The organism is Rubrivivax sp. JA1055, from assembly GCF_020966565.1.
Taxonomy (GTDB): Bacteria; Pseudomonadota; Gammaproteobacteria; order Burkholderiales; family Burkholderiaceae_C; genus Rubrivivax; species Rubrivivax benzoatilyticus.
Genome location: NZ_JAJKFP010000006.1, coordinates 673,343 through 1,538,970, shown reverse-complemented (window position 1 = coordinate 1,538,970; position 865,628 = coordinate 673,343). Strand labels below are relative to the sequence as shown.

Genomic DNA, 865,628 nt, shown 5'->3' with positions numbered 1-865,628 from the left:
CGCCACTGAGCAGCGCCTCGATCACGCGCCGAGCATCGTCTTCAGACGGCGGCAAACCGTTCCGGCGAACGATTCGTACCAGAATTGGTATTGGTTTGCGCTCAGGCTTTGACGCCGAACACCTGGCGCAGATAAGCCAGGAACCCGGGGTCGTCGCACATCGTCTTGCCCGGGGCGTCGGATATCTTGGCGACCGGCTGGCCGTTCACGCTGGTCAGCTTCATGACGATGTTGAGTGTCGCCAGCCCAGTGTCGTTGCTCAGGTGCGTTCCGATGCCAAAACCGCACTGGGTCCTGTCTGCGAAGTGGCGATAGAGATCCAGGCAACGCTCGATGTCGAGAGCATCGGAGAACACCAGGCGCTTGGTCGAAGGATCGACGCGCAGGCGGGCGTAGTGCGCCAACGCCTTCTCGCCCCAGACGTAAGGGTCTCCCGAGTCATGGCGCAGGCCGTCGAACAGCTTGGCGAAGTACAGGTCGAAGTCGGCCAGGAAAGCGTCCATGCCGACGACATCGGTCAATGCGGTGCCAAGGTCTCCGCGGTACTCCTGAACCCAGGCTTCCAGCGCCGCCTTCTGGTGGTCGCGCAGGCGGTATCCCAAACCCTGGAATGTCTGCAGATACTCGTGGGCCATCGTGCCGATGGGCACCAGGTCAAGTTCGCGCGCGAGCAGGACGTTCGAGGTTCCGGTGAAGAACTCGGGCAACTCCTGCTTCAAGGTCGTGAGCACCTCGCGTTGCCAGCTGCCCGAATATCGGCGGCGCAAGCCGAAATCGAAGAAGCGGAACGGGTGCCGGCGCGGCGGCTCCTGGGCGAACTCGCGCAAGCGCCGGATCTTGGCCTGAAGCCTGCGCCGGCCTTCATCCAGCGCGGCGGCCGACCCGACCCGCCGGAAATAGAGCTCGTTGACGATCGCCAGCACGAAGATCTCGAACGCCATCACGTGGACCTGCGGCCCTTCGACACTGATGGCCAGATTCATGCCTTCGGCTTCCACGCGGATGAAGTCGCGCTGGAAGCGGAAGATGCGCAGGAAGTCGATGAAGTCCGAGCTGAGATAACGCAGCGTGCGCAGATAGGCCAGTTCGTCGGCGCTGAACGACAGCGCGCACAAGGCATCGACTTCACGCTGCACGTCGCCCACCAGCTCGGCCAGCGGGAAGGCGCTGCGGTTGCGGCAGAGAAAACGGTAGCGCGCCTGCGTCGCCGGGTGGCGGTGCAGCATCGCCTGCCACATCGAGAACTTGTAGAGATCGGTCTCGAGCAGGCTGCCGATGACGGGGCGCACGTGGGATTCCTTCAGCATTCGGTGCTGGTCTCGAGGCTCACGCCAGCGGCGGCCGCGCGCTCCAGGAAGCTCTGCTGTTCGGCTTCGAAGCCGGGCACCGGGCTCATGCAGTCGGTCAGCAGAATCACCCTCCGCGACACGTCCGCGGGGAGGTGGACGAGCAGGTCCTCGACGCTGGCGCGAACACAGTGGCTGCCGGCCTCTCCGGCGATCACCAGCGTCTTGGCTGTCGACAGTTCGTCGATCAGCGACTCGTTCAGCGCGGTGGCGGGATCGTCGATGTCGGGCACCTCGGCCTGGAAGGCGCTGTAGTGCTCCGTCCAGGGGTTGTCGCCCTTGAAGACGTGGCGTACCGGCTGCTGCCGGTGGACCTCCCAGCGGTCGCAAGCCGCCTGCACCGCGGCGTGGGTGAGATGGCCCCAGGTGCCGATACGGCAGTGTTCCGGCCAGACCATCAGCGTGTAGCGCCCACGCTGGTCCAGTGCGTCCAGATACGCCAGCGTGCGAGGCAACGCCGCCGCATCACGCGGAGCGAAACGTCGCGCCCGCACGTCTTGCGCCGTGATCGGGGTGAACGGAGCCACGGATTCGCCGTCTTCGCGGCGCCAGAAGGGCGGGTGGGCGACGTCGATGCGGTGGTGCGAGTCCAGCGTGACGGTGATGGCCACGATGCGCGAGGCGTGGGCGTCGATGAAGGCGGCCAGGCGCAGCATGTCGGCATGTGCGCCGGCCACCGGCAGCGCCGGCGTCAGCCGTTGCCCGCTGGCGGGGTCGACCGCGCACCAGTCGGCGGGCAAGTCGCAGAAGTCGTTCTGCGGGTCGATGATCAGCAAGTGGATGTCGCCAGCGTGCATGTCGTCCTCGTGCCAGGGATGCTACGTCACGGCGGCAGGGTGCCGGGTCAGGCCAGCCGCAGCTCGGCGCGGGCCGCGACGCTGCGCCGCCCGGCGTCCAGCAGCGCCTGCACCGCCAGCGCAGCGTCCAGCGCCACCGGCAACGGCCCGAGGCCGCGGATCGCGTCGCGCATGCCGGCGTAGAAGCTCGGATACGCGCCGGCCAGCAGCGGCACGCTGTCAGGCGGGCCGTCGCCGCGCCACCAGCGGCCGCGGCGTGTGCTCTCCTGTCCCCAGCCTGGATCGGCAGGGTCCGCGCCGCGCTTCAGTGCCGATTCCTGCGGGTCGAGCCCGTCGATGCGAAGACTGCCGGCGTGGCCGTGGACCAGGAAACGCGGGCCGGGTTCGGCGGCCAGCATGCCGGCCTGCAGCCTTGCCCGCAGCCCGTCGTGCGGCCCCCCCTCCCAGCGCAGATGGCAGCAGAACCAGTCGTCGGTCAGCGCCCCGTCGCGCTGCAACGCCAGGTCCAGCGTGATCGCCGCCGGCGCGCCGAACAACTGCAGCGTCTGGTCGAGCAGATGCGGGCCGAGATCGAACCACAGGCCGTTGCCGGCTCCCGCGTGTTCTCGCCAGCGGTCGCGTACCTGGGGACGGTAACGGTCGAAGTGGGAGACGAACTCCACCGGACGGCCGAGCACGCCGCGGTCCAGCAGCGAGCGCAGCGTCATGAAGTCACCGTCCCAGCGCCGGTTGTGGAAGACGCACAGCAGGCGGTCCACCTCGCCGGCCCGGGCCACGAGGGAACGGGCCTGGCTGGTGTCGAGCGCAAATGGCTTGTCGACGACCACGTGCCTGCCGGCACGCAAGGCCGCGTCGGCGAGCGCATGGTGGCTGTCGTTCGGCGTGGCCACGACGATCAGGTCCAGCCGGCCGTCGGCGATCAGGGCCTCGGCGCTCTGCACCGTCACCGCGTCGCCGCAGGCTGCCCGCACCGCAGCCGCGGCCGATGTCGGCGATCGCGTCGCAACCGCCGCCAGCTGCAACCCCGGCGTGGCGCGGATCAGCGGCGCATGGAAGGTGGTGGCCGAACTGCCCCAGCCGATCAAGCCTACCTTCAGGTCGTCCATCGATCGCTCCTCCCGTGCCCGCGTGGGCGGGCGCCGCGTCAGGCCGGCGTCGCCAGCAGCGCGTCGACAGCGTTGAGCAGCCTGTCGACGTCCAGCGGCTTGGTCAGGTACAGCTCGATGCCGGCCTCGCGTGCGGCCAGCAGGTCGGCCGGCATCGCGCTGGCCGACAGCACGATGCAGGGGGTCTGCTGGCCGTGCTCGGCGCGCAGTTCGCGCAGCAGGTCCAGGCCGGGCCGGTCGGGCAGGAACAGGTCCAGCAGCAGCAGGTCGGGCGGCGCGGCGAGCGCCAGCGCCAGCGCCTCGGCGGCATTGGCGGCGATGCGCAACTCGACGCCGGGGCGCCAGGCGAAGAAGCTCTGCAGCAGCACCGCGTTGACCGGGTTGTCCTCCACGGCCAGCACCCGCCCGCGCAGTTCCGGGCGGGCCACCAGCGCGCGAGGTGGTGCCGGCAGCGCCGCCGTCGACGCCGCGGCCGGCAGCACGAACCGGAACTCGCTGCCCCGTCCGGGCTCGCTGCTGACCTCCAGGCTGCCGCCCATGGCCTCGACGAGTTCGCGCGTCAACACCAGCCCGATGCCGGTGCCCGGGATGCCGCTGGCCTCGCGCCCGAGCCGGTTGAACGGTTCGAACAGCGCCGCGAGCTGGGCCGGCGACATGCCGAGCCCGGTATCGCGCACCGCGATGCACCAGCCGGCGCCGTCGCGCCGGACGGCGACGACCACCTCGCCGTGCAGTCGGTTGTACTTGATCGCGTTGGACACGAGGTTGGCGAGCACCTGGCGCAACCGCGTGCCGTCGGCCAGCACCAGCAGACGTTCGGCCGGCAGGGCGCTGCGCAACTGCACCCGCCGCATCGCCGCGGAGGCGTGCGCCTCGTGCAGCACCTCGTCGATCACCTGGCCCAGGTCGACGACGCTGCTCTCCAGGCGCACGGTGCCGGCCTCGATCAGCGACAGGTCGGTGAGATCGGCGATCAGGCGCTCCAGGTGGCGCCCGGCGTCGGCGATGTGGGCGACGGCCTGGCGGTGCTCCAGCGCCAGCGGCACCACCGCGCCGCGCAGCAGCATCTGGGCGAAGCCGACGATCGCGTTCAGCGGCGTGCGGATCTCGTGGCCCAGGCGGGACAGGAACTCGCTCTTGGCGCGGCTGGCACGCTCGGCGACACGCTGGGCCTCCAGCGCCGCTTCGGCCAGGCGCTGTTCGGTGACGTCCCAGAGCACGCCGACGACCGCCTTGCGGGTCTCGTCGCCGCCCCGGCGCAAACGGCCCTTGGCGGCCAGACGTCGGGGCTGCCCGTCGGGCCAGCGGATCTCGAACTCCACGGCGTCGGCCTCGCGTCCGTCACGCAAGGGGGCCACCCAGGCCGCCAGCCGACGGATCTCGCCCGGCGGCACCGCCTCGCGCACGATGGCGCGTGGATCGCCGCCGTCGGGGTGGCCGAACAGGCGGCAGCTCTGGGCGTTGAACTGCAGCGGCTCGTCGCCGTCGTAACGCAGCTCGAACGTGCCGATGCCGGCGGCCTCGGTGGCCAGCGCCAGGTGCTCGGCGAGGGCCAGGCGCTCGTGCTCGCCGGCGGTCACGTCCACCAGCCAGGCAGCCAGGCGGTCTTCACTCAGTCTCAGCAGCCCCAGCGCCAGCACCTGCTCGCGCGCTGGCGTGCCGGGAAGCCGCAGCGTGATGCGCCGGTCCTCGAACACGGTGCCGCGTGCGCTGCCGTGGCGGGCCAGGTCCTCGTGCAGCGTGGGCATGGCCGGCGCCAGCACGTCGAAGAGGTTGTCCAGCCTGCCGCCGGGCGCCAGCGGGGCCAGCAACTCGGCAGCTCGCGGCGTCATCAGCCGAACGCAGCCGTCGCCGGTGGTCTGCAGCATCGCGACCGGTGCGCGATGGAGGAACTCGAGCAGGGCGAGGTCGTCGTCGGCCGGGCCGTGCATCGGGTTCAGCCGGGGCGGCGCCGGGCGGCCGGAACGCCCGCCGCGTCGCCGTCCGCACAACGCCAGCCCCGGTGAGGGGCGCGGCCATCGGCGTCGGCGGGGGGCGCTGGCGAGAAGTCGCGCATTCGGGCAGTCGCAGGGCGGTTGATCTTTCTGTGATTACACCACCGATGCGGCTGCGAAGCGATCGCGTCTGCCGCCAGCCCCGCGGCACGCCGTCAGGCTGCGCCGTAGCGGGCGAAGACGCGGGCTCGACCGCCGCGCTCCACCAGCAGCACGTCGTAGGCGTCGCGCTGCGAGCCCATCTCCATGCCCGGCGAGCCGACCGGCATGCCGGGCACGGCCAGCCCGATGGCCACCGGCTTCATCGCCAGCAGGCGCTTGACGTCGGCGGCCGGCACATGGCCTTCGAGCAGGTAGCCCGCCACCCGCGCCGTGTGGCAGCTGCCGTAAACGGCGGGCATGCCGAGCAGGCGGCGCGAGGCGTCGATGTCCAGCACATCGTGCACCTCGACGGCGAACCCGGCCTGACGCATGTGCGTCACCCAGGCGCCGCAGCAGCCGCAGGTGGGGCTCTTCCACACCTGCACCGGCGGCAGCGCCGGGGCGGCGGCCGAGGCCAGTGCCGGTGCGGCGGCGGCCAGCGCCGCCGTCAACAGATCGCGCCGCTTCATCGCACCACCACCTTGCCGACCATGCCGGCTTCGAAGTGCCCCGGGATCAGGCAGCCGAACTCGAAGCTGCCGGCCTCGGTGAACTGCCAGACGATCTCGCCGCTGGCACCGGCGGCGACACGCACCGCGCCGGGGTCGGCGTGCTGCATGTCGGGCATGGCGCGCATCTCCTCGGCGTGCGCCTTCAGCGACGCGGTGGTGCCGAGCACGAACTCGTGCTCGATGCGGCCACCGTTGGCGGCGACGAAACGCACCGTCTCGCCGCGGCGCACGGTGATCGTCGCCGGGTCGAAACGCATCGTGTCGCTCATCACGATGCGCACCGTGCGCTGGGCCTTGGCCGCGTCGCCGGGGCGGCCGTAGGGCGTGTCGGCGTCGTGGGCGTGGGCGGCGGCATGGGCGCCACCGTGTTCGTGGCCGGCATCGGCCTGGGCGGTGATGGCGAAGAGGGCGGCGGCGCACAGCAGCGCCGGCTGGAGGATTCGGTTCTTCAAGAGGGACTCCAAGAGATCGTGCGAGGCCCACGTGTGGCGTGGGCGAGCGAAACGGGCAGGGCCCGTGGCGGCCTCAGGCCGCTCTTGGAGGTCGTTCGAGCCCGTCGGGCACGTGGCCGTCGCGCGGCGCCGGCGGCGGCGGGAAGACGGCGGCCGCCGGCCCCGGCGCCGCGATGACGGGCGCCGCAGCCGTGCCGGCCAGCGGCACCGCGGCGCAGTGCGCGGCGCACCGCGAGCCGGCATCGTGGCCGCAGCCGCCGTCTTGCGCATCGCCGCAGCAGGGATCGGCCGGCGTGTGGTCGGCCATCGCCGTCATCTCGTGCGCCATCGCGGCCGGCGCACAGGGCGACGCCGGCAACGACGGCCCGGGCGCAGTCCAGCCGCGCAGCGGCAGCAGCGCCGCCAGCAGCACGAAGATCCAGACGCGCAAGGCCTTCATGGCGGCGAGCGTAGCACCGTGCCGCGTCAGCCGGCCGGGCGCTCGCCGGCCAGGCTGTCGAGGATCGGGCAATCCGGCCGTTCGTCGCCATGGCAGCACTGCACCAGGCGCTCGAGCGTGGCCTTCACCGCCTGCAGTTCGGCGAGCTTGGCGTCGATGGCCGCCAGATGTTCACGCGCCAGCGCCTTGACCTGGCGGCTGGGGCGCTTGCGGTCGTGCCACAGGCCGATCAGGTCGCCGATGCGCTCCAGCGGGAAACCGAGGTCGCGCGCATGGCGCACGAAACGCAGCGTGTGCACGTCGCGTTCGTCGTAACGCCGGTAGCCGGCGGCGCTGCGCTGGGCCTGCGGCAGCAGGCCGATGCGCTCGTAGTGGCGGATCATCTTGGCGCTGACGCCCGAGGCGGCCGCGGCTTCGCCGATGTTCATCTGCGCTCCCCTGACGGCCGCCAGCGGCGCAGCAGCAAGGCGTTGGTGACGACGCTGACGCTGGACGCCGCCATCGCCGCGCCGGCGACCACCGGGCTCAGTAGGCCGAAGGCCGCCAGCGGGATGCCGAGCACGTTGTAGGCGAAAGCCCAGAACAGCCCCTGGCGGATCTTGGCCGTCGTGCGGCGCGAGACCTCGATCGCGTCGGCGACCAGGCGCGGGTCGCCGCGCATCAGCGTCACCGCCGCGGTCTCCATCGCGACGTCGGTGCCGGTGGCCATCGCGATGCCGACGTCGGCGGCGGCCAGCGCCGGGGCGTCGTTCAGGCCGTCGCCGACCATCGCGACACGCGCGCCGCCGGCGCGAAGCGCCTGCAAGGCAGCGGCCTTGTCGCCGGGCAGCACCTCGGCCTTCACCTCGTCGATGCCGAGCGCGGCGGCCACGGCCTCGGCGCTGCGGTGGTTGTCGCCGGTCAGCATCACGGTGCGCAGCCCGGCGGCCTTCAGGCGTTTGACGGCATCGTGTGCCGTGGGCTTCACGGTGTCGCCGAAAGCCAGCAGCGCCAGCGGCTCGATGCGGCCGGCGGCAGAGGTGCGCACGAGCCACGAGACGCTGCGGCCGGCTTGTTCGTGCGCCGTGGCGGACGCCGCCAGCGCGCCCGGCTGGAAGCCGAGCTCGTTCATCCAGCGTGTGCTGCCCAGCCGCAGCTCGGTGCCGTCGACGCGGCCTTCGACACCACGGCCCGGCTGGGCGCGTGCGTCCTGCACCGGCGGCGGCTGCAGGCCGTCGGCGGCGGCGCGTTCCATCACGGCACGCGCCAGCGGGTGCTCGCTGGCCTGCTGAAGCGCCGCGGCGGCGCGCAGCGCGTCGGCCGCGTCGACGCCCGGTGCCGGTTCGATCGCCGCCAGCGCCGGCCGGCCTTCGGTCAGCGTGCCGGTCTTGTCGAAGGCGACGACCTGCACGGCGTGCGCGGTCTCCAGCGCCTCGGCGTCGCGGATCAGGATGCCGTGGCGCGCGGCGACGCCGGTGCCGACCATGATCGCCGTCGGCGTCGCCAGGCCCAGTGCACACGGGCAGGCGATGACCAGCACCGCGACGGCGTTGATCAGCGCCGTCTCGGCGCCGCCACCGGCCAGCCACCAGCCGGCGAAGGTCAGCGCCGCCAGCGCCAGCACGACCGGCACGAAGACCGCGCTGACGCGGTCGACCTGGCGCTGGATCGGCGCCTTGGCCGCCTGTGCCGACTCGACGAGGCGGATGATGCGTGCCAGCGTCGTCTCGGTGCCGACGGCCAGCGTCTTCACGACCAGCAGACCGTCGGCGTTGACCGAGCCGCCGGTCGCACGTTCGCCGGGGCCGCGCGCGACCGGCAGGCTCTCGCCGGTGATCAGCGACTCGTCGAGGTGGCTGCGGCCTTCGACGATCTCGCCGTCGACCGGCAGGCGCTCGCCCGGGCGCACGACGACGAGCTCGCCGATGCGCACCGCCTCGACCGGGACGTCCAGCTCGACACCGTCGCGGCGCACGCGGGCGGTCGCCGGGCGCAGCGCCTGCAACGCGCGGATCGCCTCGCCGGTCTGGCGCTTGGCACGCGCTTCCAGCCACTTGCCCAGCAGCACCAGCGTGATGACCGCGGCCGAGGCTTCGTAATACAGGTGCGGCATCGCGTGGCCGCCGCCGTGCGTGGCGAGCAGCCAGGTCGACAGCCCCCAGGCCGCCGAGGTGCCGAGCGCGACCAGCAGGTCCATGTTGCCGGTGCCGGCACGCAGCGCCTTCCAGCCGGCGCGGTAGAAGCGCGCGCCGAAGACGAACTGCACGACGCTGGCCAGCAGCAACTGCCACAGCCCGGGCAGCATCGCGTCGCGCCCGGCCAGCGCGGCGACCATCGGCGCCACCAGCGGCAGCGTCAGTGCCGCGCTGGCCGCCGCCGGGGCCCACTCGGGCCAGCGCGGCGCGGCGGCAGGGCGGGCGTCGTCGACGGGTCGCGCGCCGTAGCCGGCTTTCTCGACCGCGGCCACCAGCGCCGGCACCGGCAAGTTCGACAACGCCTGCACCGTCGCGGTCTCGGTCGCCAGGTTGACGCTGGCCGAGAGCACGCCGGGCAGCCGAGTCAGCGCACGTTCGACGCGGCCGCTGCATGAGGCGCAGCTCATGCCCTCGACCTTCAGCCGCGTCTCGACCGTGGCGACGCCGAAGCCCGCGCGGCGCACCGCGTCGGCCAGCACCTGGGCGCCGACGCCGCGTTCGGCACGCACCGCGGCGCGTTCGGTCGCCAGGTTGACGCTGGCCTCGTGCACGCCGGGCACCTTCTTCAGCGTGCGCTCGACGCGCGCGACGCAGGACGCGCAGCTCATGCCGGTGACCTGCAAGGTCAGCGGCTCGGCGTCTCGGGTGGGGGTGGCGGTGCTCATCGGGGGCTCCGGTCGGCATTGTGGACCGGAGCCATCGTCGACCTTGCCACGATGACAAGGTCAAGCGCAGGGCCGCACGAAGGGAAATGGCGGCGCACAAGACAAAACGGGCCAGTTCTTGCGAACTGACCCGTTGAATCGTTGGCGGAGTGGACGGGGCTCGAACCCGCGACCCCCGGCGTGACAGGCCGGTATTCTAACCAACTGAACTACCACTCCAGTGGTCAACAACGCGCTTGCGTTTGATTGCTGACCGAGCCCGCTACTATAGCGCGGTTGCGAAAGATTGCAAGCACTTTTTCGCAATCCACGTTTTCACCTCACAAAGTCGCCCGGCCGAGCACGCCGGCGATGCGTCGCATCAGGCCCCGCGGCGTGGCGCCGGCAGCCATCGCCGTCGCCCGGTTGAGCCAGCCGGGCACACAGACGACGTCGCCGGCCAGGCAGGCGCGCACCGCATCGGTGGCGACCGCATCGGCGTCGCCGACCAGGGTCTGCGGCAGTTTTGCCAGCCGCGGGTTGCGCGCCGCGGCGGTCTCCAGCATCGAGGTCGCGGTGATGCCCGGGCACAGCGCGGTGGCGCTGACGCCGCTGCCGCGCAGTTCCTCGGCCAGTGATTCGGTCAGCGACAGCACGTAGGCCTTGGTCGCGGCGTAGGTCGCCAGCCCGGGCACCGGCTGGAACGCGGCCGTCGAGGCGACGTTGAGCACGCGGCCACGGCCGCGTTCGACCATCGCCGGCACGAAGGCCGCCAGCATCTCGGTCAGCGCGCCGACGTTGAGCTGCAGCAGCTCGCGATGGCGAGCCGCCGGCGTGTCGACGAACAGGCCGTGCTCCAGCACCCCGGCGTTGTTGACCAGCAGATCGACATGCCGGCGTTTGCGCGCCAGCGTGGTGGCCAGATCGGCCGCGGCGCCGGGTTGCGCCAGGTCGATCGCGATGGCGTCGATGCGCACGCCGTGTTCGGCGCGCAGCGCCGCCGCCAGCTCGTCGAGCCGCGCCTGGCGGCGGGCGACGAGCACGAGTGCGAACCCTTCTCGCGCCAGGCGGCGCGCCAGGGCCTCGCCGATGCCGGCAGACGCGCCGGTGACCAGGGCGGTTTCAGCCGGTTGCGGGGCAGGGTCGCGCATGGGCTCGGGCCTCCGTGTACGGGGTGCGGGGGGTGTCGCTTCGTATCATGAGGCACCGGCTTGCCGGCCGGCGAGGATCCGTGACCGCAGGAGACAGGATGAATGCCATGGACCGCACGCGCTCGGCGCTCGTGCTCGTCGACTACCAGGCCCGGCTGATGCCGGTGATCCACGGCCACGCGCTGGTGCTGGCCTGGGCCACGCGCCTGGGCGAGATCGCCCGCGAACTCGGCGTGCCGGTGCTGGGCACCGAGCAGAACCCGCAGAAGCTCGGCCCCAACGACGAACGCATCCGCGCCTGCTGTGGCACGACGCTGGCCAAGAACCACTTCGACGCCTGCGCCGACGGCCTGGCCGAGGCGCTGCGTGCGCTGCCGCGGCCGGTCGGCGAGGTGGTGGTCGCCGGGTGCGAAGCCCACGTCTGCCTGCTGCAGACCGCGCTCGGCCTGCTGCGCGCCGGCTTCGAGGTGCGCGTCGTCGAGCCGGCCTGCGGCTCGCGCTCGCCGGAGGACAAGGCGCTGGCGATGGCCCGGCTGCGCCAGGCCGGCGCCCAGATCGTCTCGGTCGAGATGGTCGCCTTCGAGTGGCTGCACGACTGCCGCGACCCGGCGTTCCGGCGCGTGCTGCCGCTGCTGCGGCAGCGTGTGGACGCCGGCTGAAGCCGATCCCCGCGCCCCGTGACTTGAGAACGGTCATGCGCGGGCGGGGCGCTGCCCCGACAATCGTGGATTCCCGTCACTCTCCCCCCGGGGTATTCCCAGCGATGTCTTCCCTGCGCGGCGTCTTCAACGCCCTGGCCGTCGGCCTGAACACCGTCGCCGTCTTCTCGCTGATGATGCCGCCGGCGCTGCTGAAGCTGGTCTTCCGCGGCGGCCCGGTCCGCCAGGCCTGCGACCACCTGCTCAACGCGCTGGCCAGCCGCTGGGTCGGCAACAACAACGCCTGGATCGCCGCGTCATCGCGCGCGCGCTGGGACGTGCAGGGCGTCGACGGGCTGGACCGCCGCGGCTGGTACCTGGTGTCGTGCAACCACCAGAGCTGGGTCGACATCCTGGTGCTGCAGCGCGTCTTCCACGGCCGCATCCCGTTCCTGAAGTTCTTCCTGAAGGCCGAGCTGATCTGGGTGCCGGTCATCGGCCTGGCCTGGTGGGCGCTGGACTTCCCGTTCCTCAAGCGCGGCAAGGGCCGCAACTCGCGCGAGTCCGACCTGAAGTCGGCGCGTGAAGCCTGCGAGAAGTTCAAGCGCATCCCGACCTCGGTCATCAGCTTCTTCGAGGGCACGCGCTTCACCCCCGCCAAACACGCCGAGCAGGGCAGCCCGTACCGCCACCTGCTGAAGCCCAAGATCGGCAGCCTGGGCGTCGCGCTGGCGACGATGGGCGAGCAGTTCCAGGCCCTGCTGGACGTGACCATCGTCTACCGCAACGGCGCGCCGACCTTCTGGGATCTGCTGTGCGGGCGTGTCGGCGAGGTCTTCGTCCGGGTGCGCGAGCTCGAGATCCCGAAGGAGCTCGTCGAACGCGCCGACCACATGCTCGACCGCAGCTACCGCCGCCGCCTCACGGCCTGGGTCGAGCAGCAGTGGGCCGAGAAGGACCTGCTGATCGACGAGCTGCTGGCCCAGCCCCAGACGTCCCGGACGGCCTGACCGCCCGGCCGGCGAGGCGTCGCCGAGGGCCCCGGTTGCGCCGCCGCGCCGCAGGCTAGGGGTCGGCGCGGTTGAACATCGCCGCGAGATGGGCCTCGCCCCGGTCGAGCACGAAGTAGCGGAAGGCCTCGGCCGCCGGCGACAGCTGCTTGGCCGCGGTGTTGACGATGTTCCAGCGCCGCATCAGCGGCAGGCCCTCGACGTGCGGCGCGGCGATCAGCCCGGCCGACCATTCCAGCCCGATGGTGTGCAGCGACAGCAGGCTGACGCCCATGCCGGCCATCACCGCCTGCTTGATCGCCTCGTTGCTGGGCATCTCCATCACGAAGGTCGGCTTCAGGCGGTACTGGTCCAGGTACTCCTGCAGCGCGGTGCGGGTGCCCGAGGCCGGCTCGCGCACGATGAAGGGCTCGTGGGCCAGCGCCGCGGCCGGCACGCTCTCGGCGTGCGCGAAGCGGTGGTCCGGCGCGGTGACGAGCACGTGCGGATGTTTGGCGAAGGGCTCGGCACGGCTCGGGAAGTCCACCGGCGGGCGGCCCATCACGCTGAGGTCGACCTCGTTGGCCGCCATCATCGCCACCAGCGCCTCGCGGTTGCCCAGGCGCAGGCGCACGTCGATCGCCGGGTGCTCGGTGTGGAACTTGGCCAGCAGCTGCGGCAGGAAGTACTTGGCGCTGCTGACCATGCCGATCGTCAGCCGGCCGCTTTCCAGCCGGGCGAAACGCGCCATCGCGTCCTCGGCTTCCTTCAGCGTGCCCAGCAGCCGGCGCGCGTAGACCAGGAAGTACTCGCCCGCGGTCGACAGCGACATGCGGCGGTGCGTGCGCTCGAACAGCTTGTGGCCGACCTGGGACTCGATCTCCTTGATCTGCAGCGACACCGCCGGCGGCGTCAGGTGCAACACCTCGGCCGCACCCTGCACGCTGCCCTGGCGGGCGACCTCGACAAAGACCCGGAGCTGGCGGAAGGTGACGTTCACTTAAGGTTTCACTAAAGGAACAGTTTGGAAAGTCTAACTGTTCTTTATTCGTCGGCCTTCGTAGAGTCTGCGTACACCCCGCTTGGAGAACACCGCATGAACAAGCCCCACGAACCCGGCGCCACCGGGGACCAGATCCTCGACAAGAAGCAGCGCTACAGCGCCGGCGTGCTGAAGTACCGTCAGATGGGTTACTGGGACAGCGACTACGTGCCCAAGCCCACCGATGTCGTCTGCCTGTTCCGCATCACGCCGCAGGAAGGCGTGGACCCGATCGAGGCCGCCGCCGCGGTGGCCGGCGAATCCAGCACCGCGACCTGGACCGTGGTCTGGACCGACCGCCTGACCGCCTGCGACAGTTACCGCGCCAAGGCCTACAAGGTCGAGCCGGTGCCGGGCCGGCCCGGCGAGTTCTTCGCCTGGGTGGCCTACGACCTGATCCTGTTCGAGGAAGGCTCGATCGCGAACATGACCGCGAGCCTGATCGGCAACGTCTTCAGCTTCAAGCCGCTGAAGGCCGCGCGTCTCGAGGACATCCACATCCCGGTCGCCTACGTGAAGACCTTCAAGGGCCCGCCGACCGGCCTGGTCGTCGAGCGCGAGCGCCTGGACAAGTTCGGCCGCCCGCTGCTGGGCGCGACGACCAAGCCCAAGCTCGGCCTGTCGGGGCGCAACTACGGCCGCGTGATCTACGAAGGCCTGAAGGGCGGCCTGGACTTCATGAAGGACGACGAGAACATCAACTCGCAGCCCTTCATGCACTGGCGTGACCGCTTCCTCTACGTGATGGACGGCGTGAACAAGGCCAGCGCCGCCACCGGCGAGGTCAAGGGCAGCTACCTGAACATCACCGCGGCGACGATGGAGGACATGTACGAGCGCGCCGAGTTCGCCAAGGAACTGGGCTCGGTCGTCGTGATGGTCGACCTGGTGATCGGCTGGACGGCGATCCAGAGCATCGCCAACTGGGCGCGCAAGAACGACATGATCGTTCACATGCACCGCGCCGGCCACGGCACCTACACCCGCCAGAAGAACCACGGCGTGAGCTTCCGCGTCATCGCCAAGTGGCTGCGCCTGGCCGGCTGCGACCACCTGCACACCGGCACCGCCGTCGGCAAGCTCGAGGGCGACCCGCTGACCGTGCAGGGCTACTACAACGTCTGCCGCGACAGCTACACCAAGCAGGACCTGCCGCGCGGCCTGTTCTTCGACCAGGACTGGGCCGACCTGCGCAAGGTCATGCCGGTGGCCTCGGGCGGCATCCACGCAGGCCAGATGCACCAGCTGATCGACCTGTTCGGCGACGACGTGATCCTGCAGTTCGGCGGCGGCACGATCGGCCACCCGGCCGGCATCCAGGCCGGCGCCGTGGCCAACCGCGTCGCGCTGGAAGCCATGGTGAAGGCGCGCAACGAAGGCAAGGACATCAAGAACGAAGGCCCGGAGATCCTGCAGAAGGCGGCCCAGTTCTGCACCCCGCTGAAGCAGGCGCTGGACACCTGGAAGGACGTGTCGTTCAACTACGCCAGCACCGACCAGTCCGACTACGCCGTGACGCCTGCCACCTCCGCCTGACGCCGCCCGAAGGAGCACACGACCATGATGACCAATCCCACCGGCCGGCTCACGCAAGGCCAGTTCAGCTTCCTCCCGGACCTGACCGACGAGGAGATCACGCTGCAGATCGAGTACGGGCTGCGCAAAGGCTACGCCTGGAGCGTCGAGTACACCGACGACCCGCACCCGCGCAACACGTACTGGGAGATGTACGGCATGCCGATGTTCGACCTGCAGGACGCCGCCGGCGTGCTGATGGAGATGAACGCCTGCCGCAAGACCTTCCCGCACCACTACATCCGCCTGATGGCCTTCGACTCGACCCGCGGCGTCGAGTCGATCGCGATGAGCTTCATCGTGAACCGCCCGGCCACCGAGCCCGGCTTCGGCGTCGTGCGCCAGGAGGTCAACGGCCGGACCATGCGCTACACGATCCACAGCTACGCGACCGACAAGCCCGAGGCGCAACGCTACTGACCCCGGAGGCGCCGTGTACCGCATCGCACCCTCGATCCTGTCGGCCGATTTCGCCCGTCTGGGCGAGGAGGTGCGGGCGGTGGTCGCCGCCGGCGCCGACTGGATCCACTTCGACGTGATGGACAACCATTACGTCCCGAACCTGACCTTCGGGCCGATGGTGTGCCAGGCGCTGAGGAAGCACACCGAGGCGCCGATCGACGTGCACCTGATGGTGCAGCCGGTGGACGCGCTGGCCACCGCGTTCGCCAAGGCCGGCGCGGATCTCGTGAGCTTCCACCCCGACGCCAGCACGCACGTGGACCGCACGCTGCAGCTGATCAAGGCCGAGGGTTGCCAGGCCGGCCTGGTGTTCAACCCCGCCGCGCCGCTGGACGTGCTGGAGTGGGTGATCGACAAGGTCGACCTGGTGCTGATCATGAGCGTCAACCCGGGCTTCGGCGGGCAGTCGTTCATCGACAGCGCGCTGCGCAAGATCGAGAAGGCGCGCAAGATCATCGACGCCTCGGGCCGCGACATCCGGCTGGAGGTGGACGGCGGCATCAAGGTCGACAACATCCGGCGGGTGGCCGATGCCGGCGCCGACACCTTCGTCGCCGGCAGCGCGATCTTCGGCCAGCCGGACTACGCCGCGGTCATCGCGGCGATGCGCGCCGAGCTCGCCGGAGCCGAACAGAAGGAGACCATGTGATGGGCGCCCCGCTGTACTCGATCCCCGGCAGCGCCGCCGCGCAGCCCGCCGCGCCGGCCGAGGAGCTGAAGCCCGCCGCCCGCACCGTCGGCGAGGTGCTGGCGCAAAGCCAGGTCGAGGCGGTGATGGACGAGCTCGAGCACGACCTCGTCGGCCTGGCGCCGGTCAAGCAGCGCATCCGCGACATCGCCGCGCTGCTGGTCATCGACAAGCTGCGGCTGAACCTGGGTCTCGCGGCGCAGATGCCCAGCCTGCACATGTGCTTCACCGGCAACCCCGGCACCGGCAAGACGACGGTGGCGCTGCGGATGGCCGAGATCCTGCACCGCCTGGGCTACGTGCGAAAGGGCCACCTCGTCGCGGTGACGCGCGACGACCTCGTCGGCCAGTACATCGGCCACACCGCGCCGAAGACCAAGGAAGTGCTGAAGAAGGCGATGGGCGGCGTGCTGTTCATCGACGAGGCCTACTACCTGTACCGCCCCGAGAACGAGCGCGACTACGGCCAGGAGGCCATCGAGATCCTGCTGCAGGTGATGGAGAACCAGCGCGACGACCTGGTCGTGATCCTCGCCGGCTACAAGGACCGCATGGACACCTTCTTCAAGTCCAACCCGGGCATGAGCTCGCGCATCGCGCACCACCTCGACTTCCCGGACTATTCGGGCGAGGAACTGCTGCAGATCGCCGACCGCATGACCGCCGGCATGAACTACCGCTTCGGCCCCGGCACGCGCGAAGCCTTCGCCGAGTACCTGGAGCTGCGCCTGGCGCAGCCCAACTTCGCCAACGCGCGCAGCGTGCGCAACGCGCTCGACCGCATGCGGCTGCGCCAGGCCTCGAGGCTGTTCGAAGAGCGCGACCGCGCGCTCACCGAGGCCGACCTGACGACGCTGGCCCCCGAGGACATTCTCGCCAGCCGCCTGTTCCAGACCGCCGAGCGCTAGACCCGCTTTCATCTCTCCCGTCGGAAAGCCCACCATGCCCTTGTCCCAACGCTGGACGCTGACCCGCTACCTGATCGAGGAACGCCGCCGTTTCCCCGGTGCCAGCGGCGACCTCAACGCGCTGATCCTCGACGTCTCGCTGGCCTGCAAGGCCATCGCGCGCATCGTCTCCTTCGGCGTGCTCGGCGATTCGCTGACGCCCCAGGTGACCGCCGTCGGGGGCGACGTCAACGTGCAGGGCGAGGTGCAGAAGCCGCTGGACGTGCTGTCCAACGAGATCTTCATCCGCATGAACGAGTGGAACGGGCATCTCGCGGGCATGGCGTCCGAGGAGATGGAGACGCCGCAGCAGATCCCGGCCGCCTTCCCTCGCGGCAAGTACCTGCTCACTTTCGATCCGCTGGACGGTTCCAGCAACATCGACGTCAACGTCTCGGTCGGCAGCATCTTCTCGATCCTGCGCGCGCCGCAGGCGGTCATCGACTCGGGCCGCGACGTCACCGTCGACGACTTCCTGCAGCCCGGCACCGAGCAGGTGGCCGCCGGCTACGCGATCTACGGCCCGGTGACGATGCTGGTGCTGACGGTCGGCAACGGCGTCGCCGGCTTCACGCTGAACCACAACCTCGGCGAGTTCGTGCTCACGCACCCGAACATCCGGGTGCCGGCCGACACCAGCGAGTTCGCGATCAACACCTCCAACAGCCGCTTCTGGGAGCCGCCGGTCAAGCGCTACGTCGACGAGTGCCTGGCCGGCAAGACCGGCCCGCGCGGGCGCGACTTCAACATGCGCTGGATCGCCAGCATGGTCGCCGAGGCGCACCGCATCCTGATGCGTGGCGGCGTCTTCATGTACCCGCGCGACACCAAGGACCCGGCCAAGCCCGGCCGCCTGCGCCTGCTGTACGAAGCCAACCCGATCGGCTTCGTGATGGAGCAGGCCGGCGGGCGCGCCTCCACCGGCCGCCAGCCGGTGCTGGGCGTCAAGCCGAGTTCGCTGCACCAGCGCATCGGCCTGGTGTTCGGCTCCAGGAACGAAGTGGAGCGCATTGAGCGCTACCACCACGAACCCGCCGAACGCGAACCCTGCAACCCGCTGTTCGCCGAACGCAGCCTGTTCCGAGACTGAAGAGAAAGACGACCATGTCCGAACGCCACCCCATCATCTCGATCACCGGATCGTCGGGTGCCGGCACCACCTCGGTGACGCGCACCTTCGCCAACATCTTCCGCCGCGAGAACATCAAGGCCGCGATCATCGAAGGCGACAGCTTCCACCGCTACGACCGCAACGAGATGCGGCTCAAGATGCTGGAAGCCGAGAAAGTCGGCAACAAGCACTTCAGCCACTTCGGCCCCGAGAACAACCTCTTCAGCGACCTCGAGCAGCTGTTCCGCAGCTACGGCGAGACCGGCACCGGCCGCAGCCGCAAGTACCTGCACGACCCGGTCGAGGCCGCGCCCTACGGCCAGGAGCCCGGCACCTTCACGCCCTGGGAGCAGATCGAGCCCGGCACCGACCTGATGTTCTACGAAGGCCTGCACGGCGCCGTCGTGACGCCCGAGGTCGACATCGCGCGCTACCCCGACCTGCTGATCGGTGTCGTCCCGGTGATCAACCTGGAGTGGATCCAGAAGCTCTACCGCGACAAGAACGTGCGCGGCTATTCCACCGAGGCGGTGACCGACACCATCCTGCGCCGCATGCCGGACTACGTGCACTACATCGTCCCGCAGTTCACGCACACCCACGTGAACTTCCAGCGTGTGCCAGTCGTCGACACCTCCAACCCCTTCGTCGCGCGCGACATCCCGCAGCCCGACGAGAGCCTGTGCGTGATCCGCTTCGCCAACCCGAAGGGCATCGACTTCCCCTACCTGCTGAACATGATCAACGACTCGTGGATGTCGCGTGCGAACACCATCGTCGTGCCCGGCGGCAAGATGGAGCTGGCGATGCAGCTGATCCTCACGCCGTTCATCTGGCGCATGATGGAACGGCGCCGCCGCGCGCTGGGGGCCCTGTGATGACGGCGCCCACCACCACCCGCCTGGCCGACGCGCTGCGTGTGCTGGCCGTCGACGCCGTCGAGGCCGCCAAGAGCGGCCACCCCGGCGCGCCGATGGGCATGGCCGAGATGGCCACCGTGCTGTGGACACGCCACCTGCGCCACGACCCGGCGGCGCCGCACTGGGCCGACCGCGACCGCTTCGTGCTCAGCAACGGCCACGCGTCGATGCTGATCTACGGCCTGCTGCACCTCACGGGCTACGAGCTGCCGCTGGACGAGCTCAAGCGCTTCCGCCAACTGCACAGCAAGACTGCCGGCCACCCCGAGGTCGGCATCACGCCGGGCGTCGAGACGACGACCGGGCCGCTGGGCCAGGGCCTGGCCAACGCCGTCGGCATGGCGCTGGCCGAGAAGCTGCTGGCCGCCGAATTCAACCGCCCCGGCCACACGCTCGTCGACCACCGCACCTGGGTCTTCCACGGCGACGGCTGCCTGATGGAAGGCATCAGCCACGAAGCCTGCTCGCTGGCCGGCACGCTGCGCCTGTCCAAGCTGGTCGCGCTGTACGACGACAACGGCATCTCGATCGACGGCCACGTCGACGGCTGGTTCACCGACGACACGCCGGCGCGTTTCCGCGCCTACGGCTGGCACGTCATCGGCCCGATCGACGGCCATGACGCCGCCGCGCTCGACGCCGCGATGGCCGAGGCGCGTGCCCAGGGCGACGCCGCCGACGGCAAGCCGACGCTGATCGTCTGCAAGACGACGATCGGCAAGGGTTCGCCGAACAAGGCCGGCGGCCACGACGTGCACGGCGCGCCGCTGGGCGCCGCCGAGGTCGCGGCGATGCGCCAGGCGCTGGACTGGCCCTGGGGCCCGTTCGAGATCCCCGACGAACTGCGTGCCGCCTGGGACCAGCGTGAACGCGGTGCCGCCGCGCACGCCGACTGGAACCAGCGCCTGGCCGCCTACCGCGCCGAGTACCCGGCCGAGGCCGCCGAGTTCGAGCGCCGCATGGCCGGCGTGCTGCCCGAGGATTACGCCGAACGTGCCGCCGAAGCGGTCGCGAAGCTCGCCGCCTCGGCCGGCACCGTCGCCACGCGCAAGGCCAGCCAGCTCGCGCTGGACGCGCTGGCGCCGCTGCTGCCCGAGATCTTCGGCGGCTCGGCCGACCTGACCGGCTCCAACCTGACCAACTTCAAGGGCTGCGTCGTCGCCGGCCGCGACCGCGCCGGCAACCACCTCAGCTGGGGCGTGCGCGAGTTCGGCATGGCCGCCGCGCTCAACGGCATGGCGCTGCACGGCGGCTTCATTCCCTACGGTGGCACCTTCCTGACCTTCAGCGACTACAGCCGCAACGCCGTGCGCATGGCGGCGCTGATGAAGCAGCGTGTGATCCACGTCTTCACGCACGACTCGATCGGCCTGGGCGAAGACGGCCCGACGCACCAGAGCGTCGAGCACGTGCCCTCGCTGCGCCTGATCCCGAACCTGGACGTCTGGCGCCCGGCCGACAGCGCCGAGACCGCCGTCGCCTGGGCCACCGCGCTGGAGCGCCACGACGGCCCGACGGCGCTGGCGCTGTCGCGCCAGAACCTGCCGCCGGTGGCCGACGCCGGCCGCCTGGACGACATCGCCCGCGGCGGCTACGTGCTGGCCGACGCCGAAGGCGCGCGCGCGGTGATCATCGGCACCGGCTCCGAGCTGCACCTGGCCTTGCAGGCGCAGGCGGCGCTGGCGGCCGAGGGCATTCCGGTGCGTGTGGTCTCGATGCCGAGCACCAGCGTCTTCGACCGTCAGGACGCGGCCTACGTCGACGCCGTGCTGCCGCCGGAACTGCCGACGGTCGCCGTCGAAGCCGCGCACCCGGACTTCTGGCGCAAGTACGTCGGCCGCCGCGGCGCGGTCGTCGGCATCGCCACCTTCGGCGAGTCGGCGCCGGCACCGGCGCTGTACCAACACTTCGGCATCACCGCCGAGCGTGTCGCCGAGGCCGTGCGCGGCCTCCTCGGCTGACCCTCCTCGCGAAGGAGAGCACGATGCTGCGCGCCCTGCTGATCGACCTCGACGGCACCCTCGTCGACACCGCGCCCGAGCTGGCGCTGGCGCTCAACGCCACGCTGCGCGCCTGGCAGCGCGAGCCGGTGGACGACGAGACGGTGCGCGGCTGGATCGGCGACGGCGCGCGGGCCCTCGTGCAGAAGGCCTTCGGCGGCCCGGTGCCGGAGGCCGTCTGGCAGCACTTCTCGCAGGTCTACGGCGAGGTCTGCGGCCAGCACAGCACGCTGTTCCCCGGCGCGCGCGAGCTGCTGCAGCGCCTGGCCGACGACGGCGTGCGGCTGGCGGTGCTGACCAACAAGGAGCAGGTCTTCGCGCACCGCCTGCTGGCGCGCCACGACATCGCCGATCTGGTCGAGCTGCTCGTCGCCGGCGACTCGCTGCCGGTGCGCAAGCCCGACCCGGCGGTCGCCGGCCACGCGCTGGCGGCGCTGGACGTCGGCCCCGAGGAGGCCGCGCTGCTGGGCGACTCGGTCACCGACGTGCGCACCGCCCGCGCCGCCGGGTTGCGCGCCTGGATCGTGCGCCACGGCTACCCGGCCGGCGAGTTCGCCGGTGACGACCATCCCGACGCCTTCGTCGGCTCGCTGGCCGAGTTCGATCCGCGTTCGCTGCATGGCGGCGAGGCCCGGCGCCCGATCCACTGATCCGTCCGGCGCCGGCCGCGGCGCCGTTTCCATTGCCCGACAACGTCACGGCCGTCCGTGACGCAGGAGTTGCCATGCCCCTCATCGCGCTGCGCCCGCTGCTCGACCATGCCGCCGAACACGACTACGGCGTGCCGGCCTTCAACGTCAACAACATGGAGCAGATCCAGGCGATCCTGCAGGCCGCCCAGGCCTGCGACGCGCCGGTGATCCTGCAGGCGAGCGCCGGGGCGCGCAAATACGCCGGCGAACCCTTTCTGCGCAAGCTGGTCGAGGCCGCCATCGAGCAGTACCCGGCGACGCCGATCTGCCTGCACCAGGACCACGGCGCCTCGCCGGCGGTCTGCGTGCAGGCCATCCGCTCGGGCTTCACCAGCGTGATGATGGACGGCTCGCTGCGCGAGGACCAGAAGACGCCGGCCTCCTACGACTACAACGTCGAGGTCACGCGCCGCGTCGTCGAGATCGCGCGTGCCGTCGGCGTCAGCGTCGAAGGCGAGCTCGGCTGCCTGGGTTCGCTGGAGACCGGCACCGCCGGCGAGGAAGACGGCGTCGGCGCCGAAGGCACGCTCGACCACGCCCAGTTGCTGACCGACCCCGAGCAGGCCGCCGACTTCGTCGCGCGCACCGGCGTCGACGCGCTGGCGATCGCCATCGGCACCAGCCACGGCGCCTACAAGTTCACCCGCCAGCCCACCGGCGACATCCTGGCCATCGACCGCATCGCCGCGATCCACGCGAAGATCCCGAACACCCATCTCGTGATGCACGGCAGCTCCAGCGTGCCGCAGGAGTGGCTGCAGATCATCCGCCAGCACGGCGGCAGCATCCGCGAGACCTACGGCGTGCCGGTCGAAGAAATCGTGCGCGGCATTCGCCATGGTGTGCGCAAGATCAACATCGACACCGACATCCGCCTCGCGATGACCGGGGCCATGAGAAAAGTCATGGCGGAAAAGCCGGAAGAGTTCGATCCTCGAGCGTTTTTGAAGGCTGCAACCGCGGCCGCGCGCGACATCTGCCGGGACCGCTTCGAGGCCTTCGGCTGCGCCGGGCAGGCCTCCCGGTTGGGTCGTGGGCGCGGCTGACGCGACTTGAGGAACCGACCATGACCTTGAAGGCCCTGCTCTGGGACGTCGACGGCACGCTGGCCGAAACCGAGGACCAGGGGCACCGGGTTGCCTTCAACCTGGCGTTCAAGGAAGCCGGCCTGCGCTGGCGCTGGGACAGCGAGCTCTACGGCGACCTGCTGAAGGTCACCGGCGGCAAGGAGCGGCTGATGGCCTGGCTGCAGCGCGTGGACCCGACGGCCGCCGCCGCGCCCGACGCGCCGGCCCGCATGGCCCGGCTGCACGAGCGCAAGACCGCGATCTACGTCGACCTGCTGACCCGCCGCGCGGTGGGCTTTCGCCCCGGCGTGGCGCGCCTGCTCGACGACGCCCAGGCCGCCGGCCTGCGCCAGGCGATCGCCACGACGACGACGCCGGCCAACGTCACCCAGCTGATCGACGTCACGCTGGGCGGCCGCGGGCACCGGCTGTTCGAGGTCGTCGGCGCCGGCGACGCGGTGCCGAAGAAGAAGCCGGCGCCGGACATCTACCGCTGGGTGCTGGAGCGCATGCGCCTGGCGCCGCACGAGTGCCTGGCGATCGAGGACTCGCGCATGGGCGTCGAGGCCGCGGTGGCCGCCGGCGTGCCGGTGCTGCTGGTGCGCAGCCGCTACACCGGCACGGCGACGATTCCCGGCACCGTCGGCGACCTGCCCAGCCTCGAAGGCGTGCGCCTGCAGCAGCTGCGCGACTGGCACGCCCAGGCCGTGCAGGGTAGCGCCGCGGCGGCCTGACGAGCGCGCGGCCGGACGTCGGCCGCGGCAAGCCCGTCGGCCGGGCCGTTCAGGCCCGCGCGAGCAGCATCAGCCCGGCGAGCGCGACACCGCCGGACAGCGTGCGCCAGACCACGGCCGGCAGCGCCAGCAGCCGCGGCGCGGCCGCCAGGCCCGCCGCGTGCAGCATCGCGGTGGCGGCCAGGAAACCCAGCGCGTAGCCGGCAAAACCACCGGCGTCGGGCAGTTCGGCGCCGTGCGCCAGGCCGTGCAGCGAGCCGGCGACGGCCACCAGCGCCAGCCCGGCGGCCGCCGGCAGGCGGCGCGCGAAGGCCAGCATCAGGCCCAGCACGGCGACGCTCGCCGCGATCGCCGGCTCGACCAGCGCATGGCCCCAGCCCGCGGCGCCGGCCACGGCGCCGGCCAGCAGTGCCAGCATGAACAGCGCCGGGCCGGCCAGGCGGCGCGTGCCGGTCAACGCGGCGGCCGACCACAGGCCGACGGCGACCATCGCCAGCAGGTGGTCCAGCCCCAGCGGATGCACCAGGCCGGCGAACAGGCTGGTCGTGCCGTGGCCGGTGTGGGCCATGGCCGGGGCGGCGGCCATGGCGGCGACGGCGGCCAGGAGGGTGGGCGTGCGCTTCATCGAATGTCCTTCTGGAATCGGTTCGGCCCTGACCGGGCCTTGACGGGGAATGCTGTCTCGGTCGCCTCTGCCGGGGGCTGCGCTGTGCAGTCGCGGCGGGGGCGGTCGGGCGCCGTCAGCGTAAGCAAGATTTCGACCGTGGGTCTTGCGCCGGGGGGCGTGTGCCTCGGCCGGGCACCGCATGACGGATGTTCAGCGCGCGGGGCCCAGGCGCGCGATCTGCGCATCGTGCAGGCGTGACAGCGACAGCAGCGCGGTGATGGCGCCGATCAGCGCCATGAACATGTCCGACTGCGTGTCCCACGGGTCGCCCTGGGTGCCGAGGAAGGCGTCGGCGTCCTGGCCGATGGCCAGTGCGACGCCCCATTCGATCAGCTCGTAGCTGGCGCTGATCGCCAGCACGATGCAGACGACGAGAAAGGCCAGCATGCGCCGGCCGCGCACGAAGCCGCCGCGCAGCAGGATCTCGCGTGCCGCGACGGCCGGCACGAAACCCTGCATGAAGTGGCCGATCTTGTCGTACGGGTTGCGCGACAGCTGCAGCCAGTCCTGGAGCTGGAAGCCCAGCGGCACCCGCGCGTAGGTGTAGGCGCCGCCGAGCATCAGCACCGCGCAGTGCACGAAGACCAGCGTGTAGAGCAGCGTCGTCAGCGGATGGCGCCGGTGGGTGGCGGCCAGCAGCGGCAGCACGACCATCACCGGCACCGTCTCCAGCACCCAGGTCTCGCGTTCGTAGGGCTGCCAGCCCGACCAGGCGAGCAGGGCGATCAGCACGAGGGCGGCGACGGCGAGGGCGGGGGTGCGGCGGTCGGGCATGGCCGCCGACTCTAGCGGCTCGCCGGGGCTGCGGGCACGTGCCCTGGCGCGCGACACCCGGCCGGGCTCAGTGCGCCAGCGCGGCGGCGCGGTTGCTCGCCCGCGTCTCGAGCTGCGGCACCTGGCTGAAATTGCCCTTCATCGCCTGGCGCATCGCCTGCAGCACCGCGTCACGGCTGCGCTGGCCGGCGCCGTCCTTCGTCGCCTTCACGAAGTGGTAGGTGAAGGCGCCGTTGTAGCGGCCGTCGAAGTACGCGTCGGCACTGGTCTGGTTGGCCTTGCAGCCGGTCCACAGCACGTGGTGTTCTCCGGGCTGCTCGGCGTCGCGGCCGAGCACGAAGCCGGTGGCGGCGCGCTGGCGCAGCGTGCCCTGGCGGCTGGGCGGCGCGACGAAACGCGGCCGCGGCGCGTGCAGCGAGAACTCGGCGCCGCGCAGCCCGGTGCCGCTGTGACAGGTGTCGAGGAAGACCTCCAGCTCGACGGCCGGCGGCAGCATGGCGAACAGGTCGTGCAGCTCGTCGTCGGTGATGATGTGCGCCGGGTCCCAGTCGCCGTCCTTCTCGGCCACGTCGTAGGGCACGAACGCCTCGTCGACGCCGTCGGGCTCGTCGCCGCTGGTGTCGGCGATCTGGGTGCCGTGCGAGGACCACGAGAAGACGATGCGGTCGAGCTTGCCGGCCCGGGCCTGGTCGGCCATCTTGTGCAGCCGGGCGAGGATCGCCGCCTTCGTCGCCTGCTTGTCCAGCAGCAGCGTGACCTCGCGCGGGCGCCAGCCCAGCGTGCCGGTCAGCAGCGCCGCCATGTCGCGGGCGTCGTTGACGCAGCCGTTGAGCTGGAATTGTGGGTAGCGCCGGAACTGGTTGATGCCGACGCACAGCGCGCGCTGGGCCATGGATCCCTCCATCGTTCACACCGAAAGAAGGGCAGGCTAGCGAGCGGCCACACGCGCGGCCCATCCCTAGCGGCGACAATAACGGGCTGACCCGAGGTTTCCGCCCATGAACCGTCTCCCGCTCGTTTCCCTGTCGAAGCCCATCGCCGCGATGGCTTTCGTCATCGTGCTGTCCAACGTGCTCGTGCAGTACCCGATCGGCGACTGGCTGACCTGGGGCGCGTTCAGCTATCCGCTGGTGTTCCTGGTCTGCGACCTGACCAACCGCGCGGTCGGCGTCACCGAGGCGCGTCGCGTGGCCTGGATCGGCTTCGCGATCGCGGTCGCGGTGTCGGCGGTGCTGGCGCCGTGGCGCATCGCCGTGGCCTCGGGCTGCGCCTTCATCTTCTCGCAGCTGATGGACATCGCGGTGTTCAACCGCTGGCGCCAGCAGAGCTGGTGGAAGGCGCCGCTGATCGGCTCGGTCGTCGCCTCGGTCGTCGACACCTCGGTGTTCTTCTTCCTCGCCTTCGCCGGCACCGACGTGCCCTGGATGCAGCTCGCCGCCGGCGACCTCGGCGTCAAGTGGCTGATGGCCGCGCTGCTGCTCGCGCCGTACCGCGCGATGCTGCCGCGCCTGCAAGCCTGGGTGCCGGTGCGCTGACCCTGCCGGCACGACGCCGGCCGACGAGCCGATGAACAAGGCCTTCACGAAGGAAACCGACGCCGCCGACGACGGCGACGACGATCTCCCCGGCCTGCCGCCGCTGCCGGCCGGCACGCGCAACTACATGACGCCGCAGGGCTGGCGCATGCTGCGCGAGGAGCTGATGACGCTGCTCGACGTCGAGCGGCCGAAGATCGTCGAGACCGTCTCCTGGGCCGCCAAGAACGGCGACCGCAGCGAGAACGGCGACTACCTCTACGGCAAGAAGCGGCTGCGAGAGATCGACCGCCGCATCCGCTTCCTGACCAAGCGCCTGGACATCGCCGAGGTCGCCGACCCGTCGGCGCACCACGGCAGCGACCAGGTCTTCTTCGGCGCCACCGTCACCTACGCCAATGCCAAGGGCGAGGAGCGCACGATCACGATCAAGGGCATCGACGAGGCCGACAACCTGAAGGGCGAGGTCAGCTGGGTGGCGCCGATCGCCCGCGCGCTCTTGAAGTCGCGCGAAGGCGACGAGGTGCAGCTGATGACGCCGGGCGGCCTGGAGACGATCGAGGTCGTCGAGGTGCGTTACCCGGCGCCGCCGGGTGCGACGCCTCAGGCCTGACCGGGCTTGTCGCGCCAGACGCGCAGCACCGCCGGCGCACGGCGCAGCGTGCGCAGCACCTCGGCCAGGTGCACGCGGTCGCGCACGCTGACCAGCAGGCGCAGCTCGGTGGTCTCGGCGGCCGGTTCCTGGTCCATGTCGAGGTGGGTGATGTCGGCTTCGGCCGCGGCCACCGCCGAGGCGATCTGCGCCAGCACGCCCTTGCCGTTGTGGACCAGCGCGACGACGGTCGTCGGGAAGGCCCGGGTCGGCTCCTCGGCCCACTCGACGCGCATCCAGCGTTCGCTGTCGCGCTCGAACAGCCGGCGGCCGACCTGGCACTCGCTGGTGTGCACGACCAGGCCTTCGCCGCGGCCCAGGTAGCCGGCGATCTGGTCGCCGGGGATCGGGCGGCAGCAGTGCGCCATCTGCACCGACGCGCCTTCGCTGCCGTCGACGAAGACCACGCCCTGCGTCGGCGAGCTGTCGTCGCTGGCGTAGCGGCCCATCGTCAGCATCACCGCGTCGGGGCGGATGCCGCGTTCGGCCAGCAGCCCGGCCAGGCGCTTGGCGACGATGGTCGCGATCTTCTTGCCCAGGCCGATGTCGTTGAGCAGCTCGTCGCGGCTGCGGTTGCCGCTCCAGCGCGTCAGCTGCTGCCAGATGGCGGCCGCGTCGGCATCGGCCGGGTCCGAAGACGGTGCCTGCAGGCCTTCGGCGCGCAGCGCCTGGCCGAGCAGCTTCTCGCCCAGCGCCTGCGACTCCTCGGACTCCGGGTTCTTCAGGTAGTGGCGGATCTTCGAGCGTGCACGCCCGGTGCGCACCATGTGCAGCCAGCCCGGGCTGGGGCGCGCGCCCGGCGCGGTGATGACCTCGACGACGTCGCCGCTGCGCAGTTCGGTGTGCAGCGCCACCGGCTCGCCGTTGACCTTGGCGGCGACGACGTGGTCGCCGACGTCGGAGTGGATCGCGTAGGCGAAGTCCACCGGCGTCGCGCCGCGCGGCAGCGCCAGGATCTTGCTGCGCGGCGTGAAGACGTAGACCGCGTCGGGGTAGAGGTCGATCTTGACGTGCTCGAGGAACTCCGCCGAGTCGCGCGTCTCGTCCTGGATGTCGATCAGGCTCTGCAGCCACAGCGCGCCCAGGCGCTGCGCCTCCTGCGAGTCGCCTTTGCCGCTGGTCTTGTAGATCCAGTGCGCGGCGATGCCGCGTTCGGCCACGGCGTGCATCTCGTCGGTGCGCACCTGGAACTCGACCGCCGTGCCCAGCGGGCTGACCAGCGTCGTGTGCAGCGACTGGTAGCCGTTGGCCTTGGGGATCGCGATGTAGTCCTTGAAGCGCCCCGGCACCGGCTTGTAGAGCTGGTGCAGCACGCCGATCGCCAGATAACACTCGGGCAGCGTCGCGACGACGATGCGAAAGCCGAAGATGTCGTTGACCTGGGCGAAGCCGGCGTGCTTCTCGCGCATCTTGCGGTAGATCGAGAACACCGTCTTCTCGCGCCCGGTGACCTCGACCTTCATCTTCTGCGCGCCGAAGGCCCGTTCGACGTCGCGCTGCACACGCTCGACGATGTCGCGGCGGTAGCCGCGTGCACGCTTGATCGCCTTGGCCAGCGCGCCGTGGCGCCAGGGGTGCAGGTACTGGAAGGACAGCTCCTGCAGCTCGCGGTAGGTCTGGTTCAGGCCCAGGCGGTGGGCGATCGGGGCGTAGATCTCCAGCGTCTCGCGGGCGATGCGCGAACGTTTGTTCGCCGCCATCGACTCCATCGTGCGCATGTTGTGCAGACGGTCGGCGAGCTTGACGAGGATGACGCGCACGTCGCGCGCCATCGCCAGCAGCATCTTGCGGAAGGACTCGGCCTGGCTCTCCTCGCGCGTGCTGAACTGCAGCTTGTCGAGCTTGGTGAGGCCGTCGACGAGGTCGGCCGTCGGGGCGCCGAAACGCTCGATCAGCTCGGTCTTCGTGACGCCCTGGTCCTCGATCGTGTCGTGCAGCAGTGCGGCCATCACGGCCTGCACGTCCAGACGCCAGTCGGCGCACAGCCCGGCGACGGCCAGCGGATGCGTGATGTAGGGCAGGCCGCTGGCGCGGAACTGGCCCAGGTGGGCCTCGTCGGCGAACTTGTAGGCCTCGCGGACGAGCTTGATGTCGCCCTTGGACAGGTAGCCGAGCTTCTCGGTCAGGCCCGCGAACGAGGCCGCCTCGGCGGGTGTCTGCTCGGGCGGTTCGGACGCGCGCGAACGCCCCTGCAGCGCGGCAGGCAGCAGCTCGGCAGCCAGAGAGCGGATCCCCATGCTGCGTAATCTAGCGTGGAATGTCGGGCACGGACGGCGCGGGGCCGCAAACGACGACGGGCGCCGCGAGGGCGCCCGTCAGGGATGCGAGGTGGTGGTCAGACCGGGACCTTGCGCAGCATCTCCAGGCCGACTTCGCCGGCGGCGATCTCGCGCAGCGCGGTCACGCCGGGCTTGTTCTTGGTCTCGATCTTCGGCGCGTGGCCCTGGCTCAGCATGCGCGCGCGGTACGTCGCCGCCAGCACGAGCTGAAAGCGGTTCGGGATCTTGTGCAGGCAGTCTTCGACGGTGATGCGGGCCATTGCGGAGTTCCTGGTGCGGTGGGTTCGATCAGAGCAGGTCGAGTGCCGCGAAGACCTGGGAGCGGTTGCGGCACTGCGTCACGTACTTGAGGCGCTGCGAGTGCACGACCGTCTTGAGGTCGAAGAGCGCCGTCTCGAACAACTGGTTGATTATAACGAAGTCGAAGTGGCGGGCCTGGGCCACCTCCTCGCGCGCGTTCTGCATGCGCACCTCGATGACCTCGTGGCCGTCCTCGCCGCGGCGCAGCAGGCGCTGGCGCAGTTCGTCCCAGCTCGGCGGCAGGATGAAGATCAGCACCGCGTAGGCGAAGAGCTTCTTGATCTGCAGCGCGCCCTGGTAGTCGATCTCGAGCACGACGTCCTCGCCGCGCATCAGGCGCTCCTCGATCGCCTTGCGCGAGGTGCCGTAGAGGTTGCCGTGCACCTGCGCCCACTCGAAGAAGTCGCCGCGCTCGATCATCGAGCGGAACTCGGGCTCGTCGACGAACCAGTACTCGCGCCCGTTCTGCTCCTGGCCGCGCGGCTTGCGCGTGGTGTGCGAGACCGACACCGACAGGTGCGAGTCGAGCTCGAGCAGGGCCTTGACGAGGCTGGATTTGCCGGCGCCACTGGGCGCGGCGACGACGAAGAGATTGCCGGGCGTTTCCATCGCCGGATTCTACCGGCGGCGCCCGGCGCGCCTCAGCGCAGCCGCAGCTCGCGCATCTTGCGGTACAGCGTGTTGCGGCTGATGCCCAGCCGCCGCGCGGCCTCCGACAGGTTGCCGGCGCAGGCTTCGATCACCTGGCGCACGGTGCGCTCGGACTGCGCGCGCAGGTCGACCGCGTCGGCCACCGGCGCTGGCGCGGCCGGGCGCTGGCGCAGGTCCTCCGCGAGGTCGTCGCTCAGGTGGCCCCAGCCGATCTCGTCCTCGTGTTCGTCGAGCAGCGCGCAGGCGGTGGCCAGCGCGTTGTGCAGCTGGCGCAGGTTGCCCGGCCAGCGGTGGCGCGCGAAGGCCTGCGCGACCTCGGGTGCCAGCCGCACGTCGCGTGCCGGCAGCAGCTCGCGCAGCATGCCGGCCACCAGCGCCGCCTGATCGCCGCGCTGGCGCAGCGGCGGCAACTGCAGCGCCAGGCCGTTGAGGCGGTAGTACAGGTCCTCGCGGAAGCGGCCGGCGTCGATCGCCTCGCGCAGGTTGCGGTGGGTGGCGCAGATCAGGCGGAAGTCCACCGCCTGCGGCCGCCCGCCGCCCAGCGGCACGACCTCGCGCTCCTGCAGCACGCGCAGCAGCCGCGTCTGCAGCGCCGCCGGCATGTCGCCGATCTCGTCGAGGAACAGCGTGCCGCCGTGGGCCTCGCGGATGCGCCCGGGGGCGCCGTCGCGCGCCGCGCCGGTGAAGGCGCCGGGGCGGTAGCCGAAGAGCTCGGCCTCGATCAGCGTCTCGGGCAGCGCGGCGCAGTTGACGGCGACGAAGGGCGCGTCGCGGCGCGCGCTGCTGCGGTGCACGGCGCGTGCGAACAGCTCCTTGCCGACGCCCGACTCGCCTTGCAGCAGCAGCGAGATCGGCTTGTCGAGCACGCGCCGGGCGCGGCCGATCGCGGCCTGCATCGCGTGGTCGCCGGTGTCCAGCTGGGCCAGCGCGTCGGCCACCGCCGGCGCCGCCGGGGCGACCGGCCGCACGCCCAGGCTGCGGCCGCCTTCGACCCGCAGCCACAGCACGCTGCCGTCGTCGCGACGCACGGCATGCGCGGCGCTGCCGCGGCTCCAGGCGGCCAGCGTCGCGATGTCCAGCGGCAGCACACGTTCCAGCGTCAGCGCGCCGACCGAACCCGGCGCCAGCCCGAGCATTGCCATCGCGACGCCGTTGGCGCCGACGATCCAGCCGTCCTCGGACACGGCGAGCAGCCCTTCGGTGACCGTGCCCAGGCCCTCGGGCTGGGCGTGCAGCCGCAGGCGCAGGCCGGCGGCGTGGCGGGTGTCGAACAGGCGGTGCTCGATGATGCGCGCCGCCGAGCGCACCAGCGCCAGCGTGTGGCGGTGGTAGCCGCGGTGGTCGCCGGAGATGTCGAGCACGCCCAGCAGCCGGCCGGCCGGATCGGCGATCGGTGCGGCGGTGCAGGTCAGGAAGGCGTTGCGCTCCAGGTAGTGCTCGCTGCCGTGCACGACGACCGGCGCGCCTTCGGCGATCGCCGTGCCGACGGCGTTGGTGCCGCGCCACTGCTCGTGCCAGCTGGCGCCGGGGCGCAGCGCGACCCGCTGGGCGCGGTCGACGAAGCCGGCGTCGCCCAGCGCGTGCAGCACCATGCCCTGGGCGTCGGCGAGGATGACCATGCTGTCGGTGTCGCGCGTCTGGTCGAAGAGGAACTCCATCGCCGGCCGCGCGTGGGCGACGAACTCGTGCTGCTGGTCCAGCGCCCGCGCGAGCTGCGCCGACGAGGCGTGCGGCGCGCCGGCGAAACGCCCGGTGGGCGCGAGGCCGAAGTCGCGGCTGCGGCGCCAACTGCGTGTCAGCGCGGGCTCGAAGGCGTCGTCGGCGAGCTCGCCGGTGTCGAAGAAGCGGCGCCGCGCTTCGCGCAGCCGGGCCGGCGGCGTGCGCGCGGCGAGCAGGGAACTGGGCATCGTCTCGTCTCCAGCGCGAGCCTCTGGCGGGCTCTCGTGTCGGGGCCGGCCCAGCCTAGCGCAAGCCTTCGCCGCCGCGATGCGGATCGACCCGGAGGCCGGCACGGACTGTCACGAGACGGGACAGCTGTCCCGCCACGATGCGCAGCCGACGCCGGTTTTGACGCGAAACACGCCGTGTTTTGCCGAAAGCCGGCGGTTCCGGCGCCGAACGCGGCTGGCACGCCCTCTGCTGTTGCGGCCCCCGCGCGTTCCGGTGCAAGGCTTCGTACCGGACGACGCCCCAAGACCCCAAGGAGACAACAGATGCTTTACGCACTGCCCAACACGCCGGGCGCCAAGGTCCAGTTCAAGGCCCAGTACGACAACTTCATCGGCGGCAAGTTCGTGCCGCCGGTCGAGGGCCAGTACTTCGACGTCGTGACGCCGATCACCGGCAAGCCCTACACGCGCGCCGCGCGTTCGGGCGCCGCCGACATCGAGCGTGCGCTCGACGCCGCGCACGCCGCAGCCGACGCCTGGGGCCGCACGCCGGCGGCCGACCGCTCGAACATCCTGCTGAGGATCGCCGACCGCATCGAGCAGAACCTCGAGCTGCTGGCCTATGCCGAGACGGTGGACAACGGCAAGCCGATGCGCGAGACGCTGGCCGCCGACGTGCCGCTGGCCGTCGACCACTTCCGCTACTTCGCCGGCTGCCTGCGCTCGCAGGAAGGCGCGATCAGCGAGATCGACGAGCACACCATCGCCTACCACTTCCACGAGCCGCTGGGCGTCGTCGGCCAAATCATCCCGTGGAACTTCCCGCTGCTGATGGCGGCCTGGAAGCTGGCGCCGGCGCTGGGCGCGGGCAACTGCGTGGTGCTGAAGCCCGCCGAGTCGACGCCGGTCAGCATCATGGTCTTCGCCGAGCTGATCGCCGACCTGCTGCCGCCGGGCGTTCTGAACATCGTCAACGGCTTCGGCCGCGAAGCCGGCATGCCGCTGGCGTCGAGCAAGCGCATCGCCAAGATCGCCTTCACCGGCAGCACCGCCACCGGCCGCGTCATCGCCCAGGCGGCGGCCGGCAACCTGATCCCGGCGACGCTGGAACTCGGCGGCAAGAGCCCGAACATCTTCTTCGAGGACGTGGCCGCCGCCGACGACGAGTTCTTCAACAAGGCGATCGAAGGCCTGGTGCTGTTCGCGTTCAACCAGGGCGAGGTCTGCACCTGCCCGTCGCGCGCGCTGATCCACGAGAAGATCTACGACAAGTTCATGGCGCGGGCGCTGGAGCGCGTGAAGCAGATCAAGCAGGGCAGCCCGCTGGACACCGAGACGATGATGGGCGCGCAGGCCTCGGCGATGCAGATGGACAAGATCCTCGGCTACCTCGAGATCGGCCGCCAGGAAGGCGCCGAGTGCCTGATCGGCGGCGGCCGGGCCGACCTCGGCGGCGAACTGTCGGGCGGCTACTACATCCAGCCGACGCTGTTCAAGGGCCACAACGGCATGCGCGTGTTCCGCGAGGAGATCTTCGGCCCGGTGCTGGCGGTGACGACCTTCAAGACCGAGCAGGAGGCGCTGGACATCGCCAACGACACGCCCTACGGCCTGGGCGCCGGCGTCTGGAGCCGCGACGGCACCGCCGCCTACCGCGCCGGCCGCGCGATCAAGGCCGGCCGCGTCTGGACCAACTGCTACCACGCCTACCCGGCGCACGCGACCTTCGGCGGCTACAAGGAGTCGGGCATCGGGCGCGAGACGCACAAGATGATGCTCGACCACTACCAGCAGACGAAGAACCTGCTGGTGAGCTACTCGCCGCACGCGCTGGGCTTCTTCTGAAGCGACGGCTGCGGCTGCGGGGGTCAGGTCTCGAGAGACCTGACCCCAAGGTCCCCGCGCTGGGCTTCTTCTGACGCAACGGCCGCGGCTGCGGGGGGCAGGTCTCGAGAGACCTGACCCCAAGGTCCGACGCGACTGCTGCGGCTGCGTGCGGCTGCGGGGGTCAGGTCTTGAGAGACCTGACCCCAAGGTACCCAAGGCCCTCAGACAGGCCGGCCGCGCGCTCCGTTGCGCGGCCTTTTCCGTGCTGTTCAGCGCAGTTCGAGCCGCAGCTGGACGGCGCGTGCACCCGCCACCTGCGGCGCGCCGAGCTGCGCCGAGCCGGCGCCGCGGCCGAGCAGGTAGCTGCGCACGGCGGCGGCGCGCTGCGCCGCCAGCGCCGCGTCGCCGCCGGCGTCACCCGGAGCGGCGAGCGCGAGCGTCATCTGCGGCTGGCGGCGCAGCGACTCGGCCAGCTTGTCGAGCACCGCCGCCAGCGGCGGCTTGACGCTGCGTTTGCCGGCGTCGAACGAGAACGCCAGCGGCACCTCCACCGCGACCGGCCCGCTGCCTTTCTGGGTGATGACGACCGGCGTGCCGTCGAACCAGCTCTGCAGCCACTGGCGCTCGACGACCAGCGCCGGTGTCGGCGGCATCGACGGCAGGCTGCGGCCGCGGGGCGGCTCGGGTGTCGGCGGCGTCGTCTGGCAGCCGGTGACGGCGAACACCGTGGCCAGCGCGGCGGCGGCAGCGAGGCCGCGGCGGCGGTGCGACGGCGGGCAGGGCTGGCGTGGCGTCATGCGGCAATTGTTCCGTGTGTCGTGCGCGGGTCCGTGTCCAGGCGTTCGATGCCCTCGCCGCGGCGCCGTGATCGCGCGGCGCGACTGCCGCCGCAGGGCCGTGCGGCGCGCGCTGGCGGCCGCCGGCCCGACTACACTCGCTCCCGCTCCGGGGTGCACGTATGGCGTGCTGAGATGGCGGACCTGACCGCCGGAACCGCGAACTTGATCTGGTTAGTACCAGCGTAAGAAGAGCTGCAGCGCCGAGGCGCGTGCGTCCGTCCCTTCAGGGCGGGCGTGCGCGCCGTTCAGTCGGCGCCGATGGCGGGGCATTCATCCAACCGAGACGGAGATTGCCCGATGAACGCCCCCGGCGACCTGCAGCAGCGGCTGTCCCTGAGCCGCGAACCCTTTCCCCAGTCCCGCAAGGTTTACGTGCCCGGCGCCTCGCCGGCGGTGCACGTGCCCATGCGCGAGATCACGCTGAGCAACGGCGAGACCGTCACGCTGTACGACACCTCGGGCCCCTACACCGACCCGGCGGTGGCGCTCGACGTGCGCCGCGGCCTGCCTTCGGTGCGCGGCGCCTGGCTGGACGAACGTGCCGACACCGTGGCCTACGACGGCCGCCCGCGCGCTGCGCAGGACGACGGCGGCCGCCCCGGTGACGCCGCCGATGCCCGCCTGGACGAACTGCGCCGTCAGGCCGCCGGCCTGCAGCGGCGGCCGCGCCGCGCCGCGGCCGGGGCCGGGGCCAGCGTGACGCAGATGCACTACGCCCGCCGCGGCATCGTCACGCCGGAGATGGAGTACGTCGCGCTGCGCGAGAACGGCCGCCGCGAGTGGATGCGCGAGTACCTCGGCGACGCCGCGCGCGAAGCCCGGTTGCGCGGCAACCCGCTGGGCGCCTGCATCCCCGAGACGATCACGCCCGAGTTCGTGCGCGACGAGGTGGCGCGCGGCCGCGCGGTGATCCCGGCCAATGTCAACCACCCCGAGCTCGAGCCGATGATCATCGGCCGCAACTTCCGCGTGAAGGTCAACGCCAACATCGGCAACTCGCCGGTGACGTCCTCGATCGAGGAGGAGGTCGAGAAGCTGGTCTGGGCGATCCGCTGGGGCGCCGACACGGTGATGGACCTGTCGACCGGCCGCCACATCCACACCACGCGCGACTGGATCGTGCGCAACTCGCCGGTGCCGGTGGGCACGGTGCCGATCTACCAGGCGCTGGAGAAGGTGGGCGGCGTCGCCGAGGACCTGAGCTGGCCGCTGCTGCGCGACACGCTGATCGAGCAGGCGGAGCAGGGCGTCGACTACTTCACCTTGCACGCCGGGCTGCGCCTGCCCTTCGTGCCGCTGACCGCCGGGCGGCGCACCGGCATCGTCTCGCGCGGCGGCTCGATCCTCGCCAAGTGGTGCGTCGCCCATCACCAGGAGAACTTCCTCTACACGCACTTCGAGGAGATCTGCGAAATCATGAAGGCCTACGACGTGGCCTTCTCGCTCGGCGACGGCCTGCGCCCGGGCTCGGCGGCCGACGCCAACGACGAGGCCCAGTTCGCCGAGCTGCGCACGCTGGGGGAGCTGACGCAGGTCGCGTGGCGGCACGAGGTGCAGACGATGATCGAAGGCCCGGGCCACGTGCCGATGCACCTGGTGCAGGCCAACATGGACGAGCAGCTGCGCCACTGCCACGAGGCGCCGTTCTACACGCTGGGGCCGCTGACGGTGGACATCGCGCCGGGCTACGACCACATCGCCAGCGCGATCGGCGCGGCGATGATCGGCTGGATGGGCACCGCGATGCTCTGCTACGTGACGCCCAAGGAGCACCTGGGCCTGCCCGACCGCGACGACGTGCGCCAGGGCATCGTCGCCTACCGCATCGCCGCGCACGCCGCCGACATCGCCAAGGGCCACCCCGGCGCACGCGCGCACGACGACGCGATGAGCAAGGCGCGCTTCGAGTTCCGCTGGCGCGACCAGTTCGCGCTGGGCCTGGACCCGCAGACCGCCGAGGCCTTCCACGACGAGACGCTGCCCAAGGACTCGTCCAAGGAGGCGCACTTCTGCTCGATGTGCGGGCCGCGCTTCTGCAGCATGAAGATCACGCGCGAGCTGCGCGAGTACGCGCAGGCCCGGGGCATCGGCGAAGACGAGGCGGTGCAGCGCGGCCTGGCCGACAAGAGCGCCGAGTTCAGGGCCGCCGGCGGCGGGTTCTACGTGCCGCTGGCAACACGTCGCGACGGGCCGCTTCCCGGTGATCCGGCCTGAGTAAAGTGGTCGGACCAATTGGCGGCAGAGTGATGTCGAATCCGGCGATTCACCCTGTGGTTACCGGTCGGGTACAGGAATACCCTGAGTCATCCGCTCGGGAAAATCCGCAGAATCCGCTCCGCTTCACACTGCCTTTCGTCAACTGGTCGGACCAATCCGGGCTCGATCTCGGTCGAAGGCGTGGTCGTGAAGTGTTGAAGTCAGCCTCGAAGAGCCAGCCGGCGTGACGGTCGCGAGACCCGTGCTGCGAGCCTCCTGGCGGCCCCGGCGCCCTGGTGGCGGGGCCGCCAGCGGCGACTGAAACCGCTCCGGGCCGCTCGCGGTCCTTTCCCGTTACCCCTGACCGCACGTCACACGGCCATGCAACCCATCTGGCAACAGAACTACGACCCCGCCGGCAACGTCTGGGTCTCGGCGCTCGTCGCGCTGATCCCGATCATCTTCTTCTTCCTCGCGCTGACGAAGCTGCGCCTGAAGGGCTACCAGGCCGGCACGATCACCGTCGGGCTGGCGCTCGGTGTCGCGCTGCTGTTCTACGACATGCCGGTCAGCGCCGCGCTGGCGTCGGCGGTCTACGGCTTCTTCTACGGGCTGTGGCCGATCGCCTGGATCATCGTGGCCGCGGTCTTCCTCTACAAGATCTCGGTGAAGACGGGGCACTTCGACGTCATCCGCTCGTCGATCCTGTCGGTGACGCCCGACCAGCGGCTGCAGCTGATCCTGGTGGGCTTCTGCTTCGGCGCCTTCCTCGAAGGCGCGGCGGGCTTCGGCGCGCCGGTGGCGATCACCGCGGCGCTGCTGGTCGGCCTGGGCTTCAAGCCGCTGTACGCCGCCGGCCTGTGCCTGATCGCCAACACCGCGCCGGTGGCTTTCGGCGCGATGGGCATCCCGATCATCGTCGCCGGCCAGGTGTCGGGCGTCGACGCCTTCGCGATCGGCCAGATGGCCGGCCGCCAGCTGCCGTTCATGACGATGATCGTGCTGTTCTGGCTGATGGCCATCATGGACGGCTGGCGCGGTGTCAAGGAGACCTGGCCGGCGGTGCTGGTCGGCGGCGGCTCGTTCGCCGTCGTGCAGTTCCTGACCGCCAACTACGTCGGCCCCGAGCTGCCGGACATCACCTCGGCGATCGTCTCGATGGTCGCGCTGACGGCCTTCCTGAAGGTCTGGCAGCCCAAGCGCATCTTCCGCTTCGAGCAGGACGACGCCGCCGGCCAGCCGGCCGCGGCGCCCAAGGCCGCGCAAACGCTGTCGCTGGGCAAGGTGATGATGGCCTGGTCGCCGTTCATCATCCTCACCGCGATGGTGACGGTGTGGAGCGTCAAGCCGTTCAAGGCGCTGTTCGCCGCCGGCGGGCCGCTGGCCTCCACCGTCATCAGCCTGCCGGTGCCGCTGCTGGACAAGCTGGTCGAGAAGATGCCGCCGGTGGTGACCGCGGCCACCCCGTACGGCGCGGTCTACAACTTCAACTGGCTGTCGGCCACCGGCACCGCGATCCTGCTGGCCGCGCTGCTGACCATCCTGTTCTCGCGCCTGTCGCCGGCCAAGGCCGCGGCCACGCTGGGCGAGACGCTGAAGGAGCTGGCGACGCCGATCTACTCGATCGGCATGGTGCTGGCGTTCGCCTTCATCGCCAACTACTCGGGCCTGTCGGCGACGCTGGCGCTGGCGCTGGCGCACACCGGCAGCGCGTTCACGTTCTTCTCGCCCTTCCTGGGCTGGATCGGCGTCTTCCTGACCGGCTCGGACACCTCGGCCAACGCCCTGTTCGCGGCGCTGCAGGCGACCACCGCGCAGCAGCTGGGCCTGCCCGAGGTGCTGACGGTGGCGGCCAACACCACCGGCGGCGTCACCGGCAAGATGATCTCGCCGCAGTCGATCGCCATCGCCTGCGCCGCCGTCGGCCTGGCTGGGCGCGAGTCGGACCTGTTCCGCTTCACCGTCAAGCACAGCCTGGTGTTCGCCGCGATCATCGGCGCGATGACGACGGTCCAGGCCTACCTGCTGCCGTGGATGATTCCGGGTCACTGAACTCCCGGACACCCCGATGCGACTGGTCGATCACGTCGTCGAGAAGCTGCTGGCGCTGGTGCAGGCGCGAGGCCTGCAACCCGGCCAGCGCCTGCCGGCCGAACGTGCGCTGGCCGCCGAGCTGGGGGTCTCGCGCAGCTCGCTGCGCGAGGCGATCCAGAAGCTCGTCAGCCAGGGCGTGCTGGCGGCGCGCCAGGGCGACGGCACCTACCTGCAGTCCACGGCCCAGGCCGAGTGGCTGCAGGAGGCCGTGGCGCCGCTGGTGAACCTGCTCGACACCGACCCCGGCTACCGCTTCGACGTCATCGAGACGCGCCACGCGCTGGAGACGGCCACCGCCGAGCTCGCGGCGCAGCGTGCCACCACCGCCGACAAGGACCGCATCCGCCGGGCCTTCGACGTGATGATCGAGCACCAGCAGAGCGGCCACGCCGAGCAGGCCGCGCGCTCCGACGCCCAGTTCCACCTCGCCATCGCCGAGGCCTCGCACAACCTGGTCTTGAAGCAGGTGATGCACGGCCTGTTCACCGTCGTGCTGTCGACGGTGACGCGCAACCGCGAGGACATGTTCCGCTTCAGCGCGCCCGAGACGCTGCGCCGGCTGACCGCCGAACACCAGGCGGTGATGCAGGCCATCGTCGACGGCGACGCGGCGCGTGCGCGCGCCAGCATGGTCGACCACCTCGAGCACGTGCGCCAGACGATCCAGCGCGAAGCCGAGGACCACGCCCGCCGCCAGCGGCTGCTGCGCCTGCCGCCCGACGCGGCGCCGCCGCTGCTGCAGCCCCACGATCTTCACTTGCCATGATCATTTCCTCCACCGCGGACTACCGCGAAGCCGCCCGCCGGCGGCTCCCGCCCTTCCTGTTCCACTACATCGACGGTGGCGCCTACGCCGAGCAGACGCTGCGCCGCAACGTCGACGACCTCGCCGGCGTCGCGCTGCGCCAGCGGGTGCTCAAGGACATGAGCCAGCTGGACACCAGCATCGAGCTCTTCGGCGAGAAGCTCTCCATCCCCGTGACGCTGGCCCCGGTCGGCCTCACCGGCATGTACGCGCGCCGCGGCGAGGTGCAGGCGGCCCGCGCCGCCGAAGCCCAGGGCATCCCGTTCACGATGTCCAGCGTCTCGGTCTGCGCGATCGAGGAGGTGGCGCCGAAGATCCAGCGCCCGATGTGGTTCCAGCTCTACGTGCTGAAGGACCGCGGCTTCATGCGCAACGCGCTCGAGCGCGCCCAGGCCGCCGGCTGCTCGGCGCTGGTGTTCACCGTCGACATGCCGGTGCCCGGCGCACGCTACCGCGACATGCACTCGGGCATGAGCGGCCCGAACGCGCCGCTGCGCCGCTACTGGCAGGGGCTGACGCACCCGCGCTGGGCCTGGGACGTGGGCCTGATGGGCAAGCCGCACGACCTGGGCAACATCTCCACCTACCGCGGCCAGCAGGTCGGGCTGCAGGACTACATGGGTTACCTGGGCGCCAACTTCGACCCGTCGATCTCGTGGAAGGACCTGGAGTGGATCCGCGAGTTCTGGCGCGGGCCGATGCTGATCAAGGGCATCCTCGACCCCGAGGACGCCAAGGACGCGGTGCGTTTCGGCGCCGACGGCATCATCGTCTCCAACCACGGCGGGCGGCAGCTCGACGGCGTGCTGTCCTCGGCGCGTGCGCTGCCGGCGATCGCCGACGCGGTGAAGGGCCAGATCAAGATCGTCGCCGACTCCGGCGTGCGCAACGGCCTGGACGTGGTGCGCATGCTGGCGCTGGGCGCCGACGCGACGATGATCGGCCGCGCCTACATCTACGCCCTGGCCGCCGCCGGCGAAGCCGGCGTGCGCCACCTGCTGGCGCTGATGGAGAAGGAGATGCGCGTGGCGATGACGCTGACCAGCGTCGCGCGTGTCGCCGACATCGGCCCCGACCTGCTGGTGCGCGAATGAACGCGCCGGACCCGAGCGGGGCCCCGGCCCCCGTGACCCCGCGCGAAGCCCTGCTGGCGCAGTTGCGCGCCGCCGTCGGCAGCCCCCACGTGCTGACCGACGACCAGGCCACGCGCCGTTTCCGCAAAGGCCACCGCACCGGCGAAGGCCCGGTGCTGGCCGTCGTGCGGCCGGGCAGCCTGCTGGAGCTGTGGCGCGTGCTGCAGGCTGTGGTGGCCGCCGGCCGCATCGTCATCATGCAGGCCGCCAACACGGGCCTCACCGGCGGCTCGACGCCCGACGGCACCGGCTACGACCGCGAGATCGTGCTCGTCAACACGATGCGCATCGCCGGCGTGCAGGTCATCGCCGGCGGCGAGCAGGTCGTCTGCCTGCCCGGCGCGACGCTGGACCAGCTCGAGCGCCAGCTGGCGCCGCTGGGCCGCGAGCCGCATTCGGTGATCGGCTCGTCGTGCATCGGCGCGTCGGTGCTGGGCGGCATCTGCAACAACTCCGGCGGCGCGCTGGTGCGCCGCGGCCCGGCCTACACCGAGCTGGCGCTGTATGCGCGTGTGGCCGACGATGGCCGCGTCGAGCTCGTCAACCACCTGGGCATCGCGCTCGGCGACACGCCCGAAGAGATCCTGACGCGGCTGGAGCGTGGCGAATACGGCGAGGCCGACATCGCCCGCGACAGCGGCCGTGCTGCGTCGGACCCGCGTTATGCCGAGCACGTGCGCGCCGTCGACGCCGACACGCCGGCACGTTTCAACGCCGACCCGTCGCGGCTGTTCGAGGCCTCGGGTTCGGCCGGCAAGCTGTGCCTGTTCGCGGTGCGGCTGGACACCTTCCCGAAGGAGGCCAGCACCGTCTTCTACGTCGGCACGAACGAGCCCGACGAGCTGACCTCCGTGCGCCGCCACCTGCTGACCGCGCTGCCGCGGCTGCCGATCGCCGGCGAATACATCCACCGCACGGCCTTCGACATCGGCGAGCGTTACGGCAAGGACACCTTCCTGCTGATCGACCGCTTCGGCACCGCGCGCGTGCCCAAGGCCTTCGCGCTGAAGAGCCGCATCGACGGCTTCTTCGAGCGTTTCGGCTGGCGCGGCGTGACCGACCGCGTGGTGCAGGCCATCACCGACCGGATGCCCAGCCATCTGCCGGCCCGCATGCGCGAGTGGCGCGAGCGTTACGAGCACCACCTGCTGATCCGCGTGTCCAACGACCAGGCCGAGGCGACACGCGAGTACCTGGCGCGCCAGTTCGAGGCCAGCGCCACCGGCGCCTGGTTCGAGTGCGACGCCGAGGAAGGGCGCAAGGCCTTCCTGCACCGCTTCGCGATCGCCGGTGCGGCGATCCGCTACCGCGAGGCGCACCGCGGCCGCGTCGGCGACATCGTCGCGCTGGACGTCGCGCTGCGCCGCAACGACCGCGCCTGGGTGGAGCAGCTGCCCGACGAGCTGGAGCGCGACATCGTGCACAAGCTCTACTACGGCCACTTCTTCTGCCACGTCTTCCACCAGGACTACATCGTCAAGCCGGGCGTCGACCCGCTGGCGATGGAGCACCGCATGTGGGAGCTGCTGGACGCGCGCCGCGCCGAGTACCCGGCCGAACACAACGTCGGCCACCTCTACGTCGCCAAGCCGGCGCTGGTGGACCACTACCGCCGGCTGGACCCGACCAACACCTTCAACCCCGGCATCGGCCACACGCCGCGCGGGCGCGGCTGGCAGGAGTGCTGCGACCGGCCGGCGCCGGTGTGGCCGAAGGCGTATTCGGAGGCGGTGGAGTAGGGCGCAAGGCGGCCGCGCCGCGGCCCGGGCACGCCGGATGCCCGGCCGCGCGCGCATGCCCTGCGGCCATGACCGCCCGTCGTCCGTCACGCTGGGGGCATGCCGCGCACGCCGAAGCCGCGGTGGGCTTCGTCCTGGCGCGCCATGTCGGCGACGCGCCGTTCTCGTTCTTCCAGCGGGCGTGGTCGTGGTGGAGGGCGCCCCCTCGCTCGTGCGGTGCCGAGCGACGATCGCTGACGGCTCTGGCGCGACGAGCGGCGGCGGGCGGGTGGAGCCGGCGGCCGCGGCTTACTCGATGTTTTGCACCTGCTTTGCGAGATGGCTCGCAGGTGCTTGTCAGCGTTCAGGTTTTCGGTGCGGTGACCGCCGAACCACACAGCCGCCCACTCGAAATTTCGCCGTGGAACATCGATCTAATGCGGCGTTCGTGGGGGAGTCTAGCGGAGGCTGGTGTGCTTGGCTGGCGGTGAGCATCGGGCTCGGTTGAGCACGACGCGGCGGTCAAGGGTCGGAGCGATATAACGCCAGGAGTACGGGTCACCGTAAGATGAGGTGAGATGTCGCAACAGTCTTCACCTGCGCCCATCGTCTTCGCTCGGCAGGGGGCGCTGTTCGAACTCTGCGGCGCCCACCAACTTCTCCAGGAAAGTCAACGATTTGCGCCCCCCGTTCGGGTGGAGTTCTCGACTGTCGTGTTCCGAAGGCGGGAAGGGGTGCCAGAGCGAGGGAATGTCTCATCGCTATTGCGTGCAGAGGACTGGCGGTGACGCCATCTTCAGCGGAGCCGAGGTTCCGGCAGCTCCTCGATCGCGATCACGCTTGTGGGGCGAAGGCCAAAGCGCCAGGCCCTGAGGCGGCGGTCGATCCTGGCAGTGGCCGCTCAGGCAACAGCACAGGCTGTCGCGCAGCATCGTCCCCAGTCGTCGCCGAACGCGGTTTGCGGCGGGGCAGTGCTTCACTTTGCGCAGTCGATCGGGGCGAGGACACGAACAGGGCGCTCGCACGGTCGGCACGCATCCCAGAAAGTGTGTGAATCTTGAACCAAGTTGATCTACACGTTGTCATCAATTTGATGACCACGTGCTATTCTCTTGACACGTCCACAGCGCCCGGCCGTCATGAACGTTGCAGTCAACAAGCTCTCCCAAGCGCAGCGCGAGCGGCTGGCGTTCCTGGAGATGCGCGCGTACTTCACGGGGGAATTGCGACGTGCAGACATCGAAGCGCGCTTTGGCATCAAGCCGGCCGCATCTTCGCGTGACCTCAGTGCCTACCGAGACCTCGAACCCGGCAACCTGGACTATGACGTTGCCGCGCGCTGCTATCGGCCCAGCAAGGCGTTCAAGCCGATCTTCGAGTTTTCGTCGGAGCGGGTCCTCGCCTGGCTACTGCAGGGGTTCGGCGACGGCCTTAAACTGAAGCTGCGCAAGGCCGCACCCTGTGAGGGCCCCGGGAACCTTGTGCGACCCGACCTCGCCATTCTGTCGACGGTGACACGGGCCATGTGTGCCAAGCGGGCGATCAGGGTGTCCTACTTGTCGCTGTCCTCGGGCGCTGCCAGTCGCGAGCTGGTGCCCGTCGCCCTGGCAGACAACGGTCTGCGCTGGCATGTGCGCGCGTTCGATCGAACCAATGCGCGATTCGGAGATTTCGTCCTCACCCGCATCGCGAAAGCGAGAGAGATCGACGGCCCTGTGGAAGAGAACGAGCTTCTGCCCGCCGACGAGCAATGGGCACGCATCGTCGACATGGAGGTGGTGCCGCACCCAGGAGTTCGCTGGGCTCAGGCCGTCGAAGCCGACTACGGGATGGAAGACGGCGTGCTGCGCCTTCGCTCACGGGCGGCGCTGGCGGGCTACGTACTTCGCCGCTGGTCCATCGACTGCTCAGCCGACCACTCGCTCGATCCAGCCGCACATCACCTCTGGCTCCGCAACCCACAGACCCTGTATGGCGTCGAGAGCGCAGTCTTCGCGCCCGGCGTCAAGGAAGGGGGTGGCAGTGGGCCTCTATAACGCCGAGATCTCCGCTGGATCACTCATGGTGCCCGAGAGCCGCCGCATCGCGCGGCTGCTGCTCACGCACCCAACGGCCGAGCAATGGGACGAGGCCATGAAGCAGGACAACCTGCTGCAGAAGAAGCCCGCCACGGCCCGACGGCAAGCGCGACTGATCCGCAATCGGCTGGCCACGCTGGACGATGAGGGCCTGCAACTGGTGGCCGATGGTGAAGGCGAACTCACCGGTCAGCTGTTGCTCGCAGCGTCGGCGAGGCACAGCCAGCTATTGAGCGACTTCATGCACGACGTGTACGCCGCCGACCTGCGCCGCCTCGAGCGAACCTTAAGCCACCGGCAATGGGAAGCCTTCCTCACCGAGTGCGAGCACCGTGACGATGCCGTCGGCACCTGGGCGGAGACGACGCGCAAGAAGCTCTTTCAGGTCATCGTTCGAATGCTCGTCGAATCCAAGTTCCTCGACAGCGCGCGGCGCATGTCGCTCACGCCGCCGATGCTTCACCCGAAGGTCCGCGCCTATCTGAAACGACTGGGCGCCGAGGAGACGCTCGCCCGCATGGAAGTCAAAGCATGAAAACGTCCTTCGACGAGCGCCTGAACCAGATCCTGCCGCGTCTCGCGTCACCTGACGTGCTGGACAACCGTGGCGCCGGTGGCGAGATCGGCTTCTGGATCTTCGACTACCCGCCTGAACACGAGATGCAGATGCGTTCGTGGCTCGCCGATGTCATCGAGCCCGGCCTACACAAGCTCAAGCCTGGGCTGCGCTTCGCCACGATCGATCTCTTCGAGTGCGTCATCAGCCTACTCGAAGAGCGAGGCCTGCTCACCAAGGCCTTCGACATGCAGCTCAAGCAGGGCGACGAAGCGGTGTTGAAGTCGCTGCGCTCGGTGCTCAAGGAGGACCGGCTGGCCGCGCGCATCGTCGAGCTGACCGGCGCTGCGGATCTTGACCTGCTGATCGTCAAAGGCGTCGGGGCTGTCTACCCGATGCTCCGCACGCACACGCTGCTGTCTGCGCTGCACCCGCACATGCGCGACACGCCGCTGCTGATGCTCTACCCCGGCCGTTACGACGGCCAGTCCCTGCGCCTGTTCAGCAAGCTCACGGACGACAACTACTACCGGGCATTCAGCCTGGTCTCGTGATTCAGGGAGCCCCATGAAAATCAAAGAACTGTTCGTCAAGCAGATCGACCGCCCCATCAACGGCGTCATCAAGGCCGACCAACGCGACGACGAAAGCATCTGGCAAGAGCTGGACGAGTACGTCACCACCAGGCAGGTGACCGAGTACCTGCGTCGGTTCTTCGATGCCTACCTGGCCACGGTCGACAACCCGACCGATCCCACCATCGCCGCGCGCATGGGCGTGTGGGTGTCGGGCTTCTTCGGTTCCGGCAAGTCGCACTTCATCAAGATCCTGTCGTACCTGCTCTCCAACCTAGAAGCCACCCATCCCGGCAACGGCGAGAAGCGCCGCGCGGCGCAGTTCTTCGAGTCGAAGATCAAGGACCCGCTGCTCATCGGCGACGTGCGTCGTGCCGTGGCCGGCAAGACCGATGTCATCCTCTTCAACATCGACTCCAAGGCCGATGCCAAGAGCGACCGCGACGCCATCCTGCAAGTCTTCCTGCGCGTCTTCAACGAGATGCAGGGCCTCTCTGGCGACGCGCCTCACGTCGCCCACATGGAGCGCCATCTCATCTCGAAGGGCAGCTTCGACACGTTCAAGGCGGCCTTCAAGGCGTCCAACGGCAACGAGTGGGACGCCGAGCGCGACGCGGTGGACTTCCTGCGCGACGACGTGATCGCCGGCCTGAGCGCCGCGCTGAAGATGTCGGCCGAGTCCGCTGGCAAGTGGTTCGATGACGCCCGCGACACCTACCGCATCAACATCGAAGGCTTCGCTGACCTGGTACGTGCCTACCTGGATGCCAAGGGCCCCGGCCACCGCATCGTGTTCCTGGTCGACGAGGTGGGCCAGTTCATCGGCAAGAACACCCAGCTGATGCTGAACCTGCAGACCATCACCGAAGAACTCGGCGTCCGCTGCAAGGGCCGAGCCTGGGTCATCGTCACCAGCCAGGAAGACATTGACGCCACGCTGGGCGAGGCGAACCAGGCCCGCACCAATGACTTCTCCAAGATCACGGGCCGCTTCCATACGCGGCTGTCGCTGTCGAGTTCGAACACCGACGAGGTGATCTCACAGCGCCTGCTGGAGAAGACCCCCGAAGCCAAAGCCGCGCTGGCCGCTGTTTGGAAGGCCAAGGGCGACATCATCAACAACCAGCTCTCGTTTGCCGACCACGCGGTTGCCTTCAGGCGCTTCAAGGACGCAGACGACTACGCCGCGCACTATCCCTTTGCACCGTACCAGTTCCAACTGCTGCAGAAGGTCTTCGAGTCGATCCGCAAGGTGGGCGCCACGGGTCGCCACCTGGCACGCGGTGAGCGGTCCATGCTCGATGCGTTCCAGACCGCCGCTGTCGGCAACGGCGACAAGGACATCGACGCCTTCGTCCCGCTGTACGACTTCTACCCCTCGATCGAGAGCTTCCTCGATTCATCCGTCAAGCGCGCTATCGACCAGGCCGGCGAGAACCCGGCGCTGGAGCCCTGGGATATCAAGCTGCTGCGCGCGTTGTTCCTGATCCGCTACGCCGATGCCGTCAAGGCCACGGTCGACAACCTGGCTACCTTGTGCCTTGACCGGGTAGACGCCGACAAGCTCGCCTTGAAGCGCCAGATCCAGGAGAGCCTGGCACGGCTGGAGCGACAGAACCTGGTCAGCCGCAATGGTGACCTGTGGTTCTTCCTCACCAACGAAGAGCGCGACGTATCGCAAGAGATCAAGTCGGTCGACATTTCGTCGGCCGAGGTCTCGCGCTTGGTGTCCGAGCTGGTCTTCGACGAGGTGCTGAGCGGCCAGACCAAGGTGCGCCACCGCGACACCAAGACCGACTACGAATTCAACCGCCTGCTCGACGGTGCGCCCTGGCGCCAAGCGAACCAGCAGCTGACGCTGGAAGTTCTGTCGCCCGTCGGTGGTGATTACGAGCTGATGACCGAAGCCAAGTGCATCGGGCGCAGCGCTGAGGGCGCCGGCCGCGCGATCTTGCGCATGGCCAACGACGCCCGCGTGGACGTGGAGCTGCGCACCTACGTGCAGATCGAGAAGTACATCAGCGGCCCGAAGACCGACGCGGCTACGCCATCGCTCAAGCGCATCCTGCTGGACCGCAAAGACGAGAACCGCGAGCGCAAGACCCGCATCCTGGCCCAGCTGGCCGACCTGCTGAGCCGCGGCGACTTCTACGCCCTGGGCCAGAAGCTGACGCTCAAGCCGCAAGGCCCCTCGGTGATCTTGGACGAGGCACTGAACTACCTCGTCTCCAACACCTACTCCAAGCTCGGCTACATCAAGGTGCGCCAGGCCGACCCAGCGGCCGAGATTCGCGCCGTGCTGGCGTCGGACACACACGGGCAATACAAGATCGCGCTCGACGGCGAAGACGGTAATGCCCTCGCCATCGGCGAGATGCGCCAGTACCTCACGGTCGCGGCCGGCACCAGCCGCGTGCTGCTATCCGACGTGGTGGACCGCTTTGCCGGTGCGCCGTGGGGCTGGCGGCCCGAGCTTGAAACCGTGTTGCTGATCGCCCGCCTGTTCATGGCCGGCGAGATCAAGCTGGTGATGGAGGGTTCAGACCTCGATCCCAAGTCGGCCGCCGAACCGCTGACCAAGGCCGCCCGATTCAAGCAGGTGTCCATCCTCAAGCGCAAGACCGCCGATGCTGGCACCCGCGCCAAGGCCCGCGATCTGCACCGCGAGATCTTCTCGTTGCAGCCGCCGGATGACGAAGACGGCCTGGTGGCCGCCTTCCGCGAGAACCTGGGCCAACGTAAGGCCGAGCTGGAGCGCGCCAAGCTCAAGGCAGAGCAGAAGCACTACCCGGGTGCCGCCGAGGTGGCCAAGGCTCTGCAGGCGATCGACCGGCAAATGGCGATCCGCGACCCCTTCGAGTTCTTGAACGCCATCCTGTCGTCGCGTGACGACTGGCTGGACTTGGCCGAAGACACGCACGATGTGCTGAGCTTCTACAAGACGCAGGCCCCGGTGTGGGCGCGCATGCTCGATGGGCTGGTCAGCTTTGCCGACAACCGAGAAGCGCTGGTCAAGGACACGGCAGCGGCCCAGCCGCTGGCCGACCTGGAGGCCATCCGCGCCAACCCGAGGCCGTACTCGCAGGTCAACCGCATCGAAGCCCTGCTCTCGGCCGTGGAGAAGGTCAACGAAGCCCTGGCCAGCGAGCGGCGAGAGAAAGCGCTGCTCTCCATCGACGCCAAGATCAAAGAAGCCACGCAGGCCCTTGATGACGCTCAGGCCGAGCCCGCGGTGCGCAACGCTGCACTGCGCCCGCTGCAAGAGCTGAAGGCCCAGCTGGCGGGCCTCGTGAGCATCCCGCGCATCATGTTCCTGCAGCAGCGCGCGGGCGAGCTGTTGGACGAAGCGATGGACAAGATCGCCGCGGCCGTCGCCGCGGCGGCGAAGGCCAAGGCCGCGGTCAAGCTTGCACCGGCGCCCACGCCGGGTGGCACCCCTACGCCCCCACCACCGCCTGCGCCGCCAGCCGCCAAGCCGATCCGCGTGGTGCGTACCGCGGACGTGAACGCCAAGACCTACCTGGAAACCGAGCAAGACGTGGACGACTACGTGGCCAAACTGCGCGCCGAGCTGATGGCTGCCATCGCAGCCGGCCATCGCGCCCGCATCCAGTAGGCGCTCCAGCTAAATCGCGCGAGCAGAACAAGACTGAGACCTTTCCAGGGACAGACATGAACAAGGCCAACCTCAAGAGCTACGCCCCGAAAGCGCGGCTGGACTTCATCAAGGCCGTGACCGAGCGCGCCAACGTGTTGGGTATCTCGGCCGCCGGTGTGGTGCCGGCCGAAGTGCGGGGCGACGTGGCCTTGATCGACGGCCGCGAGTGGCCCGCCAAGGTGGCCGGCCAGCGCGACGAACTCATCGCCCGCATCAAGCGGCATGGCTTCGAGCAGGCGATGGACGAGGTGGCCTACACCTGGTTCAACCGCTTCGCGGCGCTGCGCTACATGGAGATCCACGACTACCTGGGTCACGGCTGGCGGGTGTTGTCCAGCCGTGACGGTGGCTTGCCGGAGATCCTGCGCCACGCGAGCGAGGTGACGCTGCCGGGCTTGAGTCCTGACCGGGCCCGCGAGATGCAGCTGGCCGGCAACCGGGACAACGAGCTCTACAAGCTGCTGCTGGTGGCCCAGTGCAACGAGCTGTCGCGGGTGATGCCCTTCCTGTTCGAGCGCATCGACGATGAGACCGAGCTGCTGTTGCCCGAGAACCTGCTGCGCACCGATTCCATCGTGGCCAAGCTGGTCGAACAGGTGCCCGAGGAAGACTGGCAAGAGATCGAGGTCATTGGCTGGCTGTACCAGTTCTACATCAGCGAGAAGAAGGATCAGGTCATCGGCAAGGTGGTGAAGAGCGAGGACATCCCTGCCGCCACCCAGCTGTTCACTCCTAACTGGATCGTGCAGTACCTGGTGCAGAACAGCGTGGGCCGGCTGTGGCTGATGGCCAACCCGACCAGCACGCTGGCCAGCCAATGGCCGTACTACATCCAGCCGGCCGAGCAGACCCCGGAGGTGCAGGCGGAACTGGACGCATTGATTCAGACGCGGATCCGTACGGATGGCGAGGCGCTGAACCCTGAGACCATTACTGTGCTGGACCCAGCCTGTGGCAGCGGGCACATCCTGGTGGTTGCGTACGACGTGCTAAAGGCGATCTACCTAGAGCGTGGGTATCAGCCTCGGGCCATTCCGCGCCTGATTCTGGAAAGGAACCTGTACGGGTTAGACATCGATGACCGCGCCGCGCAACTTGCAGCATTTGCACTGCTGATGAAGGCGCGCTCCGATGATCGCCGCTTGTTCAACGATCCGCCCAAGCTCAATGTGCTGAGCCTCCAGGACAGCAAGGGCCTAAATGTTGAGGAAATCGCTACCCATCTGGCCCCATTCGGACTTCAGCGCGCGCCGCTCAAGGCGTTGCTTAGCGCTTTCGAGCACGGAAAGGTCTTCGGATCGCTCATTCAGATTCCGGCGACGCTGGCCAACCAGCTAGCGACGATGACGACCGGAGTGCATCACGCCTTACAGAAGGGCGATTTGTATGCACAGCAAGCCGCCAGGGATGTATTGCCGCTGATCTGGCAAGCGCTCATCTTGGGGCAGAGGTTCGACGCAGTGGTCGCGAATCCACCCTACATGGGGGGCGGGTTCATGACTGCCTCGCTGAAATCCTTCGTAGAAAGCCAATACCCTCTAGAAAAGGGCGATCTCTTCAGCTGCTTCATTCGGCGTGGCGAGGCATCTTCTGCAAGAACTGGCCTTATTGCCTTCGTTACGATGCAGAGTTGGATGTTCTTGTCCAACTACGAGTCCTTCCGACGAGACTTCTTGTCAGCCAATGCGATATCAAGCCTGCTGCACTTGGGTAACGGAGTAATGGGAATCGCATTCGGGACGTGCGCTACCACATTCTATCGATCCCCGATCAAGCGTTTCGCTGCACGGTACAAACGTATCGAGTCTTCGGAAGTTTCGGACGATGGAAGTGCGGATATTGTTTCTGCAGCTGGCTTCGTCCGAGACCTGAATCACTTCACGCACGCGCCTGGCCTCGCGCTCGCTTATTCGCTCAATCATGCCCAGATGGAATTGTTTAGGACTAGGCGACCAATTTCAGAGCGGGTTGAGGCACGAGAGGGTCTGACTACCGCGGACAACGCAAGATTCTTACGCTTCTGGTGGGAAGTCAGCGCTGCGCAAATAAATCGGGGGGCAAGGACAGAGGCCGACGCTAAACGATCGGAGGCCCGTTGGTATCCGTATCAAAAGGGAGGTGAGGCGGTAAAGTGGTTCGGAAACAATGAATGGGTTGTAGATTGGAAGAACGATGGAGAAGCGATAAAAAGTAATATCGACGTCAAGACCCTGCGCGTTAGGTCGCACAACTACAACGGCACGTATTCGTTCAGAGAAGGCATTACTTGGTCGTCGTTCAGTAATGGCGGACTCGCGTTTAGGCACGTCCCGGCCGGAAGCCTCTTTGACAGCACTGGATCAATGGCGTTCGCGGCCGATAATGTATTTGGATATCTGGCGTTACTAAACACTGATGCTGCCTTTCGATTCCTTAAGGCGTACTCGCCGTCGGCGCGTATAAAGATCGAAAGCCTGCTTGCGCTTCCGAATATCCTCCAAGAACAGGACTCAGGCGACCTCGCGCGCCTCGCGCAAGCGTGCGTGACTTCTGCCATGGAGATAAGTAGATATGATGAAACATCGCCGACCTTCGCAGTCTCGTGTTCAACCGATTTGCGCACTCTTGAAAGTCCATCGGATCAGATAGGCGCCCATCAGGCGCTCATCCAGCGCAACGAAGCTCGCATAGAGCAAATGCTATCCGAGCGGTTTGGGTTCGCCGAATCTGGCGCTCCGGAGCCCGGGCCTATGGCCTCAAGCTTTGGAGGGCGTGAGTTGCTTTCCTACGCGATCGGTTGCGTGATGGGGCGCTATAGCCTGAACGAGCCAGGCCTGATCTATGCAGATTCTGGGAACGTTGGGTTTGACCCGAGTCGGTACGAAGAGAGATTCCCGGCCGACGCGGACGGCATCGTCCCACTCACCGATGAGCAGTGGTTTGTTGATGACGCTGCCGTCCGTTCTCGTGACTTCCTCGGCGTTGTCTGGGGCGCAAGTGCGTTAGACAGAAACTTGACTTGGCTAGCCAAAGGCCTCGGTGCCAAAGCGACCGAGGCGCCGGACGAGACTGTCCGTCGCTACTTGGCAGACAAGTTCTACAAAGACCATCTGCAGACCTACAGGAAGCGGCCAATCTATTGGCTTTTCTCAAGCGGCAAGCAAGGGGCCTTCCAAGCGCTGGTGTATCTGCATCGCTACAACGAGGGAACGCTAGCTCGTATGCGCGCGGAATACGTTGTGCCTCTAGTCGCGAAGATGGTGTCGCGCCTGGACATGCTGGACAAGGACCTGGCCGCAGCATCGTCAGCAGCTGCCCGCACCAAACTGCAGAAGCAAATCGAAGCGCTTCGCAAGAAGCACCTCGAACTGCTGGCGTACGACGAGAAGTTGCGCCACTACGCCGACATGCGCATCGCACTGGATCTGGACGATGGCGTGAAGGTCAACTACGCGAAGTTCGGTGACCTGGTCGCCGAGTCCAAGGCCATCACCGGCGGTAGCGATGAGTAGTGCGCCCGTGTTCCTCGCGGCCCTGACCCGCCTCTTCCAGGAGGGCCATGATTTGGTGTTCTGGAACGACGCGGGCGGCGAGTTTGCGCCTCAGGTCGATGCCATCGGCATCGAGGGCGTGCAGGTGCTGCGGCTGGACCGCACGCCTGCCCTGCAAGCCAAGATCTCGATCGAGCGGGAGGTCGACGGTCGCTGGTTGATCTATGCACCGTTCGATGAACCGGAACCGGCTCAGGACTGGCTGCTGGACGCGCGGCTGCGCGGCAAGCCTTTCAGCGCCGACACGGCGTCGATTCAGCTGGAGGAACTGGGCCTGAACACACGATCGCTGCGCGATCACTTAAAGCTGCGCGGCAAGTTCCTTCGGGCACGCGACCGCTTTGATCGCGTCAAGCGATGGGTGCAACCGACCGACACGGCCGATGACCTAGACCGCAAGATGATCGCGGCCGTGGCCCGCGCCGAGACGGCGGACCCTGCGGCGATCCTGCTCAAGGCCTTTGCTGCCTTGGTGGCTGAGGGCAGAGACCTCGGTGCCCGACCGAGGTTGTTGGAAGAGCTGACCAGCTTCGACCTGGAGCAGGCTTTCTGGGCGATGGCAGAGCGGGAGCTGGGCTACCGCGAACCCGGCGACGAGCCATCCAGCCTTCGCGGCCTGCTCTACCGCCTGTTCGCCACCGACTTCTGCAGTAGCGTGCGCGGTGTGCAGGCATCGCTGGCGCACTTCGTGATCGCCGAACGGGTCATGGCGGCGAACGTATCGGTGTTCGCGAGCCGGTGGCGCACCGACATGGCCAACTACCGCAGCTACGACGTGCTGTCGGGCTGGGTGGCTGATGAGCTGAAGATCAGCAGCATCCTGGGCCCCATGCAGGCCGAAGAGCTGGCGGACGCGATGACCTTCGAGGCCATCGAGAAGCGGGTGATTGGCGACCTGAAGGCCCGCATCATCGCGGGCGGCGGCGCCAACATGGACTCGGTGCGCGACCTCATCGCGCGGCGGCGTGACGGCCACTGGGCTAACCCGCTGCTGGCCGGCGCCAACGACGCCACGAGAGCCTTGGCCGCCAGCTACGACGCGCTGGAGGCGGCGGCCGGCTTCTTTGAACTGCAGGCCAAGCACCTGCAGGGCTTCAGCTTTGCAGATGCTGGCACTGCCTTCCAGGCCTACCGGACTGAGCTGTTCCGTTTCGACCAGCTGTACCGCTGGTTCATGCGGGCGTCAGAGACGGTGGAGCCCATGGGCTGGTCTCTTCTGCACGAGCTGCGCGACCGCATGGAAGACGCCCACTCGGGCTGGTTCATCGGCCAGCTCGCTTCGGCCTGGGGGGCGGTGGCGGAAGGGCCGGCCGGTTTGCTGGCGAAGTGGAAGCTCGACGAGGTCGTCAACCAGCAGAACTTCTACGCGCGCCATGTGGCGCCCGCTTTTGAGGGCGGCGCCAAACGGGTGTTCGTGGTCATCTCCGATGCCTTCCGCTTCGAGGCGGCGGCCGAACTGGTGGATGAGCTGAACAGCCGCAGCCGGGTGAAGGCCCGCCTGGACGCCATGCTGGGCGTTCTGCCCAGCTACACCGCGCTGGGCATGGCCAGCCTGCTGCCGCACCAGCGCCTGGCCTACAAGGGCAACGCCTCGCTGGACGTGACGGTGGATGGCCAGCCGTCGTCGACGCTGGAGCAGCGTTCGGCGATCCTGGCGGCGCACGGCGGCGTGGCCATCGGCCGCGACGCGCTGATGGAGAAGGGCAAGGACAAGGGCCGCGAGTTCGTCAAGCCGCACAAGGTCGTCTACGTCTACCACGACCTGATCGACATGATCGGCGACAAGCGTGGGTCCGAGACCAAGACCTTCGAGGCGACGGCGAACGCCATCAAGGAACTGTCGGAGCTGGTGAGCTTCATCGTCAACAACCTGAACGGCTCCACCATCTTCGTCACGGCCGATCACGGCTTCATGTACCAGGAGTCGGCCCTGGATGAGGCGGACCGGCACACCGTGGAAGAAGGTATGCCGGGCGTGTTGAAGCCCAAGAAGCGCTACATCTTGGGCCGCGGCATGTGGCCGATGCAGAACGCCTGGGCGGGCAACACCGCCACCACAGCGGGCACGGATGAAGGCACGGGTAGTCTGGACTTCCTGGTGCCCAAGGGCGCCGGACGGTTCCACTTCGTTGGCGGTGCGCGCTTCGTGCATGGCAGTGCCATGCCGCAAGAGATCGTCGTGCCGGTGATCGTGGTGAAGGAGAGCGACACCGAGAAGGCCAAGACCCGGCAGGTGGAAGTGAGCCTGCTCGGATCCAGCAACAAGGTGGTCACCAACAAGCAGCGCTTCGAGTTCATCCAGACCGAGGCGGTGTCTGAGCGTGTGCTGCCGGTGACGCTGCTGCTGTCCATCCGCGACGGCGACCAGTCCGTCAGCGATGAGCAGATCCTGACCTTCGACAGCACCTCACCGATGCTCGATGAGCGCAAACGCTCGGTGATGCTGACGCTGGCCGCCGGTAGCTACGACCGCACGAAAGACTACTTCCTGGTCGCGCGCGACGCGAAGACCAAGGCCGAGGCCTGGCGGGCGCCGCTGCGCATCGATCTGGCCTTCAGCAATGACTTTTAGGGGCCACCATGGCTGACGACACCGCACAGGCCAGTTCGACATCCACCGCCACCATCGACCCGGGCCTGGACAAGCTGCTCAACGAGCGCTTCGCCGGGCGCGTGGTGCGCAAGGACCTGACCAAGCTCATCAAGGAGGGGGCCAACGTTCCCGTCTACGTGCTGGAGTACCTGCTGGGCATGTACTGCGCATCGGACGATGCCGAGACCATCCGCGCTGGCCTGGTCACGGTCAAGAACGTGCTGGCCGAAAACTACGTGCGGCCGGACGAGGCCGAGAAGGTCAAGAGCAAGATCCGGGAGCGCGGTTCGTTCAAGGTGATCGACAAGGTCACCGTGAGGCTCAACGAGAACCGCGACGCCTACGAGGCGCTGCTGTCCAACCTGGGGATCAAGAACGCCGAGGTGCCCGACTCCTACGTGCGGCAGTTCGAGAAGCTGCTGGTGGGCGGCATCTGGTGCATCGTGACGCTGAACTACCGGTTCGAGGAGAACCAGCGCACGTCGCCCTTCGTGGTGTCGGACCTCAAGCCCATCCAGATGCCGAACATGGACATGGAGGAGCTGTTCGCTGGCCGCAAGGGGTTCACGGAAGAGCAGTGGATTGACGCACTGCTGCGCTCGACCGGCATGGAGCCCACCTGCTTCAAGGAACGGGTGAAGTGGCACCTGCTGGCCCGGATGATTCCGCTGGTGGAGAACAACTACAACCTGTGCGAGCTGGGGCCGCGCGGCACGGGCAAGAGCCACATCTACAAGGAGATCAGCCCGAACTCGATCCTGGTGTCCGGCGGCCAGACCACGGTGGCCAACCTGTTCTACAACATGAGCGCCCGCAAGGTGGGCCTTGTCGGCCTGTGGGACGTGGTGGCCTTCGACGAGGTGGCCGGCATCAACTTCAAGGACCAGGACGGCGTCCAGATCATGAAGGACTACATGGCCTCGGGCTCGTTCAGCCGTGGCCGTGAGTCCATCAACGCCAGCGCGGCGATGGTCTTCGTCGGCAACCTGCCTCAGGGCCAGACCGTGGAAACGCTGGTGAAGACCAGCCACCTGTTCGCGCCGTTCCCGGACGTGATGATCGACTCGGCCTTCTTCGATCGCTTCCACGCCTACGTGCCGGGCTGGGAGATTCCGAAGATGCGGCCGGAGTTCTTCACCGACCAGTACGGCCTGATCGTCGACTACCTGGCAGAGTGGGCGCGCGAGATGCGCAAGCGCAGCTTCGCTGATGCGATCGACAAGTTCTTCAAGCTGGGCAACAACCTCAACCAGCGCGACACCATCGCCGTGCGGCGGACGGTGTCTGGCCTGCTGAAGCTGATTTGCCCTGACGGCGCCTACACCAAGGACACAGTAGGCAAGTGCCTGGAGTACGCGCTGGAAACGCGCCGGCGCGTGAAGGAGCAGCTCAAGAAGATCGGGGGCATGGAGTTCTATGACGTGCACTTCTCCTACATCGATCTGGAGGACATGCAGGAGCGCTTCATCTCCGTGCCGGAACAGGGCGGTGGCGGCTTGATCCCCGAAGGCCGTTTGGCGCCGGGCGTGCTGCATACCGTCGCCATGGGCGACGGCGGCATGCCTGGCGTATACCGCATGGAGATCCAGGCCATGGCTGGCGGCGGCAAGCTGTCGGTGTCGGGCCCGGTCTCGCGGGAGCCGGTGCGGGTGGCCTTCGACTACTTCAAGGCCAACGCCGGCCGAGTGAGCGCATCAATCCACCCGACCGAGCGCGACTTCCACTTGCACATGGTTGAGCTGCAGACGGCGGGCACGCCGGAGGCGCTGACCCTGTCCAGCTTCATCGTCCTGTGCTCGGCCGCGCTCGGTAAGCCCTTGCAGAGCCAGATGGTCGTCATGGGCGACATGTCGCTTGGTGGCACGGTCACGCAGGCCAGCAACCTCGCTGAGAGCCTGCAGGTCGCCTTCGATGCTGGCGCAAAGCGGATTCTTCTGCCGATGTCGAGTGTGACGGACATCCCGTCGGTTCCGGGCGAGCTGTTCGCAAAGTTCCAGACCAGCTTCTACTCGGATCCCGTGGACGCGGTGTTCAAGGCCTTGGGGGTGGAGTAGCTTGCGCTTCGCATAAAGGCAAACCGTGGTGCAGAAGCAGTCCACCTAGAGTGGCACCCCCGGCTTACGTGTCCTCGTCGGGCTGCGAGATGCTCAGACAATAGACTACCCGCGGACAACTTCTTGGTCTTTTCGCGGCCTGCGCGGCTAGTCACGCCGCTTGCTAAGGGTGGAGCGGGGCATCAACACACACCTTCTCGGGGGCTGCCGAGTCCGGGGCGCAGTTCGCCGTAATCCGCCTGATTGCTAGCAATACCAGTGATTGTTTCACGAGAACAGCGAGGAGCGAGCGGGATGCAGGCTCACGCTGGTCTGCCGCTACGCGGCAGACCGAAGAAGCTCGAACTGCACGCGGGCTTTCTACTTACTCCCGAGGGCGATCAGAAGATCGTAGGGCAGTCTTACTCAGGGCTCATGAAGAAGGCGGGCGAAGCGGGCTTCCTGAAGCTTTGCGAGCGGTTGCAGTCAGTTCCTGAGACCCAGCTCTTGGCGCCACAAGGGCGTGCACGGTGGGTTTCGCTGTACGAGCGGATGGTCGTAATGGCGGGCTCAATAGGCGCCGCCGGGCCCGAGACGAGCAAGCTCCTCGATATCTTTCGCCAGCTCGCCGAAGGCAAAGTCCCGGCCCCTGATGTGTTGGAGGCGCTCTCGCCGTGGGCCGTCGTGCGGATGAGCTACGAAGGATGGTCCGACCTCCCCGCTACTCGGCGAGAGGTTACCGAGCACTGGTTCGTTCTCGAGCGGGCTGCGCTGCGAGCTACGCGGTCGAGCGATACGTCGGCAGGCTGGGCGATGGCTTTCGCCACGGATGCGACATTGCGTGCCTACTGGACGCCAGAGGCGCTTGAGCGACTCCGCGAGGCCGAAAGTCCGTTTGTCGATTGGGCGGTGCTGGCTCGGTTTTCGGCGCTGCTGGACGTGCTGTTGTCGCAGATAGCGCTGATCGAGGTTAAGTCTAAGGAACATGCCTTCGGCTTCGCTCATTTGTTCGCGCCGGTGTCCAGTCGCGCTGGCCCCGAGCGTTGTCGACCCGGCGGAGCGTTTGTCGACTGGTTGAAGCAGTGGGCGGGGGCTGGGTCACTGGAGAAGCTCTTGCCCGCGACGGAGCAAGACGACGCGGTTGGTCTCTCGACCTTGAAGGAGTGGAGCCGGGGCCAACAGTTTCCTTCTGTGCGGGCTATCAACGCGTTGGCCGAGCCGCTCCTTCGGCAGCGCCCAGAGTTGGCGCTAAGCATGCCTGAGGGAAGGACGAGGTATTGGGCCGCCGCGCGCGCCGACGCCATCCTTCGTCTGGCGCAGCGGGGTTGGCCGCTGCTCTCGACTTTAATGGGGCGAGATCCAAGCGCGGGGGCGTGGTGTCGAAGGCGCTACCCGCACTGGCTTGAACACTGGCGATCGGGGTGAAAACGACCGGCGGATTCCTCCGCCGGTGCGCACTACGGGTCGCGTATCAGCGCCCCTTCGGCGGTGAGGCCGGCGGGTTGTTGTCGCGGCCTCTCCCCGAGGGATTGCCAGTCCCGCTGGGGAATCCTGCGGGACCGCGTTTGTTGCCAGTGCTAGTGCCAGTCCGTGCCTGGCCTTGTTCAGTCGATCTGCTCTTGCTCATGATGTCGTCCTTAGATGCGTGCCCGATCGGCACGGACGAAATCTCTTCGTTTCGCGATCGCTGCTCAGCCCGGAAATTGGGACACGGCTGCGCTCACCGACATTGCCTGTATCGCGCGATCACGGCGATGTCTGTGGCGACGAAACGGTTGGGCGTGCTGTGCTCTGCAACGTGGTGGTGCGTCGCCGCCCGGGGGATGTCCCCGGCTAGGTGACAGCGCACCCGGCCTTTCCCGCGCTTAGCACGACCAACCGCGAAACTCGTTCCGTACGCGGCATAGTTGGGACATGAGGCTGGCGCTTCCGGCGCCTCCAACTTCGTTGAGCGTGTCGCGTAAGACGGGCCTGGGCGTCTCCCTGCTCGCGCGGGACCGGGCTGTTGCGCTTCGCGTCGAGCCACCGGCCCTTCGGTCCGGCGTCTCGCCCCTGCCGGGCTGCCATCCCTGACGCGAACACGGCCAGGCCGGCGTTGCCGCCGGCGGTCCCTGGGGCAGCGGCCCTGACCCGTGTCCGTGGATCGCGGGCCTGATTGCCCTCCCGCTGCGCGTGAGCGCGGCCCGCTCGACGAACTGACCGGCGCCGCGCAGCCCTGTCGGACGCTTCGCTCTGCGCGTCACCGGCCAGATCGTCGCCCCGGACACCCGCCATGCCCGTCGCCGGGCCGCTGCTGAAGACCGAAGTCCAGCAGCCGAACAGCCGAATAGCCGGGTGCAGACGCGTGCTCACCCCGGCTCGGCCGACGCGCCAGTCGCTGCGCTTGGTGTCACGCCGGCCGCGTAGCCGCCGGGGCTCGTGTCCTGGGGCGGGCCCTCGGGCGGCGTCCGTCGTGCCAGGCTTTGCCTGTCACGCCTGCCGCTGTCGCCGGGCCCTCTTTGAACTCCCGCGCGCTCGCCGGTAACGACCCACCGCGCTCCCCCCACAAGCCCCCCATCTCCGGGCGAGGGGGACTTGTGGGGGGATCTTCAATGCGGTGGGCCGGGTGAACCGGCTCATCGCTTCGCGCTGCTCCCGAATGCACCCCACCCCCCGCCCGCCCCAGAGGGGCGGGAGCGAGGGAGTCCGAGCGAGAGGATCAGTTTTCAGCAGCCTGAATCCCGGGCTGTGCTGGTCGTCTCGATATCGGAGTGCATCGCCATGGCAAACGTTCGAGTCGAGCAGCGCAACGCTCATCTGGCCGGCCCGGTCCGCCTGGAGTACGTCAACGGCCGCGAGGGCCAGGTCGCGAAGGCGACGATCACCGTGATCTCCAACAGCCGCCGCGGCAGCGGCGACGAGCGCGAGGAGGAGGCGACCTCGCTGCTGTGGACGCTGTGGGGCCGGCAGGCGGAGAACGCCGCCGAGTACCTGGGCAAGGGCAGCCACGTCAACGTCATCGGCCGGCTGCGCAACAACAACTTCCGCAACGCCGAGGGCTTCGACGTCTACATGCTGGCATTCACCGTCGAGGAGATCGATTACCTCGACAGCCGCGCCGAGTCCGAAGCGCGCCGCGCGCGCAGCGAGGGCCGGGCCGAGCCGCCTGCGCCGGCACCTGCGCCCGCCGCCAAGCCCGTCAACGGCCGCCGCCCGGCGCGGTCGCAGCCCCAGGCCTGAACCCTTCCGGCGGGGGCCGTCCCGCCGAACCCCTGCACCGCGGACCCCGCGGGGTCCGCCTCCATCGCACGAGGACCACCATGCAAGCCATCCATCCCACGCTGGCCACGCGTTTCGGCCACCGCACCCACGTCCTGCGCAGCCACGAGCCGCTGGCCGAGGACCAGATCCGCGCCGTGGCGCCTTCGGTGTTCGCCGAGGGCAAGCACGCCAGCCGTTCCGAGCGCTACACCTACATCCCGACCATCGAGGTGCTGCGCGGCCTCAAGCGCGAAGGCTTCGAGCCCTACATGGCCGCCCAGGGCCACAGCCGGCTGGAGGACCGGCGTGCGTTCACCAAGCACATGCTGCGGCTGCGCCATGCCGGCCAGGTGCAGGCGACCGAGACCCGGGCACGCGACACCGTCAACGAGATCATCCTCATCAACAGCCACGACGGCGGCAGCTCTTACCAGATGCTCGCCGGGCTGTTCCGCTTCGTCTGCTGCAACGGCCTGGTCGTCGGCGACGTCGTCGAGGACATCCGCATCCCGCACAAGGGCGACGTGCGCGGCGAGGTCATCGAGGGCGCGTTCCGGGTGCTGGAGGAGTTCGACGAGGTCGACGAGCACGCCGAGGCCATGAAGGCGCTGCCGCTGGAGCACGGCGAGGAGATCGCGTTCGCGACCGCCGCGCTGGCGCTGCGCTTCGGCGAGCGTGCGCTGGAGGAGGGCGGCCACGTGCCGGCGCCGGTGACGGCCGAGCAGTTGGTGGAGGCCCGGCGGCCCGAGGACCTGGGCCACAGCCTGTGGACCACCTTCCAGCGGGTGCAGGAGAACGTCATGCAGGGCGGGCAGGCGGGTCGCAGCCCTCGCGGGCGCCGGATCTCGACGCGCCCCGTGGGCAGCATCGACCGCGCCGTGAGCCTCAACCGCGCGCTCTGGATGCTGGCCGAGGAGATGCGCAAGCTGAAGGCCTGAGCCGCCCCCGAGCCCCGGGCGCTGGATCCGGGGCCGAATCCAGCGCGTCGGCGGACCTCAGGTCCGCCGACCATCAGAGGTCAGTGCGGCCGCCGCGGCCGCGGGAGCCTGCCATGGACGACACCGACGACGTCGGCCGCGTGGTCGACGAGTTCTTCCTCTACACGCAGCGCGTCACGCCGGCGACCGAGAAGGGCGCTCAGGCCTTCGAACGCCTGCTGCGCTTGGCCGAGCACCACGACTCGGGCCAGGTCGCCCGTGTCGCCGGCTTCATCGCCAGCGTGCACGACGGCGCCACCTTCCGCTGGGATCCGTTCGAGCTGCGCATGCTGGACGTCGAGATCAGCGATGACATGCTGGCCTGCCTGGACGCGCTGCGCTGGGGCCAGCACGACCTGCATCGCCTGGTGCCCGACGGCGAGCGCCGCGTGCTGCAGGTGCTGCGTGCCTGGGCCCTCGTCCCGACCGCGGCCACTCCCGACACCGGAGCCCCGCGATGAAGACGCTCGTCCTCGCCAACCAGAAAGGCGGTGTCGGCAAGTCCGCCGTCGCCACGCTGCTCGCCCACCACCTGCGCCGCGCCGGCCGCCGCGTGCTCGCGCTGGACCTGGACCACCAGGGCAACCTCAGCAGCGTGCTGCAGCGCTCCGGGCGTCCGTTGGTGGCCTCCGTCACGGCCGACCTGCTGCTGACCCAGGCGCAGGTCGACGTGCCGGCCGAGCCCTTCGTGCTCGTGCCGGCCGCCGACCCGCTGCTCTGGCTCGAACGGCAGCCGGCGCAGCACACGCCGTTCGCGCGCAACCTGCGCGCGTTCCTGCGGGCGCAGGCCGGCCGCTTCGACGTCTGCATCGTCGACACCAACCCCAACCCCGACATCCGCCTCATCGCCGCGCTGGCGTCGGCCGACTTCGTGCTGTCGCCGATCCAGCTCAACCAGGAGGCGATCGACGGCGTGCGCGGCCTGCTGCACCACCCACGTGTCGGCGTGCACAAGATCCGCGCGCTGCTGAACCCGGCGCTGCAGCTGGTCGGCCTGCTGCCGGTGATGGTGGAGGCGACGCCGTTCCAGCGCGCCAACTTCGCCGAGATCGTGCGCCACCACCAGTCGCTGCTGATCCCGCTGACCGACAAGCCCGGCGAGTTCGCGTTCATCCCCAAGCGCTCGGCCGTCGCCGAGGCGCAGGCGAGCGGCGACCTGCTCTGGGAGATGAAGAAGACCGCCGCGCGCGACGCCTGGGCCGAGATCGAGCCGACGATGCGGCGCCTGGCCCAGATCATCGACCCGCAGGAGCAGCGCCATGCCGCTTGACCTGACCGTGCTGGACGACGCCGCGCCCGCGCCGGCCGGCGGCGCACCGCTGGAACTGCCGATCGACACGATCGACGAAGACCCCGAGCAGCCGCGTTTCGAGTTCGACGACGAGGCACTGGCCGAACTGGCCGAGACCATCCGCCAGCGTGGGGTGCGTCAGCCGGTGTCGGTGCGCCCGCATCCCGACGAGCCCGGCCGCTGGATGCTGAACTTCGGCGCGCGGCGGCTGCGTGCGTCGCGCATGGCCGGACGCCAGACCGTGCCCGCCTTCGTCGACTTGGCCGCCGACAGCTATGACCAGGTCATCGAGAACGAGCAGCGCCAGAACCTGCAGCCGCTGGAACTGGCGCTGTTCGTGCAGCGGCGGTTGCGGGCGGGCGAGACGCAGGCGGAGGTGGCGCGGTGCTTGGGCAAGTCTCGGGCATACGTCACGTATGTGGTTGCACTGATCGACGCCCCGGATCCGGTGATGGCGCTCTATCGCAGCGGCCGGTGCCGCGGGCTGACGGAGCTTTATGACCTAAGGCGGCTGTTCGAGCTGCAGCCGCAGGCGGTGACCGAATGGCTCAACACGGCGGACAAGGTGACTCGGACCGAGATCGATCGGCTGAAGCACGAACTGCAGTCGCCCACGGTGACCGTCTTTGAAGCGCTTGCACAAGATGCCCGCTCGGCTGGTAGTGGACCTGTCAGGAACACCGGCAACATGGAGCCTCACCCCCAGGCAGAGGCCGCGACCGCCGAATCTGCTGCCTCAATCCCTGTTCCTGCGGCCGGCACCAGGGCCTGTCCGCCTGACGCGTCTCACGGCACACGCCCACCGTCCCGGTGGCAGCTGATCGCGGAGGTCGAGGGCACCGATGTCGTGGTCGAAATGCGCCGCCTTCCGCAGAGCGAAGAGCAGGTGTTCGTTTCTGGCCTCGGCACCAAGGACGTGGTCGCGGTCGACATCGACCGCCTGCGAGCGCTCCGTCTCGTTCGCACGGCGGCTTGAGGCGGCCTCAGCGGCGATAGGCGCCGGTGGTGCCTGTTCTTCCTCGCAAGTTGCGCAGCCTCATCAGTCGACCAACGCTTGTTAAGCCGCTAAACACGCAGTGGATGCGGCGATGGCACGCGCAGGCGCTGCTGGACGGTCTCCCGCTCGCGGACCCGGTGCTCCCGCCGGCGGACATCAACTCCGCCTCAGGATCATCTCGTTGGCGTAGGGCACGAAGCCCAGGGCGCGGTACATGGGTGCCGCTTCTTGCGACGCCGCAAGGCTGAAGACACGGACACCGGCTTCAGTGCAGGCGCCCATCACCTTGTCGACGAGCGCCTTGGCGATGCCTCGCTTGCGCCAGGGCAAATCGGTGTAGACGTTGACGATGCGTGCGCGAGTGCCTGATGCGTCGCCCCGCGTCGGCCCCCAGTCGAGCAGGACGGCGCCGGCGCCTCCCACCACCTGGCCTGCGGCTTCAGCGACGAAGCCGATGTACGTCCCGCGCTCGATGCGCGAGACGACCCACGCGGCATAGGCGTCGATGTCTTCCTGCGGTTCGTTCCGGAAGTAACGATGCCGGGCGATGCCCGCTGCATCGTCGGGGCCGACCGTGCGCACAGTCCAGGTGGCAGTCATTCGAGCATTGTGCCGGCCGAACTGCTCGGCTCGTGGCCCGTTCGAGTGTTCAGCGGCTTAACAGCGGCAGCCGTTTCCCGAGGCCCGTGTGCCTTCCGGTCGCCAAGCGCGGACCGTCCGAAGGTCCGATCGTGCTCCGCTTGCCGTGCTGGAACTCGGCCCGATTCCAGCGCAAGCCAAGCAACGATCCAGGCCAATACTGAAGTCCAGATGAGTGCAGGATAGGCGCCGTGGCGCCGATGTAAGACAAGTGCGCCGCCACGGTGAGTTCGCACGCAGCGGCGCGCTCGGACCCCGTGTCGCCGAAGCTTCAGGCTCCGCTGTCCAACTGCCTCGCCGGGCCCTTGAAGACGTTGTGCATGTTCCAGGCGAGGTAGGGCGCTGCCGGCCGCATGCTCGTGTGCTGAGGAGCCAGCAATGGCCGACCGTGATGCCGCAGGGCGCCATCGCCGCTGCGGTCGCCGGCGATGGCGTGCTGGCTGAAGACGACGCGCAGGTCATGCGGTTCGACCGTGAATGCCCCGAGGTCGAACAACTTGTGGTGCAGGGCGCAGAGCGCGAGGCCGTTGGTTTCGACATCCGGCCCGCCTACGTGGTGCCACTGGATGTGCGCAGCCTCCAGGCCCGCAGCGATCGTGCCGATGCGCAGGTCGAAGCCGCAGACGCAGCACCGGTACTCGTAGGCCCGCAGCACCCGCTCGCGGAAGGCGGGGTCGCGACGGCGTCGTTCCGCATTCGCATACGCAGGCGGCGCTGGCTCGCCCGTGAACGCGACGGACGGCCGATGGAGCGTCAGGCCGACCGCTGCGGCAATGTCGGTGTGCAGCGTCGCCGGGAACGCCGCCTCCAGCACGCGCGACGCAACCGCTTCCAGAAGGCCGGGCACCTCGCGCAGTGCGCGGTCCACTTCGGCCGGAAAGCCGCCCTCGACATGGCCTGCGCGCAGTTCGCCGAGGTTCGGCGTCGCGCCGGGCGGGCGGCTCAGCAACTCCCGTGGGCCTCGCAGTTCCCATAGCGCTCCGCCGCCATCGGTAGCCAGGTGCCAGAACGGGTAATGCCGTGACTTGGGGGCGCTGCTGGGACCGAACTCGGTAAGCAGGGCGCGCAGTGGCGCGTCGACCGTGCCGAAGTCGACCAGCCGCTGCTCTCCCCGTTGCACGCGCGCCAGCGCCAGCAGGATCAGCAGCGGCTTGTGCGGCGCGTACACGCCTGCGCGCTGGGCGCGGCGCAAGCCGTCGAACGCTTCGAGAATGCGTTGAGCTTCGATCATGAGGGATCGCTGCGGGACTTGGGCCAGTCGTCCGCCTGGTCCGGGAAGAGCCAGCGAACACCGCCCCGTGGGCCCGCGAAGTCTTGCGCGAACCGTGGGTTGAGGTATGCGTGCAGATTCGGCAGGGGATGCCGGCAGAACGGGAAGGGCGGGGATGCCGTCATCTGAAGCGCTCAGGCTGCGAGCCGCGCCGCCATCTTCTTCGTCGACGAGGCGACGAACTTCGCTAGCCGCTCGGCCAGCGTGTGGGCCGAAGGCGACAGCGCCGGTGCCACCTGCTGCACCGCCTGGCTCATCGCGGCAGGCAAGCGCGCCGCGACGTCGGCGGCCTGCTGCTTCAGATAGCGCGGCTGCATGCCGAGCTGCCGGGCGAGCAGCATCAGGTGCTCCGCTCCAAGATCACCGGGCCGTACCTCGCCGCCGATCGCGAACGCGAACTCCGGTGACAGGCCCGGATACAGCCGTGTGCACATCAGGTCGTAGAACGGCGTCAGCCTCACGCCCTGGCCCGGCACGCTGTAGAGCGACAGGTTCTTGGCGTGGCTGTCGTTGTTGCCGACATAGACGTTGAAGAACACCCAGCGCACCAGGTGGCGCAGGTCCGGCGCCGGCTGGGCGCTGTAGCGTCTGACCAGCTCCGCGCAGGCGGCCAGTCCTGGCCCGCCTTCCTTCTCGTACTTGCGGTCCGACAGCGTGCCGGCCAGCTGGCACAGGTCGTATTGGACCAGCCGCGCCAGCGTGCCGTCCGGACGCGCCATGCGGTCGAAACGGCGCACGACGCAGGACTCGGTGAGCGGCTCGTAGAACACCTCGGCCGTCGGCAGCCCGCAGAGGGCTGCGGCCCGCATCACGATCGCCTCGTTGGCCGCGGAGTGCCACACCTTGGCCAGGCGGCGGATGTTGGGCTTGAGGATGTGGGTCGAAGGCGAGGTGCCCTTGGGCAGGCGCGGCACGCCGTCGTCGAAGATCGCGATGCTGGTCTTGTCCTGCGCGCCGGCCAGCGAGATGCGCGCGCCTTCGCCCTGAAGGTCGATCGCCGACGCCGAGCGCTTGCCGATGATGGCGGCGATGGCTTCCCAGGTGGTCGGCTCGTAGCGCGGTGGCTCGGGCGTCTGGCCGGGCGGCACGAGCACGCAGGCGCCGGCCGTGTCGCCCGCCACTTCGAGCAGCAGCGAGAACAGCGTCGAGGCTTTGCGCTGTGCGGCCAGGTACTCGCGCAGGTCGCCCTCGGGCAGCAGGTTCTCGAAGAATGCCTGCACGGCGGCCGAATCCTGCCGGCCCGGCTGCAGTGCGATCGTGGCCAGCGACATGCGCTGCCCCCCGGCCAGCCAGCCGGGCGCGTACTCGAACGCCAGCGGCGTGCTGTCGTGCACCGTGCCGACCAGCTCGCTGCCGCACCAGACGTCCAGGCGATCGGGCCTCGGGTCCATCAGCGGCCCCTCACAGCGAGCGTGACGCCTTGGTGCGCACCACGACCTCCAGGCCCAGCAGGTCCAGGATGTCCAGCGCCTTCTGCAACTGCACCGTGGGCTTGCCGTTCTCCAGGTCGACGATGAAGCGGTTGCCGGTGTTGCCCAGGCCGGCCAGGTCCAGTTGCGTCAGGGCCAACTGCTTGCGCTGGCCGCGGATGGCGGCGCCCAGATCGGCGGAGCAGCGGATCGGGGTCTCCCTGTTATCGGAGTGACCGACCGGTAAATTATTGGTAGGGGGTGGCATTGTCGTCGCTTAAAGTTACCTATCGGTCATTCTCTGTGTCAGCCCGCTGGAGGTCAAACGGAAAGTGACGGAGCGGTAATTTTGGGGGCTTGCGGCTTCGGCGTGTCAGTCATTCGGGGCGAAGAGCCGTGACGCCAGCCGGGACGGCCCACTGGTCGTCTTGGCGCCGCAGGTCGTGCTCGACGAACGCACTGCCGTCGCTCTCCTGGGCCATTTGAAGGCTTTACCCATGCTGCCCGCATGCAGGTGAGTGGCCGACTCTTGCCGGCCTTGCTCTTTCAGCGGATGGGGTGCACGTCTTCCCGGCTGCTCATGCGCCCAGGCGATTCCGTGCTGACGCAGCAGGGCTCTCAGGCGTTCGTTTTCGGCCTGGAGGCGAGCGATCTGTTGGCGTTCGTCTCCGGGCATTGCGCGCGGTCCCTTGGCTCAGGCTCCGCGCTTCTCGGCGGGCCAAGGGAGTGAGGTGTAGAGCGCGCAAACCAGCCGATAGGCATCTTCGAAGGCGGGAAGTCCACCGTCGACCTCGGCTGCCAGGCTGTCGTAGTCCGCACGTGCCATGGCCTTGACCTGGGCGTCCAGGATGGACTCCGGCCCGGCGGTGATGTCACGTTCGGCGCAGGACTGCCGGAGCACGTCCAGCAGGCGTCGCCGTTCGATCTCGTTCGCCGGTGTTACGCCGTGTGTCACCAGCAGGTGGAGGTCGTACACGTCCTGCCGGCGGTTCCGGCGCCGCACCGGTTGCTGCAGCAGGGAGCGCAGCTTCTCGGCGATGACGTTGAGATGGCTGTAGGCCTGCAGTTCCTGGCCGTCGCTCAAGCGCAGGATCTCGATGTCCAGAACGGCTTCGTTGTAGCTGTAGTCGATCTCGACCACCAGGGGCGACTGCAGTTGCACAAGGCGCTGCAGTTGGCGGGCATTGCTGCGAGGGGCATACCCGATGCCGATGGTCAGCGTGGGGAACGTGGCATCGACGCGCGGTGGATTGAGCTTGGCCCGTTGTCGCCGGCATACGGTGTCGTAGCCGAACGCGTCGTTGGCCCGTTCTAGCTGCTGGTCGAGTTCGGCCAGCAATGCCTGCTCGGACCCGGGCGCGTACTTCTCGCGGGTCGAGAAATCGACGTCACGGGTAAAGCGAGTGCTGTCGTACCGGATGGCCATGAGCAGGCCGCCCTTCATGATCATCTGGGTCCGCAGCGGTGCCGAGTCGCTGATCGCGGAGATGACGATGTGCACTGCCTCGCGAAAGCCGCGATGCCGTTCGTCGGCGCGCGACACCCAGGCGGCCAGATCGACAGGGCTCAGTTGCGGGTCACTCGCCATCGGCATCGTCTTCGGCGCCTTGAAGCTGTGGCACGTTGATCGAAAGTTTCCAGGTCTCGGAGTAGTCGGCCGCGTACTCGGCATCTGGGTCGAGCTTGCGCGAACCGCCGCGCTGTGCGAACGCCTTCCAGGCTTCGGTGGCCGGGAGTGACAAGTGGCAGACATCGGTCAGCACATAGCCGGCCCGAACCTTGTCGATGGGGGCGCCGTGGCGATCGATCTCGTCGACGATGAGGTTCGCATAGCGCTTGGCTTGGCCTCGATAGATGTCCAGCACGTGCTGCATGCCGCCGCAGAGTCCGGGCTCCCGCAGCATGTCGAGGAACGTGCGGCCGACCGTGGCCACGCACAGTGGGGAGCCCGCGATCCGGCGGAACGCGCCCATCTGGCTGCGCTCCTGGAACTGGATGACGGTTCGGTCGACCGCCGCCAGGGCGGGGCGTGTCAGCCGCGGCAGGCCGGACGCCTTGTAGCGCTCGAGCAGGTCACCGAGATCTCTGCTCATCCGCTGACTGGCTTGCCTGCGCCATTCCTTCAGCGGGGGGGTGGACATGAACAGCGTCTTCGGAAACCGATCCGTGAGCCCGTGGTACTCCATCGCGCTGAGGTGTGAGACGTACGCGAACGGATCAAGACTGCACGCGATCTCCGCCGGCATCGCCGTCTTGCGCCCGAAGAGTCGGTATCCAGCGGGGGTGGATGCTGTCGACGGGATCGGGGACAGCAGGCGCACCTCAATCAGCGACTGGACCACGGCCTGGTAGGCGGGCTTCAAGGTGGCCGGCGGCGGTGTGGTTTTGTTCGTGGCCAGTGCCGCGAAGAGCAGTCGTCCGAGGTCGTAGGGGGACACGGCGGGCGCATCGATTGCCGCAAGCGCGTCGGCCAAGGCAGGAAGCGCCGGGTAGTTTGCCGGCGGTGCAGCTTGAATTTGTGCAGTCCGAGTCATGTACGCTGCGTCCTAAGGACGCAGCGTACATGACTCGGGCACGAACTCCAATCCCTAACCCTCTTTTTTGGTCTATGATGGCCCTGTACAATACGTCCTAAGGACGTATTGTACAGGGCCATCGGCTGATCATCTGCTTCGCGTGCGGTTCTCGTCCACCCGCGTGCTTCCCGCGAGTGTGGCCAAGCTGCACGCGGCACGGGCGGGTGAGCCGTCAGTTTTGGAGCAGCCTGTGGCGCGACAACCGTCTCAGCGCGTTGCTGCAGGTCTTTCCTGGCTCCACCGTTCGACGTCCACGCGTCGCCACCCGATCGACCTCTCGCTCAACTGGACCGGCTTCGGGAAGGTCTGCCGGTCAATCATCCGGTAGATCGTCGACCGCCCCAGGCCAGTCAGTCGCATGACCGACTGCAGACGCATGAAGCCCTCGGGTTCCGCGGACGGCCGAAGGCTGCGGGCATTGAAGCTGTACGGCATGGCGTTCTCCAGGGGCGTTGCCACGCATTCACTCTAGTCCCGCGCTGTTCGCCGGCGGCCGCTGGATTCCGCCGGAATTCCTGGCCCAGTCGAGTCGGGTTCCTCTCAGCCAAGCTCTACCGAGTGCCGGAGCGCACAGTGGCGCTCAGCCCTTGGCTTCGGCTCCTCCATCGGCCAGGTCCGAAGCCCTGAACCGGCTCCGCGGTGACGTCTGGCTCTCCTCGATCTCCCCAGCCGCCAGCTTCCTCAGCATCTCGGCCCACACCCCCAGCGCCCGGCGCCGTTCGTCGAAGTAGTCGTAGCGGTTGTAGGTGCCCTCGACGTCGCGCAGCTTGTGGTTCAACGAGCGTTCGGCGACGAAGCGGTCGACGCCGAGCGCGGCCATGTGGCTGCGTGCGGTGCGGCGCATGTCGTGGACCGTGAAGTGCTCGACGCCGTCGAGTTCCAGCCGCCGAAGTGCCAGGTTCAACGTGTCGGGGCTGACGTGCGGGAACCGGTTGCGCTGCCCTGTGTCTGGGCGGATCCCGACGCGGCGTCGCGGCGGGAAGAGGTGGTCGCTGCCGCAGGCCAGCACCCGCACTTCGTTCAGCCACGCCAGCACGGGCTCGGTCAGCGGGATCTCGATGCGGGCGCCGGTTTTCGTGCGCTCGGGCCGCAGCAGCCAGACGCCCGCTTCGAGATCGAAGTCGTCCCAGCATGCGCCCAGCAGTTCCATCTTGCGCACGCACAACGCGAGCAGCAGCCAGACGGACAGCTCGTTGATGCGTCCGAAGCTCGGCGTGTTGCGCATCGCCTTGGCCAGCGCCTGCAGTTCGGCGGTGCTGAGCCAGCGCTCGCGCGGCCGTTCGGTGCCACCGGCGTCGCTGAGGTCGAAGCTTGCCGCGGGGTTGCGGTCCATCCACTGCCGCTTCATCGCGAAGTGGAACATCCGGAACAGGATGCGCAGCGCGTCGTTGGCGATCGTCGGCGCGCCGCGCTTCACGGTGAGCGTCAGCACCTGGTCGATGTGGTGCTCCCGCAAGTCGACGATCTGCACCGTGCCGATGACCGGGTACACGTGCCGCTCCAGGATGCGTTCGACGACCTTCGGGTGCTTGTAGCGCTCGGCGATGTGCCGCGCATGCCAGAGCTTGCCGAGTTCGCGCACGTCCCGGGCGTCGGCCAGGCGCGCCTTCACGTCCTGCTTGGCAGCCGCGATGTCCACGCCCTGCTGGACCTGCGCCCGGTCGCGTCGCGCCAGTTCGCGTGCGTCCTTGAGCGAGAGGTCGGGGTAGCGCCCCAGGACCTTCTCGCGTTGTCGCCCGCCGATGCGATAGCGCAGGATCCACGACGCCTTGCCGACGCCCGCCGACGCGTCGCTGGCGATGAACGTCAGCCCGTCGCCGATGCTCTTGTTGGTGGGGCCGGCAGCGAGCCAGGCTCGCAGTGTCCGATCGGTAATGCTCTTCTCAGTCCCAGTCACGGTACTTCTCCGTTTTGGGTGTGAGGTTCGCCGGCCGAATGGGCCGGCGAGGTGTGAGGTTCGGGCCCGAACCTCACAGTAAACCTCACACGGTTCACGCACTTCGGCGGAACCGCCTGAGACGTCCTGGTCTCCAAAAGACCAGGAACATCAAGGGGTTAGGTGCGTTTTTGGGACGCCCCGAACACCCCCGAAAACCTACTCGATGTTTTGCACCTGCTCGCGCATCTGCTCCACGAGCACCTTCATCTCCACGGAGATCGCGGTCAGCTCGATCGCCGGCGACTTCGATCCCAGCGTGTTCGCTTCGCGCTGCAGTTCCTGGATCAGGAAGTCCAGGCGCTTGCCTAGTTCGCCGCCCTTCTTCAGCAGGCGTTCGATCTCGTCGAGGTGCGAGCGCAGCCGGGTCAGCTCCTCGGCGACGTCGATGCGGATCGCGAACGCGGCGGCTTCGGCCATTGCGCGCTCCTGCAGCGTCGCGGCCGGCACGCTGTTGCCGGCGTTGGCGCCGGCCAGCGCTTCGTTCCAGCGCTCCAGGAACCGTTGCTGCTGGCGCTGCACCACCTGCGGCACCAGCGGCTCGGCCTTGTCGGCCAGTTCGCGCAGCTTGCCCAGGCGGTCCATCAGCATCGCCACCAGGCGCTTGCCTTCGCGGGCACGGGCGTCCTTCAGGCCTTCGATGCACTGGCGCGCGGCTTCCAGCGCCGCCTCGTCCAGGCGCTCGCCGCCGGCGCCGTTGCGGCACCACTGCAGCACCTCGTTGACCGACAGGCCACGCGCCTGCGGCATCCAGCCCTGCACCGAGCTTTCCAGGCGCAGCAGCCGGTTCAGCTGCTCCGGGTTGGGGTTGGGCCAGGCCGAATCGCTGTCGCGCTGCGCCGAGATGCGCATCTCGATCTTGCCGCGCCGGAAGGCCGTGCCGAGCAGGTCGCGCAGCGCAGGTTCCAGGCCCCGAAGGTCGTCCGGCATCCTGAACGACAGGTCCAGAAAACGGCCGTTGACCGAGCGCGCCTCCACTGAAACGGAGGACGCCGCGCCACCGTCTCCGGCCGGGGCCGAAGCGGCGTTGGCATACCCCGTCATGCTATAAACCGCCATCGGATCCCACCCTTCGAAAAGCCCGGCGATTATGTCAAAGCCCAAACCTGCTCCGCTGCCTTCGGGCACCGTGGTCGGGGGCTACCAGATCGTCAAGAAGCTCGCGGCCGGGGGCTTCGGCGTCGTCTATCTGGCCGAGGGCCAGGACCGCCAGCTCGTCGCGATCAAGGAGTACCTGCCGTCTTCACTGGCCGAGCGTTCGGCCGGCGAGCTGACGCCTCGCGTCAAGCCCGACAAGCAGCCGCTGTATCGCCTGGGCCTCAAGAGCTTCTTCGAAGAAGGCCGCTCGCTCGCGCAGATCAGCCACCCGAGCGTCGTCTCGGTGCTGAACTTCTTCCGCGAGAACGAGACCGTCTACATGGTGATGAACTACCTGCAGGGCGACACGCTGCAGGACTTCATCGTCACCGCGCGCGACCTCAAGCGCGACAAGGTGTTCCGCGAGAGCACGATCCGCAGCCTGTTCGACGAGATCCTGCGCGGCCTGCGCATCGTGCACCAGCACAAGATGCTGCACCTGGACATCAAGCCGGCCAACGTCTTCATCACCAACGACAACAAGGCGGTGCTGCTGGACTTCGGCGCCGCGCGCGAGGTGCTGTCCAAGGAAGGCAACTTCATCCGGCCGATGTACACGCCGGGTTTCGCCGCGCCGGAGATGTACCGCCGCGACGGCTCGCTGGGCCCGTGGACCGACATCTACGCCATCGGCGCCTGCATCTACGCCTGCATGCAGGGCTACCCGCCCAACGACGCGCCGCAGCGCCTGGAGAAAGACCGCCTGGCGCTGTCGCTCTCGCGGCTGCGCAACGTCTACTCGGACAACCTCATCGAGGTCACCGAGTGGTGCATGTCGCTGGACCCGCTGTCGCGCCCGCAGAGCGTGTTCGCGCTGCAGAAGGAGCTGGCGCGCGAGACCGAGCGCCGCTACACCAAGCTGAGCTTCAGCGAGCGGCTCAAGCTGCAGATCGAGACCATCAAGACCGGCCAGAAGGCCTGACGCCCGATGCGCTTCGCCGTCTACCAGGTCAGCCGCAAGGGCGGCCGCGAGAAGAACGAAGACCGCATGGGCTACTGCTACACGCGGGACGCCGGGCTCTTCGCGCTGGCCGACGGCATGGGCGGGCACCCGGAAGGCGAGGTCGCGGCGCAGCTGGCGCTGCAGACGCTGGCGGCGATCTTCCAGCGCGAGGCGCGGCCCTCGCTGCGCGAGCCGGTGCGCACGCTGCACGACGCGATCCTCGCCGCGCACCACCAGTTGCTGCGTTATGCCGGTGATCGTGCGCTTGGCGACACGCCGCGCACCACGGTCGTCGCCTGCGTGCTGCAGGGCAACCAGGCGTTCTGGGCGCACTGCGGCGACTCGCGCCTGTACCTGGTGCGTGGCGACAAGCTGATCGCGCGCACGCGCGACCACTCGTACTCCGAGCTGCAGGACACGCTGGCCCAGGTCGTGCCGATGGGCGAGCGCATGAACCGCAACGTCCTGTTCACCTGCCTGGGCAGCCCCGGCAAGCCGGTCGTCGACACCGCCGGGCCGCTGGTGCTGCAGTCCGGCGACCGCATCCTGCTGTGCTCCGACGGCCTGTGGGGCCACCTCAGCGACGCGGTGATCGCCGAGCAGCTGGCGCGCCGCCCGATCTCCGACGCCGTGCCCGAGCTCGTCGAGCAGGCGCTGCGACTGGGTGGCGCGCGCAGCGACAACGTCACCGCGATCGCCGTCGAGTGGGAATGCGCCGAGGACGGCGACAACGCGGTCGGCGTCTCCACGTTGTCGCTCGGCGAGCAGGTCTTCGCGTCGACGATCCAGGCCAGCATGGCGGGCGAGCCGGCCGACGAACTCGACGAAGCCGAGATCGAACGCTCGATACGCGAGATCAACGAGGCGATCCGGCGCTCATCGCAGAAGCGGTGAGTGCCGGATGGCTGGCGCTGTCCGTCGGGCTCCCCGGCCCCTGCAGCAGGGGCTCCAGTTCGGTGAGCGTGGAGGATGGGGCGGGGCGGCGACAATGTCGGCTTCGTTTTCGATCCTCCCGCCATGACCTTCGTCCGCTCCAGCGGCCGTGCGCACGATGCGCTGCGGCCCGTCACGATCACCCGCCACTACACCAAGCACGCCGAAGGCTCGGTCCTGGTCTGCTTCGGCGACACGCAGGTCCTCTGTACCGCGTCGGTCGAGGAGAAGGTGCCGCCGCACAAGCGCGGCAGCGGCGAGGGCTGGGTGACGGCCGAGTACGGCATGCTGCCGCGCGCCACGCACACGCGCGGCGACCGCGAGGCCGCGCGCGGCAAGCAGAGCGGGCGCACGCAGGAGATCCAGCGGCTCATCGGCCGCTCGCTGCGCACGGTGTTCGACCTTGCCGCGCTCGGCGAACGCAGCATCCTGATCGACTGCGACGTGCTGCAGGCCGACGGCGGCACGCGCACCGCGGCGATCACCGGCGCCTTCGTCGCCGCGCAGGACGCCGTCAACTGGCTGCTCGCCCAGGGCAAGATCGCCGCCTCGCCGATCCGCGACCAGGTCGCCGCGATCTCGGTCGGCATCGTGCAGGGCACGCCGCTGCTGGACCTCGAGTACATCGAGGACTCGGCCTGCGACACCGACATGAACGTCGTGATGACCGGCTCCGGCGGCTTCGTCGAGATCCAGGGCACGGCCGAAGGCGTGCCGTTCACGCGCGCCGAGATGGACGCGCTGCTGGCGCTGGCCGGCAAGGGCATCACCGAGCTGGCGGCCGCGCAGCGCGCGGCGCTGGCCGCCTGACGGGAGCATCGCGATGCGCCTCGTGCTGGCGTCGAACAACGCGAAGAAGCTCAAGGAGCTGCGCGCGCTCTTCGGCACGCTGCCCATCGAGCTGGTGCCGCAAGGCGAACTCGGCGTCACCGAGGCCGACGAGCCGCACCACACCTTCGTCGAGAACGCGCTGGCCAAGGCGCGCCACGCCGCGCGTGCCGTCGGCGGCGCGGCCATCGCCGACGACTCGGGGCTGTGCGTCGACGCGCTCGGCGGCGCGCCGGGCGTGATCTCGGCGCACTACGCGCCGCTGCCGGCCGAGGCCGCCGCGCTGGCCGACCGCGAGGCGCGCCGCGCTGCGCAGGATGCGGCCAACAACACGCTGCTGCTGCAGCGCATGGCCGGCGTCGCCGACCGCCGCGTGGCCTTCGTCAGCGTCATCGTCGCGCTGCGCCATGCCGACGACCCCGAGCCGCTGGTCGCCGCCGGGCGCTGGAACGCCGAGCTGCTGGCCGAGCGCCGCGGCAGCGGCGGCTTCGGCTACGACCCGCTGGTCCACGTGCCCGAACTCGGCGCGACGGTGGCCGAGCTCGACGCGGCGACGAAGAACGCGCATAGCCACCGCGCCCGTGCCGCGGCTCGCATGATCACCTTGATGCAGGACGCCTGGCACCTTGGCTGATCCCCGCGCCGAAGCGACGCTGCGCTGGCTGAAACCTGGCGCCGTGCGCCTGGACGCGCTGCCGCCGCTGTCGCTGTACCTGCACGTGCCCTGGTGCCTGCGCAAGTGCCCGTACTGCGACTTCAACTCGCACGAGCTGGGCGGCGGCCGGCCCGACACGGCGCTGCAGTCGCGGTACGTAGCCGCGCTGATCGCCGACCTCGAGGCCGCGCTGCCGCTGGTCTGGGGCCGGCCGGTGATCAGCGTCTTCATCGGTGGCGGCACGCCCAGCCTGCTGGAGCCGGCCATGGTCGACCGGCTGCTGGCCGCGGTGCGTGCGCGCCTGCCGCTGGAGCCCGGCTGCGAGATCACGCTGGAAGCCAATCCCGGCACCTTCGAGCGCGAACGCTTCGCCGCCTTCCGCGCCGCTGGCGTGACGCGGCTGTCGGTCGGCGTGCAGAGCTTCGACGACGCCGCGCTGGCCGCCATCGGCCGCGTGCACGACGGTGCCCAGGCGCGCGCCGCGCTCGAAGAAGCGGCGCGCGCCTTCGACACCTTCAACCTCGACCTGATGTACGCGCTGCCCGGCCAGGACCTGGCAGCGCTGGCGCGCGACCTCGACACGGCGCTGTCCTTCGCGCCGCCGCATCTGTCGATCTACCACCTGAGCCTGGAGCCGAACACACGTTTCGCCACGCGCCCGCCCGAAGGCCTGCCCGACGACGACCTGGCCAGCGACATGCTGGACCTGATCGCCGAACGCACCGCGGCTGGCGGCCTGGCGCGCTACGAGGTCTCGGCTTTCGCGCGGCCGGGCCACCGCTGCGTGCACAACCAGAACTACTGGCACTTCGGCGACTACCTGGGCCTGGGCGCCGGCGCGCACGGCAAGCTGTCGTTCGCCGAACGTGTCGTGCGCCAGGTGCGCTGGCGCGAGCCGCAGGCCTATGTCGAGCAGGCGCTGGCCGGCCACGCGGTGTCCAACGAGCACGAGGTCGGTGCCGCCGAGCTGCCGTTCGAGTTCATGCTCAACGCGCTGCGTCTGCGCGAGGGTTTCGAGCCGGGCCTGTTCGCCGAACGCACCGGCCTGTCGCCGACGGCGCTGGAGCCGGGCCTGACGCAGGCGCTGGCGCGCGGCCTGCTGGAGCGCCAGGGCACCCGCCTCGTGCCGACGGTGCGCGGTTTCGACTTCCTCTCGGACCTGCAGCAGCTGTTCCTGGCGCCGTCCTGAGCCGCCGGCTCAGACGTGCAGCAGCTTGAGCCCGGCGACGACGAGCAGCGCCGCGATCGCCGGCCGCAGCAGGCCCTCGGGCATGCGCGTGCTCAGGTGCGAGCCGATGATGATCCCGGGGATCGAGCCGATCAGCAGCGTGCCCAGCAGCACGAGGTCGACGTTGCCCAGCAGCAGGTGGCCGGTGCCGGCGACGATGGTCAGCGGGATCGCGTGCACGATGTCGGTGCCCACCAGCCGCGACGGCGTCATCCGGAACGGGTACAGGTAGACCAGCATCACCGCGCCCAGCGCCCCGGCGCCGATCGAGGTCAGCGTCACCAGCAGGCCGAGCACGGCGCCGGCGACGACGGTCAGCGCCGGCTGCCAGCGCTTGAAGTCGACCGGCGAGACGGTGCGCAGCTTCAGGCCCACGGCCTGCACGCGCTTCTTGAAGACCATCGCCACCGCGGTGAGCAGCAGCACGGCGCCCAACGCGCTCATCAGCAGCCCGCTCTTGAGCTGCGAGGCGTTGCTCAGGTGCAGCCAGGCCAGCGTCGCCAGCGAGGCCGGCAGGCTGCCCAGGCACAGCAGCTTGAGCACCTCGCGGTCGACGGTGCCGCGCGAGTGGTGCACGAAGCCGCCGACCGACTTGGTGATGGCCGCGAACCAGAGGTCGGTGCCGATCGCCGACGCCGGCGCCACGCCGAACAGCAGCACGAGGATCGGCGTCATCAGCGCCCCGCCGCCGACGCCGGTGATGCCGACGACGGTGCCGACACCGAAGCCGGCGATGGCGTTCACCCACCACGCGTCCAAATAAGTTCCTTGCAGACTTTGCCCGCGTCGATCCTACCGGCAGGCATGAAGACCCGCTGCCGCCGGCCCCTCCCGACGGGGGAGCAAGCTCCGGGCCGGCCTGCGGCCCGGGGCCGCGTGGTTCAGACGCGGGTCGTCGCCAGGCCGGCGGTGCTGCGCAGGCGCTCGATCAGCGCCGTGGCGATGCGCTGCAGCGGCAGCACCTCGTGCGCCGCGCCGTGGGCGATGGCTTCGCGCGGCATGCCGAAGACGACGCAGCTCGCCTCGTCCTGGGCGACATTCCAGCTGCCGGCGTCGCGCATCTCGCGCATCGCGCGCGCGCCGTCGGCGCCCATGCCGGTCAGCATCACGCCCAGCGCGTTCGGGCCGACTACCCGCGCCGCCGACTGGAACAGCACCTCGACCGAGGGCTTGTGGCGGTTGACCGGGTCGCCGTCGCGCACGCGGGCGATGTAGTTGGCGCCCGAGCGCTCCACCGACAGGTGCAGGCCGCCCGGGGCGATGTAGGCGTGGCCGGGCAGCACACGCTCGCCGTCCACCGCCTCGGCGACGCGGATGCGTGCCAGGCCGTTCAGCCGCGCGGCATAGCTCTTCGTGAAGCCCGGCGGCATGTGCTGGGTGATCATCACCGCCGGCGCGTCCGGCGGCAGCTGGGTGATGACCTCGCGCGTGGCCTCGGTGCCGCCGGTGGAGGCGCCGATGAAGATGATCTTCTCGGTCGACAGCCGGCCCAGCGGGCTCACCGTCGCCGGGCGGGCGGCGCCGGGAGTGGCGGCGGCCGGCGCCGGCGCCGCAGCCAGGCGGTGCACACGCGCCTTGGCGGCGGTGCGGATCTTCTCGGTGATGTCGTCGCCGAGCTGGCGCAGGCCGTCGGCGACGCCGATCTTGGGCTTGGAGACGAAGTCGACGGCGCCGAGTTCCAGCGCCTTCATCGTCACCTCGGCGCCGCGTTCGGTCAGCGTCGAGACCATCACCACCGGCATCGGCCGCAGCCGCATCAGCCGCGACAGGAAGTCGATGCCGTCCATGCGCGGCATCTCGACGTCCAGCGTGATGACGTCGGGGTTCAGGTTGCGGATCATCTCGCGCGCCACCAGCGGGTCGGCGGCGGCGCCGACACAGGTCATGTCCGGCTGGCGGTTGATGATCTCGGCCAGAAGGCCGCGCACGAGGGCTGAATCGTCGACGACGACGACGCGGGTCTTGCTCATCCTGACGGTCTCCTGCGTGCTTGTCGCCGTGTTCAGAACAGGTCGATGCTGCCGCCGCTGCTGCCGGCGGGCACTCGCTGCGACGCCGCCGCGCGTTCCTGGGCCACCAGCGCCTCGGTGTTGGCCGAAGCGAGCTTCTTGACCATCGCCTTGCCGCTGTGCGGCAGGAAACACACCTTGCGCGGGTAGATGTCGAGCACGTCCTTGCTGACCACCGTGATGCGCTCGGTGCGCAGGTAGTCCATGACGAAGGTCGTGTTGCGCTCGCCGACGTTGATGCTGTTCATGCCGCTGATGACCGCGCCGCCGCCGAAGACCTTGGCCTCCATCGTCGAGCGCGTGGCGCCGCGCTTGATCATCTCGTTGATCAGCAGTTCCATCGCGAACGAGCCGTAGCGGCCGCAGTCGGCCGAGCCGCCGGCGTCGGGCAGCATGAAGTGGTTCATGCCGCCGAGTTTCTTCTCGCGGTCCCACAGGCACGCGGCGATGCACGAGCCCAGCGTCGTCATGATGAGGATGTCCTCGTCGTGCACGAAGAACTCGCCGGGCAGCACCTTGACCGCCTCGTTGCGGAAGTGCGAGTCGTAGAAGAAGAACGAGGCCTCGCCCGGGCGGCGCGATGCGCTCTTCAGACGCTCCAGGCGCGAGGGCCCGGCGGGCGCACGCGCGGCGGGCGCCGCGGACAGGGAGGCGATTGACATGGCCGTCTTATCGTCCGTTTCGGATCCGTTCTTGAGCCGGGACCGTGTCGGCGGCCTCAGACACGCTCGTAGATCGTCTTTCCGCGCAATCTGAACAGGTCGCGCGAGTCGGTGAAGTTCTCCGAGTGGCCGACGTAGAGCAGGCCGCCGGGCTTCATCGCCGCGTGCGTGCGCTCCAGCACCTTGCGCTGGGTCGGGTTGTCGAAATAGATCATCACGTTGCGGCAGAACACGATGTCGAACGGGTCGCCCAGTGCCGACCAGCTCGTGCTCATCAGGTTGAACGTGCGGAACTCGACCAGCCGCGACAGCTCGGGCTTGACGCGGATGAAGCCCTCGTTCTTGGCCGTGCCGCGCATGAAGTGGCGCTTCAGGCGCTCGGGCGACAGGCCGCGGGCGTCGGCGGTGTAGACGCCGCGGCTGGCCGTGGCCAGCACCTTGGTGTCGATGTCGCTGCACAGGATCTTCGCCTGCGCCGAGGTGCCCAGCGTCTCGACGACGGTCATCGCCAGCGAATACGGCTCCTCGCCGGTGGACGCGGCGTTGCACCAGATGCGGATCGGCTTGGAGGCGCGCGCGCGCAGGTCCTCGACGAGGGCGTGGAAGTGGTGTTCCTCGCGGAAGAAGGCCGTCAGGTTGGTGGTCAGGCAGTTCACGAACTCCTGCCACTCGTGGTCGGAGCCGCCGCGTTCGAGCGCCTGCAGGTAGCTCGAGAAGTCTCGGTAGCCGGTCTCGCGCAGGCGGCGCGACAGACGGCTGTAGACCATCGCCTGCTTGCCCGCGTGCAGGCTGATGCCGGCGCGCTGGTAGATCAGCTGGCGGATGCGTTCGAAATCGGCCGCCGAGAGCGTGAACTCCTGGTCGGCGACAGCGGCCAGCACGGGAAGGGCGGCGTTCATGGCAGGCATTCGCGCCGCGCGTGCGGCGCGGCCTGGGATGTTGGTTCCGGTCGACAGTGTCGCGGTGTGCGGCGCGGCCGTGGTCCGGAGTTGTGCGGCGTTTTCCGCTCAGATCTCTTTTGCGGCCGTTCGCGGCCCCGGCTAGACTGGTGCTTTCCCGGGGAGTGGCGTCGTCGCTGCCGGGAATGACACCCTTGGACTGTCCCCGTCACCCCCCAGCCGATCCGCCTGTGACGCTTCGCCTGAACGAGGCGCTGCAACTGCTCGCCCATTCGGGCCTGCCCGAGCCCACGGGCGAGCCCGGCAGCGTGCAGTGGATGCAGCGCCTCATCGACGCCCTGGTCGACCTGTCCAGCCGTGACGCGCTCACCGGCCTGGCCAACCGTCGCGCCTTCCAGCTCGCGCTGGAGCGCGAGATCGACCGTGTCGCCCGCAGCGGCGAGCCGGCGCTGATGCTGGTGGCCGACATCGACCACTTCAAGCTCGTCAACGACCGCCACGGCCATGCCGCCGGCGACGAGGTGATCCGCGCCGTCGCCGCCGTGCTGGCCGACAGCGTGCGGCCGATGGACCTCGTCGCGCGTGTCGGCGGCGAGGAGTTCGCGATCATCCTGCCCAACTGCCCGCACACCTTCGGCCTGACCGTCGCCGAGCGCATCCGCCAGAAGGTCGAGCGCATGAGCGTGTCTGTCGGCAACGGCCGCGCGCTGTCGGTGAGCGTCAGCGTCGGCGGTGCCTTCGCACCGCAGTGGGTGCGTTCCACACCGGCGCTGTGGCTCGAACGCGCCGACCTGCAGCTCTACGCCGCCAAGGCCGCCGGCCGCAACCGCGTGCTGCTCGAACCGACCGCCGACTCGCACGTCAGCCACGACGAGAAGCGGCTGCTGTTCGACTCCACGAGCTTCCAGGACTTCCTATGACCGACGGTACCCCGCCGGCCGCCGTGCCCACCCGAGACGACGCCTCCCGCGCCGCGCGGCCGCGTGCGCGCATCAGCGCGATCACCAGCGGCAAGGGCGGCGTCGGCAAGACCTTCGTCGACGCCAACCTGGCCGCCGCGCTGGCGCGCCAGGGCCGCCGCGTGCTCGTGCTCGACGCCGACCTGGGGCTGGCCAACCTGGACGTCGTGCTCAACCTGTATCCCAAGCTGACGCTGCACGACGTCTTCACCGGCAAGTGCTCGCTCGAGGACGCGCTGCTGCCGGCGCCGGGCGGCTTCACGGTGCTGCTCGCCGGCTCGGGCATGGTCGAGTACTCGCGCATGACGCCCGAGGTGCGTGACCAGCTGCAGCGCGTGATCTCCGAGGTCGCGCCGCGCTTCGACCACGTCATCCTCGACACCGGCGCCGGCATCTCCGACGTCGTGCTCTACACGGTGTCGCTGGCCGACGACGCGATCGTCGTCGCCACGCCCGAGCCGACCTCGCTGACCGACGCCTACGCGACGATCAAGGTCCTGGCGACGACCCAGGGCCGGCGCCTGATCCAGACGCTGGTCAACCAGGCACGACGTCCCGGCGAGGGGCGTGCCGTTCGCCAGCAGCTGCAGGCCGTCGTCGACCGCTACGTCGCGCCGTCGCTGGACGGGCCGGTGCGCCTGGACCTGCTCGGCGAGCTGCCTGCCGATCCCGCGGTGCGCGAAGCCGTGCTGCGCCGCCAGCTGCTGCTGGAAAGCCTGCCCGGGACGCCGGCGGCGATCGCCATGGTCGGCGTCGCGACGCGGCTGCTGTCCCTCGTCGACGGGGCGCGGTGAGCGCCGCCGAAGCCGCGCCGACGCCGTTCGTGCGCCTGGGTGGCGAGGCCGGCGTGCGCACGCTGGTCGACCGCTTCTACGACCTGATGGAGCTGGAGCCGGCCTATGCGGCGCTGCGGGCGATGCACCCCCAAAGCCTGGACGGCTCGCGCGACAAGCTGTTCTGGTTCCTCTGCGGCTGGCTTGGCGGGCCGGATCACTATGTCCAGCGTTTCGGCCACCCGCGGCTGCGTGCGCGCCACCTGCCGTACGCGATCGGCATCGCCGAACGCGACCAGTGGATGGCCTGCATGATCCAGGCGCTGGGCGACTGCGGCCTCGAGCCCGCACTGGCCGACCGGCTGACCGAGTCGCTGTTCGGCACCGCCGACTGGATGCGCAACCAGGGCGGGTGAAGCGGGACGCCCGGGGTCAGGGACGCCCGGGGTCAGGTCTCTCGAGACCTGACCCCGCCGCTGCGGGAGATGCCCGGGGTCAGGTCTTTCGAGACCTGACCCCGTCGCTGCGCTGACCCCGTCGCTGCGTGACCCCGTCGCTGCGAGACCTGACCCCGCCGCTGCGGGCTGGCCCGAGGGGCCGGCTGTCCGTGCTCACCCCAGCAGCACGATCAGCGCCCCGGCGCCGCCCTGCGGCCCGGTGGCCTGGGCGAAGGCGATGACCTCCTCGCACTGCGCCAGCCAGCGCTGCGCCTTGACCTTCAGCACCGGCTTGCGCCCCGGCGAGCCGTGGCCCTTGCCGTGCACGACGCGCACGCAGCGCTGGCCGCGCTGCAGCGCCTCGCGCACGAAGCGCACCAGCGCGTCGCGGGCTTCGTCGCGGCGCAGGCCGTGCAGGTCGACCTCGGCCTGGATCGACCAGTGGCCGCGGCGGAGTTTGGTGACGACGTCGGGGCCGACGCCGAAGCGGCGGAAGGACAGGCCGTCGTCGGTCAGCAGCAGCGACTCGACGTCGACCTCGTCGGACAGCGTCGCGCGCAGCGCCTCGCGCTCGTCGGCCTCGCGCTGGCGCGGCAGCGGCGCCGGGCGGGCGCGGTGCACGTGGGCGCGGCCGTGCGGCCGCAGCGCATGCACCGGGCCGACGGCATGGGCGAAGACGCGGCGCTGGGCCTCGGCTTCGGCGGCCTCGCGGCGTTCGCGCTCGGCGCGTTCGGCGGCTTCGCGCTCGCGCCGCGCGATCGCTTCGCGCAGCGCCTGCAGTTCCTTCAGGCTGGAGACCTTCACACCAGCCCCCGCTCGGCCATCGACACCACCTGGCCGCGGCCGACGACGAGGTGGTCGAGCACGCGCACGTCCAGCAGCTGCAGCGCCTGGCGCAGCGTCTGCGTCAGGAACTCGTCGGCGCGCGACGGTTCGGCGACGCCCGACGGGTGGTTGTGCGCCAGGATCACCGCGCCGGCGTTGAGCGCCAGCGCCCGGCGCGCCACCTCGCGCGGGTAGACGCTGGTCTGGGTCAGCGTGCCGTGGAACATCTCCTCCATCACGATCAGGCGGTGCTGGCTGTCGAGGAACAGCACCGCGAAGACCTCGTGCTCCCGGCCGGCCAGCTGCAGCGCGACGTAGTCCTTGACCTTGTCCGGCGAGTCGAACACCGGCGCGGCGCGCACCTTGGCGGCCAGCGCGCGGCGCGCCAGCTCCATCACCGCCAGCAGCTCGGCCTGCTTGGCCGGCCCCAGGCCCTTGACCCGGCCCAGCGTGGCCGGCGTCGCGGCCAGCAGCCCGCCGGCGCCGCCGCAGGCCGCGAGCACACGCTGCGCGAGCTCGAACACGCCCTCGCCGGGCAGCCCGGTGCGCAGCAGCAGCGCCAGCAGCTCGCCGTCGGCGAGCGCGCCCGGGCCGCGCTGGAGCAGCTTCTCGCGCGGGCGCTGGTCGGCGGGCAGGTCCTTCAGGAGGGGCATGGGGCGGCTCTTACAATGGCCGCAACCAGTCTATCGTCAGCGACGTACCCCCAGTGACCACCGTCCAGTCCGGCTCCTTCCTGACCCTGCACTACCGGCTTGCCGGGCCCGACGGCGGCGACATCGTCAACACCTTCGGCGGCACGCCGGCGACGCTGACGATCGGCGCGGGCGACCTGTCGCCGGGCCTGGAGCAGGCGCTGATCGGCCTGGACGACGGCGCCGAGGCGCGTTTCGAGCTGCCGCCGGGCGCCGCCTTCGGCGAACGCAACCCGCAGCTGATGCAGCGCGTGAAGATGTCGCTGATGCGCGAGCTCGGCGACGAGGACACCGTCTACACCGTCGGTGACGTCGTCCAGTTCCCGACCCCCGACGGCCTGGGCAGCTACGCCGGCATGGTGCGCGAGGTCGGCGAGGACTGGCTGCTGTTCGATTTCAACCACCCGTTGGCCGGCCAGTCCGTGCACTTCGAGGTGCGCATCCTGGGAGTGCTGTGATGGCGGCGATCGAGGAACTGGTCCTGGCCGAGCCGCGCGGCTTCTGTGCCGGCGTCGACCGCGCGATCGAGATCGTCGAGCGTGCGCTCGCCAGGTTCGGCGCGCCGATCTACGTGCGCCACGAGATCGTGCACAACACCTACGTCGTCAACGACCTGCGGGCCAAGGGCGCGATCTTCATCGAGGAGCTCGCCGAGGTCCCGCCCGGCGCGACGCTGGTCTTCAGCGCCCACGGTGTCAGCCAGGCGGTGCGCGAGGAGGCCGACCGCCGCGGCTTCAAGGTCTTCGACGCCACCTGTCCGCTGGTGACCAAGGTCCACGTCGAGGTCGCCAAGCTGGCGCGCGAGGGCTACGAGTTCATCATGATCGGCCACAAGGGCCACCCCGAGGTCGAGGGCACGATGGGCCAGCTCTCCGAGGGCATCTACCTCGTCGAGGACGCCGAGGACGTGCCGCGCGTGCAGCCGCGCGGCGACAAGCTCGCCGTCGTCACCCAGACCACGCTGTCGGTGGACGACGCCGCCGAGATCCTGGCCGCGGTGAAGGCGCGCTTCCCGCACGTGCGCGAGCCCAAGAAGCAGGACATCTGCTACGCGACGCAGAACCGCCAGGACGCCGTCAAGCTGATCGCGCCGGCGGTCGACGTCGTCATCGTCGTCGGCAGCCCGACCAGCAGCAACAGCAACCGCCTGCGCGAGCTGGCCGAGCGGCTGGGCACGCCGGCGCACATGGTCGACAGTGCCGCCGACCTGCAGCCGGCCTGGTTCGAGGGCCGCAGCCGCGTCGGCCTGACCGCCGGGGCCTCGGCGCCGGACATCCTCGTGCAGCAGGTCATCGCCCGGCTGCGCGAGCTGGGCGTGCTCAGCGTGCGCAACATGGACGGCGTCAAGGAGTCGGTGCGCTTCCCGCTGCCGCGCGGCCTGGGCGACCGCAGCATGGCCGGGCTCGACGCGCCGTCCGCGTCCGACTGAGATTCCCGCGCCATCCCCGACGACGGCGCCACGAGGGCGCCGTTCGCCTTTCTAGAATCACCCTCTCCGGAGGACCCATGCTCGACATCACCCTGCTGCGCCGCGACCTCGCGAGCGTCGTCGCCCGTCTCGAAAAGCGCCGCGCGCCGCAACCCTTCCTCGACGTCGAGCGCTTCACCGCGCTCGAGGCCGAACGCAAGCGCATCCAGACCCGCACCGAGGACCTGCAGGCGCGGCGCAACCAGCTGTCCAAGCAGATCGGCCAGGCCAAGGGCCGCGGCGAGGACGCCTCGGCGCTGATGGCCGAGGTCGGCGGCATCGGCGACGAGCAGAAGGCCGGCGCCGAACGGCTGGAGGCGATCCAGGCCGAACTGCAGCAGATGCTGATGTCGATCCCGAACCTGCCGCAGGACAGCGTGCCGGTCGGCGCCGACGAGAGCGGCAACGTCGAGCTGCGCCGCTGGGGCACGCCGCGCAGCTTCGAGTTCACGCCCCGGGACCACGTCGACCTGGGCCAGCCGCTGGGCCTGGACTTCGACACCGGCGCCAGGCTCGCCGGTGCGCGTTTCACCTTCCTGCGCGGCCCGGCCGCACGCCTGCATCGTGCGCTCGCCCAGTTCATGCTGGACACGCAGACCCAGGAGCACGGCTACACCGAGTGCTGGACGCCGTACATCGTCAACCGCGAGGTGCTCGAAGGCACCGGCCAGCTGCCGAAGTTCAAGGAGGACATGTTCTGGGTGCTGCGTGGCGGCGACGAGGAGCAGCGCGAGCAGTACCTGATCTCCACGTCGGAGATCCCGCTGACGAACACCGTGCGCGAACAGATCCTCGACGCCGCGGCGCTGCCGATCAAGCTGACGGCGCACAGCCCCTGCTTCCGCTCGGAAGCCGGCAGCGCCGGGCGCGACACGCGCGGCATGATCCGCCAGCACCAGTTCGACAAGGTCGAGATGGTGCAGATCGTGCGTCCCGAAGACAGCGACGCGGCGCTCGAGCAGATGGTCGGCCATGCCGAGGCCATCCTGCAGAAGCTGGAGCTGCCGTACCGCGTGATCACGCTGTGCAGCGGCGACATGGGCTTCGGTTCGGCCAAGACCTACGACCTGGAGGTCTGGCTGCCGGCGCAGGGCACCTACCGCGAGATCAGCTCGTGCAGCAACTGCGAGGCCTTCCAGGCGCGGCGCATGCAGGCGCGTTTCCGCAACGCCCAAGGCAAGACCGAGTTCGTGCACACGCTCAACGGCTCGGGTCTGGCGGTCGGCCGCGCGCTCGTCGCGGTGCTGGAGAACCACCAGCAGGCCGACGGTTCGATCCGCGTGCCGGCGGCCTTGCGGCCGTATCTAGGCGGCGCCGAAATCCTGCGCTAGAATGCGCGGCTTCGCTGACCCCAGCGAGACCACGCGAATACCAGGAAAGGTGGCAGAGTGGTCGAATGCGCCGGACTCGAAATCCGGTTCACGGGTCCTCCCGTGACGAGGGTTCGAATCCCTCCCTTTCCGCCAGAACAGTCCCTCACCGCCCCCGGCCGTGAGGGATTTTTCTTTTCGGAACCGTCCACATGATCCTCCGCGAACGCCCGGTCGGCCCGCGCCTGTTCTTCGTGCTGCGCGGCTCGATCCTGCACCGCATCCTGGTGCCGCTGGCCGGCACGACGCTGACGGCCGTCGTCGTCACGCTGCTGCACGGCGAGCTGCTGCACCACAAGATCACCGTCACGACGATCCCGTTCTCGCTGATCGGCATCGCGCTGGCGATCTTCCTCGGCTTTCGCAACAGCGCCGCCTACGACCGCTACTGGGAGGCGCGCAAGCTCTGGGGCGACGTCGTGCACCGCAGCCGCAGCCTGGCGCGCCAGGCGCGCTGCCTGGTGCGCGGCGCGGTGCCGGCGCAGGCTTCGCTGGGGCTGGACGACCTGCGTGTGCGCATCGTCTGGCGCACCGTCGCGCTGGCGCACGCGCTGCGCCACCATCTGCGCGACACGAAGCCAGAGCCTGAACTCGCGCGTTTCCTGACGCCGGCCGAATGGGCCGGGCTGCAGGCCGCGTCCAACGGCCCGGAGTACCTGCTGCAGCGCCTGGGCGACGACCTGCGCCGCGGCCTGGACGACGGCGCCATCGACTCCATCGTCGCCTGCGAGATGGACCAGACGCTGGCCGCCTTCGCCGCGGCCTTCGCCGGCTGCGAGCGCATCAAGGGCACGCCGATCCCGTTCGCCTACTCGCTGCTGCTGCACCGCACGGCCTACCTCTACTGCTTCCTGCTGCCTTTCGGCCTGATCGACGTGCTGGGCTTCGTCACGCCGCTGGTCGTGGCCTTTGTCGCCTACACCTTCTTCGGCCTGGACGCCGTCGGCGACGAGATCGAGAACCCGTTCGGACACGGCTACAACGACCTGCCGCTGGACGCGATCTGCCGCACGATCGAGATCGGCCTGCGCGAGAGCCTGGGCGACGAGGGCATCCCGCCGCCGCTGCAGCCGGTGGACTTCTGGCTGCGCTGAGCGCCATGAAAGACGGGCCCCGCGGGGCCCGTCGTCGTCAGCCGGTTCCAGCCGCCGCTCAGGCGGCGAGGTCGAAGCGGTCGAGGTTCATCACCTTGGTCCACGCCGCGGCGAAGTCCTGCACGAACTTGCCGGCGTTGTCGTCGCTGGCGTAGACCTCCAGCAGCGCGCGCAGCTCGGAGTTCGAGCCGAAGACCAGGTCGGCGCGTGTCGCCGTCCACTTCAGCGCGCCGCTGGCGCGGTCGCGGCCTTCGTAGACGCCGGCCTCGGCCGCCGGGCCCCACTTCGTGCCCATGTCGAGCAGGTTGACGAAGAAGTCGGTCGACAGCGTGCCCGGGCGCTCGGTCAGCTGGCCGTGCGTGCTGCGGCCGGTGTTGGCACCGAGCACCCGCAGGCCGCCGACGAGCACCGTCATCTCCGGCGCCGTCAGCGTCAGCAGCTGGGCGCGGTCGAGCAGAAGCTCCTCGGCCGGTGCCTGGCTGTCGGCACGCTGGTAGTTGCGGAAGCCGTCGGCGCGCGGCTCGAGCACCGCGAAGGACTCGACGTCGGTCTGATCCTGGCGGGCGTCGGTGCGGCCCGGGGCGAAGGCCACCGTCACCGGATGTCCGGCGCGGCGCGCGGCTTCCTCGACGGCGGCACTGCCGGCGAGCACGATCAGGTCGGCCGCCGAGATGCGCTTGCCGCCGGTCTGCGCGGCGTTGAAACGCTCGCGCACGCCGTCCAGCACCGCCAGCACCCGCGCCAGCTCGGCCGGTTCGTTGACGTCCCAGTCCTTCTGCGGCGCCAGACGGATGCGCGCGCCGTTGGCGCCGCCGCGTTTGTCCGAACCGCGGAAGGTCGAGGCCGAGGCCCAGGCGGTCTTCACCAGCTCGGCGACCGTCAGCCCCGAGGCCAGCACCTCGGCCTTCAGCTGTTCGACGTCGGCGGCGTCGACCAGCGCGTGGTCGACCGCGGGCACCGGGTCCTGCCAGATCAGGTCTTCGGCCGGCACCTCCGGGCCCAGGTAACGCGAGCGCGGCCCCATGTCGCGGTGCGTCAGCTTGAACCAGGCGCGCGCGAAGGCGTCGGCGAAGAGTTCCGGGTTCTGGTGGAAGCGGCGCGAGATCGGCTCGTAGACCGGGTCGAAACGCAGCGACAGGTCGGCCGTCGTCATCATCGGCCGGTGCTTGCGGCTGGGGTCGTGGGCGTCGGGGATCAGGTGCTCGGGCTTGACGTCCTTGGCGAGCCACTGCCAGGCGCCGGCCGGGCTCTTGACCAGCTCCCACTCGTAGCCGAAGAGCATGTCGAAGTAGCCCATGTCCCAGCGTGTCGGGTGGGGCTTCCAGGCGCCTTCGATGCCGCTGGTCGTGGTGTGCACGCCCTTGCCGCTGCCGAAGGCGTTCTGCCAGCCCAGGCCCATCTGCTCGATCGACGCGGCCTCGGGTTCGGGGCCGACCAGCGCGGCGTCGCCGGCGCCGTGCGCCTTGCCGAAGGTGTGGCCGCCGGCCACGAGCGCGACGGTCTCCTCGTCGTTCATCGCCATGCGGGCGAAGGTCTCGCGCACGTCGCGGCCCGAGGCCACCGGGTCGGGCTTGCCGTCCGGGCCTTCGGGGTTCACGTAGATCAGGCCCATCTGCACCGCGGCCAGCGGGTTGGCGAGCTCACGCTCGCCGCTGTAGCGGCTGTTGGGCTTGTCGCTGGTGGCCAGCCACTCGGCCTCGGCGCCCCAGTTGACGTCTTCCTCGGGCTCCCAGATGTCGGGGCGGCCGCCGCCGAAGCCGAAGGTCTTGAAGCCCATCGACTCCAGCGCGACGTTGCCGGCCAGGATCATCAGGTCGGCCCAGCTCAGCTGGTTGCCGTACTTCTTCTTGATCGGCCAGAGCAGGCGGCGCGCCTTGTCCAGGTTGCCGTTGTCGGGCCAGCTGTTCAGCGGCGCGAAGCGCTGGTTGCCGCGCCCGCCGCCGCCACGGCCGTCGGCGGTGCGGTAGGTGCCGGCGCTGTGCCAGGCCATGCGGATCATCAGGCCGCCGTAGTGGCCCCAGTCGGCCGGCCACCAGTCCTGCGAGTCGGTCATCAGCACGCGCAGGTCGTGTTTGACGGCGGCGTAGTCGAGCTTGCGGAACTCGGCCGCGTAGTCGAAGCCGGCGCCCATCGGGTCGGACTTGGCCGAGTGCTGGTGCAGGATCTTCAGGTTCAGCCGCTTCGGCCACCAGTCGGTGTTGGACCGCATCTGGGCCGTGACACGGGCGCCGTGTTCGGCGTGGAAGGGGCAGCGGGCTTCGGTGGACATCGGCAATCTCCTCGAGTCAGGTCTGAACGACGAGCATCAATTTAGTCAATCGCGCGAGCCAATGCGATTGCATTAGGCTATCTTGTCGATCGACGCCCGGGCGCCGGACTGCGCCACCAGCACCGCCAGCGCCGCTGACGCCAGCCGCGCGGTGGCGCCGTCGGCGCGGCTGGTCAGCGCGATCGGCACCCGCGCGCCGAGCACGATGCCGCTGCCCACCGCGCCGCCCAGGTATTCCAGCTGCTTCGCGAGGATGTTGCCCGACACGAGGTCGGGCACCACGAGGATGTCGGGGTTGCCGGCCACCGGCGAGACGATGCCCTTGGTGCGCGCGGCCTCGGCCGAGATCGCGTTGTCGAAGGCCAGCGGGCCGTCGACGATGGCGCCGCGGATCTGGCCGCGGTCGGCCATCTTGCACAGCGCCGCGGCGTCCAGCGTGCAGGCCATCTTCGGGTTGACGCCTTCGACGGCCGCCAGCACCGCCACCTTCGGCAGGTCGACGCCGAGCACCAGCGCCAGGTCGATCGCGTTCTGCACGATGTGCGCCTTGTCGTCGAGCGTCGGCGTGATGTTCATCGCCGCGTCGGTGACGAGCAGCGGCTTGTGGTACGCCGGCGCGTCGAAGCGGAAGACGTGCGAGATGCGGCGCCCGGTGCGCAGCTCGGGGCGCGACAGCACGGCCTTCATCACCTCGTCGGTGTGCAGGCTGCCCTTCATCAGCGCCTGCACCGCGCCGTCGGCGGCCATCGCGGCGGCGCGTTCGGCGGCGGCGTGGCTGTGGCGCACGTCCTCGATCTCGACGCCGGCCAGGTCCAGCCCGGCGGCGTCGGCGGTGGCGATCAGGCGGTCGCGCGGCGCCACCAGCACCGGCGTGAACAGGCCGTGGCGGGCGGCATCGAGCGCGCCGCGCAGCGACTCGGCGTCGCAGGGGTGCACGACGGCGCAGCGCAGCCCGGCGTGGCGCGCGGCCTGCTCGATCAGCGCGCGCACGCCGGCCGCGGCGTCGAAGACGTGCCAGCGCAGCCCGGTGGCCTTGCGCACCCGCTCCTTGTGGCGCGGCGCCTCGACGACGGCCAGCCCGTCCATCAGCAGCGTGCCGTCCTGGCGGCGCACGCTGCAGTCCAGCGTCACGCGGCCGCTGGCGGCGTCCTTGGCGCACACGGCGACCCGCACCTCCAGCACGTCGCCGGCGCGCGCCGTGGCGTGGAAGTCCATGCGCTGCGAGACGTAGCGTGTGCCCGGGCCGGGGAAGACGGTGCCGAGCACGGTCGACACCAGCGCGCCGCTCCACATGCCGTGCGCGGTGCGGCCGGCCAGGCCTTCCTCGCGCGCGAAGCGGTCGTCCAGGTGGGTGGGGTTCAGGTCGCCGGAGATCGCGGCGAAGCCGGCGATGTCGGCGTCGGTCAGGGCGCGGCGCATCGTCGCGCTGCGGCCGACGGCGAGTTCGTCGAAGGTGCTGTTCTCCAGCCACTCGTCGCGCAGGTCGATGTCCATCTGCCGTCCGACCGCGGCCGTGACGGGGCCGCCGGGAGCGAAGACTAACGCTGCCAGGCCATCACGGGGATCCAGGATCGCAACCGGCGGCCGTCGTGCACCCGTCGGTCCAGCCGCTGCGCCAGGCGCCAGGTCGTGTAGGGCAGGGCCGCGCGCAGGCGCAGGATCGCCATCGCGTCGTCGGCGGCCTCGGACACGATGACGATCTCGATCTCGACCTCCGTGTCGGCCCAGCGTCCCAGGAGGGCGTGAAGTTCATCGATGGTGCATTGGGTGCGCAGGCCGAAGACGACGATGCGCCATTCGGCGGGCACGAAAAAGGCATTCATGGCAAACCTGGCGTGCGTCCAGTGCACGCCGATGACCGAGCGTCGCGCGGGGCGCGCTGCCGTGCCGGATACCCGCCGGGGGGCGTCGTGCAATTGCACGCCGGGCTGGCGCTTGATCTGCCGCAACCTTGATCTGGTGGCGGGACGCCCGAACCGGGGGCAGGGACACTGCGCCCCCGCCGTGCGGCCCGGCCCCGGCTTCACCCTCGCGCTCCACGCGCTCCCAACCGCATCGATTTCCCGAGGAGTCGACCGACCCGATCATGTCCGAACAAGCCATCGTCCTCCATCCGCGAGCCGGCACCGCCGCCCCCGACTCCCAGCCGGCCATCGTCGGCCAGCGTGTCGAGCTGCAGCTGCTGACCACGCTGCGCTGCAACCTGAAGTGCAGCTACTACTCGATCGCCGAAGGCGACGTGCGCGAGTCGCAGGGCCACGTGGCCTACACGATGGACCAGCTCGACGCGTTCATCGCCCAGCAGCTCGCCGGCAAGGAGGTCTACGTCACGTTCTACGGCGGCGAGCCGACGCTGAACCGGCCGTTCATCGAGGCCGTGATGCAGCGCCACCCGCTGTTCCGCTTCCAGCTGCAGACCAACGGCACGCTGCTCGACGACCTCAGCCACCACGTGCTGCAGCGCCTGTCGAACGTGCTCGTGTCGATCGACGGCGGCCAGGAGGTGACCGACGGCTACCGCGGCAAGGGCATCTACAAGCAGATCCTGCGCAACGTCGGCGTCGTGCGCGACAGCCTGGGCGGCACGCTGACGGCCCGCGTGACCTGGTCCGACGAGACCATCAGCTTCGAGGAGCTGGACCAGCTGACGAAGGCCTTCGACTACGTCTACTTCCAGTTCGTCGCCGGCGACGCCTATGCCGGCCAGTCGGTCGAGCGCCGCAAGGCGGTGCTGACGCAGCTTGTCGAGCGTTTCTTCGCCGACAGCGACCGCGTCTACCCCTTCATCCCGCTGATGGGCGCGGTGCGCAACAAGCTGTTCCCGTCGCGTGCCGTCGAGCAGTGCGGCGGCGGCACGGCCTGCCGCGTGTCGACGCACATCCTCAACGTGATGCCCGACGGCCGCATCTTCGCCTGCCCCGACCTGATGCACCTGCCGGAGATGCAGACCGGCGACGTCGTCGGCAACTGGCTGCGCCGCAGCCCGCTGCAGCCCGACCCGAAGATGCCCTGCACGAGCTGCGAGGCGCAGAGCTGGTGCCGCGGCAACTGCATGAAGAACCTGTACCTCGGCTACGTGCGCGAGGACGGCGACTGGCGCAGCAAGGTCACCGACCCGATCTGCGAGCTGGTGCGCCACCTCGGCCGCGAGATCGACCGCCACGACGTCACGGGCTGGTTCGAGCAGCTGCCGCTGCCGCAGCGCCGCGTGCTGCTGGACTGCGAGGTCTACCAGTACGTCGAAGTCATGCCCTGACGGGCCGGCCCGCGCTGCAGAAAAAGAAAGCCGGTCGAGGCATCGGAGGCACCTCGACCGGCGAAGTCCGCCGCGCGGGTGCGCGGCGCCGTCAGAACCCGTCCCGGACGACGGCAGGGCGCAGGCGCCGGGGCGCGTGCGGTGCTGGGCCGGTGTCGAGGTGCCGACAGCGACAACCTCGATGCAGTGATATTAATGATATTTGTGCTGCGTGAAAAGTGCTGTTTTCACGCTGGCGCACCGGGCGAAGCCTGGTTCCGTGCGGCGGCAACGAAAAGGGGCCCCGAAGGGCCCCTGGTGATGCCGCGGCCGCGGCGGGCGCGTGCTCAGGCGGCGGGCGCCGCCTCGGCGGCCTTCGCCGGGCGTGCACGGCGCGGCTTCTTCGCCGGCGCCGCCTCGACCACCGCCGCCACTTCGGCGACCGCCTTGCGCACCCGGCGTGCCGCCGGCTTCACCGCCTCGGCGACGGCCTTCGTGCGCTTCTTGCCGACCGCCGCACGCGTCGCCTTGCGCGCCTTGGGCGTTCCGGCCGCGTCGGCCAGGCGCTCGGCGCCGCGCACCACGGTCGTCGACAGCTTCAGCGCGATCTTCGCGCCGGGCAGCGTCATCTTGGCCGCGGTGTGCAGGCCGTTGGCCAGCACCGTGTTGTCGACGCCGGCGGCCAGATCGGCCATCTTCGCGACCTGCGCGGCGGCGGTGTCGCCACCAAGGTCAACGAGCTTGACGGCGCGGTCGGCGACCTCGTCGATGCCCTTGTCGACCGTGCCGGCGACGGTGCCGCGCAACGCGTTCATCTTGTCGGTGGTGCGCGGCGCGATGCGGGCGGTGCGGGTGTAGACGCCCTTCTCGATCACGCCGTCGACCAGGCCGACGAGGCGGTGGCCGCCGAAGCGGTAGGCCGCGACCGTCTTCTCGGCCGCGGCGCGGTAGTTCTCGATCGTCTTCAGGGTGACGCTGGCGAGGTCTTGAGTGGACATGTGCTGCCTCCGTGGATGGTGAATGGGCTTTGCCGACACCACCCAGTCTCGGCCTTGCGCCTAGAGAGCGCACCCCAGGACGGCGGTCTTTCCTAGAGAGCGCTCTCCAGAGCGGGGGCGCGTCAGTGCGCCATCAGCACCGGCAGCGTCATCGAGCGCAGCACCGTGCGCGTGACGCCGCCCAGCACCAGCTCGCGCGCCCGGCTGTGGCCGTAGCAGCCCATCACCAGCAGGTCGGCGTCGGTGTCGGCGGCCACCGACAGCAGCGCCTCGCCGATGCCGGTGCCGGCCAGGCCGTGGCTGCGGATCGGCGCGGTGACGCCGCTGGCGCGCAGCCAGCGCTCGAGCGCCGCGACGCCGGTGCGCTCGTCGTCGCGCCGCGCCAGCGTGCAGGCGACGTGCACCTCCTCGGCCGCCAGCAGCCAGGGCCGGGCGGCGGCCACCGCACGCGCGGCCTCGGGCGTGGGTTTCCAGGCGATCAGCACGCGGCGCACCGGCGCGCCGAACTCGCCCTGAAACGGCAGCACCAACGCCGGCTTGCCGCTGTCGTGCACCAGCGTCGCGACCAGGCCGCGCGGCACCGGGCCGGCCTCGCGGTCGTCGGGGTCGTGCTGGCCGAGCACCAGCAGGTCGGCGAACAGCGCGTGCTCAACGACCGCGACCTCCAGCGTGTCGTGGCGGATCTCGAACCACTGCATCGGCACGCCGGAAACCGCTTCACGCTCGAACATCTCGCGCGCACGGGCGCGCAGCTGGCGGTCGGTCTCCTCGAGCAGCGAGGCGGCGGCATAGGCGCCTTCGGCCGCGGCGAAGGGCACGGCGACGATGGCCGGCAGCACCGCGAAGACCGCGGTCAGCTGGGCGCCGTGCTGGCGTGCGAGGCGGTGGGCCAGCGCGAGGCGGGTCGCCGAGCGCGGCGAGGCGTCGAGGTGGACGAGGATGCTCTTCATGGTGCGCTCCTGGCCCGGGTGGCGCCTGCCGCCCGCCCGGGCAGCGGGTGGGGGTGTCGCGGCCATGCTCCGCCGCGTGGCGGCGGGTGTCAAGGCGCCCGCTCAACCCGCGGGCGAACGTCCTCAGCCGCGCGGGACGCCCGGGTGGGCGTGGCGGCGCCAGGAGCGCTCGGCGGCGGGGCGCATGCCGGCGTCGGCGTCACCGTGCTCGGCGGCGGGCGGGCCGGCGTGGCGCCGCGGCCAGGCCAGCTGCGGCACCGGCGGCGCGGCGGGTTCGGGGTCGAACGGGTCGGTGACTCGGAGGGCGCACATCGGCTGCTCGGCGGCGGCGTGGCGACGGGCCACGGTGCCGGGCGCGATCCTCGCGAGCCGGTCGTCCGGCCGGGTTGACCGGCGGCAAGCGACGGCGTCGCAGGCGTCTCGTGGCCGCCGTCCGTGTCGGCTATGTCACGGGCGCGGCCAGCAGCGCGGGCCAGTCCGGCGCCTGGTCCGGCGTCACGCGCAGCGCCGCGGCGGCTTCGGCGGCGTCCAGCGGGTCGCCGGATCGCTGCTGCGCGGCGAGCACCGCCAGGTCGGCGTCCGAGGCGTCGTCGCCGCGCTGCCCGCGGGCGGCGACGCGGGCGCGCAGCGTCGCGTCGTCGGCGGCGAAGTCCAGCAGCACGAAGCGCGCGCCGCGTGCGGCGGCGAAGCGGCGTGCCGCGTCGCGGGCCGCACGGTGCAGGAAGGTCGCGTCGAGCACCACGACGAAACCGCCGTCGAGCACCGCCCCGGCGGCGTCGAGCAGCCGGGCGTAGGTGGCGCTGCCGGCCTCGGCGCCGTACAGCCGCGTCTTCAGCGCGGCGTCGGGCCGCTCCAGCGGCTGCAGGCCGAACAGCCGCTTGCGCTCGACGTCGGCGCGCACGCGCAGCGCGCCTTCGCCCTCGACCAGCGGCTGGGTCAGCGTGGTCTTGCCGCTGCCCGACACGCCGTGCGTGACGAGCAGCACCGGCGCCGGCGCACGCGTGGCCTGCAGCGCCAGCGCGATGTAGCGCCGGGCCTCGGCCGCGGCGTCGGCCGGTGCACCCGGCTGCGCGGCGCGCAGCGCGGCGACCTTGGCGCGCACCAGCGCGCGGTGCACGAGGTAGTAGCGCAGCACGCGCGCCGCGTCGTAGTCGCCGGTGGCGGCCATCCAGCCGTCGACGAAGCGGTGGGCCAGCGCCGGCAGGCCGTGCGCGTGCAGGTCCATCGCCATGAAGGCCACCTCGCTGGCCACGTCGATCCAGCGGAAGTCCTCGTTGAACTCGATGCAGTCGAAGACCGTCGTGCGGCCGTCGATCTCGACGACGTTGCCCAGGTGCAGGTCGCCGTGGCACTCGCGCACGCGGCCGGCGGCCAGGCGCGCAGCGAACACCGGCTGCAGCCGCGCGAACTGCCGCGTCTGCCAGGCGCGCAGCTCGCCCAGCGCGGCAGTGGCCGGCGCCGCGGCCGCCAGCGTGTCGAGCACGTCCAGGCTGTCCACCAGCGGCGCGCGCACGCGCTCGGGGTGGCCGAACTCGCCGTCGGCGGGCGCGACGGCGGCGCCGGCGTGGAACCGCGCCAGCACCGCCACCAGCGCGTCCACCTGCGCCGCGCCCAGCGCGCCGCGTGCGGCCAGGCGGTCCCAGAGCCCGTCCTGGGCGAAGGCACGCATGCGCAGCGCCCAGTCCAGCGCCTCGCCGTCGCCGCCCAGGCGCGGCGCCTCGGGCGTGCCGGTCACGGCGACGACGTCCAGGTACAGCTCGGGCGCCAGGCGCCGGTTCAGCGCCAGCTCGGCGTCGCAGAAGCGGCGGCGGCGCTCGCGTGTCGTGTAGTCGAGGAATCCCGGCGCGATCGGCTTCTTGAACTTCCAGGCGTGCTCGGCGCTGACGAGCACGCGCGAGACATGGGTCTCGAAGGCCTGCACCGGGCCCTGCGCCGCCAGCGCCTGGGCCAGCCGCGCGACGAGGCGCGCCTGGGCCGGATCGTCGAGTTCGGCAGCCGCCATCATCGACGCGCGGCGCGCTGCTCGACGAGTTCGGCGGCCATCTGCGCGCCCAGCGCCGCCGGACGCACGCGCTCCAGCGTCGCGCCGCTGAGATCGAACTGGCGCTCGACGGTGTGGCGCGGCGCCCCGATGCGCGGCCGGCCGTCGGCGGCCTGCAGCAGCGGGTACTCGCGCAGCCGGGCGACCAGCGCGCCGGCCTCGGTGTCGGCGAAGACCGTGGTCTCGACGATGCGCACGCAGCCGGCGTCCTCGGCCCGGGCGATCACCGCGCGCACGGTGGTGGCCGGGTCGTCGGCGGCCACACGCGCGACCAGCGGCAGCGCCGTCTCGCCGCGCTCGCCCAGCACCTGCGCGACACGCTGGTTGAACGCCAGGTTGATGCCGTCCCACTGGCGCGCGGCCTCGGTGTCGGCGGCGTCGACGTGGCGGCCCTGGCCGAAGACCAGCGTGCAGTCGGCCGCCGCGGGCCGGGGCAGGGCGGCGGTGCAGGCCAGGACGAGCAGGGGCAGCAGCGGACGGTGCGGGTGCGGCACGGCGGCGAAGGCGGGCGGATGCGGTCATGCTAGCGCCGCAGACACGTTTCTTTGCGTGCCCGTGCGGCGCCGCGGTCAACGGCGCCGGTGGGCGCCGCATTGAAACGCAGGCGGCATCCGCCGCCGTGCCACCCGAGGAGTGCCCCGATGAACAGGTTCGTGTCCGTGCTCGCGCTGGCTGCCGCCGCGTCGCTGTCGGTCCCGGCGTTGGCCCAGCCGGCCGGCGGCGAGCGCCGCGAGGCGATGAAGGAGCGCTGGGAGTCGATGTCGCCCGAGCAGCAGGCGCAGGCGCGCGAGAAGTTGCGTGATCGCTGGCAGCAGATGAGCCCCGAGGAACGTGCCGCGGCGAAGAAGCGCCTGGCCGAGCGCCGTGGCGGCGCGCGTGCGGCGCCGCCCGCCTCGGCGCCTGCCGGCTCCTGACCCCGCCCGCGGCCCGGGCGCCGCGGGCCGCGGGCTTGCGGCGTCTTCGAGCGCAGGCAAAATGCCCCGCTTCATGACGCGCCTGCCGACACGCCTTGCCACCTGCCTCGTCGGCCTTGCCGTCGCCGGGTGCGCCACGCGTTCCGTCGACGTGCGGCCGCAGCCGGTGGACCCGGCCGACTTTGCCGCCTGGGACTGCGTGCGCCTGGCCGACGAGAGCGACGCCGTGCAGCAGCGTGCCGCCGATGTCGCCTATGCCGTCGACGACATCGCCGGGCGCAACATCGTCGCGCTGGGCGTCGGCGTCAGCATCTTCTGGCCGGCGCTGTTCGCGCTGCGCCCCAATGGCCACGAGGCCGGCGAGCTGGCGCAGCTCCAGGGGCGCTACGAGGCGATGAAGACCGCGGCGCATCGCCAGGGCTGCGCGCACACCGACGAGCTGCCGCCCGAGCGCCTGGCGGCGCTGCCGATCGCTTCCGGCGACCGCCTCGTCTACGAGGAGCGCACCAGCGCCCGCGGGGCCTCCGGCGAGTGGGCGCTGCAGGTGATGTCGCTGCGCCGCGACGTCTTCGAGTTCCGCGTCAGCCAGACCGGCCCGTCGCGGCCCTGGCGCCAGGACCCGCTGGGCAACGTCGTCGCCGCGCCGGCCGGCGAGCTCGCGTGGCAGCGCCTGTTCCGCCGCGACATCGCGCTCGGCGACGTGCTCGCCGGCGAGCTGCGCATCTCCGGCGACCCGTATGCCCGCGCGCTGGTGCGCGGTCAGGTCGTGGCCACCGGACGGCAGACCATCGCCGGCCGCGCTTTCGACGTCGCCGTCGTCGAGCTCTTCGGCGACGCGCAGAACGGCGAGTTCAGCTCGCGCCTGGAAGGCGCCATCGTCGTCGACCGCAGCAGCGGCCTGCTGGTGCGCCTGGACCTGCGCAGCGCGACGCCGGGCTTCCGCCTCGAACGCCGCCTCGTGCGCGTGCAGCCGGCCACGCCCTGAGCGGCCGGCGCCGCCGGCGGCGGCGACAAGCTTCTTTACCCGCCCGGCACCGCGCCGACACGGGGCCCCGGCACAGTGGATCCCATGCCGTCATCCACTCTGCCGAAAGCTGCCGCGATGAAGCCCACCTCCCGTTTCCCGCTCCCGAGCGCCCTCCGAACCCTGGCCTGCGCCGCGCTGCTCGGCGCCGGCATCGCCGCCGTCGCCGCGCCGCCCGGCGGTGCCCATCCGGTGTCGATGGCCGGCGGCCCGATGGGCGGGCCCGGCATGGACCGCGCCGGCGGCCTGCCCTGGCTCGGCCACCCGGCGATGCTGCAGCGCCTGCTCGACGAGGTCGACGCGACCCCCGCGCAGCGCCGCCAGATCCGCGAGATCGTCGGCTCGGCGCAGGACGATCTGTCGCGCCAGCGCGCCGACGCCCGCCGCCTGGGCGAGCAGTTCGCGGAACTTTTCGTCCAGCCGACGGTCGATCCGAAAGCCGTCGAGGCGCTGCGCCAGAAGATGCTGGCCCTGCATGACCAGTCCAGCCAGCGTTCGACGCAGGCCATGCTCGAGGTCAGCCGCGTGCTGAGCGTCGAGCAGCGCCAGCAGATCGCCGACACGATGAAGGAACGCCGCGAGGCGATGGACAACCGCCGCGGCCGCAGCGACCCGCCGCGGCGCTGACAGCCCTTCCTGCCATCGTTATCCTTTTCCTCCTGTGGCTTTGACATGAAGCCTTCGCCCCGCGGCCTCGGCCCCGGGGCTCTTTTCGTTCGAGAACGCCCCGTGACGAGCCGACTGCTGCTGATCGACGACGACTCCCGCCTGACCACGATGGTCGGCGACTACCTGCGCCGCAACGGTTTCGAGGTCGACACCGCCGGCTCGCTGGCCGCCGGGCGCGAACAGCTGCGCCATCGCGCCTACGACGCGCTGCTGCTGGACCTGATGCTGCCCGACGGCGACGGCCTGGACCTCACGCGCGAGCTGCGTTCGGACGCGCGCACGCGCCGCCTGCCGCTGCTGATGCTGACCGCGCGCGGCGAGCCGATGGACCGCATCGTCGGCCTGGAGCTCGGCGCCGACGACTACCTGCCCAAGCCCTTCGAGCCGCGCGAGCTGCTGGCGCGCGTGAAGGCGCTGCTGCGCCGCGCCGCGCCCGAGCCCGCCGGCGACGAGGTGCTGCGCTTCGGCCGCCTGGAGGTCGACCTCGGCGCGCGCCAGGCCCGCCTGGACGGCCAGCCCTGCGACCTGACCAGCCACCAGTTCGACCTGCTCGTCGTGCTGGCGCAGAGCCCGGGGCGCGTGCTGTCGCGCGACCAGATCACGGACGCGCTGAAGGGCCATCCGCTGGAGGCCTTCGACCGCAGCATCGACGTGCACATCTCGCGCATCCGTGCGGTCATCGAGGACGATCCGAAGAACCCGAAACGCGTGCTGACGGTGCGCGGCGCGGGCTACGTCTTCGCCAAGAAGCAGGACGCCGAATGAGCGCCGCGACGGGCGGGCGGCGCTGAGATGCGCTCGCTCTACATCCGCATCTACCTGACGGTGGTGGCGGCGCTGGCGCTGTTCGCGCTGGTGTCGGTCTGGCTGCTGCAGAACCATCTCGAGCAGGAGCGTGCGCGGGCCCAGAGCACGCTGCAGGAGCGTGTGGCCGCGTGGGGCGAGCTGCTGCAGCGCTCGCTGCCGCGTGCCGACGCGCCGGCCGAGGTGCAGGCCGAGGCGCTGCGCGAGTGGTCCGAGCGCCTGCGCCTGCCGATGGCGCTGGACGACGCGCGCGGCCGGCGCCTCGGTGCCTCCGACTCCTTCGTGCGCCGCCAGGGCGGCGGCCCCGGTGCCGGGCGCGCCTACCCGATCCGTCTGGACGACGGCCGCACGCTGTGGGTGCTGCGCCCGCAGCTGATGCGTGGCGCGCTGCCGCGGCCCGACGGCGACCCCGGCGCGGCCGGCGATCCGGGCGAGCCCGGCGGTCCCGGAGGCCCCGGCGATGCCGGCCCGGGGCGCGAGGTCCCGCGTTTCGGCGGCCTGCAGCCGCGCAACCCCTGGCTGCCGCCGGGGCCGGCTTTCGACGGCCTGGGGCTGGCGGCGCTGCTGGTCGTGCTGTTCGCCGCGGTGGCCGCCGGCGCCTACCCGGTGGTGCGCCGGCTGACGCGGCGGCTGGAGGCGCTCAAGCGTGGTGTCGAGGCCTTCGGTGCCGGCCACCTGCAGCAGCGCGTCGCCGAGGACGGGCGTGACGAGGTCGCGGCGCTGGGGGCCAGCTTCAACCGCGCCGCGTCGCGCATCGAGGCGCTGCTGCGTTCGCACCAGAGCCTGCTGGCCAACGCCAGCCACGAGCTGCGCTCGCCGCTGGCGCGGCTGAAGATGGCGGTGTCGATGGCCGACGAGGCCACGCCCGAGCAGCGCGAGGCGCTGCGCCGCGAGATCGACACCAACATCGCCGAGCTCGACGCGCTGGTCGAGGAGGTGCTGCTGGCCAGCCGCCTGGACGCCGCGATGAGCGTCGACCGCCGCGACCCGGTGGACCTGCTGGCGGTCGCCGCCGAGGAGGCCGCGCGTGTGCAGGCCACGGCCCAGGGCGAGGACCTGCGTGTCGCCGGCGACGAGCGCCTGATCCGGCGTGCCGTGCGCAACCTGCTGGAGAACGCCCGCCGCTACGGCGGCGACGAGGTCGAGGCACAGGTCGTGGCCGTCGGCGGCCAGGCCGAGCTGCGGGTCGCCGACCGCGGCCCGGGCGTGCCCGAGGCCTACCGCGAGCGCATCTTCGAGCCCTTCTTCCGCCTGCCCGGCCATGCCGAACGCGAGGGCGGCGTCGGCCTCGGGCTGGCGCTGGTGCGGCAGATCGCCGAGCGCCACGGCGGCAGCGTGCGCTGCACGCCGCGCGACGGCGGCGGCAGCTGCTTCACGCTGTCGCTGCCGCTGTCGGCCTGACTCAGGCCGCCGCGCGGCGCTGCCGGTGCAGCGTCCAGGCGAGGAAGGCCGACAGCGCCGCCGCGGTGAGCACCAGCCCCGCCGTCGACGCGATCCAGAAGCCGGGCGCGCCGTGCAGCGCCGGCGGCACCACGCCCAGCGGGTCGAAGGCCAGCAGGTAGCCGCCGCCCAGCCCGACGCCCCACAGCGCCGTGGCGTTGATGACCAGCGGCACGGTGGCGATGCGCCAGGCGCGCAGCACGAAGGCGGCCACGGTCTGCGTCGCGTCGGCGATGTGGAACAGCGCGACGAAGGCCAGCAGCGGCAGCGCCGCGGCCACCACCGCGAGGTCGCGCGTGTACAGGCCGATGACCGGCTCGCGCAGCAGGTACAGCGCGCCGCCGTTGAACACCGCCAGCCCGGCGCCGATGATCACGCCGTGCCAGCCCAGCCGGCGCGCCGCCGGCAGGTCGCGCGCGCCGATGCGCTGCGCGACCAGCGTGGCCGCGCCGTTGGCGATGGCCAGCGGCAGCATGAACAGCAGCGACACCAGGTTGGCCGCGATCTGGTGCCCGGCCACCGGCGTCTCGCCCAGGCGGGCGATGAAGATCGCCATGAAGGTGAAGCCGGAGACCTCGACCAGCACCGCCGCGCCCGACGGCAGGCCCAGGCGCAGCTGAGCGCCGATCGCCGGCCGGTCGGGCGCGTCCAGGCCGCGGCCGCGCAGTTGGAAGGCGTCGTAGAAGCGGTCGCGGCGCAGCAGCGCGAAGGCGGCGATCGTCTGCGCCCACATCGCCACCGCGGTGGCGATGCCGCAGCCCAGCACCCCCAGCGCCGGTAGGCCGAGCGCCGGCACGCCGAACACCAGCGCCGTCGACAGCGGGATCTTGAAGGCCAGCGCGCCGAGCTGCAGCGCCATCACCGCCTTGGGCCGCGACACCGCGACGTTGAACGCGCGGTAGGCGGTGAACAGCAGCGAGGCCGGCAGCGCCACCGCCAGCGCCGCGAGGTAGCCGCGCACCTTGTCGGCCTGCTCGGGCGTGGCCTGGGCCAGCGCCAGGAACGGCGTCGGGAACAGCAGCAGCGCGCAGCCGATCGCCGAGAAGGCGAGCGCGATCCACACCGCCTGGTGCAGCTGGCGCCCGGCGTCGGCCGGGCGGCCGGCACCGAAGAGCTGGCCGACGATCGGCGCCAGCGCCATCACCACGCCCATGAAGCCGACAAAGGTCGTGATGTAGGCGGCGCTGCCGACGGCCAGCGCCGCCAGGTCGGCGGCCGAGTGGCGCGCGACGAGCACGGTGTCGACGGTGCTGAAGGCCAGCACCGAGAGCTGGCCGACGAACACCGGCCAGGCCAGCGGGGCGATGCGCCGGCCGCTGTCGGCCAGCCGGGCGGCGCGGCCGGGCGGCGGCGCGGGAAAGGGTTCGGGAGCCGGCTCGTCGCGCCCGGTCGCAGGCCCCAGCGCGCTCAACGCGTCCCCCGCGCGGCGCGTTCGGCATAACGGTTGAAGCGCCAGGCCGTGCCGTCGGCGGTGATGCGGCGCCAGACGGCGCGCTTCTCGGCGGGGGTCATCACGGTCCAGTGCTGGACTTCGTCGAAGGTCCGGCCGCAGCCTTTGCAGATCGCGTCGCCCTGCGTCGTCGAGCAGATCGCGATGCACGGCGCGTCGGGTGTGCTGGCGTACCAGGCGAGCCAGGCGGCGCGGGCCGCCGGCGGCAGAGTGTCTTCGTCGACCGTGCTGCGGCGTTCGCGCACCAGCGGCGCGTAGACCTCGGCCAGCGCCCGCACCTCGGCGCAGGCGGTCACGCCGTCGGGCGAGGGGGAGCGGTCGCGCCACCAGTTGATGGCGGCTTCGAGGTCGTCGAGATGCAGGTCGGCCATGCGGGCGGGTTCGGGCAACCCGCCATTGTCCGATGCCGGCCCCGGCCTTGGGTGGCCGGGGGCGCTCAGCGGCCGCGGGCCGCGGTGATCGCCGCCGACGCCGCGAGTTCGGCGTTCAGTGCGTCTTCCAGCGGCGAGCGGCACAGCCCCGCGTGTTCGTAGTGCAGGTTCTCGTAGAGCTCGGCGGTCGCCGGGGCGATGGCCAGCAGCGCCGGCAGGGCCTCGTCGCCTTCGGCTTCGGCGAGCAGCTCGCGGACCTGCTGCACGACCCCGCGGTACTGCCCGGCGCTGGCCGAACGCGGCTGACGCTCCAGGCGTTCGAGCAGCGCGGCCATCGCGGCCAGCGTGTGCAGGCGGGCGGGGAGACGGACGGTTTCGGTGGGCATGCTCGGAAGCTGGGGCGTGCGCCGCCGAATTCAAGCCCGCCGCCGCGGCAGCACGCCGGTGGCCAGCGCCGTGCCCAGCAGCACGACGGCGCAGCCGGCCACCGTCGCCACCGACAGGCGCTCGCCGAGGAACAGCCAGCCCCACAGCACCGCGAAGGCCGGCACCAGGAAGGTCACCGAGACCGCGTTCGCCGGTCCGGCATGCGCGACGAGGCGGAAGAACAGCCAGTAGGCGAAGCCGGTGCAGGCGAAGGCCAGCACCGCCGCGCCGCCCCAGGCCGCGGCACCCGGCATCTGCGCCGGCCACCACCACAGCGCCGGGCCCAGCGTGAACACCGCCGCGGCGAGCTGGCTGCCGCCGGCCACCGCCATCGGCGGCACGCCGCCCAGGCGCTTCTTGGTGTAACTGGCGGCGATGCCGTAACACAGCGTCGCCACCAGGCACAGCACGATGCCGGCGGCCGCGCTGACGCCGTGTTCGCCGGGTTTGAAACTCGCGTTGTGCAGGCCGACGGCCAGCACGCCGGCAAAACCGATCGCCAGCCCCAGCAGGCGCGGCCGGGTCGGCCGGTCGCCGAGCCAGGCCCAGGCGATCAGCGCCGCCCAGAGTGGCGTCGTGGCGTTGAAGATCGACGACAGCCCGGCGCTGAGCACCAGCGCCGCGACCATGTAGCAGGCGAAGGGCAGCGCCGAGTTCAGCAGCCCGACGACGGCGATCGGCCGCCAGTGGCGGGCCAGCGCCGCACCTTCGCCGCGCAGCAGCACCAGCGGCAGCAGCATCAGCGCCGCGCCGGCGACACGCACGAAGACCAGCGCCGCAGGGCCGAAGTCGGCCGCGCCCAGGCGCATGAAGAGAAACGAGCCGCCCCACAGCGACGCGAGCACGAAGAGCTCGGCGAGGTCGCGCCGCGTCACCGTGCGGCCCCGCGCTCCAGCGCCAGCAGGGCCTGCTTGCGTTCCAGCCCGCCGGCGTAGCCGGTCAGGGCACCGCTGCCGCCGACGACGCGGTGGCAGGGCACGACGATCGACAGCGGGTTGCGGCCGACCGCCGCGCCGACGGCGCGCACCGCGCTGGGCCGGCCGATGCGGCGCGCGATCTCGCCGTAGCTCGTCGTCGTGCCGGCGGCGATGGCGCGCAGCTGGTCCCAGACGGCGTGCTGGAACGGCGTGCCTTCGGCGTCCAGCGGCACCGTGAAGCCGGCGCCGTCGCCACGGAAGTAGGCCGCCAGCTCGGCCGCCGCCCGGGCGATCAGCGGATGCGCCGGGTCGACCGGCAGGTCCAGCGCGCCGGGGTGGTGGCGCTGGGCGTCGAACCACAGGCCGGCCAGGCCGTGGGCGCTGGCGGCCAGCGTCACCGGGCCCAGCGGCGTGTCCAGGCGCGACTGCGCCTGGAGTCGGGGGTGTCTCATCGGGTGTCTCCAGGGCGCCAGAGCGCCATCGCGGCATAGGCGCGCCAGGGCCGCCAGGCCTCGGCCGCGCGTTCGTGTTCACGCGCGTCGCGGCTGCCCAGCGCGGCGGCGAGGCCGGCGTCGCCGGCGGGCCAGGCATCGGGCCAGCCGAGCACACGCAGTGCGACGAGCTGCACGGTCCAGGGGCCGAAGCCGGGCAGGGCGGCCAGCGTGGCCAGCGTCGGCGCCAGCGGCGCGCCGCGTTCGAGCTTCAGCGAACCGTCGGCCACCGCCGCGGCCAGCGCCTGCAGCGCCCGCACACGCTGGCGCACGAGGCCCAGGCGGCCGAGTTCGTCGGGGTCGGCGGCGGCAAGCGCCGCGGCGTCGGGGAAGGCGTGCGTCAGCGCGGCGAACGGCGTCGGCACCGGGCGGCCGTAGCGCCGCACCAGGCGTGCCGCCAGCGTGCCGGCGGCGGCCACCGTGACCTGCTGGCCGAGCACGATGCGCACCGTGGTCTCGAAGCCGTCGAAGGCGCCGGGCAGGCGCTGGCCCTCGGCCGCCAGGCCGGCGGCGGCCAGCGCCGCGGCGATCGGCGCCGGGTCGGCGTCCAGGTCCAGCGCCTCGCGCACGCGGCGCAGCACGGCGCCCAGCACCGGGGCCAAGGCCGGCGCGGCGCGCAGATGGACCTCGTGGCGCTCGGGCACGAAACGCGCCTCGATCCAGCCGTCGAGCACCGAGCCGCGCTGCGGCCAGGCCAGCGTGCGCCGCCAGGCCAGGCCCTCGACCTGCTCGACGCCGGCCAGCGCGCGGCGCGCGGCAAAACCGAGCATCGCCTCGACGTCGTAGGGCGGCCGCCAGGCCAGGCGCAGCACCGGCTCGGCCGGGGTCTCGCCGCGCGCGCGGCGCAGCGCCGTCGGCGCCAGGCGGTAGCGTTCCAGGAAGGCGGCGTTGAAACGCCGCAGGCTCTCGAAGCCGCTGGCCAGCGCGACCTGGGCCACCGGCATCGTCGTGTCGGTCAAGAGCTGCTTGGCCAGCAGCAGGCGCTGGGTGGCGAGGTACTCCCGCGGCGCGACGCCGTGCGCGGCGGCGAAGATGCGGCGCAGATGGCGCTCGCCGACACCCAGGCGTGCGGCCAGCGCCGGCAGCACGACCGGCTCGCCGGCCTGCACCGCGGCCTCGATCGCGCGCGCGGCGCAGCCGGCCAGCGCGTCGGAGGAGTCCATCGCCGACAGCCCGGGCGCGATCTCCGGGCGGCACTTCAGGCAGGGGCGGAAGGCCGCGGCCTCGGCCTGCGCCGGGCTGGCGAAGAAGCGGCAGTTCTCGCGCCGCGGCGTGCGCACGCGGCACACCGGGCGGCAGTAGATGCCGGTGCTGGTGACCCCGACGAACACGCGGCCGTCGAAACGCGCGTCGCGGGCGGCGAGCGCGAGGTAGGCGGCGTCGGGGTCGGGGAACATGCGGCCCATGATAGGGGGCGGGCTGACGCGGACTCGCCGTTTCCGGACATGTCCACCGCTGCAGCGATGTCCTAGGGCGGGCAGGGGACACGCGCGGCGCGGGCGGTGGCCGGGCGAAGATCGCGCCCTTTGCAATCCGCCCCCGCACCCGCCGCCCGGGTGCGCCGTCGATGACTCCCGAAACCGTCTGGGTGCTGGCGCTGCTGGCCGGCTGCGTCGTCTGCTTCGTGCTCAATCGCCCGCGCATGGACGTGGTGGCGATGGCGGCGCTGACGCTGCTGGTGCTGGGCGGCACGCTGACGCTGCCCGAGGCGCTGGCCGGCTTCAGCGAGCCGGGCGTGATCCTGATCGCGCTGTTCTTCGTCATCGGCGAGGCGCTGGCGCGGGCCGGCATCGCGCACCGCGTCGGCGACTGGCTGGTGGCGCGTGCCGGCGGCCGCGAGGCCCGGCTGCTGGCGCTGCTGATGGCCGCGACCGCGGCGCTGGGCTCGGTGATGAGCTCGACGGCGGTGGTGGCGATCTTCGTGCCGGTGGCGCTGCGCGTGGCCGCGCGCGTGGGCAGCGCGCCGGGGCGGCTGATGATGCCGCTGGCCTTCGCCGGGCTGCTCAGCGGCATGCTGACGCTGGTCGGCACGCCGCCCAACCTCGTCGTGCAGGCCGAGCTGCACCGCCGCGGCCACGAGGGTTTCGGCTTCTTCGACTTCACGCCGATGGGCGCGGTGCTGCTGGTGCTGGGCATCGGCTACATGCTGGTGGCGCGGCGCTGGCTGGCCGAACGCGAGGCGCCGCGCCGCGACGGCGAGGGCCGGCGCCGGCGCTTGCGCGAGCTGGCCGCCGACTACGGCCTGCTCGACCGCACGCGGCGCCTGCGTGTGCCGGCCGCGTCGCCGGCCGTCGGCTGCACGCTGGGCGAGCTGGAGCTGCGCGCGCGCCACGGCGCCAACGTCATCGCCATCGAGCGCGAGCGCGGGCTCGGGCCGACGGTGGTCGACACCTCGGCGCACCAGCAGATCCTGCCCGGCGACGTGCTGCTGGCCGACTTCGCCGCGCCCGACGGGGCGGCCCAGGCGCAGCGTGTCGTCGAGGCGATGGGCTTCACCGAGCTGCCGTTCCGGCGCGACTACTTCTCGCGCCTGTCGCGCGAGATCGGCCTGGCCGAGCTGCTGGTGCCGCCGGGTGCGGCGGTGATCGGCCAGTCGATCCTCGAGCTGCGCATGCGCTCGCAGCGCGGCATCAACGTCATCGGCCTGCGCCGCGGCGGCCACCTCGTCGACGAGGATCCGCTGCACGCCAAGCTGAGGATGGGCGACACGCTGCTGGTGGCCGGCGCCTGGAAGGACATCCGCGGCCTGGCCGGCGCGGCGCGCGACTTCGTCGTGCTGACGCTGCCGGCCGAGGTCGACGACGTCGCGCCGGCCGCGTCGCGCGCGCCGCTGGCGCTGGCGGTGCTGGCGGCCACCGTCGCGCTGATGGTCTCGGGGCTGGTGCCCAACGTCGTCGCGGCGCTGCTGGGCTGCCTGGCGATGGGCGCGGTGCGCTGCATCGACGCCGAGTCGGCCTACCGCGCGATCCACTGGCAGAGCCTGATGCTGATCGTCGGCATGCTGCCGTTCGCCGTCGCGCTGCAGAAGACCGGCGGCATCGACTGGCTGGTGGGCGCGATGCTCGCGGCCACCGGCGAGGCCTCGCCACGCGCGGCGCTGGCCGGGCTGTTCGTGCTGACGGCGCTGGTGGGGCTCTTCGTCTCGAACACCGCGACCGCGGTGCTGATGGCGCCGATCGGCTTGGGGCTGGCCGAGCGCCTGGGCTGCGCGCCCGAGCCCTTCGCGATGATGGTCGCGCTGGCGGCGTCGGCGGCCTTCATGACGCCGGTGTCCTCGCCGGTGAACACGCTGGTGCTGGGCCCGGGGCGCTACCGCTTCGCCGACTTCGTGAAGATCGGCGTGCCGTTCACGGTGGTCGTCGGCATCGTCTGCGTGGCGCTGCTGCCGCTGCTGTTCCCGTTCTGAGACGGCCGCGCCGCGGCGCAAGCCGGCCCGCCCGGCCGCTGCCTACAATCGCCCGCGACTTCCACCCGGCCCCCGGCCCGCCTTCCATGCAAGTCCATTCCTCGGTGTTCAAGGCCTATGACATCCGCGGCATCGTCGGCCAGACGATCGACGAAACGTTCGCGGAGCATCTCGGAAGGGCTTTCGGCACCGAGGCGCTGGCCGCCGGCGAGCGCGCCGTGGCCGTCGGCCGCGACGGCCGGCTCTCGGGTCCGGGTCTGGCGGCGGCGCTGGTGCGCGGCCTGGTGTCGACCGGCCTGGACGTCGTCGACCTCGGCGCGGTGACGACGCCGATGCTCTACTACGTCGCCGCGACACGCGGCGAACACGGCTGCAATTCGGGCATCCAGGTCACCGGCAGCCACAACCCGAAGGACTACAACGGCTTCAAGATGGTGCTCGGCGGCCGCGCCATCTACGGCGAGGACATCCAGCGCCTGAAGCGCCGCATCGAGGCCGAGGACTACGTGCAGGCCCCGGGCCGCAGCGCGGCGATGGACATCCTGGCCGAGTACACCCAGCGCATCGTCTCCGACTGCCAGCTCGCGCGGCCGATGAAGATCGTCGTCGACTCGGGCAACGGCATCCCCGGCGCCAGCGCGCCCGGCATCCTGAAGGCCCTGGGCTGCGAGGTCATCGACCTGTACTCCAAGGTCGACGGCGACTTCCCGAACCACCACCCGGACCCGTCCAAGCCCGAGAACCTCGCCGACCTGATCAAGGTCGTGCACGCCACCGGCGCCGAGCTCGGCCTGGCCTTCGACGGCGACGGCGACCGCCTGGGCGTGGTCACCGCCGGCGGCAACGTCATCTACCCCGACCGCCAGGTGATGCTGTTCGCGCGCGACATCCTGTCGCGCCACCCGGGCGCCGAGATCATCTTCGACGTCAAGTGCTCGCAGCGCCTGCCCGAGGCGATCCGCGCCGCCGGCGGCGTGCCGCTGCTGTGGAAGACCGGGCACTCGCTGATCAAGGCCAAGCTCAAGGAGACCGGCGCGCCGTTCGCCGGCGAGATGAGCGGCCACCTGTTCTTCGGCGAACGCTGGTACGGCTTCGACGACGCGATGTACACCGCGGCGCGGCTGCTGGAGATCCTGTCGCGCGAGGCCGACCCCAGCGCATTCCTCGACGCGCTGCCGACGAGCTTCAGCACGCCCGAGCTCAACGTGCCCTGCGCCGAGGGCGAGAACCACCGCGTCGTCGCCGAGCTGCTGGCGCGTGCCGCCGACGGCCGGCTGGCGCTGGCCGGCGGCGAGCTCGGCACCGTCGACGGCCTGCGCATCGACTTCGCCGACGGCTTCGGACTGATCCGCGCGTCGAACACGACGCCGGTGCTGGTGCTGCGTTTCGAGGGCCACACGCCCGAGGCGCTGGAGCGCATCCAGGGCGACTTCATGGCCGCGCTGCGCGCCGTGAAGGCCGACGCCCGCGTGGAGGCCGCCGCGCACTGAGCGCAAGGCGGGCCTTCTTCCCGCCGCGGAACCCGACATGGCTGCTGACGGCGCTTTCGCCCGCTGGGTCTACTCGACCGGCCTGCGCCTGGCCGCGCCGCTGTACGTCGGCAAGCTGTGGTGGCGCGGGCGCCACGAGCCGCCGTACCGCAGCGCCTGGAACGAACGTTTCGCCACCGGCGGCGTCGGCGACGGCCGCAGCGGCCGCATCTGGGTGCACGCCGTGTCGCTGGGCGAGACGCGTGCCAGCGAGCCGCTGCTGAACGCGCTGCGCCGGCTCGCGCCGGAGCGCGGCCTGCTGCTGACGCACGGCACCGCCACCGGCCGCGAAGCCGGCGCGGCGCTGCTGCAACCCGGCGACGCCCAGGTCTGGCTGCCCTACGACACGCCGGGCGCGGTGCGGCGCTTCCTGCGCCGCCACCGGCCGGCGGTCGGCGTGCTGATGGAAACCGAGATCTGGCCCAACCTGCTCGACGCCGCGCTCGAAGCCGGCGTACCGATGGTGCTGGCCAACGCGCGCCTGTCCGAACGCAGCTTCGCCAAGGGCCAGCGCCTGCAGGCGCTGCTGCGTCCGGCGGCGGCGAGCTTCTCGCGCGTGCTGGCGCAGACCGCCGACGACGCGCGCCGGCTCGAGGCCAGCGGCGCGCCGTCGCCGCAGGTCATGGGCAACCTGAAGTTCGACGTCTCGCCGAACCCGGCGCTGGTCGAGCGCGGCCGCGCCTGGCGCGCTGCGGCGGGCCGGCCGGTGGTGCTGGCGGCGTCGACACGCGAAGGCGAGGAGGAGCTGCTGCTGGCCGCCTGGAAGCGCCTGGACGCGCCGCGGCCGCTGCTGCTGCTGGTGCCGCGCCATCCGCAGCGTTTCGACGCCGTGGCGCAGATGGCCGCCGCCGCCGGGCTGTCGGTGCGGCGCCGCAGCGGCTGGGGCGAGACGCCGCCGGCCGACGCGGCCGGTGCCGACGTCTGGCTCGGCGACTCGATCGGCGAGATGCCGCTGTATTACGCCGCCGCCGACGCGGCGCTGCTGGGCGGCAGCTTCGCGCCGCTGGGCGGGCAGAACCTGATCGAGGCCGCGGCCTGCGGCTGCCCGCTGGTGATGGGGCCGCACACCTTCAACTTCGCGCAGGCCGCCGAGATGTCGCTGGCCGCCGGCGCCGCGCTGCGTGCGGCCGACATGGCCGACGGCGTCGCGCAGGCGGTGGCGCTGGCTCTCGACCCGGCGCGCGCCGAGCGTGTGGCCGCTGCGCTGGCCTTCTCGGCCCAGCACCGCGGCGCCGCCGAACGCATGGCGCGCGCGATCGTCGAGCTGCTACCGGGCGTCAGCGCGCCAGCAGCGCGTTGACCGACTCGACGTCGGTCAGGCCCAGCCGGCCGGCCGCCTGGCGCAGCCGCAGCGTGTTGACGATGACGTCGTAACGCGCGCGCGCCAGGTCGCGCTGGGTGGCGTAGAGCTGGGTCTGGGCGTCGAGCACGTCGAGGTTGACGCGCACGCCGACGCGGTAGCCGAGCTGCGTGGCTTCCAGCGACAGCTTGCTCGAGGCCTCGGCGGCCTCGTAGGCGCGGACCTGGGCGATGCCCGACTGCACCGCGAACAAGGCGGTGCGCGCGTTCAGCGCGACGTTGCGGCGCGCCGATTCCAGCTCGTTGCGCGAGCTCTCCTCCAGCAGCAGCGTCTCGCGCACGCGGTTCTGCGTCGCGTTGCCGGCGTACAGCGGCAGCTTGAACTGCAGGCCCATGCTGTAGGTGTTGGTGGCGCCGCCGGCGTTGTTCAGCGCCACCGAGCTGCCGCCGACACGCTGGCGCTCGGCCGAGGCCACCAGGTCCAGCGTCGGCAGATGGCCGGCACGGGCGCGTTCGGTCTCGAGGCGGGCGATGTCGTAGGCCACCTGGGCGCGGCGGATCGCCGGGTGGTCGCCCTGCGCGCTGCGCACCCACTGCTCGGGGTCGGCCGGGCTGGGTTCGGGCAGCACGACCGGCGTGGCCAGCGGCTTCGGGTCGGTGCCGAGGCGGCCGACCAGGGTGTCCAGCGCGGTGCGCCGCGTCAGCAGCAGGTTCTCGGCGGCGATCTCCTCGGCGAGCACGAGGTCGTAGCGGGCCTGGGCTTCGCGGGTGTCGGTGATCGTCGCGGTGCCGACCTCGAAGTTGCGCTTGGCCGAGGCCAGCTGCTCGGTGATCGCGGTCTTGCTCGCGCGCGTGGTCGCCAGCGCGTCCTGCGCCGCGAGCACGTCGAAATAGGCCTGGGCGACGCGCACGACGAGGTCCTGCTCGGCCGCTTCCAGCGCCGCCTGGGTGGCCGCCAGCGAGCGCTCGGCCTGCTCGATCGCGACCGAGTTGGAGCGGTTGAACAGCGGCAGGCTGGCGTCGATCGACGCGCGGGCGGTGTTGTAGGTGCCGCGCTCGACGCCGTCGGGGCGGGAGTCGCTGCCGGTGGCGCTGGCGTTCAGCGCCGCAGCCGGGCGGTTGAGCGCACGCGTCTGGGCGACTTGGTACTCGGCCGAGTCGGCCTGTGCGCGTGCGGCCAGGTAGGACGCGTCGTAGGCGCGGGCGGCCTGGTACAGCTCGGACAGGCTCTGGGCGTGGACGGCCGCCGGCAGCGCGAACGCGACGGCGCTGGCCAGGGCGAGACGGGTGAGGAGCGGACGCATGAAACGGGTTCCCTCGGTTCTTCGTGTTTCGGCGGGACGAGCCGCGGTTCTAGCGCCGACGGGCCGGCGCCGCTGCCGTCATGCGACGGGCGGCGCCCCGGAAGGGGCCGACGTGCCGCCGCAGGCGATGGACGGCAGGCCGGCGCGCGGGCATGCCGGGCTCAGAAGGCGAAGCGCGTCGGCTCGGCGAAGCCCTGCAGACGCGGCGCGACGGTGTCGAACAGGTCGACCTCGGACCAGGCCTCGGGGCCGACGCGGGTGTAGAGCCGGGCGCACATGATCGGCAGCTCGCCGACGATCGCCGCCAGCCGGCCGCCGACCTTCAGCTGCTCGAGCAGCGCGCGCGGCACCGCGGCGACCGAGCCCGACAGCACGATGGCGTCGAACGGCGCCTCGGCGGGCAGGCCGCGGGCGCCGTCCTCGGCCGTCACCTCGATGACCCGGACCGTCGTCACGCCGGCGCGGCGCAGGTTCTCGCGCGCCTGGGCGACCAGCGCCGAGCGGCATTCCAGCGTCCAGACCTGCTGCGCGCGGTGCGCCAGCAGCGCGGCCATGAAGCCCGAGCCGGTGCCGATCTCCAGCACCTTCTCGTGGCGCTGCACCTGCAGCTCCTGCAGCAGCCGGGCCTGGATCTTGGGCTCCAGCATCACCGGGCCGTGCGGCTCGTCGGCGATCAGCGGCACCTGCAGGTCGGCGAAGGCCAGGGCCTTCAGCGCCGGCGGCACGAAGTCCTCGCGCCGCACCGTCGCCAGCAGTTGCAGCACGCCGTCGTCCAGCACCTCCCAGGGGCGGATCTGCTGCTCGATCATGTTGAAGCGGGCGAGTTCGGTGTTCATCGCAATATACCGTGCAGGGTATCAGAGTCCGGGCTGTCCGAATTCTAGGCGCCGCTGGCGGCGTGCGCCGATCCGGGGTTTGGCGCCGTGGCCGGCCCGTCGCGGCGCTCGATGCCGCGCAGCAGGATGTCGATCTGCAGCGCCAGCAGTTCCTCGGTGGGCCGCACGGGCGGCGCCCACAGCGTGCCGCCGTCCAGCGCGCGCATCAGCAGCGGCGCGATCAGCGCGTAGCAGGCCTCCTCGACCGGCAGGGCGCGGAACTCGCCGCGTTCGATGCCGCGCTGCAGCGCACGGGCGAAGAGCTGGTCGGCCGGCGCCACGACCTCGTCGGCGTAGAAGCGCTGCAGCTCGGGGAAGTGCTGCAGTTCGGCCAGCAGCACGCGGTGCAGGCCGGCGGCCGGCCGGCTGCCGATGCGCTCCCACCAGATGCGGCCGAGGGCCAGCAGCAGCTCGCGCGTCGAGCCCTGGTGGTGCTCGGCGAGCTCGGCGCCCTCGGCGATCAGGTTGGACAGCGTCGCGCGCACGACGGCCTTGAACAGCTCTTCCTTGCTCGGGAAGTAGAGGTAGAGCGTGCCCTTGGAGACACCGGCCCGGCGGGCCACCTCGTCGGAGTGGGTGGCCGCGTAGCCGTTCTGCACGAACAGCTCGAGCGCCGCGTCCAGCAGCTCCTGCGGCCGCGCGTGCTTGCGGCGCTGCCGCGGCGGCCGGGGAGGGGTATCTAATGACTTCGAGGTCATTAGTGGACTGTACCCAGTCCGGCGGCCGGGCCGCAAGGCGGCTTTCCGGCGTCGCCGCATGACGCGGCCCGGGCAGGCGACCCGGCGCGCTCGTCCTGCGCTTCACGCACGCGCCGCGGTGACATCGGCGGCCGTGTCGCCGGCGGCCTCTATGATCGGCCGCTTTGCCGCTTCCAAGGGACGAGCATTTTGGATTTGCTGCTGCTGGCCAAGGCCGCGGTCATGGGCATCGTCGAGGGCCTCACCGAGTTCCTCCCCATCTCCTCCACCGGGCATCTGATCCTCGCCGGCTCCCTGCTCGACTTCACCGGCGAGACCGCCAAGGTCTTCGAGATCGCGATCCAGACCGGCGCCATGCTGGCGGTGATCTGGGAGTACCGCCAGCGCCTGGGCCGCACCGTCACCGGCATCGGCCACGACCCGCTGGCGCGGCGCTTCGCGCTCAACGTGCTGATCGCCTTCGTGCCGGCGGTGGTGTTCGGCCTGGCGCTGGGCAAGGTCGTCAAGGAGCACCTGTTCCACCCGGTGCCGGTGGCCACGGCCTTCATCGTCGGCGGCATCGTCATCCTGCTCGTCGAACGCCGCCACCGGCGGGCCTTCGGCGAACGCGACCTGGAGGGCGCGCGCCGGGCGCGTGTCGAGAGCGTCGACGACATGACGCCGCTGGACGCGCTGAAGGTCGGCCTGGTGCAGTGCCTGGCGCTGGTCCCGGGCACCAGCCGTTCGGGCTCGACGATCATCGGCGCGATGCTCTTCGGCTTCTCGCGCCGCTGCGCCGCCGAGTTCAGCTTCTACCTCGGCATCCCGACGCTGATGGGCGCCGGCGCCTACTCGGTGTTCCGCCAGCGCGACGCGCTGCACTGGGGCGACGCGCCGATGTTCCTCGTCGGCTCGGCCTTCGCGTTTGTCAGCGCGTTGCTGTGCATCCGCTGGCTGATCCGCTACATCTCCACGCACGACTTCACGGTCTTCGCGTGGTATCGCATCGTCTTCGGCTGCGTCGTGCTGCTGACGGCGTGGAGTGGCGTCGTCAGCTGGTCCGAGTGAACACCAGGTCCCAGACGCCGTGGCCCAGGCGCAGGCCGCGGGCCTCGAACTTGGTCAGCGGCCGCCAGGCCGGGCGTTCGGCGTAGCCGGCGGCGGTGTTGGCCAGCGAGCTGGCCGACAGCACCTCCAGCATCTGCTCGGCGTAGGGCTGCCAGTCGGTGGCGCAGTGCAGGTAGCCGCCGGGCGCCAGCCGGCTGGCGAGCAGTTCGACGAAGGCCGGCTGGATCAGGCGGCGCTTGTGGTGCCGTTTCTTGTGCCAGGGGTCGGGGAACCAGACGTGCACGCCGGCCAGCGAGGCCGGCGGGATCATCTCGCGCAGCACCTCGACGGCGTCGTGGCGCAGGATGCGCACGTTCTCCAGGCCGCGTTCGCCGATGTGGCGCAGCAGCGCGCCGACGCCGGGCTCGTGCACCTCGACGCCGAGCAGGTCGCGCTCGGGCGAGGCGGCCGCCACCTGGGCCGTCGCGTCGCCCATGCCGAAGCCGATCTCCAGCACCACCGGTGCCGTGCGGCCGAAGACGGCGGCGAAGTCCAGGGGCTGCGCCGCGTAGGGCAGCACGTAGCGGGGCCCGAGTTCGGCCAGCGCTCGCTGCTGTCCGGTGCCCATGCGGCCGGCGCGCAGCACGTAGCTGCGGATCGGCCGTTGCGGAGAAGGTGTGTCGTCCATGAGGGCGCGCAGTGTAGCGAGCGCCGGCCGCGCCGGGCCGGGGACATCTCGCGACAGCGCCGCGGCGGCGCTAGAATGCCGGCCCAGCGCGGGTGTAGTTCAATGGTAGAACGGCAGCTTCCCAAGCTTCATACGAGGGTTCGATTCCCTTCACCCGCTCCAGAACCTGATAAAGCGCCTGCCCCCCGGACAGGCGCTTTTTCTTTGCCCGCCGCACCATGAAAAACGCCCCGGCGGGCCGGGGCGTCAGGGTGGGCCGGGGCCTCGCGGCCCCGGGCGACGTGGATCAGAACGAGTGGCGGATGCCGACGCCGAACATCTTGGTCTTGGCGTCGATGTTCACGCCCGCGCCCGAGAACAGCGGCACCTCGGTCGAACCCAGCGGGACGAGCAGCGCGACCGGGCCGCCGGCCAGGCCGGCGCCGCCGAGCAAGGGGTTGCCGTTGGAGATGTCGCCGCGGTCGTCCTTGACCTGGCCGGCACGCGCGAAGATCGCGGTGCGCTTGGACAGGTTGTAGTCGGCGCCGAGCATGAAGCCGGTGTCCTTGCCCTTGGTGAAGTTGGTGAACTTCGCCTGCATCACCTGGCCGATGAGGTCCAGCGAGCCGATCGTGTGCTTGGCCGCGATCGCCAGCACGCGCATCTTCGGGTCGGTGTCGCCGGTCTCGTCGAGCTGGCCCTGGTAGTAGCTGCCGCCGAGCTCGGTGCCGAAGGCGAACTTGTACTTCGCGGCGAGCATGTAGCTCGTGAACTTCTCGGTGGCGAACAGCGGCAGGAAGCCGTCCGGCGACAGCGGCGTGACGCGGAACGGCAGGCCGAGCTGCACGTTGGACAGGTCGTTGCGGTTGTACGCGGCCACGGCCTTCAGGTCGTCGCCCAGGTAGGCGATCATCGCGCCCCAGGTCTTGCCGCGGCCGTCGTCGCTCTCGGCACCGGCGGTCAGGCCGCCGAGGATCTGGCCCAGCTGCGGCGCCGAGCCCGACGGCGGGATCGTGCCGGTCGGGGTGTTGGTCGCCGTCGAGCGCACCGGGCTGATGCGCGCGGCGGCGCCGGCGTTCGGCGAGTACGACACGCGGCCGGCCCACGCACCCTGGCGCACGCCGTAGCTGATGACGTTGTCCTGGTAGGTCTGCAGGTTGTTCAGCGCAACGCCGGTGGCGAACAGGTCGGTGCCGCCGATGCCGTCGAGCGTGCCCAGGAAGTAGGCGGCCAGCATCGGCGAGACCTGGCGGCCCAGCCGCACTTCGCCGACCGGCGTCGTCAGCGCCACCCAGGCCTGGCGGCCCCACATGCGGCCGTCGTTGCCCATCGTGCCGTTGTCGGCGATGACCGAGCCTTCGAGCGTGAACTTGGCCTCCCAGCCGCCGCCCAGCGGCTCGGTGCCACGCACGCCGAGGTGCGACTGGCGCGTCATGCTCGGCGCCAGGCGGGTCTGCTTCTGCTCGGGCGAGACGACCGAGTTGGCGCCGGCCAGCCCCTGGACGGTGCCGGTGACGTTGCCTTCGGACTTGTTGATGCGGTCGACGCTCAGGTCCAGCGTGCCGTAGATCTGCACGCTGCCGTCCTGAGCCTGCGCGGCACCGGCGAACAGGGCCGCGGCAGCCAGCGCGAGGGCGGTCAGGCTTCTGGGTTTGGAAATCAAGTTCAGTCTCCTGGTTGTACTTCGGGTGTGACGAGGAACCGGTCGGGACCCGAGGCAGGCGACGCAGGCCGATGGCCTGCCGGCGGCGCGGGAATCCGACAGCAGCCCGACGTTAGACAAGGGGGTGACGCTAGCGGCATCCACAAAACTACCAACGTCGCGCGCCCGCAACAGCCGCGACGGCCCGGTTGGCGGCCTTGGCGCTGATGTCGGGACCGTCGCAGCACGCGGTTACAGTGACCGCGGGCCGCTGTCGGCCCGTTGTGGTCCCGTGAACTGGGGATCCCCTCCGCCCGCGTCGCGTGCGCGACAAGGCCGTCTCGCTGCGGGAGCCGCGATGGATGCAGTGTTTCGAGTTCTCAGCCTGGGCGACGGGGCCCCGGAGATCGCCGGGTCGCCCTACGGTCCCTTCGTCGTCGAGCACTGCGATTCGCCCGAGCAGGTGGCGGCACGCCTGCGCGAGCAGCCGCCGGACGCGCTGCTGCTGGCCACCGCCGAGCCCGGAGCACTGCCGGACTGGCCGGCGCTGGCGCAGGCCGTGCTGGACACCGCGGTCGTCGTCGTGCTGCACGCACCGGCGCCGCGTGCGGCGGTCGAGCTGCTGCAGTTCGGTGTCCAGGACGTGCTGGCCGACGCCACCGACGTGCCGCGGGCGCTGCGCCTGGCGATCGAGCGCCGCCGCCTGGGTCTCGCGGCGCGCAAGGGCTATTCGACCGACCTGCCGACCGGGCTGCCCAACCACGCCCAACTGCTGGAACACATGACGCATCTGCTGGCGCTGCGCGAGCGCGAGCCGGCGCCGATGGCGCTGATCGTGCTGCGCGTCGACGGCCTGGCCGCGGTCGCCGAGACGCTGGGCCAGGAGTCGGCCGACGTGCTGCGGCGCAAGGCCGCGGTGCGGCTGCGCGCGGCGCTGCGTGCCAGCGACGTCGTCGCCTCGATCGGCCACGACGCGTTCGCCGTGCTGCTGGCCTGGATCGACTCGCCGGCCGACGGCGAGCGTGTGATGGACAAGCTGGCGGCGATCCTGTCGCAGCCCTTCAGCGTCGCCGGGCGCGCGCAGCGCCTGCTGCCGCACGCCGGGCTGGCTTCGTACCCGGAGCACGGCAAGAGCGCCGAGCCGCTGCTGCGCCGGGCGCTGGGGGCGGCGCTGCAGTTCACGCCGGTCGGCCGCGACGCCGCGCAGCCGGCCGACCGCGGCCCGGCCGCGGCGGCCAACGACGAGGAAGCCTGAAGCCTTACTTCAGGATGTCGCCGAGGCAGACGTACTTGGTCTCGAGGTAGTCGTCGATGCCCTGGCGCGCGCCTTCGCGGCCCAGGCCCGACTGCTTGACGCCGCCGAACGGCACCTCGGCGGTCGAGATCAGCCCGGTGTTGACGCCGACCATGCCGTACTCCAGCGCCTCCGAGACACGCCAGATGCGGCCGATGTCGCGGCTGTAGAAATAGCTCGCCAGGCCGAACTCGGTGGCGTTGGCGAGTTCGATCGCCTCGGCCTCGGTCTCGAACTTGATCACCGGGGCGATCGGGCCGAAGGTCTCTTCCTTCGAGCAGCGCATCTCCGGCGTCACGCCGGCCAGCACCGTCGGCGCGAAGAAACGTTCGCCGACACGCTCGCCGCCGGTCACCAGGCGCGCGCCCTGCGCCAGCGCGTCGGCGACGTGGGCCTCGACCTTGGCCATCGCCGGCTCGTCGATCAGCGGGCCGAGCTGCACGCCGGGCTCGAAGCCGTTGCCGACGGCGATCTGGCGTGCCCGTGCCGCCAGCTTCTCGACGAAGGCGTCGTGGATGCCGGCCTGGGCGTACAGGCGGTTGGCGCAGACGCAGGTCTGGCCGGCGTTGCGGTACTTGCTGACCAGCGCGCCCTCGACGGCGCTGTCGAGGTCGGCGTCGTCGAAGACGATGAACGGCGCGTTGCCGCCGAGCTCCAGCGACAGCTTCTTGACCGTCGACGCGCACTGCTTCATCAGGATGCGGCCGACCTCGGTGCTGCCGGTGAAGGACAGGTGGCGCACGACGTCGCTGGTGCACAGCACCTTGCCGATCTCGATGGAGTTCTCGGCATCGGCCGGCAGCACGTTGAAGACGCCGGCCGGCATGCCGGCGCGCTGTGCCAGTTCGGCCACCGCCAGCGCCGACAGCGGCGTCTGCTCGGCCGGCTTGACGACCACCGGGCAACCGGCGGCCAGCGCCGGCGCGACCTTGCGCGTGATCATCGCGAGCGGGAAGTTCCACGGCGTGATCGCGGCGCAGACGCCGACCGGCTGGCGGATCACCAGGTAGCGCTTGTTGCCGTCGGTCGTCGGAATGGTCTCGCCGTAGACGCGGCGCGCCTCCTCGGCGAACCACTCGATGAAGCTGGCGCCGTAGATCACCTCGCCACGCGCCTCGGCCAGCGGCTTGCCTTGTTCGGCGGTCATCAGCCGCGCCAGGTCGTCGGCGTGCTGGTGCAGCAGCGCGAACCAGCGCATCAGCACCGCGCCGCGTTCCTTGGCGGTCTTGGCGCGCCACGGCGCCCAGGCCCGCTCGGCAGCGGCGATGGCCGCGGCGCAGTCGACCGCGCCCAGGTTGGCCACCTGGGCCAGTTCGCGGCCGGTGGCCGGGTCGTGCACGGCGAAGCGGCTGCCGGCCTCGATCCACTCGCCGTCGATCAGGCCGGCGGTCTTCAGCAGCGACGGGTCGGCCAGCGTGGCCAGCGGGGAAGCGGTGTCGTCCATCGTTCGTCCTTGGGTTCTGGGTGTCTCGGACCGGGTCAGTCCAGCGTGTACTCGAAGGTGCTGACGACGCGCAGCCGCTTGACGCGTGCGCTGCCGTCGTCGAAGCCCTCGCCGCCCGCCGCGCCGATCTGGATCACGCCCTGGTTGGCGTTGCGCAGCCCGCCCAGCGTGGCGCCGGCCTCGGCGGCGAACTTCTCGGCCTGCTCGCGCGCGTTGCGCGTGGCCTCGGCCAGCAGCGGCGCCTTGGCCTCGTTGAAGGCGCGCAGCTGGTAGCGAGGCCCGGCCGGGCCGTCGCCGCCGAGCTGCACGCCGGCCTGGATCAGCGGGTCCACCGCCAGCGCCGCGGCTTCGACGGCCTGGGGCCGTGCCGACTTCACCAGCACCTGGGCCGTGCCCTGGAAACGCAGCGGCTGGTTGTTGCCGCCGTACTCGCGCGCCCACAGGTCCTGCACCTGCAGCGGCCGGATCTCGATCTCGGCCTCGGTGAAACCCTGGGCCTTCAGGAAGGCGACGACGCGGTCGCGGTCCTCGGCGAGCTGGCGCTGCACGGCGCCGAAGTCGGCACCGCCGCGCCGGAACGCGAGCGGCCAGACGGCGTAGTCGCTGTCGACATCCTTCTCGGCCAACCCCTTGACGGTCACCGAACGGTCGGCGGCGCGGAAACGCTCCAGCCCCTTGCCGACGCCGTAACCGCCGGCGGCCAGCCCCGCCGCCAGGACCAGCGCCGCCACCAGCCCCACGGAACGCGTGTTGTCTGCCATCTCGGACCTCCTGACCCCCATTCTGGACGATGGCCCAACCTTAGAATCCGCGGCATGAAAGCCTCCGAGATCCGCTCCACGTTCCTGAAGTTCTTCGAATCGAAGGGACACACCATCGTTCCGAGTTCGCCGGTGGTGCCGGGCGACGACCCGACGCTGCTGTTCACCAACGCCGGGATGAACCAGTTCAAGGACGTGTTCCTCGGCTTCGACAAGCGGCCGTACACGCGCGCGACGACCAGCCAGAAGTGCATCCGCGCCGGCGGCAAGCACAACGACCTGGAGAACGTCGGCTACACCGCGCGGCATCACACCTTCTTCGAGATGCTGGGCAACTTCAGCTTCGGCGACTACTTCAAGAAGGACGCGATCAGCTTCGCCTGGGAGCTGCTGACCGAGCACTTCAAGCTGCCCAAGGACAAGCTCTGGGCGACGGTCTACGCCGAGGACGACGAGGCCTACGACATCTGGCTGAAGGTCATCGGCCTGCCCGCCGAGCGCATCGTGCGCATCGGCGACAACAAGGGCGCGCGCTACGCCAGCGACAACTTCTGGATGATGGGCGACACCGGCCCCTGCGGCCCGTGCTCGGAGATCTTCTACGACCACGGCCCGGACGTCGCCGGCGGCCCTCCGGGCAGCCCCGAGCAGGACGGCGACCGCTACATCGAGATCTGGAACAACGTCTTCATGCAGTTCAACCGCACCGAAGACGGCACGATGCACCGGCTGCCCAAGCCCAGCGTCGACACCGGCATGGGCCTGGAGCGCCTGGCCGCGGTGTTGCAGCACGTGCACAGCAACTACGAGATCGACCTGTTCGTGAACCTGCTGGCCGCGGCCCGGTCGGCCGTCGAGGCTGCCGGCGGCCAGGACGTCGACGCCGAGAGCCCGAGCCTGAAGGTCATCGCCGACCACATCCGCGCCTGCGCCTTCACGGTGGCCGACGGCATCATCCCCGGCAACGAAGGCCGCGGCTACGTGCTGCGCCGCATCGCTCGCCGCGCGATCCGCCACGGCTACAAGCTCGGCGCGCGCAAGCCCTTCTTCCACACGCTGGTCGAGGCGCTGGCCGTCGAGATGGGCGAGGCCTATCCCGAGCTGCGCCGCGACAAGCTGCGCATCACCGAGGTGCTGAAGGCGGAAGAAGAGCGTTTCTTCCAGACCATCGCCCACGGCATGGAGATCCTCGAAGGCGCGCTGGCCAGTGGCGCCACCGTCATCGACGGCGAGACCGCCTTCAAGCTGCACGACACCTTCGGCTTCCCGCTGGACCTGACGGCCGACGTCTGCCGCGAGCGCGGCGTCACCGTCGACGGCGCCGGCTTCGACGCCGCGATGCAGCGCCAGCGCGAGCAGGCGCGCAGCAAGGCCAAGTTCAAGATGGCCCAGGGCCTGGCCTACGACGGCGAGGCGACCACCTTCCACGGCTACGAGCACCTGGTCTGCGAACACGCCAAGGTCACCGCGATCTACGTCGACGGCACGCCGGTGACGAAGGCCCAGGCCGGCGACGACGTCGTCGTCGTGCTCGACCACACCCCGTTCTACGCCGAGAGCGGCGGCCAGGTCGGCGACCGCGGCGAGCTGCGCAACGGCCGCGCCCGCCTCGTCGTCGAGGACACGGTGAAGATCCAGGCCCAGGTGCACGGCCACCAGGCGCGCATCGTCGAAGGCGAGATCGAGATCGGCGACACGCTGGTCGCGCGTGTCGACGCCGAGCTGCGCGCCAAGACCATCCGCAACCACAGCGCCACCCACCTGATGCACAAGGCGCTGCGCGAGGTGCTGGGCGGCCACGTGCAGCAGAAGGGCTCGCTGGTGACGCCGGAGCGCACGCGTTTCGACTTTGCCCACAACGCGCCGGTGACCGCGGCCCAGATCGCCCAGGTCGAGGCGCTGGTCAACGCCGAGATCCTGGCCAACGCCGCCACGCAGGCGCGCACGATGGCCATCGACGAGGCGCAGAAGCTCGGCGCGATGATGCTGTTCGGCGAGAAGTACGGCGAGACCGTGCGCGTTCTCGACATCGGCGGCAGCCGCGAGCTGTGCGGCGGCACGCACGTGCAGCGCACCGGCGACATCGGCCTGTTCAAGATCGTCGCCGAAGGCGGCGTCGCCGCCGGCATCCGCCGCGTCGAGGCCGTCACCGGCGACAACGCGCTGGCCTACCTGCAGCAGCTCGAAGGCTCGCTCGGCGGTGTCGCCTCGACGCTGAAGGTCACGCCGGCCGAGGTGCCGGCGCGGGTCGACGCGGTGCTCGAGCAGCTGCGTGCGCTGGACAAGGAGATCACCGCGCTGAAGGGCCGGCTGGCCTCGGCCCAGGGCGACGAGCTGCTGGCCAGCGCCGTCGACGTCAAGGGCATCAAGGTGCTGGCGGCGACGCTGGCCGGTGCCGACGCCAAGGCGCTGCGCGAGACGATGGACAAGCTCAAGGACAAGCTGAAGAGCGCCGCCATCGTGCTGGCCGCCGTCGATGGCGCCAAGGTGCAGCTCGCCGCCGGCGTCACCGGCGATCTGGTCGCCGGCGGCAAGCTCAAGGCCGGCGAGCTGGTCAACTTCGTCGCCGGCCAGGTCGGCGGCAAGGGCGGCGGCAAGCCGGATCTGGCGATGGCCGGCGGCACCGACGCCGCCGCGCTGCCGCAGGCGCTGGCCTCGGTGGCCGGCTGGGTCGGCGAGCGCGCCTGAGGCGCCGGGCGGCGCCGGCCCGCTTCTCACCCGCCGCGGCTGCCGCCGGCCGCCGGCTGAACCTGCCGGCTGCCGCCGGCCGCACACGATGAAACCCGCACGCCAGAACACCGAGGCCGAGATCGAGGCCTTCAGCACCGTCTGCCAGCGCCTTGGTGGCTTCGACGGCCGTTTGTCGGCCGAATGGTGCGACGGCTTCCTCGCCGCGCTCGCCGCCGGCCCGAAGCCGCTGCCGATCGCGTCGTGGCTGCCGGCGATGGCCGGCGAGGCCTACGAACGTGCCTTCGCCGACCCCGAGGACCAGGCCGCGGCCGAGCAGGCGCTGACCACGCGCGCCGCGGCGCTGGCGGTGCAGCTCGACGCCGAGTCGATCGACGAGGACCCCGACGCGCTGCGCCTGGCGCCGCTGATGTACGTCTGGGACGACGCCGGCCGCCAGGAGGCGATCGAGGTCGACGGCCTGAAGCCCGAGGAGGCCGCGGGCCTCGTCACCGGCGCCGAATGGGCCGACGGCTTCTTCGCCGCGCTGCAGGCCTTCAGCGCCGACTGGCGCGCCGACGCTGGCGAGGACTCGATGGCCGCGTTCGAGGAGCTGCTGGCCCAGGTGCACGCGCTGCGCCTGGCCGAAGGCAGCGAGGAACTGGCCGAGCACGTGAAGGCCGTCTACGGCGACGAAGGCGCCGACCGCGACCGCCTGATCGACGAGGCCTGCTACGCCGTGCAGGACCTGCGGATGTGGTGGGTCGACCACGCGCCCAAGCCCGAGACCCGGCGTGTCGAGAAGACACCCGGTCGCAACGATCCTTGCCCCTGTGGCAGCGGCCTCAAGTACAAGAAATGCCATGGAGCGGCGGCCTGAAGCCGGCCCGCGCTTACAGTCCCGCCTCATGTCTGATCGCCAAGACCTTCTCGGCCGCCACGTCCTGCTCGGGCTGACCGGCGGCGTCGCCTGCTACAAGGCCGCCGAGCTGACGCGCGAGCTCGTGCGCGCCGGCGCCACCGTGCAGGTCGTGATGACCGACGCCGCGCTGCAGTTCATCACCCCGGTGACGATGCAGGCGCTGTCGGGTCGCCCGGTGTTCACCAGCCAGTGGGACGCACGCCCGGCGAACTCGATGGCCCACATCGAGCTGTCGCGCGAGGCCGACGCGATCGTCGTCGCGCCGGCGAGCGCCGACTTCATCGCCCAGCTTGCCCAGGGCCGCGCCGGCGAGCTGCTGGCGCTGGCCTGCCTGGCGCGGCCGGCGGACCGTGTGCCGCTGTTCGTCGCCCCGGCGATGAACCGCGAGATGTGGGCCCACCCGGCGACGCAGCGCAACGTCGCCCAGGTGGCCGCCGACGGCGCCGTCGTGCTCGGCCCCGCCAGCGGCTCCCAGGCCTGCGGCGAGACCGGCGACGGCCGCATGCTCGAGGCCGTCGAGCTGCGCGACGCGCTCGTCGCGCACTTCCAGCCCAAGGTGCTGGCCGGCCGGCGCGTGCTGATCACCGCCGGGCCGACCTTCGAGGCCATCGACCCGGTGCGCGGCATCACCAACCATTCGAGCGGCAAGATGGGCTTCGCCGTCGCGCGCGCCGCCGCCGAGGCCGGTGCCGACGTGACGCTGGTCGCCGGCCCGGTGCACCTGCCGACGCCGGCCGGCGTGCGCCGCATCGACGTCTGCAGCGCGCAGCAGATGCACGACGCGGTGCTGCCGCTGGCGCCCACGCAGGACGTCTTCGTCGCCACCGCGGCGGTCGCCGACTGGCGGCCGTCGCAGTTCAACGAGCAGAAGATCAAGAAGGACGGCAAGAAGGTCGCGCCGATCTTCGAGCTGGCCGAGAACCCCGACATCCTGGCTGCCGTCGCGCGCCTGCCGGCGCAGACGCGGCCGTGGTGCGTCGGCTTCGCCGCCGAGAGCCACGACCTCGTGCGCCACGCGCGCGAGAAGCTGGAGCGCAAGGGCGTGCCGCTGATCGTCGGCAACCTCGGCCCGGCGACCTTTGGCCGCGACGACAACACGCTGCTGCTCGTCGACGCCGCCGGCGAACGCGAGCTGCCCCACGGCGACAAGCTGAGCCTGGCCCGCGAACTCGTGCGTGAGATCGCCGGCCGCATCACCCGATTCCCGACCTGATGACGACGATCGACCTCAAGGTGCTGGACCCGCGCATGGCGGACCAGCTGCCCCGCTACGCGACGCCCGGCAGCGCCGGCCTGGACCTGCGCGCCTGCCTGGACGCGCCGCTGGAGCTGGCGCCCGGCGCCAGCGCGCTGGTGTCCACCGGCATCGCGATCCACGTCGCCGACCCGTCGCTGGCGGCGGTGATCCTGCCGCGCTCGGGCCTGGGCCACAAACACGGCATCGTGCTCGGCAACCTCGTCGGCCTGATCGACAGCGACTACCAGGGCCCGCTGATGGTCAGCGTCTGGAACCGCGGCAGCGCCGCGTACACGCTGCAGCCCTTCGAGCGCATCGCGCAGCTCGTCGTCGTGCCGGTGGTGCAGGCCACCTTCCGCATCGTCGAGGACTTCGACGCGTCGGAGCGCGGCGAGGGCGGGTTCGGCTCGACCGGGGCGCGCTGAGGATCGGCGGGGTCAGGTCTAAATCGGCGGGGTCAGGTCTTGAGAGACCTGACCCCAGCTTTCCAGCGCCGGGTCGCCGGCTTCAGTGCAGCGGCTGCTCCGGCGCGGCCGCGTCCAGCACCGTGAAGGCGTTGTTGCCGACGCTGCGCGCCTCGATCTCGTCCTCGTCGGCCTCGCGCACCGTGCGCACGCGGATCGTCAGCCGCAGTGCCATGCCGGCCAGCGGGTGGTTGCCGTCGAGCACGACGTGCGACGGGTAGACCTCGGTGACGACGTAGATCGTGTCGGACGGCATGTCCGGCGTCGCCGCGCCCGGCGGCAGGCCCTCGAAGGCCATGCCGGTCTCCAGGTTCTCGGGGAAGAGCTTGCGGTCCTCGAAGCAGACGAGTTCGCTCTTGTAGTCGCCGAAGGCCTGCTCGGGTTCGAGCTGCACGCGCACCTCGTCGCCTTCGACGTGGCCGGCGAGCGCTTCCTCGACCGGGGCGAGCAGGTCGTCGCCGCCGAAGAAGAACTCGACCGGTTCCTTCAGTTCGTCGATGGTGTTGTTCTGGGCGTCGGTCAGCAGCCAGGTGAGACTGACGACGCAGGGAGCTGCGATGTTCATCGGGCGATGATCGCACAGCGTCCGCGGGACAATGGGGCATGGATCTCAACGCACCGATCGCCCTGCTGGGCGGGCTCTCGCCGCAGGCCTTCATGCGGCGCCACTGGCAGAAGAAGCCCTTGCTCGTGCGCCAGGCGCTGCCGGGCGTGACGCCGCCGCTGGCGCGCGCCGCGCTGTTCGACCTGGCCGGCAGCGAAGACGTCGAGTCGCGCCTGGTGCAGCGCGACGGCGGCAGCTGGTCGCTGCGCCAGGGCCCTTTCGTGCGCCGCGCGCTGCCGCCGGCTTCGCGCCCGGGCTGGACGCTGCTGGTGCAGGGCCTGGACCTGCACGTGCCGGCGGCGCACGAGCTGCTGCGCCGCTTCTCGTTCATCCCCGAGGCGCGGCTGGACGACCTGATGCTGTCCTGGGCCAGCGACGGCGGCGGCGTCGGCCCGCACCTCGATTCCTACGACGTGTTCCTGATCCAGGTGCACGGCCGCCGCCGCTGGCGCATCGGCCCGGTGGCCGACGAGACGCTGCTGCCCGACATGCCGGTGCGGCTGCTGCAGAACTTCGAGCCCGCCGAGGAGTGGGTGCTCGAGCCCGGCGACATGCTCTACCTGCCGCCGCGCTGGGGCCACGACGGCATCGCCGAAGGCGAGTGCATGACGGCCTCGGCGGGTTTCCGCGTGCCGCTGCAGACCGGCCTGGCGCGCGAGCTGCTGCAGCGCCTGGCCGAAGACGACGAACTCGGTGACGGCGCGCTCTACCGCGACCCGCGCCAGCCGGCCACCGCGGCGCCGGGCGAGATCCCGCCGGGGCTGCGCGAGTTCGCTGGCCGCGCCGTCGAGCGCCTGCTCACGCGCCGCGGCGCGCTCGACCGCGCGCTCGGCGAGATCCTCAGCGAGCCCAAGCCGCGGGTCTGGTTCGACGGCGAGGCGGTCGACGGCGACGAGGCCTTCGCCGCCGGTGTCGCGCTCGACCCGAAGAGCCGCATGCTCTACGACGAGCGCCACGTCTTCCTCAACGGCGAGTCCTTCGTCGCCGGCGGCCGCGATGCGCGCCTGATGCGCCGCCTGGCCGACGACCGTGTCCTGTCGGCACGCGACTGTGCCGGCCTCAGCGACGGCGCACGCGAGACGGTGGCCGGCTGGATCGAGACCGGCTGGGTGCGCCGGGGTGGGCGATGAGCGCAGGCTCGGCGCTGTTCGACTCGCGCGGCGCCTTCCACGACGCCGTGCACCAGGCCTTCGAGGCCGCGATCGCGCGTGGTGCTCGCCGCATCGTCTGCAGCGACCCCGACTTCGCCGACTGGCCGCTGGATGACGCCGCGCTGCACGAGCGCCTCGTGCCCTGGCTGAAGCGGCCGCAGCGCCGCCTCGTGCTGCTGGCCGCCGACTGGAGCGTGCTGGCGCGCCGCCATCCGCGTTTCGTCGCCTGGCGCACGACCTGGGCGCACGCCGTCGAGGGCTGGGCGCCGGAAGAGGGCGACGAGGCCGAGCTGCCGCGGGTGCTGGTCGACGACGGCGACGTCTTCGTGCACCTGCGCGACGCCGAGCACTGGCGCGGCCGTGCCGGCCGCGACGCGGGCGATGCGCAGCGCTGGCGCGACGTGCTGGACGGCCGCATCGAACGCGCGCAACCCTCGTTTTTCCTCCGTCCTTTAGGCCTGTAGGGGAATGCACCTATTCGGCGCTATACTTTTAGGCTAGGCATGGGAGAGGCGCAAAGCCCGTCCTTGTCTTTCGGGGGTGGAGGGTTGCGAGATCCGGGTCGGGTCGACCCACCATCCCTTGAGGTTCCGTCGACCCACAATTCCCTGAGGACACACGCATGAACAAGTCGATCGTTCTGGCTTCGCTGGTCGCCGCGATGGCGCTGGCCGCCTGCGGCAAGAAGGAAGAAACCCCCCCGCCGCCGCCGCCGGCCGCTGAACCGGCTCCGGCCGCTTCGGAAGCTGCTTCGGCGCCGGTGGAAGCCGCGTCGGAAGTCGCCGCCCCGGCCTCGGAAGCCGCCTCGCAATAATCGCGAGACCGAGCGATCCGAACGCTCAAAAGCCGCCTTCGGGCGGCTTTTTTCATGCCCGCGACAAACCCGCAGGGACAAGAAAAAGGCCGCCCGCAGGCGGCCTTCTTTCACGTGGACGAGCTCAGCGCAGTTCGTTGGCCAGGATGCCGGCGATGCGATCACCCGACTCGCCGGCCGAGCCGCTGCCGCTGGCCGGCTGCACCGTCACCGTCGTCTTGTCGCCCGCGGCCTTGACCAGCACGCGATAGCGCTGCGGGCCCGCCGGGCCGTCCTTGGCGCCGCCGAAGAGCTTCGAGAAGAAGCCGGGCTCCTCCTTGCCGATCTCCTTCGGGTCGATGTAGCGCACGAAGTACAGGCCGGCGGCGCGGTCGCGGTCCTCGACCGAGAAGCCGGTGCGGTCGAGCACCAGGCCGACACGTCGCCAGGCGCGGTCGAAGCTCTCGTCGACCTCCACCGTCGCCGGCGTGCCTTGCACCAGGCGTGCACGCGACTGCGCCACGGCCGGGGCGGCCACGGCCTCACGGGCCTGCGTCTCGGGCGTGCCGAGCTTGACCATCAGCCGCGTCAGCATCTCGGCCTCGAGCTGCGGGTCGCTGGCGCGCGGGCGCCACTCGGTGGCGTCCTTGCGGTCGCCGACGTAGACCTCCTCCAGGCCGCGGTGGGCAATGTAGACCTCGCTGCCGGTGGCGGTGCGTTCGACGCGCATGCGGAAGCGGTCGCGCTCGCCGGTGTCGTAGAGGTTGCCGAACACGCGGCCGATCGTCGTGCGGATGAAGTCGTGCGGCAGCTTGGCGCGGTTCTCGGCCCAGTCGGTCTCGAGGATGCCGGTCTGCGCGTCCTCGCTCTCGATGACGAAGCCGCGCTCCTGCCAGAAGGTCTTCAGCTGCGGCCAGAGCTGGTCGGGCGACATCGGCACGACGAGCCAGCGCTCGTTGCCCAGGCGCTCGACGCGGGTCTCGCCGCGTGCCGCCGGGGCCACGGCGCCGGCGCCGGCCACGGCAGCGCCGTTGGCCGACGTCGCCAGGCCGGAGTTGGCGGCGCTGACGACACCGCCCTGGGCCTGGTAGCGGCTGTCGCGTGCGAGCTGGCTCAGGTCCGGCGGCACGTCCAGCGGCTGCTCGCGCACCTTGGTGCTGCGGTAGTCCACCTTGTCGCCCGACAGCATGTCGCCGATCGAGGAGCAGCCGGCCAGCGCGACGGCAACGGCGAGCGCGGTGGTCCGGGCTGCGGGAACGACGGGAATACGATTCACGGTGACGGTCTCCGGCGCGGCCTGTGGCGGCCGCGGGTGGCGGGTGAGGGGCTTCTTCAGATGCACACGCCGCTGTCGGCGAGCGCGGCGTCGACCGCGGCCTGGCCGGCCTCGGTGACGGGCAGCAGCGGCAGGCGCAGCACGTTGGCGCAGCGGCCCATCCGGTGCAGCGCCCACTTCGCGGGCGCCGGGTTGGACTCGCAGAACAGCGCGCGGTGCAGCGCCAGCAGCTGGAAGTGGATGGCCGTCGCGCGGCGCGCGTCGCCTTCGATCGCCGCGACGCACATCTCGTGCATCAGCCGCGGCGCGACGTTGGCGGTGACGCTGACGTTGCCCTTGCCGCCCAGCAGCATCAGCGCGACGGCGGTGCCGTCGTCGCCGGAATAGACCGAGAAGCCTTCGGGCGCGTGCTTGATCAGCCAGGCGGCGCGTTCGATGTTGCCGGTGGCTTCCTTGATGCCGAAGACACCCGGCACCTGGGCGACGCGCAGCGCGGTTTCCGGCAGCATGTCCGCGACCGTGCGGCCGGGCACGTTGTAGAGCATCAGCGGCAGGTCGACCGCTTCGGCGATCGCGCGGAAGTGGCGGTACATGCCTTCCTGCGACGGCTTGTTGTAGTAGGGCACGACCTGCAGCGTGCAGTCGGCGCCGACTTCCTTGGCGAAGCGCGTCAGCTCGATCGCCTCGGCGGTGGAGTTGCCGCCGGCGCCGGCCATGATGGGCACGCGGCCCTGGGCGCGTTCGACCGAGAAGCGGATCACCTCGCAGTGCTCGGGCACCGTGAGCGTCGCCGATTCGCCGGTGGTGCCGACGACGCCGATGCAGTCGGTGCCTTCGGCGATGTGCCAGTCGATGAGCCGGCCGAGTGCCTCGTAGTCGACGCTGCCGTCCGGGTGCATCGGCGTGACGAGCGCGACGATGCTGCCAACAATTGCCTTCATGCGCTTAAGCCGTAGCCGCGGTAAATCGCCGATTTTAGCTGCCAGAGTGCCGCGCTCCGGCGAGGGCGAGCGCGCCGCTGGGCGGCGCGATGGCGACGATGCGCTGCACGCGCCGCGTCGGCCCGTCGAGCAGCCCGTCTTCATAGGCCAGCACGTGCAGGCCCGAGGCGGCGGCCAGCAGTTCGCCCGGTGCCATCAGGAACTCCGGCCGCGACGGCCGGCCGTGGCTCTCCTGGCCGCGCGCGAAGGTCTCGTAGATCAGCACGCCGCCGTCGGCCAGCGCCGCGCGCAGCGCCGGGAACAGCGGCCGCCAGAGGTAGTTCGTCACCAGCACCGCGTCGAAGCGGCGGCCGGGCAGGGGCCAGGGGCCGGCCTCGAGGTCGGCGACGACGGTCTCGGCGATGGCCGACAGCGGCGCCAGCGCCTGCACGTCGCGGTCGACGGCAGTGACGTGCCAGCCGCGTTCGGCCAGCCAGCGCACGTGCCGGCCGTGGCCGCAGGCCACATCGAGCACGCCGCCGCCGGCGGGCAGCAGGTGGGCCCAGCGCTGCAGCCAGTCCGACGGCGGGGCGAGGCCCGGCATCAGAAGCAGGACCAGACACGCGTCGCCAGGTCGACGACGGTGTGCGGGTCGCGGTAGGCGGCGAAGACCGCGCCGAGCACGGCGACCGCCACGATCCAGGCCAGCACGCGGCCGGTCTTCATGCCGCCACCGGGCGCGCCTCGGAGCGCGGGATCGCCGTCTCGCGCACCGGCAGGTTGACGAGAGCCGCGAACACGCCCAGCGCCACCGCGATCCACCAGACGACCTGGTAGCTGCCGGTCGTGTCGTAGAGCCGGCCGCCGAGCCAGACGCCGAGGAAGGAGCCGACCTGGTGGCTGAGGAAGACGATGCCGCCCAGCATCGACATGTAACGCACGCCGAAGATCTGGGCGACGATGGCGTTGGTCGGCGGCACCGTCGACAGCCACAGCACGCCCATCGTCGCGGCGAAGAGATAGACGCCCCAGGTCGTGATCGGCGACAGCACGAAGATCGTGATGACGATGGCGCGCAGCAGGTAGATCGCGGCCAGGATGTGGCGCTTGGCGAGCTTCTGCCCCAGCACGCCGGCGGCATAGGTGCCGAAGACGTTGAACAGGCCGATCAGCGCCAGCGCGGTGGTCGCGACCTCGGGGCCCAGGCCCTGGTCCTTCAGGTAGGCCGGCATGTGCACGCCGATGAACACGACCTGGAAGCCGCAGACGAAGTAGCCGGCCGTCAGCAGCAGAAAGCTGCGGTAGCCCAGCGCCTCGCGCAGCGCCGCGCCCACGCTTTGCGCCGGGCCGCTGTGCACGCCGGCGCCGGCCGGCTCCTTCAGCCCGAAAGCCAGCGGCACGATGGCCAGCGCCGCGCAGCCGAGCAGGAACAGCGCGTTCTGCCAGCCCAGCCCGCCGATCAGCCAGTTCTCCACCGGCACCATCAGGAACTGGCCGAACGAACCCGCTGCGGCGGCCACGCCCATCGCCCAGGAGCGTTTCTCGGGCGCGACGTTGCGCGCGATGACGCCGTAGATCACCGCGTAGGTCGTGCCCGACTGGGCGATGCCGATCAGCAGCCCGGCGCCGCCGGTGAAGGCCAGCCCCGAGGTGGCGAGCGCCATCGACACCAGGCCCAGCGCGTACAGCACCGAGCCGACGATCAGCACGCGGAAGGCGCCCCAGCGGTCGGCCAGCATGCCGGCCACCGGCCCGGCCAGGCCCCAGGCCAGGTTCTGCACCGCCAGCGCGAAAGCGAAGGTCTCGCGTGTCCAGCCGCGGTCCATCGTGATCGGCTGCAGCCACAGGCCGAAGCCGTGGCGGATGCCCATGCTGAGGGTGACGATCGCGGCGCCGCAGAGCAGCACCTGCGTCATCGACAGGCGCGGTGCGGTCGTGGCGGGGGTCATGGGGGCGCAATGTATCCAATGCGGCGAGGGCGCGTCGGCGGCGCGGTCGGCGCGGCAATGGCTGTGCTCCACCGTGGTTCCTTCGTGCACTTTCGCGGTTCAGTTGCAGGCGATTCGGTGCATGCGCTTTTGAATGGTGAATCGTGAGGAGATGTTCGGGAAACTATGGTGAAAGCGTCTGCGGGCCGGTCGGTAGAGTGCGCCTCTTCAACGGCAACGGCAGCGGCGCATGAAGGTCCTGGTCCTGGGCAGCGGTGTCATCGGCACCTCGGTGGCTTACTACCTCGCGAAGTCGGGGCACGAGGTCGAGGTCGTCGAGCGCCAGAGCGGCCCGGCGCTGGAAACGAGCTTCGGCAACGCCGGCGAGATCTCGCCGGGCTACTCGTCGCCCTGGGCCGGCCCGGGCGTGCCGCTGAAGGCCATCAAGTGGATGCTGATGCAGCATTCGCCGCTGGTCGTCAGCGCGCTGCTCGACCCGAAGATGTGGCGCTGGGGCCTGGCGATGCTGGCCAACTGCAACGCCCGCGCCTATGCGCTGAACAAGAGCCGCATGGTGCCGATCGCCGAGTACAGCCGCGACTGCCTGAAGGCGCTGCGTGCCGAGACCGGCATCGAGTACGACGACCGCGCCCAGGGCACCTTGCAGCTGTTTCGCACCCAGAAGCAGCTCGACGGCATCGGCGGCGACGTCGAGGTGCTGCGCCAGTACGGCGTGCCCTTCGAGGTGCTGGACCGCGAGGGTTTCGTCAAGGTCGAGCCGGCGCTCGCGCTCACCCAGGAAAAGTTCGTCGGCGCGCTGCGCCTGCCCAACGACGAGACCGGCGACTGCTTCAAGTTCACCAACCGCCTGGCCGAGATGGCGCGTGCGCTGGGCGTGCGCTTCCGCTTCGACACGACGGTGCAGGGCGTCGAGGTCTCGGGCGGCCGCGTCTCGGGCGTGCGCACGACGGCCGGCACGCTGACGGCCGACCGTGTCGTCGTCGCGCTCGGCAGCTTCTCGCCGCAGTGGATGAAGCCGCTGGGCCTCAGCCTGCCGATCTACCCGGTCAAGGGCTACTCGATCACGGTGCCGATCACCGACGCCGCCTTCGCGCCCGAGTCGACGATCATGGACGAGACGCACAAGGTGGCCGTCACGCGCCTGGGCGACCGCATCCGCGTCGGCGGCACGGCCGAGCTCGGCGGCTTCGACCTGACGCTGCGTGGCGGCCGCCGCCAGACGCTGGAGCACGTCGTCACCGACCTGTTCCCGCGTGGCGGCGACGTCTCGCGCGCCGAGTTCTGGTGCGGCCTGCGCCCGATGACGCCCGACGGCACGCCGATCGTCGGCGAGACGCCGGTGCGCGACCTGCTGCTGGCCACCGGCCACGGCACGCTGGGCTGGACGATGGCCGCCGGCACCGGGCGTGTCATCGCCGACATCGTCTCGGGCCGCCAGCCCGAGATCGACGTCGCGCCGCTGAACATCGCTCGCTACGGTTGAGGCGCCGCAGGTAAGACTGGGGTCAGGTCCCTCGGGACCTGACCCCATCCACCGAGGTCCCTCGGGACCTGACCCCATCCGCCTGACCCCATCCCCGGGGTTCCTAGAATCCGCCCCCTATGGCAATCAAGCAGGGCAGTTATGCCGAAGCCTCGATCCGCGTCTTGAAGGGCCTGGAGCCCGTCAAGCAGCGGCCGGGCATGTACACGCGCACGGACAACCCGCTGCACGTGGTCCAGGAAGTGATCGACAACGCCGCCGACGAGGCGCTGGCGGGCTTCGGCAAACGCATCGCGGTGACGCTGCACGCCGACGGCTCGGTCGCCGTCGAGGACGACGGCCGCGGCATCCCCTTCGGTCTGCACCCCGAGGAGCAGGTGCCGGTGCTGGAGATCGTCTACACGCGGCTGCACGCCGGCGGCAAGTTCGACAAGGGCTCGGGCGGCGCCTACAGCTTCTCCGGCGGCCTGCACGGTGTCGGTGTCAGCGTGACCAACGCGCTGGCGACACGGCTGGAGGTGACGGTCTGGCGCGAAGGCCAGTGCGCGACGCTGGCCTTCGGCAACGGTGGCGAGGTCGTCGAGCCGCTGGCGGTGCGCAAGGCGACGTCCAGTGAACGCCGCCACGGAACGCGGGTGCGCGTCTGGCCCGACGCCAGGTATTTCGAGAGCCCCGAGCTGCCGCGCGGCGAGCTGCTGCACCTGCTGCGCAGCAAGGCCGTGCTGATGCCCGGCGTGACCGTCACGCTGACGACCGAGAAGAGCGGCGAGACCCAGACCTGGCGCTACGAGTCCGGCCTGCGCGACTACCTGCTGCAGAGCCTGGCTGCCGAGCCGCTGATCCCGCTGTTCGAGGGTGCCCAGTACGCCGCCGCCAACGAGACCGAGAGCTTCGCCGAAGGCGAGGGCGCGGCCTGGTGCGTGGCCTTCACCGACGAAGGCACGACACTGCGCGAGAGCTACGTCAACCTGATCCCGACGGTGGCCGGCGGCACGCACGAGTCGGGCCTGAAGGACGGCCTGTTCCAGGCGGTCAAGGGATTCATCGAGCTGCACGCGCTGCTGCCCAAGGGTGTCAAGCTGATGCCCGAGGACGTGTTCTCGCGCGCCAGCTTCGTGCTGTCGGCCAAGGTGCTGGACCCGCAGTTCCAGGGCCAGATCAAGGAGCGGCTGAACAGCCGCGACGCGCTGAAGCTCGTCGCCAGCTTCGTGCGCCCGGCGCTGGAAATCTGGCTGAACCAGCACGTCGAGTACGGCAAGAAGCTGGCCGAGCTCGTGATCCGCCAGGCGCAGACGCGCCAGCGTGCCGGCCAGAAGGTCGAGAAGAAGAAGGGCTCGGGCGTCGCCGTGCTGCCCGGCAAGCTGACCGACTGCGAGAGCCGCGATCTGAGCCTCAACGAGGTCTTCCTCGTCGAGGGCGACTCCGCCGGCGGCAGCGCCAAGATGGGCCGCGACAAGGAGACCCAGGCCATCCTGCCGCTGCGCGGCAAGGTGCTGAACTCCTGGGAGGTCGAACGCGACCTGCTGTTCAAGAACAACGAGATCCACGACATCTCGGTGGCGCTGGGCGTCGACCCGCACGGCCCGGCCGACGAGCCCGACCTGTCCGGGCTGCGCTACGGCAAGGTCTGCATCCTGTCGGACGCCGACGTCGACGGCTCGCACATCCAGGTGCTGCTGCTGACGCTGTTCTTCCGCCACTTCCCGAAGCTGATCGAACGCGGTCACGTCTACGTCGCGCGCCCGCCGCTGTACCGCATCGACGCGCCGGCGCGCGGCAAGCGCCCGGCGGCCAAGCTCTATGCGCTGGACGACGGCGAGCTCGAGGCGGCGCTGGACAAACTGCGCAAGGAAGGCGCGCGTGAAGGCTCGTGGACCATCAGCCGCTTCAAGGGCCTCGGCGAGATGAACGCCGAGCAGCTCTGGGACACGACGCTGAACCCCGAGACTCGCCGCCTGCTGCCGGTGGCCTTCGGCGCACCGGGCTTCGACAACACCGTCGAGCTGTTCACGCGGCTGATGGGCAAGGGCGAGGCGCAGGCCCGCCGCGACCTGATGGAATTGCGCGCCGACGCGGTCGAGATCGACGTCTGACGGGGCTGCGCTCGGTGTTCTCCTGACGCCGGGATCGGGGGTTGACGCTCCGTTCCGGCGTCGGAAAAGTCAAATGCTTCTGCCGCATGTGGCTTTTCTTTGCCGGAGTTCGTCCCATGACCCAGGTTCTCAAGCCGTTGCGCACGGCCGTCTTGCTGGCCGTGTCGGCGGTCGTCTGCAGCGCGTCGATGGCGGCCGTCGCGGCCGACGCGGGCAGCGTGAACGTCATCGTCGCGTACAAGGCCGGCGCCGCCGCCAAGCTGCGCAGCGGGCTCGCCGGTCTTGGCGGCAAGCTCCGCGCCGACCTCGCCGACGACAACGCGATCGCGGTCACCGTGCCGCGCGCCAAGCTCGCCAAGCTGCGGGCGCTGGCCGGCGTCGACTACGTTGAAGAGGACGTGATCCACACCCTCCAGGGCCAGCGCAGCACCTCGATCAAGAGCCGCAAGGCGGCGCTGGCGGCCGCGTCGACGCAGACGCTGCCCTACGGCATCACCGCCGTGCAGGCCGATCAGGTGGCCGGCACGCCGGCCTGGACACCCAAGGTCTGCATCGTCGACTCGGGCATCGACGGCACGCACGAGGACCTCGCCGGCAACAAGCTGGCGGGCCAGAACTTCTCCGGCTCGGGCAGCTGGAACACCGACGAGAACGCGCACGGCACGCACGTGGCCGGCACCGTCGCGGCGCTGGACAACGATGTCGGCGTCGTCGGCGTCAACGGCCGCAAGCAGGTCTCGCTGTACATCGCCAAGGTGTTCGACGCCTCCGGCAGCGCCAGCGCCTCGACGATCACCAAGGCCATCAACGCCTGCGGCCGCGCCAAGGCGAACATCGTCTCGATGTCGCTGGGCAGCGCCAGCCCCAGCCGCACCGAGAAGCGCGCCATCGACCGCCTGACGCAGAAGGGCATCCTGTTCATCGCCGCGGCGGGCAATGCCGGCACGACGGCGGTGTCGTACCCGGCCGGCTTCGACAACGTGATGTCGGTCGCCGCCGTCGACGAGAACAAGGCCTGGGCTTCGTTCTCGCAATACAACGCGACGGTGGAGATCGCCGCGCCGGGCGTCGCCGTCGTCTCGACGGTGCCGCCCAACGTGCTGACGATGAGCGTGCTGAAGGTCGGCGGCGTCGCCGTGCCCTCGCTGTCGATGGAAGGCTCGCCGGTCACCGGCGCCACCGGCGCGCTCGCCGACTTCGGCTTCGGCGACAGCCCGGCCGCCGGCTCGATGACCGGCAAGGTCTGCCTGATCTCGCGCGGCAACATCTCGTTCGCCGACAAGGTCGTGAACTGCCAGACCAGCGGCGGTGTCGGGGCGGTCATCTACAACAACACCGCGGGTGAGCTGGCCGGCACGATGGGTGACGTCGTCACGACGATCCCGTCGGTCGGCATCACGCAGGCCGACGGCGCGGCGCTGATGGGCCAGCTCGGCCAGTCGACCTACGTCGCGATCGAACCCGATCCGGCCAAGTACGCCGCGTTCAACGGCACGTCGATGGCCACGCCGCACGCCTCCGGTGTCGCCGCGCTGGTGTGGAGCTACTTCCCGAGCTGCAGCGCGCAGCAGATCCGCAGCACGCTGGTCAAGAGCGCGCTGGACATCGGCGACCCCGGCCGCGACGACAAGACCGGCGCCGGCCTGGTGCAGGCCAAGGCCGCGATCGACCGCATCAACACGCTGGGCTGCGCGAACTGAGCCGCGACGCGAGAGGCCGCCAGGCCTCTCGCGCCAGGCTCGGCCCTCGCCGCAAGGCCTGGCCCGCCATCCGAGAACCGCCGGCCGTGCCCGGCGGTTTTCATTTGCGCGGCGCCGAACTGCACCACCGCGACGGCGGTGTTCGCCGGATCGCGGCGGCGGTGCGCCGCCTACGATGCGGCGATCGTGTCCCGCGTCCGCCCGAGCTTCCTCCGTCCCGTCCTGCTGGCGCTGCTGCTGGCCGCCGGTGGCGCGGCCCATGCCGAACTCTGGGGTTATGTCGACGCCCAGGGCGTGGCGCACTTCGCCTCGCGCGCGGTCGACTCCCGCTACCGCCTGGTGCATGCCGACACCGCCGCCACCGGCCCGCGCGTGCCCGGCAAACGCGACGGCGCCGACGCGCTGCTGACCTGGATGGAGATCGCGCCGGAGGCCAAGGTGCTGGTGCCCTGGGTGCGCGAGGCCGCCCGCCTGCACGGTGTCGACGCCGAACTGCTGACCGCCGTCATCGCCGTCGAGTCGGGTTTCCGCCGCGACGCGGTGTCGCCGCGCGGCGCGATCGGGCTGATGCAGATCACCGCCGTCACCGGCGACCGCTACGCGACCGCGGCCGAGCGCCGCCAGCCTGCGGCCGAGCGCCTGCTCGACGCGCGCACCAATATCCACACCGGCGCGCGCATGCTCGCCGACCTGACGCGCCGCTACGGCCGCATCGAGCTCGCGCTGGCGGCCTGGAACGCCGGCGAAGGCACGGTGCGCCGCCACGGCGGCCTGCCGCGCCTGGCCGAGACCCGCGCCCACGTGCACCTGGTGCTGGAGCTGTACTGGGCGCTGCTGCAGCGCAGCCAGGCGGCGCGCGCGACGCGGCTGGCGCTGGGCTGAACCGGCGCGCTCCGGCGCCGCCCGGCGGCGTTTGCGAGAATCGCCGCCTTTCCAAGCCGAGCGGCTCTGCGGCCGCCCGCCCTGCATGCGAGACCTCTTCGATTTCGCGGCGGCCGAACCCGCCGACGCCCTGACGCTGGCCGACTACGCCGAACGCGCCTACCTCGAGTACGCGCTGTCGGTCGTCAAGGGTCGCGCGCTGCCCGACGTCTGCGACGGCCAGAAGCCGGTGCAGCGCCGCATCCTCTACGCGATGCACCGCATGGGGCTGGGCTACAACGGCAACGTCGGCGCCAAGCCGGTGAAGAGCGCGCGTGTCGTCGGCGACGTGCTCGGCCGCTACCACCCGCACGGCGACACCGCGGCCTACGACGCGATGGTGCGCATGGCCCAGGACTTCAGCCAGCGCTACCCGCTGGTCGACGGCCAGGGCAACTTCGGCAGCCGCGACGGCGACGGCGCGGCGGCGATGCGCTACACCGAGGCCCGCCTGGCGCCGATCGCGCGCCTGCTGCTCGACGAGATCGACGAAGGCACGGTCGACTTCCAGCCCAACTACGACGGCTCGACCCAGGAGCCGCGCCAGCTGCCGGCACGCCTGCCCTTCGTGCTGCTGAACGGCGCCTCGGGCATCGCCGTCGGCCTGGCCACCGAGATCCCCAGCCACAACCTGCGCGAGGTCGCGGCCGCCGCGGTCGAGCTGATCCGCGACCCGGCGCTGGCCGACGACGCGCTGTACACCCTGCTGCCCGGCCCCGACTTCCCCGGCGGCGGCCAGATCATCAGCAGCGCCGCCGAGATCCGCGCCGCCTACGCCAGCGGCCGCGGCAGCCTGAAGGTCCGCGCGCGCTGGACGATCGAGGACCTGGCGCGCGGCCAGTGGCAGCTGGTCGTCAACGAGCTGCCGCCGGGCACCAGCGCCCAGCGGGTGCTCGAAGAGATCGAGGAGCTGACCAACCCCAAGCTGCGCCCCGGCAAGAAGGCGCTGACGCAGGAGCAGCAGCAGCTCAAGCAGACCGTGCTCGCGGTGCTCGACGCCGTGCGCGACGAGTCCAGCAAGGACGCGCCGGTGCGCCTGGTCTTCGAGCCCAAGAGCCGCACCGTCTCGCAGCAGGATCTGATCACGACGCTGCTGGCCAACACCAGCCTGGAGTGCAACTCGCCGGTCAACCTGACGATGGTCGGCGCCGACGGCCGGCCGACGCAGAAGAGCCTGCGCCAGATGCTGGAGGAGTGGATCGGCTTTCGCCAGCAGACCGTGCAGCGGCGCACGCGCCATCGCCTGGACAAGGTGCTGGAGCGCATCCACGTGCTCGAAGGCCGGCAGCTGGTGCTGCTGAACATCGACGAGGTGATCCGCATCATCCGCGAGAGCGACGAGCCGCGCGCCGCGCTGATCGCACGCTTCAATCTGAGCGAGCGCCAGGCCGACGACATCCTCGACCTGCGGCTGCGCCAGCTGGCGCGGCTGGAGGCGATCAAGATCGAGCAGGAGCTGAAGGAGCTGCGCGAAACGCAGGCCAGGCTGGAAGAGATCCTCGCCAGCCCGGCGGTGCTCAAGCGCACGCTGATCCGCGAGATCGAGGCCGACGCCAAGGCCTGCGGCGACGAGCGCCGCACGCTGATCCAGGAAGAGCGCCGCGCGGTCGCCGAGATCCGCGTCGTCGACGAGCCGGTGACGGTGGTCGTCAGCCAGAAGGGCTGGGTGCGGGCGCTGAAGGGCCACGAGGTCGAACGTTCGACGCTGGGCTTCAAGGCCGGCGACGCGCTCTACGCCACCTTCGCCTGCCGCAGCGTCGACACGCTGCTGGTCTTCGGCGACCGTGGCCGCGTCTACAGCGTCGCCGTCTCGTCGCTGCCCGGCGGGCGCGGCGACGGCGTGCCGATCACGACGCTGATCGAGCTGGAAGCCGGCACCGCCATCGCCCACTACTGGGCCGGCGCCGCCGACACGACGCTGCTGCTGGCCAACAGCGGCGGCTTCGGCCTGCTGGCCAAGGCCGGCGACCTGCACGGCCGCCAGCGTGCCGGCAAGAGCTTCCTGACGCTGGAAGCGGGCGAGCGCCCGCTCGAGCCCTGGGCCGTGGCCGCCGGCCAGACGAACGCCGCCTGCCTGGCGGCCGACGGCCGGCTGCTGGTCTACCCGCTCGACGAGCTCAAGCACCAGCCCAACGGCGGCCGCGGGCTGACGCTGATGGACGTCGACGCGGCGACGCCGCTGGTCGCGGTGGCGGCCTGCGCGCAGTCGGTGCTGGTCGTCGGCAGCGGCCGCGGCGGCAAGGCGCGCGACGAGGAGATCCGCAACAGCGCCTTCACCTCCTGCATCGGCAAACGTGCGCGCAAGGGGCGCAAGCTCGAAGGCTTCCAGAAGGTCGCCGCGCTGCGCTCGCCAGCGCCCTGAAGCTGCGGCGGGCGTGCACGATCTCACGCTCGCCCGCCCGCAGCAGGCGCCGCACCCCGGAGCGCGGGGATGTGTCAAACCGTAACGGCTTCTATCGTCCGGCCCGTTGCAAGCTCATGCGGACCCGACGATGACCCCCGTTCTCCTGCGCGCCGCCGTCGGCGCGATCGCCCTGTTCACGGCCGCCGGTGCGGCCCAGGCCGCCAGCGTCACGCTCACCGACTGGGCCTACGGCAGCGGCGTGTCGGTCGAGGGCGCCTACGTCAGCCCCGACGTGCCGGCGCGCGGCAACAGCTACCGCCACAGCTTCAGCGTCGAGGCCGGCGCGTTCAAGGGCAGCTGGCTGGCCGACGGCCAGAGCGCCGCCACCGACTTCATCACCTACTGCGTCGAGCTCGAGGAGACCTTCTCGTTCGGCCGGCAGGCGATGACCGGCTACCAGCTCGTCGGCGGTCTCGACTACTTCGGCAGCCAGGCCAAGGTCGACCTGCTGGGCCGCCTGATGACCTACGTCGGCCAGAACGCGTCGGCGGTCGACACGGCCTTCGAGTCGGCGGCGCTGCAGCTCGCGATCTGGAACACCGTCTACGACAAGGACACGAGCGTGCGTTCGGGCAGCGGCTTCAACCTCGCCGAGGGCCGGCCGCTGCGGGCGCTGGGCGACTACGCCAACGAGCTGCTGCTGGCCGCCGCCGGCGTCAGCTCGATCTACGACATCTCGGTGCTGCAGCGCAACGGCTCGCAGGACTTCCTGATGGCCTCGCTGCGCCAGGGGCCGGCCAAGCCGGCCAGCAACGACGTGCCCGAGCCGGGCAGCGCGGCACTCGCGCTGCTGGCGCTGGGCGCCGCCGGTGCTGGCCTGCGCCGGCGCAAGGCCTGAGAGGCCGGCCGCGGCCGGCGTTCGCCGCGTTCAGCGCCGCGGCTGCGCCATCACGGTGATGGCCCCGAGCGCCGACAGCACGAACAGGCCCAGGCTCCAGAACTCGTAGGGCAGGCCGAAGAGGCGGGTGGCCGCGTCGGCGCAGCTGGTCATCGCCATGAACAGGTCGGGGTAGCGAGCGTCCAGGCCGAGCGCGCCGATGAAACGTTCGGCGAAGGACAGGTCGCACGTGGCCTCGCTGGCCGCGACGAAGTGCTGCCACAGCGCCGCGCCGATGCCGCAGCCGGCGAAGCCCAGCGCCAGCAGCGCGCCGACACGCCGCCCCAGCGGCGAGCGCCAGACCAGCGCCAGCGCCGCTGCCGCCGCCAGCGCCAGGAAGATCAGGCGCTGCAGCACGCACCAGGGGCACGGCGGCATGTTCCAGGCGTGCTGGGTGTAGTAGGCCGCGGCGACGGCCGCCGGGCCGCCGAGCGCGATCGCGCCCAGCACCAGATCGGCGCGCTTCATCGCCGGCTCCGCTCGCGCGCTACGGGGGGGGTCACTTAAGCTCGGCGATCAGTTCGATCTCGACGCAGGCGCCCAGCGGAATCTGGGCGACGCCGAAGGCGCTGCGCGCATGGGCGCCGACCTCGGCGCCGAAGACCTCGACGAAGAGCTCGCTGGCGCCGTTGGTCACCAGGTGCTGCTCGGTGTAGGTCGGCGTGCTGTTCACCAGGCTCATCACCTTGACGATGCGGGCGACGTTCTCCAGCCCGCCGGCCGCGGCCGCCAGCGTGCCCAGCAGGTCGACGGCGATCGCGCGCGCCGCGGCCTGGCCTTCGGCGGTGGTCATCGTCAGGCCGAGCTGGCCGACCCAGGGCTTGCCGTCGCGCTTGGCGATGTGGCCGGAGATGAAGACGAGCTTGCCGGTCTGCACGAAAGGCACGTAGGCGGCGGCGGGCACGGCGACGGCGGGCAGCGTGATGCCCAGCTGGTTCAGGCGGTCTTGGATGCTCATGGTCGGCTCGGGAGGGCACGCCTTCGGGGGTGCCGTTCAGGGGAACGGGCCATCCTACACTGGGCCGATGACCGGCCCGGCGGAGCCTGCGGCGCGAGGGTGGTGGGCCGCCGGTGCTGGCTGGCTGGCCGGTGTGCTGCTGCAGCTGCACCAGCCCGAACCCTGGGGCGCGCAGATCCAGCTGCTTCTGCTGGTGTCCGCCGCCACGTTGCTGGCCCTGGCCGGGGGCCGCGGCCTGCGCCGTGCGGCCTCGCTGGCACTGGCCGCCGCCGCGCTCGGCGCCGCCTCCACCGACTGGCGTGCCACCCAGCGCCTGGCCGAGCGCCTGGCGCCCGGGCTGGCCGGTGCCGAGCTGGTGCTCACCGGCGTCGTCGTGCGCATCCCGGCGGTGCATGCCGGCGGTGTGCGTTTCACCGTCGAGACCGAGGGCGCGGCCACGGCCGACGGCCGCCCGGTGACGGTGCCGCCGCGGGTCGTGCTCGGCGGGTATGCCGACGGCGACGCGCGCCCGCCGGTGCCGGCGGTCGGTGAACGCTGGCGCTGGCACGTCCGGCTCAAGCCGCCGCACGGCGGGCTCAATCCGCACGGCTTCGACGCCGAGCTGGCCTGGTTCATCCAGGGCATCGGCGCCACCGGCAGCGTGCGCGCCGCCCCCGCGCCGCAACGGCTGGCGGTCGACGCCGCGGCACCGCTGGAGCGCTGGCGCCAGCGCGTGCGCGACGCGGTCTTCGCGCGGGTCGCCGACCCGGCCGCCGCCGGCGTGCTGGCGGCGCTGGCGATCGGCGACCAGGCGGCGATCGAGCGCGAGGACTGGGAGCTCTTCCGCGTCACCGGCGTCGCCCACCTGATGAGCATCTCCGGCCTGCACGTGACGATGTTCGCCTGGCTGGCCGGTGCCGCGATCGGCCGGCTGTGGCGGCACGCCGGGCGCGGCCTGCTGGTGCTGCCGGCGCCGCAGGCCGCGCGCTGGGGCGGGCTGGCCTGCGCCGCGGCCTACGCGCTGGCCGCCGGCTGGGGCGTGCCGGCGCAGCGCACGGTCGGCATGCTGGCCACCGTCGTCGTGCTGCGCAGCGCCGGCCGGCGCTGGCCGCTGCCGGCGGTGCTGCTGGCCGCGGCGCTGGCCGTCGTTCTGATCGATCCCTGGGCGCCGCTGCAGCCGGGTTTCTGGCTGTCCTTCGTCGCGGTGGCGCTGCTGGCGGTGTCCGAGCCGGCGCACGCGGCGCAGGCCACTGCCGCCGCGGACCCGCGCCCCTGGCGCCGCCGCGCGGCGGCGCTCGCACGCGCCGCGCGCGGCGGCCTGCGCACCCAGGCCGTGGCCACCGTCGGCCTGGCGCCGCTGACGCTGCTGTTCTTCCAGCAGGTGTCGGTGGTCGGCTTCGTCGCCAACCTGGTCGCCATCCCGCTGGTGACGCTGGCGGTGACGCCGCTGGCGCTGGCCGGCGTGCTGCTGCCGCCGCTGTGGCTGGTGGCGGCCGGGCTGGTCGACGGGCTGCGCGTGCTGCTGGCGGCGCTGGCCGCCTGGCCGTGGGCCTCGTGGACGGCGGCCGCGGCGCCGCCCTGGGCCGTCGCCGCCGGGCTGCTGGGCGGGCTGCTCGCGGTGCTGCCGCTGCCGTGGCGGCTGCGCGGGCTGGCGCTGCCGCTGATGCTGCCGCTGCTCGCACCGCCGCTGCCGCGGCCGGCCGAGGGGCGTTTCGAGCTCGTCGCCGCCGATGTCGGCCAGGGCAGCGCGCTGCTGCTGCGCACCGCGCGGCACCTGCTGGTGTTCGACGCCGGCCCGCGCTGGAGCCCCGAGGCCGATGCCGGCTCGCGCGTGCTCGTGCCGCTGCTGCGCGCCCGTGGCGAGCGCCGCATCGACCTGCTGATGCTCAGCCACCGCGACGGCGACCATGTCGGCGGCGCCGCCGCGCTGCTGCAGGCGCTGCCGGTCGCCGAGATCGTCGGCTCGCTGCCGGCCGAGCACCCGCTGCTCGGCCGCGTGCCGCACCGGCGCTGCATGGCCGGCGAGCGCTGGCGCTGGGACGGCGTCGACTTCGAGGTCCTGCACCCGCCGGCCGGCATGGCCATCGCCGACGAGGCGTCGAACGCCACGAGCTGCGTGCTGCGCGTGCGCGGTGCGCTCGCCAGCGTGCTGCTGCCCGGCGACCTGCCGGCGGCACAGGAGCGGGCGCTGGTGGCCGCCGGTGCGCCGCTGCGTGCCGACGTGCTCGTCGTGCCGCACCACGGCAGCCGCAGCTCGTCGAGCGAGGCCTTCGTCGACGCGGTCGCGCCGCGGGTCGCCGTCGTGCAGGCCGGCTACCTGAACCGCTTCGGCCACCCGGCGCCGGAGGTGAGCGCGCGCTTCGTCGAGCGCGGCATCGTGCTGGTGCGCAGCGACGAATGCGGCGCGTGGACGCTGGCCGCCGACGGCCGCGCGCACTGCGAGCGCGAGCGCTCGCGCCGCTACTGGCATCATCGGCCTTCCTCCCGCTGATCCCGCCTGACCCGTGTCCGCCGCTGCCGAGTCCTTGTTCGCCCAGGGCACCTGCGCCCTCGAAGCGGGCGACCTGGCCGGCGCCGAGGCCGCGCTGCGCGAGGCGATCGTGCGGCAGCCGACGCTGGCCGAGGCGCACGCCAACCTCGCGCTGGTGCTCGAACGCGCCGGCCGCGCCGACGAGGCCGAGGCCGCTTACCGCGACGCGCTGGCGCTGGCGCCGCAGGCGGCGCCGATCTGGAACCTGCTCGGCACGCTGCTGCTGACGCGCAAGCGCCGGCTCGACGCCGAGGTCGCGCTGACGCGTGCGGTCTCGCTGGACCCGGCATCCGCCGCCGCCTGGACGCACCTGGGCCTGCTCTACGCGGCCACCGGCCTGGAGCGCCTGGCCGAAGGCTGCCACCGGCGGGCGCTGGAGCTCGACGCCGGCCACGTCGACGCCGCGCTCAACCTCGCGACGCTGCGGCTGCGCCAGGGCTGCTGGGACGAAGGCTGGGCCTTGTTCGAGCGCCGCCGCTGGTCCGACACGCTGGCCGCCCGGCTGCCGCTGCCGCGCTGGGCCGGCGAGCCGCTGGCCGGGCGTTCGCTGCTCATCGGCGCCGAGGCCGGTCTCGGCGACATGATCCAGTTCGTGCGTTATGCCGCCGTTGCCAAGGCCGCCGGTGCCGGGCGTGTCGGCGTGCTGGCCTATGCGCCGCTGGTCCGCCTGCTGGCCGGTGCCGACGGCGTCGACGTCGTCGTGCCGCCGACGGCCGAGGTCGCGCCGGGCGACTGGGACCTGTGGGCGCCGGCGATGAGCCTGCCGTGGCACTTCGGCACGCGCGTCGACTCGGTGCCGGCCGCGCTGCCCTATCTGCGCCCGGACCCGGCCCGCGTCGCCCGCTGGCGCGCCGTGCTCGGTGACGCCGGCGGCCGCCGCCGCATCGGCCTGGTCTGGCGCGGCAACCCGCGCTTCGAGACCGACGCCTGCCGTTCGCTGCCGTCGCTGGCCGAACTGGCGCCGCTGGCCATGCTGCCCGGCGTGCAGCTCGTCAGCCTGCAGAAGGGCGCCGGCGAGGACGAGGCCGCGGCGCCGCCGTTCGCGCTGCTGAACCCGATGCCCGACGTCGCCGACCTGGCCGACACCGCGGCGCTGATCGAGAACCTGGACCTCGTCGTCAGCGTCGACACCGCCATCGCCCATCTGGCCGGCGCGCTGGGCACGCCGTGCGCGCTGCTGCTGCCCGACTACAACGTCGACTGGCGCTGGCTCGAAGGCTGCGCCGACACGCCCTGGTATCCGGGCGTGATGCGGCTGTTCCGCCGTCCGGCGGCGGGCCGCTGGGCCGACGCGGTGGCCGAGCTGCAGGCCGAGCTCGAAGCCGCGCTCGCCATCTGAGGCCGGCTTGCGCGGCGCGCTGCGGCCGTCATCGCCGCGCTGGCATCATCGTCGCAGCCCGCGTGCTGCATCCGTGGCCCGGCACTTGCAACACCGCGGCATCCCGCCGCAGGAGCTCCGTCCGTGTCCATCCACGTCGCGCTGAACCACGTCACGCACTACCGCTACGACCGCCGCGTCGGGCTCTCGCCGCAGGTCGTGCGTCTGCGCCCGGCGCCGCACTGCCGCACGCCCATCGTCTCGTACTCGCTGCGCATCGAGCCCGGCGAGCACTTCGTCAACTGGCAGCAGGACCCGTTCGCCAACCACCTGGCGCGCCTCGTCTTCCCGGAGAAGACGACCGAGTTCAAGGTCACCGTCGACCTGGTAGCCGAGATGTCGGTCTACAACCCGTTCGACTTCTTCCTCGAACCCGAGGCCGAGCACTTCCCGTTCGCCTACGCGCCCGAACTGGCGCACGACCTCGCGCCCTACCTGGCGCGCGACGAGGCGACGCCGCTGTTCGCCGAGTTCGTCGCCAGCATCCCGCGCGAACGCGTGCGCACGATCGACTTCCTGGTCGAGATCAACCGCCGGCTGCAGCGTGACATCAGCTACCTGATCCGCCTCGAGCCCGGCGTGCAGACGCCCGAAGAGACGCTGGCCAGGAAGTCCGGCTCCTGCCGCGACACCGGCTGGCTGCTGGTGCAGGCGCTGCGCCACTGCGGCCTGGCGGCGCGGTTCGTCTCCGGCTACCTGATCCAGCTGAAGCCCGACCTGAAGTCGCTCGACGGCCCGAGCGGCGCCGAGACCGACTTCACCGACCTGCACGCCTGGTGCGAGGTCTACCTGCCGGGCGCCGGCTGGATCGGCCTGGACCCGACCTCGGGCCTGCTGGCCGGCGAAGGCCACATCCCGGTGGCCTGCACGCCCGAGCCTTCGACGGCGGCGCCGGTCTCCGGCGCGGTCGACGCCTGCGAGGTGACCTTCGGCCACACGATGCAGGTCACGCGGGTGCACGAGTCGCCGCGAGTCACCAAGCCCTACACCGAGGACCAGTGGCGGGACGTGCTGGCGCTGGGCGATGCGGTCGACCGCGAGCTCGAACTCGGCGACGTGCGACTGACGATGGGCGGCGAACCGACCTTCGTCTCGGTCGACGACCGCGACGGCGCCGAATGGAACACCGACGCGCTGGGCCCCACCAAACGCGGCCTGGCGACCGAACTCGTGCACCGGCTGCGCGCGCACTACGGCGAGGGCGGCTTCCTGCACTTCGGCCAGGGCAAGTGGTACCCCGGCGAGCAGCTGCCGCGCTGGGCGCTGACGATCGCCTGGCGCGCCGACGGCCAGCCCTGCTGGCACGACGCCTCGCTGTTCGCCGACGAGCGCGACACGCACGCCTACACGGTGGCCGACGCCGAACGTTTCGGCGCCGCGCTGGCGCGCCGGCTGGGCCTGGACCCGAAGTGGCTGATGCCCGGCCACGAAGACGCCTGGTACTACCTCTGGCGCGAGCGCCGGCTGCCGAGCAACGTCGACCCCTTCGACTCGCGCCTGGACGACGAGCTGGAGCGCGCGCGCCTGCGCCGTGTCTTCAGCGCCGGGCTGGATGCCGTCACCGGCTACGCCTTGCCGTTGCGCCGCGAGTGGTTCGCCGGCGCCGCGGGGCCGGAATGGATCAGCGGCCCCTGGTTCCTGCGCGACGAGCGCCTCTACCTGATCCCCGGCGACTCGCCGATGGGCTGGCGCCTGCCGCTCGATTCGCTGCCCTGGGCCGAAGCCGGCGACCGGCCGGCCTCGTTCGCGCCCGACCCGTTCGCGCCGCAGGCGCCGCTGCCGGTGCCGGCCAGCGTGCGCGCCCAGCCGCGCGGCTGGGACGCGCACCGCGAAGGCGGCGGTTTCGCCGAAGGCGGCACGGTCGCCTGGCCGGGAAGCGCCCGCGGCACGGACCTGCCCCCTCTCCCGCTCGCGGGAGAGGGCTGGGGTGAGGGTGCCGGCGCACCCCCAGCCCTCACCCCGCCCCTCTCCCGCGCCGCGGGAGGGGGAGATCCCGCCACCGCCCGCATCCCGGTCCCGCCCCATCCGCAGGGCCTCGACGCCCGCCCCGAGCGCCGCGAGTCGGCCGGCTGGATCACCCGCACGGCCCTCTGCGTCGAGGTGCGCGACCCGCAGCGCGCCAACGGCCCCAAGGCCGAGGCCGAGCACGGTGGCAAGAGCGGCGTGCTCTACGTCTTCATGCCGCCGCTGCAGCACCTGGAGGACTACCTGGACCTGCTGGCCGAGGTCGAGGCCACCTGCGTCGAACTCGGTGTCAAGGTCGTGCTCGAAGGCTATCCGCCGCCGCGCGACGCGCGCCTGAAGACGCTGGCCGTGACGCCCGACCCGGGTGTCATCGAGGTCAACATCCACCCCGCGAAAGACTGGGCCGAACTGGTCGAGCACACCGAGTTCCTCTACGACGCCGCGCACCGCACGCGGCTGTCGACCGAGAAGTTCATGCTCGACGGCCGCCACACCGGCACCGGCGGCGGCAACCACTTCGTGCTCGGCGGCGCGACGCCGGCCGACAGCCCCTTCCTGCGCCGGCCCGACCTGCTGGCCAGCCTGCTCGCCTACTGGCACAACCACCCCAGCCTCAGCTACCTGTTCAGCGGCCTGTTCATCGGCCCGACCAGCCAGGCACCGCGCATCGACGAGGCGCGCAACGACCAGGTCTACGAGCTGGAGATCGCGCTGGCCGAGCTGGAGCGCCGCATCGCGGAGGAGGGCGGCGAGGTGCCGCCGTGGCTCGTCGACCGCAGCCTGCGCAACCTGCTGATCGACGTCACCGGCAACACCCACCGCAGCGAGTTCTGCATCGACAAGCTGTATTCGCCCGACGGCCCGACCGGCCGCCTGGGGCTGCTGGAGCTGCGCGCCTTCGAGATGCCGCCGCATGCGCGCATGAGCCTGGCGCAGCAGCTGCTGCTGCGCGCGCTCGTCGCCTGGTTCTGGCGCGAGCCCTACACCGGCCGCGGCGCGACGCGGCTGACACGCTGGGGCACGGCGCTGCACGACCGTTTCCTGCTGCCGACCTTCGTGCAGCTGGACTTCGACGACGTCGTCGCCGAGCTGAACCGCGCCGGCTTCGCTTTCGACGCCGCCTGGTTCGCGCCGCATTTCGAGTTCCGCTTCCCGCTGATCGGCGAGGTTGCGGCGCTGGGCGTCAAGCTGACGCTGCGCACCGCGCTCGAACCCTGGCACGTGATGGGCGAGGAAGGCGCGATCGGCGGCACGGTGCGCTACGTCGACTCGTCGCTGGAGCGGCTGGAGCTGAAGGTCACCGGCCTCAACGACAACCGCCACGTCGTCACCGTCAACGGGCGCGCGGCGCCGCTGCAGCCCACCGGGCGCAGCGGCGAATACGTCTGCGGCGTGCGCTACCGCGCCTGGGCGCCGCCGTCGGCGCTGCACCCGACGATCCCGCAGCACGCGCCGCTGACGGTGGACCTCGTCGACCGCTGGCTGGAGCGTTCGCTGGGCGGCTGCCGCTACCACGTCGCGCACCCGGGCGGGCGCAACTACGAGACCTTCCCGGTCAACGCCTACGAGGCCGAGAGCCGGCGGCTGGCGCGTTTCTTCCGCTACGGCCACACGCCGGGAACGCTGAAGGTCGAGCCGGCGGCGCCGAGCCTGGAGTTCCCGTTCACGCTGGACCTGCGCCGCGGCTGAACGCCGTGGCAGGATCGCGCCGGTGAACGCCTCGCAGAGCACGCTGCCTTTCGACCCCGACGCCGCCGCCGGCGGTGCGCTCGGCCTGTTCGTCGAGCGCGCCCTGCCGGCCGAGCCCGGCGTCTGGGACGAGCTGCGTGCCGGCGACGGCAGCGTGCGGCCGGCCTGGCGGCGGTTCGCCGACTGGATGCCCGAGCCCGCCGGCGCCGACCTCGCCGCCGACCTCGACCGCCGCCTGCTGCAGATCGCGCAGCAGATCCGCCTGGACGGCGTCACGCACAACGTCTTCGACGACCAGGGCGCGCCGATGCGGCCGTGGTCGCTGGAGCTGCTGCCGCTGTTGATCGAGTCCGCCGACTGGGCCGGCATCGAGGCTGGCGTGATGCAGCGTGCGGCGCTGCTCGAGCGTGTGCTCGACGACCTCTACGGCGAGCGCCGCCTGCTCGCCGAGGGCCTGCTGCCGCCGGCGCTGGCGCTGCGCCACCCGGGTTATCTGCGGCCGATGATCGGCGCGCGCGTGCCGGGCGGCCTGCGCCTGCACATCGTCGCCTTCGACCTCGCGCGCGGCCCCGACGGCCGCTGGTGGGTCGTCGCCCAGCGCACGCAGGGGCCCTCGGGCCTGGGCTACGTGCTGCACAACCGGCTGCTGGTGTCGCGCCAGTTCCCCGACGCCTTCCGCGAGCTGCGCGTGCAGCATCTGGCGGCCAGCTACCGGCGCCTGCTCGACACGGTGGAGGCCGCGGCGCGCGAGGTCGCCCGCGGCGCCACGCCGCGTGTCGCGCTGCTGACGCCCGGGCCGTACAGCGAGACCTACTACGAACACGCCTACCTCGCGCGTTACCTCGGCCTGCCGCTGGTCGAAGGCGGCGACCTGACGGTGCGCGACGACCGCGTGTACCTGAAGACCGTCGAGGGCCTGGAGCCGGTGCACGCGCTGCTGCGCCGCCTGGACGACGACTGGTGCGACCCGCTGGAGCTGCGCCCCGACTCGACGCTGGGCGTGCCCGGGCTGCTGCAGGCCGCACGCGCCGGCCAGGTGGTGATGGCCAACGCGCTGGGCAGCGCCTTCCTCGAGTCGCCGGCGGTGCAGGGTTTCCTGCCCGGCATCTGCGAGCGCCTGACCGGCGAGCCGCTGCGCATGCCGGCGCTGCCGACCTGGTGGTGCGGCGAGGCGGCGGCCTGGCAGGACGTGCGCGAGCAGCTCGACGGCAAGTTCGTGCGCAGCACCTTCCCGCATGGCGGACGCACGTCGCAGGTGCACGACGGGCACCAACTCAGGGTGGACGAGGACCCCGACGCGTGGACGATCCAGGGCCGGTTGCGGTTCTCGCGTGCGCCGATCTGGGGCGGCGCGGCGCTGAATCCGCGCCCGGCGATGGTGCGTGTCTACGCGATCGCCGAAGGCGGCGGCCGCTGGCACGTGCTGCCCGGCGGCATGACCCGTGTCTCCCGCCGCGAAGACGCCTCGGTGTCGATGCAGCGCGGCGGCTCCAGCCTGGACACCTGGGTGCTGACCGACGGCCCGGTCGACACCTTCTCGATGCTGCCGCGGCGGCTGGAGGTCGACGACATCGCCGCGCGCCGCCGGCCGGTGTCCAGCCGCACCGGCGAGAACCTGTTCTGGCTCGGCCGCTACACCGAGCGCACCGAGCAGCTCGTGCGCCTGGCGCGTGCGACGCTGCTGCAGATCGACGCCGAGAGCGACGCCGACCTCGCCGTGCAGCGGGCGCTGTCGGCGATGGCCGTGGCCAGCGGCCTGGCGCCGGCGGGCGTGCCGACTTTGGAGCAGTCGGCCTCGCGCTTCGAGCGTGCGCTGCTCGGCGCGCTGGGCGACGCCGACGGTGCCTGGAGCGTGGCCTTCAACCTGCGTGCGCTGGAGCAGGCCTCGCAGGCGCTGCGCGAGCGGCTGTCGTCCGAGCAGTGGGGGCTGATCCGCTCGATGCGCGAGGCCTTCGAGGCCGCGTTCCCCGGCGGGCCGACACGGCCGCCGCCGCTGCCCGAGGTGCTGCCGGCGCTCGACCGCCTGGCGCTGCGCCTGGCCGCCGTGACCGGCGTGCAGACCGACCGCATGACACGCGACCACGGCTGGCGGCTGCTCGCCGTCGGCCGGCTGCTGGAGCGCCTGATCGGCCTGGCCTCGCGGCTGGAGGCGCTGCTGCAGGCCGGCGCGCTGGGCAGCGCCGCCGGTGTCGACCTGCTGCTGGAGCTGTTCGACAGCGCGATCACCTTCCGCGCCCGCTACCAGCGCCACGAGGACCTGTTGGCGCTGGCCGACCTGCTGGTCTTCGACGACTCCAACCCGCGTGCCTTCGCCGGCGTGCTGCGCCGGCTGCGCACCGAGCTGCGCAAGCTGCCGCTGGACCCGAACGGCGCCGCCGCCCTGCTGGCGCGGCTGCCGCCCGGCGGCACCGGGCTGACGCTGGAGTCGCTGCGCGGCGCCAGCGACGCCGTCATCGTCGAGCGCCTGCTGGCGCTGTCGGTGTCGCTGCGTGCCGCGGCGATGGCGCTGGCCGACGACGTCGGCACGCGTTTCTTCACGCTGGCGCACGGACAGGACCGACGCGTGTGACCGAGCTCGAGGTCGTCCACGAGACACGCTACGACTACGCCGCGCCGGTGACGCTGGCGCACCACCTGGCGCATCTGCGGCCGCTGGACGACGCCGGCCAGCGCCTGCTGGCGCACGAGCTGGACATCGAGCCGGGGCCGCAGCAGCGCCGCGACGACCGCGACGCCTTCGGCAACCAGCAGAGCCACTTCACGCTGCTGCGGCCGCACCGCACCCTGGTCGTGCGCGCGACGAGCCGGGTGCAGGTCGCGGCGCGTTTCGCCGCGCTGCAGGCGGCGCGTTCTCCGGCCTGGGACACGCTGGCCGCGCGCCTGCGCTACGTCGCCCGCGCGCCCTTCGAGCCGGCAGCCGAGTTCGCCATGTCCTCGCCCTACGTGCCGCGGCTGGAGCCGTTGCGTGCCTGGGCGGCGCCGTCGTGCACGCCGGGCCGGCCGGTGGCCGAACTGGCGATCGAGCTGATGCGCCGGCTGCACCGCGAGTTCGAGTACGAGAGCCGCAGCACCGAGGTCGACACGCCGCTGGCCCAGGCCTTCGTGCAGCGCCGCGGCGTCTGCCAGGACTTCGCCCACCTGCTGGCCGGCGCCTTGCGCATGCACGGCGTGCCGGCGCGCTACGTCAGCGGCTACCTGCTGACACGCGGGCCCGAGGACGGCACGGCGATGGTCGGCGCCGACGCCTCGCATGCCTGGGTCCAGGCCTGGTGCCCCGACACGCCGGGGGTCGCCGGCGGCTGGCTGGACCTGGACCCGACCAACGACCTGGTGCCCGGCAGCGGCCACGTGCGTGTCGCCGTCGGCCGCGACTTCGGCGACGTCACGCCGCTGCGCGGCGTGATCCGCGGCGGCGGCCGGCACACGCTGGCCGTCGGCGTCACGACGCGCGTGGTGGGTCCGGTTGTTGCTAACCCCGGTTGAAGAGGAGCGATGTCGACGATGAAGCCCAGCTTCGACGAGATGAGCGCCGCCGACGGCGCCGTGCGGTCCCATTACCGGACTTACGAACGCTGGCTGCGCCAGCAGCCGGCCGACGCGATGCAGTCGGCACGCAGCGAGGCGGAGATGATCTTCCGCCGTGTCGGCATCACCTTCGCCGTCTACGGCGCCAAGGACGAGGACGGTGCCGGCACCGAGCGCCTGATCCCGTTCGACGTCATCCCGCGCGTGATCCCCGGCGCCGAATGGCGCGAGCTCGAAGCCGGCCTCGCCCAGCGCGTCACCGCGCTGAACCGCTTCCTGCACGACGTCTACCACGAGCAGGAGATCCTGAAGGCCGGCGTCGTGCCGGCCGACCTCATCCTGCGCAACAGCCAGTTCCGCCCCGAGATGATGGGCGTGGACGTGCCGGGCCAGGTCTATTCGCTGATCGCCGGCATCGACATCGTGCGCGCCGCGCAGCCCGACGGCAGCGGCTGCTACTACGTGCTGGAGGACAACCTGCGTGTGCCCAGCGGCGTCAGCTACATGCTCGAGAACCGCAAGATGATGATGCGGCTGTTCCCCGAGCTGTTCGCCAGCCACCGCATCGAGCCGGTCGCGCACTACCCCGACCTGCTGCTGGAGACGCTGCGCGAGTGCGCCCCGACGGCTGCCGACGACCCGACCGTCGTCGTGCTGACGCCCGGCATGTACAACAGCGCCTACTTCGAGCACGCCTTCCTCGCCCAGCAGATGGGCGTCGAGCTGGTCGAGGGCCAGGACCTGTTCGTGCGCGACGGCTTCGTCTACATGCGCACCACGCAGGGCCCCAAGCGTGTCGACGTCATCTACCGCCGCGTCGACGACGACTTCCTCGACCCGCGCGCCTTCCGCCCGGACTCGACGCTGGGCTGCGCCGGGCTGCTGGACGTCTACCGTGCCGGCAACGTGACGCTGGCCAACGCCATCGGCACCGGCATCGCCGACGACAAGAGCGTCTACCCGTACGTGCCGAGGATGATCGAGTTCTACCTCGGCGAGAAGCCGATCCTGCACAACGTGCCGACCTGGGTCTGCCGCGAGCCGGGCGACCTGGCGCACGTGCTGGCGCACCTGGGTGAGCTGGTCGTCAAGGAGGTCCACGGCGCCGGCGGCTACGGCATGCTCGTCGGCCCGGCCGCCAGCCAGGCCGAGATCGAGGCCTTCCGCCAGCAGCTGCTGGCCAACCCGTCGAACTACATCGCCCAGCCGACGCTGGCGCTGTCGACCTGCCCGACCTACGTCGAGCAGGGCATCGCCCCGCGCCACATCGACCTGCGGCCCTTCGTGCTGTCGGGCAAGGGCGTGCAGATGGTGCCCGGCGGGCTGACGCGCGTGGCGCTGAAGGAGGGCTCGCTCGTCGTCAACTCGTCGCAGGGCGGCGGGACGAAGGACACCTGGGTTCTGGAGGACTGAGATGCTGTCGAGAACCGCCGACCACCTGTTCTGGATGGCCCGTTACATGGAGCGGGCCGTTCAGGTGCGAAGCGCCTGCGGCGAAGCCAGAATGCCGCGGCGCGCGGCAGCGCGCGGCGGGGTTTTCGGCCTGATGGAGGACCACCATGCTGTCTAGGACCGCGGATCATCTGTTCTGGATGGCCCGTTACATGGAGCGGGCCGAGAACACCGCCCGGATGCTGGACGTCAACTACCAGACCTCGCTGCTGCCGCAGTCGGCGGACATGGCGGAGCAGGGCTGGCAGGGGCTGCTGTCGATCAGCGAACTCACCTGGAGCTTCCAGCAGAAGTACCGCGAGGTCACGCCGCGCAACGTCATGGACTTCATGGTGCGCGACGAGACCAACCCGTCGAGCATCCTGTGCTGCCTGCGTGCGGCGCGCGAGAACGCGCGCGCGGTGCGCGGCGCGCTGACCACCGAGGTCTGGGAGACGCAGAACCAGACCTGGCTGGAGTTCAACCGCCTGCTCAAGGCCGGCCGCTTCGAGCGCGACCCGGGCGCGATCTTCGAGTGGGTCAAGTACCGCTCGCACCTGTCGCGCGGCGTCACCGTCGGCACGATGCTGCAGGACGAGGCGATGCACTTCCTGCGTGTCGGCACCTTCCTCGAACGCGCCGACAACACCGCGCGCCTGCTCGACGTGAAGTTCCACGCGCTGTCGTCCGAGTACTTCGGCAACGGCAACGTCAAGGAGACGCAGGAGGTCGACTTCTATCACTGGAGCGCGATCCTGCGGTCGGTCTCCGGCTTCGAGGTCTACCGCAAGGTCTACCGCAACGTGATCCGCCCGGAGCGTGTCGCCGAGCTGCTGATCCTGCGCCCGGACATGCCGCGCTCGCTGGCGGCCTGCATGAACGAGGTCGTCGCCAACCTCGAGCCGGTGGCCAACCAGCAGAGCGCCGAGACGCTGCGCCGCGCCGGGCGGCTGCAGGCCGACCTGCAGTACGGCCGCATCGACGAGATCCTGGCCACCGGGCTGCACGCCTACCTGACGCAGTTCCTGGACCGCGTCAACGACCTCGGCGCCGGCATCGGGCGCGACTTCCTGGTGCCGGTGGCGGCCTGATTCAGCGCGCCGCCGGGCCGCTTGCCGTCGCGGCGGCGGCGGCCTCGGCACGCGCCTGGGCGACCGCGTCGCCGAGCGCGATGACCGCCATCGCGTAGTACGACGAGGCGTTGTAGCGCGTCAGCACGCGGAAGTTGGCGGTGCCGGCGACGTAACTCGGCGCCGCGGCGCCGTTCTGCAGCTCGACCAGCGCCATCGGGCCGCCATGGGCACGCCCGGCGGCGTCGAGCTCGGCCCCGGCGGCGGCGAACTCGGCGGCCGTGAAGCTGGGCTCGATGTCCGGCGCCAGCAGCCGCGCACGCGCCGCGGTGTCGACCGGCGGCGCCACCGCGTGCGTTGTCGCCATCCCCGGCTGCCAGCCGTGCGCCGACAGGAAGTGGGCGACGCTGCCGACGGCGTCGACGCCGTTGCCGCCCAGGTCGACGTGGCCGTCGCCGTCGAAGTCCACGGCCAGCCGGTTCAGGTTGCTGGGCATGAACTGCGGCAGGCCGATGGCGCCGGCGAAGGAGCCGCGCACCGCCTGCGGGTCGCGGCCCTCGCGCTCGGCCCAGACCAGGAACTCCTCCAGCTCGCGGCGGAAGAAGGGGCTGCGGTCGCTGCGGCCGGTGGGGAAGTCGAAGGCCAGCGTCGCCAGCGCGTCGACGATGCGAAAACGCCCGGTGATGCGGCCGTAGAAGGTCTCGACGCCGATGATGCCGACGACGATCTCCGGCGGCACGCCCCAGCGCGCCTGGGCACGCGCCAGCGCGTCCTCGTGGTCCTGCCAGAAGGCCAGCCCGGCGGCGATGCGCCGCGGCTCGACGAAACGCGCGCGGTAGGCCGCCCAGTCCTTGGCCGTGCCGGCCGGCGGCGGCATCACCAGGCGCTGCACGCTGTCCAGCCGGCGCGCCTGGGCGAGCTGTACAGCGACCCAGTCGGCGTCCAGGCCGCGGCGCTCGGCGACCTCGGCGGCGAAGCGGCGCAGGTCCTCGCGTTCGCCGTACAGCGGCGCGGCGGGGGCCACGGCCTTGGCCTTGGGTTTCTTCTTCGCCGCGGCGTGTTGCGCGGCGGTGGTTTTGCGGGCGGGCTTCTCGGCGGCGTGAACCAGCGGCGGTGCGGCCAGGGCCAGGGCGATCAGCGCGATGCTCGCGAGGGCGGACTTCGGGGCGGGCATCGGCCCATTATGGGCGGCCCACCTGGCGCAGGGCCTTGGCGAAGCCCGGCCACCAGCGCCGCGCCGGCTGGGCGACGCCGTCGCCGTAGCGCAGCCGGTCCAGCGCCTCCAGCTCCACGGCCAGCGCTTCGCCGGCCGCGCCCAGCGCGGCGCGCACACGCTCGGCGCGCGCCCGCGGCCCGTGCTGCGGGCCGACCTTGACACCACGGCCGGCCAGCGCCCGCTGCACACGCGCCTGCAGGCGCTGCCACGGGTCCTGGCGGTGGCGGTCCCACAGCGCCCAGCCGGCACCGGCGGCTGCGGCGGCCGCGGCCAGCAGCACCAGCGCGCGCGCCAGGTCCTGCCAGTCGGGCGACTCGACGCCCAGCGCCCGCAGCAGGTCGAACTGGCGCTGGCGCGAGTAGTTCAGCACCGCCTGGTTCCAGCGGTTGTTGAGCGTCTCCCAGGCTTCGCGCAGCCGCGCCGCCAGCGCCGGGTTGACGGCGACCATCGTGCCGGCGACGAAACCCGGCGCCGGCGCCAGGCTGCTGCCGCGCTGCACACGTTCGGGCGCGACGGCGGCCGTCGGGTCGGCGCGCACCCAGCCGACGCCCGGCTGCCAGTACTCGGCCCAGGCGTGGGCGTTGCGCTGGCGCACGATCCACCAGCCGTCCACCGGCGCCGGGTCGGTGCCCTGATAGCCGGTGACGATGCGCGCCGGCACGCCCATCGCGCGCATCGCGACGACGAAGGCCGCGGCGAAGTGCTCGCAGAAACCCAGCTTGCGGTCGAGCCAGAACTCGTCGATCGCGTCGCGGCCGTAGGGGCCGGGCTCCAGCGTGTAGCCGTAGCCGCCGCTGGCGACCTCGCGCAGCAGCGCCGCGGCCAGCGTGCGCGCGTCGACGCCGGCCAGCTCGGGCCGGGCCTGCAGCGCGCGCGCCCAGGCCAGCGTGCGCGGGTTGTAGCCCGGCGGCAGGCCCAGCCAGTCGGCCAGCTGCGGCACCGCGCTGCGCGGGCCGTGGCGGTGGGCCGGCCAGGCCGCGGCGCTGAAGCGCACGCGGTCGGTCAGCGGGCGGTCGAGCTGCCACTGCAGGTCGGCGCGCAGCCGCGGGCTCCAGCCTTCCAGCCGCGGCGCGGCCCCGTCGCGCGCCGGCGTGATCTCCAGCAGCGGCAGCATCGCCAGCCGGCTGGGCTCCAGCGTCATCTCGTAGCGCAGCGGGGCGCCGAGCAGCTGCGGCTCGCCGGCCGCGCCGAAGCGCTCGGGCACGCGGTTCCAGTCCAGGCCGTCGAAGCGGCCGAGCACCGGGCCGCGGAAGTACATCGCGTCCGGCGGCGGCACCGCGCCGTCGAAGCGCACGCGCAGCGCGATCGAGTCGTCGTTGGCCACCTCGGCGACGCCGCCCAGGCGCATCGTGCCCGACAGCCCGGTGCGCCCGGCGGCGTCGTTGGGCACGCCCCACAGCGGGCCGATGCGCGGGAACAGCAGGAACAGCGCCACCATCACCGGCGCGCCGAGCAGCGCCGCGCGCGCCGCCAGCGCCCCGGCGCGCGCCAGCGGCGGCCGGCCCACCGGCATGTGCGCCAGCACCAGCGCCGCCAGCAGCCCCCACACCGACAGCAGCATCGACGCCGCCACCAGCAGGCTCTGCGAGTACAGGAAGTTCGTCAGCACGACGAAGAAGCCGAGGAAGAAGACGACCAGCGCGTCGCGCCGCGCACGCAGCTCCAGCGTCTTCAGCGTCATCAGCACGACGAGCAGCGTGACGCCGGCCTCCTTGCCCAGCAGCGTGCGCTCGCTCCAGAAGGTCAGCGCGCCGGCCAGCAGCAGCAGGCCGACCCGCACCCAGTGCCCCGGCAGCGGCCGGTTGCCCACCGCCAGCCAGGCCCGCCAGACGAGGATCACGCCGGCCAGCACGCTGCACCACACGGCCACGTGGGCGGCGTGCGGCAGCAGCGTCCAGCCGATGACGGCCAGCAGGAACAGCGTGTCGCGCGCCTCGCGCGTCGTGCGCGGCGGCGGGCTCATCCGGGCCAGCCCGCCAGCAGGTCGAGCGCGGCGCGGCGCTGCGTGTCGCCGCCGCCGGGCGCGAGTTCGCGGCCGGGCAGGCGCAGCCCCCAGGGCCGGCCGGCCTGTTCGCAGGCCTGCACCCAGGCCGCCAGCCGCGACAGCCGGCGTTCGGTGTCGCCGCCCGTGTCGGCCCAGTCCAGCCAGACCTCGCGCCGGCCTTCGCCGCGGCCGTCGCGGCTGACCAGCTCGCCGGTCTGCGCGACCTTCTTCCAGACGATCTGGCGCAGGCCGTCGCCGCGGCGGTAGTGGCGCACGCCGTCGAACTCCTGCCCGGCGGGCTGGGCCGCGGGCGCCGCGGCCTCGCCCGGCTGCGCCGCGGCGGCCGGCACGGCCGGCGCCGGCGTCTCGGGCCGCGGCCAGGCGAGCACGCGCGCGGCCGGCCGCCAGACGCTCCAGGCGCGGAACAGCCCGAGCGGGAACACCGTCTCGACGACCACCAGCGGCAGCGCGTGCCAGCCGCGCCGCGGCGGCACGAAGGCCAGCTGCACCGTCTCCTGGGCGCCGGCGTCGACGTCGCACCAGGCGACACCGCCCTGGCGCCGCCAGCCCAGCGCGATGCCGTGGCGCGGGCGCCGGCCGGGGTTGGTCAGCACGATCTCCACCGTCGCCGCGTCGGCGGCGAAACCGGGCCGCGGCGCCTTCAGGTGCAGCGTCAGCCCGCGCAGCGTGCCGTGCGTCTGGTGCATCGACACCAGGCCGGCGCCGGCGAGCAGGAAGGTCAGCACGTAGCCGAGGTTGAGCTGGTAGTTGATCGACGCCAGCAGCATCGCCAGCAGCGTGGCCGCGAACGCCAGCCCGGCGCGTGTCGGCACGATGTAGAGGTTGCGCTGGGTCAGCGTCCAGGTGTCGGACGCCGGCATGCGGCGCTCGAGCCAGCGCTCGAAGGCCTCGCGCGCGGCGGCGATCACGGGACCGGCGTGGCCTCGACCATCGCCCGCACCTGCGCCACGGCGCCGCGCCCGGCACCGGGCACCGGCTGCAGCCGGTGGGCGACGGCCTGCGGCAGCAGCGCCTGCACGTCCTCCGGCGCGACCCAGTCGCGCCCGGCCATCAGCGCGCGGGCCTTCGCCACGCGCAGCACGGCGATGCCGGCACGCGGCGACAGGCCCTGCACGAACCAGCGCCCGGAGCGTGTCTCGGCGATCAGCGCCTGCAGGTAGTCGAGCAGCGGCTCGCTGGCCTTGACGCGCTGCACCGCCTGCTGCGCGGCCAGCAGCCCGGCCGGGTCCATCACCGGCTGCAGCCGCGTCGCCAGCTCGCGCCGGTCCTCGCCGGCGAGCAGCGCACGTTCGCTGGCGCGGTCGGGGTAGCCCAGCGTGATGCGCAGCAGGAAGCGGTCGAGCTGGCTCTCGGGCAGCGGGTAGGTGCCGAGCTGGTCGCTCGGGTTCTGCGTCGCGATGACGAAGAACGGCCGCGGCAGCGCGCGCGTCTCGCCGTCGATCGAGACCTGGTGCTCTTCCATCGCCTCGAGCAGCGCGCTCTGGGTCTTCGGGCCGGCGCGGTTGATCTCGTCGGCCAGCAGCACCTGCGCGAACACCGGGCCGGGGTGGAAGACGAAGGCGTCGCGCTGGCGGTCGAAGACGCTGACGCCGACCAGGTCGCTGGGCATCAGGTCGGCGGTGAACTGCGTGCGCGAGAAGCTGAGCCCCAGCGAGCCGGCCAGCGCGTGGGCCAGCGTCGTCTTGCCGACGCCGGGAACGTCCTCGATCAGCAGGTGGCCGCCGGCCAGCAGGCAGGCGACGCTGTCCTCGATCTGCGGGCGTTTGCCGACGATGATCGTGCTAATCTGGTCGACCAGCCCGGAGATCTGGCGCGCAAGGCTCGAATCCATGCGCGGGACCATACCCCGAAACCATAACGACGACTCATGACGACCGCGTTCTACAGCCATGCGGAGTGCCGATTGCACGATATGGGGCCAGGACACCCCGAGTGCCCGCAGCGGCTGGACGCGATCTCCGATCACCTGCTGGCCACCGGCCTGGACGTCGCGCTCGACTTCCGCGACGCGCCGCCGGCCACGCTCGAGCAGATCGAGCGCGCGCACAGCGCCGGCTACGTGCTGCAGCTGCAGGACGCGCTGGTGCAGATCCAGGAGAGCGGCCAGGCCCGCGCGCTGGACCCCGACACCTTCGCCTGCCCCGACACCTGGCGCGCCGCGCTGCGTGCCGCCGGGGCCTGCGTCGCGGCCACCGACGACGTGCTCGACGGCCGCGCCCGCAACGCCTTCTGCGCCGTGCGCCCGCCGGGCCACCACGCGACGCGCGACGAGACGATGGGCTTCTGCTTCTTCAACAACGTCGCGATCGCGGCGCGCCACGCGCTCGACGTGCGCGGCCTGAAGCGCGTGGCGATCATCGACTTCGACGTGCACCACGGCAATGGCACCGAGGACATCGTCGCCGGCGACGAGCGCATCCTGATGTGCAGCTTCTTCCAGCACCCGCTGTACCCGTACAGCGGCGCCGTGCCCAAGGGCGAGAACATGGTCAACGTGCCGATCCCGCCGTACACGCGCGGCGGCGAGCTGCGCGAGACGCTGATGGCGATGTGGATGCCGCGGCTGGAGGAGTTCGAGCCGCAGATGGTCTTCATCTCCGCCGGCTTCGACGGCCACCGCGAGGACGACATGGGCCAGCTCGGCCTGGTCGAGGCCGACTTCGAGTGGATCACGCGCCAGGTCGTCGGTGTCGCCGACCGCTGCGCGAAGGGCCGCGTCGTCTCGGTGCTCGAGGGCGGCTACAACCTCAGCGCGCTGGCGCGCAGCGTGGCCGCGCACATCCGGGTGCTCGCCGACGTCTGATGGTCCGCGCCACGACGGCCGAACGCCTCGGCCAGATCTTCGATTCGCTGCGTGCGCCCGGGGCGCTGATCGAGCTGGGCATCGTCGTGCTGTGCCTGGCGCTGGCCTGGGCGCTGGTGCGCCAGATCGCCGCCCGCGTCGAGCACAAGGGCTCGATCTGGCTCGGCAGCCGCGGCGTCGACGGCGTGCTGTTCCCGCTGCTGGCGCTGTGTTTCGCGGTCGCCGGCGAGTGGATCCTCGGCGACGCGGTGCCGCGCGCGGTGTTCCGCCTGGCGGTGCCGGTGCTGCTGTCGCTGCTGCTGATCCGGCTGACGGTGCGTGTGCTGCAGCAGGCCTTCCCGAAGTCGGGCGTGATGCGCGTCGTCGAGCGCAGCGTGTCCTGGATCGCCTGGATCGGCGCGGTGCTGTGGATCACCGGCGTGCTGCCGCTGTTGATGGCCGAACTCGACGCCATCACCTGGAAGGTCGGCAGCGTGCGGCTGTCGGTGGGCAGCGTCATCGAGGCGGTGTTCAACACCTCGATCGTGCTGGTGCTGACGCTGTGGATCTCGCAGGTGCTCGAGCAGCGCCTGCTCAAGGGCGCGGGCGACAACCTGTCGGTCCGCAAGATGGCGGCCAACCTGCTGCGTTCGGTGCTGCTGTTCGTCGGCCTGATGATGGCGCTGTCGGCCGCCGGCATCGACCTGACGGCGCTCAGCGTGTTCGGCGGCGCGATCGGCGTCGGCCTCGGTTTCGGCCTGCAGAAGCTGGCGTCCAACTACGTCAGCGGCTTCGTCATCCTGGCCGAGCGCAGCGTGCGCATCGGCGACATGGTCAGCGTCGACGGATTCTCCGGCCGCATCACCGACATCAACACGCGCTACACCGTGATCCGCGCGCTCGACGGCCGCGAGTCCATCGTGCCCAACGAGATGATGATCGTGCAGCGTGTCGAGAACGCCTCGCTGGCCGACACCCGGGTCTGGCTGTCGACCGTCGTGCAGGTGGCCTACGGCACCGACCTCGACACGCTGATGCCGCGCATCAGCGCCGCGGTCGCGGCGGTGCCGCGTGTGCTCGCCGACCCGGCGCCGTCGGTGCAGCTCAGCAGCTTCGCCGCCGACGGCCTGGAGCTGACGATCGGCTTCTGGATCGGCGACCCGCACAACGGCCAGGGCAACGTGCGCTCGGCGGTCAACCTGGCGCTGCTGCGCCTGCTGAACGCCGAGGGCGTCGAGATCCCGTTCCCGCAGCGTGTCGTGCGCCAGGTCGGCGACGCCGCGGCCGACTGATCAGGCCTCGCGGCCGATCGCCTGCGCCAGCCGCGCCCAGCGCGGCGCCGACACCTGCTCGCGCACCACGCCCAGCAGCGCCTCGACGGCCTGCGGCGGCGCCTTGGCGCGCAGATCGGCGAACAGGATCGCCAGCTCGGGCACGCTGAGCGCCACCGCCAGCCAGCGCACGACGAGTGCCATCTCCTGCGGCGGGATCGTCGCCATCAGCCGGTCGTGCAGCTCGACGAGCTCGTCGTCGCGGTACAGCGCCCACAGCGCGGCGTTGTTGCGCGTCTCCTCGACCTGCATGTGCAGCAGGTTCTCGCCGACGAAGGCTGCGAGGTGACGGTACAGCCGCAGCGCCAGCAGCGCGCGCTGCGCCGGTGCCGCCGTGCGCAGCGCGTGCGTCTCGTCCTCGAGGTTGGCGATGGCCTCCAGGTGCTCGACGTGGTCACCGGCGGTGTCGGCGGCGCCGCCGGGCCGGCGCGCCTCGATCGCGGTGTGGATGAAGTCGTTCTCGTGCTGCACGTGGCCGCGCAGCGTGGCCAGCAGCAGCTCGACCTGGTCGAGCACGTCGGCACGTTCGCCGGCGTCGTCGAGGTCCATCGCGCCGACGGCGGCGACGGTGTGATGCATGAACTCGCGCAGCGCCTTGTGGATGAAGACGTAGAGGTCGAAGCGCGCGGCCGTCGCGGTGGCGGCGTAGGTGTTGCCCGGCAGGGCGGAGATCGTGTGCATCGGGGTTCCTCGTGATCGCCGGCGCCCTGCGGCCGGCGTGGAACCGAAGTCTGGACAGCGGCCCCGGCGCCGGCATCGTCCGCAGGAGCCATCGCCGCGGCCACGACGGGCCATCGGCAGCGGCTCAGCCGCGCTGCGCGGCGTGCCAGGCGGCGGCCTGGCCGCGCGACGCGGCGCCCAGCTTGTCGAGGATGTTGGCGACGTGGCGCTTGACGGTGTGCGGGCTCAGGTCCAGCGCGCGTGCGATCAGCTTGTTGCTGTCGCCGGCGGCGATGCGCTCCAGCACCTCCCACTCGCGTGCGCTGAGGCCGCCGGGCAGTGGTGCCGGCGCCGCGGCCGGCGGCGCGAAGGCGCGGCCCAGCCAGCCGCCGAGCACGGCGACGGCTTCGTCGGCCAGCACGCCGGTCCAGTCGGTGGCGGCCAGCGCCTCGAGGGCCGGGCGCGCGAACAGCGCCGCGCCGACGCCGGCACCCCCGGCGACGCGGCGCACCGCGGTCGCCAGCTCGGCGGCGGCCGACTCGCGCCGGCCCTGGGCGAGCAGCGCCGCGGCACGGTACAGCCGCACCTCGACGGCGTGGCCCAGGCGGTCGACGGCCTCCTCGCACTCCAGCGCCCGGCTCCAGCAGTCGATCGCCGCATCGGGGCGGCCGGCCAGCCGTTCGGCGTGGCCCGCCAGCGCCTCGATCTGGCTGGCCTGGGCCGCGGCGGCGAAGCCGTCGGCCGACGGATGGCCGCGCAGCCAGTCGAGATGGCGCAGCAGGCGCTCGCGTTCGCCGAAACGTGCGGCCACACGCGCCGCGTGCAGCCGCAGCACCCACAGCGAAGCCGGCCCGCGTGCCGCCGGGTGTTCGTCGACCAGGCGCTCGGCGGCGGCCAGCGCCGGCTCGCGTTCGCCGCGCAGCGCGTGCACGAAAGCCGCCAGCAGCTGCGCGCTGCCGGCGACGTTGGCCGGCTCGCCGAGCCAGCGGCAGTCGTCCAGCACCGCGGCCAGTTCCTGCTCGGCGGCGTCGAGCTCGCCGCGCTGCCAGGCGTGGTGCCAGCCGGCCTGCACACGCGCCAGCGCACGCAGCGGCAGCGGCCGGTCGGCGGCGACCCGCAAGGCGCCGCGCACGTAGCGCTGCAGCGCGGCCTCGGTGCCCGGCAGGCCGTTCAGGCGCGGCAGCGGGTGGGCGCGGTACCACAGCGATGCGTCGTCGCAGGTCTCCAGCAGCGCCACCAGCTCGTCGAGCAGCGGCCCCAGCCGGTGCAGCGAGCCCAGGTCCAGCGCATGCCAGGTGCAGGCGACGAGCACGACGACGCGCGTGTCGCGCGACATCGCCTCGCGCCGCAGCGGCCCCAGCCGCGCCGCGCTCTCGACGTGGCGGCCCAGCGCGTTCAGCGCCAGCGACTGGTAGGCCACCGCGGCGCGCGCCCGGTCGGCCTCGCCGCATGCGACCCAGCCGCGTTCGGCCGCGCGCATTGCCTGCAGCATCGCCGGGAAGTCCCAGCGCGCCCAGGCCAGCAGGCCGCGCACCTCGTGCAGCGCCGGCGACGTGGCGGCAAAGCTGTCCGGGAACAGCGCCAGCAGGTGGGCGACGGTGGCCAGCGCGCCTTCGGTCAGCAGCGTCGGCGCCTGGGCGAGCAGGGCCGCGGCGGCGCCGTCGACGTCGCCGGCGTGCAGCAGCATCGGCAGCTGGCGCGCGGGGTCGCTCTCGCCGGCGGCGGCGCGCCGCCACAGCGCCGGCCATTCGTCGGGGTGCTCGAGCCGCAGGCGTTCGAGCAGCGTCTCGCGGAACAGGTCGTGCAGCCGCAGCGTCGGCTCGGCGGCCTGCAGGCTGCTGACGAACAGGCCCAGGCGCTCGATGCGCTCGATCTGGGCCGCGGCGCGCGCGTCACCCGTGACGGCGGCGGCGCGCGCGGCGGTCAGCTCGGGCAGCACGGCGCTGCGCAGCAGGAAGGCCCGCAGCTCGGCCGGCAGCGGCCCGATCACCTCCTCGTCGAGGAAGTCGCGGATCGCACGTTCGCCGGCGGCGGCGCTGCGGGCACCGTGCGCCAGGGCCAGCCGCAGGCCGGCGGGCCAGCCGCGTGTGCGTGCGGCCAGCGCCGTCGCGCCCGGGCCCTCGGCCTCCAGCGCGCCGGCCAGCGCTTCGGCTTCCTCGGTGGCGAACTGCAGCTCGTGGCGGCGGAACTCGGCCAGCTCGCCGGCGGCGCGCCAGCGCGCCAGCGACAGCGGCGGGTCCTCGCGTGTCGCGACGGCCACCGTCCAGCGCGGGCCCAGGCGTTCGAGCACGCCGTCGAGCAGCTCGAAGAACGCGGCGTCGGCGACGCGGTGCAGATCGTCGAAGACGATGACGCCGTGCTCGACTTCGCAGGATTCGAGCGCGTCGAGCAGCTCGGCGGCCAGCCGGGCGCGGCCGCGCGGATCGTCGACACGCGCCAGCAGCGCCTCGGGCGCGGTGCGCCACGGCAGGTCATGGGGTTCGAGCGCCGCGATCCAGCACTCCAGCAGGCGGTGCAGGTCGTCGTCGGCGTCGGCCGAGATCCAGGCGACGGCGGTGCCGGCCGGCAGCCGGGCGAGCTGTCGCGCCAAGGCCGTGGTCTTGCCGTAGCCGGCGGCGGCGCAGACCAGCACCAGGCGCTGGCCGAGCAGCGCGTCCAGCAGATGGGCGTCGAGTGCCGGGCGCTCGATCCAGGTGCCGGCCGTGCCGGCGCGCGGCCGGGGCGGCTGGATCTTGGTGCGGGCGAAGCTCATGCCGCGGACCCCCCCGGTGGCGGCGGACGCCGGATTCTGCGCCGAGCGCCACGGGCCGCGCCTCGGGAGTGTCCGCGACAGGGTTTGCGCGCTGTCCATGGCGCATGGTCGCGCCCAGGGTGGTGCCGGCGCGCGTGCCGTGCGACGAAACGCGGGCCGGCGGCGACGAAGCGCCGCTGTCGCGGCTTACGGCGCCAGCCGCTCCCGCACCCACGCGCCGCCGTCCAGGCGGTAGCGCAGCCGGTCGTGCAGCCGGCTCTTGCGGCCCTGCCAGAACTCCCAGCCGTCGGGCACCAGGCGGTAGCCGCCCCAGTGCGGCGGCCGCGGCGGCGACAGCGCGTAGCTCGCGGCGTACTTGGCCGCGTTGGCGACCAGCGTCGCGCGCGACGGGATCACCTGGCTCTGCGGCGAGGCCCAGGCACCGATGCGCGAGTCCAGCGGCCGCGAGGCGAAATAGGCGTCCGACAGCTCGGGTTCGACCTTCTCGACCCGGCCCTCGATGCGCACCACACGCTCCAGCTCGATCCAGTGGAACTGCAGCGCGGCATGGGGGTTGACGGCCAGCTCGCGGCCCTTGCGGCTGTCGTAGTTCGTGTACCAGACGATGCCGCGCGCGTCGAAGCCCTTGATCAGCACGACGCGCGTCGACGGCCGGCCGTCGGCGCCGACGGTGGCCACCGTCATCGCGTTCGGCTCGGGCACCTGGGCGTCGATCGCCTGTTTCATCCAGCGCTCGAACTGGCGCAGCGGGTCGGCGTCGGAAGCGGTCTCGTCGAGCGCGTCGCGCTCGTAGCTCTTGCGGAGGGCAGCCAGGTCCATGGGCCGAGTATAGGAAGCGGGCCGGCGACGCCCGGCCCGGCGGTGCCCAGACGGTGCTTCCCTTACGTGGAACGCCGTAGGTGAACGTCCCACTGCCGGCCGTCGTCCGCCGCCGCCATTCTTCGTGACACGGGGAGTCGACGGGGAAGGCGAGCGCCATGAACACGAGCCCGACGATCGTCGTGCTGGCAGCCGGGCAGGGGGCGCGCTTCCACCCGGCGCGGCACCCGCTGGATCAAGCGCTTCACGGCTCGACGGTGCTCGGCACCACCGTCGCCCATGCGCTGCAGACCGGCCTGCGTGTGCTCGTCGTCACGACCGAGCGCCTGGTGCCGCTGCTGCGGCCGGCGCTGCCGCTGCGTGACCTGCTGGTGCTCGACGACGCCAGCGCCCAGCGCGGCGCGGGCCAGTCGATCGCCGCCGGTGTGCGCGACAGCCCCGACTCGGCCGGCTGGCTGGTGCTGCCCGGCGACCTGCCGATGCTGCGGCCGGCGACGATCCTGGCTGTCGCCGGCTCGGTGGCCACGCATGCGGTGTCCTATGCCCAGCATGGCGGACGCCGCGGCCATCCGGTGGGCTTCGCCGCCGAGCTGTACTCGGAACTGGCGTCGCTGCAGGGCGACGACGGCGCGCGCCGGCTGATGGCGCGTTATCCGGCCGTCGGCGTCGAGGTCGACGACGCCGGCGTGCTCGTCGCGGTCGACCCCGACGACGATCTGGACGCCCCTCGCTGGCCGTTGCGCCGCGCGCTGGCCGGCTGATCGCCGCCGCGGCCGACCAGCCCGGCACAGGCCGCCAGGCGCATCAGGCGCTCGATCTCGCGGTCGTGCACGCCACGGTCACGCAGCGCGGCGGCGGTTTCGGCCAGGTACTGCAGCGTCGTGCCGTAGCGTCCGCGGGCGTGGCGCAGGATGGCCAGCACCTCCTCGTCGCACAGCCGGCCGGTGTAGTGCTCGCTGCGCCGGCTGAGCGTGAAGGCCAGTGCCGGCACCGTGCCCTGCGGCGTCTCGCAGGGCAGGAAACGCGGGTCGTAGATGCCGCCGCCGACCATCTCGCGGTCCCACAGCCGTTGCAGCTCGGCGTCGGCGGTCTCGGGCCGCATGCGGTAGACGAAGCCGCGGCAGGCGCCGCCGGCCATCAGCGCGAAGACCAGACCGGGCTGCTGCGGCGTGCCGCGGTTGATCTGCGAGCGCATGCGAAAGGCGCGGTGCCAGCCGCGCACCAGCGCCGGACGGTGCTCGGCGGCCTCGAACTCCGGGCGCCAGATCAGCGAGGCATAGCCGAAGACCCACAGGTCACCGCGCCCGCCCCACTGGGCGCGCAGCAGCGCGAGGCGGGCGGTGGGGTCGTGCGGACAGGCGCTCACGGGTGGGAGCGCGCCGCGGGGCGCGAGAGCCGGGTCATGGAGTTCATTGTCGGCAGCGAGAGTCTTGCAATGACGGTGCCGCGGGCGGCGCCACGAGGTCCCCGGGAAGCCCTTCACGAAATCGCGATGTAACCGGGTTACTTTGTTTTCGGTGCTATGGTTACGGCTGGAGGTCAGCATGAAGCCCGCCATCCAAACCATCACCGATCGCATCCGGGAACGCAGCGCCGACACCCGCGCGGCCTACCTGCAACGCGTGGACCGCCTCGCGCGCCGACCGCGCGGGGCCGAACGCATGGGCTGTGCCAACGTCGCGCACGCCTTTGCGGCGCTGCCGGGTGACGACCGGCTGCGCGTCGTCGCCGAACGTGCGCCCAACGTCGCGATCGTCACCGCCTACAACGACATGCTGTCGGCGCACCAGCCCTTCGAGGGTTTCCCGGCGCTGATCCGCGACGAAGCCCGCCGCCACGGTGCCACCGCGCAGGTCGCCGGCGGCGTGCCAGCGATGTGCGACGGCGTCACGCAGGGCCAGCCCGGCATGGAGCTGAGCCTCTTCTCGCGCGACACGATCGCGATGGGCACGGCGATCGCGCTGTCGCACGACGTCTTCGACGGCGCGCTGATGCTGGGCATCTGCGACAAGATCGTGCCGGGGTTGCTGATCGGCGCGCTGCACTTCGGCCACCTGCCGACGGTGTTCGTGCCCGCCGGGCCGATGAGCACCGGGCTGGCCAACGAGGACAAGGCCAAGGTGCGCGAGCAGTACGCGCAGGGCCTGGTCGGTCGCGACGCGCTGCTGGCCGCCGAGTCCGCCGCCTACCACGGCCCGGGCACCTGCACCTTCTACGGCACCGCCAACAGCAACCAGATGCTGATGGAGGCGATGGGCCTGCACGTGCCCGGCGCCGCCTTCGTGCACCCGCACGAGGGCCTGCGCGAGGCGCTGACGCGCGAGGCCGTGCGCCGCGTGCTGGCGATCGGCGTGCACGCCGACTTCATGCCGATCGGCCGCCTCGTCGACGAGCGGGCGATCGTCAACGCGATGGTCGCGCTGCTGGCCACCGGTGGCAGCACCAACCACCTGATCCACTGGGTGGCGGTGGCGCGTTCGGCCGGCATCACGATCGACTGGAGCGACTTCGCCGCGCTGTCGGCCGAGGTGCCGCTGCTGGCGCGTGTCTACCCGAACGGCGCCGCCGACGTGAACCAGTTCCAGGCCGCCGGCGGCCCCGGCTACGTGATCGGCGAGCTGCTGCGCGCCGGTTGCCTGCACCCCGACGTCGCGACCATCGCCGGCCCCGGGCTGGAGCGCTACGCGGCGCTGCCGCAGGCCACCGACGGTGGCGCGCTCGCCTGGACGCCGGTCGGCGCCAGCGGCGACACGGCCATCCTGCGCCCGGCCGACGCGCCGTTCTCGCCGACCGGCGGCCTGAAGCTGCTGCAGGGCAACCTGGGCCGGGCGGTGATCAAGGTCTCGGCGGTGCCGGCCGAGCGCCACGTCATCGAGGCGCCGGCGCGTGTCTTCGACGACCAGGAGTCGCTGCAGGCGGCGTTCAAGGCCGGCGAGCTCGACCGCGATGTCGTCGCCGTCGTGCGTTTCCAGGGGCCGCACGCCAACGGCATGCCCGAGCTGCACAAGCTGACGCCGCCGCTGGCGGTGCTGCAGGGCAAGGGTTGGCGCGTCGCGCTGGTCACCGACGGCCGCATGAGCGGCGCTTCGGGCAAGGTGCCCGCGGCGATCCACGTCAGCCCCGAGGCATTGGCCGGCGGGCCGCTGGCCAAGGTGCGCGACGGCGACCTGCTGCGTGTCGACGCCGACGCCGGCACGCTGCAGGCGCTGGTCGACCCGGCCGAATGGGCTGCGCGCACGCCGGCCACCATCACCCCGGACCAGGCGGCCGCCAACGGCCGCGACCTGGGCCGCGAACTGTTCGCGGGCATGCGACGCAACGCCCGCAGCGCCGAGGAGGGCGCCGTCACATGGCTCTGAAACCGATCGAACTCGCCGCCCCGGGACCCGTGATCCCGGTCATCGTCATCCAGCGTGTCGAGGACGCGCTGCCGCTGGCCGAAGCGCTGCTGGCCGGCGGCGTGCGGGTGCTCGAGGTCACGCTGCGCACGCCGGCCGCGCTGGAAGCGATCCGCCGCATCGCGCGCGAGCTGCCCGAGGCGCTGGTCGGCGCCGGCACGGTGCGCAGCGTCGCCGACGCCCAGGCGGCGCGCGAGGCCGGCGCGCGGTTCGCCGTCAGCCCCGGCTACACGAGCGAGATCGGCCGCGCCTGCCGCCAGATCGAGCTGCCGCTGCTGCCCGGTGTCGCCACGCCCAGCGAGGTGCTGGCGGCGATGGCCGACGGCTACGACTTCCTGAAGTTCTTCCCGGCCGCCGCGGCCGGCGGCATCCCGATGCTGAAGGCCCTGGCCGGGCCCTTCCCGGACATCGCGTTCTGCCCGACCGGCGGCCTGACGCCGGAGAACGCGCGCCAGTACCTGGCGCTGCCGAACGTGAAGGTCTGCGGCGGCTCGTGGCTGTCGCCGCAGGCGACGATCGACGCCGGCGACTGGGCGCAGATCACCCGGCTGGCGCGCGCCGCACAGGCGCTGCGCGAAGAGTGAGCTTGGTCCGGCGGCCTCCTGGCCGCCGGTGCCCCCGTCAGGCGCGCAGCGAGTCCTCGGGCGCAGCCGTTTCCGCGCGCTGGATCAGCTCGACCTTGTAGCCGTCCGGGTCGGTGATGAAGGCGATCACCGTCGAGCCGCCCTTGACCGGGCCGGGCTCGCGCGTGATGTTGCCGCCGGCGGCGCGGATCTTGTCGCAGGCCGCATAGGCGTCGGGCACGCCGATCGCGATGTGGCCGTAGGCCGTGCCCAGGTCGTACGACGACACGCCGTGGTTGTAGGTGAGCTCGATCTCGGCGTGCTCGGGGTTGGAGCCGTAGCCGAGGAAGGCGAGCGAATAGCCGTGGGCGGCGTTCTCGCTGGTGCGCAGCAGCGTCATGCCCATGACCTTGGTGTAGAAGTCGATCGACCGTTGCAGGTCGCCGACGCGCAGCATCGTGTGGAGCAGTCTCATGCGGGTGATTTTCCCGCAGCCGGCCTGCCCCTAGACGGGCACGGTGTAGTTCAGCGTCATGCGGCCGCCGTCGACGACGACGATCTCGCCGGTGACGTAGCTGGCGGCGTCGGACAGCAGCCAGGCGCAGACGTCGGCGACCTCGGCGGGTTCGCCCAGGCGTTTCATCGGCGTGCGGCTCAGGATGCGTGCCTTGGCCTCGTCGCTGGTCAGCACCGCGTTCTTCGCCAGCTCGGTGGCGATGGTGCCCGGGGCGACGGCGTTGACACGCACGCCGCGGTCGGCGAGCGACAGCGCCATCACGCGCGTCAGCTGGTCGATCGCGCCCTTGCTGGCGTTGTAGCTGGCGATCGACGGGATCGTCAGCCGGCCGTTGACCGAACTCATGTTGACGATCGCGCCACCGCCGGCCTTGACCAGCTCCCGCGCGACCGCCTGGCCGACGAGGAACGAACCCTTCAGGTTGACGGCGATGACGGCGTCCCAGTCGGCCTCGGTGACGGCCAGGAAGTCGGCGGCCTTGAAGATGCCGGCGTTGTTGACCAGGCCGTCGACACGGCCGAAGGCGGCCAGCGTCGCCGCCAGCGCGGCGTCGACCTCGGCCTTCTTCGAGACGTCGCAGTGGGCGTAGACGGCGCGGTGGCCGGCGGCCGTCAGCTCGTCGGCCAGGCGCCGGCCGGCGTCGTCGGCGACGTCCCACAGCGCGACCGCGGCGCCGTCGCGCACGAGGCGGCGGGCGCAGGCTTCGCCGATGCCTTGCGAGGCGCCGGTGATGACGACGACGCGGCCGTCGAGGCCGAAATGAACGCCTTGCTGCATGGGGACGGGCGGCCGGGCCGCGGCGGTTGGGACGGACCCGCAGTGTAGGCAGGCCCCGGCCGCGTGGCGCGACGACCCCTGCGGCCGCGGTGGCGCCGCTCGTTCAGGTGGCGCAGGCTGGGCCGGCGGCCGCGGTCGCGTGCGAAGGGGCGCGCGCGCTGCGGCGCAGCGCGACGGCGTCGGCTGCGGCGGGCGCCGCGCCGCGCCCCGCGTCGAGGTGGAAGAGCTGCACCGCCTCGGTCACGGTGTTGGCCTTGGCGCGCAGCTGCATCGCCGCCGCGGCGATCTCCTCGACCAGCGCCGCGTTCTGCTGCGTGATGCCGTCGAGCTGGGCGACTGCGGTGTTGATCTGCGAGATGCCCTGCAGCTGCTCGTCGGCACCGTGGCTGATGCCGGCGACGACGCTGCCGACGCGCTCGACGGTGTGCACCGCCTCGGCGATCGTCGTGCGCGCCGCGCTGCTGAGCCGGTTGCCGGCGTCGACCTTCTCGGTCGAGTCGACGATCAGCTGCTTGATCTCGCGCGCCGCGGTGGCCGAACGCTGCGCCAGCGCCCGCACCTCGCCGGCGACGACGGCGAAACCGCGGCCGGACTCGCCGGCGCGCGCCGCCTCGACGGCGGCGTTGAGCGCCAGGATGTTGGTCTGGAAGGCGATGCCGTCGATGACCTGGATGATCTCGCCGATGCGGCGCGAGGACTCGCTGATGACCTGCATCGTGCGCGTGACGTCGTCGACGGCCTGGCTGCCGCGGCGCGTGACGCCGGCGGCCTCGGCGGCGAGCTTGGCGGCCTCCGACGCGGCGGTGGCGCTCTGGCGCACCGTGCTCGTGATCTCCTCCATCGACGAGGCCGTCTGCTGCACGTTGGCGGCCTGCGACTCGGTGCGGCTGGACAGGTCCTGGTTGCCGCTGGCGATCTCGCAGGTGGCGTCGCGCATGTGCTCGACCTCGTTGCGGGCGTCGCGCACGATCGAGCGCAGGTTCACGTTGAGCTGGTTCAGCGCCTTGGACAGACGGCCGAAGGCGTCGTCGCCGAAGGCCGGCAGGCGTTCGGTCAGGTCGCCGGCGGCCATGCGGTTGGCGAACCCCAGCAGCGGTGCCAGCGGCGCCAGCACCAGGCGGGCGAGCAGCGCCGCGCCGACGGTGCTGCCCATCAGCACGCAGCCCAGCACGGCGCACCAGCCGAGGTAGTGGCCGATCAGCGCGCTGCTGCCGGTCAACAACGCCGAGGCCAGCACCAGCGGCAGATGGCGGCGCAGCCGCTTCAGCCGCTTCAGGCGGCCCCAGACGGTGGCGCGGTACGGCGTGCCGGCCTCCACACGCAGCGTCGACTGCCCGGCCGCCTTCTCGGCGCGCATGCGGGCGTACAGCGATTCGGCGCACTGCACCTCCTCGCGCGTCGGTTCGGTGCGCACCGACATGTAGCCCACCGGCTGACCGTCGCGCATCAGCGGCGTGACGTTGGCCATCACCCAGTAGTAGCGCCCGTCCTTGCGCCGGTTCTTCACCGGCGCCGACCAGGGCTGGCCGGCGCCGATGCTGGCCCACATGTCGCGGAAGGCCTCTTCCGGCATGTCGGGGTGGCGGATCAGGTTGTGCGGCTGGCCCAGCAGTTCGTCCTTGACGTAGCCGCTGACCGAGATGAAGGCCGGGTTGCAGTAGAGGATCCGGCCTTTCAGGTCGGTGGTCGACACCAGCGTCTCCCCCGCAGGAAACGGATACTCCTCGTCACTCACGGGCAGATTCACGCGCATCGACAGTCCTCCGCAGGTTCTCAGCGTGATTGCTGGAATCGGTTGCGATGGCGAACGATAAAGATGCGGCGAATGTTAGAGGTGCGGAATAGTGTGCGAAACGTGGGTTGATTTTGGCGAATTCGCCGGGGCGTCCGAGGCCCTCCGGGGCTCGGTCCGGGGCCTCGGGACTTGAGCGCTGTTGCGCTTTTTTACGGCTGGCCGGCGCTCTCGCGGTCCAGCCAGACCGCCATGCCCTGGGCGTTGAGCTCGACGTCGAGCTCGAGCAACTGGCGCAGCGGCTCGGGCGCCAGCGTGCAGCCGTGTTCGGCCAGGCTGCGGCGGTAGATCGTGTTCAGCCCCTCGCACAGCGCGGCGTGGCGGGCGTCGCCGAGCGCGGCGACACGCCGGCCCAGCGCCACCATCTCGTCGAGCAGCGCCAGCAGCAGCGCGCCCAGCCGCGGCACGTCGCCGACGCGGCCGTAGTGGGTCAGGAACATCGAGCGCGGAGAACGTGCGAGCAGCCGCTCGACCGAGACACGCATCGCCTCGGGGTCGAACTGCACCGGCGTCGAGGTCGGCAGCAGCCAGGCGCCGCGGGCGGTGTCGAATTCGCGGTACGACAGCCCGAAGGTGTCGCCGGTGAACCAGCCGGCCGAGGCCTCGTCCCAGAGGCAGTGGTGGTGGCGGGCGTGGCCCGGCGTGTCGGCGAACTCCAGCGTGCGGCCGGCCAGCGACAGCTGCAGACCGTCGCGGCTGGTGTCGACACGTTCGGCCGGCACCGGCACCAGCGTGCCGTAGTTGCGCCGCATCTCGGCTTCGCCGTAGACCGCGGTGGCGCCGGCCCAGAGCTGCGACGGATCGACGAGGTGGCGCGCGGCGCGCGGGTGGGCCATCACGCGGGCCGCCGGCAGTTCCTGCACCAGCAGGCCGACGCCGCCGGCGTGATCGAGGTGGACGTGGGTCGGAATGACCCAGTCGACGGCGTCGCGGGCGAGGCCCAGCGCGGCCAGCGCCTCGAGGATGCGCGGTACCGCGTGGTTGGTGCCGGCGTCGACGATGGCGGCGCGGCCGCCGTGCAGCACCAGATAGGCGGCGTCGAAACGCGGGCGGTGGAAGCCGGTGTCGACGGCGTAGATGTCGTGCCCGCAGGGCTCGACGAAGGAGGGCAGGGCAGGGACGGTCATGCGCCGCATTGTCGGCGCCGGCGCTGCCGTCGGCTGTCGCCTGCGTTATCTCGCGTCACCGCGCCGCGCCAGGCGACGGGCGTGCAGGGCCTCGCGGCCCCGCACGGTCGGCCTCAGTGGGCGGCGAGCCAGAGGCGCGCGATGTCGGCGGCGCCGTCGTTGCCCTTCACGGCGCGCAGCGTCTGCGCGGCGGCGGCCTTCTGGCCGGCCTGCGCCTGGACCTGGCCCAGGCGCAGCCGGGCGTCCTCGGGGCGGCGCAGGCCACCCTTGGCGATGCCCTTCTGGATCAGCGCCGCGCCCTTCTCGGCCTCGCCGATCGAGGCGTAGGCGAAACCGACCTTGACGAGGTCGTCGCCGCTCTTCTCGGCGTTGGCGGCGTCGGCCTGCGCGGCGATGTCCGCCTTCTGCTGCGTCGCCTGCTTCTGTGCCAGGTCGCGCAGGCGCTGATGGCGCGTGGCCTCGGCGCCAGTGCCCAGCGCGCCGGCCTTGTAGCCCTGCTCGACGATGCGCAGCGCCTCGCCCGGCAGGCCGGCCTGCAGCGCCAGCTGCGCCATCTCCATGTACTCGTCGGTCTTGCCCAGCGTGCCGGTGGCCAGCTTCAGGCGCATGACGTCGAGCGCAAAACGGTCCGCGAACCCGCTCTTGCGCTGCAGGCGGCCCAGATAAGCCGTCCAGTAGTCCTTCTTCGGGTAGTAGGTGACCAGCTTCTCGAGCGTGCCGACGTAGCCGTTGGTGTTGCCGGTGCGCTGCTGGGCGTCGGCCAGGCGCAGCAGGTCGCCTTCGTCGGGCTTGCGGCCGGCCTGTTCGGCGGCCGTGACGGCGGCTCCGGCGTCGCGTGCGATCGCGTTGTAGTCGCCGCTGGCCGACTGCAGGTAGGCCTGCATCTGCTTGACCGTGGCGCTGTTGTTGCCGGCCGCGACCGCCTTGTTCAGCCACTCGCTGGCCTTGGCGTTGTTGCGCAGCTGGGCGTAGGCGGCGGCGAGCTGCTCGGCGAGCTGGCCGAGCTCGTTGCCGCTGGCCTTGGCGGCGAGCGCCTCGAGGGCCTGCGCCGCGGTGGCGTAGTCGCCGGCACGCTGGGCGGCGGCGGCCTTCATGCGGTCGATGGTCTGCTGCTCGGCGGCGCTGCGGCTGCCGACGCTCTCGGCCTCGCGCACCTTGGCGAGCGCCTCGCGCGCCTTGCCGGCCTTCAGCAGTTCGCCGGCCTGCTGCAGCGGCTTGCCGATCTCGGCACGCAGCCCCTGGGCTCCGGCAACGGACAGCCAGCCGGCGGCGACGAGGCAGAGGGCAAGGGTTCGCAGCTTGGTCTTCATCTCTTGGATTCCTCGGCGAACCGCCTGCCAGCAAACGGCACGCCAGGTGGAGGGGTGCGGTAATGTCAAGCGGACGCCGCGCACGGGCTCTGCCCGTGCGCTGGCGTCGCCCCCTCGAGGGGGAGCGGCGCAGCCGCTACGGGGGTGGTCCTCAATTCATGAACTGCTCGTTGCCCACGATGCCGATCTTGGTCACGCCCAGGCGCTGGGCGCTGGCCATGATCATCGCGACGACCTTGTAGGTCACGAGCTTGTTCGGGCGCAGGTGCACCTCGGGCTGGTCGGCCGCGGCGGCGACGGAGGCCAGCTTGGCTTCCAGCGCCGCGCGGTCGGGCACGATCTCGCCGTTCCAGCCGATGGTGCCGTCGAAGTCGACGTCGATGCGGATGATCTCCGGCGGCTGCGGCGGCGGTGCCGCGTTGTTCGGCGTCGGCATGTTCATCTTCACCGCGTGCGTCTGGATCGGGATGGTGATGATGAACATGATGAGCAGCACCAGCATCACGTCGATCAGCGGCGTGGTGTTGATGTCCACCATCACGTCGTCGTCACCGCCGCCGGAACCTACTTGCATGGCCATGTTGTTCTCCGTTCAGCGCGCCACGGCGCCCGCCGGCGGCTCGGTGATGAAGCCGACCTTGAAGATCCCGGCACGCTGGCAGGCCACGACCACGCGGCCCACGGACTCGTAGCGCACCTCGCCGTCGCCGCGGATGTGGACCTCGGGCTGCGGTTCCTTGACCGCCTCGACCTTCAGCCGCGTGACCAGCGCCTCGATGTCCGGCAGCCGCTCGATGCCCCAGAAGAGCTCGCCGTCGCGGTTGACCGCGATGACGATGTTCTCGGGCTTGGTCTGCAGCGGGATGTTGCGTTCCTTCGGCAGCTCGAGCTTGATCGACTGCGTGACCACGGGAATCGTGATCAGGAAGATGATGAGCAGCACCAGCATCACGTCCACCAGCGGCGTCGTGTTGATCGAGCTGTTGAGCTGCTCCTCCCCGCCGTTCTCGGCGGGGCCTACTTGCATCGCCATCGCGATCTCCTGGAGGACGACGGCCGCCCGGTGCCGCACGCGCTGCCGTGCCCGCAGGCACGGCCGTCGCGGCGGCGGCGGCCGATCGGCATCACGTCAGCGCTTGCCGGCGATCAGCACGTTGTGCAGGTCGGCGCTGAAGCTGCGGACCTGGTCCAGCACGGCCTTGTTGCGACGGATCAGCCAGTTGTAGCCCATGACGGCCGGCACGGCGACGGCCAGGCCGATGGCGGTCATGATCAGCGCTTCACCGACCGGGCCGGCGACCTTGTCGATCGAGGCCTGGCCGCTGATGCCGATGCGCACCAGCGCGTTGTAGATGCCCCAGACGGTGCCGAACAGGCCGACGAACGGCGCGGTCGAGCCGACGGTCGCCAGGAAGGCCAGGCCGTCGGTCAGGCGGCCCTGGATGTTGCCGACGGCGCGCTCGACGCTCATCGTCACCCAGGTGTGCTTGTCGATCGACTCGACCATCGTGCCTTCGTGATGGTCGCTGGCCTTGATGCCCGACTCGGCGATGTAGCGGAAGGCCGAGCCTTCCTCGAGGGCGGTGACGCCGGCCTTCACCGAGTTCGCCTTCCAGAAGGCCTCGGCCGACTCGCGCGCGCTCTTCATCATCGAGCGCTGCTCGTACAGCTTCGTGAAGATGATGTACCAGCTGCCCATCGACATGATGACCAGGATGATCAGCGTGCCCTTGGCGACGAAGTCGCCCTGCATCCACAGCGCCTGCAGGCCGTAGGGGTTGTCCACCGCTTCGTGTTCGGTGGCTTGGGCCGGGGCCGTGGCCGCCGGCGGGGCGGCGGTGTCAGCCTGGGCAAGGGCGGGTTGGGTGCCGAACGTGGCGACCAGCGCGACCATCATCGCCGCCAGCGACGATCGCATCAGTTTCATCAAGGACATCGTGCCTCCAAGGGGAAAGAACGCCGGCTCGAGCGCCGCACGTGGGTAAGAGCGTCGCCGCGCACCACGCGGCGAAGCGCAACAACAGGGGCCTCGCTACTCGAGGTTCCAGACGTATTCGACTTCGGCCTGGCCGCCGATCGCGTTGCCGTGCTCGTCGGTGCCGGGCCTGAACTGGCACTGGCTGAGCTTGTTGATGGCAACACGGTCGAGCAGCTTGTGCTCGCGCGAGGGGCCGGCCGAGCGCACCAGTTCGGACGCCGAGACGCGACCGCTGGCGTCGACGGTGAACCGGACCTTGGTCGTGCCCGTCGCTTCGGCGCGCACGGCCGCGGCGGGGTAGTCCTCGCGCGTCGGCGCGCAGGAGCGGGCACTGATGATCGTCGGGCGCACGTTGCGCGGCGCCGGCGGCGCCTCGGCACGCGGGACCGTGACGGCCTGCGGCGGCGGCGCGACCGTGGTCGTCGTGATCGTCGGCGCCGGCGTCGGCGGCGGGTTCACGTTGACCTCGGGCGGCGGCACGAACGACGGCGGCGGCGGCGCGAACTTGGGCGGCGGCGGGAGGTTCTCCGGCGGCGGGGGCTCCGGCGGCTTCACCTCCTCGATGATCTTGGTCTCGATCGGGGCCTTGATGACCTCGACCATGCGCTGCGCTAGACCCGAAAGCAGTGCCCAGCCCAGCAGCAGGTGCAGGGCGAGGACGATGCCGATCCCAACGGCGTGCTTGCCCGGGTTTCGTTGTTGCTGGGCGTAATCCACTCAGAATCCTCCAGGAGTTCCGACACCGCCATCCGGTGCCCGAACCCGTGACCAACTTCTCACGCGGCCTCGTGGACCGCAGGCGGCCTGGTCGACCGCGAAGCGCGGGACTATATCGCGAAAGTCAAGCCGTCCCGTCTCGTGACTTGCCCCGGATCACGCGGGGCCGACGGCATGCCCACGAACCTTTGCAAGTTCGGGGCCAGCATTCTGCCGCTGGGTGGAGTGCGCAGCTTGTTCGTTATGCGAACACCCCCGTGCCGGCGCCGCATATCGCGCCGACGGTCCCGTGAGCCGGTGTCCCGGCCGTGACATCGAGGCCGGAAAACGGCAATTTGCGCTCCCGTGCGGAACTTCGGCCGTGTCGGGCGGCTCCCTTTACGGACCATGCCCGTCGCCGGCCGGTCCCGCAGGGGCCCGGGCGCGCTTCGCGGGCCACCGGATCGCCCCCGTCCTGCATCGTTCCTCCCTGGAGCCCCTGCGCGGCGGCGTGCGTCCGGCAGATTCAAGAGGAGGATGTTCCCGATGCAGTTGTTCCTGTCCGCCGGCCTGATCGCGGCGATCGTCGCCTGGGGCCTCGTCGCCCCGGCGTCGCTGGGTGCGGTGTTCGACCGCGCGCTGGCGACGATCACCGTGCACTTCGGCTGGCTGTACCTGTGGGTCGTGCTCGGCCTCGTCGTCGTCTGCGCCTTGCTGGCCTTCAGCCGCTACGGCGACCTGAAGCTCGGCGCCGACGACGACGAGCCCGAGTTCTCGCGCGGCACCTGGTTCGCGATGCTGTTCGCCGCCGGCATGGGCATCGGCCTCGTGTTCTGGGGCGTGGCCGAACCGATCTCGCACTTCGTCGCACCGCCGCCGGGCATCACGCCGGGCACGCCCGAGGCGGCCAACGCCGCGATGCGCTACGCCTTCTTCCACTGGGGGCTGCATCCGTGGGCGGTGTACGGCGTCGTCGCGCTGGCGATCGCCTTCTTCACCTTCCGTCGCGGCCGTGCCGCGCTGATCAGCTCGGCCACCGAGTCGCTGCCCTGGCGCGGCGTGCGCGTGCTGTCGCCGCTGTTCAACGTGCTCGCGGTCATCGCCACCGCCTTCGGTGTCGCCGCGTCGCTGGGCATCGGCGCGCTGCAGATCAACAGCGGCCTGAACGCCGTCTTCGGCGTGCCGGTGGGCACGCTGCCGCAGATGCTGATCATCGCCGTGACGACGGCACTGTTCCTGGGCTCGGCCCTCACCGGGGTGACGCGCGGCATCAAGTGGCTGTCGATCGTCAACCTGCTGATCGCCGCGGCGCTCGCGCTGTTCGTCTTCGCCGTCGGCCCGACGGTGGCGATCATCGACACCTTCACGACGACGCTGGGCGCCTATGCCAGCGAGTTCGTGCGCATGAGCCTGCGCATGACGCCGTTCCGCGACAGCGGCTGGGTCGGCGGCTGGACCATCTTCTACTGGGCCTGGTGGATCGCGTGGTCGCCGTTCGTCGGCCTGTTCATCGCCCGCGTCTCGCGCGGCCGCACGATCCGCGAGTTCGTCATCGGCACGGTGTTCACGCCGACGCTGGCCGGCTTCCTGTGGTTCGCGATCTTCGGCGGCACGGCGCTGAACCTGCAGATCTTCGGCGGCGTGCCGATCGCCGACGCGGTCAAGGCCGACGTCTCGACGGCGATGTTCGCGATGTTCGACGCGCTGCCGCTGGGCACCGTGATGTCGGTCGTGGCCACGGTGCTGGTGCTGGTGTTCTTCGTCACCTCGGGCGACTCGGCGACGCTGGTGCTGGGCATCATGAGCTCCAAGGGCGAGCCCGACCCGAAGGGGCGCGTCAAGCTCGTCTGGGGCCTGCTCGTGGCCGGCATCGCCGCCAGCCTGCTGCTGTCCGGCGGCATCAAGGCGGTGCAGACGGCGACCATCGTCTTCGCGCTGCCGTTCACGCTGGTCATCGTGCTGATGACCGCCGCGTTGTGGCGCGCGGTGCGCGAGGACTGGCAGGCCGAGCAGCGCCGCGAGCGTGAACTGCGGCGGCGCCTGCGCGAGATGGTCGGCCCGGGCCCGCTCTGATGGGCGTCGAGGCCGGGGCGCTGCTGCTGGCGTTCGGCAAGGGGCTGCTGTTCGCGCTCGCGACGCTGCTGCCGATCGTCAACCCGGCGGCGACGGCGCCGATCTTCCTCGGCCTGACCGAAGGCGCAAGCGACACGACGCGGGCGCTGCTGGCGCGGCGCATCGCGCGCAACATGTTCGCGCTGCTCGTCGGCTCGATGCTGGTCGGCTCCTACGTGCTGGACTTCTTCGGCATCTCGCTGCCGATCGTGCGTGTCGGCGGCGGCCTGATCGTCGCCGCCACCGCCTGGCGCATGTTGAGCGTCACCCCGGCGACGATCGAGTCCCGCAGCGACATCGCCCAGGCCTTCACGCCCGAGCAGGCGCGGCGCCAGGCCTTCTACCCGCTGACCTTCCCGATCAGTTGCGGGCCGGGCTCGATCGCTGCGGCGATCACCGTCGGCGTGGCGCTGCACGACACGACGATCTCGGTGTCGCTGGCGCGCATGGGCGGGGCGATCGCCGCGCTGGTGCTGATCGGCGTCGTGCTCTACGTCGCCTTCCGCTACGCCCGGCTGCTGCTGCGCCCGCTGGGCGAGGCCGGCGCGGTGGTCTTCCTGCGCCTGTCGGCCTTCATCCTGCTGTGCCTGGGCGTGCAGATCGTCTGGGACGGGGTGAGCGAGCTGCTGCTGAGCGTGCTGCGGCCGCTGTAGCGGCCGGCCGGTGCGCCGCAGCGTGCGATGTTGCCGTGCGGCGTCCTCAAGCGCATCCGCTGGCTGCCGATACAGCGGCAAACGCTGGGGAGTAAACCATCAGGCTCCTTGGACCGGCTTTCGCAGCCAGCATTCCTTGGGGGATTCGTGGGACTTCTTCGTGACATCCGCATCGGCGTGCGCCTGGGCAGCGCATTTCTCGGCCTCGTCGTGCTGCTCGCCGTGACCGGGGTGATCGGCCTGAGCAGCCTGCAGGCCACGCAGGCGCGGCTGGAGTCCGTCTACGGCGACCGCGTGGTGCCGCTCAAGCAGCTCAAGCTGATCGCCGATGCCTATGCCGTCAACGTCATCGACGCGGTGAACAAGGCCAACGCCGGGCGCATGCCAGCCCAGGAGGCCGTCCAGCAGCTGACCGCGGCCCAGGGCGTGATCGCCCGGTCCTGGAAGGACTACATGGGCACGCGGCTCACCGAACAGGAGGCGCGACTGGCGCGCGAGGCCGAGCAGCTGTTCGAGCCGGCGAACCGCGACATCGAACGCGTGCGCCAGGCGCTGCAGGCGCTGTCGGGCTCCGCCGCCGGCCAGCTCGGCCAGTTCGACGGCGCGCTGTACGACAGCGTCGACCCGATCAGCGCCAAGATCGCCGAGATCACCGAGCTGCAACTGCATGCGGCCGAGCAGGACGTCGAGGCCGCATCCGCGACCTACGCCTGGACCCAGGCGGTGATCCTGGGCGTGACCTTCGCCTCGGTGCTGCTGGCCGCCGTCGGCGGGCTGGTCATCACCCGGTCCATCACGCGCCCGGTGCAGGAGGCCGTGCTCGCGCTGCAGGCGGTCGCGGCGGGGGATCTGGGGGCCCGGGTCGAGGGCTCGTCCAAGGACGAGGTCGGCCAGCTGCTGGCGGCGCTGCGCACGATGAAGGAGGAGCTGTCGCAGATCGTCGGCACGGTGCGCGCCAGCAGCGACAGCGTGGTCACCGCGTCGACGCAGATCGCGCATGGCAACCAGGACCTGTCCGGCCGCACCGAGGAGCAGGCCAGCGCGCTGCAGCAGACCGCGGCGACGATGGACGAGCTGGGCAGCACGGTGCGCAACAACGCCGACAACGCCCGCCAGGCCGACCAGCTCGCCCGGGCTGCCGCGCAGGTCGCCGCCCAGGGCGGCGAGGTCGTCGGCCAGGTGGTGACGACGATGGCCGGCATCAGCGACTCCAGCCGCAAGATCGGCGACATCATCGGCGTCATCGACGGTATCGCGTTCCAGACCAACATCCTGGCGCTCAACGCGGCGGTCGAGGCGGCGCGCGCCGGCGAGCAGGGCCGTGGTTTCGCGGTCGTCGCCGGCGAGGTGCGCACGCTGGCCCAGCGCAGTGCCGAGGCGGCCCGGGAGATCAAGGCGCTGATCACGCGCAACGTCGAGCAGGTCGGGCAGGGGGCGTCGCTGGTCGACCGCGCCGGCCAGACGATGGACGAGATCGTCGGGTCGATCCGGCGCGTCAGCGACATCGTCGGCGAGATCAGCTCGGCGACCACGGAGCAGAGCAGCGGCATCCAGCAGGTCGGCGACGCGGTGAGCCAGATGGACCAGGTGACGCAGCAGAACGCTGCGCTGGTCGAGGAAAGCGCGGCCGCGGCCGAGAGCCTGAAGGTGCAGGCTCAGCAATTGGCGCGTGTGGTGTCGATCTTCAAGCTCGACGCCGCGGCGGCACGCGCCCTCGCCTGACCCCGCGCCGCACAGCCGCCCGAGGGCGGCTCCTGCGGCGAGCCGGAAACGAAAAAGCCGCTGATCTTGCGATCAGCGGCTTCGTTGTTTTGGTGGAGACGAGGAGGATCGAACTCCTGACCTTCGCATTGCGAACGCGACGCTCTCCCAGCTGAGCTACGCCCCCGAAACAGCTAGCAGTATAGCACCAAAAACGGGCTTGTCATCAAGTCGATGCCCGCGACGTGTCCGCCCGCCCGCGGCGCTATCGTCGCCGCATGGACCCGAACACCTCGAACGAGCCGCACGACGGCCTGCTGTCGCCCATCGTCGCCGGCTGCTGGCGGCTGCACGAATGGGGCCTGGACGTCGCGGCGCGCGTGCGCTGGATCGAGCGCACGCTCGAGCTCGGCATCACGACCTTCGATCACGCCGACATCTACGGCGGCTACCGCGTCGAGGCGCTGTTCGGCGAGGCGCTGGCCGCCGCGCCGGGGCTGCGCCAGCGGCTGCGGCTGGTCAGCAAATGCGGCATCAAGCTCGTCGGCGAGGCGCGGCCGGCGCATGCGATCAAGTCCTACGACAGTTCGCGTGACCACATCGTCGCCTCGGTCGAGGCCTCGCTGCGGGCGCTGCGCACCGACCGGCTGGACCTGCTGCTGCTGCACCGGCCGGATCTGCTGGCCGACCCCGACGAGGTCGCCGCCACCTTCGACGCGCTGCGCCGCGCCGGCAAGGTGCTGCACTTCGGTGTCTCCAACCACACGCCGTCGCAGTTCGCGCTGCTGCACCGGCGGTTCCCGCTGGTCACCAACCAGATCGAACTGTCGCCGCTGCAGATGCAGGCGCTGGCCGACGGCACGCTGGAGCAGGCGCTGGACCTGGGCCTGCCGCCGATGATCTGGTCGCCGCTGGGCGGCGGCCGGCTGTTCCGCGGCGACGACGAGCAGGCGCGGCGCGTGCGCGCAGTGCTCGAGGCGCTGGGCGCCGAGCACGGTGTCTCGGCGGCGACCGTCGCCTATGCCTGGATCCTGCGCCACCCGTCGCGGCCGGTGCCGATCACCGGCTCGTCGCGCATCGAGGCGCTGGCCGAGGCGACCGCGGCGCTCGCGCTGCGCCTGCCGGCCGAGGCCTGGTACCGCGTCTGGCAGGCGAGCATGGGTCACGAGGTGGCCTGAGACCTCAGGACTTGTCCGGGGCTCGTTCCCGCTTGGCGGGACCGGGCGCCAGGCCGAAGGGTGCTCCCGTGATCCCCTGACGGCGGCGCGGTCTCGCGTTCGGCGCGGTGGCCTCGGCGCCGCATGATGCGGCGGTGCCGCGTGTCGTCTTCACCCCGCAGCTCGCCCGCTTCGTCGGCCCGGTCGATGCGGTGCAGGCCGACGCGGCCACGCTGGGCGAGGCGCTGGACGCCGCGTTCGAGCACTATCCGCGGCTGCGCGGCTACGTGCTCGACGATCAGGGCGCGCTGCGCGCCAACGTCGCCGTCTTCGTCGACGGGCGGCGCCGCACGGCGCTGGACGACACGCTCGCGCCCGCCAGCACGGTGCACGTGCTGCAGGCGCTGTCCGGAGGCTGAAAGGGGACCACGATGGACCACGACCGCGCCTGGGCCGCGACGCGCAAGGGCCTGTTCGAACTGCGCCACGACGGCGCCGGCGCCTGGCGCGTGGCCGGCGTCTCCTTCCTCGGCGAGCCGGTGTCGGCGCTGCTGCCGCCCGACGCGCGCGGCCGCATGCTGGCGGCGCTGAACCTGGGTCACTTCGGCGTCAAGCTGCACGCCAGCGACGACGCCGGCGCGAGCTGGCACGAGGTCGCCGCCCCCGTTTATCCGCCGCAGCCCGAAGGCGCGCCCGGCCCGGCCTGGACGCTGATGCAGGTCTGGACGCTGGAGCGCGACCGCGACACCGTCTGGGCCGGCACCTTGCCCGGCGGGCTGTTCCGCAGCGAGGACTTCGGCGCCTCGTGGCGGCTGGTCGAGGCCTTGTGGCGCGCGCCCGGCCGCGCCGAGTGGTTCGGCGGCGGCTACGAGGTGCCGGGGCTGCACTCGATCTGCCCCGATCCGTCGCGGCCGGGCGCGCTGCTGGTCGGCGTGTCCTGCGGCGGCGCCTGGGCGAGCGAGGACGACGGCGCGAGCTGGGCGCTGGCGGCGAGCGGCATGCACGCCGAGTACATGCCGCCCGAACGTGCCGACGACCCGGCGGTGCAGGACCCGCACCGCATCGTGCGCTGCGCCGCGGCACCCGAGGTGCTCTGGTGCCAGCACCACAACGGCATCTGGCGCTCGGGCGACGGTGCGCGCTCGTGGCAGCTTGTGCAGGCGCCGCTGTCCTCGTTCGGCTTCGCCGTCGCGGTGCACCCGCGCGACCCCGACACCGCCTGGTTCGTGCCCGCGGTGAAGGACGAATGCCGCGTGCCGGTCGGTGCCGCGCTGGCCGTCAACCGCACACGCGACGGCGGCGCCAGCTTCGAGACGCTGCGCGCCGGGCTGCCGCAGCGCGACTGCTACGAACTCGTCTACCGCCACGCGCTGGACGTGGCTGCCGACGGCACGAGCCTGCTGCTGGGCAGCACGACCGGCGGCCTGTGGGCCAGCGTCGACGGCGGCGAGCAGTGGCACACGGTGGCGACGACGCTGCCCCCGATCCACGCGCTGCGCTTCGGCTAGCGCATCTCGCCGTCGACGTAGTACCAGCGGCCGTCCTCGCGCACGAAGCGGCTGGTCTCGTGCAGCCGGAAGGCGCGGCCGGCGAGCTTGCTGCGGGCGACGAACTCGACCGTCGCGGCGTCGCCGTCTTCGCGGGCGCGGCGGACCTCCAGGCCCAGCCACTTCAGGCCGGGCTCGAACTCGACGCTCTGTGGCCGCGTGCTGGCGTGCCAGGTGGCCAGCAGATAGGGTTCCAGCGCCAGCACGTAGGCGCTGTAACGCGAGCGCATCAGCGCCTCGGCGCTCGGCGCCGCGGCGCCGGCATGCCAGCGGCCGCAGCAGTTCTCGTAGTCGGCCTTCAGGCCGCAGGGGCAGGGGGTCATCGTCTCGTCCTCGGGCGGCGCGAGCATACGGCGGCGGCCGTGCGGCCGGGATGCGCTGGCTACACTCGGCGCCGCCGGCCGCCGCACGCGTCGCGTGCACGCCACCGTCCCGCCAGGAACTCCCGATGCTCGACCCCCAAGCCCGCGCGCTGCTGGACCTGATGATCGACAAGCGTGTGCCGCCGGTGCACACGCTGCAGCCGGCCGAGGCCCGGCGCTTCTACGCCGAGCGCCGCGCCTTCACCCAGCCCGAGCCTCCGTCGGTGGCCGAGGTGCGCGACCTGGCCACCGACGCCGGCCTCGCGCTGCGCCTGTACCGGCCGGCCGAGGGTGTGCTGGCGCTGCTCGTCTACTTCCACGGCGGCGGCTGGACGATCGGCGACCTGGACACGCACGACGTCGTCTGCCGCACGCTGGCGCTGGCCTCGGGCTGCGCCGTGCTGTCGGTGGACTACCGCCTGGCGCCCGAGCACCGTTTCCCGGCCGCCGTCGACGATGCCGTCGCCGCCGTGCGCTGGGCGCGGCGCGAAGCCGCCGCACTCGGCATCGACCCTGCGCGTGTGGCCGTCGGCGGCGACAGCGCCGGCGGCAACCTGGCTGCGGTGGCGGCGATCGCCGCACGCGATGCCCACGACCCGCTGGCCGCGCAACTGCTGATCTACCCGGTGACCGACATGCGCGCCGTCGCGCCTTCGCACGCCGCCAACGGCCAGGGCTATTTGCTGACGAACGACAGCATCGCCTGGTTCCGCGGCCACTACGTGCCCGACGAGGCGCAGTGGACCGACTGGCGCGCCTCGCCGCTGCTGGCGCCCGACCTGAGCCGGCTGCCGCGTGCGCTGGTCATCACCGCCGGCCACGACCCGCTGCGCGACGAAGGCCTGCAGTACGCCGACGCCTTGTCGGCGGCCGGCAACCGCGTGCAGTACGTCGGCTTCGAGCGCCAGATCCACGGCTTCGTGACGATGGGGCGTGTGCTCGACGAGGCGCACACCGCGCTCGCGCTGGCCGGCGGCTTCCTGCGCGAGGCGCTGGCGCCGGTGGCGGCCTGACGGTGCGCCGGCTGCAGCCGCAGGGGCGCCGATGAGCGGCGGCCACCCGAACCAGTTCGCGCTGCTGGCCCAGCGCCGCTTCGCGCCGTTCTTCGCCGTGCAGTTCCTCGGTGCCGGCAACGACAACCTGTTCAAGTTCGCCTTCACGGTGATGGCGACCTACGAGCTGCAGCTGGCCTGGATGCCGCCGTCGCTGGCCGGGCTGGTGATCGGCGCGGTCTTCATCCTGCCCTTCGTGCTGTTCTCGGCCACCGCCGGGCAGCTCGCCGACAAGTACGACAAGGCGCTGCTGGCGCGTTGGGTCAAGTCGCTGGAGATCGCGATCATGGCCGCCGCGGTCTGGGGCTTCGTGCGCACCGACGCCGTCATGCTGCTGGCCTGCGTCTTCGGCATGGGGCTGCACTCGACGCTGTTCGGCCCGGTGAAGTACGCCTACCTGCCGCAGCACCTGGACGAACGTGAGCTGACCGGCGGCAACGGCCTGGTCGAGATGGGCACTTTCGTCGCCATCCTGCTGGGCAACCTGGCCGGCGGCCTGCTGATGGCGGTGCCCGAGGCCGGCGCGCGCCTGGTGGCCGCCGCCTGCCTGGGCGTGGCGCTGCTCGGCCGGCTGGTGGCGCAGGCCGTGCCGCGTTCGCCGGCGCCGCAGCCTGACCTGACGATCAACTGGAACCCGTTCAGCGAGACCTGGCGCAACCTGCGGCTGGCGCACGGGGACCTGGTGGTCTTCCGCTCGCTGCTGGGCATCTCGTGGATGTGGGCCTTCGGCGCGGTCTTCTTGTCGCAGTTCCCGGCCTTCGCCAAGGACGTGCTGCACGGCGACGAGCAGGTGGCTTCGCTGCTGCTGGTGCTGTTCTCGGTGGGCGTGGGCGTCGGCGCGCTGCTGTGCGAGACGCTGTCGCGGCGCCACGTCGAGATCGGCCTGGTGCCGCTGGGCGCCGCCGGCATGAGCGTCTTCGCCGTCGACCTGTATTTCGCCGCCCACGCGCTGCCGGCCTCGGCGCTGATGCCGGTTTCCGCCTTCGTCGCCCAGCCGGCGCACTGGCGCGTGATGGCCGACCTGGTGCTGCTGGCGCTGGCCGCCGGCGTCTACAGCGTGCCGATGTACGCGCTGATCCAGCTGCGCAGCCCGGCGACGCACCGCGCCCGCATCATCGCCGCCAACAACATCCTCAACGCGCTGTTCATGATCGCCAGCGCGCTGGGTGCCGGTGCGCTGCTGGGCGCGGGGCTGTCGATCCCGGGTGTGTTCCTCGTCGCCGGCGTCGTCAACGCGCTCGTCGCCGGGGCCGTGTTCTGGTTCGTGCCCGAGTACCTGCTGCGCTGCCGCGCGCTGCTGCACGGGCGGCTGGTGCGCCGGCTGCGTGTGACTGGCTCGGTGCTGCCGCCGGCCGACGGCGCCGCGCTGCTCGTCGGCCCGGCGCCGGCCGGCGCCGACCTGCTGCTGCCGGCGGCCGCCGGGCCGCGGCCGCTGCGCTGGGTCGTCGACCGGCAGCGCCTCGCCGGCCCGGGCCTGGGCGCGCTGCTGCGCCGCGCCGGCGCCGTCGCCTGGGTGCCGGCGCACGAGGACGCGGCGGCGCACGCCGAAGCCGTCGAGCGTGCGGCGCAGGCGCTGGCCGCCGGCGAACTGGTCGGCCTCTTCGTCGCCGACGAGGCCGGGCGCGCGGCGACGCAGGCCGCGCTCGTCGCTCGCCAACCGGTGCCGGTGCTGGCGGTGGGCTTCGTGCCGGGACGACCGGCCGTCTTGTCGCTGGAGGCGGTGCCCGGCTGAACGTGACCGGATGCCGCTGGCTGCGGTTTCCGGTGCTTGCGGCGAATACTGTATGGGCATACAGTCTCCCTCATGGAGACGCTGCCCCTGTTCGCCCCGTCGCCGCCGGCCGCCGTGCCGGCGGAGGGGCGGCGTGCGCGGCGGCCGCGGCCGGCGCCGCCTCCGCCGGCTCCACCCGCACCGCCCGCGCCGGCCGGCGAGGGGGCCGTGCCGGCTGCTGCGGTGCTGCCGTCTGCGCCCTCTGCGCCGGCCGTGCCGCCGCGGCCCGCGGCGCTGGAAGACCTGCACCCGGCGCTGTGGCGCGCGCACCAGCTCGGCCGCCAGCACGAGACCACCTGGCCCAGCGGTTTCGCCGCGCTCGACGCCGCGCTGCCCGGCGGCGGCTGGCCTTCGCGTGTGCTGACCGAACTGCTGCTGCCGCGTGCCGGCCTGGGCGAGATGCGGCTGCTGGCGCCGGCGTTGGCCGCGGTCCAGCGTGCCGAGGGCTGCGTGATGCTGTTCGACCCGCCGGCGCTGCCCTTCGGCTGGGCGCTGGCCGAATGCGGGCTTGACCTGGCCCGGCTGTTCGTCGTGCGCAGCCGCCAGGCGCAGCGTGGCCGCGCGCGCGGGCCGCTGCCGGCCGCCGACGTGCTGTGGGCGCTGGAACAGGCGCTGCGTTCGGGCCAGGTCGGCGCCGTGCTGGCCTGGCTGCCGGCGCGGCTGCCGGCCGACGCGCTGCGCCGGCTGCAGCTGGCCGCGCAGACGCACGACGGCCCGGCCTTCGTGCTGCGCGACGATGCCGCGCGTACCCGGCCCAGCGTCGCGCCGCTGCGGCTGTGGCTGTGCGCCGCCGGTGCCGACGCGCTGCGTGTGCACCTGCTCAAGCGCCGCGGCCCGCCGCTGGCCCAGCCGCTGGCGCTGGCCCTGCCTCCGGTGCTGCCGGCCGTGGCGCGGGCCCGCGCCGCGACGCCGGTGGCCCGCACTGCGTTCACCCAGGAGGTCCTGCAACCATGAACTCTCCCGCCTTTCTCGCCGGCGGCGCCGCCGTGCCGGCTTCGCCCGCGCTCGATGTTTCGCCGTCGTCGGCCGCCGTCGGCCCGGCCGTGGGTGCCGCGGCGCTGGTGCACGAGTTCTGGCGCCGCATGGCGAGCAACGACTTCGCCTCGGTCGGCGAGCTGCTGGCCGAGGATTTCGTGCTCGACTGGCCGCAGTCCGGCGAACGCTTCCGCGGTGCCGAACGTTTCGTGCGCATGAACCAGGAGTACCCGGCCAACGGGCCCTGGCGTTTCCGGCTGCACCGCGTCGTCGGCGGGGCGCACGACGCGGTGTCCGACGTCGGCGTCACCGACGGCGTGCAGCAGGCGCGTGTGATCTCGTTCTTCGACTGCGATCTCGCCGCCGGCCGTGTGCGCCGCCTGGTCGAGTTCTGGCCCGAACCTTATGCGGCGCCGACGAACCGCGCCCACCTGGCCGAGCCGATCGACGACGCGGAGGGCGAGGGCGGCTGACCGGGCGCCGTGGGCGCGCGGGCGAGCGTCGGGGTGCTGCGGCAGGGCCCGGTGTCGGCGTTGCCGTCTGCCCACCTGTCCGGCCGTTCGCCCGTTCTCCTGTTCGCCCGTTCGCGTTGCCCACCAGCCGTTCCGCCGGAGGCTCCCCGTGTTCTGGATCGCGCTGCACGCCCCGCGGCTGTCGCTGGAGTCCTGGCGCGCCACGCTGGGTGCGGCCGAGGCCGCCCGGCCGCTGGCGCTGCTGGCCGCGCACCGCATCGCCGTCGTCGACCGCCGGGCCGCCGAACGCGGTGTGCAGCCCGGCATGCGGCGTGGCACCGCGCTGGCGCTGGCGCCCGATCTGGTGCACGGCGAGGCCGACGCGGTGCGCGACGCCGCCGCGCTGACGGCGCTGGCACACGCCGCGCTGGCCTTCACGCCGATGGTCGTGCCGGAGCCGCCGGCCACGGTGTTGCTGGAGGTGGCGGCCAGCCTGCGCTGCTTCGGCGGCGGGCCGCGGCTGCTGCAGCGGCTGCAGGCCGCCGTCGAGCCGCTGGGGCATGCACTGGCCGTCGCCAGCGCGCCCACGGCGCGCGCCGCCTCGCTGCTGGCGCGCTGGCGGGGCGATCAAACGGGTTTCATGCTCCTGCCGGGCGACCGGCTGGCGGCGCTGCAGGCCGTGCTGGCCGGCGCGCCGCTGGCCTTGCTGGACGCCGGACGCGAGCACGCCGCGGTGCTGCAGGGCATGGGCGTGCACACGCTGGGCGAACTGCAGGCGCTGCCGCGCGACGGCGTCGCCCGCCGCTTCGGCACCACGCTGCTGGCTGAACTCGACCAGACGCTGGGCCGCACCGCCGACCCGCGCGAGCCGCTCGTGCCGCCGGGGGTCTTCGAGAGCCGGTTGGAGCTCTTCGCGCGTGCCGACACCGCGGCCCAGGTGCTGCACGGCGCTGGCGTGCTGCTGGCGCGGCTGGTGGCCTGGGCGCAGGCGCGCCAGGTGCGCATCGTCGCCTTCACGCTGGGCATGCGCCACGACCGCTGCCGTGGCGACGCACCGCCCGCCACGCGGCTGCGCCTGGAGCTGGCCGAGCCTTCGCTCGACCCCGGGCACCTGCAGCTGCTGCTGCGCGAGCGCCTGGGCCGGCTGGAGCTGGTGGCGCCGACGCTGGAGCTGGAACTCGAATGCCGCGAGACGGTGCACGCGCCGGCGCCGAATGCCGAGCTGTTCCCGTCGCGGCAGAGCCAGGACCGGGGCCTGGTGCGCCTGCTGGAGCGGCTGCGCGCGCGCCTGGGCGACGAGCAGGTGCTGCACCTGGCGCCGCAGCCCGACCACCGGCCGGAATGCGGCACGCGGCTGCTGCCGCTGGGTTCTGCGCCGGCCCGTCCGGTGCCTGCCGGCCGACGCAGCCGGCGTGCCCCGTCAGCCCCGCCGCCGGAGCCGAGCGCCGCGCCGCCGGCCGCGGAGACCGACCCGGCGCAGGCGCTGATCGCCTCGCTGCTGGCGCGTGCGGCGCCGGTCGTGCCCGAGGCCGCACGCCGCCGCCGGGCCGCGCTGCACCGCCCGGTCTGGCTGCTGGAGGCGCCGCAGCCGCTGCCCGAGCGCCACGAGCGCCCGCAATGGCAGGGCCGCCCGCTGCGTGTGCTGGCCGGGCCCGAGCGCATCGAGTCGGGCTGGTGGGACGGTGGCCTGGCGGTGCGCGACTACTTCGTCGCCCAGGCCGAGGACGGCGCGCTGGTCTGGGTCTACCGCGAACGCCTGCCGGCCGACGACGCAGCCGGCGGCTGGTACCTGCAGGGCTGGTTCGGCTGACGCCGCCGGCTCAGGCCAGCACCTTCAGCAGCCAGCGCTGCAGCGCCTGCACTTCCTCGAGACAGACCGAGTGTTCCATCGGGTAGTCGTGCCACTCGACCTCGAAGCCTTCGCGGCGCAGCGCCTCGCGCGCCGCCTGGCCGCGCACCAGCGGCACGACGCCGTCGTCGCGACCGTGGGCCAGGAAGACCGGCGTGCCGGTGCTCGCCGGGTGGCGTTCGGCGGCCAGTGTCTCGGGCAGCGGCAGATAACCCGACAGCCCGGCCAGGCCGGCCAGCCGGTGCGGCAGGCGCAGTCCGCCGCCCAGCGTGATCGCGCAGCCTTGCGAGAAGCCGGCGAGCACGATGCGCGAAGCCGGCACGCCGCGCGAGATCTCGCGCTCGACCAGCGCCTGCACCGCGGCGAAGGACTCGCGCAGCCCGGCCTCGTCTTCACGGCGCGGCGCGTCCGGCCCGAGGATGTCGTACCAGGCGCGCATGCGGTAGCCGCCGTTGATCGTCACCGCCCGTTCGGGCGCGCGCGGCAGCACCCAGCGCACGGGCCCCAGCGCCTCCAGCCGCAGCTCGTCGGCCATCGGCAGGAAGTCGGTGCCGTCGGCGCCCAGCCCGTGCAGCACGATGACCGTGGCCACCGGCGTCACGCCCGGGTCGAGTTCGATCGTCTGCAGCGCCATCGTGTCTCCTTGCTCGGTCCATCGCCCGCCGCGGCGGGCCATCAACGCGCACTCACTCCGCGAAGAAGCGTTTGCCAGAGCAGCGCACCTTCAATCCCCGCCAGCACGCACACGGCGCCTCAAGCGGCCGCCGCGGCCCGGCTTTGCCGGGCCGCTGGCGGCGCCCCCCTGGGGGGGAGCGCGTGAGCGCTCCGGGGGGGATCAGTAAGAGATGCCCATGGCTTCCCGGACGTCCTTCATCGTCTGCCGGGCCACCGTGCGCGCACGCTCGGTGCCCATCTCGACGATCCAGTGCACCTGCTTGGGGTTGGCGGTGAAGGCTGCGGCGCGTTCGCGCCAGGGCTGCTGTTCCTTGACGATCGCGTCGATGACCGGCTGCTTGCACTCCAGGCAGCCGATGCCGGCCGACGTGCAGCCCTGGCTGGCCCAGCTCTGGGTCGCTTCGTCGCTGTAGACCTTGTGGAAGGCCCAGACCGGGCACTTCTCCGGCGTGCCCGGGTCGGTGCGGCGCACGCGCGCCGGGTCGGTGACCATGCCGCGCACCTTCTTGGCCACGGTGTCCGGGTCGTCGCGCATCAGCACGGCGTTGCCGTAGCTCTTGCTCATCTTCGCGCCGTCCAGGCCGGGCAGGCGCGCGTTCTCGGTGTACAGCGCCTGCGGCTCGACGAGGATGCTCTTGCCGCTGCCCTTCAGGTGGCCGGCCAGCAGTTCGCTGTCGTGCGCCGTCCAGCCCTCGACCTGGCCTGCCGCCTTCTTCAGGATGCCTTCGCCCTTGGCCAGCGCCTCGGCGGCACCGGTCTCGCCGAAGGCCTTGCGCTGCTTCTCGAAGTAGCGCTGGTCGTCCTTGGAGAGTTTGGCCAGCGTCGCTGCCACCTGCTCGGCGAAGTCGGGTGCGCGGCCGTAGAGGCTGTTGAAGCGCCGCGCGCATTCACGCGTCAGTTCGACGTGCGAGGCCTGGTCTTCGCCGACCGGCACGTAGGCGGCCTTGTAGATCAGGATGTCGGCGGCCTGCAGCAGCGGGTAGCCGAGGAAGCCGTAGGTCGCGAGGTCGCGGTCCTTCAGCTTGTCCATCTGGTCCTTGTAGGTCGGCACACGTTCGAGCCAGCCCAGCGGCGTGCCCATCGCCAGCAGCGTGAACAACTCGGCGTGCTCGGGCAGACGGCTCTGGATGAAGATCGTGCTCTTCTCCGGGTCCAGGCCGGCGGCGAGCCAGTCGATCACCATCTCGTAGACGTTCTTCTCGATGACGTCACGCTCTTCGTAGTGCGTGGTCAGCGCGTGCCAGTCGGCGACGAAATAGAAGCAGTCGTACTGGTCCTGCAGCCGCACCCAGTTCTTGAGCGCGCCATGGTAGTGGCCGAGGTGCAGGGAGCCGGTCGGGCGCATGCCCGAGAGAACGCGGGGTCGCATGGAGTTTTGCCGGGACAAGGAAAACGTCGATTGTCTCAGGTCGCGGGGGGCCGCTCGCTACACTGCGCGCCCCATGAAGCGCATCGTCATCCTGATCTCCGGCCGCGGCTCGAACATGGAGGCGATCGTCCAGCGCTGTGCCGCCGAAGGCTGGCCGGCGCTCGTCGCGGCCGTCGTCTCGAACCGGCCCGACGCCTCGGGGCTGGCCTTCGCCGCCGCGCACGGCGTGCCGACGGTCGTCGTCGACCACCGCGGCTTCGCCGGCGACCGCGAGGCCTTTGACGCCGCGCTGGCCGTCGAGATCGACCGCCACGAGCCCGACCTCGTCGTGCTCGCCGGCTTCATGCGCATCCTCGGCGACGCCTTCGTGCGCCGCTACGCCGGGCGCATGCTGAACGTGCACCCGTCGCTGCTGCCGGCCTTCCCGGGGCTGCACACCCATCGCCGCGCGATCGAGGCCGGTTGCAAGGCCGCCGGCGCCACCGTGCACTTCGTGACGCCCGAGCTCGACCACGGGCCGATCGTCATGCAGGCCGTCGTGCCGGTGCTGCCGGGCGACGACGAGGCGGCGCTCGCCGACCGGGTGCTCGCCGCCGAACACGTCATCTACCCGCAGGCCGTGCGCTGGTTCGTCGAAGGCGCGCTGGTCGTCGACGGCGGCGTCGTGCGCCAGCGCGACGGCCAGGCCCAACTGCTCGTCTGAACGGCCCGCGGCGGCCGCCGTCGCGCCCCGATCCGGGGCGCGGGCCGCGCTCACGGGATAATCGCGCCCCTATGCATCCGAACGCCCTGCTCGACCTCGCCACCGAACTGCTGCGCAGCGTGCTGCGCCTGGACCAGCCGGCCGACGCCGTCGTCTCCGCGTTCTTCCGCCAGCACCGCGCGCTCGGTGCGCGCGACCGCCACGCGCTCGCGGAGACCGCCTACAACGTGCTGCGCCAGCGCCTGCTGCTCGCGCACCTGGCGCAAAGCGGCAGCGGCGCGCTCGAGCGCCGGCTGGCGATCCTCGGCTGGCAGGGCGGCGACAACTTCCTGCGTGGCGCGCTCGGCCCGCACGAGCAGCAGTGGCTGGCCCAGGTCAACACCGTCGACCGCACGACGCTGGCCGACAAGCTGCGCCACAACCTGCCCGACTGGCTGGCCGGCGCGCTGCAGACGCAGCTCGGCGAGGAGTTCTGGCCGCTGGTGCAGGCGATGGACGCCGCGGCACCGCTGGACCTGCGCGTCAACGCGCTGAAGACCAAACGCGACGAAGCCGCCAAGGCGCTGGCCGCCGCCGGCATCGCTGCCGAGCCGGCGCCGTATTCGCCCTGGGGCCTGCGTGTCGACGGCAAGCCGGCGTTGAACAAGCTCGAACTCTTCACCAACGGCAGCGTCGAGGTGCAGGACGAGGGCAGCCAACTGCTGGCGCTGCTGACCGGTGCCAAACGCGGCGAGATGGTCGTCGACTTCTGCGCCGGCGCCGGCGGCAAGACGCTGGCGCTGGGCGCGATGATGCGCAACACCGGCCGCCTCTACGCCTTCGACGTCTCGGGCCACCGCCTGGACAACCTGAAGCCGCGGCTGGCGCGCAGCGGCCTGTCCAACGTCTATCCGGCGCAGATCGCGCACGAGCGCGACGAACGCGTCAAGCGCCTGGCCGGCAAGATCGACCGCGTGCTGATCGACGCGCCGTGTTCGGGCCTGGGCACGCTGCGCCGCAACCCCGACCTGAAGTGGCGCCAGTCGCCCAAGGCGGTGCAGGAACTGCAGGCCAAGCAGCAGGCCATCCTGGCCAGCGCCTCGCGCCTGCCCAAGTCCGGCGGCCGCCTGGTCTACGCCACCTGCAGCCTGCTGACGGCGGAGAACGAGGAGATCGTCGCCGCGTTCGACGCCGAACACGGCCGCGACTTCGTGCGCCTGGACGCTGCCGAGCTGCTGCGTGAGCAGGGCGTCGAGCGTGCCGACGAGCTGGTGCAGGACCGCTGCCTGCGCCTGTGGCCGCACCGCCACCGCACCGACGGCTTCTTCGCCGCCGTCTGGCAGCGGCGCTGACGCCGCGGCGCGGCCGCGCTTGCCACGATCAGCGCCTGAAAGCCAGGCGAAATCGCAAATCACCTTGCAAAAACAGGCTCGTACAATGCCTGGTTTGAGATAACGCAAGGCGAAAGACGCGATGACCCAGTTGTTGACCTTCCACGACGTCCTCGTCGATGGGCTCGCCCACGGGCTGCTCGGCGCGTCGTGGTGGCAGATCGTGCTCTTCACGCTGGTCGTGACGCACGTGACGATCGCCGCGGTGACGATCTTTCTGCACCGCTCGCAGGCGCACCGCGCACTCGACCTGCACCCGGTCGTCTCGCACTTCTTCCGCTTCTGGCTCTGGCTGACCACCGGCATGGTGACCAAGGAGTGGGTCGCGATCCACCGCAAGCACCACGCGAAGTGCGAGACCGAGGAAGACCCGCACAGCCCGGTGACCCGCGGCATCAAGACGGTGCTGCTGACCGGCAGCGAGCTCTACCGCGCCGAGGCCAAGGTCGGCGAGACGCTGAAGAAGTACGGCCATGGCACGCCCGACGACTGGATCGAGCGTCATCTCTACAGCCGCTTCAGCTGGCAGGGCGTGGCGCTGATGCTGATCGTCGATCTGCTGCTCTTCGGTGCCGTCGGCGCGACGGTCTGGGCGGTGCAGATGCTGTGGATCCCGATCCATGCCGCCGGCATCATCAACGGCATCGGCCACTTCTGGGGCTACCGCAACTTCGAGGCGGCCGACGCGTCGACCAACATCTCGCCCTGGGGCATCCTGATCGGCGGCGAGGAGCTGCACAACAACCACCACACCTACCCGACCTCGGCCAAGTTCTCGGTCAAGCGCTACGAGTTCGACATCGGCTGGGTCTACATCCGCGGCATGCAGACGCTGGGACTGGCCAAGGTGCGCAAGACGCCGCCGCGGCTGGCGCTGGGCGAGCTCAAGCCGGTGGCCGACGGCCAGACGCTGGACGCGCTGATCGCCAACCGCTACGAGGTGATGGCGGGCTATGCCAAGGAGATGCGCCGCGCCGTGCGCGCCGAGCTGGCGCGGCTGAAGGCGCAAGGTGCCCAGAACAGTGCGCACTGGCGCCATCTGGTGCTCGCCAAGACCTGGCTGCACCGCGACGAGGACAAGATCCCGCACGGCGTGCGGCCGCAGCTGTCGCAGGCGCTGGGCGACAACCCGAGCCTGGCCAAGCTGGTGGCGATGCGCGAGGAGTTGCGCGCGCTGTGGACGCGCACCAACGTCTCCGCCGATCAACTGGTCGCCGACCTGCAGGCCTGGTGCCGCAAGGCCGAGGACAGCGGCATCGCTGCGCTGCAGGAGTTCTCGCTGAAGCTGCGTTCGGCGCGCGCCTGAGGGCAGGGCGCCTGAACGGCAAAGGGGCCTCGCGGCCCCTTTTTCCTTGCCGGCAGCTCCGCCGCGTGGCGGGCGAAGCGTCCAGGCCTCCCGGGGTCAGGTCTTGCGTTTTGCAGGAAGCGCCACCGGCGCCGCAAAAGGCAAGACCTGACCCCGTTCGTGAGCCGTACGCAAAACAAACGGGGCCCGAAGGCCCCGTTGTCTTGGTCCGCGCCGCCGGATGGCGGCCGGCCGATCACTTCAGCTTCACTTCCTTGTACAGGACGTGCTTGCGAGCCTTCGGGTCGAACTTCAGGAATTCGAGCTTTTCGGGCGTCGTCTTCTTGTTCTTGCTCGTGGTGTAGAAGTGGCCGGTGCCCGCGGTGGACTCCAGCTTGATCTTTTCGCGTCCGCCTTTGCTGGCCATGTCGCTCTCCTAACGGTCTGTCAGATTTCGCCGCGGGCACGCAGGTCGGCAACGACCTTCTCGATGCCCACCTTGTCGATCAGGCGCAGCGCCGCGTTGGACACGCGAAGGCGCACCCAGCGGTTCTCGCTTTCCATCCAGAAGCGGCGGTACTGCAGGTTGGGCAGAAAACGACGCTTCGTTTTGTTGTTGGCGTGGGAGACGTTGTTCCCCACCATCGGGCGCTTGCCCGTGACTTGACAGACGCGTGCCATGACGCTTCTCCGAAAGGTTCGAGGGTGATGGCCGCCTGCGAAAGATACCGAGCTCCCAGCGGAGCCGGGCCATCAAAGGCAGCAAAGCCGAAAATTATAGCCCAGATTGCTCCAGATAGCGCTGGGCATCGAGCGCGGCCATGCAACCGGTGCCGGCGCTGGTGATCGCCTGGCGGTAGATGTGGTCCTGCACGTCGCCCGCGGCGAAGACGCCGGGAACGCTGGTCATCGTCGCGAAACCCTCGGATCCGCCCTTGGTCAGCACGTAGCCGTCCTTCATCTCGAGCTGGCCCTTGAAGATCTCGGTGTTGGGCTGGTGGCCGATGGCGATGAAGCAGCCGTTGACCTTCAACTCCTCGGTGCTGCCGTCGTTCACCGACTTCAGGCGCACGCCGGTCACGCCGCTGGCGTCGCCGAGCACCTCGTCGAGCGTGGCCCACAGGTGCAGCACGATCTTGCCGGCCTTCACCTTGTCCATCAGCTTGTCGACCATGATCGGCTCGGCGCGGAACTTGTCGCGGCGGTGGATCAGGTGCACGGTGCTCGCGATGTTCGACAGGTACAGCGCTTCCTCGACGGCGGTGTTGCCGCCGCCGACGACGCAGACCGCCTGGTCGCGGTAGAAGAAACCGTCGCAGGTCGCGCAGCCGCTGACGCCGCGGCCCATGAAGGCCTGTTCGCTGGGCAGGCCCAGGTACTTGGCGCTGGCGCCGGTGGCGACGATCAGCGTGTCGCAGGTGTACCGGCCGGAGTCGCCGGTCAGCACGAAGGGGCGCTGCGAGAAGTCGACGGCGTTGACGTGGTCGAAGACCATCTTCGTGTTGAAGCGCTCGGCGTGCTGCTGGAAGCGCTGCATCAGGTCCGGGCCCATCACGCCGTTGACGTCGGCGGGCCAGTTGTCGACCTCGGTGGTCGTCATCAGCTGGCCGCCCTGGGCGATGCCGGTGACGAGCAGCGGCTCGAGGTTGGCGCGGGCGGCGTAGATCGCGGCGGTGTAGCCGGCGGGGCCGGAGCCGAGGATCAGGACGCGGGCGTGGGTGGTGGTCTGGGTCATGGGAACTCTGAAAAAGGAGCCGGGCGCAACTCGGGCGTCGCGCCGATCCGACGGTCCGAGGATACCGCCCACGAGGCGCCGCGGCAGCCCGATGCGCTCAATGGGCACAATAGGGAATAACTTTCCGCGTCCCGGCCGTCGCGGTCGGGCGGGGAAATACATAAAAGGAGGTCCCCGTCGTGTCGATGCTCTCGAACCTGGATCTGATCCGGCGCGTGCCGCTGTTCTCGATGCTGACGGCCGAACAGGCCCAGGCGATCGCCGACAGCGTCGTCAAGCGCCGGTTCCGCCGTGGCGAACTCGTGGTCGAGCAGGGCCGCAAGAGCAACGCGCTGTTCATCCTCCTCAACGGCCGGGCGCGCGTGCTGACCGCCGACTCGCGCGGCCGCGAAGTCATCCTGGCGGTGCTCGAGTCCGGCGACTACGTCGGCGAGATGAGCCTGATCGACGGCGAGCCGCACTCGGCCACCGTGCGCGCCGAGATCCAGACCGACATGCTGGTGCTGCAGCGCGCCGATTTCGCGCGCTGCCTGCCCGAGGGCTCGACGCTGGCCTACGCGATCCTGCGCGGGCTGGTGCGCCGGCTGCGCAACGCCGATCGCCAGATCGAGTCGCTGGCGCTGCTGGACGTCTACGGCCGCGTCGCGCGCACGCTGCTCGACATGGCCGAGGACGACAAGGGCACGAAGATCATCCGCCACAAGGTCTCGCGCCAGGACATGGCCAAGGTCGTCGGCGCGTCGCGCGAGATGGTCAGCCGCGTCATGAAGGACCTGGAGGACCGCGGCGTCATCGAGACCCAGGAGAACGGCTCGGTGATCATCAAGGAACGGCTGCAGACCGACTGACACGGCGGCCGCCGGGGCGATCGGCCACAATCGCCGCATGACGTTCCCGCTCGGATCCCTGGGTGCCGGCGCCGCGGCGGCGAAGGCACCGCGGCCGGTTCCGGCCCCGGCGCGCTGGCGCCAGCAGGCGCTGCTTTTCGCCGGCGCGGTGGCCTGGCTGCTGCTGGTGCTGGCGCTGGCCACCCACCACCCGGCCGACCCCGCGTTCACCACTTCCGGCACCGGCGAGCCGGTGCACAACGCCGCCGGCCTGGCTGGCGCCTGGGTCGCCGATCTCGCCTATTTCCTCTTCGGCTTCTCGGCCTGGTGGCTGGTGCCGGTGGGCCTGCGCGCCTGGCTGTCGCTGCTGGCGCAGACCCTGCGCAGCGGTGACGACGTCCCGGCCGAAGCCGGTCACCCGCGGCTGCGCTTCTGGGCGGGCCTGGCGCTGCTGATGATGGCGGCCACCGCGCTCGAATGGACGCGGCTGTACCGCCTGGAGCCGCTGCTGCCCGGGCATTCCGGCGGCGTGCTCGGCTACACGCTCGGGCCGTTGTCGATGCGCTGGCTGGGTTTCGCCGGTTCGGGCGTGCTGTGGATCGTCGTGCTGGTCGCCGGGCTGGCGCTGGCGCTGCGCTTTTCCTGGCTGAAGCTGGCCGACGCGATCGGCGAGCGTTTCGACGGCCTGCGCGAGCGCCGCGCCGAGGTGCGTGAGCAGGAAGAAGACCGTCGCATTGGCGAGCAGGCCACGCGCGAGCGCGAGCACGTCGTCGAGGTCGAGCGTCAGGTCGTCGAGGAGCACGTGCCGATCGTCATCGAGCCGCCCGTCGTCGAGGTTCCCAAGTCCGAGCGTGTCGCCAAGGAGCGCCAGAAGCCGCTGTTCGTCGAGCTGACCGACACCAAACTGCCGCAGGTCGACCTGCTCGACGCCGCGCCGGGTCGCCAGGAGAGCGTGACGCCCGAGTCGCTGGAGATGACCAGCCGGCTGATCGAGAAGAAGCTGAAGGACTTCGGCGTCGAGGTGCGTGTCGTCGCCGCGTCGCCCGGCCCGGTGATCACGCGCTACGAGATCGAGCCGGCCACCGGCGTCAAGGGCGCGCAGATCGTCAACCTCGCCAAGGACCTGGCGCGTTCGCTGTCGCTGATCTCGATCCGCGTCGTCGAGGTCATCCCGGGCAAGAACTACATGGCGCTGGAGCTGCCCAACGCGCGCCGGCAGACGATCCGCCTGGCCGAGATCCTCGGCTCGCAGGTCTACCACGAGGCCGCGTCGCTGCTGACGATGGGCCTGGGCAAGGACATCGTCGGCAACCCGGTCGTCGCCGACCTGGCGAAGATGCCGCACTGCCTGGTCGCCGGCACCACCGGCTCGGGCAAGTCGGTGGGCATCAACGCGATGATCCTCAGCCTGCTCTACAAGGCCGAGGCGCGCGACGTGCGGCTCATCCTGATCGACCCGAAGATGCTCGAGATGAGCGTCTACGAGGGCATCCCGCACCTGCTGGCGCCGGTCGTCACCGACATGAAGCAGGCGGCCAACGCGCTGAACTGGTGCGTCGGCGAGATGGAGCGGCGCTACAAGCTGATGAGCAAGCTCGGCGTGCGCAACCTCGCCGGCTACAACAAGAAGATCGCCGACGCCCAGGCCAAGGGCGAGAAGATCGGCAACCCCTTCAGCCTGACGCCCGAGGAGCCCGAGCCGCTGGAGCGGCTGCCGCACGTCGTCGTCGTCATCGACGAACTGGCCGACCTGATGATGGTCGTCGGCAAGAAGATCGAGGAGCTGATCGCGCGCCTGGCGCAGAAGGCGCGTGCCGCCGGCATCCACCTGATCCTGGCGACGCAGCGGCCCAGCGTCGACGTCATCACCGGCCTCATCAAGGCCAACATCCCGACCCGGTTGTCGTTCCAGGTGTCGAGCAAGATCGACAGCCGCACCATCCTCGACCAGATGGGTGCCGAGGCGCTGCTGGGGCAGGGCGACATGCTCTACCTGCCGCCGGGCAGCGGCATGCCGGTGCGCGTGCACGGCGCCTTCGTCAGCGACGACGAGGTGCACCGCGTCGTCGAGTACCTGAAGACCCAGGGCGAGGCCAACTACGTCGAGGGCATCCTCGAAGGCGGCACGCTCGAAGGCGACGCCGACGCGATGCCCGAAGGCGGGCCCAGCGGCGGCGGCGAGGACGACTCGATGTACGACCAGGCGGTGCAGGTCGTGCTGCAGCACCGCCGCGCCTCGATCTCGCTCGTGCAGCGCCATCTGCGCATCGGCTACAACCGCGCCGCGCGGCTGCTCGAGCAGATGGAGAAGTCCGGCCTCGTGTCGGCCATGGGCCACAACGGCAACCGCGACCTGCTGGTGCCCAAACGCGAAGAATGAAAAAGCTCCTGATCGCCGCGGCGCTGGCCGCCACCACCGTCGCCGCGCAGGCCGACGCCGTGCAGACGCTGCGCGCCTTCGTGCGCGACGTGAAGACCGGCCGCGCCGAGTTCACGCAGACCGTCACCTCGCCGGACGGCGCACGCAAGAAGACGTCTTCCGGGCGCTTCGAGTTCGCGCGCCCCGACCGCTTCCGCTTCGGCTACGAGAAGCCTTTCCAGCAGACCATCGTCGCCGACGGCCAGAAAGTCTGGATCCACGACCCCGACCTGAACCAGGTCAGTTCGCGCCGCCTGTCGCAGGCACTGGGTGCGACGCCGGCGGCGCTGCTGGCCGGCGGTTCGCTGGAGTCCGATTTCGTGCTGTCCAACGGCGGCAGCCAGGGCGGGCTCGAATGGGCGCAGGCGACGCCGCGCACGCCCGACGGGCCGTTCAAGTCGATGAAGGTGGGTTTCCGCGGCGCCGAGTTGGCGGCCGTCGAGATCGTCGACAGCTTCGGCCAGCGCTCGCGGCTGGACTTCAAGGGTTTCGAGGCCGGCGTCGCGCTGCCGGCCGAGCGGTTCCGCTTCACGGTGCCGGCCGGCGCCGACCTGCTCGAGCAGTGACGCCGGGGCGCCGGCTCAGCCGCCGGCGTGATCCATCAGCCCCATGTCCGGGCTGCGCATCAGGGCCTCGATGTCCAGCAGGATCAGCATGCGCTCGTCGTCGCCGGTCTTCAGCGTGCCCAGGCCGGTGATGTAGCTGGCGTCGACCGCGGCGCTGAACTCCGGGGCCGGCTTGATCTGGCCGGCGGCGAGTTCGAGCACGTCGCTGACCGAGTCGACCACCATGCCCACCGTGCGCCCGGCGACGTTGAGGATGATGACGACGGTGAAGCCGTTGTACTCGGCATCGGCGAGGCCGAAGCGCAGCCGCATGTCGACCACCGGCACGATGACGCCGCGCAGGTTGACGACGCCCTTGAGGAACACCGGCGCATTGGCGATGCGTGTCGGCGGCTCGTAGCCGCGGATCTCCTGCACCTTCAGGATGTCGATGCCGTACTCCTCGGCGCCGAGCTTGAACGACAGGTACTCGCGCGCGGCCTGGGCGGCGGCTGCGTCGTGGGTGTCGGCTCCGGTCGCGGCCGGGTGGTCGAGGGTGGTGCTCATGCGGGCTCCTTTTCCGGAGGTCTTGTGCTGTCGCGGTCCGGCAGGCGGCCGCGGCGCAGATTCTGTGCAGCGCGCGCGGTGCCGGAAGCGGCGATAAGCGGCGCCGGCCGGGCGCATTTCGGGCTCGGCGACAATCGGTCATGGACGCCCAGGACTCCCTGTTCGCCGACGAACCGCCGCCGCGCCCGGCCGCGGCGCCGGCCGTCGAACCCGGCGCGCCGCTGGCCGAGCGGCTGCGGCCGCACACGCTGGCCGAGGTCATCGGCCAGCAGCACCTGCTCGGCCCCGGCCGGCCGCTGCGAGTGGCCTTCGAGAGCGGCCGCATCCCGTCGATGATCCTCTGGGGCCCGCCGGGCGTCGGCAAGACGACGCTGGCGCGGCTGGTCGCCGGCTCGGTCGATGCCCAGTTCCTGGTGCTGTCGGCGGTGCTGGCCGGCGTCAAGGACATCCGCGACGCGGTCGAACTCGCCAAGGACGCGCGCCGCCGCGGCCAGGCCACCGTCGTCTTCGTCGACGAGGTGCACCGCTTCAACAAGGCGCAGCAGGACGCCTTCCTGCCGCACGTCGAGTCGGGCCTGCTCACCTTCATCGGCGCGACGACCGAGAACCCGTCCTTCGAGGTCAACTCGGCGCTGCTGTCGCGGGCCACGGTGCACGTGCTGAAGTCGCTGGCCGACGAGGACCTGGGCGTGCTGCTCGACCGCGCCCGCGCGCTGCTCGGCGCGCCGCCGCTGACCGACAGCGCGCGCACGCGTCTTGTCGCCCACGCCGACGGCGACGCGCGCCGGCTGCTCAACGCCTACGACAACCTCGTCGCCATCGCCGGCGACGTGCCCGAGCTCGACGAGGCCGTGCTCGAGCGTGCGCTGGGCGAGCTGCTGCGCCGCTACGACAAGGGCGGCGACCAGTTCTTCGACACGATCTCGGCGCTGCACAAGTCGGTGCGCGGCTCCGACCCCGATGCGGCGATGTACTGGCTGGCGCGCCTGCTCGACGGCGGTGCCGACCCGCGCTACGCCGCCCGGCGCATCGTGCGCATGGCTGCCGAGGACATCGGCCTGGCCGACCCGCGCGCGCTGCGCCTGGCGCTGGACGCCGCCGAGGTCTACGAGCGCCTGGGCTCGCCCGAAGGCGAGCTGGCGCTGGCCGAGGCCGTGGTCTATCTGGCGATCGCCCCCAAGTCCAACGCCGTCTACAAAGCCTGGAACGAGGTGCGTGCGCTGGTGCGCAGCGACGTCAGCCGGCCGGTGCCCGACCACCTGCGCAACGCGCCGACCCAGCTGATGAAGTCGCTGGGCCACGGCGCGGGCTACCGCTACGCCCACGACGAGCCGGGAGGCTACGCCGCCGGCGAACGCTACCTGCCCGAGGGCCTGGTCGGCCGGCGCTTCTATGCCCCGGCGGCACGTGGCCTGGAGGCCCGGATCGCCGAGCGCCTAGCAGAACTTCGCGCGCTAGACGATGCGGCGACTACTTCCGGGTGAGCGTTTGTTTTCAGGCGAGAATCGCGCCCTTGCGCGACGTCCGGCCGGCGTCGAAGACCCGACGAGCCTCGCTTTACATACAAACTGAGACGATCCGGCCGGCTTCTTGCTAGCACTGCCCTGGCGCGCGGAACGCCCGCGCGGATCACCCCCGGAGACTTCTTTTCGATGGAAACATTCCTCCAGCAGATCATCAACGGTCTGGTGCTCGGCAGCATGTATGCGCTGGTCGCACTGGGCTACACGATGGTCTACGGCATCATCAACCTGATCAACTTCGCGCACGGCGAAGTGTTGATGGTGGGCGCGCTGACGAGCTGGACCGTCGTCACCCTGATGGCCGACTCGGGCCTGCCGGGCTGGGCGATGATGCTGATCTCGCTGCCCGTGGCGATCGTCATCTGTTCGACGCTGAACTTCACGATCGAGAAACTGGCCTACAAGCCCTTGCGCAACGCGCCCCGGCTGGCCCCGCTGATCACCGCGATGGGCATGAGTCTGCTGCTGCAGACCATCGCGATGATCATCTGGAAGCCGAACCCCAAGCCCTATCCGCTGCTGCTGCCGACCGATCCGATCGACCTCGGCGGCCCGGTCATCACCGTCACGCAGTGCCTGATCCTGGGCATCACCGTCGTCGTGCTGTCGGCGCTGATGTATCTGGTCAACCGCACCAAGCTCGGCCGCGCGATGCGCGCCACCGCCGAGAACCCGCGTGTAGCCACGCTGATGGGCGTGCGTCCGGACATGGTGATCTCCGCGACCTTCATCATCGGCGCGACGCTGGCCGCCGTCGCCGGCGTGATGTGGGCCGCCAACTACGGCACCGTGCAGCACTCGATGGGCTTCCTGCCCGGGCTGAAGGCCTTCACGGCGGCGGTGCTCGGCGGCATCGGCAACCTCGCCGGTGCGGTGGTCGGCGGCCTGCTGCTGGGCCTCGTCGAGGCCATCGGCGCCGGCTACCTCGGTGACCTCACCGGCGGCGTGCTCGGCAGCCACTACGCCGACATCTTCGCCTTCGTCGCGCTGATCCTCGTGCTGACGCTGCGTCCCGCCGGGCTGCTCGGCGAACGCGTCGCCGACCGCGCCTGAGTTCCGGGTCGACTCCCATGAAGAACAAGCTCTTCCTATTCATCATCGCCGCGCTGGCGCTGCTGGCCCTGCCGCTGTTCGCGCAGCAGTTCGGCCAGGGCTGGGTGCGCATCCTGGCGCTGGCCCTGCTGTACGTGCTGCTGGCGCTGGGCCTGAACATCGTCGTCGGCTACGCCGGCCTGCTCGACCTGGGCTACGTCGCGTTCTACGCCGTCGGGGCCTACATGTACGCGCTGCTCGCGTCTCCGCACCTGATGGAGAACTTCGAGTGGATCGCCAACGCCTTCCCCAACGGCTTGCACACGCCGATCTGGCTGGTCATCCCATTGGCAGCGGGATTGGCGGCGCTGGCCGGCGTGCTGCTGGGCACGCCGGTGCTCAAGCTGCGCGGTGACTACCTGGCGATCGTCACGCTGGGCTTCGGCGAAATCATCCGGGTGTTCATGAACAACCTGGAGTACCCGGTGAACATCACCAACGGGCCGCGCGGGCTCGACCGCATCGACCCGATGAACATCTTCGGGTTCGAGTTCGGCAAGGCGGTGACGATCGGCGACTTCACGATGCCGGCGGTCACGCTGTACTACTACCTGTTCCTGGCGCTGGTGATCTTCAGCGTGCTGATCAGCTACCGTCTCGAGCGCTCGCGCATCGGCCGCGCCTGGATGGCGATCCGCGAGGACGAGATCGCCGCCAAGGCGATGGGCATCAACACGCGCAACATGAAGCTGCTGGCCTTCGGCATGGGCGCCACCTTCGGCGGCGTGTCGGGCTCGATGTTCGCGTCGTTCCAGGGCTTCGTGTCGCCGGAGTCGTTCTCGCTGCAGGAGAGCGTGATGATCGTGGCGATGATCGTGCTCGGCGGCCTGGGCCACATCCCCGGCGTCATCCTGGGCGCGGTGCTGCTGGCCGCGCTGCCTGAGGTGCTGCGCTATGTCGCCGGCCCGCTGCAGGAGATGACCGGCGGCCGGCTGGACGCCGCCATCCTGCGCCAGCTGCTGATCGCGCTGGCGATGATCTCCATCATGTTGCTGCGTCCGCGCGGCCTGTGGCCCTCGCCTGAACACGGCAAGGCCGCACCGCGGCCGGTCACCAAGCTGATGCGCTGAGAAGGGACGCGAAGCGACATGTCGGAAACGATTCTCAAGGTTCAAGGCGTCTCCAAGCGCTTCGGCGGGCTGCAGGCCCTGTCGGACGTCGGCATCGAGATCCGCAAGGGCCAGGTCTACGGCCTCATCGGCCCCAACGGCGCCGGCAAGACGACGTTCTTCAACGTCATCACCGGCCTGTACATCCCCGACGCCGGCACGTTCGAGCTCGGCGGCGAGCCCTACAAGCCCAGCGCGGTGCATCTGGTGGCCAAGGCCGGCATCGCCCGCACCTTCCAGAACATCCGCCTCTTCGCCGAGATGACGGCGCTGGAGAACGTGATGGTCGGGCGCCACGTGCGCACGAAGTCGGGCCTCGGCGGCGCGGTGTTCCGCACCGCCCGCTTCAAGCGCGAGGAGGCGGAGATCGCCGCGCGCGCCAAGGAGTTGCTGGACTACGTCGGCATCGGCAAGTACGCCGAGTACAAGGCGCGCACGCTGTCCTACGGCGACCAGCGCCGGCTGGAGATCGCGCGCGCGCTGGCCACCGACCCCAAGCTGATCGCGCTGGACGAGCCCGCCGCGGGCATGAACGCGACCGAGAAGGTCGTGCTGCGCGAACTGATCGACCGCATCCGCCGCGACGGCCGCACGATCCTGCTCATCGAGCACGACGTGAAGCTGGTCATGGGGCTGTGCGACCGCGTCACCGTGCTCGACTACGGCAAGCAGATCGCCGAGGGCACCCCGGCGGACGTGCAGAAGAACGAGAAGGTCATCGAGGCCTACCTGGGCGCGGGCGGACACTGAGCATGAGCACCACGACGATGTTGAAGGTCACCGGTCTGAAGGTGGCCTACGGCGGCATCCAGGCCGTCAAGGGCGTGAACTTCGAGGTCCACCAGGGTGAGCTGGTGAGCCTGATCGGCGCCAACGGTGCCGGCAAGACGACGACGCTGAAGGCGGTGACCGGCACCCAGCCGGTGGCCGAAGGCACGATCGAGTACCTGGGCCGCAGCATCCGCGGCCAGGGCGCCTGGGACCTGGTCAAGCAGGGCCTGGTGATGGTCCCCGAAGGGCGCGGCACCTTCACGCGCATGACGATCGTCGAGAACCTGCAGATGGGCGCGTTCATCCGCAACGACAACGAGATCGACGCCGACATCGAGATGGTGTTCGCGTTGTTCCCGCGTCTGAAGGAGCGCCGCAACCAGCTCGCCGGCACGATGTCCGGCGGCGAGCAGCAGATGCTCGCGATGGGCCGTGCGCTGATGGCGCGCCCCAAGGTGCTGCTGCTCGACGAGCCCTCGATGGGCCTGTCGCCGATCATGGTCGACAAGATCTTCGAGGTCGTGAACGACATCCACCAGCGCGGCACGACGGTGCTGCTGGTCGAGCAGAACGCCAGCCGCGCGCTGGGGCTGGCCAACCGCGGCTACGTGATGGACTCGGGCGAGATCACGATGACCGGCGACGCCAAGGTGCTGCTCAACGACCCGAAGGTGCGCGCCGCTTACCTGGGCGAGTGACCGCGCCTGCGTCGATAGGGGGGCGGCACGCTCGGAATGCTTGCAACAACCCCTTACCCGACTAGCATCGGCAGCGTGAATCCGAGGGGAGGACGCCGCGTGGTCGTGTGCCGCGGGCGCTCCTGATGTCAGTCAGGTTTATCGAGGAGGAATGCATGTCTGAAGCCAAGCGCGTGTCGGCTGTGCCGAGGTCGCTGCTGCTGTCCGCCGTCGCCGTGGCGGCAACGGCGCTGCTGAGCGGGTGTCTGGCCACGGCGCCGACGCTGGGTACCAACAAGGGCACCGTGTCCGGCGCCGCCGGCGGCGAGACCGCCGAGGGCGACAACAGCGCGCTCGAGAAGTGCTCCGAGTCGCTCGGCACGCTGGCCCTGCAGGAAGACACCGCGGCGCCCTGGTTCCTGCAGCTGAGCCAGTACAACCTGGGCTCCACCGTGCCGGTGCTGCGCCTGATGATCCAGCAGAGCAACTGCTTCGTCATCGTCGAGCGTGGCGGCGCGATGCGCAACATGGAAATGGAGCGCAACCTGGCGCGCAGCGGCGAGTCGCGCCAGGGCAGCAACTTCGGTGGCGGCCAGGTGGTCGCGGCCGACTACACGATGAGCCCGTCGATCCAGTTCTCCGGCAACACCGGCCGCGCCGGCCTGGCGTCGTTCCTGCCGGGCATGGCCGGCGCGATCGCCGGTGCGGTGCAGACCAACGAGGCGTCGACGACGCTGCTGCTCATCGACAACCGCTCCGGCGTGCAGGTCTCGGCCGCCGAGGGCACGGCGCGCAACTTCGACATCGGCATCCTGGGTGGTGTCGGCCTGCTCGGCGGCCTGGGCGGCGGTGCCTACTCCAAGACTCCGCAGGGCAAGGTCATCGTCGCGGCTTTCGCCGACTCCTACAACCAGATGGTCAAGGCCCTGCGCAACTACAAGGCCCAGACCGTCAAGGGCGGCCTGGGCACCGGCGGCCGCCTGTCCGTGGACGGCGCCACCAAGCCGGCGGCCCCCGCCAAGGCCGCGACGCCGGCCAAGTCGTCGACGCCGGCCAAGACGGCGCCCGCCAAGAAGACGACCGGCACCACGTCCTCCGGCAGCAAGTGATCGTGCGGGGTCACGGGTCCATGGGATCCGTGACCCGCCGCCGCGACCGCGGCTTCGGGTCTCAGTCGACCCTGGCGCCCGACAGCCGGACGACCTTCTGGTACTTCGCCAGCTCGCTCTTGACGAAGGCCGCGAACTGTTCGGGCGTCGTCGGTGCCGGCTCGATCATCAGCGTCGCCATGCGCGACTTCAGCTCCGGCGCCGCCAGCGCGTCGGCGAAGGCCTTGTTCAGCCGCTGCGTCGTGTCCGCCGGCAGGCCGGCCGGGCCGAAGAGGCCGAACCAGGTGCTGATGTCGAAGCCTGGCAGGCCGGCCTCGGCGGCGGTCGGCAGCTCGGGCATCGCGCTGGCGCGGCGCGGCGTCGTCACCGCCAGCGCCTTCAGCTTGCCGTTGCGGATGTTGGCCGAGGCCGCGGCCAGGTTGTCGACGTTGAAGTCGACCTGGCCGCCCAGCAGCGCCAGCTGTGCCGGCGCGGCGCCGCCGTACGGGATGTGCACGGCGTAGACGCCGGCCAGCGACTTCAGCATCTCGCCGGCCAGATGCCCGGCGCTGCCGTTGCCGCCCGAGCCGTAGTTCAGTTGGCCGGGGTGCCGCTTGGCGTAGGCGATGAAGTCGGCGAGCGTCGCGATCTTCAGCCGCGCCGCGGTCTCGGCGTTCATCACCAGCACGTTGGGCACCTGGGCCACCAGCGTGATCGGCGTGAAGTCGCGCACCGGGTCGTACGGCAGCCGGGCGAACAGCCACGGGTTGATGGCGTGCGTGGCGACCGCGCCCATCACGATCGTGTGGCCGTCGGGTGCGCTCCGGGCGACGAAGTCGGCGCCGAGGTTGCCGCCGGCCCCGGGCTTGTTGTCGACGACGACCTGACCCAGGCTGTCCTTGACGCGTTCGGCGAGTGCACGCGCCACCGTGTCCAGCGGGCCGCCGGGCGGGTAGGGCACGACGAGGCGGATCGGGCGGTGGTCGGCGGCGAAGGCCGGCGCGCCGGTGGCGGCCAGCGCGCCGGCCGCGAGCAGGTGGCGACGGGAGATCATCAGGCGGTCGGGCCGTGCTTGTCGGCCTCCGAGGTGAAGGAATCGGCGTAGAACTCGTCGGCCGGCAGGCCGCAGCGGGCGACGAAGTCGCGCTGCGCGGCTTCCACCATCGCCGGCGTGCCGCAGGCGTAGACCTGGTGGCCCGACAGGTCGGGCCAGTCGGCCATCACGGCCTGGTGCACGAAGCCGGTTCGGCCGTCCCAGGCGTCGTCGGCCGTCGGTTCGGACAGCACCGGCACGTAGCGCAGGTTCGGCATCGCCGCCGCGGCTTCGACGCACCAGTCGTGGCGATACAGGTCGGCGCGGCGGCGGCAGCCCCAGTACAGCACGACCGGGCGCTCGATCTTCTCCAGCCGCATCTGCTCGAGGATCGCCTTCACCGGCGCGAAGCCGGTGCCGCTGGCCAGCAGCACGATCGGCTTGGTGCTGTCGGTGCGCAGGAAGAAGCTGCCCAGCGGGCCTTCCAGGCGCAGGATCTCGCGTTCCTTCATCGCGCCGAAGACGTGATCGGTGAACCTGCCGCCCGGCATGTGGCGGATGTGCAGCTCGATGGCCGGCGGCTCGCCGAGCTGCTGCGGCGCGTTGGCGATGCTGTAGGCGCGGCGCACGCCGTCGCGCAGGATGAACTCGACGTACTGGCCGGCGCGGTACTGCAGGTTCTGGTTGGCCGGCAGCTGCAGCTTCAGCACCGCGACGTCGGCCGCGGCGCGTTCGATCGCCAGCACACGCACCGGCATCTTCAGCACCGGGAACTGGCCGGCGGCGGGCACGCCGCGCGCCTCGATGGCGCAGTCGGTCAGCGGCACCGCACAGCAGCTGAGGATCTGGCCGGCGGCCTCTTCCTCGGGTGTCAGCGCCTTCAGCTGGTGCGCGCCGTGCGTGACGCGGCCGTCGACCAGGCGGCACTTGCACGAGCCGCAGGCGCCGTCGCGGCAGCCGTAGGGCAGGCCCACGCCCTGGCGGATGGCCGCGGCGAGCATCGTCTCGTCGCGCTGGACCTCGAACTCGACCCCGGCGGGCTCGACCTTGACTCTGAAACTCATGGCAGGCGGCACACGTAAACTCACCCGTCATTGTGCCCCGTCCCACCTTGCTCATCGTCGGCTGCGGCGACGTCGGCTGCCGCGTCCTGAAGATCCTGGCCGGCCGCTGGCGCGTGCTGGCGCTCACCTCGTCGCCCGACCGCGTGCCCGCGCTGCGGGCGCTGGGCGCCGTGCCGCTCGTCGGCGACCTCGACCGCCCGGCGACGCTCGGCCGCCTGGCCGGTCTCGCCGACCTCGTGCTGCATCTGGCGCCGCCGCCCGGCGAAGGCGACGGCGACCCGCGCACGCGTGCGCTGCTGCAGGCGCTGGCGCGTGCGGGGCGCGTGCAAACGCTGGTCTACGCCAGCACCACCGGCGTCTACGGCGACGCCGGCGGCGCACGCTTCGACGAGACACGCGCCGTCGCGCCGGCCACGCCGCGCGCCCGGCGGCGTGTCGACGCCGAGGAACAGGTGCGGCGCTTCGGCCGCCGTCACGGCGTGCGCGTCGCGGTGCTGCGTGTTCCCGGCATCTACGCGCCCGATCGCGAAGGCGGTGACCCGCGCGAGCGTGTGCGCCGCGGCGCGCCGCTGCTGCTGCCGCCGCACGACCCGTACACCAACCACGTGCACGCCGACGACCTGGCGCGCATCTGTGTCGCCGCGCTGTTGCGCGCCGCGCCGCAGCGCGTCTATCACGCCAGCGACGACGGCGAGTTCACGATGGGCGACTACTACGAGCTCGTCGCCCGCGTCTGCGGCCTGCCGGCGCCGCCGCGAGTCACCCGCGACGAAGCCCGGCGCACGCTGGGCGCGATGACGATGAGCTTCCTGGGCGAGTCGCGCCGGCTCGACAACACCCGCCTCAAGCGCGAGCTGCGCGTCGCGCTGCGTTACCCGACGGTCGTGGAAGGCTTGGCGCCCAAGGGCTGAGCGCTACGAAACTTCGTCAAACCACCGGAGCCTCCCTCCCGGAGGGAGGCTGGTGGGTGTTCCGGAGCGAACTGGAGCACCCTCCTGGAGGGTGTATGGACCGCGGACATCGGTGACAGGTGTGCGAGGACATAGGTGACACTTTTTCCTGCCTAGCCAGCGGAGAACGAAGTTGCCGTGGAGCGCAGTCACCGTGAAGGATCAGAGACAGGAGTTCGTTGGGCTGGCCCGCCAAGCGGATGCGAACGTCAGTGAGCTGTGTCGCCGGTTCGGGATCAGCCGCAAGACGGGCTACAAGTGGCTCAGCCGCGAGGACTTGGAGGACCGATCCCGTCGCCCATGCCATTCGCCATCTCGCACAGCGCAGGAGCTGCAGGACCAGGTGTTAGCCCTTCGAAGCGAGCACCCGGCGTGGGGTGGCCGCAAGATCGCCCATGTCCTGGCTCGCGACGCAGGTGTGCGCATCGCAGCGAGCACGGTCAACTCGGTGCTCAAGCGCCACGGCTTGATCAGCCCCGGCGCGAGCGCGGCTGCAACCGCGTGGCAGCGCTTCGAGCACGAGGAGCCCAATGCCCTGTGGCAGATCGACTTCAAGGGCCACTTTGCCACCGACACGCAGCGTTGCCACTCGCTGACCGTGCTGGACGATCACTCGCGCTTCAACCTCGTGCTGGAGGCTCTAGCCGGTGAGCGACGCGAACCGGTGCAGCAGGCCCTGGAAGATGCTTTCCGGCGCTACGGCCTGCCCGAGCGCATCAATGCCGACAACGGCCCGCCCTGGGGCGCACCGACCGTGGGTGCGCTCACGGGCTTGGGCGTGTGGCTGATCCGCCTGGGAGTGCGCCTGAGCCACAGTCGACCCGCTCATCCGCAGACCAACGGCAAAGACGAACGCTTCCACCGCACGTTGGCTGCCGAGGTGCTGCTGGGCCGCAAGTTTCGCGACCTGGCCGAAGTCCAGCGGCACTTCAACTCCTGGCGTCACGTCTACAACTTCGAGCGCCCGCATGAAGCTCTGGGTATGCAAACGCCGGCCAGCCGCTACAGCGCCAGCGTGCGCTCGATGCCAAGTAAGCTGCCTGACGTCGAGTACGGGCCCGAAGACATCGTCAGACGCGTCGGCGACGGCGGTCGCATCAGCATCCGGGGCCTCAAGCTGCGAGTGGGCAAGGCGTTGATCGGTCAGCACGTCGCCTTGCGGCCTCGCCTTGATCGCGACGGCTCCTTCGACGTCTACTTCTGCCATCACAAGCTCGATGCGATCGAGCTGAACGGGGTGGGCTGACCCCGTCCTCTCTGTCACCCATGTCCTCGCACGGGTGTTACCCATCTCCCCGGTCCATACAGGAGGGGGCTCGGGGGAGCCCAACGTTCAGAGCCGGAGGCTAGAGACCGTGCGGTGAAGCCGCCCGGCTTCTAGCGCCGGCGCCCGCCGAACGGCGCCTGCCGGCGCCAGTAGCGGATCATCAGGAAGCCGCCGACCATGCCGCCCAGGTGGGCGAAGTGGGCGATGTCACCGCGGTCCATGAAGCCCAGCAGCAGTTCCAGCGCGCCGAAGACGACGACGAAGGTGCGGGCCTTCATCGGGATCGGCGGGATCAGCAGCATCACCTGCCGGTTCGGGAACAGCATGCCGAAGGCCAGCAGCAGCGCGAACAGCGCGCCCGAAGCGCCGATCGTCGGATTCTGCGAGCCGGTCATCGCCGTCACCGCCATCTGCGCCGCGGCCGCGGCCAGCGCGCCGGCGAGCAGGAACAGCAGGTAGCGCTTCTGGCCCCAGACGCGTTCGAGCTCGGAGCCGAACATCCACAGGCCCAGCATGTTGAAGAACAGGTGGAACAGGCCGCCGTGCAGGAAGGCGTAGCTGACGACCTGCCAGGGCCCGAAGAGCCCGCTGCCGACCGGCCACAGAGCCAGCCACAGCGTCAGCGATTGCGGCACGAAGGTCTGCAGGCAGAACACCGCCGTGCAGATCAGGATCAGCGTCTTGGTGACCGGGGGAAGCGGCGGCATGGATCGGGCCGGACGGGCACGCCCGGCGGAAACGGTCGGGGTGGGGTGGTGCCCGCGGCCAGACTCGAACTGGCACGCCTTGCGGCGGCGGATTTTGAATCCGCTACGTCTACCGATTTCGTCACGCGGGCTCGCGGGGCGGAGCAGGGCTCGCCCGGGGTTCGAACGATTATGTCATGCAGGGTTCCGGCGGCCGGGCGCCGGCGCTGCCACAATGTCTGCCGAGGAGCGACGACGATGGATTCAACGGCCGCACCGGCCTACCCGACCCTGGAAGACGCGATCGGCCGCACGCCGCTGGTGCGCCTGCAGCGCCTGCCCGGAGACGACAACGCCGCCCGCGGCAACGTCATTCTCGGCAAGCTGGAAGGCCACAACCCGGCCGGCTCGGTCAAGGACCGCCCGGCGATCAGCATGATCCGGCGCGCCGAGGAGCGCGGCGAGATCAAGCCCGGCGACACGCTGATCGAGGCGACCTCGGGCAACACCGGCATCGCGCTGGCGATGGCCGCGGCGATCCGCGGCTACCGGCTGGTGCTGATCATGCCGGAGGACCTGTCGATCGAACGTGCGCAGACGATGAAGGCCTTCGGGGCCGAACTCATCCTGACGCCGCGCTCCGGCGGCATGGAGTACGCGCGCGATCTCGCCGAGCGCCTGCAGCACGACGGCAAGGGCCGTGTGCTCGACCAGTTCGCCAACGCCGACAACCCGCGTGTGCACTACGAGAGCACCGGCCCCGAGCTCTGGGAGCAGACCGGCGGGCGCATCACGCACTTCGTCAGCGCGATGGGCACCACCGGCACGATCACCGGCGTCTCGCGCTACCTGAAGGAGCGCAATCCGGCGGTGCGCATCGTCGGTGCCCAGCCGGCCGAGGGCTCGCGCATCCCCGGCATCCGCAAGTGGCCCGAGGCCTACCTGCCGAAGATCTATGACCCGGCGGCGGTCGACGAGACGGTGCTCGTCAGCCAGGCCGACGCCGAGGACATGGCGCGCCGCCTGGCGCGCGAGGAAGGGCTGTTCGGCGGCATCTCGGCGGCCGGCGCCTGCTGGGTGGCGCTGCAGATCGCGCGCACGGTGGAGAACGCGACCATCGTCTTCATCGTCTGCGACCGCGGCGATCGCTACCTGTCCACCGGCGTCTTCCCGGCTTGAACGCCGTCGCCGCCCCCATGGGCGACGAAGCCCGCTTCTGCCTGCAGTGCGGCACGGCGCTGGCCTGGATCACGCTGGACGAGGACGGCGGCCCGAAGGCGCGGCGGCGCTGCCCGGCCTGCGGCTGGACCCACTGGAACAACCCGACGCCGGTGCTGGCGGCGATCGTCGAGTGCGCCGACCGCGGCGGCCGGCTGCTGCTGGCGCGCAACGCCGCCTGGTCGGGGCGGCTGTTCGCGCTGATCACCGGCTTCATGGAGGCCGGCGAGAGCGCCCAGGACGGCATCCGGCGCGAGGTCGCCGAGGAGACCGGCCTCACGGTCGAGCGGCTGGAACTGGTCGGCGTCTACGACTTCCAGCGCCTGAACCAGGTCATCATCGCCTGGCACGCGACGGCGCGCGGCGAGATCCGGCTTTCGCCCGAACTCGCCGAGTACCGGCTGTTCGAGCCTTCCGAGGTGCGCTGCTGGCCCGCCGGCACCGGCTACGCGCTGGCCGACTGGTTGCGCTCGCGTGGTCACGAGCCGGTGTTCATCGACTGGCCGCCGCGCGATGACGCGGCCCCAGCGGCCTAGAATCCGGCGCGATGGACGCCCTGCCTTTCGACAAGGAACTCGACACCCGCGGGCTCACCTGCCCGCTGCCCATCCTCAAGGCCAAGAAGATGCTGGCCGTGATGAGCAGCGGCGAGGTGCTCAAGGTCGTCGCCACCGACCCGGGGTCGATGCGCGACTTCCAGGCCTTCTCGCGCCAGACCGGCAACGAACTCGTCGACCAGCATGCCGAGGGCGCCGAGTTCGTGCATTGGCTGCGCCGCCGCTGACGGGGTCACGCTGAGACGGGGTCAGGTCTCGCGCTGTGAGACGGGGTCAGGTCTCGCGCTGAGACGGGGTCATGAGACGGGGTCAGGTCTCGTGAGACCTGACCCCGGACCCCCGCCGGTCTCGCGCTAAAGGGGGGTCAGGTCTCATGAGACCTGACCCCGGTCCCGCCGCGATCTCACGCGGGCCGGCTGTGGCGGCGCCCGCCGTCTCTTACAGCTCCAGTCCGCGCAGGTAGTCGCGGAAGCCGGGGCCCAGCTCCGGGTGCGCCAGTGCCAGCTCGACGTTGGCCTGCAGGAAGCCTTCCTTGCTGCCGCAGTCGAAACGTTTGCCCTCGTAGCGGTAGGCGAAGACCTTCTCGCGCCGCAGCAGGCTGGCGATGCCGTCGGTGAGCTGGATCTCGCCGCCGACGCCGCGCGGCTGGGTCATGATCTCGTGGAACACGCCCGGGGTCAGGATGTAGCGCCCGGCCACGCCCAGCCGCGACGGCGCCTCGGCCGGCGCCGGCTTCTCGACGATGCGCGTGACGTCGACCAGGCGGTCGTTGACCGGCGTGCCGTCGACGATGCCATAGCGGCGCGTCTGTTCCTGCGGCACTTCCTGCACCGCCAGGATCGAGGCCCGCCACTCGCCGAACTGCTCGACCATCTGCTGGAGCACCGGCGGCTCGCCGACCATCAGGTCGTCGGCCAGCAGCACCGCGAACGGCTCGTTGCCGACGAGGCGCCGGCCGCACAGCACCGCGTGGCCCAGGCCCAGCGCCTGCGCCTGGCGCACGTAGATGCACTCCATGTCGTCGGGCTTGACGCTGTGCACGACCTCCAGCAACTCCTTCTTGTTCGCCTGCTCCAGCGCCACCTCGAGCTCGAAAGTCATGTCGAAATGGTCCTCGATCGGGCGCTTGTGGCGGCCGGTGACGAAGATCATCTCGCGCACGCCGGCGGCATAGGCCTCCTCGACGGCGTACTGGATCAGCGGCTTGTCGACGACCGGCAGCATCTCCTTGGGCTGGGCCTTGGTCGCCGGAAGGAATCGCGTGCCGAGGCCGGCGACCGGGAATATTGCCTTCTTGACCAACATTTGGTTACATAGAATGAGTTGATTCGAATTTCATTCTGGCACGCGACCCGCCGAGCCGACTTCGGCCCATGTCAGTGCCTGTCTTTGCATGGAAGTGCTGATCGTCGAGCCGCTGGAGCAGCGGGCGCTCGACTGGCTTGGCAAGCGACGTGCCGTTCACCTCGACCCGTCGCTGGCTTCGGACCCTCGCCGTTTCGAGGCGCTGCTCGCCCGGGCCCGGGCCGTGGTCGTGCCGCCGACGATGGCGATGGACGCGCGCCTGCTGCTGTCCGCGCCGGGGCTGCGTGCGGTCGGCCGGCTCGAGGGCGGCCCCGGCACGATCGACCTGATCACCTGCGAGAGCGCCGGCATCGCCGTCGTGCAGCCGGCCGGCGCGGGGTCGGTGGCTGAGGCCGAGTTCGCCACCGCCGCGATGCTGCAGCTGCTGCGCCGCGTGCCGGTGCACGAGGGTCACGGCGTCTTCGTCGGCCGCGAGCTGTCGTCGTCGACGGTGGGCATCGTCGGCATGTCGCCGACGGCGCGGCTGCTGTCGCAGCTGGCCGGCAACTTCGGCGCGCGCGTCGTCGGCTACGACCCGGCGCTGCACGCCTCGGATCTCGCCTGGCGCCAGGCCGGCATCCGCCCGGTGCCGCTGGTCGAGCTGCTCGAGACCTGCGACGTCGTCGTCGTGCTGCTCGCCTACTACTCGCGTTATCACGGCCTGCTCGGCGAGCGCCTGCTCGAGAGCTGCAAGCGTGACCAGGTGATGGTCTGCCTGTCGCCCGCGGCGCTGTTCGACGAGGCGGCGCTGGCTGCGGCGCTGAAGAGCGGGCGCATCGCCGCGGCCTGGTTCGACCGGCTGGAACCCGGCTGGCTGGACCCCGGGCGGCCGCTGAGCGAGGTCGACACCTTGCACGTCACGCCGCGGCTCGCGCCCTCGACACGCGAGGCGCGGGCCCGCGGCGCCTGGGCGCTGGTGCGCCGGCTGGATTCGCTGCTGGGGCTCGCCGACCCCCAGGCGGCGTTCAGCGAGACGGTGCCAGACGTGCTCGTTGGGCTTGCAGGCGGTCCAGCGCCTGCGTGAAGCCGTCCAGCCGCGCCTTTTCCTGCTCGACCACGGCCGCCGGCGCACGCGCGACGAAGCTCTCGTTGGCGAGCTTGGCGCGGGCCTTCGTGATCTCGCCTTCCAGCCGCGTGATCTCCTTGCCCAGGCGGGCGAGTTCGGCCTCGACGTCGATCTCGACGTGCAGCGCCAGCCGCAGGCCGCCGGCCAGCGCCACCGGCGCGGTCTGCGTCGCGGCGGCGAAGGCCGCCTCGTCGGCCGGCACACGCACCTCGGCCAGGCGCGCCAGCGCCTTCAGCAGCGGTGCGGCCTGCTCGACGAAGCCTGCGTCGCCGAACGCGACCAGCGGCACACGCTCGGCCGGCGACAGGTTCATCTCGCTGCGCAGGTTGCGCACCACGCCGACCACGGCCTTCAGCCGCGCCACCCACTCGTCGGCCGCAGCGTCGATCTTCTCCGGCTGGGCGACGGGGTAGGGCGCGCCGGCGACCGAGTCGGCCACCTTGCGGCCGGCCACCGGCGCCACCGTGTCCCACAGCTCGGCGGTGATGAACGGCGCGATCGGGTGCAGCAGGCGCAGCACGGTCTCGAGCACGCGGATCAGCGTGCGCCGCGTCGCGCGCTGCGCGGCGGCGTCGCCGGTGGCGATCTGCACCTTGGCGATCTCGAGGTACCAGTCGCAGTACTCGTCCCAGACGAAGGCGTAGATCGTGTTGGCGACGTTGTCCAGGCGGTACTCGGTGAAGCCCTGGGCCACCGCCTGCTCGACACGCTGCAGCTCGCTGACGATCCAGCGGTCGGCCGGCGAGAACGTCATGTACTCGCCGCAGCTGCCGCTGGCGCAGGCCGCGTCGGCCTGCTCGCCGAGGCCGCAGTCCAGGCCTTCGCAGTTCATCAGCACGAAACGCGTGGCGTTCCAGAGCTTGTTGCAGAAGTTGCGGTAGCCCTCGCAGCGCTTGGCGTCGAAGTTGATGTTGCGGCCCAGGCTGGCGTAGCTGGCCATCGTGAAGCGCAGCGCATCGGCGCCGAACCCGGGGATGCCGGCCGGGAACTCCTTCTCGGTCTCCTTGCGCACACGCGGCGCGGTCTCGGGGCGGCGCAGGCCGGTGGTGCGCTTGTCCAGCAGCGCCGGCAGCTCGATGCCGTCGATCAGGTCGACCGGGTCGAGCACGTTGCCTTCGCTCTTGCTCATCTTCTTGCCCTGCGCATCGCGCACCAGGCCGTGGATGTAGACGTCGCGGAACGGCACCTTGCCGGTGAAGTGCGTCGTCATCATGATCATCCGGGCGACCCAGAAGAAGATGATGTCGAAGCCGGTGACGAGCACCGACGACGGCAGGAACAGGTCCTGCTCGACGGTCTTGTCGGGCCAGCCCAGCGTCGAGAACGGCACCAGCGCCGACGAGTACCAGGTGTCGAGCACGTCCTCGTCGCGCTTGAGCTCACCGGTGTAGCCGGCCGCCGCGGCACGTTCGCGCGCTTCTTCCTCGCTGCGTGCGACGAACATCTCGCCGCCCGTGCCGTACCAGGCCGGGATCTGGTGGCCCCACCAGAGCTGGCGGCTGATGCACCAGTCCTGGATGTTGTTCATCCAGTGGTTGTAGGTGTTGACCCACTGCTCCGGCACGAAACGCACCTGGCCCGAGGACACGGCGTCGATCGCCTTGGCAGCGATGCTCTTGCCGTCGGCGCCGGGCTTGTTGACGGCGACGAACCACTGGTCGGTCAGCATCGGCTCGACGATCTGGCCGGTGCGTTCGCAGCGCGGCACCATCAGGCGGTGCTTCTTGGTCTCGACGAGCAGGCCCAGGGCCTCCAGGTCGGCGACGACACGCTTGCGCGCCTCGAAGCGGTCCAGGCCGCGGTAGGCCTCGGGCGCGTTGTCGTTGATCGTCGCCTGCAGCGTCAGCACGCCGATCGACGGCAGGCCGTGGCGCTGGCCGACGGCCCAGTCGTTGGCGTCGTGCGCCGGCGTCACCTTGACGACGCCGGTGCCGAACTCGCGGTCGACGTAGGCGTCGGCGATGACCGGGATCGTGCGCTCGGTGAGCGGCAGTTTCACGCGCTTGCCGATCAGCGCCGTGTAGCGCTCGTCCTCGGGGTGCACCATCACCGCGGTGTCGCCGAGCATGGTCTCGGGCCGCGTCGTCGCGACGACCAGGCTGCCCGAGCCGTCTTCCAGCGGGTAGCGGATGTGCCAGAGGAAACCGTCTTCCTCTTCGCTGGCGACCTCCAGGTCGGAGACCGCGGACTGCAGCACCGGGTCCCAGCTCACCAGGCGCTGGCCGCGGTAGATCAGGCCTTCTTCATAGAGGCGCACGAAGGTCTCGGTGACGACGCGCGAGAGCTTGTCGTCCATCGTGAAGTACTCGTGGTCCCAGCTGACGCTGTCGCCGAGGCGGCGCATCTGGCGCGTGATCGTCGCGCCCGAGGCATGTTTCCAGTCCCAGACGCGGGCGACGAAGTTCTTGCGGCCGAGTTCGTGGCGCGACTCCCCGACGGCCTGCAGCTGGCGCTCGACGACGATCTGCGTGGCGATGCCGGCGTGGTCGGTGCCGGGGACCCACAGCGTGTTGAAGCCGCGCATCCGGTGGTAGCGCGTCAGCGAGTCCATGATCGTCTGGTTGAACGCGTGCCCCATGTGCAGCGTGCCGGTGACGTTGGGCGGCGGCAGCTGGATGCAGAACGAGGGCTTGGCGGTGTCCAGCGTCGGCGCGTGCGCGCCGCTGGATTCCCAGACCGGGGCCCAGCGGGCTTCGATGGCGGCGGGTTCGAACGACTTGGCGAGTTCGGGCATGGGGCTCGTCGGCGGAAGGACGCCGCGGCGCGCACGGACGGCGCGCGCGGGCGGACGATTGGGGGAAGATCGGGATTGTAGGTTGCCGCCCCCAGGAGATCCGCCTTGAGCCAGACCGTCCGTGTGTCGTCGTCCACCGTCCTGCGCCGCGCCGCGCTGGCGCTGCTGCCCGCCCTGCTGGCGGCCTGCGGCGGCGGGGGCGGCGGCGACACCGGCGGCGAGTGCAGCGTGCGCTCGCGCCAGGTCTGGCTGCGCGACTACATGGCCGACTGGTACTTCTGGTACCGGATCTCGCCGCGTCCCGACCCGGCCGGCTACACGACCGTGGACGGCTACTTCGACGCGCTGCTGTACACCGGCAGCAGCGCCGACTTCCCGGCCGACCGCTGGAGCTACGTCGACAGCACCGCCGACTTCAACCGCTTCTGGGGCGAGGGCCGCATGATGGGCTACGGCCTGTCGGTCGCCGGCCTGGAGGTCGAGGGCCGCCCCGACCAGCCGCTGTACGTGCGGGCGGTGGAGCCGAACTCCGACGCGGCGCGGCGCGGCGTGGTGCGCGGCGACGAGATCGTCTCGATCAACGGCGTCGGCGCCGCGGCGCTGATCAGCGACGGCAGCTTCTCGGTGCTGACCGCCAACGCCGTCGGCGACACGCTGGCGCTGGTGCTGCGCCGCGACGGCGCGACGCGTGACGTCAGCGTCACGGCCTCCGAGTACGCGCTGGCGCCGGTGCCGGTGACGACGACGCTGACGACCCCCGGCGGGCGCAAGCTGGGCTACGTCGTCGTCAAGGACATGATCTCGCAGGTCAACACGCCGCTGGCCCAGGCCTTCTCGTCGTTTGCCGCCGCCGGCGTGGACGAGGTCGTGCTCGACCTGCGCTACAACGGCGGCGGCCTGGTGTCGGTCGGCACGACGGTCGCGTCCTACGTCGCCGGCGCCGCCAAGGCGGGCCAGGCCTACGCCCGGCTGCTCTACAACGACCGCCACCCGGGCAGCAACCAGAGCTTCCTGTTCCAGAACCCGGCCGCCGCAGCCGGCGTGTCGCGTGTGTTCGTGCTCGTCGGCCCGCGCACCTGCTCGGCCAGCGAGCAGGTCATCAACGGCCTGCGCGGCGTCGGCATCGAGGTCGTGGCGATCGGCGACACCACCTGCGGCAAGCCCGTCGGCTTCCTGCCCGAGGACGACGGCTGCGGCAGCACCTACAGCGTCGTCAACTTCGAGTCCGTCAACGCCCGCTACGAAGGGCGCTACTTCGACGGCTTCGCGCCGACCTGCGCCGTGGCCGAAGACTTCACGCGCCCGCTGGGCGGCGCCAGCGAGCCGCTGCTGGCGGCCGCGGCCACCTATGCCGACACCGGCGCCTGCCCGGCCAGCGCCACGGCGCGTGTGCAGTCGCTGCGCCGCGGCGGCTGGCACGCCCCCGAGCCCGACGAGCGCCGCGGGATGATCGCGCGCTGAAGCGCGTTCAGGCCGCTGCGGCCTGGGCGCCGGGCACGACGCGGTTCTTGCCGCTGCGCTTGGCCTCGTAGAGCCGGGCGTCGGCGGCGGCCACCAGCGCCTGGCGGCCGTCGGCCTCCTCGCGTTCGGCCAGGCCCGTCGACAGCGTCACGCGCTGCAGCTCCGGCGCGACGGCCGACCAGTCGTGGGCCTCGACGGCCGCACGCATCGCCTCGCAGGCGCGCAGCGCGTCGTTGGCCGAGGCTTCGACGAAGACGACGCAGAACTCCTCGCCGCCGTAGCGTGCGACGAGGTCGATGTCGCGGCAGTGCGCGCGCAGCAGCGTCGCCACCTCGCGCAGCACGGCGTCGCCGGCGGCGTGGCCGTGGCGGTCGTTGATGCGCTTGAAGTCGTCGATGTCGATCATCGCCACCGCCAGCGCGTGGCCGTGGCGTGCGGCGCGCGCGTACTCGTCGCGCAGGCGCTCGTCGAGCTGGCGCCGGTTGGCGACACCGGTCAGCGGGTCGGTGCGCGTCTGCTCGGCCAGGCGCGCGCTCTCCAGCCGGGCCATCGCCGCGTCGTGGCGCGCGCGGGCCACGTCGTACTGCACCTGCAGCGCGCGCAGCTTGCGGTCGGAGTCCTCGTTGAACTGCGCGCGCTCGGCTTGGTGGAAGGCCTCGTGCTGCGCGAGCGCGGCCTCGAAGCGGCCGGCCTTCTTGTGCAGCGCCCACAGCGCCTTGTGCGCGCGTGCGACGTGCTGGCGGCTGCCGCGTTCGAGCGCGATCCGCACCGCACGCTCCAGCGACTCGCAGGCTCCGGCGTCGTCGCCGTCGGCAGCCTGCAGCTCGCCCTGCAGCACGAGGGCGAAACACTCGGCGTTCGGGTAGCCCGCCGCCTGGGCCCGCGGCACGACCTCGGCCAGCGCGGCGCGCGCCTCGTCGCGCCGGGCCAGCGCGAGCAGCGGCTCGACCATGTTCAGCCGCGCGATGACGCAGCCGCCCGCGGGCTCGGGCTGGCCGGCGTCGATCTCGATCGCCTGCCGCAGGTGCTGCAGCGCCTCCTCGTGGCGGCCGAGGTTCTTGCAGTTGATGCCCATGTTGTTGAGCACGTGCACGCTGCGTGCGGCGTCGCCGGCCCGCTCGTAGAGCGCCAGCGCCTCGCGGTACTGCACCAGGCCGGCTTCCGGATCGCCGCCCTTGGACAGCACGACGCCGATGCTCAGCAGCGTGCCGGCGAGCTGGACGGGGTCGCCCAGCGTTCTGGCGATCTCGGCCGAACGCGAGCCCCATTCGAGCGCGGCATCGAGCACGCCGGCCTCGTCGCAGGCGATGGCCAGCGCACGCAGCACCTGGCATTCGAGCTGCAGTTCGCCGGACGGCACCAGGCCACGAGCGGCCTGCAGCTCGTCCAGCGCTTCGGCATGGCGGCCGAGGAAGCTCAGCCCCAGGCCGCGCACACGCCGTGCCGCGGCCAGCGTCGCCAGCGGCAGCGCGGCCGACAGCGCCAGCGCCTGGTCGGCCAGGTGCAGCGTCTGCGCCGGCCGGGTGTAGTAGAGCTTCTCGGCCTCGGCGAGCAGCGTGCCGGCCTCGCGGTCGGCCGCTTCGGGGCTGTCCTGGGCGGCCGGGGTGTTCACGTCACATGAACAGGTGTTCGCCGGCGTTCTCGCCGCCGAGGATCACGTAGTTGACCTTCTTCAGGTCGGCCAGCGTGCTGCCGCCGGCGTAGCTGATCGAGCTCTGCAGGTCCTCGCGCATCTCGCGCAGCGTGTCGGCCAGGCGGCCCTTGATCGGCTCGAGGATGCGCTTGCCCTCGACGTGCTTGTACTCGCCCTTGTTGAAGTCGCTGGCCGAGCCGTAGTACTCCTTGTAGAGCTTGCCGTCGACCTCGACGGTCTGGCCCGGGCTCTCCTCGTGGCCGGCGAACAGCGAGCCGATCATGACCATCGTCGCGCCGAAGCGCACGCTCTTGGCGATGTCGCCGTGGTGGCGGATGCCGCCGTCGGCGATGATCGGCTTGGTCGCCACGCGAGCGCACCACTTCAGCGCCGACAGCTGCCAGCCGCCGGTGCCGAAGCCGGTCTTCAGCTTGGTGATGCAGACCTTGCCCGGGCCGACGCCGACCTTGGTCGCGTCGGCGCCCCAGTTCTCGAGGTCGATGACGGCCTCGGGCGTCGCCACGTTGCCGGCGATGACGAAGGCCTGCGGCAGCCGCGTCTTGATGTGCTCGATCGTCTTGCGCACGCTCTCGGCGTGGCCGTGGGCGATGTCGATCGTGATGTAGTCGGCGCCGACGCCGTCGGCCGCCAGGCGGTCGATGGTCTCGTGGTCGTGCGGCTTGACGCCCGAGCTGATCGACACGAACAGGCCCTTGTCGCGCATGCGGCGCGCGAACTCGACGCTGTCGAGGTCGAAACGGTGCATGACGTAGAAGTGGCCGGACGCGGCGAGCATCTCGGCGATCGTCTCGTCGAGCACCGTCTTCATGTTCGCCGGCACCACCGGCAGCTTGAAGCGGCGTCCGCCGAAGACGATCGAGGGGTCGCATTCGCTGCGGCTTTCGACGCGGCATTTGCGCGGCAGCAGCAGGATGTTGTCGTAGTCGAAGATTTCCATGGCCGGGCTCCGTGATCCGTGAGAGGCGATGGACCCGGCTGCAGGGCGCCGGCGGCGGCGCGCGCACTGAATCGGCGGCCGGAGAGCCGGACGCAAGAAATCGAGTCCGGTGACCGATTCTACGCAGCGGCGCGCGGCGGGCGCGGCGCGGGGTTCTCCGAAGGACCTGCGTGTTACGCTGCGTGGCAGAGGTGACCAGGGACCGGAACGACGGGACGCGAGCCGGTCAGCGCCATGAACACTGCCATCGAGGAGCTGGGCCAGCGGCTTCGGCAGGAGCGCATCGCGCTCGCGTTGCTGTTGCTGGCCGTCGCGCTGGTGCTTGCCTGGGCACGGGTCCGCGCACGTGACGACGCCCTGGAGGCGGAGGGCGCGCGCCTGGCCGACCAGGCCAGCGCGGTGCGCGAGGTGCTGGCGCTGCAGGTCGGCGCGACGCGTTCCGCGTTGATCGCGCTGCGCTCCGGCCTTGCCGGCCCGACCGGCGCCGCACCGCTGCGTGCCTTCGCCGCCGCCACGCCCCAGGTCGGCGACGTGCTCCGGCTGGATGCCGCGGGCCGCGTGCTTGCCGCCAGCCGCGACATCCCCGCCGGCGCGACGGTCCCGGTGCTGCCGGCTTCACGCGACCCGGACCTGCTGTACCTGCTGCCGCCCGACGAGGACGAGCGCGGCCGGCGCCGGCTGCTGATGCTGCTGACGATGCCCGACGGCGGCTGGCTCGGCACCGAGCTCGACGCCGCGCACGCCGAGGCCGTGCTCGGCGCGGTGCGCTACGCGCCTGACATGCAGGTGTCGCTGGCGCACGGTGGCGGGCGCTTGCTGCTGAGCGTGCCGCCGGTGCCCGGGGTGGCCGGCGTCGACCTGGCGCGCAGCAGCCCGGCGTTCGCCGCCCACCGCGGCAGCGGCCGCAACCTGAGCGTGCAGCGCGCGCGCAGCGTGCTGTCGGGCGACGAGCGCCTGTTCGCGCTGGCGACGCTGCGTGCGCCGCAGCTGCCGCTGGGCGGCGACATCGAGTTCGGCACCAGCCGCCGCATCGACGCGGTGCTCGAGCCCTGGCGCACGCAGACGCTGCTGGCCGCCGCCGCCTTCTTGCTGGTGTCGGCGCTCGTGGCGGCCGGGCTGGTGGTCATGCAGCGGCGCCAGCGCCTGGCGCTGGAACAGCTGCGCGTGCAGTCCGAGCGCCTGTCGCTGGCGCTGCGCGGCGCCGACCTGGGGCTCTGGGACAACGACTGGACACGCGACCACGGCACCGTCAACGAACGCTGGTGCGAGATCCTCGGGCTGCCGCCGTCCGACGGCCGCGACATGCGGGCGGTCTGGATCGAGCGCCTGCACCCCGACGACCGCGATTCGGTGCTCGAGGCCGAGCGCCGTCATCTCGAAGGCCGCAGCCCGGCCTACGAGGTGCTCTACCGCTTGCGCCACGCCGACGGACGCTGGATCTGGGTGCTCGACCGCGGCAAGGTGCTGCAGCGTGATGCCGACGGCCGGCCGCTGCGCATGGCCGGCACGCTGCTGGACATCGACACCCGCATGCGCGAGCAGCAGGCGCTGGCGGCCAGCGAACGCCGGCTGGCGATCACGCTGCGCTCGATCGGCGACGGCGTCGTCGTCACCGACCGCGACGGCTGCGTCACGCGCATGAACACGATGGCCGAACGCCTGACCGGCTGGAGCGAGGCCGACGCGCTGGGCCGGCCGCTGACCGAGGTCTTCCGCATCGTCAACCAGCGCACCGGCGAGCCGGTGCCCAACCCGGCCGAGCAGGTCATCGCCACCGGCCGCATCGTCGCGCTGGCCAACGACACGGCGCTGCTGGCGCGCGACGGCCGGCGTCTGTACATCGAGGACAGCGCCGCGCCGATCCCCGGCGACGACGGCGGCGTCACCGGCGTCGTGCTCGTCTTCAGCGACGTCACCGAACGCTACGTCGCCCGCCAGGCGCTGCGCGAGCGCGAGCGGCTGCTGGCCGGCATCACCGACGCGCTGCCGGGCCCGGTGGCGCGGCTGGACCTGGACGGCCGCTACCGCTTCGCCAGCGCCGCCTACCGCGACTGGTTCGGGCTCGACCCGGCGACCGTCGTCGGCCGCAGCATTCCCGAGGTGCTGGGCGAGCCGCTGCACCGCTTCGGGCTGCCCTACCTGCGCCGGGTGCGTGCCGGCGAGGCGGTGCGTTTCGACCTGCCGATGAAGACCGCCGACGGCCAGCAGCGCCACGCCCTGGTCACGCTGCTGCCCGACCGCGACGCCGACGGCACCGTCTGCGGCCACTTCGCCGTCACCTTCGATATCGGCGAGCTCAAGCGCACCGAGGAGGCGCTGCGCGCCAGCGAGCGCAGGTTGCGCGCGCTGCTGGACAACCTGATGACCGGCGTCGTCGTGCACGAACCCGACCTGCGTGTGCGCGAGGCCAATGCCGCGGCGCTGGCCATGCTCGGGCTGGCCGACCAGCAGGCGCTGCGCGATCGTCCCGAGGCCGACTGGCAGGTCGTCGACGAACTCGGCGAGCCGCTGACGCACGACGAGCTGCCGGCGCCGCGCGTGCGCCGCAGCGGCCGGCGCATCGCCGACATGGTGATCGGCCTGCGCCGCCCCGACGGCCGCCAGCTCTGGGCGCTGTGCAACGCCGTGCCGCTGGTCGACGACGACGGCCGGCTCGAGTCCATCGTCGTCGCCTTCGCCGACATCACTGCGCGGCGCGAGGCCGAGCGCCTGGAGCGCCGGCTGCGCGACACGCAGAAGATGGAGGCCATCGGCACGCTGGCCGGCGGCATCGCGCACGACTTCAACAACATCCTCGCCGGCATCCTCGGCCGGCTGACGCTGGCGCGCGAGGACGCGGCCGCGTCGCGCCCGGTGCACGAACACCTGGACCAGGCGATGCAGGCCGGGCTGCGCGCGGTGGCGCTGGTGCGCAAGATCCTCGAGTTCAGCCGCGGCGAGACCGGCGCGATGACGCTGCAGCCGGCCGCGCCGGTCATCGAGGAGACGCTGGGCATGCTGCGCGCGATGGTGCCGCCCGGCGTGCAGCTGCAGGCCGTGCTGCCCGCCGATCCGGTGGCCGTGCGTGTCGACGGCACCCAGCTGCAGCAGGTGCTGCTGAATCTCGCCACCAACGCCTGGCATGCGCTGCCGGCCATCGGCGGCCGCGTCGAGGTGGGGCTGGAGCGTCTCGACGCCGCGCAGGCGCGCGCGCTGGGCGAGCCGGCGCTGGCCGAGGGCCCCGTCGCCCATCTCTGGGTGCGCGACGACGGTCACGGCATCGCGCCCGACGTGCTGTCGCGCATCTTCGAGCCCTTCTACACGACCAAGCCGGTGGGCAAGGGCACCGGGCTGGGCCTGTCGGTGGTGCACGGCATCGTGCTGGCCCACGGTGGTGCGATCCGCGTCGACAGCCGGCTCGACGCCGGCAGCACCTTCCACGTCTATCTGCCGTCGCCCGAGGCCCCCGAGCCGGCGCCGCCGCCGGTCGTCGGCACGTCCGCGGCGCCTCGGCCCGCGGCCTCGGGCGCGCACGTGCTGCTCGTCGACGACGACCCGATCGTCGCCGCGGTGCACGGCCAGCTGCTGCGCCGCGCCGGCTACCGCGTGCAGGTCTGCGACTCCGGCCGCGAGGCGCTGGCGCTGCTGGAGCGCTCGCCGGACGGCTTCGACGCCGTCGTCACCGACCACAACATGCCCGACACCTCGGGTGTCGAGCTCGCGCGCCGCATCGTGCAGGTGGCGCCGGCGTTGCCGGTGCTGCTGTGCTCGGGCTTCGTCGACGATGCGCTGCACGCCCAGGCCGCCGAGGCCGGCGTGCGTGTCGTCGTGCCCAAGGAGGACGCCTACGAGCGCCTGGTGCCGGCGCTGGCCACGGTGCTGGCCGCAGGGGGCGGCTCCTAGAATCCCGGGATGCATCTCCAAGACGCGCAGCTGCTGCGCAACCTGAATCCCGAACAGCTCGCCGCCGTCACGCTGCCGGCCGTGCCCGCGCTGATCCTCGCCGGTGCCGGCTCCGGCAAGACGCGTGTGCTGACGACGCGCATCGCCTGGCTGCTGGCCACCAACCAGGTCTCGCCGGGCGGCGTGCTCGCCGTCACCTTCACGAACAAGGCCGCCAAGGAGATGCTGACGCGGCTGGGCACGATGCTGCCGTTCGCCGTGCGCGGCATGTGGATCGGCACCTTCCACGGCCTGTGCAACCGCCTGCTGCGCGCCCACTGGAAGGCCGCCGGGCTGCCGCAGAGCTTCCAGATCCTGGACAGCGGCGACCAGCTCTCGGCCGTCAAGCGGGTCGTCAAGGCGATGAACCTCGACGAGGAGCGTTTCGTGCCCAAGCAGGTGGCGTGGTTCATCGCCGCCCAGAAGGAAGAGGGCCGCCGGCCGGCCGCCGTCGAGGCCTTCGACGAGCACACGCGCAAGCTGGTGCAGGTCTACGAGGCCTACGAGGAGCAGTGCCGGCGCGAAGGCGTCGTCGACTTCGCCGAGCTGATGCTGCGCAGCTACGAGCTGCTGCGCGACGACGAGCCGCTGCGCGAGCACTACCGCCGCCGCTTCGGCCACGTGCTCGTCGACGAGTTCCAGGACACCAACCGGCTGCAGTACGCCTGGCTGAAGATGTTCGCGCCGCCGGGCGCCCAGGGCCAGGGCGTGTTCGCCGTCGGCGACGACGACCAGAGCATCTACGCCTTCCGCGGCGCGCGTGTCGGCAACATGGCCGACTTCGAGCGCGAGTACCGCGTCAGGAGCGTCATCAAGCTCGAGCAGAACTACCGCTCGTTCGGCAACATCCTCGACGCCGCCAACGCGCTGATCGCGCACAACGCGCAGCGCCTGGGCAAGAACCTGCGCACCGACGCCGGCCCCGGCGAGCCGATCCGCGTGCAGGAGGCGGCCAGCGACTACGCCGAGGCCCAGTGGCTGCTGGACGAGGCGCGCGAGCTGCACCGCGGCGGCATGCCGAGGAGCGAGATCGCCGTGCTCTACCGCAGCAACGCGCAGAGCCGCGTCATCGAGAGCGCGCTGTTCAACGCCGGCATTCCGTACCGCGTCTACGGCGGCTTGCGCTTCTTCGAGCGTGCCGAGGTCAAGCACGCGCTGGCCTATCTGCGGCTGCTGGAGAACCCCGACGACGACACCAGCTTCCTGCGTGTCGTGAACTTCCCGGCGCGCGGCATCGGCGCGCGCTCGATCGAGCAGCTGCAGGACGCGGCACGGGCCAGCGGCCGCAGCCTGGCGCAGAGCGTCGGCGCGGTGCCGGGCAAGGCCGGCCTGAACCTGCAGGGCTTCGTGCACAAGCTCGACACGATGCGCAGCGCCACGCAGGGCCTGACGCTGCGCGAGATCATCGAGCACGTGGTGCACGAGAGCGGGCTGCTGGACTTCTACCGCACCGAGAAGGAAGGCCAGGACCGCATCGAGAACCTGCAGGAACTGGTCAACGCCGCCGAGAGCTTCGTCACCCAGGAAGGTTTCGGCAAGGACGCGGTGGCGCTGCCGCTGGACGAACACGGCCCCGGCACGCTGGCCGGCGGCGGCGAGACCGCGATCCCGTCACCCGACGCCGAGACCGGCGAGATCGTCTCGCCGCTGGCGGCCTTTTTGACGCACGCCTCGCTGGAAGCCGGCGACAACCAGGCCCAGGCCGGCACCGACGCCGTGCAGCTGATGACGGTGCACTCGGCCAAGGGCCTGGAGTTCGACGCCGTGTTCATCACCGGCATCGAGGAAGGCCTGTTCCCGCACGAGCAGTCGCTGTCCGACGCCGACGGCGTCGAGGAGGAGCGGCGGCTGATGTACGTCGCCATCACGCGGGCCCGCAAGCGCCTGTACCTGAGCTTCAGCCAGACGCGCATGCTGCACGGCCAGACGCGCTACAACGTCAAGAGCCGCTTCTTCGACGAGCTGCCCGAGGGCGCGCTGAAGTGGCTGACGCCGCGCCAGCAGGGTTTCGGCTCGGGCTACGCGCGCGAGTACCGCCAGGCCTGGGACCGCGGCCAGGGGCTGTCGGGCATCGTCGGCGCCGGGCGCGTCGAGCGTGCCGAGCCCTGGCAGCAGCCGGTGCCGTTCACGCCCAAGGCGCCGGCGGCGCCGGCCGGGCAGGCGCCGCTGCGCACCGGCCAGGCGGTGTTCCACACCAAGTTCGGCGAGGGCGTGGTCGTCACGCTCGAAGGCAGCGGCGAGGATGCGCGCGCCCAGGTGCGTTTCGGCCGCCACGGTGTCAAGTGGCTGCTGCTGGCGATGGCCAAGCTGACGCCGATCGAGTGACCGGCAGGGTGCCGGCCGGGCGGTCTCAGGCCGGCTCGGCCGGCTCCACCGGCGGCCGCACCGCGTCGGCACCGCCGAAGCTGTCGTTGAAGGTGAACAGCAGCGAGACGTAGAACACGGTCGAGAACAGCAGCCCCGCCGGCAGCGCCAGCATCGAGGCCGCGCTGTGCGCGCCGAGCAGCGAGAAGACCAGCGCCGCAACGATGCCGAAGACCGTCGCGACGACGAACCAGGCCAGGCCGTAGACGAAGAACGCGCCCTTGCAGCGCCAGACCGCCAGCGTGCTGGAGAACAGCGACTGCGCGACGCCCTGCCGGCCCCAGTGCACCAGCGCCGGCGCGTGCCAGAACGGCACCGACAGCAGCGTGCCCAGCACCAGGCCGACGAAGGCCGCGGTCGTCACGCCGGGCTCGGCCATCAGCGCGTCGAGCTCCTCCTGCGGCACGGTGCCCCGGGCCATCAGCTCCTGCAGGCGCTGCATCGCGCCGCCGGACACCAGGTCGCAGATCACCAGGATCGCGATCGCGCACAGGCCGTACAGCGCGCACAGCACCAGCAGCGAGGTGCGCCGCCGGGCGTCGCCCTTCAGCGGCTCGACGAACTGCGCCGGCGTCACCGGCCCGCCGATCAGCGCCGACTGCGACGCCACCATGAAGCCCAGCGACAGCATCGGCAGCGACATCATCTGCAGCACGCCGCCGAGGACGGGCACCAGCGACACCGCCAGCGCCGCGAACAGGAACACGGCGAACAGCGCCGTGAAGGCCAGCGGGCGGCGGGCGTAGAGCGCGAAGGCGTCGCGCAGCCAGCGCGCACCACGCGCGGGATCGACGGTCTTCAGTTGCAGCGGCATGCGGGGAGTCAGGGGCTGGGCGTGGCCGGCGGGTGCCACGGGTTGTCGATGCGGTCGCGCAGCAGGCGCTCGAAGTGCGCCGGGTCCTTGGGCTGCAGCAGCGCGGCGTCGCGTGGCAGGTGCCAGTCGCGCAGCCGCGAGAGCCAGAAGCGCAAGGCCGCGGCGCGCAGCAGGCCGGGCATCAGCCGGATCTCGGCGTGCGTCAGCGGGCGCACGGCCTGGTAGGCGGCCATGAAGGCGAGCGCCCGTTCCTCGTCGAGGCTGGCGGTCGTCAGGTCGGCGCACCAGTCGTTCAGGCAGACGGCGACGTCGAACAGCAGCGTGTCGGTGCCGGCGAGGTAGTAGTCGAAGAAGCCGCACAGGCGGTCCTCGCCGGCGGTCTCGTCGAACATCACGTTGTCGCGGAACAGGTCGGCGTGGATCGCGCCGCGCGGCAGGGCCTGGCCGGCGGCCGAGGCCGCGAGCTGCTGCTGGAACGCGAGCTCGTCCTGCAGCAGCGCGGCCTGCGCGGCGTCGACGAAGGGCAGCACCTCGGGCACCGTGGCCGCCCACCAGTCCAGCCCGCGCAGGTGCGGCTGCTCGAGCGGCAGGTCGGCGACGGCGAGGTGGGCGCGGGCCAGCATTTCGCCGACCTGGGCGCAGTGCGGCGCCTCGGGCGAGAGCCGGTGGCTGCCGGGCAGCCGCGTGACCACCGCCGCCGGCTTGCCGGCCAGCGTGTGCAGCAGGCCGCCGTCGGCGTCGGCCTGCGGCGCCGGCACCGGGATGCCGTGCTGCGCCAGGTGCTGCATCAGCGCCAGGTAGTAGGGCAGTTCGTCGCGCGACAGGCGCTCGAACAGCGTCACGACCCACTGGCCGCGTGCCGTCGTCGCGTAGTAGTTGGTGTTCTCGATGCCAGAGCGGATGCCGCGCAGCTCGGTCAGCGCGCCCAGGCCCAGGCGGCGGAGCAGGGCGTCGGCTTCGGCGAAGCCGACTTCGGTGTAGACAGCCACTTCAGGCTCCCGCGGGCGCGGCCGCGGCGCGGGGCTCGGACACGGTGCGCACGGTCAGAACGACAGCATGCGCCAGACGCGCCGGCCCGCCGGATCGCCCGGCTGCGAGGGGTCGCGCGAACCGCTGGACGGCACGATCTCGTAGGGCTTGGAGCCCGGCGCCTTGCCGTGCACGACGATGCTCTGCGTCTGGCCGCGCACCTTGACTTCCTCGATGCGCACGTGGTCGTCCTCGGAGACCTGCCGCTGCACGGCCGGCTCGGGCACCGACGTCGCCTGCGCGGCGGCATCGGGCGGCAGCACCGTCTGCGCCGGGGCGGAGGCCGCCGCGGCCGCAAGGGCCAGCGTCGGCAGGAGGAAGCGGAACGGTCGCGCCATGGCGTGATTCTAGGCGGCCTGCCGCAGCCCGCCGCCTCGCCTGGCCGACAATGGGGCGATGGACGACTCCCGCCCCACGCTGCTGCTGGTCGACGGCTCCAGCTACCTCTACCGCGCCTACCACGCGCTGCCTGACCTGCGGTCGCCCGACGGCTTCCCGACCGGGGCCCTGCACGGCATGGTCGCGATGATGAAACGCCTGCGCGAGCAGGTGCCCGCCGAACACGCCGTCTGCGTCTTCGACGCCAAGGGCCCGACCTTCCGTGACGACTGGTATGCCGACTACAAGGCCCACCGGCCGTCGATGCCCGAGCCGCTGGCGCAGCAGGTCGCGCCGATCCACGAGGTCGTGCGCCTGCTCGGCTGGCCGGTGCTCGAGGTGCCCGGCATCGAGGCCGACGACGCGATCGGCACGCTCGCCTGCGTGGCCAAACGTGCCGGCCACCGCGTTGTCGTCTCCACCGGCGACAAGGACCTTGCCCAGCTCGTCGACGAGCACGTCACGCTGATCAACACGATGAGCAACGAGACGCTGGACCCGGCCGGCGTGCTGGCCAAGTTCGGCGTGCCGCCGCAGAGGATCGTCGACTACCTGACGCTGGTCGGCGACGCGGTCGACAACATCCCGGGTGTCGAGAAGGTCGGCCCGAAGACGGCGGTGAAGTGGATCACCGAACACGGCTCGCTCGACGGCGTGATGGCCGCCGCGGCGACGATCAAGGGCGTGGCCGGCGAGAACCTGCGCCGCGCGCTGGACTGGCTGCCGCAGGGCCGGCGCCTCGTCACGGTGGCCTGCGACTGCGACCTCGCGGCCCACGTCGCCGGCTGGCCGGCGCTGGACGCGCTGGCGCTGCGCCCCGCCGACGAAGCCGGGCTGCTGGACTTCTACCGCCGCTACGGCTTCAAGACCTGGGGCCGCGAGCTGGAGAGCCAGCTCGGCGGCGACGCGCCCGCCGCGGCGACTGCGACCGGCGCCGTGCCGGCCGCCGCTGCCGTCGAGATCGCCCGCGACTACGAGACGATCGCCAGCTGGGAGCGCCTGGACGCCTGGCTGGAGCGCCTGCAGGCCGCCGAGCTGGTGGCCATCGACACCGAGACCGACTCGCTGGAGCCGATGAAGGCGCGCATCGTCGGCATCAGCTTCGCCGTCGAGCCCGGCCGCGGCGGCTACGTGCCGCTGGCGCACGCCGGCCCCGACGCGCCCGAGCAACTGCCGCTGGACGCCGTGCTGGCGCGGCTGAAGCCCTGGCTGGAGGACGCCTCGCGCGCCAAGCTCGGCCAGAACCTGAAGTACGACCGCCACGTCTTCGCCAACGCCGGCATCGCGCTCGCCGGCGTGCGCCACGACACGATGCTCGAGAGCTACGTGCTCGAGGCGCACAAGCCGCACAGCCTGGAAAGCCTGGCCGAGCGCCACCTCGGCCGCAAGGGCCTGTCCTACGAGGACCTGTGCGGCAAGGGCGTGAACCAGATCCCGTTCGCCCAGGTCGACGTCGCGCGCGCCACCGAGTACTCGGCCGAGGACAGCGAGATGGCGCTGCACGTGCACCAGGTGCTGTGGCCCGAGATCGAGGCCGACGTCGGGCTGCGCCGCGTCTACGAGGCCATCGAGATGCCGGTGGCCGAGGTGCTGGCGCGCATCGAGCGCCACGGCGTGCTCGTCGACCCGCAGGAGCTGGCGCGCCAGAGCCGCGACCTGGCCGAGCGCATGGTGGCGCTGGAGCAGGAGGTCTACGCGATCGCCGAGCAGCCCTTCAACCTGGGCAGCCCCAAGCAGATCGGCGAGATCCTGTTCGGCAAGCTCGGCCTGCCGGTGAAGAAGCGCACCGCCAGCGGCGCGCCGAGCACCGACGAGGACGTGCTGACCGAGCTCGCTGCCGACTATCCGCTGCCGGCACGCATCCTCGAGCACCGCAGCCTGGCCAAGCTGAAGGGCACCTACACCGACAAGCTGCCGGCGATGGTCAACCCGGCCACCGGGCGCGTGCACACCAACTACGCGCAGGCGGTGGCGGTGACCGGCCGGCTGGCGAGCAACGAGCCCAACCTGCAGAACATCCCGATCCGCACGCCCGAGGGCCGGCGCGTGCGCCGCGCCTTCGTCGCGCCGCCGGGGCACGTGATCTTGAGCGCCGACTACTCGCAGATCGAGCTGCGCATCATGGCCCTCATCAGCGAGGACGAAGGCCTGCTGCGCGCGTTCTCCGAAGGCCTGGACGTGCACCGCGCGACCGCCGCCGAGGTCTTCGGCATGCCGCTGGCGGAGGTGACGAGCGAGCAGCGCCGCTACGCCAAGGTCATCAACTTCGGGCTGATCTACGGGATGGGCGCCTACGGGCTGGCGGCCAACCTGGGCATCGAGCAGAAGGCCGCCAAGGACTACATCGACCGCTATTTCGCGCGTTTTGCCGGCGTCAAGCGCTACATGGACGAGACCCGGGTGCGCGCCAAGGAGAAGGGTTATGTCGAGACCGTCTTCGGCCGCCGGCTGTGGCTGCCGGAGATCAACTCCGGCAACGGCCCGCGGCGCAGCGGCGCCGAGCGCCAGGCGATCAACGCGCCGATGCAGGGCACGGCCGCCGACCTGATCAAGCTGGCGATGATCGCGGTGCAGAAGGAGCTGGACGCCAGCGGCCGCGCGACGCGCATGGTGATGCAGGTGCACGACGAACTGGTGCTCGAGGTGCCCGAGGCCGAGCTCGACTGGGCGAAGGACGCGATCCCGCGGCTGATGGCCGGCGTCGCCGCGCTGAAGGTGCCGCTGGTGGCCGAGGTCGGCATCGGCGCAAACTGGGACGAAGCTCACTGAACGATTCGGCGGCGCCAGCCGCCGAATCGTCATCGTCGTCGCCTGAACCTGTCACACGGGGCGGCGACGATGCGGCCACGACTCCGCCGGATGCGTGAAAGTCCCGGTGACCTTGTCACGGTTCTGTCGCGCGGCGTTCATAAACTGCTGTCATGGCCGACGACACGAGCGTCGGCGAGGCCTTGCTGGTGACACCGGCCGCCTCGCCCACTCCGACGCTGCTCAACCGCGAAAGCTCCATCCTCCAGTTCAACCGCCGCGTGCTCGCTCAGGCGCGCCGGCCCGACGTGCCGCTGCTGGAGCGGCTGCGCTACGTCACCATCGTCTCGTCCAACCTCGACGAGTTCTTCGAGGTGCGTTTCGCCGACCTGGCCGAAGCCTCGCGCCGCCCCGGCGGCGGCGTCTCGCGCGAGGACCTGGCCGCGGTCGCCGCCGCCGCGCACGCACTGATCGACGAGCAGTACGCGCTGCTCAACGACGAGGTCGTGCCCGAGCTGCAGCGCCACGGCATCGTCGTCGTCAACCACGCCGACCGCGACGAGGCCCAGCGCCGCTGGGTGCGCCGCTTCTTCGAGCGCGAGGTGCGGCCGCTGCTGGTGCCGCTGGTGCTCGACCCCAGCCACCCGTTCCCGCTGGTGGCCAACAAGTCGCTGAACTTCATCGCCCGGCTCGGCGGCCGTGACGCCTTCGGCCGCGAGAACTCGATCGCCATCGTCAAGGTGCCGCGTGTGCTGCCGCGCGTGATCCGCCTGCCCGACTCGGTCAGCGGCGGCCGCCAGGCCTTCGTGCTGCTGACCAGCGTCATCCGCGCTCATCTGGAGGAGCTGTTCCCGGGGCGCAGCGTCGAGTCCTTCTCGCAGTTCCGCGTCACGCGCGACTCGGAGCTGGAGTACGACGCCGAGGACGTGACCAACCTGCGCCAGGCGCTGCGCAGCAACCTCAGCAAGCGCCACTTCGGCCTGGCGATCCGGCTGGAGGTGGTGCACAGCTGCCCGCAGGAGCTGCACGACTTCCTGCTGCGCCAGCTGCAGCTGCCCGAGTACGCGCTGTACAAGGTCAACGGCCCGGTCAACCTTGCGCGCCTGACCGAGCTGATCGACCAGGCCGGCAGCGACGATCTGCGTTTCCCGCGTTACGAGCCGGTCTGGCCGGCCGCCGACCTGCCGCCGGGGCGCTCGATCTTCGACCGGCTGCACGACGGCGACGTCGTGCTGCACCATCCGTTCGAGAGCTTCGAGCCGGTCGTGCAGTTCCTGCGCGAGGCGGTCGAGGACCCGGACGTGCTGGCGATCAAGCAGACGATCTACCGCACCGGCAGCCAGAGCGTGCTGATGGACCTGCTGATCGAGGCGGCGCGCCGCGGCAAGGAGGTGATGGCCGTCGTCGAGCTGACCGCGCGTTTCGACGAGGAGGCCAACATCAACTGGGCCGAGCGCCTGGAGGCCGTCGGCGCTCAGGTGGTCTACGGTGTCGTCGGCCTCAAGACCCACGCCAAGCTGATGCTGGTGACGCGGCGCGAGCACGGCCGGCTGCGTCGCTACGTGCACCTGTCGACCGGCAACTACAACCCGAAGACCGCGCGCCTGTACACCGATCTCGGTTATCTCAGCACCGACCCGGAGCTGACCGCCGACGCCGACGCCGTCTTCCAGCAGCTTGCCAGCCAGGGCCGCACGCGCATGCGGCGCATGCTGACCGCGCCCTTCGTGCTGCATCGCCGGCTGATCGCACACATCGCGCAGGTCGCCGCGGCGGCGCGTGCCGGCCGTCCGGCGCGCATCGTCGCCAAGGTCAACGCGCTGACCGACCCGGGGCTGATCGCGGCGCTGATGGACGCCGGCCGCGCCGGCGCGAAGATCGACCTCGTGATCCGCGGTGCCTGCATGCTGCCGCCGGGTGTGCCGGGGCACACCGACACGATCCGCGTGCGCTCGGTCGTCGGCCGTTTCCTCGAACACACCCGGGTGCTGTACTTCCGCTGGGGCGAGGGCGACGACGACGAGGTGCTGTACCTGTCCAGCGCCGACTGGATGAGCCGCAACATGTTCCGCCGCATCGAGCTCGCCTGGCCGGTGCGCGACGCGGCGCTGCGCCAGCGCATCGTCGACGAGGCGCTGGTGCCCTATCTGCACGACGAGCTCGACGCCTGGACGCTGGGTGCCGACGGCGCCTACCGCCGTGTCGCCGAGGCCGGCATCAGCGCCCAGCAGGCGCTGACACGGCGCTACCGCTGAACCGGAGCCGCCGCATGGACCTGATCCTCTGGCGCCACGCCGAAGCCTTCGACGCCCGCGAGGGCCAGAACGATCTCGAGCGCGAGCTGACGCCCAAGGGTGAACGCCAGGCGCGGCGCGTCGCCGCGTGGCTCAATCGCCAGCTCCCGGCCGGCACGCGGGTGCTCGCCAGTCCGGCGCGGCGTGCGCAGCAGACCGCTGCCGCGCTGGAGCGGCGCATCAAGACCGTGGCCGAGCTCGCGCCCGACGCTTCGGTCGAGGCGCTGCTGCACGCCACGCGCTGGCCCGAGGCGCGCGAGCCGGTGCTCGTCGTCGGCCACCAGCCGATCCTCGGCCTGACCGCGGCGCTGCTGCTGTCCGGCGAGATCCAGGCCTGGACGGTGCGCAAGGCCGGCGTCTGGTGGCTGCGCTCGCGCGAGCGCGGCGACACGCTGCAGGTGGTGCTGCACGCCGTCGTCGGGCCCGAGGCGGTCTAGGAGTCAGCGCGGCAAAAGCCGCGGCGCCTGCGGCGCCGCGTTCAGCGCGGCAGCAGCAGCTTGCGCGGCCCCGAGCGCGCCCAGGTCTGCGCTTCTTCCTCCAGCAGGAAGACGGTGCGCGGATGGGCCTTGGCCCAGGCGGCGTCGTAGGCCAGTACGGCGTCGCGGCCGCGCACACGCAGCGCCAGCGCCTTGGCGTCGACGTCGGCCCGTGCGTGGCACTTGATCGCCGCCAGCCGCAGGCACATCACCTGCCAGCCCAGCAACTCGCTGCTGAGCGCATCCTCGATCTTGCGCAGGCCGCCACGCTGGCCCAGCACGAGCTGGCCGATGCGCCGCTGCTGGCTCTGCGAGAAACCCGGCGCGTCGACGTGCGCCAGCAGGTAGGCGCTGTGGCGGTGGTGGTCGTGGTGCGAGACCATCAGCCCGATCTCGTGCAGGTCGCAGGCCCAGCCGAGCTCGCGCCGGACCTCGGCGTCGGCGTCCGGCATGACGCCGTCGAACAGCGCCAGCGCCACGGTGGCGACACGCCGCGCCTGCTTGACGTCGACATCGAAGCGGCGCTGCAGCTCGTGCACCGAGGCGTCGCGCATGTCGCTCGGGTGGCTGCGCCGCAGCGCGGCCAGGCGCTCGTGCAGGTCGACGACGACGCCCTGGCGCAGCGCGCCCTTGGCCGGCCACAGCGTGGCGATGCCGAAGTTCTCGGCCAGCGTCTGCAGGATCGCCAGGCCGCCGGGGATGACGGCGCGGCGCTCGGGCTTGAGGCCCGGCAGGTCGAGCCGGTCGACGTGGCCGGCGGCGATGCAGCGCTGCTCCAGCCAGGCCAGGCCCTCGGGCGTGATGCGGCCGTCGCTGACGCCGCTGGCGGCGAGGATCTGCGACACCGCGCCGGCGGTGCCCGACGAGCCCAGCGCCTGCTGCCAGTGGCGCGACGAGAACGGCTCCATCGCCTCTTCGAGCTCGGCGCCGGCGGCCACGCGGGCGGCACGGAAGGCCTCGGCGTCGATGCCGCCGTCGCCGAAGAAACGCAGCGACAGGCTGACGCAGCCGACGGCGAAGGATTCGGCCTTCACCGGCGTGCGGCCGCGGCCGAGGATCAGCTCGGTCGAACGCCCGCCGATGTCGACGACCAGGCGCGGCTCGTCGGCCGGCTGCAGCTGGGCGACGCCGGCGTAGATCAGCCGCGCTTCCTCGCGTCCGGAGATGACCTCGATCGTGTGGCCCAGCGCCTCCTGGGCGCGCAGCAGGAAGGCGTCGCGGTTACGCGCCTCGCGCAGCGTCTGCGTCGCCACCGCACGCACCTGCGCCGGCGCAAAACCGGTCAGGCGCGCGGCGAAACGCCGCAGGCAGTCCAGGCCGCGCTGCACCGCTTCTTCGGTCAGCAGGCCCTGGTCGTCGAGGCCCGCGCCGAGGCGGACCATGTCCTTGTAGTAGTCGCTGCGGCGGTAGCGGCCGCGCTGGATCTGCGCGATCTCGAGCCGGAAGCTGTTGGAGCCCATGTCGACCGCGGCCAGCGGCAGGTCGGGCGAGGTGATGTCGGCCATGGGCCGATTGTGCAAGAGGCCTCTCACGGCGCCGTGACGGCCTTCCTAGAATCGACTCGACTTGTTTGAGGTCAAGGAGGCGACCATGCAGCAAGCCGAGTTCGATTCCCTGGTGTCGCCACGCGACCCCAACCGGCGCGACTTCGTGCGCACCGCCGTCGGCGGCACATTTGCCGCCGCGGTGCTGCCGGTGGCGGCGCAGACGGTGGTCACGACCGACAGCGCCGGCCTGGTCGCCGGCGAGGTGACGATTCCCGTCGGCGACTTCCGCATGCCGGCCTACCGCGCCGCGCCGGCGAACCGCCCGAACGCGCCGCTGGTGCTGGTCGTCAGCGAGATCTTCGGCGTGCACGCGCACATCGCCGACGTCGCGCGGCGTTTCGCCAAGGCCGGCTGCTTCGCCGTCGCGCCGCAGCTCTTCGTGCGCCAGGGCGACGCCGCGGCCTACACCGAGATCCCCCGCCTGATCAGCGAGGTGGTCTCCAAGGTGCCTGACGAGCAGGTGATGCGCGATCTCGACGCGAGCGTGGCCTGGGCGAGCGGGCAGGGCGCCGACACGACGAAGGCCGGCATCACCGGCTTCTGCTGGGGCGGGCGCATCACCTGGCTGTACGCCGCGCACAGCCCGCAGATGAAGGCCGGTGTCGCCTGGTACGGGCGGCTGGTCGGCGACAAGACGGCGCTGCAGCCGATGCAGCCGGTGGAGCTGGCGTCACAGCTGCGCGCGCCGGTGCTGGGCCTGTACGGCGGCCAGGACAGCGGCATCCCGCTGGACAGCGTCGAGCGCATGAAGGCCGCGCTGGCCGGCGGCAGCGTGGCGGCGAAGCAGTCGCGTTTCGTCGTCTATCCCGAGGCGGGACACGCCTTCCACGCCGACTACCGGCCCAGCTACCGCGCCGACGCGGCGCAGGACGGCTGGAAACGCGCGCTGGCCTGGTTCGCCGAGCACGGCGTGGGCTGAACCCGGGCCTCAGCGGTTCGGCGCCTCAGGGCGGCGGCCAGTCCGCGTCGGGCGCACGCGGCGCCTCGGCCGGTGCCTGCGTTGGCGCGGTCGGCGCCAGCACCGGCGGCGGCACGTCGACCGCGCGCTGCACGAAGGCGTCGACCAGCTTGTCGGCGATCTTGTCGAACACCGGGCCGGCCATGCGTGTCATCACCACGCTGTCGAACTCGTAGTCGAGCAGGAAGTTGACCTTGCAGGCGTCCTCGGCCAGCACCTTCAGCTGCCATTCGCCGTAGAAGCGGCGGAACGGGCCGCGCTCCAGGTGGATGGCCATGAACTCGGGCCGGCGCTTCGGGTTGCGCGTGCGGATCTCGAAACCCACGCCCTTGAAGCGGATGCTGATGTCGGCCGAGACCACGCTGTCGTCGCGCACGAGGATCGTCGCGCCCGAGCACCAGGGCAGGAAGGCCGGGTAGTGCTCGGCGCCTTCGATCAGGTCGAAGAGGTGGCTGGCCGGGCGGGCCACCAAGGCGCTGCGGCGGACCTGCACGACCTAGGCCCGTTCGGTGCGTGCGCCCGTCATCGGGCGATCATCGAGCCGAGCAGGGCGCCGGCGGACAGCAGTGCGGCGAACCACAGCTCCAGGCGGAAGGTGCGGAACAGGATCTCGTTGAAGGCGATGCCGCGCGGGCAGTGCACGAAGTCGCTGCGCAGCTGCAGCGTCGACGGCAGCAGCACCAGCGGCAGCAGCAGCGTCCAGGACTGCGACAGCAGCGCCATCGGCACGAGCAGCACGAACGGCAGCAGCAGCAGCACCGAGTACAGCGCCACCGAGCCCGATTCGCCGAAGGTCACGGCGAAGGTGCGCCGGCCGACGAGCCGGTCGTGCGCGATGTCGCGGTGGTTGTTCACCGCCAGCGCCGCCGCCGCCACCGAACCCAGCGCCACCGAGGCGAGCACGGTGACGAGGCCGAAGCTGCCGGTCAGCACCCAGTCGGTGCCGACGACGGCGATCAGGCCAAAGAACACGAAGACCGTCAGCTCGCCGTAGGGCGTGTAGGCGATCGGCTTGGGGCCGCCCATGTAGGCCAGCGCGGCCAGCAGCGACGCCACGCCGATGGCCAGCACCGGCCAGCCGCGGTAGGCGACGAGCGCGACGCCGAGTGCTGCGGCCAGCAGCGCCGCGACGACGATGCCGGCGCGCACGTGGCGCACGCTGAGCCAGCCGTTGGCCGTGGCGCGCGGCAGCCCGGTGCGCGTGCCGGTGCTCTCGCCGCCGCGCACCGTGTAGCCGACGTCGTTCTGCATGTTGGTGATGACCTGCATCAGCAGGGCGGCACCGAGCACCAGCAGCGCGGCGATCATGTCGATCGCGCCGGTGCGGTCGAAGCCCAGCGTCGCGCCGACGAGCACCGGGCTCACGGCCACCGGCAGCGTGCGCGGCCGCACGGCGACGGCCCACGCCTCGACCGATCCGGTGCGGACCGCGCGCGTGCTGTTCACCGTGGCTCTGTCTCCGGGCATGTACGCGGACTCCGTGCGGGCGAGGGAAAACGAGGGTTCGATTGTCCGCGTCGCGGGGCGACGCGCTGCTTGTGCAACATCAAGCGGTGCCGGAAGGCGCCGCCGCCGGGCGGGTGCCGACGTGCACGCTGGCGATGCCGAAGCTGAGGTCGTGCCAGCGCACCTGCTCGAAGCCGGCCGCGGAGATCATCGCCGCGAAACGCGGCTGGTCCGGGAAGCGCCGGATCGACTCGACCAGGTAGGTGTAGGCCTCCGGCGAGGCGGCGATCCACGCGCCCAGGCGCGGGATCACGGTGAACGAGAACAGGTTGTAGAACGGCCTGAGCCACCACGCCGGCGTCGAGAACTCCAGGCACAGGAAACGCCCGCCGGGCTTGAGCACGCGGTGGATCTCCTTCAGCGCGTCGTCGATGCGGGTCGCGTTGCGGATGCCGAAGGAGATCGTCAGCGTGTCCACCGAGGCGTCGGCCAGCGGCAGCTGCTCGGCGCTGCCGAGCATCCAGTCGACGTGGGCGTGGCCGCGCGAGCGGCCGACATCCATCATCTCGGCGCTCGGGTCGACGACGGTCACGCGGCGGTCGGCGGCGGCCATCAGCGCGGCGACGTCGCCGGTGCCGCCGGCCAGGTCGACGATGTGCTGGCCGGCCTGCGGCGCGGCCATGCGCACGAAACGACGCTTCCAGAGCCGGTGGATGCCGAAGCTCATCAGGTCGTTCATCAGGTCGTAGCGCGCCGCGACGGCGCTGAAGACGCGGCGGATGCGCTGCTCGCGCTCGCGCTCGTCCACGCTCTGATAGCCAAAACTGCGCGACAGCGGCGTGGGATCGTTCATGGGTGCGGAGGTCGTTCGGGCAAGGGGTGTCAGGCGGTCTCGACACTTTAACTGCCCGGCCGAAAGCCCGTCGGAAGCGGTCCATCCCGTTGACCTGTGTCAACCGACGGGTCGGCGGGGTGACTAAGGTTCGCCCCTAGGTCAGGCTCGAAGCGCACCGGCGTTCGAGATGTCTTCATGAGAACGCCCATCCCTCCCGACGACAGCACCCCCCATCGCCCGTCCGCCAGCGTGCTGAAGATCGCGAACCTCGACGCCGGCGCCTCGATGTGCTGGCAGCCGCCGCAGGCTTCCAATCCGCTGGTGCAGGCGATGCCGCACGGCGAGGCCCAGACGGCCCGGTCGCTGTACGAGGCCGCGCTGCGTGGCCTGGCCGCGCGCGCCGACGAGCCGATCGCGGTGTCGGCCCGCGTGCCGTTCTGCGCCGCGCACTGCTTCTGCTGCGACCGGGACATCCGCGCCGCGCAGCCCGACGACGTCATCGACGACTACGTCGCCGGCCTGGTCGAGGAGATCCGTGAAGTCGCGCAGCTGCTGGGCGGCCGGCGCGAGGTGCTGCAGTTCCACCTCGGCGGCGGCACCGCCAGCGAGCTGACCGGCTCGCAGCTCGCGCGCCTGGTGCAGGCGATGCAGTCGGAGTGGCGCATGCCGGCGGACATCGACATGTCCTGCGAATGCGACCCGCGCCGCGTCAGCCAGACGATGTTCGAGGTGCTGCGCGGGCTGGGCTTCCGCCGTGTCTCGCTGGGTGTGCTCGATCTCGACCCCGGCGTGCAGCAGGCCATCGGCCGGCGCCAGTCGGCAGCGCTGATCGACGACGTCTGCGAACTCGCGCGTTCGGCCGGCATCGAGTACATCAACCTCGACGTCATGATCGGTCTGCCGCGCCAGACGATGGCCAGCTGGTGCACGACGATCGACCGCCTGATCGCGATGGGCCCCGAGCGCATCCGTCTGGCGCGCTACCACCACCGGCCCTGGCATGCGCCGGCGCAGGTGGCGATCGACACCGAGTCGCTGCCGTCGCCGGCGCTGATGGCCGAACTCGCGCGCGCCAGCGCCGAGATGCTGCGCAATGCCGGCTACCGCTGGATCGGCGCCGACCAGTTCGTGCTCGAGCACGACGACCTGTCGCACGCGATGGACGACGGCCGGCTGCGCCGCAGCCTGATCTCCTACACCGCCGCGCCGGCCACGCCGCTGATCGGCCTGGGTGTCGGCGCGGTCGGCGAGGTCGACGGCGCGATGTTCTGGAACGACGGTTCGCAGGCCGCCTGGCGCAACGCGCTGCGCCACGGCCGTCTGCCGGTGGCCCAGGCGCGCCCGGCCACGCCCGACAGCGTGCAGCGCCGCGCCGCCGTCGAGCGCCTGCTGTGTTCGCTGGAGCTGCCTGCCGCGCAGGCGCAGGGGCTGGAAGAAGGGTACGGCCGTCTGGCCGCGCGCGAGGCCGACGGCCTCGTGCGTGTGTTCGACGACCGCATCGTCGTCACCGAGACCGGGCGCCACGCGCTGCATGCGCTGTGCACCGAGCTCGACGAACCCGGCGCACAGCCGGAAGGGAGGTCCGCCCGGTGCGGTTGCTGAAACGGCGCACGGCGGCGGCATTCGGTGCCGCGGCCGTGGGCCTGGTCCTCGCGCTGGGGTTTCCGGCGCTCTTTCCGTCCGAGGCCGATGCGGCAGCTGCCGCTGCGGCTCCCGTCCTGGCGCCAGGCGCCGCGCCGGTGGTTCCGGCCACCGAGACCGCGCCGCCGCACCGTCCGCTGCGCGACAACCGGCCGCCGCAGGCGCCCGACCCGCAGGAGCCGCTGGTCTTCGGCGGCTATCCCGACGCGCCGGCCTTCAGCGTCGTGCCGCGCAAGCCGCACCTGGGGCTGTACCCGTGCAGCCAGTGCCACAAGGTGCTGCCGCTGAACAAGCAGCCGCGGGCGCTGGTCGCCGCGCCGCACGTCGCCTCGCTGCCGCACGGCGGCGGCCGCATGTGGTGCCTGGACTGCCACGTCGGCGAAGACCGCGACTGGCTGCGCACCATCGACGGCCGGCGTGTCGACTTCGACCAGTCGCAGCTCGTCTGCGGCCAGTGCCACGGCCCGCGTCACCGCGACTGGGCTTTCGGCGCCCACGGCAAGCGTGACGCCAACTGGCAGGGCGACCGCACGATCTACGCCTGCACGCACTGCCACGACGCGCACGACCCCAAGATTCCGCCGCGCGAGGCCGCACCGCCGCCGCCGGTGCGTGCCGGCCTCGAACGCCCGGCGCTGACGCCGGCGCACGCCGCGCCCGTCTGGCAGCGCGCCGCTTCCGGAGCCCGATGATGAACCGCAAGCCCGACCCCGATCCGCCCGGCGGCGACGGCGCAGGCTTCCAAGCCTTGCGCCGCCGATTCCTCGCCGGCGTGGCCGCCGCCGGCGGCGCCGCCGCGACCGCCCACGCCACCGGCGCCTGGGGTGGCCAGACGCTGCAGGATGCGATGGGCAGCCTGCTGCAGGACCACTACCAGCGCATGACGAAGGACGAGATCCACGCCGCGCTGCAACGCATCGAGCGCAACGCCAGCCGCCGCTATGGCGTCGAGGCCCGCTGCGAGGACGTGCCGCCGCTGCCGAACACCGTCTTCGGCTACGCGCTGAACATCAGCAAGTGCAAGGGCTACCGCGACTGCGTCGAGGCCTGCGTCAAGGAGAACAACCTCGGCCGTGACTCGCAGATGCAGTACATCCGCGTGCTGCAGATGCCCGACGGCACGATGGACCTGGAGAAGGCCGAGCACTACTACGACGCCAAGCAAGTCCCGGTGCCCGGCCACTGGTATCTGCCGGTGCAGTGCATGCAGTGCGACAACCCGCCCTGCGTGAAGGCCTGTCCGACCAAGGCCACCTGGAAGGAGCCCGACGGCATCGTCGTCGTCGACTACGACTGGTGCATCGGCTGCCGTTACTGCATGACGGCCTGCCCGTACTGGGCGCGCCACTTCAACTGGACCGAGCCGCAGATCCCGGCGGCCGAGTTCAACCCGAACCTCAGCTACCTCGGCAACCGTCCGCGGCCCAGGGGCGTCGTCGAGAAGTGCCACTTCTGCACCCAGCGCACGCGCAAGGGCCGCCAGCCGGCATGCCAGGAAGCCTGCCCGACCGGCGCACGCATCTTCGGCAACCTGCTCGACCCGAACAGCGAGATCCGCTGGGTGCTCGAGCACAAGACCGTCTTCCGGCTGAAGGAGGACCTCGGCACCGAGCCCAAGTTCTGGTACTTCAGCGACGACCGGGTGAGTCCGGCATGAGTCTCTCCCGCTTCGTGCTCGACGGCCTGCGTGCGATGGCCTCCGGCGGCGCGGCCTACCGGCGCTGGCTGGCCGCGCTGGCGGCGGTGATCGCCGCCGGCCTCTTCGCCTACGCCGGCCAGCTGCAGCAGGGCATGGTCGTCACCGGGATGAGCGACCAGGTCTCCTGGGGCTTCTACATCGCCAACTTCGCCTTCCTCGTCGGCATCGCGGCGGCGGCGGTGCTGCTGGTCATTCCCGCCTATCTGTTCCACCGAGGCGACGTCAAGCAGGTCGTCATCTACGGCGAGGCGCTGGCGGTCGCCGCGGTGGTCGCGGCGATGCTCTTCGTCACCGTCGACATCGGCCGGCCCGAGCGCATCTGGCACATGCTTCCGCTGGTCGGGCGCTTCAACTGGCCGCAGTCGATGCTGGCCTGGGACGTCGTCGTGCTCGTCGGCTACCTGCTGCTGAACCTCGGGCTGCCGGCCTACGTGCTGCACGCGCGCTGGCGCGGCGAGGAGCCCGTGACCGCGCGCTACTTCCCGGTGGTCGTGGTCGCGATCTTCTGGGCGGTGTCGATCCACACCGTCACCGCCTTCCTGTTCTCGGCCAACGCCGGTCGGCCGCTGTGGCACAGCGCGCTGCTGGCGCCGCGTTTCATCGCCTCGGCCTTCGCGTCGGGGCCGGCGCTGATCATCCTGGCACTGCTGGCCTTGCGCCGCTGGGGCGGGTTGGCCGTGAAGCAGTCGGTCATCGACCTGCTGGCGGTGGTCATGACGGTGGCGCTGCAGATCAGCCTGTTCTTCGTCGGCGTCGAGCTGTTCACCGACTTCTACAACGAGACCTCGCACGCGGCCTCGATCCGCTACCTGTTCTTCGGCCTGGCCGGCGCCGGCCAGCTGCAGCCCTGGATCTGGAGCGCGCTGGCGCTGAACGTCGTTGCGGTGGTGATCCTGTCGATCCACCCGCTGCGGCGCACGCCGCAGCTGCTGGCGCTGGCCTGCGGCCTGGCCTTCCTCGGCATCTGGATCGAGAAGGGCATGGGCCTGGTGGTGCCCGGCTACATCCCGACGCCGCTGGGCGAGATCTTCGAGTACGCGCCGAGCTGGCGCGAGTGGCTGGTGTCGGCCGGCATCTGGGCCTGCGGCGCGCTCGTCTTCACGCTGCTGGCCAAGGCCGCGCTGGCCTTCGACACCGGCCGCGCGCGGGCGCGGCCGGCGGCCGACGTCAAGGCGTCTTGAGGATCCAGTCGATCACGAGCTTGAGATCGGCGTCGCTGATGCGGGCCGGCGGCGTCGGCGTCATCGGCACCTTGCCGAAGATGCCGACGCTGCCCTTGCGCACGCGTTCGGCCATCACGGCCGGGGCGCCGGCCTGACCCTTGTACTTCTTCGCGATCTCCTGGTAGCTGGGGCCCAGGCCCTTGGCGACGGGCTGGTGGCAGACGGCGCAGCCGGCCTTCGTGGCCAGTTCGGCCGGCGTCGCGGCGAGGGCGCCGGAAGCGGCGAAAACGGTGCTGGTGGCGAGGATGAGAGGCGTGAGTTTCATGTGTTTCATTCGGCCAAAGGGAGCGTGCGACTGTCTTGAGCCGCGTCAGTTCCGCTTTCTTGACAGAGGTCTGCCCCGTGTCAAAATCAGTTGACACTTTGGGGTGACATGACGACCTTACAGCGGTGCGCCATCCGGTGCCGGGTCGTCGGAGGAAGTCGATGAACATGCAGACCCGCATCGAACAGGCGCTGGAGGCGGCGGTTGCCGCCCAAGAGGGCGCCGGTTGCCCCCCGAAGCTGGCGGCCGCGATCCGCCACGCGGTGTTTCCCGGCGGTGCGCGCATCCGTCCTCAGCTGTGCATCGCTGTCGCGATGGCCAACGGCGACACCGACCCCGAACTGGCCGATGCCGCCGCGTCGGCGATCGAGCTGATCCACTGCGCCTCGCTGGTGCACGACGACCTGCCGTGTTTCGACGACGCGCCGACGCGCCGGGGCCAGCCCTCGGTGCACAAGGCCTACGGCGAACGCTTGGCCGTGCTCGCCGGCGACGCGCTGATCGTCACCGCCTTCCAGACCCTGGGTGCCGCCGGTGCCCGCCACCCCGAGCGCATGGCGCGCGTGCTGCAGACCGTGGCCCGCGGCGTCGGCACGCCGCTGGGCATCATTGCCGGCCAGGCCTGGGAGTGCGAGCCGCGCGTCGCGCTGTCCGACTACCAGCGCGCCAAGACCGGCGCCCTGTTCGCTGCGGCCACGGCCGCCGGTGCGCAGGCCTCGGGTGGTGACGGCGAGACCTGGCGTGCGCTCGGCGACTGGCTGGGCGAGGCCTATCAGGTGGCCGACGACGTGCGCGACGCGCTCGCCGACCCCGAGCAGCTCGGCAAGCCGGTCGGCCGCGACGTCGCGCTCGGCCGTCCGAGTTCGGCGATCCAGCACGGCCTCGTGGGCGCCGTCGAACATTTCGAGCGCCTGGTGCAGGGCGCGATCGATGCCATCCCCGACTGCAAGGGTGCCGGCATGCTGCGCCAGATCGTGCGCATGGAGTCCGAGCGCCTGGCGCCCAAGGCCTGGTGCGCCAACATCGAAGCGCTCGCCGCCGAGCGCGCCGCGGTCCGCGCCGCCACGATCCAGACCGCCTGACATCCCGATGGACCGAGCCGAGACGAGGCCGCAGGCCGGGCCGCGCCGTTCCCCGACGCTGGCCGAACGCTTTCGCGACTGGAAGCACCGCACGATCGCCCGCCCCGGGTTCCAGAAGTGGGCCGCGGCCTTCCCGCTGACCCGCCCGGTGGCGCGCAAGCACGCCCGCGAGCTCTTCGACCTACTGGCGGGCTTCGTCTATTCGCAGATCCTGCTGGCCTGCGTGCGCCTGGACGTGTTCCGCATGCTGGCCGACGGCCCGCTGCCGCTGGCCACCGTCGCCGAGCGCTGCGGCCTGAGCCTGGAGGCGACACGTCGCCTGGTGGCGGCTGCCGACTCGCTCGAGCTGCTGGACCTGCAAAGCGGGGACCTCGTCACGCTGGGTCGGCTGGGCGCGCCGCTGGTCGCCAACGAGGCGATCACGGCGATGGTCGAGCACCACGCGACGCTGTACGGCGACCTGACCGACCCGGTGGCGCTGCTGCGCGGCCAGGGGCGTCCGGCGATGGCCGGCTACTGGCCGTATGCCGCGGCCGCCGATGCCGGCCCCGGCCTGCCGGCGACGCTGGCCACCGAGAAGGTCGCCGAGTACTCCAAGCTGATGACGGCCTCGCAGCCGCTGGTGGCGCGCGAGGTCATCGCCGCCTACCGCTTCGGCCGGCACAAGGTGCTGATGGACGTCGGTGGCGGCGAGGGCGCTTTCGTGCGCTGCGTGGCCGCCGAGGTGCCGGGTGTCGAACTGCGGGTCTTCGACCTGCCGGCCGTCGCCGAGCGTGCCAACGAGAACTTCCGGCGCTGGGGTCTGGCCGGCCGCGCCCAGGCTTTCGGCGGCGACTTCTTCGCCGACGAGCTGCCGCGTGGTGCCGACGTGATCTCCCTCGTCCGCGTGGCCTTCGACCATCCGGATGAACGGGTGTTGACGCTGTTCAAGAACGTGCGCCGGGCCTTGCCGGACAACGGCACGCTCGTGCTCGCCGAGGCGATGGCCGAGGTGCCCGGCGTCGAGCCGATCGGCGACGCGTACTTCGGCTTCTACCTGCTCGCGATGGGCCGCGGCCGTCCGCGTTCGGCGGCCCGCCTGACGCAGCTGCTGCACGAAGCCGGCTTCGCCAGCGTCCGTTCCCTGCCCACGCACATGCCGCTGCAGGCGGGTGTCCTGGTGGCGCGCTGCACTGCTTAAGGTTTCCTGATCTAAGGCATGTCCAGCCACCTTGACACACTGAACTGTCAGCTTAAGATGACGTCGTGATGTTGAAGCCGATGAAGCACCGTTCGCCGACGTGGCCTGTGATGCCGCCGATGGTCCGTCCGCTCTCGGCATGGAGGGCTGCATGAAGACTCAAGCCATCGTGCTCGAGCAGCCCGAGCGCCTGGTTCTCCGTGAACTCGAGCTCACGCCGCCGACCGGCGAGGATCTGGTCGTCGACATCGAGTACAGCGGGATTTCCACCGGTACCGAGAAGCTGCTGTGGAGCGGCCGCATGCCGGCCTTCCCCGGCATGGGCTATCCGCTGGTGCCTGGCTACGAATCCGTCGGCCGCGTCGTGCAGGCCGGCGCCGATGCGCACCACAAGGTGGGCGAGCGTGTCTTCGTGCCCGGCGCCCGTTGTTACGGCGAGGTGCGTGGCCTGTTCGGCGGTGCCGCGTCGCGGGTCGTCGTCGCGGACTCGCGCGTCTGCGCCGTGTCCGACAGCCTGGGTGAACAAGCCGTGCTGCTGGCGCTGGCCGCGACCGCCTACCACTCGGTGGCCGGCGGCGGCAAGCGCACGCCGATCGTGCCGCCCGACCTGATCGTCGGCCACGGCGTGCTCGGCCGTCTGCTGGCGCGCATGACCGTCGTCGCCGGTTTCCCGGCGCCGACCGTCTGGGAAACCAACCCGCTGCGTGCCGAGGGTGCCACCGGCTACACGGTCGTGCATCCCGACGAAGACCCGCGCCGCGACTACCGCGCGATCTTCGACGTCAGCGGCGACTCGTCGATCCTCGATCGTCTCGTCGAGCGCCTGGCGCGCGGTGGCGAGATCGTGCTGGCCGGCTTCTACACCGAGCCGCTGCACTTCAATTTCGCGCCGGCGTTCATGCGCGAAGCCCAGATCCGGTGTGCTGCCGAATGGCAGCGCCCCGACCTGCTGGCCGTGAAGGAACTGGCCGAGACCGGGCGCCTGTCGCTCGACGGCCTGATCACCCACCACGCCAGCCCGTCCGACGCCGACGCCGCCTACCGCACGGCTTTCGGCGATCCGGACTGCCTGAAGATGGTCCTCGACTGGAGCAGTACACGATGAGTCAGACCACCTCGCCCGTCATCCTCATGCGCGACGAGCGCCTGAAGAACGAGGCGGCGATCGAACCGGATGCGGTATCCACGGCCCCGGTGACCAAGACCACGCAGATCATCGCGATCTACGGCAAGGGCGGCATCGGCAAGAGCTTCACGCTCGCTAACCTGAGCTACATGATGGCTCAGCAGGGCAAGAAGGTCCTGCTGATCGGCTGCGACCCGAAGAGCGACACGACGAGCCTGCTGTTCGGCGGCAAGGCCACGCCGACGATCATCGAGACCAGCTCGAAGAAGAAGCTGGCCGGCGAGGCCGTCTCGATCGGCGACGTCTGCTTCAAGCGCGACGGCGTGTTCGCGATGGAGCTCGGCGGCCCCGAGGTCGGCCGCGGCTGCGGCGGGCGCGGGATCATCCACGGCTTCGAGACCCTGGAGAAGCTCGGCTTCCACGACTGGGGCTTCGACTACGTGCTGCTCGACTTCCTCGGCGACGTGGTCTGCGGCGGCTTCGGTCTGCCGATCGCCCGCGACATGTGCCAGAAGGTCATCGTCGTCGGCAGCAACGACCTGCAGTCGCTGTACGTGGCCAACAACGTCTGCAACGCGGTCGAGTACTTCCGCAAGCTCGGCGGCAACGTCGGCGTGGCGGGCATGGTGATCAACAAGGACGATGGCACGGGCGAGGCCCAGGCCTTCGCCGCCAGCGTCGGCATCCCGGTGCTGGCCGCGATCCCGGCCAACGAGGACATCCGCCGCAAGAGCGCCGCCTACGAGATCGTCGCCCGTCCGGGCACGACCTGGGGCCCGCTGTTCGAGCAGCTCGCGACCAACGTCGCCGAGGCGCCGCCGGTGCGTCCGACGCCGCTGTCGCAGGACGCGCTGCTGGGCCTGTTCTCCTCGGAGAGCACCGGCCGCGACGTCGTGCTCGAGCCGGCGACCGTGCAGGACATGCTCGGCAAGGACGAGATCGTCCGCCCGACGCTCGAAGTCGTCTACGACGCCGCCTGAGACCCGCGATGAGCGAGCAACACGTCTCCAATCCTGGTGCGCCCGTGGCCGACGACGGCCTGGGTTGCCACGCGGGTCGGGAACAGATGCTGGCCGCGGCCGCCGCTTCGGGCAACGGCGAGATGCTGCAGCAGTACGCCCGCGACTATCCGATGCCCGAAGGCGCCGGCCCGCACGACCAGCCGCAGAGCATGTGCCCGGCCTTCGGTTCGCTGCGTGTCGGCCTGCGCATGCGCCGCACCGCGACCGTGCTGTCGGGCTCGGCCTGCTGTGTCTACGGCCTGAGCTTCACGGCCCACTTCTACGGCGCGCGCCGCTCGATCGGCTACGTGCCGTTCAGCAGCGAGACGCTGGTCACCGGCAAGCTGTTCGAGGACATCCGCGAGGCCGTCCACAAGCTCGCCGACCCGAAGCAGTACGACGCCGTCGTCGTCATCAACCTCTGCGTGCCCAGTGCCTCGGGCGTGCCGCTGCGCCTGCTGCCCAAGGAAATCGACGGCGTGCGCATCATCGGCATCGACGTGCCGGGTTTCGGCGTGCCGACGCACGCCGAGGCCAAGGACGTGCTCGCCGGCGCGATGCTGCGCGTGGCGCGCGGCGAAGCCGAAGCCGGCCCGGTGGCCGCGCCGCGCGGCGGCGTCAGCGAGAAGCCGACCGTCACGCTGCTCGGCGAGATGTTCCCGGCCGACCCGGTGGGCATCGGCATGATGCTCGAGCCGATGGGCCTGGCCGCCGGCCCGGTGGTGCCGACGCGTGAGTGGCGCGAGCTGTATGCCGCGCTGGACTGCGCCGCCGTCGCCGCGATCCACCCGTTCTACACCGCCAGCGTGCGCGAGTTCGAGACCGCCGGTCGCCCGATCGTGGCTTCCGCACCGGTCGGTCACGATGGCACCGAAGCCTGGCTGCAGGCCGTCGGCCGCGCCTGCAACGTGCCGCAGGCGATGATCGACGCGTCGAAGAACAAGTGGCTTCGCGCGATCAAGGGCGCGCTGGCCGCCACGCCGATCAAGGGCCGTGTCGTCGTCTCCGGCTACGAAGGCTCGGAGCTGCTGGTCGCGCGCCTGCTCGTCGAGAGCGGCGCCGAGGTGCCCTATGTCGGCACCGCCTGCCCGAAGACGCCCTGGAGCGCGCCCGACCTCGAATGGCTGCAGGCGCGCGGCGTGCACGTGCAGTACCGCGCCTCGCTCGAGCAGGACATCGCCGCGGTGCGCGAATGCCGCCCCGACCTGGCGATCGGCACGACGCCGGTCGTGCAGGCCGCCAAGCAGGCGACGATCCCCGCGCTGTACTTCACGAACCTGATCTCCGCGCGTCCGCTGATGGGCCCGGCCGGGGCTGGTTCGCTGGCCCAGGTCATCAACGCGGCCATCGCCAACAAGTCGCGCTTCCAGCAGATGCGCGAGTTCTTCGGCGAGGTCGGCACTGGCGACAACGCCGGTGTCTGGGAAGACGTTCCGCAGTCGCGCCCCGAGTTCCGGGCCGACACGCGCCGTCAGGTCATCAAGCTCCAGAAGCGCCGCAAGGCCGAGGAGATGATCTGATGTACGTGATCGACCACGACCGCGCGGGCGGCTACTGGGGCGCGGTGTACGTCTTCACCGCGATCAAGGGGCTGCAGGTCGTCATCGACGGCCCGGTGGGCTGCGAGAACCTGCCGGCCACCGCCGTGCTGCACTACACCGACGCGCTGCCGCCGCACGAGCTGCCGATCGTCGTCACCGGTCTCGGCGAAGAGGAACTGGGCCGCGAAGGCACCGAAGGCGCGATGAAGCGCGCCCACGCGGCGCTCGACCCGGACCTCCCGGCCGTCGTCGTCACCGGCTCGATCGCCGAGATGATCGGCGGCGGCGTGACGCCCGAAGGCACGACGATCCAGCGTTTCCTGCCGCGCACGATCGACGAAGACCAGTGGCAATGCGCCAACCGCGCGATGTTCTGGCTGTGGAGCGAGTACGGCCTGCGCAAGATCCCGCAGCGCACCCCGTTCGAGCAGCGCCCGGCCGGCGAGAAGCCGCGCGTGAACATCATCGGCCCGAGCTACGGCACCTTCAACATGCCGAGCGACCTGGCCGAGATCCGCCGCCTGGTCGAAGGCATCGGCGCCGAGGTGAACATGGTGTTCCCGCTCGGCAGCCACCTGGCCGACGTGCCCAAGCTGGTCGACGCCGACGTCAACGTCTGCATGTACCGCGAGTTCGGCCGCATGCTGTGCGAGGCGCTGGAGCGCCCGTACCTGCAGGCGCCGATCGGCATGCACAGCACGACCGCGTTCCTGCGCGAGCTCGGCCGCCTGCTGAACCTGGACCCCGAGCCCTTCATCGAGCGCGAGAAGCACACCACGCTCAAGCCGATCTGGGATCTGTGGCGCTCGGTGACGCAGGACTTCTTCGGCACCGCCAACTTCGGCATCGTCGCCGGCGAGACCTACGCCCGCGGCATCCGCCACTTCCTCGAAGACGAGCTGGGCCTGCCGTGCAACTTCGCCGTCGCCCGCCGGGCCGGCGAGAAGACCGACAATGAGAGCGTGCGCGAGCTGGTGCACTCGAAGACGCCGCTGGTGCTCTTCGGCAGCTACAACGAGCGCATGTACCTGGCGGAAACGACCTCGGGCCATGGTCCGAAGCCGGCCTACATCCCGGCCTCGTTCCCCGGCGCGATCATCCGCCGTCACACCGGCACGCCCTTCATGGGCTACGCCGGGGCGACCTACCTGGTGCAGGAGTTCTGCAACGCGCTCTTCGACGCGCTGTTCAACATCCTGCCGCTGGGCACCGAGCTCGACCGCATCGACGCGACGCCGTCGCGCCGCGGCGACTCCAGGCCCTGGGACGACGAGGCCCAGCAGGTGCTGCGCGACTACGTCGCCCGCCAGCCGGTGCTGGTCCAGATTTCCGCTGCCAAGCAGCTGCGCGACCGCGCCGAACGCGAAGCCGGCGCCGCCGGCGAGGAACGCGTCACCGCGGCCCGCGTGCGCCAGCTGCTCGGCCAGAAGGAGCCCGCGTGATCAAGGGCTCCATTCACCAGTTCCTGTCCGCGATCAGTGGACAAACCGAATGTCGTGGCACTCTGCCGCGGCTGCCCACCGTGCGCGGGTCTTGTGCGCACGCGGCCATCTGGCCGCTTATGAAGGAGTTTCCTCATGGCTGAAAGAAAGGGCTCGATCTCCGGGCTTACCGACGACGAGGCCCAGGAGTTCCACAAGTTCTGGGTTCAGGGTTTCGTGGGTTTCACGGCGGTCGCCGTGGTCGCTCACTTCCTGGTCTGGGTCTGGCGTCCCTGGCTCTAAGTACCTGATAGCTTGACCCGTCATTGGGGAGCGTTATGGCCCATCTTGAATCTGCAATGCCGAAGCCGGTCGCGGCGGGTGACTCCAGAAGTTTCTGGATCATCTTCGCGCTCAGCTACGTGGCGTTTCTGATCATTGCCCTCATCGGGCAATTGCTTGGTTGGCACTGGCGTTCCTGGTTGCCGGGTGCTGAAGGTGTGAAATCTATTTTTGGCGGCGTCAAGGCAGCGGTTTATACCTTCATGTCGCATTTGCTATAGGAGCTTGGATTATGTGGAGAATTTGGCGTCTGTTCGATCCGATGCGCGCCATGGTGGCCCAGGCGGTGTTCCTTCTCGGTCTCGCCGTTCTGATTCACCTGATGCTGCTGGGCACGAACAAGTACAACTGGATGGACGGCGCGAAGAAGGCGCCGGCGGCGACGGCTGTTGCCCCGGTTCCTGCCGAAGTGACGTCCCTGGCGCAGGCGAAGTAAAAAGCGCCACGCCAGTGCATGCGGGCGAGACCGGTCTTGACCGGTTTCGACCCGCTGCAACAACAAACTCGCCGTTCGGGTTGTCGGTGGCGACCCGTCGGTTGGAGGAATCAATATGGCAATGCTGAGTTTCGAGAAGAAATACCGGGTGCGCGGCGGCACGCTGGTCGGGGGCGATCTCTTCGACTTCTGGGTCGGACCGTTCTACGTCGGTTTCTTCGGCGTGACGACGCTCTTCTTCTCGGTCCTGGGAACCGCGTTGATCATCTGGGGCGCTTCGCAGGGGGCGACGTGGAATCTTTGGCAGATCAGTATTGCGCCCCCTGACCTGAAGTACGGGCTGGGCGTGGCACCGCTGATGGAAGGCGGTCTCTGGCAGATCATCACGGTGTGCGCCATCGGGGCATTCGTCTCTTGGGCGCTGCGTGAAGTCGAGATCTGCCGCAAGCTCGGCATGCAGTACCACGTGCCGATCGCATTCAGTTTCGCGATCCTGGCGTACGTCACGCTGGTCGTCATCCGCCCGGTTCTCATGGGCGCTTGGGGCCATGGCTTCCCGTACGGCATCTTCAGCCATCTGGACTGGGTGTCGAACGTGGGCTACCAATATCTGCACTTCCACTACAACCCGGCACACATGCTGGCGATCTCGTTCTTCTTTACGACGACGCTGGCGATGTCGATGCACGGTGGCCTGATCCTGTCGGCGGCCAACCCGAAGAAGGGTGAGCCGATGAAGACGACGGACCACGAAGACACGTTCTTCCGCGACGCGGTCGGTTATTCGATCGGTTCGCTGGGTATCCACCGCCTGGGTCTGTTCCTGGCGCTGTCGGCGGCCTTCTGGAGCGCGGTCTGTATCGTGATCAGCGGTCCGTTCTGGACCCGCGGCTGGCCGGAGTGGTGGGGCTGGTGGCTGAATCTGCCCGTCTGGAGTCAGTGGCCGCTCAACTGAGCTGCTCAGGAGAAACCCAATGGCTGAGTATCAAAACATCTTCACGCGTGTGCAGGTCGCAGGACCGGCGCACATGGGTGTGCCGCTGCCCGAGAGGGACAGCCCGCGCACCGGCAAGAAGCCTTGGCAGATCCACCTGCTGGGTCGTCTGGGCATGGCGCAGATCGGGCCGATCTACCTCGGTCCCCTGGGCATCCTGTCGGCGGTCTTCGGCGCGCTGGCGATCATGATCATGGGCTTCAACATGCTGGCCCAGGTCGGCTGGAACCCGATCGAGTTCGGCCGCCAGTTCTTCTGGCTGGCGCTGGAGCCGCCGTCTCCGAAGTACGGCCTGAACCTGCCGCCGCTGAACGACGGTGGCTGGTGGCTGATGGCCGGTCTGTTCCTGACGATCTCGATCCTGCTGTGGTGGGTTCGCATGTACACCCGGGCCCGCGCCCTGGGCATGGGCACGCACGTCGCCTGGGCCTTCGCTGCGGCCATCTGGCTGTACCTGGTCCTGGGCTTCATCCGCCCGATCGCCATGGGCAGCTGGTCGGAAGGCGTGCCGTTCGGCATCTTCCCGCACCTGGACTGGACCGCCGCGTTCTCGCTGCGCTACGGCAACCTGTTCTACAACCCGTTCCACGCGCTCTCGATCGCCTTCCTGTACGGCGCGACGCTTCTGTTCGCGATGCACGGTGCGACGATCCTGGCCGTCAGCCGCTTCGGTGGCGAGCGTGAACTGGAGCAGATCGCCGACCGTGGCACCGCCTCGGAACGCGCCCAGCTGTTCTGGCGCTGGACGATGGGCTTCAACGCGACGACCGAGTCGATCCACCGCTGGGCGTGGTGGTTCGCCGTGCTTTGCCCGCTGTGCGGCGGCATCGGCATCCTGCTGTCGGGTACCGTCGTCGACAACTGGTATCTGTGGGCCGTGAAGCACGGCGTGGCACCGGCCTACCCGGCGGTGTTCGCGCCCACGATCGACCCCGCCACCCTGCAGGGAGTCAAGTGATGGCACTCGCGGCTCGTTTTACGACCCTTACCGTCGCCGTGACCGCGGCGGTCCTGCTCGCGGGATGCGAGCGTCCGCCGGTGGAATCGGTGCAGCGGGGCTACCGCGGCACCGGCATGCAGCACATCGTCAACCCGCGCACGCTGGCCGAGCAGATCCCGACTCAGCAAGCCCCGGTGGCCACGCCGGTGGCTGACGATTCGGGCCCGCGCGCCAATCAGGTGTTCCAGAACGTCAAGGTTCTGGGCCACCTGTCGGTCGCGGAGTTCACGCGGCAGATGGCGGCGATCACCGAATGGGTGTCGCCGACCGAGGGCTGCAACTACTGCCATACCGAGAACCTCGCCGACGACTCGAAGTACCAGAAGGTCGTCTCGCGTCGGATGCTCGAGATGACGCAGAAGATCAACGCACAGTGGACGCAGCACGTCGCCGCTACCGGCGTCACCTGCTACACCTGCCACCGTGGTCAGCCGGTCCCGAAGGAGATCTGGTTCACCGCTGCGCCGCAGAACAAGCGTTCGGACTTCATCGGCAACCTCGACGGCCAGAACCAGGCCGCCAAGGTCGTCGGGCTGACCTCGCTGCCGTACGACCCGTTCACGACCTTCCTGAAGGAAGACACGAACGTCCGGATCTACGCGACGACGGCGCTGCCGGCGGGCACTTCGACGGCCGACATCAAGCAGGCCGAGAAGAGCTACGGTCTGATGATGCACTTCTCGGGCGCGCTGGGTGTCAACTGCACGTACTGCCACAACACCAACGGCTTCGGCAGTTGGGAGAACGCCGCGCCGCAACGCGCGACGGCCTGGTACGGCATCCGCATGGCGCGTGACCTCAACAACAACTTCATGCAAGGGCTGACCTCGGCCTTCCCGGCCCACCGGCTGGGCCCCACCGGGGACGTGGCGAAGATCAACTGCGCCACTTGCCACCAGGGCGCCTACAAGCCGCTGTACGGCGCGCAGATGGCCAAGGACTACCCGGGCCTGAAGCCGGCTCCGGCGGCCCCCGCCGCCTCTGCCGTGGAAGCCGCTCCGGTCGACGCCGCCGCGTCGGCTGCTCCGGTCGCCACGGTGGCCACCGCCGCGAAGTGACGTGTTGAACGGCGGCCGCGGCACCCGCCGCGGCCGTTCCGCATGACGAACGAACTCAGCATTGCCGCCGGCGCCTCGCAACAGGCCCCGGCGGCTTCTTCTTTGTCGAGCGAGGCGTTGCCGCGGGTCACCGCCGGTGGCGACGTGCTCGTTCTGCTGCTCATCGACGTGGCGCCCGCCTCGCGGCTGTGGGGATACGGGCGTTTCATCGCCGGCAGGGCGCCAGCCCGTCGCGAGCCTGGAGCCCGCTTCGCCAAGCAGCTCGGCACCGGCTACGAAGGCGGCTTCGGGCTGCGGCCCAGCGCCACGCGCCAGGGCCTTTTCGTGCTCTTCGAGGACGAGGCCGCGGCCGATGCTTTCATCGGGCACTCCGAGCTCGTCCAGGAATACCGCCGCCACGCGCGCGAGCTCTGCATCGTCAAGGCGCGGCCGTACGCGGCGCGCGGCACCTGGGATGGCCAGCAGCCGCGTGTCGGCGCACCGGCGCCGGTGGACGGCCCGGTCGCGGCGCTGACGCGAGCGTCGATCCGGCTGTCGCGGGCGCACCGTTTCTGGCCCAACGCCGGGCCTTCGCAGGTTTCGCTCGAGCGCGCGAGTGGCTGCCGGCTGGCCGTCGGCCTGGGCGAGGCGCCGTTCCTGCGCCAGGCCACCTTCAGTGTCTGGGACAGCGTCGCCGCGATGGATGCCTATGCGCGCACCGGCGCGCACCAGCGCGCGATCCAGGCCTCGCGCGACTTCTTCTCCGAATCGATGTTCGTGCGCTTCGTGCCTCTGGCGATCGAAGGCGTCTGGAAGGGGCGCCGTTATGGCTGATGTCTCCCGCACCCATCGTGTCGTCGTCGTCGGCGCCGGCATCGCCGGGCTGACCAGCGCGTTGCTGCTGGCCGCACGCGGGCTCGACGTCACGCTCGTCGACAAGTCGGCGACGCCGGGCGGCAAGATGCGCCAGGTGATGGTCGACGGCGCGCCGGTGGACGCCGGCCCGACGGTCTTCACGATGCGCTGGGTCTTCGACCAGATCTTCGCCGCCGCCGGCGCCAGGGTCGAGGACCACCTGAAGCTGCAGCCGCTGGGCGTGCTCGCACGCCACGCCTGGCGCGGGCACGAGCCCCGCCTGGACCTGTTCGCCGACATCCAGCGCTCCGCCGAGGCGATCGGCGAGTTCAGCGGCCCGCAGGAGGCCCAGCGTTTCCTCGGCTTCTGCCGCCAGGCTCGCCAGCTCTACGACCATCTCGAGGGTCCGTACATCCGCTCCGAGCGCCCGACGCTCGGCAGCATGGTCGGCGACCTGGGCCCGCGCGGCCTGATGGTGCTGATGCAGATCGGGCCGTTCTCCAACCTCTGGCGCTCGCTGTCGCGGCACTTCCGCGACCCGAAGCTGCAGCAGCTGTTCGCGCGCTACGCGACCTACTGCGGCGCGTCGCCGTGGATGGCGCCGGCGACGCTGATGCTCGTCGCCCAGGTCGAACTCGACGGCGTCTGGGCCGTCGAGGGCGGCATGCATGCCGTCGCCCGGGCCTTCTCGGCGCTGGCCGAGGCGCGCGGCGTCAAGCTGCGCTACGGCTGCGGCTGCGAGCAGGTGCTGGTGCGCGATGGCCGCGCCGTCGGCGTGCGCCTGTCCGACGGCGAGGAGATCGCCGCCGACTCGGTGGTGTTCAACGGCGACGTCAACGCGCTGGCCCAGGGTGTGCTGGGCGACCCGGCGCGGCGGGCGTCGGCGCCGGTCGCGCCGGCGCGGCGCTCGCTGTCGGCGCTGACCTGGCTGGTCAACGCCCGCACCAGCGGCTTCCCGCTGGTGCGCCACAACGTGTTCTTCGACGAGGACTACGCGTCCGAGTTCGACGACATCTTCCGCCAGCGCCGCCTGCCGCGGCGTGGCACCGTCTACGTCTGTGCGCAGGATCGCACCGACGAAGGAATCGGGTCGGACGCCCCCGAGCGCCTGCTGTGCCTGGTCAATGCACCAGCCGACGGGGACCGGCGACCCTTCGACGTTTCGGAGACCGAACCATGCGAGCAGCGGAGTCTGGCGCTGATGCGCGAGTGCGGCCTGTCGATCGAGTGGAGTCCGCAGACGCACCGGCTGGTGACGCCGGCGGACTTCGAGCGGCTGTTCCCGGCGACGGGGGGAGCGCTCTACGGCCCGGCGACACACGGCTGGATGTCCTCGTTCCATCGGGCGTCGTCGACGAGCCGGCTGCCGGGGCTGTATCTGGCGGGCGGGAGTGTCCACCCGGGGCCGGGCGTGCCGATGGCGGCGATGTCCGGCCGGTTGGCGGCCGAGACGCTGATGGCGCACCTCGATTCGACCAGCCGGTCCCGCCGGGTGGTTATCTCTGGTGGTATGTCGACGCGGTCAGCGACGACGGGCGGCATGGCCTGACCTTCATCGCCTTCGTCGGCAGCGTCTTCTCGCCTTACTACGCCTGGGCCGGCGGCCCGAACGCCGACCGCGCCGACCCGGAGAACCACTGCGCGCTGAACCTCGCGCTGTACGGCGACGCCGGCAAGCGCTGGACGATGACCGAACGCGGCCGGCGCTGGATGCGCCGCAGCCGCGACGAGTTCGTCATCGGCCCGAGCCGGCTGCACTGGGACGGCGAATCGCTGCTCGTCGAGTTCGACGAGATCGGCGTGCCGATCCCGCGCCGCGTGAAGGGCAGGGTGCGGGTCTGGCCGAAGGCGCTGTGCCGCTTCGTCACTTCGCTGGACAGCGGCGGGCGCCACCGCTGGGGCCCGATCGCGCCGTGCAGCCGCATCGAGGTCGAACTCGACAGCCCGCGCGTGCGCTGGAGCGGCCACGCCTACCTCGACTCGAACGAGGGCGACGAGCCGATCGACCGGCCGTTCCACGAGTGGGACTGGTCGCGCGCGACGATGGCCGACGGCAGCACCGCGGTGATCTACGACGTGCGCCAGAAGCGCCACGGTGACCGCGTCATCGCCGAACGTTTCCTGCTCGACGGCAGCACCGAGAGCTTCGAGGCGCCGCCGCGCCAGCCGTTGCCGACGACGCTGTGGCGCATCGGCCGCACGATGCGCACCGAGCCGGGGGTGCCGGCGGTCGTCGAGCAGACGCTGGAGGACACGCCGTTCTACGCGCGCTCGATGGTGCGTTCGGGGCTGCTCGGCGAGGTCGTGACCTCGGTGCACGAGACCATGCTGCTGCCGCGCGTGATCACGCTGCCGGTGCGGCTGATGCTGCCCTGGCGCATGCCGCGCCGGGGGTGACGGCGGGGCCGGCTGGGGGGCCGGCTCATTCCTGGTGGTCGTCGGCGCGGCGGCCGTTGAACGAGCTCGGGCGGTAGACGTTGCCCTCGCGCTTGACGTTCGGGGCCCCGCGGCGGGCACGTTCGATGACCTCGACCGCCTCGCGCTCGGCGTGCCGGCGCTGGCGGCTCCAGCGCCAGGCGCTGCGCGTGCGTTGCAGCATCGCGCTCACACGCTGGCGGCCGACCAGCATGCCCAGCAGCAGGGCCATGCAGACGGCCAGACCGATCGCGGCGAACACCTTCTCGAGCATGGCGACAATCTAGCGCGCTTCGCCGTCGGCGTCGCGCAAGTTGTGCACGGCGCGGGACGCGGTCTTGATCATTGTCGGCCGCAATCCCGCGAACATCGGGCGCCGGTGCGCCGCCTTCAGACGCCGCGGCGTGCCGCCTGGCGTTCCATCAGCTCGAGCACCCAGCCCAGCCGCTCGTTGAACGAGCGCGGCAGCGGGCGGTGGGTGGCCGAGGCGCCCGAGGTCGAGGCGACCGAGGCGTCCACCAGGTACTGGATGGCCGGCAGCGGCGGGATCGAGGCGTGGGCCCGCCCGGGGCTGTTCAGCGCCGCGGACGCGGCGACGGCCATCAGCGCGGCCTTGCGGCGGGCCGGCACGACGACCCGGCGGTTGACCGAATCGAGGCCGTCGCGCTCGAGGCGGTGGCCGATCTCGGCGTAGACCAGCCGGGCGGCGCGGATCGCCGGGCGGCAGTCGCGCGGCAGCGCGGCGATGCCGTGCTCGGAGCGTTCGTACAGCTCGTCGGCAGCCCGCAGCAGCCGGCGCACGGTCTGCGCCACCTCGGGGCAGTGCACGGGGTTCTTCAGCCAGGCGTCGACGTCCAGTCCGGCCTCGCGCAGCCACTGCCGCGGCAGGTACAGGCGGCCGTTGCGGGCGTCTTCGCCGACGTCGCGCGCGATGTTCGTGAACTGCATCGCCACGCCCAGCTCGCAGGCCCGGGCCAGCGCCTGCGGCGAGCGCACGCCCATGATCACCGCCATCGCGGCGCCGACGGTGCCGGCGACGCGTGCGCCGTAGGCCTCGACGTCGGCGACGGTCTCGTAGCGGCGGCCCTCGGCGTCCCAGAGGAAACCTTCGAGCAGGGCGTCGAGCAGCACGCGCGGCAGGCCGTGCCGGTGCACGGTGCAGGCCAGCGCGCGGTCGGCGGCGATCGGCTCGGGCGTGCCGGCGTAGACCTTGTCCAGCCGCGACCGCAGCTCGGCCATCGCGGCGTGCGGGTCGCCGCTCAGATCGACGGCGTCGTCGGCGACGCGGCAGAACGCGTACAGCGCGGTGGCCGGCGCGCGCACGCGTTGCGGCAGCAGCAGCGAGGCGGCGAAGAAGGACTTGGAGCCGCCGCGCATCAGTTCGCGGCAGGCCTGCAGTTCGGTCGAGACGCGCAAGTCAGCGGGCATGGAGCAGGTTGTTGTCGGGCGGGGGCACCAGCATCGGCGGCGGGTCGCGCGGCTCCCCCGGTTCGCGCGAACGCAGCGCCCAGCGCCACAGCGCGGCGACGGGCAGCGGCAGCACCATCATCCAGTGCTCGATGACGGCCATGCCGAGCATCGTGGCCACGAGCAGCAGGCCGACATGCATCGCCGGGCTGGTGCCGGGCAGCAGCGCCTCCTGGACCATCAGGCCGGCCACGATCGTCGGCACGGTGACCGAGATCGGGAACAGCAGGTTCATCGCGCGGCGGCGGAAGAAGCTGACGAGGTACTTCAGGTGCTCCGGCAGGAACTCCTCGCTCAGGTTGCGCACGCCCAGGAACAGGTTCAGCTTGGCGCTGGCGCGCATCGTCCAGAGCACGAGGTAGGTCCAGGTGCCGACCTGGTTGGGCTCGCCCCAGGTGACGGCGATGATCGCGATGCCGACGCCGATGATCGCGATCTCGTGCCACAGGATGGCCTGGATGGCGTGGATGAAGCGTGTCCAGGTGCTCGCGCCGGGCGGCGTCGCGGTCTTGCGCGGGCCGGTGATCCAGCCGGTCAGGAAGGCCAGCTCGTGCCAGCCCCAGACCAGCAGCGCGCAGGTGAAGGCGCAGTACGCGTCGGCCGGCGTCGTGTTGCCGGCGGTGTGGACCAGGGCGCCGAAGGCCGTCACCGCCAGCGCGGTCGAGATGACCAGGCTCCAGCGGAAGGTCTTCCGCGGCAGACCGTCCAGCAGCAGGATCAGCCCGGTGCTGAACCACCAGACGAACACCGCGAACAGCACCGGGATCGCCACGCTCAGCATCATGTCCTCGCTTTCACCATGCCGGTGCCATGCGCACCTGCGCCGGCAGCGCGTGACGGCGCACCGGGATCAGGTACATGCGGGCGAAGGTCGCGGCACCCGCCACGGCCCAGACACCCTGCTGCAGGCGGCCGACGAGGCCGCCCCGCTTCTTCGCGGCGTCGAACGCCGTCTTCACGCGCACCAGGCGCTCCATGCCGGCACGGAAGGCCGGATGGTCGATGTCCAGCGAGATCGGGAAGACCTGCTTGGAGATCTCGTTGGTGATCTCGAACACGCGGTAGTCGTAGTCGGTCGACTCCAGCCCCATCGCCTCGTGAAGCAGCGGCCGCATGTGGTCGCGCACGTACATCGTCGTGTAGACGGCGAGCAGGAAGAAACGCACCCACAGCAGGTTGGCGCCCGAGACCAGGTGCGGGTTGGCACGCAGGATCAGCGCGAACGATTCGCCGTGGCGGAATTCGTCGTTGCACCAGCGTTCGAACCAGCGAAAGATCGGGTGGAAGCGCTTGTCGGGGTGGCGTTCGAGCTGGCGGTAGATCGTGATGTAGCGCGCGTAGCCGATCTTCTCGGACAGGTAGGTCGCGTAGAAGATGTACTTCGGCTTGAAGTACGTGTACGCCTTGGTGCGCTTCAGGCCGCCCAGGTCGATGCCCAGGCCGAAATCGCGCAGCGCCTGGTTGATGAAGCCCGCGTGGCGCGACTCGTCGCGCGCCATGAAGCGCATCAGCGCCTTGACGTCCGGGTTCTCGACGTTCTTCTGGATCTCGTTGTAGAGCACGCAGCCCGAAAACTCGGAGGTCACCGACGAGATCAGGAAGTCCAGGAACTCCTGGCGCAGTTCCGGAGACACCTGGGAGAAACGCTCGGCCACCTCCTGCGCGAACTCGGGCGTGCGCTGGAAGTGGTCGTGGTTGTTGTCGCCCTCGTACTCGGCCAGCATCGCGTCCCATTCCGCGCGGATCGACGAGACGTCGATCGCGTTCATCGCGGCGTAGTCCGTGGTGTAGAAGCGCGGGCTCAGGAGCGTGCTCTCCTTGGCCCGGCGGGCGGCCTCTTCAGGTGATTCGATCGTCGGGGTCGCGAGCATGAGGGTCTCCGTGGTGTTTCAGCGGGCCGAAGCCGGCTGGGGTTCGACGTTCAGCAGGCGCGCGAACACGCCGGCGTTGGTCGGGCCGAAGGACTCCAGGTCGATGCGCTCACCCGTTGCCGGGTCCATCAGCGTCAGTCGGCCATCGTTCCGGGCGACGAGTTCGAACGCCTGCTCGGGGCCGAGGCCCCGCTTCATGCGTTCGCGGGCGAGTGCACGCAGGGCCCCACGGAGGAACCCGGCCTCGCCCTGGACCGATTCGAGCAGCGCGCCGTCGCGCGCATCGATGACGGCGATGCTGCCGTCGGGTCGATCCTCGAACCGGAGGGCACGCGTCGCGACGGCATCGCCGTCGGGCGCGCGGATCGACTGCCCGCTCAGGCGCACCGCGGCAACGCCGACGATGACGGCCACGAGCAGCACGCCGATGGCGATCAGCGGCGTGCGGGGCAGGTCGTTGGAACGGGACGTGGTGTCGCTCATGCAGCGGCACCCTGGCCCGCGAGATTGCCGGCGGCAGGCTTGCCGTCGGCCGCCGCGGCAGGCACGGCGGGCAGCTCGTTGGCCCGCGACCAGGCCTCCGACAGCTGCCGGGCCACCGCCTCGGCATCGGGAACGCAGCGCAGCATCGGCTCCGGCTTGGCGTAGCGCCACGGGCGGGCGTGCGGCCAGAGGTGCAGATACGCGATGCGATCCGTTCCGAGCAGCGTGATCGGGATGTCGCCGCTGCCGTCGCGATGACGGCGCAGGCCGGCGGCCGCGATGCGCTTGAACGGAATGTTGAAGGTCACCGTCAGCACGATGCCGATGCGCATGACCACGCGTCGGTCGGTGATGGTGTAGACGGCGCCGCGCGCCGTCAGCCAGGCGAGCCCGGTGATCAGCACGAGCGCGAAGACGACCAGAGGCAGCAGCAGCACGAGCGCGCGCAGTGCGTCGCCGGCGCTGCCGCCCTGGCTCAGCACGTAACCGGCACGGGCCGCCAGGACGGCGGCGAAGTACAGCACCAGCGCAGGCACGTGAAAGGCGCGCCGTGCGAGGGCGCGCCAGTCAGGACTGCCCTGCCAGAGGATGCGCTCCTCGGCAGGGAGGACCTCCGGCAGTCCGTGCACGGGCTCGTATTCGTGCTCGTGCCCGGTGGTGTGCCGGTGGCCGTGTGTCACAGCAGGGGCTCCTGCCGCGACGGCTCGGCGTACAGCGTGCCGGCGCCGTAGTAGGCGCAGATCTTCTCTTCCTCGAGCATCGTGACCTGCTCGGGATGCTTGGTCGCCGGGACGTCGGCGAACTGGCCGGCCAGCAGCGCCGTGACCTTGACCGCGTCACGCTTGAGGATCGCGAAGTTGATCGGCAGCAGCACCTTGCGGGCCCCGTCGTTCAGCTCGACCTCGATGTAGCGGAACAGGTTTTCCGGCGTGTCGACCCACAGGTCGGTCACCGTGCCGGCCTGCACGCCGTCGGCGCCGAAGACCGGCTTGCCGCGCGGGTCGCTGTCCTGCTTGGCGACGTCGAAACCTTCGACGAGGCGCAGCGGCAGGATGCGGGCGTTGCCGTCGGCGTCCGTGTCGGGACGGTCGGCACGCTCGGCCCAGGCACCCGGGCCGACGCCGGCCAGCAGCGGGTTGCCGGTCGGGACCAGCGGGGCACCGATCCAGCCGTGGGCCGGTTCGGCGGCGAGGTTGTCCTGCGACGGCTCGGCCTTCGGCACGACGTGCTCGTGGCCGTCGGCCAGCTTGAACGTCTTGGGCTCGGGGACCGGCCAGCCGGTGATGACACCGCGGCCCGTGCCGCTGTCCATCTCGGGGTAGCCCTCGCGATGGTTCTCGCGGATCAGGTAATAGCAAAGGCCCGCGAAGAACGCCCAGAAGGCGTACAGCACGAGCTGCGCAACGTCGACATAGGATGTGATGGCACCGGATTCCATGGGGTTCTCCTTCTCGCGAATCTCGCTAGCCGGGGAAATCGGCCAGTCCGAATTGGTTTTGGTCAGGCTGCTGCCGCCGCCCCGAGCGGCGCACCAGCGGGCCGATCGCGACCAGGGCCGCGAACAGCAGGATCATCTCGAGGTGATACACGAAGCTGTAGCCGGTCACGGGGCTGACCAGCACCTGGCCCAGCAGGCCTTGCGTCGCCATGCTCGACACGAGGTCGCGCATCGCGCCGCCGGCTGCAACCGCACCGCCGGCAGCCGTGGCCTGAACGGCGCCCCAGGCGCCGAGGGCCAGACCGACGTGCTCCTTGCGCTCCATTCCCATCGCCGCCGTCAGCGTGCCGACCGAGAACAGACCGCCTCCGAAACCGATCATCACCGTGCCGATGCGGAACATCGCCGGTGAATCCATCGGCGCGGCGAAGACCACCAGCGCGAACGCCGGCAGCCCGCAGACCGCCCCCAGCGCCGCGACGCGCAGCGGATCCCAGCCGCGCGCCAGCATGCGTGCGGCGAGCGCGAACGCGACCAGCGCACCGCCGGCCAGCAGGGCCGTCAGCGTGCTCGTGGCGGCGACGCTCAGCTTCAGGATCTCGCCGCCGTAGGGCTCGAGCACGATGTCCTGCATGTTGAACGCCGCGGTGCCCAGGCCGACCATCCAGAGGAAGCGCCGGGCCTGCGGCTGCTCGATGAAGCCGCGCCACATGGTGCGGAATTCCGGCGCGGGCTGGTCCTTGCTGCGGCGGCGGTTCGGGTCGCGCGCCTCCTGCTTCCAGACGGCGATCAGGTTCAGCGCGACGGTCAGCACGGCGGCGCCCTGGACGACCTCGACCAGGCGCTGCTCGGAGAAGTCCGACAGCAGGGCCGAGCAGGTCATGCCGCCGCCGACCAGGCCGACCAGCAGCATCACGTACATCAGCGCGACGACACGCGGGCGGGACTCCTCGCTGGCCAGGTCGGTGGCCAGGGCCAGCCCGGTGGTCTGCGTGGTCTGCAGGCCGGCGCCGACGAGCAGGAAGGCGACGGCGGCGAAGATCTGGCCGACCCAGCCCATGCCGAGGTGGCCCTGGCCGGTCAGCACCAGCAGCGCGAACGGCATGATCGCCAGGCCACCGAACTGCATCAGCGTGCCCAGCCAGATGTAGGGCACGCGGCGCCAGCCGATGACCGAGGCGTGGATGTCCGAGCGGAAACCGACGAAGGCGCGGAACGGCGCCGCCAGCATCGGCAGCGCGACCATCATCGAGACGATCCAGGCGTGCACGCCCAGCTCGACGATCATCACGCGATTGAGCGTGCCGACGAGCAGCGCGGTGGCCAGGCCGACCGACACCTGGAACAGCGCCAGGCGCAGCAGGCGCGACAGCGGCAGGCCGGGGCTGGCCGCGTCGGCAAAAGGCATCAGGCGCGGCACGACACGCTGCAGCCATTCGCGCAGCGGGTCGGGCAGGGCCGGGGTCGCCTTCACGAGCGTTTCCACTCCGTGGCCTGGGAGGTGTAGAAGCCGCTGGCGACGCGTTCGCTGCGGCCCCACTGCCAGTCCTTCAGCCCGGGGTGCGCGGCCATCAGCGCACGCAGCTGGTCGGGCGCGACCGGCACGATGGCCGGCGAGCGGTCACCGCGAGGGAACAGCTTGCCGACGGTCCACATCAGCGACAGCAGCGCGGTGCGCGGCGCGAAGGTGAAGACCATCGAGGTCGAGGTGCGCTCGGCGAGCCGCGACAGCGCCGCGACGGCGTCCGGCGCGTCGTAGTGGATCACCGAGTCCATCGCGATGACGTGGTCGAAGCGGCCCAGCGCCGCATCGAGCATGTCGCCGCTGCGGAAGTCGATCGAGCCCGGACCCAGCGACTCGGGCAGGCGCTCGCGGGCGTAGCCGACCAGCGTCGGCGACAGGTCGATCGCGACGACCTCGGCGCCGCGGCGCGCGAGTTCGATCGAGGCCGCGCCGGTGCCGCAGCCGGCGTCGAGCACACGCCGGCCGCGCAGGTCCTGCGGCAGCCACGACAGCAGCGTCGTGCGCATGCGGTCGCGGCCGGCGCGCACGGTGGCGCGCACGCCGCTGACCGGGGCGTCGGACGTCAGCCGCGCCCAGGTCTGGGCGGCGGTGCGGTCGAAGTAGTGCTCGACCTCGCCGCGGCGGTTCTGATAGCTGGTGTTGTCCATGGCGATCAGTCGTAGCCCAGCAGGTCGAAGATCTCGCGGTCCTTCAGCGGCTCGCAGTACAGCGGGTCGACGCCGTCCCACAGACGCTGGGCGAGCTGCAGGTACTCGGCCTGAACCGCCAGCACCTCGGGGCTTTCCTCCATCTCGAACAGCGTGGCCTTCTTCAGCCGGCTCTTGCGGATGACGTCCAGCGCCGGGATGCGCGCCAGCGAGCGCATGCCGATGCGCTCGTTGAACTTGTCGATCTGGTCGGTGGCGTCGGAGCGGTTGGCGATGATGCCGCCCAGGCGCACGTTGTAGTTCTTGGCCTTGGCACCGATCGCCTGGACGATGCGGTTGGCGGCGAAGATCGAGTCGAAGTCGTTGGCGGTGACGATCAGCGCGCGGTCGGCGTGCTGCAGCGGGGCGGCGAAACCGCCGCAGACCACGTCGCCGAGCACGTCGAAGACGACGACGTCGGTCTCCTCGAGCAGGTGGTGCTCCTTGAGCAGCTTGACGGTCTGGCCGACGACGTAGCCGCCGCAGCCGGTGCCCGCCGGCGGGCCGCCGGCCTCGACGCACATCACGCCGTTGGTGCCCTCGAAGACGAAGTCCTCGACACGCAACTCCTCGGGGTGGAAGTTCACCGTCTCGAGCACGTCGATGACGGTGGGCACCATGCGCTTGGTCAGCGTGAACGTGGAGTCGTGCTTCGGGTCGCAGCCGATCTGCAGCACGCGCTTGCCGAGCTTGCTGAAGGCCACCGACAGGTTGCTCGACGTCGTGCTCTTGCCGATGCCGCCCTTGCCGTAGATCGCGAACACCTTGGCGTTGCCGATCTTGGCGCCGGTTTCCATCTGCACCTGAACGCTGCCTTCGCCGTCCGGGCGTCCGCCGCGGCCGATCTGGCTGGGGGAGATCGTGGCCGTGCTCATGCCTGCGTCTCCGTCATCCGGGCGTACTGCCCCCGGGTCATCGTCATGCTGGAGTTCCTTCGTATACACCTTCGAGGCGGTCTTCCAGCTCTTCGCCGGCACGGCGCAGGGCTTCGAGCACTTCGGGGTCCGGGCTCCAGTACTGGCGCTCGGACGCTTCGATCAGGCGATTGGCCACCTTCGCCGAGGCGGCCGGGTTCAGACGCGCGAGGCGTTCGCGCATCTCGGGGTCGAGCATGAAGGTCTCGGTGAGCTGCTGGTAGACCCAGGGCTGCACCTGACCGGTCGTCGCCGACCAGCCCATCGTGTTGGTCACGTGGACCTCGATCTGGCGCACGCCTTCGTAGCCGTGCTCCAGCATGCCTTCGTACCACTTCGGGTTGAGCATGCGCGTGCGGGTCTCCAGCGCGACCTGCTCGGACAGCGTGCGCACGGTGCCGTCGCCCTTGGTCTGGTCGCCGATGTAGACCGGCGTCGCGGTGCCGCCCTTGGCGCGGCGCACCGCGCGGCTGATGCCGCCCAGCGTGTCGAAGTAGGTGTCGATCGTCGTCACGCCCAGCTCGACCGAGTCGAGGTTCTGGTAGGCGAGGTCGACGTCGGCGAGCACGCTTTGCAGCAGCTCGGCCTTCTGCATCGGCTTGCCGGCGCGGCCGTAGGCGAAGCCCTTGCGGCGGCTGTAGGTCTCGGCGAGCTCGTCTTCGTCGTCCCAGCGGCCGTTCTCGACCAGGTTGTTGACGTTGGAGCCGTAGGTGCCGTCGGCGTTGCCGAAGACACGCAGCGCCGCGGTCTCCATGTCGCAGCCGTGCTGCTGCATGTAGGCCAGGGCGTGCTTGCGCACGAAGTTCTGCTCGACCGGCTCGTCGGCGGTGGCGGCCAGGTAGGCGGCTTCGGCCAGCAGCTTGATCTGCAGCGGCAGCAGGTCGCGGAAGATGCCCGACAGCGTGATGACGACGTCGACACGCGGACGGCCGAGCTGCTCCAGCGGGATCAGCGTCGCGCCGGCGAGGCGGCCGTAGCTGTCGAAGCGCGGCGTCGCGCCCATCAGCGCCAGGGCCTGGCCGATCGGGCCGCCTTCGGTCTTCAGGTTGTCGGTGCCCCACAGCACCAGCGCGACCGATTCCGGCAGCGCGTTGCCGTCGGCGACGTGGCGGTCCAGCAGCAGCTGCGCCAGGCGCGTGCCGTCCTTGACGGCGAAGGCGCTGGGGATGCGGAACGGGTCGAAGCCGTGCAGGTTGCGCCCGGTCGGCAGCACCTCCGGCGTGCGCAGCAGGTCGCCACCCGGCGCCGGCGGCACGAAGCGGCCGTCGAGCGCGCGCAGGATGCCCGGCACCTCGGTGTCCAGCGCCAGCAGCTTGTTGGCGCGCACCAGGTCGTCGTGGCCGCTGACGGCCTTGCCGGCGACGATGGCCTCGACCACCGAACGCTCCGGCGGCGTGTCGCCGGCCATCGACATCAGCATGTCCACACGCTGGCCTTCGGTCAGCGGCTTGCCGACGACGTGCAGGCCGTGGGGGATCAGCGTGTACTCGAGCTCGAGCACTGCCGAGGTCAGGCGCTGGACCTCGGTCTCGGCCTGTTCCGGCGTCCAGGCCGGTTCGGCGGCGGTGAGTTCGAGTTCGGCGGCCTGGGCCTGGATCACCGAGGCGTACTCGGCGCGTTCGGCGGCGTCGGGATCGAGCCCGCGCCAGCGCTCCAGCGAGGCCTTCAGCTCGAGCAGGCCGCGGTACAGGCCGGCCTGGGCCACCGGCGGCGTCAGGTAGCTGATCAGCGTCGCGGCGGCACGGCGCTTGGCGATCGCGCCTTCGGACGGGTTGTTCGACGCGTAGAGGTAGAAGTTCGGCAGGTCCGAGATCAGGCGGTCGGGCCAGCACATGCCGGACATGCCGGTCTGCTTGCCGGGCATGAACTCCAGCGCGCCATGGGTGCCGAAGTGCAGCACCGCATCGGCCTTGAAGTCGTCGCGCAGCCAGCGGTAGAAGGCCGAGAACGCGTGCGTCGGCGCGAAGCCGCGCTCGAACAGCAGGCGCATCGGGTCGCCTTCGTAGCCCATGCTCGGCTGGATCGCGACCAGCGCGTTGCCGAACTGGGCGCCGAGCACGAAGATCGAGCGGCCGTCGGTCAACTGGCGGCCGGGCGCCGGGCCCCACTGCGCCTCGATCTCCTTCAGGTAACGCTCGCGACGGACGTGGTCGTCCACCGGGATGAAGGCGTGCACGTTGGCGTCGGCGCCGTAGGTCTGCGCGTTGCCCTTGAGCACCGCGTCGCGCAGCGCGTCGACGCTGTCCGGCACCTCGACGGCGTAGCCCTGGGCCTTCATGCCCTTGAGCGTCTCGTACAGGCTCTCGAAGACCGACAGGTAGGCGGCGGTGCCGATGTTCCCGGCGTTGGGCGGGAAGTTGAAGATGACGATCGCGACCTTGCGCTCGGCGCGGCGGGCGCGGCGCAGCGACACGAGGCGCGCCACGCGGGCCGCCAGCATCGCGGTGCGTTCCGAGCAGCTGCGCATGTCCTGCGAGTTGTCGCTGCTGGTGAACTGGCAGCCCTTCTCGCAGCCGGCGCAGGTGGTGCCGGCGGCGCCGCAGCGGCCGCCGAAGATCGTCGGGCTGGTCGCGCCGTCGAGCTCGGGGATCGCGACCATGATGGTGCTTTCCACCGGCAGCAGGCCGCGGTCGGAGCCGCCCCATTCGCCGAGCGTCTGGAACTCGACCGGGTGCGCGGCGATGTAGGGCACGTCGAGCTGGGCGAGGATCTCCTCGGCGGCGCGCGCGTCGTTGTAGGCCGGGCCGCCGACCAGCGAGAAGCCCGACAGCGAGACGACGGCGTCGACCGTCGGCTTGCCGTCCTTCATGAAGAAGCGTTCGATCGCCGGACGCGAGTCCAGACCCGAGGCGAAGGCCGGCACGACCTGCAGGCCCTGGACCTCGAGCGCCGCGATGACGCCGTCGTAGTGCGCCGCGTTGCCGGCCAGCAGGTACGAGCGCAGCAGCAGCAGGCCGACGCGGCCCTGGCATTCGCCGTCCTTGACGACCGTCGGCAGCGCCGCGGCGTCCTCGCCGATGCGGCCCTTCATGCGCGGGTGGTAGACGCCGATGTCGGGGTACTCGACCGGCGCCGCGGGCTTGCCGCGGCCGCGCAGCGCGGCGCGCTCGCCGGCCGCGTAGCGGTCGACGAGGAAACGCACCATGTTGAAGATGTTCTCTTCGGAGCCGCCCAGCCAGTACTGCAGCGACAGGAAATAGGCGCGCACGTCCTGGGCGGTGCCCGGGATGAAGCGCAGCAGCTGCGGCACGCGGCGCAGCATCTTCATCTGCGCGGCGCCGCCGGTGGCGGCCTTGTCCTTGTTGCCGCGCAGGCGCTTCAACAGCGCCAGCGGCCCCGAGGCCGGCTTGTCCATGTCGAAGCCGCCCAGGCGCGTCAGCTTGACGACCTCGGCGGCCGACATGGCGCAGACCATCGCGTCGCACTGCAGGCGCCGCTCCTGCAGCACCGGCATCAGCGGCAGGAAGTGGTCTTCCAGGAACAGCATCGTCACGATGACGATGTCGGCCTGGCGGATGTCGGCGATGCAGCGCTGCAGCCCTTCGGGCTCGTTGGCCCACTCCGACGCGGCGTGCAGCGTCAGTTCCAGGCCGGGCAGCACGCGGCGGAGGTTGACCCGCGCGCGCTCCGCAGCGCTCGCCAGGTGGGTGTCCATCGTGACGATGACGACCCGGATGGGCGTCGCGTCAACGCCCGAAGTGCGCCTTGGCGTCATACAGCGTTTCCACGGTGATGGTCGCGAGGCCGCGTTCGGCGGCGAATCGCTCGGTGTTGCGACGGGCCTTGCCGCGCACGAAGAACGGGATCTTCTGCAGTTCCTTCTGCGCGTCGGGTGCCCATTGGGCGACGGCGATCGGAGCGGAGGCGGCGGGCGCGGCCGTGACGGCCGCAGCGGGGATGTCGGGGGCTGGCTCGGGGGCTTCGGCGGCGGCGGGCGCGGCGGCCGGCGCCGGCACGGCGGCACGCCCGAGGTGCGAGGCCGCGGCGCCGTCGTGGAACTCGAAGTCGCCGCGGAACATCGTCAGCAGGTGTTCCTCGAGGCCCATCATCAGCGGGTGGACCCAGCTGTCGAACAGAACGTTGGCGCCTTCGAAGCCCATCTGCGGCGAGTAGCGCGCGGGGAAGTCCTGCACGTGCACCGGCGACGAGATCACCGCGCAGGGCACGCCCAGGCGCTTGGCGATGTGGCGCTCCATCTGGGTGCCCAGCACCAGCTCGGGGTGCAGCTCGGCCACCTTGGCCTCGACTTCCAGATAGTCGTCGGTGATCAGCGCCTCGACGCCGTAGAGCTTGGCCGCCTCGCGCACGTCGCGGGCGAACTCGCGGCTGTAGGTGCCCAGGCCGACGACGGTGAAGCCCATCTCCTGGTGCGCCACGCGCGCCGCAGCGACGACGTGCGTGGCGTCGCCGAAGATGAACACGCGCTTGCCGGTGAGGTAGGTCGAGTCGACCGAACGCGAGTACCAGGGCGAGCGCGACAGCGCGTCGGGCAGCGGCGTGTCGGCCGGCAGGCCGGCCAGGCCGAGCACCTCGGCGATGAAGTCCTTGGTCGCGCCGACGCCGATCGGGATCGTCTTCGTGAACGGCTGGCCGAAGAAGCGCTGCAGCCAGCTCGCCGCCTGTCCGCCCGTCTCGGGGTAGAGCACGACGTTGAAGTCGGCCTCGCCCAGGCGGGCGATGTCGTCGGCCGAGGCGCCCAGCGGCGCGACGGTGCGGACCTCGATGCCGAGCTCGTTCAGCAGGCCGGTGATCTCGCGCACGTCGTCGCGGTGGCGGAAGCCCAGCGCGGTCGGGCCGAGGATGTTGCAGCTCGGCTTGGCACCGGGCTCGCGTGCGGGCCGCGGTGTGCCGGGCGCGGGGGCGTTCGGGCCGGCCAGCGTGCGCACGACCTGGTAGAAGGTCTCGGACGCGCCCCAGTTCTCCTTGCGCTGGTACGACGGCAGCTCCAGCGGGACGACGGGGATCGGCAGCGCCAGCGCACGGGCGAGGCCGCCCGGATCGTCCTGGATCAGCTCGGCCGTGCACGAGGCACCGACCAGCAGCGCGTTCGGGCGAAAGCGCTCGACCGCCTGGGCGCAGGCGGTCTTGAAGAGTTCGGCGGTGTCGCTGCCCAGGTCACGCGCCTGGAAGGTCGTGTACGTGACCGGCGGGCGGCGCGGCAGCCGTTCGATCATCGTGAACAGCAGGTCGGCGTAGGTGTCGCCTTGCGGCGCGTGCAGCACGTAGTGCACGTCGTCCATCGCGGTGGCGACCCGCATCGCGCCGACGTGCGGCGGGCCTTCGTAGGTCCAGAGCGTCAACTGCATGTCAGGCGACCAGTTTCATCCGCCGGGCGAGCGGGCGGGTGAACAGCTCGGCCAGGTCGGCTGCCTGGTCGAAGCCGTGCACCGGCGTGAACACGAGCTCGATCGACCACTTGGTCGTGAGCCCCTCGCTTTCCAGCGGATTCGCGAGGCCCAGGCCGCAGACGACGATGTCGGGGCGGGCGGCGCGGCACCGGTCGAGCTGACGCTCGAGATCCTGGCCCTCGGAAAGCTGGGTACCCGCCGGCAGCAGCGCCAGTTCGGGCGCGACCAGCTGGCGGTGCAGGTAGGGCGTGCCGACTTCGACCGGCACCATGCCCATCTCTCGCGCGAGGAAGCGGGCCAGCGGCACCTCGAGCTGCGAGTCGGGGAAGAAGAAGACCTTGCGCCCCTCGAGCAGGACGCGGTGGCGGGCCAGCGCGCGGGCGGCGCGTTCGCGGCGCGGGCCGACGACCGAGACGAACTTCGTCGCCTCGACCTGGAACTCGCGGGCGATGGCCTGCAGCCACAGCGTCGTGCCTTCGGCGCCGAACGGGAACGGCGCCGGCAGTCGCTTGGCGCCGCGCAGTTCCAGCGCGCGTGCGGTGTCGGCCAGGAAGGGCTGGGCCAGCACGAAGCGCGTGCCCGGGCCGACCGGCGGCATCTCGCCGGCACGGTGGGCGGGGAAGAAGTGGACCGGGCCCACGCCCAGGCCGTCGAAGACGCGGCGGAACTGGTCCTCGACGATGTCGGCGACCGCGCCGACGACCATCAGTGCGCGCTCGTCGCTGGCCGGCAGTTCGGGCACCAGCGCCGCCAGGCAGGTGTCTTCGCCCTGCGTGAAGGTGGTGTCGATGCCGCTGCCGGTGTAGGACAGGATGCGCACGCGCGGCGAGAAGCTGCGCGACAGGCGCTCGGCGGCGCGCGACAGGTCGAGCTTGATGACTTCCGACGGGCACGAGCCCACCAGGAACAGCATCTTGATGTCCGGCCGGCGCTCGAGCAGGCGCGTGACGACGCGGTCGAGCTCGGCGTTGGCGTCGGCCAGGCCGGCGAGGTCGCGGTCGTCGATGATCGCGGTGGCGAAACGCGGCTCGGCGAAGATCATCACGCCGGCGGCCGACTGCAGCAGGTGGGCGCAGGTGCGCGACCCGACGACGAGGAAGAAGGCGTCCTGGATCTTGCGGTGCAGCCAGACGATGCCCGCGAGACCGCAGAACACCTCGCGCTGCCCGCGTTCGCGCAGGACAGGGGCGTCGCCACAGCCCTGCTGCATCGGGGCAGGGGCGATGTCGATGACGGCATTCATGCGTAGGCTTCCGACTGGGCGCTCAATCGCGCGGCCCGGAGCTTAAGGAGGAACTGCCCGGCGTTAATGACGTAGGTCGCGTACGCTGCGAGTGCCAGCCACATTTGTTGACGCGCATCAAGCCAGCCGGTGGCCAGCGCCACGAGGTAGGCCGTGTGCAGCGCCAGCACCAGCATGCTGAACACGTCTTCCCAATAGAAGGAAGGGTGGAGGAGGTAGACGCCGAAGACGTCCTTCTCCCAGATCGCGCCCGTGACCATGATGGTGTAGAGCAGCAGCGTCTTGACGACGATCGAGATCGTCGCCGCGTCATGCCCTTGACCTGTGATCAGGTAGCGCACGACGAGCACGAGGCTGACGAGGAAGACGAAGAACTGCAGCGGCGCGAGCACGGCCTGGACGATCGTCCAGGGCGAGCGGTCGCGCCGAATGCGCTCTTCGGGCGTGTACAGCGGAGGCACGCGCGGCGCCGTGGGTCCGCGGTCGAGTTTGGTCCTTTGACCCATGACGCAGAATCTAGACGGGGACACCCCTGATGTCAACAGGGGTTGACGTCATGCGAACCTGACACTACTCTTGACTCATGCGGGTTCAGTTCGCCCGCGCCAGGGGAGTCGCTCGCATGATGGACGCCGGAAAAGCCGGTCCGCAGACGCGTTTCACGCGCGCGGCGGCAGGTGCGTCCGTGTCGCGGGCCCCGCGCTCCCGGCAATGCCTTTCGCGACGCGGAGAGCGGCCGTGAGCCCGGCCGCCTGCGCCGCGAGGGTCGATCCGGCATCGGCTGTCGACGGTGTCCAGGTGTTGTCTCCCGATGGTCGTCTCGTGCTGCCGCCGGCGCGTGCCGGCCGCCCCCTCGAAGGCGAGGTGGTGCCGTTGCTGGGGCGTGGCGGGCGCGTCGACCCGTCGGCCCGCGTGGCCGACGACGACCTGTCGCGCTTCATCGAGTTCGCGCTCGCTCCGGGGGATGCGGGCTGGCTCGAGATGATCGCCGATCTGCGCGAGCGCGGCGTCCCCGTCGAGACCCTCTATCTTGATCTGTTGGCGCCGGCTGCCCGGCGGCTCGGCGAGATGTGGGAGCAGGACCTGGTGATGTTCAGCGACGTCACCGTCGCGCTGGGCCGCCTGCACCGCATCATGCGCGGGCTGAGTCCCTCGCTCGGCCACGATCTGCATCTGCCCGCCGAGGGCCGCCGTGCGCTGCTGCTGCCGGCCCCGGGGGAACAACACACTTTCGGCCTGTCGATGGTCGCCGAGTTCTTCCGCCAGTCCGGCTGGGAGGTGGTCTGCGAACTCGACAGCCGCAGTGTCGACCCCGTGCGCCGGGTGCGCCGGGAGTGGTTCGATGTCGTCGGCGTGTCCGTCGGCGTCGAGGCGCGGCTGGATTGGCTGCGCGACGGCATCACGACGATGCGCCGTGCGTCCCGCAACCGCGGGTTGGCGGTCATCGTCGGCGGCCCGGTCTTTGCGCTGCACCCTGAGCGTGCTGTCGAACTCGGCGCCGATGGCACCGCGCATGACGCGCGCGAGGCCCCGGCACTGGCAGCGCGCCTGGTGGCCGCGAAAGCGGTGCGGCCATGAGCGGGCGACGCCACGAACCTGATTTCGGGAAGCTGCTGCATGAACCAAGTGCTGCTGTTTCGATCAACGCAGTTTTTATGAGCTGAAAGGCGGGTCTCCGAATGAGACCGTTTGGAGCACCGGAGAAGACGTTCGGCGGCGTGACCGCCGCGACGGCCGGGTCGCTGCTGTCGGTTGCGAACGACATTACGCTGGTCATCGATGCCCAGGGTGTCGTGTGCGACCTCGCCTGTGGTGGCGAGGACTTCGCCCGCGAGGCCGGCGCCGAGTGGATCGGCAAGCGCTGGATCGACATCGTCACGCCCGAGAGCCGTGACAAGGTCGAGGCGCTGCTGCGCGAGGCCGCGCCCGACGCGGTCGGCGCGATCCGCTGGCGCCATCTGAATTTCGTCCTCCCCGGTGACCGCGAGATCCCGCTGCTGTTCGTCGCCGTGCGGCTGAACGGCGTCGACGGCGACCGGCCGGGTTCGATCCTCGCGTTCGGCCGCGACCTGCGTGCCGTGGCGGCGCTGCAGCAGCGTCTGGTCGAGGCGCAGCAGGCGATGGAGCGCGACTACTGGAAGTTCCGCCACGCCGAGACGCGCTATCGCCATCTCTTCCAGGTGGCGTCGGAAGCGGTGCTGGTCGTCGACGCGACAACGCAGAAGATTCTCGAGGCCAACCCGGCCGCGGCCCGGTTGCTGGCCGACGGCGGCGCCGCAAGCCTCGTCGGGCTGACCTTCCCGACCGGTGTCGATCCCCGCACGGCCGAGCAGTTGAATCTGCTGCTGGCCGGCGTGCGCGCCACCGGTCGCGCCGACGAAGGCCGGGCGGAGCTGGTCGACGGCCGCGGCGAGGTCAGTGTCGCGGTGTCGACCTATCGCCAGGACCTGGTCTCGCACTTCCTGGTGCGCCTGTCGCGTGTGCAGTCGCAGGTGGTCGCCGAGATGGCGCCGTCGACCGGGTCGATGCTGCTCAAGCTCGTGCAGAGCGCGCCCGACTGCCTGGTCGTCACCGACCTCGAAGGCCGCGTGATCTCGGCCAACCCGGCGTTCGTCGAGCTGGCCCAGCTGACGACCGAGGAGCAGGTGCGCGGCGAGACGCTGGACCGCTGGCTGGGCCGCACCGGCGTCGACCTGAGCGTGATGATCTCCAACCTGCGCCAGCGCGGCCAGGTGAGGCTGTTCGCGACGACGCTGCGCGGCGAATATGGTGCCGTCACCGACGTCGAGATCTCGGCGACGATGGTCGGGCAGGGTGACAGGCCCTTCCTCGGCTTCACGATCCGCGACGTCGGCCGCCGTCTGGCGGGCCACGACGCGCGCACCACGCGCGAGCTGCCGCGTTCGGTCGGTCAGCTGACCGAGCTCGTCGGCCGCGTGCCGCTGAAGGACATCGTCGGCGAGACGACCGACCTGATCGAGCAGCTGTGCATCGAGGCCGCGCTCGAGCTCACGCGCGACAACCGCGCGTCGGCGGCCGAGATGCTCGGCCTGTCGCGTCAGAGTCTGTACGTGAAGCTGCGCCGCTACGGCCTGGGTGACCTGGGCAGCAGCACCACGGCCGAAGCCGAGAAGTAGAACGGCCGGCAGCCGCCGGCCGTCGTCCTGCGCTTCAGCGGCGGAATGTCGCCGGGTCGGGCAGCACCGACTCCAGCGCCTTGGCCGACATGATGACGCCCGGCACGCCGGCGCCCGGGTGGGTGCTGGCGCCGACCATGAACAGGTTCTTCACGTCCTCGCTGCGGTTGTGCGGGCGGAAGTAGGCGCTCTGCAGCAGCAGCGGCTCCAGGCCGAAGCCGGCGCCCTTGTACGACAGCAGCCGGTGCTGGAAGTCCAGCGGCGTGGTGCAGAACGAGACGCGCAGGTGCTGCCCCAGCCCCGGCAGCACGGTGCGCTCCAGCGCCTCCTGGATCGCCTGGCGATAGGGCTCGGCCTGCGTCGTCCAGTCGGTGCCGCTGTCCAGGTGCGGCACCGGCGACAGCGCGTAGAAGGTGTCGCAACCCTCGGGGCCCATCGACGGATCGGTGGCCGTCGGGCGGTGCAGGTAGATGCTGAAGTCGCCGGCCAGCTTCTTCTTGCGGAAGATGTCGTCCAGCAGCTCGCGGTAGCGCGGGCCCAGCACCATCATGTGGTGCGGCACGTCGTCGTAGCGGCGGTCGGTGCCGAAGTACCAGACGAACAGGCCCATCGAGTAGTGGCCGCGTTCGATGCGGTTGTCGGTCCAGTGCTTGCGCCAGCGTGCGTCGACGAGGTTCTTGTACAGGTAGCCGGTGTCGCCGTTGCAGACCACGATGTCCGCCGGGATGCGCTCGCCGTCGGCCAGCGTGACGCCGGTGGCGACGCCGTTGTCGATCTCGATGCGCTTGACCTCGGCCTTCAGCCGCACCGTGCCGCCCATGCCCTCGAAGACATTGACCAGGCCGCGGATCAGCTCGCCGGTGCCGCCCATCGCCCAGTGCACGCCCCACTGGCGCTCGAGCGCGTTGACCAGCGCGTACATGCTGGTCACCGAGAACGGGTTGCCGCCGATGAGCAGCGACTGCAGGCTCATCGCGACGCGCAGCTTGGGGTGCTTCAGGTGGCTGGACACCATCTGGTGCAGGCTGCGCCAGCCACGCAGCTTGATGATCAGCGGCGCGGCCTTGATCAGGTCGCCGACGGTGTCGAAGGCCTTGTCGCCCAGCGAGCGGAAGCCCAGCTCGTAACACTGGTCGGCCTCGCGCATGAAGCGTTCGAAGCCCTCGGCGTCCGACGGGCTGATGCGCCGCACCTCGGCCCGCATGCGCGCCGGGTCGCCGCTGTAGTCGAAATGGTCGCCGTCGTCGAAACGGATGCGGTAGAACGGGTCCAGCGACTTCAGCTCGATGTCGTCGCTGAACTTGCGCCCGGCCAGCGCCCACAGCTCGTCGAAGAGATAGGGCACGGTGACGATGGTGGGCCCGGCGTCGAAGACGTGGCCTTCGCGGCGGTGCACGTAGGCCCGGCCGCCGGGGGCGTCGAGCTTCTCGAGAACCGTGACGCGGTAGCCTTTGGCGGCCAGACGCACCGCGGCGGCCATGCCGCCGAACCCGCTGCCCACGACCAGCGCCACCGGCGCCTGGGGATCCTGCTTTCCGGCCGCGCCCGTGGCTGCGGCATCCGACTTCATCAGCATTCGCAGAGCTTGTCCTAAGGCAGGGATTGTGTCAACGATAATTGACGCTCTGTTTTGTCAAGCGCAAGATTCAGCCCCATGGCAAGGCCCGCGTTGTCCGCTGTAGCGGAGTTGCTCAAACCGATCACCTGGTTCCCTCCGATGTGGGCCTTCTCGTGCGGCGTCGTCGCATCGGGACAGTCGATCACGGCGAACTGGTTTCTCGTCTTCCTCGGCGTGCTGCTCGCCGGGCCGCTGGTCTGCGCGACCAGCCAGGCCGTCAACGACTGGTTCGACCGTCACGTCGACGCGATCAACGAACCCAACCGTCCGATCCCCTCGGGCCGCATCCCCGGCCGCTGGGGGTTGTACATCGCGATCGGCTGGACGGCGCTGTCGCTGCTGGTCGCCACGCAGCTCGGGCCCTGGGGCTTCGGGGCCGCGGTGCTGGGGCTGATCCTGGCCTGGGCCTACAGCGCGCCGCCGGTGCGCCTCAAGCAGAACGGCTGGTGGGGCAACGCCGCCTGCGGCATCTCCTACGAAGGCCTGGCCTGGGTGACGGGCGCGGCGGTGATGGCCGGCGGCGCGATGCCGGCTTCGCACTCGCTGGCGCTGGCGCTGCTCTACAGCATCGGCGCGCACGGGATCATGACGCTCAACGACTTCAAGGCCATCGAGGGCGACAAGAAGATGGGCGTCGGCTCGCTGCCGGTGCGCCTGGGCGTCGACGGCGCGGCGCGCACCGCCTGCATCGTGATGGCGGTGCCGCAGGTCGTCGTCATCGGCATGCTGGTGCAGTGGGGGGCCGTCTGGCACGCCGCGGCGATCGGCGCGCTGCTGGTCGCGCAGGGCGTGCTGATGGCGTGGTTCCTGAAGGATCCGGTCAAGCGCGCGCTGTTCTACAGCGGCTTCGGCGTGCCGCTGTTCGTCAGCGGCATGATGGTCAGCGCCTTCGCGCTGCGTGCGACCGGGGGCCTGGTGTGAGCGCCGCGCACTTCGGCTGGTTCACCGTCTTCCGCCTGGGTCTGGTGCAGGCCTGCATCGGCGCGATGGTGGTGCTGACGACCTCGACGCTGAACCGCATCATGGTCGTCGAGCTGGCGCTGCCGGCGCTGCTGCCGGGGCTGCTGGTGGCGGTGCACTACATGGTGCAGATGATGCGTCCGCGCATGGGCTTCGGCTCCGACGTCGGCGGCCGGCGCACGCCGTGGATCGTCGGCGGCCTGGCGGTGCTGGCCGCCGGCGGCATCGGCGCCGCAGCCTCGGTGGCGCTGATCCCGGTGGCGCGCGTGCCCGGCATCGCTGCGGCCTTCGTGTCCTTCGTCGTCATCGGCCTGGGCGTCGGCGCGGCCGGCACCTCGCTGCTGGTGCTGCTGGCGCAGCGGGTGCCCGAGCATCGCCGCGCGCCGGCCGCGACCATCGTCTGGATGATGATGATCCTCGGCCTGGCGGTGACCGCCGGCGTGGCCGGCAAGCTGCTCGACCCGTACTCGCCGGCGCGGCTGATGGTCGTCGTCACCGGGGTGGCCGTCGCCGCGTTCGTCGTCGCCACGCTCGCGCTGTGGCGCGTCGAGGGCGAGGGCCGGCCGGCGCCGGCCGAGGCCGAGGCCAAGCCCGACTTCCGCCAGGCGCTGGCCGAGGTCTGGGCCGAGACCGATGCCCGCCGCTTCACGATCTTCATCTTCGTGTCGATGCTGGCGTTCAGCGCGCAGGACCTGATCCTCGAGCCCTTCGCCGGCACCGTCTTCGGCTTCACGCCGGGCGAGTCGACCTCGCTGTCGGGCATGCAGCACGGCGGCGTGCTCGCCGGGATGATCCTGGTGGCGCTGGCCGGCCAGCGCCTGGGCACGCTGCGCACCTGGTCGATCGGCGGCTGCCTCGCCTCGGCGCTGTGCCTGCTGTCGCTGGCCGGTGCCGGCATCGTCGGCCCGGGCTGGCCGTTCAAGGCCACGGTGTTCCTGCTCGGCGTGGCCAACGGCGCGTTCTCGATCGCCGCGGTCGGCTCGATGATGCGCCTGGCCGGCGAGGGCAAGGAACGCCGCGAGGGCGTGCGCATGGGGCTGTGGGGTGCGGCGCAGGCCGTCGCCTTCGGCCTGGGCGGCGTGATCGGCACCGGCGCGAGCGACCTCGCGCACTGGCTGCTGGGCGAGCCCTCGGTCGCCTATTCCAGCGTCTTCGCTGCCGAAGCGCTGCTGTTTGTCGTGTCCGCCTTCCTGGCGGCCAAGATCGATGCCCGGCCTCGCGCCACCGCGACGCCGCGCCTTTATGCTGAACCCGCGGTGGCAAAGGTGGAGTGAGATGCAACTGGAGACCTTCGATGTCGTCGTCGTCGGCGGCGGTCCGGCTGGCGCCACGGCGGCCACGGAGATCGCGCGGCAGGGCCGCAGCGTGCTGCTGCTGGACCGTGCCGGCCGCATCAAGCCCTGCGGCGGGGCGATTCCGCCGCGCGCGATCCGCGACTTCGGCATTCCCGACGAGCTGATCGTCGCCAAGGCCTTGTGCGCCCGGATGATCTCGCCGAGCGACGTCAAGGTGGACATCCACATCGAGAACGGCTACGTCGGCCTCGTCGACCGCGAGCACTTCGACGAGTGGCTGCGCGAGCGTGCGCGCCAGTGCGGCGCCGAGCGCCGCACCGGCACCTTCGAGCGCATCGACCGCGACACCGACGGCTGCGCCATCGTGCGCTACCGCCCGCACGACAAGGGCGAGCGCGGCGAAGGCCAGGAGGCCGCGGTGCGCGCCCGCGCGATCATCGGTGCCGACGGCGCCCGCTCGGAGGTCGCGCGCCAGCAGATCGCCTGCGCCAACGAGATCGAGTACGTCTTCGCCTACCACGAGATCATCGAGGCGCCCGAGCCCGGCCACCCCGACTACGACCCCAACCGCTGCGACGTCTACTACCGCGGCACGATCTCGCCGGACTTCTACGGCTGGGTGTTCCCGCACGGCAAGACGATGAGCGTGGGCACCGGCAGCGCCGACAAGGGGTTCTCGCTGCGCAACGCGACCGCCAAGCTGCGCGAGGACGCCGGCCTGGCCAACTGCAGGACGATCCGCCGCGAAGGCGCGCCGATCCCGCTGAAGCCGCTGCGCTGCTGGGACAACGGCCGCGACGTCGTGCTCGCCGGCGACGCCTCGGGCGTCGTCGCGCCGGCCTCGGGCGAGGGCATCTACTACGCGCTGGCCGGCGGCCGCTTCGCCGCCGAGGCGGTGCTGGAGATGCTGCGCACCGGCGACGCCAAGGCGCTGGCCGGCGCGCGCCGCAACTTCATGCGCGAGCACGGCCGCGTGTTCTGGATCCTCGGCGTCATGCAGCGCTTCTGGTACTCCAGCGACAAGCGCCGCGAGCGTTTCGTCAGCATCTGCAAGGACAAGGACGTGCAGCAGCTGACCTTCGACTCGTACATGAACAAGCGGCTGACGCGGCGCAAGCCGATGGCCCACGTGCGCATCTTCTTCAAGGACATCGCGCACCTGCTGGGCCTGGCCCGGGTCTGACGACGGCGGCGTGGCGCTCGTCGACATCGTCATCGCCGTCACGCTGCTCGAGGGCCTGGCGCTCTGGGTCTGGCACGCGCGCACTGGGCGCGGCCTGGCGCCGCGCGAGTTCGTCGCCAACCTCTGCGCCGGCCTGGCGCTGATGCTGGCGGTCAGGGCGGCCCTGTCAGGTGCCTCCTGGACCTGGGTGGCCACCGGCCTGGCCGCCGCCGGCGTCGCGCACCTGCTGGACCTGCGCCGGCGCTGGCGCCGCTGAGGCTCAGGCGTCTTCCTCGGGCGCCTGGAAGTCGGGCACGAGGACCTCGCAGACGATGCCGCGCGGCGTGTTCTCGCGCCAGCGCACCTCGCCGGCCAGCAGCTTCACGCGCTTGCGCACGCCGCCCATGCCCAGGCCGTGGGCCCAGGACTGCGGGTCGCGGCCGTCGCCGTCGTCGCTGACGGCCAGCGTCAGCCGCGCGCCGGCAAGCATCACCTGGACGTCCACGCGCGTGGCGTGGCCGTGGTACAGCGCGTTCGTCACCAGCTCGCGGATCACGCGCGTGATCGCCGACCACTGCACGACGGTCAGGCGGACGTCGCGGTCGTACTCCACCGACCAGCCGAGCTGCACCTGGGCTGCCGTCAGGCGCTGGGTCAGGTCGGCCTTCCACTCGGCCGCGGCGTGCGACAGCCGGTGCTCGGCTGCGGCCAGGCCGCGCGTCAGGGTCTTCAGGTCCAGCAGCGTGTGGCGGATGTAGTCCTCCATCTCCGGTGTCGGCGACTGGTACATCAGCGTCAGCAGGCGGGCCCCGATGTCGTCGTGCAGGTCCTGGGCGATGCGCAGCCGTTCCTCGTTGCGTCCGCGTTCGACGGCCTGGTCATAGGCCACCGCACGGCGCAGCTGTTCGACGACACGCTCGGCCAGTCGCGCGTCGTCGCGCGAGAACAGGCGCTGGCCGCGGCGCGCGAAACGCAGCACCAGCGACAGCGGCCGGCTGCCGCCGCGGGCGCCGCGCACCGGCACGATCAGCGCGGCGCCGCCGCCGACGACCGAGGCACGCGGCGAGTCGCGTTCCAGGCGCAGCACCTCCAGCGGCTCGAACAGGTCGCGCAGCAGCTCGGCGACCAGCGTCGAGTAGCGTGCCGGCTGCTTCTGCAGCTCGCGTGCGACGCGGTAGAGCTGCTCGAAGCTGCGTTCGGTGGTCAGCACCTCGGCGCCGATCGTCTGGTTCAGGATCCATTGGCGCGAGACGGTGTAGGCCCCCAGCGCCAGCAGAACCGCCAGCGTCAGCGACGTCAGCTGGCCGAGCGAGAAGATGGCGACGAACAGCAGGTCCAGCGAGATCGCGATCGTGCCGATGCCCGCCAGCATCGCGAGCTCGCGCAGCGCCAGCCGCGAGCGCGACAGAAAGGGCACCAGCAGCAGCAGCGAGCTCAGGAACAGCGTCCAGATCAGCGAGCCGGCCGCGGCGATCGTGCCGGGCGGCCCCGGCGTGCCGGCGGCGGCAGCCATGCCCAGCGTCACGAGGGCGAAGGCGCCGACGGCGATGAAGCCCAGCCGCCGCAGCACCGCCGAGAACGGATTGGGCTCCAGGCGGTACGACCAGCTGATCGTCGCCAATGCCGCCGCGCCTTGCGCCAGCATCGTGCCCTGGGTCCACCACCAGACCTGCTGCAGCCCGCCCGCGTGCGCCAGCGCCGGCAGCAGCAGCACCGGCAGCCAGCCGGCCGCCGCGATGACCAGCCGGTGCGGCAGCGGGCGCGGGTGCAGCGTGAAGGCGTGCAGCACCGCGGCGCCGGTCGCCAGGTCCAGCGCCATGCGCGCGATGGGCTCCAGGGTGGCGAATCCGGCCGGCAGTCCCAGCCCCCGCATCGAGCCGACGGCGATGATCAGCAGCGTCGCTGCCTGGCACAGCACGACCGTCAGGTACAGCAGGTTGCGCCCCTGGGGCCGGGCGAGCACGACGAAGGCGCCGACCAGCGCGACGGCCAGCGCCAGCCCGGCGAGCGGCCAGAACAGCAGCCCGAGGCCGCCGTAGCCGCGCGGCCGCGCGGGCACCGGCACCTCGATGCCGTTGCGGAACTCGACGAAGACCTCGCGGCCCTCGAGCACCGCGGCCAGCGCCTCCTGCCGGGCGATCAGCTGGGCGCGCATGGTGTCGTCGACCTGCCAGCGCGGCGAGCGCTCGGTCAGCATCTCGTCGACCTGCAGCTCCCGGCCGTCGGCGTTGCGCAGCACGATCGGTGCGCGTCCGACCATCGGCTCGAGCGCCGGGATCGAGGTCGACAGCACCGTCGGCGGGCCGCTGACGGTGGGCAGCAGCACGATGTCCAGCGACGGGATCGCCGCCAGCCAGCGCGCCAGCGCGAGGATGCCCAGGACGCCCGCCACGGCCAGCAGCACCAGCAGCTGGCGCCGCCAGCCCGGGCGCTGGACGGGCAGCTCGCGGCCGAGCGCCGGCTCCAGCGGGGTGTTGTCGAAACTCGAATCGCCGGGGACGGCGGGACGTTCCGTCATGGCGATGGGGCAGCGGCGGTGCGGCGCCGCCGCGGGCTCAGACCAGGCCCTGCTTGCTCGCCAGCACCGCGGCCTCGGCGCGGCTGGAGACGTTCAGCTTCTTGTAGATGGACTTGATGTGGTCGTTGACGGTGAACCACTTGATGCCCATCAGGCTGGCGATCTCCTTGATCGTGAAGCCCTTGCTGAGGTAGGTGAGCACTTCGCTCTCCCGCGGCGTCAGGCGCTCGTGCTCGGGCAGCGCCTTCTCCATCGGCACCGGCCGGCTGGTCGTGAAGCCGGTCGTGCTGACGAAGCCGCTGTCCGGCGGCAGGTCGGGGCCGGCGCCCTGGCGGAAGTGGGTCAGCAGGCGGCGTGCGATCGCCGGCGACAGCGGCGGCTGGCCACGCACGATCTTCTGCAGCTCCTCGACCAGGACCTCGAAGCGGTCCTCCTTCAGCAGGTAGCCGTCGGCGCCGTGCTGCAGGGCGGGGAAGAGATGCTCGTCGTCGGAGTACAGCGTCGTGACGATCTTCGTCGCCGGGTAGTGCGCCAGCTCGGCCAGCAACTCCATGCCGTTGCCGTCGGGCAGTTCCAGGTCGATCAGGATGAGCTTGAACGGATCGACGCCGTGCAGCCCTGTGGCGCCGCCGGCCAGCGTGATCTGGCGGCGCGCCGACTCGAGATCGCCGGCCTCGGTGATGTGGTTCGCATCGCTGAAGCTCTCGCGAACGACCCGGCAAAGGAAGCTGCGCGCCACCGGGTTGTCTTCCAGGATCAGCACCTTGACGGCCATAGCCGACCTCCCCCTTATTCGCTCGGCCGTCATCCTAGCGCGTTCGCTTCGCGCCCGGACAGGTGCACCCCCTGCCTCAGTTGCCGCAGTCGACCAGCAGCTTGCCCAGGGCGCGGCGCGAGGCCATGCGTTCGTAAGCCTGGGGCAAGTCTTCGAGGGCGAAGCGGGCTCCGACGACCGGCTTGACGCGGCCCTCGGCGTACCAGCGCGCGAGCTGGCCGATCGCCGCGGCGCTGGCCTGCGGTTCGCGGCGCACGAACTCGCCCCAGAAGACGCCGACGATGGACGCGCCCTTGAGCAGCGCGAGGTTCCACGGCAGCGCCGGGATCGTGCCGGCGGCGAAGCCGACGACGAGGTAGCGCCCGCGCCAGGCGATCGAACGCAGCGCCGGCTCGGCCAGGTCGCCGCCGACCGGGTCGTAGACGAGGTCCGGCCCGCGGCCGCCAGTCAGCGCCTTCAGCGCGTCGCGCAGCTTGTCCACCGAGTAGTCGATGGTCGCGTCGGCGCCCAGCTCGCGGCAGAGCGCGCATTTCTCGGCGCTGGACGCGGCGGCGATGACCCGCGCCCCGGCCGCCTTGGCGATCTGCAGCGCCGCGCTGCCGACGCCCCCGGCGGCCCCCAGCACCAGCACCGTCTCGCCGGCGACGAGGCCGCCGCGGTCGATCAGCGCGTGGTGCGAGGTGCCGTAGGTGAAGGCGAAGGCCGCCGCGTCCTCCAGCGCGAAGCCCGGTGGCAGCGCGATCGCCCGGCCGGCGTCGACGCAGGCGTGGGTGGCGAAGCCGCCATGCGTGCCGATCACGGCCACCGGCTGGCCGACGGCCAGCGTCGTCACGCCCTCGCCGAGCGCCTCGACGACGCCGGCGAACTCGGCGCCGGGCACGAAGGGCAGGGCAGGCCGCGCCTGGTACTTGCCCTCGACGATCAGCAGGTCGGGGAAGTTCAGGCTCGCGGCGCGGATCGCCACGCGCACCTCGCCGGGTGCCGGCTCGGGTGTCGGCAGTTCGCGCCATTGCAGGCCGGCCACGCCGTCCAGCGATTCACAGAGCCAGGCCTTCATCGTCGTCTCCTGTCGAGTGCCGCGGGCATCTTAGGCAGCGCGGCACCGGCAGGCCGTCGCGAAGGCGACGTCCGGGCGACTCCCTACAATGCCCCGATGCGCATCCTGATCGCCAACGACGACGGTTATCTGGCCCCCGGCATCGCCGCGCTGGTCAAGGCCTGCGAGGGCCTGGGCACGATCGACGTCATCGCCCCGGAGCAGAACGCCAGCGGCACCTCCAACGCGCTGACGCTGAACCGGCCGCTGTCGGTGTTCGAGGCGCGAGGCGAGCCGGTGCGCGGGTTCCGCGTCGTCAACGGCACGCCGTCGGACTCGGTGCACGTCGCGCTGACCGGGCTGCTGCCGCACAAGCCCGACCTGGTGCTCTCGGGCATCAACCAGGGTGCCAACATGGGCGACGACACGCTGTACTCGGGCACCGTCGCTGCGGCGATGGAAGGCTACCTGTTCGGCATCCCGGCGATCGCCTTCTCGCAGGTGGAGAAGGGCTGGACCCACCTCGACGCCGCCGCCGCGACGGCACGGGCCATCGTCGAGCAGGTGCTCGCCGGCGGCCCGCCCAGCGGGCCCTGGCTGCTGAACGTCAACATCCCCAACCGCGCCGACGCGGCGTCGCTGCCGCGCCTGGTCACGCGGCTGGGCCGCCGCCACGCCAGCGAGCCGGTGATCCACCAGACCAACCCGCGTGGCGAGCCGATCTACTGGATCGGCCCGGCCGGCGACGCGCGCGACGCCGGCGAAGGCACCGATTTCCACGCCGTCGCCCGCGGCGCGGTGTCGATCACGCCGCTGCAGGTCGATCTGACCGACCACGCGATGCGTGGCGCCTGGGCGTCCCGGCTGGGTGTGCCGCTGGCATGAGCCCGCAGGACATGTCCGGGGCTCATTCCCGCTCGGCGGGACCGGCCGCCAGGCCGAAGGTTGCCCCAGCGAGCCCGCAGGACTTGTCCGGGGCTCGTTCCCGCCTGGCGGGACCGGCCGAAGGCCGAGGGGTGCCCCGGTGACCACCAAGCCGCCGCGCTTTCCGCTCGGGCTGCACCACGTGCAGCCGCGTTCACCGGCGCGGCCGGCCACCGACGTGCTGCGCCCGCAGCGCCTGCTGCACGACGCGGCGCGCGACGCCGCACGCCGCGTCGCACCCAGCGGGCTGGGGCTGGACTCGCCCGCGGTGCGCGAGCGCATGGTGGCCCGCCTGCACGCCGACGGCCTGCGCTGCGAGCCGGTGCTGCGCGCCTTTGCCGCGGTGCCGCGCCACCACTTCGTCGACAGCGCGCTGGCGATCCAGGCCTACGAGGACACCAGCCTGCCGATCGGCCTCGGCCAGACGATCTCCAAGCCTTCGGTGGTCGGCCGCATGCTCGCGCTGCTGTTCGGCGGCGAACGTGCCGCGGCCGCCGGCCACCTCGGCCGCGTGCTGGAGATTGGCACCGGCTGCGGCTACCAGACGGCGCTGCTGGCGCAGCTGTCGCGCCGCGTCGTCTCGATGGAACGCCTGAAGCCGCTGCACGACAAGGCCCGCGAGAACCTGGCCGCACTGCGCCTGCCCGGCGACCTGCGCCTGCTCTACGGCGACGGCCGCCTCGGGCATGCGCCGCTGGCCCCTTACGACAGCATCGTGGCCGCCGCCGGCGGCGAGGACATCCCGGCCGCCTGGCTCGACCAGCTGGCCGAAGGCGGGCGCCTCGTCGCCCCGATGCACGATCCGGCCCTGGGCGGACAGGTGCTCGTCGTCGTCGACCGCCGCCCCGAAGGGCTGAGGCGCCAGATTCACGATGCCGTCCATTTCGTCCCTCTAAAATCCGGCACGGCATGACCTACGACGCACCCCAAGAGTTGAATCGTCGCGTGACCCGGGGCCGCCCCGCGTCCGCCCTGCTGCCGATGGCCGTCCTCGCCGCCCTGGTGGCCGGCTGCGCCAGCCCGACGCATCGCGCCCCGGTCGAGGACCGCGGCGGCCGCGGCACGGCACCTGTCGCCGCCGCCGACGCCGCAGTGAAGCCGCCGCCCGGCCAGGAGAACCTCGGCAAGCCCGGCTACTACGCCGTGAAGCCCGGCGACACGCTGATCCGCATCGGCCTGGAGAACGGCCAGAACTGGCGCGACATCGCCCGCTGGAACAACCTCGAGAACCCCGACCGCATCGAGGTCGGGCAGGTGGTGCGCGTGGTGCCGCCGGCGGCCGAGACCTCGGCCGTCGTCGTGCGCCCGGTGCTGCCGCCGGGCCGCACCGAGGCCCGGCCGGTGGGCGCGCCGGCCTCCGGTGCGTCGACCGCCGCGTCGTCGGCGACGCCGTCGACGAGCGCGCCCTCCGCGGTCGCCACCCCGGCGCCGGCACCGTCGTCGCCGCCTCCGGCCGCGCGTGACGGTGACGACGACCTGAACTGGACCTGGCCGGCTTCGGGCCATGTGGCCGCCGGCTTCGACGAACTGCGCAGCAAGGGCCTGGCGATCACCGGCAAGGCCGGCGATCCGGTCTTCGCCGCCGCCGACGGCCGTGTCGTCTATGCCGGCTCCGGCCTGCGCGGCTACGGCAACCTCATCATCGTCAAGCACAACGCCACCTTCCTGTCCGCGTACGCGCACAACCAGACGCTGCTGGTGAAGGAAGACCAGGTCGTGCGCCGCGGCCAGAAGATCGCCGAGATGGGCTCCAGCGATGCCGACCGGGTGCAGCTGCACTTCGAGATCCGGCGCCAGGGCAAGCCGGTCGATCCGGCGAAGCTGCTGCCCTCGCGGTAGCGCACGCGGAGCCGGGCGGATGGTCACGCGGCGCGATGCGCACGACGGCCCCGCCGAAGGCTCCGACACGTTCGAGCCGGGCGCCGCCCCCGAGGCGCCCGAACTCGCGGCGTCCCCGCCGCCCGCCAACGGCGAGGCCGAGCACGGCAACACGCTGCAGAGCTATCTGCGCGACATCCGCCGCGCGCCGCTGATGAGTGCCGAGGAGGAGCACGCGACCGCGGTGCGTGCACGCGCCGGCGACTTCGCGGCGCGCCAGACGATGATCGAGCGCAACCTGCGCCTCGTCGTCAGCATCGCCAAGCACTACGTCGGCCGCGGCATGCCGATGATCGACCTGATCGAGGAAGGCAACCTCGGCCTGATGCATGCCACCGGCAAGTTCGAGCCCGAGCGCGGTTTCCGCTTCTCGACCTACGCCTCGTGGTGGATCCGGCAGAGCATCGAGCGGGCGATCATGCACCAGGCCCGGCTGATCCGGCTGCCGGTGCACGTCGTGCGCGAGCTCAACCAGGTGCTCAAGGCGCGCCGGGCGCTGGAGTCTTCGCGCCATGGCGAGGCCGAGCGGCCGGTCTCGGTCGACGAGGTCGCCGCGGCGCTGGGCCGCCCGGTCGACGAGGTCGCCGAGCTGCTGAAGCTCGCCGAGCAGCCGACCTCGCTGGACATGCCGCTGGAGCGCGAAGGCGGCGAGTCGATGCTCGACACGGTGGCCGACGACGATGCCGTCGACCCGCTCGGTCTGACGCTCAGCCGCGAGGCCGTGCACCTGCTGGACCACGGTCTGGCCGAGCTCAACGAGCGCGAGCGCGAGGTGCTTGCCGGCCGCTTCGGCCTGCACGATCGCGAGCCCGAGACGCTGGAGGAACTGGCCGTGCGACTGGGCCTCACGCGCGAGCGCATCCGCCAGATCCAGCAGGAAGCCCTGCTCAAGCTCAAGCGCCGCATGATGCGCCGTGGCGTCGATCGCGACGCGCTGTTCTGAGTCGGGGCGCCGGCCCGGGATAATCGGGGCATGAGTTCAGGTACGGATTGGCTGCAGGTCGAGTCGCTCGACCTCGAGGCCCAGGGCGTCGCGCATCGCGCCGACGGCAAGGTGGTGTTCATCGAAGGCGCGCTGCCGGGCGAGACCGTGCAGGTGCAGGTCGCGCGGCGCAAGAACCAGTGGGAGCAGGGCGTGCTCTCCGCGCTGGCACGCGAGAGTTCGCAGCGCGTGCGCCCGGGCTGCGCCCACTTCGGGCTGCATGCGGGCGCTTGCGGCGGCTGCAAGATGCAGCACCTGCATCCGGCGGCCCAGGTCGCCGTCAAGCAGCGGGTGCTGGAGGACAACCTCTGGCATCTCGGCAAGGTCAAGCCCGAGCGGCTGCTGCGCCCGGTCCACGGGCCGGCCTGGGGGTATCGCTGGCGCGCGCGGCTGTCGGTGCGCTACGTGCCGAAGAAGGGCACGGTGCTGGTGGGCTTTCACGAGCGCAAGTCGCGCTACGTCGCCGACATGCTCGAGTGCCCGGTGCTGCCGGCCCAGGTCAGCGCGATGCTGCCGGCGCTGCGCGAGCTGGTCGGCGCGATGGAGCAGCGAGACCGCCTGCCGCAGATCGAGCTGGCCGCCGGCGACGAGGTCGTCGCGCTGGTGCTGCGCCACCTCGAGCCCTTGTCGGCCGGCGATGCGGCCAGGCTGCGCGCCTTCGGTGCCGAGCACGGTGTGCAGTGGTGGCTGCAGCCCAAGGGGCCGGAGACCGTTCACCGTCTCGACGACGGTGGGCCGCAGCTCTCTTACTCGCTGCCCGAGTACGGCGTGACGATGCCGTTCAAGCCGACCGACTTCACGCAGGTGAACCCGCAGATCAACCGCGTGCTCGTCGACCGCGCGGTGCGGCTGCTCGACCCGAAGCCGCACGAACGTGTCGTCGACTGGTTCTGCGGCCTGGGCAACTTCACGCTGCCGCTGGCGCGGCGTGCGGCCGCAGTGCACGGCATCGAAGGCAGCGAGACGCTGGTGCAGCGGGCGCGCGAGAACGCCGCCGCCAACGGCCTCGCGGCCAACACCAGCTTTGCCGCGCGCAACCTGTTCGAGATGAGCGCCGACGAGCTGATGACCAGCGGCGCCGCCGACGCCTGGCTCGTGGACCCGCCGCGCGAAGGCGCGTTCGCGCTCGCCAAGTCGCTGGCCGAGCTGCGCGGCCGCGAGGGCTGGACGCCGCCGCGGCGCATCGTCTACGTCAGCTGCAACCCGGCGACGCTGGCGCGCGACGCCGGGCTGATCGTGCACCTGGCGGGCTTCCGCTGCGTCGCCGCGGGCGTCGTCAACATGTTCCCGCACACCGCCCACGTCGAGAGCGTCGCGGTGTTCGAGCGCACCGAGGCGGCGCTCGTCCCGCGCCCCGAGGGCGAGGCGCAGCCGGAGCTCGCCGGGGTGGAAGTCGCGCCCGAGGCTGGCTGACGCGTCCGCGACGCACAAGAAAAACGGGGCCCTCGGGCCCCGTTTTCGTTGCTCGTGCGAGCGTCAGTCGCGTTCGCCGCCGAAGATGCCCAGCAGCATCAGCAGGCTCTGGAACACGTTGTAGATGTCCAGGTAGATCGCCAGCGTGGCGCTGATGTAGTTCGTCTCGCCGCCGTCGATGACACGCTTGACGTCGACCAGCATGAAGGCCGAGAAGATGCCGATCGCGGCGACGGACAGCGTCAGCATCAGCGCGCTGGACTGCACGAAGATGTTGATGACGCCAGCGACCAGCAGCAGGATCGCGCCGACGAACAGGAACTTCGACAGGTTCGACAGGTCGCGCTTGACCACCGTGGCCAGCGAGGCCATCGCGAAGAACACCGCCGCGGTGCCGCCGAAGGCGGTCATGATCAGCGACGCGCCATTCGAGAAGCCGAGGATGGCCGCCAGCATGCGCGACAGCATCAGGCCCATGAAGAACGTGAAGCCGAGCAGCACGCCGACGCCGGCCGCCGAGTTCTTGGTCTTCTCGATCGCGAACATGAACGCGAACGCGCCGCCGAGGAAGACCAGCGCGCTCATGCCCATGCCGAGGCTGGCCGTGATGCCGGTGGTGACGCCGATCCAGGCACCGAGCACGGTCGGCACGAGAGACAGCGCGAGCAGCGCATAGGTGTTGCGCAGGACGCGGTTGCGCTGCGCGGTCAGAACGCCGCCGCCTGCGAAACCGCCGTAGGTGGGCGAAGTGCGATCCATCAGACCTCCGAAGGGGGTTGTGACAAAGACGACTCTTTGAGTCGGAAAGCAATTGTAGGTTCCGTCATTCGTCGAATGGCCCCGCGGCGCCCTGGGCTGTTCTCCTGGCGGGGCAGGCGGCGGGAAGTGCCGCCTCCGCGGCTGCGGCCACGGGGCTGTATCACGATCGTTGACCGGTGGGTTCCACGAATCGGCTATACTCAGCAGGTTTACCCGCCATCACCGCAGCCCTAGCGAAACTCCGTCGTCGGTTTCCCCCTCGGACCACCCTTCACCGGGTGGCGCTGGGCGCGCGAATCCCGGAGCTTTTCACTTGCTGCCCGTCCTGCCCCCCGCACTCCTCGCACTCGCAGACGGCACGACCTTCCTCGGTACCTCGATCGGCGCGCCCGGTCGGACCGTCGGCGAGGTGGTGTTCAACACCGCGCTCACCGGCTACCAGGAAATCCTCACCGACCCGAGCTATTGCCGGCAGATCGTCACGCTGACGTATCCGCACATCGGCAACGTCGGCGTCAACGAGGAAGACGTCGAGGCCGCCAAGGTTCACGCCGCCGGCCTGGTCATCAAGGACCTGCCGCTGCGCGTCTCCAACTTCCGCGCCACGTTGTCGCTGGCGCAGTACCTCGAGCGCGAGGGCACGGTGGCCATCGCCGGCATCGACACCCGACGCCTGACGCGCGTGCTGCGCACGACCGGCGCGCAGAACGGCTGCATCGTCAGCTTCGTGCCCGGCACCGTCGTCGGTGAAGCCGAGATCGCCGCCGCCGTCGCCGCCGCCCAGGCCGCGCCGTCGATGGCCGGGCTGGACCTGGCCCAGGTCGTGTCGGCCGACGCGCCCTACGAGTGGACCGAGACGTCCTGGCAGCTCGGCCGTGGCCACGGCACGCTGGTCGATGCCAAGTTCCACGTCGTCGCCTACGACTTCGGCGTCAAGCGCAACATCCTGCGCCTGCTGGCCGACCGCGGCTGCCGCGTCACCGTCGTGCCGGCGAAGACGCCGGCCGCCGAGGTGTTCAAGCTGAAACCCGACGGCGTCTTTCTCAGCAACGGCCCGGGCGACCCGGAGCCCTGCGACTACGCCATCGCCGCGGCGCGCGAGATCATCGACGCCGGCGTGCCGACCTTCGGCATCTGCCTGGGCCACCAGATCATGGCCCTGGCCTCGGGTGCGAAGACCTTCAAGATGAAGTTCGGCCACCACGGCGGCAACCATCCGGTGAAGGATCTGGACAGCGGCCGCGTCAGCATCACCAGCCAGAACCACGGCTTCGCGGTCGACGAGAAGACGCTGGGTGCCAACCTGCGCCCCACGCACGTCAGCCTGTTCGACGGCACGCTGCAGGGCCTGGCCCGCACCGACCGCCCGGCCTTCTGCTTCCAGGGACACCCCGAGGCCAGCCCCGGCCCGCACGACATCGGCTACCTGTTCGACCGCTTCGTGGCGCTGATGCAAGAGAGAGCCTGACCCATGCCCAAGCGCAACGACATCCACAAGATCCTCATCATCGGCGCCGGCCCGATCATCATCGGCCAGGCCTGCGAGTTCGACTATTCCGGCGCCCAGGCCTGCAAGGCGCTGCGCGAGGAGGGCTACAAGGTCATCCTCGTCAACAGCAACCCGGCGACGATCATGACCGACCCGGAGATGGCCGATGTCACCTACATCGAGCCCATCACCTGGCAGGTCGTCGAGAAGATCATCGCCAAGGAGCGCCCCGACGCGATCCTGCCGACGATGGGCGGCCAGACGGCGCTGAACTGCGCGCTGGATCTGCACCGCCATGGCGTGCTCGCCAAGTACGGCGTCGAGATGATCGGCGCCAACGAGCACGCGATCGAGAAGGCCGAAGACCGCATGAAGTTCAAGGACGCGATGACGGCCATCGGGCTGGAATCGGCCAAGAGCGGCATCGCGCACAGCATGGAGGAAGCGCTCGCGGTGCAGCGGCGCATCCAGTCCGAGATCGGCGGCACGGGCTTCCCGATGGTCATCCGCCCGAGCTTCACGATGGGCGGCACCGGTGGCGGCATCGCCTACAACCCGGAGGAGTTCGAGGAGATCTGCAAGCGCGGCCTCGACCTTTCGCCGACCAAGGAACTGCTCATCGAGGAGTCGCTGATCGGCTGGAAGGAGTACGAGATGGAAGTCGTCCGCGACCGCGCGGACAACTGCATCATCGTCTGCTCCATCGAGAACCTCGACCCGATGGGCATCCACACCGGTGACTCGATCACCGTGGCGCCCGCGCAGACGCTGACCGACAAGGAATACCAGCTGATGCGCAACGCGTCGATCGCGATCCTGCGCGAGATCGGCGTCGACACCGGCGGCTCCAACGTCCAGTTCTCGGTCAATCCGAACAATGGCCGCCTGATCGTCATCGAGATGAACCCGCGTGTGTCGCGTTCGTCGGCGCTGGCGTCCAAGGCCACCGGCTTCCCGATCGCCAAGGTCGCGGCCAAGCTGGCCGTCGGCTACACGCTCGACGAGCTGAAGAACGACATCACCGGCGGCGCGACGCCGGCCAGCTTCGAGCCCTCGATCGACTACGTCGTCACCAAGATTCCGCGCTTCGCGTTCGAGAAGTTCCCCGCCGCCGACCCGCACCTGACGACGCAGATGAAGTCCGTCGGCGAGGTGATGGCGATGGGCCGCACCTTCCAGGAGAGCTTCCAGAAGGCGCTGCGCGGCCTGGAGACCGGCATCGACGGCCTGACCGAGCGCAGCACCGACCGCGACGAGATCGTCGACGAGATCGGCAACGTCGGCCCCGAGCGCATCCTGTTCCTGGCCGACGCCTTTCGCATCGGCATGACGCTGGACGAGGTCTTCGAGGAGACCGCGGTCGACCCGTGGTTCCTGGCCCAGATCCAGGACCTGGTGACCACCGAGCAGCAGGTCGCCGCGCGTGCCGACCTGGCCGCGCTGTCGGCCGCCGAGCTGCGCTGGCTGAAGGCCAAGGGCTTCTCCGACAAGCGTCTGGCCAAGCTGCTGGGCACGAACCAGCACGCGGTGCGCGCGCGCCGCCACGAACTGGGCGTGCGCCCGGTCTACAAGCGCGTGGACACCTGCGCCGCCGAGTTCGCGACGCAGACCGCCTACATGTACTCCACGTACGACGAGGAGTGCGAGGCCGAGCCCACCGACAAGAAGAAGATCATGGTGCTCGGCGGCGGCCCCAACCGCATCGGCCAGGGCATCGAGTTCGACTACTGCTGCGTGCACGCGGCGCTGGCGATGCGCGAGGACGGGTACGAGACCATCATGGTCAACTGCAACCCGGAGACCGTGTCGACCGACTACGACACCAGCGACCGCCTGTACTTCGAGCCCGTGACGCTGGAAGACGTGCTGGAGATCGTCGACAAGGAAAAGCCGGTCGGCGTCATCGTCCAGTACGGCGGCCAGACGCCGCTGAAGCTGGCGCTGGACCTCGAGCGCGCCGGCGTGCCGATCATCGGCACGACGCCTGACTCGATCGACATCGCCGAGGACCGCGAGCGCTTCCAGAAGCTGCTGCACGAACTCGGCCTGAAGCAGCCGCCCAACCGCACCGCGCGCACCGAGGAGCAGGCGCTGGCGCTGGCCCACGAGATCGGCTATCCGCTGGTCGTGCGCCCGAGCTACGTGCTCGGCGGCCGCGCGATGGAGATCGTGCACGGCGACAAGGACCTCGAGCGCTACATGCGCGAGGCGGTCAAGGTCAGCGACAAGAGCCCGGTGCTGCTCGACCGCTTCCTCGACGACGCCGTCGAGGTCGACGTCGACTGCATCGCTGACGCGACGGGCAAGGTGCTGATCGGCGGCATCATGGAACACGTCGAGGCCGCCGGCATCCACAGCGGCGATTCGGCCTGCTCGCTGCCGCCGTACTCGCTGTCGCCGGCGCTGCAGGACGAGATGCGCCGCCAGGCCGCGGCGATGGCCAAGGCGCTGGGCGTCGTCGGCCTGATGAACACCCAGTTCGCCGTCCAGGGCGAGGGCGACGACGCCGTCGTCTACGTGCTCGAGGTGAACCCGCGCGCCTCGCGCACCGTGCCCTTCGTCAGCAAGGCCACCGGCCGCCCGCTGGCCAAGATCGCCGCGCGCTGCATGGCCGGGCGGTCGCTGGACGAGCAGGGCATCGGCGAGGAGATCGTGCCGCCGTTCTTCAGCGTCAAGGAAGCGGTCTTCCCGTTCAACAAGTTCCCCGGCGTCGACCCGATCCTCGGCCCGGAGATGCGCTCGACCGGCGAGGTGATGGGCGTCGGCAGGACCTTCGGCGAGGCGATGCTCAAGAGCCAGCTCGGCGCCGGTTCGCGCCTGCCCGAGAAGGGCACGGTCGTCATCACGGTGAAGAACAGCGACAAGCAGCGCGCCGTGAAGGTCGCTGCCGATCTGGTCGACCTCGGCTACGAGGTGCTCGCCACCAAGGGCACGGCGCAGGCGATCGCCGACGCCGGCGTGCCGGTGAAGCTCGTCAACAAGGTCAAGGACGGCCGCCCGCACATTGCCGACAAGGTCAAGGCCGGCGAGGTGCAGCTGGTCTTCACGACGGTGGACGAAACGCGCACGGCGATTGCCGATTCGCGTTATATCCGTACGGCGGCTCTGGCCAATCGTGTCACCTATTACACGACGATGGCCGGCAGCGAGGCGGCCACCGAGGCGCTGAAGCACCAGGATGACCTCGAAGTGCTTTCGCTGCAGGAATTGCACGCGGAACTGAATTAGACTCCGGCCCTTCGCTGATCCGCCGCAGGCGCCCGACCGGGCCCCTGCGGCGGATTCACTTTGTCCGAACACAAGACGCTCACCATGGCCACCATCCCCCTGACCCGGCGCGGCGCCGAAAAGCTGAAGGAAGAACTGCAACGCCTGAAGACCGTCGAGCGCCATGCGGTCATCCAGGCCATCGCCGAGGCTCGTGCCCAGGGCGACCTGTCCGAGAACGCCGAGTACGACGCGGCCAAGGACAAGCAGGGCTTCATCGAAGGCCGGATCAAGGAGCTCGAGGGCAAGCTCGCCGCGGCCCAGGTCATCGACCCGTCGGCGCTGGACGCCGGCGGCAAGGTCGTCTTCGGCGCCACGGTCGACCTCGCCGACGAGGACACCGGGGCCGAGGTCACCTACCAGATCGTCGGTGACGACGAGGCCGACCTGAAGGAAGGCCGGATCTCGATCAGCAGCCCGATCGCGCGGGCGCTGATCGGCAAGATGGCCGGCGACGTCGCCGAGGTGCAGGCGCCGGGCGGCGTCAGGCACTGGGAGATCGTCGAGGTGAAGTACCTCTGACGATGGCGCTGCAGCGCTGGCGTCGCCTGCTGCCGGGCCTGTGGGCCGGCTGGCTGCTGTGCGTCGCGCTGCTGGCGACGCCGGCGGGGTTCGCGCTGCTGCCGCAGGCCGACGCCGGCCGGCTGGCTGCGCGCATGCTGGCGCAGGAAGCCTATACCAGCCTCGCGCTGGGCGTCGTGATGGTGCTGCTGGAGCGTGCCTGCGTGCGGCGTGATGGCGGCGCGCAGTTCTCGTGGGGCTTCGGCCTGGCGCTGGGTGCGATCTTCTGCACCGTCGCCGGCTATTTCGTCATCCAGCCGATGATGCCGGCGGCGCGCCTGGGGCAGGGGCCGTTGTCGTTCGGCGCCCTGCATGCGATCAGCAGCGCGTTCTACGCGCTCAAGTGCATCCTGGTGATGGTGCTGGCCTGGCGCGCGACGCTCAGTCCGAGACCTTCTTCTTGACGCTGGTGGCGCGCGGCTTCACGCGCTTGATCTGGCCGCCGGCGGTGACCCGCTGGTTGCCGTAGACCTTGACCTTCGTGACCGTCGCGCGGTGGTTGCCGCTCTTGGAGAACTTGACCAGCTTGACGACACGCGGCCCCGGCTTGCGGTCCTCGCGCTCGGTCTTCTCCTTGGCCGGGATCGGGCGCCACAGCACCAGCAGCTTGCCGATCTGCTGCACCGGCGCGGCGTTCAGCTCGCCGGCCAGCTGGGCCATCATCGCCGCACGGGCGTTGCGGTCGTCGGAGAAGATGCGGACCTTGATCAGTCCGTGGGCGTTCAGCGCCGCGTCGGTCTCCTTGACCACCGCGGGGGTCAGGCCGTCGGCTCCGATCAGGACGACCGGGTCGAGGTGGTGGGCGTCGGCGCGGTGTTGCTTGCGCTCGGCAGGCGTGAGTTCAATGGCGGGCATCGCCGTATTATCGACCGACGAATGAAATCATCGAAGAGCAAACGCGTCAATCGAGCCTGGCTGCACGATCACCTGACCGATCCGTACGTGAAGGCAGCCCAGCGCGACGGCTATCGTTCGCGTGCCGCCTACAAGCTCAAGGAGATCGACGAGGCCCTCGGGCTGATCAAGCCCGGCCAGGTGGCCGTCGACCTGGGTGCCACGCCCGGCGCCTGGAGCCAGTACCTGCGCCGCCGCTTCGCACCCGAAGGCGCCGCGGCGGGCGCGCTCGACGGCACGATCATCGCGCTGGACATCCTCGACTTCGAGCCGATCGAAGGCGTCACCTTCCTGCAGGGCGACTTCCGCGAGGACGAGGTCGCCGCCCGCCTAGCCGCCGAGCTCGCCGGCCGTCCGGTCGACATCGTGGTCTCGGACATGGCGCCCAACCTGTCGGGCATTCCGGTCTCGGACGCGGCGCGCATCGCGCACCTGGTGGAACTGGCGGTCGAGTTCGCGCTCCAGCACCTCAAGCCCGAAGGGGCGCTGGTCTGCAAGGCCTTCCACGGCAGCGGCTACAGCCAGCTCGTCAAGCTCTTCAAGGACAGCTTTCGCGTCGTCAAGCCGATCAAGCCCAAGGCCTCGCGCGACAAGTCGGCCGAGACCTTTCTGGTCGGCATCGGCCCCAAGAACGGCAAGGGCGTCGCCGACAGCGGAAAATGACGCTGTCCGGTGGTGTTTCACCCGGTTTTTCTCGTCCAGGCCCATACCCTTGTGTCGAATAGAATGATCCCCACCTACCGTGGAATTCGGTTGGCCCGCGTGGTGGCCTTCCGCGCCGTTGAACTGGAGAAGGAGCCGCGGTGAACAATCAGTGGTTTTCCAAGGTCGCCGTCTGGCTGGTGATCGCCCTCGTGCTCTTCACCGTCTTCAAGCAGTTCGACCGGGGGGCGGCGGCGGGCAACCAGATCGGCTACTCCGACTTCCTCGAGGAAGTGCGCAGCAAGCGCATCAAGTCGGTCACGCTGCAGGAGAACCCCGGCGGCGGCACCGAGATCATCGCGACGACGACGGACGACAAGCGCCTGCGCAGCACGGCGACCTACCTCGATCGCGGCCTCGTCGGCGACCTGATCAACAACAACATCAAGTTCGACGTCAAGCCGCGCGAGGAGCCCTCGGTGCTGATGAGCATCCTCGTCAGCTGGGGCCCGATGCTGCTGCTGATCGGCGTCTGGGTGTACTTCATGCGCCAGATGCAGGGCGGCGGCAAGGGCGGCGCCTTCAGCTTCGGCAAGAGCAAGGCGCGCATGCTCGACGAGGCCAACAACTCGACCACCTTCGCCGACGTCGCCGGCTGCGACGAGGCCAAGGAAGAGGTCAAGGAGCTCGTCGACTTCCTGAAGGACCCGCAGAAGTTCCAGAAGCTGGGTGGGCGCATCCCGCGCGGCGTGCTGCTGGTCGGCCCGCCGGGAACCGGCAAGACGCTGCTGGCCAAGGCCATCGCCGGCGAGGCCAAGGTGCCGTTCTTCAGCATCTCCGGCTCCGACTTCGTCGAGATGTTCGTCGGCGTCGGCGCGGCGCGTGTGCGCGACATGTTCGAGCAGGCGAAGAAGAGCGCGCCCTGCATCATCTTCATCGACGAGATCGACGCCGTCGGCCGCCACCGCGGTGCCGGCCTGGGCGGCGGCAACGACGAGCGCGAGCAGACGCTGAACCAGATGCTCGTCGAGATGGACGGCTTCGAGACCAACCTCGGCGTCATCGTGATGGCGGCCACCAACCGGCCCGACATCCTTGACCCGGCGCTGCTGCGCCCGGGCCGTTTCGACCGCCAGGTCTACGTGACGCTGCCCGACGTGCGCGGCCGCGAGCAGATCCTCAACGTGCACATGCGCAAGGTGCCGGTCGGCCAGGACATCCGCGCCGACATCCTGGCGCGCGGCACGCCGGGCTTCTCCGGTGCCGACCTGGCCAACCTGGTCAACGAGGCGGCCCTCTTCGCTGCGCGCCGCAACGGCCGCGTCGTCGAGATGGTCGACTTCGAGAAGGCCAAGGACAAGATCATGATGGGCCCCGAGCGCAAGTCCATGGTCATGCCCGAGGAGGAGCGCAAGAACACGGCCTACCACGAGGCCGGCCACGCGCTCGTCGCGCGCCTGCTGCCCAAGACCGACCCGGTGCACAAGGTGACGATCATCCCGCGTGGCCGTGCGCTGGGCGTGACGATGCAGCTGCCCGAAGGCGACCGCTACAGCATGGACAAGGAGCGCATGCTGTCGACGATCTCGGTGCTGTTCGGCGGCCGCATCGCCGAAGAGGTGTTCATGAACCAGATGACCACCGGCGCCAGCAACGACTTCGAGCGTGCGACGCAGATAGCGCGCGACATGGTCACGCGCTACGGCATGACCGACGAGCTGGGCCCGATGGTCTACGCCGAGAACGAAGGCGAGGTCTTCCTCGGCCGTTCGGTGACCAAGACGACGACGATGTCCGAGGAGACCATGCGCAAGGTCGACGAGGTCATCCGCCGCATCATCGACGAGCGCTACGTCGTCGCGCGCAAGCTGATCGAGGACCACCAGGACAAGATGCACTCGATGGCCCAGGCGCTGCTCGAGTGGGAGACGATCGACGCCGAGCAGATCGACGACATCATGTCCGGCAAGCCGCCGCGCCCGCCGAAGGACTGGACGCCGTCGGCCAACAAGGGCGGCGGCACCACGCCTCCGGCGCATCCGGACGGCACGCCGGCGACGGTCTGAGCTCGCACGACGCCGGGAACGCGGGGCCTTCGGGCCCCGCGTTCGTTTCCGCTGAGCGCCGGCATTCGGGGTCAGGCATTCGGGGTCAGGTCTCACGAGACCTGACCCCAGCTGAAGAACGGGGTCAGGTCTCATGAGACCTGACCCCTGAGTTCGGCCGAGACCTGACCCCTGAGTTCGGCCGAGACCTGACCCCTGAGTTCGGCGGCCCGTCCCGCCTCCGCGCCACCAAGGCACACTGCCTCTCTCGACGACTCAACCGCTCCACCCAGGATGTCCGCTTCCGCCGCCGTCTGGCAGACCGCACGTTTCCGCATCGACCTGTCGCGCCCGCGCGTGATGGGCATCGTCAACGCCACGCCCGACTCGTTCTCCGACGGCGGGCGCTACCGTGACGCCGACGCGGCCCGGGCGCACTGCGACGCGCTGGTCGAGCAGGGCGTCGACATCCTGGACATTGGCGGCGAGTCCACCCGGCCCGGCTCGGTGGCGCCCGACGTCGACGAGGAACTGGCGCGCGTGCTGCCCGTGGTGCGCCACGCCGTGACGCTGGGCGTTCCGGTCTCGGTCGACACGAGCACCCCGGAGGTCATGCGCGCGGTGCTGGCGGCCGGCGCGGACATCGTCAACGACGTGCGCTCGCTGCTGCGCCCCGGTGCCCTCGAGGCGGTGGCGGCGCACCCGACGGCCGGCGTCTGCGTCATGCACATGCGCGGCGAGCCGGCCACGATGCAGTCGCTGACCGACTACGACGACGTCGTTGCCGAGGTCGCCGGCTTCCTGCGCGAGCGGGCGGCCGCGCTGGAGGCCGCCGGCATCGCGCGCGAGCGCATCGCCGCGGACCCCGGCGTCGGCTTCGCGAAGACCGCCGCGCACAACCTCGAGCTGCTGGCGCGCCAGCGCGAACTGCTGGACCTGCAGATGCCGCTGCTGGTCGGCTGGTCGCGCAAGGGCACGCTCGGCCAGCTGACCGGCCGGCCGGCCGGCGAGCGCCTGGCGGCCAGCGTCGCCGCGGCGCTGATGGCCGTCGAACGCGGTGCGCGCATCGTGCGCGTGCACGACGTCGGCGCCACCGTCGATGCGCTCAAGGTCTGGTCGGCGGTGGCCGGCTGCCGCCGCCCGGCCGCCTGAGCCGGCTCAAATCCACGCTTGCGGGGGCGCCGGGCGCCGCCGCCAACCGCGACAATCACCCCATGAGCAGAACCTATTTCGGCACCGACGGCATCCGCGGCACCGTCGGCCGCGCCCCGATCACGCCGGACTTCATGCTGCGCCTGGGCCACGCGGTCGGCCGCGTGCTGCGCCGCAGCAGCGCACGCCCGACGGTGCTGGTCGGCAAGGACACCCGCATCTCGGGCTACATGATCGAGTCGGCGCTGGAAGCCGGCTTTGCCTCGGCCGGTGTCGACGTGCTGCTGAGCGGCCCGCTGCCGACCCCCGGCGTCGCCTATCTGACACGCGCGCTGCGGCTGGATCTGGGCGTCGTCATCAGCGCCTCGCACAACCCGTTCGCCGACAACGGCGTCAAGTTCTTCTCCGCCGCCGGCGAGAAGCTGCCCGACGAGTGGGAACGCGAGGTCGAGGCCGCGCTGCAGGAGCCGGCGCAGTGGGTCGACTCCGCCGGTCTGGGCAAGGCGCGCCGCCTCGCCGACGCCAGCGGCCGCTACATCGAGTTCTGCAAGAGCACCGTGCCGCACAGCCTGTCGCTGCGCGGGCTGAAGATCGTCGTCGACGCCGCGCACGGCGCCGCCTACCACGTCGCCCCCGACGTCTTCCACGAGCTCGGCGCCACGGTCGTGAAGATCGGTTGCGAGCCCGACGGCCTGAACATCAACGCCGGCGTCGGCGCGACCTCGCCGAAGGCGCTGGTGGCGGCCGTCGCCGAGCACTGCGCCGACTACGGCGTGGCGCTGGACGGCGACGCCGACCGGCTGCTGATGGTCGACGCCCAGGGCCGGCTCTACAACGGCGACGAACTGCTGTACGTGCTGGCCCACGACCGCCTGACGCAGGGCCAGGTGGTGCCGGGCGTCGTCGGCACGCTGATGACCAACATCGCCGTCGAGCAGGCGCTGCAGCGCCGCGGCGTGCCGATGGTGCGCGCCAAGGTCGGCGACCGCTACGTGCTCGAGGAACTGGCCGCGCGCGGCTGGCAGCTCGGCGGCGAAGGCTCCGGCCATCTGCTGGCGCTGGACCGCCACACCACCGGTGACGGCATCGTCAGCGCGCTGCAGGTGCTGCAGGCGGTGCGTCGCGCCGGCCGGCTGCTGGCCGCGCTGCTCGAAGGCGTGGACCTGTTCCCGCAGACGCTGCTCAACGTCCGCCTGCCCGAGGGCAGCGACTGGACGCGCAACGCCGCGCTGCAGGACGTGCGCGAGACCGTCGAGCGTGAACTCGGCGACGGTGGCCGGGTGCTGATCCGCGCCTCGGGCACCGAGCCGGTGCTGCGTGTGATGGTCGAGGCGCGCGACGGCGAACTGGGCCGCCGCTGCGCCGAGCGCCTGGCCGCGGCCGCCGTGCGCGGCTGAACGCAAGACGAGCCGCGGGCCGGGAGGCCGGGCGGCTCGTCATCGTGCGACAGGGCCGCCTCGGGCGGCCCTTTTCAATCACTTCTTCGGCGGCATCAGCACGCGGTCGACGACGTGGATCACGCCGTTGGTCGCCGGCACGTCGGCCTTCTGCACCAGCGCCTCGTCGACGGTGACGAAGTCGCCGGCGTGCGAGACGGCGACCTTGGCGCCCTGCAGCGTCGCGACCTGGCCGTCCTTGACCTCGGCGGCCGTCACCTTGCCCGGCAGCACGTGGTAGCCGAGCACCGACTTCAGCAGTTCCTTGTTCGTCGACAGCTCGGCCATGGTCTTGGCCGGCACGGCCTTGAAGGCCTCGTCGCTGGGCGCGAAGACGGTGTACGGGCCGGCGCCGCGCAGCGTGTCGGCGAGGCCGGCTTCCTGGATCAGGCGGTTCAGCGTCGACAGCTCGGGCGTGCGCGCCGCGGTGTCGGCGATCGTCGTCGGCGCCGGCGTGGTGGCGCAACCGGCGAGCCAGGCCGAGGCGGTCAGCGCCAGGGCGCCGAGAAAGAGGCGGGGAGTGCGGGTCATCGAAAGGTCTCCGGTCTGAAGGGAAATCGTCCGGCGCAAGGCTAGGCGGCGTTCGTGACGTTCCCGTGACCTCCGCGTGACGGGATCGCGTCGATGACAGTCCTTTCGGCAGGTGTCACAGCGCCGTCACGAAGCCTTTCTAGAGTCCAGCCCGAACGTCAGGACCTCACCCCACCCTCCACAAGGTGCAATCGATGACTCTGAATCTGTCCCGCGGTATCGCGCTGGCCGCCACGATGGCGCTCGGCACCTCCTTCGCCTGGGCCCAGGACGTGACCGGCGCCGGCGCCTCGTTCCCCGCCCCGATCTACGCCAAGTGGGCCGACGCCTACAACAAGGCCACCGGCGTGCGCATCAACTACCAGTCGGTGGGCTCGGGTGCCGGCATGCGCCAGATCCGCGGCAAGACCGTCGACTTCGGCGCCAGCGACGCACCGCTGGCCGACGCCGAGCTCGCCAAGGACGGCCTGATCCAGTTCCCGACGGTGATCGGCGGCGTCGTGCCGGTGGTCAACGTCGCCGGCATCAAGCCGGGCCAGCTCAAGCTCACCGGCCAGGTGCTGGGCGACATCTACCTGGGCAAGGTCCAGAAGTGGAACGACCCGGCGATCGCCGCGCTGAACCCGGGTGTCGCGCTGCCCGACACCAAGATCGCCCCGGTGCGCCGCGCCGACGGCTCCGGCACCAGCTTCCTGTTCACCAACTACCTGTCGAAGGTGAACGCCGAGTGGAAGGCCAAGGTCGGCGAAGGCACGGCCGTCAACTGGCCGACCGGCGCCGGCGGCAAGGGCAACGAAGGCGTGTCGGCCTTCGTGCAGCGCCTGCCGAACTCGATCGGCTACGTCGAGTACGCCTATGCCAAGCAGAACAAGATGGCCTATGTGCTGCTGAAGAACCAGGCCGGCAGCTTCGTCGCCCCGGATGACACCGCCTTCAAGGCCGCCGCCGCCGGCGCCGACTGGGCCAAGAGCTTCTATCAGGTGCTGACCGAGCAGCCCGGCAAGGACAGCTGGCCGATCACCGGCGCGACCTTCATCATGATGCACAAGGCGCAGGACAAGCCGGCCAGCGCGGCGGCCTCGCTGAAGTTCTTCGACTGGGCCTACACCAACGGCGACAAGATGGCCGAGGAACTCGACTACGTGCCGCTGCCGGCCTCGGTCAAGGACCTGATCCGCAAGCAGTGGGCGACCGAGCTGAAGGACGGCGCCGGCAAGGCGATCGCCTTCAAGTAATCGCCTGTCCGATCGTCACGTCACCAGGGAACCGGAGCTCCTCTTGGCCGCTACACTCCCCGCGACCCCCTACGAGCAGGATCGCGACATGGCACGAGCGGCCCCGAAGGGCCAGCCGCCGCGCAAGCGGCGGGACGGTCCCTGGGCCGACGCGCTGTTCTCGGCGCTGGCCCATGGCGCCGCGCTTCTCACGCTGGCGCTGCTGGCCGGCATCATCATCTCGCTGCTGATCGGCGCTGCGCCGGCGATCCAGGAGTTCGGCCTGGGTTTCCTCTGGTCCAAGGACTGGGACCCGGTGCAGCAGAAGTTCGGCGGCCTGGTGATGATCTACGGCACGATCGCCACCTCGCTGATCGCGCTGCTGATCGCGGTGCCGGTGAGCTTCGGCATCGCGCTGTTCCTCACCGAGCTGGCGCCCAAGTGGCTGAAGCGGCCGCTGGGCACGGCCATCGAGCTGCTCGCCGCGGTGCCGTCGATCGTCTACGGCATGTGGGGCCTGCTGGTCTTCGGGCCGATCCTGGCCACCTACGTCCAGGGCCCGCTGCAGTCGCTGTTCGGCGAGGTGCCGGTGCTCGGCGCGCTGTTCAGCGGCCCGCCGGTGGGCATCGGCATCCTGTCGGCGGGGATCATCCTCGCGATCATGGTGATCCCGTTCATCGCCGCGACGATGCGCGACGTCTTCGACGTCACGCCGCCGCTGCTCAAGGAATCGGCTTACGGCCTGGGCGCGACGACCTGGGAGGTCGTCTGGAAGGTCGTGCTGCCCTACACCAAGACCGGCGTCGTCGGCGGCATCATGCTCGGCCTGGGCCGCGCGCTCGGCGAGACGATGGCCGTCACCTTCGTCATCGGCAACTTCAACCAGCTCGACTCGCTGTCGCTGTTCGAGGCCGCCAACAGCATCACCTCGGCGCTGGCCAACGAGTTCGCCGAGGCCGAGGCCGGCCTGCATCAGGCCTCGCTGATCTACCTGGGCCTCGTGCTGTTCCTCATCACCTTCGTCGTCCTGGCCTTCTCGCGCCTGCTGCTGGTGCGGCTGCGCAAGGGTGAAGGGAGCCGTTCATGAGCCTCGCCGACTCCTTCGGCGCCGGCCGCCTGGCCATGCACGCGCGGCGCAAGCGCGTCAACGTCATCGCGCTGACGCTGGCGCTGGCGGCGATGGCCTTCGGCGTCTTCTGGCTGGTCTGGATCCTCGTCGAGACCGTGCGCCTGGGCTATGCCGGGCTGACGCTGCAGGTCTTCACCGTCTCGACGCCGCCGCCGCTGGCCGAGACCGGCGGCCTGGCCAACGCCATCGTGGGCTCGCTGGTCATGGTCGGTCTGGCGACGCTGCTGGGCACGCCGATCGGCGTGCTCTGCGGCATCTACCTCTCCGAGTACGGCCAGCGCACCTGGCTGGGCCGCACCACCGAGTTCATCAACGACATCCTGCTGTCCGCGCCGTCGATCGTCATCGGCCTGTTCGTCTACTCGGCGGTGGTGGCGCACACCCGCAGCTTCTCGGCCTTCGCCGGCGTGCTGGCGCTGGCGCTGATCGTCATCCCGGTCGTCGTGCGCACGACGGCGACCATGCTCGGCCTGATCCCGAACTCGCTGCGCGAAGCCGCCTACGCGCTGGGCACGCCGAAGTGGAAGGTCATCGCCTCGGTGACGCTGAAGGCCTCGCTGGCCGGCGTCGTCACCGGCGTGCTGCTGGCGCTGGCGCGCATCTCCGGCGAGACCGCACCGCTGCTGTTCACCGCGCTGTCCAACCAGTTCTTCACGCTGGACGTCAGCCAGCCGATGGCCAGTCTGCCGGTGACGATCTTCAAGTTCGCGATGAGCCCCTACGAGAACTGGCAGAAGCTCGCGTGGGCCGGCGTCTTCCTCATCACGCTGGGCGTGCTCGGGCTGAACATCCTCGCCCGCGTGCTGTTCCGCAACAAGCAATAAGGCTCTCCGCGATGGACCGACCCGTCGACCTGCCGACCACCGAGAAGGTCAAGATCTCGGTGCGCGACCTGAACTTCTATTACGGCAACTTCCATGCGTTGAAGCGCATCAACCTCGACATCCCCGAGCGCAAGGTCACGGCCTTCATCGGCCCGTCGGGCTGCGGCAAGAGCACGCTGCTGCGCACCTTCAACCGCATGTTCGAGCTCTACCCGGAGCAGCGCGCCGAGGGCGAGATCCTGCTCGACGGCGAGAACATCCTCGGCAGCAAGACCGACGTCTCGCTGATCCGCGCCAAGGTCGGCATGGTGTTCCAGAAGCCGACGCCGTTCCCGATGTCGATCTACGACAACATCGCCTTCGGCGTGCGGCTGTTCGAGTCGCTGCCGCGCGTCGAGATGGACGAGCGTGTCGAGTGGGCGCTGAAGAAGGCGGCGCTGTGGAACGAGGTCAAGGACAAGCTCGGCCAGAGCGGCGCCGGCCTCTCGGGCGGCCAGCAGCAGCGCCTGTGCATCGCGCGCGGCATCGCCATCAAGCCCGAGGTGCTGCTGCTCGACGAACCCTGCTCGGCGCTGGACCCGATCTCCACCGGCAAGATCGAGGAGCTGATCCACGAGCTCAAGGCCGACTACACGGTGATGATCGTCACCCACAACATGCAGCAGGCGGCGCGCTGCTCCGACTACACCGCCTACATGTACCTCGGCGACCTGGTCGAGTTCGGCGCCACGACCGACATCTTCATGAAGCCGAAGAAGAAGGACACCGAGGACTACATCACCGGCCGCTTCGGTTGATGCCCCCCGCGTCGAGGACCCGACCATGACCGACAAACACCTTTCGACGCAATTCGACGCCGAGCTCAGCGGCATCTCCAACCGCGTGCTGGAGATGGGCGGCCTCGTCGAGGCCCAGGTCGCGCAGGCGATCTACGCGCTGACGCAGTTCAGCGGCGAGACCGCCTCGCAGGTGCTGCAGCAGGAGGAGCGGGTCAACCAGTTCGAGGTCGAGATCGACCGCGACCTGTCGGCGATCATCGCCCGCCGCCAGCCGACCGCGCGCGACCTGCGCCTGCTGATCGCCGTCAGCCGCACGATCGGCAACCTCGAGCGTGTCGGCGACGAAGCCGCGCGCATCGCGCGCACCGTGCAGCGCCTGATCAACACCGGCGTCTCCAGCCGGCTGCGCCTGCCGGTGGCCGACCTGGACTTCGAGGCCAACCTGGCGCTCGCCCAGCTGCGCAAGGCGCTCGACGCCTTCGCCCGCCTGGACACCGCGCGTGCGCTCGAGGTGCTCAAGCAGGACGACCAGATCGACCAGGAGTTCGACGGCCTGCTGCGCAAGCTGATCACCTACATGATGGAAGACCCGCGCACGATCTCCTCGAGCATCGACCTGGTCTTCGTCGCCAAGGCCATCGAGCGGGTGGGCGACCACGCCAAGAACCTCGCCGAAGCCATCATCTACGTCGTCAAGGGCACGGACGTGCGGCACGCCTCGGTCGAGGCGGTCGAGAACGTCGTGCGCTGAGGCACAAGGAGGCACGATGAGCCACGTTCTCGTCGTCGAAGACGAATCGGCGATCGCCGAACTCATCTCGATCAACCTGCGCCACGCCGGCTACGAGGTCACGGTCGCCGCCACGGCCGACCAGGCCCAGGCCGCCGTCGACCGCGTGCTGCCCGACCTGGTGCTCGTCGACTGGATGCTGCCCGGCCAGAGCGGGCTGCAGCTGGCGCGCCGCTGGCGTGCCGAGACGCGCACGCGCGAGATCCCGATCATCATGCTGACGGCGCGTAACGAGGAGGCCGACAAGATCGCCGGCCTCGACGCCGGCGCCGACGACTACCTGACCAAGCCGTTCTCGCCGAAGGAGCTGCTGGCGCGCATGCGTGCCGTGCTGCGGCGCAAGGCGCCCGAGGCGCTGGACAGCCCGGTCGAGGTCGCCGGCCTGCGCCTGGACCCGGCCACGCGCCGCGTCACGCGCCGCGTCGACGGCGAGCTGCGCGAGGTCAAGATGGGCCCGACCGAGTTCCGCCTGCTGCACTTCCTGATGACGCACCCCGAGCGTGTGCACAGCCGCGCGCAGCTGCTCGACCGCGTCTGGGGCGACCACGTGTTCATCGAGGAGCGCACGGTCGACGTGCACGTCAAGCGCCTGCGCGAGGCGCTGGCGCCGGCGCAGTGTTCGGCGCTGATCGAGACCGTGCGTGGTGCGGGCTACCGCATGACGCAGCAGCTGGGCAGCGTCGCCGCCTGATCCCTCATGGGTGCACTGCTGTCGCGCGCCGTCTGGGCGATGCTCGCCGGCGCGCTCGGTGCGCTGGTCGGTGACGTCGTCGGGCGCTCCGTCGGCCAGCCCGGCCTGGGCGCGCCGCTGGGCGCCGCCTTCTTCGCTGCGCTGGCGGCCGCGGTCGAGGGCTGGCGCGGCCGGCGTCTGCTGGGCTGGCTGCGCGGCGACCAGGCGCGTGGCGCGCCGCGCGACACCGGTTTCTGGGGCGAGCTCGGCTACCGGGTCGAGCGCGCGCTGCGCCAGCGCGAGGCGCAGATCGAACGCGAGCGCGAGCGCCTGGAGCAGTTCCTGTCGGCGATCGAGGCTTCGCCCAACGGCGTCATGCTGCTCGACGCCGGCGGCCAGATCGAGTGGTGCAACTCGGTGGCCGCCGACCACTTCGGCCTCGACCCGGTGCGCGACCGGCGCCAGCGCGTCACCAACCTCGTGCGCCAGCCGGCCTTCGTGCAGTTCCTGCAGGCCGGCGACTTCTCCGACACGCTGTCCCTCGTCGACCCGCTGGGCCGGCGCAGCTTCTCGGTCATCGTGCGCGAGTACGGCGAAGGCCTGCGCCTGGTGCTGTCGCTGGACGTCACCGAGCGCGAACGGGCCGACGCGATGCGGCGCGACTTCGTCGCCAACGTCTCGCACGAGATCCGCACGCCGCTGACGGTGCTCGCCGGCTTCGTCGAGACCATGGCCTCGCTGCCGCTGACGCCGGTCGAGCGCGAGCGTGTGCTCAAGCTGATGGCGCAGCAGACCGACCGCATGCAGGCCCTGGTGGCCGACCTGCTGACGCTGGCGCAGCTCGAAGGCAGCCCGCGGCCGCCGCCGGACCGCTGGTCATCGGTGTCCGCGCTGCTGCGCCGCGCCGAGGCTGACGGCCGCGCGCTGTCGGCCGGCCGCCACGAGATCGACGCCGCCGGCGGCGAGGACTTCGAGATCGCCGGCAGCGAGACCGAGCTGCTCAGCGCGATCGGCAACCTCGTCGGCAACGCCGTGCGCTACACGCCCGAAGGCGGCCGCATCGACCTGCGTTTTCGCGCCCGCGACGACGGCAGCGCCGAGATCGAGGTCGCCGACACCGGCGTCGGCATCGCGCGCGAGCACCTGCCGCGGCTGACCGAACGTTTCTACCGCGTCGACGGCAGCCGCTCGCGCGAGACCGGCGGCACCGGGCTGGGGCTGTCGATCGTCAAGCACGTCGTGCAGCGCCACGGCGGCGAGATCGACGTGCGCAGCGAGCCCGGCAAGGGCTCGTGCTTCAGGCTGGTGTTCCCGGCGGCGCGGCTGCGTCAGCGTGTCGCGGTGGCCGCCTCGCCGGCCGCGGTCGGCTGACGCCGGTACAGCGCCAGGCGTTCACCGCGGTCGTTCATGCGCTGGAAGGTGGCGACGTGCTGCCAGCCGGCCGGCGCCGGCGGCGCCTTCAGGCCCCGCACGCGGTACAGCAGATGCCCGCAGTCGCCGCCGGCGGCGTCGGGCCGGGCGTCGACGCGGTAGCGGCCGAAGACCTCCAGCGCCGCGACCGCGACCGCCGGCGCCGCCGGTGCCGCGAGGCAGCTGCCGGCGGGCAGGTGATGCTGCATCTGCTCGATCTCGGGCCGCGAGCTGCGCGCGTAGTCCAGCGGCGCACGCCACAGCGTCATCATCAGCAGCCAGCACAGCGCCACGCCGCCGGCCGGGATGACCATGCTCTTCCACAGCGCCTCGCGGTGGCGGCCGGTGCGCCAGCGCAGCAGCCACAGCCAGGCCAGCGTGCCGGCCGCGGCGAAGGCCAGCTCGACGGGTTCGAAGCGCACCGTGAAGCCCGGCACCAGGCGCAGCGCGTTGGCCGCCGGCTTGGCCGGCACGCCGGTCTGCATCGCGACGTAGAAGAACCAGATCGCGACCGCCCCGAACGTGAAGAAGAACATCGAGAACCAGTCGATCGCCGCCGAGCTCGCGCGCTTGAGCGTCGGCAGCGCGAACGCCGCCAGCACCGCCAGCCCGGGGATGGCCAGCATCAGCACGCGGTCGTTCATGTTCGTGGCGATGGCCGAGACCATCGCGACGACGACCGTGACCAGCGGCACCGAGATGTGGCGGTGCGTCAGGTGGCGGCGCCACTGCCACAGCGTCCACAGCACCAGCGGCCAGGCCGGCCACAGGAACCAGGCCCACTGGCGCGCCAGCGTCACGGCGTCGTCGGCGTCGGGCCAGGAGGCGCGCCAGTGCCAGGCGCCCAGCCAGGCGGCCAGCGCCGCCGAGGCCAGCGTCGCCGCGGCCACCCAGGGCACGAAGCGGCGCACGCTGTCGTAGGCCGAGCGCCAGCAGACCAGCATGCCGCCCAGGCCGACACCCAGCGCCAGCGACGGCGCGCCGCTGCCGGCCAGCACCAGCAGCGCGGCGACGACGGCCACGCGCGGCTGCCAGCGCCGGAACGGCGCGATCGCCAGCGCGAGCATGAACAGGCCCATGCCGACCAGCTGCCCGAGCTCGGGCGTCGTCTCGTGGCCCAGCTGCAGCAGGCCCAGCGTGGCGATCAGCGCCAGCAGTGCGCCGTCGGCGATCGCGCGCGCGTAGTCCACCGGGTCCGCCTCGCCGCCGAAGGCGAAGGCCACCGGCTGCGCCGCCTGGGTGCGGGCGAGGTAGTAGGTGGTGTACCAGACCAGCACCATCGCCAGCGCCAGCAGCAGCGCGAACGGGATGCGCGCGGCGAAGGCGCCGTCGCCGAACAGCGGCCCCAGCCACTGGATCGCCAGCGCGCCCAGCCAGTGCGGCAGCAGCGCCGCGTCGGCGCCCACGCCGCCGAGTGTCGGTGACAGCCAGGTCGTGCGGCCCTCGGCGATGGCCGCCATCACGCCGTAGGCGACGAGGTCGGCGTTGCGCCAGGGGTCGCGATGGAAGACGCCCGGCAGCACGTAGGCCGCGCAGAACACCAGCAGGGCCAGCCGCGGCAGGGAGCGTGCGCCGCGCTGGGTGACGAGGGCGGGATTGGGGCTGCTCACCGGGGGACGATGATGCTTGAAGACGGCCGGAAAAAGAAAAGGCAGCCGAGGCTGCCTTGTCCTGCGGGGGCCGAGAGCCGGCCCCGGCGGGCATGCCTCACTTCTTGAGGCCGATGCGCGCGAACTTGTTGCGGAACTTCTCGACGCGGCCGCCCAGGTTGTCCACGCTCTTCTGCGTACCGGTGTAGAACGGGTGCGTCTCGCTCGTCGTTTCGAGCTTCACCAGCGGCAGTTCACGGCCGTCGTCCAGCTTGATCGTTTCCTTGGTCTGAACGCACGAACGCGTCACGAACTTGAAGCCGTTGGACAGGTCCTGGAAGCAGACCTCGCGGTAGTTCGGGTGGATGCCTTCTTTCATGGTGCCTCTCGAGTGCAGGTGTGGCAGCCACGCCGAAACATCGGCGCACTTGCCCGGTGGCGGAAAAACCGCTGATTCTAGCGTGAAACGGGGCCCCTTGGGGCCCCGTGTGCGCGCCCGGGGCGCGCGGAAGACGACTCGAGCCGGTCCGGCTCACCCGCCTCTTCGCATCATGTCGAAGAAGTCCAGGTTGTTCTTGGTCGCCTTCATCTTGTCGAGGATGAACTCCATTGCCTCGATCTCGTCCATCGGGTAGAGCAGCTTGCGCAGGATCCAGGTCTTCTGGAGGATCTCCGGCTTGAGCAGCAGCTCCTCGCGGCGGGTGCCCGACTTGTTGATCAGGATCGACGGGTAGACGCGCTTCTCGGCCATGCGGCGATCGAGGTGGATCTCGCAGTTGCCGGTGCCCTTGAACTCTTCGTAGATCACCTCGTCCATGCGGCTGCCGGTGTCGATCAGCGCGGTGCCGATGATCGTCAGCGAGCCGCCTTCCTCGACGTTGCGCGCGGCACCGAAGAAGCGCTTCGGGCGCTGCAGCGCGTTGGCGTCGACGCCGCCGGTCAGCACCTTGCCCGACGAGGGCAGGACGTTGTTGTAGGCGCGGGCCAGACGGGTGATCGAGTCGAGCAGGATCACGACGTCCTTCTTCAGCTCGACCAGGCGCTTGGCGCGCTCGATCACCATCTCGGCGACCTGCACGTGGCGCGCCGCGGGCTCGTCGAAGGTCGAGCTGATGACCTCGCCGCGCACGGTGCGCAGCATCTCGGTCACTTCCTCGGGCCGCTCGTCGACGAGCAGCACGATCAGGTGCACCTCGGGGTGATTGGCGACGATGGCGTGCGCCAGGTGCTGCATCATCACCGTCTTGCCGGTCTTGGGCTGGGCGACGAGCAGCGCGCGCTGGCCTTTGCCGATCGGGGCGATGAGGTCGATGATGCGGCCGGTGATGTTCTCCTCGCCCTTGAGGTTGTCGCGCTCGAGCTTGAACTGCTCTTTCGGGAAGAGCGGCGTCAAGTTCTCGAACATGATCTTGTGCTTGCTCTCCTCCGGGGTCACGCCGTTGACACGGTCGACCTTCACGAGGGCGAAGTAGCGCTCGCCGTCCTTGGGTACCCGCACCTCGCCTTCGACCATGTCGCCGGTGTGCAGGTTGAAGCGGCGGATCTGGCTCGGCGACAGGTAGATGTCGTCGGTCGAGGCCATGTAGCTGGCTTCGATCGAACGCAGGAAGCCGAAGCCGTCGGGCAGGACTTCGAGCACGCCGTCGCCGAAGACCTGTTCACCGGCCTTCGCGCGCTTTTTCATGATCGCGAACATCAGCTCCTGCTTGCGCAGGCGGGCGACGTTCTCGATTTCCAGCGCTTCGCCCATCTTGATGAGCTCGGAGACGTGCTGCGCTTTCAGTTCGGACAGATGCATGGGTCGAGACCCTGGTCACGCGTGGCGCGTGCCCATGGTCGGGGCAGGGCGCCGAGGCGTCGAGAGGCTGAAGGGGGGAGCCTGGCCCGCGAATCGCTGCCGATCAGGAGGCCGGCGGGTGAGCCGGCGGCAGCGGGGCGGGGGGCGTACCGTCGGCGCCGGCGAGCGTGCTGCTCAGGCGCCGATCGGCCGCATTATAGATGGCTGTCGATGAAGGCCGACAGTTGTGCCTTGGAAAGCGCGCCGACCTTGGTCGCGGCGAGCTGGCCGCCCTTGAAGATCATCAGCGTCGGGATGCCGCGGATGCCGAACTTGGCCGGCACTTCGCGGTTCTCGTCGACGTTCATCTTGGCGATCTGCAGGCGGCCGTCATAGGCCGGCGCCAGTTCGTCGAGCACTGGGGCGATCATCTTGCAGGGGCCGCACCACTCGGCCCAGTAGTCGACGAGGACGGGCTTGTCGGACTGCAGGACGTCGCTGGAGAACGACGCATCGGTGACGTGCTTGATCAATTCGCTGCTCATGGGGATTGGTCTCCGGGTGCCGCGGTGAGGCCGGCAGGCGGGCGCTGGGAGGGAGGACGGCCCGCAGCGGATGGCGGGCAGGGCCGGCGGATTCTTGCACAAAGCCCCGGCGGCGCCGTGCCGCCTGCGGCTATCGCCGCGATAGCCCAGGGGCGCGGCGGCGCCCACGAACTGGGCGCGATTCGCCCGGCACATCGGGTTATCGTGCCGGCCGTCCGCGGATTCCAATCGCCAACATGTCCAACCCCGTTCCAGCCACGGAGGCGACGCCGCGCGCGGGTGCGGTGCGCCACTTCGGCTCCTACCAACTGCTGCGGCTCGTCGGCAAGAGCGAGCGCACGATGGCCTGGCGGGTCGCCGACACGCGGGGCGGGCGCGAGCTGCTGCTGCTGCTGCCCAGGGCGCAGCCGGCCGACCTCGCGGCGCTCGAACGCTGGACCGAGACCGTGCAGCGTGCCTCGCGGCTGCAGCATCCCCATCTGGCCGTCGCCGTGGACATCGGCGTCCAGGACGGCTGGCCCTATGTCGCCTACGACGCCGACGATCTGGCCACGCTGGGCGAGCGCGTCGGCCCGCAGGGCCTGCCGGCGTCCGAATGCGCCGGGATCTTCGTGCAGCTGCTGGCCGGGCTGGCCTTCGCGCACCAGGCCGGCGTCGCGCATCAGGATCTGCAGGGTTTTGCCGTGCTGGCCGACGACCAGGGCCGCGTGCGGCTGGCCGGGCTCGAGGTCGCCGCCCCGACCGGTGCGGCGCCGACGCTGGCCGACCAGCGTGACGCCTCCCAGCGCGACGTGCTCGCTGCCGGCCTGCTGCTGCACCATGCGCTGGCCGGTCAGCATGCGCTGGACGAGCCCGACACCGGCCGCGTCGTCGAACGCCTGCCGCCGCTGGGGCGCGAGATCGTCCGCCTGCCCTGGGCGACCGCGCAGCTGGTGCCCGAGCCGCTGCGCGCCATCGTCAACCGCGCCACCGACCGCCAGGAGCGCCAGCGCTACCGCACCGCCCGCACGCTGTCGCGGGCGCTCGAAGGCTGGATCGAGACCGAGGCCGGCGGCGGCGGCGCGCTGGCGCTGCTGTCCGACCGGCTGCGCGCCGCCGGCGTGCTGCCGGCGCAGCCCGGTGCCGCCGGGCGGCTGAACCGGCTGGGCGCGATGGAGCGCCAGCGCACCGACGAGATCGCCGAGGTCGCGCTGCAGGATCTGGCGCTGGCCTTCGAGCTGCTGCGCGCCGTCAACACCGCCCACGTGCGCGGTGCCCAGGTCTCGGGCAGCGGGCCGGTGCTGACGGTGCGCCGCGCGATCGCGATGCTGGGCATCGACGGTGTGCGCCGCGCGGCGACGGCGCTGCGCCCCTGGCCGGGCCCGCTGTCCGAGCACGCCGCGGCCGACCTGCTGCAGCTGATCGCCCAGGTCAAGCGCGCCGGGCGCATCGCCGCGGCGCTGCGCCCGGCGGGTTACGACGCCGAGGTCGTGACGCTGCTCGCGATGCTGCAGAACCTCGGCCGGCTGGTGCTGCAGTACCACTTCCCCGACGAGGCGCAGCAGATCCGCCGCCTGATGCTGCCGGCACCGGGCGCCGAGCGCGAGGACCCGGGCATGAACGAGCAGGCTGCGGCCTTCGCCGTGCTGGGCATCGACGTCGAGTCGCTGGGACTCGCCGTCGCCCGCCACTGGGGCCTGGACGACACGGTGCTGCACATGATCCGCCGGCTGCCGCTGGAGACGCCGGTGCGCCATGCCGACGACGACACCGAGCTGCTGCGCCAGGTCGCCAGCGCCGGCAACGAGATCGTCGACGTGCTCGCGACGGCGGGGTCGGCGAGCGGCCCGGCGCTGCAGCGCGTCGCGCTGCGTTATGCGCGTGCGCTGGGGCTGTCGGCCAAGGAGCTGCAGGACGCGGTCGCGGCCTCGTTGCGCCCGGCCGGCGCCGAGCCGCCGCCGGCGCGCCCGGCCGCGACGGGTGGCCGCGCGTGACACCCGGGGCCCGCGTCGGGCGCTTCGAGCTGCGCCGTGAACTCGGCCGCGGGGCCCAGGCCAGCGTCTGGCTGGCCCACGATCCCCGGCTCGACCGCGAGGTCGCGCTCAAGCTGCTCAACGCCGGCGCCGGCGGCAGCGACGTCGATGCCTGGCTGCACGAGGCGCGCAGCGTCAGCCGTCTGAGCCACCCGAACGTCGTGCCGGTCTTCGAGGCCGACCGCCACGGCAGCCAGCCGTACTTCGTCTTCGAGTACGTGCCGGGCCGCACCCTGGCCGAGACGCTGCGCGAGCGCGGCGCGCTGCCGGCGCGCGAGGCGGTGACGCTGATGCTGGGCATCCTCGACGCGCTGACCGCGGCGCACGCCCAGGGCATCGTGCACCGCGACCTCAAGCCGTCGAACGTGCTGCTCGGCGAGGACGGCCGGCCGCGGGTGATGGACTTCGGCATCGCCACCCGGCTGGATGCCGGCGGCGCCCACCGCGGCGTCATCGTCGGCACGCCGGGCTATCTGTCGCCCGAGGCGGCGCGCGGCGAACGCCCGACCCCGGCGCTCGACGTCTTCTCCGCCGGCGTCGTGCTCGGCGAGATGCTGGGCGGCACGCGGCTGCTGCCCGAGCGCGACCCGCGCCGGGCGATCGAGCGTGTGCAGCACGAGGACCTCGACATCCCGGCGCAGGCGCCGGTGGAGGACACGCTGCGTGCCGCCGTGCGCCGCGCGCTCGAACGCGACACCCGCCTGCGTTACGCCTCGGTGCAGGAGCTGCACGCGGCGCTGACGCGCTGGCTGGACCCGGACACCGACGCCGAGTCGCCGGCCGCGGCCGGCCACGGCACGCTGGACTTCCTGCTGCGCCGCATGCGCCGCAAGGGCGACTTCCCGGCGCTGTCGGAGTCGGTGGTGCGCATCCAGCGCGTGGCCACCTCCGAGACCGACACGCTGGCGCGGCTGTCGGCCGAGATCCTCAAGGACGTCGCGCTGACCAACAAGCTGCTGCGTGTCGTCAACACCGCCCACTTCAGCACCGCCGGCGGCGCCGTCAGCACGGTCTCGCGCGCCGTCGCGCTGGTCGGCTTCGCGACGATCCGCGACATGGCGCTGTCGCTGGTGCTGCTCGAGCACATGCGCGACAAGGCGCACGCCAGCCAGCTCAAGGAGGAGTTCCTGCGGGCGCTGATGGCCGGCACGCTGGCCGACGAGCTGAGCGCCGGCGCGCGCGACGGCGAGGAGACCTTCCTCGGCTCGATGTTCCAGAACCTCGGCCGCATGCTGACCGAGTACTACTTCCCCGAGGAGGCCGAGCAGATCCGCGGCCTGCTCGACGGCCGCGACGCGCCGGCCCGGGTGCACGAGGCGGCGGCCGCACGGGTGCTGGGCATCGGCTTCGAGGAGCTGGGCGTCGGCATCGCGCGCTCCTGGGGGCTGCCCGAGACGCTGCTGCGCACGATGCGCGCGCCCGAGGGCGAGGCGCCCGCGCGCCCGGTCGAGCGCGGCGTCGAGCGCCAGCGCTGGCTCGGCCGGCTGGGCAACGAGATGGCCGACGCGATGCTGTTCCTCGAGCCCGAGGCGCTGCCCGAGCGCCTGGCCGAGCTCGGCGCGCGCTACGCGCCGGGGCTGGGCATGGCCGCGCGCGACATCGTCAAGGCTGCCGACACCGCGCGCCAGCGCCTGGCCGAACTGGTGCCGGCGATGGGCGTGCAGACCGCACGCGGCGCGCGCGCGCGGCGGCTGCTGCAGGCGCAGGCCCCGGCCGAGGAGGCCGACACGCTGTCCGCCCTGCAGCTCGACGCCCAGACCGTGGCCGTGGCGCAGGACACCCAGGGCCGCGTCGCGCCGGCGCCGCCGGCGATGGTCGACGTGCTCGCCGCCGGCATCCAGGACATCACCAACACCATGGTCGCCGACGACTTCCGGCTCAACGAGGTGCTGCGCATGGTGCTGGAGACCATGTACCGGGCGCTGGACTTCCGCCGCATCGTCTTCTGCCTGCGCGACCCGAAGACCGAGACGCTGACCGGCCGCTTCGGGCTGGGCGAGGGCGTCGACGCCGTGAGCCGCGTCTTCCGCGTGCCGCTGCGCCCCGGCCCGACGCCGGACCTGTTCGCCGCCGTCTGCGCCAAGGGCATGGACACGCTGATCGCCGACGCCACCGCTGCCAACATCGTCGCCCGGCTGCCGGCCTGGTATCGCGAGCAGGTGGCGGCGCCGTCGTTCCTGCTGCTGCCGATGACGCTGAAGAACTCGACCTTCGCGCTGATCTACGCCGACAAGGCCGAGCCCGGCACGCCCGGGCTCGGCGAGAAGGAACTGGCGCTGCTGCGCACGCTGCGCAACCAGGCGGTGATGGCCTTTCGCCAGCGCGGCTGAGCGCCGCCTCGCGGCGGCGCCGTCGCCGTCACTCGTCGTGGCCGGAGACGCTCGCGGTGATGTCGTTCACCGTGCCTTCGTCGACGAAGCTCAGGACCGCCTTCTGGCCGCTGGCGCCGGTCGACAGGACCACGAAGGTGCGCGGGGCCCTGTCGTAGTCGACGTTGTCGTCGACCCAGGTGCCGGAGTTGAGGTAGCACTTGCCGCCGCCCAGGTCGCGGTACGAGGGCACGTGGGTGTGGCCGAAGACGACGACGTCGACGTTCTCGTCCGGGTTCTCGAGGTACTGCGCGCGGGCCTGGGCGTAGAAGTACTCGTACTTGATCGCGCCCTTGACCGCGCTGACGAAGCTGCTGGGCACCTTCACGCCGTTGAGCGTCTGCCGGTCGGCCCAGGTGCGCTGGATGTTGCGGAACAGCACCGGCGCGGTGATCGTGCCGTCGGCCTGCTGCGCCGGATAGAAGTCCAGATAGCTGTAGCGGTCGTTGAAGCCGCAGATGCGCATGTCGAAGATCTTTTCCTCGACGCCCTGGTACGGCGTCATGCGCGTCGAGATGTCCCTCAGCACCGAGTGGTAGAGGAAGGCCCCGTACTGGTCCACGTCCGACTCGTCGGGGATGTTCGTGACCGTCGGCAGGATCTTCGGCACGCTGGGCTTGTCTTGCAGCACCCAGGTGGCGGCGTAGCGCGCGTAGAAGTAGCCGGCGGGCAGGAAGGTGTCGGCGTTGCCGCAGAGCTCGGCGTTGGTCAGCGTGTCCGGCGCCGAGAACACGTCGTAGCGGTGGCCGTGCTCGATGACGATCTCGCGGCGGTCGCCGGTGTAGTAGGCGCCGAGCCCGCGGACGTCGCGGGCCTGCACCAGGCTCGGGATCGCGGCCTGCAGCACGGCGGCTTCGAGCGTCAGGTCGTGGTTGCCGGGCACGTAGACCAGCCGGATGCCGCTGGAGATCACCCGGTTCAGTTCCTTGAAGACCTCGACGTTGTTCGCGATGACGTCCCGGTAGAACTGCACCTGGTCGGTGTGGCTCGGGTAGTCGACCGGCAGGAACCATTCGTCGAGGAAGTCCCCGGCGATGACCAGCTCGCGCACGTCCCGGGTGTTCTGCAGGCACTGCAGGAACCTGACCAGCAGCGGCCGGTTGTCCAGCGTCTCGGTGTAGCGGTCGTCGATGCCCAGGTGCAGATCGCTGATGACGACGATCTTGTCGCGGCTGCTGCCGGCGGCCCACAGCGGGGTGGCGTCCGACGCCGGTTCGGAGCCGTCGTCCCAGCAGCCGGAGAGATTCAGCGTCGCGAGGCACGCGCCGGTGCCGGCGCCGAGGGTCTTGAGGAAGTTTCTGCGGGAGAAAGTCATGTGGACCTCCGACAACCGGCGGGTGTCTTCTGAAGATATGCTCCAAATGCTAGCGCGCACCCCTGCGGGAAATTGCCGGTGCACTCCAGTGGCCGGCTTTTGCACTCAAAAGCGGTTTTTCGGGCGGGGCTTTGAAATCCCGCGGCGAATACTCCGGAATTCGCCGTCGCGGCCTTATCCGGGTATGTCGTGAACAGTTCCCGAATCCTCTGTCGGGTTGTCCTCGGGGTGTTCGCGGCTTGCGCTCGGACAACACCCCGCGGGCCGCTCTAGATCAGCAGCCGGACGCGGAACGAACCGTTCTCGACGCGGTACAGCAGCTCCGCGTCGTGTGTCTTGGCGAAGGCCGCGACGCTCCGGCTGCCGATGCCATGGCCTTCGCGCCGCACGACCGGCTGGCCGGCGTCGTCGAGCGCGGTGTCGGCGCTGCAAGAGTTCTCGATCTCGAGCAGCAGCCGTCCGGCGTTGCGGGCGATGAAGCGCAGGTAAGGCGTCTGCCCCTCGGGCAGGCGCGTGCAGGCCTGCAGCGCGTTCTCCATCAGGTTCGACACCACCATCGACAGCGCCAGCGCGTCGACCTTCAGTTCGGCCGGCACCTCGAGGCTGATCTCGGTGCGGATGCCGGCCTGCTCGGCGAGGCCGGCGTAGTGGCTGACCGCCGCGTTCACCACCGGGTTCTCGCAGAACACCCTGGCGAGTTCGGGCGCCGGCCGGTCCTCTCTGCGCAGCAGGGCGGTGGCTTCGGCCGTCTGGCCGCGCTCGAGCAGGCCTTGCAGCACGTGGTTGAAGTGGCGACGGTCGTGCGCCGCGCGGCTGTTCTGCAGCGCCGCCGTTTCCATCAGCTGCAGCCGCGCCGCCATGCCCGTCGTCGCCAGCTGCAGATACTGGCGCTCGGCCGCGATCACGAGGTGGTGTTCACGCATCCGGTACTGCGCCGTGATCGTCTTCAGCGAATGCACGATGGCGACGTAGATCGACAGGCCGAGCAGGGTCAGCAAGAACAGCGGCGAGCCGTTGTCCGTCAGCATCTGCTGGATGTCGCCGCCGAAGAAGTGGCCGAGAAAACACAGCAGCAGCGCCGTCGCCGGCAGGATGTAGACCGGCCAGTTGTCCAGCACCCGCCGGTACAGCGCCGACACCCAGCGGCGAAAGGCCAGGATCACCGCCGCGAACAGGAGAAAGCGCAGCAGCGTGTTGCCGTACTCTGGATCGGGCAGCACCGCCCGGAAGTAGTAGCTGAGGAAGACGATCGCCGCGTAGATATTGATCATGGTGATGTAGCTGAAACACCACTGCATGACGCTGTCGCTGAACAGCGGTTTCATCACGATGGCGATGACGAGCAGCATCGCCAGATCGACGTAGAAGACCGCGGTGTAGTCTCCGTTCAGATAGAAGTAATAGTTCGCGCCGAGGTTCGCCGCCAGAATCAGTGCCGTCGCCGCGATGTAGATTCTCTTGTCGCGATACTTCGGCATCGCCATCGTGCACAGCAGCAGTATCAGCATGACGTCGGTGACGAGCGCCCGCAGCAGATCCGGAAAATGCTCGCTCAAGGCCGCCCCGCCAGATCATCCAGGTACGCGTCGCGCACCGCCGCGTAGCGTTTTTCGGCGATCGGCACGAGCTTGCCGTGGCGCAGCGAGAAGCTGTCCCGGCTGAAGCGCTCGACGTGGCGCAGGTTGACGACGTAGGCCGCGTGGCACTGCACGAAGCGGCGGTCCTCGAGCAGCGGCGCGCAGTGCTCCGCGAAACTCTCGCGGAAGGTCCGGCTGACGATCCGGTCGCCGTCCCTGAGGGTGACGGCGGCGGTGTGATCCTGGTACTCGCAGCAGGCGATGTCGGCCAGCCGCAGCACACGCAGGCCGTCGCCGCTCTTCACCCTGAAGGTCCGGTCATCGTGCACGTCGGCCTTGGCGACGGCCAGCGCCAGCGCCTCGAACAGCGGCGCCTCGGCGATCGGCTTGACGAGGTAGGCCAGCGGCTGGGCGGCATAGGCGCGCAGCGCGAACTGCGGCTCGGTCGTGGTGTAGACGATCTGCGCCTCGCGGTCGACGCGGCGGATCTCCTGGCCGAGCTCCAGGCCGCTGACCATCGGCATGACGATGTCCAGCAGGTAGAGGTGAAAGCTCTTCGTCGCGAGGGCGTCGAGCAGCGCGTCGGGGTGGGCGAAGGCGCAGACCTCCGCGTCGAGCTCGTGTTCGCCGAGGTAGCGGCGGGTCAGCGACGACAGGTGTTGCAGTTCGTCCGGGACGTCGTCGCAAATCGCTATTCGGATCATCGCTGGGCAGGGCCGGTCTCGGTCGCAGCCAGTTGTCGCGGTGTTGCCCGTGTGTCGGTGTGACGCCGGTCAAGTGCGGATCGGATGTCCGAGGCCTTGTCACCGGCCGTCGTCGCGCCTCGAGGCCAGGTCATGCTCGGCGAGCGCGCTCGGGAGAGCGCGGCGACGTGCTGCGGGGAGTGGCCGTGGGTCGAAACCGCGCCGCGAGTCTGCGGCGCCGAGCACGGCGGAGGAGGGGAGGGTGACGAGCCTTACCCCCGGCACTGGTTGCAACGCTTAGGGCTGCTTGGTTCCCCACCTGACCCGGTTGGGCGCGCTTCCATGCGGGGAGGCCCGTCACGGCGCATTCTAGCCGCAGTGCGCGGCCGGCCCGCCGGTGCCCAGGTGGCACCGCGGGCCATGGCCTCGTCAGCGCAGCTGCAGCGCGTCGTCGCCCCACTCGATGCCCAGCGGCTCGACGATCAGGCGCTTCGGACCGGCCTCGACACGGCCGGCGACGAGGGCCTCGATGCCCTGGGCGCGCGCGATCTCGACGGTGCGCTCGGCGTCCGCGGCGGCGACGTAGAGCGCGAAGCCCGCGCCCATGTTCAGCGTGCCGTAGGCCTCGGCGTCGTCCTGGCCGGCGTGGCGCTGGATGAAGGCCAGCACCGGCGTCACCTTGGGCACTGCCGTGATGCGGTAGGTGAAGCTGCCCGGGTGACGCAGCAGCTTGCGCCAGCCGTGGCCGGTGATGTTGGCGGCGTAGCGCACACGCACGCCGGCGGCGGCCAGCGCTTCGGTGACCGGCGAATACAGCGTCGTCGGCGCGAGCAGCGCGTCGCCGTACGTCAGGCCCGGCTCGACCTCGGTCAGGTAGCCCTCGGGCAGGCGCTCGACCAGCTTGCGCGCCAGGCTCAGGCCGTTGGCGTGGATGCCGCTGGAGGCCAGCAGCACGATGGCGTTGCCCGGTTCCAGCTCGTCGCCCAGCGACAGGCGCTGCTTCGGGTTGACGATGCCGGTGCACGAGGCGGCCAGGTCGATGCGGCCGCTCTCGACGATGCCGGCCAGCGCCGGCGTCTCGCCGCCGCCCCAGGCGACGCGGCAGGTGTCGCAGGCCGCCTTCCAGCCGGCCACCAGCGCCTGCGCGCGTTCGGCGTCGCCGAACCAGTCGCTGCCGCCGGCGGCCCAGTAGGCCTGCACGACCAGCGGCGTGGCGCCGACGGTGATCAGGTCGTTGACCGCCATCGCGATCGTGTCCTGCGCGATTGCCGAGTAATAGCTGCGGCCGGTGAGCTTGTGCATCTCGTCGGCGACCAGGGCCTTGCTGCCCAGGCATTCGACGATGCTGGCGAGGTAGAACGGGCCGACGTCGACGACGTAGGCGGATTCGCCGCGCGAGGCCTTCACCTCGGTGAAGCCGTGGCCCGCAAGATGCGGGGCGGTGGCGGCGGCGGCGCGCTGCGCGGCCACTTTGAGCGGGTCGATCAGGTCGTAGACGACGCCGGACTGCTCGTAGCTCAGCGGAGTGTTGGCGGGTGCTTGCATGGGCCGGGATTATCGCCCCCCGCCCGTAGAATGGCCCGGTGAGCTACGTCGTCCTCGCGCGCAAATACCGTCCCCGCAGCTTCGACCAGATGGTCGGCCAGGAGCACGTCGTCCGTGCGCTGAGCAACGCGCTGGAGCAGCAGCGGCTGCACCACGCCTACCTCTTCACCGGCACGCGCGGCATCGGCAAGACCACCGTCTCGCGCATCCTGGCCAAGAGCCTGAACTGCACCGGGCCCGAAGGCACCGGCGGCATCACCGCGCATCCCTGCGGCGTCTGCAGCGCCTGCACCGAGATCGACGCCGACCGCTACATCGACTACATCGAGCTCGACGCGGCCAGCAACCGCAGCATCGACGAGATCCGCGACCTGATCGAGCGCGCCGCCTACAAGCCCGGCATCGGCCGCTTCAAGGTCTTCATGATCGACGAGGCGCACCAGCTCACCAAGGACGCCTTCAACGCGCTGCTGAAGACGCTGGAGGAGCCGCCCGAGTACCTGAAGTTCGTGCTCGCGACGACCGACCCCGAGAAGATGCTGCCGACGGTGCTGTCGCGCTGCCTGCAGTTCAACCTGCGGCCGATGGCGCCGCAGACCGTGCACGAGCACCTGCAGAAGGTGCTGGCCGCCGAGCACGTGCCGCACGACGAGCCCTCGCTGCGCCTGCTGTCGCGCGCCGCGCGCGGCTCGATGCGCGACGCGCTCTCGCTGACCGACCAGGCCATCGCCTACGGCGGCGGGCGCGTCGACGAAGCCGTCGTGCGCGCCATGCTGGGCAGCGTCGACCGCGGCCATGCACGCCGGCTGGTCGAGGCGCTGGCCGCACGCGACGGCGCCGCGGTGCTGGCCACCGTCGACGCGCTGCGGGCGATGGGGCTGTCGGCGTCGGCGACGCTGGAGGAGCTGGCCTCGCTGCTGCAGCAGATGGCCGTCGAGCAGGCCGTGCCCGGCGCGCTGGATGCGCAGGACCCGGACACCGAGGACGCGCGTGCGCTGGCCGGCGTGCTGCCGCCCGACGAGACGCAACTGCTCTACAGCATCGCGCTGCACGGCCGCAGCGAACTGGCGCTGATGAGCGACGAATACGGCGCGCTGACGATGGTGCTGCTGCGCCTGCTGGCCTTCCCGCCGGCCGGCGCCGCGCCGGTGCCGCCGCGCGAGACGCCGCGTTCGGCGCCGCTGCGCGCGCCGTCGCCGCCGGCGATGACGATGCCGGTGGCCAAGGTGGCCGCGCCCGTCGTCCCGGCCCCGCCGCCGCCACGGCCTGTGCCGGTGACGCCGGTGGTCGCGCCGCAGCCTGCGGCGCCCGCGCCTGCGCCTGTTGTCGAACGCCGCCCCGAGCCTCCTGCGCCGGCGCCGCAAGCGGCTCCCGAACGTGCCGCCGCGCGCTCCGTTCCGCGCCACGACGACATTCCGCCGTGGATGGACGAGGAGCCGCCGCTGGAAGGCGAGTTCGCCAACGCCGTGCCGGCGCCGGCCCGTGCGCCGGCGCAACCCGAACCCGAGCCAGAGCCGGTCGAGGCCACGACCTCCGAGCCTCCCGCCGACGAACCGCCGCCCGTCGAACGCCGCCCGCGCCCGGTGCGCCGCGACGAGCCGCCGGCGCCGCCGCCGCGCACGCCGCTGGGCGACCGCTGGTATGCGCTGTGCCAGGCGATGGCCGAACGTGGCGCGGTTTCGGCGCTGCTGCGTGAACTGGCCTGGCAGGGCGGCTTGGCCGAAGTCGACGAGACGGCCACGCCGCAACGCTGGCGGCTGCAGGTCGAACGCGAGTCGCTGCGCACCCATGCGCTGCGCGAGAAGCTGACGGCGGCGATGGCCGCCGAGCTCGGCGCGCCGGTCGATCTGGTGCTCGAACCCGGCTCGCCCGAGGACACGCCGGCCCGCCGCGACGCCTGGGAGCGCACGCGCCGCCAGCAGGAGGCCGAGCACACCATCCGGCACGACCCGGTGGTGCTGGAGTTGATGCGCCAGTTCCCCACGGCACGCCTGGTGCCGAACTCGATCAAGCCGGTCTGAGCGGCGCTGCCGCACGACGATAATCCCGCGTTTTCCGCGGCCCCGAGGCCGCCACGAAAGGACACGACGATGATGAAGGGCCACCTCGCCGGGCTGATGAAGCAGGCCCAGGCGATGCAGGAAAACATGAAGCGCGCCCAGGAAGAGCTGGCGCAGCTGGAGGTCGAGGGCCAGTCGGGCGCCGGCCTCGTGAAGGTCGTGATGACCTGCAAGCACGACGTGCGCCGCCTGAGCATCGACCCCAGCCTGCTGGCCGACGACAAGGACATGCTCGAGGACCTGGTCGCCGCTGCGTTCAACGACGCCGTGCGCCGTGCCGACGAGATCAGTGCCGAGAAGATGGGCAAGCTGACCGCCGGCATGCCGATGCCGCCGGGCATGAAGTTCCCGTTCTGACGTCTTGCCGATGGCCGACACCGCGCTCGACGCGCTGATCGAGGCGCTGCGGCGGCTGCCGGGTGTCGGCCAGAAGTCGGCGCAGCGCGTCGCCTTCCACCTGCTGCAGCACGACCGCGACGGCGCGCGCCGCCTCGCGCACGCGCTGGACGTCGCGGCCGAGCGTGTGCACCACTGCGCGCGCTGCCACACCTTCACCGAAGACGAGGTCTGCCCGGTCTGCCGCGACCCCGAGCGCGACGGCCGGCTGCTGTGCGTCGTCGAGACGCCGGCCGACCAGCACGCGCTGGAACGCAGCGGCGGCTACCGCGGCCTGTACTTCGTGCTGATGGGCCGGCTGTCGCCGCTGGACGGCATCGGCGCCGGCGACATCGGCGCCGCCGAGCTGATCGAACGTGCCAGCGACGGCACGGTGCAGGAAGTCATCCTGGCCACCAGCTTCACCGCCGAAGGCGAGGTCACCGCGCACGCGCTGGCCCAGGCGCTGCGCGCCCGCGGCCTGAAGGTCACGCGCCTGGCACGCGGCGTGCCGGCCGGCAGCGAGATCGAATACGTCGACCTGGGCACGATCGCCCACGCGCTGGTCGACCGCCGCTGACGCGGCGGCTCAGCCCGCCCGCCGAAGACCGAGAAGACCGGGGTCAGGTCTCGTAAGACCTGACCCCACGAGACTGCGGGGGTCAGACTGGGAGACCGGGGTCAGGTCTCGTGAGACCTGACCCCAGGCTGTCCTGACCCCAGGCTGTCCAGGCTGTCTGACCCCAGCCTGTCGCGGCGGTCTCAGACGCGAGCCGCCGGCCGCGTCCGGTAGAAGCTCACCGGCTGCGCCTTGGCCTCGCGCAACACGCTCTTCCTGATGCGGCCGACGACGTGCATCTCGCAGGGCTTGCAGTCGAAGCGCAGCGTCAGGCGCTCTCCGCCGGAGACCAGCGTCAGCGGCTCGGCGCGCACCGTGCCCTGCACGCCGATGACGCCCTTGGCCTGCTTGGGGCACAGCGACAGCGACCAGCGCACGCAGTGGCGCGTGATCATCAGGCTGACCTCGTCGCTGCGCTCGTGGCTCTCGTAGGCCGCTTCGATCACCTTGACGCCGTGGCGGGCGTAGAACGCCGCCGCCTTCGTGTTGTGCACGTTGGCCAGATAGCTCAGCGTGTCCTCGGGGTAGGGCGCCGGCGGGTCCTTCGGCGTCGCGCGCGGCAGCGGCTCGAAGGCCGCGGCGCGGGCCGCTTCCAGGGCCGCGACGGCGTCGCGGCGCAGCGCGTTGGCCACCGAGGCCGGCACGAACCACGGCGCCACGATGTCGACGCCGCGCGCCTCGAAGATCGTGCCGCCCAGGCGCGCCAGGTTCTCGCGCAGCGTGGCTTCGTTGCGCGCCGCGTCCTTCGGGCGCTGATGCTCGTGAACGACCTCCGCATGGGCGTAATGGCCGTCGGCGTCGACGAGCTGCAGCACGAAGCCTTCGCCGCTGGCCTCGAAACGCAGGTCGACCGGGATCAGGCGTTCGGCCGACTTCTTCTCCAGCAGCCGGTCCCAGGCCATGTCGCGGTTGCGGCTGATCGCGGCGTCGCGGCGCAGGTCCTTCAGCGTCTCGATCGGGGCGTTCGGCTGCACGCGCCAGGTGCGGCCGCCCAGCGGCGTGGCGACGTTGACCGGCACGCCCTGCAGCTCGCCCTGGCGGTCCCACCAGGTCAGCGCGTCGCCGTTGTTCAGCGCCGCCGAGGCGTCGGTGAGCACGAGGTCGAAATGGTCCTTGCCGACGCGTGTGACGTGGCCGATCTCGACGCCGGCGTGTTTGGGCGTGTCGAAGGCGCCGATGTCGCTCTGGCGGCCGTTGACGAAGTAGTCGGTCGCGCCGCGGTTGAAGCTGCGTGCCGGGTCGGGCGTGAAGGTGTAGCGGCAGCGGCCGCTGGACGCGGCGCGCAGCTCGGGGTGTTCGTCGAGCAGCCGGTCGAGCAGCTGGCGGTAGTGCGCGGTGACGTTCTTCACCGTGCCCATGTCCTTGTAGCGGCCCTCGATCTTGAAGCTGCGCACGCCGGCGGCCACCAGCGCCGGCAGGTTGGCGCCCTGGTCGTTGTCCTTCAGCGAGAGCACGTGCTTCTCGTGCGCGACGATGCGGCCCTGGGCGTCGGTCACCGTGTACGGCAGCCGGCACTCCTGCGAGCACGAGCCGCGGTTGGCGCTGCGCCCGGTGTGCGCGTGGCTGATGTAGCACTGGCCGCTGTAGGCGACGCACAGCGCGCCGTGCACGAAGAACTCCAGCACGACGCCGGGCGCGGCGGCGGCGATGGCCTGCACCTCGGCCAGCGTCAGCTCGCGTGCCAGCACCAGCTGCGAGAAGCCGGCGTCCTGCAGGAAACGCGCTTTCTCCGGCGTGCGGATGTCGGTCTGCGTGCTGGCGTGCAGCTGGATCGGCGGCAGGTCCAGCTCCAGCAGGCCCATGTCCTGGACGATCAGCGCGTCGGCGCCGGCACGCCAGACGTCCCAGGCCAGGCGGCGCGCGTCTTCCAGCTCGTCGTCGCGCAGGATGGTGTTCAGCGTGACGAAGACGCGCGCGTTCCAGCGGTGCGCATGGCGCGCCAGGCGTTCGATGTCGGCCAGCGCATTGCCCGCCTTGTCGCGCGCGCCGAAGCTCGGGCCGCCGATGTAGACGGCGTCGGCGCCGTGGTTGACGGCTTCGATGCCGACGTCGGCGTCGCGCGCCGGCGCGAGCAGTTCCAACGTGTCGCGCACGGAATGGACCACCCCCGAAGCGCCTTCGGCGCTCCCCCTCAAGGGGGCGCCGCCGGTGTCCCGGCAGAGCCGGTCCACGGCGGCTGCTTGATGTTCCTGCGGCATTCCGGCTATGAGCGGCTTGCGCTCAGCCGCGCAAGCGCTGGGCCGCGCCGTCGATCGACGCCTTCAGCTCGTCGTAGTTGCGGTTCACCGGGAACTGCGGGAACTGCGCGACGATGCTCTCGGGCGGGTGGATGAAGAAGCCGGCGTCGGCTGCGCCGAGCATGCCGGTGTCGTTGTACGAGTCGCCGGCGGCGATGACCTGGAAGTTCAGCGACTTCAGCGCGTTGACCGCGTGGCGCTTCTGGTCGGGCTGGCGCAGCTTGTAGTCGGCGACGTAGCCTTCGGCGTCGATCTCCAGCCGGTGGCAGAACAGCGTCGGCCGGCCGAGCTGGCGCATCAGCGGGTCGGCGAACTCGTAGAAGGTGTCCGACAGGATGATCACCTGGTAGCGCGAGCGCAGGTCGTCGAGGAACTCGCGCGCGCCGGGCAGCGGCGCCATGCCGGCGATGACGTCCTGGATGTCGGCCAGCTTCAGGCCGTGCTCGCGCAGCATCGCCAGGCGCCAGCGCATCAGCTTGTCGTAGTCGGGCTCGTCGCGTGTCGTGCGCGAGAAGGCGGCGATGCCGGTGCGTTGCGAGAACGCGATCCAGATCTCGGGGACCAGCACCCCTTCGAGGTCGAGGCAGACGACTTTCATGGGGCGCGATGCTAGCGCAGCCGCTCGCCGCGTCGGCGCCGCGGCGGCCGTGATTTGTCCACGACCGGCCGGTCGTCAAGACCCCATCGAACGTCGGATGCGCGATGCGGCCGGCGTGCCGCCGCTATGCTGCCCGGCTGCACAACCGATGGAAACGTGATGGCCGAGGGCAAGGCCGACGGCCAGGAGCCGGCCGGCGCCGAACTGCTGGACAAGGTACGCCGCGAACTCTCGCGCCAGCAGACGCGCGCCGAGGGGCCGCTGTACCGCGTCGTCGAGGTCGGTCGCGACAGCGACGGGCGGCTGGTCAAGCACGCCCAGATCTGGCACAGCGACCTGTCGGTGGCGCGGCGTTTCGGCCGTGCGCTGGCCGCGAACTCGGTCGCCCAGCAGGTCACCGTGACCGACGCCGCAGGCAACATCCTCGAGGAGATCTCCCCGCCGCCGCCCGGTGTGCTGCCGCCGGGCTGGGACGGCTGGCGTGACCTGCCGCTGCCGCCGCTGCCGCGGCCCAAGCCGGCCAAGCCCAAGCCCACCTTCGGCAGCGTGCCGGCGGCGCTGGCGCGCTCCCATCCGCCGGCTCCGCCTTCGCCGCCGCCGGTGCTGCCGGTGCTCGGCGCGGCACCGGCCGAATCGCTGCCTCAGACGATGCTGTCGCAGCCCGGCGAGGCCGCGTCGCCACCGGCGGCCAAGTCCGGCCCCGACGACGACGTCGAGATCGTCCTGCCGACCTGAGCTACTCGGCGCTGCCCAGCGTCACCGTCACGCTGCGCGACTGGCCGGCGCGCCAGACCGTCAGCGTCACGCGTTCGCCCGGCTGGCGCGTTTCCAGCAGCGACAGGATGTCGTCGAGGCTGTCGACCGCCTCGCCGGCCACCGCGGTGATGACGTCGCCGGCGACGATCTGCGCGCCGCGCCCACGCTGGAAGGGTTTCAGCCCTGCCTTGGCCGCCGGGCTGCCCGGCTGCACCTGCACCAGCGGCACGCCGCGCGGCAGGCCCAGCGCGCGTGTCAGGTTGGCCGGCCCGGCGGTGACGCCGATCGCCGGCCGCAGGAAACGCCCGTCGCGGATCAGCCGCGGCACGATGCGGTTGACCTCGTCGACGGGAATTGCGAAGCCGATGCCGGCGCTGGCGCCGCTGGGGCTGGCGATCTGCGTGTTCACGCCGATCAGCCGGCCGGCGCTGTCGAGCAGCGGGCCGCCGGAGTTGCCGGGGTTGATCGCCGCGTCGGTCTGGATCACGCCGCGGATCGTGCGGTTGTTGAAGGACTCGATCTCGCGGCCCAGTGCGCTGACGATGCCGGTGGTCAGCGTCTGGTCCAGGCCGAACGGGTTGCCGATCGCGTAGACCCGCTGGCCGACACGCAGCTCGCGGCTGGAGCCGATGGCGATCGGCGGCAGCTTCTCGCGCGGCGCCTTGATGCGCAGCACCGCGAGGTCGCGGTCGGGGAAGGCGCCGACCAGCTCGGCGTCGAAGCTCGTCTGGTCGGCCAGCGTCACCTGGGCGCCGCTGCCGCCCTGGATGACGTGGAAATTGGTGACGATGTGGCCCTGTTCGTCCCAGACGAAGCCGGTGCCGGTGCCGGCCGGCACCTGCTGCACGTTCAGCGAGAAGAAGTCGCGCCGCGCCGCCAGCGTCGTGATGTGCACGACCGACGGCGAGGCCTTGCGGAAGAGCTCGATGTGGGCCGTCTCCTCGGCCGACAGCGCGCCGCGCGGCGTGACCGGCCGCGGGCCGGCTTCGGTGCGCGCCTGCAGCGGCAGCGCCAGGCTGGCGAGGAGGAAGGCGAGGGCGATCGGCGTGTGTCTCATCGTTGATGCGGGGCCGGGCGGCCCCCACGTGGCCTTGTCGGCGCCGATTTTCTCAGCTGGAGTTCGGGGTCAGGTCTTGGAGTGCGGGGTCAGGTCTTGTGAGACCTGACCCCAGCCTGCCGCCGTTCAGCTGACGGAAATCGGGGTCAGGTCTTATGAGACCTGACCCCAAGCCGCCTTATGAGACCTGACCCCAAGCCGCCTGACCCCAAGCCGCCGTTCAGCTGACGATGTACGAGCCGGCGCCGGTGGCGATCAGTTGGCCGCTGTCGTCGACCAGCCGCATCTGAGTCGAGCCGACACGCCCGCCCAGGCGCGTGACCTCGGCCTGCGCGACATAGCGCGGCGCCAGCCCGGGGCGCAGGAAGTCGGTGCGCAGGTCGATCGTGCCCATGCGCGCAAAACGCTGCAGCACCTGCTGGGCGTCGTCGGCGGGGTGGCGTTCGGCGATCGCGACCATCAGCGCCAGCGCGCCGGTGGCGTCCAGCGTCGCCGAGATCGCGCCGCCGTGCAGGCGCTGGTGCAGGAAGTGGCCGATCAGCTCGGGCCGCATCGTGAACGACAGCCGCACGTCGCCCGGCGCCAGCGACTCGACCTTCAGCCCGAGCACGCGGTTGAAGACGATCTGCTGCTCGAACATCTCGGTGAAGGCCGCTTCCAGCCGCTGCTGCTCGGCGGCGCTGCGGCGGGCGGCGGGTGTCGTCGTCACGGTGCGAGTCCCAACCGGGCGCGTGCCTGCGCCGGTGTCGCAATCGCACGCCCGGCGCGGCGCGCGCAGTCGGCCAGCGCCTCGATCAGCTCGCCGTTGCCGCGTGCGCGCCGGCCGTCGGGCAGGTGGAAGGTGTCTTCCAGCCCGGTGCGCAGCATGCCGCCCAGCTCGGCGGCGCGCTGGTGCACCGGCCAGATTTCGGCGCGGCCGATCAGCGTCGCCTGCCAGACCGCGCCCGGCGGCGCGTAACCCGGCAGCAGCGCCAGCAGCGCGGCGTCGCAAGGCATGCCGCTGGCGACCCCCATCACGAAGTTCAGCTCCGGCGTACCGTCGACCAGGCCGGCCTTGGCGAACAGGCCGACGCTGCGCACGATGCCGACGTCGAAACACTCGAACTCCGGGTGCGTGCCGCATTCGCGCATCACGGCGACGAACCGTTCGATCTTGTCGACCGGGTTGTCGAAGACCATCGGCGGCCAGGCCCAGCGGCCGTCTTCGCGCAGCTTCAGGTAGTTCAGGCTGCCAGCGTTGCAGGCCGCGATCTCGGGGCGCACGCGGCGGATGCAGGCCGCCGGGCCTGCTATGTCGGGGCCGAGCACGCCGGTCGTCAGGTTGAGGATGACGCCGGGGCAGGCCGCGCGGATCGCGTCGCAGACGGCGGCGGCGACCTCCGGGTCCCAGCTCGGCGTGAAACCCCGGCCCGGCGCCTGGTCGCGCAGATGCACGTGCATCACGCTGGCGCCGGCGTCGAAGGCGGCACGCGCCTCGCGCGCCATCTGCTCGGGTGTCACCGGCACCGGGTGCTGGTCGGGGTTCGTCAGCACGCCGGTCAGCGCGCAGGTCAGGATCGCGGGTTCGAGGCTCATGCGTCCAGCTCCAGTTCGACCAGCAGCGCCCCGGCGGCGACCGGGTCCTTGGCGGCGGCGTGCACCGCGCGCACGAGGCCGGCGGCGCCGGCCTCGAGCCACATCTCCATCTTCATTGCCTCGACGCAGGCCAGGCGCTGGCCGGCCTCGACGCGGTCTCCCGGCGCGACCAGCACCTGGGCGACGACGCCGGCGACCGGGGCGCGGGCGCACGACGCGTCGCTGGCGGTGTCGGTGCCCGGCCACGGCGAGGCCTCGGCGAACGCGAACACGTCGCCATCGACGACGAGATGCAGCGTGTCGCCGTCGCGCAGCGCGACGGCCTGGCGCTGCATGCCGTCGTGCCACCAGCGCACGCGGCCGTCGGCGTCGAGCTCGAGGACGCGGACCTCGTCGGGCGGCGCGCGCAGCGTGCGGCGCTCGCCGGCGCAGTCGACGACGAGGTCGAGCCGGGCGAGGCCGGCTGGCCGCAGCGCGGGGGGCGGCCGCAAGGCGGGGGCACGCAAGGCGGGGTCGCGCAAGGCGGGGTCAGGTCTCGTGAGACCTGACCCCAGGCTTCCCGCACCGCCGACCGATCCGGGGTCAGGTCTCGCGACCGATCCGGGGTCAGGTCTCGTGAGACCTGACCCCAGGCTTCCCAGGCTTCCCGAACCGCCGAGCAACGCCGCCGCCAGCTGCCAGACGGCCTCCGGCGGTTGCGGGCGCCGCAACAGCGGCTCGCCGGCCGCGGCCCATTCGTCCAGCCGCGTCGTCGTCATCCGCGCGCCGGTGAAGTCCGGGTGCGCCAGCAGCTCGCGCAGGAAGCGCGCGTTGTGGCGCGGGCCGACCAGCACCGCGTCGGCCAGCGCGCGGCGCAGCCGGCGCAGCGCGTCGGTGCGGTCGCGGCCGTGGGCGACGAACTTGGCGACCATGGCGTCGTAGTACGGCGGCACCTCGCCGCCCTCGGCCAGGCCGTGGTCGACGCGGATGCCGGCGTCCGCCGGCCGCCAGCGCAGCACGCGCCCGGTCTGCGGCGTCCAGCCGGCATACGGGTCTTCGGCGTAGAGCCGCGCTTCGATGGCGTGGCCGTCGAAGCGGATCTGCTGCTGCGTCAGCGGCAGCGGCTCGCCGGCGGCGATGCGCAGCTGCCATTCGACGAGGTCCAGCCCGGTGATCGCCTCGGTGACCGGATGCTCGACCTGCAGCCGGGTGTTCATCTCGAGGAAGAAGTGCCGGCCCTCGGCGTCGACGACGAACTCGACGGTGCCGGCACCGCGGTAGCCGACGGCCAGCGCCGCGGCCACCGCGTCGCGGCCCATCGTGGCGCGCATCCCGGCGCCGACGATCGGCGACGGCGCTTCTTCGACGACCTTCTGCCGCCGCCGCTGCGCCGTGCAGTCGCGTTCGCCGAGGTGCACGGCGCGGCCGTGGGCGTCGGCGAAGACCTGCACCTCGACGTGGCGCGCGCCGGTGATGAGCCGCTCCAGCATCAGCCGGCCGTCGCCGAAAGCGCTCTCGGCTTCGCGCCGTGCACCGGCCAGCGCCGCGACCAGTTCGCCGGGCTGGCGCACCAGGCGCATGCCGCGGCCGCCGCCGCCGGCCACGGCTTTCACCAGCAGCGGCAGGCCCAGGGCTTCGGCTTCGGCGGCCAGGCGCTCATCGCTCTGGTCGTCACCCAGGTAGCCCGGCGCGCAGGGCACGCCGGCGGCCAGCATGCGGCGCTTGGCGCCGGCCTTGTCGCCCATCGCGCGGATCGCCTCGGCCGGCGGGCCGATGAAGACCAGACCGGCGGCCTCGACCGCGGCGGCGAAGTCGGCGCGTTCGGACAGGAAGCCGTAGCCGGGATGCACCGCGTCGGCGCCGCTGCGGCGCGCGGCGTCCAGCACCGCGGCGACGTTCAGGTAGGACTCGGAGGCCGGCCCCGGCCCCAGCCGCACGGCGACGTCGGCCTGGCGCACGTGCGGCGCGGCCGCGTCGGCATCGCTGTAGACGGCCACCGTGCGGTAGCCCAACCGGCGCGCGGTGCGCATCACGCGGCAGGCGATCTCGCCGCGGTTGGCGACGAGCACGGTCTCGAACGGCCGGCTCATTGCGGCGCCCAGGCCGCGCGGCGGCGTTCGAGGAAAGCCGTCGTGCCTTCGACGCCTTCAGGCCCCAGCGCGGCGCGTGAGAAGACCTCGGCCGCATGCGCCACCAGCCCGGCCGCGGGCTGCCAGCGCGCCTGCGCGACGAGCGCCTTGCTGGCGGCCACCGCGCCCGGCGCGCAGCGCAGGATGTCCTGCAGCACCGCTTCCAGCGCATGGTCGAGCGCGCCGGTCGCGTGCAGTTCGTGCACCAGGCCGACGGCCAGCGCCGCGTGCGCGTCGAGCTTGCCGCCGCAGACCGCCAGCCGCCGCGCCTGCGAGGGCCCGAGCCGCTCGACGAGGAAGGGCGCGATCTGCGCCGGCACCAGCCCCAGCGAGGTCTCGGGCAGGCGGAACACGGCGCTGGTGGCGGCCAGCGCGACGTCGGCGACGCAGGCCAGCCCGAGGCCGCCGCCCATCACGCTGCCTTCCAGCAGCACGACGGTGGCCAGCCCGGTGGCGGCGAAGGCGGCGCAGAGCTCGCCGAAGGCGGCGCTGACCTTCTCGATCGCCTTCGGGTCCTGGTCGAGCCGGGCGCGTGCCGCGGCCATGTCGGCGAGGTCGGCGCCGGCGCAGAAGTGGCCGCCGGCGCCGCGCAGCACGACGACGCGCACGCGGCCGCCGGCTTCGGCCTCGGCCAGCGCCGTGCGCAGCGCCAGCACCATCTCCAGCGACATCGCGTTGCGCACCTCGGGGCGCGACAGCGTCAGCGTCAGCACGCCGCGGCCGTCTTCGTGGGCGACGACGGCCGTGCTCATCGGCGCCCCGGCAGCGTGTTCTCGAGCTTGCAGAGGATGCCCAGCATCACCTCGTCGGCGCCGCCGCCGATCGACACCAGGCGCGAGTCGCGCCAGGCCTGCGAGATCGGGTTCTCCGGCGTGTAGCCCATGCCGCCCCAGTACTGCAGGCAGCTGTCGGTGACCTCGCGCGACAGCCGCCCGCACTTCAGCTTGGCCATGCTCGCCAGCCGCGTGACGTCCTGGCCGGCGATGTAGAGCTCGACGGCGCGGTAGGTCAGCGCGCGCAGCGCCTCGACCTCGGTGCGCAGCTCGGCCAGGCGGTAGTGCACGACCTGGTTGTCGAGGATGGGCTTGCCGAAGGCCTGGCGCTGGCGGGTGTAGTCGATCGTCAGGTCGATCAGCCGGTCCAGGCTCTTCAGCGACGAGGCCGCGCCCCACAGCCGTTCCTCCTGGAACTGCAGCATCTGGAAGGTGAAGCCCATGCCTTCCTGGCCGATCAGGTTCCGGCGCGGCACCCGCACGTTGTCGAAGAACAGCTGCGCGGTGTCGCTCGAATGCATCCCGATCTTGCGGATCTTCTGCCGCGTGATACCGGGCGCGTCCATCGGCACGACGATCAGGCTCTTGTTGCGGTGCGGCGGGCCGTCGCTGGTGTTGGCCAGCAGGCAGCACCAGTCGGCCTTCAGGCCGTTGGTGATCCACATCTTGGTGCCGTTGATGACGTAGTCGCCGCCTTCGGCGCGGGCCGTCGTCTTGACCGCGGCGACGTCGCTGCCGCCGCCGGGCTCGCTGACGCCCAGGCAGGCCACGTAATCGCCGGCGATCGTCGGCACGAGGATCTCACGCTTCAGTTCCTCGCTGCCGAAACGCGCCAGCGCCGGCGTCGCCATGTCGGTGTGCACGCCGATGGCCATCGGCACGCCGCCGCAGTGGCAGGCGCCCAGGGCCTCGGCCATCACCATCGAGTAGCTGAAGTCCAGCCCGGCACCGCCGTATTCGGCCGGGTACTTCAGCCCCAGCAGCCCCAGGTCGCCCAGCTTCTTGAAGACCTCGTGGCTGGGGAACTCCTCGGCCGCCTCCCAGGCGGCGACGTGCGGGTTCAGCTCCTTGTCGACGAAGCGGGTGACGATGTCCTCGATCTGGCGGTGTTCGGGCGTGAACTGCATCGGGTGTCTCCTCGGGTTCTCGTGGATCAGAAGCGCGCGACGCCGAAGGCGTTGGGCCGCAGCGTGCGGCGCGCCGCCTCGGCGGCCAGCGTCAGGCACAGGCCGAGCACGCGGCGCGTGTCGCGCGGGTCGACGATGCCGTCGTCCCACAGCCGTGCGGTGCCGAACAGCGCCGTGCTCTCGGCGTCCAGGCGGCGGCGCAGCGCGTCGCTCATCGCCGCCAGCGCGCTCTCGTCGGCGGGCAGGCCCAAACGTTCGAGCTTCTGGCGGTTCAGCAAGTCCATCACCTGCGCCGCCTGGGCGCCGCCCATCACCGCGGTGCGTGCGCTGGGCCAGGCGAAGATGAAACGCGGGTCGAAACCGCGCCCGCACATGCCGTAGTTGCCGGCGCCGTAGCTGCCGCCGAGCACGACGGTGAACTTCGGCACGCGCACGTTGGCCACCGCCTGGATCATCTTGCTGCCGTGTTTGATCGCGCCGGCGCGTTCGGCCTCGCGGCCGACCATGTAGCCGGTGGTGTTCTGCAGGAACACGAGCGGCGTGCCCGACTGGTCGCACAGCTGCATGAACTGCGCCGCCTTGGTCGAGCCCGCGGGCTGGATCGGGCCGTTGTTGCCGACGAGGCCGACGTCGTGGCCCATCAGCCGCGCGTGGCCGCAGACGGTGTCGGGTGCGTAGGCGGCCTTGAACTCGAGGAACTCCGAGCCGTCGACGAGACGCGCGACGACCTCGCGCACGTCGTAAGGCATGCGCTCGTCGGCGTGCACGACGCCCATCAGCTGCTCGGCCGGGTACAGCGGTTCAGGCGCGGGCGGCGGCGGTGCGACCGTGTCCCAGGGCAGGCGGCCGAGCAGTTCGCGCGTCAGCTCGATTGCGTGCGCGTCGTCCTCGGCCAGGTACTCGCCCAGGCCGGTGACCTGGGCGTGCAGCTCGGCGCCGCCGAGCTCTTCGTCGGTGGCGTCCTCGCCGATCGCGGCTTTGACCAGCGGCGGGCCGGCGAGGTAGATGCTGGAGCGCCCGCGCACCAGCACGACGTAGTCCGACAGCCCCGGCAGGTAGGCGCCGCCGGCGGTGGACGAGCCGTGCACGACGGCGATCTGCGGGATGCCGGCCGCCGACAGCCGCGCCTGGTTGGCGAAGCTGCGCCCGCCGTCGACGAAGATCTCGGCCTGGTACATCAGGTTGGCGCCGCCGGACTCGACCAGCGCCACCAGCGGCAGCTTGTTCTCGCGCGCCAGCTCCTGCGCACGCAGCGCCTTCTTCAGCCCCATCGGCGCGACCGTGCCGCCCTTGACGGCGCTGTCGCTGGCGGTGACGAGCACGCGCCGGCCGGCGACGGTGCCGATGCCGACGATGGCGCCGCCGCCGAGCACGCTCTTCTTGCCGTCGTCGTCGTGCATGCCCAGGCCGGCCAGCGGCGACAGCTCGAGGAAGTCGCTGCCGCGGTCGAGCAGGCGCGCGACACGTTCACGCGGCAGCAGCTGGCCACGCGCGGCGAACTTCTCCGCCTTGCTGGCCGACTCGGCGACGACCTTGGCTTCGAGCGCACGCACCTCTGCGAGGCGCTCGTGCATGCGCGCCGCGTTGGCCGCGAAAGCCGCCGAACGCGGGTCCAGCCGCGAGACCAGCGCCGGCATCAGCGCAGCACCTCGGGCGTCGTCGCGCGGTGGAAACCGTCGAACGGTGTCGAACGCGCCGTGCGGCCCATCGGGAAGCTCTGGTTGCCCAGCGGCGCGCCGCCGTCGATCGGCAAGGTGACGCCGGTGATGAAGGCCGCCGCCGGCGACAGCAGGAAGACGATGGCCGCACTCACTTCGGCCTCGACACCCAGCCGGCGCAGCGGCACCTCGCCGGCCAGCGAGGCGATGATCGGCTTCATCTCCGGGCCGTAGCGGTCCAGGCCGCTGGAGGCGATCCAGCCCGGCGCGACGGCGTTGACGCGCACACCGGCGTGCGCCCACTCGAAGGCCGCGCTCATCGTCAGGTTGGCCATGCCGGCACGCGCGGCGCCGCTGTGGCCCATGCCGGGCATGCCGTTGCGGAAGTCGGCGGTCATGTTGACGATCGCGCCGCCCGTGCCCTGCATGCTCTGCAGGAAGACCTCGCGCATCATCAAAAAGCCGCCGGTCAGGTTGTTGGCGACGACGGCGTCGAAGCCTTTCTTCGAGATCGCCATCAGCGGCGCCGGGAACTGCCCGCCGGCGTTGTTGACGAGGCCGGCGACCGGGCCGTGCTCGGCGACGACGCGGCCGACGGCGGCCTTGACGGCCTCTTCGTCGCGAATGTCGAGCACCACGGTCTCGCAGCGGCCGCCGTCCTCGGCGATCTCGGCGGCGACACGGGCCAGCTTGTCGGCCTGGCGGCCGCTGACGACGACGGTGGCGCCCAGCGCCGCCAGCTCGTGCGCGACGCAGCGGCCGATGCCGCTGCCGCCGCCGGTGACCCAGTGCAGCTGTCCGGCGAACAGGCCGGGACGGAACACGCTGCGGTAGCCGGACTCGTTCATCGCGCCTCGCCGTCGTGGTGATGCGGCGGCATTAGGCGTCGAGGGTTACGTTAACGTCAACCGGGTTACGGGTTGGTGATTTCCATGATCTCAACGGAATGCCCCCCAGCTACGATGCGCCGCACCAACCCAGGGAGCCCCGATCCGATGGACCTGCAAGCCTGTACCGAGGAACTGCGCCGCAAGGTCGGCGAGGCCAGCGGCCTGAACGCGACGCTGAAGTTCGACTGCGGCACCGACGGCGTCGTCGTCATCGACGGCCGGGCGGTGCCGAACACCGTCGACAACGTCGACCGCGACACCGACTGCACCGTCGGCATCACGCACGACAACCTGGTCGCGATGCTCAAGGGCGAGCTGCAGCCGGCGACCGCCTTCATGACCGGCAAGATCAAGGTCAGCGGCGACATGAGCGTCGCGTTGAAGCTCCAGCGCATCGTCTAGCATCCGTCGATGCTCGACACCCCGGATCGACCCGATGACGCCGCCGCGCAGGCGGTGGTCGCGTCGCACCGCGACACCGACACCGGCGAGCTGTTCGGCATCACCGAGCTGTGCCGCGAGTTCGGCATCACGCTGCGCACGATCCGCTTCTACGAGGACAAGGGGCTGCTGGCGCCCCGGCGCGTCAATGGCGCCCGCGTCTACACCCGTCGCGACCGCGCGCGGCTGGCGCTGATCCTGCGCAGCAAGGCGATCGGCGCGTCGCTGGCCGAGATCCAGCACTACCTGGATCTCTACGGCGACAACGGCGAGGGCCGTGTCCAGCAACTGGCCTACGTCGTCGAACGCACCGACCTGGCGATCCGCGACCTCGAGGCCAAGCGCGCCGGCCTCGACGCGACGCTGGCCGAGCTGCGGCTGATCAACGAGACCGCGCGCCGCCAGCTCGACGGCGGTTGAACGCGTTCGCGTTCTGGTGCGGTGTCTGTTTTTGGACTATCATGAGACCGTAGTCCAATACTGGATGCCATGCGCCTCGTTGCCGCCGAATCCGCTGCTGCGTTTGCCGACGTTTCCGACGAACGTCTGGCCGCGGCCGGCCTGCGTGCCTTCGTGCGCATCGCCGAGGCTTGGGGCCTGAGCGTCGACGAGCAGCTGGTGCTGCTGGGCCAGCCGGCGCGCTCGACCTTCTTCGCCTGGCGCCAGCACCCCGAGAAGGCGCGGCTGTCGCGCGACACGCTGGAGCGCCTGTCCAACCTGCTGGGCATCTACAAGTCGCTGCAGATCCTGCTGCCCGAGCCGGCCGCGGCCGACGCCTGGGTGCGCCGGCCCAACAGCGCCGAGGCCTTCGGCGGCCGCAGCGCGTTGCAGCGCATGCTGGCCGGCAACGTCGGCGACCTCCACTTCGTGCGCCGCTACCTCGACGGCGTGCGCGGCGGCGGCTGGTCCTGAACACGCCCGACGTCCGCCGCGTCCGCTGGACGCAGGCCTGCCGCATCGTGCCGACGCGCTACCCGTCGGTGACGCTGTTCGACCGTGTCGCCGACGCCGAGGACTTCGACGCGCTGTACGCGCTGGAGGCGCTGACCAACGAACGCCTGCGCGAGGAGCTCGGACACGTCGAGCGTGTGCCGCGCGCCGAGCGTGTCTTCGGCCCCGGCAGCGGCCCGGTGATGGCCGCGTTCACGCACGTCAACCCCGAGGGCAGCCGCTTCTCCGACGGCCGCTGGGGCGTGTTCTACGCGGCGCGCGAACGCGAGACGGCGATCGCCGAGACGCGCCACCACCACGCACGTTTCCTCGCCGCCACGCGCCAGCCGCCGATGCACCTGCCGATGCGGCTGTACCACGTGGCGATCGACGCCCGGCTGCACGACCTGCGGCCGCCCGGCGCCGTCGACGACGCGGTCTACGCGCCGGGCGATTACAGCGCCTCGCGTGCGCTGGCCGCCACGCTGCGCGCTGCCGGCTCGCACGGCGTCGTCTACCGCAGCGTGCGCCACGCCGGCGGCGAATGTGTCGGCCTGTTCCGCCCGCGCGGCGCCGGGCCCTGCCTGCACGCCGCGCACCTGCTCTACGCCTGGGACGGGCAGGGCTTCGCCGACGTCTACGAGAAGACGGCATGAATCGCCGGGCTGAACGCTTCGACCGCCTGGACGCGCTGCGCGGGGCGGCCATCGTCTGGATGGCGGCCTACCACTTCGTGTTCGACCTGAACCACTTCCGGCTGCTCGACCCGCGCCAGGACTTCTACGGCGACCCGTGGTGGACCGTGCAGCGAACCTGCATCGTCAGCCTGTTCCTGTTCTGCGCCGGCCTGGGCCAGGCCGCGGCGCTGGACGCCGGCCAGCGCTGGCCACGCTTCTGGCGCCGCTGGGCGCAGGTGGCGGGCTGCGCGCTGCTGGTCAGCGCCGGCTCGGCGACGATGTTCCCGCACAGCTGGATCAGCTTCGGCGTGCTGCACGGCATCGCGCTGATGCTGATCCTCTCCCGGCTGGCCGCGCCGCTGGGACGCTGGCTGTGGCTGCTGGGCGCCGTGGCGATCGTGCTGCCGTTCCTCTGGCAGCACCCGTTCTTCGACACGCGCTGGACCAACTGGGTCGGCCTCGTGACGCACAAGCCGGTCACCGAGGACTACGTGCCGCTGCTGCCCTGGTGCGGCGTGATGCTGTGGGGGCTGGCGGCGGGGCAGTGGCTGCTGGCGCGGCGGCGCGGCTGGTTCACCGGGCCGCTGTCGCGCGGGCTGGCGCCGCTGGCGCTGCTGGGGCGCTGGTCGCTGTCGTTCTACATGGTCCACCAGCCGCTGTTCATCGGCGCGCTGACGGCGCTGCTGTCGCTGGGGCTGATCGGGCGCTGAGGTCCGGAGCCGCCGGGCGGCTACGATGCGCGCCTTCGTCCTGCCGGCCTTTCGGCGGGCGCTTTCCCAGGTGAACCCCGTGAGCAACAAGGTCCTGTTCGGCTTCCACGCCGTGACGGTGCGGCTGAAGACCGCGCCGCAGTCGGTCAAGGAGATCCACGTCGACGCGACGCGCCGCGACGCGCGCATGCGCCAGTTCGTCGAACGGGCCGAAGCCGCCGGCGCCAAGCTGGTCGACAGCGACGGCGAGCGCCTGACCCAACTCGCCGGCAGCGGCCGCCACCAGGGCGTGGTGGCGCGCGTGACGCCGCTGGCGACTACGCATTCGCTGGACGACGCACTGGACGCCGCGGCCGGCGCGCCGCTGGTGCTGGTGCTCGACGGCGTCACCGACCCGCACAACCTCGGCGCCTGCCTGCGCGTGGCCGACGGTGCCGGCGCCTGCGCCGTCGTCGCGCCCAAGGACCACGCGGTGGGCCTGAACGCGACGGTGGCCAAGGTCGCCAGCGGTGCTGCCGAGACCGTGCCCTACCTGATGGTGACCAACCTCGCGCGTTCGCTGGGCGAGATGAAGGAGCGAGACATCCGCGTCATCGGCACCTCCGACGACGCGACGAAGACGATCTACGACGTCGACCTGAGCGGCCCGGTGGCGCTGGTGCTCGGCGCCGAGGGCCACGGCATGCGCCAGCTGACGCGCAAGACCTGCGACGAGCTGGTGCGCATCCCGATGCAGGGCGCGGTCGAGAGCCTGAACGTCTCGGTGGCCGCCGGCATCTGCCTGTACGAGGCGCTGCGCCAGCGTTCGCGCTGAAGCCGCGCCGACCTGTCGCAAGCTCGCGCCGGCGGCCACTGGCTACACTGCCGGGATCACCGAATTCCGAGTTTCAACATGCCTGTCATCGAAGTCCGTCATCCGCTGGTGCGCCACAAGGTCGGCCTGCTGCGCGAGAAAGACATCTCGACGAAGAAGTTCCGCGAGCTGACCAACGAGATCGCGCGCCTGCTGGCCTACGAGGCGACGGCCGACTTCCCGCTGGAGCCGATCGAGATCGACTGCTGGAGCGGCCCCGCGACGATCGAGCAGATCGCCGGCCGCAAGGTCACGGTGGTGCCGATCCTGCGCGCCGGCATCGGCATGCTCGACGGCGTGCTCGACATGGTGCCCAACGCCAAGGTCAGCGTCGTCGGCCTGTCGCGCAACCACGAGACGCTGCAGCCCGAGCACTACTTCGAGCGTTTCGTCGGCCACCTCGACGAACGCACCGCGCTGATCGTCGACCCGATGCTGGCGACCGCCGGCTCGATGATCGCGACGATCGACCTGCTCAAGCGCCGCGGCTGCAACGACATCCGCGCGCTGGTGCTGGTGGCCGCGCCCGAAGGCATCAAGGCGCTGGACGCCGCGCACCCCGACGTGCGCTGCTGGACGGCGGCCATCGACAGCCATCTCGACGAGAACGGCTACATCATCCCCGGCCTCGGCGACGCGGGCGACAAGATCTTCGGCACGAAGTGATGGAGCCCCCGGCCGCCTGGCGGCCGCCCCCCCGAGGGGGGCAACCTGACCGGACCGGGAGACCCGGATCCGGTCAGGCGCGTTGACACCGCCGCTCCCCCTGACCGCCTGCGGCGGTCTGTCCCCGAGGGGACGAATTCCGAGCTTGCTCGCTGTTCGCGTTAGCGGAGCACCTTCAGCGCAAGATGGGGTCAAGCGCAAGATGGGGTCAAGCGCAAGATGGGGTCAGGTCTTGAGAGACCTGACCCCGGACTTCTGACCCCGGACCTCCTGACCCAGACTTCTTCAGACATCTGACCCCGGACCTCCGCAAGGTGGGGTCAGGTCTTGAGAGACCTGACCCCAGACTTCCAGACTTCTTCAGACTTCTGCCCCCGGACCTCGGCCGTGAATCCGGGCCCGCCTCGCCTCAGCGCAGCACCTTCAGCGCGTCCGGGTTGACGATGTTCGTCGGGTTGTTGTTGACGAAGTTGATGACGTTGTCGAACGCGGCGCCGAAGTAGGTTTCGTAGCTGTCCTGCTCGACGTAGCCGATGTGCGGGGTGCAGACGGCGTTTTCCAGGCGCAGCAGCGGGTGGCCCTGGAGGATCGGTTCGCTTTCGAAGACGTCGACCGCGGCCATGCCGGGGCGGCCCTTGTTCAGCGCGGAGACCAGGGCGTTGTCTTCGACGATCTCGGCGCGGGACGTGTTGACGAACAGCGCCGTCGGCTTCATGCGCGCCAGGTCGTCGAGCTTGACCATGCCGCGTGTCGTCTCGCCCAGACGCAGGTGCATGCTGAGCACGTCGCTCTGCTCGAAGAAGGCCTCGCGGCTCTCGGCGGCCAGGTGGCCGTCGGCCAGCGCATGCGCGCGCGACTCCTCGCTGCCCCAGACCATCACCGTCATGCCGAAGGCGCGGCCGTAGCTGGCCACCATGCGGCCGATGCGGCCATAGCCCCAGATGCCCAGCGTCTTGCCGTGCAGCACCATGCCGATGCCGAAGTTGGGCGGCATCGAGGCCGACTTCAGCCCCGACTGCTGCCACGCGCCGTGCTTGAGGTTGCCGACGTACTGCGGCAGCCGGCGCATCGAGGCCATGATCAGCGCCCAGGTCAGCTCGGCCGGCGCCACCGGCGAGCCGACACCCTCGGCCACCGCGATGCCCAGCCGCGTGCAGGCGGCAACGTCGATGTGCGGCCCGACGCGCCCGGTCTGCGAGATCAGCTTCAGCCGCGGCAGCTTCTCCAGCAGCGCCCGCGGGAAGTGCGTGCGCTCGCGGATCAGCACCAGCACGTCGGCGTCGCGCAGCCGCACCGACAGCTGGCCGATGCCCTTGACCGTGTTGGTGAACACCTTCGCGTTCAGCGGCTCGAGCCGCGCCGCGCAGCGCAGCTTGCGCACCGCGTCCTGGTAGTCGTCGAGGATGATGATGTTCATGGGCATCTGGGCGCATTGTCGCGGGCGACGGCGCACATCGTGCCGGACCCCTCGGCGCGTGGGCGTGGCCGCCCGGGGGATGCCGGGCGCGCCGGCCTCAGCGCGGCTTCTTCGCGTTGGATGAGGTCGACGCCTTGGCCTTGGACGCTGCGGTCCGGGTCTTGGCCGCCGGAGCCTTGGCCTTGACCTTCGCCGAGGCCGTCTTGGCGGCCGGGCGCTTGGCCTTGGCCGGTCCGGAGGCGACCATCACGACGATCTTCTGCCCCGGCTTGAAGCTCGCGCGCGGACCGACGTCGTTCCACTGCGCGACCTGCGCGGCGCTGACCTTGTAGCGCCTGGCCACCGTGGCCACGGTGTCGCCGCGGCCGGCCTTGAGCGTCAGCTTGCGCAGCGGCCGGGCCTCGGGCGCCAGCACCATCATCGCGTTCTCGGCGACGTGTTCCTTGACGTTCTCGGTGGCGTGCGCGGCACGCAGCACGAGCAGCGTCGAGCCCACCTTGACCAGCATGCGCGGCGGGATGCGGTTGACCTCGCGTAGCTGGGCCTCGGGCATGCCGACCTGGCGCGCGGCCTCGGCCGGCTTCAGCGTGCGCGGCGCGACCCAGGCCGTCCAGGTGGCCAGCGGGCCGCGGTGCTCCTTGAGCCGCTCGACGAAGTGGTTGGCGTTGTCGTAGGGCAGCAGCACACGCGGCGTCGCCGCAGCCAGGATCACCGGCTTGTTCATCTGCGGGTTCAGCGCCTGGAACTCCTCCAGCGACAGCCCGGCCAGGCGCGCGGCGAGCGCGACGTCGATGTCGCGCTCGATCGGCACGCTGAGGAAGAACGGGTGGTTCTGCAGCGCCGGCAGCGTGATCGAGTAGGCCTCGGGGCGCAGGACCAGGTTCTTCACCGCCTGCAGCTTGGGCACGTAGTTGCGCGTCTCGGCCGGCATCTTCAGCGACGCGTAGTCGGTGGGCTTGCCGGCCTTGAGGTTGCGCGCGATGGCGCGCTGCACGTTGCCCTGGCCCCAGTTGTAGGCCGCCAGCGCCAGGTGCCAGTCGCCGAACTGGCCGTACAGGCGCTGCAGATAGTCGAGCGCGGCGCGCGTCGAGGCCAGCACGTCGCGGCGGTCGTCACGGAACAGGTTCTGCTTGAGCTCGAAGTCGCGGCCGGTCATCGGCATGAACTGCCACATGCCGGCGGCGCGGGCGCTGGACAGCGCCTGCGGGTTGAACGCGCTCTCGATGAAGGGCAGCAGCGCGAGCTCGGTCGGCAGGCCGCGACGCTCGACTTCCTCGATGACGTGGAACAGGTAGCGACCGCCGCGTTCGGCCATGCGCTGCACGTAGTCGGGCCGCGTGGCGTACCACTGCTCCCACTTGCGCACGTAGTCGTCGTCGAGCTCGGCCATCGTGAAGCCGCCGCGCACGCGCACCCAGAGGTCGTTGTCGGCGGCAGCAGCGTCGGCGCGGGTCGCGTCGGACACGGTGGCCGGCTCGCCCTCCAGCGGCGGGGCGGGCACCAGCTCGGGTTGGCGCTGGCCGTCGCGCGAGAGGATCAGCGCGCCCGGGGTCGGGCCATCGGCCCGGCGCGCGGCAGAAGACGTCGGGGCGGCCGGCGTCGCGGCCGCAACCGGCGCGGCGGCGTCGCCGGCGGCCAGGGGCGTGCCGGCGCAGCCGGCGAGTGCGGCGGCCAGCGCTGCGGCAGCCAGGGCGCAGCAGCGCCGCAGCGAAGTCGTCGGAGGCGTCATCGGTATCGGTTCTTCCAGTTTCGCAGTGCGGCGAACACGTCGACTTCCTGCCCGGAGGCGGCGCCCTGTTCCCGGGCCGCGGCCACGACGGCGGCCTCGCGACAGCGCAGGAACGGATTGACGTCGCGCTCGTGACCGAGCACCGCCGGGAGTGTGAGCCGGCCGGCGGCGCGCCGGTCCTGACACAGCGCAGTGTAGGCCGCGATCTTCTCGTTGCCGGGCTCCACCGCGGCGGCGAAGGCCAGGTTGGAGAGCGTGTACTCGTGGGCGCAGCAGATGCGCGTGTCGTCGGGCAGCGCGGCCAGGCGGGCCAGCGAGGCCGCCATCTGCGCCGCCGTGCCTTCGAACAGCCGGCCGCAGCCGGCCGAGAACAGCGTGTCGCCGCAGAACAGCAGCGGCTCGCGCGCGGCGCCGTGCTCGAAGAAGGCGACGTGGCCGGCGGTGTGGCCGGGCACGTCGATCACCTCGAACGCCCGGCCCAGCAGCTCGATGCGGTCACCGCCGTGCACGGGCACGAAGGGGGTGGGAATGTCTTCGCGCGCCGGGCCCCAGACCGGGCCCTGCAGCCGGGGGCGCAGCGCGGCGATGCCGCCGACGTGATCCCCGTGGTGGTGCGTCACTAGAATCGCCGCCAGGCGCAAGCCCCGGGCGTCGAGTTCGGCCGCCACCGGCGCCGCGTCCCCCGGATCGACCACCGCGGCGTCGTGGCCGTCGTGCAGCATCCAGATGACGTTGTCGGCAAAGGCGGGGAGGGCGACCAGATTCATATGACGCGCGACCAGTCGATTATAGAGTTGGGGGTCTGGCTCCAATCCCCGGCCGGCCGCTACCTGCTGGAGTGGGAGCAGGACCGCCTGGACCGCGCGGTGACCGATGCTTTCGGGTTTCACGCGCTGCAACTGGGCCTGCCCGAGATCCAGGGCCTGCGCGCCAACCGCATGCCGCACCGCTGGGTGGCCTGCGGCTCGCTGGTGACGCCGGAGCCGATCGAGCTGCCGCCGCCGCGCGACGCGCTGATCACGACGCAGCCGGCGCCGGTGGCGCTGTACTGCGAGTTCGACGCGCTGCCCTTCCCGCAGCACAGCGTCGACCTGGTCGTGCTGCCGCACGCGCTGGAGCTGGCCGCCGACCCGCACCAGCTGCTGCGCGAGGTCGAACGCATCCTCGTGCCCGAGGGCCGGCTCGTCATCTCGGGGCTCAACCCGGCGAGCCTGTGGGCGCTGCGGCAGCGTTCCGGCCACGCCTGGCGCGGCATCGGCCTGGGCCGAGGCCAGCCCACCTACCTGCCGCGCGCCGGCGAGTTCATCGGCTACTGGCGGCTGCGCGACTGGCTGCGGCTGCTGGGCTTTCACATCGAGAGCGGGCGCTTCGGCTGCTACCGGCCGCCGCTGAGCTCCGAGCGCTGGCTGCAGCGTTTCGAGTGGATGGACCCGGTGGGCGACCGCTGGTGGCCGGTGCTGGGTGCGGCGTATTTCCTGGTGGCCGTCAAGCGTGTGCGCGGCATGCGCCTGGTCGGCCTGTTGAAGAACGAACGCCGCCGGGTCAAGGCGGCGACGGCCGCGGTCGCGAACCGCGAGCCGGTGGAAGCGGACATCTGAATGAACGAAGTGGTGATCTACACCGACGGCGCCTGCAAGGGCAATCCGGGCCCCGGCGGCTGGGGCGCCTGGCTGCGCAGCGGCGAGCACGAGAAGGAACTCTGGGGCGGCGAGCCGCTGACGACCAACAACCGCATGGAGCTGATGGCGGTGATCCAGGCGCTCACCAGCCTGAAGCGGCGCTGCAAGGTCGCGATCTACACCGACAGCGAGTACGTGCGCAACGGCATCACGAGCTGGATCCACGGCTGGAAGCAGCGTGGCTGGCGCACCGCCGACAAGAAGCCGGTGAAGAACGCCGAGCTCTGGCAGCAACTGGACGCGCTGGCGTCCTCGCACGACACGTCCTGGCAATGGGTCAAGGGCCACGCCGGCGATCCCGGCAACGAGCGCGCCGACGCGCTGGCCAACCGAGGCTGCGAGTCCGTGCGGCGTTGATGTCCCCGGCTTCGGCGGGCGTGAGGGCCGGCCTGCACGGGCGGTCGCAACGAAACGCTACATTCGGCGGTTTGCCTTTCGACGGAGTGCAGCGGTCTTGAAGCGGGTTCATACGTTCGTGGCGGTGATCGGCATTGCGCTGGCCGGCACGATGGCCTGGTGGTGGCAGCAGCGCGGCCCGGCTCCGGCGTCTGCCGCGGTGCCGGCCGGCGCCGCCGCGTCGACGGATGCCACGGCCGTCGAGATCGGCCGCGTGCGCCGCATGCGCCTGGCCGACGATGCCCAGGCCGTGGGTTCGCTGCGCGCCGCGCAGACCGTCGTGCTGCGGCCCGAGGTCGCCGGCCGCATCGCCGGCTTCGGCTTCCGCAACGGCGAGCGCGTGCGCCGCGGCCAGCTGCTGGTGCAGCTCGACGACACGCTGCAGCAGGCCCAGCTGCGTCAGGCCCAGGCCCAGGCGCAGATCGCGCGCACCAACCTCGCGCGCAGCCGCGAGCTGCTCGCGCAGGGTTTCGTCAGCCAGAGTGCGGTGGACCAGAACGCCGCGACGCTGGACGTCGCCGAGGCCCAGGTCGCGCTGGCGCGCGCCGAGGTGCAGCGCATGCGCCTGGTCGCGCCTTTCGACGGCACGGCCGGCATCCGCCGCGTCGACCTCGGCAGCTTCGTGCAGGCCGGTGCCGACATCGTCACGCTCGACGACCTGTCCTCGCTGTCGGTCGACTTCACGCTGCCCGAACGCTACCTGCCGCGCCTGGCCGCCGGCCAGGCGGTGGCGCTGGAGCTGGACGCGCTGCCCGGCCAGTCCTTCGTCGGCCGCATCGAGGCGCTGGACACCCAGGTCGACGCCGAAGGGCGCGCGGTGCTGGTGCGCGCGCGGGTCGCCGACGCCACCGCGCGGCTGAAGCCCGGCATGTTCGCGCGGCCGCGCGTCGTCTTCGCGGTGCGCGAGGACGCGCTGGTCGTGCCCGAGGAGGCGCTGGTGCCCGAAGGGGGCCGCCAGTACGTCTGGAAGGTGGTCCAGGCCGACGGCCCGGCGCGCGCCGAGCGTGTCGAGGCGCGCATCGGGCTGCGCCGGCCCGGCGTCGTCGAACTGCTCGGCGGTGTTGCCGAGGGTGACGCGGTCGTGACCGCCGGGCACGCCCGGCTGCGCGGCGACAAGCCGGCGGTGCGCGCCGTCGAGCTGCGCCCGGGGGCTGCGACGCCCGCGTCCGCCGCGGCCTCGGCCGCGGCCTGACGGAGGGCCGCGCCGTGCGCCTGTCCGAAATCTCGATCCGCCGCCCGGTGCTGGCGACGGTGATGTCGCTGCTGCTGGTGCTGATCGGCCTGGTCTCGTTCCGCGAGCTGACGGTGCGCGAGTACCCGAAGATCGACGAGCCGGTGGTCACGGTGTCGACGACGCTGGTCGGCGCCGCCTCCGAGGTCATCGAGAGCCAGGTGACGAAGCCGCTCGAGGACTCGATCGCCGGCATCGACGGCGTCGACATCATGACCTCGATCTCGCGCACCGAGCGCAGCCAGATCACGGTGCGCTTCAAGCTCGAGAAGGACCCGGACACCGCCGCCGCCGAGGTGCGCGACCGCGTCTCGCGCGTGCGCGGGCGGCTGCCCGACGCGGTCGACGAGCCGGTCATCGCCAAGGTCGAGGCCGACGCCACGCCCACCGTCTGGATCGCCTACACCGGCGAGGGCATCGATCCGCTGAAGCTCACCGAGGTCATCACCCGCGTCATCAAGCCGCGGCTGCAGACCGTGCCCGGTGTCGCCGACGTGCAGATCGGCGGCGACCGCGCCTACTCGATGCGCGTCTGGCTCGACCCCGACCGTCTGGCGGCCCACCGCCTGACGGTGCAGGACGTCGAGGACGCGCTGCGGGCGCAGAACCTGGAGGTGCCGGCCGGCCGCATCGAGAGCCGCCAGCGCGAGTTCAACGTCACCGCGCGCACCGACCTCAACACCGTCGAGCAGTTCGAGCAGGTGGCGCTGAAGACCGTCGGCGGCTACACGGTGCGGCTGCGCGACGTCGCGCGGGTCGAGGAAGGCGCGGCCAGCGAGCGCTCGCGCGTGCGCCTGAACGGCGTGCCGTCGGTCAGCACCGGCGTGATCCGCAACGCCACCGCCAACCCGCTGGACGTCGCTGCCGGCGTGCGCGCGCTGCTGCCCGAGCTGCAGCGCGAGCTGCCGCCGGGTGTCACCGCGACGCTGGCCAACGACAACTCGGTCTTCATCGACCGGTCGATCAAGGCCGTCTATCACACCATCGCCGAGGCGGTGGTGCTGGTCGCGCTGGTGGTCTTCGTCTTCCTGCGCACGCTGCGCGCGTCGTTCATCCCGCTGGTGACGATACCCGTCAGCCTGATCGGCAGCTTCGCGCTGATCGCCGCGGCCGGCTTCTCGATCAACACGCTGACGCTGCTGGCGCTGGTGCTGGCGATCGGCCTCGTCGTCGACGACGCGATCGTCGTGCTCGAGAACATCTTCCGCCACATCGAGGAAGGGCTGAGCCCGTTCCAGGCGGCGCTGAAGGGCGTGCGCGAGATCAGCTTCGCGGTCGTCGCGATGACGCTGACGCTGGCCGCGGTGTTCGCGCCGCTGGCCTTCACGCCGGGGCGCACCGGGCGGCTGTTCGGCGAATTCGCGCTGACGCTGGCCGGCGCGGTGCTGGTCTCGGGTTTCGTCGCGCTGACGCTGACGCCGATGCTGTGCAGCAAGCTGCTGCGCCACGAGACGAAGCCGACACGCTTCGACCGCTGGATGGAGCGCGGCCTGGACCGCCTGTCGGCGGCCTACAGCCGTGCGCTGGTGGCCTCGCTGAACCTGCGCTGGGCCGTCGTCTTGGTGATGCTGGCCTGCGGCGGCGCCAGCGCCTGGCTGTTCATGACCGCCAAGAGCGAACTGGCGCCGATCGAGGACCGCGGCGTCATCATCATGCCGGTGCGCGCGCCCGACGGCTCGACGCTGGAGTACACCGCGCGCTACCTCGACGCGCTCGACGGCATCGCCGCGACCTTCCCCGAGTTCGACCGGCGCTTCATGTTCGTCGGCGGCGGCCAGGTCTCCAGCGCCTCGGCGGTGATGCGCACCGTCGACTGGAGCGAACGCGAACGCACGACGCAGGAACTGGCGCAGGCCCTGCTGCCCCAGGTGCGCCAGCTGCCCGGCGTCAACGTCTTCCCGATCACGCCGCCCAGCCTGGGCCAGGGCTTCCGCGAGCGGCCGCTGAACTTCGTCGTCGTCAGCAGCGACTCCTACACCAACATGGCGCAGGCCACGCGCGCGCTGATGGCCGAGATGGCGAAGAACCCCGGGCTGGTGCAGGTCGACAGCGACCTGGAGCTGAACAAGCCCGAGATCTACCTCGACGTCGACCGCCAGCGCGCCGCCGACATGGGGGTTTCGGTGGGCACCGTCGCGCGCACCGTCGAAACGATGCTCGGCAGCCGCAACGTCACGCGCTACAAGCGCGACGCCGAGCAGTACGACGTCATCCTGCAGACCGGCACCAGCGGCCGGGCGTCGCCGCAGGACATCGAGAAGCTCTTCGTGCGCAGCGACAGCGGCGCGATGGTGCCGCTGTCCTCGCTGGTGAGCTTGCGCGAGTCGGTCAGCCCGCGCGAGCTGAACCACTTCAACCAGCGGCGCTCGGTCAGCATCACCGCGTCGCTGGCGCCGGGTTATTCGCTCGGCGAGGCGCTGGCCTTCATGGACGAGGCCGCGGCGCGCACGCTGCCGGCCGGCTACGCGACCGAGCTCAACGGCGTCAGCCGCGAGTTCCGCGCGTCCTCGGGCGCGCTGGGGCTCGTGTTCGTGCTCGCGCTGCTGTTCATCTTCCTCGTGCTGTCGGCGCAGTTCGAGAGCTTCATCGACCCGTTCGTGATCCTGCTGTCGGTGCCGCTGTCGATGGTCGGCGCGCTGCTGGCGTTGAAGCTCTCCGGCGGCACGCTGAACGTCTATTCGCAGATCGGGCTGGTGACGCTGGTCGGGCTGATCACCAAGCACGGCATCCTGATCGTCGAGTTCTCCAACCAGCTGCGCCGCCAGGGCAAGGCGCTGCGCGAGGCGGTCGTCGAGGCGGCCAGCCTGCGCCTGCGGCCGATCCTGATGACCACCGGCGCGATGGTGCTGGGTGCGCTGCCGCTGGCGCTGGCCAGCGGTGCCGGCGCCGAGAGCCGGCACCAGATCGGCTGGGTCATCGTCGGCGGCATGTCGCTGGGCACGCTGCTGACGATCTTCGTCGTGCCGACGGTCTACACGCTGCTGGCGCGTGAACGCGTGCCGGGCGAGATCACCGAGGCCGAGGCGGCCCCGGCCGCCTGAGCGCCGCCGTCAGCCGAGCGCGTCGAAGGGCAGCACCTCGACACGCTCGCCGGCGGCCACCGGGCCGCGATCGTGCGCGAGCACGATCAGGCCGTCGGCGCGGCTCATGCTGCTGAGCAGGCCCGAGCCCTGGTCGCCTGTCGGCGCGACTTCCCAGTCGCCATCGGCGCCACGCGAGAGCACGCCGCGCTGGAACTCGCTGCGCCCCGGGCGCTTCTTCAGCGCCACCGCGGCGCGGGCGACGACGGTCGGCAGCGGCCGCGGCGTCGCGCCGCCCAGGCGCAGCAGCGCGTCGCGCACCAGCACCTGGAAACACACCATCGCTGCCACCGGGTTGCCCGGCAGGCCGAAGTACAGTGTGCCGCCATGCAGCCGGCCGACGGCCATCGGCCGGCCCGGGCGCAGCGCCATGCGCCAGAACAGCACCTCGCCGGCGCCGGCCAGCACGGCGCGCGTGTGGTCGGCGTCGCCGACGCTGACGCCGCCGGAGCTGACGATCGCGTCGCAGGCGGCGCCGGCGCGCAGCGCGTTGGCGAGGGCCTGCGGGTCGTCGCGCACGCGGCCCAGGTCGACGGCGTCGACGCCCAGCCCGGCGAGCAGTGCGCCCAGCGTCGTGCGGTTGCTGTCGTAGATGGCGCCGGGCGCCAGCGGCTCGCCCGGTGCGGTCAGCTCGTCGCCGGTGCTGAAGAAGGCGATGCGCGGCCGGCGGCGCACGACGAGCGTCGGCTGGCCCAGCGACGCGGCCAGACCCAGGTCGGACGCGCGCAGCCGGCGGCCGGCGGGCACGGCGACACCGCCCTGGCGCAGGTCCTCGCCGCGGCGGCGGCAGTGCTGGCCGGCACGCACGGCGCCGGCGGGGATCGTCACGCGGCCGTCGGCCACGGTCACCAGCTCCTGCGGCACGACGCTGTCGTGGCCGGCCGGCAGCGGTGCGCCGGTCATGATGCGGATGCAGGCCCCGGCCGGCGCCGGGCCGTCGAAGCCGTGGCCGGCGAGTGCGCGCCCGGCGACCGGCAGCACCGTCGGGCCGTCGGCGGCCAGCGCGGCGCCGGCGAACGAGTAGCCGTCCATCGCCGAGTTGTCCTGCGCCGGCACGTCCAGCGGCGACACCAGGTCGGCGGACAGCACGCGGCCGAGCGCGTCTTTCAGCGCCACGGGCTCGGTGCCGGCGACCGGCTGCACCAGGCGGGTGAGCGCGTTCTGCACCGCGGCCAGCGGCAGGTCGGTCTCGCCGTGGCAGGCCAGGTCGTCGGCGATCGCCGCGATCGGCGTCGTGGCCTCAGCCATCGTTCAGCGTCTCCGGGGTGTTGAAGTTGGCGAATGCGGCCTCGTCGTCGAAATCGACGGCGACACCGCCCGACGCGCGCAGCCAGTGCTCGACGCGGCGTTCGCCGCCGGCGAGTGCCGCGTCCAGCGTATCGGCCAGCGCCGTGTCGACGAGGCAGAACACCGGATGCGTGCGCGCGGCGCGAGCGTAGCCGATCGGCGCGCCGCCACGGCCGGCCGCCAGGCGCGCGACGAGGTCGGCCGGGAAGTACGGCGCGTCGCAGGGCACGACGGCCAGCCAGCGTGTGCGGGCGTGGTGCAGGCCGGCCAGCAGCCCGGCCAGCGGCCCCAGCGAACCCGGCAGCGTGTCGGTCAGCACCGGCACGCCGAAGCCGGCATAGGTGTCGAGATGGCGGTTGGCGCTGACCGCCAGCGCACCGACCTGCGGCGCCAGCCGTTGCAGCGCGTGCTGCGCCAGCGGCCGGCCCTGCCAGGCGAGCAGGCCCTTGTCGACGCCGCCCATGCGCCGTCCCAGCCCGCCGGCCAGCACGAGGCCCGTGACCTCGTCGCGCGAGATCGCCGTGGCCGCCATCAGCCGCCGATGTAGTGCATCTCGATGCGGCGCTCGTCCGGCGCGGCGGTGTGCTCGCCGCGCTGCTCGGAATAGCGGTCGGCGCGCGCCGACCACACGCCGCCGACCGCGGCGGCGATCTGCGCGTCGCTGGCGCCGCCGCGCAGCAGCGAGCGCAGATCGTGGCCACGGGTGGCGAACAGGCAGGTGAAGAGCTTGCCTTCGGTCGACAGCCGGGCGCGGCTGCAGTCGCCGCAGAAGGCCTTGGTGACGCTGGAGATCAGGCCGATCTCGCCGCGCCCGTCGCGCCAGCGCCAGCGCTCGGCGGTCTCGTCGGGCGAGGCCGGCAGCAGCGGCTCCAGGCCGAAGGCGGCGTCCAGGCGCTCGCGCAGCTGTTCCGACGGCAGCACCTCGTCCAGGCGCCAGCCGTTGCTCGTGCCGACGTCCATGTACTCGATGAAACGCAGCCGAACCGCCGGGCCCCAGGTGTCGCGCACGTGGCGCGCCAGCGGCAGGATTTCGTGGTCGTTCATGCCGCGGCGCACGACCATGTTCAGCTTGACCGGCGCCAGGCCCGCGGCCAGCGCCGCGTCGACACCACGCAGCACGTCGGCGACGGGGAAGTCGACGTCGTTCATGCGCCGGAAGACCGTGTCGTCGAGTGCGTCCAGGCTCACCGTCACGCGCGTCAGCCCGGCCTCGCGCAGCGGGCGGGCCAGCCGCGCGAGCAGGCTGCCGTTGGTCGTCAGCGTCAGCTCGGGCGGCGTGCCGTCGACGGTGCGCAGCGCAGCCAGCTGTTCGACCAGCGAGGGCAACTGCTTGCGCAGCAGCGGCTCGCCGCCGGTGAGGCGGAGCTTGCGCACGCCGTGGGCCAGGAACACCGATGCGACGCGCGTGATCTCCTCGAAGCTCAGCAGCGCGTCGTGCGGCAGGAAGCGGTAGCGCCGGTCGAAGACCTCGCTCGGCATGCAGTAGCCGCAGCGGAAGTTGCAGCGGTCGGTGACCGAGATGCGCAGGTCACGCAGCGGCCGCCCGAGGCGGTCGGCCAGGTGGCCGGTGGGCGCTGTCGCGTCGAGGGGCACCACGGGCGATGTGGCGCGGGCTCGCAGGTCGGCCAAAGGGATGAAGCTCTCGCCCATCCTGCGATTCTGCCGGTTCGGGCCCCCGACGTCGGGTCAGGGGTCTCCCGCTCAGGGGCGGGAGGGGGTGGCCTCGGCCTGCGGGAGTTCCTCGAGGTCGGCGCGGCGTGCGCCGTTGAAGCGCTTCATCCAGTAGGACTGGCGCATGTCCTCGATGCGGACTTCGCTGCCGGTGCGCGGCGCGTGGATGAACTTGCCGTCGCCGATGTAGATGCCGACGTGCGAGAAGGCGCGCCGCATCGTGTTGAAGAACACCAGGTCGCCGGGCTTGAGCTCGTCGCGCGAGACCTTGGTCAGCGCGCCGTCCTTGGCCTGCTGGTCGGCGCGTCGCGGCAGCACCAGGCCCAGGCTGCGCTCGAAGACGTGGCGCGTGAAGCCGCTGCAGTCGAAGCCCTCTTCGGCGTTGTTGCCGCCGCGGCGGTAGGGCACGCCGAGGAAGTTCATCGCCGACATCACCAGGTCCGATGCGGTGTCGCGCACCTGCTGGACGATGCCCTGCGTGGTGTCGGACACGGCCGCTGCCGACGGCACCAGGCCCTTCTGCTGCAGCAGCTGCATCACGGCGTCGCCGTTCTGCGCGGGGGTGGCCGGCGAGTCCGGGGCCGCCGAGGCGCCGAAGACCGCGGCGGCGGCAAGGCCGGCGACGCAGTGACGGAGGAGGCGGAGACGGACGGGCATCGGCCGGCGAGCATAGGGGCCAGCCCCAGCAGTGTCAACGTCGCCGGCAGGGGCACTATGCTCGGCCGTGCCGGATGCACGCTTCGCAGGGGCGGCCGCGTGGCCTGGCGCACTCTTCTGGAGGGAACGCATGTTCCGTGGATGGCTGTTGGAGAAGGGCGAGGGCGGCTTCGGCGCGCGCCTCGCGGAGATCGACGAATCGCGCCTGCCGGGCGCCGACCTGGCCGACGTGCTGGTGCAGCCCGAGTACTCGACGCTGAACTACAAGGATGCGCTGGCGATCACGAACCGCGCGCCGGTCGTGCGCGCCTGGCCGATGGTGCCGGGCATCGACGGCGCCGGCACCGTGCTGGAGAGCACGCACCCGGACTGGAAGCCCGGCGACCGCTTCGTGCACAACGGCTGGGGCGTCGGCGAGACGCACTGGGGCTGTCTGGCCGAACGTGCGCGGCTCAAGGGCGACTGGCTGGTCAAGCTGCCGGCGGCCTTCACGCCGCGCCAGTCGATGGCCATCGGCACCGCCGGCTACACGGCGATGCTCTGCGTGCTGGCGCTCGAATCGCACGGCGTCGTCGCCGGTGACGGCGAGGTGCTGGTCACCGGCGCCAGCGGCGGCGTCGGCAGCGTCGCGATCGCGCTGCTGGCCCGGCTGGGCCACCGTGTCGTCGCCGTCAGCGGCAAGGCCGACGCCGCCGACTACCTGCGGTCTCTCGGCGCCGCCGAGGTGCTCGACCGCACCGCGTTCAGCGCGCCCGGCAAGCCGCTGCAGAAGGAACGCTGGGCGGCCGTCGTCGACGCCGTCGGCAGCCACACGCTGGCCAACGCACTGGCGCAGACACGCTACGGCGGCGTCGTCGCGGCCTGCGGCCTGGCGCAGGGCCTGGACCTGCCGGCCAGCGTCGCGCCGTTCATCCTGCGCGGTGTCACGCTGGCCGGCATCGACAGCGTGATGGCGCCGAAGGCCCGCCGAGAAGCCGCCTGGCAGCGCCTGGCGCGTGACCTCGATCCGCGGCTGCTGGAGCGCATCGCGAGCGAGGTTTCACTGGATTACGTGGCCGCCAAGGCGGTCGAATTGATGGAGGGCAAGCTCACCGGGCGTGTCGTGGTGCGCATCGCCCACTGAGTCAGCCGCTCGTCAGCGCCCGGTCTCTTAATCCGCGCCGATAACAAGGAGACAACGATGACCGATTACACCGAGTTTCATCGTCGATCGCTGCAGGATCGCGACGCGTTCTGGGCCGAACAGGCCAGGCTGATCGACTGGCACAAGCCCTTCGAGCAGGTCTGCGACTACAGCCGGCCGCCGTTCGCGAAGTGGTTCGTCGGTGGCGAGACCAACCTCTGCCACAACGCCGTCGACCGCCATCTGGCGACGCGCGCCGACCAGAACGCGCTGATCTACGTCTCCACCGAGACCAACCAGGAGCGCATCTACAGCTACCGCGAGCTGCACGCCGAAGTGCAGCGCATGGCGGCGACGCTGCGGAGCCTGGGCGTCAAGAAGGGCGACCGGGTGCTGGTCTACATGCCGATGATCCCGGAGGCGGCGTTCGCGATGCTCGCCTGCACGCGCATCGGCGCGCTGCACTCGGTGGTCTTCGGCGGTTTCGCCAGCGTCAGCCTGGCCACCCGCATCGACGACGCCGAGCCGACGGTCATCGTCAGCGCCGACGCCGGCAGCCGCGGCGGCAAGGTCGTGCCCTACAAGCCGCTGCTCGACGAGGCGATCCGCCTCGCCGGCCACAAGCCGCAGAAGGTGCTGATGGTCGACCGCGGCCTCGTCGCCTTCGACCGTGTCGAAGGCCGCGACGAGGACTACGCCAGCTGGCGCGAGTGCCACTTCAAGACCGAGGTGCCCTGCGAGTGGGTGGACGCCACGCACCCGAGCTACACGCTCTACACCAGCGGCACCACCGGCAAGCCCAAGGGCGTGCAGCGCGACACCGGCGGCTACGCCGTCGCGCTGGCCGCCAGCATGGAGAAGATCTACCTCTGCAAGCCGGGCGAGACCTTCTTCTCGACCAGCGACATCGGCTGGGTCGTCGGCCACAGCTACATCATCTACGGCCCGCTGCTCGGCGGCTGCGCGACGATCATGTACGAAGGCCTGCCGATCCGCCCCGACGCCGCCATCTGGTGGAGCCTGGTCGAGAAGTACAAGGTCACCTCGATGTTCAGCGCACCGACTGCGGTGCGCGTGCTGAAGAAGCAGGACCCGGCGGCGCTGAAGAAGCACGACCTGTCCTCGCTGCGCGCGCTGTTCCTCGCCGGCGAGCCGCTGGACGAGCCGACGGCGACCTGGATCGCCGAGGCGCTGGGCAAGCCGATCATCGACAACTACTGGCAGACCGAGACCGGCTGGCCGATCCTCAGCCTGTGCAACGGCGTCGAGGCCGCGAAGAGCAAGTTCGGCTCGCCGGGCAAGGCGGTCTACGGCTACGACGTCAAGCTGCTCGACGAGCACACCGGCGAGGAGTTGAAGGGCGCCGGCCAGAAGGGTGTCGTCGCGATCGAAGGCCCGCTGCCGCCGGGCTGCATGCAGACCGTCTGGCGTGACGACAAGCGTTTCGTCAACACCTACTGGAGCAGCGTGCCCAGCAAGCTGGTCTACAGCACCTTCGACTGGGGCATCCGCGACGAGGACGGCTACTTCTTCATCCTCGGCCGCACCGACGACGTCATCAACGTCGCCGGCCACCGCCTGGGCACGCGCGAGATCGAGGAGAGCATCTCCAGCCACCCGAAGGTCGCCGAGGTCGCCGTCGTCGGCGTCGCCGACCACCTGAAGGGCCAGGTCGCGATGGCGTTCGCGGTGCTGAAGGACCCGTCGGTGATCGCCACCGAGGCCGACGCGCTGAAGCTCGAAGGCGAGGTCATGAAACTCGTCGACGAGCAGCTCGGCGCCGTCGCCCGCCCGGCGCGCGTGCGTTTCGTCTCGACGCTGCCGAAGACGCGCTCCGGCAAGCTGCTGCGCCGGGCGATCCAGGCCGTCTGCGAAGCCCGCGACCCGGGCGACCTGACGACCATCGAGGACCCGACGGCGCTGCAGCAGATCCGCGACCTCGTCACGCCCGCCGCCTGATCCGCCGCGCCCTCCGCCGAGGGCGCTCCGCGGAGCGATGGAACGGCGCCGCGTGCGCCGCCAGACTCGGCCCCCGACGCTGATGCGAAGGGGGCCGAATGCCGTTCAGTCGACGTGATTTCCTCGCGGCCGCGCTGGCCTGCGTCGGCCTGTCGGCCCGGGTGGCCGCGGCCGTGTCACCGCCGGCCGTGATGCTGGCGCGCGAAGCCCGGCAGGGCCTGGATCCGGCCGGGTTCCTGGTGAGCGAGAAGCTCGACGGCGTGCGCGCCGTCTGGGACGGCCGCCGGCTGCGCTTTCGCAGCGGCCGCGAGGTCGTCGCACCGCCGGGTTTCGTCGCCCGTCTGCCGCCGGTGCCGCTGGACGGCGAGCTGTGGCTGGGCCGCGGCGCCTTCGACGCCGTCTCGGGCCTGGTGCGGCGCGAGTCGCCCGACGACGCCGGCTGGCGCGCGCTGCGTTACGGCGTCTTCGACCTGCCTGGCGTGCCGGGGCCGTTCGCCGAGCGTGCGCGTCGCTTGGCCGAGTTGGCGCGCGGCACGAACGCGTTCTTCGCGGTCGAGCAGCGCAGCGTCGCCTCGGCCTCGGCGCTCAACGTCTGGCTCGACGAGGTCGTGACCGGCGGCGGCGAAGGCCTGGTGCTGCACCGTGCCGACGCGCTCTGGTTGCCCGGCCGCAGCGACGCGCTGCTCAAGCTCAAGCCGCAGCAGGACGCCGAAGCGGTGGTCGTCGGCCACGTCGGCGGCCAGGGCCGGCTCGAAGGCCGGATGGGCGCCTTGCGCGTGCGCGCCGACGACGGCACCGAGTTCCTGCTCGGCACCGGCTTCAGCGACGCCGAGCGCGCGGCGCCGCCGCCGGTCGGCACGGTCGTCAGCTACCGCTACCGCGGGCGCACGGCCGGCGGGCTGCCGCGTTTCGCCAGCTTCCTGCGCGTGCGCGAGTTCTGAACGTGGCCGTTCAGAGCACCTCGCTGGCGAAGTCGGCCAGGCGCGACCGTTCGCCGCGTGCCAGCGTCAGGTGGCCGCCGTGCGGCCAGCCCTTGAAGCGGTCGACGGCGTAGGTCAGGCCGCTGGAGCCTTCGGTCAGGTAAGGCGTGTCGATCTGCGCCAGGTTGCCCAGGCAGACGATCTTGGTGCCCGGGCCGGCGCGCGTGATCAGCGTCTTCATCTGCTTGGGCGTCAGGTTCTGTGCCTCGTCGATGATCACGTACTTGTTCAGGAAGGTGCGCCCGCGCATGAAGTTCAGGCTCTTGATCTTGATCTTCGCGCGCACGAGGTCGTTGGTCGCCGCCCGGCCCCATTCGCCGGCGCTGGCGTCGCTGCGCGCCAGCACCTCGAGGTTGTCGTCGAGCGCGCCCATCCACGGGCCCATCTTCTCTTCCTCGTTGCCGGGCAGGAAGCCGATGTCGTCGCCCACCGGCACCGTCACGCGGGTGACGATGATCTCGCTGTAGCGACGCTCGTCGAGCACCTGGGCCAGGCCCGCGGCCAGCGTCATCAGCGTCTTGCCGGTGCCGGCGGTGCCGGTCAGCGTGACGAAGTCGCACTCCGGGTCCATCAGCAGGTTCAGCGCGAAGTTCTGCTCGCGGTTGCGTGCGGTGACGCCCCAGACGGCGTTCTTGCCGTGCGTGTAGTCGCGCAGCGTGCGCAGCACCGCGGTCTTGCCGGTGATCTCGGCCACGCGCGCGTACAGCGGCGCCGCCCCGGGCGTCTCGAGGTAGACGAACTGGTTGATCAGCAGCGCCGGCACCAGCGGGCCGCTGATGCGGTAGAAGGTGTTGCCCCCCTGCTGCCAGCTCTCCATCGTCTTGCCGTGGCGCTCCCAGAAGTCGGCCGGCAGCGGCAGCACGCCGGTGTAGAGCAGGTCGCCGTCGTCCAGCGTCTTGTCGTTGAAGTAGTCCTCCGCCGGCAGGCCCAGCGCGCGCGCCTTGACGCGCATGTTGATGTCCTTGGACACCAGCACGACCTCGCGGTCCTTGCGCTGCTCGCGCAGCGCCTGCACGACGCCCAGGATCTGGTTGTCGGCCTTGCCCTGCGGCAGCCCGGCCGGCAGCTTGACGTCCAGCAGCATGGTCTGGAAGAACAGCTTGCCGCCGGCTTCGCGGTGGCCGGTCTTGGCCAGCGGGATGCCGGCGGTCGAGTCGACGGCGCCGTTCTCGCCGGTGAAGGTGGCCAGCGCGTCGAGCTCGCGGCTGACCTGGCGGGCGTTGCGCGCGACCTCGCTCATGCCCTTCTTGTGGCCGTCGAGCTCCTCCAGCGTGATCATCGGCAGGAAGACGTCGTGCTCGTCGAAGCGGAACAGGCAGGTCGGGTCGTGCATCAGCACGTTGGTGTCGAGCACGAAGAGCTTGACCGGCCCGGTGCCGCGCGGCGAACGCACGCGCGGGCGTGGCGCCGGCACCGGGGCGGGCGCGGCGGCGGGTGCGGGCGCCGGGGTCGGCCGGCGGGCGGCGACGGCCGCGCCGCCGTCGTGCAGCGCCAGCGCGGCTTCGGCCGGGGCCGCCTGAGGCGCGGCGGCCTTGATCGTGCGCTTGCGCGGCTTCGGTGCGGCCTGCGCCTCGTAGTCGGCGGCGGCGAGCAGGTCGGCTTTCTTCGTCGGAGGCTTGGGCAGGGGCATGGTGGGCTCAGGAAAAAGCAAAAAGCCGCACGGCGGACCGTGCGGCTTTCGGCGGGAGCGGGAGGAGGGCACCGCCGAGGCGGCGCCGGACACGCGGGCGTTCGATCTCAGGCAGCCTGCTTGAGGGCCTTGACGGCCTTGAGCACTTCATCGACGTGCCCGGCAACCTTGATGCCGCGCCACTCGGCGCGCATCACGCCGTCGGCGCCGATGAGGAAGGTGCTGCGTTCGATGCCCTTCACCTTCTTGCCGTACATGATCTTGTTCTTGACCACGCCGAACATGTGGCAGAGCTTCTCTTCGGTGTCCGCGATGAGTTCGAAGGGCAGCTCCAGCGCCTGCTTGAACTTCTCGTGCGACGCGAGGTTGTCGCGCGACACGCCGAAGACGACCGCGCCGGCCTTCAGGAATTCCTGATGGTGGTCGCGGAACTGCATCGCCTCGGTCGTGCAGCCGGGCGTTGCGTCCTTCGGGTAGAAGTACAGGACCACAGCGTGGCCGAGGTTCGCTGAAGGCGTGAACTTCACGCCGCTGGTCGCGAAGGCTTCGAATTCCGGAAGGGTCTTGTTGACAACGGGCGTCATGGATGGTTTTCTCGGAACGTAGGCAGCCGTCGCCGGCTCAACACGTGATTATAAAACGCCTGCATTACGACCCATCGCCCTCCAAAACGAGAGCCGCGACAACCTCGCGTTCCTCCGCGGCGAGAACGTTGTAGGTGCGGCACGCGGCGACGGTGTCCATGGTCTCGACGCCGATGCGGCGCTCGATCAGCGGGCGCAGCAGCGCCGGCGAGACGAATCGCAGCCTGCGGCCCGAGCCGAAGATCACCAGCTCGGGGCGCAGCTCGGCGAGGCGCTCGAAGTGCTCGGCGGTCAGCGCGTCCAGCGACGGCGCCTCCCAGGGCAGCACGGCCCCCTTCCAGGGCACGACGATGCTGTGGAGGAAGGCGCTCGGCCCCACCCACACCTGCCCGGCGTCGTGACGCGTGATCACGTTGGCGCCGCTGAACCTGTCCGGCTGGAATTTCATGCGTGGATAATTCTAGGTTCCCTCACGAAAGCCGCCTGCCTTGAAGCCCATCGCCAAGTCCAGCAAGCTCGCCAACGTCGGTTACGACATCCGCGGTCCGGTGCTCGACAAGGCCCGGCAGATGGAGGAGGAGGGCCAGCGCATCATCAAGCTGAACATCGGCAACGTCGCCGCCTTCGGCCTGATGCCCCCGGACGAGATCGTCCAGGACATGATCCACAACCTGCCGTCGCAGGTGGCCGCCGGCTACACCGACAGCAAGGGTCTGTTCGCGCCGCGCAAGGCGGTCGTGCACTACACCCAGGAGAAGCGCATCGCCGGCGTGACCGTCGACGACGTCTACCTGGGCAACGGCGCCTCCGAGCTGATCGCGATGAGCATGAACGCGCTGCTCGACGCCGGCGACGAGGTGCTGATCCCGGCGCCCGACTACCCGCTGCACACCGCGGTGGTGTCGCTGTCCGGCGGCACGCCGGTGCACTACCGCTGCGACGAAGGCTCGGGCTGGCTGCCCGACCTCGACGACATCCGCGCCAAGGTGAGCCCCAACACCAAGGCCATCGTCGTCATCAACCCGAACAACCCGACCGGCGCGCTGTACCCGGTGGACCTGCTGAAGGACATCGTCGAGATCGCGCGCCGGCACCAGCTGATCGTCTTCGCGGACGAGATCTACGACAAGACGCTGTACGACGGCGCCGAGCACACCAGCATCGCCTCGCTGGCCGACGACGTGCTCTTCGTCACCTTCAACGGCCTGTCCAAGAACTACCGCTCCTGCGGCTACCGCTCGGGCTGGATGGTGGTCTCCGGCGAGAAGCGCTACGCCCGGGACTACATCGAGGGCCTGAACATGCTGGCCTCGATGCGGCTGTGCGCCAACACGCCCGGCCAGATGGCGATCCAGACCGCGCTCGGCGGCTACCAGAGCATCAAGGACCTCGTCGCCCCGGGCGGCCGGCTGCTGAAGCAGCGCGACCTGGCCTGGGAGATGATGAACGCGATCCCCGGCGTCAGCGTCGTCAAGCCGAAGGCGGCGCTGTACATGTTCCCGCGCCTGGACCCGAAGGTCTACCCGATCGCCGACGACCAGCAGTTCGCCTACGAGCTGCTGGAGCAGGAGCGTGTGCTGATCGTGCAGGGCACCGGCTTCAACTGGCCCGAGCCCGACCACTTCCGCCTCGTCTTCCTGCCCAACCTGGACGACCTGACCGAGGCCATCGGGCGCATCGAGCGCTTCCTCGCCGGCTACCGCAAACGCCACTCCCTTTAAGCCACCCGGGCCGCCGCGTCGGCCCCCGTTCCCGGAGAGACCCCGCATGAAACCCATCCAGGTCGGCCTGCTCGGCATCGGCACCGTCGGCAGCGGCACCTTCACGGTGCTCAACCGCAACCAGGAGGAGATCCGGCGCCGCGCCGGGCGCGGCATCGAGATTTCGATGGTCGCCGACCTCGACGTCGAACGCGCCCGCGGCATCGTCGGCGACCGCGCCCGCGTCGTCGCCGACGCGCGCGAGGTCATCGCCAACCCCGAGATCGACATCGTCGTCGAGCTGATCGGCGGCTACGGCATCGCCAAGACGCTGGTGCTGGAGGCGATTGCCGCCGGCAAGCACGTCGTCACCGCCAACAAGGCGCTGCTGGCGGTGCACGGCACCGAGATCTTCGAGGCCGCACGCGCCCAGGGCGTGATGGTCGCCTTCGAGGCCGCGGTGGCCGGCGGCATCCCGATCATCAAGGCGCTGCGCGAGGGCCTGACGGCCAACCGCATCGAGTGGGTGGCCGGCATCATCAACGGCACGACCAACATCATCCTCTCGGAGATGCGCTCCAAGGGGCTGGACTTCGCCGCAGTGCTGAAGCAGGCGCAGGCGCTGGGCTACGCCGAGGCCGACCCGACCTTCGACATCGAAGGTGTCGACGCCGCGCACAAGGCGACGATCATGAGCGCCATCGCCTTCGGCGTGCCGGTGCAGTTCGACAAGGCCTATGTCGAGGGCATCACCGCGCTGCAGGCGGCCGACATCCGCTACGCCGAGCAGCTCGGCTACCGCATCAAGCTGCTGGGCATCACCAAGCGCCGCGACGACCTGGCGACCGCGCCGGGCGGCGCGGGCGGCATCGAGCTGCGTGTGCACCCGACGCTGGTGCCGTCGCAGCGCCTGATCGCCAACGTCGAGGGCGCGATGAACGCCGTCGTCGTGCAGGGCGACGCCGTCGGCAGCACGCTGTACTACGGCAAGGGCGCCGGTGCCGAGCCGACGGCCAGCGCCGTCATCGCCGACCTGGTGGACATCACCCGGCTGCACACCGCCGACCCCGACCACCGCGTGCCGCACCTGGCCTTCCAGCCGGGCTCGCTGCAGGACACGCCGATCCTGGCCATCGACGAGGTCGTCACCTCGTTCTACCTGCGTCTGCAGGTCGCCGACCAGGCCGGCGTGCTGGCCCGGATCACCGGCATCCTCGCCGAGCACGACATCTCGATCGACGCCGTGCTGCAGCGCGAGAGTGCCGAAGGCGAGAAGCAGACCGACCTGATCATCCTGACGCACGACACCGTCGAGGGCCGCATGCGCGCCGCGCTGGCGCAGATGCAGGCGCTGCCCACCGTGCTCGCCCCCATCGTGCGCATCCGCAAGGAGGAGCTGAAGTGAAGTACCTCAGCACCCGCGGCGACCTCACGCCGCGCGGCTTCTCCGACATCCTGCTCGAAGGCCTGGCGCCCGACGGCGGCCTGTACCTGCCGACGCACTATCCGCAGGTTGATCCGGCCACGCTGCAGCGCTGGCGCGGCCTGTCCTACGCCGACCTCGCGTTCGAGATCCTGTCGCTCTACATAGCCGACATCCCGGCCGCCGACCTGAAGCGGCTGGTGCACGCCGCCTACACCGAGCAGGTCTTCGGCACGCCCGAGATCACGCCGCTGAAGCCGCTGGGCGACGGTCTCTGCCTGCAAGCCCTGTCCAACGGCCCGACGCTGGCCTTCAAGGACATGGCGATGCAGCTGCTGGGCCACCTGTTCGAGTACGAACTGGGCCGCCGCGGCGAGACGCTGAACATCCTCGGCGCCACCTCCGGCGACACCGGCAGCGCCGCCGAGTACGCGATGCGCGGCAAGAAGGGCGTCAACGTCTTCATGCTGAGCCCGCACGGCCGCATGAGCCCGTTCCAGCAGGCGCAGATGTTCAGCCTGCAGGACGCCAACATCCACAACCTGGCCGTCGAAGGCGTGTTCGACGACTGCCAGGACATCGTCAAGGCCGTCAGCAACGACCTCGAGTTCAAGCGCCGCCACAAGATCGGCACCGTCAACTCGATCAACTGGGCGCGGCTGCTGGCCCAGGTCGTCTACTACTTCGCCGGTTATTTCCAGGCGACGAAGAGCAACGACGAGCGCGTCAGCTTCGCCGTGCCCTCGGGCAACTTCGGCAACATCTGCGCCGGCCACGTCGCGCGCATGATGGGCCTGCCGATCCACCGCCTGGTGCTGGCGACCAACGAGAACGACGTGCTCGACGAGTTCTTCCGCACGGGGACCTACCGCGTGCGCGGCAGCGCCGAGACCTTCGAGACCTCGTCGCCGTCGATGGACATCAGCAAGGCGAGCAACTTCGAGCGGTTCGTCTTCGACCTGCTGGGCCGCGACGCGGCGCGCACGCGCGAGCTGTTCGGCGCCGGCGTCTCGCAGCAGGGCGGCTTCACGCTCGCCGCCGACGAGCACGCACGCTGCGCCGGCTTCGGCTTCGTCTCGGGCCGCAGCACGCACGCCGACCGCCTGGCGACGATCGCCGCCACCTGGCGCGAGACCGGCGTGCTCGTCGACACCCACACCGCTGACGGCCTGAAGGTCGCGCGCGAGCACCGTGACGCCGGCGTGCCGATGATCGTGCTTGAGACCGCGCTGCCGGCCAAGTTCGCCGCGACGATCACCGAGGCGCTGGGCGCCGACGCGCCGGTGCCGCCGCGCCCGGCGGCGCTGGCCGGGCTGGAGGCGCTGCCGCGCCGCTTCACCGTCGTGCCGCCCGACGCGGCGACGGTCAAGGCCTTCATCGAGGCCCACGCCGGATGAACGCGCCGCAGCCGCTGATCTCGCTGGACGAGGCGCTGGCGCGGCTGGTCGCCGGTGTCGCGCCGCACCGCATCGTCGAGACCGAGTCGGTGCCGACTGCCGACGCGCTCGGGCGCGTGCTGGCGGTCAACGTGCTGTCGATGCTCGACGTGCCGCCCGGCGACAACAGCTCGATGGACGGCTGGGCCGTCAACACCGCCGACGTGCCGGCCGCCGGCACGGTGCTGCCGGTGTCGCAGCGCATCCCGGCCGGTGTCGTCGGCCAGCCGCTGCGCCGCGGCACCGCGGCACGCATCTTCACCGGCGCGCAGATCCCCGCCGGCGCCGATGCCGTCGTCATGCAGGAGCGCTGCGAAGCGATCCCCGGCGACGGCCTGGGCGCGGTGCGCATCGGCGAGCTGCCGGCCTTCGGTCAGTGGATCCGCCGCCGCGGCGAGGACGTGCTGCACGGCGCGATCGTGCTGCACAAGGGCCGCCGGCTGACGCCGCAGGGCCTGGGCCTGGCGGCCTCGGTCGGTGCGGCGACGCTGGCCGTCTGCCGCCGCCCGCGTGTGGCGCTGTTCTCCACCGGCGACGAGCTGGTGATGCCCGGCGAGCCGCTCAAACCCGGCGCGATCTACAACTCCAACCGCTACACGCTGCGCGGCCTGCTGCAGGCCGGCGGCTGCGAGGTCACCGACCTGGGCATCGTGCCCGACCGCCTGGACGCCACCTGCACGGCGCTGGAGCGTGCGGCGCGTTTCCACGACCTGATCCTCACCAGCGGCGGTGTCTCGGTCGGCGAGGAAGACCACCTGAAGGCGGCGATCCAGGCCCAGGGCACGCTGGGGCACTTCCAGATGGCGATCAAGCCGGGCCGGCCGCTGGCCTTCGGCACGGTGCGCCGCGACGACGGCACGTCGGCGCTGGTCGTCGGGCTGCCGGGCAACCCGGTGTCGAGCTTCGTCACCTACCTGCTCTGCGTGACGACGGTGCTGCGTGCGATGCAGGGCGCGCCGGCGACACTGCCGGCCGGGCTGCCGCTGCGTGCCGACTTCGACTGGCCGCGCCCCGACCGACGGCGGGAGTTCGTGCGCGTGCGCCTGAACGACCAGGGCGGGCTCGACCTGTTCCCCAACCAGGGTTCGGGCGTGCTGACCTCGGCCGCGTGGGCAGACGGCCTCGTGGATATCCCGGCGGGCCAGCGCATCGTTTCCGGCGAAACGGTACGCTATCTACCGTTATCCGAACTGATCGCCCGATGAAGATCCAAGTGCGCTACTTCGCCTCGCTGCGCGAGGCGCTCGGCCCCGGCGAGACCGTGGAGCTGCCCGAGGTCGCCACGCTCGGCGGGCTGCGTGACGGCTTGGCCGCACGCGGCGGCCCCTACGCCGACGTGCTGGCGCGCGGGCGGGCGGTGCGTTGCGCACTCAACCAGGTGATGAGCGACGAGGCGGCGGTCGTGCGCGACGGCGCCGAAGTGGCGTTCTTCCCGCCGGTCACCGGCGGCTGAACGTGGCGCGCGTCGCGATCCAAGGCGAAGACTTCGACGTCGGCGCGCTGTTCCAGGCACTTCACGCGGCCGACGCCGGCACCGGCGCGGTCGTCGGTTTCGTCGGCACCGTGCGCGGCCGTGACGGCGTTCACGACGTGCAGGCGCTGGAACTGGAACACTACCCGGGCATGACCGAGCAGGCCATCGAGGCCATGATCGACGCCGCCGTCGGCCGTTTCGGCCTGCGGGCGGCGCGGGTCGTGCACCGTGTCGGCCGCCTGGCGGCCGGCGAGAACATCGTCTTCGTCGGCGTCGCCGCCCCGCACCGGCGCGCCGCCTTCGAGGGCTGCGAATTCCTGATGGACTATCTGAAGACCCAGGCGCCGTTCTGGAAGAAGGAAACGACGCCCGAGGGCTCGCGCTGGGTCGACGCGCGCGCGGCCGACGACGCGGCGCTGGCCCGCTGGGGCCTGGACTCGGACAACGCCGCGAACGCCTGATGCACCCTCTGGACCCCTCCGACCCCAAGCAGCTGCGCCGCGCGCTGGGCCATTTCGCCACCGGCGTCACGCTGGTCACCTGCACCGATGCCGACGGCCAGCGTGTCGGCCTGACCGTCAGCTCGTTCCAGGCCGTGTCGCTGGACCCGCCGCTGGTGCTGTGGTCGCTGCGCGAGGCCAGCCCCAGCCTGCCGGCCTTCCGCCAGGCGAGCCACTTCGCCGTCAACGTGCTGTCCGAGGCCCAGCTCGGGCTGTCGCGGCGCTTCGCCTCGCCGGTGCCCGACAAGTTCGGCGAAGGCGACTGGCACGCCGGCGAGGGCGGCGCGCCGGTGCTCGCCGGCTGCGTCGCGGTCTTCGAATGCGAGACGGTCTCGGCCCAGGCGGCCGGCGACCACGTGCTCTTCATCGGCCGCGTCTGCCGGCTGGCGGACGCCCCGATGGCGCCGCTGCTCTACCAGGGCGGACACTACCGCCGGCTCGGCGACTCCCTCTGACGCGTGCGTCGGCACGCGGCGGCGGGCTTGAAAAGCCGCCGTCCAGCCCGAACTGCGGGGCAACGGAGGATTCCCATGCGTGCTGACAAACTGACGACGGCGTTCCAGCAGGCGCTCGGTGACGCGCAAAGCCTGGCCGTCGCGCGCGACAACCCCTACATCGAGCCCTCGCACCTGCTCGCGGCGATGCTGCAGCAGCCCGACGGGCCGCGGGCGCTGCTCGAGCGCGCCGGCGCCAACACCGCCGCGCTGACGACGGCGATGGAAACCGCGATCCGCAACCTGCCCCAGGTGCAGGGCGGCGGCCAGCCGGTGCAGCCTGGCCGCGACCTGATGGCGCTGCTGCAGGCCGCCGACAAGGAAGCCACCAAGCGCGGCGACCAGTTCATCGCCAGCGAGATGTTCCTGCTGGCGCTGGCCGAGGCCAAGACCGACCTCGGCGGCATCGTCCGTGGCCACGGCCTGACGCGCAAGTCGCTGGAAGCGGCCATCGAGGCCGTGCGCGGCGGCCAGAAGGTCGACTCGCCCGAGGCCGAAGGCCAGCGCGAGGCGCTGAAGAAGTACACGCTGGACCTGACCGAACGCGCCCGCCAGGGCAAGCTCGACCCGGTCATCGGCCGCGACGACGAGATCCGCCGCGCGATCCAGGTGCTGCAGCGGCGCAGCAAGAACAACCCGGTGCTGATCGGCGAGCCGGGCGTCGGCAAGACGGCCATCGTCGAGGGCCTGGCGCAGCGCATCGTCAACGGCGAGGTGCCCGAGTCGCTGAAGGACAAGCGCGTGCTGTCGCTGGACATGGCCGGCCTGCTGGCCGGCGCCAAGTACCGCGGCGAGTTCGAGGAGCGGCTGAAGGCGGTGTTGAAGGAGGTCTCGGCCGACGAGGGCCGCATCATCCTGTTCATCGACGAGCTGCACACGATGGTCGGCGCCGGCAAGGCCGAAGGCGCGATCGACGCCGGCAACATGTTGAAGCCCGCGCTGGCGCGCGGCGAGCTGCACTGCATCGGCGCGACCACGCTCGACGAATACCGCAAGTACGTCGAGAAGGACGCCGCGCTCGAACGCCGCTTCCAGAAGGTGCTGGTCGACGAACCCAGCGTCGAGGCCACCGTCGCCATCCTGCGCGGTCTGCAGGAGAAGTACGAGGTCCACCACGGCGTCGAGATCACCGACCCGGCGATCGTCGCCGCGGCCGAGCTGAGCCACCGCTACATCACCGACCGTTTCCTGCCCGACAAGGCGATCGACCTGATCGACGAGGCTGCGGCCAAGATCAAGATCGAGATCGACTCCAAGCCCGAGGCGATGGACCGGCTGGACCGGCGCATGATCCAGCTGAAGATCGAGCGCGAAGCGGTGAAGAAGGAGCAGGACGAAGCCTCGCAGCGCCGCCTCGGCCTGATCGAGGAAGAGCTGCTGAAGCTGCAACGTGAATACAACGACCTCGAGGAGATCTGGACCGCCGAGAAGGCCCAGGCCCAGGGCAGCGCCCAGGTCAAGGAAGAGATCGATCGCATCAAGTTCCAGATCGAGGAACTCAAGCGCAAGGGCGATTTCAACCGCGTCGCCGAGCTGCAGTACGGCAAGCTGCCGGAGCTCGAGAAGCGCCTGAAGGAGGCCCAGGCCAAGGAGGCCGGCAAGGCCCAGGGCGGCCAGGGTCCGCAACTGCTGCGCACGATGGTCGGTGCCGAGGAGATCGCCGAGGTCGTCTCGCGCGCCACCGGCATCCCGGTCAGCAAGCTGATGCAGGGCGAACGCGACAAGCTGCTGCAGATGGAAAGCCGTCTGCACGAGCGCGTCGTCGGCCAGGACGAGGCCATCGTCGCGGTGGCCGATGCGATCCGCCGCAGCCGCGCCGGCCTGTCCGACCCGAACCGGCCGCTGGGCAGCTTCCTGTTCCTCGGCCCCACCGGCGTCGGCAAGACCGAGCTGTGCAAGGCGCTGGCCTCGTTCCTGTTCGACAGCGAGGACCACATGATCCGTGTCGACATGAGCGAGTACATGGAGAAGCACTCGGTGTCGCGGCTGATCGGCGCGCCGCCGGGCTACGTCGGCTACGACGAAGGCGGCGCGCTGACCGAGGCCGTGCGGCGCAAGCCCTACAGCGTGCTGCTGCTCGACGAGGTCGAGAAGGCGCACCCGGACGTCTTCAACGTGCTGCTGCAGGTGCTCGACGATGGCCGGCTCACCGACGGCCAGGGCCGCACGGTGGACTTCAAGAACACCGTCATCGTGATGACCAGCAACCTGGGCTCGCACCTGATCATGCAGATGGCCGGGCAGCCGACCGAGCTCGTGCGCGAGGCGGTCTGGGGCGAGGTGAAGAGCCACTTCCGGCCCGAGTTCCTGAACCGCATCGACGAGGCGGTGGTCTTCCATGCGCTCGACGAGAAGAACATCGAGGCCATCGCGAAGATCCAGCTGAAGCTGCTCGAGACGCGGCTGGAGAAGCTGGAGATGAAGCTCGAGGTCTCGCCGGCGGCGCTGGCCGAGCTGGCCAAGGTCGGCTTCGACCCGGTGTTCGGCGCCCGGCCGCTCAAGCGTGCGATCCAGCAGCGCATCGAGAACCCGGTCAGCAAGCTGATCCTGCAGGGCCGCTTCGGGCCCAAGGACGTGATCCCGGTGGACGTGCTCGACGGCCAGTTCAGCTTCGAGCGCACGGTTCACTGACGCGGGACGAGCAAGGCCGGAAGGCCTTGCGCGCCAGCGTCAGGCTTCAGGGGCGCCGCCCGTTCACCTCGATCGCGGTGGCTTCCGCTGTCCAGTCGGCATCGCCGGGTGAGGTCTGAACCTCCTTGATGAGCACGCCGGTGCCGACCAGCAGCCAATGCGTGTTGGAGTAGTCGGGCGTCGTGCTGTCGAGCTGCAGGCGGCACGCCTGGTAGGTTCCCGCGGGGACGGTGATCTGCTCGATGCCTTTGAAGGTCACACGCAGGTTCGGCGTGTGGCTGTAGTGCAGCGCGACCGATTGCCCGGGCTCCAATGCGTAGGTCGTGTCCACCACCGGCGGTTCCTCGGGCAGCGTCGTGAACACGGTGTCTGCGTCGGTACCGTAGGTCAGGCCGTAGTCCGTGCGTTCGGCCGTGCCCGTGCGCCGGCCGTAGTACCGGTAGACGCCGGTGACCGCTTCGGGCGTCCCGAAGAAGGTCGTCACCGTCGTTTCGTAGGCCTGATGGCCGTTGAAGTCGACCGGGCCTGCGACGCTGCCGACGTCGACGTAGTCCAGTGTCTCGCTGTCGCCCTCGGAGAACGATCGGAAGGCCACGCGGAAGCTGGATCCCGGGCTGTCGCCAAGCTGAGCGTCGTAGCAGACGGCGGCGGTCGATGCCGAGCCGGGTTCAGAGGGCGTTTCAGGATTTGCCGGATCGCCAACGCCCCCGCCGCCGCAGGCGGCCAAGGACGCAGCGGCGGCAAGGGCTGCGAGACGACGGGCGGTCATGGACATCACGCGAACCTCCTGGCTGCGGATGCCCGGCGGGCATCCCCGAAGCCAAGGTAGGCGCGAGCCGCTTACCCCCGAGTTACCGTGCCGCGGGCCGATGCCTCAGACCGCCCCGCTGGGCGGCGGCGTCAGGCGTTCGAGCTGCATGCGCGCCAGCGTCAGCGCGTTGGCGCTGCCGTGCAGCACCAGGTGCAGCACGATGCCCGGGTGGCCGCGCACCGGCTGCAGCACCAGATGCTGCTGGTCGAAGCTGATCGCCGCCTGCGGCGCGGCGCCGGCCAGCCCCAGCGAGCGTGCGGCGCCGGCCATCGCGTCGATCAGCAGCGCGCCCTGGGCGGCCAGCGGCTCCGAGGCCGGCGTGCTGCCGGCATGCGCGAGCGCACGCTGCGACACGAGGTCGAAGACGCAGCCGCTGACCGCGCTCTTGACTGCCAGGCAGCGCTGCAGGTAGTCGGCCCAGAGGGCCGCCACCGGCGCGGCCACCGGCCGCGCGGGCGCTGCCGGCGCGCCCGCGCGGCTGCCGGACAGCGCCGGCCCGGCCGGCATCAGGTCCATCGCCATCGTCGGCGCCTCGGGCAGCGGCACCGGCGGCGGCGGCAGCGCCTGCTCGATGTCGGTGTTCAGCGCGGTCTGGGCGGCACCGTGGCCGCTCATGCGGTTCCAGGCGCCGCTGATGAAGGACCAGGCGTCGTTCGGGCGTGCCGCCAGCGGCGTCACGCGCACGGAGATGCCGCTGCTGCCGCCCAGGCGTGCCGCCTGCGCCGCCAGCGTGCCGGCGGCGGCCAGCGGCAGCAGCAGCAGGTCGCGGTTGGGCCAGGGGGCGCGCGCGATCGCGTCCTGCAGCGGCTGCAGCGTCGACTGCAGCGCATGCGCCGGCAGCTCGCCGACCATCAGCACGCCCAGCCGGCTGCGGCCCAGCAGCACCAGGGCCAGCGCCTGGCGCGTCTGCGTGTCGGCGTTGAGGTCGGTCGAGTAGATGCGCACGTGGTTGCCGTCGGCCAGCGGCACCTCGACGAACTGCACGACGGCCAGCGCGACGCCGTGGCCCTGGCGGCGGATCGTCAGCCGCTGCACGCGTGCGCCGGCGGCACCGGCCAGCGCGCCCAGCAGGTGCAGCGAGGCCTTGGTACCGACGTCGTGCAGCGTGATGAACTGCGGCGCCTGGCGCTCGAACTGCTGTTGCAGCGCGGTCGCGGGATCGGTGCTGACGAACAGCTCGACCTGGTCGTCGGCGATGCGCCGGCCGATGTCGCGCAGCCCTTGGCCGAGGTAGTCCTCGCGGTCGCGCACGATCTGCGTCGCCGGCGACAGCAGTTCGGGGTCGCGGCTGGAGCGGTAGGCGGGCGGCGGCCAGGGGAGCTTGTCGTGGGATCGGGTCATGGCACGTGGCTGGGGCCGCCCGGCGGACGGCTCGCGTCATCATAGGTAATGCGCCCGCGCGGGCCGATCAAGGATTGCCGCTCTAGGGGGGCTCCCGCGGTTGCAGCTCACGTCGGCTGTTCCGCCCGCCGCCGGCCGGCCGGCCGAGTGCGCGTTCGTAGAATGCCTCTCTCCTCACGGGAACCAGCGGCCGTCGTGTGCCGCGCCACCATGTCCACGGATTCCACTTCTCCGGGCACCGCGCCCGTCGTCGTCGTCGGCGCCGGCCTCGCCGGCCTGGTCGTCGCGCTGAACATCGCCGACACACGGCCGGTCATCGTGCTCGCCAAGCGCGCCCTGGGCGAAGGTGCCACCGCCTGGGCGCAGGGCGGCATCGTCGGCGTGCTCGGCCAGGACGACAGCATCGAGTCGCACGTGCGCGACACGCAGGAGGCCGGCGCCGGTCTCGTCGACGAGAACACCGCGCGTTTCATCGCCGAGCGCAGCTCCGCGGCGATCGCCTGGCTGGTCGACGCCGGCGTGCCTTTCTCGGTCGACCCCGAAGGCCCGCTGGGCTTGCACCTGACACGCGAAGGCGGCCACGCGGTGCGGCGCATCGCCCACGCCGCCGACGCCACCGGCCGCGCGATCCACGACGCGCTGCTGGCGCGCGCCGCCGCGCACCCCAACATCAGCCTGCGCGAGCGCTGGATGGCGGTGGACCTGATCACCTCGCGCCACCTCAAGCGCGACGAGACGCCGCGCTGCTACGGCGTCTACGCGCTCGACATGGACAAGCGCCGCGTCGAGACGCTGGCCGCGTCGGCCGTGGTGCTGGCCACCGGCGGCCTGGGCAAGGTCTACCGCTACACGAGCAACCCCGACACCGCCACCGGCGACGGCGTCGCGATGGCCTGGCGCGCCGGCTGCCGCGTCGCGAACATGGAGTTCGTGCAGTTCCACCCGACCTGCCTGTACCACCCGCAGGAGCGCAGCTTCCTCATCACCGAGGCGCTGCGTGGCGAAGGCGGCCTGCTGCGCCTGCCCGACGGCACGCGCTTCATGCCGGCGCACGACGAGCGTGCCGAACTCGCGCCGCGCGACATCGTCGCCCGCGCGATCGACTTCGAGATGAAGAAACACGGCCTGGACCACGTGTGGCTGGATGCCACGCACCTGGGCGAGGACTTCCTGAAGTCGCACTTCCCGACGATCCACGCGCGCTGCCTGGAGCTCGGCATCGACATCGCGCGCCAGCCGATCCCGGTCGTGCCGGCGGCGCACTACAGCTGCGGTGGCGTCGTCACCGACCTCGACGGCCGCAGCGACCTGCCGGGCCTGTACGCGATCGGCGAGACCGCCTACACCGGCCTGCACGGCGCCAACCGACTGGCGAGCAACTCGCTGCTGGAGTGCGCCGTGCTCGGCCGCACCTGCGCCGAGCGCATCCTGGCCACCGACGGCCACCTGCCGGCCTTGCCGCCGCCCTGGGACGAGAGCCAGGTCGAGGACGCCGACGAGGAAGTCGTCATCGCCCACAACTGGGACGAGCTGCGCCTCTTGATGTGGAACTACGTCGGCATCGTGCGCACGACGCGCCGGCTGGAGCGTGCGCTGCACCGCATCAAGCTGCTGCGCGACGAGATCGACGACTACTACGCCAACTTCCGCGTCACGCGCGACCTGCTGGAGCTGCGCAACCTCGTCGGCTGCGCCGAGCTGATCGTGCGCTCGGCGCTGCGCCGCCACGAGAGCCGCGGCCTGCACTTCAGCCGCGACTTCCCGGACACGCTGCCGGTCAGCTTCCCGACCGTGCTGATCCGCCCGGCCAAGAGCCCGAAACGCTGATCAGCCGAGGCGGAAGCCCCGCACGACGCCGGCCAGGCGCTCGGCCTGCTCGTGCAGCGACTGCGCGGCGGCCGCCGACTGCTCGACCAGCGCCGCGTTCTGCTGCGTCGCGCGGTCGAGCTCGCCGACCGCGGCATCGGCCTGCACGATCTCCTCGTGCTGCGCCGCCGCGGCGGCGGTGATCTCGGCGATCGTGTCGTTGACACGCTGAACGCCGGCGACCAGCTCCTCCATCGTGCGGCCGGCTTCGGCCACCAGCGCGGCGCCGTTCTCGACCCTGTCGACCGAGGCGCCGATCAGGCCCTTGATCTCGCGTGCCGCGGCCGCCGAGCGCTGCGCGAGCGCGCGCACCTCGCCGGCCACCACCGCGAAGCCGCGGCCGTCCTCGCCGGCGCGCGCCGCCTCGACCGCGGCGTTGAGCGCCAGGATGTTGGTCTGGAAGGCGATGCCGTCGATGACGCCGGTGATGTCGGCGATGCGGTGCGAGGCCTGGTTGATCTCGTCCATCGTCGTCACGACCCGCTGCACGACCTCGCCGCCGCGCGCCGCGACCTCGGCGGCGCGGGTCGCCAGATCGTGCGCGACACGCGCCGAGTCAGCGCTCTCGCGGCCGGTGCCGTTGATCTGCTGCATCGCGCTGGCGGCGCGCTGCAGGCTGGCGGCGGTCTGCTCGGTGCGTGCCGACAGATCGGTGTTGCCGCCGGCGATCTCGCCCGCGGCGACGTGCACCGAGTCGCTGGCTTCGCGGATCTGGCGCACCGCCTGCTCGATCTTGGCGACGAAGGCGTTGAAGTGGCGCGCGATGCTGGCGAGCTCGTCGCCGCCCTCGCTGGGCAGGCGCCGGCTCAGGTCGCCGTCGCCCGAGGCGGCTTCGGCCATCGCGTGTTCCAGCGCCTGCAGGCGGCGCAGCTGGCGGCCCAGTGTCCAGGCGAGCAGCAGCACCGCGACGACCGTCACCACCAGGCTGGCGGCCACCGAACGCCAGACCATCGCCATGACGCCGGCCAGCGCCTCGTCGCGGTCCAGCGCCAGCACCAGCAGCCAGTCGGTGCCGGCCACCGGTTCGGCGCGCACCAGGCGCGGCTGGCCCGCGATGGCCAGCTCCGCCAGCCCGTCGCGGCCGGCCAGCGCCGCCAGCGCCTGCGGCACCAGCCCGGGCGAGAGTTCGGCCGCCGGCTTGAGCAGGCGTGCCGCGTCCTCGTGCACCACCACCTGGCCGGCGCGCGAGACGAGGAAGGCGCTCGTGCCCGGCGTCGGCCGGATCGAGCCGACGACCTTGACGACGCCGTCCATGAACACGTCGCCGGCGACGACGGCCTGGCCGTCGTCCACCGCCTGGGCGAAGGTGACGACGAGTTTTTTCGTCGCCGCGTCGAGGTAGGGCGCGGTCAGCACCGGCTGGCCGGCGGCGGCCGCGGCCAGTTGGTACCAGGGGCGCGCCGTCGGGTCGTAGCCGGGCGGCAGATCCTGCGGCTTGGAGAACTCGATGCGCCGGTCGGCGTGGGCGACGTAGGTGGTGTCGAAGCCGCCGGCGGCCTCGGCCTGCTGCAGCGCGGGCACCGGGTCGGCCGCCGCGGCGCTGCCGGCCATCGATCGCACGACTCGCTGATGCTGCTCGACCCAGCCGCCGAGGTCGGCGGCGTGCGCGCGCGCCAGCGCGGTGCTCTGCGTGTCGAGCTGCAGCAGCGCCTCGGTGCGGGCGCCGATCGCGTTGACGATGGTGAGGCCGGTGAGGCCGGCGAGGACGAGGCCTGCGGTCGTGGCGACCAGGCGCACGCGCAGCGAGGCTGAACGAAGGTACTTCATCGGTCTTCAGGACAAGGTTGCGGGGAGTCCGTCAGGACTCCGGGTTAACCCTTGTATCGACCGATGACCGCGCCACTGAAGCGCGGCAGCGGCGGCGCGCACGCGCCGCCTGCGCCGGATCAACCGCGGGCGCGCATCGCCACCCGGGCCTGGACGAAGCCGAAGGCGAACTCCACCGCCTCGGCGATCTGGTGCTCGCTGTCCTTGCGCTCGCGTTCGCTGAGATAGAACGAGAAGTCCACGGCGTGGCGGATGTAACGCGGCTGCAGCCGGTTCAGCGCGACGCAGGCGACGTCGGCCAGCAGTTCCTCGTTGCCGGCCACGCCGGGATGTGCCGGCGCTGCGGCCAGCACGGCCTCGAAGACGGCGCGTTCGTTGTGGTTGTGGATCGACGTGAAATCGATGCTCATCGGGCAGCCTCGCGAGGGTTTGCGTGCCTGCGCTTTATCGGCCGCCGCAGGCCCGGACTTGAGGGTGCGGCGCTCAGAACTCCTCGACGACGCGCATCGAGAAGTCGACCGCCTTCACGTCCTTGGTCAGCTTGCCGATCGAGATGCGGTGCACGCCGGTGGCGGCGATGGCCCGCAGCTGCTCCAGCTGCACGCTGCCCGAGACCTCCAGCAGCGCCCGGCCTTCGTTGATCGCCACCGCCTGGCGCATGCGCTCGAGGTCGAAGTTGTCCAGCAGCACGCTGCTCGCGCCAGCGGCCAGCGCCTCGCGCAGCTGCTCCAGCGTCTCGACCTCGATCTGGATCTCGACGCCGGCGTTCAGCGCCCGCGCGTTGGCCAGCACCTGGCTGACGCCGCCGGCCGCGGCGATGTGGTTTTCCTTGATCAGGATGCCGTGCCACAGCGCCAGGCGCTGGTTGCGGCCGCCGCCGATGCGCACCGCGTACTTCTGCGCCTGGCGCAGGCCGGGAATCGTCTTGCGCGTGTCCAGGATGGCGCAGCCTTCGGGCAGCGGCGAGGCCCCGGCCACCGCCTCGACGTGGCGGCGGGCCTCGGTGGCGGTGCAGGACAGCAGCTGGATGAAGTTCAGCGCCGGGCGTTCGGCGGCCAGCAGCGCCCGCGCCTGGGCCTCGATCTCGACGACGGGCGCGTCGGGCGTCATCCAGTCGCCTTCTTCGACCTGCCAGGCGATGCGCGCCTCGGGGTCCAGCGTGCGCACCACGGCGTCGAACCAGTCGCGGCCGCAGAGCACGGCACGCTCGCGCGCGATGACGCGTGCCTTCACGCGGCGCCCGGCCGGCACCAGCATGCCGGTCCAGTCGCCGTCGCCCAGGTCCTCGGCGATCGCGTCGCGCACGTTGCGCTCGCGCGCGATCTCCAGCGTCTCGTTCATGCAGCCCCCACGTTCGGAACAAACCCTTGCGCCGGCTTCGCGACGGCCGCCGGATGGCGCTGCACGAAGTCCAGCATGCGTTCGATGCAGCCCAATGCCTGGGCGCGTGTCGGCTCGGGCACGGTGATCTTGCCGGCACCGTGCTCCAGGCAGGCGAGCACGCCCTGCAGCGCGTTCATCGCCATCCACGGGCAGTGCGCGCAGCTCTTGCAGGTCGCGCTGTTGCCGGCGGTCGGCGCCTCGATCAGCGTCTTGCCCGGCGCCAGCTGGCGCATGCGGTGCAGGATGCCGTTGTCGGTTGCGACGATGTAGGCCGGCGCGTCGCCGCGGATCACCGCGTTGAGCAGCTGCGAGGTGCTGCCGACGACGTCGGCCTGCGCGACCACCGAAGCCGGCGACTCCGGGTGCACCAGCACCATCGCGCCGGGGTGCTCGCGCTTCAACAAGTCCAGCTCCAGGCCCTTGAACTCGTCGTGCACGATGCAGGCGCCGTTCCACATCAGCATGTCGGCGCCGGTCTGCTCCTGGATGTAGCGGCCCAGGTGGCGGTCGGGCGCCCAGAGGATCTTGCGGCCCTGGTTCTTCAGGTGCTCGACGATGGCCAGCGCGCAGGAGCTCGTCACCATCCAGTCGGCACGCGCCTTCACCGCGGCGCTGGTGTTGGCGTAGACGACGACCTCGCGCTCGGGATGGGCGTCGCAGAACGCCGCGAACTCGTCGGCCGGGCAGCCCAGGTCCAGCGAGCAGGTGGCGTCCAGGTCGGGCATCAGCACACGTTTGTCGGGCGACAGGATCTTGGCGCTCTCGCCCATGAAACGCACGCCGGCGACGACCAGCGTCTTGGCCGCGTGGTCGCGGCCGAAACGCGCCATCTCCAGCGAGTCGGCGACGATGCCGCCGGTGGCCAGCGCCAGGTCCTGCAAGTCGCCATCGACGTAGTAGTGGGCCACCAGCACCGCGTCGCGGGCCTTCAGCAGCTCGGCGATGCGCGCCTTGGCGGCTTCGCGTTCGGCCGGCGGCAGCGCGGCGGGCACCTTGGCCCAGGCGTGCGCGGTGCAGCTCGCGCCGCTGGCGTCCTGGCGGGTGTAGTCGTAGACGATCTCGTCGGTGTCCATCGTGTCTCTCGTGCGGCCTGCGGCCGCTGCAGAGGGCAGATTGTGGCCGCAGGCCGGGAGTCAACCCGCCGGGGCTGGATCAGCCCGCGTTGAAGAAACGGCTGGGCGGCATGCCGACGGCGCGCCGCACCATCGCGCTGAAGGCGCTGGGGCTGGCGTAGCCCAGTTCGGCGGCGATGTGGGCCATCGGCCGGCGCGCCGCGGCCATCGACAGCGCCTTGGCCAGCAGCACCTGCTGGCGCCACTCGGCGAAGCCGGTGTCCAGCTCCTGGCGGAACAGCCGCGCCACGGTGCGCACGCTGGCGCCGGCCTCGCGGGCCCAGCCGTCCAGGCGCTCGTGCCGCGTCGGCTGCTCGATGACGGCCTCGCACAGCGCACGCAGTCGTTTGTCGGCCGGCAGGCGCACGCCCAGCGGCAGCGGCCGCGCGCGCGCCAGCTCGTCCTGCAGCAGCGCGGCCAGGCACTGCTCGCGCGCCGGCTCCTGCACCACCGCCTCGTCGGCGAGCTGCGCCACCAGCTCGCGCAGCAGCGGCGAGGCTTCCAGCACGCGGCAGCGGTGCCAGTCGCCGGCGGCCGCCGCGCCGTCCAGCGGCCGCGGGCCGTGCGGCTCGTCCTGCAGCAGGTACATCGTCACCAGCTCGGCGTCCTCGACGACCGAGACGAAGTGCTCGACGTCGGGCGGCACCCAGACGACGCGCGTCGGCGGCACGATGAAGGTGTGGTCGGGCACCGTCAGGCGCACCACGCCGGTGGCCGAGAACGCCACCTGCGCCCACGGGTGGCGGTGCGGCACGATGCGTGTCGCCGCGCTCAAGCGCCGTTTGCGCACCCACACCGGGTGCGCGGCGCTGGGCGCGTGGATCGCCGGGTCCAGCGGCAGTTCGCTGCGCGAGGCGCGGGGGCGGGTGGTGCGTGGCACGATCTCGACAGAAGTTGGCCGACCATCGTAACTGCGCCGCCAGCGGCGCCGCTACGCTGCGCCGCATGACCCCGACCGCCTCCCCGTCTGCCGGCGACGCGCGCCGCGACGTCGCGACGATCTCGCTGATCGGCCTCGCGCACGGCAGCTCGCACTTCTTCCACCTGCTGCTGCCGCCGATGTTCCCGGCCTTCATCCGCGACTTCGGCCTGAGTTATGCCGAGCTCGGGCTGCTGGTGACGGTGTTCTTCGTCGTCTCGGGCGTCGGCCAGGCGCTGGCGGGTTTTGTCGTCGACCGCATCGGCGCGCGGCCGGTGCTCTACGGCGCGATGGGCTGCTTCATCGCCGGCTCGCTGGCGGCGGCGGCGGCGCAGGGATTCGCCGGCTTGGCGCTGGCCGCGGTGCTGGCCGGGCTGGGCAACGCGCCGCTGCATCCGGCGGACTTCACGATCCTCAACCGCCGCATCTCGCCGCAGCGCCTGGGCCATGCGTTCTCGGTGCACGGCATCAGCGGCAACCTCGGCTGGGCGCTGGCGCCGGTGTTCCTGATCGGGCTGACCGCGGCCTTCGGCTCCTGGCGCGCGGCCTACCTGGGCTGCGCGCTGCTGGGCGCGGCGGTGCTGGTGCTGCTGGTCGCACAGCGCGAGCTGATCGACGACCACCACGACGCCCACGTGCAGCGGGCCGCGGTGGCCGGCGCGACCGAGCACCCGATGGCCTTCCTGAAGCTGCCCAGCGTCTGGCTGTGCTTCTCGTTCTTCTTCTGGACCACGGCCGCGCTGTCGGCGATCCAGAGTTTCGCCAGCCCGGCGCTGCAGCGCATGTACGGGCTGCCGCTGTCGACGACGGCCTTCGTCGTCACCGGCTACATGCTCTGCGGCGCCGCCGGCATGATCGTCGGCGGCTTCCTGGTGGCGCGCGCCGAGCGGCTGGAACGCGTGATCGCCGGCGCGATGGCGCTGGCTGCCGCGCTGCTGCTGCTGGTCGCCAGCGGCTGGCTGCCGGGGCTCGTGGCCGCGGCCGCCGCCGCGCTGGCCGGCTTCGGCACCGGGCTGGCCGGCCCGTCGCGCGACATGCTGATCAAGCGTGCGGCGCCGCCCGGCGCCACCGGTCGCGTCTACGGCACCGTCTACTCCGGGCTGGACGTCGGCTTCGCGCTGTCGGCCCCGGTGTTCGGCGCGCTGATGGACGCCGGCCTGCCGAACGCGGTGTTCGGCGGCTCGGCGGCGGCAATGGCGCTGGGCGTGCTGTCGGCGTCCTTCGTCGGCCTGGCGCTGCACCGCCGGCGCCGCCTGGCGCCGGCCTGAAGCCGGTGCGCCGCGCGGCTACAGTCGCGCGATGCACAGCACCGCCGCCTCCCGCCTTGCCGGCCACGCCGTCGTCGAGGCCCTCGTCGCCCAGGGTGTGGACACCTGCTTCGGTGTGCCCGGCGAGAGTTACCTCGCCGTGCTCGACGGCCTGCACGAGCACCGCGAGCAGATCCGCTTCGTCGCCTGCCGGCACGAAGGCGGCGCCGCCTTCATGGCCGAGGCCCAGGGCAAGCTGAGCGGGCGGCCCGGCGTCTGCTTCGTCACCCGCGGCCCCGGCGCGTCGAACGCCGCGATCGGGCTGCACACCGCGTTCCAGGACTCGACGCCGATGCTGCTGTTCATCGGCCAGGTGGCCGGCGACCAGCGTGACCGCGAAGCCTTCCAGGAAGTCGACTACCGCCAGATGTTCGGCCCCGGCACGCTGGGCATGGCCAAGTGGGTGGGCGAGGTGCACGACGCCGACCGCATCCCCGAGTACGTCGCGCGCGCCTTCCACACCGCGATGCAGGGCCGGCCCGGCCCGGTGGTGCTGGTGCTGCCCGAGGACGTGCTGACGCGCGAGACGGCCGCGCCGGTGCTGCCGCGTGTCGAGCCGGCGCTGGCCTGGCCGGCGCCGGGCGCCTTGCGCGACCTGCGCCGGCTGCTGCTGCAGGCCGAGCGGCCGATCGTCATTGCCGGCGGCAGCGGCTGGGACGCCGAAGCGGCGGCGGCGCTGCAGCGTTTCGCCGAGAACTGGCAGCTGCCGGTGGCCTGCGGCTTCCGCTTCCAGGACACGTTCGACAACGCCCACCCGCTGTACGCCGGCGACGTCGGCATCGGCATCAATCCGAAGCTCGCCGCGCGGGTGCGCGACGCCGATCTCGTCATCGCGCTCGGTGTGCGCCTGGGCGAGATGACGACCGGCGGCTACACGCTGCTGCAGGCGCCGCGCCCGGCGCAGACGCTGGTGCACGTGCACGCCGGCCCCGAGGAGCTGGGCCGCGTCTACGCCGCCGACCTGCTGCTGCAGGCCTCGATGCGCAGCGCTGCCAAGGCGCTGGAGGCGCTGACCGCGCCGCCGGGCCGCGACGGCGCCTGGGCCGCCGCGGCGCGCGCCGACTACGAGGCCAACCAGGTGCCGACGCCGGTCGAGCCGCTGGACCTGGCCGCCGTCGTGCAGACGCTGCAGCGCCGCCTGCCCGAGGACACCGTCTGGACCAACGGCGCCGGAAATTACAGCGGCTGGCTGCATCGTTTCCTGCGCTACCCCGGCCTGCAGCGCCACGGCCGCACGCAGCTGGCGCCGACCTCGGGCGCGATGGGTTACGGCCTGCCGGCGGCGGTGGCCGCCGCGGTGCTGCAGCCGCAGCGCCAGGCGGTGGCCTTCCTCGGCGATGGCGAGTTCCTGATGACCGGCCAGGAGCTGGCGACGGCGCGCGCCGCGGGCGTGCAGCAGCTGCTGGTCGTCGTCGTCGACAACGGCAGCTACGGCACGATCCGCATGCACCAGGAGCGCGAGTACCCGGGGCGCATCAGCGGCAGCGAGCTCTGCAACCCCGATTTCGCCGCGCTGGCGCGGGCCTACGGCTGGGCCGGGGAGACCGTCGAGAAGACCGCCGACTTCGAGGCTGCTCTGGAGCGTGCGCTGGCAGCCGGCAAGCCGGCGCTGCTGCATTTGAAGCTCGACGTCGAGGTCAGCACCTCGCGCGCGACGCTGGCGCAGATCCGCGCCGCGGCCGCCCGGCGCTGAATCAGCGCCGCCCGGCCAGCAGCAGCACCACGCTGGCGGTGACGATGCCGGCGGCCAGCATCTCGCCGGCGCCGACGACCTCGCCGCCGATCGTCACGCCCAGCACCATCGCGATCACCGGGTTGACGAAGGTGTAGCTTGAGGCCAGCGCGGTGCTGGCGCGCTGCAGCAGCAGCATGTAGGCGCTGAAGCCGATCAGCGAGCCGGCGACGACGAGGTAGACCCAGCAGGCCAGCGAACGGGCATCCGGCGGCAGCGTCGGCTGCTCGCCGGCGGCCCAGGACATGCCCATCAGCAGCAGCCCCCCGGCCAGCATCTGGCTGGCGTAGCCGGCGGCGCCGGGCGCCAGCTCCAGCCGGCGGCCGCCGGGCAGACCGTGCTTGGCCCAGACGCTGCCGGCGCACCAGGCAGCGCAGGCGATCGTCATCGCAACGAGGCCCTCGCCCGAGGCGCCGAAACCCTCGCCCTGCGTCAGCAGCACGATGCCGGCCAGGCCGGTGGTGATGCCCAGCGTCTCCAGCCGCGATGGGCGCAGGCCGTAGGGCAGCTCGAACAGCGCGACCACCGCCGGCACGACGGCGATGAAGGCCACGACCAGCCCGGAGCTGACGCTCTGCTGCGCGTACGCGGTCGCGCCGTAGCCGCCGCCGAGCATCAGCGCGCCGAGGATGAAGGCGCTGGTCCACTGCGCGCGGTCGGGCCAGCCGGCGCCGCGCCAGCGTGCGAAAGCGCCCAGCACCAGCCCGGCGGCGACGAAACGCGTGCCCATCTGGAAAAAGGGCGGGAAGCTCACCAGCGCCCACTTGATCGCCAGGTAGGTCGAGCCCCAGATCAGCCAGGTGGCGGCCAGGCAGGCCAGCAGCAGCGGCGACAGCCGGGCGGCGGAGGTGGGCAGGGCGGCGGTTGACATGGGGCGAGATGATAGAAAGCTCTTCAGCCGAGATCCATGCAGAATCGAAGGTGATCGCGGTAGTCTGCCGTCGAAACAAAGGTTCTGAATGAGCTGCGCCTTGGATGCCTATGACACGAGATTGCTCGCCGAACTCCAGGCCGACGCCCGCCTGAGCCTGGCCGAGCTGGGCCGGCGTGTGCACCTGAGCCAGCCGGCGGTGGCCGAACGCGTGCGCAAGCTGGAGGCCGCCGGTGTCATCACCGGCTACCGCGCGACGGTCAACCTGGGCGCGCTGGGCTACGGCATCCGCGCGCTGGTGCGTGTGGGCCGCACCGACTACGAGCGCATGCTCGAGCTGATCGAGCAGACGGCCGAGGTCGTCAACGCCTGGAACATCACCGGCGAGGACAGCTGGATGCTGGAGATCGCGGTCACCGACGTCGCCCACCTCGACGCCGTGGTGTCGCGTTTGTGCCTGCTGGCCGAGACCTCGACCTCGATCATCTTGAAGTCGGTGCGCGAGCACCGCGTGATGCTGCCGCCGGCGCCGCGCGAGCCGGCTCGATAGCCGGCCGGCATGGGGCTTTGGCGGCCGTCGACATGGCGCGATTAGCATTCTTCCAGGGGGACCGACGATGAACGACTTCTCCACCTGCGACCTCTGCGACCGGCACAAGGACGACGACCGCGGCGACTTCCGCGTGCTGCCGCCGGTGTTCGCGAGCTACGGCGGGCGCGTGCGCTTCGCCGGCCCGGCGAGCACGGTCAAGTGCCACGAGGACAACAGCCTCGTGAAGGCCGCGCTCGACGAGCCGGGCGCCGGGCGGGTGCTCGTCGTTGACGGCGGCGGCTCGCTGCGCCGCGCGCTGGTCGGCGGCAACCTGGCCGCCGCGGCGGCGAAGAACGGCTGGGCCGGCCTCGTCGTCGACGGCGCGGTGCGCGACCTGGCCGAACTCGCCGCCTGCGACGTCGGCATCCGCGCGCTGGCGGCGATGCCGATGCCCACCGTCAAGCGCCACGAAGGCCGGCGCGACGTGCCGGTGCAGGTGCAGGGCGTGCGCGTGGCGCCGGGCGAGTGGGTCGTCGCCGACGAAGACGGCATCGTCGTGATGCCGGCCCGGCCCTGACGATGGCCGCCCCGGCGGACTGGGTCGTGGTGCCGGGGACCGAGGCCGAGATCGAGGCCGCCGCGGCCCGCGCGCGGCGCCTGGTCACGCGGCGCGCGCTGGTGGCGGCGGGCATCGCCGCGGTGCCGATCCCGGGCATCGACTGGATCACCGACGTCGGCACGCTGGTCAAGCTGCTGCCCGAGATCAACGCCGAGTTCGGCCTCAGCGCCGAGCAGGTCGAGCGCCTGGCGCCGGACCGGCGCCTCGTCGTCTACAAGGCGATCAGCGTCGGCGGTGGCGTGCTGGTCGGGCGGCTGGTGACGCGCGACCTCGTGCTGCGCATCGTGCGCACCGTCGGCGTGCGGCTGACGACCAAGCAGGCCGCCAAGGTCGTGCCGGTGGCCGGCCAGGCGGTGTCGGCGGCGCTGACCTTCTCGGCGCTGAAGATCGTCTGCGAGCAGCACATCCGCCAATGCATGGCGGTGGCGCGCCAGCTGCAGCTGCCGGCGCCGGCCGAACGGATCTGACCCCCCAGGGCGGCGAGCGGCCCGCCAGGGGCCGACCGCTACAATGGCCGGCTTCGTCGGGGTGTAGCGCAGCCTGGTAGCGCAACTGCTTTGGGAGCAGTGGGTCGCACGTTCGAATCGTGTCACCCCGACCATCCAACTCATTGATTCTGTTGAGAAAATCGCTTCGGCGCCGCTGCCTCATCTTTGTGCAGTTTTCTAACGGAATCGGATTCTTCTAACGGAGCGGGCGATTCGCTTCGCCAGCTAAGGCTCCGGCAACCAGGTCTGGAGGGCCCGCAGCGGCCTCTTGAAAGCCTTCCGGCCGGCCTCCGTCATGCCGTCGCCCTCGTCTTCCTCGCCGTTTTTGATCGCACGTAGTCGGCCGTCTGGGCCTCCGTCGTGTGGGTGCCCATCGCGTTGGCGGCGCGCATGCCTCCCCGCAGTGCCGTATCGGTGAGCGCACGTGCACGGATGTCGCGGAACATGAATGGCAGCACCTTCGACCGGCGGATGCCTTCCTGCCAGGCGTTGGCGACCGCCGAGTAGGTCAGAGGTTCACCGCTCTGGCGCGTGAACAGGAACGCCGTGTCGGCGCGCGGTGCTGCCTTCTTCTTCAGCCGGCGTTCCGCCCGTATGCGCCGCAGCGCGGCGATGACGGCCCGCAGCCGCGGGGTCCACTCGACGAGTACCGCGTTGCCGGTCTTGTCGCGGCGGAAGAACACGCCGTCCTTGTGAACGTGCGGCTCGTCGGGGTGGAGCGGGTCGCGTTGGTCCCGAAGCCGGATCATCACCGAGACGTCCTGCCCGGTCAGATAGGCCAGTTCGATCAGGCAGGCCATCGTGAGCCCTGAGCGGGTGCGCTTGCCGTCGTCGCCGTAGAGGCAGCCGATCTTCACGCGCCGCAGCTCGCTGGTAGTCGGGCAGCGCTTGCGCGGCGGAGTGCTCATGGTGCGCACCACGGACGTCACTGGGTTCGTGCCCGGATCGCGCAGACCCTTCTCGATCGCGAAGCGCATCAACTCCCCGATCTGCGCGCGGTACAGGTTGAAGGTTCGGGGCTTTGCGCGGAACGGTTTCAGGAACTCGACGACATCGGGCGGTGTGACGTCGGCCACCTGAAAGTCCGCGAAACGGGCGGCGATCTTGGCGCCCCGTGCGCGCTCGTCGACCTGGGTCTTGGCCGAGTGCTTGACCATCACCTCGGTTTCCCAGTCGGCGATCAGCTGAGCCATCGACCCATCGCGATCGTCGGCGCTCAGCATCTTTGCGAGCGCGGTATACATCGCCGGCAGGCCGTCCCTGACCTTCGACAGCTTGTTCCAGACCCGCTTCTTCCCGTCGGCCACCACGAGGTAGTAGCACGCGCCTTTGGCGAAGACGCGGGCCGGTAGCGCAGGGTCCTTGCTCACGGCGGTGGCGGGCGAAGCCTCGGGTGGGGGCGTTCGCCAAGGACCGGCGCATGTGTGTGGCCGGCCGCTACCGCGTCGTAGTGCGCGCGTTCGACGACGACACGACCGGTTCGCCTGGAGCGGTGAGCGCGGTGATAGCCCCGTGCGTGCAGTGCACGAAGCTGGTCGGCCGGGCGAACGTAGCCGCCAGAGAGGAGCTGCACTTCCTCCGGCGACAGGATCAGCGCCGAGGCGGTCGCTGGCGGATCGCCGGACGGGATGCTCGGTGCGCGCATGTCGGAAGGTGCGGCTTCGTTGACGACTGATCTCGTAGACCTGGGGAGCTTAGGTCCTCCGGATTGCTGGTCGCATGCTGGATTCCGGCGCAGTTCCAGCCTAGGTTGCGCTCTCGGCCCCTTGCTTCACACGGCAGGGGCACAGGTCTTATCCAAGCAAATCATTGATTTGATTGAGATGTTTGGTTCTCTGGCGCCCGGCGTGCGCATCTAGTCGTCCTTCTGAGCCTGCCATGCGTGGTAGCCACAGAGGCCGTTGTTGTCCTGGTCGTCCGGCCCGAGGCCCTCGCCGCAGATGGCGCACTCGGTGTACTCCAGCTCAGCCGTGCATGCCACGCACTTCCCTTCATTAATAATGAACGTGTCCTTCCCGCACTCATGGCAGGTCGCGGTTGGCCGGTCGCCACCATCGGTCATAGAGATATAGGTGTCCCATTCGAAGTAGGAACCTATGGCGGCCTCGACCACGTCATCGAATTCGGAGTCCTCGCCGCAGGAAGAGCAGTGCAATTCGAGCTGGTGGTGGTGTTCGACTTCAGGGTCGAGCGGCCGAACCAAGTCAGACCCACAGTGCTGGCAGCGAATATGGTGCGCCGCCTGAGCGAGCGCCTCCGAGCTCCAGGCGACTGAATCGAGTGCGGCAAGGCAGGCCGCGCGCTCGCGCTCGTAGACCTCGTTCTCTTCAAGCAGCACATTCCAGGTGGCTTCGCCAAGCAGTAAAGCGGGATCTTCGGCGAGCTCTGCCGCAATGAAGTCGCGGATGACGACGAACGACTTCGCTAGCACCACCTTGATGGTCTCCGCCGTGGCTGCAGTTCGGTAGTGCTCTATGTCATTGCGTAGCCGGATGACCTCCTCGACCCGGGCGAAGTCTGCCTCCACGCCCAACGACTTGAACCGTTCCTTTATCGCTTGAACATCGACCGTCTTCCTGCCCTCGCCCCGGAAGGTCACGCTTCCGTCGGCGTCGCGACTCGGGCGGATTCGTTCCTTGATGAGCACTTCATCGGAATCGGCCGGTGAGAGCTGACGCAGCTTTTCCTTGAACAACAGCAGGATGCCCGCTGTGAGGTTGCGCACAGCCGACAGGCTGCGCCGCTCATCTCCGGACTGATGGTCCTCGACCCCTAGCTGGATCGAGGCGATGGCGTTTTTGAGGATGGTGTCCATAGGGTGAGTCGCTCGCCCGGTCGACCTAGTGTCGCGTCCGCACGGGCTCGAAGCTGATCTTGAGCTACGCGCCGACGGCCTGCGCAAACATCTCCGGCGTCTGGGTTGACGGGGTGCTGCGGCCGGCTTCAGAACGCGCGATGTTGCTCTGGGCCGCGTGCATGCGCTCGTTGCGAATGGGCTAAATCGGAAGGCGTCGGCCTTACAGGCGATGGCCTGACCGTCACGAGGGCCGGTTACGTTTCGGCGCTGTCCGCCGGAAACAGTGCCATGTGTACGGCGCCGACGGTAGTCAACACGTTGCTTAACAAGCTGTTGACCTCAGCGGCCGTGATGCGGACCTCTCTCCCAGGAAGGCCACCTACCTGCGCACGCTCAAGGTACTTCCGGTCAATAACGCCCAGGTTGTGCGTGATGGGGTGTCGCTTCTCGAATGCCGCGTTCAGGTCGGACCATGGAACTTCCGGCAGTGGGCCTAGGCTGAAGACCTCCGCGAGCACTTCCTGCGTCAGCGGGATGCTCTGGAACTTGTTGCCGATTTTCCTCAGGCGAGACTCGACAGCGTCCGCCGCTTCTTCCCGCCCATTCAGCCAACGGCGGGCGAGTGCCTTCAGCGCCGCCTCGAAGAGGGATACCGCGTCTTCCAGGCAGTTCTCCAGATCCTTTGCCGCAACCCGACGGCCAAGGGTCTCGCGCCGCCGGTCGATGTCACCCACCATGCTGCGCGTGACGCTGAGCTCAGCGGCAACGTGCGTCAGGAAGATGTCGGCACCGCAATCCGCGCACCAAGCGGCAAGACCAAACACGGTCTGATCGAGCGTGCAGTGGGGGCAGACCACGTCGCGCCGGACCTCATCCTCGAACGGTGGCCGGACATAGGGCAATGGGGCCGACTGCATCGACATCTCCATCGAGATGAAGCTACCCCCGAACTTCCGCTTGCCGGAGTGCCCCAGCCCCAGTGCGTCGCGGACCATGTCGTCCACGCCCTGGTGCACTTCGCGCATCAGCAACTCTTCGGCGTACCTCGCCTGCTCCTTTGTGGCGAAGCCATCCGGCCCTGCCTCCTGGCGACAGTATGGGCAGTAGGCATGCTCCTGCCCATCGGGGACTCCCGTGCCGGGCTTGACCTTGAAGTATCCCGGCGAGCAGGCCACGTCCGGGCACTCGCGGGCAACGCGCCCGTCCGCGTCCATCGGGAGGGTGATCGTTGCCCGGTACCTGTCACCGCCGAGGTCGCGGATGTTCAGGGGGCCTCCAGGCCTCAGCAATCTGCGGGGCATGGCGCGCTACTCTGCACTCAACCTGGTGACTTCTTCGGGTCGGCCGAGCGCGGGAAGGTGCGCTCCTCCTGGTAGTGACCGTCCATCCTCTTGATCTTCACTGAGCCGCCGTCCGTTCCGAGCGCTCGCTCAAGGGCGCCGCGGCTGGTGGCGTCGTCCTTCGTTTCGAAGCGCTTCACGACCTTGTTGGTTGCGTCATTCGTCAGGCGCCAGTCTTCCTTCTTATTGTCGTAGTCCAGCGTGTATTTCGGTAGCTTTGCCATTGGACCTCCCGTACAAGTTCAAAGGTAGTGTTTTCAACACAAGCCGTCAATCGAGTGTGCAGTCACTTTGATGCGCCTTCCAGCAGAGAGCGATATGCAGCACCGTTTATCCACTCGCGCAGCCTTCCCGCCCGGTCCTTGCTGTGAGGGGGCAGCCAAAGCCCAACAAGTTCAAGGTTCTCCGCTTCCAGGAAGCGAAGTGCGGACGATGTTGCATCGGACGCTGCCTCCAGGACCTGCTCGTAGCCGTCAAATCGCTTCACCTGCGCCTTGAGCTTGGGCGAGGGCATTGCATCGACCGTCAACTCCTTGAATTCTGAGAGCGGGCCTTGAAGGTCCATGACGATCCGGGCGCGAAAGTCGAAAATCAGCCAGGATGCTGGCAGGAGCCGGCCAATGACCTGATCCTCGTAAGTGGCACGTTCCCGCGATGCACCACGGTTCGCGGCCATGAAGTCTTCAACCTCCCGTTCAGAACGGCGGCGTGTGGTCGTGACGGCAAGGTCATCCCGAATCGTCGAAAGCCGCAACGATTCGACGGCGTCTTCGCCAATGACGGCCGACAGCTCCCTGGTGACACGCATCGCCCATTTCGCCCCGAAGGGCCTCTGAATGAGATCGGTGATAGACCGCGAGATGCCAGGTGCAAGCGCCTGAATCTGCTTCGCCCGCCCGACAAGCTCTTCCCGTTCCCTGCGGCGGGTGTATTCCGAACGGGCACGAGAAAAGACTTCTTCGCCGAAGTGCGTCTTGCCACACCGCTGGCCGATGTTGGTCTCCGCGCCGTCCTCCGTCATCACCAGGAAGCCGTGCTTGTGGGGCTGCCGGCAGCTCTTCAGACCGCACGGCACTTCCCGTGCGAAGTGGTAGTCCGTCAAAACCTCGCGTAGCGCATGCGCCGTGTGATCGAGCGGCGCACTGAAGTGCTCGCGCTCGCTCAACTCCTCATAGGACTGCGGGCGCTTGATTAGCCCGGACGAGACTTCCGGAAGCACAGCACTCATGGCCTGTAATTGTATCCAGTCATGAGGCGGTTGGGGAGTTGCGCCAAGGTACCGCGGACGTTCCCCAAAGCTTGGGTTCGAGTCCCATCAGAGCGCTTGCCAAGGTCCATTGCGATCCGCACGAACCGTATGCCCTGGCCGTCTCCCCGCTTCGCGGGGCCGGGCTGTTGCGCTTCGCGTCGAGCCACCGGCCCTGCGGTCCGGCGTCTCGCCCCTGCCGGGCTGCCATCCCTGACGCGAATACGGTCAGGCCGGCTTGCCGCCGGCGGAAATGTGGGGCAGCGGCCCTGTCCCGTGTCCGAGGATCGCGGGCCTGATCGCCCTCCCGCTGCGCGTGAGCGCGGCCCGCTCGACGAACTGACCGGCGCCGCGCAGCCCTGTCGGACGCTTCGCTCTGCGCGTCACCGGCCAGATCGTCGCCCCGGACACCCGCCACACCCGCCGCCGGGCCGCTGCTGAAGACCGAAGTCCAGCAGCCGAACAGCCAAGCAGCCAAGCAGCCAAGCAGCCAAGTGCAGATGCTTGCTCACCCCGGCTCGGCCGACGCGCCAGTCGCTGCGCTTGGTGTCACGCCGGCCGCGTAGCCGCCGGGGCTCGTGTCGTGGGGCAGGCCCCTTGGCGGCGTCCGTCGCGCCAGGCTGCGCCTGTCACGCCCGCCGCTGTCGCCGGGCCCTCTATGAACTCCCGCGCGCTCGCCGGTAACGACCCACCGCGCTCCCCCCACAAGCCCCCCATCTCCGGGCGAGGGGGACTTGTGGGGGGATCTTCAATGCGGTGGGCCGGGTGAACCGGCTCATCGCTTCGCGCTGCTCCCGAATGCACCCCACCCCCCGCCCGCCCCAGAAGGGCGGGAGCGAGGGAGTCCGAGCGAGAGGATCAGTTTTCAGCAGCCTGAATCCCGGGCTGTGCTGGTCGTCTCGATATCGGAGTGCATCGCCATGGCAAACGTTCGAGTCGAGCAGCGCAACGCTCATCTGGCCGGCCCGGTCCGCCTGGAGTACGTCAACGGCCGCGAAGGCCAGGTCGCGAAAGCGACGATCACCGTGATCTCCAACAGCCGCCGCGGCAGCGGCGACGAGCGCGAGGAGGAGGCGACCTCGCTGATGTGGACGCTGTGGGGCCGGCAGGCGGAGAACGCCGCCGAGTACCTGGGCAAGGGCAGCCACGTCAACGTCATCGGCCGGCTGCGCAACAACAACTTCCGCAACGCCGAAGGCCTCGACGTCTACATGCTGGCGTTCACCGTCGAGGAGATCGACTACCTCGACAGCCGCGCCGAGTCCGAGGCGCGCCGTGCGCGCAGCGAGGGCCGGGCCGAGCCGCCCGCGCCGGCACCTGCGCCTGCCGCCAAGCCCGTCAACGGCCGCCGCCCGGCGCGGCCGCAGCCCCAGGCCTGAACCCCTCCGGCGGGCGCCGTCCCGCCGAACCCCTGCACCGCGGACCCCGCGGGGTCCGCTTCCATCGCACGAGGACCACCATGCAAGCCAACCATCCCACGCTGGCCACGCGTTTCGGCCACCGCACCCACGTCCTGCGCAGCCACCAGCCGCTGGCCGAGGACCAGATCCGCGCCGTGGCGCCTTCGGTGTTCGCCGAGGGCAAGCACGCCAGCCGTTCCGAGCGCTACACCTACATCCCGACCATCGAGGTGCTGCGCGGCCTGAAGCGCGAAGGCTTCGAGCCCTACATGGCCGCGCAGGGCCACAGCCGGCTGGAGGACCGGCGTGCGTTCACCAAGCACATGCTGCGGCTGCGCCATGCCGGGCAGGTGCAGGCGACCGAGACCCGGGCGCGCGACACCGTCAACGAGATCATCCTCATCAACAGCCACGACGGCGGCAGCTCGTACCAGATGCTCGCCGGGCTGTTCCGCTTCGTCTGTTGCAACGGCTTGGTCGTCGGCGACGTGGTCGACGACATCCGCATCCCGCACAAGGGCGACGTGCGCGGCGAGGTCATCGAAGGCGCGTTCCGGGTGCTGGAGGAGTTCGACGAGGTCGACGAGCACGCCGAGGCCATGAAGGCGCTGCCGCTGGAGCACCGCGAGGAGATCGCGTTTGCGACGGCCGCACTGGCGCTGCGCTTCGGCGAGCGTGCGCTGGAGGAGGGCGGCCACGCCCCGGCGCCGGTGACGGCCGAGCAGCTGGTCGAGGCGCGGCGGCCCGAGGACCTGGGCCACAACCTGTGGACCACCTTCCAGCGCGTGCAGGAGAACGTCATCCACGGCGGCCAGCCCGGCCGTGCCGCCAGTGGCCGGCGCATGCAGACCCGGGCCGTCAACGGCATCGACCGCGCCGTGAGCCTGAACCGCGCGCTGTGGATGCTGGCCGAGGAGATGCGCAAGCTGAAGGCCTGAGCCGCACCCGGCCCCGGGGCGCTGGATCCGGGGCTGAATCCAGCGCGTCGGCGGACCCCAGGTCCGCCGACCATCCAAGGTCAGTGCGGCCGTCGCGGCCGCGGGAGCCTGCCATGGACGACACCTCCGACGTCGGACGCGTGATCGACGCGTTCTTCCTCTACACGCAGCGCGCCACGCCGGCGACCGAGAAGGGCGCTCAGGCCTTCAACCGCCTGCTGCGCCTGGCCGAGCACCACGACTCGGGCCAGGTCGCCCGCGTCGCCGGCTTCATCGCCAGCGTGCACGACGGCGCCACCTTCCGCTGGGACCCGTTCGAGCTGCGCATGCTGGACGTGGAGATCAGCGACGACATGCTGGCCTGCCTGGACGCGTTGCGCTGGGGCCAGCACGACCTGCATCGCCTGGTGCCCGACGGCGAGCGCCGCGTGCTCCAGGTGCTGCGTGCCTGGGGTCTCGTGCCGACTGCCGCCACGCCCAACGCCGGAGGCCCGCGATGAAGACCCTTGTCCTCGCCAACCAGAAGGGCGGTGTCGGCAAGTCCGTCGTCGCCACACTGCTGGCCCACCACATGCGCCGCGCCGGCCGGCGCGTGCTCGCGGTGGACCTGGACCACCAGGGCAACCTCAGCAGCGTGCTGCAGCGCTCCGGGCATCCGTTGGTGGCATCCGTCACGGCCGACCTGCTGCTGACCCAGGCGCAGGTCGACGTGCCGGCCGAGCCCTTCGTGCTCGTGCCGGCTGCCGACCCGCTGCTGTGGCTTGAACGCCAGCCGGCGCAGCACACGCCGTTCGCGCGCAACCTGCGCGCCTTCCTGCGTGCGCAGGCCGGCCGCTTCGACGTCTGCATCGTCGACACCAACCCCAACCCCGACATCCGCCTCATCGCCGCGCTGGCGTCGGCCGACTTCGTGCTGTCGCCGATCCAGCTCAACCAGGAGGCGATCGACGGCGTGCGCGGCCTGCTGCACCACCCGCGCGTCGGCGTGCACAAGATCCGCACCCTGCTGAACCCGGCGTTGCAACTGGTCGGCCTGCTGCCAGTGATGGTGGAGGCGACGCCGTTCCAGCGCGCCAACTTCGCCGAGATCGTGCGCCACCACCAGTCGCTGCTGATCGCGCTGACCGACAAGCCCGGCGAGTTCGCGTTCATCCCCAAGCGCTCGGCCGTCGCCGAGGCCCAGGCGAGCGGCGACCTGCTCTGGGAGATGAAGAAGACCGCCGCGCGCGATGCCTGGGCCGAGATCGAGCCGACGATGCGGCGCTTGGCCGAGATCGTCGACCCGCAGGAGCAGCGCCATGCCGCTTGACCTCACCGTGCTGGACGACGCCGTGCCCGCACCGGCCGGCGGCGCGCCGCTGGAACTGCCGATCGACATGATCGACGAAGACCCCGAACAACCGCGCTTCGAGTTCGACGACGAGGCGCTGACTGAACTGGCCGAGACGATCCGCGCGCGCGGCGTGAGGCAGCCAGTGTCGGTACGCCCGCACCCCGAGCAGCCCGGCCGCTGGATGCTGAATTTCGGCGCGCGGCGGCTGCGGGCGTCACGCATTGCCGGGCGCCAGACCGTGCCGGCCTTCGTCGACCTCGCCGCCGACAGCTACGACCAGGTCATCGAGAACGAGCAGCGCCAGAACCTGCAGCCGTTGGAACTGGCGCTGTTCGTGCAGCGGCGGATGCGGGCGGGCGAGACGCAGGCCGAGGTGGCGCGGTGCTTGGGCAAGTCTCGGGCATACGTCACGTATTTGGTTGCACTGATCGACGCCCCGGATCCGGTGATGGCGCTCTATCGCAGCGGCCGGTGCCGCGGGCTGACGGAGCTTTATGACCTGAGGCGGCTGCACGAGCTGCAGCCGCAGGCAGTCACCGAATGGCTCAACACGTCGGACAAGGTGACTCGGACCGAGATCGATCGGCTGAAGCACGAACTGCGGTCGCCCACGGTGACCGTCTCTGAAGCGCTTGCACAAGACGCCCGCTCGGCTGGTAGTGGACCTGTCAGGAACGCCGGCGACATGGAGCCTTACCCCCAAACAGAGGCCGCGACCGCCGAATCTGCTGCCTCGATCCCTGTTCCTGCGGCCGGCACCAGGGCCTGTCCGCCTGACGCGTCTCACGGCACACCTCGCCCACCGTCCCGGTGGCAGCTGATCGCGGAGGTCGAGGGCACCGATGTCGTGGTCGAAATGCGCCGCCTTCCGCAGAGTGAAGAGCAGGTGTTCGTTTCTGGTCTCGGCACCAAGGACGTGGTCGCGGTCGAAATCGACCGCCTGCGAGCACTCCGTCTCGTTCGCACGGCGGCTTGAGGTGCCCTCAGCGCCGATAGGCGCCGGTGGTGCCTGTTCTTCCTCGCCAGTTGCGCAGCCTCATCAGTCGACCCGCTTGTTAAGCCGCTAAACACGCAGTGGATGCGGCGACGGCACCCGCAGGCGCTGCTGGACGGTCTGCCGCTCGCGGACCCGGTGCTCCCGCCGGCGGACCTCAACTCCGCCTCAGGATCATCTCGTTGGCGTAGCGCGCGAAGCCCAGGGCGCGGTACATGGGTGCCGCCTCTTCCGACGCCGCAAGGCTGAAGACACGGATACCGGCTTCAGTGCAGGCGCCCATCACCTTGTCGACGAGCGCCTTGGCGATGCCTCGCTTGCGCCAGGGCTCCTCGGTGTAGACATTGACGATCCGCGCTCGAATGCCTGATGTCTCGCCCCGCGTCGGTCCCCAGTCGAGCAGGACGGCGCCGGCGCCACCCACCACCTGGCTTTCGGCTTCAGCGACGAAACCGACGTACGTCCCGCGCTCGATGCGCGAGACGACCCACGCGGTATAGGCGTCGAGGTCTTCCTGCGGTTCGCCCCGGAAGTAACGATGCCGGGCGATGCTCGCTGCATCGTCGGGGCCCACCGTGCGCACAGTCCACATGGCGGTCATTCGACCATTGTGCTGGCCAGCGCTGCTCGGCTCGGGATCCCTTCAGGTGTTCAGCGGCTTAACAGCGGCAGCCGTTTCCCGAGGCCCGCGTGCCGTCCGGTCGCCAAGCGCGGACCGTCCGAAGGTCCGATCGTGCTTCGCTCGCCGTGCTGGAACTCGGCCCGATTCCAGCGCAATCCAAGCCACGATCCAGACCAATACTGAAGTCCAGATGAGTGCAGGATAGGCGCCGTGGCGCCGATGTAAGACAGGCCTCCGTGATGGACTCCGCCACCTCTTCGGCCGCTGGTCACCGTGACCTCGTCACGGTCGACTTGCGCGGCATGAAGCCCGCGCTGCTGGCGCGCGCCGCGGCACGCGGCGTGTCCGTCTCGGCGCTGGTGCGGGAGGCGCTTGCTGCTGCCGGTGTTGACAACACGGAAGAGCCAGCTCCGCCGGAGACTGTGGGTCGCGGCCGGCCCCGTGTGCGCATCGGCCTGCGCCTGGCCGCCGACGAAGCGCGTGAACTCGCCGCCCGCGCTGCAACGGCAGGCCTTCCCATCGGGGCCTTCGTTCTCGCGGCGGCTCGTGCAGACGGCGGAGTCCTCTCCGCTGAACAGCGTGAGGCTCAGCTCGCCGCCCTGACCAGCTCCAACGCCGAACTCGCCGCCGTCAGCCGCCATCTGGGCCACCTGACGTCGCTGCTGCGCATGGGCGCCGTCGACGCTGCCCGCCAGTACCGCGAGAGCCTCGACACGCTGAACGCCGACGTGCGTGCGCATCTCGCGCTCAGCGCCGAACTGCTGTCCGAGCGCTGGCCGAAGCCTTCGCGCCACTCCACCCACCTGAGGAGGCGACATGCCCGACCCGAAGTCGATTGACGGCGTCCTGGTCGAATGGGGCGACCGGCTGTTCTACCCCGGCAACCGTCGTGTCGCCGCGAGGCCAGAGCCGCGGCTACGGCTTCCGCCGTTTCAGCAGCGGGCCGACGCCATCCGCCGCCGCATCGAGGCCACCGTGATCCGGCGGGTGCCGCAGGTCATGGTCAAGGTCACCGGCGGCGGCCGGGGCATGAAGGCCATCGCCGCGCACTTCCGCTACATCAGCAAGAACGGGCGGCTGGAGATCGAGAACGAGCGCGGGGAAACGTCCAGAGGCAAGGACGCTCTGCGCGAAGTGGCCGATGAGTGGCGCTACGGCGGCTCGCTCATCGGCGATGAGAGCCCGCGTCGCGAGGCGTTCAACATCATGCTGTCGATGCCGCGCGGGTCGGCGGCGCCCGAGATCGTGCTTCGGGCCTCCCGCGAGTTCGCCAGGGACGAACTGGCAGGGCACAAGGTCGTGATGGTGCTGCACGACCATCAGGCCAACCCGCATGTGCACCTCAGCGTGCGTGCCGAAGGTGCCGATGGCCGCCGGCTCAACCCGCGCAAGGCCGACCTGCACCGCTGGCGCGAGACCTTCGCGGAGAAGCTGCTTGTCTGGGGCATCGAGGCCGAGGCCACCCGGCAAGGCACTCGCGGCATCGTCCGGCGATACGACGCGCTGTGGCAGCAGAGGGCGAGGGCGGAAGGCAGGCTGCTGCGCGACCGGCCCGCTGGGCCGCTGGCTACGGCTTCGAGGCGGACTCTCGACGAGGGCCGGCACGCCTGGTCGCAGATCGCAGACGCGCTGCAGCGGTCAGCACTGCCCGGGGATCAGCGACTGGCTGCGGGCGTGCGGGCGCATCTGCGCGACCTGGATCGATCGCAGGGCGCGGAACGCGAGATGTCTGGGCCACACCGCGGCTGAGCTGTAGCGGAAAGCCGGGTCGACCTGACCCGGCGCCAGGAGCCAGCGTCCGATGCCTCGGGCCCTCACATCGAGTGGTTCGGGGCGAAGGGTTGGGCACCTACCATCCGCCCATGTGCAACCGGTACGTCGCTCCCGACGCTGCGGCCGTCGAACGCTACTGGCATGTCGGTGCCCGCCAGCCCTGGCGCGGAGCCGAGATCTTCCCGCGAGCCCAGGGACCGTTCATCCGCGCTGCGCGCGACGACAGCGAGGCCAAGCGCGAGGCGGTCGTTGGCCAATGGGGGCTGATTCCCTGGTTCGCCAAGACCGCCAAGCTGACGTACTCGACGAACAACGCTCGCTTCGAGGAGCTCCCCCAGAAGGCTTCGTACAAGGATGCCTGGGCCAACGGGCGGCGCTGCATCATCCCGGCGCTGTCGTTCGACGAGCCGAACTGGGAGACAGGGCGCAACGTCTGGTGGCGCTTCCGGCGGGCCGATGGCCAGCCCTGGGGGCTGGCGGGCCTGTGGAGCACCTGGACCGACAAGGCGACAGGCGAGATCGTCGAGAGCTACACGATGCTGACCATCAACGCGGACGCCTGCCCGCTGATGAACAGGATGCACAAGCCTGATCCGACGCTGCCTGCAGACCGCCAGGACAAGCGATCGGTGGTGCCGATCGAGCTGTGCGACGTCGATCAGTGGATCTTCGGGACCCTGCGGGACGCTGTTGCTCTCGTGCGGCTTGCCGACGTCGGGGGGTACGACGCGGGGCCGATGTCCTGAGAGGCGAGGGCAGCCGTTCGTCCAAGGCTGGCGGCCCGCAAGTGGTCATGGTTGATGCGTAGCCTGTGACCGGCATATTGGCTATCCGCCTATGCGAAGGCGGTGGGCGACCGGTGTGCAGCGATTCCGGTCCTACGCTTCGGTTGGGCGTACTACCGCTTTCTTTCGCTCTGAGACCAGCGGCTACGCCGGAGCTGATCGGGCCCTGGCGAATGCGTGCAATGACTTGCTACCATCTGTCACAAGGCAAGCGTTCAAGCCAGAATCCGGCGTCGCCAGAAGTGCCAATGCATGCATTCCGAAGTCGACGGTAGATCTGGCGCATAGGAACAATAAATGGCAACCAGGGAGCGGTGCCAATGCATATCGAAAGTGTCGCCATCACTGGATTCCGGTGCTACGGCCCGCAGACGGTCATCCATCTCAGCTCGGGCCTGACCGCGTTCGTCGGGGCAAATGCTTCCGGCAAGACAGCGGCACTCCAAGCCCTCATGCGCCTGTTCGGGGTGACCCGGACGCTGCGCACGGTCGTGCTCTCTGACTTCCATGTGCCACCCACCGAGACCGAGCGTCCCAAATCGCGGGCGTTGACAATCGATGTGAGGCTGAGTTTGCCGGAGCTGGCGGACGGTAGCGCCACTGCGGCGATGGTGGCTCCAGTATTCCGTCATTTACGTGTGGAGCGACCCGGTGGTACTCCGCTGTGCCGGTTGCGGCTGCGCGCTCGCTGGGATGATGACGGTACGGCCGAAGGTACTGTCAGCCAGGAGTTGAGTTGGATCCGGACCGCCGAGGCCATCGTCCGCGACGACCAGGCGTTGCCGGTGGCGCCCGCTGAGCGTGGCTTGATCCAACTGTTCTACACGCCGGCCAGCCGAGATGCAGCTCCGCAGATTCGCGCTACGACCGGGGCTCTGGCCGCGAGGCTACTCAGGGCGATAGAGTGGTCATCGGGGACTCAGGCCGCGGTCAACGCCGCCACGGAACAGCTGGCGTCCGCTTTTGGCGGCGAGAGGGCCATCCAGGCCATCAGCCAAGCGCTGTCCCAGCGCTGGGACGCCCTGCACAAGGGCGACATCGACTGCGCGCCGGAACTCAGCTTGACCAGCCGACGCTTCAACGAAGTCATCGCGGGCATCGGTGTGATGTTCAAGCGCGGCCCAGCGGGCCAGGACCGCGGGCTTGAGGCCTTGAGCGACGGGCAGCAGTCCCTCTTCTATTTTGCGCTGGCAGCGGCCGTTTTCGATGTGGAACGGGCTGCAGTGGCAGGCCGGATCGATGGGTTCCGGTCCGAGGAACTCAGCGTGCCTTCCCTGACCCTCTTCGCGGTCGAGGAGCCGGAGAACCACGTGACTCCGTACTACCTCGCGCGGATCCTGATGCAGATTCGCAGTCTCGTGGAGACTGGTGCCGGGCAGGCCTTCGTCAGCAGCCATGCGCCCTCGGTGCTCGGGCGCATCCCGCCCGAAGACGTGCGCTATTGCCGACGCCATGCGGCCAGCGGAATGTCGACCGTCCAGCCCATCCCGACGCCCGCCAGCAACGTCGAGGCGATCAAGTTCGTCCGCAATGCCTTCCTGGCCTTTCCGGAGCTGTACTTCGCGCGTTTTGTTCTGCTGGTCGAGGGTGACTCCGAGCGCATCGTGCTGCCGCGGCTGGCCGAGGCCCTGGACCTCCTGGTCGATCCTTCGTTCGTGGCCATCGTGCCGCTTGGTGGCCGCCATGTGAATCACTTCTGGCGGCTCCTAAAGGGACTGGGAATTCCATATGCGACGCTGCTCGACCTCGACTTGGGGCGCGACGGCGGTGGCTTTGGCCGCGTCAAGAACGTGCTGCAGCAGCTGCTTGCAATGGGAACCTCTCGTGAGCAGATCATGGCCATTCGTGGCGGAGCGGTCCTGACCGACGAGCAGTTCGCAACGATGGACACCTGGAATGTTGCGTGCCTCCAAGGCTGGCTCGACCATCTGCAGCGCTCGTCGTCGGTCTTCTTCTCCTGGCCCTTGGATCTCGATCTGGCCATGCTGCACGCCTTCCCCGCCGCATACGCAGCCACCATCGAGGGGACGGGACCTCGCATGACTAGCGAGGCTGCCGCCCAGGTTGTCCTAGGAACGGCGGGCACCGGCCTGGCCGACTACATCGGCGAGGCCCAGCCTTTCTCCGCCCACATGGCAACCTATCGCTATCACTTCCTAACTCATAGCAAGCCCGCCACCCACCTCCGCGCCCTGGCGCACATCGATCTGCCCGCGTTGCGGGCCGGCATGCCACCGGTGCTCCGGAGTGTGCTGCAGCACATCGCCGCCCAGGTGTCTAAGCTGTGAGCACGGCGCTGCCGCCGCGGCGCATCCCAGCGGCCGACTGGCTGCCGGTGAGCGTCTACAACCTTGAGCCCAACGCGCTGACTGTGGTGCGCTCCAGCGAGCACTATTCGGTGCTCGCTGGACCGGGCGCCGGAAAAACGGAGTTACTGGCGCAGCGGGCCGCCTTTCTTTTGCAGACAGGCGCGTCCCCTGCCCCGCAGCGAATTCTGGCGATCAGCTTCAAGCGCGACGCCGCGCGCAACCTAGCTCGCCGCGTGCGCCAGCGCTGCCACGCGGATCACGCGCGGCGCTTCGACTCGCTGACTTTCGACGCATTCGCCAAAGGCCTTGTCGATCGCTTTGGCCAAGCACTGCCGGACCGCTGGCGGCCGACACCCGACTACGACATTCTGTTTCCCAAAAAGCCTTACTGGATCGACTTCCTGCGGCGTGCGGCGCAGGCGCAGGACAACCCGTTCGGAGCTGTGGCCGTTCAGACTACCCCGGCCACCGCGTTCGAGCGGCGCCATGTCCTGGATGGCCCCCTGCCGCAAGCTGGATGGTCGTGCACCACAGCCGGTCGGTGGGCAGGTCAGTACTTTTGGGATCAACAGTTGCGCAGCTTCGAGCGCAGCTACCTGACTTTCCCCATGCTCAGTCGCCTGGCCGAACTCCTAGTCCGCATCAACACAGCGGTACGCCATGCTTTGGCCCTAACATATTCGCATGTGTTCATAGATGAATTCCAGGACACCACCCAAGCCCAGCTCGATCTGGTCCGGACGATCTTCCTTGGCACCTCGACGGTAATGACTGTCGTCGGCGACAACAAGCAGCAGATCATGCGTTTCGCGTTTGCGATGAAGGACCCGTTCGATTTCTTTGAGCGGTCCTTCGCGGCGAAGCGTATCCCGCTGTTTAGCAACTACCGCTCATCGCCCGAACTAGTCCGCATTCAGCACGTATTGGCGCAGGCCCTGGATCCGAACGCAGTGCGCCCCGAATCCAAGGCCAGGGCAACGATCTCTGACGGCTGCTGTTCCATCTGGGAATTCTCTAGTACACGCGCAGAGGCTTACAGGCTCGCAGCCTACGTCGCGGAGCAAATGCGCGAGCACGGCCTGCAGCCCACCGATTTCGTGCTGCTGGTCCGGCAAAAGGCCGAGGACTATGCCAATGTGCTGACACCCGCTTTCGCCGGTTTCGGCATCCATGTTCGCAACGAAGCCGCCTATGTTGGCAACCAGATGTTGCAGGATTTGTTGACGGAGCCGCTTTCGGAGTTGGTGCTCGTAATGCTGCGCCTGGCGTGCGCCGCACGCGGCGGCTCGAGTTGGATCGAGGCACAGTATGCGTTGGCCGAGTTGCGCGGCGTTGAGCCCACCGATGATCGGGCCCGGCGCGCGCTGGCCAGCGATCTGGATGGCTTTGCCAGCGCATTTCTCCGACAGTACCCTCAGCCCCCATCCACCGAAGCACAAGCCCGGTCCATGGTCCTGGCAGTGCTGGCATTCCTGAACCCCAATGCCTTAGTTGCTGCACACGCGCCCTATGGCCAGGGAAAGTGGTTCGCCGAGGTGGAGAGCAGCGTCGTGCGGCACCTACTAGCCAGCGCCGCGAAAACGCATGACTGGTGTGCGGCGCTGGACGCCTATGACGGCACCAACGCTTTGCCCCTGATGACTCTGCACAAGAGCAAAGGGTTGGAGTACCACACCGTCATTTTCGTCGGGCTCGATGACGACGCCTGGTGGAGTTACACCCAGGACCCGGTCGATGCAACTGCTGGATTCTTCGTCGCATTCACTCGGGCCAAGCAGAGGGTGATCTTCACCTACTCGCCTGAGCGCGGCCAGCGAACGAAGGTCGCGCCGCTTTACAAATTGCTCGACACAGCTGGCGTGCCGCGCGTTGCCGTGGCGTAGCTCGATTTCAGTACGTGAGGCATTCACAATGATCCCGCCCAGCATCTCGACCTTCGGCGCTGCACCGTCGATGGTGGGCTATCTGTACCAGGTCCGGCTCGCCCTGCTATGGGCAGTCCGCCGCAGCCGTATGGGCGACTTCGTCGTTAGCCTAGAAACACTAGACGACGTGAGTTTCGAGGTCGGCGGAGAGCCGCAGGCGGTGCTGCAGGCCAAGCATTCGCTGAAGGCGGCGGCGAACCTGACGGATCTGAGTGCCGAACTCTGGAAGACGCTGCGCGTCTGGCTGGTCGGTCTGGCCACCGGTGAAGTTCCGCTTGGCACGGCGCGCTTCCTGATCACCACCGCTGCGGCCGTGCCCGGAAGCGCATGCGCCGCCCTGGGTATCGAAGGCCGCGATCGCAACGTTGCCGAAGCTGCCAAGCGCCTGAAGCATGCAGCGACCAGCTCCACAAGCAGCGAGCTCAGGCCATCTTTCGAGGCCTACCTCGCGCGGGAGGAGGCTGAGCGCGAAGCTCTGCTGGCACAGGTGTACGTGATCCCGTCGCAGCCCGACGCCGTCGAGATCACAGAGCAGTTGCAGTCTGAGCTCTACCATGTCTCGCTAAACCATCAGGCGCTGTCGGTGCAGATGCTCGAAGGTTGGTGGTTCAAGCGGGTATTGAATGAACTGGTCCACCCAGAGGGCGGCATCCCTCGCGCCGAGATCGACGCGCAGATCTCGGACATCCAGGAATCGCTGAAGCCCGACGCACTGCCGATCGATGAAGACCTCGACGCGTTGATGGTCGCGCTGGAACAACTCCCGGAGTTCGCTGATCGCCCCTTCTACAAACAGGTCGAACTGGTTAGCGGTAGCCAGCTACGCATTCGCAACGCCATCACGAGCTATCTGCAGGCCTTCCGGCAACGCTCGGCCTGGACCCGCCACGACCTGCTGTTCGATGCCGACCTGGACAAGTACGACAAGCGTTTGCAGGCCGAATGGGAGCTGCAGTACGGCCAGATCTGTGACGAGCTCGGCCCGGACGCCACCGATGCGGCAATGGCACAGGCGGGCCGCGCCCTTCTGAAGTGGGCGGAAGACGCCCATATCTCCATCCGTTCGGGTGTCAATGTCCCTTGGGTCTGCCGTGGTTCGCTGCACATGCTCGCGGAGGACATGCGCGTGGGCTGGCATCCACAGTTCGAGACCCGGCTGAAAGCCGCTCTCGACGCGGCGGCGCAGAGGAAGAGGACATGACGGCTTGGCAGGATCGCACCATCGAGCAACGCAACCTGCTCAACCCCGCTTTCTGTGCCGTCGCGATGTGGCATCTCGCGCGTGGCTACGCCACCGAGGCAGCGACGCTCAGAACAGGCCAGGTGGCGCTGCCGTTCGAGCTGTCATTCGTGGGCGCGAGCTTCGTCCTGCGTGGCCAGACGCGAGAGCAGTTGCCCCACACTATCACGAGTTCGCTTGCCACATGGGTGCACGATCACCCGCTGGAGCGATCGGCTGTCGCCAAGGGCGTGGTCGTGTTGCGGCAGACGGTCCGCGAGGCTTTGCTGTTCGGCGCGCAGCACCAACTTCTCGTGGTGGATGGCCGCTGGATTGCCGCCGGCGAATCGCAAACCAGGAAGATCACAACCTACTTGAGTGCATCGAGCACTGAGGTGAGGGACTGCATGCGCCAGGCGGTGTTCGTCGGTCGATGGCTGTGCAAAGCGGGGGCGCCCCCAACCGTGTTGGCGCTATTGGGAGTTCAAGCATGATTCAGATTCGCGCCGTGGTGATCTACAGCCACGACGGACGCCACCGAGTGGTGCCCTTCGAGCCAGGCCGCGTCAACATCATTTCCGGAGACTCGCGCACGGGCAAGTCAGCCATCCTGGGCATCATCGACTACTGTTTCGGGGCCAAGGAGATTGACGTGCCCGAGGGCAAGGTCCGCCGCAATGTGGCCTGGTTTGCGTTGCTGCTGCAAACACCCAGAGGCCAGGCCTTTGTGGCGCGGCAACTGCCGACAGGGGACGGCAAGTCCAACGAGAAGGTCTACGTTCAAACCGACATGGAGGTCGACATTCCTCCGGCATCGGTTCTGCGTCAGACGACCAACCGAGAGGGACTGCGTTCGCTGCTGGCCTCCTGGGCCGGCTTGTCGGACTACCTGCACGAACCGCCGCCAGGGCAGACGCGCGACGCGCTAGCCGCCACCATCAGCCATGCGCTTACCTTCTGCTTCCAATCGCAGAACGAGATCGCGCAGCGCAAGCACCTGTTCCATGGCTCCAGTGATCGATTCGTAGCGCAGGCGATCAAGGACACCCTGCCGTACTTCCTAGGCGCGGTCACCGACGACTACGTCGCAAATCAGCAGGAACTCAAGCGCATCCGCGCCGAGATCCGCCAGATTGATCGCCGGCTTGCGGAAGCCGCCGCAATCCGAGGCGATGGCGTGGGCCGTGCGGACACGTTGCTGGCAGAAGCCAAATCGGTCGGAATGAGCGAGCTTCCTGACAGCGCATCTTGGCAGGAGAAGCTCGATACGCTCCGCGAGATCCAGAACAGGCCAGTGCCTTCGGCGGCTGTAGAGGTCGACGGCGGCGCCGAGTTCCGGCGGCTTTCCGCGGTGCGTAGCGAACTGCTGCAGGAGCAACGCAACTTGCAGTCCACGCTTGAGCGTGCCCGCAGCTTTGAGGGCAGTTCCAAGGGCTATTCGGCGGAGGCCCGAGAGCACACAGCACGCTTGCAGGCAGTTAGCGTCTTCGAGCATGACCAGCCAGGACAATCCTGCCCGTTGTGTCTGCAAGGGTTGCCCGAAGCCTCACGGGTTCCGTCCATCGGCGACCTGCGCGCCGCCCAGGACTACATCGGCGAGCGCAGTGGCGCGGTGGATTCGGCGACCCCGCGCATCGAGACCGCTATCCAGGATGTGGAGACCAAGCTCTCGGATGTGCGGCGCCGCATGGAAGACAACCGCGTCCTGCTGACGGCGGTCAAACGGGGCAACCAGCGTCTGCAACTGGCCTCGGACATGGAAGCGCGACGGGCCATGGTGCTCGGCCGGATTAGCCTGTACATGGAAAACATCCCACAAATGCCGGACCTCAGTGAGCAGCAGGTGCGTCTGAAGGAACTGCGGCTGCAGGAGGGGCTGCTCGATGAGGCAGTCAGTGCCGACACCATCCAGGCCAAGATGGAGTCATGCCTGTCCAACGTCAACCAGTATCTGTGGAAATACGCCAAGCAGATCGAACTGGAGTATTCGGATACACCCTTGCGCCTGGACCCACGCAACCTGACCATCGTGGCGGACACGCCGGAGCGGCCGGTGCCGATGCGCGAGATCGGCAGTGGCGAAAACCATGTTGGCTACCACATCGTGGCTCACCTGGCCCTGCACACCTGGTTCGCGAGCCGCGCTCGGCCAGTGCCGTCCTTCCTTCTACTGGATCAGCTGTCGCAGGCGCACTTCTCGCCGGACACCGTACCAGGCGAGGGTGTGACTCAAGAGAAGATCGACACCGATCGCAAGGCCGTGAAGCGCCTCTTCGGCCTGATCTTTGACGTGGTCGCCAGCTTGGACGGCAAGTTTCAGGTGATCATCACAGATCACCCTGACTTCGGAGATGACACTCGCTTCCAAGCCGAGCTGCGGGAGCGCTGGCGTGACGGTCTTAAATTGGTCCCCGAAGATTGGCCGCGCGCTTCCTAGGCGTATCAGTGCAGCCCCACTCTAAGAGTAGCGAATGAATGACAAGAGCGGGAGCAGTCATTGAGGGCCAAACGCCGGACGACTGTACTCAGTCTCAAGTGAAAGGCCAGCCCACTTCAGTCACTGCGAAAGATGCCAGCCCACACACAAGGCCCGAGCCTTCATCGGTGCCCAGAAGCACATTGTCTACGGGCGCCAGGGGCAACATCAGGGTTCTGTCAATCAAGTCTCAGACGGGCAGTTCCTCGCAGCCCGTCGCCGTGAGGTACGCCGCGCGGACGATGCCGCCAACTGTACGAGATCGACCTGCGACTTCGCCGATAGCGCCGGCGGCCGCTTGAGCTAGGATTCTCGCCCCGACCTGTTCGTCCGGTGGCAGGAATTGGATTCTCTCGCGGACTGCGTCCATGACATTGTGGCTCGCCGCATCGTCAGTGCTGAAGATTCCGAATGCCAGATGTTTTTGATTGGGACCGGTTACTAACATCGCGTGCCCCTTCCTCTGGTCGACAAGGCCGACGTACGGCTTGTCAGCCTCGTCAACGCCAGCCAGCAGGACGGCTGCCCGGAAGTGGTTGTGGTTCGCGTATTCTGAGGGATGCGCAGTCTTAAGAACTGACCAACCGAAGTCGAGACCTTCAGCAGCTGCCGCAATAACCTCGCGAGGGCCGCTTGCATTTCTTTCCCTTACCTCTTGCACTGCTCGCCGGCTCACCATCTCGACACCGCCGATGACGGCTAGCAACCGCTGGTGAACGTGCTCAAGCTTGTTGCAATTGTCGTGCGTTGCGTCGGCTACGTTCAGTGCGTTCGTCACGCGCCCATCAGCGACCGCCACAACGCCCCGGCTCAGGACGATAGCCAGTCCAATTGTCATACAAGTTCCTCCTCTTGCGCGTATTTTGATTGATCCTTGTTCGAGCGCGCCAGGGTCGGCTCTGGCGTACTGATCGATTTTGCGCCTCCTCGACAGGTTCAGGCTAATTGCTTACTGGGGCCGGGCAAGCCAGGTGTTGCAGGGGCGTTCGCAGACCTTCCTAGAATCGAACGTTTGCAGTGAAGGTGAGTCGCCGCTGGCCGCTCACGAAGGCGGCCGCTTGATGTTCTGCGCGTTCTCGTCGTGAAGCGGGCATCTCAGAGGTGACGCGCCGAGCAGCGGCTTTTGGCGCAAACTGTCTTTAACGCGCCCGACTCCGAACAGGCGAGTTCAGTCTTGACTTGTCTGTGACCAGTCCGCAGTGGCCGTTCGTCGCTTCGAGAGGGGATGTCGCAGACCTGCGTCGGCATGTCTTCGAAGAAACCGCTGTGCGTCGGTCCGAGCCCGGGGTCAGGAGTCTTCTGCCGCTGTTGAAGCGTCCGCGCGAAGCTCCGCGACGCGATAACCTTCCTTCCCGAGCGCCCGGCGAAGCCATTCAGGCTGCGCACCCATCCCGTTCCACGACTCGCCGGTGACCGGGTGCCGGTACTTGACGGCTGGCGTCGCGTCGGGTCGCGCGGGGCTTGGCTGGCGCCCGGTGAGTTCTCGCGGCTCGATGCGCCAGAACTCGACCAACTGTCGGGCGACATGGAGGGCGCGTTCACGGGCGTGTCGAAGCGCTTTCTCGGCCTTGCGGGTTTCGACGAGCACCTGTTTCTCGCGCTCTCGCTCGACCTCGTCCAGCACCCGGCGAAGGTCCGTCTCGCTGATCCGGTAGCGGCTCACAAGCTCACGGACCTCTCGGGCGGCGCGCTCGCGCGCGGCGGCGCCCATCTCTTCCGATTCCGGCAGAAGTTCCAACGTCCGATTTCCCAGTGCCATTGCGCGAGATGCTACGGGGTCTTGGCTTCGGCCTGGCGCTCGATGGTCATCTTCGCCGTTCTCCGCGCGGCTGATTGCGTATCGGTGGAATCGCGGGCGGCGAGCAGCGGGACCAGGATCTTCTCGAAGCGCTTGTCCTCGGCGACAAGCTTGTCGAAGAAGGTCCGTTCGTCCTCGTTTGCCACCGGGATCCAACCCGAGTTGCACGCCATCAGCGCAAGCTCAAGCAGTGCCGGTGGTCCTGCGGTGGCAGCGACCGCAGTCGCCCCGGCGACCAGGTGCACGTCCGCGTGAGCGCGCCACAGGGCAAGCTCGTCACCGAACCTGGCTTCCGCAGCTCGAAAGGCCGCTTCGCGAAGGGCGAACGGGCGGTCCGGCAGATGCTTCAGCCAGACCTCGACGAAGCCACCGGCGTGGCGCAGCGCCTTGATCTCGCCGACCACCACCATTAAGGGCGACTCGCTGCCGGCGCCGCTCATCGACCGCCATCGGGCCTCACGCCGCTCGCGGATCTGGTCCGCACGTGCGACGTTGAAGACCTCCGGCACGTACAGGCGTTCGGCGAGCATGCCGGTGTGCGTGCGCGTCTGCCGGGCGGCCAGCAACAGGTGGCGGCGAACGACGCCCCAGTGGCGCTTGCCGGCGAAGCCCGGATGCCAGCGGGTCAGCTCGGCGCGCGTCCAAAGCTCGTGCAGCAGCGCGAGCAGCGAGATGCGGTTGTCTGGGGCGACTTCCTCGCGATGGTCGGCAGCCCCTCCCGGCAGACCTGGAGATGCCGAAGCGGGCTTCGATACGCCGGGCGTCACCCCCGTAGCAGTGGAAGCGGCGTCCCTGCCGCGGTGGTCGCGCTCCGGGCCCGGCTCGTGGTGCGGACAGTCCGGCGCGTGCTGCCAGCCCGACAGCGGCATGCGCTTGACCAGCAGGCGGGCGCCATGCCGGGCCAGGTACATTGGCACGCCACCTGGCACGCACAGACACAGCGGCCGGTCGTCGCGATGGTGTCCGGCCGCCATCGCTTCTTCGATCCCCGCATAGACCGGCTGCCTGCTCGCCACGACCATAGTTGCGGCGTGCATCGCCTCACCTCGTCGGCTGCGTGAAGGCGCGCTCCACGGCTGGCACGCGCGACGGATCTCGCGTCGGCCTGGGTTCCGTGCGCCGCGACGGCGCCTGTGCGTCGTAGACCTTCACCCGGTGCGTCTCGCCGTCACGCATCCGCCTGGCGAGGTTCTGTTCGGCGGCGGCCATCACGGCAGCGCGCTGTTTCGGTGGAACCTTGCGGTCCACGAGCACGGCTTCCAGCGCCGCGAGAACCGCCTTGCGGCCACCGCCGCCGCGGCCCGTGTTGCCTTTGGCCTTGGCGCCTTCGGAAGAGGATTCGGCAGGCGAGGAGAACAGTTCCCTCGCGGGTTCGATGCGGTTGTGCTGGCGGGCCTCGCGCTCGCGCTGCACCAGTTGCAGATCGGCAGCATCGGGCTCGTAACCCAGTGCGCGCACCCCGCGCACCGTGGCTTCCATCCAGACCTGGCGCCTGAACGTGTCGCTGCCCGTGACGCGCAGCGCCTTCCAGTTGCGCGCTTCGGCGACGTCCACCATCGACCGTGCGATGGAAGGGTGGTCCTGATCGGTGGTCAGCTTGAACGCCGTCTCGGTGAAGGCCACGCGCTGCACGTCGCCCCGGAAGCGGTACTCGGTACGGCGAAGCGGCGTCAGGTCCCCGGTCAGCGTCGCGTGTTTGACGACGTAGCGCTCGTTGAGACCGGCTTCGATCTCGGCGGCACGGGCCGCGCGCAGGGCCTCCAGTTCATCGCGGGCCGTTGGCGCGGTGGCAGGCTTGGGGGCTTCAGTCTGCGGTGGTGTGTCGCGGCCTGCGGTCTCGCGCGGGGCGGCGCGCTTGGCGGTGGTTCCTGCCTCGTCGCTGACGGCCTGCTCGGGTGCGGGCGGGTGAGGGCGCAGCGTCGGCTGCCGCTCCCAGTGGCCGCCGATCTTGTGGATTGGCGTGCGGGACCCGTCTTCGCCCACGGCGACGATGCGCGTGGCCTGCAGCCGGTCGGCGTGCGCGACGATCTCCTTCATCGTCGGCGCGCGATAGGTCGTCTCGTTGAGCGGGTCACGCAGCTCGAAGGTCTCGCCTCGCTGTGGCGGCGTCTGGGCGCGTGCCTTCGCGATGGCGGCGCGGTCTGCGGGTTCGACGCTGCCGCCTCGGTCGCGCCCGGTGGTGCTGTCCTGATCCATGGTCACCTCGCTGGCGTGCGCTGCACGCGTTGAAGCTCACGGGTTTGCCGGTTGGCCGGTGGCGACGAACCGCGGCGCGGTCCGGTAGATCTCGATCTCGACCCGGCGGTTGAGCGCCCGCCCGGGTTCCACGCCGTTGTCGCCCGCGTGGTCGCCGACAGGCTGCCAGGTGGCCCGGACGCGGGCCGGGTCCGCTCCGGCCCGCACCAGCCACGCGTGAACGGCCGCAGCACGTTCCCGCGCAACACGGCTCTCGGCAGCGCTCTCCCGGTTGCCGTCGGTGCGGCCCCGCAGCACCACCAGCGGCGCGTCGCGTGCGGCCTCCGCGATCTGGCGCGCTTCGTCGGCCGACAGATCCAGATCGCTGCTGCCGGAGTGGAACCGCAGCACGAAGATCGTGTTGGCTGCGGGTGGCGTCGCAGCGGCGGCGCGCGCCTGCGTCAGCACGGCCTGGGTGCGGACCACGTCAGCTTCGCGCCGGGCCTCGGCTGCGGCGATCCGGCTGTTCTGCAGGCCGCTGCGGCAGGCCTGCAGTTCGACGGCGGCAGCCGTGTTGGCCGGGCGCCGGCTGGCTTCGTCCGCTTCGGGCGGCCGTGGCGGCGCCGAGCCGCAGCCAGCCATCACCGTGGCAGTGAACGCGATTGCGATGAGGGCAGGGCGCATGGTGGTTCCTCCTTGGCGTCATTCGCAGATCACCTGCTCGATCTCGCCTCCGTCGGCGGCCTTCGCCACGCGCGTCTGGGCGAAGAAGGCGTCGACGACTCCGCCGATCTCTTCCGGCCCGGCGTCTTCGGCGAGCGGGGGCACCGACGAGAAGTCGTGCGCGAGCTGCTCCAGCGAGAACCCGTCGTCCGGACCGATCTCCTCGGGCGCTTCGCTGACGCGCCGCTGTACGCGGGCGAGATGCAGTTCGACGTCCATCGCCGGCACCGCCGGCGCGGGCCGCAGCCGGTCGCGGAAGACCGGCTCGCGGTGATAGCGGATCTTGTCTGCCAGCACCGGCTTGCAGTTCTCCAGGATCAGCACCAGGCGCTCGCTGCCCAGTTCCTTGAACTCCTGCGGCAGCAGCAGCGGGCGGCGCTGGTCGCTCTCGTTGCGGCTCACCGTCGTGTGGCTGCGCATCCCGAGGGCCCGGCTCCGGCCACGCGAGGTCGCGCGCTCGGTGAAGGTGCCGAGCATGGCGCTGTACTCGTCGGCGTCGCGCTGTTCGCGCGGGGCGTAGAGGATCTGCAGGCCGTGGTTCGTCGCGAAGGTGCGCGCTTCCTTGTCGCCGTAGACGGCGTCGAGCTGCGACATCGCCTGCACCACCGTCAGCAGGCGCACGTTGTAGCCGGCCAGGAAGGCGGCCGCGCTGGTCAGGATGCCGACGCGGCCCATTGCAGTGAACTCGTCGTTCACCAGCAGGCACTGGTAGCGCAGCGAGGCGTCCTCCTCGGGCCGGGTGCGCGTGTTCAGGCTGACGACCTGCGAGAAAAACAGGTTGAGCAGCGGCCGTGCGCTGGCCAGCCGGTGCGGCGGCACGCGCACGTACACCGACATGCGGCGGCGGCGCGGGGCCTGCAGGTCGAAGTCGTCGGCGCTGGTGGCGGCGTCGACCACCGCATCGGCGAAGATCGTCAGCGGCGCATTGAAGGTCGCGACAATGCTGGAGAGCGTGTTGTCGGAGTTGCCCAGCAGCCGCTGCAGCGCATCGGCGCATTCGTCGCTCAGCGGGTTGTCTGCTTCCCGCCGCCCGCGGAGGGTGTCGTTGAGGTGCTCGCGCAGCGAACGCCCCTGGCCGGAGGACTGGCGCAGCAACTCGCCGATCGTGCGAGGCAGGTCGGGGCTCTCCAGCAGCAGCAGCCCGAGCCCGAGGAACAGGTTGCGCGCCTGGTCGTTGAAGAAGGCTTCTGACGAGGTGTGGCCGCCGTCGCTGGGATAGAGCACCTGGCCGATCTCGAGCAGGTCGCCAACGCGATGCAGCGGGCCGGTGCGCACGTGCGACAGTGGGTTCCAGCGGTGGCTGCGGCCCTGCTCGTCAAACGGCGAGAAGGCGTAGACGGCCTGTCCGCAGGCGACCCGGAAGCCCGCCGTGATCGCGTGGATCTCGCCCTTGATGTCGAGCGCGATGACCGAGTCCGGCCAGTTCAGCAGGTTCGGGATGACGATGCCGACGCCTTTGCCGCTGCGCGTTGGCGCCGAGAGCATCACGGACAGCTGTCCGGGCAGTGCGAGGTAGCGCCGGCCGAGCCGGCCCACCAGGATGGCCGGGCCGGAGGCCGGCGTGGCCAGCAGACCCGCCGCCGCGATCTCCGCGCCGGTCGCAAAGCGGGCGGCGCTGTGCAGAGGCCGCTTGCGACGCATGGCGGCGAGCAGGGCCGCAGGCAGCACGACGAAGCCGACGGCGGCTGCGCCCGTGCCGGCCACGACCAGCCTGCGGCGCAGCACCGCGTCGTCACCATAGAGCTGCCAGTAGTCCAGGTAGGCCAGCGGTCGGGCCTGGCGCACGTCCGCGCCGCTCAACAGCAGGAAGAGAGCAGCCGACGCGTGCAGCGCCAGCGTGCCCAGCAGCGACATCGTCACGACGCCGAAGGTGAGCGCGGCCACAAGCCGCGCACGGGACCAGCCGGCCAGCGCGCCGTTCATTGACCGCCTCCCGGGGCAACCGTGCCGCTGGCCAGCCGCAAGGCCCTCGGCTGGTACCGCAGTTCGGAGACATGCCGGCCGCGCTCGTCGTGCTCGATCTGCACGATCACGTCGACGACCATCGAGAGCAACTGCTTGATCTCGTCGATGCGCAGCCCGCCGCCGGCGCCGCTCTCGCGGATCATCAAGGCCATCTGTTCCAGCGCGAGTGCGCAGCTACCGGCGTGGGCGGTGGTGATGCTGCCCGGATGCCCCGACGCCGCCAGCCGCACGAAGGAGAAGCACTCTTCGCCGCGCAGTTCGGCGAGGAAGATGCGGTCGGGCCGCATGCGCAGGCAGGCCTCCAGCAGCGACTTCGCGCTCACGCGTGCGGTGCCCTGCGCGTCCTTGCTGTAGAAGAGGTGGACGGCGTTCGTGTGGCCCGCCAGCTCCAGTTCGGCCGTGTCCTCGATGGTCACCAGCCGTTCGTGGCGCGGTACCTCTTCGCACAGGCCTTTCATCAGGCTCGTCTTGCCCGAGCCGGTTCGGCCGCTGACGACGATGGTCTGGCGTTCCCGCACCGCGAGTCGCAGGAAGTCGGCCCAGTGGCCGCGGTTCTGCAGCTCCAGCAGCCGCTGCTCGAAGGGCTGAAGGCGTTGGGCACGGTCCCCTTCTGGGAGCGCCGCCCTGGCGAACAGGCCTTCGCGGTCGAAGTCGTCCAGCGTCCGGATGACATCGGCCGGGCGGCGGATCGTGATGGAGACCGTCCCGCGCGTCACCGCTGGCGGGATGACGAACTGCGCACGCTGGCCCCCGGGGAGCGTGGCCGACAGCAGCGGGCGTTCCTGGTTGACCTGCTGGTCGGTCCAGGTGGCCACCGCGGTGGCCAGCGACAGGCAGCGTTCCAGCGTCATCTCGGGCGCCGGCAGGGTGCGCCAGCCGTCGCCGGTCTCGACCAGCAGTTCGCCAGGCCGGTTGATGCAGACCTCCAGCACACCGGGTGCGTCCAGGTGCTGTTGCAGCGGCCGCAGGAACTCGGTGACCGATGTGGCGTCGCCGTTCCAGGCAGCTCCGTCGTGCCGGCCGGCTTCGAGGGCGGCGTGCATCACCGCGGCTCCAGCGGCCCGCCGGGCTGCAGCTCGTAGACCGACGAGAAGTCGACGTCCCGTGCGACGTAGATGCCGACGATGCCGCCCTGGTTCTGGTAGATCAGCGGCGGGATGTTGATGGTGCTGTCCAGCACCTTCTCGGCCAGCTTGCTGGTGTTGCCGGTGGTCGACGGCAGCACGATCGTGTCGGCATCGCGCTGGCTCGTCTGGTTCTGGACGACGAGCTGCACCGAGTCGTCGATCAGCGACAGCAGCATCGCGGCGCCGATGCGTTCGCCCCAGCGGTTGTCGACATGACCTTCGATGCCGGACTCGCCAAGCTGGCCGGTGCCGGGCGACTCGACGTCCACGGTGATGCCGTGCGGCGTGCGGATGCGCGTCCACAGCACGGGGATGCGCACCATGCCGGGTCGCACGGCATTGATGCGGTACTCGCCGTCCAGATGCGAGCCGCGCTCGATCAGCAGCACGCGGCCGTCCTCGCCGTAGACGTTGCGTTGCACCTGGCAGCCCACCATGCCCGAGGTCGCGCTGATGACGCGCGTCTTGAGCGCGCAGGTGAAGGCGGTGCCCTTGGGCAGGGTCAGGCTGCGGTTTCCCAGGGTGCCGGCGGCCACCCGCGGTGTTGTTGAGCCTTCAAGCTGGCCTCCGAAGAGGGGGCCCTTCGTGGTGCCTGCGTTCGGGGGCACCCGAGCGGAGGCACTCCCGAGCGGGCCCCCCATCGGGGTGCCTGCCGAGGAGGGCGCCGACGGGTCGAGCGAGCGCATCAGCTCGCGGAGCTGGCGCTGGTAGGCGTCCAGGTTGCGGCGCGTCTCGTCGAGCGGGCCCTCCTCGGGGCGTCCCTCCGAAGAGGGGGCCGCCGTTCGGGGGCCCTCGGAGGGGCGGCTCGTCACCAGCAGGACGGGGGCGTCCTCGGGCGCCGTCGACCGAGGCGCAGCTTCCACCGAACGGGTGTCCCCCGTTCGGCGGACGCCGATCGGCTCAGCCGGCAGATCGGCTGCCGGGTCGATCGCCGGCACCAGAGGGCCTGCCTGGGAACTGGGCGACGCGGTCCGTGCCGCGAGGTCCAGGCGCTTCGGCTCCGCCGTGGCGGCCGACGGCCGGTTCGCGGCCGGTGCCTGCTTGGGTTCGCTCGACGTCGCTCCGCCCGCGCCGAAACGCGCGATCGAGACGCCGAACACCGTCACCAGCGAGACGACCAGCAGGGCGACTGCGAGCAGCCCCTTCCTCGACATCGCCGGGCCTCGTGCCGTGGCGACGTTCGGGATGCCGGGCTCACCCGGCAGCGGCTGCACGCGGCCCTCCTCCGGCTCGGCCGGGTCGGATGCCGGCGGCGTGTGGGTCGCGTCGTTCGTCATGGCCGCTCTCCTGTCTCGGGCTCGCCGGTCGGTTCGCCGGGCGACTTCAGGACCCGCGCCACGCCGGGCACCGTGGTGCCGTCGACGGGCGGCCGGCCGTCCAGGTCGAATGCGTCGTTCCAGACCCCGACGACGGCGCTGCCCGCCCTCAGCTTCAGCAGCCGGCTGACGCGATCGACGACCAGCAGTTCGCCCTCCATGCGGCTGTTGACCAGCGTCTCGCTGCCGTCGCCGAGCACATGGAAGACCGCCGGCACCTCGCGGTTGCCCGGGAAGCGGAAGTAGGTGAACCGCCCGTCGTCGAAGACCAGCGTGGGCACGATGTCGGACGAGCCGCGGCCTTCTGCGATCGAGTACGAGGCGTTGACCACCTCGGGTGCCGCCAACAGGCGCCCCTGCAGACGCTCGGCATCGGAGGGCGGATCGGGAAGCGGCAGCGGCGCCGCTTGCAGGTTGGCGCTGGCCCCGCGCGACGGGCCGATCGGCGCCGGCGGCGTCACCTGGAGCCGGTAGACGGGCTCCCGCCGGTCCTGATCGGCCAGGACGACGAAGCGGAACGCGTGCATGCGGCGGTCGCTCACGACGGCGACGTTGTTCGGCACGGCGGCGCCTGCCTTCGGCTTCACGAAGATGCTGCGGTCGCCGGCCTGGGCCGTGATGCACCACAGGGCCTCGGGCTTGGTGCAGTCGCCGCCCTGACCGGCGGCGAGTTGCCGGATCACCTCGTCTTCACCCAGCAGCACGTGCGTGACGACACCGCGGCGCACCTGGACCGTGACCACGGCGTTCGCGTCGTAGACCACCGTGCGCAGGCGCGCATCCGTCGCGGTGGCCGGGGCCGCGACGCAGACAGCCAGCAGCGAGCACACGAGCCAGTGCAAGCAACGGCGGCTCACGGCTTGCCTCCGGTCGTGCCGATCTCCGGATCGGAGCGGTAGGCGGTGACCACGAAACCGAACGGGTTCTCCAGCCGGTCACGCTCGCGGGCCAGCACCTGCGGCTGGTACTCGTAGACGATGCTGGCGACGTGGCGCGTCGTCACGTCGGGCAGGGCGCGCTCGGTGAGCCGGACGACCTTCTCGTAGGTCACCGTGCCTTCGCCGCGGTTGCCGCTGCGGCCGGTGGGCGACAGGCGCACGCCGACGATCTGGATGCGCCACTCCTCGGTGGCGCCGATCTTCTTCTGCAGCGCTCCGTCGCCCTCGAACAGCCGCGTGTAGTCGGCGAACACGGTCGGCACGGCCATGCGCGCGACCTGGTCGAAGTCACGCTGCAGCCACATCCAGCTGTAACCCTCGCGCGCCCGCACGAAGGTCGCGAGGTTGTGCTTGTCCAGCGCTTCGAGACGGGGAATGGTCTCGACGTCCAGGCGCTGCTGGATCGTGGTCTCGCCGGTGAGGCGGTCGACCACGATCGGGATCTCGACGATGCGGCGCAGCGGCCCCTGCACGAACACCGCCGCGATGCCGATGACGCCGAAGGCCGCGGCCACCCAGGCCACGCGCCATGCACGGCGCTCCGAACGCTCCAGCATCAGCGCGCGGTCGAGTTCCCAGTCGCGGTTGGCGCGGTAGGGAGCATCGTCCGCCGCCTCGGGAATGGCCGTGTCGGCGTCATCCGGCCATGCAGCGGCCTTGCCCAGGCCGGGCACTGCTTTCATGGGGCGTCTCCTGGGGGCTGCTAGGGCAGGTAGGCGGACATCCGGCCCGTGCGGCCGAGCGTCTCGTACTGGCGTTCGCGGTCACGCGAGCGCTGGATGCGTTCCTCGCTGTCGGCCATGGCCTGCAGCATCTGGATGCGCGTCAACTCGTGCGCGAGCTGGGCGTTTTCGGCGCCGATGCGCGACTGGATCTCCAGCGCGCCCTTCTGGTCGGTGGTCGCGTCCACCTGGGACATCAGCGTGCGGATCTGCGCGATGCGGCCGTTGGCGGCGCCCATCGCGTCCTGCAGCAGCCCCTTGTGCTGGTACGGCCGGGCGAGGTCGGCCTGGCAGCGGATGCGGGCGTCGCCGGCCAGGTCCTCACAGTTGTAGACCAGGCCGGCGTCACGCAACGCCTTCGCGGTGCCGGTCAGGCCGGCGTAGCCGCGGCTCTGCACCGCTCCCAGCAGGGCGGGGGCGTCGGGCGGCACGTAGTCGTTCAGCGTTGGGTCGCTGGCGATCGTGCCCAGGCCTCGGTAGCCGTTCATGCTGCCGAGCTGGTGCTGCAGCTCGGAGATCTGCTGCAGCTGGTTCTCGATCTGTGTCACGGCATGCAGCACCTGTTCGATCGACTGCGCGAGGTTGGCGCGGTCGAAGACCGGGATGCCCTGCGCGTGGCTGGCCAGCGGCGCCGCGGCGACCGTCAGGGCGATGGCGAGGCGCTTGAACGGGTTCATGCGGGACTCCTTCAAGGACGGGTCAGGCAGCGCCGCGCTGGGCGGCGAGGCGATAGGCCGGCAGCCGTGGGGCGGCCTGTCCGGCGGGAGCGCGCAGCGCGCGCGCGGCCGAGCTTGCGGCGCGGCCGGCCGTGTAGGCCAGACCGCCGCCGGCGCGCACGGTGTTGGCGAGCGCGGCCGGTGCACCGCCGCGGGAGGCGGCCACCGAGCGCAGGCCGGCCACCATCAGCACGTTCTGCAGCATGTGCACGCCCTGCTGCACCGCGGCACCGCCGGTGAGCGCCGCGGCCAGCCCCGGCGCCTGGAAGCAGACGATGCCCATCAGGATCATCACGATGCAGTAGCGCGTGGCTTCCGACAGCACGTTGAACGCCTCGCCCAGGAAGCCGCCGCCGGAGTTGATGGCCAGGAAGATCTGGTTGCCGGCGAAGGTGCTGATGCCCAGCGCGAAGAACGCGAACCAGGTCAGCACGACGGCGTTCAGCAGCATCGACAGCCAGCTGTCGAAGAAGCGCTGCGTCGGCCGCCACGCCAGGCACAGGATGAACAGCGGGCCCACCGCGATGACGAAGGTGAGGAAGACCTTGGACAGCGACACCACGAACAGCGTGATGCAGAGGAACACCACCGACCCGATCGAGAACACGCCGGCCGCGAACAGCAGGTCCAGCCGGAAGATGCTGGCCTCCTTCATGATGTCCGACACCTGCTCGCTGGCCCGGTCGTTGAACTGGTCCAGCAGCGCGTAGGGCGAGCTGACGACGGCCGGGTCGGCGCCGGCCGGCACGAAGGTCGACGCGACGCCCATCGCCAGGCCGTTGGCCGCGTCGGCGACGTTGCCGACGTAGAAGCCGGCCTGCAGCGCGAACGCGAAGACGAAACCGATTCGCACGACCTTCCAAAGGAACGTGGGCAGCGTCTCGGGCACCTCGTTGCGCAGCACCGCCCAGCCGAACAGCAGCACCCAGAGCGTGAACACGGTCAGTGCCAGCGGCGCAAGCGCGCTGGCCAGCGCCGAGACGACGCCGAGCACGTAGCCGCCGAGCAGCGTGTCGAGCTGGGAGCCGAGCCAGGTGAACATCGTTCGTCCTCCGTGCTGCCGCCGTCACTGGACGACGGCCACCAGCAAATTGGCCGGCGGCCGCGCGTGCATGTCGACGCAGCGGCTGCCCATGTCGGGGTACTGGCACCACTGCCAGGTGGTGCCGCGCTTGACGACCCACAGCCGCGCCAGCTTGCGGCTGCCGTAGCTGGACGGCCGGCAGGTGCCGGGCCGCGCCGTCGGCTCGGTGCATTCGCGCAGCCCGTCGGCGGTCTCGACCATGTGCCAGGGCCCGGCATGGCAGCCTGCGTCGGCCGCGCAGGCTGGCATGCGGCTCATCGACTTCAGCAGCGGCGGGGTTTCAGCGCGGCCGGAGCGCACCGCCTCGTTGCCCTTGACGTACTGGGCCAGGGCCGGAGCGGCTGCCGAGCAGCCGGCGAGAAGGACGAACAGTGCGAGACGCTTCATGACCGGCTCCTCGATGCCTGAAGGCGTCGATCGTGGACCCGGCGCTGCAGTTCGGGGAGCCAGCGAAACGGATCGTCACCAAGCTGCGCCCGCAGTTCGTCGAGCAGCGCGACGTTGTCGGTCGTGGCCGAGAGCACGGTGACGAAGTCGTCCAGTCCGGACAGGTCCAGCTCGCACAGCGTGCTGGTGTGGCCCTGCTTGACCAGGAAGCGCCGGCCGCCGCGCGCGCCCAGGCTGCGCACGATCTCGTACTCCGCCTCGCTGAGGCCGAAGCCTTCGACGTACTCCTCGCGCACCGCCTCGGGGTTGGCGAGAAAGATCTTCGTCACGCTCTGCTCGACCATCGTCCGGCCGATCGGGTGGCGCAGCACGTCGGACGGGCTCTGCGTGTCGAAGATGCCCAGGCCGTTCTGCTTGCGGATCGTCTTCTGCTTCTGCTTGGCGAAGTCGCTGAAGATCGGGTGGTCGAGCGCCTTCCAGAACTCCGAGATCACGTAGATCAGGCGCCGACCGTCGACCAGGCCTTCCATGACGTCGAGCAGGTACAGCATCACCGGCGTGCGCACCTCGGGCAGGTCCAGGAACTCGGTCGTGTCGAAGCCCACGATCGCGGTGTCCTGCAGGTCGCCGAGACGGTCGTCGGCCTCGTCGAACACCCAGCCGAGCGCACCGCCCTGGCACCAGCGTGCCAGCCGGTCGTGCAGGCTGTTGGCGCCGGCCTTCGGCAGGTTCTGGCGCAGCGTGGAGAAGCGGCGCAGAGCACGCGGCATCAGCGCCACGGCCTGCACCGCGTCGGCGATGGCGCGTTCGTCGGCCGGCAGCAGCGGCAGGGCGGGCGTCTCCAGACAGGTGCGCACGAGCTGCTGCCAGAACTGCAGCCGCGCCGGCGTCGGCTCGTGCTGCAGCGGGTTGCAGCCGGTCGGCGTGCCGGCTTCGAGCGCGAAGTAGCGGCCACCCAGCGCACGCATCGCGATCTCGCAGCCGCGATCCAGGTCGAACAGCACCAGCCGGGGCGCGGGCTCCCACTTGCGCGTCAGCGCCAGCAGGAGCATCTCCAGCGTCGTCTTGCCCACGCCCGTGGAGCCGATCAGCAGCGTGTTGCCGGGCAGCTTGCGGTCCAGCGAGTCCTCGCCTTCCGGGCTGCTGTGCAGGTTCAGGTAGAAGGGCTGGCCCGAGGGCGTGCGCATCAGCGCGAGCGCCTCGCCCCAGGGGTTGCCGTCGCGCTTCCCGCGCGGAAAGTTGTGGGCGGCGGCGAGCGCCGCGAAGGCGCGAGACGACAGCTTGGCCTCGCGCGGGCGCCACTGCCAGTTGCCCGGCATCTGCGCGAACCAGGCGGCATCGGCCACCAGGTCGACAGGCGCCATCTGCAGGCTGGACGTCTCGCCCACCGCGCCGACGGCACGCGCGGCGCGGCGGCCAGCGTCGGCCACGTCGGAGCCGAAGACGACGAGGCTGTAGTGGTACTCGCCCATGCAGAACTGGCCGTCGCCGAGGTCGTTGATGGCGACGTCCATGTCGGCGATCTGGCTCTCGACGACGTCGTCGCTGGCGACGAGCTGGCTGCGCTGCAGGTCGAGCGCACGCAGCGCTTCGCGCCGCGGCAGGATCGAGAAGCTTTGCGTCTCGATGAACTCGCTGTCCTCGTAGAGCAGCGTATCGAGGATGCCGGGCTGCACGTCGTCGGCGTACTCCTTGATGTCTACGAGCGCCGCGTAGCGCACGTCGGCGCCGTGACGCAGTTCGAGCTTGTCGCCGCCGAAGGTGAGCCGCGTGTCCGGCAGCGTGCGGAACAGCGGGCCGGCCGCCCGTGGCACGGGCCGCCAGTGGCCGTTGACCAGCAGGCCGAGGAACTCGGCGACCTCGCTGTAGCAGCGACCGTGTTGCTCCCGCTCGCCCAGGCAGCGCGGGCCGAAGCCCCGCAGCGTGCGTTCCACCAGCGCGGCCTTCTCCTCGATGACGCGCAGCGCCTCGGCCTGCGCGCCCGCGATCTGCTCGCGCGAGCGCCGGGTCGACTGCAGCGCGCGCCCGACTTTCGAGGCCTGCGGCCGGTAGGCCAGCGTCAGGTAGACCTCGTTGCTCATCATCGGCCGCTCGGCCAGCTTCGCCTGGTAGGCCTGCGGCAGCAGTCGGGCAAAGCCCGGCTGCGCCGGGTCGGCCAGGGCGTCATGCACCCGCCGGTGCAGGCGGTGCATCCACACCGCCCACTGCCCGCCGGCCAGGTTGCGCAGCAGGCTGCACATCGCCTCGTGGCGCTCGGTCACCACGCTTTCCTCGGCGCACTCGAAGGGCACGCCTTCCAGGCGCCAGATGCGCAGGTAGTCGCCGCCGCGCGTGATGACGTCGTGCGGCCCCACCAGCGACGAGAACGGCACGACGCGCGCCAGCGGATGCTCGGCCAGCGCCTGCTTCCACAGGCGCGGCTGCAGCGGGGCAGGGCGGGGCGGCGGAGGCGGCCGCCGCAGCCAGGTCTCAGGCGTGCCACGCATCGCGGCCTCCCCGGTAGACGGTGGGCGAGTAGCTGCGCCCGGCCCAGTGGCGGCGGTTGCGGTCGTGCAGCCGCAGGCGGAGGGAGACGAAGATCTGGCGGAAGCGCTGGTCGTCACGGCGCGTGACGTAGCGCATCCAGACGAGCACCGGGGCGACCGCGGCGACGACGGCGAGGGCCAGCCACCAGCTCACCAGGATGCCGCCCCAGAGCACCAGCAGCATCGAGGTGCCGGCCAGCAGCACCAGCGGCACGAGCGGGATGCCCAGCTTCATCGCCGGGCGCGTCGCGCCCTTGTAGATCGGTTCGGAAACCATCGCGGGCCTCAGGCGACGATGTAGCTGGCGAAGGCCGCGGCGCCGCCGACGAGGGTGCCACCGATCAGCACGTTGGCGACATCGGCGAGCCGGGCACCCTGGAAGATCATCTTGAAGCCGGCCCAGATGATCGCGATGGTCACGACGGCGATCGAGATCGTCACCAGGATCGTGTTGACGTTGGTGACCGTCGTGTTGATCTTCTCGAACCCTTGTGCGAACGCGGCGGCGGGCAGCGCTGCCGCCAGGACGGCTTGGCGACGCAGGACCGGAACGAGGCGAGACTTCATGGCGACTCCTTCGAGGTGCTGACGGGGAGAGAAGGGGATGCGGCCGCGGCGCCGACGACCTTGCGCACGTAGCCGTGACGCAAGCCGGTGCTGAAGTCGCCGCTGTAGTAGCAGGACAGCGCCTTGCGCAGTGCGCGCTGCCCGGGGACGGCCGGACGAGAGGCGCGGCCGTAGCACTCGGACAGCACGGTCTGCATCGCGGCCAGGTTGGCGCAGGGGTCGAGCGCGGACGCTGCGTCGAGGCCCAGCTTTGCGAAGTTGCGCCGGTTGATCTGGGCGAGCCCTACGCTGTAGTCCCAGCCGCCGCGCTCCAGACGGCCGATGGTGGCCAACGCCTCCTGCCGGTGCCGGGGCTGCCGGACCAGCCGGCCGCCCACGACGCCGATCGCATTGGGGTTGGCGCCGCTCTCCGTGGCGATCAGCGCCAACGCCGTGGCCGGATGCACCTGCGGGGCGCAGGCCAGCACGAGCGCGGCGAGGTCGGCGGTCTGCATGACGAACGCTCAGCACTCGCATGACCGCGTCTCGGGCGGCTGGCTGGCCTTCCAGCGCGCGAAGTCTTCATCGAAGCGCGTGTTCCATTCCTGGAGACCGGCCTTCGCCGCGTCGCTGAACTCGGTGACGCTGTCACCGCGGTTCCACCAGGTCCGGCTCCAGAGCTGGCCATCCACCTGGACCGAGATCGCGCCGCTGTAGTCGCAGACGTACTCGGTGCCGCTCTCGCCGGAGACCTCGTGCGTGTACTGCGGCGGGCAGAAGGCGGGCGCGCTCGCCCAGCGGTGGTTCGACGAGTTGCCGGGGCCGGCCATGTCGCAGGTCGGGAAGGGCCGCCCGCGGCGCAGATCGTGGAAGAGCTGGTGGATTGGCGGCACGCACTGGGAGATGGCGTGCCAGTTTGGGGCCGCGAGGCAGAGGAGGACGAGGCAGCCGTCGAGGGCGTGGGCCTGCTGGGATCCGGCCGCGAGGGATGCGGCTACGCAGGCCAGTGCCGCGGTGCGGATCGTCCGACTCCGCGACGCACCGATGTGTGGGGGCGGGGACGGTCGCCGTTCGTCATCGGGGAGTCGCTGGTGCACTGCCGTCCTCCAGAGGGTTCGTCAGCTGGGCTGATGAGCACACTCTAGGAACGATCGGGGTCAACTCGGGCGCTGGATTCGGGCGATGTTCCAGCGGGGAGGGGGCTGCACCGACCCATAGCTGCCAGTCACGTCTGGACGACGGTGGAGGCACTGCAGCAGGTGCGGGCGGTCACCGGCCTGCAGCCAGCTGGCGATGTCGGCCGCGTTCCGGTCAGTGAGTTGTGGTGCAAAGGGCGGCGTGAGCGACCGGTAGCCGAGGCGCTGCGGACGTCGAGGACGGTCGTCGGCGCCCGACTATCAGGCTTCCGGGCTGTGCTCGCGCGCTAGCCGCAGGAAGCCGTCGACGTACGCCGTCTCCGGCTCCTCGGCCCGCATGCCGATATGGATGCTCTTGGCCAGCCCTCGTGCGCCGAGCCGGACGACACGGATCGGCAACCCGGCGCCGTACTCTTGGACGAGCCAGTCAGGGACGACGCTGACCGCGCGGCGCGCGGCCACGATCTGCAGCATCAGCTCGGTCGTCTCCGCCGTCCGCTGGCGGCGCGGCCGCACGCCAGCCGGTAGCAAGAAGCGCGTGTAGACGTCGAGCCGGTCGACGCTGACCGGGACGGTGACGAGATCCTCATCCTGCAAGTCTGCCGGGTCCACCGACTGTCGGCCGCCCAGCGGATGCTCCGAATGCACGACGAGAACCAGTTCGTAGTCGAACACCGGCACGTAACGCAGATCCGGCCGCCGCGCAGGATCGGGCGTGATCAGCAGGTCGATGTCATACCCGGCCAGCGCGGTGACGCCGTCGAACCGGAACGCGGTGCGGACCTCCAGGTCCACATCTGGCCACGCGGCGAGGAACGGCCCGGTAACCCGCATCAGCCACTTCTGGCACGGATGGCACTCCATCCCGACGCGCAAGGTGCCGCGCCGTCCGGCAGCCGCCTGCTCCAACATGCGCTCCGCGTCCTCGAGTTGCGGCAGCACGCGCTCGGCAAGTTCGAGCAGCCGTTCACCAGCTTGGGTGAAACGAAGCCCCCGGCCCTGCCGGGTCCAGACCTGCACGCGATGGCGTTCCTCAAACTTGCGGATCGTGTGGCTCAGCGCCGACTGCGTCAGGTTCAGACGCTCCGCAGCAGCCGTGACGCTGCCCAGGCGCCGTACCTCACGGACGATCGCCAAGTGCTGTCGGTCGATCATCGATGATCCAGCCTCATGGTTGCATGAATAACTACCACTTCCAATCATAGAAGACGGCCGCTAGCCTTCGCGTCCGCCGTTCCGACCGTCCCGGTCGCAGGCACCGAACCCCAGCACGCACCTCGATGTCTCTGGCTCGTACTCATGTCGCGCGGTCCGGCCGCCCGGCGTTCGCGGCATGAACAGCGCGCTGCTGCGCCTAGTCATCTGTCAGGGCCTGTTCCTGACGAACAACGTCACCTTCATCGCGATCAACGGGCTCGTCGGGCTGCAACTGGCACCGGCACCGTGGATGGCGACGCTGCCGCTGATGGGCTACGTCGTCGGTGGCGCGATCGCGACGCCGTTCGTCGCGCGCCACCAGAGACGCTGGGGCCGGCGCCGCGCGTTCCAGGCCGGCTTGGTGGCCGCGATCGCGACGACGCTGTCCTGCGCCGCCGCGGTGACGATCGGTAGTTTCGCGTTGCTGGTCGCCGCGACGCTGTCGGCCGGCTACTACAACGCGAATGCCGCGCTGTACCGCTTCGCAGCGGCCGACGTCGTCGCACCCGAGGCGAAGGCCAAGGCCATCTCTTGGGTGCTGACCGGTGGACTGCTCGGCGCCGTATTCGGCCCGAACCTGGCGACGATCGGCCGCGACCTCCTCGCGATCCCATTCGTCGGTGCGTATTACGCGCTGGCGGCGCTGGCCCTCTTGTCGCTGGCGATCGTCTCGACGATCCCATTCCCGCCGATGGAGCAGCCCGACGCACTGCGACCGGGTCGCCCGCTGCGCGAGATAGCGCGCCAGTCGACGTTCGTCGCCGCCGTGGCGTCGGCCGCGCTCGGCTACGGGATGATGAACCTGCTGATGGCGGCGACGCCGCTGGCCATGGCGGGCTGCGGACACCCCTTCGACCGTACCGCGCTGGTCCTCGAGGTGCACGTGATTGGGATGTTCGCGCCGGGCTTCTTCACCGGCGCGCTGATCCGGCGCTTCGGCACGACGTCGGTTGTCTCCGTTGGCTGCGGGCTGTACGCGCTGTGCATCGCCGTCGCGCTGACCGGCGTCGACATGCCGCACTTTGTCGTCTCGCTGGCGCTGCTCGGCGTCGGCTGGAACTTCATCTACACCGGCGCGACGATGATGCTGACCGGCACCTACCGCCCCGAGGAGAAGACGACCGCACAGGGGGCGATGGACTTCTGCGTGTACTCGACGATGGCCCTGACGTCGCTGGGCGCCGGCGCACTGGTGACGTCGAAGGGTTGGACCTGGCTGAACGTTGGATCGCTCGGGCTGCTGGCTGCACTCGTCGCGGCACTCGTCTGGCAGGCGCTCCGGCGTCCTGCGGGCGGTATGGCGGCGCGAGGATGAACGGCTGCGTCGGAATCAGCGCAGCGTCCGCGCCCAGCGTTTTGGAATCGCGCTGCCGCACTGCGATATGCCGGGAGGTCGGGGTCGCGACCTGCAAGCGCCGTCGCCGACTCGACGCTCGCCACGCCTACCTCGTCCACCTGCAATGACGCCAGATCCTTCTTCTCCCCGAACTGCCGCTCCGCTGGGCATCGTCGCCGCGCTTCGGCAGGAACTGTCCGACCTGCTGGAACTGATGCCCGGCGCGCGGCGGCAGATCCTCGGCAACCGGGAGTTCTGGCATGGCGAACTGGAGGGTCATGACGTCGTCGCAGTGCAGTCGCGCGTTGGCAAGGTAGCTGCCGCAGCGACCACTGCGACGCTAATCGCGCACTACGGCGTCGGCGCGGTCGTGCTGACCGGCATTGCCGGTGCACTGGCGCCGGGTGTAGCAGTAGGTGACATCGTCGTCTCGGCCGAACTGCTGCAGCACGACCTCGACGCTTCTCCGTTCTTTCCGCGCTTTGAAGTGCCGCTGACTGGCGTCTCGCGTTTCAAGGCAGACGCAGCGCTCGTCGAGCGGGTTGCCGCAGGCGCTCGCGTCGCATTGGCCGATCCGCTGACACTGTTCGGCGAGCAAATCGTGCGGGACTTCGCGCTGCACGCGCCGACCGTGCACACCGGCCTGATCGTCAGCGGCGACCGCTTCGTTCGCACCGCGGAGGATAGCGAAACGCTGCGTGCGTCGATGCCCGATGCGTTGGCCGTCGAAATGGAAGGTGCGGCGATCGCCCAGGTGTGCCACGAATGGGGTCTGCCGTTCGTCGCCATCCGCGCGATCTCCGACCGCGCCGACGACGACGCGCATGCCGACTTCTCGCGATTCCTGCGCGAGGTCTGCGCGCGCTATGGTGCCGCGGTCATTCGCGGCGTTCTCGCCGGTGCGCCGCCGCCGCTCGCCTCGGCTTGCTAGGCACGACGCGGCGATAGGCAGACGCTGCCGATGCCGTCCAGGCAACGTCGGGTCTCGGAAGAGCAACCGACGTTCGCTCAGTGCGATCCTTGAGATCGCCCCCTTTCAGGAGCGTCTGACTTCGAGCGGTGCTGGCCAGGAGCAGACCTTCTCACGGCCCGCTATCCGTAGTGGTGTCGCGCCGCATCGGAAGGGAACACTCCGAAGCGCGCTGATCACGACTCCCGCTCCTGCACCCCGAGCCCAAGCAGGCGCGGCGACAGCAGGCCGCTGAAGCTCACGCCCGCTCCCAACAGCCCCATCGCGACAAAGAGGGTGTCGACCTCGGTCACCTGCCCCAACGGCGCGACGACGGCGAGGCCGACCGGAGCCGCGAACCCGACGATCGCCTGCAGCAGCGAGAAGACCCGCCCCTGCAGATGCACCGGCACGCCCGTCTGGAGTAGCGAGGTCAACGGCGCGTTGCCAAAGACGTAGGTCACGCCGCTAAGCGTCCACCAGATTACCGCGATCCAGAACAGTCCCGGTGGCACGATCGCCGTCAGCGCCAGCGACAGACACGAGGCGCCGAAACCCAGGACAACCCACAGGACATGGCGACGTGGAGCCATCACGGCAACCAGCGCGCCGCCCAGCAGCATCCCGAGCCCGGCCAGCCCCTCGATCAACGCCACTTCCTGCGCTCCGCCGCCGAAGTGGCTCTTCACGAGCAGCGGAACCAGCGTGTACGACGGCATCACGACCAGCATCACGCCGGTGAGCAGCGCAAAAATACGCCGCCATCCCGGCGACGACCAGACGAACGCGGCCCCCTCCCGGAAGTCCATCCACATGCTGCCGACCAAGCTCGCGGAGGCGTCCACCTCGCGCCGCGGCTGCGGGATGGCGAAATACAGCAGCGGCGCGACGCCCAACACGGCGGTGACGACGTCGATGGTCAGCGCCCATCCGATCGGCATCACGCCCAGCGCCAGCGCGCCGAGCGGCGCGGCCGCGACCACGGTGAGACCCTGCACCGCCTGGTTCACTCCGGAGACGCGGCTGATCATCGCGCGCGGCACCAACATCGGGACGCTGGCGGCCGCTGCCGGTGCCTGGAACGCTTGCATCGCGCTGCGGATCGCCATCAGTGCGTAGACGTGCACGAGATCCACGCGCGCCATCGTGAACAGGACGATCAGGACGACCATGCACAGCGCGCTGACGAGGTCTGCCGCCACCATAACGAACCGGCGGCTGTACCGGTCCGCGACGGTTCCGCCCAGCGGCGCCAGCAGCGCCTGGGGCAGCAGCGCGGCTAGGCCGGCCGTCGCTAGCGCGGAGACGCTGCCAGTCGTGTCGGTGATCCACCACAGCAGCACGAACTGCGTCAGCACCGAGCCGATCAGCGACAGCGACTGGCCGCCGAACACCACCCAGAAGCGCAGCCGCCACCGCCCGGCGACATCGGGATCGGCGAGCAGGTTCCGATCGTGCAGCGGATCGGCGCCGCCGGAGGAGGAAGGCGTCATCGTGCGTCGTCCCGATCGCGTGGCTCAGAGCCCCGGGTCGTCGTCCCGGAACAGGCCGCCTCCCAGGGCTTTGTAGAGCTGGGCGGCGTTGCCGAGCGCCTCACGGCGCAGCGACAGCAGTTCCATCCGGGCGGCGAAGGCTTGGCGCTGCGCGTCCAGCCACTCGAGCCGCGCGTCGAGCCCGGCGCGGTAGCGCTGGCCCGCCAGTTTGGCCCGGCGCTCCTCCTCGGCGACGACGCGCTGCTGGGCCTCGACCTGGCGCGCGAAGGTCTCGGTCCCGGCCAGCCCGTCGGCTACCTCCCGAAATGCGACCTGGACCACGCGTTCGTACTCGGCGACCGCCGCCGACCGCCGCAGCTCGGACAACTGCAGTTCCGCGCGCAGCCTTCCCGCGTCGAACAGCGGCAGCGTCACCGTCGGCGCGAACGACCAGACCCGGTTGCCGCCGCCGAAGAGACCGTGGACCGCGGGACTCGCGAAGCCCAGTGTCGTCGTCAGCTCGATCCTCGGGATGAAGGCCGCCCGCGCGGCGCCAATGTCGGCATGCGCGGCACGAAGCGCCTGCTCGGCCTGGCCGATGTCCGGGCGGTTCACGAGCAGGTCGGACGGCAACCCCGGCGCGAGCTGGGTGCGTACCGGCATCTTCTCCAACGTCGGCGCATCGGGCAGGTTCAGTGTCTGCAAGTCCGCGCCCACGAGCTGCACGAGGGCGTTGCGAGCGCGCTCGAGCTCCCGTGCGCGGCCGTCCGCCTCGACCTGGGCGCGCGCGACCTGGCTCTGCGCCTGTGCGACGTCGAGTCCGCTGGTCTGCGACGCGTCATGAAGCCGTACCGCCAGATCGCGCTGCTCGGTCCAGCTCTCCAGCGTCTGGGTTGCCAGCGCCTGCTGCTCCACTGCCAGGCGCTCGGCGAAGTACGCATCGGCGACCGCCGCGATGAGCGAGAGCCTCGCCGCCCTGCGGCCTTCGTCGCTCGCGAGGTAGCGCGCATAAGCGGCGTCGGACAGCGACCGCGCGCGCCCCCAAAGGTCGAACTCGAACGCGGTGACGCCGAACCCGACGCTCACCTGGCGCTGAACCGACGGGCTCGATGACAGCGTTCGCGACCGTTCGCGCGTCACGCCCGCTGTCGCGTTCACCGCGGGCAGCTCGCCCGCGCGTTGGATCCGGTATTGCGCCGCCGTGGCCTCGACGTTCAGCATCGCGATGCGCAGGTCGCGGTTGTGCTTCAGTGCCGCCTCGATCAGCGCCTGCAGCCGGGCGTCGCCGAACATCGAACGCCAGCCGATGCCGGCAGACGACGGCACTTCTTCTGTGCTGGAACGGTGCGGATAGGCGACAGCGATCGGCGGCTCCGGCCGGACGTATTCGGGCGTCATCGCGCAGCCGGTCAGGGCCAGCAGCAGGGAAAGGACGATGGATCGCATGGCTCAGACCTCCGTCGCGCGAGTCGCCGGCGACGCGGATCCCCGAGGCGTGCGCCAGCTGGCCAGCCGGTCGCGCACGCCGAGGACGAAGACGAAGAACGCGGGCACGAAGAAGATCGCCAGCGCCGTGGCCGTGACCATGCCGCCGAAGACGCCGACACCGATCGCGGCCTGCGTCTCGGCACTGGCACCGGACGCGAAGATCAGCGGCACGACGCCGAGCCCGAAGGCCAGCGACGTCATCAGGATCGGCCGCAGCCGCAGTCGCGACGCCGTGACCGCGGCTTCGACAAGCCCCTTGCCCTCGTCGTGCAGCTGGCGCGCGAACTCCACGATCAGGATTGCGTTCTTAGCGGACAGGCCGATGACGGTGATGAGCCCGACCTTGAAGAAGACGTCGTTGGGCATGCCCAGCAGCAGCACGGCCCCGACCGCGCCGAGCAGGCCCAGCGGCACCACCAGGATCACCGACAGCGGGATCGCCCAGCTCTCGTAGAGGGCAGCCAGCACCAGGAAGACCACAAGCATCGACAGCGCCATCAGCTTCGGCGCCTGGGCGGCGGATTGCCGCTCCTGCAGCGACTGGCCGGTCCACGCCACGTCGAAACCCGGCGGCAGCTGCGCGGCGAGCCGCTCCATCTCGTCCATCGCCTCGCCGCTGGACCGTCCCGGCGCCGCGGTGCCCGCGATGCGCGCCGCCGGCAGCCCCTGGTAGCGCGTCATCTGCAGCGGGGTGTCGACCCACGATGCGGTCACCACCTCGGACAGCGGGACCATCCCGCCGCCGGTGTTGCGAACCCGCAGCCGCAGCACGTCGTCGATCTGCATCCGCGCCGAGGCGTCGGCCTGGACGATGACCTGCTGCATCCGGCCCTGGTTCGGGAAGTCGTTGACGTAGTTCGACCCCATCGCCGTGGACAGCAGCTCGCTGATCGACGTGAACGGAACGCCCAGTGCCTCGGCCTTCGTCCGGTCGATCGACAGGTCCAGGCCTGACCCGGCCGGCAGCCCGTCGGCGTAGACGCCGGTGACCACGTCGCTCTTGGCGGCCATCTCGATCAGCTGCGCCTGCGCCGCCTGCAGCGCCGCGTACCCGCGGTTGGCGCGGTCGAGCAGCCGCATCGAGAAGCCCGAGGAGTTGCCCAACTCGTCGATCGCCGGCGGCATCAGGCTGAAGACGGTGCCTTCGGTGACGCGCTTGGCCATCGCCATGTAGGCCTCGTACACCTCCTCCCAGGCATTGGCACCATCGCGGCGGTCCCAGTCCTGGAGCATCGTGAACGCGACGGCGGTGTTGGGACCCGAGCCGGAGAGCCCGTAGCCCAGGATCGAGATGTTCGACCGGATCCCCGGCCGCTCCGAGACGAACGCCTCGTAGTCCTTCACGACGTCCAACGTCCGGTCGGCCGTCGCGTCGGCCGGCAGCTGGATGCTGGTGATGAAGTACCCCTGGTCCTCTTCCGGCAGGAACGCCGATGGCAGCCGGCCAAACGCGAGTACCAGCACCGTCGTCAGCGCCAGGAACGCGGCCATCATCCGGCCCGAGCGCTTCACGAGCCGGTGGACACGCGACTCGTAGCCGCCGGTTAGGCGGTCAAAGCCGCGGTTGAACCAGCCGAAGAACCCGCGCCGCGGACCGTGGTCGTGGACCACCGGTTTCAAGAGCGTGGCGCACAGCGCGGGTGTCAGGCTCAGTGCCAGCGCGGCGGAGAACAGGATCGACACCGCCATCGTCAGCGTGAACTGGCGGTAGATGACACCGACGGACCCGCTGGCCAGCGCCATCGGAATGAAGACCGCGGTGAGCACCAGCGTGATGCCGACGATGGCGCCGGTGATCTCGCTCATCGCCTTCACCGTCGCGTCGCGCGGCGACAGGCCCTCGGTGGACATGATGCGCTCGACGTTCTCGACGACGACGATCGCGTCGTCGACGATGATCCCGATTGCCAGCACCATGCCGAACATCGTCAGCACGTTGATTGAGAACCCGGCGGCCAGCATAACCGCCAGCGTCCCGAGCAGCGCAATTGGCGCGACGATGGCCGGGATCAGCGTGTAGCGGACGTTCTGCAGGAACACGAACATCACGGCGAACACGAGCACCATTGCCTCGATCAGGGTGTGCACGACCTTCTCGATCGAGATCTTCGCGAACGGTGCGGTGTCGAACGGCACCGAGTAGCTCATGCCGGCGGGCATCGTCGGCCGCAGCTGCTCCAGCCGCTCGCGCACCGCTTCGGCGGTGCGGACCGCGTTGGCGCCCGGCGCGAGCTGCACCGCGGCGGAACTCGCCACTTTGCCGTCCTCCCGCGTCGCGAACGCGTACGACTGCGAGCCCAGCTCAACGCGGGCGACGTCGCCCAGCACGACCTTGCGGCCGTCGGCGTTGGCGCGCATCACGATGGCGGCGAACTGCTCCGGCGTCTGCAACTGCCCCTGGACGCTCAGCGGGATCGACACGCGCTGGCCGGGTGCCGTCGGCTGGTCACCCAGACGTCCAGGCGAGATCTGGACGTTCTGCCGCCCGATCGCGTCGGTGATGTCCTCCATAGAGACCTTGAACGCCACGAGCTTGGCGGGATCCACCCAGATCCGCATCGCGCGTTCGGCGCCGAACAGCTGCACACGACCGACGCCGTCGATGCGGCGCAGTTCCTCGACCACGTTGCGCGCCATGTAGTCGGCCAGCGCCGCTTCGTCGAAGCGACCGTCGTCGGAGCGCAGGCTCACGAGCATCAGGAAGCTCGACGACGCGGCCTCGACGACTAGCCCGTTCTGGCGCACCGCTTGCGGCAGCCGCGCCTCGACGGTCTTCAGGCGGTTCTGGACGTCGACCTGCGCGAGTTCGGGGTCGGCGCCGGGCCTGAACGCGACGGTGATCGTCGCGCTGCCGGACGTGTCGGACGTCGACTCGAAGTAGAGAAGGTTCTTGAGCCCAGACAGCTCGCGCTCGATGAGGCTCAGCACCGAGTCGTTCATCGCCTGCGGCGTGGCGCCTGGGTAAACGGCGGTGATGGTGACCTGCGGCGGCGCCACCGAAGGATAGCGCGCGATCGGCAGCAGCGGAATCGCGATTGCGCCAGCCAGGATGATGAACAGCGCCACCACCCAGGCGAAGACGGGGCGTTTGATGAAGAACTGCGGCATTGCGGTCAACCCCTCAGCGCGCGCCAGACGCCGGCGAGCCGCCGCTCTTGGAAGTGGACGGAGATGCGCCACGTAGCCAGACTCGCGGGGTGACGTGAGCACCCTCGGTCATCCGGTCGAGACCTTCGACGACCACTTGGTCGCCATCCTTTAGCCCACTGAGCACCCGGTAGCGGCCGTCGATCAGTTCCGCAGTCTTGATTGGCACTCGATGCACCATGTGCTTGGCGTCCAGGACCCACGCGCTCGTCGTTGTTCCCTGCCGCGCGACGGCCTGCTGCGGGATAGACAGCGCGTCAGGGAACTCGGCCAACGTGATGCGAGCACGCACGAACATCCCGGGCAAGAGGCGACGCTCGGCGTTATTTACGAGAATTCGTACCAGAACGTCGCCGGTGTCCTCGTCCACCGAAATCCCGGAGAACAGAATCTTCCCGGAAAGGTTCAATGGCCGGCCGTTGCCGTGGAGAATCTGGACTTCGACACCGCTCCCGGTATCTCGCCCGCGACTCACCGCGCGCTGCAGCGCATCGAGTGATGCGGCCGGCTGTCGAACATCCACATAGACCTGGTCAATCTGCTGCACCCGCGCCAGCGGGTTGGTGTCGCTTGGATTGACGAGCGCTCCCTCGCTAACACTTGCTTCGTCCACGCGACCACTGATCGGCGCCTCGATGGTGGCGAATCGAAGGTCCAGCTTGCGACGGGCAAGGTCGGCGTGGGCCTGCGATACCTCCGCCGCGGCCTGCTCGCGCTGCGATTCCGCGTCATCGAAGGTTTGGCGGCTGATCGCCTCGGTCTCCACCAACGGCTTCAGTCGTTCCGCCTGCGTGCTGGCGCGCGCCAGCACGGCCTCTGCCCGTCGCAACGCGGCGGCGGCCGTGTCGACGTCGGCCTTGAACGGCGCAGGATTAATCTGAAAGAGCGGCTGTCCGGCACGCACCTCGCTGCCCTGCACGAAGAGGCGGCGCAGAACGATACCGCCGACCTGGGGCCGGATCTCTGCAGTTCTGACCGCAGTAACTCGTCCGTTTAGGTCCACGACCTGCCGCATCAACTCAGGAGCAACGACCAAGTAAGCGACCGGCGGCGGGGGGGTCGCCATGTCGGGCATGCTTTGCTCGCAGCCAGCCAAGGCGATCGTCAGCCCGATGAGGAATAGACGGCGGGTGCTAATGAGTCTGTTTGTCATTTGGATCCTTGGCTCAACTTCACAAGTTGCAGCATGGCAGTCGGACTATCTCCGATGAACATTGCGTCCTCGTGGACGGAACATGGAGAAGAGATGAAGCCACGACGAGCCTCGCGTTGGATTCGTCCTAAGCCGAGGTGAGTTGACGGCTTGCCCCACGAGATTCCGGCACTAGTTGGCTATGCCGCCCATGGCATGGATGGCAGCCATACCTGCACGCGCCTGCCTTTCAGCACTCGTTGGGACAAGCTACGCGCCAAGTAGCGCAAACAGTCTCTATTGGCATCCGGTACCTTAACGACTGCGAAGGCGCAGTCAACACTATCGGACATTGGAACAACATCGATGGATATTGCTGGCCATCCACAGAGTTCTTTATGCAGCATCTCGCTGCTCACCGCCCGCGAAATACTCAAGACAATCAAGGCTGCGATTTGGGCTCCTCTGCTCTGATCTGTTGGCTTATATGGCGAATATTAATATCCGGGCGCTGCGTACCGAGGATTTGGGCCCTGGCCTATGATTGAATCCAGTAGTTTGGTGTCCATGCATTTTCAAACTGAAACGGATCGGCATCCACCTCAGAACGTCGCATCCCAGCAAAGGCAGGTTCGGGGACGTCGCCAAGAATGCACACTGCAACTGTATTCAAGGTTGCACAGGTTGCGTCCATACAAATTTCGCAGATACCTCTTTCGATGAACCCAACCTCCCCTGCCGACAAACCAATCTCATTTTCATCAGATAGAGAATCGGGGTCACCTGCCCCGCGGATCCTTATGCGCTGCCCGCCTTGGATTGCGCCGCAGATCAGCCAAGAGTCCAGCCTCCGAACCGGAGAGCAATATCCGGCAGCTGACGAGTATGTAATAATTGAGAATCTAGAAAGAGGGTCGGCGTAAATTAGGCTGCTGCATGATGGTCGTTCTTCATCAAGCCTGAACATTGATAGCCATGGGACCTCTGGAATTAATTGTCGCAGGTGCCAAGATATGAACTCCAATGGCGGTCGACCGGCGTCCATGAAGCTAACCGAAAGAGTCACGGCCTTGATAAATCGCTGCAGTGGCGGCGTGTGCATCAGTGTTGGCCTTGTGTATCATCGAATGCGTCTCTCGAGGCGCGCCGAGAGCGAGCGCGAAGAGATGCAAAGCGAGGCAGGCATGCGCATATACTTATTTCCCGGCATCGGTCGCATTTTTACGCCCTTCTCCAAGGCGTTCCTGAGTTGCATAGACCTCTAGGTCGCTTCTGCTGCCGCGGCGCGCGCGAGCGTGGCGCTGGATTCTGGTCGGCGACTGTGGAGATGGCATTGAAGAATGATGGAGAAGATGTGGAGCGGTACCAGTCGGATCGAAGGGCGCCTTTGCAACTTGGTTGCTGCACGGAGGTTTGAATGAATAACATCATCCTGATCGTCGAGGACGAGGCAGAGATCGCAGAGATCTTGTCGGCCTACTTCAATCGCAGCGGCATGCGCACTGAGCACGCGACGGACGGGCGACGGGCGCTGGAGATGCATCAGATGCTCAAGCCCGCGCTGGTGCTGCTCGACGTGCAACTTCCGTTGCTGGACGGCTGGCAGGTGCTCTCCGCGATACGTGCGCGCGGCGACACGCCGGTGATCATGCTGACCGCGATGGACCAGGACATCGACAAGCTGATGGGGCTGCGGATTGGCGCCGACGACTACGTCGTCAAGCCTTTCAACCCTGATGAGGTCGTGGCCCGCGCGCAGGCGGTGCTGCGCCGCGCCGGCCCGGGGCGGACGGCCCACGCAGCGTTGCGGGCCGGACCTCTGGAGGTGGATCTGGAACGGCACCAGGCGGCCCTCCACGTCGACGGCCGCCCAACGCCGCTCGATCTCACGCTCACCGAGTTCAAGCTGCTGGCGCTGATGGCGCGCTCGCCTCAGCGGGTGTTCAGCCGAGCCGAACTGCTCGAGAGTTGTTTGCCCGAGGGCGATTCGCTGGAGCGCACGGTCGACAGCCACGTGAGCAAGCTGCGGCGCAAGCTCGAGGCGGGCGGTGTGACCTCCGTGCCGGCGAGCGTTCGCGGCGTCGGCTACAAGCTGGGACTCGAGCCGTGAAACTGGTCGGGCTGAGCCGCCAACTGGCCGTCTGGATGGGCGCGGTGGCCCTGGGCGTCGCGGTATTGCTGACCGCGACGTCGTTCGTCTTCTACTACGTGACCTTCGAGGTGTGGCCGCAGCCCTATTCCGAGAGCTGGGTGCCGACGCCCGCCGAATGGATCTGGCTGACGGCGACCACGTTCGCGGGCGTCGCGGTGGCGATGTTCGTGGCCGGGCACCTGGCCAAGCGGATGCTGGTACCGCTGAACTCACTGGGCCAGGCCATCCGTCATGTCGCTGCCGGCGACCTCGGCGCTCGGGCTGTCCCGGGACACCGCCCGCTGGCGGAGGCCGCGGCGCTCGTCGGCGACTTCAACCGCCTGGCGGACCAACTGCAGCGGGTTACCGAGGAGCGCACGTTCTGGAACGCGGCGATCGCGCACGAACTGCGCACGCCGTTGACCATTCTGCGAGGCCGGCTGCAAGGTCTGGCCGACGGCGTCTTCGAGCCCGAGCCCGCGCAGTTCCGCAAGCTGCTGGCGCAGGTCGAAGGTCTGGGCCGGCTAGTCGAGGATTTGCGCGCCATCAGCCTCGCCGAGAGCGGTCACCTCGACCTGCGATGGCAGCAGGCCGACATCAGCCGCGACATCGCTGATGCCGTGGACTCGTTCAGGAACGCATTCGAAGCCGCAGGTCAGACCGTCTCGCTGCAACTGCATTTCCAGCCGGTCTGGTGCGACCCGGTCCGGATCCGTCAGGCCGTCGTTGCATTGCTGGATAACGCTCGGCGCTACGCGGCCGCGGGGACGGTGACCGTCGCCACGCGGGTCGAAGACGACCGCTACGTGATCACCGTCGAGGACGAAGGACCGGGCGTACCGGCCGAGCAGGCCGAGCAGATCTTCGGCGCCTTCCGCCGCTCGGGAGAGGCGCGCGATCGGAACGATCGGGCCAGCGGACTGGGGCTCGCCGTGGTCAGCGCGATCCTTTCGGCCCACCGCGGACAGGCCAGCTGTGGGCCGTCCGCCAGCGGGGGCACGTGCTTCCGGCTCGATTGGCCTTTGGAGCGCCGCTAAACGTTGAGCGATGACTGATCGCCGTCGCCTCGGTCCTTCGGCGGAGGGGCAGAGCGGACTGCACCAGTTTAGAGAGGCCGCTCGCGTTGCCATCTTGGATAACCGCTCCTGGTCGGGAGCGGTCGGACGCGTCGTTTGGCCTCAAGATGTCGCGGCGAGGCGCGGCTAGATCAGCCCATGCACCTTCGCAAGTCGCCAAGCCTCTCGCCGGCTGCCGACCCCCATCTTCGCAATGACGCGCTGGAACCTGCAGTCGACTGTCTTCGCCTCCGTGTTCAGCACCATCGCGATGGCCTTGCTGCCGTGCCCCTGCTCCTCGTGTCGCAGCAGATCGATCTCGGCGTCCGTGAGGCGGCTTTCGGCGAGCAGGTCCCGCCGCATCTGGATGTGCAGCCACTCGTGAAGCTCCATCGCGAGAGACCTGCCCACGACCTTCGCTCTGAACGCGAGTAGCGGATCCTGTTCGAAGCGGCCCTCGACGCCGGAGGCCAGGTACAGCACGCCGATCCGGTCCTCACCCACCGATGAGATGGCCGGGATGACCCAGGTCGAGCGCAGCCCAGCGGCGTGAGCGGCGGCGACGGTGTCTTGTTGATCGACGCTATCGGCAGGGATGGCGCTGCCGAGTGCTGGGTCCGTTTCCCTGCGGGCGTGCAGCAGCCATGGATCGTGTTCGAAGCGCTGGCGTAGCAGGTAGTCGGATGCCCAGGCCGGGGCGCAGGCAGCAATCAGCCGGTGCGCGCGCTGCGACGCCGACAGGCGCACCGAGCCGATGAAGCAGGCTGCGTCCGCGCCGAGCTGACTGGCGGCATGGGACAACAACTGCACGGCATCGGCCTGGTCGACCGCCTCATGCATCGTCGCCACGAGGTCCCACACCGTGGGATCGGGAGCCGCAGCCTCAGCGGCTGGATCAGCCGCGCTCGCCCAAGACCTCATGGCCGAACCTGCGCAGTTGAGCCAGCATCAGCGGTTCTCCGAACCGCGCGGGATCGCCGCCGCACCAGGACTCGAAAGCGCTGGCGCTGTCGAACAGGACGTACAGGGTCACTGTGGAGCCACCGGGCAACTGCTGGCAGCGTTCCACGTAGAGCTGAGAGGGCCACCGACGGGCGAGCAGCCGGATTGCGCCGTCGCTGCTGGTGAGCCGCAACTCCGTCTGTTCGCCGACCGGATGCACGCCGGGCCGCCGGAGTCCTTGCGCGGCGACATGGGGTGGCCGCTGACTGGTCTTGGTCCCTCGGCCAGGTGCTCGCCGGGTGCGGCGTGCAGCCACGGTCCGGGTGAAGGTGTGGGCATCCAGCATGGGCGACTCCTCGGTCGGCACACACGGTTGGAAACGCTCCGAGTTTGCGGAACGTCATGCTGAGTTCCATGATAGGGCGCGCGTAGCTTCCGTCAACAGGAGGCTGAGGCTTCTCTGTATCGGAAATCAACAGAGGGATCGTCGTGACCTCATTCACATCGCGTGGTCGCCGGTACATGATCCGCACCCAGGACCGCGCCCGCTCGGCGGGAGTGCTGGTAGAACAACATCAACGCCGATCCTGGAGGGCACATGGCCCCTGTGCGAGTGCTGCTCGCGGACGATCATCCGGTCATCATCGAAGGCCTGCGGGCAGCCCTGGTGCGCCACGACGTGGAAGTCGTGGGACAGGTGGAGTGCGCGCAGCAGGTTGTTTCCGCGTATCTGGAAGCGAAACCCGACGTTCTGGTGCTGGACGTTCGTTTCGGCCCCGGGCCGACGGGTCTCGACGTGGCCCGCAGCCTGCGCGAGCGCGCACCAGCGGCACGCATCGTCTTCTACAGCCAGTTCGATCAGGACGAGGTGATCCGCGAGGCCTACCGGCTCGGGGCCGCCGCGTTCATCACCAAGAACACGCTGCCGGCGGAGCTGGCGGCAGCGATCCACGCGGCGGCGGACGGCAAGACTTACTTCCTGCCCGCCATCGCCGAGCGCCTGGCGCTGCTGGGCTTGCGCGGGGAGGAGTCTCCCCGCGCAAGACTGGAGGCGCGCGAGCTGGACATCTTCGTGCAACTGGCGACCGGCGCGACCAACAACGAGATCGCCGAACGCATGGGCCTGTCGACCAAGACGATCAGCACGATCGCCCAGGCGGTCAAGGAGAAGCTCGGGGTGCACCGTCCGGCGGAGATCACCCGGTTGGCGATGCGGTACGGGCTGATCGAGCCCTGAACCGGCGCCGGCGCGAAGCCGGCACGTCTCGGGGCTGACGCCATGGCGGTGGCATTCCTACTGCTGGCCACCGCGATCCTGGCGATCTGGCTGCCGTGGTCGCCGGATCGGCACCGCGTGCCGGCCCCGTGGGTTGTGCTCGCGGGGGCGGCGGTCGTTGCGGCGACGCTCTCGGGCTTGATCGAGGCGGCGGGGCTTTACGCCATTGCTGCCCTGTGGGCCCTGTGCGCCGGCGCGGTGCGCTTGCGGAAGCGCGGCGCTCGCTACGCGGCGGGTTTGGGCGCGCTGGCATTGGCGCTCGCGTTCACCGTGCACGCCGTCCCTGGAGTCCACCCCTGGGTGGTGGCGGACCAGATCCGGCTTTCGGCGGATTCGGCGCCGATGACGCTGCGGCTCAACTTCGACAAGGGCGTTGCCGGGCTGCTGTTGCTCGCCCTCTGGTGCCGCCATCGTCCGGCCGGTTACGTCCCTCGTGCGCTCCTGCTGGGGCTGGGCGTCGGGCTGGCCACCGCCGTTCCGGTCGTGGGCGGCGTCTGGGCCTCCGGCTTCATCGGGTTCGCCCCCAAGCTGCCTGCTATCGCCCCGGCGTGGATGTTCGCGAACGTCCTCCTCACCTGTGTCATGGAGGAGGCGTTGTTCCGCGGGCTCCTGCAAGAGCGTCTGGCGCTGGCACTCGGCCCGCGTCCGTCGGCACGTTGGCTGCCGATCGCGATTGCCAGCCTCCTCTTTGGCTTGGCGCACGCCGGCGGCGGGCCGGCGCTGGTGCTGGCTGCGGGCCTCGCCGGGGTGGGCTACGGGCTCGCGTATCGCCATGGCGGCATCGAGGCCGCCATCGTCGCGCACTTCACGCTCAACGCCGTGCACTTCTTCGGCTTCACCTACCCCTATGCAGCGAGGTGAGCACCATGAGGAACCGCCACTTCTGGATCGTCGTCGCCTCGGTGGTTGCGGGCGACGTCTGGTCGCAGCCGGTCGAGCCGGATCCCGCGGTCGACGGCATGCCGGTGGTCATCACGCCGACGCGGCTGAGGCAGTCATTGGCCGACGTGCCTGCCAGCGTGACAGTGATCACGCAGGAGATGTTCCGGCGCTGGGGCATCACGTCGATCGCCGAGGCGCTGCGTTTCGTGCCGGGCATGGCGGTGACGCGCGGGACCGACCCCGCCTACCGTATCGGCTATCACGGCACGAACGTGCTGTCGCCCCGGCGCATGAACGTGCTTATCGACGGCATCTCGGTCTACCGGCCGGCGTTCTCCGAGGTGATCTGGTCGCAGCTTCCGGTCGTCATCGACGACATCGACCGGATCGAGGTCACGCGGGCGCCCAGTTCGGCGAGCTACGGGCCGAACTCGATGCTGGCCGTCGTCAACATCATCACCCGCCATCCGGCCGATGTCGGCAAGGCCTACGGCGCCCTCAGGCTGGGCACGCAGGAGAGCGAGGCGGTGGCGCGCACGGGGCTCGATCTTGGGCGCACCTCGCTGAGCCTCACGGCGGCGCGCAGCCGCGACAGCGGCTACGACGAACTCGCCCGCGACCCGGCCGGGCACGACGGGCTGACGCTCGACCGCTTGAACCTGCGATCGTCGACGCGGATCTCCGACGCCGCGTCGCTGGACCTTCAAGGGGCGGTGGTCTCCGGCGAGTCCGAAGTCGAGTTCGCCGACGACTTCCAGCAGAGCTATCCCGACCGGCAGGTGCGTGACCTCTATCTCGGCGCCCTCGGCCGCTGGCAGTTGTCGCCGCGGCACGAGCTGCAGGTCCAACTGACTCACGCCCGACAGCGCAACCGGCAATCCTGGCGCAGCTGCCCGCCCGCCGTGGCGTTGCTGCCCGAGATGTACGCCATGTGGCGAGCCAACCCGGCCTACGCCAACGCCATCCTCGCGGGTCAGCAGCCGGCGGGTGGCAGCCCACAGGACGATCTGCTCGCGCTGGCGGCGCTGCAGGCGATTGCCGCGCTGGGACCTGCGGCGGTTCAACCTGTCTGTGGCACGCTGAACCAGGATTCGGTGCAGAGCCGCACCGACCTGGAGATTCAGGACACCTTCGTCGCCTCCGACGCTCTGCGTGTCGTGGCCGGAGCCGGCATGCGGTGGCAGGGCGGAGACAGTGAGACCTTCCTCGGCGGCTCGGTGACCAGCCGCCTGCACTGGCTGTTTGCCAACGTGGACCTGCGGCCGCGGAACTGGCTCACGCTCAACATTGGCGGCTACTACGAGGACAGCGACCTTTCGCCCTCGACCTTCTCTCCGCGTGTCGCGGCGAACTTCAGGTTGTCGCCTCGCCAGACCGTGCGTTTCGCGGTGTCCCACGGCACACGCAGCCCCGACATCCAGGAGCAGCGCACCAACTGGAGCTACACGCTGACGGACCTCGATCCACCGCTGGGCGGTGCGAAGACGGCGCGCTTCTACCAGAGCCGGGTGGGGCCGGGCTCGCTGACCAGCGAGCAGGTCCGTTCGCGCGAGGTCGGCTACCTGCTGAACCTGCCCGAGGTCGGCCTGATGCTCGACACCCGGGTGTTCCGGGAGCGGCTCTACGACCTCATCTCCGAGCGGACCAACTTGGCGGGCCTGCCGCCGACGAACGACAACCGCGTCACGCTGCAGGGGGCCGAAGTGCAGCTCTCCTGGCAGCTGTCCGAGCGCAGCTCCGCGTTCGTGAACTACGCCTACCTGGACAACCGCGGCGCCAGCCACCCTCTGGAGCGCTCGCAGTTCTCGCGGCACAGCGGCTCCGCGGGAGTGAGCCGGGAGTTCGCCGGTGGGTGGTTTGCTTCGGCCGCCTACGTCGGGGCCTCGGGCAACGGGCTGGCCGAGTCGGCCTACGGGCGAGAGGATCTGACGGTGGGTCGCGAGTGGGCGACCGACGGTTGGCAGTGGTCGTTCGCGGCAGGACTGCGGCGCCTGGACCAGCCGGTGACGACCTACTCGAACGGCGATCCGAACGGATTGTTCGGGAGATACGACAGCCGTCTGCAGGGCCACCTCCAGTTGTCGGCCCGCATGCGCTGAGCGCGCGTCGTGCTCGATCGGCGCGCCTTCGCTGCGCGGCTGGCCGCTTTGGGAGGCGGCTGTCTGACGCGGGCGCTGGGTGCTTCCGGCCCGGAGATCCGTCTCATGGCCGGGGAGAACGCAGAAGCGCGGGAGCTGCTGCAGCGGATCAAGGCGCGCTTCTCCGGGGCCAGCGATTACGCGCTTGGTGTGTCCCGGCTCAGTGCGCCGAGCGTTCTGGTCGCGCTGGGGCCTCAGGCATTGTCGCGTGCCGCGGCCGACAGGTTCGACGCGCTGCTGGTCTCACTGCTGGTTTCGCGTCAGGGCTACGAGCGCCTGCAGCCCAAGCTGGCTGCGCGCGGCCTGCGCAGCACGGCCGTCTACGCCGAGGCATCGCCCGCGCAGCAGATGCGCCTGATTGCCGCGATTTTCCGGCGAGAGATCACGGTGGCGACGCTGGTGTCACCTGCTTCCGAAGGTCTGATGCCCGAGCTTCAGCGCGCGGCGACGGAGGCGCGGCTTCGGCTGCTGGTCGCCGAGGCGTCCCCGGCCGTGACGATGTCGCGCCTGCTGTCTCGCGTCGAGGATGCCCAGGCGCTGCTGCTGTTCCCGGACGCGACGCTGTACACGCCCGCCAGCCTGCGCGAGCTGCTGGAGGCCAGCTACCGGCGCCGGCTGCCGGTCATCGGCTTCTCGCCCTCGTTGGTCCGGGCCGGAACGCTGGCATCCGCTTACGCCGATGCCGACGGGCTGGTGTCTCAGCTCGCCGCCATCGTCGACACGGCCACGGGCCGGCAGCCGCCAGTGCCGCAGTACCCGCGCTTCTGGCGTGTCGCCGTCAACGACAGCGTCGCCCGCTCGCTGGACATCGTCGTCGACGACGACGTGCGCCGCCTGGGAGATCGGCCATGAAGAACCTGCTCCCACCGTCGTCCTGGAGCCTCGGTGCACGACTTCTGACCCTGGCGCTGGCGCCAGCGTGCGCGATGGCGCTGGTGGTCTCGGTGGTGCTCTACGTCGTCACGAGCACCGAGGTCAGCGAGGCCCTGGAAGAGCGCGGCCGCTTCCTGTCGGTGACGCTGGCCGAGGCGGTGCAGTACGGCGTCGTCTCGGGGAACACGTCAGCGGTCGAGGCGACGCTTCGCGGTGTCGCCGAGGCGGATGGGGTGGTCGCGGTAGCCCGGGTGCTCGACGCGGACCGCCGTTCGGTCGTCGAAGTTCGTTCGCGCGCGGGCCAGGCGGCCGAGTGGCGCTTTGAGGCGCCGATCTCGCTGAAGCCGCTCGACGTCGACCTGTACGACACCGCGCCTGGCGCGCGGGGTACGGCCCGTTGGCTGGGATGGGTGCAGGTGGACCTGTCGCCGCAACCGTTGCTGGCCGGGTCGCGACGTCGCCTGCTGCTGGGTGTGGCCCTCGTGCTGGCGGCGGCGGCCCTGGGGGCTGCAGCCGGGCTGCTGATGGCACGTCGCCTGCGCCGCCCGCTGGAGAACGCGATGGGGGCGTTACGTTCGATCCGCGACGGCGACTACGCCGTCACGCTCACTCCGCGTGTCTCCGGTGAACTGGGCGAACTGCAGGCCTCGATCGCGACGATGGCCCGCGCCGTGAAGCTCAGCCGTCAGTATCTGGAAGAGCAGGTGAGAGAACGCACCCGCGAGCTGCAGCAGGCCGTTGAGCGGCTCACGGCTGCTGACGCCGAGAAGCGCCGCCTGATCGCCCGCGGCAACCGGCTGGTCGAGGAGGAGCGTCGCCGCATCGCGGTGGAGGTCCATGACGAGCTGAACGCCGCGCTGGTGTCGATCCGCCTCATCGCCTCGTCACTGGCGGACGATGCGCGAGGGCAGGGCATGCACACGGCCGCGGATGCCGCGGAGCGCATCGCACGCCTTACCGACGACCTGTACGGCAGGGCGCGCGCGATGGTGAAGCAGCTACGACCCGAGGTGCTGGATGCGCTCGGCCTGGCGGCCGCGGTCGAGGAGATGGTCCGGCAGTACGACGAGATCCATCCGCGCTGCCGCTTCCGGCTCAAGGTCGACCGCGACATCGGCCCGCTGTCGTACGACCAGGCTATCGGCGTCTACCGGCTGATTCAGGAGGCGCTCACCAACGTGGTCAAGCACGCTGAGGCGACGCAGTGCTCGGTGACGCTCGCGCGGACAGTGGGAGGGGCCGGGCTGTGCGTCGTCGTCGAGGACAACGGGGTTGGGATGCCAGAGGCTGGGGCCGCCACGTCAGGGCTGGGCCTTGTCGGGATGCGCGAGCGGGTCGCGGCTTACGCTGGCGAACTGACGATCGAGCAGGCGCCCGGTGGAGGAACGCGGGTCGAGGCGGTGCTGCCGATAGCCAGCGCGGATGACCACGCGTAGCCGCTCGCAGCTTGGTGACAGCGGGGTGCTTCCTATCGCCCGCGACGCTGGATTTACGTCGGAATCCAGCGCTTCGCCTTGCCGCGTGGAGCCGCAGACTGTTCATCGGCGGCGCCGACGCGCCGTTGAGAACGGAGCGATGCCATGTTGTTCTTCTTCATGCGCGGCCCACGACCCGATCTACATGTCTGGCCGGGCCGCCGCTGGATCTCGGCAGCCGACGCGCTGGCATGGCCGTTCGCGGCCATGGCGGCCGTCTCCGCAGTGGTGGAGGACAGCGGCTCTACCGCAAGGTTGGTCAACGCCACGCTGTGCGTCCTCGCCACTTGCCGCCTCACGCGCGCCGTGTTGGCCAATCAGCGGTACAGGATGACCACGGTCTGGTTCGCCAAGGTCGCTGCGCTTCCGCTGGCGGTCGGCAGCACGCTCAAGCTTGTACAGGTCGCCGTCTCCTGACGAGACTGCGGACGATGAGTCTCTGCCCTGATGGGGCGTGTGCGCTGGCTGGGCTGCCCCTTAGCTCCTCTGCCTAGCGATGTCTGCCGCTCGGTGCCGATCGTCGATCAGGACTCTACCGGGGCTCTGAGACCAACGAGCCACCGGCTCTCGGGCAAAGTTCAGCGTTCACTTATTGTGGTGGCGGTCGAGATCCGCCTGGACGAGATAGGCGCCAGCTTCAGGATCTCGTTGGTCATGCGCAACTCGCGCTCAAGTTTCCTGAACTGCTGCTCGGCTGTCGTGGCGCCCAGTCGCACGCCGCTGTCGGGCCCGTCGGAGTTTCGAGGAGATCTTTGTGGTGCAGCTTCTGCCTGCTGCTCACAGGACAAGGCGTTGTCCAACGAGCGCGAGCGGCCATGACCGTGCCCTCCAGACCAGCTATAGTCCGTGCGAGATGCCTCTCTCGTGCGTTTCTCCCTCATCAGGGCTCCTGACCGCGCTTACGGCAGTGGACGAGGGCTTGGCATCGTGTGCTACACTGTCAGAGTTCAAGACGGTTGGATCATCCAATCCAAGCGCTCTTGAACGCTTGTCTGGGGCCGAAGTGCTTACCGTGTTCATGGATTGAGTCGCGCGGTAAGACGACGTCAGGCAAGTCAGGGACTCAAGAAATCCACTCGGAAGGCCCTCTGCGCATGGCAGATGGGCTTTTTCCTTTATGGAGGTCTTGACTCATGCCTGATACCGAACATGTCTCTCTTGAGAGAGCGTCTCAGCTCCTGAGGCAACTTCTTCAAGCCCGCTCGCCGGAACTGGGCGCCCGCCTAAAGCAGCGTCTCATGGCGTCGTTGCGGGAGCAAGGAACCGCACGCTTCGATGAGCGTGTGCTCGGTTACAAAAGCTTTCAAGTCTTCTTGGAGAAGACGCAAGGCGACTGGCTGCAGGTCACCCGCCCGACTGCCTCGTCCGGCGACATTCTTGTCGAACTCCGCGAGCAGGGCCGAGCCGCGACATTGCCATCTCGACTGGCACTCGGACCCCGGTTCCGCAGTGAGGTTTGGCAGGCCTTCACCAACCCGGACTCGACCCGCAAGCGCTTCCTGCATAGGTCGACCGGCCAAGTCTTGCACTTCAAGGCGGGCGAGGGCTCCCTGGAGGAAGCGGCGTATCTCCGCCACCCGGAAGAGTACGCCGAAATCGAGTTCATCGAGGGGAATCGCCAGCTCCAGTGGATGGAGGAGTTCCTGAATGCGGTGCCCATCGTCGGCGACGAGCGCACGACATACGAGTCCATGAGGTCCACGCCATACTCGAGCGCGATGAACACGGCCTTCTCGCGGGCGCTGGGCGATAAGCAAAACCAGTGGCGAGAATTCCGAACTTCACGTGTTGCGGCTGCGATGGCTGCTTGGGCTGCCAAGTGTGAAGTGCCGGTGCACTTGCTGGAGCAAAGCACTGAAACCCGCGAAGTCAGGCCGGTAGCAACCGGAAGCGTGTCCGTTGACACGATCAAGGACGCTCATACGCCGCGCATCGATGCGCTGAAGCTCCTTGAGCTCCTGACGGATCACGAGATAAAGAGCATCGTCATTCCGGTACTTCTAAGCACGATGCTCTTGCGGTCCCGCGCGTGACGTCATGGGGAGCGTATGCATAGTCGGCTTGCCGGCGCAGCTGCGTGCCAGATTGGAAGCGTCTCTTCGGAGACACGGCATCAAGCTCGTGCCGATTCTCGCCGGAAAAGGCAAGGAGGGCATCCTTTGGCTGCTCCCGCATCCGCGTGAAGTCAAGCCGCTACTCCTGGCATACGCCGATGGGCTGCCTCAGTATGGCGACGCCCGGATCATCATCTTGCCGTACGTCGAACTCCCGGCCGACCTTCTCGACGACATCAACGTCCTTGTGGAGGCCGGGGCCCAAGTGACATGGGCGACTTCCGGCGGAGGGCCATGGCCCGTGTTGCCGAGCAATCGGGACTTTGACGAGCAATTTCGAGAGCGCCTCTTTCGCGTACTCACCCGCCTGCTTCTACCGGACGCGGACGCTGCGCCCGAGGATCTCCCCTCGACGCACCTCGCATGCGTGTGCGGCCGCACTCGCAATTTGCTGCTCGCGGGCACTGTTCTGCGCCGGTGCGACACCGTGACCGAGGACCGCTACCAGTTCATGCGCGACGCGGCCGATGCATTCGAAGCGCTGCTGCGAGGCGACCCCGGCATATCCCTCGAAGAGTTCTTCGGCGCGCGAGGTCTGGAGCATGCCCAGTCGGGAGGCATCACCGCCAAGGTCACGGTCATGAAGGATGGCCGCCAAGCCTATGTCGCCTCAACCCAGACCCATCTCAAGCGCGGGGACGCGACGACAAAAGCCTCTGCGGCTAGGATCTACTACCACCGATTCGCCATCGGCAACGACACCTACATCGCCGTGCTCCATGCGGGACCACACCCGGATCGAGATGTCGATGTCGTCATCACCATCGGGCCGGCGAGTTCCGCGTAAGCCCCGTTGTGCTGCTGACTTCGATAGTCGCGCCAGCGCACACAGGATTTGGGCGGCGGCCTCGCTCCTTGAGGGACCTGCCGCGATGGCTGCGCCGTCTGCGCCAGCATCGGCCGACCGAACATCGCCCCAAGGGCGGATGCGCCCATCTGGTTGCAGAGAGGGGATGCCGCGTCCCAGTCACGGCGACCGGGTCGAGACACTAGCAGGTTGCTAACGCAGTCGCTCCGTGCCTGGGAGTAGGGGTCTCTTCGAGACGGCTGCGGTTAGCAGAATCCGCGCTAAGTCGTTGATTCAAAAGGATCTCGCCACTGCTTTGGGAGCAGTGGGTCGCACGTTCGAATCGTGTCACCCCGACCATATGAATCAACGACTTGGACGCGTGCGTGGCACGGCGAACGTCCAGGTCGTTTTTCATTTCAGGTGCTGTTGGCTGTTTGACGGAATCTTCCCAGGTGGCCGCAGGGTCTGGAACGCAATCCAATGGCAGCAGGCGATCCCGCAGCTCGACGTAGATCGTGTGTGGTGAGGTTCTGGCGTTGGTGGTGTTCTGTTTTGTATGAGAATTTTTGAAAAATCATATTTTTCAGAACATACTGGTGCCATGACGGCACCCCTCACGCAGGAATCGCAAGTCCTTCGCCTCGCCCGCGACCGCGGTCTGCTGCGCCCGCGTGACCTCACGGCCCGGGGGCTGCCGGCGGTCGTGCTCACGCGTCTCGTGCAGGCCGGTCGCCTTCAAAGACATGCTCGCGGCCTCTATGGCCTGCCGGGTGTGCCGATCGGCGAACACCGTTCGCTGGCCGAGGTCGCTTTGCGCGTCCCCAAGGGCGTCGTCTGCCTGCTGTCGGCACTGCGGGTGCACGAGATCGGCACCCAGGCGCCGTTCGAGGTGTGGCTGGCCGTGCCGCACAACGTGCGCGCGCCGCGGCTGGACCAGCCCAGCGTGCGCATCGTGCGCATGAACGACGCGGCGCTCGCCTCGGGTGTCGTGCGCGTCGATGTCGATGGTGTCTCGGTGCCGGTGTTCGACGCCGCACGCACGGTCGTCGACTGCTTCCGCTGTCGAAACAAGATCGGCCTGGACGTCGCACTGGAGGCGCTGCGCGACGGCTGGCGCCAGCGCAAGTTCACGCTCGACGAACTCTGGCGCCATGCGCAGGAGCGCCGCGCGGCCGCGGTGATGCGGCCCTACATCGAGTCGATCACGGCATGAGCGCCAACCGCGCCGCGGCTATCCGCGCGCGGCTCAAGCAGATTGCCGACGCATCGAAGGAGGACTTCAACCTCGTCCTCACGCGCTACGGCATCGAGCGGCTGCTCTATCGCCTGGCCACCTCGGAGCACGGGCCGCAGTTCGTGCTCAAGGGGGCGCTGCTGTTCGCACTCTGGTACGGCCAGCTGCACCGGCCCACGCGTGACGCCGACCTGCTGGGATTCGGGCCCGACGACCCGGAGCAACTGGCCGCGGTGTTCCGCTCGCTCTGCGCCGTGGAGGTCGATGACGGGATCGTGTTCGACGCCACTTCAGTGCGCGTCGGCGTCATCCGCGAGGACGCGCGCTACGGCGGCGTGCGTGTCGAGCTGCGCGCGACGCTGGATGCCGCACGCATCACGCTGCAGGTCGATGTCGGCTACGGCGATGCCGTGACCCCGGCCCCGACGCCCATCCTGTACCCGGGCCTGCTGCCCGATCTGCCTGCCGCCACGCTGCGCGTCTATCCGAAGGCCTGCGTCGTCGCCGAGAAGCTGCACGCCATCTGCCTGCTCGGCATGGTCAACAGCCGGATGAAGGACTACTTCGATCTCGACCTGCTGCTGCAGACCGGCGAGATCGAGCCCGCTGAACTGCGGCGTGCAGTGGTGGCAACGTTCGAGCGTCGTCTGATGCCGCTACCGACGGAACCGCCGATCGGGCTCAGTGACGCCTTCGCCGCAGATGCCGGCAAGCGCACGCAGTGGGCCGCGTTCCTGCGCAAGAACAGGTTGCCGGCTCGCGATCTTGCCGATGTCGTCGGACGGATCCGCGAGCGGGCGGCCGGGATCGGCATCCCGGGATCGTGACGGCTGCCGTGTGTCGGGAACCGGGCGATCTCTGCGCCCTGTTCGCCGGTGCCGGCTATCGGATCGAGGCGTGTTCAGACGGCTGACGCGGCCCGGTCTTCCCAGGGAGCAAGCCTGCTCTTCGAGGCCGCTGCGGTTGGCAGAATCCGCGCCAAGTCGTTGATTCAAGAGGATCTCGCCACTGCGTTGGCCGCAGCGGGTCGCACGTTCGAATCGTGTCACCCCGACCAGATGAATCAACGACTTGGACGCGTGCGTGGCACGGCGAACGTCCAGGTCGTTCTTGCTTCCGGTGCCGGAGCTTCGAAGCGGGACGTCTCGGGCGCCGCGAGCGCTTCGGGCCGCGCCCGGCCGCCTCAGGGCACCGACGGCACCTCGTCGGCACGCGCCGCTCGCACGCCCTGCTCGAAGGCCGTGATCCACGGCAGCACCGCCTCGGCCGGCATCGGCCGGGCGATGAGGTAGCCCTGCAGCAGGTCGCAGCCCATCCTGGCCAGCAGACGGCGCTGGGCGGCCGTTTCCACGCCTTCGGCGACGACCTCCATGCGCAGCGCGTGCGCCAGCTGCACGATCGACCCGAGCACTGCGCGGGCGTCGGCGTCCTGCTCGAGATCGGCGACGAAGCTGCGGTCGATCTTCAGCTGGCGTGCCGGGATGTTGCGGAGATGGGCCAGGCTGGAGTAGCCGGTGCCGAAGTCGTCGATCGAGACGCACACGCCGAGCGCCGCGATGGCGTCGAGCACGCCGCGTTCGGGGCCCAGGTTCTCCATCATCGCCGTCTCGGTGATCTCGCAGACCAGGCTGGACGGCTGCAGCCCGTGGCGCTGCAGGGCCTGGGCGATGCGCTCGGGCAGATCGGTCTGGCGCAGCTGGTGCGGCGAGAGGTTGATCGCGACTCGACACGCGTGGCCCTGGGCCTGCCACTGCGCCAGCTGCGCGCAGGCGGCCTCGAGCACCCAGTGGCCGATCGTGCCGATGAGGCCGAAACGTTCGGCCAGCGGCACGAAGACCGCCGGGCTGACCAGGCCGCGCTCCGGGTGGTGCCAGCGCAGCAGTGCCTCCAGCCCGTGCACCGCGGCGCCGTTGGCGCGGATCTTGGGCTGGTAGAACAGCGCCAGCTCGCCGAGCTCGATCGCGCGGCGCAGCGCCTGCTGCAGCACCAGCTGCTCGGAGGCGTCGCCGGACATGGCCGACTCGTAGACCGTGAAGCAACCGCCGCCGGCACGCTTGGCCGCGTCCATCGCGGCATTGGCGCAGCCCAGCAGGCGCTGGCCGGAGTCGTCGTGGTCCGGGTACAGCGCGATGCCGACCGAGCACGACAGCGACACCGGCTGGCCGCCGAGCGTGAACGGGGGGCGGAAACCGTCGACGACACGCTGCGCCAGCGCCACCGCGGCGGCCTCGGCGTCGCGCGCCTCGACCATCGCGACGAACTCGTCGGCGCCGAGCCGGGCGAAGGTGTCGGCGTCGCGTTTCACGCCGCGCAGGCGCCGGCCGATCTCGCGCAGCACGGCGTCGCCGGCTTCATGGCCGAACGAGTCGTTGACCGGCTTGAACCCGTCGACGTTGGCGAACAGCACCGCCAGCCGCTCGCCGCGCCGGCGCGGTGCCGCGTCGCGGGACACCCGGGCGAGCGCGTGCTGCAGGCGGTCCTCGAACAGCACGCGGTTGGGCAGGCCGGTCAGCGGGTCTTCCAGCGCCTTGCGGCGCAGCGTGTCCTGGGCCGCGTCCAGCGAGCGCAGCAGCCGGGCCTCGCGCGCCCGTGCCAGCGTGTCGGACACCGACAGCGCCAGCGTGCCGCCGAGCAGCAGCACGCTGACCACGCTCACCAGCATGGCCAGCGGCGCGCCGCCCAGCGCGTCGGCACTCAGGCAGATGGCCCCCTGCGGCAGCTGCGCCGCGGCCATGCCGCAGTAGTGCATGCCGCCGATGGCCAGCCCCATCACCAGTGCCGAGGCCAGCTGCAGGCGCAGACGCTGCGGGCCCTGGTGGCGGCGCAGGACGAAGAAGATCGACAGCGCCACCGCCGACGCCAGCCAGGCGATCAGCATCGAGGCGCCGACGAGCCGGATGTCCCAGACGATGCCGGGCACGATGTCCAGCGCGCCCATGCCGAGGTAGTGCATGGCGCCGATGCCCGCGGCCATGCAGGCGCTGCCGGCCGCCAGCGTGGCCGGTGTCAGCCGGTCGCGGGTCGCCAGCCCGAGCGCGATCGCCGAAGCGGCGACGGCGGCGACCCAGCTCGCCAGCGTCAGGTCCCGCCGGTAGCCCAGCGGGATGCCGGCGTCGAAGCCCAGCATGCCGATGAAGTGCATGGCCCAGATGCCGGTGCCCAGCGCCAGCGATCCCGCGGCCCACCAGCTGCGGCGATGGCGGGCCGCGGCCGAGCCGAGCCGGCGCGCGAGGTCCAGCGCGACATAGGACGCGAGCACGGCGACGGCGAGCGAGGTCGCGACGAGCAGCGGATCGTGTCGGGTGAGCAGGAAGGGAGCTGGCGGCATCGGCCTCGAATAGGCGCCGGGCACGGCACTGGCAGTCGGGCCCAGCGGTCGTGCGCTGCCGGGACGGCAGGTCGACTTGGGATTTCTGTGATTCTGGACTGTTGCCGCGATCCTTGCTCGGCGCGGGCCGGTCGGAGTTCACACCCGCCGGGCCGGCGAGCGGCCTGCACGACTGCGCCTCAGGACAGCCCGAGCGACTTCATGAAGGCTTCCACCTGCTCGGTGTAGCGCACGTCGCGGCCCAGCTCGGCGTTGATGCCGCCGTGGTTCAGGTCGACCGGCAGCACCTGCACGCGCGCCCCGGCGGCCTGCGCCTTGGCGGCGAAGCGTTCGGCCTGGCCGCAGCTGTCCTGGCGCCGCGACGAGCACACCAGCAGCATCGGCCGCGGCGTGCCGGCCAGGCGGTGGTAGGGCGAGTTGTCGCGCCAGACCGCCGGGTCGCGGCCGAAGGCGCGGTCGTAGAAGCGGTAGTGCCGGCCTTCCATGATCTGCACGACGTCCAGCGCGGCGCTGTCGAGCGCGACGGTGCCGGCCCAGGGCCGGGCGCCGCGGCGCTCGGCGATGGCCGGGTCGGCGGCCAGCAGCGCGGCGAGGTGGGCGCCGGCCGAGTGGCCCATCAGCAGCACGCGGTCGCCGTCGCCGCCCCAGCCGGCGGCGCGGCGCTGCACGAAGGCCAGTGCGCGGGCTACGTCGTCGGCCTGCTGCAGCGGGTCGGGCGCGCGGCGGTCCATGCGGTAGTTGGTCGAGGCGACGATCCAGCCGCGCGGCAGCCAGCGCGCCACCTTGGCCGCGGCGACGGCGCGGTTGGCCTTGTCGCCGACCATCCAGGCGCCGCCGTGCACCATCAGCAGGATCGGTCGGCGCCCGCCGTCGCCGGCGGGGATGAAGACGTCGAGTTTTTGCGCCGGGTCGTCGCCGTAGGCGAGGTCGAGCTCGGACCGTGCACCGGGCGGCAGCACGACCGAGCCCCGGCCGCCGTCGTCACGCTCGAACTCGCCTTCGCCGTCGTCCTGGCCGCGCATGCGGCGCACCAGCCCCAGGAGGCCGGTACCTTCGGCATGGGCGCCACCGGCCAGCGTGGCCAGCAGCAGGGCGAGCGCGCCGCGGCGGGCCGGCAGGGCAGGGCGCACGGGCGGGACGGAACGGCGGCGGTCGGTCATCGCGGCGGCGGGTCGGGTGGCGGACGGCCGGATTCTTGCCGAGCCGTCGGTGACGCCGTGCCGCTGCCCGCGTAAAGAAGCGTTGCCTTCAGGCCGGCCCGGTGCCGTGCCAGCGGGCGACGGCATGGGCGGCGATCGCACGCGCGAGCTCGGCCTCGGCGACGAAGACCCGCGCCACGCCGGCGGTCTGCAGCAGCGCGTCGGCGTCGGCGCCGGCCGAGCGCGCGACGATCTCGATGCCCGGGCGCAGCGCCAGCGCGGTCTCGGCGACGCGGCGCACGTCGAAGGTGTCGGGCGTCGCGACGACGAGCACGCTGGCGCGCGAGACGTGGGCCTGGACCAGCACCAGCGGCTCGGCGGCGTCGCCCCAGACGGCATGCACGCCGGCTTCGCGCAGGGCCTCCACGCGCTCGCGGTTCTGGTCGACGACGACGAAGGGCACGGCCGCCTGGCGCAGCGCGTCGGTCACCGCGCGGCCGACGCGGCCGTGGCCGACGACGACGACCAGGCCTTCGAGCCGGCGCGTGTCGACATGATCGGGCAGCGCCGCCAGCGGGTCCTCGCGGGCCTCGAAGCGGCGCAGCGCCGGCGAGCGCTCGCGCAGCCAGGCCATCGCCGGCTCGATCGCGGCGAACAGCAGCGGGTTGGCGGCGATCGAGATCAGCGCGCCTGCCAGCACCAGGCTGTTGCCCTCGGCCGGCAGCACGCCCAGCGTGACGCCGAGGCCGGCGAGGATGAACGAGAACTCGCCGATCTGCGCCAGGCTGGCGCCGACCGTCATCGCGCTGCCCAGCGGGTAGCGGAAGGCCAGCACCAGGGCGATCGCGGCGAAGGTCTTGCCCAGCATCACGATGGCGACGACGGCCAGCACGCGCAGCGGCTCGGCCAGCAGGATCGCCGGGTCGAACAGCATGCCCACCGAGACGAAGAACAGCACCGAGAAGGCGTCGCGCAGCGGCAGCGACTCGTCGGCGGCGCGGCGCGCGAACTCCGACTCGCGCATCATCATCCCGGCGAAGAAGGCGCCGAGCGCGAACGAGACGTCGAACAGCTTGGCCGAGCCCCAGGCGACGCCGACCGCGGCGGCGACCACGCACAGCGTGAACAGCTCGCGCGAGTTGCTGCGCGCGGCCAGCCACAGCAGCCCGGGCAGCACGCGGCGCCCCACCAGCAGCATCAGCGCGATGAAGCCGCCGACCTTGGCGGCCGTCCACAGCAGCGTCTTGCCGAGCTCCTCGCCCACCGGCGCCTGGCCGTCCAGCAGCGCCGCCACCGGCGGCAGCAGCACCAGCGCCAGCACCATCACCAGGTCCTCGACGACCAGCCAGCCGATCGCGATGCGGCCGTTGACGGTGTCGATCTGGCCGCGCGCCTCCAGCGCACGCAGCAGCACCACGGTGCTGGCCACCGACAGCGCCAGCCCGAAGACGAAGGCCGCCGCCGGCCGCCAGCCCCAGAAGCTCGCGGTGGCCATGCCCAGCGCGGTGGCGACGGCGATCTGCAGGATCGCGCCGGGCACCGCGATGCGGCGCACCGCCAGCAGGTCGGCGAGCGAGAAGTGCAGCCCGACGCCGAACATCAGCAGCATCACGCCGATCTCGGCGAGCTGGCCGGCGAGCGCGACGTCGGCGACGAAGCCGGGCGTCGCCGGGCTGATGGCGATGCCCGCCAGCAGGTAGCCCACCAGCGGCGGCATCTTCAGGCGCGCCGCGAGGTAGCCGAACACGAGGGCCAGGCCGAACCCCGCGGCGATCGTCGCGATCAGCGAGGTCTCGTGCGGCATCGGCCGAGTCTATCGACAGCCTCGCCGTTTGCCCGCCGTATCGCGGCGGCCGAGGGTCTTCAGGCCGGCGTCTGCAGGCCGCGGAAGTAGGCGTCGAGCAGCGCCTCGCCGCTGACGACGAGGTCGAAGGAGCCCGGGTCGAGCATCCAGTTCTGCAGCAGCCCGTCGACGAGCGCGTGCAGGCCGCTGGCCGCGGCGGCGGCGGGAAGGGCCAGGCGGATCTGGCCCGCGGCCTGGGCCCGCTCGAAGATCGAGGCCAGGTGGCCGATGCGGTCGACCAGGCAGGCGATGCGGCGCTCGCGCACGCCCTGCATCTCGTCGACGTACTCGACCTTGTGCAGCGCAATCTCCAGCACCCGCCGCGCCTGCTCGTCCTCGACGGCCGCGCGCAGCGCGCCCATCGTCGCCAGCCGCACCTGGGCCAGCGGGTCGGCGACGGCCGGGTCGCCGGCGCGCAGCATCTCGGTCTCCAGCGGCAGCACGACGCGGTCCATCATGGCCTCGAAGAGCGCGGCCTTGTCGCGGAAGTGCCAGTAGATGGCGCCGCGCGTGACGCCGGCGGCACGCGCGATGTCCTCCAGCGAGGTGCCGGACACCCCGCGTTGCTGGAACTCTTGCTCGGCGGCGTCGAGGATGCGCTCGCGCGTCGCCTCGGCTTCCTCCTTGGTGCGTCGGGCCATCTCTTCAGGCTGTCTTAAACATACATCCACGATTGTATGTATAGTTCCGCGCTTTGGTCACGGGGTTGACGCACGGCCCCGCGCCATTCGGGGTAGTGTCCGCCCCGGTTCGCGAACAAGAAAGGTTCTCCGCCTGTCCTCGATGCGTCGTGACGTGAAGTCGCCGGGCCGCGTGCTCGCATGGCCGCTGCTGCTGGCCGTCCCCGCCGCCGTGATGCTGGCCGCCTGCTCCAAGCAGGACCCGGCCCAGGCCGGCGGCCAGGCGCCGCCGCCGCCAGAAGTCGGCATCGTCACCGCGGCGGTGCAGACGGTTCCCGTCGTGAACGAGCTGCCCGGGCGCACCGAGGCCTCGCGCGTGGCGCAGGTGCGTGCGCGTGCCGCCGGCATCCTCGTCGAGCGCCGCTTCACCGAAGGCAGCGACGTCAAGGCCGGCCAGGTGCTGTTCCGCATCGATCCGGCGCCGTACGAGGCGTCGCTGGCCAGCGCCCGCGCCCAGCTCGCGCGCGCCGAGGCCTCGCTGACCCAGGCGCGCGCCCAGGCCCAGCGTTTCGAGCCGCTGGTCAAGGCCAACGCCATCAGCCAGCAGGACTACATCGACGCCGTCGCCGCGGCCAAGGCCGCCGAGGCCGACGTCGCCGCCGCGCAGGCCGCGGTGCAGACGGCCAGCATCAACTTCGGCTACGCCACCGTCACCTCGCCGATCTCCGGCCGCGTCGGCCGCGCGCTGGTCACCGAGGGCGCGCTCGTCGGCCAGGGCGAGGCCACGCAGCTGGCCGTCGTGCAGCAGATCGACCCGATGTACGTCAACTTCACGCAGCCGGTGGCCGACGTGATGCGGCTGCGCCAGGCGATCGCCGCGGGCAAGTTCAAGAGTGTCGGCGGCGCCGTGCCGGTGCGTGTCGTGCTCGACGACGGCAGCGTGCACCCGACGCCCGGCAAGCTGCTGTTCTCCGACCTGACGGTCGACGAGACCACCGGCCAGATCACGCTGCGCGCCGAGCTGCCCAACCCGAAGGGCACGCTGCTGCCGGGCATGTACGTGCGCGTGCGCCTGGAGCAGGCGGCCGCGTCGGACGCGATCCTCGTGCCGCAGCAGGCGGTGACACGCGGCAACCAGGGCGACACGGTGCTGGTCGTCGGCGACGACGGCAAGTTCGCGCCGCGCCCGGTGAAGATCGCCGGCGGCCGCGACGGCCAGTGGGTCGTGCTCGAGGGCCTCGCCGCGGGCGACAAGATCATCGTCGACGGTTTCCAGAAGCTGCGTGGCGCGACCGCCGTCAAGCCGGTGCCGTGGAGCCCCGTGGCCTCGCAGCCGGCGGCCGCGGCGTCGGCGGCTTCGGCGCCGGCCTCGGCGGCCAAGTGAGGGGCGTCTAGATGGCACGTTTCTTCATCGACCGCCCCGTCTTCGCGTGGGTGATCGCGCTGTTCGTCATCGTCTTCGGCGGTGTCGCGATCACCCAGCTGCCGGTGGCCCAGTACCCCTCGGTCGCGCCGCCGTCGATCGTCGTGCAGACCGCCTACCCGGGCGCCTCGGCGCAGACGCTGGAAGACAGCGTGCTGAGCGTCATCGAGCGCGAGATGAACGGCTCGCCGGGCCTGATCTACATGGAGTCGGTCGCGCAGGCCGACGGCAGCGGCTCGATCACGCTGAGCTTCGAGCCGGGCACCGACCCCGACCTGGCCCAGGTCGACGTGCAGAACCGCCTGAGCCGCGCCACGCCGCGGCTGCCGCAGGCGGTGACGCAGCAGGGCGTGCGCGTCGACAAGTCGCGCTCGAACTTCCTGCTGTTCACGATCCTGTCCTCCGAGAACCCGGCCTACGACCCGGTGGCGCTGGGCGACTACGCGGCGCGCAACGTCGTGCCCGAGCTGCAGCGTGTGCCCGGTGTCGGCCAGGTGCAGCTGTTCGGCACCGAACGCGCGATGCGCATCTGGATCGACCCGGCCAAGCTCGTCGGCTACAAGCTGTCGACGGCCGACGTCAACGCGGCGATCCAGGCGCAGAACGCGCAGGTCGCCTCGGGCACGATCGGTGACCGGCCGAACGTGCCGGGCCAGCCGATCTTCGCCACCGTCGTCGTCGACGGCCAGCTCAAGACCGTCGAGCAGTTCGGCAACATCGTGCTGCGCGCCAACGCCGACGGCTCGACCGTGCGGCTGAAGGACGTCGCGCGTGTCGAACTCGGTGCCCAGGCCTACGCCACGCAGGCGCGCCTGAACGGCAAGGCCTCGACCGGCATCGGCGTGCAGCTCTCGCCGTCGGGCAACGCGATGGCCACCGCCAAGGCGGTCAAGGAGCGGCTGGACGAGCTCTCGCGCTACTTCCCGCAGGGCGTGAAGGCGACGATCCCGTACGACAGCTCCAAGTTCGTCGACATCTCGATCAAGCAGGTCGTCGAGACGCTGATCGAGGCGGTGATCCTGGTGTTCCTCGTGATGTACCTGTTCCTGCAGAACATCCGCTACACGATCATCCCGACGCTCGTGGTGCCGGTGTCGCTGCTGGGCACGTTCGCGGTGCTGCTGGGGCTGGGCTTCTCGATCAACGTACTGACGATGTTCGGCATGGTGCTGGTCATCGGCATCGTCGTCGACGACGCGATCGTCGTCATCGAGAACGTCGAGCGCATCATGAGCACCGAGGGGCTGTCGCCACGCGCGGCCACGCGCAAGGCGATGGGCCAGATCTCGGGCGCCATCGTCGGCGTCACCGTGGTGCTGGTGTCGGTGTTCGTGCCGCTGGCCTTCTTCAGCGGCGCCGTCGGCAACATCTACCGCCAGTTCTCGGCGGTGATGGTGGCCTCGATCCTGTTCTCGGCCTTCATGGCGCTGTCGTTCACGCCGGCGCTGTGCGCGACCTTCCTGAAGCCCGTCGAGGCCGGCCACCACATGGAGAAGGGCGGCTTCTTCGGCTGGTTCAACCGCACGTTCGCGCGCACCGCGCGCGGCTACGAGGGCCGCGTGGCCTGGGTGCTGCGCCGCGGCGGACGCATGCTGATCATCTACGCGGCGATCGGCGGCGCGCTGGCGCTGCTGATGGCGCGGCTGCCGACCTCGTTCCTGCCGAACGAGGACCAGGGCACGCTGATCGTCAACGTGCAGCTGCCCCCGGGCGCGACCACCGAGCGCACCAGCGCGGTGATGAGCCAGGTCGAGGACTTCATGCTCAAGCAGCCCGAGGTCTCGAGCATGGTCAGCGTGATGGGCTTCAGCTTCTCGGGCAGCGGCCAGAACGCGGCGCTGGGCTTCGTCACGCTGAAGGACTGGGACGAGCGTGACCTGCACACCGGCTCGGCGCAGGCGCTGGTCGGCCGGGCCTTTGGCGCGCTCTCGCAGATCCGCGACGCCTTCATCTTCCCGGTGAGCCCGCCGCCGATCCCCGAGCTGGGCTCGGCCAGCGGCTTCGCGTTCCGGCTGCAGGACCGCGGCGGCAACGGCCACGAGGCGCTGCTGGCGGCGCGCAACCAGCTGCTGTTCATGGCTTCGCAGAGCAAGGTGCTCGCCGGCGTGCGCCCCGAAGGCCTGGAAGACGCGCCACAGCTCAAGCTCAACATCGACCGCGAGAAGGCGGCGGCGCTGGGCGTGGGCTTCTCGGCGATCAACACCGCGCTGTCCACATCGCTCGGCTCGTCCTACGTCAACGACTTCCCGAACGCCGGCCGCATGCAGCGTGTCGTCGTCCAGGCCGATGCGCCGGCGCGCATGCAGCCCGAGGATCTGCTGCGCATCAACGCGCTGAACTCGTCGGGCAAGCCGGTGCCGCTGTCGGCGTTCACGACGACCGAGTGGGTCACCGGCCCGATGCAGACGGTGCGCTACAACGGCTATCCGGCGATGCGCATCGCCGGCGCGGCCGCGCCGGGCTACAGCACTGGCGACGCGCTGGCCGAGATGGAGCGGCTGGCCGGCCAGCTGCCGCCGGGCTTCGCCTTCGAGTGGACCGGCACCTCGCGCGAGGAGAAGCTCTCGGGCTCGACGGCGACGATCCTGTTCGCGTTCTCGCTGCTGGCGGTGTTCCTGTGCCTGGCGGCGCTGTACGAGAGCTGGTCGATCCCGCTGTCGGTGATCCTCGTGGTGCCGCTGGGCGTCGTCGGCGTCGCGCTGGCGACGCTGCTGCGCGGCTTCGAGAACGACGTGTACTTCAAGGTCGGCCTGATCACGATCATCGGCCTGTCGGCGAAGAACGCGGTGCTGATCATCGAGTTCGCGAAGGACCTGCACGCGCAGGGCAAGAGCCTGGTCGAGTCGGCGCTGGAGGCCGCGCACCTGCGCTTCCGCCCGATCGTCATGACCTCGATGGCCTTCATCCTGGGCGTGCTGCCGCTGGCGATCTCCAGCGGCGCGGGCTCGGCGAGCCAGAACTCGATCGGCACCGGCGTGATGGGCGGCATGCTCACCGCCACCGTGCTGTCGGTGTTCTTCACGCCGCTGTTCTTCGTGCTGGTGCGCAAGATGTTCAAGGGCAGCGAACGACAACGGCGCATGTACGCGCACGAGGCGGCCGAGGGCGAAGCCCCGGCGGCCGGCGAGGAGAAGAAGTGATGGCCGCGCGTCGTATCTTTCCGGGCCTGACGCTGGTCGCCGCGGCGGTGCTCGCCGGCTGCGGCACGCTGGCGCCCGACTACCAGCGCCCGGCCGCCCCGGTGGCCGGCGCCTTCCCCGAGGCCGGCGGCACGACGGGGCCCGGCGCCGTCGCCGCGGCCGACCTGCCCTGGCAGCAGTTCTTCCGCGACGAACGCCTGAAGCGCCTGGTCGGCATCGCGCTGGCCAACAACCGCGACCTGCGTGTCGCCGTGCTCAACATCGAGCAGGCGCGGGCGCAGTACGGCGTGCAGCGCGCCGATCTGTTCCCGACGCTCGGCGTCGGCGTCAGCGGCAACCGCGTGTCCACCGACTCCGGCATCAACAGCACCTACCAGGCCGGCCTGGCGGTGTCGAGCTACGAGCTGGACCTGTTCGGCCGCGTGCGCAGCCTGAACAACGCCGCGCTGGCCAGCTACCTGGCCACCGAGGAGGCGCGCAAGGCAGTGCACATCGGCCTGATCGCGTCGGTGGCCAACGGCTACCTGGCGCTGCAGGCCGACGACGAGCTGCTGCGCGTGACACGCGAAACGCTCGCCACGCGCGCCGAGTCGCTGAAGCTGACGCAGCTGCGCTTCGACGTCGGCGCCTCGTCGCAGCTCGACCTGCGCCAGGCGCAGTCGCTGTACGAGGCGGCGCGTGCAACGCACGCCCAGCTGTTGCGCCAGCGCGCCCAGGACGAGAACGCGCTCGTGCTGCTGCTCGGCCAGCCGCTGCCGGGCGACCTGCCGGCAGCGCTGCCGCTGTCGGAGCAGGCGGCGCTGCCCGAGCTGCCCGCCGGGCTGCCGTCGCAGGTGCTGACGCGCCGGCCCGACGTGCTGCAGGCCGAGCAGCAGCTGATCGCGGCCAACGCCCGCATCGGCGCCGCGCGTGCCGCGTTCTTCCCGCAGATCACGCTGACGGCCACCGCCGGCAGCGCGAGCAGCGAGCTGAGCGGCCTGTTCAAGGGCGGCAGCACCGGCTGGACCTTCGCGCCGCAGCTGCTGATGCCGATCTTCGATGCCGGCCGCAACCGCGCCAACCTCGACTCGGCCAACGCCGGGCGCGACATCGCCGTCGCGCAGTACGAGAAGGCAGTGCAGGCGGCGTTCCGCGAGGTCGCCGACGCGCTGGCCGGCCGGGCGACGCTGGGCGAGCAGCTCGCTGCGCTGCAGGCCCAGGTGAAGGCCGAGCAGGGCCGCGTCGAGCTGGCCGAGCTGCGTTACCGCAACGGCGCGGCCAGCTACCTCGACCTGCTGGACGCGCAGCGTTCGCTGTTCGCGGCGCAGCAGAGCGAGGTCCAGGTGCGTGCGCTGCAGGCGCAGAACCTGGTCACGCTGTACCGCGTGCTGGGCGGCGGCTGGCGCGAGGCCGACGCCACCACGGCGGCGGCGGCGGCGCCGGCGGCCAGCGCGCCGCGCTGAGCCGGTGGCAGGGCGCCGGGAGGCGCCCTGCACCGGACTCGTGGCCGCATCACCGATTCGGCTGTCCACGGGTCGCAGACCTGCGACAGGCCGGCGCCAGGCTGCAGCCGCCGCGGCCCGTCGCCGCGGCCGCCGCGGCCCCTCGCCGCCGGATGCCGACCGGCATCAGCCGCGGCAAGGGGCTGCTGCGACTGCTCCGGCCGTCCCGGCCATCCCAGCAACTCCGGTCGTCCCAGCCGTCCCAGCCGCTCTTCAGGCGGTTTCAGCGCGCCTCGTGCCCGGGGTCCGCGCCGCGGCTGACGCCGAGCGTCGTCTCCAGGCGTGCCAGCGCCTGCTCGTCGGCCAGCACCTCGCGCAGCCAGGCGTGCAGCGCCAGCCCGGCCCAGCGCGCCGCCTTGTCGGCGAGATAGGCCGCCGGGTTGTGCGGCTCGGTGCGGTGCAGGTACTCGGCGATCTGGCGCAACTGGGCGATCGCCTGGTCCCGGCCCTGCGGCTCGCCACTCTCCGGCCGGTGCCATGCTCCGGCCGGGTCGTCGTCCGGGCTGGCCGGCCGCGGCGCCGCGGCTGACGAAGGGCTCTCCGGAAGGGTCTGGCCGCCGGTCGATCCACCGCCCGGCGGGTGTGCGGGGCCGACGGCATCGGGCACCGCCAGGCCGCCGTCGCGGGCAAAACGCGCCCAGGTGGCCGCGGCCTGTTCCAGCGCGTCGGTGGCGGCGTCGAACGAGGGGCAGTCCGCCTGCAACTGCGTGTCGCACACGGCCTGCAGCCGCGACAGCGCCTCGCGGGCGCGCCGCAGCGCGGCAGCGGGGCCGTGCGCGGCCTGGTCCACGCCGGTGGCCAGCGCCTGGTTCAGCTCCTTCTGCACGGCGCCGTCTGCGCCGTCGGGGTTGTCCGCCGAGAGGGCTGCGCGCCGGCGCAGCAGTTCCAGCTCGCCGATGCCCAGCCCGCGGCGCCCCAGGCGCAGCGCCGGCGCGGTGCCGGCCAGGCGCACCACCCGCGACAGCCACCAGCCCAGCGCCGCGGCGCGCGGTTCGGCGTCGCCGTCGACGATGCGCGGATGCAGCTCCGCGCCGAAACGCTCGCACAGGGCCGCGGCGAGCTCCAGCCCGTCGGCCAGGCCGGCGGGGCCCTGCAGCCGGGCCGAGGCTTCGCCCCACCAGCCGGCCAGCCGCAGGTCCTTGCTGCGCGTGGCCAGCAGGGCGGCGCACTCGCGCTGCACGGCGTCCCAGTCGGCCTGGCGCGGCGGGGTGCGCCACGCGCCCTGGGCCAGCGTGGCATCGTCTTCCTCGCGCCAGCGCGCGATGGCCTCGAACTCGGGCCCGAGCGCGAGGTCGCTTCCGGTTCCGGTTTCGCCGGGCAGCGGGGCCAGGAGGTCTGCTGGGGTCATGGGCGGGGCTCCCGGGGGCGTGGCGGCGTCAGTCGAGCGGGCGCAGCTCGATGCGCCGGTTGCGGGCCCGGCCCGCGGCCGTGCCGTTGTCGGCTGCGGGCTCGTCAGGGCCTGCGCCTCGGACCTCGATGCGGGCCGCGGCCACGCCGCGGGCGACGAGGTGCGCGCGCACCGCCTCGGCGCGCTCACGCGACAGCGCCAGGTTGAGGTCCCGGGGGCCGGCGTCGTCGGTGTGGCCGACGACCTCGAAGCGGCGTGCCGGCGCGCGGTTCAACGTCGCCAGCAGGCCGTCCAGGCGTTCGATGCCGGCGTCGGTCAGCCGGGCGCTGCCGGGCTCGAACTCGACGCCGGGCACCGGGACCGGCGGCTTGCGACCCGTTGGCGCTGCGCTCAGGCGCAGCGCGTCGTGCAGCGGCCAGCCGTCGGCGGGGGCGGAGAGCGCACGCAGCAGCGCCCGCCGTGCCGCTTCGTCGGCGACCTCGCCTTCGATGCGGGCGTCCCGGCCGTGCAGCGTCAGCTCGCCGCGTGCCACCTGGCGCAACGCCGGGACCACCAGGCGCCGTGCCGCGTCGGCCCAGCCCGGCGGGGCCGCCACCGCCCCGAGGCGCAGCCGGTCGTCGACACGGTCGGCGCCGAAGACCTCGCGCGCCTGGGCGGCGATCGCCCGCTTCGTTGCCTCGTCTGGCACCACGCCGTCGAGCAGCACACGGCCGCTGGCCGCGTGGCCGTGGCCGGCAGCCCAGGCCACCATGGCGAGGACGGTGGCCCGCCTCATGGCCCATCGGCCGCGAAGGCCTCGCGCCAGCTGGCGGCGGCGAGTGCCAGCGACAGCGAGCCGTGGTTCAGGTAGGCGGCGAGCCGGCGCGTGTGCTCGTTGCGCTCGGCCACCGCCTCGGCCCAGGCCGGGGCGGCGAGGTCGACGTAACGCTCGGCGCAGCGATGCGGGTCCCAGGCGGCCTGCAGCGCTTCGGCACAGGCGCCGGAGAACTCGAGCAGCAGGCGCGGCGACGCCCCTGCGCCGCCGCCGGGGCGCAGCAGCAGCCAGTCGTGGCCGGCGGCACCCAGCGCGTCGGCCACCAGTGACGTCCACCAGGCGGCGACGACCGGCTGCTCGGCGGCCGTCGACGGCAGCGGCAGGCTCAGGCCTCGCGCCGGCACGCCGGCCCCGCGGCGTGCCAGCGGCTGCAGCAGGGCCCCCAGCGCCAGCAGCGTGGCCCGCAGGTCGATCTCGGGATGCGCCGGGTGCAGCCTTGCCTCCAGGCCGCCCAGGGTTTCGAGTGCGGCGTGGTCGGCGCAGCTCGCTTCGTAGTCCCAGGGCTCGGGCACACGCAGCGCCGCGAGTTCGTGTTCGACCACCGCCGCCGGCCGCAGCGGCCGGGCCGCGGCGCGGCCGGCTGCCTCCGCGCAGCGCTGCCAGGTGCGCGCGAAGACCAGCGGCGCGCGCGCTGCACGCAGCCTCGGCATCGTGCTGTCGCACTGCAGCGCCACGGCGAACGGGAAGCGCCGGCCCGCGGCGTCGCGGCTGGGCCGCAGGTGGCCGGCGACGGCGATGGGCGACGCCGGCCCCAGCACGGCGAAGTCCAGCGCCGGGGCGCTGTCGTAGAGCCGCTTCCAGTGGGCGTCCGACGCTGCCGACTCCAGGGCCTGGCTGAGCCAGCGGTCGATCCAGGCCTCCAGGCTGGGATGGCGGCTGTCGCGCACGAAGTCGGGCTGCGACGGCAGCTTGCCGAAGCAGGCGGCGTGCACCGGCATCGTGTTGCTGGGCAGTCGGGTGTTCATCGGGTGTTGCCGGGCTCGGGCTTCACGGGGCCGGCCACCAGCGCGGGCAGCTGCAGGCCACGCCAGGCCCCCGCGGCCCCGGCGCCGGCGGCGGCGCGCACCAGGCGCAGACGCAGGCGCAGCGTGTGGCCGTCCTGCGTCCAGGCCAGCTCGGTGCTGCCGTCGTCCTGCCGCCGACGGTCGGCGAGTTCGAAGGCCCGGTCCAGGCCGAAGGCGCCCGGTGCGTCGACGAAGACGACCGCTGCGCCGTCGGCCGTCGTGCCGCGGATGCGCACGCCCGGCGCCGCGCTGCTGTGCGGCCAGACGAAGTCGGCCCAGCCGGCGGCCGCGTTGCGGTAACGCAGCGTCTGGCCGTCGATCTCGACCGTGTACTCGACCAGCGCCGGGCTGGGCAGCGGCCGCAGCTGGAAGGCCGTCGAGGCTTCGCGCCCGGCCCCGGGCACGCCGTCGGCGGCCAGCCAGCCCGGCACACCGCGCGTGAACTCGGCACGCAGGCGCACGCCCAGGTCGCCCCAGCGCCGCGGCTCGATCGTGTCGCCGCGGCGCAGGACCAGCGGACCCAGCGCGGCGTCGGTGAAACGCGCGATGCTGCCGGCCGGCCCGAAGACGCGCAGGATCTCCTCGGCCGCGGCTTCGACGCGTGCACCCGGCGCGAACGGGTAGCGCGCGGCCAGCGAGCGCGCGAAGCCGTCGTGTACCTCGGCCTGCCAGCGCCGGTTCAGCTCGGCTTCGGCGGGTGGCACCAGCACCGCGACGCTGGCCGACAGCGGGCGCACGAGCAGCGGGCGCAGCAGCGAGCGCGCGCCAGTCGGCACGGCAGCCAGCAGTTCCTCGCTCAGGCGCAGCGCGGCCGCGAGTTCCGAGTTCTCGGTGTCGGCCAGCGTGGCCGCGAGCAGGTCTCGCGCCCCGGGGCCGGGATCTTCGGACTGCGCCAGTGCCTGCATGCGCGTGCGCACCCGGCCCAGCGCCGCCTCGTAGCGTGCCAGCGCGGCCGGTGCCTCGCCTGCCGGGCGGGGCGCGGCGAAGTCGGCCAGTGCCGCCGCGATGTCGGCGCCCGAGGCGCGGCCCGCCACCGGCGTTGCCGCCTGGGCGCCGGGTGTCACGCCGCCGATCGCGTGGCGCGCCCACGCCGCCAGGCCGCCGGCGACGGCCGGCGCGAGGTCTTGTTCCGCGGCCGGCGTTTGCCGTGCGATGGCCAGCACCAGGCGGCGCAGCGGCGACAGGGCCGGATCGGCCAGGCGCTCCAGCGCGGCTGCGGCGTCGCCGGGGCCGGCAAACGGGCCGACGCTCAGCCCGTCGGCGAAGCGCTGCCATGCGGCGGCGTGTTCGCGCCGATAACGCGCGCTCAGGTCCTCCCGGATGCGCTGCGGGCTGCCGCGCAGCGACAGGTCTTCGCTGGTCGTGGTGTCGAGGACCCAGTCTTGCCGCTGCAGCGCCCCTTCGGCCGCCGCGCGGATCGCCGGTTCCACCAGCCCGTGCCAGGCTTCGGCGGTGTAGACGCCCGATACCACCTCGCCGCCGCTGAACGGGGCGCGGGTGTCGTCGGCGGCACCGAGCAAGCCGGCCAGCGTGACCGGCGCGTAACGCGCCGCGGCACGCTCCCGGATCTCGGCGTAGACCCGTTCTTCCGGCGGGCGTGTGTCGCGCGCCGTGTGCAGACGCCGGCGCACCGCGTCGACCAGCGTGGCCCGCAGCGGCAGCGGCGGGAAGACCGCCTCGCCGCCGCCCGACAACGCGAACGCCGCCACCGCCTGCGCGCGTCGCAGCGTCTCGTCGTCGAGCGCCGCGCCTCGGCGGGCCGCAAGCCAGTCGCGCCAGCGCGGCGTCAGCTGATCCTTCAGGTGTGCCGCCTCGCGGCGGCCGGGTTCGGCCAGCATCAGGTAGGCCTTCAGCGCGCCGTAGGCGGCGTCGGCGTCGCCGTCACCGGAGGGCGGTGACGCCGGGTCGCGGCCGGCGAAGGCCTCGAGTTCTCGTTCGAGGGCCTGGGCGGCGGGCGCCAGCAGCAGCGCCTGCAGGCCGGCGTGGTAGTCGGCCTGCAGCCGCGACTCGAGGGCTTCGCCCTGGTACAGGCCCCAGCGCAGCGACCACGGCGCCGAGCCGCGCCAGGCCTGCAGCGCCTGCAACCGCTGCTGCAGGCCTTCGAGGGCCGCCAGCCGTGGGCCGGGATCGTCTCCCTCGGATGCCCGTGCCGCCAGGCGCTCGAGTTCGGCAGCGGTGTCCGCGACCAGGCTGCGGTTTGCCAGGTAGGACGTGCTCATGCCGCCCAGCGCCACGGCCACGAGCAGCAGCGAGGCGGCAAAACCGGCACGCTGCAGGCGGCGACGGCGGGGCGACGCCTGCCGGCGCACCAGCCCGCGGTCGCCCCCCAGCACGCGGCCGAACAGGGGTTGCAGGAAGAACGGCCGTCCGTTCGACGGCCCGGGCCGCCGCGCTGCCGTCGCGACGGTGTCCGGGGCCAGACCGAAGCGCTGCGCGACTGCGGCGCAGGCCATCGGGCGGGCCTGGCCGGACTGCAGCGCGCTGGTGAAATAGAAGCCGCGCAGCAGCGGGCGCAGGTGATACGGGTCGTCGTCGAAGAGCGTGGCGACGAAGCTCGTCAGCGCCGGCTCGAGCGCGGCGAACTCGAGCGTGAAGCCGAGAACCTGGGGCGCTGCCGCGCCGCCCTCGGCGCCCAGCCGGGCGAGCGCGCGCTCGCGCAGGCCCTGGCGCAGCGCGGCGAACCCGGCCTCGAAACGCTGCGCCGCGCTGGCCGTGCCGGCATCGCGGCAGGGCAGCGTGCTGCCCCAGACGCGCTCACGTTCGGTGTCGTCGGCGTCGGCGAAGAACGGCTCGAAGCCGTCGACCAGATCGGCCTTCGTGAACACCAGGTAGACCGGCATCACGATCTCCAGCCGCTCGCTCAGCTCGTGGACCCGCGAACGCAGCCGGCGGGCCAGCGCGACGATGCCGTCGGCGCCCAGGCGCGCGAGTTCGGCGACGCTCGCGACGACCACGACGCCATCGAGCGGCGCCCGCGGCCGGGCGCGCCGCAGCAGGCGCAGGAACTCGAGCCACTCGTCGCGGTCCTCGGGCTGCACCGCGTAGCGCCCGGCGGTGTCGAGCACGATGGCCTCGGAGCCGAAGAACCAGTCGCAGTCGCGCGTGCCGCCGACGCCGCCCACCGCCGTGCCGCTCCCGTCGAACGGAAAACCCAGCCCGGAGGCCAGCACCGCGCTGCTCTTGCCGGCCGCCGGCTCGCCGATCACCACGTACCAGGGCAGGGCGTACAGGGCCGCGTGGCCGTGCGCCTGGCCCAGGCGCGAGCGGCGCAGCGTGCGCATCGCCAGGCGCAGGCGCTCGCGCAGGGCGTCGCCGCCGCTGGCCGGCGCCTGGCCGGCGACGGCCGCCTCGAGCTGCCGGGCGCGCCGACGGTCGCGGTGTTGGCCGATCGCCCATCCCGCAGCGGCCACCAGCAGCACGACGAGTGCGGCGCCGGCAGCCCATGCGCGCCCCGCGCCTGCGGCCACCGCAGCCAGCGAGGCGCCTGCGGCCAGCAGCAGCACGCCGGCCGCTGCGGCCAGACGTGCGAGCTTCGTGCCGGCCTGCCGGCGCGGAGACGGGACGCTGGTCATGTCAGTCGCCCGCCGTCGTCTGCGACGCCAGCAGCCGCGCGCCGCAGGCGCAGCGATCACCCTCGCGTGCCGCCGGCTGGCCGTCGATCAGCAGGCGTGGGTCGCCGCTGACGATGCGGTTGTGCTGGCCGTGCCCCTTGTGCGGGCAGCTGACCGGATCGCCGACGCGGGCCACCGCACGGCCCTGGAGCTCGGTGTTCGGGCTGCCGGCCAGCACGACGCCGCCGTGGCTGGTGCGGTCGCCGACACGGACGTAGGCGCGGGACATCGTCGTGGCGTTGGATCAGCGCGCCGAGGCGAGCACGGCCGCGGACGGCGGCGCGCCGGGCGCCGACGCCGGCTCCCGATCCCGCCATTCGACATGGGCCAGGTCGCGCAGCGACGTCCAGTGGCCGCCCCATTGCAGGCCGAGCGAGGTCGCGATCTCGCCGATGTGCCGGTAGGCCTGCAGCGTCCACGGGTCGCGCTCGGACCAGTGCAGGCGGCCGTCGCGCACGAAGGCGAGGTCGGCCGCGAGGCCGGCCTGGTGGCGGCTGCGGTCGGGGCCGGCGAGGGTGGTGGCCGGACCGAGTGCTGCCAGCCGGGCCTGACGTTCGGCGCTGCGGTGGCCTTCCATCAGCACGACCTGGTAACCGTGGCGCTCCTGCGCGATCTCGAACAGCGCGACGAGCCGGCGCCGGAACTGCGGCTGCAGTTTCGACCAGTCGCGATCGGCACCGTGCTCCTGACCGCGCGGCTGGCCAGCCTCGTGCAGCCAGGCGGGCGGCAAAGGCTCGGCCACCATCGCAGGCGCCAGCCGCGGCGCGATGCGATCGTCCGCCGCCGACGGCGTGCCGAAGCTGGCCAGTGGCAGACGGGCCCCGATACGCTCGTGCAGCAGCAAACCGGCGACCGGGCCCGCGGCGATGACGACCGCCGTCAGCAGCCCGAGCAGCATCAGGTGCGGCGGCAGGCGGTCGGCCTCGAGGCCGGCGTGAAGCGCGGCGAACGGCCGCCCGAGTTTTCGCAGGCCGGCCGGCAGCACCAGCTCTTGCCCCGGGCGCAGCCGCTGCCATGCGCGCACCACCAGCCGCCCGGCTTGGGCCTGCCAGTGGGGCAGCATGATCAGGCCGAGCACGCCGCTGACGGCGGCAAAGTACAGCAGGACGGCGACGAGGACGACCGGACTGGACATGGTGGCTCCGCGTGGGCTGGACTCGGGGTGGGCCGTGGCAGTGTGCCGACCCGGTCTGCTGCGACCATCCCTCCGCGGAGGGGGCTCGCGGCGGCGCCTCCGCCGTGGGGAGTGGCCGCCGAAGGCGCCTGCCTACGATGGCGGTGCCGTCGCGTCCGGCGGCGTCCTGCGTGCCGCCCGACGATGTTCCAGCGCTCCGCCCCGACGTCGATTCCGCCTCCGCCCGGCCGGCGAGGCGGCGGGCCGGCGTCGGCCGGGACCGAGGGGGGCGCGCGCTTCCTGCTGCACGCGTCCGACCTGCCGCCGGGCCTGCAACTGGAGGCCTGGGCGGCCCGCGAGGGCTTGAACGAGCCCGGCGAGATGGAGCTCGCCTGCCGTGCCGCCGACGCCACGCTGGATCTGGCGCCGATGCTCGGCCGGCCGCTGGCGCTGCTCGCGCGCCATGCCGATGGCCGGGTGTCGCGGCGCTGCGGCCTGGTGTTCGAGGCCGAGGCGGGTGATGCCGACGGCGGCCTGGCGCGCTACCGTCTGCGGGTGCGCAGCTGGCTCGCGCTGCTGGAGCACGGCGTGCACAGCAGGATGTGGCTGGCGCGCGCGCTGCAGGAGGTCCTGCAGGATGTCTTCGAGCCCTATGCCGCCGTGGCCCGCTGGCACCTGGCGGCATCGGCCTCGGCCGGCGCGCTGCGCGACGTCACCGTCCAGTACCGCCAGACCGACCTGGATTTCCTGCTGGGCCTGCTGGCCGCCGAGGGCCTCGTGCTGCGCATCGACCCCGGGAGCGACACCGTCCACGTGCTCGCGCAGACCGACGACACGCAGGAGTGCGCCGAGGACGCCGGCGCGGCCGCCGTCGGCGGCTGGACGCTGCACGCGGGCGAGCCGGCGCGGGATGCCGAGGTGCTGGTGGCGCTCGCGCGCACGACCCGCCTGCCGCCGCCCGGCCTGGTCGCGGCCAGCGTCGATGCGATGGCCGGCCGTGTGCTGGCGGCGAGCCTGGCGGGTGCGCCCGGCGGCCCGGCTCCGGAGCGCCTGGCTGCGCGCGATGCCGAGTTCGCCGACGGCGACGCGGCGCGACGCCGGCTCGAAAGGCTGTTCCAGGCGCGACGCTGCGGCATGCGCGAGTGGCACGGGCGCGGCACGGTGCGCAGCCTGGCGCCCGGGCGCTGGTTCGGCCTGCGCGACGACCGATCGGTGCCGCCGCTGCTGCCGGTACGGGTGCTGCACGCCGGCGTCAACGAGGGTGCCGGCGATCGCGCAGCACCCTGGCAGGCGCGCGCGCCGGGCTTGCCGCTCGAGGCTGGCTGGCTCGACCCCGCGCTGAGGGCTGCAGCGCAGTCCTGCGGTTATGCGAATGCCTTCGTCGCCGTCGAGCGCGACCGGCCCTGGCGGCCGGTCGCCGACGCTGCGCGCGTGCCGTCCCCGCGCAGCGGCGTCTCCGGGCTGTTGGGCGCGGTGGTCGTTGGCGACGATGGCTGCGCAGCGGGCAGCCTGGCGGCCGATGCCGAGGGCCGCGTGCGTGTGCGCCTGGATTTCCAGGCGCCCGAGATCGCCACGCCGGGCCGGTGGACGGCCGACGCGACCGGCCGCCTGCGGGTCGTGCAGCCCTGGGCCGGCGCCGGGGTCGCGGCGCAGTGGCTGCCGCGTGTCGGGCAGCGTGTGCTGGTCGGGCTGCTCGACGGCGACCCGGAGCGGATGGTGGTGCTGGCCGGCGTGCACGACGGCATCGGCGAAGGTGGTGTCGAACCGACGCCCGGCGGCGCTGCGGCCGTGCCCCGGCCGCCGCTGCCCGCGGGCTCCGACCACCAGCCGGCGGGGCAGGGCAACTGCATCGCCGGCGCGCACGCGCCCCCTTGGCATGGCGCCTCGCCCGCGGCGCCCGCGCATGGAGGCCAGGGCAACGCCGCCGCGATGAGCGGCTGGCGCAGCCGCGAACTCGGCGGCGAGGGCTGGAACCAGCTCGTGTTCGACGACAGCGACGGCGCGCTGCGGGTCCAGCTCGCGACGTCGCTGGCGGCGACGCAGCTGAATCTCGGGGCACTGGTCCACCAGGCCGGCAACCGCCGCGGCACGCCACGCGGCGCCGGCTTCGAGCTGCGCTCCGACGCGGCCGGGGCGGTGCGTGCGGCCTGCGGCCTTCTGCTGCTGGCTCGCGCCGCGCCGGCCGCTGCGGCGGCCGCGGACAACGCCGCCGGACAGGCGCTGGCGCAGGAGCTGCAGCGCCTGGTGCACACGCTGGCCCAGGCGGCCACGGGGCATCGCACCTTGCCGTCCGGTGCCCTGGAGCCGGCCGGCGGGGACGGCGTGGCGCGCGTCTGCGAGGCGCTGCGGGCCGGGCCCGGCCCGGCGCCGGCGGTGGTGGCCGACGCCGCCGGTGGCGTGCTGCACGCGGCGGCGGCGTCCGTCGTGGCCGCCACCGGCACGCTGAGCCGCGTCGCCGGCCGCGACCTGGCCGAGTTCGCGGCCGGCGGCTGGCAGCTCGGGGCTCAGGGGCGTGTGTCGGTGCTGGCCGGGGCGCTGGAGCACGACGCCGAGCCGGCACCCGACACCGCGGCGGGGCTGGTCGTCGCGGCCGGCGGCGGCTTCGAGCTGCGGGCCGACGCCGCCAACGTGGCGCTGGAGGCGCGCGGCGCGGTGTCGCTGGGCGCCGCGGGTGATCGGGCCGACCTCCTGGCCGGCCGCCGCCTGGTGCTGGCCGTCGAGGGCGGGGCCGGCGTGGTGCTCGAGCGTGGCGGGCTGCGCGTCGAATGCCCCGGCACGATCGTCGTCGAGGCGGCCTCGCATCGTTTCATGCCCCGCGGCTGAGGGGCGTGCGCTTGCAGGTGCCGCTGTCATCGCGGCGCCTGCAGGCCCGCGATAATGCTCCGCCCATGGACCGAACGCCCGCCACTCCCGTCCTGCGCCGCCTGGCGCCGCTGCTGCTGGGCGTGCTCGCCGGCTGCGGCGGTGGCGGCGGCGGCGGTGAGACCAGCAGCACGCCGACGCTGGCCCAGCGCACCGCTGCGGCCCAGGCGGTTGCCGACGGTGCCGAAGACTGCCGCCAGATCCGCCCGTTCTACTGGGAGATCGGCGACGCCGCCGGCGCGCGGGCCTCGGGCAGCGTGTCGGCCGGCGCGCTCAGCGTGACGGCCGACACCCGGCTGGCCGTCGCCTCGGCGTCCAAGTGGCTCTACGGCGTGTACTTCGTGCAGCGCCAGCAGGGACTGCTGAGCGCCGAGGACGTCGACTTCCTGACCTTTCGCAGCGGCTACACCAACTTCAGCTTCTGCGGGCCCGACACGACGGTCGGCAGCTGCCTGGAGCGCGGCGGTCGCCGCGGCGGCAGCAACGGCGACTATGTCGAGGAGAACGACGGCTTCTTCGTCTACAGCGGCGCCCACATGCAGGTGCATGCCGCGCGCAACGGGCTGGCCGACCTCGATGCCGACGCCCTGGCGTCCGAGGTGCGCCGGGTGCTCGGCAGCGAGATCGTGCTCGGCTACTCGGGCCCGCAGCCCGCCGGCGGTGTCGAGACCACGGCCGCCGACTACGCGCGTTTCCTGCGCCGCATCCTCGACGGCACGCTGAGCCACGGGCGCGCCGCGCTGGGCACGCACCCGGTCTGCGTCGACCCGGCGAGCTGCGCGCAGGCCAAGTTCACGCCGTCGCCCGCCGGCGAGCAGTGGCACTACTCGATCGGCCACTGGGTCGAGGACGACCCCACGGTCGGCGACGGCGCCTTCAGCAGCCCCGGCGCCTTCGGCTTCTACCCGTGGATCGACGCGTCCAGGACCTGGTACGGCGTGATCTCGCGCCTGGCGCTGCTCGACCGCGATCCCGACACCACCGTCGCCGTCGACTCGGTGCAGTGCGGCCGCCGCATCCGTGCCGCCTGGCTGAACCCCTCGACACCGTGACCGATTCCGGACTGCAGCACGAGCGTGACCTGCACGCGATGGCGATCGCGCTGGACCAGGCGCAGAACGCCTGGCTCGTCGGCGAGGTGCCGGTCGGCGCGGTCATCATGCGTCCCGGGCCCGAAGGCCCGCAGGTGCTGGCCACCGGCTACAACCGGCCGATCACCACCCACGACCCGACGGCGCATGCCGAGATCGTCGCGCTGCGCCACGCCGCCACGCTGCTGGGCAACTACCGCCTGCCCGAGTGCGAGCTCTACGTGACGCTGGAGCCCTGCGCGATGTGCGCGATGGCGCTGATGCACGCGCGCTTCAAGCGCATCGTCTTCGGCGCGCCGGACCCCAAGACCGGCGCCGCCGGCTCGGTCGTCGACCTCTTCGCCGACCGGCGCCTGAACCACCACACGCAGATCGTCGGCGGCGTGATGGCCGCCGAATGCGGCGACCTGCTGCGCCGCTTCTTCGCCGAACGCCGGGCCCTGGCGCGCGAGGCCCGCGCCGCGCGCGCCATCCCCGCCGGCGAGACGCGCGAGCTCGACAGCTGGCCTCCGACCTCCTCATGACTTCACACCACGCTCACCCCGATCACGACGAACACGGCCCCGGCTGCGCCTGCGGGCACGAGCCGCCGGCGGCGCAGACCCTGCATCTGTTCTCTCCCGCCGGGGCGCTGCCGTCGGCCCCGGTGCTGCGCCGCGCCGCCAAGCGCCTGGCCGGGCTGGGCTTCGAGGTGTCGATCGACGAGTCGGCGCTGGCGCGGCAGCAGCGTTTCGCCGGCGACGACGACACCCGGCTGGCGGCGATCCACCGTGTCGCCGAGGCCGCGCCATCGGTCGCGATGGCCGCACGCGGCGGCTACGGCACGACGCGATTGCTCGACCGGCTGGACTGGGCGCTGCTGGCGCGCAGCGTCGAGCAGGGCACACGCTGGGTCGGCCACAGCGACCTGACGGCACTGCAGCTGGGCATGCTGGCCCACGGCGGCGCGCGCAGCTGGGCCGGCCCGCTGGCGGCCTACGACTTCGGGCGCTCCGACGCCGACGGCGGCGTCGACGAGGTCACCGAGGGCTGCTTCGTCGAGGCCATGCGCGGCGAGCTGGAGGCGGTGGGGTTCCGCACCGAGGCCGGCTTCGACGGCCTTTCGGCCAAGGGCACGCTCTGGGGCGGCAATCTCACGGTGCTGTGCTCGCTGCTGGGCACGCCGCACTGGCCGCGCATCCGTGGCGGCGTGCTGTTCCTGGAGGACGTCGCAGAACACCCGTACCGCGTCGAGCGCATGCTGCTGCAGCTGCTGCAGGCCGGCGTGCTGGGGGCGCAGAAGGCGCTGCTGCTGGGCAGCTTCACCGAGTGGAAGCCGGTGAAGTCCGACCGCGGCTACAAGCTGAAGACGGTGGTCGAGTACCTGCGTGCGCAGACCGGCGTGCCGATCCTCACCGGGCTGCCGTTCGGCCACGTGCCGACCAAGGTGACGCTGCCGGTGGGGGCCAAGGTCGAGCTGCTGGTGCAGGGCCGCGACGTGCTCGTGGGTTGGTGAGCCCGCGCAGACCCCTAGAATCGCGGGCTTTTCCGCCGGTGCCCGTCACGAGCGAGGCCGTGTAGGCGGATCCGGTATTGATGCCGTCGGCCGCGGGGCCCATCCCCCCGAGGCCGGCGCCGCGAGGAGTGCGACCGCATGCGCGGGAATTCGATCGTCGTCCGTCTCGGGCTGGCCTTGGGCCTGGCCGCGGCCCTGCTGTCCGCAGGCTGCAACAACAGCCCGTACCCCGCCGGCGCCGAACGCGAGAACACGATGTTCTACTCGTTCGACGAGCGCTCGCCGCGCTACCTGGACCCGGTGGCCTCCTACGCCAACCCCGAGTCGGCGTACACCTACCAGATCTACGAGCCGCCCTACGGGTACCACTACCTGAAGCGGCCGTACACGCTGATCCCGAAGTCGGCGGCCGAGGTCGCCAAGCCGCGCTACCTCGACCGCGACGGCCGCGAGCTGCCCGACAACGCGCCGCCGGACCAGATCGCCGAGAGCGTCTACGACGTCAAGATCCGGCCGGGCATCATGTTCCAGCCGCACCCGGCGTTCGCGCGTGACGACCAGGGCCGGCCGCTGTACCTGAACCTCACGCGCGAGCAGCTCGGCGCCAAGCGCTCGCCGCTGGAGTTCGAGCACCAGGGCACGCGCGAGCTCGTCGCCGACGACTTCGTCTACGCCCTCAAGCGCCACGCGACGACGCGCATCGAGGCGCCGGTCTTCGCGATCTTCTCCGAGTACGTGATCGGCCTGCGCGAGTACGCCGACATGGTCAAGCGCGAGGACGCCAAGCTGCTCGCCGGGCTGCCGCGCGACGCCCGCGACAAGCCCTTCCTCGACTTCCGCAAGTGGCCGCTGGCCGGCAGCACGGCGGTCGACAAGTACACCTGGCGCATCCGGCTCAAGGGCAAGTACCCGCAGTGGAGCTACTGGATGGCGATGCCCTTCCTGGCGCCCATCCCGTGGGAGGCCGACGCCTTCTACGCCCAGGACGGCATGAGCGAGAACGGCCTGTCGCTGAACCAGTGGCCGGTGGGCACGGGGCCGTACATGATGGTCGACTTCGTGCGCGACCGCCGCCACGTGCTGCAGCGCAACCCGAACTACCACGGCGAGACCTATCCCTGCGAGGGCATGCCCGGCGACGCGGAGGCCGGCCTGCTGGCCGACTGCGGCAAGCCGATGCCCTTCATCGACAAGCTCTACGTGACGATCGAGAAGGAGAAGGTGCCGCGCAAGGAGAAGTTCAAGCAGGGCTACTTCGACGTGCCGGAGATCGAGCGTCCCGAGTGGGGCGTGGACTTCCGCAACGACGCCGACGACTCCGACGCGGTGCGCAAGCTCTACGAGGAGCGCGGCTTCCAGTTCCCGCTGATGACCGACATCTCGAACTGGTACCTCGGCTTCAACATGCTCGACCCGGTGGTCGGCAAGGGCGACACGCCCGAGCAGCAGGCGAAGAACCGCAAGCTGCGCCAGGCCATCGCCATCGCCATCGACTGGGAGGAGGGCTACGGCCGCATCTTCAAGTCCAAGGGCGGCGTGGCGGCGCACTCGCCGGTGCCGCCGGGGCTGTTCGGCTCGCGCGAAGGCCAGCCGGGCTTCTACAACCCGGTGACGCACACGCTGGTCGACGGCAAGGTCGTGCGCCGGCCGATCGAGGACGCGAAGAAGCTGCTCGCCGAAGCCGGCTACCCCGGTGGCCGCGACGCGACGACCGGCAAGCCGCTGGTCCTGAACTACGACTTCCAGCGTGCGCCGACGCCCGAGAGCAAGAGCGAGAACGACTGGATGATCAAGCAGTTCGCCAAGCTCGGCATCCAGCTCGAGGTGCGCGCGACCGACTTCAACCAGTACCAGGACAAGACGCTGCAGGGCCGGCACCAGATCTTCTGGGGCGGCTGGCTGGCCGACTACCCGGACGCCGAGAACTTCCTGTTCCTGCTCTACGGCCCGCTGGGCCGCTCGCAGAGCCAGGGCGACAACTACGCCAACTACAACAATCCCGAATACGACGGCCTGTACCGCAAGCTGCAGTCGCTGGACGACGGCCCGGAGAAGCAGGCAGTCATCGACCGGATGGTGTCCATCGTGCAGCAGGACTCGCCCTGGTGCTTCGGCTACTTCCCGTGGGGCGGCCTGGCGTTCCAGCAATGGGTGCACAACGGCAAGCCCTCGATCCTGATCCGCGACATGGCCAAGTACTACCGCCTCGACCCCGAACTGCGCGCCAGCAAGCAGGCCGAGTGGAACCGGCCCATCGTCTGGCCGGTGGCGCTGCTGGTGCTGGGCCTCGCGGCGCTGGTGTGGATCGGACGGCGCAGCTTCAAGGCGCGCGAGACCGCGACCGCCCGCGGCACGGCGGAGGCCAACTGACATGGGTGCCTACATCCTGCGCCGTCTCGGCTACGGCCTGCTGATCCTCATCGGCGTCAACCTGCTGACCTTCTTCCTGTTCTTCACCGTCAACACGCCCGACGACATGGCGCGGCTGAACATCGGCGGCAAGCGCGTGACGCAGGAGCAGATCGAGAAGTGGAAGTCCGAACGCGGCTACGACAAGCCGCTGTACTGGAACTCCGAAGGGCAGGGCACCGAGCAACTGACGAAGACCGTGCTCTGGGAGCGCTCGATCTCGCTGATGAAGGGCGACTTCGGCCGCAGCGACTCGGCGCGCTCGGTGGACATCGGCCACGAGATCGCCTCGCGCATGGGCGTGAGCCTGCAGCTGGCGCTGCCGCTGTTCCTGCTGCAGCTGATCGTCAGCGTCAGCTTCTCGCTGATGCTGGTGTTCTTCAGGCACTCGAAGATCGACTTCTGGGGCGTCGTGCTCTGCGTGCTGATGCTGTCGATCTCGAGCCTGTTCTACATCATCGTCGGCCAGTTCCTGTTCTCGCGGGTGCTCAGGCTGGTGCCGATCTCGGGCTACGCGCCGGGGCTGGATGCGCTGCGCTTCCTGGCGCTGCCGATCATCCTGTCGCTGCTGGCGCGGCTGGGCGGCGAAGCGCGGCTGTACCGCGCGATGTTCCTCGAGGAGATCGGCAAGGACTACGTGCGCACCGCGCGCGCCAAGGGCCTGGCCGAGCAGGTGGTGCTGTTCCGCCACGTGCTGCGCAACGCGCTGATCCCGATCATCACCAGCGCCGCCGGCTACCTGCCCTACGTCTTCCTCGGCAGCCTGGTGTTCGAGAGCTTCTTCGGCATCCCGGGCCTGGGCGCCTTCGTCATCGACGCCATCGGCGGCCAGGACTTCGCGATCGTGCGCACGATGGTCTTCGTCGGCTCGGCGCTGTACATCGCCACCAACATCCTGCTGGACGTCGCCTACACCTGGGTCGACCCGCGGGTCCGCCTGAACTGAGCCGGGGAACGTCATGGGATTCAAGTTCGTCCTGCTCTGGACCGACCTGGCGCTGTGGGCGCTGTTCGCCGCGCTGGCCGGCTACACGATCCGCGTGCTGCGCAGCGAGCCGCTGCGCGCCACCTGGAAGAAGGTCTTCCGCGACCCGGCGGCGCTGTGCTCGGTGCTGGTGCTGCTGGTCTTCCTGTTCATCACCGCGCTGGACAGCGTGCATTTCCGCCGCCAGCTTGCCGATGCCCAGGGCCAGGCCTCGGGCCAGGTGTTCTACGAGACGCGCACCCAGTCGCTGCTGGATCTGGCGCTGGCGCGCCAGATCTCGATGCGCGAGTCCAGCTACTCCGAGCCGCTGGCCTGGCGCGCGCTGAACAAGCAGAGCGTCACGCGCGACGGCGTCACGCTGCGCGAGTTCCCCCGCCTCGAACACGGCGGCGTGCACCTGACGGACCCCGAGACGCAGTGGGCCGGTGACGTGTCCTCGCGCGCGCTGGCCGGTGCCGGCGGCGGCCTCGCCGTCGCGCTGGCGGCCGTGCTGCTGCTGTCGGCGGCGCTGGCGCGCAGCCACGGCGGCTTCGGCACCGCGCTGGCCGACCTCGCGACCGACCGCACCGAACTGCCCTGGCGCGCCGCGGCGATCACCTTCGCCGTGATCTGCGTGCTGGCTGGCGTCATCGCCGCGCTGGCCGGCCACTACCACGTCTTCGGCACCGACCGCACCGGCAACGACGTGCTGGTGCAGACGCTGAAGAGCGTGCGCACGGCCTTCGTCATCGGCACGCTGGCGACGCTGGCGACGCTGCCGCTGGCCATCGTGCTCGGCATCCTGGCGGGCTACTTCCGCGGCTGGGTCGACGAGGTCGTGCAGTACCTCTACACGACGCTGTCCTCGGTGCCCAGCGTGCTGCTGATCGCGGCCTGCGTGCTGATGGTGCAGGTCTGGCTCGACAAGCACCCCGACTGGTTCGAGACCGGCGTCGAGCGTGGCGACCTGAAGATCTTCATGCTCTGCGTGATCCTGGGCCTCACCGGCTGGTCGACGCTGTGCCGGCTGGTGCGCGCCGAGACGCTGAAGCTGCGCGAACTCGACTTCGTGCAGGCGGCGATGGCCTTCGGCGTGAAGCCCTCGCGCATCATGGCGCGGCACATCTTCCCCAACGTCGTGCACCTGGTGCTGATCACCACCGTGCTCAGCTTCAGCGACCTGATCCTCTACGAGGCCGTGCTGACCTACGTCGGCGTCGGCGTCGACCCGACGACCTCCAGCTTCGGCGGCATGATCAATCTCGCACGCAGCGAGATGAGCCGCGACCCGGTGGTCTGGTGGAGCTTCGCCGCGGCGTTCGGCTTCATGGTCGTGCTGGTGCTGGCCGCCAACCTGTTCGCCGACGGCGTGCAGCAGGCCTTCGACCCGCGCGCGCGCGCCTTCCGCCCGCGCCTGGGCTTCAAGAAGCGAGTCTCGGCATGATGAAGATCCAGGACCTCGAGGTCGTGCTCGACGCCGACGCCGGCCTCGTCAAGGCGATCGACGGGCTCAAGCTCGCGATCGAACGCGGCGAGACCTTCGCCCTCGTCGGCGAGTCCGGCTGCGGCAAGAGCATGACGGCGCTGGCGCTGATGCGCCTCTTGCCCGAGAACGGCCGTGTCACCGGCGGCCAGGTGCACATCGGCGGCGTCGACGTGCTCGACCTGCCCGAGGCTGGCATGCGCGCCGTGCGCGGCGGCCGCCTGGGCATGATCTTCCAGGAGCCGGCGACCAGCCTGAACCCGGTGATGAAGGTCGGTGACCAGATCGTCGAGGCCATCGAGACGCATACCGCGCTGCGCGGCGCGGCCGCACGCGCCAAGGCCATCGACTGGCTGCGCCGCGTCGGCATCCCGGAGCCCGAGCGCCGCATCGACGACTACCCGTTCCGCATGAGCGGCGGCCAGAAGCAGCGCGTGATGATCGCGATGGCGCTGGCCACCGAGCCCGACTTCCTGATCGCCGACGAGCCTACGACGGCGCTGGACGTGACGATCCAGGCGCAGATCCTCGACCTGCTGAAGGACCTGCAGCGCGAACAGCGCATGGGCCTGCTGCTGATCACGCACGACCTGGCGGTCGTCTCCGGCATGGCGCATCGTGTGGCGCTGATGTACGCCGGCCAGATCGTCGAGGTGGCGCCGGCGGCCGAGTTCTTCTCGCGCCCGCAGCACCCGTACGCCCAGGCCCTGCTGCGCGCGCTGCCGGCCGGCGACCGGCGTGGTGTCGCGCTCGAGGCGATCCCCGGCACCGTGCCGCCGCTTTGGCTGCAGTTCGAGGGTTGCCGCTTCGCGCCGCGTTGCGCGGCGGCGATGCCGCACTGCGCGACGACCTTGCCCGAGCTGGTGAACACCAGCGACACGCACCAGGTTCGGTGCCTGCTGCACAAGCCCGGGGTGCCGGCTGCACCGGAGCGGATCGTGCGGCCCGAGCTGCCGGTGCCGCCGCCGGTGCCGGCGCGCGAGACGGCGCCGCTGCTCGACGTGCAGGACCTGAAGGTGCGTTTCCCGATCCGCGGCGGCCTGCTGCAGCGCGTGACCGGGCACTTCGACGCCGTCGCCGGCGTGTCGTTCCAGGTCGCGCGCGGCGAGACGCTGGCGCTGGTCGGCGAGTCGGGCTGCGGCAAGACGACGACCGGCAAGGCCATCGTGCAGCTGCTGCGCCGCGTCGCGGTGACCGAGGGCCGCGCGATGCTCGACGGCCAGAACCTGTTCGAGCTCGACGGGCCGGCGCTGCTGGACGCGCGCCGCAAGGTGCAGATCATCTTCCAGGACCCGTTCGCGTCGCTGAACCCGCGCATGCGCGTCGCCGACCTGCTCGAGGAAGGCCTGATGGCCTTGCATCCGGACCTGGACGCGGCCACGCGGCGCGCGCGCATCGAGCGCCTGACCGACCAGGTCGGCCTGCGCCGCGACGCGCTCGAGCGCTACCCGCACGAGTTCTCCGGCGGCCAGCGCCAGCGCATCGCGATCGCGCGTGCGCTGGCGGTGCAGCCGCGGCTGATCGTCTGCGACGAACCCACGTCGGCGCTGGACGTGTCGGTGCAGGCGCAGATCCTCAACCTGCTGCGCGAACTCCAGCGCGAGCTCGGCGTCTCGTACCTGTTCATCACGCACAACATCGGCGTCGTCGAGTACATCGCCGACCGCATCGCGGTGATGCAGGCCGGGCGCATCGAGGAACAGGGAGATTGCGCCGACGTCCTGGCGCGGCCACAGCGCGACTACACGAAGACGCTGCTGGCGGCGGTGCCGCGACTCGTCACGGCCTGAAGACGCGCTGAACGGGGCTCCGACCGGCCTGCGCCATGGCGCAGGCCGGCCGCTCGCGTCCATCTTTTTGCCGCCGATTGCGGGCGGCCTCCCATGGTCGTGCGTACAAGCTGTCGCAAAGTGTTGCAGCGGCCCAACGTCGGCGCCAGATTGCGGGGGTGTGACAACCGGGTTGCCGGTATGTAACCGCTATCGTCGCCCGATGGCTACGAGGGGCTGGCGCCGCGCGCTGCCTGGGCAATCCGGGTGGTGTCGAGCGGCAGCCTCGGCCAAGTGAACTGACCGGTTCGAGTTGCGTCATGACTTTCCCGTGCTGACCGGGCACATGACGCAGCTTGACAATCGGTTCACGGTTCTCCGGCGATGCCCGCAAGGCGGTTACACGGCACAGGGCTTGCTCGGGGACGAGAGTCTTTGGATCAACACACCACAGGAGTGAACTTAATGTTCAAGCGAACGAAGCTTGCAACCTGCCTGCTGGTCGCCTTTGGCGGCGGCATCGGCTTTTCGGCCTCCCCGGTTCTCGCCCAGTCGGCCACGTCGGCCGGCACCGAGCGCATTGAAGTCACGGGCTCTCGCCTCCGTTCGCTGGAAGGCGAATCGTCTTCCCCCGTCCAGGTCGTGACCGGTGAAGAGATCGCCAAGGCCGGCATCGTCAACGTCCAGGAACTGCTGACCAAGAACCCGACGGTCGGTACGCCGGGCTACAGCCGCACGAACTCGAACTTCGCGACCGCCAGCGCTGGTGTCGCCACGGTCGACCTGCGCAATCTCGGCTCCGACCGCACCCTGGTGCTGGTGAACGGCCGTCGCTTCGTCGCCGGCGTCCCGGGCAGTTCGTCGGTCGACCTGAACACGATCCCGACCGAGTTCATCGAGCGTGTCGAGATCCTGACCGGCGGCGCTTCCGCGACCTACGGCTCCGATGCCGTCGCGGGTGTCGTCAACATCATCCTGAAGAAGAACTTCCAAGGCCTGAGCGTCAATGCTCAGCACGGCGTGTCCGAAAAGGGCGACGACCGCAAGGACGTCTTCAGCATGACCATGGGCGCCAACAGCGAGAACGGGCGCGGCAACATCATGGCCCACATCGGGTTCTCCGATCAGGGCCCGGTGATGGCGCGCGACCACGGCATGCCGTTCGACAACATCTCGGATGGCTACCTGTCCGGCGATCCGGCCGATGTCTTCAAGTTCTCCGGCCCGTTCTACTCGGGCTACGGCTCCAGCGGCCGGTTCTACGGCGACAACGGTTCCTACACCGTCGACGCCAACGGCAACGTGGTTCCGTGGTCCACCAACGGCCCGGCCGGCGACGGTGTCGGTGCCTACGGCTACAACCGTCAGAACGATCGTTGTCTCGCGATTCCGACCAAGCGTTTCGTCTTTGCCACCCAAGGCGAATACGCGATCGACGACAACCACAGCGCCTGGCTCGAAGCGAACTACGCGCAGACGCAGACCAAGTCGCGTATCGAGCCCTTCCCGCTGGGCTCCGAGGACCTGTTCCCGTCCACCGCCGGCCAGGTGCCTGCCGAGTTCCTGGTCAACGGCCAGGTGGTGGTCAACCCGCTGATCCCGGCGGGCATCCTCGCCGACCTCGTCGACACCGACGGTGATGGCCTGCGCGACTACTACTTCACGCGCCGCCTGTCGGATGTCGGCAACCGCGGCAACAAGGCCGACCGCGACACCTTCCGCATCGCGACCGGTCTGCGCGGCTCGATCTTCGACGGCTGGGACTACGACACCTACGTGTCCTACGGCGCCACCAAGGAGTCGCAGATCTCCAGCGGCCAGGTCAACGTCCTGAACTTCGCGCAAGCGCTGCAGGCCATGACCGACGTCGACGACGTCGACGGCGACGGCAACACCACCGAAGCGGTCTGCATCAGCGCCGACGCCCGTGCCCAGGGCTGCGTGCCGGCCAACATCTTCGGTGCCGGCAACATCTCCGCCGACGCGCTGAAGTACATCCTCGCCCCGGGCATGCTGTCGACCTTCACGTCGCAGAAGCTGGCCGGTGGTGTCATCCGCGGCGAGCCGTTCGCGCTGCCGGCCGGCAAGGTCGGCGTCGCGGCGGGCTTCGAATGGCGCGAGGAATATGCGCGCACCGAGTTCGACGCGCTGCAGCAAGCGGGCCTGAACGCCGGCAACGCCATCCCCCGCACCGAAGGCTCGTTCTCGGTGCGCGAACTGTTCGCCGAGACGCGCATCCCGCTGGTCAAGGACCAGATCCTGGCCAAGTCGCTGTCGCTGAACGCCGCGATCCGTTCGTCGGACTACAGCACCGTCGGCCGCACCTTCAGCTGGACCACCGGCCTGGAGTGGGCGCCGACGCGTGACCTGCGTGTCTGCGCGACGAAGGCCCTGGCGGTTCGTGCCCCGAACATCAACGAGCTGTACTCGCCGCTGAGCCAGACCTACCCGTCGGTGCAGGATCCCTGCGTCGGCGTGACGGCCACCTCGACCGGCGCGCGTGACGATGCCTGCCGTGCCGACCCTGGCGTGGCCGCGAACATCGCCGCGAACGGCTCGTTCACGCTGAACCAGTCGGACGCGCAAGGCGTCAGCGGTTACGACTCCGGCAACCCGAACCTGAAGGAAGAAACGGGCAAGACCTGGACCCTGGGCCTGGTCTACGCGCCGAGCGCCCTGAAGAGCGTGATCTTCACGGCCGACTACTTCCGCGTGAAGATCGAGGACGCCATCACCAATGTGGACCGTCAGACCTCGCTGAACCAGTGCTACGGCGGTGACACGTCGTTCTGCCAGTTCATCGTCCGTCGTCCGGCCAACATCGGTGCCAACAGCGCCGGTTCGCTCGAGTTCGTGAACGCTCCCGCGACCAACAGCGGCGGTCTGTTCACCTCGGGCGTCGACCTGACGGTGTCGTACAGCGATCGCGTCGGTCCTGGTCGCCTGAGCGGTCGTCTGGCGTACACCTATCTCGACGATGGTTACGTGCTGCCGGTGGCCAGCCTGGGCGTCAAGGACCCGTTCGTTGGCGAGATCGGCGCTGCGCGTGACCGGGCTGCGCTGTCGCTCGGGTACACCTACAAGGACTTCGCGATCAACACGACGACGACGTACATCGGCAAGTCCTACCTCGACGACCAGCTGTTCGGTCGCGGTGTGGTCAGCGTGCCGTCGTACACGCAGTTCGACTTCCAGGCCTCCTACACCTACGGCAAGGCGACCTGGTACTTCGGCATGGACAACGCGTTCAATGCCAAGGGCGCGAAGACGGACAGCAACGCGCTCCTGTGGGGCACGACCGGTGCCGGCACGGCTGCCGACGTTTATGATGCGATCGGCCGCCGCTATTACGCTGGCGTCCGCTTCGACTTGTAATCCGTCGTACTGTCGATTGGTAGTTTGCGCGTTCTCTCGTGGAACGCGCACTACCGGCGAAAGGGGTCGACCATGGGTCGACCCTTTTTTTCTTTCAAGGGTGATTCGTGATGAAGTTTGCTTATTCCGGGCTGTTTGCGGTGCTGCTCTCCGTGGGGCTCGTGCCTGCGCACGCGGCGGCTTCCGGAGGCATCGCCTCGTGCCTCGAATTGGCCGACCGTGACGCGCGTCTGGCCTGTTTCGAGGCCGGTGCTCGCGAACTGAAGGGCGAGGAGGAGCGCAAGCGAACCGCCGAAGCCGAGCGCAAGACGAAGGAGTTCGGCTTGCCGAGCCCGGTCGTGCGTGAAACGCTTTCCAGCGTCAAGGTCCGGATCGTCAGCGAATTCGACGGCTGGCGACCGGGTGCGACGTTCAAGCTCGACAACGGTCAGGTCTGGGAGTTCATCGGCAACGACTCCGGCACCGTCACGCTGACCAACAACGAAGCGGTCATCGAGCGCGGCATGCTCGGCAGCTTCTTCCTTCGGATGGAAGGCGTTCGTTCAACGCCGAAGGTGCGTCGAATCCGCTGACATTGCACCGACCCGGCGGGGCCGTGCCATGCGGCACGCCGTGGTGCCGCCCGCCTGCTCTTACTTCGGCGCCAGCCGAATGGCCCCGTCCAGCCGGATCACCTCGCCGTTGAGCATGTCGTTCTCGACGATGTGCTGCACCAGCTTGGCGTAGTCCTCGGGCGTGCCGAGGCGGCTGGGGAAGGGCACGCCGGCGGCCAGCGCCTGCTGCACTTCGGCCGGCATGCCGAACAGCATCGGCGTGCCGAAGATGCCCGGCGCGATCGTCATGTTGCGGATGCCGTTGCGCGCCAGGTCGCGGGCGATCGGCAGCGTCATGCCGACGATGCCACCCTTGCTCGCGGCATAGGCCGCCTGGCCGATCTGGCCGTCGTAGGCGGCGACGCTGGCGGTGCTGATCAGCACGCCGCGCTCGCCGGTCGCCTCGGGCTCGTTCTTCGCCATCGCCGCGGCGGCCAGGCGGATCATGTTGAACGAGCCGACCAGGTTCACCTGGATCGTCTTCGTGAACGTCGCCAGCGGGTGCGCGCCGTCCTTGCCGACGGTCTTCACCGCCGGCGCGATGCCGGCGCAGTTGACCAGGCCGGCCAGCTTGCCGGCCGCGACTGCGGCATCGACCACCGCCTGCGCATCGGCCTCCTGGCTGACGTCGCAGCGCACGAAGACGCCGCCGATCTCGCGCGCGACCGCTTCGCCGCGTTCGACCTGCAGGTCGGCGACGACGACCTTGGCGCCGTGGGCCGCCAGCCGGCGTGCCGTGCCTTCGCCGAGGCCCGACGCGCCGCCGGTGACGATGAACACCTTGCCCTGGATTTCCATCCGTTGTCTCCTTCGCCTCTGACGGGCGTGCGGGGGAAAGAAAGGGCCGGGAGGATCAGCTCTCGAGCGCCGCGAACGCGCGCCCGGTGATCTCCTCGACCGTGCCGGTGCCGCTGATGCGGCGGTAGCGGGGGGCCTGCGCGTCGCCGGTGGCGGCCCAGGCGGAGTAGTAGTCGACGAGCGGGCGCGTCTGGCTCTGGTAGATGTCCAGGCGCTTGCGCACCGTCTCTTCCTTGTCGTCCTCGCGCTGGATCAGCGGCTCGCCGGTCTCGTCGTCGACGCCTTCGGTCTTCGGCGGGTTGTACTTGACGTGGTATGTGCGGCCCGAGCCGACGTGCACGCGGCGGCCGCTCATGCGTTCGATGATCGCCTCGTCGGGCACGTCGATCTCGAGCACGACGTCGAGCTTGACGCCCGCGGCCTTCATCGCGTCGGCCTGCGGGATCGTGCGCGGGAAGCCGTCGAACAGGAAGCCCCCGGCGCAGTCGGGCTGCGCGATGCGTTCCTTGACCAGGCCGATGATGATGTCGTCGCTGACCAGGCCGCCGGCGTCCATCACCTTCTTGGCCGCCAGGCCGAGTTCGGTGCCGGCCTTGACCGCCGCACGCAGCATGTCGCCGGTGGAAATCTGCGGGATGCCGTACTTGCGGCAGATCTGGGCCGCCTGCGTGCCTTTGCCGGCGCCGGGCGCCCCCAACAGGATCAGTCTCATCGCTTCCTCGAGCTTTGTGGTGATGCTTGCTGCGGCCGGCGCTGCCGGGCGCGATTCAAAGGAGCGTAACACGCGCACTCCCGCGCCAGCCTGACGCCCGGGCGACCGGGCCGGGGCCGCCCGGCGTTCAGGCGAAGAGCGCGCGCACGCGCTCCAGGTCTTCCGGCGTGTCGACGCCGGCGCCCGGCGCGTGGGCGGCGACGTGCACCGCGATGCGTTCGCCGTGCCACAGCACGCGCAGCTGCTCCAGCGACTCCAGCCGCTCCAGCGGCGCGGGCTCCAGCGCCGGGAAGCGGCGCAGGAAGCCGGCGCGGTAGCCGTAGATGCCGACGTGGCGCAGCGGCGCGGGCTCGGCCAGCGCGCCCGGCGCGCCGTCGCGCCAGCACGGGATCGGCGCGCGGCTGAAGTACAGCGCACGTCCGGCGGCGTCGAGCACGACCTTCACGACGTTGCGGTTGGCGAAGTCCTCGGCCGAATCGATGGCGTGCGCGGCCGTGCTCATCACGCAGTCCGGGCGCTCGTCGAGCAGATCGGCGCAGCGGCGCACCAGCGCCGGGTCGATCAGCGGCTCGTCGCCCTGCACGTTGACGATGCGCGCCGTGCCGTCCAGGCCCAGCAGCGTGCAGGCCTCGGCCAGGCGGTCGCTGCCGCTGGGGTGGTCGGCGCGTGTCAGCACGGCTTCGACGCCGTGCGCGGCGCAGGCTGCGGCGATGTCGGCGTCGTCGCAGGCGACGACGATGCGCTCGGCGCCGGCATCGGCGACGCGGCGCGCAACACGCACGATCATCGGCAGCCCGCCGATGTCGGCCAGCGGCTTGCGCGGCAGGCGCGTCGACGCGAGGCGCGCCGGGATCAGGACCGTGAAGCTCACGGCGCGGGTGGCAGGTCCAGGCTGCGGGCTTCGGTCTCGAGCATCACCGGGATGCCGTCGCGGATCGGGAAGGCGAGGCGGTCGGCGTTGCAGACGAGGTCGGTGGGGCGCTGCAGCTCGTCGCGGGAGACTTCCAGCGGGCCTTTGCAGACGGGGCAGACGAGCAGGTCGATCAGACGGTGGTCGAGCGTCATCGGGTTCGCGGCGGCGCGATGAGGCGCAGCACGTCCTGAACGAGTGAATCGGGAAGCGCGAAGTCTAGCCCGACGACCCACACGCGCGTCCCGCCCGCGTCACGGCCGGCGAGCTTGACGGCGTCCTTCTCGGTGACCAGCACCTCCGGCGTGCCGGCCGGCCAGGGCAGGGCGGCGAAGTCGTGGTGGTCGGGCAGCGGCAGGCGTTCGATCTCCAGCCCGACGGCCTCGAGCATCGAGAAGAAACGCTCGGGCGAGGCGATGCCGGCCAGCGCCAGCAGGCGGCGGCCGCGCAGCGTGACCAGCGCGACGCCTTCGCCGCGACGGCCGGCCGCCCAGTCTTCCAGCGCCAGCGCGTCGCCCAGCGTGCGCGTCGCGCAGACGCCCGGCAGCGGCGTCGTCGGGGCCGGCGCGTTGTAGAGCACGAAGCGCCCGCGCGACAGCGTCGCCGGCATCGGCTCGCGCAGCGGGCCGGCGGGCAGCAGCCGGCCGTTGCCGATGCCGCGCTCGTCGAAGACGACGATCTCGGCGTCGCGTGCCAGGCGTCCGTGCTGCAGGCCGTCGTCGGAGACGAGCACGTCGACCTCCGGGTGGGTGGCGCACAGCGCACGCGCGGCGGCGACACGATCCCGGCCGACCCAGACCGGCACGCCGGCGCGGCGGCGGATCAGCAGCGGTTCGTCGCCGGCGTCGGCAGGCGAGGCGTCGGGCCGGACGTCGTGCACGCCGTCGCCGTCGCGGCCGAAGCCGCGCGAGATCACGCCCGGCGTGTATCCGGCGGCCTGCAGCGCGCGCACCAGCGCGATGACGGTCGGCGTCTTGCCGGCCCCGCCGACGATCAGGTTGCCGACGACGACCACCGGCACCGGGGCGCGTTGCGGCTGGACCTCGGCGGCGCGGCGCGACACGCCGGCGTAGAGCGACTCGAGCGGCGCCAGCGTTGCCGCCAGCGCCGTGCGCCGCGGCCGCCACCAGTGGCGCAGCAGCAGCGCCTCGAGCCGCGCGGCCAGCGACATCAGCGGGCGCCGTTCGGCGTCTGCGAGGCGAAGGTCAGGCGCGAGAGCCCGGCGCGGCGCGCCGCGTCGAGCACGTTGATCACCGACTGGTGCGCGGCCATCGCGTCGGCCGAGATGATGACGACGACGTCCTGGCGGCCCTTGGCGGCGGCGCCGAGCGCGGCGGCCAGCTGCGCGACGTCGCGGCCGTCCACCGCCTGGCGGTCGATCGCGTAGCGGCCGTCGGCGGCCACGGCGACGATGATCTCGGCCGGCCGTTCGCGCAGCTTCTCGGCGTCGGCCGCCGGCAGCGTGATCTGCAGCTCGGTGAAACGCGAATAGGTCGTCGACAGCATCAGGAAGATGAGCACGACGAGCAGCACGTCGATGAACGGGATCAGGTTGATCTCCGGTTCCTCGGGGCGGCGGCGGCTGAAGCGCATCGTGGGCTCAGGCGGCCGGGTTGCCGCGCACGGCGAAGCGCATCAGGTGCGGCACCAGGCGCTCGGCGGCCAGTTCCATCGTCAGCTGGAAGGCGTCGACCCGGCCACGGAAGTAACGGTAGAACATCAGCGACGGGATCGCGATGATCAGGCCGAAGGCGGTGTTGTAGAGCGCCACCGAGATGCCGTGGGCCAGCATCTGCGGGTTCGTCGCGCCGGTGGGCGCCTGCGAGCCGAAGATCTCGATCATGCCGATGACGGTGCCGAACAGCCCCAGCAGCGGCGCTGCCGCGGCGATCGTGCCGAGCGTGTTCAGGTAGCGCTCGGTCGTGTGCACCGCGGTGCGCCCGGCGTTCTCCATCGCCTGGCGCAGGGCCTGCTCCTGGATGCGCGGGTCGGCGATCACGGCCTGCAGGCCGGCGGCCAGCACGCCGCCCAGCAGCGAGTTGTCGGCCAGCTTGGCGACGACGTCCTGCGCCGGCAGGCTGTTGCGCGAAACGCCGATGACCTCGTCGAGCAGCGTCGGGGGGGCGATCAGCGGCGTGCGCAGGTGATACAGCCGCTCCATGATGAGCGCCAGGGCCACGATCGAGCAGAGGATCAGGAGCCAGATCGGCCAGCCGGCCGCTTGTATGATCGTCAGCAAGGGGTTCTTCGAGGTGAGCGGCAGGGCTCGCCGCAGCCGGCGGATTATGAGGCAAGCCCTGTCCGCCACAGCCGCTGCGGCGCAATCTGCGAAGCCCCCGGCGCGTATCCACGCCATTTGTGGATAACTTTGTGGAGAAGCCGTCGGCAGCCGCTCCAAACCCGCGCCAGGATTGGGCCGCGCTTGGTTTGCCCCATTTTTCAGCATTTTTTTCTTCAGTGAAATCAATCACTTGCGAGATCTTCGTGGGCTCCCGGCGTGGTATACGCGCCCGCCTGACCTGATGTTCCGGCCTGTGGAGTTCCGCCGTGACGGGGGGTGCAATGAGCGCGCCTGACCCGGCTGCGGGTGTGGCGTCGCCGCGCCAGGTGTGGAGCGTCGCGGGGCTGTTGCTGGCCACCGCCGATGCCTTGTCGGCGCGTTTCGGCGCGGTCGCCGTGCGCGGCGAAATCTCGGGTTTCACGCGCGCCGCCAGCGGCCACTGTTATTTCTCGCTGAAGGACCACGACGGCCAGCCGGCGCTGCTGCGCTGCGCGATGTTCCGCCGCGCCGCGGCGCTGCTCGACTTCCAGCCTCGCGACGGCCTGCAGGTCGAGTTGCGCGGGCGGCTGGGTGTCTACGACGCGCGCGGCGAACTGCAGATCGTCGTCGAGGCGCTGCAGCGCCTGGGGGCGGGCACGCTGTACGAGGAGTTTCTGCGCCTGAGGGCCCGGCTGGAGGCGGCCGGACTCTTCGATGCCGCGCGCAAGCGGCCGATCCCGTCGCATCCGCGTGTTCTGGGCGTCGTCACCTCGCCCGGTGCCGCGGCGCTGCGCGACGTGCTCACCGCGCTGGCGCGGCGGGCGCCGCAGGTGGCGGTCGTCGTCTACCCGACGCCGGTCCAGGGCGGCGAGGCGCCGGCGGCGATCGTGGCCGCGCTGCGCACGGCGGCCGATCGCCGCGAGGTCCAGGCGCTGCTGCTGGTGCGCGGCGGCGGCTCGCTCGAGGACCTGTGGGCCTTCAACGACGAACGCGTGGTGCGCGCGGTGGCGGCGTCGCCGATCCCGGTGGTCTGCGGCGTGGGGCACGAGACCGACGTCACGCTGGCCGACCTTGCCGCCGACCTGCGCGCGCCGACGCCGACGGCGGCGGCGGAGCTGGCGGCGCCGGCCCGCGTCGACCTGCTGGTGGCGCTGGCGTCCCGGTCCGAGGCGCTGCAGCGTGCGCTGCGGCGCCAGCTCGATCGCCAGGCTCAGCGCCTGGACACCGCCGCGCTGCGCCTGGGGCGGCCGGCCGCCGGGGTGGCGCAGCAGCGTCAGCGGCTGGCGGCGCTGGAGCTGCGCTTGCAGCAGGCGCTGGCACCTCAGCTGTCGCAGCGAACGCAACGTGCGATGGCGCTGGGCCTGCGTCTGCGCGCGGCGACGGTGTCGCGCCTGGAGCGCCTGCGCTCGAACCTCGAGCTCGGCCGCCAGCGTCTGGCGGCGCTCGACCCGGCGCGGGTGCTGCAGCGCGGCTACGCCTGGGTCGAGACACCCTCCGGGCGGCCGGTGCTGCGGGCGGACGGGCTGCGGCCGGGCGACGAGCTGCGGGCCGTCTGGGCGGACGGGGCGGCGGCCATACGCGTCTTCGGGGTCGAACGGAAGGGGTCTGCATCAAATGAATGCGGTGCCTACAATCCCCGACAGCTTTCATCCACCCACAGGAACGACTCCATGGAACGCACGCTGCCTCCCCTGCCGTATGCCCTCGACGCCCTGGCGCCGCACTACAGCCGCGAGACGCTGGAGTACCACCACGGCAAGCACCACAACGCGTACGTCGTGAACCTGAACAACCTGCAGAAGGGCACCGAGTTCGAGGGTCTCGAGCTCGAGGAGGTCGTGCGCAAGTCTTCCGGCGGCATCTACAACAACGCAGCGCAGATCTGGAACCACACCTTCTTCTGGAACTGCATGAAGCCCGAAGGCGGCGGCGAGCCGGCCGGGGCGCTGGCCGCGGCGATCGTCGCGAAGTGGGGCTCCTACGCGGCCTTCAAGGAGGCCTTCGTGAAGTCGGCGGTCAGCAACTTCGGCTCCGGCTGGACCTGGCTGGTCAAGAAGGCCGACGGCTCGGTCGACATCGTCAACATGGGTGCCGCGGGCACGCCGCTGACCACCGGCGACACGCCGCTGCTGACGGTCGACGTCTGGGAGCACGCTTACTACATCGACTACCGCAACCTGCGCCCGAAGTTCGTCGAGACCTTCCTCGACAAGCTCGTGAACTGGTCGTTCGCCGAGGCGAACTACGCGGCCTGATCGCGTCTGATCCCCGGTCGATCACGCCCTGACGGGCTGATCGCGCTAACCGACCGCAAGCCCAACCGGCGCGGTCGGTTTTTTGTTTGAGTAAATCAGTGCGGCTCAGTTGCCAAACGGTGCGCCGCGGAGCTTGAAGCCGGCGCCAATGCCACGTTTGGCGAACCAGCCCTGACGCATCTCAAGGGCGAAGCGGACCGGCTTCGCCGAGCAGTGGGATTCGTCGCTTTGAGGCTGCATCTCGGCCGTGTTGACGACGGTGCCGTCGTCGGCGATGAACGCGATCGACAGCGGCAGCAAGGTGTTGCGCATCCAGAAGCAGCGCACCCCCGCCTCGCGGTTGAAGAACAGCATCCCTTCGTTCGGGCCCATCTCGCGCCTGAACATCATCCCGGTGGCTTGTTGCTCGGGGGTCTGCGCCACCTCGGCCTGGATCACGTGCATGCCCGCCGTCAATGGCACGGTGGGCAGCTTCGGCTGCGGCCCCCCCTGAGCGTGTGCTGCACGTAGCGCAAAAAAGACAAGAAGTGCAAGTACTCCGGTCAAACGCGGATAGCTATAAACTTTGATATAGGTCGTCATGTTCGAGGCAGGAAGCGAAACTACATATTCCGGCGACGGTGACCGCCGCCCCCGATCTCCAGCTTCCATGAGTCTCACCGGCATCGCCCCCGTCCAGCAAGCGGCCCCCTCCCTGGCCGCCGTCGACGATCCTTTGGAGCAGGCGCGTTTCACGCGCTGGGTCCAGGAGAGCGACGGGGTGCGGCTGGGCGAATCGGCGCTGCAGGTCTCCGGCATGTACTGCGCCGCCTGCACCGGCATCATCGAGAACGCGCTGCGGGCGGTCGACGGCGTGCGCGAGGCGCGTGTCAGCGCCGCGGCACAGCGTGCCACCGTGCGCTGGGATCCGGCCCGCACGCAGCCTTCCGCGTTGATCGCCGCGATCCGCGCCGCCGGCTACGACGCGGTTCCCGACGCCGCGGCGCCGGCGCGCGAGATGCGTCGCGCCGAGCACCGTGCCGCGCTGTGGCGCCTGTTCGTGGCGAGCTTCTGCGCCATGCAGGTCATGATGTTCGCGACCCCCAGCTACGTCGCGGGCCCGGCGGACTTCTCGATGGAGATGCGGCAGCTGCTCAACTGGGGCAGCTGGGTGCTGTCGATCCCGGTGGTGCTGTTCTCGGCCGGGCCGTTCTTCCGCGGCGCCTGGCGCGGGCTGCGCAGCGGCCGCATCGGCATGGACGTGCCGGTCGCGATCGGCGTGGCCGTGACCTTCGTCGCCAGCACCGGGGCGACCTTCGACCCGGCAGGCGTCTTCGGTCATGAGGTGTACTTCGACTCGCTGACGATGTTCGTCAGCTTCCTGCTCGGTGGGCGCTACCTGGAGTTGCGTGCCCGCCATCGTGCGGCGGCGGCGCTGGAAGGGGCCCTGGCCCGTCTGCCCGAGACCGCGCAGCGGCTCGAGGCCGACGGCAGCACCACCGAAGTGAGTGTTCAGCGGCTCGTCGCCGGCGACCGGGTGCGCGTCGCGCTCGGGCAGGCCTTCCCGGCGGACGGCGCGCTCGTCGACGGGGCGACCCAGGCCGACGAGTCGCTGCTGACCGGCGAGTCGGTCGCGGTCGACAAGCCCCTCGGCGCGGCGGTCGTCGCCGGCAGCCTGAACCTCGGTGCGCCGGTCACGATGCTCGTCGAGCGGGCCGGCGCCGACACACGCTACGAGGCCATCGTCTCGATGATGCGCGAGGCGATGTCGCAGCGCCCGGCGCTGGCGCGCGTCGCCGACCGCTGGGCGGTGCCCTTCCTGTGGACGGTGCTGCTGCTGGCCGCCGGCGGTGCGGCCGTCTGGAGCGTCATCGATCCTTCGCGTGCGATCTGGGTCGCGGTCTCGGTCCTGATCGTCACCTGCCCCTGCGCGCTGTCGCTGGCGGCGCCGGCGACGATGGTCGCCGCCGCCGGCGGCCTGGCGCGCCGTGGCGTGCTGCTGCAGCGCCTGGACGCTCTCGAGGATCTCGCCCGTGCCGAGCGGGTGTTCATCGACAAGACCGGCACCCTGACCGAAGACCGTCCGGCGCTCGCCGTGACCCGGGTCTTCGACGAGTCGGTGGACGCGCTGGGCCATGCCGCTTCGCTGGCCGCCTGGTCGCGTCACCCCTTGTCGCAGACGCTGGCGGCGGCGCTGCCGGCCAGCGGGCGGATCTGGCGGTCGGTCGAGGAAGTGGCCGGCGAGGGCCTGCGCGGAGTCGACGGCGATGGCGTGCCGTGGTGTCTCGGCCGAGCCGCGTTTGCCGGGGCTGCCGAGCGCGACGAGGTGCAGGTCTGGCTGTCGCGTGACGGCAAGCCCGTGGCGGCCTTCGGGTTCGACGAACTGCTGCGCCCCGGTGCCGATGACGCGGTGCGTGCGCTGCAGGCTGCCGGCGTGCGTGTCACGCTGCTGTCTGGCGATGCGCCGGCCCGTGCGGCCCGCCTGGCGGCTCGCCTCGGCCTCGACTCCTTCGTCGGCGGCGCCCGTCCCGAGGACAAGCTGGCGGCGGTGGCCGCGGCTCAGCGCGCCGGTGACCGCGTCGTCATGGTCGGCGACGGCGTCAACGACGCGCCGGTCCTGGCGCGTGCCGACGTGTCGCTGGCGATGGGGCAGGGGGCGCTGGTCGCCCGCGCCCAGGCCGATGCCGTGCTGGCGTCGAACCGGCCGCTGGACCTCGTCACGGCGCGTTGCGTCGCCGCCCGCGCGATGCGCATCGTGCGGCAGAACATGATCTGGGCCGCGGCGTACAACGCCGCGTGCATTCCGCTGGCCCTGGTGGGCTGGCTACCGCCGTGGGCCGCTGGCCTGGGCATGGCGGGTAGTTCGCTCTTCGTGGTGCTGAACGCGCTGCGGGCGGGGCGCTGAGGTCGTCGCATGGACATCCTGTACCTGCTCATCCCGCTGTCGGCGGTGCTGGTGCTGATCATCCTCGGCGTCTTCGGCTGGGCCCTGCATCGCGGTCAGTTCGAGGACCTCGAGCACGAAGGCGAGCGCATCTTGCGGGACGACGATGGTCCGGTTGATGGCCATCAAGTCTTAACCCAGATCAAGCCAGAAAAATCGTCAAATTTGCTTCCTGAACGACGCGAGGAGAAGCCGTATGGCTCATGAATCGTCACCGGCGACCCCGGTGTACTACGACACCCCGGTGAGGTATTTCTCCGTGGTGGCCGTGCTGTGGGGGATCGTCGGCATGCTGGTGGGGGTGATCATCGCCGCCCAGCTGGCATGGCCGGACCTGAACTTCGGCATCCCCTACATCACTTACGGGCGTCTGCGGCCGCTGCACACCAACGCGGTCATCTTCGCGTTTGGTGGCTCGGCGCTGTTCGCGACCTCCTACCACGTCGTCCAGCGCACCTGTCAGGCCTCGCTGTTCCTGCCCAAGCTGGCGATGTTCACGTTCTGGGGCTGGCAGGTGGTGATCCTGCTCGCGGCGATCTCGCTGCCGCTGGGCTTCACGACCGGCAAGGAGTACGCCGAGCTCGAGTGGCCGATCGACATCCTGATCGCCGTCGTGTGGGTGTCCTACGCCATCGTGTTCTTCGGCACGATCGGCAAGCGCACCGTGCGTCACATCTACGTGGCGAACTGGTTCTTCGGCGCCTTCATCATCGCCGTGGCGCTGCTGCACATCGTCAACAGCGCCGAAGTGCCGGTGTCGCTGACCAAGAGCTACTCGGTCTACGCGGGCGTTCAGGACGCGATGGTCCAGTGGTGGTACGGCCATAACGCCGTCGGCTTCTTCCTCACCGCCGGCTTCCTGGGGATGATGTATTACTACATCCCGAAGCAGGCCGGCCGCCCGGTCTACAGCTACCGCCTGTCGATCGTGCACTTCTGGGCACTGATCTTCACGTACATGTGGGCGGGCCCGCACCACCTGCACTACACCGCGTTGCCCGACTGGACGCAGTCGATCGGCATGATCTTCTCGCTGGTCCTGCTGGCCCCGAGCTGGGGCGGCATGATCAACGGCATCATGACGCTGTCGGGCGCCTGGCATAAGCTGCGCGACGACCCGATCCTGAAGTTCCTGATCGTCTCGCTGTCGTTCTACGGCATGTCGACCTTCGAAGGGCCGATGATGTCGATCAAGACGGTCAACGCGCTGTCCCACTACACGGACTGGACCGTCGGCCACGTGCACAGTGGTGCGCTCGGCTGGGTGGGCCTGATCTCGATGGGCTCGCTGTACCACCTGATCCCGCGCATGTTCGGCCGCCAGACGATGTACAGCACGCGCGCCATCGAGCTGCACTTCTGGATCGCCACGATCGGCATCGTGCTCTACATCGCCGCGATGTGGATCGCCGGTGTCATGCAGGGTCTGATGTGGCGTGCGGTCAACCCCGACGGCACGCTGGTCTACAGCTTCGTCGAAGGCGTCAAGGCCACGTACCCGTTCTACGTGATCCGCCTCGGCGGCGGCCTGCTGTACCTGACCGGCATGGTCATCATGGCCTGGAACACGGTCATGACCATCAAGAGCGGCAAGGTCGTCCCGGCCCCGATCCCGATGGTCGCCGCCCACGCCTGACCGCCAGAACCCTAGGAGATACATGACCATGGCAAAAAACCATGCCGTCGGCGGTCACGAGAAGATCGAGACCAGCAACTTCCTGATGATTGTGCTGATCCTGCTGACGGTTGCCGTCGGCGGGCTCGTCGAGATCGTGCCGCTGTTCTTCCAGCGCTCGACGACCCAGCCGGTCGAAGGCCTTAAGCCCTACACGCCGCTGCAGCTGGCCGGCCGTGACATCTACATCCGCGAGGGCTGCTACGGCTGCCACTCGCAGATGGTGCGTCCGTTCCGTTCCGAGACGCTGCGCTACGGCCACTACTCGATGGCCGGCGAGTTCGTCTACGACCATCCGTTCCAGTGGGGCAGCAAGCGCACGGGCCCGGACCTGCAGCGCGTGGGCGGCCGCTACAGCGACGAGTGGCACCGCATTCACCTGAACAACCCGCGTGATCTGGTGCCCGAGTCCAACATGCCGGCCTACCCCTGGCTGTCGCGCAACGAGGTCGACGCCGACGGTCTGGCGCCGCGCATGAAGGCGCTGCGCTCGGTCGGCGTGCCCTACAGCGACGACGAGATCGCGCAGGCGGCCGGCGAGGTCAAGGGCAAGACCGAGATGGACGCGGTCATCGCCTACCTGCAGGTGCTGGGAACGGCCGTCAAGTGACGCCGTCCACGACCATGGACATCAACACCCTCCGCACCATCGTCACCGTCGCGAGCTTCGCGCTCTTCATCGGGATCGTGGTCTGGGCCTGGTCTCGGCGGCGCCGTGGCCAATTCGATGAGGCCGCGATGCTTCCCTTCGCCGAGAAGGAAGGCGTCGAGGCCTCAGGAGAACGGAAATGAGCGATTTCTTCAACTCAGGCTGGTCGCTTTATGTGGCCGGCATCACCATCGTCAGCCTGGTCTTCTGCCTGGTGCTGCTGATCATCGCCAGCCGCCGCAAGGTGATGGCCGACGACAACACGACCGGCCACGTCTGGGACGAGGACCTGCGCGAACTGAACAACCCCCTGCCGCGCTGGTGGGCCGGGCTGTTTCTCGTGACGGTCGCGTTCGCGGTCATCTATCTGGTTCTGTATCCGGGTCTCGGCAGCCACAAGGGTTCGCTGCAGTGGACCAGCACCGGCCAGCACTCGACCGAGATGGAAAAGGCGCGTGAACAGATGGCGCCGCTGTACGCGAAGTTCGTCGACCAGCCCGCCGAGGTGCTGGCCAAGGACCCGCAGGCGATGGCCATCGGCGAGCGCCTGTTCGCCAACAACTGCGCCCAGTGCCATGGCTCGGATGCTCGCGGCAGCAAGGGTTTCCCCAACCTGACCGACAACGATTGGCTGCATGGCGGCACGCTCGACAAGATCAAGGAAACGATCACCCTCGGCCGCGTCGGCAACATGCCGCCGATGGCTGCAGCCGTCGGCACGCCCGAAGACGTGAAGAACGTCGCCCAGTACGTGCTGAGCCTGTCGGGCAGCCCGCACAACGAGGTGGCGGCGCAGCAGGGCAAGGCGAAGTTCGCGGTCTGCGCGGCCTGCCACGGCCCCGACGGCAAGGGCATGCAGGCGGTGGGTTCGGCCAACCTGACCGACAAGATCTGGCTGCACGGTTATGGCGAGCAGGCGATCGTCGACATGGTCGTCAACGGCAAGGTCAACATCATGCCGGCGCAGGCCTCGCGGCTGAGCCCGGAGCAGATCCACGTGCTGGGTGCCTACGTCTGGAGCCTGTCGCAGACGAGCACCGTCGCGACGCGCTGAACGGGAGCACGAGATGAGCCAGGCCCGGGCCGACCTCGACAACCGGCCCGCCCCGGCATCGGCCGCCTCGGACGAGGCGCCGGCGACAGCCGGTGCCGCGACCGAGGCGGTCGTTTCTCTTTACGTCAAGAGCAAGCGCATCTACGCACGCTCGGTCTCGGGCTGGTTCAACGGCTGGCGCTGGGCGCTGGTGTGGATCACGCAGCTCGTGTTCTACGGCCTGCCCTGGCTCGACTGGAACGCGCGCCAGGCGGTGCTCTTCGATCTCGGGGCGCGGCGCTTCTACATCTTCGGGCTGGTCCTGTATCCGCAGGACCTGATCTACCTGTCGGCGCTGCTGATGATCTCGGCGTATGCGCTGTTCCTGTTCACCGCGGTGGCCGGGCGGCTGTGGTGCGGCTACGCCTGCCCGCAGACGGTCTACACCGAGATCTTCATGTGGGTCGAGCGGCGCTTCGAAGGTGACCGCAACGCCCGCATGCGGCTCGATGCCGGCCCCTGGAACTTCCAGCGCCTGTGGCGCAAGAGCGCGACGCAGACCGTCTGGATCCTGATCGCGCTGTGGACCGGCCTGACCTTCGTCGGCTACTTCACCCCGATCCGCGAACTTCTGCCATCCGCGTTCGCCTTCTCGCTCGGGCCCTGGGAGACCTTCTGGACCCTGTTCTACGGCTTCGCCACCTGGGGCAACGCCGGCTACATGCGCGAGCAGGTCTGCAAGTACATGTGCCCGTACGCGCGTTTCCAGAGCGCGATGTTCGACAAGGACACGCTGATCGTCAGCTACGACGCCGAGCGGGGAGACCCGCGCGGCACGCGTTCGCGCAAGGTCGACGCGCGCAGCCAGGGGCTGGGCGACTGCATCGACTGCGGGCTGTGCGTCCAGGTCTGTCCCACGGGCATCGACATTCGCGATGGCCTGCAGTACGAGTGCATCGGCTGTACCGCCTGCATCGACGTCTGCAATGGCGTGATGGACAAGATGAAGTACCCGCGCGGGCTGATCCGCTATGCCACGCAGAACGGCATGGCGCAGCACCAGACGCGCGGGCAGATGCTGCAGCGGGTGTTCCGGCCGCGGGTGCTGGTGTACACCGCGATCCTGTTCGTCATCGTCGGCGCCTTCGTCGCCAGCCTCGCGCTGCGACACCCGTTCCGCGTCGACGTGGTGCGTGACCGGGCGTCGCTCGCCCGCATCGTCGACGACGGCTACATCGAGAACCTGTACCGGCTGCAGGTCATGAACGCCACTGAGTCGCCGCAGCGCTACCGCGTGCGTGCCGAAGGCCTGGCGGGCATGGTGATCGACGGGCAGCCGGAGTTCGACGTCGAATCCGCCGGCGCCCGCTGGGTGACGATCGCGCTGCGCGTGCCGCCGCAAACCGCCACGCAGGCAGGGCCCGGTGCCCACACGATACAGTTCCACGTCGACCGGCTGCCCGACGCCCGGGATCCGTCTTCCGTGGTCGCTTCCGAGAATTCCACCTTCGTCGTCCCCCGCTGAAGCGGCCACGACAGGAGTCCCTGATGAATCCGAATCAAGTTTCCCGCGACACGACGCCCTGGTGGCGCATCGGCATGGTCTGGCTGGTCCTTGGCGGTCCGCTGGTGGTCGTCGTCGCGTCGCTGTCGACGGCCGTGATCGCGATCCGCGGCGCCGAGGCGGTGATCACCGAGGTGCCGTCTTCGGTTCCTCAATCCGGCCAGGTGCAGGCGGACACGCCGGCCGTCGCGGCCCGCAACCACGCCGCCACGGCGGCGCCCTGACGCGCTTTTCGCGGGCACGGTCATGAAGCGGCGGGCAAGAGACTGGAGCGCCGTGCTCTGGCCGGCCTTCATGGCGGCTGTGGTGCTCGAGCTGGCGCTGTTCGCCTTCGTCGACCCGGCCTCGCTGCGCTGGCTCGGCGGTGCGGTGGTCGAACTGCAGCCGGTGGCGGTCTACACCGTGGCCTTCTTCGCGCTGTGGGTGGTCGTGGCCGCGGCGGCGGGCCTGACGCTGCTGCTGTCGCGCAGCGAAGCCGAGATCAACAGCCGCAGCTTTCGCGGCCGCTGAAAGCAAGACGCCGCGCGGTGCGCGGCGTCTGGCGTGAGGGCAGCCGTCTCAGCAGGCGGCCGAGGAGCCGTTGACGAGCTTCTGCAGGGCTTGCGGGTCGAGCACGCGGATCTGGCGTTGCTTGACTTCCAGGATGCCGTCATCCTGGAACTTCGAGAAGGTGCGGCTGACCGTCTCGAGCTTCAGGCCCAGGTAGCTGCCGATCTCTTCGCGCGTCATGCGCAGGATCAGCGAATGCGGCGAGAAGCCGCGCGTCTGCAGCCGTTGGGTCAGGTTCAGGAGGAAGGCGGCGAGGCGTTCCTCGGCCCGCATGCTGCCCAGCAGCAGCATCACGCCGTGATCGCGAACGATCTCGCGGCTCATGATCTTGTGCAGCTGGCGCTGCAGGTCGCTGAACTCGCGCGACAGGTCTTCCAGCTGCTGGAACGGGATCACGCAGACCTGGGAGTCTTCGAGCGCGACCGAGTCGCAGGTGTGGCGGTCGGTGCCGATGCCGTCGAGGCCGAGCAGTTCACCGGCCATCTGGAAGCCCGTCACCTGGTCTCGCCCGTCTTCCGACGAGACGCAGGTCTTGAAGAAGCCGGTGCGCACCGCGTACAGCGACAGGAACGGATCGCCGGCGCGGAACAGCGTCTCGCCGCGCGGCACTGCACGGCGCGTTGCCACCATCGTGTCCAGGCGCTCCAGCTGATCGTTGGACATGCCGACCGGCAGACACAGTTCTCGCAGATTGCAGCTCGAGCACGCGACCTTGAACGGTTCGAGCCGGATGCCGGAAGACGTGTTGTTCATAGGGGTTCGACGATTGGAAGCAGTTCGGTCCGGCGTGGCGGTGTTCACCCGAGTATCGCTCATGACGTCGCTCAAGGGCAGGGGCGATTCTTCGCTCGCGTCCCGGGGTGTCGCTTGAGGCAGATCAAGCCCGTCGGGTGGGGGTTTGGCACAGTCCAGCCCGTACCGCATGACGGCCGGATGAATTATGGACACGATTGTTCCTGAAGCACTGCTGAGGCGCCTCGACGTGCCCGGCCCCCGCTATACCTCTTACCCCACCGCGGATCGCTTCGGCGAGGCCTTCGGCCCAGCAGAGTACCGGCAGGCGCTGCGCCAACGAGCCGAAGGCAGCACCGTCGGCGGCACGCCGCCGCTGTCGCTTTATATCCACATCCCGTTCTGCGAATCGGTCTGCTACTACTGCGCCTGCAACAAGATCATCACGAAGCACCACGAGCGCAGCACCGAGTACCTCGATGCGCTCGAGGCCGAGATCGCGATGCATGTCGCCGAGCTGGGCAAGGGGCAGACGGTTTCGCAACTGCACTTCGGCGGCGGCTCGCCAACCTTCCTCACCGACGAGGAGATCGCCCGGCTGATGAACACGCTGCGCGACGCGTTCAAGGTCGTCGCCGGCGCCGAGATCTCGATCGAGGTCGATCCGCGCACTGCGACGCCGGAGCGGCTGCGCAGCCTGGCGGCCGTCGGCTTCAACCGCATCAGCTTCGGCATCCAGGACTTCGATCCCGAGGTGCAGGAGGCCGTGCACCGCGTCCAGTCCTATGACAGCGTGCGCGATCTCGTGATCGCCGCCCGTGCCAACGGCTTCGAGTCGATCAACGCCGACCTGATCTACGGCCTGCCCAAGCAGACGCCGGAGTCGTTCGCGCGCACCATCCAGCAGATCGCCGAGCTGCGCCCGGACCGCATCGCGCTGTACGCCTATGCGCACCTGCCGACCCGCTTCAAGCCGCAGCGCCGCATCCTCGCCGAGGATCTGCCCAAGGGCGAGGAGCGCATCAAGATGCTCGGTGGCGCGATCGCCGGCTTCATCGCCGCGGGCTACACCTACATCGGCATGGATCACTTCGCGCTGCCCGGTGACGCCTTGTCGGCGGCGCGCCGCCAGGGGCGCCTGCACCGCAACTTCCAGGGCTACAGCACGCAACCCGACTGCGACCTGATCGCGCTGGGCGTGTCGTCTATCGGCCGCATGGGTGCGACCTACAGCCAGAACGCCAAGACCCTGCCCGAGTACTACGAGTCGATCGCCAAGGGTGAATTCCCGATCGTGCGCGGCCTCGCGCTGACGCGCGACGACCTGCTGCGCCAGGCGGTGATCATGGCCATCATGTGCCAGGGGCGCGTCGAGTACGAGTCGATCGAACTCTCCCACATGATCAAGTTCCGCGACTACTTCGCGGTCGAGATCGAGGACCTCAAGCCCTTCGCCGAAGGCGGTCTCGTCGAGGTGAACGACGACTCGATCCAGATCACCGCGCTGGGCTGGTACTACGTGCGCGGCGTGGCCGCCGTCTTCGACAAGCACCTGCGCGCCAGCGGCAACCGCGAGCGCTTCTCGCGCATCATCTGAGTCGGCACGGGTTATCCCGCAACGGGATAATCCGCGCATGACTCAGCAAGGCCCCGCGTGGACTTCGCGCTCGTCGTCAGCGCGCTGATGCTCGGGCTGGCCGGGGCGCCGCACTGCATCGCGATGTGCGGCGCGGCGTGCACCGCGGTGCTGCCGCGCGGCCAGCCGGCTGCCCTCTGGAGCTTCCATCTCGCGCGTGTTCTGGGTTACGCGATGGCCGGTGCGCTGGTCGCGTCCGGCGTCAACCTCCTGTCCGCGGTCGGGGAGCTGAGCCCCGCGTTGCGGCCGCTGTGGACCCTGGCCCACGCCGCGGCGCTGGCCCTCGGGGTCTGGCTGGTGTGGAAGGGGCGCCAGCCGCAATGGCTGGAGAACATCGGCCGCAGTGCCCAGCGCCGTGCGCCGCAGGCCGACGCCGGCGGCTGGCAGCGTATCAAGGGGCCGGCGCGCGCGGCAACGGCCGGGTCGCTCTGGGTGGCCTGGCCCTGCGGGCTGCTGCAGTCGGCCCTGGTCGTCGCCGCGCTGGCGAACACCGCCGCCGCCGGCGCTGCCGCGATGGGGGCTTTCGCCGTCGCCAGCGGTGCCGGGCTGGTGCTCGGGCCGATGCTCTGGTTGCGCCTCGGCGTGTCGGCCTCGGCGGCTGCGACGACCTGGGCCACGCGCGCCGCCGGCGCGCTGCTCGCGCTCGCGTCCGGCTGGGCGCTCGGCCACGGCCTGTGGATGCAGTGGCAGGCCTACTGCGCCACCTGAGGCCGTGCCCGGCGCGGCGTGTCCAGCCGATGTCCGGAGATCTCCCTGGCACGTCAGTCGCCAGACAGTCGTTGACCTAGAATCAATTCCCGCGAATTCATTCCCCGACGACCCACCGCACGCGCGGTTTGTGGAGACCTCTTTCATGTACCAGCACATCAAGGTGCCCGAGGGCGGGCAGAAGATCACGGTCAACGCCGACTTCTCGCTGAACGTCCCTGATCAGCCCATCATTCCGTACATCGAGGGCGACGGCACCGGCTTCGACATCACGCCGGTGATGCTGAAGGTGGTCGATGCGGCAGTCGCCAAGAGCTACGGCGGCAAGCGCAAGATCCACTGGATGGAGGTCTACGCCGGCGAGAAGTCGACCAAGGTCTACGGCCCCGACGTCTGGCTGCCCGAGGAGACGCTGCACGCAGTGCGCGACTACGTCGTGTCGATCAAGGGCCCGCTGACGACGCCGGTCGGTGGTGGCATCCGCAGCCTGAACGTCGCGCTGCGCCAGGAACTCGATCTCTACGTCTGTCTGCGCCCGATCCAGTACTTTAAGGGCGTGCCGACGCCGCTGAAGGAGCCGGAGAAGACCAACATGGTCATCTTCCGCGAGAACTCCGAGGACATCTACGCCGGCATCGAGTGGGAAGCCCAGAGCGACAAGGCGAAGAAGGTCATCAAGTTCCTCATCGAGGAAATGGGCGTCAAGAAGATCCGTTTCCCCGAGACCTCGGGCATCGGCATCAAGCCCGTCTCGAAGGAAGGGACCGAGCGCCTGGTGCGCAAGGCGATCCAGTACGCCGTCGACAACGACAAGCCCAGCGTGACCATCGTGCACAAGGGCAACATCATGAAGTTCACCGAAGGTGGCTTCCGCGACTGGGCCTACGCGCTGGCGCAGCGCGAGTTCGGCGCCCAGCCGATCGACGGCGGCCCGTGGTGCTCGTTCAAGAACCCGAGGACCGGCAAGGACATCGTCATCAAGGACTCGATCGCCGACGCCTTCCTGCAGCAGATCCTGCTGCGCCCGGCCGAGTACTCGGTGATCGCGACGCTCAACCTGAACGGCGACTACGTCTCCGACGCGCTGGCGGCGCAGGTCGGCGGCATCGGCATCGCTCCGGGCGCCAACCTGTCGGACTCGGTGGCGATGTTCGAGGCGACGCACGGCACCGCGCCCAAGTACGCCGGCAAGGACTACGTCAACCCGGGCTCCGAGATCCTCTCGGCCGAGATGATGCTGCGCCACATGGGCTGGACCGAGGCTGCCGACCTGATCATCAGCGCGATGGAGAAGTCCATCCTGAGCAAGCAGGTGACCTACGACTTCGCGCGCCTGATGGACGGCGCGACGCAGGTCTCGTGCTCCGGCTTCGGCAAGGTGATGATCGAGCAGATGGGCTGAGGCGCGGGTTCAAGCCCGTCGTCCACTGATTGCGGCGCCTGCGGGCGCCGTTTTCATGTGTCGGCCCTGCGCGGGATGAAGCGCTATGGATAGTGCCTTTCTATCGACGCGCTGAAGCCCATGAATCGAAACTTGTTTCATCATCCTGCTGCGATGGCGCCGGCGAACCGGGCGCGTGGGCGAGCGAGGAGACCGGGCGGGTGATGAAGAACGTGGAGACGAACGCGGGCGTCGGGATCGCCGGAGCGCGGCCGGTGTTCGTGATCCGGCCGAGTCAGCTGGGTCCAAGGGATGCCGCTGCGGCGCTGAACTGCCGGGTTGGCAAGTGCTGCCGCAGCAAACCCCGCTGCAAAAACTGCCCGGCGCGCAAGAAAAAGCGGGACTCGAAGTCCTGCTCGTGATCCTGGGTCGGCGCGCCGGCCCCGGCTGTGGCCGATATTCGTTTCGGCTTGAACACCTTGCCGGGCGTTGCCTCAGATATTGATAGAAATCAATATGTGCGGCAACCGTCCGGGGCGGGATTTCCCGAAATCAGATCGGGGTGCCCGCGGCGGCGAGCCCCGTCAGGCGACGGTCTGCGGAGCCGCCGGCGTCGCAGTGGCGACGGGCCGGATGTTCTGCGCCAGATTGCCTTTGGGGCCCTGGACGAGTTCGAACTCCACTCGACTGCCTTGCTTCAGGGTCCGGAAACCGTCCATCTGCACCGCCGAGAAGTGAGCGAAGACGTCCGCACCACCACCCTCGGGTTCGATGAAACCGAAGCCCTTGGCATCGTTGAACCACTTCACCGTACCGACCGCCATTGTTTCCACCTCGCTTAACTGCGCGCGAATATCGAAAATGATTCTCGCGATGCCGTCGGAAGAGTGTCAAGGCGAAGTGACGCTCTGCTGTGTCGTGGATTCGACAAACATTGGTCAAATTGGTGCGCGGCCGCAGCAGAGCGCCCGAGTCCGTTGGGGGCTTGAACTTGCGCTTGCGGCATCAACATGTCCAGGGCGCGGGTCATGCAAAGTTGCCGTGAGCAGGCCCGGACAAGGTCGATAGAATGAATTCATGCCCGACGATCCGTCCGTCCCTCCGGTGAAGCCGCCGCCCCTGCCTGGCCAGGATGGTGGCGCGGGCGGCGCTGTCGTCGCCGAGCGCAAGGCGCAACGCGTCAAGCCGCCGAGCCTGTACCAGGTGGTGCTGCTCAACGACGACTACACGCCGATGGAGTTCGTCGTGATGGTGCTGCAGCACTACTTCCAGCGTGATCTGGACACGGCCACGCACATCATGCTGAAGATCCACCACGAGGGTCGTGGTGTGTGCGGGGTTTACCCGAAGGACGTTGCCGCGACGAAGGTCGAACTGGTGCTCGCCGCGGCCCGCCGCGACGGTCACCCGCTTCAGTGCATTATGGAGGCCGCATGATTGCGCAAGAACTGGAAGTCAGCCTGCACATGGCGTTCGTCGAAGCGCGCCAGCAGCGGCATGAATTCATCACCGTCGAGCACCTGCTGATGGCGCTGCTCGACAACCCGTCGGCCGCCGAGGTGCTGCGTGCCTGTGCAGCCAACATCGAGGACCTGCGCAAGAGCCTGGCGACGTTCATCAAGGAGAACACGCCGACGGTCTCGGGCAGCGAGGAAGTCGACACCCAGCCGACGCTCGGTTTTCAGCGCGTGATCCAGCGCGCGATCATGCACGTGCAGAGCACGGGCAGCGGCAAGAAGGAAGTCACCGGTGCCAACGTGCTGGTGGCGATCTTCGGCGAGAAGGACTCGCATGCCGTCTACTACCTGCACCAGCAGGGCGTGACGCGCCTGGATGTCGTCAATTTCATCGCCCACGGCATCAAGAAGAGCGACCCGCCGGAGCCGGCCAAGTCCAGCGACAACTCCCCGGGCGGCGGCGAGGGCGAGCGTGACGAGGCTGGAGGCGAAGGCAAGGGCTCGCCGCTCGAGCAGTTCACGCAGAACCTCAACGCGCTGGCGCTGGCCGGCAAGATCGACCCGCTGATCGGCCGCGAGCAGGAGGTCGAGCGTGTCATCCAGGTCCTCTGTCGTCGGCGCAAGAACAACCCGCTGCTGGTCGGCGAGGCCGGCGTCGGCAAGACGGCGATCGCCGAAGGCCTGGCCTGGCGCATCACCGAGAAGGACGTGCCCGAGGTGCTGGCGGACTCCACCGTCTACGCGCTCGACATGGGCGCGTTGCTGGCCGGCACCAAGTACCGCGGCGATTTCGAGCAGCGCCTGAAGGGCGTGCTCAAGCAGTTGAAGGACCAGCCGAGCGCGATCCTCTTCATCGACGAGATCCACACGCTGATCGGTGCCGGTGCGGCGTCGGGTGGCACGCTGGACGCCAGCAACCTGCTCAAGCCCGCGCTGTCCAGCGGCTCGATGAAGTGCATCGGCGCCACCACCTTCACCGAGTACCGCGGCATCTTCGAGAAGGACGCGGCGCTGTCGCGGCGCTTCCAGAAGGTCGACGTCGTCGAGCCGTCGGTCGAGCAGACGATCGAGATCTTGAAGGGCTTGAAGTCGCGCTTCGAGGATCACCACAACGTCAAGTACGCGCTCGGCGCGCTGCAGGCCGCGGCCGAACTGTCGGCCAAGTACATCAACGACCGCCACCTGCCCGACAAGGCGATCGACGTCATCGACGAGGCCGGTGCCGCGCAGCGCATCCTGCCCAAGAGCAAGCAGAAGAAGACCATCACGCGGGCCGAGGTCGAGGACATCGTCGCCAAGATCGCGCGCATTCCGCCGGCCTCGGTGTCCAGCGACGACCGCGACAAGCTGAAGACGCTGGAACGCGATCTGAAGAGTGTGGTCTTCGGCCAGGATCCGTCGATCGAGGCGCTGGCCTCGGCGATCAAGATGGCGCGTTCCGGCCTGGGCAAGCCCGACAAGCCGATCGGCTCGTTCCTGTTCAGCGGCCCGACCGGCGTCGGCAAGACCGAGGTCGCCAAGCAGCTGGCCTACATCCTGGGCATCGAGCTGATCCGTTTCGACATGTCGGAGTACATGGAGCGCCACGCGGTCAGCCGGCTGATCGGCGCGCCTCCGGGCTACGTCGGCTTCGATCAAGGCGGCCTGCTGACCGAGGCGGTGACGAAGAAGCCGCACGCGGTGCTGCTGCTCGACGAGATCGAGAAGGCGCACCCGGATGTCTTCAACGTGCTGCTGCAGGTCATGGACCACGGCACGCTGACCGACAACAACGGGCGCAAGGCCGACTTCCGCAACGTGATCATCATCATGACCACGAACGCGGGTGCCGAGACGATGAACAAGTCGACGATCGGCTTCACGACCCGGCGCGAGCAGGGCGACGAGATGGCCGACATCAAGCGGTTGTTCACGCCCGAGTTCCGCAACCGCCTCGACGCGATCGTGTCCTTCCGCGCGCTGGACGAGGAGATCATCCTGCGCGTCGTCGACAAGTTCCTGCTGCAGCTGGAGAGCCAGCTCGCCGAGAAGAAGGTCGAGGTCACCTTCACCGACAAGCTGCGCCGGCACCTGTCGAAGAAGGGCTTCGACCCGCTGATGGGCGCGCGGCCGATGCAGCGCCTGATCCAGGACATGATCCGCCGCGCGCTGGCCGACGAACTGCTGTTCGGCCGCCTGGTCGACGGCGGCCGCCTGACCGTCGACCTCGACGACAAGGACGAGGTGCTGCTGGACATCCAGCCGCCCAAGCGCAGCGACAAGCCGCGCACCGAAGCGACGCCGGCCTGAGGCCGCGCTCGTGTCCGATCAGGCGGCCTCGGCCGCCGGGTCCTGCCGGTAGTAGCGAACGAACACCCCGTACAACACGGGGTGTTCTTTTTTCATCGCCTCGGGGGCGACGAAGAAGGCTTCGCTGGCGACGGCGAAGAATTCGTCGGGCGATTGCGCGCCGTACGGGTCCAGCGCGGTGTCCTCCTCGGCGTCCACGCGGCGGCAGAAGGCCTCGTAGTCGGCGTCCAGCACGGCGACCCACTCGCTGCGCGGCAGATTGTGCGGCAGCAGCGGCACGCCGTCGGCGACCCCGTCGGCCATGTCGAGCACGTGGGCGAACTCGTGGATGACGACGTTGTAGGCGTCGGCGGCGCTGCGGCCGGCGGCACGCACGTCCTGCCAGGACAGCATCACCGGGCCGCCTTCCATCGCCTCGCCGGACAGCAGTTCGTCGTACTCGTGCACGACCCCGTCCTCGTCGACGGTGGAGCGGCGCGCGACGACCTGGTCCGGGTGCAGCACGATGCCGACGAAGCCGTCGTAGGCCTCGAGCCCCAGGCGCAGGACCGGCAGGCAGGCCTGCGCTGCGACCGCGACCGCGACGTGGTCGGTCAGGCGCACGCCGGGCTGGGCGCTGAACTCCTTGCGGTCCAGGAAAAGGCTGGTCAGGCGGCGCAGTGCGGCCGCGGTCTCGGGATCACGGCGCTTCAGGAACGGGTAGCGCCCCAGCGTGCGTTTCCACAGATCGTCGGGGATCGGCCGGCGCGCGACTGCGGCGTCGTCGCGGCGTTCGCGCAGCCGCCCCAGCAGGCGCTGCCACATCAGGCGCCGGCCGCCGTGGCCGGCGGAACACGTTGGAAACCGTCGCGCGTCAGGCGCAGCACCTCGGCACGCGGGGCGCGAGCATCGTCCAGATCCCAGTCGGTGAGCACGTGGCGGCGGTAGCCCGGGGCCAGCGTTTCGCTGCCCGGGCGATGGGTGTGGCCGTGCACCAGTTCGGCGGCGCCGACGGCATGCATCCAGGCCACCGCCGTGGCGGCGTCGACGTCGGCATGACGCGAGGCGTCGTCCTGGCGTGCCTCGCTGCGGCGGCGGATGTCGGCGGCGATCGCCAGCCGTTCGTCCAGCGGCCGCGAGAGGAAGTCACGCTGCCAGCGCTCGTCGCGCACCAGGGCGCGGAAGGCGAGGTAGTCGCGGTCTTGCAGGCACAGCGCGTCGCCGTGCATCAGCAGCACACGCCGTCCCCAGGCGTCGAGCAGTGTCGGGTCGGCCAGGCCCATGACGCCTGTTTCGCGCAGCAGGCGCGCGCCGACCAGGAAGTCGCGGTTGCCGGCCATGAACGCGATGCCTCGGCGGCTGGCCGCCTCGGCAAGAACGTCGGCGCAGCCGGCCTCGAACGGCCGCTGCCGCACGTCGTCCCCGACCCAGGTCTCGAACAGGTCGCCGAGGATGAACACCGCGTCGGCGGGGGTGTGCAGCAGGTGAGCGCGCCAGGCTTCGACGGTGCGCGGCAGCGACGGCGCGAGGTGGATGTCGGAGATGAGGTCGATCGTGCGCCACTCGCGCGGCGCCTCGAACTCGAAGAACGCGGGCAGCGCCGCCACGCCTTCGGCGCTGCCGTCGGACATCAGGCGACCTCGGTGGCGCGGTCGATGCGCACGTCTTCCAGCGGCACGTCGTCGTGGTAGCCCTTGCGGCCGGTGCGAACACGCTCGATCAGGTCGACGACCTCGGTGCCCGACACGACCTTGCCGAACACGGCATAGCCCCAGCCGTCCTGGGCGCGGTCGTTGTCGAGGAAGCCGTTGTCGTTGGTGTTGATGAAGAACTGGGCGCTCGCCGAGTGCGGGTCGGAGGTGCGCGCCATCGCCAGCGTGTAGCGCAGGTTGCGCAGGCCGTTCTTGGCTTCGTTCTCGATGCCGGCGCCGGTGGGCTTCTGCTTCATGCCCGGCTCGAAACCGCCGCCCTGGATCATGAAGCCCTTGATGACGCGGTGGAAGATCGTGCCGTCGTAGTGGCCCTTCTTCACGTAGTCGAGGAAGTTGGCCACCGTCACCGGGGCGCGTTCGTCGTCGAGCTCGATGACGATCGTGCCGGCGGTGGTCTCGAACTGCACTTGTTTGCTCATGTCATTTCTCCAGGGTGGCCTTGCGGATGATCACCGGCGTGACCGGCACGTTCTGGTGCGGGCCCGACGATGTGGTGGGCGTCGCGACGATCTTGTCGACGACGTCCATGCCCGCGGTCACGCGGCCGAAGACGGCGTAGCCGTTGCCGTCGCGTGCGTTGGGCTGGTCGAGGAAGCTGTTGTCCGCGACGTTGATGAAGAACTGCGCGGTCGCCGAGTCGGGCACCATCGTGCGCGCCATCGCCAGCGTGCCGCGGGCGTTGGACAGGCCGTTGCGGCTTTCCAGCGCGATCGGCTTGCGCGTCGGCTTCTCCTTCAGGTCGGGCTTCATGCCGCCGCCCTGGACCATGAAGCCCGGGATCACGCGGTGGAAGATGGTGCCGTCGTAGTGGCCGGCCTTGACGTACTGGACGAAGTTGTCGACGGTCTTCGGCGCCTTGGCGGCGTCGAGTTCGACGACGATGTCACCGGCGCTGGTGGCCAGGCGCACGGTCTGCGCGAAGGCGGGCACGGAGGCCAGCGCCGCGGCGGCGGCGAAGGCGAACAGCTTGGCGTGGCGGAGCATGGAAGGCCTCGATTTCGGGGTGCGCGGAGTCTAGCGGCGCCGGCCGGAGCCGGTGGCGGGGCCCGGTGTCAGCGGGGGCTCGCCGCCAGTTCGCGGGCGATGCGGATGCGCTGCGCGAGCCCCGGGTCGCCCGGCGACGCGGCGTCGGCCGCCTCCCAGGACTGCAGGGCCAGACGCAGCAGAACGTCGCCGAGGTTGCGGCGCGCGAGGTGGTGCGACGGGTCGTTGCGCAGCGCGGTCTCGAGCGCGACGCGCGCCTCGTCCAGCCGCCCGGCGCGGGCATGCAGCAGGCCCAGGTTGTTGTAGGGCTCGGGCAGTTCCGGGTAGTCCTGGGTCATGCGCTCGAAGGCCTCGAGCGCCTGGGCGTCGCGCCCCAGGTCCATCAGCGCGACGGCGCGCGTGAAGCGCAGCGCCGCGTCGTTCGGGCGCTGGGCCAGCGCCGTCTCGGCGCGCGCCAGCGCCGCCTCGGGCTGGCCGCCTTGAAGCAGCCGCTGGGCCTCGCTCGACTCGTCGGCGTGCGCGAGGGCGGCGGCGCTCAGCGCGAGCGCGGCGATCAGGACACGAAGCATCGGCGGCAGGGGGTCTGGAGGGCAGGCCGCGAAGGTCGGCCCGCTATACTGAAAGATTGTATCGGCGCGCCCCACCGAAGAATTCCGACTGCATGACGCTCCGCCTCCACAACACCCTGACGCGCCGCCTCGAGACCTTCGTTCCCCTCGAGCCCGGCCGTGTGCGCATGTACGTGTGCGGCATCACGGTGTACGACCTGTGCCACATGGGGCACGCGCGGATGAACCTGGCGTTCGACGTCGTCTACCGCTGGCTGAAGGCCAGCGGCTACGAGGTCACCTACGTCCGCAACATCACCGACATCGACGACAAGATCATCCGCCGCGCGCTCGAGCGCGGCGTCGGCATCCGCGCGCTGACCGACGAGATGGTCGCGGCGATGCATCGCGACTTTGCCGCGCTCGGCCTGGAGCCGCCGACGCACGAGCCGCGCGCCACCGAGTTCGTGCCGCAGATGCTCGACATCATCGGCCGGCTCGAGCGCAACGGCCTGGCCTACCGCGCCGACGACGGCGACGTGAACTTCGCCGTGCGGCGGTTCCCCGGCTACGGCAAGCTCTCGGGCAAGTCGCTCGACGAGCTGCGGGCCGGCGAGCGTGTCGCGGTGGCCGGTGGCAAGGAAGACCCGCTGGACTTCGTGCTCTGGAAGTCGGCCAAGCCCGAGGAGCCGGCCGAAGCGAAGTGGGACAGCCCCTTCGGCGCCGGGCGCCCGGGCTGGCACATCGAGTGCTCGGCGATGAGCTGCGCGCTGCTGGGCGAGCGTTTCGACCTGCACGGCGGCGGCATGGACCTGCAGTTCCCGCACCACGAGAACGAGATCGCGCAGAGCGAGGGCGCTTTCGGTCATCCGTTCGTCAACTACTGGCTGCACAACGGCTTCCTCAACGTCGACAACGAGAAGATGTCCAAGAGCCTGGGCAACTTCTTCACCATTGCCGACGTGCTGAAGAAGTTCGACGGCGAGACGGTGCGTTTCTTCATGCTGCGCACGCACTACCGCAGCCCGTTCAACTTCGCCGACTCGCTGCTCGACGAAGCGCGTGCCGCGCTGCGCCGTCTCTACACCGCGCTGGACGGTGCCGACGCCGTGGCCGGCGAGGTCGACTGGAGCGACCCGCGCGCCGCCGCCTTCAAGGCGGCGATGGACGACGACTTCAACACGCCGGGCGCGCTGGCCGTGCTGTTCGATCTGGCCAACGAGTTCAACCGCAGCCGCGACGCGGCGACGGCCCGGCTGCTGGTGTCGCTGGGCGCCGTGCTCGGCATCCTGCAGCAGGCGCCGCGCGCCTTCCTGCAGGCCGGTACCGGTGTCGACGATGCCGAGATCGCGCGCCAGATCGAGGCGCGTGCCACGGCCAAGCGCGAGCGCCGCTTCGCCGATGCCGACCGCATCCGTGCCGAACTCGCTGCGCAGGGCGTCGAGCTGAAGGACACGCCTCAGGGCACGACCTGGGTGAGGGCCTGATCCGGATGTCGCCTCGCGATCAGATCCTTGCCGTCACGCCGGCTTATTGGGACGACGCCTGCCGCCACCTGTCGCGCCGCGACCGGGTGATGAAGAAGCTGATCCCGCGTTTCGGCGAGGCCCGGCTGGAAAGCCGCGGCGACGCCTTCACGACACTGGCGCGTTCGATCGTCGGCCAGCAGATCTCGGTGAAGGCCGCTCAGTCGGTGTGGAACAAGTTCGCCGCGCTGGTCGAAGGCCCGGCGACGCACCTCGCGCCGCAGGCCGTCAACACGCTGGACCCGCAGACGATGCGTGCCGCCGGGCTGTCGGCGCGCAAGACCGAGTACCTGCTCGACCTGGCGCGCCACTTTGTCGACGGCACCGTGCACGTGGCCGACTGGCAGCAGATGGACGACGAGGCGATCATCGCCGAACTCGTCGCGATCCGCGGCATCGGCCGCTGGACCGCCGAGATGTTCCTGATCTTCCACCTGATGCGACCGAACGTCCTGCCGCTGGACGACCTCGGCCTGCTGAAGGGCATCAGCCTCAACTACTTCAGCGGTGAGCCGGTGTCGCGTGCCGAGGCGCGCGAGGTCGGCGAGGCGTGGGCACCGTACCGCTCGGTGGCCACTTGGTATATTTGGCGGAGCCTGGATCCGCTGCCCGTGAGTTATTAGGCTCCCCCCCCGAAGCGCCTTCGGCGCTCCCCCCCAGGGGGGCGCCGCCAGCGGACCGGCGGAGCCGGATCCGCGGCGGCCGCTTGGTGAGTCGTCCGTCAGATTGCGAGTAGACGCATGAGCAAACGCCATTTCCTCGAGTTCGAGCAGCCGATCGCCGAGCTGGAATCCAAGATCGACGAGCTGCGCTTCGTGCAGAACGAGTCCGCGGTCGACATCTCGGAGGAGATCGACCGTCTGGCCGACAAGAGCGTGCAGCTCACGAAGGAGATCTACTCCAGCCTGACGCCGTGGCAGGTCACGCAGATCGCGCGCCATCCGCAGCGGCCGTACACGCTGGACTACGTCGCGGAGATCTTCACCGACTTCCAGGAGTTGCACGGCGATCGCCACTACGCCGACGACCAGTCGATCGTCGGCGGCATGGCGCGTTTCAACGGCAACGCCTGCATGGTCATCGGCCACCAGAAGGGCCGCGACACCAAGGAGCGCACGGCGCGCAACTTCGGCATGTCGCGCCCCGAGGGCTACCGCAAGGCGCTGCGCCTGATGCAGCTGGCCGAGAAGTTCGGCCTGCCGGTCTTCACCTTCGTCGACACGCCGGGCGCCTACCCGGGCATCGGTGCCGAGGAGCGCAACCAGTCCGAGGCCATCGGCCGCAACATCTTCGAGATGGCGCGCCTGGAGGTGCCGATCATCACGACGATCATCGGCGAAGGCGGCTCCGGCGGCGCGCTGGCGATCAGCGTCGCCGACCAGGTGCTGATGCTGCAGTACTCGGTGTACTCGGTGATCTCGCCCGAAGGCTGCGCCTCCATCCTCTGGAAGACCGCCGAACGCGCCTCCGACGCCGCCGAGGCGCTGGGCATCACCGCCCACCGCCTGAAGGCGCTGGGCCTGGTCGACAAGATCGTCAACGAGCCGGTCGGTGGCGCGCACCGCGATCCGAAGTGGATGGCGGCGCAGCTCAAGCGCGGCCTCAACGACGCGCTGCGTCAGGTCGTCGACCTGAAGCCGAAGGAGCTGCTGGACCGCCGCTACGAGCGCCTGCAGTCCTACGGCCGCTTCAGCGACACCAAGGAGCGCTGACCTTGCCCGCCGCGGTGGCGGTGGCCGCCAGCGGCGGCCGCGACTCCACCGCGCTGCTGCACGCCACGGCCCGCGCCGCGCGTGAACTCGGCGTCGAGGTGCACGCGCTGCACGTGCACCACGGCCTCGTCGCTTCTGCCGACACCTGGCTCGCCCAGTTGCGTGCGCAGTGCGCGCGCTGGGCACGTTCCGGTCTGCCGCTGCACTTCCATGCGACGCGCCTGGCCGGTGCCCCGGCGCGCGGCGAAAGCGTCGAGGCCTGGGCACGGCGCGAGCGTTACGCCGCGCTGGCGGCGATGGCCCAGGCCGCCGGCTGCGATCTGGTGCTGCTGGCCCAGCACCGCCGCGACCAGGCCGAGACGCTGCTGCTGCAGGCGCTGCGCGGCGGCGGTGCCGAGGCGCTGGCGGTGATGCCGCGCCGCGCCGAGCGCGACGGTCTCGTCTGGGCGCGTCCCTGGCTGGACCGTCCGCGCGAGGAGATCGAGGCCTATCTGCGCCGCCACCGGCTTCGCTGGGTCGACGACGAAAGCAATGACGACGAGGCCTTCTCGCGCAACCGTCTGCGCCGCCAGGTCTGGCCGGCGCTGCTGGCGGCTTTCCCCGAGGCCGAGCAGCAGCTCGCCGCGTCGGCCCGCCGCGCCGCAGAAGCGGCCGCGGCGTTGCGGGTGCTGGCGGACACCGAGCTCGTCGCACTGAGTGACGGCGACGGCGCGCTGGACGTCGCCGGCTGGCGGCGGCTGCCCGAGACCTACCGCGCGCCTGTGCTGCGCCGCTGGCTGCAGTCGGTGCTCGCCCGGCCGGTGCCCGAGTCGCTGGTGCGGCGCCTGGCCGACGAACTGCCGGCCGTCGCCTGCGCCCGCTGGCCGGCGCCCGGCGGCGAGCTGCGCCTGCACGACGCGCGGCTGGTGTACGTGCCACCGCAGGCGGCCGAGGCCGTGGCGCCCGAGTCCGTGGCGCTGGACCTGTCGTCGCCGCGTTTCGTCGAGCTGCCGTCCTGGGGCGGCGTGCTCGAGGTGAAGGCCGTCGCCGAGGGCGGCGTCTCGCCGTCGTGGCTGCGCGCCGCCGAATTGCGAGCACGCCAGGGCGGCGAGTCCTTCCAGGCCGCGCCGCGTGCGACGCCACGCGCGCTGAAGAAGCAGTTCCAGGCCCGGCGCGTCGCCGCCTGGGACCGCGCCGGGCCGCTGGTCTTCAGCGGCGAGCAACTCGTCTTCGTGCCCGGCCTGGGCATCGACGCACGTTGCCGCGCGGCGGCCGGCGAGGCGCAGCTGGCGCTGTTCTGGCGGCCGGCCTGAATCCGGCGTCATCTTCCCGCAAGGGAAAGCCCGCGCGGCCCGCTAAAATCGCGCGTTTTCGCTCGTTACCGATCCATGGGACTGATCGTTCACAAATACGGCGGCACGTCGATGGGCTCGACCGAGCGCATCCGCAACGTCGCCAAGCGCGTGGCCAAGTGGGCCCGCGCCGGCCACCAGATGATCGTCGTGCCGTCCGCGATGAGCGGCGAGACGAACCGCCTGCTGGGCCTGGCCAGGGAACTGCAACCGGCCACGATGACGCCCGAGGCGCTGCGTGAGCTCGACGCCATCGCCGCCACCGGCGAACAGGTCTCGGTGGGCCTGCTGGCGCTGGCGCTGCAGGCCGAGGGCCTGCCGGCGGTCAGCTACTCGGGCTGGCAGGTGCCGGTGCACACCGACACCGCCTACACCAAGGCGCGCATCAGCAGCATCGAGGACGAGCGCGTGCGCGCCGACCTCGCCGCCGGCAAGGTCGTCATCATCACCGGCTTCCAGGGCATCGACGACCTGGGCAACGTGACGACGCTGGGCCGCGGCGGCAGCGACACCTCGGCGGTGGCCGTGGCCGCAGCGCTGAAGGCCGACGAGTGCCTGATCTACACCGACGTCGACGGCGTCTACACCACCGACCCGCGCATCGTGCCCGAGGCGCGCCGCCTGGCGACCATCAGCTTCGAGGAAATGCTCGAGATGGCCAGCCTCGGCTCCAAGGTGCTGCAGATCCGCTCGGTCGAGTTCGCCGGCAAGTACCGCGTGCCGCTGCGCGTGCTGTCCAGCTTCACGCCCTGGGACATCGACATCGCCGAAGAAGCCCGCTCGGGAACGCTGATCACTTTCGAGGAAGACGAGAAGATGGAACAAGCCGTCGTGTCCGGCATCGCGTTCACGCGCGACGAGGCCAAGATCACCGTGATGGGCGTGCCCGACAAGCCCGGCATCGCCTACCAGATCCTCGGCCCGGTGGCCGACGCCAACATCGACATCGACGTCATCATCCAGAACGTCTCGCACGACGGGAAGACCGACTTCTCGTTCACCGTCAACCGCGGCGACTACCCGCGCGCAATGGACCTGCTGAAGAACCAGGTCGCCCCGGCCACCGGTGCTGCCGAGGTCATCGGCGACCCGAAGATCTGCAAGGTGTCGATCGTCGGCATCGGCATGCGCAGCCACGTCGGCGTCGCCAGCTCGATGTTCCGTGCCCTGTCCGAAGAGGGCATCAACATCATGATGATCAGCACCAGCGAGATCAAGACGAGCGTCGTGATCGCCGAGAAGTACATGGAACTGGCGGTGCGCGCGCTGCACAAGGCCTTCGATCTCGACCAGCCTGCAGAGGGTGCTTAAAAAATCTTGAAAAGTGCGGCTAGAATGCCGCCTCTTCGCCGGAGTCGTGACCGAGTGGCCGAAGGTGCTCCCCTGCTAAGGGAGTATGTGGGCAAAACCTGCATCGAGGGTTCGAATCCCTCCGACTCCGCCAAGCGAACAAACGCAGCCTGAACAAGGCTGCAACGAGAAAGCCGCCAAGTCGCGAGACCTGGCGGCTTTTTTCTTTCCCGCGAGCTTGTTGCGGATGCCGTGGCGCCCCTCGCATCAGGCGCAAGGTCACCATGTTGACAACTATTGATAGTGCGCCGACGATGCGTCCATGAGCAGCAACACCATGAGCTTCGCTCTGCCGGAAGCGATGCGGCAGTACGTGGATCAGCGCGTGCGCTCGGGGCAGTTCGGCAACACGAGCGAGTACCTGCGGGAGCTGATCCGCCGCGACCAGGAGGAGCAGGCCAAGAAGCGGCTGCGTGAACTGATCGAGGAAGGTCTGAGCTCCGGGCGCGGCGAGGTGTTGACCGCAGAGCGGGCGCTCGAGCTGCGGCGTCGAGCGCTGGGTGACTCGCGTTGAAGCCCGCGAGGCTTCGTCCGCGCGCGGAGCTTGATCTTGTCGAGGTGGCCGGGCACTACGCTCGGGAAGGCGGCCGCGCTCTCGGCGAGCGCGTCTTCGACGCGGCACTGGAGGCACTCGTTCCGATCCAGCGGATGCCGGGGCTGGGGTCGCCGCGCCTGGGCCTGCTGTGCGAGATCCCGGGGCTCCGCTCGTGGCGGGTGGCCGGATTTCCGCTGCAGTGGCTCTACCTCGAGGCCGAGGACCACGTCGACGTCGTTCGCCTGCTCGGCGACCGGCAAGACATCATCGCGATACTGGGCGGCGACGGCTGAAAGCCTGGACAAGGACGGTCGGGCCGTGCGTGTGGGGACGCCCGGCGGGAGCGGCCAAGAACCTCGAAAAGTCGCTTGCCGGCATCGTCATTCGGCTCTCTCCGACTCCGCCAAACGACCGAGCGTCGCCTGATCAAGGCCGCAAAGAGAAAGCCGCCAAGTCGCGAGACCTGGCGGCTTTTTTCCTGGCGGCGCGCCGCCGGCCGGATTGCTAACGGCCGATCTGCGCGTCTTCCGTCAGCGGCGAGCCGACCGGCACGACGAGCACGTCGTGCGGCGAGGCGCGCAGCACGCTGCGGGTGACGCTGCCCAGCAGCGCGTCCAGCCACGGCGCCTCGGTCGAGCGGCCCACCACCACCAGCATGCCGCCCTCGGCCGGGCGGCGCACGAGGATCTCGGCGGCGACGTCGTCGCCCAGCGCCAGCATCACGCGCAGGCGATCGGTCTGCGGCTGCAGCGTGTCGGCGACACGCTGCAGCTGCGCGGCGCGGCGCCGCAGGTCCAGCTCCAGCCAGCGCAGCCCGTCCTCGCCGTGGCGCAGCTTGCCCGGCCGCCACTGGCGCAGCACGTGCAGCAGCGCCAGCTCGCCGTCGCCGGCCAGCGCGGCGGCCCAGCGCGCCACGCGCTCGGGCTCGGCCTGCAGGTCGACGGCGGCCAGCGCCTGCCGGTACGGCAGCCCGCAGGGCTCGTTGACGACCAGCAGCGGCACCGGCAGCACGCCGGCCAGCCGCACGGCCGGGTTGGGCCGCCAGAACGACGCCAGGCCGTCGGAGCGCCGGTTGGCCGTCACGACGAGGTCGGTTCCGCCCAGCTGGCCCAGCACCTCGCGCAGCCCGCGCATCGGCGTGTCGCCGAGTTCGACCGGGACCTGGCTGCGCCGTGCCGCGCGGCGTGCCATGCGGCTCAGGCGGGCCCGCAGCAGGCCGTCGGAGATGTCGCCGCGGCCGGCCCAGCCCAGCAGCCGCAACCTCGCGCCGTGCGCCGCGGCGAGGCCGGCGGCACGCTGCAGCGCGGTCTCGGACGCCTCGGACAGCTCGCCGAGGACGGTGATCGAGCGCAGCGCGACCGGCCAGCGTGCGCCGGTGGCGGCAGGAACGGGTTCCGGGCCCGGGGACGGGGCACGGGCGAAGTCGAGCGCGCGGGCGCGGCGCTCGGCGATATCGGCGGATGGCATCGGCAACTCCCTCGAGGGCGCGGCCGGCGGGCCGCGGGACGCACGGTCCGGCCCGGCGATAGAGGTGTGCTGAAGCTGAGGTGGAGGGCTATCGCCGGGCCCGGGGAAGTGCTGCCGGGGTCCAGGGCTCCCGGACGCGGCACCTGCGCGCCGTCGGTGCGCCGCGCACCGCGGCACCGCGCGCAGTGGCGGCGGCGAAGGCGGGGCGGGCAGGCGAGACCATGGCGCCAGTATCGGCCGAGGGGGCGCGCGCGGGCAACGCATGCCCGCGCGCCGCGTGCCGGATTGGCGCCGCCACCGGCTTCATTCCGGCGGGTGCAGCAGGCCGGCCTCGGCGGCCAGCCGGGCCTCGTCCCAGCCGCGGCCCAGCAGCAGCATGCGGGTGTGCAGCTCGTCGTGCAGCGCCGGGTCGACACGCTCGCCCAGCGCACGCAGCTCGCGGTCGCGCAGCTGCACGTAGCGCAACGGGTAGTGCCGCGCCAGATGCCGCCACAGCGCGTGCGCACCGGCCGACTGGCGGGCGCCGGTGATCAGGCAGCAGCCCGCGTCCAGGCTGCGGCGATAGACCGCGGTCGCCAGACCGCGGCGGCGGTAGCCGGCGCGGTACTTGGAGTGCGGCGCACGCAGATGGCGGTCGGCGCGTGTGTCCAGCTCGATCAGGCGGTTGAACACCGTGTAGCCGGCCAGCCGCTGGCGCACGACGTCCTCGACGTAGACGTAGAGCTCGCCGTCGGCCTCGCGCCAGTGCAGGCGGAAGCCCGGCTGTGCCGCCGGCTCGCTGGCGATGCCGTGCAGCGTGTCGCCGGGCCGGCGCAGGCGGCGCTGCAGCGTATCGAGCTCCTGCTCCAGCCGGGCCTCGTCGGGGTCGACGTCGATGCGCAGCTCCAGCCGCGGCCAAGGCGGCCAGACGGCCAAGGCGGCGCTCATGCGCCCTCCGCCGCCGGCAACCAGGCACCGCTGCGCAGCTCGCCGGGCCGGGTGCGCGAGACCACGCGCCCGCAGGACGACCACGCTTCGCGGCGCACGCTGGAGCCGGCGTGCACGCCGTAGCCGTCGCCGCTGCGCACCTCGCCGCCGGCGACCAGGCTCTCGCCGGCGCGGATCGCGCCCTCGGCGACGATGTCGCCGCCGGCCACCACGCCCCAGCCGGCGTCCAGGTGCACGCCGCTGCGCACGTCGCCCGCGGCCTGCACGCCGTGGCCGACCTTCAGCCCTTCGCCGCAGACGACGTGGCCGCCGGCGCGCAGGCTCTTGCCGCAGTCGGCGTGGCCGCCGACCTCCAGGTCGCCGGCGACGACCAGCGTGCCGCCGACCGTCAGCGCGCCGACGCAGCCCAGGTCGCCCTGCACACGCAGGTCGCCGCGGCAGACCAGGCTGCCGTGGGCCTCGACGCTCCAGCCGGCGACGAGGTCGCCGCCGCAGCGCAGCCGCTCGGCCTGCAGGCCGCCGCCGCAGCGCAGGTCGCCGTCGACGACCAGCAGCGTGCCGGCGCGCACGCCGCCGCCGGCGCTCAGCGAGCCGCCGACACGCAGCACGGTGTCGACGTCGACGCCGTGGCGCACCTGCAGCGAGCCGGGGAAGGCGAAGGCCGGGGCCGACAGCTCGTCGAGCACGCGCACCGTGTCGACCGGGCCGAAGCGGTCGATCAGCCAGCAGGCGTCGTCGACGCGGCCGTCGTCGACCAGCGCGTCGATGACCTTCAGGTATTCGGCGGCGCTGGTGAAGCGCCGGGCGAACCAGCGGTAGCCGCTGGCGCAGGAACGTTTGGCCCGCAGGGCCGTCGTGGAGATCTCCATCTGCACAACCTCGTGTCGAGGCACGCGGCGGCGCCGCGTGCGAACGGGGGGAGGTCGGGAGGCGGCCCCGGCGCACGCGGGCGTGCGGAGGCTGTTGGCGGGCGCCATGCGCCCCTCGACCTGCGGTCTCGATGCAGGGCAGGGCCCTGCCGGCCCGCCGTGCGTGGACTTCAGGCCTGGACGGTGGGCCGAAGTCCGCGCACGGCCGCGGAGGGCACGGCCGGAGATCCGTAGGAGCGCAGCGCCGCCAGCGCGCGGCCGACGCGCATCGCGCCCGGCGCCAGGCCCACGAGCGCACCGGCCGGGAGGCAGGCACGGCACGGGCGGCGGTTGGGGGTGGCGGAAGGCATCGGAGGGGCGCGGGCGCTGTTGGCCCCGCCATTATCGGCCCTGCGCGCCGCCGGCGCCCCGCGTCAGCCGGTCGACCCCAGCCCGCCGGCGATCGCGTTGACCGTCAGCAGCAGCTGCGGCGCCAGCGTCGCGGCCTCGGCCGGGTCGCGCTCGCGCGCGGCGCGCCAGCGGCGCAGCAGCGCGAGCTGCTGGCGGTGCAGCACACGCAGCCCTTCGGCGCGCACCTGCACCATGGCGTGGATGTTGGGCCGCCGCTCGGCCAGCGGCGCGCCGTACAGGCGCTCGAGCAGGCGGCCGGTGCGCTCGTGCTCGCCGACGATGGTCCTCATCATCGTCTCGCGCAGTGCCGCGTCGTCGACCAGCGCCGCATACCAGCCCATCACCTCGCGGTCGGTGGTCGCCAGGCTGGTGGCGGCGTTGCTCAGCACGTAGTGCAGCGGCGCCCAGGCGACGAGCTCGCGCTCCAGCGCCGCGAAGGCCGCCGGGTCCTCGGCGAGCAGCCGCTCCAGCGCGCTGCCCACGCCGTACCAGCCCGGCAGCAGGAAACGCGACTGGTTCCAGCTGAACACCCAGGGGATGGCGCGCAGGTCGGCCAGCGTCGCCTGGCCGCTGCGCCGCGACGGCCGCGAGCCGATGCGGCTCTCCTCCAGCGCGTCCACCGGCGTGGCCTGGCGGAAGAAGGCGAGGAAGCCCTCGGCGCCGACGAGCGCCCGGTAGCTGTCGCGGCTCCAGGCGGCCAGCCGGTCCATCGTCGCCTCGAGCGGATGCGCACCTGCCGGCGCGTGGCGGTCCAGCAGCAGGCTGCGCGCCGTGCCGGCCAGCAGCAGCTCCTGGTGGTAGGCCGCGGTCACGCCGTCGGCGTACTTCTGGGCGATGACCTCGCCCTGTTCGGTCAGGCGCAGGTCACCGCCCAGCGCGCCGGCGGGCATGGCCTTCAGGAAGCGGTGCGTCGGGCCGGCGCCGCGGCTGATCGTGCCGCCGCGGCCGTGGAAGAAGCGGATGCGCACGCCGCGCTGCCGTCCGACCTCGCTCATCGCCGCCTGTGCGCGGTACAGCGCCCAGAAGCTGGCCAGCAGGCCGCCGTCCTTGTTGCTGTCGCTGTAGCCGACCATCACCTGCTGCACCGGCTGCGGCTCGCCGCCCTGGCGCTGCTGCAGCGCCAGGCTGCGCCGCGTGACCGGGTGGTCCAGCAGCTCGGCCAGGATCGCCGGGCTGCGCTGCAGGTCCTCGATGGTCTCGAACAGCGGCACCACCGGGATCGGGCAGGCCGGGCCCTCGGGCGTGTCGACGAGCAGGCCGACCTCGCGCGCGAACAGGTGCAGCACCAGCAGGTCGGCGGTGCTGCGCGTCATGCTGACGATCAGCGCGCCGATGCCGGCCGGGCCGTGGGCCCGGAACTCCTCGTCCAGCACGCGGTAGCAGTCGAGCACGGCGTCGGCCTCGGCGCCGAGGCCGGCACCGCTGCGCGCCCGCGTGAACGGCCGCGGCGACGCCAGCTCGGCGTCCAGCAGCGCGCGCCGCCGCGTCTCGTCCCAGTCGACCACCCGGTGCTCGGCGAACCCGGCGGCGGCCAGCAGCTGGCCCAGCGCCAGGTCGTGGAAGCGGCTGTTCTGGCGCACGTCCAGCGTCGCGAGGTGAAAGCCGAAGGTCGCCAGCACGCGCCGCAGCGGCGCCACCGCCTGCTCGGCGATGCGCCGCGCGCCGACCGCGTGCAGCGAATCCTCGAGCAGCGCCAGGTCGGCGTCGAGCTCGGCCGGGCCGGCGTAACCGGCGCCGCCGGCCGGCAGCCGCGCCAGCATCAGGTTCACCCACTGGCGCCAGGGTTCGTTGGGGTTGCGCTTCAGCGCCGCGGCGCCCGCCTCGCCGAGCGCTGCGGCGGTGGCCTCGACGCGGGCCAGCAGCGCGGCCGGCGGCGCCTGCAGGCGGTCGGACAGGCTCAGCCGGCGCACCAGCGCCTGCAACTGCTTGCGCAGCAGGTCCAGCGCCTGGGCGCGCAGTTCGGCGAAGCTCGTGCGCGTGACCTCGGCCGTGACCAGCGGATGGCCGTCGCGGTCGCCGCCCACCCAGGTGCCGTAGACGAAACGCGGCAGCGCGTCGGCGCCACCCAGCAGCGCGGTGTCCAGCCCGGCGTCGTGCCAGGCCTGGCGCAGGCGCAGGTCCGTCTGCGGCTGCACCGCCGGGAACACCGAGCGCAGGTAGTGCAGGACGTTGCGCCGCTCGGAGGCCAGGTCGGGCTTCTCCAGGAAGATCTCGCCGGTGCGCCACAAGGTCATCAGCAGCGCCAGGATCTGCTCGCGGATCGCGGCCTGCTCCGGCGGCGTCCAGCCCGGCCGGGCGCGCTGCTCCAGCAGCCTGTCCAGCGTGCGGTGGTGTTCCAGCACGGTGGCGCGCTTGGCCTCGGTCGGGTGGGCGGTCAGCACGATCTCCACACGCAGCTCGCGCAGTGCCGCGGCGATCGCCGGTGCCGGCACGCCGCGGTCGCGCAGCTGCGCCAGCGTGTCGCCCCACAGCGCCGGCAGCGCGGCCAGCCCGCGTTCGCATTCGACGCCGCGCCGGAAACGTGCCGCCGCACGCTGCTCCACCATGCCCAGCAGCTGGAAGGCGATCGACAGCGCCTGCACCAGGCGTTCGGCGGGCAGGTCCTCGGGCACCACCACTGCAGCCTCGTCCGCCCAGGGCAGGGCCTGCGCCAGCGCCGGTTCGCCGGCTTCGTGCAGCACCTCGCGCAGCCCGGCCATCACGTAGCGAAGCTCTTCGGCGAAGGCCGCGGGATCGATCGTCAGCTGGCTGTTCAGGCTCATCGGGCGTCCTCGTCCGCAACTCGGTGCCGCCGAGTATGCGGGCCGCCCGTCGAGGGGATTTGCCGTGTGCCCGGTCAGGCCACCGCGATCAGCGACGAGGTGGCGGTGCTGCTGCCGGGCCGTGCCGCCGCGGCGGCGCCTTCGGTGCCCGGGACACGGGCCTGCCCGTCGCCGCGGCCCTGCGCCTGGCGTCGTTGCGCCTGCTCGGCCTGCTGGCGGTACAGCTCGGCGAGCTGCGCCTGCACGGCCTCGATGCGCGCCTGCAGCAGCTCGCTCTGCTTCTGCTTGTCCTTGGCCGGCAGCTCCGAGTGCACGACCTCCTGCTGCTGCTTGGACAGCGTCGTGATCTGCTTGAGCAGCGCCTGGATGCGCGACTTCAGCGAGGCATCGGAACTGCCGCTGCCGGCGCTGGCGGTCACCGTGGACATCTGGACGTTCATCGTGCCCTCCCCGGGGCCCGGCTCTCGCTGCCATTCGTCATGCCCGGTGATCGGCCTTCAGGCGCCGGAACTGAAATCGCGCCACTGGCTACCGCTGTCACGATTTGACACGAATCGCCGGGAATACTCGCGCCACGGGCTGCTCTCCGCCGGTCCGCCTGCCCCACGCCATGGAACGCAAAGGCCGCCGCTGGCGCAAGACCGATTTGTCGCGCCGTTTGTTGAACGACCGCGCCGCCATGCCGCCGGCCTGGCGCATGTGGCTGATCACCGTCGACGGCCGGCGCAGCGAAACCGAGCTGCTGACCCTGGCCGCCGGCCTGGGCCTGGACGGCTGCGCGTTGATCGAACGCCTGGCCGCCGACGGCTGGATCGCCGACGCCGCGCCTGCCGCGCCGCCGCCGGCCGACGCCACGCCCGCGCGCCGGCGCCTGGCCGCGGCGCGCATGTTCGCCATCGACCTGGCGGCGCGCATGCTGGCCGGGCGCGACGCCGAGCTGCGTGAGTCCTGGCGCGAGGTGCAGGACGAAGCCTCGTTCGAGCGCTGGCTGGGCGACTGCGCCGGGCGCATCGCCGAAGCCGCCGGGCAGGACCGTGCGGCGCTTTTCGTGCAGCGCGTCGAAGGCGTGCTGGCCGAACCCGAGGTCGTTGCCTGAATCTCCTCGCAGATTTTCATGGCAATTTCATGACGATATCTTGAAGGTTTATTTTGGTGCCCTTCATGTCGCCTGAACATGACTCTTTGATGACCTCCGGGGCGATATTTCAGCTGTTTTCTTGAGTTTCGCTGATTAACTTCCTAGGGGTTTTCGCCGATATTCCTGGCGTTTTCCCGACGACCGGCCGCGCGGCCGGCTGCCATGACCTCGTTTCCTGATTCCGTCGTCCCGTCCACGCGCGGCCCGCGAGCCCCGAGATCGTCGACCGGTGGCCTCTGGTCTCTCGGCATGCGTCTGTTCGGCCCGCTGCGCCTGCGTGCCAAGGCCGCCGTCATCTGCGCCGTGCTGCTGGCGCCGGCATTCGTCACCGGCGCTGCGCTGGTGCGCGCCGGGCTCGAACAGGCGCAGGCCGCCCAGGCCGAACGCGATGCGCTGGCCGTCGCCACGCAGCTGCTGCCGCTGGCCGAGGCGGTGCAGACGCTGCAAGGCGCCGCGCGTGCCGTGGCCGCCGGCCACGAGGCCGCGGCGGCCGACTATCGCCAGGCGCTGGCGCAGGCGCGCGGCGCGGCTGCGGCGCTCGGCGACACGCCCGCGGCGCCGTCGCTGGGCAAGCTGCGTGGCCGGCTCGGCAGCTTGCCGGCCGAGGCGGCGGCCGACCCGGCGCTGGCCGACGCCGCCGATGCCGCGGCCACCGAGGCCGCGGCGCTGATCCCGGCGCTGCTGGGCCAGGGCGAGCTGGCGCACGACGCCGACCCCGAGGTCGCCGACCCGGTGCGCCGGGCGCTGGTGGCGTTGCCGCGCGCCGCGGCCGACAGCGCCTCGCTGTGGGGCTGGGCGGTGCACGGCGTGGTGCGCGGCGCGCTCGACGAGCCGGCGCAGTACCAGCGCCAGGCTGCCTGGCAGGCGCGGGCGACGGCGGCGCTGGCCGACGCCGGCCAGGCCGCCTCGCCGGCCGCCGCATTCGTGCAAGCTGCGGACGTCTCGGCGCTGGTGCGCGACGCCTTCACGCCCGACGAGGTCTACGCCCAGGGCCGCGCCGCGCTGCACACGCTGTGGCAGCAGGCGGCCTCGGCGCTGCCGGCGGTCGATGCGCGGCTGGCCGAGCGCCGTGCCGAGCTGGCGCGCCGCAGCGCGCTGCATGCTGCGCTGCTGGCCGGCGCGCTGCTGCTCGCCGCCTACCTCTTCGTCTGCTTCGCCCGCTCGCTGGAGTCGGGTTTCGCCGCCGTCGGCCAGGAACTCGGCCGCATCGCGCAGGGCGACCTGCGCCCGGCGCCGCTGCCAGCCGGCCGCGACGAGGCCGCCGAGCTGCAGCGCAGCGCCGCCGCGGCGCGAGAGTCGCTGCGCGCGGTCGTCGAGCAGGTGCGCACCGCCGCCGAGACGGTGGCCCGTGCCGGCCGCGAGATCGCCGCCGGAGCCGGCGATCTGTCCACGCGCAGCGGGCAGGCCGCCGCCGGCCTGCAGCACACGCATGCCGCGCTGGAGCGCATCGGCCGCGACGCCGCCGACGGCGAGCAGCGCTCGGGCCGCGCCGCCGTGGCGGCCGACGCTTATGTCCAGGCCGCGCGCGTCAGCCAGCAGACGATGGACGAGGCGGTGCGCACGATGGCGCGCGTCGACGCCTCGGCCGGGCGCATCGCGGCCATCGTCGACACGATCGACGGCATCGCCTTCCAGACCAACCTGCTGGCGCTCAACGCCGCCGTCGAGGCGGCGCGCGCCGGCGAGCAGGGGCGCGGCTTCGCCGTCGTCGCCGCCGAGGTGCGCCTGCTGGCGCGGCGCTCGGCCGACGCGGCGCGCGAGATCCAGGGCCTGATCGGCGAGAACGTCGACGGCGTGCGCGCCGGCAGCGCCGTCGTGCGCCGTGCGGGGGAGCACATGCAGGCCATCGTCGGCGAGGCCGGCGAGGCGCGGGCGCTGGTGGCGACGATCGCCGAAGGCGCGGCACGCCAGGGCCATGAGGTGCGCCAGGTGGTCGCCGCGCTGCAGGCGCTAGACAGCGCGACGCAGCACAACGGCGCGCTGGTCGAGCAGACCGCCGCGGCCACCGCCGAGCTCGAGCGCCAGGCCCGCGAGCTGGTCGCGACGGTGGCGCGCTTTCGCACCGGCGCGGGCAGCCAGGGAGACGTCGAATGAGCGCGCTGCCGCTGTTCCATGGCCACTCCAAACCGGTATCCGACCCGATGAAATTCGATCTCGGCGACACCTCCCGGCCCCTGGCGCGCCTGATGCTGGAACGGGCGCTGGAGATCCATTTCCAGCCCATCGTCTCGCTGGCCGACGGCCGCATCCACGCCCACGAGGCGCTGGTGCGCGGGCCGCGCGGCACCGCGCTGCACGGCGCCGAGGCGCTGCTGGCGCAGGCGCGCCAGGAGGAGCTGCTGCAGGAGTTCGAGGTCGCCTGCGTCGTGCTGGCGCTGGAGCGCTGGGCGGCGATGCGCCAGGCCGGGCGGCTGTTCATCAACATCAGCGCCTCGGCGCTGGTGCGCTGCTTCGCCGGGCGCAGCGCGCAGGACATCGCCCACAGCGTGCAGCGCTGGGGCGTCAACCCGCAGAGCGTGGCCTTCGAGATCACCGAGCACGAACGTGTCGCCGACATCCCGCTGCTCGTCGAGATCGCCGACGGCGTGCACGGCGCCGGCATGAGCTTCGTGCTCGACGACTTCGGCGACGGCCGCTCCAGCCTGCGGCTGTGGTCCGAACTGAACCCCGACGTCGTCAAGATCGACAAGTACTTCAGCCGCGACATCGCGCAGAACCCGAAGCGGCTGCGCACGCTGCGCGCGCTGATGCAGATCGCCGACACCTTCGGCACGATGCTCGTCGCCGAGGGGGTCGAGACGCAGGAAGACCTGCGCGCGCTGCGCGACCTGGGTTGTCCGCTGGCCCAGGGCTACCTGCTCGGCCGCCCGGCGGCGTCGCCGCGCGCCGCCCCTGAGCCCGAGGCGCTGTCGGTGCTGGGTGACCGCCAGATCGCCGTGCTGCCCACCGAACGCACCGCGCCGCTGCCGCGCCGGCTGAGCCAGGCCAAGATCGTCGAGGTGCCGCCGGTCGGGCTGGACGCCAGCAACGACCAGGTCGTCGCGATGTTCACCGCGCACCCCGAATGGCACGCCATCGCGCTCGTCGACGGCGAGCGCCCGGTGGCGCTGGTCGGCCGCCAGCAGTGCCTGGACCGCTACGCCAAGCTCTACTTCAAGGAGGTCTGCGGGCGCAAACCCTGCCTGGCCTTCGCCAACACCGAGCCGACGCTGGTCGACGTCAACGCCGGCATCGACGAGCTCGCCGAGTTGCTGACCTCGCCCGACCAGCGCTACCTGAGCGAAGGATTCGTCTACGTCGAGAACGGCCGCTACCGCGGCCTGGGCACCGGCCAGCAGCTGGTGCGCCAGGTGACCGAGAGCCGCATCGAGGCCGCGCGCCACGCCAACCCGCTGACCTTTTTGCCCGGCAACAGCCCGATCAGCGAGCACATCGAGCGCCTGCAGGCCGCCGGCGCGAGTTTCGTCGCCTGCTACGCCGACCTGGCGCAGTTCAAGCCCTTCAACGACCACTACGGCTACTGGTGCGGCGACCGCATGATCAAGCTGCTGGCGGCGACGATCCAGGCCCATGCCGACCCGCGGCGCGACTTCGTCGGCCACGTCGGCGGCGACGACTTCGTCATCCTGTTCCAGAGCGCCGACTGGCGCGCACGCTGCGAGCGCATGGTGGCCGATTTCGACGCCGCCGCGATCGGCCTGTACGACGCGGACGCGCAGGCCGCCGGCGGCATCCGCGCCGAGGACCGCCACGGCGTCGAACGTTTTTTCGGCTTCGTCTCGGTCTACATGGGCGTCGTCGAGGTCGCGGCCGGCACGCTGTTCCGCAGCGCGTCCGATGTCGCCAGCGCCGCGGCGCGCGCCAAGCAGACCGCCAAGCAGACGGGTCTGTCGATCCACGTGCAAGGCGTGGCGCCGCTGACAGCGCTGCGGCCGGCCGAGGGCGTGACGCCGCTGCCCTGAGCCGCCCCGCGCGCCGGCGCGGTGCTCAGTCGTCCAGCGAGACCGCCTCGTCGCCCGGTGCGGCGCTGCAGTCGGCCGGCAGCGGCGCGCCGCCGCGGCGCACGACGGCGCGGCCGCCGGCGTGGCAGAACTCCAGCCGCTGCGCGCCCGGCAGGCGGCCCTGCACGAACGCCTCGATCGACGCCGGCAGGCTGACGTGCATCGTCAGCGCCTGCAGGTCGGCCAGCGGGTGGTCGCGCACGTGCAGATGGGGCACGAACTGGGCGGCGAAGACCAGCGCGTGCGAGCCCACCGCCACCGCCGTCGGCGTGTAGCCCTGCGCACGCAGCCAGGCCTGGGCCTGTTCACGCGGCTCGGCATCGGCGGCCAGCGGCTGCCAGGCGTCGGCCAACAGCTCGGCGACCCACTGGTTGCAGTTCTGGTAGCGCGTCGACCAGGCGTGGGCGTTGGCGCTGTAGGTGCCGCCCAGCAGGCGCAGCGCGCGGGCGTTGTCCAGCGCCGCGGCCTGCACCGCGCGGCCGTCGGCGGCCGGCAGCAGCAGCACCGAGACGAAGCCGCGCTCGGCGTCGTCGGTGCCCGAGACGAAACCGGCCAGCCCCTGGTCGAACAGCCGCGGGCGGGCCTCGTCGCAGGCGTAGTAGAGCTGGCGCACCGCCCAGGGCGCGAGCGGGTGCTCGCGCAGCGCCAGCGCGGCGTGCGAGTAGCGGATGCCGAATCGGCCGAGGTCGGTGCCCGAGCGCGCCACCAGCGCCGCGGCGGCGTCCGAGCGCAGCAGCGCCTGGCGCACGAGCCCGGCGAACTGCAGCAGGCGCGACTGCTGCAGCGCGCTGATCGTCACCGGCCGCGCGCACAGGCCGGGCAGCGCGGCGGCGGCCGGCGTGGCGAGCGTGCCCAGCAGGGCCGCCGCGGCGGCGGCCCGGCGCATCAGAGCGTGACGGCGCGCGGTGCCAGCTCGCGCTGCGGCGCGTCGTGCAGCGCGAGGAAGAAGGGCTCGGGCGTGTCGCCGCGGCGGAACTCGTAGCCATGGCCGCGCTCACGCGCCCGGATGCGTTCGCCGGTGGCCAGCGGCTGCGCCAGCGCCCCGGCGGGCACGTACAGGCGCAGTTCACCGCCGGCGCCGGCGTCGTCCAGGCGCTGCAGCGTCAGGCGCAGCTCGCCGGGGCGGCCCGGGGCCTGGGCCACGTCGACGACGCGGTAGTCGCCGGCGACACGGTCTGCGGCCCGGCTCGAGCTGTCGCTGGAGCCCTCGATCGAGTGCGAGACGCTGGCCGACGAGGCCGACCCCGCACTGGAGGCCGAGGACGCCAGGCTCTCGGCGTGGGCGTTCAAGGTGGTGGCGGCCAGCACGGCGGCCGCGAGCAGGGCGGGGCGGATCGTCTTGAAAGGCATCGGAGCGCGAAGGCAGGTCGGAACACCGAGCGTACCCGGATTCGCGGCCCTGGTTGCCGCGGCCACCGGTGGCGGGCGGGCGCCGCTTGCGCGCCGCCGGCCCGTCGCAGCGATGCGCCGCCGTCCCCCGATCCGCGGGGGATAGGGGCCGGGACAGCCTTCATGGACGCGCTGCGGTGCCCGGCCTACGCTGCCGCGGCCACGGCCGGCCCGGGCCGTCACGACACCCACGAGGAGATCACCATGCGCCCCTGGCTGCGTCGCGCCGTCCTGCCCCTGTCCGCCTGGCTCGCGTGTGTCGCGCCACCGGCGTCTGCCGACGACGGCAGCGTCGCCGTCGCCGGGCTGCGCGGCCCGGTGAGCGTCGTGCGCGACGTCGACGGCGTCGCCCACGTGCGTGCGCTGACCGAACGCGACGCGCTGTTCATGCAGGGCTGGCTGCACGCCGAGGACCGGCTGTTCCAGGCCGACACGCTGCGCCGCACCGCCAGCGGCACGCTGGCCGAGCTGGTCGGCGCCTCGGCGCTGGCGCAGGACGTGCAGCTGCGCACGATCGGCCTGCGCCGTGCCGCCGAGAAGTCGCTGACGGCGGCCTCGCCCGAGCTGCGCGCCGGGCTGGAGGCCTATGCTGCCGGCGTCAACGCCTGGGTCGCGGCGCACCCGCTGCCGGCCGACTACACGCGGCTGCGGCTGACGAAGTTCAGCCCCTGGACGCCGGTGGACAGCCTGGCGATCGGCAAGCTGGTGTCGTTCCAGCTCTCGTTCGACTTCGACACCGATCTCACCAGCGCCTGGCTGGCCTACCGCGCCGCGCTGGGCGACGAGCGGCTGGCGCAGGCGCTGTTCTTCGGCGACGTCTACCGCGCCGCGCCCTTCGACCCGGCGTCGACGCTGCCCGACGCCGGCGGGCCGCTGCCCTGGAGTGCCGCGGCGGCCGGATCGCAGCCGTCGGCGGTGCCGGCGACGCTGGCGCCGCTGCTCAGGCGCCAGCTCGAGCGCACGAAACGCGTGCCGCTGCTCGAGCGCGTGCTCTCGCGGCGCCAGCACCAGATCGGCAGCAACGAGTGGGCGGTCAGCGCGCGGCTGACGGCCGACGGCCGGCCGCTGGTGGCCAACGACCCGCACCTGTCGCTGGGCGTGCCGTCCAACCTCTACGACCAGCACCTCGTCAGCGCCGACGGGCTGGACGCGATCGGCAGCAGCTTCCCCGGCGTGCCCTGGATCGTGCTCGGCCAGAACCGGCGTGTCGCCTGGGGCTCGACGACCAGCGCCTATGACGTCACCGATGCCTACGCCGAGCGCATCGTCGCCGCCGGCACCGCCAGCGGCCTGGCCTCGGTGTACCAGGGGCAGAACGAAGCCATCGTGCCGATCCCGGTCAGCTTCCGGGTCAACGCGCTCGACCCGTCGCGCACCGACGCGCTGGACACCGTGCCGCCGAGCGCGCAGGTGCCGCCGGTGGTGCTGCTGGTGCCGCGCCACGGCCCCGTGGTGCAGCTCGACGCGGCCGCCGGCAGCGCGATCACGATCCAGTGGATCGGCGCCGGCGCGACACGCGAACTCGACGCCTACCGGCTGCTGAACCGCGCCGCCAGCCTGGAGGACGTGCGCGCCGCGCTGCAGTATTTCGACGTCGGCTCGCAGAACTTCGTCGTCGGCGACGTCGACGGCCGCATGGCCTGGTACACCAGCGGCGAGATCCCGCTGCGCGAGGACCTGCAGGCCGGCGGCGTGGCCGGCGCGCCGCCGTTCCTGGTGCGCAACGGCCAGGGCGGCAACGAATGGCTGAAGAAGGCCTCGCCGGGGCCGACCGACGCCAGCGGCTACGAGACGCTGCCGTTCGCCGAGATGCCGCAGGCCGTCGACCCGCCCGAAGGTTTCTTCGTCAACGCCAACAACGACCCCGCCGGGCTGACGCTGGACAACGACCCGCTGAACCAGCGCCGCCCCGGCGGCGGGCTGTACTACCTGGGGCCGGGCTTCGACTTCGGGCTGCGCGCCGGCCGCATCACCCAGCGGCTGCAGGCCGCGATCGCCGCCGGCCCGGTGACGCGGCGCGAGATGGCGAGCATCCAGGCCGACACCGTGCTCGTCGACGCCCAGGTCTTCGTGCCGTGGCTGCTGCGGGCCTACGACGGCGCCCGCGCCGCCGGCGCTCCGGCGGCGCTGCAGGCGCTGGCTGCCGACGCCCGGGTGGCCGAAGCCGCCGAGCGCTTGCGCCGCTGGGGTTTCGACACGCCGACCGGCATCGAGACCGGCTACGACGCCTCGGACTTCAACGGCCAGCGCCGCGCGCCGACGCCGCGCGAGATCGACGCCAGCGTCGCCGCGACGATCCACGCCGTCTGGCGCGGCCAGGCGATCGCGCTGGGTCTGGACCGCACGCTGGCCCAGTACGGCCTGCCGCAGCCGGGCAGCCAGGAGGCGATGAAGTCGCTGCGCCACCTCGTCGAGCGCGACGGCATCGGCCTGTCCGGTGTCGACTTCTTCGCCTGGACCGGGCTGCCCGAGGCCGCGCAGCGGCGCGACTACGTGCTGCTGAAGGCGCTGCAGGACGCGCTGGAGCGGCTCTCCGGGCCGGCCTTCGAGCGCGCCTTCGGGCGTTCGACGAACCCGGGCGACTGGCGCTGGGGCAAGCTGCACCGCATCGTGCTGGCCGGGGTCTTCGGCGACGAGAGCATCCCCGGCGCGACGCCGGGCTTCGAGCCCTCGGTCGCCGGGCTGCCCGGGCTGGCGGTCGACGGCGGGCTGGGCACGGTGGACGTCGCCAACCACTCGCCGCGTGCGGCCGACGACGGTGCGTTCATGTTCTCGTCAGGCCCCAACCGGCGTTATGTCGGCGCGCCCGGCGCGGGCGGCATCCCGGCGCGGTCCATCCTGCCCGGCGGGCAGAGCGGCGTGCTCGGCAGCGAGGACTACGCCAACTTCCTCGGCCGCTGGCTGAGCAACGAGACCTATCCGTTCCGCGTCACGGCGGCGGAGATCCAGCGCGCGGCCGTCAGCCGCACGCTGTACCGTCCGGCACGCTGAACGCGCGCGCTTTGCGGCAGCATCGGGGGTGATGAACCGCTCCCGATGCCTTCCGACGCTGCGCCTGGACGCGGCCATCGCCGCGGCGGCCCTGGCCGCCGGCTGCACGACGGCGCCCCGGCCGGCCGACGCGCCCGAGCGCCCGGCCGACGTGCGCCAGCGGGTGCAGTCGCTGCTGCCGCCGGCCCTGGCCGACCGCGCCGGCTGGGCGCAGGACCTGCAGGTCGCGTTCTCGGCGCTGGGCGTGGAGCCCAGCGTCGAGAACCTCTGCGCCGCGATCGCGGTGGCCGAGCAGGAGTCCGGCCTGCGTGCCGACCCGCCGGTGCCGCGGCTGGGCGAGATCGCGCGCCGCGAGCTCGAGGAACGCGCCGAACGGGCCGGCGTGCCGCGCCTGGCCGTCGCCGCGGCGCTGGTGCTGCCGTCGCCCGACGGACGCTCGTGGAACGAACGCCTGGCCGCGGTGAAGACCGAACGCGAGCTCAGCAAGCTGTACGAGAGCTTCATCGACCGCGTGCCGCTGGGCCGGCGCTTCCTCGCCAGCCGCAACCCGGTGCGCACCGGCGGGCCGATGCAGGTCTCGGTGGCGTTTGCCGAGCGCCAGGCCGAGCGCGGCTACCCGTACCCGCTGAAGGGCTCGGTGCGCGACGAGGTCTTCACGCGCCGCGGCGGGCTGTACTTCGGCGTCGCCCATCTGCTGGACTACGAGGCGCCGTACGACGCGCTGATCTACCGCTACGCCGACTTCAACGCCGGCCGCTGGGCCAGCCGCAACGCCGCGCTCCAGAACGCGCTGGCTGCCGTCACCGGCATCCCGCTGGTGCCCGACGGCGACCTGCTGCCGCCCGACGCCGGCCGCGACACGCCGCCCGGCGCCACCGAGACCGCGGCACGTTCGCTGGCCTCGCGCCTGGGCCTGGACGCCGACGACATCCGCCGCGAGCTGGCGCAAGGCGAGGGGCCGGGATTCGAGCGTTCGCGGCTGTGGCAGCGTGTGTTCGCGCTCGCCGATCGCCAGGGCCGCACGCTGCCGCGCGCCGCCTTGCCGCGCATCACGCTCGAAGGGCCGAAGATCCAGCGCAAGCTGACCACCGAGTGGTTCGCGCGGCGCGTCGACGAACGCCAGCGCCGCTGCGTCGCGCGCGCCGATTCGCCCGCGTGAGAACGTGGATCGCGCCGCGCTGGCAGACTGCGTGCACTCAGGAGTCCACGATGCTGCGTTCCACGATCTGCTCTTTCGCCGCGGCGGCCACGATGGCCGCCGTGTCGCCGGCCGCGCTGGCGGCGCTGGAAGTCGGCGCCAAGGCGCCCGACTTCACCACCGATGCCGCGCTGGCCGGCAAGCCGACGCGCTTCGCGCTGGCCGACGCGCTCTCGCGCGGGCCGGTGGTGCTGTTCTTCTTCCCGAAGGCCTTCACGTCCGGCTGCACCGTCGAGGCGCACCTGTTCGCCGAGGCCACGCCGCAGTTCGAGAAGCTCGGCGCGACCGTCATCGGCGTCTCCAACGACGATCTGCCGACGCTGCAGCGCTTTTCCAGCGAAGCCTGCCGCGACAAGTTCGCCGTCGCCTCCGACGCCGACTCGCGCGTGATCCGCGCCTATGACGCGAAGATCGCCTTCCTGCCCGGCATGGCCAAGCGTGTGTCCTACGTCATCGGCCGTGACGGCCGCGTCGCCTACGTCTGGGAGAGCCTCGACCCCGACGAGCACGTTTCGCGGACGATGGCGGCCGTCGAGAAGCTCGTCGGCCGCAAGGCGCCGGCGGCGAAGTGAGCGGCGCGATGCGACGGCAGCAAAAAGGGGTCAGGTCTCACAAGACCTGACCCCGAGCAGAAAAGGGGTCAGGTCTTGTGAGACCTGACCCCGGATTTCTGCGGGCCTCTGACCCCGTCCGTGCCAGGCCTCAGCCCTGCGCGGCCGGCGTGCGGATCAGGTAGTCGAAGGCCGACAGCGCCGCCTTCGCGCCTTCGCCGGTGGCGATGATGATCTGCTTGTACGGCACGGTCGTCACGTCGCCGGCGGCGAAGATGCCCGGCACGCTGGTCGCGCACTTCGGGTCGATGACGATCTCGCCGAAGCGGCTCAGCTCCAGCGTGCCCTTCAGGAACTCGGTGTTGGGCACGAGGCCGATCTGCACGAACACGCCGGCCAGCTCGACGTGGTGCTCGGCGCCCGAGACACGGTCCTTGTAGCGCAGGCCGTTGACCTTCTGGCCGTCGCCGGTGATCTCGGTCGTCTGCGCGTTGGTGTGGATCGTGACGTTGGGCAGGCTCTTCAGCTTGTCGACCAGCACCGCGTCGGCCTTCAGCTGGTCGAGGAACTCGATCAGCGTCACGTGCTCGACGACGCCGGCGAGATCGATCGCGGCCTCGACGCCGGAGTTGCCGCCGCCGATGACGGCGACCTTCTTGCCCTTGAACAGCGGGCCGTCGCAGTGCGGGCAGTAGGCCACGCCCCGGGTCTTGTACTCCTGCTCGCCGGGCACGTTGACGTTGCGCCAGCGCGCGCCGGTGGCCAGGATCACCGTGCGCCCCTTCAGCTCGGCGCCGTTGGCCAGCTTGACCGTCGCGTGGGCGCCCGGCTGCGGCGCCGGGACCACGGCCTGCACCTGCTGGCCGACGTTGACGTCGACGGCGTAGGCGCGCACGTGGGCTTCCAGCGCGGCGGCGAACTTCGGCCCTTCGGTCTCCATCACCGAGACGAAGTTCTCGATGGCCAGCGTGTCCAGCGTCTGGCCGCCGAAACGTTCGGCGACGATGCCGGTGCGGATGCCCTTGCGCGCGGCGTAGATCGCCGCCGCGGCGCCGGCCGGGCCGCCGCCGACGATCAGCACCTCGTACGGCTCCTTCTTCGCCAGCTTGGCGGCGTCGCGCGCGGCGGCGCCGGTGTCGATCTTGGCCAGGATCTCGCCGATCTCCATGCGGCCCGAGCCGAAGGGCTGGCCGTTCAGGAACACGGTCGGCACGGCCATGATCTGGCGCGCGTCGACCTCGACCTTGAACAGGCCGCCGTCGATCGCGACGTGGCGAACACGCGGGTTCAGCACCGCCATCAGGTTCAGCGCCTGCACGACGTCGGGGCAGTTGTGGCAGGTCAGCGACATGTAGGTCTCGAAGACGAAGTCGCCTTCCAGGCCCTGGATCTGCGCGATCGTGTCGGCGTCGAGCTTGGGCGGGTGGCCGCCGGCCTGCAGCAGCGCCAGCACCAGCGAGGTGAACTCGTGGCCCATCGGGATGGCCGCGAAACGCAGGCCCATGTCGGCGCCGGCGCGGCTGATCGAGAACGACGGGCGGCGCGCGTCCTTGCCGTCGTAGCGCACGCTGATCAGCGCCGACAGCGGCGCGATGTCCTCGAGCAGCGCGCGCATCTCGGCCGAGGCCGGGCGGTCGTCGAGCGAGGCGACGAGTTCGATCGGCTGCTGCAGGCGCTCCAGGTAGGCCTTGAGCTGGGTCTTGAGGTTGGCGTCGAGCATGGCGGTCTTCCTGTTGGCGATGCGGGGAGGGGAGGGTGTCGCCCTGTCGTCAGCGCCCGTCCCGCGCGGGGGGCTGGCGACAGGGGCCCGGGAGCCGGGCCCTGTCGGCAAAACGCCCGGGCGAGCCGGGCGTCCGTGAGGCCCGCTGGGGCGGGCCGGGGTGCCGGGCGGCTTAGATCTTGCCGACCAGGTCCAGCGACGGGGTCAGCGTCGCGGCGCCTTCCTGCCACTTGGCCGGGCAGACCTGGCCCGGGTGCGAAGCGACGTACTGGGCCGCCTTGACCTTGCGCAGCAGCTCGCTGGCGTCACGGCCGATGCCGTTGTCGTGGATCTCGCAGAGCTTGATCTGGCCTTCGGGGTTGATGACGAAGGTGCCGCGCAGCGCCAGACCTTCCTCTTCGATCATGACCTCGAAGTTGCGCGTCAGCGTGCCGGTCGGGTCGCCGATCAGCGGGTACTTGACCTTCTGGATCGCCGGCGAGGTCTCGGCCCAGGCCTTGTGCGCGAAGTGGGTGTCGGTCGACACGCCGTAGACCTCGACGCCCAGCTTCTGGAACTCGGCGTAGGTGTCGGCCAGGTCTTCGAGTTCGGTCGGGCAGACGAAGGTGAAGTCGGCCGGGTAGAACACCACGACGCTCCACTTGCCCTTGAGGCTTTCCTCGGTGACGTCGAAGAACTTGCCGGTCTGGTAGGCGGTGGCCTTGAACGGCTTGACTTGGGTGTTGATCAGCGACATGGGGAGACTCCTCTGATGGTTGGGTCGGTGAGAGACGCGAGTGAAGGAGAACGCGACCAAGAGACTGTAGCGGCCGGTCTCGATGTTGGCAGTCGATCGTTTCAATCAGGACCATTGAGCACGGCTATAGCCGGCCCGAAATGAAAAAGCCGCGCGTGCCCTGCCGGGAACGCGCGGCCTTCATGGCGAGCCAGGCGCTTGTCAGGCGATCACGCCGCGCTCGCGCAGCAGTTCGATGACTCGGTCGGCGGCCCGTTCGGCGGTCAGCTCGGTGGTGTCGATGCGCATCTCGGGGTTTTCCGGCGGCTCGTACGGCGAATCGATGCCGGTGAAGTTGCGCAGCTCGCCGCGGCGCGCCTTCTTGTACAGGCCCTTGACGTCGCGGCTCTCGGCGACGTCCAGCGGCGTGTCGACGTGCACCTCGATGAACTCGCCGTCGGCGACCAGCGAACGCGCCAGGCGGCGCTCGGCGCGGAACGGCGAGATGAAGGCCGTCAGCACGATCAGGCCGGCGTCGACCATCAGCCTGGCGACCTCGCCGACGCGGCGCACGTTCTCGACGCGGTCGGCCTCGGTGAAGCCGAGGTCCTTGTTCAGGCCGTGGCGCACGTTGTCGCCGTCGAGCAGGTAGGAGTGGCGGCCGAGCGCGTGCAGCCGCTTCTCGACGAGGTTGGCGATCGTCGACTTGCCGGCGCCCGACAGCCCGGTGAACCACAGCACCACCGGCTTCTGGCCCTTCTGCAGCGAGCGCGCGGCCTTGTCGATGTCGACGTGCTGCAGGTGGATGTTGTGCGCTCGGCGCAGCGCGAAGTGCAGCATGCCGGCGCCGACGGTGTTGTTCGTCAGCCGGTCGATCAGGATGAAGCCGCCGGTCTCGCGGTTGGCCTGGTAGGCGTCGAAGGGCACGGCGCGGTCGAGCGCGATGTTGCAGACGCCGATCTCGTTCAACTCCAGCTGCTTGGCCGCCAGGCGCTCCAGCGTGTTGACGTTGACCTTGTACTTGGGCTCGGTCACCGAGACGCTGACGGTGCGCGTGCCGAGCTTCAGCAGGTAGGGCCGGCCGGGCAGCATCGGCTCGTCGGCCATCCAGACGATCGAGCACTCGAACTGGTCGGCGACCTCGGCCGGCGCGTCGGCGGCGGAGATCACGTCGCCGCGCGAGATGTCGACCTCGTCGGCCAGCGTCAGCGTCACCGACTGGCCGGCGACGGCCACCGGCAGGTCGCCGCCGTGGGCGACGATGCGCGCGACCGTGCTCTCGCGGCCCGAGGGCTGCACGCGCACGCGGTCGCCGGGGCGCACGCTGCCGCTGGCGATCAGGCCGCAGAAGCCGCGGAAGTCGAGGTTGGGGCGGTTGACCCACTGCACCGGCAGGCGCAGCGGCCCGTTCTGCAGCCGCGTCTCGTCGATCTCGCAGGTCTCGAGAAAGCCCATCAGCGTCGGGCCGTGGTACCAGCCGGTCTGCGTGCTCGGCTCGGTCATGTTGTCGCCCTTCAGGGCCGACAGCGGGATCGTCGTGATGTCGGCCAGGCCGATCTGCCGGGCGAACTCGCGGTACTCCTCGTCGATGCGGTTGTAGACCTGCTGCGAGTAGTCCACCAGGTCCATCTTGTTGATCGCCAGCACCACCTTGCGGATGCCGATCAGCGAGACGAGGTAGCTGTGGCGGCGGGTCTGCGTCAGCACGCCCTTGCGCGCGTCGACCAGGATCACGGCGACGTCGGCGGTCGACGCGCCGGTGATCATGTTGCGCGTGTACTGCTCGTGCCCGGGCGTGTCGGCGACGATGAACTTGCGCCGGTCGGTGCTGAAGAAGCGGTAGGCGACGTCGATCGTGATGCCTTGCTCGCGCTCGGCGGCCAGGCCGTCGACGAGCAGCGCGAAGTCGATGTCGCCGCCTTGCGTGCCCCACTTCCGGGAGTCGGCCTCGATGGCGGCGAGTTGGTCCTCGAACAGCATCTTCGACTCGTACAGCAGGCGCCCGATGACGGTGCTCTTGCCGTCGTCGACCGAGCCGCAGGTGATGAAGCGCAGCAGGCTCTTCTTCTCGTGCTGTTCGAGATAACGCTCGATGTCGGTGGCGATGAGGTCGGAAACGTGCGCCATCTCAGAAGTACCCCTCTTGCTTTTTCTTCTCCATGGAAGCGGCCGTGTCGTGGTCGATCATGCGGCCCTGGCGTTCGCTGGTGCGCGTCAGCAGCATCTCCTGGATGATGTCGACCAGCGTCTCGGCCTCGGACTCCACGGCGCCGGACAGCGGGTAGCAGCCCAGCGTGCGGAAACGCACCTTCTTCATCATCGGCTGCTCGCCGGGCTTCAGGCGCATGCGCTCGTCGTCGACCATGATCAGCGTGCCGTCGCGCTCGACCACCGGCCGTTCGGCCGCGTAGTACAGCGGCACGATGGGGATGTTCTCGAGGTAGATGTACTGCCAGATGTCGAGCTCGGTCCAGTTCGAGATCGGGAAGACGCGGATCGACTCGCCCTTGTGCTTGCGGCCGTTGTAGAGGTGCCAGAGCTCGGGGCGCTGGTTCTTCGGGTCCCAGCGGTGCTGCGCGGTGCGGAACGAGAAGATGCGCTCCTTGGCGCGGCTCTTCTCCTCGTCGCGGCGGGCGCCGCCGAACGCGGCGTCGAAGCCGTGGTGGTCCAGCGCCTGCTTCAGGCCCTGGGTCTTCCACATGTCGGTGTGGATCTGCGAGCCGTGGTCGAACGGGTTGATGCCGCGTTCCATGGCCTCGGGGTTGTGATGGACCAGCAGCTCCATGCCGAGCTCGCGCGCCATGCGTTCGCGCATCGCGTACATGTCGCGGAACTTCCAGGTCGTGTCCACGTGCAGCAGCGGGAACGGCGGCGGCGCCGGGTAGAAGGCCTTGCGCGCCAGGTGCAGCATCACCGCGCTGTCCTTGCCGATCGAGTAGAGCATCACCGGCTTGTCGGCCTCGGCGACGACTTCTCGCAGGATGTGGATGCTCTCGGCTTCCAGGCGCTGCAGATGGGTCAGGTTGATCGGTGGATGCATAGGCCTCGTGCTCGGTGGTCTCGTGCTGCGCCGCAGCAAGCGGCATGCCGCGGGGCCGTGAGTATCCCCCAAGGCCCCGGGGCCGCGCACCTCGTGGGGATGAGGGACGCCGGCGCACAGGCGTCGGCTGCCGGCCGGCCCGGCGCCGCTAAAGTCGGCGCACAGGAGGACTGTTCATGACCGAAGAACGAGTGGCCGCCCCCGGCCTGCTGGACGAGGTGAGCGCCATCGCGCGCCGTGCTGGCGCGCTGATCATGCAGATCTACGCCACCGATTTCTCGGTGCGCGGCAAGGACGATGCCTCGCCCGTGACCGAGGCCGACGAACGTGCCGAGAAACTCATCGTGCCGGCGCTGCACGCGCTGGCGCCCGAGGTGCCGGTGGTCGCCGAGGAGGCCGTCGCCGCGGGTTCGGTGCCCGAGGTCGGCGACTGGTTCTGGCTCGTCGACCCGCTGGACGGCACCAAGGAGTTCATCAGCCGCAACGGCGAGTTCACCGTCAACATCGCGCTGGTGCACCGCGGCGAGCCGGTGCTCGGCGTGGTCTTCGCGCCGGCGCTCGACCGGCTCTTTGCCGGTGCACGCGGGCAGGGCGCGCGTGTCGAGGAAGCCGGCGTGGTGCGTGCGATCCGCTGCCGCGAGGTGCCGGCCGACGGGCTGACCGTCGTCGCCAGCCGCTCGCACGGCGACGCCGCTGCGCTCGACGCGTTTCTGGCCGGGCGCAAGGTGGCCGCGCTGGCCAATGCGGGCTCGTCGCTGAAGCTGTGCCTGGTCGCCGCCGGCGAGGCCGACCTCTACCCGCGCCTGGGGCGCACGATGGAGTGGGACATCGCCGCCGGCCACGCCGTGCTGGCCGCCGCCGGTGGCCGTGTCGACACCGTCGCCGGTGCGCCGCTGCGTTATGGCAAGCCGGGTTTCGACAACCCGCACTTCGTCGCCAGCGCCGGCGGCTGAAGCCCCCGCGCTCGCGGGGATGGCCCCGCACTTGCATGAGCCGGGCGGGTGTCCCGGCGGTATCGCCACCGCCGGGGCTCGCTAACAATCGGTTCACGCAAGTCACACGAGTCGAACGAATGGGCAGAGGCGTTGGGAGCTTCGCGGTGCGCGCCGCGACCGTTTGTGCACTGGCTGCCAGCCTGGCGCTGGCCGCCTGCGGTGGCTCCCGCGGCAGCGACGCCGCCGAGGACGACAGCGACTACCGGGTCTTCGCCGCCGACGGCCGCGCCTACACGATGGCGCTGGACCTCGGCGCCGGCCGCTACAGCCTCGGCGGCGACGGTGTCTCCGACCGGCGCGAGCTGGTGTCCGACGGCGAGGGCGGCTGGATCGTCGGTGCCGGGCCCGAGCGGCTGCGCAGCGCCGAAGGCCTCGTCGTCGGCGTGCACCAGGTCGGCGACACGCTGCTGCCCTACGTCGCGGCGCAGACCTTTCTCGCGTCGACCACCGGCGCGGCCGGGCGCTACAACCTGATGATCCGGCGCGTCGCCGCCGACGGCAGCGACGCCAGCACGCACCCGGCCACCGCCACGCTGTCGGGCAACACGCTGCAGATCTGCGAGAACGACTACGAGGTCGTCTACACCTCGGCCTGCGCCAGCGGCTCGCTGCGCAGCTACACGGTGAGCGTCGCCGACAGCGTTTTCACCGCGACGCCGACCGTTGCCGGCACGCCGCCGATCCGCTTCCGCATCGCGCGTGCCGGGCAGACCGAGCTGCTGCTGTCGGTGGGCGAAAGCACGCTGGGCGATGGCCGTCTGCAGTGGCTGGTGGCGCTGAAGGAGGAGTTCGCCGGCTTCTTCCCGGGCCGCTTCGTGGGCCCCGGCGTGCTCGGCGGCGACGCCGACTGGCTGGCGATCACGATGGACGCCGACGCCGGCACCTACACCGCCCTGGGCGGCGCCTTCGAGGACCAGGCCGTGCTGACCTCGCTGAACGGCCAGCAGCCGCCGTCGATGTTCCACGGCGAGCTCAACACGCAGCACCCCGGCTCGCCGGTGTGGGTGCTGCAGAACTACCCGCTGCTGATCGTCGGTGGTGCGCCCCTCGTGCCGGAGGGCGTGACCAACCTGAGCGGCCTGCTGCAGATCGCGCTGCCCTGAGCGTGTCCGCGTCCCGAGGAACCTGCATGTCCCTGAACCACATCGTCTTCATCGTGCTCGACAGCTGCCGGCACGACAGCTTCGTCGCCGCGAACACGCCCAACGTCGACCGCCTCGGCGCGGCGCAGAAGCGCTACTCCTACGCGTCGTGGACGGCGCCGTCGCACCACACCTTCGCGATGGGCATGCTGCCGCACACGAGCCCCAAGGACGTCTTCGCCTCCGAGGTCTACAAGGACGAGTTCGCGCAGTGGCGCGAGCGCACCGGCTGCGCCGACATCGCGTTCAAGGAGTTCCTGCCCGACCTGTCGCTGCCCAAGGTGCTGCGCAAGCTCGGCTACCGCACCGTCGCCCGGGTCTCGATGCCGGTGCTCAACAAGAGCACGCTGATCAGCCGCGACTTCGACGACTACAAGCTCATGCCCCATCACAACGACTTCAAGGGCATGGTCGCGGAGATGGAGTTCCCCGACGACGAGCCGCACTACTACTTCCTCAACGTCGGCGAGACCCACTACCCGTACATGCTGTCAGGTGCCGACCTGCCGCACATCTCGGGGCTGCACGGTGCGCTGAAGGGCATGGACGCGGTGACCGAGGCCACGCAGGGCCGGCGCGGTTTCGAGCCCGGCCAGATGGAGATGCTGCGGCTGCAGCAGATCAGGTGCATCGAGTACTGCGACGCGCAGATCGGCCGCATCATGGCCATGGCGCCGCCGAACACGCACTTCATCGTCACCGCCGACCACGGCGAACTGTTCGGCGAGGACGGCTACTTCGGCCACGGGCCCATCATGCACGAGAAGTGCTTCGAGGTTCCCTTCGTCGAGGGGCGGCTGGGCTGAATGGCCGCGCCGCTGTTCCTGCTGGCGCCGCCGAGGTCCTACACCTCGCTGATGAACGCGATGCTGGGCCAGCATCCGCAGTGTTTCGGCCTGCCGGAGCTGTGCCTGTTCAACGTCGAGCGCCTCGTCGACCTGTGGGTGCGCTCGACCGACGAGATGGGCAGCGAGGCCAAGACGCGCCACGGCCTGCTGCGCGCCGTCGCCGAGATCTACGGCGGCGAACAGACCATGGACAGCGTGCGCATGGCCAGCCACTGGTGCGCCGCGCGCCAGAACCTGTCCACCGGCGAGATCTACCGCGAGCTGGTCGACAGGATCGACCCGCTGATCGCCGTCGAGAAGAGCCCGGCGTACACGGTGGACATCCAGCGCCTGCTGCGCATCCGCGAGACCTTCCCCGATGCGCGCTACCTGCACCTGACGCGCCACCCGGTGGGCCAGTGCAAGTCGGTGATGAGCCTGTACGACGGCACCTTCGCGCTGTTCGTCAACTCGATCGACTTCCTCGAGGACCGCGCCATCGTCGAACCCCAGTTCGCCTGGTACGACCTGAACATCAACATCCTGAACTTCCTCGACACGATCCCGGCCGAGCGCCAGATGCGCATCCGCGGCGAGGACGTGATGAACGATCCGCCGAAGTTCCTCGGCATGATCTGCCGCTGGCTGGGCATCCGCGACGACGCCGATGCGCTCGAGGAGATGATGCATCCCGAACGTTCGCCGTTCGCCTGCTTCGGCCCGCTGGATGCGCTGTTCGGCAACGACCCGAACTTCCTCTCCGGCCCGACCTTCCGCCCGCACAAGGTGAAGGTGCCGCCGCTGGACAAGCCGGTGCCCTGGCGCGAGGACGGCCAGGGCCTGAAGCCCGAGGTCGTCGAGCTCGCCCGTGAGTTTGGATATTGAGGCGATGAGCGACTCCGACACCCCCCCGCTGGGCCGGCGCCCCAAGCTCGGCCCGATCGACGGCAAGCCGGTCACGACGCACCCCGACCTGAGCCGGCTGTCGCCGGCGCAGCGTGGCCTGCGCGACGCGCTGCTGCGCGAGTTCAAGGCGCGCAAGGCGAAGAAGTTCGTCGAGAAGCAGGTCCACTACATCAACGGCAACCGTCAGGTCGCCGAGTCGATCAAGATCCTCTTCGACGAGCACGGCCAGCCGCCGGCCAACGCGCCGATCGAGGACATCATCGAGGAGCGCCGCCAGCTCGAGTACCAGGTGCGCTGGTTCGAGGCGATGCTGCTGGAGCTGCAGACGCGGCTCTTGCGCGTGCGCGAGATCGAGGCACTGGCGCTCGACGTGCTCGAACGCAGCGAGCGCGACTAGAGGTGCCGCGACCCATGCCCGTCATCCCCCGTCGCCCGGCCGCCCAGGTGGCGCTCGTGCTGGCCGCCGCCTGGGCGCTGGCCGGCTGCACCCTCGGCCCGGACTACCGCCGCCCCGCGCTGGACCTGCCGGCGCACCATGCCGCCGCGGCCCCCGAGCCGGCACCGGCGGCGCGCCAGGCGCTGGACACCGCCTGGTGGTCCGGCTTCGCCGACCCCGCGCTCGACACGCTGGTGCAGGACGTGCTGGCGAACAACCCGGACCTGCGCATCGCCGCGCACCGCGTCGAGCAGCTCGACGCCTTCCTGCAGGTCAGCCGCGCCGCCGGCCAGCCGCAGGTCGGCTACGAGGGCCAGCGCACGCGCGACACGCTCAGCGAGAACCGCCAGGTGCCGCTGAGCCGCGGCACCGAGCCGGTGGACAACAACTACACCGTCTCGGGCTCGATCCGCTGGGAGCTCGACCTCTGGGGCAAGCTGCGTCGCGCCGACGAGGCGGCCTTCGCCAACCTGATGGCCGGCCAGGAGGGCCGCCGCGCGCTGGAGATGGCGATGGTCGCCAAGGCCGCCTCGGGTTACCTGCGGCTGCTGTCGATGGACCGCGAGCTCGAGCTGCTCCGGCGCAGCGTGCAGGTCGAGGCCGACACGCTGGCGCTGGCGCAGTCGCGCTTCGCCAACGGCGGCAGCTCCGAGCTGCCGGTGCTGCACGCACGTTCGCAGTGGCAGCAGCGTGCCGCCGAGGTCCCGGCCAAGGAGGCCGAGATCCAGGCGCTGGAGAACGCGCTCGGCGCGCTCGCCGGCCGCAACCCCGGGCCGCTGGCGCGCGGCACGCTCGACGCCCTGAAGCTGCCGCCGGTGCCTGCCGGCCTGCCGGCCGAGCTGATCGCCCAGCGGCCGGACCTGCGTGAACGCGAGCAGGTGCTGGTCGCGGCCAACGCCCGCATCGGCGTCGCCGAGGCCCAGTTCTATCCGACCATCGGCCTGACCAGCAGCTCGGGCTTCGCCAGCGCCGAGCTCGGCCGGCTCGACGAGCTGCGGTCCAACTTCGGCAGCTTCGGGCTGCACTTCTTCGGCCCGGTGTTCAGCGGCGGCCGGCTCGGCGGCCAGGTGCGCGAGGCCGAGGCGCTGCAGCGCCAGGCCGCCGTCGACTTCGTGCGCTCGGTGCAGGTCGCGCTGCACGAGGTCCAGGACGCGCTGGTGGCCCGACAGAAGATCGAGCTGCAGGCGGGCCTGCGCGACGACAACGTCGCCGTGCTCGAGCGCCAGCGCCAGGTCGCGCTGCGCCGCTGGGAGCTCGGCCGCGACGACTACTTCCAGGTGCTGGAGGCCGAGCGTGCGCTGGCCTCCGGCCTGCAGTTGCAGAACCAGACCCGCCACGCGCGTGCCGACGCGCTGGTCGCGCTCTACAAGGCCCTGGGCGGCGGCTGGTCGCTGCCCGACCCGAGCGCCGCCACCGCCCAAACGACGACGAGCCCCCGATGAGTGACTCAACCAAGTTGGTGGCGCTGCCCGCCTACCTGCCGCGCCGTCTGCAGGCCTTCCGCATCGTCCGGGGCGACAAGACGAGCTACGTGCTGCGCGACAAGCTCGCCGACCGCACCTACGACGTCGAGCAGTGGCAGTTCTTCGTGCTCGAGGTGCTGCCGGGCTGCGAGACCGCCGAGAAGCTGCTGTCGGTCTTCGCCGACCGCTTCGGCCGCGAGATCGGCGAGCACGAGGTGATGGCCTTCTTCGCCCAGCTCGCCGACCAGAAGCTGCTCGACGACGAAGCCGCCAAGCACCCGCTGCTCAAGCCGTTCACGCGCCAGGGCTACGCGCTCGAGCAGGGGCTGATCAAGCCGAAGTCCTTCGAGGAGCTGGCGGTCAAGATGGCGAGCCAGGCGCCGCGCCCGGGCGCGCCCGCCGCGCCGGCACCCGGCCCGACACCCGGTGCCCCCGACGAGCTGCCCGAGGACGCGGTGCTGCCCGCCGGCGTCAACGAGGCCGACAGCCTGGACCCGCGGCAGTCGCGCCAGCTGTTTCGCTTCTTCCCGATGCAGCCGGTGGCGCGTGCGCTGCTGCCGGTCGTCGAGCCGCTGAAGTACGCCGTCTACCTGCTGCCGCTGGTCGCGCTGCTGGCGCTGATCCTCGTGCTGCGCCACATCGGCACGCTGTGGAGCGACATCGGCTCGCTGCGCAGCGCCACGACGCTGGCCGTGCACGCGCTGTTCAGCCTGGTGACGATCAACCTCGCGGTCGTCGTCACGCAGTCGCTGGTGGCGCAGAAGTTCCGCGCCAGCCTTGGCGACTTCGGCATCGGCCTGCGCTTCGGCTTCTTCCCGCGCTTCATGGTGCCGATCCGGCACACCTTGCAGCTGTCGCGGCGCGAGCGCATGTGGATGCATGCCGGCCCGCTGCTGGTGCGCGTGCTGCTGTTCAGCCTCGGCGTGCTGATCTGGTACAACGCCCGCGGCCGCTACGAGGGGCTGACCAACATCGGCCTGGGCCTGACCTTCCTGTGCGCGGTGAACCTGCTCGTCGAAGGCGGCAACCCGCTGGTCAAGGGCAACGGCTACCACCTGCTGTCGGCCTTCGTCGACGAGCCGCAGCTGCGCGGCAAGGCCTACCGCGCCTTCCTCGATCGCCTGCGCGGCGGCGCCAGCACCGAGCGCGGCCAGATGCTGCTGGCGAGCTTCGCGCTCGCGAGCTTCGTCTACGCCTACCTCGTGGTGCTGCTGATCGTCTACGTCGCCGGCCACTTCCTGATCCACGAGCTGCGCCTGGGCGGTGCGGCGCTGATCGTCGTCGTCGCGCTGGGCGTGTTCCTGGCGGTGCGCACCACGCGGCGCTTCAAGCTGATCACGCGCGCCTACGAGCGCTCGCAGCAGTTCGAGCGCTGGCGCAAGCGCGCGCTGCCGTCGGAGACCGCCGAGCAGGCCCAGGCCGAGGCGCCCGCCAGCCGCACCTGGTACTACATGAAGCGGGCCCTGGCGGTCACGCTGCTGCTGCTGCTGTTCCTGCCGTACCCCTACGACGCCGGCGGCGACTTCGAGATCTACCCGGCCGCACGCCAGGTCGTCACGACCGACGTCGCCGGCATCGTCGAGGAGGTCAACTTCGACGGCGGCGAGCAGGTCGCCAAGGGCCAGGTCATCGCGCGTGTCGCCAGCACCGACCTGAAGGCGCAGCTGCAGACCTTCGACGCGCGCATCGCGGCGCAGCGTGCGGTCGTCGCCGAGCTGAAGTCGCGCCCGCGCAAGGAGGAGGTCGCGCTGGCGCAGAGCGAGCTGGAGATCGCGCGCCAGCGCGCGCGCTTCAGCGGCGAGCGTGTGCCGCGCCTGGAGCGCATGCACCAGGAACGCACGATCTCGTTCGAGGAGCTCGACAGCGCGCGCAAGGAGGCCGAGGTCGACCGCCGCGAGCTGGCGCAGCGCGAGGCGGCGCTGGCCCTGGTCCGCGCCGGCACGCCGCCGGACCGCATCGCCGCCGAGGAGGCGACGCTGCAGTCGCTGGTGCAGCAGCGCGCCGAGGTCGAGGGCCGCGCCGGGCGCACGGTGATGACCATGCCCTTCGACGGCACCATCCTGTCGCTGCGCCTGAAGGACCGGCTCAACAGCGTGCTCGACAAGGGGGCGCCGTTCGCCACCGTCGAGGCCAACGGCTCGATGACGGTCGAGATCGACGTGCCCGAAGGCGAGATCGGCCACGTCAAGGTCGGTGCGCCGGTGCGCGTGCGGCCCAACGCCTTCAACGACCGCACCTTCGAGGGCCGGGTCGAGCGCATCGACGGCAACGTCAGCGTCAAGCCCGCCGGGCGTGTCGTCAAGGTGGTCGCGGTGGTCGACAACGGCGGCGGCGCGCTGAAGTCGGGCATGACCGGCTACGCCAAGGTCGACGCCGGCACGATGCCCGTCTGGCAGGCCTTCAGCCAGGCGGTGGTGCGCTTCGTCAACGTCCAGGTGTGGTCGTGGCTGCCCTGATCGCCTGACGCCCGACGCCGGACGGCCCCGGCGCGGGGCGTGCGCGGCCCGGCGGCTTCGGCCCCGGGCCGCGTGCATTGTTGCCATTCGCTGCATCAGGTGTCAGGAGTATCATCTAGTATCACTTGTGCGCTTTTGGGGCCGGCATGTCTTTTGTCTTGCGTCTTCGCATCGGGGCTCGCATGGCCCTCGGCTTCGGCATCGTCGTCGCGCTGATGCTGATCGTGCTGGCGGCCGTGCTGGCCCTGATCGCCCGCGCCGAGCGCGCCAACGACGAGCTCGTCGGTGCCCAGGCCGAGCGTCTGGCGCTGGCGCACGAGTGGCACCAGAACATCCAGGTCAACTCGCAGCGCGCGCTGGCCATCGGCCTGACGCGTGACGCCGGCTTGGAGCGCGCCTTCGGCGAGCGCATGAAGGCCGTCACCGAGCGCACGACCCAGATCCAGAAACGCTACGCCGAGCTCGAGACCAGCGACGGCGGCCGGGCCGGCATCGAGGCGCTCGCGGTCGCGCGCCAGCGTTACCTCGACCAGCGCAAGGCGCTGCTGGCGGCCGTCGACGACACGGCCCGCCGGGCCGAGGAGGGGGCACGTTTCGAGCAGGTCACGGCCGCCTACATCGACGTGTCGGCGCAGGTGCTGGCCTTTCAGCAGCAGCGCCAGCGCGAGATCTCGGTTCAGGCCAGGACCGCGATGGAGGAACTGCGCGGCACCGCGATCGTCGTCTCGATCCTCGCCATCGTCGCCGCGGTGGCCATGGGCTGGACCTTGACGCGCGGCATCACGCGGCCGCTGGCCACACTGCAGGCAGCGGCTCGGCGCATCGCCGGGGGCGACCTGGCGCAGCCGCTGGAACGGGGTGCCGGCCAGGCCGAGACCGTTCTGCTGAGCGAGGAGATCGCCAACATGCAGCAGGCGCTGCGCACGCTGGTCGGTCAGGTGCACGAGGTGGCCGAGTCGATCGAGGTCGCCAGCCACGAGGTCGCCGCCGGCAACGCCGATCTCAGCGCGCGCACCGAGCGCACCGCGTCCAGCCTGGAGGCCACGGCCAGCACGATGCAGTCGCTCACCGAGACGGTGCGCCGCACCGCCGAGTCGGCGCGCGACGCCGAGCGCCTCGCGCACTCGGCCGGCGACGTCGCGCGCAGCGGCGGCGGCGTCGTCACCGACCTCGTGCGCTCGATGGCCGAGATCGAGCGCAGCAGCCGCCGTGTCGCCGAGATCATCGCCACGATCGACGGCATCGCCTTCCAGACCAACATCCTGGCGCTCAACGCCGCCGTCGAGGCGGCACGTGCCGGCGACCAGGGCCGGGGCTTCGCCGTCGTCGCCGGCGAGGTCCGCCTGCTGGCGCAGCGCTCGGCGGAGGCCGCACGCGAGATCAAGCGGCTGATCGACCAGTCGGTCACCGAGGTCGAGGCGGGCACGCGCCGCGCCGGCGACGCCGGCCGTTCGATGGAGGAGATCGTCGCTGCGGTGCAGCGAGTCGGCGAGGTCGTCGACGGCATCAGCGCGACGACCGCCGCGCAGAGCGAGAGCATCGGCGGGGTCAACGTCGCGGTCGTGCAGATCGAGCAGTCGACGCAGCAGAACGCGGCGCTGGTCGAGCAGTCCACCGCCGCCGCCGCCAGCCTGCGCGAGCAGGCCCACCGGCTGACGACGCTGGTCGGCGGCTTCCGCCTGGCCTGAGCGGGGCTGCGGCTACTTCGACAGCGGCGCGCCGAGCCCGGTGTCGACGTACCAGACGCCGTCGTTGACGCCGTCCGGGTACTGCGTCGTGGCCGGCACCATGCGGTTGTAGTAGATGAACGGCCCCTTGGCGGTGATGAAGTACTCCGGGTCCAGCCGCAGCCGCGGCTTGCTCGTGTCGTTGGTCAGCATCCTGAAGTTCTGCTTCAGCGGGTCGATGCCGCTGATCGCCAGGTGCGTCGGGTAGCTCTTGTCCCAGAACTTGTTGGACGGGCTGACGACCGTGAAGATGTACGAGCGGCCGTTGTGCGTGAAGACCTCGGGCGACCAGAAGAACGGCAGCTTGGCCGGCGGCGTGATGGTCTTGATCACCGTCCAGCGCTTGACGCCGTCGGTGCCGGCGATCTTGCGGTAGACGAGGATCTTGCGGCGGTAGTCCGCCATCGTGAAGAACACGTGCTCGTTGTTGTACTCGGGCGCCTTCCACATGAAGGCGCCGTACTTGCCGACCGCGTCGAAGGTCAGCTGCTCGACGGCGCCGCTGTCGGTGTCGTAGGTGTAGACCTGGTCGACGAGGCGCGGGTCGGCGGCGTTGTGGCCCTGGAAGATGATCTTGCGCGTGCCCGGCACCCAGCGGCGCGAGTTGCCGCCGGTGAGGTCCGAGATCGGCATCGCCACCTCGTCACCGAGGGCCGAGGACCGGCGCCAGTACAGCGCGTCCTTGTCGGCGGCGATGTAGTTGACGCGCGGGTCGGCGTCGTTCGTGTCCTTGGAGCCGTCGGGCGTGGCGCGGCCGGCCGAGCCGGGCAGCACCGTCGGCGACCAGGCGCCGTTGACCATCGAGGCCACGGCGATCTGCGCCGTCGACGGGCCGTGGGTCGAGCCGCTGACGTAGCGCGTGTAGACGATGCTCGAGCCGGCGCTGCCGGACATCCACTCGGGGCCGTTGCCGAAGTCGGCGACCGGCGCCGTCTCGGTGTCGACGAGCACGCCGCGGCCGTCGGGCGGATAGAACGCGCCGGTCTGGAAGTCGACGCTGCCCACCCAGAGCCGGCCGTCGGCGGCGGTGAACGCGAACAGCGCGTTGCCCGCGCCGCCGTTGCAGCTGGCGCAGAAGCGGCCGTTGCGGCCGCTGTCGAACTCGTAGTCGGGGATCGCCGCGGTGGTGACCTGCACCTCCGGCAGCACGGTCTGCGCCCGGGCCTCGAAGCCGGTCGAACAGGCGGCCGCGACCAGCGCCGCGACCCCGGCCAGCAGGCCCGGACGATGGGAAAGGCGGGGGACGTTCATGGCGGCTCCGTCGGTTCGGCGCATGCTATCAACCCGACGGGGGAGGTCCGGCGCGGTCCTGCCCCTCGGTTCGCGGGGGCCGTGCGCGGCCGCCGCACCCACCCCGTGTTCGTGTGCCGCAGCCGCGGCCGCCGTTGCCGCTGCCGCGGGCGCTGGGTAAGGTTCGGCGGCCGGAGCCTGCCTGCCGGGCCCGGGTTCCTGATCCGACACGAGGTTCCATGCTGCATTCCCTCCTGACCCGCGCCTCGCGCGCCTGCCGGTGGCCGCTGGCCTCGTTCTGCGTGGCCGCGCTGGCGGCGCCCGCGCTGGCGCAGGGCTGGGTGCCCAACGAGGCCCAGGCCTCGCCCGAGGCCGAGCTGATCGACTACGAGTTCAGCCAGTCGCGCGCCCAGATCGCCTGGAACGACACGCTCGGCAACCTGTGGGTCGCCGACGTCGACCGCGCCAGCGGCCGCTTCGTGCCGGCCGACGGCCGCGGCGTCGTCGTCGACCCCGACTCGATGACCTTCCAGGACGCGCAGAAGACCAAGAACGGCCCCGAATGGGTGCCCACGGCCCGCGGCGACGTGCTGGTGCACACCAAGTACGCCGGCCGCCACACCGACGGCAACTCGCGCATCGGCCTGGCCTGGGACGACGGCAGCGGCGTCTGGACGAGCAGCATCCTGTCCGGCGCGGTGCGCAAGGCACCGTACGGCAGCAGCGTCTCCGGCGACCCGGCCCCGCGCATCAGCTACGTCGACAACCGCGAGGTCCACTACTGGGCCGAGCTCTTCGTGCCGGGGTCCGAACGCCGCATCGAGGACTTCCCCGACTCCCACTACCCGGTGCGCCATGTCGCGTGCTCGCGGCCCGACGTCGCCGGCGCGCGCGGCATCGTCTACCCGGTCACCGTCGACGGCGTCGACCAGGTCTTCTACCGCGACTTCGACCGCAACACCTCGCAGCAGCTGACCTTCGACGCGGGCCAGAAGTACGAGGTCTGGATGTGGTGCGCGCCCGAGTACGGCGACGAGCTGGTGTTCTTCACGCTCGTCGACCAGACCGAGCTGCGCGTGTACCGCCAGCTCGGCGGCGTCTGGACCGCCGTCTTCCGCCAGGCGGCGCCGCGCGGCAACAAGATCTACTCGCCCGAGCCCTTCACCTGGAACGGCAAGTCCTACATCTTCATGTCGCAGACGGTGCGGCCGAACAAGTTCCGCTCCGAGGTCTGGGTGTCCAACATCGACGCCGCGGCGCCGGTCTTCAAGCGCATCACGCCGAGCGAGCCGCTGCGCACGCGCACCGATCCCGAGGTGTTCATCACCGACGCCGGGCCGCGCATCTACTTCAACCGGCTGGTGCCCGACCTGTCCGACGGCGGGCGCTACAAACCCTGCCGCCGGCCCGACTGCTCCGACGGCGTGTGGTTCGCCGATCCGGGGCTCTGAAGCGCCGGCCCGCGGTGCCGTCGACGGCCGCCCGCCCCCGGACCCGGGGGGCGCGGCGGCATCGAAATTGCACCGGCGCCCCGCGTGTGCCTGCACCCCGCCATCCCCGCTGTTGCGTCCGTCGGCTGCGGCCTGGCCGCCAGCCCCCTCGGGTGGGTGAGGCGCGATGCCCGCGTGGCTGAAATGCCGGATGCCCGTGATAACTTGGTGCCGAACCTGGTGCATGGAAAGACGCGGTGGGCCGCCCCGCGGCATCGAGATGCTTGTCGCCACAGCCGCTTCCCTTGCCCTCGACCGCACCCACGCGTGCGACGCGTGGTGTCCTCGCCGGTGATGCATCGCCCGATGCCCGGTGCCACCCTGGCCGCTGCCGGCCGGGGCCTGTCCCGCCCCTGAGATGAGCGCATTCCAGACCTTCGTCCTCACGCCGGCCGGACACCGGGACGTGTCGCTGGCGATCGCCGCCTGCCGCGCCGGCGCCGTCGGTGTCGTCAACCACGAGCTCGACGCCGATGCGGCGCACTGGGTGCCGGCGCTGGCCGCCGCGGCCGCGGCCACCGACGGCGGCCACGCGCTGAAGCTGCCGGCGCTGGCCGACGGCGACGCCGAGCGCCTGCTCGCCGCGCGTGCCGCGGGCCTGGCCTGGCTGCTGATCGACGCCGCCGCGGTGCCGGCCGCACGCGAGACGCTGGCCGCGCTGCGCGCCGCCGGCCTGCGCGTGATGGCCGAGCTGACGACGCCGGACTGGCCGGCCGGGCCGCTGGACACCGACGTCGACGCGCTGCTGCTCAAGGGCAACGAGGCCGGCGGCTTCGTCGGCGAGGACGCCAGCTTCATCCTCTTGCAGAAGTGGCGCGGCCGCACGGCGCTGCCGCTGCATGTGCGCGGCGGCCTGACGCCGGCCGTGGCCGCGGGCTGCGCCGCGCTCGGCGTCGCCGGCGGCGCGCTCGACGCGCAGGTCCTGCTGCTCGACGAAGCGCGCCTGGGCGAAGCCGGCCAGGCCGTCATCGCCGGCCTGTCGGGCAACGAGACCGTGGCCGTCGGCGACGGCGAACACGGCGAGTACTTCCGCATCCTGAGCCGCCCGGGCCACGCCGTGGCCAAGGCGCTGATCACCGAGGGCGACGGCTGCGGCTTTGCCGCGCTGCGTGCCAAGGTCGCCGGTCGCATCAACTGGGACGACCCGCGCGCCGGCCTGCTGCCGGTGGGCCACGACGTCTGCTTCGCCGCCGACTGGCGCCGTCGCTACGGCCATCTGGCCGCGGTGCTGAAGGCCTTCGACGGCGCGGTCGCGACCCAGCTCGGCCAGGTCGCCGCCCAGCCGCCGGTCGCCGAAGGCGCGCCGCTGGCGCAGGCGCTGGGCCTGCGTTTCCCGATCGTGCAAGGGCCGATGACGCGTGTCTCCGACGTCGCCGATTTCGCCCAGGCCGTGGCCGACGGCGGCGGCCTGCCGATGGTCGCCTTCGCGCTTCTGAAGGGCGCGCCGCTGGACAAGCTGCTCGCGCGCACCCGGCAGCTGCTGGGCGACAAGCCCTGGGGCATCGGCCTGCTGGGCTTCGCGCCGCAGGCCCTGCTCGACGAGCAGCTCGCGCTGGCGACGCCCTACAAGCCGGCCTACGCGCTGATCGCCGGCGGCCGGCCCGACCAGGCCGTCAAGCTCGAGGCCTCGGGCGTGCCGACCTTTCTGCACGTGCCGTCGGCCAACCTGATCCCGCTGTTCGTCCAGGAAGGCGCGCGGCGCTTCATCTTCGAGGGCCGCGAGTGCGGCGGCCACATCGGCCCGCTGTCCAGCTTCGTGCTCTGGTCGACGATGGTCGACCGAATCGCCGACGAGATCGACGCGCGCCGTGTCGCCCCGGCCGAGCTGCAGCTGCTGTTCGCCGGCGGCATCCACGACGCCGCCTCGTCGGCTTTCGTGCAGGTGCTGGCCGCGCCGCTGGTCGCACGCGGCGTCAAGGTCGGCGTGCTGATGGGCAGCGCCTACCTGTTCACCGAGGAGATCGTCGCCTCGGGCGCGGTGGTGGCCAAGTTCCAGCAGGAAGTCATCGCCTGCCGCCACACCGTCAGCCTCGAGTCCGGCCCGGGCCACGCCAGCCGCTGCGGCTACACGCCGTTCGCGCAGGAGTTCTTCAAAACGCGCGCCGAGCTGCGCGAGCAGAAGGTGGCCGGCGAAGAGAGCCGGCGCGTGCTTGACGACCTGATCATGGGCCGGCTGCGCATCGCCTCCAAGGGCACGACGCGCATCGGCGAGGAAGGCAAGCTGACGACGCTGGACGAGAGCCAGCAGTACGCCGACGGCATGTACATGCTCGGCCAGGTGGCGACGCTGCGCGACGGCGTCACGACCGTCGCCTCGCTGCACGACGAGGTGACGGCCGGCGCCGCCGCGCTGCTCGCCGCCGCGGCCGACGCCCGCCAGGCCGCGCCGGTGGCCGCCACCGGCCCGGTCGACATCGCCATCGTCGGCCTGGCCACGCTGCTGCCCAAGGCCGACTCGCTGGCCGCCTACTGGGACAACATCCTGGCCAAGGTCGACGCGATCACCGAGATCCCGCCGCACCGCTGGGACTGGCGCCTGTACTACGACAGCGACCGCCACGCGCCCGACAAGATCTACTCGAAGTGGGGCGGCTTCATCGACGACCTCGTCTTCGACCCGACACGTTACGGCATGCCGCCGAAGTCGATCGAGGCCGTCGACCCGATGCAGCTGATGGCGCTGGAAGTGGCGCGCCGCACGCTGGCCGATGCCGGCTACGACCGCAAGCCCTTCGACCGCGAACGCGCCTCGGTGATCGTCGGCGCCAGCGGCGGCACCGGCGACGTCGGTTCGCAGTACGGGCTGCGCTCGGAGCTGCCGCGTTTCTCGGGCCAGCTGCCGGCCGAGGTCGCCGGGCGCCTGCCCGAGTGGACCGAGGATTCCTTCGCCGGCATCCTGCTGAACGTCATCGCCGGGCGCATCGCCAACCGGCTGAACTTCGGCGGCGTCAACTTCACGACCGACGCCGCCTGCGCCTCGTCGCTGGCCGCGGTCTACCAGGGCGTCACCGAGCTGGCCGCCGGGCGCAGCGACATCGTCATCGCCGGCGGCGTCGACACCGTGCAGGGCCCGTTCGGCTACCTGTGCTTCAGCAAGACGCAGGCGCTGTCGCCGCGTGGCCGCTGCAACACCTTCGACGCCTCGGGCGACGGCATCGTCATCAGCGAAGGCATCGCGATGGTGGCGCTGAAGCGTCTGGCCGATGCCGAGCGCGACGGCGACCGCATCTACGCCGTCATCAAGGGTGTCGGCGGCTCCAGCGACGGCAACGCCAAGGGCCTGACCGCGCCGCTGCCGGCTGGCCAGCTGCGTGCGATGCGCCGCGCCTACCAGATGGCCGGCTTCGGCCCGTCGACCGTCGGCCTGTTCGAGGCCCACGGCACCGGCACCGTCGCCGGCGACACCGCCGAGCTGGAAAGCACGACGCGGCTGATGCTGGAGGAGGGCGCTCGCCCGCACGGCGCCGTCGTCGGCTCGGTGAAGACGATGATCGGCCACACCAAGGCCACCGCCGGCGTCGCCGGCCTGGTGAAGGCCGCGCTGGCGCTGCACCACAAGGTGCTGCCGCCGCACCTGGGCGTGACGAACCCGAACCCGACGCTCAAGCGCCCGGACGCGCCGCTGCACGTCATCGCCGACGCGCTGCCCTGGCTGCCGGCCGAGCAGCCGCGGCGTGCCGCCTGCAGCGCCTTCGGCTTCGGCGGCACCAACTTCCACGTCGTGATGGAGGAGTACCAGCGCGAGTACCGGCCCTGGCTGCGCAGCGCCACGGCGCGGCGCTGGCCGGCCGAGCTGCTGCTGTTCGCGGCCGACAGCCGCGAGGCGCTGGTCTCGCGCCTGTCGGCGCTGCACGCCGAACTGGCGGCGACGCCGGTGGAGCTGCGTGACCTGGCCGCCAGCCTGGCACGCCAGTGGCAGCCCGGCGCCAGCGAGCGCCTGGCGCTGGTCGCACGCAGCGCCGCCGAACTGGCCACCAAACTCACCGCCGCGGCCGCCTTCCTGCGTGGCGAGGCCAAGGCCGCGCCGCCGGGGGTGTTCCACCGTGCCGGCGCGCCGATCGGCGGCAAGGTCGCGGTGCTGTTCCCCGGCCAGGGCTCGCAGTACACCGGCATGGGCCGCGAAGCGGCGCTGTACCTGCCGCCGGTGGCCGACGCGCTGGCCGACGCCGAGAACGCGCTGCGTGCGCCGTTCACCGAGCGTTTCGGCAAGACGCTGGGCGAGTTCCTGTTCCCGCGTGCCGCCTACGACGACGCTGCCCAGGACGCCGCGCGCCGCGCGTTGACCAGCACCGACGTCGCCCAGCCGGCGCTCGGCGCCGTCGAGGTCGGCCTGTGGCGGCTGCTGCAGGCGCTGGGCTTCCAGGCCGACATGGCCGCCGGCCACAGCTACGGCGAGTTCGTCGCCCAGCACGCCGCCGGCGCGATCGACTTCGGCGCGCTGATGACGCTGTCGGCCGCACGCGGCCGCTTCATCGTCGACGCCGCCCAGGACGCCGGCGCCGAACTCGGCACGATGGCCGCGGTGCCGGCCGAACGCGCCGTCGTCGAGCAGCTGATCGCCGACCTGCCCGACGTCATCGTCGCCAACCACAACGCACCGCTGCAGAGCATCGTCTCGGGCACGCGCGCCGGCGTCGAGGCGGCGATCGCCAAGTGCGCCGCCGCCGGCATCGAGGCGCAAGCCATCCCGGTGGCCGCGGCCTTCCACTCGGTGCTGGTCAAGCCGGCGCAAGGCCCGCTGGCGGCGCTGATCGACGCCACGCCCTGGCAGCCGGCGGCGATTCCCGTCTACGCCAACGCCACCGCGCGGCCGCACCCGGCCGAGCCGGCGCGTTGCCGCCAGCTGATGGCGGAACACCTGGTCAAGCCGGTCGAGTTCGTCGCCCAGGTGCGCCAGATGCACGACGACGGCGCGCGCCTGTTCGTCGAGGTGGGCCCGAAGGCGGTGCTGTCGCGCCTGGTCGGCCGCATCCTGCAGGACCAGCCGCACGTCGCCGTCGCGCTGGACGACGGCAGCGGCCTGGGCGGCGTGCTGGCCGGCATCGGCCAGCTGCTGGTGGCCGGCGTGGAGCTGGACGTCGAGCCGCTGTTCGCCGGCCGCGACTGCCGCGTCGGCGACCCGCAGCGCCTGGCCACGCTGGACCGCCGCGAGACGCCGGCGCGCACCGCCTGGGTCATCAACGGCGCCGGCGTGCGCCGCCTCGCCGATCCGGTCAAGCCGGTCGGCGTGACGCTGGAGCAGGCCCAGGCCGCGCTCGCCGCGCCGCCCGCCGTCGCACCGGCGGTCAATCCCGCGGCGCCGGTCGCCGCCGTCGCCCCCACGCTGCCCGCGGCCGCCCCGGTGCGCACCGCCACCCCGATCACGTCCCAGTTTTCCCGGAGGGCCCGAACGATGGATGAACGACGACCACTGCCCGCCACGGCCGACGCCGCGGTGATGGCCGAGTACTTCGACACGATGCGCCAGTTCCTGGAGTCGCAGGAACGTGTGATGGCCGCCTTCCTCGGCCAGCCGGCGGCGCCGGCGCGTGCGCTGCGGGCGCGCCCGGTGGCGCCAATGGTGCTGCCGCGGGCCGCCGACGCGGTGCCCGCCGCGCCGGTGGCGCCGGTCGTTCCGGTGGCGCCCGTCGTGGCGCCCGCGCCGGTCGTCGCTGCCGCCCCGGTGGCGCCGGTGGTGCCCGCTGCGCCCGTCGCCGCCCCGGCGCCGGTGCAGCCGGCGCCGATCGCGGCCGCGCCGGTGGCTGCGGCGGCCCCGGCCGCCGCGCTGTCGCGCGACAAGCTCGCCGAGATGCTGCTCGCGATCGTCGAGGAGAAGACCGGCTACCCGAAGGACATGGTCGGCCTGGACCAGAACCTCGAGTCCGATCTCGGCATCGACAGCATCAAGCGCATCGAGGTCGTCGGCGCGATGCTGCAGGCGCTGCCCGAAGGCTGGCGCGCTGCGCTGGTCGACAGCCGCAGCAAGCTGAACACGCAGCCGACGCTCAACGGCATGCTCGACCTGATCGGCTCGGCCAAGGAAGGGGCGGCCGTCCCTTTTGAGCGTGCCGAGGCGGGCACCCCGGTGGCCGGCGCCGTCGTCGCCGACCATGCCCCGTCTCGGCATCTGATCGAACCGACACCCGAAGCCCTGCCCGAGACGGCCGCACGCCGTCTCGCCGCCGGGCGCTATCTGATCGTGCCCGACCGCGGCACGCTCGCCGACGGCCTGGCCACGCGGCTGGTCGAACGTGGTGCCACGGTCGAGCGGCTGGACCCGGCGCTGCTCGCCGACGAGGCGGCACTGGTCGCCTGGTGCGCCACGCACCGCGTCGCGCCCGTCGCCGGGCTGGTCTTCCTGAGCCCGGTCGACGCGCCGCAACCCGGTGCCGACGCCGGCCCCGACGACTGGCGCGCGGCGCTCGCCGCCGGCGACCAGGCGCTGTTCGTGCTGCTGCGCGAACTGGGCGCCGCCTTCATCCCCGAGGCCCACGTGCTGGCCGCCAGCGCGCTGGGCGGCCTCTACGGCCGCGGCCGGGCACCCGAGGCGCTGCCGCTGGCCGGCGGTGCACCGGGCCTCTTGAAGTCGCTGCGCGAGGAGCGGCCCGGCTTGCGCGTCAAGGCCGTCGACCTCGACCCCACGCAACCCGCGCTGGCCCACGCCCAGGCGCTGTTCGACGAGCTGGCGCTCGACGGCGGCCGCCAGGAAGTCGGTTACCCCGGCGGCCAGCGCACCGTGTTCCGCAGCGTCGTCGCCGAGTTGGCGCCCGACGCACCGCGTGTCGCGCTGGCTGGCGTCGTCGTGCTCGCCACCGGCGGTGCACGCGGCATCACCGCCGAGGTGCTGCGCGAGCTGGCGCGGCCCGGCAACACGCTGCTGCTGACCGGCCGCAGCACGCTGCCCGAGGCCGAACCCGCCGAGCTGGCGGCGCTGGCCGACGCCGCGGCGCTGCGTGCCCACTTCATCGCCGAGGTGCGCCGCGGCGCGCTGGCGATGAAGCCGGGCGAGATCAACCGCCACGTGCAGGCCTTGCTGGGCCTGCGCGAGATGCGCGCCAACATCGCCGACTTCCGCGCTAGCGGCGCGGCCGTCGAATACCACGCGGTCGACGTCACCGACGAGGGCTCGATGCGGGCGCTGCTCGACGGCGTCTACGCCCGCCACGGCCGCCTGGACGGCGTCGTGCACGGCGCCGGCGTCATCGAGGACAAGCTGATCGCCGACAAGAGCACGGCGAGCTGGCGCCGCGTCGTCGACACCAAGGTCGTCGGCCTGCTGCTGCTGCAGAAGTGGCTGCGCCCGGAGAGCCTGAAGTTCCTCACCGTCTTCAGCTCGGTCGCCGGGCGCTACGGCAACAGCGGGCAGGGCGACTACGCCACCGCCAACGAGCTGATGAACCGCATCTGCGAGCACCTGCGCGGGCGCTGGGACGGTCGTGTCGCCGTCAGCGCGCTGTGCTGGGGCCCGTGGGGCCCGACCAAGTTCGGCGCCGGCATGGTGACCGAGGAGACCGAAGCCAAGTTCGCCGCCAAGGGCGTGACGCTGGTCAGCGCGGCCGTGGGGCGCAAGCTCTTCGCCGACGAGATCTCGCGCCCGGCCGGCGGCCCGGTCGAGGTGGTCTGCGGCGCCGGCCCCTGGGAGCGCCACGAAGCCGAGATCGGCGCCTGGCGCGAACGGGCGCCCGAGCCCGAAGGCCCCGAGCTCGGCGCGCTGCTGGGCGCTGCGCGTGTGCTCGACGCCGGCCGCGGCGAGCAGGTCGTCGCGCTGCGCCTGGACGTGGCGCGCCACCTCTACCTGCAGGAACACGTCATCGACGCGACGCCGGTGCTGCCGGCGGCCGCCGCGCTGGAGATCACCGCCGAGGCCGCGGCCACGCTGTGGCCGGGCTGGAAGGTCGTCGAGGTGCGCGAGTTCCGGCTGATGAAGGGCGTGGAGCTGAAGGAGCCGGCGCGTGCGCTGCGTGTGCTGGTCAGCCCGCCGCCCTACGGCAGCAGCGAAGGCTTCGAGGTCGTCGCGGCGCTGCAGAGCGAGCTGGCCCCCGGCCGCTTCATCACCCACTACAAGGGCGTGGTGCGGCTGGAGCAGCAGCTGCCGGCCGGTGAACGTGTCGTGCCGCGCCCGCACCGTGAGAAGAGCCTGACGGTCGAACGCGCTTACGGCGAGTGGCTGTTCCACGGCCCGCGCTTCCAGGTCATCGAACGTTTCGACGGCCTGTCGCAGCAGGGCGCCGGCACGGCGGTGCGTTCCACGCACCCGTCGAGCTGGCTGCGCGGCATGCCGGCCTACGCGCCGGGCTGGGTCTTCGACCCGGCGCTGCTGGACGCCGCGGCGCAGATGGCCTGGCTGTGGGCTCGCGCCTTCCGTGACGAATCGGCGCTGCCGGCGAAGTTCGGCCGCGTCGTGCGCTACGCCGAACGTTTCCCCGAACGGCTGCGCATGGAGTACGAACGCATCCCGACCGACGACCCGACGCTGATCCGCGCCAACGTGGTGTTCAGCGACGAACGGGGCGAGCCGGTGATGCTGATCGAGGAACTGGAGAGCATCGCCAGCGCCGCGCTGAACCGCCTGGGCGGCAGCGCACGCACGGCGATCGACGCATGAGCCCGCAGGACTTGTCCGGGGCTCATTCCCGCTTGGCGGGAACGGCCGACAGGCCGAAGGGTGTCAAATGAGCCGAAACCCGCCCAACACCGCGCCCGAGCCGATCGCGCTGATCGGCATGGCCTGCATCTTCCCGGACGCGCCGGACCTGCAGGCCTTCTGGAACAACATCCTCGACGGCGTCGACGCGGTCGGCGACCCGGTCGAACACTGGGACGCCGAGCGCTACCTGGCCGACGGCCGCATCAAGACGCCGCGCGGCGGCTGGCTGAAGGACCTGTACCGCTTCGACCCGCGCGAGTTCGGGATCATGCCGAACTCGATGGACGGCGGCGAACCCGACCAGTACCTCGCGCTGCGCGTGGCGCGCGACGCGCTGGCCGACGCCGGCTACCTCGGCCAGGACGCCGAGCACCGCGACACCGGCATCATCCTCGGCCACAGCACCTATCTGCACCGCGGCCAGGTCACCGTCATCCAGCACAACATCGTGCTCGACCAGACGATGGAACTGCTGAAGGCCGCGCTGCCCGGGCTGGACGCCGCCGGCGAGGCCGAGCTGCGCCGCGCGCTGCTGGCCAAGCTGCCGCCGCACTGCGCCGACACCGCGCCGGGCCTGGTGCCCAACGTGATGACCGGGCGCATCGCCAACCGGCTCAACCTGAAGGGCCCGAACTACCTCGTCGACGCGGCCTGCTCGTCGTCGCTGCTGGCGGTGAGCGCCGCGGTCGACGAACTGCGCGCCGGCCGCAGCCGCATGATGATCGCCGGCGGCGTCAACGCCTCGCTGCCCGCCGACGTCTCGACGATCTTCACCCAGCTCGGCGCGCTGAGCGCACGCGGCCGCGTGCGCCCCTTCGAGGCCGGCAGCGACGGCACGCTGCTCGGCGAAGGTCTGGGCATGGTCGTGCTCAAGCGCCTGTCCGACGCGCTGGCCGACGGCGACCGCATCTACGCCGTGCTGCGCGGCATCGGCCAGGCCAGCGACGGCCGCGGCACCGGCCTGCTGGCGCCCAGCGTCGACGGCGAGACGCTGGCCATCCGCCGCGCCTACGAACACAGCGGCGTCGACCCGGCGACCGTCGGCCTGATCGAGGCCCACGGCACCGGCATCCCGCTGGGCGACAAGACCGAGATCGCGGCGCTGACCAACGTCTTCGGCCCGCGCCGCGGCGCCGGCGGCAGCATCGCCATCGGCTCGGTCAAGTCGATGATCAGCCACTGCATCCCGGCCGCCGGCGTCGCCGGGCTCATCAAGACCGCGCTGGCGCTGCACCACCGCGTGCTGCCGCCGACGCTGTGCGAGCAGGTCAACCCCGATCTGGGCCTGGAACGCACGCCGCTGTTCGTCAACACCGAGGCGATGCCGTGGATCGTGCCGCTGGGCCAGCCGCGCCGTGCCGGCGTCGACAGCTTCGGCTTCGGCGGCATCAACACCCACGCCATCGTCGAGCAGGCGCCGGCTGCCGCCGCGCGCCCGCCGCTGCTGGCGCGCTGGCCGTTCGAGCTCTGCGTGCTGTCGGCGCCCGACGCCGCGGCGCTGGCCACGGCCGTCGAGGCGCTGAGCGCGGCGCTGGCGCGTGAGGCGCGCTGGACGCTGGCCGAGATCGCCGCCGCGCTGGCCGCCGCCGACCGCGGCGGCGAGGCCCGCCTGGCGATCGTCGCCAAGAGCCGCGAGGCGCTGGCCAAGGGCCTGGCGCAGGCGCTGCCCAAGCTGCGCAGCGCCGGCGACAAGGCTTTCGCGACACGCGGCGGCGTCTTCTATTCGCCGCGCGCGCTGGACGGCAAGCTGGCCTTCCTGTTCCCCGGCGAAGGCTCGCAGTACCTGGGCATGTTCGCCGACCTGGCGCAGTGCTTCGACGAGGTGCGCGACTGGCTGGACTTCTGGCGCGGCCTGTACGACGACGCGCCGGGCGACACGCGCACCGACATCGTCTACCCGCCGGCCACCGAGCTGACGCCCGAGCGCCGCAAGCAGCTCGAGGCGCGGCTGCACGACATGGACGTCGGCAGCGAGGCGGTGATGATCGGCGGCCAGGCGATGTACTCGCTGCTGCGTGCGCTGGGTGTCGAGCCCGACGTGATGCTGGGCCACAGCTCGGGCGAATCGTCGGCGCTGGCCGCCAGCGGCGCGCTGCCCACCGAGGACCGCGCCCGCCTGGCCGACTTCATCCGCGACCTGCACGCCGTCTACGCCCAGGTGCTGGCCGAAGGCAGGATCCCGACCGGCGCGCTGCTGGCCGTCGGTGCGCTGCCCTCGGCGATGGTGCACGAGACGGTGGCCGCCACCGGGCTGGCGATCGACGTCGCGATGGACAACTGCGCCAACCAGCTCGTGCTCTACGGCACGCGCGAGGCGATCGACACCGTGCAGGCGCGGCTCACCGCGATCGGCGCGATCTGCATGCCGCTGCCGTTCGACCGCGGTTATCACACGCCGTCCTTCGGCGCGATGAGCGCGGCCTTCGCCGAGCACTACAAGGCGATCAAGCTGGGCGCGCCGCAGGTGCCGCTGTACTCCTGCGCGTCGGCCGGGCTGTTCCCGGCGTCGCCGGCGGCGGTGCGCAAGCTGGCCGGGGCGCAGTGGTCGCAGACCGTGCGCTTCCGCGAGACGGTGCAGGCCATGGTCGCCGACGGCGTGCGCGCCTTCGTCGAGGTCGGCCCCTCGGGCAACCTGACGGCCTTCGTCGACGACATCCTGGCCGACCAGCCGCATCTGGCGCTGGCTTCCAACCAGCGCCGCAAGCACGGCCTGGAGCAGCTGCTGGCGACGCTGGCCCAGCTCTGGGTGCACGGCAGGACGATGTCGCTGCAGGCGCTGTACGCACGCCGCCGCGTCGCCGTCGTCGACCTGACCGCGCCGGCGCCGGTGCCGCGCGAACGGCCGATGCTCGACAACACGATGCCGGTGCTGCGCCTGAGCGACGCCGACCGTGCGCTGCTGCAGCGCATCGGCGCCGCCGGGGCGCCGGTGGTCGAGGTGCCGGTCGCGGCGCCGGCCGAGCCGGTGCCCGCGGCGGCCGCCGAACCCGAAGCCGTGGCCGACGACGGCGAGGCCGCGGCACGCGCCACGGTGATGGCCGACTACTTCGCGACGATGCGCGCCTTCCTGGCGCAGCAGCAGTCGCTGCTCGAAGCCTGGCAACCGGGCGCGGCCGAGCCGCAGCCGGCGGCCGAGGATCCGCTGGCCTGGGCGCCGTTCCTCGATGAGCTGGTCGAGGCTTCGCCCGAGCGCCTGGTGGCGCGCTGCCACCTCGCGGTGCACCGCGACGCCTTCCTGCGCGACCACGTGCTGTCGGGGCGCGGTTCGGACACCGACCCCGAACTCGTCGGCCTGGCCTGCGTGCCGCTGATGGCCAGCCTGGAGATCCTGGCCGAGGCCGCCGCGGCGCTGGCCGGCACGACGGCCTTCGCCAGCATCGAGCAGGTGAGGGCTTTCGACTGGATCGCGCTCGACGACGAGGCGCTGACGCTGGACGTCGTCGCCGAACCGGTGGCCGGCGAGACCGGGCTCTGGCGCGCGACGCTGTCGCAGCGTGGCGCGCCGGCGGTGACGGCGCTGTTCCGGCTTGCCGACACGCCGTGCCTGGCGGCGCTGCCGGCGCTGGCCGCGCCGCATGCCGCACGCTGGGACGGCCAGGCGATCTACGACGTCGGCATGTTCCACGGGCCGATCTTCCAGAGCCTGGCGCACGTGCGCGGCTGGGACGAGAGCGGCATCGACTGCGAGCTGAGCGACTGCAGCCTGGCCGGCTTCTTCGACGGCGAGACCACGCCGGCCATGGTGCTGAACCCGGTGCTGATGGACGCGATGGGCCAGCTCGCCGCCTGCTGGGTGGCCGAGCACGTCGGCACCGACTTCAACTGCTTCCCGTCGACGATCGAGCGCATCGAGCTGCTGGCGCCGCAGCCGGCGGCCGAGGCCGGCCTCGTGTTGCGCGGCCGCCAGCAGGCGCTGGACCCGGCGCAGGCGGCCGACATCGCCGCCGCGCGGCGCTGGCAGTTCGAGGCCCACGGCGCCGACGGCCGGCCACTGCTGCGGGTCGACGGCCTGGTCAACGTCTTCTTCCCCGTGCCGCACCGTTTCTACCAGCTGCGCCGCGACCCGCTGGGCGGCTGGCTCGGCGAGCCGCTGGCGCCGGTGGGCGGCGCGCGGCTGTGGCAGCTGGAAAGCCTGCCCGAGGCCTTCTGCGCGCAGTCGAACGCGATCTTCCTGCGTTTGCTGGCGCACGCCACGCTGGCCTGGGAGGAACGCGAGGCCTGGCGCGCGCTGCCCGACAACCTGCGCCATCGCCGCCAGTGGCTGCACGGCCGGCTGGCGCTGAAGGAGCTGGTGCGCCACTGGCTTCACGAAAGCACCGGCCAGCTCGTCTACCCGTCGGACGTGGTCGTCGGCCACGACGAACGCGGCGCGCCCTTCGTCGACGGCTGGTGGACGCAGAGCCTGGCGCCGGCGCCCGCGGTCTCGCTGACGCACGGCACGCGCTGGAATGTCGCGGCGCTGCGCGACGATGGTGCGCCGGTCGGTGTCGACGCCGAGGAGATCGGCCGCGTGCAGCGTCCGGAGCTGCTCGAAGCCGCGTTCACGCCGGCCGAACGCGCCTGGCTGGCGGCGCAGCCGGCGGCCACGCGCGACGACGCTCTGCTGCGCGTCTGGTGCGCCAAGGAGGCGGCGGCGAAACTGCTCGGGACGGGCCTGCAGGGCGCGCCCGAGGCGTTTGCCGTGACATTCGAATCGGGGGGCGCGAGCCGCGCCCGGGTGCAGGCCGGTGATAGCATGGTCCCGGTTTTGCTTGTGCGCGTTGGGAATTCGGTGGTGGCACTCGCCGAATATCACGAAAGAGTTTCCGGGTAGAACATGAGCAGTCTCTTGAAGGCGACCGCCGAGGCGACCGTGATCGCCGTCATCGAGGATCTGATCCAGGACTGGGGGCTCGAGCTCGACGGGGGCGTCGGCCCCTCGACGCAGCTTGTGGCGAATCTCGAGTTCGCCTCCGTCGACATCATCCAGCTCTGCGTCGCGCTCGAAGAGGCCTATTCCCGGAAACTCGGTTTCCAGAATCTCCTGATGCGTGATGGCAGTTATGTCGGCGATTTGTCGGTGAGCCAGATCGCGGCTTTCATCGAAACCCGTGTGGCTGCTGCCGGGGGAACCGCGACGTGACCGTCAAGACGCTTTTCATCGGCATGGACGGGGCGACCTTCACCGTCCTCGACTCGCTCACCTCGGCGGCCGACGGCGCGCCGGTGATGCCTTTCCTCGGCAGCCTTTTCAAACGCGGCACACGCGCCAAGTTGCGCTCCACGCCGAACCCGCTGACACCGCCGGCCTGGGTGTCGCTGATGACCGGGCGCAGCCCCGGCCACCACGGCGTCTTCGACTTCATCCGTGCCGAGGAGCGCGGGGAGGACGTGTTCTTCACGCTCTACGACTCGCGCGACTGCCGCGTCGAGACGATCTGGGCCATCGCCAGCCGCCAGGGCAGGAAGGTCGCGGCGCTGAACTTCCCGTTCACCGCGCCGCCGCCGAAGGACCTGAACGGTTTCATGGTCCCGGGTTTCGTGCCCTGGCGCCACCTGCGCCGCAATACGACGCCGGCCGACCTGTACGACCGCCTGAAGGCGATCCCCGAGTTCAGCGCGCAGGAGCTGGCCTGGGACTTCGAGCAGGAAAAACAGGCGATGGAAAGCCTGTCGGACCACGACCGCGAGAACTGGGTGCGCTACCACCTGCCGCGCGAGAAGCAGTGGTTCCGCATCGCCGAATACCTGATGCGCGAGGAAGCGCCGGACCTGATGGCGGTGATGTTCGACGGCGTCGACAAGCTGCAGCACCAGGCCTGGCAGTACCTCGACCCGGCGCTGCAGAGCCCGGAGGACGGCGAGTACCACCGGCGCATGCGCTCGCTGTGCCTGGACTACTTCCGCCAGCTCGACAGCTTCATCGAGGCCCTGGTCACCGCCGCCGGCCCCGAGGTGCAGGTCTTCATGGCCTCGGACCATGGCTTCACCGCGACGACCGAGGTCGTGCGCATCAACACCTACCTCGGCGAGAAGGGCTGGCTGGCGTGGAAGCCGGTGCCCGACACCGAGGAAGGCCGCCGGCGCGAGGACAGCATGTTCGCCTACCTCGACTGGAGCCGGACGGTGGCCTACTGCCGCACGCCGTCGAGCAACGGCATCAACATCCGCGTCGCCCGCGAGCCCGGCCAGCCGGGCATCCCGCTGGCCGAGTACGAAGCGACGCGCGAGCGCCTGATCCGCGACCTCGAGGACTTCCGCGACCCGGAGACCGGCGAGCGCATCGTCGCCGAGATCCACAAGCGCGAAGACGTCTTCCCCGGCTCGGCGATGGGCGACGCACCCGACCTGCAGCTCGTGTTGCGCGACTTCGGCTTCGTGTCGATCAAGAACAAGCTGCCGGTCGTCGAGAAGCGGCCCGAGCCCGCCGGCACCCACCACCCGGACGGCGTCTTCATCGCCTGCGGCCCCGGCATCGCCGAGGGCAAGCAGATCGGCCGGCGCCGCATCATGGACGTCGGCGCCACGCTGCTCTACAGCCTGGGGCTGCCGGTGCCCAGCGACTTCGAGGGCCAGGTTCCCGAATCGATGTTCACCGCCGAGCACAAGGCGGCGCAGCCGGTGGTCATCGGCGCGCCGACCACCGGCGCCCGTCGCGCCGACGGCGACGCGATGGCCGACGACGAGAAGGCGCAGATCATGGCCCAGCTGCAACTGCTGGGCTACATGGAGTAGACGCATGCCGCACGCGCTGGTCCGCGGCGCGCGCCTGAACGTTCTCCAGGTCGACGAGCCGCAGCACACCCACGGCGCCGCACGCGAGCACCTGGTGATGGTGCACGGCCTGGCCGCGAACATGGCGTTCTGGTATCTGCCGTACGCGCAGGCCTTCGCCAAGCGCTACCGCGTCACGCTGTTCGACCTGCGTGGCCACGGCCGCTCGGAGATGACGCCCGACGGCTACACGCCGCAGGCGCTGGGCCAGGACCTGCTCGGCCTGATGGACGCGCTGGGCATCGCCCGCGCGCACCTCGTGGCGCACAGCTTCGGCGGTGTCGTCGCGCTCAACGCCGCCTGCAGCGACCCGGCGCGTTTTGCCAGCCTGGTGCTGTGCGACACCCACATCTCCGCCGTGCGCCGCCACGCCGTGCCGCGTGAATGGAGCCGGCGCGCCCACGTGCAATCGGTGCTCGACCGCCACGGCCTGGCGCTCGACACGCACGACCCGTACTTCGGCCACCGCCTGCTGACCGAGGTCGCGCACCTGCAGCTGCGCCACGAGCCGGTCGGCGAGGACCTGCTCGCGCTCGTCGGCCCGATGCTCGGCCGCCAGGGCCAGCGCACGGCGGCGCAGTGGGTCAAGCTGATGGACGAGACCGCCGCCGGCACCCAGCTGATGGGCGACGACGGGCTGACGCTGGAGTCGCTGCGCCGGCTGCTGTTCCCGATCCTCGCGCTCTACGGCGACCATTCGCAGGCCCGGCTGACCGGCGGCGAACTGCTCGAGGTCTGGCCGCACGGCGAGTTCCGCCGCGTGCGTGACGCCGGCCACTTCTTCCCGGTGTCGCGGGCCGCCGACGTGATGCACGAGTGCGAACGTTTCTGGCGCGGCGACTACGCGCGCCGCCCGGTCGTGCGCTCGGGCGAGGAACAGCGCCGCCACTTCCGCAGCGACCGCGTCTTCAAGATCGACGGCGCCTGGCATTTCAGCACCCGCGAGCGCGGCCATGTCGGCCCGTATGCGACGCCCGACGAGGCGCACGAGGCGCTGGCCCGCTACATCTCCGAGATGGCGGTGACGCTCTGATGGCTGCAGCCAACCGGCTCGGGATCTGGCCCGGGCTCAACCGGCGTGACTTCCGCTGTGTCGCCCGCGGCGGTTTCGGCGACGGCAACAACGCCTACGCGCACTCGATGGCCTGGTTCAACGGCCATCTCTACGTCGGCACGACACGCGGCAACTTCCCGTTCATGAAGTCGCGGCTGCCGATCGCGATGGACGTCTGGCCGGTCGAGTGCCCGGAGAACCCGTTCGAGCTCGACATGCACGCCGAGATCTGGCGCTACGACCCGCTCGCCGACGAGTGGGAGCGGGTGTTCAAGTCGCCGACGATCATCGGCAGCCACGGCAAGCCGATCCCGCGCGAGCTGGGACTGCGCGGCATGCTCGTCTACTCGGGCCGCGGCGTCGAGCCGCCGGCGCTGTTCGTCAGCACCTGGTCGCCGGCGCGCGGGCCGGGGCCGCACCTGCTGCGCTCCGAGGACGGCCGCCGCTTCGAGCCGACCTGCGAGCCCGGACTCAACGGCCTGCCGGTGACGACGATCCGCACCGTCACCGAGTTCAAGGGGCGGCTGTTCACGACGCCGGCCGGCTCGCGCGGCGGCAACCCGAACATCTCCGCGCACTCGGTCGTCTACGAGAGCGCCGACCCCTCGCACGGCGGCTGGGAGCCGGTCAGCGACTTCGGTTTCGGCGACCCGGGCAACAAGACGATCTTCGAGATGTGCGGCTTCGGCGACCATCTCTACGTCGGCACCTTCAACCTCGAGGGCTACCAGGTCTGGCGCAGCCCCTGCGAAGGCGACAAGCCCTACGTCTGGGAGAAGGTCATCGAACGCGGCGCCGGGCGCGGCAAGCTCAACCAGTGCACCTTGTCGATGCTGCCGTTCAAGGGTGCGCTCTACATCGGCAGCGGCATCCAGGGCGGTGGCATCGACACCGCCAACAAGGTCGGCCCGGCGCCGCCGGAGCTGGTGCGCATCTGGCCCGACGGCTCCTGGGACCTGCTGATCGGCGACGAACGCGACACGCCCGACGGCCGCAAGATCCCGCTGTCGGGCTACATGCCCGGCTTCAACAACTTCTTCAACGGCTACTTCTGGCGCATGGTGGAGCACGACGGCTGGCTCTACCTCGGCACCTTCGAGTGGAGCACGCTGGTCGGCTACGCCAACCGCAGCCGCTGGCCGGAGGCCTTCGCCAACGTCATCAACCATGTCGGCGCGCAGGCGATCTTCGACCACCACTCGGGCTTCGACCTGTATCGCAGCTTCGACGGCGAGAACTGGGTTCCGGTGACGAACAACGGCTTCGACAACCCGTACAACATGGGCCTGCGCACGCTGGTGTCCTCGCCGGCCGGGCTGTTCTGCGGCACCGCCAACCCCTTCGGGCCGAAGATCATGCCGCTGGGCGGCGACCGCTACGTGCCCAACCCGCGCGGCGGCTGCGAGATCCACTTCGCCGCCAACGAGGCGCTGAAGCGGTGAGCCCCGACACCGGCGGCTGGCTGCGGCGGCGCGACAGCGCCGAGCCGGCGCCGCCGCTGCCGCCGGGCACCGTGCTCGACGCCGACCTGGCCTACGGCCGCTGGCCGGCGCAGCGCCTGGACGTCTACCGCCCGGCCAAGGCGCAGCGCGCGCCGGTGCTGGTCGTCGTGCACGGCGGCGCCTGGATCACCGGCGACAAGCAGCAGCCGCAGGTCGTCGGCCACAAGCTGGCGCACTGGGGGCCCGAGGGCTGGATCCTGGTCGCGCTGAACTACCGCCGCCTGCCCTGGGCCGACCCGCGCGAGCAGGCCGCCGACGTCGCGCGGGCGCTGGCCTTCGTGCAGCGCGAGTGCGCCGGCTGGGGCGGAGACGCCGGGCGCATCGTCGTGCTCGGCCACTCGACCGGCGCGCACCTGGCGGCGCTGGTGCTGGCCGACGGTGCGCTGGCCGCCGACGCCGGCTGCAAGCCGCCGGCCGCCGCGGTGCTGGTCGACAGCGCGGCGCTGGACGTCGTCGAGGTGATGCAGGGCGCGCACCTGCCGCTGCACGACCGCGCCTTCGGCGACGCGCGCGAAGGCTGGGAAGCGGCCTCGCCCTGGCACCGCGCGGCGACGCTGACGGCGCCGCCGCCGGTGCTGCTGGTGTGCTCGTCGCTGCGCGAGGACTCGGTGCGCCAGTCCGAACGTTTCGCCGCCCGGCTGGTGGAGCGCGGCGGCCGAGCGCGGGCCCTGCCGCTGCCGCTGACCCACGCCGAGCTCAACGAGCGCCTGGGGCAGGGCGGCGAGCCCACCGAGGCCGTCGACGCCTTCCTCGCCGAGGTCTTCGCGCCGCCGCCGGCCGCAGGGTAAACCGTGGCGGTGCGGTCGCGGCGCGCTTCTAGAATCGACGCTTGACCCACCGACAGGAGCCTTGCCGCATGCCCACGTCCCGCCGTGCTCCGGCCGCCGACGCCAATGCCCAGCCCGGACCGAGGACGCTGAAGAAGTACCCCAACCGGCGCCTCTACGACACGCGCAGCAGCAGCTACATCACGCTGGCCGACGTCAAGCGCATGGTGATGGGCGGCGAGGACTTCGAGGTGCGCGACGCCAAGACCGGCGACGACCTGACGCGCAGCATCCTGCTGCAGATCATCCTCGAGGAAGAGTCGGGCGGCGTGCCGATGTTCAGCACCGAGATGCTGGCGCAGATCATCCGCTTCTACGGCAGCGCGATGCAGGGGCCGATGGGCGCGATGCTCGAGCAGAACCTGAAGGCCTTCGTCGAGCTGCAGCAACAGTTCGTCGGCGGCAAGCCGCCGGTGTTCCCGAACCTGATGACGAGCTACCTCGACCAGTCGCGCGCCGTCTTCGAGGCGATGCAGGACCAGATGGCGGTGTTCGGGCGCTTCCCGCCGGGAAAGCGCTGAGGCCGGACATGTGACGCCGGAAGGCGTCGCAGGCCTGCCGAACTTTCACGGCCGAGGCCCCGGCGGATTTGGGAAAATCCGCCGATGTAAGAAACCGTTCCGACCGTCGCCTTCGCCTCGCTGGGCTGCCCCAAGGCGCTGACCGACTCCGAGCTGATCCTCACCCAGCTCGCCGCCGAGGGCTACCGCACCTCGAAGTCCTTCGCCGGCGCCGACCTCGTCATCGTCAACACCTGCGGCTTCATCGACGACGCCGTCAAGGAGAGCCTGGACACGATCGGCGAGGCGCTGGCCGAGAACGGCCGCGTCATCGTCACCGGCTGCCTCGGTGCGCGCGCCGGCGACGACGGCGGCAACATGGTGCAGCAGGTGCACCCCAAGGTGCTGGCCGTCACCGGCCCGCATGCGACGCAGGAGGTGATGGACGCGGTGCACCGCCACGTGCCCAAGCCGCACGACCCCTTCGTTGACCTCGTGCCCGAGGTGCGCGCCGAGTTCCGCGGCGAAGCCGGCATCAAGCTGACGCCGCGCCACTATGCGTACCTGAAGATCAGCGAAGGCTGCAACCACCGCTGCAGCTTCTGCATCATCCCGACGATGCGCGGCGACCTGGTCTCGCGCCCGGTCGGCGAGGTGCTGGGCGAGGCCAAGGCGCTGTTCGAGAACGGCGTCAAGGAACTGCTCGTCGTCAGCCAGGACACCGGCGCCTACGGCGTCGACGTCCAGTACCGCACCGGCTTCTGGGACGGCCGCCCGGTGAAGACACGCTTCGCGGACCTCTGCGAGCAACTGGCCAAGCTGGCCGAGGCGCACGGCGCCTGGGTGCGGCTGCACTACGTCTATCCGTACCCGCACGTCGACGACGTGCTGCCGCTGATGGCCGAAGGGCGCATCCTGCCGTACCTGGACGTGCCGTTCCAGCACGCGCACCCGGATGTGCTGAAGCGCATGAAGCGCCCGGCCAGCGGCGAGCGCAACCTCGAGCGCCTGGCGCGCTGGCGCGAGCTGTGCCCCGAGCTCGTCGTGCGTTCGACCTTCATCGCCGGTTTCCCCGGCGAGACCGAAGCCGAGTTCCAGACGCTGCTGGACTTCGTCGCCGAAGCGCAGATCGACCGCGCCGGCTGCTTCGCCTACTCGCCGGTGGCCGGCGCCCCGGCCAACGAGCTGCCGGGTGCGCTGCCCGACGCGGTGCGCGAGGAACGCCGCGCGCGCTTCATGGAGGTCGCCGAGGCGGTGTCGGTGGCGAAGCTGCAGCGCCGCGTCGGCCAGACGATGCAGGTGCTGGTCGACCACGCGCCGGCGCTGGGCCGCAAGGGCGGTGTCGGGCGGAGTTATGCCGACGCGCCCGAGATCGACGGCACCGTGCGCCTGCTGCCGCCGCAGAAGGCTTCGCGCACGCTGAAGGTCGGCGAGTTCGTGCGCGCGCGCATCGTCGCCGCCGAAGGCCATGACCTGATCGCGATGGCAGTCTGACCCCCCCGAAGCGCCTTCGGCGCTCCCCCCAGGGGGCGCCGCCAGTGGTCCGGCAGAGCCGGCCCACGGCGGCAGCTTGATGCGCCTGAGCCATGCGGCCGGTGTCTGCGTCGACTCCAAGGGACGACAATTCGCCAAGCACCGTCAACCCGACATGACCACCAAGCTGATCCACCATCCGTACCGTCCGCCGGCCGGCTTCGACGCGCCGCAGGTCGGCGTGCACAAGGCTTCGACGGTGCTGTTCCCGGACGTCGCGGCGATGCGTGCACGCGACTGGCGCCACCGCAACGGCTACACCTACGGCCTGCACGGCACGCCGACGACCTTCACGCTGGAAGAACGCATCGCGACGCTGGAAGGCGGCACGCACTGCGTGCTGGTGCCCAGCGGGCTGGCGGCGATCGCGCTGGTGAACATGGCGCTGCTGAAGACCGGCGACGAGCTGCTGCTGCCCGACAACGTCTACGGCCCGAGCCGTGAACTGGCGCGGCGGGAAATGGCCGCCTGGGGCATCACGCACAAGCTCTACGACCCGATGGACCCGGCCTCGCTGGCCGCGGCGATCGGTCCGGCGACGAAACTCGTCTGGCTGGAGGCGCCGGGCTCGGTGACGATGGAGTTCCCGGACCTGCCGGCGCTGGTCGCCGTCTGCCGCGAGCGTGGCGTGACGACGGCGCTGGACAACACCTGGGGCGCCGGCCTCGCGTTCTGCGGTTTCGACCTCGGCATCGACGTCGTCATGCAGGCGCTGACCAAGTACCCCTCGGGCGGTGGCGACGTGCTGATGGGCTCGGTCGTCACGCGCGACGCCGAGCTGGCCGACCGCATCCACATGACGCACGGCCGGCTGGGCTACGGCGTCGGCGCCAACGACGCCGAGGCGATGCTGCGTTCGCTGCCCTCGCTGTCGCTGCGTTATCACGCCGCCGACGCCGCCGGGCGCGAGCTTGCCGCCTGGTGCGCGACGCGGCCCGAGTTCACGCGTGTGCTGCACCCGGCGCTGGCCGGCGCGCCGGGCCACGAGCACTGGAAGAGCAGCTGCCGCGCCGCGGCCGGGCTGTTCTCGGTCGTCGTCGCACCGCGCTTCACCAGCGCCCAGGTCGACCGTTTCGTCGACGCGCTGCAGCTGTTCGGCATCGGCTACTCGTGGGCCGGGCCGATGAGCCTGGTCGTGCCCTACGACCTGAAGCAGATGCGCGCCAGGCCGGCCTACGACGGCACCGTGGTGCGCTTCTCGATCGGCCTCGAAGAGGTGGCCGACCTGAAGGCCGATCTGGAGAAGGCGATCGCTATGCTGGGCTGAGCGGCCCGCTGCCGCCGAAGGCCGGGGTCAGGTCTCGAAGGCCGGGGTCAGGTCTCGCAAGACCTGACCCCGTCTTGCGGTGGCTCGCCCCTTCGGCTGGCGCGGACCGTCCACCGGACGGCACACGTCCCGCCTCAGTCCTTCGCCGGCCCCGACACCTTGCGCCGCATCAGCCGGCCCTTCTCGCGTTCCCAGTCGCGCTTCTTCTCGGTGTCGCGCTTGTCGTGCTGGGCCTTGCCCTTGGCCAGCGCGATCTCGGCCTTCACCCGCCCGCCCTTGTAGTGCAGGTTCAGCGGCACGAGGGTGAAGCCCTTCTGCTCGACCTTGCCGACGAGACGACGGATCTCGTCCTTCTTCATCAGCAGCTTCTTCGTGCGGTCGGGCTCGGGCAGCACGTGCGTGGACGCCGAACGCAGCGCGTTGATGCGGCAGCCGATGAGGAACAGCTCGCCGTCGCGGATCAGCACGTAGCCGTCGGTGAGCTGCACCTGGCCGGCGCGGATGGCCTTGATCTCCCAGCCCGACAGCACGATGCCGGCTTCGTACTGCTCCTCGATGTGGTACTCGAATCGGGCGCGGCGGTTTTCTGCAATGTTGGCCATGGAGTCGTCGTGAAGGGGTGGCCCCCTACAATCGAAGCATTGTATGAAGCACGTGAAGAAGTCGGTCCTGCTGTGGTACTCCCCGAGGGAGATGTACGACCTGGTGACGGACGTCGCCCATTACCCGCAGTTCCTGCCCTGGTGTGACCGCGCCGACGTGCTCGAGACGCACGACGACGGCGTCACCGCGCGCCTGGGCATGCACTACATGGGGGTGAAGCACGCCTTCACCACCCGCAACGAGAACACGCCGCCCGAGTGCGTGCTGATGAAGCTCGTCGACGGGCCGTTCTCGCTGCTCGAAGGCACCTGGCAGTTCCTCCCGCTCGGCCGGCCGGGCAGCGAGACCCAGGCCTGCAAGGTCGAGCTCGACCTGCGCTACGCCTTCGCCGGCAAGACGCTGGAGGCGGTGGTCAGCCCGGTCTTCGACCGCGTCGCCAACACGCTGGTCGACTGCTTCGTCAAACGCGCCGAATCGGTCTACGGCGCACGCTGAGCGCGCCCGGTTCGTGATGCGCGTCGAAGTCGTCTACTGCCCGGCGCCGCACGCCGTCGACCGCGTCGAGCTGGAACTCGCCGACGGCGCGACGCTGGCCGAGGCGCTGCACGCCAGCGGCCTGGCCGAACGCCACGGCCTCGTGGCCGAGACGCTGGACGCCGGCATCTGGGGCCGCGTGCAGCCGCCGCAGACCGTGCTGCGCGACGGCGACCGTGTCGAGCTGTACCGGCCGCTGACGGTGGACCCGAAGGAAGCGCGCCGGCTGCGTTACCGCGGCACGCGCTGACGCCGCGTCATTCGCAGTCCGAGGCGATGATGCCCTCGGCGCGCCGCGACTCCTCGGCGCGGCCCTTGTCGTCGAGGATCTCGCGTTCGCCCTTCTCGTTGAGCCGCGCGATGCGCTGGCCGCTCTGCAGCCCGGCGAGCTGGGCCTTGGCGCGGCGGCAGTTCTCGGCGCGCGCCTGAGCGACGCGCTCCTGCTCGGCCTTGAGCTTGGCCTGCTGCTCCTGCTCGGCGGCGCGGCGGCGCTGCTCGAGCACCGGGTCGACCCGGGGCGCGGCCGGTGCCGATGCGGCACTGGCGGCCGCCGGCGGCGGCAGCGGGCGGCGGGCGTTCGACGGGCGCTGGACGATGTCCTTGTCGGCCACCTCGCGCGGCGGCGGCAGGTCGCTGGCGGTGATCTGGCCGTTGCGGTCACGCCAGATCCACTGCGCCTGCGCGCTGCTCGCCAGGGCGAGCAGGCAGGCGGCAACGGCCAGCGGCAGCAGCGGGGACGGACGGGCGATCGGCATCGGGGCAGTGTAGTGCGCCCGGCGGCGCGTGCATTTGACGCAAGCGCGACTCCGGCGGAGGGTGTCGACTCCTACCTATAATCCGCTTTTGCGTCTGGAGCTCCCCTCAGCATGCGCCTACTCGGCAAAGCGCTCACCTTCGACGACGTGTTGTTGGTGCCGGCGTACTCCCAGGTGTTGCCCCGCGACACCAGCCTCAAGACCCGTCTCTCCCGCAACATCGCCCTGAACCTGCCGCTCGTCTCGGCAGCGATGGACACGGTGACCGAAGCGCGCCTGGCGATCGCCATCGCGCAGGAGGGCGGGATCGGCATCGTCCACAAGAACCTCACGCCCCGACAGCAGGCGGCCGAGGTCGCGCGCGTCAAGCGTTACGAGTCGGGCGTGCTGCGCGACCCGATCACGGTGACGCCCGAGACCACGGTGCGCGAGGTGCGCGAGCTCTCGCGCCAGCACGGCTTCTCCGGCTTCCCGGTGCTCGAGGGCCCGAAGGTCGTCGGCATCGTCACCAACCGCGACCTGCGCTTCGAGACCCGTCTGGACGCCCCGGTGCGCGAGGTCATGACGCCGCGCGAGCGCCTGGTCTGGGTCGGCGAGGAAGCCTCGCTGGACGAGGCCAAGGCGCTGATGCACCGCCACAAGCTCGAGCGCGTGCTCGTCGTCAACGAGGCCTTCGAGCTGCGCGGCCTGATGACGGTGAAGGACATCACCAAGCAGACCGACTTCCCGAACGCCGCGCGCGACAGCCACGGCAAGCTGCGCGTCGGCGCCGCCGTCGGCGTCGGCGAGGGCACCGAGGAGCGGGTCGAACTGCTGGTCAAGGCCGGCGTCGACGCGCTCGTCGTCGACACCGCGCACGGCCACAGCGCCGGCGTCATCGAGCGCGTGCGCTGGGTGAAGAAGAACTTCCCGCAGGTCGACGTCATCGGCGGCAACATCGCCACCGGCGCTGCCGCGCTGGCGCTGGTCGAGGCCGGCGCCGACGCCGTCAAGGTCGGCATCGGCCCGGGCTCGATCTGCACGACGCGCATCATCGCCGGCGTCGGCGTGCCGCAGATCACCGCGATCGACAACGTCGCCACCGCGCTGCGCGGCAGCGGCGTGCCGCTGATCGCCGACGGCGGCATCCGCTACTCGGGCGATATCGCCAAGGCCATCGCCGCCGGCGCCAGCACGGTGATGATGGGCGGCATGTTCGCCGGCACCGAGGAAGCGCCGGGCGAGGTCATCCTCTACCAGGGCCGCAGCTACAAGAGCTACCGCGGCATGGGCTCGATCGGGGCGATGAAGGCCGGTTCGGCCGACCGCTACTTCCAGGAGAACGACGAGTCCGCGAACCCCAACGCCGACAAGCTCGTGCCCGAGGGCATCGAGGGCCGCGTGCCGTACAAGGGCTCGATGCTGTCCATCGTCTACCAGATGGCCGGCGGCCTGCGCGCCTCGATGGGCTACTGCGGCTGCGCGACGGTCGAGGAGATGGCCAGCCGGGCCGAGTTCGTCGAGATCACCGCCGCCGGCATTCGTGAGAGCCACGTGCACGACGTGCAGATCACGAAGGAAGCGCCGAACTACCGCATGGAATGAGCGGTCCCGAGACGTCCCCCGCGCCGGTGCACCCCGGCGGCCGGCCGGCAGCGATGCGTTTCATCATGCTGGTCGTGCTCATCGACATGCTGGCGGTGGGCGTCATCTCGCCGGTGCTGCCGGCGCTGGTCGGTGTCTTCACCACCAGCCCGGCGGAGCAGACCTACTGGTACGGCGTCGTCGCGTTCTCGTACGCGGTGGCGTGTTTCATCGGCGCGCCGATCCTCGGCGCGCTGTCCGACCGCTACGGCCGCCGCCCGGTGCTGCTGCTGGGCTTCTGCGGCCTGGCGTTCAACTTCTTCGTCACCGCGCTGTCGACGTCGATCTGGATGCTGGTCGCGTCGCGCATCGTCGGCGGCGCGATGCAGGCCAACGCCGCGGTGGCCAACGCCTACGTCGCCGACATCACGCCGCCGCAGGAGCGTGCCAAGCGCTTCGGCATGCTCGGCGCGATGTTCGGCATCGGCTTCATCCTGGGGCCGGTGATCGGCGGCCTGCTCGGCGGCATCGACCCGCACCTGCCGTTCTTCGTCGCCGGCTCGCTGGCGCTGATCAACCTGGCTTACGGCTACTTCGTGCTGCCGGAATCGCTGCCGCTTGACAAGCGCCGGCCCTTCCATTGGAAGCGCGCCAACCCGCTGTCGGCGCTGAAGGAGCTGGCGCAGCTCAAGGGTGTCGGCCTGCTCGTCGTCGTGCTCGCCTGCGCCGCGCTGGCGCAGTTCTCGCTGTACACGACCTGGGTGCTCTACACGACCTTCAAGTTCGGCTGGGGCCCGACGCAGAACGGCTGGTCGCTGTTCGCGATCGGCGTCGTCTCGGCGATCGTGCAGGGCGGGCTGCTGGGCCGGCTGCTGAAGCACTTCGGTGCGCCGCGGCTGGCGGTGCTGGGGCTGCTGTCGTCGACGCTGGCCTTCGTCGCCTTCGGCCTCGTCACCGAGGGCTGGATGATGTACGTCGTCATCGCCGCCAACATCCTCGGCAACACGATCACCGCGGCGCTGCAGGGCCTGGTGTCGGGCGCGGCGCAGCACGACAACCAGGGCCAGACGATGGGCTCGGTGAGCTCGCTCAACAGCCTGATGGCGGTGGTGGCGCCGACGCTGGCGGCACCGCTGCTGGGCCTGGTGTCGCACCTGCCGCAGGGCGACTGGCGCATCGGCACGCCGATGTTCTTCTCGGCGGTGCTGCAGGCCCTGGCGCTGGCCTTCGCGATCGCCCATTTCCGCAAACAGCGCCGAGCGCGGCTGGCCACCCACGCCGCGTGACCGATTCACGCCTGCCTCGCCGCCCCGTCATGCCAGACGCGGTGCGCGCGGCGGGCCTTCTTCGCTTCAGAGCCCGACGATGCACGACAAGATCCTCATCCTCGACTTCGGTTCGCAGGTCACCCAGCTGATCGCACGTCGCGTGCGCGAGGCGCACGTCTACTGCGAGATCCACCCGAACGACGTCTCCGACGCCTTCGTGCGCGAGTTCGCGCCGAAGGCGATCATCCTGTCGGGCAGCCACGCCAGCACCTACGAGGCCGAGGACCTGCGCGCGCCGCAGGCGGTGTGGGACCTGGGCGTGCCGGTGCTGGGCATCTGCTACGGCATGCAGACGATGGCCGCGCAGCTCGGCGGCGCGGTCGAAGGCGGCAAGACGCGCGAGTTCGGCTACGCCGAGGTGCGCGCCCACGGCCACACCCGGCTGCTCGACGGCATCCAGGACTTCGCCACGGCCGAAGGCCACGGCATGCTGAAGGTCTGGATGAGCCACGGCGACAAGGTCACCGCGCTGCCGCCGGGCTTCAAGCTGATGGCCAGCACGCCGAGCTGCCCGATCGCCGGCATGGCCGACGAGGCGCGCGGCTACTACGCCGTGCAGTTCCACCCCGAGGTCACGCACACCGTGCAGGGCCGCGCGCTGCTCGAACGTTTCGTGCTGCAGATCGCCGGCGCCAAGCCCGACTGGGTGATGCGCGACCACGTCGAGGAGGCGGTGGCGCGCATCCGCGAGCAGGTCGGTGACGAGGAGGTCATCCTCGGCCTGTCCGGCGGTGTCGACTCCAGCGTCGCCGCGGCGCTGATCCACCGCGCCATCGGCGAGCAGCTGACCTGCGTCTTCGTCGACCACGGCCTGCTGCGCCTGAACGAAGGCGACATGGTGATGGACATGTTCGCCGGCAAGCTGCACGCGCGCGTGATCCGCGTCGATGCCAGCGAGCTGTTCCTCGGCGAACTGGCCGGCGTCTCCGACCCCGAGGCCAAGCGCAAGATCATCGGCCGCCTGTTCGTCGACGTCTTCAAGGCCGAGGCCGCCAAGCTGAAGGCCGGCACCGAGGGCCACAAGGGCGCGACCTTCCTCGCCCAGGGCACGATCTACCCCGACGTCATCGAGTCGGGCGGCGCCAAGACCAAGAAGGCGACGACGATCAAGAGCCACCACAACGTCGGTGGCCTGCCCGAGCAGCTGGGCCTGAAGCTGCTGGAGCCGCTGCGCGACCTGTTCAAGGACGAGGTGCGCGAGCTCGGCGTGGCGCTGGGCCTGCCGCACGACATGGTCTACCGCCACCCGTTCCCGGGCCCGGGCCTGGGTGTGCGCATCCTCGGCGAGGTGAAGAAGGAGTACGCCGACCTGCTGCGCCGCGCCGACGCGATCTTCATCGAGGAGCTGCGCAACTTCCGCGACGAAGCCAGCGGCAAGACCTGGTACGACCTGACCAGCCAGGCCTTCACCGTCTTCCTGCCGGTCAAGAGCGTCGGCGTGATGGGCGACGGTCGCACCTACGACTACGTCGTCGCACTGCGCGCCGTGCAGACCAGCGACTTCATGACGGCCGACTGGGCCGAGCTGCCGTACGCGCTGCTGAAGAAGGTCTCCGGCCGCATCATCAACGAGGTCCGCGGCATCAACCGCGTCACCTACGACGTCAGCAGCAAGCCCCCCGCGACGATCGAATGGGAATGACGCGGACGTGAAGACGTGCCTGCGCACGTCTTCACGCCTCGTCATTGCCCTAGCGCTTGCAAGCGCTAGGGCCGGGATGCGTGGTCAACCGAATTCGCGCCTGCGCGCGTCCTGTCGCCTCGTGACTGCCTTCGGGCCTGCAAGCCCGAAGGCCGGGGTGCGCGGCCAGAGCCTTGCGTGCCTGCGCACGTCTTCACGCCTCGTCATTGCCCTAGCGCTTGCAAGCGCTAGGGCCGGGATGCGTGGTCAACCGACTTCGCGCCTGCGCGCGTCCTGTCGCCTCGTGACTGCCTTCGGGCCTGCAAGCCCGAAGGCTGGGGTGCGCGGCCAGAGCCTTGCGTGCCTGCGCACGTCTTCCTGCCTCATCACGGCCCGCGCGCCTGCAAGCGCGCGGGACGTGAGCCGGGAGGATCCGCAGGCGTTCCCGGACGTGTGCGGGGCTGACCGCCGCACCTCACTGGCGAGGACTCGGCTTGCCCGGGCGCTCGCCGCTGGCGGGCGCATCAAGGCGGTCGAGGCGCCGGGACGCCGCGCGGCGTCGCCGCTGGGCTGGCGCGTCGCGCCTCGACCGGGGTGGGCTTGGCGCGCGCTCAGAACCCGGCTTCGCGCACCCAGGCTTCGGACACGCGCCGCCATGCGCGTCCGGCGAGGCTGGCCGGCTCGTCGCCCACCGTCGTGGCCACCGCCAGGCCGGCACTTGCGTGCGGAGTTCCATCGCTTGCGGGGCAGAGAAACAGCCGGGTGCCGGAAGGTTCTGGAAAATCAGAATTTCAAGAACGAGAACATCGGCTAAACCTGAACGTTGAACCGGCATTCGGCCGCAGACTTCGGGCTTCGTTGGCGTCACCCGGCTCGCGTTGCAGGACGAGAGCCCTTCGGAACGCCATCTTTTGGAGAAGCACCGGATGCCCAACACTCGACCCGCCAATGCCGTCCGAACGGACTTCGCCACGGACTCCCGGGTTCGGTCCGGTCCGCCCGGCTCGGCGAAGCTGCTGAATGGCGGCGTCCGCGTCTTCCGGCGGCCACCGGCCGTGTCGGCCGGCGGGGCGCGCCGGCTCGCGCTGCACGCCGCCCCGGACGTCGATCGCAAGGAGGGTGAGCACACCGGCCTCGGCGATCTGCCGCGCCACGATTGAGATCGTCTGCCGCAGCCTGTCTCTGCCGGCCGGCCGTCCTGGCCCGGAGAACTGCGGCAGGCCCGCTGTTCGACGTCACCCTCCGCTGGGTCTCAAGGTATCCAACCATGGAAAAAGTGCTCTCGGCCGTCGGCTCGCTGCTCTACGGCATGCGGTTCACCATGCTGTTCTTCTACGCCGGCCTGGTCACCATCATCCTGGGCGTCCTGGGCAAGTTCTTGCTCGAGACCTACAAGCTCATGAGCACCTTGCTGTTCGGAGAGCTCGAGAAGATCGACCTGATCATCAAGGTGCTCGAACTGGTGGACATGACGATGGTGGCGCAGCTGGTTTGGGTGGTGGCGCTCGCCGGCGTGTCGCTGTTCGTGACCACGGGGCACTTCGACACCAAGGACATGAAGAAGCCCGACTGGCTGGACCACGTCAACACGTACAACCTCAAGCTGAAGCTCGCGTTCGCCATCATCTCGATATCCGGCGTGCATGCCTTGAAGACGTACCTGAGTGGCGATCTGAGCCTGGAGAACATCCAGGTCGTGACGATGGTGGCGGTCATCCACTTCATGTTCGTGCTTTCCGCCATCGGCATTTCGTTCGCAGAGCGGTTGACCCGGGATACACCCTGACAACACCTGGCTCCATGGTCGGTTGGGTTCGTTTTTTCCTGAGTTGAAGCTCCTGAATCGTTGCTTCTTTCGAAGTTTCGGCGGGCGCACATTCCTCTCTGCCATCACTCCCGGAGTCACCCGCCGTGAAGCTCTTCCTGCCTCTCGTCGCCCTCGTGCCGGGCCGGCGCAGTCTCGGTCGGGACGATTGAGTCCGGAAGCCCGATCGACAACCCGGACAGGACCATCTCAACGGAGACTTGCCGTGCGCAGCTACCCCCACAACAGCCCCGAAGCCGCGGCGCGCATCGTCGCGCTGGTGCTCATCTCCGACGGCCACGTGTGCAGTTCCGAGTTCGACATCCTCAAGCGCTTGGGCGCGGAGAGCGAACTCGGGCTGGAGCCCCAGCTCCTGCCGCACATCGTTCACACCTTGTGCGAAGAACTGCTGGCGGGCGGGTACGAGACGGGGTCGCTGATGGGCAACGTCGACGACAGCGCCTTGGCGTCGTTGATGGCCGAGATTTCGGACCCGGTGCTGCAGAGGACGGTGCTGCGCCTGTCCCTGGCCGCGGCGCGGGCCGACGGCCACCTGGCCGACGGGGAGTCCATGGTGGTCGAGGCCGCGCGCCGCCATTGGAAGCTGCTCGATGGGGAGGGGCCGGGCTCCTCGAACCCGGCCCAGCGCGAAGCGGCCTGATCCGGTCCGATCAGCACGGGTTCAAGAGCGAGCTGCGGCCAGCACCTGCATCACCAGGGGGTGGTGCTGGCCGCGGCGCGAGCGGATGGCGTGGATCTCCTCCTTCACGCCGTCGCTGCGGCCCAGCGGGCGAAGACCGCGCAGCAGGCCGACGTCGTCCGCACCGAGCCGGCTGACCGGGAACACGCCCAGGCCGCGAGCGGCGAAGACCGCCAGCAGCGCGCTGTCCTCGAACTCGCCGACGATGCGCGGCCGCAGGCCCTGCGTCTCGAACCAGTGGTCCAGCATCGTGCGCAGCGCCGAATGCCCCGTCGGCAGGAGCACGGGCAGGTCGTTGAGGCTGTGCGGAAAGCGCTCGCGCTCGGTCCTGCCGACCAGCTTCGCCGGCCCGTACCACTCGACGGTCGAATCGACGAGCTTCTCGCTGGTCAGGCGCAGGTTCGGGTTGCGCGGTGCCGCCTGCCCGGCGAACACCACATCCAGGTGATGGAGCGCCAGTTCGCCGAGCAGCTGCTCGATCTCGCCTTCGTGGCATACGAGCCGAAGGTTGGCGGTGCCCAGCACGGGCTCGAGCAGCGCATGGGCGGCCAGCTTCGAGATCCCGTCGGACAGCCCCACCGTCAGCCGGGCCACCTTGCCGCTGGCCGCCTCTCGCACCTCGTCGGGAATGCCCTGGCCCAGCTGGAAGATCTCCTCGGCGCGGGCGAAGGCGGCCTGGCCGGCTTCAGTGAGCGCCACACCGCGGCCCGCAGGCTTCAGCAGCTGATGGCCGAGGGCCTTCTCCAGTTCGCGCACCTGCGCGCTGATCGTCTGCACGGCCATGTCCAGCCGCTCGGCGGCCCGGGCAAAGCCGCCTTCCTTGGTGACGACCCAGAAGTAGTGCAGATGGCGGTAGTTCAGCATGCGACCTCCGATTCCGGAAAACCGAAATATAGGTTCGCTTCGTTCTGGTTTGTTCGAACTTGGAGCATCCCCACACTTCCGCCGTCCGATCACTCCAACGTCCGCCCGCCATGTTCCACGTTCTCAGTTGGTTTGCCGTCGCCTCGCTGCTGGCGCTGTGGTCCCTGGCGGCCTGGGCGTTGCACGCCGTCGCCGTCTGGTCCGTCTCCAACGCGGGGGAGCTCTCCGGTGTTGCCTCGGGCGTCGGCACCATCGCCTTGCCGCACTGGCTGGCCGCGTGGCTGCCGTCGCAGACGGTGCAGGCGCTGACCCAGATGCTGGCGGGGCTCGGGCCGCTGGTCGACAGCCTGCTGCAGGCTGCGCCTGCCCTGGCGGGCGGGCTGACCGTCTTGGCCTGGGTGACCTGGGCCTTCGGCGGCGTTCTCCTGCTGCTGCTGGGCGCCGGGCTGCACCTGCTCATCACGCTCTGGCAGCGCCGCAGCCGCGGCGGCAACGGCCCGAGCGGCGGGCCTTCGCTGGTGTCGCGCTGATCGCGCAGGCGCCACGCTCGCCTCGGCAGTTTCCACTCGAATCAATCCGCCATGGACGTCCTGCTTCCTTTCGTCACCGCCGACTTCATGGGCAAGCCCGCGTGGGTCTGGCTCGCCTTCGTCGGCATCGTCATCGCGCTGCTGGCGTTCGATCTCGGCGTCCTGCACAAGGACGACCACGAGATCGGCGTGCGCGAGAGCCTGCTGCTGTCCGCCGGCTACATCGGCGTGGCGCTGCTCTTCGGCGCCTGGGTCTGGTGGTACCTGGGTGCGCAGAGCGGGATGGACTACTACACCGGCTTCATGATCGAGAAGTCGCTGTCGATGGACAACGTCTTCGTCATCGCGCTGATCTTCACCTTCTTCGCCATCCCGCGGCAGTACCAGCACCGGGTGCTGTTCTGGGGCATCCTGGGCGTGATCGTGCTGCGCGCGATCATGATCGGCCTGGGGGCGACGCTGGTCAGCCAGTTCAGCTGGGTGCTGTACCTGTTCGGCGCCTTCCTGATCTTCACCGGCATCAAGATGTGGGTCATCGCCGACCACATGCCGGACATCGCGAACAACCCGCTGCTGAAGTTCCTGAAGCGGCACATGCGCGTGACCGACGGGCTGCGTGGCAACGCCTTCTGGGTGCGCGAGACCGACCCCGCGACGGGCCGGCTGGAACGTTTCGCGACGCCCCTGTTCCTGGCCCTGGTGCTGGTGGAGTTCGTCGACCTGATCTTCGCGGTCGACTCGGTGCCGGCGATCTTCGCCATCACCACCGACCCCTTCATCGTCTACACCAGCAACATCTTCGCCATCCTGGGCCTGCGGGCGCTGTACTTCGCGCTGGCGGCGATGATCCACCGCTTCAAGTACCTGAAGTACGCGCTGGCCCTGGTGCTGGTCTTCATCGGCAGCAAGATCTTCCTGGTGGGCATCGTCGGCAAGGTCCCGGCGGTGATCTCGCTGAGCGTGACCTTCGGCCTGATCGCCGGCGGCGTGCTGGTGTCGCTGTGGAAGACCCGCGGGCAGCCCGCGGTCGCCGAGTCCGCATGACGCCGCCGATCGTGCAGCGGCTGCGCGATGCCGCCGCCGCCCTCCAGGACGAGCGTGTGTCGATGCGCACGATGGCGCAGGTCCACGGGCCTGACGCCCACGGCACGCTGCTGCTTCTGCTGGCCATGCCCTGTCTGCTGCCGGTGCCCGGTGTCGGCACGGTGCTCGGCGTGGGGATGGCGGCGCTGGCGGTCGCCATGTGGCGGGGCCACGGTGCGCCGTGTCTGCCGCCACGGGTGGCCGAGCTCGAACTGCCGCTTCGTTGGGCCCGGCGGGTGCTGGTCGGGCTGGCGTCGGCCTATGCCGTGGCGGGCCGTTGTGCCAGGACCCGATGGAGCCACCTGGCGCTCGCCGGCCGGCGATCGGCGACGGCGCTCGCCGTCGGCTCGATGGCCGCCATCGTCGTGATGCCGATTCCGTTCGGCAACCTGCTGCCGGCCGTCGCGCTGATGTTCATCGGCCTGGGGCTGGTGTTTCGCGACGGGGTTGCCGTGATCCTGGGGCTGCTGATGTCGGGGGTGGCCCTCGTGGTCACGACCGGCCTGCTGCTGATGGCCTGGGCCTGGGGCGGCGAATGGATCCTGGGCTGGGTTCTGTCTGGACGGGAGTGAAACCGGGCAGCCCTGCGGAGCCTGGGCGCGGCAGGGCCGGCCCGTCTTCAGCCCTCGCGCCCCGCCGTCGCCGGGACCTGCGCTGCCGTCGGCGCCGCCTGCGGCGCCGCCCAGACGCTGGGCGCCGGCCCGTGGTGCACGCGCCGCGCCGTGGCGCGCGCCATCCAGGCCAGCAGCGCCGCCCCGGCGGCGGCCGTCAGGTCGACCGCCAGCGCCGCGCCCGAGGCCGGCGCCCAGGGGCCGAGCCCGGGCGCCAGCGCGCCGAGCAGCGAACTGGCCGGGATCGCCGCCGTCAGCACGACGGCCGCCCACAGCAGCTGCACCGAGCCGCGTGCGCTGCCGCGCCAGAAGGCCCAGCCGATCGCGGCGAAGAACACCGCGTAGTAGGTCCAGCGGTGGCCGGCGCCGACGTCGTCGACCAGCCCCGGCAGCCACTTGGCCGCGGCGATCGTCGCCGAGATCCCGCAGACGCTGCCCAGGCAGACGCCGATCGTCGCCGCGGCCATCCAGCGCGTGCGCCGCGGCGGCTCGGCGCCGCGTTTGCGTCGGCTCTCGATCCACAGCAGGTTGCCGCTGTAGAACAGCCAGGCGCCGGCCAGGCCGAGCACGAAGTACAGCCATTTCACCGGGTCGCCGGCGAACGAGGCCATGTGCAGCGCGAAGATGCTGCTGATGACGGTGTTGGGCGCCGACTGCTGGCCGGGCAGGGCCTCGCGCCCGACGATGCGCGCGCTGTACGGGTCGACGACGACGAAGCCGCCATGCGCGCGCGGTGCCACCGCGCTCTCGTCCTGGCCCCAGACGCGCACCGCGGCGCGGGCCCCGGTGGGCTGCTGGTACTGCATCGCCGTCGGCACGAAGCCCGGCGCGACCTGCGCGACCGCTGCCAGCAGCTCGGCCGGCGGGCGCATCGCCGCCGCGTCGCGCGGGGCGGCGCCGTCGGCGGCCGGCGCGCGCTGGAAGGCGGTGGCGAGCCGGCCTTCGTGCAGCAGCCGGTCCTGCAGCGCGTAGAGGCCGTCGTGGAAGGCGAAGACCACCGCCGTCAGCGCCATCACGACGTGAAACGGCAGGCTGACGATGCCGACGACGTTGTGCGCGTCCAGCCACATGCGCTTCAGGTTGGGGCCGACGCGCAGCGCGAAGAAGTCCTTGACCAGCGACGGCAGCAGCACGATGACGCCGGACACCAGCGCCAGCGCGTACAGCGCCGACACCACGCCCATCACCCAGCGGTTGGGGTCGTTGTCCACCGGCAGGCCGACGACGCGGTGCAGCACGTCGATGAACTGGCCCAGCTGCGTCGGCGCGGCCGGCTGGGTGACGGCCCGGCCCTCGGCGTCCAGCGTGGCGACGAAGTGGCGCAGGTGGCGGTGGTCGTGGTCGTCGGCCTCGGCGTCGCGCACCGTCCAGCTCAGCCGGCCGGGCACGTTCTCGGTGTCGCGCAGATGCAGCGTGAAGCCGCGTGCGGCGGCCGGCTCGGCCTGCAGCGTGCGCAGGATCAGCTCCTGCGCACGCTCCAGCGGCACCGCCGCCTGCTGCGCCGGCGGGCTCGCCCAGCGTGCCAGCGGCTCCTTGAAGACGGTGAGGGCGCCGGCATAGAAGGCGATGAACAGCGCCATGCCGGAGACGATGCCGGTCCAGGTGTGGACCGACTTGTAGATGCGCAGGACTTCGGCTCGCATGGCGGGATCAGGCAAGGAACTGGCGCAGCAGCGCCCAGGCACCGAAGACGGCGAGGTTGGCCAGGGCCAGGCCGCGCCAGGCGCGCCAGCCGTCGGCGAAGAAGTAGCAGCCCGACAGCGTGCCCAGCCAGATCGGCGCCACCATCCACATCGCGAGCTGGGCGCGCACCGGCAGCGGCAGCGCCGCGGCCAGCACGTCGAAGATGGCGCTGCAGCCCAGCGCCAGCGTCAGCCCGAGCAGGCTGCCGGCCAGCGTCTTGGCCAGCCAGTCGCGGCGCATCGTGTCAGCGCGGGCCATCGCCGGGGCTCCGGTAGGCGGCCCGCAGCGCGCCCAGGTAGGGCGGCAGCGTCAGGCTCAGCATCAAGGCGGTGGCGAAGCAGAAGGCCGCGGCCAGCGGCTGCAGGGCCTGGCCCATCGCCGCCAGCGCCAGGCACCACAGCGCCGCCGCGGCGGCGCGTGCCGGGCCTGCCGGCCAGGGCCGCCGGCGCCATTGCTGGTGCGGCGAGGCCAGGTACAGGCAGGCGCTGCCGGCCAGCGTGGCGGCCAGTCCCGCGAGCGTGAAACTCATGAAGCGTCCTCCTGGCGTGCGCCGGAGGCCGGCGCCGCGGGTTGGTCGAGAAAGAACTGCAGGCCGCGCGACAGCGCCGGCAGCCACACCCAGCCGTGGTTCTCGCCGTCGAACTCGTGGAAGGCGAAGCGCCCCTGCCAGGCCGGCAGCGCCTGCAGCCGCGTGGCCAGCGCCCGCGCTTCCCCGACCATCGAACGTTCGGCCAGCAGCGCCAGCCGCTCGGGCGACAGCCGGCCCGGCGGCGGCGTGTCCTCCAGCGCGCCGACGCTGAGCTGCAGCCGCGGCACGGCCGCCGGCGGCTGTTGCAGCCCGTCGAGCACACGCCGGCCGTTCCACCAGATCGACGGGCTCGACGCGACGAAGGTCGTGAAGCTCGCCGGCCGCGTGAACGCCGCGTGCAGCACCAGCAGGCCGCCGAAGGAGTGGCCGAACAGCGCCTGGCGCTGCGTGTCGACCGGGTGGCGGGCGGCGATGCGCGGCTTCAGCTCGCGTTCGACGAAGTCGAGGAAGCGCTCGGCGCCGCCTTCGCGGCCGGCGGCGCCGGGCTCGGCCACGCCGACGGTGTAGTCGCGCCGGCGCGCCGCGACGTCGAAGTCGGCGTCGCCGGGGTAGCCGATGCCGACGACGAGCAGCGGCGCCTGCCCGGTGACCTCGCGCCGCGAGGCCACCGAACGCGCCAGGAAGGCGGCCACCGGGAACGCGGCGTTGCCGTCGAGCACGTAGAGCACCGGATAGCCCGCGGCCGGCGCCGGCGCGTCGGGCTCGGAGACGAAGATGCGGTAGCGCGGCCCGCTGCCCTCGGCCGCCATGTCGAACTGGCGTGCGCCGGGCAGTTGCACCGGCATGTCGGCCGCCGGCGCGGCGCCGGCGGCCAGCGCCAGCGCCAGGCCGGCGAGCGCGCGCCTCGGGGTCGTCGCGTGCACGGCGCTCAGAAGTCCACCGTCACCGAGGCCGCGACGCTGCGCTTGGCGCCCAGCGTGGCGATCGGCGTGCTGTCGCTGAAGCTGCCGGCGTAATAGTGACGGTCGAACAGGTTGTTGACGCCCAGGCGCCACTGCGTCGGCCGCCCCATCAGCTCGGTGGCGTAGCGCGCGCCGACGTCGATCTGGCTCCAGCCGGGGATGCGCTGGGTGTTGGCCTGGTCCAGGTACTGCTCGCCGGTGGCCGTGAGGCGCGTGCTGAGCGTCAGGCCCTGCAGCCAGGGCGTGTCCCATTCGGCGCCGAGGTTGCCTTGCCAGCGCGGCGTGCCCACGGCGTCGTGGCCGTCGTTCTGGCCGAAGGCGGTCCGGGTCAGCTTGCCCTGGTTGTAGCTGATGCCGCCGAGCACACGCACACCGGCCATCGGCTCGCCGAAGGTGCTCCATTCGACGCCGCGCACGCGCTTCTCGCCGTCGTCGCTGTAGGTCGGCGCCAAGGGATCGCCGGTGGTCACCAGCACCGGCTTGCCGATCTCGAACAGGCTCACGGTGTTGGTGAAGCGGCCCGTCGTCCACTTCACGCCGAGCTCCTTCTGCTCGGTCTTGTACGGCGCGAAGACCAGTTCCTTGCCGCCGTTCAGCGCGGCGCTGACGGTGTCGCCCTTGCTCAGCCCCTGCACGTAGTTGGCGTACAGCGAGACGTCCTGGCCCCAGGGCTTGGCGACGACGGCGACGGCCGGCGTCAGCGCGCTCTTGTCATAGTGCGCGGTCACCGCGCCGGCGGGGTTGAAGCTGCGGGTCTCCACGCCCTGGTGGCGAGCGCCCAGCGTCAGCCGCAGGCGGTCGTCCAGGAAGGACAGGGTGTCGACCAGCGCCAGGCTGTCCAGCGTCGTCTCGCCGGTCTTGGGCGCCGTGCCCGGCACGGCCACCATCGTCGGCGTGACCGGGCGATAGATGTTGGAGCTGAAGCTGGCCATGTTGACCGCCGAGCCGTCCTCCTGATCCAGCCGCGTGGCGTGCAGCACCAGCTCGTGGCGGACGCCGGCCGTGGCGAAGCGTCCGCGCAGCCCGGCCTCGGCGGAGACGGTGTCGCTGTAGCCGCGCTGGCCGACCATGCGGCCGCTGTAGTCGCCGTTGGCGGCGATCTGGCGCGCGTGCGTGCCGTTGATGAAGCCGGCGTAGTCGTGCTCGCGCCGGCCGACGCCGGCGAAGGCATCGAGCTGCTCGTGGATCGTGTACTCGGCGCGTGCGATGACGGCCTGGCTCTTCAGCTCGCCCCAGCCGTTGCGGAACTGGTTGGTGCTCGGGTCCGGCGCGCCGGGGATGTCGGTCGTCGCGAACCAGTACATCGCCGGCGTGCCGCCGTCGAACTTCTCGGTGCTGGTGTAGGCGTCCAGCGTGGCCGTCAGCGCCTCGCCGCGGAAGTCCAGCGCAGCCGACAGGAACTCGCGCTTCTTGCTCTGCTCGTCCAGCGTCGTGTCGCCGTCGGCGTAGGCGGTGTTGACGCGCAGGCCCCACTGCTTGTGCTCGCCGAAGCGCCGGCCCAGGTCGAGCGCGAGTTCGGCCTGCGAGTCGGACTGCAGGCCGAAGCTCGCACGCGTCAGCGGCTCGTCGCCGGCGCGTTTGGGCACCAGGTTGACGACACCGCCGACGCCGCCGCCCGGCGGCATCCCGCTGAACAGCGCGCTCGGGCCCTTCAGCAGCTCGACGCGTTCCAGGGACTCCACCGGCGAGTGGCCGACCGGCGCCAGGCCGTACATCCCCTCGATCGCCAGGTCGCCGGCGTTGACGTCGAAGCCGCGCACGCGGAAGTTCTCGTAGGCGTGGCCGGCCGAGGTCGTGAAACGTGTCGCCGGGTCGTTGCCCAGCACCTCGGCCACGGTGCGCGCCTGCTGCTGCGCGATCAGCTCGGCGGTGTAGGCGATGGTGCTGAACGGCGTGTCCATGACCGACAGGTTGCCCAGCGCGCCGACGCGCGCACCGCGCGCGACCTGGCCGCCGGCATGCGGCGCCGGCAGGTCGCCGGCCAGCGCGCCGGCGCTGGCCTTCACCGCCGGCAGCGCCGACTCGCGCACCGCGTCGGCCGGCTTGACGACTACACGCCTGCCGTCGATGTCGGCCGCCAGGCCGCTGCCGGCCAGCAGACGCTGCAGCGCCTGTTCCGGCGTCAGCCGGCCCGAAACCGCGGGCGCCGTCCGTCCGGCGACGGCATCGGCCGGGAAGCTGAGTTGCAGGTCGGCCCGGCGGGCCAGTTCGTTGAGCGCCTGGCCCAGCGGCTGGGCGGGCAGCTCCAGCGCCAGCGGCGCGGCCGCGGTGGCGCCGGTCTGGGCGTGCACGGGCACGGAGGTCGCCAGGTTCAGGACGACGGCGGCGGCCGCCAGGGCCAGGGGGGCAGGGGTGAATCGCGCTCGGCGCATCGGAGAGTCCTCTTGCGGTGTCTTCTGGGCCGGGCGCCGGATGGCCGCCCCGCTCCTGCCGATGCAGACGCACGGCCGCCGCGAACCCTCACGTCACGAATGAGAATATTTCGCGTTACCTCGCGTGACCTGATCGGAGCGGCCGTGCCGGATGCGCGACGAGCTCCAGCACGCCGTCGTGCGGCCGCAGCCGCACCGGCAGCAGCTCGGGCAGCGTCTCGGCGAAGCGCCGGGCGTCGCCGACACGCCAGCTGCCGCCGACCGGCAGCGCGCCGACCGCCGGGTCGCGCACGACGACGCCGGTGGGCCCGTAGCGCTCGAACTCGGCCAGCGCCTGGGCCAGCGGCACGCCGTCGAAGGCGATGCGGCCTTCGCGCCAGGCGGCCGCGTCGGCGCTGCTCAGCGGCCGCGCCGGGCCGGGCCTGCCGTCGCCGCCGGAGCTCAGCCGCTGTCCGGCGTGCAGCTCGACCACCGCGTCCGGCGCGGCGCCGGCCTGCGGCGTCACGCGCACCCGGCCTTCCTCGACCTCGACCACCGTCAGCCCGGCGTCCAGCCCCGCACGCGTGTGGCGCACCGTGAAGCGCGTGCCGGTGACGACGACGTCCAGCGTGCCGGCCCGCACGTGGAACGGGCGCCGCGCGTCGGCGTGCACGGCGAAGGCCGCGCGGCCCTCGTGCAGCCGCAGTTCGCGCCGGTCGCGGTACAGGCGCACGTCGAGCCGGGTCGCGCTGTCCAGGCGCACCCGGCTGCCGTCGGTCGCGGCGTCGGGCAGCGTGACGGTGAGCTGCTCGCCGCGCTGCGTGGCGTAGTGCTGCTCGAAGCGGGGCTGCCGCGACCAGCGGTCCCAGGCCGTCCAGCCGACGCCCAGCGTGGCCAGCGCCAGCGCCGCGCCCAGCATCCGCTGCAGCCGCCGCGCCGGGCGCGGCGGCACGGCTGGCGGCGGGCCACCCGGCGAGACGTGCACGATTCCGGCACGCAGCCGTGCGACCTCGTCGGCCGGCAGCGCGGCCACGTGCTCGAAGGTCGTCTCGAGTTCGGCCAGGGCCTGTGCGTGGCGCGGGTCGGCGTCCAGCCAGGCCTGCAGCGCGCGGCGGCCGTCGCCGTCCAGGCCGCTGCGCCGGCGCACGGCCCAGCGCGCCGCGGCGTCGTCGTGGGGCGCGGGCGGCGGGGCGTCGGGCGGTGGCGGCATCGGGCAGTCCTCGTGACCGTAGACGCACGAACGGCCCGTTTCCCTCACCCCCCGGCCCGCGCGGCACGGCAGGCCAGCAGCCCGCGTGCGACGTGTTTCTCGACCATGCTGACCGAGATGCCCATGCGTTCAGCGACCTGGGCCTGGCTCAGCTCGTCGAAGACGTGCAGCACGAAGGCCTCGCGGCAGCGTGGCGGCAGCGCCTCGATCGCCGCCAGGCAGGCCTGCACGTCCTGGCGCGAGGCCAGCGCCTCGTCGGGCCGCGACTGCGGCGGCGCGCTCGGGTGCTCGTCCTCCGCCAGTTCGTCCAGCGCCTCGTGGCGGCGCAGCGCGGCGCGGCGGTGGCGGTCGACGACGAGGTTGCGCGCCGTGCGGTAGAGCAGGGCGCGGCCGTCCAGCACGGCCTGGCCACCTTGCTGCAGCCCGAGCACGCGGGCGTAGCTCTCCTGGGCCAGGTCGGCCGCGGCATGGCGGTCGCCGACCAGGCCGGCGAGGAAGTTCAGCAGTTCGCGGTAGTGACGCTCCAGCACGGCCGTTCTCGTCTGACGGGGCCCGGCACCGGCGGGCAGGAGACTGGCGGCGGCTGGTCTGAGGTGCGTTAAATAGGAATTATTCTTATTATGCAGCTTCGACGGCCGCCGATCGAGCCTCGGGCGCCGGCCTTGACACAAACGAGCCGTCCGCGCGCCTTCAGGCCGTACAAACCGGCCATGGACACCGCCCACCACGCCCCGATCGTCTCGTCCCTGCCGGGGCGCCTGCGCCTGCGCGACGCGCGGCTGCGCCGCGATGCGCTGCGCGAAGCGGTGCTGGCGCGGCTGGACACGCTGCCGGCGCTGCGCACGCTGCGCGCCAACGCGGCGGCCGGCAGCATCGTCGTCGAGTACGACGGCACGCGTGTTGGCGAGGCGCTGATGTGCCGCGAGGTGCTGGACGCCGTCGCGCCGTGGCTGGCGGCACCGGCGGCCGCGGCGCCCGCCGCCGTGCCCGCGCCGCCGCGCCGTGCCAGCCGCCGGCGCCAGCTCGCCCGCGCCAACAACCTCGGCATGCTGGCCAGCCTCGGCGGCTCGCTGGCGCTGGCCGCGGCCGGCGCCAAGAGCGCGCACGTCGCCACCGGCACGGTCTTCCTCGGCCTGCTGGGTGTGCACCTGGCGATGCACCGCCGCAGCCTGCTGCGCTGATCAGCGTTTGCGGCGCCGCGCGCGCGGCAGCCCGGCGCCGGCCAGCGCGCGCAGCAGGATCGCGATCGTGCTGCCGTTGTGCAGCATCGACGCCGCCACCGGGCTCAGCGCGCCGAGCGCCGCGGCGCCGAGGATCGTCGTGTTGAGCCCCATCGTCAGGCGGAAGTTGCCGTCGATCAGCGCACGCGTGGCCAGCGCCAGCGCCTTGGCGTCGGCGACGTGGCCGATGCGGTCTTCGAGCAGCACGACGTCGGCGGCCAGCCGGGCGACGTCGGCGCCGCGCTGCATCGCGATGCCGACGTGCGCGCCGCTGAGCGCCGGGCCGTCGTTGACGCCGTCGCCGACGAAGGCGATGCGTGCGCCCGACTCGGCCAGCTCGTGCAGCACCGCCGCCTTGTCCTCGGGCATCAGCCCGGCGCGGTAGTCGTCCAGGCCCAGCGCCGCGGCGGTCTCGCGGGCACGCTCGGGCAGGTCGCCGGTCAGCATGACGATGCGGCGCACGCCCAGCTCGCGCAGCCGCGCGACGGTGGCCGCGGCGTCCGGGCGCAGCTGGTCGCGCATCGCCAGCACGCCGATCAGCGTGCCGCCCCAGCCGATGTAGAGCAGGGTCTTGCCGTCGGCCTCCAGCGCCTGCAGGCGCGGCGCGTGCGGCGCGACGGCGATGCCTTCGTCGTCCTCGATGAAGTGGCGCGAGCCGACGACGACCCGCCGGCCGTCGATCTCGCTGGCGACGCCGTGGGCGACGATGAACTCGACCTCGGCGTGGTCGAAGTGCTCGCGCTCGGGCAGGCGGTGCGCGGCCTCGACGACGGCCAGCGCCATCGGGTGGAAGTAGTGCTCCTCGACCGAGGCGGCGAGGTTCAGCAGGTCGGCCGGCGTCAGCGCCGGGTCGAGTGCGACGGCGTCGGTGACCAGCAGCCGGCCGGTGGTCAGCGTGCCGGTCTTGTCGAAGACGAAGGTGTCGGCCGCGGCCAGGCGTTCGAGCGCGCGTGCGCCCTTGATCAGCATGCCGCTGCGCCCGGCTTCGGCCATCGCCGACTTGAAGGCCACCGGCGTCGCCAGCTTCAGCGCGCAGGAGTAGTCGGCCTGCAGCACCGCGGCGACACGCCGGCCGTCGCGCGACAGCGCCCAGGTGCCGGCGGCCAGCGCCAGCACCATCGGCACCAGGCGGTCGGCCAGGCGCGCGGCGTCGAGCTGGGTCTGGCCCTTGGTCTCCAGCGACTGGGCGACGAAGTCGGCGATGCGCGCCGCCGCCGCCTGGCGGCCGACCCGTTCGGCGTAGACGCGCAGCCGGCCTTCCTCGACCAGCGTGCCCGAGAGCACGTGGTCGCCGCGGCGGCGTGCCACCGGCACGCTCTCGCCGGTCATCGTCGCTTCGTTCACCAGCGCCTCGCCGCCGAGCACCGTGCCGTCGACCGGCATCACCGCGCCGGTGGCGACGATGACCGTGTCGCCGACCTGCACCGCGTCGGCGTCGATGCGCGTCTCGCGGCCTTCGCGCTCGACCCAGACCTCGCTGTCGGCCGGGCGCAGCAGCTGCGACAGCAGCGCGTCGGAGCGGCGTTCGATCGAGTGTTCGAGGGCCTCGCCCAGCGCCAGCAGGAAGGACGTGGTGTTGGCCGCGACGTGGTCGCCGCGGCCGATCGAGATCGCCACGGCCACCGCTTCGAGCACGTGCGAGGTGATGCCGGCGCGCAGCAGGTCGTCCAGCGCCTCGCCGAGCAGCGGCACGGCGTTGGCCGCGGCCACCGGGCCGCGCAGCGACATCGGCAGCGCCGGCCCGAGCAGCAGCGCGGCCCCGGTGGCCAGCACGCTGCCCAGCGCCGGATCGGGGGCGCAGCCGGTGGCCGGCGCGCGGCCGGGGGGCGGCAGCGCCAGCAGCTGCGACGCGAGTGTCGCGGCGTCGGTGAGCGCCGGGTCGTAACGCAGTGCCAGCGAACGCACCGCGGCGTTGACACGCACCTCGCGCACGCCGCGCAAGGCCTCGGCGGCGCGGCGCAGCGAGCGGGTGTCCAGCGCGCCGCCGCGTTCGACGCGGTAGCGCCAGCGCACACGGCCGGCGCAGGCGTGTGCCGGCTCCAGTGCCGCGATCCAGCGGCCGGGGCTCACGGCTCCCGGTGCAGCTGGGCGTCCATCTCGGCGCGGATGTCCGCCGCCTGTTCCTTCAGCTCCTCGAAACCGCCGGCCAGGCCGGAATAGAGCTTCATCGCGGTCTTCAGCAGCGCCGCGCGCCGGTCTTCGTCGCCCAGCACCCAGGCCGCGCCGGCGCCCAGCGCCAGGCCGACGAGGAACTGCTGCTGCGCCGGGTTGCCCGGGATCCACGACGGCAGGTTGCCGAACAGGCCGCCGCCGTTGCCGGCATTGGCGTTGGCGGGCGTGTTGCCGCCGTTCCAGCCGCAGGCCGGGCAGCCGGCGCAGGCCAGCTTCGCCTTCTTCTTCGACTTCTTAGCCAAGTTCCTTCTCCTCGCGCCCGGCCTCGCCGAGCAGGGTTTCGATGATCTGCACGGCCGCCGCCCCGGCGGCCACGGCGGCGAGCGCGCCGCCCCACTGGCCACGCTGCAGCGAGCGTGCGGCCTGCGTGCCGGCGGTCAGTGCGGCGCCGCCTTGCAGCGCGTGGCGCAGCACACGCCGGGCGTCGAGGCCGGGCCGGTCCTGGAAGGCCGACAGGCAGGCGGCGGCGACGAAGCCGCGTGTGAAGCTGCCGTCGGCGGCGGCGATGCGCTGGCGTTTCACGCCGTGTCCCCGGTCTTGCGGGTGCGGCGGCGCGGCGTCCTGGCCGGTGCAGCCGGGGCGGCGACGGGTTCGGGTGCCGGTTCGGGCGCCGGCGCAGCCGCGGGTTCGACGGCCGGCGCCTCGGGCTGGGCCTCGGGAGCGCGGCGGCGTTGCAGCCAGCGCACGGCGAGTGCGCCGGCGGCAATGCCGGCCGCGAAGGGGAAGAGTTGCAGCATCTCGGGTCTCCTGTCGGTGTGCCGTGGCCGCGGCACACCGCACGAGGAAGACCGTGATGCTGGACAGCGCCCGCCGGCGTCGGGGCCGGGGGCCGCCTGGCCGGGAGGCAGGCGCCAACGCTCGTCTACGTACGGCGCACCGGAGGCGCGCGACACGATGCGCTGGCTGGCGAAAGCTGGCTGGCGGAAGTCGGCCCAGTCTCGGCCGGCGTCCGCCCCGGGCCCTTGCGGGCGATCAAGCCGGCGTGCGCCGGCCCGGCTTCAGAAGGTTTCCCAGTCGGCCTCGGTGCCGGCCGCGGCGGGCGTCGAACTGGTGCGCGTGGCCGCGCGTTCTGCGGCGGGCCGGGCGGCCGGACGCGCTGCCGGCGCCGGGCGTGCCGCCGGTGCCGGGGCGGCCGCCGGCGCGCGGCGCTCGCTCTCGTTGCCGAGCCGGAACACCGCGACCGCCGACACCAGCTGGCGTGCCTGCGTGCGCAGGCTGTCGGCGGCGGCGGCGCTTTCCTCCACCAGCGCGGCGTTCTGCTGCGTCGCCTGGTCCATCTGCGCGACCGCGTCGCCCACCTGGCTGACGCCGTCGCGCTGCTCGGCGCTGGCGCTGCTGATCTCGCCGACGATGTCGGCCACGCGGCGGATCGAGGCCAGCACGTCCTGCATCTTGGTGCCCGCCTGATGCACCAGCGTATTGCCGGCCTCCACGCGTTCGACGCTGGTGCCGATCAGGGTCTTGATCTCGCGTGCGGCTTCGGCGCTGCGCTGGGCCAGCGATCGCACCTCGCCGGCGACGACGGCGAAGCCGCGGCCCTGCTCGCCGGCACGGGCGGCCTCGACCGCGGCGTTGAGCGCCAGGATGTTGGTCTGGAACGCGATGCCGTCGATGGTGCCGATGATGTCGGCGATGCGGCGCGAGCTGTCGCTGATGCCGTTCATCGTCTCGACGACCTCGCCGACCATCTGGCCGCCTTGGGTGGCGACGGCGCTGGCCGCGGCGGCGAGCTGGTTGGCCTGCTCGGCGTTGTCGGCGTTCTGGCGCACGGTGGCGTTGAGCTGCTCCATCGACGCGGCGGTCTGCTGCAGCGCGCTGGCCTGCTGCTCGGTGCGCGCCGACAGGTCGGCGTTGCCGTGGGCGATCTGGTGGCTGGCGGTGGCCACGCTGTCGGCCGAGCCGCGCACCTCGGCGACGATCTTCGCCAGGTTGGCCTGCATGCTGGCCAGCGCGTGCAGCAGGCGCGCGGATTCGTCGCTGCCGCGGGCGTCGATGACGGTGTTCAGCTCGCCGGCGCCGATGGCCTCGGCGGCCGAGACGGCGCGCGAGATCGGCCGGGTGATGGAACGGCTCACCAGCGCGGCGAAGAACGCGCCGAGCAGCACCGCGAACAGCGCGCCTCCTGCCATGCCCCACTGGCTCAGCCGCGTCGCGGCGTCCAGCGCCTCGACCCTGCGGTCCAGCACGTGGTGCGAGTGGTCGGCCACGTCCTGCAGCCGTGCGAGATAGGCCGTGGCCAGCGGCTGCAGTTCGCGATCCACGGCCTCGGAGACGTCGGTGCCGGCCTCCTTGCGCTTGAAGAGGTCGCTGCGCACGTCCAGGTACTTCTGGCGCTCGGCGGCGATGCGCGCGATCAGCGCCTTGCCTTCGTCGTCGTCGGTCAGCTCGACGACCTTGTCGCGGATCGGCGCCGAGCTCCGGGAGCCCTCGAGCGCGTCGGCCTGCAGCCTGGCGGCATAAGCCGCGTCACTGGTCTTCAGCGCCGACGTGACCTGCAGGAGGTTGACCCGAACCAGCGCGGTCCACTGCTGCGTCATCTCGTTGCGCAGCATCTCGCGCTGGACCATCGACGCCGTCGCGTCGCGGTGCATCTGCAACTGCCAGACGGCCACGGCGGCGATGCCCACGGTGATCGCGAGCACGAGGGCGAACGCGAGGCCGAGGCGGGCGGCGATTCTCAGTTGGGTCATGTGCAGCCAGGTCGAGAAGAAACGGTGATGACCTTATTTCGGCAGGAAATCATCATTTGTGAGGACGAGATGCGCCGGTCTGTCGCCCGGGTCGGCGTTTGCCGTGGGTACTCCTTCACGCTCGAGACGAATTGAAACAAACGCTGCGGCGGGTTCTGATGCGGCGCAATGTTCGAAAGTTCGTGTGATATGTCGAATTCGGCGAATTTGATGATTGTCGAGTCAGCATCTGGCGCCGCCGCGCGCCGGGGGGCAGAGTTCTTCGGCTGTTGACGAGGCCATACAGGCTGCATCTGCGTTCCATTCACTTCACGTCGACATGCCCGGCGACACCCCGTCGTCGATGACGATGCTGTCGTGGGCCGAAGGCCCGTGGCGGCTGGCGCTCAGCGTCGCCAGCCGGGGCGGCAAACGCTACGTCGTGTCCCGTGCCTGCTTATGTTTCTGCTTCGAGCCGAGCAGGGTGGTGTGTCCTGTCGCTGGCGTGTTGTCGTGCTCTCTCGCACGCCATAGAATGCGAACAATTCTCAATAATAAACTCGGCGACGACGGCGCGCAGCCGTCGTCCCGCGCCCTGTCTTGTCCTCCGCCGACGTGCTGCAGCAGCAGCTCCAGCTCCTGTACCGCGACCATCACGGCTGGCTGCATGCCTGGCTGGCGCGCAAGCTCGGCTGTCCTCAGCACGCCGCCGACATCGCCCACGACACCTTCGTGCGGGTCATCGCCGCGCGCGACGCGCTGCTGGGCGTGCAGCAGCCGCGCGCCTGGCTGAGCACGACAGCGACGCGGCTCGTGATCGACGAGGCGCGCCGTCGCCGCCTCGAGCAGGCCTGGCTGGAAGAGCTGGCGCGTGCGGCCGACGGCGCCACCTATCCGTCACCCGAGCAGACGCTGGCCGCGGTCCAGGCGCTGGCGCAGCTCGAAGCGGTGCTCGAGACGGTGCCGGCCAAGGCGCGCAGCGCCTTCGTGCGCCACTACCTCGACGGCCAGACCCATGCGGTGGTCGCCGCCGAGCTCGGCGTGTCGACGAAGATGGTGCAGAAGTACCTGGCGCGGGTGCTGCTGCAGTGCCACGCGCTGCAGGCGGCGTGATGGGGCCGCGCGTCAAGCCGATACGACCGGCGGTGTGCCCGTGAGCTGTGCTGCACCGGGCGGCGACGATGCGGTTGCGGCCGCAGCAGCCGGCTGGATCGTGCGCCTGAGCGCCGACGACAGCGCCGAACGCGAGGCCGCGCGTGCCGGCTTCGAGGCCTGGAAAGCGGCCGATCCGCGCCATGCGGCGGTGGCGGCGAGGCTGGAGGCGTTCGTCGACGGCACGCGCCAGCTCGGCGCCGCCGCGCCGGCACGGCGTGCGGCCCGCAGCGCGCTTGGCAACGTGCTGGCGCCAACGTCGCGCCGCCGGCATCTGGCCGGCGCCGCGCTCGGCTTGTTCGTCGCCGTCGGCGTCGGTGGGTTGCTGCGGCTGCAGCCAGGGCCGGCGCTGCTGGCGGACCTGGCCACGGGCCCTGGCGAGCTGCGCAGCAGCGTGCTGGCCGATGGCTCGCGGCTGACACTGGCCGGCGGCAGCGCGGTCGATCTCGGCTTCGATGCCGGCATGCGTCGCGTCTCGCTGCTGCAGGGCGAGGTGCTGGTCGAGGTCGCCAAGGATCCGGCGCGGCCTTTCGTCGTCGAGACGGCGCATGGCCGCGTGCGTGCCCTGGGCACGCGCTTCATCGTGCGGCGCGACGCCGACGCGACGCTGCTGACGATGATCGAGTCCAGCACCGCCGCCAGCACCGCGCCGCCGGCGGCCGGTGGCGAGACCGTCGTCGTTGCCGGGCAGAGCGCGCGGCTGGATGCTCGTGGCGTCACGCTGCTGGGCGCGGTCGACGCCGGCGCGGCCGAACAGGCTTTCCAGCACCGGCGCCTGGTCGCCGACGACCTGCCGCTGGCCGAGGTGCTCGACGTGCTCGCACGCCACCGCCGCGGCCTGGTGCGCTACGACCGCGACGCGATCGCCGGCATCCGGGTCTCGGCGGTGCTGCCGCTGGACGACACCGACCGCGCGCTGCAACTGCTGCAGAACAGCTTCCCGCAGCTGCGCGTGCGCCTCCTGTCGCGATGGCTGGTGCTGGTCGACAGGCCCGGCTGAATTTTTTTCGCCGCCGCCGGTTCCTGTTCGGGCGTCTCGTTCGTCAATGCAACTGAAGACCGGCGATGCCGCCGGTCCGTTGCCCCGCCGCGTCGCGGCGCGGGTGGTCCGCATCCGCTTCGAGAGTCCAGGAACCGTCCATGTCCCGCATCAAGAACCGCGGCGCCGCCTCCGGCGCACCCCGACGGCGCGCCGTCGCCCTGGCCGCGCATCTGGCGCTGGCTGCCGTGCTGGCCGGCGCGGCCGCGTTGCCGGCGCACGCGCAGGCCGGCTCTGCCGCCGCCGTGCAGGCCGACGTGCCGCCCGGGCCGCTGGCGCAGGCGCTCAACCGCTTCGCGCTGCAGGCCGGCGTGGCGCTGGTCGTCGACGCCGGCCAGATCGCGGGCCTGACGAGCCCGGGGCTCAGCGGCGCGGTCACGGTCGAAGAGGGTTTTGCCCGCCTGCTCGAAGGCAGCGGCTGGCGCATCGGCCGCACCGCCGCCGGCTACGTGCTGCTGGCCGCGCCGGCGGCCGCCGGCGGCGAGGCCGGCACCAGCCTGCCGGCGGTGCGCGCCAGCGCTTCCCGCATCCAGGATCCGGATGCCACTCCCGAGGCCTATGGCCGCCAGACCGCGCGTGGCGGCCGCGTCGGCGTGCTCGGCAACCAGGACTTCATGGACACGCCCTTCAGCACCGTGGCCTACACCAGCGAGCTGATCGCCGATCAGAACGCCAAGACCCTGGCCGACGTGCTGCAGAACGATCCGTCGGTGCGCTTCATGACGCCTGCCGGCCACATGACCGAGAACCTGCTCCTGCGCGGCTACCTCGTCACCGCCGAGAACATGGTGATGAACGGGCTGTATGGCGTCGCGCCCTACGGCCACGTGCCGACCGAGTTCGTGGAGCGAGTCGAGATCCTGCGCGGCGCCAGCGGCCTTGTCTACGGCATGTCGCCGGACGGCGCGATCGGCGGCGTCGTCAGCCTGACGCCCAAACGCGCCGGGGAGCAGCCGCTGGCGCGGCTGACACTGGATTACGAGGGGCGTTCGCAGGCCGGGCTGCACGCCGATGTCGGCCGCCGCTTCGGCAGCGATGGTGCATTCGGCGTGCGCTTCAATGGCGCCTGGCGCGACGGCGGCACCGCCATCGAGGGCCAGGACAAGAGCCGCGCCCTGGGCGCGCTGGCGCTTGACTACCGCAGCCCGCGGCTGCGTGCCAGCTTCGATGTCTACGACGTGCACGAGACCACCGAGGACGGCAGCCCGATGATGGCGTCGTTCGCCACCCGAGTCGTCAAGGCGCCCGACTCTTCGACCAACCTGTTTCGCGGCACGCGCTCGCGCATGGACAACCGTGGCGTCGCGCTGCGCGTGGAGGGCGATGTCGACGACCGTCTCGAGGTCTACGCCGCCCTTGGGCGCCGCCTGACCGACTACGACGGCTACATCAACGGCACCTGGGCCGGCAGCGTCGCCGCCGACGGCAGCTTCAGCGGCGTCACCGTCGAGCAGGACGGCTACAAGGCCAGCACCAGCTACGACCTCGGCCTGCGCGCGCGCCTGGACACCGGTTCTCTGCGTCATGAACTGGTGTTCTCGGTCAGCGGGCTGAACCTGGAGAGCGGGATGATCTACACCCGCAGCGCCAGCTTCGCGTCCAACATCTACGCGCCGGGCCCGGTGGCCATCGCCGCCGACCCCGGCCGGTCGCCCAAGACCGGCGACACCGAGCTGCGCGGCATCGCGCTGGTCGACACCCTGTCCTGGCTCGACGAACGCGTCGCGCTGACGCTGGGCCTGCGCCGCCAGGAAGTGCGTGACACCAGCTACGACGCCCGCACGGGCGCCGTCAGCGCCGATTACGTCAAGCACGTGACAACGCCGGCTGTCGGCCTTGTCGTCAAGCCTTGGTCGCGCCAGCTCGCGCTGTACGCCAACTACATCGAGGGTCTGTCCAAGGGCGGGTCCTCGCCGCTGACGGCGGCCAATCCCAACGTCGTCTTCGAGCCCTATGTCTCCAAGCAGAAGGAGATCGGTCTGAAGTGGGACGGCGGCGACTTCGCGCATACGCTGGCGCTGTACGAGATCACGCAGCCGAGCATGATCGCCGACGCCGCCAACCGCTACTCGGTCGACGGCGAGAAGCGCGTGCGCGGCCTGGAGTGGACCGCGATGGGCCAGCCCTGGCGCGGCGTGAGAGTGCTCGGAGGTCTGTCCCTGGCAGACGGCAAGCAGGTGCGCACCAGCAAGGGCGTCAACGACGGCCATGACGCCTACGGTGTTCCCGACTGGCAGGCCAACCTCGGCGCCGAGTGGGACCTGCCCTGGCTGAAGGGGCTCGTTGTCGGCGCGCGCGTCGTGCACACCGACGACCAGTACCTCAACTCGGCGAACACGTTGCGCATCCCGAGCTGGACGCGCTGGGATGCCAGCCTGCGTTACACGACGACGATCGCCGGGCGTGCCACCACCTGGCGCGGCAGCGTCGTCAACCTGCTGGCCAAGGACTATTGGGCCGGGCCCTACCACGGCGAAGGCTTCACGACGCTGAGCCAGCCGCGCACCGTCAGCCTGTCGGCGACGGTGGACTTCTGATGGCGGCGGCCGTGGCCGCCGGGCTGCTGCTGGCCGCCGCCGGCGGCGCCTGCGTCTACCTCGCGTCGCCGCATCAGCGGCTGGCGGCTCGGGCCTGGCCGGCACGGCCGGCGCGTGCCGCCGGCGCGCTGCTGTGGGCCGCCGCGCTGGTGGCACTGCTGCAGGCGCTGCTGCCGCTGACCGCGGTGCTGGTGCTGGCGACCTGGGCGATGCTGGTGTTCACGCTGCTGCCTTACCTGGGGGCCGGGCGCACGCTGCGCGGAGGCGGCCGATGAGCGCGGCCACGGGCCGGCGCGAACTGCGCCGCGACTGGCTCGCCAAGACGCTGGCCGGCCTGCTGCTGGGCTTCACGCTGGCCGTCGGCGCCAGCGGGCTGCTCGGGCTGGCGCTGGCGGGCGTGGCCGCACCGGCGCGCAGCCAGCTGATGATGTGGGCGGTGATGCCGGTCTGGCTGGGCGTGTTCTCGGGCGTCTATTTCTTCGCCAGCGGCCTGCGCGCCTGGCTCTGGCTGGTGGCGGCCAACACGCTGGTCTTCGGCGCGCTGGCCCTGGCGCGCGCGTTCTGAGGAGGCACGATGCGTACCGACTTCATCCGTGTCTACAAGAGCGTTCACACCTGGACCGGCATCGTCGCCGGGCTGGCGCTGTTCATCGCCTTCTACGCCGGCGCGCTGACGGTGTTCAAGGAGCCGCTGCAGCGCTGGAGCGCGCCGCCGGCCGCCGGCGTCGAGGCCACGCCGCTGGCCGCGGCCCCCGAACTCATCGCGCGCACGCTGGCGGCCCACCCGCAGGCGGCCGAGGGTTTCAGCCTGCACCTGGTGGCGGCCGAACACCGCGCCGGCCGGCTGAGCTGGGACGAGCACGAACCCGGCGCCGACGACCATGACGAGCTGGCCGGCCGGCGCATGGCTGCCGTGCTCGACGCCGGCGGCGCGCTGCGCAGCGCCGAGGCCGACGGCTCGCGTGTCGCCGAGTTCATCGACGTGCTGCACCGCGTCGTCGGCCTGCCGGTGGACCGCGACGAGCACCGCTGGCTGATGGGCGCGGTCTGCGTCGCCTACGTGCTGGCGCTGGTCTCGGGCGTCGTCGTGCTGCTGCCGACGCTGGTCAAGGACTTCTTCGCGCTGCGCCTGGGCAGGAACCTCAAGCGCATGTGGCTGGACGCGCACAACGTCGTCGGCATCGTCAGCCTGCCGTTCCATCTGCTGATGGCGCTGACGGCGGTGGGCTTCGCCTTCCACGACGGCATCTACGCCTTGCAGGACCGGGTGCTGCACGACGGCCGTCTGGGCGCCACGTTCGCGCCGCCGCGCAGCGGCGATGCACCGGCCGTGCGCGACCCGGCGGCGATGCTGGCGCCGGCGCTGCTGGTCGAGAAGGCGCGTGCGCTCGCGCCCGGCTTCGAGCCGACGATGCTGCAGTACGCCCGCCTGGACGGGCCCCGGCCGACGGTGCGCATCTGGGGGCGCGACGCAGCGACGGTGTCGCCGCGGGTTCCCGGCGGCTTTGCCGTCCTCGACCCGTACACGGGCCGGGTGCTGTCCACCGATTACCTGCCCCGGCGGCAGACGACAGCCTTCACGGCCATCAGCACGGTGTTCGCGCTGCACTTCGCCACCTTCGGCGGCACGCCGCTGCAGTGGATGTACTTCGTGCTCGGTCTGGCCGGGGCCTGGCTGTTCTACAGCGGCAACCTGCTGTGGGTCGAGTCGCGGCGCAAGGCGCGCCGCGGCGACGTGCCGCTGCCGGCGCAGCGCCGCGACGTGCGTGCGATGGCGGCGCTGACGGTCGGCGTGGCACTGGGCTGCGTCGTCGGCATCTCGGCGACGCTGGTGGCCGGCAAATGGCTGTACGGCCGCGTCGAGGACCTGACGCTGGCGCACCAGCTCGTCTACTACGCCGTCTTCTTCGGCGCCATCGCCTGGGCCTTCGTGCTGGGTGCGGCGCGCGCTTCGGTGCACCTGCTGTGGGCCGCCGCCGCGGCGACCGCGGCGATCCCGGCGACGACGCTGGCGGCCTGGGCGCTGCCCACGCTCGGGCTCTGGGCCCACGGCAGCGGCGCCGCGCTCGGCGTCGACCTGACGGCGGCGGCCGGCGCGCTGGTCTTCGTGGTGATGGCGCGCGCCACCGCGCGTCGTGTGCGGGCGGGGGCCGAGGACAGCGTGTGGTCGGGCCGGGCGGCAGCCGAGGCGGCGTCGGGGCCGGCGGCGGCTGCCTGACGCGGCACGGTGGCGGGCGAGTCGTTGGATATAATGAGAGTCATTCTCATTGGCCTCGAATCCTCGGCGCCCCTCCCGTGTCCGCTCCTGACGCCAGCCTCCAGCACCAGGTCCGCACGCTCTACCTCGAGCACCACGGCTGGCTTCAGGCCTGGCTGCGGCGCCGGCTGGACGACTCGCAGCAGGCCGCCGACCTGGCGCACGACACCTTCTTGCGCCTGCTCGCCGGCCGGCGCGAACACTTCGGCGACGAGCCGCGCGCGCTGCTGACGCACGTCGCCAAGGGTCTGGTCGTCGACCACTGGCGCCGGCGCGAGGTCGAACGCGCCTACCTGGAGGCGCTGGCGGCGATGCCCGAGGCGCAGGCGCCGTCGCCCGAGACGCGGCTGGCGCTGCTGCAGACGCTGGTGCAGATCGACACGCTGCTCTCCGGCCTGGCGCCGCGCACGCGCGAGTGTTTCCTGCTCGCTCAGCTCGACGGCCTGACGCTGGCGCAGATCGCCGAACGCCTGGCGATGCCGGTCATCACCGTGCGCCGCCACGTGCACAAGGCGCTGGTCGCCTGCATGGCTTGCGTCTGATGGCGCCCGCCGAGCCGTCCGCCGCGCTGCTGTCCGAAGCCGCCGACTGGGCGCTGGCGCTGCGCGAGGGCGGGGCGGCCGAGCACGAAGCCTTCGAACGCTGGCGCGCGCGCAGCCCGGCGCACGCCGCAGCCTGGGCGCGCGCCGAGGCGGTGTTCGAGGTCTTCGGCCGTGTGCCCGAGGGCGCCGGCCGCCAGGCGCTGCATGCGCTGGGCCGTGGCGGCCGGCGGCGTGCGCTGGCCGCGCTCGGCGGCCTCGCCGTCGGCCTGCCGGCTGCCTGGCTGGCCTGGCACGAAGCGCCGTGGCACGAATGGCGCGCCGACCTCGCCACCGCCACCGGCGAACGCCGCGACACCGTGCTGCCCGACGGCACGCGGCTGGTGCTGAACACCGCCAGCGCGGTCGACGTGCTGTTCGGCACCGGCGAGCGCCGCCTGCGCCTGCGGGCCGGCGAGATCCTGGTGACGACCGGGCACGAGGCCTCGGCGCGGCCCTTCGTCGTCGAGACGCCGGCCGGCCGCGTGCGCGCGCTGGGCACACGCTTCTCGGTGCGGCTGGACGGTGATCGCTGCCGCGTCGCGGTCTACGAACACGCGGTCGAGCTGCAGCCGGTGGCCGGCGCACCGCGGCGGCTGGACGCCGGCGAACAGGCCGAGTTCGACGCCGGCGGCGTGTTCGGTGTCGGTGCCGCCGACGAGAACGACACGCTGTGGCAGCGCGGCCTGCTGCTGGCGCGTGGCCGCCGGCTCGACGAGGTGGCGGCCGAACTGGCGCGCCACCGCCGCGGCCTGCTGCGCTGCGACCCGGCGGTGGCGGCGCTGCGTGTCTCGGGTGCGCTGTCGCTGGCCGACACCGACGCCGCGCTGGCGCTGCTGGCGCGCACGCTGCCTTTGCGCGTCGAGCGGCGCACGCGGTTCTGGGTGACCCTGGCGCCGCGCTGAAGCGCAGGTGATCACTTTCCGGCGCTCGTCCGGTGTAGCGGATGAAGGCGTGCCGAGCGGCCGCCGCATCCCCAGCACAGGAAGAACATGAAGCAGACCTCCGGGCGCCGCCAGCGCGCCTTTGCCCTGAAGGCCGGCGCCGCCGGCGTGGCCCTCCAGGCGGCGATCGCCGTGCTCTGCGGCGCGGCGCTGGTCGCGGCACCGCCGGCCGCCTTCGCCGCCGAGGCCGGCGCGCAGGAGTTGCGCATCGCGCCCGGCCCGCTGGACGAGGCGCTGGCGCAGTGTGCCGCGGCCTTCGGCGTGCAGCTGGCCTTCGACCCGGCGCTGGTCGCGGGCCGCCACAGCGCCGGGCTGCAGGGCCGCCACACGCTGGACGAGGCTTTCGAGCGCCTGCTGCGCGGCAGCGGGCTGGAGCTGCAGCCGCAGGGCGCCCGCGCCTACGGCCTGCGTGCCGTGCCGCCGATGTCGCCGGACCAGCCCGCGCTGCCGGCGCTCAAGGCGCGTGCCGCGGCGATCACCGACGACCGCAGCGAAGGCGCCGGCTACGCCACGCCGGGCCGCAGCGCCGCGGCCACCGGTCTGGCGCTGACGCCGCGCGAGACGCCGCAATCGATCACCGTCGTCACGCGCCAGCTGATGGACGACTTCCGCCTGGACACGCTGAGCGCGGTGCTGGACCAGACCCCCGGCGTGACCGTCAACCGCCAGAGCGACATGACCACCTTCACGGTTCGCGGCGCCGACGTCAACCTGCAGACCGACGGCCTGCGCCAGGCGCGCGATGGCTGGGGCTGGAACACCCACATCCTCTACACCAGCGACGACATGGCCGAGATCGACCGTGTCGAGGTGCTGAAGGGCTCGTCGGGCCTGGTCAACGGCGACGGCTATCCGGGGGCCACGGTCAACCTCGTGCGCAAGCGCCCGACGGCCGAGTTCCAGGCTTCGGCCGGCGTGCTGGCCGGCAGCTGGGACCGCTACCGCGCCGAGGCCGACGTCTCCGGCCCGCTGGACCGCGAAGGCCGGCTGCGTGCGCGGCTGGTCGCCTCGCACGAAGACGCCGGCTCGTTCCGCGACCGCCAGAAGACCCGCAGCTCGCTGGTCTACGGCACGGCCGAGTTCGACCTTGCGCCGTCGACGCTGCTGACCGCGGGCCTCAGCTGGCGCCAGCGTGAACTGCAGGGCGCCGGCGGCACGACGCCGATCCAGGCCTACACCGACGACGGCACCTTCGTCGGCCTGCAGCCGCGTTCCTATAACCTCGGCGCGTCCTGGGCCGGTTACGAGCAGGAGACGCTGAACCTGTTCGCGCGCCTGGAACACCGCTTTGACGGCGGCTGGAGCGCCCGGCTGCAGCTGGCGCACGAGAGCGTCGACACGCCCGACGTGCGTTTCGGCTATCTGCGCGGCGCGTCGGGAGCCGTCGGCCTGGCGCGATACCGCGACGTCGAGGCGCGCAACAAGAGCATCGCGCTCGACGTGCAAGGGCCGCTGGAGCTGCTGGGCCGCCGCCACGAGCTGCTGCTGGGGGCCGGCGCGTCGAGCAGCCGGACGACACTCGAGCGCATCAACGCCGACGACCTGACGGGCACGATCGACTACGCCTCCGGCGGCGGCGCGATCGCCCAGCCCGACTGGAGCGGCTTCACCGCGTCCGACGACCTCTTCAGCCGCCACCGCCGCTACGCCTACGGCGCCGCACGCTGGAACCTCGCCGACCCGGTGAAGCTGATCACCGGCGTGCGGGTCACCGACTACGGCCAGAAGGACGTCACCGACATCGGTTGGTACAACTACCGCATGACGGAACACGGCGTCACGACGCCGTATGCCGGCGTCGTCGTCGACGTCTCGCGCCAGGTCTCGCTGTACGCCAGCTACGCCAGCATCTTCGAGGCCCAGAGCGCCAAGGACGCCGCCGAGCGCACGCCGCCGCCGAAGGAAGGCCTGTCCTACGAGATCGGCGCCAAGGGCGAGTTCTTCGACAAGCGCCTGAGCGCCAGCGCCGCCTTCTTCTGGATGAAGACCGACAACGAAGCCGAGGAAGTGGGGCTGACGCCGGGTGGCGACAGCATCTACCGCGCCGTCTCCGGGGCACGCCGCCACGGCTACGAGTTCGAGATCGCCGGCGCCCCGGCGCCGGGCTGGCAGGCGCAGGGCAGCTACGTGCTCAACGACAGCAGCCTGGAGAGCGCCGGCAGCAGCCCGCGCCATCAGTTCAAGCTGGCCGGCAGCCACCGCTGGAGCGGCGGCACCTTCGACGGCCTGACGCTGGGCGCGGCGACGCGCTGGCAGAGCACGATCTCGGCCGGCACCGAGGCCACCCGGCTGCGCCAGGACGCCTACTGGGTCTGGGACCTGATGGCGCGCTGGGAGATCGACCGCCGCCTCAGTGTCAGCGCCAACGTCGCCAACGTCTTCGACAAGAAGTACTTCGCCGGCGTCACCGACTGGGGCGCGCTGCACTACACCTGGGGCGCGCCGCGCAGCGTCAACGTCGGGCTGAACCTGCGCTACTGACGGCTTCGGCGGTGCAGGGCAGGATAGAATGAGAACAATTCTTATTTGTGCGCCGCCACCAGGCGCCCGAAGCCGCCGTGAGTGCCGCCGAACCCGCCCTGCAACAGCAAGTCAGCCTGCTCTACGGCGAGCACCACGGCTGGCTGCAGGCCTGGCTGCGCCGCCGGCTGGGCTGCGCCCACCATGCGGCCGACCTGGCGCACGACACCTATCTGCGGGTGCTGGTCAGCGGCCGCACGCCGCCGCCGGGCCAGGCGCGGCCGCATCTGATGCAGATCGCCAAGGGCCTGGTGATCGACCGCCACCGGCGCCAGCTCGTCGAGCGCGCCTACCTCGACGCGCTGGCCGCGATGCCCGAGCTGCTGGCGCCGTCGCCCGAGCAGCGCGCCGCGGCCGTCGAGTCGCTGCTGCTGCTGGACGCGGCGCTGGCGGCGCTGCCGCCGGCCGTGCGCGAGGTCTTCCTGCTGTCGCAGTTCGACGGCCTGACCTATGCCGAGATCGCCGCGCGCCAGGGCATCGCGGTGGCGACGGTGCGCAAGTACATGCTGAAAGCCGGTGAAGCCTGCTTTCTGGCGCTGGACCACGATGGCTGAGGCCGGCCAGCGGCTGGACCCGGTGCAGCGCGCCGCGCTGCAGTGGCAGGTGAGCTTCTGGTCAGGCGACGCCAGCGAAGCCGAGCGCCGCGCCTTCGAAGCCTGGCTGGCCGCCGACGAGGCCCACCGCCGTGCCTGGCAGCGCCTGCAGCGCGCCGGCGGCCGGCTGCAGGCGCTGCCGGCCGACGTCGCCGGCTCCGTGCTGCGCACCACCACGGCTGGCAACGCCCGCCGCCGCACGCTGCGCGCCTTGCTGCTGCTGGCCGGCGCCGGTGGCACGGCCGCGCTACTGCGCGAGACACCGGCCTGGCAGCTCGCCAGCGCCGACGAGCGCACGGCGACCGGCGAGCGCCGCGAGCTGCGGCTGCCTGACGGCGGCCTTCTGACGCTGAACACCGCGAGTGCGGTCGACCTGCGCTACGGCGCCACCGAGCGCCTCGTGCGCCTGCTCGCCGGCGAGGTGTTCATCGCCACCGCGGCCGACCCCGCACGCCGCCCCTTCGTCGTCGAGACGCCGGCCGGCCGTGTGCAGGCGCTGGGCACACGCTTCGCGCTGCGCTGCCTGGACGCGGCGACGCGTGTGCAGGTTTTCGAAGGCGCCGTCGAGCTGCGCCCGCGCGATGGCGGCACGCCGCGGCGGCTGGACGCCGGCTTCCAGGGTTGCTTCGACACCGCGGCCGCCGCTGCGCCCGAGGTGCTGGACGACGCGGCGGCGGCCTGGATGCGCGGCCTGCTGGTCGCCGAGCAGATGCGGCTGGACGACTTCCTTGCCGAGCTCGCGCGTTACCGCCGCGGCGTGCTGCGCTGCGACCCGGCGGTGGCCGGGCTGCGCGTCTCGGGTGTCTTCCCGCTGGCCGACACCGACGCCGTGCTGCGCTCGCTGGTGCGCGCGCTGCCGCTGCGCATCACCCGCGCCACACGCTGGTGGGTCACCGTGGAGCCCGCGCGTGGCCGGGCGTAGCACTTTTTCGCGCTCGTCCGGGAATGCAGATGAGGCCTGCCGTCCGGCGGGCCACGCTGACTCCCGACGAAAAGGATTCCTGATGCCTTCCGGCCTTGTCCCCGCCGTGCGCCGTCCCTTCGTGCGCCACCCGATCGCCCGTGCCGCCGTGCTCGCCGGCCTGGCTTTCACGCAGCTTCCCGCCGCCCACGCCCAGGCCGCCGCACCCGCCGCCGGCCTGCAGGTCGACATCCCGGCCGGCACGCTGGACCAGGTGCTCAACCGCTTCGCCGCGCGCGCCGGTTTCATGATCACGATCGACGCCGCGCTGACCGCCGGCAAGAAGAGCCCCGGCCTGGCCGGCCGCTACGGCGCCGCCGACGGCCTGGCGGCCATCCTCGCCGGCAGCGGGCTGCAGGCGGTGGGCCAGGACGGCGGCGGCTGGGTGCTGCGGGTTGCGCCGCCGCAGGCGCCGGCCGTCGTGCCGGCGGCGGCCGCCGGGCTGCCGGCGCTCACCGCGACGGCCAACCAGCTCGGCGAGGTCACCGAAGGTTCGGGGAATTACACGCCGGGTGCGATCGCCACCGCGACGCGGCTGGTGCTCAAGCCGCGCGAGACGCCGCAGACCGTCAGCGTCGTCACGCGCCAGGAGATGGAGGACTTCGGCCTGACGACGATCGACGAGGTCATGGCGCACACGCCGGGCATCAGCATCGTCACCTACGACACCGAGCGCACCGAGTACTTCGCACGCGGCTTCGCGATCCAGAACTTCCAGTACGACGGCATCCCGATGCGCCGCGACTCGGGCTACTCGGCCGGCAACACGCTCAGCGACATGGCGATCTACGACCGTGTCGAGGTGCTGAAGGGCGCCACCGGCCTGCTGACCGGCAGCGGCGAACCGGGCGCGACGATCAACCTGATCCGCAAGAAGCCGACACGCGACTTCCAGGGCCAGGCCAGCGTCGGCGTCGGTTCCTGGAACGATCTGCGTGGCCAGGTCGACGTCGGCGGCGCGGTCGACGAAGCCGGCCGCGTGCGGGCACGCGCCGTGGCGGCCTATCAGCACAAGGAGTCGCAGCTCGACGGCCACGAGCGCAAGACCGCGGTGCTCTACGGCATCGTCGAGGCCGACCTCACGCCGTCGACGCTGCTGACCGTCGGTGCCGACTTCCAGAACAACGATCCGAAACGTTCGACCTGGGGCGGCATCCCGATCTACGCCGCCGACGGCAGCTTCAACGACCGGCCGCGTTCGTTCAACAACGGCGCCGACTGGAGCCACTGGGACCAGTACACGCGCACCGTCTTCGCCACCGTCGAGCATTTCTTCGCCGACGACTGGGTGCTCAAGGCGCAGTTCAACCACCAGATCAACGGCTACGACGCCGAGCTGGGTTCGGCGGGTTCGGGCTTCCCCGACCCGGTGGACGGCAGCGGCATCAGTACCTGGGAAGGCAAGTACGTCGGCAAGACGGTGGCCGATGCCGTCGACGTCTACGCCAGCGGGCCGTTCCAGCTGCTGGACCGGCGCCACGAGCTGGTGCTGGGCGGCAGCCTCACCAAACGCCGCTGGACCAACCGCGGCTACTGGGCCGGCAGCAACGAGGTGCCGGACTACGACGCCTGGGACGGCCGCCTGCCCGAACCCGACTGGGACAACGCCAGCTGGAAGGGCCGCAACCGCGAGACCACGCGCGAGAACGGCCTGTACGGTGCCGTGCGCTGGAACCTGCGCGACGACCTGAAGCTGATCAGTGGCGCCCGCGTGCTGAACTACGAGACCTCGGACATCGACGAGTCGGGTGTCGTCGTGCCTTACCTCGGCGCCGTCTACGACCTCGACCAGCGCTTCTCGGTCTACGCCAGCGGCACGACGATCTTCATGCCGCAGTCGGCGCAGACCGAAGCCGGCAAGACGCTGGACCCGCAGGAAGGCCGCAACCTCGAGGCCGGCGTCAAGGCCGAGTTCTTCGGCGGCCGGCTCAACGCCAGCGCCGCGGTCTTCCACCTGAAGCAGGACAACTACGCCCAGGAGACCGGCGGCCTGACGCCCAGCGGCGGCACGGCCTACCGGGCGATCGACGGCGTCACCACCAAGGGCTACGAACTCGAGCTCTCGGGCCAGGTGGCGCCGAACTGGCAGCTGCACGCGGGCTACAGCCACAAGGTCTCGCGCCAGGACGGCCTGAAGGTGTCGACGCTGACGCCGGAGAACCAGTTCAGCCTGTACAGCAGCTGGAAGCCGGCGGCCGTGCCCGGCCTGACGCTGGGCGGCGGCGCGCGCTGGCAGGACAAGACCTGGGGCGACGTGAGCCACCCGACGCTGGGCACGGTGCGCCACGAGGTCGACGGCTACTGGGTGGCCGACGCGATGGTCAGCTACCAATTCAGCCCGCGGCTCACCGGGCGGCTGAACGTCACCAACCTGTTCGACAAGAAGTACTACACGATCTTCAGCGTCTACAGCACCTACAGCTGGGGCCAGGCGCGTGCCGTCGCGCTGAACCTGGACTACCGCTTCTGACGCCCCGGCCGGCGGGGGCGGTGGCGCCCCTGGCCGGCCGGCCCCTCGGCACCCGACCGGATCCACCGCATGGCCGCCACCCTCGTTTCTCCTTCCCGCGTGCAAGTCGTTTCGCGCGTGCTCGCCGCCGTCGTCGGCGGCTACGCCTTCTGCTGGGGGCTCACGGCCTTCGGCCTGGCCGGGCTGTACGCCGCCGGCATGGCCTTCCACGACGCCGAGCACCTGAGCGCGATGCTGGCCTTCCTGGCCTACCTCGCGGTCTTCCTGTGGGCGATCGCGGCGCGCAGCCTGGTGCGCGTCTGGGCCGTGCTGCTGGCCGGCGGCGCGGCGCTGGCCGGTGCGGCGTCGTTCATCCAGTCGCTGCTGGTCTGAAGGAGCTGCCGATGTTCGCCAACTTCCGCCTCGCGATGGCCTGGCTGCACACCTGGTTCGGCCTGGTGCTGGGTTACGTGCTCGCCGTCGCCTTCTTCTTCGGCGCGCTGTCGGTGTTCGACCGCGAGATCGACCGCTGGGCGATTCCGGCCACGCGTTTCGAGGCCCAGCCGATGCCGTCTTTCGACCGCATGCTCAAGCCGATCTTCGAGCAGATGCAGCCCGACGCCGACAACGTGCGTGCGCTGCGCGGCCTGGTCGACGGCCCGCTGCCCGAACGCTGGGACACCGTCGCCAGCTGGGGCGCCTACACGACGCACCGCGACCCGGTGCTGTCGGTCTTCGCCTCCTACGAGGTGCCCAATGCGCACGATCCCGAGCAGCGTGTCTGGGGCACACGCACCGTCGACCCGCGCAGCGGCGCGCTGCTGCCGGACGACCATCTGAAGATCGGCAGCCGCTTCTTCTACCCGCTGCACTACAGCCTGAACCTGCACTGGAAGGATCTGGGCGTGTGGATCGTCGGCCTGGCGGCGCTGGTGATGCTGGCGGCGCTGGCCAGCGGCATCGTCATGCACCGGCGGCTGTTCCGCGAGTTCTTCACCTTCCGTCCGTGGAAGAGCCTGGGGCGCTCGACGCTGGACCTGCACAACCTGAGCGGCGTCGCGGCGCTGCCGTTCCACTTCTTCTTCGCCTTCACCGGGCTGGTGATCTTCGCCGGGCTGTACTTCCCGGTGGCGCACACGCAACTGCACGAACTGCACGAGATGCACGAGCGCGTCGAAGCCGCCGAGACCGGGCTGCCGCATGAGCGCGCCGGCGTCGCCGCGCCGCTGGCCTCGGTCGACGCGATGGTCGCGCAGGCGCAGCGCCGCTGGGCCGAACGCGGCCGCGCCGGTGAGGTCGGTTTCCTGACGATGCGCCACGTCGGCGACGCCAACGGCACCGTCAGCATCTACCGCGCCGGCACCGACCGCATCGCGCTGACCGGCGAGGGCATGCACTTCAAGGCCTCGACCGGCGAGCTGCTGCGCGAGGACCCGCCGCGCACGGCGGTCGACAGCGTCAACGAGTTCCTGACCGGCCTGCACCTGCAGCACTTCCGCCACTGGCTGCTGCGCTGGCTGTACGTGCTGGGCGGGCTGCTGGGCGCGGTCTGCATCGCCACCGGCTTCGTGCTCTTCGTCGAGAAGCGCAAGCGCCAGCACGCCCGCGACGGCAGCCAGGGCGCGCGTGTCGTCGACGCGCTGGCGGTGGCCACCGTCACCGGCATGCTCGTGGCGACGGCGGCGATCCTCGTCGCCAACCGGCTGCTGCCCGAGGACCTGCCGGCGCGCGGCGCCTGGGAGCAGGGCGTGTTCTGGGGCGCCTGGGCGCTGGCCGCGCTGCACGCCGCCTGGCGCAGCGCGCCGGTGGCGCAGGCGCGTGCCAACCCGGCCTGGCGCGAGCAGTGCATCGTGATCGCCGTGCTGGCCGTCGCCGCCGTCGTGCTCAACGCCGTGACCACCGGCGACCACCTGCTGAAGACGATCGCCGAGCCTTACTGGCCGGTGGCCGGGCTGGACCTGGCGCTGCTGGTGTCGGCCGGCGTCGCGGCCTGGGTCGCGCGGCGGCTGTCGCGACCGCAGCGTGCCGCCGCCACGACGCCGCGTGCACTGCCGGAGGTCGGCCATGTCTGAGAGCACCGGGATGCTGATCGTGGCGACGCTGGCGGCGCTGGCGGGTTTTGCCTGGCTGGCGCTGGCGATGGATGAACACTGGGAGCGTGTGCAGGGCGAGGCGGCGGCGGCGCCGCGGCGGGTGCTGCGTCTGCTGGGCGCAGCGGCGGTCGTGCTGTCGCTCGTGGCCTGCCTGCGCGCCGACCCGCCGAGCATGGCCGTGCTGGTCTGGCTGATGCTGCTGGCCGCGGCGGCGCTGGCCGTCGCGCTGGCGCTGGCCTGGCGGCCGGCGCTGCTGCGTCTGGCCTGGCCGCGGTGGCGCTGACGTACAGTCGCGCCCCGGGAGTGAAACGATGCGACGCTTGATCACCTGCCTGGCCCTCGCGGCCGCCACCGTCTCGGCCACCGCGGCCGAACCGGCCTACGACGAACGTGCCGACGCGCCGGCGCAGATCGCCGCCGCGCTGCAGGCCGCCGCCGGCACGCGCCAGCCGGTGCTGGTCGTCTTCGGCGCCAACTGGTGCGGCGACTGCAAGGTGCTGGACATGGCCTTCAAGCAGGGCGCCGCGGCGCCGCTGATCGCCAGCCGCTTCAAGGTCGTCAAGGTCGACGTCGGTCGCTTCGACCACAACGTCGCCGTCGCCGAGCGTTACGGCGTGCCGCTGAAGCAGGGCATCCCGGCGGTGGCGGTGCTGTCGCCCGACGGCCGCGTGCTCTACGTCACCAAAGCCGGCGAACTGGCCAACGCGCGCCAGATGGACGATCGCGCGGTCTACGACTTCTTCGCCCGCGTGGCCGACGGCGCCCCGGCCGGCGGCCGCTGACCCGGGCCGAGGCCGCTCAGGTGCCGCTGCCACCGGTTTGCAGCGACACCTGCGACGCGGCCAGCACGACGCTGCCCGGCGCCTTCAGCACGATGCCGTCCGGCCCCAGCTGAAGCGCGGCCCCGGCCGCCGCGAGCGCCAGTGACCGCGCGGCGTGCACCTCCAGCGCCGCTTCGGCCGACGCCACGCGCAGATCCTGCCGGGCGTGCAGCTCGGCGGCGCCGGCCGTGTGCAGCCGCGTGTCGCCGGCGGCGGCATGCAGGCTCAGCGCCGCCAGCCCGCCGCCGCCCGCGCCGGGCCCGCCGCCGCCGGCGAACAGCAGCAGTTCGTGGGCCGCCAGCAGGTCCAGCCGGCGCCCGGCCAGCGCCTGCAGCCGTCCGGCCACCCGGTCGGCGACTTCGTCGACCGCGTCGATCTGGTCGCCGGGCGTGGTGCAGACGACGGCGGCCGGTGCGGTGAGCAGCAGGTCCGGTGCCTGCCAGCCCGTCAGCGCGTCGGCCTGAGCGGCGTCTTCGAGGCGCTGCAGCAGCGCCGGCAGCGGCCCGTCCGGCGTGGCGCGGCCAGCTCCGTGCGCCGCCGCGTGGGTCTGCAGCCGCGCCAGCGTGTCCGACGCGCGGCGCAGGCCTGCTGCGGCGTCGGCGGTGTCGAGCTGGCGCTCCGGCGGCTGGCCCGCCGCGCCGTGTGCGCTGAGCAGCAGGCCGCCGCCGGCACGCAGCGCGCCGAAGGCGTCGGTGCGCAGGTCCAGGCCGTCGCCGCGGGGCTGCAGCGGCTGTTGGTCTTCCTGATGCCGCAGGTGCCCGAGCTGCAGCCGAGTCGACGCGGCGTCGCTCGCCAGTTCGACCCGTTCCTGCCCCGGACTGTCGTCGAACACGAGCTGGTTGCCCGGGCCCTGCGCCGCCCGGCTCGTCTGCAGCTCGCGCGTGCGCCAGCCGGCGAACAGGCCGCCGCAGGCCGGCCCGGGGGGTGCGCCGGCCTCCGCTTCGGGGTGCCAGGGCGGTGTGGCGGCGGCTGCGGCGGCGCCGTGCGCGGTGGTGTGGCGGACGGGGCCCGTGTACAGGCCGCCCAGCACCAGCGGGCGATCGAGGCGGCCGCCGGCAAAACCCAGCAGCACCTCGCGGCCGACACGCGGCGGGTGCACGCCGCCCCAGTCGTCGCCGGCCACGGCGGTGGCGGCGCGCACCCAGGCGCCGGGGCGTGCGCCGTCGGCCGGGGCGCCGCGTTCCCAGGGGTGGCGCAGCTGCACGCGGTGGTCACGGTCGGTCGTCACCGCGGCCGGGCCGCCGGCGACGACGGCGCAGTCCAGTCCCGGGGCGTCCTGCCGGTACGCCAAACGGAGCTCGGGCCGGCCGGCGGCGTCGACGGGCAGCGGACGATGGGGCAGGGCCGCGGGCTGGGCGAGCAGTTCGCACTCGTAGCGTGGGCCGCCAGAGGGCGCCGCGCAGGCGGCGTGGCCGCCGGTGGGCACGTCGTTGTGCACGCGGTGGCGCACCGCGAGCACGGCGAAGCTGTCGCGCGCGCGGTCCTGGCCGTCGTGGCGGGCATGGCCGCTCAGCGTGAAGCAGCGCCCGGGGGCGGCCTCGCGCCAGTGCCCGCGGCCACGGCAGCGCGCCGCCCAGCCGGCAATCGCCTGCAGCCGGCGTTCGGCGAGGGCGCGGCCGTGCTCGCCTGTGGGGTAGGCATACGCTTCGGCGACGTCGACGGCTTCGAGCCTCGAGGCGGCGCCCGACGCTGTCCCCGACGCCATGGCGGACGCCACGTGCACCGGCCGCAGGCTGGCGCTGCGGTCGTCGCGGCTGGCCCAGTGCAGCGACCCGGTGGCCAGGCGCCTGACGTCGCTCCAGCTCGTGAGCGTGTGTTCGCCGGGCGCGACGCTGCCGGCCACGCAGCGCACCGGCTGCGGCGCCGGCGCGGCAAAGGCCCCGGCGTGGCCGGCGATGACCAGGCGGTGGCACCCGCCGCCCGGTGTCCGCGAGTCCTCCTCGTGTTCGAACCAGTGGCACAGGCCTTCTTCGGCGAGCAGGCGTTCGACGAAGCCGAGGTCGGATTCGTGCGCCTGCACGCAGCGGCCGCGCCGCGGCAGCGCCGCGCGGTCGCCCAGGTCCCAGCGCCACGTGGCGCCCAGGCCCGGCGCGGCACGCGCCAGGACCTGGTCGACGATCTCGACGACGCTGGCCTCGTGGAACACGGCGGCGTCCAGGCCGTCGCCCAGCCAGGCCAGCCAGGGCTCGACGAGCAGCCGTGCGCGGGCGCGGCCGCCGTCGCTGCCCAGCCAGCCGGCTTCGCGCACCAGGCCGTGGAAGGGCCGGCGGGCGCCGCCGGGCCCGTGCAGCACCAGCAGCGCCGGGCTGCCCGGCAGGGCCGCCAGATCGTGGCCGAGGTCCTCGCTGAGCACGACGAGTTCGGCCCGAAAGCCCACGGGCCGGTCGGGTGGTGGCGGGTCGAGTGCCGCGGCACGGCGCGGCGGGGCCGCTGGTCCGGCCGGGTCGGGTGCCGGGCCGACCGCCTCCCAGATCGTCGCGTGCTCGGGCACGAGCGCCTCGGGACCGAGCGCGGTGTGCAGCGTCAGGAGCCGGCCCCGGGCCGACAGCGTGTTCACGACGGGCCTCGTGCGGCGGCGGCAGCCGTGTCGGCGCTGAGCCGGTAGCCGGCGTCGGCGCGGTCCCGCGGCGGGCCCGTCCACGGCAGCACGGCGTCGAAACCCAGGCGTGCCGCGGCCGGGCCGCCGACACGCGCCGGCCGCAGGTCCTCGGCGCGCATCACCAGGCGCACCTCGGCGTCCAGCAGGCCGCCGCCGAGCTGGCGCCACCAGGCGCGCAGCGCCGCGGCGGCGTCGCCCCCGGGCAGCAGGGGCAGCAGGCGCGCCCGCGGCAGCGGGCCGATGACCAGCCGCAGGTCCAGGTCGCGCTGCCAGCACCGGCTGCCGGCCAGCGCGTCGTGCCCCAGCCGCAGGCCCTGCAGGCCGAGCCGGCCACGAGCCGCCTCGGGCACCGCGCGCCAGCGCCCCAGCCAGGGTTCGACACGCACCGGCGCCGCGAACTGATGCGCCAGCACGGCTTCGATGGCCAGGGCCGACGGCCGGCCGCCGCCCAGCGTGCCGCCGTGCCAGGCCAGGGCCGCGGCAGGCGGTGCGCCGACCGGGCCGGGACCGTCACCGTGACGGTGACCGTGGCCGTGGCCCGCGATCGCCAGCAGCATCGTCTGCAACCGGTCCTCGGCGGGTGTCTCGGCGGCGAGCGCCGGCCGGCCGTGGCGCCAGACGCTTTCGGCCAGCGCGGCCAGACGATGCTGGAACAGGTCCAGAAAGGCCAGCGGCGCCGGGTCGCGGCGCTCCAGCAGTGCCTCGGTGTAGAACGCCGGCAACGCCCCGTGCACGCCCAGCAGCGACCCGAAGGCGGCGACGAACTCCAGCGCCGGCGGCTCGCCGTCTTCGGCCGGGAGCTGGCGCACCACCTCCAGTTCGCCTTCGGGCGGCGACATCGACGTCGATGCGCTGCAGCGCAACCGTGCGCCGCCGGCCGCGGGCGTGCCCAGCCAGCGGCGCAGCAGCCGCAACGCGGCAAACGGCGCGAAGCCGCCGGGGCGGGCGAACAGGCGTTCGATCGGGGTGCCGACCATCGTGTTGCGCCGTCAGGCCAGTGCCGAGCGCCCGCCGCGGCAGCCGCCGTCGAAGAGCGTCGTGCCGTCGGCCACCGACACCAGCTGCAGCCGCGTGGTGCTGTTCACCGGCGCCCGCAGCGCCAGCGCCTGCGACAGCAGCCGGCCGAAGAGCCCGACGCCGGTGCCGACGAAGGCCGACTCGTCGATGCCCAGGCGGATCTCGCGGCCGCGCAGCAGGCAGGGCGCCGGCGGGCCGGGCCACCAGGTCGTGGCCGGCTGCTGCTCGAGCCGGCGCAGCCCGGCGACGACACCGCGGGCGGCGGCGCCGCCGCCGGGGTCGTGCAGCGCCAGCCATTCGTGCAGGCCCTCGAGCCCGGTGTCGTCGGCCGGCGTGCGCGCCAGCGCCAGCAGCGACACCAGGCGCCACGCCGCGTCGCCCGCCGGTGTCGGGCGGCTGCCCGGCGTGGGCCGGCGCAGCAGCACGATCTCGTCGGCCGGGCTGCCGCCGTCGGCCTGCAGTTCGCCGTCGGGCCGGGCGATCGACATGCGTGCCGGCAGGTCGCGGTTGCCGGCCAGCACGTCCAGCGACAGCGTGTCCTGGCCCGGACGCGCCGGGTCCAGCGCCGTGTCGACCAGTGTCAGCTCGAGCTCGTGCCCGGGCGAGACCGCGGCGCGCAGCAGGTCGCGGCGCACGGCCCAGAAGCAGGCCCCGGAACTGCCCGGTGGCGTGGCCGAGGCGTGGCGCAGCGAATAGAGCGGCGCCAGCTCCTCGTGCACCGTGTCGCGCTCGCCGGCGCGTGTGCGCCGCACACGCTCGACGCGGTGCACCTCGTAGGCCGCAGGCCGCCGCGCGTCGACGACCACCGGGTAGGCCTCTCGCTCGTGCGTGACGCGGATCGGCTCGGCGCGCTGGCGGAACGGGTTCACCACCGGCGTGCAGCCGGCGAGCAGCTGCCCGGCGCCGAGGCCGTCGAGTTCGTCCCAGGCGGCGCCGCTGCGGCCCGGTCGCGCCGCCAGGCGGTAGTGCAGCGTCGCGCTGCGGGCCTCGCTGCCGCGCAGCGCGGCCGGCAGCGGCAGGTCGATGAAGTCGAACTTGGCCGGGAAGGCGAAGTACTCGCCGAGCAGGCGTTCGGCGGCGCGGGCCGGCGCCACGTCGTCGAGCAGGGCTTCGTCGTCGGCGAACCCGACGGCCTGCGGCGCGGCGTCGGGCACCGGCCGGGGGCTGCCGTCGTCGAGCGCGAGCGAGACGCCGGCCAGGTGGTCGAGCAACGCCTCGCGCAGCGCCACCACCTGCGACGGTGCCGCGTCGAGGTGCAGCCGCAGCGCCGGCAGGCCCAGCGTCGCCCAGCGTGCCGCGGGCGACACGAGTTCGAGCCGCAGGCTCAGGCAGGCGGCGGCCGCCGACATGCCGGGCGCCAGGCCGACGTCGCCGGGCTGGCGGCGCAGCCCGGCCACCTGCACCGGCGCCAGCCAGACGTCCTGGGTCGTCGTGAAGCGGCACGGCACGCCCTGCACCGGCTGGCCGTGCAGCAGCGTGCCGCGCGGGATCCGGTGCGCGGTGCTGAGCTGCGACAGGCTGCGTGCAGCGCCGAAACGCACGATGCTGCACGACGGAAACGGCCGCAGCGCCAGCAGGTGCACCAGCTCCAGCAGCGCCTGCGCCAGGCGCGGCGCCTCCTCGTCCAGCCGCTGGTGCAGCCGGGCGGCGAGCAGTGCGAAGGACTGGATCAGCCGCTCGACGTGCGGGTCCTCGGCCAGGTCGGCTCCGGTGGCCAGCCGGCCGGCCACACGCGGGTAGCGCCGCGAGAACTCCCGGGCCGCCTCGTCGAACCAGGCGAGCTCGCGCTCGTAGTGCGGCAGCAGCGTGTGCATCGGCTCAGGCCCTGGGCCCGATCGCCGGCAGCACGGCGTAGTGCCGCGAGCCGGGCAGCACCTCGGCGTCGAAGTGCAGGCCGCTGCCGTCGGTGCCGTGGTGCAGCGCGGCCTCGATCGAGAATGCCGCGTCGCGCCCGTCCAGCGCCTGGACGCGCACGCCCTGCAGCCGGGGTTCGTGCACGCACAGCGTGTGGCGGATGTGTTCGGCGATGCGGCGCCGTGCCGCCAGGCTGTCACCCGTTTCGGCGGCGGGATCGGGCATGCCGAGCGCGAGCACCGAGCGTGCAGCCCGCGGCCAGCGCTGCAGCCGCTCAGGCGGCCAGGCGCAGCGCGTGTTCAGCAGCCGTTCGATGTCGTGCGCCAGCGCTCGGCGCAGGCGGTCGGCGGCGGCGCGCGGCGAGCGCCCGGCCTCGGCGGGCGAGTCGCCGAGCAGCCGCTCGAGCAGCGACGGGGGCCGCATGCCGCGCTCAGACGGCGACGTTGCGCCGCAGGTCCCAGCCGGCGACGCCGGTGCTGGTGGCCGAGCCGTCGAGCTTGTGCTGCTTGTACTCCCAGGTCACCTTGCCGTAGCGCAGGCCGAAGGTTTCGCTGGGCAGGTCGCCGCCGTCGACGCTGGTCTCGACCGAGGACACGACCACGTCCTCGAGCGCGATGCGGTAGTAGTCGATGCGCGTCTGCGAGGTCGCGGTCGCGTTCTTGCCGCCGTAGGCGCGATAGAAGGTGACCAGCACCTTGGGGTAGAGCGTGCCCGCCGACGCGGCACGCAGCAGCTTGGGCGTGGCGCGGTCGATCAGCTTGGTGAACAGCATCTCGCCGTGCTCGGTGCGTTCGGCGGTGTGGCCGCCCGAGGACGAGGCCGTCGCCGAGCGCGGCTGGAACACGCGGTGGCGGAAGGCCGAGACCTCGATCTCGTTGGCGTGGCGGCTGTCGCTGCTGTCGCCCTGCAACTCGCTGGCACCGTCGAACTTGACGTAGATGTCCTTCATGGAAGCTCCTGCAACGGGGAGAAGGGAAGGGGGCTCAGGTGCCGCGCGGCGCCAGTTCGGCGACCAGACGCAGCGAGACCGAGAGCTCGTCGAGCTGGAAGTGCGGGCGCACGAAGGCCACGGCGCGGTAGGCGCCGGCGCGGCCGGGCATCTCGCTGACGTGGACGCTGGCCTCGCGCAGCGGGTAGGCGGCCTTGGTCTCCTGCGTCGCGCTGTCGTCCTCGACGACGTACTGCCGGATCCAGCGGTTGAGGAACTCCTCGACGTTGGCCGCCGAGGCGAAGCTGCCGACCTTCTCGCGCATCATCGCCTTCAAGTAGTGGGCGATGCGGCAGACGCTGAAGACGTACTGCAACTGGGCGGCCAGCGCCGCGTTGGCGTTGGCCGCGTCGCTGTCGTAGCGCCGCGGCCGGTGCACCGACTGCGCGGCGAAGAACGCGGCGTAGTCGGTGTTCTGGCAGTGCACCAGCGGGATGAAGCCGAGGTCGGCGAGCTCCTTCTCGCGCCGGTCGGTGATCGCCACCTCGGTCGGGCACTTCAGCGCACGCTCGCCATCGTCGGTGCGGTAGGTGTGCGTGGGCAGGCCTTCGACCAGGCCGCCGCCTTCGACGCCGCGGATCGCCGCGCACCAGCCGTAGGCCGCGAAGGCGGCGTTCAGCCTCGCGGCCAGCGCGTACGCCGCGTTGACCCACAGGTAGCGCGAATGGTCACTGCCGTCGACCCGTTCGACGTAGCCGAAACCCTCGACCCCGGTGCCGTGGCGGGCGTCGTAGGGCAGCCGGCCCAGGAAACGCGGCAGCACCAGACCGACGTAGCGTGCGTCCTCGCTGGCCCGCAGGCTCTTCCAGCGTGCGTACTCGGCGGTGTCGAAGACCTTGGCCAGATCGCGCGGGCGGCCGATCTCGGTGAAGCCGTCGAGCCCGAACAGCTCGGCCGACGCCGCGGCGATGAAGGGCGCGTGCGCGGCCGCCGCCACGTGCGACATCTGCTCGACGAAATAGAGGTCCTCGGGGCCGCGGCCGATCTCGTAGTCGCCGACGAGCGCCCCGAACGGTGCGCCGCCGAAGCTGCCGAAGGCCTCCTCGTAGACCAGGCGGAACAGCGCCGACTGGTCGAAGTCGATCGCCGCGGAGAAGTCGCGCACCAGCTCGTTCTGGGTGGCGTCGAGCACGGCGATCTTCTGCAGCGGCCCGCCGGCGGCGTGGCGGCAGAGGTAGTGCAGGCCGTTCCACGCCGCTTCCAGGCGCTGGAAGCGCGGGTGGTGGAGGATCTCGTCGAGCTGCGCCGAGATCAGCTCGTCGAGCTCGGCGATGCGCGCGTCCAGCGCGACGCCGAGGTTGTCGGCGACGGTGACGCTGCCGGATGCCACCTCGTGCGCCAGGTGGGCGATCAGCTCGCGGGCCCGGCCGTGTTCGGCGCTGCCGCGGGCCACGCGGCTGTCGAGCACGAGGCGGTCGAGCAGGTCGGGGGCCGGCGGGGGCAGCGGCTCCAGCGGGGTCAGCACGGCGGTGTCCATCGTCACGCCCCGGCCGCGGCGGCGTCGTGGCCGATCGCGGCCAGCGCCTCCGGTTCGCGCAGCGTGCGCACCAGCAGGTCTTCCAGGCGCTCGTTGCCGGCCATCTTGTTGCGCAGGTCGGCCAGCCGCGAGCGCGCCTGCAGCAGCCGCCGCAGCGGGGCCACCTGGCGCACGACGGCCTCGGGGCGGAAGTCCTCCAGGCGCTCGAAGCGCAGGTCGACGGCCAGCTCGCCGCCGGCGGCGCCCAGCGTGTCGCGCACGCGCAGCCGCAGCGCCGGCGCCATGCCGCGCAGCACGTCGTCGAAGGTGTCGACGTCGACCGGCACGAAACGCCGCTCCTTGAGCCGCCGCCGCGGTTGCGCGCTGCCGCCCTCGCTGCCGCTGAAGTCGCCGAGCACGCCGACGACGAAAGGCAGCTCCTTGTGCTCGATCGCGTCGCCGACCTGGACGTCGTAGGTCAGGCGCACGCGCGGCGGGCGCACCTGTTCCAGCCGTGACTGGATGCTGTCGTGACGGGGCATCGTTTCTCCTCGGGGCGCGTTCAGCGCAGGCGGTCGAAGGGGTTGGGGGCGGGGACGGCGCTGTTCACCGGCGGCCGTGCGGCGGCAGGGGTGGCTGGGGCGCCTGGGACGGTTGTCGCTGCCGGCAGGCCGGCTGCGCGCGGCGCGGCCGGCGTCGTCGCCGGGGGTGGCGCTGCGGCGGGCGCCGTGCGCGCCGGGCGCGGGCGTGTCCTGGGTGGTGCCGCCGCGGCCGGCGGCGTGGCCGGTGTCGGCGTTTCGCCGAGCGCCTCGCGCAGCAGGCGCGCCAGTGACACCAGTTCGCCGCGCGTGTCGGCCGACAGCGCGTCGGGCTGCTCGCGCAGGCCGGACAGCGCCGCGGTCGCGATGCGCAGCCCGCCGAGGGCCAGGATGCCCTGGGCGCCGCGGTCCTGCGGGTCGCGCTGGGCGGCCTCCTGGGCCGCGGCGATGGCGCTGCCGTGTTCGCCGGCGCGCAGATGGTCGTCGGCCAGGCTCAGCCAGGGCTGCTTGCTCGCCGGGTGCTCGCGGGCGGCCTGCTGCCACAGCTGCCGTGCCTGCGCCGGGCTGCCCTGGGCGCGGGCGATCTCGGCCTGGCGCAGCCGCTCGTCCAGCGGCGGCGTGGCCGGGGGCGCCGGCGGCGTGGCGGCACAGGCGGCGAGCAGCGCGGCGGACAGGGCTGCCAGCGCCGGGGTGCGGCGGCGTGCGAGGGCTGACGGCCGGGCGGGCAGGGCGATCTGTTTCATGCGGGGCGAGCTCCTCGGGCAGGTCCGGCGGGACCGTTGCCGGGCACTCTAGGAGCCGCCCGGCACGGCCGATTCCCCCGCTGGGGGCCGCCCTCGCGGGGGGCCTGCGCCGTCGCCTGCACTGCGCTGCAATGGCGTCAACGGCCACGCCCCATGACACGCCTCGTTCGCTCCATCGCCTTGCTCGGCTGCTGCGTCGGCCTGACGCTGCTGGCGGCCTGCGCCGCACCCGCCGGTGGTGCGGCGTCCTGGTCCACGCGGCTGCTCGCCGCGGCCGGTCTCGGGCCGGCACCGCAGCCGGTGCCGCCCGAGGCCGTCGTCGAGCTGCACGCCAGCGCCGTGCTCAACGCCGGTGCCGACGGCGTGCCGGTGCCGGCCGTCGTGCAGCTGCGCTGGCTGGAAGACCCCGCGGCCTTCCAGCGTGCCGGCTACGAACGCCTGGCCGCCGGCGGCGACGGTGTCCGGGAGATCGTGCTCGCGCCGGGCCGCACGCTGACGCTGCGCGAGCGGCCGCCGGCCGGCACACGGGCGCTGGGCCTGGCAGTGCTGTTCCGCGCGCCGGCATCCGGCCGCTGGAAGCTCATGTTCCCCCTGCCCGCGGCGCAGCCGATCCGGGTGTCCTTGCACCGCTGCGCGCTGGCGCTTGCCTCCGGCGCCGCCTGGGACGCCCCGCCCGGCGCCGACCGTCTCGGAGACCTGCGATGCCCCTCGTCCGATTGACGCCGTGCCGGCCGATGGAGCCCGGCCGGTGAGCGCCACCGCCAAGATCCTCTGGGGCGAGGGCCTGTTCCTGCGCCCGCAGCACTTCCAGCGCCAGGATGCCTACCACGAGGCGCGCCTCGTGCAGGCGATGCGCTGGATGCTGCCGCAGGCCTGGGGGCTGGCCGCGCTCGAGGTCGACGAGGACGCGCTCGCCGCCGGGTTGCTGCGCGTGCTCTCGCTGCAGGCCGTGATGCCCGACGGCGAGTTCGTCTGCGCGCCGCGCGACGACGAGCTGCCCGAGCCCGTCGACCTCGGCCCGGGCTTCACCGCCGACTGGGAGCTGGTGCTGGAGCCGCTGCGTCCCGACGCCTGCAACTACGCCGCCGGCGACGACCGGCGTCTGGCGGCGCGCTTCGCGGCGCATCCCGTGCCGGCGGGCGACTGGTTCACCGGGGCGCCCGAGGCCGAACTCGTCGTGCTGCGTCGCCGCCCGCGGCTGCAGCCGGCCGGCGGTTCCCAGGCCGCGCTGCCGCTGCTGCGCCTGAGCCGCCGCGCCGCCGGCGGCTGCGAGCTGGACCGCCGCTTCGTGCCGCCCGCGCTCACGCTGGCGGCGGCGCCGGCCCTGCTGGCACTTCAGCGGCGTCTGCTCGACCGCCTGCGCGAGCGTTGCGCCGCGCTGCACGGCCTGCCGCCGCAGCCCGGGCGCCATGTCGTCGAGCTGCGCTCGGGCGACGTCGCCGCGTTCTGGCTGCTGCACACCGCCAGCGCGGCCCATGCGCGCCTGATGCATCTCGGGTCGGGTGTGCATCCGGAGCAGCTGTTCGGCGCGCTGCTCGAGCTGGCCGGCGCGCTGGCCGCCTTCACGCCCGGACGCGGCCCGGCGGACCTGCCCGCCTACCGGCACGCCGCGCCGGCTGCCGGCTTCGAGGCGCTGGAGGCGCTGGTGCACGAAGGGCTGGAGGCCGTCGTCTCGACGCGCTGCACGACGATCGCCTTCGACGAGCCGCGGCCGTCCTGGCACCTGGCTTCGCTGCAGGCCGTGCCGGCCGGCCCGGGCTGCGCGCTGTATCTGGCGGTGCAGGCCGAGATGCCGATGGCCGCACTGATCGAGGCGGTGCCGGCGCGGCTGAAGATCGGTTCGCCCGAGGACGTCGAGCGCCTGGTGCACACGGCGGTCGCCGGCGTGCGTCTGGTGCCCGCCGCGCAGCTGCCGGCGGCGCTGCCGCTGGCGCCGGGTGCGTGCTGCTTCCTGGTGGAGCCGCTCGGGCCGTTCCACGACCGCATGCGCCAGGCCGGCGCGATGGCCGTGCACGCCCCCGAGGGCTTGCCGCGGCTGCGGCTGGTGCTGCACGCGGTGGCGGGCTGAGGACGGCGATGGCCGCGACCGTCTCCGCTGCCGCCGAACTCGCCGCGCCGCGCCCCGCCGCGCGGCGCGACCTGCTCGACCTGCTGAACGAAGGCTTCTACGTGCCGCAGCGCCTGCGCCAGGGCGAGCAGCCGGCCGATCCGGCGGTCTTGCGCCGGACGCTCGGCGCCTGGCTCGACGGCGTGCAGGCCGAGGGCTTGCGCCTCGGCTTCGACCCCGAGGACCTGCGGCTCGCCAGCTTCGCCTTCGTCGCGCTGGCCGACGAGGTGGTGCTCGGCACGCCCGGCCCCTTGCGCGAGGCCTGGGCGCGGCGGCCGCTGCAGCTCGAGCGCCACGACGAGCCGCTGGCCGGCGAGCGCTTCTTCGAGCACCTGGAACGGCTGCGCGAACAGGGCGCCCGCCGGCTGGCGGTGCTGGAGGTGTTCCGCATGTGTCTGCTGCTCGGCTTCCAGGGGCGCTACGCGTTCGAGCCGCCCGAGGCCCTGGCCTGGCTGACGCAGCGCCTGGCCGACGACATCGACCGCTGGCGCGGCGGCCGGCCGGCGTTCGCGCCGCACGCGCAGGCGCCCGACCACCTCGTGCACCGGCTGCGCCGCCATGTGCCGGCGTGGGTGGTGGCGGCGGTCGTGGCCGGCGTGCTGCTGCTGGCCTGGGGTGGGCTGCACCTGCAGCTCTCGGGCTGGACGGCACGGCAGCTCGCGCGGTTGCCGCCGGTCGTGCCGCCGCCGGCCGAGCCGGCGCAGCTGCGCATCACGTGGCCATGACTGCTGCCGCGACGGCCGCCGGCACCCGCGTCTGCGGCTGGTCGGTGCACGGCCGGCTGCTGCGCTTCGAGCCGCCGCCGGACGGGCCGCCGTTGCTGGCCGAGCGCGTGACCGTCGACGAGGCGCTGGGCTCCGGTTTCGAGATCCATCTCGAGGCTCTGGCCGAGCCCGACGCCGACGTCGACGGCCTGCTCGGCGCCGAAGCCGGCGTGCACCTGGAGCCTCCCGGTGGCCCGGCGCGCGCCTGGTACGGCCTCGTCGTCGAGAGCACGCGTGCCGGCGCGGCGGCCGGCGGCGTGCGCTGGCAGCTGCGGCTGCGGCCGTGGACGGCGCTGCTGGAGCAGCGCCACGGCTGCACGCTGCACGAGGACCTGAGCACCGACCGCATCCTCGAGCAGGTCTTCTCCAGCGTGCCCGGCGCGGCCTGGCGCATCGTGCGCGGCGGTGCCCCGGTGCGCCGTGCGCTGTGCACCCAGTACGCCGAGACCGACTGGGCGTTCTGCACCCGGCTGATGGCCGAGGACGGGCTGGGCTGGCGCTTCGAGATCCGCGGCGGCGCCGAGGCCGCCTCGGGCCGCTGGCGCCACGTCCTCGTCGTCGACGACGGCCACGAACCGCCGGCCGATCTGGGACGGGTGCGTTTCGCGGCCCCGGCTCCGTCGGTGCCGGCGCCGCACGACACGGTCTCCCGTTTCGCCTGCCACCACGCGGCCGGACCGGCGGCGGTCAGCGTCGGCGCCTGGTCGTCGTGCACGGCCGCGTTCGTCGCCGGCGGGCGGGCGTCTGCCCCGGGCGTCGCGACCGGGCCGCTGTACCGTGACGTCGGCGGCGTCGACCGTTTTGCCGATGCCGCCGAGGCCGACGCCTGCGCCGAGCGGCAGCTCGCGGCCTTCGAGCTCGACCGCCAGCTCGCCCAGGGCTCGGGCACCGTGCCCGCCTTCGCGCCGGGCGCCGCGTTCACGCTCGTCGATGCCCCGGGCGCCGGCCTGGCGGGCAGCCGCTGGGTGCTGACACGTGTGCACCACGAAGCCGCCAATGCGCTGGGCCCGGTGCTGGCGCGTCGGCTCGGCACCGCCGATCTCGACGCTGGCGGCTACCGCAACCGCTTCGACGCCGTGCCGGCCGCACGGCCGCGTGTGCCGCGGCTGCCGCCGCGGGCCCTCGCGCCGGGGCTGCAGACGGCCACCGTCGTCGGCATCGAACACGGCCTGCCGATGGCCGACGGCGCGCTGCGGGTCAAGCTGCGTTACGGCTGGCAGGGTGATGCCGACCCCGGCGAAGACGGTGTCGGCCAGGCCGTCTGGCCGCTGCGCCGGGCCACCGGCCGGCGCGGCAGCGCCTGGGTGCGTGTCGTGCAGCCGATGGCCGGGCCGGGCTGGGGCGCGGTCTTCGTGCCGCGGGTCGGTGCCGAGGTGCTGGTCGGCCATCTCGACGGCGACATCGACCGTCCGGTGGTGCTCGGCGCACTGTTCAACGGCCGCGACCGTCCGCCGTACGCCGGCACGGCGCTGTCCGGCGTTCTCAGCGCCATGCCGGGCCGCGGCGCGGCCTGCGGCGAGTGGGTGCTGGACGACAGCTGCGGGCAGCTGCGCACCCGGCTGGCCAGCCTGCCGGCGGCCGCCGAACTCGGCCTCGGCCACCTCGTGGTGCAGCCGCCCGGTTCGGCCCGGCGGGGCGAGGTCCGCGGCCGCGGTTTCGAGGCCGCGACGGCCGGCCGGGCCAGCCTGCGTGCCGGCCGTGGCCTGCTCGTCAGCACGCACCGCCGCGATGGCCGGGGCGGCTCCTGCGACGGTGCGCAGATGGACGTGCAGGAGCCGTGTGCACGCCTGGACCGGGCCGCCGGGCAGGCGGCCTCGCGGGCGCGGGCCGCGGCGGCCCGGGGCGGCACGGCGCCGCCCTCGGCGCAGGCTCCGGCGGCGCTGGCGGCCGCGGGCCTGTTCGTGCCGCTCGGTGACCTGCCTGCCGGCCCGGTGCAGGCCGACGCCGCGGAGCACGCCCGGCTGGTCGTCGCCGCCGAGGCCACGCTCGTGCTGGCCAGCGCCGCGGAGCTGCTGCAGGCCGCCGGCCGCGACCTGGTGTCGGTGGCTGGCGCGGGCTGCCGCACCGGCGTGAACGCCGACGCGGCGCTGGCCGCGGGCGGGCGGCTGCAGCTCTCGGCCGGCGGCGACCTGCGCTGTGTCGCCGCCGCTGGCGATGCCGCCGTGCGTGCCCACGCCGGCGCGCTGTCGCTGCAGGCCGAGGGCCGCCTGCGGCTGCAGGCCGCCGATGGCGAGCTGCGTCTCGTCGCCCGCCGCCGCCTCGTGCTGCGGGCTGGCGGTTCGGCGCTCGTGCTCGACGGTGCCGACGTGCGCTTCACGACGGCCGGCAGCTTCGTCGTCGAGTCCGGCGCCCAGCGGTTCCCGGGGCCGGGCCGGGTCGACGCACCGCTGCCGGCGCTGCCGCTGGGGCGGCCGGGCGCGCCGCCAAACTGGATCGCGATCGCCCACCACGACGCCGACGGCCGGCCGTTCGCCGGCCAGCGCTACACGATCCGTTTCGACGGCGGCGCGACGATCGAAGGCCGGCTCGACGCCGAGGGCGAGGCCCGCCACGAGGACGTGCCGGAGCGGGTGCTGCAGGTCGAGTACGAGCCGCGCGACGCGCTGCCGGCCGCGCCGTGGCCGCCGCTGGCCGAACTGGTGGCGGCGCTGCAGCAGCGGCTGGCCTGAACCGCAACGGCCGGGCGGCGTCAGCCGATGGCGGGCGGTCGGCGGGCTCGCCGGCGCGCGGCGTGCGCCGTGCCGGGCGTGCGTTATTGCCGCCCGGCGCCGATCGTGATGGTCTTCATGCTTCGGCAATAGTGCGCGAAATAGCAAAAGTGATATTTTGACGTCTTCGCCCACTCGGCCTGCCTGCCTCATGAAGTCGAACCTGCCGGTCACACAGGTCGAACGGGACTATCCCGACACGCTGATGCTGGTCTCGACGACCGATGTCCAGGGGCGCATCACGCACTGCAACGCTGCTTTCGCGGAGGTCAGCGGTTATGCCGCCGACGAGCTGCTCGGGCGGGCGCACAACGTCGTGCGCCATCCCGACACGCCGCCGGCGCTGTTCGCCGACATGTGGGCGACGATCGGGGCCGGCCGGCCCTGGTGCGGCGTGCTGAAGAACCGCTGCCGCAACGGCGACCACTACTGGGTGGTCGCCAACGTCACGCCGGTGCTCGCCGACGGCCGCGTCGTCGCCTTCATGTCGGTGCGCCACCGGCCCACGCCGCAGCAGGTGCACGAGGCCGAGGCGCGCTACGCCCGCTTGGCACAGGCCGATGGCGCGCCGGCCCCGGGCGCCCGTCGCCGGTGGCCGAGCAGCCCGACGCCGGCCCTGGCCGCCGGGCTGGCCGCCGTGCTCGTGCTGGCGCTGGCGCCGCTCGGACCGCTGGCGCCACTGCGCCTGCCACTGGCGGTTGCCGCGGCCGTCCTGTTGCTGGCCTGGTTCCAGCGGCGTGTCGCCGGGCAGCTGCGGCTGGCCACGGTGGCTGCCAGCCGCCTGGCCGCCTGCGACCTTGCGACCCGCAGCGACCACGATCTCGCCGCGCCACTGGGGCCGCTGCAGCAGGCCATCTGGCTGGCCAACCTCAACATGCGCGCCGTGGTCGACGACGTGCGCCGCGAGATCGGCCGCATCGCCGGTGCCGCCGAGGAGATCGCGCAGGGCAGCCGTGGCCTGTCGACGCTGGCCGGGCAGCAGTCGGGCGACGTGCAGGTGACGGCCGTGGCGATGGAGCAGATCACGCGTTCGGCCGAGGCCGTGGCCGACACCGCGCGCGAAGTCGATGCCGCCGCCGACGAGGCGCGCCAGACGGTGCGCCGCAGCGGCCAGTCGGCATCGGCGATGCTGACGACGATGGCCTCGATCGAGCGCGCCACACGCGCCGCCGCCGATTCCATCGACCTGATGGAAGGCATTGCCGACCAGACCGAGTTGCTGGCACGCGAGGCCTCGGTCAGCGCGGCGCGCGCCGGCGAGGAGGGCATCGCCTACGCGGTCGTGGCCGCACGCATCGGCGCGCTGGCGCACCGCAGCCGCAGCGCGGCCAACCAGGCGCGTGCGCTGATCGCGGCCTGTGCGGCCCATGTCGCCGAAGGGGCGAGCCGCGCCGAGGCGGCGCGTGCCGATGCCGACGCTGCAGCCCAGGCCGTCGGCCATGTCGCCGACCGCCAGCGCGAGATCTCCACCGCCACCGACGAGCAGGCGCGTGGCGTGTGCGAGGCCACGCGGGCGATGGCGCGCCTCGACGAGGCGGCCGGCGAGAACGCCGCACTGGCCGAGCAGTCGGCCGCCGCCGGCCAGGCGCTGCGCGAACGTGCGGCGGCGCTGGCGCGGGCGGTGGCGGTGTTCCGCGTCGGTGCCTGACCCCGGCTCAGCGCCGGTACAGCGCCTCGACCTGCTCGCCGTAGCGCGACTGGAGGTTGTTGCGCTTCAACTTGAGCGTCGGCGTGATCATCGTGCTCTCGATGGTCCAGGGCTCGGTCGTGAGCCACACCGCACGCGGCTGGGCGTAGTGCGGGAAGGCGGCGGTGGCGGCACGGATGCGCGCCAGCGCCGCCTCGCGCGCCGCCGGGGCCTGCAGCGACTCGGGCGCCGCCGGGTCCAGCCCGAGCGAGCGTGCCAGCCGCTCCCACGGCCCGGCGGCCAGCACGGCGATGCAGGCGATGAACGGCCGGTTGTCGCCGAAGGCCCAGGCCGATTCGAACAGCGGGTCGGCGACGATCGCCATCTCCAGGTCGGTCGGCGCGATCTTCTCGCCGGTGGCGGTGACGATGATCTCCTTGACGCGGCCGACGATGCGGATGCGCCCGCCGTCCAGGCTGGCCTGGTCGCCGGTGTGCAGCCAGCCGCCTTCCAGCGCACGCGCCGTGTCCTCGGGGCGGTTCCAGTAGCCGCGCATGACGTTCGGGCCGCGCACCAGCAGCTCGCGGTTGTCGCCGATGCGCACCTCGACGCCGTCCAGCGGCCGGCCGACGCTGGCCGGGTCGTTGTCTTCCGGCGTGTTGCAGCTGATGACCGGCGTGCTCTCGGTCATGCCGTAGCCCTGCACGATCGGCAGGCCCAGGCCGAGGAAGCAGCGCGCGATCGGTGCCGACAGCGCCGCACCGCCGCTCACCGCCAGCCGCAGCCGGCCGCCGAACTGCGCCTGCAGCGGCGCGCTGACGCGGCTGGCCAGCAGCGGCCAGATCAGCGCGTCCCAGGCCGCCGGCACCGAGCCGGGCACCGGCAGCTTCTGCGCGCGGCAGAAGCGCCGCCAGCCGACGGCCTGCGCCATCTCGAACAGCCGTTTCTTCAGCGCCGAGCCTTCGAGCATCGTCTGCAGCTTGACGAACACCCGTTCGTAGATGCGCGGCACCGAGATCAGCACCGTCGGGCGCACCGTCTTCATGTCCTCGGGCAGGTGCTGCGTCGAGCGTGCGAAGGCCACCGTCGCGCCGGCGGCGATCGGCAGGTAGTAGCCGGCGGTGCGCTCGAAGGTGTGCGACAGCGGCAGGAAGGACAGGAAGACGTCGTCCGGCCGCGGCGCGATGCGCGCCAGCACCGCCTTCACGTTGGCCATCACGTTGCGGTGCGTGAGCATCACGCCCTTGGGCTTGCCGGTCGTGCCCGAGGTGTAGACCAGCGCCGCGAGCTCCTGCTCGTCGACCGGCACCGGCGCTGCGGGCGGCCGGGCATGAGCCCGCGCCAGCCACTGCGCCAGCGACAGCAGCTCGGGCCCGCCGGTGGCCGCTGCGGCAGCGCCCTCGTCGCGCTCGCGGATCACCACCTGGCGCAGCGTCGCCGGCAGCGCGCCGCAGCCGGCGATCGCCTGCCACTGGGCCTCGGTCTGCGTGACCAGCAGCTCGGCGCCGCTGTCGGCCAGGATGTAGGCGATGGACAGCGGGTTGTCGAGCGCGTGCATCGGCAGCGGCACGCAGCCGCGCGCGAGTGCCGCCTGGTCCAGCGTCACCGCGTCCAGGCCGTTGGGCAGCAGGATCGCGATGCGCGCGCCGCGTGCCGGGGCCAGCACGTCCAGTGCCGCGGCGCAGCGTTCGACACGGTCACCGAACTGGCGCCAGCTCCAGCTCACCCAGCCGCGTGTGTCCTCGTGTTCGCGGTAGGCCTCGGCGTCGGGGCTCAACGCGACGCGCCAGCGCAGCAGCTCGGGCAGGGTGCGGACGGAACTGAGGTCGAGGCTGGGGGAAGGTTGCGTTGACATGCCGCAATGGACGCTGTTTTCGAACGATCGTTCGATTCTGTCAGGCTCCGCACCGGAACGGGGCGGGAAACCGCCCAAGCCCATGGGATACGCGCCAAAGCCTTGCCAGGACGCGAGTTTCCGGTGCTCGGCGCGTGACGCGCTGCACGCCGCGGTGGTGCCCGGCGCTGTTGCGTTAATGCCGCGCTAATCGTCGGCCGCGAGCATCCTCCCCGTCAGCTGCCGCATTCCGCGGCAGCGCCTGAAGGGAGTCTGCATGCCGAGCATGCTGCGGGAGCCGGCCATGAGCCTCGTCCAACGTCCGGGCGCCGAGCCGCGCCTGCGCGTCTATCCGGGCGACGCCGGCGGTCGGCCCGAGGTCGAGGCGCTGGTGCGCCGCGTCTACCGTGAGCGCTACGAGGCCGACGTGCGCGAGTTCGCGCCGGCGATGGTCGGGCTGCACGACGGCAGCGGCGAACTCGTCGCTGCCGCCGGCTACCGCCCGGCACGCGAGGGCGAGCTGTTCCTGGAGCGTTATCTCGACGCGCCGGTCGAGCAACTGCTCGGCGAACCGGCGGTGCGCGAGCGCATCGTCGAGGTCGGCCATCTGGCCGCCGCGCGTGCCGGCGAAGGCCGCCGCCTCATCACGCGCATCGGCCCGCACCTGGCCGAGCAGGGTTACGACTGGGTGGTCTGCACGCTGACCGTCGAGCTGCGCCACCTCTTCGTGCGCCTGGGCATCGCGCCGGTGACGCTGGGTGTCGCCGACCCGGCGGTGCTGGGCCGCGACGCCGCACGCTGGGGCACGTACTACGACCACCGGCCGCTGGTGCTGGCCGGCCGGCTGGACGCCGCGATCATGCGTTTCCGCCGCCGCGGGGGTGCGGCTTGAGGCCGGCGCTGGTCGACGGCGCCCGCGCCTGGAGCGCCGCCGAACTCACCGCCGCCACCGAGGCCGCGGCCGGCTGGCTGCGTGCCCAGGGCACGCAGGTGCTGGCCACGCTGCTGGACAACGGCGCCGCCTTCGCCGTGTTCGACGACGCCGCGCGTGGCGCCGGTGTCGTGCACGTGCCGCTGCCGCTGTTCTTCGACGCCACGATGCTCGGCCACGTGCTGGCCTCGGCCGGCGTCGACACGCTGGTGGCTGCCGCGCCGCTGGCCGCGCGCTGGCCCGGGCTGCACTGGCAGCCGCTGGCCAGCGTTGCCGGCACGCTCGCCGCCGCGCGCCTGCCGGCGCTGCGGCCGACGCTGCCGGCCGGCACCGCCAAGATCACCTACACCTCGGGCAGCACCGGCACGCCGAAGGGCGTGTGCCTGACGGCCGCGGCGATGGACGCCGTGGCCGACGGCCTGGTGCAGGCGCTGGCGCCGCTGGCCATCGAACGCCACCTCGCCGCGCTGCCCTACGCGGTGCTGCTGGAGAACGTCGCCGGGCTGATGGCGCCGCGCCGCCAGGGCAGCACCGTGATCTGCCCGCCGCTGGCCGAGGTCGGCCTCGCCGGCTCGTCCAGCTTCGACCCGGCCCGGCTGCACGCCGCCGTCGAGCGCCACGAAGCGCAGAGCCTGATCCTGCTGCCGCAGATGCTGCGCGCCTGGTGCGGCTGGCTGGCCGCCAGCGGCCGGCGCGCGCCGGCCTCGCTGCGTTTCGTCGCCGTCGGCGGCGCCGCGGTGGGCGCGCCGGTGCTGCACGCGGCGCGTGCGCTGGGCCTGCCGGCCTACGAAGGTTACGGCCTGTCCGAAGGCGCCTCGGTGCAGACGCTGAACCTGCCCGGGGCCGACAACGCCGGCAGCGCCGGCCGGCCGCTGCCGCACGCCCGCGTGCGCGTCGCCGCCGACGGCGAGCTGGAGGTCGGCGGCCCGCTGTTCGCCGGCTACGTCGGCGACGCCGCCGCGCGCCACGGCGACTGGTGGCCCACCGGCGACCTGGGCCGCATCGACGACGCCGGCTTCGTGCACGTCGTCGGCCGCAAGAAGAACCTGCTGATCACCGGCTACGGCCGCAACGTCTCGCCCGAATGGCCCGAGACCGCGCTGCGCTGCCAGCCGGCCGTCGCCCAGGCCGTGGTGCTCGGCGACGGCCAGCCGGCGCTGTCGGCGGTGCTCTGGCCGTCGTCGCCCGCGGTCGGCGACCACCAGCTCGACGCCGCGGTGGCCGCCGCCAACGCCACGCTGCCCGACTACGCCCGCGTCGCCCGCTGGACGCGCGCCGCCGACGCCTTCGACGCCGCCTCGGGCCTGGCCACCGCCAACGGCCGCCCGCGCCGCGACGCCATCCTCGCCGGCCATGCCGACGCCCTCGGGCTCGACGCGGCGCCTGCCATCGCCACCTGCTGACACGCCATGGGATTCCACGCCACCCTGCTCGAACAGACCACCGAGGCCCGCAGCGGCCTGCTCGCCACGCCGATCATCCAGGGCGCGCTGCGCGGCGAGGTCTCGCGGCCCAGCTACCTGGCCTTTCTGCGCGAGGCCTTCCACCACGTGCGCCACACGGTGCCGCTGCTGAAGGCCGTGCGCGCCGCGCTGCCCGCGCACCACGCCTGGCTCGAAGGCCCGCTGGACGAGTACATCGAGGAGGAGTCCGGCCACGACGAGTGGATCCTCGACGACATCGCCCACGCCGGCGGCGACGCCGAAGCCGTGCGCCACGGAGCCCCCGGCATCGCCACCGAGGTCATGGTCGCCTACGCCTACGACACGATCGCGCGGCGCAACCCGCTGGGCTTCTTCGGCATGGTGCTGGTGCTCGAAGGCACCAGCGTGTCGCTGGCGCTGCACGCCGCCGACGCCATCCAGCAGGCGCTGGCGCTGCCCGACTCGGCCTTCAGCTACCTGCGCTCGCACGGCACGCTGGACCAGGAGCACGTGCAGCACTTCGAGCTGCTGATGGACCAGATCCACGACCCCGCCGACCAGGCCGCCATCGTGCATGCCGCGCGCGTGTTCTACCGCCTGTACGGCGACGTCTTCCGCAGCCTGCCGCTGCCGCAACCCGTCGAGGAGGCGGCATGAAGATCGACCAGACCCGCGTCGTGCTGACCGGCGCGGCCGGCGGCATCGGCCGCGCGATGGTGCAGGCGCTGGCCGAACAGGGCGCCGCGGTGCTCGGTGTCGGCCGCGGCGCCAGCGGCCCCGGCAACGCCTGGCAACGTGCCGACCTGGCCACGCCCGAAGGCCGCCAGGCTGTCGTGCAGGCGGCGGGCGACTGGAACGCCAACGTCGTCGTGCACGCCGCCGGCGTGCCGGCCTTCGGCGCGCTGGCCCAGGTGCCCGCGGCGCAGGTCGAGCAGGTGCTGCAGACCAACCTGCTGGCGCCGATGCTGCTGACCCAGGCGCTGCTGCCGCAGCTGCAACGCCAGCCGCGCGCCCAGATCGTCTTCGTCGGCTCGGTGCTGGGCCGCATCGGCCTGCCGGGCTTCTCGGTCTACGGCGCCAGCAAGGCCGGGCTGCACGGTTTTGCCGAGGCGCTGCGGCGCGAGCTGGGCGACGGCCCGGTGCGTGTGCAGACGCTGGCCCCGCGCAGCACGCGCACCGCCTTCAACGACGCCGCGGCGCAGGCCTACAACGTCTCCACCGGTGCCGCCAGCGACACGCCCGAGCTCGTCGCCCAGGCGCTGCTGCAGCTGATCGAGAGCGAGGCGCCCGAGCGCACGCTGGGCGGCGGCGAACGTGTCTTCGCCCGCCTGAACGGCCTGCTGGGTGCCTGGATGGACTCCGGCTTCAGCAAACATCGCCGCAGCCTGCCGGCGGCGGCCCCCACCCAAGGACAGACCCGATGAACATCTGCCGCTCCCTGCTGAGCTCCCTCGTCGTCGCCGCCGCCGCGCTGGCTGCGCTGCCTGTCGCCCAGGCCGGCCCGGTCGAGGACGCCGTCACCGCGCTGCAGCACGACTGGGAGGTGATCCGCTACCAGACCCCCGCCGCCGAGCGCGAGAAGCGTTTCGAGACCCTGGTGGCCAACGCCCACAAGACCAGCGAGAGCTTCCCCGGCCGCGCCGAGCCGCTGGTCTGGGAAGGCATCATCGTCAGCTCGCTGGCGGGCGAGAAGGGCGGGCTCGGCGCGCTGGGCCTCGTCAAGCAGGCCAAGGCGCTGTACGAACGTGCGATCCAGATCGACGGCAACACGCTCGACGGCTCGGCCTACAACAGCCTGGGCGTGCTGTACTACAAGGTGCCGGGCTGGCCGCTGGGCTTCGGCGACAAGGCGCGTGCCGGCCAGATGCTGCAGAAGGCGCTGGCGCTGAACCCGCAGGGCATCGACGCCAACTACTTCTACGGCGAGTACCTGGTCGAGACCGGCCGCGAGGCCGACGCCGTGACCTACCTGCAGCGCGCCATCGACGCGCCGCCGCGCCCGGGCCGCCAGATCGCCGACGCCGGGCGGCGCGAGGAGGCGCGGCAGCTGCTGGTGAAGATCAAGCGCTGAGGCCGGGCCCGGGAGGGCGAGGCTCAGCGCCTCGCGTGAAGCGCGCGGCGCTATGATGTGTATTCAGTCGACATGGAGTACACACATGCGCACCAACATCGTGATCGACGACGAGTTGATGGCCGCCACGCTGAAGGCCACGGGGCTGAAGACCAAGCGCGAGGCGGTCGAGGCCGGCTTGCGCACGCTGCTGCGGCTGCAGCAGCAGACCGAACTGCGGCGGCTGCGTGGCAAGTACGAGTGGGTCGGTGACCTGGACGCGATGCGGCGCGACGCATGATCCTCGTCGACTCCAGCGTCTGGATCGACTTCTTCCGCGGCAAGTCCACGGCCCAGGCCGAGTGGCTGGACCGTCAGCTGGGCCTCGAACGCTTCGCCATCGGCGATCTGATCCTGGCCGAGGTGCTGCAGGGCTTTCGTGACGAGCGCGGCTTCGAGGAGGCCAGGCAACTGCTGGGCCGCCTGGAGCCGGTCGAGATCGGCGGCTTCGAGGTGGCGGTGCAGGCGGCGCGGCTGTACCGCCGTCTGCGTGCGGCCGGCGTCACCGTGCGCGGCACGGTCGACATGCTGATCGCGACGCGCTGCCCGCTCGACGGGCTGACGCTGCTGCACGCCGACCGCGACTTCGAGGCATTCGAGAGTCTGGGCCTGCGCGTCGTGGACTGCGGCGGCTGAGGCCGGGCCGGCCTTCAGCCCGGGTGAAGCCGGGCCACGGCACCCGCGGCCGGGGCTTCGTCCACCGTCTTCAGCTTGCGCAGGAAGGCCGGCGCGACGTTCCACTGCATGCCGGTTTCGGTGATCACGGTGACCGTCTTGCGGTTGTACTTGGTGATGATCCCGAACAGCACCGGGTGCCCGTCGGGCTGGAACGACACCTTCTCTCCGACGCGGAAGTCCATCATCTGCACGTGCGCCTTCATGTCGTGCAGCAGCTTCAGGCGCGCGACGATGCGGCGGTTGAGGTCGAGCAGTTGGGCTTCGTCCAGGGTGTCGATGTCGATGTCGATGCGCATGGCGGGTGGCGATGGGCGTGAACCGGGAGTTTGCCCGAGCACCCGGCGCGCGCCGGCCAAGGGCTCGCCTCAGCGCGCCTTCACGAGGCGCTTGACCGTCTGCTCGATGACCTCCGGCGCGGCGGCCCGCACGACGGACCGATGCACGATGTCCAGCTCCTGCGGCGACAGGCTGCCGCTTGCGGCGTGGGCGCAGATCTCCTGTGGCAACGGCGCGACGGGCATGTGCCACCGCGATTGCGGATCGCGCCAACTCAGCGCCGCGCCGGCCACCGGCTCCAGGCTGTTGCCGTCGACCAGCGCCACCAGCATGTAGGCGTGCGTGGCGCACAGACCCCGCCCGCCGGTGAAGCCCAGGCCTTCGACCAGGTACTGGGTCAAGGCGACCGGGGCCTGGGTCCAGTCGCGCACCACGACGGCCAGCAGGTCGGCCTGCGTCTGCTGCACGATGGCCCGCAGCTGCGGTGCTGCGGCTTCCCAGTCGGGCTGGCCCTTGCCGTTGATGCCCTTGCGCACGTAGAGCGTGCGCAGCAGGTCTTTCTGCAACGGCCCGTGCACGGGCCGGGCGCTGATGCCGAACGAATGCGTGATCGCTTCGGCGTAGAGGTCGGCATAGCGCTCGTCCAAACCCCAGCCGGGCACGTCGAACGGAACGTCGTCGCTTTGGAGCAAGCCCTGGCGCGTGTAGCGCACGGTGTCGCCGAGCACCGAGACGACGGCGATCGACTTGGCCTGCTGCAGCGTGGCGGGAGGGACGGTCACGCCGTTGAGCGTGACGGCGCAGCCGGCGATCAGCGAGGCGGCGAGCAGGGTGGCGAGACGTCGGAGCATGTCGTTCGGCGTTGAAACGGGTTTTCAGCGGGCGGGCACGAGTTCCCAGCCCTCGGGCCGCCAGCGCAGCAGCAGCGGGGCCAGCGGGTTGGGCGCGCGCGCCATCGTGTCGGCCACCAGCGCACGCAACGCGGCCAGGCCGGCCGGCGAATCGTCGGCCGAGTACAGCAGCAGATCGGTGGCCGGCACCGCGACGACGAGCACGCCGCCCTGGGCCTCGGCCAGGCCGGCCCAGCTGTCGTGCAGCAGCAGCCGGCTGGGCTGGTAGACGTCGTCGGCCAGCACGCCCAGCCGGCCGGGCGCGACCGGCGGCGCCGCGACGGCCAGCGGCACCAGGCGCGTGCGCAGGTTCTGCAGGCCGCGGGCGTAGGCCTGGTCGTCGTCGAGCCCGAGCTCTTCACGCTGCCCGCTGCCCAGCAGCTGCACCGAACGTTCGCCGTCGAGCACTGGCACGGCCATCAGCCCGCCGAAGAAGGGCCGGGCGTCCAGCCGGCCCGGGACGCGGCCGCCGGCGATCGACGCCCGGGCGCTGACGACGTAGGCCGCCGAGCGCAGCACGATGCGCAGCGCGTCGGCGCGGGGTTTGGCCTGGGCGTCGCCCAGCGCGGTGGCGACGTCGTGCAGGAAGGCGTCCAGCCGCTCGGCGCAGCCCTCGGCGTCACGCCGGCAGAAGGCGTGGATGCGGTCGAGGTTGATCTGGGCGTCACCCAGGCCCAGCGTCAGCGGGCCCAGCACGGTGACCGGCCTGGACGGCAGCGTGCGCTGCAACTGCCCGGCCGCGTGGCGCGTGAACGGCTCCTCGTCCAGCGGGACCGGCTGCGCGGCGGCGGTGGTGGTGGCCAGCAACAGGGCCAGAGGGGCGAGCGGGGCGAGCAGGCGGTGGCGCATGGTGGGCAGGGCGTGCGGCCGACAGCATAGGCGGCGGCCGTGCCTCGGCATCCCCTGCTTCGGGTGGCGTGGCGCCGGGGCGTCGCTTGCCGGAGGGACGCCGTGGCGCCCCTCGGCCCCTCGGGGTTGGCAAGCTGTTCGAGGCGGCACGTTTGCCAATTTTTGCCAAGGCGCCTAGGCTCATGCGATGGGCACGATGAACATCTCCCTCCCCGATGCGCTGAAGAGCTTCGTCGACGAGCAGGTCAGCCAGCGTGGCTACGGCACCAGCAGCGAGTACGTGCGCGAGCTGATCCGCCAGGACCAGGAGCGCCAGCAGCTGCGTGGCCTGCTGCTGGCCGGCGCTGCGTCGGTCCCGGCCGTGGTGGCTGACGACGCCTACTTCGACGGGCTGCGCGAGCGCGTGCGCACGGCCACCGTACCGCGCCGCAAAGCGTGAAACCCAAACCCGTCGTCGCGCGCCAGCAGGCCGTCGACGATGTTGCGCAGGCGCTGGACTTCTACCTCGCCGAAGGGGCCGGGACGGCGGCTGCAGGCTTCGTCGACGCGCTGGAGCGGGCGTATGCGCACATCGGCCGGCATCCGGCAAGCGCTTCGCCGCGCCTGGGGCACGAGCTGAACCTTCCCGGCCTGCGCGCCTGGCCGCTGAAGCGCTACCCGTACCTCGTGTCCTACGTCGAGCGCGACGATCACGTCGACGTCTGGCGCGTGCTGCATGGCCAGCGCGACCTCCCGGCCTGGCTGCGCGAGCCGGGCGATGCTTGATCCTTCGTAGACCGGCGCCGCGACCGTCGGCTACGCTCATGCGTCAGCTCCAGGAGCCGTGCATGAGCCGTCATCACACGAACCTGATCCGCGCGCTGTTCCACGACCCGCCGCCGCACAACCTGCACTGGCGCGACGTCGAGTCGCTGCTGAAGCACGTCGGCGCGACGCTGGAGCCGATCTCCGGCGCGCGCCTGCGTGTCACGCTGGGCAAGGTGGAAGACATCCTGCACCGGCCGCACGGCGGCGACGAGCTCGACCGGCAGTCGGTGCTGCACGTGCGCGCCTTCCTGGGCCGCGCCGGCGTGACGCCCGCGGCCTACGAGTCGCGCGGCGACGCGGCGGGCTGAGCCGGGGCACGCCCGGCGGCTCAGCCCCCTGACCCCCTCACCAGCAGTACTTGTCCTGCATCTGGTTGGCCTCGCGGGTGGCCGCGACACGGGCGCGAAGCTCCGGCGTCGCCAGCGCGTCGCGTTCGCGCGCGGCCTGCGTGCGCAGATCGGCGAGCGCAGCCTCGAGGTGGGCCTGGCGGTCCCCCGGGCGTGCCGGCAGCGCGTCGATGAACAGCGCCCGGTACGGGTGCGCCGCCACCCAGTCCAGCGCCGCCTGGCGTTGCCGCGCCTGGCGGCCCAGGTCGCAGAAGGCGTAGCCGTTGAGGTCGGGCCCGGCGGTGACGGCGAAGTCCCTCGTCGCCTGGGCCACCTGGGCGAGCGCCGGATGTGACATGTCCAGCACCGCGGCCAGCGTCGCGTAGCGGTCCTTGGCGGCGTAGAACCAGAACACGGCCTCGTCGCGCAGGCCGACGTCGTAGAGCCGGATCGCCAGCACCATCAGCGTCATCGGCGTGACGAGCTCGGGCGCCGCGCGGATGGACTTCTCGACCTCGGCGACGACGGCCGGGTCGTCGCTCGCCAGGCGTTCGTCGAAGGCCTTGCCGACCGCCACCTGCGGGCGGCCGCCGTCGTCGGCCGCGGCGGCGTAGTAGGGCAGCACATAGACGCCGATGCGGCGCACCGGTTCGGCGGCCGTGGCCGACGCCGCGGCCAGCGCCAGGGCGAGCGAGACGAGCAGGGGTTTCATCTTCTATGGGCCGGCGGCGCCGGTCTCAGGGGATGTGTTTGGCCTCGGGCGGCGGTTGCACCCAGCCGTGTTTTCGCTCTTCGTAGACCGAGACGGTGGGCGGCGGGAAAGCCGGGTCGGCAAACGCGCCGACGGGGATCGCGATCGACTCCGGCATGTCGTCGACGACGTACCAGACCGTCGCGCCGCAGGCCGGGCAGAAGTGGAAACGCACCCGGCCGCCGTCGTCGCCGACACGCACGAACTCGGTCGAGGCGCCGGCGAGCACGACGTCCTCGCGCCGGAAGCGCGCCTGCTGCCCGAACACGCTGCCGGTGCGGCGCTGGCAGGCCAGGCAGTGGCAGATCGAGACGCGCAGCGGCTCGCCGCTCACCGTGGCGGTGAGGCGGCCGCAGGAGCAGGAGGCGAGGCGGGTGGGCATGGCGGTCGAGCGGTCCTCAGTCAAAGTAGGGCTTCAGTGGCGCATCAATCCGTTGGTAGAGCGGATGAACTGGAGATCCGTTCTTGTTCTTGCCGAAGCAAAACACCTTTGCAGGGTCGCAAACCTCCCGAAGGATCGTTTCCACCGCAGGCCCGCGCCCCGACTTGTGGCCGGGGTTCCCCCAGCTGACCACCACGATTCGTGCCCGAGCCGCGATTCTCCGAATCCATTCGTCGTTCTCGCGCAGGTTCACGACGGCGGCATTGCGCAAGTCCGCCGAGTACGTTCCCCGGATAGACATGACGTTCAGCTGGTAATAGGCGCCGACGCCCCAGCATTCCCTGGCTCGCCGCGCCATGCCGTCCACGGTCGGATCGCCGACGTCTTCCGCAGCACCCGATGGATTCATGCTGATGCCGCACGCATAGTCCTCGTGATCGCCCCAGTACCGGAAAAGCGTGAAGCGGTGCGTCCTGTCGGGACTGAAGATGGTGCGTTCGGCCACCAGGGGGTCCACCGCAAGCGTGGGCGACGGGGCCGCCGAGCCGATGGCGGCCGTTGCCGAGCCCCGTACGAGAGGAAACCCGTGCGTCTCACCGGGCATCGCGGTGGCCCCGATGCTCGGCCGGGCCCGTCGCGACGCGCCCCACCCGCGCCACCACCCCCGTCCCATCCGCCCGCGCCCCGTAGCGCATCTCCAGCCCGTGCAGCACCGCGATGCGCTGCACGATGGACACGCCCAGGCCGCTGCCGCTCTCGGCCTGGCCTTCGGGGCGGCGGAAACGTTCGCCCAGGCGCTGCAGCAGCTCGGGCGCCAGCGGCGGGCCGTCGTTCTCGACACGCAGCGCGTCGGGCTCGAAGACCACCGTCACGCTGCCGCCTTCCGGGGCGTAGCGTGTGGCGTTGTCGACCAGGTTGCGCAGCAGGATCTCCAGCAGCGCCGGGTCGCCGTCCAGCGGCAGCGGCTGCGCCGGCGGCTCGGGCCAGTCGCAGCCCAGCTCGATGCGGCGGCGCTCGGCCAGCGGCAGCGTGTCGCTCATCACCTGGCCGACGATCGGCACCCAGTCGACCGGGCGGCGCTGCGGCAGGCCTTCGGCGGCCTCCACACGCGACAGCGCCAGCATCTGCGACACCAGCCGGTCCATGCGCGCGATGCCGGCTTCGAGCCGGCCTTCGGCGTGCGCGCGCTCGCCGGGGTCGCTGCTGTTGCGCGCCACGTCCCATTGCGCGCGCAGCAGCGCCAGCGGCGTGCGCAGCTCGTGCGCGGCATCGGCGGTGAAACGCCGCTCGCGCTGGCGCGCGGCCTCGATGCGCTCGAACAGCGCGTTCATCGAGCCGACGATCGGCCGCAGCTCCGCGGGCGTCTCGTCCAGCGGCAGCGGGCGCAGGCTGTCGGCGTCGCGGCCTTCCAGGTCGCCGGCGATGCGGCGCACCGGCTCCAGCGCGCGCCGCGAGGCCCAGGCCAGCGCCAGCAGCAGCGCCGGCAGCATCAGCAGCCAGGGCGCGAGCTGGCCCGACAGCAGGCCCCAGATCAGCTCGTCACGCTCCTCCTGGCGCTGGGCGGCGGCCACGCTCCAGCGGCCGTCGGCGGCCTGCTGGTAGTACACGCGCCAGGCGATGTCGTCGACCTGCAGGTCGACGAAGCCGCTGGCGTCGCGCCGCCAGGGCAGGCGCGCGCCCTGCTCGTCGTACAGCAGCGGCCGGCCCTCGGCGTCCCACGCGGCCAGGCCCATGTCCTCCAGTTCGGCGGCGCCGGTGCCGCCTTCGGCCGGCGGCTTGAGCTCGATCTCGGTCAGCTCGCCCTTGGCCGCCATGCCCGACAGCGCGCCGTGCACGGTGCCGGCCAGGCGGATCAGCTCGCTGTCGAACATCTCGTCGACCTCGGTCTGCGCGCTGTCGGTGGCCACGCCGACGGTGACGGCCCACAGCAGCGGTGCGGCCACCAGCACCGCCAGCAGCAGCCGGCGCTGCAGGCTCTGTGGCCGGCGGCCGGCGTCGCCGCTCACGCCTCGTCTCCTTCGGCCGCGCCCAGCGCGTAACCCACGCCGCGCACGGTGCGCACGATGCCGGGGGCTATCTTGCGGCGCAGGTGGTGGATGTGCACCTCCAGCGCATTGCTCTCGGGCTCGGCGCCGCCCCAGTCGTAGAGCTTCTCCTGCAGTTGCACCTTGCTCAGCACGCGCTGCGGGTTCATCAGCAGCACCTCCAGCAGCGCCAGCTCGCGCCCGCGCAGCTCCACCGGCTGGCCGCGCCAGTGCACCTGCTTGCTGGCCGGGTCGTAGCGCAGCGCGCCGTGGGTCCACACCGACTGCGAGCGCCCGGCGCTGCGCCGCGCCATCGCACGCAGCCGCGCGGCCAGCTCGGCGATGGCGATCGGCTTGACGAGGTAGTCGTCGGCGCCGCTGTCCAGGCCCTCGATGCGCTGCTCGATGCCGTCGCGTGCGGTGAGGATCAGCACCGGGCTGGCGACACCGCGCTCGCGCCAGCGCCGCAGCCAGGTCACGCCGTCGGTGCCGGGCAGGCCCAGGTCGAGCACGACAGCGTCGTAGGGCGCGCCGCGCAACGCGGCGTCGGCCTGCTGGCCGTCGGGGAAGAGATCGACGGCGTGGCCGGCCTGGCGCAGGCCGGCGCGCAGCGCGTCGCCGAGGTCGGGGTCGTCTTCGACGATGAGCAGTCGCATGGCGACGGCCATTATCGGCCGCCGCCTTGCGCGTGTTCAGCGCAGGCCGAGCACGCGCTCCACCTCGCGCCAGTCGACGATCTTGAAGTTCTGCGCGCCGTCGGGCAGGCGCTTGAAGCCGTCCTGCACGACGAGCGCGCCGCGCGGCAGCGCCGCGCCCAGCGGCGTGCTGGTGACTTCCAGGCCGTCGGTCTCGGACACGCCGTCGATGCCGGCCACCGGGTTCAGGCCGATGCGGAACGCGCCCTTCACGCGCCACGGCGGCGCGGCCTCGGCGACGACATAGCTGTCGTTGCCCTGGCTGCTGACGACGAGCCAGCTGCGCCCGGCCTCGCGGTCGTGGTACAGCGCCAGGCCCTCGACGTCGGCCTGCAGCAGGCCGCCGACCTTCAGCACGAGTTGCGGCTTCGGCTCGGCCGCGCCCAGGTCCAGCACCCAGACGCCGCGGTCCTCCTCGCCGATGAAGAGCCGGCCGCTGTCGTCGTCGGCGACGCAGCCTTCGGGTTGCGATTCCAGCTTGAAACGCTGCACGACACGCCCGCTGAAGACCGGTCGGCCGTCGGCGCCCGCCGCGGCCTCGACGCGGATGCGCTCGACGCGCCCGTCCTTGTCGTTGACCAGCGCCTCCAGCCCACCGGCCGGCGGTGCGTACAGGCAGGTGCCGTAGACCTCGTCCAGCCCGGTGGCGATGCGGCCGGCGTCGGCCAGCGTGCCGTCGGCGGCGATGGTGAACACCGCCAGCGCCTTCTCGTCGCGCTGCGTGGCCAGCGCCAGGTCCAGCGCCAGCGTGCCCCAGCGCAGGCCCTGGCGCACGTCGACGTTGTTCAGCCGCCCGGCTTCGAGCACCTGGCGCTGGCGGCCGTCCAGGCCGTAGACGAACAGGCCCTGCTTCTTGTTCGTGCCCAGCACCAGCGACCGTGCCGGGTCGGCCGGGTTCACCCAGATCGCCGGGTCGTCGGCGGCGTCGCCGAAACGCGGCACCGGGTCGGTCTGGGCGACGGCGCGCACCACCGGCAGCACGGCGCGCGGTGCCGGCGCGGCCCAGGGCAGGGCGCGTGTGGCCCAGCGGCCGGTGGCCTCGTCGTGCCAGGCCAGCCGCAGGCCGGTGGTGTCGGCCTTGGCCGCGAGCGCCTCCACGGCTTGGCCGCCGGTGGGCTGCGCCTTGCCTTCGGCGCGCCAGCGGCCGTCGGCCTCGCGCCAGAGCTGCAGCCGCCCGCGGCCGTCGACGGTGGCCAGGCCGCCGGGCACGACGGCCAGCGCGCGGGCGCCGCCACGCAGCGGGCCCAGCGGGTCGGCCAGCGCCACGGCGCGCCGCTGCGGCACGCCTTCGGCTTCAGCGCGGTAGGCCCAGACGCCGGCGTCCTCCTCCTGCGCGTACAGCCAGCCGGCGGCGTCGTCGACGCGGCAGGCCTGGGTCTGCGGCGGCAGCGCCAGCCGGCGCACCAGGCGTGCGCCCTGGGCGCCCAGCAGCCACTGCTCGGCCAGGCCTTCGTCACCGACGACGAACAGGTGGTCCAGCCCCTGGGCATCGCGGAACAGGCAGCTCGCTTCGACCGGGAAGGCCGGCGACTCGACCGCCGGCCGCGCGGCCAGCGTCATCGCCCGCGTGTCGACGGTGATGGCCAGCGTGCGCTGGGTGTCGGCGTCCAGCACGACGGCCAGCGCGCCGTGCGGCGCGGCGCGCGTGTCGAGCTGCTTGGCGCGCAGCGCCAGGCGGGCGCGTTCGCTGCCGTCGGCATCCAGCAGGCGCAGCGCCTTCTTGTCCAGCGCCAGCCAGGCGCCGTCGGGCAGCGCGGCGATCTCGCGTGCGCCGGCCACGGCGGCCGGCGGCGCCGCGGGTGCGGCTTGCGCCGCGGTGGCGGCGGCCAGTGCCAGGGCGCCGGCCAGCGTCTTCAGCGTCCTCGCTCGCGTCATTGCATCGCCCACTTCAGGTTCACACGCACCGTGCGGCCGTAGGTCTCGTACTGCGCGTTGCGGTCGGTGCGGCCGGTCGTCACCTCGTAGGGCTGGTCGGTCAGGTTCAGCGCCTCCAGGCCCAGTGAGAGATCCTTGGTCAGCGAGTATCGGGCCGACAGATCCCACTGCGTCTGGGCCTTCACGTAGAGGTCCTGGCCGGCATCGGTGGTGTCGCCCACTTCCAGCAGGTAGCGCGACTTGTAGTTGGCGGCCAGGCGCAGGCTCCAGTCGGCGGCCTCGTAGCCGACGACGGCATTGAACACACGCTTGGACTGGCTGGGCAGCGGGATGTGGCGCGACACCGTCGAGCCACCGTCGGCGCCGGCGATCCTGGCGCGCGAGCTCGAGAAGGTGGCGTTGGCGCCGACCACCAGCCCGTTCCACGGCGCCGGCAGCTCGCGCAGCGCCTTGGAGTACGCGAGCTCGACGCCGCTGACACGCGCCGTGTCGCCGTTGGCCCAGGTGACGGCCTCGTCGAAGCCGGCCCAGGCGCCGGTGCCGGCGACGTCGGTCTGGTACGAGAAGTCGCGAATGCGCTTGTGGAAGACGTAGGCCGACGCGACGCCGGCATAACCCAGGCTGCGCTCGACGCCCAGGTCGAGGTTGGCCGAGCGCAGCGGCTTCAGGTCGGGGTTGCCGAAGCTGGCCTCGTCGCCGTCGATGACGTAGCCCGGTGCGATCTGGCCGAAGGCCGGGCGCACGACCGAGTGGCTCCAGGCGGCGCGCAGCGTGGTGCGTGCGTCCAGGTCGTGGCGCAGGTGCAGGCCGGGCAGCCAGTGGTGGTCGTCGCGGCGCGCGCGGATCGGTTCGAACACGCCGTCGGTGACGCCGGTGCCGGCGGCGTCCATGCGCGTGCGCTCGTGGCGCAGGCCGGCGATCAGGTGCGTGGCGCCGAGGTCGAAGCTGCTCTGCAGGTAGGCGGCGTCGACACGCTCGTCGATGCGGTAGTCGTTGACGGTCGACTCCTGGTCGTCGACGAAGTCGTCCAGGTTCACCGAACGCGCCAGCGCATACAGCGGGCTGGCGACAATGCGCGGCCCGAACGTGCCCCAGGGGTAGTCGACGCTGCCCGAGGCGTAGGCCGCCAGGCCGGCGTCGGCGGCGCCGAAGTCGTCCACCACCCAGGTCGTCTGCACGCTGGTCTTCTGGCGCCGGCTGGTCTTGGCGCCGAACTTCAGCTCGCCGTCGACGCCGGCCAGCTCGAACGGGCGCGACAGGTCCAGGCGCAGGTTGTGCTCGCGGTCCTTCACCAGCGACTTCTCGAGCTCGATCTCGTCGAGTGCGTAGGCCGCGGCGTCATGGATGCCGGCCGGCGCCACCAGCCGCGGGCGCGAGCGTCCGGTGTAGCCGACGCCGTCGAAGCTGTCCCCGGCCTCGAACTTGGCCTTGGCGATGTGCAGCGGCGTGTCTTCCTCCGAGCGGCTGCTGCCGGCCTCGGCCTTGAGCTTCCAGTCGCCCAGCGCCTGCGTCGTGCCGAGCACGAAGGAGCGGATGGTCTGCGTCTCCTTGCGGTCCTTCAGCTCGCGCGTCGATTCGGCCTCGCCCAGCGCGCCGGGCGCCTGGGGGGCGTCGAACTCGATGACGTGCGCCTGGCGCTGCTCGTCGTCGCTGAAACGGCTGTGCAGGTAGCGGGCGTGGTACTCGGTGCCCGCCTCCGGGCGGTACTCGGCGTTCAGCGCCAGGCCGGTGCGCTCGCGCGTGATGCGGTAGTCGCGGCGCTCGAACTCCTCCAGCGCGTCGCCGTCCCAGGCGCCGCCGGTCTCGACGTTGTCCGAGCCGAACTTGCGCACCTCGTGGCTGAAGCCGGCGGCCAGGCCCAGCTTGCCGCCGAGGAAGCGGTCGCTCCACAGCAGCGAGCCGTTGGGGCTGGAGCGTTCGGTGTTGGTCTCGTAGGACGCACCCAGCTCGGCGGCGACGAAGCGCCCCGGGCGGTCGAAGGCCGAGACGGTCTGCACGTCCACCGTGCCGCCGATCGAGTTGGCGTCCTGCTCGGGCAGCAGCGTCTTGCTGACGGTCAGCGAGCGCACCAGCGCCGAGGGCAGAACGTCGAGCATCACCGCGCGGCGGTCGCGCTCCGGCGAGGGCAGCAGGCTGCCGTCGAAGGTGACGCTGTTGAGGTCCGGGCCCAGGCCGCGGATGCGCACGTAGCGGCCTTCGCCCTGGTCGCGCTCGATCGACACGCCGGGCAGGCGCTGCAGCGCCTCGGCGGTGTTCTTGTCGGGCAGGCGGCCGATGCCGTCGTCACGCACGACGCTGACCACGTTGTCGGCGGCGGCCTGGTCCTTCAGCGCACGGTCGGTGGCCAGCGAGGGGCCGGTGATGACGATGGTCTCGACCGGCAGGGTCTGGGCCAGGGCCGGGAAGGCGGCCGCGGCGGCCAGCGCCAGCAGCGTGTGCGGCGTGCGCGGCCGCTTGGGGGTGTGGGACACGGAAGACTCCTGTGGGCCGCGGCGCTCTGTTGGCGCCGGCAGCGGGTGGGTGTTCGGCGCCGCACGGTAGGCAGGCCGCGTGTCGGTCCGGTGACGGTGGCGGCGCCGTGGCGGCCACGGCAGCGCCCGCAGCGGCCGCCTGAGCCGGCGCGCCTCGGGCCTGCACCCTCGCAGCGCGGGCCCGCGCCGGCGGTGACGGCGGCGGTGCTGAGCTGTTCGGACCCCCGCGCTGACGCACGCCTGTCATCGGCGGCCGCTAGCTTGGCCGCCGATGTCGACCTCCCCCCGTTCCTGGCAGCCGCTGCTGCCGCTGGGCGCCACGCTGCTGCTGGCGCTGTTTGCCGCGTTCGCGCCGGCCAAGCCGGTGGCCAGCTGGCAGTGGCTGGACATCGCCGCCGAAGGCGGCACCGCGCTGATGGCCGGCGTCTGGGCCTGGCTGGTGCTGGGCAGCCGCCCCGGCGGGCGCGTGACGCTGTGGCTGGCCGGCGGGCTGGCGGCGATCATGCTCGGCGCTACCGCCGATTGCCTGGACGAGCTCTTCGTCGTGTCGGCGGCGACGCTGCCGCTGCGCTGGATCGAGTCGGTGTTGTCGCCGGCGGGCATGGCCGCGCTGACCTGGGGCCTGCTGCTGTGGCGCCAGGAGCAGGCCGCGCTCAGCGAGCAGCTGCAGCGCCGCGAGCGGGTCTTCCGCGACCACCGCGCCTACGACCGCGTGACCCAGCTCGCCGACGCCGACTACCTGCGCCGCCAGATCGAGCTGGAGCGCGCCGCGCAGCCCGGCCGGCCCTGCGCCGTGGCGGTGCTGGAGCTGGCCCACTGGGCCGAGATCGAACGCACGCACGGCCGCGCCGAAGCCGACCGCGTGCTGCAGGCCGTGGCCCACCAGCTGCTGCTGAACCTGCCGCCGCGCGAGCTGCTGTGCCGCTACGCCGGCGCGCGCTTCGTGCTGCTGATGCCGCAGGCCGAGCTGGGCACGGCGCGCCGGCGCGCCCAGCACCTCGTGGGCATGGTCGAGGCGATGCGCTTCAGCCCGCGCGACGCCGAGCACCCGCTGGCGCTGGCGATGCGCAGCGCCGTCGCGCTGGGCGACGACGACGCCCAGGCGCTGCTGACGCGCCTGAACCGCGAGCTCGAGGCGCTGGACCTGGCCGGCGCGCGCCCGGCGCGGGCCGCGTCCTGAGCGCCGCCATGCGCGCCGCCGCACCCGCCGGCGACACCGCGGCCGCGGTGCCGTTCACGCACCAGCCGGCGCTGGTGCTGGAGCTGGCGCGTGCGCAGGAGCTGGACGTCGGCGCCATCCGTGCCGCCGCCGGCCTGGGCGACATGCCGGCGGCGCTGACGCTGGCGCAGTGGCGCGAACTGCTGGCCGCCACGCTGCGCGCCTTCGGCTCGGCCGAAGCGCCGTTCGTGCTGGGCCGCCACCTGCTGCCCGGCCACTACGGCGCCGCCAGCCACGCGCTGCGTGAAGCCGCCAGCCTGCGCGACGCGCTGGAGCGCCTGGTGCGTTTCCAGCCCCGGCTGTCGCCGCTGCTGGTGCCGCGGCTGCACGTCGAAGGCGGCCTGGCAGTGCTGTACTGGACCGACGCCTGCCGCCTGGGCGCGCTGCGCCCGGCGCTGGTGGAGATGCAGATGAGCGCGGTGGCCTCGTGCTGCCGCTGGCTGGCCGGGCGCGCGCTGCCCTGGACCTTCTGCTTCGACCGCGCCGCCGCGCGCCACGCCGAGCAGCACGAGGTGCACCTGGGCACCGCGCTGCGTTTCGGCTGCCAGCTCGACGCGATGCTGATCGACGCCCACTGGCTGGACGAGCCCTGGCCCGCCGCCGCGCACCCCGGTGCGGTGGCCGCCAGCCGCGCCGCCGAGCAGGCCGCCGGCGCCGAGGCCATGCCGCGCGGGCTGCTGGCCGCGCTGTACGACCTGCTGCTCGACCGCATCGGCGACCCGCCGGCGCTGGAGGAGGCTGCCGCCGCCTTCGGCTTCAGCCCCGCCACCTTCAAGCGCCGGCTGGCGCTGGAGGGCACGCACTACCAGGCCGAGCTGGACCAGGTGCGCCGCCACGAGTGCCTGCGGCTGTTCCGCTTCGGCGGCCTGGACAACGAGGCTGCCGCTCGCCACCTGGGCTTCCACGACGCGGCCAACTTCCGGCGTTCGTTCAAGCGCTGGACCGGCTCGACGCCGGCGCTGCTGCGCCGGGGGCTGTTCGACTTCTCGCTCTGAGCGCGCTCAGGCCGCGGCCAGCGCCGGCAGCCTGTCCTGCAACGCAAAGTCGACCGCGGCCAGCGCGTGCAGCGTCGTCGTGTCGAAGACCGGCAGCGCGACGTCGTCTTCGGCCAGGATCAGCGGCAGCTCGGTGCAGCCGAGCACCACGCCTTCGGCGCCGCGCGCCGTGAGCCCGGCGACGATGACCTGCAGCCTCTGGCGCGAGGCCGGCAGCACCTGGCCGCGGCAGAGCTCGTCGAAGATGATGCGATGCACCTCGGCACGTTCGTCCTCGGGCGGCACGATGCATTCGACGCCCAGGCGCGCCAGATGCTCGGCGTAGAACGGCTGCTCCATCGTGTAGCGCGTGCCCAGCAGCGCCACGCGGTGCAGGCCGCGGGCGCGGATGGCGGCGCCGGTGACGTCGGCGATGTGCAGCAGCGGCGGCAGGCCCTCGCCGGCCACCTGGGCGGCGATCTTGTGCATCGTGTTCGTGCAGATCAGCAGGCAGTCGGCCCCGGCCGCGGCCAGGCCTTCGGCGGCCTGGCGCAGCAGCGCGGCGAGCGCGTCCCAGTCGCCGGCACGCTGGCCGCGCACCACTTCCTCGAAGTCCAGGCTGTGCATCAGCACCCGCGCCGAGTGCAGGCCGCCGAGGCGGCGGGCGACCTCGCGGTTGAGGGTCTGGTAGTAGAGCAGGGTGCTTTCCCAGCTCATGCCGCCGATCAGGCCGATGGTCTTCAAGATGCGAAGCGAAAGAGGTTGGTGATGGCGACACTGTGCGCGCCGGGGCGGGGCAGGCGATTGCTGAATTTCGCGCCTTGGCGAGGCTTGGCGCAAACCTGTGCTCCGTAGAATCAAGTTTCAGGAATCAGATTCCAAGGACGCCGTGAACGCCGCCATTTCGCTGGACACCATCGACCGGCGCCTGCTGGAGCTGGTGCAGGAAGACGCGACGACGCCGCTGGCGCAACTGGCCGAGGCCGTGGGCTTGTCCAGCACGCCGTGCTGGCGGCGGCTGCAGCGGCTGAAGGAGGCGGGTGTCATCACGCGCCAGGTGGCGCTGGTCGACGCCGAGCGTGTGAACGTCGGCGTGACGGTGATCGTCAGCGTGCGCACGGCGGTGCACACCGAGGAGTGGTTCGAGCGCTTCCGCGCGACCTGCGAGGCGATCCCCGAGGTCGTCGAGTTCTACCGGATGAGCGGCGATGTCGACTACCTGCTGCGCGTCGTCGTGCCCGACATCAAGGCCTACGACGCCGTCTACAAGCGCCTGATCGCCGGCACCAACCTGCACGACGTGAGCTCCAGCTTCGCGATGGAGCAGCTGAAGTACACGACGGCGCTGCCGCTGAAGTACGCGCTGTGAGGGCGGTGGCCGGCAGCGCCGGAGCTTGACGCGGGCCGGGGAAGCCGCCGACGCGCCCCGTAGAATCGCCGCCGGCTGCCCGTAGCTCAACCGGATAGAGCACCAGCCTTCTAAGCTGGGGGTTACAGGTTCGATTCCTGTCGGGCAGGCCACCCAAGGATTCCGGGGCGTCCCGTGAAGTCCGTGGAAGTCCGGAGAAAAGCGGTTGGCAGCATGCCACTGCGCGACGTGACCGCGCTGCTGCTGTACACGCTGCGCCGCATCGAGAACGCGGCGCCCACGAGACCGGAGGCCGTGGCCGACCAGGCCGAGCTGTGGCGCCACGCCGGCGCGAACATCGACGACGAGAGCCCCCGGCGCGAGGCCTTCAACCTCATGCTGTCGATGCCGCAGGGCACCGACGCCCGCATCGTCAAGGCCGCGGCGCGCGAGTTCGCGCAGACCGAACTGCGCGGGCACCGCTACGTGATGGTGCTGCACGAGCACCAGGCCAACCCGCACGTGCACTTGAGCGTGCGCGCCCAGGGCGCCGACGGCCGGCGGCTGAACCCGCGCAAGGCCGACCTGCACCGCTGGCGCGAGACCTTCGCCGACAAGCTGCGCGGCTACGGCGTGGAGGCCGAGGCGACACGGCAGGCGACCCGCGGCGCACATCACCGCGCCCACCCGATCGGCCGCGTGAAGATGCGCGACGACGGCCGGCCTGGGCGCGACATCGCCGAACCCGGGGGCGAGCGCTTCTACAGCAGCCGCCGGGACGCCCTGGAGGCCTGGATCCACATCGCGCAGGCGCTCGGCTCTTCCGGCACCGCCGAGGACCGGCGGCTGGCCCGCGGGGTCGTGGGCTTCCTCAAGGACTCGAAGGCGTTCCGGCGGCTGTTGCCGAGGCTGGAGCAGTTGCCCGACCGACAGAGGGAGCAGGCCAGGGCGCCGACCCGGACGCCGCCGCAGCCGGAGCTGACGCGCACGCGCCCGGACATCGACTGGGAACGTCGACCCACCCCCATCCCCGCCCCGAGGGCGGGGCGGTCCTCGCCGCCGGACGGGCTCGGGGGCAGGCGCGCACGCCTGACCACGGAGCCCAGCGTGGGCGACCGCCGCCGCCCGTCAAGGGTGCGCCGCGCCGGACTTCGCCCGCCCTGGACGGGCGGCGGATGAGCTTCTGCTCCAGACTGATTCAAGCCGGTCGCCGAGGTCAACGCGAATAATTGCTTCTATTTGACAAATTCATGGCAGACCCGCGGCCCTGAATAGCTCGTTCTTTAGCCAATAATCTAAAGTCGAGATCTTTACGAAGTGGGTCGAAACAGGATACGGCGGATGAAACATCCAGTAGTAGATGTCCCTGCTCACATAAAGCTCGACATAGCGCTCTGGGCCATTGGCGGGCTTCGGCCATCGAAGGAGTTGCAGAATCCGAGCTCGGTTCTGAAGTAGGAAGGAGCTTCTGCGGAGCACCTTGCGGATCTGACCCTTGTTGTCATCCTTGCGTCCAAATATCTTATCTCGGAGCCGGCGACCATCCTTCATGGTGTAAGCTGGCTGGTTGTACTTGCATTCAATCGCAACCAACAGATTGTGATCGGGCCAGTACGCGAGGACGTCAAAATCTCCAACATCTTCGAACTTTTCGGCTCGAAACCTCCGATAAAAGTCAACGCTGTGCTCAACAAATGGGGTGTGTCGGCGAAAAATCTCTTCGCCGCGGAACTCCAGTCGCCTCTCAATACCAGCTTTTACCTGCCGAACGGCTGCTTCGATGCGGGGCCAGCCGAAATCAGCAGGCAGGTAGCCATCGCGTACCGATGACATCCAATTGAAGCTGCAGCGACTCACCGCCTCCGCTCCCCAGCGCAGCTCCGCGCCGACCTTCACGAGTGGACGGATGGCGTATCTATGAACACGCTTGCTGTGCTCCCAGTAAGGCACCTCCACCTCGTTAACGTCCCGGCCAGCGAGCCGAAAAATTCCACTTTCTGAAAGGGTCAGGAAGGCAATGATGCGCTGCGCTTTCTCCTTTCCAAGGTCCTTAATCTCAGCGCTAAGCTTTTCCACCAGTTCTTCGGGCTTCGCGGCGTAAGATAGCGACAGGTCCTTCGAGAATCCGTAGTGCTGAGCATGGGTAAGCACGGCTAAAGACGTGATCAGATCCGAGAGGTTGAAGCCAATGTCGGCCTCGAAAGCGCTGTTGAAATCGATTGATCCTAAAAGGGCCTCCGACTCCCCCTCGACTGAATCTTGGGGATTCTCACCAAGACCGAGGCGCATCTTGGCGTACTCTCTGGCAAAGCGAACCTCCCGATCATTGGAATCATCGGGGTAGAAGACCTCCGGTATGAACGAATCACTGATGGTAATCCCGGCAACATCTACCCCGTTGTGGAGGACATCGCTGGCGCCCGCAAGCGTCATGAGCCAGTCAACTTTGCCAATCAGTTCGCGTAGCACATCGTGAGTCACCTCGCCGGGCCCAGATGTCTGGCTGCTGACAGACTTCTCTAGCAGGTATCGGTAGTGACGGGCTATAGTGCCGTATTGCTGACGCGCATCTTCAACAGCACCAACTCGGTCGTAGTCCACCTCGTGAGATAGGCTTAAGCGCGCTCTTTCAATCCGAGCTCGCTCAGTAGCAAGAAGCGCATCGTGCTGCTCGATGCAAGCTCGAATTAGCTGAAGTCGATCAAGCTGAGCGAGTCGCCTTTCGATACGGTCCCTGAACTCGGCGCTAGCTATGTCAATTTTCTGTTTGGCATCCAACGGTGCATATCGACCAGGTGCTATACCCAAGTCTCGGATTATCTTGGCAAGTTGCTTGCGCGCTACCTTGTAGTCCGAGAGTCTTGGAATAACCGGCGAGGGGTCTTCCGGAACATCGGCGCTCCGAGTGACTACTCGCAGCGTGTATCGAGCGAGCTTGCCCGCCGCGGAAATAACTGCTTGATCCAGCCCCTCCGGCAGCACCATTCCAATGGCGTCGTGACTCTTGCGAATCGTCTCTGCAAGGCACTGCATTTCGAAGCGGCCGTCGGTGGCGTCGGTCAAGCCATCTCGCACTGAGCGAACATTGATTTCAAGGTAGACGACAGCAGTTCTGCCGTGGCTCCCTTCTGCGGCGGCTATGATCGGGGCGGAATTATTGCTCTTGCAACGGTTCTCTTCGTCGCCTCCGACGATCGTGTTGGACGGGTTGCGTTTGCAAACGAAGAGAACATGATCCAAATGGAATAGTGGTGCGTCAGCCAGCAACTCACGGCACCTAAAGGTGCTGTCGGCGAGGATTTGGATGAATAGGTCGACCATGCGTCCGTCTTCCAGGCGCAGATCGTTCTCAATTTCCAGCAAGGCTTGAACCGTGCAATCTCCGATGAGAGTGGAGTAGGCGACAATCTTTTGGCCGCGCGCGCTCATCTCGATGACGCCTTCGGTTCCTTCGCTCAATCGCCACGCTGTTGTGTGATCTGGGAATAAGCGGGGAGCCCTCGACCAGAAATCGGAAAGTGACTTGAATCTCCATGAGGTCCCCCAGCTTGGGTCCAGGCTTATCATTGTAGGCTCGATGGCGCCATCAACCAGAACCTCGTTTGTGTCTATGAATGAAGCGAAGAGATCGGCCGGACCGCTGGAGAAGGCGGTCAGGGCTGACCGCTGTCGATCGCAAAAGGCCCAATAGCGCTGCAGATCGTCCAGTTTCTCGAGGCTATCGAATATTGTGATTAGATCCGCAAGCGGCAGGAGTCGCAATGGTTTGTCAGGAAGGTTGAGCAGTTCGGCGGACGTGGCCGCTAAAGTGGGGGCGAGGATGATGTGGAGTTCATCCGCTGACGCGCAATTTATGCCGTCCTTAGAGAGTAGAACCTCTGGACCTTCAACGAGCTTGAAACGAACATCTTTTGCCTTCTTGGCCTTTGCAATAATCGCGGCGGCCATTGCTGCCTGATTGTCTAACTGTTCATGATGGCAGGCGCAAACCAGATACACACCTGTCGCCGTGGAGGTTACGCTGCTGAAGTGAATTTCTCTGCACACCTCGCTGCCGAGAGTCAACATCACGGGCCCTGGCAGTGTGCCTTCAAAGCGCTCGAAGATAAACAGGCCTAGCCTCCGGTGTACCTCAGGGCTAAGACCCGCTGTTTTCGTTTTTGCCCAATAGTCGATGACCGTCCCTGGACCACTTCGTACCGCCATCGGGTACCAGTTGCCGGATATGTTGACGCCCAAGAAGGGGGCGGCATCGCCAGTAAATGCTGCGTTTCCGAACGATTCCCACGTTAGCGGCGCTTCATAGTTACCGATTTTCGCATCGAGAGAGCTTCCCGCGCGATGGCGCCTAGCGGTGGTACGTTGATCGATTTTTCGCAGAATATCCGTGCACGAGAGCCAGAAATCCTCCGGTGCTAGCTCTATGTGACCATGTTCCGCATCGACTACAGGAGACTGCGGCAGGTGTGGGATAGCTTCAATGATCAGTGCCTGCAGCGCGATGACCAAGTCCATCTGTGCCAAGGCATTGGGTACATCGGCGTAAGTGATTCGAAATGCCTCGATGAAATCCGGCACTCGCTCGATGCTGCTTCCGTACAAGACCGGGACAAACCGGCCGCCGAGTCGTACCTTGATTTGTCCCCAGTCTGCCTCAGGAGAGAAGTCTTCAAGAGTGGGAAATTTCGGCCACGTTTCGTAGAGAGCTTCGGAGAATTCTCTGAATTCCGCATAGTTATTAATTTTTTTGCCGCCTCGGCCTTTCAGCGGAGTGTCGAGGAATACGCACCAAGCGAGTGCATGTTTGACCGGGCTGCCAGCATTGGGGGGCCAGAGTTCGGATACGCCGATAGCAATTGCTACGTCTGCGGCGTCGTACTGACGTAGGAGGTCGCGGGTTTTTCTTACTTGTTCAGTGAAGATGTCTCTTGTCCGTTTTTGATCGCCGGTCAGCTTATTTAAGCTTGTTATCTGACGAGGCGGGGGTTCGGGATGTTTGATATTATTGGCGAGTCGGCGCTCACGCTTCTCTCTGGATTTTCTTCCCACGAGACCTCCTTGGTGTTATCGAGGCTGGCCTGTTGATACTTTATGGCTTAGGCGGCGCGACGTAAGAAGTATTGGTGAAGCAGAGCATATTCCCCAATGGTGCGTCAACGCTTCATGTGGCAATTTTTGTCTTGCCTGTAGGCTCCCGTTAGGAGTTCGAAGGACCCCGATTTTTGGCGGCTGCTTGGCTTTCCCGCGGACTGTGCCGGCGTAGATGGAGAGGATTGGTGCTGTTGAACCACGCATCGCTGGTGCCCGTTTTATTTATGGCCGTCGGTGGCATTGTCAGCATGCTGGCGCTGAGCGTATGCACGCGTGACGGCCGCAGCCGTCTCCAATCGCTGCACGGCTGCCGGTCGGTGGCAGCGGGAGTTCAGTTCGCTTAGAGAGCCACGGCATTACCGCTGCCGTTTCGGCGGGTACTTCGCCGCATTCACCGCCAGCTTGTCCTTCACCGCCTGCGCGATGTCGATGCGGCTGTGGTCGGCCAGTTGCAGCAGGTAGAGCAGCACGTCGGCCACCTCCTCGCCGATGCGCTGCTTGACGGCGGGGTCCTCGTGGGCGCGGGCCGATTGCTCGGGCGTCATCCACTGGAAGATCTCGGCCAGCTCCGCTGCCTCCACCATCAGCGCCGTGCTCAGGTTCTTCGGCGTGTGGAAAGGCTGCCAGTCGCGCTCGGCGGCGAAGTGGCGCAACTCCGCCTGCAGCTCGGACACGTTCATGCGGAGCCTCCCTCGTTCTTTTCGGCGATCTTGCCAGCGTCTGGGGCGGTGACGGTGCAACCGGTCGGCCGTCAGCGTGACGGCTCCACCGGCGTTCTCGGTGCCGTCTGCATCGCCAGCAGCAGCTTGCGGCTGATCGGCGCGCCCGGGTGAGGTGGGCCATCCGACCCCTTGGATGGGTGTGAAAACCAGGCCGCACCGCCAAGGCTGAGCCGGTGCAGATGGGGCGGACGAAGGACGAGAACCTGGGGGACAGGAAGGGCTCAGTGGCAGTCAATGGCAGCCATCTGCCGCAGAGCTTGCGAAGAGTTCCCTGAGTGCTGGACGCAACCCAGGGAACTCTCGCTGCCGGCTTCCCGCGACGCTCAGGCCGCCAGCACCTCTTCGCTGACCCAGACGTCTTCGTTCACCGAGAACGGCAGTTCATCCGGCGCGGCCTTGCGGGCAATGTCCATGAAGCGGTCGAACCCCAAGGCCGGCTGAAAGTAGCTGAACGACTTCAGGTCGAAGTAGTCCCTTGCGCTCATCAAGGACCGCGAGATGTCTCGGGCGATCTGCTCGCTGCGAGCGTGGTTCATCGCCTTGCTCAGGTGCAGATCGGTGAAGCCGGTCCTGTCGAGTGCCGCTTCGTCGACGGCAGTCGCGCCGTGGCTCTTCATCTCGCGCAGGCTGTCCGCTGTCGTGTCGCCGTAGCGGTAGAGGATCATCGGGCCCGCCGACACGCCCTTGATGTAGCGGGCGTGTTCGTCGAGCCATGCCCTCGTCTCGGCCACGGTCGAGTCATCCTCGCCGGGATAGAGCAGCACGTTCACCTTGGCCCAGATCCCTTCGTCGTGGCAGGCACGCAGCAGATCCGATGCCTTTCGCAGATAGGCCGGCGTGTTCTGCGTCTTCGACATGCGCTGCAGTTGCCGCGGCGACGCCGATTCGAGGCCCAGATCCAGCACACGCAGCCCGGCGCCGGCCAGCGCCTTCACCCGCTCGGGTGACAGGTGGTCGACACGCGTCTCGGTGCGCCAGTGCAAGTCGATGCCGCGATCGTCGAACGCCCGGCGCAGCTGGTTTCCCCAATCAGCGGAGGGCATGAACATCGACGCCTCGAAGAAGGCGCGGATGTCGCGGCGGCCGTAGACCTGCTGGCATGCCGCGATCTCGCTGGCCAGAGCCTGCGGGCACTTCATGTTGGAGAGCTTGATGCCGGCTTCCGCGCAGAACTTGCAGCCGCGTCCGCAGCCCCGCGACACCTCGAAGCTCGGGGTGAAGTCGTCGTATCCGTCCAGCAGGCGGTAGTCGAGTTCGCTCAAGACACCGGCTGCCGTTTCCGGTGATGCCGGCACTTCGCTCAGGTCGTTGTTGGGCATCAGGCGCCAGGAGGCCGGGCGCATGATCTGTTCGAGCAGTTCATCGGCGAGACCGTAGACGACCAGGTTCGCCTCGGGAATGTGGCGGCGAATCCAGGCGCCGTCCTGTGCAACGACCCAGCGGCCCCCGATGACGATGCGCGCGGCCGGTGCGCGCCGGCGGATCTCGCGGCACGCGGCGGCGGCCCAATCCAGGGCGTAGCTGCTGGGAATCGACAGGAACACGGGCGCCCGCGTGTGCAGCCAGCCGGCTTCGTCCAGGCCTCTCACGAAGCGCTCGGGCTCCTCGAAGTGGCCGTGAAAGACGCGCGGTTCGTGGCCCAGCTTCGCCAGCCGCGTGGCGAGCCCCAGCAAGCCGTAGTTCAGGTAGCGGTGACAGGCCGCGAAGGGGTTCCCCTGCTTCTTCGGGCGCCGCATTCCGGCGCTGATCATGAGGACGCGGTGTGCCGAGCGTTCGGCGGTGTCGGTACGTTCCATGAGTCAGAGAGAGGTGTTTGCGGCTCAGGCGCGTGTGTTGCGGGAAAGACGCCCGATGTGGCGCCGGAGGTTCTGCACCGCGCGGTGATCGCCCGGCGAGATCGGCGTCACGACGAAGAAGCCATCCGGCGATTCGACGCGGTTGTGGCGCCCGCCGTGCCTGAACTGCCAGCCACTGGACACGAGTTCGCGGATGAAGCGGGCCAGTTCCTTGTCCGATGAATAATGGCGAAGGGAACGCGGTGCCATTTACTTGCCTTTGGGCCGGCGGGCCAGGTTGGCGTTGTTGGGTGTCGGCGAAAGCTGTTTGCCGCGATTGCCCTGCGCCTGGTCGTACTGCCGGTTGGTCCCGCTGGTGCCCCGATTCGCGTTCTTCATGTTCGAGGCGTTGTCTTTCGGTTTCATGGTGCTCCCGTTGTTGGCCCGTCGGTGCGACGTGCGCCGACGTGGCGTGGGGCACTGTGCCCGGCGGGTGGTGCCATTAATACGTTTCGTAGCGAGTTCAGAAAACATGTCGATTGATCAGGCGGCGTACGACACCGTCCACTCCGCGGATGGCGGAGCCAAGGTGGTGGCGGGCAAGATGTCCATCGGACACCAGGTGCTGTTGAACAAGGTGGGCCTCAACAACACGACCCATCACCTGACCTTGCAGGAGGCCGTCCGGCTGATGCAGGTGACCGGCGATCTGCGGATCCTCCACGCGATGGCCGAGTCATTCGATGGCCTGTTCATCCCGGTGCCGCGCCCGGCAACGGAGGGCGCGCCGAACCTGGTGGGCGACCTGGCGCGGATGTCCGCTGAATTCGGCGAATTGATGCACGAGGTGGCCGAGGATCTCGCGGACGGCGTGATATCTGACAACGAGATGGTTCGCGTGGAGAAGGAGGCGAACGGTCTCCGTGTTGCGTTGTCCACGCTTTTGAAGGATTTGCGTCGACTGAACGAATCAAACCGGCCGGCCGAGGCTGAACGCAACAAAAGCGTTTAGGTGCCGCTCGTTCTCGAGTCGTGGACTGGGGTTGCCGGTGTATCGGACGAACTCGTGTTCCCGGTGAATGCGAGACGCCCTTGGGGCGCACGCATTGGCCCGCCTTCAAGGTCGTTGCTGACTTGGTGCGCGAGCTGTACGGCGTCATGGCCGTCAGGGGCGCGGCCGGCGGCTTCGTCGTGACCTCGGGACGCTTTGCCGACGGGGCGCCGCGTTTCGCGAGCGGGTGCAACGTGGAACTGGTCAACGGGCCGCGGGGGATGGGGTGATGTCGCGCGGTTGGCGGAGCAACTGCAAGCGGCCTCGTCGCGGATCGCCGCGATCCAGATGGGCCGATGATGGCGACATCTCGGTTTCAACCGAACTGGGGGTATGCCATGCGTGACTCACTCCGAACGACGCCGTTCAGCGACTTCGTGGCCCATGGCTCGGAGGTGCTCGCCGAGGTGGCGGAGCAGCGTCAGCCCTTGGTCCTCACGGAGAACGGCGAGCCCAAGGCCGTTCTTCAGGACATGGCCTCCTATACGGAGACGCAGGAGACCTTGGCCTTGCTGGCGATGCTGGCGCTCGGGCAGCAGGAGGTCGACTTCGGGAAGGTCAGGCCTGCGGCCGAAGTGGTGGCGCGGCTGCGCGCGAAGCGGGCAGAGACCAGGCCCTGATGGCCTCACCCCGCCGCGAATAGCTCTCGCAGCGCCGCGGCGGTATCCGGCAGGCCGGCGCGCTCCAGCGTGTCGATGAAGGCGTCCGGCGTGTTGGGCGGCTGGCGCCAGCCCTTCAGCATCTGATCGATGCGTGCACGCACCAGGGCCGGCTGCAGGTCCACCAGGTGGCGCAGGAACACGTCGGGGTGCTGGGCCACTACGTCAAAGCCCGTCAGCGTGTCGGCCGGGAAGTCGCGCTCGTTGAAGGTGACGATGACTTGCGGCTTGGCCCGTACGGCGGCGGTCCAGCGCGGCGGGTCCACTCGGGCCTGGCGCGCAGCACGGATCGGCGCCACTCGGCGTGGATGTCCTGGCTCCAGGCCGGGCGGTACAGCCGCGCCACGGCCAGTTCCAGCAGCAGGCTGGTCAGCGGCTGACTGTGCAGGACGTTGGCGTCCAGGACGGCCGTGAAGTGGCTCATCTGGCAGGGGCGGTGGGCCGGGATTCAGAGGCCCAGTTCGGCGTCGATGCGGGCCAGTTCGTCCAAAGCGGCGCGCTGGCGGGCACGCTGCTGTTCGTCGAAGCGCAGCAGGTCTTCCAACGCGACGCGGCGGCGCGCGCCCACCTTGCGGGCGGGCAGCTTCTCTTCCTCGATGAGCTTCACCACGTAAGGGCGCGACACGTTGAGGTAGTCGGCCACCTCCTGGGTGGTGAGCTCGGCGTCCTGCGGCCGCACGGTCACCGCGCGGTCCTTGCCGAGCTGGGTCAGCATGTCCACCAGCAGGCGCAGGGCGCCGGGCGGCGCATGGGGGCAGTCATGGTGGCTTCTCCAACGCGTACCCGGTACTGAACCTGCCACTCTGGCTGCCGCGCGCCGCTGCTGCGCCGCATACCGCAGCACCAGCGTCGTGTCGCACACCCGCCCCACAATCGACGCGTCGCCCAAGCCTGCAGTACCCATGGACCCCCTCGACCGCGCGTTCCTGGCGAACGTGATGGACCTCATGCTCGACGCCGTCTGCGTCGTCGACGGCGAGGGCCGCTTCGTCTTCGTCAGCGCCGCCGGCGAACGCATCTTCGGCTACACGCCGCAGGAGCTGATCGGCCGGCCGATGATCGAGCTGGTGCATCCGGATGACCGCGAACGCACGCTGAACGCGGTGGCCGAGGTCGTCGCCGACCGGCATCTGCCGATCTTCGAGAACCGCTACCTGCGCAAGGACGGGCGCGTGGTGCACCTGATGTGGTCGGCGTGCTGGTCGCCGGCCGACGGCGTGCGGGTGGCGGTGGCGCGCGACGTCAGCGCACGCAAGCGCGCCGAGTCGGTGCAGGCCGCGCTGTACGCGATCTCCGAGGCGGCGCACGCGGCCGAGGACCTGATGGCGCTGTTCGCGCAGATCCACCGCATCATCGGCGGCCTGCTGCCGGCGAAGAACTTCTTCGTCGCCCTCTACGACGCCCCGGGGGACTGGCTGAGCTTCCCGTACTTCGTCGACGAGCACGACGCCGCGCCGCCGCCGGGTGCGCTCGATGCCGAGACGCTGTGCGCCGAGCTCATCCGCAGCGGGCGCGAGCGGCTGCTCAGCCGCGACAGCGCCGACGCGGCGACGTCGGCCGTGCACCCGGACGTCGGCCGCAGCGCGGTCGACTGGCTGGGGGTGCCGCTGAGCGGTTCGCAGGGCGTCATCGGCGCGCTGGTGCTGAAGAGCCACTCGCAGGAGGTGCGCTATGGCCCGGCCGACGTCGAGCTGCTGAAGTTCGTGTCGGCCCAGGTGGCCGCCGCGATCGAGCGCAAGCAGAGCCAGCTGCGCCTGCTGCACGTGGCGCAGCACGACGCGCTCACCGGGCTGCCCAACCGCAGCCTGGTGCGCGACCGCGTGGCGACGGCGCTGGCGCGCGCGCGGCGCGACGGCGCCGGCCTGGCGCTGCTGTACCTGGACCTCGACCAGTTCAAGCCGGTGAACGACCGCTGCGGCCATGCCGTCGGCGACGGCCTGCTGCAGCAGGTGGCGCAGCGCCTGAAGCACTGCGTGCGGGCGTCGGACACCGTCGGCCGCATGGCGGGCGACGAGTTCGTGGTGCTGCTGTCGCACCTGCACGCGCCCGACGACGCGCCGGGCGTGGCCGAGAAGATCCGCCAGGCGCTGTGCCGGCCTTTCGAGGTGGCCGGGCACACGGTGCTGGTGTCGCCCAGCATCGGCCTCGTCGGCTACCCCGCGCACGGCGAGGACGCCGACCAGCTCGTGCAGCGCGCCGACGAGGCGATGTACGCCGCCAAGCGGGCAGGGGGCAACCGGGTCTGCGTGGCCGGCGGCTGAGGCCGCCCGGCGGCTGAGGCCCGCGGGCGCTCAGCGCGCCTCGGTCAGCGTCAGCAGCACGTCGGCGTACCAGGCGCAGTTCAGCCCCAGAGACTCGTCCTCGGCCAGGTCGCGCGAGCGCATGTCCATGCGTGTCGAGTGCACGCCCAGCAGCTGCCAGGCCAGCGGCGAGGCCTGGTCGCCGGCGCGGCTGCGCCGGCGCACCACCGGCGAGCCGCTGCTGCCGCGGTGGGTGCGCGCGTCGGTCAGGAAACAGCCCTGGCGCTGGAAGCGCACGCCGTAGGCCGAGGCGATGGACGCGCTGCGCAGCACCGCCAGGTGGTGCACCGTGTCGTGGAAGCCGAGCGGGAAGCCGGCGATGCTCAGCGTGTCGCCGGCGGCGACCTCCTCGCCGCGCGCCTCGAGATGGCTCTCGTCGAAGGCCTGCAGCGTGGCGTCGGCCGGCAGCAGCCCCGGCGGGATCTCGATCACGGCGACGTCGACCGCGCCGCCGCCGTCACGGCCCTGGCGCCACAGGCCGAGCCCGTCGTCGTACAGAGGCAGCGACACGACGGCGTGCCGCGAGAGGTCCTGCGTGTCGGTGTGCAGCACGATCTCGAGACGGTCGGGGTGGTGCGCGCTCGCCGTGTCGGCGAACACGTGGGCGCTGCTGACCAGGAACAGCCGCTCGCCGCGGCGGAAGAAGAAGCCGCTGGCGCTGGTCAGCGCCCGGCTGCCGTCGAAGGTGGCCACGCGCGTGGTGGCCAGCAGCAGCGCGTCCACTGCCGGCGCGTCGGCCCGGCGGCTGCCCTGCAGCACGGCGCGGTTGCGGGCGACGTCGCGCTCGAAACTGGCCAGCACGACGTCGGAGATCTCGGCGTGCAGCAGCACGGTGCGCGCCGCTTCGGCATAGGCGTCGAACGTCGCCGACAGCCGCGCTCGCGTGGGCTCCGACAGGGCCTCGAGCACCGCCGGCACCAGCGCGTCCAGGGCGACCAGGCTGCCCTTCAACTCGCAGATGCGTTCGGTGGCTTCTTGCAGGTTCTTCACGGACACCCTTTCGCCAGAAACGAAAAAGCGCGGCCGGGCCGCGCTTTCGTTGCCGGGACGCCGGGCTCGCGCCCGCCGTCCCGCTGTGCCGCCTGGGATCAGCCCAGCGTGCGGATCTTGGAGGCCTGCGGGCCCTTCTGGCCCTGGGTCACCTCGAACTCGACGCGCTGGTTCTCGACCAGGGTCTTGAAGCCGCTGCCCTGGATTTCCTTGAAGTGGGCGAACAGGTCCTTGCCGCCGTCGTCGGGGGCGATGAAACCGAAGCCCTTGCCTTCGTTGAACCACTTCACGGTGCCGGTTTGAGTCGTCATGTCGAATACCTTTCGAAGTTTGCGGGGCGCAAGATCGCGCCCAGCGGAGAAACGCCAAGAAAATCTTCAAGAGGGGATTCGACGCGACGGCCGGTAGAGCACCGGGGCGTGAAGAAAGACCTATGAGCGGACGGTCTTGTGCAGATCAGCGAGGCCATCGTACACGAATGCCGCGGCGAGCGCCGGGAGATTTGCGCCGGACTCCCGGCGCCCGGCCGCCGCCGCGGCCTGGCCGATCTGCCGCCTGGCGTGAACAGTGTCGCGCCCGGCGCTGCCGCCGGCGGCACGATCGGCGTCATCATGTCGGCACTGCCGCGCCCCGCCCACGACGTCGTGACTCCTGCCGCCTCCGCCAGCCTCTCCGGCCTGAACGCCGCCCAGACCCGCCTGGACGTCGCCGGCCACAACGTCGCCAACTCGCTGACCGAGGGCTTCCGGCGCCAGGTGGCGCAGCCCGCCACGGCGCAGCCCGTCGGCGTCACGGTCTCGATCGCGCAGATGCCCGAGGCCGGCTCCGACCTCGCCGCCGACACCGTCGGCATGATCGAGGCCCGGCATGCCTTCGGCGCGACCCTGATGGTCTTCCGCGCGCAGGACGCGATGAGCTCCAGCCTGCTCGACATCCGGGCCTGAGCGTTGCCGGCCCGCAGCATGCGGGAAGCGAGTTTGCAAACAGCCAAACGTCCGTTCACCGGATAAGCGGTGCTGCGTAGCCTGGGCGCACGCCGTGGTCGATGACCGCGGCATCCGTTCAACCGCTACGCAAGGAATCAAGATGTCGTTCAAACACGCGCTGTCGGCGCTGGTCGTCGCCGTTCTGCCGTTCACGGCCCAGGCCGACGAGGTGCTGAAGGTCGCCGCTTCGCCGGTGCCGCACGCCCAGATCCTGGAGTTCGTCAAGCCGGCGTTGAAGAAACAGGGCGTGGACCTGCAGGTCAAGGTCTTCACCGACTACGTGCAGCCCAACCTGGCCGTCGAGGAGAAGCAGCTCGACGCCAACTTCTTCCAGCACAAGCCGTATCTGGACAGCTTCAACAAGGACCGCGGCACGCACATCGTCGCCGTGCCGGGCGGCACGGTGCACGTCGAGCCCTTCGGCGCCTACTCGAAGAAGATCCGCAAGATCGCCGAGCTGCGCGACGGCGCGACGGTGGCGATCCCCAACGACCCGTCGAACTCGGGCCGCGCGCTGGTGCTGCTGCAGAAGCAGGGCCTGATCCAGCTGAAGGACCCGAGCAACATCCTCGCCACCGCCAAGGACGTGACGGCCAACCCGAAGAAGCTGGTGTTCCGCGAACTCGAGGCGGCGCAGCTGCCGCGCGCGCTGGACGACGTCGACCTCGCGCTGATCAACACCAACTACGCGCTCGAAGCCAAGCTGGTGCCGACGAAGGACGCGCTGTTCATCGAAGGCGCCGATTCGCCGTACGCCAACTTCGTCTCGGCGCGGCCGGACAACGCCAACTCGCCGGCGATCAGGAAGCTCGTCGCCGCGCTGCACTCGCCCGAGGTGAAGAAGTTCATCCAGGACCAGTACAAGGGCGCGGTGGTGCCGGCGTTCTGATGTCCTGACGCCGGAAGCCGGCTGCAACGGCCGCCCCGCGGGGCGGCCGTCGTCGTTTCAGCGCTGGCGGTACTGCGTCTTGCCGAACAGCATCTCACGCGACTGGTCGTCGGTGATCGGCTTGCGCCGGTCGGCCAGCACCTCGCAGCCGCGCTGCACCGCCGGGCGCGCGCCGATCTCGTCGAACCAGCCCTTGAGGTGCGGGTAGTCGTTCCAATCGATGCCCTGGTTCTTCCAGCTGCGCAGCCAGGGAAAGATCGCGATGTCGGCGATCGTGTACTCGTCGCCGGCGATGTAGCGCGTCTTCGCCAGCTTGCGGTTCATCACGCCGTACAGGCGCCTGGCCTCGTTGGTGTAGCGCTCGACGGCGTAGGCGATCTTCTCCGGCGCGTAGAGGCGGAAGTGGTGCGCCTGGCCGAGCATCGGGCCGACGCCGCCCATCTGGAACATCAGCCATTCCAGCGTCTCGTAGCGGCCGCGCACGCTGTCGGGCAGGAAACGCCCGGTCTTGCCGGCCAGGTACAGCAGGATCGCGCCCGACTCGAACAGCGAGATCGGCTGGCCGTCGGGCCCGTCGGGGTCGACGATGGCCGGGATCTTGTTGTTCGGGCTGATCGCCAGGAACTCCGGCGCGAACTGCTCGCCGGCACCGATGTCCACCGCATGCACGCGGTAGGGCAGGCCGCACTCCTCCAGCATCACGTGCACCTTGTGCCCGTTGGGCGTGGCCCACGAATACACTTCGATCATCCCGTCCCCCGTCGCGGCCGGACCGTCGGCCGCCTCGTGCGGACTCTAAGACATGCTCGAAGGCCTGAAACGTCTGTTCACGTCGCGTCCGTCGTCCGGCTCACGCCGCTGGGACGCCGTGTCGACCTGGGCCGAGACGCGGCAGTGGGCCTTCCGCGGCGTGCGCGACCACGACGGCTTCGTCGTCGAGGGCCGTTTCGGCGGCACGCGGCCGTGGCGGCTGGAGTGGGGCCCGTCGCAGCGCCCCTACATCGACGGCGCCGAGCTTCGCCTGCGCTCCGAGGTCGGGCTGCCGGCCGACCTGCAGGCCCTGGTGATGGACCGCACGCTGCAGCAGCAGCTCGAGCGCCAGGTCTTCGACCAGTACGTCGAGGGCGTGCAGACGCGCATCGACGACCAGACGCCGCCCGAGATGCGCTGGCTGGTGATGTTCCCGCGCCTGACGCCGGCCGAGATGGGCGCGCTGCGCGAGCAGTACGTCGCGATGGCCAGCGCCAAGCCCTGGCTGCAGCAGTGGCTGGGCGGGCCGCTGGCCGCCCGGCTGGCGGCGTCGCCGGCCGGTGACCGCCCGTTCGTGCTGATGGCCGCCCGCGGCCGGCTGACGCTGCGCACCGCGGTCGCCGAGCCGTCCGGCGCGGTGCTCGAGGCCTGGCTGGCGCTGTTCGAGACCGCGGTGTCCGAGGCCTGGCGCACCGGCGTCGAGGTCTTCGGCGCCGAGGCCATGCAGCCCGGCGTCGCCCGCTCGACGCAGCGTTAGCGCGCGCTGTCCGGCAGGTGCCGGGCGAGCTCGATCTTGGCGATCGCGTTGCGGTGCACCTCGTCGGGCCCGTCGGCAAAACGCAGCGTGCGCGCGTTGGCCCAGGCGTAGGCCAGCGGGAAGTCGTCGCAGACCCCGGCGCCGCCGTGGGCCTGGATCGCCCAGTCGATCACCTGGCCGGCCATCGTCGGCGCGACGACCTTGATCATCGCGATCTCGGCCTTGGCCGCCTTGTTGCCGACGGTGTCCATCATCCACGCCGCCTTCAGCGTCAGCAGCCGCGCCTGCTCGATGCGGCAGCGCGCCTCGGCGATGCGCTCCTGGGTCACGGTCTGCTGGGCGATGGTGCGGCCGAAGGCGCTGCGTGCGGCGGCGCGCCGGCACATCAGCTCCAGCGCGCGCTCGGCCAGGCCGATCAGCCGCATGCAGTGGTGGATGCGGCCCGGGCCCAGCCGGCCCTGGGCGATCTCGAAGCCGCGGCCTTCGCCGAGCAGCAGGTTCGGCGCCGGCACGCGCACGTCGACGAAGTCGACCTCCATGTGGCCGTGCGGCGCGTCGTCGTAGCCGAAGACGCCCAGCGGCCGCAGCACCGTGACGCCCGGTGCGTCCATCGGCACCAGGATCATCGACTGCTGCGCGTGTTTCGCCGCCTGCGGGTCGGTCTTGCCCATGAAGATCAGCACCTTGCAGCGCGGGTCGCCGGCGCCGCTGGTCCACCACTTGCGGCCGTTGACGACGTAGTGCTCGCCGTCGCGCTCGATGCGCGCCTCGATGTTGGTCGCGTCGGACGAGGCGACGGCCGGCTCGGTCATCGCGAAGCCGCTGCGGATCTCGCCGCGCAGCAGCGGCTCCAGCCACCGGCGCTTCTGCTCGGGCGTGCCGTAGCGCACCAGCACTTCCATGTTGCCGGTGTCGGGCGCCGAGCAGTTGAAGACCTCGCTGGCCCAGGGCACGCGGCCCATGATCTCGGCCAGCGGCGCGTATTCGGAGTTCGTCAGCCCGGCGCCGTATTCGCTCTCGGGCAGGAACAGGTTCCACAGGCCCGCGGCCTGGGCCTTCGGCTTCAGGCGCTCGATCGTCTGCAGCGGCGTCCAGCGCCGGCCGGCCTCGGTGTTGGCGCGGATCTCGGCGGCGACCTCGGCTTCGGCCGGTTCGACGTGTTCGGCCATGAAGGCCGACAGCTGCGCGCGCAGCGCCTGGGTGCGGGGCGAGTAGGCGAAGTCCATGCGTTCCTCCGGCTGCGGGCGCTCAGGCGCGCGACGCGAACAGCCAGGCCATCTCCGCCAGCGGCCGCGTGGCGGCCCCGGTGGCCTTGGCCTGGGCGCTGGACGCCGTGCCGTCGACGACGCGCTTGGCGATGCCCTGCGTGATCGAGGCCAGCCGGAACAGGTTGTAGGCGAGGTAGAAGTCCCAGTCGGCCATCAGCGTGTCGGGGTCGGCGCGGCCGGTGCGTTCGGCGTAGCGGCGCACGTACTCGGCCTCGGTCGGGATGCCCAGCGCGGCCAGGTCCAGCCCGCCGATGCCGCGGAAGGTGCCCGGCGGGATGTGCCAGGCCATGCAGTGGTAGCTGAAGTCGGCCAGCGGGTGGCCCAGCGTCGACAGCTCCCAGTCGAGCACGGCGACGACACGCGGCGCATCGGGCGCGAAGACGAGGTTGTCGAGGCGGAAGTCGCCGTGCACCACCGAGACCTGCGTCTCGTCGCGGGCGCTGGCCGGCAGGTGCGCGGGCAGCCAGTCGATCAGCCGGTCCATCTCGGCGATCGGCTCGGTGACCGAGGCCTGGTACTGCTTGCTCCAGCGCGCGATCTGGCGCTCGAAGTAGCTGCCCGGGCGGCCATAGTCGGCCAGGCCGGCAGCGGCGACGTCGACGCGGTGCAGCGCCGCGATGACGCGGTTGCTCTCGTCGTAGATCGCGGCACGTTCGGCCGGCGTCATGCCCGGCAGCGACTGCTCCCAGAAGACCCGGCCCTCGACGAAGCCCATCAGGTAGAAGGCCCGGCCGATGACCGACTCGTCCTCGCACAGCGCGACCATGCGCGGCACCGGCACCTCGGTGGCGGCCAGCGCCTGCATGACGCGGAACTCGCGTTCGATGGCGTGCGCCGACGGCAGCAGCTTCGCCGCCGGGCCCGGCTTGGTGCGCATCACCCAGGCGCCCCCGGGCGTGACGAGCTTGTAGGTCGGGTTGGACTGCCCGCCCTTGAACTGCTCGACGCTCAGCGGGCCCTGGAAGCCGGGCAGCTCGTGCGCCAGCCAGCGCTCGAGCGCGGCGACGTCGAAGGCATGGCTGGCGGCCATCGGGCGGGTGCCGGTGTAGGTGTCCAAGGGGGTCTCCTGTTTTCGTTCGGCGTCGCGGCTCAGCGCTCGGCGATCTCCATCAGCTTCTCGCGCGCCAGCACGACCAGCCGCGTCGGCTCGACGCGGATCGCGCCGTCGCGTTCGAAGCCCTTCAGCTCCTGGTTCACGCGCTGGCGCGAGGCGCCGAGCAGTTGCGCCAGGTCTTCCTGCGCGAGCTGCAGGCCGATGCGCAGCTCGTCGCCTTCCTCGACGCCGTAGCTGCGCGCCAGCAGCAGCAGCTGGCGCGCCAGCCGGGCCTGCAGCGGGCGCGTGTTGACGTCCTCGAAGTGGTCGAACATCAGCCGCAGGCGGCGGCAGTTCAGGCGCAGCAGCGCCTCGTAGAGCTCGACGTGGCGGGCCAGCAGCTCGCGGAAGTCGGGCTTGCGCACGACGAGCAGCGTGGTCTCGCCGTGGGCGTCGGCGTCATGGGTGCGCGGCAGGCCGTCGAACAGCGCGATGTCGCCGAACCAGACGCCCGGCTCGGCGTAGGTCAGCGTCACCTGCTTGCCGCCCAGCGAGATGGTGCTGATGCGCACCGCGCCGCGGGCGACGCCGCACCATTCCTCGGCGCGGGCGCCGCGCGCCACCAGCGGCGCACCGTCGGGCAGGCGGCGCACGTGCGAGCGTTCGAGGATGTCATGGCGCAGGGTGGGCGAGAGCTTGGCAAACCAGGCGCCGGTTTCGACGTTCTGGCGCTCTTCGAGTGTAAGAACCGGGGTCGGCATGTCTTGTCTCGGCGGCGACAAAAAGGGGCCTGCCGATTCTGCGGCCTCGCCGGGCGCCCGCCTGTCGCCGCGGCGCCGGGGCGTGTCCGGCGCTGGTTTACAGTTTGTTGCCTTGCGGCGCGGCCGACGCCCCGAATCGGGGAGCGGCGCGCGCCGGGCCATGGCGTGCAATGCACGCGGGAGGGCGGTTCGTGACTTCGGTTCGCCGGCAGCCGGCTCGATGCGGCGGGCAGCGGGTGCGCCGCGATGGGCCTGGGCTAGGATGCGTTCGATCCGCCGGGCCGTGCCCGGGGTGCTCCCGGACGCTTTCGTCCTTCGGCGGCCGGGCGCGGCGCTTGAGGTCCCAGTTGTAACCCTTCGTGATAGAGTGCCCCGCGCCTCGCCCGCGACCAAACCAAGAATGCAAGAGAAGCGGCCAACGTCAACGCTCTGGATCGCCACTGCCCTGTTGTCGGCAGCCCAGAGCGCCTCAGCGCTCGGGTGGGCGCATGCCGACCAGGGCGCGGTCCTGGGCCGGCCCCTGTCCTTTGCCGCGACGATGCGGCTGGACCCGGGCGACGAGCTGGCCCCCGAGTGCGTGCGCGCCGAGGTCATCTCCGGCGACCGCGTGCTGCCGGCGGCGCTGGTGCGCGTGCAGGCCGAGGCCGGCCCCGACGCGCTGCGCATGCGCGTGCTCACCGAGACGACGATCGACGAGCCGGTGGTCACCGTGACGCTGGCCGTCGGCTGCCCGTCGCGGCTGTCGCGCCGTTTCGTGCTGTTCGCCGACCCGCCGCCCGTCGCCGCGACGGTGATCGCCGCGGCGGTGCCGCAGGCGCGGCCGGTCGAGCTCGCGCCGCCGGTCGCCGCGTCTGCGCCGGCCGCGGTGCTGCCGCCCGCGAGGGCCGACGCGACGCCTGCCGCGCGAGCGCCCGCCGCGCGCGCCGACGGCACGACGCGCCGCCCGGCGCCGGCCGCCGAGGCGCAGCCGCGCCGGCCGGCCGCACCGCGCGCCGCGGCCGCCGCTCCGCGCCTGAGGCTCGACCCGGTCGAGCCCGTGCCGGCGCGTGCCCAGGCCACGGCTGCGGCGGCCAGCGCGGTCCAGGACGCCATCGAGGCAGTCGCCCGCGCCGCCAGTGCCGCCGAGGCGGCCACCGCCGCGGCGTCCGCCGCCGAGGCCCGCCTGGCGGCGATGGAACAGACGGTCGGCCAGCTGCGCAGCGAGGCCGAACAGAGCCGCAAGCTCGTCGCCGAACTGCGGCGCGAGCTCGCTGCCGCGCGCGAGGACCACTGGCGGCTGCCGCTGCTGCTGGCCATCGCGGCGCTGCTGGCGCTGGCCGGCGGCCTGTGGTGGCGGCTGCGTGCGCTGCAACAGGAGCGCGAGCGCGCCTGGCGCCGGGCCGCCGCGGCCGAGGCGCCGCCGCGCCCGCCGACGCCGACCTCGCAGCTGCCGCTGATGACCAGCGAGATCCAGATGCCGCCGCCGGTCGCCACGCCGGCGCCGCGGCCGCCGCTGCCGGCGTCGCCGGTCCCGGAGGTCCATGAGTTCCACCCCGAGCGCACCCAGGTGCAGGCGGCAGCGCCGCGCCTGGACGAGGCCGCGCCGCGCGACGTGACGATCGAGGAGCTGCTCGACCTGGAGCAGCAGGCCGAGTTCTTCATCGTGCTCGGCCAGGACGAGGCCGCCGTCGACCTGCTGGTGGAGCACCTGCGCGACACCGGCGGCGGCAGCCCGCTGCCCTACCTGAAGCTGCTGGAGATCTACCGCCGCCGTGGCGAGCGCGAGGCCTACGAACGCACGCGCGAGCGTTTCAACCGCCGCTTCAACGGCTACGCGCCCGACTGGGACGCCGACCTGCAGCAGGGCCGTTCGCTGGAGGACTACCCCGGCGTGCTGCCGCGCCTGCAGCAGGTCTGGCCGCGTCCGGTGGACGCGATGGCCGAGCTCGAGGCGCTGCTGTTCCGCAAGTCGCGTGGCGACCTGTTCGAGCTGCCGGCCTACCGCGAGGTGCTGTTCCTGTACTCGCTGGCGCGCGACCTGCTGGACCGCGAGGCGGTCGAGAGCGGTGCCGTCGACCTGCTGCTGCCGCTGGCCGAGACCGACCAGGTCGAGTTCGGCGCGACCTCGCCGCACCCGTACCTGACGCTGGAGCGCGAGTCGGTCTTCGATCCCGGCGTCGTCGAGCCGGTGGCGCCGCCGTCGCTGGACCTGGACCTCAGCGTGCTGGACGCCGAGCCCGACGCCGCGGCGCGCCCGGGCGTCGACCCGGCTCCGCCACGCAGCGACTGAACCGGCGCCCGCAGCGCCGGGCCTAGAGCCGCGCCAGTCGCTCGAGCGCGCGTTCGAGCGTGTCGTCGCGCTTGGCGAAACACAGCCGCGCGATGCGCTGCTCGAAACCGCCGTCGTAGAAGGCCGAGATCGGGATCGCCGCGACGCCGACCTCGCGCGTCAGCCAGCGGCAGAAATCCGCTTCGGGCAGGTCCGAAACGGCCGAGTAGTCGACGCTCTGGAAGTAGCTGCCTTCGCAGGGCAGCAGCTTCAGCCGGCTGGCGGCCAGCCCGGCGCGGAACAGGTCGCGCTTGCGCTGGTAGAAGGCCGCCAGGCCGAGGTAGGGCGCCGGGTCGGCGAGGTAACGCGCCAGCGCGTGCTGCATCGGCGTGTTCACCGTGAAGACGTTGAACTGGTGCACCTTGCGGAACTCGGCCGTCAGCGCCGCGGGTGCCGCCACCGTGCCGACCTTCCAGCCGGTGACGTGGAAGGTCTTGCCGAAGCTGGAGACGACGAAGGCGCGCGCGGCCAGTTCGGGGATAGCCGAGGCGCTGACGTGCCCGGCGCCGTCGAACACCATGTGTTCGTAGACCTCGTCGGCGATCAGCAGCACCTCGGTCGGCGCCAGGATCTCGGCCAGGCGCTGCATCTCGGCGCGCGTCCAGACCACCGCCGCCGGGTTGTGCGGCGTGTTGACGATGATCGCGCGGGTGCGCGGCCCGATCGCCGCGGCGATGCGCGCGAAGTCGGGGCGGAAGGTGCCCGGCGTCAGCGGCACGCGCACGACGGTGCCGCCGGCCAGCTCGATGTTCGGCGCGTAGCTGTCGTAGCAGGGCTCGAGCACGACGACCTCGTCGCCCGGGTGCACGCAGGCCAGCACCGCGGTCAGGATGGCCTGGGTGGCGCCGGCCGTGACGGTGATCTCGCGCTCGGGGTCGTAGGCGCGGCCGTAGAGCGCGGCGATCTTGGCCGCGACGGCCTGGCGCAGCGCCGGCACGCCGGCCATCGGCGGGTACTGGTTCAGGCCCTCGCGCATCGCGTCGTTGACGCGGTCGAGCAGCGCCGGGTCGCAGTCGAAGTCGGGGAAGCCCTGGCCGAGGTTGACGGCGCCGCACTCGGCGGCCAGCGCCGACATCACGCTGAAGATCGTCGTGCCGACGTGGGGCAGGCGGCTGGGCAGCTGAGGGGTGCGGGGTGCGGTCATCAGAGGTCGTAGTCGCTGCCTTCGCCGGCCATCGCGCGCTGCACCAGCGAGGCGGTCAGGCGGTCGGACAGCTGTTCGGCGAAGGCGTAGACGAAGTGGCGCAGGTAGGCGCCGCGCTTGAAGGCCACGCGCGTGACGTTGGCGCCGAAGAGCTGGCCCAGCGGGCGCCAGACGAGGTCGCCGCCGGGCGGGTCTTCGCGCACCGCGGTCTCGGCGACGATGCCGACACCCAGCCCGAGGCGCACGTAGGTCTTGATGACGTCGGAGTCGATCGCCTCCAGCGCCACCGAAGGCTTGAGCCGGGCGCGTGCGAAGGCCTGGTCGATGCGCGTGCGGCCCGAGACGGTGGCGTGGTAGAGCACCAGCGGCTCGGCGGCCAGCTGCTCCAGCGTGATGCGCTCCACGCTGGCCAGCGGGTGATCCGGCGGCACCACCATCACGTGCTGCCATTCGTAGCAGGGCAGGGTGACGAGGTCGTCGTAGTGGGACAGCGCCTCGGTCGCCAGGCCGATCTCGGCGACGTCGTCCAGCAGCATGCGTGCCACCTGCTCGGGCATGCCCTGGTGCAGCACGACCTGCACCTTGGGGAAACGCTTGCGCAGCTGGGCCACCGGCCCGGGCAGGAAGTAGCGCGCCTGGGTGTGCGTCGTCGCGATCGACAGCGTGCCCGCGTCCTGCTTGGAGAACTGCTCGCCGATGCGCTTGAGGTTGCTGACCTCGCGCATGATGATCTCGATCGACTTCAGCACCTCCTGGCCGGGCTCGGTGACGCGGCGCAGGCGCTTGCCGTGGCGGGCGAAGATGTCGACGCCGAGCTCCTCCTCGAGTTCGAGGATCGCCTTGCTGATGCCGGGCTGCGAGGTGAACAGCGCCTTGGCGGTCTCGGTGAGGTTCAGGTTGCGGCGCACCGCCTCCTGGACGAATCGGAACTGGTGCAGGTTCATCCAGGCCTCGTCATGGGTCAGGTGCCGAGCGCACGCGCGGCTGCCGCGGCCATCGCGGCGACGACTTCCGGCGCTTCGCCGACGGCCGGCTGCAGCGTGAAGCGTGTGCCCGGGTGGCGTTCGGCCAGGGCCTGCAGCAGGCCCGGCACGTCGCGGCGCACATGGCCGCCGGCGCCCAGGAACAGCGGCACGACGGCGACCTCGGTGCAGCCCGCGGCGGCCAGCTCGTCGCCGGCGCTCGCCAGGTCCGGCGCCATGAACTCCAGGAAGGCCAGACGCACCGCGACGCCGGGGCGCGCGGCGCGCACCTGGGCGGCGACGGCCTCGAAAGGCTCGGCCCAGCGCGGGTCGCGTGCACCGTGGGCGAAGAGGATCAGGCCGCGGCTCATCGGTAGCGCACCAGCCAGGTGAAGGCGGCCAGCGACATCAGCAGGTACAGCAGGCTGGGCGTGGCCGCGGCGATCCAGGGGGTCCAGTCGCGCAGCAGCCCGACGTGGCCGGCGAGGTTGTTCAGCAGCACGAAGCTGATGCCCAGCATGATGCCGCCGAAGACCTTCAGGCTGACGCTGCCGGCGCGTGCGTGCAGGTAGGCGAAGGGCAGGGCCAGCGCCGTCATCACCAGGCAGGCCAGCGGGTACAGCGCCTTCTTCCAGAACAGGATCTCGTAGCTCTGCGTGGCCTGCGCCTGGTCCGACAGGTGCACGCTGTAGCGCCACAGGTCGGCGGTGGTCATGGTCTCGCGCGGCATGACCGCGGCGGCGACGACCTCGGGCGTCAGCGTGCTGGCCCAGCGCAGCTCGGGCAGGCGCTGCTCGACGACGCCGGCAGGCTCGCGCAGGCGCACGTCGGGCCAGCGCGTGACCTCGGCCTCCGACAGCGTCCAGGTGCCGTCGGCGGCGACGGTGCCGGTCTTCGCCGCGATGCGCACCGACAGCCGTCCGTCGGCGCCGAACTCGAAGATGCGGATGCCGCTCAGGCGCCCGTCGGGCGTCGTGCCGGCGAGGTTGACCGAGTAGCTGCGCTCGCCCTCGGGCGTCATGCGCTTCTCCTTCAGCCAGGCGCCGGTGCGCCCGACGCGCATGCCGCCAGCGGCCAGGGCCTTGACGGCCACGGCCTTGCGCTCGGCCACCGGCACGACGTAGTCGCCGACGGCGAAGGTGATGGCGCCGAAGACGACGCCCAGCACCGCCAGCAGCGACAGCGCCCGGCCCGGCCCCAGGCCGCCGGTGCGCAGGATCGTGAACTCGGAGGACTGAGCCAGCCGCGCCAGCGAATAGATCGTGCCGATCAGCACCGCGATCGGCATCAGCTCGTAGAAATGGCCGGGCAGCTCCAGCAGCGCGGACATCACCGCGACGCCGGTGGTGCGCCCGGCGCGGCCGACGTTGCCCATCTTCTCGACCAGGTCGATGAAGAAGAACAGCGACAGAAAGGCCAGCGCGACGAAGACCACCGAGGCGACGATGTCGCGGTAGAGCAGGCGGCGGACGGTTCTCATGCCTGGGCTCCCCGGCGGCGTCCCCAGGCGAACACGGCGGCATGGTCGCGCCACCACAGCAAGCCCAGCGCGATCGCGAAGGCGCTGCCGTGCACGACGGCCAGCGCCGCGCCCATGCCCAGGCGGCCGCTGGCCACCCAGGCCTGGGACAGGTTGATGAGGTTGAAGTAGACGACGAAGCCGAGCAGCGCCAGCAGCAGGTTCCAGTTGCTCGCGCGCCGCGGGTTCGTCGCCGCCAGGCCGATGCCCAGCAGCAGCATGTTGCCGGCGCCGGTCAGCAGGCCGAAGCGCCAGGTCAGCTCGCCCTGGTTGGGGCGGGTCGGGTCCTGCAGCAGGTCCAGCGTGTCCATCGCCTTCGGCGGCTGGCGCTCGGCTTCGCGGGCACGCTTCTCGTCGGCCAGGACGCGGTAGGTCTCGAAGCTCGACTGCGCCTTCTCGCCGGTCTTCAGGTCGACGTCGTTGCGCTGGCCGCGCTCGAGCACGACGAAGCGGTCGTCGCCGTCGCGTTCGAGCCGGCCGCTGCGCGCCGAGGTGACGCTCTCGGTCTCGCCGGTCTGGGCGACGATGAAGACGTTGCGCGCGTCGGCGCCTTCGCGCGTGTCGCGCTCGATGAAGAAGACGCGGCTGCCGTCGCTGGAGGTCTGGAAGACGCCGGGCGTCACGCGCGACAGGTCCGAGCGCTGCTCGTAGCGCTGGCGCAGCTCGAGGCTGTTGCGGTTGCCCCAGGGCCAGACGAAGAGCAGCAGCGCGGCGATGACCAGCAGCACCGGCCAGCTCGTGCGCAGCACCGGCCGCACGAAGCGCGACAGGCCGATGCCGCCGGCGAACCAGATCACCATCTCGCTGTCGCGGTACATGCGCCCGAGCGTCACGACGACGGCGACGAACAGCGACAGCGCGAGCATCGTCGGCAGATGGCCCAGCGCGACGTAGCCCAGCAGCAGCACGACGTCCTGCGGGGCGACGACGCCGCCGGCCGCCTGGCCGATCGTGCGGATCAGGAACATCGTCAGCACGATGGTCAGGATCACGACGAGGGTGGCGCCGAAGGTCCGCGCCAGCTCGCGACGCACAGTTGAATCGAATAACATCCGCGGCTCTTCTGAATGGGGGTAATTATGGACTTCAAGACGCAGGTTGCAGGTTCGGCAGGCTGGGGCGCCACGAGCGCCGATGCGCTGCTGGTCGTGCTGGCCGGCGCGTCGCTGCCGCAAGGACTGCCCAAGGCGGTCGCGGCGGTGCTGGAGAGCGCGGTCGAGGCCGGTGACTTCGTGTTCAAGCCGGGTCATGTGTTCTATGCCCACCGCGTGTCGGGCCTGAAGGCCGCCCGCCTGGCCGTCGTCGCCGCCGGCGAGACCGCCAGCGCCAAGGCGCTGCGCAAGGCCGTCGCCGCGGGCGTCGCCGCGCTGAAGAGCGGCGGCACGAAGGACCTGGCGATCGCCACGGTCGGCTTCGAGGCGCTGGAGGCCGCGCACGGCGAGGCCGTCGTCGCCGCCGTCGCCGACACCCTGTACGTCTACCGCGCGACCAAGCCCAGCGCGCCGGCCGCGCCCAAGCTGGCGTCGGTGACGCTGGTCTGCACCAAGGCCGAAGCCGCTGCCGTCGACGAAGGCCTGCGCATCGGCCGTGCCGTTGCCGCCGGCGTCGAGCTGGCGCGCGAGTGCGCCAACCGCCCGGGCAACCACTGCACGCCGACCTACCTCGCGCAGACCGCCAAGTCGCTGGGCAAGGAACACGGCCTGAAGGTCGAGGTGCTCGAGCGCAAGGACGTCGAGAAGCTGGGCATGGGCGCCTTCCTGGCCGTCGCCCAGGGCTCCGACGAGCCGCTGAAGTTCATCGTCGCGCGCTGGCAGGGCGCGGCCAAGACCGAGGCGCCGGTGGTGCTGGTCGGCAAGGGCATCACCTTCGACTCCGGCGGCATCTCGATCAAGCCGTCGGCCGAGATGGACGAGATGAAGTTCGACATGGGCGGCGCTGCCAGCGTGCTGGGCACGATGCGCGCCGTCGCCGAGCTGGGCCTGAAGCTCAACGTCGTGGCCATCGTGCCGGCCTGCGAGAACCTGCCCAGCGGCCGCGCCGTGAAGCCGGGCGACGTCGTCACCAGCCTGTCGGGCCAGACGATCGAGATCCTCAACACCGATGCCGAGGGCCGGCTGATCCTGTGCGACGCGCTGACCTACGCCGAGCGCTTCAAGCCCGCGGCCATCGTCGACGTCGCGACGCTGACCGGCGCCTGCGTCATCGCGCTGGGCCACCACCGCTCGGGCCTCTTCAGCCCGGACGACGCGCTCGCTGCCGAGCTGCTGGCCGCCGGCGAGGCCGCGGCCGACCCGGCCTGGCGCCTGCCGCTGGACGAGGAGTACGACGACGGCCTGAAGAGCAGCTTCGCCGACATGGGCAACGTCGGCCCGCGTGCCGGTGGCTCGATCACGGCGGCGATGTTCCTCAAGCGCTTCACCGCCAACCAGCGCTGGGCGCACCTGGACATCGCCGGCACGGCCTGGAAGTCGGGCGCCGCCAAGGGCGCCACCGGCCGCCCGGTGCCGCTGCTGACGCACTTCCTGCTGCAGCGCGCCGCCGCGCGCTGACCCGGCGCGGGGCCGTGGCCGAGGTCGTCTTCCACACCGGCATCGCCGAGCCTCTGGGCTTCGCGTGCCGGCTGCTGCGAAAGGCCTGCCGCCAGGGCGCGCGTGTCGTCGTCACCGCGCCCGGGCCCACGCTCGCGGCGCTGGACCGCGCGCTGTGGACCTTCGACGAACGCGACTTCGTGCCCCACCTGCGCGTGAGCGCGGCCAACGCCGGGACGGCGCAGGCCGCGCGCACGCCGATCTGGCTGGTCGACGGCGAACCGCCCGACCAGGCCCCCGACATCCTCGTCAACCTGGGCGCCGAGGTGCCGGCCTCGACTGCACGCTTTTCGCGCGTCATCGAGATCGTCGGTGACGGCCCGGACGAAGCCGGTGCAGCGCGGGAGCGCTGGCGCACCTGGAAAGCGCACGGATGGGCGCCGACGCACCATTCGGCAGCGAATAACTAGGCATTTACCCTGTATTCACAGGGCACGGCTGTTGCGTTGTGGCGGGACTGAAACGCCGCTTGTCGTCCGCGGGCTGTCACGGAGTCGGCCGCAGGCGCTTTTCGAGTATTGTTCCAACGCTTACATCCTTAGTGTCGAGATATTCGACAACCTTCACCGGAGGCTCTCCAGCATGCAATTCAAGCTCAATGTGGTCGTCGGCGCGGCCGCCATCCTGATGACCGGCGCGGTGTACGCCCAGGACGTGGTCGTCAAGATCGGCCACGTCGGCCCGACCAGCGGTGGCTTCGCGCACCTGGGCAAGGACAACGAGAACGGCGCCCGCATGGCCATCGACGAGCTCAACGCCAAGGGCGCGACGATCGGCGGCAAGAAGGTCAAGTGGGAACTGCTGGCCGAAGACGATGCGGCCGACCCGAAGCAAGGCACCGCCGCGGCGCAGAAGCTCGTCGACAGCAAGGTCAACGGCGTCATCGGCCACCTGAACTCGGGCACCACGATCCCGGCCTCGAAGATCTACTCGGACGCCGGCATTCCGCAGATCAGCCCGTCGGCCACCAACCCGAAGTACACGCGTAACGGCTACAAGACGACCTTCCGCGTCGTCGCCGACGACGTGCACCTGGGCGGCACGCTCGGCAAGTACGCCGTCACCGAACTCAAGGGCAAGAACATCGCCGTCATCGACGACCGCACCGCCTACGGCCAGGGCGTCGCCGAAGAGTTCGCCAAGGGCGTGAAGGCTGCCGGCGGCAACGTCGTCGGCCGCGAGTTCACGAACGACAAGGCGACCGACTTCACCGCCATCCTGACCGGCCTGAAGGCCAAGAAGCCCGACGTCATCTTCTTCGGCGGCATGGACGCCGTGGCCGGCCCGATGCTGCGCCAGATGAAGCAGCTGGGCATCACCGCCAAGTTCATGGGCGGCGACGGCATCTGCTCGGGCGAGCTGCCCAAGCTGGCCGCCGGCACGATGGCCGACAGCCAGGTCTTCTGCGCCGAAGCCGGCGGTGTCGACGGCTCGGGCAAGGTCAAGCTCGACAAGTTCAAGGCCGACTTCAAGAAGAAGTTCAACGCCGACGTCCAGATCTACGCCCCGTACGTCTACGACGCCACGATGGTCATGGCCGACGCGATGATCAAGGCCGGCTCCGCCGACCCGGCCAAGTACCTGCCGGTGCTGGCCAAGACCTCCGGCTACGAAGGCGTGACCGGCACGATCGCCTTCGACGAGAAGGGCGACATCAAGAACGGCGCCCTGACGCTCTACACCTACAAGGCGGGCAAGCGCGAGCAGATCGCCGTCGTGCGCTGAGTCTTCTCCGCGCAGACACGAAGGGCGCCCTCGGGCGCCCTTTTTCGTGGCGCTGGCGCCGCCTCAGGCGGCCGGCAGGCGCCCGTACAGGCGGCTGAACTCCAGCAGCCGGCGCCCGTGCCAGGGCTGCACGTCGTGCCACTGGAAGCGCCAGCGCCAGCAGCCTTCCTGGGCGCCGGGGCGGTTCATGCGGTGTTCACTGCCCAGGCCGAGCACGTCCTGCATCGGGTGGATCGCGGTGTCGGCGACGCTCATGCTGGCGGCGCGGATCAGCGTCCACGGCATGTCGTGGCCGTCGACGCCGCAGTAGCCGCGCGCGAAGTGGCGCTCGGCGTCCGAGGCGCCGGCCCACCAGCCGGCGACGGTGTCGTTGTCGTGCGTGCCGGTGTAGACCACGGCGTCGTGTTCGTGGTGGTGCGGCAGGTAGCGGTTGCCGGCGTCGCCGCCGAACGCGAACTGCAGGATCAGCATGCCGGGCAGCTCGAAGCGCCGGCGCAGCGCCTCGACGTCGGGCGTGATCACGCCCAGGTCCTCGGCCAGCAGCGGCAGCGTGCCCAGCGCCTGCTGCACGGCCTCGAACAGCGCCGCGCCGGGCCCCGGCACCCAGCGGCCGTTGACCGCCGTCGGCTCCGCGGCCGGGATCTCCCAGTGCGCCGCGAAACCGCGGAAGTGGTCGATGCGCACGATGTCGACGAGCTCGAGCGTTCGCCGCAGGCGCTCGATCCACCACGCGTAGCCTTCGGCGGCGTGCGCGCTCCAGCGGTACAGCGGGTTGCCCCAGCGCTGGCCGGTGGCGCTGAAGAAGTCCGGCGGCACGCCGGCGACGACGGTCGGCCGGCCTTCGGCGTCGAGCTCGAAGAGCTCGGGCCGGGCCCAGACGTCGGCGCTGTGGTGGGCGATGAAGATCGGCGCGTCGCCGACGATCTTCACGCCCTTGCGCGCGGCGTACGCGCGCAGCTGCGCCCACTGGCGGAAGAAGCTCCACTGGCAGAAGCGCCAGAAGCCGATGCGCTCGGCATGCGTGCGCCGTGCGGCAGACAGCGCGCCGGGGCGGCGCAGCGCCAGGCCCGGGGCCCAGTCGCACCAGTCGGCGCCCTGGTGCGCCTCGCTCAGCGCCATGAACAGCGCGTAGTCGTCGAGCCAGGCGCGCTGCGACTCGCAGAAGGCGTCGAAGGCTTCGCGCTGCTCGTCGCCGGCCGCCGCGGCGAAACGCCCCGCGGCGCGTGCCAGCCGCTCCATGCGGAAGGCCCCGACGCGGCCGTAGTCGACGTGGGTCGCGAACAGGCCGGAGGTCGCCTCGATGTCGGCGGCATCCAGCCAGCCCTGGGTGTGCAGCTCGCCCAGGTCGATCAGCAGCACGTTGCCGGCGAAGGCCGACGGGCTCATGTACGGCGAGTCGCCGGGGCCGATGCCGCCCAGCGGCAGCACCTGCCACAACTGCTGGCCGGCACCCGCGAGCCAGTCGACGAAGTGATAGGCCGCCGGCCCCAGGTCGCCCGAGCCGTGCGGGCCGGGCAGCGACGTGGGGTGCAGGAGGATGCCGCTGGATCGGGGCAGGCGCATGGTGTCCTCCGCGTCAGGTGGCCGCGGCGTTGCGCAGCAGCACGAGGCTGCGTGCGCGCAGCGGGAAGTCGACGTCGCCGCCGCGCCAGTGGCTGCGGCCGTCGGCCTCGGCGGTGTCGAGCTCGGCGTGCCAGTCGCCCGGCGGGAGCCGGAAACCGGTGTCGGCGTCGACGGCGTTGACCAGCAGCAGCAGCGGCGAGTCGGTGCGCCCGGGCGCACCGATGTAGGCGCCGAGCACACGCGAGACGCGGTCGTTCCAGTCGGCCAGCGACATCACCTGGCCGTCGCGGCGCAGCCAGCTGAGGTCGTGGCGGCCGCGCATGTCCTGCAGCCCGGTGTACCAGCGCTGGGCCAGCGGCAGGTAGCGCCGCCTGAGCGCGATGACGTGGGCGGTGAAGGCGATCAGCGACTCGTCGGCGCGGCTCCAGTCGATCCAGGTGGTCTCGTTGTCCTGGCAGTAGGGGTTGTTGTTGCCGTGCTGGGTGTGGCCGAGCTCGTCGCCGGCGGCGAGCATCGGCGTGCCCTGCGACAGCAGCGCCGTGGCCAGCAGCGCGCGCTGCAGCCGCTGGCGCAGGCGCAGCACGTCGGGGTCGTCGGTCGGGCCCTCGACGCCGCAGTTCCAGCTGAGGTTGTGGCCGTGGCCGTCGCGGTTGCCCTCGAGGTTGGCCTCGTTGTGGCGGAAGTCGTAGGACACCAGGTCGGCGAGCGTGAAGCCGTCGTGCGAGACGACGTAGTTCACCGACTCGGCGGGCGGCCGCCGCCGCGCCTGGAAGATGTCCGACGAGCCGGCCAGGCGCAGCGCGAGTTCGCCGCGCGTGCAGTCGCCGCCGAGCCAGAAGGCGCGTGTGCAGTCGCGGAAGCGGTCGTTCCACTCCAGCCAGTCGCTCGGGAAGTGGCCGAGCTGGTAGCCGCCCGGGCCGATGTCCCAGGGCTCGGCGATCAGCTTGGCGCCGGCGAGCACCGGGTCCTGGGCCAGTGTCTTGAAGAAGGCGCCCGAGGCCTCGAAACCCCAGTCGCCGCGCGCCAGCACCGGCGCGAGGTCGAAGCGGAAGCCGTCGACATGCATCTCCTGCACCCAGTAGCGCAGGCTGTCGAGCACCATCTGCAGCACGCGCGGGTGGCGCAGGTCCAGTGCGTTGCCGGTGCCGGTGATGTTCTCGTAGGCCGAGCGTTGCTCGGCCGGCAACCGGTACCAGCTGGCGTTGTCCAGCCCGCGCCAGCTGATCGTCGGGCCGCGTTCGTCGCTCTCGGCGGTGTGGTTGAAGACGACGTCGAGGATGACCTCGATGCCCGCGGCGTGCAGCCGCCGCACCATCGTGCGGAACTCGTCGCGCGGGTGGCCAGTGGCGGCATAACGCGGCTCGGGGCAGAAGAAGCCGACGGTGTTGTAGCCCCAGTAGTTGCTGAGCCCGCCGGCGACCAGCCGCTGCTCGTCCAGGTGCTGGTGCACCGGCAGCAGCTCGACCGCGGTGACGCCCAGCCGGCGCAGGTGGCTGATCGCCGCGTCCGAGGCCAGCCCGGCGTAGCTGCCGCGCACCGCCTCGGGCACGCCGGGCATGCGCCGCGTGAAGCCCTTGACGTGCAGCTCGTAGATCACGGTGTCGGCCAGCGGCGTGCGCGGGTGGCGGTCGCCGTGCCAGTCATAGTGGTCGTGCACGACACGCGCCTTCAGCGCCTGGCGCGCGTTGTCCTGCAGGTCCAGGTCGGCCGGGTGCTCGAGGTCGTTGGCGAAGTGCGGGCCGCTCCAGTCGAAGCGGCCGACGATCTCGCGCGCCCAGGGGTCCAGCAGCACCTTGTGCGGGTTGAAGCGGTGGCCGCGTTCGGGGCGCCAGGGGCCGTGCACACGCAGGCCGTAGATCAGCCCCGGCTTGGCGCCCGGCAGGTAGCCGTGCCAGATGTCGCTGCTTTGCGCCGGCAGCGCCGCGCGTGCGATCTCGTGCGCCCCCTCGGCGTCGAACAGGCACAGCTCGACGGCGCTGGCGTGCGCCGAGAAGACGGCGAAGTTGACACCCTGGCCGTCCCAGCTCGCGCCCAGCGGCCACGAGCGGCCGGCCTGGAGCATGCCGGTCAGGCGGTCCATTCGAAGAACACCGTGGCCAGCGGCGGGATCGTCACCACGATGGACTGGTCGCGGCCCTGCCACGGCTGCGGCTCGCTGGCCGCGGCGCCGAACGGCGTGCCGACGTTGCCGCCGCCGTAGTAGCCGGAGTCGGTGTTCAGCCGTTCGACCCAGCGCCCGGCGGCCGGCACGCCGACGCGGTAGGCGTGGCGCACGACCGGCGTGAAGTTGCTGACGACCAGCATCAGCTGGCCGTCGCGGCCGCGGCGCACGAAGCTCAGCAGGCTCTCGTCGGCGGCGTCGTGGCAGATCCACTCGAAGCCGTCGCCGCTGAAGTCGCGCGTGTACAGCGCCGGGCTGCCGCGGTAGAGGCGGTTGAGGTCGCGCACCAGGCGCTGCGTGCCGGCGTGGTGGTCGTCGGCCAGCAGGTGCCAGTCCAGGCTCTGGTCGTGGTTCCACTCGGCCTGCTGGGCGAACTCGCCGCCCATGAACAGCAGCTTCTTGCCCGGGTGGCCCCACATGAAACCGTAGTAGGCGCGCAGGTTGGCGAACTTCTGCCAGCGGTCGCCCGGCATCTTGCCCAGCAGCGAGCCCTTGCCGTGCACGACCTCGTCGTGCGAGAGCGGCAGGATGAAGTTCTCGTGGAAGGCGTAGACCAGGCCGAAGGTCATCTCGCCGTGGTGGAAGCGGCGGTGCACCGGCTCGCGCGACATGTACTGCAGCGTGTCGTGCATCCAGCCCATGTTCCACTTGTAGTGGAAGCCCAGGCCGCCGGCGTAGGTCGGCCGCGAGACGGCCGGGAAGGCGGTCGACTCCTCGGCGATCGTCACCGCCTGCGCGCGCTCGTTGCCGATGACCTCGTTGGTGCGCCTGACGAAGGCGATGGCCTCGAGGTTCTCGCGCCCGCCGTGCACGTTGGGAATCCACTCGCCGGCCTTGCGGCTGTAGTCGCGGTAGAGCATCGAGGCCACCGCGTCGACACGCAGGCCGTCGACGCCGTAGCGCTCCAGCCAGTACAGGGCGCTGCCGACGAGGAAGTTGCGCACCTCGGTGCGGCCGTAGTTGTAGATCAGCGAGTTCCAGTCGTTGTGGAAGCCTTCGCGCGGGTCGGCGTACTCGTAGAGGTGGGTGCCGTCGAACTGCGCCAGGCCGTGGGAGTCGCCGGGGAAGTGCGCCGGCACCCAGTCCAGCAGCACGCCGATGCCGGCCTCGTGGGCGCGATCGACGAAGCGGCGGAAGCCCGCGGCGTCGCCGAAGCGCGAGGTCGGCGCGTACATCCCGAGCGGCTGGTAGCCCCAGGAGCCGTCGAACGGGTGTTCGCTGATCGGCAGCAGTTCCAGGTGCGTGAAGCCCATGTCCTGGGCGTAGGCGATCAGCTCGTCGGCGAGCTCGTCCCAGTTCAGCCAGCGGTTGCCGTCCTCGGGCCGGCGCCGCCAGCTGCCCAGATGGACCTCGTAGATCGACAGCGGCGCGTCGAGTGCGTTGGCGTGCTGGCGCTGCGACGACGGCGCGACCGGCAGCGGCATGGGGGACACGACGCTGGCCGTCGCCGGGCGCAGCTCGGACTGGCGTGCGTACGGGTCGGCCTTCTGCGGCAGCCGCTCGCCCGAGCGCGACACGATCTCGAACTTGTAGCGTGCGCCGGCGCCGACGCCGGGCAGGAACAGCTCCCAGACGCCGCACTCGCGCCGCAGCCGCATCGGGTGGCGGCGGCCGTCCCAGAAGTTGAAGTCGCCGACGACCGAGACGCGCTCGGCGTTGGGCGCCCAGACCGCGAACGCGGTGCCGTCGACACCGTCGAAGGTGCGCGGCGTCGCGCCCAGCACCTCGAAGGGCCGCAGGTGCGAGCCTTCGCCGAGCAGCCAGACGTCCATCTCGCCGAGCACGGCGCCGAAGCGGTACGGGTCCTCGATGACCGCGGTGCTGCCGTCATGCCAGGTCACGCCCAGGCGGTAGTGGCCGCCGTTGCGCAGCTTGCCTTCAAAGAAGCCGTCGGGGTGGCGCAGCGCGAGCTTGCCGCGTTTGCCGCCCTTGACGCCCAGCGCCTCGACCGCCGCCGCACCCGGCAGGAAGGCCCGGACCCAGGTCGTTCCGGTCTCGTCGGCATGCGGCCCGAGCACCGAGAACGGATCGCCGTGGCGCCCGCTGCAGACCAGATCGACGACATGGGGCTCGAGCATCAAGACGCTTTCTCCTCGGACGGGCGGGGCAGCGGGGCGATCATCGCGCCCCTCGGTGACGGTCTATCGGTCGGTCGGCAGCTTCCAGACCTCCCGGGCGTATTCGGCGATCGTACGGTCAGACGAGAACGTGCCCATCCCGGCGACGTTGGCGATCGCCTTGCGCGCCCAGGCATCGCGGTCGCGGTACAGCGTGTCGACCCGTGCCTGCGCCTCGCAGTAGGCGTCGAAGTCGGCGAGCAGCAGGTAGTGGTCGCCGCCCCACAGCAGCGAGTCGACGAGGCCGCGGTAGCGCGCCGGCTCGTCGGGCGAGAAGGCGCCGCCGGCGATCGCGTCGAGCACCGCCTTGAGCTTCGGGTTGCCCTCGTAGATGCGCAGCGGCTGGTAGCCGGCGGCGCGCGTGGCCTCGACCTCGGGCGTCTTCAGGCCGAAGATGAAGATGTTGTCGTCGCCGACGTTCTCGCGGATCTCGATGTTGGCGCCGTCGTCGGTGCCGACGGTCAGCGCGCCGTTCATCGCCAGCTTCATGTTGCCGGTGCCCGAGGCCTCGGTGCCGGCGGTGGAGATCTGCTCGGAGACGTCGGCGCCGGGCATGATGACCTCGGCCACCGAGACGCCGTAGTTCGGCACGAACACCACCTTCAGCCGCCCGCGCAGCCGCGGGTCGTGGTTGACGACCGCGCCGACGTCGTTGATCAGCCGGATGATGTTCTTGGCCATCGCGTAGCTCGACGCCGCCTTGCCGGCGAAGATCGCCGTGCGCGGCACCCAGTCGCGGTCGGGGTCGGCCAGCATCGCCTGGTAGCGCGCGACGATCTGCAGCACGTTGAGCAGCTGGCGCTTGTACTCGTGGATGCGCTTGACCTGCACGTCGAACAGGCTGTCCGGGTCGACGACGATGCGCGTGGCGGTGCGGATGTGGTCGGCCAGGCGGACCTTGTTGGCGCGCTTGACGGCCAGGAACTCCTGGCGGAAGGCCTTGTCCTCGGCGTGCGGCGCCAGCTTGGCCAACTGCTCCAGGTGCAGCCGCCAGCCGTCGCCGATCGTGCGGTCCAGCAGCCCGGCCAGCCCCGGGTTGGCCTGCGCCAGCCAGCGCCGCGGCGTCACGCCGTTGGTGATGTTGATGAAACGTTCGGGCCAGAGCCGCGCGAAGTCGGCGAAGATGGTCTCGACCAGCAGCTTCGAGTGCAGCGCCGAGACGCCGTTGACCTTGTGGCTGCCGACCACCGCCAGGTGGGCCATGCGCACGCGGCGTTCGCCGCCCTCGTCGATCAGCGACAGGCGGCGCAGGAAGGCGTCGTCGCCGGGGCGCGCCTCGGCCGCCATCACGAGGAAGTCGTGGTTGATGCGGAAGATGATCTCGAGGTGGCGCGGCAGCACGTGCTGGATCAGCGACACCGGCCAGGTCTCCAGCGCCTCGGGCATCAGCGTGTGGTTGGTGTAGCTGAAGACCTGCTGCGTGATCGCCCAGGCCTCGGCCCAGGCCATGCGCTGTTCGTCGACGAGCAGGCGCATCAGCTCGGCCACGCCGATCGCCGGGTGGGTGTCGTTGAGGTGGATCGCGACCTGCTCGGCGAGGTTGTCCAGCCGGCCGTGTTCGGCGAGGTGGCGGGCGACGATGTCCTGGATCGACGCGCTGGTGAAGAAGTACTCCTGGCGCAGGCGCAGCTCGCGGCCGGCCGGCGTGCTGTCGTTCGGGTAGAGCACCCAGGAGATGTTCTCGAACTGGTTCTTGTACTCGGCGGCGCGCTGGTAGTCGCCGCTGTTGAAGGCGTGCAGGTCGATCTGCGCCGGCGCCACGGCCTTCCACAGCCTGAGCGTGCTGACGCGATCGGTGCCGTGGCCGGGGATCACCATGTCGTAGGCCTTGGCGCTGACCTGGCCGGCGTGGCGCCACACCGGTGCCGCGGCCGGCGACTCGGGGTGCTCGACCCAGCCGCCGAAACGCACCGGGTAGGCCACCGCCTGGCGCGGGAACTCCCACGGCGTGCCGTCCTCGACCCAGGGGTCCGGGTGCTCGACCTGACGCCCGCCGGCGATGGCCTGGGCGAACATGCCGTATTCGTAGCGGATGCCGTAGCCGAAGGAGGGCAGGCCCAGCGTGGCCATCGAGTCCAGGAAACACGCCGCCAGCCGGCCGAGGCCGCCGTTGCCGAGCGCGGCGTCGAGTTCGGTCGCGGCCACGTCCTCGAACGACGCGGCGTGCTGGCGCGCCGCGGCGGCGGCCTCGCCTTCCATGCCGAGCGCGGCCAGCGCGTTGCCCAGCGTGCGCCCGATCAGGAACTCCATGGACAGGTAGCAGACGCGGCGGGCACGCGCTTTGCGATCGGTCGCATCGGAGGCGACCCAGCGGCGGGACAATGCTTCACGAGCCACCTGCGCGACCGCATGCATGATGTCGGAGTGCGAGGCATCGGCCGGCGTGACGCCGACGGTCGAAAGCAGGTGGCGATCGACCTGGGCTCCGAAACGGTCCGGGGCGGTCGGGGCGGCAGTCGAGGTATTCATGGCGGTCTGCAGCGGTTGGGCGAACACGGGGCCGATGGTGGGCACCGATGCACGCGCCGTGCCGTGCGCGCCCCGCGTGCGGGGGGCGCGTCGGTCACGACGCCTCTTGCCGATCTCTTCATGTAGTAAAACTACAGAAAATGGCGGCCTGCTTTCGGTGTCCGACAACGATTCTAGCCACGCCCAGGCGCCGAAACGTCGGTCCGACAGGGCCTTGGCCGCCTGCGCTCTTCCTCTCCACAAGATCCGGCCCGGTGCTGCGTTGGCCACGTGCCGCCGTCCGTCGCATCCCCATTCTGTAATTCCGTTGCTTCAACCGTACGTTCTACCGGCCAGGAGACAGCCATGAAACCGATCGATCCCGCCTCCAGCTTCGACCTTCCGCGACGTTCGATCGCGCTGGTCCTTGCCGGGGGGCGCGGCAGCCGCCTGAAGAACCTCACCGACAACCGCGCCAAACCCGCGGTGTACTTCGGCGGCAAGTTCCGGATCGTCGACTTCGCGCTGTCCAACTGCCTGAACTCGGGCATCCGCCGCATCGGCGTCATCACCCAGTACAAGAGCCACAGCCTGCTGCGCCACCTGCAGCGCGGCTGGGCCTTCCTGAAGTCCGAGATGAACGAGTTCGTCGACCTGCTGCCGGCGCAGCAGCGGGTCGACGAGGAGAGCTGGTACCGCGGCACCGCCGACGCCGTCTACCAGAACCAGGACATCCTGGCGGCCTACAAGGCGGACTACGTCGTGGTGCTGGCCGGCGACCACGTCTACAAGCAGAACTACGCGCTGATGCTGGCCGACCACGTCGCCCAGGGCCGCGAGTGCACCGTCGGCTGCATCGAGGTGCCGCGCATGGAGGCGGTGGGCTTCGGCGTCATGCACGTCGACGACAACCGGCGCATCCTGGACTTCGTCGAGAAGCCGGCCGATCCGCCGCCGATGCCGGGCAAGCCCGACAAGGCGCTGGCCAGCATGGGCATCTACGTCTTCAACGCGCGCTTCCTGTACCGCGAGCTCGAGCGCGACATGGCCGACCCGAACTCGAGCCACGACTTCGGCAAGGACATCATCCCCAAGATGGTGCGCGCCGGCGTCGCCGTGGCGCACCCGTTCGAGCTGAGCTGCGTCGGCACGCGTGCCGGCACCGGCCCGTACTGGCGCGACGTCGGCACGATCGACGCCTACTGGGACGCCAACATCGACCTCACGGCCACCGACCCGCTGCTCAACCTGTACGACACCAACTGGCCGATCTGGACCTACCAGCCGCAGCTGCCGCCGGCGAAGTTCGTGCACAACCAGGACGACCGGCGCGGGCTGGCGATCGAGTCGATGGTCTCCGGCGGCTGCATCGTCTCCGGTGCGGTCTACCGCTCGGTGCTGTTCTCGCAGGTGCGTGTGCACTCGTATGCCGCGGTCAACTGGGCGGTGCTGCTGCCCGGCGTGCAGATCGGGCGCCATGCGCGCGTCACGCGTGTCGTCGTCGACCGCGACTGCGTGATCCCCGACGGCATGGTCATCGGCGAGGACCCGGCCGCCGACGCGGCGCGTTTCTACCGTACCGAATCCGGCATCGTGCTCGTCACGCGGGAGATGCTGCGCGCGCTGCAATGACGACCCCCGCGATGAAGGTGCTGCACGTCGCAGCCGAGGTGTTCCCGCTGGTCAAGACCGGCGGGCTGGCCGACGTGGTGGCCGCGCTGCCGGTGGCCCAGGCGCAGCAGGGCGCGGACGTGCGCCTGCTGCTGCCGGGCCTGCCGGCGATCCTGGACCAGGTCAGCGGCCTGCGCTGCGTCATCGACATCGGCGCCTGCTTCGGCGCGCTGCGTGTGCGCCTGCTGCGCGCGCGGCTGCCCGGCGACGGGCTGGTGGTCTATGTCGTCGAGGCGCCTTACCTCTACAAGCGCGGCGGCAATCCGTACCAGAACGCGCACGGCGAGGAGTGGCCCGACAACCTGCAGCGTTTCGCGCTGCTGGGCTGGATCGCCGCCCACCTGGCCGCCGGCGACGCCGACCCGGACTGGGCGCCCGACGTCGTGCACGCCCACGACTGGCACGCCGCGATGAGCTGCGCCTACATCGCCGACCACGCGGCGACGCCGGCGGCCTCGGTCTACACCGTGCACAACCTGGCCTACCAGGGCCTGTTCCCGATGCACGACTGGGCGACGCTGGGGCTGGCCTCGCGGCTGATGTCGCCGGCCGGCCTGGAGTACCACGGCCAGCTCAGCTTCATGAAGGCCGGGCTGAAGTTCTCCGACCGCGTGACCACGGTCAGCCCGAGCTACGCCCGCGAGATCTCGACGATCGAGTTCGGCTGCGGCCTGGACGGCGTCGTGCGCTCGCGTGCGGCGCACGTGCGCGGCATCCTCAACGGCATCGACACCGCGGTCTGGAACCCGGCCACCGACCCGGCGATCGCCGCCGTCTACGACGCCGCGCGCCCCGATGGCAAGGCCGCCTGCCGGCGCGCGCTGCAGGCCGAGGCCGGGCTGGACCTCGACGACGCCGCGCTCGTCGTCGCCATCGTCTCGCGCCTGACCTCGCAGAAGGGGCTGGACCTGGTGCTCGCGGCACTGCCCGAGCTGCTCGCCCAGGGCGTGCAGTTCGCGATCCAGGGCACCGGCGACGCGGCGCTGGAGTCGGCTTTCCGCGCCGCGCAGGACCAGTCCCCGGGCCGGGTGCAGGTCTTCACCGGCTACGACGAGGCGCGGGCGCACCGGCTGATCGCCGGCGCCGACGCGATCGCCGTGCCGTCGCGCTTCGAACCCTGCGGGCTGACCCAGCTCTACGGCCTGCGCTACGGCACGCTGCCGATCGTGCGCCGCGTCGGCGGGCTGGCCGACACGGTGGTCGACGCCAGCGCCGCGGCTGTGGCCGAGGACCGCGCCACCGGCTTCGTCTTCGACGCGCCCAGCCCGCAGGCTTTCGCCCAGGCGGTGCAGCGGGCGCTGGAGGCGCGGCGCCAGCCGGTGCTGTGGGCGCGGCTGCGTGATCGTGCGATGGCCCAGCAGCATTCCTGGGAAGGGCCGGCGCGCGAGTACCTCGCGTTGTACGACGAGGCCCTGGCGCCGCTGCGCGCCGACGGCCGGGCGCGCTGAGCGGCGCGCTCAGGGTCCCGGGTCCGGCCAGCCCAGCAGTTCGGCCAGCCGGCGCACGACCCACCCGGCCTCGGCCGGTGCCAGGCCGGTGTCCTCGGCGCCGGCGACGGCGCGCATGCGCTCGAGCACGTCGGCCTCGGTGATGCCCAGCGCCAGCGGCAGCGTGCGTGCCGGCTCGGCCAGCATCTGGGCCATGTCCTCGCAGAGCTCGTGGCGGTCGGCGATCTCGCGCAGCGGCCGGTCCGCCCGCGTGCGGCCCTCCGGCAGGTACAGCGCGACGAAGGACGGGGGAAGGGCGAAGGAGTCGTTCACTCGGGGGAGGGGTGGCGGGTTCGGGATGGGCCTGAGCCGCCCGCGGCGGCGTCCCTGCCTATGATGGGCCGCACACGCCGCCCATGTCGAGCGATCATGCCCACGCCGCATCACCCGACGCCTCCCCGGCCGCCGGGCAGGTGCTGCCGCTGCGTGTCTTCCTGCGCCGCCTGATCTGGCTGTGCGTCGGGCCGATGCTGCTGCTCGGCGCGGCGATCGCGTTCTACCGCGTGCAGTCCAGCCTCGAGCAGCGCCAGCAGGCGGCCGAACGCATCGTCGCCCGCCTGACGCTGCTGGCCGACCAGATGCTCGAGTCGCGCCTGGCCGGGCTGATGATGCTGGCGCAGGGTGTCGATCCGTCGGCGTCTCTGGACGAGATGCGCCGCCTGGGCGAGAGCTACGCGCGCGGCTACGGCAGCCACGTGCTGCTCGTCGACGCCGACGGCCGGGTGGCGATGAACAGCCGCCTGCCGCAGGACGTCGAGCAGCCGCCGCTGCCGCGGCCGGCGGCGCTGGACGCGGCGCAGGCCGCGCTGCGCGAGGGTCGCCCGGTGGTCGGCAACCTGTTCGTGGGGCCCATCGCCGGGGTGCCGATCGTCAGCGTGGCGGTGCCGCTGCCGCCCGAGCCGGGGCGCAGTCCGCGCCTGCTGCTGAGCACCATCGAGGCGAGCCAGTTCCAGCCCTTGCTCGAACGCCTGCTGCTGCCGCCGGGCTGGTCGCTGGAGCTGCGCGACGCCGCCGGCCAGGCCGTCGCCCGGCGCGGCGAGCCGATCGTCGGCGAAGACGGCCGGCTGCGCAGCGCCGCGCTCGAGCGGGCCTCGTGGACGGCGGTGGTGCGCATCCCGCCGCAGGTGCTGCACGACGCGGTGGCTGCCGAGGCGCTGCCGCTGGTCGCGGGTGTGCTCGGTGCGACGCTGATCGGCGTGCTCGGCGGCACCATCGCCGGGCGCCGGCTCGGCCGCGACGTCGCCTCGCTGGCCGCGCCGGCCGGCACGCCCGAAGCGCAGAGTGGTGTCGCCGAGATCGCCGCCGTGCGTCGCCAGCTCGACGACGCCGCGCAGCGCCGCCGCCTGTCCGAGGACGCGCTGCGCCGCAGCCAGCTGCAGACCCAGCTGTCGATGGACGAGGCGGTGTCGGCTCGCGCCCGTGCCGAGGCCGCCGCCGCCAGCCTGCGCGAGCTCTCGCTGGCCGTCGAGCAGACCTCCAGCAGCATCGTCATCACCGACCCGGAGGCGCGCATCCAGTACGTCAACCAGGCCTTTCTCGACCAGACCGGCTACTCGCGCGAGGAGATCCTGGGCAGCACGCCCGAGCGCCTGCGCTCGGCGCGCACGCCGGCCGACACGGTGGCCTCGCTGTGGCGCACGCTGCAGGCCGGCGAGACCTGGCGCGGCGAGTTCGTCAACCGGCGCAAGGACGGCAGCGAGTACGTCGAGTCGGCCGTCGTCACGCCGCTGCGCTCGCCCGAGGGGCGCGTCACGCACTTCGTTGCCGTCAGCGAGGACATCACCGAGCGGCGGCGGCTGGAGCGCGAACTCGACGGCCACCGCCACCACCTCGAGATGCTGGTGGCCAGCCGCACCGCCGAGCTCGAGGCCGCGCGGGCGCAGGCCGACGCCGCCAGCCAGGCCAAGAGCGCCTTCCTGGCCAACATGAGCCACGAGATCCGCACGCCGCTGAACGCCATCCTCGGCTTCACCCACCTGATGCGCCGCGACGCGCCCGACGCCGTGACCGCCGAGCGCCTGGCGCGTGTGGACGGCGCGGCCCAGCACCTGCTGGCGGTGCTCAACGACATCCTGGACCTGTCCAAGATCGAGGCCGGCCGTCTCGAGCTGCACGAGCACGACTTCTCGCTGCGTGAACTCGTGAGCCGCTGCATCGAGCAGGTGGCCGAGCGCGCGCGCACCAAGGCACTGCGGCTCGAGTCCGATGTCGACGACGTGCCCGACGTGCTGTTCGGCGACTCGATGCGCATCGCGCAGGCGCTGCTCAACCTGCTGAGCAACGCCGTCAAGTTCACCGAGCAGGGCGGCGTGTCGCTGCAGGTGCGGCTGCTCGCGCGCGAGGGCCCGTGGCTGCAGCTCGGCTTCACGGTGGCCGACACCGGCATCGGCATCGAGGCGGCCAAGCTCGGCCAGCTGTTCACCGCCTTCGCCCAGGCCGACGCCACGATGGCGCGGCGCTTCGGCGGCACCGGCCTGGGGCTGGCGATCACGCGCCGGCTGGCGCTGCTGATGGGCGGCGACGTCGCGGTCGACAGCCGCGTCGGCGAGGGCAGCCGCTTCTCGTTCAGCGTGCGGCTGCGCCTCGGCGAGACGGTCGTCGCCACGGCCTGCCCGGCCGTCGACGGCGAGGCCGAACTGCGTCAGCGCCATGCCGGCGCGCGCGTGCTGCTGGCCGAGGACAACCCGGTGAACCAGGAGGTCGGCCGCGAGCTGCTGGAGATGGCCGGCCTGTGCGTCGACGTCGCCGACGACGGCGAGGCGGCGGTGGCCTGCGCTGCGGCCGGCGACTACGCCGCGATCCTGATGGACATGCAGATGCCCGGCGTCGACGGGCTGGAGGCCACGCGCCGCATCCGTGCGCTGCCGGCCCACGCCGCGACGCCGATCGTCGCGATGACGGCCAACGCCTTCGGCGAGGACCGCCAGGCCTGCCTGGACGCCGGCATGGACGACCACGTCGCCAAGCCCGTCGACCCGGCGCAGCTGTACTCGGTGCTGCTGCACTGGCTCGGCCGCCAGGCGGCCGGGCGCGGTTGACCCGTCAGACGGCGGCGGCGAACTCGGGGATGCGCGGCACGACGTCGGCGACCGCACGCGACAGTTCGTCGCGCTCCAGCGGGTCCTGCAGCCGTTCGCGATCGGCGCTCGTCAGCGACTCGTCGTCGCCGCCGAGCAGGGCCAGCGGCACCAGCGCCGGGCCGTAGGCCGGGTCGTCGAACAGCGGTTCCCAGGCCGCGGCGTCCAGGCCGACAGCGGCCAGGAAGCCGATGCACCAGTCTTCGGCGTCGATGATCTCGCCGTCTTCGGTCTCGGCGACGCTGAACACCGGCTGCCAGTCGTCAGGGCGCGTCTTCAGCACGCTCTCGATGGCGTGCAGATGGCGCAGCACGAGGAAGACGACGCGCTTGCGCCGCTTGCCGCTGGCAAACGGTGCGGGCCCGTCGCCGTCGCCGCCCCAGATCACCGGCATCCACTCGCGGGTGTGCAGCCGTGCGAGGCTGCCGGGGCTGACGGCCAGAGCCGTCAGGTAGCCGTCGAGCGCCTCGACGTTCATCGCCTCGTCGGCGGGGAGTTCCTGCAGCAGCGCGTCCAGCTCGTCGAGCTCCTCGTCGGCGAGCGGCGTGGTCTGCAGGGAAGGGTCGTATTCGGGATAGTCCACACTAGGGATTGTCCTATGACGCGGGCGGTTTTTGGCGTTGTCGATCAAGCCGGTCGCCGCCGGACGGCGCACGCGTCGTTCCCGCCCGACGCCCGCGTGCCGGCAAACGGACGTCGGCACGGCAAAACGCGGGCTTCGGCAGCACAATCGCCCGCTTTGCCCGACCCCTGATCCGGAGTGCCCGTGCCGAGCGACATCGACATCGCCCAGAACGCCCGCCTGCAACGCATCACCGACCTGGCCCGCGACCGCCTGGGCATCGCCGACGAGCACCTCGTGCCTTACGGCCACTACAAGGCCAAGCTCTCGCTGGACTACCTGCGCAGCCTGGAGTCGCGTCCCGACGGCAAGCTGGTGCTGGTGACGGCGATCACGCCGACGCCGGCCGGCGAGGGCAAGACGACGACCACCGTCGGCCTCGGCGACGCGCTCAACCGCATCGGCCGCAAGACCATCGTCGCGCTGCGCGAGCCCTCGCTGGGTCCGGTCTTCGGCATGAAGGGCGGGGCCGCCGGCGGCGGCCACGCGCAGGTGGTGCCGATGGAGGACATCAACCTGCACTTCACCGGCGACTTCGCCGCCATCGCGCTGGCCAACAACCTGCTGGCCGCGGCGATCGACAACCACGTGCACCACGGCAATGCGCTGGACATCGACGTGCGCCGCATCGGCTTCAAGCGCGTGATGGACATGAACGACCGCGCGCTGCGCCACATCACCGCCGGCCTCGGCGGCCCGGGCAACGGCGTGCCCCGCGAGGACGGCTTCGACATCGTCGTCGCCAGCGAGGTGATGGCCATCTTCTGCCTGGCGACCTCGCTGGCCGACCTGAAGCAGCGTCTGGGCAACATCGTCGTCGCCGAGACGCGCTCGCGGCTGCCGGTGCGCGCCCGCGATCTGAAGGTGCACGGCGCGATGGCGGTGCTGCTGAAGGACGCCTTCGCGCCCAACCTCGTGCAGACGCTGGAGCACACGCCGGCCATCCTGCACGGCGGCCCGTTCGCCAACATCGCCCACGGCTGCAACTCGGTGCTGGCGACGAGGACGGCCTTGAAGCTCGCCGACGTCGTCGTCACGGAAGCCGGTTTTGGCGCCGACCTGGGCGCCGAGAAGTTCCTCGACATCAAGTGCCGCAAGTCGGGGCTGCGGCCCGACGCGGCGGTCATCGTCGCCACCGTGCGCGCGCTGAAGCACCACGGCGGCGCGGCGCTGGCCGAGCTGGGCCGCGAGGACCTCGGTGCGCTCGAGCGCGGCCTGGACAACCTGCGCCGCCACGTCGACAACGTGCGCGGCGTCTACGGCCTGCCCTGCGTCGTCGCTGTCAACCATTTCAGCGCCGACACCGACGCCGAGCACGCGCTGCTGCGCGAGCGTGTGCGGAGCTGGGGCGTGCCGATCGCGATGGCGCGCCACTGGGCCGAGGGCGGTGCCGGCGCCGAGGACCTGGCGCGCGAGGTCGTGCGCCTGTTCGAGCAGCCGAGCACGCCGCGTTTCGTCTACGACGACGACGACACGCTGTGGGAGAAGCTGCGCAAGGTCGCGACACGCGTCTACGGCGCCGCCGGCGTCGAGGCGCCGGCGGCGGTGCGCGCGCGCATCGAGCACCTGCAGGCCGAGGGTTACGGCCGCTGGCCGATCTGCATCGCCAAGACGCAGTACAGCTTCTCCACCGACGCCAAGCGCCGCGGCGCGCCCGAGGGCCACGTGCTCGACGTGCGCGAGGTGCGCCTGGCCGCCGGCGCCGAGTTCATCGTCATGGTCTGCGGCGACGTGATGACCATGCCCGGCCTGCCCAAGGCACCCGCTGCCGAGGTGATCGACCTCACGGAGGACGGGCGCGTCGTCGGTTTATTCTGACCGTCGCCGCGCCATGTCCAACGCCGAACGCCTCTACAAGATCGAGCGCCTGATCCGCCAGCGCGGGCACGTCGCCTTCCAGACGCTGCTCGACGAGCTGGAGGTCTCGCGCGCCACGCTCAAGCGCGACCTGGAGTACCTGCGCAGCCGCCTGGGCGCGCCCATCGTCTACGACCGCGAGCTCAACGGCTACCGGCTCGACGAAGGCGCGCGCGGCACGCGCCACGAGCTGCCCGGCCTGTGGTTCGACGAGCGCGAGCTGTACTCGCTGCTCGCCGCGCACCAGCTGCTGGCCAGCCTGGACGACGACGGCACGCTGGCGCGCCATCTGCAGCCGCTGCTCGAACGCGTGCGCGAGATGATCGGCGGCGCCGAGGACAAGACGCTGATGCAGCGCGTGAGGATCGTCGCCGCGGCGCGCCGTGCGGTGCCGGCGCGCCATTTCGAACGTGTCGCCGAGGCGCTGCTGGAACGCCGCCGGCTGCACCTGCGTTACCTGACCCGCACGCGTGGCGAGCTCGGCGAACGCGAGGTCTCGCCGCAGCGCCTGGTGCACTACCGCAACACCTGGTATCTGGACGCCTGGTGCCACCGCGCCGACGGGCTGCGCCGTTTTGCGCTCGACGCGATGGAGCAGGCCGCGGTGCTGGAGCGCCCGGCGCTCGAGCTGCCGCTGGCGCGTGTGCAGGCCGAGATGGACGCCGGCTACGGCATCTACGCCGGCGGCACGCGGCGCTGGGCGACGGTGGCCTTCGCCGCGTCCGCGGCGGCCTGGGTGAGCCGCGAGGCCTGGCACCCCGAACAGCAGGGGCGCTGGCTGGACGACGGCCGCTACGAGCTGCAGCTGCCCTACACCGACGACACCGAACTCGTGATGGACCTGATGCGCCACGGCGCCGACGCCGAGGTGCTGTCACCGCCCGAACTGCGCGCCAAGGTCGCCGCGCGGCTGCGTGCCGCGGCCGCGGTCTACGCCGGCGACGCCCCGTCTTCCTCCAGCACCGCCGCGGGCGGCTCGACGACATGAAGGTCTGCATCCTCGGCGCCGGCGCGATCGGCGGCTTCATCGGCACCCGGCTCGCGGCGCGTGGCCAGGCGCAGATCGCGGCCCTCGCGCGCGGCGCGACGCTGGACGCGCTGCGCCGTCACGGCTGGCGGCTGCAGCAGGGCGGCGAACTGATCCAGGCGCCGTGCGCGGCGGCGTCGGCCGACGCCGCCGAACTCGGTGTCCAGGATCTCGTCGTCATCGCCGTCAAGGGCCCGGCGCTGACCCCGGTCGCGCGGGGCATCGCGCCGCTGATCGGCCCGCGCACCGTCGTGCTGCCGGCGATGAACGGCGTGCCGTGGTGGTTCGGCCACGGCGTCGCGGCGCTCGGCCAGGCGCCGCTGGAGTCGGTCGACCCCGGCGGTGTCGTCGGCGCGGCGATCCCGCACGAGGCCGTGCTCGGCTGTGTCGTGCACGCCGCGGCCTTCACCTCGGAGCCCGGCCTCGTCGTGCACAGGATGGGCGCCGGGCTGATCGTCGGCGAGCCGGGCGGCGGCGCCAGTGCGCGCGTCGACACCGTCGCGGCGCTGCTGCGCGACGCCGGCTTCGACGTCACCGCCTCGGCCGACGTGCGCCGCGAGGTCTGGTACAAGCTCTGGGGCAACCTGACGATGAACCCGGTCAGCGCCATCACCGGCGCCACCGCCGACCGTGTGCTCGCCGATCCGCTGGTGCGCGCCTTCTGCTCGCAGGCGATGCAGGAGGCTGCGGCGATCGGCGCGCTCGTCGGCTGCCCGATCGAGCAGACGCCGGAAGACCGGCATGCGATCACCGCCAAGCTCGGCGCCTTCAAGACCTCGATGCTGCAGGACGTCGAAGCCGGCCGGCCGATCGAGCTCGACGCCATCGTCGGCGCGGTGCGTGAACTCGGCCAGCGCCTGGGCCGGCCGACGCCGGCGATCGACGCGCTGTTCGGGCTGACGCGGCTGTTCGCGCGCCAGCGCGGGCTGTACACATGAAAACGCCGGCTCGAGGCCGGCGTTCTGGTGGCTGAGGCGCCTCGGGGGGCGCCGCCCGGGCTCAGCGGCGGGCCTGGGCCGCCTCGGCGGCGGCGCGTGCGCTGTCTTCGCGCATGTGCTTCAGGAAATAACGCAAGTAGAACGCGCCCATTCCCAGCGTCACGACGATCACGGCCAGACTCATCAGGCCGACGTCGGTGGAAAAGAGGACGGTCATCGCATTCATGTCAGGGGCTCCTCGGCGGGCTTGATCTGTATTGATCGGTGACATTGGGCGCCCGACACAAGGCAAGAAACTTGTCATAACTCAAAGAACGAGCCCAGCTCTCGGACTCGTTCCAGATCCCGCCGCGGCACCCGGCTGGGCCACAATGGCACGATGGACCAGACCCTGCCGGACCCGCGGCGCCGCGAGGCGCTGACCGCTTCCGCCGCCGTCGCGGCACTGCTGCTGGCGCAGGGGCTGTGGCCCCGCCCGGCTGCTGCCGCGTCGCTGTCTCAGGCCTTCGAGGCCCGTTCGCTGGCCGAGCTGAACGCCGCGCTCGGCTGGCCGGCGCCGGTGCCGAGCCCGGCGGTCACGCTCGCCGGCCCGGACATCGCCGAGAACGGCGCCGCCGTCGAGCTGACGCTGGCCACGACGCTGCCCGGCGCACGCCGCCTGCTGCTGCTGGTCGAGAAGAACCCGGCGGTGCTGTCGGCGCTGTTCGAGCTCGGCGAGGCCGTGGTCCCGGAGTTCGTCATCCGCGTCAAGATGGCGCAGTCGTCCAACGTCTGGGCGGTGGCCACCACCGCCGACGGCCGCGTGTTCTACGCGCGCAAGGACATCCGCGTGACGCTCGGCGGCTGCGCCGCCTGAAGGGCAGGACATGGCCAGCGCCCCCATCCTTCTTCGCGCCCAGCTACAGGGCGAGCGCACCGTCGTGCGCGTGCTGATGGCCCACGAGATGGAGTCCGGCCAGCGCAAGGACGGCGACGGCCGGCCGATCCCGGCCTGGCACATCCAGGACGTCGCCGTGACGCTGGAAGGCCGCCCGGTACTGACGCTGCGCTTCGGCCCGTCGGTGTCGAAGAACCCCATCCTGCGTTTCGCGCTCCGGGGCGGCAAGGCCGGCGACCGGGTCGGCGTCTCCTGGGTCGACACACGTGGCGAGCGCCGCAGCGCCGAGGCCGTGATCGCCTGATACGGCGTGGGAGCTTGCTGCGGGTTTCCCCGTAGTTCGCTGGCATAATCGACTACTTCTAGCCCGGCTGGTGGTGAATCCGCAGCCGGGTAGGCCAAAAGCCCGAATGGCATCGGGAGAGCCCGCGCGTCCACCCTTTTCGCGCGGCGCCGAAGGAGCAACCACCCCGGAAACTCTCAGGCACCACGGACCGATGCCCTGGATGAACTCTGAAGAAGCGCCGGCTGCGTGACGTCCGCCGGTGCGCCGAAGGAGCAAACGGCGCCGGGCGGCCGCTGTGAATCTCTCAGGTGTCAGGACAGAGGGGGTGACGCTGCGCAAGGGGCGCGGCGCCGGCATGCCTACGACGTCCTGCTGAGAGACCCGAACATGACTGCCTTCCATCCGCGCCTTTCCCTGCTCGCCCTGGCCTGCGTGGCCGTTTCCGCGTCGGCCGCCGAGCCGATCGTCGTCAAGATCGGCCACGTCGCCGCGCTCAGCGGCCCGGCCGCCCACCTCGGCCGCGACAACGAGAACGGCGTGCGCATGGCGATCCAGGAGCTGAGCGCCAAGGGCGTGCAGATCGGCGGCCGCCCGGTGAAGTTCGAGCTGCTCGCCGAAGACGACGGCGGCGACCCGAAGCAGGGCACCGCGGCGGCGCAGAAGCTCGTCGACAGCAAGGTCAACGGCGTCGTCGGCCACCTGAACTCCGGTACCGCGATCCCGGCCGCACGCATCTACAGCGAAGCCGGCATCCCGCAGATCGCGCCGTCGGTGACCAACCCGCGCTACACCCGCCAGGGCTTCAAGACGACCTTCCGCATGGTCGCCGACGACGCCCAGCTCGGCGGCACGCTGGGCCGCTACGCGGTGCAGACGCTGAAGGCCAAGACCGTCGCCGTCATCGACGACCGCACCGCCTACGGCCAGGGCGTGGCCACCGAGTTCGAGAAGGCCGCCAAGGCCGCCGGCGCGAACATCGTCAAGCGCGAGTTCACCAACGACAAGGCGACCGACTTCACCGGCATCCTCACCGGCATCAAGGCCGCCAAGCCCGACGTCATCTTCTACGGCGGCATGGACGCCGTCGGTGGCCCGATGCTGCGCCAGATGAAGCAGCTCGGCATCACGTCGAAGTTCATGGGCGGCGACGGCGTCTGCACCGCCGAGCTGCCGAAGCTGGCTTCGGGCCAGGTGCCCGACGGCCAGGTGGTCTGCGCGATCGCCGGCGGTGTCGAAGGCGCGCAGAAGCCGGTGATGGACAAGTTCAAGGCCGACTTCAAGAAGAAGTTCGGCACCGAAGTGCAGATCTACTCGCCCTACACCTACGACGCGACCAAGGTGATGGTCGAGGCGATGGTCAAGGCCGGCTCGGCCGACCCGGCGAAGTACCTGCCGGTGCTGGCCAAGATCAGCGTCCCGGGCGTCACCGGCACGATCGCCTTCGACGAGAAGGGCGACATCAAGAACGGCGCGCTGACGCTCTACACCTTCAAGGGCGGCCAGCGCGAAGAGATCGCCGTCGTTCGCTGACGGCGGCGGCGGGCGGCACCCCCGCGGGGGCCGCCCGCAAGCTCACAGCGCCAGCGCGTCGGCCCAGATGTTCTCGGCCCAGGCCTGCGCGTACAGCGCCTCGGCGGTGTTCCAGTCCTTGGACACGCCGACCGAGGCCGGCACCGCCTTGAAGGTCTTCTCGGCGGCGTCGTAAGGGTGCACCGAGGCGACGTGCACCGCGTGCGTCGCCGACAGGTAGCTGTAGCAGGTGTTCATCACCAGCGGCGCCGGGTTCACCGGCTCGCCGCGCAGCCGCTGGATCACCGCCGCCGCCGCCACCTTGGCGTGCTGGTTGGCCATGTGTCCGCTCTTGGGCATCAGCGGCGCCGAGAAGGTGGCGTCGCCGAGCACGTGCACGCCCGGCAGCGCCTGCGACTCCAGCGTCAGCCAGTCGACACCCACCCAGCGCCCGTTGACCGTCACCAGCCCCGCGTCCTGCGCCAGCCGGCCGGCGCGCTGCGGCGGGATGACGTTGAGCACGTCGGCCTTCACGTCCTCGAAGTCGAAACGCGCGAGCCGCCCCGAGACCTCGCGCAGCTCGGCGTTCGGCCGGTACTCGACGATGCCGGCGTAGTGCTCCTTGAACGCGCGCTCGAACAGCGCCTTCTTCGACTGGATCTCGGCATTGGCGTCGAGCACCAGCAGCTTGGCGCGCGGCCGCGCCTGCTTCAGCCAGCCGGCGATGACGGCGGCGCGTTCGTAAGGCCCCGGCGGGCAGCGGTAAGGGGCGCGCGGGATCGTCATCGCGACGACACCGCCGTCGGGCAGGGCCTCGAGTTGGCGGCGCAGCGCGACGGTCTGCGGCCCGGCCTTCCAGGCGTGCGTCACGCTGCCGGCGTCGAGTGCCGGCTGCAGGCCGGGGATCGCGGCGGTGTCGAAGTCGATGCCGGGCGCGACGATCAGCCGGTCCCAGGGCAGGGTGCTGCCGTCGGCCAGGCGCAGCAGGCGGCGTTCGGGGTCGATCGCCACGGCCTCGCCGCGCACCCGCTTGACGCCGGCGGCGGCCAGGCCGTCGTAGCCGCGCGTGATGTCGTCCAGCGTGCGCCAGCCGCCAAGCACCAGGTTGGAGATCGGGCAGGAGACGAACGCCGCCTCGCGTTCGACCAGCGTGACGTCGACACCGCCCCACAGCCGCAGGTAGCGTGCCGCGGTGGCGCCGCCGAAACCGCCGCCGACGACGACGACACGTCCGGGTGTCGGCTGGACGACGCGGTTGCCGGCGCAGCCGGCCAGCGCCAGCGTGCCGCCGGCCAGCCCCGCGCCCAGCAGGCGGCGGCGCGAGAGGGCGAAACGATCGGGTTGCTGCATCGTGTCGCTCCTAGCGGGCGTCGGCCGGCCGGGCCGGCTGCGCCGCGAACCAGTGCGCCGCCAGCCGCAGCTGCTCGTCGCTGTAGCCGCGCAGGATCTGCGCCATGATCGTCGACGGCTGCGCGCCGCTGCGGTAGTCGGCGATCGACTGCAGGATGCGCTCGGCCGGCTGGCCCGCCAGCGACTTGATCGCCGTGCGCGAGTGGCCGTCGGTGCCGTGGCAGTTGGCGCAGGTGGCGGCGACCGAGCGCGCGGCCAGCGCCTCGTCGGCCCGCAGGTCGGCGGCGGCCGGCAGCGCCAGGCTCGCGGCGCCCAGCGCGACCAGCATCGGTCGCATCGGCGATCTCATGTCGTTGTCCTCCGATCGTGGTGGGGTGGTGGGTTCAGCCGCAGCGTTCGATGCGCCGGCGCTGCAGCGCCAGGCCTGCGAAGCCGCCGAGGACCATAGCCGAGACGGCGATGGCGCTATGCGCGGAAAGCGTCGATAGACCTGCGATTCCTTGCCCGACGGTGCAGCCCAGCGCGGTGACGCCGCCGGTGCCCATCAGGACCGCGCCGACGAGATGGCCGGCCGTGTCCTCGGTGCCGGCGAAACCCTGCCAGCGAAAGCTGCGTGTGGCCAGCGCGACCGCGGCCGAGCCGGCGACGATGCCGGCGGCGCTGCAGATGCCGATCGTCAGCGTCTTGCGGCTGTCGCTGAAGAACAGCAGCCAGTCCAGGCCCCAGGCCAGCGGCGCGACCAGGCTCAGCGACTCCATGCGCCGCGAGTTCGTCGCCAGGAAGGCCGGCTCCAGCGTCTCGGGGTGTTCGGGCACGAAACCCAGCCGGCCCGACAGCCACCAGGCGGCGACCACCAGCACCCCGATCGCGGCGCCGCCGGCGACCTCGCGGCCGCGGCCTTCGGGCCGTGCCAGCACCCAGGCCAGCAGCGCCGCGGCCACCGCCGCGCCGAGCCAGGGGGCGAGCGTCTGCAGCGGCAGGCCGGTGGCGGCGGCCAGCGCACCGGCCGCGTCCTGGCCGGCCGGCAGCTCGAAGCCGACGCGGTCGACGCTGGCCACGCGCAGCACCGCGCTGACGCCCTTCATCGCCGCGAAGCCGCTGGCGCCGACGACGAGCACGACGACCAGCGACTTCAGGCTGCCGCCGCCCAGGCGCACCAGGTTGCGTGCCGCGCAGCCCGACGCCAGCACCATGCCCAGGCCGAACATCGCGCCACCGACGATCGCCGACAGCCAGCCCACGCGTGTGCCGCCGTACAGGCTGTCGGCCGCACGCACCCAGCCCAGGCCCACCATCAGGTGAAAGCCCAGCACCGCGACGGCGACGGCGGCGACCCAGGCCCGCAGCCGGGTGCGGTCGCCGAAGGCGAAGACGTCGGCCAGCGCACCCATCGTGCAGAAGTGGGTGCGCTGCGAGATGGCGCCGAAGGCCGCGCCGATGACGAAGGCGCCGGCCAGCAGCAGGCGCAGGTGGGCCTCGAGTTCTTCCGCGGTGGGCATGTCGGCATTGTCGCGGCGGCTGCCGGCCGTCCCGGCGCACGGCTTGTGCGCGATGCGCATGTGCTTCTGCGCCAGGCAAGGAAGACGGTCGAGGCGTTCGCTTGATTGTCATCAAGGAATCGCGCAACGTGCCCCGGCGCTGCCGTGGCCTTGCCTATCATGCGCCCCGTTGGTGCTCGTCCCCGGCGTCTGCCGGGACAGTTCAACGGGAATCAGGAAGGGGCGACACGGTGTCGCCGGTTCGCCCCCAACCTGAGCTGCCCCCGCAACGGTAAGCGGTCGGAGCCCTCGCAGGCTTCCGCTCGTGTCGAATCCACTGGGTCAAGCGCCTGGGAAGGGCACACGGGTCGCGCCGCCAGCCCGGATACCGGCCAACGTGGGGGTGCGTGCGCCTGCGGCGCGGGCACCGTACAGCGGCGGCTGCGGGGAGGTGGTCGGCCGCGCCGACTCTGACTTTTTTCATGTCGACTTCCGTCCCGGGCTTGAACGCCCCGCTGCGCGCCTGCGCTCTCGCCACCCGTCTCGCCGTCGCCGCCGCCGTCGCGCCGGCGGCCTTCGCCCAGGCCGGCGAAGACCCGATCGTCATCACCGCCAGCCGTCTCGAAGAGCGTCTGTCGCAGACGCTGGCCGACGTCTCGCTCGTCGACCGCGCGGCGATCGAGCGCAGCGGCGCGAGCAGCGTCGCCGACCTGCTCGCCCGCCTGCCCGGCATCGAGATCAGCCGCAACGGCGGCCCCGGCGGCAGCACCAGCGTCTACATCCGCGGCGGCGAGACGCGCCACACCGCGGTCTACGTCGACGGCGTGCGCGTCGACTCGCAGAGCACCGGCGGCGCCGCCTGGGAGCAGATCGCGCTGGACCGCATCGAACGCGTCGAGGTGCTGCGTGGTCCGGCGGCCGCGGTCTACGGCTCGGACGCCGTCGGCGGCGTGGTGCAGGTCTTCACCCGCCGCGGCCAGGGCGCGCTGCGCGCCAGCGGCGGCCTGGGCTGGGGCAGCCGCGGCAGCCGGCTCGCCGACGCCGGGCTCTCGGGCTCGGACGGGCGCCTGGACTACGCGCTGTCGGCCGGCTGGAGCGACAGCAACGGCTTCGATGCGCGCGACGGCCAGAATCCCGACACCGACGGCTGGCGCCGCGGTTCGCTGCAGGCCCGCGTGGGCTGGCAGCTCGCGCCGGAGCACCGTGTCGAGGCCTCGATGACCGACAGCCACCTGAACGCCCGCTACGACGGCAGCTCGACGCGCGACGACCGCTCGCATCACGAACTGCGCACCACCGCGCTGTCCTGGCGCGGCCAGTGGAACGAGCAGGCGCTGAGCAGCGCCCGGCTGTCCGAGTCGCGCAGCCTCTACGAGACCGAGCCCAGCATCTACCAGACGCGCACGCGCTTGCGCGACCTGACGCTGCAGCACGAGCAGCAGTTGCGGCCCGGCCAGCGGGTCTCGCTGACGCTGGAGCGGCGCGAGGACCGCCTGGACAACCTGGCCTCGGCCACGGCCGTGCGGCTGCAGGACGAACGTTCGCAGGACGGCGTCGCGCTGGGCTGGCGCGGCGAGTTCGGCGTGCATTCGCTGCAGGCCCACGCCCGCCACGACGACGACAGCGAGTTCGGCGGCAAGGGCACCGGCAGCCTGGCCTGGGGCTGGCGCTTCGCGCCGGCCTGGCGCCTGACGGCGTCGGCCGCGACCTCGTTCCGCGCGCCGACGCTGTACCAGCGCTTCAGCGACTACGGCGTCCCGAACCTGGTGCCCGAGAGCGGCCGCAACCTCGAGATCGGCCTGCGCCGCAGCGCCGGCGAGCACGAGATCGGCCTCGTCGCCTGGCGCAACAAGGTCGAGGACCTGATCGTCTTCGGCGCCGCCGGTGCCTGCGTGTCGGCCAGAGGCTGCTACGAGAACGTCGGCCAGGCGAGCTACGAGGGGCTGACGCTGTCCGGCCGCACGCGCGTCGGCGCCGTCGCGCTGCGCGCCTCGGCGGACTTCCACGACCCGAGGAACGAGGCCACCGACAAGCTGATCGCCCGCCGTGCGCGCCGCCTGGCGACGCTGGGCGCGGACACCGTGCTCGCCGGCTGGCGCCTCGGCGCCGAGGTCCAGGCCGCCGGCGAACGCTGGGACGACGCCGCCAACACCCGGCGCCTGGGCGGCTACGGCCTCGTCAACCTGAGCGCCGAGACCACGCTCGGCAAGGGCCTGACGCTGCAGGCGCGCCTCGACAACGCGGGCGACAAGGACTACGCGCTCGCGCGCAGCTACAACGTCGCCGGCCGCAGCGCGCTCGTCGTGCTGCGCTGGGCGGTCTGAGCGCGGGGACCGGGACGATGGCCGCCGTCGTGCTCGTCGCCGCCCCGGCCTCCGGCCAGGGCAAGACCACCGTCGCCTGCGCGCTGGCGCGGCTGCACGCGCGCCGCGGCGCGCGCGTGCGGGCCTTCAAGTGCGGCCCCGACTTCCTCGATCCCCAATGGCTGGCGCTGGCCAGCGGCGCCAGCGTCGACACGCTGGACCTGTGGATCAACGGCGAAGCCGACTGCGCGGCGCGTCTGGCACAGGCGGCGGCCGAGGCCGAGCTCGTCGTCGTCGAGGGCGTGATGGGCCTGTACGACGGCGAGCCCAGCGCGGCCGACCTGGCGCAGCGTTTCGGCCTGCCGGTGCTGGCGGTCATCGACGCGGCGAAGATGGCCGCCACCTTCGGCGCCCTCGTGCACGGGCTGCGCAGCTGGCGCGAGCTGCGCTGGGCCGGTGTGCTGGCCAACCGCGTCGGCGGCGCGCGCCACGCGACGATGCTGCAGGCGGCGCTGCCGCCCGAGGCCGGCTGGGCCGGCGCGCTGCCGGCCGACGGCCGCTTCGCGCTGCCGGAGCGCCATCTCGGCCTGAGCGCCGCCGGCGAGCTGCCCGATGCGCTGGCCCGGCTCGACGCCGCCGCCGACGCGCTGGCCTCGACACCGCTGGGCGCGCGGGCCCTGGCCGACTGGCCGCAGTGGGTGCCGCCGCCGGTCGCCGCGCCGGCCGCGCCGCACCGCCGGCTCGACGGCCGGCGCATCGCCGTCGCGCACGACGCGGCGTTCGCGTTCGTCTATCCGGCGAATCTGCAGACCCTGCACGCGCTCGGCGCCGAGACGGTGTTCTTCTCGCCGCTGGCCGGCGACGCGCTGCCCGACTGCGACGCCGTCTGGCTGCCCGGCGGCTACCCGGAGCTGCACGCCGAGGCGCTGGCCGCCCGCCGCGACCTGGCGGCGCAACTCGCGGCGCACCTGGCGGCCGACCGCCCGGTCTGGGCCGAGTGCGGCGGCATGATGGCGCTGGCCGAGACCCTCGTCGACGGCCAGGGCCGCGAGCACCGCCTCTGGGGCCTGCTGCCCGGTCGCGCGGTGCTCGGCCAGCGTGTCGCCGCGCTGGGCCCGCACCGCCTCGTCTTCGGCCGTGGCGAGCTGCGCGGCCACAGCTTCCACTGGTCGCGCTTCGAGACCGGGCTGGTGGCCGCCCTGCACACCGAACCGGCGCGTGCCGGCGCCGGCCTGCCGCTGCCGCCGGGCGAGCCGGTGTACGAACTCGGCGCGCTGAAGGCGAGCTGGTTCCACCCGTGGTTCGCCTCGTCGCCCGAACTGACGGCGCGGCTGTTCTCGCCGGGAGCGCTCGCATGATCCGGCGCCTGCTGATCCTGCTGGCGGCGCTGGCGCTGGCGGCCGGGGCGGCCGCGGCGCCGGTCGTCGTGCGCGACGCACGCGGCACCGAGCTGCGGCTGCAGGCGCCGCCGCAGCGCATCGTCTCGCTGCTGCCGTCGCTGACCGAGACGGTCTGGGTGCTCGGGGCCGGCGACCGGCTGGTCGGCGTCGACCGTTTCTCCAACTGGCCGCCGGCGCTGGCGGCGCTGCCGCGTGTCGGCGGCATGGAGGACGCGATCATCGAGGCGGTGGTCGCGCTGCGGCCCGACCTGGTGCTGGCGTCCGATCGTTCACGCGCCAGCGACCGGCTCGAGGCGCTGGGCCTGCGCGTGCTGCGTGTGCACGCCGAGCGCCATGACGACATGGTCGAGGCGATGCGCACGCTGGGCCAGGCGCTCGGCCGGCGTGCCGAGGCCGAGCGCCTGCTCGTGCGGCTGGACCGGGAACTGGCCGCCGCGGCGGCGCGTGTGCCGGCGGCGCTGCGCGGCCGGCGCGTGTACTTCGAGATCCACGGCGGCAGCTGGGGCGCCGGCGCCGGGTCCTTCGTCGGCGACACGCTGGCCCGGCTGGGCCTGGTGAACGTCGTGCCGGCCGAGCTCGGGCCCTTTCCGCGGCTCAACCCGGAGTTCGTCGTGCGCGCCGACCCCGACCTGCTGCTGATGCAGCAGCGCGACGTCGCCGGGCTGGCCGCGCGGCCGGGCTGGGCGGCGATGTCGGCGGTGCGCGGCGGCCGCGTCTGCGGTTTCGCCCCGGAGCGCTTCGAGCTGCTGATCCGCCCCGGCCCGCGCCTGGGCGAAGGCGCCGCGGCGATCGTCGACTGTCTGCAGCGCCTGGCCTCCGAGCCCGCGGCCACGACACGATGAACACGGCCCTCGTCCTCGCCGCCGCGCTGCTGCTGGCCTGGTGGATCGACCGGCGCTTCGGCGAGCCGCGCGACGCCTGGCACCCGGTGGCTTGGCTGGGCCACGCGATCATGCCGCTGCACCGCCGGCTGCCGACGCTGGCGCCGCGCGCCGCGCTGCTGGCCGGCACGCTGGCCTGGTGGGCGGTGGTCGGCGGCGTCGCGGCGCTGGCCTGGGCGCTGCAGGCGGCGCTGTTCATGCTGCCGGCCTGGGCCGCGGTGCCGCTGCTGGCGCTGGCGCTCAAGCCCTCGTTCGCCTGGCGCATGCTGCGCGACGAGGTTGCCGGCGTCGATGCCGCGTTCGCCAACGGCGGCCTGCCGGCGGCACGGCAGCGGCTGCGCAGCCTGTGCAGCCGCGACGTCGAGCAGCTCGACGCGCGCGAGGTCCGCGAGACGGCGATCGAGACCCTGGCCGAGAACCTCAACGACTCGTTCGTCGCGCCGCTGTTCTGGTTCTGCGTCGCCGGTCTGCCGGGCGCCTGGGCCTGGCGCGCGGTCAACACGCTGGACGCGATGTGGGGCTACCGCGGCCGCTGGGAATGGGCCGGCAAGTGGTCGGCGCGTGCCGACGATCTGCTCGGCTGGCTGCCGGCGCGGCTGACCGCGGCCCTGCTGTGGCGGCCGTCGCTGGGCTGGGCGCCGCTGGCGCGCGAAGCCGCGCGCACGCCGTCGCCCAACGGCGGCTGGCCGATGGGCGCGATGGCGCTGCGCCTGGGGGTACGCCTGGGCAAACCGGGCGTCTACACGCTCAACGATCAGGGAGCCGAGGCCGACACGACGGCGCTGGCGCGGGCGCTGGCGTTCGCCGGCCAGGCCGCCGGCGCCGCGCTGGCCGTGGCGCTGCTGTGGCTGCTGCTGGAGTTTGCATGGACCGCCTGAGGACCTTGCCGGAGCCCGACCGGGTGCACGGCGGCCCCGACCGCCACGGGCCCGCGCCCTGGGACTTCTCGACCTGCGCCAACGCCGTCGGCCCTTGTCCGGCCGCCGTCTCGGCCTTGCAGCGTGTCGACCCGACACGCTACCCCGACCCCGGTTACCACGCGCTGCGCGAGCGCCTGGCCGACTGGCACCGTGTCGAGCCCGCGCGCATAGTGCTGGCGGCCAGCGCGAGCGAGTTCATCCAGCGCGTCACCGTCGTCGGTGCGCGCCTGGCGCCGGGTGCCGTGGCGCTGCCGGCGCATGCCTACGGCGACTACGCGGCCGCGGCGCGCGCCGCGGGGCGTGGCGTCACCACCGGCTCCGACGCCACGCTGCGCTGGATCGGCGAGCCCTCGAGCCCGCTGGGCCAGGACGCGCCGCCGCCGCGCGACCTGGCGCGTGTGCCGACCGTGCTCGATTCGGTCTACGCCCCGCTGCGCCTGGGCGGCGCCAGCCGCTGGAGCGCTGCCGACCGCCATGCGGCCTTCGTGCTGCACAGCCCGAACAAGGCGCTGGGCCTGTGCGGGCTGCGCGGCGCCTACGTCGTCGCGCCGGCTCCCGAAGCCGTCGACTGGGACGTCGGCGCCTGGGTCGCGGCGCTGGCCGCGGCCGAGCCCTCGTGGCCGCTGGGCGCGCACGCCGTCGCGATGCTCGAGACCTGGGTCGAACCGGCGACGCAGCGCTGGCTGGCCGGCGCCCGGCTGACGCTGGGCGAGTGGATGGCCGGCTTGCGCCTGGCGCTGGAGCAGCTCGGCTTCGAGGCCGAGCCTGGTGTCGCCAACTTCCTCTGCGCACGTCCGCCGGCCGGCGTGCCCGACGCGGCGGCCTTGCGTGCGCACGGCGTCGCGGTGCGCGACACCGCCTCGTTCGGCCTGCCGGGCCGGTGGCGGCTGTCTGCGCAGCCGCCGGCGGCCGTCGAGGCGCTGCGCGTGGCGCTGCGCCGCGGCTGATGCCCGCGGCGGGGTCACCGCCTCGACGTCAGGGATACGGTTGCAGTTGAGAACGGTTCTCAATACGATGAGATCGCCGTTTGCTCCTGCCGCACCATGCACGCCGATCCTCTTGCCGACCCCGACGTCGCCGACGCCCTGCTGGCCTCCACCTCCGTGCTGATGGCGACCTGGGTCGCGCTCGGCCGCTGCGCGAGCACCGCGCACGGCGGCGAGCGTGGCCTGGTGGCCTCTCGTGTCGTCGAGAACCTCGCCTTCGTCGACTCGCGGGCCGAGGCGCTGGCGCCGCCGGTGCGACAGTCGGTGCGCCGTGCGCTGGCGCAGTGGCGCGAGATCGCGGCGCGTCCGCCGGTGCCGCCGCCGGGCGAACCCAGCGGCCTTGCCGCGCGCATGCACTGACGGAGCTGGTGATGAACGACCCGATCCGCCTGTCGATCCAGCGTCTGGAATGGCGCCGCCGCCAGCGCTGGCTGGACCTCACGGCCGCCGTGCTGCTGTGCGTGGCGGTGAGCCTGGTCTAATGGGCCGTGCCGCTGATGGCCTGAGCCTAGACGCCGAGGTAACGCCCGGGCCGGTGGTTCAGCGTCAGGAAGGCGCCGATCGCCACCGCGCCGACGGCCGACTGCAGCACCCTTTCGGGCGAAACGGTCGCCAGTGCCGCGAGCACGACGCAGACGTCGACCGACATCTGCACCTTGCCCGCGCTGAAGCCGCGTTTCTGCTGCAGGAACTGCGCGAGGATGTTGACGCCGCCGACGCTGGCACGGTGGCGCAGCAGCGCCAGCAGGCCGAAGCCGATCAGCAGGCCGCCGACGATCGAGGCCACCCACGGGTCCAGCAGCTCGAAGCGCACGAAACGCGGCGCCGCCGCCGTGAACGCCGAGACCAGCGCGACGGCGACGAAACTCTTCAGCGTGAACTCGCCGCCGAGCTGGCGCCAGGCCAGCCAGTAGAACGGCAGGTTCAGGACGAAGAAGGCGAGCGACAGGTCGACGCCGAAGGCGTAGCGCAGCAGGTAGGCGACGCCGGCGACACCGCCGGTCAGCAGCCCGACGTGGGCGAACATCGTCATGCCCAGCGCGACGAACAGCGAGCCGGCGATCAGCGCGTGCGCGTCGTCGAGCCGGCTGTGGGCGACGGGGGGATGGGGAGCGGAGGAACTGGCGGCCATGTGCGTGGGTGGGGCACGTGTTCACCGCCTTGGGGCTTGTGGCCCCGGCGGCGCGAAAGGACGGGATTGTCCCGATTTCCGGCGAGCAGGATTTGCGCCAGCGGTGGCGTCGCCGATCAACCGTCCTGCGGCAGTGTGTGCACGACCGCGCCCGGCCGCCCCATCAGCTCGAGAAAACGGCGCAGCGCCTCGGGGTCGCCCGAGCTGTAGTAGCAGGTCGAGGCCCCGGCGGCGCCGGCCGGCGCCAGCGCCGGGCCGAGCCGGTGCACGAGCTGGCGCGCGACGGCTTCCGACGGCTCGATGACCTGCACCGCAGGCCCGGCCAGGCGCCGGATCTCGTCCTGCAAGAAGGCGTAGTGGGTGCAGCCGAGCACCACCATGTCGGCGCCGGCGTCCAGCGCCGGGCGCAGATAACGCTCCAGCAGCGTACGCGTCGCCGGGTCGGCGAAACGCCCCTGCTCGATCAGCTCGACGAGGCCGGGGCAGGGCTGCAGCAGGATCTCGACCTCGCGGCCCCAGATGCGGCACAGGCGCTCCACCGCCGGGCTGTGCACCGTCGCGGTGGTCGCCAGCACCAGCACGATGCCGCTGCGTGTCGCGGCGACGGCGGGTTTGATCGCCGGCTCCATCGCGACGATCGGCAGCGCGTGGCGCGCACGCAGCGTCTCGGCGGCGACGACGCTGATCGTGTTGCAGGCCAGCACCAGCGCCTTGGCGCGCTGGGCGACGAAGAAGTCGGCGACCGCGCCGGCGCGGCCGAGCAGATAAGGCCGCGGCCGGTCGCCATAAGGCGCGTGGCCGCTGTCGGCGACGTAGACGAAACGTTCGGCCGGCAGGCGGGCGCGCAGCGCACGCAGCACCGACAGGCCGCCGACACCGGAGTCGTAGACGCCGATCGGCGAGTCGTGGGCGGGCAGGGGAGGAGTGGGAACGGCAGGCAAGACGGGCGCGATCTTAGGCCAGCGCGGCGCCGGGTCGCCGAGCGTGCCGCTCGGGAAATCCGGGGAAACCCGGGTCGGGCGGCGTGGAAGCCCGGCTCGCCACGAATCAGGGTGAACCCTAGGCTCGAACCCACGAGAACCAGAAGTCCCCGGACCATGACCACCACCCCCTCCCGACTCCCGCGGCGCCTGGCGCTGGCCGCGGCAGCGATCGTGCTCGTCGGCGGCGCCGCCGCGGCCTGGATCGCCCGTGCGCCGGCCGTCGTCGAAGGCGCCGCCGTGCCGCAGCACGACGCCGCGCTGATCGAACGCGGCCGCTACGTCGCCCAGCTCGGCGACTGCGTCGCCTGCCACACCGCGCCCGGTGGCGCCGCGCTCGCCGGCGGGCGTGCGCTCGAGTCGCCGTTCGGCACGATCTGGTCGACCAACATCACGCCCGACGCCGCCACCGGCCTGGGCGGCTGGAGCTTCGGCGCCTTCGAGCGTGCGATGCGCCACGGCGTCGCCGCCGACGGCCACCGCCTGTATCCGGCGATGCCTTACCCGTCCTACGCCAAGCTGAGCGACGAGGACATGCGCGCGCTGTGGGCCTATCTGCGCGACGAGGTGACGCCGGTGGCGGCGGCCAACCGCGAAGCGACGATGCGTTTCCCGTTCAACCTGCGCGCCGGCCTGGCGCTGTGGAACGCGGTCTTCGCCGACACCACGCCCTTCGTGCCCGATGCGACGAAGGACGCGCTGTGGAACCGCGGCGCCTACCTCGTGCAGGGCCCCGGCCACTGCGGCGCCTGCCACACGCCGCGCGGCCTGGCCTTCCAGGAGAAGGCGATGCAGGGCGGCGGCTCGGGCGGCCGGCAGTTCCTCGCCGGCTCGGTCGTCGAGGACTGGCACGCCGTCGACCTGCGCGGCCTGGGCCCGGTGGCCGACACCGTCGAGCTGCTGAAGACCGGGCAGAACCGCTTCGGTGCCGTCTCCGGCAGCATGACCGAGGTCATCCTGCACTCGACGCAGCACTTCCGCGACGACGACCTGCTGGCCATCGCCACCTACCTCGCGGCGCTGCCCGGCGAGCGCCCGGCGCCGGCCGAACGCCGCGCCTCGCGCGGCACGCCCGAGGCCAGCTACACGACCCGCGGCGGGCTGGGCTACACGCAGTTCTGCACCGACTGCCACCGCGCCGACGGCCGCGGCGTCAAGAGCGTGTTCCCGGCGCTGGACGGCAACCCGACGGTCGCCGCACGCGACCCGTCGACACTGCTGCACCTGACGCTGACCGGCTGGAAGACCGCCGGCACCGAGCGCCACCCGCGCATCTACACGATGCCCGGCTTCTCCCGCCTGGGCGACGACGAGATCGCCGAGATCCTGAGCTTCGTGCGCGCCGCCTGGGGCGACGGCGCCGGTCCCGTCAGCGCCAACCAGGTCATGCAGGCACGGGCGCGCCTGGACCCGACGGTCGAGGCCTCGAAGTTCGAGACGCCGCGCCTGGCCGCACTGCTGGCCGAGCCCAATGCCGAACAGCTGGTGCGCGGCATGCGGCTCAACGCCCAGACGCGCGAACTGCTGCCCGAGCACGTCGGCGCCGACATGAACTGCTCCTCGTGCCACCTGAACGCCGGCACGGTGGCCGGCGGCTCGCCTTACGTCGGTGTCAGCGCCTTCTTCCCGTCGTACGCGCCGCGCGCCGGCAAGGTCATCACGATGGAAGACCGCATCAACGGCTGCTTCCGCCGCTCGATGAACGGCAAGCCGCTGCCGGCCGACTCGCCCGACCTGAAGGCCATGGTCGCCTACTTCGACTGGATGCGCGGCGCGACGCAGAAGGGCGACCAGGTGTCCGGCCGCGGCATCGGCAAGATCGACCCGAAGCTGGTGCCCGACCCGGTCAACGGCGAGAAGGTCTACGCCGCGCAGTGCGCGGTCTGCCACGGCGCCAACGGCGAGGGCCTGAAGGACGAAGCCGGGCGCATGGTCTACCCGCCGCTGTGGGGCGAACGTTCGTTCAACCTCGGCGCCGGCATGGCCCGCACCTACACGGCCGCCGCTTTCGTCAAGCGTAATATGCCGGTCGGCTTCCACGAGAAGTTCCCGCTGGGCCAGGGCGGGCTGTCGGACCAGGAGGCGCTGGACGTGGCCGAGTACTTCTCGCACCAGCCGCGGCCCGACTTCCCCGACAAGGTGAAGGACTGGCCCAAGGATCCCAAGCCCAAGGACGCACGCTACTGACCCCCGGGGCCGGCTCGACGAGCCGGCCTTTTCGTTTCCGCTTCCTTCCGCCGTGCGCCTGCTGATCGTCTTCTGCTGCCTGCTCGCCGCCGCCGTCGCCCGCGCCGACGACGTGCGCATCGGCGTGCTTGCCTACCAGGGTTCGGAACGTGCGGCACGCGACTTCGAGCCGACGGTGGCGCAGCTGCGGCGCACGCTGCCCGAGCACCGCTTCACGCTGCAGCCGCTGGACGCGGCGGGCCTTGCCGCCGCCGTCGGGCGTGGCGAACTCGACTTCGTCGTCACCAACCCCGGCTACTACGTCGAGCTGGAGTCGGCGCACGGCGTCACGCGGCTGGCGACGCTGGAGAGCCGCGAGCACGCGGTGCCGACCGACAGCGTCGGCTCGACCGTCGTCGTGCCCAACCGGCCGGGCCACGCCGAACGTTTCGAGGACCTCGCCGGGCGCCGCGTCGCCGTCGTCGCGGCGGATGCCTTTGGCGGCTGGCGTGTCGTCTGGCGCGAGATGGCCGAGGCCGGGGTCGACGTCACGCGGCTGGAAGCGCTGGTCGAGACCGGCTTCCCGATGGAACGTGTGATCGACGCGCTGCGCGCCGGCCGCGCCGACGCCGGCGTGCTGCGCACCTGTCTTCTCGAAGAGCAGATCGCCGCCGGCCGCGTGCGGGCCGACGAGTTCGCCGTCGTCGGCGAGCGCGCGGCCGGCCACTTCCCGTGCCGGCTGTCCTCGCGCCTGTACCCCGACTGGCCGTTCGCGCGCCTGGCCGGCACCTCGCCCGACCTCGCCAAGGCGGTCACCGCCAGCCTGCTGACGATGGCCCCGGTCGACGGCCGCGCCTGGACCGCGCCGCAGGACTACAGCTCGGTGCACGCCTTGTTCCGCACGCTGAAGATCGGCCCCTACGAGTACCTGTCGCACACCACGCTGCGTGGCCTGGTCGCCGGCTACTGGCCGTGGTTCGCGGCGGCGGCACTGGCGCTGGCCTGGTGGCTGGTGCACGTCGCGCGCGTCGAGAGCCTGGTGCGCCGGCGCACCGCCGAGCTGACACGCGAGATCCAGGAGCGCGAGAAAGCCGAGCAGGCCGCGCGCCTGCACCGCGAGCAGCGCGACCAGTTCTCGCGCCTGGGCATCCTCGGCGAGATGGCGTCCAACATCGCCCACGAGCTGAACCAGCCGCTGGCGGCGATCACCAACTACGCCGAAGGCATGACACGCTACATCGACGCCGGCCGCAGCGACACCGCCTTCCTGCGCGACGGCGCACGCGGCATAGCCGGCCAGGCCGAGCGGGCCGCGGTCATCATCCGCCGCATCCGCGGCTTCGTGCGCCGGCGCGACGCGCGGCGCGAGCCGCTGGACCTGGATGTCGTCGTCGGCGAGACCTTGCCGCTGTTCGCGCACGCTGCCGCGCGTCGCGCGATCCCCCTGGTCTGGCGCCCGCACGGCGCGCTGCCGGCGGTCAACGCCGACCGCATCGAGATCGAGCAGGTGCTGTTGAACCTGCTGCAGAACGCGCTCGACGCGACGCCCGACGGCGTGGCGCACGAACGCGGCATCGTCGTCACGACGGCGCAGGGCGAGGCCGGCGTCGAGCTCGCCGTGCGCGACCACGGCAGCGGCCTGCCGCCGGAGGTCCAGGCGCGGCTCTTCGACCCCTTCTTCACGACCAAGCCGCAGGGCCTGGGGCTGGGGCTGTCGATCTGCCGCACGATCGTCGAGAGCCACGGTGGCCGGCTGACGGCCAGCGCCGAAGCCGACGGCGGCGCGACGATGCGCGTCGTGCTGCCGCCCGCCACCGAGGAGCCGAGATGAGTGCCGCCGAAGACACGCCGCAGATCCTGGTCGTCGACGACGACGACGCGATGCGCCGCTCGATGCAGTTCCTGTTCGCCTCGGTCGGCCTGGACTCGGCCTGCCACGCCGGGGCCGACGAGTTCCTCGCCGCGTTGCCGCCGCGCGAGGCCCAGCGCCCTGGCGCGCTGGTGCTGGACGTGCGCATGCCGGGCATGAGCGGGCTGGAGCTGCAGCGCCGGCTGGCCGAACGCGACTTCCCGCTGCCGATCCTCGTCGTCACCGGCCACGGCGACGTGCCGATGGCGGTGGAGGCGCTGAAGGCCGGCGCCTACGACTTCATCGAGAAGCCGTTCCAGGAGCAGTACCTGCTGGACCGCGTCGCCGCGGCCATCGTGCTGTCGCGCGAGACGCTGGCGCGGCAGACGCGCCGGCGCACGATCGAGGAGCGCCTGGCGCGCCTGGGCCGGCGCGAGCGCGAGGTGCTGGGCGGCATCCTCGCCGGCAAGCTGAACAAGACCGTCGCCTGGGAGCTGGAGCTGTCGGTGAAGACGGTCGAGGCCTACCGCGCGTCGATCATGGCGAAGATGGAAGCCGGCTCGGTGGCCGAGCTGGCGCGCATGGTGGCTTCGGTCGAGGGCTGATTCAGTCCTCGACCACCAGCCGCTGCCGCCCGCGTTCGTCCTGCTCGAAGCTGAAGCGGCCGCTGGCGACGACCTTGCCGCCGACACGCGCCGTCCAGCGGTAGGCGCCCGGCGCGAGGTAACCCTCGAAGTCGGCCGGATAACGCACCAGGCCGAAGGCACCGCCTTCGACGGTGATCGCCTTCGTCTCGCGCCGGCCTTCGGGGCCGACGACGACGAACTCGGCGCGGAACGGCGTCTCGCCGTACTTGTCGCGCACGCCGAGCTCGACCTCGGCGCTGGCCGACTGCTGCCAGATCGGCGCCGCGATCGTGGCCAGCGGGGCGGCGCAGAGCAGGGTGGTGAACAGGCGGCGCGGGGACATGGCGGGCTCGGCGAAGTGCGGTGCTGCCGATGCTAGCGCCGCCAGCCCGAGCGGACTCAGCGTGTCGCCGGCACCTTCATGCCGCGCGCCACGCCGGGCCGGTTCATGAAGGCCTCGAGCACCCGCTGCACGTTGGCGAAGCCGCTGAAGCCGACCAGGTCGCCGGCGTCGTAGAAGCCGACGAGGTTGTTGACCCAGGGGAAGATCGCGATGTCGGCGATCGTGAACTCGTCGCCCATCATCCAGGCGCGGGCCGCGAGGTGGCCGTCGAGCACGGCGAGCAGCCGGCGCGACTCGCTGGCGTAGCGTTCGCGCGGGCGCTTGTCTTCCCAGTCCTTGCCGGCGAACTTGTGGAAGAAACCGAGCTGGCCGAACATCGGCCCGACACCGCCCATCTGGAACATCAGCCACTGCACCGCCTGCCACCGGGCCGCCGGGTCGCGCGGCAGGCACTGACCGGTCTTCTCGGCCAGGTACAGCAGGATCGCGCCCGACTCGAACAGCGCCAGCGGCCTGCCGCCCGGGCCGTCGGGGTCGAGGATCGCCGGGATCTTGTTGTTCGGGTTCAGCGACAGGAACTCGGGCGAGAGCTGGTCCTGCTTGTCGAAGGACACGCGGTGCACCTCGTAGGGCAGGCCGGTCTCCTCCAGCATGATCGAGACCTTCACGCCGTTGGGCGTCGGCAGCGAGTACAGCTGCAGCCGCTCGGGGTGCCGGGGCGGCCACTTGGTGGTGATCGGGAAGTCGTGCAGCGTCATGTCGGCATCTCCTGTGCAGCCATTCTGGCGCGCGAGTTGTCCGCCGTCTCGGCGGCCGGCCCGGCGTCCCGGGCCGCCCTTGGCCGCGGCCGGGGGGCGGCAAACGAGACTTTCGTCGCACCACGTCCCTCCGGCCGGCGAGATGGCGGGTCGCCTGCCGTCTTTTCGCCGCCGCAGTCTGGCCGCATCTGTCCAGAATCGCGGCACGCGTGGGCCGTCCGGTCGGCGCGGGCAGGCGCGTGGGAGGCGACGGTTGCAGGCTTGGGCGGGTTCCTCGGTGGCGGCGGATGACGCGGCGCGGGCGGTGCAGGGCCGCCGCGTCGGCGTTGTCGCGCGCTGGCTGCCGACGCTCAAGGCGCGACTGGCGGTCGGCTCCACGCTGGTGCTGTTCGCGACCATCGTGCTGACGCTCGCGCAGATGCTGCGGGTGGCCGAGGAGCACACCGAGGCCGCGGTCGAGCAGCAGCAGCAGTTCGAGGTGCAGCACAACGCCGACATCGTCGGCCGCCGAGTGCGTTCGATGCAGCTCGCGCTGTCGGCGACGGCGCCGCTGCTGTCGCCCGAGCTGGTGGCCGACACCCGCCGGCTGCGCGAGTTCCTGCTCTCGCAGGCCTCGCTGCGCGCGAGCTTCGTCGCCGTCGTCGTCGCCGACGGCGAGGGCCGGGTCGTGCTGGCCGCCACGCGCGACGGCGTCGCCGTGCCGCAGGCCGACGTCGCCCGCACGGCGACCTTCGAGCGGGCCCGGCGCCTGCGCCGGCCGGTGATTTCCAGCCCCACGCTCGGCGTGGTCAGCGGCCGGCCGGTGGTCGTGCTGGCGCATCCGCTGATCGATGCCGAGGACCGTGTCTACGGCGTGCTGTTCGGTTCGCTGGCGTTGATGGAAGGCGGCCTGGCTGCCGACCTCGCTGATTCGGAAGGCTCGAACACCGAAGACGGCGAGGTGACCGTCGTCACCGACGCCGAAGGCCGCATCGTCTCGCATCCCGATCCGGCCTTCGTGCTGCGGCCGGCGTCGGCCGAACCCCGGCTGGCGCCGGCCCATGCGCGCTGGGTCGAGGCCGGGCGGCCGCTGTCGGCCCAGGCCGGCACCTGGTCGGACGAGGCGGGGGTCGTCGCGATGGCCGGCGAGCCCGAGACCGGCTGGCAGGTCTGGCGCATCCTGCCGCGTGCGCAGCTGCAGGCGCCGCTGCGTGATGCGCGCGCCGAGGCCTTCCGCGTCGGCATGCTGTTCTCGCTGGCGATGGCGCTGCTGCTGGTGTGGTTCCTGAGCCTGCAGCTCAGGCCGCTGGAGCGCCTGCAGCGCCGCGCCGCGCAACTGCTGGCCGGCGACCAGCGTGCCGCCTGGCCGGAGGCCGACGGCGAGATCGGCCGCCTGGCGGCGACGCTGCGCCAGGTCGTCGCCGAGCGCATGCGCGCCGAGGAGGCCCGGGCCGTCGTGCTGCGGCGTCTGGGTTCGGTGCTGGAGGCGTCGCCGGTGGGGCTGATGTTCGAGCGTGACGGCCGGCTCGAACTCGTCAGCGCCGAGGTCTGCCGGCTGCTGGGCCGCGACGAGTCACGCCTGATCGGCGCCTCGACCGAGATCCTGTTCGCCGTGCCGGCCGAGGACCGCACGATGCGCCAGGAGGCCGCCGCCGCGTTTGCCGCCGGCGGCGTCTACGAAGGCGAGTGGCGCCTGGTCGGTGCCGACGGCCTGCTGTTCTGGAGCCGGCTGCGTGCCCGCCCGGTCGACGCTGCCGACCCCCGCGCCGGCACGATCTGGTGCATGTACGACATCAGCGGCCAGGTCGACGCCCGCCAGCAACTGGAGCACGCGGCCCGCCACGACCCGCTCACCGGCCTGCTCAACCGCGACGGCCTGGCCAAGGCGGTGCAGCAGGTGCTCGCCGCGCGCGCCCAGGCCGGCGCCGACGCCCGGCCGGCGACGCTGGTGATGATCGACCTCGACCGCTTCAAGCCGGTCAACGACCTGGCCGGCCATGCCGCCGGCGACACCATGCTGCGCCGTGTCGCCGCGGCGATCCTGGAGAGCGTGCGCAGCAGCGACTCGGCGGCGCGCATCGGCGGCGACGAGTTCGCGCTGCTGCTGCCGCACTGCGACGGCCGCCAGGGGCAGGCCGTCGCCGCCAAGGTCGGCCGGGCGATCTGCGCGCTGCAGCTGGTCCACGACGGCCAGCCGCTGCAGGTCGGCGCCAGCCTCGGCGTGGCCGAACTGTGCGCCGGCAGCAGCGCCGACCAGTGGCTGGCGGCGGCCGATGCCGCCTGCTACGACGCCAAGCGCGCCGGCGGTGGCGTGGCGATGGCCTGATCGGCCGCGTACCGGCTGCAGCGCGGCGACGCCGCGGCGGCCCCGCGCCACGCGCGGCACCGTGTCGCGTGAACGACTCGCGCCGGCACGCCGGACGGTCCGCCCGTGCCAGCCTTCCGCCTCGATTTGACAAATAGCATGCCTGTCGCGGCCCGCCCGGGTTAGCGTCCGGCGGTTGTCCATGCCGGCGCTGGTGCTGGCGGAGCGCTTCACCCGATGAGCACGATTGGCCGGAAACTGATGCAGGTCTGGACGGGGTTCGGTACCCGTTACCTGCCCTTCGCCGACGCGGCGACGCCTGAACTGCCGCTGTCCCGGCTGCTGCGGCTGTCCCTGTTCCAGATCACCGTCGGCATGGCGGTGACGCTGCTGGTCGGCACGCTGAACCGGGTGATGATCGTCGAGCTCGGCGTGCCGGCGACGATCGTCGCGGTGATGGTGGCGCTGCCGCTGTTGTTCGCGCCGTTCCGGGCGCTGATCGGCTTCAAGTCCGACAACCACCAGTCGGCGCTGGGCTGGCGCCGCGTGCCCTACATCTGGAAGGGCACGCTGCTGCAGTTCGGCGGCTTCGCGATGATGCCGTTCGCGCTGCTGGTGCTTTCCGGTGGCGGCGAGTCCGGGCACCTGCCGCCGTGGATCGGCCAGCTTGGCGCGGCGATCGCCTTCCTGCTCGTCGGCGCCGGCATGCACACCGTGCAGACGGTGGGCCTGGCGCTGGCCACCGACCTCGCCGAGCCCGAGGCGCGGCCCAAGGTCGTCGGCCTGATGTACGTGATGCTGCTGGTCGGCACCATCGTCAGCGCGTTCTTCTTCGGCTGGATCCTCGTCGACTTCACGCCCGGGCGGCTGATCCAGGTGATCCAGGGCGCGGCGCTGACGACGATGATCCTCAACGTCATCGCGCTGTGGAAGCAGGAGTCGCGTTTCCCGCGCCGCGGCGCGCAGCGGCGCGACGACGACCCGTCCTTCCTCGAGGCCTGGCGCCACTTCGTCGGCAGCGGCGACCAGGTCGTGCGCCGCCTGCTGACCATCGGCCTGGGCACGGCGGCCTTCACGATGGAGGACGTGCTGCTCGAGCCGTATGGCGGCGAGGTCCTGGGCATGGCGGTGGGCGAGACGACCCGGCTGACGGCGACGCTGGCGCTCGGCGGCCTGTTCGGCTTCGGCCTCGCCTCGCGCGTGCTGAGCCGCGGCATGGACCCGTTCCGCATGGCCTGCTACGGCGCCCTGGTCGGCATCCCGGCTTTCGTGCTGGTGATCATCGCGGCGCCGCTGAACTCGCCGCTGGTGTTTGCCGCCGGCGTCGCGCTGATCGGTTTCGGCGGCGGCCTGTTCGGCCACGGCACGCTGACCGCGACGATGAACATGGCGCCGCCCAACCAGGCCGGCCTGGCGCTGGGCGCCTGGGGTGCGGTGCAGGCCACCGCGGCCGGCCTCGGCATGGCGCTCGGCGGCATCCTGCGCGACGTCGTCCAGGCGCTGGTGAACGACCACCCGTTGACGCACTGGATCTCGGTGCCGGCCACCGGCTATGTCGTCGTCTACGTGATCGAGCTCGGCCTGCTGTTCGCCACGCTGGCGGCGATGGTGCCGCTGATCGGCCGCACGCTGCGGCGCGCCCCGGCCTGATGGCGGCCTGAGCCTCCCGTTTCCACTGCCGGCGCCACGCCTCGTGCGGGGCGTTCGTTTTGGGGCGGCTGGTTCCCGCGGTTCGCCGCGCGCGGAGTCCTGGTCGGAGCCGGCGGGGGCAGCGGCGGTGGCCGATCGTCGGGAGTGGCCGTGTGTCGGCGGCCCGCCTGGTGGCGCGACAGGTCTGGGGCACGCGCCGGGCGCGATGAAGGGCCGGGGTCCGGGGCGAGGCCCTGGAGGACTCGCCTCCCGTCGGCCCGCCCGCTGACCTCGGGGCCGTGTCCGGATGCGGGGCCGGGAGCGCGCCGACGGCGCAGGCTGCGCCGTGATCGTCGACCGGCAGGCGCGCTTCGGCGCCTGACGGCCGTCAGACGCGGAAACAGAAACGCCGGCACGAGGCCGGCGCTACCGAGGGCGATGGTGGGGAGAACTTCGTTTGCCGGGCTCAACCCGCCAAACGTGTCCGGTTCATGTGGCGGCGCTTTTTCACAGAAGCCAGGGGCACTGCGCCGCTCTTGAAACTACATGGGGCCGAGGTCCGCGAACCTCAGCCCCATGCCGGACATACGCTGACAGACGCTTTTTACTGCGCCGGGGCCTGCGGGGCCGCGACCGGGGCCGGGGCGGCGGCGGCAGCAGCCGCGGCAGCCTTCTTGCCACCGTTCCAGTAGGCCGGGAACCAGTCGGTGTTGGCCATCAGGCCGCCGTGCAGGATCAGGCCGGTGACGGCGACGGCGCCCAGGTAGACGGGGATACCAACGGTCGGCTTGACGACGCGCCAGATTTTGCCTTGGTTCATTTTTTAGTTCCTGCTAGTGACTTAGTGGAGCCACGGCGTATAGGCATACGCCAGGATGTGAGCCAGAACAGCGATGACACCGAAAACACGGGTGCCATCAACCAGACCCTTTTGCAGCTCTTCGGCTTCCGCCGTGGTCAGGCCGGACGGCCAAACCTTGTTTGCATCATCTGCCATTGCGTTTCTCCTTCAGAGACATGGACCAGTTTCCGTGCTCTACCCGCACGTGGGTTGGCTTCTGTAGCCCTCGGGGATCACTCCCTACCGACATGTGTAACGCTACGCTGACAGGGTGGAGGCGTCAACATGCCGTGACACCCCCGCAACGCTGAATGTGTCGCGAAACTGATCTATCACAAAGTGCCGGGGTCACAAGCGCCGTTTTGGCGCTTTCCGGCGGTGTCGGACGCGCCCAGCGAGCCCGTCGCGGGCGCGGCGCGTGACGGCGCGGAGACCGCCGCGGCCGGGTCGCGTCAGTCCATCTGCATCACGAGCACCGGCGAGATCCAGGAGTGGTCGCGCAAGGCGTCCTCGATCCCGGCGCCGGGGTCCGCGCCGTCGGCCATCAGCCGTGCCTCGGCGTCGTGCACCGCTTCCTCGTAGGCGCGGCGACGGGCCCGCATGAAGGCGTACTCGAGGTAGCGGTACGAGGGCGCACCGCGCTCGAACAGCGCGCCGTAGAACAGGCGCGCGAAGTTGCAGGCGCGTTCGTCGCGCACCTTCCACTGGTAGCCCAGCACCGCCGGCACCTGCTGTTCGAGGGCCCGCAGCACCGTCGGGTCCTTGGTGCTGTGGCAGGCACTGAGGAACAGGAACTGCGTGTGGGCCAGCGCCGTCGCCAGGCGGTGCACCGGCAGCGCGCCGCCGCGGTCGGCGCGCAGCACCAGGCTCGCGCCCAGCGGCCGGACGTTGACGGCGTGGCCGCAGAAGTGCACCAGATGCCAGCCCTGCGGCGGCGCTTCGTCGACCAGCGCACGCAGCAGCCGCTCGGCCGGTGGCGCCGGGTCGGCGTCGCCGAGGTCGAGCCGGCGCACGCTGCCGCCGGCATGCCGGCGCAGCAGCGCCTCGAGTTCGGCGGCCTCGGTCGCGGCGTGCGGCAGCTCGTCGAGCTCGAGCACGCGGTCGTCGCCCAGCGGGATGTTGCCCGGCGCCGCGTCGGCCTGGACGACGAGCGCGTTGACCGGCCCGTTGCGGCTCTCGGCGTCGCGGAACAGCGGCTCGTTGCCGCGCGGCATCGCGTGGCGGTACATCGGCGCGTTGAGGATCCAGCAGTCGGCCAGGCTGGCGGCGCTCGGGTCGCGCAGCGCCTCCAGCATCAGCGTGTGCATCTCGTCGTCGACGGTGACGCGCACGCGCATGTGGCCCATGCCGCCGGCTTCCTCGCGCTGGCGGCTGAACTTGCTCCAGCAGTCGGCGTTGTCGGCCGCGCCGCTGAACAGCAGATCCGACAGGTCGCGCGACAGCCGCGCGAACGAACGCGGGCGGAAGCTGTTCTGCGAGACCTCGGCGTCCAGCCGCGCCGACTCGTCGAGGATGTCCTCGAGCTTGCGGCTGTCGATGGCCAGCGTGCCGCTGGCGCGGAAGGTGCGCAGCTTGGCGCCGCCGGTGCGCAGCATCTCCCAGCTGGCGCTGCGCCGGTCGCGCAGGTGGATGTGCAGCCGCACGCAGGCCGAGCTCAGCCGCGGCTGGCCGCCGACCAGCGTGCGCACCGCCTCGCGCAGGGTCTCGGCCAGGCGGGCGTCGGCGGCCAGCAGCGCCGTGCGGTCGTAGGCCTCGAGGAAGCCGGCCAGGCGTTCGTCCGGCGCATTGGAGATCACGACCACCGGCAGCTGCTGCCAGAAGCCCTTGATCTGGCGGACGAACTGCATCGTCGGATCGCGCCCGGTCAGGCCGATGCTCGAGGCCGCATCCGCGGGCGTGCTCGAGCCGATGACGACCAGGCTGCAGGTGTCCAGCCCGTGGTCCTCCAGCGCCCGGCCGGCACGGTCGATGTTGCCCTTGTCGATCGGGCGCGCGGGCAGGCGCAGCGAGGCGAAGGCGGCACGCACGCCGTCCTCCAGCATCTCGCGCATGTCCTCGTCGTGGTGGACGATCAGCTGCCACAGCACCTCAGGCTCCTTCGGCGGCGCTCAGCCGCAGCGCCAGCGACAGCCCGGCGTGCTGCTGCAGCACGAGCTGGCCGCGCATGCGCCGCATCAGCGTGCGCACCACGCCTTCGGCGAGCGCGAACTCGCGTTCGTCGTCGCTGCGCGGCGCCAGCCGCGTCGGGCTCGGGTCGCCGCGTTCGTCGGCGAGCTCGAAGCACAGCCGCGGCTGGGCATGGCTGGCGTCGACGCGGATGCGGATGCGGTCGTCCTGGGCGCGCATGCGCAGCAGGAAGGCGAGCAGGCTCGAGGCGCAGAACGCCAGCTCCGGCGGCGCCGCCAGCACCGGCGGCGCCAGCGGATCGGGCAGCACGTCCACCGTCTTCTGCTGGCCACGCGGCAGGTCGTCGTGCAGCTGCGCGGCGAGCTGGTCCAGGCTGACGATGCGCAGCGGCAGCTCGCCGTCCTCGGGCGTCGAGGCCAGCCGTGCGACACGCTCGAGCGACAGGTCGGCACGCACCAGCTGGCGCAGCGACTTGTCGAGCACGTCGGCGCCGTGGCCGCCTTCGCCGGCGTGGGTGCGCAGGTAGGTGGCGGCCAGCGACAGCGGCACGCGGATCTCGTTGGCCACCTGGGCGTAGACGTGGCGCAGCGCGTCCATGCGCTGGGCTTCGCGCCTGAAGCGCAGGTCGCTGGCGACGTAGACCTTGCCGCCGATCTGCGGCGGCAGCGACGCGCCCGACAGCAGCACCGGCAGGTGGCTGCCGTCGGCAGCGAGCAACTCCACCTCGCTGGACAGCAGGCGCGGCATCGCCACCAGGCGCTCGGCGTAGCCGGGCGGGTCGGGGTCGGCGCCCGGGGCGCCGATCAGGTCGGCGAGCCGGCGGCCCGGCAGCGAGCCCGGCTCGAAGCCCAGCAGCGCCTCGCAGGCCGGGTTGACGGCCTGGATCTCGCCGCGCGCGGTGGTCTGGATCACCGCGTCGGCCACCGTGTCGAGCACCGCGGTGTTGAACTCCAGCGCCCAGGAGCGGTCGAGGATCAGCCCCGCGACCTTCAGCGTGCGTTCGATCGAGTGCTGCTCGGCCGCGGCGAAGGCGTGGGTCTTGGACGACTCCAGGTTCAGGATCCAGCGCACCGGCTGCCCGGGCACCGGCAGGCACATCTCCGAGCGCGTGCCGGCCACGCTGCCGGTGTAGCGCTGGCGCGTGCGCACGTCGTCCAGCCGCACCGCGCGCGCCCACAGCGCGACCTCGCCGAGCACGCCTTCGCCGAGGTCCTGGCGGTAGTCGGCGGGCAGTTCGGCGCCCGGCAGCGCCGACTGGTGCACCAGCGACACGCGGCCCTCGTCGTGGTCGACCCGGAACAGCGAGACGTGGTCCCAGCCGCGCGTGTGGCGCAGGCCGTCGACGAGCACGCGGGCCACGTCCGACAGGTTGCCCGCGGCCTGGCCCATGCTGCCGATGAGCTCCAGCTCGAACTCCAGCGCGCGCTGGCGGTCCAGCGCCAGCGCCATGTTGACAGCCTCGCCGACCGGCAGCCGGCCGAGCTGCGTGGTCTCGCGTTCGTCGAAACGCCGGTCGTCGCGCCGCAGCAGTGTCAGGATCGCCGCCAGCGCACCGTCGCGGAACACCGGCCGGCGCAGCAGGTGGCGCCAGCCCTGTGCGAGGAACTCCCGGGTCGCGTCGTCGTCGCGGGCGAGCGCGGCGTAAGGCTCCTCGGCGAAGAGCTCGGCGACGGCGTCGGCGCGCGGCAGCAGCAGCCGGTCCAGGTCGGCGCTCACCATCGCCGGCATCGGCCACCAGCCCCAGGACGGCGACACCGCGACGCCGGGATGGGCGTGCAGCAGGCGCACCGCGGCGCGGTCCTCGCTGATCATGCTGACCAGCATCGCGTCGAAGTGCATCACCTCGCCCAGGCGCGCGGCCAGCGCGTCGAGCAGGCGCTCGCAGTCGTCGGCGATGCCGATCGCCTCGTGGATCGCCAGCGTGGCGCGCTCCAGCGTGCGGTCCTCGATGAAGCCCAGCGAGCCGGCCAGCGCACCGGCCGCGTCGTACTCGGGCACGCCGACGACGCCCAGGTGCACCCGCACCCCGGGGCCGAGATCCGGGCGTTCGAGCGTCAGCGCGTAGCTGCCGGCGCGCTGGGCGCGGTGGCGGCGCTCGATCTCGCTGTCCAGCCGCCGCGCGCTCTCGGCGTCGAAAGGCAGCCCGCGCAGCGCCGCGCCGGGCTGCAGCTCCGGGCCCGCGAGGCGGGCGGCGGCGCGGTTGACGTAGCGGATGCGGCCGTCCAGCCCCAGGCGCAGCACGCCGAACGGCAGGTCGTCGAGCGCGTCGGCGCGCACGCGCAGGCCCAGCATCGTGTCCCCGGCTCCATCGTCCATCGCCTTCCCCTTCAGCTCGGGCTGCTGCCGCGGCGCTGCGCCTCGGCCTGGCGCAGGTCCATCATCGGGTCACCCAGGTGCAGGTGGGCCAGGGCGCGCGGCGGCGCCACGCCGTTGTCCAGCGGGTGGATCTGCAGGCACTGCTCGCCCAGGCGCTCGATCGCGCGCTCGTACTCCCAGCGCACCCAGCCCGACTTGGCCGCCGCCGCCGACCAGAACAGCAGGAACAGCTCGCTGGCGTCGATCTCGCGCTCGAGCTGCGGCTGCCAGGCCTTGCCCGGGTGCAGGTCGTGGCAGTCGAGGAAGACGCGGATGCCGGCGGCCAGCCGGATCGACGCGACGCGGTCGAGCACCCGCAGCCGGTCGGCCGAGGCGTAGGACGCGAAGGCCCGCCGGGCGATCGCCGCCTCCTCGGCCTGCACCGGCGGCGGGGCCGCCGGCGCGCCGGCGGCCACCTCGATCGGCAGCCGCACGCGGGCGACGACGATGCCGTCGATCGCGACGTCCAGGCGCAGCAGCGACTCGCCGTGCGCGCCGTCCGCGGCCTGCAGCGCCCAGGCCAGCTTGACCGGTGTGCCCTGCCAGACGAAGGACTGGCGCGCGCTCTCGCCGTCGGCCGGCATGAAGCCGCTGCCACGCACTTCGACGTCCAGGCGCGTGCCGCGCTGCAGCGGCGTGGCTGCGCCGACCTCCAGCGTCGCGTGCGGCCGCGACAGCAGCGCACGCGCCTGCTCCTGCGCTCCGGCGGGGTAGGCGACGAACTCGGCGATGAACTCGCGGCCGGGCGGCACGACGGCCGGCGCGCTGGCGCCGAAGCGGGCGTCGTCCATCGGCACCGCGGTCTCGGGAGCAGCCGGCTCGGGCGGCGCACGGTCGGCTGCCGCCTCGGGCAGCTCGAAGACCGGCGCTGTGGCGAGGTAGGCGAACTGCGGCGGCGGGGAGGGCATCGGCGGCGCTGCCGACGGCGGGGGCGAACGTTTCGCCGGCTCGGCCCCGCGGCCGTGTCCGGCCAGCACCGCCGCGGCCCGGGCGGCGGCGGCCAGCCACGCCGCCACGCGCTCCTGCAGCGGCGGCGGCAGCGTGTCCTGCAGCGCCTGCCAGGCGCGGCTGCACTCGCGCTGCGCCGCCTGGGCCGGATGGGCGCCGGGCCCGCCTTGCGCCGGCAGCGCCAGCGTCGCCGCGAGGAACTCCAGCGCGTCGGCCAGGCGCATCAGCGCGGCGCGGCGGGCCAACGGCTGCCCGAGGTCGTCCTGCAGGCGGCGCAGTGCCGCGACGATCGCGGTGGTTTCGGCCGGGTCCATGAACTCTCCATCGGAGTGATGAAGGCATTGAACCGCCGTGCCGCTTGACGCGACATCCGCGAGCGTAGGGAACAAAGGTAACGGAGTGCGTCAGCGCGCCGCCGTTGCCGCAGGCGCGGCCGACGCCGCCTGGCCCGGCTTCAAGGGCTGCCTCAGGTGCTCTCGGCCACCATGTCGATCGCGCCGCAAGGGCACTCGACGGCGCACAGGCCGCAGCCCTTGCAATAGTCGTAGTCGACCGCGTAGCGCCCGGGAGCGAGCTTCTTCACCGCGTTGTCGGGGCAGACGCCGTAGCAGTTGTCGCACTGCAGGCAGTTGCCGCAGCTGAGGCAGCGCCGCGCCTCGAACAGCGCGTTCTCCTCGGTCAGGCCGTGCTGCACCTCGTCGAAGCCGTCGGCGCGGCGGGCGAGTTCCAACTGCTCGCGTTCGGTCTTCGGCGCGTCGCTGTAGTACCAGGGGTTCAGGCGCTCGAACAGCGCCGGCCCGTGTTTGGCCGCCGGCTCCAGCACGGTGCCGCGCAGCCAGGCGTCGATGTGGCGCGCGGCGCGTTTGCCGTGGCCGACGGCGACCGTCACGTTGCGTTCGGCCGGCACCATGTCGCCGCCGGCGAACAGGCCCGGGTGGCCGGTCATCATCGTCGCCGGGTCGACCTGCACGACGCCGTCGCGCAACTCCAGCCCGGGCACGCCGGCCAGCAGGCCGAGGTCGACGTCCTGGCCCAGCGCCAGCACCAGCGAGTCGGCTTCGAGCGTCTCGTACTCGCCGGTCGGCTGCGGCTTGCCGTGATCGTCCAGGCGCATCTTCTCGATCGTCAGCGCGCCGGCCTCGGCATGGGCGACGGTCGACAGCCACTTGACCTGCACGCCTTCTTCCAGCGCCTCCTCGACCTCCAGATCGTGCGCCGGCATGCGTTCGCGCGTGCGGCGGTAGACGATGACGGCCTCGGTCGCGCCCAGGCGCTTGGCGGTGCGCGCGACGTCCAGCGCGGTGTTGCCGCCGCCGTAGACGGCGACACGCCGGCCCAGGAAGGGCGGTTCGCCGTCTTCCATCGAACGCAGCACCGCGACCGCGTCGAGGATGCGTGCCGAGTCGCCGGCGGGGATGTAGCTGCGCTTGGCGATGTGCGCGCCGACGGCGAGGAAGGCGGCGTCGTAGCCGCCGGCCTGCATCGCCTCGGCGATGCGGTCGACGCGGGTGCCCAGCTTCAGCTCGACACCGAGCGCGACGATGCGCGCGACCTCGGCGTCCAGCACCTCGCGCGGCAGACGGTACTTGGGGATGCCGTAGCGCATCATGCCGCCGGCCGCCGCGCCGGCTTCGGCGATCGTCACCGCGTGCCCCAGCCGGCGCAGGTGGTAAGCGGCCGACAGCCCCGAAGGCCCGGAGCCGACGACGAGCACACGCTTGCCGCTGTCGGCGGCCGGCGGCTCGAAGGCCCAGCCGCGGCGGATGGCCTCGTCACCGAGGAAACGTTCGACCGAGTTGATGCCCACCGCCTCGTCGAGCTTGGCGCGGTTGCAAGCGCCCTCGCAGCCGCGATAGCAGACGCGGCCCATCACCGCCGGCAACGGGTTGTCGCGCACCAGGTGGCGCCAGGCGGCTTCGTAGTCGCCGCTCTCGGCGCGGAACAGCCAGCCCTGGATGTCCTCGCCGGCCGGGCAGGTGGCGTTGCAGGGCGGCAGGCGGTCGGTGTAGACCGGGCGCTCGCTGCGCCAGCTGCCGGTCTTGTTGGCCAGCGAGGAGCCCGGGTCCAGCGTGATCGCGAAGGGCTTGTCCATCGTCAGTCCTCCAGCGCGAAGCGGCGCACGTTGCGGTCGGCAGCCGCCTGGATCGCGGCCAGCATCTCCGGATGGCCGGGCTCGCCGAACAGGTGGGCGAAACGTTTCTGCAGCCGCAGGTACTCGGCCGCCGGCACGCGGCGGCGGATCTTCGAGACCGCCGTCACCTCGCCGTGTTCGGCCTCGAACACCGGGAAGAGGCCGCTCTCCTTGGCCAGCCGCGCCAGCCGCACGGTGTCGTGGCTGGCCGCACCCCAGCCCAGCGGGCAGGGCACCAGCACGTGCAGGTAGCGCGCGCCGTGCAGCGCCATCGCGCGCTCGACCTTGTGCTCCAGGTCGTGCAAATCGGCCACCGTCGCCGTGGCGACGTAGGGGATGGCGTGCGCCATCGCGATCAGCGGCAGGTTCTTGCCCTGGCCGAAGGGCGCGCCGGGCTCGGGGCCGACGGCCATCGTCGTCGCGGTGCGCGCGCCCGGCGGCGTCGCCGAGCTGCGCTGCACGCCGGTGTTCATGTAGCCCTGGTTGTCGTAGCAGACGTAGAGCACGTCGTCGTTGCGTTCGAACATGCCTGACAGGCAGCCGAAGCCGATGTCGGTGGTGCCGCCGTCGCCACCCTGGGCGATGACACGCACGTCGCGCCGGCCCTTGACCTTCAGCGCCGCGGCGATGCCGGTGCCCACAGCGGCGGCGTTGCCGAACAGCGAGTGGATCCACGGCAGCTGCCACGAGGTCTCGGGGTAGGGCGTCGAGAACACCTCCAGGCAGCCGGTGGCGTTGGCGGCGATCAGCCGCCCCTCGGCGGCGCGCAGCGCGGCGTCGACGACGTAGCGTGCACCCAGCGCCTCGCCGCAGCCCTGGCAGGCGCGGTGGCCCGAGTTCAGCGCATTGCCGCGCTGGCGCGAGGCCTGCACGGTGCGCTGCTCCTTCGGCAGCAGGCGGTTGCCGACGGTGAAGGTGCCGGTCTGGTAGAACTTGACGGGCTCGTCCATGCTCAGCTCCCGCGCGGCGAGGCGGCGCCCAGGTCGCGCAGCAGGTTCTCGGCGATCGGGCCGCTGCGGCGCACCGCGGCCTCGCGCGCCAGCTGGCGCTCGACGATGCGCCAATCCAGGTCCATGAAGGTCAGGGGCCCCAGCTTGCCGGCGACCGCGTCGCGCAGCGTGCGCTCCAGCGAGGCCTGCGTGATCGCCCGCCCGCCGAGCCCGGCGACGACGGTGTGGCCGTGCAGCACGAGGCCCGACAGCGCCAGCCGCACGTCGGTCGAGACGACGCCACCCAGCCCGACCGAGAAGCTCTTCTCCAGCACGACGACGCGCTCCGCGCCTTCGAGCGCCGCGCGCACCGCGGCCAGCGGGAAGGGCCGGAACGAGCCGATGCCGAGCACGCCGACGGCCACGCCGTCGTCGCGCAGCGCGTCGACCGCGTCCTTCAGCGTGCCCAGCACCGAGCCGAGCGCGACGACGACGGTCTTCGCGCCATCGAGCCGGTAGCCGCGCACCAGGCCGCCGGAGTCGCGGCCGAAACGCGCCTGGAACTCGGCGGCGATCTGCGGGATACGGTCGAGGGCCATCGTCTGCTTGGCGTGGGCGATGTAGCGCACCTCCATGAAGGCCTCGGGGCCGACCATCGCGCCGATCGACACCGGCTCGGCCGGGTCCAGCAGCTGGCGCGGCTCGTAGGGCGGCAGGAAGGCGTCGACCTCGGCCTGCTCCGGCAGGTCCACACGTTCGACGGCGTGGGTCAGGATGAAGCCGTCCATGCAGACCATCACCGGCATCGACAGCTCCTCGCCGAGCTTGAAAGCCTGCAGGTGCAGGTCGGCGGCCTCCTGGTTGGTCTCGGCGAAGAGCTGGATCCAGCCGCAGTCGCGCTGGCTCATCGAGTCGCTGTGGTCGTTCCAGATGTTGATCGGCGCGCCGATCGCGCGGTTGGCCACCGTCATCACGATCGGCAGCCCCAGGCCCGAGGCGTTGTAGACCGCCTCGGCCATGAACAGCAGGCCCTGGCTGGCGGTGGCGGTGTAGCTGCGCGCGCCAGCGGCACTGGCGCCGATGGCCACGCTCATCGCCGCGAACTCGCTCTCGACGTTGACGAACTCGCACGGTGCCAGCGCCCCGGACTTCACCAGCTCGCCCAGCCCCTCGACGATGTGCGTCTGCGGCGAGATCGGGTAGGCGCAGATGACCTCGGGGCGGGCCAGCGCCACCGCCTGCGCGACGGCGCGCGAGCCTTCGATCTGCTTCAGCATGGCACCGCTCCTTCGGCGTGCTCCAGCACCCAGGCATGGGCCTCGGCGGCGGCCAGGATGTTGGCGTCGGCGACGCGGCCGGCGAAGGTGTGGCGAATGGCCTGCGCCACCGCCTCCAGCGAGACGATGCCGGCCAGCGCCGCCAGCCCGCCCAGCAGCGCTGCGTTGGGCAGCGGCCGGCCCAGGCGCGCCAGCGCGATGTCGCTGGCCGGCACCGTGGCCGCGTGGCCCGGCGGCAGCCGTGCGGCCAGTTCGGCCAGGCCCAGCGCGGCGAGGTCGCGGCCGGAGTTGATCAGCACCCAGCCGTCGGGCTTGAGCCCCTGGAAGACGTCGACCTGGTGCAGCAGCGTCGGGTCCTGCACGACGAGCACGTCGGGCGCCATCACCGGCTCGCGCGAGCGGATCTCGCGCTCGCCGATGCGGCAGAACGCGACGACCGGCGCACCGGTGCGTTCGGAGCCGAAGCTGGGGAAGGCCTGGGCATGGCGGCCCTGCTCGAAGGCCGCGAGCGACAGCATCTCCGCTGCCGTCACCGTGCCCTGGCCGCCGCGCCCGTGCAGTCGGATCTGCAGCATGTCGCTCCTCCGCGGATGGATCCGCGGGCCATTCTTCGCCGGTCTCGGGGCTTGACTTTGAGCGACGTCAAGCGGCCCGGGCGGCGCCCCGGATCAGGGCACGACGATGAAGGCGAGGTGCGAGTCCGGGATCGACGCCGCAGGCGCCTGCGCGGCGGGTGGGCCCTGCCGGTCGACGCCCGGCCGCGGCGCCGCTTCGCGCTCGACGGCCGAGATCAGCAGGTGCACGCAGGCGGCGAGCAGGGCCGGCACGAGGGCCGCGCCAAACAGCAGCCACGGCGTCGTCGCGTGCAGACGGATCAGGTGCAGGTTCATGGCGGCTCCAATGGGCGCCTGCACTGTCGCGCCGCGGCCGCGGCCGCCGTACCGGAGTCCGGCGCGGCGGCGTGTAGGACGAGCGGAAGCCCCGGAGCCCGCCGTGAGCCGAACCCGCCGCCTGGCCGCCGTCGCCTGCGCCGTGGCCGCGCTGACGTAGGACGTTTCCGACATCCGATGGCGGCGGGTGGTGATGGCCGCCTCGGCCGCCATCCGCCACACTGCAGTCCGAGTGCCCCGGAGCCCCGTTCCCGACCCTGCGGCAGCCGCGAGCTGCCGGCCCCCCATGCCCGAAGTCAACGCCTTCATCGTCGAAGACAGCCCCATCATCCTCGAGAGCCTCGTCGCCACGCTCGAGGAGCTCGCGCCGGTGAAGGTCGTCGGCACCGCCGCCGACGAGTCGAGCGCGCTGCAGTGGCTGCGCACCCGCCCCGAGGACTGCGACCTGCTGATCATCGACATCTTCCTGAAGTCGGGCTCGGGCCTGGGCGTGCTGCGCCAGGCGGCGCAGTCCGGCGTTCGCGGCCGCCGCGTCGTGCTGACCAACTACGCCACGCCCGACATGCGCGAGAAGTGCCAGGCGCTCGGCGCGCACCGCGTGTTCGACAAGTCCAACGAGCTCGACGAACTGATCAGCTACTGCCTGCGCCTGTCCGAAGGCGGCGGCGCGACGGTGCCCGGCGCGCTGAACTGAGCTGGCGCCGGCACCGTCCGCCACCCGGACGGCGCCGCGGCGCGTACAACACGAACGGGCGCCAGGGCGGCGCGGGAGGATGTGGCGATGCGTTTCGGTCTGGTCTCGCGCTTGCGCCGCAGCGCGCTGGCGCTGCCGCTGGCGGCGGTGGCGGCGCTGGTCATCCTCTTCATCAACGAACTCGCCTACCGCGACTCGGTGGCCTCGCTGGACCAGCTGGGCACACGCGGCAGCGCCCGCGTCGAGCTGCAGATGCTGCGCGGCGCGCTCGTCGATGCCGAGACCGGCGAGCGCGGCTACCTGCTCACCGGGCGCAAGGAGTACCTGGACCCGTACGAGAAGGCCGCGGCCTCGGTGCCGGCCAGTGTCGAGCGGCTGCGCACCTACTTCGCCGGCGACCCGGAGGCCACCGCGCTGATGCAGGGCATCGTCACCACCGTCGACCAGCGCCTGTCGGACCTGGCCACCGCGGTGCGGCTGTACGACGAAGGCCGCCACGAGGCCTGGCACGAGCTGCTGATGTCCAACATCGGCCTGGACAAGATGGAGCGCATCCGCACGCTCGGGCAGCAGCTGCTCGACCACGAGTCGCAGCTGATCCGGGCCGACCGGGCCGACGTCTACGAGACGCTGCGCCTGCAGCGCATCGGCGTCAACGCGATGACCGCGCTGAGCCTGCTGGCGCTGATGCTGTTCCTGCGCCAGACGGCCAGCTTCGACGAGGTCCAGCGCCGCCATGCGCTGGCGCTGCAGGCCGAGAAGGACCATCTCGAGACCGAGGTCGCGCGCCGCACCCGCGACCTCACCGACCTCGCGAACTACCTGCAGACCGCACGCGAGGACGAACGCAGCCGCCTGGCGCGCGAGCTGCACGACGAACTCGGCGCGCTGCTGACGGCGGCCAAGCTCGACGCCGCGCGCCTCAAGCGCAGCCTCGGCACGATGTCGCCCGAGGCCGAGGCGCGGCTCAAGCACCTCAACGACACGATCAACGACGGCATCGGCCTGAAGCGCCGCATCATCGAGGACCTGCGGCCTTCGTCGCTGAGCAACCTGGGCCTGGTCGCGGCGCTGGAGATCCAGGCGCGCGAGTTCTCGCAGCGCTCGGAGCTGCCGGTGCAGGTCGAGCTGGAGGACGTGCCGCTGGCCGACAGCGCGCAGATCACCACCTTCCGCCTCGTCCAGGAGTCGCTGACCAACATCGCGAAGTACGCCGCCGCGCGCCGCGTGACGCTGACGCTGGCGCGCGACGGCGACCGCGCACGCATCGCCGTGCGCGACGACGGCCGCGGCTTCGACCCCGAGACCGTCAGCGGCACGGCGCACGGCCTGATGGGCATGCGCTATCGCGTCGAGTCGCAGGGCGGGGCGATGCGCGTGCACTCGCGGCCCGGCGAAGGCACGCTGATCGAGGCCTGGCTGCCGCTGGCCGCCGAAACCGCCACCGCCTGATCCGCGCAGTCCGCCAGATCGGGGCGGCGGCGGGCCGCCGCCTGCGGCCTCAGCTCTTCACTTCCAGACGGTTGTCGACGCCCTTGACGCCGTCGACCCGGGCGGCGATCTGCGTCGCCCGTTCGCGTGCCGCCACGTCGGGTGCGCTGCCCTTGAGCACGACGCGGCCGGACTCGGTGTCGACGTCGATGCGCAGCGCGCTGAGGTCCGGGTCCTTGGCCAGCTCGGCGTTGACACGCGCGGTGACCGTCGCGTCGTCGATCGCCGCGCCGGCACGCTCGGAGGCGTTGCCGATCGCCTCGCCGGTGCGTTCGGCCGCGTTCTCGATGGCGTTGCCGGCGCGTTCGGCGGCGTTGCCGGCGGCGGCGGTGGCCGAGTCCAGCTTCTCGCCGGCGGTCTGCTCGTCCTGGCGGCCGCAGGCCGTCAGGGCCAGGGCTGCGACGGCGGCGGCGATCACGGTGGCGGCGAGCGGGCGTCGGGGTGTGTTCATCGGGCTTCCTTTCGTTGGTGGGCGCTATCGGATGGGGGCGGGCTGCGGCGCGCCGCCGGGGCGTCGCGGGTGGCCGGTGCGGGCAGGAGGTCGCCGGCCGGCGGCGAGCCGCCGTAGTACCAGCGGCGCACGTCGTCCAGCCAGGCGTCTCGGTCGTCTTGCATCGGCGGCCTCAGCGCAGGTGGCGCGAGCCATCGCGGCGCTGGGAGGCCAGCGCGCCGAGCAGCAGCGCGACGAGGGCGCCGGCGGTCGCGGCGACCAGCACCGCCTTCACCGGCTGCTCCTGGATCTTCGCCGTCGTGCGCTCGCCGGCCAGGTCGACGCGGTGGCGCACGCTGGCGCCGAGTTCGCGGGCGCTGTCCCAGCCGCGCCGGGCGGCGTCGCCGACCTGGCTGCGGGCGCGGCCGAAGGCCTCGGCGGCCTCCTGGCGTGCCGCGCGTGCCCCGTCGTCCAGGGCTTCGTGCGCCTCGCTGGCGAAGCGGCGGCCTTCGTCCCAGGCCGATTGCGCGCGCGAAGCGAGTTCGTCGGTGCGGTTGGAGTGCTCGTGTCGGTTCATCGGGGTCTCCTTCAGGGTTTGCGCATCAGGCTGGCGACGAAACCGCCGATCGCCAGCACCAGGAAGACGAAGAACAGGATCTTGGCGATGCCGGCGGCGCCGGCCGCGATGCCGCCGAAGCCGAGGACCGCGGCGATCAGGGCCACGACCAGGAAGGCGAGCGCGTAGTGAAGCATCGGGGTCTCCTCTGTGCGTCATGCGGCAGGCTGCCGCGGTGAAACCATTCTTGGAGCGCCGCCGCCGGCGCGGCAGCGGCCTCGGCCCCGCGGCCGTGTCGGCGCGCGAAGCGGCCGCCGGTAGGAGGCGGACTACCTCGCCGCCGGCGCTCGACCCGCCGGCCCCGCCCCTCGGCCGCGTGATCGGCCGCCTCCTACAGGGCCGCTCGCAGGCCACCGACAGCGGCGTGTGGCCGCTTCCCACCCGGGCTGCCGCCGGCGCTGCCTACGCTGTCGACCCGGGGCCGGACACCCTGGCCCCAGCCGGACGCGAGGTGGCTCATGCTGCAACTGGCCGTCGTCTTCTTCGTCATCGCGCTGGTCGCGGGCGCGCTGGGCTTCACCGGTGTGGCCGTCGGCGCCGCGCAGGTGGCGCAGCTGCTGTTCGTGCTCTTCCTGGTGCTGGCGCTGGGCAGCTTCGCGCTTGACCTGCTGCGCCGGCGCCGGGCACGCAAGGTGTCGCGATGAACGCCGCCGGCCGCCTGGCCATCGTGCTGCTGCTGCTGCTGCCGCTGGCGGGCGCCACGCTGGCCGCCGAGCCGCGCAGCGCGGTGCCGGACCTGCGCACGTCGCGCCATCCGTCCGCTGCCGGGCCGCGTCTGATGATCGTGCCCGAGCCGGCATTCGCATCGCCGCAGGCCGCGCTGGCCGCGCGCCCGGTGCTCGCGTTCGAGGACGGCGAGGGGCCGGTCGTGCTGCCGCGTGGCGCGCTGCGGGTGCAGCTGTCGGGTGACGCATCGTTGACGCTGCGGCCGCGCCGCGACGGCCTGGCGATCGCCTGGCGCAAGCGCTTCTGAGCGGCCCCGCGAAAAAAGGCCCCCGCACCGGAGGCCGGGCGGGGGCAGTCGGGCGACCGGGTCGCCCGGCGCATGACGCGCGTTGTGTTCCGCTTGCCGGCACGTGCCCCGGGGCCGGTGGCGGGGCCGGCCGCCAGGCCACAGGTCGCCCCGCTGAACGCTGCCGGCTGCGACTGCAAGCGCGATGGGAGCCGTCTGCCGCCGCTTCGTCGCGCCGGGTGCGGGTTTTCAGTCCCGGTGCGGCAGCCGTTGCGCGCCGCGGCCGTCGTCCTGCGGCGTGCCGGCGTCGGTCAGGAAGGGCAGGGCGGCTTCGCAGCCCAGCGCCCAGGCGGCGTCTTCAGGGTCCCAGGGCTCGTCGGCGGGGCGGGGGTCGTCGTGCTGGCCCTCGTTCATCTGCGGCTCCTCTGCTGCGGGCCCGGACGGGCCACGGTGGTGAACATCGTCGGCGGCCCGGCCGGGTGGCCGGCGTCGGGAGGCGCCGCCGTGCCTTGTCGGACAAGACGCCGTCAGGCCGGCGAGGGCTCGCCCAGCGTCGCCGGCGCGGCGCTGCCGCAGTCCGCGGCAGCGCGTGAAGGCGGCCGGGCCTGCAGTGCGGCCTCGTCCAGCGTCGCGGCGACGTGGTCGACGCCGAGTTCGGCCGCGGCCTCCGGCGTGCGCAGCGCGGCCGGCGCGTTCCACGGTGCCAGCACGATGCGCAGCCCGGGGTGGCGGCGGCGCAGCCGCCGGCAGACCAGGCGTGTGTTGGTCTGCGGCGCCGGGTTGAAGCTCGACAGCACGACCGCGTCGACGCCGTCCAGCGGCAGGCGGCCGATCTGCTCGACGCCCAGCGCCGCTGCCGGCAGATGCCGCGCGTCGGTGCCGGCCGCGGCCAGCGCCAGGGCGAGCATCTCCGCGGCCAGCGAATCGAGTTCGCAGCGCAGGCCGATGCACAGCACACGCGCCGCGCCGGCGGCCGGTGCCGGCGAGGCCTGGCGCAGCTCGCGCAGCAGCGCGGCCATGCCGGAGACGACGCGGTGGCGGTGCTCGGCGCCGCTGCGTGCGTGTGCCCGGCTCGCCTGCTGCAGCGCCGGCACGCCGGTGTCGCGCAGGAAGCCGCTCAGCGAGCCGCTGCGCAGTTCCTGCTCGGCCAGCTCGATCGCCTCCTCGACGTCGCCGGCCAGCAGGCGCTGGTACAGACGGGTCGGCGCGTCGAAGACCGGCGTCGAGCCGAGCAGGTGGTCGAGGAAACGCAGCGGCCGAAGATGCCGGCCCATGACGACCAGGCAGACCGTGACCGGCGTTGCCAGCAGCAGGCCGACGGGGCCCCAGAGCGCGGCCCAGAATGCCGCCGACAGCAGCAGCGCGACACGCGCGATGCCGGCGCTGGCGCCGTACAGCCAAGGCTCGACGACGCTGTTGATGAGAATCTCCAGCACCAGCACCAGCGTCACCGTCCACAGCAGCAGGCTCCAGCCGTCGTCGACGGCGAAGGCCATCAGCGCCGGGCACACCGCGGCCACCAGGCCGCCGACGTAAGGCACGTAGCGCAGCACCGCGCCGAGCACGCCCCACAGCAGCGCACCCGGCACGCCGATCAACCACAGCCCCAGGCCCAGTGCGCAGCCGAAGGCCAGGTTCAGGCCGAGCTGCACCGTCAGATAGCGGCTGACGCGGCGTGCCGCCTCGTCCACCGCGGCGGTGGCGCGGCGCAGGTCGGCGCCGGCAAAACGCAGCAGGCGCTCGCGCAGGTCGCTGCGGTCGATCAGGATGAAGATCAGGAAGACCAGCGACATGGCGGCGGTGGCCAGCGGTGTCAGCACCGGCAGCGCGACGTCGGCCAGCGCCTGCAGCGGCGAGGCCGGTGTCGGGTCGACACGCACCGGCAGCGGCGTGCGGCCGGCGCTGGCCGGGCCCGGCTGCAGCGCCCGTCGCGCGGCGTCGAACTCGCGCTCGACGACGTCGACGACGCGCGAGGCGCCGCCCAGCGAGCCGCCGCGGTCGACAACCGCCTGGCGCAGCATGCGCAGCTTCTTCTGGATCGTGCTCTGGTAGCGGGGCAGGTCGCGCCCCAGTTCGGCGACCTGCGAGCCGACGTAGAGCGACAGCCCGCCGAGCAGCGCGACCATCGTCGCGATGACCAGACCGACCGCCGCGGCGCGCGGCAGCCAGGGCCGGCGCAGCCGCGTGACCAGCGGGTCGAGCACGAAGGCCAGCAGCACCGCCAGCGCGAACGGCACCAGGATCGCTTGGCCCAGATAGAGCGCGGCGACGACGAGCGCGATCGCGATCGCCATCGCCAGCGCGGCGGGCAGGGCGACGAGGCGTTCGCCTCGGGCGGGTTCGGCGGCGTCGTCGGCGGGCATCGGGGCTCCGGTCGTGGCGCTCCGATTGGGCGCCGGGGGGCGGGCCGGCCGCGTCGGCGCAGCGCGTCGGGTGCTGTAGGACGGCGCCCCGGGCGCGGATCAGGCGCGCCGCGCTCCGCGGCGCCGGCTCGGCCCCGGCGTTGCCGACCGGGGCGTGCCGCGCCACGGCGGACAATCGCGGCCGTGAACCTCGATGACCTCGTCAACACGCTGGGCCGCCACCTGAAGGCGCGCTACGGCGAACGTGTGCGCAAGCTGTCTCTGAACGCCGGCTTCGGCTGCCCCAACCGCGACGGCACGCTGGGCCGCGGCGGCTGCACCTTCTGCAGCGTGCTGTCCTTCGCCGCCGACGACGGTGACGCGCCGCTGGCGCAGCAGCTCGCCGAACGCCGCGCCGAGCTGAAGCGTGCGGCGCGCTACATCGCCTACTTCCAGGCCTACACCAACACCTATGCCGAGGTCGAGACGCTGACGCGGCTGTACGCCGAGGCCACCGCCAGCCCCGATGTCGTCGGCCTGGCGGTGGGCACGCGGCCCGACTGCGTGCCCGACGCGGTGCTGGCGCTGCTGGCCGGCTACCGCGAACGTGGCTACGAGGTCTGGCTGGAGCTGGGCCTGCAGAGCGCGCACGACGAGACGCTGGCGCGTGTGAACCGCGGCCACGGCTGGGCAGCCTATGCCGATGCGGTGGCGCGCGCGCGCGCCGCCGGCGTGCCGGTCTGCACCCACCTGATCCTCGGCCTGCCCGGCGAGACCGACGCCCACGCCTTCACGACGCTGGAGCGTGTGCTCGACGCCGGCGCCGAGGGTCTGAAGCTGCACCCGCTGATGATCACGCGCGGCAGCCGGCTGGCCGTGGCGCACAAACGCGGCGAGATCGCGCCGCCCGAGCTGCCGGCCTACGCGGCGCTGGTCGGCGAGCTGATCCGGCGCACGCCGCCGGAGCTGGTGTTCCACCGCGTCAGCGCCACCGCGCGCGCGCCGACGCTGGTCGCGCCCGCCTGGTGCAGCACGGTCTGGCCGGCGATGCAGGCGATCCGCGCCGACCTCGACCTGCACGGCGGCCAGGGCGCGCATCTGCCCGCCCCGGCGTGATCAGCGCAGCAGCCGCGGCGGGATCAGCCGCCGCATCGGCCGCCCGACCAGCACCCGGAAACGCCGGTCGTGCAGGCAGGCCGCGCCGGCCAGCGCGACGGCGCAGCCCAGCGCGGTGTCGATGAAGCGTGCCTGCACCAGCGGCCCCGGCGCCACCGCGCCCAGGTGCGCGGCGTCGGCCAGCAGGATGGTCAGCGGCGTGATGAACATCACCGCCAGCCCGTAGTGGCGCACGACGCAGATCTCGATGACGAAGCTGAGTCCCATCAGCACGAAGGCCACGCTCCACGGCCCCAGCGGCAGCGACAGGATGGCCCAGGCGACCAGCAGCCCGGCGGCGGTGCCCAGAACGCGGTGCAGCTGGCGGATCCACACCGCGCGCAGCGACGCACCCTGGATCACCGCCAGGCAGGTGATCGGCACCCAGTACGGCCGCGACAGCCCCAGCACCTGCGCCAGGGCCAGCGACAGGCCGACGAAGGCGCCGATGGCGACCGAGTCGAAGACGACGTCGTCGAAGCTCGGCGGCGCCGGCGCGGGCGGCGCCTGCGGCGCACGCAGCCGCAGCGCCCAGAGGCTGTAGACGAAGGCGATCAGCACCGCCAGCAAGGCGCCGAGGAACAGCAGGCCCACCGCACGCGGCAGGTCCTCCACCTGCACCGGCGTGTAGGCGCCGATCGCCGCGGCCATCACGAAGAACAGGCTGCCCGGCGGCCCCATCGCGTACAGCCGCACCAGCATCGTCACGACGGCGGTGAGGAAGGCGATCGCCGGCACCGCCCAGCCGGGCGCGAAGTGGCACAGGACGCCGGTGGCGTAGCAGGCCGTCATCGCGAAGGCGCAGGCCATCAGCACGACCATGCGGTGCTGCATCGGCGTGTTCGGCGTGTGCACGAAGACCAGGCCGCCGAGCGAGGACACGAGGCCGAACTCGAGGTGGCCGAACCAGGCGCCGACGAGCAGCGGCAGCCCGGTGGCCAGCGCCGCGGCCACCGGCATCTGCCAGAGGCGGTCGCTGCGCTGGATCTTCGTCAGGTGCTGCCATTCGGCACGCGCCAGCTCGGCCAGGCGGGTGGGCCAGGCGCTCATCGGCAGGTCCCCGGCTCGGCACGCCGGCTGCGGTAGTCGTCGGGCGTGGTGCCCATCAGCCGGCGGAACATCGCGATGAAGGCCGACGCACTGGCGTAGCCCAGGTCCAGCGCGATGGCCTCGACCTTGCGCCCGTCGTCGAGCAGCGCCAGCGCGCGCAGCACGCGCAGGCGCTGGCGCCAGGCGGCCAGCGGCATGCCCAGTTCACGCTGGCAGCGCCGCGCCAGCGTGCGTTCGGTCGTGCCGACGGCGGCGGCCAGTTCGCCGACGCTGCGTTCGTCGGCCGGGTCGGCCTGCAGCGCCTGCAGCACCGGCGCCAGCAGCGGGTCGCGCGACACGGGCAGGTAGCTGCCCGAACGCGGCGCGGCGACCAGGCGGTCGACCAGCACCTGCAGCAGGCGCGCCTCGGCCTCGGTGGGCGGCTCGGCCGGCGGATGGCGGTCCAGATGGGCGAGCAGCGCGCGCAGCAGCGGGTCGACGGTGATCGCCGCGGCCTCGCCCGGCATCGTCGCGCACAGCGCAGCGGCGACGTAGACCGAGGCGTGGTGCGCCTCGCGCCGGTTCAGCGCGCGGTGCTCGACGCCCGGCGGCAGCCATAGCGCGTACTGCGGCGGCGCGAGGTACAGCGCGCCGGCGATCTCGATCTCGAGCACGCCGCTGAAGGCGTAGACCAGCTCGCCGCCGTCATGGCGGTGCGCCGGATAGCCGGCGTCGGCCGGCACGCGTGCAGCGCGGAACCAGACCGGCGTGTCGATCGTGCCGGCGTAGGGCTGCAGCAGGTGGCGCGGTGGGTCTTCGGTGTCCATTGCGGAGGTGGCGGGCGTGGCGCGGCTGGCTGGCCCTCGCTGCACATTGTCCGATATTCGTTATGCGTCGAGCTTCTGACAGCATGACACTGGGGGCGTTCTCTCCCGCCTTGCGCGTGCGACGCGCTGCTCCCCCCGATGGATTCCCGCAAGAACCTCGACGGCCTCGCCGTCGGCGTGATGGTGCTGCTGTGCATGCTGTGGAGCCTGCAGCAGATCTCGCTGAAGGCCGCCGCGGCCGACGTCTCGCCGATGCTGATGGTGGCGCTGCGCTCGGCCGTCGCGGCGCTGCTGGTGGCCGGCGTGATGGCCTGGCGGCGCGAGCGTGTGGCGCTGGCGACCGGGCGCTGGCGCGCCGGGCTGGTGGTCGGGCTGCTGTTCGCGCTGGAGTACCTGTTCGTCGCCGAGGCGCTGCGCCACACGCATGCCTCGCACGTCGTCGTCTTCCTCTACACCTCGCCGATCTTCGCCGCGGTCGGGCTGCACCTGCGGCTGCCGGCCGAGCGGCTGCGGCCGCTGCAGTGGGCCGGCATCGCCATCGCCTTCGGCGGCATCGCGCTGGCCTTCGGCGGGCGCGGTGGCGGCACGGCGATGGGCATGACGATGCTCTGGGGCGACCTGCTGGCGCTGGCCGCCGGCGCGTCCTGGGGGGCGACGACGGTCGTCATCCGCTGCTCGCGGCTCAGCGAGGCACCGGCCACCGAGACGCTGCTGTACCAACTGCTCGGCGCCTGCGTGCTGCTGGGCGCCGGCGCGCTCGTCACCGGCCAGACCGCGCTGCAGGCGACACCGGCGTTCTGGGCGCACCTGGGTTTCCAGGCGCTGATCGTCTCGTTCGCCAGCTTCCTGGTCTGGTTCTGGCTGCTGCGCCACTACCTGGCGTCGCGCCTGGGCGTGCTGGCCTTCCTGACGCCGATCCTCGGTGTCGTCTTCGGCGCCTGGCTGCTCGCCGAGCGCCTGGACGCGGCCTTCGTCGCCGGCGCCGGGCTGGTGCTGGCCGGGGTGCTGGTCGTCAGCGCGCACGGCTGGCTGGAAGGGCTGCTGCGCGGGTGGGCGTCGCGCGGCGCGGCGAGCCGCTGAGCCGGCCCGGAAAAACAAAACGGCCCGCAGAGGGGCCGTTTTGCTTCGATCTGGCGGAAGGGGCGGGATTCGAACCCGCGGTGGGCTGTTAACCCACACACGCTTTCCAGGCGTGCGACTTAAACCGCTCATCCACCCTTCCGGAAAGAACCCAGGAGTCTACCTCAGCTCCGCGGTGTTGCTGCGCTGAAGCCAGGAAAGCGGTACGAAATCGAGCGCTGCGGCGTGCGTGCTCTCCAACACCGCCGGCGGCGCGCAGCCGGCTTCGTAGGCCTCGCGCCAGCGCAGCACGCAGACGCACCAGCGGTCGCCGGGCTTCAGGCCGGCGAAGCGCAGCTCGGGCCGCGGCGTGATCAGGTCGTTGCCCTGTTCCATCTGGAAGTTCAGGAAAGCCAGCGTCATGCGCGCGCAGACGAGGTGGCGGCCGGGGTCGTCGGCGTCGCCGTGGCAGCAGCCGTCGCGGCGCCAGCCGGTCAGCGGGTCATAGGAGCAGGGCACGAGCTTGCTGCCGAGCACGTTGAGGTCTTGGGGCATGGTGCGGGCCGGGTCATGCAGACGCGCCGATTGTTCGTCACGGCGTTCGTCCCCGTCGGCCTCTACACTTCGCGCCTCGTTTCACCCCTGTCGCTCCGACGAGGCCCCGGCCCATGCTGCGCTTTCGCTTTCCCATCGTCATCATCGACGAGGACTTCCGCTCCGAGAACACCTCGGGTTTCGGCATCCGCGCGCTCGCCGAGGCCATCGAGAAAGAGGGCTTCGAGGTTGTCGGCGCCACCAGCTACGGCGACCTGTCGCAGTTCGCGCAGCAGCAAAGCCGCGCCAGCGCCTTCATCCTGTCGATCGACGACAACGAGTTCACGCCCGGCCCCGAGCTCGACCCGGCGGTGCTGAACCTGCGCAAGTTCATCGAGGAGATCCGCTTCAAGAACGCGGACATCCCGATCTACCTGTACGGCGAGACGCGCACCAGCCAGCACATCCCGAACGACGTGCTGCGCGAGCTTCACGGCTTCATCCACATGTTCGAGGACACGCCGGAGTTCGTCGCCCGGCACATCATCCGCGAGGCCCGCAGCTACCTCGACGGCCTGGCGCCGCCGTTCTTCAAGGCGCTGATGGACTACGCCCAGGACGGCTCGTACTCCTGGCACTGCCCGGGGCACTCCGGCGGCGTGGCCTTCCTGAAGAGCCCGGTGGGCCAGATGTTCCACCAGTTCTTCGGCGAGAACATGCTGCGCGCCGACGTCTGCAACGCCGTCGAGGAGCTCGGCCAGCTGCTCGACCACACCGGCCCGGTGGCCGCGTCGGAGCGCAACGCGGCGCGCATCTTCAACGCCGACCACTGCTTCTTCGTCACCAACGGCACCAGCACCAGCAACAAGATGGTCTGGCACCACATGGTGGCGCCGGGCGACGTGGTCGTCGTCGACCGCAACTGCCACAAGTCGATCCTGCACTCGATCATCATGACCGGGGCGGTGCCCGTGTTCCTGACGCCGACGCGCAACCACTACGGCATCATCGGCCCGATCCCCGAGAGCGAGTTCTCGCGCGAGGCGATCGAACGCAAGATCGCCGCCAACCCGCTGCTCGCCGGCGTCGACCCGAAGACGGTCAAGCCGCGCATCCTGACGCTGACGCAGAGCACCTACGACGGCGTGCTCTACAACACCGAGACGATCAAGCACGCGCTCGACGGTTATGTCGACGCGCTGCACTTCGACGAGGCCTGGCTGCCGCACGCCGCCTTCCACCGCTTCTACGGCCCGTTCCACTCGATGGGCAAGAAGCGCGCGCGGCCGAAGGACCAGCTGGTCTTCGCGACGCAGTCGACGCACAAGCTGCTGGCCGGCATCAGCCAGGCCAGCCAGGTGCTGGTGCAGGACGCGACCGAGCGCAAGCTCGACCGCCACCTCTTCAACGAGGCCTACCTGATGCACACCAGCACCTCGCCGCAGTACGCGATCATCGCCAGCTGCGACGTCGCCGCGGCGATGATGGAGGCGCCCGGCGGCCCGGCGCTCGTCGAGGAGAGCATCGTCGAGTCGCTGGACTTCCGCCGCGCGATGCGCAAGGTCGAGGGCGAGTTCGGCGACGGCGACTGGTGGTTCAAGGTTTGGGGCCCGGACGAGCTGGCCGACGACGGCATCGGCCGGAGCGCGCAGTGGATCCTGGAGGCCGACGCCGAGTGGCACGGCTTCGGCGCGCTGGCCGACGGGTTCAACATGCTGGACCCGATCAAGTGCACGCTGATCACGCCGGGGCTGGACCTGTCGGGGCGCTTCGCCGAGACCGGCATCCCGGCGTCCATCGTCACCAAGTTCCTCGCCGAACACGGCGTCGTCGTCGAGAAGACCGGGCTCTACTCGTTCTTCATCATGTTCACAATCGGCATCACCAAGGGCCGCTGGAACACGCTACTGACGGCGCTGCAGCAGTTCAAGGACGACTACGACCGCAACGCGCCGATGTGGCGCGTGCTGCCCGAGTTCTGCGCCGCGCATCCGCGCTACGAGCGCATGGGGCTGCGCGACCTGTGCCAGGCGATCCACGAGCAGTACGCCAAGGGCGACATCGCCCGCCTGACGACCGAGATGTACGTCTCGGAGATCGTGCCGGCGATGAAGCCGACCGACGCCTTCGCCTACATCGCGCATCGCCGCACCGAACGCGTCGCCATCGACGACCTGGAAGGGCGCATCGCGACCTCGCTGCTGACGCCGTACCCGCCGGGCATCCCGCTGCTGATCCCGGGCGAGCGCTTCAACAAGCGCATCGTCGACTACCTGCGTTTCACGCGCGAGTTCAACGCCGCGTTCCCGGGCTTCGCCACCGACGTCCACGGTCTCGTGGAGGACACCACGGACGACGGCCGCAAGCGCTACTACGTCGACTGCGTGCGCGAGGAGGCCTGACGCCGGCCGCCCGCGAGGGCGGTGCGCAGGCGGCAACGCGCGGACGCAAAAACAGCCGTGGGCTCGCGCCACCCGGCTGTCTTTTTTCAGGAGCTGCCGCGGCCCGGCCGCGGCGAGAGCTCACTCCTCGTTGCGGACCACCGCCTCGCTGAAGCCGCCGTCGACGTAGGTGATCTCGGCGGTCACGCCCGAGGCCAGGTCCGACAGCAGGAAGGCCGCGACGTTGCCGACCTCCTCGATCGTCACGTTGCGCTGCAGCGGGTTGCTGCTGGCGACGATGGACAGCAGCTTGCCGAAGTCCTTCACGCCGCTGGCCGCCAGCGTCTTGATCGGGCCGGCGGAGATGCCGTTGACGCGGATGCCGCGCGGGCCCAGGCTGGCCGCCAGGTAACGCACGCTGGCTTCCAGCGAGGCCTTGGCCAGGCCCATCGTGTTGTAGTTGGGCACCGCGCGGATCGCGCCCAGATAGCTCATCGTCAGCAGCGCGGCATTCGGCTTGAGCATCGGCAGCGCGGCCTTGGCCAGTGCCGGGAAGCTGTAGGCCGAGATGTCGTGGGCGATGCGGAAGGCCTCGCGCGACAGCCCCTCGAGGAAGTCGCCGCCGATCGCCTCGCGCGGCGCGAAGCCGATCGAGTGCACGAAGCCGTCGAACTGCGGCCAGTGCTCGGCCAATTGCTTGAACATCGCCTCGATCTGCGCGTCGTCGCCGACGTCGCACTCGAAGACCAGGTTCGAGCCGAACTCGGCGGCGAACTCGGTGATCCGGTCGCGGAAGCGCTCGCCGACATAGCTGAAGGCGAGCTCGGCCCCTTGGGCGCGGCAGGCCCTGGCGACGCCGTAGGCGATCGAGCGGTTCGAGATGAGGCCGGTGATGAGCAGGCGCTTGCCGGCAAGGAAACCCATGTTGACTCCGTTCTTGGGGAAGGCGTGGATTTTGGCATCTTGGCGCGGCCGATGTTCTGCCCTTGCTCAGGGTTTGGCCCGTGGCTATAATGCCGTTTTCCCGGGAAAAGCTGGCGTGGGCGGATTCTTCCAGCCCATTTTTTTTGCTCGAACGCCTTTGCCCGGGGTCGTGGTCGTGTTTGCCGGGCACCGGATGCCCATCGCAGATGCCGCCGTCGGCCCCGGATCACATGCAGGCGGCAGGCAAGACGCCTCGGCGGCCCCGGGGGCGACGCCGACACCGGGAAACCGGGCGGCGATGGGCGGGCAACCGGTACAGGACACGGGGCACTTTTGAGCGGAACGGACACGGCAGACAAGGCAGGCGCCGCGGGCGACGAACGTCGCACCAGCTGGCGCGACACGATCGAGCGCACGGTCACCGGGTTGAGCTACGACCTGGTCGAGGTCGAGCGCGCCGGTCGCGGGCTGCTGCGTGTCACGATCGACCGCGTCCCCGGCCACGCCTATCCGGTCGAAGGCGAATTCGTCACGGTCGAGGACTGCGAGGCGGTCACGCGACAACTCCAGTACGTGCTCGAGGTCGAGAACGTCGACTACGAGCGCCTGGAGGTTTCGTCGCCCGGGCTGGACCGGCCGCTGCGCCGTGCCGCCGACTACGAGCGTTTTTCGGGCCAGGAGATCGAACTCACGCTGCGGCAGCCGTTCCAGGGCCGCAAGCATTGGAAGGGTCTTCTGGGCAAAGGGGAGGGCGAGGGCTGGAACCTCGTCTTCCAGGACGGCAAGGCCGAGCAGGTGCTGGCGTTCTCGCTCGACGAGGTGCGCGAAGCCCGGCTCGTCCCGGTTGTTGATTTCAAAAGCCGGCGCGGCCGCAAGGCCGGTACTGAGCCGGGGGTAGACGGAGGTCTGGAGCGATGAATCGCGAAATGCTGATGCTGGTGGACGCCATCTCGCGCGAGAAGACGGTCGATCGCGACGTCGTCTTCGGCGCGGTCGAGGCCGCACTGGCCTCGGCCACGAAGAAGCTGCACGGCGGCGAGGTCGACATCCGCGTGGCGGTCGACCGTGAGACCGGCGAATACGAAACCTTCCGCCGCTGGCACGTCGTGCCCAACGAGGCCGGGTTGCAGAACGCCGATGCCGAGGTGCTGCTGTTCGAGGCCCAGGAGCAGATTGCCGACATCGAGGTCGACGACTACATCGAGGAGTCGGTCGATTCGGTGCCGATCGGCCGCATCGGCGCCCAGGCGGCCAAGCAGGTCATCCTGCAGAAGATCCGCGACGCCGAGCGCGAGCAGTTGCTCAACGACTTCCTGGCGCGTGGCGACAAGATCTTCGTCGGCACCGTCAAGCGTCTGGACAAGGGCGACATCATCGTCGAGTCCGGCCGTGTCGAAGGGCGCCTGAAGCGCAGCGAGATGATCCCGAAGGAAAACCTGCGCTCGGGCGACCGCGTGCGGGCCTTCATCCTCGGCGTCGACCCGACGCAGCGCGGCCCGCAGATCATGCTGTCGCGCAGCGCGCCGGGCTTCATGGTCGAGCTCTTCGGCCAGGAAGTGCCCGAGATCGAGCAGGGCCTGCTGGAGATCAAGAGCTGCGCCCGCGACCCGGGCAGCCGCGCCAAGATCGCCGTCGTCAGCCATGACCGCCGCGTCGACCCGATCGGCACCTGCGTCGGCGTGCGCGGCTCGCGCGTCAACGGCGTGACGACCGAACTCGCCGGCGAGCGCGTGGACATCGTGCTGTGGTCCGAAGACCCGGCGCAGTTCGTCATCGGCGCGCTGGCCCCGGCCAACGTGCAGAGCATCGTCGTCGACGAGGAGCGCCACGCGATGGACGTCGTCGTCGACGAGGAGAACCTCGCGATCGCGATCGGCCGCGGCGGCCAGAACGTGCGTCTGGCGTCGGAGCTGACCGGCTGGCGCATCAACATCATGACCGCCGAGGAATCGCAGGCCAAGCAGGCCACCGAGACCGAGTCGGTGCGCAAGATCTTCGTCGAGAAGCTCGACGTCGACGAGGAAGTCGCCGACATCCTCATCGCCGAAGGCTTCACGAGCCTCGAGGAAGTGGCCTACGTGCCGCTGCAGGAGATGCTCGAGATCGAGGCCTTCGACGAGGACACCGTTCAAGAGCTGCGCACCCGTGCCAAGGACGCGCTGCTGACGATGGAGATCGAACGCGAGGAGAAGGTCGAGGAGGTGTCGCAGGATCTGCGTGACCTCGAGGGCCTGACGCCCGAGCTGATCGGCAAGCTGTCCGACGGCGGCGTCAACACCCGCGACGACCTGGCCGACCTGGCCGTCGATGAACTGGTCGAGATGACCGGCGTCGACGAGACGCAGGCGCGCGCTCTGATCATGAAGGCGCGCGAGCATTGGTTCACTGCCTGAACGACAGACCGTTGAACGCTCGCGCCCGCTGCAAAAAACCGAGGAATACCGCCCAATGGCCGTGACCACCGTCGCCCAGTTCGCCCTCCAGCTCAACCGCCCGACGGCGGCGCTGCTGGAGCAGCTGCAGTCGGCCGGCGTCGCCAAGAAGTCGCCCGACGACGCGCTGACCGATGCGGACAAGGAGCGTCTGCTCGAGTTCCTGCGTTCGTCGCACGGCACCGGCGGCGCCGAGCGCAAGAAGATCACCCTGACCCGCAAGTCGACCACCGAGATCAAGCAAGCCGATGCCAGCGGCAAGGCGCGCACGATCCAGGTCGAGGTGCGCAAGAAGCGTGTCTTCGTCAAGCGTGACGACATCCCCGGCGGCGAGATGACCGCCGGCCCGACGGCCGAGGAACTCGACCTGCAGCGCCGCGAGGAAGAAGCGCGCGCCGAAGCCGAGGCCCTGCGCCGCCAGGAAGAGGAACTCGCCGAACAGCGCCGCCGCCGCGAGGAGCAGGAGCGTCTGGCTCGCGAGGCCGCCGAGGCCGCCGCCAAGGCGGCTGCCGAAGCCGCCGCGAAGGCTGCCGCCGAAGCCGCCGCCAAGGCCGCTGCCGAGGAGGCCGCCAAGGCCGCCGCCGAGGCAGCCGCCCGCGCCCAGAACGATTCGGCCAAGCCCGCCGGCGCCGCCGCTGCCCCGGAGGCTGCGAAGCCCGTCGAGGCCGCCAAGCCGGTCGAGCCCGCGAAGCCCGCCGAGCCGCCGAAGCCGGTGCTGCGTGTCGTCAAGGCCGCCGACAAGGCGGCCGAGGACACCGCGCGTCAGGCCGAGCTCGAGCGCAAGCGCAAGGCCGCCGAGGCCGAGGCCGCCGCCATCCGGGCGATGATGGCCCAGCCGCGCAAGACGCTGGTCGCCAAGAAGCCCGAGGAGCCGAAGCCCGAAGCGGCCAAGGAAGCGATCAAGGGCACGATCCACAAGCCGGCCGCCAAGCCGGGCGCCCCGGGTGCCGCGCCGTCGTCGACGGCCGCCAAGCCGGGCGACAAGAAGCAGGTCAAGTCCGAGAAGCTGTCCTCGAGCTGGGCCGACGACGCCGCGAAGAAGCGTGCCGCGCTGAAGACGCGCGGCGACGCCGGTGGTGCGCGTCCGGGCTGGCGTGCGCCGCGTGGCGGCGTGCGCGGTGGCCGCGGCGACCGCGACGGCGGCTCCAACTTCACGCCGCCGCCCGAGCAGCAGATCCAGGAAGTGCACGTGCCGGAGACGATTTCCGTCGCCGACCTCGCGCACAAGATGTCCGTCAAGGCCAGCGAGCTGATCAAGCAGCTGATGAAGCTGGGCCAGATGGTCACGATCAACCAGCAGCTCGACCAGGAAACGGCCATGATCCTCGTCGAGGAGATGGGCCACAAGGCGTTCGCCGCCAAGCTGGACGATCCGGAAGCCTTCACCGAGGAAGAGACCGCCGCGCACAATGCCGCCGAGGCGCTGCCGCGTCCGCCGGTCGTCACCGTGATGGGCCACGTCGACCACGGCAAGACCTCGCTGCTGGACTACATCCGCCGGGCACGTGTCGCCGCGGGCGAAGCCGGCGGCATCACGCAGCACATCGGCGCGTATCACGTCGAGACGCCGCGCGGCGTCGTCACCTTCCTCGACACCCCGGGCCACGCGGCGTTCACCGCGATGCGTGCCCGCGGCGCCAAGGCGACCGACATCGTCATCCTGGTCGTGGCCGCCGACGACGGCGTCATGCCGCAGACCAAGGAAGCGATCTCGCACGCCAAGGCGGCCGAGGTGCCCATCGTCGTGGCGCTCAACAAGATCGACAAGCCGGACGCCAACATCGAGCGCGTGAAGAGCGAGCTCGTGGCCGAAGGCGTGGTGCCCGAGGACTTCGGCGGTGACTCGCCGTTCGTTCCGGTGTCGGCCAAGGCCGGCACGGGCATCGACAACCTGCTCGAGCAGGTGCTGCTGCAGGCCGAGGTGCTGGAGCTGAAGGCGCCGGTGGAAGCCGCCGCCCGCGGCCTGGTCATCGAAGCCCGCCTGGACAAGGGCCGCGGCCCGGTGGCCACGGTGCTGGTGCAGAGCGGCACGCTGAAGAAGGGCGACGTCGTGCTCGCCGGCTCGAGCTACGGCCGGGTGCGCGCGATGCTCGACGAGGACGGCAAGAACACCGAGTCCGTCGGTCCGTCGATGCCGGTCGAGATCCAGGGCCTGACCGAGGTGCCGCAGGCCGGTGACGAGTTCATCGTGCTGACCGACGAGCGCCGGGCGCGCGAGATCGCGACCTTCCGTCAGGGCAAGTACCGCGACGTCAAGCTGGCGCGCCAGCAGGCCGCGAAGCTGGAGAACATGTTCGACCAGCTCGGCGACGCCGCGCAGACGCTGCCGCTGATCATCAAGGCCGACGTGCAGGGTTCGCAGGAAGCGCTGGCGCAGAGCCTGCAGAAGCTGTCGACGGCCGAGGTCAAGGTGCAGATCGTGCACGCCGCGGTCGGTGGCATCAGCGAAAGCGACGTCAACCTGGCGATCGCCTCGAAGGCGGTGGTCATCGGCTTCAACACGCGGGCCGATGCCGGCGCGCGCAAGCTGGCCGAGGGCAACGGCGTCGACATCCGCTACTACAACATCATCTACGACGCGGTCGACGAGGTGAAGGCGGCGATGGCGGGCATGCTGGCGCCGGAGCAGCGCGAGGAAGTCATCGGCATGGCCGAGATCCGCCAGGTGTTCGTGGCCAGCAAGATCGGCACGGTGGCCGGCTGCATGATCACCGCCGGCCAGGTGACCCGCAACGCACGCTTCCGCCTGCTGCGCGACAACGTCGTCGTCTACACCGGCGAGATCGAGTCGCTGAAGCGTCTGAAGGACGATGTCCGCGAAGTCAAGGAAGGCTTCGAGTGCGGCATCAAGCTGAAGAACTACAACGACATCCGCGAAGGCGACCAGCTCGAAGTCTTCGAAGTCAAGGAAGTGGCCCGGACCCTGTGAGTCCCCCGGCTGCCGCCCGGCCCTCGCGCCGGACGGCAGCGTCACGACCTTGATCTCGAGCGGCCCCGCCTTGGCGGGGTCGCGTTTTTTTAGGAGCACCCCGATGCGTCACAAGAAGGCCCCCGTCAACCGCAGCTTCCGAGTCGCCGACCAGATCCAGCGTGATCTGGCCGAGCTGATCCGCGAGCTGAAGGACCCGCGCATCGGCATGGTCACGCTCAACAGCGTCGAGGTCTCGCCCGACTACGCGCACGCGCAGGTCTACTTCTCGGTGCTCGTCGGCAGTGCCGAGGACAGCGCCACGGCGCTCAACGAAGCCGCCGGCTTCCTGCGCAACGGCCTGTTCAAGCGCCTGGCGATCCACACCGTGCCGACGCTGCACTTCCATTTCGACTGCACGACCGAACGCGCCGCCGACCTGTCGGCGCTGATCGTCAAGGCCAACGCCACCCGGGCCAAGGACGACTGAGCCCGCCGCGATGCGCAACGCCCGTCCGCCCCGCCTGCCGCGCCGTGCCCTGCACGGCGTGCTGCTGCTCGACAAGCCGATCGGCTGGACGAGCAACGACGCGCTGCAGAAGGCCAAGGGCATCCTGCGGGCGGAGAAGGGCGGCCACACCGGCACGCTGGACCCGCTGGCCACCGGCCTGCTGCCGCTGTGTTTCGGCGCCGCGACCAAGTTCTCGCAAGCCAGCCTGGACGCCGACAAGCGCTACACCGCGACGCTGCACCTGGGCCGCACGACGAGCACCGGCGACCTCGAAGGCGAGGTGCTCGAAGAGCGCCCGGTCGACTGCGACCGTGCCGCGATCGCCGCCGTGCTGGAGCGGTTTACTGGCGAGATCGACCAGCTGCCGCCGATGCACTCGGCGCTGAAGCACGAGGGCCGCGCGCTCTACGACTACGCGCGTGCCGGCGTCGAGGTCGAGCGCACGCCGCGCCGCGTGACGATCCGCTCGCTCGCGGTGCTGGACTGGGCCGCGCCGACGCTGGTGCTCGACGTGCTCTGCACCAAGGGCACCTACGTGCGCACGCTGGCCGAGGACATCGGCCGCGCGCTGGGCTGCGGCGCGCACCTGACGGCGCTGCGCCGCACCGCCAGCGGCCCGCTGACGCTTGACGGCGCAGTGACGATCGCCGAGCTCGAGACCCTTACGCCGGCGGCGCGCGACGCGCTGATCCGGCCGATCGACTGCCTGCTCGCCGACTGGCCCGCCCTGCGGCTGGCCGACGACGATGCCGGCCGCTTCCTGTCCGGGCAGCGCCGCCGCACCGCGCAGGCCGACGCGAGCGCCGTGCGCGTCTACGGCCCGGACCCGCGCGCCTTCCTCGGCAGCGCGCACATCACCCGCGGGGAGCTGATCGCCGACCGCCTGCTCAGCCCCGTCGAGGTGGCCGCGCAGCTCCAACCCATCCCGCCGGTCTCGATCCCCGAGACCGTCACCTCCACGCCCCAGACCGCCCACGGGCACGAGGCCACGACATGACCCGACAGATCCGCAACATCGCCATCATCGCCCACGTCGACCACGGCAAGACCACGCTCGTCGACCAGCTCCTGCGCCAGAGCGGCACCTTCCGTGACAACGAGAAGATCGCCGAACGCGTGATGGACAGCAACGACATCGAACGCGAGCGCGGCATCACGATCCTCGCGAAGAACTGCGCGGTGACCTGGCAGGGCACGCACATCAACATCGTCGACACCCCGGGGCACGCCGACTTCGGCGGCGAGGTCGAGCGCGCGCTGTCGATGGTCGACGGCGTCGTGCTGCTGATCGACGCCCAGGAAGGCCCGATGCCGCAGACGCGCTTCGTGACCAAGAAGGCGCTGGCGCTGGGCCTGAAGCCCATCGTCGTCGTCAACAAGGTCGACAAGCCCGGCTCGCGCCCGGACTACGTCATCAACGCCGCGTTCGACCTGTTCGACAAGCTCGGCGCCACCGAGGACCAGCTCGACTTCCCGGTGGTCTACGCCTCGGGCCTGAACGGCTGGGCGGCGCTGGAGGAAGGCGCCCCGGGCGAGGCCTGGGGCACGAACATGGCGCCGCTGTTCGAGACCGTGCTGAAGCACGTGCCGCCGCACGAAGGTGACCCGGCCGCGCCGCTGCAGCTGCAGATCTCCTCGCTGGACTACTCGACCTTCGTCGGCCGCATCGGCGTCGGCCGCGTCAACAGCGGCACGCTGAAGCCGGCGATGGACGTGCTGGTGATGGAAGGCCCGGACGGCCGCGCCTACAAGGGCCGCATCAACCAGGTGCTGACCTTCGAGGGCCTGAACCGCGTGATGGCCGACGAGGCCGGCCCGGGCGACATCGTGCTCGTCAACGGCATCGAGGACCTCGGCATCGGCGTCACCATCACCGATCCGGCCAACCCGCAGCCGCTGCCGATGCTGCGCGTCGACGAGCCGACGCTGACGATGAACTTCTGCGTCAACACCAGCCCCTTGGCCGGCCGCGAAGGCAAGTACGTCACCAGCCGCCAGATCTGGGACCGCCTGCAGAAGGAACTGCAGAGCAACGTCGCGCTGCGCGTCAGGGAGTCGGGCGAGGACGGCATCTTCGAGGTCTCGGGCCGCGGCGAGCTGCACCTGACGATCCTGCTGGAGAACATGCGCCGCGAAGGCTACGAGCTGGCGGTCAGCAAGCCGCGTGTCGTCTTCCACGACGACGGCGGCGAGCGCCAGGAGCCGATCGAGCTGGTGACGGTCGACGTCGAGGACCAGCACCAGGGCGGCGTCATGCAGGCCCTGGGCGAGCGCAAGGGCGAACTCGCGAACATGGAAGTCGACGGTCGCGGCCGCGTGCGCCTGGAGTACCGCATCCCGGCGCGCGGCCTGATCGGCTTCTCCAACGAGTTCATGAACCTGACGCGCGGCACCGGCCTGATCAGCAACATCTTCGACGGCTACGAGGCCTACAAGGGCGAGATCGCCGGGCGCAAGAACGGCGTGCTGATCAGCATGGACGACGGCGAGATCATCACCTACGCGCTGGGCAAGCTCGACGACCGCGGCCGCATGTTCGTCAAGCCGGGCGACCCGACCTACGAAGGCATGATCGTCGGCATCCACAGCCGCGACAACGACCTTGTCGTCAACGCCACGCGCACCAAGCAGCTGACCAACTTCCGTGTCAGCGGCAAGGAAGACGCGATCAAGATCACGCCGCCGATCGACCTGACGCTGGAGTACGCGGTCGAGTTCATCGAGGACGACGAGCTGGTCGAGATCACCCCGAAGAGCATCCGGATCCGTAAGCGCCATTTGAAGGAGCACGATCGCAAGCGTGCGTCTCGCGAAGGCGCTTGAGCGCGGGCGCTTGCGGATCCGGACGCTCTTCGGCGTTCGCCGTTCCGTGGGCTCCCCCTCGGCCCCCCTCCGGGAGGGGGGTTCTGGTCAGGTCTTTGCCCGGCTCGCTGCGCGAGCCTCTTGAGTTTCTTTGCCGTGTCTCGTCGCAACGCCGTGCTGCTGATGATCGTCGCCACGCTGATGTGGAGCATCGCGGGCGTCGTCACGCGCCACCTGGAGGCGGCGCGCAGCTTCGAGGTCACGTTCTGGCGCAGCGCCTTCAATGCGCTGGCGCTGCTCGCGCTGCTGTCGTGGCTGCGCGGGCCGGTGCCGCTGTGGCGCTCGATCCGCGACGGCGGGCGCACGCTGTGGCTGTCGGGCGTCTGCTGGAGCGTCATGTACACGGCCTTCATGGTCGGCCTGACGCTGACCACGGTGGCCAACGTGCTGGTGACGATGGCGCTGGGGCCGCTGTTCACGGCGCTGCTGGCGCGTTTCGCCCTCGGGCACCGGCTGCCGGCGCGCACCTGGGGCGCGATCGCGGTGGCCGGCGCCGGCATCGCCTGGATGTACGGCCAGCATCTGCATGCCGGCGACGCGCGCCACTTGGCCGGCACGCTGGTCGCGCTGGCGGTGCCGGTGGCCGCGGCGATCAACTGGACGACGCTGCAATCGCGGCGCGACGACCCCGGGGCCGACATGCTGCCGGCGGTGCTGATCGGCGCGACGCTGTCGGCGCTGGTGACGCTGCCGCTGGCCTGGCCTTTCCAGGCCTCGGGCCATGACCTGGGGCTGCTGGCCCTGCTGGGCTCGGTGCAGCTCGCGGTGCCCTGCCTGATCGCGGTGGCCGTCTCGCGCGTGCTGCCGGCGGCCGAGATGTCGCTGCTCGGGCTGCTGGAGGTGATCTTCGGCGTCAGCTGGGCCTGGCTGGGCGCCGGCGAGGCGCCCGACTCGGCGGTGCTCGCCGGCGGCCTGCTGGTGCTGGGGGCGCTGGCCGCCAACGAGTGGCTGGGCATGCGCCGCCGCGTGCTGTCCTGAGCTAGAGCTGGGCGCCGAACAGGCGCGCCAGGTTCACGCGCGCCTTCAGCCGCGTGCACAGCATGAACACGCCGACCATCTTGCGCTGCAGGAACACCAGATCCGGCGGCGGCGCGTGCGAGAAGCCGTCACCGAAGAACTGCTCGCGCCCGGCCTCGAAGCTGCGCTTGAAGAGATCCGAGCGCGCGAAGTCGAACGGCCGGTCGTGTGCCAGCGGTTCGCCGATCGTCAGGATCAGATTGACGACGCCGCGCGCCTGATCGGGCGGGTCGGTCTCGGCGATGAAGCCGGCGCGCCGCGCGGCGCGCGTCATCGCGTCGGCGTCCTGGTCGCGCATGGCGCGGCCCAGGGCGCGCAGGTGCTCGACACGCTGCAGGCTCACGGTCTGCGTCGCGCCGAAGTCCAGCAGCGCGACGCGCCGCGTCTCGGGGTCGTAGAGGTAGTTGGCGAAGTTCGGGTCGGTCTGCACCAGGCGCAGCTCGAAGATCTCGCGCACGACCAGGTGGCACAGCGCCTCGGCGACACGGTCGCGGTGGGCCTGCGGCACGCCCGGCGCCGCGAGGTGGTCGATCGTGTCGCCGGGCTGGAAGCTGGTCGCCAGGATGCGCCCGGTCGAGTGTTCGGCGTCGACCTCGGGCACGACGAAGAGCTCGTCGTCGCCGAGGCGCTCGCGGTACTCGGCCAGCGCGCGGGCCTCGGCGACGTAGTCGGTCTCCTGATGCAGCACGCGGCGCACACGTTCGAACAGCGGGGCCGGGTCCAGCCCGGCGGGCACAAGGCCCGGCGTCTTGGCCAGCAGCGCGAGGTTGGCGACGTCGCTGTCGATGCTCTCGCGCACGCCGGGGTACTGGATCTTCAGCGCCAGCACGCGGCCGTCGTGCGTCGTCGCGCGGTGCACCTGGCCGATCGAGGCCGCGGCGACCGGCTCGAAGCTGAACTGGCGGAAGCGCCGGTGCCAGCCGACGCCGTACTCCTGTTCCAGCACCTCGGCGAGCTGCGAGGCCGGCATCACGTGGGCCTGGTCGCGCAGCGAGCCCAGCAGCTCGGTGAACTGCGGCGGCAGCACGCCGTGGCCGTCCATCGACATCAGCTGGCCGAACTTCATCGCCGCGCCGCGCAGCCGCGACAGCCGGTTGGCGAGCCGGCTCGCGTTGGCCGGCGTCAGCATCATCGCCGAGGCCTTGGGCACCTGGCCGCGGGCCAGCCGCGACAGGCCCTCGGCGGCCGCGCCCGCGGCCAGTTCACCGACGGCGCGGCCGAAGTGCAGCAGCCGGCGGGTGCGGCCTTGGGGAACGGTGGCGGTGCGGGGCGGGCGTTTGGCGGTCATCGGGAGGCGGGCAGGGCGATGCCGGCATTGCACACGGCTGCGGCCGGCGTGTCGGTGACCTGGAGCACGCAGCGGCTCAGCGTGCAGCGGAGGCGGCAGCGCTCGGCGCGTCGGGGGCCAGCAGCAGCACCTGGGCCTTGCCGCCGACGCAGTTGACGCCGCGGCCGGTCGGGCATTCGCGCACCTGGGTGTCGCGCGGGTGTTCGGGGCGGCCGGGCGGGTCCAGCAGCATCGACACGACCGTGATCGCGGTCGCGATCGCCAGCGCGACGAGCAGCAGCCGGCGCCGGCGCGGGATCGGGCGGAATCGCGGCAGCTCGGGGGCGACCTCGGGAGGCTTCTCGGACATCGGAAAAAAGGCCGGCGCCCCGAGGGCGCCGGCACGTGCGGGAAAGACCGCGAGCTTACTGCGAGGCCGCCGGGGCCGAGGGCTCGGCCGTCGGCGCGGCCGGCATCGCCGGCGCGGTCTCGGCCGGCTGCACGATCGGTGCCGGTTCGGCGTGCGTGGCCTTGGCCGGGGAGGTGGCCGTCGGCAGCAGCGGCACGATCAGCAGCGCGACGATGTTGATGATCTTGATCAGCGGGTTGACGGCCGGGCCGGCGGTGTCCTTGTAGGGGTCGCCCACGGTGTCGCCGGTGACCGCGGCCTTGTGGGCATCGCTGCCCTTGCCGCCGTGGTTGCCGTCCTCGATGTATTTCTTGGCGTTGTCCCAGGCCCCGCCGCCGGTGCACATCGAGATCGCGACGAACAGGCCGGTGACGATGGTGCCCATCAGCAGGCCGCCCAGCGCCTCGGCGCCCAGCGCCATGCCGACGACGACCGGCACCGCGACCGGCAGCAGCGACGGGATCATCATCTCCTTGATCGCCGCGACGGTCAGCATGTCGACCGCCTTGCCGTACTCGGGCTTGGACGTGCCTTCCATGATGCCCGGGATGTCGCGGAACTGGCGGCGCACTTCCTGCACCACCGAGCCCGCGGCGCGGCCCACGGCCTCCATCGCCATCGCGCCGAAGAGGTAGGGGATCAGGCCGCCGAGGAACAGCCCGACGATGACCTTCGGGTTGCTCAGGTCGAACGAGGCCATGATGCCGCGCGCCTCGAGCGAGTGCGTGTAGTCGGCGAAGAGCACCAGCGCCGCGAGGCCGGCCGAGCCGATCGCGTAGCCCTTGGTGACGGCCTTGGTCGTGTTGCCGACGGCGTCCAGCGGGTCGGTGATGTCGCGCACGCTGTCGGGCGGTTCGGACATCTCGGCGATGCCGCCGGCGTTGTCGGTGATCGGGCCGTAGGCGTCGAGCGCGACGACGATCCCGGCCATGCTCAGCATGGAGGTCGCGGCGATCGCGATGCCGTACAGGCCGGCCAGCCAGTAGGCGGCCAGGATCGACAGGCAGACGAAGATCACCGGCCAGGCCGTCGACTTCATCGACACGCCGATGCCGGCGATGATGTTCGTCGCGTGGCCGGTGGTGCAGGACTGCGCGACGTGCTTCACCGGCGCGTAGTCGGTGCCGGTGTAGTACTCGGTGATCCAGACCATCGCCGCCGTCAGCAGCAGGCCGACGACGCAGGTGCCGAACAGCGCCGTCGTGCCGATGACGCTGCCGTCGGCCAGCGTCAGGCCGGCGGGGAACATCATCGTCGTGACGACGTAGAAGGCGATCAGCGACAGCACGCCGGCGACGATCAGGCCCTTGTACAGAGCCGGCATCACGTTCTTCATGCCGGGGCTGGCCTTGACGAAGGCGCAGCCGACGATCGACGCGATGATCGACACGCCGCCGAGCAGCAGCGGATAGACCACCGCCGCGCCCCCGCTGCCGACGACCATCAGCGCGCCCAGCGCCATCGTCGCGATCAGCGTCACGGCGTAGGTCTCGAACAGGTCGGCGGCCATGCCGGCGCAGTCGCCGACGTTGTCGCCGACGTTGTCGGCGATCACCGCCGGGTTGCGCGGGTCGTCCTCGGGGATGCCGGCCTCGACCTTGCCCACCAGGTCGGCGCCGACGTCGGCGCCCTTGGTGAAGATGCCGCCGCCCAGGCGCGCGAAGATCGAGATCAGCGACGAGCCGAAGGCCAGGCCGAGCAGCGGCTTGAGCGTCGCGCTGTCCGGGTTGGCGACGCCGCCGATCAGCAGGAAGAAGATGCCGACGCCCAGCAGCCCCAGGCCGACGACGAGCATGCCGGTGATCGCACCGCCCTTGAACGCGACGTCGAGCGCCGGGCCGATGCCCTTGGTGGCGGCCTGCGCGGTGCGCACGTTGGCGCGCACCAAGACGTTCATGCCGATGAAGCCGCAGGCACCGGAAAGTACGGCCCCCAAAACGAACCCGGCGGCCGTTAGGCCGCCGAGGAAGAAGAAGATCAGGATCGCGAGCACCGCGCCGACGATGGCAATTGTCTTGTATTGCCTCGCCAGGTACGCCGCAGCGCCTTGCTGGATGGCGCCGGCGATTTCCTGCATTCGTGCATTGCCGGCGTCCTGCGCGAGGATCCATCCCCGCTGGATGAACCCGTAGAGCACGGCCACCAGGCCGCACCCCAGCGCTATGTACAGCGCCAAACTCGTCGTCATGGAAAGAGCTCCTTCCTCTCGTTCGGGCCTAGTCTCTTCTCTCTATCTCCTGCACGCCGCCCGGGCGCTTCGGGCCGGCTGGCGCGGCATGCTATGTGAAGGCTATCACGCTCGGTTGGGGGTTTTCCTATGTCCGAGTGCCTGCCTGAGCCGGGTCAAGGCCGTCGCGCGTCAGGCGAGGGCAAGCGTGGCGCCTAGAATCGCGCCCCGTTCTTTCTCTCGCTCTCTCCTCTCTTTTCTCCTCCTGCCCGAGACCGCTGCATGAGCCTGCACAACGTGACCCCCGGCGCCAAGGCGCCCGACGAGTTCAACGTCATCATCGAGATTCCGATGAACGGCGACCCGATCAAGTACGAGGTCGACCACGACTCGGGGGCGCTGTTCGTCGACCGCTTCATGAGCACGGCGATGCACTACCCGTGCAACTACGGCTACGTGCCGAACACGCTGGCCGACGACGGCGACCCGGTGGACGTGCTCGTCATCACCCCGGTGCCGCTGATCCCCGGCGTGGTCGTCACCTGCCGCCCGATCGGCGTGCTGAAGATGGACGATGAAGCCGGCGGCGACAACAAGCTGCTGGCGGTGCCGACGGCCAAGATCCTGTCGCTGTACTCGTCCTGGCAGAAGCCGGAAGACCTGAACCCGGCGCGCCTGAAGGCGATCCAGCACTTCTTCGAGCACTACAAGGATCTCGAGGAAGGCAAGTGGGTCAAGGTGCTGGGCTGGGAAGGCCCGGAGTCGGCGCGCGAGGAAGTGCGCACCGGCATGGCCAACTGGGCCAAGGAGCACCCGGGCGCCTGAGCGTCCTGCGCGCGGGCTCAGCCCTCGGGTTCCCCGCGTTTGAACGGGCTGCGCTCGCGCAGTTCGTCCTCCCAGGCCGCCACGCCCTCGCCCTCGCGGGCGAGGAATTCGGCCACCGCGCCGGCAAAACGTTCGTCGCGCAGCCAGTGCGCCGAGCTCGTGCGCACCGGCAGCAGCCCGCGGGCCATCTTGTGCTCGCCCTGGGCGCCGCCTTCGAAGCGACTGAAGCCATTGGCCAGGCACCAGGCCAGCGGCTGGTAGTAGCAGGCCTCGAAGTGCACGAAGGGCAGCGGCTCGACCGCGCCCCAGTAGCGGCCCCAGGCGGCGCCGCGTTCGCGGTCGATCGCCACCAGCGAGGCCGCGACCGGCCGGCCGTCGCGGCGGCCGACGAACATCAGCCAGTGGCGCGCCATCGTCGCCTGCATGCGGGCGAAGAAGTCGCGTGTCAGGTAAGGCGTCGACTGGTGCGCCGCGTAGGTCAGCGTGTAGCAGCGATGGAAGAAGTCCCACAGCGCGGTGTCGATCGCCTCGCCCTCGTGGACGCTGAACTCGATGCCGAGTTCGGCGACGCGGCGGCGTTCCTGCTGGATCTTCTTGCGCTTGTCGCGCTGCAGCCGGGCGAGCAGGGCGTCGAAGTCGGCCGCGGGGTCGGCTTCGTCGCGCGTCCAGTGGAACTGCAGGTTCTCGCGCAGCATCCAGCCGGCGCGTTCGAAGGCCGCGCGGTCGGCGTCGTCGACGTAGAGCACGTGGGCCGAGGACAGCCCGGCTTCGTCGGCGAACTCTCGGATCGTGGCGACGAGCGCCTCGCGTGCCGGCTCGTCGCGCGCCATCAGCCGCGTGCCGGGCACCGGCGTGAACGGCACCGCGCCGAGCAGCTTGGGGTAGTAGCGCAGCCCGTGGCGGCGGTAGGCGTCGGCCCAGGCCCAGTCGAAGACGTATTCGCCCCAGGAATGGGTCTTCAGGTACAGCGGCGCGGCGCCGGCCAGTTCGCCGGCCGCGTCGTGCAGCGTCAGGAAACGGGGTGTCCAGCCGGTGGCCGGCACCGCGCTGGCCGACGCGTGCAATGCCGCGAGGTACTCGTGGCGCAGAAAGGGTGTCGGTGCGGGCTGCATGTCGAGCAGCGTGTTCCAGGCCCGCGCGTCCAGCCGTCCCGGGTCGGCCTCGACCCCGATGTGATAATCCTGTCCCGTGAGCCCTCGTGACATTCAGCGGAGCCGTCGATGAAGGTCGCGCTGGCCCAGTTCAACGCCGTCGTCGGTGATCTCGCCGGCAACTCCCGTCGCCTCGAAGACGCCGCCCGCCGCGCCTACGCGCAGGGTGCGCGCCTGGTGCTGGCCCCTGAGCTGGCGCTGACCGGCTACCCACCCGAGGACCTGCTGCTGCGCCCGGCCTTCATGCAGGCTTGCGCCGACGCGCTGGCGGCGCTGGCCGAGGTTTTGCGGGACTGCGAAGGGCTGCATCTGGTCGTCGGGCACCCGCACCAGTTCGGCGAGCGCGGCGATCTTAGGACCAAGTCCGTGACCGTGCAGCAGCGCCACAACGCGGCCTCGCTGCTGGCTGGGGGACGCGTGCAGGCCACCTACTGCAAGCGCGAACTGCCCAACTACCAGGTCTTCGACGAACGCCGCTACTTCGCCTCCGGGCGCGACGCCGGCCTGCCGCCGCTGGTCTTCGATTGCGAAGGCCTGCGTTTCGGCGTCGTCATCTGCGAGGACGCCTGGTTCGACGAGCCCGCGCGCCTGGCGCGCGACGCCGGCGCCCAGGTGCTGTGCGTGCTCAACGCCTCGCCGTTCCACCTCGGCAAGGCCGAGGAACGCCAGGCCCGCATGGCCGAACGTGCGCGCGACGTCGGCCTGCCGCTGCTGTTCTCGCATCTGGTCGGCGGCCAGGACGAGGTCGTGTTCGACGGCGCCTCGTTCGCGCTTGACGCGGCGGGCGAGGTGAGGGCGCGGGCCGCGACCTTCGCCGAGGAACTGCTGGTCGTCGACTTCGACGCCGACGCCCGCCCCGTCGGTCCGGTCGCCGAAGCGCCCGACCTCGACCGCCAGGCCTGGGACGCGCTCGTCACCGGCGTGCGCGACTACCTCGGCAAGAACGGCTTCCCCGGCGCGATCATCGGCCTGTCCGGCGGCATCGACTCGGCACTGGTGCTGGCCGTCGCCGTCGACGCGCTCGGCGCCGACAAGGTGCGCGCGGTGATGATGCCGTCGCCTTACACCGCCGACATCTCCTGGATCGACGCGCGCGACATGGCCGCGCGCCTGGGCGTGCGCTACGACGAGATCGACATCGCGCCGATGTTCGACGCTTTCCGCACCGCGCTGGCGCCGCAGTTCGCCGGGCTGGCCGAGGACACGACCGAGGAGAACCTGCAGGCGCGCATCCGCGGCACGCTCTTGATGGCGCTGTCGAACAAGACCGGCGCGATCGTGCTGACCACCGGCAACAAGAGCGAGATGGCGACCGGCTACTGCACGCTGTACGGCGACATGGCCGGCGGCTTCGCGGTCATCAAGGACGTCGCCAAGACGCTGGTCTACCGCCTGGCGAACTGGCGCAACGCGCAAGGCGCCGAGGTCATCCCGCAACGCATCATCACGCGCCCGCCGTCGGCCGAGCTGCGCCCGGACCAGACCGACCAGGACAGCCTGCCGCCCTACGAGGTCCTCGACGCGATCCTGGCGCGCTACATGGAAGACGACCAGAGCGTCGAGCAGATCGTCGCCGCCGGCTTCGAGCGTGCCGACGTCGAACGTGTCACCCGGCTCATCAAGATCAACGAGTACAAGCGGCGTCAGGCGCCGGTCGGCATCCGCATCACCCATCGGGCCTTCGGACGCGACTGGCGTTACCCCATCACGTCGAGGTTCCGTGCTTAAATTCCCGTCAGTCCATAGTCTTTTCCCGGAGTTCCCCGCATGAAGCAGATCACCGCCGTCATCAAGCCGTTCAAGCTCGAAGAAGTCCGCGAAGCACTGGGCGAGGTTGGCGTCTCGGGTCTGACCGTCACCGAGGTCAAGGGTTTCGGCCGCCAGAAGGGCCACACCGAGCTCTACCGCGGCGCCGAGTACGTCGTCGACTTCCTGCCGAAGGTGAAGATCGAGGTCGTCGTCAAGGACGCCGACGTCGAGCGCTGCCTCGACGCCATCGTCAAGGCCGCCAAGACCGGCAAGATCGGCGACGGCAAGATCTTCGTCACCTCGGTCGACCAGGTGGTGCGCATCCGCACCGGCGAGACCGACGAGTCGGCGGTCTGAGGTCGGCCCGGCCGTGGCCGGGCGCTGTCCAGAACAACGGGGCGCTGCGCGAGCAGTGCCCCGTTGTCGTTCAAGGGCTCAGATGCGGCCGAAGTGGTCGGGGCCGCCGGCGCGCTGCGCCAGCGCCGCCAGCCGGTCCAGCAGCGCCAGCGGGTCGGTCTCGACCTGCAGCACCGCCTGCTGGGCTTCCGAGAGAAAACCTTCGTCGACGGTGCGTTGCATGAAGGCCAGCAGGCCCTCGTAGAAGCCGTCGACGTCGAGCAGGCCGATCGGCTGGTCGTGGTAGCCCAGCTGGCGCCAGGTCCAGACCTCGAACAGCTCCTCCAGCGTGCCGATGCCGCCCGGCAGCGCGACGAAGGCGTCGGCGCGCTCGGCCATCATCTGCTTGCGCTTGTGCATCGTCGGCACGACGTGCAGTTCGCTGAGGCCGGGGTGGCCGACCTCGCGCTTCATCAGCGACTCGGGGATCACGCCGACGACACGACCGCCGGCGGCCAGCACCGCGTCGGCGACCTCGCCCATCAGGCCGACCTTGCCGCCGCCGTAGACGAGCTGCCAGCCGCGTTCGCCGATCGAGCGGCCGAGCACGCGGGCGGCTTCGGTGTAGGCGCTGCGCCGGCCGTGGCGCGAGCCGCAGTAGACGCAGACGGTGAAGGGGGGCGGGGGCGCGATGTCGTTCATGGCCCGGATTGTCTCAGGCCAGACGCTGCCAGAGCGCTCCCAGCCAGATGCCGCCGGCGAGCAGCAGCGACAGCATCACCGCCGCGCTGCCCAGGTCCTTGGCCCGCTTGGACAGCTCGTGCAGCTCGAAGCCGACACGGTCGACGACGGCTTCGATCGCGGAGTTCAGCAGCTCGACGATCAGCACCAGCACGACGCTGCCGGCGAGCAGCGCGACCTCGACCCAGCCGCGCCCGAGCCAGAACGCCGCCGGCAGCAGCAGTGCCGCGGCGAAGACCTCCTGGCGGAACGCGCTCTCGCCGCGGAAGGCGGCCGACAGGCCTGCGGCCGAATAGCCGGCGGCGCGCCGGATGCGGTCCAGGCCGGTGCGTCCCTTGTGCGGGTTCGCCTGGCCGCCCCGCGGCGGCGGGCTGCCGGGATCCATGGGCTTAGTCCTTGGACTTGGCACGCCACGCGACGAGCCGCGTGCCGCAGAGCGCGTCGTGCCAGAACTGGCGGTCCGGGTGCAGCCGCGACAAGGCCGCCCAGACGACGATGCCCAGCGTCAGCAGCCCGAAGACCTGGCCGTTGCTGTGCAGGCCGGCGAAATGGGCGATCGCCAGCCAGGGCAGGAACCAGACCCAGCAGACGAGGTAGCGCACGATGCCGCGGCCCACGCTCACCGGCTGGCCGTCGCGCTGCACGAGGCGGATGTGCCAGGTCTGCATCGCCAGCGTCTGGCCGGTGCGGCTCCAGAACCAGACGAAGTACAGGCCGAAGACGAGGAACAGGAAGACCTGCAGCCCCAACTGCCCCTGCAGCGCGCTGCGCTGGTTGGTGGCCAGCGAGTAGACGAGGCCGGCGGCCATCACGACACCGAAGAGCAGGATGCCCTCGTAGACGAAACAGGCGAGGCGGCGGATCAGCGCCGGGGTCGGGTGGTCACCCGCGGCGGGAGGCAGAACGATCATCGAGACGGGTCAGCGCGGTTCGGAGGCAGCCTGCGAGCGTACCGCAGCGCCCTGCGGGCCGCGGCGCGGCAGCATCGTCACCGGGTTCACGAAATCGTCGGTGGCGATGATCTTGGGCATCCCGGACTGGTGGTGCGCAGGCGAGGAGGGGCGGGAGGTGATCAGCGTCGTCGTCGCCCCCGGGGCGGCCTGGATGACGGCCGGCGCGACGGGTTTGGGCGACGGCGGGCGCGGCGACGTGACGATGTTGCGCTTGGGCTTTCCGTCCTCGTCGTCGCCTTCACGCACACGCGAGGGCGTGCGTTTGGGCGGCACGGCACGTTCGGCGAGCTGCTTGCGCTGGTCGTCGGGCAGCGCCCTGTAGGCGTCCCAGCGGGCCTGGCGGTCCTCGGCCGAGAGCTGGCGCACCTGCTGGAACTGCAGCCGCGCGCGGGCACGCTCCGACGGCGTCATCTGGGTCCACGCCGCCATGCGCTCCTGCACGCGCTGGCGCTCGGCCTGGCTCATCTTGGGGAAACGCGCGGCGACGCTCAGCCAGCGTTCCTTGCCGGTCGAGTCGATGTTCGGCCAGTCCTGCTGCAGCGGTGCCAGCGCGCGCCGCTGCGCCGCCGACAGCTGGGCCCAGGACGGGTCGGCCTCGGCCGCATGCGCCGGCGCGGCCGTGGCGAACACGGCCGCGATCACGAGGGCGGCGATGACGGCCGGGCGGAAGGTCACGGTTGCTGCGTCTTCAGGAACTCGGCGAATCCGGGGTCGGAGTAGGCGTCCGGCGGGAGGTCGTCGGCGAGCAGCACGGAGTCGATGTCGGCAGCGGCCATGATCTGCTCGCGCAGGTCGTGCTCGCGGATCAGCACCAGACCGGCGACCGGCATCACCAGCGGCAGCACGATGGCCAGCCGCTGCCACCACGGCGGCCCGCTCCGGGCGGCGGCGCCGCCGGCAACGCTCACCACGGACTCGGCCGCGACCTCGCGGCGCACGGCGCGCGCACGGGACAGCGCCTGCTCGCGGGCCACGCGCAGGCGTTCCGTCAGGTCGTGCGGAAGCTCGTCGGCACGCTCGGTCAGACTGGCGGCGATGCGCGCCGCGAAGCGCGCGCGCAGGACGTCCGCGTCGGTGAAGCTGGTTTGGGTCATGGCGCGATTCCCTTGAGTCGGAGGGCCTTGGCCAGCGAGTGGACCGCACGGGAACAATGGGTCTTGACGCTGCCTTCGGAGCAGCCCATCGCCGCCGCGGTCTCGGCCACGTCGAACTCCTCCCAGTAACGCAGCAGGAAGGCTTCGCGTTGACGGTCGGGCAGGCCGGCCACTTCGTGCTCGATGAGACGCAAGATCTGGTCCCGCGACACCGATTCGGCGGCACTCTCGGTGCCCAGGGTGTCCTCGACGACCTGCAGCGTCTCGAGCAGGTCGAAGTCGCCGTCCCCGTCCTCGCCCTCGAAGTCCGAGAGGTTCTGGATGACCGCGTTGCGCACCTTCTGGCGACGGAACCAGTCCATCGTCGCGTTCGACAGGATGCGCTGGAAGAGCATCGGGAACTCCGCCGCGGGCCGCTCGGCGTACTTCTCGGCCAGGCGGATCATCGAGTCCTGCACGATGTCCAGCGCCGCGTCCTCGTCGCGCACGGCGAAGGCGGCGCGCTTGAACGCGCGCCTCTCGACGCTCTTGAGGAAATCGGAAAGTTCTTTGTCGGAAGCCAACGCGCGGACGGGGTTCTGCACCCCGGTTTCGGGCGCGGCGCATTATGCACGCGGGGCCCGCGGCAGGCACCTTGGCGGGGCGACGCCCGGCGCCGGTGCATAATCCCCGGTCGCACAACGCTCTTTTGGTCTCGCTCGCCGTCCGACCCGGACGGCAGTTCCCAGACCGCGCGCAGTTCCGAATCCGCCTCACGAGGGCGCGAGGAGGGGCACCGATGGATTTTCGTCAGAGAAATTCGCAAAGGTTCGGAAATGGACATCTCCGCCGCGGAAGTCAAGCGTGCCGCTTCGGCACAACCGTCTTCTCCTCCCGCCGTGCTCAACGGCGCTGAAATCCTGGTTCGCAGCCTGCAGGCCGAAGGGGTCCAGTACCTCTGGGGCTATCCCGGCGGATCGGTTCTCTACATCTACGACGCGCTGTACAAGCAGGACAGCATCCAGCACGTCCTGGTACGCCACGAACAGGCCGCGGTGCATGCCGCCGACGGCTATGCCCGCGCCACCGGCAACGTCGGCGTCGCCCTCGTCACCTCGGGCCCGGGTGTCACGAATGCCGTGACCGGCATCGCGACGGCCTACATGGACTCGATCCCGATGGTCATCATCACCGGTCAGGTGCCGACGGCCGCGATCGGGATGGACGCCTTCCAGGAGTGCGACACCGTCGGCATCACGCGCCCGGTGGTCAAGCACAACTTCCTCGTCAAGGACGTGCGCGAGCTGGCCTCGACGATCAAGAAGGCCTTCCACATCGCGCGCACCGGCCGACCGGGGCCCGTCGTCATCGACGTGCCCAAGGACGTGTCGCTGAACACCGCGCCGTTCCAGTACCCGCAGACCGTCGAGCTGCGCTCGTACAACCCGGTGCGCAAGGGCCACAGCGGCCAGATCCGCAAGGCCGTGCAGCTGCTGCTGCAGGCCAAGCGCCCGTACATCTACACCGGCGGCGGCGTCGTGCTCGGCGAAGCCGCGGCCGAGCTGCGCCAGCTGGCCGACCTGCTCGGCTTCCCGGTGACGAACACGCTGATGGGGCTGGGCGCGATTCCCGCCAGCGACCCGAAGTTCCTGGGCATGCTCGGCATGCACGGCACCTACGAAGCCAACATGACGATGCAGCACTGCGACGTGCTGCTGGCCGTCGGTGCGCGCTTCGACGACCGCGTCATCGGCAACCCGGCGCACTTCGCCCAGGTCGAGCGCAAGATCATCCACGTCGACATCGACCCGTCGTCGATCTCCAAGCGCGTGCGCGTGGACATCCCGATCGTCGGCGACGTCAAGGACGTGCTGCAGGAGCTGATCGCCCAGATCAAGGAGTCGCACGCCCGTCCGGACACCGTGGCGATCTCCTCCTGGTGGGGCCAGATCAACGAGTGGCGCAAGCGCGAGTGCCTGGCCTACGAGCCCAGCGATGACGTGATCAAGCCGCAGATGGTGGTGCAGACGCTGGCCCGCCTGACGCGCGGCCGCGATGCCTACATCACCTCCGACGTCGGCCAGCACCAGATGTGGGCGGCGCAGTTCTACGGCTTCGAGGAGCCGCGGCGCTGGATCAACTCCGGCGGCCTGGGCACGATGGGCGTGGGCCTGCCGTACGCGATGGGCATCAAGCTCGCCAAGCCGGAGTCCGACGTCTTCTGCATCACCGGCGAAGGCTCGATCCAGATGTGCATCCAGGAGCTGTCGACCTGCCTGCAGTACAAGACGCCGGTGAAGATCGTCTCGCTGAACAACCGCTACCTGGGCATGGTGCGGCAGTGGCAGGAGCTGATCTACGGCGGCCGCTACTCGCACAGCTACATGGACGCGCTGCCCGACTTCGTCAAGCTGGCCGAGGCCTACGGCCACGTCGGCCTGCGTGTCGACCGGCCGGCCGACGTGGAAGGCGCGCTGAAGGAGGCGATGCGGTTGAAGGACCGCACCGTGTTCCTCGACGTGCGCACCGACCCGACCGAGAACGTGTGGCCGATGGTGCACGCCGGCAAGGGCATCAGCGAGATGCAGCTCAAGTCCGAAGACCTGTGACCGGCACGGGCCGCGTCGGCGGCGACGGCGTTACCGCGCCGCCGCCGGCCGCCGCAGCCGGTGCCGCGAACCCCTGCGGACTGCATCTTCCCAACGATCCAACGGCGCGGTGAAGGGCCGGCGGTTACCGCCGCAGGCTCGAGGATCCGCGCAAGGACGAGACCATGAAACACATCATCGCGGTGCTGCTCGAGAACGAAGCCGGCGCCCTGTCCCGTGTCGTCGCGCTGTTCTCGGCGCGCGGCTACAACATCGAGAGCCTGACGGTCGCGCCGACCGAGGACCCGTCGATGTCGCGCATGACCATCGTCACCACCGGCAGCGACGACGTCATCGAGCAGATCACCAAGCACCTGAACCGGCTGATCGAGGTCGTCAAGGTCGTCGACCTGACCGAAGGCAGCTTCGTCGAGCGCGAGCTCATGCTCATCAAGGTGCGCGCCGTCGGCAAGGAGCGCGAGGAGATGAAGCGCATGGCGGAGATCTTCCGCGGCCGCATCATCGACGTCACCGAAAAGAGCTACACGATCGAGCTGACCGGCGACTCGTCCAAGCTCGACGCCTTCCTCGTCGCGATCGACCGCGCGGCGATCCTGGAAACCGTGCGCACCGGTGCCAGCGGCATCGGCCGCGGCGAAAGAATCCTGCGCATCTGAGGCGGCGCCCCGGCGGCCCCGTGGCCGCCCATCGCCCGGAAACCTGCCTGGCCAATCGCGGCCGGGCGTCTGACTAGAGAACGGAGAACCCCATGAAGGTCTATTACGACAAGGACGCCGACCTGAGCCTCATCAAGGGCAAGAACGTCACCATCATCGGCTACGGCTCGCAAGGCCACGCCCACGCCCAGAACCTGAACGACAGCGGCTGCAAGGTCACCGTCGGCCTGCGCCGCAGCGGCGCGAGCTGGGCCAAGGCCGAAGCCGCCGGCCTGAAGGTCGCCGAGGTCGCCGAGGCCGTGAAGGCCGCCGACGTCGTCATGATCCTGCTGCCCGACGAGCAGATCGCCAGCGTCTACGCCAACGACGTCGAGCCCAACATCCGCGAAGGCGCGTCGCTCGCGTTCGCGCACGGCTTCAACGTGCACTACAACCAGGTCGTGCCGCGTGCCGACCTCGATGTCTGGATGGTCGCGCCCAAGGCCCCGGGCCACACGGTGCGCAACACCTACAAGCAGGGTGGCGGCGTGCCGCACCTGATCGCCGTGCACGCCGACAAGTCGGGCAAGGCGCGCGACCTGGCGCTGTCCTACGCCGCGGCCAACGGCGGCGGCAAGGCCGGCATCATCGAGACCAGCTTCCGCGAAGAGACCGAGACCGACCTCTTCGGCGAACAGGCCGTGCTGTGCGGTGGCACCGTCGAGCTGATCAAGGCCGGCTTCGAGACGCTGGTGGAAGCCGGCTACGCGCCCGAGATGGCGTACTTCGAGTGCCTGCACGAGCTCAAGCTGATCGTCGACCTGATCTACGAAGGCGGCATCGGCAACATGAACTACTCGATCTCGAACAACGCCGAGTATGGCGAGTACGTCACCGGCCCGCGTGTCGTCACCGAGGACACGAAGAACGCCATGCGCCAGTGCCTGAAGGACATCCAGACCGGCGAGTACGCGAAGAGCTTCATCCTCGAGAACAAGGCCGGCGCCCCGACGCTGACCTCGCGCCGTCGCCTGACCGCCGAGCACCCGATCGAGGTCGTCGGCGAGCAGCTGCGCGCGATGATGCCGTGGATCAAGGCCAACAAGCTGGTCGACAAGTCGCGCAACTGACGCGGCCTTGAACGGCAGCCCCGCGTGCGAGACACGCGGGGCGCTGGCCGAAGTGCAAGTCCCCGGGGCCGCATGCGGCCCCGGTCGCGTTTATGCTCGACCGGATGACCGACGACACCCAGGTTCCCGGCGACGACGACGCCGAGGCCGACGCCGCCCCCGCGCGCCGGCCGCGCCGGGGCCTCTACGTGCTGCCCAACGCGATCACGCTGGCGGCGCTGTTCTCCGGCTTCTACGGCGTCGTGATGGCGATCAACGGCCGTTTCGAGGCCGCCGCGATCGCGATCTTCGTCGCGGCCGTGCTCGACGCGATGGACGGCCGCGTGGCGCGCATGACGCGCACGCAGAGCGCCTTCGGCGAGCAGATGGACAGCCTCTCGGACATGGTCTCGTTCGGCGCCGCGCCGGCGCTGATCGTCTACGTCTGGGCGCTGAAGGACCTGGGCAAGCTGGGCTGGATCCCGGCCTTCGTCTACGTCGCCGGCGCCGCACTGCGGCTGGCGCGCTTCAACGTCAACATCGGCGTCGTCGACCGGCGTTTCTTCCAGGGGCTGCCCAGCCCGGCGGCGGCGGCGCTGGTCATCGGCATGGTCTGGGTCTTCGACGACGCGGGCTTCCGCGACGTCTACTCGATCCCCTGGCTCGAATGGACGGCGTTTGCCGTCACGCTGTATGCCGGGCTGTCGATGGTGACCAACGCGCCGTTCTACAGCTTCAAGACGCTCGGTGGCCGGCGCACCGTGCCTTTCGTCGTGCTGGTCGCGGTGATGCTGGCGATCGCGCTGATCGCGCTGGACCCGCCGCGCGTGCTGTTCGGTATCTTCGTGCTCTACGGGCTGTCGGGTTACGCGGTGTTCGCCTGGCGGCGTTTCAAGGGCCAGCCGGCGAGCGTGATCTCGACCTCCACCGACGATCCCGACGAGAAGGGCCTGCATCCGTGAGCACGGCGCTGTGCTACATTCGTCGCGTGACGACGATCCACGCCTTCATCCTGCTAGCGCTACCGCAACCGCGGGTGCGCTGATCGTCTTCGTCCGTCCTTTTTCCGATCAACGGCCCGCCAGCGCAACGCAGCGGGCCGTTTTTCATTTCCGTCTTCCAAGCTGCTTGCGACTCCAATCTCTCGCAAAGGCACGACCATGACCGACAAGCTCATCATCTTCGACACCACGCTTCGCGACGGCGAACAGTCGCCCGGCGCCTCGATGACGCGCGACGAGAAGCTGCGCATCGCCCGCCAGCTGGAGCGCCTGCGTGTCGACGTGATCGAGGCCGGTTTCGCGGCGTCGAGCAACGGTGACTTCGAGGCCGTGCGCGCCATCGCCCAGGCGGTGCGCGAGTCGACGGTGTGCTCGCTGGCGCGCGCCAACGACCGCGACATCTCGCGCGCCGCCGAGGCGCTGCGCCCGGCCGCGCGTTCGCGCATCCACACCTTCATCGCCACCAGCGAACTGCACATGGAGAAGAAGCTGCGCATGACGCGCGAGCAGGTGCTCGAGCAGGCGCGGCTGGCGGTGCGTTTCGCGCGCAACGTCTGCGAGGACATCGAGTTCAGCCCGGAAGACGGCTACCGCTCCGACCCCGAGTTCCTGTGCCGCGTCATCGAGACCGTCATCGCCGAAGGCGCGACGACGATCAACATCCCCGACACCGTCGGCTACGCGATCCCCGAGCTCTACGGCCACTTCATCCGCATGCTGCGCGAGCGCGTGCCCAACAGCGACAAGGCGATCTGGTCGGTGCACTGCCACAACGACCTCGGCATGGCGGTCGCCAACTCGCTGGCCGGCGTGAAGATCGGTGGCGCGCGCCAGATCGAATGCACGATCAACGGCCTGGGCGAACGCGCCGGCAACTGCAGCCTGGAAGAAGTCGTGATGGCGGTGAAGACGCGCCGCGACCACTTCGGCCTCGAGGTCGGCATCGACACCCACCAGATCGTGCCGGCCTCGCGCATGGTCAGCCAGACCACCGGTTTCGTCGTCCAGCCGAACAAGGCCATCGTCGGCGCCAACGCCTTCGCGCACGCCAGCGGCATCCACCAGGACGGCGTGCTGAAGGCGCGCGACACCTACGAGATCATGCGTGCCGAGGACGTGGGCTGGACGGCCAACAAGATCGTGCTCGGCAAGCTCTCGGGCCGCAACGCGTTCAAGCAGCGCCTGCAGGAACTCGGCATCGAGATGGCGTCGGAAGCCGAGATCAACGCCGCCTTCGCGCGCTTCAAGGACCTCGCTGACCGCAAGAGCGAGATCTTCGACGAGGACATCATCGCCCTCGTCGGTGACGAGAGCGTCACCGCGGTGCAGGAGCATTACCGCCTGCTGTCGCTGGCGCAGCGCTCGGAGACCGGCGAGCGCCCGCACGCGACGATCGCCTTCGCCGCCGGCGATGTCGAGCACCGCGTCGAGAGCGATGGCAACGGCCCGGTCGACGCGACGCTGAAGGCGATCGAGTCGAAGGTCTGCAGTGGCGCCGAAATGGTGCTTTATTCGGTCAATGCCATCACCTCGGGCAGCACAGAATCCCAGGGCGAGGTCACCGTTCGGCTCCAGCACGGCGGGCGCATCGTCAACGGGGTGGGGGCCGATCCGGACATCGTCGTCGCGTCGGCCAAGGCCTATCTCTCGGCGCTGAGCAAGCTGCAGAGCAACGCCGAACGGGTGCCGGCGCAAAGCTGACGGGCCGACGGGCGGATGCACCGCGGGGGCCTGGCACGGCTCCTGCGATGGACCACTTGAGAAATCGTGCGCAAGTTCTTGATCTTGCGCATGTTCTTCAGGTGAACTACACTTTGGTGCATTCTCTCCGGGGTCGATTCAGTGGGCTGGTTCGGTAGTTTTCAGCGGCTCGCGGCAGTCGCATTCGTGGCTGCGGCGCTCACTGGCGGCGGTCTTTCGCCGTCGACGGCGCTCGCAGCCAACGCCACCTCCGCGTCGTCCAAGGCGAAAGCCAAGACCAAGACCAGCAAGAAGGCCGGCAGCACGGCTTCGCGCGGCACGGCGGCGGCCAAGGCCCGCGGCAAGAGCCCGGTGCGCAGTGCCAAGGCCGTCCCGGCGCGCACCGTCGCCAAGGTCTCGCCGCGCAAGTCGGTCGTCGTCGCGGTCGAGCCGGCCAAGGTCTCGTTCGGCCAGATGTACGGCCTGCACCGCACCGAGGATCCGCTGGACCTGAAGTCCAGCGTCGCGCTCGTCGTCGATCAGGAGACCGACCAGATCCTGCTCAGCAAGAACTCGAACGCGGTGCTGCCGATCGCCTCGATCACCAAGCTGATGACGGGGCTGCTCGTCACCGAGGCCCAGCAGCCCCTCGACGAGGTGCTGACGATCACCCAGGATGACGTCGACACCGAGAAGGGCAGCCACTCGCGCCTGCAGGTCGGCACCCAGCTGACGCGCGGTGAGATGCTGCACCTGGCGCTGATGTCCTCCGAGAACCGCGCCGCCAACGCGCTGGGGCGCCACTATCCGGGCGGGCTTTCGGCCTTCGTCCAGGCGATGAACGCCAAGGCCAAGCTGCTGGGCATGCACGACACGCGTTATGTCGAGCCCACCGGGCTGTCGAGCAACAACCAGTCGAGCGCGCGTGATCTCGCGGTGCTCGTCAAGGCCGCCTACCAGCATCCGATCCTGCGCGAGCTGTCGACGTCCACCGACGCCAGCGTCGCCGTCGGCCGCCGCCAGCTGCAGTTCCACACGACCAACGGCCTGGTGCGCAACCCGAGCTGGGAGATCGGCCTGCAGAAGACCGGCTACATCTCCGAGGCCGGCCGCTGCCTGGTGATGCAGGCCCAGCTGGCCGGGCGCAACCTCATCATGGTGCTGCTGGATTCGGCCGGGAAGTACTCGCGAATCGGCGACGCCGAGCGCATCCGCAAGTGGCTCAACAGCGAGGCCTCGCCGGTGCTGGACGCCGGCATGCGCCCGTAGCCGAGGGGCAGGCGCGCGGCGCTGTCCGCGCCGGGTTCAGCCCCTGAAGCCCAGCGCCGCCGAGATCTGCGACGCGGTCAGGCGGACCTTCTCCATCCAGTTCTCTTCCAGCCGGTCTGCCGGCGCCGACACCGACAGCCCGGCCACGAGCTTGCCCTGGTCGTCGTAGACGCCGGCGGCCATGCAGCGCACGCCGAGCTCGAGTTCCTCGTCGTCGCGGGCGCAGCCCTGCGCGCGCACCGCGGCCAGTTCGCGCTCCAGCCGCGCGACGTCGGTGATGCTGTTGCGCGTGTGCCCGGTGAGGCCGGTGCGTGTCGCGTAGGCGCGCACGCGCTGCGGCTCCTCGTGCGCGAGGAACAGCTTGCCGACCGAGGTCAGGTGCAGCGGGGCGCGGCCGCCGACGGCACGCACCACCTGCATGCCCGAGCGCTCGCTGTAGGTGCGTTCGATGTAGACGATCTCGTCGCCCTGGCGCACCGACAGGTTGACCGGCTGGTGCGTCAGCTTGTGCAGCTCGCGCATCGGGCCGAGTGCCGCATCGCGCACGTCCAGCCGGGCCTTCACGAGGTTGCCCAGCTCCAGCAGCCGCATCCCGAGCCGGTAGCTGCCGGCCTGCGGCCGGTCGACCAGGCGGCCGATCGTCAGGTCGTTGAGGATGCGGTGCGCGGTCGACGGATGCAGCCCCGTGCGTTCGCTGATCTCCTTCAGCGAGACCGGGTCCGGGTGGGCGGCCAGCATGTCCAGCAGCGCGAACGTGCGCTCCAGCACCTGGATGGTGGGGCTCTGCTGATCCTTGAGACTCATGAATGCGAGGGGCCGAAAACGATGTCCCGATTTTGCATCGCGGAAGGGCGATTTGCTTGTCGGAAGGAGAAAACTCGTTGCAGCGGCGCCGCGCACGGCGTCGCCGCTTGAGCGCCGGGGCCGCCGGCACGGCGGCGGATTCGTGCGTGCCGACGTCGTCTCTCGACGTGCGGCGGCGTCAGGCGGCTGGATGGCGCCCGTCCGGGGCGTCGAGCTCGTGCAGCACGCCGGCCGCGGCGTTCTCCCCGGCGCGCACCGCGCCTTCGAGCGTGGCGGGGTAAGGCCCGGCCACGTAGTCGCCGGCGGCCCACAGCCGCGGCGCGATGGCGGCCGGCGGACGCCGCAGCCCGGGCGTGCAGCGGAAGGTCGCGCGTTTGTCGGCCACCGTGCGGCACACCGTGGCCGCCGGCAGCATCGGCCGGGCTTGCTCGAGCACGGCGGCGGCGCAGGCCTCGAGCCCGCGGTCGATCCAGGGGCGGGCTCCGCTGACGACCCAGGCCGAGCGCCCGCTCCTGCCGCCGAGCCGGCCGTGGTCGAAGGCGAACTGGGCCGGCGCGTCGGGGCCGTCGCGCAGCGTGGTCATCACGCAGGGCAGGGTGCCGCCGGGAGCGTCCAGGTAGACGGTGACGATCGGCTCGTAACGCAGCGACCGCGCCTCGGCGGACCAGGCCGGCGCCAGGGCGGCCGTCAGGCGCGCCGCCTCGGTGGCGCTGGCGGCCAGCACCACCGCGTCGAAGGTTTCGCCGTCGATCACCCAGCCGCCGGCGGCCGCTGACAGCGAGCTCACGCGCCGAGCGCAGCGCAGCTCGGCGCCGCGTGCCCGCAGCCAGGCCGCGGCCGGATCGGGCAGCAGGTCGGACAGCGGGCGGCGCGGCAGCAGCAGGTCGGCCGCACCGGCGCCGCCGAACAGCGCGTCGCGCAGCACGCGCAGCATCACCTCGCCGCTGGCTTCGTGCGCCGGGGTGTTCAGCGCGGCCACGCACAGCGGGTCGATCAGCTCGGTGCGCACACGTGGGGCCAGGCCGCGGCACAGCGTGGCGACGGTCGCCCCGGGCGGGCAGCGGAAGCCGCCGGCGGCCCAGCCCGCGGCAGTGCGCAGCAGCGAGGCCTTGTCGCGCCAGGTCCAGCCGCGTGCGGCGAGCACCGCGCGCACGAAGGCGAGGGCCGGCGGGCCCGGCGGCAGCGCCAGGCCGCTGCCGTCGGGGCGCGTGAGCGCCAGCGGGCGGCGTTCGAGCAGCGTGCCCGGATCGGCGCCGACCTCGTGCATCAGCGCCAGCGTGCGCGAGTAGGCGCCGATCAGGATGTGCTGGCCGTTGTCCAGGCCCTCGTCGCCGTCGCCCAGGCTGCGTGCCCGGCCACCGCCGCGCGGCGCCATCTCGAAGACGGTCGGCTGCAGGCCGGCGGCCGTGAGGCGGACCGCGGCGGCCAGCCCGGCCCAGCCGGCGCCGACGACCGCGACGCGCGCCGTCACCGTGCCAGCACGTGCGTGCGTGCGGCGATCCACAGCTTGCGCAGCGGCGTCAGCGAGGTGCGCTGGTGCAGCACCTGGAAGCCGCCGGCCTCGATCTCGCGCAGCAGCGCGCGGTAGATGTTGGCCATCATCAGTCCGGTCTTCTGCTTCGCGCGGTCGGCCTCGGGCAGCAGCGCCAGCGCCTCGTCGTAGGTGGCGTGCGCGCGCTCGGCCTGGAAGCGCATCAGCGCCGTGAAGCGCTCGCTGTAGCCCCAGGGCGACTCGCGCTTGAGGATCTCGTGCGCCTTGACGTCGAAACGCTGCAGTTCGGACACCGGCAGGTAGATGCGGCCCCGGCGCGCGTCGTCGCCGACGTCGCGGATGATGTTGGTGAGCTGCAGCGCGCGGCCCAGCGTGTGGGCGTAGCGCACCGTCTGCTCGCTGCTGCGGCCGAAGATGTTGGCCGCAACCTCGCCGACGACGCCGGCCACCAGGTGGCAGTAGCGCGACAGCGCCGGGAAGTCCAGGAAGCGGGTCTGCTCGAGATCGACCTGGCAGCCTTCGACGATCGCGTGCAGGTGCGCCGGCTCGATGCGAAAACGCGCCGCCAGCGGCATCAGCGCCTGCGTCACCGGGTGCGTCGGCGCGCCGGCGAACGCGGCGTCGACCTCGCCGCGCCACCACTGCAGCTTGCGCGCGGCGACCGACGGGTCCTGCATCTCGTCGACGACGTCGTCGACCTCGCGGCAGAAGGCGTAGAAGGCGGTGATCGCGGCGCGCTCGGGCGGCGGCAGGAACAGGAACGCGTAGTAGAACGAGGAGCCGCTGCCGGCGGCCCGCTTCTGCACGTACTCGGCCGGGGTCATCGGGCGTGCCGCATCGTCGCCGCGCGCCACAGCAGCGCCGGCAGGTCTGCGGCGCCGATCGTCGGGCGCGCGCTCATCGTCGCATGGTCCATGCGGCCGATTTTCTCCAAAACACGCAGCCCACCCTGCGCGACCAGGCGCAGCTCCCAGCCGGCGCGCCCGGGCACGTCCAGCGCCAGCGGCGCGCCTTCGCGCAGCAGCGACTCGGCCCAGGCGCAGAGCTCGCGCACCAGGCGGCGCAGTGCCGGGCTGTCGCGGCGCGCCAGCACGTCGTCCATCGTCAGCCCGGCCGCGGCGAGCTCGTCCTGCGGCAGGTAGACGCGGCGGCGCCCGGCGTCGACGCCGAGGTCCTGCCAGAAGTTGGCCAGCTGCAGCCCGGTGCAGACGGCGTCGCTGCGCCGCTCGGACTCGGCGTCGCGCACGCCGTACAGGTGCAGGAGCAGCCGCCCGACCGGGTCGGCGGAGCGGCGGCAGTAGGCGAGGATCTGCTGGCGGTCGGCGTAGACCGGGTTGTCGACGTCCTGCTCGAAGGCGTCGAGCAGCCGGTGCAGCCACACCGGCGGCAGCGCGTAGCGCTCCAGCGCCGCGGCCAGCGGCCCGAACACCCTTGCCCAGCGTTCACCCGGTGCGCAGCCGCGCACGACGGCCTCGAGGTCGGCGCGGTAGGCAGCCAGATCGGCATGGCGCTGCGCCGCGGGTGCGTCGCCTTCGTCGGCGATGTCGTCGGCGGTGCGCGCGAAGTGATAGACGGCGACGACGGCGGGCCGGATCGTCGGGGGGCACAGCACCGAGGCGACGGGGAAGTTCTCGTAGTGGTCAACGCTCACGGGGCGCGATTGTGGCGGCACGGCCGGAGTCCCGGACGTTGACAGCGCACAAACGCCCGGACTACATTAATGACCAGTGAGTCATTAAAGCCGGCGCATGCGTTCTCTTCCGTTCGTCCCGGTGGCGGCCCTGCTGGCGGCCGTCGCTCTCTCCGCCTGCTCGCGGCAGGAGCCCGCGCCCGACCCGGTGCGCGCGGTGCGCACCATCGTGCTGGCCCCGTCCGGCTCGGGCGAGGTCCAGGAGTTCGCCTCCGAGGTGCAGGCGCGCACCGAGTCGCCGCTGGGGTTCCGTGTCGCCGGCAAGCTGGTGCGCCGCCAGGCCGAGGTCGGCCGCCACGTCGGCGCCGGCGAGCTGCTGGCCCAGCTCGACCCCGAGGATCTGCGCCTCGCGCAGGCGGCGTCGCTGGCCACGGTGCGTTCGGCCCAGGTCAACGCCGAGATGGCCGAGGCCGACTTCAAGCGCTTTCGCGAGCTGTATGAGCAGGGCTTCATCAGCGCTGCCGAACTCGACCGCCGCGAGACCACGCTGAAGGCCGCGCGGGCCCAGCTCGAGCAGGCCCGCGCCCAGGCCGGCGTGCAGGCCAACCAGGCGGCCTACAGCGACCTGCACGCCCCGGCCGCCGGCGTCGTCACTGCGGTGGTGGCCGAGCCGGGTGCGGTGCTCGCCGCCGGCACGCCGGTGCTGCGTCTGGCGCACGACGGCCCGCGCGACGCCGTCTTCGCGGTGCCCGAGAACGAGGTCGCGCGTGTGCGCTCGATGATCGGCCGCCGGGGTGTCGTGCGCGTGCGGCTGTGGGGGCGCGAGGACACGCTGCCGGCCACGGTGCGCGAGGTCGCCGCGGCCGCCGACCCGGCGACGCGCACCTTCGTCGTCAAGGCCGATCTCGGCAGCGCCCCGGTGCAGCTGGGGCAGACCGCGACGGTGCTGATCGAGCGCCCCGGCGTCGCCGGCGTCCTGACGCTGCCGCTGGCCGCCGTCGTCCAGCACCATGGCCGGAGTTCGGTCTGGGTGCTCGACCGCGCGACGATGACGGTCAAGCCGCAGCCGATCGAGATCGGCGGCAGCGACGGCAACAGCGTCGTCGTCGTCGGCGGGCTGGCCTCTGGCGCGGTCGTCGTCACGGCCGGCGTGCACGTGCTGGCCCCGGGCCAGAAGGTGCGCCTGTACCAGGACACCGGGCGCTGATGGAACCGCAGGTCCACGACGCCGCGGCGGCCCCGGCCCGCGAGCGTTTCAACATCTCGCGCTGGGCGCTCGAGCACGCGCCGCTGACGCGCTACCTGCTGGTGGTGCTGATGGTGCTGGGCATCGCCGCGTACTTCCAGCTCGGCCAGGACGAGGACCCGCCGTTCACCTTCCGCGCGATGGTCGTGCAGGCCTGGTGGCCGGGCGCCAGCGCCGAGCAGGTGGCCGAGCAGGTGACCGACAAGATCGAGCGCACGCTGCAGGAGGTGCCGTACGCCGACCGCATCCGCAGCTACACCAAGCCCGGCGAGTCGGTGACGACGCTGTTCCTGGCCGAACACTCGCCGCCGGCCGAGGTGCGCGACGCCTGGTACCAGGTGCGCAAGCGCATCGGCGACATGCGCTCGACGCTGCCCGAAGGCGTCGTCGGCCCGGTCTTCAACGACGACTTCGGCGACGTCTACGGCTCGATCTTCGCGCTGTCGGCCGACGGCTTCAGCCAGGAGGAGCTGCGCGAGTTCGCCGACGACGTGCGCCAGCGCCTGCTGCGCGTGCCCGACGTCGCCAAGGTCGAGATCTTCGGCAGCCAGCCGGAGAACATCTTCGTCGAGGTCTCGCGCAAGCGCATGGCCGAGCTCGGCCTGGACGCCGGCGAGGTTGTCGCCCAGCTCGGGGCGCAGAACGCGATGGAAGGCGCGGGCACGCTGCAGGCCGGCGCCGAGCAGCTCCAGCTGCGCGTGGGTGGCCAGTTCAGCTCGGTCGAGGAACTGGCGCGTTTCCCGATCCGGGCGGTCAACCCGCAGACCGGCCGCGCGAGCACGATCCGGCTGCAGGACATCGCCGAGATCCGCCGCGGCTACGTCGACCCGCCGACGACGATGGTGCGCCACCAGGGCCGCCCGGTGCTGGCGCTGGGCGTGTCGATGGCCTCCGGCGGCGACATCGTCACGCTGGGCAAGGCGCTCGCCGCGGCGACGGCCGAGCTCCGTGCCGGATTGCCGGTGGGCATCGAGCTCGAGCAGATCCAGAACCAGCCGAAGGTCGTCTCGGCCTCGGTCAACGAGTTCGTCGGCGTGCTGCTGGAGGCCGTGGTGATCGTGCTGGCCGTCAGCTTCCTCAGCCTGGGGCTGCACACGCGGCCGCTGCGGGTGGACATCTGGCCGGGCATGGTGGTCGCGATCACGATCCCGCTGGTGCTGGCGATCACCTTCGTCGTGATGCACTTCTGGGGCATCGGCCTGCACAAGGTGTCGCTGGGCGCGCTGATCATCGCGCTGGGCCTGCTGGTCGACGACGCGATCATCGCCGTCGAGATGATGGTGCGAAAGCTCGAGGAGGGCTACGACAAGCTGCGCGCCGCGACCTTCGCCTACGAGATCACGGCGATGCCGATGCTCACCGGCACGCTGATCACTGCCGCCGGCTTCCTGCCGATCGGGCTCGCGAAGTCGGAGACCGGGGAGTACACCTTCGCGATCTTCGCCGTGACGACGGCCGCGCTGCTCGTCTCGTGGCTGGTCTCGGTCTACTTCGTGCCCTACCTGGGAACCTGGCTGCTGCACACGCGCAGCAAGCTCGGTGATGCCGGCGGGCCGGGGGAGGGCCCGCACGAGCTGTTCGACACCCCGTTCTACAACCGCTTCCGCGCCGCGGTCGACTGGTGCGTGGCGCACCGCTGGATCACGATCGGCATCACCGTCGCCTCGTTCGCGCTCGGCCTGTTCGGCATGACGCGCGTGCAGCAGCAGTTCTTCCCGGAGTCGGCACGGCCCGAGCTGCTGGTCGACCTGTGGCTGCCCGAGGGCGCGACGATCCGTGCCAGCGACGAGGTCGCGCGCCGCGTCGAGGCCAGGCTGCTGGCCGACGAGCGCATCGCCAGCGTCAGCACCTGGGTGGGCTCCGGCGTGCCGCGCTTCTACCTGCCGCTGGAGCAGATCTTCCCGAACAGCAACGTCAGCCAGATGATCCTCGTGCCCAAGGATCAGGACGAGCGCGACGGGCTGCGGCGCGAGCTGCCGGCGCTGCTGGCGGCCGAGTTTCCCGAGGTCCGTGCGCGCGTCACCGCGCTGCCCAACGGCCCGCCGGTGGCCTATCCGGTGCAGTTCCGCGTGCTCGGGCCCGACGCCCGCGAGGTGCGCCGCTGGGCCGACGAGGCCAAGTCGCTGATGCGCGCCAACGCCCATGTGCGCGGCGTCAACGACGACTGGAACGAGGCCATCAAGGTGCTGCGCCTGGAGATCGACCAGGACAAGGCGCGTGCGCTGGGCGTCACCAGCCGCCTCGTCGCGCAGACCTCGCAGACGCTGCTGTCGGGCAGCACGGTGGCCCAGTACCGCGAAGGCGACAAGCTCGTCGATGTCGTGCTGCGCCTGCCCGAATCCGAGCGCGACACCATTGCCGACCTGTCCAGCACCTACGTGCAGACGGCCAGCGGCCGCGCCGTGCCGCTGACGCAGGTGGCGCGCGTGCGTCTGGACTGGGAGCCCGGCGTCCTGCACCGGCAGGGACGCGAGTATGCGGCGACGGTGCAGGCTGACGTCGCCGATGGCGTGCAGGGTGCGACCGTGACGGCCCAGCTCGAGCCGGCGATGCGGGCGCTCGAGGCGCGCATGCCGCAGGGTTACCGCATCGAGACCGCGGGTGCGGTGGCCGAGAGCAGCAAGGGCCAGCGCTCGATCGTCGCCGGCGTGCCGGCGATGCTGTTCATCATCTTCACGCTGCTGATGCTGCAGTTGCGCAGCTTCGCCCGTTCGATGCTCGTCTTCCTGACCGGCCCGCTGGGCATCGCCGGGGCCGCGGCGGCGCTGCTGCTGCTGGGCCAGCCCTTCGGCTTCGTCGCGCTGCTGGGCGTCATCGCGCTGGCCGGCATGATCATGCGCAACTCGGTGATCCTGATCGACCAGATCGAACTCGACCGGGCGCGCGGCGTGCCGGCCTGGGACGCGATCATCGAGGCCGCGGTGCGGCGCTTCCGGCCGATCGTGCTGACCGCTGCCGCGGCGGTGCTGGCGATGATCCCGTTGTCGCGCAGCATCTTCTGGGGGCCGATGGCGGTGTCGATCATGGGCGGTCTGGTGCTCGCCACCGTGCTGACGCTGCTGGCGCTGCCGGCGATGTACGCGGCCTGGTTTCGCGTGCGCCGCGAAGGCGGAGAAGGGCGCTGAACGGCCCCGCGTCCGCGGCCGGCACCGGTGCGCTCCGTGTGCCGGCTAGAATGCGCGGTTTACCGATCGAGTTATCCGGGAACGGCGATCGACGACCCCCGCGGGATTCGCGCCGCGGGGTGTCGCGCGGCGACGTTTTTGAGCGCGCGGGTGGCGAAATTGGTAGACGCACCAGGTTTAGGTCCTGACGCCTTCACGGGCGTGCCGGTTCGAGTCCGGCCCCGCGCACCAGACATTCACTGAAGCCTTAGAGAGCCCCACATGGCCGTCAACGTCGAAACCCTCGAAAAACTGGAACGCCGCATCACGCTGACGCTGCCGGCGACCGTGATCAACAGCGAAGTCGAGGCCCGCCTGCGCAAGCTCGCCCGCACCGTCAAGGCCGACGGCTTCCGCCCGGGCAAGGTCCCGATGTCGGTCGTCGCCCAGCGCTACGGCTACTCGGTCCAGTACGAAGTGGTCAACGACCGTGTCGGCCAGGCCTTCGCCGACGCCACCGCCGAAGCGCAGCTGCGCGTCGCCGGCGCGCCGCGCATCACCCAGAAGGAAGAGTCTGCCGAGGGCGAGATCGCCTTCGAGGCGACCTTCGAGGTCTACCCCGAGGTCAAGCTCGGCGACCTGGCCGAGATCGAGGTCGAGCGCGTGGCCGCCGACGTCACCGATGAAGCCATCGACCGCACGATCGAGATCCTGCGCAAGCAGCGCCGCACCTTCGCCCAGCGTCCGGCCGCCGAAGGCGCCACCGAAGGCGACCGCGTGACGATCGACTTCGAAGGCAAGATCGACGGCGAACCCTTCGCCGGCGGCAAGGCCGAGGGCTTCCAGTTCATCATCGGCGAAGGCCAGATGCTGGAGCAGTTCGACAAGGCCGTGCGCGGCATGAAGGTCGGCGAGAACAAGACCTTCCCGCTGCAGTTCCCGGCCGACTATCACGGCCAGGACGTCGCCGGCAAGGAAGCCGACTTCCTCGTCACGATGACCAAGTGCGAGGTCCAGAACCTGCCGACCGTCGATGACGAGTTCGCCAAGTCGCTGGGCATCGCCGAAGGCACGATCGACGCGCTGCGCGCCGACGTCAAGAAGAACCTCGAGCGCGAGGTCAAGTTCCGCGTGCGTTCGCGCAACAAGGCCGCGGCGATGGACGCGCTGGCCAAGGCGGCCGAGCTCGAGCTGCCCAACGCGCTGGTCGCCAACGAGCTCCAGCGTCTGGTCGCCGGTGCCCGTGCCGACCTCAAGCAGCGCGGCGTCAAGGACGCCGAGAACGCGCCGATCCCCGAGGAGATCTTCCGCCCGCAGGCCGAGCGCCGCGTGCGCCTGGGTCTGGTCGTCGCCGAGCTGGTGAAGGCCAACAACCTGCAGGCCCAGCCCGACCAGCTGCGTGCGCACATCGAGGAGCTCGCCCAGAGCTACGAGAAGCCCGCCGAAGTGGTGCGCTGGTACCTCGGCGACCGCCAGCGCATGGCCGAGGTCGAGGCCGTGGTCATCGAGAACAACGTCACCGAGTTCATCCTGGCGAAGGCCAAGGTCACGGACAAGGTGCTACCGTTCGACGAACTGATGTCGGCAGCCTGAGGAAACAGCCCCTTATGAGCGTGATCGAGACGACCGGCCTGGGCATGGTGCCCATGGTCATCGAGCAGTCCGGGCGCGGTGAACGCGCCTACGACATCTACAGCCGCCTGCTGCGCGAGCGGATCGTCTTCCTCGTCGGCCCTGTCAATGACCAGGTCGCGAATCTCGTCTGCGCTCAGCTGCTGTTCCTGGAGTCCGAGAACCCGGACAAGGACATCTCGCTGTACATCAACTCGCCGGGCGGCAGCGTCAGCGCGGGCCTGTCGATCTTCGACACGATGAACTTCATCAAGCCCGAAGTGTCGACGCTGTGCATGGGCATGGCCGCCAGCATGGGCAGCTTCCTGCTGATGGCCGGCGCCAAGGGCAAGCGCTTCGCGCTGCCGAACTCGCGGGTGATGATCCACCAGCCCTCGGGCGGCGCCCAGGGGCAGGCCAGCGACATCGAGATCCAGGCCCGCGAGATCATCAAGACGCGCGAGCAGCTCAACCGCATCTATGCCGAGCGCACCGGGCAGTCGATCGAGAAGATCGCCGCCGACATGGAGCGCGACATGTGGCTTTCGCCCGGCGAAGCCAAGGACTACGGTCTGATCGACCAGGTCCTCGAAAAGCGCGGCTGACGCGTTTCCCGACCCCTTCTCGAACCCCTGAAAAGGCCTCCTTTTCGCCGCCCGGCGGGCGGCGGGAGTTGGTCTATGATGGGGTTCGGATCCCTTTTCCCTCCGCGCAAGACGAGACATGGCCGACAAGAAGGGCGCCTCCGGCGAGAAAGTCCTTTACTGCTCCTTCTGCGGCAAGAGCCAGCACGAGGTGAAGAAGCTCATTGCCGGGCCCTCGGTGTTCATCTGCGACGAGTGCATCGAGCTCTGCAACGACATCATCCGTGACGAGGTTCCGGCCGAAGGCGGCGCGGCGAAGGCCGCGAAGTCCGACCTCCCCGTCCCGAGCGAGATCAAGACCAGCCTGGACCAGTACGTCATCGGCCAGGACGTCGCCAAGCGCACGCTGTCGGTGGCGGTCTACAACCACTACAAGCGCCTGAAGCACATGGGCGCCGGTGGCAAGGACGAGGTCGAGCTCACCAAGAGCAACATCCTGCTGATCGGCCCCACCGGCTCGGGCAAGACGCTGCTGGCGCAGACCCTGGCCAAGCTGCTCAACGTCCCCTTCGTGATCGCCGACGCGACCACGCTGACCGAGGCCGGCTACGTCGGCGAGGACGTCGAGAACATCATCCAGAAGCTGCTGCAGAACTGCAACTACGACGTCGAGCGGGCGCAGCGCGGCATCGTGTACATCGACGAGATCGACAAGATCAGCCGCAAGGCCGACAACCCGAGCATCACGCGCGACGTGTCGGGCGAAGGCGTGCAGCAGGCGCTGCTGAAGCTCGTTGAAGGCACGATGGCCAGCGTGCCGCCGCAAGGCGGGCGCAAGCACCCGAACCAGGACTTCCTACAGATCGACACGACGAACATCCTGTTCATCTGCGGCGGCGCGTTCGACGGCCTCGAGAAGGTCATCCAGGGCCGCACCGAGAAGTCGGGCATCGGCTTCGGTGCCACCGTGCACAGCAAGAGCGAGAAGCGGGTCTCCGACCTGTTCCGCGAGGTCGAGCCCGAGGATCTGATCAAGTTCGGTCTGATCCCCGAGCTGGTGGGCCGGCTGCCGGTCGTCGCCACGCTGGGCGAACTGACCGAGGACGCGATGGTGCAGATCCTGACCGAGCCGAAGAACGCGCTCGTCAAGCAGTACCAGAAGCTCTTCGGCATGGACGGTGTCGAGCTCGAGATCCGTCCTTCGGCGCTGTCGGCCATCGCGCGCAAGGCGCTGGCACGCAAGACCGGCGCCCGCGGCCTGCGTTCCATCATGGAGCACGCGCTGATCGACACGATGTTCGACCTGCCGACGCTGGACGGCGTGGCCAAGGTCGTGATCGATGAACACATCATCGAAGACGGCGCCAAGCCGCTGCTGGTCTACCGGGAACAGGCCAAGGCCAGTGCCTGATCCCGTCCGGTCCGCGCCCGCACGCGGCGGCCCGCCACTTGCATTTGCCCTCTCGGGCCCCACGTGGGCCTGAGAAAGAGAGGTACACCGATGTCCGGACATCCCACCCTGCCGAGCGACCCGATCACGCTGCCGCTGCTGCCGCTGCGTGACGTCGTGGTGTTCCCGCACATGGTCATCCCGCTGTTCGTGGGGCGCCCGAAGTCGATCAAGGCGCTGGAAGCGGCGATGGAGTCGGGCCGGCAGATCATGCTCGTCGCCCAGAAGGCTGCCGGCAAGGACGAGCCCAAGGCCGACGACATGTTCGAGATCGGCTGCGTGTCGAGCATCCTGCAGATGCTCAAGCTGCCCGACGGCACCGTGAAGGTGCTGGTCGAAGGCCTGCAGCGCGCCCACACGGTCACGATCACCGACTCCGGCGAGCACTTCGTCGGCACCGTCGCGCCGATCACCGCGCCGGCCGACAGCTCGCCCGAGATCGAGGCCCTGCGCCGTGCCGTGACGCAGCAGTTCGATCAGTACGTCAAGCTCAACAAGAAGATCCCGCCCGAGATCCTGACCTCGATCGCCGGCATCGACGATCCGGGCCGCCTCGCCGACACGATCGCCGCGCACCTGCCGCTCAAGCTCGAGGCCAAGCAGGCCGTGCTCGACCTGTTCGCCACCGCGCCGCGGCTGGAGAAGCTGCTCGAGCTGCTCGAGCACGAGGTCGACATCCTCCAGGTCGAGAAGCGCATCCGCGGCCGCGTCAAGCGGCAGATGGAGAAGAGCCAGCGCGAGTACTACCTGAACGAGCAGGTCAAGGCGATCCAGAAGGAACTCGGCGACGGCGAAGAAGGCGCCGACCTCGAGGAACTCGAGAAGAAGATCGCCGCCGCGCGCATGACCAAGGAAGCGCGCAAGAAGGCCGAGTCGGAGCTGAAGAAGCTCAAGCTGATGTCGCCGATGTCCGCCGAGGCGACCGTCGTGCGCAACTACATCGACACGCTGGTCAACCTGCCCTGGGCGAAGAAGTCCAAGATCAAGCACGACCTGGCGAACGCCGAGACGGTGCTCAACGAAGACCACTTCGGCCTGGAGAAGGTCAAGGACCGCATCCTCGAGTACCTCGCGGTGCAGCAGCGCGTCGACAAGGTCAAGGCGCCGATCCTGTGCCTCGTGGGCCCCCCGGGCGTCGGCAAGACCTCGCTCGGCCAGAGCGTGGCGCGCGCCACCGGCCGCAAGTTCGTGCGCATGGCGCTGGGCGGCATGCGCGACGAGGCCGAGATCCGCGGCCACCGCCGCACCTACATCGGCTCGATGCCGGGCAAGGTGCTGCAAAGCCTGAGCAAGGTCGCGGTGCGCAACCCGCTGTTCCTGCTCGACGAGATCGACAAGCTGGGCATGGACTTCCGCGGCGACCCGTCGTCGGCGCTGCTGGAAGTGCTCGACCCCGAGCAGAACCACACCTTCAGCGACCACTACGTCGAGGTCGACTTCGACCTGTCCGACGTGATGTTCGTCGCCACCTCCAACTCGATGAACATCCCGCCGGCGCTGCTCGACCGGATGGAAGTCATCCGCCTGGCCGGCTACACCGAGGACGAGAAGCTCAACATCGCCCAGCGCTACCTGCTGCCCAAGCAGCAGAAGAACAACGGCGTGGCCGACGGCGAGATGGAAGTCACCGAGTCGGCGCTGCGCGGCATCATCCGCTACTACACGCGTGAAGCCGGCGTGCGTTCGCTCGAGCGCGAGATCTCCAAGATCTGCCGCAAGGTGGTCAAGGGCATCCAGCTCAAGACCTACGAGGGCAAGGTCGTCGTCACCGAGGACAACCTCAACGACTTCCTGGGCGTGCGCAAGTACGACTTCGGCCGCGCCGAGAAGCAGAACCAGGTCGGCCAGGTCGTCGGCCTCGCCTGGACCGAGGTCGGCGGCGATCTGCTGACGATCGAGGCGGCGGTGATGCCCGGCAAGGGCAACATCATCCGCACCGGCCAGTTGGGCGACGTGATGAAGGAGTCGGTCGAGGCCGCGCGTTCGGTGGTGCGCTCGCGTGCCCGCCGCCTGGGCATCAAGGACGAGCTCTTCGAGAAGCGCGACATCCACATCCACGTGCCCGACGGCGCGACGCCCAAGGACGGGCCGAGCGCGGGTGCGGCGATGACGACGGCTTTCGTCTCGGCGCTGACCGGCATCCCGGTGCGGGCCGACGTCGCGATGACCGGCGAAATCACGCTGCGCGGCGAGGTCACGGCGATCGGCGGCCTGAAGGAGAAGCTGCTCGCGGCGCACCGCGGCGGCATCAAGACGGTGCTGATCCCGGAAGAGAACGTCAAGGATCTCCAGGAGATTCCGGAGAACGCGAAGAACAACCTCGAGATCGTGCCGGTGCGCTGGATCGACCGCGTGCTCGAGATCGCGCTGGAGAAGGTGCCCGAGCCGCTGCCGGAAGACGAGGTCGCGGCCAAGGACGCCACACCGGAAGCGGCGGTGGCGCCGGTCGTCGGTTCCGATGCGCTGCCGCACTGAAAAGGTCTTGCCAACCGCGTAAAAATCGGTCTATACTGTCGATCTTGATTCGTTGCAGCCAATGCAGCAACTCAAGGGCAAAGCGGGAATAGCTCAGTTGGTAGAGCGCAACCTTGCCAAGGTTGAGGTCGCGAGTTCGAGCCTCGTTTCCCGCTCCAAGACATCCGAAGGGAAGCCCAGGCTTCCCTTCTTTTTGGGCAGAATCCGGGTGTTCTGTCCTGCGGCGCGATAGCAAAGCGGTTATGCAACGGATTGCAAATCCGTCTAGTCCGGTTCGACTCCGGATCGCGCCTCCAGAATTCCGTGTGACAAAGGGCTCCCTCGTGGAGCCCTTTGTCCATCGAGAACCCGGTCAGCCGCCCGGATGGCGAAACTGGCAGACGCAGCGGACTTAAACTCCGCCGCCTCTCGAAAGAGGGCATGCGGGTTCGATCCCCGCTCCGGGCACCATCAGCGCTGACGGCGTTTGTCGCCTCGCGCTTCGCGCCCCGCCGGCCGCAGGCTGGCCTCGAACGCCCTCTCCAGCTCGGCCAGCGCCTCGACGCTGGCGCTCAGCGCCTGCAGATAGGCCGGCGCGTCGGCGTGCAGCGTCTGCAGCATGCGGTGGACCACTCGCGACGAATGCAGCGGCCCGGCGTTCTCGGGTACCTGGGCACGCGCCTGGCGCAAGCGGTGCTCGGTCTTCAGCCGGCCGACGGTGGGTTGCAGCGCGGCGACGGTCTTCAGCGGCGGTGGTGCCGGCGCACGCACCTGGCGGCGTGGCGGCGGCGCTTCGGCGCGGCCCAGGCGGTCGACCAGCGACGACAGACCGGCCCAGGGCGGCGGCAATGCGGCGGCGGGCGCGGCAGGCGGCACGTTGGCAATGGCGTCGATGCGCCGCTGCAACTGCGCCAGCAGCAGCCGTCGCGTCTCGCCTTCGGCCGCCGCGGCACGGCGCGCCAGCGCTTCGGCGACGGCCAGTGCGACCGGCTCGGCGCCGGGCGCGGCGCGGCGTGCGGCCAGCGCCGCGAAAACGTCTTCGTCTGCCGCGGCGTTCATCGTGCCGAGTCGGCTGCGCGCCGCGGCGTCGGCGCGATCTCGACACGCCGGTTCAGGGCCCGCCCGGCGGCGTCGGCGTTCGAGGCCACCGGCTGCTCGGCACCGAAGGCCGCGGCGAACACCGCCGACGACGGCACGCCGTCCTCGATCAGCGCGCGTGTCACCGTCAGAGCACGCTGGGCCGACAACTCCCAGTTGTCAGCAAAACGCGCCCGGCCGCCGTCGCGCACCTGGCGGTCGTCGGTGAAGCCGCTGACCATCAGCACCTCGTCGCGTGCCGACAGATAGGCCGCCAGCGGGCCGGCCAGGCTCTTCAGCAGCTGGCGTCCCTCGGGCTGCAGTTCGGCGGAGTTGAAGGCGAACAGCACGTTGCCGCTGATGCCGATGCGCCCGCCGGCCAGCGTCACGCGGCCGGCGGCCAGCGGCACGGCGAGCGCGTGTTCCAGCGCCTCGCGGCGCTGGGCCTCGGCCTGGCGCTGCTGCACCTCGGCGCGCAGACGCTCGGCCAGGTCCAGCTGCAGGCCGATGGCGCAGACCAGGATCAGCACGAAGGCGCCGAGCAGCCCCGACATCAGGTCGCCGAAGACCGCCCAGACCGGCGCGCCGTGTTCGGCGTCGCCGTCGATCTCGTCGTCGGCGGTCATGCCCCGGCCTCGGCGGCGCGGCGCTGCAGCGCGGCCACCGCCTGCTGCTGGGCGCCCAGCGTCAGGTCGACGATCTCGCGCGCCTGGGCGACGTAGTAGGCGAGCTGCTCGTCGCTGCGCGCGCCGGCCTGGGCGAGCGCGGCTTCGATGCGCTGCAACTGCGCCGTCGTCTGCTCGCTGCTGCGCGCGAAGAGCTCGACCGCCTGGCCGAAACCTTCGCCCAGCGCGGCGAGTTCGCCGGCGCCGGCCTCGACCTGGGCCGCGGTCGTGCGCAGCGCCTGGGCTTCGCTCTCGACCTGGGCGGCGAAGCGTTTGCCGGCGTCTTCCAGCAGCGTGCCGGTGCTCTCGACCAGCGAGGCGATGGTCTCGCGCTGCTCGTGCCCGGCGCGCTGCACGGTGTCGAGCAGTTCGCCCAGCGTGCCCAGCAGGCGGTTGCGTTCTTCCAGCGCCGCGTTGTCGCGCACCAGGCTGTCCGACAGCGCCTGGCGCAGCTCGGCGATGACCTCGGCGGCGGCGCGCGGCGCCTCGCCAGCGGCCTGCACCAGGCGGCCGATCTCGGCGATCGTCGCCTCGGCCTGCTCGCGCGTGCGTGCCGAGACGGCGTCGGCGGCGGCGTCCAGCGCGGCGCAGACACGCTGCTGGTGGCCGGCGGCGTCGGCGGCGGCACGGCGTGTCTCGTCGGCCAGGCGCTCGGCCAGCGCCTGCAGCGTGGTCTCCATCGCTGCGAGGCGTTCGGCTTCGCGGGCAGCGGCGGTTTCGTCGGCGGCAGCGCGGGCCGCGGCCAGTTCGGCCTGCAGCGTGGCGGCGTGGCGCTGCAGCACCTCGCCGGCCGCGGCGACGGTCTCGCGGCCGGCGGCGGCCAGTGCGGCCTGGGCGTCGTGCTGGGTTGCCAGCGTCTGCTGCCAGGCGGCGGACCAGCGTTCGGTGCCGGCCTGCAGCCGGGCGTCCAGGCCGTCGAGCAGCGTCGCCGAGCGTGTCTGCAGCTCGTCGCCGAAGCGCTGCAGCGCCGCGCCCAGGCGATCGACCTGGGCCTGCTGGCGCGCCTGCTGCGCGTCCAGCGCCTCGCGGCCGTGTTCGGCCAGGCGTTCGGCCGTGGCGTCCAGGCGTTCGGCGACGCCGGCCAGATGCTGTTGCACCTGGCTTTGCAGCATCTCGTTCAGCGCCGACGACTGGTGCTCCAGCGCCGCCATCGTCGACTGCACCGCCGGCTCGACCGCCGCAGCGGCTTGCCGGGCACTGGCGGCGGCGGTCTCGGCCAGCGTCGTGGCGACGGTGGCCGACAACTCGCGCCAGGCCTGGCCGGCGTCGTCGTGGAAACGCTGCTGGCCGGCGAGCAGGCGCTCGTCCAGCGTGCGGCCGCGTTCCTCGATCGTCGTCGCCAGCGCCTGAAGCCGCTCGGCCAGCGCCGGCAGCCATTGCGCCTGGGCCTGCAGCAGCGCCAGCGAGGCTTCGCGCTGCTGCGTGCGCGAGAAGGCGCGCAGCGGGCCGGCGATCACGGCGTCGAGCCGGCGGCCGGCACGGCGGCGTTCGCGTCGCAGCAGCGCCGACATCAGCCCCAGCATCGCCGACGCGGCGACGCCGGCCACCGAGCTGCCGAACGCCAGCCCCAGGCCGCGCACCGGCGCCGCCAGCGAGGCGCGGATCGCCTCGACGTCGGCGGCGTGCTCCAGCGCCTGGCCGGTGCCCTGCAGCGTGACGACCATGCCGAGGAAGGTGCCGAGCATGCCCAGCAGCACCAGCAGGCCGGCGAGGTAGGGCACCAGCGCCGGGCCGGGCAGCGCGGCGCGTTCGCCTTCGACACGCAGGCGCACGGTGTCGCGCAGCCCTGCCGGCACGCCGTCCAGCCAGGCGGCCAGCGACGGCGGCTCGGCCGTCGTCGCGCCGAGCTGGGCGTTCAGCGCCTCGGTCTCGGCGGCGAAGCGCCGCAGTTCCAACGCGCCGACAATGAAGAAGACCGCGATCAGGGCCACCAGCGTCAGCGCCAGCGGGTTGGAGGCGCCATAACCGGCGCCGACCCAGATCAGGGCCAGCATGCCGGCGGCGAAGGCCGCGTGGGGAAGCAGTCGGTTCATCTCGCCTCGTGGTCGTGCAGCGTCTGCAGCAGGCCTTGCGCCGGCAGCAGCCGGTGCGCCAGTTCGGCCCGCATCACCTCGTCCAGATCCTCGCGGAAGGCGGCCAGCCAGCCCGCGTCGTCGCCGTGTTCGCGGCCCAGGCGCTCGAAATGCGCCATCAGCCGCTGCGGCACCAGCGCCAGCACGCGGCGTTCCTGCGCCGCCAGCGCCGGCTCCAGCGCGGCGTCGATCGCCGCGACGCGTGCCAGCGCTGCCGAGCGCCGCGACAAGGCGTCGCGCAGCCGCCGCCGCAGCGCGGCGACGGCGTCGTGCATGCCCTGCTGGAGCCCCAGGCAGTGGCGATGGAACGGGCCGAAGTCGTCCGGGCTCGTGGCCGGCTCGGCGGGCCCGGCGGCAATCGCCGCCTCCAGGGCCGCGCGCACGCGCCGGAAGTCCGCGTCCTCGCCGCCGGCCGTGCGGCCCGCGGCGGGCACGGCCTGTCCGGCGGAGAGCGCCGAAGCGAGCGAGATGGCGCCCGCCCATCCGAGCCAGTGGCCCAGTCGCTCGGCGAAGGCGGGTCGCCCTTCGGCCGGCGGCCCGTCGGCAAGACGGGCGAGGAGGCGGGTGAGCTCCGAACCGGCAACGCCCGGGCTGGCAGACCCGTGCAGCATGAGCCAGTCGAAGGATCGGTAAAGGGCGCGAAGTGTACCGCCTGCGCCGCCGGGCGGCCGGCGCGGGCAAAAGAAAGGGCGCCCGAAGGCGCCCGTCGTGGCGGCAGGCCGAAGTTCAGCCGCGCACCTCGAGCTTGTTCTTCACCTGCTTGACGCCCTTGACGCTGCGCGCCAGCGTCTCGGCACGCTCCTTTTCCGTGCCCGACTTGGCGAAGCCCGACAGCATCACCTCGCCACGCAGCGTCTCGACGCTGATGGCGGAGGCGTCGACGGTCTTGTCCTCGACGAACCTGGCCTTCACGGCGGTGGTGATCGCGCTGTCGTCGATGTATTCGCCGACGGTGCTCTGGTCACGGGTGACGGCGCAGCCGGGCAGGACGACGAGGGCGGCGACGGCCGTGATCGTGGCGGCGAGCGTGTTTCGGATGGTGTTCATGCGATGCGTTCTCCTTGTTCCTCGTGGCGAAGGCCGCAGCCGGCGGCTTTCGTGAGCAGCATCGTGTCCTCGCGCCGGTGCCGCCGGCGTGGGGCTCGGGCGCGACCGGCTGTCGGTGCACCCGCGTGCCGCGCTGTCGGACGTGTCCGACAGCCGACGCTCAGCCGCCGAGCAGCGCGCCGAGTTGTCGCAGCCCCTCCTCGCGCTCGGCGTCCAGCGGATGGGCGGCGCTCAGCCGCAGCCCGCCGGCCAGCGCCGCGCCGCTGCCGAATGCCGCCCCCGGCACGAAGCCGTAGCCGCGCTCGCGCAGCCGCGGCAGCAGCGCGGCGCTGTCGGCGCCCGCCGGCAGTTCGACCCAGATCACGTAGCCCCCTTCGCCCGGCGTGACGCGTGTGCCGGGCGGCAGCCAGCGGCGCGCCGCCGCCACCCAGGCCTCGGTCTGCGTCGCCAGCGTGCGCCGCAGCCGGCGCAGATGCGTCTCGTAGCCGCGGTCGGCCAGGAAGCCGGCCAGCGCGGCGTCGGTCAGCGGCGACAGCAGCTCGCCGTGCACCGCGCGCGCGGCGCGCAGCTGCAGCCGGTGGCGCCGGCTGGCCACCCAGCCGACGCTGATGCCCGGCCCGGTGACGCAGGCCAGGCTGGCGCAGTACAGCACCCGGTCGTCGTCGTCCCAGGCCTTGACCGGGCGCGGGCGCTCTCCGGTGCGCTGCAGCTCGCCCATCAGCTCGCACTCGATCAGCGGCAGGCGGTGCTGGCGCAGCAGCGCGGCGAGCTGCTCGCGCGCCGCGTCGGGCATGCGGCTGCCGCGCACGCTGTCGAAGCTGGGCTCGGCGATGCAGCAGCGCACGTCGTGGTGCTGCAGCGCGAAGGCCAGCGCCGGCACCGAGAAGCCGCCGTCCTGCGGCGCCGGGATCGCCAGCGGCTTCAGGCCCAGGCTGGCGACGAGTTCCAGCGTGCGCGGCGACGCCGGCTCGGGCACCGCGACGGTGTCGCCGGGGCGGGTGAGCAGCCGCAGGCAGAGCTCCAGCGCCTCGCCTTCGCCGTGCGTGACGACGACGTCCTCGGCGTCGACCGCGCAGCCGGCGCGCAGCATGCGGTGCGCCAGCGCCCGGCGCAGCGCCTCGCTGCCGTAGACGCTGCCGATCGCCAGCAGCGTGCGGTCGGCCGCCAGCGCCAGTTGCAGATGGCGCTGCAGCGCCGGCAGCGGCAGCAGCGCCGCCGGCAGCGCCAGATGGCTCAGCGACAGGCTGTCGGGCCGCGTCGTCGCCAGCTCGATCAGGCGCTTGCGCCGGCCTTCGAGTTCCAGCGCCTCGCCGCCGGCCGGCACCGGCGCGCGCACCGCGCCGCGCACGAAGTGGCCGCGCCGCGCACGCGCCTCGATCAGCCCGGCGTCCTCCAGCTCGTGCAGCGCGTGCGTGACGGTCGCCAGGCTGGCGCCGTGTTCGGCGCAGAGCTGGCGCACCGACGGCAGTTGCGAGCCCGGCGGGTAGCGTCCTTCGTGCAGCGCACGCGCCAGGTCCTCGGCCAGGCTGCGGTAGCGGGTGGGGCGTTCGGGCATGGCGTGACGATACGCCGATGCAGCGCTTCTGGATCGATACAGAGATCCGTCGCCTGGGTCGATACAGCGGCCGCTGCATGCGGCGCCGGAGGCGGCTGCTGTGGCTTACGCACGCCGGCCGCGCTGCCTAGAGTGCAGTGCCATGACGGAACGCCTGCTCCCGCCCCTGCCCGCCGCCTGGCGCTCGATTCCGGTGCCGGTGCGCCGGCTGATGCTGGGCGAGCTGTTCGGGCTGCTCGCCGCCGCGGCCATGCATCTGGCTCTGGCCTGGTGGATCAGCCGCGAAGGTGGTGCCGACGCGCTGGCGCGCTACGGTGCGGTCACGGCGTTGGCGGCCCTGCTGGCGACGCCGCTGCTGTCGCCGGCCGGCGACCGCTGGCCCAAGCGGCGGCTGATCCGCCTGGGCAAGCTGGTGCTGGTGCTCGATGCGCTGGCCATCACGCTGCTGTGCGGGGCCGGCGTCTACGACCTGCGGCTGATCTGCCTCTGCAGCCTGCTGTCGGTGGCGGCGACGGCGCTGCTGTGGCCGGCCGAGGCGAGCATCCTGCCCGAGCTGGTGCCGGCGGACGAACTGCCGGCGGCGATCCGTTGGCGCCGCGGTGCCCAGGCGCTCGGCGGGCTGCTCGGGCCGGGCGTGGGCGGCGTCGTGCTGGCCGCCGCGGGCTTGGCGGCCGCGATGCTGCTGAACCTGCTGCTGTTCGGCGTGGCGGCGCTCGCGGCCTGGAATGTCGGTTCGACCGTGCGGCCGGCCGGCGCGGCGCCCGGCCGCGGCTGGTTCGACGAGATGGCCGACGGCCTGCGTGCCAAGTGGCAGGTGCGGCTGGACCGCTGGTGGACGTTGGTCGGCGCCTTGATGATGCTGTGCCTGCTGCCGGCCACCGGGCTGCTGCTGCCGCTGCGCATCCAGGGGCTGGGGCTGTCGGCGGCGTGGTTCGGGGCCTGCAGCGGGGCGCTGTCGCTGGGGCTGCTGGCCGGTGTCGCCGGGCTGGCGCCGGCGCTGATCGAACGCGTCGGGCGGCTGCGGGCGCTCGCCGTCGCGACGCTCGCCTGCGCTGCGGCGATCGCCGGCGTCGGCTGGGGCGAGCGGGCGCCGCTGCTGGTCGCGCTGTTCGCCGTCATCGGCCTGGCGCTGTCGGTGACGCAGCTGGTCGGCCAGACGCACCGCATGCTGGCGATGCCCGACGACTACCGCGCCCGCATGAGTGCGGCGCACCTGGCGATCGCCCATCTGGCGGCGGCACTCGCGCCGGCGCTCGGCGGCGCGCTGCTGGGGGTCGTCGCGGTGCCGACGGTCTACCTGATGCTGGCGGCGGGTTTTGCCTTCAGCGGCCTGTTGCTGATGGCGGTGCCGGGGCTGGCGCACTTCCTTCGCCAGGACCACGAGGGCGCGCGTGGCTGGTACGGCCGCCATTACCCTCGGGCGTTTACGCGTTCCTGAATCTGGCGCGGGCCTCGGGGCAGGGGGAATCCTAGTGTTCACCCTGATGGGGTTCGCCCAAAATAGAACGATCGTTCGATTTCTGGGGGCTCCGGCCGGTGCGTTCAGGAGCCCCCCACTAGAATCGTCGGGTAACGTCAACGTCAACTCCCAGGAGCTGAGGCATGAAGGTGCTGGTCCCCGTCAAGCGGGTGGTCGATTACAACGTCAAGGTCCGCGTGAAGAGCGACGGCACCGGGGTCGACATCGCCAACGTCAAGATGAGCATGAACCCCTTCGACGAGATCGCCGTCGAGGAGGCCGTGCGTCTGAAGGAGAAGGGCGTCGCGACCGAGATCGTCGCCGTGTCCTGCGGCGTCACGCAGTGCCAGGAGACGCTGCGTACCGCGATGGCGATCGGCGCCGACCGCGCGATCCTCGTCGAGACCACCGAAGAGCTGCAGCCGCTGGCTGTCGCCAAGCTGCTGAAGGCGCTGGTCGACAAGGAGCAGCCGGGCCTCGTCATCGTCGGCAAGCAGGCGATCGACGACGACGCCAACCAGACCGGCCAGATGCTGGCCGCGCTGGCCGGCCTGCCGCAGGCGACCTTCGCCAGCAAGATCGAGATCGCCGACGGCCGCGCCAAGGTGGCGCGCGAGATCGACGGCGGCGCCGAGACCGTGGACCTCAAGCTGCCGGCCGTCGTCACCGCCGACCTGCGCCTGAACGAGCCGCGTTACGTCACGCTGCCGAACATCATGAAGGCCAAGAAGAAGCCGCTGGAGACCGTCAAGCCGGCCGACCTGGGTGTCGACGTGACGCCGCGGCTGAAGACGCTGAAGGTCGCCGAGCCGCCCAAGCGCGGCGCCGGCGTCAAGGTGCCCGACGTCGCCACGCTGGTGGCCAAGCTGAAGAACGAAGCGAAGGTGATCTGAGATGGCTGTCCTCGTCATTGCCGAACACGACAACGCGACCGTCAAGGGCGCGACCCTGAACACCGTCACCGCGGCGCTGGCCTGCGGCGGCGACGTGCACCTGCTGGTCGCCGGCGAGAACGCCGGCGCGGCGGCCCAGGCCGCGGCGCAGATCGCCGGTGTCGCCAAGGTGCTGCACGCCGACGGCGCGGCGCTGGCCCATGGCCTGGCCGAGAACCTCGCCGCCCAGGTCGTCGCCATCGCCAAGGACTACAGCCACCTGCTGTTCCCGGCCACCGCCGGCGGCAAGAACGTCGCGCCGCGTGTCGCCGCGCTGCTGGACGTCGCCCAGATCAGCGACGCGACGAAGATCGTCTCCGCCGACACCTTCGAGCGCCCGATCTACGCCGGCAACGCCATCGCCACGGTGCAGAGCACCGATGCGATCAAGGTCATCACCGTGCGCACGACCGGCTTCGACGCCGCGGCGGCGACCGGCGGCAGTGCCGCGGTCGAGTCGATCGCGGCCGTGGCCGATGCCGGCCTGTCGGTCTACGTCGGCAGCGAGATCGCCACCAGCGACCGCCCCGAGCTGACGGCCGCCAAGATCATCGTCTCCGGCGGCCGCGCGTTGGGCTCCAGCGACAAGTTCAACGAGGTGCTGACGCCGCTGGCCGACAAGCTGGGTGCCGCGCTCGGCGCCAGCCGCGCTGCGGTCGACGCGGGCTACGCGCCCAACGACTGGCAGGTCGGCCAGACCGGCAAGATCGTCGCGCCGCAGCTCTACATCGCCGCCGGCATCAGCGGCGCGATCCAGCATCTGGCGGGCATGAAGGACAGCAAGGTCATCGTCGCGATCAACAAGGATCCCGAGGCCCCGATCTTCAGCGTCGCCGACTACGGCCTGGAGGCGGACCTGTTCGCCGCGGTGCCGGAGCTGGTCGCCGCCCTCTGAAGAACAACAAGATCCCGAGGCGCCCTCCGTGGCGCCTTTTTTCCATCTGGAGACGAAAACCATGACGTACCGTGCCCCGGTCAAGGACATGCTGTTCGTGATGAAGGAGCTCGCCGGCCTCGACGCCGTCGCCGCGCTGCCCGGATTCGAGGACGCCGGCTTCGACACCGCTGCCGCCGTGCTGGAGGAGTGCGCGCGCTTCAACGAGAACGTCGTCGCGCCGCTGAACCGTGTCGGCGACCTTGACCCCTCGTCGTTCGCCGACGGCCAGGTGCGCGCCACGCCCGGCTTCAAGCAGGCCTTCCAGCAGTTCGCCGAAGGCGGCTGGCAGGGGCTGCAGCACCCGGTGGAGTTCGGCGGCCAGGGCCTGCCCAAGCTGATCGGCGCGGCCTGCGGAGAGATGGTCAACAGCGCCAGCATCAGCTTCGCGCTGTGCCCGCTTCTCAGCGATGGCGCCATCGAGGCGCTGCTGACCGCCGGCAGCCACGAGATGCAGCAGGCCTACATCCCGAACCTGATCTCGGGGCGCTGGACCGGCACGATGAACCTGACCGAGCCGCAGGCCGGCAGCGACCTGTCGCTGGTGCGCACGCGCGCCGAGCCGCAGGGCGACGGCACGTACAAGGTCTTCGGCACGAAGATCTTCATCACCTGGGGCGAACACGACATGGCCGAGAACATCGTCCACCTCGTGCTCGCGCGTGTCACCGGCGCGCCGGAAGGCGTGAAGGGCATCTCGCTGTTCGTCTGCCCGAAGGTCCAGGCCGACGGCACGCGCAACGACGTGCACTGCGTCAGCATCGAGCACAAGCTGGGCATCAAGGCCAGCCCGACCGCGGTGCTGCAGTTCGGCGACCACGGGGGTGCGGTGGGCTACCTCGTCGGCGAAGAGAACCGCGGCCTGGAGTACATGTTCATCATGATGAACGCCGCGCGCTTCGGCGTCGGCGTGCAGGGCATCGCGCTGGCCGAACGTGCCTACCAGCAGGCCGTGGCCTACGCCCGCGACCGCGTGCAGAGCCGCCCGGTCGACGGCTCGACGCCGGGGGCTTCGGCCATCATCCGCCACCCCGACGTGCGCCGCATGCTGATGACGATGCGCGCCCACACCGAAGGCTGCCGCGCGATGGCGCTGGTGGCCGCGGCCGCCTACGACGCCGCGCACGCACACCCGGACGCCGCCGCGCGCAAGCAGAACCAGGCCTTCTACGAGTTCCTGGTTCCTCTGGTGAAGGGCCTGTCCACCGAGATGAGCCTGGACGTCGCCAGCCTGGGCGTGCAGGTGCACGGCGGCATGGGCTTCATCGAGGAGACCGGCGCCGCGCAGCACCTGCGCGACGCGAAGATCCTGACGATCTACGAAGGTACGACGGCGATCCAGGCCAACGACCTGGTCGGCCGCAAGACGGCGCGCGACGGCGGCGCCACCGCGCGTGCGATCGCGGCGCAGATCGAAGCCACCGAAGGCGAGCTGAACGGGGCCGGCAGCGCCGCCGCACTGGCGATGGCGCGCCACCTGGGGGCCGCGCGCCGCGCCTTCCTCGACGTCGTCGACTTCGTGCTCGCCAAGGTGAAGAGCGAGCCGAACGCCGTGTTCTCCGGCAGCGTGCCCTATCTGATGCTGGCCGGCACGGCGGTGGCGGGCTGGCAGATGGCGCGGGCGCTGCTCGTCGCCGAACAGCGCCTGGCCGCCGGCGAGGATCCCGAGTTCATGAAGGCCAAGATCGCCACCGCGCGCTTCTACGGCGACCATCTGCTGGTGCGCTGCGGCGGTCTGCGCGACGCCATCGTCGACGGCGCCGAGTCGGTCACCGCGCTCGAACTGGAGGCCTTCTGATGCTGCCGCCCGTGCTGCGACACCTGGCGCTCCCGGTCATCGGCTCGCCGCTGTTCATCATCAGCAACCCCAAGCTCGTCATCGAGCAGTGCAAGGCCGGCATCGTCGGCTCGATGCCGGCGCTCAACGCCCGGCCGGCCTCGTTGCTCGACGAGTGGCTGGCCGAGATCACCGAGACGCTGGCCGCCTGGGACCGCGACCACCCCGAGCGCAAGTCGGCGCCGTTCGCGATCAACCAGATCGTGCACAAGAGCAACGACCGGCTCGAGCACGACCTGGAGGTCTGCGCGCGCTACAAAGTGCCGCTGGTCATCACCTCGCTGGGTGCGCGCACCGACGTCAACGACGCGGTGCACGCCTGGGGCGGCATCGTGCTGCACGACGTCATCAACAACGCCTTCGCGCACAAGGCGGTGGAGAAGGGCGCCGACGGCCTGATCGCCGTGGCCGCGGGTGCCGGCGGCCATGCCGGCGTCAAGAGCCCGTTCGCGCTGATCCAGGAGATCCGCGCCTGGTTCGACGGGCCGCTGGCGCTGTCGGGCTCGATCGCCACCGGCGACGCAGTGCTCGCCGCGCAGGCGATGGGCGCCGACCTGGCCTACATCGGCTCGGCCTTCATCGCCACCGAGGAGGCGCGCGCCGCCGAGGCCTACAAGCAGTGCATCGTCGACTGCGACAGCGACGACATCGTCTACTCCAACCTCTTCACCGGCGTGCACGGCAACTACCTGAAGCCGTCGATCCGCAACGCCGGGCTGGACCCGGACCACCTGCCCGAGAGCGACCCGTCGAAGATGAACTTCGGCGGCGACGGCGCCAAGGCCTGGAAGGACATCTGGGGCTGCGGCCAGGGCATCGGTGCCGTGAAGGCGGTGTTGCCGGCCGGCGAACTGGTCGCGCGGCTGAAGCGCGAGTACGACGCGGCGCGCCAGCGCCTGGGCCTGACGGCCTGACTCGGCCCCGCCGGGCTCAGCGGGCCGGGTCGCCGTTCGCGGCGTCTCCGGCCCGTTGTGCGTCCAGCACCTCGTAGTCTGCGTCGCAGCCGACGCCGGCGGCGATCCAGCGCCGTGCCAGCCGTGCCGCCCAGGCCTCGGGCAGCCACGGCAGATGGCGGCCGGGCTCGGCGATCGCGCCGCAGCGGTAGCGGCCTTCTTCGGCCGCCCAGACCAGCGCCGCGCAGGCGCCGTGGCGGCGGCGCGAGATCCACACGCCCAGCGGGCAGGGCTCGGCGGCGCAGCAGACGCCGCAGCCGTTGCAGGGCTCGCCGGCCGTCGGCTTCGGTGGTGCCTCGGGAACGATGAGGATGCGGCGGGTGGACATGGCCGGCGCAGTGTGCGCCCGGACGCCGGGCCGCCAAGCGCCGATGAAGGCTGCCGCCGCGTGCCATTTGCCACGCCGTGCACGGGGGCGTCCGGGTTTGCGCTGGATCAGATCGCCCCACCCGAAATCCGCACGAGTGCTACAGTCCTTCGCTGGATACGGAACGTGTCTGGTCCTTCCCGTCCCCTTGCTGAGTCAGATGTGCAGCAAGGCGGGTCGCAATCCGCCAACCGGTGAAGCCGGGGCCGCGGAAGGTTGATCAACCCATCGTAGCCCTGGGAACCGGGGCGAAAGGTGCGCGAGAGATGATGCAGCAGTACAGGTCGAATTCGTACCTGTTCGGGGGCAACGCCCCGTACGTCGAGGAACTCTACGAGGCCTACCTCGACAACCCCGGCAGCGTGCCCGACAACTGGCGCGCCTACTTCGACAATCTCCAGCACGTGCCTGCAGTCGACGGCTCCGACAGCCGCGACGTCGCCCACGCCCCGGTCGTCGAATCCTTCGCCCAGCGCGCCAAGGCCAACGCCTTCGCGCTGAAGGCCAGCGCCGCCGACCTCGCCGTCGCGCGCAAGCAGGTCCACGTCCAGAGCCTGATCGCGGCCTACCGCTTCCTCGGTTCGCGCTGGGCCGACCTCGACCCGCTCAAGCGCACCGAGCGCCCGAAGATCCCCGAACTCGAGCCGGCGTTCTACGACCTGAGCGAGTCGGACATGGACATCGTGTTCTCGGCCGCGAACACGTACTTCAGCAAGGCCGAGAACATGAGCCTGCGGGACATCCTGCAGGCCCTGCGCGAGACCTACTGCGGCACGATCGGCGTCGAGTTCATGCACTGCACCGACCCGGCCGAGAAGCGCTGGTGGCAGGAGCGCCTGGAGTCCTCGCGCAGCAAGCCCAGCTTCACCGCCGACGAGAAGAAGCACATCCTCGAGCGCCTCACCGCCGCCGAAGGCCTGGAGCGCTACCTGCACACCAAGTACGTCGGCCAGAAGCGCTTCTCGCTCGAAGGCGGCGAGAGCTTCATCGCCTCGATGGACGAACTCGTGCAGCGCGCCGGCGAGAAGGGCGTGCAGGAGATCGTCGTCGGCATGGCCCACCGCGGCCGCCTGAACGTGCTCGTCAACACCCTGGGCAAGATGCCCAAGGACCTGTTCGCCGAGTTCGACCACACCGCGCCCGAGGCGCTGCCGGCCGGTGACGTCAAGTACCACCAGGGCTTCTCCAGCGACGTTTCCACCGCCGGCGGCCCGGTGCACCTGAGCCTGGCCTTCAACCCCTCGCACCTGGAGATCGTCAACCCGGTCGTCGAAGGTTCGGCCAAGGCGCGCATGGACCGCCGCGGCGACCCGCAGGGCAACCAGGTCCTGCCGGTGCAGGTGCACGGCGACGCGGCCTTCGCCGGCCAGGGCGTCGTGATGGAGACGCTGGCGCTGGCCAAGACGCGCGGCTACTTCACCGGCGGCACGCTGCACCTGGTCGTCAACAACCAGATCGGCTTCACGACCAGCGACCCGCGTGACAGCCGCTCGACGCTGTACTGCTCGGACGTCGTCAAGATGATCGAGGCGCCGGTGCTGCACGTGAACGGCGACGACCCCGAGGCCGTCGTGCTGTGCACCCAACTGGCGATGGACTACCGCCAGCAGTTCAAGAAGGACGTCGTCGTCGACATCGTCTGCTTCCGCAAGCTCGGCCACAACGAACAGGACACGCCGAGCCTGACGCAGCCGCTGATGTACAAGAAGATCGCCCAGCACCCGGGCACGCGCAAGCTCTACGGCGACAAGCTCGTCGCCCAGGGCGTGCTGCCGCCCGAGGGCCCGGACCAGATGGTCAAGGCCTTCCGCTCGGCGATGGACGAGGGCCGGCACACGATCAACCCGGTGCTGACCAACTTCAAGAGCAAGTACGCGGTCGACTGGGCCCCGTACCTCGGCCGGAAGTGGACCGACGCCGCCGACACCGCGCTGCCGCTGGCCGAGATCAAGCGGCTGGCCGAACGCGTGACGACGCTGCCGTCGACCTTCAAGGTGCACCCGCTGGTCGAGAAGGTGCTCGCCGACCGCGCCGCGATGGGCCGCGGCGAGATCAACGTCGACTGGGGCATGGGCGAGACGCTGGCCTACGCGTCGCTGGTGGCCAGCGGCTACGCGGTGCGCCTGTCGGGCGAGGACTGCGGCCGCGGCACCTTCGTGCACCGCCACGCCGTGCTGCACGACCAGAACCGCGAAAAGTGGGACACCGGCACCTACGTGCCGCTGCAGAACGTCGCCGAAGGCCAGGCGCCGTTCGTCGTCATCGACTCGATCCTGTCCGAAGAAGCGGTGCTCGGCTTCGAGTACGGCTACGCCTCGGCCGAGCCGAACACGCTGACGATCTGGGAAGCCCAGTTCGGCGACTTCGCCAACGGCGCGCAGGTCGTCATCGACCAGTTCATCGCCTCCGGCGAAGTGAAGTGGGGCCGCGCCAACGGCCTGGTGATGCTGCTGCCGCACGGCTACGAAGGCCAGGGCCCCGAGCACAGCTCGGCGCGCCTGGAGCGCTTCATGCAGCTGGCGGCCGACAACAACATGCAGATCGTGCAGCCGACCTCGGCCAGCCAGATCTTCCACCTGCTGCGCCGCCAGATGGTGCGCCCGTTCCGCAAGCCGCTGGTGATCTTCTCGCCGAAGTCGCTGCTGCGCGCCAAGGACGCGACCTCGCCGCTCACCGAGTTCACGCGCGGCGAGTTCCGCACCGTGATGACCTCGCTGCACCCGGACGCCGAGGCCGACAAGGTCAAGCGTGTCGTCTGCTGCTCGGGCAAGGTGGTCTACGACCTGATCCGGAAGCGCGAGGAGAAGAAGGCCGCCGACGTCGCGATCATTCGCGTCGAGCAGCTCTATCCGTTCCCGCACAAGGCCTTCGCTGCCGAGATGAAGCGTTTCCCGAACGCCACCGAGGTCGTGTGGTGCCAGGACGAACCGCAGAACCAGGGCGCGTGGTTCTTCGTGCAGCACTACGTGCACGAGAACATGCTCGACGGCCAGAAGCTGGGCTACGCCGGCCGGCCGCCGTCCGCCTCGCCCGCGGTCGGCTACTCGCACCTGCACCAGGAGCAGCAGAAGGCGCTGCTCGAGCAGGCCTACGGCAAGCTCAAGGGCTTTGTTTTGACCAAGTGAGCGCGTGCCGGGCGCGCCGTGTGGCAGCGCCCGGCCCCGCCGCGAGGTCGACGGCCTGGACGGCCCTGTCACCCCGCGGTGCCCCGAACAAGACACCGAGATAGACCATGGCAATCGTTGAAGTGAAGGTCCCGCAACTGTCCGAATCGGTCGCGGAAGCCACCCTGCTGCAATGGAAGAAGAAGCCCGGCGACGCCGTCGCCGCCGATGAGATCCTGATCGAGATCGAGACCGACAAGGTCGTGCTCGAGGTGCCGGCGCCGGCCGCCGGCGTGCTGGCCGAGCTCGTCGAGGCCGACGGTTCCACCGTCGCCAGCGACCAGCTGATCGCCAGGATCGACACCGAGGCCAAGGCCGGCGCCGCCGCGCCCGCGGCCGCTGCCTCCGCGCCGGCTGCGGCCGCCCCGGCACCCGCCGCGGCCGCGCCTGCCGCCGGCGGTTCCAAGGCCGGCGTCGCGATGCCGGCTGCCGCCAAGCTGATGGCCGACAACAACCTCGCCTCCGGCTCGGTGCCGGGCACCGGCAAGGACGGCCGCGTCACCAAGGGCGACGTGCTCGGCGCGCTGGCTGCACCGGCCGCACCGAAGGCCGCCGCGCCGGTCGCCGCGCCCGCCGCCCCGGCCGTCGCCAAGCCGCTGCCCCCGGTGGCCGCGCCGGCGGTCAACCTCGGCGAGCGCCCCGAGCAGCGTGTGCCGATGTCGCGCCTGCGCGCCCGCGTCGCCGAGCGCCTGCTGCAGTCGCAGGCCACCAACGCCATCCTGACGACCTTCAACGAGGTCAACATGGCGCCGCTGATGGAGATGCGCAAGCGCTTCCAGGAGCGTTTCGAGAAGGAACACGGCGTCAAGCTCGGCTTCATGTCCTTCTTCGTCAAGGCCGCGGTCGCGGCGCTGAAGAAGTACCCGGTGCTCAACGCCTCGGTCGACGGCAACGACATCGTCTACCACGGCTACTTCGACATCGGCATCGCCGTCGGCTCGCCGCGCGGCCTGGTGGTGCCGATCCTGCGCAACGCCGACCAGATGTCGTTCGCCGACATCGAGAAGAAGATCGCCGAGTACGGCGCCAAGGCCCGCGACGGCAAGCTGTCGATCGAAGAGCTCTCCGGCGGCACCTTCTCGATCAGCAACGGCGGTGTCTTCGGCTCGATGCTGTCGACGCCGATCATCAATCCGCCGCAGAGCGCCATCCTCGGCGTGCACGCCACCAAGGACCGGGCCGTGGTCGAGAACGGCCAGATCGTCGTGCGCCCGATGAACTACCTGGCGATGTCCTACGACCACCGCATCATCGACGGCCGCGAAGCCGTGCTCGGCCTGGTGGCGATGAAGGAAGCGCTGGAAGACCCGTCGCGCCTGCTGTTCGACCTCTGAGCGCACGATGAGCCTGGCCGACGAACTCTCCCGCCTGGACGAACTGCGCCAGCGCGGCGTGCTGAGCGACGAGGAGTTTGCTCGCGCCAAGGCGCGCCTGCTCGACGGCGCGGCCGCGCCAGCGCCGGCCCTCGACGCCGTCAACCGGCTGCGCCGCAGCCGCGGCGACCGCTGGCTCGGCGGTGTCTGCGGCGGCCTGGCGCGTGCCACCGGCGTCGAGGCCTGGATCTGGCGCCTCGTCACCGCCGGCCTGGCCCTCTTCGGCGGCACCGGCGTGCTGCTGTACCTGCTGCTGTGGATCTTCGTGCCCGAGGATCCCGTCTAGAAAGACCTCATGTCCAAGAATTTCGACGTCATCGTCATCGGCGGCGGCCCGGGCGGCTACATCGCCGCGATCCGCGCTGCCCAGCTCGGCTTCACCACCGCCTGCATCGACGAGTGGAAGAACGACAAGGGCGGCCCGGCCCCGGGCGGCACTTGCACCAACGTCGGCTGCATCCCGAGCAAGGCGCTGCTGCAGTCCAGCGAGCACTACGAGCACGCCGCCAAGCACTTCGCCGAGCACGGCATCGGCCTGAAGAGCCTGTCCATCGACGTCGCGAAGATGGTCGCGCGCAAGGACCAGGTCGTGAAGCAGAACAACGACGGCATCCTCTACCTGTTCAAGAAGAACAAGGTGAGCTTCTTCCACGGCCGTGGCTCGTTCGTGAAGGCGGGCGACGGCGGCTACCAGATCGCGGTCGGTGACGAACTGCTGACCGGCAAGCAGGTCGTCGTCGCCACCGGCTCCAGCGCGCGCGCGCTGCCGGGCCTGCCGTTCGACGAGGACAAGATCCTCAGCAACGACGGCGCGCTGCGCATCGGCGCGGTGCCCAAGAAGCTGGGTGTCATCGGCGCCGGTGTCATCGGCCTGGAGATGGGCTCGGTCTGGCGCCGCCTGGGCGCCGAGGTGCAGGTGCTCGAGGCGCTGCCGGCCTTCCTCGGCGCGGCCGACGAGCAGATCGCCAAGGAGGCGCAGAAGGCGTTCGCCAAGCAGGGCCTGAAGGTCGAGCTGGGCGTGAAGATCGGCGAGATCAAGACCGGCGCCAAGGGCGTCAGCGTCGCCTACGCCGACGCCAAGGGCGCCGAGAAGACGCTCGACGTCGACAAGCTGATCGTCTCCATCGGCCGGGTGCCGAACACGACCGGCCTGAACCCCGAGGCCGTGGGCCTGAAGCTCGACGAACGCGGCGCCATCGTCGTCGACGACGAGTGCCGCACCAACCTGCCGGGCGTCTGGGCGGTCGGCGACGTCGTGCGCGGGCCGATGCTGGCGCACAAGGCCGAGGAGGAGGGTGTGGCGGTCGCCGAACGCATCGCCGGCCAGCACGGCCACGTCGACTTCGGCCTGATTCCGTGGGTGCTCTACACCAGCCCCGAGATCGCCTGGGTCGGCAAGACCGAGCAGCAGCTCAAGGCCGAAGGCCGCGCCTACAAGGCCGGCACCTTCCCCTTCATGGCCAACGGCCGCGCCCGCGCGCTGGGCGACACGACCGGCATGGTCAAGTTCCTGGCCGACGCCACCACAGACGAAATCCTCGGCGTGCACATCGTCGGCCCGTTGGCCAGCGAGCTGATCGCCGAGGCCTGCGTCGCGATGGCCTTCAAGGCCAGCAGCGAGGACATCGCGCGCATCTGCCACGCCCACCCCTCGCTGGCCGAGTCGGTGAAGGAAGCGGCGCTGGCCGTCGACAAGCGCACGCTGAATTTCTGAGTGCGGGGCACGCGGGGCGGCCTTGGCCAGCCCTGCGTGCGCTTGCGTGGCCGCAGCCTCGCGGCCGCCGCGGGCGGCTAGCATCCGCGACCCTGTCGATCCTCCCTCGAAGACACGCACATGTCCGGCGTCCGAGCGTTGTACGAGGCCACGCTGGCCGAACGCGGCTACCAGTCCGACCCGGCGCAGCTGCGCGCCATCGACGCGCTCGAGCGCTGCGAGCGCGAGTGGGCCGACTACAAGGCGCGGCGCGGCAACCGCCTCACCAAGCTGCTGGTGCGCCCGCCGATCCCGCGCGGCGTTTACATGGTCGGCGGTGTCGGCCGCGGCAAGAGCTTCCTGATGGACTGCTTCTTCCAGGCCGTGCCGCTGGTGCGCAAGACGCGGCTGCACTTCCACGAGTTCATGCGCGAGGTGCACCGCGAGCTGCAGGACCTGAAGGGCACCGCCGACCCGCTGGACGAACTCGGCCGGCGCATCGCGCGGCGCTTCCGCCTGATCTGCTTCGACGAGTTCCACGTCGCCGACGTCACCGACGCGATGATCCTGCACCGATTGCTGCAGGCGCTGTTCGACAACCGCGTCAGCATCGTCACGACGTCCAACTTCCACCCCGACGACCTGTACCCGAACGGCCTGCACCGCGACCGCATCCTGCCGGCCATCGAGCTGCTGAAGACGCAGTTGGAGGTCGTCGACGTCGACGCGGGCATCGACTACCGCCAGCGCACGCTGCAGCACGTCGAGACTTACCACTGCCCGGCCGATGCCGCGGCCGAGCGGGCGCTGGCCGAAGCCTTCGAGCGCCTGGCCGAGGCCCGCGACGAAGACCCGCTGCTGCACATCGAGCACCGCGAGCTGCGTGCGCGCCGGCGTGCCGGCGGCGTCGTCTGGTTCGACTTCAAGACGCTGTGCGGTGGCCCGCGTTCGCAGAACGACTATCTGGAGCTGGCCTCGCGTTTTCACACGCTGATCCTGTCGGACGTGCCCAGCATGCCGCCGCGGCTGGCCAGCGAGGCGCGGCGCTTCACCTGGCTCGTCGACGTGCTCTACGACCGGCGCGTCAAGTTCCTGGTCTCGGCCGAGGCTCCGCCCGAGGCGCTGTACACCGACGGCCCGCTGGCGCACGAGTTCCCGCGCACCGTCTCGCGGCTGCGCGAGATGCAGTCGGCCGAATACCTGGGCCTCGAACGCCGCGAGGTCGACACCTCGCTGACCTGACGGGCGCCCCCGTGATGCTGCGCTCGGGCACACTCCTGCCGATGGACCGTCTTTCCCCTGTCGCGCTGGCCTCGCTGCTGCTGGCCGCCGGTGCCGCCGCCGCGGCCGATCTCGACGTCCGTGCCGAGCGTGAGCGCATCTCCCGCGAGCGTGCCGCCGCCGAGTCGCGTTATGCCGCCGACGAAGCGGCCTGCCGCACGCGGTTCGTCGTCACCGCCTGTGTCGACGAGGCCAAGGCACGGCGGCGCGAGGCGCTGGGCGTCCTGAAGAGCCAGGAGCTGGTGCTCGACGAACAGGAGCGCCGCCGGCGTGCCGCGGCGCGGCTGGAGGCGATCGAGGCCAAGCAGCGCGAAGCCGCGGCACGCCCGCCGCTGCCCGCCCAGCCGGCGCCGGTGATCCGCGAGGCCGCGTCGGCGCCTGCGGCGCGCCCGCAGCCCTCACCATCCGAGGCCGAACGCGCCGCGCGGGCCCACGACGAAGCCCTGCGCGCCCAGCGCCGCACCGAGGCGGCGGAGCAGCGGCGGCAGCAGGCGGCCGACGACCGGGCCCGGATCGCCGAGCGCGAAGCGCAGCGCCGCGCCAAGGCGAAGAAACCGGTCACGCCGCTGCCGTCCCGTCCCGAGATTCCCCGGGACTGAGCGCGCCTACTTCAGCGCCTCGATGCGCGTCAGCGCCAGCGACAGGTTGTCGCCGCCGCCGCGTGCACGCTGCCGGGCCTTGTTGACCAGCATCTCGCCGGCCTCGCGCGGCGGCAGCGCATGCACGATCGCGCCCAGCTCCTTGGTCGTGAAGTAGTGCCAGAGGCCGTCGCTGCAGGCCAGCAGTGTGTCGCCGGGCTCGAGCCGGCCGATGCGGTGCAGCGTCAGCGGCGGGTCCGCGTGGGTGCCCAGGCAGCCGGTCAGCAGGTTGGACTGCGGGTGGTGGTTGGCCGCTTCCTCGGTGAGCTTGCCGTCGTCGATCAGCCGCTGCACGAAGGAGTGGTCGGTGCTGCGCCAGACCAGTTCGGCGCCGCGGAAGTGGTAGATGCGCGAATCGCCGGCGTGGATCACGTCGCAGCCGAGGTCGGGCTGCAGCAGGAAGGCCGCGACGGTGCTGTGCGGCTCCTCCTCGGCGGTGATCGCCGTCAGCTTGATCATCAGGTGCGACTCGGTCACCAGCTGGCGCAGCAGGTCGGCGGCCGTGTCCTCGCCGGGCACGAAGCGCTCGAAGAGCTGGCGTGCGGTGAGCAGCACCTGGTCGGCGGCCTTGCGCCCGCCGCTCTTGCCGCCCATGCCGTCGGCGACGACGGCCAGCGCGCAGCCGTTGACGCGTGCGTGCGGCACGATGGCCACCTGGTCCTGCTGATAGGCGCGGTCGCCGCGGTGCAGGGCGGTGGTCGCGTTCAGGCGGAACGTCGGCCGGGCAGGGGCGGGTGGCGGCATGCGGCCGACTATAAACTCGGCCATCCGGCCCCCGGTGCGGAGCAATGGACGACAACCTGCATTCGCCGCAAAGGCTACTCATCGAGTTGCGCATCGAGCACGCCGACCTGGACGACCTGATCGACCGCCATGCCGTCGCGACACCGTCCGACGACCTCGTGCTGCGGCGCCTGAAGAAGCGCCGCCTCGCGCTGCGCGACCGCATCGCGCAGCTGGAGGGCGCGCTCGAACCGCCCGAGCCCGCGTGAGCCAGGACCTCGCCGACCGCGTCGCGGAGGCCTTCGCGAGCGATGGCGCGCTCGCGCGCCACGACGCCCACTTCATGCCGCGCGAGCAGCAGGACCGCCTGGCGCTGGCCGTCGCCCGCGCCGTCGAGGAGCGCGGCACCCTGGTCGCCGAGGCCGGCACCGGCGTCGGCAAGACCTTCGCCTACCTCGTGCCGCTGCTGCTGTCGGACCGGCGTGCGCTGGTCAGCACCGCCACCAAGAGCCTGCAGGACCAGCTTTTCCTGCGCGACCTGCCGCGCCTGGTGCAGGCCCTGGGCGTGCCGGTGCGCATGGCGCTGCTCAAGGGCCGCGCCAGCTACCTGTGCCGCCACCGTCTGGCCCATGCGCGCACGACGGCCGAGCTGCCCGACCGCTTCGCCGTGCGCCAGCTCGCGCGCGTCGAGACCTGGGCCTTGTCCACGCGCAGCGGCGACCTCGCCGAACTCGAAGGCCTGGACGAACGTTCGCCGGTGATCCCGATCGTCACCTCGACCCGCGACAACTGCCTGGGCACCGACTGCCCCGAGCACCGCAACTGCCACGTGATGCAGGCCCGCCGCGAGGCGATGGCCGCCGACCTCGTCGTCGTCAACCACCACCTGTTCTTCGCCGACATGGCGCTGCGCGACAGCGGCGTCGCCGAGCTGCTGCCGACGGTCGACGCGGCGGTCTTCGACGAGGCCCACCAGCTCGTCGAGACCGGCGTGCAGTTCCTCGGCACGATGCTCGGCACGGCCCAGGTGCTCGACGTCGGCCGCGACCTGCTGGCCGCCGGGCTGGCGCAGGCCCGCGGCCTGATGCCTTGGCACGAGCTGCAGGCCGGGCTGGAGAAGGCGGCGCGCGAGCTGCGCCTGGCCTGCGCCGGCGCGCTGCGCGAGGTGCGCGGCGTGATCAAGCTGCGCTGGGACGAACGGGCCCGCGACGGCCGGCTGCAGGAGCCGCTGGCGGCGCTGGCGCGGGCGGCCGACGAAGCCGCCGACGCGCTGGCCGGCGTCGCCGCGGTCGGCCCGGACTTCGTGCGCCTGCAGGAGCGTGTGCGCACGATCGCCGAGCTGGCCGGGCGTTTCGCCGACGAGGCCGCCGACGGCCGCGTGCGCTGGATCGATCTGTCGCCGCTGCAGGCCCGGCTGGTCGAGTCGCCGCTGGACATCCGCGACATGCTGACCGAGCAGCGCCAGGCGGCGCCGCGGGCCTGGATCTTCACCTCGGCGACGCTCGGCGAGGACGACGGCCTGGGCTGGTTCACCTCGGCCACCGGGCTGGAGGACGCGACGACGCTGCGTGTCGGCAGCCCCTTCGACTACCCGAACCATGCCCGGGCCTGGATCCCGGCGCGCTTCCCGAAGCCCAACGAAGCCGCGCACCCGGCGGCGGTGGGCTCGCTGGCCGCGCGGCTGGCCGGCGCGCTGGGCGGCCGCACCTTCGTGCTGACGACGACGCTGCGCGTGCTGCCGCAGATCGCCGAGGCGCTGCGCACCGAGGCCGAGTGGCAGGGTCAGGCGCTGGAGATCCTGGTGCAGGGCAGCCAGCCGCGGCGTGCGCTGCTGCAGCGCTTCGGCGACGGCCGCGGCGCGGTGCTGGTCGGCTCGCAGAGCTTCTGGGAAGGCATCGACATGCCGGGCGACGCCCTGCAGTGCGTGCTCATCGACAAGCTGCCGTTCCCGCCGCCCAACGACCCGCTGGTCGAGGCCCGCGTGCGCCAGCTGCGCGCCGAGGGCCGCGACCCGTTCGACGCCTATTTCGTCGCCGAGGCCGCGGTGTCGCTGAAGCAGGGCGCCGGGCGGCTGATCCGCACCGAGACCGACCGCGGCCTGCTCGTCGTCTGCGACCCGCGCATGCGCCAGATGGGCTATGGCGCGCGGCTGCGCGCGGCGCTGCCGCCGATGTCCTGGGTGGGCTCGGAGGAAGAGGCGCTGGACTGGCTGCACGAGCTCGCCGCCGAGCACTGACGACAAAAAGGCCGCCCTCGGGCGGCCTTGTTCAGCGGGGCGCAGGCCTCACCAGAGCTTCCACCAGGGGCGCTTCTCGGGTTCGATGGCCTGGGCCAGGAAACGGCTGTCGGGGTAGTTCTTCTGCAGCACGCGCAGCGCATCGTCGCGCAGCTGGACGAGTTGCAGCCGGTCGTAGCTCTGCACCATCAGGAACAGGCCTTCCTCGGCCGCCGGCGAACGCTGGAACTCGGCCACCGCCTGCTGCGCGCGGTTGGCCGCCGCGACGTAGGCGCCGCGCTTGAAGTAATAGCGCGCGACGTGCACCTCGTAGGCCGCCAGCGAGTTGACGATGTAGTCCATGCGCAGCTTGGCGTCCGGCGTGTACCTGGACTGCGGGAACTGCTCGACGAGCTGCTTGAAGGCCTGGTAGGCGTCGCGTGCGGCGCGCTGGTCGCGCTCGGACAGGTCCTGACGGGCGATGCGCCCGAACAGGCCCATGTCCTCGTTGAAGTTGATCAGCCCGCGCAGGTACATCGCGTAGTCCAGCGCCGGGCTCGACGGGTTGAGGCGGATGAAGCGCTCGATCGTCGTCAGCGCCTGGGCCCGCTCGCCGGTCTTCCAGTACAGGTAGGCGAGGTCGATCTGCGACTGCTGCGCCAGCACCGTGCCGGCGGCCAGGCCCTCGACGCGCGACAAGGCCTTGATGGCCGGCTCGTAGCTGCCGGCCTCCATGTTGTCCTTGGCGTCCGCATACAATTTTTCGGCCGCCACGTCGGCGCGCTCTTCCTTGGTGGTCGAGCCGCAGCCTGCCAGCAGCGTGGCCACCATCACGGCCGTCGAAACGGCTACGGGCGCAAGGCGCCACCTCTGGGAGAAGGTCATCGGAAAGCGTGCCGGAAGCGTGCCAAAAGCGGCCGATTATAGGGAGGCGACCCCGTCGCTCGCGCACGATGTCCCGGCGTCCCAGGTGGACGGCACCGAGGACGACGGCGGCGCCGACGATGCCGTCGAGACGCGCAGCGACGTCGTCGACACCGCGCGCCACGGCGAGCGCCTAGATCGCGTGCTGGTGTCGATCGCCGGCGAGTTCTCGCGCAGCCACCTGCAGCACCTGATCGAACTCGGCCACGTGCGCGTGGACGGCCAGCCCGCGAGCACCGCATCGCGGCGCGTCAAGGCCGGCCAGCGTGTCGAAGTCGAGCTGGTCCCCACCGACGAGAGCCGCGCCTTCCGCCCGCAGCCGATGGCGCTGGCCATCCTGTACGAGGACGAGCACCTGCTGGTGCTGGACAAGCCCGCCGGGCTGGTCGTGCACCCGGCGCCGGGCAACTGGTCGGGCACACTGCTCAACGGCCTGCTGGCCCACCACGCCGCCGCCGCGACGCTGCCGCGTGCCGGCATCGTGCACCGCCTGGACAAGGACACCTCGGGCGTGATGATGGTCGGCAAGAGCCTGCCGGCGGTGACGGCGCTGGTGCGCGACATCGCCGCGCGCGACGTGCACCGGCGCTACCTGGCGCTGGCGCACGGTGCGGTGGCGACGCAGCGCATCGACGCGCCGGTCGGCCGCGACCCGGTGTCGCGCGTGCGCATGGCCGTCGTCGCGTCGGGCAAACCGGCGCGTACCGACGTCGAGTGCCTGGCGCAGCACGACGGCGTCAGCGCCGTGCGCTGCACGCTGCACACCGGGCGCACGCACCAGATCCGCGTGCATCTGGCCTCGCGCGGCCATGCGCTGGTGGCCGACACGCTGTACGGCGGCCGGCCGGCGCTGGGCATGGCGCGCCAGGCGCTGCACGCGGTGCGGCTGGAGCTCGAACATCCGCTCACGCGGGCGCCGCTGTCCTTCGTCTGTCCGCCGCCGGCCGATTTCTCGGCGGCATGGCGGGCCATTGCTGGGGTTACAATCCCGCTCGTTTGACAATGTCCGGGCGCTGCTGGCCGCTGCCGCGCGATCCCGACCCACGGCGACTCCTCGCCCCGGCCCTCGCGCCGGCCCGACCCAACGAACGACCCGCCTGCCGCCCGCAGGCCCTCATCCCAGGCGATGAACACATCGGAGGCGAAGCGCGTCCTCGAGACGGCGCTCATCTGCGCGGACCGGCCCCTGCCGCTGCGCGAGATGCGCGTGCTCTTCGACGACCAGGTCGGCGCCGACACGCTGCGCACGCTGCTCGACGAGCTGGCGTCCGACTGGCGGGGCCGCGGCGTCGAGCTGGTCGCGCTGGCCTCGGGCTGGCGCTTCCAGAGTCGGCCGGAGATGCGCGACTACCTCGACCGCCTGAACCCCGAGAAGCCGCCGAAGTACTCGCGTGCGGCGCTGGAGACGCTGGCCATCGTCGCCTACCGCCAGCCGGTCACGCGCGGCGACATCGAGGACATCCGCGGCGTCACCGTCAGCAGCCAGATCGTCAAGCAGCTCGAGGACCGCGGCTGGGTCGAGGTCATCGGCTACCGCGAGGCCCCCGGCCGCCCGGCGCTGTACGCGACGACGCGCCAGTTCCTCGACGACCTGGGCCTGAAGAGCCTGGACCAGCTGCCGCCGCTGGACGGCGGCGAGGCGCCGACGGCGATGCTCGAGGCGCTGGAAGACCAGCCTTCGCTGCTCGGCGACGGCCAGGCCCGGCTGCCGCTGGACGACGCCGACGCCGTGGCCGCCGCCACCCCCGAGACACCGGGCGCCGACGCGCCTGCCCCCATCACCGGACGGCCCCAGGGCGAGTCCGGCCCCGACACCCAATCCTGAACGACGAGATCGCATGAGCTCGAACGACGCCGAATCCACGCCGGACCCGATCGCCGCCGCGCCTGCCGCCGAGGAGGCCGCGCCGAAGAAGCGGCGGGCGCCGCGCAAGAAGGCCGAGGCGCCCGCCGTCGCCGCCGCGCCGGCCGCCGAGGCGCCGCCGGCTCCCGAGGCGCCCGCGCCCGAGGTTGCGGCAGAGCCCGCGGCCGAGGCCAAGCCGCGCCGCCGGCGCACGACCAAGAAGGACGCCGCGGCCGAGACGCCGCTGGCCGAGCCTGCGGCCGTCGTCGAGTCGCTGCCGGCCGCCGCCGCCGAGCGTGCGCCCGAGTCGGCGCCGCAGCTCGCCGAGGCGCCCGTGCGCTCCGAAGCCCCGGCGGCTGCCGAGCCCGTGGCCGAGCCGGCAGGCGAGGGCGCCGAGGGCGCGCCCACCGAAGCCGGTGCCGAAGCTGATGCGCCGCGCCGCGGCCGCAACCGCCGCCGCGGCCGCCGGGGCGGCGACCGCGGCGAGCGTGCTCCGCGCGACGCTGCCGCTCCGGCCGCCGAAGGCGACGCCGCCGCCGGCGACGACGAGGCCGCCGAAGCCGCCGCGCCGGCGCCGCAGCTGCCGCCGGCCGACGTCGGCGAGGTCTTCGCCAGCGTGCTGTCGGGCAGCTGGGACGCCGAGGCCGGCGACGAAGCGCCGCCGCTGCCGGCCAAGCGTGTGCTCGCGCCCGAGCCCGACGCGCCCAAGCTGCACAAGGTGCTGGCCCAGGCCGGCATCGGCTCGCGCCGCGACATGGAGCAGATGATCCTGGAAGGGCGCATCACCGTGAACGGCGAGCCGGCGCACATCGGCCAGCGCATCGCCGCCGGCGACCGCATCGCCGTCGGCGGCAAGCCGGTGCGCTACCGCATCGCGCCGCCGCCGACCCGCGTCATCGCCTATCACAAGCCGGCCGGCGAGGTCGTCACGCACGACGATCCGCAGCAGCGGCCGACGGTCTTCCGTCGTCTGCCCCGGCTGCACCAGGGCAAGTGGCAGTCGGTCGGCCGTCTGGACATCAACACCGAAGGCCTGCTGCTGTTCACCAACTCCGGCGAGCTGGCCAACCAGCTGATGCACCCGCGTTTCGGCATCGAGCGCGAGTACGCCGTGCGTTCGCTCGGCGGCCTGGACGACGCGTCGCGCCAGAAGCTGCTCGAAGGCGTCGAGATCGACGGCCAGCGCTGCGCGTTCAAGAGCATCGAGAACGGCGGTGGCGAAGGCGCCAACCAGTGGTATCGCTGCGTCATCACCGAAGGCCGCAACCGCGAGGTGCGCAAGCTCTTCGACGCCGTCGGCCACGCGGTGAGCCGGCTGATCCGCATCCGCTACGGCTCGGTCGTGCTGCCCAAGGGGCTCAAGCGCGGCGTCTGGGTCGACCTGAGCGAGCAGGACGTGCGCGTGCTGCGCCGCATGACCGGCGTCGGCGAACGTCCCGAAGGCGAGGTGCGCGAGGCGCGTGAAGCCGGCGGCGACCGTCGCGGCAAGCGCGGCAAGCGCGGCCGCGGCGGCAATGCCCCCGAGGGCGCGCCGCGTGCGGCCAGGCCGCAGCGCCGCGAGGGCGGCGAGGGGCCGGCGATCCCGAACCCGCTGCAGCAGACCTTCGACAAGCGCGCGATCCAGCAGGAGCGCCAGCGCAAGCGCGAGATTCCCGAGGACGGCCCGATCCCGAACCCGCTGCAGCAGACCTACGACAAGCGCGGCCTGCAGCGCGAACGGCCGGTGCGCGACTTCGGCGAGGACGGCCCGATCCCGAACCCGCTGCAGCAGACCTACGACAAGCGCTTCGTGCAGAAGCCCAAGCCGCTGGCCGGCGGCCGCGGCGCCCGCGGCCCGAAGAAGGGCGGCGCCGGCGGCCAGCCCGACCCGATGCAGACCTCGGTCGGCTACATCGGCGGCGACGCCTTCCTGCGCAAGGGGTCCGGCGGCGGTGGCCGTGGCGGCTCGCGCGGCGGGCGCGGCGGCGGTGGCGGCGGCGGGCGTCGCGGCGGGCGTTGAGCGCCTCTTTGTCAAATCCCTGCCGCGATCCCTCGCGGTAGAATCGAAAACTTTGCCAAGTCCTTGATTCAGGAGAACATTTACATGGCCATCGAACGCACCCTCTCGATCATCAAGCCCGACGCCGTCGCCAAGAACGTCATCGGCCAGATCTACGCCCGCTTTGAAGGCGCCGGCCTGAAGATCGCCGCCGCGAAGATGCAGCACCTGTCGCGTGCCGAGGCCGAGGCCTTCTACGCCGTGCACAAGGCGCGTCCGTTCTTCAACGACCTCGTGAACTTCATGATCTCGGGCCCGGTGATGATCCAGGTGCTCGAAGGTGAAGGCGCGATCGCCAAGAACCGCGAGCTGATGGGCGCGACCGATCCGAAGAAGGCCGAGAAGGGCACGATCCGCGCCGACTTCGCCGACAGCATCGACGCCAACGCCGTGCACGGCTCCGACGCCCCGGAAACGGCGGCCGTCGAGGTCGCGTTCTTCTTCCCCGGCATGAGCGTCTACAGCCGCTGAGTCGACGATGGCCGTCAATCTTCTCGACTTCGACCTCGAGGGGCTGGCGGCCTTCTGCGACAGCCTGGGCGAGAAGCGTTTCCGCGCCGTCCAGCTGTTCCGCTGGATCCACCAGAAAGGCGAGTCGGACTTCGACAAGATGTCCGATCTCGCCAAGTCGCTGCGCGGCAAGCTCGCCGGCGCGGCGGTGGTCGAGTCGCTGCCGGTCATCAGCGAGCACGTCTCGGCCGACGGCACGACCAAGTGGCTGTTCGACGTCGGCGGCGGCAACGCCGTCGAGACCGTCTACATCCCCGAGGACGACCGCGGCACGCTGTGCGTGTCCTCGCAGGCCGGCTGCGCCGTCGGCTGCCGCTTCTGCTCGACCGGGCACCAGGGCTTCAGCCGCAACCTGAGCACCGGCGAGATCATCGCCCAGCTGCGCTACGCCGAGCACCGCCTGCGCGGGCCGGATGGCCAGCGTGTCATCGACAACGTCGTGATGATGGGCATGGGCGAGCCGCTGCAGAACTACGCCGCCGTCGTGCCGGCGCTGCGCGTGATGCTCGACGACCACGGCTACGGCCTGTCGCGCCGCCGCGTGACGGTGTCGACCTCGGGCATGGTGGCGATGATCGACCGCCTGCGCGAGGACTGCCCGGTGGCGCTGGCGGTCTCGCTGCACGCACCCGACGACGCGCTGCGCGACATGCTCGTGCCGATCAACCGCAAGGACGGCATCGAGGCGCTGCTCGACGCCTGCCTGCGTTATGTCGAAGCCGCCCCGCGCGACTTCATCACCTTCGAGTACTGCATGCTCGACGGCGTCAACGACGCCCCCGAGCAGGCGCAGCAGCTCGTGCACCTCGTCCGCCGCCGCCGCGTGCCGTGCAAGTTCAACCTGATCCCGTTCAACCCCTTCCCCGAGTCGGGGCTGAAGCGTTCGCCGCGCGAACGCGTGACGGCGTTTGCCAAGGTGCTGCAGGACGCGGGCATCGTGACGACGATCCGCAAGGTGCGCGGCGACGACATCGACGCCGCCTGCGGCCAGCTCGCCGGCGAGGTCCAGGACCGCACCCGGGCGCGCGAGCGCCTGCTGGAGCGCCGGCGCACGATCCCGATCGCCGCGGCGGAGGACTCGCGGTGACGCGACGCCTGCTGGCTTCGCTGGCAGTGCTGGCGTGCTTGGGCACGCTGCTGCCGGGTTGTGTCACCGAGCCGCCGGCCGGTGGCAGCGTGCGCGACGCGCGCCCGAGCAACGACCCCGCCGACGTCGAGCGCCGGGCCAAGGTGCGGCTGGAGCTGGCGTCAGCCTACTTCGCGCGCGGGCAGACCGAGACTGCGCTGAACGAGGTCAAGCAGGCGCTGGCGGCCCGTCCCGACATGCCCGAGGCGCTGGGCCTGCGCGGCCTGATCTACGCCGCGCTGGGCGAGAACCGGCTGGCCGAGGAGAGCTTCCAGCGCGCGCTGTCGCTGGCCCCGCGCGACGGCGACATGCGCCACAACTACGGCTGGTTCCTCTGCCAGCAGCGCCGCTACGCCGACGCCGACCGCGAGTTTGACGCCGCGATGGCGCTGCCGCAGTACCGCGGCGGCTCCCGCACGCTGCTCGCCAAGGGCGTCTGCGACGCCCGTGAAGGCCGCTGGGCCGATGCCGAGAGCGCGCTGATGCGCAGCTTCCAGCTCGACCCCGGCAATGCCGCCACCTCGTTCAACCTCGCCGACACGCTGTACCGACGCGGCGAGTACGAGCGCGCGCGCTTCTACGTCCAGCGAGTGAACGCCGTGGCGGAGCAATCCAGCCCGTCCTCGCTCTGGCTGGCCGCGCGCATCGAGCGCCGGCTCGGCAACCTGGCTGGTGCACGCGAGTTCGGTCGCCAGGTGCGCGACCGTTTCCCCCAATCGCCTGAGGCAGCGCTGTTCGAGCAAGGCCGGTTCGATGACTGATCCCGTGACGCCCCCGCCCGAGGGCACGACGGCCGGCGCGCTGCTGCGCGCCGCGCGCGAGAAGCAGGGCCTGCACATCGCCGCGCTGGCGGCGTCGATCAAGGTCCCGGTGGCCAAGCTCGAAGCCCTCGAAGCCGACCAGTACGCCTCGCTGCCGGATGCGGCCTTCACCCGGGCGCTGGCCCAGGCGGTGTGCCGTGCGCTGCGCACCGACCCCCAGCCGGTGCTGGCGCTGTTGCCGCAGACCGATGGCTCGGCGCTGGACCACGTCGTCGGCAACCTGAACACGCCGTTCCGCGAGCGTGCCGGCCCCGATCTGCCCAAGGTCAACCTGGGGGCGGTGCGTCCGATGGCCTGGGCCGGCGGTGCGCTGCTCGTGGCTGCCGCGGTCGTCTATTTCATGCCGAGCGGGCTGCTGCAGCCGCCGGCGGCCACGGCCGACGCGCCGCCGGCCGCCGAACCGGCCGCGCCCGCCGAGCTGGCTGTCGAGCCGGCGGCCGAGGTGTCGGCCTCGGCCGTGCCGCTGGACCCGGCAGCGCCCGTGCTGCAGGCCTCGCAGAGCGTGGTCGCGCCCGCCGTCGCCCAGCCGTCCGCGCCGGCGTCGGTGGCACAGGCCGCGACCCCGGCCGCACGCACGCTCGTGGCGTCCGCCCCCGTGCCGGCCGCGGCCTCGCGCCCGAGCCTGGTGCAACTGCACGCCGACGGCGCCTCCTGGGTCGAAGCCTATGACGGCAAGGGCCAGCTGCTGTTCTCGCGTCTGCTGCAGGCGGGCGAGTCGGCCGGCGTCGAGGGCCAGCTGCCGATCCGGCTCAAAATCGGCAATGCGCCGGCGACCCGCCTGGTCTTCCGCGGCCAGCCCGTCGACCTGGCGCCGCTGACGCGCAACGCCGTCGCCCGCGTCGAGTTGCAGTGAGCGAAGAAGTTCTTGCAGTGAGGTTTCGATGAACGCTCCGGAAACGCCCGCCACCATCCCGTCCGCCGCACCGCTGCCGCGCCGCTCGCGCCAGGCCCGTGCGGTCTGGGGGAGCCGGGTCGTCACCATCGGCGGCGACGCTCCGGTGCGCCTGCAGTCGATGACCAACACCGACACGACCGACGTGATCGGCACCGCCATCCAGGTCAAGGAGCTGGCCCTGGCCGGTTCCGAGCTGGTGCGCATCACCGTCAACACGCCCGAAGCCGCCGAGGCCGTGCCGCACATCCGCGAGCAGCTCGACCGCATGGGCATCGACGTGCCGCTGGTCGGCGACTTCCACTACAACGGCCACCGCCTGCTCACCGAGTACCCGGCGATGGCGCAGGCGCTGTCCAAGTACCGCATCAACCCGGGCAACGTCGGCAAGGGCGACAAGCGCGACCGCCAGTTCGCGATGATGGTCGAGGCCGCCTGCCGCTGGAACAAGGTGGTGCGCATCGGCGTCAACTGGGGCAGCCTGGACCAGGAGCTGCTCGCGTCGATGATGGACGAGAACGCTCGCCGCGCCCAGCCGCTGGACGGCAAGCAGGTGATGTACGAGGCGCTGGTGCAGTCGGCGCTGAGCTCGGCCACCGCTGCGCGTGAGCTCGGCCTGGACCCGAACCAGATCGTCATCAGCTGCAAGGTCAGCGGCGTGCAGGACCTGATCTCGGTCTACCGCGGCCTGGCGCAGCGCTGCGACTACGCGCTGCACCTGGGCCTGACCGAAGCCGGCATGGCGACCAAGGGCACGGTGGCCTCCAGCGTCGCGCTGGGCATCCTGCTGCAGGAAGGCATCGGCGACACGATCCGTGTCAGCCTGACGCCGCAGCCGGGCGAGCCGCGCACCCAGGAGGTCGTCGTCGCCGGCGAGATCCTGCAGTCGCTGGGCCTGCGCACCTTCAACCCCAGCGTCACCGCCTGCCCGGGCTGCGGCCGCACGACGAGCACCACCTTCCAGGAGCTCGCCAAGCAGATCGACGACTACCTGCGCGCGCAGATGCCGGTCTGGAAGAACCGCTACCCCGGCGTCGAGAACCTGAAGGTCGCGGTGATGGGCTGCATCGTCAACGGCCCCGGCGAGAGCAAGCACGCCGACATCGGCATCAGCCTGCCGGGCAACGGCGAAGCCCCGGCCGCGCCGGTGTTCATCGACGGCGAAAAGGCGCTGACGCTGCGCGGCGAGGGCATCGCGCAGGAGTTCCACAAGATCGTCGAGGACTACATCGAGCGCCGCTTCGGCGCGGCCGCGACCGCGGCCTGATCCTCGTTCCGGGCGGGCCGCCGGCCCGCCGCACCAACCTGTTCCCCATGGCCGAGAAGATCGTTGCCGTCAAAGGCATGAACGACATCCTGCCGCCCGAGTCGGCGCGCTGGGAGTGGTTCGAAGACACCGTGCGTGCGCTGATGCGCCGCTACGCCTACCAGAACGTGCGCACGCCGATCGTCGAGCACACGCCGCTGTTCGTGCGCGGGCTGGGCGAGGTGACCGACATCGTCGAGAAGGAGATGTACTCTTTCGTCGACAGCATGAACGGCGACCCGCTGTCGCTGCGCCCCGAGGGCACGGCCGGCGTCGTGCGCGCGGTCGTCGAGCACTCGGCGCTGTACGACGGCGGCAAGCGGCTGTTCTACATCGGCCCGATGTTCCGCCACGAGCGCCCGCAGCGCGGCCGCTACCGCCAGTTCCACCAGGTCGGCGTGGAGGCGCTGGGCTTCGGCGGCCCGGACGTCGACGCCGAGGTCATCCTGATGTGCCGCGCGCTGTGGAAGGACCTGGGCCTGGGCGAGGTGCGCCTGGACATCAACAGCCTGGGCCAGCCCGAGGAGCGCAAGGCGCACCGCGCGGCGCTGATCGCCCACTTCGAGCGCCACGCCGAGCTGCTCGACGAGGATGCGCGCCGCCGCCTGCACAGCAACCCGCTGCGCATCCTGGACACCAAGAACCCGGCGATGCAGGCGATGGTCGAGGCCGCGCCGCAGCTCATCGACTACCTCGGCGAAGCCTCGCTGAAGCACTTCGACGCGCTGAAGGCCATGCTCGACGCCGCCGGCCAGCCCTACCGCGTCAACCCGCGCCTGGTGCGCGGCATGGACTACTACAACCTGACCGTCTTCGAATGGGTGACCGACAAGCTTGGCGCCCAGGGCACGATCTGCGGCGGCGGACGCTATGACGGCCTGGTCGAGCTGGTCGGCGGCAAGCCGGCGCCCGGCATCGGCTGGGGCATGGGCATCGAGCGTGTGCTCGACCTCGTGCAGCAGCTGGGTGTCGCGCCGCCGGCGCCGGTGCCCGACGCCTACGCCATCGTGCCCGACGGCGCCGCGCTGCCGCAGGCGATGCGTGTCGTCGAGGCGCTGCGTGCGGCCGGTGTCGCGGTGCAGCTGCACGTCGGCGGCGGCAGCATGAAGTCGCAGTTCAAGAAGGCCGACGCCAGCGGCGCCCGCCACGCGCTGATCTTCGGCGGCGACGAGCTGGCGCGCGGCGAAGTCGCCGTCAAGCCGCTGCGCGACGCCGCCGCGGCGCAGACCGCGCGCCCGATCGCCGACCCCGCCATCTGGGCGAGCGAACTGCTCCCCGCATAATCGATCGTTTTTCGTCCGCTTCATCGACATGGCCACACAACTCGACCTGCAGGAGCAGGAGCAGCTCGACGCCCTCAAGGCGTTCTGGAAGCGGTACGGCAACCTGGTCACCTGGTTGCTGATCGCCGCGCTCGCCGCCTACGCCGGCTGGAACGGCTGGAACTACTGGCAGCGCGACCAGGCCTTGAAGGCCAGCGCGATGTACGACGAGCTCGACCGTGCCGCCGCCGCCGGCGACGCCGACAAGACCGCGCGCATCTTCGGTGATCTGAAGGACCGCTACCCCGGCACCGCCTACGCCGAGCAGGGTGGCCTGGCCGCCGCCAAGGTGCAGTTCGAGAAGGGGCAGGTCGACGCCGCGAAGGCCTCGCTGACCTGGGTGGCCGCCAACGCCGCCGAGGACGAGTACCGGACGGTCGCCCGGCTGCGCCTGGCCGCCGTGCTGGCCGCCGCCAAGCAGTTCGACCAGGCCCTGGCCGAACTCGACGCCGCCAAGGCGGCCGGGTTCGAGGCCCTGGTGGCCGACCGCCGCGGCGACGTGCTCGCTGCCGCCGGCCGTGAAGCCGAGGCGCGCGCCGCCTACGAGGCAGCCTACAAGGCGATGGACGACTCGGTCGACTACAAGCGCCTGATCGAGGCCAAGCTCACCGCGCTGGGCGCCGCACCCGCACCGGCGGCACCCGCCGCCTCGGGAGCCGCGTCGTGATGCGCCGCGCCGTTCTCGTGCTCGGCCTGGCTGCGGTGCTGGCCGGTTGCACCTCGTCCAAGCCCAAGCCGATGCCGCTGGAGACCGTCAAGCCGACGATCGCCGGCCGGCAGGTGTGGAGCGCGCGCCTGGGCAGCGTCGAGTTCCCGCTCGCCGTCGTCGTGCGCGACGGCAAGTTCCGCGTCGCCGGGACCGACGGCACGATCCTGGTGCTCGACGCCGACAGCGGCCGCGAGGTCTCGCGCACCCGGGTCGACGGCAAGATCGCGGCCGGTCTGGGCAGCGACGGGCGCTTCGACGCCGTCGTGACGGTCGCCAACGAACTCGTCGTCGTCGACGGCGGCCGCGAGGTCTGGCGCAAGCGCCTGCCCGCGCGTGTCGTCACCGCGCCGCTGGTCGCCGGCGAACGTGTGTTCGTGATGGGCGTGGACCGTGCCGTGCACGCCTTCGACGCGCTCGACGGCCGCCTGCTGTGGCGCCTGCAGCGTCCCGGCGACGCGCTGACGCTGGCGCAGCCCGGCATCGTGGCGGCTTTCCGCGACACGCTGCTGGTGGGCCAGGGCCCGCGCCTGACCGGCGTCGACTCGCTGCGCGGCACCATCCAGTGGGAGGCCGCGATGGCCTCGCCGCGCGGCACCAACGAGGTCGAGCGCCTGGCCGACCTGCTCGGCCCGCCGCTGCGCCTGGGCGAGCGTTTCTGCGCCCGCGCCTTCCAGTCGGCCGTGGCCTGCGTCGACGCGTCCAAGGGCACGCTGCTGTGGTCGCGCAACGTCGGCGGCCTGCAGCCGATCGGCGGCAACGAGACGGCGATCTTCGGCGCCGACGGCACCGACCGCATCAGTGCCTGGCGCACCGACACCGGCGAGGTGCTGTGGACCCACGAGCGCCTGCTCAACCGCGGCCTGAGCGCGCCGGTGGTCGCCGGCACGACCGTCGTCTTCGGCGACTACGAGGGCTACCTGCACTTCCTGTCCACGGCCACCGGCGAGACCCAGCTGCGCCTGCCGACCGACGGCTCGCCCGTCGTCGGCACGCCGGTGCTGTCCGGCAGCACGATGCTCGTCGTCACCCGCAAGGGCGGCCTGTACGCCTTCCGTCCGAACTGAGGTCGCGAGTGAAACCCGTCATCGCGCTCGTCGGGCGCCCGAACGTCGGCAAGTCGACGCTGTTCAACCGGATCACGAAGAGCCGCGACGCCATCGTCGCCGACTTCGCCGGCCTGACGCGTGACCGCCACTACGGCGACGCCCGCCTGGGCGGGCGCGAGTTCATCGTCGTCGACACCGGCGGCTTCGAGCCCGAGAAGCCCTCCGGCGTCGTCGCCGAGATGGCCAAGCAGACCAGGCAGGCGGTCGCCGAGGCCGACGTCGTCGTCTTCGTCGCCGACCTGCGTGCCGGTGTCTCGGCCCAGGACCACGACATCGCGCGTTTCCTGCGCACGCAGCAGAAGAAGGTCATCCTCGCCGTCAACAAGGCCGAGGGCATGGCCGAGTCGCCGCTGCTGGCCGAGTTCCACGAGCTCGGCATCGGCGAGCCGCATCCGCTGTCGGCCTCGCACGGCCAGGGCGTGCGTAGCCTGCTCGAGGCGGCGCTCGAGGACTTCGACTTCGGCGACGAGGACGAGGAGGGCGCCGAGCCCGACGCCGACGCGCCGATCCGCCTGGCCGTCGCCGGCCGGCCCAACGTCGGCAAGTCCACGCTGATCAACGCCTGGCTCGGCGAGGAGCGCCTGGTGGCGTTCGACCAGCCGGGCACGACGCGCGACGCGATCAAGGTTTCGCTGGAGCGCGAGGGCCGCCGTTTCGAGCTGATCGACACCGCCGGCCTGCGCCGCAAGGGCAAGGTTTTCGAGGCGATCGAGAAGTTCTCGGTCGTCAAGACGCTGCAGGCCATCGCCGATGCCAACGTCGTCGTGCTGATGGTCGACGCGACCGTCGGCGTCAGCGAGCAGGACGCGCACATCGCGGGCTACGTGCTGGAGTCCGGCCGGGCCGTCGTGCTGGCGCTCAACAAGTGGGATGCCACCGACGAGTACCAGCGCCAGCAGTTGCAGCGCTCGATCGAGAGCCGGCTGGCGTTCCTGAAGTTCGCGCCGCTGCTGCAGATCTCGGCGAAGAAGCGCACCGGCCTGACGGCGCTGTGGAAGGCGATCCTGCACGCCCACGCCTCGGCGACGGTGAAGATGCCGACGCCGGTGCTGACGCGGCTGCTGATCGACGCCGTGCAGCACCAGGCGCCGCGGCGCGATGGTGCCTTCCGGCCCAAGATGCGCTACGCCCACCAGGGCGGCATGAACCCGCCGCTGGTCGTGATCCACGGCAACTCGCTCGACCACATCACCGACGCCTACAAGCGTTATCTCGAAGGCCGTTTCCGCGAGCACTTCAAGCTCGTCGGCACGCCGATGCGGATCGAATTCCGATCGTCGAAGAATCCCTTCGACGACCGCAGCCCCTGAGGCAATCCGCATTTAGCGTCGGGTTCTCCCCCGTGTGATAACGTGGGGCACTCGACATTCAACACGGAGCATATCGTGAGCAACAAAGGCCAACTTTTGCAGGACCCCTTCCTGAACCTGCTGCGCAAGGAGCACGTGCCGGTCTCGATCTACCTGGTCAACGGCATCAAGCTCCAGGGCCACATCGAATCCTTCGACCAGTACGTCGTTCTGCTTCGCAACACCGTCACCCAGATGGTCTACAAGCACGCGATCTCGACCGTCGTGCCCAGCCGCGCGGTCAACTTCCACCCGAACGAGGCTCCCGAGCAAGCCTGATCCCGTTCGGGCCCTGCCGTACCGAGACCCGCCACCCCCAGAGCCTTGAGTTCCGCATCACCGCAGACGCTGTCACCGGAGGGCGGCCCGACGCGCGCCGTGCTCGTCGGCGTCGACATCGGTGGTGACCCCCACTTTGATCCCACGCTCGACGAACTGGCGTTGCTGGCCGAGTCGGCCGGTGACGTCGCCGTCGCGCGCGTGACCGCGCGCCGCAAGGCGCCGGACGCCGCGCTGTTCGTCGGCTCGGGCAAGGCCGACGAGATCCGGGCGATGGTCGCGGCGACGCAGGCCCACGGCGTCATCTTCGACCAGGCGCTGTCGCCGGCGCAGCAGCGCAACCTGGAGCGTCACCTCGGCGTTCCGGTCGCCGACCGCACCTCGCTGATCCTCGACATCTTCGCCGCCCGCGCCCAGAGCCACGAGGGCAAGCTGCAGGTCGAACTCGCGCGGCTGCAGTACGTCGCCACGCGGCTGGTGCGGCGCTGGTCGCACCTGGAGCGTCAGCGCGGCGGCATCGGCACGCGCGGCGGCCCGGGCGAGGCGCAGATCGAACTCGACCGGCGCATGATCGGCGAGCGCATCAAGTCGGTGAAGGCCCGGCTGGAGAAGGTCAAGCAGCAGCGCGGCACGCAGCGCCGGGCGCGCGAGCGCCGCGGCACGTTCCGCGTCTCGCTCGTCGGCTACACCAACGCCGGCAAGTCGACGCTGTTCAACGCCCTGGTCAAGGCCAAGACCTACGCCGCCGACCAGCTGTTCGCGACGCTGGACACGACGACTCGCTCGCTGTGGCTGGGCGAGGCCGGCATGTCGGTGTCGCTGTCGGACACCGTCGGCTTCATCCGCGACCTGCCGCACAAGCTGGTCGAGGCCTTCGAGGCGACGCTGCGCGAGGCCGCCGACGCCGACCTGCTGCTGCACGTCGTCGACGCCGCGAGCCCGGCGCTGCTGGAGCAGCAGGCCGAGGTCGAGCGTGTGCTTGAGGAGATCGGGGCCAGCGGCGTGCCGCAGATCCTGGTCTTCAACAAATGCGATCTGCTCGAGGACTCGCGCCTGCCGCGCTGTCCCCGTGACGAGGTCGAGGTCCATCCCGGCGTGCGCCGTGCCCGCGTGTTCGTCAGCGCCCGCGACGGACAGGGTCTCGACAGCCTGCGCCAGCTCATCGCCGATGCCGCGCATTCCGCGCAAGACGCGCAACTGATCACCACCGAATGAAGCACACACCCCCCTTCAAGGTCTCGCGGCTGCGCGCCGCGCTGGCAGGCTGGGTCTTCAACAACCGCAATGACGGTCCGCCCGACCTGGACGAGCTCTGGCGCGACTTCAACCGCAAGCTCAGCGGCCTGTTCGGCGGCAAGGGCGGCGGTGGCGGCGGCAACCGCAACGACGGCGGCGGCGGCTCCGGCGGCCCGTCGTTCCAGCCCGACATGAAGAGCGCCGGCATCGGCGTCGGCCTGATCGGCGCGGTCGTCGTGCTGGTCTGGCTGGGCAGCGGCTTCTTCATCGTCCAGGAAGGCCAGCAGGCGGTCGTCACGACCTTCGGCAAGTACAGCCACACGGCAGACGCCGGCTTCCAGTGGCGCTTCCCGTATCCGGTGCAGGCCCACGAAACGGTGTCGGTGACGCAGCTGCGCTCGGTCGAGGTCGGCCGCAGCACGGTGGTCCAGGCCACCGGCCTGCGCGACTCGTCGATGCTGACGCAGGACGAGAACATCATCGACATCCGCTTCACCGTGCAGTACCGGCTGAGCGATGCGCGCCAGTACCTGTTCGAGAACCGCAGCCCCGACGAGGCGGTGGTCCAGGCCTCCGAGTCCGCGGTGCGCGAGATCGTCGGCCGCAGCCGGGTCGACTCGGTGCTCTACGAGCAGCGCGACGCGCTCGCCGCCGACCTGGTCAAGTCCATCCAGTCGCAGCTCGAGCGCCTGCGCGCCGGCATCCTGATCGCCAATGTCAACGTCCAGAACGTGCTCGTGCCCGACGCGGTGCAGGCCGCGTTCAACGACGCCGTCAAGGCCGGCGCCGACCGCGACCGCTTCAAGAACGAAGGCCAGGCCTACGCCAGCGACGTGATCCCGAAGGCTCGCGGCAACGCCTCGCGCCTGCTCGAGGAGGCCGAAGGCTACCGGGCCCGCGTCATCGCGCAGGCCGAGGGTGATGCGCAGCGCTTCCGCTCGGTGCTGGCCGAGTACCAGAAGGCGCCCGCCGTCACGCGCGACCGCATGTACGTCGACGCGATGCAGCAGATCTACTCGAACGTCTCCAAGGTGATGGTCGATTCGCGCAGCGGCTCCAACCTGCTGTACCTGCCGCTGGACAAGCTGATCCAGCAGAGCGGCCCGACCACGGCGGCCCCGCAGGCCCCGGTGGCCGTGCCGACGCCTTCGTCGTCGACGCCGGACACGCTGTCCGGCAGCGCCGACATCCGTTCCCGCGACAACGCGCGCGCTCGCGACCGCGAAGGCCGCTGACCCAGGAGCACGCGAGACATGAACCGCATTGGAGTTTTCGTTGCCGGCGCGCTCGTCGCGCTGATGATCGCCGCCTCGACCCTGTTCGTCGTCGACCAGCGCCAGGTGGCGGTGGTCTACGCGCTCGGCGAGATCAAGGAAGTCGTCACCGAGCCGGGCCTGAAGTTCAAGATGCCGCCGCCGTTCCAGAACGTGGTGTTCCTGGACAAGCGCATCCAGACGCTGGACAGCCCGGAGACGCGGCCGATCTTCACCGCCGAGAAGAAGAGCCTGGTCATCGACTGGCTGGTCAAGTGGCGCATCACCGAGCCGCGCCAGTTCATCCGCAACAACGGCACCGACATCCGCAACCTCGAGTCCCGCCTGGCGCCGGTGGTGCAGGCCGCGTTCAACGAGGAGATCACCAAGCGCACCGTGCGCGGCGTGCTCGCCACCGAGCGTGACCGCGTGATGGCCGACGTCAAGAGCCGGCTGACCGACGAGGCCCAGGGCTTCGGCATCGAGATCGTCGACGTGCGCATCAAGCGCGTGGACTTCGTCGCCGACATCACCGACTCGGTCTATCGCCGCATGGAGTCCGAGCGCAAGCAGGTTGCCAACGAACTGCGCTCGCAGGGCGCGGCCGAGGGCGAGAAGATCCGCGCCGACGCCGACCGCCAGCGCGAGATCATCCTTGCCGAGGCCTACCGCGACGCGCAGAAGATCAAGGGCGAGGGTGATGCCAAGGCGTCGGCGCTGTACGCCGAGGCCTTCGGCCGCGACCCGCAGTTCGCCCAGTTCTACCGCAGCCTCGAGGCCTACCGCGCCGCCTTCCGTTCCAAGAGCGACGTGATGGTGCTGGACCCGAACTCGGAGTTCTTCCGCGCGATGCGCAACGGCGGGCCGGGCACGCCGGCGGCCAAGGGCAGGTGAGCGGGCCGGCACGGACGTGTCCGACCTGCTGATCGGCGCCCTGGCGCTGGTGCTGATCTTCGAGGGGCTGCTGCCCTTCGCCAGCCCGGCGACCTGGCGCCGCATGTTCGAGCAGATGACCCGGCTCGATGACGGCCAGATCCGTTTCCTCGGCCTGGGCTGCATCAGCGTCGGCCTGGTGCTGCTGGCGCTCTGGCACTGAGCTGCCCCGGTGCTGCGCTCGGCCGATCGGCGGCCGGGCGTGCATCGCCGCGTACAATCCCCTTTTTAAGCGCTGCAGGCCTTTTCGAATGTTGTCAGCTTGGCTCTTGCCCGAGCATATCGCCGACGTCCTGCCCGCCGACGCCCGACGCATCGAGGAGCTGAGGCGGCGCCTTCTGGACCGCGCCCGCGGCTACGGCTTCGAGCTCGTGATGCCGCCGCTGCTCGAGCACCTCGAGTCGCTGCTGTCGGGCACCGGCCGTGAACTCGACCTCAAGACCTTCAAACTGGTCGACCAGCTGAGCGGCCGCACGCTCGGCGTGCGCGCCGACACGACGCCGCAGGCCGCGCGCATCGACGCCCACCTGCTCAACCGCGAAGGCGTGACCCGGTTGTGCTACTGCGGCCCGGTGCTGCACACGCGGCCCTCGGGGCTCAACGCGACCCGCGAGCCGCTGCAGTTCGGCGCCGAGATCTTCGGCCATGCCGGGCTCGAAGCCGACCTCGAGGTCGCCGAGCTGGCGCTGGACTGCCTGCACGCCGCGCGCCTGTCCGAGCTGACGATCGACCTCGCCGACGCGCGCATCCTGCGCGGCGTGCTCGCCGGCGCGCCGGTGGACGCGGCGCGCTTGCAGGACGTCGTCGCCGCGCTGTCCGAGAAGGACGCTTCTGCGCTCGAGGCGCTGGCCGCCGGCCTGCCCGACGAGACCCGCCACGGCCTGCGCGCGCTGCTGCGCCTGTACGGCGGCGACGAGGTGCTCGTCGCCGCCCGCACCGAGCTGCCGCAGCGCAGCCTGATCACCGCGGCGGTCGAGCAGCTCGAATGGACCGCGCGCCACCTGCGCGCCGCCTTCCCGGGGCTGTCGATCGGCTTCGACCTCTCGGACATGAGCGGCTACGCCTACTACAGCGGCCTGCGTTTCGCCGTCTACGGTGCCGGCAGCGCCGACGCGCTGGCGCGTGGCGGCCGTTACGACGAGGTCGGCGCGGTCTTCGGCCGCAACCGGCCGGCTGTCGGCTTCAGCCTGGACCTGAAGGCGCTGGCCGATCTGGCGCCGGCCGTCGGCGCCGGCCGCGCGATCCGCGCCCCCTGGGGCGAGGATGCCGCGCTGCGCGCCGCCGTGCGCCGGCTGCGCGAATCCGGAGAGACCGTCATTGCCGCGTTGCCGGGTCACGAAGTCGAGACCCAGGCTTTCGAATGCGACCGCGAGCTCGTGCTGCTGGACGGCCAGTGGCAGCTGCGCACCTGCTGAATCCCGTTAAGGAACCCATCCCATGCAAACAGGCATCCTCCCGACCGCGGGACGCAACGTCGTGGTCGTCGGCACCCAGTGGGGCGACGAAGGCAAGGGCAAGGTCGTCGACTGGATGACCGATCACGCCCAGGGCGTGGTGCGCTTCCAGGGCGGCCACAACGCCGGCCACACGCTGGTCATCGCCGGCCGCAAGACGGCGCTGCAGCTGATCCCCTCGGGCATCATGCGCGAAGGCGTCAAGTGCTACATCGGCAACGGCGTCGTCGTCGACCCGAAGCACCTGCTCGGCGAGATCGAGCGCCTGGAGGCGCTGGGCCTGGAGGTGCGCTCGCGCCTGTTCATCAGCGAGTCCTGCCCGCTGATCCTGCCGTTCCACGTCGAGATCGACCGTGCGCGTGAAGCGCAGCGCGAAAGCTGCGGCAGCGGCAAGATCGGCACCACCGGCAAGGGCATCGGCCCGGCCTACGAAGACAAGGTCGCCCGCCGCGCGCTGCGCGTGCAGGATCTGAAGCACCCGGCGCGCCTTGAAGCCAAGCTGCGCGCGCTGCTCGACCTGCACAACGCCGAGCTGACCGGTGTGCTCGGCGGCCAGCCGCTGGAGCTGCAGCCCATCCTCGACGACGCGCTGCGTGCCGCCGAGCAGCTGCGCCCGATGATGGCCGACGTCGGCTACCGGCTGTTCCAGGCCCATGGCGTCGGCGAGAACCTGCTGTTCGAAGGCGCGCAGGGCACGCTGCTCGACATCGACCACGGCACCTATCCGTACGTCACCTCGAGCAACTGCGTCGCCGGCAACGCCGCCGCCGGCTCGGGTCTCGGCCCGGGCATGCTGCACTACGTGCTGGGCATCACCAAGGCCTACACGACGCGTGTCGGCAGCGGCCCGTTCCCGACCGAGCTCGACATCGAGACCCCGGGCACGATCGGCCACCACCTGTCGACCGTCGGCCAGGAGCGTGGCACCGTCACCGGCCGCGCGCGACGCTGCGGCTGGCTGGATGCTGCCGCGCTGAAGCGCTCGATCATCATCAACGGCGTCTCCGGCCTGTGCATCACCAAGCTCGACGTGCTCGACGGCCTGCAGGAAATCAAGATCTGCACCGGGTATGAACTCGACGGCCGCGTGATCGACGTGCTGCCGCTGGACGCCGACGAGATCGAGCGTTGCCAGCCGATCTACGAAACCATGCCGGGCTGGAGCGACACGACCGCCGGCCTGACCAACTGGGAACAGTTGCCGGCGCCCGCCCGGCGTTATCTCGAGCGCGTGCAGGCCTTGATCGGCGCGCCCATCGACATGGTTTCCACCGGCCCCGACCGGGTCCATACCATCCTGCTGCGGCATCCGTTCCGCGCCTGAAACACGACGATTCGCGAGAAGGAGAATCCATGCTCACCGACGACGGCAAGCACCTCTACGTATCCTGGGACGAATACCACCTGCTGATCGAGCGCCTGGCGCTGAAGGTGCATGCCTCGGGCTGGGAGTTCGACCAGATCCTGTGTCTGGCGCGCGGCGGCATGCGCCCCGGCGACGTCATGTCGCGGGTGTTCGACAAGCCGCTGGCGATCATGTCGACGAGTTCCTACCGCTCGGACGCCGGCACCATCCAGGGTCGTCTGGACATGGCCAAGTACATCACCATGCCCAAGGGTGAACTCGCGGGCCGCGTGCTGCTGGTCGACGACCTCGCCGACACCGGCGTGACGCTGCGTGCGGTGGTCGACCGCCTGCGCGGCATGCCGTCGATCACCGAGCTGCGCGCTGCGGTGCTGTGGGTGAAGGGCGTTTCGAGCTACGTCCCGGACTACTACTGCGAGGTCCTGCCGACGAGCCCGTGGATCCACCAGCCGTTCGAGGAATACGACAACCTGCGTCCCGACGGTCTCGCCCGCAAGTTCGCGGTCTGACCGCCCAGCAAAAAGGCCAGCATGCAGCTGGCCTTTTTTATTTTCCGTGCTCCGGAAAAGCCAACGGGGTTTCGGAAGATAATTTCCGAAACCCCGTCGTTGTTTGGTGCCCAGAAGAGGACTCGAACCTCCACGCCGTTAAGCGCTAGTACCTGAAACTAGTGCGTCTACCAATTCCGCCATCTGGGCGTCTCAGGAAGAAAAGAACTATAGCATCGGAATATGGACTCTGCAAGCCCCTCCGCAAAAAATTCTTCAACCGGCCTGTTGGGCGAGGTTGAGGGCCGTGTCGAAGGCCATCGTGACGGCCATGGTTTCGTCGTGCCCGACGAAGGCGACACCTGGATCTATCTCGCGTCGCAGGAGATGCGCTCGGTGCTGCACCGCGATCGCGTGCGCGTGCGCATCGTGCGCTTCGACCGCAAGGGCCGGCCGGAAGGGCGCGTGCTCGACATCCTGGACCGCCGCAAGACGCCGATCATCGGCCGCCTGCTGCACGAAGGCGGGCAGTGGGTCGTCGCGCCCGAGGATCGCCGCTACGGCCAGGACATCCTGATCCCGAAGAACGCCACCGCCAGCGCCGCCGTCGGCCAGGTCGTGTCGGTCGAGCTGACCGAGCCGCCGTCGCTGCACTCCAAGCCGGTCGGCCGCGTCGCCGAGGTGCTCGGCGAGATCGACGACCCGGGCATGGAGATCGAGATCGCAGTGCGCAAGTACGAGGTGCCGCACCGCTTCTCGCCCGAGACGCTGGCCCAGGCTGCGGCGCTGCCCGAGAAGCTGCGCGCCGCCGACCGCAAGAACCGTGTCGACCTGACCGACGTGCCGCTGGTGACGATCGACGGCGAGGACGCACGGGACTTCGACGACGCCGTCTACTGCGAGCCGTTCCGCCGCGGCCGCGGCAAGACGCTGTTCGAGGGCTGGCGGCTGATCGTCGCGATCGCCGACGTCAGCCACTACGTCAAGCCCGGCGAGCCGCTGGACGAGGACGCCTACGAACGCGCCACCTCGGTCTACTTCCCGCGCCGCGTGATCCCGATGCTGCCGGAGAAGCTGTCCAACGGCCTGTGCTCGCTGAACCCCGAGCAGGACCGGCTGGCGATGGTCTGCGACATGCTCGTGTCCACCGAGGGCACGCTCGACGCCTACCAGTTCTACCCGGCGGTGATCTGCTCGCACGCCCGGCTGACCTACACCGAGGTCGCCGCGGTGCTGCAGAACACGCGCGGCCCCGAGGCCCAGCGCCGGGCCGACCTGGTGCCGCAGCTCGTGCACCTGCACGAGGTCTTCCGCGCGCTGCTCAAGCAGCGTGCCCAGCGCGGCGCCGTCGACTTCGACACCGTCGAGACGCAGATCGTCTGCGACGACAACGGCCGCATCGAGAAGATCGTGCCGCGCGTGCGCAACGACGCCCACCGGCTGATCGAGGAGGCGATGCTGGCGGCCAACGTCTGCGCCGCCGACTTCATCGCCCACGGCGAGCACCCGTCGCTGTACCGCGTGCACGAGGGACCGACACCCGAGAAGCGTGCCGCGCTGCAGTCCTACCTGAAGGCGCTGGGCCTGGGTCTGCACCTCAGCGAGGAGCCGACGCCGGCGGAGATGCAGGCCATCTCGCAGGCCGTGCAGGGCCGCCCCGACGCGCAGCAGATCCAGACCATGCTGCTGCGCTCGATGCAGCAGGCGATCTACACCGCCAGCAACGCCGGCCACTTCGGCCTGGCCTACGGCGCCTACACGCACTTCACGAGCCCGATCCGGCGCTACCCGGACCTGCTGGTGCACCGCGTCATCAAGGCGCTGCTCGGCGCGCGCCGCTACCACCTCGTGCCCAGCCCGAAGACGCGCGTGCCCGAGGTGCGTCGCGGCGCCCGCGGCGGCAAGCCGGTCAAGGCGGCCAAGCCGATGTCGCAGGAGATGGAGTCCTGGGAGGCCGCCGGCGCGCACTGCAGCGCCAACGAGCGCCGCGCCGACGAGGCCTCGCGCGACGTCGAGGCCTGGCTGAAGTGCCGCTACATGCGCGAGCACCTCGGCGAGGAGTACGCCGGCACGGTCAGCGCGGTGACGCCGTTCGGCCTGTTCGTCACGCTCGACGCGCTCTACGTCGAGGGCCTGGTGCACATCACCGAGCTCGGCGGCGAGTACTTCCGCCACGACGAGCTGCGCCAGGAGCTGCGCGGCGAGCGCACCGGCGTGCGCTACGCCATCGGCACGCGGGTGCAGGTCCAGGTCAGCCGTGTCGACCTCGACGGCCGCCGCATCGACTTCCGCATGGTGCGCGACGGCGAGGCCGAGCGCCTGCTGTCGCGCGGCCGCACGACGCCCGAGCGGGCCGACAAGCCAGGATCGGCAACCGAGGAGCTGGCCGCGCTGCGGGCCGCCGACCGCGCCGCGAAAGCCGCGTCCAAGGCGCGCACGACGTCCGCGGCGCCGCGCAAGACCGGCGCCCGCAAGACGGCCGGCAAGACGGCCGCCAAGGCGGGTTCGCGCCGCTGAGCTCCGGCCGGGGCGCTCCCGTGGTGCCGGCCGGCCGAGGTCGGTCTCGCCCGACCGGCCTCAGGCCGCCGCGTGCAGCGCCTCGACGAGATCGGCCGCGCGCAGCGGCGCTCTGGCGCCGGCGGCCTGCGCACGATCGGCGGCGTGGCCGTGCTGCCACGCGGCGGCCACCGCGCTGTCGAAGGCCTCGCCGCCCGCCGCCCACCGTCCGCCGAGCCACCCGGCGAGCACGTCGCCGGTGCCGGCGGTGGCCAGCAGCGCGTTGCCGGTCGGGTTCAGCGAGGGCAGGGCGCCGGGTGCGGCGACGACGCTGCCCGAGCCCTTCAGCACGACGACGCAGCCCAGGCGCTCGGCCAGGCGCTGTGCGGCCGCCACGCGGTCGGCCTGGACCGCGGCGGCCGTCGTGCCGAGCAGCCGGGCGGCTTCCAGCGGATGCGGCGTCAGCACCGTCGGCCGTGAACGGTGGGTCAGCAGCCGCTGCAGCGACGGATCCGCCGCCAGCACGTTGAGCGCGTCGGCGTCCAGCACCAGCCGCCCGGCGTGGGCCAGCAGCGCCGGCAGTGCCTCGCGCACCGCCTGGCCGCCGCCGCAGCCGGCGACGACGGTCGCCGCGGCCAGCGTCGCCGGCGGCGAACGCCACCAGGCGGGGCGTCCCATCAGCTCGGGGCGAGCCGCGTCCAGCAGCGGCGCGTTGGCGTCGAGCAGGCTGCAGTAGACGCGCCCGGCGCCCGCCGCCAGTGCTGCGCGTGCTGCGAGCCAGGCGGCGCCGGCCATGCCGGGCGCACCGCCGACGACAGCGAGGTCGCCGAAGCTGCCTTTGTGCTGGGCGTGGTGGCGCACCGGGCCGGGCGGCGCGCCGGTCAGGCGTGCCGTCTCGCCGCCGGCCGCCACGCCGAGGTCGTCGAACCAGACCTGGCCGGCATGGTCGCGCCCGTGCCCGGTGAAGAGTCCGGGCTTCAGCGTCAGCAGGGCCAGCGTCGCGTCGGCGCGCAGGCAGGTCTCGCCCAGCGGCTGGCCGGTGTCCGGGTGCAGGCCCGAGGGCAGGTCGACGGCGAGCACCGGCGCGCGCCGTGTCGCGGCCCAGTCGATCGCGGCGGCGATGCGGCCTTCGGGCGCGCGGCGCGTGCCGAGGCCGAGCAGGGCGTCGATGACGAGCTCGGCCGGGGCTTCGTCCAGCGCTTGGGCGATCGGCACGCCGGCGGCCTGTGCCGCCGCCAGCGCGTCGGCGGCGTCCGCCGGGAGCCGGCCGCTGTCGCCGGCCAGCACGACACGCACGGCCTTTCCCGCGGCGTGCAGATGGCGCGCGGCGACGAGGCCGTCGCCGCCGTTGTTGCCCGGGCCGGCGAGCACGGCGACGGTGCGCGCGTGCGGGGCCAGCGCCAGCGCCAGCCGGGCGACGCCCAGACCGGCACGCCGCATCAGCGCGTGCGGCGGTGCGCCGGCCAGCGCCGCCGCTTCGGCGGCGCGGGAGGCGGCGGCGTCGTGCAGCGGCCAGCCGGTTTCGGGGGCGACGAGGACGGGGCTCATGCCGCCATTCTCGTCCTGCCGCTTCAGCGCAGGCGTTCCAGACCGAGCGCCGTCATGTCCAGCGGCGCGGCGCGCCCGGCCACCTGCTCGGCGAGCACGCGCGCCGAGCCGCAGGCCAGCGCCCAGCCGCTGGCACCGTGGCCGAGGTTCAGCCAGACGCCCGGCAGGCCGCTGGCCCCCAGCACCGGCGGGCCGTCGGGCAGGCTGGGGCGTGCGCCTTTCCAGCGCTGCGCCTGGGTCGGCACGAACGCGCCGGGGAACCAGTCCTCGAGCACGCGGTACAGCGTGCGCAGCGCCCGTTCGTCGTAGCGGTCGGCGCGGCCGCCGATCTCGCTGCTGCCGGCCACGCGCACCCGCTGCCCCAGCCGCGACACGGTGACCCGGTAACGCTCGTCGAACACCGCCGAGCGCGGGCCGAGGTCCGGATAACCTTCGAGCTGGCGCAGCGGCGCGGTGACCGCGTAGCCCCAGACGGGCGCCAGCGGCAGCTTCAGTCGCAGCGACTGCAGCAGCGGTGCCGAGGCCGCGCCGCTGCACAGCACGACGGCGTCGAAACGCTCTTCGGTGCCGGCGGCGGTCACGGTCGGGCCGGCGCCCGTGCCGATGCGCTGGACCTCGACGCCGAAGCGGAAGTCGGCGCCTCGCCGTTCGGCTTCGGTCTTCAGCAACTGCGCGAACTGGCGGCAGTTGCCGACGCCGTCCTGCGGCAGGTGCACGGCGGCGCGCAGCGTGGTGTCCGGGTTCAGACCGGGTTCGACCTGGCGCGCACGCTCGGCGTCCAGCAGCTCGAACGGCACGCCGAGTTCGGCGAGCAGCTTCAGGCCGGGGCGCGAGCGCTTGAGTTCACGCTCGCTGCGCAGCAGCACCGTGTAGCCGCGGCTGTGCTCGTAGTCCAGGCGCAGCGCGCGGGTCAGCGTCGCCAGGCGCTCCTGGCTGAGCCGCGCCAGGCGCAGCATCGCGGCGCGGTTGGTCGCGTGCACGCCGGGGCGGCAGGCGCGCCACCAGCGCCACAACCAGGGCAGCTGGCCCCAGACGCCCAGGGCGTCCAGCGTCAGCGCGCCTTCGCGGCGCCAGAGCTGCAGCATCAGCTTCAGCGGCATGCCCGGTGCGGCCGAAGGCATCACGTAGCCCGGTGCCAGCACGCCGGCGTTGGCGAAGCTGGTTTCCGCGGCGACGCTGCCGCGGCGTTCAAAGACGACGACCTCGTGCCCGTCGGCGGCGAGTTCGAACGCGGTGGTGACGCCGACGATGCCGGCGCCGATGACGGCGACACGCATCCTCAGGCCTCCCGCGCGGCAAGCGCGCTCTCGACCTGCAGCGCCGCGCCGAGCACGGCGTCGTCGGCGAAGGCCGGTGCCCAGAGCATCAGCCCGACGGGCAGCGTTCCGGGCGGCTGGCAGGGCAGCGACAGCGCGCAGCCGTCGAGGAAGTTGACCGCCGCCGGGTTGCGCAGCACCAGCGCGTTGGTGGCGAAGAAGAGCTTGTCGTCGGCCTCCAGCGGTGCCAGCGGCGGCGCGACGATCGGCACCGTCGGTGACAGCGCGGCGTCGAAGCCGGCGAACGCCGCCTGCACGCGCGCGATCCAGTCGCGGCGTGCATGCAGCAGGTCCAGGTAGTCGGCGGCCGACATCGTCTCGCCGCGGCGGATGCGGGCGGCGACACGCGGGTCGTAGCGCTCGCCGCGTTCGGCCAGGCGATGGCGGTGCCAGGTCCAGGACTCGGCGGCCGGCAGGCCACCCGCGGCGTTCAGCGTTGCCAGCTCCGCGAGTTCGGGCAGGTTGATCTCGACGATGCGCGCGCCGCCGGCCGACAGCGCCGCCAGCGCGGCGTCGAAGGCCGCCGCGACGTGGTCGTCCAGGCCGTCGAGCATCAGCGTGCGCGGCACCGCCAGACGCAGCCCTTCGAGCGGACGCACGGCCGGGCGTGGCGTGCGTGCCGCGAGGATGGTGTGCACCCGCACCGCGTCGGCCACCGAGCGCGTGATCGCGCAGGCCGTGTCCAGCGAACTCGACAGCGGGATGCAGCCGTCCAGCGGCACGAGGCTTTGTGTGCTCTTGAAGCCGACCAGGCCCTGGAACGCCGCCGGGATGCGGATCGAGCCGCCGGTGTCCGAGCCCAGTGCCGCCCAGGCGGCGCCGGTGGCGACGCTGACCGCGCCGCCCGAGGTGGAGCCGCCGGGCGCGCGCGGCGTGGCGTCGAGCGCCGCGGTCTCCGGGTTGGCCGGCGTGCCGTGGTGCGGGTTCAGGCCCAGGCCGGAGAACGCGAACTCGGACAGGTTGGTGTGGCCGACCAGTGCTGCGCCCGCGGCACGCAGCCGGGCGACAGCCGGGCAGTCGGCCGTGGCCGGCGGCGCGTCGGCCAGCGCCGCCGAGGCACCGGTCGTCGGCTGGCCGGCGACGTCGAACAGGTCCTTGATCGACACCGCCAGCCCGGCCAGCGGCGGCAGCGGGGCGCCGGCGGCGTGCAGCGTGTCGACCGCCGCGGCCGCAGCGCGCGCCTGGTTGTCGAAGCGGCGAACGAAGGCGTGTCGGCAGGGGGGCGTGCCGGCTGCGGCGAGGGATTCTTCGAGCATCGCGGCGGCGCTGGAAGCGCCGGCCACGATGCGGTCCCGGGCGTCGCCCAGATCGGGGGCGCCGCGGCGTGGTAGACTCATCGGGTTTGTCTCGGGGCGGGTGCTGATGCCCCTGCGATTCGAGACGGACACATCCGCGAACCCGGGCACCTGAGGTGTCGCTGGCGGGGAGTCGGGAAGCTCTTCAGTCGTACACGACTCGAGCGATTCCGTCACCTTCGGCAACGATCAAGCGCCGGGATTCTAGATCCAACCTTCGGAGTCTCCATGACTGTCTCCATGCGTGAAATGCTGGAAGCCGGTGTCCATTTCGGTCACCAAACGCGCTTCTGGAACCCCAAGATGGCCCCGTACATCTACGGCCATCGCAACAAGATCCACATCATCAACCTCGAGAAGACGCAGCCGCTCTTCGAGGACGCGATGAAGTTCGTGCGCCAGCTGAGCGCGCGTCGCGGCACGATCCTGATGATCGGCACCAAGCGCCAAGCGCGCGAGGTGATCGCGATGGAAGCCCAGCGCTGCGGCATGCCCTACGTCGACCAGCGCTGGCTCGGCGGCATGCTGACCAACTTCAAGACGGTCAAGGGCTCGCTGAAGAAGCTCAAGGACATGCAGGCCACCAAGGAAGCCGGCATGGAGCAGATGATCAAGAAGGAAGCCCTGCTGTTCGATCGCGAGCTGGTCAAGCTCGAGAAGGACATCGGCGGCATCCAGGACATGGGCGCTCTGCCTGACGCGATGTTCGTCATCGACGTCGGCTACCACAAGATCGCCGTCGCCGAAGCCAAGAAGCTCGGCATCCCGGTGATCGGCGTCGTCGACACCAACCACTCGCCGGTCGGCATCGACTACGTGATCCCCGGCAACGACGACTCGGCCAAGGCCGTCGCGCTGTACGCGCGCGCCGTCGCCGACGCGGTGCTCGAAGGCCGTGCCAGCGCGACCAACGAGGTCGTGCAAGCCGCCGCCGGCGCCGACGAGTTCGTCGAGGTCCGCGAAGAGGCCTGATCCGTGCGGGGCCCACGCGGCCCCGCCCCGAATCCGTGAGTCCGCCGCCGGCGCGCACGACGCGCTGGGGCGGTTTCCTGCCATCCGAATGGAGTAGAGAGATGCCCGCAATCACCGCCAGCATGGTTGCCGAACTGCGCGCCAAGACCGACGCGCCGATGATGGAGTGCAAGAAGGCGCTCACCGAGGCCGACGGCGACATCGCCCGCGCCGAGGAGATCCTGCGCGTCAAGCTCGGCAACAAGGCCGGCAAGGCCGCCAGCCGCGTGACCGCCGAAGGCGTCGTCGCCGCGGCCGTCGACGGCACGACCGGCGCGCTCGTCGAGATCAACTGCGAAACCGACTTCGTCTCGAAGAACGACTCGTTCCTGGCCTTCGCCAAGGCCGCGGCCCAGCTCGTCGCCGAGAAGAACCCGGCCGACGTCGCCGCGCTCGGCGCGCTGGCCTACGAGCAGGACGGCTTCGGCCCGACGCTCGAGGACGTGCGCAAGGGCCTGATCGGCAAGATCGGCGAGAACATGTCGATCCGCCGCTTCAAGCGCTACGCCGGCGGCGGCCAGCTCGCCAGCTACCTGCACGGCACGCGCATCGGCGTGGTCGTCGAGTTCGACGGTGACGCCGTCGCCGCCAAGGACGTCGCGATGCACGTCGCCGCGATGAAGCCCAAGGCGCTGGCTGCCAGCGAAGTCCCGGCCGAGCTGGTCGAGTCCGAGCGCCGCATCGCCGCCGAGAAGGCTGCCGAGGACGCCGCCGCCGCGACCGCCGCCGGCAAGCCGGTGCAGTCGCCGGAGATCGTCGCCAAGCGCGTCGAGGGTTCGGTGCAGAAGTTCCTGAAGGAGGTCTCGCTGCTGAACCAGGCCTTCGTCAAGAACGACAAGCAGACCGTCGAGCAGATGCTCAAGGCCGCCGGCACCACGGTGAAGGGCTTCACCCTGTACGTGGTCGGCGAAGGCATCGAGAAGAAGGTCGACGACTTCGCTGCCGAAGTCGCGGCCCAGGTCGCTGCCGCCAAGGGCCAGTAAGCTAGGTCCTGCAACAAAGGGGGCCTCGTGCCCCCTTACACTCACTCTCGCACCCTCATCGATTCAGGAGTCTCCCGCATGCCGGCATACAAGCGCATTCTGCTCAAACTGTCGGGCGAGGCGCTGA

Annotated in this window: 768 protein-coding genes, 14 tRNA genes, 1 other RNA gene, 2 pseudogenes and 3 riboswitches (1 of these 788 cut by a window edge); of the genes and pseudogenes, 439 read left to right on the top strand and 346 right to left on the bottom strand. The window is 71.2% G+C overall.

Annotation, left to right across the window (positions count from 1 at the left end):
- Positions 1–101: 101 nt before the first annotated feature.
- The 11 genes from pncB to LOC65_RS16370 all read right to left on the bottom strand — a co-directional run bounded on the left by pncB (position 102) and on the right by LOC65_RS16370 (position 10,756).
- Positions 102–1,289, bottom strand: coding sequence for a nicotinate phosphoribosyltransferase (pncB, locus tag LOC65_RS16420; RefSeq protein WP_029719068.1), 1,188 nt, complete (start codon positions 1,287–1,289; stop codon positions 102–104).
- An 11-nt stretch (positions 1,290–1,300) separates the two neighbouring features.
- A complete protein-coding gene (locus LOC65_RS16415; RefSeq protein ID WP_230248275.1) occupies positions 1,301–2,143 on the bottom strand; it encodes an isochorismatase family protein in 843 nt (280 codons plus the stop codon).
- 47 nt (positions 2,144–2,190) lie between these two features.
- The gene (locus tag LOC65_RS16410; RefSeq protein WP_230248274.1) at positions 2,191–3,249 is read right to left on the bottom strand and encodes an oxidoreductase; all 1,059 of its coding nucleotides are present in this window, start codon (positions 3,247–3,249) and stop codon (positions 2,191–2,193) included.
- A gap of 38 nt (positions 3,250–3,287) precedes the next feature.
- A complete protein-coding gene (locus tag LOC65_RS16405) occupies positions 3,288–5,180 on the bottom strand; it encodes a PAS domain-containing hybrid sensor histidine kinase/response regulator (RefSeq protein ID WP_009858956.1) in 1,893 nt (630 codons plus the stop codon).
- A 218-nt stretch (positions 5,181–5,398) separates the two neighbouring features.
- The gene (locus LOC65_RS16400; RefSeq protein WP_164961979.1) at positions 5,399–5,854 is read right to left on the bottom strand and encodes a DUF411 domain-containing protein; all 456 of its coding nucleotides are present in this window, start codon (positions 5,852–5,854) and stop codon (positions 5,399–5,401) included.
- Entirely contained in the window at positions 5,851–6,348 is a 498-nt protein-coding gene (locus LOC65_RS16395; RefSeq protein ID WP_230248273.1) for a plastocyanin/azurin family copper-binding protein, read from the bottom strand. The genes LOC65_RS16400 and LOC65_RS16395 overlap by 4 nt, the downstream gene beginning before the upstream one ends.
- 73 nt (positions 6,349–6,421) lie before the next feature.
- Positions 6,422–6,787 carry a hypothetical protein gene (locus LOC65_RS16390; RefSeq protein ID WP_230248272.1) on the bottom strand — a complete coding sequence of 122 codons (366 nt, stop codon included), beginning with the start codon at positions 6,785–6,787 and terminating at the stop codon, positions 6,422–6,424.
- A 26-nt stretch (positions 6,788–6,813) separates the two neighbouring features.
- Positions 6,814–7,215, bottom strand: coding sequence for a Cu(I)-responsive transcriptional regulator (gene cueR / locus LOC65_RS16385; protein ID WP_230248271.1), 402 nt, complete (start codon positions 7,213–7,215; stop codon positions 6,814–6,816).
- Positions 7,212–9,626, bottom strand: a complete 2,415-nt coding sequence (locus LOC65_RS16380) for a heavy metal translocating P-type ATPase (protein ID WP_230248270.1) — start codon at positions 9,624–9,626, stop codon at positions 7,212–7,214. The genes cueR and LOC65_RS16380 overlap by 4 nt, the downstream gene beginning before the upstream one ends.
- A gap of 142 nt (positions 9,627–9,768) precedes the next feature.
- Positions 9,769–9,845: transfer RNA gene (locus tag LOC65_RS16375), tRNA-Asp, on the bottom strand.
- A 101-nt stretch (positions 9,846–9,946) separates the two neighbouring features.
- Positions 9,947–10,756, bottom strand: a complete 810-nt coding sequence (locus LOC65_RS16370) for an SDR family oxidoreductase (RefSeq protein ID WP_230248269.1) — start codon at positions 10,754–10,756, stop codon at positions 9,947–9,949.
- Positions 10,757–10,854: 98 nt separating this feature from the next.
- Here LOC65_RS16370 and LOC65_RS16365 point away from each other — a divergent pair, with 98 nt between their 5' ends.
- Entirely contained in the window at positions 10,855–11,415 is a 561-nt protein-coding gene (locus LOC65_RS16365; protein WP_029719069.1) for an isochorismatase family protein, read from the top strand.
- A gap of 104 nt (positions 11,416–11,519) precedes the next feature.
- Positions 11,520–12,404, top strand: coding sequence for an acyltransferase (locus LOC65_RS16360; protein WP_164961985.1), 885 nt, complete (start codon positions 11,520–11,522; stop codon positions 12,402–12,404).
- Between the two features lie 55 nt (positions 12,405–12,459).
- On the opposite strand, the gene LOC65_RS16355 is transcribed toward LOC65_RS16360, so the two are convergent.
- Positions 12,460–13,383 carry a LysR family transcriptional regulator gene (locus tag LOC65_RS16355; protein ID WP_009858947.1) on the bottom strand — a complete coding sequence of 308 codons (924 nt, stop codon included), beginning with the start codon at positions 13,381–13,383 and terminating at the stop codon, positions 12,460–12,462.
- 96 nt (positions 13,384–13,479) lie between these two features.
- Here LOC65_RS16355 and LOC65_RS16350 point away from each other — a divergent pair, with 96 nt between their 5' ends.
- From LOC65_RS16350 to LOC65_RS16305, 10 genes are all read left to right on the top strand, one after another.
- On the top strand, positions 13,480–14,961 hold the full coding sequence (locus tag LOC65_RS16350) for a form I ribulose bisphosphate carboxylase large subunit (RefSeq protein WP_009858946.1): 1,482 nt from the start codon (positions 13,480–13,482) through the stop codon (positions 14,959–14,961).
- 24 nt (positions 14,962–14,985) lie between these two features.
- Entirely contained in the window at positions 14,986–15,420 is a 435-nt protein-coding gene (locus LOC65_RS16345) for a ribulose bisphosphate carboxylase small subunit (protein ID WP_230248268.1), read from the top strand.
- A gap of 13 nt (positions 15,421–15,433) precedes the next feature.
- Positions 15,434–16,111 carry a ribulose-phosphate 3-epimerase gene (gene rpe, locus LOC65_RS16340; protein WP_230248267.1) on the top strand — a complete coding sequence of 226 codons (678 nt, stop codon included), beginning with the start codon at positions 15,434–15,436 and terminating at the stop codon, positions 16,109–16,111.
- Entirely contained in the window at positions 16,111–17,058 is a 948-nt protein-coding gene (cbbX, locus tag LOC65_RS16335) for a CbbX protein (protein WP_230248266.1), read from the top strand. The genes rpe and cbbX overlap by 1 nt, the downstream gene beginning before the upstream one ends.
- A gap of 34 nt (positions 17,059–17,092) precedes the next feature.
- On the top strand, positions 17,093–18,187 hold the full coding sequence (locus LOC65_RS16330; protein WP_009858942.1) for a class 1 fructose-bisphosphatase: 1,095 nt from the start codon (positions 17,093–17,095) through the stop codon (positions 18,185–18,187).
- 14 nt (positions 18,188–18,201) lie between these two features.
- Entirely contained in the window at positions 18,202–19,086 is an 885-nt protein-coding gene (locus tag LOC65_RS16325; protein WP_230248265.1) for a phosphoribulokinase, read from the top strand.
- Complete coding sequence (tkt, locus tag LOC65_RS16320) at positions 19,086–21,089, top strand: transketolase (RefSeq protein ID WP_230248264.1); 2,004 nt, start codon at positions 19,086–19,088, stop codon at positions 21,087–21,089. The genes LOC65_RS16325 and tkt overlap by 1 nt, the downstream gene beginning before the upstream one ends.
- A 23-nt stretch (positions 21,090–21,112) precedes the next feature.
- Positions 21,113–21,778, top strand: coding sequence for an HAD-IA family hydrolase (locus tag LOC65_RS16315; protein WP_164961988.1), 666 nt, complete (start codon positions 21,113–21,115; stop codon positions 21,776–21,778).
- 74 nt (positions 21,779–21,852) lie between these two features.
- The gene (gene fba, locus LOC65_RS16310; protein WP_230248263.1) at positions 21,853–22,866 is read left to right on the top strand and encodes a class II fructose-bisphosphate aldolase; all 1,014 of its coding nucleotides are present in this window, start codon (positions 21,853–21,855) and stop codon (positions 22,864–22,866) included.
- Positions 22,867–22,886: 20 nt separating this feature from the next.
- Entirely contained in the window at positions 22,887–23,621 is a 735-nt protein-coding gene (locus tag LOC65_RS16305; protein WP_009858937.1) for an HAD-IA family hydrolase, read from the top strand.
- Between the two features lie 49 nt (positions 23,622–23,670).
- Here LOC65_RS16305 and LOC65_RS16300 read toward each other — a convergent pair whose 3' ends face one another.
- The 3 genes from LOC65_RS16300 to LOC65_RS16290 form a co-directional block, all read right to left on the bottom strand.
- Positions 23,671–24,246: a HupE/UreJ family protein gene (locus LOC65_RS16300; RefSeq protein ID WP_230248262.1), complete on the bottom strand. Its 576-nt coding sequence runs from the start codon at positions 24,244–24,246 to the stop codon at positions 23,671–23,673.
- A gap of 192 nt (positions 24,247–24,438) precedes the next feature.
- Entirely contained in the window at positions 24,439–25,062 is a 624-nt protein-coding gene (locus tag LOC65_RS16295; RefSeq protein WP_230248261.1) for a DUF2238 domain-containing protein, read from the bottom strand.
- Positions 25,063–25,129: 67 nt separating this feature from the next.
- A complete protein-coding gene (locus LOC65_RS16290; RefSeq protein WP_230248260.1) occupies positions 25,130–25,954 on the bottom strand; it encodes a caspase family protein in 825 nt (274 codons plus the stop codon).
- Between the two features lie 106 nt (positions 25,955–26,060).
- On the opposite strand from LOC65_RS16290, the gene LOC65_RS16285 reads away from it, so the two are divergent.
- Positions 26,061–26,597: a VUT family protein gene (locus tag LOC65_RS16285; protein ID WP_009858933.1), complete on the top strand. Its 537-nt coding sequence runs from the start codon at positions 26,061–26,063 to the stop codon at positions 26,595–26,597.
- Between the two features lie 31 nt (positions 26,598–26,628).
- On the top strand, positions 26,629–27,210 hold the full coding sequence (gene greB, locus LOC65_RS16280; RefSeq protein ID WP_009858932.1) for a transcription elongation factor GreB: 582 nt from the start codon (positions 26,629–26,631) through the stop codon (positions 27,208–27,210).
- Here the strand turns inward: greB and LOC65_RS16275 are convergent.
- The 4 genes from LOC65_RS16275 to LOC65_RS16260 all read right to left on the bottom strand — a co-directional run bounded on the left by LOC65_RS16275 (position 27,201) and on the right by LOC65_RS16260 (position 32,386).
- Positions 27,201–29,486, bottom strand: coding sequence for a bifunctional (p)ppGpp synthetase/guanosine-3',5'-bis(diphosphate) 3'-pyrophosphohydrolase (locus LOC65_RS16275; RefSeq protein ID WP_230248259.1), 2,286 nt, complete (start codon positions 29,484–29,486; stop codon positions 27,201–27,203). The genes greB and LOC65_RS16275 overlap by 10 nt on opposite strands.
- Positions 29,487–29,584: 98 nt before the next feature.
- Positions 29,585–29,788: a DNA-directed RNA polymerase subunit omega gene (rpoZ, locus tag LOC65_RS16270; protein WP_009858930.1), complete on the bottom strand. Its 204-nt coding sequence runs from the start codon at positions 29,786–29,788 to the stop codon at positions 29,585–29,587.
- 28 nt (positions 29,789–29,816) lie between these two features.
- Entirely contained in the window at positions 29,817–30,437 is a 621-nt protein-coding gene (gene gmk, locus LOC65_RS16265; RefSeq protein ID WP_164961991.1) for a guanylate kinase, read from the bottom strand.
- Positions 30,438–30,469: 32 nt separating this feature from the next.
- Complete coding sequence (locus LOC65_RS16260) at positions 30,470–32,386, bottom strand: sigma-54-dependent Fis family transcriptional regulator (RefSeq protein WP_230248258.1); 1,917 nt, start codon at positions 32,384–32,386, stop codon at positions 30,470–30,472.
- Positions 32,387–32,692: 306 nt separating this feature from the next.
- Here LOC65_RS16260 and LOC65_RS16255 point away from each other — a divergent pair, with 306 nt between their 5' ends.
- Positions 32,693–34,213 carry an aldehyde dehydrogenase family protein gene (locus LOC65_RS16255; RefSeq protein WP_009858927.1) on the top strand — a complete coding sequence of 507 codons (1,521 nt, stop codon included), beginning with the start codon at positions 32,693–32,695 and terminating at the stop codon, positions 34,211–34,213.
- Between the two features lie 251 nt (positions 34,214–34,464).
- Here LOC65_RS16255 and LOC65_RS16250 read toward each other — a convergent pair whose 3' ends face one another.
- Positions 34,465–34,992, bottom strand: coding sequence for a hypothetical protein (locus LOC65_RS16250; RefSeq protein WP_230248257.1), 528 nt, complete (start codon positions 34,990–34,992; stop codon positions 34,465–34,467).
- A gap of 139 nt (positions 34,993–35,131) precedes the next feature.
- Positions 35,132–35,240, top strand: a riboswitch (TPP riboswitch).
- 91 nt (positions 35,241–35,331) lie between these two features.
- On the opposite strand from LOC65_RS16250, the gene thiC reads away from it, so the two are divergent.
- The 18 genes from thiC to LOC65_RS16160 all read left to right on the top strand — a co-directional run bounded on the left by thiC (position 35,332) and on the right by LOC65_RS16160 (position 64,487).
- On the top strand, positions 35,332–37,248 hold the full coding sequence (gene thiC / locus LOC65_RS16245; RefSeq protein ID WP_230248256.1) for a phosphomethylpyrimidine synthase ThiC: 1,917 nt from the start codon (positions 35,332–35,334) through the stop codon (positions 37,246–37,248).
- Between the two features lie 363 nt (positions 37,249–37,611).
- A complete protein-coding gene (gene lldP / locus LOC65_RS16240) occupies positions 37,612–39,282 on the top strand; it encodes an L-lactate permease (protein WP_009858924.1) in 1,671 nt (556 codons plus the stop codon).
- A gap of 16 nt (positions 39,283–39,298) precedes the next feature.
- A complete protein-coding gene (gene lldR, locus LOC65_RS16235) occupies positions 39,299–40,090 on the top strand; it encodes a transcriptional regulator LldR (RefSeq protein ID WP_230248255.1) in 792 nt (263 codons plus the stop codon).
- On the top strand, positions 40,087–41,223 hold the full coding sequence (gene lldD / locus LOC65_RS16230) for an FMN-dependent L-lactate dehydrogenase LldD (protein ID WP_009858922.1): 1,137 nt from the start codon (positions 40,087–40,089) through the stop codon (positions 41,221–41,223). The genes lldR and lldD overlap by 4 nt, the downstream gene beginning before the upstream one ends.
- The gene (gene dld, locus LOC65_RS16225) at positions 41,220–43,001 is read left to right on the top strand and encodes a D-lactate dehydrogenase (RefSeq protein ID WP_230269194.1); all 1,782 of its coding nucleotides are present in this window, start codon (positions 41,220–41,222) and stop codon (positions 42,999–43,001) included. Before lldD ends, dld begins: the two co-directional genes overlap by 4 nt.
- A gap of 1,118 nt (positions 43,002–44,119) precedes the next feature.
- Positions 44,120–45,016, top strand: coding sequence for a WYL domain-containing protein (locus LOC65_RS16220; RefSeq protein WP_230248253.1), 897 nt, complete (start codon positions 44,120–44,122; stop codon positions 45,014–45,016).
- Between the two features lie 25 nt (positions 45,017–45,041).
- On the top strand, positions 45,042–45,593 hold the full coding sequence (locus tag LOC65_RS16215) for a DUF1819 family protein (RefSeq protein ID WP_230248252.1): 552 nt from the start codon (positions 45,042–45,044) through the stop codon (positions 45,591–45,593).
- A complete protein-coding gene (locus LOC65_RS16210) occupies positions 45,590–46,168 on the top strand; it encodes a DUF1788 domain-containing protein (RefSeq protein ID WP_230248251.1) in 579 nt (192 codons plus the stop codon). Before LOC65_RS16215 ends, LOC65_RS16210 begins: the two co-directional genes overlap by 4 nt.
- Before the next feature lie 13 nt (positions 46,169–46,181).
- On the top strand, positions 46,182–49,805 hold the full coding sequence (gene brxC / locus LOC65_RS16205) for a BREX system P-loop protein BrxC (protein WP_230248250.1): 3,624 nt from the start codon (positions 46,182–46,184) through the stop codon (positions 49,803–49,805).
- Positions 49,806–49,861: 56 nt separating this feature from the next.
- Positions 49,862–53,338, top strand: a complete 3,477-nt coding sequence (gene pglX, locus LOC65_RS16200) for a BREX-1 system adenine-specific DNA-methyltransferase PglX (RefSeq protein ID WP_230248249.1) — start codon at positions 49,862–49,864, stop codon at positions 53,336–53,338.
- Positions 53,339–53,345: 7 nt separating this feature from the next.
- A complete protein-coding gene (pglZ, locus tag LOC65_RS16195) occupies positions 53,346–55,949 on the top strand; it encodes a BREX-1 system phosphatase PglZ type A (protein WP_230248248.1) in 2,604 nt (867 codons plus the stop codon).
- A gap of 8 nt (positions 55,950–55,957) precedes the next feature.
- A complete protein-coding gene (gene brxL / locus LOC65_RS16190) occupies positions 55,958–58,024 on the top strand; it encodes a protease Lon-related BREX system protein BrxL (RefSeq protein WP_230248247.1) in 2,067 nt (688 codons plus the stop codon).
- Positions 58,025–58,318: 294 nt separating this feature from the next.
- A complete protein-coding gene (locus LOC65_RS16185; RefSeq protein ID WP_230248246.1) occupies positions 58,319–59,428 on the top strand; it encodes a hypothetical protein in 1,110 nt (369 codons plus the stop codon).
- A gap of 1,335 nt (positions 59,429–60,763) precedes the next feature.
- Complete coding sequence (locus LOC65_RS16180; RefSeq protein WP_230248245.1) at positions 60,764–61,222, top strand: single-stranded DNA-binding protein; 459 nt, start codon at positions 60,764–60,766, stop codon at positions 61,220–61,222.
- An 80-nt stretch (positions 61,223–61,302) separates the two neighbouring features.
- Entirely contained in the window at positions 61,303–62,181 is an 879-nt protein-coding gene (locus LOC65_RS16175; RefSeq protein WP_230248244.1) for a DUF932 domain-containing protein, read from the top strand.
- A gap of 113 nt (positions 62,182–62,294) precedes the next feature.
- Positions 62,295–62,681, top strand: coding sequence for a hypothetical protein (locus tag LOC65_RS16170; protein ID WP_230248243.1), 387 nt, complete (start codon positions 62,295–62,297; stop codon positions 62,679–62,681).
- Positions 62,678–63,490: a ParA family protein gene (locus LOC65_RS16165; protein ID WP_230248242.1), complete on the top strand. Its 813-nt coding sequence runs from the start codon at positions 62,678–62,680 to the stop codon at positions 63,488–63,490. Before LOC65_RS16170 ends, LOC65_RS16165 begins: the two co-directional genes overlap by 4 nt.
- Complete coding sequence (locus tag LOC65_RS16160) at positions 63,480–64,487, top strand: ParB/RepB/Spo0J family partition protein (protein ID WP_230248241.1); 1,008 nt, start codon at positions 63,480–63,482, stop codon at positions 64,485–64,487. The genes LOC65_RS16165 and LOC65_RS16160 overlap by 11 nt, the downstream gene beginning before the upstream one ends.
- Positions 64,488–64,664: 177 nt before the next feature.
- Here LOC65_RS16160 and LOC65_RS16155 read toward each other — a convergent pair whose 3' ends face one another.
- From LOC65_RS16155 to LOC65_RS16115, 9 genes are all read right to left on the bottom strand, one after another.
- Entirely contained in the window at positions 64,665–65,108 is a 444-nt protein-coding gene (locus LOC65_RS16155; RefSeq protein ID WP_230248240.1) for a GNAT family N-acetyltransferase, read from the bottom strand.
- 310 nt (positions 65,109–65,418) lie between these two features.
- The gene (locus LOC65_RS16150; RefSeq protein WP_230248239.1) at positions 65,419–66,378 is read right to left on the bottom strand and encodes a phosphorothioated DNA-binding restriction endonuclease; all 960 of its coding nucleotides are present in this window, start codon (positions 66,376–66,378) and stop codon (positions 65,419–65,421) included.
- 173 nt (positions 66,379–66,551) lie between these two features.
- Positions 66,552–67,808 (bottom strand): type II toxin-antitoxin system HipA family toxin, encoded by a 1,257-nt coding sequence (locus LOC65_RS16145; RefSeq protein WP_230248238.1) that lies wholly within the window; start codon positions 67,806–67,808, stop codon positions 66,552–66,554.
- A 10-nt stretch (positions 67,809–67,818) separates the two neighbouring features.
- A complete protein-coding gene (locus LOC65_RS19525; RefSeq protein ID WP_310736936.1) occupies positions 67,819–67,986 on the bottom strand; it encodes a hypothetical protein in 168 nt (55 codons plus the stop codon).
- 534 nt (positions 67,987–68,520) lie between these two features.
- Positions 68,521–69,414 (bottom strand): nucleotidyl transferase AbiEii/AbiGii toxin family protein, encoded by an 894-nt coding sequence (locus tag LOC65_RS16135; RefSeq protein WP_230248236.1) that lies wholly within the window; start codon positions 69,412–69,414, stop codon positions 68,521–68,523.
- Entirely contained in the window at positions 69,404–70,300 is an 897-nt protein-coding gene (locus LOC65_RS16130; RefSeq protein WP_230248235.1) for a hypothetical protein, read from the bottom strand. The genes LOC65_RS16135 and LOC65_RS16130 overlap by 11 nt, the downstream gene beginning before the upstream one ends.
- Before the next feature lie 309 nt (positions 70,301–70,609).
- A complete protein-coding gene (locus LOC65_RS16125; RefSeq protein WP_230248234.1) occupies positions 70,610–70,837 on the bottom strand; it encodes an AlpA family transcriptional regulator in 228 nt (75 codons plus the stop codon).
- 145 nt (positions 70,838–70,982) lie between these two features.
- Entirely contained in the window at positions 70,983–72,401 is a 1,419-nt protein-coding gene (locus tag LOC65_RS19520; protein WP_230248233.1) for a site-specific integrase, read from the bottom strand.
- A gap of 96 nt (positions 72,402–72,497) precedes the next feature.
- Positions 72,498–73,397 (bottom strand): YicC/YloC family endoribonuclease, encoded by a 900-nt coding sequence (locus LOC65_RS16115; RefSeq protein WP_081666893.1) that lies wholly within the window; start codon positions 73,395–73,397, stop codon positions 72,498–72,500.
- A 31-nt stretch (positions 73,398–73,428) separates the two neighbouring features.
- On the opposite strand from LOC65_RS16115, the gene LOC65_RS16110 reads away from it, so the two are divergent.
- From LOC65_RS16110 to hemW, 5 genes are all read left to right on the top strand, one after another.
- Positions 73,429–74,397 (top strand): serine/threonine-protein kinase, encoded by a 969-nt coding sequence (locus tag LOC65_RS16110; RefSeq protein WP_029718643.1) that lies wholly within the window; start codon positions 73,429–73,431, stop codon positions 74,395–74,397.
- Positions 74,398–74,403: 6 nt separating this feature from the next.
- On the top strand, positions 74,404–75,312 hold the full coding sequence (locus tag LOC65_RS16105; protein WP_230248232.1) for a PP2C family serine/threonine-protein phosphatase: 909 nt from the start codon (positions 74,404–74,406) through the stop codon (positions 75,310–75,312).
- Between the two features lie 123 nt (positions 75,313–75,435).
- Positions 75,436–76,161, top strand: a complete 726-nt coding sequence (gene rph / locus LOC65_RS16100) for a ribonuclease PH (RefSeq protein WP_230248231.1) — start codon at positions 75,436–75,438, stop codon at positions 76,159–76,161.
- A 13-nt stretch (positions 76,162–76,174) separates the two neighbouring features.
- A complete protein-coding gene (locus LOC65_RS16095) occupies positions 76,175–76,813 on the top strand; it encodes a non-canonical purine NTP pyrophosphatase (RefSeq protein ID WP_230248230.1) in 639 nt (212 codons plus the stop codon).
- Positions 76,806–78,023, top strand: coding sequence for a radical SAM family heme chaperone HemW (gene hemW / locus LOC65_RS16090; RefSeq protein ID WP_230248229.1), 1,218 nt, complete (start codon positions 76,806–76,808; stop codon positions 78,021–78,023). Before LOC65_RS16095 ends, hemW begins: the two co-directional genes overlap by 8 nt.
- Before the next feature lie 9 nt (positions 78,024–78,032).
- On the opposite strand, the gene LOC65_RS16085 is transcribed toward hemW, so the two are convergent.
- The 4 genes from LOC65_RS16085 to LOC65_RS16070 all read right to left on the bottom strand — a co-directional run bounded on the left by LOC65_RS16085 (position 78,033) and on the right by LOC65_RS16070 (position 81,632).
- Positions 78,033–78,806 carry a sulfite exporter TauE/SafE family protein gene (locus LOC65_RS16085; RefSeq protein WP_404947952.1) on the bottom strand — a complete coding sequence of 258 codons (774 nt, stop codon included), beginning with the start codon at positions 78,804–78,806 and terminating at the stop codon, positions 78,033–78,035.
- Positions 78,807–78,943: 137 nt separating this feature from the next.
- Positions 78,944–80,032: a chemotaxis response regulator protein-glutamate methylesterase gene (locus LOC65_RS16080; protein ID WP_009858912.1), complete on the bottom strand. Its 1,089-nt coding sequence runs from the start codon at positions 80,030–80,032 to the stop codon at positions 78,944–78,946.
- Positions 80,033–80,064: 32 nt separating this feature from the next.
- A complete protein-coding gene (gene cheD, locus LOC65_RS16075) occupies positions 80,065–80,733 on the bottom strand; it encodes a chemoreceptor glutamine deamidase CheD (RefSeq protein ID WP_009858911.1) in 669 nt (222 codons plus the stop codon).
- A 56-nt stretch (positions 80,734–80,789) separates the two neighbouring features.
- Positions 80,790–81,632 carry a CheR family methyltransferase gene (locus LOC65_RS16070; protein WP_206023463.1) on the bottom strand — a complete coding sequence of 281 codons (843 nt, stop codon included), beginning with the start codon at positions 81,630–81,632 and terminating at the stop codon, positions 80,790–80,792.
- 185 nt (positions 81,633–81,817) lie between these two features.
- Here LOC65_RS16070 and LOC65_RS16065 point away from each other — a divergent pair, with 185 nt between their 5' ends.
- Genes LOC65_RS16065 through LOC65_RS16055 form a run of 3 tightly spaced genes read left to right on the top strand, consistent with a single transcriptional unit; the run spans position 81,818 to position 83,780 of the window.
- Positions 81,818–82,552 (top strand): GGDEF domain-containing protein, encoded by a 735-nt coding sequence (locus LOC65_RS16065; protein ID WP_029718640.1) that lies wholly within the window; start codon positions 81,818–81,820, stop codon positions 82,550–82,552.
- The gene (locus tag LOC65_RS16060; protein ID WP_230248228.1) at positions 82,549–83,385 is read left to right on the top strand and encodes a MinD/ParA family protein; all 837 of its coding nucleotides are present in this window, start codon (positions 82,549–82,551) and stop codon (positions 83,383–83,385) included. The genes LOC65_RS16065 and LOC65_RS16060 overlap by 4 nt, the downstream gene beginning before the upstream one ends.
- On the top strand, positions 83,382–83,780 hold the full coding sequence (locus tag LOC65_RS16055; RefSeq protein WP_009858907.1) for a group II truncated hemoglobin: 399 nt from the start codon (positions 83,382–83,384) through the stop codon (positions 83,778–83,780). The genes LOC65_RS16060 and LOC65_RS16055 overlap by 4 nt, the downstream gene beginning before the upstream one ends.
- 195 nt (positions 83,781–83,975) lie before the next feature.
- Here the strand turns inward: LOC65_RS16055 and LOC65_RS16050 are convergent, their stop codons facing one another.
- Both LOC65_RS16050 and radC read right to left on the bottom strand, forming a co-directional pair.
- Positions 83,976–84,605, bottom strand: a complete 630-nt coding sequence (locus LOC65_RS16050) for a Smr/MutS family protein (RefSeq protein WP_230248227.1) — start codon at positions 84,603–84,605, stop codon at positions 83,976–83,978.
- Complete coding sequence (gene radC, locus LOC65_RS16045; protein ID WP_009858905.1) at positions 84,602–85,279, bottom strand: DNA repair protein RadC; 678 nt, start codon at positions 85,277–85,279, stop codon at positions 84,602–84,604. The genes LOC65_RS16050 and radC overlap by 4 nt, the downstream gene beginning before the upstream one ends.
- Before the next feature lie 53 nt (positions 85,280–85,332).
- Here radC and LOC65_RS16040 point away from each other — a divergent pair, with 53 nt between their 5' ends.
- The 5 genes from LOC65_RS16040 to LOC65_RS16020 all read left to right on the top strand — a co-directional run bounded on the left by LOC65_RS16040 (position 85,333) and on the right by LOC65_RS16020 (position 89,250).
- The gene (locus tag LOC65_RS16040) at positions 85,333–85,776 is read left to right on the top strand and encodes a peptidylprolyl isomerase (protein WP_009858904.1); all 444 of its coding nucleotides are present in this window, start codon (positions 85,333–85,335) and stop codon (positions 85,774–85,776) included.
- A complete protein-coding gene (gene ispH / locus LOC65_RS16035; protein WP_230248226.1) occupies positions 85,776–86,747 on the top strand; it encodes a 4-hydroxy-3-methylbut-2-enyl diphosphate reductase in 972 nt (323 codons plus the stop codon). The genes LOC65_RS16040 and ispH overlap by 1 nt, the downstream gene beginning before the upstream one ends.
- A 77-nt stretch (positions 86,748–86,824) precedes the next feature.
- A complete protein-coding gene (gene serS, locus LOC65_RS16030) occupies positions 86,825–88,117 on the top strand; it encodes a serine--tRNA ligase (RefSeq protein ID WP_230248225.1) in 1,293 nt (430 codons plus the stop codon).
- Positions 88,118–88,160: 43 nt separating this feature from the next.
- Positions 88,161–88,252 (top strand) — tRNA-Ser (locus LOC65_RS16025).
- Positions 88,253–88,308: 56 nt separating this feature from the next.
- Positions 88,309–89,250, top strand: a complete 942-nt coding sequence (locus LOC65_RS16020; protein ID WP_230248224.1) for a bestrophin family protein — start codon at positions 88,309–88,311, stop codon at positions 89,248–89,250.
- 58 nt (positions 89,251–89,308) lie between these two features.
- Here LOC65_RS16020 and katG read toward each other — a convergent pair whose 3' ends face one another.
- From katG to LOC65_RS16005, 3 genes are all read right to left on the bottom strand, one after another.
- Positions 89,309–91,519, bottom strand: coding sequence for a catalase/peroxidase HPI (katG, locus tag LOC65_RS16015; RefSeq protein WP_230248223.1), 2,211 nt, complete (start codon positions 91,517–91,519; stop codon positions 89,309–89,311).
- Positions 91,520–91,591: 72 nt separating this feature from the next.
- A complete protein-coding gene (locus LOC65_RS16010; protein WP_230248222.1) occupies positions 91,592–93,013 on the bottom strand; it encodes a bifunctional enoyl-CoA hydratase/phosphate acetyltransferase in 1,422 nt (473 codons plus the stop codon).
- Positions 93,014–93,057: 44 nt separating this feature from the next.
- On the bottom strand, positions 93,058–93,468 hold the full coding sequence (locus LOC65_RS16005; protein WP_230248221.1) for a hypothetical protein: 411 nt from the start codon (positions 93,466–93,468) through the stop codon (positions 93,058–93,060).
- A gap of 137 nt (positions 93,469–93,605) precedes the next feature.
- Between LOC65_RS16005 and LOC65_RS16000 the strand changes: the two genes are divergently transcribed.
- Positions 93,606–94,775, top strand: a complete 1,170-nt coding sequence (locus tag LOC65_RS16000) for a radical SAM/SPASM domain-containing protein (protein WP_230248220.1) — start codon at positions 93,606–93,608, stop codon at positions 94,773–94,775.
- Positions 94,776–95,101: 326 nt separating this feature from the next.
- On the opposite strand, the gene LOC65_RS19515 is transcribed toward LOC65_RS16000, so the two are convergent.
- The 5 genes from LOC65_RS19515 to LOC65_RS15975 all read right to left on the bottom strand — a co-directional run bounded on the left by LOC65_RS19515 (position 95,102) and on the right by LOC65_RS15975 (position 99,237).
- Positions 95,102–95,752 carry a hypothetical protein gene (locus LOC65_RS19515; RefSeq protein WP_009858896.1) on the bottom strand — a complete coding sequence of 217 codons (651 nt, stop codon included), beginning with the start codon at positions 95,750–95,752 and terminating at the stop codon, positions 95,102–95,104.
- A 122-nt stretch (positions 95,753–95,874) separates the two neighbouring features.
- Entirely contained in the window at positions 95,875–96,702 is an 828-nt protein-coding gene (locus LOC65_RS15990) for a universal stress protein (RefSeq protein WP_230248219.1), read from the bottom strand.
- A gap of 123 nt (positions 96,703–96,825) precedes the next feature.
- A complete protein-coding gene (locus LOC65_RS15985; RefSeq protein ID WP_009858894.1) occupies positions 96,826–97,047 on the bottom strand; it encodes a hypothetical protein in 222 nt (73 codons plus the stop codon).
- A gap of 97 nt (positions 97,048–97,144) precedes the next feature.
- Positions 97,145–98,704 (bottom strand): bifunctional aminoglycoside phosphotransferase/ATP-binding protein, encoded by a 1,560-nt coding sequence (locus LOC65_RS15980; RefSeq protein ID WP_230248218.1) that lies wholly within the window; start codon positions 98,702–98,704, stop codon positions 97,145–97,147.
- Positions 98,704–99,237 (bottom strand): hypothetical protein, encoded by a 534-nt coding sequence (locus LOC65_RS15975; protein WP_009858892.1) that lies wholly within the window; start codon positions 99,235–99,237, stop codon positions 98,704–98,706. Before LOC65_RS15975 ends, LOC65_RS15980 begins: the two co-directional genes overlap by 1 nt.
- A 147-nt stretch (positions 99,238–99,384) precedes the next feature.
- Between LOC65_RS15975 and LOC65_RS15970 the strand changes: the two genes are divergently transcribed.
- The 5 genes from LOC65_RS15970 to LOC65_RS15950 all read left to right on the top strand — a co-directional run bounded on the left by LOC65_RS15970 (position 99,385) and on the right by LOC65_RS15950 (position 103,555).
- Positions 99,385–99,657: a DUF3106 domain-containing protein gene (locus LOC65_RS15970; RefSeq protein WP_164962009.1), complete on the top strand. Its 273-nt coding sequence runs from the start codon at positions 99,385–99,387 to the stop codon at positions 99,655–99,657.
- A gap of 61 nt (positions 99,658–99,718) precedes the next feature.
- Positions 99,719–100,642: a hypothetical protein gene (locus tag LOC65_RS15965; protein ID WP_009858890.1), complete on the top strand. Its 924-nt coding sequence runs from the start codon at positions 99,719–99,721 to the stop codon at positions 100,640–100,642.
- Between the two features lie 117 nt (positions 100,643–100,759).
- A complete protein-coding gene (locus LOC65_RS15960; RefSeq protein WP_164962010.1) occupies positions 100,760–101,308 on the top strand; it encodes a Spy/CpxP family protein refolding chaperone in 549 nt (182 codons plus the stop codon).
- A gap of 102 nt (positions 101,309–101,410) precedes the next feature.
- Positions 101,411–102,115 carry a response regulator gene (locus LOC65_RS15955; protein WP_230248217.1) on the top strand — a complete coding sequence of 235 codons (705 nt, stop codon included), beginning with the start codon at positions 101,411–101,413 and terminating at the stop codon, positions 102,113–102,115.
- Positions 102,116–102,142: 27 nt separating this feature from the next.
- Positions 102,143–103,555, top strand: coding sequence for an ATP-binding protein (locus LOC65_RS15950; RefSeq protein ID WP_230248216.1), 1,413 nt, complete (start codon positions 102,143–102,145; stop codon positions 103,553–103,555).
- A gap of 1 nt (position 103,556) precedes the next feature.
- Here LOC65_RS15950 and LOC65_RS15945 read toward each other — a convergent pair whose 3' ends face one another.
- The 6 genes from LOC65_RS15945 to LOC65_RS15920 form a co-directional block, all read right to left on the bottom strand.
- Positions 103,557–105,005, bottom strand: a complete 1,449-nt coding sequence (locus LOC65_RS15945; protein WP_230248215.1) for an MATE family efflux transporter — start codon at positions 105,003–105,005, stop codon at positions 103,557–103,559.
- Positions 105,002–105,415, bottom strand: coding sequence for a DUF3717 domain-containing protein (locus tag LOC65_RS15940; RefSeq protein WP_230248303.1), 414 nt, complete (start codon positions 105,413–105,415; stop codon positions 105,002–105,004). Before LOC65_RS15940 ends, LOC65_RS15945 begins: the two co-directional genes overlap by 4 nt.
- A gap of 65 nt (positions 105,416–105,480) precedes the next feature.
- Entirely contained in the window at positions 105,481–105,801 is a 321-nt protein-coding gene (locus LOC65_RS15935) for a hypothetical protein (protein ID WP_009858884.1), read from the bottom strand.
- A gap of 30 nt (positions 105,802–105,831) precedes the next feature.
- A complete protein-coding gene (locus LOC65_RS15930) occupies positions 105,832–106,716 on the bottom strand; it encodes a DMT family transporter (RefSeq protein ID WP_164962014.1) in 885 nt (294 codons plus the stop codon).
- Positions 106,713–107,210: a methylated-DNA--[protein]-cysteine S-methyltransferase gene (locus tag LOC65_RS15925; protein WP_230248214.1), complete on the bottom strand. Its 498-nt coding sequence runs from the start codon at positions 107,208–107,210 to the stop codon at positions 106,713–106,715. Before LOC65_RS15925 ends, LOC65_RS15930 begins: the two co-directional genes overlap by 4 nt.
- A complete protein-coding gene (locus tag LOC65_RS15920) occupies positions 107,207–108,655 on the bottom strand; it encodes an AlkA N-terminal domain-containing protein (protein ID WP_405048250.1) in 1,449 nt (482 codons plus the stop codon). The genes LOC65_RS15925 and LOC65_RS15920 overlap by 4 nt, the downstream gene beginning before the upstream one ends.
- Positions 108,656–108,816: 161 nt before the next feature.
- Here LOC65_RS15920 and LOC65_RS15915 point away from each other — a divergent pair, with 161 nt between their 5' ends.
- From LOC65_RS15915 to LOC65_RS15905, 3 genes are all read left to right on the top strand, one after another.
- Entirely contained in the window at positions 108,817–110,655 is a 1,839-nt protein-coding gene (locus tag LOC65_RS15915; protein ID WP_230248212.1) for an SLC13 family permease, read from the top strand.
- A gap of 86 nt (positions 110,656–110,741) precedes the next feature.
- Positions 110,742–112,145, top strand: a complete 1,404-nt coding sequence (locus tag LOC65_RS15910) for a phosphomannomutase/phosphoglucomutase (RefSeq protein ID WP_230248211.1) — start codon at positions 110,742–110,744, stop codon at positions 112,143–112,145.
- A 37-nt stretch (positions 112,146–112,182) separates the two neighbouring features.
- Positions 112,183–113,484, top strand: coding sequence for a 3-deoxy-D-manno-octulosonic acid transferase (locus LOC65_RS15905; protein ID WP_230248210.1), 1,302 nt, complete (start codon positions 112,183–112,185; stop codon positions 113,482–113,484).
- Here LOC65_RS15905 and LOC65_RS15900 read toward each other — a convergent pair.
- The 3 genes from LOC65_RS15900 to LOC65_RS15890 form a co-directional block, all read right to left on the bottom strand.
- Complete coding sequence (locus LOC65_RS15900) at positions 113,462–114,787, bottom strand: TolC family outer membrane protein (RefSeq protein WP_164962017.1); 1,326 nt, start codon at positions 114,785–114,787, stop codon at positions 113,462–113,464. The two genes, LOC65_RS15905 and LOC65_RS15900, sit on opposite strands and share 23 nt — an antisense overlap.
- Before the next feature lie 161 nt (positions 114,788–114,948).
- Positions 114,949–115,623, bottom strand: coding sequence for a protein-L-isoaspartate O-methyltransferase (locus tag LOC65_RS15895; protein ID WP_230248209.1), 675 nt, complete (start codon positions 115,621–115,623; stop codon positions 114,949–114,951).
- A gap of 44 nt (positions 115,624–115,667) precedes the next feature.
- A complete protein-coding gene (locus tag LOC65_RS15890) occupies positions 115,668–116,360 on the bottom strand; it encodes a TetR/AcrR family transcriptional regulator (RefSeq protein ID WP_230248208.1) in 693 nt (230 codons plus the stop codon).
- 189 nt (positions 116,361–116,549) lie between these two features.
- Between LOC65_RS15890 and LOC65_RS15885 the strand changes: the two genes are divergently transcribed.
- The gene (locus LOC65_RS15885; RefSeq protein ID WP_029718633.1) at positions 116,550–117,407 is read left to right on the top strand and encodes an undecaprenyl-diphosphate phosphatase; all 858 of its coding nucleotides are present in this window, start codon (positions 116,550–116,552) and stop codon (positions 117,405–117,407) included.
- On the opposite strand, the gene trmB is transcribed toward LOC65_RS15885, so the two are convergent.
- A complete protein-coding gene (gene trmB, locus LOC65_RS15880; protein WP_009858873.1) occupies positions 117,391–118,074 on the bottom strand; it encodes a tRNA (guanosine(46)-N7)-methyltransferase TrmB in 684 nt (227 codons plus the stop codon). The two genes, LOC65_RS15885 and trmB, sit on opposite strands and share 17 nt — an antisense overlap.
- Positions 118,075–118,162: 88 nt before the next feature.
- Here trmB and LOC65_RS15875 point away from each other — a divergent pair.
- Positions 118,163–118,236: transfer RNA gene (locus LOC65_RS15875), tRNA-Gly, on the top strand.
- 124 nt (positions 118,237–118,360) lie between these two features.
- Here the strand turns inward: LOC65_RS15875 and LOC65_RS15870 are convergent.
- Positions 118,361–119,716 carry a porin gene (locus tag LOC65_RS15870; protein ID WP_230248207.1) on the bottom strand — a complete coding sequence of 452 codons (1,356 nt, stop codon included), beginning with the start codon at positions 119,714–119,716 and terminating at the stop codon, positions 118,361–118,363.
- Between the two features lie 337 nt (positions 119,717–120,053).
- Between LOC65_RS15870 and LOC65_RS15865 the strand changes: the two genes are divergently transcribed.
- Entirely contained in the window at positions 120,054–120,950 is an 897-nt protein-coding gene (locus LOC65_RS15865; protein ID WP_138938929.1) for a GGDEF domain-containing protein, read from the top strand.
- 4 nt (positions 120,951–120,954) lie between these two features.
- On the opposite strand, the gene LOC65_RS15860 is transcribed toward LOC65_RS15865, so the two are convergent.
- Both LOC65_RS15860 and LOC65_RS15855 read right to left on the bottom strand, forming a co-directional pair.
- Entirely contained in the window at positions 120,955–122,433 is a 1,479-nt protein-coding gene (locus tag LOC65_RS15860) for an NAD-dependent succinate-semialdehyde dehydrogenase (RefSeq protein WP_230248206.1), read from the bottom strand.
- Between the two features lie 35 nt (positions 122,434–122,468).
- Complete coding sequence (locus LOC65_RS15855; protein WP_009858869.1) at positions 122,469–123,194, bottom strand: SIMPL domain-containing protein; 726 nt, start codon at positions 123,192–123,194, stop codon at positions 122,469–122,471.
- 54 nt (positions 123,195–123,248) lie between these two features.
- Here LOC65_RS15855 and alaS point away from each other — a divergent pair, with 54 nt between their 5' ends.
- From alaS to dut, 4 genes are all read left to right on the top strand, one after another.
- A complete protein-coding gene (gene alaS, locus LOC65_RS15850; protein ID WP_230248205.1) occupies positions 123,249–125,882 on the top strand; it encodes an alanine--tRNA ligase in 2,634 nt (877 codons plus the stop codon).
- A gap of 88 nt (positions 125,883–125,970) precedes the next feature.
- Positions 125,971–126,741, top strand: coding sequence for a UPF0149 family protein (locus tag LOC65_RS15845; RefSeq protein ID WP_164962020.1), 771 nt, complete (start codon positions 125,971–125,973; stop codon positions 126,739–126,741).
- A 28-nt stretch (positions 126,742–126,769) separates the two neighbouring features.
- Positions 126,770–127,996 (top strand): bifunctional phosphopantothenoylcysteine decarboxylase/phosphopantothenate--cysteine ligase CoaBC, encoded by a 1,227-nt coding sequence (gene coaBC, locus LOC65_RS15840; RefSeq protein WP_230248204.1) that lies wholly within the window; start codon positions 126,770–126,772, stop codon positions 127,994–127,996.
- The gene (dut, locus tag LOC65_RS15835; RefSeq protein WP_009858865.1) at positions 127,996–128,445 is read left to right on the top strand and encodes a dUTP diphosphatase; all 450 of its coding nucleotides are present in this window, start codon (positions 127,996–127,998) and stop codon (positions 128,443–128,445) included. Before coaBC ends, dut begins: the two co-directional genes overlap by 1 nt.
- 82 nt (positions 128,446–128,527) lie before the next feature.
- On the opposite strand, the gene LOC65_RS15830 is transcribed toward dut, so the two are convergent.
- Positions 128,528–129,049: a peptidylprolyl isomerase gene (locus LOC65_RS15830; protein ID WP_230248203.1), complete on the bottom strand. Its 522-nt coding sequence runs from the start codon at positions 129,047–129,049 to the stop codon at positions 128,528–128,530.
- Positions 129,050–129,087: 38 nt separating this feature from the next.
- Between LOC65_RS15830 and LOC65_RS15825 the strand changes: the two genes are divergently transcribed.
- The 3 genes from LOC65_RS15825 to LOC65_RS15815 all read left to right on the top strand — a co-directional run bounded on the left by LOC65_RS15825 (position 129,088) and on the right by LOC65_RS15815 (position 131,053).
- Positions 129,088–130,218 (top strand): cupin domain-containing protein, encoded by a 1,131-nt coding sequence (locus tag LOC65_RS15825; RefSeq protein ID WP_230248202.1) that lies wholly within the window; start codon positions 129,088–129,090, stop codon positions 130,216–130,218.
- Entirely contained in the window at positions 130,215–130,703 is a 489-nt protein-coding gene (locus LOC65_RS15820; protein WP_230248201.1) for a hypothetical protein, read from the top strand. Before LOC65_RS15825 ends, LOC65_RS15820 begins: the two co-directional genes overlap by 4 nt.
- Before the next feature lie 158 nt (positions 130,704–130,861).
- Positions 130,862–131,053, top strand: a complete 192-nt coding sequence (locus LOC65_RS15815; protein WP_009858861.1) for a hypothetical protein — start codon at positions 130,862–130,864, stop codon at positions 131,051–131,053.
- Between the two features lie 124 nt (positions 131,054–131,177).
- Here the strand turns inward: LOC65_RS15815 and bamC are convergent, their stop codons facing one another.
- From bamC to LOC65_RS15795, 5 genes are read right to left on the bottom strand one after another with little or no spacing between them, the layout of a single operon-like run.
- Entirely contained in the window at positions 131,178–132,308 is a 1,131-nt protein-coding gene (bamC, locus tag LOC65_RS15810; protein ID WP_230248200.1) for an outer membrane protein assembly factor BamC, read from the bottom strand.
- Between the two features lie 56 nt (positions 132,309–132,364).
- Entirely contained in the window at positions 132,365–133,249 is an 885-nt protein-coding gene (dapA, locus tag LOC65_RS15805; protein ID WP_009858859.1) for a 4-hydroxy-tetrahydrodipicolinate synthase, read from the bottom strand.
- 34 nt (positions 133,250–133,283) lie between these two features.
- Positions 133,284–133,832, bottom strand: a complete 549-nt coding sequence (locus LOC65_RS15800) for a bifunctional 2-polyprenyl-6-hydroxyphenol methylase/3-demethylubiquinol 3-O-methyltransferase UbiG (protein WP_230248199.1) — start codon at positions 133,830–133,832, stop codon at positions 133,284–133,286.
- Complete coding sequence (locus LOC65_RS19390; RefSeq protein WP_009858857.1) at positions 133,832–133,954, bottom strand: hypothetical protein; 123 nt, start codon at positions 133,952–133,954, stop codon at positions 133,832–133,834. Before LOC65_RS19390 ends, LOC65_RS15800 begins: the two co-directional genes overlap by 1 nt.
- Positions 133,951–135,177 (bottom strand): MFS transporter, encoded by a 1,227-nt coding sequence (locus LOC65_RS15795; RefSeq protein WP_230248198.1) that lies wholly within the window; start codon positions 135,175–135,177, stop codon positions 133,951–133,953. Before LOC65_RS15795 ends, LOC65_RS19390 begins: the two co-directional genes overlap by 4 nt.
- 229 nt (positions 135,178–135,406) lie before the next feature.
- Here LOC65_RS15795 and LOC65_RS15790 point away from each other — a divergent pair, with 229 nt between their 5' ends.
- From LOC65_RS15790 to LOC65_RS15765, 6 genes are all read left to right on the top strand, one after another.
- Entirely contained in the window at positions 135,407–136,660 is a 1,254-nt protein-coding gene (locus LOC65_RS15790; RefSeq protein ID WP_230248197.1) for a D-amino acid dehydrogenase, read from the top strand.
- A 119-nt stretch (positions 136,661–136,779) separates the two neighbouring features.
- A complete protein-coding gene (locus LOC65_RS15785; protein WP_230248196.1) occupies positions 136,780–138,753 on the top strand; it encodes a DNA topoisomerase IV subunit B in 1,974 nt (657 codons plus the stop codon).
- A gap of 116 nt (positions 138,754–138,869) precedes the next feature.
- Positions 138,870–140,453 (top strand): S8 family serine peptidase, encoded by a 1,584-nt coding sequence (locus tag LOC65_RS15780; RefSeq protein ID WP_230248195.1) that lies wholly within the window; start codon positions 138,870–138,872, stop codon positions 140,451–140,453.
- Between the two features lie 186 nt (positions 140,454–140,639).
- A complete protein-coding gene (locus LOC65_RS15775) occupies positions 140,640–141,335 on the top strand; it encodes a lytic transglycosylase domain-containing protein (RefSeq protein WP_230248194.1) in 696 nt (231 codons plus the stop codon).
- An 85-nt stretch (positions 141,336–141,420) separates the two neighbouring features.
- Entirely contained in the window at positions 141,421–143,736 is a 2,316-nt protein-coding gene (parC, locus tag LOC65_RS15770) for a DNA topoisomerase IV subunit A (RefSeq protein ID WP_009858851.1), read from the top strand.
- Between the two features lie 130 nt (positions 143,737–143,866).
- On the top strand, positions 143,867–144,616 hold the full coding sequence (locus LOC65_RS15765; protein WP_230248193.1) for a PEP-CTERM sorting domain-containing protein: 750 nt from the start codon (positions 143,867–143,869) through the stop codon (positions 144,614–144,616).
- A gap of 30 nt (positions 144,617–144,646) precedes the next feature.
- Here LOC65_RS15765 and LOC65_RS15760 read toward each other — a convergent pair whose 3' ends face one another.
- Positions 144,647–145,123 carry a disulfide bond formation protein B gene (locus LOC65_RS15760; protein WP_164962032.1) on the bottom strand — a complete coding sequence of 159 codons (477 nt, stop codon included), beginning with the start codon at positions 145,121–145,123 and terminating at the stop codon, positions 144,647–144,649.
- 31 nt (positions 145,124–145,154) lie between these two features.
- A complete protein-coding gene (locus LOC65_RS15755; RefSeq protein WP_009858848.1) occupies positions 145,155–145,613 on the bottom strand; it encodes a RidA family protein in 459 nt (152 codons plus the stop codon).
- A 67-nt stretch (positions 145,614–145,680) separates the two neighbouring features.
- Between LOC65_RS15755 and LOC65_RS15750 the strand changes: the two genes are divergently transcribed.
- The 8 genes from LOC65_RS15750 (at position 145,681) to LOC65_RS15715 (ending at position 159,201) form a co-directional block, all read left to right on the top strand.
- Positions 145,681–148,083, top strand: a complete 2,403-nt coding sequence (locus tag LOC65_RS15750; RefSeq protein ID WP_230248192.1) for a DNA internalization-related competence protein ComEC/Rec2 — start codon at positions 145,681–145,683, stop codon at positions 148,081–148,083.
- 13 nt (positions 148,084–148,096) lie between these two features.
- On the top strand, positions 148,097–149,461 hold the full coding sequence (locus LOC65_RS15745; RefSeq protein WP_230248191.1) for a tetratricopeptide repeat protein: 1,365 nt from the start codon (positions 148,097–148,099) through the stop codon (positions 149,459–149,461).
- 123 nt (positions 149,462–149,584) lie between these two features.
- Positions 149,585–153,154 (top strand): DUF2126 domain-containing protein, encoded by a 3,570-nt coding sequence (locus tag LOC65_RS15740; RefSeq protein WP_230248190.1) that lies wholly within the window; start codon positions 149,585–149,587, stop codon positions 153,152–153,154.
- A gap of 22 nt (positions 153,155–153,176) precedes the next feature.
- On the top strand, positions 153,177–155,723 hold the full coding sequence (locus tag LOC65_RS15735) for a circularly permuted type 2 ATP-grasp protein (protein ID WP_230248189.1): 2,547 nt from the start codon (positions 153,177–153,179) through the stop codon (positions 155,721–155,723).
- Positions 155,720–156,637 carry a transglutaminase family protein gene (locus tag LOC65_RS19510; RefSeq protein ID WP_230248188.1) on the top strand — a complete coding sequence of 306 codons (918 nt, stop codon included), beginning with the start codon at positions 155,720–155,722 and terminating at the stop codon, positions 156,635–156,637. Before LOC65_RS15735 ends, LOC65_RS19510 begins: the two co-directional genes overlap by 4 nt.
- Positions 156,638–156,655: 18 nt before the next feature.
- On the top strand, positions 156,656–158,092 hold the full coding sequence (locus LOC65_RS15725; RefSeq protein ID WP_164962350.1) for a circularly permuted type 2 ATP-grasp protein: 1,437 nt from the start codon (positions 156,656–156,658) through the stop codon (positions 158,090–158,092).
- 1 nt (position 158,093) lies between these two features.
- Positions 158,094–158,249, top strand: coding sequence for an alpha-E domain-containing protein (locus LOC65_RS15720; protein WP_230248187.1), 156 nt, complete (start codon positions 158,094–158,096; stop codon positions 158,247–158,249).
- The gene (locus tag LOC65_RS15715; RefSeq protein WP_009856036.1) at positions 158,239–159,201 is read left to right on the top strand and encodes an alpha-E domain-containing protein; all 963 of its coding nucleotides are present in this window, start codon (positions 158,239–158,241) and stop codon (positions 159,199–159,201) included. The genes LOC65_RS15720 and LOC65_RS15715 overlap by 11 nt, the downstream gene beginning before the upstream one ends.
- A gap of 1 nt (position 159,202) precedes the next feature.
- Here LOC65_RS15715 and mltB read toward each other — a convergent pair whose 3' ends face one another.
- The 4 genes from mltB to LOC65_RS15695 are packed head-to-tail and all read right to left on the bottom strand — an operon-like array spanning position 159,203 to position 164,232.
- On the bottom strand, positions 159,203–160,354 hold the full coding sequence (gene mltB, locus LOC65_RS15710; protein WP_230248186.1) for a lytic murein transglycosylase B: 1,152 nt from the start codon (positions 160,352–160,354) through the stop codon (positions 159,203–159,205).
- Positions 160,355–160,361: 7 nt separating this feature from the next.
- The gene (locus LOC65_RS15705) at positions 160,362–162,359 is read right to left on the bottom strand and encodes a DUF3488 and transglutaminase-like domain-containing protein (RefSeq protein ID WP_230248185.1); all 1,998 of its coding nucleotides are present in this window, start codon (positions 162,357–162,359) and stop codon (positions 160,362–160,364) included.
- Positions 162,356–163,309, bottom strand: coding sequence for a DUF58 domain-containing protein (locus tag LOC65_RS15700; protein ID WP_029718627.1), 954 nt, complete (start codon positions 163,307–163,309; stop codon positions 162,356–162,358). Before LOC65_RS15700 ends, LOC65_RS15705 begins: the two co-directional genes overlap by 4 nt.
- Complete coding sequence (locus tag LOC65_RS15695) at positions 163,306–164,232, bottom strand: MoxR family ATPase (RefSeq protein WP_230248184.1); 927 nt, start codon at positions 164,230–164,232, stop codon at positions 163,306–163,308. Before LOC65_RS15695 ends, LOC65_RS15700 begins: the two co-directional genes overlap by 4 nt.
- Before the next feature lie 36 nt (positions 164,233–164,268).
- Here LOC65_RS15695 and LOC65_RS15690 point away from each other — a divergent pair, with 36 nt between their 5' ends.
- Complete coding sequence (locus LOC65_RS15690) at positions 164,269–165,204, top strand: histone deacetylase family protein (protein ID WP_029718625.1); 936 nt, start codon at positions 164,269–164,271, stop codon at positions 165,202–165,204.
- The gene (locus tag LOC65_RS15685; protein ID WP_009858193.1) at positions 165,204–166,475 is read left to right on the top strand and encodes a mechanosensitive ion channel family protein; all 1,272 of its coding nucleotides are present in this window, start codon (positions 165,204–165,206) and stop codon (positions 166,473–166,475) included. The genes LOC65_RS15690 and LOC65_RS15685 overlap by 1 nt, the downstream gene beginning before the upstream one ends.
- On the opposite strand, the gene LOC65_RS15680 is transcribed toward LOC65_RS15685, so the two are convergent.
- From LOC65_RS15680 to pdxH, 3 genes are all read right to left on the bottom strand, one after another.
- Entirely contained in the window at positions 166,476–167,195 is a 720-nt protein-coding gene (locus tag LOC65_RS15680; RefSeq protein ID WP_230248183.1) for a hypothetical protein, read from the bottom strand.
- A 124-nt stretch (positions 167,196–167,319) separates the two neighbouring features.
- Positions 167,320–169,926 (bottom strand): LuxR C-terminal-related transcriptional regulator, encoded by a 2,607-nt coding sequence (locus LOC65_RS15675; protein ID WP_230248182.1) that lies wholly within the window; start codon positions 169,924–169,926, stop codon positions 167,320–167,322.
- A 186-nt stretch (positions 169,927–170,112) separates the two neighbouring features.
- Positions 170,113–170,745 (bottom strand): pyridoxamine 5'-phosphate oxidase, encoded by a 633-nt coding sequence (gene pdxH, locus LOC65_RS15670; protein WP_164962041.1) that lies wholly within the window; start codon positions 170,743–170,745, stop codon positions 170,113–170,115.
- 158 nt (positions 170,746–170,903) lie between these two features.
- Between pdxH and LOC65_RS15665 the strand changes: the two genes are divergently transcribed.
- Positions 170,904–171,506: an NTP transferase domain-containing protein gene (locus LOC65_RS15665; RefSeq protein WP_009858189.1), complete on the top strand. Its 603-nt coding sequence runs from the start codon at positions 170,904–170,906 to the stop codon at positions 171,504–171,506.
- On the opposite strand, the gene LOC65_RS15660 is transcribed toward LOC65_RS15665, so the two are convergent.
- The gene (locus LOC65_RS15660) at positions 171,395–172,111 is read right to left on the bottom strand and encodes a gamma-glutamylcyclotransferase (protein ID WP_164962042.1); all 717 of its coding nucleotides are present in this window, start codon (positions 172,109–172,111) and stop codon (positions 171,395–171,397) included. The genes LOC65_RS15665 and LOC65_RS15660 overlap by 112 nt on opposite strands.
- A gap of 178 nt (positions 172,112–172,289) precedes the next feature.
- On the opposite strand from LOC65_RS15660, the gene edd reads away from it, so the two are divergent.
- Entirely contained in the window at positions 172,290–174,104 is a 1,815-nt protein-coding gene (edd, locus tag LOC65_RS15655) for a phosphogluconate dehydratase (protein ID WP_230248181.1), read from the top strand.
- A complete protein-coding gene (locus LOC65_RS15650) occupies positions 174,095–174,727 on the top strand; it encodes a bifunctional 4-hydroxy-2-oxoglutarate aldolase/2-dehydro-3-deoxy-phosphogluconate aldolase (protein WP_230248180.1) in 633 nt (210 codons plus the stop codon). The genes edd and LOC65_RS15650 overlap by 10 nt, the downstream gene beginning before the upstream one ends.
- Before the next feature lie 37 nt (positions 174,728–174,764).
- Here LOC65_RS15650 and gloA read toward each other — a convergent pair whose 3' ends face one another.
- From gloA to LOC65_RS19505, 9 genes are all read right to left on the bottom strand, one after another.
- Positions 174,765–175,181, bottom strand: a complete 417-nt coding sequence (gene gloA / locus LOC65_RS15645) for a lactoylglutathione lyase (RefSeq protein ID WP_230248179.1) — start codon at positions 175,179–175,181, stop codon at positions 174,765–174,767.
- Between the two features lie 30 nt (positions 175,182–175,211).
- A complete protein-coding gene (locus tag LOC65_RS15640) occupies positions 175,212–176,000 on the bottom strand; it encodes an SDR family NAD(P)-dependent oxidoreductase (RefSeq protein ID WP_009858184.1) in 789 nt (262 codons plus the stop codon).
- Positions 176,001–176,103: 103 nt separating this feature from the next.
- Positions 176,104–177,753 carry a PAS domain-containing methyl-accepting chemotaxis protein gene (locus LOC65_RS15635; RefSeq protein ID WP_230248178.1) on the bottom strand — a complete coding sequence of 550 codons (1,650 nt, stop codon included), beginning with the start codon at positions 177,751–177,753 and terminating at the stop codon, positions 176,104–176,106.
- A 191-nt stretch (positions 177,754–177,944) separates the two neighbouring features.
- Positions 177,945–178,919 carry an MBL fold metallo-hydrolase gene (locus LOC65_RS15630; protein WP_009858182.1) on the bottom strand — a complete coding sequence of 325 codons (975 nt, stop codon included), beginning with the start codon at positions 178,917–178,919 and terminating at the stop codon, positions 177,945–177,947.
- Between the two features lie 113 nt (positions 178,920–179,032).
- Complete coding sequence (locus LOC65_RS15625) at positions 179,033–180,229, bottom strand: hypothetical protein (protein WP_230248177.1); 1,197 nt, start codon at positions 180,227–180,229, stop codon at positions 179,033–179,035.
- Positions 180,230–180,380: 151 nt separating this feature from the next.
- Positions 180,381–180,809: a biopolymer transporter ExbD gene (locus LOC65_RS15620; protein WP_029718622.1), complete on the bottom strand. Its 429-nt coding sequence runs from the start codon at positions 180,807–180,809 to the stop codon at positions 180,381–180,383.
- A 12-nt stretch (positions 180,810–180,821) separates the two neighbouring features.
- Complete coding sequence (locus tag LOC65_RS15615) at positions 180,822–181,262, bottom strand: biopolymer transporter ExbD (protein WP_009858179.1); 441 nt, start codon at positions 181,260–181,262, stop codon at positions 180,822–180,824.
- 96 nt (positions 181,263–181,358) lie between these two features.
- Entirely contained in the window at positions 181,359–182,165 is an 807-nt protein-coding gene (locus LOC65_RS15610; protein ID WP_029718621.1) for a MotA/TolQ/ExbB proton channel family protein, read from the bottom strand.
- Positions 182,166–182,261: 96 nt separating this feature from the next.
- A complete protein-coding gene (locus LOC65_RS19505; protein ID WP_276525103.1) occupies positions 182,262–182,924 on the bottom strand; it encodes an energy transducer TonB in 663 nt (220 codons plus the stop codon).
- Positions 182,925–183,449: 525 nt separating this feature from the next.
- Here LOC65_RS19505 and LOC65_RS15595 point away from each other — a divergent pair.
- The 3 genes from LOC65_RS15595 to LOC65_RS15585 all read left to right on the top strand — a co-directional run bounded on the left by LOC65_RS15595 (position 183,450) and on the right by LOC65_RS15585 (position 187,390).
- The gene (locus tag LOC65_RS15595; RefSeq protein WP_009858176.1) at positions 183,450–184,976 is read left to right on the top strand and encodes a BCCT family transporter; all 1,527 of its coding nucleotides are present in this window, start codon (positions 183,450–183,452) and stop codon (positions 184,974–184,976) included.
- Positions 184,976–185,668 carry a MarC family protein gene (locus tag LOC65_RS15590; protein WP_009858175.1) on the top strand — a complete coding sequence of 231 codons (693 nt, stop codon included), beginning with the start codon at positions 184,976–184,978 and terminating at the stop codon, positions 185,666–185,668. The genes LOC65_RS15595 and LOC65_RS15590 overlap by 1 nt, the downstream gene beginning before the upstream one ends.
- Positions 185,669–185,815: 147 nt before the next feature.
- Positions 185,816–187,390, top strand: coding sequence for a methyl-accepting chemotaxis protein (locus LOC65_RS15585; protein WP_230248176.1), 1,575 nt, complete (start codon positions 185,816–185,818; stop codon positions 187,388–187,390).
- Between the two features lie 90 nt (positions 187,391–187,480).
- Here the strand turns inward: LOC65_RS15585 and LOC65_RS15580 are convergent.
- A tRNA-Ala gene (locus tag LOC65_RS15580) sits at positions 187,481–187,556 on the bottom strand.
- A gap of 91 nt (positions 187,557–187,647) precedes the next feature.
- On the opposite strand from LOC65_RS15580, the gene LOC65_RS15575 reads away from it, so the two are divergent.
- The 3 genes from LOC65_RS15575 to LOC65_RS15565 all read left to right on the top strand — a co-directional run bounded on the left by LOC65_RS15575 (position 187,648) and on the right by LOC65_RS15565 (position 190,034).
- Positions 187,648–188,547 carry an aldo/keto reductase family oxidoreductase gene (locus LOC65_RS15575; protein ID WP_230248175.1) on the top strand — a complete coding sequence of 300 codons (900 nt, stop codon included), beginning with the start codon at positions 187,648–187,650 and terminating at the stop codon, positions 188,545–188,547.
- Positions 188,548–188,681: 134 nt separating this feature from the next.
- Positions 188,682–188,945, top strand: coding sequence for a MoaD/ThiS family protein (locus LOC65_RS15570; RefSeq protein WP_230248174.1), 264 nt, complete (start codon positions 188,682–188,684; stop codon positions 188,943–188,945).
- Positions 188,946–188,957: 12 nt separating this feature from the next.
- Positions 188,958–190,034 carry an exo-alpha-sialidase gene (locus LOC65_RS15565; RefSeq protein ID WP_230248173.1) on the top strand — a complete coding sequence of 359 codons (1,077 nt, stop codon included), beginning with the start codon at positions 188,958–188,960 and terminating at the stop codon, positions 190,032–190,034.
- On the opposite strand, the gene LOC65_RS15560 is transcribed toward LOC65_RS15565, so the two are convergent.
- Entirely contained in the window at positions 190,031–190,423 is a 393-nt protein-coding gene (locus LOC65_RS15560) for a YchJ family protein (protein WP_230248172.1), read from the bottom strand. The genes LOC65_RS15565 and LOC65_RS15560 overlap by 4 nt on opposite strands.
- Positions 190,424–190,521: 98 nt before the next feature.
- Between LOC65_RS15560 and LOC65_RS15555 the strand changes: the two genes are divergently transcribed.
- The 5 genes from LOC65_RS15555 (at position 190,522) to LOC65_RS15535 (ending at position 196,495) form a co-directional block, all read left to right on the top strand.
- Positions 190,522–191,448 (top strand): alpha/beta hydrolase, encoded by a 927-nt coding sequence (locus LOC65_RS15555; protein WP_009858169.1) that lies wholly within the window; start codon positions 190,522–190,524, stop codon positions 191,446–191,448.
- A gap of 31 nt (positions 191,449–191,479) precedes the next feature.
- Complete coding sequence (locus LOC65_RS15550; protein ID WP_230248171.1) at positions 191,480–193,219, top strand: MFS transporter; 1,740 nt, start codon at positions 191,480–191,482, stop codon at positions 193,217–193,219.
- Between the two features lie 252 nt (positions 193,220–193,471).
- Positions 193,472–194,212 carry a translesion DNA synthesis-associated protein ImuA gene (gene imuA / locus LOC65_RS15545; protein ID WP_230248170.1) on the top strand — a complete coding sequence of 247 codons (741 nt, stop codon included), beginning with the start codon at positions 193,472–193,474 and terminating at the stop codon, positions 194,210–194,212.
- A complete protein-coding gene (locus LOC65_RS15540) occupies positions 194,209–194,706 on the top strand; it encodes a nuclear transport factor 2 family protein (RefSeq protein ID WP_009857047.1) in 498 nt (165 codons plus the stop codon). Before imuA ends, LOC65_RS15540 begins: the two co-directional genes overlap by 4 nt.
- Positions 194,707–194,854: 148 nt before the next feature.
- Positions 194,855–196,495 carry a DNA polymerase Y family protein gene (locus LOC65_RS15535; protein WP_230248169.1) on the top strand — a complete coding sequence of 547 codons (1,641 nt, stop codon included), beginning with the start codon at positions 194,855–194,857 and terminating at the stop codon, positions 196,493–196,495.
- A 10-nt stretch (positions 196,496–196,505) separates the two neighbouring features.
- Here the strand turns inward: LOC65_RS15535 and LOC65_RS15530 are convergent, their stop codons facing one another.
- Positions 196,506–197,168 (bottom strand): alpha/beta hydrolase, encoded by a 663-nt coding sequence (locus LOC65_RS15530; protein ID WP_164962057.1) that lies wholly within the window; start codon positions 197,166–197,168, stop codon positions 196,506–196,508.
- A 201-nt stretch (positions 197,169–197,369) separates the two neighbouring features.
- Positions 197,370–198,578 carry a tryptophan--tRNA ligase gene (locus LOC65_RS15525; protein WP_029718616.1) on the bottom strand — a complete coding sequence of 403 codons (1,209 nt, stop codon included), beginning with the start codon at positions 198,576–198,578 and terminating at the stop codon, positions 197,370–197,372.
- Positions 198,579–198,651: 73 nt separating this feature from the next.
- Here LOC65_RS15525 and purN point away from each other — a divergent pair, with 73 nt between their 5' ends.
- The 3 genes from purN (at position 198,652) to LOC65_RS15510 (ending at position 201,957) form a co-directional block, all read left to right on the top strand.
- Entirely contained in the window at positions 198,652–199,281 is a 630-nt protein-coding gene (gene purN / locus LOC65_RS15520; RefSeq protein ID WP_230248168.1) for a phosphoribosylglycinamide formyltransferase, read from the top strand.
- A 71-nt stretch (positions 199,282–199,352) separates the two neighbouring features.
- The gene (locus LOC65_RS15515; RefSeq protein WP_230248167.1) at positions 199,353–200,612 is read left to right on the top strand and encodes an RsmB/NOP family class I SAM-dependent RNA methyltransferase; all 1,260 of its coding nucleotides are present in this window, start codon (positions 199,353–199,355) and stop codon (positions 200,610–200,612) included.
- Positions 200,613–200,733: 121 nt separating this feature from the next.
- Complete coding sequence (locus LOC65_RS15510; RefSeq protein ID WP_029718615.1) at positions 200,734–201,957, top strand: acyl-CoA desaturase; 1,224 nt, start codon at positions 200,734–200,736, stop codon at positions 201,955–201,957.
- Between the two features lie 235 nt (positions 201,958–202,192).
- Here LOC65_RS15510 and rpmG read toward each other — a convergent pair whose 3' ends face one another.
- The 3 genes from rpmG to trxB form a co-directional block, all read right to left on the bottom strand.
- Entirely contained in the window at positions 202,193–202,363 is a 171-nt protein-coding gene (rpmG, locus tag LOC65_RS15505) for a 50S ribosomal protein L33 (protein WP_009857054.1), read from the bottom strand.
- 20 nt (positions 202,364–202,383) lie between these two features.
- Positions 202,384–202,617 carry a 50S ribosomal protein L28 gene (gene rpmB / locus LOC65_RS15500; RefSeq protein ID WP_009857055.1) on the bottom strand — a complete coding sequence of 78 codons (234 nt, stop codon included), beginning with the start codon at positions 202,615–202,617 and terminating at the stop codon, positions 202,384–202,386.
- A 94-nt stretch (positions 202,618–202,711) separates the two neighbouring features.
- A complete protein-coding gene (gene trxB / locus LOC65_RS15495) occupies positions 202,712–203,671 on the bottom strand; it encodes a thioredoxin-disulfide reductase (RefSeq protein WP_164962059.1) in 960 nt (319 codons plus the stop codon).
- Positions 203,672–203,850: 179 nt separating this feature from the next.
- Here trxB and LOC65_RS15490 point away from each other — a divergent pair, with 179 nt between their 5' ends.
- Genes LOC65_RS15490 through lolA form a run of 3 tightly spaced genes read left to right on the top strand, consistent with a single transcriptional unit; the run spans position 203,851 to position 207,483 of the window.
- A complete protein-coding gene (locus LOC65_RS15490) occupies positions 203,851–204,519 on the top strand; it encodes a Crp/Fnr family transcriptional regulator (protein WP_009857057.1) in 669 nt (222 codons plus the stop codon).
- A gap of 37 nt (positions 204,520–204,556) precedes the next feature.
- A complete protein-coding gene (locus tag LOC65_RS15485) occupies positions 204,557–206,878 on the top strand; it encodes a DNA translocase FtsK (protein WP_230248166.1) in 2,322 nt (773 codons plus the stop codon).
- The gene (lolA, locus tag LOC65_RS15480; protein ID WP_230248165.1) at positions 206,875–207,483 is read left to right on the top strand and encodes an outer membrane lipoprotein chaperone LolA; all 609 of its coding nucleotides are present in this window, start codon (positions 206,875–206,877) and stop codon (positions 207,481–207,483) included. Before LOC65_RS15485 ends, lolA begins: the two co-directional genes overlap by 4 nt.
- 15 nt (positions 207,484–207,498) lie before the next feature.
- Here the strand turns inward: lolA and LOC65_RS15475 are convergent, their stop codons facing one another.
- The gene (locus tag LOC65_RS15475) at positions 207,499–208,029 is read right to left on the bottom strand and encodes a chemotaxis protein CheW (RefSeq protein WP_009857060.1); all 531 of its coding nucleotides are present in this window, start codon (positions 208,027–208,029) and stop codon (positions 207,499–207,501) included.
- 140 nt (positions 208,030–208,169) lie between these two features.
- On the opposite strand from LOC65_RS15475, the gene LOC65_RS15470 reads away from it, so the two are divergent.
- The 6 genes from LOC65_RS15470 to LOC65_RS15445 all read left to right on the top strand — a co-directional run bounded on the left by LOC65_RS15470 (position 208,170) and on the right by LOC65_RS15445 (position 214,310).
- Positions 208,170–209,513 (top strand): replication-associated recombination protein A, encoded by a 1,344-nt coding sequence (locus LOC65_RS15470; RefSeq protein ID WP_230248164.1) that lies wholly within the window; start codon positions 208,170–208,172, stop codon positions 209,511–209,513.
- Positions 209,514–209,681: 168 nt separating this feature from the next.
- Complete coding sequence (locus LOC65_RS15465; protein ID WP_009857062.1) at positions 209,682–210,605, top strand: branched-chain amino acid ABC transporter permease; 924 nt, start codon at positions 209,682–209,684, stop codon at positions 210,603–210,605.
- A gap of 17 nt (positions 210,606–210,622) precedes the next feature.
- Complete coding sequence (locus LOC65_RS15460) at positions 210,623–211,714, top strand: branched-chain amino acid ABC transporter permease (protein WP_009857063.1); 1,092 nt, start codon at positions 210,623–210,625, stop codon at positions 211,712–211,714.
- Positions 211,715–211,732: 18 nt separating this feature from the next.
- The gene (locus LOC65_RS15455; RefSeq protein WP_009857064.1) at positions 211,733–212,503 is read left to right on the top strand and encodes an ABC transporter ATP-binding protein; all 771 of its coding nucleotides are present in this window, start codon (positions 211,733–211,735) and stop codon (positions 212,501–212,503) included.
- Between the two features lie 2 nt (positions 212,504–212,505).
- Complete coding sequence (locus LOC65_RS15450; protein WP_230248163.1) at positions 212,506–213,222, top strand: ABC transporter ATP-binding protein; 717 nt, start codon at positions 212,506–212,508, stop codon at positions 213,220–213,222.
- A 155-nt stretch (positions 213,223–213,377) separates the two neighbouring features.
- Complete coding sequence (locus tag LOC65_RS15445; RefSeq protein ID WP_009857066.1) at positions 213,378–214,310, top strand: CsgG/HfaB family protein; 933 nt, start codon at positions 213,378–213,380, stop codon at positions 214,308–214,310.
- Positions 214,311–214,371: 61 nt separating this feature from the next.
- On the opposite strand, the gene LOC65_RS15440 is transcribed toward LOC65_RS15445, so the two are convergent.
- A complete protein-coding gene (locus LOC65_RS15440; RefSeq protein ID WP_230248162.1) occupies positions 214,372–215,343 on the bottom strand; it encodes a tripartite tricarboxylate transporter substrate binding protein in 972 nt (323 codons plus the stop codon).
- Positions 215,343–216,386, bottom strand: a complete 1,044-nt coding sequence (locus LOC65_RS15435) for a CDP-6-deoxy-delta-3,4-glucoseen reductase (RefSeq protein WP_009857068.1) — start codon at positions 216,384–216,386, stop codon at positions 215,343–215,345. Before LOC65_RS15435 ends, LOC65_RS15440 begins: the two co-directional genes overlap by 1 nt.
- A 32-nt stretch (positions 216,387–216,418) precedes the next feature.
- Here LOC65_RS15435 and LOC65_RS15430 point away from each other — a divergent pair, with 32 nt between their 5' ends.
- Positions 216,419–217,297: an SDR family oxidoreductase gene (locus LOC65_RS15430; RefSeq protein WP_230248161.1), complete on the top strand. Its 879-nt coding sequence runs from the start codon at positions 216,419–216,421 to the stop codon at positions 217,295–217,297.
- A gap of 172 nt (positions 217,298–217,469) precedes the next feature.
- The gene (locus LOC65_RS15425; protein WP_230248160.1) at positions 217,470–218,582 is read left to right on the top strand and encodes an IS481 family transposase; all 1,113 of its coding nucleotides are present in this window, start codon (positions 217,470–217,472) and stop codon (positions 218,580–218,582) included.
- 131 nt (positions 218,583–218,713) lie between these two features.
- On the opposite strand, the gene LOC65_RS15420 is transcribed toward LOC65_RS15425, so the two are convergent.
- Positions 218,714–219,310 (bottom strand): rhomboid family intramembrane serine protease, encoded by a 597-nt coding sequence (locus tag LOC65_RS15420; RefSeq protein ID WP_230248159.1) that lies wholly within the window; start codon positions 219,308–219,310, stop codon positions 218,714–218,716.
- A gap of 46 nt (positions 219,311–219,356) precedes the next feature.
- A tRNA-Leu gene (locus LOC65_RS15415) sits at positions 219,357–219,441 on the bottom strand.
- A gap of 106 nt (positions 219,442–219,547) precedes the next feature.
- Between LOC65_RS15415 and cysM the strand changes: the two genes are divergently transcribed.
- From cysM to LOC65_RS15400, 3 genes are read left to right on the top strand one after another with little or no spacing between them, the layout of a single operon-like run.
- On the top strand, positions 219,548–220,468 hold the full coding sequence (gene cysM, locus LOC65_RS15410; protein WP_009857071.1) for a cysteine synthase CysM: 921 nt from the start codon (positions 219,548–219,550) through the stop codon (positions 220,466–220,468).
- A 17-nt stretch (positions 220,469–220,485) separates the two neighbouring features.
- Positions 220,486–221,043 carry an NUDIX domain-containing protein gene (locus LOC65_RS15405; protein WP_230248158.1) on the top strand — a complete coding sequence of 186 codons (558 nt, stop codon included), beginning with the start codon at positions 220,486–220,488 and terminating at the stop codon, positions 221,041–221,043.
- Positions 221,044–221,054: 11 nt separating this feature from the next.
- Complete coding sequence (locus tag LOC65_RS15400; protein WP_009857073.1) at positions 221,055–221,291, top strand: sulfurtransferase TusA family protein; 237 nt, start codon at positions 221,055–221,057, stop codon at positions 221,289–221,291.
- A 211-nt stretch (positions 221,292–221,502) separates the two neighbouring features.
- Here LOC65_RS15400 and galU read toward each other — a convergent pair whose 3' ends face one another.
- Entirely contained in the window at positions 221,503–222,369 is an 867-nt protein-coding gene (galU, locus tag LOC65_RS15395; RefSeq protein ID WP_009857074.1) for a UTP--glucose-1-phosphate uridylyltransferase GalU, read from the bottom strand.
- Between the two features lie 88 nt (positions 222,370–222,457).
- On the opposite strand from galU, the gene LOC65_RS15390 reads away from it, so the two are divergent.
- Positions 222,458–223,432, top strand: a complete 975-nt coding sequence (locus tag LOC65_RS15390) for a D-isomer specific 2-hydroxyacid dehydrogenase family protein (RefSeq protein WP_230248157.1) — start codon at positions 222,458–222,460, stop codon at positions 223,430–223,432.
- On the opposite strand, the gene LOC65_RS15385 is transcribed toward LOC65_RS15390, so the two are convergent.
- Positions 223,374–226,208: a valine--tRNA ligase gene (locus LOC65_RS15385; protein ID WP_230248156.1), complete on the bottom strand. Its 2,835-nt coding sequence runs from the start codon at positions 226,206–226,208 to the stop codon at positions 223,374–223,376. The genes LOC65_RS15390 and LOC65_RS15385 overlap by 59 nt on opposite strands.
- Before the next feature lie 105 nt (positions 226,209–226,313).
- Between LOC65_RS15385 and LOC65_RS15380 the strand changes: the two genes are divergently transcribed.
- Positions 226,314–227,669 (top strand): S41 family peptidase, encoded by a 1,356-nt coding sequence (locus LOC65_RS15380; protein WP_230248155.1) that lies wholly within the window; start codon positions 226,314–226,316, stop codon positions 227,667–227,669.
- A gap of 7 nt (positions 227,670–227,676) precedes the next feature.
- Here the strand turns inward: LOC65_RS15380 and LOC65_RS15375 are convergent, their stop codons facing one another.
- Positions 227,677–229,281, bottom strand: coding sequence for a diguanylate cyclase (locus LOC65_RS15375; RefSeq protein ID WP_230248154.1), 1,605 nt, complete (start codon positions 229,279–229,281; stop codon positions 227,677–227,679).
- Position 229,282: 1 nt separating this feature from the next.
- Complete coding sequence (locus LOC65_RS15370) at positions 229,283–230,260, bottom strand: GMP reductase (RefSeq protein WP_009857079.1); 978 nt, start codon at positions 230,258–230,260, stop codon at positions 229,283–229,285.
- 234 nt (positions 230,261–230,494) lie between these two features.
- Here LOC65_RS15370 and LOC65_RS15365 point away from each other — a divergent pair, with 234 nt between their 5' ends.
- Complete coding sequence (locus LOC65_RS15365; protein WP_230248153.1) at positions 230,495–234,142, top strand: PAS domain S-box protein; 3,648 nt, start codon at positions 230,495–230,497, stop codon at positions 234,140–234,142.
- A gap of 9 nt (positions 234,143–234,151) precedes the next feature.
- Positions 234,152–236,506 carry a UvrD-helicase domain-containing protein gene (locus LOC65_RS15360; RefSeq protein WP_009857081.1) on the top strand — a complete coding sequence of 785 codons (2,355 nt, stop codon included), beginning with the start codon at positions 234,152–234,154 and terminating at the stop codon, positions 236,504–236,506.
- 25 nt (positions 236,507–236,531) lie between these two features.
- On the opposite strand, the gene LOC65_RS15355 is transcribed toward LOC65_RS15360, so the two are convergent.
- Genes LOC65_RS15355 through LOC65_RS15345 form a run of 3 tightly spaced genes read right to left on the bottom strand, consistent with a single transcriptional unit; the run spans position 236,532 to position 238,726 of the window.
- Positions 236,532–237,359, bottom strand: coding sequence for a BPSS1780 family membrane protein (locus LOC65_RS15355; RefSeq protein ID WP_164962065.1), 828 nt, complete (start codon positions 237,357–237,359; stop codon positions 236,532–236,534).
- An 8-nt stretch (positions 237,360–237,367) separates the two neighbouring features.
- Positions 237,368–238,348: a homoserine kinase gene (locus LOC65_RS15350; RefSeq protein ID WP_230248152.1), complete on the bottom strand. Its 981-nt coding sequence runs from the start codon at positions 238,346–238,348 to the stop codon at positions 237,368–237,370.
- 54 nt (positions 238,349–238,402) lie between these two features.
- Entirely contained in the window at positions 238,403–238,726 is a 324-nt protein-coding gene (locus LOC65_RS15345; RefSeq protein ID WP_009857084.1) for a hypothetical protein, read from the bottom strand.
- A 58-nt stretch (positions 238,727–238,784) separates the two neighbouring features.
- Between LOC65_RS15345 and polA the strand changes: the two genes are divergently transcribed.
- The 3 genes from polA (at position 238,785) to LOC65_RS15330 (ending at position 244,245) form a co-directional block, all read left to right on the top strand.
- Positions 238,785–241,535 (top strand): DNA polymerase I, encoded by a 2,751-nt coding sequence (gene polA, locus LOC65_RS15340; protein ID WP_230248151.1) that lies wholly within the window; start codon positions 238,785–238,787, stop codon positions 241,533–241,535.
- Positions 241,536–241,687: 152 nt separating this feature from the next.
- Positions 241,688–243,769: a polyphosphate kinase 1 gene (gene ppk1, locus LOC65_RS15335; protein ID WP_230248150.1), complete on the top strand. Its 2,082-nt coding sequence runs from the start codon at positions 241,688–241,690 to the stop codon at positions 243,767–243,769.
- 14 nt (positions 243,770–243,783) lie between these two features.
- A complete protein-coding gene (locus tag LOC65_RS15330; protein WP_009857090.1) occupies positions 243,784–244,245 on the top strand; it encodes a histidine phosphatase family protein in 462 nt (153 codons plus the stop codon).
- A 41-nt stretch (positions 244,246–244,286) separates the two neighbouring features.
- Here LOC65_RS15330 and ppx read toward each other — a convergent pair whose 3' ends face one another.
- The gene (ppx, locus tag LOC65_RS15325) at positions 244,287–245,789 is read right to left on the bottom strand and encodes an exopolyphosphatase (protein ID WP_230248149.1); all 1,503 of its coding nucleotides are present in this window, start codon (positions 245,787–245,789) and stop codon (positions 244,287–244,289) included.
- Positions 245,790–245,874: 85 nt separating this feature from the next.
- Between ppx and LOC65_RS15320 the strand changes: the two genes are divergently transcribed.
- The gene (locus tag LOC65_RS15320) at positions 245,875–246,750 is read left to right on the top strand and encodes a dienelactone hydrolase family protein (RefSeq protein ID WP_230248148.1); all 876 of its coding nucleotides are present in this window, start codon (positions 245,875–245,877) and stop codon (positions 246,748–246,750) included.
- A gap of 25 nt (positions 246,751–246,775) precedes the next feature.
- Here LOC65_RS15320 and LOC65_RS15315 read toward each other — a convergent pair whose 3' ends face one another.
- The 3 genes from LOC65_RS15315 to ubiE all read right to left on the bottom strand — a co-directional run bounded on the left by LOC65_RS15315 (position 246,776) and on the right by ubiE (position 249,088).
- Positions 246,776–247,282 (bottom strand): type II toxin-antitoxin system RatA family toxin, encoded by a 507-nt coding sequence (locus LOC65_RS15315; protein WP_230248147.1) that lies wholly within the window; start codon positions 247,280–247,282, stop codon positions 246,776–246,778.
- Positions 247,283–247,311: 29 nt separating this feature from the next.
- On the bottom strand, positions 247,312–248,235 hold the full coding sequence (gene menA / locus LOC65_RS15310; protein ID WP_230248146.1) for a 1,4-dihydroxy-2-naphthoate octaprenyltransferase: 924 nt from the start codon (positions 248,233–248,235) through the stop codon (positions 247,312–247,314).
- A 100-nt stretch (positions 248,236–248,335) separates the two neighbouring features.
- Entirely contained in the window at positions 248,336–249,088 is a 753-nt protein-coding gene (ubiE, locus tag LOC65_RS15305; RefSeq protein WP_230248145.1) for a bifunctional demethylmenaquinone methyltransferase/2-methoxy-6-polyprenyl-1,4-benzoquinol methylase UbiE, read from the bottom strand.
- A 177-nt stretch (positions 249,089–249,265) separates the two neighbouring features.
- Between ubiE and LOC65_RS15300 the strand changes: the two genes are divergently transcribed.
- The 4 genes from LOC65_RS15300 to dsrP all read left to right on the top strand — a co-directional run bounded on the left by LOC65_RS15300 (position 249,266) and on the right by dsrP (position 253,591).
- Positions 249,266–250,672: a coproporphyrinogen-III oxidase family protein gene (locus LOC65_RS15300; protein WP_230248144.1), complete on the top strand. Its 1,407-nt coding sequence runs from the start codon at positions 249,266–249,268 to the stop codon at positions 250,670–250,672.
- Between the two features lie 137 nt (positions 250,673–250,809).
- The gene (locus LOC65_RS15295) at positions 250,810–251,403 is read left to right on the top strand and encodes a hypothetical protein (RefSeq protein ID WP_009857097.1); all 594 of its coding nucleotides are present in this window, start codon (positions 250,810–250,812) and stop codon (positions 251,401–251,403) included.
- Positions 251,403–252,368: a 4Fe-4S dicluster domain-containing protein gene (locus tag LOC65_RS15290; protein ID WP_230248143.1), complete on the top strand. Its 966-nt coding sequence runs from the start codon at positions 251,403–251,405 to the stop codon at positions 252,366–252,368. Before LOC65_RS15295 ends, LOC65_RS15290 begins: the two co-directional genes overlap by 1 nt.
- Complete coding sequence (dsrP, locus tag LOC65_RS15285) at positions 252,365–253,591, top strand: sulfate reduction electron transfer complex DsrMKJOP subunit DsrP (protein ID WP_230248142.1); 1,227 nt, start codon at positions 252,365–252,367, stop codon at positions 253,589–253,591. Before LOC65_RS15290 ends, dsrP begins: the two co-directional genes overlap by 4 nt.
- On the opposite strand, the gene LOC65_RS15280 is transcribed toward dsrP, so the two are convergent.
- Positions 253,578–253,898, bottom strand: coding sequence for a c-type cytochrome (locus LOC65_RS15280; RefSeq protein WP_009857100.1), 321 nt, complete (start codon positions 253,896–253,898; stop codon positions 253,578–253,580). The two genes, dsrP and LOC65_RS15280, sit on opposite strands and share 14 nt — an antisense overlap.
- 161 nt (positions 253,899–254,059) lie before the next feature.
- Between LOC65_RS15280 and LOC65_RS15275 the strand changes: the two genes are divergently transcribed.
- From LOC65_RS15275 to LOC65_RS15205, 15 genes are all read left to right on the top strand, one after another.
- On the top strand, positions 254,060–254,980 hold the full coding sequence (locus LOC65_RS15275) for a polyprenyl synthetase family protein (RefSeq protein ID WP_230248141.1): 921 nt from the start codon (positions 254,060–254,062) through the stop codon (positions 254,978–254,980).
- Between the two features lie 7 nt (positions 254,981–254,987).
- Positions 254,988–256,160: a methyltransferase gene (locus LOC65_RS15270; RefSeq protein ID WP_009857102.1), complete on the top strand. Its 1,173-nt coding sequence runs from the start codon at positions 254,988–254,990 to the stop codon at positions 256,158–256,160.
- Positions 256,161–256,311: 151 nt separating this feature from the next.
- Positions 256,312–257,265 carry a chlorophyll synthesis pathway protein BchC gene (gene bchC / locus LOC65_RS15265; RefSeq protein WP_037290611.1) on the top strand — a complete coding sequence of 318 codons (954 nt, stop codon included), beginning with the start codon at positions 256,312–256,314 and terminating at the stop codon, positions 257,263–257,265.
- Entirely contained in the window at positions 257,262–258,266 is a 1,005-nt protein-coding gene (locus LOC65_RS15260; RefSeq protein WP_230248140.1) for a chlorophyllide a reductase iron protein subunit X, read from the top strand. Before bchC ends, LOC65_RS15260 begins: the two co-directional genes overlap by 4 nt.
- Before the next feature lie 8 nt (positions 258,267–258,274).
- Positions 258,275–259,807, top strand: a complete 1,533-nt coding sequence (bchY, locus tag LOC65_RS15255) for a chlorophyllide a reductase subunit Y (protein WP_029718818.1) — start codon at positions 258,275–258,277, stop codon at positions 259,805–259,807.
- Positions 259,807–261,270 carry a chlorophyllide a reductase subunit Z gene (bchZ, locus tag LOC65_RS15250; RefSeq protein WP_230248139.1) on the top strand — a complete coding sequence of 488 codons (1,464 nt, stop codon included), beginning with the start codon at positions 259,807–259,809 and terminating at the stop codon, positions 261,268–261,270. The genes bchY and bchZ overlap by 1 nt, the downstream gene beginning before the upstream one ends.
- 135 nt (positions 261,271–261,405) lie before the next feature.
- A complete protein-coding gene (gene pufB / locus LOC65_RS15245) occupies positions 261,406–261,552 on the top strand; it encodes a light-harvesting antenna LH1, beta subunit (protein WP_009857107.1) in 147 nt (48 codons plus the stop codon).
- 56 nt (positions 261,553–261,608) lie between these two features.
- The gene (locus LOC65_RS15240; RefSeq protein WP_009857108.1) at positions 261,609–261,812 is read left to right on the top strand and encodes a hypothetical protein; all 204 of its coding nucleotides are present in this window, start codon (positions 261,609–261,611) and stop codon (positions 261,810–261,812) included.
- Between the two features lie 11 nt (positions 261,813–261,823).
- A complete protein-coding gene (gene pufA / locus LOC65_RS15235; protein ID WP_029718817.1) occupies positions 261,824–262,027 on the top strand; it encodes a light-harvesting antenna LH1, alpha subunit in 204 nt (67 codons plus the stop codon).
- Between the two features lie 121 nt (positions 262,028–262,148).
- Positions 262,149–262,982 carry a photosynthetic reaction center subunit L gene (gene pufL, locus LOC65_RS15230; protein WP_230248138.1) on the top strand — a complete coding sequence of 278 codons (834 nt, stop codon included), beginning with the start codon at positions 262,149–262,151 and terminating at the stop codon, positions 262,980–262,982.
- 19 nt (positions 262,983–263,001) lie between these two features.
- The gene (gene pufM, locus LOC65_RS15225) at positions 263,002–263,979 is read left to right on the top strand and encodes a photosynthetic reaction center subunit M (RefSeq protein WP_029718815.1); all 978 of its coding nucleotides are present in this window, start codon (positions 263,002–263,004) and stop codon (positions 263,977–263,979) included.
- Positions 263,979–265,079, top strand: a complete 1,101-nt coding sequence (gene pufC / locus LOC65_RS15220) for a photosynthetic reaction center cytochrome PufC (protein WP_029718814.1) — start codon at positions 263,979–263,981, stop codon at positions 265,077–265,079. The genes pufM and pufC overlap by 1 nt, the downstream gene beginning before the upstream one ends.
- A 42-nt stretch (positions 265,080–265,121) precedes the next feature.
- Positions 265,122–265,892 (top strand): hypothetical protein, encoded by a 771-nt coding sequence (locus tag LOC65_RS15215; RefSeq protein WP_029718813.1) that lies wholly within the window; start codon positions 265,122–265,124, stop codon positions 265,890–265,892.
- Entirely contained in the window at positions 265,885–267,462 is a 1,578-nt protein-coding gene (gene crtD / locus LOC65_RS15210; protein ID WP_230248137.1) for a 1-hydroxycarotenoid 3,4-desaturase CrtD, read from the top strand. Before LOC65_RS15215 ends, crtD begins: the two co-directional genes overlap by 8 nt.
- A 137-nt stretch (positions 267,463–267,599) precedes the next feature.
- Positions 267,600–268,310, top strand: coding sequence for a carotenoid 1,2-hydratase (locus LOC65_RS15205; RefSeq protein WP_230248136.1), 711 nt, complete (start codon positions 267,600–267,602; stop codon positions 268,308–268,310).
- Between the two features lie 25 nt (positions 268,311–268,335).
- Here the strand turns inward: LOC65_RS15205 and LOC65_RS15200 are convergent, their stop codons facing one another.
- The 14 genes from LOC65_RS15200 to bchF all read right to left on the bottom strand — a co-directional run bounded on the left by LOC65_RS15200 (position 268,336) and on the right by bchF (position 283,764).
- Positions 268,336–268,602: a hypothetical protein gene (locus LOC65_RS15200; RefSeq protein WP_009857116.1), complete on the bottom strand. Its 267-nt coding sequence runs from the start codon at positions 268,600–268,602 to the stop codon at positions 268,336–268,338.
- A gap of 116 nt (positions 268,603–268,718) precedes the next feature.
- Complete coding sequence (locus LOC65_RS15195; RefSeq protein WP_009857117.1) at positions 268,719–269,756, bottom strand: phytoene/squalene synthase family protein; 1,038 nt, start codon at positions 269,754–269,756, stop codon at positions 268,719–268,721.
- Positions 269,746–270,579 carry a putative photosynthetic complex assembly protein PuhE gene (gene puhE / locus LOC65_RS15190; RefSeq protein WP_009857118.1) on the bottom strand — a complete coding sequence of 278 codons (834 nt, stop codon included), beginning with the start codon at positions 270,577–270,579 and terminating at the stop codon, positions 269,746–269,748. The genes LOC65_RS15195 and puhE overlap by 11 nt, the downstream gene beginning before the upstream one ends.
- A gap of 10 nt (positions 270,580–270,589) precedes the next feature.
- Positions 270,590–271,666, bottom strand: a complete 1,077-nt coding sequence (gene acsF / locus LOC65_RS15185; protein ID WP_009857119.1) for a magnesium-protoporphyrin IX monomethyl ester (oxidative) cyclase — start codon at positions 271,664–271,666, stop codon at positions 270,590–270,592.
- Between the two features lie 18 nt (positions 271,667–271,684).
- Positions 271,685–272,149, bottom strand: a complete 465-nt coding sequence (gene puhC, locus LOC65_RS15180; RefSeq protein WP_009857120.1) for a photosynthetic complex assembly protein PuhC — start codon at positions 272,147–272,149, stop codon at positions 271,685–271,687.
- A complete protein-coding gene (puhB, locus tag LOC65_RS15175; protein ID WP_230269219.1) occupies positions 272,146–272,829 on the bottom strand; it encodes a photosynthetic complex putative assembly protein PuhB in 684 nt (227 codons plus the stop codon). Before puhB ends, puhC begins: the two co-directional genes overlap by 4 nt.
- The gene (gene puhA, locus LOC65_RS15170) at positions 272,826–273,587 is read right to left on the bottom strand and encodes a photosynthetic reaction center subunit H (RefSeq protein ID WP_009857122.1); all 762 of its coding nucleotides are present in this window, start codon (positions 273,585–273,587) and stop codon (positions 272,826–272,828) included. Before puhA ends, puhB begins: the two co-directional genes overlap by 4 nt.
- A gap of 25 nt (positions 273,588–273,612) precedes the next feature.
- Positions 273,613–275,061: a BCD family MFS transporter gene (locus tag LOC65_RS15165; protein WP_009857123.1), complete on the bottom strand. Its 1,449-nt coding sequence runs from the start codon at positions 275,059–275,061 to the stop codon at positions 273,613–273,615.
- A complete protein-coding gene (gene bchM / locus LOC65_RS15160; RefSeq protein WP_009857124.1) occupies positions 275,058–275,759 on the bottom strand; it encodes a magnesium protoporphyrin IX methyltransferase in 702 nt (233 codons plus the stop codon). Before bchM ends, LOC65_RS15165 begins: the two co-directional genes overlap by 4 nt.
- A 5-nt stretch (positions 275,760–275,764) precedes the next feature.
- The gene (gene bchL, locus LOC65_RS15155; protein ID WP_009857125.1) at positions 275,765–276,673 is read right to left on the bottom strand and encodes a ferredoxin:protochlorophyllide reductase (ATP-dependent) iron-sulfur ATP-binding protein; all 909 of its coding nucleotides are present in this window, start codon (positions 276,671–276,673) and stop codon (positions 275,765–275,767) included.
- A gap of 43 nt (positions 276,674–276,716) precedes the next feature.
- Entirely contained in the window at positions 276,717–280,427 is a 3,711-nt protein-coding gene (locus LOC65_RS15150; RefSeq protein ID WP_029718811.1) for a magnesium chelatase subunit H, read from the bottom strand.
- The gene (gene bchB, locus LOC65_RS15145) at positions 280,399–282,018 is read right to left on the bottom strand and encodes a ferredoxin:protochlorophyllide reductase (ATP-dependent) subunit B (protein ID WP_164962075.1); all 1,620 of its coding nucleotides are present in this window, start codon (positions 282,016–282,018) and stop codon (positions 280,399–280,401) included. Before bchB ends, LOC65_RS15150 begins: the two co-directional genes overlap by 29 nt.
- A gap of 1 nt (position 282,019) precedes the next feature.
- Positions 282,020–283,303 carry a ferredoxin:protochlorophyllide reductase (ATP-dependent) subunit N gene (locus LOC65_RS15140; protein WP_009857128.1) on the bottom strand — a complete coding sequence of 428 codons (1,284 nt, stop codon included), beginning with the start codon at positions 283,301–283,303 and terminating at the stop codon, positions 282,020–282,022.
- On the bottom strand, positions 283,300–283,764 hold the full coding sequence (bchF, locus tag LOC65_RS15135) for a 2-vinyl bacteriochlorophyllide hydratase (RefSeq protein ID WP_230248134.1): 465 nt from the start codon (positions 283,762–283,764) through the stop codon (positions 283,300–283,302). The genes LOC65_RS15140 and bchF overlap by 4 nt, the downstream gene beginning before the upstream one ends.
- Positions 283,765–284,041: 277 nt before the next feature.
- On the opposite strand from bchF, the gene LOC65_RS15130 reads away from it, so the two are divergent.
- Together LOC65_RS15130 and ppsR are read left to right on the top strand one after the other, a co-directional pair.
- A complete protein-coding gene (locus LOC65_RS15130) occupies positions 284,042–284,881 on the top strand; it encodes a B12-binding domain-containing protein (protein ID WP_138938828.1) in 840 nt (279 codons plus the stop codon).
- 140 nt (positions 284,882–285,021) lie between these two features.
- A complete protein-coding gene (ppsR, locus tag LOC65_RS15125; RefSeq protein WP_230248133.1) occupies positions 285,022–286,440 on the top strand; it encodes a transcriptional regulator PpsR in 1,419 nt (472 codons plus the stop codon).
- A 34-nt stretch (positions 286,441–286,474) separates the two neighbouring features.
- On the opposite strand, the gene LOC65_RS15120 is transcribed toward ppsR, so the two are convergent.
- Positions 286,475–288,016 (bottom strand): phytoene desaturase, encoded by a 1,542-nt coding sequence (locus LOC65_RS15120; protein ID WP_009857132.1) that lies wholly within the window; start codon positions 288,014–288,016, stop codon positions 286,475–286,477.
- Positions 288,017–288,094: 78 nt separating this feature from the next.
- Here LOC65_RS15120 and chlG point away from each other — a divergent pair, with 78 nt between their 5' ends.
- From chlG to LOC65_RS15100, 4 genes are read left to right on the top strand one after another with little or no spacing between them, the layout of a single operon-like run.
- Complete coding sequence (chlG, locus tag LOC65_RS15115) at positions 288,095–288,979, top strand: chlorophyll synthase ChlG (protein ID WP_255717948.1); 885 nt, start codon at positions 288,095–288,097, stop codon at positions 288,977–288,979.
- Positions 288,976–290,292: a BCD family MFS transporter gene (locus tag LOC65_RS15110; protein ID WP_009857134.1), complete on the top strand. Its 1,317-nt coding sequence runs from the start codon at positions 288,976–288,978 to the stop codon at positions 290,290–290,292. The genes chlG and LOC65_RS15110 overlap by 4 nt, the downstream gene beginning before the upstream one ends.
- Before the next feature lies 1 nt (position 290,293).
- Complete coding sequence (locus LOC65_RS15105; RefSeq protein ID WP_009857135.1) at positions 290,294–291,496, top strand: geranylgeranyl diphosphate reductase; 1,203 nt, start codon at positions 290,294–290,296, stop codon at positions 291,494–291,496.
- 10 nt (positions 291,497–291,506) lie between these two features.
- Positions 291,507–291,752 (top strand): hypothetical protein, encoded by a 246-nt coding sequence (locus tag LOC65_RS15100; RefSeq protein ID WP_009857136.1) that lies wholly within the window; start codon positions 291,507–291,509, stop codon positions 291,750–291,752.
- A 3-nt stretch (positions 291,753–291,755) separates the two neighbouring features.
- On the opposite strand, the gene LOC65_RS15095 is transcribed toward LOC65_RS15100, so the two are convergent.
- From LOC65_RS15095 to LOC65_RS15085, 3 genes are all read right to left on the bottom strand, one after another.
- Complete coding sequence (locus tag LOC65_RS15095) at positions 291,756–293,993, bottom strand: sensor histidine kinase (protein ID WP_230248131.1); 2,238 nt, start codon at positions 293,991–293,993, stop codon at positions 291,756–291,758.
- A gap of 37 nt (positions 293,994–294,030) precedes the next feature.
- Positions 294,031–294,768, bottom strand: a complete 738-nt coding sequence (locus LOC65_RS15090) for a response regulator transcription factor (protein ID WP_029718809.1) — start codon at positions 294,766–294,768, stop codon at positions 294,031–294,033.
- Positions 294,769–294,844: 76 nt separating this feature from the next.
- A complete protein-coding gene (locus LOC65_RS15085) occupies positions 294,845–295,825 on the bottom strand; it encodes an NADPH:quinone oxidoreductase family protein (protein ID WP_230248130.1) in 981 nt (326 codons plus the stop codon).
- A gap of 96 nt (positions 295,826–295,921) precedes the next feature.
- Between LOC65_RS15085 and surE the strand changes: the two genes are divergently transcribed.
- The 5 genes from surE to rlmD all read left to right on the top strand — a co-directional run bounded on the left by surE (position 295,922) and on the right by rlmD (position 301,001).
- The gene (gene surE / locus LOC65_RS15080; RefSeq protein WP_230248129.1) at positions 295,922–296,689 is read left to right on the top strand and encodes a 5'/3'-nucleotidase SurE; all 768 of its coding nucleotides are present in this window, start codon (positions 295,922–295,924) and stop codon (positions 296,687–296,689) included.
- A 139-nt stretch (positions 296,690–296,828) separates the two neighbouring features.
- Positions 296,829–297,641: a protein-L-isoaspartate(D-aspartate) O-methyltransferase gene (locus tag LOC65_RS15075; RefSeq protein WP_230248128.1), complete on the top strand. Its 813-nt coding sequence runs from the start codon at positions 296,829–296,831 to the stop codon at positions 297,639–297,641.
- 68 nt (positions 297,642–297,709) lie between these two features.
- Positions 297,710–298,567: a peptidoglycan DD-metalloendopeptidase family protein gene (locus LOC65_RS15070; protein WP_230248127.1), complete on the top strand. Its 858-nt coding sequence runs from the start codon at positions 297,710–297,712 to the stop codon at positions 298,565–298,567.
- 19 nt (positions 298,568–298,586) lie between these two features.
- Entirely contained in the window at positions 298,587–299,549 is a 963-nt protein-coding gene (rpoS, locus tag LOC65_RS15065; RefSeq protein WP_230248126.1) for an RNA polymerase sigma factor RpoS, read from the top strand.
- A 30-nt stretch (positions 299,550–299,579) separates the two neighbouring features.
- Positions 299,580–301,001: a 23S rRNA (uracil(1939)-C(5))-methyltransferase RlmD gene (rlmD, locus tag LOC65_RS15060; protein ID WP_230248125.1), complete on the top strand. Its 1,422-nt coding sequence runs from the start codon at positions 299,580–299,582 to the stop codon at positions 300,999–301,001.
- A gap of 63 nt (positions 301,002–301,064) precedes the next feature.
- Here the strand turns inward: rlmD and LOC65_RS15055 are convergent, their stop codons facing one another.
- A complete protein-coding gene (locus LOC65_RS15055) occupies positions 301,065–301,760 on the bottom strand; it encodes a Bax inhibitor-1/YccA family protein (protein ID WP_009857145.1) in 696 nt (231 codons plus the stop codon).
- A 313-nt stretch (positions 301,761–302,073) separates the two neighbouring features.
- On the opposite strand from LOC65_RS15055, the gene carA reads away from it, so the two are divergent.
- The 4 genes from carA (at position 302,074) to LOC65_RS15035 (ending at position 307,481) form a co-directional block, all read left to right on the top strand.
- Positions 302,074–303,228: a glutamine-hydrolyzing carbamoyl-phosphate synthase small subunit gene (gene carA / locus LOC65_RS15050; RefSeq protein WP_230248124.1), complete on the top strand. Its 1,155-nt coding sequence runs from the start codon at positions 302,074–302,076 to the stop codon at positions 303,226–303,228.
- A gap of 3 nt (positions 303,229–303,231) precedes the next feature.
- Complete coding sequence (carB, locus tag LOC65_RS15045; protein ID WP_009857147.1) at positions 303,232–306,477, top strand: carbamoyl-phosphate synthase large subunit; 3,246 nt, start codon at positions 303,232–303,234, stop codon at positions 306,475–306,477.
- 84 nt (positions 306,478–306,561) lie between these two features.
- The gene (greA, locus tag LOC65_RS15040; protein ID WP_029718807.1) at positions 306,562–307,038 is read left to right on the top strand and encodes a transcription elongation factor GreA; all 477 of its coding nucleotides are present in this window, start codon (positions 306,562–306,564) and stop codon (positions 307,036–307,038) included.
- Between the two features lie 2 nt (positions 307,039–307,040).
- Positions 307,041–307,481, top strand: coding sequence for a DUF4149 domain-containing protein (locus LOC65_RS15035; RefSeq protein ID WP_164962085.1), 441 nt, complete (start codon positions 307,041–307,043; stop codon positions 307,479–307,481).
- Here LOC65_RS15035 and LOC65_RS15030 read toward each other — a convergent pair.
- Entirely contained in the window at positions 307,459–307,932 is a 474-nt protein-coding gene (locus LOC65_RS15030) for a YhbY family RNA-binding protein (protein ID WP_009857151.1), read from the bottom strand. The two genes, LOC65_RS15035 and LOC65_RS15030, sit on opposite strands and share 23 nt — an antisense overlap.
- Positions 307,933–307,953: 21 nt before the next feature.
- Between LOC65_RS15030 and LOC65_RS15025 the strand changes: the two genes are divergently transcribed.
- The 4 genes from LOC65_RS15025 (at position 307,954) to glmM (ending at position 313,207) form a co-directional block, all read left to right on the top strand.
- On the top strand, positions 307,954–308,634 hold the full coding sequence (locus LOC65_RS15025) for an RlmE family RNA methyltransferase (RefSeq protein ID WP_029718806.1): 681 nt from the start codon (positions 307,954–307,956) through the stop codon (positions 308,632–308,634).
- Between the two features lie 140 nt (positions 308,635–308,774).
- Entirely contained in the window at positions 308,775–310,679 is a 1,905-nt protein-coding gene (gene ftsH / locus LOC65_RS15020) for an ATP-dependent zinc metalloprotease FtsH (RefSeq protein ID WP_230248123.1), read from the top strand.
- A gap of 273 nt (positions 310,680–310,952) precedes the next feature.
- Complete coding sequence (gene folP, locus LOC65_RS15015) at positions 310,953–311,810, top strand: dihydropteroate synthase (RefSeq protein WP_230248122.1); 858 nt, start codon at positions 310,953–310,955, stop codon at positions 311,808–311,810.
- A 62-nt stretch (positions 311,811–311,872) separates the two neighbouring features.
- Positions 311,873–313,207, top strand: a complete 1,335-nt coding sequence (gene glmM / locus LOC65_RS15010; RefSeq protein WP_230248121.1) for a phosphoglucosamine mutase — start codon at positions 311,873–311,875, stop codon at positions 313,205–313,207.
- A gap of 78 nt (positions 313,208–313,285) precedes the next feature.
- On the opposite strand, the gene LOC65_RS15005 is transcribed toward glmM, so the two are convergent.
- Positions 313,286–313,777 carry a fasciclin domain-containing protein gene (locus LOC65_RS15005; RefSeq protein ID WP_009857156.1) on the bottom strand — a complete coding sequence of 164 codons (492 nt, stop codon included), beginning with the start codon at positions 313,775–313,777 and terminating at the stop codon, positions 313,286–313,288.
- 194 nt (positions 313,778–313,971) lie between these two features.
- Here LOC65_RS15005 and pstS point away from each other — a divergent pair, with 194 nt between their 5' ends.
- The 7 genes from pstS (at position 313,972) to phoR (ending at position 320,554) form a co-directional block, all read left to right on the top strand.
- Entirely contained in the window at positions 313,972–315,012 is a 1,041-nt protein-coding gene (gene pstS / locus LOC65_RS15000; RefSeq protein ID WP_405048249.1) for a phosphate ABC transporter substrate-binding protein PstS, read from the top strand.
- An 88-nt stretch (positions 315,013–315,100) separates the two neighbouring features.
- On the top strand, positions 315,101–316,078 hold the full coding sequence (gene pstC, locus LOC65_RS14995) for a phosphate ABC transporter permease PstC (protein WP_009857158.1): 978 nt from the start codon (positions 315,101–315,103) through the stop codon (positions 316,076–316,078).
- Positions 316,075–316,944, top strand: a complete 870-nt coding sequence (gene pstA, locus LOC65_RS14990) for a phosphate ABC transporter permease PstA (protein WP_009857159.1) — start codon at positions 316,075–316,077, stop codon at positions 316,942–316,944. The genes pstC and pstA overlap by 4 nt, the downstream gene beginning before the upstream one ends.
- An 11-nt stretch (positions 316,945–316,955) precedes the next feature.
- A complete protein-coding gene (pstB, locus tag LOC65_RS14985; RefSeq protein WP_009857160.1) occupies positions 316,956–317,741 on the top strand; it encodes a phosphate ABC transporter ATP-binding protein PstB in 786 nt (261 codons plus the stop codon).
- Positions 317,742–317,766: 25 nt separating this feature from the next.
- Positions 317,767–318,474, top strand: coding sequence for a phosphate signaling complex protein PhoU (gene phoU, locus LOC65_RS14980; RefSeq protein ID WP_009857161.1), 708 nt, complete (start codon positions 317,767–317,769; stop codon positions 318,472–318,474).
- A gap of 16 nt (positions 318,475–318,490) precedes the next feature.
- On the top strand, positions 318,491–319,204 hold the full coding sequence (phoB, locus tag LOC65_RS14975) for a phosphate regulon transcriptional regulator PhoB (RefSeq protein WP_009857162.1): 714 nt from the start codon (positions 318,491–318,493) through the stop codon (positions 319,202–319,204).
- Between the two features lie 6 nt (positions 319,205–319,210).
- The gene (gene phoR, locus LOC65_RS14970; RefSeq protein WP_230248120.1) at positions 319,211–320,554 is read left to right on the top strand and encodes a phosphate regulon sensor histidine kinase PhoR; all 1,344 of its coding nucleotides are present in this window, start codon (positions 319,211–319,213) and stop codon (positions 320,552–320,554) included.
- On the opposite strand, the gene LOC65_RS14965 is transcribed toward phoR, so the two are convergent.
- The 4 genes from LOC65_RS14965 to trxA all read right to left on the bottom strand — a co-directional run bounded on the left by LOC65_RS14965 (position 320,512) and on the right by trxA (position 324,504).
- The gene (locus LOC65_RS14965) at positions 320,512–322,203 is read right to left on the bottom strand and encodes a hypothetical protein (protein WP_230248119.1); all 1,692 of its coding nucleotides are present in this window, start codon (positions 322,201–322,203) and stop codon (positions 320,512–320,514) included. The genes phoR and LOC65_RS14965 overlap by 43 nt on opposite strands.
- 97 nt (positions 322,204–322,300) lie before the next feature.
- Complete coding sequence (locus LOC65_RS14960; protein ID WP_009857167.1) at positions 322,301–322,561, bottom strand: type B 50S ribosomal protein L31; 261 nt, start codon at positions 322,559–322,561, stop codon at positions 322,301–322,303.
- 153 nt (positions 322,562–322,714) lie between these two features.
- Positions 322,715–323,980: a transcription termination factor Rho gene (gene rho, locus LOC65_RS14955; protein ID WP_009857168.1), complete on the bottom strand. Its 1,266-nt coding sequence runs from the start codon at positions 323,978–323,980 to the stop codon at positions 322,715–322,717.
- 194 nt (positions 323,981–324,174) lie between these two features.
- Complete coding sequence (trxA, locus tag LOC65_RS14950) at positions 324,175–324,504, bottom strand: thioredoxin TrxA (protein ID WP_009857169.1); 330 nt, start codon at positions 324,502–324,504, stop codon at positions 324,175–324,177.
- Between the two features lie 236 nt (positions 324,505–324,740).
- On the opposite strand from trxA, the gene LOC65_RS14945 reads away from it, so the two are divergent.
- Complete coding sequence (locus tag LOC65_RS14945) at positions 324,741–326,477, top strand: HDOD domain-containing protein (protein ID WP_230248118.1); 1,737 nt, start codon at positions 324,741–324,743, stop codon at positions 326,475–326,477.
- Entirely contained in the window at positions 326,474–328,846 is a 2,373-nt protein-coding gene (locus tag LOC65_RS14940) for a serine/threonine protein kinase (protein ID WP_230248117.1), read from the top strand. The genes LOC65_RS14945 and LOC65_RS14940 overlap by 4 nt, the downstream gene beginning before the upstream one ends.
- A gap of 28 nt (positions 328,847–328,874) precedes the next feature.
- Here LOC65_RS14940 and LOC65_RS14935 read toward each other — a convergent pair whose 3' ends face one another.
- The 5 genes from LOC65_RS14935 to LOC65_RS14915 form a co-directional block, all read right to left on the bottom strand.
- A complete protein-coding gene (locus LOC65_RS14935; protein WP_230248116.1) occupies positions 328,875–330,200 on the bottom strand; it encodes a metallophosphoesterase in 1,326 nt (441 codons plus the stop codon).
- A 269-nt stretch (positions 330,201–330,469) separates the two neighbouring features.
- Positions 330,470–331,756 carry a sensor histidine kinase gene (locus tag LOC65_RS14930; protein ID WP_230248115.1) on the bottom strand — a complete coding sequence of 429 codons (1,287 nt, stop codon included), beginning with the start codon at positions 331,754–331,756 and terminating at the stop codon, positions 330,470–330,472.
- Positions 331,753–332,481, bottom strand: coding sequence for a LytTR family DNA-binding domain-containing protein (locus LOC65_RS14925; RefSeq protein WP_230248114.1), 729 nt, complete (start codon positions 332,479–332,481; stop codon positions 331,753–331,755). Before LOC65_RS14925 ends, LOC65_RS14930 begins: the two co-directional genes overlap by 4 nt.
- A 240-nt stretch (positions 332,482–332,721) precedes the next feature.
- An RNA gene (ffs, locus tag LOC65_RS14920) (signal recognition particle sRNA small type) lies at positions 332,722–332,819 on the bottom strand.
- A gap of 70 nt (positions 332,820–332,889) precedes the next feature.
- The gene (locus LOC65_RS14915; RefSeq protein ID WP_164962092.1) at positions 332,890–334,005 is read right to left on the bottom strand and encodes an AIR synthase-related protein; all 1,116 of its coding nucleotides are present in this window, start codon (positions 334,003–334,005) and stop codon (positions 332,890–332,892) included.
- Between the two features lie 38 nt (positions 334,006–334,043).
- Between LOC65_RS14915 and dnaX the strand changes: the two genes are divergently transcribed.
- The 3 genes from dnaX (at position 334,044) to recR (ending at position 337,020) form a co-directional block, all read left to right on the top strand.
- Positions 334,044–336,026, top strand: a complete 1,983-nt coding sequence (gene dnaX, locus LOC65_RS14910; RefSeq protein WP_230248113.1) for a DNA polymerase III subunit gamma/tau — start codon at positions 334,044–334,046, stop codon at positions 336,024–336,026.
- 69 nt (positions 336,027–336,095) lie between these two features.
- Positions 336,096–336,422: a YbaB/EbfC family nucleoid-associated protein gene (locus LOC65_RS14905; RefSeq protein WP_009857816.1), complete on the top strand. Its 327-nt coding sequence runs from the start codon at positions 336,096–336,098 to the stop codon at positions 336,420–336,422.
- Positions 336,423–336,432: 10 nt separating this feature from the next.
- A complete protein-coding gene (gene recR / locus LOC65_RS14900; protein WP_230248112.1) occupies positions 336,433–337,020 on the top strand; it encodes a recombination mediator RecR in 588 nt (195 codons plus the stop codon).
- A 182-nt stretch (positions 337,021–337,202) separates the two neighbouring features.
- Here the strand turns inward: recR and LOC65_RS14895 are convergent, their stop codons facing one another.
- Positions 337,203–339,152 carry a U32 family peptidase gene (locus LOC65_RS14895; RefSeq protein ID WP_230248111.1) on the bottom strand — a complete coding sequence of 650 codons (1,950 nt, stop codon included), beginning with the start codon at positions 339,150–339,152 and terminating at the stop codon, positions 337,203–337,205.
- A 127-nt stretch (positions 339,153–339,279) separates the two neighbouring features.
- A complete protein-coding gene (gene thrH, locus LOC65_RS14890; protein WP_009857813.1) occupies positions 339,280–339,894 on the bottom strand; it encodes a bifunctional phosphoserine phosphatase/homoserine phosphotransferase ThrH in 615 nt (204 codons plus the stop codon).
- A 159-nt stretch (positions 339,895–340,053) separates the two neighbouring features.
- On the opposite strand from thrH, the gene LOC65_RS14885 reads away from it, so the two are divergent.
- Positions 340,054–340,629: a hypothetical protein gene (locus tag LOC65_RS14885; RefSeq protein WP_230248110.1), complete on the top strand. Its 576-nt coding sequence runs from the start codon at positions 340,054–340,056 to the stop codon at positions 340,627–340,629.
- Between the two features lies 1 nt (position 340,630).
- Here LOC65_RS14885 and LOC65_RS14880 read toward each other — a convergent pair whose 3' ends face one another.
- From LOC65_RS14880 to LOC65_RS14845, 8 genes are all read right to left on the bottom strand, one after another.
- Positions 340,631–341,707 carry a S1C family serine protease gene (locus LOC65_RS14880; RefSeq protein ID WP_230248109.1) on the bottom strand — a complete coding sequence of 359 codons (1,077 nt, stop codon included), beginning with the start codon at positions 341,705–341,707 and terminating at the stop codon, positions 340,631–340,633.
- Between the two features lie 220 nt (positions 341,708–341,927).
- Positions 341,928–342,416, bottom strand: coding sequence for a thioesterase family protein (locus LOC65_RS14875; protein WP_009857810.1), 489 nt, complete (start codon positions 342,414–342,416; stop codon positions 341,928–341,930).
- On the bottom strand, positions 342,413–343,282 hold the full coding sequence (locus LOC65_RS14870; RefSeq protein ID WP_230248108.1) for a 3-keto-5-aminohexanoate cleavage protein: 870 nt from the start codon (positions 343,280–343,282) through the stop codon (positions 342,413–342,415). Before LOC65_RS14870 ends, LOC65_RS14875 begins: the two co-directional genes overlap by 4 nt.
- Entirely contained in the window at positions 343,279–345,351 is a 2,073-nt protein-coding gene (locus LOC65_RS14865) for a biotin carboxylase N-terminal domain-containing protein (protein ID WP_230248107.1), read from the bottom strand. Before LOC65_RS14865 ends, LOC65_RS14870 begins: the two co-directional genes overlap by 4 nt.
- Positions 345,348–346,142, bottom strand: a complete 795-nt coding sequence (locus LOC65_RS14860) for an enoyl-CoA hydratase/isomerase family protein (RefSeq protein WP_230248106.1) — start codon at positions 346,140–346,142, stop codon at positions 345,348–345,350. The genes LOC65_RS14865 and LOC65_RS14860 overlap by 4 nt, the downstream gene beginning before the upstream one ends.
- Positions 346,139–347,290, bottom strand: coding sequence for an acyl-CoA dehydrogenase family protein (locus LOC65_RS14855; RefSeq protein ID WP_230248105.1), 1,152 nt, complete (start codon positions 347,288–347,290; stop codon positions 346,139–346,141). The genes LOC65_RS14860 and LOC65_RS14855 overlap by 4 nt, the downstream gene beginning before the upstream one ends.
- Positions 347,291–347,316: 26 nt before the next feature.
- Entirely contained in the window at positions 347,317–348,927 is a 1,611-nt protein-coding gene (locus LOC65_RS14850) for an acyl-CoA carboxylase subunit beta (protein WP_230248104.1), read from the bottom strand.
- Entirely contained in the window at positions 348,927–349,796 is an 870-nt protein-coding gene (locus tag LOC65_RS14845; RefSeq protein ID WP_230248103.1) for an SDR family oxidoreductase, read from the bottom strand. Before LOC65_RS14845 ends, LOC65_RS14850 begins: the two co-directional genes overlap by 1 nt.
- A gap of 147 nt (positions 349,797–349,943) precedes the next feature.
- Between LOC65_RS14845 and LOC65_RS14840 the strand changes: the two genes are divergently transcribed.
- From LOC65_RS14840 to upp, 7 genes are all read left to right on the top strand, one after another.
- Positions 349,944–350,240, top strand: coding sequence for an SCP2 sterol-binding domain-containing protein (locus LOC65_RS14840; protein ID WP_230248102.1), 297 nt, complete (start codon positions 349,944–349,946; stop codon positions 350,238–350,240).
- Between the two features lie 9 nt (positions 350,241–350,249).
- The gene (locus LOC65_RS14835; protein WP_009857801.1) at positions 350,250–350,699 is read left to right on the top strand and encodes a MerR family DNA-binding transcriptional regulator; all 450 of its coding nucleotides are present in this window, start codon (positions 350,250–350,252) and stop codon (positions 350,697–350,699) included.
- 69 nt (positions 350,700–350,768) lie between these two features.
- Positions 350,769–351,191 (top strand): MbcA/ParS/Xre antitoxin family protein, encoded by a 423-nt coding sequence (locus LOC65_RS14830; protein ID WP_230248101.1) that lies wholly within the window; start codon positions 350,769–350,771, stop codon positions 351,189–351,191.
- A 47-nt stretch (positions 351,192–351,238) separates the two neighbouring features.
- Positions 351,239–351,865, top strand: a complete 627-nt coding sequence (locus LOC65_RS14825; protein ID WP_009857799.1) for an RES family NAD+ phosphorylase — start codon at positions 351,239–351,241, stop codon at positions 351,863–351,865.
- Positions 351,862–352,596: a DUF1624 domain-containing protein gene (locus LOC65_RS14820; RefSeq protein WP_230248100.1), complete on the top strand. Its 735-nt coding sequence runs from the start codon at positions 351,862–351,864 to the stop codon at positions 352,594–352,596. The genes LOC65_RS14825 and LOC65_RS14820 overlap by 4 nt, the downstream gene beginning before the upstream one ends.
- A 25-nt stretch (positions 352,597–352,621) precedes the next feature.
- Complete coding sequence (rlmB, locus tag LOC65_RS14815; protein ID WP_230248099.1) at positions 352,622–353,410, top strand: 23S rRNA (guanosine(2251)-2'-O)-methyltransferase RlmB; 789 nt, start codon at positions 352,622–352,624, stop codon at positions 353,408–353,410.
- A 78-nt stretch (positions 353,411–353,488) separates the two neighbouring features.
- Entirely contained in the window at positions 353,489–354,115 is a 627-nt protein-coding gene (upp, locus tag LOC65_RS14810; RefSeq protein WP_009857796.1) for a uracil phosphoribosyltransferase, read from the top strand.
- Between the two features lie 409 nt (positions 354,116–354,524).
- Here upp and LOC65_RS14805 read toward each other — a convergent pair whose 3' ends face one another.
- From LOC65_RS14805 to gloB, 3 genes are all read right to left on the bottom strand, one after another.
- Positions 354,525–355,532: a D-2-hydroxyacid dehydrogenase family protein gene (locus LOC65_RS14805; RefSeq protein WP_230248098.1), complete on the bottom strand. Its 1,008-nt coding sequence runs from the start codon at positions 355,530–355,532 to the stop codon at positions 354,525–354,527.
- 97 nt (positions 355,533–355,629) lie between these two features.
- Entirely contained in the window at positions 355,630–357,261 is a 1,632-nt protein-coding gene (locus LOC65_RS14800) for a transglycosylase SLT domain-containing protein (protein ID WP_230248097.1), read from the bottom strand.
- Positions 357,258–358,028, bottom strand: coding sequence for a hydroxyacylglutathione hydrolase (gloB, locus tag LOC65_RS14795; RefSeq protein ID WP_009857662.1), 771 nt, complete (start codon positions 358,026–358,028; stop codon positions 357,258–357,260). Before gloB ends, LOC65_RS14800 begins: the two co-directional genes overlap by 4 nt.
- Here gloB and LOC65_RS14790 point away from each other — a divergent pair, their 5' ends adjacent.
- The 4 genes from LOC65_RS14790 to LOC65_RS14775 all read left to right on the top strand — a co-directional run bounded on the left by LOC65_RS14790 (position 358,029) and on the right by LOC65_RS14775 (position 363,608).
- A complete protein-coding gene (locus LOC65_RS14790) occupies positions 358,029–358,859 on the top strand; it encodes a class I SAM-dependent methyltransferase (protein ID WP_029718794.1) in 831 nt (276 codons plus the stop codon).
- Positions 358,860–359,297, top strand: coding sequence for a ribonuclease HI (gene rnhA / locus LOC65_RS14785; RefSeq protein ID WP_230248096.1), 438 nt, complete (start codon positions 358,860–358,862; stop codon positions 359,295–359,297). It abuts the gene before it with no gap.
- Between the two features lie 124 nt (positions 359,298–359,421).
- Positions 359,422–360,528 (top strand): efflux RND transporter periplasmic adaptor subunit, encoded by a 1,107-nt coding sequence (locus tag LOC65_RS14780; RefSeq protein WP_230248095.1) that lies wholly within the window; start codon positions 359,422–359,424, stop codon positions 360,526–360,528.
- 14 nt (positions 360,529–360,542) lie between these two features.
- Positions 360,543–363,608, top strand: a complete 3,066-nt coding sequence (locus LOC65_RS14775) for an efflux RND transporter permease subunit (RefSeq protein ID WP_230248094.1) — start codon at positions 360,543–360,545, stop codon at positions 363,606–363,608.
- A 9-nt stretch (positions 363,609–363,617) separates the two neighbouring features.
- Here LOC65_RS14775 and glp (LOC65_RS14770) read toward each other — a convergent pair whose 3' ends face one another.
- Genes glp (LOC65_RS14770) through LOC65_RS14755 form a run of 4 tightly spaced genes read right to left on the bottom strand, consistent with a single transcriptional unit; the run spans position 363,618 to position 367,262 of the window.
- Positions 363,618–364,895 (bottom strand): gephyrin-like molybdotransferase Glp, encoded by a 1,278-nt coding sequence (glp, locus tag LOC65_RS14770; RefSeq protein ID WP_230248093.1) that lies wholly within the window; start codon positions 364,893–364,895, stop codon positions 363,618–363,620.
- On the bottom strand, positions 364,888–365,466 hold the full coding sequence (gene mobA / locus LOC65_RS14765; protein WP_230248092.1) for a molybdenum cofactor guanylyltransferase MobA: 579 nt from the start codon (positions 365,464–365,466) through the stop codon (positions 364,888–364,890). Before mobA ends, glp (LOC65_RS14770) begins: the two co-directional genes overlap by 8 nt.
- Positions 365,466–366,584 (bottom strand): GTP 3',8-cyclase MoaA, encoded by a 1,119-nt coding sequence (moaA, locus tag LOC65_RS14760; RefSeq protein WP_230248091.1) that lies wholly within the window; start codon positions 366,582–366,584, stop codon positions 365,466–365,468. The genes mobA and moaA overlap by 1 nt, the downstream gene beginning before the upstream one ends.
- Positions 366,585–366,635: 51 nt before the next feature.
- Positions 366,636–367,262: a C40 family peptidase gene (locus LOC65_RS14755; RefSeq protein ID WP_009857654.1), complete on the bottom strand. Its 627-nt coding sequence runs from the start codon at positions 367,260–367,262 to the stop codon at positions 366,636–366,638.
- Positions 367,263–367,392: 130 nt separating this feature from the next.
- Here LOC65_RS14755 and LOC65_RS14750 point away from each other — a divergent pair, with 130 nt between their 5' ends.
- The 3 genes from LOC65_RS14750 to LOC65_RS14740 all read left to right on the top strand — a co-directional run bounded on the left by LOC65_RS14750 (position 367,393) and on the right by LOC65_RS14740 (position 371,285).
- The gene (locus LOC65_RS14750) at positions 367,393–368,385 is read left to right on the top strand and encodes an MDR family oxidoreductase (RefSeq protein WP_230248090.1); all 993 of its coding nucleotides are present in this window, start codon (positions 367,393–367,395) and stop codon (positions 368,383–368,385) included.
- A 30-nt stretch (positions 368,386–368,415) separates the two neighbouring features.
- On the top strand, positions 368,416–370,344 hold the full coding sequence (locus LOC65_RS14745) for a propionate--CoA ligase (RefSeq protein ID WP_310736938.1): 1,929 nt from the start codon (positions 368,416–368,418) through the stop codon (positions 370,342–370,344).
- A 98-nt stretch (positions 370,345–370,442) separates the two neighbouring features.
- A complete protein-coding gene (locus LOC65_RS14740; protein ID WP_009857651.1) occupies positions 370,443–371,285 on the top strand; it encodes a DNA ligase in 843 nt (280 codons plus the stop codon).
- Positions 371,286–371,295: 10 nt separating this feature from the next.
- Here LOC65_RS14740 and LOC65_RS14735 read toward each other — a convergent pair whose 3' ends face one another.
- The 3 genes from LOC65_RS14735 to LOC65_RS14725 form a co-directional block, all read right to left on the bottom strand.
- Positions 371,296–372,954, bottom strand: coding sequence for a PhoH family protein (locus tag LOC65_RS14735; protein ID WP_230248088.1), 1,659 nt, complete (start codon positions 372,952–372,954; stop codon positions 371,296–371,298).
- A gap of 107 nt (positions 372,955–373,061) precedes the next feature.
- A complete protein-coding gene (locus LOC65_RS14730; RefSeq protein ID WP_009859110.1) occupies positions 373,062–373,538 on the bottom strand; it encodes a peroxiredoxin in 477 nt (158 codons plus the stop codon).
- A gap of 64 nt (positions 373,539–373,602) precedes the next feature.
- Positions 373,603–373,986, bottom strand: a complete 384-nt coding sequence (locus tag LOC65_RS14725) for an Mth938-like domain-containing protein (RefSeq protein WP_164962117.1) — start codon at positions 373,984–373,986, stop codon at positions 373,603–373,605.
- 40 nt (positions 373,987–374,026) lie between these two features.
- Here LOC65_RS14725 and LOC65_RS14720 point away from each other — a divergent pair, with 40 nt between their 5' ends.
- The 8 genes from LOC65_RS14720 (at position 374,027) to clpB (ending at position 383,196) form a co-directional block, all read left to right on the top strand.
- Complete coding sequence (locus tag LOC65_RS14720; RefSeq protein ID WP_009859112.1) at positions 374,027–375,259, top strand: pyridoxal phosphate-dependent aminotransferase; 1,233 nt, start codon at positions 374,027–374,029, stop codon at positions 375,257–375,259.
- Positions 375,260–375,305: 46 nt separating this feature from the next.
- Complete coding sequence (locus tag LOC65_RS14715) at positions 375,306–376,643, top strand: homoserine dehydrogenase (protein WP_230248087.1); 1,338 nt, start codon at positions 375,306–375,308, stop codon at positions 376,641–376,643.
- Positions 376,640–378,058 (top strand): threonine synthase, encoded by a 1,419-nt coding sequence (thrC, locus tag LOC65_RS14710; RefSeq protein ID WP_230248086.1) that lies wholly within the window; start codon positions 376,640–376,642, stop codon positions 378,056–378,058. Before LOC65_RS14715 ends, thrC begins: the two co-directional genes overlap by 4 nt.
- Positions 378,055–379,302 (top strand): gephyrin-like molybdotransferase Glp, encoded by a 1,248-nt coding sequence (gene glp, locus LOC65_RS14705; protein WP_230248085.1) that lies wholly within the window; start codon positions 378,055–378,057, stop codon positions 379,300–379,302. The genes thrC and glp (LOC65_RS14705) overlap by 4 nt, the downstream gene beginning before the upstream one ends.
- Entirely contained in the window at positions 379,299–379,550 is a 252-nt protein-coding gene (locus tag LOC65_RS14700) for a MoaD/ThiS family protein (RefSeq protein WP_009859116.1), read from the top strand. The genes glp (LOC65_RS14705) and LOC65_RS14700 overlap by 4 nt, the downstream gene beginning before the upstream one ends.
- Positions 379,551–379,552: 2 nt before the next feature.
- Positions 379,553–380,032 (top strand): molybdenum cofactor biosynthesis protein MoaE, encoded by a 480-nt coding sequence (locus LOC65_RS14695; RefSeq protein WP_009859117.1) that lies wholly within the window; start codon positions 379,553–379,555, stop codon positions 380,030–380,032.
- Positions 380,032–380,526 carry a flavin reductase family protein gene (locus LOC65_RS14690; protein ID WP_230248084.1) on the top strand — a complete coding sequence of 165 codons (495 nt, stop codon included), beginning with the start codon at positions 380,032–380,034 and terminating at the stop codon, positions 380,524–380,526. The genes LOC65_RS14695 and LOC65_RS14690 overlap by 1 nt, the downstream gene beginning before the upstream one ends.
- A gap of 75 nt (positions 380,527–380,601) precedes the next feature.
- Entirely contained in the window at positions 380,602–383,196 is a 2,595-nt protein-coding gene (gene clpB / locus LOC65_RS14685; protein WP_230248083.1) for an ATP-dependent chaperone ClpB, read from the top strand.
- Between the two features lie 46 nt (positions 383,197–383,242).
- On the opposite strand, the gene LOC65_RS14680 is transcribed toward clpB, so the two are convergent.
- Together LOC65_RS14680 and LOC65_RS14675 are read right to left on the bottom strand one after the other, a co-directional pair.
- Positions 383,243–383,971 carry a hypothetical protein gene (locus LOC65_RS14680; protein ID WP_155983593.1) on the bottom strand — a complete coding sequence of 243 codons (729 nt, stop codon included), beginning with the start codon at positions 383,969–383,971 and terminating at the stop codon, positions 383,243–383,245.
- Positions 383,972–384,070: 99 nt separating this feature from the next.
- On the bottom strand, positions 384,071–385,348 hold the full coding sequence (locus tag LOC65_RS14675; RefSeq protein ID WP_230248078.1) for a hypothetical protein: 1,278 nt from the start codon (positions 385,346–385,348) through the stop codon (positions 384,071–384,073).
- A gap of 210 nt (positions 385,349–385,558) precedes the next feature.
- Between LOC65_RS14675 and nadB the strand changes: the two genes are divergently transcribed.
- Positions 385,559–387,175, top strand: coding sequence for an L-aspartate oxidase (gene nadB, locus LOC65_RS14670; protein ID WP_230248076.1), 1,617 nt, complete (start codon positions 385,559–385,561; stop codon positions 387,173–387,175).
- Here the strand turns inward: nadB and LOC65_RS14665 are convergent, their stop codons facing one another.
- The 5 genes from LOC65_RS14665 to LOC65_RS14645 all read right to left on the bottom strand — a co-directional run bounded on the left by LOC65_RS14665 (position 387,176) and on the right by LOC65_RS14645 (position 392,356).
- A complete protein-coding gene (locus tag LOC65_RS14665) occupies positions 387,176–388,981 on the bottom strand; it encodes a methyl-accepting chemotaxis protein (protein ID WP_230248070.1) in 1,806 nt (601 codons plus the stop codon).
- A 119-nt stretch (positions 388,982–389,100) separates the two neighbouring features.
- Positions 389,101–389,391, bottom strand: coding sequence for a late competence development ComFB family protein (locus LOC65_RS14660; RefSeq protein ID WP_009859124.1), 291 nt, complete (start codon positions 389,389–389,391; stop codon positions 389,101–389,103).
- 73 nt (positions 389,392–389,464) lie between these two features.
- Entirely contained in the window at positions 389,465–390,322 is an 858-nt protein-coding gene (nadC, locus tag LOC65_RS14655; protein WP_230248068.1) for a carboxylating nicotinate-nucleotide diphosphorylase, read from the bottom strand.
- On the bottom strand, positions 390,319–391,437 hold the full coding sequence (nadA, locus tag LOC65_RS14650) for a quinolinate synthase NadA (RefSeq protein ID WP_230248066.1): 1,119 nt from the start codon (positions 391,435–391,437) through the stop codon (positions 390,319–390,321). Before nadA ends, nadC begins: the two co-directional genes overlap by 4 nt.
- A gap of 79 nt (positions 391,438–391,516) precedes the next feature.
- Complete coding sequence (locus LOC65_RS14645) at positions 391,517–392,356, bottom strand: helix-turn-helix domain-containing protein (protein ID WP_009859127.1); 840 nt, start codon at positions 392,354–392,356, stop codon at positions 391,517–391,519.
- A 65-nt stretch (positions 392,357–392,421) separates the two neighbouring features.
- Between LOC65_RS14645 and LOC65_RS14640 the strand changes: the two genes are divergently transcribed.
- Both LOC65_RS14640 and LOC65_RS14635 read left to right on the top strand, forming a co-directional pair.
- Positions 392,422–393,663 carry an MFS transporter gene (locus LOC65_RS14640; protein ID WP_009859128.1) on the top strand — a complete coding sequence of 414 codons (1,242 nt, stop codon included), beginning with the start codon at positions 392,422–392,424 and terminating at the stop codon, positions 393,661–393,663.
- 31 nt (positions 393,664–393,694) lie between these two features.
- Positions 393,695–395,395 carry a thiamine pyrophosphate-binding protein gene (locus LOC65_RS14635; RefSeq protein ID WP_230248064.1) on the top strand — a complete coding sequence of 567 codons (1,701 nt, stop codon included), beginning with the start codon at positions 393,695–393,697 and terminating at the stop codon, positions 395,393–395,395.
- Position 395,396: 1 nt separating this feature from the next.
- On the opposite strand, the gene LOC65_RS14630 is transcribed toward LOC65_RS14635, so the two are convergent.
- A complete protein-coding gene (locus tag LOC65_RS14630; RefSeq protein ID WP_230248058.1) occupies positions 395,397–396,305 on the bottom strand; it encodes an EamA family transporter in 909 nt (302 codons plus the stop codon).
- Between the two features lie 88 nt (positions 396,306–396,393).
- Between LOC65_RS14630 and LOC65_RS14625 the strand changes: the two genes are divergently transcribed.
- The 4 genes from LOC65_RS14625 (at position 396,394) to LOC65_RS14610 (ending at position 398,057) form a co-directional block, all read left to right on the top strand.
- Positions 396,394–396,855 (top strand): Lrp/AsnC family transcriptional regulator, encoded by a 462-nt coding sequence (locus tag LOC65_RS14625; RefSeq protein ID WP_029718791.1) that lies wholly within the window; start codon positions 396,394–396,396, stop codon positions 396,853–396,855.
- A 67-nt stretch (positions 396,856–396,922) separates the two neighbouring features.
- The gene (rraA, locus tag LOC65_RS14620) at positions 396,923–397,414 is read left to right on the top strand and encodes a ribonuclease E activity regulator RraA (protein ID WP_009859132.1); all 492 of its coding nucleotides are present in this window, start codon (positions 396,923–396,925) and stop codon (positions 397,412–397,414) included.
- A gap of 2 nt (positions 397,415–397,416) precedes the next feature.
- Entirely contained in the window at positions 397,417–397,923 is a 507-nt protein-coding gene (locus tag LOC65_RS14615; protein WP_164962127.1) for a hypothetical protein, read from the top strand.
- A gap of 57 nt (positions 397,924–397,980) precedes the next feature.
- Positions 397,981–398,057 (top strand) — tRNA-Pro (locus tag LOC65_RS14610).
- A 180-nt stretch (positions 398,058–398,237) separates the two neighbouring features.
- Here the strand turns inward: LOC65_RS14610 and LOC65_RS14605 are convergent.
- The 5 genes from LOC65_RS14605 to LOC65_RS14585 form a co-directional block, all read right to left on the bottom strand.
- Positions 398,238–399,314, bottom strand: coding sequence for an integrase (locus LOC65_RS14605; RefSeq protein WP_230248057.1), 1,077 nt, complete (start codon positions 399,312–399,314; stop codon positions 398,238–398,240).
- A 485-nt stretch (positions 399,315–399,799) separates the two neighbouring features.
- Positions 399,800–400,759, bottom strand: coding sequence for a hypothetical protein (locus LOC65_RS14600; RefSeq protein WP_230248056.1), 960 nt, complete (start codon positions 400,757–400,759; stop codon positions 399,800–399,802).
- A 236-nt stretch (positions 400,760–400,995) separates the two neighbouring features.
- On the bottom strand, positions 400,996–401,955 hold the full coding sequence (locus LOC65_RS14595; protein WP_230248051.1) for a hypothetical protein: 960 nt from the start codon (positions 401,953–401,955) through the stop codon (positions 400,996–400,998).
- Positions 401,956–402,059: 104 nt separating this feature from the next.
- Positions 402,060–402,305, bottom strand: a complete 246-nt coding sequence (locus LOC65_RS14590) for a DUF2188 domain-containing protein (RefSeq protein ID WP_230248049.1) — start codon at positions 402,303–402,305, stop codon at positions 402,060–402,062.
- 62 nt (positions 402,306–402,367) lie between these two features.
- Positions 402,368–403,309, bottom strand: a complete 942-nt coding sequence (locus LOC65_RS14585) for a hypothetical protein (protein WP_230248046.1) — start codon at positions 403,307–403,309, stop codon at positions 402,368–402,370.
- Between the two features lie 938 nt (positions 403,310–404,247).
- Here LOC65_RS14585 and LOC65_RS14580 point away from each other — a divergent pair.
- The 5 genes from LOC65_RS14580 (at position 404,248) to LOC65_RS14560 (ending at position 407,974) form a co-directional block, all read left to right on the top strand.
- Positions 404,248–404,706: a single-stranded DNA-binding protein gene (locus LOC65_RS14580; protein ID WP_230248044.1), complete on the top strand. Its 459-nt coding sequence runs from the start codon at positions 404,248–404,250 to the stop codon at positions 404,704–404,706.
- Positions 404,707–404,786: 80 nt separating this feature from the next.
- Positions 404,787–405,665: a DUF932 domain-containing protein gene (locus tag LOC65_RS14575; protein WP_230248037.1), complete on the top strand. Its 879-nt coding sequence runs from the start codon at positions 404,787–404,789 to the stop codon at positions 405,663–405,665.
- A gap of 113 nt (positions 405,666–405,778) precedes the next feature.
- The gene (locus tag LOC65_RS14570) at positions 405,779–406,165 is read left to right on the top strand and encodes a hypothetical protein (protein ID WP_230248034.1); all 387 of its coding nucleotides are present in this window, start codon (positions 405,779–405,781) and stop codon (positions 406,163–406,165) included.
- Positions 406,162–406,974: a ParA family protein gene (locus tag LOC65_RS14565; protein ID WP_230248032.1), complete on the top strand. Its 813-nt coding sequence runs from the start codon at positions 406,162–406,164 to the stop codon at positions 406,972–406,974. The genes LOC65_RS14570 and LOC65_RS14565 overlap by 4 nt, the downstream gene beginning before the upstream one ends.
- Entirely contained in the window at positions 406,964–407,974 is a 1,011-nt protein-coding gene (locus tag LOC65_RS14560; protein ID WP_230248028.1) for a ParB/RepB/Spo0J family partition protein, read from the top strand. The genes LOC65_RS14565 and LOC65_RS14560 overlap by 11 nt, the downstream gene beginning before the upstream one ends.
- A gap of 175 nt (positions 407,975–408,149) precedes the next feature.
- On the opposite strand, the gene LOC65_RS14555 is transcribed toward LOC65_RS14560, so the two are convergent.
- Positions 408,150–408,593 (bottom strand): GNAT family N-acetyltransferase, encoded by a 444-nt coding sequence (locus tag LOC65_RS14555; RefSeq protein ID WP_230248025.1) that lies wholly within the window; start codon positions 408,591–408,593, stop codon positions 408,150–408,152.
- Positions 408,594–408,853: 260 nt separating this feature from the next.
- On the opposite strand from LOC65_RS14555, the gene LOC65_RS14550 reads away from it, so the two are divergent.
- From LOC65_RS14550 to LOC65_RS14515, 8 genes are all read left to right on the top strand, one after another.
- Positions 408,854–409,453, top strand: coding sequence for a hypothetical protein (locus LOC65_RS14550; RefSeq protein WP_230248018.1), 600 nt, complete (start codon positions 408,854–408,856; stop codon positions 409,451–409,453).
- Positions 409,431–410,363, top strand: a complete 933-nt coding sequence (locus LOC65_RS14545; RefSeq protein ID WP_230248012.1) for a relaxase/mobilization nuclease domain-containing protein — start codon at positions 409,431–409,433, stop codon at positions 410,361–410,363. The genes LOC65_RS14550 and LOC65_RS14545 overlap by 23 nt, the downstream gene beginning before the upstream one ends.
- A 113-nt stretch (positions 410,364–410,476) precedes the next feature.
- The gene (locus LOC65_RS14540) at positions 410,477–411,133 is read left to right on the top strand and encodes an SOS response-associated peptidase (protein WP_230248009.1); all 657 of its coding nucleotides are present in this window, start codon (positions 410,477–410,479) and stop codon (positions 411,131–411,133) included.
- A gap of 359 nt (positions 411,134–411,492) precedes the next feature.
- Entirely contained in the window at positions 411,493–413,460 is a 1,968-nt protein-coding gene (locus LOC65_RS14535; RefSeq protein ID WP_230248300.1) for an ATP-dependent endonuclease, read from the top strand.
- The gene (locus LOC65_RS14530; RefSeq protein ID WP_230248007.1) at positions 413,457–415,364 is read left to right on the top strand and encodes a UvrD-helicase domain-containing protein; all 1,908 of its coding nucleotides are present in this window, start codon (positions 413,457–413,459) and stop codon (positions 415,362–415,364) included. Before LOC65_RS14535 ends, LOC65_RS14530 begins: the two co-directional genes overlap by 4 nt.
- Before the next feature lie 28 nt (positions 415,365–415,392).
- Positions 415,393–416,607, top strand: a complete 1,215-nt coding sequence (locus LOC65_RS14525; protein ID WP_230248002.1) for an ABC-three component system protein — start codon at positions 415,393–415,395, stop codon at positions 416,605–416,607.
- Positions 416,604–417,119 (top strand): three component ABC system middle component, encoded by a 516-nt coding sequence (locus LOC65_RS14520; protein WP_230248000.1) that lies wholly within the window; start codon positions 416,604–416,606, stop codon positions 417,117–417,119. The genes LOC65_RS14525 and LOC65_RS14520 overlap by 4 nt, the downstream gene beginning before the upstream one ends.
- A complete protein-coding gene (locus LOC65_RS14515) occupies positions 417,116–419,062 on the top strand; it encodes a DUF3732 domain-containing protein (protein WP_230247999.1) in 1,947 nt (648 codons plus the stop codon). Before LOC65_RS14520 ends, LOC65_RS14515 begins: the two co-directional genes overlap by 4 nt.
- Before the next feature lie 229 nt (positions 419,063–419,291).
- Here LOC65_RS14515 and LOC65_RS14510 read toward each other — a convergent pair whose 3' ends face one another.
- The 19 genes from LOC65_RS14510 to LOC65_RS14420 form a co-directional block, all read right to left on the bottom strand.
- A complete protein-coding gene (locus tag LOC65_RS14510) occupies positions 419,292–419,939 on the bottom strand; it encodes a hypothetical protein (protein ID WP_230247997.1) in 648 nt (215 codons plus the stop codon).
- Between the two features lie 450 nt (positions 419,940–420,389).
- Positions 420,390–420,839: an H-NS family nucleoid-associated regulatory protein gene (locus LOC65_RS14505; protein ID WP_230247995.1), complete on the bottom strand. Its 450-nt coding sequence runs from the start codon at positions 420,837–420,839 to the stop codon at positions 420,390–420,392.
- Between the two features lie 32 nt (positions 420,840–420,871).
- Positions 420,872–421,936: a DUF1173 family protein gene (locus LOC65_RS14500; protein ID WP_230247992.1), complete on the bottom strand. Its 1,065-nt coding sequence runs from the start codon at positions 421,934–421,936 to the stop codon at positions 420,872–420,874.
- 4 nt (positions 421,937–421,940) lie between these two features.
- On the bottom strand, positions 421,941–423,095 hold the full coding sequence (locus LOC65_RS14495; protein WP_230247984.1) for an LPD7 domain-containing protein: 1,155 nt from the start codon (positions 423,093–423,095) through the stop codon (positions 421,941–421,943).
- 36 nt (positions 423,096–423,131) lie between these two features.
- Positions 423,132–423,758 (bottom strand): OmpA family protein, encoded by a 627-nt coding sequence (locus tag LOC65_RS14490; RefSeq protein ID WP_230247981.1) that lies wholly within the window; start codon positions 423,756–423,758, stop codon positions 423,132–423,134.
- A gap of 18 nt (positions 423,759–423,776) precedes the next feature.
- Positions 423,777–425,720, bottom strand: a complete 1,944-nt coding sequence (locus LOC65_RS14485; RefSeq protein ID WP_230247979.1) for a type IV secretory system conjugative DNA transfer family protein — start codon at positions 425,718–425,720, stop codon at positions 423,777–423,779.
- Complete coding sequence (gene virB11 / locus LOC65_RS14480; RefSeq protein ID WP_230247977.1) at positions 425,717–426,805, bottom strand: P-type DNA transfer ATPase VirB11; 1,089 nt, start codon at positions 426,803–426,805, stop codon at positions 425,717–425,719. Before virB11 ends, LOC65_RS14485 begins: the two co-directional genes overlap by 4 nt.
- Positions 426,805–428,166 carry a type IV secretion system protein VirB10 gene (virB10, locus tag LOC65_RS14475; protein WP_230247974.1) on the bottom strand — a complete coding sequence of 454 codons (1,362 nt, stop codon included), beginning with the start codon at positions 428,164–428,166 and terminating at the stop codon, positions 426,805–426,807. Before virB10 ends, virB11 begins: the two co-directional genes overlap by 1 nt.
- Positions 428,163–429,035, bottom strand: a complete 873-nt coding sequence (locus tag LOC65_RS14470) for a TrbG/VirB9 family P-type conjugative transfer protein (protein ID WP_230247973.1) — start codon at positions 429,033–429,035, stop codon at positions 428,163–428,165. The genes virB10 and LOC65_RS14470 overlap by 4 nt, the downstream gene beginning before the upstream one ends.
- A 23-nt stretch (positions 429,036–429,058) precedes the next feature.
- Complete coding sequence (locus tag LOC65_RS14465; protein ID WP_230247972.1) at positions 429,059–429,826, bottom strand: virB8 family protein; 768 nt, start codon at positions 429,824–429,826, stop codon at positions 429,059–429,061.
- Positions 429,827–429,846: 20 nt separating this feature from the next.
- Positions 429,847–430,542 (bottom strand): P-type DNA transfer protein VirB5, encoded by a 696-nt coding sequence (gene virB5 / locus LOC65_RS14460; protein WP_230247971.1) that lies wholly within the window; start codon positions 430,540–430,542, stop codon positions 429,847–429,849.
- Positions 430,543–430,564: 22 nt separating this feature from the next.
- Positions 430,565–431,623 (bottom strand): type IV secretion system protein, encoded by a 1,059-nt coding sequence (locus LOC65_RS14455; protein WP_230247970.1) that lies wholly within the window; start codon positions 431,621–431,623, stop codon positions 430,565–430,567.
- A gap of 24 nt (positions 431,624–431,647) precedes the next feature.
- Positions 431,648–432,052 carry a hypothetical protein gene (locus LOC65_RS14450; protein ID WP_200378036.1) on the bottom strand — a complete coding sequence of 135 codons (405 nt, stop codon included), beginning with the start codon at positions 432,050–432,052 and terminating at the stop codon, positions 431,648–431,650.
- Entirely contained in the window at positions 432,049–434,538 is a 2,490-nt protein-coding gene (locus LOC65_RS14445; RefSeq protein WP_230247969.1) for a VirB4 family type IV secretion/conjugal transfer ATPase, read from the bottom strand. Before LOC65_RS14445 ends, LOC65_RS14450 begins: the two co-directional genes overlap by 4 nt.
- Positions 434,522–434,854 (bottom strand): type IV secretion system protein VirB3, encoded by a 333-nt coding sequence (locus LOC65_RS14440; RefSeq protein ID WP_230247968.1) that lies wholly within the window; start codon positions 434,852–434,854, stop codon positions 434,522–434,524. The genes LOC65_RS14445 and LOC65_RS14440 overlap by 17 nt, the downstream gene beginning before the upstream one ends.
- A gap of 8 nt (positions 434,855–434,862) precedes the next feature.
- The gene (locus LOC65_RS14435) at positions 434,863–435,144 is read right to left on the bottom strand and encodes a TrbC/VirB2 family protein (RefSeq protein ID WP_132645939.1); all 282 of its coding nucleotides are present in this window, start codon (positions 435,142–435,144) and stop codon (positions 434,863–434,865) included.
- Positions 435,141–435,638, bottom strand: coding sequence for a lytic transglycosylase domain-containing protein (locus tag LOC65_RS14430; protein WP_230247967.1), 498 nt, complete (start codon positions 435,636–435,638; stop codon positions 435,141–435,143). Before LOC65_RS14430 ends, LOC65_RS14435 begins: the two co-directional genes overlap by 4 nt.
- 9 nt (positions 435,639–435,647) lie before the next feature.
- Positions 435,648–436,016, bottom strand: coding sequence for a hypothetical protein (locus LOC65_RS14425; RefSeq protein WP_230247966.1), 369 nt, complete (start codon positions 436,014–436,016; stop codon positions 435,648–435,650).
- A gap of 504 nt (positions 436,017–436,520) precedes the next feature.
- Entirely contained in the window at positions 436,521–437,414 is an 894-nt protein-coding gene (locus tag LOC65_RS14420; RefSeq protein WP_230247965.1) for a LysR family transcriptional regulator, read from the bottom strand.
- Positions 437,415–437,592: 178 nt separating this feature from the next.
- Here LOC65_RS14420 and LOC65_RS14415 point away from each other — a divergent pair, with 178 nt between their 5' ends.
- Entirely contained in the window at positions 437,593–438,771 is a 1,179-nt protein-coding gene (locus tag LOC65_RS14415) for an MFS transporter (protein WP_230247964.1), read from the top strand.
- Between the two features lie 145 nt (positions 438,772–438,916).
- Positions 438,917–439,723, top strand: coding sequence for a 5'-methylthioadenosine/adenosylhomocysteine nucleosidase (locus tag LOC65_RS14410; RefSeq protein WP_230247963.1), 807 nt, complete (start codon positions 438,917–438,919; stop codon positions 439,721–439,723).
- A 215-nt stretch (positions 439,724–439,938) separates the two neighbouring features.
- Here LOC65_RS14410 and LOC65_RS14405 read toward each other — a convergent pair whose 3' ends face one another.
- From LOC65_RS14405 to LOC65_RS14390, 4 genes are read right to left on the bottom strand one after another with little or no spacing between them, the layout of a single operon-like run.
- The gene (locus tag LOC65_RS14405; protein WP_230247962.1) at positions 439,939–441,234 is read right to left on the bottom strand and encodes an MFS transporter; all 1,296 of its coding nucleotides are present in this window, start codon (positions 441,232–441,234) and stop codon (positions 439,939–439,941) included.
- Positions 441,235–441,258: 24 nt separating this feature from the next.
- Complete coding sequence (locus LOC65_RS14400; protein WP_230247961.1) at positions 441,259–442,659, bottom strand: efflux transporter outer membrane subunit; 1,401 nt, start codon at positions 442,657–442,659, stop codon at positions 441,259–441,261.
- A 3-nt stretch (positions 442,660–442,662) separates the two neighbouring features.
- Positions 442,663–445,809 (bottom strand): multidrug efflux RND transporter permease subunit, encoded by a 3,147-nt coding sequence (locus LOC65_RS14395; RefSeq protein ID WP_230247960.1) that lies wholly within the window; start codon positions 445,807–445,809, stop codon positions 442,663–442,665.
- A gap of 13 nt (positions 445,810–445,822) precedes the next feature.
- Positions 445,823–447,001 carry an efflux RND transporter periplasmic adaptor subunit gene (locus LOC65_RS14390; RefSeq protein ID WP_230247959.1) on the bottom strand — a complete coding sequence of 393 codons (1,179 nt, stop codon included), beginning with the start codon at positions 446,999–447,001 and terminating at the stop codon, positions 445,823–445,825.
- 1,396 nt (positions 447,002–448,397) lie between these two features.
- Here LOC65_RS14390 and LOC65_RS14385 point away from each other — a divergent pair.
- On the top strand, positions 448,398–449,090 hold the full coding sequence (locus tag LOC65_RS14385) for a response regulator (protein WP_230247958.1): 693 nt from the start codon (positions 448,398–448,400) through the stop codon (positions 449,088–449,090).
- Positions 449,087–450,148 (top strand): ATP-binding protein, encoded by a 1,062-nt coding sequence (locus LOC65_RS14380; RefSeq protein ID WP_230247957.1) that lies wholly within the window; start codon positions 449,087–449,089, stop codon positions 450,146–450,148. The genes LOC65_RS14385 and LOC65_RS14380 overlap by 4 nt, the downstream gene beginning before the upstream one ends.
- A 165-nt stretch (positions 450,149–450,313) precedes the next feature.
- Here the strand turns inward: LOC65_RS14380 and LOC65_RS14375 are convergent, their stop codons facing one another.
- Together LOC65_RS14375 and LOC65_RS14370 are read right to left on the bottom strand one after the other, a co-directional pair.
- Entirely contained in the window at positions 450,314–451,027 is a 714-nt protein-coding gene (locus LOC65_RS14375; protein WP_230247956.1) for an autoinducer binding domain-containing protein, read from the bottom strand.
- A gap of 34 nt (positions 451,028–451,061) precedes the next feature.
- Positions 451,062–451,454: a hypothetical protein gene (locus LOC65_RS14370; protein WP_230247955.1), complete on the bottom strand. Its 393-nt coding sequence runs from the start codon at positions 451,452–451,454 to the stop codon at positions 451,062–451,064.
- A 267-nt stretch (positions 451,455–451,721) separates the two neighbouring features.
- Between LOC65_RS14370 and LOC65_RS14365 the strand changes: the two genes are divergently transcribed.
- The 10 genes from LOC65_RS14365 to LOC65_RS14320 all read left to right on the top strand — a co-directional run bounded on the left by LOC65_RS14365 (position 451,722) and on the right by LOC65_RS14320 (position 462,717).
- Positions 451,722–452,345, top strand: coding sequence for a response regulator transcription factor (locus tag LOC65_RS14365; protein WP_230247954.1), 624 nt, complete (start codon positions 451,722–451,724; stop codon positions 452,343–452,345).
- Positions 452,346–452,387: 42 nt separating this feature from the next.
- Positions 452,388–453,245, top strand: coding sequence for a CPBP family intramembrane glutamic endopeptidase (locus tag LOC65_RS14360; protein ID WP_230247953.1), 858 nt, complete (start codon positions 452,388–452,390; stop codon positions 453,243–453,245).
- Positions 453,246–453,250: 5 nt separating this feature from the next.
- On the top strand, positions 453,251–455,365 hold the full coding sequence (locus LOC65_RS14355) for a TonB-dependent siderophore receptor (protein ID WP_230247952.1): 2,115 nt from the start codon (positions 453,251–453,253) through the stop codon (positions 455,363–455,365).
- Between the two features lie 9 nt (positions 455,366–455,374).
- Entirely contained in the window at positions 455,375–456,256 is an 882-nt protein-coding gene (locus LOC65_RS14350) for a hypothetical protein (protein WP_230247951.1), read from the top strand.
- Positions 456,253–457,713: an ATP-binding protein gene (locus tag LOC65_RS14345; protein ID WP_230247950.1), complete on the top strand. Its 1,461-nt coding sequence runs from the start codon at positions 456,253–456,255 to the stop codon at positions 457,711–457,713. Before LOC65_RS14350 ends, LOC65_RS14345 begins: the two co-directional genes overlap by 4 nt.
- A gap of 144 nt (positions 457,714–457,857) precedes the next feature.
- The gene (locus LOC65_RS14340) at positions 457,858–458,169 is read left to right on the top strand and encodes a hypothetical protein (protein ID WP_230247949.1); all 312 of its coding nucleotides are present in this window, start codon (positions 457,858–457,860) and stop codon (positions 458,167–458,169) included.
- A 716-nt stretch (positions 458,170–458,885) separates the two neighbouring features.
- Positions 458,886–459,785, top strand: coding sequence for a hypothetical protein (locus tag LOC65_RS14335; RefSeq protein WP_230247948.1), 900 nt, complete (start codon positions 458,886–458,888; stop codon positions 459,783–459,785).
- 28 nt (positions 459,786–459,813) lie between these two features.
- Positions 459,814–460,653 (top strand): hypothetical protein, encoded by an 840-nt coding sequence (locus LOC65_RS14330; protein ID WP_230247947.1) that lies wholly within the window; start codon positions 459,814–459,816, stop codon positions 460,651–460,653.
- A 604-nt stretch (positions 460,654–461,257) separates the two neighbouring features.
- Positions 461,258–461,869, top strand: coding sequence for a type IV toxin-antitoxin system AbiEi family antitoxin domain-containing protein (locus tag LOC65_RS14325; protein WP_230247946.1), 612 nt, complete (start codon positions 461,258–461,260; stop codon positions 461,867–461,869).
- Positions 461,866–462,717, top strand: a complete 852-nt coding sequence (locus tag LOC65_RS14320) for a nucleotidyl transferase AbiEii/AbiGii toxin family protein (RefSeq protein WP_230247945.1) — start codon at positions 461,866–461,868, stop codon at positions 462,715–462,717. Before LOC65_RS14325 ends, LOC65_RS14320 begins: the two co-directional genes overlap by 4 nt.
- 356 nt (positions 462,718–463,073) lie before the next feature.
- Here LOC65_RS14320 and LOC65_RS14315 read toward each other — a convergent pair whose 3' ends face one another.
- From LOC65_RS14315 to LOC65_RS14300, 4 genes are all read right to left on the bottom strand, one after another.
- Positions 463,074–465,218, bottom strand: a complete 2,145-nt coding sequence (locus tag LOC65_RS14315) for a bifunctional diguanylate cyclase/phosphodiesterase (protein WP_230247944.1) — start codon at positions 465,216–465,218, stop codon at positions 463,074–463,076.
- A gap of 179 nt (positions 465,219–465,397) precedes the next feature.
- The gene (locus LOC65_RS14310; protein WP_230247943.1) at positions 465,398–466,348 is read right to left on the bottom strand and encodes an alpha/beta hydrolase; all 951 of its coding nucleotides are present in this window, start codon (positions 466,346–466,348) and stop codon (positions 465,398–465,400) included.
- A gap of 118 nt (positions 466,349–466,466) precedes the next feature.
- A complete protein-coding gene (locus tag LOC65_RS14305) occupies positions 466,467–468,161 on the bottom strand; it encodes a cation:proton antiporter (RefSeq protein ID WP_230247942.1) in 1,695 nt (564 codons plus the stop codon).
- A 59-nt stretch (positions 468,162–468,220) separates the two neighbouring features.
- Positions 468,221–468,841 (bottom strand): TetR family transcriptional regulator, encoded by a 621-nt coding sequence (locus tag LOC65_RS14300; protein WP_009855705.1) that lies wholly within the window; start codon positions 468,839–468,841, stop codon positions 468,221–468,223.
- 142 nt (positions 468,842–468,983) lie between these two features.
- Between LOC65_RS14300 and LOC65_RS14295 the strand changes: the two genes are divergently transcribed.
- The 3 genes from LOC65_RS14295 to LOC65_RS14285 are packed head-to-tail and all read left to right on the top strand — an operon-like array spanning position 468,984 to position 474,825.
- Positions 468,984–470,204 carry an efflux RND transporter periplasmic adaptor subunit gene (locus tag LOC65_RS14295; RefSeq protein WP_230247941.1) on the top strand — a complete coding sequence of 407 codons (1,221 nt, stop codon included), beginning with the start codon at positions 468,984–468,986 and terminating at the stop codon, positions 470,202–470,204.
- An 11-nt stretch (positions 470,205–470,215) separates the two neighbouring features.
- Positions 470,216–473,383: an efflux RND transporter permease subunit gene (locus LOC65_RS14290; protein WP_230247940.1), complete on the top strand. Its 3,168-nt coding sequence runs from the start codon at positions 470,216–470,218 to the stop codon at positions 473,381–473,383.
- Positions 473,383–474,825: an efflux transporter outer membrane subunit gene (locus LOC65_RS14285; protein ID WP_230247939.1), complete on the top strand. Its 1,443-nt coding sequence runs from the start codon at positions 473,383–473,385 to the stop codon at positions 474,823–474,825. The genes LOC65_RS14290 and LOC65_RS14285 overlap by 1 nt, the downstream gene beginning before the upstream one ends.
- A gap of 262 nt (positions 474,826–475,087) precedes the next feature.
- On the opposite strand, the gene tssA is transcribed toward LOC65_RS14285, so the two are convergent.
- The 6 genes from tssA to LOC65_RS14255 are packed head-to-tail and all read right to left on the bottom strand — an operon-like array spanning position 475,088 to position 482,776.
- Positions 475,088–476,212, bottom strand: coding sequence for a type VI secretion system protein TssA (tssA, locus tag LOC65_RS14280; RefSeq protein ID WP_230247938.1), 1,125 nt, complete (start codon positions 476,210–476,212; stop codon positions 475,088–475,090).
- Between the two features lie 28 nt (positions 476,213–476,240).
- Positions 476,241–476,987: an OmpA family protein gene (locus tag LOC65_RS14275; RefSeq protein WP_230247937.1), complete on the bottom strand. Its 747-nt coding sequence runs from the start codon at positions 476,985–476,987 to the stop codon at positions 476,241–476,243.
- Positions 476,984–477,991, bottom strand: coding sequence for a type VI secretion system-associated protein TagF (tagF, locus tag LOC65_RS14270; RefSeq protein ID WP_230247936.1), 1,008 nt, complete (start codon positions 477,989–477,991; stop codon positions 476,984–476,986). The genes LOC65_RS14275 and tagF overlap by 4 nt, the downstream gene beginning before the upstream one ends.
- The gene (gene tssM, locus LOC65_RS14265; protein ID WP_230247935.1) at positions 477,988–481,602 is read right to left on the bottom strand and encodes a type VI secretion system membrane subunit TssM; all 3,615 of its coding nucleotides are present in this window, start codon (positions 481,600–481,602) and stop codon (positions 477,988–477,990) included. Before tssM ends, tagF begins: the two co-directional genes overlap by 4 nt.
- 1 nt (position 481,603) lies before the next feature.
- Positions 481,604–481,870 carry a PAAR domain-containing protein gene (locus tag LOC65_RS14260; RefSeq protein ID WP_230247934.1) on the bottom strand — a complete coding sequence of 89 codons (267 nt, stop codon included), beginning with the start codon at positions 481,868–481,870 and terminating at the stop codon, positions 481,604–481,606.
- Positions 481,871–481,885: 15 nt separating this feature from the next.
- Positions 481,886–482,776, bottom strand: a complete 891-nt coding sequence (locus LOC65_RS14255) for a M15 family metallopeptidase (RefSeq protein ID WP_164962137.1) — start codon at positions 482,774–482,776, stop codon at positions 481,886–481,888.
- A 342-nt stretch (positions 482,777–483,118) separates the two neighbouring features.
- On the opposite strand from LOC65_RS14255, the gene LOC65_RS14250 reads away from it, so the two are divergent.
- The 10 genes from LOC65_RS14250 to LOC65_RS14205 all read left to right on the top strand — a co-directional run bounded on the left by LOC65_RS14250 (position 483,119) and on the right by LOC65_RS14205 (position 498,775).
- Positions 483,119–485,578, top strand: a complete 2,460-nt coding sequence (locus LOC65_RS14250) for a contractile injection system protein, VgrG/Pvc8 family (RefSeq protein WP_230247933.1) — start codon at positions 483,119–483,121, stop codon at positions 485,576–485,578.
- Positions 485,579–485,643: 65 nt separating this feature from the next.
- Positions 485,644–486,669: a hypothetical protein gene (locus tag LOC65_RS14245; protein WP_230247932.1), complete on the top strand. Its 1,026-nt coding sequence runs from the start codon at positions 485,644–485,646 to the stop codon at positions 486,667–486,669.
- Positions 486,666–487,232, top strand: coding sequence for a tRNA adenosine(34) deaminase TadA (tadA, locus tag LOC65_RS14240; protein ID WP_230247931.1), 567 nt, complete (start codon positions 486,666–486,668; stop codon positions 487,230–487,232). Before LOC65_RS14245 ends, tadA begins: the two co-directional genes overlap by 4 nt.
- On the top strand, positions 487,229–488,203 hold the full coding sequence (locus LOC65_RS14235; protein WP_230247930.1) for an LD-carboxypeptidase: 975 nt from the start codon (positions 487,229–487,231) through the stop codon (positions 488,201–488,203). The genes tadA and LOC65_RS14235 overlap by 4 nt, the downstream gene beginning before the upstream one ends.
- A gap of 138 nt (positions 488,204–488,341) precedes the next feature.
- Complete coding sequence (locus tag LOC65_RS14230; RefSeq protein WP_230247929.1) at positions 488,342–490,573, top strand: ABC transporter substrate-binding protein; 2,232 nt, start codon at positions 488,342–488,344, stop codon at positions 490,571–490,573.
- Position 490,574: 1 nt separating this feature from the next.
- Positions 490,575–491,558, top strand: a complete 984-nt coding sequence (locus tag LOC65_RS14225; RefSeq protein ID WP_009857271.1) for an ABC transporter permease — start codon at positions 490,575–490,577, stop codon at positions 491,556–491,558.
- A gap of 13 nt (positions 491,559–491,571) precedes the next feature.
- Positions 491,572–493,020 carry an ABC transporter permease gene (locus LOC65_RS14220; RefSeq protein WP_230247928.1) on the top strand — a complete coding sequence of 483 codons (1,449 nt, stop codon included), beginning with the start codon at positions 491,572–491,574 and terminating at the stop codon, positions 493,018–493,020.
- Positions 493,017–494,849 carry a dipeptide ABC transporter ATP-binding protein gene (locus LOC65_RS14215; protein WP_029718455.1) on the top strand — a complete coding sequence of 611 codons (1,833 nt, stop codon included), beginning with the start codon at positions 493,017–493,019 and terminating at the stop codon, positions 494,847–494,849. Before LOC65_RS14220 ends, LOC65_RS14215 begins: the two co-directional genes overlap by 4 nt.
- Before the next feature lie 363 nt (positions 494,850–495,212).
- Positions 495,213–498,203, top strand: coding sequence for a TonB-dependent receptor domain-containing protein (locus LOC65_RS14210; protein WP_230247927.1), 2,991 nt, complete (start codon positions 495,213–495,215; stop codon positions 498,201–498,203).
- 110 nt (positions 498,204–498,313) lie between these two features.
- Positions 498,314–498,775: a hypothetical protein gene (locus tag LOC65_RS14205; protein WP_138938842.1), complete on the top strand. Its 462-nt coding sequence runs from the start codon at positions 498,314–498,316 to the stop codon at positions 498,773–498,775.
- Between the two features lie 60 nt (positions 498,776–498,835).
- On the opposite strand, the gene LOC65_RS14200 is transcribed toward LOC65_RS14205, so the two are convergent.
- The 7 genes from LOC65_RS14200 to LOC65_RS14170 form a co-directional block, all read right to left on the bottom strand.
- A complete protein-coding gene (locus LOC65_RS14200) occupies positions 498,836–499,594 on the bottom strand; it encodes a 3-hydroxyacyl-CoA dehydrogenase (RefSeq protein WP_164962142.1) in 759 nt (252 codons plus the stop codon).
- 55 nt (positions 499,595–499,649) lie between these two features.
- Positions 499,650–500,306: an adenylate kinase gene (adk, locus tag LOC65_RS14195; RefSeq protein WP_164962143.1), complete on the bottom strand. Its 657-nt coding sequence runs from the start codon at positions 500,304–500,306 to the stop codon at positions 499,650–499,652.
- Positions 500,307–500,433: 127 nt separating this feature from the next.
- A complete protein-coding gene (kdsB, locus tag LOC65_RS14190; RefSeq protein ID WP_009857278.1) occupies positions 500,434–501,177 on the bottom strand; it encodes a 3-deoxy-manno-octulosonate cytidylyltransferase in 744 nt (247 codons plus the stop codon).
- Positions 501,174–501,371, bottom strand: coding sequence for a Trm112 family protein (locus tag LOC65_RS14185; RefSeq protein ID WP_009857279.1), 198 nt, complete (start codon positions 501,369–501,371; stop codon positions 501,174–501,176). Before LOC65_RS14185 ends, kdsB begins: the two co-directional genes overlap by 4 nt.
- Positions 501,368–502,387 carry a tetraacyldisaccharide 4'-kinase gene (gene lpxK / locus LOC65_RS14180; RefSeq protein ID WP_230247926.1) on the bottom strand — a complete coding sequence of 340 codons (1,020 nt, stop codon included), beginning with the start codon at positions 502,385–502,387 and terminating at the stop codon, positions 501,368–501,370. Before lpxK ends, LOC65_RS14185 begins: the two co-directional genes overlap by 4 nt.
- On the bottom strand, positions 502,387–502,809 hold the full coding sequence (locus tag LOC65_RS14175) for a biopolymer transporter ExbD (protein WP_009857281.1): 423 nt from the start codon (positions 502,807–502,809) through the stop codon (positions 502,387–502,389). Before LOC65_RS14175 ends, lpxK begins: the two co-directional genes overlap by 1 nt.
- Before the next feature lie 7 nt (positions 502,810–502,816).
- On the bottom strand, positions 502,817–503,455 hold the full coding sequence (locus tag LOC65_RS14170; RefSeq protein ID WP_009857282.1) for a MotA/TolQ/ExbB proton channel family protein: 639 nt from the start codon (positions 503,453–503,455) through the stop codon (positions 502,817–502,819).
- A gap of 323 nt (positions 503,456–503,778) precedes the next feature.
- Between LOC65_RS14170 and xseA the strand changes: the two are divergent.
- Both xseA and LOC65_RS14160 read left to right on the top strand, forming a co-directional pair.
- A pseudogene (gene xseA, locus LOC65_RS14165) lies at positions 503,779–505,059 on the top strand (exodeoxyribonuclease VII large subunit); the annotation flags it as partial.
- Between the two features lie 87 nt (positions 505,060–505,146).
- The gene (locus LOC65_RS14160) at positions 505,147–505,731 is read left to right on the top strand and encodes a Fe-Mn family superoxide dismutase (protein ID WP_230248299.1); all 585 of its coding nucleotides are present in this window, start codon (positions 505,147–505,149) and stop codon (positions 505,729–505,731) included.
- Positions 505,732–505,836: 105 nt separating this feature from the next.
- Here LOC65_RS14160 and LOC65_RS14155 read toward each other — a convergent pair whose 3' ends face one another.
- A complete protein-coding gene (locus LOC65_RS14155) occupies positions 505,837–506,313 on the bottom strand; it encodes a DUF192 domain-containing protein (protein WP_164962144.1) in 477 nt (158 codons plus the stop codon).
- Positions 506,314–506,380: 67 nt separating this feature from the next.
- On the opposite strand from LOC65_RS14155, the gene LOC65_RS14150 reads away from it, so the two are divergent.
- The 9 genes from LOC65_RS14150 to LOC65_RS14110 are packed head-to-tail and all read left to right on the top strand — an operon-like array spanning position 506,381 to position 514,085.
- Positions 506,381–508,615: a cation-translocating P-type ATPase gene (locus tag LOC65_RS14150; RefSeq protein WP_230247925.1), complete on the top strand. Its 2,235-nt coding sequence runs from the start codon at positions 506,381–506,383 to the stop codon at positions 508,613–508,615.
- 9 nt (positions 508,616–508,624) lie between these two features.
- A complete protein-coding gene (gene ccoS, locus LOC65_RS14145) occupies positions 508,625–508,861 on the top strand; it encodes a cbb3-type cytochrome oxidase assembly protein CcoS (protein WP_230247924.1) in 237 nt (78 codons plus the stop codon).
- The gene (gene ccoN / locus LOC65_RS14140; protein WP_029718458.1) at positions 508,851–510,290 is read left to right on the top strand and encodes a cytochrome-c oxidase, cbb3-type subunit I; all 1,440 of its coding nucleotides are present in this window, start codon (positions 508,851–508,853) and stop codon (positions 510,288–510,290) included. Before ccoS ends, ccoN begins: the two co-directional genes overlap by 11 nt.
- A 22-nt stretch (positions 510,291–510,312) precedes the next feature.
- Entirely contained in the window at positions 510,313–510,939 is a 627-nt protein-coding gene (ccoO, locus tag LOC65_RS14135; RefSeq protein ID WP_009857288.1) for a cytochrome-c oxidase, cbb3-type subunit II, read from the top strand.
- Positions 510,940–510,953: 14 nt separating this feature from the next.
- Positions 510,954–511,121: a CcoQ/FixQ family Cbb3-type cytochrome c oxidase assembly chaperone gene (locus LOC65_RS14130; RefSeq protein WP_029718459.1), complete on the top strand. Its 168-nt coding sequence runs from the start codon at positions 510,954–510,956 to the stop codon at positions 511,119–511,121.
- Positions 511,118–512,032 (top strand): cytochrome-c oxidase, cbb3-type subunit III, encoded by a 915-nt coding sequence (gene ccoP / locus LOC65_RS14125; RefSeq protein WP_009857290.1) that lies wholly within the window; start codon positions 511,118–511,120, stop codon positions 512,030–512,032. The genes LOC65_RS14130 and ccoP overlap by 4 nt, the downstream gene beginning before the upstream one ends.
- 13 nt (positions 512,033–512,045) lie before the next feature.
- Positions 512,046–513,536 (top strand): cytochrome c oxidase accessory protein CcoG, encoded by a 1,491-nt coding sequence (ccoG, locus tag LOC65_RS14120; protein WP_230247923.1) that lies wholly within the window; start codon positions 512,046–512,048, stop codon positions 513,534–513,536.
- Positions 513,537–513,559: 23 nt separating this feature from the next.
- On the top strand, positions 513,560–513,799 hold the full coding sequence (locus tag LOC65_RS14115; RefSeq protein WP_230247922.1) for a hypothetical protein: 240 nt from the start codon (positions 513,560–513,562) through the stop codon (positions 513,797–513,799).
- Between the two features lie 52 nt (positions 513,800–513,851).
- Positions 513,852–514,085 (top strand): hypothetical protein, encoded by a 234-nt coding sequence (locus LOC65_RS14110; protein ID WP_009857293.1) that lies wholly within the window; start codon positions 513,852–513,854, stop codon positions 514,083–514,085.
- Positions 514,086–514,133: 48 nt separating this feature from the next.
- On the opposite strand, the gene fnr is transcribed toward LOC65_RS14110, so the two are convergent.
- A complete protein-coding gene (fnr, locus tag LOC65_RS14105) occupies positions 514,134–514,877 on the bottom strand; it encodes a fumarate/nitrate reduction transcriptional regulator Fnr (RefSeq protein WP_009857294.1) in 744 nt (247 codons plus the stop codon).
- A 187-nt stretch (positions 514,878–515,064) separates the two neighbouring features.
- Here fnr and hemN point away from each other — a divergent pair, with 187 nt between their 5' ends.
- From hemN to LOC65_RS14085, 4 genes are all read left to right on the top strand, one after another.
- Positions 515,065–516,453: an oxygen-independent coproporphyrinogen III oxidase gene (hemN, locus tag LOC65_RS14100; RefSeq protein ID WP_230247921.1), complete on the top strand. Its 1,389-nt coding sequence runs from the start codon at positions 515,065–515,067 to the stop codon at positions 516,451–516,453.
- Positions 516,454–516,510: 57 nt separating this feature from the next.
- Positions 516,511–517,200, top strand: coding sequence for a sulfite exporter TauE/SafE family protein (locus LOC65_RS14095; RefSeq protein WP_230247920.1), 690 nt, complete (start codon positions 516,511–516,513; stop codon positions 517,198–517,200).
- Between the two features lie 145 nt (positions 517,201–517,345).
- On the top strand, positions 517,346–518,602 hold the full coding sequence (gene icd / locus LOC65_RS14090; RefSeq protein WP_009857297.1) for an NADP-dependent isocitrate dehydrogenase: 1,257 nt from the start codon (positions 517,346–517,348) through the stop codon (positions 518,600–518,602).
- 203 nt (positions 518,603–518,805) lie between these two features.
- Complete coding sequence (locus LOC65_RS14085; protein ID WP_164962149.1) at positions 518,806–519,003, top strand: hypothetical protein; 198 nt, start codon at positions 518,806–518,808, stop codon at positions 519,001–519,003.
- A gap of 162 nt (positions 519,004–519,165) precedes the next feature.
- Here LOC65_RS14085 and LOC65_RS14080 read toward each other — a convergent pair whose 3' ends face one another.
- On the bottom strand, positions 519,166–519,405 hold the full coding sequence (locus tag LOC65_RS14080) for a cold shock domain-containing protein (protein ID WP_009857298.1): 240 nt from the start codon (positions 519,403–519,405) through the stop codon (positions 519,166–519,168).
- Positions 519,406–519,658: 253 nt separating this feature from the next.
- Between LOC65_RS14080 and clpS the strand changes: the two genes are divergently transcribed.
- The gene (gene clpS / locus LOC65_RS14075) at positions 519,659–520,018 is read left to right on the top strand and encodes an ATP-dependent Clp protease adapter ClpS (protein ID WP_029718462.1); all 360 of its coding nucleotides are present in this window, start codon (positions 519,659–519,661) and stop codon (positions 520,016–520,018) included.
- Complete coding sequence (gene clpA, locus LOC65_RS14070; protein WP_164962150.1) at positions 520,015–522,327, top strand: ATP-dependent Clp protease ATP-binding subunit ClpA; 2,313 nt, start codon at positions 520,015–520,017, stop codon at positions 522,325–522,327. The genes clpS and clpA overlap by 4 nt, the downstream gene beginning before the upstream one ends.
- A gap of 18 nt (positions 522,328–522,345) precedes the next feature.
- On the opposite strand, the gene LOC65_RS14065 is transcribed toward clpA, so the two are convergent.
- The 5 genes from LOC65_RS14065 to LOC65_RS14045 all read right to left on the bottom strand — a co-directional run bounded on the left by LOC65_RS14065 (position 522,346) and on the right by LOC65_RS14045 (position 525,571).
- Positions 522,346–523,131 carry a zinc-dependent peptidase gene (locus LOC65_RS14065; RefSeq protein ID WP_230247919.1) on the bottom strand — a complete coding sequence of 262 codons (786 nt, stop codon included), beginning with the start codon at positions 523,129–523,131 and terminating at the stop codon, positions 522,346–522,348.
- Entirely contained in the window at positions 523,131–523,937 is an 807-nt protein-coding gene (locus LOC65_RS14060; RefSeq protein WP_009857302.1) for a UDP-2,3-diacylglucosamine diphosphatase, read from the bottom strand. Before LOC65_RS14060 ends, LOC65_RS14065 begins: the two co-directional genes overlap by 1 nt.
- Complete coding sequence (locus LOC65_RS14055; protein ID WP_009857303.1) at positions 523,937–524,437, bottom strand: peptidylprolyl isomerase; 501 nt, start codon at positions 524,435–524,437, stop codon at positions 523,937–523,939. Before LOC65_RS14055 ends, LOC65_RS14060 begins: the two co-directional genes overlap by 1 nt.
- Position 524,438: 1 nt before the next feature.
- Entirely contained in the window at positions 524,439–525,002 is a 564-nt protein-coding gene (locus tag LOC65_RS14050) for a peptidylprolyl isomerase (protein ID WP_009857304.1), read from the bottom strand.
- A gap of 68 nt (positions 525,003–525,070) precedes the next feature.
- Positions 525,071–525,571 carry a tetratricopeptide repeat protein gene (locus tag LOC65_RS14045; RefSeq protein WP_230247918.1) on the bottom strand — a complete coding sequence of 167 codons (501 nt, stop codon included), beginning with the start codon at positions 525,569–525,571 and terminating at the stop codon, positions 525,071–525,073.
- Positions 525,572–525,663: 92 nt separating this feature from the next.
- On the opposite strand from LOC65_RS14045, the gene cysS reads away from it, so the two are divergent.
- The 8 genes from cysS to LOC65_RS14005 all read left to right on the top strand — a co-directional run bounded on the left by cysS (position 525,664) and on the right by LOC65_RS14005 (position 532,297).
- Positions 525,664–527,037, top strand: a complete 1,374-nt coding sequence (gene cysS, locus LOC65_RS14040; protein ID WP_230247917.1) for a cysteine--tRNA ligase — start codon at positions 525,664–525,666, stop codon at positions 527,035–527,037.
- A 5-nt stretch (positions 527,038–527,042) separates the two neighbouring features.
- On the top strand, positions 527,043–527,699 hold the full coding sequence (locus LOC65_RS14035) for a DNA-3-methyladenine glycosylase (protein ID WP_310736930.1): 657 nt from the start codon (positions 527,043–527,045) through the stop codon (positions 527,697–527,699).
- A gap of 117 nt (positions 527,700–527,816) precedes the next feature.
- Positions 527,817–528,788, top strand: coding sequence for an acetyl-CoA carboxylase carboxyltransferase subunit alpha (locus LOC65_RS14030; protein WP_009857308.1), 972 nt, complete (start codon positions 527,817–527,819; stop codon positions 528,786–528,788).
- A 2-nt stretch (positions 528,789–528,790) separates the two neighbouring features.
- Positions 528,791–530,080 carry a tRNA lysidine(34) synthetase TilS gene (tilS, locus tag LOC65_RS14025; RefSeq protein WP_230247916.1) on the top strand — a complete coding sequence of 430 codons (1,290 nt, stop codon included), beginning with the start codon at positions 528,791–528,793 and terminating at the stop codon, positions 530,078–530,080.
- Between the two features lie 75 nt (positions 530,081–530,155).
- Positions 530,156–531,430: an aspartate kinase gene (locus tag LOC65_RS14020; RefSeq protein ID WP_009857310.1), complete on the top strand. Its 1,275-nt coding sequence runs from the start codon at positions 530,156–530,158 to the stop codon at positions 531,428–531,430.
- Positions 531,431–531,470: 40 nt separating this feature from the next.
- Positions 531,471–531,563: transfer RNA gene (locus LOC65_RS14015), tRNA-Ser, on the top strand.
- A gap of 168 nt (positions 531,564–531,731) precedes the next feature.
- Complete coding sequence (locus LOC65_RS14010; protein WP_009857311.1) at positions 531,732–531,983, top strand: type II toxin-antitoxin system ParD family antitoxin; 252 nt, start codon at positions 531,732–531,734, stop codon at positions 531,981–531,983.
- A complete protein-coding gene (locus tag LOC65_RS14005) occupies positions 531,980–532,297 on the top strand; it encodes a type II toxin-antitoxin system RelE/ParE family toxin (RefSeq protein ID WP_230247915.1) in 318 nt (105 codons plus the stop codon). Before LOC65_RS14010 ends, LOC65_RS14005 begins: the two co-directional genes overlap by 4 nt.
- A 211-nt stretch (positions 532,298–532,508) precedes the next feature.
- On the opposite strand, the gene LOC65_RS14000 is transcribed toward LOC65_RS14005, so the two are convergent.
- The 5 genes from LOC65_RS14000 to LOC65_RS13980 all read right to left on the bottom strand — a co-directional run bounded on the left by LOC65_RS14000 (position 532,509) and on the right by LOC65_RS13980 (position 538,859).
- On the bottom strand, positions 532,509–533,471 hold the full coding sequence (locus LOC65_RS14000; protein ID WP_230247914.1) for a universal stress protein: 963 nt from the start codon (positions 533,469–533,471) through the stop codon (positions 532,509–532,511).
- A 303-nt stretch (positions 533,472–533,774) separates the two neighbouring features.
- A complete protein-coding gene (locus tag LOC65_RS13995) occupies positions 533,775–534,398 on the bottom strand; it encodes an N-acetyltransferase (RefSeq protein WP_230247913.1) in 624 nt (207 codons plus the stop codon).
- Positions 534,395–535,267, bottom strand: a complete 873-nt coding sequence (locus tag LOC65_RS13990; protein ID WP_230247912.1) for a hypothetical protein — start codon at positions 535,265–535,267, stop codon at positions 534,395–534,397. Before LOC65_RS13990 ends, LOC65_RS13995 begins: the two co-directional genes overlap by 4 nt.
- Positions 535,268–535,680: 413 nt before the next feature.
- Complete coding sequence (locus LOC65_RS13985; protein ID WP_230247911.1) at positions 535,681–538,419, bottom strand: phosphoenolpyruvate carboxylase; 2,739 nt, start codon at positions 538,417–538,419, stop codon at positions 535,681–535,683.
- 74 nt (positions 538,420–538,493) lie between these two features.
- A complete protein-coding gene (locus tag LOC65_RS13980; protein WP_230247910.1) occupies positions 538,494–538,859 on the bottom strand; it encodes a FlxA-like family protein in 366 nt (121 codons plus the stop codon).
- A gap of 170 nt (positions 538,860–539,029) precedes the next feature.
- Here LOC65_RS13980 and LOC65_RS13975 point away from each other — a divergent pair, with 170 nt between their 5' ends.
- The 3 genes from LOC65_RS13975 (at position 539,030) to LOC65_RS13965 (ending at position 543,519) form a co-directional block, all read left to right on the top strand.
- Positions 539,030–539,515 carry a hypothetical protein gene (locus LOC65_RS13975; protein WP_230247909.1) on the top strand — a complete coding sequence of 162 codons (486 nt, stop codon included), beginning with the start codon at positions 539,030–539,032 and terminating at the stop codon, positions 539,513–539,515.
- 291 nt (positions 539,516–539,806) lie between these two features.
- Positions 539,807–541,651, top strand: coding sequence for a methyl-accepting chemotaxis protein (locus LOC65_RS13970; protein ID WP_230247908.1), 1,845 nt, complete (start codon positions 539,807–539,809; stop codon positions 541,649–541,651).
- Positions 541,648–543,519 (top strand): phosphodiesterase, encoded by a 1,872-nt coding sequence (locus tag LOC65_RS13965; protein WP_230247907.1) that lies wholly within the window; start codon positions 541,648–541,650, stop codon positions 543,517–543,519. The genes LOC65_RS13970 and LOC65_RS13965 overlap by 4 nt, the downstream gene beginning before the upstream one ends.
- Before the next feature lie 25 nt (positions 543,520–543,544).
- On the opposite strand, the gene LOC65_RS13960 is transcribed toward LOC65_RS13965, so the two are convergent.
- Together LOC65_RS13960 and LOC65_RS13955 are read right to left on the bottom strand one after the other, a co-directional pair.
- A complete protein-coding gene (locus LOC65_RS13960; protein ID WP_230247906.1) occupies positions 543,545–544,444 on the bottom strand; it encodes a DUF2145 domain-containing protein in 900 nt (299 codons plus the stop codon).
- Positions 544,444–544,908: a hypothetical protein gene (locus tag LOC65_RS13955; RefSeq protein WP_230247905.1), complete on the bottom strand. Its 465-nt coding sequence runs from the start codon at positions 544,906–544,908 to the stop codon at positions 544,444–544,446. Before LOC65_RS13955 ends, LOC65_RS13960 begins: the two co-directional genes overlap by 1 nt.
- Before the next feature lie 243 nt (positions 544,909–545,151).
- Between LOC65_RS13955 and LOC65_RS13950 the strand changes: the two genes are divergently transcribed.
- From LOC65_RS13950 to LOC65_RS13940, 3 genes are read left to right on the top strand one after another with little or no spacing between them, the layout of a single operon-like run.
- Positions 545,152–547,938, top strand: a complete 2,787-nt coding sequence (locus LOC65_RS13950; RefSeq protein ID WP_230247904.1) for a penicillin acylase family protein — start codon at positions 545,152–545,154, stop codon at positions 547,936–547,938.
- A gap of 31 nt (positions 547,939–547,969) precedes the next feature.
- Positions 547,970–549,097: a DUF1615 domain-containing protein gene (locus LOC65_RS13945; RefSeq protein WP_230247903.1), complete on the top strand. Its 1,128-nt coding sequence runs from the start codon at positions 547,970–547,972 to the stop codon at positions 549,095–549,097.
- 50 nt (positions 549,098–549,147) lie between these two features.
- Positions 549,148–549,708 carry a peroxiredoxin gene (locus tag LOC65_RS13940; RefSeq protein ID WP_009857590.1) on the top strand — a complete coding sequence of 187 codons (561 nt, stop codon included), beginning with the start codon at positions 549,148–549,150 and terminating at the stop codon, positions 549,706–549,708.
- A gap of 130 nt (positions 549,709–549,838) precedes the next feature.
- On the opposite strand, the gene ahpF is transcribed toward LOC65_RS13940, so the two are convergent.
- The 4 genes from ahpF to cysD all read right to left on the bottom strand — a co-directional run bounded on the left by ahpF (position 549,839) and on the right by cysD (position 555,162).
- On the bottom strand, positions 549,839–551,407 hold the full coding sequence (gene ahpF / locus LOC65_RS13935; protein WP_230247902.1) for an alkyl hydroperoxide reductase subunit F: 1,569 nt from the start codon (positions 551,405–551,407) through the stop codon (positions 549,839–549,841).
- 172 nt (positions 551,408–551,579) lie between these two features.
- A complete protein-coding gene (ahpC, locus tag LOC65_RS13930) occupies positions 551,580–552,143 on the bottom strand; it encodes an alkyl hydroperoxide reductase subunit C (RefSeq protein ID WP_009857592.1) in 564 nt (187 codons plus the stop codon).
- A gap of 201 nt (positions 552,144–552,344) precedes the next feature.
- On the bottom strand, positions 552,345–554,249 hold the full coding sequence (gene cysN / locus LOC65_RS13925) for a sulfate adenylyltransferase subunit CysN (RefSeq protein ID WP_009857593.1): 1,905 nt from the start codon (positions 554,247–554,249) through the stop codon (positions 552,345–552,347).
- A 1-nt stretch (position 554,250) separates the two neighbouring features.
- Positions 554,251–555,162 (bottom strand): sulfate adenylyltransferase subunit CysD, encoded by a 912-nt coding sequence (gene cysD, locus LOC65_RS13920; RefSeq protein ID WP_206023468.1) that lies wholly within the window; start codon positions 555,160–555,162, stop codon positions 554,251–554,253.
- Positions 555,163–555,338: 176 nt separating this feature from the next.
- Here cysD and cysQ point away from each other — a divergent pair, with 176 nt between their 5' ends.
- The 8 genes from cysQ to LOC65_RS13880 all read left to right on the top strand — a co-directional run bounded on the left by cysQ (position 555,339) and on the right by LOC65_RS13880 (position 565,075).
- A complete protein-coding gene (cysQ, locus tag LOC65_RS13915; RefSeq protein ID WP_009857595.1) occupies positions 555,339–556,115 on the top strand; it encodes a 3'(2'),5'-bisphosphate nucleotidase CysQ in 777 nt (258 codons plus the stop codon).
- A gap of 146 nt (positions 556,116–556,261) precedes the next feature.
- Entirely contained in the window at positions 556,262–557,260 is a 999-nt protein-coding gene (locus tag LOC65_RS13910) for a hypothetical protein (protein WP_164962168.1), read from the top strand.
- 26 nt (positions 557,261–557,286) lie between these two features.
- Positions 557,287–558,105 (top strand): sulfatase-like hydrolase/transferase, encoded by an 819-nt coding sequence (locus LOC65_RS13905; RefSeq protein ID WP_009857597.1) that lies wholly within the window; start codon positions 557,287–557,289, stop codon positions 558,103–558,105.
- Positions 558,106–559,011 carry a sulfotransferase gene (locus LOC65_RS13900; protein ID WP_230247901.1) on the top strand — a complete coding sequence of 302 codons (906 nt, stop codon included), beginning with the start codon at positions 558,106–558,108 and terminating at the stop codon, positions 559,009–559,011.
- A gap of 4 nt (positions 559,012–559,015) precedes the next feature.
- A complete protein-coding gene (locus LOC65_RS13895) occupies positions 559,016–559,429 on the top strand; it encodes a hypothetical protein (protein ID WP_230247900.1) in 414 nt (137 codons plus the stop codon).
- Between the two features lie 14 nt (positions 559,430–559,443).
- Positions 559,444–560,910, top strand: a complete 1,467-nt coding sequence (locus LOC65_RS13890) for an efflux transporter outer membrane subunit (protein WP_230247899.1) — start codon at positions 559,444–559,446, stop codon at positions 560,908–560,910.
- Positions 560,907–563,387, top strand: a complete 2,481-nt coding sequence (locus LOC65_RS13885) for an HlyD family secretion protein (RefSeq protein ID WP_230247898.1) — start codon at positions 560,907–560,909, stop codon at positions 563,385–563,387. The genes LOC65_RS13890 and LOC65_RS13885 overlap by 4 nt, the downstream gene beginning before the upstream one ends.
- 182 nt (positions 563,388–563,569) lie before the next feature.
- Entirely contained in the window at positions 563,570–565,075 is a 1,506-nt protein-coding gene (locus LOC65_RS13880) for a methyl-accepting chemotaxis protein (RefSeq protein ID WP_230247897.1), read from the top strand.
- Between the two features lie 12 nt (positions 565,076–565,087).
- On the opposite strand, the gene LOC65_RS13875 is transcribed toward LOC65_RS13880, so the two are convergent.
- Positions 565,088–566,365 carry a hypothetical protein gene (locus LOC65_RS13875; protein WP_164962172.1) on the bottom strand — a complete coding sequence of 426 codons (1,278 nt, stop codon included), beginning with the start codon at positions 566,363–566,365 and terminating at the stop codon, positions 565,088–565,090.
- 218 nt (positions 566,366–566,583) lie between these two features.
- On the opposite strand from LOC65_RS13875, the gene LOC65_RS13870 reads away from it, so the two are divergent.
- From LOC65_RS13870 to LOC65_RS13820, 11 genes are all read left to right on the top strand, one after another.
- Complete coding sequence (locus LOC65_RS13870) at positions 566,584–567,795, top strand: hypothetical protein (RefSeq protein WP_230247896.1); 1,212 nt, start codon at positions 566,584–566,586, stop codon at positions 567,793–567,795.
- 397 nt (positions 567,796–568,192) lie between these two features.
- Complete coding sequence (locus tag LOC65_RS13865) at positions 568,193–576,418, top strand: type I polyketide synthase (RefSeq protein ID WP_230247895.1); 8,226 nt, start codon at positions 568,193–568,195, stop codon at positions 576,416–576,418.
- 67 nt (positions 576,419–576,485) lie between these two features.
- Positions 576,486–581,273, top strand: a complete 4,788-nt coding sequence (locus LOC65_RS13860) for a type I polyketide synthase (protein WP_230247894.1) — start codon at positions 576,486–576,488, stop codon at positions 581,271–581,273.
- Positions 581,274–581,288: 15 nt separating this feature from the next.
- Positions 581,289–581,582 (top strand): acyl carrier protein, encoded by a 294-nt coding sequence (locus LOC65_RS13855; protein WP_230247893.1) that lies wholly within the window; start codon positions 581,289–581,291, stop codon positions 581,580–581,582.
- Positions 581,579–583,174: an alkaline phosphatase family protein gene (locus tag LOC65_RS13850; RefSeq protein WP_230247892.1), complete on the top strand. Its 1,596-nt coding sequence runs from the start codon at positions 581,579–581,581 to the stop codon at positions 583,172–583,174. Before LOC65_RS13855 ends, LOC65_RS13850 begins: the two co-directional genes overlap by 4 nt.
- Positions 583,175–583,178: 4 nt before the next feature.
- Positions 583,179–584,246 carry an alpha/beta fold hydrolase gene (locus LOC65_RS13845; RefSeq protein ID WP_009858159.1) on the top strand — a complete coding sequence of 356 codons (1,068 nt, stop codon included), beginning with the start codon at positions 583,179–583,181 and terminating at the stop codon, positions 584,244–584,246.
- The gene (locus LOC65_RS13840) at positions 584,246–585,709 is read left to right on the top strand and encodes a hypothetical protein (protein WP_230247891.1); all 1,464 of its coding nucleotides are present in this window, start codon (positions 584,246–584,248) and stop codon (positions 585,707–585,709) included. Before LOC65_RS13845 ends, LOC65_RS13840 begins: the two co-directional genes overlap by 1 nt.
- On the top strand, positions 585,706–586,557 hold the full coding sequence (locus LOC65_RS13835; protein ID WP_230247890.1) for an alpha/beta hydrolase: 852 nt from the start codon (positions 585,706–585,708) through the stop codon (positions 586,555–586,557). The genes LOC65_RS13840 and LOC65_RS13835 overlap by 4 nt, the downstream gene beginning before the upstream one ends.
- A 68-nt stretch (positions 586,558–586,625) precedes the next feature.
- Positions 586,626–587,117: a polyhydroxyalkanoate synthesis repressor PhaR gene (gene phaR, locus LOC65_RS13830; RefSeq protein ID WP_230247889.1), complete on the top strand. Its 492-nt coding sequence runs from the start codon at positions 586,626–586,628 to the stop codon at positions 587,115–587,117.
- A 120-nt stretch (positions 587,118–587,237) separates the two neighbouring features.
- The gene (gene rimO / locus LOC65_RS13825; protein WP_230248297.1) at positions 587,238–588,590 is read left to right on the top strand and encodes a 30S ribosomal protein S12 methylthiotransferase RimO; all 1,353 of its coding nucleotides are present in this window, start codon (positions 587,238–587,240) and stop codon (positions 588,588–588,590) included.
- Positions 588,591–588,744: 154 nt separating this feature from the next.
- On the top strand, positions 588,745–589,896 hold the full coding sequence (locus LOC65_RS13820) for a PLP-dependent transferase (RefSeq protein WP_230247888.1): 1,152 nt from the start codon (positions 588,745–588,747) through the stop codon (positions 589,894–589,896).
- 134 nt (positions 589,897–590,030) lie between these two features.
- Here the strand turns inward: LOC65_RS13820 and smpB are convergent, their stop codons facing one another.
- Positions 590,031–590,498 (bottom strand): SsrA-binding protein SmpB, encoded by a 468-nt coding sequence (smpB, locus tag LOC65_RS13815; protein WP_230247887.1) that lies wholly within the window; start codon positions 590,496–590,498, stop codon positions 590,031–590,033.
- Positions 590,499–590,541: 43 nt separating this feature from the next.
- Here smpB and LOC65_RS13810 point away from each other — a divergent pair, with 43 nt between their 5' ends.
- Entirely contained in the window at positions 590,542–590,994 is a 453-nt protein-coding gene (locus LOC65_RS13810) for a type II toxin-antitoxin system RatA family toxin (RefSeq protein ID WP_009858152.1), read from the top strand.
- Positions 590,995–591,010: 16 nt separating this feature from the next.
- A complete protein-coding gene (locus LOC65_RS13805) occupies positions 591,011–591,283 on the top strand; it encodes an RnfH family protein (protein WP_009858151.1) in 273 nt (90 codons plus the stop codon).
- A gap of 7 nt (positions 591,284–591,290) precedes the next feature.
- Here LOC65_RS13805 and LOC65_RS13800 read toward each other — a convergent pair whose 3' ends face one another.
- Positions 591,291–591,788: a DUF4124 domain-containing protein gene (locus LOC65_RS13800; protein WP_230247886.1), complete on the bottom strand. Its 498-nt coding sequence runs from the start codon at positions 591,786–591,788 to the stop codon at positions 591,291–591,293.
- A gap of 111 nt (positions 591,789–591,899) precedes the next feature.
- Here LOC65_RS13800 and guaB point away from each other — a divergent pair, with 111 nt between their 5' ends.
- The 6 genes from guaB (at position 591,900) to LOC65_RS13770 (ending at position 598,765) form a co-directional block, all read left to right on the top strand.
- Positions 591,900–593,372: an IMP dehydrogenase gene (gene guaB / locus LOC65_RS13795; protein ID WP_009858149.1), complete on the top strand. Its 1,473-nt coding sequence runs from the start codon at positions 591,900–591,902 to the stop codon at positions 593,370–593,372.
- Between the two features lie 65 nt (positions 593,373–593,437).
- Positions 593,438–594,637 (top strand): MFS transporter, encoded by a 1,200-nt coding sequence (locus LOC65_RS13790; RefSeq protein ID WP_230247885.1) that lies wholly within the window; start codon positions 593,438–593,440, stop codon positions 594,635–594,637.
- A gap of 79 nt (positions 594,638–594,716) precedes the next feature.
- A complete protein-coding gene (guaA, locus tag LOC65_RS13785; RefSeq protein WP_009858147.1) occupies positions 594,717–596,321 on the top strand; it encodes a glutamine-hydrolyzing GMP synthase in 1,605 nt (534 codons plus the stop codon).
- Positions 596,322–597,226: 905 nt separating this feature from the next.
- Positions 597,227–597,460: a hypothetical protein gene (locus LOC65_RS13780; RefSeq protein WP_230247884.1), complete on the top strand. Its 234-nt coding sequence runs from the start codon at positions 597,227–597,229 to the stop codon at positions 597,458–597,460.
- A 107-nt stretch (positions 597,461–597,567) separates the two neighbouring features.
- Positions 597,568–598,086, top strand: coding sequence for a YqhA family protein (locus tag LOC65_RS13775; RefSeq protein WP_164962185.1), 519 nt, complete (start codon positions 597,568–597,570; stop codon positions 598,084–598,086).
- A gap of 244 nt (positions 598,087–598,330) precedes the next feature.
- Positions 598,331–598,765, top strand: coding sequence for a TerB family tellurite resistance protein (locus tag LOC65_RS13770; protein WP_230247883.1), 435 nt, complete (start codon positions 598,331–598,333; stop codon positions 598,763–598,765).
- A 21-nt stretch (positions 598,766–598,786) separates the two neighbouring features.
- Here LOC65_RS13770 and LOC65_RS13765 read toward each other — a convergent pair whose 3' ends face one another.
- On the bottom strand, positions 598,787–599,668 hold the full coding sequence (locus tag LOC65_RS13765) for a LysR family transcriptional regulator (RefSeq protein WP_009858143.1): 882 nt from the start codon (positions 599,666–599,668) through the stop codon (positions 598,787–598,789).
- Positions 599,669–599,778: 110 nt separating this feature from the next.
- Here LOC65_RS13765 and LOC65_RS13760 point away from each other — a divergent pair, with 110 nt between their 5' ends.
- The 3 genes from LOC65_RS13760 to LOC65_RS13750 are packed head-to-tail and all read left to right on the top strand — an operon-like array spanning position 599,779 to position 601,853.
- On the top strand, positions 599,779–600,198 hold the full coding sequence (locus LOC65_RS13760) for a hypothetical protein (RefSeq protein ID WP_164962187.1): 420 nt from the start codon (positions 599,779–599,781) through the stop codon (positions 600,196–600,198).
- A 51-nt stretch (positions 600,199–600,249) separates the two neighbouring features.
- The gene (locus tag LOC65_RS13755; protein ID WP_164962188.1) at positions 600,250–601,242 is read left to right on the top strand and encodes a TerC family protein; all 993 of its coding nucleotides are present in this window, start codon (positions 600,250–600,252) and stop codon (positions 601,240–601,242) included.
- Positions 601,239–601,853 carry an exopolysaccharide biosynthesis protein gene (locus LOC65_RS13750; protein WP_230247882.1) on the top strand — a complete coding sequence of 205 codons (615 nt, stop codon included), beginning with the start codon at positions 601,239–601,241 and terminating at the stop codon, positions 601,851–601,853. Before LOC65_RS13755 ends, LOC65_RS13750 begins: the two co-directional genes overlap by 4 nt.
- Before the next feature lie 47 nt (positions 601,854–601,900).
- On the opposite strand, the gene LOC65_RS13745 is transcribed toward LOC65_RS13750, so the two are convergent.
- The 7 genes from LOC65_RS13745 to LOC65_RS13715 all read right to left on the bottom strand — a co-directional run bounded on the left by LOC65_RS13745 (position 601,901) and on the right by LOC65_RS13715 (position 609,157).
- The gene (locus LOC65_RS13745) at positions 601,901–603,535 is read right to left on the bottom strand and encodes a PepSY domain-containing protein (RefSeq protein ID WP_230247881.1); all 1,635 of its coding nucleotides are present in this window, start codon (positions 603,533–603,535) and stop codon (positions 601,901–601,903) included.
- Between the two features lie 7 nt (positions 603,536–603,542).
- A complete protein-coding gene (locus tag LOC65_RS13740) occupies positions 603,543–603,833 on the bottom strand; it encodes a hypothetical protein (protein WP_009858139.1) in 291 nt (96 codons plus the stop codon).
- Positions 603,820–604,104 (bottom strand): hypothetical protein, encoded by a 285-nt coding sequence (locus LOC65_RS13735; protein ID WP_009858138.1) that lies wholly within the window; start codon positions 604,102–604,104, stop codon positions 603,820–603,822. The genes LOC65_RS13740 and LOC65_RS13735 overlap by 14 nt, the downstream gene beginning before the upstream one ends.
- Complete coding sequence (locus tag LOC65_RS13730; RefSeq protein ID WP_230247880.1) at positions 604,101–605,027, bottom strand: alpha/beta hydrolase; 927 nt, start codon at positions 605,025–605,027, stop codon at positions 604,101–604,103. Before LOC65_RS13730 ends, LOC65_RS13735 begins: the two co-directional genes overlap by 4 nt.
- A gap of 5 nt (positions 605,028–605,032) precedes the next feature.
- Positions 605,033–607,438, bottom strand: coding sequence for a TonB-dependent receptor (locus LOC65_RS13725; RefSeq protein ID WP_230247879.1), 2,406 nt, complete (start codon positions 607,436–607,438; stop codon positions 605,033–605,035).
- Between the two features lie 115 nt (positions 607,439–607,553).
- Positions 607,554–608,627: a FecR family protein gene (locus tag LOC65_RS13720; protein WP_230247878.1), complete on the bottom strand. Its 1,074-nt coding sequence runs from the start codon at positions 608,625–608,627 to the stop codon at positions 607,554–607,556.
- Positions 608,628–608,671: 44 nt separating this feature from the next.
- Entirely contained in the window at positions 608,672–609,157 is a 486-nt protein-coding gene (locus LOC65_RS13715; protein ID WP_164962194.1) for a sigma-70 family RNA polymerase sigma factor, read from the bottom strand.
- Between the two features lie 180 nt (positions 609,158–609,337).
- Here LOC65_RS13715 and LOC65_RS13710 point away from each other — a divergent pair, with 180 nt between their 5' ends.
- Complete coding sequence (locus LOC65_RS13710; protein WP_230247877.1) at positions 609,338–609,808, top strand: hypothetical protein; 471 nt, start codon at positions 609,338–609,340, stop codon at positions 609,806–609,808.
- Here LOC65_RS13710 and LOC65_RS13705 read toward each other — a convergent pair whose 3' ends face one another.
- From LOC65_RS13705 to LOC65_RS13685, 5 genes are all read right to left on the bottom strand, one after another.
- Positions 609,809–611,917, bottom strand: a complete 2,109-nt coding sequence (locus tag LOC65_RS13705) for a heavy metal translocating P-type ATPase (RefSeq protein WP_230247876.1) — start codon at positions 611,915–611,917, stop codon at positions 609,809–609,811.
- On the bottom strand, positions 611,914–612,261 hold the full coding sequence (locus tag LOC65_RS13700) for a hypothetical protein (protein WP_009857180.1): 348 nt from the start codon (positions 612,259–612,261) through the stop codon (positions 611,914–611,916). The genes LOC65_RS13705 and LOC65_RS13700 overlap by 4 nt, the downstream gene beginning before the upstream one ends.
- Entirely contained in the window at positions 612,254–612,541 is a 288-nt protein-coding gene (locus LOC65_RS13695) for a hypothetical protein (protein WP_230247875.1), read from the bottom strand. The genes LOC65_RS13700 and LOC65_RS13695 overlap by 8 nt, the downstream gene beginning before the upstream one ends.
- On the bottom strand, positions 612,538–612,756 hold the full coding sequence (locus LOC65_RS13690; protein ID WP_230247874.1) for a hypothetical protein: 219 nt from the start codon (positions 612,754–612,756) through the stop codon (positions 612,538–612,540). Before LOC65_RS13690 ends, LOC65_RS13695 begins: the two co-directional genes overlap by 4 nt.
- Positions 612,757–613,017: 261 nt before the next feature.
- The gene (locus LOC65_RS13685; protein ID WP_230247873.1) at positions 613,018–614,709 is read right to left on the bottom strand and encodes a methyl-accepting chemotaxis protein; all 1,692 of its coding nucleotides are present in this window, start codon (positions 614,707–614,709) and stop codon (positions 613,018–613,020) included.
- 579 nt (positions 614,710–615,288) lie between these two features.
- Here LOC65_RS13685 and LOC65_RS13680 point away from each other — a divergent pair.
- The 16 genes from LOC65_RS13680 to LOC65_RS13605 all read left to right on the top strand — a co-directional run bounded on the left by LOC65_RS13680 (position 615,289) and on the right by LOC65_RS13605 (position 632,593).
- Positions 615,289–615,801: a sigma-70 family RNA polymerase sigma factor gene (locus tag LOC65_RS13680; RefSeq protein WP_230247872.1), complete on the top strand. Its 513-nt coding sequence runs from the start codon at positions 615,289–615,291 to the stop codon at positions 615,799–615,801.
- A 40-nt stretch (positions 615,802–615,841) separates the two neighbouring features.
- Entirely contained in the window at positions 615,842–616,840 is a 999-nt protein-coding gene (locus tag LOC65_RS13675) for a FecR domain-containing protein (protein WP_230247871.1), read from the top strand.
- A gap of 140 nt (positions 616,841–616,980) precedes the next feature.
- Positions 616,981–619,416: a TonB-dependent receptor gene (locus LOC65_RS13670; protein WP_230247870.1), complete on the top strand. Its 2,436-nt coding sequence runs from the start codon at positions 616,981–616,983 to the stop codon at positions 619,414–619,416.
- Positions 619,416–619,691 (top strand): hypothetical protein, encoded by a 276-nt coding sequence (locus LOC65_RS13665; RefSeq protein ID WP_009857486.1) that lies wholly within the window; start codon positions 619,416–619,418, stop codon positions 619,689–619,691. The genes LOC65_RS13670 and LOC65_RS13665 overlap by 1 nt, the downstream gene beginning before the upstream one ends.
- Positions 619,688–619,981, top strand: coding sequence for a hypothetical protein (locus LOC65_RS13660; RefSeq protein ID WP_009857485.1), 294 nt, complete (start codon positions 619,688–619,690; stop codon positions 619,979–619,981). The genes LOC65_RS13665 and LOC65_RS13660 overlap by 4 nt, the downstream gene beginning before the upstream one ends.
- Positions 619,982–619,990: 9 nt before the next feature.
- A complete protein-coding gene (locus tag LOC65_RS13655) occupies positions 619,991–621,634 on the top strand; it encodes a PepSY domain-containing protein (RefSeq protein WP_230247869.1) in 1,644 nt (547 codons plus the stop codon).
- A 77-nt stretch (positions 621,635–621,711) separates the two neighbouring features.
- A complete protein-coding gene (locus tag LOC65_RS13650; RefSeq protein WP_230247868.1) occupies positions 621,712–622,215 on the top strand; it encodes a sigma-70 family RNA polymerase sigma factor in 504 nt (167 codons plus the stop codon).
- A complete protein-coding gene (locus LOC65_RS13645) occupies positions 622,215–623,156 on the top strand; it encodes a FecR domain-containing protein (protein ID WP_230247867.1) in 942 nt (313 codons plus the stop codon). Before LOC65_RS13650 ends, LOC65_RS13645 begins: the two co-directional genes overlap by 1 nt.
- Positions 623,157–623,243: 87 nt before the next feature.
- Positions 623,244–625,676: a TonB-dependent siderophore receptor gene (locus tag LOC65_RS13640; RefSeq protein ID WP_230247866.1), complete on the top strand. Its 2,433-nt coding sequence runs from the start codon at positions 623,244–623,246 to the stop codon at positions 625,674–625,676.
- A 77-nt stretch (positions 625,677–625,753) separates the two neighbouring features.
- Positions 625,754–626,269, top strand: coding sequence for a sigma-70 family RNA polymerase sigma factor (locus LOC65_RS13635; RefSeq protein ID WP_164962205.1), 516 nt, complete (start codon positions 625,754–625,756; stop codon positions 626,267–626,269).
- Entirely contained in the window at positions 626,262–627,230 is a 969-nt protein-coding gene (locus tag LOC65_RS13630) for a FecR domain-containing protein (RefSeq protein ID WP_230247865.1), read from the top strand. The genes LOC65_RS13635 and LOC65_RS13630 overlap by 8 nt, the downstream gene beginning before the upstream one ends.
- Before the next feature lie 82 nt (positions 627,231–627,312).
- The gene (locus LOC65_RS13625; protein ID WP_230247864.1) at positions 627,313–629,739 is read left to right on the top strand and encodes a TonB-dependent receptor; all 2,427 of its coding nucleotides are present in this window, start codon (positions 627,313–627,315) and stop codon (positions 629,737–629,739) included.
- A gap of 69 nt (positions 629,740–629,808) precedes the next feature.
- Complete coding sequence (locus LOC65_RS13620; RefSeq protein ID WP_164962207.1) at positions 629,809–630,111, top strand: iron uptake protein; 303 nt, start codon at positions 629,809–629,811, stop codon at positions 630,109–630,111.
- A gap of 11 nt (positions 630,112–630,122) precedes the next feature.
- Positions 630,123–631,790, top strand: a complete 1,668-nt coding sequence (locus LOC65_RS13615) for a PepSY domain-containing protein (RefSeq protein ID WP_230247863.1) — start codon at positions 630,123–630,125, stop codon at positions 631,788–631,790.
- Positions 631,783–632,094: a DUF3325 family protein gene (locus LOC65_RS13610; protein ID WP_029718478.1), complete on the top strand. Its 312-nt coding sequence runs from the start codon at positions 631,783–631,785 to the stop codon at positions 632,092–632,094. Before LOC65_RS13615 ends, LOC65_RS13610 begins: the two co-directional genes overlap by 8 nt.
- Positions 632,095–632,122: 28 nt before the next feature.
- Complete coding sequence (locus LOC65_RS13605) at positions 632,123–632,593, top strand: co-chaperone YbbN (RefSeq protein WP_029718479.1); 471 nt, start codon at positions 632,123–632,125, stop codon at positions 632,591–632,593.
- Positions 632,594–632,609: 16 nt separating this feature from the next.
- Here the strand turns inward: LOC65_RS13605 and LOC65_RS13600 are convergent, their stop codons facing one another.
- Genes LOC65_RS13600 through LOC65_RS13565 form a run of 8 tightly spaced genes read right to left on the bottom strand, consistent with a single transcriptional unit; the run spans position 632,610 to position 641,828 of the window.
- The gene (locus LOC65_RS13600; protein WP_230247862.1) at positions 632,610–635,189 is read right to left on the bottom strand and encodes a type VI secretion system Vgr family protein; all 2,580 of its coding nucleotides are present in this window, start codon (positions 635,187–635,189) and stop codon (positions 632,610–632,612) included.
- Positions 635,186–636,208 (bottom strand): type VI secretion system baseplate subunit TssG, encoded by a 1,023-nt coding sequence (gene tssG / locus LOC65_RS13595; protein WP_230247861.1) that lies wholly within the window; start codon positions 636,206–636,208, stop codon positions 635,186–635,188. Before tssG ends, LOC65_RS13600 begins: the two co-directional genes overlap by 4 nt.
- A 12-nt stretch (positions 636,209–636,220) precedes the next feature.
- Positions 636,221–638,062, bottom strand: a complete 1,842-nt coding sequence (gene tssF, locus LOC65_RS13590) for a type VI secretion system baseplate subunit TssF (RefSeq protein WP_230247860.1) — start codon at positions 638,060–638,062, stop codon at positions 636,221–636,223.
- Positions 638,063–638,066: 4 nt separating this feature from the next.
- A complete protein-coding gene (tssE, locus tag LOC65_RS13585) occupies positions 638,067–638,525 on the bottom strand; it encodes a type VI secretion system baseplate subunit TssE (RefSeq protein WP_230247859.1) in 459 nt (152 codons plus the stop codon).
- Positions 638,526–638,532: 7 nt separating this feature from the next.
- Positions 638,533–639,051 (bottom strand): type VI secretion system tube protein Hcp, encoded by a 519-nt coding sequence (locus LOC65_RS13580; RefSeq protein WP_009857925.1) that lies wholly within the window; start codon positions 639,049–639,051, stop codon positions 638,533–638,535.
- Positions 639,052–639,085: 34 nt separating this feature from the next.
- Positions 639,086–640,567 (bottom strand): type VI secretion system contractile sheath large subunit, encoded by a 1,482-nt coding sequence (gene tssC / locus LOC65_RS13575; RefSeq protein WP_230247858.1) that lies wholly within the window; start codon positions 640,565–640,567, stop codon positions 639,086–639,088.
- 2 nt (positions 640,568–640,569) lie between these two features.
- Positions 640,570–641,088, bottom strand: a complete 519-nt coding sequence (gene tssB, locus LOC65_RS13570) for a type VI secretion system contractile sheath small subunit (RefSeq protein ID WP_230247857.1) — start codon at positions 641,086–641,088, stop codon at positions 640,570–640,572.
- Between the two features lie 20 nt (positions 641,089–641,108).
- Positions 641,109–641,828 carry a hypothetical protein gene (locus LOC65_RS13565; RefSeq protein ID WP_230247856.1) on the bottom strand — a complete coding sequence of 240 codons (720 nt, stop codon included), beginning with the start codon at positions 641,826–641,828 and terminating at the stop codon, positions 641,109–641,111.
- 153 nt (positions 641,829–641,981) lie between these two features.
- On the opposite strand from LOC65_RS13565, the gene tssJ reads away from it, so the two are divergent.
- The 5 genes from tssJ to LOC65_RS13540 all read left to right on the top strand — a co-directional run bounded on the left by tssJ (position 641,982) and on the right by LOC65_RS13540 (position 649,055).
- Positions 641,982–642,548: a type VI secretion system lipoprotein TssJ gene (tssJ, locus tag LOC65_RS13560; RefSeq protein WP_230247855.1), complete on the top strand. Its 567-nt coding sequence runs from the start codon at positions 641,982–641,984 to the stop codon at positions 642,546–642,548.
- Between the two features lie 28 nt (positions 642,549–642,576).
- Entirely contained in the window at positions 642,577–643,896 is a 1,320-nt protein-coding gene (gene tssK, locus LOC65_RS13555) for a type VI secretion system baseplate subunit TssK (protein WP_230247854.1), read from the top strand.
- An 8-nt stretch (positions 643,897–643,904) separates the two neighbouring features.
- Positions 643,905–644,660 carry a type IVB secretion system protein IcmH/DotU gene (icmH, locus tag LOC65_RS13550; protein WP_230247853.1) on the top strand — a complete coding sequence of 252 codons (756 nt, stop codon included), beginning with the start codon at positions 643,905–643,907 and terminating at the stop codon, positions 644,658–644,660.
- Positions 644,657–647,368, top strand: a complete 2,712-nt coding sequence (gene tssI / locus LOC65_RS13545; RefSeq protein WP_230247852.1) for a type VI secretion system tip protein TssI/VgrG — start codon at positions 644,657–644,659, stop codon at positions 647,366–647,368. The genes icmH and tssI overlap by 4 nt, the downstream gene beginning before the upstream one ends.
- Positions 647,369–647,558: 190 nt before the next feature.
- Positions 647,559–649,055: a methyl-accepting chemotaxis protein gene (locus tag LOC65_RS13540; RefSeq protein ID WP_230247851.1), complete on the top strand. Its 1,497-nt coding sequence runs from the start codon at positions 647,559–647,561 to the stop codon at positions 649,053–649,055.
- 7 nt (positions 649,056–649,062) lie between these two features.
- Here LOC65_RS13540 and LOC65_RS13535 read toward each other — a convergent pair whose 3' ends face one another.
- Positions 649,063–650,889: a long-chain fatty acid--CoA ligase gene (locus LOC65_RS13535; RefSeq protein WP_230247850.1), complete on the bottom strand. Its 1,827-nt coding sequence runs from the start codon at positions 650,887–650,889 to the stop codon at positions 649,063–649,065.
- Positions 650,890–651,172: 283 nt separating this feature from the next.
- On the opposite strand from LOC65_RS13535, the gene LOC65_RS13530 reads away from it, so the two are divergent.
- The 7 genes from LOC65_RS13530 to LOC65_RS13500 all read left to right on the top strand — a co-directional run bounded on the left by LOC65_RS13530 (position 651,173) and on the right by LOC65_RS13500 (position 655,969).
- Entirely contained in the window at positions 651,173–651,760 is a 588-nt protein-coding gene (locus LOC65_RS13530; RefSeq protein WP_230247849.1) for a thermostable hemolysin, read from the top strand.
- Positions 651,757–653,202, top strand: coding sequence for an AMP-binding protein (locus LOC65_RS13525; RefSeq protein ID WP_230247848.1), 1,446 nt, complete (start codon positions 651,757–651,759; stop codon positions 653,200–653,202). Before LOC65_RS13530 ends, LOC65_RS13525 begins: the two co-directional genes overlap by 4 nt.
- Positions 653,203–653,208: 6 nt before the next feature.
- A complete protein-coding gene (locus tag LOC65_RS13520) occupies positions 653,209–653,880 on the top strand; it encodes a TenA family transcriptional regulator (protein ID WP_230247847.1) in 672 nt (223 codons plus the stop codon).
- Positions 653,877–654,647, top strand: a complete 771-nt coding sequence (locus LOC65_RS13515) for an SDR family oxidoreductase (protein ID WP_230247846.1) — start codon at positions 653,877–653,879, stop codon at positions 654,645–654,647. Before LOC65_RS13520 ends, LOC65_RS13515 begins: the two co-directional genes overlap by 4 nt.
- Positions 654,644–655,294, top strand: a complete 651-nt coding sequence (locus LOC65_RS13510; protein ID WP_230247845.1) for a tetratricopeptide repeat protein — start codon at positions 654,644–654,646, stop codon at positions 655,292–655,294. Before LOC65_RS13515 ends, LOC65_RS13510 begins: the two co-directional genes overlap by 4 nt.
- A gap of 85 nt (positions 655,295–655,379) precedes the next feature.
- On the top strand, positions 655,380–655,574 hold the full coding sequence (locus LOC65_RS13505; RefSeq protein WP_132646477.1) for a type II toxin-antitoxin system VapB family antitoxin: 195 nt from the start codon (positions 655,380–655,382) through the stop codon (positions 655,572–655,574).
- A complete protein-coding gene (locus tag LOC65_RS13500) occupies positions 655,571–655,969 on the top strand; it encodes a PIN domain nuclease (protein WP_230247844.1) in 399 nt (132 codons plus the stop codon). Before LOC65_RS13505 ends, LOC65_RS13500 begins: the two co-directional genes overlap by 4 nt.
- A 14-nt stretch (positions 655,970–655,983) precedes the next feature.
- Here LOC65_RS13500 and LOC65_RS13495 read toward each other — a convergent pair whose 3' ends face one another.
- The 3 genes from LOC65_RS13495 to LOC65_RS13485 form a co-directional block, all read right to left on the bottom strand.
- On the bottom strand, positions 655,984–656,307 hold the full coding sequence (locus tag LOC65_RS13495) for a hypothetical protein (protein ID WP_164962227.1): 324 nt from the start codon (positions 656,305–656,307) through the stop codon (positions 655,984–655,986).
- A gap of 69 nt (positions 656,308–656,376) precedes the next feature.
- A complete protein-coding gene (locus tag LOC65_RS13490) occupies positions 656,377–657,138 on the bottom strand; it encodes a hypothetical protein (protein ID WP_230247843.1) in 762 nt (253 codons plus the stop codon).
- A 24-nt stretch (positions 657,139–657,162) separates the two neighbouring features.
- Complete coding sequence (locus LOC65_RS13485; RefSeq protein WP_230247842.1) at positions 657,163–658,026, bottom strand: hypothetical protein; 864 nt, start codon at positions 658,024–658,026, stop codon at positions 657,163–657,165.
- 187 nt (positions 658,027–658,213) lie between these two features.
- Between LOC65_RS13485 and LOC65_RS13480 the strand changes: the two genes are divergently transcribed.
- The 3 genes from LOC65_RS13480 to LOC65_RS13470 all read left to right on the top strand — a co-directional run bounded on the left by LOC65_RS13480 (position 658,214) and on the right by LOC65_RS13470 (position 659,141).
- A complete protein-coding gene (locus tag LOC65_RS13480) occupies positions 658,214–658,465 on the top strand; it encodes a type II toxin-antitoxin system ParD family antitoxin (protein ID WP_230247841.1) in 252 nt (83 codons plus the stop codon).
- On the top strand, positions 658,462–658,791 hold the full coding sequence (locus LOC65_RS13475) for a type II toxin-antitoxin system RelE/ParE family toxin (protein ID WP_230247840.1): 330 nt from the start codon (positions 658,462–658,464) through the stop codon (positions 658,789–658,791). Before LOC65_RS13480 ends, LOC65_RS13475 begins: the two co-directional genes overlap by 4 nt.
- A 62-nt stretch (positions 658,792–658,853) precedes the next feature.
- A complete protein-coding gene (locus LOC65_RS13470) occupies positions 658,854–659,141 on the top strand; it encodes a type II toxin-antitoxin system HicA family toxin (RefSeq protein WP_009856446.1) in 288 nt (95 codons plus the stop codon).
- 37 nt (positions 659,142–659,178) lie between these two features.
- Here the strand turns inward: LOC65_RS13470 and LOC65_RS13465 are convergent, their stop codons facing one another.
- The 7 genes from LOC65_RS13465 to LOC65_RS13435 all read right to left on the bottom strand — a co-directional run bounded on the left by LOC65_RS13465 (position 659,179) and on the right by LOC65_RS13435 (position 667,357).
- On the bottom strand, positions 659,179–659,871 hold the full coding sequence (locus LOC65_RS13465) for a hypothetical protein (protein WP_230247839.1): 693 nt from the start codon (positions 659,869–659,871) through the stop codon (positions 659,179–659,181).
- Between the two features lie 25 nt (positions 659,872–659,896).
- Positions 659,897–660,292: a GFA family protein gene (locus LOC65_RS13460; protein ID WP_230247838.1), complete on the bottom strand. Its 396-nt coding sequence runs from the start codon at positions 660,290–660,292 to the stop codon at positions 659,897–659,899.
- A 16-nt stretch (positions 660,293–660,308) separates the two neighbouring features.
- Positions 660,309–660,797 carry a DUF1643 domain-containing protein gene (locus tag LOC65_RS13455; protein WP_230247837.1) on the bottom strand — a complete coding sequence of 163 codons (489 nt, stop codon included), beginning with the start codon at positions 660,795–660,797 and terminating at the stop codon, positions 660,309–660,311.
- Positions 660,798–660,885: 88 nt separating this feature from the next.
- A complete protein-coding gene (locus tag LOC65_RS13450) occupies positions 660,886–662,298 on the bottom strand; it encodes an ATP-binding protein (RefSeq protein WP_230247836.1) in 1,413 nt (470 codons plus the stop codon).
- A complete protein-coding gene (locus LOC65_RS13445) occupies positions 662,295–662,972 on the bottom strand; it encodes a response regulator (RefSeq protein WP_230247835.1) in 678 nt (225 codons plus the stop codon). The genes LOC65_RS13450 and LOC65_RS13445 overlap by 4 nt, the downstream gene beginning before the upstream one ends.
- A 36-nt stretch (positions 662,973–663,008) precedes the next feature.
- Entirely contained in the window at positions 663,009–664,886 is a 1,878-nt protein-coding gene (locus tag LOC65_RS13440) for a phytase (protein WP_230247834.1), read from the bottom strand.
- On the bottom strand, positions 664,883–667,357 hold the full coding sequence (locus tag LOC65_RS13435) for a TonB-dependent receptor (RefSeq protein WP_230247833.1): 2,475 nt from the start codon (positions 667,355–667,357) through the stop codon (positions 664,883–664,885). Before LOC65_RS13435 ends, LOC65_RS13440 begins: the two co-directional genes overlap by 4 nt.
- A 271-nt stretch (positions 667,358–667,628) precedes the next feature.
- Between LOC65_RS13435 and LOC65_RS13430 the strand changes: the two genes are divergently transcribed.
- Both LOC65_RS13430 and LOC65_RS13425 read left to right on the top strand, forming a co-directional pair.
- Positions 667,629–668,537 (top strand): diguanylate cyclase domain-containing protein, encoded by a 909-nt coding sequence (locus LOC65_RS13430; protein WP_230247832.1) that lies wholly within the window; start codon positions 667,629–667,631, stop codon positions 668,535–668,537.
- Between the two features lie 8 nt (positions 668,538–668,545).
- Positions 668,546–669,571: an AraC family transcriptional regulator gene (locus LOC65_RS13425; protein WP_230247831.1), complete on the top strand. Its 1,026-nt coding sequence runs from the start codon at positions 668,546–668,548 to the stop codon at positions 669,569–669,571.
- 6 nt (positions 669,572–669,577) lie between these two features.
- On the opposite strand, the gene LOC65_RS13420 is transcribed toward LOC65_RS13425, so the two are convergent.
- Positions 669,578–670,294 carry an aspartate/glutamate racemase family protein gene (locus tag LOC65_RS13420; RefSeq protein WP_230247830.1) on the bottom strand — a complete coding sequence of 239 codons (717 nt, stop codon included), beginning with the start codon at positions 670,292–670,294 and terminating at the stop codon, positions 669,578–669,580.
- A 163-nt stretch (positions 670,295–670,457) separates the two neighbouring features.
- Between LOC65_RS13420 and LOC65_RS13415 the strand changes: the two genes are divergently transcribed.
- The 3 genes from LOC65_RS13415 to LOC65_RS13405 all read left to right on the top strand — a co-directional run bounded on the left by LOC65_RS13415 (position 670,458) and on the right by LOC65_RS13405 (position 672,077).
- Entirely contained in the window at positions 670,458–670,919 is a 462-nt protein-coding gene (locus LOC65_RS13415; protein WP_029718492.1) for an Lrp/AsnC family transcriptional regulator, read from the top strand.
- A gap of 75 nt (positions 670,920–670,994) precedes the next feature.
- Positions 670,995–671,071, top strand: a tRNA-Arg gene (locus LOC65_RS13410).
- 76 nt (positions 671,072–671,147) lie between these two features.
- Positions 671,148–672,077, top strand: coding sequence for a relaxase/mobilization nuclease domain-containing protein (locus LOC65_RS13405; RefSeq protein ID WP_230247829.1), 930 nt, complete (start codon positions 671,148–671,150; stop codon positions 672,075–672,077).
- A gap of 69 nt (positions 672,078–672,146) precedes the next feature.
- On the opposite strand, the gene LOC65_RS13400 is transcribed toward LOC65_RS13405, so the two are convergent.
- The 5 genes from LOC65_RS13400 to LOC65_RS13380 form a co-directional block, all read right to left on the bottom strand.
- Positions 672,147–675,947: a hypothetical protein gene (locus LOC65_RS13400; protein ID WP_230247828.1), complete on the bottom strand. Its 3,801-nt coding sequence runs from the start codon at positions 675,945–675,947 to the stop codon at positions 672,147–672,149.
- A 398-nt stretch (positions 675,948–676,345) separates the two neighbouring features.
- Positions 676,346–676,669, bottom strand: coding sequence for a nucleotide pyrophosphohydrolase (locus LOC65_RS13395; RefSeq protein WP_230247827.1), 324 nt, complete (start codon positions 676,667–676,669; stop codon positions 676,346–676,348).
- Positions 676,670–677,034: 365 nt separating this feature from the next.
- Complete coding sequence (locus LOC65_RS13390; RefSeq protein ID WP_230247826.1) at positions 677,035–678,507, bottom strand: radical SAM protein; 1,473 nt, start codon at positions 678,505–678,507, stop codon at positions 677,035–677,037.
- Between the two features lie 24 nt (positions 678,508–678,531).
- Positions 678,532–678,756: a hypothetical protein gene (locus LOC65_RS13385; protein WP_230247825.1), complete on the bottom strand. Its 225-nt coding sequence runs from the start codon at positions 678,754–678,756 to the stop codon at positions 678,532–678,534.
- Positions 678,757–678,912 carry a hypothetical protein gene (locus LOC65_RS13380; RefSeq protein WP_230247824.1) on the bottom strand — a complete coding sequence of 52 codons (156 nt, stop codon included), beginning with the start codon at positions 678,910–678,912 and terminating at the stop codon, positions 678,757–678,759. It lies immediately after the preceding gene.
- Between the two features lie 106 nt (positions 678,913–679,018).
- Here LOC65_RS13380 and LOC65_RS13375 point away from each other — a divergent pair, with 106 nt between their 5' ends.
- The 3 genes and pseudogenes from LOC65_RS13375 (at position 679,019) to LOC65_RS13365 (ending at position 680,157) form a co-directional block, all read left to right on the top strand.
- The gene (locus LOC65_RS13375) at positions 679,019–679,498 is read left to right on the top strand and encodes a phage regulatory CII family protein (protein ID WP_230247823.1); all 480 of its coding nucleotides are present in this window, start codon (positions 679,019–679,021) and stop codon (positions 679,496–679,498) included.
- A 95-nt stretch (positions 679,499–679,593) separates the two neighbouring features.
- A pseudogene (locus LOC65_RS13370) lies at positions 679,594–679,755 on the top strand (restriction endonuclease); the annotation flags it as partial.
- A gap of 120 nt (positions 679,756–679,875) precedes the next feature.
- The gene (locus LOC65_RS13365) at positions 679,876–680,157 is read left to right on the top strand and encodes a type II toxin-antitoxin system Phd/YefM family antitoxin (RefSeq protein WP_230247822.1); all 282 of its coding nucleotides are present in this window, start codon (positions 679,876–679,878) and stop codon (positions 680,155–680,157) included.
- Positions 680,158–680,162: 5 nt separating this feature from the next.
- Here LOC65_RS13365 and LOC65_RS13360 read toward each other — a convergent pair whose 3' ends face one another.
- Positions 680,163–680,495 carry a hypothetical protein gene (locus LOC65_RS13360; protein WP_230247821.1) on the bottom strand — a complete coding sequence of 111 codons (333 nt, stop codon included), beginning with the start codon at positions 680,493–680,495 and terminating at the stop codon, positions 680,163–680,165.
- Between the two features lie 149 nt (positions 680,496–680,644).
- On the bottom strand, positions 680,645–680,911 hold the full coding sequence (locus LOC65_RS13355; protein ID WP_230248296.1) for a helix-turn-helix domain-containing protein: 267 nt from the start codon (positions 680,909–680,911) through the stop codon (positions 680,645–680,647).
- 187 nt (positions 680,912–681,098) lie between these two features.
- Between LOC65_RS13355 and LOC65_RS13350 the strand changes: the two genes are divergently transcribed.
- Positions 681,099–682,457, top strand: coding sequence for a diguanylate cyclase domain-containing protein (locus tag LOC65_RS13350; RefSeq protein ID WP_230247820.1), 1,359 nt, complete (start codon positions 681,099–681,101; stop codon positions 682,455–682,457).
- Between the two features lie 30 nt (positions 682,458–682,487).
- Here the strand turns inward: LOC65_RS13350 and LOC65_RS13345 are convergent, their stop codons facing one another.
- Positions 682,488–683,486 (bottom strand): trypsin-like peptidase domain-containing protein, encoded by a 999-nt coding sequence (locus LOC65_RS13345; protein WP_206023471.1) that lies wholly within the window; start codon positions 683,484–683,486, stop codon positions 682,488–682,490.
- Positions 683,487–683,584: 98 nt separating this feature from the next.
- The gene (locus LOC65_RS13340) at positions 683,585–683,797 is read right to left on the bottom strand and encodes a cold-shock protein (protein ID WP_009855926.1); all 213 of its coding nucleotides are present in this window, start codon (positions 683,795–683,797) and stop codon (positions 683,585–683,587) included.
- Positions 683,798–684,046: 249 nt separating this feature from the next.
- On the opposite strand from LOC65_RS13340, the gene LOC65_RS19500 reads away from it, so the two are divergent.
- Together LOC65_RS19500 and LOC65_RS13330 are read left to right on the top strand one after the other, a co-directional pair.
- Positions 684,047–684,430, top strand: a complete 384-nt coding sequence (locus tag LOC65_RS19500; protein ID WP_310736927.1) for a flagellar basal body protein — start codon at positions 684,047–684,049, stop codon at positions 684,428–684,430.
- 142 nt (positions 684,431–684,572) lie between these two features.
- On the top strand, positions 684,573–685,361 hold the full coding sequence (locus tag LOC65_RS13330; protein ID WP_230247819.1) for a MetQ/NlpA family ABC transporter substrate-binding protein: 789 nt from the start codon (positions 684,573–684,575) through the stop codon (positions 685,359–685,361).
- Between the two features lie 57 nt (positions 685,362–685,418).
- Here the strand turns inward: LOC65_RS13330 and LOC65_RS13325 are convergent, their stop codons facing one another.
- Positions 685,419–686,111 (bottom strand): glutathione binding-like protein, encoded by a 693-nt coding sequence (locus LOC65_RS13325; protein ID WP_230247818.1) that lies wholly within the window; start codon positions 686,109–686,111, stop codon positions 685,419–685,421.
- 52 nt (positions 686,112–686,163) lie between these two features.
- On the opposite strand from LOC65_RS13325, the gene LOC65_RS13320 reads away from it, so the two are divergent.
- Positions 686,164–686,868 (top strand): hypothetical protein, encoded by a 705-nt coding sequence (locus LOC65_RS13320; protein WP_164962253.1) that lies wholly within the window; start codon positions 686,164–686,166, stop codon positions 686,866–686,868.
- On the opposite strand, the gene LOC65_RS13315 is transcribed toward LOC65_RS13320, so the two are convergent.
- From LOC65_RS13315 to LOC65_RS13305, 3 genes are read right to left on the bottom strand one after another with little or no spacing between them, the layout of a single operon-like run.
- The gene (locus tag LOC65_RS13315; RefSeq protein ID WP_230247817.1) at positions 686,865–688,094 is read right to left on the bottom strand and encodes an acyl-CoA dehydrogenase family protein; all 1,230 of its coding nucleotides are present in this window, start codon (positions 688,092–688,094) and stop codon (positions 686,865–686,867) included. The two genes, LOC65_RS13320 and LOC65_RS13315, sit on opposite strands and share 4 nt — an antisense overlap.
- A gap of 22 nt (positions 688,095–688,116) precedes the next feature.
- Positions 688,117–689,166 (bottom strand): phosphotransferase, encoded by a 1,050-nt coding sequence (locus LOC65_RS13310; RefSeq protein WP_230248295.1) that lies wholly within the window; start codon positions 689,164–689,166, stop codon positions 688,117–688,119.
- 59 nt (positions 689,167–689,225) lie between these two features.
- Entirely contained in the window at positions 689,226–689,930 is a 705-nt protein-coding gene (locus LOC65_RS13305) for a Crp/Fnr family transcriptional regulator (RefSeq protein ID WP_009855919.1), read from the bottom strand.
- A 538-nt stretch (positions 689,931–690,468) separates the two neighbouring features.
- On the opposite strand from LOC65_RS13305, the gene LOC65_RS13300 reads away from it, so the two are divergent.
- Complete coding sequence (locus LOC65_RS13300; protein WP_230247816.1) at positions 690,469–692,199, top strand: hypothetical protein; 1,731 nt, start codon at positions 690,469–690,471, stop codon at positions 692,197–692,199.
- Positions 692,200–692,221: 22 nt separating this feature from the next.
- Here the strand turns inward: LOC65_RS13300 and LOC65_RS13295 are convergent, their stop codons facing one another.
- The 5 genes from LOC65_RS13295 to lptF are packed head-to-tail and all read right to left on the bottom strand — an operon-like array spanning position 692,222 to position 696,915.
- Positions 692,222–693,382, bottom strand: a complete 1,161-nt coding sequence (locus LOC65_RS13295) for a pyridoxal phosphate-dependent aminotransferase (RefSeq protein WP_230247815.1) — start codon at positions 693,380–693,382, stop codon at positions 692,222–692,224.
- Positions 693,382–694,326, bottom strand: coding sequence for a CysB family HTH-type transcriptional regulator (locus tag LOC65_RS13290; protein ID WP_164962257.1), 945 nt, complete (start codon positions 694,324–694,326; stop codon positions 693,382–693,384). The genes LOC65_RS13295 and LOC65_RS13290 overlap by 1 nt, the downstream gene beginning before the upstream one ends.
- Before the next feature lie 17 nt (positions 694,327–694,343).
- Entirely contained in the window at positions 694,344–694,715 is a 372-nt protein-coding gene (locus LOC65_RS13285) for a sirohydrochlorin chelatase (protein WP_009855982.1), read from the bottom strand.
- Entirely contained in the window at positions 694,712–695,824 is a 1,113-nt protein-coding gene (lptG, locus tag LOC65_RS13280; protein ID WP_230247814.1) for an LPS export ABC transporter permease LptG, read from the bottom strand. Before lptG ends, LOC65_RS13285 begins: the two co-directional genes overlap by 4 nt.
- Positions 695,821–696,915, bottom strand: coding sequence for an LPS export ABC transporter permease LptF (gene lptF / locus LOC65_RS13275; RefSeq protein WP_029718308.1), 1,095 nt, complete (start codon positions 696,913–696,915; stop codon positions 695,821–695,823). Before lptF ends, lptG begins: the two co-directional genes overlap by 4 nt.
- Before the next feature lie 27 nt (positions 696,916–696,942).
- Here lptF and LOC65_RS13270 point away from each other — a divergent pair, with 27 nt between their 5' ends.
- The 3 genes from LOC65_RS13270 (at position 696,943) to LOC65_RS13260 (ending at position 700,176) form a co-directional block, all read left to right on the top strand.
- Positions 696,943–698,412 (top strand): leucyl aminopeptidase, encoded by a 1,470-nt coding sequence (locus tag LOC65_RS13270; protein WP_009855979.1) that lies wholly within the window; start codon positions 696,943–696,945, stop codon positions 698,410–698,412.
- A 14-nt stretch (positions 698,413–698,426) separates the two neighbouring features.
- Complete coding sequence (locus tag LOC65_RS13265) at positions 698,427–698,861, top strand: DNA polymerase III subunit chi (RefSeq protein WP_009855978.1); 435 nt, start codon at positions 698,427–698,429, stop codon at positions 698,859–698,861.
- A gap of 172 nt (positions 698,862–699,033) precedes the next feature.
- Positions 699,034–700,176: a branched-chain amino acid ABC transporter substrate-binding protein gene (locus LOC65_RS13260; RefSeq protein WP_230247813.1), complete on the top strand. Its 1,143-nt coding sequence runs from the start codon at positions 699,034–699,036 to the stop codon at positions 700,174–700,176.
- A gap of 63 nt (positions 700,177–700,239) precedes the next feature.
- Here LOC65_RS13260 and malQ read toward each other — a convergent pair whose 3' ends face one another.
- The 4 genes from malQ to LOC65_RS13240 form a co-directional block, all read right to left on the bottom strand.
- Positions 700,240–701,739 carry a 4-alpha-glucanotransferase gene (gene malQ, locus LOC65_RS13255; RefSeq protein ID WP_009855976.1) on the bottom strand — a complete coding sequence of 500 codons (1,500 nt, stop codon included), beginning with the start codon at positions 701,737–701,739 and terminating at the stop codon, positions 700,240–700,242.
- Between the two features lie 13 nt (positions 701,740–701,752).
- Positions 701,753–703,819: a glycogen debranching protein GlgX gene (glgX, locus tag LOC65_RS13250; protein WP_009855975.1), complete on the bottom strand. Its 2,067-nt coding sequence runs from the start codon at positions 703,817–703,819 to the stop codon at positions 701,753–701,755.
- Positions 703,807–705,978: a 1,4-alpha-glucan branching protein GlgB gene (gene glgB / locus LOC65_RS13245; RefSeq protein ID WP_230247812.1), complete on the bottom strand. Its 2,172-nt coding sequence runs from the start codon at positions 705,976–705,978 to the stop codon at positions 703,807–703,809. The genes glgX and glgB overlap by 13 nt, the downstream gene beginning before the upstream one ends.
- 63 nt (positions 705,979–706,041) lie before the next feature.
- Positions 706,042–708,486 (bottom strand): glycogen/starch/alpha-glucan phosphorylase, encoded by a 2,445-nt coding sequence (locus LOC65_RS13240; RefSeq protein ID WP_164962260.1) that lies wholly within the window; start codon positions 708,484–708,486, stop codon positions 706,042–706,044.
- A 345-nt stretch (positions 708,487–708,831) separates the two neighbouring features.
- On the opposite strand from LOC65_RS13240, the gene glgC reads away from it, so the two are divergent.
- Positions 708,832–710,097 (top strand): glucose-1-phosphate adenylyltransferase, encoded by a 1,266-nt coding sequence (glgC, locus tag LOC65_RS13235; protein WP_009855972.1) that lies wholly within the window; start codon positions 708,832–708,834, stop codon positions 710,095–710,097.
- A gap of 11 nt (positions 710,098–710,108) precedes the next feature.
- Entirely contained in the window at positions 710,109–711,584 is a 1,476-nt protein-coding gene (glgA, locus tag LOC65_RS13230; RefSeq protein ID WP_230248294.1) for a glycogen synthase GlgA, read from the top strand.
- A 9-nt stretch (positions 711,585–711,593) separates the two neighbouring features.
- On the opposite strand, the gene LOC65_RS13225 is transcribed toward glgA, so the two are convergent.
- A complete protein-coding gene (locus LOC65_RS13225) occupies positions 711,594–711,896 on the bottom strand; it encodes a hypothetical protein (RefSeq protein ID WP_009855970.1) in 303 nt (100 codons plus the stop codon).
- Positions 711,897–711,979: 83 nt separating this feature from the next.
- Between LOC65_RS13225 and LOC65_RS13220 the strand changes: the two genes are divergently transcribed.
- Entirely contained in the window at positions 711,980–714,661 is a 2,682-nt protein-coding gene (locus LOC65_RS13220) for a response regulator (protein ID WP_164962262.1), read from the top strand.
- A gap of 4 nt (positions 714,662–714,665) precedes the next feature.
- Here the strand turns inward: LOC65_RS13220 and LOC65_RS13215 are convergent, their stop codons facing one another.
- Positions 714,666–715,283, bottom strand: a complete 618-nt coding sequence (locus tag LOC65_RS13215; protein WP_009855968.1) for a UPF0149 family protein — start codon at positions 715,281–715,283, stop codon at positions 714,666–714,668.
- Between the two features lie 183 nt (positions 715,284–715,466).
- On the opposite strand from LOC65_RS13215, the gene LOC65_RS13210 reads away from it, so the two are divergent.
- From LOC65_RS13210 to LOC65_RS13200, 3 genes are read left to right on the top strand one after another with little or no spacing between them, the layout of a single operon-like run.
- Complete coding sequence (locus LOC65_RS13210) at positions 715,467–717,140, top strand: formate--tetrahydrofolate ligase (protein WP_230247811.1); 1,674 nt, start codon at positions 715,467–715,469, stop codon at positions 717,138–717,140.
- Between the two features lie 13 nt (positions 717,141–717,153).
- Positions 717,154–718,167 (top strand): YafY family protein, encoded by a 1,014-nt coding sequence (locus LOC65_RS13205; RefSeq protein ID WP_009855966.1) that lies wholly within the window; start codon positions 717,154–717,156, stop codon positions 718,165–718,167.
- A complete protein-coding gene (locus LOC65_RS13200) occupies positions 718,164–719,144 on the top strand; it encodes a 2-dehydropantoate 2-reductase (RefSeq protein ID WP_230247810.1) in 981 nt (326 codons plus the stop codon). Before LOC65_RS13205 ends, LOC65_RS13200 begins: the two co-directional genes overlap by 4 nt.
- 61 nt (positions 719,145–719,205) lie before the next feature.
- On the opposite strand, the gene LOC65_RS13195 is transcribed toward LOC65_RS13200, so the two are convergent.
- Positions 719,206–719,370, bottom strand: a complete 165-nt coding sequence (locus tag LOC65_RS13195) for a DUF3149 domain-containing protein (RefSeq protein WP_009855964.1) — start codon at positions 719,368–719,370, stop codon at positions 719,206–719,208.
- A gap of 153 nt (positions 719,371–719,523) precedes the next feature.
- On the opposite strand from LOC65_RS13195, the gene soxY reads away from it, so the two are divergent.
- The 3 genes from soxY to LOC65_RS13180 all read left to right on the top strand — a co-directional run bounded on the left by soxY (position 719,524) and on the right by LOC65_RS13180 (position 721,837).
- Positions 719,524–720,000 (top strand): thiosulfate oxidation carrier protein SoxY, encoded by a 477-nt coding sequence (gene soxY / locus LOC65_RS13190; RefSeq protein WP_230247809.1) that lies wholly within the window; start codon positions 719,524–719,526, stop codon positions 719,998–720,000.
- Between the two features lie 10 nt (positions 720,001–720,010).
- Positions 720,011–720,325 (top strand): thiosulfate oxidation carrier complex protein SoxZ, encoded by a 315-nt coding sequence (gene soxZ, locus LOC65_RS13185; protein ID WP_230247808.1) that lies wholly within the window; start codon positions 720,011–720,013, stop codon positions 720,323–720,325.
- 103 nt (positions 720,326–720,428) lie between these two features.
- Positions 720,429–720,528: riboswitch (glycine riboswitch) on the top strand.
- A 166-nt stretch (positions 720,529–720,694) separates the two neighbouring features.
- A complete protein-coding gene (locus LOC65_RS13180) occupies positions 720,695–721,837 on the top strand; it encodes a branched-chain amino acid ABC transporter substrate-binding protein (RefSeq protein WP_009855961.1) in 1,143 nt (380 codons plus the stop codon).
- Between the two features lie 42 nt (positions 721,838–721,879).
- Here the strand turns inward: LOC65_RS13180 and LOC65_RS13175 are convergent, their stop codons facing one another.
- The 3 genes from LOC65_RS13175 to LOC65_RS13165 are packed head-to-tail and all read right to left on the bottom strand — an operon-like array spanning position 721,880 to position 724,665.
- Positions 721,880–723,166, bottom strand: coding sequence for an NAD(P)/FAD-dependent oxidoreductase (locus LOC65_RS13175; RefSeq protein ID WP_230247807.1), 1,287 nt, complete (start codon positions 723,164–723,166; stop codon positions 721,880–721,882).
- Between the two features lie 10 nt (positions 723,167–723,176).
- Entirely contained in the window at positions 723,177–723,503 is a 327-nt protein-coding gene (locus LOC65_RS13170; RefSeq protein WP_029718311.1) for a cytochrome c, read from the bottom strand.
- Positions 723,504–723,549: 46 nt separating this feature from the next.
- Positions 723,550–724,665: a YeeE/YedE family protein gene (locus tag LOC65_RS13165; RefSeq protein WP_037289780.1), complete on the bottom strand. Its 1,116-nt coding sequence runs from the start codon at positions 724,663–724,665 to the stop codon at positions 723,550–723,552.
- A 153-nt stretch (positions 724,666–724,818) separates the two neighbouring features.
- Positions 724,819–725,056, top strand: a riboswitch (cobalamin riboswitch).
- 70 nt (positions 725,057–725,126) lie between these two features.
- On the opposite strand from LOC65_RS13165, the gene LOC65_RS13160 reads away from it, so the two are divergent.
- From LOC65_RS13160 to LOC65_RS13135, 6 genes are all read left to right on the top strand, one after another.
- Entirely contained in the window at positions 725,127–726,968 is a 1,842-nt protein-coding gene (locus tag LOC65_RS13160) for a TonB-dependent receptor domain-containing protein (RefSeq protein WP_230247806.1), read from the top strand.
- A gap of 17 nt (positions 726,969–726,985) precedes the next feature.
- A complete protein-coding gene (locus LOC65_RS13155; protein WP_230247805.1) occupies positions 726,986–728,305 on the top strand; it encodes a cobyrinate a,c-diamide synthase in 1,320 nt (439 codons plus the stop codon).
- Positions 728,302–729,189, top strand: a complete 888-nt coding sequence (locus tag LOC65_RS13150) for an ABC transporter substrate-binding protein (protein ID WP_009859107.1) — start codon at positions 728,302–728,304, stop codon at positions 729,187–729,189. Before LOC65_RS13155 ends, LOC65_RS13150 begins: the two co-directional genes overlap by 4 nt.
- Positions 729,186–730,106, top strand: coding sequence for an adenosylcobinamide-phosphate synthase CbiB (cbiB, locus tag LOC65_RS13145; protein ID WP_009859106.1), 921 nt, complete (start codon positions 729,186–729,188; stop codon positions 730,104–730,106). The genes LOC65_RS13150 and cbiB overlap by 4 nt, the downstream gene beginning before the upstream one ends.
- The gene (locus LOC65_RS13140; protein WP_230247804.1) at positions 730,094–731,095 is read left to right on the top strand and encodes an aminotransferase class I/II-fold pyridoxal phosphate-dependent enzyme; all 1,002 of its coding nucleotides are present in this window, start codon (positions 730,094–730,096) and stop codon (positions 731,093–731,095) included. The genes cbiB and LOC65_RS13140 overlap by 13 nt, the downstream gene beginning before the upstream one ends.
- 96 nt (positions 731,096–731,191) lie before the next feature.
- The gene (locus LOC65_RS13135) at positions 731,192–731,494 is read left to right on the top strand and encodes a hypothetical protein (RefSeq protein ID WP_009859104.1); all 303 of its coding nucleotides are present in this window, start codon (positions 731,192–731,194) and stop codon (positions 731,492–731,494) included.
- 148 nt (positions 731,495–731,642) lie between these two features.
- Here the strand turns inward: LOC65_RS13135 and LOC65_RS13130 are convergent, their stop codons facing one another.
- Together LOC65_RS13130 and murI are read right to left on the bottom strand one after the other, a co-directional pair.
- On the bottom strand, positions 731,643–732,266 hold the full coding sequence (locus LOC65_RS13130) for a YitT family protein (RefSeq protein WP_009859102.1): 624 nt from the start codon (positions 732,264–732,266) through the stop codon (positions 731,643–731,645).
- Between the two features lie 116 nt (positions 732,267–732,382).
- Positions 732,383–733,207: a glutamate racemase gene (gene murI, locus LOC65_RS13125; protein ID WP_230247803.1), complete on the bottom strand. Its 825-nt coding sequence runs from the start codon at positions 733,205–733,207 to the stop codon at positions 732,383–732,385.
- 156 nt (positions 733,208–733,363) lie between these two features.
- Between murI and LOC65_RS13120 the strand changes: the two genes are divergently transcribed.
- The 3 genes from LOC65_RS13120 to LOC65_RS13110 are packed head-to-tail and all read left to right on the top strand — an operon-like array spanning position 733,364 to position 737,866.
- On the top strand, positions 733,364–735,433 hold the full coding sequence (locus LOC65_RS13120; protein WP_230247802.1) for a c-type cytochrome: 2,070 nt from the start codon (positions 733,364–733,366) through the stop codon (positions 735,431–735,433).
- A 52-nt stretch (positions 735,434–735,485) separates the two neighbouring features.
- Positions 735,486–737,243 (top strand): PhnD/SsuA/transferrin family substrate-binding protein, encoded by a 1,758-nt coding sequence (locus LOC65_RS13115; protein WP_230247801.1) that lies wholly within the window; start codon positions 735,486–735,488, stop codon positions 737,241–737,243.
- Positions 737,240–737,866, top strand: a complete 627-nt coding sequence (locus LOC65_RS13110) for a response regulator transcription factor (RefSeq protein ID WP_230247800.1) — start codon at positions 737,240–737,242, stop codon at positions 737,864–737,866. The genes LOC65_RS13115 and LOC65_RS13110 overlap by 4 nt, the downstream gene beginning before the upstream one ends.
- A gap of 1 nt (position 737,867) precedes the next feature.
- Here the strand turns inward: LOC65_RS13110 and LOC65_RS13105 are convergent, their stop codons facing one another.
- Both LOC65_RS13105 and LOC65_RS13100 read right to left on the bottom strand, forming a co-directional pair.
- Positions 737,868–738,230, bottom strand: coding sequence for a hypothetical protein (locus tag LOC65_RS13105; RefSeq protein WP_009859097.1), 363 nt, complete (start codon positions 738,228–738,230; stop codon positions 737,868–737,870).
- Positions 738,231–738,286: 56 nt separating this feature from the next.
- On the bottom strand, positions 738,287–738,988 hold the full coding sequence (locus LOC65_RS13100) for a glutathione S-transferase N-terminal domain-containing protein (RefSeq protein ID WP_230247799.1): 702 nt from the start codon (positions 738,986–738,988) through the stop codon (positions 738,287–738,289).
- Between the two features lie 277 nt (positions 738,989–739,265).
- Here LOC65_RS13100 and LOC65_RS13095 point away from each other — a divergent pair, with 277 nt between their 5' ends.
- Together LOC65_RS13095 and LOC65_RS13090 are read left to right on the top strand one after the other, a co-directional pair.
- Positions 739,266–741,293, top strand: coding sequence for a diguanylate cyclase domain-containing protein (locus LOC65_RS13095; protein WP_230247798.1), 2,028 nt, complete (start codon positions 739,266–739,268; stop codon positions 741,291–741,293).
- 216 nt (positions 741,294–741,509) lie between these two features.
- On the top strand, positions 741,510–742,922 hold the full coding sequence (locus LOC65_RS13090; RefSeq protein WP_029718315.1) for a PucC family protein: 1,413 nt from the start codon (positions 741,510–741,512) through the stop codon (positions 742,920–742,922).
- A 583-nt stretch (positions 742,923–743,505) separates the two neighbouring features.
- Here LOC65_RS13090 and LOC65_RS13085 read toward each other — a convergent pair.
- The 10 genes from LOC65_RS13085 to LOC65_RS13040 form a co-directional block, all read right to left on the bottom strand.
- Positions 743,506–743,721 carry a light-harvesting protein gene (locus tag LOC65_RS13085; protein WP_009859093.1) on the bottom strand — a complete coding sequence of 72 codons (216 nt, stop codon included), beginning with the start codon at positions 743,719–743,721 and terminating at the stop codon, positions 743,506–743,508.
- Between the two features lie 21 nt (positions 743,722–743,742).
- On the bottom strand, positions 743,743–743,898 hold the full coding sequence (gene pufB, locus LOC65_RS13080) for a light-harvesting antenna LH1, beta subunit (RefSeq protein ID WP_009859092.1): 156 nt from the start codon (positions 743,896–743,898) through the stop codon (positions 743,743–743,745).
- A gap of 296 nt (positions 743,899–744,194) precedes the next feature.
- Positions 744,195–745,829 carry a CHAT domain-containing protein gene (locus LOC65_RS13075; protein WP_230247797.1) on the bottom strand — a complete coding sequence of 545 codons (1,635 nt, stop codon included), beginning with the start codon at positions 745,827–745,829 and terminating at the stop codon, positions 744,195–744,197.
- A 1-nt stretch (position 745,830) separates the two neighbouring features.
- On the bottom strand, positions 745,831–748,185 hold the full coding sequence (locus LOC65_RS13070; protein ID WP_230247796.1) for a PAS domain-containing protein: 2,355 nt from the start codon (positions 748,183–748,185) through the stop codon (positions 745,831–745,833).
- An 11-nt stretch (positions 748,186–748,196) separates the two neighbouring features.
- A complete protein-coding gene (locus LOC65_RS13065; protein WP_230247795.1) occupies positions 748,197–749,486 on the bottom strand; it encodes a toll/interleukin-1 receptor domain-containing protein in 1,290 nt (429 codons plus the stop codon).
- A 152-nt stretch (positions 749,487–749,638) separates the two neighbouring features.
- Entirely contained in the window at positions 749,639–751,264 is a 1,626-nt protein-coding gene (locus tag LOC65_RS13060) for an NAD(P)-binding protein (RefSeq protein ID WP_230247794.1), read from the bottom strand.
- A gap of 2 nt (positions 751,265–751,266) precedes the next feature.
- Positions 751,267–752,253 (bottom strand): thiamine pyrophosphate-dependent enzyme, encoded by a 987-nt coding sequence (locus tag LOC65_RS13055; RefSeq protein WP_230247793.1) that lies wholly within the window; start codon positions 752,251–752,253, stop codon positions 751,267–751,269.
- A gap of 2 nt (positions 752,254–752,255) precedes the next feature.
- Positions 752,256–753,509, bottom strand: a complete 1,254-nt coding sequence (locus LOC65_RS13050) for a transketolase C-terminal domain-containing protein (protein WP_230247792.1) — start codon at positions 753,507–753,509, stop codon at positions 752,256–752,258.
- Positions 753,503–754,084: a 2-oxoacid:acceptor oxidoreductase family protein gene (locus tag LOC65_RS13045; protein WP_230247791.1), complete on the bottom strand. Its 582-nt coding sequence runs from the start codon at positions 754,082–754,084 to the stop codon at positions 753,503–753,505. Before LOC65_RS13045 ends, LOC65_RS13050 begins: the two co-directional genes overlap by 7 nt.
- A gap of 93 nt (positions 754,085–754,177) precedes the next feature.
- On the bottom strand, positions 754,178–754,399 hold the full coding sequence (locus tag LOC65_RS13040; protein WP_230247790.1) for a hypothetical protein: 222 nt from the start codon (positions 754,397–754,399) through the stop codon (positions 754,178–754,180).
- A gap of 286 nt (positions 754,400–754,685) precedes the next feature.
- Here LOC65_RS13040 and LOC65_RS13035 point away from each other — a divergent pair, with 286 nt between their 5' ends.
- Together LOC65_RS13035 and LOC65_RS13030 are read left to right on the top strand one after the other, a co-directional pair.
- Positions 754,686–755,093: a response regulator transcription factor gene (locus LOC65_RS13035; protein ID WP_009859083.1), complete on the top strand. Its 408-nt coding sequence runs from the start codon at positions 754,686–754,688 to the stop codon at positions 755,091–755,093.
- Between the two features lie 87 nt (positions 755,094–755,180).
- Positions 755,181–756,545 (top strand): CHASE3 domain-containing protein, encoded by a 1,365-nt coding sequence (locus tag LOC65_RS13030; protein WP_164962283.1) that lies wholly within the window; start codon positions 755,181–755,183, stop codon positions 756,543–756,545.
- A 49-nt stretch (positions 756,546–756,594) separates the two neighbouring features.
- Here the strand turns inward: LOC65_RS13030 and LOC65_RS13025 are convergent, their stop codons facing one another.
- Genes LOC65_RS13025 through LOC65_RS13010 form a run of 4 tightly spaced genes read right to left on the bottom strand, consistent with a single transcriptional unit; the run spans position 756,595 to position 757,767 of the window.
- On the bottom strand, positions 756,595–757,035 hold the full coding sequence (locus LOC65_RS13025; RefSeq protein ID WP_009859081.1) for a BON domain-containing protein: 441 nt from the start codon (positions 757,033–757,035) through the stop codon (positions 756,595–756,597).
- Complete coding sequence (locus tag LOC65_RS13020) at positions 757,032–757,199, bottom strand: hypothetical protein (RefSeq protein WP_230248304.1); 168 nt, start codon at positions 757,197–757,199, stop codon at positions 757,032–757,034. The genes LOC65_RS13025 and LOC65_RS13020 overlap by 4 nt, the downstream gene beginning before the upstream one ends.
- Positions 757,200–757,207: 8 nt before the next feature.
- Positions 757,208–757,591 (bottom strand): hypothetical protein, encoded by a 384-nt coding sequence (locus LOC65_RS13015; RefSeq protein WP_009859079.1) that lies wholly within the window; start codon positions 757,589–757,591, stop codon positions 757,208–757,210.
- Between the two features lie 11 nt (positions 757,592–757,602).
- Positions 757,603–757,767: a DUF1328 domain-containing protein gene (locus LOC65_RS13010; RefSeq protein WP_009859078.1), complete on the bottom strand. Its 165-nt coding sequence runs from the start codon at positions 757,765–757,767 to the stop codon at positions 757,603–757,605.
- 321 nt (positions 757,768–758,088) lie between these two features.
- On the opposite strand from LOC65_RS13010, the gene LOC65_RS13005 reads away from it, so the two are divergent.
- Together LOC65_RS13005 and LOC65_RS13000 are read left to right on the top strand one after the other, a co-directional pair.
- On the top strand, positions 758,089–758,274 hold the full coding sequence (locus LOC65_RS13005) for a DUF1328 family protein (RefSeq protein WP_009859077.1): 186 nt from the start codon (positions 758,089–758,091) through the stop codon (positions 758,272–758,274).
- On the top strand, positions 758,271–758,603 hold the full coding sequence (locus tag LOC65_RS13000) for a hypothetical protein (RefSeq protein WP_230247789.1): 333 nt from the start codon (positions 758,271–758,273) through the stop codon (positions 758,601–758,603). The genes LOC65_RS13005 and LOC65_RS13000 overlap by 4 nt, the downstream gene beginning before the upstream one ends.
- 228 nt (positions 758,604–758,831) lie before the next feature.
- Here LOC65_RS13000 and LOC65_RS12995 read toward each other — a convergent pair whose 3' ends face one another.
- On the bottom strand, positions 758,832–758,996 hold the full coding sequence (locus tag LOC65_RS12995) for a hypothetical protein (protein WP_230247788.1): 165 nt from the start codon (positions 758,994–758,996) through the stop codon (positions 758,832–758,834).
- Between the two features lie 113 nt (positions 758,997–759,109).
- The gene (locus LOC65_RS12990; protein ID WP_230247787.1) at positions 759,110–760,945 is read right to left on the bottom strand and encodes an AI-2E family transporter; all 1,836 of its coding nucleotides are present in this window, start codon (positions 760,943–760,945) and stop codon (positions 759,110–759,112) included.
- 183 nt (positions 760,946–761,128) lie between these two features.
- On the opposite strand from LOC65_RS12990, the gene LOC65_RS12985 reads away from it, so the two are divergent.
- Positions 761,129–762,040 (top strand): TIGR01212 family radical SAM protein, encoded by a 912-nt coding sequence (locus LOC65_RS12985; RefSeq protein WP_164962287.1) that lies wholly within the window; start codon positions 761,129–761,131, stop codon positions 762,038–762,040.
- Here the strand turns inward: LOC65_RS12985 and LOC65_RS12980 are convergent, their stop codons facing one another.
- Complete coding sequence (locus LOC65_RS12980) at positions 762,041–763,129, bottom strand: FUSC family protein (RefSeq protein ID WP_230247786.1); 1,089 nt, start codon at positions 763,127–763,129, stop codon at positions 762,041–762,043. It abuts the gene before it with no gap.
- On the bottom strand, positions 763,126–763,935 hold the full coding sequence (locus LOC65_RS12975) for a helix-turn-helix domain-containing protein (protein WP_164962289.1): 810 nt from the start codon (positions 763,933–763,935) through the stop codon (positions 763,126–763,128). Before LOC65_RS12975 ends, LOC65_RS12980 begins: the two co-directional genes overlap by 4 nt.
- Positions 763,936–764,073: 138 nt before the next feature.
- Here LOC65_RS12975 and LOC65_RS12970 point away from each other — a divergent pair, with 138 nt between their 5' ends.
- Positions 764,074–765,015: a DMT family transporter gene (locus LOC65_RS12970; protein ID WP_009859067.1), complete on the top strand. Its 942-nt coding sequence runs from the start codon at positions 764,074–764,076 to the stop codon at positions 765,013–765,015.
- 51 nt (positions 765,016–765,066) lie between these two features.
- On the opposite strand, the gene LOC65_RS12965 is transcribed toward LOC65_RS12970, so the two are convergent.
- Both LOC65_RS12965 and LOC65_RS12960 read right to left on the bottom strand, forming a co-directional pair.
- Positions 765,067–765,157 (bottom strand) — tRNA-Ser (locus tag LOC65_RS12965).
- Positions 765,158–765,174: 17 nt separating this feature from the next.
- Positions 765,175–765,549 (bottom strand): DUF2237 family protein, encoded by a 375-nt coding sequence (locus LOC65_RS12960; protein ID WP_230247785.1) that lies wholly within the window; start codon positions 765,547–765,549, stop codon positions 765,175–765,177.
- Positions 765,550–765,662: 113 nt separating this feature from the next.
- Here LOC65_RS12960 and LOC65_RS12955 point away from each other — a divergent pair, with 113 nt between their 5' ends.
- Positions 765,663–767,930, top strand: coding sequence for an arginine/lysine/ornithine decarboxylase (locus tag LOC65_RS12955; protein WP_206023472.1), 2,268 nt, complete (start codon positions 765,663–765,665; stop codon positions 767,928–767,930).
- A 120-nt stretch (positions 767,931–768,050) separates the two neighbouring features.
- On the opposite strand, the gene fabI is transcribed toward LOC65_RS12955, so the two are convergent.
- Positions 768,051–768,833, bottom strand: a complete 783-nt coding sequence (gene fabI, locus LOC65_RS12950; RefSeq protein WP_230247784.1) for an enoyl-ACP reductase FabI — start codon at positions 768,831–768,833, stop codon at positions 768,051–768,053.
- A gap of 405 nt (positions 768,834–769,238) precedes the next feature.
- Here fabI and rimP point away from each other — a divergent pair, with 405 nt between their 5' ends.
- From rimP to LOC65_RS12915, 7 genes are all read left to right on the top strand, one after another.
- Positions 769,239–769,751, top strand: coding sequence for a ribosome maturation factor RimP (gene rimP, locus LOC65_RS12945; protein ID WP_230248292.1), 513 nt, complete (start codon positions 769,239–769,241; stop codon positions 769,749–769,751).
- Entirely contained in the window at positions 769,748–771,226 is a 1,479-nt protein-coding gene (gene nusA, locus LOC65_RS12940) for a transcription termination factor NusA (protein ID WP_164962291.1), read from the top strand. The genes rimP and nusA overlap by 4 nt, the downstream gene beginning before the upstream one ends.
- Positions 771,227–771,281: 55 nt before the next feature.
- A complete protein-coding gene (infB, locus tag LOC65_RS12935) occupies positions 771,282–774,194 on the top strand; it encodes a translation initiation factor IF-2 (RefSeq protein ID WP_009859061.1) in 2,913 nt (970 codons plus the stop codon).
- 103 nt (positions 774,195–774,297) lie between these two features.
- Positions 774,298–774,663, top strand: coding sequence for a 30S ribosome-binding factor RbfA (gene rbfA / locus LOC65_RS12930; RefSeq protein ID WP_230247783.1), 366 nt, complete (start codon positions 774,298–774,300; stop codon positions 774,661–774,663).
- Between the two features lie 10 nt (positions 774,664–774,673).
- Complete coding sequence (gene truB, locus LOC65_RS12925) at positions 774,674–775,681, top strand: tRNA pseudouridine(55) synthase TruB (RefSeq protein WP_230247782.1); 1,008 nt, start codon at positions 774,674–774,676, stop codon at positions 775,679–775,681.
- A complete protein-coding gene (gene typA, locus LOC65_RS12920) occupies positions 775,678–777,507 on the top strand; it encodes a translational GTPase TypA (protein ID WP_164962294.1) in 1,830 nt (609 codons plus the stop codon). The genes truB and typA overlap by 4 nt, the downstream gene beginning before the upstream one ends.
- Positions 777,508–777,642: 135 nt before the next feature.
- Positions 777,643–778,524 (top strand): DMT family transporter, encoded by an 882-nt coding sequence (locus tag LOC65_RS12915; protein WP_009859057.1) that lies wholly within the window; start codon positions 777,643–777,645, stop codon positions 778,522–778,524.
- Between the two features lies 1 nt (position 778,525).
- On the opposite strand, the gene LOC65_RS12910 is transcribed toward LOC65_RS12915, so the two are convergent.
- From LOC65_RS12910 to LOC65_RS12900, 3 genes are all read right to left on the bottom strand, one after another.
- Positions 778,526–779,851, bottom strand: coding sequence for an AarF/ABC1/UbiB kinase family protein (locus tag LOC65_RS12910; RefSeq protein WP_009859056.1), 1,326 nt, complete (start codon positions 779,849–779,851; stop codon positions 778,526–778,528).
- Between the two features lie 76 nt (positions 779,852–779,927).
- Entirely contained in the window at positions 779,928–780,200 is a 273-nt protein-coding gene (locus tag LOC65_RS12905) for a hypothetical protein (protein ID WP_009859055.1), read from the bottom strand.
- A 55-nt stretch (positions 780,201–780,255) separates the two neighbouring features.
- Positions 780,256–782,427: a sodium-translocating pyrophosphatase gene (locus tag LOC65_RS12900; protein WP_230247781.1), complete on the bottom strand. Its 2,172-nt coding sequence runs from the start codon at positions 782,425–782,427 to the stop codon at positions 780,256–780,258.
- Positions 782,428–782,688: 261 nt separating this feature from the next.
- Here LOC65_RS12900 and ppa point away from each other — a divergent pair, with 261 nt between their 5' ends.
- On the top strand, positions 782,689–783,231 hold the full coding sequence (ppa, locus tag LOC65_RS12895) for an inorganic diphosphatase (protein ID WP_009859053.1): 543 nt from the start codon (positions 782,689–782,691) through the stop codon (positions 783,229–783,231).
- 17 nt (positions 783,232–783,248) lie between these two features.
- Here ppa and LOC65_RS12890 read toward each other — a convergent pair whose 3' ends face one another.
- On the bottom strand, positions 783,249–784,436 hold the full coding sequence (locus LOC65_RS12890; RefSeq protein WP_230247780.1) for a GNAT family N-acetyltransferase: 1,188 nt from the start codon (positions 784,434–784,436) through the stop codon (positions 783,249–783,251).
- Positions 784,437–784,451: 15 nt separating this feature from the next.
- Between LOC65_RS12890 and LOC65_RS12885 the strand changes: the two genes are divergently transcribed.
- Positions 784,452–786,110, top strand: coding sequence for an NAD+ synthase (locus tag LOC65_RS12885; RefSeq protein ID WP_230247779.1), 1,659 nt, complete (start codon positions 784,452–784,454; stop codon positions 786,108–786,110).
- Positions 786,111–786,149: 39 nt separating this feature from the next.
- Positions 786,150–786,488, top strand: a complete 339-nt coding sequence (locus LOC65_RS12880; RefSeq protein WP_009859050.1) for a P-II family nitrogen regulator — start codon at positions 786,150–786,152, stop codon at positions 786,486–786,488.
- A 78-nt stretch (positions 786,489–786,566) separates the two neighbouring features.
- Here the strand turns inward: LOC65_RS12880 and LOC65_RS12875 are convergent, their stop codons facing one another.
- The 6 genes from LOC65_RS12875 to LOC65_RS12850 are packed head-to-tail and all read right to left on the bottom strand — an operon-like array spanning position 786,567 to position 789,818.
- Positions 786,567–787,169, bottom strand: a complete 603-nt coding sequence (locus tag LOC65_RS12875; RefSeq protein WP_009859049.1) for a TIGR00730 family Rossman fold protein — start codon at positions 787,167–787,169, stop codon at positions 786,567–786,569.
- Between the two features lie 13 nt (positions 787,170–787,182).
- Positions 787,183–787,593 (bottom strand): diacylglycerol kinase, encoded by a 411-nt coding sequence (locus LOC65_RS12870; protein WP_164962298.1) that lies wholly within the window; start codon positions 787,591–787,593, stop codon positions 787,183–787,185.
- Positions 787,594–787,597: 4 nt separating this feature from the next.
- Positions 787,598–788,119, bottom strand: coding sequence for an RDD family protein (locus LOC65_RS12865; protein WP_009859047.1), 522 nt, complete (start codon positions 788,117–788,119; stop codon positions 787,598–787,600).
- 9 nt (positions 788,120–788,128) lie between these two features.
- Positions 788,129–788,836: a DUF3106 domain-containing protein gene (locus tag LOC65_RS12860; RefSeq protein WP_009859046.1), complete on the bottom strand. Its 708-nt coding sequence runs from the start codon at positions 788,834–788,836 to the stop codon at positions 788,129–788,131.
- On the bottom strand, positions 788,833–789,255 hold the full coding sequence (locus LOC65_RS12855) for a DUF3619 family protein (protein WP_230247778.1): 423 nt from the start codon (positions 789,253–789,255) through the stop codon (positions 788,833–788,835). Before LOC65_RS12855 ends, LOC65_RS12860 begins: the two co-directional genes overlap by 4 nt.
- Positions 789,252–789,818 carry an RNA polymerase sigma factor gene (locus tag LOC65_RS12850; RefSeq protein ID WP_009859044.1) on the bottom strand — a complete coding sequence of 189 codons (567 nt, stop codon included), beginning with the start codon at positions 789,816–789,818 and terminating at the stop codon, positions 789,252–789,254. Before LOC65_RS12850 ends, LOC65_RS12855 begins: the two co-directional genes overlap by 4 nt.
- Positions 789,819–790,070: 252 nt before the next feature.
- On the opposite strand from LOC65_RS12850, the gene LOC65_RS12845 reads away from it, so the two are divergent.
- From LOC65_RS12845 to pbpG, 6 genes are all read left to right on the top strand, one after another.
- Entirely contained in the window at positions 790,071–791,843 is a 1,773-nt protein-coding gene (locus LOC65_RS12845; RefSeq protein WP_029718321.1) for an acetolactate synthase 3 catalytic subunit, read from the top strand.
- A 164-nt stretch (positions 791,844–792,007) separates the two neighbouring features.
- Positions 792,008–792,499 (top strand): acetolactate synthase small subunit, encoded by a 492-nt coding sequence (gene ilvN, locus LOC65_RS12840; protein ID WP_009859042.1) that lies wholly within the window; start codon positions 792,008–792,010, stop codon positions 792,497–792,499.
- Between the two features lie 92 nt (positions 792,500–792,591).
- Complete coding sequence (ilvC, locus tag LOC65_RS12835; protein ID WP_009859041.1) at positions 792,592–793,608, top strand: ketol-acid reductoisomerase; 1,017 nt, start codon at positions 792,592–792,594, stop codon at positions 793,606–793,608.
- A gap of 104 nt (positions 793,609–793,712) precedes the next feature.
- Positions 793,713–794,549: a phosphatidylcholine/phosphatidylserine synthase gene (locus LOC65_RS12830; protein ID WP_009859040.1), complete on the top strand. Its 837-nt coding sequence runs from the start codon at positions 793,713–793,715 to the stop codon at positions 794,547–794,549.
- 198 nt (positions 794,550–794,747) lie between these two features.
- The gene (locus LOC65_RS12825) at positions 794,748–796,289 is read left to right on the top strand and encodes a 2-isopropylmalate synthase (RefSeq protein ID WP_164962301.1); all 1,542 of its coding nucleotides are present in this window, start codon (positions 794,748–794,750) and stop codon (positions 796,287–796,289) included.
- Positions 796,290–796,475: 186 nt separating this feature from the next.
- Complete coding sequence (gene pbpG / locus LOC65_RS12820) at positions 796,476–797,537, top strand: D-alanyl-D-alanine endopeptidase (RefSeq protein WP_230247777.1); 1,062 nt, start codon at positions 796,476–796,478, stop codon at positions 797,535–797,537.
- 36 nt (positions 797,538–797,573) lie between these two features.
- Here the strand turns inward: pbpG and LOC65_RS12815 are convergent, their stop codons facing one another.
- The 4 genes from LOC65_RS12815 to hpnC all read right to left on the bottom strand — a co-directional run bounded on the left by LOC65_RS12815 (position 797,574) and on the right by hpnC (position 801,484).
- A complete protein-coding gene (locus LOC65_RS12815; protein WP_029718322.1) occupies positions 797,574–798,341 on the bottom strand; it encodes an IclR family transcriptional regulator in 768 nt (255 codons plus the stop codon).
- Between the two features lie 178 nt (positions 798,342–798,519).
- Complete coding sequence (gene hpnE / locus LOC65_RS12810) at positions 798,520–799,812, bottom strand: hydroxysqualene dehydroxylase HpnE (RefSeq protein ID WP_230247776.1); 1,293 nt, start codon at positions 799,810–799,812, stop codon at positions 798,520–798,522.
- Positions 799,809–800,657, bottom strand: a complete 849-nt coding sequence (gene hpnD, locus LOC65_RS12805) for a presqualene diphosphate synthase HpnD (RefSeq protein WP_009859035.1) — start codon at positions 800,655–800,657, stop codon at positions 799,809–799,811. Before hpnD ends, hpnE begins: the two co-directional genes overlap by 4 nt.
- Entirely contained in the window at positions 800,654–801,484 is an 831-nt protein-coding gene (hpnC, locus tag LOC65_RS12800; RefSeq protein ID WP_164962304.1) for a squalene synthase HpnC, read from the bottom strand. Before hpnC ends, hpnD begins: the two co-directional genes overlap by 4 nt.
- A 97-nt stretch (positions 801,485–801,581) precedes the next feature.
- Here hpnC and LOC65_RS12795 point away from each other — a divergent pair, with 97 nt between their 5' ends.
- From LOC65_RS12795 to LOC65_RS12750, 10 genes are all read left to right on the top strand, one after another.
- Positions 801,582–802,670, top strand: a complete 1,089-nt coding sequence (locus LOC65_RS12795; protein WP_230247775.1) for an efflux RND transporter periplasmic adaptor subunit — start codon at positions 801,582–801,584, stop codon at positions 802,668–802,670.
- The gene (locus tag LOC65_RS12790) at positions 802,670–805,834 is read left to right on the top strand and encodes an efflux RND transporter permease subunit (RefSeq protein ID WP_230247774.1); all 3,165 of its coding nucleotides are present in this window, start codon (positions 802,670–802,672) and stop codon (positions 805,832–805,834) included. The genes LOC65_RS12795 and LOC65_RS12790 overlap by 1 nt, the downstream gene beginning before the upstream one ends.
- Before the next feature lie 144 nt (positions 805,835–805,978).
- Positions 805,979–806,065: transfer RNA gene (locus LOC65_RS12785), tRNA-Leu, on the top strand.
- 30 nt (positions 806,066–806,095) lie between these two features.
- A complete protein-coding gene (tig, locus tag LOC65_RS12780; RefSeq protein WP_164962307.1) occupies positions 806,096–807,406 on the top strand; it encodes a trigger factor in 1,311 nt (436 codons plus the stop codon).
- 14 nt (positions 807,407–807,420) lie between these two features.
- Positions 807,421–808,029: an ATP-dependent Clp endopeptidase proteolytic subunit ClpP gene (gene clpP / locus LOC65_RS12775; protein ID WP_009859030.1), complete on the top strand. Its 609-nt coding sequence runs from the start codon at positions 807,421–807,423 to the stop codon at positions 808,027–808,029.
- A gap of 118 nt (positions 808,030–808,147) precedes the next feature.
- Positions 808,148–809,419: an ATP-dependent Clp protease ATP-binding subunit ClpX gene (clpX, locus tag LOC65_RS12770; protein WP_009859029.1), complete on the top strand. Its 1,272-nt coding sequence runs from the start codon at positions 808,148–808,150 to the stop codon at positions 809,417–809,419.
- Between the two features lie 90 nt (positions 809,420–809,509).
- A complete protein-coding gene (gene lon / locus LOC65_RS12765) occupies positions 809,510–811,933 on the top strand; it encodes an endopeptidase La (protein ID WP_230247773.1) in 2,424 nt (807 codons plus the stop codon).
- 82 nt (positions 811,934–812,015) lie between these two features.
- Positions 812,016–812,091 (top strand) — tRNA-Gly (locus LOC65_RS12760).
- A 64-nt stretch (positions 812,092–812,155) separates the two neighbouring features.
- Positions 812,156–812,229: transfer RNA gene (locus LOC65_RS12755), tRNA-Cys, on the top strand.
- A gap of 62 nt (positions 812,230–812,291) precedes the next feature.
- Positions 812,292–812,383, top strand: a tRNA-Leu gene (locus LOC65_RS12750).
- Here the strand turns inward: LOC65_RS12750 and LOC65_RS12745 are convergent.
- From LOC65_RS12745 to LOC65_RS12720, 6 genes are all read right to left on the bottom strand, one after another.
- Entirely contained in the window at positions 812,384–812,971 is a 588-nt protein-coding gene (locus LOC65_RS12745) for a DUF2894 domain-containing protein (protein WP_230247772.1), read from the bottom strand.
- Entirely contained in the window at positions 812,968–813,615 is a 648-nt protein-coding gene (locus tag LOC65_RS12740; RefSeq protein WP_230247771.1) for an OmpA family protein, read from the bottom strand. The genes LOC65_RS12745 and LOC65_RS12740 overlap by 4 nt, the downstream gene beginning before the upstream one ends.
- Complete coding sequence (locus LOC65_RS12735; protein WP_230247770.1) at positions 813,612–815,687, bottom strand: DUF802 domain-containing protein; 2,076 nt, start codon at positions 815,685–815,687, stop codon at positions 813,612–813,614. The genes LOC65_RS12740 and LOC65_RS12735 overlap by 4 nt, the downstream gene beginning before the upstream one ends.
- Positions 815,684–816,337, bottom strand: a complete 654-nt coding sequence (locus tag LOC65_RS12730; RefSeq protein WP_230247769.1) for a DUF3348 family protein — start codon at positions 816,335–816,337, stop codon at positions 815,684–815,686. The genes LOC65_RS12735 and LOC65_RS12730 overlap by 4 nt, the downstream gene beginning before the upstream one ends.
- Positions 816,338–816,452: 115 nt before the next feature.
- Positions 816,453–816,773: a BON domain-containing protein gene (locus LOC65_RS12725; RefSeq protein ID WP_009859023.1), complete on the bottom strand. Its 321-nt coding sequence runs from the start codon at positions 816,771–816,773 to the stop codon at positions 816,453–816,455.
- Between the two features lie 160 nt (positions 816,774–816,933).
- Complete coding sequence (locus tag LOC65_RS12720) at positions 816,934–818,328, bottom strand: PLP-dependent aminotransferase family protein (protein WP_230247768.1); 1,395 nt, start codon at positions 818,326–818,328, stop codon at positions 816,934–816,936.
- Between the two features lie 142 nt (positions 818,329–818,470).
- Between LOC65_RS12720 and LOC65_RS12715 the strand changes: the two genes are divergently transcribed.
- The 5 genes from LOC65_RS12715 to LOC65_RS12695 all read left to right on the top strand — a co-directional run bounded on the left by LOC65_RS12715 (position 818,471) and on the right by LOC65_RS12695 (position 824,404).
- Complete coding sequence (locus LOC65_RS12715) at positions 818,471–819,766, top strand: MFS transporter (RefSeq protein ID WP_230247767.1); 1,296 nt, start codon at positions 818,471–818,473, stop codon at positions 819,764–819,766.
- Between the two features lie 164 nt (positions 819,767–819,930).
- Positions 819,931–820,680: an electron transfer flavoprotein subunit beta/FixA family protein gene (locus LOC65_RS12710; RefSeq protein WP_230247766.1), complete on the top strand. Its 750-nt coding sequence runs from the start codon at positions 819,931–819,933 to the stop codon at positions 820,678–820,680.
- 1 nt (position 820,681) lies between these two features.
- A complete protein-coding gene (locus LOC65_RS12705; protein ID WP_230247764.1) occupies positions 820,682–821,614 on the top strand; it encodes an electron transfer flavoprotein subunit alpha/FixB family protein in 933 nt (310 codons plus the stop codon).
- Between the two features lie 61 nt (positions 821,615–821,675).
- On the top strand, positions 821,676–823,451 hold the full coding sequence (locus LOC65_RS12700; protein WP_230247761.1) for an acyl-CoA dehydrogenase: 1,776 nt from the start codon (positions 821,676–821,678) through the stop codon (positions 823,449–823,451).
- The gene (locus tag LOC65_RS12695) at positions 823,451–824,404 is read left to right on the top strand and encodes a nitronate monooxygenase family protein (protein ID WP_009859017.1); all 954 of its coding nucleotides are present in this window, start codon (positions 823,451–823,453) and stop codon (positions 824,402–824,404) included. Before LOC65_RS12700 ends, LOC65_RS12695 begins: the two co-directional genes overlap by 1 nt.
- 16 nt (positions 824,405–824,420) lie before the next feature.
- Here the strand turns inward: LOC65_RS12695 and LOC65_RS12690 are convergent, their stop codons facing one another.
- On the bottom strand, positions 824,421–824,771 hold the full coding sequence (locus LOC65_RS12690; protein ID WP_230247759.1) for a hypothetical protein: 351 nt from the start codon (positions 824,769–824,771) through the stop codon (positions 824,421–824,423).
- Between the two features lie 305 nt (positions 824,772–825,076).
- Here LOC65_RS12690 and LOC65_RS12685 point away from each other — a divergent pair, with 305 nt between their 5' ends.
- From LOC65_RS12685 to LOC65_RS12660, 6 genes are all read left to right on the top strand, one after another.
- On the top strand, positions 825,077–827,935 hold the full coding sequence (locus tag LOC65_RS12685; RefSeq protein ID WP_230247757.1) for a 2-oxoglutarate dehydrogenase E1 component: 2,859 nt from the start codon (positions 825,077–825,079) through the stop codon (positions 827,933–827,935).
- A gap of 107 nt (positions 827,936–828,042) precedes the next feature.
- Complete coding sequence (gene odhB, locus LOC65_RS12680; protein WP_230247755.1) at positions 828,043–829,308, top strand: 2-oxoglutarate dehydrogenase complex dihydrolipoyllysine-residue succinyltransferase; 1,266 nt, start codon at positions 828,043–828,045, stop codon at positions 829,306–829,308.
- Positions 829,309–829,315: 7 nt separating this feature from the next.
- Entirely contained in the window at positions 829,316–829,633 is a 318-nt protein-coding gene (locus tag LOC65_RS12675; protein ID WP_230247750.1) for a PspC domain-containing protein, read from the top strand.
- A gap of 9 nt (positions 829,634–829,642) precedes the next feature.
- Positions 829,643–831,061: a dihydrolipoyl dehydrogenase gene (lpdA, locus tag LOC65_RS12670; RefSeq protein ID WP_230247749.1), complete on the top strand. Its 1,419-nt coding sequence runs from the start codon at positions 829,643–829,645 to the stop codon at positions 831,059–831,061.
- A 120-nt stretch (positions 831,062–831,181) separates the two neighbouring features.
- A complete protein-coding gene (gene zapE, locus LOC65_RS12665) occupies positions 831,182–832,282 on the top strand; it encodes a cell division protein ZapE (RefSeq protein ID WP_230247748.1) in 1,101 nt (366 codons plus the stop codon).
- 41 nt (positions 832,283–832,323) lie between these two features.
- Positions 832,324–832,920, top strand: a complete 597-nt coding sequence (locus LOC65_RS12660) for a hypothetical protein (RefSeq protein ID WP_230247747.1) — start codon at positions 832,324–832,326, stop codon at positions 832,918–832,920.
- Positions 832,921–832,926: 6 nt separating this feature from the next.
- On the opposite strand, the gene LOC65_RS12655 is transcribed toward LOC65_RS12660, so the two are convergent.
- Positions 832,927–833,703 (bottom strand): PP2C family serine/threonine-protein phosphatase, encoded by a 777-nt coding sequence (locus tag LOC65_RS12655; RefSeq protein WP_009856824.1) that lies wholly within the window; start codon positions 833,701–833,703, stop codon positions 832,927–832,929.
- Positions 833,704–833,747: 44 nt separating this feature from the next.
- Between LOC65_RS12655 and LOC65_RS12650 the strand changes: the two genes are divergently transcribed.
- Together LOC65_RS12650 and LOC65_RS12645 are read left to right on the top strand one after the other, a co-directional pair.
- Entirely contained in the window at positions 833,748–833,951 is a 204-nt protein-coding gene (locus LOC65_RS12650; RefSeq protein WP_029718326.1) for a YdcH family protein, read from the top strand.
- Positions 833,948–835,918, top strand: coding sequence for an ATP-dependent DNA helicase (locus LOC65_RS12645; RefSeq protein WP_230247745.1), 1,971 nt, complete (start codon positions 833,948–833,950; stop codon positions 835,916–835,918). Before LOC65_RS12650 ends, LOC65_RS12645 begins: the two co-directional genes overlap by 4 nt.
- A gap of 48 nt (positions 835,919–835,966) precedes the next feature.
- Here the strand turns inward: LOC65_RS12645 and LOC65_RS12640 are convergent, their stop codons facing one another.
- A complete protein-coding gene (locus LOC65_RS12640; protein ID WP_029718327.1) occupies positions 835,967–836,782 on the bottom strand; it encodes an outer membrane protein assembly factor BamD in 816 nt (271 codons plus the stop codon).
- 85 nt (positions 836,783–836,867) lie between these two features.
- On the opposite strand from LOC65_RS12640, the gene LOC65_RS12635 reads away from it, so the two are divergent.
- The 20 genes from LOC65_RS12635 to LOC65_RS12540 all read left to right on the top strand — a co-directional run bounded on the left by LOC65_RS12635 (position 836,868) and on the right by LOC65_RS12540 (position 856,873).
- The gene (locus tag LOC65_RS12635) at positions 836,868–837,821 is read left to right on the top strand and encodes an RluA family pseudouridine synthase (RefSeq protein ID WP_230247743.1); all 954 of its coding nucleotides are present in this window, start codon (positions 836,868–836,870) and stop codon (positions 837,819–837,821) included.
- A gap of 201 nt (positions 837,822–838,022) precedes the next feature.
- Positions 838,023–838,646 carry an SMC-Scp complex subunit ScpB gene (gene scpB / locus LOC65_RS12630; protein WP_230247742.1) on the top strand — a complete coding sequence of 208 codons (624 nt, stop codon included), beginning with the start codon at positions 838,023–838,025 and terminating at the stop codon, positions 838,644–838,646.
- A gap of 13 nt (positions 838,647–838,659) precedes the next feature.
- Entirely contained in the window at positions 838,660–840,663 is a 2,004-nt protein-coding gene (locus tag LOC65_RS12625; RefSeq protein ID WP_230247736.1) for a pseudouridine synthase, read from the top strand.
- Between the two features lie 84 nt (positions 840,664–840,747).
- A complete protein-coding gene (ndk, locus tag LOC65_RS12620; RefSeq protein ID WP_009858784.1) occupies positions 840,748–841,173 on the top strand; it encodes a nucleoside-diphosphate kinase in 426 nt (141 codons plus the stop codon).
- A 7-nt stretch (positions 841,174–841,180) separates the two neighbouring features.
- A complete protein-coding gene (gene rlmN / locus LOC65_RS12615; protein WP_009858785.1) occupies positions 841,181–842,299 on the top strand; it encodes a 23S rRNA (adenine(2503)-C(2))-methyltransferase RlmN in 1,119 nt (372 codons plus the stop codon).
- Positions 842,296–843,099 carry a type IV pilus biogenesis/stability protein PilW gene (pilW, locus tag LOC65_RS12610; RefSeq protein ID WP_230247733.1) on the top strand — a complete coding sequence of 268 codons (804 nt, stop codon included), beginning with the start codon at positions 842,296–842,298 and terminating at the stop codon, positions 843,097–843,099. Before rlmN ends, pilW begins: the two co-directional genes overlap by 4 nt.
- Positions 843,092–844,012 (top strand): RodZ domain-containing protein, encoded by a 921-nt coding sequence (locus LOC65_RS12605; RefSeq protein WP_230247730.1) that lies wholly within the window; start codon positions 843,092–843,094, stop codon positions 844,010–844,012. The genes pilW and LOC65_RS12605 overlap by 8 nt, the downstream gene beginning before the upstream one ends.
- Before the next feature lie 28 nt (positions 844,013–844,040).
- Positions 844,041–845,318, top strand: coding sequence for a flavodoxin-dependent (E)-4-hydroxy-3-methylbut-2-enyl-diphosphate synthase (gene ispG / locus LOC65_RS12600; RefSeq protein WP_230247727.1), 1,278 nt, complete (start codon positions 844,041–844,043; stop codon positions 845,316–845,318).
- Between the two features lie 47 nt (positions 845,319–845,365).
- Positions 845,366–846,640 carry a histidine--tRNA ligase gene (hisS, locus tag LOC65_RS12595; RefSeq protein ID WP_009858789.1) on the top strand — a complete coding sequence of 425 codons (1,275 nt, stop codon included), beginning with the start codon at positions 845,366–845,368 and terminating at the stop codon, positions 846,638–846,640.
- A gap of 28 nt (positions 846,641–846,668) precedes the next feature.
- A complete protein-coding gene (locus tag LOC65_RS12590) occupies positions 846,669–847,346 on the top strand; it encodes a tetratricopeptide repeat protein (protein ID WP_009858790.1) in 678 nt (225 codons plus the stop codon).
- Positions 847,346–848,452 (top strand): outer membrane protein assembly factor BamB, encoded by a 1,107-nt coding sequence (gene bamB / locus LOC65_RS12585; protein ID WP_230247719.1) that lies wholly within the window; start codon positions 847,346–847,348, stop codon positions 848,450–848,452. The genes LOC65_RS12590 and bamB overlap by 1 nt, the downstream gene beginning before the upstream one ends.
- 8 nt (positions 848,453–848,460) lie before the next feature.
- Entirely contained in the window at positions 848,461–849,804 is a 1,344-nt protein-coding gene (gene der, locus LOC65_RS12580) for a ribosome biogenesis GTPase Der (protein ID WP_009858792.1), read from the top strand.
- 75 nt (positions 849,805–849,879) lie between these two features.
- Positions 849,880–850,122 (top strand): RNA chaperone Hfq, encoded by a 243-nt coding sequence (hfq, locus tag LOC65_RS12575; protein WP_009858793.1) that lies wholly within the window; start codon positions 849,880–849,882, stop codon positions 850,120–850,122.
- Between the two features lie 45 nt (positions 850,123–850,167).
- Positions 850,168–851,337 carry a GTPase HflX gene (gene hflX, locus LOC65_RS12570; RefSeq protein ID WP_050801796.1) on the top strand — a complete coding sequence of 390 codons (1,170 nt, stop codon included), beginning with the start codon at positions 850,168–850,170 and terminating at the stop codon, positions 851,335–851,337.
- Positions 851,334–852,593 (top strand): FtsH protease activity modulator HflK, encoded by a 1,260-nt coding sequence (gene hflK / locus LOC65_RS12565; protein ID WP_230247718.1) that lies wholly within the window; start codon positions 851,334–851,336, stop codon positions 852,591–852,593. Before hflX ends, hflK begins: the two co-directional genes overlap by 4 nt.
- Positions 852,594–852,611: 18 nt before the next feature.
- On the top strand, positions 852,612–853,505 hold the full coding sequence (hflC, locus tag LOC65_RS12560; protein WP_009858796.1) for a protease modulator HflC: 894 nt from the start codon (positions 852,612–852,614) through the stop codon (positions 853,503–853,505).
- A gap of 16 nt (positions 853,506–853,521) precedes the next feature.
- Entirely contained in the window at positions 853,522–853,707 is a 186-nt protein-coding gene (locus LOC65_RS12555) for a DUF2065 domain-containing protein (protein WP_230247716.1), read from the top strand.
- Between the two features lie 91 nt (positions 853,708–853,798).
- Entirely contained in the window at positions 853,799–854,959 is a 1,161-nt protein-coding gene (locus tag LOC65_RS12550; RefSeq protein WP_230248291.1) for an ATP phosphoribosyltransferase regulatory subunit, read from the top strand.
- 22 nt (positions 854,960–854,981) lie between these two features.
- Complete coding sequence (locus tag LOC65_RS12545; RefSeq protein WP_009858799.1) at positions 854,982–856,322, top strand: adenylosuccinate synthase; 1,341 nt, start codon at positions 854,982–854,984, stop codon at positions 856,320–856,322.
- Between the two features lie 29 nt (positions 856,323–856,351).
- Positions 856,352–856,873 carry a phosphoribosyltransferase gene (locus LOC65_RS12540; RefSeq protein ID WP_009858800.1) on the top strand — a complete coding sequence of 174 codons (522 nt, stop codon included), beginning with the start codon at positions 856,352–856,354 and terminating at the stop codon, positions 856,871–856,873.
- Positions 856,874–856,977: 104 nt separating this feature from the next.
- Here the strand turns inward: LOC65_RS12540 and LOC65_RS12535 are convergent.
- Positions 856,978–857,062: transfer RNA gene (locus LOC65_RS12535), tRNA-Leu, on the bottom strand.
- 33 nt (positions 857,063–857,095) lie between these two features.
- Between LOC65_RS12535 and rnr the strand changes: the two genes are divergently transcribed.
- Entirely contained in the window at positions 857,096–859,369 is a 2,274-nt protein-coding gene (gene rnr, locus LOC65_RS12530; RefSeq protein ID WP_230247714.1) for a ribonuclease R, read from the top strand.
- 60 nt (positions 859,370–859,429) lie between these two features.
- Here rnr and LOC65_RS12525 read toward each other — a convergent pair whose 3' ends face one another.
- Genes LOC65_RS12525 through LOC65_RS12515 form a run of 3 tightly spaced genes read right to left on the bottom strand, consistent with a single transcriptional unit; the run spans position 859,430 to position 863,549 of the window.
- Positions 859,430–860,896, bottom strand: a complete 1,467-nt coding sequence (locus LOC65_RS12525) for an NAD(P)H-hydrate dehydratase (protein WP_230247712.1) — start codon at positions 860,894–860,896, stop codon at positions 859,430–859,432.
- Between the two features lie 23 nt (positions 860,897–860,919).
- Positions 860,920–862,173, bottom strand: a complete 1,254-nt coding sequence (locus LOC65_RS12520) for an FAD-dependent oxidoreductase (protein ID WP_230247711.1) — start codon at positions 862,171–862,173, stop codon at positions 860,920–860,922.
- A gap of 2 nt (positions 862,174–862,175) precedes the next feature.
- Positions 862,176–863,549 carry an amidase gene (locus tag LOC65_RS12515; protein ID WP_230247708.1) on the bottom strand — a complete coding sequence of 458 codons (1,374 nt, stop codon included), beginning with the start codon at positions 863,547–863,549 and terminating at the stop codon, positions 862,176–862,178.
- 186 nt (positions 863,550–863,735) lie between these two features.
- On the opposite strand from LOC65_RS12515, the gene rpsB reads away from it, so the two are divergent.
- The 3 genes from rpsB to pyrH form a co-directional block, all read left to right on the top strand.
- A complete protein-coding gene (gene rpsB / locus LOC65_RS12510; protein WP_009858805.1) occupies positions 863,736–864,479 on the top strand; it encodes a 30S ribosomal protein S2 in 744 nt (247 codons plus the stop codon).
- A gap of 101 nt (positions 864,480–864,580) precedes the next feature.
- Positions 864,581–865,501, top strand: coding sequence for a translation elongation factor Ts (gene tsf, locus LOC65_RS12505; RefSeq protein ID WP_009858806.1), 921 nt, complete (start codon positions 864,581–864,583; stop codon positions 865,499–865,501).
- A 78-nt stretch (positions 865,502–865,579) separates the two neighbouring features.
- Positions 865,580–865,628: the 5' portion of a UMP kinase gene (gene pyrH / locus LOC65_RS12500; RefSeq protein ID WP_009858807.1), read on the top strand. 662 nt of this gene lie beyond the right edge of the window; only the first 49 of its 711 coding nucleotides appear in the window; its start codon is at positions 865,580–865,582; its stop codon lies beyond the right edge, outside the window.

Bases quoted from the DNA above. Each gene is read 5' to 3' on its own strand.
- LOC65_RS16415 (WP_230248275.1), bottom strand. From the start codon at position 2,143: ATGCACGCTGGCGACATCCACTTGCTGATCATCGACCCGCAGAACGAC.
- LOC65_RS16410 (WP_230248274.1), bottom strand. From the start codon at position 3,249: ATGGACGACCTGAAGGTAGGCTTGATCGGCTGGGGCAGTTCGGCCACC.
- LOC65_RS16405 (WP_009858956.1), bottom strand. From the start codon at position 5,180: ATGCACGGCCCGGCCGACGACGACCTCGCCCTGCTCGAGTTCCTCCAT.
- LOC65_RS16400 (WP_164961979.1), bottom strand. From the start codon at position 5,854: ATGAAGCGGCGCGATCTGTTGACGGCGGCGCTGGCCGCCGCCGCACCG.
- LOC65_RS16390 (WP_230248272.1), bottom strand. From the start codon at position 6,787: ATGAAGGCCTTGCGCGTCTGGATCTTCGTGCTGCTGGCGGCGCTGCTG.
- cueR (WP_230248271.1), bottom strand. From the start codon at position 7,215: ATGAACATCGGCGAAGCCGCGGCCGCCTCGGGCGTCAGCGCCAAGATG.
- LOC65_RS16380 (WP_230248270.1), bottom strand. From the start codon at position 9,626: ATGAGCACCGCCACCCCCACCCGAGACGCCGAGCCGCTGACCTTGCAG.
- LOC65_RS16370 (WP_230248269.1), bottom strand. From the start codon at position 10,756: ATGCGCGACCCTGCCCCGCAACCGGCTGAAACCGCCCTGGTCACCGGC.
- LOC65_RS16365 (WP_029719069.1), top strand. From the start codon at position 10,855: ATGAATGCCATGGACCGCACGCGCTCGGCGCTCGTGCTCGTCGACTAC.
- LOC65_RS16360 (WP_164961985.1), top strand. From the start codon at position 11,520: ATGTCTTCCCTGCGCGGCGTCTTCAACGCCCTGGCCGTCGGCCTGAAC.
- LOC65_RS16350 (WP_009858946.1), top strand. From the start codon at position 13,480: ATGAACAAGCCCCACGAACCCGGCGCCACCGGGGACCAGATCCTCGAC.
- LOC65_RS16345 (WP_230248268.1), top strand. From the start codon at position 14,986: ATGATGACCAATCCCACCGGCCGGCTCACGCAAGGCCAGTTCAGCTTC.
- cbbX (WP_230248266.1), top strand. From the start codon at position 16,111: ATGGGCGCCCCGCTGTACTCGATCCCCGGCAGCGCCGCCGCGCAGCCC.
- LOC65_RS16330 (WP_009858942.1), top strand. From the start codon at position 17,093: ATGCCCTTGTCCCAACGCTGGACGCTGACCCGCTACCTGATCGAGGAA.
- LOC65_RS16325 (WP_230248265.1), top strand. From the start codon at position 18,202: ATGTCCGAACGCCACCCCATCATCTCGATCACCGGATCGTCGGGTGCC.
- tkt (WP_230248264.1), top strand. From the start codon at position 19,086: ATGACGGCGCCCACCACCACCCGCCTGGCCGACGCGCTGCGTGTGCTG.
- LOC65_RS16315 (WP_164961988.1), top strand. From the start codon at position 21,113: ATGCTGCGCGCCCTGCTGATCGACCTCGACGGCACCCTCGTCGACACC.
- fba (WP_230248263.1), top strand. From the start codon at position 21,853: ATGCCCCTCATCGCGCTGCGCCCGCTGCTCGACCATGCCGCCGAACAC.
- LOC65_RS16305 (WP_009858937.1), top strand. From the start codon at position 22,887: ATGACCTTGAAGGCCCTGCTCTGGGACGTCGACGGCACGCTGGCCGAA.
- LOC65_RS16300 (WP_230248262.1), bottom strand. From the start codon at position 24,246: ATGAAGCGCACGCCCACCCTCCTGGCCGCCGTCGCCGCCATGGCCGCC.
- LOC65_RS16295 (WP_230248261.1), bottom strand. From the start codon at position 25,062: ATGCCCGACCGCCGCACCCCCGCCCTCGCCGTCGCCGCCCTCGTGCTG.
- LOC65_RS16290 (WP_230248260.1), bottom strand. From the start codon at position 25,954: ATGGCCCAGCGCGCGCTGTGCGTCGGCATCAACCAGTTCCGGCGCTAC.
- LOC65_RS16285 (WP_009858933.1), top strand. From the start codon at position 26,061: ATGAACCGTCTCCCGCTCGTTTCCCTGTCGAAGCCCATCGCCGCGATG.
- greB (WP_009858932.1), top strand. From the start codon at position 26,629: ATGAACAAGGCCTTCACGAAGGAAACCGACGCCGCCGACGACGGCGAC.
- LOC65_RS16275 (WP_230248259.1), bottom strand. From the start codon at position 29,486: ATGGGGATCCGCTCTCTGGCTGCCGAGCTGCTGCCTGCCGCGCTGCAG.
- rpoZ (WP_009858930.1), bottom strand. From the start codon at position 29,788: ATGGCCCGCATCACCGTCGAAGACTGCCTGCACAAGATCCCGAACCGC.
- gmk (WP_164961991.1), bottom strand. From the start codon at position 30,437: ATGGAAACGCCCGGCAATCTCTTCGTCGTCGCCGCGCCCAGTGGCGCC.
- LOC65_RS16260 (WP_230248258.1), bottom strand. From the start codon at position 32,386: ATGCCCAGTTCCCTGCTCGCCGCGCGCACGCCGCCGGCCCGGCTGCGC.
- LOC65_RS16255 (WP_009858927.1), top strand. From the start codon at position 32,693: ATGCTTTACGCACTGCCCAACACGCCGGGCGCCAAGGTCCAGTTCAAG.
- LOC65_RS16250 (WP_230248257.1), bottom strand. From the start codon at position 34,992: ATGACGCCACGCCAGCCCTGCCCGCCGTCGCACCGCCGCCGCGGCCTC.
- thiC (WP_230248256.1), top strand. From the start codon at position 35,332: ATGAACGCCCCCGGCGACCTGCAGCAGCGGCTGTCCCTGAGCCGCGAA.
- lldP (WP_009858924.1), top strand. From the start codon at position 37,612: ATGCAACCCATCTGGCAACAGAACTACGACCCCGCCGGCAACGTCTGG.
- lldR (WP_230248255.1), top strand. From the start codon at position 39,299: ATGCGACTGGTCGATCACGTCGTCGAGAAGCTGCTGGCGCTGGTGCAG.
- lldD (WP_009858922.1), top strand. From the start codon at position 40,087: ATGATCATTTCCTCCACCGCGGACTACCGCGAAGCCGCCCGCCGGCGG.
- dld (WP_230269194.1), top strand. From the start codon at position 41,220: ATGAACGCGCCGGACCCGAGCGGGGCCCCGGCCCCCGTGACCCCGCGC.
- LOC65_RS16220 (WP_230248253.1), top strand. From the start codon at position 44,120: ATGAACGTTGCAGTCAACAAGCTCTCCCAAGCGCAGCGCGAGCGGCTG.
- LOC65_RS16215 (WP_230248252.1), top strand. From the start codon at position 45,042: ATGGTGCCCGAGAGCCGCCGCATCGCGCGGCTGCTGCTCACGCACCCA.
- LOC65_RS16210 (WP_230248251.1), top strand. From the start codon at position 45,590: ATGAAAACGTCCTTCGACGAGCGCCTGAACCAGATCCTGCCGCGTCTC.
- brxC (WP_230248250.1), top strand. From the start codon at position 46,182: ATGAAAATCAAAGAACTGTTCGTCAAGCAGATCGACCGCCCCATCAAC.
- pglX (WP_230248249.1), top strand. From the start codon at position 49,862: ATGAACAAGGCCAACCTCAAGAGCTACGCCCCGAAAGCGCGGCTGGAC.
- brxL (WP_230248247.1), top strand. From the start codon at position 55,958: ATGGCTGACGACACCGCACAGGCCAGTTCGACATCCACCGCCACCATC.
- LOC65_RS16185 (WP_230248246.1), top strand. From the start codon at position 58,319: ATGCAGGCTCACGCTGGTCTGCCGCTACGCGGCAGACCGAAGAAGCTC.
- LOC65_RS16180 (WP_230248245.1), top strand. From the start codon at position 60,764: ATGGCAAACGTTCGAGTCGAGCAGCGCAACGCTCATCTGGCCGGCCCG.
- LOC65_RS16175 (WP_230248244.1), top strand. From the start codon at position 61,303: ATGCAAGCCATCCATCCCACGCTGGCCACGCGTTTCGGCCACCGCACC.
- LOC65_RS16170 (WP_230248243.1), top strand. From the start codon at position 62,295: ATGGACGACACCGACGACGTCGGCCGCGTGGTCGACGAGTTCTTCCTC.
- LOC65_RS16165 (WP_230248242.1), top strand. From the start codon at position 62,678: ATGAAGACGCTCGTCCTCGCCAACCAGAAAGGCGGTGTCGGCAAGTCC.
- LOC65_RS16160 (WP_230248241.1), top strand. From the start codon at position 63,480: ATGCCGCTTGACCTGACCGTGCTGGACGACGCCGCGCCCGCGCCGGCC.
- LOC65_RS16155 (WP_230248240.1), bottom strand. From the start codon at position 65,108: ATGACTGCCACCTGGACTGTGCGCACGGTCGGCCCCGACGATGCAGCG.
- LOC65_RS16150 (WP_230248239.1), bottom strand. From the start codon at position 66,378: ATGATCGAAGCTCAACGCATTCTCGAAGCGTTCGACGGCTTGCGCCGC.
- LOC65_RS16145 (WP_230248238.1), bottom strand. From the start codon at position 67,808: ATGGACCCGAGGCCCGATCGCCTGGACGTCTGGTGCGGCAGCGAGCTG.
- LOC65_RS16135 (WP_230248236.1), bottom strand. From the start codon at position 69,414: ATGGCGAGTGACCCGCAACTGAGCCCTGTCGATCTGGCCGCCTGGGTG.
- LOC65_RS16125 (WP_230248234.1), bottom strand. From the start codon at position 70,837: ATGCCGTACAGCTTCAATGCCCGCAGCCTTCGGCCGTCCGCGGAACCC.
- LOC65_RS16115 (WP_081666893.1), bottom strand. From the start codon at position 73,397: ATGGCGGTTTATAGCATGACGGGGTATGCCAACGCCGCTTCGGCCCCG.
- LOC65_RS16110 (WP_029718643.1), top strand. From the start codon at position 73,429: ATGTCAAAGCCCAAACCTGCTCCGCTGCCTTCGGGCACCGTGGTCGGG.
- LOC65_RS16105 (WP_230248232.1), top strand. From the start codon at position 74,404: ATGCGCTTCGCCGTCTACCAGGTCAGCCGCAAGGGCGGCCGCGAGAAG.
- rph (WP_230248231.1), top strand. From the start codon at position 75,436: ATGACCTTCGTCCGCTCCAGCGGCCGTGCGCACGATGCGCTGCGGCCC.
- LOC65_RS16095 (WP_230248230.1), top strand. From the start codon at position 76,175: ATGCGCCTCGTGCTGGCGTCGAACAACGCGAAGAAGCTCAAGGAGCTG.
- LOC65_RS16080 (WP_009858912.1), bottom strand. From the start codon at position 80,032: ATGAGCAAGACCCGCGTCGTCGTCGTCGACGATTCAGCCCTCGTGCGC.
- cheD (WP_009858911.1), bottom strand. From the start codon at position 80,733: ATGTCAATCGCCTCCCTGTCCGCGGCGCCCGCCGCGCGTGCGCCCGCC.
- LOC65_RS16070 (WP_206023463.1), bottom strand. From the start codon at position 81,632: ATGAACGCCGCCCTTCCCGTGCTGGCCGCTGTCGCCGACCAGGAGTTC.
- LOC65_RS16065 (WP_029718640.1), top strand. From the start codon at position 81,818: ATGACACCCTTGGACTGTCCCCGTCACCCCCCAGCCGATCCGCCTGTG.
- LOC65_RS16060 (WP_230248228.1), top strand. From the start codon at position 82,549: ATGACCGACGGTACCCCGCCGGCCGCCGTGCCCACCCGAGACGACGCC.
- radC (WP_009858905.1), bottom strand. From the start codon at position 85,279: ATGCCCCTCCTGAAGGACCTGCCCGCCGACCAGCGCCCGCGCGAGAAG.
- ispH (WP_230248226.1), top strand. From the start codon at position 85,776: ATGGCGGCGATCGAGGAACTGGTCCTGGCCGAGCCGCGCGGCTTCTGT.
- serS (WP_230248225.1), top strand. From the start codon at position 86,825: ATGCTCGACATCACCCTGCTGCGCCGCGACCTCGCGAGCGTCGTCGCC.
- LOC65_RS16020 (WP_230248224.1), top strand. From the start codon at position 88,309: ATGATCCTCCGCGAACGCCCGGTCGGCCCGCGCCTGTTCTTCGTGCTG.
- katG (WP_230248223.1), bottom strand. From the start codon at position 91,519: ATGTCCACCGAAGCCCGCTGCCCCTTCCACGCCGAACACGGCGCCCGT.
- LOC65_RS16010 (WP_230248222.1), bottom strand. From the start codon at position 93,013: ATGGACATCGACCTGCGCGACGAGTGGCTGGAGAACAGCACCTTCGAC.
- LOC65_RS16000 (WP_230248220.1), top strand. From the start codon at position 93,606: ATGTCCGAACAAGCCATCGTCCTCCATCCGCGAGCCGGCACCGCCGCC.
- LOC65_RS19515 (WP_009858896.1), bottom strand. From the start codon at position 95,752: ATGTCCACTCAAGACCTCGCCAGCGTCACCCTGAAGACGATCGAGAAC.
- LOC65_RS15990 (WP_230248219.1), bottom strand. From the start codon at position 96,702: ATGAAGAGCATCCTCGTCCACCTCGACGCCTCGCCGCGCTCGGCGACC.
- LOC65_RS15980 (WP_230248218.1), bottom strand. From the start codon at position 98,704: ATGGCGGCTGCCGAACTCGACGATCCGGCCCAGGCGCGCCTCGTCGCG.
- LOC65_RS15970 (WP_164962009.1), top strand. From the start codon at position 99,385: ATGAACAGGTTCGTGTCCGTGCTCGCGCTGGCTGCCGCCGCGTCGCTG.
- LOC65_RS15965 (WP_009858890.1), top strand. From the start codon at position 99,719: ATGCCCCGCTTCATGACGCGCCTGCCGACACGCCTTGCCACCTGCCTC.
- LOC65_RS15960 (WP_164962010.1), top strand. From the start codon at position 100,760: ATGAAGCCCACCTCCCGTTTCCCGCTCCCGAGCGCCCTCCGAACCCTG.
- LOC65_RS15950 (WP_230248216.1), top strand. From the start codon at position 102,143: ATGCGCTCGCTCTACATCCGCATCTACCTGACGGTGGTGGCGGCGCTG.
- LOC65_RS15940 (WP_230248303.1), bottom strand. From the start codon at position 105,415: ATGGCCGACCTGCATCTCGACGACCTCGAAGCCGCCATCAACTGGTGG.
- LOC65_RS15935 (WP_009858884.1), bottom strand. From the start codon at position 105,801: ATGCCCACCGAAACCGTCCGTCTCCCCGCCCGCCTGCACACGCTGGCC.
- LOC65_RS15925 (WP_230248214.1), bottom strand. From the start codon at position 107,210: ATGAGACACCCCCGACTCCAGGCGCAGTCGCGCCTGGACACGCCGCTG.
- LOC65_RS15920 (WP_405048250.1), bottom strand. From the start codon at position 108,655: ATGGGCCGCATGTTCCCCGACCCCGACGCCGCCTACCTCGCGCTCGCC.
- LOC65_RS15915 (WP_230248212.1), top strand. From the start codon at position 108,817: ATGACTCCCGAAACCGTCTGGGTGCTGGCGCTGCTGGCCGGCTGCGTC.
- LOC65_RS15910 (WP_230248211.1), top strand. From the start codon at position 110,742: ATGCAAGTCCATTCCTCGGTGTTCAAGGCCTATGACATCCGCGGCATC.
- LOC65_RS15905 (WP_230248210.1), top strand. From the start codon at position 112,183: ATGGCTGCTGACGGCGCTTTCGCCCGCTGGGTCTACTCGACCGGCCTG.
- LOC65_RS15900 (WP_164962017.1), bottom strand. From the start codon at position 114,787: ATGCGTCCGCTCCTCACCCGTCTCGCCCTGGCCAGCGCCGTCGCGTTC.
- LOC65_RS15895 (WP_230248209.1), bottom strand. From the start codon at position 115,623: ATGAACACCGAACTCGCCCGCTTCAACATGATCGAGCAGCAGATCCGC.
- LOC65_RS15890 (WP_230248208.1), bottom strand. From the start codon at position 116,360: ATGACCTCGAAGTCATTAGATACCCCTCCCCGGCCGCCGCGGCAGCGC.
- trmB (WP_009858873.1), bottom strand. From the start codon at position 118,074: ATGGACGACACACCTTCTCCGCAACGGCCGATCCGCAGCTACGTGCTG.
- LOC65_RS15865 (WP_138938929.1), top strand. From the start codon at position 120,054: ATGGATGCAGTGTTTCGAGTTCTCAGCCTGGGCGACGGGGCCCCGGAG.
- LOC65_RS15860 (WP_230248206.1), bottom strand. From the start codon at position 122,433: ATGGACGACACCGCTTCCCCGCTGGCCACGCTGGCCGACCCGTCGCTG.
- LOC65_RS15855 (WP_009858869.1), bottom strand. From the start codon at position 123,194: ATGGCAGACAACACGCGTTCCGTGGGGCTGGTGGCGGCGCTGGTCCTG.
- alaS (WP_230248205.1), top strand. From the start codon at position 123,249: ATGAAAGCCTCCGAGATCCGCTCCACGTTCCTGAAGTTCTTCGAATCG.
- LOC65_RS15845 (WP_164962020.1), top strand. From the start codon at position 125,971: ATGAAACCCGCACGCCAGAACACCGAGGCCGAGATCGAGGCCTTCAGC.
- coaBC (WP_230248204.1), top strand. From the start codon at position 126,770: ATGTCTGATCGCCAAGACCTTCTCGGCCGCCACGTCCTGCTCGGGCTG.
- dut (WP_009858865.1), top strand. From the start codon at position 127,996: ATGACGACGATCGACCTCAAGGTGCTGGACCCGCGCATGGCGGACCAG.
- LOC65_RS15830 (WP_230248203.1), bottom strand. From the start codon at position 129,049: ATGAACATCGCAGCTCCCTGCGTCGTCAGTCTCACCTGGCTGCTGACC.
- LOC65_RS15825 (WP_230248202.1), top strand. From the start codon at position 129,088: ATGGATCTCAACGCACCGATCGCCCTGCTGGGCGGGCTCTCGCCGCAG.
- LOC65_RS15820 (WP_230248201.1), top strand. From the start codon at position 130,215: ATGAGCGCAGGCTCGGCGCTGTTCGACTCGCGCGGCGCCTTCCACGAC.
- LOC65_RS15815 (WP_009858861.1), top strand. From the start codon at position 130,862: ATGAACAAGTCGATCGTTCTGGCTTCGCTGGTCGCCGCGATGGCGCTG.
- dapA (WP_009858859.1), bottom strand. From the start codon at position 133,249: ATGAAGGCAATTGTTGGCAGCATCGTCGCGCTCGTCACGCCGATGCAC.
- LOC65_RS15800 (WP_230248199.1), bottom strand. From the start codon at position 133,832: ATGCCGGGCCTCGCCCCGCCGTCGGACTGGCTGCAGCGCTGGGCCCAC.
- LOC65_RS19390 (WP_009858857.1), bottom strand. From the start codon at position 133,954: ATGAAGACCGGCCGCGTGCTGGCCTGGATCGTGGCGGTCGCCGTGCTC.
- LOC65_RS15795 (WP_230248198.1), bottom strand. From the start codon at position 135,177: ATGACCCCCGCCACGACCGCACCGCGCCTGTCGATGACGCAGGTGCTG.
- LOC65_RS15790 (WP_230248197.1), top strand. From the start codon at position 135,407: ATGAAGGTCCTGGTCCTGGGCAGCGGTGTCATCGGCACCTCGGTGGCT.
- LOC65_RS15785 (WP_230248196.1), top strand. From the start codon at position 136,780: ATGGCAATCAAGCAGGGCAGTTATGCCGAAGCCTCGATCCGCGTCTTG.
- LOC65_RS15780 (WP_230248195.1), top strand. From the start codon at position 138,870: ATGACCCAGGTTCTCAAGCCGTTGCGCACGGCCGTCTTGCTGGCCGTG.
- parC (WP_009858851.1), top strand. From the start codon at position 141,421: ATGCGAGACCTCTTCGATTTCGCGGCGGCCGAACCCGCCGACGCCCTG.
- LOC65_RS15765 (WP_230248193.1), top strand. From the start codon at position 143,867: ATGACCCCCGTTCTCCTGCGCGCCGCCGTCGGCGCGATCGCCCTGTTC.
- LOC65_RS15760 (WP_164962032.1), bottom strand. From the start codon at position 145,123: ATGAAGCGCGCCGATCTGGTGCTGGGCGCGATCGCGCTCGGCGGCCCG.
- LOC65_RS15755 (WP_009858848.1), bottom strand. From the start codon at position 145,613: ATGAGCATCCAAGACCGCCTGAACCAGCTGGGCATCACGCTGCCCGCC.
- LOC65_RS15750 (WP_230248192.1), top strand. From the start codon at position 145,681: ATGACCGGCCCGGCGGAGCCTGCGGCGCGAGGGTGGTGGGCCGCCGGT.
- LOC65_RS15725 (WP_164962350.1), top strand. From the start codon at position 156,656: ATGAAGCCCAGCTTCGACGAGATGAGCGCCGCCGACGGCGCCGTGCGG.
- LOC65_RS15720 (WP_230248187.1), top strand. From the start codon at position 158,094: ATGCTGTCGAGAACCGCCGACCACCTGTTCTGGATGGCCCGTTACATG.
- LOC65_RS15715 (WP_009856036.1), top strand. From the start codon at position 158,239: ATGCTGTCTAGGACCGCGGATCATCTGTTCTGGATGGCCCGTTACATG.
- mltB (WP_230248186.1), bottom strand. From the start codon at position 160,354: ATGCCCGCCCCGAAGTCCGCCCTCGCGAGCATCGCGCTGATCGCCCTG.
- LOC65_RS15705 (WP_230248185.1), bottom strand. From the start codon at position 162,359: ATGAGCCCGCCGCCGCGCACGACGCGCGAGGCGCGCGACACGCTGTTC.
- LOC65_RS15695 (WP_230248184.1), bottom strand. From the start codon at position 164,232: ATGGATTCGAGCCTTGCGCGCCAGATCTCCGGGCTGGTCGACCAGATT.
- LOC65_RS15690 (WP_029718625.1), top strand. From the start codon at position 164,269: ATGACGACCGCGTTCTACAGCCATGCGGAGTGCCGATTGCACGATATG.
- LOC65_RS15685 (WP_009858193.1), top strand. From the start codon at position 165,204: ATGGTCCGCGCCACGACGGCCGAACGCCTCGGCCAGATCTTCGATTCG.
- LOC65_RS15680 (WP_230248183.1), bottom strand. From the start codon at position 167,195: ATGCACACGATCTCCGCCCTGCCGGGCAACACCTACGCCGCCACCGCG.
- LOC65_RS15675 (WP_230248182.1), bottom strand. From the start codon at position 169,926: ATGAGCTTCGCCCGCACCAAGATCCAGCCGCCCCGGCCGCGCGCCGGC.
- pdxH (WP_164962041.1), bottom strand. From the start codon at position 170,745: ATGGACCTGGCTGCCCTCCGCAAGAGCTACGAGCGCGACGCGCTCGAC.
- LOC65_RS15665 (WP_009858189.1), top strand. From the start codon at position 170,904: ATGAACACGAGCCCGACGATCGTCGTGCTGGCAGCCGGGCAGGGGGCG.
- edd (WP_230248181.1), top strand. From the start codon at position 172,290: ATGAAGCCCGCCATCCAAACCATCACCGATCGCATCCGGGAACGCAGC.
- LOC65_RS15650 (WP_230248180.1), top strand. From the start codon at position 174,095: ATGGCTCTGAAACCGATCGAACTCGCCGCCCCGGGACCCGTGATCCCG.
- gloA (WP_230248179.1), bottom strand. From the start codon at position 175,181: ATGAGACTGCTCCACACGATGCTGCGCGTCGGCGACCTGCAACGGTCG.
- LOC65_RS15640 (WP_009858184.1), bottom strand. From the start codon at position 176,000: ATGCAGCAAGGCGTTCATTTCGGCCTCGACGGCCGCGTCGTCGTCATC.
- LOC65_RS15635 (WP_230248178.1), bottom strand. From the start codon at position 177,753: ATGCGCGTGAATCTGCCCGTGAGTGACGAGGAGTATCCGTTTCCTGCG.
- LOC65_RS15630 (WP_009858182.1), bottom strand. From the start codon at position 178,919: ATGACCGTCCCTGCCCTGCCCTCCTTCGTCGAGCCCTGCGGGCACGAC.
- LOC65_RS15625 (WP_230248177.1), bottom strand. From the start codon at position 180,229: ATGAAGACCAAGCTGCGAACCCTTGCCCTCTGCCTCGTCGCCGCCGGC.
- LOC65_RS15620 (WP_029718622.1), bottom strand. From the start codon at position 180,809: ATGGCCATGCAAGTAGGTTCCGGCGGCGGTGACGACGACGTGATGGTG.
- LOC65_RS15615 (WP_009858179.1), bottom strand. From the start codon at position 181,262: ATGGCGATGCAAGTAGGCCCCGCCGAGAACGGCGGGGAGGAGCAGCTC.
- LOC65_RS15610 (WP_029718621.1), bottom strand. From the start codon at position 182,165: ATGTCCTTGATGAAACTGATGCGATCGTCGCTGGCGGCGATGATGGTC.
- LOC65_RS15595 (WP_009858176.1), top strand. From the start codon at position 183,450: ATGCAGTTGTTCCTGTCCGCCGGCCTGATCGCGGCGATCGTCGCCTGG.
- LOC65_RS15590 (WP_009858175.1), top strand. From the start codon at position 184,976: ATGGGCGTCGAGGCCGGGGCGCTGCTGCTGGCGTTCGGCAAGGGGCTG.
- LOC65_RS15575 (WP_230248175.1), top strand. From the start codon at position 187,648: ATGGACCCGAACACCTCGAACGAGCCGCACGACGGCCTGCTGTCGCCC.
- LOC65_RS15565 (WP_230248173.1), top strand. From the start codon at position 188,958: ATGGACCACGACCGCGCCTGGGCCGCGACGCGCAAGGGCCTGTTCGAA.
- LOC65_RS15560 (WP_230248172.1), bottom strand. From the start codon at position 190,423: ATGCTCGCGCCGCCCGAGGACGAGACGATGACCCCCTGCCCCTGCGGC.
- LOC65_RS15555 (WP_009858169.1), top strand. From the start codon at position 190,522: ATGCTCGACCCCCAAGCCCGCGCGCTGCTGGACCTGATGATCGACAAG.
- LOC65_RS15550 (WP_230248171.1), top strand. From the start codon at position 191,480: ATGAGCGGCGGCCACCCGAACCAGTTCGCGCTGCTGGCCCAGCGCCGC.
- LOC65_RS15540 (WP_009857047.1), top strand. From the start codon at position 194,209: ATGAACTCTCCCGCCTTTCTCGCCGGCGGCGCCGCCGTGCCGGCTTCG.
- LOC65_RS15530 (WP_164962057.1), bottom strand. From the start codon at position 197,168: ATGGCGCTGCAGACGATCGAACTCGACCCGGGCGTGACGCCGGTGGCC.
- LOC65_RS15525 (WP_029718616.1), bottom strand. From the start codon at position 198,578: ATGCGACCCCGCGTTCTCTCGGGCATGCGCCCGACCGGCTCCCTGCAC.
- purN (WP_230248168.1), top strand. From the start codon at position 198,652: ATGAAGCGCATCGTCATCCTGATCTCCGGCCGCGGCTCGAACATGGAG.
- LOC65_RS15515 (WP_230248167.1), top strand. From the start codon at position 199,353: ATGCATCCGAACGCCCTGCTCGACCTCGCCACCGAACTGCTGCGCAGC.
- LOC65_RS15510 (WP_029718615.1), top strand. From the start codon at position 200,734: ATGACCCAGTTGTTGACCTTCCACGACGTCCTCGTCGATGGGCTCGCC.
- rpmG (WP_009857054.1), bottom strand. From the start codon at position 202,363: ATGGCCAGCAAAGGCGGACGCGAAAAGATCAAGCTGGAGTCCACCGCG.
- rpmB (WP_009857055.1), bottom strand. From the start codon at position 202,617: ATGGCACGCGTCTGTCAAGTCACGGGCAAGCGCCCGATGGTGGGGAAC.
- trxB (WP_164962059.1), bottom strand. From the start codon at position 203,671: ATGACCCAGACCACCACCCACGCCCGCGTCCTGATCCTCGGCTCCGGC.
- LOC65_RS15485 (WP_230248166.1), top strand. From the start codon at position 204,557: ATGACGTTCCCGCTCGGATCCCTGGGTGCCGGCGCCGCGGCGGCGAAG.
- lolA (WP_230248165.1), top strand. From the start codon at position 206,875: ATGAAAAAGCTCCTGATCGCCGCGGCGCTGGCCGCCACCACCGTCGCC.
- LOC65_RS15475 (WP_009857060.1), bottom strand. From the start codon at position 208,029: ATGAGCACCACCCTCGACCACCCGGCCGCGACCGGAGCCGACACCCAC.
- LOC65_RS15470 (WP_230248164.1), top strand. From the start codon at position 208,170: ATGGACGCCCAGGACTCCCTGTTCGCCGACGAACCGCCGCCGCGCCCG.
- LOC65_RS15465 (WP_009857062.1), top strand. From the start codon at position 209,682: ATGGAAACATTCCTCCAGCAGATCATCAACGGTCTGGTGCTCGGCAGC.
- LOC65_RS15460 (WP_009857063.1), top strand. From the start codon at position 210,623: ATGAAGAACAAGCTCTTCCTATTCATCATCGCCGCGCTGGCGCTGCTG.
- LOC65_RS15455 (WP_009857064.1), top strand. From the start codon at position 211,733: ATGTCGGAAACGATTCTCAAGGTTCAAGGCGTCTCCAAGCGCTTCGGC.
- LOC65_RS15450 (WP_230248163.1), top strand. From the start codon at position 212,506: ATGAGCACCACGACGATGTTGAAGGTCACCGGTCTGAAGGTGGCCTAC.
- LOC65_RS15445 (WP_009857066.1), top strand. From the start codon at position 213,378: ATGTCTGAAGCCAAGCGCGTGTCGGCTGTGCCGAGGTCGCTGCTGCTG.
- LOC65_RS15440 (WP_230248162.1), bottom strand. From the start codon at position 215,343: ATGATCTCCCGTCGCCACCTGCTCGCGGCCGGCGCGCTGGCCGCCACC.
- LOC65_RS15435 (WP_009857068.1), bottom strand. From the start codon at position 216,386: ATGAGTTTCAGAGTCAAGGTCGAGCCCGCCGGGGTCGAGTTCGAGGTC.
- LOC65_RS15420 (WP_230248159.1), bottom strand. From the start codon at position 219,310: ATGCCGCCGCTTCCCCCGGTCACCAAGACGCTGATCCTGATCTGCACG.
- cysM (WP_009857071.1), top strand. From the start codon at position 219,548: ATGGATTCAACGGCCGCACCGGCCTACCCGACCCTGGAAGACGCGATC.
- LOC65_RS15405 (WP_230248158.1), top strand. From the start codon at position 220,486: ATGGGCGACGAAGCCCGCTTCTGCCTGCAGTGCGGCACGGCGCTGGCC.
- LOC65_RS15400 (WP_009857073.1), top strand. From the start codon at position 221,055: ATGGACGCCCTGCCTTTCGACAAGGAACTCGACACCCGCGGGCTCACC.
- galU (WP_009857074.1), bottom strand. From the start codon at position 222,369: ATGTTGGTCAAGAAGGCAATATTCCCGGTCGCCGGCCTCGGCACGCGA.
- LOC65_RS15390 (WP_230248157.1), top strand. From the start codon at position 222,458: ATGGAAGTGCTGATCGTCGAGCCGCTGGAGCAGCGGGCGCTCGACTGG.
- LOC65_RS15385 (WP_230248156.1), bottom strand. From the start codon at position 226,208: ATGCCCGAACTCGCCAAGTCGTTCGAACCCGCCGCCATCGAAGCCCGC.
- LOC65_RS15370 (WP_009857079.1), bottom strand. From the start codon at position 230,260: ATGGAAATCTTCGACTACGACAACATCCTGCTGCTGCCGCGCAAATGC.
- LOC65_RS15365 (WP_230248153.1), top strand. From the start codon at position 230,495: ATGAACACTGCCATCGAGGAGCTGGGCCAGCGGCTTCGGCAGGAGCGC.
- LOC65_RS15360 (WP_009857081.1), top strand. From the start codon at position 234,152: ATGCATCTCCAAGACGCGCAGCTGCTGCGCAACCTGAATCCCGAACAG.
- LOC65_RS15355 (WP_164962065.1), bottom strand. From the start codon at position 237,359: ATGCCGCTGCAACTGAAGACCGTCGATCCCGCGCGTGGTGCGCGCTGG.
- LOC65_RS15345 (WP_009857084.1), bottom strand. From the start codon at position 238,726: ATGGCGCGACCGTTCCGCTTCCTCCTGCCGACGCTGGCCCTTGCGGCC.
- polA (WP_230248151.1), top strand. From the start codon at position 238,785: ATGGACGACTCCCGCCCCACGCTGCTGCTGGTCGACGGCTCCAGCTAC.
- ppk1 (WP_230248150.1), top strand. From the start codon at position 241,688: ATGGCCGACGACACGAGCGTCGGCGAGGCCTTGCTGGTGACACCGGCC.
- LOC65_RS15330 (WP_009857090.1), top strand. From the start codon at position 243,784: ATGGACCTGATCCTCTGGCGCCACGCCGAAGCCTTCGACGCCCGCGAG.
- ppx (WP_230248149.1), bottom strand. From the start codon at position 245,789: ATGGCCGACATCACCTCGCCCGACCTGCCGCTGGCCGCGGTCGACATG.
- LOC65_RS15320 (WP_230248148.1), top strand. From the start codon at position 245,875: ATGCAGCAAGCCGAGTTCGATTCCCTGGTGTCGCCACGCGACCCCAAC.
- ubiE (WP_230248145.1), bottom strand. From the start codon at position 249,088: ATGAACGATCCCACGCCGCTGTCGCGCAGTTTTGGCTATCAGAGCGTG.
- LOC65_RS15300 (WP_230248144.1), top strand. From the start codon at position 249,266: ATGAGAACGCCCATCCCTCCCGACGACAGCACCCCCCATCGCCCGTCC.
- LOC65_RS15290 (WP_230248143.1), top strand. From the start codon at position 251,403: ATGAACCGCAAGCCCGACCCCGATCCGCCCGGCGGCGACGGCGCAGGC.
- dsrP (WP_230248142.1), top strand. From the start codon at position 252,365: ATGAGTCTCTCCCGCTTCGTGCTCGACGGCCTGCGTGCGATGGCCTCC.
- LOC65_RS15280 (WP_009857100.1), bottom strand. From the start codon at position 253,898: ATGAAACTCACGCCTCTCATCCTCGCCACCAGCACCGTTTTCGCCGCT.
- LOC65_RS15275 (WP_230248141.1), top strand. From the start codon at position 254,060: ATGAACATGCAGACCCGCATCGAACAGGCGCTGGAGGCGGCGGTTGCC.
- LOC65_RS15270 (WP_009857102.1), top strand. From the start codon at position 254,988: ATGGACCGAGCCGAGACGAGGCCGCAGGCCGGGCCGCGCCGTTCCCCG.
- bchC (WP_037290611.1), top strand. From the start codon at position 256,312: ATGAAGACTCAAGCCATCGTGCTCGAGCAGCCCGAGCGCCTGGTTCTC.
- LOC65_RS15260 (WP_230248140.1), top strand. From the start codon at position 257,262: ATGAGTCAGACCACCTCGCCCGTCATCCTCATGCGCGACGAGCGCCTG.
- bchY (WP_029718818.1), top strand. From the start codon at position 258,275: ATGAGCGAGCAACACGTCTCCAATCCTGGTGCGCCCGTGGCCGACGAC.
- bchZ (WP_230248139.1), top strand. From the start codon at position 259,807: ATGTACGTGATCGACCACGACCGCGCGGGCGGCTACTGGGGCGCGGTG.
- pufB (WP_009857107.1), top strand. From the start codon at position 261,406: ATGGCTGAAAGAAAGGGCTCGATCTCCGGGCTTACCGACGACGAGGCC.
- LOC65_RS15240 (WP_009857108.1), top strand. From the start codon at position 261,609: ATGCCGAAGCCGGTCGCGGCGGGTGACTCCAGAAGTTTCTGGATCATC.
- pufA (WP_029718817.1), top strand. From the start codon at position 261,824: ATGTGGAGAATTTGGCGTCTGTTCGATCCGATGCGCGCCATGGTGGCC.
- pufL (WP_230248138.1), top strand. From the start codon at position 262,149: ATGCTGAGTTTCGAGAAGAAATACCGGGTGCGCGGCGGCACGCTGGTC.
- pufM (WP_029718815.1), top strand. From the start codon at position 263,002: ATGGCTGAGTATCAAAACATCTTCACGCGTGTGCAGGTCGCAGGACCG.
- pufC (WP_029718814.1), top strand. From the start codon at position 263,979: ATGGCACTCGCGGCTCGTTTTACGACCCTTACCGTCGCCGTGACCGCG.
- LOC65_RS15215 (WP_029718813.1), top strand. From the start codon at position 265,122: ATGACGAACGAACTCAGCATTGCCGCCGGCGCCTCGCAACAGGCCCCG.
- crtD (WP_230248137.1), top strand. From the start codon at position 265,885: ATGGCTGATGTCTCCCGCACCCATCGTGTCGTCGTCGTCGGCGCCGGC.
- LOC65_RS15205 (WP_230248136.1), top strand. From the start codon at position 267,600: ATGACCGAACGCGGCCGGCGCTGGATGCGCCGCAGCCGCGACGAGTTC.
- LOC65_RS15200 (WP_009857116.1), bottom strand. From the start codon at position 268,602: ATGCTCGAGAAGGTGTTCGCCGCGATCGGTCTGGCCGTCTGCATGGCC.
- LOC65_RS15195 (WP_009857117.1), bottom strand. From the start codon at position 269,756: ATGCCCGCTGACTTGCGCGTCTCGACCGAACTGCAGGCCTGCCGCGAA.
- puhE (WP_009857118.1), bottom strand. From the start codon at position 270,579: ATGATGCTGAGCGTGGCGATCCCGGTGCTGTTCGCGGTGTTCGTCTGG.
- acsF (WP_009857119.1), bottom strand. From the start codon at position 271,666: ATGCTCGCGACCCCGACGATCGAATCACCTGAAGAGGCCGCCCGCCGG.
- puhC (WP_009857120.1), bottom strand. From the start codon at position 272,149: ATGAGCGACACCACGTCCCGTTCCAACGACCTGCCCCGCACGCCGCTG.
- puhA (WP_009857122.1), bottom strand. From the start codon at position 273,587: ATGGAATCCGGTGCCATCACATCCTATGTCGACGTTGCGCAGCTCGTG.
- bchM (WP_009857124.1), bottom strand. From the start codon at position 275,759: ATGGACAACACCAGCTATCAGAACCGCCGCGGCGAGGTCGAGCACTAC.
- bchL (WP_009857125.1), bottom strand. From the start codon at position 276,673: ATGAGCACGGCCACGATCTCCCCCAGCCAGATCGGCCGCGGCGGACGC.
- LOC65_RS15150 (WP_029718811.1), bottom strand. From the start codon at position 280,427: ATGACGCCAAGGCGCACTTCGGGCGTTGACGCGACGCCCATCCGGGTC.
- bchB (WP_164962075.1), bottom strand. From the start codon at position 282,018: ATGCAGTTGACGCTCTGGACCTACGAAGGCCCGCCGCACGTCGGCGCG.
- LOC65_RS15140 (WP_009857128.1), bottom strand. From the start codon at position 283,303: ATGAATGCCGTCATCGACATCGCCCCTGCCCCGATGCAGCAGGGCTGT.
- LOC65_RS15120 (WP_009857132.1), bottom strand. From the start codon at position 288,016: ATGCTGATGAAGTCGGATGCCGCAGCCACGGGCGCGGCCGGAAAGCAG.
- chlG (WP_255717948.1), top strand. From the start codon at position 288,095: ATGGCAAGGCCCGCGTTGTCCGCTGTAGCGGAGTTGCTCAAACCGATC.
- LOC65_RS15105 (WP_009857135.1), top strand. From the start codon at position 290,294: ATGCAACTGGAGACCTTCGATGTCGTCGTCGTCGGCGGCGGTCCGGCT.
- LOC65_RS15095 (WP_230248131.1), bottom strand. From the start codon at position 293,993: ATGACGGAACGTCCCGCCGTCCCCGGCGATTCGAGTTTCGACAACACC.
- LOC65_RS15090 (WP_029718809.1), bottom strand. From the start codon at position 294,768: ATGGCCGTCAAGGTGCTGATCCTGGAAGACAACCCGGTGGCGCGCAGC.
- LOC65_RS15085 (WP_230248130.1), bottom strand. From the start codon at position 295,825: ATGAAGGCCTGGCTCTGTGAATCGCTGGACGGCGTGGCCGGCCTGCAA.
- surE (WP_230248129.1), top strand. From the start codon at position 295,922: ATGCGCATCCTGATCGCCAACGACGACGGTTATCTGGCCCCCGGCATC.
- LOC65_RS15070 (WP_230248127.1), top strand. From the start codon at position 297,710: ATGGCCGTCCTCGCCGCCCTGGTGGCCGGCTGCGCCAGCCCGACGCAT.
- rpoS (WP_230248126.1), top strand. From the start codon at position 298,587: ATGGTCACGCGGCGCGATGCGCACGACGGCCCCGCCGAAGGCTCCGAC.
- rlmD (WP_230248125.1), top strand. From the start codon at position 299,580: ATGAGTTCAGGTACGGATTGGCTGCAGGTCGAGTCGCTCGACCTCGAG.
- LOC65_RS15055 (WP_009857145.1), bottom strand. From the start codon at position 301,760: ATGGATCGCACTTCGCCCACCTACGGCGGTTTCGCAGGCGGCGGCGTT.
- carB (WP_009857147.1), top strand. From the start codon at position 303,232: ATGCCCAAGCGCAACGACATCCACAAGATCCTCATCATCGGCGCCGGC.
- greA (WP_029718807.1), top strand. From the start codon at position 306,562: ATGGCCACCATCCCCCTGACCCGGCGCGGCGCCGAAAAGCTGAAGGAA.
- LOC65_RS15035 (WP_164962085.1), top strand. From the start codon at position 307,041: ATGGCGCTGCAGCGCTGGCGTCGCCTGCTGCCGGGCCTGTGGGCCGGC.
- LOC65_RS15030 (WP_009857151.1), bottom strand. From the start codon at position 307,932: ATGCCCGCCATTGAACTCACGCCTGCCGAGCGCAAGCAACACCGCGCC.
- LOC65_RS15025 (WP_029718806.1), top strand. From the start codon at position 307,954: ATGAAATCATCGAAGAGCAAACGCGTCAATCGAGCCTGGCTGCACGAT.
- folP (WP_230248122.1), top strand. From the start codon at position 310,953: ATGTCCGCTTCCGCCGCCGTCTGGCAGACCGCACGTTTCCGCATCGAC.
- glmM (WP_230248121.1), top strand. From the start codon at position 311,873: ATGAGCAGAACCTATTTCGGCACCGACGGCATCCGCGGCACCGTCGGC.
- LOC65_RS15005 (WP_009857156.1), bottom strand. From the start codon at position 313,777: ATGACCCGCACTCCCCGCCTCTTTCTCGGCGCCCTGGCGCTGACCGCC.
- pstS (WP_405048249.1), top strand. From the start codon at position 313,972: ATGACTCTGAATCTGTCCCGCGGTATCGCGCTGGCCGCCACGATGGCG.
- pstC (WP_009857158.1), top strand. From the start codon at position 315,101: ATGGCACGAGCGGCCCCGAAGGGCCAGCCGCCGCGCAAGCGGCGGGAC.
- pstA (WP_009857159.1), top strand. From the start codon at position 316,075: ATGAGCCTCGCCGACTCCTTCGGCGCCGGCCGCCTGGCCATGCACGCG.
- pstB (WP_009857160.1), top strand. From the start codon at position 316,956: ATGGACCGACCCGTCGACCTGCCGACCACCGAGAAGGTCAAGATCTCG.
- phoU (WP_009857161.1), top strand. From the start codon at position 317,767: ATGACCGACAAACACCTTTCGACGCAATTCGACGCCGAGCTCAGCGGC.
- phoB (WP_009857162.1), top strand. From the start codon at position 318,491: ATGAGCCACGTTCTCGTCGTCGAAGACGAATCGGCGATCGCCGAACTC.
- phoR (WP_230248120.1), top strand. From the start codon at position 319,211: ATGGGTGCACTGCTGTCGCGCGCCGTCTGGGCGATGCTCGCCGGCGCG.
- LOC65_RS14960 (WP_009857167.1), bottom strand. From the start codon at position 322,561: ATGAAAGAAGGCATCCACCCGAACTACCGCGAGGTCTGCTTCCAGGAC.
- rho (WP_009857168.1), bottom strand. From the start codon at position 323,980: ATGCATCTGTCCGAACTGAAAGCGCAGCACGTCTCCGAGCTCATCAAG.
- trxA (WP_009857169.1), bottom strand. From the start codon at position 324,504: ATGAGCAGCGAATTGATCAAGCACGTCACCGATGCGTCGTTCTCCAGC.
- LOC65_RS14945 (WP_230248118.1), top strand. From the start codon at position 324,741: ATGTCCAACCCCGTTCCAGCCACGGAGGCGACGCCGCGCGCGGGTGCG.
- LOC65_RS14935 (WP_230248116.1), bottom strand. From the start codon at position 330,200: ATGACTTTCTCCCGCAGAAACTTCCTCAAGACCCTCGGCGCCGGCACC.
- LOC65_RS14925 (WP_230248114.1), bottom strand. From the start codon at position 332,481: ATGATCCGAATAGCGATTTGCGACGACGTCCCGGACGAACTGCAACAC.
- LOC65_RS14915 (WP_164962092.1), bottom strand. From the start codon at position 334,005: ATGCAAGCACCCGCCAACACTCCGCTGAGCTACGAGCAGTCCGGCGTC.
- LOC65_RS14905 (WP_009857816.1), top strand. From the start codon at position 336,096: ATGATGAAGGGCCACCTCGCCGGGCTGATGAAGCAGGCCCAGGCGATG.
- recR (WP_230248112.1), top strand. From the start codon at position 336,433: ATGGCCGACACCGCGCTCGACGCGCTGATCGAGGCGCTGCGGCGGCTG.
- thrH (WP_009857813.1), bottom strand. From the start codon at position 339,894: ATGAAAGTCGTCTGCCTCGACCTCGAAGGGGTGCTGGTCCCCGAGATC.
- LOC65_RS14885 (WP_230248110.1), top strand. From the start codon at position 340,054: ATGGCCGAGGGCAAGGCCGACGGCCAGGAGCCGGCCGGCGCCGAACTG.
- LOC65_RS14880 (WP_230248109.1), bottom strand. From the start codon at position 341,707: ATGAGACACACGCCGATCGCCCTCGCCTTCCTCCTCGCCAGCCTGGCG.
- LOC65_RS14870 (WP_230248108.1), bottom strand. From the start codon at position 343,282: ATGAGCCTCGAACCCGCGATCCTGACCTGCGCGCTGACCGGCGTGCTG.
- LOC65_RS14865 (WP_230248107.1), bottom strand. From the start codon at position 345,351: ATGAGCCGGCCGTTCGAGACCGTGCTCGTCGCCAACCGCGGCGAGATC.
- LOC65_RS14860 (WP_230248106.1), bottom strand. From the start codon at position 346,142: ATGAGCACGGCCGTCGTCGCCCACGAAGACGGCCGCGGCGTGCTGACG.
- LOC65_RS14855 (WP_230248105.1), bottom strand. From the start codon at position 347,290: ATGCAGTTCACGCCCGAACACCGCCAGATCGAGGACATCGTCACCCGC.
- LOC65_RS14850 (WP_230248104.1), bottom strand. From the start codon at position 348,927: ATGCCGGCGCTGGTCTCGCGGCTGGACCCGCGTTCGGCGGCTTTCGCG.
- LOC65_RS14845 (WP_230248103.1), bottom strand. From the start codon at position 349,796: ATGAACGAGTCCGGCTACCGCAGCGTGTTCCGTCCCGGCCTGTTCGCC.
- LOC65_RS14840 (WP_230248102.1), top strand. From the start codon at position 349,944: ATGGACCTGCAAGCCTGTACCGAGGAACTGCGCCGCAAGGTCGGCGAG.
- LOC65_RS14835 (WP_009857801.1), top strand. From the start codon at position 350,250: ATGCTCGACACCCCGGATCGACCCGATGACGCCGCCGCGCAGGCGGTG.
- LOC65_RS14830 (WP_230248101.1), top strand. From the start codon at position 350,769: ATGCGCCTCGTTGCCGCCGAATCCGCTGCTGCGTTTGCCGACGTTTCC.
- LOC65_RS14820 (WP_230248100.1), top strand. From the start codon at position 351,862: ATGAATCGCCGGGCTGAACGCTTCGACCGCCTGGACGCGCTGCGCGGG.
- rlmB (WP_230248099.1), top strand. From the start codon at position 352,622: ATGCGCGCCTTCGTCCTGCCGGCCTTTCGGCGGGCGCTTTCCCAGGTG.
- upp (WP_009857796.1), top strand. From the start codon at position 353,489: ATGCCTGTCATCGAAGTCCGTCATCCGCTGGTGCGCCACAAGGTCGGC.
- LOC65_RS14805 (WP_230248098.1), bottom strand. From the start codon at position 355,532: ATGAACATCATCATCCTCGACGACTACCAGGACGCGGTGCGCAAGCTG.
- LOC65_RS14800 (WP_230248097.1), bottom strand. From the start codon at position 357,261: ATGACGCCTCCGACGACTTCGCTGCGGCGCTGCTGCGCCCTGGCTGCC.
- gloB (WP_009857662.1), bottom strand. From the start codon at position 358,028: ATGAATCTGGTCGCCCTCCCCGCCTTTGCCGACAACGTCATCTGGATG.
- LOC65_RS14790 (WP_029718794.1), top strand. From the start codon at position 358,029: ATGACGCGCGACCAGTCGATTATAGAGTTGGGGGTCTGGCTCCAATCC.
- rnhA (WP_230248096.1), top strand. From the start codon at position 358,860: ATGAACGAAGTGGTGATCTACACCGACGGCGCCTGCAAGGGCAATCCG.
- glp (WP_230248093.1), bottom strand. From the start codon at position 364,895: ATGGCTGAGGCCACGACGCCGATCGCGGCGATCGCCGACGACCTGGCC.
- mobA (WP_230248092.1), bottom strand. From the start codon at position 365,466: ATGGCGGCCACGGCGATCTCGCGCGACGAGGTCACGGGCCTCGTGCTG.
- moaA (WP_230248091.1), bottom strand. From the start codon at position 366,584: ATGGGCGAGAGCTTCATCCCTTTGGCCGACCTGCGAGCCCGCGCCACA.
- LOC65_RS14755 (WP_009857654.1), bottom strand. From the start codon at position 367,262: ATGCCCGTCCGTCTCCGCCTCCTCCGTCACTGCGTCGCCGGCCTTGCC.
- LOC65_RS14750 (WP_230248090.1), top strand. From the start codon at position 367,393: ATGTTCCGTGGATGGCTGTTGGAGAAGGGCGAGGGCGGCTTCGGCGCG.
- LOC65_RS14740 (WP_009857651.1), top strand. From the start codon at position 370,443: ATGCCGTTCAGTCGACGTGATTTCCTCGCGGCCGCGCTGGCCTGCGTC.
- LOC65_RS14735 (WP_230248088.1), bottom strand. From the start codon at position 372,954: ATGCCCCTGCCCAAGCCTCCGACGAAGAAAGCCGACCTGCTCGCCGCC.
- LOC65_RS14730 (WP_009859110.1), bottom strand. From the start codon at position 373,538: ATGACGCCCGTTGTCAACAAGACCCTTCCGGAATTCGAAGCCTTCGCG.
- LOC65_RS14725 (WP_164962117.1), bottom strand. From the start codon at position 373,986: ATGAAATTCCAGCCGGACAGGTTCAGCGGCGCCAACGTGATCACGCGT.
- LOC65_RS14715 (WP_230248087.1), top strand. From the start codon at position 375,306: ATGAAACCCATCCAGGTCGGCCTGCTCGGCATCGGCACCGTCGGCAGC.
- glp (WP_230248085.1), top strand. From the start codon at position 378,055: ATGAACGCGCCGCAGCCGCTGATCTCGCTGGACGAGGCGCTGGCGCGG.
- LOC65_RS14700 (WP_009859116.1), top strand. From the start codon at position 379,299: ATGAAGATCCAAGTGCGCTACTTCGCCTCGCTGCGCGAGGCGCTCGGC.
- LOC65_RS14690 (WP_230248084.1), top strand. From the start codon at position 380,032: ATGCACCCTCTGGACCCCTCCGACCCCAAGCAGCTGCGCCGCGCGCTG.
- clpB (WP_230248083.1), top strand. From the start codon at position 380,602: ATGCGTGCTGACAAACTGACGACGGCGTTCCAGCAGGCGCTCGGTGAC.
- LOC65_RS14680 (WP_155983593.1), bottom strand. From the start codon at position 383,971: ATGTCCATGACCGCCCGTCGTCTCGCAGCCCTTGCCGCCGCTGCGTCC.
- LOC65_RS14675 (WP_230248078.1), bottom strand. From the start codon at position 385,348: ATGACCCGATCCCACGACAAGCTCCCCTGGCCGCCGCCCGCCTACCGC.
- nadB (WP_230248076.1), top strand. From the start codon at position 385,559: ATGTCCACGGATTCCACTTCTCCGGGCACCGCGCCCGTCGTCGTCGTC.
- LOC65_RS14665 (WP_230248070.1), bottom strand. From the start codon at position 388,981: ATGAAGTACCTTCGTTCAGCCTCGCTGCGCGTGCGCCTGGTCGCCACG.
- LOC65_RS14660 (WP_009859124.1), bottom strand. From the start codon at position 389,391: ATGAGCATCGATTTCACGTCGATCCACAACCACAACGAACGCGCCGTC.
- nadC (WP_230248068.1), bottom strand. From the start codon at position 390,322: ATGAACGAGACGCTGGAGATCGCGCGCGAGCGCAACGTGCGCGACGCG.
- nadA (WP_230248066.1), bottom strand. From the start codon at position 391,437: ATGGACACCGACGAGATCGTCTACGACTACACCCGCCAGGACGCCAGC.
- LOC65_RS14640 (WP_009859128.1), top strand. From the start codon at position 392,422: ATGACCCCGACCGCCTCCCCGTCTGCCGGCGACGCGCGCCGCGACGTC.
- LOC65_RS14635 (WP_230248064.1), top strand. From the start codon at position 393,695: ATGCACAGCACCGCCGCCTCCCGCCTTGCCGGCCACGCCGTCGTCGAG.
- LOC65_RS14630 (WP_230248058.1), bottom strand. From the start codon at position 396,305: ATGTCAACCGCCGCCCTGCCCACCTCCGCCGCCCGGCTGTCGCCGCTG.
- LOC65_RS14625 (WP_029718791.1), top strand. From the start codon at position 396,394: ATGAGCTGCGCCTTGGATGCCTATGACACGAGATTGCTCGCCGAACTC.
- rraA (WP_009859132.1), top strand. From the start codon at position 396,923: ATGAACGACTTCTCCACCTGCGACCTCTGCGACCGGCACAAGGACGAC.
- LOC65_RS14615 (WP_164962127.1), top strand. From the start codon at position 397,417: ATGGCCGCCCCGGCGGACTGGGTCGTGGTGCCGGGGACCGAGGCCGAG.
- LOC65_RS14600 (WP_230248056.1), bottom strand. From the start codon at position 400,759: ATGGACACCATCCTCAAAAACGCCATCGCCTCGATCCAGCTAGGGGTC.
- LOC65_RS14595 (WP_230248051.1), bottom strand. From the start codon at position 401,955: ATGGACGCGGACGGGCGCGTTGCCCGCGAGTGCCCGGACGTGGCCTGC.
- LOC65_RS14590 (WP_230248049.1), bottom strand. From the start codon at position 402,305: ATGGCAAAGCTACCGAAATACACGCTGGACTACGACAATAAGAAGGAA.
- LOC65_RS14585 (WP_230248046.1), bottom strand. From the start codon at position 403,309: ATGAGTGCTGTGCTTCCGGAAGTCTCGTCCGGGCTAATCAAGCGCCCG.
- LOC65_RS14580 (WP_230248044.1), top strand. From the start codon at position 404,248: ATGGCAAACGTTCGAGTCGAGCAGCGCAACGCTCATCTGGCCGGCCCG.
- LOC65_RS14575 (WP_230248037.1), top strand. From the start codon at position 404,787: ATGCAAGCCAACCATCCCACGCTGGCCACGCGTTTCGGCCACCGCACC.
- LOC65_RS14570 (WP_230248034.1), top strand. From the start codon at position 405,779: ATGGACGACACCTCCGACGTCGGACGCGTGATCGACGCGTTCTTCCTC.
- LOC65_RS14565 (WP_230248032.1), top strand. From the start codon at position 406,162: ATGAAGACCCTTGTCCTCGCCAACCAGAAGGGCGGTGTCGGCAAGTCC.
- LOC65_RS14560 (WP_230248028.1), top strand. From the start codon at position 406,964: ATGCCGCTTGACCTCACCGTGCTGGACGACGCCGTGCCCGCACCGGCC.
- LOC65_RS14555 (WP_230248025.1), bottom strand. From the start codon at position 408,593: ATGACCGCCATGTGGACTGTGCGCACGGTGGGCCCCGACGATGCAGCG.
- LOC65_RS14550 (WP_230248018.1), top strand. From the start codon at position 408,854: ATGGACTCCGCCACCTCTTCGGCCGCTGGTCACCGTGACCTCGTCACG.
- LOC65_RS14545 (WP_230248012.1), top strand. From the start codon at position 409,431: ATGCCCGACCCGAAGTCGATTGACGGCGTCCTGGTCGAATGGGGCGAC.
- LOC65_RS14540 (WP_230248009.1), top strand. From the start codon at position 410,477: ATGTGCAACCGGTACGTCGCTCCCGACGCTGCGGCCGTCGAACGCTAC.
- LOC65_RS14535 (WP_230248300.1), top strand. From the start codon at position 411,493: ATGCATATCGAAAGTGTCGCCATCACTGGATTCCGGTGCTACGGCCCG.
- LOC65_RS14525 (WP_230248002.1), top strand. From the start codon at position 415,393: ATGATCCCGCCCAGCATCTCGACCTTCGGCGCTGCACCGTCGATGGTG.
- LOC65_RS14520 (WP_230248000.1), top strand. From the start codon at position 416,604: ATGACGGCTTGGCAGGATCGCACCATCGAGCAACGCAACCTGCTCAAC.
- LOC65_RS14515 (WP_230247999.1), top strand. From the start codon at position 417,116: ATGATTCAGATTCGCGCCGTGGTGATCTACAGCCACGACGGACGCCAC.
- LOC65_RS14510 (WP_230247997.1), bottom strand. From the start codon at position 419,939: ATGACAATTGGACTGGCTATCGTCCTGAGCCGGGGCGTTGTGGCGGTC.
- LOC65_RS14500 (WP_230247992.1), bottom strand. From the start codon at position 421,936: ATGCACGCCGCAACTATGGTCGTGGCGAGCAGGCAGCCGGTCTATGCG.
- LOC65_RS14495 (WP_230247984.1), bottom strand. From the start codon at position 423,095: ATGGATCAGGACAGCACCACCGGGCGCGACCGAGGCGGCAGCGTCGAA.
- LOC65_RS14490 (WP_230247981.1), bottom strand. From the start codon at position 423,758: ATGCGCCCTGCCCTCATCGCAATCGCGTTCACTGCCACGGTGATGGCT.
- LOC65_RS14485 (WP_230247979.1), bottom strand. From the start codon at position 425,720: ATGAACGGCGCGCTGGCCGGCTGGTCCCGTGCGCGGCTTGTGGCCGCG.
- virB11 (WP_230247977.1), bottom strand. From the start codon at position 426,805: ATGCACGCCGCCCTCGAAGCCGGCCGGCACGACGGAGCTGCCTGGAAC.
- virB10 (WP_230247974.1), bottom strand. From the start codon at position 428,166: ATGACGAACGACGCGACCCACACGCCGCCGGCATCCGACCCGGCCGAG.
- LOC65_RS14465 (WP_230247972.1), bottom strand. From the start codon at position 429,826: ATGAAAGCAGTGCCCGGCCTGGGCAAGGCCGCTGCATGGCCGGATGAC.
- virB5 (WP_230247971.1), bottom strand. From the start codon at position 430,542: ATGAACCCGTTCAAGCGCCTCGCCATCGCCCTGACGGTCGCCGCGGCG.
- LOC65_RS14455 (WP_230247970.1), bottom strand. From the start codon at position 431,623: ATGTTCACCTGGCTCGGCTCCCAGCTCGACACGCTGCTCGGCGGCTAC.
- LOC65_RS14450 (WP_200378036.1), bottom strand. From the start codon at position 432,052: ATGAAGCGTCTCGCACTGTTCGTCCTTCTCGCCGGCTGCTCGGCAGCC.
- LOC65_RS14445 (WP_230247969.1), bottom strand. From the start codon at position 434,538: ATGCGTGGCACGCCTGAGACCTGGCTGCGGCGGCCGCCTCCGCCGCCC.
- LOC65_RS14440 (WP_230247968.1), bottom strand. From the start codon at position 434,854: ATGGTTTCCGAACCGATCTACAAGGGCGCGACGCGCCCGGCGATGAAG.
- LOC65_RS14435 (WP_132645939.1), bottom strand. From the start codon at position 435,144: ATGAAGTCTCGCCTCGTTCCGGTCCTGCGTCGCCAAGCCGTCCTGGCG.
- LOC65_RS14430 (WP_230247967.1), bottom strand. From the start codon at position 435,638: ATGCAGACCGCCGACCTCGCCGCGCTCGTGCTGGCCTGCGCCCCGCAG.
- LOC65_RS14420 (WP_230247965.1), bottom strand. From the start codon at position 437,414: ATGATCGACCGACAGCACTTGGCGATCGTCCGTGAGGTACGGCGCCTG.
- LOC65_RS14415 (WP_230247964.1), top strand. From the start codon at position 437,593: ATGAACAGCGCGCTGCTGCGCCTAGTCATCTGTCAGGGCCTGTTCCTG.
- LOC65_RS14410 (WP_230247963.1), top strand. From the start codon at position 438,917: ATGACGCCAGATCCTTCTTCTCCCCGAACTGCCGCTCCGCTGGGCATC.
- LOC65_RS14405 (WP_230247962.1), bottom strand. From the start codon at position 441,234: ATGACGCCTTCCTCCTCCGGCGGCGCCGATCCGCTGCACGATCGGAAC.
- LOC65_RS14400 (WP_230247961.1), bottom strand. From the start codon at position 442,659: ATGCGATCCATCGTCCTTTCCCTGCTGCTGGCCCTGACCGGCTGCGCG.
- LOC65_RS14395 (WP_230247960.1), bottom strand. From the start codon at position 445,809: ATGCCGCAGTTCTTCATCAAACGCCCCGTCTTCGCCTGGGTGGTGGCG.
- LOC65_RS14390 (WP_230247959.1), bottom strand. From the start codon at position 447,001: ATGACAAACAGACTCATTAGCACCCGCCGTCTATTCCTCATCGGGCTG.
- LOC65_RS14385 (WP_230247958.1), top strand. From the start codon at position 448,398: ATGAATAACATCATCCTGATCGTCGAGGACGAGGCAGAGATCGCAGAG.
- LOC65_RS14370 (WP_230247955.1), bottom strand. From the start codon at position 451,454: ATGCTGGATGCCCACACCTTCACCCGGACCGTGGCTGCACGCCGCACC.
- LOC65_RS14360 (WP_230247953.1), top strand. From the start codon at position 452,388: ATGGCGGTGGCATTCCTACTGCTGGCCACCGCGATCCTGGCGATCTGG.
- LOC65_RS14355 (WP_230247952.1), top strand. From the start codon at position 453,251: ATGAGGAACCGCCACTTCTGGATCGTCGTCGCCTCGGTGGTTGCGGGC.
- LOC65_RS14345 (WP_230247950.1), top strand. From the start codon at position 456,253: ATGAAGAACCTGCTCCCACCGTCGTCCTGGAGCCTCGGTGCACGACTT.
- LOC65_RS14340 (WP_230247949.1), top strand. From the start codon at position 457,858: ATGTTGTTCTTCTTCATGCGCGGCCCACGACCCGATCTACATGTCTGG.
- LOC65_RS14335 (WP_230247948.1), top strand. From the start codon at position 458,886: ATGCCTGATACCGAACATGTCTCTCTTGAGAGAGCGTCTCAGCTCCTG.
- LOC65_RS14325 (WP_230247946.1), top strand. From the start codon at position 461,258: ATGACGGCACCCCTCACGCAGGAATCGCAAGTCCTTCGCCTCGCCCGC.
- LOC65_RS14320 (WP_230247945.1), top strand. From the start codon at position 461,866: ATGAGCGCCAACCGCGCCGCGGCTATCCGCGCGCGGCTCAAGCAGATT.
- LOC65_RS14315 (WP_230247944.1), bottom strand. From the start codon at position 465,218: ATGCCGCCAGCTCCCTTCCTGCTCACCCGACACGATCCGCTGCTCGTC.
- LOC65_RS14305 (WP_230247942.1), bottom strand. From the start codon at position 468,161: ATGCCGCACGAGACCTCGCTGATCGCGACGATCGCCGCGGGGTTCGGC.
- LOC65_RS14300 (WP_009855705.1), bottom strand. From the start codon at position 468,841: ATGGCCCGACGCACCAAGGAGGAAGCCGAGGCGACGCGCGAGCGCATC.
- LOC65_RS14295 (WP_230247941.1), top strand. From the start codon at position 468,984: ATGCGTCGTGACGTGAAGTCGCCGGGCCGCGTGCTCGCATGGCCGCTG.
- LOC65_RS14290 (WP_230247940.1), top strand. From the start codon at position 470,216: ATGGCACGTTTCTTCATCGACCGCCCCGTCTTCGCGTGGGTGATCGCG.
- LOC65_RS14285 (WP_230247939.1), top strand. From the start codon at position 473,383: ATGGCCGCGCGTCGTATCTTTCCGGGCCTGACGCTGGTCGCCGCGGCG.
- tssA (WP_230247938.1), bottom strand. From the start codon at position 476,212: ATGACCCCAGCAGACCTCCTGGCCCCGCTGCCCGGCGAAACCGGAACC.
- LOC65_RS14275 (WP_230247937.1), bottom strand. From the start codon at position 476,987: ATGAGGCGGGCCACCGTCCTCGCCATGGTGGCCTGGGCTGCCGGCCAC.
- tagF (WP_230247936.1), bottom strand. From the start codon at position 477,991: ATGAACACCCGACTGCCCAGCAACACGATGCCGGTGCACGCCGCCTGC.
- tssM (WP_230247935.1), bottom strand. From the start codon at position 481,602: ATGACCAGCGTCCCGTCTCCGCGCCGGCAGGCCGGCACGAAGCTCGCA.
- LOC65_RS14260 (WP_230247934.1), bottom strand. From the start codon at position 481,870: ATGTCCCGCGCCTACGTCCGTGTCGGCGACCGCACCAGCCACGGCGGC.
- LOC65_RS14255 (WP_164962137.1), bottom strand. From the start codon at position 482,776: ATGTCCAGTCCGGTCGTCCTCGTCGCCGTCCTGCTGTACTTTGCCGCC.
- LOC65_RS14245 (WP_230247932.1), top strand. From the start codon at position 485,644: ATGGACCGAACGCCCGCCACTCCCGTCCTGCGCCGCCTGGCGCCGCTG.
- LOC65_RS14235 (WP_230247930.1), top strand. From the start codon at position 487,229: ATGACTTCACACCACGCTCACCCCGATCACGACGAACACGGCCCCGGC.
- LOC65_RS14230 (WP_230247929.1), top strand. From the start codon at position 488,342: ATGCGCGGGAATTCGATCGTCGTCCGTCTCGGGCTGGCCTTGGGCCTG.
- LOC65_RS14225 (WP_009857271.1), top strand. From the start codon at position 490,575: ATGGGTGCCTACATCCTGCGCCGTCTCGGCTACGGCCTGCTGATCCTC.
- LOC65_RS14220 (WP_230247928.1), top strand. From the start codon at position 491,572: ATGGGATTCAAGTTCGTCCTGCTCTGGACCGACCTGGCGCTGTGGGCG.
- LOC65_RS14215 (WP_029718455.1), top strand. From the start codon at position 493,017: ATGATGAAGATCCAGGACCTCGAGGTCGTGCTCGACGCCGACGCCGGC.
- LOC65_RS14210 (WP_230247927.1), top strand. From the start codon at position 495,213: ATGCCCGCAAGGCGGTTACACGGCACAGGGCTTGCTCGGGGACGAGAG.
- LOC65_RS14205 (WP_138938842.1), top strand. From the start codon at position 498,314: ATGAAGTTTGCTTATTCCGGGCTGTTTGCGGTGCTGCTCTCCGTGGGG.
- LOC65_RS14200 (WP_164962142.1), bottom strand. From the start codon at position 499,594: ATGGAAATCCAGGGCAAGGTGTTCATCGTCACCGGCGGCGCGTCGGGC.
- adk (WP_164962143.1), bottom strand. From the start codon at position 500,306: ATGAGACTGATCCTGTTGGGGGCGCCCGGCGCCGGCAAAGGCACGCAG.
- LOC65_RS14185 (WP_009857279.1), bottom strand. From the start codon at position 501,371: ATGACGCTCGACCACCGTCTGATCGACCTGCTCGTCTGCCCCGTCTGC.
- lpxK (WP_230247926.1), bottom strand. From the start codon at position 502,387: ATGTCGCTGGCCGCGCGGCTCGAGGCGCTGCTGCTGCGCCACTGGTGG.
- LOC65_RS14175 (WP_009857281.1), bottom strand. From the start codon at position 502,809: ATGCGCTTCAGCCGCCGCCGCCCCGAGGAACCGGAGATCAACCTGATC.
- LOC65_RS14160 (WP_230248299.1), top strand. From the start codon at position 505,147: ATGGAACGCACGCTGCCTCCCCTGCCGTATGCCCTCGACGCCCTGGCG.
- LOC65_RS14155 (WP_164962144.1), bottom strand. From the start codon at position 506,313: ATGACGACCTATATCAAAGTTTATAGCTATCCGCGTTTGACCGGAGTA.
- LOC65_RS14150 (WP_230247925.1), top strand. From the start codon at position 506,381: ATGAGTCTCACCGGCATCGCCCCCGTCCAGCAAGCGGCCCCCTCCCTG.
- ccoS (WP_230247924.1), top strand. From the start codon at position 508,625: ATGGACATCCTGTACCTGCTCATCCCGCTGTCGGCGGTGCTGGTGCTG.
- ccoN (WP_029718458.1), top strand. From the start codon at position 508,851: ATGGCTCATGAATCGTCACCGGCGACCCCGGTGTACTACGACACCCCG.
- ccoO (WP_009857288.1), top strand. From the start codon at position 510,313: ATGACCATGGCAAAAAACCATGCCGTCGGCGGTCACGAGAAGATCGAG.
- LOC65_RS14130 (WP_029718459.1), top strand. From the start codon at position 510,954: ATGGACATCAACACCCTCCGCACCATCGTCACCGTCGCGAGCTTCGCG.
- ccoP (WP_009857290.1), top strand. From the start codon at position 511,118: ATGAGCGATTTCTTCAACTCAGGCTGGTCGCTTTATGTGGCCGGCATC.
- ccoG (WP_230247923.1), top strand. From the start codon at position 512,046: ATGAGCCAGGCCCGGGCCGACCTCGACAACCGGCCCGCCCCGGCATCG.
- LOC65_RS14115 (WP_230247922.1), top strand. From the start codon at position 513,560: ATGAATCCGAATCAAGTTTCCCGCGACACGACGCCCTGGTGGCGCATC.
- fnr (WP_009857294.1), bottom strand. From the start codon at position 514,877: ATGAACAACACGTCTTCCGGCATCCGGCTCGAACCGTTCAAGGTCGCG.
- hemN (WP_230247921.1), top strand. From the start codon at position 515,065: ATGGACACGATTGTTCCTGAAGCACTGCTGAGGCGCCTCGACGTGCCC.
- icd (WP_009857297.1), top strand. From the start codon at position 517,346: ATGTACCAGCACATCAAGGTGCCCGAGGGCGGGCAGAAGATCACGGTC.
- LOC65_RS14085 (WP_164962149.1), top strand. From the start codon at position 518,806: ATGAAGAACGTGGAGACGAACGCGGGCGTCGGGATCGCCGGAGCGCGG.
- LOC65_RS14080 (WP_009857298.1), bottom strand. From the start codon at position 519,405: ATGGCGGTCGGTACGGTGAAGTGGTTCAACGATGCCAAGGGCTTCGGT.
- clpS (WP_029718462.1), top strand. From the start codon at position 519,659: ATGCCCGACGATCCGTCCGTCCCTCCGGTGAAGCCGCCGCCCCTGCCT.
- clpA (WP_164962150.1), top strand. From the start codon at position 520,015: ATGATTGCGCAAGAACTGGAAGTCAGCCTGCACATGGCGTTCGTCGAA.
- LOC65_RS14065 (WP_230247919.1), bottom strand. From the start codon at position 523,131: ATGTGGCAGCGCCTGCTGGGGCGGCTGCGCGAACGCCGCGACGACGCC.
- LOC65_RS14060 (WP_009857302.1), bottom strand. From the start codon at position 523,937: ATGTCCGACGGCAGCGCCGAAGGCGTGGCGGCGCTGCCCGCGTTCTTC.
- LOC65_RS14055 (WP_009857303.1), bottom strand. From the start codon at position 524,437: ATGAGCAAACAAGTGCAGTTCGAGACCACCGCCGGCACGATCGTCATC.
- LOC65_RS14050 (WP_009857304.1), bottom strand. From the start codon at position 525,002: ATGCTCCGCCACGCCAAGCTGTTCGCCTTCGCCGCCGCCGCGGCGCTG.
- LOC65_RS14045 (WP_230247918.1), bottom strand. From the start codon at position 525,571: ATGCTTCGTGTCCTGATCGCCGCGCTCGCGCTGAGCGCCGCCGCCCTC.
- cysS (WP_230247917.1), top strand. From the start codon at position 525,664: ATGACGCTCCGCCTCCACAACACCCTGACGCGCCGCCTCGAGACCTTC.
- LOC65_RS14035 (WP_310736930.1), top strand. From the start codon at position 527,043: ATGTCGCCTCGCGATCAGATCCTTGCCGTCACGCCGGCTTATTGGGAC.
- LOC65_RS14030 (WP_009857308.1), top strand. From the start codon at position 527,817: ATGAGCAAACGCCATTTCCTCGAGTTCGAGCAGCCGATCGCCGAGCTG.
- LOC65_RS14020 (WP_009857310.1), top strand. From the start codon at position 530,156: ATGGGACTGATCGTTCACAAATACGGCGGCACGTCGATGGGCTCGACC.
- LOC65_RS14010 (WP_009857311.1), top strand. From the start codon at position 531,732: ATGAGCAGCAACACCATGAGCTTCGCTCTGCCGGAAGCGATGCGGCAG.
- LOC65_RS14000 (WP_230247914.1), bottom strand. From the start codon at position 533,471: ATGCCATCCGCCGATATCGCCGAGCGCCGCGCCCGCGCGCTCGACTTC.
- LOC65_RS13995 (WP_230247913.1), bottom strand. From the start codon at position 534,398: ATGAGCGCCGCCTTGGCCGTCTGGCCGCCTTGGCCGCGGCTGGAGCTG.
- LOC65_RS13990 (WP_230247912.1), bottom strand. From the start codon at position 535,267: ATGGAGATCTCCACGACGGCCCTGCGGGCCAAACGTTCCTGCGCCAGC.
- LOC65_RS13985 (WP_230247911.1), bottom strand. From the start codon at position 538,419: ATGAGCCTGAACAGCCAGCTGACGATCGATCCCGCGGCCTTCGCCGAA.
- LOC65_RS13980 (WP_230247910.1), bottom strand. From the start codon at position 538,859: ATGAACGTCCAGATGTCCACGGTGACCGCCAGCGCCGGCAGCGGCAGT.
- LOC65_RS13975 (WP_230247909.1), top strand. From the start codon at position 539,030: ATGGAACGCAAAGGCCGCCGCTGGCGCAAGACCGATTTGTCGCGCCGT.
- LOC65_RS13970 (WP_230247908.1), top strand. From the start codon at position 539,807: ATGCGTCTGTTCGGCCCGCTGCGCCTGCGTGCCAAGGCCGCCGTCATC.
- LOC65_RS13965 (WP_230247907.1), top strand. From the start codon at position 541,648: ATGAGCGCGCTGCCGCTGTTCCATGGCCACTCCAAACCGGTATCCGAC.
- LOC65_RS13960 (WP_230247906.1), bottom strand. From the start codon at position 544,444: ATGCGCCGGGCCGCCGCCGCGGCGGCCCTGCTGGGCACGCTCGCCACG.
- LOC65_RS13955 (WP_230247905.1), bottom strand. From the start codon at position 544,908: ATGCCTTTCAAGACGATCCGCCCCGCCCTGCTCGCGGCCGCCGTGCTG.
- LOC65_RS13950 (WP_230247904.1), top strand. From the start codon at position 545,152: ATGCGCCCCTGGCTGCGTCGCGCCGTCCTGCCCCTGTCCGCCTGGCTC.
- LOC65_RS13945 (WP_230247903.1), top strand. From the start codon at position 547,970: ATGAACCGCTCCCGATGCCTTCCGACGCTGCGCCTGGACGCGGCCATC.
- LOC65_RS13940 (WP_009857590.1), top strand. From the start codon at position 549,148: ATGCTGCGTTCCACGATCTGCTCTTTCGCCGCGGCGGCCACGATGGCC.
- ahpF (WP_230247902.1), bottom strand. From the start codon at position 551,407: ATGCTCGACGCCAACCTCAAGACCCAGCTCAAGGCCTACCTGGAGCGC.
- ahpC (WP_009857592.1), bottom strand. From the start codon at position 552,143: ATGTCGCTGATCAACACCCAAGTCAAGCCGTTCAAGGCCACCGCCTAC.
- cysN (WP_009857593.1), bottom strand. From the start codon at position 554,249: ATGGCGCACGTTTCCGACCTCATCGCCACCGACATCGAGCGTTATCTC.
- cysD (WP_206023468.1), bottom strand. From the start codon at position 555,162: ATGCATCCACCGATCAACCTGACCCATCTGCAGCGCCTGGAAGCCGAG.
- cysQ (WP_009857595.1), top strand. From the start codon at position 555,339: ATGACCGAAGAACGAGTGGCCGCCCCCGGCCTGCTGGACGAGGTGAGC.
- LOC65_RS13905 (WP_009857597.1), top strand. From the start codon at position 557,287: ATGTCCCTGAACCACATCGTCTTCATCGTGCTCGACAGCTGCCGGCAC.
- LOC65_RS13900 (WP_230247901.1), top strand. From the start codon at position 558,106: ATGGCCGCGCCGCTGTTCCTGCTGGCGCCGCCGAGGTCCTACACCTCG.
- LOC65_RS13895 (WP_230247900.1), top strand. From the start codon at position 559,016: ATGAGCGACTCCGACACCCCCCCGCTGGGCCGGCGCCCCAAGCTCGGC.
- LOC65_RS13890 (WP_230247899.1), top strand. From the start codon at position 559,444: ATGCCCGTCATCCCCCGTCGCCCGGCCGCCCAGGTGGCGCTCGTGCTG.
- LOC65_RS13885 (WP_230247898.1), top strand. From the start codon at position 560,907: ATGAGTGACTCAACCAAGTTGGTGGCGCTGCCCGCCTACCTGCCGCGC.
- LOC65_RS13880 (WP_230247897.1), top strand. From the start codon at position 563,570: ATGGCCCTCGGCTTCGGCATCGTCGTCGCGCTGATGCTGATCGTGCTG.
- LOC65_RS13875 (WP_164962172.1), bottom strand. From the start codon at position 566,365: ATGAACGTCCCCCGCCTTTCCCATCGTCCGGGCCTGCTGGCCGGGGTC.
- LOC65_RS13870 (WP_230247896.1), top strand. From the start codon at position 566,584: ATGCTGCATTCCCTCCTGACCCGCGCCTCGCGCGCCTGCCGGTGGCCG.
- LOC65_RS13865 (WP_230247895.1), top strand. From the start codon at position 568,193: ATGAGCGCATTCCAGACCTTCGTCCTCACGCCGGCCGGACACCGGGAC.
- LOC65_RS13860 (WP_230247894.1), top strand. From the start codon at position 576,486: ATGAGCCGAAACCCGCCCAACACCGCGCCCGAGCCGATCGCGCTGATC.
- LOC65_RS13845 (WP_009858159.1), top strand. From the start codon at position 583,179: ATGCCGCACGCGCTGGTCCGCGGCGCGCGCCTGAACGTTCTCCAGGTC.
- LOC65_RS13840 (WP_230247891.1), top strand. From the start codon at position 584,246: ATGGCTGCAGCCAACCGGCTCGGGATCTGGCCCGGGCTCAACCGGCGT.
- phaR (WP_230247889.1), top strand. From the start codon at position 586,626: ATGCCCACGTCCCGCCGTGCTCCGGCCGCCGACGCCAATGCCCAGCCC.
- LOC65_RS13820 (WP_230247888.1), top strand. From the start codon at position 588,745: ATGACCACCAAGCTGATCCACCATCCGTACCGTCCGCCGGCCGGCTTC.
- smpB (WP_230247887.1), bottom strand. From the start codon at position 590,498: ATGGCCAACATTGCAGAAAACCGCCGCGCCCGATTCGAGTACCACATC.
- LOC65_RS13810 (WP_009858152.1), top strand. From the start codon at position 590,542: ATGAAGCACGTGAAGAAGTCGGTCCTGCTGTGGTACTCCCCGAGGGAG.
- LOC65_RS13805 (WP_009858151.1), top strand. From the start codon at position 591,011: ATGCGCGTCGAAGTCGTCTACTGCCCGGCGCCGCACGCCGTCGACCGC.
- LOC65_RS13800 (WP_230247886.1), bottom strand. From the start codon at position 591,788: ATGCCGATCGCCCGTCCGTCCCCGCTGCTGCCGCTGGCCGTTGCCGCC.
- guaB (WP_009858149.1), top strand. From the start codon at position 591,900: ATGCGCCTACTCGGCAAAGCGCTCACCTTCGACGACGTGTTGTTGGTG.
- LOC65_RS13790 (WP_230247885.1), top strand. From the start codon at position 593,438: ATGCTGGTCGTGCTCATCGACATGCTGGCGGTGGGCGTCATCTCGCCG.
- guaA (WP_009858147.1), top strand. From the start codon at position 594,717: ATGCACGACAAGATCCTCATCCTCGACTTCGGTTCGCAGGTCACCCAG.
- LOC65_RS13780 (WP_230247884.1), top strand. From the start codon at position 597,227: ATGCCCAACACTCGACCCGCCAATGCCGTCCGAACGGACTTCGCCACG.
- LOC65_RS13775 (WP_164962185.1), top strand. From the start codon at position 597,568: ATGGAAAAAGTGCTCTCGGCCGTCGGCTCGCTGCTCTACGGCATGCGG.
- LOC65_RS13765 (WP_009858143.1), bottom strand. From the start codon at position 599,668: ATGCTGAACTACCGCCATCTGCACTACTTCTGGGTCGTCACCAAGGAA.
- LOC65_RS13760 (WP_164962187.1), top strand. From the start codon at position 599,779: ATGTTCCACGTTCTCAGTTGGTTTGCCGTCGCCTCGCTGCTGGCGCTG.
- LOC65_RS13755 (WP_164962188.1), top strand. From the start codon at position 600,250: ATGGACGTCCTGCTTCCTTTCGTCACCGCCGACTTCATGGGCAAGCCC.
- LOC65_RS13750 (WP_230247882.1), top strand. From the start codon at position 601,239: ATGACGCCGCCGATCGTGCAGCGGCTGCGCGATGCCGCCGCCGCCCTC.
- LOC65_RS13745 (WP_230247881.1), bottom strand. From the start codon at position 603,535: ATGCGAGCCGAAGTCCTGCGCATCTACAAGTCGGTCCACACCTGGACC.
- LOC65_RS13740 (WP_009858139.1), bottom strand. From the start codon at position 603,833: ATGGCCCGCGCTGACACGATGCGCCGCGACTGGCTGGCCAAGACGCTG.
- LOC65_RS13735 (WP_009858138.1), bottom strand. From the start codon at position 604,104: ATGAGTTTCACGCTCGCGGGACTGGCCGCCACGCTGGCCGGCAGCGCC.
- LOC65_RS13725 (WP_230247879.1), bottom strand. From the start codon at position 607,438: ATGCGCCGAGCGCGATTCACCCCTGCCCCCCTGGCCCTGGCGGCCGCC.
- LOC65_RS13720 (WP_230247878.1), bottom strand. From the start codon at position 608,627: ATGCCGCCACCGCCCGACGCCCCGCCGCCCGCGCCCCACGACGACGCC.
- LOC65_RS13710 (WP_230247877.1), top strand. From the start codon at position 609,338: ATGGACACCGCCCACCACGCCCCGATCGTCTCGTCCCTGCCGGGGCGC.
- LOC65_RS13690 (WP_230247874.1), bottom strand. From the start codon at position 612,756: ATGCTGCAACTCTTCCCCTTCGCGGCCGGCATTGCCGCCGGCGCACTC.
- LOC65_RS13685 (WP_230247873.1), bottom strand. From the start codon at position 614,709: ATGACCCAACTGAGAATCGCCGCCCGCCTCGGCCTCGCGTTCGCCCTC.
- LOC65_RS13670 (WP_230247870.1), top strand. From the start codon at position 616,981: ATGTCCCGCATCAAGAACCGCGGCGCCGCCTCCGGCGCACCCCGACGG.
- LOC65_RS13665 (WP_009857486.1), top strand. From the start codon at position 619,416: ATGGCGGCGGCCGTGGCCGCCGGGCTGCTGCTGGCCGCCGCCGGCGGC.
- LOC65_RS13660 (WP_009857485.1), top strand. From the start codon at position 619,688: ATGAGCGCGGCCACGGGCCGGCGCGAACTGCGCCGCGACTGGCTCGCC.
- LOC65_RS13655 (WP_230247869.1), top strand. From the start codon at position 619,991: ATGCGTACCGACTTCATCCGTGTCTACAAGAGCGTTCACACCTGGACC.
- LOC65_RS13645 (WP_230247867.1), top strand. From the start codon at position 622,215: ATGGCGCCCGCCGAGCCGTCCGCCGCGCTGCTGTCCGAAGCCGCCGAC.
- LOC65_RS13640 (WP_230247866.1), top strand. From the start codon at position 623,244: ATGAAGCAGACCTCCGGGCGCCGCCAGCGCGCCTTTGCCCTGAAGGCC.
- LOC65_RS13630 (WP_230247865.1), top strand. From the start codon at position 626,262: ATGGCTGAGGCCGGCCAGCGGCTGGACCCGGTGCAGCGCGCCGCGCTG.
- LOC65_RS13625 (WP_230247864.1), top strand. From the start codon at position 627,313: ATGCCTTCCGGCCTTGTCCCCGCCGTGCGCCGTCCCTTCGTGCGCCAC.
- LOC65_RS13620 (WP_164962207.1), top strand. From the start codon at position 629,809: ATGGCCGCCACCCTCGTTTCTCCTTCCCGCGTGCAAGTCGTTTCGCGC.
- LOC65_RS13615 (WP_230247863.1), top strand. From the start codon at position 630,123: ATGTTCGCCAACTTCCGCCTCGCGATGGCCTGGCTGCACACCTGGTTC.
- LOC65_RS13610 (WP_029718478.1), top strand. From the start codon at position 631,783: ATGTCTGAGAGCACCGGGATGCTGATCGTGGCGACGCTGGCGGCGCTG.
- LOC65_RS13605 (WP_029718479.1), top strand. From the start codon at position 632,123: ATGCGACGCTTGATCACCTGCCTGGCCCTCGCGGCCGCCACCGTCTCG.
- tssG (WP_230247861.1), bottom strand. From the start codon at position 636,208: ATGGTCGGCACCCCGATCGAACGCCTGTTCGCCCGCCCCGGCGGCTTC.
- tssF (WP_230247860.1), bottom strand. From the start codon at position 638,062: ATGCACACGCTGCTGCCGCACTACGAGCGCGAGCTCGCCTGGTTCGAC.
- tssE (WP_230247859.1), bottom strand. From the start codon at position 638,525: ATGCGGCCCCCGTCGCTGCTCGAGCGGCTGCTCGGCGACTCGCCCGCC.
- LOC65_RS13580 (WP_009857925.1), bottom strand. From the start codon at position 639,051: ATGAAGGACATCTACGTCAAGTTCGACGGTGCCAGCGAGTTGCAGGGC.
- tssC (WP_230247858.1), bottom strand. From the start codon at position 640,567: ATGGACACCGCCGTGCTGACCCCGCTGGAGCCGCTGCCCCCGCCGGCC.
- tssB (WP_230247857.1), bottom strand. From the start codon at position 641,088: ATGCCCCGTCACGACAGCATCCAGTCACGGCTGGAACAGGTGCGCCCG.
- LOC65_RS13565 (WP_230247856.1), bottom strand. From the start codon at position 641,828: ATGAAACAGATCGCCCTGCCCGCCCGGCCGTCAGCCCTCGCACGCCGC.
- tssJ (WP_230247855.1), top strand. From the start codon at position 641,982: ATGACACGCCTCGTTCGCTCCATCGCCTTGCTCGGCTGCTGCGTCGGC.
- icmH (WP_230247853.1), top strand. From the start codon at position 643,905: ATGGCCGCGACCGTCTCCGCTGCCGCCGAACTCGCCGCGCCGCGCCCC.
- tssI (WP_230247852.1), top strand. From the start codon at position 644,657: ATGACTGCTGCCGCGACGGCCGCCGGCACCCGCGTCTGCGGCTGGTCG.
- LOC65_RS13540 (WP_230247851.1), top strand. From the start codon at position 647,559: ATGAAGTCGAACCTGCCGGTCACACAGGTCGAACGGGACTATCCCGAC.
- LOC65_RS13535 (WP_230247850.1), bottom strand. From the start codon at position 650,889: ATGTCAACGCAACCTTCCCCCAGCCTCGACCTCAGTTCCGTCCGCACC.
- LOC65_RS13530 (WP_230247849.1), top strand. From the start codon at position 651,173: ATGAGCCTCGTCCAACGTCCGGGCGCCGAGCCGCGCCTGCGCGTCTAT.
- LOC65_RS13520 (WP_230247847.1), top strand. From the start codon at position 653,209: ATGGGATTCCACGCCACCCTGCTCGAACAGACCACCGAGGCCCGCAGC.
- LOC65_RS13515 (WP_230247846.1), top strand. From the start codon at position 653,877: ATGAAGATCGACCAGACCCGCGTCGTGCTGACCGGCGCGGCCGGCGGC.
- LOC65_RS13510 (WP_230247845.1), top strand. From the start codon at position 654,644: ATGAACATCTGCCGCTCCCTGCTGAGCTCCCTCGTCGTCGCCGCCGCC.
- LOC65_RS13505 (WP_132646477.1), top strand. From the start codon at position 655,380: ATGCGCACCAACATCGTGATCGACGACGAGTTGATGGCCGCCACGCTG.
- LOC65_RS13500 (WP_230247844.1), top strand. From the start codon at position 655,571: ATGATCCTCGTCGACTCCAGCGTCTGGATCGACTTCTTCCGCGGCAAG.
- LOC65_RS13495 (WP_164962227.1), bottom strand. From the start codon at position 656,307: ATGCGCATCGACATCGACATCGACACCCTGGACGAAGCCCAACTGCTC.
- LOC65_RS13490 (WP_230247843.1), bottom strand. From the start codon at position 657,138: ATGCTCCGACGTCTCGCCACCCTGCTCGCCGCCTCGCTGATCGCCGGC.
- LOC65_RS13485 (WP_230247842.1), bottom strand. From the start codon at position 658,026: ATGCGCCACCGCCTGCTCGCCCCGCTCGCCCCTCTGGCCCTGTTGCTG.
- LOC65_RS13480 (WP_230247841.1), top strand. From the start codon at position 658,214: ATGGGCACGATGAACATCTCCCTCCCCGATGCGCTGAAGAGCTTCGTC.
- LOC65_RS13470 (WP_009856446.1), top strand. From the start codon at position 658,854: ATGAGCCGTCATCACACGAACCTGATCCGCGCGCTGTTCCACGACCCG.
- LOC65_RS13465 (WP_230247839.1), bottom strand. From the start codon at position 659,871: ATGAAACCCCTGCTCGTCTCGCTCGCCCTGGCGCTGGCCGCGGCGTCG.
- LOC65_RS13460 (WP_230247838.1), bottom strand. From the start codon at position 660,292: ATGCCCACCCGCCTCGCCTCCTGCTCCTGCGGCCGCCTCACCGCCACG.
- LOC65_RS13445 (WP_230247835.1), bottom strand. From the start codon at position 662,972: ATGCGACTGCTCATCGTCGAAGACGACCCCGACCTCGGCGACGCGCTG.
- LOC65_RS13440 (WP_230247834.1), bottom strand. From the start codon at position 664,886: ATGACGCGAGCGAGGACGCTGAAGACGCTGGCCGGCGCCCTGGCACTG.
- LOC65_RS13430 (WP_230247832.1), top strand. From the start codon at position 667,629: ATGTCGACCTCCCCCCGTTCCTGGCAGCCGCTGCTGCCGCTGGGCGCC.
- LOC65_RS13425 (WP_230247831.1), top strand. From the start codon at position 668,546: ATGCGCGCCGCCGCACCCGCCGGCGACACCGCGGCCGCGGTGCCGTTC.
- LOC65_RS13395 (WP_230247827.1), bottom strand. From the start codon at position 676,669: ATGAACGTGTCCGAGCTGCAGGCGGAGTTGCGCCACTTCGCCGCCGAG.
- LOC65_RS13390 (WP_230247826.1), bottom strand. From the start codon at position 678,507: ATGGAACGTACCGACACCGCCGAACGCTCGGCACACCGCGTCCTCATG.
- LOC65_RS13385 (WP_230247825.1), bottom strand. From the start codon at position 678,756: ATGGCACCGCGTTCCCTTCGCCATTATTCATCGGACAAGGAACTGGCC.
- LOC65_RS13380 (WP_230247824.1), bottom strand. From the start codon at position 678,912: ATGAAACCGAAAGACAACGCCTCGAACATGAAGAACGCGAATCGGGGC.
- LOC65_RS13375 (WP_230247823.1), top strand. From the start codon at position 679,019: ATGTCGATTGATCAGGCGGCGTACGACACCGTCCACTCCGCGGATGGC.
- LOC65_RS13365 (WP_230247822.1), top strand. From the start codon at position 679,876: ATGCGTGACTCACTCCGAACGACGCCGTTCAGCGACTTCGTGGCCCAT.
- LOC65_RS13355 (WP_230248296.1), bottom strand. From the start codon at position 680,911: ATGCTGACCCAGCTCGGCAAGGACCGCGCGGTGACCGTGCGGCCGCAG.
- LOC65_RS13350 (WP_230247820.1), top strand. From the start codon at position 681,099: ATGGACCCCCTCGACCGCGCGTTCCTGGCGAACGTGATGGACCTCATG.
- LOC65_RS13340 (WP_009855926.1), bottom strand. From the start codon at position 683,797: ATGACGACTCAAACCGGCACCGTGAAGTGGTTCAACGAAGGCAAGGGC.
- LOC65_RS13330 (WP_230247819.1), top strand. From the start codon at position 684,573: ATGTCGTTCAAACACGCGCTGTCGGCGCTGGTCGTCGCCGTTCTGCCG.
- LOC65_RS13325 (WP_230247818.1), bottom strand. From the start codon at position 686,111: ATGATCGAAGTGTATTCGTGGGCCACGCCCAACGGGCACAAGGTGCAC.
- LOC65_RS13320 (WP_164962253.1), top strand. From the start codon at position 686,164: ATGCTCGAAGGCCTGAAACGTCTGTTCACGTCGCGTCCGTCGTCCGGC.
- LOC65_RS13315 (WP_230247817.1), bottom strand. From the start codon at position 688,094: ATGGACTTCGCCTACTCGCCCCGCACCCAGGCGCTGCGCGCGCAGCTG.
- LOC65_RS13310 (WP_230248295.1), bottom strand. From the start codon at position 689,166: ATGGCCGCCAGCCATGCCTTCGACGTCGCCGCGCTCGAGCGCTGGCTG.
- LOC65_RS13305 (WP_009855919.1), bottom strand. From the start codon at position 689,930: ATGCCGACCCCGGTTCTTACACTCGAAGAGCGCCAGAACGTCGAAACC.
- LOC65_RS13300 (WP_230247816.1), top strand. From the start codon at position 690,469: ATGCGGCTGGACCCGGGCGACGAGCTGGCCCCCGAGTGCGTGCGCGCC.
- LOC65_RS13295 (WP_230247815.1), bottom strand. From the start codon at position 693,382: ATGACCGCACCCCGCACCCCTCAGCTGCCCAGCCGCCTGCCCCACGTC.
- LOC65_RS13290 (WP_164962257.1), bottom strand. From the start codon at position 694,326: ATGAACCTGCACCAGTTCCGATTCGTCCAGGAGGCGGTGCGCCGCAAC.
- LOC65_RS13285 (WP_009855982.1), bottom strand. From the start codon at position 694,715: ATGAGCCGCGGCCTGATCCTCTTCGCCCACGGTGCACGCGACCCGCGC.
- lptG (WP_230247814.1), bottom strand. From the start codon at position 695,824: ATGAGAACCGTCCGCCGCCTGCTCTACCGCGACATCGTCGCCTCGGTG.
- lptF (WP_029718308.1), bottom strand. From the start codon at position 696,915: ATGTTATTCGATTCAACTGTGCGTCGCGAGCTGGCGCGGACCTTCGGC.
- LOC65_RS13270 (WP_009855979.1), top strand. From the start codon at position 696,943: ATGGACTTCAAGACGCAGGTTGCAGGTTCGGCAGGCTGGGGCGCCACG.
- LOC65_RS13260 (WP_230247813.1), top strand. From the start codon at position 699,034: ATGCAATTCAAGCTCAATGTGGTCGTCGGCGCGGCCGCCATCCTGATG.
- malQ (WP_009855976.1), bottom strand. From the start codon at position 701,739: ATGCGCCTGCCCCGATCCAGCGGCATCCTCCTGCACCCCACGTCGCTG.
- glgX (WP_009855975.1), bottom strand. From the start codon at position 703,819: ATGGACCGCCTGACCGGCATGCTCCAGGCCGGCCGCTCGTGGCCGCTG.
- glgB (WP_230247812.1), bottom strand. From the start codon at position 705,978: ATGCTCGAGCCCCATGTCGTCGATCTGGTCTGCAGCGGGCGCCACGGC.
- LOC65_RS13240 (WP_164962260.1), bottom strand. From the start codon at position 708,486: ATGAATACCTCGACTGCCGCCCCGACCGCCCCGGACCGTTTCGGAGCC.
- glgC (WP_009855972.1), top strand. From the start codon at position 708,832: ATGAAACCGATCGATCCCGCCTCCAGCTTCGACCTTCCGCGACGTTCG.
- glgA (WP_230248294.1), top strand. From the start codon at position 710,109: ATGAAGGTGCTGCACGTCGCAGCCGAGGTGTTCCCGCTGGTCAAGACC.
- LOC65_RS13220 (WP_164962262.1), top strand. From the start codon at position 711,980: ATGTCGAGCGATCATGCCCACGCCGCATCACCCGACGCCTCCCCGGCC.
- LOC65_RS13205 (WP_009855966.1), top strand. From the start codon at position 717,154: ATGTCCAACGCCGAACGCCTCTACAAGATCGAGCGCCTGATCCGCCAG.
- LOC65_RS13200 (WP_230247810.1), top strand. From the start codon at position 718,164: ATGAAGGTCTGCATCCTCGGCGCCGGCGCGATCGGCGGCTTCATCGGC.
- LOC65_RS13195 (WP_009855964.1), bottom strand. From the start codon at position 719,370: ATGAATGCGATGACCGTCCTCTTTTCCACCGACGTCGGCCTGATGAGT.
- soxY (WP_230247809.1), top strand. From the start codon at position 719,524: ATGGACCAGACCCTGCCGGACCCGCGGCGCCGCGAGGCGCTGACCGCT.
- soxZ (WP_230247808.1), top strand. From the start codon at position 720,011: ATGGCCAGCGCCCCCATCCTTCTTCGCGCCCAGCTACAGGGCGAGCGC.
- LOC65_RS13180 (WP_009855961.1), top strand. From the start codon at position 720,695: ATGACTGCCTTCCATCCGCGCCTTTCCCTGCTCGCCCTGGCCTGCGTG.
- LOC65_RS13175 (WP_230247807.1), bottom strand. From the start codon at position 723,166: ATGCAGCAACCCGATCGTTTCGCCCTCTCGCGCCGCCGCCTGCTGGGC.
- LOC65_RS13170 (WP_029718311.1), bottom strand. From the start codon at position 723,503: ATGCGACCGATGCTGGTCGCGCTGGGCGCCGCGAGCCTGGCGCTGCCG.
- LOC65_RS13165 (WP_037289780.1), bottom strand. From the start codon at position 724,665: ATGCCCACCGCGGAAGAACTCGAGGCCCACCTGCGCCTGCTGCTGGCC.
- LOC65_RS13160 (WP_230247806.1), top strand. From the start codon at position 725,127: ATGTCGACTTCCGTCCCGGGCTTGAACGCCCCGCTGCGCGCCTGCGCT.
- LOC65_RS13155 (WP_230247805.1), top strand. From the start codon at position 726,986: ATGGCCGCCGTCGTGCTCGTCGCCGCCCCGGCCTCCGGCCAGGGCAAG.
- LOC65_RS13150 (WP_009859107.1), top strand. From the start codon at position 728,302: ATGATCCGGCGCCTGCTGATCCTGCTGGCGGCGCTGGCGCTGGCGGCC.
- cbiB (WP_009859106.1), top strand. From the start codon at position 729,186: ATGAACACGGCCCTCGTCCTCGCCGCCGCGCTGCTGCTGGCCTGGTGG.
- LOC65_RS13140 (WP_230247804.1), top strand. From the start codon at position 730,094: ATGGACCGCCTGAGGACCTTGCCGGAGCCCGACCGGGTGCACGGCGGC.
- LOC65_RS13135 (WP_009859104.1), top strand. From the start codon at position 731,192: ATGCACGCCGATCCTCTTGCCGACCCCGACGTCGCCGACGCCCTGCTG.
- LOC65_RS13130 (WP_009859102.1), bottom strand. From the start codon at position 732,266: ATGGCCGCCAGTTCCTCCGCTCCCCATCCCCCCGTCGCCCACAGCCGG.
- LOC65_RS13120 (WP_230247802.1), top strand. From the start codon at position 733,364: ATGACCACCACCCCCTCCCGACTCCCGCGGCGCCTGGCGCTGGCCGCG.
- LOC65_RS13110 (WP_230247800.1), top strand. From the start codon at position 737,240: ATGAGTGCCGCCGAAGACACGCCGCAGATCCTGGTCGTCGACGACGAC.
- LOC65_RS13105 (WP_009859097.1), bottom strand. From the start codon at position 738,230: ATGTCCCCGCGCCGCCTGTTCACCACCCTGCTCTGCGCCGCCCCGCTG.
- LOC65_RS13100 (WP_230247799.1), bottom strand. From the start codon at position 738,988: ATGACGCTGCACGACTTCCCGATCACCACCAAGTGGCCGCCCCGGCAC.
- LOC65_RS13090 (WP_029718315.1), top strand. From the start codon at position 741,510: ATGAGCACGATTGGCCGGAAACTGATGCAGGTCTGGACGGGGTTCGGT.
- LOC65_RS13085 (WP_009859093.1), bottom strand. From the start codon at position 743,721: ATGAACCAAGGCAAAATCTGGCGCGTCGTCAAGCCGACCGTTGGTATC.
- pufB (WP_009859092.1), bottom strand. From the start codon at position 743,898: ATGGCAGATGATGCAAACAAGGTTTGGCCGTCCGGCCTGACCACGGCG.
- LOC65_RS13070 (WP_230247796.1), bottom strand. From the start codon at position 748,185: ATGGACGATGGAGCCGGGGACACGATGCTGGGCCTGCGCGTGCGCGCC.
- LOC65_RS13065 (WP_230247795.1), bottom strand. From the start codon at position 749,486: ATGGACCCGGCCGAAACCACCGCGATCGTCGCGGCACTGCGCCGCCTG.
- LOC65_RS13060 (WP_230247794.1), bottom strand. From the start codon at position 751,264: ATGGACAAGCCCTTCGCGATCACGCTGGACCCGGGCTCCTCGCTGGCC.
- LOC65_RS13055 (WP_230247793.1), bottom strand. From the start codon at position 752,253: ATGGACGAGCCCGTCAAGTTCTACCAGACCGGCACCTTCACCGTCGGC.
- LOC65_RS13050 (WP_230247792.1), bottom strand. From the start codon at position 753,509: ATGCTGAAGCAGATCGAAGGCTCGCGCGCCGTCGCGCAGGCGGTGGCG.
- LOC65_RS13045 (WP_230247791.1), bottom strand. From the start codon at position 754,084: ATGCTGCAGATCCGACTGCACGGGCGCGGCGGCCAGGGCACGGTGACG.
- LOC65_RS13040 (WP_230247790.1), bottom strand. From the start codon at position 754,399: ATGAACCTGCACCTGATCCGTCTGCACGCGACGACGCCGTGGCTGCTG.
- LOC65_RS13035 (WP_009859083.1), top strand. From the start codon at position 754,686: ATGCCCGAAGTCAACGCCTTCATCGTCGAAGACAGCCCCATCATCCTC.
- LOC65_RS13030 (WP_164962283.1), top strand. From the start codon at position 755,181: ATGCGTTTCGGTCTGGTCTCGCGCTTGCGCCGCAGCGCGCTGGCGCTG.
- LOC65_RS13025 (WP_009859081.1), bottom strand. From the start codon at position 757,035: ATGAACACACCCCGACGCCCGCTCGCCGCCACCGTGATCGCCGCCGCC.
- LOC65_RS13020 (WP_230248304.1), bottom strand. From the start codon at position 757,199: ATGCAAGACGACCGAGACGCCTGGCTGGACGACGTGCGCCGCTGGTAC.
- LOC65_RS13015 (WP_009859079.1), bottom strand. From the start codon at position 757,591: ATGAACCGACACGAGCACTCCAACCGCACCGACGAACTCGCTTCGCGC.
- LOC65_RS13010 (WP_009859078.1), bottom strand. From the start codon at position 757,767: ATGCTTCACTACGCGCTCGCCTTCCTGGTCGTGGCCCTGATCGCCGCG.
- LOC65_RS13005 (WP_009859077.1), top strand. From the start codon at position 758,089: ATGCTGCAACTGGCCGTCGTCTTCTTCGTCATCGCGCTGGTCGCGGGC.
- LOC65_RS13000 (WP_230247789.1), top strand. From the start codon at position 758,271: ATGAACGCCGCCGGCCGCCTGGCCATCGTGCTGCTGCTGCTGCTGCCG.
- LOC65_RS12995 (WP_230247788.1), bottom strand. From the start codon at position 758,996: ATGAACGAGGGCCAGCACGACGACCCCCGCCCCGCCGACGAGCCCTGG.
- LOC65_RS12990 (WP_230247787.1), bottom strand. From the start codon at position 760,945: ATGCCCGCCGACGACGCCGCCGAACCCGCCCGAGGCGAACGCCTCGTC.
- LOC65_RS12980 (WP_230247786.1), bottom strand. From the start codon at position 763,129: ATGAGCGCCTGGCCCACCCGCCTGGCCGAGCTGGCGCGTGCCGAATGG.
- LOC65_RS12975 (WP_164962289.1), bottom strand. From the start codon at position 763,935: ATGGACACCGAAGACCCACCGCGCCACCTGCTGCAGCCCTACGCCGGC.
- LOC65_RS12970 (WP_009859067.1), top strand. From the start codon at position 764,074: ATGGATTCCCGCAAGAACCTCGACGGCCTCGCCGTCGGCGTGATGGTG.
- LOC65_RS12960 (WP_230247785.1), bottom strand. From the start codon at position 765,549: ATGCCCCAAGACCTCAACGTGCTCGGCAGCAAGCTCGTGCCCTGCTCC.
- LOC65_RS12955 (WP_206023472.1), top strand. From the start codon at position 765,663: ATGCTGCGCTTTCGCTTTCCCATCGTCATCATCGACGAGGACTTCCGC.
- fabI (WP_230247784.1), bottom strand. From the start codon at position 768,833: ATGGGTTTCCTTGCCGGCAAGCGCCTGCTCATCACCGGCCTCATCTCG.
- nusA (WP_164962291.1), top strand. From the start codon at position 769,748: ATGAATCGCGAAATGCTGATGCTGGTGGACGCCATCTCGCGCGAGAAG.
- infB (WP_009859061.1), top strand. From the start codon at position 771,282: ATGGCCGTGACCACCGTCGCCCAGTTCGCCCTCCAGCTCAACCGCCCG.
- rbfA (WP_230247783.1), top strand. From the start codon at position 774,298: ATGCGTCACAAGAAGGCCCCCGTCAACCGCAGCTTCCGAGTCGCCGAC.
- truB (WP_230247782.1), top strand. From the start codon at position 774,674: ATGCGCAACGCCCGTCCGCCCCGCCTGCCGCGCCGTGCCCTGCACGGC.
- typA (WP_164962294.1), top strand. From the start codon at position 775,678: ATGACCCGACAGATCCGCAACATCGCCATCATCGCCCACGTCGACCAC.
- LOC65_RS12910 (WP_009859056.1), bottom strand. From the start codon at position 779,851: ATGACCGCCAAACGCCCGCCCCGCACCGCCACCGTTCCCCAAGGCCGC.
- LOC65_RS12905 (WP_009859055.1), bottom strand. From the start codon at position 780,200: ATGTCCGAGAAGCCTCCCGAGGTCGCCCCCGAGCTGCCGCGATTCCGC.
- LOC65_RS12900 (WP_230247781.1), bottom strand. From the start codon at position 782,427: ATGACGACGAGTTTGGCGCTGTACATAGCGCTGGGGTGCGGCCTGGTG.
- ppa (WP_009859053.1), top strand. From the start codon at position 782,689: ATGAGCCTGCACAACGTGACCCCCGGCGCCAAGGCGCCCGACGAGTTC.
- LOC65_RS12890 (WP_230247780.1), bottom strand. From the start codon at position 784,436: ATGTCACGAGGGCTCACGGGACAGGATTATCACATCGGGGTCGAGGCC.
- LOC65_RS12885 (WP_230247779.1), top strand. From the start codon at position 784,452: ATGAAGGTCGCGCTGGCCCAGTTCAACGCCGTCGTCGGTGATCTCGCC.
- LOC65_RS12880 (WP_009859050.1), top strand. From the start codon at position 786,150: ATGAAGCAGATCACCGCCGTCATCAAGCCGTTCAAGCTCGAAGAAGTC.
- LOC65_RS12875 (WP_009859049.1), bottom strand. From the start codon at position 787,169: ATGAACGACATCGCGCCCCCGCCCCCCTTCACCGTCTGCGTCTACTGC.
- LOC65_RS12870 (WP_164962298.1), bottom strand. From the start codon at position 787,593: ATGGATCCCGGCAGCCCGCCGCCGCGGGGCGGCCAGGCGAACCCGCAC.
- LOC65_RS12865 (WP_009859047.1), bottom strand. From the start codon at position 788,119: ATGATCGTTCTGCCTCCCGCCGCGGGTGACCACCCGACCCCGGCGCTG.
- LOC65_RS12855 (WP_230247778.1), bottom strand. From the start codon at position 789,255: ATGACCCAAACCAGCTTCACCGACGCGGACGTCCTGCGCGCGCGCTTC.
- LOC65_RS12845 (WP_029718321.1), top strand. From the start codon at position 790,071: ATGGACATCTCCGCCGCGGAAGTCAAGCGTGCCGCTTCGGCACAACCG.
- ilvN (WP_009859042.1), top strand. From the start codon at position 792,008: ATGAAACACATCATCGCGGTGCTGCTCGAGAACGAAGCCGGCGCCCTG.
- ilvC (WP_009859041.1), top strand. From the start codon at position 792,592: ATGAAGGTCTATTACGACAAGGACGCCGACCTGAGCCTCATCAAGGGC.
- LOC65_RS12830 (WP_009859040.1), top strand. From the start codon at position 793,713: ATGACCGACGACACCCAGGTTCCCGGCGACGACGACGCCGAGGCCGAC.
- LOC65_RS12825 (WP_164962301.1), top strand. From the start codon at position 794,748: ATGACCGACAAGCTCATCATCTTCGACACCACGCTTCGCGACGGCGAA.
- LOC65_RS12815 (WP_029718322.1), bottom strand. From the start codon at position 798,341: ATGAGTCTCAAGGATCAGCAGAGCCCCACCATCCAGGTGCTGGAGCGC.
- hpnD (WP_009859035.1), bottom strand. From the start codon at position 800,657: ATGACCCCGGCCGAGTACGTGCAGAAGCGGGCCGCCGGCAGCGGCTCC.
- LOC65_RS12795 (WP_230247775.1), top strand. From the start codon at position 801,582: ATGCGTTCTCTTCCGTTCGTCCCGGTGGCGGCCCTGCTGGCGGCCGTC.
- LOC65_RS12790 (WP_230247774.1), top strand. From the start codon at position 802,670: ATGGAACCGCAGGTCCACGACGCCGCGGCGGCCCCGGCCCGCGAGCGT.
- tig (WP_164962307.1), top strand. From the start codon at position 806,096: ATGGCCGTCAACGTCGAAACCCTCGAAAAACTGGAACGCCGCATCACG.
- clpP (WP_009859030.1), top strand. From the start codon at position 807,421: ATGAGCGTGATCGAGACGACCGGCCTGGGCATGGTGCCCATGGTCATC.
- clpX (WP_009859029.1), top strand. From the start codon at position 808,148: ATGGCCGACAAGAAGGGCGCCTCCGGCGAGAAAGTCCTTTACTGCTCC.
- lon (WP_230247773.1), top strand. From the start codon at position 809,510: ATGTCCGGACATCCCACCCTGCCGAGCGACCCGATCACGCTGCCGCTG.
- LOC65_RS12745 (WP_230247772.1), bottom strand. From the start codon at position 812,971: ATGAACGCCGCGGCAGACGAAGACGTTTTCGCGGCGCTGGCCGCACGC.
- LOC65_RS12740 (WP_230247771.1), bottom strand. From the start codon at position 813,615: ATGACCGCCGACGACGAGATCGACGGCGACGCCGAACACGGCGCGCCG.
- LOC65_RS12735 (WP_230247770.1), bottom strand. From the start codon at position 815,687: ATGAACCGACTGCTTCCCCACGCGGCCTTCGCCGCCGGCATGCTGGCC.
- LOC65_RS12730 (WP_230247769.1), bottom strand. From the start codon at position 816,337: ATGCTGCACGGGTCTGCCAGCCCGGGCGTTGCCGGTTCGGAGCTCACC.
- LOC65_RS12725 (WP_009859023.1), bottom strand. From the start codon at position 816,773: ATGAACACCATCCGAAACACGCTCGCCGCCACGATCACGGCCGTCGCC.
- LOC65_RS12720 (WP_230247768.1), bottom strand. From the start codon at position 818,328: ATGCCCGAACGCCCCACCCGCTACCGCAGCCTGGCCGAGGACCTGGCG.
- LOC65_RS12715 (WP_230247767.1), top strand. From the start codon at position 818,471: ATGACGGAACGCCTGCTCCCGCCCCTGCCCGCCGCCTGGCGCTCGATT.
- LOC65_RS12710 (WP_230247766.1), top strand. From the start codon at position 819,931: ATGAAGGTGCTGGTCCCCGTCAAGCGGGTGGTCGATTACAACGTCAAG.
- LOC65_RS12705 (WP_230247764.1), top strand. From the start codon at position 820,682: ATGGCTGTCCTCGTCATTGCCGAACACGACAACGCGACCGTCAAGGGC.
- LOC65_RS12700 (WP_230247761.1), top strand. From the start codon at position 821,676: ATGACGTACCGTGCCCCGGTCAAGGACATGCTGTTCGTGATGAAGGAG.
- LOC65_RS12695 (WP_009859017.1), top strand. From the start codon at position 823,451: ATGCTGCCGCCCGTGCTGCGACACCTGGCGCTCCCGGTCATCGGCTCG.
- LOC65_RS12690 (WP_230247759.1), bottom strand. From the start codon at position 824,771: ATGTCCACCCGCCGCATCCTCATCGTTCCCGAGGCACCACCGAAGCCG.
- LOC65_RS12685 (WP_230247757.1), top strand. From the start codon at position 825,077: ATGATGCAGCAGTACAGGTCGAATTCGTACCTGTTCGGGGGCAACGCC.
- odhB (WP_230247755.1), top strand. From the start codon at position 828,043: ATGGCAATCGTTGAAGTGAAGGTCCCGCAACTGTCCGAATCGGTCGCG.
- LOC65_RS12675 (WP_230247750.1), top strand. From the start codon at position 829,316: ATGAGCCTGGCCGACGAACTCTCCCGCCTGGACGAACTGCGCCAGCGC.
- lpdA (WP_230247749.1), top strand. From the start codon at position 829,643: ATGTCCAAGAATTTCGACGTCATCGTCATCGGCGGCGGCCCGGGCGGC.
- zapE (WP_230247748.1), top strand. From the start codon at position 831,182: ATGTCCGGCGTCCGAGCGTTGTACGAGGCCACGCTGGCCGAACGCGGC.
- LOC65_RS12660 (WP_230247747.1), top strand. From the start codon at position 832,324: ATGGACCGTCTTTCCCCTGTCGCGCTGGCCTCGCTGCTGCTGGCCGCC.
- LOC65_RS12655 (WP_009856824.1), bottom strand. From the start codon at position 833,703: ATGCCGCCACCCGCCCCTGCCCGGCCGACGTTCCGCCTGAACGCGACC.
- LOC65_RS12650 (WP_029718326.1), top strand. From the start codon at position 833,748: ATGGACGACAACCTGCATTCGCCGCAAAGGCTACTCATCGAGTTGCGC.
- LOC65_RS12640 (WP_029718327.1), bottom strand. From the start codon at position 836,782: ATGACCTTCTCCCAGAGGTGGCGCCTTGCGCCCGTAGCCGTTTCGACG.
- scpB (WP_230247742.1), top strand. From the start codon at position 838,023: ATGCGCGTGCTCTTCGACGACCAGGTCGGCGCCGACACGCTGCGCACG.
- LOC65_RS12625 (WP_230247736.1), top strand. From the start codon at position 838,660: ATGAGCTCGAACGACGCCGAATCCACGCCGGACCCGATCGCCGCCGCG.
- ndk (WP_009858784.1), top strand. From the start codon at position 840,748: ATGGCCATCGAACGCACCCTCTCGATCATCAAGCCCGACGCCGTCGCC.
- rlmN (WP_009858785.1), top strand. From the start codon at position 841,181: ATGGCCGTCAATCTTCTCGACTTCGACCTCGAGGGGCTGGCGGCCTTC.
- LOC65_RS12605 (WP_230247730.1), top strand. From the start codon at position 843,092: ATGACTGATCCCGTGACGCCCCCGCCCGAGGGCACGACGGCCGGCGCG.
- ispG (WP_230247727.1), top strand. From the start codon at position 844,041: ATGAACGCTCCGGAAACGCCCGCCACCATCCCGTCCGCCGCACCGCTG.
- hisS (WP_009858789.1), top strand. From the start codon at position 845,366: ATGGCCGAGAAGATCGTTGCCGTCAAAGGCATGAACGACATCCTGCCG.
- LOC65_RS12590 (WP_009858790.1), top strand. From the start codon at position 846,669: ATGGCCACACAACTCGACCTGCAGGAGCAGGAGCAGCTCGACGCCCTC.
- bamB (WP_230247719.1), top strand. From the start codon at position 847,346: ATGCGCCGCGCCGTTCTCGTGCTCGGCCTGGCTGCGGTGCTGGCCGGT.
- hflK (WP_230247718.1), top strand. From the start codon at position 851,334: ATGAAGCACACACCCCCCTTCAAGGTCTCGCGGCTGCGCGCCGCGCTG.
- hflC (WP_009858796.1), top strand. From the start codon at position 852,612: ATGAACCGCATTGGAGTTTTCGTTGCCGGCGCGCTCGTCGCGCTGATG.
- LOC65_RS12545 (WP_009858799.1), top strand. From the start codon at position 854,982: ATGCAAACAGGCATCCTCCCGACCGCGGGACGCAACGTCGTGGTCGTC.
- LOC65_RS12540 (WP_009858800.1), top strand. From the start codon at position 856,352: ATGCTCACCGACGACGGCAAGCACCTCTACGTATCCTGGGACGAATAC.
- rnr (WP_230247714.1), top strand. From the start codon at position 857,096: ATGGACTCTGCAAGCCCCTCCGCAAAAAATTCTTCAACCGGCCTGTTG.
- LOC65_RS12525 (WP_230247712.1), bottom strand. From the start codon at position 860,896: ATGAGCCCCGTCCTCGTCGCCCCCGAAACCGGCTGGCCGCTGCACGAC.
- LOC65_RS12520 (WP_230247711.1), bottom strand. From the start codon at position 862,173: ATGCGTGTCGCCGTCATCGGCGCCGGCATCGTCGGCGTCACCACCGCG.
- LOC65_RS12515 (WP_230247708.1), bottom strand. From the start codon at position 863,549: ATGAGTCTACCACGCCGCGGCGCCCCCGATCTGGGCGACGCCCGGGAC.
- rpsB (WP_009858805.1), top strand. From the start codon at position 863,736: ATGACTGTCTCCATGCGTGAAATGCTGGAAGCCGGTGTCCATTTCGGT.
- tsf (WP_009858806.1), top strand. From the start codon at position 864,581: ATGCCCGCAATCACCGCCAGCATGGTTGCCGAACTGCGCGCCAAGACC.